This is a genomic window from Noviherbaspirillum sp. L7-7A, assembly GCF_019052805.1.
GTDB lineage: Bacteria > Pseudomonadota > Gammaproteobacteria > Burkholderiales > Burkholderiaceae_D > Noviherbaspirillum_A.
This window is the reverse complement of record NZ_JAHQRJ010000001.1, coordinates 794871-1717616: the sequence shown is the minus strand read 5'-3', so window position 1 is coordinate 1717616 and position 922746 is coordinate 794871. Positions and strand designations below refer to the sequence as shown.

Annotated in this window: 813 protein-coding genes, 17 tRNA genes, 4 pseudogenes and 1 riboswitch (1 of these 835 cut by a window edge); of the genes and pseudogenes, 435 read left to right on the top strand and 399 right to left on the bottom strand. The window is 63.2% G+C overall.

Translation table 11 applies throughout. From position 1 onward, the window contains the following. The first annotated feature begins 50 nt into the window (after positions 1-50). From KTQ42_RS07805 to KTQ42_RS07790, 4 genes are all read left to right on the top strand, one after another. A complete protein-coding gene (locus KTQ42_RS07805; RefSeq protein WP_217344995.1) occupies positions 51-1181 on the top strand; it encodes an Hsp20 family protein in 1131 nt (376 codons plus the stop codon). Positions 1182-1351: 170 nt separating this feature from the next. After that, on the top strand, positions 1352-1666 hold the full coding sequence (locus KTQ42_RS07800; protein ID WP_217344994.1) for a PQ-loop repeat-containing protein: 315 nt from the start codon (positions 1352-1354) through the stop codon (positions 1664-1666). A 102-nt stretch (positions 1667-1768) separates the two neighbouring features. Then, on the top strand, positions 1769-2032 hold the full coding sequence (locus tag KTQ42_RS07795; RefSeq protein ID WP_217344993.1) for a hypothetical protein: 264 nt from the start codon (positions 1769-1771) through the stop codon (positions 2030-2032). Positions 2033-2064: 32 nt separating this feature from the next. Then, positions 2065-2601, top strand: a complete 537-nt coding sequence (locus KTQ42_RS07790) for a carboxypeptidase regulatory-like domain-containing protein (RefSeq protein ID WP_217344992.1) — start codon at positions 2065-2067, stop codon at positions 2599-2601. 123 nt (positions 2602-2724) lie between these two features. Here KTQ42_RS07790 and KTQ42_RS07785 read toward each other — a convergent pair whose 3' ends face one another. The 4 genes from KTQ42_RS07785 to KTQ42_RS07770 form a co-directional block, all read right to left on the bottom strand. Further along, a complete protein-coding gene (locus tag KTQ42_RS07785; RefSeq protein ID WP_194713223.1) occupies positions 2725-2865 on the bottom strand; it encodes an entericidin A/B family lipoprotein in 141 nt (46 codons plus the stop codon). 104 nt (positions 2866-2969) lie between these two features. Then, on the bottom strand, positions 2970-3377 hold the full coding sequence (locus tag KTQ42_RS07780; RefSeq protein WP_217344991.1) for a hypothetical protein: 408 nt from the start codon (positions 3375-3377) through the stop codon (positions 2970-2972). Next, positions 3374-3742, bottom strand: a complete 369-nt coding sequence (locus tag KTQ42_RS07775) for a phage holin family protein (RefSeq protein WP_217344990.1) — start codon at positions 3740-3742, stop codon at positions 3374-3376. Before KTQ42_RS07775 ends, KTQ42_RS07780 begins: the two co-directional genes overlap by 4 nt. A gap of 64 nt (positions 3743-3806) precedes the next feature. After that, on the bottom strand, positions 3807-4166 hold the full coding sequence (locus KTQ42_RS07770) for a DUF883 family protein (RefSeq protein ID WP_217344989.1): 360 nt from the start codon (positions 4164-4166) through the stop codon (positions 3807-3809). A 382-nt stretch (positions 4167-4548) separates the two neighbouring features. Here KTQ42_RS07770 and KTQ42_RS07765 point away from each other — a divergent pair, with 382 nt between their 5' ends. Together KTQ42_RS07765 and KTQ42_RS07760 are read left to right on the top strand one after the other, a co-directional pair. Further along, the gene (locus tag KTQ42_RS07765) at positions 4549-5181 is read left to right on the top strand and encodes a c-type cytochrome (protein ID WP_249222889.1); all 633 of its coding nucleotides are present in this window, start codon (positions 4549-4551) and stop codon (positions 5179-5181) included. Beyond that, complete coding sequence (locus KTQ42_RS07760; protein ID WP_217344987.1) at positions 5178-6455, top strand: cytochrome c; 1278 nt, start codon at positions 5178-5180, stop codon at positions 6453-6455. The genes KTQ42_RS07765 and KTQ42_RS07760 overlap by 4 nt, the downstream gene beginning before the upstream one ends. Positions 6456-6508: 53 nt before the next feature. Here the strand turns inward: KTQ42_RS07760 and KTQ42_RS07755 are convergent, their stop codons facing one another. Then, on the bottom strand, positions 6509-7078 hold the full coding sequence (locus KTQ42_RS07755) for an ankyrin repeat domain-containing protein (RefSeq protein WP_217344986.1): 570 nt from the start codon (positions 7076-7078) through the stop codon (positions 6509-6511). A gap of 305 nt (positions 7079-7383) precedes the next feature. On the opposite strand from KTQ42_RS07755, the gene KTQ42_RS07750 reads away from it, so the two are divergent. The 7 genes from KTQ42_RS07750 (at position 7384) to KTQ42_RS07720 (ending at position 14601) form a co-directional block, all read left to right on the top strand. Continuing rightward, complete coding sequence (locus KTQ42_RS07750) at positions 7384-8193, top strand: GntR family transcriptional regulator (protein ID WP_217344985.1); 810 nt, start codon at positions 7384-7386, stop codon at positions 8191-8193. 20 nt (positions 8194-8213) lie between these two features. After that, the gene (locus KTQ42_RS07745; protein ID WP_249222678.1) at positions 8214-9554 is read left to right on the top strand and encodes an ABC transporter substrate-binding protein; all 1341 of its coding nucleotides are present in this window, start codon (positions 8214-8216) and stop codon (positions 9552-9554) included. Between the two features lie 89 nt (positions 9555-9643). After that, positions 9644-10540 (top strand): branched-chain amino acid ABC transporter permease, encoded by an 897-nt coding sequence (locus tag KTQ42_RS07740; protein WP_217344984.1) that lies wholly within the window; start codon positions 9644-9646, stop codon positions 10538-10540. Between the two features lies 1 nt (position 10541). Further along, the gene (locus KTQ42_RS07735) at positions 10542-11552 is read left to right on the top strand and encodes a branched-chain amino acid ABC transporter permease (RefSeq protein ID WP_217344983.1); all 1011 of its coding nucleotides are present in this window, start codon (positions 10542-10544) and stop codon (positions 11550-11552) included. Next, positions 11549-12319 (top strand): ABC transporter ATP-binding protein, encoded by a 771-nt coding sequence (locus tag KTQ42_RS07730; protein ID WP_217344982.1) that lies wholly within the window; start codon positions 11549-11551, stop codon positions 12317-12319. Before KTQ42_RS07735 ends, KTQ42_RS07730 begins: the two co-directional genes overlap by 4 nt. 12 nt (positions 12320-12331) lie before the next feature. Further along, the gene (locus tag KTQ42_RS07725) at positions 12332-12985 is read left to right on the top strand and encodes an ATP-binding cassette domain-containing protein (RefSeq protein ID WP_217344981.1); all 654 of its coding nucleotides are present in this window, start codon (positions 12332-12334) and stop codon (positions 12983-12985) included. After that, positions 12982-14601 (top strand): class I adenylate-forming enzyme family protein, encoded by a 1620-nt coding sequence (locus KTQ42_RS07720; protein ID WP_217344980.1) that lies wholly within the window; start codon positions 12982-12984, stop codon positions 14599-14601. Before KTQ42_RS07725 ends, KTQ42_RS07720 begins: the two co-directional genes overlap by 4 nt. A 99-nt stretch (positions 14602-14700) precedes the next feature. Here the strand turns inward: KTQ42_RS07720 and KTQ42_RS07715 are convergent, their stop codons facing one another. Next, entirely contained in the window at positions 14701-15204 is a 504-nt protein-coding gene (locus tag KTQ42_RS07715) for a hypothetical protein (RefSeq protein ID WP_217344979.1), read from the bottom strand. A 295-nt stretch (positions 15205-15499) separates the two neighbouring features. Here KTQ42_RS07715 and KTQ42_RS07710 point away from each other — a divergent pair, with 295 nt between their 5' ends. The 5 genes from KTQ42_RS07710 to KTQ42_RS07685 all read left to right on the top strand — a co-directional run bounded on the left by KTQ42_RS07710 (position 15500) and on the right by KTQ42_RS07685 (position 21102). After that, on the top strand, positions 15500-16936 hold the full coding sequence (locus KTQ42_RS07710) for a hypothetical protein (protein WP_217344978.1): 1437 nt from the start codon (positions 15500-15502) through the stop codon (positions 16934-16936). Further along, positions 16933-17460, top strand: coding sequence for a UGSC family (seleno)protein (locus KTQ42_RS24235; RefSeq protein ID WP_283093263.1), 528 nt, complete (start codon positions 16933-16935; stop codon positions 17458-17460). The genes KTQ42_RS07710 and KTQ42_RS24235 overlap by 4 nt, the downstream gene beginning before the upstream one ends. Positions 17461-17652: 192 nt before the next feature. After that, positions 17653-19020 carry an L-seryl-tRNA(Sec) selenium transferase gene (gene selA, locus KTQ42_RS07695; protein WP_217344975.1) on the top strand — a complete coding sequence of 456 codons (1368 nt, stop codon included), beginning with the start codon at positions 17653-17655 and terminating at the stop codon, positions 19018-19020. Continuing rightward, complete coding sequence (selB, locus tag KTQ42_RS07690) at positions 19017-20918, top strand: selenocysteine-specific translation elongation factor (RefSeq protein ID WP_217344974.1); 1902 nt, start codon at positions 19017-19019, stop codon at positions 20916-20918. The genes selA and selB overlap by 4 nt, the downstream gene beginning before the upstream one ends. 91 nt (positions 20919-21009) lie before the next feature. Then, positions 21010-21102: transfer RNA gene (locus tag KTQ42_RS07685), tRNA-Sec, on the top strand. 373 nt (positions 21103-21475) lie between these two features. Here KTQ42_RS07685 and KTQ42_RS07680 read toward each other — a convergent pair. The 8 genes from KTQ42_RS07680 to KTQ42_RS07645 all read right to left on the bottom strand — a co-directional run bounded on the left by KTQ42_RS07680 (position 21476) and on the right by KTQ42_RS07645 (position 31093). Then, positions 21476-24106 carry a hypothetical protein gene (locus KTQ42_RS07680; protein WP_217344973.1) on the bottom strand — a complete coding sequence of 877 codons (2631 nt, stop codon included), beginning with the start codon at positions 24104-24106 and terminating at the stop codon, positions 21476-21478. A 220-nt stretch (positions 24107-24326) separates the two neighbouring features. After that, a complete protein-coding gene (gene cobA, locus KTQ42_RS07675; RefSeq protein ID WP_217344972.1) occupies positions 24327-25034 on the bottom strand; it encodes a uroporphyrinogen-III C-methyltransferase in 708 nt (235 codons plus the stop codon). Positions 25035-25048: 14 nt separating this feature from the next. Then, positions 25049-26392 (bottom strand): GTP-binding protein, encoded by a 1344-nt coding sequence (locus KTQ42_RS07670; protein ID WP_217344971.1) that lies wholly within the window; start codon positions 26390-26392, stop codon positions 25049-25051. Continuing rightward, a complete protein-coding gene (gene cysD / locus KTQ42_RS07665) occupies positions 26392-27327 on the bottom strand; it encodes a sulfate adenylyltransferase subunit CysD (protein WP_217344970.1) in 936 nt (311 codons plus the stop codon). The genes KTQ42_RS07670 and cysD overlap by 1 nt, the downstream gene beginning before the upstream one ends. 36 nt (positions 27328-27363) lie before the next feature. After that, positions 27364-28083 carry a phosphoadenylyl-sulfate reductase gene (locus KTQ42_RS07660; protein ID WP_217344969.1) on the bottom strand — a complete coding sequence of 240 codons (720 nt, stop codon included), beginning with the start codon at positions 28081-28083 and terminating at the stop codon, positions 27364-27366. Then, positions 28080-28607, bottom strand: a complete 528-nt coding sequence (locus KTQ42_RS07655; protein ID WP_217344968.1) for a DUF934 domain-containing protein — start codon at positions 28605-28607, stop codon at positions 28080-28082. Before KTQ42_RS07655 ends, KTQ42_RS07660 begins: the two co-directional genes overlap by 4 nt. Then, positions 28600-30294, bottom strand: a complete 1695-nt coding sequence (locus KTQ42_RS07650; RefSeq protein WP_217344967.1) for a nitrite/sulfite reductase — start codon at positions 30292-30294, stop codon at positions 28600-28602. The genes KTQ42_RS07655 and KTQ42_RS07650 overlap by 8 nt, the downstream gene beginning before the upstream one ends. Positions 30295-30319: 25 nt before the next feature. Next, entirely contained in the window at positions 30320-31093 is a 774-nt protein-coding gene (locus tag KTQ42_RS07645) for a sulfite exporter TauE/SafE family protein (protein WP_217344966.1), read from the bottom strand. Positions 31094-31231: 138 nt separating this feature from the next. On the opposite strand from KTQ42_RS07645, the gene KTQ42_RS07640 reads away from it, so the two are divergent. The 3 genes from KTQ42_RS07640 (at position 31232) to KTQ42_RS07630 (ending at position 34585) form a co-directional block, all read left to right on the top strand. Next, positions 31232-32173: a CysB family HTH-type transcriptional regulator gene (locus KTQ42_RS07640; RefSeq protein WP_217344965.1), complete on the top strand. Its 942-nt coding sequence runs from the start codon at positions 31232-31234 to the stop codon at positions 32171-32173. Between the two features lie 185 nt (positions 32174-32358). Then, the gene (locus KTQ42_RS07635) at positions 32359-33357 is read left to right on the top strand and encodes a fumarylacetoacetate hydrolase family protein (protein ID WP_217344964.1); all 999 of its coding nucleotides are present in this window, start codon (positions 32359-32361) and stop codon (positions 33355-33357) included. 58 nt (positions 33358-33415) lie between these two features. Continuing rightward, positions 33416-34585: an ABC transporter substrate-binding protein gene (locus KTQ42_RS07630; RefSeq protein ID WP_217344963.1), complete on the top strand. Its 1170-nt coding sequence runs from the start codon at positions 33416-33418 to the stop codon at positions 34583-34585. A 36-nt stretch (positions 34586-34621) separates the two neighbouring features. On the opposite strand, the gene KTQ42_RS07625 is transcribed toward KTQ42_RS07630, so the two are convergent. After that, positions 34622-35479 (bottom strand): alpha/beta hydrolase, encoded by an 858-nt coding sequence (locus tag KTQ42_RS07625; protein ID WP_217344962.1) that lies wholly within the window; start codon positions 35477-35479, stop codon positions 34622-34624. Between the two features lie 204 nt (positions 35480-35683). Between KTQ42_RS07625 and KTQ42_RS07620 the strand changes: the two genes are divergently transcribed. Then, on the top strand, positions 35684-35935 hold the full coding sequence (locus KTQ42_RS07620; protein WP_217344961.1) for a hypothetical protein: 252 nt from the start codon (positions 35684-35686) through the stop codon (positions 35933-35935). 83 nt (positions 35936-36018) lie between these two features. Further along, entirely contained in the window at positions 36019-36240 is a 222-nt protein-coding gene (locus KTQ42_RS07615) for a hypothetical protein (RefSeq protein WP_217344960.1), read from the top strand. A 50-nt stretch (positions 36241-36290) separates the two neighbouring features. Here KTQ42_RS07615 and KTQ42_RS07610 read toward each other — a convergent pair whose 3' ends face one another. Further along, entirely contained in the window at positions 36291-36668 is a 378-nt protein-coding gene (locus tag KTQ42_RS07610) for a VanZ family protein (RefSeq protein WP_217344959.1), read from the bottom strand. Positions 36669-37081: 413 nt separating this feature from the next. On the opposite strand from KTQ42_RS07610, the gene surE (KTQ42_RS07605) reads away from it, so the two are divergent. Together surE (KTQ42_RS07605) and KTQ42_RS07600 are read left to right on the top strand one after the other, a co-directional pair. Continuing rightward, a complete protein-coding gene (gene surE / locus KTQ42_RS07605) occupies positions 37082-37891 on the top strand; it encodes a 5'/3'-nucleotidase SurE (RefSeq protein WP_349292166.1) in 810 nt (269 codons plus the stop codon). Positions 37892-38056: 165 nt separating this feature from the next. After that, positions 38057-38767 carry a VTT domain-containing protein gene (locus KTQ42_RS07600; protein ID WP_217344958.1) on the top strand — a complete coding sequence of 237 codons (711 nt, stop codon included), beginning with the start codon at positions 38057-38059 and terminating at the stop codon, positions 38765-38767. Positions 38768-38947: 180 nt separating this feature from the next. Here the strand turns inward: KTQ42_RS07600 and phaZ (KTQ42_RS07595) are convergent, their stop codons facing one another. Together phaZ (KTQ42_RS07595) and KTQ42_RS07590 are read right to left on the bottom strand one after the other, a co-directional pair. Then, positions 38948-40144: a polyhydroxyalkanoate depolymerase gene (gene phaZ / locus KTQ42_RS07595; RefSeq protein ID WP_217344957.1), complete on the bottom strand. Its 1197-nt coding sequence runs from the start codon at positions 40142-40144 to the stop codon at positions 38948-38950. A 71-nt stretch (positions 40145-40215) separates the two neighbouring features. Continuing rightward, positions 40216-41058 (bottom strand): AraC family transcriptional regulator, encoded by an 843-nt coding sequence (locus KTQ42_RS07590; RefSeq protein WP_217344956.1) that lies wholly within the window; start codon positions 41056-41058, stop codon positions 40216-40218. 157 nt (positions 41059-41215) lie between these two features. Between KTQ42_RS07590 and KTQ42_RS24230 the strand changes: the two genes are divergently transcribed. Next, positions 41216-42613 carry a methyl-accepting chemotaxis protein gene (locus KTQ42_RS24230; RefSeq protein WP_283093262.1) on the top strand — a complete coding sequence of 466 codons (1398 nt, stop codon included), beginning with the start codon at positions 41216-41218 and terminating at the stop codon, positions 42611-42613. A 91-nt stretch (positions 42614-42704) separates the two neighbouring features. After that, on the top strand, positions 42705-43253 hold the full coding sequence (locus KTQ42_RS07580; protein ID WP_217344954.1) for a DUF3455 domain-containing protein: 549 nt from the start codon (positions 42705-42707) through the stop codon (positions 43251-43253). Between the two features lie 223 nt (positions 43254-43476). Here the strand turns inward: KTQ42_RS07580 and KTQ42_RS07575 are convergent, their stop codons facing one another. The 5 genes from KTQ42_RS07575 to KTQ42_RS07555 all read right to left on the bottom strand — a co-directional run bounded on the left by KTQ42_RS07575 (position 43477) and on the right by KTQ42_RS07555 (position 51017). After that, positions 43477-43803, bottom strand: coding sequence for a hypothetical protein (locus KTQ42_RS07575; protein ID WP_217344953.1), 327 nt, complete (start codon positions 43801-43803; stop codon positions 43477-43479). A gap of 41 nt (positions 43804-43844) precedes the next feature. Beyond that, a complete protein-coding gene (gene glp / locus KTQ42_RS07570) occupies positions 43845-45158 on the bottom strand; it encodes a gephyrin-like molybdotransferase Glp (RefSeq protein WP_217344952.1) in 1314 nt (437 codons plus the stop codon). Positions 45159-45167: 9 nt separating this feature from the next. Then, a complete protein-coding gene (gene moaA / locus KTQ42_RS07565; protein WP_217344951.1) occupies positions 45168-46286 on the bottom strand; it encodes a GTP 3',8-cyclase MoaA in 1119 nt (372 codons plus the stop codon). Positions 46287-46355: 69 nt separating this feature from the next. Further along, positions 46356-47693 (bottom strand): chromate efflux transporter, encoded by a 1338-nt coding sequence (chrA, locus tag KTQ42_RS07560; RefSeq protein ID WP_217344950.1) that lies wholly within the window; start codon positions 47691-47693, stop codon positions 46356-46358. Between the two features lie 189 nt (positions 47694-47882). Further along, positions 47883-51017, bottom strand: coding sequence for an Rne/Rng family ribonuclease (locus KTQ42_RS07555; RefSeq protein WP_217344949.1), 3135 nt, complete (start codon positions 51015-51017; stop codon positions 47883-47885). A gap of 740 nt (positions 51018-51757) precedes the next feature. Between KTQ42_RS07555 and KTQ42_RS07550 the strand changes: the two genes are divergently transcribed. The 4 genes from KTQ42_RS07550 to KTQ42_RS07535 all read left to right on the top strand — a co-directional run bounded on the left by KTQ42_RS07550 (position 51758) and on the right by KTQ42_RS07535 (position 54925). Further along, on the top strand, positions 51758-52768 hold the full coding sequence (locus KTQ42_RS07550; RefSeq protein ID WP_217344948.1) for an RluA family pseudouridine synthase: 1011 nt from the start codon (positions 51758-51760) through the stop codon (positions 52766-52768). A gap of 65 nt (positions 52769-52833) precedes the next feature. Next, positions 52834-53493: an HAD-IIIA family hydrolase gene (locus KTQ42_RS07545; protein WP_217344947.1), complete on the top strand. Its 660-nt coding sequence runs from the start codon at positions 52834-52836 to the stop codon at positions 53491-53493. Beyond that, on the top strand, positions 53493-53864 hold the full coding sequence (locus KTQ42_RS07540) for a Rieske (2Fe-2S) protein (RefSeq protein ID WP_217344946.1): 372 nt from the start codon (positions 53493-53495) through the stop codon (positions 53862-53864). Before KTQ42_RS07545 ends, KTQ42_RS07540 begins: the two co-directional genes overlap by 1 nt. A 53-nt stretch (positions 53865-53917) precedes the next feature. Continuing rightward, positions 53918-54925, top strand: a complete 1008-nt coding sequence (locus KTQ42_RS07535) for a S49 family peptidase (RefSeq protein WP_217344945.1) — start codon at positions 53918-53920, stop codon at positions 54923-54925. Between the two features lie 22 nt (positions 54926-54947). Here KTQ42_RS07535 and KTQ42_RS07530 read toward each other — a convergent pair whose 3' ends face one another. Together KTQ42_RS07530 and KTQ42_RS07525 are read right to left on the bottom strand one after the other, a co-directional pair. After that, positions 54948-55700, bottom strand: coding sequence for an SAM-dependent methyltransferase (locus KTQ42_RS07530; RefSeq protein ID WP_217346859.1), 753 nt, complete (start codon positions 55698-55700; stop codon positions 54948-54950). A 13-nt stretch (positions 55701-55713) separates the two neighbouring features. Continuing rightward, positions 55714-56328, bottom strand: a complete 615-nt coding sequence (locus KTQ42_RS07525; protein WP_217344944.1) for a Maf-like protein — start codon at positions 56326-56328, stop codon at positions 55714-55716. A 104-nt stretch (positions 56329-56432) separates the two neighbouring features. Between KTQ42_RS07525 and KTQ42_RS07520 the strand changes: the two genes are divergently transcribed. From KTQ42_RS07520 to KTQ42_RS07315, 42 genes are all read left to right on the top strand, one after another. Next, positions 56433-56927, top strand: coding sequence for a YceD family protein (locus KTQ42_RS07520; protein ID WP_217344943.1), 495 nt, complete (start codon positions 56433-56435; stop codon positions 56925-56927). Between the two features lie 133 nt (positions 56928-57060). Then, positions 57061-57243 (top strand): 50S ribosomal protein L32, encoded by a 183-nt coding sequence (gene rpmF, locus KTQ42_RS07515; protein WP_194713757.1) that lies wholly within the window; start codon positions 57061-57063, stop codon positions 57241-57243. Positions 57244-57387: 144 nt separating this feature from the next. Next, entirely contained in the window at positions 57388-58479 is a 1092-nt protein-coding gene (gene plsX / locus KTQ42_RS07510) for a phosphate acyltransferase PlsX (RefSeq protein ID WP_217344942.1), read from the top strand. Continuing rightward, positions 58476-59462, top strand: a complete 987-nt coding sequence (locus tag KTQ42_RS07505) for a beta-ketoacyl-ACP synthase III (protein WP_217344941.1) — start codon at positions 58476-58478, stop codon at positions 59460-59462. The genes plsX and KTQ42_RS07505 overlap by 4 nt, the downstream gene beginning before the upstream one ends. A 24-nt stretch (positions 59463-59486) precedes the next feature. Then, positions 59487-60419 carry an ACP S-malonyltransferase gene (gene fabD / locus KTQ42_RS07500; RefSeq protein ID WP_217344940.1) on the top strand — a complete coding sequence of 311 codons (933 nt, stop codon included), beginning with the start codon at positions 59487-59489 and terminating at the stop codon, positions 60417-60419. Beyond that, positions 60416-61174: a 3-oxoacyl-ACP reductase FabG gene (gene fabG / locus KTQ42_RS07495; RefSeq protein WP_217344939.1), complete on the top strand. Its 759-nt coding sequence runs from the start codon at positions 60416-60418 to the stop codon at positions 61172-61174. The genes fabD and fabG overlap by 4 nt, the downstream gene beginning before the upstream one ends. Positions 61175-61323: 149 nt before the next feature. Then, positions 61324-61563 carry an acyl carrier protein gene (gene acpP / locus KTQ42_RS07490; protein WP_194713752.1) on the top strand — a complete coding sequence of 80 codons (240 nt, stop codon included), beginning with the start codon at positions 61324-61326 and terminating at the stop codon, positions 61561-61563. A 33-nt stretch (positions 61564-61596) separates the two neighbouring features. Beyond that, positions 61597-62844, top strand: a complete 1248-nt coding sequence (gene fabF / locus KTQ42_RS07485) for a beta-ketoacyl-ACP synthase II (RefSeq protein WP_217344938.1) — start codon at positions 61597-61599, stop codon at positions 62842-62844. Positions 62845-62889: 45 nt separating this feature from the next. Next, positions 62890-63393 carry a hypothetical protein gene (locus tag KTQ42_RS07480; RefSeq protein WP_217344937.1) on the top strand — a complete coding sequence of 168 codons (504 nt, stop codon included), beginning with the start codon at positions 62890-62892 and terminating at the stop codon, positions 63391-63393. Positions 63394-63477: 84 nt separating this feature from the next. Continuing rightward, on the top strand, positions 63478-64080 hold the full coding sequence (gene rpoE, locus KTQ42_RS07475; RefSeq protein ID WP_194713749.1) for an RNA polymerase sigma factor RpoE: 603 nt from the start codon (positions 63478-63480) through the stop codon (positions 64078-64080). A gap of 61 nt (positions 64081-64141) precedes the next feature. Next, positions 64142-64711 (top strand): RseA family anti-sigma factor, encoded by a 570-nt coding sequence (locus KTQ42_RS07470; RefSeq protein ID WP_217344936.1) that lies wholly within the window; start codon positions 64142-64144, stop codon positions 64709-64711. 5 nt (positions 64712-64716) lie between these two features. After that, a complete protein-coding gene (locus tag KTQ42_RS07465) occupies positions 64717-65724 on the top strand; it encodes a MucB/RseB C-terminal domain-containing protein (protein ID WP_217344935.1) in 1008 nt (335 codons plus the stop codon). A gap of 43 nt (positions 65725-65767) precedes the next feature. Further along, entirely contained in the window at positions 65768-67228 is a 1461-nt protein-coding gene (locus KTQ42_RS07460; RefSeq protein WP_249222888.1) for a DegQ family serine endoprotease, read from the top strand. A gap of 97 nt (positions 67229-67325) precedes the next feature. Next, positions 67326-67577 (top strand): glutaredoxin family protein, encoded by a 252-nt coding sequence (locus tag KTQ42_RS07455; RefSeq protein WP_283093261.1) that lies wholly within the window; start codon positions 67326-67328, stop codon positions 67575-67577. A gap of 132 nt (positions 67578-67709) precedes the next feature. Continuing rightward, positions 67710-69503, top strand: a complete 1794-nt coding sequence (gene lepA, locus KTQ42_RS07450) for a translation elongation factor 4 (protein ID WP_217344932.1) — start codon at positions 67710-67712, stop codon at positions 69501-69503. After that, a complete protein-coding gene (lepB, locus tag KTQ42_RS07445) occupies positions 69500-70411 on the top strand; it encodes a signal peptidase I (protein WP_217344931.1) in 912 nt (303 codons plus the stop codon). Before lepA ends, lepB begins: the two co-directional genes overlap by 4 nt. A 19-nt stretch (positions 70412-70430) precedes the next feature. Further along, complete coding sequence (locus tag KTQ42_RS07440) at positions 70431-70805, top strand: DUF4845 domain-containing protein (protein WP_217344930.1); 375 nt, start codon at positions 70431-70433, stop codon at positions 70803-70805. A gap of 21 nt (positions 70806-70826) precedes the next feature. Next, positions 70827-71717 (top strand): ribonuclease III, encoded by an 891-nt coding sequence (gene rnc, locus KTQ42_RS07435; protein WP_249222887.1) that lies wholly within the window; start codon positions 70827-70829, stop codon positions 71715-71717. Further along, positions 71714-72616, top strand: a complete 903-nt coding sequence (gene era, locus KTQ42_RS07430) for a GTPase Era (protein ID WP_217344929.1) — start codon at positions 71714-71716, stop codon at positions 72614-72616. Before rnc ends, era begins: the two co-directional genes overlap by 4 nt. 9 nt (positions 72617-72625) lie before the next feature. Beyond that, positions 72626-73450 carry a DNA repair protein RecO gene (gene recO, locus KTQ42_RS07425; protein WP_217344928.1) on the top strand — a complete coding sequence of 275 codons (825 nt, stop codon included), beginning with the start codon at positions 72626-72628 and terminating at the stop codon, positions 73448-73450. 25 nt (positions 73451-73475) lie between these two features. After that, positions 73476-74240 carry a pyridoxine 5'-phosphate synthase gene (pdxJ, locus tag KTQ42_RS07420; protein WP_217344927.1) on the top strand — a complete coding sequence of 255 codons (765 nt, stop codon included), beginning with the start codon at positions 73476-73478 and terminating at the stop codon, positions 74238-74240. After that, positions 74237-74632 carry a holo-ACP synthase gene (gene acpS, locus KTQ42_RS07415; protein ID WP_217344926.1) on the top strand — a complete coding sequence of 132 codons (396 nt, stop codon included), beginning with the start codon at positions 74237-74239 and terminating at the stop codon, positions 74630-74632. The genes pdxJ and acpS overlap by 4 nt, the downstream gene beginning before the upstream one ends. Beyond that, positions 74629-75687 (top strand): beta-N-acetylhexosaminidase, encoded by a 1059-nt coding sequence (gene nagZ, locus KTQ42_RS07410; protein ID WP_249222676.1) that lies wholly within the window; start codon positions 74629-74631, stop codon positions 75685-75687. Before acpS ends, nagZ begins: the two co-directional genes overlap by 4 nt. Positions 75688-75726: 39 nt before the next feature. Next, complete coding sequence (uvrC, locus tag KTQ42_RS07405; RefSeq protein ID WP_217346857.1) at positions 75727-77583, top strand: excinuclease ABC subunit UvrC; 1857 nt, start codon at positions 75727-75729, stop codon at positions 77581-77583. Between the two features lie 61 nt (positions 77584-77644). Further along, entirely contained in the window at positions 77645-78241 is a 597-nt protein-coding gene (gene pgsA / locus KTQ42_RS07400) for a CDP-diacylglycerol--glycerol-3-phosphate 3-phosphatidyltransferase (protein ID WP_217344925.1), read from the top strand. A 53-nt stretch (positions 78242-78294) separates the two neighbouring features. After that, positions 78295-78370, top strand: a tRNA-Gly gene (locus KTQ42_RS07395). A 135-nt stretch (positions 78371-78505) separates the two neighbouring features. Further along, positions 78506-78581: transfer RNA gene (locus tag KTQ42_RS07390), tRNA-Gly, on the top strand. Positions 78582-78663: 82 nt separating this feature from the next. Beyond that, positions 78664-78739, top strand: a tRNA-Gly gene (locus tag KTQ42_RS07385). Positions 78740-78969: 230 nt separating this feature from the next. Further along, positions 78970-79043: transfer RNA gene (locus tag KTQ42_RS07380), tRNA-Cys, on the top strand. Positions 79044-79061: 18 nt separating this feature from the next. Beyond that, a tRNA-Val gene (locus tag KTQ42_RS07375) sits at positions 79062-79138 on the top strand. Between the two features lie 290 nt (positions 79139-79428). Beyond that, a complete protein-coding gene (locus KTQ42_RS07370; RefSeq protein ID WP_217344924.1) occupies positions 79429-80466 on the top strand; it encodes a hypothetical protein in 1038 nt (345 codons plus the stop codon). Positions 80467-80775: 309 nt separating this feature from the next. After that, entirely contained in the window at positions 80776-81354 is a 579-nt protein-coding gene (locus KTQ42_RS07365) for an XrtA/PEP-CTERM system exopolysaccharide export protein (protein WP_217346856.1), read from the top strand. Positions 81355-81707: 353 nt separating this feature from the next. Continuing rightward, entirely contained in the window at positions 81708-83222 is a 1515-nt protein-coding gene (locus KTQ42_RS07360; RefSeq protein WP_217344923.1) for an XrtA system polysaccharide chain length determinant, read from the top strand. Between the two features lie 74 nt (positions 83223-83296). Next, the gene (locus KTQ42_RS07355; RefSeq protein ID WP_349292130.1) at positions 83297-84202 is read left to right on the top strand and encodes an XrtA-associated tyrosine autokinase; all 906 of its coding nucleotides are present in this window, start codon (positions 83297-83299) and stop codon (positions 84200-84202) included. Beyond that, positions 84202-85752 (top strand): TIGR03016 family PEP-CTERM system-associated outer membrane protein, encoded by a 1551-nt coding sequence (locus tag KTQ42_RS07350; RefSeq protein ID WP_217344922.1) that lies wholly within the window; start codon positions 84202-84204, stop codon positions 85750-85752. Before KTQ42_RS07355 ends, KTQ42_RS07350 begins: the two co-directional genes overlap by 1 nt. Positions 85753-85768: 16 nt before the next feature. After that, a complete protein-coding gene (locus tag KTQ42_RS07345) occupies positions 85769-86758 on the top strand; it encodes an XrtA/PEP-CTERM system-associated ATPase (protein ID WP_217344921.1) in 990 nt (329 codons plus the stop codon). Positions 86759-86894: 136 nt separating this feature from the next. Beyond that, a complete protein-coding gene (locus KTQ42_RS07340; protein ID WP_249222886.1) occupies positions 86895-87716 on the top strand; it encodes an XrtA system polysaccharide deacetylase in 822 nt (273 codons plus the stop codon). Next, complete coding sequence (locus KTQ42_RS07335) at positions 87713-88795, top strand: FemAB family XrtA/PEP-CTERM system-associated protein (protein ID WP_217344919.1); 1083 nt, start codon at positions 87713-87715, stop codon at positions 88793-88795. The genes KTQ42_RS07340 and KTQ42_RS07335 overlap by 4 nt, the downstream gene beginning before the upstream one ends. 3 nt (positions 88796-88798) lie before the next feature. Then, complete coding sequence (locus KTQ42_RS07330; RefSeq protein WP_217344918.1) at positions 88799-90025, top strand: TIGR03087 family PEP-CTERM/XrtA system glycosyltransferase; 1227 nt, start codon at positions 88799-88801, stop codon at positions 90023-90025. Next, positions 90016-91554, top strand: a complete 1539-nt coding sequence (xrtA, locus tag KTQ42_RS07325; protein WP_249222675.1) for an exosortase A — start codon at positions 90016-90018, stop codon at positions 91552-91554. Before KTQ42_RS07330 ends, xrtA begins: the two co-directional genes overlap by 10 nt. Continuing rightward, a complete protein-coding gene (locus KTQ42_RS07320; RefSeq protein ID WP_249222674.1) occupies positions 91535-92701 on the top strand; it encodes a TIGR03088 family PEP-CTERM/XrtA system glycosyltransferase in 1167 nt (388 codons plus the stop codon). The genes xrtA and KTQ42_RS07320 overlap by 20 nt, the downstream gene beginning before the upstream one ends. Before the next feature lie 2 nt (positions 92702-92703). Further along, the gene (locus tag KTQ42_RS07315) at positions 92704-94629 is read left to right on the top strand and encodes an XrtA/PEP-CTERM system amidotransferase (protein ID WP_217344917.1); all 1926 of its coding nucleotides are present in this window, start codon (positions 92704-92706) and stop codon (positions 94627-94629) included. Positions 94630-94965: 336 nt separating this feature from the next. Here the strand turns inward: KTQ42_RS07315 and KTQ42_RS07310 are convergent, their stop codons facing one another. After that, the gene (locus tag KTQ42_RS07310; protein ID WP_217344916.1) at positions 94966-95964 is read right to left on the bottom strand and encodes an NAD-dependent epimerase/dehydratase family protein; all 999 of its coding nucleotides are present in this window, start codon (positions 95962-95964) and stop codon (positions 94966-94968) included. After that, positions 95961-97328, bottom strand: a complete 1368-nt coding sequence (locus tag KTQ42_RS07305) for a UDP-glucose/GDP-mannose dehydrogenase family protein (RefSeq protein ID WP_217344915.1) — start codon at positions 97326-97328, stop codon at positions 95961-95963. The genes KTQ42_RS07310 and KTQ42_RS07305 overlap by 4 nt, the downstream gene beginning before the upstream one ends. A 412-nt stretch (positions 97329-97740) precedes the next feature. Between KTQ42_RS07305 and KTQ42_RS07300 the strand changes: the two genes are divergently transcribed. The 5 genes from KTQ42_RS07300 (at position 97741) to KTQ42_RS07280 (ending at position 104760) form a co-directional block, all read left to right on the top strand. After that, positions 97741-98919, top strand: a complete 1179-nt coding sequence (locus KTQ42_RS07300; protein WP_217344914.1) for a glycosyltransferase family 4 protein — start codon at positions 97741-97743, stop codon at positions 98917-98919. Continuing rightward, entirely contained in the window at positions 98916-100073 is a 1158-nt protein-coding gene (locus tag KTQ42_RS07295) for a glycosyltransferase family 4 protein (RefSeq protein ID WP_217344913.1), read from the top strand. Before KTQ42_RS07300 ends, KTQ42_RS07295 begins: the two co-directional genes overlap by 4 nt. After that, positions 100066-101391: a putative O-glycosylation ligase, exosortase A system-associated gene (locus KTQ42_RS07290; protein ID WP_217344912.1), complete on the top strand. Its 1326-nt coding sequence runs from the start codon at positions 100066-100068 to the stop codon at positions 101389-101391. The genes KTQ42_RS07295 and KTQ42_RS07290 overlap by 8 nt, the downstream gene beginning before the upstream one ends. 1 nt (position 101392) lies before the next feature. Then, entirely contained in the window at positions 101393-103690 is a 2298-nt protein-coding gene (locus tag KTQ42_RS07285; protein ID WP_217344911.1) for a glycosyltransferase, read from the top strand. Positions 103691-103782: 92 nt separating this feature from the next. Next, the gene (locus KTQ42_RS07280; protein WP_217344910.1) at positions 103783-104760 is read left to right on the top strand and encodes a glycosyltransferase; all 978 of its coding nucleotides are present in this window, start codon (positions 103783-103785) and stop codon (positions 104758-104760) included. Between the two features lie 125 nt (positions 104761-104885). Here KTQ42_RS07280 and KTQ42_RS07275 read toward each other — a convergent pair whose 3' ends face one another. The 8 genes from KTQ42_RS07275 to KTQ42_RS07240 all read right to left on the bottom strand — a co-directional run bounded on the left by KTQ42_RS07275 (position 104886) and on the right by KTQ42_RS07240 (position 113146). Beyond that, the gene (locus KTQ42_RS07275; RefSeq protein WP_217344909.1) at positions 104886-106181 is read right to left on the bottom strand and encodes a glycosyltransferase family 4 protein; all 1296 of its coding nucleotides are present in this window, start codon (positions 106179-106181) and stop codon (positions 104886-104888) included. Positions 106182-106239: 58 nt separating this feature from the next. Then, positions 106240-107274: a glycosyltransferase family 2 protein gene (locus tag KTQ42_RS07270; protein WP_249222884.1), complete on the bottom strand. Its 1035-nt coding sequence runs from the start codon at positions 107272-107274 to the stop codon at positions 106240-106242. 85 nt (positions 107275-107359) lie between these two features. After that, positions 107360-108802 (bottom strand): oligosaccharide flippase family protein, encoded by a 1443-nt coding sequence (locus tag KTQ42_RS07265; protein WP_217344907.1) that lies wholly within the window; start codon positions 108800-108802, stop codon positions 107360-107362. 34 nt (positions 108803-108836) lie between these two features. Beyond that, entirely contained in the window at positions 108837-109781 is a 945-nt protein-coding gene (locus tag KTQ42_RS07260) for a hypothetical protein (RefSeq protein WP_217344906.1), read from the bottom strand. Positions 109782-110158: 377 nt separating this feature from the next. Continuing rightward, positions 110159-111235 (bottom strand): nucleotidyltransferase family protein, encoded by a 1077-nt coding sequence (locus KTQ42_RS07255; RefSeq protein ID WP_217344905.1) that lies wholly within the window; start codon positions 111233-111235, stop codon positions 110159-110161. Further along, positions 111232-112149: an HprK-related kinase A gene (locus KTQ42_RS07250; protein ID WP_249222673.1), complete on the bottom strand. Its 918-nt coding sequence runs from the start codon at positions 112147-112149 to the stop codon at positions 111232-111234. The genes KTQ42_RS07255 and KTQ42_RS07250 overlap by 4 nt, the downstream gene beginning before the upstream one ends. Further along, complete coding sequence (locus KTQ42_RS07245; protein WP_217344904.1) at positions 112146-112424, bottom strand: HPr-rel-A system PqqD family peptide chaperone; 279 nt, start codon at positions 112422-112424, stop codon at positions 112146-112148. The genes KTQ42_RS07250 and KTQ42_RS07245 overlap by 4 nt, the downstream gene beginning before the upstream one ends. 23 nt (positions 112425-112447) lie before the next feature. Continuing rightward, positions 112448-113146 (bottom strand): hypothetical protein, encoded by a 699-nt coding sequence (locus KTQ42_RS07240; protein ID WP_217344903.1) that lies wholly within the window; start codon positions 113144-113146, stop codon positions 112448-112450. Positions 113147-113510: 364 nt separating this feature from the next. Between KTQ42_RS07240 and KTQ42_RS07235 the strand changes: the two genes are divergently transcribed. Beyond that, the gene (locus KTQ42_RS07235) at positions 113511-114368 is read left to right on the top strand and encodes a transglycosylase SLT domain-containing protein (protein WP_217344902.1); all 858 of its coding nucleotides are present in this window, start codon (positions 113511-113513) and stop codon (positions 114366-114368) included. On the opposite strand, the gene KTQ42_RS07230 is transcribed toward KTQ42_RS07235, so the two are convergent. Next, positions 114361-115605, bottom strand: coding sequence for a VanZ family protein (locus KTQ42_RS07230; protein WP_217344901.1), 1245 nt, complete (start codon positions 115603-115605; stop codon positions 114361-114363). The two genes, KTQ42_RS07235 and KTQ42_RS07230, sit on opposite strands and share 8 nt — an antisense overlap. A gap of 129 nt (positions 115606-115734) precedes the next feature. On the opposite strand from KTQ42_RS07230, the gene galE reads away from it, so the two are divergent. Further along, positions 115735-116757, top strand: coding sequence for a UDP-glucose 4-epimerase GalE (gene galE, locus KTQ42_RS07225; RefSeq protein ID WP_217344900.1), 1023 nt, complete (start codon positions 115735-115737; stop codon positions 116755-116757). 165 nt (positions 116758-116922) lie between these two features. On the opposite strand, the gene KTQ42_RS07220 is transcribed toward galE, so the two are convergent. Further along, a tRNA-Leu gene (locus KTQ42_RS07220) sits at positions 116923-117007 on the bottom strand. Positions 117008-117170: 163 nt separating this feature from the next. On the opposite strand from KTQ42_RS07220, the gene rnr reads away from it, so the two are divergent. From rnr to KTQ42_RS07200, 4 genes are all read left to right on the top strand, one after another. Next, positions 117171-119765 carry a ribonuclease R gene (gene rnr, locus KTQ42_RS07215; RefSeq protein ID WP_217344899.1) on the top strand — a complete coding sequence of 865 codons (2595 nt, stop codon included), beginning with the start codon at positions 117171-117173 and terminating at the stop codon, positions 119763-119765. Then, the gene (gene rlmB, locus KTQ42_RS07210) at positions 119766-120509 is read left to right on the top strand and encodes a 23S rRNA (guanosine(2251)-2'-O)-methyltransferase RlmB (RefSeq protein WP_217344898.1); all 744 of its coding nucleotides are present in this window, start codon (positions 119766-119768) and stop codon (positions 120507-120509) included. 83 nt (positions 120510-120592) lie between these two features. Next, positions 120593-121342 (top strand): serine O-acetyltransferase, encoded by a 750-nt coding sequence (gene cysE, locus KTQ42_RS07205; protein WP_217346851.1) that lies wholly within the window; start codon positions 120593-120595, stop codon positions 121340-121342. A 9-nt stretch (positions 121343-121351) separates the two neighbouring features. Next, positions 121352-122005, top strand: a complete 654-nt coding sequence (locus tag KTQ42_RS07200) for a DUF480 domain-containing protein (RefSeq protein WP_217344897.1) — start codon at positions 121352-121354, stop codon at positions 122003-122005. A gap of 70 nt (positions 122006-122075) precedes the next feature. Here KTQ42_RS07200 and prsT read toward each other — a convergent pair whose 3' ends face one another. Beyond that, entirely contained in the window at positions 122076-124856 is a 2781-nt protein-coding gene (prsT, locus tag KTQ42_RS07195; protein ID WP_217344896.1) for an XrtA/PEP-CTERM system TPR-repeat protein PrsT, read from the bottom strand. 458 nt (positions 124857-125314) lie between these two features. Here prsT and KTQ42_RS07190 point away from each other — a divergent pair, with 458 nt between their 5' ends. Genes KTQ42_RS07190 through KTQ42_RS07180 form a run of 3 tightly spaced genes read left to right on the top strand, consistent with a single transcriptional unit; the run spans position 125315 to position 127280 of the window. Further along, entirely contained in the window at positions 125315-125563 is a 249-nt protein-coding gene (locus KTQ42_RS07190; RefSeq protein ID WP_217344895.1) for an acyl carrier protein, read from the top strand. Then, positions 125563-126405, top strand: coding sequence for a hydrolase 2, exosortase A system-associated (locus tag KTQ42_RS07185; protein ID WP_217344894.1), 843 nt, complete (start codon positions 125563-125565; stop codon positions 126403-126405). Before KTQ42_RS07190 ends, KTQ42_RS07185 begins: the two co-directional genes overlap by 1 nt. Positions 126406-126410: 5 nt before the next feature. Continuing rightward, positions 126411-127280: a hydrolase 1, exosortase A system-associated gene (locus KTQ42_RS07180; protein WP_349292165.1), complete on the top strand. Its 870-nt coding sequence runs from the start codon at positions 126411-126413 to the stop codon at positions 127278-127280. A 93-nt stretch (positions 127281-127373) separates the two neighbouring features. On the opposite strand, the gene KTQ42_RS07175 is transcribed toward KTQ42_RS07180, so the two are convergent. Then, positions 127374-128387 carry a GNAT family N-acetyltransferase gene (locus KTQ42_RS07175; protein ID WP_217344892.1) on the bottom strand — a complete coding sequence of 338 codons (1014 nt, stop codon included), beginning with the start codon at positions 128385-128387 and terminating at the stop codon, positions 127374-127376. A gap of 682 nt (positions 128388-129069) precedes the next feature. On the opposite strand from KTQ42_RS07175, the gene KTQ42_RS07170 reads away from it, so the two are divergent. From KTQ42_RS07170 to KTQ42_RS07140, 7 genes are all read left to right on the top strand, one after another. Next, the gene (locus KTQ42_RS07170; RefSeq protein WP_217344891.1) at positions 129070-130467 is read left to right on the top strand and encodes a TIGR03013 family XrtA/PEP-CTERM system glycosyltransferase; all 1398 of its coding nucleotides are present in this window, start codon (positions 129070-129072) and stop codon (positions 130465-130467) included. A gap of 19 nt (positions 130468-130486) precedes the next feature. Continuing rightward, the gene (gene prsK / locus KTQ42_RS07165) at positions 130487-132580 is read left to right on the top strand and encodes an XrtA/PEP-CTERM system histidine kinase PrsK (protein ID WP_217344890.1); all 2094 of its coding nucleotides are present in this window, start codon (positions 130487-130489) and stop codon (positions 132578-132580) included. After that, positions 132577-133929, top strand: coding sequence for a PEP-CTERM-box response regulator transcription factor (prsR, locus tag KTQ42_RS07160; RefSeq protein ID WP_217344889.1), 1353 nt, complete (start codon positions 132577-132579; stop codon positions 133927-133929). Before prsK ends, prsR begins: the two co-directional genes overlap by 4 nt. A 10-nt stretch (positions 133930-133939) precedes the next feature. After that, the gene (locus KTQ42_RS07155; RefSeq protein ID WP_217344888.1) at positions 133940-135526 is read left to right on the top strand and encodes an acyl-CoA ligase (AMP-forming), exosortase A system-associated; all 1587 of its coding nucleotides are present in this window, start codon (positions 133940-133942) and stop codon (positions 135524-135526) included. Continuing rightward, positions 135523-136776 carry a pyridoxal-dependent decarboxylase, exosortase A system-associated gene (locus KTQ42_RS07150; protein WP_217344887.1) on the top strand — a complete coding sequence of 418 codons (1254 nt, stop codon included), beginning with the start codon at positions 135523-135525 and terminating at the stop codon, positions 136774-136776. Before KTQ42_RS07155 ends, KTQ42_RS07150 begins: the two co-directional genes overlap by 4 nt. Before the next feature lie 154 nt (positions 136777-136930). After that, positions 136931-138373, top strand: coding sequence for a mannose-1-phosphate guanylyltransferase/mannose-6-phosphate isomerase (locus tag KTQ42_RS07145; protein ID WP_217344886.1), 1443 nt, complete (start codon positions 136931-136933; stop codon positions 138371-138373). A gap of 211 nt (positions 138374-138584) precedes the next feature. Then, positions 138585-138809 (top strand): hypothetical protein, encoded by a 225-nt coding sequence (locus tag KTQ42_RS07140; RefSeq protein ID WP_194710977.1) that lies wholly within the window; start codon positions 138585-138587, stop codon positions 138807-138809. 18 nt (positions 138810-138827) lie between these two features. On the opposite strand, the gene KTQ42_RS07135 is transcribed toward KTQ42_RS07140, so the two are convergent. Then, the gene (locus KTQ42_RS07135; protein ID WP_217344885.1) at positions 138828-139592 is read right to left on the bottom strand and encodes a serine protease; all 765 of its coding nucleotides are present in this window, start codon (positions 139590-139592) and stop codon (positions 138828-138830) included. 61 nt (positions 139593-139653) lie between these two features. Further along, entirely contained in the window at positions 139654-140451 is a 798-nt protein-coding gene (locus KTQ42_RS07130) for a YdcF family protein (RefSeq protein ID WP_349292129.1), read from the bottom strand. A 150-nt stretch (positions 140452-140601) separates the two neighbouring features. On the opposite strand from KTQ42_RS07130, the gene KTQ42_RS07125 reads away from it, so the two are divergent. Continuing rightward, positions 140602-140694, top strand: a tRNA-Leu gene (locus KTQ42_RS07125). Between the two features lie 358 nt (positions 140695-141052). Here the strand turns inward: KTQ42_RS07125 and KTQ42_RS07120 are convergent. The 8 genes from KTQ42_RS07120 to KTQ42_RS07085 all read right to left on the bottom strand — a co-directional run bounded on the left by KTQ42_RS07120 (position 141053) and on the right by KTQ42_RS07085 (position 150299). Continuing rightward, positions 141053-142144 (bottom strand): acyltransferase, encoded by a 1092-nt coding sequence (locus tag KTQ42_RS07120; protein WP_283093260.1) that lies wholly within the window; start codon positions 142142-142144, stop codon positions 141053-141055. Positions 142145-142189: 45 nt separating this feature from the next. Further along, a complete protein-coding gene (locus KTQ42_RS07115; protein WP_217344883.1) occupies positions 142190-143158 on the bottom strand; it encodes a glycosyltransferase in 969 nt (322 codons plus the stop codon). A 180-nt stretch (positions 143159-143338) separates the two neighbouring features. Continuing rightward, positions 143339-144361 carry a glycosyltransferase family 2 protein gene (locus KTQ42_RS07110; protein WP_217344882.1) on the bottom strand — a complete coding sequence of 341 codons (1023 nt, stop codon included), beginning with the start codon at positions 144359-144361 and terminating at the stop codon, positions 143339-143341. Positions 144362-144518: 157 nt separating this feature from the next. Next, the gene (locus KTQ42_RS07105) at positions 144519-145580 is read right to left on the bottom strand and encodes an acyltransferase (RefSeq protein WP_217344881.1); all 1062 of its coding nucleotides are present in this window, start codon (positions 145578-145580) and stop codon (positions 144519-144521) included. Positions 145581-145689: 109 nt separating this feature from the next. Next, positions 145690-146655 (bottom strand): glycosyltransferase family 2 protein, encoded by a 966-nt coding sequence (locus KTQ42_RS07100; RefSeq protein WP_217344880.1) that lies wholly within the window; start codon positions 146653-146655, stop codon positions 145690-145692. A 362-nt stretch (positions 146656-147017) separates the two neighbouring features. Next, positions 147018-147905, bottom strand: a complete 888-nt coding sequence (locus KTQ42_RS07095) for a lysylphosphatidylglycerol synthase transmembrane domain-containing protein (protein WP_217344879.1) — start codon at positions 147903-147905, stop codon at positions 147018-147020. Beyond that, on the bottom strand, positions 147886-148827 hold the full coding sequence (locus KTQ42_RS07090; protein WP_217344878.1) for a glycosyltransferase family 2 protein: 942 nt from the start codon (positions 148825-148827) through the stop codon (positions 147886-147888). Before KTQ42_RS07090 ends, KTQ42_RS07095 begins: the two co-directional genes overlap by 20 nt. Positions 148828-148877: 50 nt before the next feature. Beyond that, entirely contained in the window at positions 148878-150299 is a 1422-nt protein-coding gene (locus tag KTQ42_RS07085) for a glycosyltransferase family 39 protein (RefSeq protein ID WP_217344877.1), read from the bottom strand. A 421-nt stretch (positions 150300-150720) separates the two neighbouring features. On the opposite strand from KTQ42_RS07085, the gene KTQ42_RS07080 reads away from it, so the two are divergent. From KTQ42_RS07080 to KTQ42_RS07065, 4 genes are read left to right on the top strand one after another with little or no spacing between them, the layout of a single operon-like run. Then, positions 150721-151917: an acyl-CoA dehydrogenase family protein gene (locus KTQ42_RS07080; RefSeq protein ID WP_217344876.1), complete on the top strand. Its 1197-nt coding sequence runs from the start codon at positions 150721-150723 to the stop codon at positions 151915-151917. Positions 151918-151926: 9 nt separating this feature from the next. After that, positions 151927-153066 (top strand): acyl-CoA dehydrogenase family protein, encoded by a 1140-nt coding sequence (locus KTQ42_RS07075; RefSeq protein WP_217344875.1) that lies wholly within the window; start codon positions 151927-151929, stop codon positions 153064-153066. Positions 153067-153090: 24 nt separating this feature from the next. Further along, complete coding sequence (locus tag KTQ42_RS07070; RefSeq protein ID WP_217344874.1) at positions 153091-153552, top strand: MaoC family dehydratase; 462 nt, start codon at positions 153091-153093, stop codon at positions 153550-153552. Positions 153553-153586: 34 nt separating this feature from the next. Further along, on the top strand, positions 153587-154042 hold the full coding sequence (locus KTQ42_RS07065) for a MaoC family dehydratase (protein WP_217344873.1): 456 nt from the start codon (positions 153587-153589) through the stop codon (positions 154040-154042). A gap of 109 nt (positions 154043-154151) precedes the next feature. Here KTQ42_RS07065 and KTQ42_RS07060 read toward each other — a convergent pair whose 3' ends face one another. From KTQ42_RS07060 to KTQ42_RS07040, 5 genes are all read right to left on the bottom strand, one after another. Then, entirely contained in the window at positions 154152-154844 is a 693-nt protein-coding gene (locus KTQ42_RS07060; RefSeq protein ID WP_217344872.1) for a glutathione binding-like protein, read from the bottom strand. A 388-nt stretch (positions 154845-155232) separates the two neighbouring features. After that, positions 155233-156495 carry an acyl-CoA dehydrogenase family protein gene (locus tag KTQ42_RS07055; RefSeq protein WP_217344871.1) on the bottom strand — a complete coding sequence of 421 codons (1263 nt, stop codon included), beginning with the start codon at positions 156493-156495 and terminating at the stop codon, positions 155233-155235. Between the two features lie 25 nt (positions 156496-156520). Beyond that, positions 156521-157585, bottom strand: coding sequence for a phosphotransferase family protein (locus tag KTQ42_RS07050; protein ID WP_217344870.1), 1065 nt, complete (start codon positions 157583-157585; stop codon positions 156521-156523). A gap of 98 nt (positions 157586-157683) precedes the next feature. Continuing rightward, a complete protein-coding gene (locus KTQ42_RS07045) occupies positions 157684-158385 on the bottom strand; it encodes a histidine phosphatase family protein (RefSeq protein ID WP_217344869.1) in 702 nt (233 codons plus the stop codon). A 9-nt stretch (positions 158386-158394) separates the two neighbouring features. After that, complete coding sequence (locus KTQ42_RS07040) at positions 158395-159174, bottom strand: oxepin-CoA hydrolase, alternative type (protein ID WP_217346849.1); 780 nt, start codon at positions 159172-159174, stop codon at positions 158395-158397. Between the two features lie 166 nt (positions 159175-159340). Between KTQ42_RS07040 and KTQ42_RS07035 the strand changes: the two genes are divergently transcribed. After that, positions 159341-159985, top strand: coding sequence for a glutathione S-transferase (locus KTQ42_RS07035; RefSeq protein WP_217344868.1), 645 nt, complete (start codon positions 159341-159343; stop codon positions 159983-159985). 61 nt (positions 159986-160046) lie between these two features. Here KTQ42_RS07035 and KTQ42_RS07030 read toward each other — a convergent pair whose 3' ends face one another. Both KTQ42_RS07030 and KTQ42_RS07025 read right to left on the bottom strand, forming a co-directional pair. Continuing rightward, positions 160047-161204 carry a pyridoxal phosphate-dependent aminotransferase gene (locus tag KTQ42_RS07030; RefSeq protein WP_217346848.1) on the bottom strand — a complete coding sequence of 386 codons (1158 nt, stop codon included), beginning with the start codon at positions 161202-161204 and terminating at the stop codon, positions 160047-160049. Positions 161205-161287: 83 nt separating this feature from the next. Then, positions 161288-161761, bottom strand: a complete 474-nt coding sequence (locus KTQ42_RS07025) for a PIN domain-containing protein (RefSeq protein ID WP_217344867.1) — start codon at positions 161759-161761, stop codon at positions 161288-161290. 27 nt (positions 161762-161788) lie between these two features. Between KTQ42_RS07025 and yaaA the strand changes: the two genes are divergently transcribed. Continuing rightward, positions 161789-162556, top strand: a complete 768-nt coding sequence (gene yaaA / locus KTQ42_RS07020; protein ID WP_217344866.1) for a peroxide stress protein YaaA — start codon at positions 161789-161791, stop codon at positions 162554-162556. 57 nt (positions 162557-162613) lie between these two features. Here the strand turns inward: yaaA and KTQ42_RS07015 are convergent, their stop codons facing one another. Beyond that, positions 162614-163423, bottom strand: coding sequence for an outer membrane protein assembly factor BamD (locus KTQ42_RS07015; RefSeq protein ID WP_217344865.1), 810 nt, complete (start codon positions 163421-163423; stop codon positions 162614-162616). A 45-nt stretch (positions 163424-163468) separates the two neighbouring features. Between KTQ42_RS07015 and KTQ42_RS07010 the strand changes: the two genes are divergently transcribed. Together KTQ42_RS07010 and pgeF are read left to right on the top strand one after the other, a co-directional pair. Next, entirely contained in the window at positions 163469-164509 is a 1041-nt protein-coding gene (locus KTQ42_RS07010; protein ID WP_217344864.1) for an RluA family pseudouridine synthase, read from the top strand. Then, positions 164506-165258, top strand: a complete 753-nt coding sequence (gene pgeF, locus KTQ42_RS07005) for a peptidoglycan editing factor PgeF (protein WP_217344863.1) — start codon at positions 164506-164508, stop codon at positions 165256-165258. The genes KTQ42_RS07010 and pgeF overlap by 4 nt, the downstream gene beginning before the upstream one ends. 9 nt (positions 165259-165267) lie before the next feature. Here the strand turns inward: pgeF and KTQ42_RS07000 are convergent, their stop codons facing one another. Next, positions 165268-165531, bottom strand: a complete 264-nt coding sequence (locus KTQ42_RS07000) for a hypothetical protein (RefSeq protein WP_217344862.1) — start codon at positions 165529-165531, stop codon at positions 165268-165270. A 63-nt stretch (positions 165532-165594) separates the two neighbouring features. Between KTQ42_RS07000 and phaC the strand changes: the two genes are divergently transcribed. The 5 genes from phaC (at position 165595) to KTQ42_RS06975 (ending at position 171108) form a co-directional block, all read left to right on the top strand. Further along, positions 165595-167325: a class I poly(R)-hydroxyalkanoic acid synthase gene (phaC, locus tag KTQ42_RS06995; protein ID WP_249222672.1), complete on the top strand. Its 1731-nt coding sequence runs from the start codon at positions 165595-165597 to the stop codon at positions 167323-167325. Positions 167326-167471: 146 nt separating this feature from the next. After that, on the top strand, positions 167472-168053 hold the full coding sequence (phaR, locus tag KTQ42_RS06990; protein ID WP_217344861.1) for a polyhydroxyalkanoate synthesis repressor PhaR: 582 nt from the start codon (positions 167472-167474) through the stop codon (positions 168051-168053). 69 nt (positions 168054-168122) lie between these two features. After that, on the top strand, positions 168123-169487 hold the full coding sequence (rimO, locus tag KTQ42_RS06985; RefSeq protein ID WP_217344860.1) for a 30S ribosomal protein S12 methylthiotransferase RimO: 1365 nt from the start codon (positions 168123-168125) through the stop codon (positions 169485-169487). Further along, complete coding sequence (locus tag KTQ42_RS06980) at positions 169484-169906, top strand: hypothetical protein (protein ID WP_217344859.1); 423 nt, start codon at positions 169484-169486, stop codon at positions 169904-169906. Before rimO ends, KTQ42_RS06980 begins: the two co-directional genes overlap by 4 nt. Positions 169907-169938: 32 nt before the next feature. Next, complete coding sequence (locus KTQ42_RS06975) at positions 169939-171108, top strand: cystathionine beta-lyase (protein ID WP_217347048.1); 1170 nt, start codon at positions 169939-169941, stop codon at positions 171106-171108. Between the two features lie 30 nt (positions 171109-171138). Here KTQ42_RS06975 and KTQ42_RS06970 read toward each other — a convergent pair whose 3' ends face one another. From KTQ42_RS06970 to mfd, 5 genes are all read right to left on the bottom strand, one after another. Next, complete coding sequence (locus tag KTQ42_RS06970) at positions 171139-171744, bottom strand: ankyrin repeat domain-containing protein (RefSeq protein ID WP_283093288.1); 606 nt, start codon at positions 171742-171744, stop codon at positions 171139-171141. Beyond that, entirely contained in the window at positions 171720-172370 is a 651-nt protein-coding gene (locus KTQ42_RS06965) for an ankyrin repeat domain-containing protein (protein ID WP_217344857.1), read from the bottom strand. The genes KTQ42_RS06970 and KTQ42_RS06965 overlap by 25 nt, the downstream gene beginning before the upstream one ends. A 320-nt stretch (positions 172371-172690) precedes the next feature. Further along, positions 172691-173053 carry a hypothetical protein gene (locus tag KTQ42_RS06960; RefSeq protein WP_217344856.1) on the bottom strand — a complete coding sequence of 121 codons (363 nt, stop codon included), beginning with the start codon at positions 173051-173053 and terminating at the stop codon, positions 172691-172693. A gap of 27 nt (positions 173054-173080) precedes the next feature. After that, positions 173081-173923: a phosphoserine phosphatase SerB gene (serB, locus tag KTQ42_RS06955; protein ID WP_217344855.1), complete on the bottom strand. Its 843-nt coding sequence runs from the start codon at positions 173921-173923 to the stop codon at positions 173081-173083. Positions 173924-173948: 25 nt separating this feature from the next. Further along, complete coding sequence (mfd, locus tag KTQ42_RS06950; protein ID WP_217344854.1) at positions 173949-177398, bottom strand: transcription-repair coupling factor; 3450 nt, start codon at positions 177396-177398, stop codon at positions 173949-173951. A 134-nt stretch (positions 177399-177532) separates the two neighbouring features. Here mfd and ispD point away from each other — a divergent pair, with 134 nt between their 5' ends. Both ispD and ispF read left to right on the top strand, forming a co-directional pair. Next, entirely contained in the window at positions 177533-178234 is a 702-nt protein-coding gene (ispD, locus tag KTQ42_RS06945) for a 2-C-methyl-D-erythritol 4-phosphate cytidylyltransferase (RefSeq protein WP_217344853.1), read from the top strand. A 1-nt stretch (position 178235) separates the two neighbouring features. Beyond that, the gene (gene ispF, locus KTQ42_RS06940; protein ID WP_217346846.1) at positions 178236-178724 is read left to right on the top strand and encodes a 2-C-methyl-D-erythritol 2,4-cyclodiphosphate synthase; all 489 of its coding nucleotides are present in this window, start codon (positions 178236-178238) and stop codon (positions 178722-178724) included. A 52-nt stretch (positions 178725-178776) separates the two neighbouring features. Here the strand turns inward: ispF and KTQ42_RS06935 are convergent, their stop codons facing one another. Further along, a complete protein-coding gene (locus tag KTQ42_RS06935) occupies positions 178777-180132 on the bottom strand; it encodes an ATP-binding protein (RefSeq protein WP_217344852.1) in 1356 nt (451 codons plus the stop codon). A gap of 19 nt (positions 180133-180151) precedes the next feature. Beyond that, positions 180152-180916, bottom strand: a complete 765-nt coding sequence (ompR, locus tag KTQ42_RS06930) for a two-component system response regulator OmpR (protein ID WP_283093259.1) — start codon at positions 180914-180916, stop codon at positions 180152-180154. Between the two features lie 163 nt (positions 180917-181079). Between ompR and KTQ42_RS06925 the strand changes: the two genes are divergently transcribed. Then, positions 181080-181364, top strand: a complete 285-nt coding sequence (locus KTQ42_RS06925; RefSeq protein WP_217344851.1) for a hypothetical protein — start codon at positions 181080-181082, stop codon at positions 181362-181364. Positions 181365-181376: 12 nt separating this feature from the next. Here the strand turns inward: KTQ42_RS06925 and KTQ42_RS06920 are convergent, their stop codons facing one another. After that, positions 181377-181724, bottom strand: coding sequence for a hypothetical protein (locus KTQ42_RS06920; RefSeq protein ID WP_217344850.1), 348 nt, complete (start codon positions 181722-181724; stop codon positions 181377-181379). Further along, positions 181721-183949: an EAL domain-containing protein gene (locus tag KTQ42_RS06915; protein ID WP_249222671.1), complete on the bottom strand. Its 2229-nt coding sequence runs from the start codon at positions 183947-183949 to the stop codon at positions 181721-181723. Before KTQ42_RS06915 ends, KTQ42_RS06920 begins: the two co-directional genes overlap by 4 nt. On the opposite strand from KTQ42_RS06915, the gene KTQ42_RS23900 reads away from it, so the two are divergent. Further along, positions 183938-184180 (top strand): hypothetical protein, encoded by a 243-nt coding sequence (locus KTQ42_RS23900; RefSeq protein WP_249222670.1) that lies wholly within the window; start codon positions 183938-183940, stop codon positions 184178-184180. The two genes, KTQ42_RS06915 and KTQ42_RS23900, sit on opposite strands and share 12 nt — an antisense overlap. On the opposite strand, the gene KTQ42_RS06910 is transcribed toward KTQ42_RS23900, so the two are convergent. Beyond that, entirely contained in the window at positions 184137-184757 is a 621-nt protein-coding gene (locus KTQ42_RS06910; protein ID WP_217344848.1) for a methylamine utilization protein, read from the bottom strand. The two genes, KTQ42_RS23900 and KTQ42_RS06910, sit on opposite strands and share 44 nt — an antisense overlap. 258 nt (positions 184758-185015) lie before the next feature. On the opposite strand from KTQ42_RS06910, the gene KTQ42_RS06905 reads away from it, so the two are divergent. Continuing rightward, positions 185016-185092: transfer RNA gene (locus KTQ42_RS06905), tRNA-Arg, on the top strand. Between the two features lie 141 nt (positions 185093-185233). On the opposite strand, the gene KTQ42_RS06900 is transcribed toward KTQ42_RS06905, so the two are convergent. Then, complete coding sequence (locus KTQ42_RS06900) at positions 185234-185461, bottom strand: hypothetical protein (RefSeq protein ID WP_217344847.1); 228 nt, start codon at positions 185459-185461, stop codon at positions 185234-185236. A gap of 97 nt (positions 185462-185558) precedes the next feature. Next, entirely contained in the window at positions 185559-185687 is a 129-nt protein-coding gene (locus KTQ42_RS24225) for a hypothetical protein (RefSeq protein ID WP_283093258.1), read from the bottom strand. Between the two features lie 160 nt (positions 185688-185847). Here KTQ42_RS24225 and KTQ42_RS06895 point away from each other — a divergent pair, with 160 nt between their 5' ends. The 3 genes from KTQ42_RS06895 to KTQ42_RS06885 all read left to right on the top strand — a co-directional run bounded on the left by KTQ42_RS06895 (position 185848) and on the right by KTQ42_RS06885 (position 187877). Further along, the gene (locus tag KTQ42_RS06895; RefSeq protein ID WP_217344846.1) at positions 185848-185988 is read left to right on the top strand and encodes a hypothetical protein; all 141 of its coding nucleotides are present in this window, start codon (positions 185848-185850) and stop codon (positions 185986-185988) included. 409 nt (positions 185989-186397) lie between these two features. Further along, positions 186398-186733, top strand: coding sequence for a hypothetical protein (locus tag KTQ42_RS06890; protein WP_217344845.1), 336 nt, complete (start codon positions 186398-186400; stop codon positions 186731-186733). Positions 186734-186992: 259 nt separating this feature from the next. Then, a complete protein-coding gene (locus KTQ42_RS06885) occupies positions 186993-187877 on the top strand; it encodes a DMT family transporter (RefSeq protein WP_217344844.1) in 885 nt (294 codons plus the stop codon). Positions 187878-187915: 38 nt separating this feature from the next. Here KTQ42_RS06885 and KTQ42_RS06880 read toward each other — a convergent pair whose 3' ends face one another. Then, positions 187916-188824: a flagellar brake protein gene (locus KTQ42_RS06880; protein ID WP_217344843.1), complete on the bottom strand. Its 909-nt coding sequence runs from the start codon at positions 188822-188824 to the stop codon at positions 187916-187918. A 349-nt stretch (positions 188825-189173) separates the two neighbouring features. Here KTQ42_RS06880 and KTQ42_RS06875 point away from each other — a divergent pair, with 349 nt between their 5' ends. Further along, complete coding sequence (locus tag KTQ42_RS06875) at positions 189174-189851, top strand: response regulator transcription factor (protein WP_217344842.1); 678 nt, start codon at positions 189174-189176, stop codon at positions 189849-189851. Positions 189852-190189: 338 nt separating this feature from the next. Here the strand turns inward: KTQ42_RS06875 and KTQ42_RS06870 are convergent, their stop codons facing one another. Then, positions 190190-190393 carry a cold-shock protein gene (locus KTQ42_RS06870; protein WP_217344841.1) on the bottom strand — a complete coding sequence of 68 codons (204 nt, stop codon included), beginning with the start codon at positions 190391-190393 and terminating at the stop codon, positions 190190-190192. Between the two features lie 749 nt (positions 190394-191142). Between KTQ42_RS06870 and KTQ42_RS06865 the strand changes: the two genes are divergently transcribed. The 17 genes from KTQ42_RS06865 (at position 191143) to KTQ42_RS06785 (ending at position 207161) form a co-directional block, all read left to right on the top strand. Next, positions 191143-192399 (top strand): MFS transporter, encoded by a 1257-nt coding sequence (locus KTQ42_RS06865; RefSeq protein WP_217344840.1) that lies wholly within the window; start codon positions 191143-191145, stop codon positions 192397-192399. A gap of 148 nt (positions 192400-192547) precedes the next feature. Continuing rightward, positions 192548-193555 carry a sulfate ABC transporter substrate-binding protein gene (locus tag KTQ42_RS06860; protein WP_217344839.1) on the top strand — a complete coding sequence of 336 codons (1008 nt, stop codon included), beginning with the start codon at positions 192548-192550 and terminating at the stop codon, positions 193553-193555. A 40-nt stretch (positions 193556-193595) separates the two neighbouring features. Further along, a complete protein-coding gene (gene ssuE, locus KTQ42_RS06855; RefSeq protein WP_217344838.1) occupies positions 193596-194180 on the top strand; it encodes an NADPH-dependent FMN reductase in 585 nt (194 codons plus the stop codon). A 137-nt stretch (positions 194181-194317) separates the two neighbouring features. Then, positions 194318-195301: a sulfonate ABC transporter substrate-binding protein gene (locus KTQ42_RS06850; RefSeq protein WP_217344837.1), complete on the top strand. Its 984-nt coding sequence runs from the start codon at positions 194318-194320 to the stop codon at positions 195299-195301. Between the two features lie 15 nt (positions 195302-195316). Next, a complete protein-coding gene (gene ssuD, locus KTQ42_RS06845) occupies positions 195317-196471 on the top strand; it encodes an FMNH2-dependent alkanesulfonate monooxygenase (RefSeq protein WP_217344836.1) in 1155 nt (384 codons plus the stop codon). Positions 196472-196482: 11 nt separating this feature from the next. Beyond that, positions 196483-197319, top strand: a complete 837-nt coding sequence (gene ssuC, locus KTQ42_RS06840) for an aliphatic sulfonate ABC transporter permease SsuC (RefSeq protein ID WP_217344835.1) — start codon at positions 196483-196485, stop codon at positions 197317-197319. Further along, the gene (locus tag KTQ42_RS06835) at positions 197316-198110 is read left to right on the top strand and encodes an ATP-binding cassette domain-containing protein (RefSeq protein ID WP_217344834.1); all 795 of its coding nucleotides are present in this window, start codon (positions 197316-197318) and stop codon (positions 198108-198110) included. Before ssuC ends, KTQ42_RS06835 begins: the two co-directional genes overlap by 4 nt. Positions 198111-198134: 24 nt before the next feature. Beyond that, the gene (locus tag KTQ42_RS06830) at positions 198135-198350 is read left to right on the top strand and encodes a TOBE domain-containing protein (protein WP_217344833.1); all 216 of its coding nucleotides are present in this window, start codon (positions 198135-198137) and stop codon (positions 198348-198350) included. A gap of 14 nt (positions 198351-198364) precedes the next feature. Further along, entirely contained in the window at positions 198365-199240 is an 876-nt protein-coding gene (locus KTQ42_RS06825; protein ID WP_217344832.1) for an EAL domain-containing protein, read from the top strand. Positions 199241-199463: 223 nt separating this feature from the next. Further along, a complete protein-coding gene (locus KTQ42_RS06820; protein WP_217344831.1) occupies positions 199464-200357 on the top strand; it encodes a TauD/TfdA family dioxygenase in 894 nt (297 codons plus the stop codon). A 37-nt stretch (positions 200358-200394) separates the two neighbouring features. Then, positions 200395-201435 (top strand): ABC transporter substrate-binding protein, encoded by a 1041-nt coding sequence (locus KTQ42_RS06815; RefSeq protein ID WP_217344830.1) that lies wholly within the window; start codon positions 200395-200397, stop codon positions 201433-201435. Between the two features lie 74 nt (positions 201436-201509). Further along, positions 201510-202292 carry an ABC transporter ATP-binding protein gene (locus KTQ42_RS06810; RefSeq protein ID WP_249222875.1) on the top strand — a complete coding sequence of 261 codons (783 nt, stop codon included), beginning with the start codon at positions 201510-201512 and terminating at the stop codon, positions 202290-202292. Positions 202293-202294: 2 nt separating this feature from the next. After that, complete coding sequence (locus KTQ42_RS06805) at positions 202295-203161, top strand: ABC transporter permease (protein WP_249222874.1); 867 nt, start codon at positions 202295-202297, stop codon at positions 203159-203161. A 202-nt stretch (positions 203162-203363) separates the two neighbouring features. Further along, positions 203364-204230 (top strand): sulfate ABC transporter permease subunit CysT, encoded by an 867-nt coding sequence (cysT, locus tag KTQ42_RS06800; protein WP_217344827.1) that lies wholly within the window; start codon positions 203364-203366, stop codon positions 204228-204230. Next, positions 204230-205126 carry a sulfate ABC transporter permease subunit CysW gene (cysW, locus tag KTQ42_RS06795; RefSeq protein ID WP_217344826.1) on the top strand — a complete coding sequence of 299 codons (897 nt, stop codon included), beginning with the start codon at positions 204230-204232 and terminating at the stop codon, positions 205124-205126. The genes cysT and cysW overlap by 1 nt, the downstream gene beginning before the upstream one ends. A 5-nt stretch (positions 205127-205131) precedes the next feature. Further along, the gene (locus KTQ42_RS06790; protein WP_217344825.1) at positions 205132-206205 is read left to right on the top strand and encodes a sulfate ABC transporter ATP-binding protein; all 1074 of its coding nucleotides are present in this window, start codon (positions 205132-205134) and stop codon (positions 206203-206205) included. A 17-nt stretch (positions 206206-206222) separates the two neighbouring features. Beyond that, the gene (locus KTQ42_RS06785; RefSeq protein ID WP_217344824.1) at positions 206223-207161 is read left to right on the top strand and encodes a CysB family HTH-type transcriptional regulator; all 939 of its coding nucleotides are present in this window, start codon (positions 206223-206225) and stop codon (positions 207159-207161) included. A 131-nt stretch (positions 207162-207292) separates the two neighbouring features. Here KTQ42_RS06785 and KTQ42_RS06780 read toward each other — a convergent pair whose 3' ends face one another. Next, positions 207293-208075, bottom strand: coding sequence for a ferredoxin--NADP reductase (locus KTQ42_RS06780; protein ID WP_217344823.1), 783 nt, complete (start codon positions 208073-208075; stop codon positions 207293-207295). Between the two features lie 87 nt (positions 208076-208162). Here KTQ42_RS06780 and serA point away from each other — a divergent pair, with 87 nt between their 5' ends. Continuing rightward, positions 208163-209359, top strand: a complete 1197-nt coding sequence (gene serA / locus KTQ42_RS06775; protein WP_217344822.1) for a phosphoglycerate dehydrogenase — start codon at positions 208163-208165, stop codon at positions 209357-209359. 22 nt (positions 209360-209381) lie between these two features. On the opposite strand, the gene cls is transcribed toward serA, so the two are convergent. Further along, on the bottom strand, positions 209382-210749 hold the full coding sequence (cls, locus tag KTQ42_RS06770; RefSeq protein WP_249222669.1) for a cardiolipin synthase: 1368 nt from the start codon (positions 210747-210749) through the stop codon (positions 209382-209384). 350 nt (positions 210750-211099) lie between these two features. On the opposite strand from cls, the gene KTQ42_RS06765 reads away from it, so the two are divergent. The 15 genes from KTQ42_RS06765 to KTQ42_RS06695 all read left to right on the top strand — a co-directional run bounded on the left by KTQ42_RS06765 (position 211100) and on the right by KTQ42_RS06695 (position 231450). Continuing rightward, entirely contained in the window at positions 211100-211696 is a 597-nt protein-coding gene (locus KTQ42_RS06765; protein ID WP_217344820.1) for a DUF924 family protein, read from the top strand. Positions 211697-211856: 160 nt separating this feature from the next. After that, entirely contained in the window at positions 211857-213689 is a 1833-nt protein-coding gene (locus KTQ42_RS06760) for an EAL domain-containing protein (RefSeq protein ID WP_217344819.1), read from the top strand. A gap of 44 nt (positions 213690-213733) precedes the next feature. Next, positions 213734-217069 carry a response regulator gene (locus KTQ42_RS06755; protein ID WP_249222668.1) on the top strand — a complete coding sequence of 1112 codons (3336 nt, stop codon included), beginning with the start codon at positions 213734-213736 and terminating at the stop codon, positions 217067-217069. A 139-nt stretch (positions 217070-217208) separates the two neighbouring features. Next, entirely contained in the window at positions 217209-217751 is a 543-nt protein-coding gene (locus tag KTQ42_RS06750) for a hypothetical protein (RefSeq protein WP_217344817.1), read from the top strand. Positions 217752-217816: 65 nt separating this feature from the next. Further along, positions 217817-218281 carry a type III secretion system chaperone gene (locus KTQ42_RS06745; protein WP_217344816.1) on the top strand — a complete coding sequence of 155 codons (465 nt, stop codon included), beginning with the start codon at positions 217817-217819 and terminating at the stop codon, positions 218279-218281. Positions 218282-218368: 87 nt separating this feature from the next. After that, on the top strand, positions 218369-218827 hold the full coding sequence (locus KTQ42_RS06740) for a hypothetical protein (protein WP_217344815.1): 459 nt from the start codon (positions 218369-218371) through the stop codon (positions 218825-218827). Positions 218828-218954: 127 nt separating this feature from the next. Continuing rightward, entirely contained in the window at positions 218955-220307 is a 1353-nt protein-coding gene (locus KTQ42_RS06735) for a hypothetical protein (protein WP_217344814.1), read from the top strand. Between the two features lie 173 nt (positions 220308-220480). Next, positions 220481-221236 carry a translesion DNA synthesis-associated protein ImuA gene (gene imuA / locus KTQ42_RS06730; RefSeq protein ID WP_249222667.1) on the top strand — a complete coding sequence of 252 codons (756 nt, stop codon included), beginning with the start codon at positions 220481-220483 and terminating at the stop codon, positions 221234-221236. A 4-nt stretch (positions 221237-221240) separates the two neighbouring features. Beyond that, positions 221241-222635, top strand: a complete 1395-nt coding sequence (locus KTQ42_RS06725; protein WP_349292128.1) for a DNA polymerase Y family protein — start codon at positions 221241-221243, stop codon at positions 222633-222635. Beyond that, positions 222632-225787, top strand: a complete 3156-nt coding sequence (locus KTQ42_RS06720; protein WP_249222666.1) for an error-prone DNA polymerase — start codon at positions 222632-222634, stop codon at positions 225785-225787. Before KTQ42_RS06725 ends, KTQ42_RS06720 begins: the two co-directional genes overlap by 4 nt. 426 nt (positions 225788-226213) lie before the next feature. Continuing rightward, positions 226214-226966 (top strand): protein phosphatase CheZ, encoded by a 753-nt coding sequence (locus KTQ42_RS06715; RefSeq protein WP_217344812.1) that lies wholly within the window; start codon positions 226214-226216, stop codon positions 226964-226966. Next, positions 226966-228783, top strand: coding sequence for a chemotaxis protein CheA (locus KTQ42_RS06710; protein WP_217344811.1), 1818 nt, complete (start codon positions 226966-226968; stop codon positions 228781-228783). The genes KTQ42_RS06715 and KTQ42_RS06710 overlap by 1 nt, the downstream gene beginning before the upstream one ends. 11 nt (positions 228784-228794) lie before the next feature. After that, a complete protein-coding gene (locus tag KTQ42_RS06705) occupies positions 228795-229154 on the top strand; it encodes an Hpt domain-containing protein (RefSeq protein WP_217344810.1) in 360 nt (119 codons plus the stop codon). A 257-nt stretch (positions 229155-229411) separates the two neighbouring features. Then, on the top strand, positions 229412-229852 hold the full coding sequence (locus KTQ42_RS06700) for a CesT family type III secretion system chaperone (protein ID WP_217344809.1): 441 nt from the start codon (positions 229412-229414) through the stop codon (positions 229850-229852). Positions 229853-229977: 125 nt separating this feature from the next. Further along, a complete protein-coding gene (locus KTQ42_RS06695) occupies positions 229978-231450 on the top strand; it encodes an amidohydrolase (RefSeq protein WP_217344808.1) in 1473 nt (490 codons plus the stop codon). Positions 231451-231521: 71 nt separating this feature from the next. Here the strand turns inward: KTQ42_RS06695 and KTQ42_RS06690 are convergent, their stop codons facing one another. Then, positions 231522-232178 (bottom strand): glutathione S-transferase family protein, encoded by a 657-nt coding sequence (locus KTQ42_RS06690; RefSeq protein WP_217344807.1) that lies wholly within the window; start codon positions 232176-232178, stop codon positions 231522-231524. Positions 232179-232312: 134 nt separating this feature from the next. On the opposite strand from KTQ42_RS06690, the gene phaZ (KTQ42_RS06685) reads away from it, so the two are divergent. The 4 genes from phaZ (KTQ42_RS06685) (at position 232313) to KTQ42_RS06670 (ending at position 234609) form a co-directional block, all read left to right on the top strand. Then, entirely contained in the window at positions 232313-233554 is a 1242-nt protein-coding gene (phaZ, locus tag KTQ42_RS06685) for a polyhydroxyalkanoate depolymerase (RefSeq protein WP_217344806.1), read from the top strand. Positions 233555-233578: 24 nt separating this feature from the next. Next, positions 233579-233839 carry a hypothetical protein gene (locus tag KTQ42_RS06680; protein ID WP_217344805.1) on the top strand — a complete coding sequence of 87 codons (261 nt, stop codon included), beginning with the start codon at positions 233579-233581 and terminating at the stop codon, positions 233837-233839. 218 nt (positions 233840-234057) lie between these two features. After that, positions 234058-234372, top strand: coding sequence for a DUF883 family protein (locus tag KTQ42_RS06675; protein WP_217344804.1), 315 nt, complete (start codon positions 234058-234060; stop codon positions 234370-234372). Positions 234373-234435: 63 nt separating this feature from the next. Next, positions 234436-234609, top strand: a complete 174-nt coding sequence (locus KTQ42_RS06670; protein WP_217344803.1) for a hypothetical protein — start codon at positions 234436-234438, stop codon at positions 234607-234609. A 126-nt stretch (positions 234610-234735) separates the two neighbouring features. On the opposite strand, the gene KTQ42_RS06665 is transcribed toward KTQ42_RS06670, so the two are convergent. Then, positions 234736-235431 carry a dienelactone hydrolase family protein gene (locus KTQ42_RS06665; RefSeq protein WP_217344802.1) on the bottom strand — a complete coding sequence of 232 codons (696 nt, stop codon included), beginning with the start codon at positions 235429-235431 and terminating at the stop codon, positions 234736-234738. 192 nt (positions 235432-235623) lie between these two features. On the opposite strand from KTQ42_RS06665, the gene KTQ42_RS06660 reads away from it, so the two are divergent. After that, positions 235624-236121, top strand: a complete 498-nt coding sequence (locus tag KTQ42_RS06660; RefSeq protein ID WP_217344801.1) for a pyridoxamine 5'-phosphate oxidase family protein — start codon at positions 235624-235626, stop codon at positions 236119-236121. A 46-nt stretch (positions 236122-236167) separates the two neighbouring features. Here KTQ42_RS06660 and xth read toward each other — a convergent pair whose 3' ends face one another. Continuing rightward, a complete protein-coding gene (xth, locus tag KTQ42_RS06655) occupies positions 236168-236932 on the bottom strand; it encodes an exodeoxyribonuclease III (RefSeq protein WP_217344800.1) in 765 nt (254 codons plus the stop codon). Positions 236933-237014: 82 nt separating this feature from the next. Continuing rightward, the gene (locus KTQ42_RS06650; protein WP_217344799.1) at positions 237015-238526 is read right to left on the bottom strand and encodes a leucyl aminopeptidase; all 1512 of its coding nucleotides are present in this window, start codon (positions 238524-238526) and stop codon (positions 237015-237017) included. Positions 238527-238563: 37 nt separating this feature from the next. Here KTQ42_RS06650 and lptF point away from each other — a divergent pair, with 37 nt between their 5' ends. From lptF to KTQ42_RS06630, 4 genes are read left to right on the top strand one after another with little or no spacing between them, the layout of a single operon-like run. Next, complete coding sequence (gene lptF, locus KTQ42_RS06645; protein WP_217344798.1) at positions 238564-239691, top strand: LPS export ABC transporter permease LptF; 1128 nt, start codon at positions 238564-238566, stop codon at positions 239689-239691. After that, positions 239688-240836 carry an LPS export ABC transporter permease LptG gene (gene lptG / locus KTQ42_RS06640; protein WP_217344797.1) on the top strand — a complete coding sequence of 383 codons (1149 nt, stop codon included), beginning with the start codon at positions 239688-239690 and terminating at the stop codon, positions 240834-240836. The genes lptF and lptG overlap by 4 nt, the downstream gene beginning before the upstream one ends. Beyond that, positions 240837-241205 (top strand): CbiX/SirB N-terminal domain-containing protein, encoded by a 369-nt coding sequence (locus tag KTQ42_RS06635; protein ID WP_217344796.1) that lies wholly within the window; start codon positions 240837-240839, stop codon positions 241203-241205. 56 nt (positions 241206-241261) lie between these two features. Then, a complete protein-coding gene (locus tag KTQ42_RS06630; protein ID WP_217344795.1) occupies positions 241262-241399 on the top strand; it encodes a hypothetical protein in 138 nt (45 codons plus the stop codon). A 207-nt stretch (positions 241400-241606) separates the two neighbouring features. Here the strand turns inward: KTQ42_RS06630 and KTQ42_RS06625 are convergent, their stop codons facing one another. Further along, positions 241607-243004 carry an IS66 family transposase gene (locus KTQ42_RS06625; RefSeq protein WP_217343761.1) on the bottom strand — a complete coding sequence of 466 codons (1398 nt, stop codon included), beginning with the start codon at positions 243002-243004 and terminating at the stop codon, positions 241607-241609. Between the two features lie 21 nt (positions 243005-243025). Between KTQ42_RS06625 and KTQ42_RS06620 the strand changes: the two genes are divergently transcribed. The 14 genes from KTQ42_RS06620 to cheA all read left to right on the top strand — a co-directional run bounded on the left by KTQ42_RS06620 (position 243026) and on the right by cheA (position 257761). Further along, positions 243026-243337, top strand: a complete 312-nt coding sequence (locus tag KTQ42_RS06620) for a hypothetical protein (protein ID WP_217344794.1) — start codon at positions 243026-243028, stop codon at positions 243335-243337. Between the two features lie 18 nt (positions 243338-243355). Next, on the top strand, positions 243356-243910 hold the full coding sequence (locus KTQ42_RS06615; protein WP_217344793.1) for a hypothetical protein: 555 nt from the start codon (positions 243356-243358) through the stop codon (positions 243908-243910). Beyond that, positions 243838-247362, top strand: coding sequence for a response regulator (locus tag KTQ42_RS06610; RefSeq protein WP_217344792.1), 3525 nt, complete (start codon positions 243838-243840; stop codon positions 247360-247362). The genes KTQ42_RS06615 and KTQ42_RS06610 overlap by 73 nt, the downstream gene beginning before the upstream one ends. Beyond that, on the top strand, positions 247359-248177 hold the full coding sequence (locus KTQ42_RS06605; RefSeq protein WP_217344791.1) for a CheR family methyltransferase: 819 nt from the start codon (positions 247359-247361) through the stop codon (positions 248175-248177). The genes KTQ42_RS06610 and KTQ42_RS06605 overlap by 4 nt, the downstream gene beginning before the upstream one ends. Positions 248178-248188: 11 nt before the next feature. Further along, the gene (locus tag KTQ42_RS06600) at positions 248189-248785 is read left to right on the top strand and encodes a chemotaxis protein CheB (protein ID WP_217344790.1); all 597 of its coding nucleotides are present in this window, start codon (positions 248189-248191) and stop codon (positions 248783-248785) included. Then, the gene (locus KTQ42_RS06595; protein WP_217344789.1) at positions 248785-249975 is read left to right on the top strand and encodes a hybrid sensor histidine kinase/response regulator; all 1191 of its coding nucleotides are present in this window, start codon (positions 248785-248787) and stop codon (positions 249973-249975) included. Before KTQ42_RS06600 ends, KTQ42_RS06595 begins: the two co-directional genes overlap by 1 nt. Before the next feature lie 829 nt (positions 249976-250804). Next, a complete protein-coding gene (gene flhD, locus KTQ42_RS06590; RefSeq protein ID WP_217344788.1) occupies positions 250805-251122 on the top strand; it encodes a flagellar transcriptional regulator FlhD in 318 nt (105 codons plus the stop codon). A 33-nt stretch (positions 251123-251155) separates the two neighbouring features. Further along, positions 251156-251701 (top strand): flagellar transcriptional regulator FlhC, encoded by a 546-nt coding sequence (flhC, locus tag KTQ42_RS06585; RefSeq protein ID WP_217344787.1) that lies wholly within the window; start codon positions 251156-251158, stop codon positions 251699-251701. 13 nt (positions 251702-251714) lie between these two features. Then, positions 251715-252497 (top strand): class I SAM-dependent methyltransferase, encoded by a 783-nt coding sequence (locus KTQ42_RS06580; RefSeq protein ID WP_217344786.1) that lies wholly within the window; start codon positions 251715-251717, stop codon positions 252495-252497. Between the two features lie 176 nt (positions 252498-252673). Next, entirely contained in the window at positions 252674-253534 is an 861-nt protein-coding gene (motA, locus tag KTQ42_RS06575; protein WP_217344785.1) for a flagellar motor stator protein MotA, read from the top strand. Between the two features lie 24 nt (positions 253535-253558). Further along, a complete protein-coding gene (gene motB / locus KTQ42_RS06570) occupies positions 253559-254707 on the top strand; it encodes a flagellar motor protein MotB (RefSeq protein ID WP_217344784.1) in 1149 nt (382 codons plus the stop codon). A gap of 33 nt (positions 254708-254740) precedes the next feature. After that, the gene (locus tag KTQ42_RS06565; protein ID WP_217344783.1) at positions 254741-255268 is read left to right on the top strand and encodes a chemotaxis protein; all 528 of its coding nucleotides are present in this window, start codon (positions 254741-254743) and stop codon (positions 255266-255268) included. A 66-nt stretch (positions 255269-255334) separates the two neighbouring features. Beyond that, the gene (locus KTQ42_RS06560) at positions 255335-255700 is read left to right on the top strand and encodes a response regulator (RefSeq protein ID WP_217344782.1); all 366 of its coding nucleotides are present in this window, start codon (positions 255335-255337) and stop codon (positions 255698-255700) included. A 51-nt stretch (positions 255701-255751) separates the two neighbouring features. Further along, positions 255752-257761, top strand: coding sequence for a chemotaxis protein CheA (gene cheA, locus KTQ42_RS06555; RefSeq protein WP_217344781.1), 2010 nt, complete (start codon positions 255752-255754; stop codon positions 257759-257761). A gap of 228 nt (positions 257762-257989) precedes the next feature. Here the strand turns inward: cheA and KTQ42_RS06550 are convergent, their stop codons facing one another. Next, positions 257990-259042 (bottom strand): sulfate ABC transporter substrate-binding protein, encoded by a 1053-nt coding sequence (locus KTQ42_RS06550; protein WP_217344780.1) that lies wholly within the window; start codon positions 259040-259042, stop codon positions 257990-257992. Between the two features lie 681 nt (positions 259043-259723). Here KTQ42_RS06550 and KTQ42_RS06545 point away from each other — a divergent pair. Next, complete coding sequence (locus tag KTQ42_RS06545) at positions 259724-260479, top strand: SDR family oxidoreductase (protein WP_217346842.1); 756 nt, start codon at positions 259724-259726, stop codon at positions 260477-260479. A 1-nt stretch (position 260480) separates the two neighbouring features. Here the strand turns inward: KTQ42_RS06545 and KTQ42_RS06540 are convergent, their stop codons facing one another. Further along, positions 260481-261305 carry a winged helix-turn-helix domain-containing protein gene (locus KTQ42_RS06540; protein ID WP_217344779.1) on the bottom strand — a complete coding sequence of 275 codons (825 nt, stop codon included), beginning with the start codon at positions 261303-261305 and terminating at the stop codon, positions 260481-260483. Between the two features lie 523 nt (positions 261306-261828). On the opposite strand from KTQ42_RS06540, the gene KTQ42_RS06535 reads away from it, so the two are divergent. The 6 genes from KTQ42_RS06535 to KTQ42_RS06510 all read left to right on the top strand — a co-directional run bounded on the left by KTQ42_RS06535 (position 261829) and on the right by KTQ42_RS06510 (position 268689). After that, a complete protein-coding gene (locus KTQ42_RS06535) occupies positions 261829-262527 on the top strand; it encodes a response regulator transcription factor (RefSeq protein ID WP_217344778.1) in 699 nt (232 codons plus the stop codon). Between the two features lie 705 nt (positions 262528-263232). Further along, positions 263233-264048, top strand: a complete 816-nt coding sequence (locus KTQ42_RS06530) for a winged helix-turn-helix domain-containing protein (RefSeq protein ID WP_217344777.1) — start codon at positions 263233-263235, stop codon at positions 264046-264048. A gap of 165 nt (positions 264049-264213) precedes the next feature. Next, entirely contained in the window at positions 264214-264417 is a 204-nt protein-coding gene (locus KTQ42_RS06525; protein WP_194711028.1) for a cold-shock protein, read from the top strand. A gap of 391 nt (positions 264418-264808) precedes the next feature. Next, on the top strand, positions 264809-265960 hold the full coding sequence (locus KTQ42_RS06520) for a C4-dicarboxylate ABC transporter (protein ID WP_217344776.1): 1152 nt from the start codon (positions 264809-264811) through the stop codon (positions 265958-265960). Between the two features lie 117 nt (positions 265961-266077). After that, a complete protein-coding gene (locus tag KTQ42_RS06515; RefSeq protein ID WP_217346841.1) occupies positions 266078-266704 on the top strand; it encodes a TRAP transporter small permease subunit in 627 nt (208 codons plus the stop codon). After that, complete coding sequence (locus KTQ42_RS06510; RefSeq protein ID WP_217344775.1) at positions 266701-268689, top strand: TRAP transporter large permease subunit; 1989 nt, start codon at positions 266701-266703, stop codon at positions 268687-268689. Before KTQ42_RS06515 ends, KTQ42_RS06510 begins: the two co-directional genes overlap by 4 nt. 110 nt (positions 268690-268799) lie before the next feature. On the opposite strand, the gene KTQ42_RS06505 is transcribed toward KTQ42_RS06510, so the two are convergent. Genes KTQ42_RS06505 through KTQ42_RS06490 form a run of 4 tightly spaced genes read right to left on the bottom strand, consistent with a single transcriptional unit; the run spans position 268800 to position 271670 of the window. Beyond that, positions 268800-269711: a LysR family transcriptional regulator gene (locus KTQ42_RS06505; protein WP_217344774.1), complete on the bottom strand. Its 912-nt coding sequence runs from the start codon at positions 269709-269711 to the stop codon at positions 268800-268802. A 5-nt stretch (positions 269712-269716) separates the two neighbouring features. Beyond that, complete coding sequence (locus KTQ42_RS06500; RefSeq protein ID WP_217344773.1) at positions 269717-270532, bottom strand: UDP-2,3-diacylglucosamine diphosphatase; 816 nt, start codon at positions 270530-270532, stop codon at positions 269717-269719. A 27-nt stretch (positions 270533-270559) separates the two neighbouring features. After that, positions 270560-271048 carry a peptidylprolyl isomerase gene (locus KTQ42_RS06495; RefSeq protein WP_194711033.1) on the bottom strand — a complete coding sequence of 163 codons (489 nt, stop codon included), beginning with the start codon at positions 271046-271048 and terminating at the stop codon, positions 270560-270562. A gap of 58 nt (positions 271049-271106) precedes the next feature. Next, positions 271107-271670 (bottom strand): peptidylprolyl isomerase, encoded by a 564-nt coding sequence (locus tag KTQ42_RS06490; protein ID WP_217344772.1) that lies wholly within the window; start codon positions 271668-271670, stop codon positions 271107-271109. A 246-nt stretch (positions 271671-271916) separates the two neighbouring features. On the opposite strand from KTQ42_RS06490, the gene cysS reads away from it, so the two are divergent. From cysS to KTQ42_RS06455, 7 genes are all read left to right on the top strand, one after another. After that, positions 271917-273302, top strand: coding sequence for a cysteine--tRNA ligase (cysS, locus tag KTQ42_RS06485; RefSeq protein ID WP_217344771.1), 1386 nt, complete (start codon positions 271917-271919; stop codon positions 273300-273302). 5 nt (positions 273303-273307) lie between these two features. Beyond that, positions 273308-273958, top strand: a complete 651-nt coding sequence (locus tag KTQ42_RS06480; protein ID WP_217344770.1) for a DNA-3-methyladenine glycosylase — start codon at positions 273308-273310, stop codon at positions 273956-273958. A 41-nt stretch (positions 273959-273999) separates the two neighbouring features. Then, positions 274000-274974, top strand: a complete 975-nt coding sequence (locus tag KTQ42_RS06475; RefSeq protein WP_217344769.1) for an acetyl-CoA carboxylase carboxyltransferase subunit alpha — start codon at positions 274000-274002, stop codon at positions 274972-274974. Then, on the top strand, positions 274940-276346 hold the full coding sequence (tilS, locus tag KTQ42_RS06470; protein ID WP_217344768.1) for a tRNA lysidine(34) synthetase TilS: 1407 nt from the start codon (positions 274940-274942) through the stop codon (positions 276344-276346). The genes KTQ42_RS06475 and tilS overlap by 35 nt, the downstream gene beginning before the upstream one ends. A gap of 141 nt (positions 276347-276487) precedes the next feature. Beyond that, positions 276488-277738 (top strand): aspartate kinase, encoded by a 1251-nt coding sequence (locus KTQ42_RS06465; RefSeq protein WP_217344767.1) that lies wholly within the window; start codon positions 276488-276490, stop codon positions 277736-277738. An 87-nt stretch (positions 277739-277825) separates the two neighbouring features. Then, a tRNA-Ser gene (locus tag KTQ42_RS06460) sits at positions 277826-277919 on the top strand. Between the two features lie 269 nt (positions 277920-278188). Beyond that, the gene (locus KTQ42_RS06455; protein WP_217344766.1) at positions 278189-278593 is read left to right on the top strand and encodes a hypothetical protein; all 405 of its coding nucleotides are present in this window, start codon (positions 278189-278191) and stop codon (positions 278591-278593) included. A gap of 27 nt (positions 278594-278620) precedes the next feature. Here the strand turns inward: KTQ42_RS06455 and KTQ42_RS06450 are convergent, their stop codons facing one another. Beyond that, complete coding sequence (locus KTQ42_RS06450) at positions 278621-279541, bottom strand: LysR substrate-binding domain-containing protein (RefSeq protein WP_217344765.1); 921 nt, start codon at positions 279539-279541, stop codon at positions 278621-278623. 109 nt (positions 279542-279650) lie between these two features. Between KTQ42_RS06450 and KTQ42_RS06445 the strand changes: the two genes are divergently transcribed. The 6 genes from KTQ42_RS06445 to KTQ42_RS06420 all read left to right on the top strand — a co-directional run bounded on the left by KTQ42_RS06445 (position 279651) and on the right by KTQ42_RS06420 (position 286040). Beyond that, positions 279651-280328 carry an RraA family protein gene (locus KTQ42_RS06445; protein WP_217344764.1) on the top strand — a complete coding sequence of 226 codons (678 nt, stop codon included), beginning with the start codon at positions 279651-279653 and terminating at the stop codon, positions 280326-280328. A gap of 61 nt (positions 280329-280389) precedes the next feature. Then, on the top strand, positions 280390-281613 hold the full coding sequence (locus tag KTQ42_RS06440) for an alpha-hydroxy acid oxidase (RefSeq protein WP_217344763.1): 1224 nt from the start codon (positions 280390-280392) through the stop codon (positions 281611-281613). Beyond that, positions 281613-282644 (top strand): hydroxyacid dehydrogenase, encoded by a 1032-nt coding sequence (locus KTQ42_RS06435; protein WP_217344762.1) that lies wholly within the window; start codon positions 281613-281615, stop codon positions 282642-282644. Before KTQ42_RS06440 ends, KTQ42_RS06435 begins: the two co-directional genes overlap by 1 nt. Before the next feature lie 125 nt (positions 282645-282769). Beyond that, positions 282770-283783, top strand: a complete 1014-nt coding sequence (locus KTQ42_RS06430) for a tripartite tricarboxylate transporter substrate binding protein (RefSeq protein WP_249222665.1) — start codon at positions 282770-282772, stop codon at positions 283781-283783. Positions 283784-283804: 21 nt separating this feature from the next. Then, a complete protein-coding gene (locus KTQ42_RS06425; protein ID WP_217344760.1) occupies positions 283805-285217 on the top strand; it encodes an FAD-binding oxidoreductase in 1413 nt (470 codons plus the stop codon). Positions 285218-285413: 196 nt separating this feature from the next. Next, positions 285414-286040, top strand: a complete 627-nt coding sequence (locus KTQ42_RS06420; protein ID WP_217344759.1) for a LysE family translocator — start codon at positions 285414-285416, stop codon at positions 286038-286040. Positions 286041-286077: 37 nt separating this feature from the next. Here the strand turns inward: KTQ42_RS06420 and KTQ42_RS06415 are convergent, their stop codons facing one another. From KTQ42_RS06415 to KTQ42_RS06405, 3 genes are all read right to left on the bottom strand, one after another. Continuing rightward, on the bottom strand, positions 286078-288390 hold the full coding sequence (locus KTQ42_RS06415) for a TonB-dependent receptor (protein ID WP_217344758.1): 2313 nt from the start codon (positions 288388-288390) through the stop codon (positions 286078-286080). A gap of 144 nt (positions 288391-288534) precedes the next feature. Next, complete coding sequence (locus KTQ42_RS06410) at positions 288535-288921, bottom strand: DUF2946 domain-containing protein (protein ID WP_217344757.1); 387 nt, start codon at positions 288919-288921, stop codon at positions 288535-288537. 88 nt (positions 288922-289009) lie between these two features. Further along, on the bottom strand, positions 289010-289201 hold the full coding sequence (locus KTQ42_RS06405) for a hypothetical protein (RefSeq protein ID WP_217344756.1): 192 nt from the start codon (positions 289199-289201) through the stop codon (positions 289010-289012). Between the two features lie 148 nt (positions 289202-289349). Here KTQ42_RS06405 and KTQ42_RS06400 point away from each other — a divergent pair, with 148 nt between their 5' ends. Together KTQ42_RS06400 and KTQ42_RS06395 are read left to right on the top strand one after the other, a co-directional pair. Beyond that, entirely contained in the window at positions 289350-290282 is a 933-nt protein-coding gene (locus KTQ42_RS06400; protein WP_217344755.1) for an MYG1 family protein, read from the top strand. Between the two features lie 38 nt (positions 290283-290320). Beyond that, positions 290321-291037, top strand: a complete 717-nt coding sequence (locus tag KTQ42_RS06395; RefSeq protein ID WP_217344754.1) for an SDR family oxidoreductase — start codon at positions 290321-290323, stop codon at positions 291035-291037. A gap of 94 nt (positions 291038-291131) precedes the next feature. On the opposite strand, the gene pepA is transcribed toward KTQ42_RS06395, so the two are convergent. Next, positions 291132-291953 carry a flocculation-associated PEP-CTERM protein PepA gene (gene pepA / locus KTQ42_RS06390; RefSeq protein WP_217344753.1) on the bottom strand — a complete coding sequence of 274 codons (822 nt, stop codon included), beginning with the start codon at positions 291951-291953 and terminating at the stop codon, positions 291132-291134. 558 nt (positions 291954-292511) lie between these two features. Next, the gene (gene lpxO, locus KTQ42_RS06385; protein ID WP_217344752.1) at positions 292512-293411 is read right to left on the bottom strand and encodes a lipid A hydroxylase LpxO; all 900 of its coding nucleotides are present in this window, start codon (positions 293409-293411) and stop codon (positions 292512-292514) included. Positions 293412-293737: 326 nt separating this feature from the next. On the opposite strand from lpxO, the gene KTQ42_RS06380 reads away from it, so the two are divergent. Together KTQ42_RS06380 and KTQ42_RS06375 are read left to right on the top strand one after the other, a co-directional pair. Further along, positions 293738-296302, top strand: a complete 2565-nt coding sequence (locus KTQ42_RS06380) for a mechanosensitive ion channel domain-containing protein (RefSeq protein WP_217344751.1) — start codon at positions 293738-293740, stop codon at positions 296300-296302. Positions 296303-296644: 342 nt separating this feature from the next. Beyond that, positions 296645-298327, top strand: coding sequence for a hypothetical protein (locus KTQ42_RS06375; protein WP_217344750.1), 1683 nt, complete (start codon positions 296645-296647; stop codon positions 298325-298327). 109 nt (positions 298328-298436) lie between these two features. On the opposite strand, the gene KTQ42_RS06370 is transcribed toward KTQ42_RS06375, so the two are convergent. Together KTQ42_RS06370 and KTQ42_RS06365 are read right to left on the bottom strand one after the other, a co-directional pair. Continuing rightward, the gene (locus KTQ42_RS06370) at positions 298437-298892 is read right to left on the bottom strand and encodes an HAD domain-containing protein (RefSeq protein ID WP_217344749.1); all 456 of its coding nucleotides are present in this window, start codon (positions 298890-298892) and stop codon (positions 298437-298439) included. 107 nt (positions 298893-298999) lie between these two features. Further along, positions 299000-299431: a thioredoxin family protein gene (locus KTQ42_RS06365; protein WP_217344748.1), complete on the bottom strand. Its 432-nt coding sequence runs from the start codon at positions 299429-299431 to the stop codon at positions 299000-299002. A gap of 76 nt (positions 299432-299507) precedes the next feature. Between KTQ42_RS06365 and tsaB the strand changes: the two genes are divergently transcribed. Genes tsaB through KTQ42_RS06345 form a run of 4 tightly spaced genes read left to right on the top strand, consistent with a single transcriptional unit; the run spans position 299508 to position 302452 of the window. Further along, a complete protein-coding gene (gene tsaB, locus KTQ42_RS06360; RefSeq protein ID WP_217344747.1) occupies positions 299508-300200 on the top strand; it encodes a tRNA (adenosine(37)-N6)-threonylcarbamoyltransferase complex dimerization subunit type 1 TsaB in 693 nt (230 codons plus the stop codon). Continuing rightward, positions 300197-300667: a ribosomal protein S18-alanine N-acetyltransferase gene (gene rimI / locus KTQ42_RS06355; protein WP_249222663.1), complete on the top strand. Its 471-nt coding sequence runs from the start codon at positions 300197-300199 to the stop codon at positions 300665-300667. Before tsaB ends, rimI begins: the two co-directional genes overlap by 4 nt. Further along, positions 300664-301464, top strand: a complete 801-nt coding sequence (locus tag KTQ42_RS06350) for a uracil-DNA glycosylase (RefSeq protein ID WP_217344746.1) — start codon at positions 300664-300666, stop codon at positions 301462-301464. The genes rimI and KTQ42_RS06350 overlap by 4 nt, the downstream gene beginning before the upstream one ends. Beyond that, positions 301448-302452, top strand: a complete 1005-nt coding sequence (locus KTQ42_RS06345) for a DUF1853 family protein (protein ID WP_217344745.1) — start codon at positions 301448-301450, stop codon at positions 302450-302452. The genes KTQ42_RS06350 and KTQ42_RS06345 overlap by 17 nt, the downstream gene beginning before the upstream one ends. A gap of 60 nt (positions 302453-302512) precedes the next feature. Here KTQ42_RS06345 and lplT read toward each other — a convergent pair whose 3' ends face one another. Continuing rightward, positions 302513-303775 (bottom strand): lysophospholipid transporter LplT, encoded by a 1263-nt coding sequence (lplT, locus tag KTQ42_RS06340; RefSeq protein ID WP_217344744.1) that lies wholly within the window; start codon positions 303773-303775, stop codon positions 302513-302515. Positions 303776-303926: 151 nt separating this feature from the next. Here lplT and alr point away from each other — a divergent pair, with 151 nt between their 5' ends. Further along, positions 303927-305012, top strand: coding sequence for an alanine racemase (alr, locus tag KTQ42_RS06335; RefSeq protein ID WP_217344743.1), 1086 nt, complete (start codon positions 303927-303929; stop codon positions 305010-305012). Positions 305013-305021: 9 nt separating this feature from the next. Continuing rightward, positions 305022-306395 carry a DNA repair protein RadA gene (radA, locus tag KTQ42_RS06330; RefSeq protein WP_217344742.1) on the top strand — a complete coding sequence of 458 codons (1374 nt, stop codon included), beginning with the start codon at positions 305022-305024 and terminating at the stop codon, positions 306393-306395. A 154-nt stretch (positions 306396-306549) separates the two neighbouring features. Here radA and hpnE read toward each other — a convergent pair whose 3' ends face one another. From hpnE to hpnC, 3 genes are all read right to left on the bottom strand, one after another. After that, positions 306550-307881 carry a hydroxysqualene dehydroxylase HpnE gene (hpnE, locus tag KTQ42_RS06325; protein ID WP_217344741.1) on the bottom strand — a complete coding sequence of 444 codons (1332 nt, stop codon included), beginning with the start codon at positions 307879-307881 and terminating at the stop codon, positions 306550-306552. 24 nt (positions 307882-307905) lie between these two features. Then, a complete protein-coding gene (gene hpnD / locus KTQ42_RS06320; protein WP_217344740.1) occupies positions 307906-308739 on the bottom strand; it encodes a presqualene diphosphate synthase HpnD in 834 nt (277 codons plus the stop codon). Between the two features lie 133 nt (positions 308740-308872). Next, entirely contained in the window at positions 308873-309691 is an 819-nt protein-coding gene (gene hpnC, locus KTQ42_RS06315; protein WP_217344739.1) for a squalene synthase HpnC, read from the bottom strand. Between the two features lie 101 nt (positions 309692-309792). Between hpnC and KTQ42_RS06310 the strand changes: the two genes are divergently transcribed. The 11 genes from KTQ42_RS06310 to KTQ42_RS06260 all read left to right on the top strand — a co-directional run bounded on the left by KTQ42_RS06310 (position 309793) and on the right by KTQ42_RS06260 (position 323181). Next, the gene (locus tag KTQ42_RS06310) at positions 309793-310965 is read left to right on the top strand and encodes an efflux RND transporter periplasmic adaptor subunit (RefSeq protein ID WP_349292127.1); all 1173 of its coding nucleotides are present in this window, start codon (positions 309793-309795) and stop codon (positions 310963-310965) included. Then, positions 310962-314054 carry an efflux RND transporter permease subunit gene (locus KTQ42_RS06305; RefSeq protein WP_217344738.1) on the top strand — a complete coding sequence of 1031 codons (3093 nt, stop codon included), beginning with the start codon at positions 310962-310964 and terminating at the stop codon, positions 314052-314054. Before KTQ42_RS06310 ends, KTQ42_RS06305 begins: the two co-directional genes overlap by 4 nt. A 136-nt stretch (positions 314055-314190) precedes the next feature. Further along, positions 314191-314277 (top strand) — tRNA-Leu (locus KTQ42_RS06300). 28 nt (positions 314278-314305) lie between these two features. Continuing rightward, a complete protein-coding gene (tig, locus tag KTQ42_RS06295; RefSeq protein ID WP_217344737.1) occupies positions 314306-315649 on the top strand; it encodes a trigger factor in 1344 nt (447 codons plus the stop codon). Positions 315650-315679: 30 nt separating this feature from the next. After that, positions 315680-316309, top strand: coding sequence for an ATP-dependent Clp endopeptidase proteolytic subunit ClpP (gene clpP, locus KTQ42_RS06290; RefSeq protein WP_283093257.1), 630 nt, complete (start codon positions 315680-315682; stop codon positions 316307-316309). 165 nt (positions 316310-316474) lie between these two features. Further along, the gene (gene clpX, locus KTQ42_RS06285) at positions 316475-317743 is read left to right on the top strand and encodes an ATP-dependent Clp protease ATP-binding subunit ClpX (protein WP_217344736.1); all 1269 of its coding nucleotides are present in this window, start codon (positions 316475-316477) and stop codon (positions 317741-317743) included. A gap of 261 nt (positions 317744-318004) precedes the next feature. After that, a complete protein-coding gene (gene lon, locus KTQ42_RS06280) occupies positions 318005-320416 on the top strand; it encodes an endopeptidase La (RefSeq protein ID WP_217344735.1) in 2412 nt (803 codons plus the stop codon). A gap of 206 nt (positions 320417-320622) precedes the next feature. Beyond that, positions 320623-320895: an HU family DNA-binding protein gene (locus KTQ42_RS06275; protein ID WP_217344734.1), complete on the top strand. Its 273-nt coding sequence runs from the start codon at positions 320623-320625 to the stop codon at positions 320893-320895. 61 nt (positions 320896-320956) lie between these two features. Beyond that, positions 320957-321032: transfer RNA gene (locus tag KTQ42_RS06270), tRNA-Val, on the top strand. A gap of 46 nt (positions 321033-321078) precedes the next feature. Further along, positions 321079-321155: transfer RNA gene (locus tag KTQ42_RS06265), tRNA-Asp, on the top strand. A gap of 88 nt (positions 321156-321243) precedes the next feature. Next, positions 321244-323181: a SurA N-terminal domain-containing protein gene (locus KTQ42_RS06260; protein WP_217344733.1), complete on the top strand. Its 1938-nt coding sequence runs from the start codon at positions 321244-321246 to the stop codon at positions 323179-323181. Positions 323182-323349: 168 nt separating this feature from the next. On the opposite strand, the gene mnmH is transcribed toward KTQ42_RS06260, so the two are convergent. Continuing rightward, positions 323350-324423 (bottom strand): tRNA 2-selenouridine(34) synthase MnmH, encoded by a 1074-nt coding sequence (gene mnmH / locus KTQ42_RS06255; RefSeq protein WP_217344732.1) that lies wholly within the window; start codon positions 324421-324423, stop codon positions 323350-323352. A gap of 4 nt (positions 324424-324427) precedes the next feature. Continuing rightward, positions 324428-325051 (bottom strand): arylesterase, encoded by a 624-nt coding sequence (locus tag KTQ42_RS06250; protein ID WP_283093256.1) that lies wholly within the window; start codon positions 325049-325051, stop codon positions 324428-324430. 25 nt (positions 325052-325076) lie between these two features. On the opposite strand from KTQ42_RS06250, the gene KTQ42_RS06245 reads away from it, so the two are divergent. Beyond that, on the top strand, positions 325077-325790 hold the full coding sequence (locus KTQ42_RS06245) for an ABC transporter ATP-binding protein (RefSeq protein WP_249222662.1): 714 nt from the start codon (positions 325077-325079) through the stop codon (positions 325788-325790). Here the strand turns inward: KTQ42_RS06245 and KTQ42_RS06240 are convergent. From KTQ42_RS06240 to KTQ42_RS06225, 4 genes are all read right to left on the bottom strand, one after another. Next, entirely contained in the window at positions 325756-327249 is a 1494-nt protein-coding gene (locus KTQ42_RS06240; RefSeq protein ID WP_217344730.1) for an NAD(P)H-hydrate dehydratase, read from the bottom strand. The two genes, KTQ42_RS06245 and KTQ42_RS06240, sit on opposite strands and share 35 nt — an antisense overlap. Further along, a complete protein-coding gene (locus KTQ42_RS06235; protein ID WP_217344729.1) occupies positions 327246-328370 on the bottom strand; it encodes an NAD(P)/FAD-dependent oxidoreductase in 1125 nt (374 codons plus the stop codon). Before KTQ42_RS06235 ends, KTQ42_RS06240 begins: the two co-directional genes overlap by 4 nt. Then, positions 328363-329607: a D-amino acid dehydrogenase gene (locus KTQ42_RS06230; RefSeq protein ID WP_217344728.1), complete on the bottom strand. Its 1245-nt coding sequence runs from the start codon at positions 329605-329607 to the stop codon at positions 328363-328365. Before KTQ42_RS06230 ends, KTQ42_RS06235 begins: the two co-directional genes overlap by 8 nt. 225 nt (positions 329608-329832) lie before the next feature. Continuing rightward, a complete protein-coding gene (locus KTQ42_RS06225) occupies positions 329833-330651 on the bottom strand; it encodes an OmpA family protein (RefSeq protein ID WP_217344727.1) in 819 nt (272 codons plus the stop codon). Between the two features lie 203 nt (positions 330652-330854). Here KTQ42_RS06225 and KTQ42_RS06220 point away from each other — a divergent pair, with 203 nt between their 5' ends. Then, positions 330855-331556 carry a Crp/Fnr family transcriptional regulator gene (locus KTQ42_RS06220; protein ID WP_249222661.1) on the top strand — a complete coding sequence of 234 codons (702 nt, stop codon included), beginning with the start codon at positions 330855-330857 and terminating at the stop codon, positions 331554-331556. A 126-nt stretch (positions 331557-331682) separates the two neighbouring features. Here the strand turns inward: KTQ42_RS06220 and KTQ42_RS06215 are convergent, their stop codons facing one another. Continuing rightward, a complete protein-coding gene (locus tag KTQ42_RS06215; RefSeq protein ID WP_194711081.1) occupies positions 331683-331895 on the bottom strand; it encodes a glycine zipper 2TM domain-containing protein in 213 nt (70 codons plus the stop codon). Positions 331896-332212: 317 nt separating this feature from the next. Here KTQ42_RS06215 and KTQ42_RS06210 point away from each other — a divergent pair, with 317 nt between their 5' ends. The 4 genes from KTQ42_RS06210 to KTQ42_RS06195 all read left to right on the top strand — a co-directional run bounded on the left by KTQ42_RS06210 (position 332213) and on the right by KTQ42_RS06195 (position 335542). Next, positions 332213-332749, top strand: a complete 537-nt coding sequence (locus tag KTQ42_RS06210; RefSeq protein WP_217344726.1) for a hypothetical protein — start codon at positions 332213-332215, stop codon at positions 332747-332749. Between the two features lie 83 nt (positions 332750-332832). Next, the gene (locus tag KTQ42_RS06205) at positions 332833-333159 is read left to right on the top strand and encodes a BON domain-containing protein (RefSeq protein ID WP_217344725.1); all 327 of its coding nucleotides are present in this window, start codon (positions 332833-332835) and stop codon (positions 333157-333159) included. Positions 333160-333258: 99 nt separating this feature from the next. After that, positions 333259-334458: an AI-2E family transporter gene (locus KTQ42_RS06200; protein WP_349292126.1), complete on the top strand. Its 1200-nt coding sequence runs from the start codon at positions 333259-333261 to the stop codon at positions 334456-334458. Positions 334459-334540: 82 nt separating this feature from the next. After that, entirely contained in the window at positions 334541-335542 is a 1002-nt protein-coding gene (locus KTQ42_RS06195) for a tripartite tricarboxylate transporter substrate binding protein (protein ID WP_217344723.1), read from the top strand. A 434-nt stretch (positions 335543-335976) separates the two neighbouring features. Here KTQ42_RS06195 and KTQ42_RS06190 read toward each other — a convergent pair whose 3' ends face one another. Next, positions 335977-338619 carry an EAL domain-containing protein gene (locus tag KTQ42_RS06190; RefSeq protein ID WP_217344722.1) on the bottom strand — a complete coding sequence of 881 codons (2643 nt, stop codon included), beginning with the start codon at positions 338617-338619 and terminating at the stop codon, positions 335977-335979. Positions 338620-338838: 219 nt separating this feature from the next. Here KTQ42_RS06190 and KTQ42_RS06185 point away from each other — a divergent pair, with 219 nt between their 5' ends. After that, positions 338839-339276 (top strand): universal stress protein, encoded by a 438-nt coding sequence (locus tag KTQ42_RS06185; protein WP_217344721.1) that lies wholly within the window; start codon positions 338839-338841, stop codon positions 339274-339276. Then, entirely contained in the window at positions 339273-339686 is a 414-nt protein-coding gene (locus KTQ42_RS06180; protein WP_217344720.1) for a hemerythrin domain-containing protein, read from the top strand. Before KTQ42_RS06185 ends, KTQ42_RS06180 begins: the two co-directional genes overlap by 4 nt. A gap of 55 nt (positions 339687-339741) precedes the next feature. Here the strand turns inward: KTQ42_RS06180 and KTQ42_RS06175 are convergent, their stop codons facing one another. The 3 genes from KTQ42_RS06175 to KTQ42_RS06165 form a co-directional block, all read right to left on the bottom strand. Beyond that, positions 339742-341577: a Mur ligase family protein gene (locus tag KTQ42_RS06175; protein ID WP_217344719.1), complete on the bottom strand. Its 1836-nt coding sequence runs from the start codon at positions 341575-341577 to the stop codon at positions 339742-339744. Between the two features lie 36 nt (positions 341578-341613). Further along, positions 341614-342483 (bottom strand): isoaspartyl peptidase/L-asparaginase, encoded by an 870-nt coding sequence (locus tag KTQ42_RS06170; protein ID WP_249222660.1) that lies wholly within the window; start codon positions 342481-342483, stop codon positions 341614-341616. A 338-nt stretch (positions 342484-342821) separates the two neighbouring features. Next, entirely contained in the window at positions 342822-343280 is a 459-nt protein-coding gene (locus KTQ42_RS06165; RefSeq protein ID WP_217344717.1) for a hypothetical protein, read from the bottom strand. 358 nt (positions 343281-343638) lie between these two features. Here KTQ42_RS06165 and KTQ42_RS06160 point away from each other — a divergent pair, with 358 nt between their 5' ends. Continuing rightward, positions 343639-343971, top strand: a complete 333-nt coding sequence (locus KTQ42_RS06160; RefSeq protein WP_217344716.1) for a KGG domain-containing protein — start codon at positions 343639-343641, stop codon at positions 343969-343971. A gap of 95 nt (positions 343972-344066) precedes the next feature. On the opposite strand, the gene KTQ42_RS06155 is transcribed toward KTQ42_RS06160, so the two are convergent. After that, entirely contained in the window at positions 344067-344618 is a 552-nt protein-coding gene (locus tag KTQ42_RS06155; protein WP_217344715.1) for an ATP-dependent Clp protease proteolytic subunit, read from the bottom strand. Positions 344619-344787: 169 nt separating this feature from the next. Here KTQ42_RS06155 and KTQ42_RS06150 point away from each other — a divergent pair, with 169 nt between their 5' ends. Further along, positions 344788-345156 carry a DUF423 domain-containing protein gene (locus tag KTQ42_RS06150; protein ID WP_217344714.1) on the top strand — a complete coding sequence of 123 codons (369 nt, stop codon included), beginning with the start codon at positions 344788-344790 and terminating at the stop codon, positions 345154-345156. A gap of 21 nt (positions 345157-345177) precedes the next feature. Here KTQ42_RS06150 and KTQ42_RS06145 read toward each other — a convergent pair whose 3' ends face one another. From KTQ42_RS06145 to KTQ42_RS06135, 3 genes are read right to left on the bottom strand one after another with little or no spacing between them, the layout of a single operon-like run. Then, entirely contained in the window at positions 345178-348021 is a 2844-nt protein-coding gene (locus tag KTQ42_RS06145) for an Hsp70 family protein (protein ID WP_217344713.1), read from the bottom strand. 21 nt (positions 348022-348042) lie between these two features. Next, positions 348043-349899 (bottom strand): Hsp70 family protein, encoded by a 1857-nt coding sequence (locus tag KTQ42_RS06140; RefSeq protein ID WP_217344712.1) that lies wholly within the window; start codon positions 349897-349899, stop codon positions 348043-348045. Further along, on the bottom strand, positions 349896-350483 hold the full coding sequence (locus tag KTQ42_RS06135; RefSeq protein ID WP_217344711.1) for a DUF2760 domain-containing protein: 588 nt from the start codon (positions 350481-350483) through the stop codon (positions 349896-349898). Before KTQ42_RS06135 ends, KTQ42_RS06140 begins: the two co-directional genes overlap by 4 nt. A 231-nt stretch (positions 350484-350714) precedes the next feature. Between KTQ42_RS06135 and KTQ42_RS06130 the strand changes: the two genes are divergently transcribed. From KTQ42_RS06130 to KTQ42_RS06120, 3 genes are all read left to right on the top strand, one after another. Next, positions 350715-351644, top strand: a complete 930-nt coding sequence (locus KTQ42_RS06130; protein ID WP_217344710.1) for a LysR family transcriptional regulator — start codon at positions 350715-350717, stop codon at positions 351642-351644. A gap of 145 nt (positions 351645-351789) precedes the next feature. Next, the gene (locus KTQ42_RS06125) at positions 351790-353484 is read left to right on the top strand and encodes a thiamine pyrophosphate-binding protein (RefSeq protein WP_217344709.1); all 1695 of its coding nucleotides are present in this window, start codon (positions 351790-351792) and stop codon (positions 353482-353484) included. A 59-nt stretch (positions 353485-353543) separates the two neighbouring features. Further along, positions 353544-354524 carry a D-glycerate dehydrogenase gene (locus KTQ42_RS06120; RefSeq protein ID WP_217344708.1) on the top strand — a complete coding sequence of 327 codons (981 nt, stop codon included), beginning with the start codon at positions 353544-353546 and terminating at the stop codon, positions 354522-354524. Positions 354525-354597: 73 nt separating this feature from the next. On the opposite strand, the gene KTQ42_RS06115 is transcribed toward KTQ42_RS06120, so the two are convergent. Together KTQ42_RS06115 and KTQ42_RS06110 are read right to left on the bottom strand one after the other, a co-directional pair. Beyond that, positions 354598-354966, bottom strand: a complete 369-nt coding sequence (locus KTQ42_RS06115) for a hypothetical protein (protein ID WP_217344707.1) — start codon at positions 354964-354966, stop codon at positions 354598-354600. A gap of 10 nt (positions 354967-354976) precedes the next feature. Further along, positions 354977-357553, bottom strand: coding sequence for an EAL domain-containing protein (locus KTQ42_RS06110; RefSeq protein ID WP_217344706.1), 2577 nt, complete (start codon positions 357551-357553; stop codon positions 354977-354979). 338 nt (positions 357554-357891) lie between these two features. Here KTQ42_RS06110 and raiA point away from each other — a divergent pair, with 338 nt between their 5' ends. Next, positions 357892-358233, top strand: a complete 342-nt coding sequence (gene raiA, locus KTQ42_RS06105; RefSeq protein WP_217344705.1) for a ribosome-associated translation inhibitor RaiA — start codon at positions 357892-357894, stop codon at positions 358231-358233. A 150-nt stretch (positions 358234-358383) separates the two neighbouring features. Here the strand turns inward: raiA and KTQ42_RS06100 are convergent, their stop codons facing one another. Together KTQ42_RS06100 and KTQ42_RS06095 are read right to left on the bottom strand one after the other, a co-directional pair. Further along, the gene (locus KTQ42_RS06100; protein WP_217344704.1) at positions 358384-360063 is read right to left on the bottom strand and encodes an AMP-binding protein; all 1680 of its coding nucleotides are present in this window, start codon (positions 360061-360063) and stop codon (positions 358384-358386) included. Between the two features lie 73 nt (positions 360064-360136). Continuing rightward, positions 360137-361351 (bottom strand): ABC transporter substrate-binding protein, encoded by a 1215-nt coding sequence (locus KTQ42_RS06095; protein WP_217344703.1) that lies wholly within the window; start codon positions 361349-361351, stop codon positions 360137-360139. Positions 361352-361680: 329 nt separating this feature from the next. Here KTQ42_RS06095 and KTQ42_RS06090 point away from each other — a divergent pair, with 329 nt between their 5' ends. From KTQ42_RS06090 to KTQ42_RS06070, 5 genes are read left to right on the top strand one after another with little or no spacing between them, the layout of a single operon-like run. After that, complete coding sequence (locus KTQ42_RS06090) at positions 361681-362877, top strand: isovaleryl-CoA dehydrogenase (RefSeq protein WP_217344702.1); 1197 nt, start codon at positions 361681-361683, stop codon at positions 362875-362877. Between the two features lie 30 nt (positions 362878-362907). Then, a complete protein-coding gene (locus KTQ42_RS06085) occupies positions 362908-364515 on the top strand; it encodes a carboxyl transferase domain-containing protein (protein ID WP_217344701.1) in 1608 nt (535 codons plus the stop codon). Between the two features lie 9 nt (positions 364516-364524). Further along, positions 364525-365310: an enoyl-CoA hydratase/isomerase family protein gene (locus KTQ42_RS06080; RefSeq protein WP_217344700.1), complete on the top strand. Its 786-nt coding sequence runs from the start codon at positions 364525-364527 to the stop codon at positions 365308-365310. Between the two features lie 14 nt (positions 365311-365324). Beyond that, positions 365325-367334 (top strand): acetyl/propionyl/methylcrotonyl-CoA carboxylase subunit alpha, encoded by a 2010-nt coding sequence (locus KTQ42_RS06075; protein ID WP_217344699.1) that lies wholly within the window; start codon positions 365325-365327, stop codon positions 367332-367334. A gap of 39 nt (positions 367335-367373) precedes the next feature. Then, positions 367374-368069, top strand: a complete 696-nt coding sequence (locus KTQ42_RS06070) for a TetR/AcrR family transcriptional regulator (protein ID WP_217344698.1) — start codon at positions 367374-367376, stop codon at positions 368067-368069. A gap of 197 nt (positions 368070-368266) precedes the next feature. Here the strand turns inward: KTQ42_RS06070 and KTQ42_RS06065 are convergent, their stop codons facing one another. From KTQ42_RS06065 to KTQ42_RS06030, 8 genes are all read right to left on the bottom strand, one after another. Next, complete coding sequence (locus KTQ42_RS06065; protein WP_217344697.1) at positions 368267-368785, bottom strand: hypothetical protein; 519 nt, start codon at positions 368783-368785, stop codon at positions 368267-368269. Between the two features lie 290 nt (positions 368786-369075). Beyond that, positions 369076-369507 carry a DUF3305 domain-containing protein gene (locus KTQ42_RS06060; RefSeq protein WP_217344696.1) on the bottom strand — a complete coding sequence of 144 codons (432 nt, stop codon included), beginning with the start codon at positions 369505-369507 and terminating at the stop codon, positions 369076-369078. Positions 369508-369531: 24 nt separating this feature from the next. Further along, entirely contained in the window at positions 369532-370155 is a 624-nt protein-coding gene (locus KTQ42_RS06055; RefSeq protein ID WP_217344695.1) for a hypothetical protein, read from the bottom strand. Beyond that, on the bottom strand, positions 370148-371242 hold the full coding sequence (locus tag KTQ42_RS06050; RefSeq protein ID WP_217344694.1) for a formate dehydrogenase subunit gamma: 1095 nt from the start codon (positions 371240-371242) through the stop codon (positions 370148-370150). The genes KTQ42_RS06055 and KTQ42_RS06050 overlap by 8 nt, the downstream gene beginning before the upstream one ends. Before the next feature lie 38 nt (positions 371243-371280). Continuing rightward, entirely contained in the window at positions 371281-371496 is a 216-nt protein-coding gene (locus KTQ42_RS06045; RefSeq protein WP_217344693.1) for a hypothetical protein, read from the bottom strand. Beyond that, positions 371493-372176 carry a formate dehydrogenase FDH3 subunit beta gene (gene fdh3B / locus KTQ42_RS06040; protein ID WP_249222659.1) on the bottom strand — a complete coding sequence of 228 codons (684 nt, stop codon included), beginning with the start codon at positions 372174-372176 and terminating at the stop codon, positions 371493-371495. The genes KTQ42_RS06045 and fdh3B (KTQ42_RS06040) overlap by 4 nt, the downstream gene beginning before the upstream one ends. Positions 372177-372349: 173 nt before the next feature. Beyond that, complete coding sequence (locus tag KTQ42_RS06035) at positions 372350-375226, bottom strand: molybdopterin-dependent oxidoreductase (protein ID WP_217344692.1); 2877 nt, start codon at positions 375224-375226, stop codon at positions 372350-372352. Positions 375227-375234: 8 nt separating this feature from the next. Continuing rightward, entirely contained in the window at positions 375235-375450 is a 216-nt protein-coding gene (locus KTQ42_RS06030; protein ID WP_217344691.1) for a formate dehydrogenase, read from the bottom strand. A gap of 209 nt (positions 375451-375659) precedes the next feature. Here KTQ42_RS06030 and KTQ42_RS06025 point away from each other — a divergent pair, with 209 nt between their 5' ends. Further along, entirely contained in the window at positions 375660-376712 is a 1053-nt protein-coding gene (locus KTQ42_RS06025; protein WP_217344690.1) for a hypothetical protein, read from the top strand. Between the two features lie 76 nt (positions 376713-376788). Here the strand turns inward: KTQ42_RS06025 and KTQ42_RS06020 are convergent, their stop codons facing one another. Next, positions 376789-377460, bottom strand: a complete 672-nt coding sequence (locus KTQ42_RS06020; RefSeq protein WP_217344689.1) for a molecular chaperone TorD family protein — start codon at positions 377458-377460, stop codon at positions 376789-376791. Positions 377461-377958: 498 nt separating this feature from the next. On the opposite strand from KTQ42_RS06020, the gene KTQ42_RS23895 reads away from it, so the two are divergent. Continuing rightward, positions 377959-378648, top strand: coding sequence for a hypothetical protein (locus KTQ42_RS23895; protein ID WP_249222658.1), 690 nt, complete (start codon positions 377959-377961; stop codon positions 378646-378648). Positions 378649-378807: 159 nt separating this feature from the next. Continuing rightward, complete coding sequence (locus tag KTQ42_RS06010) at positions 378808-379083, top strand: hypothetical protein (RefSeq protein WP_217344688.1); 276 nt, start codon at positions 378808-378810, stop codon at positions 379081-379083. 67 nt (positions 379084-379150) lie between these two features. Here KTQ42_RS06010 and KTQ42_RS06005 read toward each other — a convergent pair whose 3' ends face one another. Beyond that, positions 379151-381772, bottom strand: a complete 2622-nt coding sequence (locus KTQ42_RS06005) for a DNA translocase FtsK (RefSeq protein WP_217344687.1) — start codon at positions 381770-381772, stop codon at positions 379151-379153. Between the two features lie 296 nt (positions 381773-382068). Here KTQ42_RS06005 and pip point away from each other — a divergent pair, with 296 nt between their 5' ends. Next, positions 382069-383010 carry a prolyl aminopeptidase gene (gene pip, locus KTQ42_RS06000; protein WP_349292125.1) on the top strand — a complete coding sequence of 314 codons (942 nt, stop codon included), beginning with the start codon at positions 382069-382071 and terminating at the stop codon, positions 383008-383010. 310 nt (positions 383011-383320) lie between these two features. On the opposite strand, the gene KTQ42_RS05995 is transcribed toward pip, so the two are convergent. From KTQ42_RS05995 to KTQ42_RS05985, 3 genes are all read right to left on the bottom strand, one after another. Next, positions 383321-384367: a porin gene (locus KTQ42_RS05995; RefSeq protein WP_217344685.1), complete on the bottom strand. Its 1047-nt coding sequence runs from the start codon at positions 384365-384367 to the stop codon at positions 383321-383323. Between the two features lie 264 nt (positions 384368-384631). After that, positions 384632-385795 carry an AAA family ATPase gene (locus tag KTQ42_RS05990; RefSeq protein WP_217344684.1) on the bottom strand — a complete coding sequence of 388 codons (1164 nt, stop codon included), beginning with the start codon at positions 385793-385795 and terminating at the stop codon, positions 384632-384634. Between the two features lie 1033 nt (positions 385796-386828). Continuing rightward, positions 386829-388238, bottom strand: a complete 1410-nt coding sequence (locus KTQ42_RS05985; protein ID WP_217344683.1) for an ISNCY family transposase — start codon at positions 388236-388238, stop codon at positions 386829-386831. 302 nt (positions 388239-388540) lie between these two features. Here KTQ42_RS05985 and KTQ42_RS05980 point away from each other — a divergent pair, with 302 nt between their 5' ends. Next, the gene (locus tag KTQ42_RS05980; RefSeq protein ID WP_217344682.1) at positions 388541-389146 is read left to right on the top strand and encodes a GNAT family N-acetyltransferase; all 606 of its coding nucleotides are present in this window, start codon (positions 388541-388543) and stop codon (positions 389144-389146) included. A 168-nt stretch (positions 389147-389314) separates the two neighbouring features. Here KTQ42_RS05980 and KTQ42_RS05975 read toward each other — a convergent pair whose 3' ends face one another. From KTQ42_RS05975 to cphA (KTQ42_RS05965), 3 genes are all read right to left on the bottom strand, one after another. Continuing rightward, entirely contained in the window at positions 389315-390340 is a 1026-nt protein-coding gene (locus KTQ42_RS05975; RefSeq protein WP_217344681.1) for a site-specific integrase, read from the bottom strand. 457 nt (positions 390341-390797) lie between these two features. Then, on the bottom strand, positions 390798-393371 hold the full coding sequence (cphA, locus tag KTQ42_RS05970; RefSeq protein ID WP_217344680.1) for a cyanophycin synthetase: 2574 nt from the start codon (positions 393369-393371) through the stop codon (positions 390798-390800). A gap of 43 nt (positions 393372-393414) precedes the next feature. Beyond that, complete coding sequence (gene cphA / locus KTQ42_RS05965; protein ID WP_217346833.1) at positions 393415-395583, bottom strand: cyanophycin synthetase; 2169 nt, start codon at positions 395581-395583, stop codon at positions 393415-393417. A 268-nt stretch (positions 395584-395851) separates the two neighbouring features. Here cphA (KTQ42_RS05965) and KTQ42_RS05960 point away from each other — a divergent pair, with 268 nt between their 5' ends. After that, the gene (locus KTQ42_RS05960) at positions 395852-398125 is read left to right on the top strand and encodes an ABC transporter transmembrane domain-containing protein (protein WP_217344678.1); all 2274 of its coding nucleotides are present in this window, start codon (positions 395852-395854) and stop codon (positions 398123-398125) included. Positions 398126-398127: 2 nt separating this feature from the next. After that, positions 398128-398597 (top strand): annotated as a pseudogene (locus KTQ42_RS05955) (DUF1854 domain-containing protein). 247 nt (positions 398598-398844) lie between these two features. Here KTQ42_RS05955 and trxC read toward each other — a convergent pair. Next, entirely contained in the window at positions 398845-399294 is a 450-nt protein-coding gene (gene trxC / locus KTQ42_RS05950) for a thioredoxin TrxC (RefSeq protein ID WP_217344677.1), read from the bottom strand. A 143-nt stretch (positions 399295-399437) separates the two neighbouring features. Between trxC and KTQ42_RS05945 the strand changes: the two genes are divergently transcribed. The 4 genes from KTQ42_RS05945 to KTQ42_RS05930 all read left to right on the top strand — a co-directional run bounded on the left by KTQ42_RS05945 (position 399438) and on the right by KTQ42_RS05930 (position 405804). Further along, positions 399438-399686 carry a hypothetical protein gene (locus tag KTQ42_RS05945; protein ID WP_217344676.1) on the top strand — a complete coding sequence of 83 codons (249 nt, stop codon included), beginning with the start codon at positions 399438-399440 and terminating at the stop codon, positions 399684-399686. A 150-nt stretch (positions 399687-399836) separates the two neighbouring features. Next, the gene (locus KTQ42_RS05940) at positions 399837-401069 is read left to right on the top strand and encodes an exonuclease SbcCD subunit D C-terminal domain-containing protein (protein WP_217344675.1); all 1233 of its coding nucleotides are present in this window, start codon (positions 399837-399839) and stop codon (positions 401067-401069) included. After that, entirely contained in the window at positions 401066-404824 is a 3759-nt protein-coding gene (locus tag KTQ42_RS24220; RefSeq protein ID WP_217344674.1) for an AAA family ATPase, read from the top strand. Before KTQ42_RS05940 ends, KTQ42_RS24220 begins: the two co-directional genes overlap by 4 nt. A 74-nt stretch (positions 404825-404898) precedes the next feature. Then, entirely contained in the window at positions 404899-405804 is a 906-nt protein-coding gene (locus KTQ42_RS05930; RefSeq protein ID WP_217344673.1) for a crotonase/enoyl-CoA hydratase family protein, read from the top strand. 13 nt (positions 405805-405817) lie between these two features. Here the strand turns inward: KTQ42_RS05930 and KTQ42_RS05925 are convergent, their stop codons facing one another. After that, positions 405818-406417 carry an RES family NAD+ phosphorylase gene (locus KTQ42_RS05925; protein WP_217344672.1) on the bottom strand — a complete coding sequence of 200 codons (600 nt, stop codon included), beginning with the start codon at positions 406415-406417 and terminating at the stop codon, positions 405818-405820. Next, a complete protein-coding gene (locus KTQ42_RS23880) occupies positions 406414-407112 on the bottom strand; it encodes a hypothetical protein (RefSeq protein WP_249222655.1) in 699 nt (232 codons plus the stop codon). Before KTQ42_RS23880 ends, KTQ42_RS05925 begins: the two co-directional genes overlap by 4 nt. Positions 407113-407304: 192 nt before the next feature. Here KTQ42_RS23880 and dbpA point away from each other — a divergent pair, with 192 nt between their 5' ends. Further along, positions 407305-408696 carry an ATP-dependent RNA helicase DbpA gene (gene dbpA, locus KTQ42_RS23875; RefSeq protein ID WP_349292123.1) on the top strand — a complete coding sequence of 464 codons (1392 nt, stop codon included), beginning with the start codon at positions 407305-407307 and terminating at the stop codon, positions 408694-408696. A 34-nt stretch (positions 408697-408730) separates the two neighbouring features. Here dbpA and KTQ42_RS05910 read toward each other — a convergent pair whose 3' ends face one another. Next, positions 408731-409645: an endonuclease gene (locus KTQ42_RS05910; protein ID WP_217344669.1), complete on the bottom strand. Its 915-nt coding sequence runs from the start codon at positions 409643-409645 to the stop codon at positions 408731-408733. A 226-nt stretch (positions 409646-409871) separates the two neighbouring features. On the opposite strand from KTQ42_RS05910, the gene KTQ42_RS05905 reads away from it, so the two are divergent. The 8 genes from KTQ42_RS05905 (at position 409872) to KTQ42_RS05870 (ending at position 419206) form a co-directional block, all read left to right on the top strand. After that, a complete protein-coding gene (locus KTQ42_RS05905) occupies positions 409872-410411 on the top strand; it encodes an acyloxyacyl hydrolase (protein WP_217344668.1) in 540 nt (179 codons plus the stop codon). 248 nt (positions 410412-410659) lie between these two features. After that, positions 410660-410965, top strand: a complete 306-nt coding sequence (locus tag KTQ42_RS05900) for a DUF485 domain-containing protein (protein WP_217344667.1) — start codon at positions 410660-410662, stop codon at positions 410963-410965. Between the two features lie 26 nt (positions 410966-410991). Beyond that, on the top strand, positions 410992-412644 hold the full coding sequence (locus KTQ42_RS05895; protein WP_217346832.1) for a cation acetate symporter: 1653 nt from the start codon (positions 410992-410994) through the stop codon (positions 412642-412644). Positions 412645-412646: 2 nt separating this feature from the next. Then, a complete protein-coding gene (locus KTQ42_RS05890) occupies positions 412647-412856 on the top strand; it encodes a hypothetical protein (protein WP_217344666.1) in 210 nt (69 codons plus the stop codon). Between the two features lies 1 nt (position 412857). Beyond that, positions 412858-415581, top strand: a complete 2724-nt coding sequence (locus tag KTQ42_RS05885; protein ID WP_249222653.1) for a sensor histidine kinase — start codon at positions 412858-412860, stop codon at positions 415579-415581. Further along, positions 415578-415946, top strand: coding sequence for a response regulator (locus tag KTQ42_RS05880; RefSeq protein WP_217344665.1), 369 nt, complete (start codon positions 415578-415580; stop codon positions 415944-415946). Before KTQ42_RS05885 ends, KTQ42_RS05880 begins: the two co-directional genes overlap by 4 nt. Next, the gene (locus KTQ42_RS05875; protein ID WP_249222652.1) at positions 415943-418099 is read left to right on the top strand and encodes a 3'-5' exonuclease; all 2157 of its coding nucleotides are present in this window, start codon (positions 415943-415945) and stop codon (positions 418097-418099) included. Before KTQ42_RS05880 ends, KTQ42_RS05875 begins: the two co-directional genes overlap by 4 nt. Positions 418100-418129: 30 nt before the next feature. Further along, positions 418130-419206 (top strand): DUF294 nucleotidyltransferase-like domain-containing protein, encoded by a 1077-nt coding sequence (locus KTQ42_RS05870; RefSeq protein WP_217344664.1) that lies wholly within the window; start codon positions 418130-418132, stop codon positions 419204-419206. A gap of 336 nt (positions 419207-419542) precedes the next feature. On the opposite strand, the gene KTQ42_RS05865 is transcribed toward KTQ42_RS05870, so the two are convergent. After that, positions 419543-420841 carry an NCS2 family permease gene (locus tag KTQ42_RS05865; RefSeq protein ID WP_217344663.1) on the bottom strand — a complete coding sequence of 433 codons (1299 nt, stop codon included), beginning with the start codon at positions 420839-420841 and terminating at the stop codon, positions 419543-419545. Between the two features lie 360 nt (positions 420842-421201). Between KTQ42_RS05865 and KTQ42_RS05860 the strand changes: the two genes are divergently transcribed. Next, positions 421202-421852 (top strand): hypothetical protein, encoded by a 651-nt coding sequence (locus KTQ42_RS05860; RefSeq protein ID WP_217344662.1) that lies wholly within the window; start codon positions 421202-421204, stop codon positions 421850-421852. 29 nt (positions 421853-421881) lie between these two features. Here the strand turns inward: KTQ42_RS05860 and KTQ42_RS05855 are convergent, their stop codons facing one another. Beyond that, a complete protein-coding gene (locus KTQ42_RS05855) occupies positions 421882-422145 on the bottom strand; it encodes a hypothetical protein (RefSeq protein ID WP_217344661.1) in 264 nt (87 codons plus the stop codon). 229 nt (positions 422146-422374) lie between these two features. On the opposite strand from KTQ42_RS05855, the gene KTQ42_RS05850 reads away from it, so the two are divergent. After that, positions 422375-422692 carry a hypothetical protein gene (locus tag KTQ42_RS05850; RefSeq protein WP_249222651.1) on the top strand — a complete coding sequence of 106 codons (318 nt, stop codon included), beginning with the start codon at positions 422375-422377 and terminating at the stop codon, positions 422690-422692. 90 nt (positions 422693-422782) lie between these two features. Continuing rightward, on the top strand, positions 422783-423505 hold the full coding sequence (locus KTQ42_RS05845) for a Crp/Fnr family transcriptional regulator (protein WP_217344660.1): 723 nt from the start codon (positions 422783-422785) through the stop codon (positions 423503-423505). A 79-nt stretch (positions 423506-423584) separates the two neighbouring features. On the opposite strand, the gene KTQ42_RS05840 is transcribed toward KTQ42_RS05845, so the two are convergent. The 4 genes from KTQ42_RS05840 to KTQ42_RS05825 form a co-directional block, all read right to left on the bottom strand. Next, complete coding sequence (locus tag KTQ42_RS05840; RefSeq protein ID WP_249222650.1) at positions 423585-424187, bottom strand: chalcone isomerase family protein; 603 nt, start codon at positions 424185-424187, stop codon at positions 423585-423587. 197 nt (positions 424188-424384) lie between these two features. Beyond that, positions 424385-426802, bottom strand: coding sequence for a catalase (locus KTQ42_RS05835; RefSeq protein WP_217344659.1), 2418 nt, complete (start codon positions 426800-426802; stop codon positions 424385-424387). 239 nt (positions 426803-427041) lie between these two features. Then, entirely contained in the window at positions 427042-428931 is a 1890-nt protein-coding gene (locus KTQ42_RS05830) for an ATP-binding protein (protein ID WP_217344658.1), read from the bottom strand. After that, a complete protein-coding gene (locus KTQ42_RS05825; protein ID WP_217344657.1) occupies positions 428931-429560 on the bottom strand; it encodes a YfiR family protein in 630 nt (209 codons plus the stop codon). Before KTQ42_RS05825 ends, KTQ42_RS05830 begins: the two co-directional genes overlap by 1 nt. A gap of 306 nt (positions 429561-429866) precedes the next feature. Here KTQ42_RS05825 and KTQ42_RS05820 point away from each other — a divergent pair, with 306 nt between their 5' ends. From KTQ42_RS05820 to KTQ42_RS05810, 3 genes are read left to right on the top strand one after another with little or no spacing between them, the layout of a single operon-like run. Further along, positions 429867-433064 (top strand): response regulator, encoded by a 3198-nt coding sequence (locus KTQ42_RS05820; protein WP_249222649.1) that lies wholly within the window; start codon positions 429867-429869, stop codon positions 433062-433064. Between the two features lie 12 nt (positions 433065-433076). Continuing rightward, positions 433077-433901, top strand: coding sequence for a protein-glutamate O-methyltransferase CheR (locus tag KTQ42_RS05815; RefSeq protein WP_217344656.1), 825 nt, complete (start codon positions 433077-433079; stop codon positions 433899-433901). Positions 433902-433919: 18 nt separating this feature from the next. Further along, the gene (locus KTQ42_RS05810; protein ID WP_217344655.1) at positions 433920-435053 is read left to right on the top strand and encodes a hybrid sensor histidine kinase/response regulator; all 1134 of its coding nucleotides are present in this window, start codon (positions 433920-433922) and stop codon (positions 435051-435053) included. Between the two features lie 11 nt (positions 435054-435064). On the opposite strand, the gene KTQ42_RS05805 is transcribed toward KTQ42_RS05810, so the two are convergent. Beyond that, complete coding sequence (locus tag KTQ42_RS05805) at positions 435065-436918, bottom strand: hybrid sensor histidine kinase/response regulator (protein ID WP_217344654.1); 1854 nt, start codon at positions 436916-436918, stop codon at positions 435065-435067. 201 nt (positions 436919-437119) lie between these two features. On the opposite strand from KTQ42_RS05805, the gene KTQ42_RS05800 reads away from it, so the two are divergent. Next, a complete protein-coding gene (locus KTQ42_RS05800; RefSeq protein WP_217344653.1) occupies positions 437120-437851 on the top strand; it encodes a phosphatase PAP2 family protein in 732 nt (243 codons plus the stop codon). A 64-nt stretch (positions 437852-437915) separates the two neighbouring features. Here the strand turns inward: KTQ42_RS05800 and KTQ42_RS05795 are convergent, their stop codons facing one another. Together KTQ42_RS05795 and KTQ42_RS05790 are read right to left on the bottom strand one after the other, a co-directional pair. Continuing rightward, positions 437916-438806, bottom strand: coding sequence for a pirin family protein (locus KTQ42_RS05795; RefSeq protein ID WP_217346826.1), 891 nt, complete (start codon positions 438804-438806; stop codon positions 437916-437918). A 37-nt stretch (positions 438807-438843) separates the two neighbouring features. Beyond that, positions 438844-439713 carry an acyl-CoA thioesterase II gene (locus tag KTQ42_RS05790; protein WP_217344652.1) on the bottom strand — a complete coding sequence of 290 codons (870 nt, stop codon included), beginning with the start codon at positions 439711-439713 and terminating at the stop codon, positions 438844-438846. 190 nt (positions 439714-439903) lie between these two features. On the opposite strand from KTQ42_RS05790, the gene ppnN reads away from it, so the two are divergent. Next, the gene (gene ppnN / locus KTQ42_RS05785) at positions 439904-441274 is read left to right on the top strand and encodes a nucleotide 5'-monophosphate nucleosidase PpnN (protein ID WP_217344651.1); all 1371 of its coding nucleotides are present in this window, start codon (positions 439904-439906) and stop codon (positions 441272-441274) included. Here the strand turns inward: ppnN and KTQ42_RS05780 are convergent. After that, the gene (locus KTQ42_RS05780) at positions 441267-442016 is read right to left on the bottom strand and encodes a glutathione S-transferase (protein WP_217344650.1); all 750 of its coding nucleotides are present in this window, start codon (positions 442014-442016) and stop codon (positions 441267-441269) included. The genes ppnN and KTQ42_RS05780 overlap by 8 nt on opposite strands. A 146-nt stretch (positions 442017-442162) precedes the next feature. Between KTQ42_RS05780 and KTQ42_RS05775 the strand changes: the two genes are divergently transcribed. Both KTQ42_RS05775 and KTQ42_RS05770 read left to right on the top strand, forming a co-directional pair. Beyond that, positions 442163-443893 carry an AMP-binding protein gene (locus tag KTQ42_RS05775; protein WP_217344649.1) on the top strand — a complete coding sequence of 577 codons (1731 nt, stop codon included), beginning with the start codon at positions 442163-442165 and terminating at the stop codon, positions 443891-443893. Between the two features lie 69 nt (positions 443894-443962). Then, complete coding sequence (locus KTQ42_RS05770) at positions 443963-444298, top strand: hypothetical protein (protein WP_217344648.1); 336 nt, start codon at positions 443963-443965, stop codon at positions 444296-444298. 1 nt (position 444299) lies between these two features. Here the strand turns inward: KTQ42_RS05770 and KTQ42_RS05765 are convergent, their stop codons facing one another. Together KTQ42_RS05765 and KTQ42_RS05760 are read right to left on the bottom strand one after the other, a co-directional pair. After that, positions 444300-445043, bottom strand: coding sequence for an RNA pseudouridine synthase (locus KTQ42_RS05765; RefSeq protein ID WP_217344647.1), 744 nt, complete (start codon positions 445041-445043; stop codon positions 444300-444302). Then, positions 445040-445762: a pseudouridine synthase gene (locus tag KTQ42_RS05760; RefSeq protein WP_217344646.1), complete on the bottom strand. Its 723-nt coding sequence runs from the start codon at positions 445760-445762 to the stop codon at positions 445040-445042. The genes KTQ42_RS05765 and KTQ42_RS05760 overlap by 4 nt, the downstream gene beginning before the upstream one ends. A gap of 104 nt (positions 445763-445866) precedes the next feature. On the opposite strand from KTQ42_RS05760, the gene KTQ42_RS05755 reads away from it, so the two are divergent. Next, the gene (locus tag KTQ42_RS05755) at positions 445867-447390 is read left to right on the top strand and encodes a glycine betaine ABC transporter substrate-binding protein (protein WP_249222866.1); all 1524 of its coding nucleotides are present in this window, start codon (positions 445867-445869) and stop codon (positions 447388-447390) included. 9 nt (positions 447391-447399) lie between these two features. On the opposite strand, the gene KTQ42_RS05750 is transcribed toward KTQ42_RS05755, so the two are convergent. Together KTQ42_RS05750 and KTQ42_RS05745 are read right to left on the bottom strand one after the other, a co-directional pair. Further along, on the bottom strand, positions 447400-448086 hold the full coding sequence (locus KTQ42_RS05750) for an ankyrin repeat domain-containing protein (RefSeq protein ID WP_217344644.1): 687 nt from the start codon (positions 448084-448086) through the stop codon (positions 447400-447402). Next, the gene (locus KTQ42_RS05745) at positions 448079-448867 is read right to left on the bottom strand and encodes a TatD family hydrolase (RefSeq protein ID WP_217344643.1); all 789 of its coding nucleotides are present in this window, start codon (positions 448865-448867) and stop codon (positions 448079-448081) included. The genes KTQ42_RS05750 and KTQ42_RS05745 overlap by 8 nt, the downstream gene beginning before the upstream one ends. 305 nt (positions 448868-449172) lie before the next feature. Here KTQ42_RS05745 and KTQ42_RS05740 point away from each other — a divergent pair, with 305 nt between their 5' ends. After that, on the top strand, positions 449173-449745 hold the full coding sequence (locus KTQ42_RS05740) for a porin family protein (protein ID WP_217344642.1): 573 nt from the start codon (positions 449173-449175) through the stop codon (positions 449743-449745). Between the two features lie 156 nt (positions 449746-449901). Here the strand turns inward: KTQ42_RS05740 and KTQ42_RS05735 are convergent, their stop codons facing one another. The 4 genes from KTQ42_RS05735 to mltG all read right to left on the bottom strand — a co-directional run bounded on the left by KTQ42_RS05735 (position 449902) and on the right by mltG (position 453002). After that, positions 449902-450267: a PilZ domain-containing protein gene (locus tag KTQ42_RS05735; protein ID WP_217344641.1), complete on the bottom strand. Its 366-nt coding sequence runs from the start codon at positions 450265-450267 to the stop codon at positions 449902-449904. A 7-nt stretch (positions 450268-450274) separates the two neighbouring features. Further along, a complete protein-coding gene (locus KTQ42_RS05730) occupies positions 450275-451303 on the bottom strand; it encodes a DNA polymerase III subunit delta' (protein WP_217344640.1) in 1029 nt (342 codons plus the stop codon). A gap of 89 nt (positions 451304-451392) precedes the next feature. Further along, positions 451393-452004 carry a dTMP kinase gene (gene tmk, locus KTQ42_RS05725; protein WP_217344639.1) on the bottom strand — a complete coding sequence of 204 codons (612 nt, stop codon included), beginning with the start codon at positions 452002-452004 and terminating at the stop codon, positions 451393-451395. Between the two features lie 17 nt (positions 452005-452021). Continuing rightward, entirely contained in the window at positions 452022-453002 is a 981-nt protein-coding gene (gene mltG / locus KTQ42_RS05720; RefSeq protein ID WP_217344638.1) for an endolytic transglycosylase MltG, read from the bottom strand. A 104-nt stretch (positions 453003-453106) separates the two neighbouring features. Between mltG and KTQ42_RS05715 the strand changes: the two genes are divergently transcribed. The 3 genes from KTQ42_RS05715 to KTQ42_RS05705 are packed head-to-tail and all read left to right on the top strand — an operon-like array spanning position 453107 to position 455246. Beyond that, entirely contained in the window at positions 453107-454156 is a 1050-nt protein-coding gene (locus KTQ42_RS05715; protein ID WP_217344637.1) for a folate-binding protein, read from the top strand. A gap of 11 nt (positions 454157-454167) precedes the next feature. Then, positions 454168-454455: a DUF4936 family protein gene (locus tag KTQ42_RS05710; RefSeq protein ID WP_217344636.1), complete on the top strand. Its 288-nt coding sequence runs from the start codon at positions 454168-454170 to the stop codon at positions 454453-454455. Next, positions 454446-455246, top strand: a complete 801-nt coding sequence (locus KTQ42_RS05705) for an NRDE family protein (protein WP_217344635.1) — start codon at positions 454446-454448, stop codon at positions 455244-455246. Before KTQ42_RS05710 ends, KTQ42_RS05705 begins: the two co-directional genes overlap by 10 nt. On the opposite strand, the gene KTQ42_RS05700 is transcribed toward KTQ42_RS05705, so the two are convergent. The 14 genes from KTQ42_RS05700 to KTQ42_RS05635 form a co-directional block, all read right to left on the bottom strand. Next, positions 455191-455619 carry a GNAT family N-acetyltransferase gene (locus KTQ42_RS05700; protein ID WP_217344634.1) on the bottom strand — a complete coding sequence of 143 codons (429 nt, stop codon included), beginning with the start codon at positions 455617-455619 and terminating at the stop codon, positions 455191-455193. The two genes, KTQ42_RS05705 and KTQ42_RS05700, sit on opposite strands and share 56 nt — an antisense overlap. Next, positions 455616-456053, bottom strand: coding sequence for a thioesterase family protein (locus KTQ42_RS05695; protein WP_217344633.1), 438 nt, complete (start codon positions 456051-456053; stop codon positions 455616-455618). Before KTQ42_RS05695 ends, KTQ42_RS05700 begins: the two co-directional genes overlap by 4 nt. A gap of 54 nt (positions 456054-456107) precedes the next feature. Beyond that, complete coding sequence (locus KTQ42_RS05690) at positions 456108-457298, bottom strand: L,D-transpeptidase family protein (RefSeq protein WP_217344632.1); 1191 nt, start codon at positions 457296-457298, stop codon at positions 456108-456110. Beyond that, positions 457298-458527 carry a tetratricopeptide repeat protein gene (locus tag KTQ42_RS05685; protein ID WP_217344631.1) on the bottom strand — a complete coding sequence of 410 codons (1230 nt, stop codon included), beginning with the start codon at positions 458525-458527 and terminating at the stop codon, positions 457298-457300. The genes KTQ42_RS05690 and KTQ42_RS05685 overlap by 1 nt, the downstream gene beginning before the upstream one ends. A 128-nt stretch (positions 458528-458655) precedes the next feature. Continuing rightward, the gene (locus tag KTQ42_RS05680) at positions 458656-459558 is read right to left on the bottom strand and encodes an alpha/beta hydrolase (RefSeq protein WP_217344630.1); all 903 of its coding nucleotides are present in this window, start codon (positions 459556-459558) and stop codon (positions 458656-458658) included. A 69-nt stretch (positions 459559-459627) separates the two neighbouring features. Continuing rightward, entirely contained in the window at positions 459628-460530 is a 903-nt protein-coding gene (locus KTQ42_RS05675) for an SDR family oxidoreductase (protein WP_217344629.1), read from the bottom strand. A 70-nt stretch (positions 460531-460600) separates the two neighbouring features. Continuing rightward, the gene (locus tag KTQ42_RS05670; protein WP_217344628.1) at positions 460601-461530 is read right to left on the bottom strand and encodes a glutathione S-transferase family protein; all 930 of its coding nucleotides are present in this window, start codon (positions 461528-461530) and stop codon (positions 460601-460603) included. An 11-nt stretch (positions 461531-461541) separates the two neighbouring features. Beyond that, complete coding sequence (locus tag KTQ42_RS05665) at positions 461542-462537, bottom strand: NADP-dependent oxidoreductase (protein WP_217344627.1); 996 nt, start codon at positions 462535-462537, stop codon at positions 461542-461544. Between the two features lie 51 nt (positions 462538-462588). Continuing rightward, complete coding sequence (locus KTQ42_RS05660; RefSeq protein ID WP_217344626.1) at positions 462589-463029, bottom strand: PaaI family thioesterase; 441 nt, start codon at positions 463027-463029, stop codon at positions 462589-462591. Then, positions 463029-463814, bottom strand: a complete 786-nt coding sequence (locus tag KTQ42_RS05655; protein ID WP_217344625.1) for an SDR family oxidoreductase — start codon at positions 463812-463814, stop codon at positions 463029-463031. Before KTQ42_RS05655 ends, KTQ42_RS05660 begins: the two co-directional genes overlap by 1 nt. Positions 463815-464025: 211 nt before the next feature. Then, positions 464026-464328: a Dabb family protein gene (locus tag KTQ42_RS05650; protein WP_217344624.1), complete on the bottom strand. Its 303-nt coding sequence runs from the start codon at positions 464326-464328 to the stop codon at positions 464026-464028. A gap of 65 nt (positions 464329-464393) precedes the next feature. Further along, a complete protein-coding gene (locus KTQ42_RS05645; protein ID WP_217344623.1) occupies positions 464394-466208 on the bottom strand; it encodes an acyl-CoA dehydrogenase in 1815 nt (604 codons plus the stop codon). A gap of 125 nt (positions 466209-466333) precedes the next feature. Next, positions 466334-467512: an acetyl-CoA C-acyltransferase gene (locus KTQ42_RS05640; RefSeq protein ID WP_217344622.1), complete on the bottom strand. Its 1179-nt coding sequence runs from the start codon at positions 467510-467512 to the stop codon at positions 466334-466336. A 156-nt stretch (positions 467513-467668) separates the two neighbouring features. Continuing rightward, complete coding sequence (locus tag KTQ42_RS05635) at positions 467669-471010, bottom strand: DEAD/DEAH box helicase (RefSeq protein ID WP_217344621.1); 3342 nt, start codon at positions 471008-471010, stop codon at positions 467669-467671. 243 nt (positions 471011-471253) lie between these two features. On the opposite strand from KTQ42_RS05635, the gene KTQ42_RS05630 reads away from it, so the two are divergent. The 6 genes from KTQ42_RS05630 (at position 471254) to KTQ42_RS05605 (ending at position 481713) form a co-directional block, all read left to right on the top strand. After that, a complete protein-coding gene (locus tag KTQ42_RS05630; protein WP_217344620.1) occupies positions 471254-472918 on the top strand; it encodes an MFS transporter in 1665 nt (554 codons plus the stop codon). Positions 472919-473098: 180 nt separating this feature from the next. Then, positions 473099-474307: a formate-dependent phosphoribosylglycinamide formyltransferase gene (gene purT, locus KTQ42_RS05625; RefSeq protein ID WP_217344619.1), complete on the top strand. Its 1209-nt coding sequence runs from the start codon at positions 473099-473101 to the stop codon at positions 474305-474307. Then, on the top strand, positions 474304-476955 hold the full coding sequence (locus KTQ42_RS05620) for a bifunctional diguanylate cyclase/phosphodiesterase (RefSeq protein ID WP_217344618.1): 2652 nt from the start codon (positions 474304-474306) through the stop codon (positions 476953-476955). Before purT ends, KTQ42_RS05620 begins: the two co-directional genes overlap by 4 nt. A 281-nt stretch (positions 476956-477236) precedes the next feature. Beyond that, a complete protein-coding gene (locus KTQ42_RS05615; protein WP_217344617.1) occupies positions 477237-478703 on the top strand; it encodes a hypothetical protein in 1467 nt (488 codons plus the stop codon). Positions 478704-478881: 178 nt separating this feature from the next. Continuing rightward, positions 478882-480375 carry a hypothetical protein gene (locus KTQ42_RS05610; RefSeq protein WP_217344616.1) on the top strand — a complete coding sequence of 498 codons (1494 nt, stop codon included), beginning with the start codon at positions 478882-478884 and terminating at the stop codon, positions 480373-480375. Positions 480376-480648: 273 nt separating this feature from the next. Continuing rightward, on the top strand, positions 480649-481713 hold the full coding sequence (locus tag KTQ42_RS05605) for a hypothetical protein (protein WP_217344615.1): 1065 nt from the start codon (positions 480649-480651) through the stop codon (positions 481711-481713). 24 nt (positions 481714-481737) lie between these two features. Here the strand turns inward: KTQ42_RS05605 and KTQ42_RS05600 are convergent, their stop codons facing one another. From KTQ42_RS05600 to queE, 7 genes are all read right to left on the bottom strand, one after another. Continuing rightward, the gene (locus KTQ42_RS05600; RefSeq protein ID WP_217344614.1) at positions 481738-484164 is read right to left on the bottom strand and encodes a penicillin acylase family protein; all 2427 of its coding nucleotides are present in this window, start codon (positions 484162-484164) and stop codon (positions 481738-481740) included. 129 nt (positions 484165-484293) lie between these two features. Next, positions 484294-485892 carry an ABC-F family ATPase gene (locus KTQ42_RS05595; RefSeq protein ID WP_217344613.1) on the bottom strand — a complete coding sequence of 533 codons (1599 nt, stop codon included), beginning with the start codon at positions 485890-485892 and terminating at the stop codon, positions 484294-484296. 128 nt (positions 485893-486020) lie between these two features. After that, on the bottom strand, positions 486021-486296 hold the full coding sequence (locus KTQ42_RS05590; RefSeq protein ID WP_217344612.1) for a hypothetical protein: 276 nt from the start codon (positions 486294-486296) through the stop codon (positions 486021-486023). Between the two features lie 121 nt (positions 486297-486417). Next, on the bottom strand, positions 486418-487371 hold the full coding sequence (gene ldcA / locus KTQ42_RS05585) for a muramoyltetrapeptide carboxypeptidase (protein ID WP_217344611.1): 954 nt from the start codon (positions 487369-487371) through the stop codon (positions 486418-486420). 22 nt (positions 487372-487393) lie between these two features. Beyond that, positions 487394-487891: a tRNA adenosine(34) deaminase TadA gene (gene tadA / locus KTQ42_RS05580; protein ID WP_217344610.1), complete on the bottom strand. Its 498-nt coding sequence runs from the start codon at positions 487889-487891 to the stop codon at positions 487394-487396. A gap of 2 nt (positions 487892-487893) precedes the next feature. Beyond that, positions 487894-488340, bottom strand: a complete 447-nt coding sequence (queD, locus tag KTQ42_RS05575) for a 6-carboxytetrahydropterin synthase QueD (protein ID WP_217344609.1) — start codon at positions 488338-488340, stop codon at positions 487894-487896. A 4-nt stretch (positions 488341-488344) separates the two neighbouring features. Further along, complete coding sequence (gene queE / locus KTQ42_RS05570; RefSeq protein WP_217344608.1) at positions 488345-488980, bottom strand: 7-carboxy-7-deazaguanine synthase; 636 nt, start codon at positions 488978-488980, stop codon at positions 488345-488347. A gap of 482 nt (positions 488981-489462) precedes the next feature. Here queE and KTQ42_RS05565 point away from each other — a divergent pair, with 482 nt between their 5' ends. From KTQ42_RS05565 to pdeM, 5 genes are all read left to right on the top strand, one after another. Next, positions 489463-489969: a hypothetical protein gene (locus KTQ42_RS05565; RefSeq protein ID WP_217344607.1), complete on the top strand. Its 507-nt coding sequence runs from the start codon at positions 489463-489465 to the stop codon at positions 489967-489969. Positions 489970-490265: 296 nt separating this feature from the next. Then, complete coding sequence (locus KTQ42_RS05560) at positions 490266-491312, top strand: ligase-associated DNA damage response exonuclease (RefSeq protein WP_217344606.1); 1047 nt, start codon at positions 490266-490268, stop codon at positions 491310-491312. Next, entirely contained in the window at positions 491305-492924 is a 1620-nt protein-coding gene (locus KTQ42_RS05555) for an ATP-dependent DNA ligase (RefSeq protein ID WP_217344605.1), read from the top strand. Before KTQ42_RS05560 ends, KTQ42_RS05555 begins: the two co-directional genes overlap by 8 nt. Continuing rightward, positions 492921-495413 carry a ligase-associated DNA damage response DEXH box helicase gene (locus KTQ42_RS05550; RefSeq protein ID WP_349292122.1) on the top strand — a complete coding sequence of 831 codons (2493 nt, stop codon included), beginning with the start codon at positions 492921-492923 and terminating at the stop codon, positions 495411-495413. The genes KTQ42_RS05555 and KTQ42_RS05550 overlap by 4 nt, the downstream gene beginning before the upstream one ends. Further along, entirely contained in the window at positions 495410-496096 is a 687-nt protein-coding gene (gene pdeM / locus KTQ42_RS05545) for a ligase-associated DNA damage response endonuclease PdeM (RefSeq protein ID WP_349292121.1), read from the top strand. The genes KTQ42_RS05550 and pdeM overlap by 4 nt, the downstream gene beginning before the upstream one ends. 8 nt (positions 496097-496104) lie before the next feature. On the opposite strand, the gene KTQ42_RS05540 is transcribed toward pdeM, so the two are convergent. The 4 genes from KTQ42_RS05540 to guaB all read right to left on the bottom strand — a co-directional run bounded on the left by KTQ42_RS05540 (position 496105) and on the right by guaB (position 501984). Next, the gene (locus KTQ42_RS05540) at positions 496105-496362 is read right to left on the bottom strand and encodes a hypothetical protein (protein ID WP_217344604.1); all 258 of its coding nucleotides are present in this window, start codon (positions 496360-496362) and stop codon (positions 496105-496107) included. Between the two features lie 168 nt (positions 496363-496530). Then, positions 496531-498708, bottom strand: a complete 2178-nt coding sequence (locus KTQ42_RS05535; protein ID WP_217344603.1) for a CHASE domain-containing protein — start codon at positions 498706-498708, stop codon at positions 496531-496533. 110 nt (positions 498709-498818) lie between these two features. Further along, the gene (gene guaA / locus KTQ42_RS05530) at positions 498819-500438 is read right to left on the bottom strand and encodes a glutamine-hydrolyzing GMP synthase (protein WP_217344602.1); all 1620 of its coding nucleotides are present in this window, start codon (positions 500436-500438) and stop codon (positions 498819-498821) included. Positions 500439-500523: 85 nt separating this feature from the next. Continuing rightward, positions 500524-501984 carry an IMP dehydrogenase gene (guaB, locus tag KTQ42_RS05525; RefSeq protein ID WP_217344601.1) on the bottom strand — a complete coding sequence of 487 codons (1461 nt, stop codon included), beginning with the start codon at positions 501982-501984 and terminating at the stop codon, positions 500524-500526. A gap of 149 nt (positions 501985-502133) precedes the next feature. Here guaB and KTQ42_RS05520 point away from each other — a divergent pair, with 149 nt between their 5' ends. Next, a complete protein-coding gene (locus KTQ42_RS05520; RefSeq protein ID WP_217344600.1) occupies positions 502134-502607 on the top strand; it encodes a DUF4124 domain-containing protein in 474 nt (157 codons plus the stop codon). Positions 502608-502647: 40 nt separating this feature from the next. Here the strand turns inward: KTQ42_RS05520 and KTQ42_RS05515 are convergent, their stop codons facing one another. Both KTQ42_RS05515 and KTQ42_RS05510 read right to left on the bottom strand, forming a co-directional pair. Continuing rightward, on the bottom strand, positions 502648-502929 hold the full coding sequence (locus KTQ42_RS05515; RefSeq protein ID WP_217344599.1) for an RnfH family protein: 282 nt from the start codon (positions 502927-502929) through the stop codon (positions 502648-502650). Then, on the bottom strand, positions 502922-503353 hold the full coding sequence (locus tag KTQ42_RS05510) for a type II toxin-antitoxin system RatA family toxin (protein ID WP_217344598.1): 432 nt from the start codon (positions 503351-503353) through the stop codon (positions 502922-502924). Before KTQ42_RS05510 ends, KTQ42_RS05515 begins: the two co-directional genes overlap by 8 nt. 66 nt (positions 503354-503419) lie before the next feature. Between KTQ42_RS05510 and smpB the strand changes: the two genes are divergently transcribed. Both smpB and KTQ42_RS05500 read left to right on the top strand, forming a co-directional pair. After that, on the top strand, positions 503420-503869 hold the full coding sequence (gene smpB, locus KTQ42_RS05505; RefSeq protein WP_217344597.1) for an SsrA-binding protein SmpB: 450 nt from the start codon (positions 503420-503422) through the stop codon (positions 503867-503869). A 595-nt stretch (positions 503870-504464) separates the two neighbouring features. Continuing rightward, complete coding sequence (locus KTQ42_RS05500) at positions 504465-506696, top strand: carboxypeptidase-like regulatory domain-containing protein (RefSeq protein ID WP_217344596.1); 2232 nt, start codon at positions 504465-504467, stop codon at positions 506694-506696. A 75-nt stretch (positions 506697-506771) separates the two neighbouring features. On the opposite strand, the gene KTQ42_RS05495 is transcribed toward KTQ42_RS05500, so the two are convergent. The 3 genes from KTQ42_RS05495 to mdeB form a co-directional block, all read right to left on the bottom strand. Continuing rightward, positions 506772-507491, bottom strand: coding sequence for a haloacid dehalogenase type II (locus KTQ42_RS05495; RefSeq protein ID WP_217344595.1), 720 nt, complete (start codon positions 507489-507491; stop codon positions 506772-506774). Positions 507492-507605: 114 nt separating this feature from the next. Next, complete coding sequence (locus KTQ42_RS05490) at positions 507606-508370, bottom strand: DUF2076 domain-containing protein (RefSeq protein ID WP_217344594.1); 765 nt, start codon at positions 508368-508370, stop codon at positions 507606-507608. Between the two features lie 163 nt (positions 508371-508533). Next, positions 508534-511188 (bottom strand): alpha-ketoglutarate dehydrogenase, encoded by a 2655-nt coding sequence (mdeB, locus tag KTQ42_RS05485; protein ID WP_217344593.1) that lies wholly within the window; start codon positions 511186-511188, stop codon positions 508534-508536. Positions 511189-511320: 132 nt separating this feature from the next. Between mdeB and KTQ42_RS05480 the strand changes: the two genes are divergently transcribed. The 17 genes from KTQ42_RS05480 to KTQ42_RS05400 all read left to right on the top strand — a co-directional run bounded on the left by KTQ42_RS05480 (position 511321) and on the right by KTQ42_RS05400 (position 532699). After that, complete coding sequence (locus KTQ42_RS05480; RefSeq protein ID WP_217344592.1) at positions 511321-511806, top strand: Lrp/AsnC family transcriptional regulator; 486 nt, start codon at positions 511321-511323, stop codon at positions 511804-511806. A gap of 93 nt (positions 511807-511899) precedes the next feature. Beyond that, on the top strand, positions 511900-512349 hold the full coding sequence (locus KTQ42_RS05475) for a pyridoxamine 5'-phosphate oxidase family protein (protein ID WP_217344591.1): 450 nt from the start codon (positions 511900-511902) through the stop codon (positions 512347-512349). 19 nt (positions 512350-512368) lie between these two features. Further along, positions 512369-513157, top strand: coding sequence for a lysophospholipid acyltransferase family protein (locus KTQ42_RS05470; RefSeq protein ID WP_217344590.1), 789 nt, complete (start codon positions 512369-512371; stop codon positions 513155-513157). 157 nt (positions 513158-513314) lie between these two features. After that, positions 513315-514028, top strand: a complete 714-nt coding sequence (locus KTQ42_RS05465; protein WP_217344589.1) for an ABC transporter ATP-binding protein — start codon at positions 513315-513317, stop codon at positions 514026-514028. Then, a complete protein-coding gene (locus KTQ42_RS05460) occupies positions 514022-516397 on the top strand; it encodes an ABC transporter permease (RefSeq protein ID WP_217344588.1) in 2376 nt (791 codons plus the stop codon). The genes KTQ42_RS05465 and KTQ42_RS05460 overlap by 7 nt, the downstream gene beginning before the upstream one ends. Before the next feature lie 6 nt (positions 516398-516403). Next, positions 516404-517672, top strand: coding sequence for an efflux RND transporter periplasmic adaptor subunit (locus KTQ42_RS05455; RefSeq protein WP_217344587.1), 1269 nt, complete (start codon positions 516404-516406; stop codon positions 517670-517672). Positions 517673-517779: 107 nt separating this feature from the next. Continuing rightward, on the top strand, positions 517780-518733 hold the full coding sequence (locus tag KTQ42_RS05450; RefSeq protein WP_217344586.1) for a YbhN family protein: 954 nt from the start codon (positions 517780-517782) through the stop codon (positions 518731-518733). 56 nt (positions 518734-518789) lie between these two features. Beyond that, positions 518790-519461 (top strand): response regulator transcription factor, encoded by a 672-nt coding sequence (locus tag KTQ42_RS05445; RefSeq protein ID WP_217344585.1) that lies wholly within the window; start codon positions 518790-518792, stop codon positions 519459-519461. Continuing rightward, entirely contained in the window at positions 519458-520774 is a 1317-nt protein-coding gene (locus KTQ42_RS05440; RefSeq protein ID WP_217344584.1) for an ATP-binding protein, read from the top strand. The genes KTQ42_RS05445 and KTQ42_RS05440 overlap by 4 nt, the downstream gene beginning before the upstream one ends. 20 nt (positions 520775-520794) lie before the next feature. Then, positions 520795-521355: a histidine phosphatase family protein gene (locus KTQ42_RS05435; protein ID WP_217344583.1), complete on the top strand. Its 561-nt coding sequence runs from the start codon at positions 520795-520797 to the stop codon at positions 521353-521355. Positions 521356-521509: 154 nt separating this feature from the next. After that, positions 521510-522106, top strand: coding sequence for a DUF2242 domain-containing protein (locus tag KTQ42_RS05430; protein WP_217344582.1), 597 nt, complete (start codon positions 521510-521512; stop codon positions 522104-522106). A gap of 98 nt (positions 522107-522204) precedes the next feature. After that, positions 522205-523635, top strand: coding sequence for an efflux transporter outer membrane subunit (locus KTQ42_RS05425; RefSeq protein ID WP_217344581.1), 1431 nt, complete (start codon positions 522205-522207; stop codon positions 523633-523635). Continuing rightward, entirely contained in the window at positions 523632-524756 is a 1125-nt protein-coding gene (locus KTQ42_RS05420; protein ID WP_217344580.1) for an efflux RND transporter periplasmic adaptor subunit, read from the top strand. Before KTQ42_RS05425 ends, KTQ42_RS05420 begins: the two co-directional genes overlap by 4 nt. 96 nt (positions 524757-524852) lie before the next feature. Continuing rightward, positions 524853-527972, top strand: coding sequence for an efflux RND transporter permease subunit (locus tag KTQ42_RS05415; protein WP_217344579.1), 3120 nt, complete (start codon positions 524853-524855; stop codon positions 527970-527972). A 91-nt stretch (positions 527973-528063) separates the two neighbouring features. Beyond that, positions 528064-528660, top strand: a complete 597-nt coding sequence (locus KTQ42_RS05410) for a hemerythrin domain-containing protein (RefSeq protein WP_249222648.1) — start codon at positions 528064-528066, stop codon at positions 528658-528660. A gap of 13 nt (positions 528661-528673) precedes the next feature. Next, a complete protein-coding gene (locus KTQ42_RS05405; RefSeq protein WP_217347047.1) occupies positions 528674-529108 on the top strand; it encodes a hypothetical protein in 435 nt (144 codons plus the stop codon). Positions 529109-530404: 1296 nt separating this feature from the next. After that, positions 530405-532699: a hypothetical protein gene (locus KTQ42_RS05400; RefSeq protein WP_217344578.1), complete on the top strand. Its 2295-nt coding sequence runs from the start codon at positions 530405-530407 to the stop codon at positions 532697-532699. A gap of 273 nt (positions 532700-532972) precedes the next feature. Here the strand turns inward: KTQ42_RS05400 and KTQ42_RS05395 are convergent, their stop codons facing one another. The 3 genes from KTQ42_RS05395 to KTQ42_RS05385 form a co-directional block, all read right to left on the bottom strand. Further along, the gene (locus KTQ42_RS05395) at positions 532973-533179 is read right to left on the bottom strand and encodes a hypothetical protein (protein WP_217344577.1); all 207 of its coding nucleotides are present in this window, start codon (positions 533177-533179) and stop codon (positions 532973-532975) included. 89 nt (positions 533180-533268) lie between these two features. Further along, a complete protein-coding gene (locus tag KTQ42_RS05390; RefSeq protein ID WP_217344576.1) occupies positions 533269-534237 on the bottom strand; it encodes an MBL fold metallo-hydrolase in 969 nt (322 codons plus the stop codon). Between the two features lie 64 nt (positions 534238-534301). Next, on the bottom strand, positions 534302-535042 hold the full coding sequence (locus KTQ42_RS05385) for a DUF4142 domain-containing protein (RefSeq protein ID WP_217344575.1): 741 nt from the start codon (positions 535040-535042) through the stop codon (positions 534302-534304). A 341-nt stretch (positions 535043-535383) separates the two neighbouring features. Between KTQ42_RS05385 and KTQ42_RS05380 the strand changes: the two genes are divergently transcribed. Both KTQ42_RS05380 and KTQ42_RS05375 read left to right on the top strand, forming a co-directional pair. Then, positions 535384-538731 (top strand): PAS domain S-box protein, encoded by a 3348-nt coding sequence (locus KTQ42_RS05380; protein ID WP_217344574.1) that lies wholly within the window; start codon positions 535384-535386, stop codon positions 538729-538731. Positions 538732-538820: 89 nt separating this feature from the next. Then, the gene (locus KTQ42_RS05375) at positions 538821-540269 is read left to right on the top strand and encodes a DegQ family serine endoprotease (RefSeq protein ID WP_217344573.1); all 1449 of its coding nucleotides are present in this window, start codon (positions 538821-538823) and stop codon (positions 540267-540269) included. Between the two features lie 324 nt (positions 540270-540593). On the opposite strand, the gene KTQ42_RS05370 is transcribed toward KTQ42_RS05375, so the two are convergent. From KTQ42_RS05370 to prpB, 7 genes are all read right to left on the bottom strand, one after another. Continuing rightward, positions 540594-541172: a transferase hexapeptide repeat family protein gene (locus KTQ42_RS05370; RefSeq protein ID WP_217344572.1), complete on the bottom strand. Its 579-nt coding sequence runs from the start codon at positions 541170-541172 to the stop codon at positions 540594-540596. Positions 541173-541260: 88 nt separating this feature from the next. Continuing rightward, positions 541261-541524, bottom strand: a complete 264-nt coding sequence (locus KTQ42_RS05365) for a hypothetical protein (RefSeq protein WP_217344571.1) — start codon at positions 541522-541524, stop codon at positions 541261-541263. 87 nt (positions 541525-541611) lie between these two features. Then, on the bottom strand, positions 541612-543516 hold the full coding sequence (locus KTQ42_RS05360; protein ID WP_217344570.1) for a propionate--CoA ligase: 1905 nt from the start codon (positions 543514-543516) through the stop codon (positions 541612-541614). A 54-nt stretch (positions 543517-543570) separates the two neighbouring features. Beyond that, positions 543571-544761: a 2-methylaconitate cis-trans isomerase PrpF gene (gene prpF / locus KTQ42_RS05355; protein ID WP_217344569.1), complete on the bottom strand. Its 1191-nt coding sequence runs from the start codon at positions 544759-544761 to the stop codon at positions 543571-543573. Between the two features lie 94 nt (positions 544762-544855). Next, positions 544856-547450, bottom strand: a complete 2595-nt coding sequence (acnD, locus tag KTQ42_RS05350) for a Fe/S-dependent 2-methylisocitrate dehydratase AcnD (RefSeq protein ID WP_217344568.1) — start codon at positions 547448-547450, stop codon at positions 544856-544858. A gap of 12 nt (positions 547451-547462) precedes the next feature. After that, complete coding sequence (gene prpC / locus KTQ42_RS05345; RefSeq protein WP_217344567.1) at positions 547463-548617, bottom strand: 2-methylcitrate synthase; 1155 nt, start codon at positions 548615-548617, stop codon at positions 547463-547465. 37 nt (positions 548618-548654) lie between these two features. Next, positions 548655-549545 carry a methylisocitrate lyase gene (gene prpB, locus KTQ42_RS05340; RefSeq protein WP_217344566.1) on the bottom strand — a complete coding sequence of 297 codons (891 nt, stop codon included), beginning with the start codon at positions 549543-549545 and terminating at the stop codon, positions 548655-548657. A 222-nt stretch (positions 549546-549767) separates the two neighbouring features. On the opposite strand from prpB, the gene prpR reads away from it, so the two are divergent. Beyond that, the gene (gene prpR / locus KTQ42_RS05335) at positions 549768-551387 is read left to right on the top strand and encodes a propionate catabolism operon regulatory protein PrpR (protein WP_217344565.1); all 1620 of its coding nucleotides are present in this window, start codon (positions 549768-549770) and stop codon (positions 551385-551387) included. 70 nt (positions 551388-551457) lie between these two features. Here prpR and ntrC read toward each other — a convergent pair whose 3' ends face one another. The 5 genes from ntrC to KTQ42_RS05310 form a co-directional block, all read right to left on the bottom strand. Next, the gene (gene ntrC / locus KTQ42_RS05330; protein WP_217344564.1) at positions 551458-552996 is read right to left on the bottom strand and encodes a nitrogen regulation protein NR(I); all 1539 of its coding nucleotides are present in this window, start codon (positions 552994-552996) and stop codon (positions 551458-551460) included. Positions 552997-553062: 66 nt separating this feature from the next. Further along, positions 553063-554136, bottom strand: a complete 1074-nt coding sequence (gene glnL / locus KTQ42_RS05325) for a nitrogen regulation protein NR(II) (protein WP_217344563.1) — start codon at positions 554134-554136, stop codon at positions 553063-553065. A gap of 78 nt (positions 554137-554214) precedes the next feature. Next, the gene (locus KTQ42_RS05320) at positions 554215-554727 is read right to left on the bottom strand and encodes a DUF4124 domain-containing protein (protein WP_217344562.1); all 513 of its coding nucleotides are present in this window, start codon (positions 554725-554727) and stop codon (positions 554215-554217) included. Between the two features lie 179 nt (positions 554728-554906). Beyond that, positions 554907-556322, bottom strand: a complete 1416-nt coding sequence (glnA, locus tag KTQ42_RS05315; RefSeq protein WP_217344561.1) for a type I glutamate--ammonia ligase — start codon at positions 556320-556322, stop codon at positions 554907-554909. A 90-nt stretch (positions 556323-556412) separates the two neighbouring features. Further along, positions 556413-556637 (bottom strand): hypothetical protein, encoded by a 225-nt coding sequence (locus tag KTQ42_RS05310; RefSeq protein ID WP_217344560.1) that lies wholly within the window; start codon positions 556635-556637, stop codon positions 556413-556415. 57 nt (positions 556638-556694) lie between these two features. On the opposite strand from KTQ42_RS05310, the gene KTQ42_RS05305 reads away from it, so the two are divergent. Next, complete coding sequence (locus KTQ42_RS05305) at positions 556695-557159, top strand: rhodanese-like domain-containing protein (protein ID WP_217344559.1); 465 nt, start codon at positions 556695-556697, stop codon at positions 557157-557159. A gap of 159 nt (positions 557160-557318) precedes the next feature. On the opposite strand, the gene KTQ42_RS05300 is transcribed toward KTQ42_RS05305, so the two are convergent. The 6 genes from KTQ42_RS05300 to KTQ42_RS05275 form a co-directional block, all read right to left on the bottom strand. Next, entirely contained in the window at positions 557319-558977 is a 1659-nt protein-coding gene (locus KTQ42_RS05300) for a peptide chain release factor 3 (RefSeq protein ID WP_217344558.1), read from the bottom strand. 71 nt (positions 558978-559048) lie between these two features. Next, positions 559049-559666 carry a DUF2799 domain-containing protein gene (locus KTQ42_RS05295; RefSeq protein WP_217344557.1) on the bottom strand — a complete coding sequence of 206 codons (618 nt, stop codon included), beginning with the start codon at positions 559664-559666 and terminating at the stop codon, positions 559049-559051. Between the two features lie 263 nt (positions 559667-559929). After that, positions 559930-560220: a hypothetical protein gene (locus KTQ42_RS05290; protein ID WP_217344556.1), complete on the bottom strand. Its 291-nt coding sequence runs from the start codon at positions 560218-560220 to the stop codon at positions 559930-559932. A gap of 142 nt (positions 560221-560362) precedes the next feature. Beyond that, positions 560363-560569 carry a hypothetical protein gene (locus KTQ42_RS05285; RefSeq protein WP_217344555.1) on the bottom strand — a complete coding sequence of 69 codons (207 nt, stop codon included), beginning with the start codon at positions 560567-560569 and terminating at the stop codon, positions 560363-560365. A gap of 198 nt (positions 560570-560767) precedes the next feature. After that, positions 560768-561223: a universal stress protein gene (locus KTQ42_RS05280; RefSeq protein WP_217344554.1), complete on the bottom strand. Its 456-nt coding sequence runs from the start codon at positions 561221-561223 to the stop codon at positions 560768-560770. 126 nt (positions 561224-561349) lie between these two features. Continuing rightward, positions 561350-561799 (bottom strand): hypothetical protein, encoded by a 450-nt coding sequence (locus tag KTQ42_RS05275; protein WP_217344553.1) that lies wholly within the window; start codon positions 561797-561799, stop codon positions 561350-561352. Positions 561800-562012: 213 nt separating this feature from the next. On the opposite strand from KTQ42_RS05275, the gene KTQ42_RS05270 reads away from it, so the two are divergent. From KTQ42_RS05270 to KTQ42_RS05245, 6 genes are all read left to right on the top strand, one after another. After that, positions 562013-562405 (top strand): DUF2237 domain-containing protein, encoded by a 393-nt coding sequence (locus KTQ42_RS05270; protein WP_217344552.1) that lies wholly within the window; start codon positions 562013-562015, stop codon positions 562403-562405. Positions 562406-562983: 578 nt separating this feature from the next. Beyond that, a complete protein-coding gene (locus KTQ42_RS05265; protein ID WP_217344551.1) occupies positions 562984-563916 on the top strand; it encodes a LysR family transcriptional regulator in 933 nt (310 codons plus the stop codon). Between the two features lie 85 nt (positions 563917-564001). After that, a protein-coding gene (locus tag KTQ42_RS05260) for an IS5 family transposase (RefSeq protein WP_217344550.1) occupies positions 564002-564762 on the top strand; the annotation gives its coding sequence in 2 pieces (ribosomal slippage) (positions 564002-564326 and positions 564326-564762; 762 coding nt in all). Between the two features lie 157 nt (positions 564763-564919). After that, positions 564920-565177 (top strand): hypothetical protein, encoded by a 258-nt coding sequence (locus KTQ42_RS05255; protein ID WP_194711258.1) that lies wholly within the window; start codon positions 564920-564922, stop codon positions 565175-565177. A 129-nt stretch (positions 565178-565306) separates the two neighbouring features. After that, positions 565307-565555: a DUF2061 domain-containing protein gene (locus KTQ42_RS05250; RefSeq protein ID WP_217344549.1), complete on the top strand. Its 249-nt coding sequence runs from the start codon at positions 565307-565309 to the stop codon at positions 565553-565555. 82 nt (positions 565556-565637) lie between these two features. Then, positions 565638-565970: a thioredoxin family protein gene (locus tag KTQ42_RS05245; RefSeq protein WP_217344548.1), complete on the top strand. Its 333-nt coding sequence runs from the start codon at positions 565638-565640 to the stop codon at positions 565968-565970. A gap of 12 nt (positions 565971-565982) precedes the next feature. Here KTQ42_RS05245 and KTQ42_RS05240 read toward each other — a convergent pair whose 3' ends face one another. Together KTQ42_RS05240 and KTQ42_RS05235 are read right to left on the bottom strand one after the other, a co-directional pair. Then, entirely contained in the window at positions 565983-566720 is a 738-nt protein-coding gene (locus KTQ42_RS05240) for an endonuclease/exonuclease/phosphatase family protein (protein ID WP_217346822.1), read from the bottom strand. Positions 566721-566740: 20 nt separating this feature from the next. Then, the gene (locus KTQ42_RS05235) at positions 566741-568903 is read right to left on the bottom strand and encodes a VTT domain-containing protein (protein ID WP_217344547.1); all 2163 of its coding nucleotides are present in this window, start codon (positions 568901-568903) and stop codon (positions 566741-566743) included. Between the two features lie 353 nt (positions 568904-569256). Between KTQ42_RS05235 and KTQ42_RS05230 the strand changes: the two genes are divergently transcribed. After that, positions 569257-570108, top strand: a complete 852-nt coding sequence (locus KTQ42_RS05230; RefSeq protein WP_217344546.1) for a CBS domain-containing protein — start codon at positions 569257-569259, stop codon at positions 570106-570108. A gap of 150 nt (positions 570109-570258) precedes the next feature. On the opposite strand, the gene KTQ42_RS05225 is transcribed toward KTQ42_RS05230, so the two are convergent. The 5 genes from KTQ42_RS05225 to KTQ42_RS05205 form a co-directional block, all read right to left on the bottom strand. After that, positions 570259-571425, bottom strand: coding sequence for an ABC transporter substrate-binding protein (locus KTQ42_RS05225; protein ID WP_217344545.1), 1167 nt, complete (start codon positions 571423-571425; stop codon positions 570259-570261). 71 nt (positions 571426-571496) lie between these two features. After that, positions 571497-572204, bottom strand: a complete 708-nt coding sequence (locus KTQ42_RS05220; RefSeq protein ID WP_217344544.1) for an ABC transporter ATP-binding protein — start codon at positions 572202-572204, stop codon at positions 571497-571499. Further along, positions 572191-572955 (bottom strand): ABC transporter ATP-binding protein, encoded by a 765-nt coding sequence (locus tag KTQ42_RS05215; RefSeq protein ID WP_217344543.1) that lies wholly within the window; start codon positions 572953-572955, stop codon positions 572191-572193. The genes KTQ42_RS05220 and KTQ42_RS05215 overlap by 14 nt, the downstream gene beginning before the upstream one ends. Further along, positions 572948-573991, bottom strand: a complete 1044-nt coding sequence (locus KTQ42_RS05210) for a branched-chain amino acid ABC transporter permease (protein WP_217344542.1) — start codon at positions 573989-573991, stop codon at positions 572948-572950. Before KTQ42_RS05210 ends, KTQ42_RS05215 begins: the two co-directional genes overlap by 8 nt. Before the next feature lie 2 nt (positions 573992-573993). Next, positions 573994-574857 (bottom strand): branched-chain amino acid ABC transporter permease, encoded by an 864-nt coding sequence (locus tag KTQ42_RS05205; protein WP_217344541.1) that lies wholly within the window; start codon positions 574855-574857, stop codon positions 573994-573996. Positions 574858-575369: 512 nt separating this feature from the next. Between KTQ42_RS05205 and KTQ42_RS05200 the strand changes: the two genes are divergently transcribed. Together KTQ42_RS05200 and KTQ42_RS05195 are read left to right on the top strand one after the other, a co-directional pair. Further along, the gene (locus tag KTQ42_RS05200; RefSeq protein WP_249222645.1) at positions 575370-576350 is read left to right on the top strand and encodes a tripartite tricarboxylate transporter substrate binding protein; all 981 of its coding nucleotides are present in this window, start codon (positions 575370-575372) and stop codon (positions 576348-576350) included. Further along, the gene (locus KTQ42_RS05195; RefSeq protein WP_217346820.1) at positions 576350-577393 is read left to right on the top strand and encodes a cyclase family protein; all 1044 of its coding nucleotides are present in this window, start codon (positions 576350-576352) and stop codon (positions 577391-577393) included. Before KTQ42_RS05200 ends, KTQ42_RS05195 begins: the two co-directional genes overlap by 1 nt. Positions 577394-577440: 47 nt before the next feature. Here KTQ42_RS05195 and KTQ42_RS05190 read toward each other — a convergent pair whose 3' ends face one another. Both KTQ42_RS05190 and KTQ42_RS05185 read right to left on the bottom strand, forming a co-directional pair. Further along, positions 577441-577839: a diacylglycerol kinase gene (locus tag KTQ42_RS05190; RefSeq protein ID WP_217344540.1), complete on the bottom strand. Its 399-nt coding sequence runs from the start codon at positions 577837-577839 to the stop codon at positions 577441-577443. Beyond that, the gene (locus KTQ42_RS05185; RefSeq protein ID WP_217344539.1) at positions 577839-578984 is read right to left on the bottom strand and encodes an alpha-hydroxy acid oxidase; all 1146 of its coding nucleotides are present in this window, start codon (positions 578982-578984) and stop codon (positions 577839-577841) included. Before KTQ42_RS05185 ends, KTQ42_RS05190 begins: the two co-directional genes overlap by 1 nt. Before the next feature lie 187 nt (positions 578985-579171). On the opposite strand from KTQ42_RS05185, the gene KTQ42_RS05180 reads away from it, so the two are divergent. Next, on the top strand, positions 579172-579978 hold the full coding sequence (locus KTQ42_RS05180; RefSeq protein ID WP_217344538.1) for an IclR family transcriptional regulator: 807 nt from the start codon (positions 579172-579174) through the stop codon (positions 579976-579978). A 41-nt stretch (positions 579979-580019) separates the two neighbouring features. On the opposite strand, the gene pbpG is transcribed toward KTQ42_RS05180, so the two are convergent. The 6 genes from pbpG to KTQ42_RS05150 all read right to left on the bottom strand — a co-directional run bounded on the left by pbpG (position 580020) and on the right by KTQ42_RS05150 (position 585407). Next, on the bottom strand, positions 580020-581168 hold the full coding sequence (gene pbpG, locus KTQ42_RS05175; protein WP_217344537.1) for a D-alanyl-D-alanine endopeptidase: 1149 nt from the start codon (positions 581166-581168) through the stop codon (positions 580020-580022). A gap of 196 nt (positions 581169-581364) precedes the next feature. Beyond that, a complete protein-coding gene (locus KTQ42_RS05170; protein WP_217344536.1) occupies positions 581365-582441 on the bottom strand; it encodes a tartrate dehydrogenase in 1077 nt (358 codons plus the stop codon). Between the two features lie 5 nt (positions 582442-582446). Next, the gene (locus KTQ42_RS05165; protein WP_217344535.1) at positions 582447-583142 is read right to left on the bottom strand and encodes a nitroreductase; all 696 of its coding nucleotides are present in this window, start codon (positions 583140-583142) and stop codon (positions 582447-582449) included. Next, the gene (locus KTQ42_RS05160) at positions 583139-583585 is read right to left on the bottom strand and encodes a thioesterase family protein (RefSeq protein ID WP_217344534.1); all 447 of its coding nucleotides are present in this window, start codon (positions 583583-583585) and stop codon (positions 583139-583141) included. The genes KTQ42_RS05165 and KTQ42_RS05160 overlap by 4 nt, the downstream gene beginning before the upstream one ends. Next, entirely contained in the window at positions 583585-584493 is a 909-nt protein-coding gene (locus tag KTQ42_RS05155) for a DMT family transporter (protein ID WP_217344533.1), read from the bottom strand. Before KTQ42_RS05155 ends, KTQ42_RS05160 begins: the two co-directional genes overlap by 1 nt. Further along, positions 584490-585407 (bottom strand): histone deacetylase, encoded by a 918-nt coding sequence (locus tag KTQ42_RS05150; RefSeq protein ID WP_217344532.1) that lies wholly within the window; start codon positions 585405-585407, stop codon positions 584490-584492. Before KTQ42_RS05150 ends, KTQ42_RS05155 begins: the two co-directional genes overlap by 4 nt. Before the next feature lie 267 nt (positions 585408-585674). On the opposite strand from KTQ42_RS05150, the gene phaP reads away from it, so the two are divergent. Next, positions 585675-586256, top strand: a complete 582-nt coding sequence (phaP, locus tag KTQ42_RS05145) for a TIGR01841 family phasin (RefSeq protein ID WP_217344531.1) — start codon at positions 585675-585677, stop codon at positions 586254-586256. Between the two features lie 484 nt (positions 586257-586740). Here phaP and KTQ42_RS05140 read toward each other — a convergent pair whose 3' ends face one another. Beyond that, a complete protein-coding gene (locus KTQ42_RS05140) occupies positions 586741-586944 on the bottom strand; it encodes a hypothetical protein (RefSeq protein ID WP_217344530.1) in 204 nt (67 codons plus the stop codon). 161 nt (positions 586945-587105) lie between these two features. On the opposite strand from KTQ42_RS05140, the gene KTQ42_RS05135 reads away from it, so the two are divergent. Then, a complete protein-coding gene (locus KTQ42_RS05135; protein ID WP_217344529.1) occupies positions 587106-587930 on the top strand; it encodes a hypothetical protein in 825 nt (274 codons plus the stop codon). Positions 587931-587949: 19 nt separating this feature from the next. Here the strand turns inward: KTQ42_RS05135 and KTQ42_RS05130 are convergent, their stop codons facing one another. Further along, positions 587950-589605 (bottom strand): iron ABC transporter permease, encoded by a 1656-nt coding sequence (locus KTQ42_RS05130; protein ID WP_217344528.1) that lies wholly within the window; start codon positions 589603-589605, stop codon positions 587950-587952. Positions 589606-589693: 88 nt separating this feature from the next. On the opposite strand from KTQ42_RS05130, the gene KTQ42_RS05125 reads away from it, so the two are divergent. Further along, positions 589694-590797, top strand: coding sequence for an ABC transporter ATP-binding protein (locus tag KTQ42_RS05125; protein WP_217344527.1), 1104 nt, complete (start codon positions 589694-589696; stop codon positions 590795-590797). Positions 590798-591014: 217 nt separating this feature from the next. Beyond that, the gene (locus KTQ42_RS05120) at positions 591015-591305 is read left to right on the top strand and encodes a hypothetical protein (RefSeq protein ID WP_217344526.1); all 291 of its coding nucleotides are present in this window, start codon (positions 591015-591017) and stop codon (positions 591303-591305) included. A 267-nt stretch (positions 591306-591572) separates the two neighbouring features. Here the strand turns inward: KTQ42_RS05120 and KTQ42_RS05115 are convergent, their stop codons facing one another. Both KTQ42_RS05115 and KTQ42_RS05110 read right to left on the bottom strand, forming a co-directional pair. Further along, positions 591573-592598 carry an IS30 family transposase gene (locus tag KTQ42_RS05115; RefSeq protein ID WP_217344525.1) on the bottom strand — a complete coding sequence of 342 codons (1026 nt, stop codon included), beginning with the start codon at positions 592596-592598 and terminating at the stop codon, positions 591573-591575. Positions 592599-592857: 259 nt separating this feature from the next. Then, positions 592858-595455, bottom strand: a complete 2598-nt coding sequence (locus tag KTQ42_RS05110) for a DUF349 domain-containing protein (RefSeq protein ID WP_217344524.1) — start codon at positions 595453-595455, stop codon at positions 592858-592860. A 305-nt stretch (positions 595456-595760) separates the two neighbouring features. On the opposite strand from KTQ42_RS05110, the gene urtA reads away from it, so the two are divergent. The 12 genes from urtA (at position 595761) to ureG (ending at position 607703) form a co-directional block, all read left to right on the top strand. Continuing rightward, complete coding sequence (gene urtA / locus KTQ42_RS05105; protein ID WP_217344523.1) at positions 595761-597014, top strand: urea ABC transporter substrate-binding protein; 1254 nt, start codon at positions 595761-595763, stop codon at positions 597012-597014. Between the two features lie 107 nt (positions 597015-597121). Beyond that, positions 597122-598726 (top strand): urea ABC transporter permease subunit UrtB, encoded by a 1605-nt coding sequence (gene urtB / locus KTQ42_RS05100; RefSeq protein WP_217344522.1) that lies wholly within the window; start codon positions 597122-597124, stop codon positions 598724-598726. Beyond that, positions 598723-599808 (top strand): urea ABC transporter permease subunit UrtC, encoded by a 1086-nt coding sequence (gene urtC / locus KTQ42_RS05095; protein WP_217344521.1) that lies wholly within the window; start codon positions 598723-598725, stop codon positions 599806-599808. Before urtB ends, urtC begins: the two co-directional genes overlap by 4 nt. Beyond that, a complete protein-coding gene (gene urtD / locus KTQ42_RS05090; RefSeq protein WP_217344520.1) occupies positions 599805-600647 on the top strand; it encodes an urea ABC transporter ATP-binding protein UrtD in 843 nt (280 codons plus the stop codon). Before urtC ends, urtD begins: the two co-directional genes overlap by 4 nt. Before the next feature lie 8 nt (positions 600648-600655). Beyond that, a complete protein-coding gene (gene urtE, locus KTQ42_RS05085; RefSeq protein WP_217346819.1) occupies positions 600656-601354 on the top strand; it encodes an urea ABC transporter ATP-binding subunit UrtE in 699 nt (232 codons plus the stop codon). 8 nt (positions 601355-601362) lie between these two features. Continuing rightward, positions 601363-602220, top strand: coding sequence for an urease accessory protein UreD (locus KTQ42_RS05080; RefSeq protein ID WP_217344519.1), 858 nt, complete (start codon positions 601363-601365; stop codon positions 602218-602220). 34 nt (positions 602221-602254) lie between these two features. Next, positions 602255-602557, top strand: a complete 303-nt coding sequence (locus KTQ42_RS05075; protein ID WP_194711290.1) for an urease subunit gamma — start codon at positions 602255-602257, stop codon at positions 602555-602557. An 8-nt stretch (positions 602558-602565) separates the two neighbouring features. Beyond that, the gene (locus KTQ42_RS05070) at positions 602566-602874 is read left to right on the top strand and encodes an urease subunit beta (protein ID WP_217344518.1); all 309 of its coding nucleotides are present in this window, start codon (positions 602566-602568) and stop codon (positions 602872-602874) included. After that, positions 602871-604571, top strand: coding sequence for an urease subunit alpha (gene ureC, locus KTQ42_RS05065; protein ID WP_217344517.1), 1701 nt, complete (start codon positions 602871-602873; stop codon positions 604569-604571). The genes KTQ42_RS05070 and ureC overlap by 4 nt, the downstream gene beginning before the upstream one ends. Before the next feature lie 1260 nt (positions 604572-605831). Beyond that, entirely contained in the window at positions 605832-606347 is a 516-nt protein-coding gene (gene ureE, locus KTQ42_RS05060) for an urease accessory protein UreE (RefSeq protein WP_217344516.1), read from the top strand. A gap of 4 nt (positions 606348-606351) precedes the next feature. Next, positions 606352-607032, top strand: coding sequence for an urease accessory protein UreF (locus KTQ42_RS05055; protein WP_217344515.1), 681 nt, complete (start codon positions 606352-606354; stop codon positions 607030-607032). Between the two features lie 41 nt (positions 607033-607073). Then, positions 607074-607703, top strand: coding sequence for an urease accessory protein UreG (gene ureG, locus KTQ42_RS05050; RefSeq protein WP_217344514.1), 630 nt, complete (start codon positions 607074-607076; stop codon positions 607701-607703). Here ureG and KTQ42_RS05045 read toward each other — a convergent pair whose 3' ends face one another. Beyond that, positions 607704-608504 carry a molybdopterin-binding protein gene (locus KTQ42_RS05045; protein WP_217344513.1) on the bottom strand — a complete coding sequence of 267 codons (801 nt, stop codon included), beginning with the start codon at positions 608502-608504 and terminating at the stop codon, positions 607704-607706. 54 nt (positions 608505-608558) lie between these two features. Then, positions 608559-609389 (bottom strand): EI24 domain-containing protein, encoded by an 831-nt coding sequence (locus KTQ42_RS05040; RefSeq protein ID WP_217344512.1) that lies wholly within the window; start codon positions 609387-609389, stop codon positions 608559-608561. Between the two features lie 146 nt (positions 609390-609535). Here KTQ42_RS05040 and KTQ42_RS05035 point away from each other — a divergent pair, with 146 nt between their 5' ends. The 3 genes from KTQ42_RS05035 (at position 609536) to KTQ42_RS05025 (ending at position 611119) form a co-directional block, all read left to right on the top strand. After that, the gene (locus KTQ42_RS05035; protein WP_217344511.1) at positions 609536-610447 is read left to right on the top strand and encodes an alpha/beta fold hydrolase; all 912 of its coding nucleotides are present in this window, start codon (positions 609536-609538) and stop codon (positions 610445-610447) included. Between the two features lie 133 nt (positions 610448-610580). Then, positions 610581-610937, top strand: coding sequence for an FKBP-type peptidyl-prolyl cis-trans isomerase (locus KTQ42_RS05030; RefSeq protein ID WP_217344510.1), 357 nt, complete (start codon positions 610581-610583; stop codon positions 610935-610937). Next, positions 610937-611119 carry a hypothetical protein gene (locus KTQ42_RS05025; RefSeq protein ID WP_249222644.1) on the top strand — a complete coding sequence of 61 codons (183 nt, stop codon included), beginning with the start codon at positions 610937-610939 and terminating at the stop codon, positions 611117-611119. Before KTQ42_RS05030 ends, KTQ42_RS05025 begins: the two co-directional genes overlap by 1 nt. 56 nt (positions 611120-611175) lie before the next feature. On the opposite strand, the gene KTQ42_RS05020 is transcribed toward KTQ42_RS05025, so the two are convergent. From KTQ42_RS05020 to KTQ42_RS05010, 3 genes are read right to left on the bottom strand one after another with little or no spacing between them, the layout of a single operon-like run. Next, a complete protein-coding gene (locus KTQ42_RS05020) occupies positions 611176-611454 on the bottom strand; it encodes a polyhydroxyalkanoic acid system family protein (RefSeq protein WP_217344509.1) in 279 nt (92 codons plus the stop codon). A gap of 2 nt (positions 611455-611456) precedes the next feature. Then, on the bottom strand, positions 611457-612440 hold the full coding sequence (locus KTQ42_RS05015) for a D-glycerate dehydrogenase (RefSeq protein WP_217344508.1): 984 nt from the start codon (positions 612438-612440) through the stop codon (positions 611457-611459). Between the two features lie 6 nt (positions 612441-612446). Next, the gene (locus tag KTQ42_RS05010) at positions 612447-613835 is read right to left on the bottom strand and encodes a sodium:proton antiporter (protein WP_249222859.1); all 1389 of its coding nucleotides are present in this window, start codon (positions 613833-613835) and stop codon (positions 612447-612449) included. A 329-nt stretch (positions 613836-614164) separates the two neighbouring features. Here KTQ42_RS05010 and fdxA point away from each other — a divergent pair, with 329 nt between their 5' ends. The 6 genes from fdxA to KTQ42_RS04980 all read left to right on the top strand — a co-directional run bounded on the left by fdxA (position 614165) and on the right by KTQ42_RS04980 (position 619285). Further along, positions 614165-614488 (top strand): ferredoxin FdxA, encoded by a 324-nt coding sequence (fdxA, locus tag KTQ42_RS05005; RefSeq protein WP_217344506.1) that lies wholly within the window; start codon positions 614165-614167, stop codon positions 614486-614488. 143 nt (positions 614489-614631) lie between these two features. Further along, positions 614632-615729 carry an NAD(P)/FAD-dependent oxidoreductase gene (locus KTQ42_RS05000; protein ID WP_217344505.1) on the top strand — a complete coding sequence of 366 codons (1098 nt, stop codon included), beginning with the start codon at positions 614632-614634 and terminating at the stop codon, positions 615727-615729. Between the two features lie 409 nt (positions 615730-616138). Next, the gene (gene phaZ / locus KTQ42_RS04995; protein ID WP_217344504.1) at positions 616139-617368 is read left to right on the top strand and encodes a polyhydroxyalkanoate depolymerase; all 1230 of its coding nucleotides are present in this window, start codon (positions 616139-616141) and stop codon (positions 617366-617368) included. Between the two features lie 104 nt (positions 617369-617472). After that, positions 617473-618165 (top strand): electron transport complex subunit RsxB, encoded by a 693-nt coding sequence (gene rsxB, locus KTQ42_RS04990; RefSeq protein ID WP_249222643.1) that lies wholly within the window; start codon positions 617473-617475, stop codon positions 618163-618165. Then, positions 618162-618812 carry an endonuclease III gene (gene nth, locus KTQ42_RS04985; protein ID WP_217344502.1) on the top strand — a complete coding sequence of 217 codons (651 nt, stop codon included), beginning with the start codon at positions 618162-618164 and terminating at the stop codon, positions 618810-618812. The genes rsxB and nth overlap by 4 nt, the downstream gene beginning before the upstream one ends. 41 nt (positions 618813-618853) lie before the next feature. Next, positions 618854-619285: a DUF1841 family protein gene (locus KTQ42_RS04980; protein ID WP_217344501.1), complete on the top strand. Its 432-nt coding sequence runs from the start codon at positions 618854-618856 to the stop codon at positions 619283-619285. Between the two features lie 94 nt (positions 619286-619379). On the opposite strand, the gene KTQ42_RS04975 is transcribed toward KTQ42_RS04980, so the two are convergent. Together KTQ42_RS04975 and KTQ42_RS04970 are read right to left on the bottom strand one after the other, a co-directional pair. After that, on the bottom strand, positions 619380-619730 hold the full coding sequence (locus tag KTQ42_RS04975) for a cytochrome c (protein ID WP_217344500.1): 351 nt from the start codon (positions 619728-619730) through the stop codon (positions 619380-619382). A 10-nt stretch (positions 619731-619740) separates the two neighbouring features. After that, the gene (locus tag KTQ42_RS04970) at positions 619741-620061 is read right to left on the bottom strand and encodes a cytochrome c (RefSeq protein ID WP_194711399.1); all 321 of its coding nucleotides are present in this window, start codon (positions 620059-620061) and stop codon (positions 619741-619743) included. A gap of 408 nt (positions 620062-620469) precedes the next feature. Between KTQ42_RS04970 and KTQ42_RS04965 the strand changes: the two genes are divergently transcribed. Both KTQ42_RS04965 and KTQ42_RS04960 read left to right on the top strand, forming a co-directional pair. Next, positions 620470-621696, top strand: coding sequence for an MFS transporter (locus KTQ42_RS04965; protein WP_217344499.1), 1227 nt, complete (start codon positions 620470-620472; stop codon positions 621694-621696). Positions 621697-621780: 84 nt separating this feature from the next. Continuing rightward, complete coding sequence (locus tag KTQ42_RS04960) at positions 621781-622149, top strand: hypothetical protein (RefSeq protein WP_217344498.1); 369 nt, start codon at positions 621781-621783, stop codon at positions 622147-622149. 90 nt (positions 622150-622239) lie between these two features. On the opposite strand, the gene KTQ42_RS04955 is transcribed toward KTQ42_RS04960, so the two are convergent. Further along, a complete protein-coding gene (locus KTQ42_RS04955; RefSeq protein ID WP_217344497.1) occupies positions 622240-624360 on the bottom strand; it encodes a site-specific recombinase in 2121 nt (706 codons plus the stop codon). Between the two features lie 165 nt (positions 624361-624525). Between KTQ42_RS04955 and KTQ42_RS04950 the strand changes: the two genes are divergently transcribed. The 7 genes from KTQ42_RS04950 to parC all read left to right on the top strand — a co-directional run bounded on the left by KTQ42_RS04950 (position 624526) and on the right by parC (position 635797). Further along, complete coding sequence (locus KTQ42_RS04950; protein WP_217344496.1) at positions 624526-625380, top strand: MoxR family ATPase; 855 nt, start codon at positions 624526-624528, stop codon at positions 625378-625380. A 7-nt stretch (positions 625381-625387) separates the two neighbouring features. Then, positions 625388-625972 (top strand): GNAT family protein, encoded by a 585-nt coding sequence (locus KTQ42_RS04945; RefSeq protein ID WP_217344495.1) that lies wholly within the window; start codon positions 625388-625390, stop codon positions 625970-625972. Positions 625973-625978: 6 nt separating this feature from the next. Next, positions 625979-627148, top strand: a complete 1170-nt coding sequence (locus KTQ42_RS04940; RefSeq protein ID WP_217344494.1) for a hypothetical protein — start codon at positions 625979-625981, stop codon at positions 627146-627148. 652 nt (positions 627149-627800) lie between these two features. After that, complete coding sequence (locus tag KTQ42_RS04935) at positions 627801-630113, top strand: glutamate cyclase domain-containing protein (RefSeq protein ID WP_217344493.1); 2313 nt, start codon at positions 627801-627803, stop codon at positions 630111-630113. A gap of 608 nt (positions 630114-630721) precedes the next feature. Then, positions 630722-632710, top strand: coding sequence for a DNA topoisomerase IV subunit B (locus KTQ42_RS04930; protein ID WP_217344492.1), 1989 nt, complete (start codon positions 630722-630724; stop codon positions 632708-632710). Next, a complete protein-coding gene (locus KTQ42_RS04925) occupies positions 632710-633477 on the top strand; it encodes a lytic transglycosylase domain-containing protein (protein ID WP_217344491.1) in 768 nt (255 codons plus the stop codon). Before KTQ42_RS04930 ends, KTQ42_RS04925 begins: the two co-directional genes overlap by 1 nt. Positions 633478-633490: 13 nt before the next feature. Then, the gene (gene parC, locus KTQ42_RS04920) at positions 633491-635797 is read left to right on the top strand and encodes a DNA topoisomerase IV subunit A (RefSeq protein ID WP_217344490.1); all 2307 of its coding nucleotides are present in this window, start codon (positions 633491-633493) and stop codon (positions 635795-635797) included. Between the two features lie 283 nt (positions 635798-636080). On the opposite strand, the gene KTQ42_RS04915 is transcribed toward parC, so the two are convergent. Then, entirely contained in the window at positions 636081-637319 is a 1239-nt protein-coding gene (locus KTQ42_RS04915) for a hypothetical protein (RefSeq protein WP_217344489.1), read from the bottom strand. A 74-nt stretch (positions 637320-637393) separates the two neighbouring features. On the opposite strand from KTQ42_RS04915, the gene KTQ42_RS04910 reads away from it, so the two are divergent. Then, positions 637394-637702, top strand: a complete 309-nt coding sequence (locus KTQ42_RS04910; protein WP_217344488.1) for a hypothetical protein — start codon at positions 637394-637396, stop codon at positions 637700-637702. A 185-nt stretch (positions 637703-637887) separates the two neighbouring features. Here the strand turns inward: KTQ42_RS04910 and KTQ42_RS04905 are convergent, their stop codons facing one another. Beyond that, positions 637888-639546 (bottom strand): hypothetical protein, encoded by a 1659-nt coding sequence (locus tag KTQ42_RS04905; protein WP_217344487.1) that lies wholly within the window; start codon positions 639544-639546, stop codon positions 637888-637890. On the opposite strand from KTQ42_RS04905, the gene KTQ42_RS04900 reads away from it, so the two are divergent. Then, positions 639545-639706, top strand: coding sequence for a hypothetical protein (locus KTQ42_RS04900; protein WP_217344486.1), 162 nt, complete (start codon positions 639545-639547; stop codon positions 639704-639706). The two genes, KTQ42_RS04905 and KTQ42_RS04900, sit on opposite strands and share 2 nt — an antisense overlap. A gap of 170 nt (positions 639707-639876) precedes the next feature. Here the strand turns inward: KTQ42_RS04900 and KTQ42_RS04895 are convergent, their stop codons facing one another. From KTQ42_RS04895 to KTQ42_RS04885, 3 genes are all read right to left on the bottom strand, one after another. Beyond that, on the bottom strand, positions 639877-641223 hold the full coding sequence (locus KTQ42_RS04895; protein ID WP_217344485.1) for a hypothetical protein: 1347 nt from the start codon (positions 641221-641223) through the stop codon (positions 639877-639879). 384 nt (positions 641224-641607) lie between these two features. Further along, a complete protein-coding gene (locus tag KTQ42_RS04890) occupies positions 641608-642801 on the bottom strand; it encodes a PLP-dependent aminotransferase family protein (protein WP_217344484.1) in 1194 nt (397 codons plus the stop codon). 36 nt (positions 642802-642837) lie between these two features. Then, on the bottom strand, positions 642838-643296 hold the full coding sequence (locus KTQ42_RS04885; protein WP_217344483.1) for a RidA family protein: 459 nt from the start codon (positions 643294-643296) through the stop codon (positions 642838-642840). A 241-nt stretch (positions 643297-643537) separates the two neighbouring features. Between KTQ42_RS04885 and htpG the strand changes: the two genes are divergently transcribed. Next, complete coding sequence (gene htpG / locus KTQ42_RS04880) at positions 643538-645451, top strand: molecular chaperone HtpG (RefSeq protein WP_217344482.1); 1914 nt, start codon at positions 643538-643540, stop codon at positions 645449-645451. 219 nt (positions 645452-645670) lie between these two features. After that, positions 645671-646093 (top strand): GFA family protein, encoded by a 423-nt coding sequence (locus tag KTQ42_RS04875; protein ID WP_217344481.1) that lies wholly within the window; start codon positions 645671-645673, stop codon positions 646091-646093. Between the two features lie 262 nt (positions 646094-646355). Here the strand turns inward: KTQ42_RS04875 and KTQ42_RS04870 are convergent, their stop codons facing one another. Further along, on the bottom strand, positions 646356-647378 hold the full coding sequence (locus tag KTQ42_RS04870) for a 2-dehydropantoate 2-reductase (protein ID WP_217344480.1): 1023 nt from the start codon (positions 647376-647378) through the stop codon (positions 646356-646358). Between the two features lie 227 nt (positions 647379-647605). On the opposite strand from KTQ42_RS04870, the gene KTQ42_RS04865 reads away from it, so the two are divergent. Genes KTQ42_RS04865 through KTQ42_RS04845 form a run of 5 tightly spaced genes read left to right on the top strand, consistent with a single transcriptional unit; the run spans position 647606 to position 653448 of the window. After that, positions 647606-648820 (top strand): MFS transporter, encoded by a 1215-nt coding sequence (locus KTQ42_RS04865; protein WP_217344479.1) that lies wholly within the window; start codon positions 647606-647608, stop codon positions 648818-648820. 7 nt (positions 648821-648827) lie between these two features. Further along, positions 648828-649301: a DNA-deoxyinosine glycosylase gene (locus KTQ42_RS04860; RefSeq protein ID WP_217346817.1), complete on the top strand. Its 474-nt coding sequence runs from the start codon at positions 648828-648830 to the stop codon at positions 649299-649301. Between the two features lie 6 nt (positions 649302-649307). Next, entirely contained in the window at positions 649308-650126 is an 819-nt protein-coding gene (locus KTQ42_RS04855; protein ID WP_217344478.1) for a spermidine synthase, read from the top strand. Then, positions 650123-651931, top strand: a complete 1809-nt coding sequence (locus tag KTQ42_RS04850) for a GspE/PulE family protein (RefSeq protein ID WP_217344477.1) — start codon at positions 650123-650125, stop codon at positions 651929-651931. The genes KTQ42_RS04855 and KTQ42_RS04850 overlap by 4 nt, the downstream gene beginning before the upstream one ends. 56 nt (positions 651932-651987) lie before the next feature. Beyond that, positions 651988-653448 (top strand): GGDEF domain-containing protein, encoded by a 1461-nt coding sequence (locus KTQ42_RS04845; protein WP_217344476.1) that lies wholly within the window; start codon positions 651988-651990, stop codon positions 653446-653448. Between the two features lie 43 nt (positions 653449-653491). Here KTQ42_RS04845 and KTQ42_RS04840 read toward each other — a convergent pair whose 3' ends face one another. After that, positions 653492-654514, bottom strand: a complete 1023-nt coding sequence (locus KTQ42_RS04840; RefSeq protein WP_217344475.1) for a phospholipase A — start codon at positions 654512-654514, stop codon at positions 653492-653494. 217 nt (positions 654515-654731) lie between these two features. Beyond that, positions 654732-655769 carry an SDR family oxidoreductase gene (locus KTQ42_RS04835; RefSeq protein WP_217344474.1) on the bottom strand — a complete coding sequence of 346 codons (1038 nt, stop codon included), beginning with the start codon at positions 655767-655769 and terminating at the stop codon, positions 654732-654734. A gap of 256 nt (positions 655770-656025) precedes the next feature. Between KTQ42_RS04835 and KTQ42_RS04830 the strand changes: the two genes are divergently transcribed. Continuing rightward, the gene (locus tag KTQ42_RS04830; RefSeq protein ID WP_217344473.1) at positions 656026-658173 is read left to right on the top strand and encodes an FUSC family membrane protein; all 2148 of its coding nucleotides are present in this window, start codon (positions 656026-656028) and stop codon (positions 658171-658173) included. A 57-nt stretch (positions 658174-658230) separates the two neighbouring features. Here KTQ42_RS04830 and KTQ42_RS04825 read toward each other — a convergent pair whose 3' ends face one another. The 3 genes from KTQ42_RS04825 to KTQ42_RS24215 all read right to left on the bottom strand — a co-directional run bounded on the left by KTQ42_RS04825 (position 658231) and on the right by KTQ42_RS24215 (position 664114). Further along, complete coding sequence (locus KTQ42_RS04825) at positions 658231-661086, bottom strand: ATP-binding protein (RefSeq protein ID WP_217344472.1); 2856 nt, start codon at positions 661084-661086, stop codon at positions 658231-658233. Between the two features lie 2 nt (positions 661087-661088). Continuing rightward, positions 661089-662291, bottom strand: coding sequence for an ABC transporter substrate-binding protein (locus KTQ42_RS04820; RefSeq protein ID WP_217344471.1), 1203 nt, complete (start codon positions 662289-662291; stop codon positions 661089-661091). A gap of 137 nt (positions 662292-662428) precedes the next feature. Continuing rightward, on the bottom strand, positions 662429-664114 hold the full coding sequence (locus KTQ42_RS24215; protein WP_217344470.1) for a methyl-accepting chemotaxis protein: 1686 nt from the start codon (positions 664112-664114) through the stop codon (positions 662429-662431). A gap of 235 nt (positions 664115-664349) precedes the next feature. On the opposite strand from KTQ42_RS24215, the gene KTQ42_RS04810 reads away from it, so the two are divergent. After that, positions 664350-664676 carry a hypothetical protein gene (locus tag KTQ42_RS04810; protein ID WP_217344469.1) on the top strand — a complete coding sequence of 109 codons (327 nt, stop codon included), beginning with the start codon at positions 664350-664352 and terminating at the stop codon, positions 664674-664676. A gap of 169 nt (positions 664677-664845) precedes the next feature. Here KTQ42_RS04810 and KTQ42_RS04805 read toward each other — a convergent pair whose 3' ends face one another. The 5 genes from KTQ42_RS04805 to KTQ42_RS04785 are packed head-to-tail and all read right to left on the bottom strand — an operon-like array spanning position 664846 to position 669902. Further along, positions 664846-666123 carry an amidohydrolase family protein gene (locus KTQ42_RS04805; protein ID WP_217344468.1) on the bottom strand — a complete coding sequence of 426 codons (1278 nt, stop codon included), beginning with the start codon at positions 666121-666123 and terminating at the stop codon, positions 664846-664848. A gap of 30 nt (positions 666124-666153) precedes the next feature. Then, on the bottom strand, positions 666154-666795 hold the full coding sequence (locus KTQ42_RS04800) for a TetR/AcrR family transcriptional regulator (RefSeq protein ID WP_217344467.1): 642 nt from the start codon (positions 666793-666795) through the stop codon (positions 666154-666156). Between the two features lie 13 nt (positions 666796-666808). After that, on the bottom strand, positions 666809-667441 hold the full coding sequence (upp, locus tag KTQ42_RS04795) for a uracil phosphoribosyltransferase (protein WP_217344466.1): 633 nt from the start codon (positions 667439-667441) through the stop codon (positions 666809-666811). 17 nt (positions 667442-667458) lie between these two features. After that, the gene (locus KTQ42_RS04790) at positions 667459-668661 is read right to left on the bottom strand and encodes a URC4/urg3 family protein (protein WP_217344465.1); all 1203 of its coding nucleotides are present in this window, start codon (positions 668659-668661) and stop codon (positions 667459-667461) included. Next, positions 668658-669902, bottom strand: coding sequence for a GTP cyclohydrolase II (locus KTQ42_RS04785; RefSeq protein ID WP_217344464.1), 1245 nt, complete (start codon positions 669900-669902; stop codon positions 668658-668660). Before KTQ42_RS04785 ends, KTQ42_RS04790 begins: the two co-directional genes overlap by 4 nt. 264 nt (positions 669903-670166) lie before the next feature. Between KTQ42_RS04785 and KTQ42_RS04780 the strand changes: the two genes are divergently transcribed. Further along, complete coding sequence (locus tag KTQ42_RS04780) at positions 670167-671156, top strand: sensor domain-containing diguanylate cyclase (protein ID WP_217344463.1); 990 nt, start codon at positions 670167-670169, stop codon at positions 671154-671156. An 18-nt stretch (positions 671157-671174) separates the two neighbouring features. On the opposite strand, the gene KTQ42_RS04775 is transcribed toward KTQ42_RS04780, so the two are convergent. The 11 genes from KTQ42_RS04775 to KTQ42_RS04725 all read right to left on the bottom strand — a co-directional run bounded on the left by KTQ42_RS04775 (position 671175) and on the right by KTQ42_RS04725 (position 688485). Continuing rightward, positions 671175-673046 (bottom strand): TonB-dependent receptor, encoded by a 1872-nt coding sequence (locus KTQ42_RS04775; RefSeq protein ID WP_217344462.1) that lies wholly within the window; start codon positions 673044-673046, stop codon positions 671175-671177. A 118-nt stretch (positions 673047-673164) separates the two neighbouring features. Further along, positions 673165-673560: riboswitch (cobalamin riboswitch) on the bottom strand. Between the two features lie 42 nt (positions 673561-673602). Then, on the bottom strand, positions 673603-674430 hold the full coding sequence (locus KTQ42_RS04770; RefSeq protein ID WP_217344461.1) for an IclR family transcriptional regulator: 828 nt from the start codon (positions 674428-674430) through the stop codon (positions 673603-673605). Between the two features lie 217 nt (positions 674431-674647). Further along, positions 674648-676483 (bottom strand): translational GTPase TypA, encoded by a 1836-nt coding sequence (gene typA / locus KTQ42_RS04765; protein WP_217344460.1) that lies wholly within the window; start codon positions 676481-676483, stop codon positions 674648-674650. Positions 676484-676620: 137 nt separating this feature from the next. Continuing rightward, positions 676621-677547, bottom strand: a complete 927-nt coding sequence (gene truB / locus KTQ42_RS04760; RefSeq protein WP_217344459.1) for a tRNA pseudouridine(55) synthase TruB — start codon at positions 677545-677547, stop codon at positions 676621-676623. Next, a complete protein-coding gene (gene rbfA / locus KTQ42_RS04755) occupies positions 677537-677926 on the bottom strand; it encodes a 30S ribosome-binding factor RbfA (protein WP_217344458.1) in 390 nt (129 codons plus the stop codon). The genes truB and rbfA overlap by 11 nt, the downstream gene beginning before the upstream one ends. Positions 677927-678164: 238 nt before the next feature. Continuing rightward, a complete protein-coding gene (gene infB / locus KTQ42_RS04750; RefSeq protein WP_217344457.1) occupies positions 678165-681032 on the bottom strand; it encodes a translation initiation factor IF-2 in 2868 nt (955 codons plus the stop codon). 46 nt (positions 681033-681078) lie between these two features. Then, on the bottom strand, positions 681079-682638 hold the full coding sequence (gene nusA, locus KTQ42_RS04745) for a transcription termination factor NusA (RefSeq protein WP_217344456.1): 1560 nt from the start codon (positions 682636-682638) through the stop codon (positions 681079-681081). Next, on the bottom strand, positions 682635-683120 hold the full coding sequence (gene rimP / locus KTQ42_RS04740; protein WP_249222642.1) for a ribosome maturation factor RimP: 486 nt from the start codon (positions 683118-683120) through the stop codon (positions 682635-682637). The genes nusA and rimP overlap by 4 nt, the downstream gene beginning before the upstream one ends. Positions 683121-683395: 275 nt before the next feature. Further along, on the bottom strand, positions 683396-684832 hold the full coding sequence (gene rluB, locus KTQ42_RS04735) for a 23S rRNA pseudouridine(2605) synthase RluB (RefSeq protein WP_249222641.1): 1437 nt from the start codon (positions 684830-684832) through the stop codon (positions 683396-683398). Between the two features lie 25 nt (positions 684833-684857). Next, positions 684858-685571, bottom strand: a complete 714-nt coding sequence (gene scpB / locus KTQ42_RS04730) for an SMC-Scp complex subunit ScpB (protein WP_217344453.1) — start codon at positions 685569-685571, stop codon at positions 684858-684860. A gap of 307 nt (positions 685572-685878) precedes the next feature. Further along, the gene (locus KTQ42_RS04725) at positions 685879-688485 is read right to left on the bottom strand and encodes an EAL domain-containing protein (RefSeq protein WP_217344452.1); all 2607 of its coding nucleotides are present in this window, start codon (positions 688483-688485) and stop codon (positions 685879-685881) included. Between KTQ42_RS04725 and KTQ42_RS04720 the strand changes: the two genes are divergently transcribed. Further along, positions 688484-688879: a hypothetical protein gene (locus KTQ42_RS04720; protein WP_217344451.1), complete on the top strand. Its 396-nt coding sequence runs from the start codon at positions 688484-688486 to the stop codon at positions 688877-688879. The two genes, KTQ42_RS04725 and KTQ42_RS04720, sit on opposite strands and share 2 nt — an antisense overlap. On the opposite strand, the gene KTQ42_RS04715 is transcribed toward KTQ42_RS04720, so the two are convergent. After that, positions 688876-689928: a DMT family transporter gene (locus tag KTQ42_RS04715; protein WP_283093255.1), complete on the bottom strand. Its 1053-nt coding sequence runs from the start codon at positions 689926-689928 to the stop codon at positions 688876-688878. The genes KTQ42_RS04720 and KTQ42_RS04715 overlap by 4 nt on opposite strands. 231 nt (positions 689929-690159) lie before the next feature. Here KTQ42_RS04715 and KTQ42_RS04710 point away from each other — a divergent pair, with 231 nt between their 5' ends. Next, the gene (locus KTQ42_RS04710) at positions 690160-690549 is read left to right on the top strand and encodes a YkvA family protein (protein WP_217344449.1); all 390 of its coding nucleotides are present in this window, start codon (positions 690160-690162) and stop codon (positions 690547-690549) included. 60 nt (positions 690550-690609) lie between these two features. Here the strand turns inward: KTQ42_RS04710 and KTQ42_RS04705 are convergent. Continuing rightward, a tRNA-Met gene (locus KTQ42_RS04705) sits at positions 690610-690686 on the bottom strand. A gap of 104 nt (positions 690687-690790) precedes the next feature. On the opposite strand from KTQ42_RS04705, the gene KTQ42_RS04700 reads away from it, so the two are divergent. Then, positions 690791-691363: an NUDIX hydrolase gene (locus KTQ42_RS04700; RefSeq protein ID WP_217346816.1), complete on the top strand. Its 573-nt coding sequence runs from the start codon at positions 690791-690793 to the stop codon at positions 691361-691363. A gap of 21 nt (positions 691364-691384) precedes the next feature. On the opposite strand, the gene KTQ42_RS04695 is transcribed toward KTQ42_RS04700, so the two are convergent. Further along, positions 691385-692587 carry an ammonium transporter gene (locus KTQ42_RS04695; RefSeq protein WP_217344448.1) on the bottom strand — a complete coding sequence of 401 codons (1203 nt, stop codon included), beginning with the start codon at positions 692585-692587 and terminating at the stop codon, positions 691385-691387. A gap of 180 nt (positions 692588-692767) precedes the next feature. On the opposite strand from KTQ42_RS04695, the gene aat reads away from it, so the two are divergent. The 3 genes from aat to KTQ42_RS04680 all read left to right on the top strand — a co-directional run bounded on the left by aat (position 692768) and on the right by KTQ42_RS04680 (position 695397). After that, positions 692768-693493, top strand: coding sequence for a leucyl/phenylalanyl-tRNA--protein transferase (aat, locus tag KTQ42_RS04690; RefSeq protein ID WP_217344447.1), 726 nt, complete (start codon positions 692768-692770; stop codon positions 693491-693493). A 77-nt stretch (positions 693494-693570) separates the two neighbouring features. Continuing rightward, the gene (locus KTQ42_RS04685) at positions 693571-694299 is read left to right on the top strand and encodes an arginyltransferase (protein ID WP_217344446.1); all 729 of its coding nucleotides are present in this window, start codon (positions 693571-693573) and stop codon (positions 694297-694299) included. 54 nt (positions 694300-694353) lie between these two features. Next, positions 694354-695397 (top strand): quinone-dependent dihydroorotate dehydrogenase, encoded by a 1044-nt coding sequence (locus tag KTQ42_RS04680; RefSeq protein ID WP_217344445.1) that lies wholly within the window; start codon positions 694354-694356, stop codon positions 695395-695397. A 273-nt stretch (positions 695398-695670) separates the two neighbouring features. On the opposite strand, the gene KTQ42_RS04675 is transcribed toward KTQ42_RS04680, so the two are convergent. From KTQ42_RS04675 to KTQ42_RS04635, 9 genes are all read right to left on the bottom strand, one after another. Beyond that, positions 695671-697749, bottom strand: coding sequence for a 3-hydroxyacyl-CoA dehydrogenase NAD-binding domain-containing protein (locus tag KTQ42_RS04675; RefSeq protein WP_217344444.1), 2079 nt, complete (start codon positions 697747-697749; stop codon positions 695671-695673). 206 nt (positions 697750-697955) lie between these two features. Beyond that, the gene (locus tag KTQ42_RS04670) at positions 697956-699200 is read right to left on the bottom strand and encodes a branched-chain amino acid ABC transporter substrate-binding protein (protein WP_217344443.1); all 1245 of its coding nucleotides are present in this window, start codon (positions 699198-699200) and stop codon (positions 697956-697958) included. 106 nt (positions 699201-699306) lie between these two features. After that, a complete protein-coding gene (locus tag KTQ42_RS04665; RefSeq protein WP_217344442.1) occupies positions 699307-700011 on the bottom strand; it encodes an ABC transporter ATP-binding protein in 705 nt (234 codons plus the stop codon). Further along, positions 700008-700775 (bottom strand): ABC transporter ATP-binding protein, encoded by a 768-nt coding sequence (locus KTQ42_RS04660; protein WP_217344441.1) that lies wholly within the window; start codon positions 700773-700775, stop codon positions 700008-700010. Before KTQ42_RS04660 ends, KTQ42_RS04665 begins: the two co-directional genes overlap by 4 nt. Continuing rightward, positions 700772-702079, bottom strand: a complete 1308-nt coding sequence (locus KTQ42_RS04655) for a branched-chain amino acid ABC transporter permease (protein WP_249222640.1) — start codon at positions 702077-702079, stop codon at positions 700772-700774. The genes KTQ42_RS04660 and KTQ42_RS04655 overlap by 4 nt, the downstream gene beginning before the upstream one ends. 8 nt (positions 702080-702087) lie before the next feature. Beyond that, positions 702088-703035, bottom strand: coding sequence for a branched-chain amino acid ABC transporter permease (locus KTQ42_RS04650; protein WP_217344439.1), 948 nt, complete (start codon positions 703033-703035; stop codon positions 702088-702090). Positions 703036-703379: 344 nt separating this feature from the next. After that, a complete protein-coding gene (locus tag KTQ42_RS04645) occupies positions 703380-705032 on the bottom strand; it encodes a 3-(methylthio)propionyl-CoA ligase (RefSeq protein WP_249222639.1) in 1653 nt (550 codons plus the stop codon). Positions 705033-705142: 110 nt separating this feature from the next. Further along, positions 705143-705739 carry an HD domain-containing protein gene (locus KTQ42_RS04640; protein WP_217344438.1) on the bottom strand — a complete coding sequence of 199 codons (597 nt, stop codon included), beginning with the start codon at positions 705737-705739 and terminating at the stop codon, positions 705143-705145. Between the two features lie 9 nt (positions 705740-705748). After that, on the bottom strand, positions 705749-706525 hold the full coding sequence (locus KTQ42_RS04635; RefSeq protein WP_217344437.1) for a class II aldolase/adducin family protein: 777 nt from the start codon (positions 706523-706525) through the stop codon (positions 705749-705751). Between the two features lie 130 nt (positions 706526-706655). On the opposite strand from KTQ42_RS04635, the gene KTQ42_RS04630 reads away from it, so the two are divergent. From KTQ42_RS04630 to KTQ42_RS04600, 7 genes are all read left to right on the top strand, one after another. After that, positions 706656-707474, top strand: a complete 819-nt coding sequence (locus KTQ42_RS04630) for a Crp/Fnr family transcriptional regulator (protein ID WP_217344436.1) — start codon at positions 706656-706658, stop codon at positions 707472-707474. After that, positions 707458-708963 carry a protein adenylyltransferase SelO gene (locus KTQ42_RS04625; protein WP_217344435.1) on the top strand — a complete coding sequence of 502 codons (1506 nt, stop codon included), beginning with the start codon at positions 707458-707460 and terminating at the stop codon, positions 708961-708963. The genes KTQ42_RS04630 and KTQ42_RS04625 overlap by 17 nt, the downstream gene beginning before the upstream one ends. A 21-nt stretch (positions 708964-708984) precedes the next feature. Next, a complete protein-coding gene (msrB, locus tag KTQ42_RS04620; protein ID WP_217344434.1) occupies positions 708985-709401 on the top strand; it encodes a peptide-methionine (R)-S-oxide reductase MsrB in 417 nt (138 codons plus the stop codon). Further along, the gene (locus KTQ42_RS04615; protein WP_217344433.1) at positions 709398-710018 is read left to right on the top strand and encodes a septation protein A; all 621 of its coding nucleotides are present in this window, start codon (positions 709398-709400) and stop codon (positions 710016-710018) included. The genes msrB and KTQ42_RS04615 overlap by 4 nt, the downstream gene beginning before the upstream one ends. Beyond that, positions 710015-710293 carry a BolA family protein gene (locus KTQ42_RS04610; RefSeq protein ID WP_217344432.1) on the top strand — a complete coding sequence of 93 codons (279 nt, stop codon included), beginning with the start codon at positions 710015-710017 and terminating at the stop codon, positions 710291-710293. The genes KTQ42_RS04615 and KTQ42_RS04610 overlap by 4 nt, the downstream gene beginning before the upstream one ends. Before the next feature lie 58 nt (positions 710294-710351). After that, positions 710352-711128: a peptidylprolyl isomerase gene (locus tag KTQ42_RS04605; protein WP_217344431.1), complete on the top strand. Its 777-nt coding sequence runs from the start codon at positions 710352-710354 to the stop codon at positions 711126-711128. A 364-nt stretch (positions 711129-711492) separates the two neighbouring features. After that, positions 711493-712317, top strand: coding sequence for an ankyrin repeat domain-containing protein (locus KTQ42_RS04600; protein WP_217344430.1), 825 nt, complete (start codon positions 711493-711495; stop codon positions 712315-712317). Between the two features lie 158 nt (positions 712318-712475). Here the strand turns inward: KTQ42_RS04600 and purL are convergent, their stop codons facing one another. Next, the gene (gene purL, locus KTQ42_RS04595) at positions 712476-716498 is read right to left on the bottom strand and encodes a phosphoribosylformylglycinamidine synthase (protein WP_217344429.1); all 4023 of its coding nucleotides are present in this window, start codon (positions 716496-716498) and stop codon (positions 712476-712478) included. 241 nt (positions 716499-716739) lie between these two features. On the opposite strand from purL, the gene KTQ42_RS04590 reads away from it, so the two are divergent. Together KTQ42_RS04590 and KTQ42_RS04585 are read left to right on the top strand one after the other, a co-directional pair. After that, complete coding sequence (locus KTQ42_RS04590) at positions 716740-717138, top strand: antitoxin Xre-like helix-turn-helix domain-containing protein (RefSeq protein WP_217344428.1); 399 nt, start codon at positions 716740-716742, stop codon at positions 717136-717138. After that, a complete protein-coding gene (locus tag KTQ42_RS04585) occupies positions 717110-717847 on the top strand; it encodes an RES family NAD+ phosphorylase (protein ID WP_249222638.1) in 738 nt (245 codons plus the stop codon). The genes KTQ42_RS04590 and KTQ42_RS04585 overlap by 29 nt, the downstream gene beginning before the upstream one ends. 30 nt (positions 717848-717877) lie before the next feature. Here the strand turns inward: KTQ42_RS04585 and KTQ42_RS04580 are convergent, their stop codons facing one another. Further along, positions 717878-718735: an SDR family oxidoreductase gene (locus tag KTQ42_RS04580; RefSeq protein ID WP_217344427.1), complete on the bottom strand. Its 858-nt coding sequence runs from the start codon at positions 718733-718735 to the stop codon at positions 717878-717880. Positions 718736-718954: 219 nt separating this feature from the next. Between KTQ42_RS04580 and KTQ42_RS04575 the strand changes: the two genes are divergently transcribed. Then, positions 718955-720226 carry a cytochrome P450 gene (locus KTQ42_RS04575; protein ID WP_217344426.1) on the top strand — a complete coding sequence of 424 codons (1272 nt, stop codon included), beginning with the start codon at positions 718955-718957 and terminating at the stop codon, positions 720224-720226. A gap of 31 nt (positions 720227-720257) precedes the next feature. On the opposite strand, the gene KTQ42_RS04570 is transcribed toward KTQ42_RS04575, so the two are convergent. From KTQ42_RS04570 to KTQ42_RS04550, 5 genes are all read right to left on the bottom strand, one after another. Next, positions 720258-721571, bottom strand: a complete 1314-nt coding sequence (locus KTQ42_RS04570) for an MFS transporter (RefSeq protein WP_217344425.1) — start codon at positions 721569-721571, stop codon at positions 720258-720260. A gap of 598 nt (positions 721572-722169) precedes the next feature. Then, on the bottom strand, positions 722170-723630 hold the full coding sequence (locus KTQ42_RS04565; RefSeq protein WP_217344424.1) for an efflux transporter outer membrane subunit: 1461 nt from the start codon (positions 723628-723630) through the stop codon (positions 722170-722172). Positions 723631-723635: 5 nt separating this feature from the next. After that, the gene (locus KTQ42_RS04560; protein WP_217344423.1) at positions 723636-726950 is read right to left on the bottom strand and encodes an efflux RND transporter permease subunit; all 3315 of its coding nucleotides are present in this window, start codon (positions 726948-726950) and stop codon (positions 723636-723638) included. Beyond that, positions 726947-730054, bottom strand: a complete 3108-nt coding sequence (locus KTQ42_RS04555; RefSeq protein ID WP_217346813.1) for an efflux RND transporter permease subunit — start codon at positions 730052-730054, stop codon at positions 726947-726949. Before KTQ42_RS04555 ends, KTQ42_RS04560 begins: the two co-directional genes overlap by 4 nt. 25 nt (positions 730055-730079) lie before the next feature. Next, the gene (locus KTQ42_RS04550; RefSeq protein WP_217344422.1) at positions 730080-731492 is read right to left on the bottom strand and encodes an efflux RND transporter periplasmic adaptor subunit; all 1413 of its coding nucleotides are present in this window, start codon (positions 731490-731492) and stop codon (positions 730080-730082) included. A 289-nt stretch (positions 731493-731781) separates the two neighbouring features. Between KTQ42_RS04550 and KTQ42_RS04545 the strand changes: the two genes are divergently transcribed. Next, positions 731782-732315, top strand: a complete 534-nt coding sequence (locus KTQ42_RS04545) for a DUF3617 domain-containing protein (RefSeq protein WP_217344421.1) — start codon at positions 731782-731784, stop codon at positions 732313-732315. A gap of 6 nt (positions 732316-732321) precedes the next feature. Here KTQ42_RS04545 and KTQ42_RS04540 read toward each other — a convergent pair whose 3' ends face one another. From KTQ42_RS04540 to ppsA, 3 genes are all read right to left on the bottom strand, one after another. Continuing rightward, positions 732322-733248, bottom strand: coding sequence for a stomatin-like protein (locus tag KTQ42_RS04540; protein ID WP_217344420.1), 927 nt, complete (start codon positions 733246-733248; stop codon positions 732322-732324). Positions 733249-733254: 6 nt separating this feature from the next. After that, positions 733255-733674, bottom strand: coding sequence for an NfeD family protein (locus tag KTQ42_RS04535; protein ID WP_217344419.1), 420 nt, complete (start codon positions 733672-733674; stop codon positions 733255-733257). 170 nt (positions 733675-733844) lie between these two features. Further along, positions 733845-736274: a phosphoenolpyruvate synthase gene (gene ppsA / locus KTQ42_RS04530; protein ID WP_217344418.1), complete on the bottom strand. Its 2430-nt coding sequence runs from the start codon at positions 736272-736274 to the stop codon at positions 733845-733847. A 164-nt stretch (positions 736275-736438) separates the two neighbouring features. Between ppsA and KTQ42_RS04525 the strand changes: the two genes are divergently transcribed. Both KTQ42_RS04525 and KTQ42_RS04520 read left to right on the top strand, forming a co-directional pair. Beyond that, complete coding sequence (locus KTQ42_RS04525; protein WP_194712090.1) at positions 736439-737287, top strand: pyruvate, water dikinase regulatory protein; 849 nt, start codon at positions 736439-736441, stop codon at positions 737285-737287. A gap of 95 nt (positions 737288-737382) precedes the next feature. Then, positions 737383-737733: a hypothetical protein gene (locus KTQ42_RS04520; RefSeq protein ID WP_217344417.1), complete on the top strand. Its 351-nt coding sequence runs from the start codon at positions 737383-737385 to the stop codon at positions 737731-737733. Between the two features lie 169 nt (positions 737734-737902). Here the strand turns inward: KTQ42_RS04520 and KTQ42_RS04515 are convergent, their stop codons facing one another. The 16 genes from KTQ42_RS04515 to rpsB all read right to left on the bottom strand — a co-directional run bounded on the left by KTQ42_RS04515 (position 737903) and on the right by rpsB (position 753221). Next, positions 737903-738691, bottom strand: a complete 789-nt coding sequence (locus KTQ42_RS04515) for an RNA methyltransferase (protein ID WP_217344416.1) — start codon at positions 738689-738691, stop codon at positions 737903-737905. Next, positions 738688-739308 (bottom strand): ribonuclease HII, encoded by a 621-nt coding sequence (rnhB, locus tag KTQ42_RS04510; RefSeq protein WP_217344415.1) that lies wholly within the window; start codon positions 739306-739308, stop codon positions 738688-738690. The genes KTQ42_RS04515 and rnhB overlap by 4 nt, the downstream gene beginning before the upstream one ends. After that, a complete protein-coding gene (lpxB, locus tag KTQ42_RS04505) occupies positions 739305-740474 on the bottom strand; it encodes a lipid-A-disaccharide synthase (protein WP_349292120.1) in 1170 nt (389 codons plus the stop codon). Before lpxB ends, rnhB begins: the two co-directional genes overlap by 4 nt. Continuing rightward, positions 740458-741249, bottom strand: coding sequence for an acyl-ACP--UDP-N-acetylglucosamine O-acyltransferase (gene lpxA, locus KTQ42_RS04500; RefSeq protein WP_217344413.1), 792 nt, complete (start codon positions 741247-741249; stop codon positions 740458-740460). Before lpxA ends, lpxB begins: the two co-directional genes overlap by 17 nt. Further along, complete coding sequence (gene fabZ, locus KTQ42_RS04495; RefSeq protein WP_217346812.1) at positions 741249-741719, bottom strand: 3-hydroxyacyl-ACP dehydratase FabZ; 471 nt, start codon at positions 741717-741719, stop codon at positions 741249-741251. Before fabZ ends, lpxA begins: the two co-directional genes overlap by 1 nt. Positions 741720-741730: 11 nt before the next feature. Then, on the bottom strand, positions 741731-742792 hold the full coding sequence (lpxD, locus tag KTQ42_RS04490) for a UDP-3-O-(3-hydroxymyristoyl)glucosamine N-acyltransferase (RefSeq protein WP_217344412.1): 1062 nt from the start codon (positions 742790-742792) through the stop codon (positions 741731-741733). 13 nt (positions 742793-742805) lie between these two features. After that, complete coding sequence (locus KTQ42_RS04485) at positions 742806-743324, bottom strand: OmpH family outer membrane protein (protein ID WP_249222637.1); 519 nt, start codon at positions 743322-743324, stop codon at positions 742806-742808. A 44-nt stretch (positions 743325-743368) separates the two neighbouring features. Next, entirely contained in the window at positions 743369-745699 is a 2331-nt protein-coding gene (gene bamA, locus KTQ42_RS04480; RefSeq protein ID WP_217344410.1) for an outer membrane protein assembly factor BamA, read from the bottom strand. Between the two features lie 58 nt (positions 745700-745757). Next, positions 745758-747125, bottom strand: coding sequence for an RIP metalloprotease RseP (rseP, locus tag KTQ42_RS04475; RefSeq protein ID WP_217346811.1), 1368 nt, complete (start codon positions 747123-747125; stop codon positions 745758-745760). Next, complete coding sequence (ispC, locus tag KTQ42_RS04470; protein ID WP_217344409.1) at positions 747125-748294, bottom strand: 1-deoxy-D-xylulose-5-phosphate reductoisomerase; 1170 nt, start codon at positions 748292-748294, stop codon at positions 747125-747127. Before ispC ends, rseP begins: the two co-directional genes overlap by 1 nt. A gap of 32 nt (positions 748295-748326) precedes the next feature. Next, the gene (locus KTQ42_RS04465; protein ID WP_217344408.1) at positions 748327-749145 is read right to left on the bottom strand and encodes a phosphatidate cytidylyltransferase; all 819 of its coding nucleotides are present in this window, start codon (positions 749143-749145) and stop codon (positions 748327-748329) included. Then, positions 749145-749903: a polyprenyl diphosphate synthase gene (uppS, locus tag KTQ42_RS04460; protein ID WP_217344407.1), complete on the bottom strand. Its 759-nt coding sequence runs from the start codon at positions 749901-749903 to the stop codon at positions 749145-749147. Before uppS ends, KTQ42_RS04465 begins: the two co-directional genes overlap by 1 nt. A gap of 59 nt (positions 749904-749962) precedes the next feature. Beyond that, complete coding sequence (gene frr / locus KTQ42_RS04455) at positions 749963-750523, bottom strand: ribosome recycling factor (RefSeq protein WP_217344406.1); 561 nt, start codon at positions 750521-750523, stop codon at positions 749963-749965. Between the two features lie 45 nt (positions 750524-750568). Beyond that, entirely contained in the window at positions 750569-751285 is a 717-nt protein-coding gene (gene pyrH, locus KTQ42_RS04450; protein ID WP_217344405.1) for a UMP kinase, read from the bottom strand. A 166-nt stretch (positions 751286-751451) separates the two neighbouring features. Further along, positions 751452-752333 (bottom strand): translation elongation factor Ts, encoded by an 882-nt coding sequence (gene tsf / locus KTQ42_RS04445; protein ID WP_217344404.1) that lies wholly within the window; start codon positions 752331-752333, stop codon positions 751452-751454. 135 nt (positions 752334-752468) lie between these two features. Beyond that, positions 752469-753221 (bottom strand): 30S ribosomal protein S2, encoded by a 753-nt coding sequence (gene rpsB, locus KTQ42_RS04440; protein WP_217344403.1) that lies wholly within the window; start codon positions 753219-753221, stop codon positions 752469-752471. Positions 753222-753522: 301 nt separating this feature from the next. Between rpsB and map the strand changes: the two genes are divergently transcribed. From map to KTQ42_RS04425, 3 genes are read left to right on the top strand one after another with little or no spacing between them, the layout of a single operon-like run. Then, positions 753523-754350 (top strand): type I methionyl aminopeptidase, encoded by an 828-nt coding sequence (map, locus tag KTQ42_RS04435; protein WP_217344402.1) that lies wholly within the window; start codon positions 753523-753525, stop codon positions 754348-754350. 3 nt (positions 754351-754353) lie between these two features. Beyond that, positions 754354-756906 (top strand): [protein-PII] uridylyltransferase, encoded by a 2553-nt coding sequence (locus KTQ42_RS04430; protein WP_217344401.1) that lies wholly within the window; start codon positions 754354-754356, stop codon positions 756904-756906. A gap of 27 nt (positions 756907-756933) precedes the next feature. After that, a complete protein-coding gene (locus KTQ42_RS04425; protein ID WP_217344400.1) occupies positions 756934-757680 on the top strand; it encodes a pseudouridine synthase in 747 nt (248 codons plus the stop codon). 40 nt (positions 757681-757720) lie between these two features. Here KTQ42_RS04425 and KTQ42_RS04420 read toward each other — a convergent pair whose 3' ends face one another. The 5 genes from KTQ42_RS04420 to KTQ42_RS04400 form a co-directional block, all read right to left on the bottom strand. Further along, the gene (locus KTQ42_RS04420) at positions 757721-758362 is read right to left on the bottom strand and encodes an alpha/beta hydrolase (protein ID WP_217344399.1); all 642 of its coding nucleotides are present in this window, start codon (positions 758360-758362) and stop codon (positions 757721-757723) included. 183 nt (positions 758363-758545) lie between these two features. Then, complete coding sequence (gene def / locus KTQ42_RS04415; RefSeq protein WP_217344398.1) at positions 758546-759079, bottom strand: peptide deformylase; 534 nt, start codon at positions 759077-759079, stop codon at positions 758546-758548. Beyond that, positions 759076-759951: a UTP--glucose-1-phosphate uridylyltransferase GalU gene (gene galU, locus KTQ42_RS04410; RefSeq protein WP_217344397.1), complete on the bottom strand. Its 876-nt coding sequence runs from the start codon at positions 759949-759951 to the stop codon at positions 759076-759078. Before galU ends, def begins: the two co-directional genes overlap by 4 nt. Continuing rightward, on the bottom strand, positions 759948-761999 hold the full coding sequence (ligA, locus tag KTQ42_RS04405) for an NAD-dependent DNA ligase LigA (protein WP_217344396.1): 2052 nt from the start codon (positions 761997-761999) through the stop codon (positions 759948-759950). The genes galU and ligA overlap by 4 nt, the downstream gene beginning before the upstream one ends. 3 nt (positions 762000-762002) lie before the next feature. After that, positions 762003-763142 carry a cell division protein ZipA C-terminal FtsZ-binding domain-containing protein gene (locus KTQ42_RS04400; protein ID WP_217344395.1) on the bottom strand — a complete coding sequence of 380 codons (1140 nt, stop codon included), beginning with the start codon at positions 763140-763142 and terminating at the stop codon, positions 762003-762005. Between the two features lie 414 nt (positions 763143-763556). On the opposite strand from KTQ42_RS04400, the gene KTQ42_RS04395 reads away from it, so the two are divergent. Then, on the top strand, positions 763557-763775 hold the full coding sequence (locus KTQ42_RS04395; protein ID WP_217344394.1) for a hypothetical protein: 219 nt from the start codon (positions 763557-763559) through the stop codon (positions 763773-763775). A gap of 21 nt (positions 763776-763796) precedes the next feature. Here KTQ42_RS04395 and smc read toward each other — a convergent pair whose 3' ends face one another. Then, positions 763797-767321 carry a chromosome segregation protein SMC gene (gene smc, locus KTQ42_RS04390; RefSeq protein ID WP_217346810.1) on the bottom strand — a complete coding sequence of 1175 codons (3525 nt, stop codon included), beginning with the start codon at positions 767319-767321 and terminating at the stop codon, positions 763797-763799. 250 nt (positions 767322-767571) lie between these two features. Here smc and KTQ42_RS04385 point away from each other — a divergent pair, with 250 nt between their 5' ends. From KTQ42_RS04385 to KTQ42_RS04365, 5 genes are all read left to right on the top strand, one after another. Then, entirely contained in the window at positions 767572-767850 is a 279-nt protein-coding gene (locus KTQ42_RS04385; protein WP_217344393.1) for a hypothetical protein, read from the top strand. A 33-nt stretch (positions 767851-767883) separates the two neighbouring features. Continuing rightward, the gene (gene dapC / locus KTQ42_RS04380) at positions 767884-769092 is read left to right on the top strand and encodes a succinyldiaminopimelate transaminase (RefSeq protein WP_217344392.1); all 1209 of its coding nucleotides are present in this window, start codon (positions 767884-767886) and stop codon (positions 769090-769092) included. 39 nt (positions 769093-769131) lie between these two features. Continuing rightward, positions 769132-769956: a 2,3,4,5-tetrahydropyridine-2,6-dicarboxylate N-succinyltransferase gene (gene dapD, locus KTQ42_RS04375; protein WP_217344391.1), complete on the top strand. Its 825-nt coding sequence runs from the start codon at positions 769132-769134 to the stop codon at positions 769954-769956. Positions 769957-770034: 78 nt separating this feature from the next. Continuing rightward, entirely contained in the window at positions 770035-771165 is a 1131-nt protein-coding gene (locus KTQ42_RS04370; RefSeq protein WP_217346809.1) for a PilT/PilU family type 4a pilus ATPase, read from the top strand. Positions 771166-771203: 38 nt separating this feature from the next. Next, positions 771204-771557, top strand: a complete 354-nt coding sequence (locus KTQ42_RS04365; RefSeq protein ID WP_217344390.1) for an ArsC family reductase — start codon at positions 771204-771206, stop codon at positions 771555-771557. Here KTQ42_RS04365 and KTQ42_RS04360 read toward each other — a convergent pair. Beyond that, on the bottom strand, positions 771554-772210 hold the full coding sequence (locus KTQ42_RS04360) for a hypothetical protein (protein ID WP_217344389.1): 657 nt from the start codon (positions 772208-772210) through the stop codon (positions 771554-771556). The two genes, KTQ42_RS04365 and KTQ42_RS04360, sit on opposite strands and share 4 nt — an antisense overlap. 205 nt (positions 772211-772415) lie before the next feature. Here KTQ42_RS04360 and dapE point away from each other — a divergent pair, with 205 nt between their 5' ends. The 4 genes from dapE to KTQ42_RS04340 all read left to right on the top strand — a co-directional run bounded on the left by dapE (position 772416) and on the right by KTQ42_RS04340 (position 777375). Next, positions 772416-773567 (top strand): succinyl-diaminopimelate desuccinylase, encoded by a 1152-nt coding sequence (dapE, locus tag KTQ42_RS04355; RefSeq protein ID WP_217344388.1) that lies wholly within the window; start codon positions 772416-772418, stop codon positions 773565-773567. Between the two features lie 65 nt (positions 773568-773632). Next, a complete protein-coding gene (prmB, locus tag KTQ42_RS04350) occupies positions 773633-774529 on the top strand; it encodes a 50S ribosomal protein L3 N(5)-glutamine methyltransferase (protein ID WP_217344387.1) in 897 nt (298 codons plus the stop codon). Between the two features lie 13 nt (positions 774530-774542). Beyond that, positions 774543-776495 carry an ATP-binding cassette domain-containing protein gene (locus tag KTQ42_RS04345; protein ID WP_217344386.1) on the top strand — a complete coding sequence of 651 codons (1953 nt, stop codon included), beginning with the start codon at positions 774543-774545 and terminating at the stop codon, positions 776493-776495. 55 nt (positions 776496-776550) lie between these two features. Next, on the top strand, positions 776551-777375 hold the full coding sequence (locus tag KTQ42_RS04340; protein ID WP_217344385.1) for a Rossmann-like and DUF2520 domain-containing protein: 825 nt from the start codon (positions 776551-776553) through the stop codon (positions 777373-777375). A gap of 186 nt (positions 777376-777561) precedes the next feature. On the opposite strand, the gene KTQ42_RS04335 is transcribed toward KTQ42_RS04340, so the two are convergent. The 14 genes from KTQ42_RS04335 to apbC all read right to left on the bottom strand — a co-directional run bounded on the left by KTQ42_RS04335 (position 777562) and on the right by apbC (position 790876). Continuing rightward, entirely contained in the window at positions 777562-778221 is a 660-nt protein-coding gene (locus KTQ42_RS04335) for an energy-coupling factor ABC transporter ATP-binding protein (protein ID WP_217344384.1), read from the bottom strand. Further along, positions 778218-778925, bottom strand: a complete 708-nt coding sequence (locus tag KTQ42_RS04330) for an ABC transporter permease (RefSeq protein WP_217344383.1) — start codon at positions 778923-778925, stop codon at positions 778218-778220. Before KTQ42_RS04330 ends, KTQ42_RS04335 begins: the two co-directional genes overlap by 4 nt. A gap of 47 nt (positions 778926-778972) precedes the next feature. Next, positions 778973-779818, bottom strand: a complete 846-nt coding sequence (locus KTQ42_RS04325) for a formate dehydrogenase accessory sulfurtransferase FdhD (RefSeq protein ID WP_217344382.1) — start codon at positions 779816-779818, stop codon at positions 778973-778975. 26 nt (positions 779819-779844) lie between these two features. Next, positions 779845-780282, bottom strand: a complete 438-nt coding sequence (locus KTQ42_RS04320) for a hypothetical protein (protein WP_217344381.1) — start codon at positions 780280-780282, stop codon at positions 779845-779847. Between the two features lie 10 nt (positions 780283-780292). Then, entirely contained in the window at positions 780293-781471 is a 1179-nt protein-coding gene (locus KTQ42_RS04315; RefSeq protein WP_217344380.1) for a formate dehydrogenase subunit gamma, read from the bottom strand. Between the two features lie 22 nt (positions 781472-781493). Then, positions 781494-781718 carry a hypothetical protein gene (locus KTQ42_RS04310; RefSeq protein ID WP_217344379.1) on the bottom strand — a complete coding sequence of 75 codons (225 nt, stop codon included), beginning with the start codon at positions 781716-781718 and terminating at the stop codon, positions 781494-781496. After that, on the bottom strand, positions 781715-782380 hold the full coding sequence (gene fdh3B / locus KTQ42_RS04305; RefSeq protein ID WP_217344378.1) for a formate dehydrogenase FDH3 subunit beta: 666 nt from the start codon (positions 782378-782380) through the stop codon (positions 781715-781717). The genes KTQ42_RS04310 and fdh3B (KTQ42_RS04305) overlap by 4 nt, the downstream gene beginning before the upstream one ends. Positions 782381-782417: 37 nt before the next feature. Further along, positions 782418-785384: a formate dehydrogenase subunit alpha gene (locus KTQ42_RS04300; protein ID WP_217344377.1), complete on the bottom strand. Its 2967-nt coding sequence runs from the start codon at positions 785382-785384 to the stop codon at positions 782418-782420. Positions 785385-785399: 15 nt separating this feature from the next. After that, a complete protein-coding gene (locus KTQ42_RS04295) occupies positions 785400-785594 on the bottom strand; it encodes a hypothetical protein (RefSeq protein ID WP_217344376.1) in 195 nt (64 codons plus the stop codon). Between the two features lie 262 nt (positions 785595-785856). After that, complete coding sequence (locus KTQ42_RS04290) at positions 785857-786477, bottom strand: molecular chaperone TorD family protein (RefSeq protein ID WP_217344375.1); 621 nt, start codon at positions 786475-786477, stop codon at positions 785857-785859. 22 nt (positions 786478-786499) lie between these two features. Continuing rightward, a complete protein-coding gene (locus KTQ42_RS04285; protein ID WP_217344374.1) occupies positions 786500-788602 on the bottom strand; it encodes a 4Fe-4S binding protein in 2103 nt (700 codons plus the stop codon). Next, entirely contained in the window at positions 788586-789221 is a 636-nt protein-coding gene (locus tag KTQ42_RS04280; RefSeq protein ID WP_217344373.1) for a DUF3306 domain-containing protein, read from the bottom strand. The genes KTQ42_RS04285 and KTQ42_RS04280 overlap by 17 nt, the downstream gene beginning before the upstream one ends. Next, positions 789218-789733, bottom strand: a complete 516-nt coding sequence (locus KTQ42_RS04275; RefSeq protein WP_217344372.1) for a DUF3305 domain-containing protein — start codon at positions 789731-789733, stop codon at positions 789218-789220. The genes KTQ42_RS04280 and KTQ42_RS04275 overlap by 4 nt, the downstream gene beginning before the upstream one ends. Before the next feature lie 27 nt (positions 789734-789760). Next, on the bottom strand, positions 789761-790876 hold the full coding sequence (gene apbC / locus KTQ42_RS04270) for an iron-sulfur cluster carrier protein ApbC (protein WP_217344371.1): 1116 nt from the start codon (positions 790874-790876) through the stop codon (positions 789761-789763). 339 nt (positions 790877-791215) lie between these two features. On the opposite strand from apbC, the gene KTQ42_RS04265 reads away from it, so the two are divergent. Then, a complete protein-coding gene (locus tag KTQ42_RS04265) occupies positions 791216-791473 on the top strand; it encodes a hypothetical protein (RefSeq protein WP_217344370.1) in 258 nt (85 codons plus the stop codon). Between the two features lie 146 nt (positions 791474-791619). On the opposite strand, the gene fdhF is transcribed toward KTQ42_RS04265, so the two are convergent. Both fdhF and KTQ42_RS04255 read right to left on the bottom strand, forming a co-directional pair. Further along, complete coding sequence (fdhF, locus tag KTQ42_RS04260; RefSeq protein WP_217344369.1) at positions 791620-794439, bottom strand: formate dehydrogenase subunit alpha; 2820 nt, start codon at positions 794437-794439, stop codon at positions 791620-791622. A 2-nt stretch (positions 794440-794441) separates the two neighbouring features. Then, entirely contained in the window at positions 794442-796148 is a 1707-nt protein-coding gene (locus KTQ42_RS04255) for an NAD(P)H-dependent oxidoreductase subunit E (RefSeq protein WP_217344368.1), read from the bottom strand. Between the two features lie 154 nt (positions 796149-796302). On the opposite strand from KTQ42_RS04255, the gene KTQ42_RS04250 reads away from it, so the two are divergent. Next, positions 796303-797382, top strand: a complete 1080-nt coding sequence (locus KTQ42_RS04250; RefSeq protein WP_217344367.1) for a substrate-binding domain-containing protein — start codon at positions 796303-796305, stop codon at positions 797380-797382. 60 nt (positions 797383-797442) lie between these two features. Beyond that, the gene (mobA, locus tag KTQ42_RS04245; RefSeq protein ID WP_217344366.1) at positions 797443-798030 is read left to right on the top strand and encodes a molybdenum cofactor guanylyltransferase MobA; all 588 of its coding nucleotides are present in this window, start codon (positions 797443-797445) and stop codon (positions 798028-798030) included. 30 nt (positions 798031-798060) lie between these two features. On the opposite strand, the gene KTQ42_RS04240 is transcribed toward mobA, so the two are convergent. From KTQ42_RS04240 to KTQ42_RS04210, 7 genes are all read right to left on the bottom strand, one after another. Beyond that, positions 798061-798255, bottom strand: a complete 195-nt coding sequence (locus KTQ42_RS04240) for a hypothetical protein (protein ID WP_217344365.1) — start codon at positions 798253-798255, stop codon at positions 798061-798063. Between the two features lie 8 nt (positions 798256-798263). Continuing rightward, positions 798264-798728, bottom strand: a complete 465-nt coding sequence (locus tag KTQ42_RS04235) for a PA3611 family quorum-sensing-regulated virulence factor (RefSeq protein WP_217344364.1) — start codon at positions 798726-798728, stop codon at positions 798264-798266. A gap of 160 nt (positions 798729-798888) precedes the next feature. Next, positions 798889-799245: a chaperone modulator CbpM gene (locus KTQ42_RS04230; protein WP_249222633.1), complete on the bottom strand. Its 357-nt coding sequence runs from the start codon at positions 799243-799245 to the stop codon at positions 798889-798891. A 2-nt stretch (positions 799246-799247) separates the two neighbouring features. Then, entirely contained in the window at positions 799248-800177 is a 930-nt protein-coding gene (locus tag KTQ42_RS04225; RefSeq protein WP_217344363.1) for a DnaJ C-terminal domain-containing protein, read from the bottom strand. Between the two features lie 232 nt (positions 800178-800409). Beyond that, a complete protein-coding gene (locus KTQ42_RS04220; RefSeq protein WP_217344362.1) occupies positions 800410-800739 on the bottom strand; it encodes a hypothetical protein in 330 nt (109 codons plus the stop codon). A 169-nt stretch (positions 800740-800908) separates the two neighbouring features. Further along, positions 800909-801436, bottom strand: a complete 528-nt coding sequence (locus tag KTQ42_RS04215; protein WP_217344361.1) for a superoxide dismutase family protein — start codon at positions 801434-801436, stop codon at positions 800909-800911. Between the two features lie 35 nt (positions 801437-801471). After that, entirely contained in the window at positions 801472-802506 is a 1035-nt protein-coding gene (locus tag KTQ42_RS04210) for an NAD(P)/FAD-dependent oxidoreductase (protein ID WP_217344360.1), read from the bottom strand. Positions 802507-802807: 301 nt separating this feature from the next. On the opposite strand from KTQ42_RS04210, the gene KTQ42_RS04205 reads away from it, so the two are divergent. After that, positions 802808-805117: an NADP-dependent malic enzyme gene (locus KTQ42_RS04205; RefSeq protein ID WP_217344359.1), complete on the top strand. Its 2310-nt coding sequence runs from the start codon at positions 802808-802810 to the stop codon at positions 805115-805117. Positions 805118-805371: 254 nt separating this feature from the next. On the opposite strand, the pseudogene KTQ42_RS04200 reads toward KTQ42_RS04205, so the two are convergent. Continuing rightward, positions 805372-806627: pseudogene (locus KTQ42_RS04200) on the bottom strand (cation:dicarboxylase symporter family transporter). A 1361-nt stretch (positions 806628-807988) separates the two neighbouring features. Between KTQ42_RS04200 and KTQ42_RS04190 the strand changes: the two are divergent. Then, complete coding sequence (locus KTQ42_RS04190; RefSeq protein WP_217344356.1) at positions 807989-808915, top strand: fasciclin domain-containing protein; 927 nt, start codon at positions 807989-807991, stop codon at positions 808913-808915. A 586-nt stretch (positions 808916-809501) separates the two neighbouring features. Here KTQ42_RS04190 and KTQ42_RS04185 read toward each other — a convergent pair. The 4 genes from KTQ42_RS04185 to KTQ42_RS04170 form a co-directional block, all read right to left on the bottom strand. After that, positions 809502-811355 (bottom strand): feruloyl-CoA synthase, encoded by a 1854-nt coding sequence (locus KTQ42_RS04185; RefSeq protein ID WP_217344355.1) that lies wholly within the window; start codon positions 811353-811355, stop codon positions 809502-809504. A gap of 9 nt (positions 811356-811364) precedes the next feature. Beyond that, complete coding sequence (locus KTQ42_RS04180) at positions 811365-812510, bottom strand: ABC transporter substrate-binding protein (protein WP_217344354.1); 1146 nt, start codon at positions 812508-812510, stop codon at positions 811365-811367. Positions 812511-812572: 62 nt separating this feature from the next. Beyond that, positions 812573-813016 (bottom strand): hotdog fold thioesterase, encoded by a 444-nt coding sequence (locus KTQ42_RS04175; RefSeq protein WP_217344353.1) that lies wholly within the window; start codon positions 813014-813016, stop codon positions 812573-812575. A gap of 27 nt (positions 813017-813043) precedes the next feature. Then, the gene (locus KTQ42_RS04170) at positions 813044-814300 is read right to left on the bottom strand and encodes a flavin-dependent oxidoreductase (protein WP_217344352.1); all 1257 of its coding nucleotides are present in this window, start codon (positions 814298-814300) and stop codon (positions 813044-813046) included. A 196-nt stretch (positions 814301-814496) separates the two neighbouring features. Between KTQ42_RS04170 and KTQ42_RS04165 the strand changes: the two genes are divergently transcribed. Next, on the top strand, positions 814497-816617 hold the full coding sequence (locus tag KTQ42_RS04165) for an EAL domain-containing protein (protein WP_349292119.1): 2121 nt from the start codon (positions 814497-814499) through the stop codon (positions 816615-816617). Positions 816618-816720: 103 nt separating this feature from the next. Next, the gene (locus tag KTQ42_RS04160; RefSeq protein ID WP_217344350.1) at positions 816721-817557 is read left to right on the top strand and encodes a thioesterase family protein; all 837 of its coding nucleotides are present in this window, start codon (positions 816721-816723) and stop codon (positions 817555-817557) included. Positions 817558-817609: 52 nt separating this feature from the next. Here KTQ42_RS04160 and KTQ42_RS04155 read toward each other — a convergent pair whose 3' ends face one another. Next, a complete protein-coding gene (locus tag KTQ42_RS04155; RefSeq protein ID WP_217344349.1) occupies positions 817610-818494 on the bottom strand; it encodes a serine hydrolase in 885 nt (294 codons plus the stop codon). Between the two features lie 253 nt (positions 818495-818747). On the opposite strand from KTQ42_RS04155, the gene KTQ42_RS04150 reads away from it, so the two are divergent. The 4 genes from KTQ42_RS04150 (at position 818748) to KTQ42_RS04135 (ending at position 823470) form a co-directional block, all read left to right on the top strand. Next, on the top strand, positions 818748-819914 hold the full coding sequence (locus KTQ42_RS04150; RefSeq protein WP_217344348.1) for an MFS transporter: 1167 nt from the start codon (positions 818748-818750) through the stop codon (positions 819912-819914). A gap of 57 nt (positions 819915-819971) precedes the next feature. Further along, positions 819972-821822 carry a malto-oligosyltrehalose trehalohydrolase gene (gene treZ, locus KTQ42_RS04145; RefSeq protein WP_217344347.1) on the top strand — a complete coding sequence of 617 codons (1851 nt, stop codon included), beginning with the start codon at positions 819972-819974 and terminating at the stop codon, positions 821820-821822. A gap of 87 nt (positions 821823-821909) precedes the next feature. After that, positions 821910-822962 carry an alpha/beta hydrolase gene (locus KTQ42_RS04140; protein WP_217344346.1) on the top strand — a complete coding sequence of 351 codons (1053 nt, stop codon included), beginning with the start codon at positions 821910-821912 and terminating at the stop codon, positions 822960-822962. After that, a complete protein-coding gene (locus KTQ42_RS04135; RefSeq protein ID WP_217344345.1) occupies positions 822955-823470 on the top strand; it encodes a hypothetical protein in 516 nt (171 codons plus the stop codon). The genes KTQ42_RS04140 and KTQ42_RS04135 overlap by 8 nt, the downstream gene beginning before the upstream one ends. A 70-nt stretch (positions 823471-823540) precedes the next feature. On the opposite strand, the gene KTQ42_RS04130 is transcribed toward KTQ42_RS04135, so the two are convergent. From KTQ42_RS04130 to ndk, 18 genes are all read right to left on the bottom strand, one after another. After that, positions 823541-823966 (bottom strand): hypothetical protein, encoded by a 426-nt coding sequence (locus KTQ42_RS04130; protein WP_217344344.1) that lies wholly within the window; start codon positions 823964-823966, stop codon positions 823541-823543. Between the two features lie 244 nt (positions 823967-824210). Next, positions 824211-824295, bottom strand: a tRNA-Leu gene (locus KTQ42_RS04125). A gap of 198 nt (positions 824296-824493) precedes the next feature. Further along, on the bottom strand, positions 824494-825030 hold the full coding sequence (locus KTQ42_RS04120; RefSeq protein WP_217344343.1) for a phosphoribosyltransferase: 537 nt from the start codon (positions 825028-825030) through the stop codon (positions 824494-824496). A 23-nt stretch (positions 825031-825053) separates the two neighbouring features. Continuing rightward, positions 825054-826367, bottom strand: coding sequence for an adenylosuccinate synthase (locus KTQ42_RS04115; RefSeq protein ID WP_217344342.1), 1314 nt, complete (start codon positions 826365-826367; stop codon positions 825054-825056). A gap of 2 nt (positions 826368-826369) precedes the next feature. After that, a complete protein-coding gene (locus tag KTQ42_RS04110; RefSeq protein ID WP_217344341.1) occupies positions 826370-827521 on the bottom strand; it encodes an ATP phosphoribosyltransferase regulatory subunit in 1152 nt (383 codons plus the stop codon). A gap of 203 nt (positions 827522-827724) precedes the next feature. Then, the gene (gene hflC / locus KTQ42_RS04105) at positions 827725-828609 is read right to left on the bottom strand and encodes a protease modulator HflC (protein WP_217344340.1); all 885 of its coding nucleotides are present in this window, start codon (positions 828607-828609) and stop codon (positions 827725-827727) included. Further along, positions 828609-829895, bottom strand: coding sequence for an FtsH protease activity modulator HflK (gene hflK, locus KTQ42_RS04100; protein WP_217344339.1), 1287 nt, complete (start codon positions 829893-829895; stop codon positions 828609-828611). The genes hflC and hflK overlap by 1 nt, the downstream gene beginning before the upstream one ends. Positions 829896-829918: 23 nt before the next feature. Then, positions 829919-831067 (bottom strand): GTPase HflX, encoded by a 1149-nt coding sequence (hflX, locus tag KTQ42_RS04095; protein ID WP_217346807.1) that lies wholly within the window; start codon positions 831065-831067, stop codon positions 829919-829921. A gap of 38 nt (positions 831068-831105) precedes the next feature. Beyond that, the gene (gene hfq / locus KTQ42_RS04090; protein WP_136418236.1) at positions 831106-831342 is read right to left on the bottom strand and encodes an RNA chaperone Hfq; all 237 of its coding nucleotides are present in this window, start codon (positions 831340-831342) and stop codon (positions 831106-831108) included. Positions 831343-831467: 125 nt separating this feature from the next. Beyond that, complete coding sequence (gene der, locus KTQ42_RS04085) at positions 831468-832808, bottom strand: ribosome biogenesis GTPase Der (RefSeq protein ID WP_217344338.1); 1341 nt, start codon at positions 832806-832808, stop codon at positions 831468-831470. Between the two features lie 7 nt (positions 832809-832815). Then, the gene (bamB, locus tag KTQ42_RS04080; RefSeq protein ID WP_217344337.1) at positions 832816-833976 is read right to left on the bottom strand and encodes an outer membrane protein assembly factor BamB; all 1161 of its coding nucleotides are present in this window, start codon (positions 833974-833976) and stop codon (positions 832816-832818) included. 40 nt (positions 833977-834016) lie between these two features. Next, entirely contained in the window at positions 834017-834661 is a 645-nt protein-coding gene (locus KTQ42_RS04075) for a tetratricopeptide repeat protein (protein WP_217344336.1), read from the bottom strand. 21 nt (positions 834662-834682) lie between these two features. Then, positions 834683-836050 (bottom strand): histidine--tRNA ligase, encoded by a 1368-nt coding sequence (gene hisS / locus KTQ42_RS04070; protein WP_217344335.1) that lies wholly within the window; start codon positions 836048-836050, stop codon positions 834683-834685. A 5-nt stretch (positions 836051-836055) separates the two neighbouring features. Then, positions 836056-837363 carry a flavodoxin-dependent (E)-4-hydroxy-3-methylbut-2-enyl-diphosphate synthase gene (ispG, locus tag KTQ42_RS04065; RefSeq protein ID WP_217344334.1) on the bottom strand — a complete coding sequence of 436 codons (1308 nt, stop codon included), beginning with the start codon at positions 837361-837363 and terminating at the stop codon, positions 836056-836058. 91 nt (positions 837364-837454) lie between these two features. Continuing rightward, positions 837455-838381, bottom strand: a complete 927-nt coding sequence (locus KTQ42_RS04060) for a helix-turn-helix domain-containing protein (RefSeq protein WP_217344333.1) — start codon at positions 838379-838381, stop codon at positions 837455-837457. 7 nt (positions 838382-838388) lie between these two features. Next, on the bottom strand, positions 838389-839183 hold the full coding sequence (pilW, locus tag KTQ42_RS04055; protein ID WP_217344332.1) for a type IV pilus biogenesis/stability protein PilW: 795 nt from the start codon (positions 839181-839183) through the stop codon (positions 838389-838391). Next, positions 839180-840352: a 23S rRNA (adenine(2503)-C(2))-methyltransferase RlmN gene (rlmN, locus tag KTQ42_RS04050; RefSeq protein WP_217344331.1), complete on the bottom strand. Its 1173-nt coding sequence runs from the start codon at positions 840350-840352 to the stop codon at positions 839180-839182. The genes pilW and rlmN overlap by 4 nt, the downstream gene beginning before the upstream one ends. A 51-nt stretch (positions 840353-840403) precedes the next feature. Next, positions 840404-840829, bottom strand: a complete 426-nt coding sequence (gene ndk, locus KTQ42_RS04045) for a nucleoside-diphosphate kinase (protein WP_217344330.1) — start codon at positions 840827-840829, stop codon at positions 840404-840406. Positions 840830-841028: 199 nt separating this feature from the next. Here ndk and KTQ42_RS04040 point away from each other — a divergent pair, with 199 nt between their 5' ends. Beyond that, positions 841029-841721 carry a Bax inhibitor-1/YccA family protein gene (locus KTQ42_RS04040; RefSeq protein ID WP_217344329.1) on the top strand — a complete coding sequence of 231 codons (693 nt, stop codon included), beginning with the start codon at positions 841029-841031 and terminating at the stop codon, positions 841719-841721. A 64-nt stretch (positions 841722-841785) separates the two neighbouring features. Here KTQ42_RS04040 and rlmD read toward each other — a convergent pair whose 3' ends face one another. The 6 genes and pseudogenes from rlmD to surE (KTQ42_RS04010) all read right to left on the bottom strand — a co-directional run bounded on the left by rlmD (position 841786) and on the right by surE (KTQ42_RS04010) (position 847535). Beyond that, complete coding sequence (gene rlmD, locus KTQ42_RS04035) at positions 841786-843141, bottom strand: 23S rRNA (uracil(1939)-C(5))-methyltransferase RlmD (protein WP_217344328.1); 1356 nt, start codon at positions 843139-843141, stop codon at positions 841786-841788. Positions 843142-843198: 57 nt separating this feature from the next. Continuing rightward, a pseudogene (locus tag KTQ42_RS04030) lies at positions 843199-843991 on the bottom strand (3'-5' exonuclease). Further along, entirely contained in the window at positions 843988-844986 is a 999-nt protein-coding gene (gene rpoS, locus KTQ42_RS04025) for an RNA polymerase sigma factor RpoS (protein WP_217344327.1), read from the bottom strand. Before rpoS ends, KTQ42_RS04030 begins: the two are co-directional and overlap by 4 nt. 5 nt (positions 844987-844991) lie before the next feature. Beyond that, positions 844992-845963: a peptidoglycan DD-metalloendopeptidase family protein gene (locus KTQ42_RS04020; RefSeq protein WP_217344326.1), complete on the bottom strand. Its 972-nt coding sequence runs from the start codon at positions 845961-845963 to the stop codon at positions 844992-844994. Between the two features lie 37 nt (positions 845964-846000). Further along, on the bottom strand, positions 846001-846801 hold the full coding sequence (locus KTQ42_RS04015) for a protein-L-isoaspartate(D-aspartate) O-methyltransferase (RefSeq protein WP_217344325.1): 801 nt from the start codon (positions 846799-846801) through the stop codon (positions 846001-846003). Continuing rightward, on the bottom strand, positions 846798-847535 hold the full coding sequence (gene surE, locus KTQ42_RS04010; protein WP_217344324.1) for a 5'/3'-nucleotidase SurE: 738 nt from the start codon (positions 847533-847535) through the stop codon (positions 846798-846800). Before surE (KTQ42_RS04010) ends, KTQ42_RS04015 begins: the two co-directional genes overlap by 4 nt. Positions 847536-847638: 103 nt before the next feature. Between surE (KTQ42_RS04010) and KTQ42_RS04005 the strand changes: the two genes are divergently transcribed. After that, entirely contained in the window at positions 847639-848619 is a 981-nt protein-coding gene (locus KTQ42_RS04005) for an NADPH:quinone oxidoreductase family protein (RefSeq protein WP_217346806.1), read from the top strand. On the opposite strand, the gene KTQ42_RS04000 is transcribed toward KTQ42_RS04005, so the two are convergent. Both KTQ42_RS04000 and KTQ42_RS03995 read right to left on the bottom strand, forming a co-directional pair. Further along, a complete protein-coding gene (locus KTQ42_RS04000) occupies positions 848600-850480 on the bottom strand; it encodes an ATP-dependent DNA helicase (RefSeq protein ID WP_249222851.1) in 1881 nt (626 codons plus the stop codon). The genes KTQ42_RS04005 and KTQ42_RS04000 overlap by 20 nt on opposite strands. A gap of 228 nt (positions 850481-850708) precedes the next feature. Further along, positions 850709-850912: a DUF465 domain-containing protein gene (locus KTQ42_RS03995; RefSeq protein ID WP_217344322.1), complete on the bottom strand. Its 204-nt coding sequence runs from the start codon at positions 850910-850912 to the stop codon at positions 850709-850711. Positions 850913-851019: 107 nt separating this feature from the next. Between KTQ42_RS03995 and KTQ42_RS03990 the strand changes: the two genes are divergently transcribed. Further along, on the top strand, positions 851020-851826 hold the full coding sequence (locus tag KTQ42_RS03990) for a protein phosphatase 2C domain-containing protein (RefSeq protein WP_217344321.1): 807 nt from the start codon (positions 851020-851022) through the stop codon (positions 851824-851826). 17 nt (positions 851827-851843) lie between these two features. Here the strand turns inward: KTQ42_RS03990 and KTQ42_RS03985 are convergent, their stop codons facing one another. From KTQ42_RS03985 to KTQ42_RS03960, 6 genes are all read right to left on the bottom strand, one after another. Then, positions 851844-852587, bottom strand: a complete 744-nt coding sequence (locus KTQ42_RS03985; protein WP_217344320.1) for a hypothetical protein — start codon at positions 852585-852587, stop codon at positions 851844-851846. Then, complete coding sequence (gene zapE, locus KTQ42_RS03980; RefSeq protein WP_217344319.1) at positions 852584-853684, bottom strand: cell division protein ZapE; 1101 nt, start codon at positions 853682-853684, stop codon at positions 852584-852586. The genes KTQ42_RS03985 and zapE overlap by 4 nt, the downstream gene beginning before the upstream one ends. 434 nt (positions 853685-854118) lie before the next feature. Beyond that, positions 854119-854550 (bottom strand): hypothetical protein, encoded by a 432-nt coding sequence (locus KTQ42_RS03975; RefSeq protein WP_217344318.1) that lies wholly within the window; start codon positions 854548-854550, stop codon positions 854119-854121. Between the two features lie 24 nt (positions 854551-854574). Then, positions 854575-856002, bottom strand: a complete 1428-nt coding sequence (gene lpdA / locus KTQ42_RS03970; RefSeq protein ID WP_217344317.1) for a dihydrolipoyl dehydrogenase — start codon at positions 856000-856002, stop codon at positions 854575-854577. Between the two features lie 78 nt (positions 856003-856080). After that, complete coding sequence (gene odhB / locus KTQ42_RS03965; protein WP_217344316.1) at positions 856081-857355, bottom strand: 2-oxoglutarate dehydrogenase complex dihydrolipoyllysine-residue succinyltransferase; 1275 nt, start codon at positions 857353-857355, stop codon at positions 856081-856083. A 68-nt stretch (positions 857356-857423) separates the two neighbouring features. Then, the gene (locus KTQ42_RS03960) at positions 857424-860279 is read right to left on the bottom strand and encodes a 2-oxoglutarate dehydrogenase E1 component (protein ID WP_217346805.1); all 2856 of its coding nucleotides are present in this window, start codon (positions 860277-860279) and stop codon (positions 857424-857426) included. Positions 860280-860806: 527 nt separating this feature from the next. Between KTQ42_RS03960 and KTQ42_RS03955 the strand changes: the two genes are divergently transcribed. From KTQ42_RS03955 to KTQ42_RS03930, 6 genes are all read left to right on the top strand, one after another. After that, positions 860807-862417: an ABC transporter substrate-binding protein gene (locus KTQ42_RS03955; protein ID WP_217344315.1), complete on the top strand. Its 1611-nt coding sequence runs from the start codon at positions 860807-860809 to the stop codon at positions 862415-862417. A 75-nt stretch (positions 862418-862492) separates the two neighbouring features. Next, positions 862493-863446 (top strand): ABC transporter permease, encoded by a 954-nt coding sequence (locus KTQ42_RS03950; protein WP_217344314.1) that lies wholly within the window; start codon positions 862493-862495, stop codon positions 863444-863446. A 12-nt stretch (positions 863447-863458) separates the two neighbouring features. Next, the gene (locus tag KTQ42_RS03945) at positions 863459-864343 is read left to right on the top strand and encodes an ABC transporter permease (RefSeq protein ID WP_217344313.1); all 885 of its coding nucleotides are present in this window, start codon (positions 863459-863461) and stop codon (positions 864341-864343) included. Continuing rightward, the gene (locus KTQ42_RS03940; protein WP_217344312.1) at positions 864340-865401 is read left to right on the top strand and encodes an oligopeptide/dipeptide ABC transporter ATP-binding protein; all 1062 of its coding nucleotides are present in this window, start codon (positions 864340-864342) and stop codon (positions 865399-865401) included. Before KTQ42_RS03945 ends, KTQ42_RS03940 begins: the two co-directional genes overlap by 4 nt. Continuing rightward, a complete protein-coding gene (locus tag KTQ42_RS03935) occupies positions 865398-866378 on the top strand; it encodes an ABC transporter ATP-binding protein (protein ID WP_217344311.1) in 981 nt (326 codons plus the stop codon). Before KTQ42_RS03940 ends, KTQ42_RS03935 begins: the two co-directional genes overlap by 4 nt. A gap of 14 nt (positions 866379-866392) precedes the next feature. Further along, complete coding sequence (locus tag KTQ42_RS03930; protein ID WP_249222631.1) at positions 866393-867082, top strand: GntR family transcriptional regulator; 690 nt, start codon at positions 866393-866395, stop codon at positions 867080-867082. Positions 867083-867159: 77 nt separating this feature from the next. On the opposite strand, the gene gltA is transcribed toward KTQ42_RS03930, so the two are convergent. The 8 genes from gltA to KTQ42_RS03890 form a co-directional block, all read right to left on the bottom strand. Continuing rightward, a complete protein-coding gene (gene gltA / locus KTQ42_RS03925) occupies positions 867160-868464 on the bottom strand; it encodes a citrate synthase (protein WP_217344310.1) in 1305 nt (434 codons plus the stop codon). A 77-nt stretch (positions 868465-868541) separates the two neighbouring features. Beyond that, positions 868542-868811 carry a succinate dehydrogenase assembly factor 2 gene (locus KTQ42_RS03920; RefSeq protein WP_194714847.1) on the bottom strand — a complete coding sequence of 90 codons (270 nt, stop codon included), beginning with the start codon at positions 868809-868811 and terminating at the stop codon, positions 868542-868544. A gap of 79 nt (positions 868812-868890) precedes the next feature. Next, positions 868891-869601, bottom strand: coding sequence for a succinate dehydrogenase iron-sulfur subunit (locus tag KTQ42_RS03915; protein ID WP_217344309.1), 711 nt, complete (start codon positions 869599-869601; stop codon positions 868891-868893). 22 nt (positions 869602-869623) lie between these two features. Next, positions 869624-871402: a succinate dehydrogenase flavoprotein subunit gene (gene sdhA, locus KTQ42_RS03910; protein ID WP_217344308.1), complete on the bottom strand. Its 1779-nt coding sequence runs from the start codon at positions 871400-871402 to the stop codon at positions 869624-869626. A 2-nt stretch (positions 871403-871404) separates the two neighbouring features. Continuing rightward, positions 871405-871776, bottom strand: a complete 372-nt coding sequence (gene sdhD / locus KTQ42_RS03905; RefSeq protein ID WP_217344307.1) for a succinate dehydrogenase, hydrophobic membrane anchor protein — start codon at positions 871774-871776, stop codon at positions 871405-871407. A gap of 4 nt (positions 871777-871780) precedes the next feature. Then, a complete protein-coding gene (gene sdhC / locus KTQ42_RS03900) occupies positions 871781-872191 on the bottom strand; it encodes a succinate dehydrogenase, cytochrome b556 subunit (protein ID WP_217344306.1) in 411 nt (136 codons plus the stop codon). A gap of 151 nt (positions 872192-872342) precedes the next feature. Continuing rightward, entirely contained in the window at positions 872343-873131 is a 789-nt protein-coding gene (locus KTQ42_RS03895) for a GntR family transcriptional regulator (protein WP_217344305.1), read from the bottom strand. Between the two features lie 162 nt (positions 873132-873293). Further along, the gene (locus KTQ42_RS03890) at positions 873294-873449 is read right to left on the bottom strand and encodes a hypothetical protein (protein WP_217344304.1); all 156 of its coding nucleotides are present in this window, start codon (positions 873447-873449) and stop codon (positions 873294-873296) included. Between KTQ42_RS03890 and KTQ42_RS03885 the strand changes: the two genes are divergently transcribed. The 6 genes from KTQ42_RS03885 to KTQ42_RS03860 all read left to right on the top strand — a co-directional run bounded on the left by KTQ42_RS03885 (position 873448) and on the right by KTQ42_RS03860 (position 880695). Continuing rightward, positions 873448-874437 carry a malate dehydrogenase gene (locus KTQ42_RS03885; protein ID WP_217344303.1) on the top strand — a complete coding sequence of 330 codons (990 nt, stop codon included), beginning with the start codon at positions 873448-873450 and terminating at the stop codon, positions 874435-874437. The two genes, KTQ42_RS03890 and KTQ42_RS03885, sit on opposite strands and share 2 nt — an antisense overlap. 100 nt (positions 874438-874537) lie before the next feature. Continuing rightward, positions 874538-875509 carry an aldolase/citrate lyase family protein gene (locus tag KTQ42_RS03880; RefSeq protein WP_217344302.1) on the top strand — a complete coding sequence of 324 codons (972 nt, stop codon included), beginning with the start codon at positions 874538-874540 and terminating at the stop codon, positions 875507-875509. A gap of 63 nt (positions 875510-875572) precedes the next feature. Further along, the gene (locus tag KTQ42_RS03875) at positions 875573-876106 is read left to right on the top strand and encodes a hypothetical protein (protein WP_217344301.1); all 534 of its coding nucleotides are present in this window, start codon (positions 875573-875575) and stop codon (positions 876104-876106) included. Positions 876107-876187: 81 nt separating this feature from the next. Beyond that, positions 876188-878896, top strand: a complete 2709-nt coding sequence (acnA, locus tag KTQ42_RS03870) for an aconitate hydratase AcnA (RefSeq protein ID WP_217344300.1) — start codon at positions 876188-876190, stop codon at positions 878894-878896. A 141-nt stretch (positions 878897-879037) separates the two neighbouring features. Further along, positions 879038-879226 (top strand): hypothetical protein, encoded by a 189-nt coding sequence (locus tag KTQ42_RS03865; protein WP_217344299.1) that lies wholly within the window; start codon positions 879038-879040, stop codon positions 879224-879226. 200 nt (positions 879227-879426) lie between these two features. Then, the gene (locus KTQ42_RS03860; protein ID WP_217344298.1) at positions 879427-880695 is read left to right on the top strand and encodes a DUF2863 family protein; all 1269 of its coding nucleotides are present in this window, start codon (positions 879427-879429) and stop codon (positions 880693-880695) included. A 56-nt stretch (positions 880696-880751) separates the two neighbouring features. Here KTQ42_RS03860 and KTQ42_RS03855 read toward each other — a convergent pair whose 3' ends face one another. Beyond that, positions 880752-881912, bottom strand: coding sequence for a M14-type cytosolic carboxypeptidase (locus KTQ42_RS03855; RefSeq protein ID WP_217344297.1), 1161 nt, complete (start codon positions 881910-881912; stop codon positions 880752-880754). A gap of 77 nt (positions 881913-881989) precedes the next feature. Between KTQ42_RS03855 and KTQ42_RS03850 the strand changes: the two genes are divergently transcribed. Further along, positions 881990-882066, top strand: a tRNA-Pro gene (locus tag KTQ42_RS03850). Positions 882067-882514: 448 nt separating this feature from the next. Here KTQ42_RS03850 and KTQ42_RS03845 read toward each other — a convergent pair. Then, a pseudogene (locus KTQ42_RS03845) lies at positions 882515-883397 on the bottom strand (IS5 family transposase). Between the two features lie 599 nt (positions 883398-883996). On the opposite strand from KTQ42_RS03845, the gene KTQ42_RS03840 reads away from it, so the two are divergent. Beyond that, a complete protein-coding gene (locus tag KTQ42_RS03840) occupies positions 883997-885055 on the top strand; it encodes an acyltransferase (RefSeq protein ID WP_217344296.1) in 1059 nt (352 codons plus the stop codon). Positions 885056-885121: 66 nt separating this feature from the next. On the opposite strand, the gene KTQ42_RS03835 is transcribed toward KTQ42_RS03840, so the two are convergent. The 5 genes from KTQ42_RS03835 to KTQ42_RS03815 all read right to left on the bottom strand — a co-directional run bounded on the left by KTQ42_RS03835 (position 885122) and on the right by KTQ42_RS03815 (position 890194). Next, positions 885122-886657 (bottom strand): glycosyltransferase family 39 protein, encoded by a 1536-nt coding sequence (locus KTQ42_RS03835; RefSeq protein WP_217344295.1) that lies wholly within the window; start codon positions 886655-886657, stop codon positions 885122-885124. Then, positions 886654-887652 (bottom strand): glycosyltransferase family 2 protein, encoded by a 999-nt coding sequence (locus KTQ42_RS03830; RefSeq protein WP_217344294.1) that lies wholly within the window; start codon positions 887650-887652, stop codon positions 886654-886656. The genes KTQ42_RS03835 and KTQ42_RS03830 overlap by 4 nt, the downstream gene beginning before the upstream one ends. Further along, on the bottom strand, positions 887625-888032 hold the full coding sequence (locus tag KTQ42_RS03825) for a GtrA family protein (RefSeq protein WP_217344293.1): 408 nt from the start codon (positions 888030-888032) through the stop codon (positions 887625-887627). Before KTQ42_RS03825 ends, KTQ42_RS03830 begins: the two co-directional genes overlap by 28 nt. Next, entirely contained in the window at positions 888032-889579 is a 1548-nt protein-coding gene (locus tag KTQ42_RS03820; RefSeq protein ID WP_217344292.1) for a hypothetical protein, read from the bottom strand. Before KTQ42_RS03820 ends, KTQ42_RS03825 begins: the two co-directional genes overlap by 1 nt. 147 nt (positions 889580-889726) lie before the next feature. Continuing rightward, positions 889727-890194, bottom strand: coding sequence for an MgtC/SapB family protein (locus KTQ42_RS03815; protein WP_217344291.1), 468 nt, complete (start codon positions 890192-890194; stop codon positions 889727-889729). A 209-nt stretch (positions 890195-890403) separates the two neighbouring features. Here KTQ42_RS03815 and KTQ42_RS03810 point away from each other — a divergent pair, with 209 nt between their 5' ends. The 4 genes from KTQ42_RS03810 to KTQ42_RS03795 all read left to right on the top strand — a co-directional run bounded on the left by KTQ42_RS03810 (position 890404) and on the right by KTQ42_RS03795 (position 893801). Further along, on the top strand, positions 890404-891081 hold the full coding sequence (locus KTQ42_RS03810; protein ID WP_217344290.1) for a response regulator transcription factor: 678 nt from the start codon (positions 890404-890406) through the stop codon (positions 891079-891081). Then, positions 891068-892525, top strand: coding sequence for a sensor histidine kinase (locus KTQ42_RS03805; RefSeq protein WP_217344289.1), 1458 nt, complete (start codon positions 891068-891070; stop codon positions 892523-892525). The genes KTQ42_RS03810 and KTQ42_RS03805 overlap by 14 nt, the downstream gene beginning before the upstream one ends. 127 nt (positions 892526-892652) lie before the next feature. Continuing rightward, entirely contained in the window at positions 892653-893345 is a 693-nt protein-coding gene (locus KTQ42_RS03800) for a TerC family protein (protein ID WP_217344288.1), read from the top strand. 15 nt (positions 893346-893360) lie between these two features. Further along, a complete protein-coding gene (locus tag KTQ42_RS03795) occupies positions 893361-893801 on the top strand; it encodes a universal stress protein (protein ID WP_217344287.1) in 441 nt (146 codons plus the stop codon). A 131-nt stretch (positions 893802-893932) separates the two neighbouring features. Here the strand turns inward: KTQ42_RS03795 and KTQ42_RS03790 are convergent, their stop codons facing one another. The 6 genes from KTQ42_RS03790 to KTQ42_RS03765 form a co-directional block, all read right to left on the bottom strand. Then, positions 893933-895966 carry an acyl CoA:acetate/3-ketoacid CoA transferase gene (locus tag KTQ42_RS03790; RefSeq protein WP_217344286.1) on the bottom strand — a complete coding sequence of 678 codons (2034 nt, stop codon included), beginning with the start codon at positions 895964-895966 and terminating at the stop codon, positions 893933-893935. A gap of 423 nt (positions 895967-896389) precedes the next feature. Then, positions 896390-897853 carry a DNA recombination protein RmuC gene (rmuC, locus tag KTQ42_RS03785; protein ID WP_217344285.1) on the bottom strand — a complete coding sequence of 488 codons (1464 nt, stop codon included), beginning with the start codon at positions 897851-897853 and terminating at the stop codon, positions 896390-896392. Between the two features lie 4 nt (positions 897854-897857). Then, positions 897858-898265 (bottom strand): group II truncated hemoglobin, encoded by a 408-nt coding sequence (locus KTQ42_RS03780; protein WP_217344284.1) that lies wholly within the window; start codon positions 898263-898265, stop codon positions 897858-897860. 31 nt (positions 898266-898296) lie between these two features. Next, complete coding sequence (locus KTQ42_RS03775) at positions 898297-900792, bottom strand: FtsX-like permease family protein (RefSeq protein WP_217344283.1); 2496 nt, start codon at positions 900790-900792, stop codon at positions 898297-898299. Continuing rightward, positions 900792-901376 (bottom strand): DUF4126 domain-containing protein, encoded by a 585-nt coding sequence (locus KTQ42_RS03770; protein ID WP_217344282.1) that lies wholly within the window; start codon positions 901374-901376, stop codon positions 900792-900794. The genes KTQ42_RS03775 and KTQ42_RS03770 overlap by 1 nt, the downstream gene beginning before the upstream one ends. A gap of 114 nt (positions 901377-901490) precedes the next feature. Then, a complete protein-coding gene (locus KTQ42_RS03765; protein WP_217344281.1) occupies positions 901491-902507 on the bottom strand; it encodes an adenosine deaminase in 1017 nt (338 codons plus the stop codon). Positions 902508-902806: 299 nt separating this feature from the next. Between KTQ42_RS03765 and KTQ42_RS03760 the strand changes: the two genes are divergently transcribed. Continuing rightward, on the top strand, positions 902807-903001 hold the full coding sequence (locus KTQ42_RS03760; protein WP_217344280.1) for a hypothetical protein: 195 nt from the start codon (positions 902807-902809) through the stop codon (positions 902999-903001). Between the two features lie 52 nt (positions 903002-903053). Here the strand turns inward: KTQ42_RS03760 and KTQ42_RS03755 are convergent, their stop codons facing one another. Beyond that, entirely contained in the window at positions 903054-903458 is a 405-nt protein-coding gene (locus KTQ42_RS03755) for a DoxX family protein (protein WP_217344279.1), read from the bottom strand. Between the two features lie 196 nt (positions 903459-903654). On the opposite strand from KTQ42_RS03755, the gene KTQ42_RS03750 reads away from it, so the two are divergent. Continuing rightward, entirely contained in the window at positions 903655-903822 is a 168-nt protein-coding gene (locus KTQ42_RS03750) for a hypothetical protein (protein WP_217344278.1), read from the top strand. Positions 903823-903873: 51 nt separating this feature from the next. On the opposite strand, the gene KTQ42_RS03745 is transcribed toward KTQ42_RS03750, so the two are convergent. After that, positions 903874-904212, bottom strand: a complete 339-nt coding sequence (locus KTQ42_RS03745) for a hypothetical protein (protein ID WP_217344277.1) — start codon at positions 904210-904212, stop codon at positions 903874-903876. 156 nt (positions 904213-904368) lie between these two features. Here KTQ42_RS03745 and KTQ42_RS03740 point away from each other — a divergent pair. The 9 genes from KTQ42_RS03740 to fliR all read left to right on the top strand — a co-directional run bounded on the left by KTQ42_RS03740 (position 904369) and on the right by fliR (position 911345). Next, a tRNA-Ser gene (locus tag KTQ42_RS03740) sits at positions 904369-904458 on the top strand. A gap of 342 nt (positions 904459-904800) precedes the next feature. Further along, complete coding sequence (locus tag KTQ42_RS03735; protein WP_217344276.1) at positions 904801-906684, top strand: PAS domain S-box protein; 1884 nt, start codon at positions 904801-904803, stop codon at positions 906682-906684. Between the two features lie 342 nt (positions 906685-907026). Beyond that, a complete protein-coding gene (fliL, locus tag KTQ42_RS03730; RefSeq protein WP_217344275.1) occupies positions 907027-907533 on the top strand; it encodes a flagellar basal body-associated protein FliL in 507 nt (168 codons plus the stop codon). Positions 907534-907542: 9 nt separating this feature from the next. Next, positions 907543-908544: a flagellar motor switch protein FliM gene (fliM, locus tag KTQ42_RS03725; protein ID WP_217344274.1), complete on the top strand. Its 1002-nt coding sequence runs from the start codon at positions 907543-907545 to the stop codon at positions 908542-908544. Next, complete coding sequence (fliN, locus tag KTQ42_RS03720) at positions 908534-908950, top strand: flagellar motor switch protein FliN (protein WP_217344273.1); 417 nt, start codon at positions 908534-908536, stop codon at positions 908948-908950. Before fliM ends, fliN begins: the two co-directional genes overlap by 11 nt. Then, positions 908947-909504 (top strand): flagellar biosynthetic protein FliO, encoded by a 558-nt coding sequence (gene fliO / locus KTQ42_RS03715; RefSeq protein WP_217344272.1) that lies wholly within the window; start codon positions 908947-908949, stop codon positions 909502-909504. Before fliN ends, fliO begins: the two co-directional genes overlap by 4 nt. After that, positions 909494-910237 carry a flagellar type III secretion system pore protein FliP gene (fliP, locus tag KTQ42_RS03710; RefSeq protein WP_217344271.1) on the top strand — a complete coding sequence of 248 codons (744 nt, stop codon included), beginning with the start codon at positions 909494-909496 and terminating at the stop codon, positions 910235-910237. The genes fliO and fliP overlap by 11 nt, the downstream gene beginning before the upstream one ends. Before the next feature lie 31 nt (positions 910238-910268). Then, positions 910269-910538: a flagellar biosynthesis protein FliQ gene (gene fliQ, locus KTQ42_RS03705; protein ID WP_194715209.1), complete on the top strand. Its 270-nt coding sequence runs from the start codon at positions 910269-910271 to the stop codon at positions 910536-910538. 18 nt (positions 910539-910556) lie between these two features. Further along, complete coding sequence (fliR, locus tag KTQ42_RS03700; protein WP_217344270.1) at positions 910557-911345, top strand: flagellar biosynthetic protein FliR; 789 nt, start codon at positions 910557-910559, stop codon at positions 911343-911345. Positions 911346-911848: 503 nt separating this feature from the next. On the opposite strand, the gene flgL is transcribed toward fliR, so the two are convergent. The 7 genes from flgL to flgF all read right to left on the bottom strand — a co-directional run bounded on the left by flgL (position 911849) and on the right by flgF (position 919385). Further along, positions 911849-913063 (bottom strand): flagellar hook-associated protein FlgL, encoded by a 1215-nt coding sequence (gene flgL / locus KTQ42_RS03695; protein WP_217344269.1) that lies wholly within the window; start codon positions 913061-913063, stop codon positions 911849-911851. A gap of 11 nt (positions 913064-913074) precedes the next feature. Continuing rightward, a complete protein-coding gene (flgK, locus tag KTQ42_RS03690; RefSeq protein WP_217344268.1) occupies positions 913075-914991 on the bottom strand; it encodes a flagellar hook-associated protein FlgK in 1917 nt (638 codons plus the stop codon). A 79-nt stretch (positions 914992-915070) separates the two neighbouring features. Next, positions 915071-915970 carry a flagellar assembly peptidoglycan hydrolase FlgJ gene (flgJ, locus tag KTQ42_RS03685; RefSeq protein WP_217344267.1) on the bottom strand — a complete coding sequence of 300 codons (900 nt, stop codon included), beginning with the start codon at positions 915968-915970 and terminating at the stop codon, positions 915071-915073. A gap of 22 nt (positions 915971-915992) precedes the next feature. Next, positions 915993-917096: a flagellar basal body P-ring protein FlgI gene (locus KTQ42_RS03680; protein ID WP_217346803.1), complete on the bottom strand. Its 1104-nt coding sequence runs from the start codon at positions 917094-917096 to the stop codon at positions 915993-915995. Between the two features lie 19 nt (positions 917097-917115). Next, complete coding sequence (locus tag KTQ42_RS03675) at positions 917116-917790, bottom strand: flagellar basal body L-ring protein FlgH (protein WP_217344266.1); 675 nt, start codon at positions 917788-917790, stop codon at positions 917116-917118. Positions 917791-917807: 17 nt separating this feature from the next. Continuing rightward, positions 917808-918590, bottom strand: a complete 783-nt coding sequence (gene flgG, locus KTQ42_RS03670) for a flagellar basal-body rod protein FlgG (protein ID WP_217344265.1) — start codon at positions 918588-918590, stop codon at positions 917808-917810. A 63-nt stretch (positions 918591-918653) separates the two neighbouring features. Beyond that, entirely contained in the window at positions 918654-919385 is a 732-nt protein-coding gene (flgF, locus tag KTQ42_RS03665; RefSeq protein WP_217344264.1) for a flagellar basal-body rod protein FlgF, read from the bottom strand. Positions 919386-919473: 88 nt separating this feature from the next. Between flgF and KTQ42_RS03660 the strand changes: the two genes are divergently transcribed. Further along, positions 919474-919656 (top strand): hypothetical protein, encoded by a 183-nt coding sequence (locus KTQ42_RS03660; RefSeq protein WP_217344263.1) that lies wholly within the window; start codon positions 919474-919476, stop codon positions 919654-919656. A 514-nt stretch (positions 919657-920170) separates the two neighbouring features. On the opposite strand, the gene KTQ42_RS03655 is transcribed toward KTQ42_RS03660, so the two are convergent. The 4 genes in view from KTQ42_RS03655 to flgC are tightly spaced (at most 48 nt apart) and all read right to left on the bottom strand, a layout consistent with a single transcriptional unit that may run on beyond the window. Then, positions 920171-920461, bottom strand: a complete 291-nt coding sequence (locus tag KTQ42_RS03655; RefSeq protein WP_217344262.1) for a hypothetical protein — start codon at positions 920459-920461, stop codon at positions 920171-920173. Between the two features lie 48 nt (positions 920462-920509). Further along, positions 920510-921745, bottom strand: a complete 1236-nt coding sequence (gene flgE / locus KTQ42_RS03650; RefSeq protein ID WP_217344261.1) for a flagellar hook protein FlgE — start codon at positions 921743-921745, stop codon at positions 920510-920512. A 35-nt stretch (positions 921746-921780) separates the two neighbouring features. Continuing rightward, on the bottom strand, positions 921781-922458 hold the full coding sequence (flgD, locus tag KTQ42_RS03645; protein ID WP_217344260.1) for a flagellar hook assembly protein FlgD: 678 nt from the start codon (positions 922456-922458) through the stop codon (positions 921781-921783). Positions 922459-922469: 11 nt separating this feature from the next. Continuing rightward, a protein-coding gene (flgC, locus tag KTQ42_RS03640; RefSeq protein ID WP_217344259.1) for a flagellar basal body rod protein FlgC crosses the window boundary here: on the bottom strand, positions 922470-922746 show its 3' portion. 128 nt of this gene lie beyond the right edge of the window; 277 of the gene's 405 nt are visible here — the last part of the coding sequence; its start codon lies off the right edge, out of view; its stop codon occupies positions 922470-922472.

Genomic DNA, 922746 nt, shown 5'->3' with positions numbered 1-922746 from the left:
TGCGCTGTGCCGGGCCGATCGCGGCCAGGTTCGATGAGTGGAGAAAGAGCATGGCTACATTGGAACAAAGCATCGATGTCAATGTGCCGGCGGCCACTGCGTATGCGATCTGGCTGCGGGCGGAAGACTATCCGCGTTTCATGGAAGGCGTGCGGGAAGTGCGGCCCGCCGGCGACAACCGCCTGCACTGGCGGGCAATGCGGCATGATCATGAAGTGGAATGGGACTCCGAAATCACCGAGACCATACCTGACCAGTCGATACGCTGGCGCGACCTCGCTGGCCAGCATCACGGCAGCCTGGCGTTCGAGCCCTTGCAGGCCGGCCAGACCCGCATCCGCATGCGCATGGAATTCGACGCACTGCCGATCGACCGCGAACAGGCGCTGACCCAGAGGGTAGCGGGCGACCTCGACCGCTTCAAGCGCATGGCCGAACAGCAGGGCATGGCAGCGGCCGAGAACAGCGTTGCAGGCGCAAGCGCCAATGCACATGCCAATTCGAATGGCAATGTGGACGTCAATGCCGACGCTACCCAGAGCCCGGTGGGCAAGACAGTCGGCCAGACGGGCGCCGAGCGCGAGGAAGCACAGGCCTCGGCCGCATCGGGCACGCAGCAGGCGCAGTCCGCATCAGGCCAATGCGAGGAAGGCGAACAGGTCGGGGCAGGGCGCAGCGATGGCAACGCCCGCGGCGGCCCCCAGGCATGGCTGCGCAGTCAGTTTGCCGGCTGGGAAGATCCGATGGCGCTGGTGCGCAAGGTGACCGAGGAAGCGGACCAGCTGTTTGCCCGCTTCATCGGCCGTCCGATCGCGGCCAAGAGCGGCGAGGGCGGCGAAGCCGGGAAGTGGATGCCGCCGGTGGAAGTGCTGCAGCGCGACGACCGGCTGCTGATCTGCGTCGACCTGCCCGGCATCAGCCGCGACAGCGTCAACGTGGAAGTCCAGCGCGACCGCGTGGTGGTGGATGGCGAGCGCAAGGAGGCATTCGCATCCGGCAGCGCGCCAGGCTTTCGCCGTTCAGAGCGCAGCTACGGGCCGTTTCACCGCACCGTGCCACTGCCCGAAGGCGTGGACCCGGACTCGGCGCAGGCGAGTATGCGCGACGGCGTGCTGGAAATCTCGTTGCGCATGCCCAGCCCGGCCGAGCGGCGCGGCAAACGGCTGGACATACAGGACTAGAGCTCCGCGCAGCAGGCTGGCAAGTAATCGGGCCGCGGCCAGGCCGGTCTGCCAGCAGCGTGTGTCGTCGTAAAGCCGGCCGGCGCAGAAGCCGGCCGGTTCCTTTTGCACTGCCGGCATTGCGCCGGCCAGTGGTTTGTTGACCATCTTTGAATCAGGAGTGTCGTTGCATGCTTGCAGACCTTACCGGATGGATCAGTGCACTGATCCTGATCCTCACCATTTCGCGCCAGGTGTACAAGCAATGGCGCAGCCGCAGTACCGCCGGCGTCTCGAGCTGGCTGTTCATTGGCCAGCTGGCCGCTTCCACCGGCTTTGTGATCTACAGCTTTCTGGTCGAGAACTGGGTCTTCGTCGCCACCAATATCTTCATGCTGCTCACCGCGGTCGTCGGCCAGCTGATCTATCGGGCCAACCGGCGGCGCGAGGAAAGAAAGCAGAATCTCACGTCGAACACCGCGCAGCGCAAGACGGAACCGGCATAAAGCTTGCATAATTGCCATGTTGATGGCCGCCGCCTGCGACTGCGATGCCTTCGCATGCAGCCCCGGCGGCGTCGCATTTCCAAACGATGCAAAGGTAATGCAATGAATGACCCAGACGAACATGAACACAGTCCGAATACCCTGTTGAAAACCATGGCGGTTGCGGCGCTGCTTGCTGCTGCCGTCAGCGCCTGCAACAAGTCGCTGGACAAGCCGGCGCTGCCGCAGCCGCCCCGGCCGCATACTTCCGAGGCCAGCCCTGGCCCCATCGAAATCAAGCGCGCCATCTTCAGCGTGCAGCCGGGCGAACCGGTCTTTTACCGCGATGGCGAACAGCATGGCCCGCGCTTCGTGATCCAGACCTGAACGCCGTGCCAGTCTTGAACAAGGAGGAAGCGATGTGCCGAGTCACCATCGCCATGCTGCTGGCCGGCTCGCTGATCGGCGCTGCCGCGCAGGCGCAGACGCCCGAGGCGCCGGTGCAGCCGCAGACCGAAAGAGGCGTGAAGTTTCTGTGCGGCGGTGTTGGGCAGGATGAGTCCGAATACATGAAAACCCAGGCCCACAGCCACGGCCTGCTGATGACTTTCGCCACCCGCGACGGCAGCTACCTGGCCAAGGTGCATGTCGATATTGCCGATCGCAAGGGCGCCCACCTGATGGCAGTCGATTGCGATGCGCCGATGCTGCTGGTCGACCTGCCGCCGGCCAATGGCTACCGCATCCTGGCGCAGACCGGGGGCGTCAGCCTGCATCGCACCGCCAGCGTCAAGAGCGGCGGCGGCAACCGGGCAGTGTTTGTCTGGCCCAGCCTGGACGGCCCTTCGGAAAAGCCGACCCGCGCCGAGAAACGCGGCCTGCCGGAACCGGACGGCCCGTCGGACCCGCACGGCGAGCCGCAGTTGCGCAGCCAATCGGAAATGCGTCGTCCGTAAAAGCCGATGTAAAAACGGCGCGGCATGAAAGCGTTCCAGTGGAATGCCTTCATGCCGCGCCGTCATGTCGCGGCATGCCCGGGCGACGCATCGAGACCGTGTCCCGACGCCGCGCCGGGTTGCTTACTTGGCCTGCTGGCGGGAAGCCGCGTCCTGCACCTTTTCGCCGCCGCGCTCGACATCCTTGCCCATGCCTTTCATCGTGTTGCAGCCGGTCAGGCCCATCACCATCAGCACTCCCATTACCGCGATCAGTTTTTTCATGATGTTTTCCCTATAAGTAATTAGCCATGGCGGCTATCTTTCCTGTATTTGCCTTCTTGCCCGTCGCCAGGAAAGCCACGCCGGAGGCAATTCGGAACAGCCGCTCAGCGACGTGAGCGGATCATCTGCGTCAGTGACGCAAGCCCGCGTGTTGCCACCCGCATCTTGGCCGGGTCCTGCAGGGTGGTGGTGATCATGGCAGCGGCGCTGCTGACCAGCGGCGCGGCGCGGCCAAGGCCGCTGACGGCGCGCCGCGGACCGATGATGACCAGCGCCGCCACGCCGCCGGCAATCAGCCACGGATGGCTGAGCAGCCAGCGCATGCTCTGGCTGCGCGGGAACGGGTGATTCACCGGGTCATGCATCAATTCCTTCATGCTGGGGCTGGCCGCATCGCCCACATCCACCGCATGCAGCTGCTCGCGGTAGGAGGCGCGGCTGGCATGGATCCTCGCCAGCAGCGCATCGCGCTGTTCTTCCAGCGGGCCGCCCTCTGGTGCCTTTACATTCATAGCGTTTCCTTGATCAGGTCAATGTCACGCTGCACTTCGGCGCGTACGTGGGCAAATGGCTCGGACGGCGCGACATGCTTCCTGGCCAGGAACAGGCCCGCGCCGGCGCCGGCGCCAAAGGCGAGGAAGACCAGCCAGGCGACCAGGATGCGGTAATCGGTCTCCCAGAAACTCACGATGATGGCTACGCCCAGAAAGACCGTTGCCAGCAGCCCGAAGATGGCGGCAACCGCAAAGCCGATCACCTGCTTGACCAGCACCGCGCCCTGCATCTTCGCCTCGATTTTCAGCAGGCTCAGGTAGTCGCTGACGCGCTCGCTCATCATCAGCGCGAGCTGTTTGGATTTTTTTATCTTCTCGAACACATGAAACCCCAGATCTGGTTGGACGATGGACAGGCGCGGCCCGCCAGGCGGGCCGCGCGCCCTGTCAGCGGCGCGTGATTGCGCCCAACACCAGGCCGATGCCGGCGGCGATCGCCAGGGCCTGCATCGGACGCTCCTTGACGTACTCGCTGGTCATGTCGACGCCGCGGTTGAGCTGTTCCTGCGCCTGGCCGGCCATGTCCTGGGCGGCGACCCGCATGGTGCCGAAGCGTGACAGAAGGCGGTCGCGGGCATCGCGCAGTTCGCGGTCGGTCAGCGTGGAGGCCTTGGCGAGCAGGGCATCGAGGTCTTTCTTCAGGTCGGCGAGGTCGCCGCGCAGATTGCCGCCGGAGGTGGCGCCGCTCAGGTCGTCAGCGTCCATTTCAAGGGCGGATGACAGGTCTCCCGGGTAGTTCGTTTCCATTAACTTCTCCTGTTTCTCTATTTCGAAGGGACAGAACTTCTTGGGCTGATATTGCAAGGGCTGTGCCACACAGCGAAAAACGCCGTAACAACTTGATAACACGGGAAATACGGGGCTGAGCGTACCCGATGGTTGCCTCTCTGTCATGGAGTTTGCACAACTTACATGCATATTTTTCCACTATGCCGTGCGAATTGACGATGCTTGTAATCGCTGTGGAAGGCCAGTGATATGGCGCAAGGCAGCTCGCCATGGCCTGTGCCGAAGGAGGGCGCTCCGCTATCATCGCGGCATGACACCCTACTGCAAATCCGTTCTCGCCCTGGGCCTGGCACTGGCAGCGACGTCTGCCCGGCCGCAGCCTCAGACCGTCCCTGACACCATGGCCCAGCGCACGGCCGCCTGCACGGGCTGCCACGGCGAGCAGGGCCGCGCGGCCAGCGACGGCTACTATCCGCGCATCGCCGGCAAGCCGGCCGGCTACCTCTACAACCAGCTGGTCAATTTCCGCGAGGGCCGGCGCACCTATCCGATGATGGTCTACATGGTGAGCCATCTGTCGGACGACTATCTGCAGGCGATGGCGGACCATTTCGCCAGCCAGCATCCGCCGTATCCGCCGCCGCAGCCGTTGCAGGTCAGTCCGGCGCAACTGGCGCGCGGCCGCCAGCTCGCCCTCGATGGCGACCGCAAGGCCGATGTGCCGGCCTGCGTGGCCTGCCATGGCAAGGCCCTGACCGGCATGGCGCCGGCCATCCCCGGCCTCCTGGGCCTGCCGCGCGATTATCTCAGCGGCCAGTTCGGCGCCTGGAAGAACGGCACCCGCCATGCCGCCCAGCCGGACTGCATGGCGGCCCTGGCCACGCGGCTGTCGGTGGAGGATATCAGCGCGGTATCGGCCTGGCTGTCGCAGCAGCCGGTGCCGGCCGATGCCAGGGCCGTGTCCGACAGCGCCGCTACGCTGCCGCTCGAATGCGGCAGCGTGGCCCAGGCAAGAAAGGCGGGCCGGCCATGAAGCGCATCCTGATCCTGGTGGTGGCGCTGCTGATCGCGGTGCCGGCCGCAGTACTGGCCTGGCAGATGATGCGGCATCCCGACCGTGCCCATGCCGCGCAGCCGGTAGCCGACAAGGCGGCCCAGCTGACGCGGGGCGCCTACCTGGCCCGCGTCGGCGACTGCATGGCCTGCCACACCGCGCGCGGCGGCCAGCCCTATGCCGGCGGGCGCGCCATCGCTACGCCGTTCGGCGCGCTCTACGCACCCAACCTGACGCCGGACGCCACCGGCATCGGCGACTGGAGCGCCGACGATTTCTGGCGCGCCATGCACAACGGCCGCGGCCGCGACGACCGCTTCCTGTACCCGGCCTTTCCCTACACCAGCTACACCCGCGTGAGCCGCGAGGACAGCGACGCCATCTATGCCTGGATGCGAACCCTCGCCCCGGTGCGCCAGGAAAACCGGGAACATGAGCTGCGCTTCCCGTACAACCAGCGCTGGCTGCTGGCTGGCTGGCGGGCGCTGTATTTCCGCCCCGGCGTCTTCGAGCCGCAGTCCGGCCAGCCGGAACAGTGGAACCGCGGCGCCTACCTGGTGCAGGGCCTGGGCCATTGCGTGGCCTGCCACAGCAGCCGCAATGCGCTCGGCGCCACGCCGCTGCGCGGCGACCTGTCGGGCGGCATGATCCCGGTGCTGAACTGGTACGCGCCGGCGCTCACCCCGCAGGGCGCCACCGGCATGGCCGACTGGGACACGGCCGACCTGGCGCGGCTGCTCAAGACCGGCGTGTCGATGAAGAGCGCGGTGTACGGGCCTATGGCGGAAGTGGTGGCACAGAGCCTGCAGCACCTGAGCGATCAGGACGCCGAGTCGATGGCGGTCTACCTGAAATCCTTGCCGCAGCAGGCGGCAGCACCCGCCGCTGCCGCCACGGTCAGCGATACCCAGGCCCAGCGCCTGCTGGAGCAGGGCGCAAAGCTGTATGAAAAGAACTGCGCCGAATGCCATCGCGCCGACGGCAGCGGCAAGCCGCCAGCCTATCCGCGCCTGGCCGGCAACCATTCCATCGTTGCCTCATCGGTCAACCCGATCCGCATGGTGCTCAATGGCGGCTATCCGCCCAGCACCGCTGGCAATCCACGGCCATATGGCATGCCGCCCTATGGGCCATCGATGAATGACGAGGACGTGGCGGCGGTGGTCAGCTATGTGCGTTCGGCCTGGGGGAACCAGGGCGCGCCGGTTGGTCCGGGGGAGGTGAGTCGTTATCGGACGGTGCCGTTGGAGTAGGCCTGCAGCGCTGTGTGCATCGCGGGGGCACCATGCACACAGCGCAGGCGCGTTTATTGATTTGATGCTTCTAGCGGCATCAACGTGGGCCGGGTCGCTCTCAGCCTTCCGCCTTGCTCGTCGTATAAAGCCCGGTCCGCTCGATGAATACGTTCCAGCTGTTCAGGGGTGTATTGCCGTGTGTTGTCCAAACTAAACAGAGTGTAAGCGTTGTTCCGTCTTAATATGTCAATCGCTTTTGACTCGCCGGCGATTTCCGCCACTCCCAGCGCGGTCAGGCAGTCATTGTTGACCTGATCCACGTTTGCCCGCGCATCCAGCAGGTGTTGCGCCACGTCAGCCCTTCCATACTGGGCTGCATGCATTAGGGCAGTGTCGCCGCTCTCGGGATCGGTGCTGTCCGCGCTTGCCAGCCCGGCGTCAAGCACGCCTCTGACGATGTCGATATTGCCCATGTCTGACGCAGCGAAAAGGACATCGCGCCAGAGCGCCCGGTCCACATTAACCGGGCGCACCCCCGGGCCGGGCGGCATCTGCCCGGATTGGCGCGTTTGGTGGTTGTTGACTTCGCTGGCTGTCTGCACGTGTCGTGGAGACAAGGATGAAGGGGTGGTTGCGTCCATGTGCGGTTCCTTCGTGTCGGGTGAAGTATTAAAAGGGGGTACCTTGTTGTGCAGGCAGGTTTGGGGCACGCCAGGTCAGGTCAGTTCCGGCCGAAGCGTGCATTGGTGCCCGGCGATTCAAACGGGTTCCTCCAGGCCGGTCACCAGAACCATGCGGCTGTCGGATTTACTTTTGCACCGCACAATCAAATCTTCTTGACCAAAAGTCATCTTCAGTACGAATATCCGACAAACGGACATTAATTCGATCAGCGACACGGACTGCAGCAGCTTTCCCTTTATCCAGAGGACAGGAAAGAATGGGCTTGACCGATCCAGTGAGCAAGGAGACGCCCGCCGGCGACCAGGTGTTTCGCCGGATGCGGATTGCACCCGCCTACAAGGCGGTGTCCGCGGAGATCGAGCGCATCATTCTTTCCGGCGCGCTGGAGCCAGGCGCGCCGCTGCCGACCGAGCAGGAACTGGCGCAGCAGTTTGGCGTCAACCGCTCCACGCTGCGCGAGGCGATACGGCAGGTGGAGCAGGAAGGGCTGGTCGAGCGGCGCGAGGGGCGCCGGCTGTTCGTTGCGCTGCCGGGGCTGACGGACTTTGCGCCGCGCGCCATGCGCGCGCTGGTGCTGCAGCAGGCGACATTTCATGAATTGTGGCAGGTAGCCGTGGTGCTGGAGCCGCTGGCGGCGCAGCTCGCGGCACATGCGGCGCGCGAGGACGACCTGCAGGCGCTGGCCGCCAACCTGGCGCGGATGGAGACGCTGGCCCAGCAGGCGCCCGAAGGCGACGCCCAGGCCCAGGCCCAGGCCCAGCGGGAGTCTGCCCTGATTGATCTTGATGTGCAGTTCCATGCGCTGGTGGCGCGTGCCGGGCGCAACCGCGCGCTGATGCTGGCGCGCGAGCCGGTCAGCCTGCTCTACAACGCCACGCTGGCCCGGATGCAGGGCCAGCTGCCGCAGATGCATGCGCGTAACCTGGCGGCGCACCGCCATATTCTTGACGCCCTGCGGCAGCACGATGCCGAGCGGGCTGAACACTGGATGCGTAAGCATATTGTCGATTTCCAGCGCGGCTTCATGCTGGCACAACTGGACATGCATGTGCCGGTGTCGATGGCCGAATAAAACCCGAGACGGAGGAGACCATGAAAAAAAGCAGAAGCAGGCAGCAGGCAGGCGCAACGATACAGGCGCGACGTGGATGGCGCATGAGCGCGGCAGTGGCGGTCGCCACCGCCCTGGCGGCGATGGCGCCGGCGCAGGCGCAGGAAGTGTTCCGCATCGGCGTGGTCAGCTTTCTCTCGGGCCAGGCGGCGGAAAGCTTCGGCGTGCCGGCCGTTAATGGCGGCAAGGTGCTGATCGACGCCTTCAACAAGGGCGAGGCGCCGGCGCCCTATAACAGGGTCGGCTTCGGCGGCATGAAGATCGAGGCGGTGTATGTCGACGAGAACGGCGGCGCCACCAAGCAGGTGCAGGAACTGCGCAACCTGTATGACCGTGAAAAGGTCGATGCCGTGGTGGGCTATGTCGGTTCCGGCGACTGCCTGGCGGTGGCGCCGGTGGCCGAGGAAATGAAGCGCTTCCTGATCCTCTACGACTGCGGCACGCCACGCATCTTCGAGGAAAACAAGTACAACTATGTGTTCCGCACGGCGTCCCACGGCACCATGGACAACGTGGCGCTGGCGCGCTACCTGAAGAGCCGCAACGTGAAGGTCGGCACCATGAACCTGTTCAACCAGGACTATGCCTGGGGCCAGGATTCCCGCAAGGACTTCGTGCTGGCGATGGAAAGGCTCTATCCCGATGCCAAGGTGCAGTCCGACCTGCTGCCCAAATTCGGCTCCGGCCAGTACGGCACCGAGATCTCGCAGTTGATGAGCAAGCCGGCCGACCTGCTGCATTCCAGCTTCTGGGGCGGCGACCTGCAGAGCTTCATCCTGCAGTCCGGACCGCGCGGCCTGTTCAAGAAGTCGCAGGGCGTGCTGTCGGCGGCCGACCATGTGCTGCAGGGCCTGGGCGACAAGATGCCCGATGGCGTGATCCTTGGCGCGCGCGGCGCCTATGGCCTGATGGCGCCGAAGTCGGACTTGAACGACTGGTGGTGGAGCGTCTACCAGAAGGCCTACAACGTCTATCCGGTGCAGGCGCCGTACCGCATGGCGCAGGCGCTGATGGGCCTGAAGCTGGCGGCCGAGAAGGCGATGGCGGCCAACGGCGGCAAGAAGCCCACGCCGGAACAGCTGGCCGAGGCGCTCAAGGGCTCGGAGTGGCAAGCGCCGGGCGGACGCATCCGCATGGCGCTGGGCGACGGCCATCAGGCGATCCAGGAAACCGCGATCGGCCGCACCAAGTATGACGCAGCCAGGAAGATGGTCACGCTGCAGGACATCCAGCGCTTCCCGGCCGAATGCGTCAATCCGCCGGCCAACATGAAGTCGGAAGACTGGATCAAGGCCAACTTCCCCGGCGCCAAGTGCGACTAGGGCGATCCGCCTGACCGCGGCCGCCGGCGCCTGCAGTTTTACCTGCACGAGGCCGGCGGCCATGCTCCATTCCGCCAAGGAGGACAAGCATGAACCAGTTGATCACGATCCTGATCGACGGCATTACCTACGCATCATGGCTGTTCATCGTTGCGCTGGGCCTGACGCTGGTGTTCGGCGTGCTCAAGATCCTGAACATCGCGCACGGCAGCTTTTACGCGGTCGGCGCCTATGCCGCCGCCAGCTTCGTTTCCTGGTTCGGCGCCATGCAGTTCGCGCCTTCATGGTCGCTGGTAGCCATGCTGCTGGCCGCCGTGGCGGTGGCGGCACTGGTGGCGCCGCTGTGCGAGCGCAGCCTGCTGCGGCCTTTCTATGGCCGCGATGAAGTGCTGCTGGTGCTGGTCACCTATGCGCTGTTCCTGATCCTGGAAGACGTGACCAAGCTGATCTGGGGCGTCAACCCGTATTACGTCACCGACCCTTACGCGCTGTTCGGCAATGTCGACATCGGCGAGCAGTCCTATGTCGGCTATGACTTCATGCTGGTGGCCGTTGCCGTCGTGGTCGGCGTGGCGGTCTGGTGGGGCCTGAACCGCACCCGCCAGGGCAAGCTGGTGCTGGCCGTGATCCACAGCGAGGAAGTGGCCTCCAGCATGGGCGTAAACGTCTCGCGGGTCTACATGCTGGCCTTCGGCGTGGGCATCTTCCTGGCCGCGCTCGGCGGGGCCCTGACCGCGCCGATGATCTCGGTGCAGCCGGGCGTCAGCGTGGGCGTGATCATCGTGTCGTTTGCGGTGGTGATCATCGGCGGTCTGGGCAGCATACCGGGCGCGGCGATCGGCGCGCTCATCGTCGGCCTGGCGCGCTCCCTGGCGGTGCATACCGCGCCGGTGGCGGAGCTGTTCTCGGTGTACATCGTGATGGCGGTGGTGCTGATGTTCAAGCCGGAAGGCCTGTTCCAGCGCATACAGGCAAGGAAGATCTGACATGCAAGCGACTTCTGCAACTCTCGACAAGCCGGCGCCGGCAGCGCACCAGCGCGCCGCGCGGCCGCGCTCGCTCCTGGCCGGCCTGGCGCTGATCGTCGTGCTGGTCGGCGCCGGCGCGCTGCTGCCCAAGTGGCTGACCTTTCTGCTGACCATGGCCGCCTCGCACGGCCTGGTGTCGCTGGGCATCGTGGTGCTGATGCGCTGCGGAGTGGTGTCCTTCGGCCAGGGCATGGTGTTCGCCCTGGGCGGCTATACCGCGGCGCTGCTGTTCAACCGGCTCGGCATGACCGATGCGCTGGGCATGGCGCTGGCCGGCGGCGTGGTGGCGGCGCTGGCGGCGCTGCTGGTGGCGCGCCTGATTGCCGGCTACCGCGGCATCTTCTTCGCGATGCTGACGCTGGCCCTGTCCATGGTGCTGTATGGCGTGCTGGTCAAGACCGATGCGCTGGGCGGCTCCGACGGATTCAACATGAGCCGGCCGACGCTGCTGGGCCAGGCGCTGCCGGATGCCCATGTCGGCTTCCTGCTGTACGCCGTGACGGTCACGCTGTCGGGCCTGCTGGCGCTGGCGGCGCGCGTCTATTTCGATTCGACCCGCGGCCTGGTATCGCTGGCAGTGCGGGAGAACGAGCTGCGGGTGGAATACCTGGGCGGTTCGGTACGCCAGGCCGTGGCCGCCAACTTCGTGATCGCCGCCTTCCTCGGCGGCGTCGGCGGCGCGCTGACTGTGATGTCGCTGGGCCATATCGATCCCAACTTCAGCTACTGGACCAGTTCCGGCGAATTCGTGTTCGTCGCCATCCTGGCCGGCTACCACAGCGTGCTGGCGGTATTCATCGCCTCCACGCTGCTGGAAATCGTGCGCTCGTTTTCCAGCCTGTACTTCCCCAACACCTGGCAACTGGCGCTGGGTATCTTCCTGCTGCTGGCAATCCGCTTCCTGCCCGGCGGCATCGGCTCGCTCTGGGCCGGCGGCAAGATCAGGACCGGCAGCGGAGGCAGGCAATGAGCGCGGTTCCCGATACCCGCAATGCGCCGGTGCTGCAGGCAGCCGGCCTGCAGAAGCGCTTCGGCTCGGTGGTCGCCGCCAGCGACATGTCGCTTGACGTGGGGCATGGCGAGCGGGTCAGCCTGATCGGCAGCAATGGCGCCGGCAAGACGACCTTCGTCAACATGATCACCGGCTATATCCGGCCAGACGCCGGCACCATCATGCTCGATGGCCGCGCCATCACCGGCATGGCGCCGCGCGCCATCACCCACTTGGGCGTGGCGCGCTCGTTCCAGATACCGCAGCTCTGCGCGGGCCTGACGGTGCTGGACAACATGCTGGTGGCCACGGCCTGCCATGGCCGCAGCCTGTCCTTCCTGAGGCCGGCGCACCGGGCCGATGCAATCGAACGCGCCGAGGCGCTGCTGCGGCGCTTCGGCCTGGCGGCGCAGTCCGCACGGCGGGTTTCGGAACTGCCTGGCGGCGTGCGCAAGCTGCTCGACATCGCCATGGCCCTGACCGAGCAGCCGCGCCTGCTGCTGCTGGACGAGCCGACCAGCGGCGTCAGCGTGGAAGAAAAGTTTCCGATGATGGACACCGTGATGCAGGCGCTGGAGGAAGAGGCGATGACGGTGCTGTTCGTCGAGCATGACATGGATATCGTGGAGCGCTATGCGAGCCGGGTGGTGGCCTTCTACAGCGGCCGCATCATCGCCAACGCCGCGCCCGCCGATGCGCTGGCCAATGACGAGGTGCGGCGCTATGTCACGGGCACCTTGCGCTAGGAGACAGGGAATATGCTGCAGGTAAAGGGAATCAATGTCGCCATCGAAGCCGTGGAAATCCTGCGCGGCTTTTCCATCGACGTGCCGGCCGGCCAGATGGTGGGCCTGATCGGCCGCAACGGCGCCGGCAAGACCTCGCTCATGCGCTCCATCATGGGCCATCTGTCGCTGCGCAGCGGCGGCATCACCCTCGATGGCCGCGACTTGGGCGGCATGCCGCGCCATTTGCGCGCCGGCCTGGGCATAGGCTACATGCCAGAGGACCGCGGCCTGGTGCCGGAGCTGACGGTGGAGGAAAACATCCTGGTGCCGGTGTGGGCCTCGAAAGCCCTGAAGGAAGCGGAGCGCCTGGAGTTCGTCTACAGCGTGCTGCCCGAGATGAAGGACATGCGCGAGCGGCGCGCGCTGCTGCTTTCCGGCGGCCAGCAGAAGCTGGTGGCGCTGGGCCGGGCGCTGGCCGTCGGCACCCGCCTGTTGCTGCTGGACGAGCCCTTCGAAGGCGTGGCGCCGGCCCTGTCGCAGCGGCTTTCCGAAGTCATCGGCAGCCTGCGCGGCAGCCAGTTGTCGGTGCTGATCTCGCAGTCGGACCTGAACCATTCGAGCTCGCTGCTGGACGCGGAAGTCGTGATCGAGCGCGGCGCCAACGTGGCGAGGGAGGCGGCATGAGCGGGCCCGAACACTGGGCCGGGTTCAGCGTGCCGGCAATACGGCATGAGGCCCATTTCGGCGACCGCATCGTGCGCTGCTTCGCCGACCGGCCGTCTTCCTTTCATGCGATGTTCGATGAGGCGCTGGCCAGCCATGCCGACCGGCGGGCCGTGCTGTTCAACGGCGCCAGCCTGAGTTATAGGCAGCTGGATGGCGAAGTCGGTCGCATTGCCGCCGGCCTGGCCAGCCATGGCGTCGAACGTGGCGACCGGGTCGTGATGTTCATCGGCAACCGGCCCGAGTTCGTATCGGTGCTGCTGGCGATACAGCGCCTGGGCGCAATCGCGGTGCCGGTGGGCATACGCGAGCAGCGGCCTGGCCTGGCCTATATGCTGAGGCAAAGTAACGCGAAGGCCATCGTGTTCGACGCCGCGCTGGCGGCAGTGCTGCCTGACGCGGCCGAGGCGCCCGGCCTGCGTCTGCGCATCCGCGTCGATGATGTAAGCGACGCCAGTGTGCTGTCGCTGTCTGCGCTTGGTCGCGGCTTCATGCCGGCGAGCGAGGCCGCGCCAGTGCGGGAGGAAGACACCGCGGTCCTGCTCTACACCTCGGGCACCACCGGCAATCCCAAGGGCGCAATGCTGAGCCACCTGAACATCGTGCATTCGGCCATGCACTACCAGGCCTGCTTCGGGCTGGACCAGCATGATTGCGCCGGGCTGGCGGTACCGGCCAGCCATGTCACCGGCCTGATCGCCGTGATCGCCGCCATGCTGCGGGTGGGCGGCGCCATGCTGATCTTTTCCGCCTTCCAGGCCGAGGAGTTCGTCGCCGTCGCGGCGAAGGAGCGCATGACCTATACCCTGATGGTGCCGGCAATGTACAACCTGTGCCTGCTGCGCGGCCGCATGGAAGCGCACGACCTGTCGGCCTGGCGCATCGGCGGCTTCGGCGGCGCGCCGATGCCGCCGTCCACGGTGGACGCCATGGCGCGGCAGTTGCCGGGACTGGCCCTGGTGAATGCCTACGGCGCGACCGAAACCACATCGCCTACCACGGCCGTGCCGCCCGGCACCAGCGTTGCCGGCAATGACTCGGTTGGCGTGGCACTGCCCTGCGCCTCGGTGATCGTGGTCGACGACGACGGCAAAGAGGTGCCGGCGGGCGCGAGCGGCGAGTTGTGGATAGGCGGCCCGATGGTGGTGCGCGGCTACTGGGACAATCCGGAAGCGACCGCCGCCGGCTTTACCGCCGGCTACTGGCATTCCGGCGACATCGGCTCGATCGACGGGAACGGCTTCGTGCGCATCTTCGACCGCAAGAAGGACATGTTGAACCGTGGCGGCTACAAGATCTATTCGGCCGAGGTGGAGAATGTGCTGATGGCGCTGCCCGGCGTGCTGGAGGCGGCAGTGGTGGGCAAGCCCTGCCCGGTGCTGGGCGAGCGGGTGCATGCCTTCGTGTATGCGCCCGGCGGCGTGACCGATGCCGACGCGGTGCGAACGCACTGCGCGGCCCGCCTGGCCGACTACAAGGTGCCGGAGGATGTCACGCTGATGGAGACGCCCCTGCCGCGCAATGCCAATGGCAAGCTGCTCAAGCGGGAACTGCGGGAGAGGGCGGCAAAGGCCTGAACCGTGGATTGCCAGTTGTTGCGGTGGGCAGTCTCAGCGATCGGTTTGATCAAAACGCTGCGCGGTTCAGGCAAGCTTCTGCTACGGCGGTGTCAGTACTCAGTCAGCGCTGGCAAGCTTCTTTACAGCAGGCTTCAGTTCCGCCCACGGAACGGTATTCGGGTCAACCGCGCCGACCGGCAACTGCTGCAGCTCGGCCGAGAATGGCAGCGCCTTGTGCTCAGCGCCAAAGTGCAAGCCGAATCTGAATTGAATTTCGCCGTGCTCCTGGCCGCCGGTGATGCCTGCCAGATCGGTATCGGCAATGTACTGGGCAGTCTGCATGGTGGCAGATGGGAGGGACAGTGCTTGTGAGGACAGAAGCTGTTTGAAAACGTTGTTCATGGGTTGACTCTTCAGGTGCTTGTTTTGACGATGCTGCCCCGAGACGTCGATGAGGCAGCGCAGATTGAAGACGGCATGTGTCCGATGCGCCGTCGGCAAGGCATGACCTTGCAGTTTGTCATTACCGTAATCGCCCGAAGCGTTCCGGCTGCGGTCGTGGCGCAGGAATGGGGCGACAGGGCATGTTGTCTTGCCTGCCGGAGAATCGATGCCGGGCAAGGAGGCCGCCCCTCTTTCCCTTCCCGCTTTCGTGTGCTGCAGCGAGCGACCGAGGCCATGCCTGCTGCAGGCAGGGAATGCATTCACCCGCTGGCACTCCGCAGCCACCCTGTGTTGCCTTGATGGGAATCGGCATGGGTTCAACGCCCGGGCACTCCTGAAACGCCATCCATGCCATGGGGGGACGAAATACAATAGAACGACCGTGCAAAAAAAGCTGGTCAGCATTGACCATCCTTCGTATGATGACCGCCAATAAGTTCGTTAAAAGAACAGAGAACAAAGGACAAGCACCATGCGCCAGATGCCCGATGGTTTGTTGCTGATCGCAAAGCGCGCCTGCCCGACCTGTGCGCTGGTGGAGCCGCTGGTATCGCGCCTGGCGGCCGCCGATCTGCCGCTGAAGGTCTATGTGCAGGACGACCCGGCCTATGCCGGCGGCGCCGCGGAGGTGGTGGACGACCGCGAGCTGGAACATTCCTGGCTGCTCAACATCGAAGTCGTGCCCACCCTGATCCGGGTGGAAGGCGGGCGTGAAGTCGAGCGCACCTATGGCTGGCATCGCGACGACTGGCGCCGCATCAGCGGCCTGCCGAGCCTGGGCGAAGGCCTGCCCGCGATACGCCCCGGCTGCGGCTCGAAAACCCTGGACCCCGGCATGCCGGAACAGCTTGCGCTGCGCTATGGCGACATCCAGTTCGTCTCGCGCACCATTGCGCTGGGCGAAGAGGAAGACGTGATGGAAGCCTGCTACGAGCGCGGCTGGACCGACGGCCTGCCCGTGGTGCCGCCGACCCGCGAACGGGTGCTGCGCATGCTGCAGGGAACCAGCCGCAAGCCGGATGAAGTGCTTGGCCTGGCGCCGCCCGACCTGGCGCCCTGCACCGTGGAAAAGGTGGCGATCAATGCGGTGATGGCCGGCTGCAAGCCGGAGTACCTGCCCATCGTGCTGGCGGCGGTGGAGGCGGCGCTGGTGGATGAATTCGGCATGCACGGCGTGCTGTGCACCACGATGTTTGCCGGGCCGGTGGTGGTCGTCAACGGGCCCGCAGGCAAGGCGGTCGGCATGAATTCGGGCGTCAATGCGCTGGGGCAGGGCAACCGCGCCAATGCCACCATCGGCCGCGCGCTGCAACTGGTGATCCGCAACGTCGGCGGCGGCCGGCCGGGCGAAGTCGACCGCGCCACGCTGGGCAATCCCGGCAAGTACAGCTTCTGCTTCGCCGAGGCCGAGGACATCGGCTGGGAGTCGCTTGCCGTGGAACGCGGCTTTGGCGCCCATGCTTCCACCGTTACCCTGTTTGCCGGCGAAGGCGTGCAGGGCATCGTCGACCAGAAATCGCGTACGCCCGAGTCGCTGGCCAGGAGCTTCGCGCTATGCCTGCGCGCGGTCGACCATCCCAAGCTGGCCATGGCCGGCGACGCGCTGCTGGTGGTGTCGCCCGAGCACAGCCGGGTGTTCATCGAGGCCGGCTGGTCCAAGGCGCGTCTGCGCGATGAACTGACCGCCTTGCTGACCTTCGATGCCGACGACATGCTGGCCGGCGCCGGCGGCATTGCCGAAGGCTTGCCGGCGGCGCTGGCCGGCAAGCAGGTTCCCAAGTTCCGCCCCGGCGGCCTGTTGATCGTGCGGGCCGGCGGCAGCGCCGGCCTGTTTTCCGCTGTCATCGCCGGCTGGGCCGCTTCCGGCCCGACCGGCTCCACCCCCGTTACCAGGGAGATCGCAACATGACGCAACAAATCCTCCTGCTGGACCCGACCGCCGAGCGCGCGCCATCGGCGCGGGCGCGGCTGGCGCGCCCGGCGTCGCTGGCCGGCGCGACCGTCGGCCTGCTCGATATATCCAAGGCGCGCGGCAACGTGTTCCTCGACCGCGTCGACGAACGGCTTGCCGCGATGGGCATCGCGGTGAAGCGCTACAGGAAGCCGACCTTCACCCGGGTCGCGCCGACGGCGCTGAAGCAGCAGATCGCCGGCGAATGCCAGTTCGTCGTCGAAGGCCTGGCCGACTGAGGATCCTGCACGTCGTGCTGTATGCATGACATCGCGGATCTCGAAGGCCGGGGCATACCCGGAGTAGGCATTGCATCCACAGAGTTTGTCGAGGCGGCTGCGCTGCAGTCGAAAAGCCTGGGTTTCGACCCGGCGATGGTGTTCGTGCGGCATCCGATCCAGGACCGCAGCGACGAGGAGATGCGCGCGCTGGCCGACGAGGCGGTCGGCGCCATCGTCGCCGCGCTTACCAGCAAGCCATAGCACCCTGCGCGGCAGAAGGCGGAGAAGCGAAACGTGGGAAGAACGAGAGCGGTTTGGTAGCGCCGACAAGCCCAGGGTGGATCCCTGGGCGACGGCGGTGATGGCAGGCCGCACCGTCTTCCCGCGCGTTGCAGCCGCCGCTCCTTCTGCCGCGCAGGCTCCTGGACGCCTGCGGGAAAGCGCGGTCGCGGCATGAGCGCCCGGCCGGACATGGCGCGGCTGCCATCGGTGGACAGCATGCTGCGCTGGCCGCTGATGGCCGCGCTGATCGAGGCGCATGGCCGCGCTCTGGTGCTGGACGTGGTGCGCCACGAACTGGCGGCGTGCCGCGCTGCCGGCATGGTGCCCGATGACGAAGCACTGGGCGCCGCCGTCGACGCGCGGCTGCGGCGGCTGCTCGCGCCCAGCCTGCGGCCGGTGCTGAACCTGACCGGCACGGTGCTGCACACCAATCTCGGCCGCGCACCCCTGCCGCAGGAAGCCATCGACGCGATGGTGCAGGTGGCCAGGGGCGCCTCCAACCTGGAATACGACCTGGCCACCGGCAGGCGCGGCGAGCGCGACAGCCACCTCGAGGAATGGCTGTGCCGGCTGACCGGCGCCGAGGCCGCCACCGTGGTCAACAACAATGCCGCCGCCGTGCTGCTGGCCCTGAACAGCCTGGGGGCGCGGCGCGAATGCATCGTCTCGCGCGGCGAACTCATCGAGATCGGCGGCGCCTTCCGGCTGCCCGACATCATGGCCCGCGCCGGCTGCCGCCTGCGCGAGGTCGGCACCACCAACCGCACCCATCTGCACGACTATGCCGACGCCATCGGCCCGTCCACCGGCCTGTTGATGAAGGCCCATACCAGCAATTACCGCATCGAAGGCTTCACCGCCGAGGCCGACCCGGCAGAACTGGGCGAACTGGCCGCGCGCCATGCACTGCCCCTGGTGGTGGACCTGGGCAGCGGCACCCTGACCGACCTGACCCGTTACGGACTGCCGCCCGAGCCAACGCCGGCCGACACGCTGCGCCAGGGCGCGGGCATCGTCACCTTCAGCGGCGACAAGCTGCTGGGCGGCCCGCAGGCCGGCATCATCGTCGGCCGCGCCGACCTGGTGGCGCGCATCAGGAAGAATCCGATGAAGCGGGCGCTGCGCTGCGACAAGCTGACCATTGCCGCGCTGGCCGCGGTGCTGCGGCTGTATGCCGACCCGGAGCGGCTGGCGGAGAAGGTGCCGGCGTTGCGCCTGCTGTCGCGGCCGGCAGCGGAGATCGAGGCACAGGCGCTGCGTCTCTTGCCGGCATTGGCGCAGTGGGCTGGGCAGCGCGCGGCGGTCGATGTGGCGCCGGTAATGAGCCAGATCGGCAGCGGCTCGCTGCCGGTGGACCTGCTGCCCAGCTTTGCGTTGCGGCTGCGGCCACGGGCGGGCCAGAGTGCGCAGCAGATGGCGGCCGCGCTGCGCGGCCTGCCGCTGCCCGTGATCGGGCGCATCGCGGACAAGGCGCTGCTGCTGGACCTGCGCTGCCTGGACGATGAAGCCGGCCTGCTGGCCGCGCTGGCGCCGCCATGATCGTCGCCACCGCCGGCCATGTCGACCATGGCAAGACCACGCTGATCCGGCTGCTGACCGGCATCGACACCGACCGCCTGCCGGAGGAGAAGCAGCGCGGCATGTCGATCGACATCGGCTTCGCCCATGCCGATCTGGGCAACGGGCAGCCGGTCGGTTTTGTCGATGTGCCGGGCCACGAGCGCTTTGCGCGCAACATGCTGGCCGGCGTGGCGGCGGTGGACTTTGCGCTGCTGGTGGTGGCGGCCGACGACGGCGTGATGCCGCAGACGGTGGAGCATCTGGCGGTGCTGGACCTGCTGGGCATGCGTGACGGCGCCGTGGCCCTGACCAAGACCGACCGGGTGGACGCGTCGCGCCTGGCCGGGGTCGAAGCCGACATCAGGAAGCGGCTGGCGCCGACGGGGCTGCGCGATGCGCCGCTGTTTCCGGTCTGCGGCATCGATGGCGTCGGGGTGGAGGCGCTGCGCGCCCACCTAGCACGGACACAACGGACGCGCCAGGCGGAAGCGGCGGCACCGCGCGGCAACTTCCGCCTGGCGGTGGACCGCAGCTTCACGGTGCCCGGCGCCGGCCTGGTGGCGACCGGCACGGTGGTCTCGGGCAGCCTGGCACCCGGCGATGAGGTGGTGCTGTCGCCCGCCGGCATGTCGCTGCGGGTGCGGGCGGTGCAGGCGCACGGCGCGCCGGTGACGCGGGCGCTGTCCGGCATGCGTTGCGCACTGAACCTGGCTGGCGATATCCGGCGCGAGCAGGTGTCGCGGGGCGACTGGATCGTCGCCGTTGACGCCCACGCGCCGACTGCGCGCATCGACGTGCGGCTGCGCATGCTGGCGCAGGCCGATGCGCCGTTGGCGCACTGGACGCCGGTGCAGCTGCACCTGGGCGCGGCCGAGCAGAGTGCCCATGTGGCGGTGCTGGAGGGCAGGGCGATCGGGCAGGGCCAGCAGGCCTATGCGCAGCTGGTGCCATCGCGGCCGTTAGCTGCAGCGTATGGCGACCGCTTCATTTTGCGCTCGCAGGCCAGCCAGCGGGTGATTGGCGGCGGCATCGTGATCGATCCGGGCGCCGGCAGCCAGCGCGTGCCTAGGCCGGCGCGCCTGGCGCGTTTGCGTGCGCAGGACTGCGACGACACCGCGCAGGCGCTGGCCGCGCTGCTGCAGGCCGCGCCACAGGGCATAACCCTGGACGACTTCATCCGCAGTCGCAACCTGTCGCCGGACGAGCAGGCAGGCCTGTTGCAGCAAGTCCCGACGCAGCGCGTACAGGAAGCCGGCGGCATGCGCGCTCTCGACATCGCCCAATGGCAGGCGCTGCTGGACCGCCTGCCGGCCGTGCTGGCGGACTGGCATGCAGCGCATCCCGATCATCTCGGCATGGCCGAGGCCGCCATCGTTCAGGCATTGCGCGCCCAGGCCACGCCGACGGTGTCGCGAGCAGCGGTGCGCTCGATGCTGGAGCGGGGCATGCTGGTGCGGGAGCGCCTGCTGCTGCGCCTGCCGTCCCATGCGCCGCAACTGCAGGGCGAGGACCGCGACCTGCTGGCGCGCATCGAGCCGCATCTGCGCGGCGGCGGGCTGCGTCCGCCCATCGTCGGCGAGCTTGCGGCAAGCCTGGGCATGGAGCGTGAAGCGCTGCTGGCCCGGCTTGAGCGCATCGCCCGGCTGGGCTACCTGGAACAGGTCGCGCCCAATCGCTTCTTCCTGCCTGAGACGGTGAGCGGGCTTGGCATGATCGCCACCGAACTGGCCGGGGCTTCAGCGGATGGCTATTTCGACGCCGCGCAGTTCAGGAACCGCTCCGGCATCGGGCGCAACCTGACCATCGAGGTGCTGGAGCATCTGGACCGCATCGGCCTGACACGTTATGCGGGAGGCCGACGCCGTCTTGTGGGCTGACCCGCATCTCATACCGATGCCTTGACTGATGCACCCGATGCGTGGTGCAGGGCTTCCGAAGACAGCAAGCGCCGTGTTACCCTGCCGCACCGGAAGGACAACGCATCCCGGTGGCGCGCCCGGACTTCAAATCCGGCGAGACCTGCCATGCAGGTCTGGTGGGTTCGACTCCCATTTCCTTCCGCCCCCTGTTCCTGCCCCCGTCTGCAGTTGTTTTTCCAGGGAAATTTTGCAGTATCCCGGGCCGCTCTCCGCACGCTTGGTGATTACATGCATTAAAATGCAGGCTGATTACAAACGGAACCCATGATGTTGATTTTTTCACTGGGCGCCGCGGCTTGGCTGGCCGCGCTGACAGGCGCCGCTTACTCCCACTATTGCTATCGCCGCAGGAACGATGAGGTGTACGAGGCCCAGCTGGGTAAGTCGTATACGGGTGGTACCTGGTAGGGCTGCGACTTGAACATGGTTTTGGTGGAGCAAGCCGTTCCATCTCGCATCAAAAGCAAGGGCGCCGCGAGGCGGCACTACTTGCCTGTGAATGTGCGAACTTGGTATTAGTAATTTTTCTTAAGTCGTTCCGCTTGTTTTTTCTGCGTTATTGCCTCAATTGCATCTTGCATTAACGCGTGTTCTGCTTCCGAACGACCGATCAGTGTTATGTCGATGCTGGGGAACTCCATACTCAGTTCGTCTAGCGTTTTGAGCATAGTTACAATTGCTCGCCCGTAAGCGTCTTGATGGATAAATATGCGAGGAAGCTCAAAGCATGGCGTGACAACCACCTTATGGATCTCCATTCGCGCAGCCTGCGTGATTATTTCCCTATATCTCTGAGCAATTTCTGCGGTGGCGTCGGCAGATAATTTCTCTGGGAAAGCGAAATATCGGTTGTGATTGTGGGAATTGTCGTTCTTCAAGCTCTGCGGTTTGAATATCAATCCTGTTCCGAAGAACGTGGAAAAGTCGTCCCTTTTCAAGAGTGTTTGGAGTTCCGACTTGATGTCTGTTTGGCCAGGCTGTACGCATTCATCGGCGGAATCGCTTAATAAAATCACGGTTTTTTCATCGGGCCGCCAATTCTGCCCCGTAATGCCGTTCTGCAGTTTGACGTATTCAATCCCTATTTCGGCACGTGTCCCAGAGTGAGATGATGTCGCTTTCTGCGGGAACGCTGCCGCGATGTCGGCCACTGGGACTTCCTTTCCGCGCCTTTTCTTTTTTAATTGCATCCGAGGCAGTCTTTCAAGAACGACTGCCGCGTCGTACTCACTGCCTCTGCTGAAAAGATCGGAAAGTGCATTCGTTACTGTTAGTAGGCCGCTTTCTTTTTTAGCATCGATCACCGCTGCAGCGACTGGTGGTAATGTATCCGGCTTCACCAGTGGCATTGTTGAATGCATTACATGTGCGTCTACGTGTTCTTCTCGGAAAATTTGCTTGGGTGTAGGCGTGAGTAAGGACCCTTTGAGGGCTTCATATCCTTGTGTTGTAAACGTTGCCACAGTTGCAGCGGCTGCAGCAGTCGCAGAATCGACAGAAGTTGTAACCGTTGTGGCAGCAGTAGACTGCATAAAATCAGCATGCTGTTTAAAAGTTTCAATACCTTCCGTAATCATTTGGCGCATGTTTTCCACAGCCCATTCCTGTATGGCAGGCGAATTGGCAGTCTGCGTCTTTGGCTCTGTCATTTCCTGGACTTGATGCGTGTCAGGAGCACTCCCTTTAGCACCTGCTTGCCTTTCGTTTTTCTTTTTTCTCTTTTCGTCAGCGAGCTTATGCACTGCAGTGTTGAATTTCAGCCTGATCCTTGGGTCTGGTGTGAAAATTCCCAGCCTAAGATTTTCACCTGGTTTTCGTTCCTTTTTTGCAGGCGCAAGCATGATGTCGATGCATTCGTCTATCGTGTCTTCCGTGTAGTTAAATAATGGCGTCAGGATGATGGTCTCGGCAGAAGCCGCCTTATGGCCAAAAACACTTTCGTAGGTCTGCTTGAGATATGCATGCTGAGTGGTACGCAGTTGATATTGCATTTCATCAATATGGCAGCTTTTCGCTGCAACAAGTACTTTTCCCCCGCCAGAATTTATCTTGGTAAATTGAGCCTGGTTTTCTTTCGATGCATCGGAATGCAGTTTGTCGACGATTTCCCGTAAAGTTGATTCGCCGGGCAAGGTTTGAATATGCTCGACTTCCGGGACCATGATTACATCGCCCTTAGCATGCGCATTGAAATCAAAAGTTGGTGCTGGGCGTTCTGCGAGACGGTGAGCAACCGTGTTCCACACTTGGCATGTCGAATTGTCCCAAACAAAATCCCTGAATTTTTGCCCAGCCGGACTTTTGCTGTCATGGAATGCTATCCATTGTTTCCGGAATGTGCCGATTGCATAGAGATCTTCTTCATCTGTATTCTTGTTGCTGACGATGTTATCGACAAGCTGTTGGAAGGCTATAACCTCTTTCTTCTGAAATCCAAAGGAAGCCAGGTCCTCCAACATTCTCTGTTCTGCGACAATCGGGCATCCATTATGAGAAATGTTGAGCTCTGCAAGTACCGCATCGCGGAAATCGCTCTTTTTCGCTAACGCAAGCCCTGTCGGGTTTTTAAATTTCTCATTTCCAATAGCAGTGGCAACAACCATTAGATCAGGAGCTATAGATCCGGTTGCTGCTGAAGCTGAGCGTTGAATCAAGCGATCGAGGCTTGAATGAAGCGTCGGACGGCTAGCGGTTACACCAGTAGCGTCCATATACGCTTTGGCAAGGTCAGCCACCGTGTTGTCGGCCTGATTTTGGTCGCTGTGATTTTTCTTGCCTTGATTGATTAAATTATCAAAGAACGCAAAAAATCCTTGTTCTGTCTTTTCTGTCTTTTCCGATTTTGGTCGTGCATAAAATCTGATTTTCTCGACCTTTGCTCCATCAGCCCGTTTGTAATTTACTCTCTCTGCATGGAGAACAAGTTCTGTATTGGGTTGCAGTTCTTTTTCTCTCTGAAAAAACGTATTAATTTGCCAGAGTTCCGCTTCTCCCGGATTGAGCTTGGCCTGCTGGGTTTCATCATTCGTAAGGGGACGGTTCTTGAGCGCCGATTCTGATGCTGTAGCCTTCTGATTCAAATTTTTTATCGAGGCATAATCTAATTCACAAAACACTGACTTTCTCGAGTTATCTACTTTTTCCATAATTTTTTGCCAGTCCTTTCCACAACTGCTATTGTTGAGCGCATGGTTATCAGTGTGAAACGAAAGGAATGAAAAAGGTTCACAGTTACCCATGCAACACGTACCACGTGCCCGAAGTAATTTGGTAACCGAGACGAAGATGGGTAGATCGAAAAGTAATGTGGCTATGACGTTTGAAGCAGCAAGGCCTTAGCGCGGCATCCCTCCGTTTGATTTGCCGTCAGCGCGCCGCCAGGGCCTCGCCAATCAGCACCAGCACCGGACCGCTGCATACCGCCAGCCCCGTCTCCAGATCAGCCAGCCGCAGCTGAAACACATGCTCATCAGCCAGGCTGCAATTCTCCACCACCACCACCGGCGTATCCGGCGACTGGCCGCGTTCCAGCAGCTTGCGGGCGGTGATCATGGCTTCGCGGCCGCCCATGTATTGGACCAGGGTGTCGCAGTGGGGAAGGGTGACGATGTCGGGTTCGCCCGGCGCGGTGGCCGAGGTGAACAGAGCGACGCTGCGGGCGATACCGCGGCGGGTCAGGGGGCGGCGGGCCGATGCGGCGGCCGCCAGCGCGGCAGTGATGCCAGGGATGATTTCGTATTCGATGCCGGCGTCTTCCAGCGCCCGCAATTCCTCGTCGGCGCGGCCGAACAGCATCGGATCCCCGCCCTTGAGGCGCACCACCAGCTGGTGCCTGCCGGCGGCATCCACCAGCAACTGGTTGATCAGGGCCTGGGCCGTGGAGCGCTGGCCAGAGCGCTTGCCGACCGGGATCAGCTCGGCCTGCGGGCACAGTGCCAGCATGTCGGCTGTCACCAGCGCGTCATGCAGCACCGCGTCGGCCTGCGTCAGGATGCGCGCGCCGCGCACCGTGATCAGGTCGGCGGCGCCGGGGCCGGCGCCGATCAGGTAGACCTTGCCCTTGCCGTCTGCCATGCAGTCGCTTGAGATCAGGCCAGCCGTATCATGCCGGCCGCAACCGTCTGATGGCTGACCTCGTCGATCAGGATGAAGGCGCCGGTGGCGCGGATATGGTCGTAGCTGTCGGCCGCCAGCGGCTGCGCCACGTTCAGCGTGACCCGCGCAATGCCGTTCAGGCCGACGGCATCGCCGGCATGGCGTTCCTGGGTGTTGATGTCGAGCAGGCTGTCGATCTTCGTCACGCGCGCCGCCACCTGGCGGGTGGTGTGCTTCAACCAGTACTTGCGGCGCAGGTCCAGCGGCTCTTCCGACAGCCAGCAGATGTCGGCTTCTACGGACTTCAGCAGCGTGGCGGGCCGCTCGGCCGAAGCCAGCATGTCGCCGCGGCTGATGTCCAGGTACTCGTTCAGCAGCAGCGTGACCGACTGGCCCACGGCCGCGCTCTTGAGCGAGCCATCCAGCGTGACGATGTCCTTCACGGTCGCGCTCTGGCCGCCCGGCTGCACCACCAGCTTGTCGCCGACGCTGACCTTGCCGGCTTCGATGCGGCCCATGTAGCCACGGAAGTCGTTGGCCTGGTGGCCATCGTGACGCGCCACCAGCTGCACCGGGAAGCGCAGCGGATCCTCATGCGACTCGTCATACACGGTCAGCGATTCCAGCAGTTCGATCAGGGTCGGGCCCTGGTACCAGGACAGCCTTTCGCCGCGGGTCACCACGTTGTCTCCGGCCAGCGCCGACAGCGGGATAGGACGGATATCCTTCAGGCCCAGCTGCTGCGCAAATGCCTGGTAGGCGGCAACGATGCGGTCGTACACGGTCTGGTCGTAGTCCACCAGGTCCATCTTGTTGACCGCCACCACCACATGCTCGATCTGCAGCAGGTGGGCAATGGTGGAATGGCGCTTGGTCTGGATCAGCAGGTCGACGCTGCCGTCGTCATTGAGCTTGACCTTGGAGACGTCGATCAGGATGATCACCGCGTCCGCGGTGGACGCGCCGGTCACCATGTTGCGGGTGTACTGCTCGTGGCCGGGCGTGTCGGCGATGATGAACTTGCGCTTGGGCGTGGCGAAGTAGCGATAAGCCACGTCGATCGTGATGCCCTGTTCGCGCTCGGCTTCGAGGCCGTCGGTCAAGAGCGACAGGTCGATGGTGTCGCCCACGGTGCGCTTGTGGCGCGAGCGCGATACCGCGTCGAGCTGGTCGGCGAAGATGCCCTTGCTGTCGAACAGCAGGCGGCCGATCAGGGTGCTCTTGCCGTCGTCCACCGAACCGGCGGTGATGAAGCGCAACAGGCCGCGCTCGGTCTGTTGCGATGGGCTTTGCGCGGCTTGCGCTTGTTGTTCTGGCTGTACTACCGGGGCGTTCATCAGAAATATCCTTCCTTCTTGCGTTTTTCCATCGAGGCTTCCGAGGTCTGGTCGTCCATGCGGGTGGCGCCGCGCTCGGTGACCTGGGTGACGGCGGTCTCGGCGATGATGGCGTCCACCGTGGCGGCGTCGGAGGCGACCGGGCAGGTGCAGGAGATGTCGCCCACGGTGCGAAAGCGCACGGTGCGCGTTTCCACCTGCTCGCCTTCGCGCGGCGGGGTGAGGTCGGTCAGCGGCACCAGCAGGCCGTTGCGCGGGATCACCTCGCGCTCGTGCGCGAAGTAGATCGGCGGCAGTTCCAGCTTCTCGCGGGCGATGTATTGCCAGACGTCGAGCTCGGTCCAGTTCGAGATCGGGAAGACCCGCATGTTCTCGCCGGGATGGACGCGGGTGTTATACAGGTCCCACAGTTCCGGCCGCTGGGCCTTGGGATTCCATTGGCCGAACTCGTCGCGGAAGGAAAAGATGCGCTCCTTGGCGCGCGCCTTTTCCTCGTCGCGGCGGGCGCCGCCGATGCAGGCGTCGAACTTGTATTTCTCGATGGTTTCCAGCAGCGTCACTGCCTGCGCGGCGTTGCGCGAGTCGGTCTGCGGATTGCGCAGGCGCACGGTGCCGCGCTTGATCGAGTCTTCCACCGAGCCCACGATCAGGCGCTCGCCCAGTTCGGCCACCCGCTTGTCGCGGAAGGTGATGACTTCCTCGAAGTTGTGGCCGGTGTCGATATGCACCAGCGGAAACGGGAAGCGGCCGGGGCGGAATGCCTTCTCCGCGATGCGCAGCAGCACGACCGAGTCCTTGCCGCCCGAGAACAGCAGCGCCGGATTGCTGCACTCCGCCGCGACTTCGCGCATGATGTGGATCGCTTCGGACTCCAGCCAGTCCAGGTGGCGGTTGGCTGCGGCGTCGGTCAGGAAATGTTCGACTGCTGTGTTCATGATGGTGGTCCTACTGTTATTCAACGTTGTACAGCGTTATGCGATTTGCTTGATGCGGATGAGCTTGCCGTCGACCACGTGCAGTCCGCATTCCTTGGACTCCGGGTTTTCCCACCACCAGCGGCCGGCGCGCACATCCTCGCCGGGCGCGATGGCGCGGGTGCAGGGCTCGCAGCCGATCGACGGATAGCCGCGGTCATGCAGCGGGTTGTAGGGCACGTTGCTGCTGCGGATGTAGTGCCAGACATCCTCCTCCGACCAGTCGGCCAGGGGATTGAATTTCACCATGCCGTGCGCCACGTCGTCTTCCTGCACCTGCAGGTCGGAGCGGGTTGCGGACTGGGCGCGGCGCTGCCCGGTGACCCAGGCCTTCTTGCCGGCCAGCGCCCGGTTCAGCGGGTCGACCTTGCGGATGCGGCAGCATTCCTTGCGCATGTCCACGCTGTCGTAGAAAGCGTTCAGGCCGTTCTGCTGCACATAGGCGTCGACCGCCGCCGTGTCCGGCCTGTAGGCCTCTACTTCATAGCCATAGACTTCGCGGATGCGGTCCAGCATGCCCAGGGTTTCCGCATGCAGCCGACCGGTCTCCAGCGTGAAGACGCCGATCGGCAGCTTTGCGCGCAGGATCAGGTCGGTCAGCACCATGTCTTCCGCCGCGAGGCTGGAAGCGAACACCGCGGGCGTGAAGTCGGCGGCGATCCGCTCCAGGGTCGCGCGGGTGGCCGCGACCAGGCCGTCGTAGTCGGCGGAGATCATTTCTGCGCTGCCTCGGCTACGCGATCGGCACGGCGGAACAGCGGCATCTTCTGGTCCCATGATGCCTGGTAGGCTTCCGAGAAATCGGTCAAACCCTTCAATGCATCCTCGATGCTGCGGTCAGGCCGCGTGGCGAAGGCATTGAAGCCCACGCGCTGCATGTAGAACAGCTGGTCGCGCAACACGTCGCCGATGGCGCGCAGCTCGCCGGTGAAGCCCAGGCGGGCACGCAGGTTGTAGGCGATGGAATAACCGCGGCCGTCGGCGAACTTGGGGAAGTCCACGGCGATCAGCGGCAGCGTTGCCACGTCTTCCTTAAGCGCTTCCGGCCGTTCGTCGCTGGCCAGCCAGACGGCCACGTCGCCACGCGCTTTCAGCGCGTCGCGGCGGGCCTGCCATACGGCCAGCGGCACGATCACGCGGCCTTCGGGAATCGCAACCGATTCAGCGGTTTCGCCTTCGGCGAGCTTGACGACCTGCCAGTCGTCGGCAACGATCTGGCGGTCCTTGATGATGTCACGCATATGCGTCTTCTCCTGCGTTGTGATGCGCCTTGATCGGGGTCGCATACACGTATTCCTTGAATGGGGCCACGCCGATGCGGCGCACGGTATCGATGAAGCGCTCGTCCTCGGTGCGCTCGCGCACATAGACTTCGAGGATGCGCTCGATCACGATGGGCATCTGGTGCGCCGAGAACGACGGTCCGATGATCTTGCCGATCGAGCTCTCGTTGCCCTGGGCGCCGCCGAGCGACACCTGGTACCACTCGGCGCCGTCCTTGTCCACGCCCAGGATGCCGATGTTGCCGACATGGTGGTGGCCGCAGGCATTGATGCAGCCCGAGATGTTGAGCTCGATGTCGCCAATGTCATGCTGGAAGTCGAGGTTGTCGAAGCGCTCGGCGATGGCCTGCGCGATCGGGATCGACTTGGCATTGGCCAGCGCGCAGAAGTCGCCGCCGGGGCAGCAGATGATGTCGGTCAAGAGGCCCAGGTTGGGCGTTGCCAGGCCATGGGCCTTGGCTTCCTGCCACAGCGCGAACAGCTCGCTCTGCTTCACGTCGGCCAGCACCAGGTTCTGCTCGTGGGTGGCGCGCAGTTCGCCGAAGCTGTAGCGGTCGGCCAGGTCGGCCACGAAGTCCATCTGCTCGGCCGAGATGTCGCCCGGCGGAATGCCAGTCTTCTTCAGCGACAGGGTGACGATGGCATAGCCCGGCACGCGGTGCGGCTTCACGTTGCGGTTGATCCAGCTGGCGAAGGCTTTGTTCTCCTCCTGCTGCGCGGCCAGCGCGGCGCCGCCGTCTTCCAGCGACTCATAGGCCGGCGGCGCGAAGTAGGCGGCCACGCGGTTGAATTCGGCGTCGGTCAGGGTGCTCGGGCCGTCCTTGATGTCGGTCCATTCTTCCTCGACCTGGCGCGCGAATTCCTCGGCGCCGATGGCCTTGACCAGGATCTTGATGCGGGCCTTGTAGATGTTGTCGCGGCGGCCGTACTGGTTGTAGACCCGCATGATGGCTTCGGTATAGGTCAGCAGATGGTCGCGCGGCAGGAATTCGCGGATCACGCTGCCGAGTATCGGCGTGCGGCCCATGCCGCCGCCGACCATCACCCGGAAGCCCACTTCGCCGGCCTCGTTCTTCACCACGGTGAAGGCCAGGTCATGCACGGCGGTGGCGGCGCGGTCCTCGATGGAACCGTTGAAGGCGATCTTGAACTTGCGCGGCAGGTAGGCGAATTCCGGGTGGAAGGTGCTCCACTGGCGCATGATTTCCGCGTAGGGGCGCGGGTCGACGATCTCGTCGGCGGCCACGCCGCAGTATTCGTCGGTGGTGATGTTGCGGATGCAGTTGCCCGAGGTCTGTATGGCATGCATCTCGACCGATGCCAGCTTTTCCAGGATCTCCGGGGTTTCCTCCAGGGTGATCCAGTTGTACTGGATGTTCTGGCGGGTGGTGAAGTGGCCGTAGCCGCGGTCATGCTTCCTGGCAATCTCGGCAAACATGCGCATCTGCTTCGACGCCAGCAGGCCGTAGGGCACGGCCACGCGCAGCATGTAGGCATGGCGTTGCAGGTAAAGGCCGTTCTGCAGGCGCAGCGGGCGGAATTCATCTTCGGCCAGCTCGCCGGACAGGCGACGCCGCACCTGGTCACGGTATTGCGCGATGCGTTCCTTGACGATCTGGAAGTCGTATTGGTCGTAGCGATACATGGTCTATCCTTAATGAGGGCGTCGTTCAGAGCACCAGTTTGGCTGCTACCCCGGTCAGCGTCACGGCCAGCAGGCCGCGCAGCGCACGTTCAGGCACCGCCCGCGCAGCCAGCGAACCCAGGGTGATCCCAGGCACCGAACCCAAGAGCAGCATCACGAGCAGTTCCCAGTTGATGGACCCGAGCCACCAGTGGCCGATGGCGGCAATGGCGGTCAGTGGTACGGCGTAGGCGATATCGGTGCCGGCGATTTCGGCGGGCTTCAAGCGCGGATACAGCAGAACCAGCAGAGTGGCGCCGACAGCTCCGGCGCCAATGGACGATATTGTAACCAATGTGCCGAGTACCGCGCCGGAGACGATGGTTCCCACGACCAGCGCATTGCCCTGCAATTGCCGGTTCGGGTGGGCATTCATCCAGTTCTGCATGCGGGTACGGAACAGTATCGCCACCACGGTCAGCAGTACCGAAACGGCAATGGAATAACGGATGAACTGGCCGATTTCCTTGTCCAGCGCGCCAAAATACTTCAGCGCCAGCGTGGCCAGCAGCGCGGCCGGCAGCGCGCCCAGGCACAGGCGCTTGACGATGTCCCAGTGGACATTGCCGTGGTAACGGTGGGCAAAGGTGCCGGCAGTCTTGGTGGCGGAGGCGAAGGCCAGGTCGGTGCCGACCGCGACCGCCGGATTGATGCCGAACAGCAGGGTCAGCAAGGGCGTCATCAGCGAGCCGCCGCCGACGCCTGTCAGCCCGACCAGCAGTCCCACCGCGAATCCCGATCCTACATACGTTAAAGTCATAAGCCCCCGCACAAACGAGCCGGAATCGTAATAAACTTCGCGCTCATGCACAACGACATAGTATTCATTTGCTTATATGCATATGCGTAATATGCATTTCGCTTTCATCCTGCGCTTTTACCCCGACTTCCTGCCCCCATGAACCTTCATCAATTGCGCTTCGTCCGCGAGGCGGTCCGCCAGAATTTCAATCTGACCGAGGCGGCCAAGGCCCTGTTCACGTCCCAGCCCGGCGTCTCCAAGGCCATCATCGAACTGGAAGAGGAACTGGGCGTGGACATCTTCACGCGGCATGGCAAGCGCATCCGCGGACTGACCGAGCCGGGCAGGGCGGTGCTGAAGTCGGTGGAAATGATCATGCAGGAGATCGAGAGCTTAAAGCGCATCGGCAAGGAATTTGCGGCGCAGGACAGCGGCAGCTTCACCATCGCCACAACCCATACCCAGGCACGCTATTCGCTGCCGCGGGTGGTGCAGCAGTTTGCGCAGAAATTTCCCAAGGTCAGGCTATCGCTGCTGCAGGGCAATCCGCGCCAGGTCGCCGAGATGGTGCTCAACGACCAGGCGGACCTTGCAATCGCCACCGAGGCAATCGCCGACGTCGACGGGTTGATTTCGCTGCCGTGCTACCAGTGGGAACACCTGGTGGTGGTGCCGCCGGATCATGCGCTGCTGCGGGCCAAGCCGCTGACGCTGGAGGAAATCGCCACCTATCCGCTCATTACCTATGACGCTGCCTTCGCCGGCCGCAACAAGATAGACCATGCCTTCGCGCTGCGTTCCTTGAAGCCCGACATTCTGCTGGAGGCGATCGACGCCGACGTGATCAAGACCTATGTCGAGCTGGGCATGGGCGTGGGCATCATCGCCGGCATGGCCTTTGACCCCGAGCGCGACCGCAACCTGCGCGCCATCTCGGCCGGGCACCTGTTCGGCAGCAATGTGTCGCGGGTGGCGATGAAGCAGGGCGCCTACCTGCGCAGCTATGTCTATACCTTCATCGAGTTGATGACGCCCACGCTCAACCGCAAGCTGATCGACCAGGTGATCAGCGGCGAGCAGGCGATGTATGAGTTGTGACGCGCCGGCCGCCTGGGAAGCTTCTGGCGACATGAGAGCAGGTGAGCGGGCGCTGTGAACGCAGCGCCTGGCCCGATACCGGCCGGCGGCCAAACTGATCACTCACTACGCGCCGTGGCCGCGGCCCGCCCAGGCTTGCCGTTATAATGCCGCCCTGCACGTCAACCCTCACCAGATTCCTTCACATGAAGCTAGCCACCCTGAAGGACGGCACCCGCGACGGCCAGCTGGCCGTCGTTTCGCGTGACCTCAAGACCGTCGCCATCGCCGACGCCATTGCGCCAACGCTGCAGCGCGCGCTCGACGACTGGCAGTTCATGGCGCCGCAGCTGGCCGAACTGTATGAGCAGCTCAATGCCGGCCGCGCAGTGCGCGCCTTCGATTTCGATGCCCGCAACTGCATGGCGCCGCTGCCGCGTGCCTACCAGTGGGCCGACGGCTCGTCCTATGTGAACCATGTGGAGCTGGTGCGCCGGGCGCGGGCGGCGCAGATGCCGGAGTCGTTCTGGCATGACCCGCTGATGTACCAGGGCGGCTCGGACGACTTCATCGGCCCGACCGACGACATCGTGGTCATGTCGGAAGACTGGGGCATCGACTTCGAAGGCGAGGTGGCAGTAATCACCGACGACGTGCCCATGGGCGCCACGCCCGAGCAGGCCGCTGGCCATATCCGGCTGCTGATGCTGGTCAATGACGTGTCGCTGCGCAACCTGATCCCGGCCGAGCTGGCCAAGGGCTTCGGTTTCCTCCAGTCCAAGCCGGCCACCGCGTTCTCGCCGGTGGCGGTCACGCCCGACGAACTCGGCCCGGCCTGGCGCGACGGCCGCATCCACCTGCCGCTGCGCGCAACCTGGAACAACGACCTGGTCGGCCAGCCCAACGCCGGCGACGACATGGTGTTCAGCTTCCCGCAGCTCATTGCGCACCTGGCCAAAACGCGCAATGTACGGGCCGGCAGCATCATCGGTTCCGGCACGGTATCGAACAAGGATGCGCGGCGCGGCTACACCTGCATTGCCGAGAAGCGCGCCCTGGAAATGATCGGGGGCGGCGAGCTGACCACGCCCTTCATGCGTTTCGGCGACAACATCCGCCTCGACATGCGCGACGCCGCCGGCAAGTCCATCTTCGGCGCCATCGACCAGAAAGTGGTGCAGGGCGAGCCGCCGCTCAGCCGCTGAATTTTCGAAGCGCTGAGCCGCTGAATTTCCATCCGACACAACAACAACGGGAACAATCATGCAATCCAAACTTTTCCGCTGGTTCGCCGGCATGTCCTGCATTTCGCTGTCCGTGCTGGTAGCCCAGTCCGCCCATGCCCAGATCAAGGTGGGCGTCACGATTTCCACTACCGGCCCGGCGGCCGCGATCGGCGCGCCGACCCGCAATGCGATGTTGCTGTGGCCCAGGGAAGTGGCGGGCCAGAAGGTGGAATACATCATCCTCGACGATGCGTCCGACACCACCAACGCGGTGCGCAACCTGCGCAAGCTGACCGCCGAGGAAAAGGTCGACATCGTGGTCGGCCCCAATACCACGCCCAATGCGCTGGCGATGCTGGACGCGCTGGCCGAGTCGCAGACGCCGATGGTGGCGCTGGCGGCGTCGGCATCGATCGTCGAGCCGCAGGACGCGCGCCGCGCCTGGGCCTTCAAGATGCCGCAGAACGACACCCACATGACCACCATCCTGACGCAGCACATGGCTGACAACGGCATCAAAACGGTGGCTTTCATCGGCTTTGCCGATGCCTATGGCGAAGGCTGGTGGCGCGAGTTCTCCAAGCTGGCCGAGGTACGCAAACTGCAGATCGTCGCCAACGAGCGTTTCGCCCGCACCGACACCAGCGTCACCGGCCAGGTATTGAAGATCATGGCGGCCAGGCCGGATGCAGTGCTGGTGGCCGGTTCGGCGACGCCGGCGGTGCTGCCTCAGAAAACCCTGGTGGAGCGGGGCTACAAGGGCCGTATCTACCAGACACATGGCATTGCGACCCTGGAATTTTTGAAAGTGGGCGGCAAGGATGTGGAAGGCACCTTCTTCCCAACCGGCCCGGCGGTGGTGGCCAAACAGCTGCCGGAAAACAATCCGGTGAAGAAGGTGGCGATGGATTTCACCCGCCGTTACGAGGCCGCCTATGGCGAGGGCACAGTGACCCAGTTCGCGGCCGACGCCTGGGGCGCCTGGATGCTGATCGCCAACGCAGTGCCGCAAGCGTTGAAGAGCGCCAGGCCCGGCACGCCGGAATTCCGCGCCGCGCTGCGCGCCGCGCTGGAAAACACCCGCGAGCTGACCGTGCCTCAGGGCGTGATCAACATGAATGCCCGCGACCATGTCGGCCTGGACCAGCGCTCGCGGGTGATGGGCCGCATCCAGGGCGGACGCTTCACCTACGCTTACGGCGGCTGAGCGCAAAGGGCCCGCCGCCCTTGCCTGAAAATGCAATCAGGCGGCGCGCAGGCTTTCCAGCAGCGTCACGGTGGCATCGAACAGCGGATCGCCGGGTGCTGCAAAGGCGTCGCAGATGGTCAGGTGATTGCGATCCGGGAGCGCCACATCCGCCATCAGCCTGTCTTTCCAGACCGACCCGATCAGCGCATTCTGGCGCTTGAATTCCTCCGACTCCAGCCCGCCCACGGCCGTCACGAACGGCGCGTCGGTGGCCTGCGGCATGAAGGCCGGCGACAGCGGCCCGATGTGTTCCGTCTTCAGTTTCAGATCAACATTCACATAGTCGGCATGCTGCAGCGGGGTCAGGTCATACAGGCCTGACAGCAGCACGCCGCCGCGCACCAGGTCGGCCGGCAGGTCGTCGGCAAAGCGCGGCCACTGTGCCGCCAGCATCATCGCCGACAGATGGCCGCCGGCGGAGTGGCCGGCCACCACGATACGGCCGGGGTCGATGTCGTATTGCTCGGCATTGCGATACAGCCAGGCAAGCGAGCGCAACTGCTGACGGGTGATTTCCTCCAGCGAGGCCGTCGGCGCCAGGGTGTAGTTGGTCAGCGCCACATTGAAGCCGGCGCGCAGGTAGCCGGGGGCGACGAAGGAAAAGTCGGACTTGTCCAGCGAGCGCCACCAGCCGCCATGAATGAACACCAGCAGCGGCGCGCCACGCTTGCTTGCCGGGAACAGGTCCAGCCGCTCGCCCGCGCTTTCGCCATATGCCAGGTCAAGCAGGCCGGCATGGGTGCGACGCACATGGGCCGAGTCCTTTTGCCAGCGGGTAAAGATGCGGGCATGGTCGGGCACGGCGGCGCGGGCGTTGAACTGGGCGTTGTAATAGGCAGTGGGATCTTGCATCGCGGTCACGGCATCAGAATGAAGAGACGGGATGATAGCACCGCAGTCGCAGCGCCATGAACGGCCTCGCGCTTGCGCCGTCGAGGGTGAAAGGGCATTAGTCGCCGCACTCTTGATATCGGTCGCCTGACCTGCATTCTGGGGATGCAAAAACGGCGCAAGGTCTTAACATGAACCTTCCTGACGGATGCGATGGGAGCCGTGATGCCCACCGAGCAGATTGGTGACTACGAGATCGAGTATTCCGGCGTGCATCTGGCCGAAAGCGAAGGCTGGACCGCCTGGGTGGAAATCTATGGCCCATCCAGCAATCCGATGCACCGCCAGCCGGTGGTGCCTTCCCAGCGGGTAGCGGTCGAGACCCATTTTTCCAGCCAGCAGGAAGCCGAGCAGGCAGCCCGCCGGATCGCCATCGGCATGCTGGAGCAAGGCCATCATCGTGCTTCGCCCGGCTGAGGCCGTCGCAAGGATGACGCTGTTTGCGTGAACTCTTGCGCGCTGCGGCAATCGGACCGTGATTGTATGGGGAGAATGACGACATGACGATGTGTACTGCATGCAGCGCGCTGCAGCAAGGTGGACACGAGCATGCCGCACTGATGAGCCTGGGCCGGCGTGGCTATATGCAGTCTGCGAAGGCCCGCACCAGCGGCGGCGAATATTTTGTATGCAGGCTGTGCGGCGCCGAATGGCGGCGCGAGAACGGCATGCATGAAGTGGTCAGGAAGAAGGCCGGCTGGGGGCTGGCCCGGCTGCGCTGAAGCGCTCCGGGCTTGCGTTGCTGCATGCCCTGTCGGGCACCCTCACTCATTTACCGGGAAGCAGTGCGCCGCGCCAGGGCGGACATGATCAGCGCGCAAACGGTGGCGGCAACGGTGTCGAGCAGGACGTCGCTCAGCCTGGCTTCGCGGAAAGGCAGAAAGGACTGGTGGAATTCATCGCCGGCCCCGGCCAGCATGGTCAGGCCAACCGCCATCAGCAGGCTGGGGCGCCGCATCGACAGCCATAGGAGCGCGCACCAGCCGCCGTAGAACACCACATGGTAGACCTTGCTGAAACCATCGCGGCCCGGCAGGTGGGTCACGGTGGTTTCCTGTCCGCCCATCCAGAGCAGCAGCAGATAGAGTGTCAGCGCGATGACGAGATAGCAGGCGCGCGGCAGGCGCCGGAGCAGGGTATAGAGATCCATGGGCGGCAGTATAGGCGTACGCAAGTAGCGGGCACTATTTGAAGACAGCGGATTTTGCCGGTTCGTGCACGGCATGCGCAAGCTGCGGCGTAGCGGGTCGCCGCGGAGCCGGGGCGCTTTCGCGTCCGGCTGGCTCGGGCGGGATCGACGTCGATTGATTCTGGAACAAGGATAAACAGGGGTTTTGCAGGGCATTGCCCTTTACCTGCAGTCGCAGACGCGACCTGCAACGGTGGCGACCCACCATCGCGCCGCTATGGAAAAGGACGCATCGCACTGACCAGGACGGTTTGGCCGGTATCGTCAAACTCGTCAGGCCGAAAGAGCCCTACACTGGCGTGAACGCGCCGGCGGCCTGGCGCTGCCCCTGTTCCTGCATTGTCCCTTTCCGCGAGGCGCTCATCTTGTCTTCCATCCCCGATTTTCCTCCCGAAGCATCCCGAACCGGCGGCCACATCGTCAACCGCATCCTGCTTACCAACGACGACGGCATCGACGCACCCGGCCTGGCCGTGCTTGAACAGGTGGCTGCCACGCTGGCATCCGAAGTCTGGGTGGTGGCGCCGGAACATGACCAGAGTGGCACGTCCCATTCGATCAGCCTGCATCAGCCCTTGCGCTACAGCCGGCGCGGCGAACGGCGCTTCGGCATTTCCGGCACGCCCGGCGACTGCGTCGTGATGGCGGTGCGCCACCTGATGCAGGACAGCCTGCCCGAACTCATTCTGTCTGGCGTGAACCGCGGCGCCAATCTTGGCGTGGAAACCGTGTTTTCAGGAACCGTTGGCGCGGCCATGACGGGCATGCTGTTCGGCATTCCATCGATTGCCCTGAGCCAGACCTTCGGCGACCCGGCCGCTGTGCGCTGGGACACGGCGCGCCAGGTGGCGCCGGACGTGATCCGCCGGCTGTATGCGGCCGGCTGGGACATTCATGCCTGCCTGAATGTGAATTTCCCGAACGTGGCGCCGGCCGAGGTCGGGCCGCTGGCGCTGACGCGGCAGGGCGTCGGGCTGGTCAAGGGCATCAATGTGGTGCCGCGCACCGATCCGCGCGGCCTCACCTACCACTGGCTGCAGTTCCACCGTGAAGCCGTGGAGAATGCCCCCGACACCGAAACTGCCGTGGTGCGGGCCGGCGGCATCGCAGTCACGCCGCTGCGCTTCGAACGCACCAATGAGGACGCGCTGGCCCATCTGCGCAATGCCTTGTCGCAGCAGTGAAGGAAGCGTGCGCCATGCCGGCGGCACGGCCGGCCTTGCGGCATGGCCAGCGGTTCTTGTCACCCGGTAAGCAGCGCATAAATATTCACATGATGGATCATCCACGCGCCGGCTTTTGAGCGACAATCAGTCGTTCACCGAACGAAGGTAGCAGGATGAAGCATCATGGACGGGCGACGACGACGCACCATAGGACGCGCGATCCTGCTCCTGCTGCTTTTCGCAGCACTGGCCTTCTGGCTGCTGTTTGCTTCCCCCGTCGCTGCGCTCAGGCGCGTCCAGGAATGGATAGACAGCTTCGGATTCTGGGGGCCGGCGGTATTCCTTCTCTTCTATATTCTGGCGGTGGTGGTACTGGTGCCGGGCTCCATGCTGGCGCTGCTGGCCGGCCTTGCCTATGGCATGTGGGGACTGCCGCTGGCACTGGCCGCAGCCACCACCGGCGCGTCGATCTCCTTTCTGATCGCCCGGCATTTGCTGCGTAGCCAGGTGCAGGCCGTGATCCAGCGCCGCCTGCTATGGCGCGCTTTCGAGCGTGCGGTGAGCGAAGGCGGCTGGCGCATCGTTGGCCTGGTCAGGCTCAGTCCGGTCCTGCCGTTCAATCTGCAAAACTATTTCTTTGGTATTACCCGCATCCGGTTCCGGCATTACCTGCCAGCCACGCTGCTGGGCATCGTTCCGGGTACCACGGTCAACGTCTCGCTGGCCACTGCGGGATATGCAATGAGCATGGACGGCATGGCCGACCTGTGGCATCCGCTCAAGCTGCTGCTGTTCGCCCTCGGCCTGGCGGTGACCGTGATCGTCTGCTGGACCATCACCCGCCGGGTGCGCGCCATCCTGCAGATCGCCGGCCAGGCGGCGGGCGAGCCCTGAGCTTTCCGCGCATCCTTGCCCTGCGTTTTCGCCAATCATTCCAGGCGATGCCTTCGCCTGTTGCATGATGATTTCCAGAAAAGGCGTGTCGGCGCCCATCGGGCCGACACCGATGCATGTGCATGTGCAGGTGCAGATGCAGGTGCGGGTGGCGGCCAGCGCCAGCGCACGCTGCCAGCGCTAGGCGGATGCTCGACGTGCCTTGGGCGGCAGGGAGGCCAGCATGCGGTGCAACTCGGGCAGTACCTGCTCGCGCCAGCACGTCCCGGAAAACACATCCCGGTGCGTGGCACCTTCAACGTCGAGATGCCGCTTCGCGGCGGCCGGCAGGCCAGTGCACAGCGCGTGCGCCGCCCGGGTCTGGCCGGCGCCGCAAATCTCGTCTGACACCGCCTCCACCGTCAGCAGCGTGCCGTGGCGCATGCGTTCCGGACGCACCGGACGGCCGCGGTGGCGCAGCACGCCGCGGGCCAGCGCGCAGCGCTGGAATACCTCGTGCAGATTATCCAGATAGAACTCGGCCGCCAGATCCAGCACCGGCTGTTGCCGAGGCATGACGCTGCCCAATTCCAGCATCGCCCGCCAAAAGACCAGCGGATCGGCAAGGCCGGCGGCAACCGATGTCAGGCGCCGCCGCTGTTCCATGCCGACCGATGCCACCAGCTGCATGGCGCCGCCATAGACCCGGCGGCCGGCACCCGGCAGCGGCGCCGGTACGACGCTGATCAGCTCATCCTCGAACCAGTCCAGCGGCGCCCCGGTCGCAAAGCGGTTAACCGGGCTGGGGTTGATGCGGGCGTCGATCGGCCCCGCCATCAGCGTCAGGCTGCGCGCCTGGGCGGCATCGTCGTCTTCCGCCAGCAGGGCCGCCGCCGCCAGCGCCGGCACGCAGGACTGGCAGATCGCCACCAGGTGCGCGCCAGGCCCGATGGCGCGCATGAAGCGCAGCAGGTAATCGATGTAGTCGTCCATGCCGAAGGCGCCGGCCGACAGGGGCACGTCGCGGGCATCGGCCCAGTCGGTGACGTGCACCTGGTAATGCGGCAGCAGGCCCAGGACGGTATCGCGCAACTGGGCCGCCGCATGCCCCGACATCGGCGCCACCAGCAGCAGCGGCGGCGCGTTCAGTGCGCCGGCGCGAAAGCGCAGCAGCCGCCCGAACGGCGCATCGAGCACCAGTTCTTCCTGCACCGTGACGCTGCCTTCGTCAGTTTCCAGGCTAATGCCAGCCAGCCCGAATTGCGGGCGCGGCTGGCGCAGGGTTTCGCCGCAGGTCGACTCCAGCAGCGCCGCAAGTGTGCGCAGTCCTGGCGGATGCGTCAGCCAGTTCCATCCTGTCTGGCCGTCGGCGCCGGGCTGTTCGGTCTGGTGTGGCATGCATCGCTCCTCTGTAGGGTGAACAGTACTGACCGGCTGCGCGCCATTGCGTTCCAGAGACGGCGCGTTTCCTACGCTGCGGTGCCTGGCTGTTCGGGTCTGGAGCGCAGCCAGGCGGAAGGCGACACGCCGAACCGGGCGCTGAAGGCGCGGGAAAAGGCCGGCTGGCTCTGGTAGCCGACCCTGATCGCCACTTGCTCCACAGGCATGCGCTGGCGCAGCAATTGCCGCGCCAGCTTCATGCGGCGTTGCGCGATGTACTCGGCTGGCGGCATGCCGACCTGCTTGTGGAACTGGCTGGCGAACTTGCTGCGCGACATGCCAGCCATCCGCGCCAGCGCATCCAGCGGCCATGGCTGCGCCGGTTGACGCTGCACCGCCTCCAGCACCCGGGCCAGGCCGGCGTCGGACAAGCCCGCCAGCGCATCCTGCTCCAGCCGGCCGGCCGCATGGGCGTGCCGCATCAACTGCACCACCAGCACCTCACACAGCCGGTTCAGCACCAGCCGGCGCCCGCTGAGCTGGCTGCGCGCTTCATTGTCCAGCAGCTCCAGGGTGTAGTGCAGCAGGGGCGCGTCGGCCAGCCGGACATGCAGGCAGTCCGGCAGCATCAGCGCCGGCGAATGGGTTTCCTCGCCTTCCAGGGCCAGGTTGGCGCACACCAGGTTGACCTCGCTTCCCGGCGGCACCACCAGATGATGTTGCAGACCACGCGGATAGAACAGCACGGCTGGCTCGTTGATGTGGATGGAAGGCCGGTCCGGATGGTGCATCACGACGGTGCCGCTGCGCACCACATGCAGCTGTCCCAGTCCGCTGGCGCCGGGAAAATGGTTGTCGCCGCAAAAGCGGCCATCGAAAAATACCGTTGCATTAAAAACATTTCTATGAAGAAATTCAGAAAGTCGGTCCATGATGCCTTTGGGATGAGACGAAAGAGCATGAATTCAGGATGAACGGGTATGGCGCACCGACGCTTCTCGGCTATCCTCCAGCCTGTTTTCGACATTTCTTCATGGAAATTTAATCTGTCTGAAGGACTTTTCTATCATGCATGAACAGGCATTGGGAATGCGCAAGGTTTACAGTCGGGCCGACCGCCTGATGCTGCCAGTGATCTGGGCCATGTTCGTGATGGCGCTGGCACTGGCGGGTTGGCACGATACCCTGGGCTGGGCGCTGGCCATCGGGCTGCCGGCCGCACTCGGCCCCACCGTGGCGATCCTGCTGGCGCCCGGTTCCCGCGCCGGCCGTTATTCGGTGGCGACGGCGCTGATGGTGTTTGCAGCACTGCATATCCATCAGTCCGCAGGCACGCCCGAGCTGCATTTCGGCATCTTCGTCCTGCTGGCTTTTCTGCTCTGCTACCGCGACTGGTCGGTCATCGTGGTCGGCGCCGCAGTCATCGCCGTGCATCACCTGAGCTTCAACTACCTGCAGCAATGGGGCTTTGGCGTGCTGTGCTTTACCGAACCCGGCCTGGGCAAGGTGCTTGCGCATGCCGCCTACGTGGTGGCCGAGACGGTGGTGCTGTCCCATCTGTCGCTGCTGCTGCATCGCGAGGCCCTGCAGGCCGTGGAGCTGGCTGCGCGGCTGGACCAGGTCAATGCCTCCGGCGACGGCCGCATCACCCTGACGGCGCCGTCATCCACCGCCCTGAGCGACGGCGGACGAGTGCTGGAAGGCATGATGACCGCGCTGCGGGAGGCGGTAGCGGCGGTGCATGCCGGCACCGAGGCGATCGCCCATGCCTCGCATGCGATCGCCCATGGCAACGCCGATTTGTCGCGCCGCACCGGCAGCCAGTCCGAGGGGCTGCGCCAGACAGCCGAGGCGATGGCGCAGCTGACAGTGGCGGTGCGGGACAACGATGCCGACGCCCGCCAGGCCAGCAATCTCGCCGCTGGCGCCGCCGACGTGGCCGAACGTGGCGGCCAGGTGGTGGAGCAGATGATCGATTCGATGGAAGCGATCCGTGCCCGTTCCCGTCGCATCGTCGACATCATTGCCGTGATCGACGGCATTGCCTTCCAGACCAATATTCTGGCACTGAACGCCGCCGTGGAAGCGGCCCGCGCCGGCGAACAGGGCCGCGGCTTCGCCGTGGTGGCCTCGGAAGTGCGCGGCCTGGCCCAGCGCTCGGCCGCCGCCGCCCGCGAAATCGCCGCCCTGATCCACGACTCGGTCGCCGCGGTGGATGCCGGCGACACCCTGGCCGGGCAGGCTGGACGCACCATGGAGGAGATCGTCAGGGCGGTGCAGGAAGTGGCCGCCATCATGGCCCGCATCGTGGCTGCCAGCCATGGACAGGCCACCGGCATTGCCAGCGCCAATGACGCCATCGCCGAGATGGACCGGGGCACCCGCGACAATGCCGCAATGGTAAAGCAGGCCGAAGCCGCCGCGGCCAGCATGCAGCAGCAAGTGCAGCTGCTGGGCCAGGCCGTGGCCGCATTCCGCCTGGCATAAGCAATTCGATTGTTTGTTGAATCCGTTTGACCAGGTGCGCCGTAGAAGGAGGGCAGTGGCGCTATTTCCCTTTTTTCCCACGGAGGCATGAATGAAACACGCATTGAAAACGGCAGCGGCAGGCATGGCGGTATGGACGCTTGCGGCCTGTTCCACCCCGGCCATGATGAGCGACATGAAGGCGCCCGTCGCCCCGGCGGCAGTCAGCGTACCGGCCGGCCACAAGGTGGCGATGATGACCACCGGCATGGGCGAGCTGACCTATGAATGCCGGGCCAAGGCGGGCATGCCCGGCCAGTGGGAATGGGTCTTCACCGGGCCGGATGCGATGCTCTATGACATGAACCGGAAGATGGTCGGCAAGTACTACGGCGGCCCGACCTGGGAGGCGGCGGATGGCAGCAAGGTCGGCGGCAAGCAGCTGGCCGTGGCGCCCTCGCCGAATGCCGGCGCGATTCCGCTGCAACTCGTGCAGGCCGGCCCGGCAACCGGCAATGGCGCAATGAGCGGCGTGAGCTACATCCAGCGGCTCAACACAATGGGGGGCGTGGCGCCGATGGATGCCTGCGGCGAGGCCATGTCGGGCATGAAGAAAACCGTGAAGTACCAGGCTGACTACGTGTTCTACAAGCCGGCCTGATTGCGACGGCCCAAAGTGATGCGACCCGGACAGCCGAGGCTGGAGCGGGTCGCAGGGGATTTAGGCTCGATGCCTAAAAACGGATGTCGATTTCAATCGACGCCATCAATATACGCCTGAACCCCGGCGTGCTGGCGCACGCATGGCTTGATATCGCGCAAACGAATCCGCTGGAAAGCATGAGGTTGATCGTATAAGGGCGCGCCGGGCAGGACGGATGCGGCTACCTGATGCGCGGCATCAGTTCGCCGGTGTTGGGGTTGACATAGCCGCCCGGAATGCCGAGGTATCGCTCGCCGGTAGCCGGGTTGATGACGTCGCCGTTCCCGGCAGGTGGATAGTACTGGCCGCTGGCAGGGTTGATCGCACCGGTTTCGGCTCGTTCCGGCGACGGCAGCCTTGGAAAGCTGCCTTGCCGTTCACGTTCATCGGCCTGGTGCCGGTTTTGGGGCGGCGGTACGGTCTGTTCCTTATCGGACTCGGCAGCCTGTGCAAGCGCAGCATTGCACCAGCATGCGCACAGCAGGGCCTGAAGGAATTTTTTCATCATGCCAACTGTGAGCCGGCAATCCGCATAAGGTTCCGGCCGCCCTACAGCAGTCCCTCGAACGGCAGCACCTCCACCATGTCGCCCGCCTGCACATTGCCCTGTTCATGGCCCAGCACCACCATGCAGTTGGCCTCCGACATCGAGCGCAGGATACCGGACCCCTGGGCGCCGGTAATGCGCACTTCGCGGCTGCCATCGGCAGCCACCGACAGGATGCCGCGCTGGTACTCGGTGCGGCCCGGCTTCTTGCGGATCGCGCCCTGCAAGCGCACCGCGAACAGCGGTAGCGGCGGCACCTGCGCGCCCATCATGTGCAGAAGCGCCTCGCGCGCGAAGAAGTAGAAGGTCACCATCACCGCCACCGGATTGCCCGGCAGGCCGAACAGGTAGGCGCTGTGCCCAGCGGAATGGATCTTGCCGAAGGCCATGGGCCGGCCTGGACGCATGCCGATCTTCCAGAATGTCACATCGCCCAGCTGGGCCATCATCTGCTTGGTGTAGTCGGCCGCGCCGACCGACACGCCGCCGGAGGTGATGATGGCATCGGCATTCTCGCAGGCCGAGCGGAACGCCGCTTCCAGCGCGGCCGGATCGTCGGCCACCACGCCCATGTCGATGATGTCACAGCCCAGGCGCCTGAGCATGCCGTACAGCGTGTAGCGGTTGCTGTCGTAGACGCAGCCTTCGTCGAGCGGCTCGCCGATCGAGCGCAGTTCGTCGCCGGTGGAAAAGAAGGCGACCCGCAGCCGGCGCTGCACCGGCACCTCGGCCACGCCGAGCGAGGCCAGCAGGCCAAGGTCGGCCGGCCGCAAAACCTTGCCTCTGGCCAGTGCCGGCTGGCCGGCCGCCAGGTCTTCGCCCGCCAGCCGCCGGTTGTCGCCTGGGCGCACCACATTCGGCGGCAGCATCACGCTGGAGGTATCGGACTGGCTGGTGAATTCCTGCGGCACCACGGTATCGCAGCCCTCGGGCATGACCGCGCCGGTCATGATGCGCACGCATTCGCCAACGCCAACCGGGCCGTCGTAGGCGCGGCCTGCATAGGACGTGCCTACGACGCTGAGGGACAGCGGCGCATCGCCCGCCAGCTCGGCGCCGGCGAAGGCGAAGCCATCCATCGCGGAATTGTCATGGGCCGGCACATTGATTGGGGAAACGATGTCGGCCGCCAGCACCCGGTCGAGGGCGCTGCGGATGGCGACCTTCTCGACCGCATGCAGCGGCAGCACGAAACTGCGGATGATCTCCTGTGCCTGGGCGACCGGCAGGGCGTCGGGGTCATAGCCGGACAGGCAGCTGACGACCTGGTCAAGGGTAGGGTGGGCAGATTGAACAGGAGGTGGTGTTTTGTTCATGGACACGGTTTATCCGCCTATATAGGACATTTCAACTTTCTTGCGCGGACCTTGCGCCAGCGTTTCGGTGCTGTTGGTGCGCAGCTCGGAGTAACGGTCGCCGCGGGCGCGCCAGACCTGCGCCACCGCGCTGGAGATCTCCTCATCGCTGTGGCCGGCGCGCAGCAAGGCGCGCAGGTCATGGCCGCTGGTGGCGAACAGGCAGGTATAGAGCTTGCCTTCGGTCGACAGCCTGGCCCGGGTGCAGTCGTGGCAAAAGGCCTGGGTCACGCTGGAGATCATGCCTACCTCGCCGCCGCCGTCGGCATAGCGCCAGCGGGCCGCCGTCTCGCCGCTGTAGTTCGGGTCGACCGGCTGCAGCGGCATCGCCTCGGAAATGCGCCGCACCACCTCGGCCGACGGAATCACCTCATCCATCTTCCAGCCGTTGGACGCGCCCACGTCCATGTATTCGATGAAGCGCAGGATGGTCGGGCTGCCCTTGAAGTGGCGCGCCATCGGCACGATTTCCTGGTCGTTCATGCCGCCCTTGACCACCATGTTGACCTTGACCGGGCCAAGCCCGGCACGATGGGCCGCGTCGATGCCGTGCAATACATCCGAGACCGAGAAATCGACATCGTTCATGCGCCTGAACACGGCATCGTCGAGCGCGTCGAGCGACACCGTCACCCGGTTCAGCCCGGCATCCTTCAATGCCTGCGCCTTGCGCGCCAGCAGCGAGCCGTTGGTGGTCAGGGTCAGGTCGAGTTCGCGGCCGTCCGGCGTCTTCAGCGCGCGCAGCATGGCCACCAGGTTTTCCAGGTTCTTGCGCAACAGCGGCTCGCCGCCGGTCAGCCTGATCTTTTCCACGCCGTGGGCAACGAACAGGCTGGCCACGCGGGTGATTTCCTCGAAGGACAGCAGCGCGCTGTGCGGCAGGAAGGCATAGTCCTTGTCGAACACGTCCTTGGGCATGCAGTAGACGCAGCGGAAGTTGCATCGATCGGTGACCGAGATGCGCAGGTCGCGCAGCGGGCGCGCCAGGCTGTCGGCGAGCAGGCCGCTGGGCTGTTCCAGGCTGGCGGGAATGCGCGGCGCCGATGGCAGGCTGCGGTAGTCGGCGACGGGAATGATTCTGGATGACATGGCAGGCGGTTCAGGTTCAGCTCGGTTGGACTCTGTTCACATGAGGCGGCCGGTCGTACGGTCCAGCCTTTAACGCAGGTACGATACCACGAGGCCTGCTACCGCACATGCAAGGATCAGCTTGATGGTATCGGCCTTGTACCGCACCAGCGCCAGCAGGGCAAGCGCACTGATCAGGACGGCCGCCCAGTCCCATTGCAGCGGCGGCAGCGCGAGCCGGAATACATGCCAGGCGAAGAACAGCGCCAGGCTGATCACCACGCCGACCACGGCAGCCGAAATGGCGGTCAGCGGTGCGGTCAAACGGATATTGCCCCGTGTCGATTCCACGAGCGGTCCGCCGGCCAGGATGAAGATGAAGGAAGGGAGGAAAGTGAAGAAGGTGGTCACGCAGGCGGCCACGGCGCCGGCCAGCAGAAGATGGTCAGGGCCGAACAGCGCCTTGGTCCAGCCGCCGACGAAGCCGACGAAGGCAACGATCATGATCAGCGGACCCGGCGTGGTTTCACCCAGCGCCAGGCCGTCGATCATCTGCGTTGCGGTCAGCCACTGGTAGGTCTCCACGCCGCCCTGGTAGACATAGGGCAGCACCGCATAGGCGCCGCCGAAGGTCAGCATCGCGGCCTTGGTGAAGAACCAGCCCATCTGGGCCAGCGGCCCCTGGCGGCCGTACAGCAGTGCCAGCGCCAGCCAGGCCACAACCCCGATGCCGATGCCGACTGCAAGCAGCTTTGCCAGGTGCGGGCCGCTATAGCGCGCATGCGGCGGCGGTGGCGTCGCATCGTCGATGATCGCCGGTCCGTAGCTGGCTTGCGCACTCGACCCGTGTCCGCCGCCGAGCTGGAATTTCGCTGGCAGCAGGCGGCCGCCGACCATGCCGGCCAGCGCCGCCGAAAGCACGATGACCGGAAATGGCAGCCGCAGCACCGCGATGGCCACCAGCGCGGCCACGGCGATACCGATCAGCCAGCCATTCTTCAGGGAACGGCTGCCAATGCGCCAGGCGGCGGCGAGCACGATCGCCACTACCGCCGGCTTGATGCCGTAGAGGACGCCGGCTACCACCGGGAGGTTGCCGAAGGCCAGATAGACCCATGACAGCAGCATCAGTATCAGCAGCGAAGGCAGCACGAACAGCGCGCCGGCAATGATGCCGCCCCAGGTGCGGTGCATCAGCCAGCCGATATAGATGGCCAGCTGGGTGGCTTCCGGTCCGGGCAGCAGCATGCAGTAGTTGAGCGCATGCAGAAAGCGCTGTTCGGAAATCCAGCGGCGGCGTTCCACCAGTTCGGTGTGCATCAAAGCAATCTGCCCGGCCGGACCGCCGAAGCTGATGAAGCCCAGCTTGAGCCAATAGGCGAATGCTTCAGCGAGGCTGACCGGGGGTGGCGCCGTTGTCTTGTCCATCTGTCCTTGCCTTTCCGCGGCGCGGAAAAAAGGGAGCGAACGCTCCCCTGGATTGTGTTCTACCGCTGTTGGATCGATTCGATGCCAGCCCGGCCGGATTCTTGCTCATGAAGCACCAGGTAATCCGTACCGGGCCGTGCTGCTGCATCCGCTGTCTGCCACGCCCATCGGGCACGGCAGACAGGGATATCAGCGGTTGGTTTCCACCTGGATCAGCGGCTCGTTCGACACCGGCGGCAGCGGCTTGCGTTCGCGCGGCACGCGAGGCGCAGGCTGGATGCGGGCTGCCGCTTCCTGGGCTGCACGCAGCTTTTCCGGGTCGGTGCTTGCCAGGGTCAGGCCAGCGGCGCTGAGCATGGCATTAAGCTCCTGCAGCGGCATGCTGGCGCCTGCCTTGGCGGGAGCCACGCTGGTAACCGGCTGCGGCTGGTCCACAGCAGGCGCCTGCACGGCTTCCGCTGCTTCCACAGCCTCCGCTTCGACGGGCGCTGCCGTTGCGGGCTGCACGTCGGCGACCGGCGCGCTGTCGGCGTGTCGCACAGGAGTGGCTTCAACCACCTCGGCCTGCTGCGCAAGCGGCGCCGGCTGTTCGGCCGTTGCCGGCGCAGCCTCGGCTTGCGCCGCAGGCTCGATGGCCGCTGGCGTTTCCTGCTGTGCTGGCGCTGCTTCGGCCAGCGTGGCCGCCTCGGCATCCACCGCTGCCGGCGCGATCGCGCTCGCTTCGGTGTCGGCAACGGCTTGGCTGGCTTCAGCCGGCGCGGACTGCGCCGCTTCGGCCGCTGCAGATGCTGCCTGCTCCGGCTGGGCGCTGGCTTCAGCCGGCACCACTTCCACCGTGGTGTGGCTGACCGCCACGTCCACCGTGCTTATTGCAAGCACGGTGGCGTCCGGGGCTGCCTGGCTGGCGGCCTGCTCTTCGGCAATGGCAGCGGCTTCGCCGGCGATGGCGGCGCCTGCTTCCAGTTCCTCGCCGTTTTCGCCGATCTCGCCATTCTCGCGTTCACGGCGATTGCGGTTGCGGCCACCGCGACGGCGACGACGACGCGGCTGGTCATCGCCTTCCTCGACATTGTCGGCCATCTGGTTCTCCAGGCCTTCCTGCTCGGCGCCGGTCTCGGCTGCGATCGCTGCAATCGCAGCCGATGGCGCCGACGGAACTTCTGTCGGTACTGCTGCTGCGGTCAGTGGCAATGCTTCCTCGCCTGCCGGCTCGACTGGCACGGTTGGCTTGCGCTCCTCGCGCGGTGCGCGCGGTGCGCGTTCCCGCCTGCCTTCGCCAGCCTCGCGCGGCTCGCGTGCCTCACGCGGCTCGCGACGACCCTCGGCGTTTTCACGTGGCTCACGCGGCTCGCGCGGAGGACGCGGCGGGCGCGTGGTCTGGCCGGCCGGCGCCGTTGCCGGCGTGGTGCCGGCGGCTGGTTTGGCCAACATGTCCTCACGGCCTTCGACCTTGCCGGCGTCGCGCTCATCGCGCTCACGGCCACCGCGTCCGCCACGTGCACGGCCACGCTGGCCATTGCCGCGCTGGTTGCGCTCGGCACGCTCGCGCGCCACTTCCGGCTTGGCCGCGGCGACTGGCGCCGGCGCCGGGGCAACGACTACCGGCTTCTTGCGGAACAGGCCGAACAGGCGGCTCAGGAAGCCTTCCTCGGCCTGGGGCGCAGCCGCCACCGGAACCGGTGCCGGTTCGGGCGCCTTGCGCTCGACGATAGGCGCCGGCTGGTCCGGCGTGATGCTCTTGACCATCGCCTCCTGGCGCGGCTTTGCCTCTTCCTTCTGCCGCTTGTCGTAGCCGATGTCGGTTTCAGCCACTTCAGCCATGCTGTAGCTGGCCTGCATGTCTTCCAGGCGCGGATCGTCATGCTTCAAGCGTTCCAGCTTGTAATGCGGCGTTTCCAGATGCTTGTTCGGAATCAGGATCACGCTGACACGGTGCCGGGTCTCGATCTTCAGGATCTCGCCGCGCTTCTCGTTGAGCAGGAAAGCGGCGACATCGACCGGCGCCTGCACATGGATCGCGGCCGAGTTCTCCTTCATCGCCTCTTCCTGGATGATGCGCAGCACCTGCAGGGCGGACGACTCGGTGTCGCGGATATGGCCGGTGCCGTTGCAGCGCGGGCAGGTCACATGGCTGCCTTCCGACAGCGAGGGACGCAGCCGCTGGCGCGACAGTTCCATCAGGCCGAACCGGGAAATCTTGCCCATCTGCACACGGGCGCGGTCGAAGTGCAGCGCATCCTTGAGCCGGGTCTCGACTTCGCGCTGGTTCTTCGAGTTCTCCATGTCGATGAAGTCGATGACGATCAAGCCGCCGAGGTCGCGCAGGCGCAACTGGCGGGCCACTTCATCGGCCGCTTCGAGATTGGTATTGAGCGCGGTGGTCTCGATGTCGCTGCCGCGGGTGGCGCGGGCGGAGTTGACGTCGACCGACACCAGCGCTTCGGTATGGTCGATCACGATGGCGCCGCCGGATGGCAGCGGCACGGTGCGGGAGTAGGCGGTTTCGATCTGGTGCTCGATCTGGAACCGGGAGAACAGCGGCACGTCGTCGCGGTAGCGCTTGACCCGGTGCACCATGTCCGGCATCACATGGCTCATGAACTGCTGGGCCTGGTCGTAGATGTCGTCGGTGTCGATCAGGATTTCGCCGATGTCGGGCTGGAAGTAGTCGCGGATCGCGCGGATCACCAGCGAGGATTCCTGGTAGATCAGGAAGGCGCCGGAAGCGGACTGGCCGGCGCCCTCGATGGCGCGCCAGAGTTGCATCAGGTAGTTCAGGTCCCACTGCAGTTCATCGACATTGCGGCCGATGCCGGCGGTACGGGCAATGACCGACATGCCGCTGGGCAGGTCGAGCTTGTCCATGGTCTCGCGCAGTTCCTGGCGGTCTTCGCCTTCCACCCGGCGCGATACGCCGCCGCCGCGCGGATTGTTGGGCATCAGCACCAGGTAACGGCCGGCCAGCGAAACGAAGGAGGTCAGCGCCGCGCCCTTGTTGCCGCGCTCTTCCTTTTCCACCTGCACCACGATTTCCTGGCCTTCGCGCAAGGCGTCGCGAATGCTGGCGGTGCGTACGTCAACGCCTTCCTTGAAATAACTGCGGGCAACTTCCTTGAAGGGGAGAAAGCCGTGACGCTCTTCGCCGTAGTTGACGAAGCAGGCTTCGAGGGAGGGTTCGATGCGGGTGATAACGCCTTTGTAGATATTGGACTTGCGTTGCTCGCGTCCGCTGGTTTCGATATCGATGTCGATGAGCTTCTGCCCATCGACAATCGCCACGCGCAGTTCTTCCTGCTGCGTGGCGTTGAATAGCATGCGTTTCATGATTCACTCCGTGACCTTGAGGTCATCTTCAATGCCGCTGGCAACCCGGGTTGCCGTATGCGGCTGGCATTTATGGGGCGCATGCTGGAGCGGATCCGGTCTGACTGGAATCACGAAGCCGGTTGCAATGCCGTCGGCACTGCATCATGCGTCCTCGCCGTACTTCCGGTACGGCTCGTCGGCACGCCTTGGTCGTAGGGTAATCGACCTCGGCCTCGTTGAGTCCATTCAATCCAAACACGCTACAGGGCGGAGTGTCCGAAGGGAATTGCCTTGGTGTGCGGCGTCGCAGCGCATGCGCTGAAGCCGTACGGGCGCTGATGCGGTTTTATCCGGGTGCCGAGTGCGTACTGAAAGCATGCCGGACGCACATGCAGGAGGCAGGCGCGCGAAACACGGCAACATCGGTACGAGACAGCTCGGTCAAGCCAAACGGAACGTCATGGTTCAACAGTTTCGGCAACCCGGGTACAACCACATCCACCAGCGAGCCCGCACAACAGGCGCTCTCGCCGGAAAAATCCTGAACATCCAGACATCCGATCCAACATTTCCGCGCGCCGCCCGATTGCAACAACGGTGGCAACCCTGGCTCGCGCAACAAATGCTGCATACACATCTTTTCCATCGAATTTGCAATAAGGCGAGGCCGATGGAGACGCCCCTGTGTAGAATGTGCTTTTTATTCTTACACTTACGCCGCAGCCTCCTGGCTACGGCCGGTCGATTATATATTCAAAATGAAGGACTTAGCGAGCTTTTCAGGGAACAGCGAAAGAATCCCGGCCGCAACAGCGCAACCACAAGTCCTCAGCCAAGTCCAGCTGGTCACGATTTCGGAAGAAGAAGCCGGTCAGCGCATCGACAATTTCCTGCTGCGCATCTTCAAGGGCGTACCGAAAAGCCACGTCTACCGGGTGCTGCGCTCGGGCGAAGTGCGCGTCAACAAAGGCCGCGTCGACCAGACTTACCGCCTGTGCGAAGGCGATGTGCTGCGCCTGCCGCCGGTGCGCACCAGCGAACGCGCGCCGTCCGGCGCACCGGGCGCCGAGTTCACCATCCTGCTGGAAGACAGCCACCTGCTCGTCATCGACAAGCCGGCGGGCGTAGCGGTCCATGGCGGGTCTGGCGTCAGCTATGGCGTGATCGAGCAATTGCGCTCCTCCCGTCCCGATGCCAAGTTCCTTGAGCTGGTGCACAGGCTCGACCGCGACACCTCTGGCATTCTGATGCTGGCCAAGAAACGCTCCGCGCTCACCAATCTGCACGAGCAGATCCGGGAAGGCAGCCTCGACAAGCGCTATTTCACGCTGGTCAAGGGCGACTGGACCAATCCACGCCAGCACATTCGTCTGGCGCTGCACAAGTACAGCACGCCGGACGGCGAGCGGCGCGTCAGGGTGCAATCCGACGGCATGGTGTCGCACACGATTTTCAACCTTGTGAAAAAATATGGGCCTTATGCCTTGCTTGAGGCGGAACTGAAAACCGGAAGGACTCACCAGATCAGGGTGCATCTGGCCTCCAGCGGCTTTCCTATCGTCGGCGATGACAAATATGGCGACTTTGCCCTCAACCGGGAAATGCAGAGGGCGGACGGCCAGAGGTCGGCCTTCAAGCGCATGTTCCTGCATGCGCACCAGTTGACCTTCGTGCATCCCGACAGCGGCAAGCCGGTCACGCTGAAGGCAGGGTTGCCGCCGGAATGCCAGCGCTTGCTCAAGGCGCTGGAGCAGCAAGCCGCGCAATGACGCACAATTTGCAACTATCCAGAAGATCGTTACCAGAAAGCGAAAGGGCCGAGACGGCCCACACCATGCCAAGAAAACAATTTGATCTCATCGTATTCGACTGGGACGGCACCCTGATGGACAGCACCGGCACCATCGTCAAGTGCATCCAGGCCGCCGCGCGCGACCTCGGCCTGCCGGTGCCGGACAATCGCGCAGCGTCCTATGTCATCGGCCTTGGCCTGCAGGACGCCATGGAAGCGGTGCTGCCGGACCTCGATCCGAAATACTATCCGCGCATGGTGGAGCGCTATCGCCATCACTACCTTGCGCAGGACCAGGAGCTGACGCTGTTCGACGGCGTCCCGGAAATGCTTGCCGACCTGTCCCAGCAGGGCTATTTCCTGGCCGTTGCCACCGGCAAAAGCAGGGTAGGGCTGAACCGCGCGCTCAATACCGCCAAACTGTTGTCGGTCTTCGATGCCACCCGTTGTGCCGATGAAACCTTTTCCAAGCCGCATCCGGCCATGCTGCAGGAACTGACTCGCGAACTCGGCCAGGACCTCAAGCGCACGGTCATGGTGGGCGATACCACCCATGATCTGCAGATGGCCATCAATGCCGGTGCCGGCGGCATCGGCGTGCACTACGGGGCCCATACGCCCGAAGAGCTCAAGCCGCTCAATCCCCTCTTCACTGCGGACTCCGTGCCGCATCTTCATGCCTGGCTCAACGAGCACGCCTGATGAGCGACACCGACATCTTCGTCTGCGACGCAGCCGATCTTGAGGAGGGCGGCCGGGGCGTGCGCTTTCCCGTCACCGCCGGCTTTGAAGATCGCACCGGGTTTGTGGTGCGCTATGGCGGCGCCGTGCGCGGCTTCCTGAACCGCTGCGCCCATGTGCCGATCGAGCTCGACTGGAGCGAGGGTCAGTTCTTCGAGTCGAGCGGCCTGTATCTGATGTGCTCGACCCATGGCGCACTCTACGATCCTGAAAGCGGCCGCTGCGCGGGCGGCCCCTGCCGCGGCGGCAGTCTTCGCCCGATCTGTGTCGTCGAGCGCGAGGGAAAGATTTACTGGCAGCCGGATGATTACATCCGTCCGGCCCGCGCCTGACTCAGGCACACGCCAGGGATGGCAGACAAGCAAACAAGCAACGAGCGATAACAATGAGCATGGATAACCAGAATAATTCGATTGCATCCTCCCCGCAGGCCGAAGCCCCGCTACGCAGCGTTGCCTGGGAACGTGAAACCCTGGAAAAGCTGGCCTTTGCGACCTTGGCCGAACAGCGCGCCCGGCGCCGCTGGAATATTTTTTTCCGCTTCCTGTTCGCCGCCCTGATTCTCCTGGGCCTGGCGCTGGCGTTCGACTATACCGGCGCCGACATGGAGGCCGTGGGCAAGCACAGCGCCCTGATCGAAATCGACGGCACCATCGAAAGCGGTAGCGGAAGCGGCTCGGCCGATTCCGTGATCCCTGCTCTGAACCGCGCCTTTTCCGACGAAGCCGCGGTTGGCGTCATCCTGCGCATCAACAGCCCGGGCGGCAGTCCCGTTCAGGCCGGTATCATCAATGACGAGATCCAGCGCCTGCGCAAGGCCTATCCGCAAAAGCCGTTGTACGTCGTGGTAGACGAAATGTGCGCCTCCGGCGGTTATTACATTGCTGCAGCTGCCGACCGCATCTATGTCAACAAGGCCAGCATCGTCGGTTCGATCGGCGTGTTGATGGATGGCTTCGGCTTTACCGGCCTGATGGACAAGCTGGGCGTCGAGCGCCGGCTGCTGACGGCCGGCGAAAACAAGGGCTTCATGGACCCATTCAGCCCGGTGCAGCCCAAGCAGGTTGAATATGCCCGCGGGATGGTCAACGAAATCCACCAGCAGTTCATCGACGTGGTCCGCCAGGGACGTGGCAAGCGGCTCAAGGAAACGCCGGACATGTTTACCGGCCTGTTCTGGAGCGGCGCGCGCGCGGTGGAGCTGGGGCTGGCCGATGGCTTCGGCACTGTCAATACGGTGGCCAGGAATGAATTGAAAACGGATGACATCGTCGACTACACCAAGCACGAAGGACTGCCGGAGCGGGTGCTGAAGAAGTTCGGCGCCGCAGTAGGCGCCGGCGCCGGCGCTTCCCTGCTCGGAAATGCCAGCGCCAGGCCAGCGCTGCGCTAGGCGGTGCCAGCCGGCATCCGGATCATTGCGCCAGCAGGGAAAATACGGTCGGCTTCTTATGGAAGTCGGGCAGCTTGCCGGCGTCCACATCCCGTTTCCAGCGCGCAGCCGGCTGCGTCCGGATGCTTTCCGTTGCCAGCGTGAGATCGGTGGCCACGGAAATCAGCGTGCCAGGTTGACATGTGGCTGCCAGGGCGTCCAGCAGCGCGGCATTACGGTAGGGCGTTTCGATGAACAACTGGGTCTGCCGCTCGCGTCGGGACCTGTCTTCCAGTTCGCGCAGCCGTCTCTGCCGTTGGGCCGCGTCGGTTGGCAAATAACCGTTGAAGGCAAAGCTCTGTCCGTTCAGGCCGCCGGCCATCACCGCCAGGAGCAGCGACGACGGCCCGACCAGCGGCCTGACCCGGATATTCTTTTCATGTGCAAGCCGCACCAGGTCGGCGCCCGGATCGGCTACCGCCGGAACGCCGGCTTCTGAAACCAGGCCCGCATCCTGGCCATCCAGCAGGGGTTGCAGCAAGCCGGGAAGCGCCGCTGCCGGGGTGTTGACATTAAGTTCACTGATCCGGATTTCCTGCATGGGCTTTGCAAGCGGATGAGCCTTCGCCACGGTCTTCAGGAAAGTCCGCGTGGTCTTCGCATTTTCAGCGATGAAGTATTCCAGCTTTGCCGTAATGGTTTGCACTTCCTCGGGAATCACATCGGAAAGCATGCAGCCGGATGCGGCATCCGCCGGGCCTAGCGTGTTGGGTAGCAAATAGAGAGTGCCGGTCATGGTGATGAGCAGTTCAGGCGTGAGCGGTGAAGAAGGCAACACCAGCGCGGCGCAACATGGACGTCAGCGCAATCAGCGGCAGACCGGTGAGGGCAGTCGGGTCGGTGCCGCGCACGCTTTCCAGCAAGGCAATGCCCAGTCCTTCATTGCGGGCACTGCCGGCGCAGTCATAGGGCTGCTCGATACGCAGGTAAGCATCCAGTTCAGCATCCGGCAGGTCGCGGAAAGCGACGAAGGTCTGCACATTTTCAATTTGAAGCGGTGTCCGGGCAGCGGCTCGGCCATCCAGCAGGCACAGCGCAGTATGAAATATCACTTCGCGGCCGCGCATCAGCTGCAATTGCGCCAAGGCGTTTGCATGCGTTCCCGGCTTGCCTATCTGAATGCCGTCCAGCGTGGCGACCTGGTCGCAGCCTATTACCAGGCATCCAGGCACCTGCCCAGCGATCGCCATGGCCTTGCGCTCGCATAGCCGCATTGCGGTCGCGTCCGGCGATTCGCCGGGTTGCGGCGTCTCATCGATATCCGGCGATATCACGTCAAACGGGATACGCAAGCGTTGCAGCAGTTCCTTGCGATAGGGAGAGCTGGATCCAAGTATCAGTTTGAAAGCGGAGTTTTCTGGCATGGCGCGTCGGGATGGCGGTAAATTCATCAAAAACCGTTCTAAGGCTTTGACGATTAAAGAAAAAGCCTGTTATTATCGCAGGTTTTCCGGTTATGCCTAAACCTATGGACGCTTTCGTCATCGACGCCTTTGATTTCTGTCGTCAAAAACTCGAGCGCGCCGGCGAGACGGCGCTTGCGGACATGCCCCGGCTGACAGCCGAATTGACCGATGCGCAGGGCAGCCTGCGCTGGGCGCTGCAGGGCGGCTCGGACGGCAAGGGGCATCCCAGGCTGACTCTGCAGGTTTCCGGTCCGGTGCATCTGCGCTGCCAGCGTTGCCTGAATCCTTTCGAGTTTGTGATCGATTCGTCCTCGGTGCTGATTCTCGCCCAGGACGAGGCCAGTGCCGACGCGCTCGAGGAGCAGCTTGATGACGACGGTATCGACGTCGTCGCCGGCTCCAGGACCATGGACATGGCGGCAATGATCGAGGACGAGGCTTTGCTGGCATTGCCCCTGTCGCCGAAGCATGATGTCTGCCCGGATCCGTCGGATTTCGCCGCTGCCAGCAGCAAGAAGGCGGAATCGCCGTTTGCAGTGCTGAAGAATTTGAAGTAGTGATTCGACCCTGGCTGAATGCAGGGTGTTTCAAATACTGCCGGCCTTGTGCCGGCAGGGATGTTCCCGGTTCCGGCAGTCGAATCATCAGTCGGATGTGTTAAAATTTCAGATCTTAGTTTTAGGAGTTATCATGGCTGTTCAACAAAATAAGAAGTCCCCGTCCAAGCGTGGCATGCATCGCGCGCATGATTTCCTGGTTGCGCCTCCGATCGCGGTAGAGCCGACCACCGGCGAAACCCATCGTCGTCACCACATCAGCCCGAACGGTTTCTACCGTGGCCGCAAAGTGCTGAAGACCAAGAACGACGAGTAATCACACCATTGTGCCAAGCTGAACGCGGCGTGACGAGTTATACGACTTGGCGCCGCTTTTTATATGCTCAAGCAACATTTTCTGTCATTTTGACTCATGCCGATTCTGGCCGATAATGCGGTTGGGCCAGGCACTGAAACAATAATGACAATCACACTTTCCATAGACTGCATGGGCGGCGACCACGGTCCGTCGGTCACTGTTCCCGCCGCAGTATCCTTCCTCGCCGCAGAGCCCGGCGCAGCGCTGATATTGGTTGGCAAGGCAGAGGTCATCGAGGCCGAGCTGCATAGGCAGAAGGCTGCCAACCATCCCCGTATCACGATCGTCAATGCCACCGAGGTGGTGACGATGGACGATACGCTGGAGGTGGCGATGCGCCGCAAGAAAGACTCCTCCATGCGGGTTGCCATCAGCCTCGTCAAGGAAGGTCATGCCCAGGCTTGCGTATCAGCCGGCAACACCGGCGCGCTGATGGCGGTGTCCCGTTACCTGCTCAAGACCCTGCCAGGCGTCGACAGGCCGGCGATCTGCACCATTCTTCCAAACCAGAAAGACGGCCCGACCTACATGCTGGATCTGGGCGCGAACGTCGACTGCGAGCCGCAGCATCTGCATCAGTTCGCCCTGATGGGCTCGGCGCTGGTATCGGCCATGGAAGGCAAGCCCAAGCCAACAGTCGGCCTGCTCAATATCGGCGAAGAGGATATCAAGGGCAATGACCTTGTGAAGCGGACTGCGCAACTGCTGCGCGAGGACCATGCCCGCGGCATCCTGAATTTCCACGGCAATGTGGAAGGCAATGACATTTTCGAAGGCACCACCGATATCGTCGTTTGCGACGGCTTCGTCGGCAACGTGGTCTTGAAGGCTTCGGAAGGCGTTGGACGTTTCGTCAAGAATGCGCTTACCGCCGAGTTCAAGCGCAATCCTCTGAACATGCTGGGTGCGCTGATCGCCGGCGGAGCCATCCGTGCTTTTTCACGCCGCATGAATCCGTCCCGCTACAATGGCGCCAGTCTGCTGGGCTTGCGCGGCCTGGTATTCAAGAGCCATGGCGGTGAAAATGCCTACGGCTATGAATTTGCAATCAAGCGCGCGTATGAGGCAGTGCACCACGATGTACTTGCCCGGATTTCAAAAGCCATCGCGGAGCTGATGCCTCAGGCCGGTCAGTCAGCACAGACCGAAGATGCCCAGCCTGCTCCGCGACTCACCGAAGATAAAACCGCATGACCCTTTATAGCAAAATCATCGGTACAGGTAGCTACCTGCCGCCACGCCGGGTAAGCAACCATGAACTGTCCGCGCAACTGGCGGAGCAGGGCATCGAAACCTCCGACGAGTGGATCGTATCGCGTAGCGGCATTTCAGCCCGTCATTATGCCGACGCCGACATGAAGTCCAGCGATCTCGCCGTCAAGGCAGCGCAGAATGCGCTCGAGATGGCCGGCTGCGGCGTCAATGAAGTCGACCTGATTCTGCTGGCGACCTCCACGCCGGATTATTTCGGTGGTTTTCCCAGCACCGCATGCGTGGTCCAGAACAAGCTTGGCATCTCCAACCACTGCGCCGCGGTGGATATTCAGGCGGTATGCAGCGGCTTCGTGTATGCATTGTCGATGGCCGACAGCTTCATCCGCACGGGCATGCACAGGAAAGTGCTGGTGATCGGTGCCGAAGTGTTTTCCCGCATCCTGGACTTCAAGGACCGCACCACCTGCGTGCTGTTCGGCGACGGTGCCGGCGCAGTGCTGATGTCCGCTTCCAGCGAACCCGGCATGCTGGCCACCCGCCTGCACGCCGACGGCAGCCAGGCCGGCATTCTGTGCGTTCCTGGCAGCGTCAATGCCGGCGCGATTGCCGGCAGCGCCTTCCTGCACATGGATGGCCAGGCGGTGTTCAAGCTGGCGGTGTCGGTGCTGGAGAAGGTGGCGCACGAAGCGCTGGACGCTGCCGGCGTATCGGCTTCCGAAGTCGACTGGCTCATCCCGCATCAGGCAAACATTCGCATCATGCAGGGCACCGCCAAGAAATTGGGCCTGCCCATGGAAAAAATGGTGGTGACCGTCGACCAGCACGGCAACACCTCGGCCGCATCGATTCCGCTGGCGCTCGACCAGGCTATGCGCGATGGCCGCATCAAGCCAGGCCAGACCGTGCTGATGGAAGGCGTGGGCGGCGGCTTTACCTGGGGTGCGGCTCTGGTCCGCATGTGACAGACAAGAAGACAAGAAGACACGATGAAATTCGCATTCGTATTTCCCGGGCAGGGATCCCAAGCCATCGGCATGCTCAATGGTTTCGGCGACAACCCGGTGGTCAGGGACACCCTGTCCGAGGCATCCGAGGCAATCAAGGTTGACCTTGCCAGGCTGATCGCCGAAGGCCCGAAGGAAGAACTCGACCTCACCACGAATACGCAGCCGGTCATGCTGGCTGCCGCGGTTGCCACCTGGCGTGCCTGGGTGGCAGCCGGCGGCGCCATGCCGGCACTGGTTGCCGGGCATAGCCTGGGCGAATATTCTGCGCTGGTAGCGGCAGGCGTGATCCGGTTCGCCGATGCCGTGCCCCTGGTGCGTTTCCGTGCGCAAGCCATGCAGGAAGCCGTGCCGGTGGGGCAGGGCGGCATGGCCGCCATTCTTGGCCTGTCGGACGAGGACGTTCGCGCCGCCTGCGCCGATGCCGCCCAGGGCGAGGTTGTCGAGCCGGTCAACTTCAATGCGCCGGCGCAGGTGGTGATCGCCGGTCACAAGGCTGCCGTAGAACGTGCCTGTGAAGCTGCCAAGTCGCGTGGCGCCAAGCGCGCCTTGTTGTTGCCGGTGTCGGCCCCGTTCCACTCGTCGCTGCTGCAGCCTGCTTCCACCAGGCTTCGCGACTACATGGCCGGCTTGAGCTTCGCTGCTCCAGCGCTGCCGCTGATCAACAACGTCGATGTCGCCGTTCTCAACGATCCGGCGTCCATCAAGGACGCGCTGGTGCGTCAGGCTGCCAGCCCGGTGCGCTGGGTTGAAACCGTGCAGAAGTTCGCGGCGGAAGGCGTCACCCACGTGGTCGAATGTGGCCCGGGCAAAGTGCTGGCTGGCCTCACAAAGCGGATCAATGGCGACCTGACCGGTGATGCAATCGTCGATCAGGCGTCCCTCGAAAGAATACTGGAGCTCGTTAAGCAATGACCAATCCTGCAAATCTGGAAGGCCAAATCGCGCTGGTGACCGGCGCATCGCGCGGCATCGGGCGCGCCATTGCGCTTGAGCTTGCAAGGCAGGGAGCGAAAGTGATTGGTACCGCGACCTCGGAGGCTGGCAGTGCCGCCATTTCCCAGTACATGAACGAACCCGGCGAAGGCCGTGGTCGCGGCATGGTGCTGGATGTCAACGACGCAGAGCGCTGCAATGCGCTCGTCGCCGAGATACAGAAGGAATACGGCGGCCTGTCGATTCTGGTCAATAACGCCGGCATCACGCAGGACCAGCTGGCCATGCGGATGAAGGACGAGGAGTGGGATGCCGTGATCGCAACCAATCTTACCTCGGTCGCCAGGCTGTCGAGGGCTGTGCTGCGCGGCATGATGAAAGCCAAGCAGGGCCGCATCATCAACATCACTTCGGTCGTCGGATCGGCGGGCAATCCAGGCCAGATGAACTATGCGGCGGCAAAGGCCGGCGTGGCTGGCATGAGTCGCGCCCTTGCACGGGAAATCGGCAGCCGCAACATTACCGTTAACTGCGTTGCCCCCGGTTTCATCGACACCGACATGACACGTGCGCTGGATGAGCAGCAGGTTTCCTCGCTGCTTCAGCAAATCCCATTGGCCCGGCTCGGTCAGCCGGCAGACATCGCAGCCGCGGTGGCGTTTCTGGCGTCGCCGCAAGCCGGCTACATCACTGGCACCACATTGCATGTCAACGGCGGCATGTACATGAACTGACCTTGATTCGGGCTGCCTGGCGCGCATTGGCAGGCCGTTTTGCATGCAGCAGCCGGTATGGCCGAATCGCAGTCCGAAAATCAATTTTTCGCGCGCAAACCTGATAAAATGCGCGCACTTTCTGCAACCCCACCCTTTGGAGGCACAACATGTCCGATATCGAAACACGCGTCAAGAAGATCGTCGCTGAACAACTTGGCGTAGCCGAGGCAGACATCAAGACCGAATCTTCTTTCGTTGACGACCTTGGCGCTGATTCGCTCGATACCGTTGAGCTGGTCATGGCTCTGGAAGACGAATTCGAAATGGAAATTCCTGACGAACAAGCCGAGAAAATCACCACGGTTCAGCAAGCGATCGACTACGCCAAGGCGAACGTCAAGGCCTGATCGAACCAGTTTGAAAGACTCCAGGAGATACGTTTGAGCCGCTCACAACAGCGCCGCGTTGTTATTACTGGTCTGGGATGCATTTCGCCCGTCGGCAATTCGATTGACGATGCGTGGAGCGCCCTGACTGCCGGCACTTCAGGCATCGCAACCATCACGCGCTTCGATGCATCATCCTTCAGCACACGCTTTGCCGGCGAGGTAAAGGGATTCAAGGTCGACGACTACATTCCTGCCAAGGAAGCACGTCACATGGATACCTTCATCCACTACGGCATGGCTGCTGGCATGCAGGCCATGCAGGACAGCGGCCTTGAAGTGACCGAAGCGAATGCGGACCGCATCGGAGTCATAGTCGGCTCCGGCATAGGCGGCTTGCCGATGATCGAGGAAACCCACGCTGAACTCACCAGCCGCGGGCCACGTCGCATCAGCCCGTTCTTTGTGCCAGCGTCGATCATCAACATGATTTCCGGCCATCTGTCCATCAGGTATGGATTGAAAGGCCCGAATCTGGCGATCGTTACAGCCTGTACAACAGGCTTGCACTGCATCGGTGCCGCGGGCCGGCTTATCGAGTACGGCGATGCGGACGTGATGATTGCAGGCGGCGCCGAATCAACGATTTCCCCGTTAGGCTTGGGCGGCTTTGCTTCTGCCAGGGCCTTGTCGGCCCGGAACGACGACCCATTGACTGCATCCCGTCCCTGGGACAAGGACCGCGATGGTTTCGTGCTGGGCGAAGGCGCAGGCGTGATGGTGCTCGAAGAGTATGAACACGCCAAAGCCCGCGGCGCACGCATCTATGCCGAATTGCTCGGTTTTGGCATGAGCGCCGATGCGCATCATATGACTGCTCCGCTGGAAGATGGCGATGGTGCGCGTCGTTGCATGCTGGCCGCGATGAAAAACGCCGGCGTCAATGCGGATCAGGTCAACTATGTGAATGCACACGGCACATCGACGCCACTCGGAGACGTCGCTGAAACAATCGCGATCAAGCGTGCACTGGGCGATCATGCCAAGAATGTCGTAGTCAACTCGACCAAGTCGATGACTGGTCATTTGCTGGGTGGCGCGGGTGGGCTCGAATCCGTCTTTACAGTGCTCGCCGTGCACAAGCAGCTTTCGCCACCGACGATCAATATCTTTAATCAGGATCCCGCATGTGATCTTGACTACTGTGCCAACGTTGCGCGCAACATGCCGATCAATGTTGCAGTGAAAAATTCGTTTGGTTTTGGCGGCACCAACGGAACGCTTGTCTTCGGCAAACTCTGAAATTCGGAACCGCCGTTACCCTACCAGGCGGTTCTACCAACAACCATGACCATTGCAGTCTCGGTCATGGTTCTTCCTTCCCGCCTGCTTAACATCGCAGTGCGCGTCATGGCCTTACTGGCTGCTGTGGCAACGGTCCTCGTTCTTTTTGCTAACACAAATTTAAGCGGAATTTTTCGCTTTCAAATTACGCTGTTAGCCTCCATCTTGGTGGCAAGCGCGATATTTACGCTCCGGCGCCCCGGAAAAACGTTCCATATTGATATTTCCGGCATCGGGCAAATCCGGTTGACGCAATATAGCGGGGTGTCCATACCATATAAAAATACAGGCATGCCCTTAGACGGTTCATCCGGCAAACTGGTTCACTTGTGCCCGGATTCTATTCTCTGGCCGCATCTGATGTTGTTACGCCTCAAGACTGATCAGGGCGGGATCCTTTCCATTCCGGTTTCAAATGACAGTCTGGATGTTTCTGATTTTGCGCAGTTACTGGTTGCTTGCAAATGGATTGCCGCACAGCCAGCGCCTCGTAGAATAAATGATTAACCCGGGTAGAAAATTGAACTTGTTTAATTTCATTGAGTCAACATATCGCCGCGTACATGTTGCACAACATCAAGGATTTGCGGATTGACAACAGAACGCGACATTGATCAACTGCTAGTTGAGCGCGTGCAGCGCGGTGACAAAAGAGCGTTCGAGCTATTGGTCTCCAAATATCAACGCAAGCTCATGCGGCTGGTGTCGAGGCTGGTGCGCGACCAGGCAGAGGCAGAGGATGTTGTTCAGGAAGCTTTTATTAAAGCCTACCGCGCATTACCACAGTTCCGTGGCGATTCCGCGTTTTATACTTGGTTGTATCGAATTGGAATCAATACCGCGAAGAATTATCTTGTTACCCAAGGCAGACGTGCTCCAACGTCAACAGAGGCCGATGCAGAAGAAGCCGAAACTTTTGACGATGGAGAGCACCTAAGAGACATTAATACTCCTGAGTCAATGCTGGCAACCAAGCAAATCGCCGAAACGGTGAACGTTGCAATGGATGCCTTGCCTGAGGAATTGCGAATGGCGATTACGTTGCGCGAGATTGAGGGATTGAGCTACGACGAAATTGCTGAAGCGATGGGATGCCCAATCGGGACCGTAAGAAGTCGGATTTTTCGCGCCAGGGAAGCAATTGCCGAAAAGCTGCGACCCCTGCTTGGTACCGCACTGGATAAACGCTGGTAAGAAAAAACAAAACGATTAGTGGTTTACAAGGGATTGGTTGTCAGTTTTGGCGAGGTTAATTATGGATACGAAAAGCTTGGGGCAGGAACGGATTTCGGTTTTCGCAGATGGCGAAACCAGCGACGAACAAGTAGAGATCGCGCTGGCTGACCTGCGTCAGGATGATGCGAAAGAAACCTGGGAGTTGTATCACAGGATAGGTGACATTCTGCGCTCGGATGAAATGAACGTGCCGATTAGCGCGGCGTTTTCTGCACGGATGGCGGCGAGCCTTGCCGCCGAGCCTGCACTGGTGGCTCCCAGGCGCACCAGCAAATCTGCAAGAACAGGAGCTCGCCGTTTCGCCCTTCCCGGCGTCCTTGCGGCAGCCGCGGCCGCAGTGGCATTCGTGGGCACGCCACAACTCATCGTCGCCCTTCAGGGGCAGCCTGCCGCGGCGCCTGCATTGGCCGTTGTAGCGGACGGTGGTGTGGAACGGACTGCATTGACAGCGGGCGCGCGTTCCGGACAGGTACTGCGCGAGCAGGGAATCGACGAATATCTGATGGCGCACCAGCGGTTTTCTCCCTCTGTGTACAGCTCTGCTCAATATGCGCGTTCGGCTACGTTCGCAAACGAATCTGGTAAATAATCTTTATGCGGCGAACACTGGCCCTGTTTAAATTTGTTCTAGCTGTCTCCAGTTTTATCGCCTTCAGTTCGCACGCAGAGCCTGCGCCAACGGGTGAATCCCGCGACGCGCAGGCTTTGTTGCGCACCATACAGTCGGCAGCACAAAAACTGAATTACTCCGGCACCTTTGTTTACCAGCAAGGAAGCCAGGTCCGTACTTCCCGTATCACGCATCTGGTAGAGGGAAAAAACGAGATCGAGAAACTCGAAGTCTTGGATGGCCAGCCCCGGGAGTACATACGCAGCAATGATGAAATTATTTGCTACGTTCCGGATGCGAAAACCTTGCTTGTCGAGAAACGTGTTGCACAGGACGTATTTCCAGCCCTGCTCGCGGCCAATGCCGATACGCTGGCTGAACATTACACGATACGCAAGGGCGACTCCGGCCGGGTGGCTGGATTTGATTCCCAATCCGTCATTCTCGAGCCCAAGGATGATCTCCGTTACGGTTACAAATTGTGGGCCGAGAAATCCACTGGACTTCTCTTGCGGGCGCAAACAATTAACGAAGCTGGCGCAGTCGTAGAGCAGATATCGTTTACGCAACTGGCAATCGGCAATGTGGATCGGAACCGGGTAAAGCCGAGCTTTACCAATACCCGTGGATGGCGAGTGGAAAATGCAGTCATGAGCCAGGTAGACCTGTCCAGCTGGACTGTGAAGCGGCTGCCGCCTGGCTTTCTGAGGACGCGAGAACTCAAGCGCATGGTGTCAGACATTCCGGTGCAGCCGGGAATGCCACCCAGCCAACGCGAGGTTTCGCAGATCGTGTTCTCAGACGGACTCGCTGCCATCTCGGTATTCATCGAGCCCGGAACGCAAAGCCGTACCGAAGGATCTCTTCAGCAAGGGGCCATGAATATTCTTGGCAAGCGGCAAGGCGAATTTTGGCTTACCATTGTTGGCGAAGTGCCATCGAACGCGATCCGGCAGGTAGCAAATTCCATTGAATATAAACCGAGCAAGTAGCCAAATGAAATCAGCGTATCCCGTAAAGCGCCTCTTATCCATAATGATATTAGGCGCTGTGGGCGCTTTCAGCGCGCCCGTGTCTCCCGTTTTTGCTCAACCCGCTGTCGCAACCCCTTCGGCGGCCTTGCCCGACTTTACCGATCTGGTCGATAAAGTCGGGCCGGCTGTGGTCAATATCCGAACTACGGAACGGAGCAAGATGGGAGCCCAGGGCAGTGGCGGCTTCCCGCCGGGCATGGACGATCCTGAAATGCAGGAATTCTTCCGCCGCTTTTTCGGTGTTCCCGTCCCACGGCAGCAGCCCGAGACACCACGCGGACGCCGTCAGACGCCTCAGCAGCAACAGGAGGAGGAAGTGCCACGCGGCGTCGGTTCCGGCTTCATCATCTCGCCGGATGGCTATGTCCTGACCAACGCCCATGTGGTGGAGGGCGCCGATGAAGTTTATGTGACGCTGACTGACAAGCGCGAGTACAAGGCGAAGATTATCGGGTCGGACAAGCGTACCGACGTCGCACTGGTCAAGATCGAAGGCAGCAACCTGCCCAGATTGAACTTCGGCGATTCCAACAAGGTTCGGGTCGGTGAGTGGGTCATCGCCATCGGTTCGCCGTTTGGTCTGGACAATACGGTTACCGCCGGCATCATCTCTGCCAAGGCCAGGGACACCGGTGATTATCTGCCCCTGATTCAGACTGACGTTGCAGTCAACCCAGGTAACTCGGGCGGCCCGCTGATTAACATGCGGGGGGAAGTCATTGGCATCAACTCGCAGATTTACAGCCGCTCGGGCGGTTACATGGGCATTTCATTCGCGGTGCCGATTGACGAAGCCATCCGCGTTTCCGAGCAGCTCAAGACTACGGGACGGGTGACACGCGGTCGCATAGGCGTGCAGATTGGCGAAGTCACCAAGGATGTAGCCGATTCGCTGGGTTTGCCCAAGGCGAATGGCGCGCTGGTGCAGCGGGTTGAGCAGGGCGGGCCAGCGGAGAAGGGCGGCATCGAGCCAGGCGATATCATCGTCAAGTTCAATGGCATGCCCATCGAAAAATCCAGCGATCTCCCGCGCATGGTTGGCAACACCAAGCCTGGTGCGCGTTCGACCGTAACCGTCTGGCGCAAGGGTGCTGCGCGTGACCTGGCGATCAATATCGGTGAGATGGAGCCGGATAACAAGGTCGCCAAGGAGGAAGCAAGAAAGCCCAAGCCCGAGCAGGCGGTCAATACGCTGGGGCTGGCAGTGACGGATCTCAGCGAAACCCAGAAGCGGGAACTGAAGATCGATGGCGGTGCGGTAATCGAGAATGCTGAAGGTGCGGCAGCGCGTGCGGGCTTGCGTCCCGGCGATATCGTCCTGCGAATCAACAACACCGACGTCAAGGATGGAAAGCAGTTCAATGCACTGGTTTCCAAGCTTGAGCCCAAGAAAACCGTGCTCCTGCTGGTCCGACGCGGCGAAGCGTCCCAGTTCGTGACCATCAAGCCAAACGGGCAGTAGGCTTCAACGCAGCAGGCCGCACGCCGTATGCGGCTTGCTGCGTTTTTGCAAACCTATATCCCCTTCTGCCATCTCCAAGTTTCAACGACGCCCGCACTTGCACAATCTCGTTCTCTATTCACGGTCCTATTGCCACCTGTGCGATGACATGCTTGCGGCGCTGCATGCCCATCCGCAGGCGCGTCAATTCCGTATAAAAGTGCTTGATGTCGATGCCAATGAGGATCTGGTGCGTCAGTACGACGAACTGGTGCCAGTATTGGTTGGTGTGAAGCCGGACGGTTCCAAGGTCAGGATCTGCCATTATTTCCTCGTTCAGGAAGCGCTGAACGTTTTCCTTTCTCTCTGAGCGCCAAGTTTCCGCATCGGCACTGTGTGAAATCCGGTAAAATGCGGCGCTGAATCACCATACTGTAGCAAGGCGCTCGCCTGGGGAGAGCTTCCCCCTCAGAGCGCCTTTTTTGTAATTGGCATCTTGTTAATGAACAACATACGCAATTTCTCGATCATCGCGCATATCGACCATGGAAAATCCACGCTGGCCGACCGGATCATTCAGCTCTGTGGCGGCTTGTCGGACCGCGAAATGGAAGCGCAAGTCCTGGATTCCATGGATCTCGAGCGCGAGCGCGGCATCACCATCAAGGCGCAGACCGCCGCGCTGTCCTACAAGGCACGCGATGGCCAGATCTACAACCTGAATCTGATCGATACCCCAGGCCACGTTGACTTCAGCTATGAAGTCAGCCGCTCCCTGTCTGCCTGCGAAGGCGCGCTGCTGGTTGTGGACGCATCGCAGGGCGTGGAAGCGCAGACGGTGGCAAATTGCTATACAGCCCTGGACCTCGGCGTGGAAGTTGTGCCGGTTCTGAACAAGATCGATCTGCCTTCCGCCGATCCGGATAACGCCAAGAGCGAAATCGAGGAAGTGATCGGGATTGATGCAAGTGACGCCGTGCAGTGCTCTGCCAAGAGCGGCCTGGGCGTCGAGGATGTGCTGGAATCCCTGATTACCAAAGTGCCGCCACCCAAGGGCGACCCGGATGCGCCGCTTCAGGCGCTGGTCGTCGACTCCTGGTTCGACAACTATGTCGGCGTGGTGATGCTGGTCAGGGTGATGAATGGCACCTTGCGTCCCAAGGACAAGATCCTGCTGATGGCAACTGGCTCGCAGCATCTGGTGGAAAGCGTTGGCGTCTTTACGCCCAAATCGGTTGCGCGGGAAACGCTGTCGGCTGGTCAGGTGGGCTTTATCATCGCCGGTATCAAGGAATTGAAAGCGGCGAAGGTTGGCGACACCGTGACCCTGGCGGCCAAGCCAGCGCCGGCCCCATTGCCCGGTTTCAAGGAAGTTCAGCCGCAGGTGTTTGCCGGCCTGTTCCCCGTGGAGGCAAATCAGTACGATGCGTTACGCGACTCGCTCGAAAAGCTCAAGCTCAACGATGCCGCGCTGATGTATGAACCTGAAGTGTCACAGGCATTGGGCTTCGGTTTCCGCTGCGGCTTCCTCGGACTGCTGCATATGGAGATCGTGCAGGAGCGTCTCGAACGCGAATTCGGCATGGACCTGATCACCACGGCGCCCACCGTTGTCTATGAAGTCATCCTGCGCGATGGCTCCACGCTGATGGTCGATAATCCGTCCAAGATGCCGGAGCCGTCCAAGATCGAGGAAATCCGCGAGCCTATCGTGACCGTCAATCTGTACATGCCGCAGGAGTATGTCGGTTCGGTCATTACGCTGTGCACGCAGAAGCGCGGCGTGCAAACCAATATGAGCTACCACGGCAAGCAGGTGCAGCTGACCTATGAAATGCCGATGGCCGAAATCGTGCTGGACTTCTTCGATCGCTTGAAATCGACCTCCCGTGGCTATGCCTCGATGGATTACGAATTCAAGGAATACCGTGCGTCGGACGTGGTGAAAGTCGACATGCTGATCAACAGCGAAAAGGTGGATGCGCTGGCGATCATCGTTCACCGTGCCAACAGCCAGTATCGTGGTCGCGCTGTAGCCGCAAAAATGCGCGAGTTAATCCCGCGCCAGATGTTTGACGTGGCAATTCAGGCGGCAATCGGATCCAATATTATTTCCCGCGAGAACGTCAAGGCTCTGCGCAAGAACGTTCTGGCCAAGTGCTACGGCGGCGATATCAGCCGTAAGCGCAAGCTGCTTGAAAAGCAGAAGGCTGGCAAGAAACGCATGAAGCAAGTAGGGTCGGTTGAAATTCCGCAAGAAGCTTTCCTGGCAATTTTACAAGTGGACGAGAAATGACATTGCAAGCATTGTTGGGAAACTTTGCGCTGATTTTGTTTGTTCTGACGGTGGCTACCGGCATCGTCTGGTTTCTGGATGCGTTCTATCTGGCCAAGCAGCGCCGGGCCCGTGCTGACGCCGCCTTGGCAGAGTTCGATGCCCGTAATGCGCGGCTTGCCGCAGACGGCATGCCGCAGGAAACCCACGGACGTAGCGCCATTGCTGATCGTTTGCTGAAGCAACCAACCTGGGTAGAGTATTCCGGCAGCTTCTTTCCGGTCATCGCCTTGGTTTTTATCCTGCGCTCCTTTCTGTTCGAACCGTTCAAAATTCCTTCGAGCTCGATGGTCCCCACGCTGCAGATCGGCGACCTGATACTGGTGAACAAATTTACCTACGGTATTCGCCTTCCGGTTGTGAACAAGAAAATTATTGACATCAACACCCCACAGCGCGGCGACGTGATGGTTTTCAAATATCCCAAAGACATTTCGCTTGATTACATCAAGCGTGTGGTCGGGATCCCGGGCGACAAAGTCGAGTATCGGAACAAGAAGCTCAGTATCAATGGTAAAGACGTTTCCTACAAGCAGCTTCCAGACTATCTGGATGAAGAGCACCTGACCTATTCAAAACAGTTCGAGGAAAACCTGACTGGGGTAGCACACCGCATTCTCAATGACGACAGGGCACCCGCTTATGTACCCAATCCGGATGCTTTTCCGCGTAAGGAACTGTGCAGCTACAATTCGGAAGGTTTCGTATGCACAGTGCCTGCTGGACATTATTTCATGATGGGCGATAATCGAGACAATAGTCTGGATAGTCGCTATTGGGGATTCGTACCGGACGAGTACATTGTCGGAAAGGCATTCTTCGTCTGGATGAACCTCGGTAATCTGAAGCGGATAGGTAGTTTTCACTAGGCATGGCGGGAGCGAATCGATGAAAGTGTGGTCAAAGAAAAACCAGTCGGGCATCTCGTTGACCGGGCTGATCTTCTTGCTCGCAGTGCTCGGGTTTATCGGTGTTCTGGCTCTGCGGATCGTGCCATCGGTGACGGAATACATGGCGGTCAAGAAGGCGATTGCGGCAGCCAGGGTCGCTGGAACGACGCCTCAGGAAATACGGTCGGCATTCGATCGTCATGCCGAGATCGCTTATATCCGTTCCATCAGCGGCAAGGACCTGGACATCAGCAAGGAAAACGACGTCAGTTTCTCTTATCAGAAAGTGATACATCTGGCCGGTCCGGCGAGCCTGGTGCTGGACTATGAAGGAAGCACTTCATCAAATCCAGCGTCCAGGAAGGCCGAGTAGCGGGCACCTCACACCAACATGATGGATTTGACATTACTGCAGAACAGGCTGGGCCACACGTTCAAGGATGCCGCGCTTTTGCAGCAGGCACTGACGCATCGCAGCCATAGCAGTCTGCATAATGAGCGGCTTGAGTTTCTTGGTGATTCGATACTGAACTGCGTAGTTGCCTCGCTGCTTTTCGAACGCTATACGAAAATCGATGAAGGCGACCTTTCCCGGTTGCGCGCCAATCTCGTCAAGCAGCAATCCCTGTATGAAATCGCGCAAAAACTGGAATTGTCCCACTTTCTGCGCTTGGGTGAAGGGGAGCTGAAATCCGGCGGCTTCCGGCGACCGTCCATTCTGGCTGACACGCTGGAAGCCTTGTTCGGCGCGGTGTTTCTCGACGCTGGTTTCGAGGCAGCGCGCAAGGTGATACGCACGCTCTACATCTCGATCCTGGACACTGTCGACCCCAAGACCCTGGGCAAGGATGCGAAAACCCTGTTGCAGGAGTTCCTGCAGGGCAAAAAAATCGCACTGCCGCAGTACAACGTCGTGGCGACGCACGGTGCCGCGCACAACCAGGAGTTCGAGATTGAATGCCTGGTGCCCAAGCTGGACATTCAGGTATTCGGCACTGGCGGCAGCCGGCGCGCCGGAGAGCAGGCGGCAGCAAAGCTGGCGCTTGAAGCAGTGCAGAAGGCATTGACGAAATCTCCCGCAGGCACCCGCAAGAGCCGGCCGCGGGCTTCCCAACTGAAGCTGGCCGGCATTGCCACCGTACAGGCCGAGTTGCCCATCGACGATGCCGTGCCGGGAAAAGCGGCGCCGTCTCCGTCTGACGCCAGCCAGAAAAAAACCGCACAGCCGGCTGGTGAAACCGCACCCAGCCAGCCGCTGGCCCCTACCCATACCAAGACCGCATGACAGAACCTGTTGCAACACCCGCGTTTCGCTGCGGTTACATCGCCATCGTGGGCCGACCGAACGTCGGCAAGTCCACCCTGATGAATGCGCTGATCGGCGCCAAGGTCAGCATCACCTCGCGCAAGGCGCAAACCACGCGGCACCGCATTACGGGTATCCAGACGTCCGAGCGGGCCCAGTTCATCTACGTCGACACACCCGGTTTCCAGACCCGCCATGCCAACGCGCTGAACAAGAAGCTCAATCGCACCGTCAGCGATACGCTGACCGCGTCCGATGTGATCCTGTTCGTTGTCGAGGCCGGCACCTGGGGCCAGCCTGACCAGCAGGTGCTGGACCTGATCCCGGCCGACGTGCCCTGCATCCTGGTGATCAACAAGTCCGATTATGTGAAGGACAAGAAGGCGCTGATGCCATTTGCCCAGAAAGTGGCCGGCCTGCACGCCTTCGCTGCCGTGGTGCCTGTATCGGCCAAACAGCGTTTCCAGTTGCAGTACCTGCAGGATGAAATCGAGCAGCGCCTGCCCGAGAATGAACCGATTTTCGATGCCGATGACATTACCGATCGCAGCGAGAAATTCCTGGCAGCCGAAATCGTGCGGGAAAAGGTGTTTCGCTTCGTCGGTGAGGAATTGCCTTATACCAGCACGGTGCTGATCGAGAAGTTCGAGCAGGAAGGCAATCTGCGCAGGGTATTTGCCGCCATCCTGGTCGAGCGCGACAGCCACAAGGCCATGCTCATCGGCCAGAAGGGCGCACGGCTGAAGGAAATCTCCACCCAGTCGCGTCTCGACATGGAGAAACTCTTCGGCGGCCCGGTGTACCTGGAAATCTGGGTCAAGGTCAAATCGGGCTGGGCTGACAATGAAGCCGGCTTGCGGGCCTATGGCTATGAATAGGCCAAGGCGATGGATGCGGATCGCCAGCTAGACGAGGACAGGCCCATCGCGGAGCGCAAAACGGCAGCGCCTGTCGCGAAACCGACTGCTGCACCAGCCAGGCGGCCACGCACGCCCGAACGGGACATGCGTGTGGCCGAGCAGCCAGCCTTCGTGCTGCACAGCTACCCCTACAAGGAAACCAGCCTGATCGTCGATGTGCTGTCTCGCGACTACGGGCGAGTAGCGCTGGTTGCCAAGGGCGCCAAGCGGCCGCATTCCAAGTTGCGCGGCGTGCTGCAGACCTTCCAGCCGCTGTCGGTCGGCTGGACCGGCAAATCCGAAGTGCGCAACCTGACCGCGGCAGAATGGCTGGGCGGGCTGCTGCCGCTGGAAAAGTCGGCATTGCTGTGCGGGTTTTATCTCAATGAACTGCTGGTCAAGCTGCTGGCGCGCGACGATCCCCATCCGGCGCTGTTCGATCATTACGTGGAAGCGCTGAACAGGCTGGCGCATGAGGAAGCGGCGCCCATCGTGCTGCGGCGCTTCGAACTGGCGCTGCTGCGCGAAACCGGCGTGGCAGGTGACATTGCCGTCGATGCGACCAACCGCCAGCCGGTCGAGCCGGACCGCTGGTATGTGGTCGACCCCGAGCGCGGACCGCGACCGGCGCTGCCTTCGGACACCTGGCCGCGCGTGGCCGGCAAGACGCTGCAGGACATGCAGCGCGGCGACTATGCCGATGCAACCACCCAGTCGCAAAGCAAGTCCCTGATGCGTTTCCTGCTGGCGCATCACCTCGGCGGCGCGCCGCTCAACACCCGCCAGATCCTGCTCGATCTGATGCAGTTGTAAAACCCTTCTTCCAGGATTCGTTTCCATGAGTTATCTGCAACCGGCCAGTCAGGTCATTGAACTGGGCGTCAATATCGACCACGTCGCCACGGTGCGCAATGCGCGCGGCACGGTGTATCCCGACCCGCTGCGGGCCGCCTTGCTGGCCGAGGAAGCCGGCGCCGACCTGATCACCCTGCACCTGCGCGAAGACCGCCGACACATCCGCGATGCCGACGTACAGGCGATTCGTCCGCGCCTGATCACACGGATGAATCTCGAATGCGCGGTGACGCAGGAAATGCTGGACATTGCCTGCTCCATACGGCCACAGGATGTGTGCCTGGTGCCGGAGCGGCGCGAGGAAGTCACCACCGAAGGCGGGCTGGATGTGCGCCGCTACTTCCCTGCGGTGCAGGCGGCGATACGCCAGCTGCAGGCCGAAGGCATACGGGTCAGCCTGTTCATCGACGCCGACGGGGAGCAGATCGCGGCCTCGTCGGAAGCGGGCGCCTCCGTCATCGAACTGCATACCGGTCGCTATGCCGATGCCGGGGCCGACAGCCAGCAGCAGGAACTGGAACGCATCCGCGAAGGCGTGGCGCACGGCATCCGCCATGGCCTGAAGGTCAACGCCGGCCACGGCTTGCATTACACCAATGTGCAGGCAATCGCGGCAATTCCTGAAATTGCCGAATTGAATATCGGGCATGCAATTGTTGCCCAGGCGGTGTTCGATGGCTGGCAGAAGGCGGTGCGCGACATGAAAGCCATCATGGTTGCCGCCCGGCGCGGCAGCCTTGCGTCATGATCTACGGGATCGGCACCGACATCATCCAGATCAGCCGGATCGAGGCGGCGCTGGCCCGGAACGGCGACCGCTTTGCGCAACGCATACTCGGCCCGGAGGAATATGCCAAATACCTGCGCCGGCGTGGCAAGGTTGCGGTGCGCGGCATCCGTTTCCTGGCGACCCGCTTCGCCGCCAAGGAAGCCTTTTCCAAGGCGATTGGCCTGGGCATGCGCATGCCCATGACCTGGCGCGGTGTGCAATTCCTGAATGCGCCCAGCGGCCGGCCGATTGCCGTCGCCAATGGCGTGCTGAAAGAATACATGGACAACAATGGCCTGAGCGCGCAGGTAACGCTGACAGACGAGGCCGATTACGCGGTGGCCTTCGTGATCGTGGAGAAAAACGCATGAGTGCAGTAAACCAATCGCCGGCGGCAGCCAACCGGCTCGGACCGGTAATGCTGGATGTGGTGGGCCTGACGCTCACCGAGGACGATGCGCGTCGCATCCGCCATCCGCTGACGGGCGGCGTGATCCTGTTTGCCCGCAACTTCACGGACCGCGCGCAGCTGTGCGCGCTGACCAGCGCCATCCATGCGGTGCGGCCGGGCGTGCTGATCGCCGTCGACCATGAAGGCGGACGGGTGCAGCGTTTCCGTACCGACGGCTTCACCCATTTGCCGGCAATGCGTGTTCTGGGCCAGCTCTGGGACCAAGACCCCGAAGCGGCGGCGCGGGCCGCCACCGCGGTCGGTTTCGTGCTTGCTTCCGAACTGCGGGCCTGTGGCGTCGATCTGTCCTTTACCCCGGTGCTCGATCTGGACTATGGCGGTTCCAGCGTCATCGGCGACCGGGCCTTGCACCAGGATCCGCGCGCGGTGGCGCAACTGGCCAGGAGCCTGAATCACGGCCTGGCGCTGGCCGGCATGGCCAATTGCGGCAAGCATTTTCCGGGGCATGGCTATGTCGCCGCAGACTCCCATGTGGCGGTGCCGGTGGATGAGCGCAGCCTGGAACAGATCATCACGAGGGATGCGATGCCCTACGACTGGCTGGGCATGAGCCTGTCTGCCGTGATGCCGGCGCATGTGATTTATCCGCAGGTCGACAGCCAGCCGGCCGGGTTCTCGCACCGCTGGCTGACGATACTGCGCCAGCAGATTGGCTTTCAGGGCGTGATTTTCAGCGATGACCTGAGCATGGAAGGCGCCAGCGTTGCCGGCAGCGTGACCGACGCGGCGCGGGCGGCCCTGGATGCCGGCTGCGACATGGTCCTGATCTGCAATTCGCCGGACAAGGCCGACCAGTTGCTGTCACAACTGCCGGCCGATGCGGGCAGCGCAGGATCGGCTGCGCGCATCGACGGCTTGCTGGCGCGCGGCAGCGCCCCCACCTGGGAGGCATTGCAGCAGGATGCGCGCTATCAGGCCGCGCGCGAACTCGCGCTGTCCCTTCGCGCCATGTAAAGGCGCTTCCCGATTCCGGCCCAGATTTGTTGATGAATGATGTCCGACCAGACCACCCCTGATCCACGCGCCGTCGTCCTCGATACGGTCAGCAAGCTGCCGCATCTGCCCGGGGTGTACCGCTATTTCGACAGCGAGAACAATCTGCTCTACGTCGGCAAGGCGCGCGACCTGAAGAAGCGTGTATCGAGCTATTTCCAGAAGACCCATTCGAGTCCGCGCACGGCGATGATGGTCGAGCGCATTGCGCGCATGGAAACCACGGTGACCCGCAGCGAGGCCGAAGCGCTGCTGCTGGAAAACAATCTGATCAAGACGCTGCAGCCGCGCTACAACATCCTGTTCCGCGACGACAAATCCTATCCCTACCTGAAGCTCACCGGTCAGGACTATCCGCGCATGGCCTACTACCGCGGCGCGGTGGACAAGAAAAACCAGTATTTCGGGCCTTTCCCGAGCGCCTGGGCGGTGAAGGAGTCGATGCAGATCCTGCAGAAGATCTTCCTGCTGCGTACCTGCGAGGATTCGGTCTTTGCGAACCGGACCCGGCCCTGCCTGCTGCATCAGATCCACCGCTGCAGCGGACCGTGCGTGAACCTGATCAGCAAGGAAGACTATGCGGCCGACGTCGAGAATGCCGCCAACTTCCTGCGCGGGCGCCAGAGTGAACTGATGGCCAGCCTCGAGCAGAAGATGCATGCGTATGCGGCCGACCTGAACTTCGAGCAGGCGGCGGCGGTGCGCAACCAGATCAGCGCGCTGTCCCGGGTGCTGCAGAAGCAGACCATGGAAACCGGCAGCGATGCCGACATCGACATCATCGCGGTGCTGGTGCAGGGCGGCCGCGCCTGCGTCAATCTGGCGATGGTGCGCGGCGGCCGGCATCTGGGCGACCGCGCCTATTTCCCGCTGCATCTGGAACACGGCATGAATGCCAGCGACGAGCCGGTGGAGCAGGAAGTGCTGAAGGCCTTCCTGGCCCAGCATTATCTGGACAAGTTCATTCCGGCCACACTGGTGCTGAACATGGAACTGAACGAGCCCGAACTGATGGTGGCGCTGATGGAGCAATGCGGCCATCGCATCAATCTGGTGTTCCAGCCGCAGGGCCAGCGCCGTCAGTGGCTGGAGATGGCGCAGAAGGGCGCCGAAATCGCCCTGGCCCGGTTGCTGTCCGAGCAGGGCTCGCAGCAGGCGCGCACCCGGGCGCTGGTGGAGGCGCTGGCGCTGGAGAGCGATGATATCGAAACGCTGCGCATCGAATGCTTCGACATCAGCCACACCCAGGGCGAGGCAACCCAGGCTTCCTGCGTGGTATTTCATCATCATGCAATGCAGAACGGCGAATACCGCCGTTACAACATCAACGATGTCACGCCCGGCGACGACTATGCGGCGATGCGCCAGGTGCTGATGCGCCGCTATGAGAAAGTCGCCAATAGTGACGGCGTGATGCCGGACGTCGTGCTGGTTGACGGCGGCAAGGGACAGGTGGAGATGGCGCGCCAGGTATTCGAGGAGCTCGGGCTGGACATCAGCCAGATTGTCGGCGTGGCCAAGGGGGAGGGCAGGAAGGTTGGCCTGGAAACACTCATTTTCGCCGACGGCCGCGTGCCGCAGGAACTGGGGCGCGATTCTGCGGCGCTAATGCTGATTGCCCAGATCCGGGATGAGGCGCATCGCTTTGCCATTACCGGCATGCGCGCCAAGCGGGCCAAGGCGCGCCAGACCTCGCGGCTCGAGGAAATCGAAGGCATCGGCGCCAAACGCAGGCAGAAACTGCTGGCGCGTTTCGGCGGCCTGCGCGGCGTCATGGCTGCCAGCGTCGAGGACCTGGCATCCGTCGAAGGCATTTCACGTCAGCTTGCGGAAGACATTTACCGGCAACTCCATTAAATTACGGCCTGCGCCGCTACCGCGTTCGCGCGCCGCCAACCTTTACAACAAGAACTGACTTATGCCGCTGAATATTCCGATTCTGCTCACCTGGCTGCGCGTCGCCATGATTCCCCTGATCGTTGGCGTGTTTTACTTGCCGGACAGCTGGATCTCGCTCTTTGACAAGGGTGTGGCATCCACCGTCATCTTCATTGCCGCCGCCGTCACCGACTGGTTCGACGGCTACCTGGCAAGGCGCTGGAATGAAACATCTGCCTTCGGCGCCTTTCTCGATCCGGTGGCCGACAAGTTGATGGTAGCCGGCGCCTTGCTGCTGCTGGTGCAGCTGGGCCGCGCCGATTCCATCCTGGCCTTCATCATCATCGGCCGCGAAATCGCCATTTCCGCCCTGCGCGAATGGATGGCGCAGATTGGCGCCTCCAAGTCGGTGGCGGTCAGCTCCATCGGCAAGATCAAGACGACTGCCCAGATGATGGCGATCCCGATGCTGCTGTACTACGGGGAATTGTTCGGCGCGATCGACACCGGTTTCTGGGGCCAGATCCTGCTCGTGATCGCCGCGGTCCTTACCGTGTGGTCGATGTTTTACTACCTGCGCAAGGCGTGGCCGCTGATACTGGCAACCGAGCGGGCCCAATCATCCGGAATAAAATGATGCGTGCTTGACACACAACTTCAAATCTCTATAATGCTGGCTTCTCCAGTGACGCGGGAGTAGCTCAGTTGGTAGAGCGCAACCTTGCCAAGGTTGAGGTCGAGAGTTCGAGACTCTTCTCCCGCTCCAAAGTATCGTTAGAAAGAGGCCTCACGGCTTCTTTTTTTACGGAAAAAACCGGGGGCAAGTGGATCAAAAGAAATTTTTTGAAGATTCCCATTTGCAAAATTTACTGAATCGTCTATAGTGGCGGCTCGAAAAAATGCGGGAGTAGCTCAGTTGGTAGAGCGCAACCTTGCCAAGGTTGAGGTCGAGAGTTCGAGACTCTTCTCCCGCTCCAGATTATCTCTGGAGCCATGTTGTAATAAGTGGTTTTGGAAATGCAGGGCCGATGCAGCGCGGTCGGTAGTAGTAAATGAAATGCGGGAGTAGCTCAGTTGGTAGAGCGCAACCTTGCCAAGGTTGAGGTCGAGAGTTCGAGACTCTTCTCCCGCTCCAGATTGGAAAGGGAAGTCCGAAAGGGCTTCCTTTTTTGTTTTTGGCTGGCCGCATACATGGATTGGCGGGGCGTTTTAGCATCGAATAAAACAGATGCTTTCTTGTCTGAATAAAAATGCCTGCCTGGGCTGTACGTCTGTCGAGAAATGCGTATAATCACGCCTCGTCAACGTGCTGCAACGAAATGCACGGTGGCGAAAGCAGCAAGGCAGTACAGTCATTGAGTCAATGGCGGGGTAGCAAAGTGGTTATGCAGCGGCCTGCAAAGCCGTGTACGCCGGTTCGATCCCGACCCCCGCCTCCATCCTCTTCTTGACTCGCCAGGCGCGTAGCTCAGCTGGTTAGAGCACTACCTTCACATGGTAGGGGTCATTGGTTCGAATCCACTCGCGCCTACCAGAATCTAGCAGCACACCTGCCTGAAAAAGCCGACCGGAACAGGTCGGCTTTTTTGTTTCCTCCTGTTTCTTCTGCTGCCGGATTTGCGTTTCGACAATGTTTCTGTGCGGGTTTCCGCACATACAAATGTTGTCGAAGAGTCTATTGTTTGTCCTCAAGTCCGTATCAAAAAATCTGTACATACTGAATCCGCGCTGAGCACTGACAGAGCGATCTCCGGAACGCGCTGGCATGCGGGGAGGCGATTCAAACACGAGATCGCAGACACTTTTTCGGAAAAAGAGACAACCATGAAACTAAAATTACTGACCATTACGTTCCTGGGCGCATCCCTTGTGGCTTGCGGAGGGGGAGGCGGCGGCGGAGGAGGAGGCGGGGATACGACCGTGGCGTATCAGCTTACAGCGCGGATTAATGGCGTGGATGTTCCCAACTTCGTCGTCAAGCCAGGCGAAAGCAAGGTACTGGGCCTTACCACTGGGCAGGATGTGGAGATCATCGCTTCCGCGCCGTCCACGGTGCTTACCACCGACAATGGCGTCGCCAGTGCAGAAGTGCTCGCCAATACGGCGACCAACTACCGCGCTCGGTTCACCACTTCTCAGCATACGATTGCAAAGAGGGTGTTTGCACAGTCGACCAATCCTCTGAATACTGCCGGTGTAACCATTACGGTCAGCAGCAGCGATACAAGCTTCGGAGCAGTCACTCCCAAAGTCGGCGATCGTTTCACCTACGCTGAAACGGACAAGACATTGGCTGGAACCACAGTGCCATTTCCACTATCCACGCACGTCGTCACTGCAGTTACAGCAACTGGCTGGAATGAGGAATTTGTGAATCCGGGACCGACGGTCATGTCCATCGTGAATTTCAATAGCCGTGGCAATCGCGTCGGCTATCAGGCAACAGCGAACGATCCGAACGGCTGCAAGGATGCGCGTTTCAATCCGGAAGAGAAACTACTGGAGTTCCCGCTGTTCCAAGGCAAAGTCTATAACAGCAACTGGACGACTACTTGCGCCACCGATAGCCAGCTTGAGACGTTCAGTGCAACTGTCGGCGCCTACGAACAGGTCACCACTGCTGGTGGCGTATTCAAGGCATTCCGCATAGAAACTAATACGGTAGTCAGCAATAGTACCGATACACGTCTTCCAGGACGGGGATATCAACAGAAAGTGACGGTATGGTTTGATCCGATCCTCGGGCGCAATGTGAAATACAGCGGACAAAGGACCTATCCGCTTGGCGCACCGGCAAGCAACGTGGCGCAATTTTTCCTGACAGACACAACTATTGATCTTGTGAATGTCGTCAAGAACTGATCGTTAGCCATTGTATTTGGCAAGTTGCAATAAGTTGCGGTAATGCAAGGCCTCAATTGGCGAGGCCTTGCTTTGATCGTCCTCAGAAAGTGGCCGAAAATACAAAATTACTCTATGCCAATTTTTTTGTTTATGGCATGCTAACCGCGCGTAACAGAACGGCAAGTTTCGTTTCTCTTCACAGCCCAACCAGATTTCCTGCCGCATCCGCCCGGAGCGCATTTACCCATAAAGCAAGGAGAAGACCAATTGAAGTTCAAACAAGACCATCTCATCAGGCGGACCGCCAGTGTCGCATTGATCGGCGCAATGCTGGCCCTGACCGGCTGCGTGACCACGCCGGACTATCCATCCCTGTCGGCCGACCGCACCGAGTCGCCCAAGCATGAGTATCTGATCGGCCCCGGCGATACGGTCAACATCACTGTCTGGCGCAACCCGGAAGTTTCCCTGAGCGTGCCGGTGCGTCCGGATGGCAAGATCACCACGCCCCTGGTGCAGGACATGAATGCCAGCGGCAAGACCGCGACCCAGCTCGCCCGCGACATGGAAAAGTCGCTGGAGAAATATATCCAGCAGCCTATCGTTACCGTGATCGTGACCGGTTTCGTCGGTCCCTACAGCGAGCAAATCCGCGTGATCGGCCAGGCAGCCAAGCCGCAGGCCCTGCCATACCGTGAAAACATGTCGCTGATGGATGTGCTGATCGCAGTCGGCGGCGTCACCGAGTTTGCGTCTGGAAATCGCGCGGTCATCGTGCGTAATGTGGATGGAAAACAGCAGACCTATTCGGTACGACTGAATGACCTGATCAAGCGCGGCGACCTGTCGGCAAACGCGGCGATGCGTCCAGGCGACATTCTGGTGATACCGGAAAGCTTCTTCTAATAGAACTCGAAACAGCCATGAAGGGCTGCATTGAACGGTCGATGCACGGCAACGGAACACGACTCAGGACAAGGCGGCCCTTCCTGTAAAGAAATAAACTCCGTATGCAAGCAGAAAAATTGCTTAAAATAAATTGTTACGGATTGATTCAACATCCCCGATCGTTTTGTAAATGGCCATAATGTTGCGGCGCAGATTGTTTAAATAACAGAGGTTTGTTAAGTCGCGCCTTGGTGGCAAACGTATAATTTCACCCATTGTTCCGGTTTTTCATCATCCGCAATGGTCATGCGGCAATGCAATATGAAAACCAAGGGAACGTCGGTTAGCGGCAGATAGATGGAGAGGTAGAAATGGAAGAAACGATCAACCAGGTGCTCTTCCTGTTAAAGGGCGTATGGAAATACCGGTGGCACGCTGTGATCGTGGCCTGGGCGGTAGCATTGGCCGGCTGGGTACGCGTCTATACGCTGCCCGACGATTACCAGGCATCCGCCCGTGTCTTTGTCGACACCCAGAGCATCCTGAAGCCGCTGATGGCCGGCATGACCACGCTGCCCAATGTCGAGCAGCAGGTGTCCATCATGAGCCGCACCCTGCTGAGCCGTCCCAATGTGGAAAAGGTCATGCGCATGGTGGACCTCGACATCAAGGCCAAGACGCCCAAGGAAAAGGAGGAGCTGCTCAACGACCTGATGAAGCAGATCAAGATCGTTGGCACCGGCCGTGACGACATCTACACGCTCTCCTACAGCAACGAGAATCCGCGGGTGGCCAAGGACGTGGTGCAGTCATTGCTGACAATCTTTGTCGAAGGCAGTTTTGGCGACAAGAAGAACGATTCCGACAAGGCCATCCAGTTCCTGGACGAGCAGATCAAGAATTATGAAGCCAAGCTGGTGGCGGCCGAGAATGCGCTGAAGGACTTCAAGATCAAGCACAGCGGCTCGCTGCCACAGGGCGGCGACTATGGCACCCAGGTGCAGGCCGCAAGCGATGCGCTGAACCAGGCGCGCCTCGATCTGCGCGAGGCGGAGCAGGCGCGCAATGCGATCCAGACCCAGATCTATGGCAATGGCACCGGACCGAATGGCGCGGTGGCGGTCAATCCTGAGCTGGACGCCCGCATCCTGACGCTGCAGAAGAACCTCGATACGATGCGCATGCAGTTCACCGAGCAGCATCCGGACATCATTTCCACTAAGCGCCTGATCAAGCAGCTGGAAACCCAGCGGGCGGAGGACGCGAAAACCGCCAAGCCGGGTGGCGACCGTGGCGCCAATTACAGCCCGATGCTGCAGCAGCTGAATGTGTCGCTGTCGACGGCCGAGGCACGGGTGGCATCGATGCGCGCCCGGGTGGATGAATACACCGCACGTTACGATCGCCTGAAGACGCAGAGCGTCAACGGGCCCGAGCTCGAAACCCAGCTGGCACAGCTCAACCGCGACTATCAGGTCAACAAGGAAAATTATTCCCAGCTGGTTGCGCGGCGCGAGTCGGCCCGCCTGTCCGGCGACCTGTCCAACACCACCGACATGGTGAAGTTCCGCGTGGTGGATCCGCCAACCGTGCCACTGACGCCGGCCGGCCCGAACCGTCTGCGCCTGGCCTCCCTGGTGTTCGTCGGCGCCCTGATTGCCGGCATTGCGATCGCGCTGCTGATGAGCCAGCTGCGTCCGACCTATCTCAGCCAGCATGGGCTGCGCGAATCGACCGGTCTGCCTATTCTGGGTTCGGTCTCGATGAACTGGACCGACCATGAAAGGGCAAAGCGCAAGCGCAGTTTCTACGCTTTCGGCGCTTCCCTGGCGGTGCTGATCACGCTGTATGCCGGGGTGATGGCGCGCATGCTGCTAACGGCCTGACGACGATATCAGCGCGGCCTGGCCGCGCTGCAACAGCTTCGGATGCATTGCATTGAATACGATTGGGAGAAAGCGTGAGCATTATTGAAAAAGCCGCTGGCCGGCTTGACCGCAACAAGGTGGACAAGCCACCCGTACACGACATCGACAACCCGCTGGCCCGCGACTTCGGTCACCACGATCCCGTGGTGGAAGCGGCGGTTGCCTATGCGCCGCAACATGAGCCCATGCCCGAGATGCGGCAGCCCAGCGGCCAGCCGAGCCGGCGCGTGGAGATCAACCTGGAACAGCTGCACAGGCTGGGCATGGTGACGCCGGAAGGCGGACGCACGCCGGTGGCCGAGGAATTCCGGATGATCAAGCGTCCCCTGATCAAGCATGCGCTGTCCAAGGGCGGCGGCGTGGAACGCCACAACAACCTGATCATGGTTACCAGTGCGCTGCCAGGCGAGGGCAAGACCTTCTGCGCCATCAATCTGGCAATGAGCATTGCCATGGAGATGGACCATACCGTGCTGCTGGTCGACGCCGATGTGGCGCGCCCGTCGGTGCCGCGCTATCTCGGCATTGAAGCCACCGAAGGCCTCATGGATGTGCTGCTCAATGACAAGCTCGATCTGTCGGACGTCATGCTGCGCACCAATGTCGACACGCTGCGCATTCTGCCCGCGGGCCAGCCCCACAAGAATTCCACCGAGCTGCTGGCCAGCCTGTCGATGAGCAACCTGCTTGACGACATTGCGCGCCGCTACCCTGACCGTATCGTGATCTTCGATTCGCCCCCGCTCCTGATGACGACCGAGGCCAAGGTGCTGGCCAGCCACATGGGACAGATCGTGATGGTGGTCGAGGCAGAAACCACGACCCAGCATGCGGTGAAAGATGCGCTGCGCCAGCTCGGCAGCGATAACAACGTCAGCCTGGTGTACAACAAGACCAAGGCGTTTTCCGGCAACAGCTATGGGTATGGATACAACTGATGGCGCGTTCCACATGTAAAGAATTCGTGCGTCGTCCCGCGGCGCTGGCCGCACTGGCCGTGCTGGGCATGCAGGCGGCGCCCGCGCTGGCGGCTGATGTGCGTTTTACCCCCACGCTGACGCTGCGTGAAACCTATAGCGACAACATCCGGCTGGCGCCAACCGGCAGTGAGCAGTCGGCATTCGTCACGGAAGTCATGCCAGGCTTTGCGCTCAGCGGCACCGGCCGCCGTTCCCAGTTCCAGGCCACCTATCAGGCCCGTGGCATCCTCTACAACAACGATGCCGGCAGCAGCAATCTGCAGAACTACCTCAATGCCCGCGGCACCGCGCAACTGGTCGACGACCTGCTGTTCGTCGACGGCAACGCCAGCATCAACAACCTCAGCACTTCGCCGTACGGGCCGCAGGCGCTGGACAGCAGCTATGCAATCAATAACCGCAGCGAAGTCCGGACGTATTCGATCAGCCCCTATGTTCGCCAGCGCTACGGTTCGCTGGCCCAGGCCGAAGCGCGCTATACCCATCAGGGCGTGAGCAGCGATACCGGCGGCTTTGCGAACTACAACAGTGACCTGCTCAATCTGGTGGTCAACAGCGGCGATGCCTTCCGCGTCGTGGGCTGGGATGTGATGGCTTCGCGCCGCCATAGCAGCTATAACTCGCTGAGTTCAGTCGACAATGATTATCTCAATGGCGTAGCGCGCTACAAGATGACCGACCAGTTCAGCCTGACCGGCTCGGCCGGCTATGAGCGCTATACCTACCAGAGCATCAACGACGGTCCGAAGGGCGCATCATGGAGCGTCGGCTTCGATTGGAAGCCGTCGTCCCGCACCAGCCTGGCTGCTACTGCCGGACGCCGTTTCTATGGCAATGCCTATAGCCTGAACGGCGTTCATCGCAGCCGCTATACCACCTGGAACCTGAGCTACAACGAAGACATCACCACCACCCAGCAGCAGCTGGTCGATTCCGGATCAATCAGCACCACGGCCTTCCTGGATCAGGTGTTTTCCGCGACGATCGCGGATCCGACGGCGCGCGCGCAGGCAGTGGAGGCGTTCATCCGCGCCACCAATCTGCCGGCAACCCTGGCCAACCCGAATGCCGGCTTGTCCAACCGTTTCTTCCTGCAGAAGCGGCTGCAGGGCTCGGTGGCGCTCAATACCGGCAAGTCCACGGTGCTGGTGTCGGTCTATAACACCCTGCGCCGTCCGCAGACGGGCGTTTCCGACAACGCCGGCTTGTTCACCGCCAGCAACCAGCTCTTCATCGACGAGTCGCGCCAGCGCGGCATCAGCGGCCTGTGGAACCTGCGCCTGACGCCGCTGACCTCGATGAACCTGAATGCGCGTTACTACCGCACCACCTCGCTGCTGAGCAACCGCACCGACGACAACACGCTCGTCACGCTGGGCCTGTCGCATCAGCTGTCGCCGAAAACCACCGGCACGGTCGAGCTGCGCCGCTACCAGGGCTCGTATAGCCAGACGGGAACCGATTTCCGCGAAAACGCGATCTCGGCCTACTTGACCATGCGGTTATAGCGGAGAGACTGAATCGATGTATGAATCTTTTTACGGGCTGCATGCCAAGCCCTTCCAGTTGCGGCCGGACCCGAATTTCTTTTTCGGCAGCAAAGGCCACAAGCGCGCCATGTCCTATCTCGAATACGGACTCTCGCAAGGCGAGGGCTTCATCGTCATCACCGGCGAAGTCGGTGCCGGCAAGACCACGCTGGTGCGCAACCTGTTTCGCAAGCTCGAATCGAACCGCATCATTGCCGCGCAAATCGTCAACACCCACCTGAGCTCCGACGATACGCTGCGCTCGGTGGTGGCCGCCTTCGGCTTGCCATTCGACGACCCGAGCAAGACCGGCCTGCTGGCCCGGTTCGAGCAATTCCTGCGCTATAGCGACAAGCAGGGCAAGCGGGTGCTCTTGGTGGTGGATGAAGCGCAGAACCTGACGCCGCAGACGGTGGAAGAGCTGCGCATGCTGTCGAACTTCCAGACCAACGAGAAATCGCTGCTGCAGACCTTCCTTCTCGGGCAGCCGGAATTCCGCCGCACGCTGCACAGCGAGGACATGCAGCAGTTGCGCCAGCGCGTGATCGCCACCTATCACCTGGGTCCGATGGATGCCGGCGAGACGCAGGCCTATATCGAGCACCGCCTGCAGACGGCGGGCTGGAAGGGCGATCCCGTGATCACGCCGGAAGCCTATGCGGCCATCTACGATTATTCCGGCGGCATACCGCGCAAGATCAACACCCTGTGCGACAGGCTGTTCCTGATGGGCTACCTCGAGGAACTGCATCAGTTCGGCGCCGAGGAGGTGGGCGAAGTCATCAAGGATATCCAGGAGGAGTTCACGCCGCCACCGCCGGAAATGAACGCCTTGCCCGCTTATACGGGCGGCATGCCGCGCGGCTTTGCCGACACCACGGCCGAGAGCATGGAGCTTCTTGACGAGAGGCTCTCCAAGATCGAGCGCTCGGTCACCTCGGTGCTGGATGTGCTGAAGCGGCTGATCTCCACATCCAAGATCTGAACCCGATTCAAACAGCTCCCGGTCCGGCGCCAGCGCCAGTGGCGGGGAACAGGAGTACACCATGCAGACAGGCACGACACAGTCCGACGCGGCAGGCCACGCAACTGGCCGCCCTACGGGCCCGATACGCAACGCAATGACGATCGACGTCGAGGATTATTTCCAGGTCTCGGCCTTTGCGCCGCACATACCGCGCGAAAGCTGGAACACCATGGATTGCCGCGTCGAGCGCAATGTCGAGCGCATACTCGGCCTGCTCAAGGAGCGTGACGTCAAGGCCACCTTCTTCACGCTGGGATGGATCGCCGAGCGCTATCCGCAGGTGGTGCGCGCCATCGTCGATGGCGGCCACGAACTGGCCAGCCATGGCTATGCGCATCTGCGCGCCTCGGACCAGAGCGCCGAGGAATTCCGCGACGACATCAGCCGCAGCAAGGCGCTGCTGGAAGACATCTCGGGCCAGCAGGTGCTGGGCTACCGCGCGCCCAGCTTCTCCATCGGCACCCGCAATCTGTGGGCGCTGGACACGCTGCGCAACGCCGGCTACCGCTACAGCTCCAGCATCTATCCGATCCAGCATGACCATTACGGCATGCCCGACGCGCCGCGCTTTGCGTTCTATCCGAATGGCGAGGATGGCCTGCTGGAAGTGCCGATCACCACAGTGCGGGTGATGGACCGCAATTTCCCGGCGGGCGGCGGCGGCTACTTCCGCTTCTTCCCGTATGCGCTGTCGCGCTGGTTCATCGACAAGGTCAACCGCGACGACAAACAGGCCGGCATCTTCTATTTTCACCCATGGGAAATCGATCCGGGACAGCCGCGCCAGCATGGCGTGGGCTTCAAGACCCGGTTCCGCCATTACGTCAATCTGGATCGCATGGAAACCCGTCTGCGGGCACTGACCCGCGACTTCCAGTGGGATCGCATGGACAACATTTTCTTGCATAAATCATGAGCGCCATTATCGAAGCATCGCAGGACCGCGCCCGGGCCAACGCCGCACAGGCCGCGCCCCATATCCGCCTGATGCAGCCGCAGGATGCGGCCCGCTGGGACGAATTCGTGCTGAACTGCCCGGAAGCCAGCTTCTTCCACCGCGCCGGCTGGCAGAAGGTGATCGAGCAGGCTTTCGGCCACAAGACCTATTTCTACCTGGCGGAGGTGGATGGCCGCATCGAGGGCGTGCTGCCGCTGGCGGAAATCAAGAGCCGCCTGTTCGGGCATTCCCTGGGTTCGCTGCCGTTCTGCGTCTACGGCGGCCCGGCCGCCAGTTCCGCCGCGGTGGCCGAAGCGCTCGACCGCGAAGCGCAGGCGCTGGCGGCGAAGCTGCAGGTGGGCCACCTGGAATACCACAACGTCGCGCCGCGCCATGCCGACTGGCATGCCAAGGACCTCTACGTCACCTTCCGCAAGGAGATGGACGCGGACCCGGAAAAGAACATGAACGCCATCCCGCGCAAGCAGCGCGCCATGGTGCGCAAGGGCATCAAGGCGGGGCTGGCCAGCGAGATCGACGCCAACGTGGACCGCTTCTTCACCGCCTATTCCACGAGCGTGCACCGGCTAGGCACGCCGGTCTTTTCGAAGAAGTACTTCCGGCTGCTCAAGGAAACCTTCGGCGACGACTGCGAGGTGATGACCATCGTCAAGGATGGCAAGCTGATCAGCAGCGTGATGAGCTTCTATTTCCGGGACGAGGTGCTGCCTTACTATGGCGGCGGCATGCCGGAAGCGCGCGAGGTGGCCGGCAACGATTTCATGTACTGGGAGCTGATGCGCCGCACCTGTACCCGCGGCTATCGCATCTTCGATTTCGGCCGCAGCAAGAAGGGCACCGGCTCGCACGACTTCAAGAAGAACTGGGGCTTCGAGCCGACGCCGCTGCACTACGAGTACAAGCTGGTGCGCGCGACCGAGGTGCCGGACACCAATCCGCTCAATCCCAAGTACCAGCTGATGATACGCACCTGGCAGAAGATGCCGATCGCGCTTGCCAACCTCATCGGCCCGCATATCGTCAAGAACCTGGGCTGAACCGTGGAGCATCTCCTTTACCTGGCGCACCGGATTCCTTACCCGCCCAACAAGGGCGACAAGATCCGTTCCTATCATCTGCTGCGGCACTTGTCCGAGCGCTATCAGGTGCACCTGGGCACGTTCATCGACGACCCCGACGACTGGCAGTACGTCGACGCGGTCAAGAAGCTCTGTGGCGAAACCCATTTCGTGAAGCTGGACAGCCGCCGCGCCCGCATCATGAGCGCGACCGCGCTGCTGGCGAACCGGCCGCTGAGCCTGGACTATTACCGCAGCCGCTCCCTGTCGGAATGGGTGGCGCGGCTGCATCGCAAGCTGCCGGTATCGCGGGTGCTGGTGTTCTCGTCGGTGATGGCGCAGTTCGTCGAGCCGCAGCGCTATGCGCGCAAGGTGATCGACTTCGTCGATGTCGACTCCGCCAAGTGGAGCCAGTATGCGGTGCAGAAGTCATGGCCGATGAACCGGGTGTATGCCCGCGAGGGCAGGCAGCTGCTGCGCTACGAGCGCCGCGTGGCAAGGGAATTCGATGCTTCGCTGTTCGTCTCCGCGCAGGAAGCGGCGCTGTTCTCCGGCCTGGCGCCGGAAAGCGACGCCCGCATCGGCTGGTTCAGCAATGGCGTGGACAGCGGCTATTTCTCGCCGATGCATGACTTCGACAATCCCTACCCGGAAGGCGGCCCGGTGATGGTGTTCACCGGGGCGATGGACTACTGGCCCAATGTCGATGCGGTGCAGTGGTTTGCCGACGAGGTGCTGCCTGCCATCCTGCAGCGGCATCCGCAGGCGCGCTTCTATATCGTCGGCTCAAGGCCGACGCCGCAGGTGCAGGCGTTGGGGCAACGGCCCGGCATTCATGTCACGGGCACCGTGCCCGATGTGCGTCCGTATCTGGCCCATGCGCAGCTGTCGGTGGCGCCGCTGCGCATTGCGCGCGGCATACAGAACAAGGTGCTGGAAGCGATGGCCATGGCCAAGCCGGTGATCGTATCGCCGCAGGCACTGGAAGGCATCAGCGCGCAGGCCGGCCGCGATCTGCTGCTGGCCAGCGATGCCAGCGAATTCATCGGCCTGGCCTGCGACGCCCTCGATGAACTGCCGGCCGACCTCGGACGCGCTGCACGGGCGCAGGTGGAAGCCAGCTATAACTGGGACGTCAACATGTCGCGGGTCGATGCGCTGCTCGACATTCCTTCCCATCAACCGAGAACGGCGTCCACATGCTCCTGACCGAAACCCGCGCCGCGCCGCGCGACATGCTCAAGACCATCGCCATCGCCGTGGCAGTGCTTGCGCCGTTCCTCATCTATGCGGCCACGGCCCGCTCCATCGTCGCCATCTGGAACAGTTCGGAAACCTTTGCGCATGGCTATGTGATCCTGCCGATCAGCCTGTGGCTGATATGGAAGAGGCGCGCAACGCTGATGCAGATGTCGCCGCAGCCCTACTGGCCGGCGCTGCTGTCGCTGGCGGTGTGCGGCTTCGGCTGGCTGCTGGCAGAGATGGGCGACGTGCAGGTAGTGCGGCAATATGCGTTCGCCGCGATGCTGCCGCTGACCGTGGTGGTGGTATGCGGCCTGCGCATTTCCTGGGCCATTGCCTTTCCGCTGGCCTATGTGCTGCTGGCCGTGCCGTTTGGCGAAGTGTTCATCGATCCGCTGATCAATGTCACCGCCGACTTCACCGTCTGGGCCCTGCAGATGACCGGCATTCCGGTGCTGCGCGACGGCACCAATTTTTCCATCCCCACCGGCAACTGGTCGGTGGTGGAAGCCTGCAGCGGCGTACGCTACCTGATTGCCTCCTTTACGCTGGGCTGCCTGTATGCCTACCTGACCTACCGGTCGCGCAAGCGGCAACTGCTGTTCGTGCTGATCTCCATCCTGGTGCCCATCGTCGCCAATGGGTTGCGCGCCTACATGATCGTGATGATCGGGCATCTGTCCGGCATGGAGCTGGCCACGGGCGTGGACCACATCATCTATGGCTGGCTGTTCTTCGGGCTGGTGATGTTCATCATGTTCTGGCTTGGCAGCCGCTGGCGCGAGGACATCAGCGCCGCCGACGAGGCCGATGCCGAGACGGTGCGCCGCGATGGCGCCAATGCCGCCAGTTCGATGCAGGTGGCCGCGGCTGCAGTGGCCGTCGTCGCCTGCCTGGCATTCTGGCCCCTGTATGCCGGCTTCACCTTGCGCGCCAACGAATCGGCGGCTGCGCCCACCCTGGCTGGCCTGCAGCCGGCCTGGGCCGCAGGACAATCATTCACGGCCTGGACGCCACGCCTGAACAAGGCAGCCGCCACCCTGAACCAGGTGCAGGCGCAGGACGGCCAGCAGGTCGGGCTGATGGTGCGTTATTACCGCAACCAGCCGCAGGGGGCCGGACTGATCAGCTCGACCAATCAACTGGTGGGCGATGTCGAGTCCGACCCATGGCGCCGCACCGGCTCGGCTGCGCGCATTGAAAACATCAATGGCCGGCCCTTGCAGGTAAGGGAAACCCGGCTGCGCGGCCCGGACGGCGCGCTGGTGGCCTGGCAGTGGTACTGGATCGATGGCGGATTCACCGCCAATGATTACCTGGGCAAGCTGCTGCAGGCCAAGGAGCGCCTGCTGATGCGCGGCGACGATGGCGCAGGCATCCTGGTCTATGCCCGCCACGATGAAAACCCGGACGCTGCCCGCGCCGCGCTGCGCAGCTTCATTGCGGCGCAGCTGCCCTCGCTGGAGGCGACGCTGAATGCAAACCGGCCGCACTGATGGTGTCGATGCGATGAATGCCGCGCCTCTGGTCGTCCATCTGATCTACCGCTTCGACTTTGGCGGGCTGGAAACCCTGGTGGCCGAATGCATCAACCGCATGCCGGCGCGCCAGTACCGGCATGCGGTCGTCTGCCTGACCGGCTATACCGAGTTTGCCAGGAAGATCAGCCGCGATGACGTGCAGATCATTGCGCTGGACAAGCCGCCCGGACTGGCGCTGGGCACCCACCTGAAGCTGTGGAAGCTGTTGCGCCAGCTGAAGCCGGCCGTGCTGCACAGCTATAACCTGGCCGCGGTGGAATATGCATGCACCGCCGCGCTGGCCGGCGTGCCGGTGCGGGTGCATGCCGAGCATGGCCGCGATGCGGCCGACCCGCATGGCCTGAACCGCAAGCACAACCTGCTGCGGCGTGGCGTGACGCCCTTCATTGACCGCTACATCCCGGTGTCGGACGACCTGCAGCGCTGGCTGCGCCAGGTGGTCGGCGTGCCGGATGCCAAGACCCTGCTGATCGCCAACGGTGTCGACACCGAGCGCTTCGCGCCGCGCCAGCGTGACTATGCGCGCCGCGAGTTCGTGATCGGCACGGTTGGCCGCGTCCAGGATGTGAAGAACCACAGCGGCCTGATCGACGCCTTCATCCGGCTGCGGGAAATGCTGCCCGACCATGCCGGCCGGCTGCGCCTGGCCATCGTCGGCGATGGCCCGCTGCTGCCGCGCATCCGGGAAAAGGTGAACGCGAGCGGGCTGCAGGATGTGGTGTGGCTCCCGGGCTCGCGCACCGATATCGCGCAGCTGATGTCCGACTTCGACGTGTTCGCGCTTCCCTCGATTGCCGAGGGCACGCCGGTTACCATCCTCGAAGCCATGGCATGCGGCTTGCCAGTGGTGGCATCCAGGGTGGGCGGCATACCCGAAGTGGTGCAGGAAGGCGTGACCGGCCTGATGCCGCCGCCGTCCGACGCCGACGCGCTGGCCAGGGCGCTGGCCGTTTATGTGCAGGACCCGCAGCTCGCCGCGCGCCATGGCGCCGCCGGCCGCGAGCGGGTCGAGAAGAGCAACAGTATCGCCGCCATGGTGGCCGGTTATGCCGGCTTGTACGACACCCTGCGCGCAATGAAAACCAGAACCAGCAAGGCCTGACTATGTGTGGAATCGTCGGAATCTTCGATATGCGCCAGATGCGCGACATCGACCTGCAACTGCTGACGCGGATGAATGAAACCCAGCATCACCGCGGCCCGACCGAGGGCGGCGTGCATCGCGAGGCGGGCATCGGCTTCGGCCATCGGCGGCTGTCCATCATCGACCTGTCGTCGGGGCAGCAGCCGCTGTTCAATGAAGACCATAGCGTGGTGCTGGTATTCAACGGCGAGATCTACAACTTCGTCGCGCTGATGGACGAGCTGACCGGCCTGGGCCACACCTTCCGCACCCGCTGCGACACCGAGGTCATCGTGCATGCCTGGGAAGAGTGGGGCGAGGCCTGCGTGCAGCGCTTCCGTGGCATGTTCGCCTTCGCGCTGTGGGATCGCAACAAGCAGACCATGTTCCTGGCGCGCGACCGGCTCGGCATCAAGCCAATGTATTGCGCGCTGCTGGCCGACGGCATGTTCCTGTTCGGCTCGGAGCTGAAGGCGCTGATGTCGATCCCGGGCCTGTCGCGCGAACTCGACCCGCATGCGGTCGAGGACTATTTCGCCTACGGCTATGTGCCCGAGCCGCGCACCATTTTCAAGAGCGCCTTCAAGCTGCAGCCGGGCCACATGCTGACCCTGAAGGCCGGCGCGACCACGCTGCCGGCACAGAAGCAATACTGGGATGTGCCGTTCAAGCCGCATGCGCCGATGTCGGCCGAGGACGCCGAACAGGAACTGATCGTCAAGCTGCGCGACGCAGTGCAGAGCCACACGGTGGCCGATGTGCCGCTGGGCGCCTTCCTGTCCGGCGGCGTCGACTCCAGCGCGGTGGTGGCGATGATGGCCGGCATGAGCGACGAGCCGGTCAGCACCTGCTCCATCGGTTTCGACGACCAGGCCTATGACGAGTCGGAATATGCCGCCGAAGTGGCGCGGCAATACAAGACCACGCATTACCGCGAGGTGGTCGACAAGGACGATTATGGCCTGATCGACACGCTGGCGCGCCTGTACGACGAGCCGTATGCCGACAGCTCCGCCATTCCCACCTACCGGGTCTGCGAGCTGGCCAGGAAGCGCGTCACCGTGGCCCTGTCCGGCGATGGCGGCGACGAGAATTTCGCGGGCTACCGGCGCTACCGGTATGCGATGGCGGAACAGCGGGTGCGCTCGGTGCTGCCGTCCTCGCTCAGGAAGCCCGTGTTCGGCTTCCTCGGCAATGTCTATCCGAAAGCGGACTGGGCGCCGCGCATGTTCCGCGCCAAGACCACGTTCGAGGCGCTCGCGCGCGACCTGGTGGAAGGCTATTTCCATGGCGTGTCGGTGATGCCTGACCGGGTCAGGGCGCAGCTGTTCTCCGACGGCTTCAAGCGCTCGCTGCAGGGCTACAGCGCCATCGAGGTCATGCGCGGCCATGCGGCCGACAGCCCGACCGACGATCCGCTGTCGCTGATCCAGTACGTGGACATGAAGACCTGGCTGCCGGGCGACATCCTGACCAAGGTCGACCGCGCCAGCATGGCCCATGCGCTCGAAGTGCGGGTGCCGCTGCTGGACCATGAATTCGTGGAATGGGCTTCCGGCGTGCCATCGTCGCTGAAGCTGCGCGGCCAGGAAGGCAAGTACCTGCTGAAGAAGTCGCTGGAGCCGCATCTGTCGCATGACGTGCTGTACCGGGACAAGATGGGCTTCTCGATTCCGCTGGCAAGCTGGTTCCGCGGACCGCTGCGCGAGCGCGTGAAGCAGGCCCTGCTGGGCCCCACGCTGGCCGCCACCGGCATCTTCAACATGCGCTTCCTGCAGGACATGGTGGAGCAGCATCAGTCCGGCCGGCGCGATTACACCGCGCCGATCTATACCGTGATGATGTTCGAGGCCTTCCTGCGCAACTGCCTGGAGGAGACGCCGGCGCATAGCCTGGCTGCTGCCTGATATCTGCCGCTATCCATGGCATGCCATGGATAGCGACGGGTATCCCATCCCGTCGATACCGCTTCCTCCATGCCTCGGCCGTGTAGCAGGGCCGTGAAGGGTCCGCATGCCTGGCGATTTTCGGTTCGCTGCGCATACGGCTTTCCCTCTTCTTTTCAGCGTGTCACAGCGTGCTTTTGTCGCCTGGGTTGCAGGCGTAAGGCGCTTTGCCGTTCTTCAGAAAAGCATTCGCGGACCCGTGCTCCATGACGTGATCCGGCGCGCGGACTGCCACAGGTTCGTGCGCCTTTATACCTGTTCCTCCGGGATCGTCCTGGTCGGTTGGTCAGTCTTCCTCTAGCTTTCAGCCCGGCTGGCGGACCACTGCGCATACCAGCGATAAAATTCCGCCAATCCCTGCGCCAATGGCGTGGCCGGCGCAAAACCTACCCAGTCCCTTAGCCTGTCGGTATCGGCATAGGTCGCCGGCACATCGCCCGGCTGCATCGGCTGAAAGTCAATCACTGCCTTGCATCCCAGCGCCTGTTCCAGCGTGGCGATGAACTCCATCACCCGCACCGGCTGGTGATTGCCGATATTGAACACCGCATGCGCCGCACGTCCGCTTGTGGCCGGCGTCGGCTTGAACAGCAGCCGCACCACGCCCTCGACGATGTCGTCGATATAGGTGAAGTCGCGTTCCAGTTCACCTCCGGCAAAGACCGGTATCGGCTCGCCGTTGACGATCTTGCGGGTGAAGCTGAAATAGGCCATGTCGGGCCGGCCCCAGGGACCATACACCGTAAAGAAGCGCAGGCCGGTCAGGGGCAGGTCGTAAAGATGGCTGTAGGAATAGGCCATCAGCTCATTGGACTTCTTGGTGGCGGCATACAGCGACACCGGGGCGTCGGTCTGGTCGGACTCCGCAAACGGCACCTTGGTGTTGGCGCCATAGACGCTGCTGCTGCTGCTGGCGTACACCATATGGGCGGTACGGTGACGGCGGCATGCTTCCAGCATGTTGGCAAAACCGACCAGGTTGGACTGGATATAGGCGGCAGGGTTTTCCAGGGAATAGCGCACGCCTGCCTGGGCCGCCAGATGCACCACGTGCGTGGGCCGCACCGACTCGAACAGCGCTGCCACCTGCTGGTTGTCCGACAATTCCAACCGCTGGCAGGCGATGCCCCGCGGCGCCAGCAGCGCCGCAACGCGGTCGTGCTTGAGCTGCGGATCGTAGTAGTCGTTGAAGTTGTCGCAGCCGACCACGCGGTGCCCCATGTCGGCCAGTCGGGCGGCGACGAAGCTGCCGACAAAGCCGGCAGCGCCTGTCACCAGGATGGTGTGCTGCGTCATCGCGCGTCGGCCTGGCCGCGCCGGCCGATGCCGTAATAGGCCAGTCCGGCATCGGCTACCGTGGCCGGGTCGTACAGGTTGCGGCCATCGAAGATGGCGCGGCCGCGCAGCGTCTTGGCCAGGCGCTCGAAGTCAGGCGAACGGAATTCCTTCCATTCCGTGACCAGGGCCAGCGCGTCGCAGCCTTCCACAACTTCCCATGCATTGCTGCACAGTGTGATCTGGCGGCCGAATGCTTCCTCGCCGTGTTCCTGCAACAGCAGGCGCCGTGCTTCCGAGGAAGCTACCGGGTCGTAAGCGCGTACCTGGCAGCCGGCTTCGAGCAGCTTCCTGATCAGTACCAGGCTGGGCGCTTCGCGCATGTCGTCGGTGTTGGGCTTGAAGGACAGGCCCCACAGCGCCAGGGTCTTGCCGCGCAATTCCTGGAAGCTGCCGAAATGGCGGACGATCTTGTCGAACATGATCGCCTTCTGTTCCTCATTGACCGTTTCGATCGCATTGAGCAGATGCAGGCGCCGGCCATGGTCGACCGAGGTCTTGAGCAGCGCCTTGACGTCCTTCGGGAAGCAGGAACCGCCATAGCCCATGCCGGCGTAGAGGAAATGCGGCCCGATGCGCGGGTCAGAACCGATGCCCATGCGGACTGCCTCGATGTCGGCGCCCAGCAGTTCGGCCAGGTTGGCCAGTTCGTTCATGAAGCTGATGCGGGTGGCCAGCATCGCATTGGCCGCATACTTGGTCAGCTCGGCGCTGCGCACATCCATGTGGATCAGCTTGTCGTGGTTGCGGCTGAATGGGGCATACAGCTTGCGCATGATGCTGGTCGACTGCGGGTCGTCGCTGCCGACGACGATGCGGTCCGGCCGCATGAAGTCGTCGATGGCCGCGCCTTCCTTCAGGAATTCCGGGTTGCTGACCACGCTGTAGTCGATCTTGACGTCCCGCTTGGCAAGTTCCTCGGCGATGGCCGCGCGCACCTGGTCGGCGGTGCCGACCGGAACGGTGGACTTGTCAACCACGACGATGGGCCGTGTCATGCGCTGGCCGATGCTGCGGGCCGCCGACAGGATATGGCGCAGGTCGGCGCTGCCGTCCTCGTCGGGCGGCGTGCCGACCGCGATGAAGATGACTTCGGCATGCGCGACGGCGCGGTCATAGTCGGTGGTGAACAGAATCCGTCCAGCCGCCGCATTGCTGGCAACCAGCTTGTCCAGACCCGGCTCATGGATGGGAATCTGGCCCGCGTTGAGCATGTCGATTTTCCTGGCGTCGACGTCAAGGCACAAGACCGTGTTGCCGACATCGGCAAAACAGGCGCCGGAAACCAGGCCAACGTAGCCAGTGCCGATAATGGTAATTTTCATAAGCGGATTCAGTATTAAAAGTCGAAAACGGATGCCAGAGCGTCTTGGCCTGGCACGAGGTCAGCAGTATAGCGGCGACACCAGCCTGTCCGAGCCTAACGACAGCAGGCTGAATTAGCATCAATATTCTTTTCTGGCAATATTGCTTTTATCAAAGCCGGAGAAGAACGTTGAAACAAACCGCACTACTTTCGATATTGCTCAATGTAAATGTTATCAAGAATGAATTATCATTCAATTGCGCCGGTTTTCCAATTGATTTGACGCAATAAACGGTGCGCTGCCGCAAAACTGCTTTACCATGCGCCGGCGCATTGCGGCCGATGGTCAATCAGGCATGATGCTGCGTTTTTCGCATGCGCAAACGCGGACGCAGGCTGCAACAGAAATAGCGCCGCTCTCAGACAGGACAATGAAACTACTTACGTTCAGCACCTTGTTCCCCAACCAGCGATGGCCCAATCACGGCATCTTTGTGGAAACCCGCTTGCGCTATCTGGTAGCCAGCCGGCAAGTACAGTCGCGCGTGGTCGCCCCGGTACCCTGGTTTCCCTTCAGCCATCCACGCTTTGGCCTATATGCCACGTTTGCGCAGGTGCCTCCCAGCGAGCAGCGCTTCGGGCTGGACGTGCTCCATCCGCGTTACCCCGTGATTCCGAAAATAGGCATGAGCGCCGCGCCGGTGCTGCTGGCCAATGCGCTGAAGTCCACGCTGGGCCGCATCATCGACGAAGGCTACGACTTCGACCTGATCGACGCGCATTACTTCTACCCGGACGGCGTGGCCGCCGTCATGCTGGGGCGGTATTTCAACAAGCCCGTGGTCATCACGGCCCGCGGCACGGATATCAACCTGGTGCCGCAATACCGGCTGCCGCGGCGGATGATACGCTGGGCAGCCGAGCAGGCGGCCGGCATGATCACCGTCTGCAATGCGCTCAAGGACGAGATGGTGGCGCTGGGCATCGATGGCAGCCGCATCACGCCATTGCGCAACGGCGTCAACCTCGAGCTGTTCCAGCCGGGCGACCGCGCCGCGCTGCGGGCCGAGCTCGGCATGGAAGGCTTCACGCTGATGTCGGTAGGCCACCTCGAACCCCGCAAGGGTCATGAACTGGTGATCCAGGCCTTGCCGGCGCTGCCCGAGGTGCATCTCAACATTGCCGGCACCGGGCCGGACCGCAGGAAGCTCGAAGACCTGGCGCAAGCGCTCAAGGTGCAGGACAGGGTGCGCTTCCTTGGCCCCTTGCCGCAAACCGAGCTCAAGCGCTGGTACGGCGGCGCCGATGCGCTGGTGCTGGCCTCCAGCCGGGAAGGCTGGGCCAACGTGCTGCTCGAATCCATGGCCTGCGGCACGCCGGTGGTGGCGAGCAATGTCTGGGGCACGCCGGAAGTGGTGGCGTCGCCGGAGGCCGGGGTGTTGATGCGGGAACGCACGCCGCATGGCGTGGCAGAGGCGGTGACGGCGCTGCGCGCCAGCTATCCGTCGCACGAGGCCACCAGGCGATATGCAGAGCGATTCAGCTGGGATGACACTACCCAGGGACAGATCGCGCTATTTCAAAGGATTGCAGCACAGGGCAGGGCATGAAAATACTGTATCACCACCGAACCCGTTCCAAGGACGGGCAATACGTCCATATCGAAGAGATGATCCGCGCACTGCGCCAGCTTGGTCATGAAGTCATCGTGGTGGCGCCGCCCAGCGCTGAAACCGAAGACTTCGGTTCCGATGCCGGCATGGTGGCGTGGCTCAAGCGCAGCATCCCGAAGTGGATGTATGAGCTGATGGAGCTTGCCTACAGCCTGGTTGCGTACCGTCGCCTGGTCAGAGCCGTGCGCGAGCATCGGCCGGACTGCCTGTATGAGCGCTACAACCTGTTTCTGCCGGCGGGCATCTGGCTCAAGCGCAAGTTCGGGCTGCCGATGCTGCTGGAAGTCAACGCACCCATCTTTGAGGAGCGCGCTCGTTACGACGGCCTGGCGTTGAAGGGGCTGGCGCGCTGGTCCCAGGCCTATACCTGGAATGCGGCCGACTATGTTCTCCCGGTCACGCAGGTGCTGGGCGACATCGTTGCTTCCTATGGCGTGCCGCGCGAGCGCATCGTGGTTATTCCCAATGGCATCAATGCCAGCCAGTTCAGCGAGGCGCCCGAAAGCCGTGCCGCCAAGGCCGCACTCGGACTGGAAGGCAACATCGTGCTGGGCTTCACCGGCTTCGTGCGCGACTGGCATGGCCTGGACAAGGTGATCACGATGATCGCCGACGATCCGCCCGAGTCCAGCCGCCATCTGCTGGTGGTGGGCGACGGCCCGGCGCGGCCGGCGCTGGAGGCGCAGGCGAGGGAACTCAACATCGAGCATCGCGTGAGCTTCACCGGCGTGATCGGGCGGGACGAGGTGGCGCGGTATGTCGCCGCATTCGATATCGCCCTGCAGCCGGCGGTGGTGGAATATGCGTCGCCATTGAAGCTGTTCGAATATCTGGCGCTCGGCAAGGCCATCATTGGCCCTGCGCAACCAAACCTGATGGAAATCCTCACCGACGGCCAGAATGCGGTATTGTTCGACCCAAAAGCGGCCGATGGCATGGCAGCCGCGATCGGCAAGCTCAGCGCCGACGTTGCCCTGCGCGAGCGCATGGGCGAGAACGCACGCAAGACCATCAACGACAAGCGACTGACCTGGCGGGAAAACGCGATGCGCGCCGTCGAACTGTTTAAAAGGATTCCGAAGCATGCGTGACATTGTCATATTCGGCATCATCTTCGGCCTGATTCCCGTGATGTGGAAGCGGCCCGCGATCGGTGCCCTGGTGTTCATGTGGATCAGCCTGATGAATCCGCACCGTCTTGCCTATGGCCCCGCGCATGATTTTCCGTTTGCGATGATGGTGGCCGTGATCACCATCGCCGCCGTCCTGTTCTCCCGCGAGCCCCGCCAGTATCCGGTGACACTGCCCACCGTTCTGCTGGTGGCGTTCATGATATGGACCACGGTCACCACGCTCTTTGCGATTTCGCCGCCTTTCCTGGTCAATGCGGAATGGAGCCGTGTCATCAAGACATTCGTCATGGTGGTGGTCACCATCATGGTGGTGCAGAAGGAAGACGACCTCAAGAAGATGATCTGGATCCTGGCCTTGTCGCTGGCGCTCTTTGGCGCCAAGGGAGGCCTGTTCACGCTGGCCACGGGCGGCTCGTATCGCGTGCTGGGGCCAAGCGGCAGCTATATCGCCGAGAACAATTCCCTGGCCCTGGCCCTGGTGATGTCGGCACCCATCATCTGGTACCTGCGCTTGCAGGCGCAGAAGCGCTGGATGCGTCATGGCCTGGAGGTATTGACTGCGCTGACCATGGTGGCTGCCGCCGGCTCCTATTCACGCGGCGCCTTGCTGGCCGGTGCGGTAATGATGGGCTTCCTGTGGCTCAAGAGCCGCAACAAGGTCAGCACCGGCCTGGTGCTGCTGCTGATGATTCCGCTGGTGTTTCTGGCCATGCCGGAGCAGTGGCATGAGCGGATGTCGTCCATCGGCGAATACAAGACCGACGGCTCGGCGCTGGGCCGTATCAACGCCTGGTATTTCGCCATCGAAGTGGCCAAGAACCATGCGCTGGGCGGCGGCTTCATGGTGTTCAACCCTGCGATGTTCCGGGTCTACGCGCCGGACCCAACCGATTTCCACGCGGCCCACAGCATCTATTTCCAGGTGCTGGGCGAACATGGTTATATCGGCCTGGCGATCTTCGTTGGCCTGCTGGCATCGGCCTGGCACATGGCTTACCGCATCATCAAGAAGACACGCATGCATCCTGAATTGAAGTGGGCTGCCGACTTCGCCGCAATGTCGCAGGTCAGCCTGATCGGCTACATGGTGGGTGGCGCATTCCTCTCGCTGGCTTATTACGATTACTTTTACTATGTGATGGCCGCGCTGGTCGCGACCCAGCGCATCGTGATCAGGCAACTCGCATCCGCCGTGAAGAAGAACGTGCTCGGCCAGAACATGGATATGCAGCCACAGCCAGCGCTGAATACCGGAACCGCCCATGCCGGTACCTGATATGCAAAATTCCTTCTTGCCATTGCGTCGCGGCGATGTCCCGCCGCAAAGTCGCGGGCTGGCGGCGCGCTTCTCCAATGGGCTGTTTTCGCTGTTGTCGCCGCAGGGCCAGAATGCCAGGCTGACGATTCTGCTGTTCCACAAGCTGCCCTTGCTCGCCGACCCGCTGACGCCGAACGAACCGGTCTTTTCCCAGTTCGAGCACATCCTCGACTACCTGCAGGAACATGCGAGCGTCCTGCCCCTCACCGATGCTGCCACTGCGCTTGCGCGCGGCAAGCTGCCGAAGAAGGCGGTGTCCATTACGTTCGATGACGGCTACGACGAATGGCTCAGCACCGTCAGTCCAGCGCTGCGCGCGCGCAACATGCAGGCAACCTTCTTCGTCACCACCGAGCAGCTGGACGGTCCTGCCCTCTGGCATGAGCGCATCATCGCGGCAGTGAGGGCGCTGCCCGACAGCGGCGCGCGCCTGCCGTATGGCTTCGCCGCCTATGCCGACCTGAAGCAGCCGAACAATCGCATCAGGCTGATTTCCGAGCTGCAGGAACGGCTCAAATACGCGCCCCTGGCGGAGCGCCTGGGCGCCATCGAAATGATCGAGGCGCAGGCGGTATCGCCGCTGGTATGGCCAAAACCGTTCAACCGCGATTCGGTGCGCCAGTTGCATAGCCAGGGCTTTGAAATCGGCGGTCATACGATCAGCCATCCCATCCTGAACGAATGCAGCGATGAGCAGGCCATGGAAGAGATAGGCGGCTGCAAGGAAAGGCTGGAGGCCATCATCGGTGGTCCGGTCCAGAGCTTTGCCTATCCGAATGGCCGGCCACTGAAGGACTATGACGGCAGGCATGTGGCAATGGTCCGCGCCTGCGGCTACAAGGCAGCTGTTGCCACCAGTGGCGGCGCTGCCCGGCAGGGCTCGGACATTTACCAGTTGCCGCGTTTTACCCCGTGGGGACTGACCAAGGAGCGGATGGCGCTGCAGCTGGCGCGCAACCTGATGACGCCGGAGCGCAAGGCGGTGGTGACAGGGCCCGCCTTCCGGACCAGGCAGGAAAGCGCGGCCCAAACGCCGGTGCGCTGCCTGATGGTGGCGAGCACATTCGCACCCTTGCACGGCGGCTCTGCCGTCGTCTATGAGAATTTATGCATGCATATGCCGCCGGGCAGCGTGCGGGTGCTGACCGCGCATACCAATTACCTGAACGGACGCGAGATCGAGGGCTGGCGCGAGCATGATGCCGCTGCCGTGTACCCGGTTGATCGCATCAGGCTGTTGCGGCCGATGATGCAGCCGCCTCCCGCCAACATCGCGGTGTCGCTGGCGCGCTTCGCCTTTCAGGACATCCCTCTGTATGTCAACGTGCTGATATCGGCGGCCAGGCTGGTCAGGAGGCATCAGATCAATGTGATCTGCATTGGCGAACTGGTGTCGGGCAGCTGGCTTGGCATCGCGCTCAAGAAGGTCTTCGGCACCAGGCTCATCATCTATGTGCATGGCGAGGAAATCACCACCGCGACCGGCGGCCGCCTGCATGGCAACAAGCGGCGCGAGTACCTCAATGCCGCCGACAAGGTGATTGCGGTCAGTGCCTTCACCTGTGATGCCCTGACCCAGCAGATGGGCCTGCGTGCCGAGCAGGTGTCGCTTGTGCCAAACGGTGTTGACACCGAACGTTTCACGCCAGGTGAACGCGATCCGGAACTTGTAAGCAGGCACGGACTCCAATCGTGCAAGGTAGTGCTGACCCTGGGTCGTCTGGTCGCGCGCAAGGGTGCCGACATGGGCATACGCGCGATGGCCAAGGTGATCAGGCAGCGCTCCGATGTCCGCTACCTGATCGTTGGGGAAGGCGAGCTCCGGCCCGAACTCGAACGCCTGATCGCCGAGGAGAACCTGGGTGAATACGTCACGCTGGTGGGCAAGGCATCCGAAGAAGACCTGGTCCGCTATTTCCGGCTCTGCGATCTTTTCCTGATGCCCAACCGCACGATGCCGGATGGCGATACCGAGGGCTTTGGCCTGGTGTTCCGTGAAGCCAATGCCTGCGGCAAGCCAGTCATTGGCGGCCGTGCAGGCGGCGTGGTGGAAGCCGTGATCGACGGCCAGTCGGGCTTTCTTGTCAACGGCGAGGACCCGGACGACATTGCCGGGCGGGTTCTGGCCTTGCTTAACGATGAAACCCTGGCGCGCTTTCTGGGCACACGCGGTATGGAGATTGCGCGGTGTAACAACACCGAGGCAGTGGCCAGGCAGTTCGTGCAAATTTCGGAACGCGTGCTGCGGCAACGCTGACGCGTTGCAGGGGGAGGGTATGGCAGAGGCAAGCTCACGTTGCCTGTGCCCAGGTAGACGGCGCTTCATCTTTACAATACGAAAGATCCGCCATGTCTCTGCTGCAAACGCTATCCCTTGTCATTCCAAGCTATAACCGTGGCCATCTGATCGATGAGACCATTGCCTCCGCTCTGCATCAGGAAACGCCGTTCGACGAGATCATCGTCGTCGACGATGGTTCAACGGACGACACGCTCAGCCATCTGGAAAAATATGGCGACCGTATCACGGTAATTGCTTCCGCCAATGTCGGCGTCCAGAAAGCCCGCAACAGCGGCGTTGCCGCGAGCCGTTCTTCCCACGTTGTGCTGTGTGACTCGGATGACCTGCTTCATCCGGCATTCTGCGCAAGCATGCGCAGGGCAATGGCCGCCCAGCCCGAAATCGATATCTGGTACAGCAATTTCATTCCCTTCACCATCGAAGGGGATCATCCGGACAAGCTGGCGCAGGCGCCGGCCGGCTTTCTGGAAGGCGCCAGATGCGGCGATGATTATTGCGTCGACATTCCGGAACTGTACCGGCGCGTCCTCCGCTATCAGCCTTTCTTCCCCTCCGGAAGCGCATTCAGCAAGCGCTTCTATGAAGCGGTCGGGGGTTACGATGCGCGCTTCAACCGCGTTGGCGGCGAGGACTTCGAGTTCCTGCTGAGGGCAATCTGTCATGGCCGGCTTGGCTACCTGACCGTGCCGCTGGTGCGCGTACGAAAGCACGACAGCAATGATTCCCGCGATACCTTGCGCATGCTGCAAGGAGAAATCCGCATCCTTGAACATTCGCTGCGGACGCATCCCGGCGCCGCGCAGCATCGCCAGCAGGTGCAAGCGGTGATTGATCAGCGCCGGCGGCAGGCATTTGATATTGCCTATGCCCGCGGGGATTTTTCTTCGGCGAAGGAAACCGCGGCCGAGTTTGCGAGCCTGCCCACCGATCCGAAGTTTCAGATCAAGCGCGCCATCACGGCCTGTCCGCCGATGGTGCGGGACGTGGTGTGGCGCCTGAGCCAATCCGGCCGCGACGGCGCCTGACGCTGCTGACCCCGATCAGCCCATCATCCACTAAGGCTCCGCAATGCAAAGGCGCCGGGCTGCAGATGCATGCCCGGCGCCTTGTGTCGATCGATTCGTCAGTGGGAACGCGGTCAGCCTGCCAACTAACTTGTCGGCGTTGCCTGCGCTTCCTGCAGGCCAGTGGGAGCCTGACCTGCCATGGTGGGCAGGAAGATGGCGTCGACGGCCTCTTCACAGGCTCCCATCGAATAGCGCTCCATCACCCTTCGCCGTCCATGGGCGATCAGCCGTTGCGCCAGTTCAGGTTCCTGCAGTAGCCGGCCGCTTGCTTCGGCAAACTCGTCGGGGCTGTTGGCAATCAGCAGCTCGCTGCCATACCCGGCTGCGATCCCTTCGGCGCCCAGCGTCGTGGAAATCACGACACGGCCATAACCAAAGGCTTCCAGTATCTTGATGCGCGTGCCGCCGCCCGCGCGGATCGGCACAAGCACCGCGTCGCATGCTTCGTAGTAGGGAGCGACATCGGGCACATCGCCATGCAACACGAAGGCGCCGGCCGCTGCCTGCTGTTTCATCCACTCCGTCGGACCGCGGCCGATCACGGTGAGGACCGCATTGTCCGGGCCGACCTGCTTGCGAATGGCCGGGATGATCTCTTCCGTCAGCCACTTCACCGCGTTTTCGTTGGGTGGATAGTTGAGCGTGCCGACAAACAGCAGTTGCAGCGGCGCACGCGGCTGGCGCGCGGGAAGCTGGGCCGGCACACGGATCGTGTTGGGAATCACGCCGATCTGCCGCTCGCTGAAACGCTGTGCGAGCAGCGCCTTGTCTTCAGGCGAGCACAACAGCACCTGTTCCATCTCGCTGAAGGCGCGGGCTTCCTCGCGTGCCAGCTTTTTGGCCTCCAGCCACTCCAGTACATAGCCCATCCTGCCCAGGTGGGATACACCCAGCATATTGACCTGCAGCGCCTGTGAACGCGACTCGATGTCGTCAAGGTCGAGAATCCTGCGGTCGGCCCGGACGCCAAGCTGTGCCTGCATCGCGCGCCACAGCGGCATCAGGCGGATGCGCGATACCAGCACCGCATCAAAATGCTCGCTGCGGAACTGGGACAGCCGACTCATGATGTGCTCCACCGGCCAGGTCGACAGCAGCTTGGGATGCGGATTCATCAGCCTGGTGAGGGTGTTGCGTTGCCGTTGGCGCAATGGCTCGCCCTCGTCGGCCACATTGAAGAAGATGGCGCGGCTGCAAAGCTGCTTCCAGCGTTCGGCGAGGATCTCCGGATGAGTAGGGCGGTCCACCGACACGCAGATCATCGTGATGTCGAAGTGGCGCGCCAGTGCTTCCAGCATATTACCCAGCCGCATGGCCGTACCCTGGCCGCCCAGTGCCGGCAGGGTTTGCGTCAGGATCAGTAGTTTCTTTCGTGTCATCGGTACACCTCTCGTATTGCCTTTGGATTTCGGATTGCGTTGCCGCGGGCCTCTGCGGCTACTTGGACGCCATGTGCCGGGCGTGCTGGACCAGCAGCACCTTGCGCAGCAGCTCGACCAGCCGCGGCACGCGCCGCTCCAGGCGCGGCGGGCCGCCCCGGCCCCGCATGCCATCCAGAGCGCCGAGCATGCAGGCACGCGCCTTCTCCGTCTGTGACTTCGACATCAGGATATTGGCTAGGAACAGTGAGCGGTCGAGCAGCCGCAGCCGCAGGCGGCCGCGGTGGGCGGCTGGGGTGTGCCGGCTCCAGAACAGAATGCCGTTGCGCGTCATCAGGTAGAAGTAATACGGTGGCCGGTGCAACAGGTCATAGGGGTAGCGCAGGTGGCGGGCGCGCGCCTCGAAGGCCACCAGGCTGCGCCATCCCGCCTGTGAGAGGCGGGCGCCGATATCGGTGTCTTCGTAGTAGGCAAACATTTCCTCGTCCAGGACCCCGACCTGTCGCAGCGCCGCTACCCGGTACAGCACCACGGTGCCCGCCACCCACATGGTGGCGGCATGCTCGGCTTCCCAGGCACGCGCCTGGGCGATGCCCTCGGGACGTGCCGTTTCAAGACGCGGCCAGTCGTGGCGGGCGCCGCAGAAATCGATTTCCTGGTCGTCATCAAGGGCGACAATCACGGGTGAGGTTGCGCCGCAGTCGGGATGGGCCTGCATCAGCGCTACCAGCTTCTCCAGACAGTCGGGGTCGATCACGGCATCGCTGTTGACCAGCCAGATGAAGTCTTTTTCCTGCGCCAGCGCCATGCGCATGGCGATGTTATGGCCGCCTGCAAAACCCAGGTTGGTATCCTGCCGCAGCAAGGTGACGCGGCTGGCATCGATTCCTTGCCGCAGCAACTGGTAGTCCTCCGCGGCTGAACCGTTGTCGATTACCACGATCGATGCCTCATAGGCGGCGCTGGGTCGTAGCGCAAGCAGCGACTGGACGCACTCCAGCGTCACGGCGGCGGAATTCCAGTTCAGGATGCTGATCAGGATAGTCTGCCTGCCTGGCGCCGCATCGTTATGCACGGGCGGGTTGGTGGGCATCACGATAGGGATTCTCCAAAAATAGCCGGGTCCAGCCGTTGCGGGCGGCCCGTTTCAAAAAGACGAGGCGGCGCAGCGCGCCCGGTCAGGCGAGCCGCGCTTTGAGGCCATTGGCGACGTGGTGCAGTTCGGCCGACAGCGGATGTCCGGTGAGGCGCAGCGCCACGTACCAGACGCTTGCCAGCGGAAGCGCCAGTATCAGCAACACGGCCATGGGCGGCAGCGAGGCCGGCAGGATGGCCTTGAACATCAGTGCTGCGGCCAGGCAGGTCAAGGCTACCGCTGCGCTCGGCCACAGGGCGACCAGCATGGTGCTGAAGCGGTGGCCCAGGTAGGCATAGTGCTGATAAATCATGACTGGCGCGGCAACCAGAGTGGCCGAACAGATCGACCAGGAAAAACTCTCGATATCCCCTTTGAACAGCACATACCCGAACACGATACGCGTGGCCAGCATGGCGATGATGGGCGTGGCTGACAGATAGGGCCGGCCGATGGCGGTCAGTGCCGTCGAGGTGTAGTTGAACATCATGCCGACCGCAGAAGCAAGCAGCAGCGCATCGATCGCGGGTACGGCAGGCATCCATTTCTCGCCGTACAGCGTGACGATGATTTCCTTGCTGAACACATAGGTCAGCGCAAGGGCGGTCCAGCCCACACCGGTCAGCAGGCTGGTGGCGCGATTGATCAGCGGGCCCAGCGGCTCATTCCTGTGGTGCGCCTGCGAGATGTAGGAAAGCGAGCCGTAGTTGACGGTGCTGCCGGCCACGTAGGCAAAGATCGACACGGTCGAGCTGGCGCGGCTGAACAGGCCGACCAGGGTGGCGTTGCCAAGCTTGCCGAGCAGGATGTCGGGCAGCGCGTTGTTGATCGAGCCAAGGCAATTGGACAGCAGCGACCCGACGCCGAAATGCATCACATGACGCCATTTGCGAAAGCTGGGCAGCCACGGCAGGATCGCGGGGCGCAGTGGGATGTAGGCGATGGCGCAGGCAATGATGTTGGCAAGGTTGGCCCAGGCCATGCTCATGGTGCCAAAACCAAGGGCTGCCAGACCCAGGCATGTCACCGCGAAGGTCGCAGTGCCGACCACATTGACGATCGCCTGCTTGCCGGCGGCGAATTCTCGCGTGAGCATCGAATGGGTAATCGAGCCGAACGGAATGAAGATGAAGCCGATGGCAAGGACCTGCATGACGGGCAGCATGGCCGGCTCGTCGAACCATCGGCTGATGGCGCCGCTGGCGAAGAACAGCGCAGCGGCGATCAGCCAGGAAGTGGTGAACATCACGCCGATGGCGGCGCGCATCCGCTCTTCCGTCAGCTCCGGCTCGCGCTGCAGATAGGTGCCGACGCCGAAGTCGCGGAAGATATGGGCAATGTTGACGAACACCACCGTCATCGAGAAAACCCCGATCTCGGCCGGGCTGAGCATGCGCGCCAGCAGGAGACTGACGATAAACTGCACGATCGTCGCTCCCGTGGACGAGAAGAAGTTGATTACCAGGGAGCGGCGAAGGTTGGCCATGAGGAAGCGGTGTACTTTTTCAGAAAAAAAGGGGTCAGGAAGTCAGGCTGGGCAGCAGGGCCGATTCCTTCATCTGCCCGATCACCTTGCGCGAGGTCTTTTCGTAGCGGTCGCTGACAAAGCGCAGCGAGCCAATGAAGTGAATGAAGACCGTGCTGCTGTTCATCACGTCGGGTGTGCCGTACGCCGGATAAGGCAGCACCTGGGTGCCGGCCGCATTGGCCACCAGGTAATTCGAGGTGATCTGCTCGGTGCCCCAGGCCGACCAGCGCTCCATGCCTATCTTGCGTGACATGCAGTTGGAAAATTGGACAAGGTCTTCACGCATGCTGGCCGAAGGAGGAAAGCCGGTAAAGCCCGAGCAGCCGCGAACGTAAAGCGCATCAGCCGGCAGGCCAACTTGCGACATGCAGGCTTCGGAATAGCCCTGGATATGCTTTTGCCCATCCGGATCGGCCTGGGCATTCGCACTGGTGGTGCTGAGCGTGATGAGCGTCTGTTTCGGCGCTTCGCCGAGCACGAAGCCGACACGGCGCGAAATGGCCTGCAGGACTTCATGCGGCCGATCGACAGTGACAGTGTCGGCGTCGAGCTGGACGACATAGGCATCGCGCGCATAATCGCAGATCGCCAGCAATCGCTCCCAGGTGCCGCCACGCGGAATATCGGGATGAGTGAACTCGTCGGCGGCGCGCAGCTCGATATGCGGCACATGGGACAGCAGTATCGTGCGATCTGCCTCATCGATGCTCGGGTCGCACACAACCACCACCCGCTGCGGACAGGCAAATGCGGCAAAGGACTTCAGGGCAACCAGGTAGGCCAGCACGTCGCGCTTCTGCACCATGGACAGCAGCGTGAACGGCAGAGCGCCAGGTTTGAGCGGCGGCGTGTCCAGGATGCCACGGCTGGCTTTCTGATGCAGCCAGCGGTAGTAATCTCTTCTCAGGCGCTGCTGTATTTTGGAAATGAGGGACATTGTGGCCAGGTCAAATATAGAGGAGTCGCGTATGCATCGCATGGAAACCTTTGCATGCAAGTGCGCCGGTGAGAATGCCAGAACCAGTAAAGACAAAGAGGTTTCTTACAAAAATGATGCAATTAGGAAATGTTGATAGGGAGTATAGCATTGCTCAAATTGCAGAATATTGATGCAAACCGAATAATTGAGTCCGCGTAAAAATCAGTTTCATGCTGTTCCAACGTGATCAGTCAAGAGGGATCATCCAGCTAGTGCCCTTGCAATGGACCACGTCGCTGCGGATTAAGAAACGACAAGGCGCGCTCAGTGGGCGCTCAGTGGGCGCTCAGTGTATGCAGCTGCTGCCCGCAAGCCAAGGCGATTGAGAAGATTCCTTAATCTTCCCCCTTGAAGGCAACCACGGCCTTGTGCACAAGGTGACGGGCAAGCAGTGCCGGCGGCATGCGCAGCCAATGCGCGCGCACGAACAGCATGCGTCCCGCCAGCGCGCTGTAACCGTGGTAGCAACTTGGATGGTGCGGCAGCAGAGCCCGGCCATACAGCGCATCCATCAAGCGCATCAGTGGTGGCGCCGGGGCAAACCGTTGCGCCGCCTGCAGCGTTGCCATCGGTACCGGCGTTCCCAGCAGCCGGCTGGAAAAGTGCAAGGCATAAAACACGGCTCGCTCCAGATCCAGTTCTCTTGCCCGCGCAAGCAGTTCCGACCAGAAGCCGGGCAGGGCAGCGAAGCCGCGCAGCAGCAGATCGAGATCACTCAGGTCGCGCAGGCCCTTTTCCAGCTCCTCTTCATGAAACAGATGGCAGGCGCTGTGGATCACCATGTCAACCGGCGCCAGCACCAGCACACCAGGCCGCTCGGGCAGCGCACGGGCGGCGGCAATGAGCCTGGCGGAATCCGGTTTGCTGGAAGCCGTTATCGGCAGGATGGCATGGTGCACATCCACCACCGTCATGCGCCGTCCATGCTGCATCGGCGGCAGTTCATGCATCCATGCCCGGTAGTAGCGGTCATCGTAGGCGCTATGGTGGCTGGTAGCCCAGCCGTGCATCATCAGCGCAGCCTCGGCCTGGTTGATGCGCGCCCTCGGTACCAGGATATCGATATCGGCAAAACTGCGGCCACTGGCAGCGGGCACGCCGGCGGCCAGATAGGCTGCGCCCTTGAGCAGGATCAGCGGCAACCCGACGCTGCCAAGCGCCTGCCTGATCTGCGTGATTTCCCACTCCACCGCTTCGCGGTGGCGCTGGGCCACCAGCAGGGCGCCCTCGAAATGGGGCGCCACCTGCGGCGCGATCGCGTCGGGCGCATGGCGCTGGGCCAGGAGAGCAAGACGCGCAATCAGCTGGGCTGCGCGCGCCTGGCGCAGCAGCAGGTCCCATTCCGCCGGAGACAAGTGGCGCAGGCATTCCGGGTCGCGCAGGACCCGTACCAGGACAGGTGCGGCCTTCACCGCTTGCCTGCCTGGCTGGCCAGCCGGTCGAATGCGGCGATCGCTTCATCGAGCACGCTGTAGCGCAAGTCGTAGCAATCGGAATGCGCGACCACGCCCTTGAGTGCTTCAAACCCGGCGGCACCGAGCCGGGTGTAATTGAAGGCATTGTCGGCCACGCGCATGAAAGCGCGGCTGCGCGGCACCGGCGTCAGCGACAGTGCTGCATCCGCTTCATAACGCGGAAAGATGATCCAGCCTGGCGCGGCGACCTGATCGGCGCATTCAATGCTTTCGCTCGGCGCCTTCATCTGCGCCACCGTACCCTTGATCGTATCCGTCACACTGGGACTGAAGGTGGCATGCGGCACGTAGCGCTTGATCACATCGATCGAGGCATTCTTCAGGCTGACGGGCCTGGGCAGGGGAACCAGCGCCGCGTCATCGATCCGGATCAGCGTCAGTTCATCCGACAGCAGCCGCCAGCCATGATGAATCAGCGCGGCGCACAGGGTGCTCTTGCCCGAGCCGGGCGGCGCCGGCAGGATGGCGGCGTGGCCGTTCCTCTCGACCACGGCGGCATGAATGATCAGGTAATGCTGGGCCTGGCTGGAGACGCACCAGTTCAGGCCCCATTCAAACATGGGAAATGCCTGGCCGGCGGGCAAGGCCGCAAAGGGCGCATGGCCATCCGCGATGAAGTCCACCTGCGGCCTGAGCCAGCGACGCAGGCCGCGCGGCGGCGCGAGCTCGACATGGAAGTCGGCGTAAGGGCCTTCGAGCAGTGGGTAATCGCTGTAGAGCAGGCCGAATGAGGCAGCCACCTGTTCGAGGCGCGTGCGCAGGTGGGCAACGAAGGTTCCGGTACGAAAGTACACCCCATCGGCCATCAGGCGCTGCCGTAATTCGGCGTCTGGCAGTGCGGAAATCTTCAAGATGGGATAGGCTCGATCAGGCTAAGGGCGGCAAGTTCGCCCAGCAGTGTCTCCGTCAGCGCCGCAGGGACAATGCCGGCGTCAAGTTCCCATTCGCTGGCTAGAAAACCGGCAAGGGTGTCGCTGTTGGCAGGGCCTTGCTGCAGGCGTTCCAGCAGGCTGACCGCAATGCCGCTCAGCAGATGGGTGTCGCCTGAAAGGTCATTGTAGACAACCGTTTCCTCGTCGTCCGGCAACATGCGAAGGCGCTGTCCGGCGCGTAGCTTCCAGTTCATCTAGACGCCAGACTGCGCGCGCATCAGCCAAGGTTATTCGGTGGCGTGAAAGGCCGGCCCTGGGTAGAGCCAAGGTAGTTCATGATGTCGTCCTCGCTCCACTTGATGCCGGCGCTTGGCGTGTAAATGCCATTGGCTTGCCATTCCTTGAATATGGCGATGGCCTGCAGGTCGGTTGGGTGGCTGTTCAGTCCGGCCTTGAAGTTAAGGTAGGCCGCGATGAGGGACTTGACCACGCCGGGCGTCTCGCCACCGTTCAGCGCCTCATACAAAGTCGCCTCGTCAAGCGAAGTGCTCTTGGCGGCCTGACCTGGCGGCAAATCCTTCTTGTCAACGCGGCTGGGGAACGCATCGTAGAATTTTTGCGGCGTGCCGGTTCGGAACATCAGGCTTGAACTGCCGAAGACATCGATGAAGCGGGTTTCCTTCGGAACTGGCCACTGACGGTTCGGGTCCAGCCAATTTGCCGCTGCGACGCCATCGCATGCAACAGCATCTTGGTTATGCTGGCTCAGGTTCGCAGAAGCAAAACCGGAAGGCGACTTGCAGGCTGTCTGGGCCAATACGGAGCGGCTGGTGAGAGTAAGAATGACCGCGGATGCACCCACGCCGGCACGGGTGAACCTGCGGCGCGATGGATTACGCACCTGTGGAGGCGTCGTCGCTTCGCCGTTTTGTGGCTGGCGACCCGTTTCCTCATGTCCAGAATTTTCCATCGTCATGTTGTGAACTCCCTATCCTCGAATGACGCAATTTTAACCGTCTACTTTAATACTAACAGAAGGCGATTCAAAGTTGACAATTAGAATGATGTCTGCTTGCTATTACTTTGACGCTACGCAACATGAAGTTGTAAATATCACATCATATCCGGCGGTTGTCGGCATTATGCTTCCAAAACCTTCAGCTTCGTAAGACTTAGGAAGCCGATCAGCAGTCGTGTTGCGCAATTAGTTGCAAATAATATAATGAAATTATCGCACGTGTTCTGCGTAGGTGATTCGAATTCGGTCAACAAGGTTTCCATTGAAAGGTCGTTGCATGCGTTTTTCGCTTTTCGCCAAATTTTTCTGTTGTGCCGCTGTGTTGTCCGGCAGCGTCGCGGCCCAGGCCGACAGCGCAATTTCTGCGCATGGCCTGGGTGGGCGCAGGCCGCAGGCATTGGTCGAGGAAGCTGCACGCTATGAACATGCGGAAGGGGTGCCGCGGGATTATGCCCGTGCCATCGAGCTTTATTGCGCGGCGGCCAGGGCTGGCAGCGCTGAAGGACAGTATGGCCTCGGATGGATGTATGCCAACGGCAGGGGCGTTGTCCGCGACGACGGCATTGCAGCGCATCTGTTCGGACTGGCCGCCGAGCAGGGCCATGTCCAGGCTGGCACGATGCGCCAGCTCGCTTCCAGCAAGCCGGTAGCGCCGCCCTGCATGATGCCGCAGCCGGTCGCCGCCGCAGTCTCCGTGCCGGCCGGTCCGGCGCCGAATTATCCGCGCGGCCACATCTACAACACCGTCGGCAAGGTGTCGTTCAAATATGAGATTGATCCGGAACTGGTGCTGGCATTCATTGCCGTTGAATCCGGTTTCAATGCCAAGGCGGTGTCGCCCAGAAATGCGCAGGGCCTGATGCAGCTGATTCCGGAAACCGCGCAGCGCTTCCGCGTCAAGGACGCCTTCAACGCCGAGGACAACATCAAGGGCGGCGTCGCGTATCTCCAATGGCTGCTGGCGTTTTTCAAGGGCAATGTGCCCCTGGTGGCCGCCGCCTACAATGCCGGCGAGAGGGCGGTGGAGAAATATCGCGGCATTCCGCCTTATCCGGAAACCCGCGATTACGTACGCCGCATTACCGCGCTATACCGCAAGACCACGCATCCGTATCAGGAAGGATTGGTGCAGGCCTCGCCCATCCTCGCTGCTTCTGCCGGCGCTTCCAGCGTCAAATAGGCGGATCGAGCGGGCGGTCTGCCGCTGGCACGCACCACGGGATGATCCAGCCCGCAACGCATAGCATCACCTGGGTAATGTCGCCGTAGCGGCCGTGAAACTGCTGCTGCCATTCCAGCGCAAAGACCGCGACAGCAGTCAGCACGGCGCCGACGAGCGCGATGCGGCGTGTCCCGCCGTTGGGCAAGGCAATGCGCATGAACCAGGCCAGCGCCATGAACAGCCACAGCAGTTCGAGGATGTTGGACAGCCCGGCGACGCTGCGCATCTGGCCGGTAAACAGCGTCCAGTTGAACTCCGCCACCATCCAGGGCGGGCCTGGCGCGAGCTCTGCAATCGCGAACCCGAGCACAATCATCAGCATGCCTGTCCAGGGCAGGATGCGTAGCGGCAGAGTGCGCAGCAGCAGGCTGGCCAGCAGCGCAAGGCCGGCCCCGGCGCAAGCCTCCAGAGACAGCACCCGGCCGACGATGAGCGCCTTGGCCATCAGCATCGCCAGAACCGTCAGCGCAAACAGGCGCAGCGCTGGTTTGCCGGGGCGCGCCAGCAGCAGGATCAGCGCGCCCATGCCGCTGAACAGGCAGGCATAGGTCAGCAACTGCGTCATCACGATCAGGCGCGGGTCGTGCAACGCATGCCACAGGCCTGACAGCGCCCGGCGCAGATGGCTTACGTCCAGGGTAGGCACCAGCGGGCTGGTCTGCGACAGCAGCCACAGAGCTGCAATCACCAGCCCCGTATTGGCCAGCGCGCCATGCCGGAACCAGCGGTCGCGCCAGGCCAGCGCCAACGCGCCCGATAGCGTGTGCCGCAGCATGGTGCCGGCGAGCAGGGCGCCCAGGCCGCTGCCCAGCGCATTCATCGCAATGTCCACCAGCGAAGCGACCCGCGCCGGGTTGAATTGCTGCAGGCATTCCATGGCCATGCTGAGTGCGGTTCCCATGATGGTGGCAAGCAGCGCCGCCGGTCTGGCCTGCATGCGCCCCGCCAGCCAGAGCGCGGCAAGCAGCCCGAACGGGGCATAGACCAGCACATTCTGCAGCACGTCGGCCTTGTCGAGATGGGCTGGCCAGTGCAGCAGGAACGCCATCGCCGGCAGCGCCGGCGCTTGCCAGTGACTGAATGGGTACAGGCTGCCGTACACCAGCAGTGCGGCATAGCAGCACAGCGCGACCAACAGGCGCCAGGCGGAGCGGGCGGGGACAAGCGGCGTGGAAAGCGGAAAGTCGTGCGGCATGGAAGAGGGAGCGTCAATCTTGATCAGACCCGGGTGGAGGCGGATTGTACGCGAGTAGAATGGCACGCGAGTTGCTGCCTGCTAAGCATGGCTCTTCCGGTATTCCACCTTCACAAGGCTTTTCTCTCTATGTCAAAAACCATACTCGTGACCGGCGCGTCCGGATTCATCGGCTCACATACCTGCGTCGAACTGCTGCAAAGCGGGTTTGATGTCGTCGCGCTGGACAACCTCTGCAACAGTTCGCGCAAGGCGCTCGACCGGGTGCGCCAGATCACCGGCAAGGACTTCCCGCTGCATGAAGCCGACATCCGGGACCGCGCCGCGCTCGATGCCGTGCTTTCCCGGCACCGCATCGATGCGGTGATCCATTTCGCCGGCCTGAAGGCGGTGGGAGAGTCGGTCGAAAAGCCGCTGCTGTACTTCGACAATAACGTCGGCGGCAGCGTGAACCTGCTCGAGGCGCTGACCGCTGCCGGGGTGAAGACCTTCGTGTTCAGCTCGTCGGCCACGGTCTATGGCGACCCCGAGGCATTGCCGCTGGTGGAAAGCGCCCGCCTGTCCGTCACCAATCCCTATGGCCGCTCCAAGCTGATGGTGGAACAGATCCTGGGCGACCTGGAGAGTTCGGACGCATCCTGGCGCATTGGCGTGCTGCGCTATTTCAATCCGGTCGGGGCTCATGAAAGCGGCCTGATCGGCGAGGACCCGCGCGGCATTCCGAACAACCTGATGCCCTTCATTGCGCAGGTGGCGGTGGGTCGCCGGGAAAAGCTGTCCGTGTTCGGCAACGACTATCCAACGCCGGACGGCACCGGCGTGCGTGACTATATCCACGTGGTGGACCTCGCCAAGGGCCATGTGGCGGCACTGAACCGCCTGTTTGCGCACGAGGGCGGCTTCACGGTCAACCTCGGCACCGGCCAGGGTTACAGCGTGCTGGAAACGGTGAAGGCATTCGAGGAGGCAAGCGGCCGGCCGGTGCCGTATCAGGTGGTGCCACGGCGTCCGGGCGACATTGCCAGCTGCTACGCATCGCCGGACCTTGCGGCGCAACTGCTGGGATGGCGTGCCGAGAAGGGCATGCGCCAGATGTGCGAGGACCACTGGCGCTGGCAGAGCGGTAATCCGGAAGGCTTCGGCGAGGACTGAGGCTGGCTTGCAACGGCGCCATTGCTTCGATGGCGCCGCTGTTGCAGGCCAATGAGCCAATGCAATGACAGAATCGCGTGCCAGCGTTGGCCGAGGTGCGAGAGGTGCGCCAGGTCCGGAAAAAGAAAAAGGCTGGTTGACGACGTCAACCAGCCTTTCAAATCGTGGTGCCCACGGAGGGACTCGAACCCCCACACCTCGCGGCACATGGACCTGAACCATGCGCGTCTACCAATTCCGCCACGTGGGCCTTGGGATCTGCTGCTTCCCAAAGAAGACTGGCATTATAGAGACTAATTCCCCGAAGTCAACACGGCTTGAGCGATTTCTTGCAACTGGCATAGTTCTAGGCGAATGAAGCCTTAGTCCGGTACACTACCCGCTCAATTTTTAACCACCAACACCACACGCTCTTGAGCCAATTTCCCTATTCCATACCCAGCCGCGAAGACATCCTCGGCATCCTCCGTACCGCAAGCGAACCGCAAGACGCAAGCACCATCGCCGCGGCGCTGCATGTGGGGCCCGATGAAACCGAGGGCCTGATGCGCCGGCTGAATGCAATGGAGCGCGACGGCCAGATCAACTCGGAGCGCAGCGGCATCTACAAGCTGAGCCACATGCCCAACTTCGTTGAAGGCAAGGTCAGCGGCCACCGCGACGGCTACGGCTTCCTGATTCCCGACGACGGCGGCGACGACCTGTTCCTGTCCGAGAAGGAAATGCAAAAGGTGCTGCATGGCGACCGGGTCAAGGCGCGCGTTACCGGCACCGACCGCCGCGGCCGGCCCGAAGGCACCATCGTCGAAGTGGTGGAGCGCGCCAATACCCGCGTGATCGGCCGCCTGCTCAACGAGAACGGCGCCTGGATCGTGGTGCCCGAAGACAAGCGCATAGGCCAGGATATCCTGCTGGCCGGCTCGCCGGGCAAGGCCAAGAGCGGACAGGTGGTGAGCGTCGAACTGACCGAGCAGCCATCCCGTTATACCCAGCCGGTGGGCCGGGTGATCGAAGTGCTGGGCGACATCGACGACCCCGGCATGGAGATCGAGATCGCGGTGCGCAAGTTCGGCGTGCCGCACGAATTTTCCGAGGCCGCGAAAAAGCAGGCGGCCAAGCTGCCCGCCGAAGTGCGCGAGGCCGACCTCGAGGGCCGGGTCGACCTGCGCGACATCCCGATGGTGACCATCGACGGCGAGGACGCCCGCGACTTCGACGATGCCGTGTATTGCGAGCCGGTGAAGATAGGCCGCAGCAAGGGCTACCGCCTGATCGTGGCCATTGCCGACGTCAGCCATTACGTGCGCCCCAACGACGCGCTCGATGCCGACGCGCTGGAGCGCAGCACCTCGGTGTATTTTCCGCGCCGCGTGATTCCGATGCTGCCGGAAAAGCTGTCGAACGGGCTGTGCTCCCTGAACCCCCATGTCGACCGCCTGACCCTGGTCTGCGATGCGGTCATCACCGCCAAGGGCGAGATCAAGGCTTACCAGTTCTATCCGGCGGTCATTCATTCGGCTGCGCGCCTGACCTACAACGAGGTCGCCGCCATCCTGACCAATACCCGCGGCGTGGAAGCGGCGCGCCGGCAGGAGCTGGTGCCGCATCTGCAGAACCTGTACGACCTGTTCCACGTGCTGCTGCAGGCACGCCATGCACGTGGCGCGATCGATTTCGAAACCACCGAGACCTATATCGTCATCAACGGCGCCGGCAAGATCGAGCAGATCCTGCCGCGCACCCGCAATGACGCGCACCGCCTGATCGAGGAATGCATGCTGGCGGCCAATGTCTGCGCCGCCGACCTGCTGGAGCGCCACAAGCATCCGACGCTGTTCCGGGTCCATGCCAGCCCGAGCAAGGAGAAGCTGGACCAGCTGCGCACCTTCCTGAAGCAGATGGGCCTGAACCTGGGCGGCGGCGACTCGCCCAGCGCGTCCGATTACGCCGAGCTGCTGCCCAAGATCAAGCTGCGTCCCGATGCGCTGCTCTTGCAGACCATGCTGCTGCGCTCGATGCAGCAGGCGGTCTACAGCCCGGAAAACATCGGCCACTTCGGCTTGTCCTATGAAGCCTATGCCCACTTCACCAGTCCGATCCGGCGCTATCCCGACCTGCTGACGCATCGCGCGATCAAGGCCATCCTGCAAGGCAAGCGCTACGATCCACGCGGCATCGAGGTCAGCGAGCTCAACACACAGCTTTCGCCGGCCGGCCGGCGCAAGGCCGCGCAGGACAAGGCCAGCGGCAAGAAGAAGCTCGATGGCGACTACGCGATCTGGGAATCGCTGGGCGTGCATTGCTCGGCCAACGAGCGTCGCGCGGACGAAGCCTCGCGCGATGTGGAAGCATGGCTGAAGTGCTACTTCATCCGCGACCGTCTGGGAGAGGAGTTCACCGGCACGATTTCCGGCGTTGCGTCCTTCGGCATTTTCGTTCAGCTCGATACCCTGTTCATCGAGGGGCTGGTCCATGTGACCGAGCTGGGCGCCGACTATTTCCAGTACGACGACACCCGCCATGAATTGCGCGGCGAGCGCACCGGCATGCGCTACCAGCTGACCGACCGGGTGACGGTACAGGTCAGCCGGGTCGACCTCGATGCCCGCAAGATCGACCTTCGCCTGGTCAACGAGCCGGGCATTCACACCCAGCTGAAGAGCGAGGCGCGGCGCGCGGACGGCGAGCAGGGCGGTCGCAAGAAGAAGCGCGGCAAGTCCGACGATGCGCCTGCAGGCAGTCCGGCGAATCAGGCCACTGCCGCAGGCCAGCCGGCCGAAACGGCTGTCGACACCCGGCAGGCGCCGCGCAAGGCGCGTGGCGCCAACGGTGGCGCCAACGGCAATAACCATAGCAATGGCAATGGCGGGAATGGCGGCAATAACGCCAGCAATGGCAATGGCGGCAGCCGCAAGCCACGCGGCGCGACAGGCGCTGCGCCCAAGGCGCGTGGTTCCCGCAAAAGCGCCGGCGACAAGGCCGGCGGCAAGAAGAAACGACAAAAGTAAATGAAAAGCAAACTGATTTTCGGCTTCCACGCCGTGACCGCACGGCTGCGCCATGAAGCGGAAAGCATAGAAGAAATCTACGTCGATGCAGGACGCCACGATCCACGCATGCGCGAACTGCTGCGGACAGTGCAGGCCGCCGGCGTGCGGGTCATCCAGGCAGACGAGCAGCGCCTGTCGAGCATGGTGGGCAGCCGCCGGCACCAGGGCGTGGTGGCCAAGGCCGGCGCGATATCGCTGGCGCGCAATCTCGACGAGCTGCTGGACATGGTGGTCGGTCCGCCCCTGCTGCTGATCCTCGACGGCATCACCGATCCCCATAATCTCGGCGCCTGCCTGCGGGTCGCCGACGGCGCGGGCGCGCATGCGGTGATTGCACCCAAGGACCGGGCGGTTGGCCTCAATGCCACTGCCGCCAAGGTGGCCAGCGGCGCCGCCGACACCGTGCCCTACATCACCGTGACCAACCTGGCCCGCACCATGCGCGAGCTGAAGGAGCGCGACATCTGGCTCATCGGCACCACCGAGGACGCGGAAAAAGGCCTGTACGAAGCCGACTTCAGCGGCGGTACCGCGCTGGTGATGGGTTCGGAAGGCGAGGGCATGCGCCGCCTGACCCGCGAAACCTGCGACCTGCTGGTCAATGTGCCGATGCTGGGCTCGGTGGAAAGCCTGAACGTGTCGGTGGCTTCGGGCGTGTGCCTGTACGAGGCGCGCCGCCAGCGCATCGTCAAGGGCCTCTGATCCGACCCTGACTGGCTGCTGGTCCCATGGCGGCGCGATTTGCCGCTACCATCGGTGTCTCCCGTTTCGATTCCGCTTATTCCATGTTCACCCGGCTGCGCGAGGATATTGCCAACATCATGCAGCACGACCCGGCGGCCCGCAGCCGCTGGGAAGTGCTGACCTGCTATCCAGGACTGCATGCCGTCCTGATGCACCGGCTGGCCCATCGCTGCTGGAAGGGCGGCCTGCACTGGACGGCGCGCTTCATTTCCCATATCGGACGCTTCCTGACCGGCATCGAGATCCATCCCGGCGCCACCCTCGGCCGCCGTGTCTTCATCGACCATGGCTTCGGCGTGGTGATAGGCGAGACCGCGGTGGTCGGCGACGACTGCACCATCTATCAGGGCGTGACCCTCGGCGGGACCTCGCTGGTCAAGGGCGCCAAGCGCCATCCCACGCTGGAGCGCGGCGTGCTGATCGGCGCCGGTGCCAAGGTGCTGGGCGGCTTTACGGTCGGCGAGGGCGCGACCGTCGGTTCCAATGCGGTGGTGGTCAAGCCGGTGCCGGCCGGCGCCACCGCGGTAGGCAACCCGGCGCGCATCCTGGAAAAGGACGAGGCCAGCCCGGCGCGGCAAGCGGCGGCGCGGATGTTTGCCGCCTACGGCGTCACGCCCGATGCCGACGATCCGCTGTCCAAGGCGCTGCATGGCCTGATCAACCAGACCGCCACCCAGGAAGCCCAGTTGCAGCGCATTCTGGCCGCGCTGCAGGCCGCAGGCATTGCCTGCGACAAGCTGGCCGACCTCGACCGTTTCGACCCCGACCAGCTCAACCGGCTGGTGGAATAGGAGAGTTTGATGAGCGACGATCTGCCGCTGGATGCGGTTGAAGTACGTGTGCTGGCGGTGCTGGCCGAGAAGGAGCAGCTGACGCCGGACAATTATCCGATGTCGCTCAATGCACTGGTCAATGGCTGCAACCAGCTGTCCAGCCGCGACCCGGTGCTGACGCTGGCCGAAGAGGAAGTGCAGGACGCGCTCGACCGGCTGATGGCCAAAAAGCTGGCCGCCGAGGTCAGCCAGGCCGGCGCGCGGGTGGCCAAATACGAGCACCGCATGCGGCTGCGCTGGACGCTGGAACAGGACCGGCTGGCTGCGCTGGTGATGCTGATGCTGCGCGGCCCGCAGACCGCGGCCGAAGTGCGCAGCCGCGCCGGCCGCATGCATGAGTTCGGCAGCGCTGCCGCGGTCGAGGAAGCGCTGCAGTTCCTGATCGACAAATATCCGCCGCTGGCGGTGAAGCTGGCCCGCGCGCCCGGCGCCAAGGAAGCCCGCTATGCGCATCTGCTGACCGGCGAGACGGCCGAGGCCGTCGAGCAGGCCAGCGCGCAGGCGGTCGCCGCGCCGCGGCAGGACCGGGTATCGCAGCTGGAGGCCGAGGTGGCGCAGTTGCGGGAAGAACTGGCCAGGCTGTCAGCGGAATTCGCGGAGTTCAGGCGTTTGCTGGAATAGACGCCCAGTCCGGTGATGCAATGACAAATGGCGCCCGGGGGCGCCATCTTATTTTGCCGATCGACTGCTATTACAGCGTCTTCAGCGCGGCCTTGGCTTCCTCCGCCTTGCCTGATGCGCCGCCCTTGGCGATGACTTCCTCCAGGTTCTTGCGGGCGGCTTCCTTGTCGCCCGCCTTCATCTGGGCCATCGCCAGGTTGTAGCGGATGTTGACTGCAGCGGGCGCGGCTGCGGCGGCCTTTTCCAAGTAGGGCAGGCCGCGCTTGATGTCGCCGCGCTCCACCAGGATATAGCCCAGCGTATCCATCACCGCCGGATTGTTCGGCGCCAGCGCCAGCGCCTTCTCCGCATACTCCACCGCGCGCGCATCCTTCTGCGCCTGGTAGGCCATTGCCAGGTTGTTCAGCGCGCCGACGTTGTTCGGCTCCTGCTTCAGCACAGCCTGGAACTGCTCGATGGCGCTCTTGCTGTCATTGTTGTTCAGGCTCATCGTGGCCATATGCAGGCGCACCGCGGTGTCCTGCGGATGATCCTTCAGCCAGGCCGCCACCTTGGCATCGGCGTCCTTGGCGCGACCGGCCTTGGTGAGCGCCTCGTGCAGCTTGACCAGCACCGCATTGCCGCCATTGGCCGCCATTGCCTGTTCATACGGCTTGATGGCGTCTGCCGGTTTCTGCTGCAGCATCATCAGGTCGCCTTCGAGCGAATAGCCGACCGGCAGCTTGGGCAACTGCTTCTGGATCTCGCGCGCGGTGGCCAGCGCGTCCTGCGGCTTGCCGGTGCGTGCCTGCACCGCCGCCAGCGCAACCTGGGCTTCCAGGTAGTCCGGCTTCAGGGAAACCGCTTTCTTGAGCGAGTCGATGGCCGCGCCCTGGTTCTGCATCAGCATCTGCACCGTGGCGATGCGGTACTGCGCCAGCGCCGAATTCGGCACCAGGCCAGCCAGTTTGCGGTAGGTGTCGAGCGCGCCATCCTTGTCGCCATTGATCAGCGCGGCCTGGCCGGAGAAGTCCAGCACTTCCGGGCTGCTCGGACTGCTCACCAGCAGCCGCTGCGCCAGCGCCTGCGCCTTCTGCTTGTCATTGATCTGCAGGTAGTGGTTGCCCAGGCGCAGGGCGGCCGGCAAATCATTGGCGTTGACATTGGCGGCGCGCTCGTACAGCGCGGTGGCTTCGTCATTCTTGCCCTGCGACTTGGCCAGGCTGGCCAGCGCGGTGATGGCCTCGACGTTGTTCTTGTCCTTTTCGATGAAGGCCTCGATGCGCGCCTTGGCGGCATCGGGCTTCTTCTCGGCCACGTCGACCTGCGCCAGGTTCACCACCGGCGCGAAGTAGGTCGGCTGCAGCTTGGCCGCTTCCTCGAAGCTGGTGCGCGCCTGCGGGAACTCGCGCCGGGCCAGGTGCACATTGCCCTTGAGCGTCTTGACGGTGGCGTCGTTCGGCTGTTCCTTTTCCAGCTTCTTCACCGCGGCAAGCGCCTGGTCGTATTCCCTCAGGCGCAAATGGTTCATCACCAGCAGCATGCCTGGCTGGGTATTCTTGGTGTCGAGGTTGCTGGCCATTTCGAGCTCGGCCATGCCGCTGGCATTCTCGCCCTGCGCCAGCTTGCTCATGCCCAGCGCGGTGCGGATCATCGGCGCCTGCGGCGCCAGCGTGGTGGCCTTCTCGAAATACTCGGTGGCCTTCTGGTAGTCCCTGGACTTCATGTAGGACTCGCCGGCCAGGCTCAGCATCTGCGGGTCGGACTGGGTCTGCTGCATCATCGGGCCGAGCACCGCCAGCGCGCGCTGCGGGTCGTTGTTCTTCAGCAGGATGGATGCCAGCAGCTTGGTGGCATACGGATTGCCGGGGTTGGCATCGATATAGCGCTTGACGTTGCGTTCGGCCTGCTCGTTGGAGCCCAGCGCAAACTGGATGGCGCCGGCCAGCAGCAGGCTGGGCAGGTGATCGGGCGCGACCTTGAGCACCTGCTGGATCGACTCCAGCGCCTGCTTGTGATTGTTCTGGCTGAAGTCCAGCAGGGCCTGCGCATAGCTGACGCTGGGCGATCCGGGCGAGAGCTTGCGGGCAGCCTCGATCTCGGCCTTGGCCTCGTCGAAGCGCTTCATCGCAATTTCAAGGTTGGCCTTGGCGATGCGGTTCTGCACGTTGTCGGGCTTGATCTTGATCGCCGCATCATAAGCCGCCATGGCCTCGTCATTCTTGTTCTGGGCGCGCAGCAGGTCGGCCTTGGCAATCAGCGACTCGGTGTTCTGCGGATTCTTGGCCACTGCCTGGTCGATCATCCGGGTAGCGCCGGCCACATCCTTTTCGGCATAGGCGATGCGGGCCAGGCCAACCAGCGCCAGCGGCGTGTCGGGCGTGATCTTCAGCGCGTCGTTATAGGCAGCCTTGGCTTCGGGGATCTTGTTCAGCGCGGTGTAGGCGTCGCCGCGGATGACCTGCGCGCCGGCGTCGTTCAGGCTGCCGGCGGCAGTGAGCGCGTCGAGCGCTTCCTGTTGCTTGCCCTGCGCCATCAATGCCCTGGCGAGCTGGGGCGCGGTCTTGTCCTTTGCCAGGCCCAGGTCCATCGCGCGGCGGATTTCCTTCTCGGCCGACAAGGGGTCGCCCGACTCGTTGTAGATGCTGCCCAGCAGGAAGCGCGCCTCGGCGTCATCCGGCTTTTTCTGCAGCGCATTCTTCAGCTGGATGATGGCGGCCTTCTGGTCGCCCTTCTGACGGTACTGGGCAGCTTCCGCTACCAGCGCTTCCGGGCTGTCGCTGCGGCCGCAGCCTGCAAGACTGCCGCCGAGCAGCAGGATTCCGGACATTACGGCGGCCGATGTGGCCAGCTTCGTTTTCTTACTTGGCATGACTTTTCCTCTGAACTTGGTGTGGCAGCGTTACCGGCACACCGATCTTGATGACGCATTCTGGCAGGCAGGGCGCACCGCTGCCGGATCGTGCAGGTATGACGCGTGTTCCTGCGGGGATGTATTGAGCTGTGCGGTGACCGATGACTGCCTTGAATCAGTTTGGCATGAGAGTACACCAACCGCCCGGCCTTGTAACACGATTCTTTATAGAATTGCACTTGTTTTGAGGAAACGCAGATAACGGCTGCCGAGGGAGACTGGCGGCCAATCACCATCCCTGATTCCATCATGTATGATCCCGGCTTATCGTTATCAGATCAATCACAGAACGCCTGACAGGATGGCTTGGGTACTGCAGCTTGAAGCCCTGCCATTGGGATTTCGCCGGCAAACCCGGTCAGAGATCGTTGGATATATTTTTCAGACGTTCGTAGTTACAGGATGGCAACAGCAGCATGCATTCACTCGAAGAAGTTAAAAACCTCGTCAGCGACACCCTGGGCCTGGGTGAACGCGGCGCCGCCCTGAAAGCGGACAGCCTCCTGCTGGGCGCGATCCCGGAGCTGGACTCGATGGCGGTGATCAACCTGATCACCGCGCTGGAAGAACAATACGGTTTCAGCATCGCCGACGACGAGATCAGCGCTGAAGTTTTCGACACCCTGGGCAGCCTGACCGCGTTCGTCGACCGGAAACTTGCCTGATGCCGGCCGCGCCCAGCCATCCGCCGGCGCGCCCGTTTTTCCTGCAAGCCAAGCCCGGCAAACGTTTCTGTCTCTACCACCCGCCGCAGGGCGCCACCCGCGGCATGGTGCTGCACCTGCCGGCCCATGCCGAGGAAATGAACAAGTCGCGCCGCATGGTGGCGCGTCAGGCGCGGCTGCTGGCGCAGCACGGCATCGGCGTACTCCAGCTTGATCTTTACGGATGCGGCGACAGCGAAGGCGATGCCGCCGATGCGCGTTGGGACATCTGGCGCGCCGATGCCGAATGCGCGCTGGCCTGGCTACGCACCCAGGCCGACATTGCGCCGACACTATGGGGGCTGCGGCTAGGTGCCTTGCTGGCGCTCGATGTTGCCCGGAAGCGGAACGATCTGGCCTCGCTTCTGCTATGGCAGCCGGTGACCGACGGGGCCGCCTACCTGACCCAGTTTCTTCGGCTGAAGCTGGCAGCCGACATGCTGGCCGCCGGCAAAGGCGAGGCAGGCGGCGTCGATGCGCTGCGGCGCCGCCTGGCCGAGGGCGCCGCCCTGGAAATCGCGGGCTATGCCCTGGCGCCGGCGCTGGCGGCAGCCATTGATGACATTGCGCTGGCCGGCATGGTCCGGCCGGAATGCGCGGTGCAGTGGCTGGATGTGGTGCCGCAAGCCGGGCGCGCCATGCCGCAGGCGCGTGCCGCGGCTGCGGCGCGCTGCGTGGAGCAGGGCTGGCAGCTGTCGACGCAGACCATACACGGGCCCGCTTTCTGGAGCAGCCAGGAAATTACCGAGGCGCCCGCGCTGCTCGATGCCAGCCTGGCCCTGCTGATGAAGGAGCCGGCTTGAACATCGTGGAGCGCGGCATCGGTTTTCATTGCGAAGGTTGCTGGCTGTACGGCGTGCTGTCGCTGCCGGCAAACGTGCCGCTGTCGGCACGGGGCGTGGTGATGGTCGTCGGCGGTCCGCAATACCGGGTCGGCAGCCATCGCCAGTTCACCCTGCTGGCCCGCGAACTGGCGTCGCAGGGCGTGCCGGTGCTGCGATTCGACTATCGCGGCATGGGAGACAGCGAAGGCGATCCCCGTGATTTTTCCGACGTGGAGGCGGACCTGTGCGCCGCCATCGACACGTTCTTCACCGAAGTGCCCGGTACAAGGGAAGTGGTGCTTTGGGGCTTGTGCGACGCCGCATCGGCAGCCATGTTCTATGCGCACCGGGACCAGCGGGTGACCGGCATGGTCCTGCTCAATCCCTGGGCCCGCACCGAGGAAGGCGCGGCGCGTGCCTACCTGCGGCACTATTACCTTTCCAGGCTGTTCGACCGGGGACTGTGGACGAAGATTGCGGCCGGCCGCTTCGACCTGGCTGCGGCCTTGCGTTCGTTCCGCGGGCTGCTTGGCAAGGCGGCGCGTGGCACCTCGGCACCGGCACCGGCAACCAGCCAGCCAGGGGAGGCCGCGCAAGCCGTCAGTCCCGGCCTGCCGGAAAAGATGCTGGACGGGTATTCGCGATTTCGCGGCCATACGCTGTTCATTACCAGCGGCGCCGATCTCACCGCCCGTGAATTCGAGGCGCTTGCCTCCGGCCGCGGATGGCGCCGGGTGATGCGTGGCAAGCGCGTAGCCCGCGAACGACTGCGGGATGCCGACCATACTTTTTCCCGCATGGAATGGCGCGACCAGGTGGCGCGCTGGACAGCCGACTGGCTGCGGCGCTGGTAAAGCCTCACGGCGGCGGCAGGCTGGTGGCGTTCCTGCCAGAGCCTGTTCTGTTATGGCCGCTTCATGACCTCCTGCTGCAGTCAGCGACACGCCCTATGGCGCAACCGCTCCGCCACGCAGCCGGCGCAGGCCGGTTTTCAGCCAGCCGCCGCCCAGGTGCACAATGGCGGCCGCGATGCCGCGCACCGAGCGCAGATTGAACGCAATGATCCCGCAGCGCTCGCGACTGTGCGACATCCAGTCGCGCTTGTAGGCATCGTCCCCGGTCAGGTAATCGACTTCGCGCACCCGGTCGATATCGATCACATGGCGCATCAGCCGTTCAGTGAGCAGGGAGCCGACCGAGAGGCTGGCGAACCGTTCGTCATAGGCCAGCTTGTAGATCGAGGCGACGCCGGCGCAGGCGATCCAGAGCTGCGCCGCGGCCGGTTCGCCATCCACGGTCGCTATTCCCAGCCGCAGCCAGCCTTGGCCGGCGCAAAGCCGCATCAGGCCCGGCATGAATTCCGGTGAAGGCTCGGGCGACTTCCAGCTCGCTGCATACACCTTCTCATAAGCGGCAATCGCGCTTTCCAGCTGCTCGCCGCCGGTCACGATGTCGAACCGCGCACGCCCGGACTTTTCCAGTTGCCGTCCCTTGCGCTTGAGCGTGTTCTTCAGGCGCGACGGTAGTCCGGCCGCGTAATCGTCGTAACAGCGTCCGGCGACATCGAGATACCAGTTGTGAAAGCAGAAATAGCGCTGCGTCGCCATGCCCGCCGCATTCAGCGCCTGCAGCAATGCTGCGAAGGAGGGGTCTGCCGGATCCAGCGGATGCAGGTCCAGGACGTCCCAACGCGGCCGTTCGGCTGCAATTGCCGCCACGAGTGCGCTGATCGCCTGGTGCCGGTTAGCCTGGACCTCGCCGACGATGCCATAAAGCGAGCTATACCAGTTGGACAGGCCTTCCAGGCGCCGCACGCCGTAACGTGCAGAAAGCTCGCGCATGGGCAGCATCAAAACCGTGTTGCCATCGTCCTTCTCGCGTACGCCATACAGGCGGAGCAGGGCGTCGCCTTCCAGGCCACTCGCAGCGAGGTGAGTGAACCATGGGAGGCCGAAGAACAAGCCTCTCTTTGTAAGCGACTGTTCGAACAACGCCGACGCCTGCATGGGCAGATCGGAAAAGCGTGGATAGGTTTCAGCGACGAACATCGATAGTAGGGTGCATGGAATAAGTCGTGGGAAAAGGTAGCGTAACAGTGGGCGGAAAGCCTGAATTGAATATTGCTAATAATCAATTATTTGACATTCAATTCTTGCCAAGACTTGTCATATGGCTATTATGTGCGCTTGTCGAAATATTGGGCGGTCATGATGATGCTTAATGGAAATTTATTGTGATGCGCCGCGCAAGGTTTGCGCTATATCGAGCCTGCCTGAAACAATTACGGAATGCCGCCCGATAGTCCACAGTCTTATTCTAATGCCAAGAAAGTTTGATGCAGTTCGGAAATCTAGTGACTTTTTGATATCTGTGAGTCGCATCGATGCGACAATCGAATATCGAAAGCCGCAATAAGCCTGGCATTGCTTGATGCACTGCAGCATGTATTGCCGGCCGGGCGAATGTTCTGTGTTTAAATGCTTCTTGGATAATTCGTTTCTTCATAGTAATATTTATTTTAGGAAATAAATATTGTTGTGATTGGTCATGTTGCTCCCCGATCGCGTCGGCAGCATGGCTTTGACCTGCATTGACCGGGCCGCCCCGAAGGGAGCGCGCTGGTATGAGTCTGGAGTAGAAAAAGTGTTAAAAATTTCTAATCACTACGTATCGAAGATTGCATCTGCATTGCTGATTATCGAGATAGCGATCCTCATTGCGTCCGCCTACCTGGCAGCGGCGGTCCGTTTGCCCGGTGAAGGCGGTTTCTTCCGCACCGACGACCATCAGTTCCTGCCATCGGCCATGGCATTCGCCCTGTCCATGGTGTTTGCGATGACGGCGCTGGGCATGTACCAGCATGACTTCCGCGAAGGACTGCGCAATACCCTGCTGCGCATGATGCCTTCCTTCCTGCTGGGCTTCGTGCTGACGGCCTTCGTGTTCTACATGATGCCGAGCTTCTATTTCGGTCGCGGCATCCTGATGCTGATGCTGGCGTTTGCCGCCTGCGGCATCCTGGTGGTCAGGGTAGTGCTGTTCAAGTCGTCCGAGTCGCGCCTGCTGGAGTCGCGCATCCTGTTCCTGGGCGCCGGTTCGCTGGCCAAGGAATGCGCCGACCTGGCCAGCAACAATGGCGGCTATCACAAATATGACGTGGTGGGCTTCGTGCCCATGCCGGACGAAGCCCCGGCCGTGGCTGGCGGCGCCATCCTGCCCGTGGGCAGGTCGCTGGTGGCCATTGCCAGCGAACACAATGCATCGGAAATCGTGGTGGCGGTGCAGAACCGCCGCGGCGGCGCATTCCCCATCCGCGAGCTGCTGGACTGCAAGCTCAACGGCATCAAGGTGATCGATTCGGCCACCTTCTTCGAACGTGAAGCCTGTCAGATCCGGGTCGATTCCCTGCAGCCAAGCTGGTTCGTGTTCGGCAGCGGCTTTGACCAGACTTTCATGCGCAGCCTGGTCAAGCGGGCATTCGACCTGTTTGCCAGCCTGCTGATCCTGATCGGCACGCTGCCGGTGACGGCAGTCACCGCACTGCTGATCTGGCTGGAAGACCGTTCGCCGATTTTCTACCGGCAGGAGCGGGTGGGCGAGGACGGCAACACCTTCATGGTGCTGAAATTCCGCAGCATGCGCACCGACGCCGAGAAGGAGGGCGCGCCGGTATGGGCCAAGACCGGCGATACGCGTACCACCAGGGTTGGACGAGTGATACGCAAGCTGCGCATCGACGAGATTCCCCAGGTACTGAATGTCATCAAGGGCGACATGAGCTTCGTCGGCCCGCGTCCGGAGCGGCCATACTTCGTCGAGCAGCTGTGCGAGCAGGTGCCTTACTACAATATGCGCCATAGCATCAAGCCGGGCATCACCGGCCTGGCCCAGGTGCGTTACCAGTACGGCGCCTCGGTGGAAGACGCGGTGCAGAAGCTGCAGTACGACCTCTATTACGTGAAGAACAACAGCCTGTTCCTGGACCTGCTGATCCTGCTCGATACGCTGCAGGTGGTGCTCCTGAGCAAAGGCAGCAGGTGAATCTGGCGAGGTCAGCGCCATGGTAGTCAACGTCATCGCGGTCAGTTACGGCATCGCGGCGGCGGCCTTCCTCCTGCTGACGCTGCTGATGGTGACAAGCTGGCGCGGCCGGCTGCATGGCATTGCGCTGGCGGTTGCCAGCGGCCTGACCGCGGCATGGGCCGGCTTGGTGGCGCAACAGGCCACGCAAGGCGTGCAGCTCTCGCTGTTTTCCGACGTCCTGGAACTGGCGCGCGACGCAGCCTGGACCGGCTTCCTGCTGCTGGTGCTGAACCCCTACCGCAAGACCAGCGGCACGCCGGCGCTGCAATCCAAGCTCGCCTTGCCGGGGCTGGTGTCGCTGTATCTGCTCTGCGCGGTCGGCACCGTCTACACCCGCTGGATTGCGCGGGATGTCGATGCGCTGGTCTACTTCATGTTCAACTTCGTTGGGCGGGTGGCGCTGGCCGTGATCGGCATGCTGCTGGTCGAGCAGCTTTACCGCAGCACGCCGCCGCAGGAACGCTGGGCCATCAAGTTCGCCTGCCTCGGCATTGGCGGCCTGTTCATCTACGACTTCTATCTCTACAGCGACGCCATGCTGTTCCGCTCGCTGAGTTCGGAGATCTGGGCCGCGCGCGGCATGGTCAATGCGCTTGCCGTGCCGCTGATTGCTGTCTCCGCGGCGCGCAATCCGAAATGGTCGCTGGACATCGCGGTGTCGCGCCGGGTGATTTTCCACTCGGCTGCCGTGTTCGGTGCGGCGCTCTATCTGCTGCTGATGGCCCTGGCCGGCTACTGGCTCAAGTTCTTTGGCGGCAGCTGGGGCGCGGTGATGCAGGTCACCTTCTTCGCCGCCGCCCTGGCGCTGCTGGCCGGCATCGTGTTCTCAGGCACCGTGCGCTCGCGGCTCAAGGTGTTCATCAGCAAGAACTTCTACAACTACAACTACGACTACCGCGAGGAATGGCTGCGTTTTACCCGCACCCTGTCGACCAAGGGGCCGGGACTGGGCGAACGGGCGATACAGGCCATCGCCGACCTGGTCGAGAGCCCGACCGGCGCGCTCTGGCTCAACAACGGCGGCAGCTACAGCATGGAAGCCCAGTGGCACATGCCGGATGCGGCCGGCAGCGAGCCGGCCGGCAGCCCGTTCTGCCAGTTCCTGGAACAGCGGCAGTGGGTCATCGATCTCGGTGAACTGCGTGAAGACCCGGAAAAATATGAACACCTGAAGCTGCCAGACTGGCTGGCGGGCCTGGACCGGGCCTGGCTGGTGGTGCCGCTGATCATGCATGAAAGCCTGCTGGGCTTCGTGGTGCTGTCCCAGCCGCGCAGCCGCATCGTGCTGGACTGGGAAGTGACGGACCTGCTGAAGATCGCCGGCAACCAGGCCGCCAGTTACCTGGCGCAGCAGCAGACGGCCAATGCGCTGATGGTGGCGCGCCAGTTCGAATCGTTCAACCGGATGTCCACCTTCATCGTGCATGACCTGAAGAACCTGATCTTTCAGCTCTCGCTCCTGGTGTCCAATGCCGAAAAGCACAAGAACAATCCCGAATTCCAGAAGGACATGATGGAAACCCTGGACAATTCGGTGAAGAAAATGAAACTGCTGCTGCACAAGCTCAACAGCAGCGACTCCATCGAGGGGCCGGCGCCGCTTTCCCTTGATAAACTGCTAAGCCAGGCAGTGGCGCTGAAATCGCAATTCGAACCCAAGCCGACGCTGGAACTGGCCGACACCGGCTTGACCCTGCTGGCCAACTGGGGCCGCATGGAAAGGGTGGTAGGCCACCTGATCCAGAATGCGATCGAGGCCTGCGGCCGCGACGGCCGGGTGCTGGTACGATTGCGCCGCGATGGCGGCAATGCCGTCATCGAGGTTGCCGACAACGGCACCGGCATGAGCCCGGAATTCATCCGCGACCGGCTGTTCAAGCCGTTTGAGACCACCAAGTCCGCCGGCATGGGCGTGGGCGTATTTGAAAGCCGGGAATATGTGCAGGAACTGGGCGGACAGCTGGAAGTGAAGAGCCGACAGGGCGAGGGCACCAGCTTCATCATTACATTACCGCTGAACGGCCAACGGGCCGCGCAGCAGCAAGACGAACAGCAAGAGGAGTCGGCGTGAGCCAGTCTAAGAAACATCTGCTTATCATCGAAGACGATCCGGGCCTGCAGAAGCAGTTGCGCTGGAGCCTGGACGACTATGACGTTCTGGTGGCGGGCGACCGCGAAGCGGCGCTGGCCATGGTGCGCCGGCACGAGCCGGCCGTGATCACCATGGACCTCGGCCTGCCGCCCGATCCGGATGGCGCCACCGAGGGCTTTGCCACGCTGCAGCAGATCCTGTCGCTCACCCCCGACGCCAAGATCATCGTCCTGACCGGCAACCAGGACCGCGCCAACGCGGTCAAGGCCATCGGCCTGGGCGCCTACGACTTCCATCACAAGCCCTTCGATCCGGAAATGCTGTCGCTGGTGATCAACCGCGCCTTCTACCTGCATGCGCTGCAGAAGGAAAACCGCAAGATCCTGCTGAACCAGGCCGACTCGCCGATGGCAGGCGTGATCAGCCGCGATCCGGGCATGCTCAAGGTCTGCCGCAGCATCGAGAAGGTGGCGCCGACGTCGGCCAGCGTGATGCTGCTGGGCGAGAGCGGCACCGGCAAGGAAGTGCTGGCGAGAGCCCTGCACCAGCTGAGCCCGCGCGCCGACAAGCGCTTCGTTGCGATCAATTGCGCGGCCATCCCGGAAAACCTGCTCGAGTCCGAGCTGTTCGGCTATGAAAAGGGCGCCTTCACGGGCGCTGCCAAGCAGACCCTGGGCAAGATCGAGACCGCCAACGGCGGCACCTTCTTCCTCGACGAGGTTGGCGACCTGCCGATGCCGCTGCAGGCCAAGCTGCTGCGCTTCCTGCAGGAGCGGGTGATCGAGCGCATCGGCGGACGCGAGGAGATTGCGGTGGACGTGCGCATCGTCTGCGCGACGCACCAGAACCTGAAGGAGCTGGCCAGCGCCGGCCGCTTCCGCGAAGACCTGTATTACCGTCTCTCGGAAATCGTGATCACGATACCGCCGCTGCGCAACCGCATCGGCGACGCCGCGCTGCTGGCGCATCATTTCAAAAACCGCTTCTGCAGCCAGGAAGGCCGCTCGTCGCTCAATTTCAGCGAGGATGCCATGACGATGATCGAGGCCCATCCGTGGCCGGGCAATGTGCGCGAGATGGAAAACATCATCAAGCGCGCAGTCATCATGGCCGACGGCCCGCAGATCGTGGCCGACGACCTTGGCCTGGGCGACTCGCCCGCCACCGATGAATTCATGAACCTGCGCCAGGTGCGCGATGAAGCCGAGTACAAGGCCATCATCAAGGCCCTGGCCCGGGTCGACGGCAATATCGTGCGCGCCGCCGAGCTGCTCGGCGTTAGCCGCCCGACGCTGTACGACCTGATGAGCCGGCACGGCATCAAGTAGGCAGGGCACGATGAGTCTGTTCGTAAGCGACTTCATCCAGGCCTCGGCGGTACGTGCGCCGGAAGCCGAAGCGCTGGTGTATGGCGAGCGCCGGCTCACCTATGCCGAGCTGGCGCGTGAAGTGGAAACCTGGTCGCAGGCGCTGCTGGCGCATGGCATCGGCGCCGGCGAGCGGGTTGCCGTCTACCTGGAAAAGCGGGCCGAGACGGTGGCCGCGCTGTTTGGCGCGGCCGACGCCGGCGCGGTGTTCGTGCCGGTCAATCCGCTGCTCAAGGCCGAGCAGGTGGCCTATATCCTGGCCGACTGCGGCGTGCGCATCCTGGTGACCTCGGCCGAGCGGCTGGCCGCGCTGGCGCCGGCGCTGGCCGGCTGCGCCAGCCTGCACACGGTAATTGTCACCGGCCAGGCCACCGCTGCCGCGCTGCCGCCCGGCGTGCGCCTGGTGCCGGCGGCGGAACTGCCGCTGGCCGCGCCGCCGCGGCAGCGCCACCGCCGCATCGATGCCGATGTCGCCGCCATTCTCTATACCTCGGGCAGCACCGGCCAGCCCAAGGGCGTGGTGCTGTCGCACCGCAACCTGGTGACCGGCGCCCGCAGCGTCGCGGCCTACCTGCATAACCGTGCCGACGACCGCATCCTGTCGGTACTGCCGCTGAGCTTCGACTACGGCCTGTCGCAGCTGACCACCGCCTTCCTGTCCGGCGCCTGCGTGGTGCTGATCAATTACCTGCTGCCGCGCGACATCGTGCGCGCTGTGGCGCGCGAGCGCATCACCGGCCTGGCCGCGGTGCCGCCGCTTTGGATCCAGCTGTCGCAGCTGGAATGGCCGGAGGCCGGAACCCTGCGTTATCTCACCAATTCCGGCGGCGCCATGCCGCGCACGGCGCTGTCCGCATTGCGCAGGCTGCTGCCGCAGGCCGAGATCTACCTGATGTACGGCCTGACCGAAGCCTTCCGCTCGACCTATCTGCCGCCATCGGAACTGGAACGGCGGCCCGACTCGATCGGCCGCGCGATCCCCAACGCAGAAGTGATGGTGGTGCGGCCCGACGGCAGCCCGTGCGACCCGGACGAGCCGGGCGAGCTGGTGCATCGCGGCGCGCTGGTGGCGCTGGGTTACTGGAACGATCCGGCCCGCACCGCCGAGCGCTTTCGTCCCGCGCCCGGCGGCGAGGCCGGCCTGCCGCTGCCCGAGATCGCCGTGTGGTCGGGCGACACCGTGCGCATGGATGCCGAAGGCTTCCTGTACTGGGTTGGCCGCAGCGACGACATGATCAAGGTCTCTGGCTACCGGGTCAGCCCGACCGAAGTGGAAGAGGTGATCTACGGCGCCGGCGGCGTGCTGGAGGCGGCTGCGGTGGGCCTGTCGCATCCGACGCTGGGCCAGGCAATCGCCGTGGTGGCCGTGCCGCTGCCGGACGCCAGCATCAGCGCCGACAGCCTGACGGCCGCCTGCCGGCGCGCCCTGCCTGGCTACATGGTGCCGGCCACGATCGTGATCAGGCACGACAGCCTGCCGCGCAACCCGAATGGCAAGATCGACCGCAAGCTGCTGCAAGCCGAGCTGGCGGTCCCGCAACTGAAGAAGCAGGCATGATGAGCAATCCCCGCAATATCCGCCCGGTGCATGCACCGCAGACCCATTTCCAGACCGAGAACAACTGCCTGATGGTGGGCGGCATTGCCGTCACCCGGCTGGCCCAGCGCGTTGGCGCCACGCCGTTTTTCGCCTACGACCGCAGCCTGCTGACCAGCCGCGTGGCGCACCTGCGCGCCAGCCTGCCGGCGGCAATCGAGCTGCATTATTCGGTCAAGGCCAACCCGATGCCGGCCCTGGTGCAGCACATGGCCGGCCTGGTCGACGGCTTCGACGTCGCCTCCGCCAGCGAAATGCGGGTGGCGCTCGATACGCCCATGGATGCGGCCGAGGTCAGCTTTGCCGGCCCCGGCAAGACCGATGCCGAACTCAGCCAGGCGGTGGCCGCCGGCGTGGTGCTGAGCCTGGAGTCGCCTGGCGAAGCGCGGCGCGCGGCCCGCATCGGCGAGGCGCTGGGCATCCGGCCGAAGGCGCTTTTGCGCATCAACCCGGACTTCGAGATGAAATCCTCCGGCATGAAGATGGGCGGCGGCGCGCGCCAGTTCGGCGTCGATGCCGAGGAAGCGCCGGCGCTGCTGCGCGAGATCGGCGCGCTCGGCCTGGACTTTCACGGCCTGCAGATCTTCAGCGGCTCGCAAAGCCTGTCCGCCGGCACCATCGCCGATGCCCAGAGCCAGACTTTCCAGCTGGCCCAGCGCCTGGCCGACCATGCGCCGGGCACGATCCGCCTGCTCAATATTGGCGGCGGCTTCGGCATTCCCTATTTTCCCGGCGAACAGCCGCTGGACCTGCATCCGATTGCCGACAACCTCGAAGCCTGGCTGCCGCGGGTGAAGGACGCCCTGCCCGAAGCCCATGTCGCCATCGAACTCGGACGCTACCTGGTGGGCGAGGCCGGCGTCTATATCAGCCGGGTGACCGACCGCAAGGTGTCGCGCGGCCAGACCTTCCTGGTCACGGACGGCGGCATGCATCATCAGCTGGCGGCGTCCGGCAACCTCGGCCAGGTCATCCGGAAGAACTACCCGGTGGCGATCGCCAGCCGCATGGAAGCCGCTGAGGATGACACCGAAATCGTCAACATCGTCGGACCGCTGTGCACGCCGCTCGACATCCTGGCCGACCGCATGCCGCTGCCGCGCGCCGATGTCGGCGACCTGGTGGCCGTGTTCCAGTCAGGCGCCTATGGACCGACCGCAAGCCCGTCCGGCTTTCTGAGCAGGCCGCCGGCCGGGGAAGTGCTGGTGTAGCCGAAACGGTGCGGAAGCTTGAGTAGGACGCGTTGAAGCGGACGTTAATCGAATATTTTCGTCGGTATGTTTCCATACTAAAAAAGTTACAAACGTTCATAACAGAATTTACAAAATTGCGCGATCAGCGCATTAACCTGAAAGGAGCCACGCGATGGCCAATATCTACCCAGTGATCCTGTCCGGCGGATACGGCACCCGCTTATGGCCGCTGTCCCGGGCAGCGCTACCCAAGCAGCTGCTGCCGCTCGCCTCCGAAAAAACCATGCTGCAGGAAACTGCGTTGCGGGTGGCCAGCTGGCCCGAGCTGCAGCCGCCGCTTCTGGTATGCGGCGACGAGCACCGCTTCCTGGTGGCGGAGCAGTTGCGCGAAATTGGCATCAAGCCGACCGGCATACTGCTGGAGCCGGAAGGCCGCAATACCGCGCCGGCGGTGGCCGCAGCCGCCCATTTCCTGCTGGCCCGCGACAAGGAAGCGGTGATGCTGGTGCTTCCGGCCGACCATGTGATCGGCGACGTCGATGCCTTCCACGCCGCCGTGCAAAGGGCGCTCGACGTGGCGCTCGGCCAGGGCGCGCTGGTGACCTTCGGCATCGAGCCGACCGGCCCGGAGACAGGCTACGGCTATATCCGCCGCGGCAGCCCGGTGACCGGTTTCGATGGCTGCTTCAGCGTCGAACGCTTCGTCGAAAAGCCGGATGCCGCCACGGCCCAGCAGTTCCTGGATGACGGCGCCTACAGCTGGAACAGCGGCATGTTCCTGTTCGAGGCATCCCGCTATCTGGACGAACTGCGCCAGTACCAGCCGCGCATTGCCGAGCAGACCGAAGCCGCGGTTTCCGGTCGCCACGGCGATCTCGATTTCTGCCGCCTGGATGCCGACGCATTTGCCGCCAGCCCGTCCGACTCAATCGATTACGCGGTGATGGAACACACCAGGCATGCCGTCGTGGTGCCAGCCTCGCTGGGCTGGAACGATGTCGGGTCCTGGTCGGCGTTGTGGGAAGTGCAGCAGGGCGATGCCGACGGCAACGTGCTGCGCGGCGACGTCTATACCGACCGGGTGAAGAACTCGCTGGTACGCTCCGAAAGCCGCATGGTGGCGCTGATCGGCGTGGAAGACCTGGTGGTGGTTGAAACCGACGATGCCGTGCTGGTGGCCCACAAGAACCATGTGCAGGACGTGAAGAAGGTGGTCGAACACCTGAAGCGCAATGAACGCACCGAGCACCTGAATCACACCCGCGTCTACCGGCCCTGGGGGTATTACGAGGGCATCGACGCCGGCAGCCGCTTCCAGGTCAAGCGCATCATGGTCAAGCCGGGAGAGAAGCTTTCGCTGCAGATGCATCACCACCGGGCCGAACACTGGGTTGTGGTGCGCGGCACCGCCCGCATCACCTGCGGCGAGACCGTGAAGCTGCTCAGCGAGAACGAATCGACCTATATTCCCATCGGCGTGACCCATCGCCTTGAGAACCCGGGCAAGATGCCGCTGGACATCATCGAAGTGCAGTCGGGCAGCTATCTGGGCGAAGACGATATCGTGCGTTTCGAAGACATTTACGCAAGAGCGCCGGAGTCCAAGACGCAGTAATTGCTGTCGGAAAATTTTACAGGTTGATGACTGCGGAACTGCAAGTGATTGAATTCACGCGGTTCCGCCGTAGGCATGCTTATTGCTAAATCCTCTGTGTAACAGTTTGTAAGCAAAGAAATAATTGTGACTTTTACAATTGGCTTTGCTGCTGGCAAGCCGGTCAGGAAGACGCCGGTTTGGCGGACACCGAGAGAGGATGGACACGATAATGACTACCCAAGAGCAGATTGCCATCAGCACGATTCCCGCCGCGGCGACCCGGTTTGCCCGCCGCGACTTCCTTAGCGCCCACATCGTCGAAGTGGGCATCCTGTTGCAGGAGCAGTTCGGCGTCGAGCATGCCGCCGCTTTCCTGAAGGACAACTTCATTCATCTGGACGTGGCGATGCGGGTGCTGCTGCGTCCCTCCGAACGCCGCCGGCCGCAAGCCTGAGTCCGCAGCCGCCTTGCCTTACTTCGCCTGGAGCAGGCGGCTGATGTAATTGCCCGGAATTGCATAGGCAATGCCGCTTGGGTTGCTCATTGCGTTTTCCTTCACGCCCTTCACATAGACCATGTTGATGATGCCGACCACGCCGCCGGTGGCCGGATCGAACAGCGGGCTGCCGCTGTTGCCGGGATAAGCGGTTGCATCGAGCTGGAATACCATCAGCGGCGAGCGCTGGATCTGGGCAATCATCCTGGCATCGAGCCGGCTGGCGGTGGAGGCCGGCATGGCCAGCGGCGTATGGGCCGACATCATTGCGCGGTGGGTCACATGCCGCATTCCCAGCAGCATGCCGAGCGGGAAGCCGGTAAAGCCCAGCATCTGGCCTTCCTCGACCTTGTCCGAATCCTGCAGCTTGAGCACCGGAAGCGGCGCGCCGCTGATGCGCAGATGGGCCAGGTCATGTTCCTTGTCGACTGCCGCGATGGTCGCCGTGCGAAACACGGGCGCTGCGCCTTCCCCGGTAATAATGCCCAGCATTTCCTTCTGCTCCGTGTTCAGCGCCGCCGGCAGCACATGCGCATTGGTGATCACGCTCAGGCCGTCTCCCACCGCGAAACCGGTGCCACGGAAATCGGCCGACGGGCTGCGGGTCTGCTGGAAGGTGCCAACGGCCACGACTGCCGGCTTGACGCGCTTGATCACGTCGACCATTTCCTGGGCCTGCACAGGCAGCGCGGCCAGCAGCGTGATTGCAAGCAGACTGGCACGGCGACGACGGAGAAACATGGAAAACCCCTCAGGTAAGCAAACACAGTGAAATTGCATGGATACGCCTGGCGCGGCAGCGTTAGCCTCCATCGCCAACCGCCTGGTAGCGCCAGCGATACCAGGCAATGCCGATCAGTTCATAAATCGCATACCAGGACTGCCGCAAGCCTTCCGCGCTGGGCAGGAAGGCCGACAAGCCCAGCGGCGGATGGCTGAAGAAGAGGGTAGGGGCGGCCACCACGACCAGTCCGGCGCGCTGGAAGGCATTGCGGGCACGCGGCATGTGCATCGCATCCGTCACCAGCAGGACGCGCGTGACGGCTTCGGGCCGCAGTACTTCGGCGCTCAAGCTGGCGTTCTCCGCCGTATTTTTCGACTTCCCTTCGATCCACTTCACCGGCACGCCGAAATCCTCGCGCAGCGCCGTAGCCATCGCATCGGCCTTGGACCAGGCATTGTCCTCAGCCGCGCCATTGCCGCCCGAAACCAGCACCGGCAGCCTGGTCTCGCGCTGCAGCCGTGCCGCATAGCGCAGCCGTCCGAGCGCGATGTAGTCCGGGATGTCCCGCCCGCCATATTCCGCCGCATCACGCAGCCTGCCTGCAGCCAGCACGACGATGGCCTGGGCGCCGGTCTTGTGGACAGCCTGAAGCGGCGCCGTAAGCCGCTCCAGCGGCGCCACGAACAGCCGCGCACCAGCTGTAGTGGACAAGACGAACAGCGCGGCCACGGCGCCATAGAACACCACCCGGCCCGCTGCAGGCGAGCGGCGCCGCAGCAGCAGCCCGAGCAGCATCAGGAGAAACAGGCTGCTGGGCGGCAGTATCAGTTCACGGGGAAGATCAGCCAGCGATGCCAGCACAGCGGTCATGCTCATTGCGTTCCTGCGCTCCTTCGGAAAATGCGCGCCAAGTAGATACCATGGGTGCGATTGCCGTCAAGCAGGAACAGCAATAAAGCCTTGCCGAAATTTCATCCAATTCCCTTGAAGCCACAAACCGCCATGCTAGAATCTCGTCCTCACTCGGCCCGAGTGGTGAAATTGGTAGACACAGCGGACTTAAAATCCGCCGCTTACCCGAGAGGGGGCGTACCGGTTCGATTCCGGTCTCGGGCACCATCCCTTCATGAATCAAGGCATTCTGCCTATGCGTTAGCCTCGTAGTGTTGCCTCCTCATCGTCTTTTCTGCAGGAAAACAGCTCTTGGGCAACAGATATGTTGCGAGCGTTCACTATCAAATTTTCTTTCGTATGAGGCCCTCGAAAATACACCTTTAGGGAAGGCTAAGGACTACTCGTATGAACAACCCCGTAGATGGCTCTCACCATGTGCATTCTATTGCTTCAGTAAGCAGCCACTGCTCGATTTATGATACTTAATCTATGTAATTTCGTTTTTACATGAAGAAAAAGGCCACCGTCGTCGCCAATTTTCCCCCAAGATATATGGATACGGAATGGGCGGTTAGCTCAACAATTAAGATTTTGGGACCACATTGAGGATGTGAGTTTCAATTTTACGGATAGGTGCACCAAGTAATCTGTCAAAGAGGGTTCTCCAAAAATACTTTAGGTCTCGCTCGATGTATTTATTAATAATAAATGCAATGATCAGAAAAAAAATTATTGTGCAGGCGATGATTGATGCTTTGTTTTGGTCAGTGGAAAATTTCGAAATGATTGTGTAGCCAATTACTTGGTGCGTCAAATACAATGGATAAGTAATGGCTCCAATAGATTTGGCCTTAGGAAGGGAAAGTGCGCACGCTTTTTCATTCGTTAAGAATAAAAAGAACAGATAAAACGTCGAAATTATTAACGATATGACTGCAGGGGAAAGGTGATTCAAGGCTTCTTTTCCCAGATGCGAGCCGGCTGAAAAATTCACTGACAAATAAAAACAAAGTATTATAAGAAAATTAATCAACCAATTATCTTTCACACGTTTCATTGCGAAAAGTGATCCAACGGCAAAATAGCTGTAATAGCCTCCTAAGATTGGCCAGTCTTTGCCGCCAATAAACGAGGCTAATAGTATTAGGGTTGGCCACGTTAGGAATAAAACGTTTAGATTTTTTTCAAGCCGCAACAGAAGAATAATAAAAATTAACGCATAGAACTGTATTTCTAACGATAGAGTCCAATAGCTTCCATCGATAGGATTTCGGCCAAATGTCTCCGGAATCATTGTTAAATTAAACAGAAGTTGGCTAGCATAAATTTTGTGTTGCTGCATATCGCACACAAGGATAGTAAGGGTTGTCAGCAGCAATGCACATAGGAATGCAGGATAGAGTCTTAGCAATCGAGCCACAGCGAAGCTTGATGCCTTAGTATCTTGAGCTGAATAAAATATTACATATCCGCTTATCATAAAAAAGAACTCGACTCCTAAGTACCCATATTTACCGAATTCAGATAGGTAAGGAATAAATTCGATTGATGATATAGTCCTTGTGTTAATCCCCAAGTAGGTATAGTGATATAGCACTACAGACAGGGCTGCCACGAATCTCGCATAATCGAGAAGGTCAACTCGGCCTACAGAATGGGATTTTTCAGTGTTCATTGTTAAGATTAAAACCTGCGTTTATAAATACTTTTTTTGCTACCATTAATCCATATCGAACTTCGCATTTTTTGGTAAATTATTTTTTTGAGTTAAAGTATGAATGGCATTAATAAGCCCCGTAATATGAGTAAATGCGCGTTTTTTCATGGTGGGAATAACAATTGGATGAGTCAATCCAGAATAATGAGAGTGAAATGAGGTTTTGTGAACTTCATTTATGCGCTCGCCAGACTCATCGTTATAAACGCTGTATAAAAGTCCGATTTCTCTATGATCCTTTAAGAGGCGGTGAGGATGCAGGTTCAATAGCGGTGCTATCGCTGCTGTATATGCGACAGGGCCTGTGAGCTTTATCACCCCTGTTTTTCCTGTCCCATGCAAACTAGAATTATATCTATCGATGTTTGCTAAAACGCTTTCGATTACTGCTTTGAGAAAGGGATGTCCTGGCTTGGCCGCAATATGCCATTGCTGAAATTCTCCTCCGTCAACGTGCGCCAAGTCATAGTGAGTCCCCCACTGCTTAAATTGCCCACTATCATTCCATTGCGACAAAATAAAACTATCATCAGCATGAAGAACTGTATTTAACGGAATCTCTGCAGATGCTTTAATATCTAAATAAATTCCGCCGATTTTGTAGATTAGAAGATAGCGGAATAAATCCGCTCGCGCTGCACCATATTTGCGATCGATTTTTAGGAAATATCGCAAAACGTGTGAGTCGTAGTATTCTTCGATGAACTGTATTATGTCAGAATCATCGTACAGCTTATGGGTCCAGTCAGGGTTGAGTGAGCGAATTTTCTCAATATTTCCCTGAAGTTCGACTGGCAGAGCTTTAGTATAAAAAGTTTGATGAATTAGTTTGGGAATGGCGCCTACTTCAGCCTGAACTTTATTTATCTCAACTTTGTGCCCTTGATTTAATTTTGGAAAAGCTGTTTGTTTAAGGTTGGAAAGTAGCGAGGCAAATTTTTTGCCACTATTTTTTTCTTTATAATGAGTCACTTGGCAATCTCTATGTTGGCAGACGGCAATTAGAGCGATTTTTATGGCTTTTTGTGGCGGTGATCGAAAATTTGACCATACCTAAGTGTGACCAATGAACTAATGCTGAAATTTCCAGTATCATTCAAAATTTCAGTGTAGCCATGTTGGAAAGTAAATCCTACCGGACTGGTATTTGACTTAGTCAGCTAGCGATTTCAGTTTCATACTTTTTTTATTTTTGTTGTGAATCTTAAAAGAAGCGCTTTCTGAAATTTTTCCAAAATTTCTCATAAGGTAGTCCGATATTCCGGCACTAGCTGCCCTGGCAAAGGCGTCTTCAGAAAAAAACCAACGGGCGAGGGATGGTAAGCCTTTTTTGAGGTGCGGGTCTTCATTCTTTGCAATCGCCGATATCGTCCAATATAGTTTTTTTATTAAGGCAAGTTTAGGAAAGATACCTAGCTGACGTTTCTCAATTAGAAGTAGGCTGTTCCTTATAATGTAATAAGTCTTTACAGGGGTTTTTTTTCCCCCAAACGCTCTGGACTCTTTGTGAAAAATTTTGACTGCATCATCACATGCTGACACAAAACCCGCATCGTGGGCACGATGGTAAAAATCTGTTTCCTCCAATTGCAGGAAAAGGCGTTCGTCGAATAAACCCACTTTTTCAAAAATTGTGCGGTGAATTGCTAGGCATGCCCCGTACGCATAATCCATCACTATTTTTCCGTGCCAATTTGGTACATCGAATTGTCGACTGCCAGATATGTCATGGCCAGGTTTCAATTGTGCGACTGTTGGCTCATCCCAGTAGTAAATTGTGGGATGGAGAAGCGCAGGAGGAGACGCTGCCAGAGTTTCTCCCCAGACAGCCAATTCGCCATGGGGAAAGACGGTGTCATTATTCAAAAGGCAAATCCAGTCATATCCCCTTTCCAGACCAAGGTTGATTCCAACATTGTTTCCACCTGCCCAGCCAAGATTCTCTTGCAATTCAATGATTTCTATTTCTGGAAACGCTTTTCGGAGTTCTGCCGCTACCGGTGGGGTAGAATTATTGTCAACCACTAACAGGTCGAAGTGCGAGGATCTTTTATTCGAAAGACTTCTTAAGCAATCTACTGTGTCCTCAAATCCATTAAAGCTTAAAATAACAATAAGGGATTTATTTAGTCTTTTATTTACGCTTTTTTGAAAATCAAGTTCGGCAATTTTCACGGAAATTCTCCCTATCTTTTAATGTTGTTGATTTTTATAGTTTTGGGTTTTTATTCTCAACTACATAAACGAAATGCAAAATTGACTTAATGTAAAAATTTTTTCAGTGCATTCAAAATGTGTTGGTTTTAAATTTTAATTTTTTGAGCTTGAAATCCTATAATTTTACTTCCTTGACGCGATACGGCAGTTTATCTAATGAAAAATTTCGCAGTATCAAGCGGAGCTTTTCTGTTAGAGGGTACAAGAGCATTGTTATTATTAATGTGCCGCCAATTACCAATAATCTGCGCAACCAACTGTTTGCATCCTCCGGCCCAACAAAACTAAAAAATTGTATTAAGGGTCGATGAAAAAGATAAAGACAAAACGTGGTCGCGGCTACCTGTGCGATTCTCGCTTGCAATTTTTTCGGAAGCGGATCCATATAACTTGAAAGGCCATAGGCGCCGAGAAGGTGAAGATATATGCCTCCGGCGTCTACCCAGCGGCCGACTACTACATCGTCTAATACATGAAATGTCGTTGAAGTGAGAGGGCGCAGCAACGGCGAAGCAATAATAATCAGTAAGCCAAAGAAGAATAGTGCATAACTCGACGACTTGGAAAGCGTCAGTTGCCTAGTATTCTTATATGCCAACACACCTAACGCCCATATAGGGAATAGGATAGCAATCAGCGGTCCACCGACCAAAAACCACAAAAATATTGCCGGCCATTTCCAATAGCTTTTTACGTAAATGGCCAATCCAAAAATCAAGTAATAGAAGGCTTCAAAGCTCAATGACCAAAAAGGCGCATTGATTCCTGGGACGAGCTTCAGATGCCAAACTTCTTGCAGCATAAAAAATGAAGCGATATATCTGAGGGTAGGATTGTCTTCCGCATACCAAGGCTTCCCAATATAAAGTTCTGGAGCGATGCGGACGCCTGCATAATCGATAACGAATGTTAAAACGAGCGCTGGAATGGCGACAGACCACAGTCTTGAAATCCGACTCGCTGCATAGGTCTGCCAGCCGCTTTCCTTGTTCTCAGCCACATATGCAATGACAAAGCCTGACAGAACGAAAAAGATGACTACACAGGTGTCGCCGTATGCACCAATCTGCCAAAGGAAGCCGCCAGTCCAATACATGCCAGAAGCATGTCCTATAAACACTATGAATGCTGCAAGAAAACGAATTACGTCGAGATAATTCGAAAAGATTGAGGGCATTTTTTACCAGTATCTCTTGCTGTGAGAATCTAGATGATTCAAAAAAAGCTTTTCAGCGGTTAGGAAGCAAAACGTGAATTAATTAATAGCCGCATGTAGTCACGCAAAATCATTCTGCAGTCGCAGTTTTGCTTTTTTGCTGGGTAACGCGCTTGGAATATTTGCCAAATGGAACTATTTCAGTGATTTTGGCTTTAATGAAGAATTTGCTGGTGGCGGGTCGCTTCGTAATCAGAGGTAATATGGTTTTTGCAGCGCTATATTGCTTCGCGCCAAAAGCTAGTTCAAAAGCCTGTATGCGTCGGGAGTTTATTCCTTCTAATATGGTCTCACGATAATATATGGCCGGCTCGTGACACGATAACGCATGTTCTAGCACTATGACCTCGCCCAGAAGCTGACGGACTTTGTCATGTGAGTCATTTCCGTCGTGCCTTCGAATCTTTACCAATGGTGTAATGCAGAGAGCAACATCTCCGGCTGCAATAGCCCTTAAGGTGTATTCCCAATCTTCGGACCCAATACCATTAAATGCTGGATTGTAGCCGCCGATAGATTGGTAAAAATCTTTCCGTACTGTTACGCCGGAGGAGAACAATGGCTGAAATGCAACCGTCTTTCCATAAAGGTCTGGAACCTTGGTTAGAAAAGCACCATCTTTTCTGCTTCCGTCAAAGTAGCCCTCGGGGGCAGATGAGAACTTATCTAAAGAGGTTCCATTTTTTCCGAATGTGAAAAAATTACTGTAAATGCTGTCACATTTTGGATGTTTATTGAGCCAGTCACTTACGATTTCGACGTAATTTGGTGCTAGGAGATCATCGGAATCGCATAATGTTACGAAAGGGGTGCTACAAGCGGTCACGCCTTTGTTTCTTGCAATTTGCACGCCAACCTTTGATGAAGCAATTACAGTGACCGCTTTTCCAAACTGGCGGAGCCGTTTCAGGGTGTCATCGGTCGACGCGTCGTCTACGACAATGATTTCTGCAAAAGGACGGGTTTGGTTTAACGCGCTAGTTATCGTTTCTGTTATGAGATTTGCGCGATTATAAGAAGGTATGATAGCCGTCATTGCAACGTTCGTAGACACAGTCCATCCCTATTCAAAAATTGTTTTATTGCAATATTAACTCACCGGAAGGAATTTCTGTAAAAATTGGAGAGGCAGGTGCAAACTATTTGTTTAGTATGTTGCAGAAAGGTATATAGAGTTCAGGCGGGGACGGAGGGAGACGCTTTTATCTTCCTTGATACGTGCAAATCGGAATAAGCGTAATGAGTGCTGTGCAGCGCGACGAACCAAGTTAGAGAACCAGTTGTCCTACAGGGAAGGCGAAGTGACTAAGGTCCTGCAAGTCAATGAGTCTACGTGACTACGGAATGGGAAAAAAGAAGACTGCAACAGGGGACAGGTGCGGTTAAGAGCACACTGACTTAACTGTTTTTTTTGTTCAACTCACATTTTATGTTCCGTATAAAAGCACCGCCTAACAGGGAAGAGGCCATGGTAACAATGAAAAAGGAGCTTGAAGCGGCAACCCCGTAGGAAGGATCGAGTTTCAACAGTGTCAAGCAGTAAAAGAATGTCATCTCTCGCACGCCAATACCGCCAAAACTTAATGGCAGCACAGCAGCTATCGACGATATTAAAAACACCGCTAAGTAAGGTGAATAGTGGTTTGTTTCCAATTGCAGGTAAGCCAGTAAGGCTGCTGTGCTACAGAGTTGTAGTACTTGTACAGCTATACCATAGGTGAAAACTCGAGCCAACGCTTGGGATTTGAGTTGGGTGACGATACGGTGACCTGCAATGAATATAGTAACCGTAAATAAGGCGCCAACTCCTGCTACGCTTTGTAGCCAATACGTAGGCCACCCCAACCCCACCCAAGGCACCAACCCGCACAGCAACAACAACAAACACAACAACCCACTAACCCTATCCGCCAGCGTCACCAGCACCAGCTTCTTAACCGCTACACCCTGCTGCCTGTTCAACACGAAAATCTTGTACCCATCCCCGCCTATCCCACCCGGCAAGAACAAATTCAAGAACATCCCCGCATAGTAAAGCCGTAGATTCTGCCCCTCCGACAGCACCACCCCCACATGCCGCTGATAAATATTAAGCCGCAACGCAGCCACAATCTTGGAGGCATTAAAGAGCACAAACGCCCCCACCAACCAAGGCCAACCACCAGGCCGGTTAAGGATGGTCTTGATCTGACCGAAATCCAGCTTCTGCACCAGGAACGCCACCAGCCCAACCGAGACCAGCACCTGGACGCCAAGCTTGATCCACTTACGCGCGCGGCTGGACAAGGATCTGCTTCTTGATGTTGTACGGCTTCTTGTTCTGCGACTCGTAGTAAGTGCGCATGATCAGATCCGCCATGAAACCGGTGGTGATCAGCTGGATGCCGGTGAACGTCAGCAGCACGCCAACGAACAGCAAAGGCCTGCCACCTATGCTGCCCACCATGATCTTTTCCACCAGCAGGTACAGGTTGATCAACACGCCGACCAGGAACAGCGCCAGCCCGCTGCCGCCAAACAGATGCATCGGACGCTGGCCATACTTCTGAAAAAACAGCATCAGCATCAAATCACTGGCCACCTTGAAGGTGCGGCCCAGACCGTATTTCGATACTCCTGCATGGCGCGAATGGTGCCGCACTTCCATTTGCGTCATCCGCGCGCCGTACATGCTGGCCAGCACGGGAATGTAGCGGTGCAGTTCGCCATACAGACCCAGGCTCTTGGCCACATCGCTGCGGAACAGCTTCAGAGTGCAGCCATAGTCCTTCATGTGCACGCCGGTGCTGCGGCGTATCAGCCAGTTGGCGATCTTGCTCGGTACCTTGCGCAGCAGGAAGCCGTCCTGGCGCTTGGCGCGGATGCCGGCGACCACGTCCCAGTTGCCTTCTTGCATGCATTGGATCATCAGCGGGATGTCGCGCGGGTCGTTCTGCATGTCGCCGTCGAGCATCACGATCAGTTCGCCTTCGGCGGCATCAATGCCGGCGGCCATTGCCGTGGTCTGCCCGTAGTTGCGGTTCAGTACCAGCACGCGGGTGACCGGGGAGCCATACGCTTCGATTTCGGCCACGGTGCGGTCGCTTGAGCCGTCATCCACGAAGATCACTTCGTGCTCGATGCCGGCGAGCGCCTCGGCAATGCGGCTGGTCAGCAGCGCGATATTGCCTTCCTCGTTCATGACCGGGATGACGACAGATAAAAACATGACTATTCCTTATGGGTGTTCTGAATGGCAATCTTGCGGAGACACGCATTTTACCGATGAGATGCTGCCGGCACCATAAAGGGCAAAACAAGGAAGGCCATTTCCTCCTTGCCGCCATAGCGGTAGGGCAGGCTGATGCGCTGGGCCGGGGATATCCTGGCGTCCGGATAGGCGGCCTGGAAACGGGGCTGCCAGTCCGGTTCCTCACCGGCACGCATGATCAGCAATCCCTCCTCAGGAAGCGCCGCCCGCTCTTCCAGCATTCTGGGCAGAAGCAGCGTGTGCAGAGCGGGGCGCTGGAAATGCAGATTGCCGGCCAACAGCTTGTCGGTGGCGACGACCTCATGTACTTGCGGATGGCGTCGCGCCAGTTCGTTCGCCAATGCCGGATAGGGATGATGGGCGCGCACATATCTTTCGTAAGACGGCCCCAGATACACCCGCAGTGGCAGGGCGATCAGGAAGCATGCGGCCACGAAGGCCGTAACCTTCATGATGCGGCGGAATACAGCTGGCTGAGCGAGGCCCGGCAGCAGCAGGAAGAACAGCAGCGGGGCCGAAAATAGCATGGGCTGCATCCAGCGGTCCTTCACGCGCGTTACTTCTCCGCTAAGCACGATGATCACGATGGACCCGAGGTAGCCGGCATAGAGGCAAAGGAAGAAAAGCGCTTCCGTGCTTGGACGCCAACGGACAGTCCTGTCCACCTTGCCGAAGAAGGGCCTGCAAGCCAGCAGATAGATCAGCCATATCGGCGTGATGAAACTGACTGTGGCCATCAGCAGGCTGCGCATGCCGGCAAGCACATTGAGCAGAAAATCGGCCGTGCTTTCATCCTTCATCTGTTCGATGGTGCCGCCGGCTGCAGTATCGAAATGCTGCATCACCCATAGCCCGTGCGGCAGCAGGCAGAGCACTGCGACAGCAATGGAAACGACGATCTTGCGGTTCCAGACGAAGGCCCGATGCGGCTGCACCACGAGGCTGGCGAACATGAGGCCCATGGTGAAGATCACGAAGTTGTACTTGGTCTGCATGCCGAGGCCAACCAGCAGTCCGAACAGGGCGTAGCGGGCAAGCGTGGGCTGCCGGAGGAGGGCGAAATAGGCATATAGGGACATGCTGGCGATCGTGGTCAGCAATGCCGAATGGGTGAGGTCGCGTTGCGCCTCCCAGCCGATCTGGGGCAGCAGCAGCATGGAAGCGGACACGGCCATCGCTCCCATACTGCCGACCAGCGGCCTGGCGGTAAGGAACATGAAAAAGTAAATGCCAAACAGGCACAGGCTCTTCAACAGCGCGAGCGCAAACAGATTCAGGCCGAACGTGGAGAAGAGCAACCATTGCAGCCAGTTATAGAGCGGTGGCTGCGTGCCGTAGCCCATGCGCAGCTGCTGGAATTCGAAGGCCTGCTCGGCTTCGTCCAGGTCCAGCGAGTCGGACAAGTTCAGCCGGATCAGCAGATGCGCCACAAAGTAGAGCGCGAGAACAAGAACGAAGCGGGCCGATTGCCTGTCTCGGAGCCATGACTGCTGAACTGGCGGAGGATGGCGTAGAGGGTTGTGCATGCGTGGTGGTTGGTGCCAAAGAGAAACCGAGGCCGGATGTTAGCAAAGTTGCGGCTCGCCGGGTTTGTCATGGCCTTGCAAGTCATACATTTCCTCATTTTTTGCTCTGGCCCGAATCCGCTTCTAGCCAGCCTGCCTGGGTTGCGTTGCGATGCGCAGGAAAGTCGGTTGTCGTTCTCGTGGCGTTGACTTGAGGTGGTGCAAGCCGTAGCGGGGAAGGCCGGTCAGCTGGAAAAATTCCTGCTTCCACTCCGATTAAACCTCTGTATAATTTTGAACGGTCGTGCTTTTTAAACGGTGCAAGGAACAAAATAACGGAGGCAGCATGGATTTGAACTACAGTGCGGAAGACATTGCATTCCGCGATCAGGTCAGGGCGTATCTCGACGCCAATCTCCCCAAGGATCTTCAGCAGAAAGTGCTGAATCACAAGCGCCTGTCGAAGGAAGACTTCGTGCGCTGGCACAAGATCGTCGCCAAGCAGGGCTGGGTCGGCACCGGCTGGCCGGTGGAATACGGCGGCACGGGCTGGAATGCGGTGCAGCGCCATATCTGGGAAGAGGAGTGCGCCCGCGCCGGTACGCCGCCCATCCTGCCTTTCGGCGTGAACATGGTGGCGCCTGTCATCATGGCCTTCGGCAATGAAGCGCAGAAAAAGTATTACCTGCCGCGCATTCTCAATTGCGACGACTGGTGGTGCCAGGGCTATTCCGAGCCGGGCGCCGGTTCCGACCTGGCTTCGCTGAAAACCCGCGCCGAGCGCCAGGGCGACCATTACATCGTCAATGGCCAGAAGACCTGGACCACGCTGGGCCAGCATGCCGACATGATTTTCTGCCTGGTGCGCACCGACACCGGCGCCCGCAAGCAGGAAGGCATTTCCTTCCTGCTGATCGACATGAAGACGCCGGGCATTACCGTGCGCCCCATCATCATGCTGGACGAAGACCACGAAGTGAACGAGGTGTTCTTCGACAACGTGAAGGTGCCGGTCGAAAACCTGATCGGCGAAGAGAACAAGGGCTGGACCTACGCCAAGTACCTGCTGGGCCACGAGCGGACCAATATCGCCGCCGTCGGCCGGGCCAAGCGCGAACTGCAGTTCTTGAAGCGCATCGCCACCGAGCATCTGAAGAACGGCAAGCCGATGCTGGAAGATCCGGTCTTTGCCGGCAAGGTCGCCACGCTGGAAATCGAGATCATGGCGCTGGAAGTCACCGTGCTGAAGGTCATTTCCGAGGACAGCAAGCGTCGCGGCCCCGGACCGGAAGCCTCGATGCTCAAGGTCAAGGGCACCGAAGTGCAGCAGATGCTGACCGAGCTGATGGTGGAAGCCGTCGGCCCGTACAGCCTGCCATTCGACCGCCACTATCTGGAAGGCCAGGAAGCGCACAGCGTCTTCGGCGACGACGACGCCGCGCCGCTGGCATCGTACTACTTCAACTTCCGCAAGACATCGATCTATGGCGGATCGAACGAGATCCAGAAAAACATCATCACGCAGATGATCCTCGGACTGTAGGAGACAAGCATGGACTTTGAATTTACGCAGGAACAGCAGCAGTTTTCCGATGCCTTGCGGCGCTGGATGGAAAAGGACTACACCTTCGAGCACCGCAAGAAGATCCTTCACTCCGACACCGGCGTGTCCGCCGATGCATGGACCACCCTGGCCGAACTTGGCATGACCGCGCTGCCGGTGCCGGAAGAGCAGGGCGGCTTCAACGGCTCCGCCGTCGACATGATGGTGGTGATGAAGGAAATCGGCCGTGGCCTGGTGGTCGAGCCCTATCTCGCCACCGCACTGGGCGCGCAGTTCCTGAAGCTGGCCGGCAAGCAGGAAAGCCTGCTTGAGCAGGTCGCCACGGGCGAACTGAAGCTGGCTGCGGCGCTGGGCGAGAAGCAGGCGCGCTTTGACCTGTTCGACATCACCACCACCGCTGCCGCCAGCGGCGATGGCTATGTCATCAATGGCACCAAGACCGTTGTGATCCACGGCGGCCAGGCCGACCAGCTGATCGTCTCGGCCCGCAGCAGCGGCGCGCAGCGCGACACCAAGGGCATTTCGCTGTTCCTGGTGCCGGCCAGTGCCGCCGGCGTCAATCGCCGTGACTACCGCACCATCGACGGCCAGCGCGCTGCCGATATCCGCTTTGAGAACGTCCAGCTGCCGGCATCGGCGCTGCTGGGCGCTGCCGGCGAAGGCTGGGAGATCCTCGATGCGGCTGCCGATTACGGCGTGACGCTGTTGTGCGCGGAAGCCATTGGCGCGATGGAAGCGCTGAATGCGTCCACCCTCGAATACCTGAAGACCCGCCAGCAGTTTGGCGTGCCCATCGGTAAATTCCAGGCGCTGCAGCATCGCATGGCCGAGATGTTCATGCAGTATCAGCAGGCCAGCTCGATGGCGACGCTGGCCGCGGTCAAGGTGGCGTCGAGCGATCCGGTGGAGCGCCGTCGCACGGTGTCGGCTGCCAAGGCCCGGGTAGGCCAGGCGGCCCGCTTCGTCGGCCAGCAGGCGGTGCAGCTGCATGGCGGCATGGGCGTGACCGATGAACTGCCGGCGGCGCATCATTTCAAGCGCCTGACCATGATCGAGCAGACCCTGGGCGATACCGACTACCACCTGGCGCGCTTCGTCGCCCAGCCTGGCTTTTCGCAATCGGCCTGATCGCAACCTGGCAAAGGACTCCTGATGGCACATCTGACATGGTATTTCGAAGACTTCGAGCCCGGCCGCACCATCCCGGTGGGCAGCCGCACCGTAAACCAGGATGAGATCATCGCCTTTGCCAGGCAGTTCGACCCGCAGCCGTTCCATGTGGACCCGGAAGCGGCTGCGAAGTCGATGTTTGGCGGCATCATCGCCAGTGGCTGGCATACCTGCAGCATGATGATGCGCATGATGGTGGACGGCTTCCTGTCCGAAGCCGCCAGCCTGGGCTCGCCCGGCGTGGACGAGATCCGCTGGCTCAAGCCGGTACGCGCCGGCGACACCCTGTCGGTGACCACCACCGTGCTTGATGCGCGTGCCTCATCGAGCCGGCCGGACCGTGGCGTGGTGCATACCATGTGGGAAGCGAAGAACCAGCATGGCGAGACGGTGGCCACCGTCAAGGGCATGGGCATGTTCCTGCGCCGGCCCGACCAGGGCTGAGGCGCACAACAATAACGAACCTGATGGAGACGACATGCGTGAAATCGCAACGCTGGCCGAGCTGAAAACGCTGGTCGGCCAGGAAGTGGCGGTATCGGACTGGGTGGAGATCACTCAGGAAAGGGTCAACCAGTTTGCGGAAGCAACCGGCGACCATCAATGGATTCATCTTGACGTGGAACGCTGCAAGCGCGAGTCGCCGTTCGGCGGCCCGATTGCGCATGGCTTTCTGACGCTGTCGCTCCTGCCGATGCTGATGCAGAACTCGGTGCGCATGACGGATGTGCGGATGGGCGTCAACTACGGCTTGAACAAGGTCCGTTTTCCGGCGCCGGTGCCGGTGGGCAGCAAGGTGCGCAGCCGCACCACCGTGCTGTCGGTCGAAGACATCGAAGGCGGCGCCCAGGTGACCTGGCAGGTGACGATCGAGCGCGAAGGCGGCGACAAGCCGGTTTGCGTGGCCGAATCGATTTCACGGCGCTATACCTGAGTCTTCAGTCGAAGCAATAAATGCGAAAGGCGCGATGCGGTCAACGCATCGCGCCTTCTTTCGTTTGCAGCGTCGCGGTGGTAAAGCGGGGTGACGCTGCATCAGCACGTCAGCGCTTGGCGTACTGGCTGGCGCCGAACAGCACCTCACGCGACTTGTCATCGGTGATTTGCTTGCGCAGGTTGGCCAGCACTTCCACGCCACGCTGCACCGCTGGCCGTGCGGCGATCTCGTCGAACCAGCGCTTCAGGTTGGGGAACTCCTCGATGTCCACGCCCTGGTTCTTCCACGAACGCAGCCAGGGGAAGGTCGCGATGTCGGCGATGGTGTAGTCGCTTCCTGCCAGGTATCCCTCTTTCGCCACCTGCTTGTCGATCACGCCATACAGTCGCCTGGCTTCATTGGTATAGCGGTTGATCGCATACTCGACCTTTTCCGGCGCATAGATGCGGAAGTGATGCGCCTGTCCGAGCATCGGGCCGACGCCGCCCATCTGGAACATCAGCCATTGCAGCGTGGTGAAACGCTCGCGGTCGGTCTGGCCCAGGAACATGCCGGTCTTGCTGGCGAGGTAGACCAGGATGGCGCCCGACTCGAACATGGACATCGGCTTGCCGTCGATGCCGTCCGCGTCGACGATGGCCGGTATCTTGTTGTTCGGCGAGATCGCCAGGAACTCGGGCTTGAACTGATCGCCGGCGCCGATATCGATGTGATGGACCCGATAGGGCAGGCCGGTTTCTTCCAGCATGATGTGAACCTTGTGGCCATTGGGCGTGGCCGTGGAATAGACGTCTATCATGAACTTCCCTTGAGGTTGAACGGAGAGTGCGGTGCTGCAGGATTATGCAGAACTTTACGCCATCGCGCAGGCTATAAAAAAGGCATGCTTGCGCATGCCTTCGATTGAGAGGCCGAACCCGTTAAGTGGTTATAAGCGGGGGCCGCGGATTCAGCACCTATCCCCGCACCGTCCGCAGGATGCAATACCCCGAAGGGGCATTGCACGTCGCCGCATTACGGGGACGTAAGCGAAAAATACTCTTTTCGTTAAAAACAGGAAGATAAGGCCGGCCAAACTAAGATGATTGCACTGCCGTGGTGGGGATACGGTGGAATGCCCCTTCGGGGTATTCCACCCTACGGTACGCACCGGTCGCGCATGGTCCGGCCCCGGTGGTGGCCTCCGCTCAGGAACGCGTGATCGGCAGTTCCAGGTCCTCGCCTGGCAGCACCATGTGCTTGGCCAGTTCCAGCTTGGCCACGGCATTGCGATGCACCTCGTCCGGGCCGTCGGCGATACGCAGCGTGCGGTTGCCCGCCCACATGTAGGCCAGCGGGAATTCATCCGATACGCCGGCCGCGCCGTGCGCCTGGATCGACCAGTCCAGCACCTGCTGGGCCACGTTCGGCGCCAGCACCTTGATCATCGCGATCTCGGCCTTTGCGTGCTTGTTGCCTACCGTGTCCATCATGTAGGCCGCCTTCAGCGTCAGCAGGCGGGCGGTGTCGATCTGGATGCGCGACTCGGCGACGCGCTCGCGCCAGACGCTCTGCTCGGAAATGCGGCGGCCGAACGCCACGCGCTCGTTCAGGCGGCGGCACATGTATTCCAGCGCGCGCTCTGCCACGCCGATGGCGCGCATGCAATGGTGAATGCGGCCCGGTCCCAGGCGGCCCTGGGCGATCTCGAAGCCGCGGCCTTCGCCCAGCAGCATGTTGGATGCCGGCACACGGACATTCTCGAACAGGATCTCGCAGTGGCCGTGCGGCGCATCGTCATAGCCAAAAACCGGCAGCGGGCGCTTGATGGTCACGCCCGGGGTATCCGCAGGCACCAGGATCATCGACTGCTGGGAATGACGCGCCGCTTCCGGATCGGTCTTGCCCATCAGGATGAAGATCTTGCAGCGCGGATCGCCGGCGCCGGAGATCCACCACTTGTGGCCGTTGATCACATACTCGTCGCCATCGCGCTCGATGCGGGTGGCGATATTGGTGGCGTCCGACGAGGCCACCGCCGGCTCGGTCATGGCAAAGGCGGAACGGATCTCGCCGCGCAGCAGCGGCTCCAGCCATTGCTGCTTGTGTTCCTCGCTGCCGTAGCGCTCGATGGTCTCCATGTTGCCGGTGTCCGGCGCGGAGCAGTTGAACACTTCCGGCGCCCAGCCCACGCGGCCCATGATCTCGCACAGCGGCGCATAGTCCAGGTTGGACAGGCCTTCCGGCGCCCGCCTGGACTTGGGCAGGAACAGGTTCCACAGGCCCTGCTCGCGCGCCTTGGGCTTCAGGTCCTCGATGATGGCCGTGGGCAGCCAGCGGTTGCCCTTCTCGGTGCCGTTGCGGTCGATCTCGGCCTTGTAGGCTTTCTCGTTCGGATAGATGTGCTCATCCATGAAGCGCAGCAGCTTGCCCTGCAGTTCCTTGCAGCGATCTGAGTATTCGAATTCCATGTCATCTCCTCGTTGAATTGTTGTTTCAGGAACGGGCGCCGGAAGCGTATTCCCAGCCCATCTCGGCCATCGGGCGCGTGGCCTGGCCTGCCTTCAGCGCCTGCTCGCTCGAGGCGGTGCCGTCGACATAGCGCTTCATGATGCCCTGCAGGATGCCGGCCATGCGGAACATGTTGTAGGCCAGGTAGAAGGTGAAGTCCTCGCGCCTGATCGTGCGGCCGGTGCGTTCGCAGTACTTCGCGATGTACTCTTCCTCGCTGGGAATGCCGAGCGCCTTGTGGTCCAGGCCGCCGATGCCGCGGAACTGGCCGGGCGCGATATGCCAGCTCATCAGGTGATAGGAAAAGTCGGCCAGCGGATGGCCCAGCGTCGACAGCTCCCAGTCCAGCACCGCGAGAATCTTCGGTTCCGTGGGATGGAAGATCATGTTGTCCAGGCGGTAGTCGCCATGCACGATGCTGGTCTCGTCGCCCGGTGGGATATGGGCCGGCAGCCATTCGATGAGCTTGTCCATGGCCTCGATCTTCTCGGTCTCGGAAGCCTTGTACTGCTTGGTCCAGCGGTCGATCTGGCGGGAAAAGTAGTTGCCCGGCTTGCCGAAGCTTTCCAGGCCGATGGCCTTGTAGTCGATGGTGTGCAGCTGCGCGATCACGCGATTCATCTCGTCGTAGTAGGCAGCGCGTTCCTCGTTGCTCATGCCCGGCATGGACTGGTCCCACAGCACGCGGCCCTGTACGAAGTCCATCACGTAGAAGGCGCGGCCGATCACAGATTCGTCGGTGCACAGCGCATACTGGCGCGGCGCCGGGAAGCCGGCCCGGTTCAGTGCATTCATCACGCGGAACTCGCGGTCGATCGCATGGGCCGATGGCAGCAGCTTGGCGGCCGGGCCCGGCTTAGTGCGCAATACATAGCTGCGGCCGTCTGCGGTGAGCTTGAAGGTGGGGTTGGATTGGCCGCCCTTGAACTGCTCGACGTTCAGCTGTCCCGGGTAGCCTTCCACGTGCTGCTGCATGTACGCCTGCAGCGCGTCGACATCAAATTTCTGGCGATCCGACACCGGCTTGGTGCCCATGAATTCTTCGTACATCGTGTCTCCCACATGTGAGTCGGAATCTTGTTGTCGGGGCATTCTACCGCATAAAATCGTACGATCGTACTAATCGGACGACGTTTTTGCCGCGGGGTTTAGCGTCGTGACTTGCGGTATTGTTCGAGCAGAATTTCCATCGTGGTGCTGCGGGTGTCGTCCTGCAGCACGGCAGGTGCGGCGTAGTTGACGAAGCGCACCACCCAGTCCTTTGCATGCGTGCCCACGTCCAGCGCGTTGATGCAGCCTGCGGTCTGCGCAAGGTTGCCAAGGAACAGGCGCTCGCCGGTGAGCGCCAGCGACAGGATGGCGCGGTTGACGCCGCCATGCAGCACCATCAGTGCCGTGTCCCAGTCGCTGTCCTGGCGCAGCCGTTCCAGCGCCGGATGCACCCGGTCCATCAGCTCGCCGATGGATTCGCCGTTCAGGAAGCGCCTGTGCTCCGGCACCACGCCTTCGAATGCGCCGGTGAATGCTTCCTGCAGGTCGGCGTCGGCAATCGATGCCAGCTTGCCGCCGCGGATCTCCACCAGCTCGGGCCAGATTTCAAGCGCAATGTCCTGCCCGGTCTGGGCCAGCACGCCCTGTGCCGTTTCCACCGTGCGCGGCAGGCCGGACACGATCACGCGATCGAAGCGCACGCCATCGCTTGCGAACACCCTTCCGGCCGCTTCGGCCTGCGCGCGGCCCTGTTCATTCAATGGCACCGCTTCGGGCAGATAAGGCTTGCCCGCATCGTCGAAATAGGTCACGTTCCCGTGCCGCATCAGGTAGATGCGGCGTCGCTTTGCTGTCGTCATGGTGTGCGTTTATTTGTACTGCGGCTTGCGCTTTTCCAGAAAGGCGCTGATGCCTTCCTGCGCATCGCGGTGATGCAGGCTTTCGACGAAGTTGTGCTTCTCGGCCTTGAAGTGCTCGTCCAGGGTATTGTCGCAGGCGTCGCGCGCCAGGGTCTTGATGCGTCCGGTGGCATTGGGCGACAGGGCGGCCAGTTCTTCGGCCCATGCCAGCGCCTGCTCCAGCGCGGTGCCGTCCGCCACCACGCGGTTGACCACGCCGAGTTCATGCAGGCGGCCTGCAGCCACCGGCTTGCCCTCGATCATGATCTCGGTGGCGAGCTGGCGCGGCAGCGCATGCGACAGGAACCACGAGCCGCCGCCGTCCGGCGTCAGCCCGACCTTCACATAAGCCATCACGAACTTGGCCGACGCGCCGGCGACGATCAGGTCGCATGCCAGCGCGAGCGAAAAGCCGGCGCCTGCCGCGGCGCCATCCACGGCCGCGATCACCGGCTTGGGGCAGTTGCGTATCGCATCGGTCCAGCCGTTGAGCTGGTCGATGGAGTCGGCCTGCACGGTCTTGTCCTTGCCGCGGTTTTCCAGCAACCGGTTCAGGTTGCCGCCGGCGCAGAAGAAGTTGTCGGCGCCGGTCAGCACCACCGCGCGTATCGAGCTGTCACGCTCCACGGTGGCCAGCGATTCCACGGCGGCGGCATACATGTCGGGGTGCAGGGCGTTTTTCGCACCCGGATTGGACAGGGTGAGAATCAGCGTGGCGTCCTGTCGGGAAGCCTTGAGTTCAGCGGTCATGTCGCGGGAAGGGTGGTTGGGATGGAGGATCATATACCGCGCCCGGCATGCTTGAAAAGCATGGTCGTGCGATTGTGCCGGCGGGTTGCTGCGGTTACTATTCCTGCGGCGCGGCCCGTGCCCCTGGCGCCGGCCCCTGCATCCAACAACAAATCAAGGAGATCAGATGTTCAAGCTATGCGGATTCGCTCTCAGCAATTACCACAACAAGGTCAAGCTCGCGCTGCTGGAAAAAGGCGTCGAGTTCGAGGAAGAGCTGGTCTGGGCAGACCGTTCCGCCGCGCTCATGGAGAAGTCGCCCCTGGGCAAGATCCCCTACTGCGAAACCGAGAACGGCCCGCTGTTCGAGTCGCAGGTCATCATGGAATACATCGAGGACGCCTACCCGCAGAATCCCCTGCTGCCGGCGGACCCTTACCAGCGCGGGCTGCAGCGCGAACTGATCACCTTCATGGAGCTCCACCTGGAGCTGGTGGCGCGTGAACTGTACGGGCAGGCTTTCTTCGGCGGCACGGTTAGTGATGAAACGAAGGAGCGTGTGGGCAAGCTGCTCAGGCGCAATGCCAAGGCCTTCGGCAAGCTCGCCAAGTTTGGCCCCTACATCGCCGGTGACCAGTTCACCATGGCTGACTGCGCCGCGCTGGTGCATTTGCCACTGGTCAGCATGGCCAGCAAGATTGTCTATGGCGAGGATGTGCTGGCAGAATATCCGGTGCGTGAATACACCAGGATGCTGGGCGAGCGCCCGACGGTGCAGAAGGTCAATGCGGACCGCAAGGCCAATGAGGCGCTGCGCAAGGCGATGAAGTAAGGGCAGGTCTGCGCTGCCACGGCACGAGCCATGCCGTCGCAGCGCAGACCACATGCCTGCCTTACAGCGTGGCCAGCCGTTCCAGTGCCAGCTTCAGGGTGGCATCCTGCTTGGCGAAACAGAAGCGTACGATGCCCGACTCTCTGGGCTGGTGATAAAACGCCGACACCGGTATCGCCGCGACACCCATCTCGGTGGTCAGCCACTTCGCAAACTCCGCTTCCGGCAGGTCCGACACCGCGCTGTACTCCACGCACTGGAAATAGGTGCCGTCGGACGGCAGCAGCTTGAACCGGGTCTGCGCCAGGCCTTCACGGAACAGGTCGCGCTTCCTCTGGTAGAAGGCGGGCAGTTCGAGATAGGGCGCCGGGTCCTTCATGAAGGCGGCCAGGCCATATTGCACCGGCGTGTTGACCGTGAAGACATTGAACTGGTGAACCTTGCGGAACTCATGCATCAACGCCGCCGGCGCGGCGACATAGCCGATCTTCCAGCCGGTGACATGGTAGGTCTTGCCGAAGCTGGAAACGACGAAGGAGCGGGCGGCCAGTTCGGGATGGCGGCATACCGATTCATGGCGGTGGCCGTCATACACCATGTGTTCGTAGACCTCGTCGGACAGCACCAGGATGCCGGTGCCGCGCACGATGTCGGTCAGGGCCGCGATGTCGGCGCCGCGCAGCACCGAGCCGGTGGGGTTGTGCGGCGAATTCACCATGATCAGCCGGGTGCGCGGCGTGACCGCCGCCGCGACCTTGTGCCAGGGCACGGCATAGCCGGCATCGGTCACTTCCATCTGCACGAATACCGGGATGCCGCCTGCCAGCTGGATCGCAGGCACATAGCTGTCGTAGGCCGGCTCGATCACGATGACCTCGTCGCCCGGATGCACGCAGCACAGCACCGAGGTCAGGATGCCCTGGGTGGCGCCTGCCGTGACCGTGATCTCGGTGGCCGGGTCATAGCGATGGCCATAGATCGCTTCCACCTTGTCGGCGATGACATCGCGCAGCTGCGGAATGCCGGTCATGGGCGGGTACTGGTTCAGGCCGCTGCGCATGGCGTCGGCCACGGCATCGACCAGCGCCGGATCGCAGTGGAAATCGGGGAAGCCCTGGCCCAGGTTGACCGCGCCCTTTTCAGTGGCCAGCGCGGACATCACGGTAAAGATCGTGGTGCCGACGTCGGGAAGGCGCGAGGTGATGCGGGAAAAATCCATGCTGTGAGCTGCGTTGTCAGTGGCCATGTTCATGCGCTTAGTAAGGAATGGAATGGTTTGTCGATGCGATTCTGTGTGGCCGCTCATTCTAACGGCACGGCAGCCGGCTTTGCAGCCTCTTGCGCCGCCTCGTGCTCGCGCACCCAGGCTTCCGGTGTCAGGATGCGGAACATGCCGGCCCTGGCCGTGCGCCGTGCCAGCTTCAGCAGCGCCTTGTCCTTGGTCACCAGCATGGATGCCTGCGCATCGCGCGCCAGTTCGAGGAATTTCTGGTCGTCGCGGTCGCTGCACGTCGGCAGGGGCGCGCCGCCGGCCGGCGGCGTCACCAAGGCGATCAGCGCATCGAACTGCGCCTGCGCCGCCGGCCGCGTTGCCTCGCTCAATGGCAGATGCGGATAGCGCAGCACATGATGCCATTCGTCGCGGCAGTCGGCGCGGGTGACGGCCTCTGCCTTGCCTTGCTGCAGGGCCAGCAGCAGGCAAGCCCAGCGCGGATCGTGGAAAACGAAGAGGTCGAGCAGGACGTTGGTATCGAGTACGAGGCGATTCGGTATCATTGCGGAAAATTTTTTCGTGGAAAGTGCATGCTGATTGTTTTATCCCCCGCCAAGAGCCTGGACTATGAATCGCCGGTCGCAGCGCAGGAACATACCCTGCCTGAATTCATCGATCATTCCGCCGAGTTGATCGAGGGCCTGCGGCAACTGTCGCCCGCCGACATCGCCAGCCTGATGAAGATCTCGGACCCGCTGGCTGCCCTGAATGCCGGCCGCTATGCATCGTGGACGCCGCAGTTTAACAGCGACAATGCCCGGGCGGCGGTGCTGGCCTTCAATGGCGACGTCTATGCCGGCCTGGAAGCCGCCACGCTGCCGGCGCCGGCGATGGCCCATCTGCAGTCGCACGTGCGCATCCTGTCCGGCCTGTATGGCGTGCTGCGTCCGCTGGACCTGATGCAGCCCTATCGCCTGGAAATGGGCACCCGCCTGAAAACATCCCGCGGCGCCAGCCTGTATGCCTTCTGGGGTGACCTGGTGAGCCGGAGGCTGGAGCGTGAGCTGCGCGACAGGCAGTCCGCCGCGCTGGTCAATCTCGCTTCGGAAGAGTATTTCAAGGTGGTGCAGCCGGCGCTGCTCGGCGTGCCCGTGGTCACGCCGGTGTTCCAGGACTGGAAGGACGGCCGCTACAAGATCATCTCGTTTTATGCGAAGAAGGCGCGTGGCCTGATGGCACGCTATGCCGCCCTCAATGCCGTGACCGAACCGGAGCAGTTGAAGGGCTTCGACCTCGACGGCTACGCCTACGATGCAGCCGCGTCCAGCCAGTCGGCGTGGGTCTTCAGAAGACGTTGAGGAGGCGCCGGCCCGGCATGGCGGGCCGGCCGCTGCCTGACAGCCGGTAGCGAGCAGTTACCAGATCTTCCACCAGGGCGACGCCTTTTCCCTGCGCTTGCCGCCGCTTGCCACCAGTTCGCTGTTGGGGAAGTTCTGCTTGAACACCCGCGCCGCGTCGTCGCGCAGTTCCGGCATGCCCAGCGCGTCATAGGAACGCATCATGATGTAGAGCGCATCCTCGACGGCGGGCGTGTCCTTGAACTCGCGCACCACCTGCTGGGCGCGGTTGGCTGCCGCCAGATAGGCGCCGCGCCGGAAATAGTAATTGGCCACATGCACGTCGTAGCGGGCCATCGCATCGACCAGGTAAGCCAGGCGGTCGCGTGCATCCTGGGCATAGATGCTGTTGGGGAAGCGGTCGATGAGGAGCTTGAAGGAATCGAAGGCCTCGCGCACCGCCCTCGGGTCGCGCTCGGTCAGGTCCTGGCGGGCGACGAAGTCGAACAGGCTGAGCTTGTCGTTGAAGTTGATCAGGCCGCGCAGGTAGTACATGTAGTCGACGTTCGGATGATTCGGATGCAGCTTGATGAAGCGCTCGACCGCCGCCAGCGCCTGGGCCTGGTCGCCCGAGCGGTAGTAGGCATAGGCGATGTCCATCTGGGCCTGCTGCGCATAGGTGCCGAACGGATAGCGCGACTCCAGCTTCTCGAAATACTTGATCGACTTGTCGTAGCCGCCGGCCTTCAGTTCGTCGCGCGCCTCGGCGTACAGCTTTTGCGCCGACCAGTTCCTGGTTTCGTCTATGGGTTCGGTTTGCAGTAAACTGCACGCCGAAAGCGACAACATGAATGCGATCAAAAGAATTTTGAGGGATTTTTTTTGCATGGGAGTTTCGCGTGAAGACGACTGAACAATAGATGATTATAGCTGATGGGATTTGCCGTGCCGCCAATTGAAGACCCGATCCAACCCGACTTTCCGACCGACCAGGACGATGACTTTGTCGACGATGCCGAAGCCGGCGCCGATGATGACGCGCCAATGACGTTTGCCCTGTCGGAAGCCGACTGCGGGATGCGTCTCGACAAGGTGCTGACCAGCCGGCTGCCGCAATACTCGCGCAGCCGCATCCAGCAGTGGATAGAAGACGGCCATGTCACGGTCGACGGCAAGGCCGCCCGCGCCAAGACAACCATGTTCGGCGACGAGTCCGTGCTGGTCCAGCCGCAGGCCGCGGCCGACGCCCATGCCTACGAACCGGAGGCGATGGCGCTGGATATCGTGCACGAGGACAACGCCATCATCGTGATCAACAAGCCTGCAGGCCTGGTGGTGCATCCCGGAGCCGGCAACTGGTCAGGCACGCTGCAGAACGGCCTGCTGCATTACCACAAGCCGATCGCGGACGTGCCGCGTGCCGGCATCGTGCATCGACTTGACAAGGACACCAGCGGCCTGATGGTGGTGGCCAAGACCATGCAGGCGCAGACCGACCTGGTGCGCCAGCTGCAGGCCCGCACCGTGCACCGGGTGTACCTCGCGCTGGTATGGGGAACGCCGCAGGTGGGCGGCAAGGTGGACGCAGCCATCGGACGCCATCCGCGCGAGCGCATCCGCATGTCTGTGCAGAACAATCTGAGCGCCAAGCCGGCGGTCACCCGTTTCCAGCGGCTCGCCACCGGCACGCTGGATGGCAAGCCGGTCAGCCTGGTGCAGTGCGAACTGGAAACAGGGCGCACCCATCAGATCCGTGTGCATATGCAGCATCTGGGTTTTGCGCTGGTGGGCGATGCGCTGTATGGCAAGCCGCATCTGGCGTCGCTGTTTCATCGCCAGGCGCTGCATGCCTGCAGGCTGGGCCTGATCCATCCTGAAACCGGGGAAGAGTGTGAGTGGACGGCACCGCTGCCGGAAGACTTCGCTGGCCTGCTGGAGAAGGCCGGCGTTGCCACCGCGAATCTCGAGGCATGAGCAATCTGATCGTTCCCGAATGGAAAGTCGACCCTGGCCGGGTGCGCGCCCTGTGCACGACTCGCCAGGGCGGCACAAGCGAGGCGCCTTATGGCGATGGCGCAGGCGGACCGGGCCTGAACCTGGGCCAGCATGTCGGCGACGATGCCGCGCATGTGAGCGCAAACCGTGCATGGCTGCGCACCCTGCTGCCATCCGAGCCGGTCTGGCTGAACCAGGTGCATGGCGCCAACGTGGTCGATGCCGGCGCGGTTGCCGGCGTGCCCGATGCCGACGCCAGCTTCGCAGCCACGCCTGGCGTGGTGTGCGCCGTGCTGACGGCGGACTGCCTGCCGGTTCTCCTCTGCGACCTGGCAGGTCAGGTAGTGGCAGCGGCCCATGCCGGCTGGCGTGGCCTAGCGGCGGGCGTGCTCGGCAATACGGTGGCGCGCATGCGCGAGGGTGGAGCGCAGCAGATACAGGCCTGGCTGGGCCCCGCCATCGGCCCGCGGCGTTTTGAGGTCGGTGCGGATGTGCTGCAGGCCTTTGCCAGCCTCGATCCGGCAGGGCGGCATTTTGCCCTGCAGCCCAATGGGAAATATCTTGCCGACATCCATGCGCTGGCGCGCCTGGAGCTTCATGCCTGCGGCGTGGACCTGCTCGGCGGCGGTGGTTTCTGTACCGTCGAGGATGCGCCGCGCTTCTATTCGTACCGCCGCGATGGCGTTACCGGACGCATGGCCTCGCTGATCTGGATCGACGCTCTCTAACCTTGCAACCTAATCGCCCTGGCTCTTGCCGGGCGGCTCCTTGTCCACCGCCTGCTCATCATTGGCCGCCGCGCGGGCAATGGCGGCTTCGGCCTGCCGCTGCTGCTCGGCAATGCGGCGGCGCTTGCGCTTGCCTCCGCCGCTGATGTATAAGAGTATGGCCACTGGCAACAGGCCATAGAGGATAAACGTCATGACGCCGGCGACCGCGTTTTCTTCCGCGATCGACATCATGAGCACGACATACATCCAGCCAATGGCAACGATGAACATGAGGCATACCGCTGGTAATGAACAGTTGAAACCTTAACGATACGCGAAACCTGGAAGACAAGCATGAAGACGCTCACTCCGCAGGATGCAGCAGCATGGATGGCTCAGCTGTCCGACCCGAATGCATGGCAAAGCTGGCTCAAGCAGCCACAGTTGGGGCAATTGAATGGAAGCGGCATGTTGCCAGGCCCCTTGTCCTCCGACCTCGCAGTGCTGATTGAACCCGAGGCGCTGACCCGGCTGCAAAGCGACTACGTGAAGGAATTCTCGACCTTATGGCAAAGCCTTGCCACATCGAGCACGCCGGACATCAAGGACAAGCGCTTTTCCGGTGAAGCCTGGAAATCCAATGCGCTGTATGCCTTCAACGCCGCAGCCTATCTCCTCAATGCCCGCTTCATGATGGCCATGGCCGACGCGGTCAAGGCGTCGCCCAAGGTCAAGCAGAAGATCCGGTTTGCGATACAGCAGACCATCGACGCGATGTCGCCGTCCAACTTCCTTGTCACCAACCCCGAAGCGCAGAAGAAGCTGGTCGAAACCAAGGGCGAAAGCCTGGCCAAGGGCATTGCGCTGATGCTGGCCGACATGCAGAAGGGCCGCATTTCCCAGACCGATGAAAGCGCGTTCAAGGTGGGCGAGAATGTCGCCACCACTGAAGGCGCAGTGGTCTTCGAGAACGAACTCTTCCAGCTGATCCAGTACAAGCCGCTGACCAAGACCGTCTTCGAGCGCCCCTTGCTGCTGGTTCCGCCGTGCATCAACAAGTTCTACATCATGGACCTGCAGCCCGCGAACTCGCTGGTGCGTTATGCGGTGGAGCAGGGCCATACTGTGTTCCTGGTGTCGTGGGTCAATCCGGATGCCTCGCTCAAGCAGGCAAGCTGGGACGACTACATCGAGACCGGCGCGATCAAGGCCATCGAGGTGGTGCGCGAGATCACGGGACAGGATCAGGTCAACACGCTCGGCTTCTGCGTTGGCGGCACCATCGTCGCGACAGCGCTGTCGGTGATGCTGGCGCGCGGCGACAAGCCGGCATCGAGCCTGACGCTGCTGACCACCTTGCTCGACTTTTCCGATACCGGCGTGCTGGAGGTCTATATCGACGAAGCACAGGTCGCGCGTCGCGAGGCCGATATCGGCGGCGGCGGCATGATGCCGGGCCGGGACTTCACCGCTGCCTTCTCCAGCCTGCGTCCGAACGACCTGGTCTGGAATTACGTCGAGCAGAGCTATCTGAAAGGCGTGGAGCCGCCGGCCTTCGATTTGCTTTACTGGAATGCGGATGCGACCAATCTTCCTGGTCCGATGTTCTGCTATTACCTGCGCAACATGTATCTGGAAAACAATCTGCGCGAACCTGGCAAGCTGCAAGTGGCAGGGCAGAGCGTCGACCTTGGCCGGCTCGACCTGCCAGCCTTTGTCTACGGGTCCAAGGAAGACCATATCGTGCCCTGGCAGGCGGCCTACGAGTCGCTGAACCTGATCAATACGAAGAAGCGCGCAAACAGCCGCTTCGTGCTCGGCGCTTCGGGCCATATTGCCGGCGTGATCAACCCGGCTGCGAAGAACAAGCGCAGTCACTGGGTCAATAAGGCAACCGCGGCCAGTGCAGCGGAATGGTTCGAGACCGCGACCGAGAAGCCTGGAAGCTGGTGGACCGAATGGGCGGCTTTCCTGGCCGAGCAGGGCGGCAAGGAAGTGAGTGCGCCGAAACGTTACGGCAACGCGAACTACAAGCCGATCGAAGCGGCGCCAGGCCGCTATGTGAAGCAAAAGGCGGTTTCCTGACTAAGGGGGACGCCGCGGGGTGCGGCGTGAAACAATGCTAAACCCCTGATTTTTAGAACTATAATGATGAGGGCGCCACCGTGCGCCTATCCATTCCAGGTCCTATCTAGAGCGCAGCGAGAGAGCGTATTAAAGTGAATTTTCCAATGAATAGTGCCAAGAAGGCGTCCGAGCGCTTGATCAAGAAATACCCGAACCGCCGTCTGTACGACACCCAGACAAGCTCCTACATCACGCTGACCGACGTCAAGCAGCTGGTGCTCGGCAACGAGGAGTTCACCGTGGTCGACGCCAAGACCGACGAAGACCTGACCCGCAGCATCCTGCTGCAGATCATTCTGGAGGAAGAGTCCAACGGTTCGCCGATGTTCTCCAGCGGCGCGCTGGCCCAGATCATCCGTTACTACGGTCACGCGATGCAGGGCATGATGGGTTCCTACCTGGAGAAAAACATCCAGGCCTTCATCGACATCCAGAACAAGCTGACCGAGAACTCCAAGGGCCTGTACGAAGGCAAGCCGTTCAGCCCCGAGATGTGGACCCAGTTCATGAGCGTGCAGGGGCCGATCATGCAGGGCATGATGACCAACTACATCGAGCAGAGCAAAACCCTGTTCATCCAGATGCAGGAACAGATGCAGAACCAGACCAAGAGCATGTTCGGCACCTTCCCGTTCGTGCCACCGGCGCCGCCAGCCCAACCCGGCGGCGAAAAGAAGGACAAATAAGCCCGGCCGGAAGGCGGGCGTCGATGCGGGTACAATAGCGGATTCGCCTTTTCCGCTATTTCCCACCTCATGTCCAACCTCACCTCGCCGACGCCCAAGGTCGGCTTTGTTTCTCTTGGCTGCCCGAAGGCGCTGGTCGACTCCGAACAGATCCTGACGCAATTGCGCGCCGAGGGCTACGATACCGCCAAATCCTACGACGGCGCCGACCTGGTCATCGTCAATACCTGCGGCTTCATCGACGCCGCCGTGCAGGAATCGCTGGACGCCATCGGCGAAGCCCTGAATGAAAACGGCAAGGTCATCGTGACCGGTTGCCTGGGCGCCAAGAAGGACGGCGCCGGCGACGACATCATCCAGAAGGTGCATCCCAAGGTGCTGGCCGTGACCGGCCCGCATGCGCTGGGCGAAGTGATGGACGCGGTCCACCTGCACCTGCCCAAGCCGCACGAGCCCTTCATCGACCTGGTGCCGGCGCAGGGCGTCAAGCTGACGCCGCGCCACTATGCCTACCTGAAGATCTCCGAAGGCTGCAATCATCGTTGCAGCTTCTGCATCATTCCCTCGATGCGCGGCGACCTGGTGTCGCGGCCCATCGCCGACGTGATGCTGGAAGCGGAAAACCTGTTCAAGGCCGGCGTGAAGGAATTGCTGGTCATTTCGCAGGACACCAGCGCCTATGGCGTCGATGTGAAGTTCCGCACCGGCTTCTGGAACGGCGCGCCGGTCAAGACCCACATGACCCAGCTGGTGGGCGCGCTGGGCGAACTGGCCAGGCAGTATGGCGCCTGGGTGCGTCTGCATTACGTCTATCCCTATCCGCATGTCGACCAGATCATCCCGATGATGAATGGCGGACATGTCGTGCCTTACCTCGACGTGCCGCTGCAGCATGCGCATCCGGATGTGTTGAAGCGCATGAAGCGCCCGGCCAACGGCGAAAAGAATATCGAGCGCATCCGTGGCTGGCGCGAACTGTGCCCTGACATCACGATCCGCTCCACCTTCATCGCCGGTTTCCCTGGCGAGACCGAAGCGGAATTCCAGTACCTGCTCGACTTCCTGGAAGAAGCGCAGATCGACCGCCTCGGCTGCTTTGCCTACTCCCCGGTGGAAGGCGCCACTGCCAATGAACTCGCCAACCAGCTGCCCGAGGAAGTGCGCGAGGAACGCCGTGGCCGCGTGATGCAGCTTCAGGAGCGCATCTCGGCCGAGCGCCTGCAGCGCAAGGTCGGCAAGACGCTGCGCGTACTGGTGGACGCGGTGGACCGCACCGGCGGCGCCACCGGACGTTCCGCCGCCGACGCGCCCGAGATCGATGGCGTGGTGCATATCAAGGCGCCGTACGAGCCGCATCTGAAGCTCAAGGTCGGCGAATTCTACGATGTCACCGTGACCGCGGCGGACGCCCACGACCTGTGGGCCAAGGCATGACCAGCCGCCTGCTGCGCGCCGGGCTGTTGTGCCTGGGGCTGCTGGCGGGCGGCGCGCAGGCGCAGGATGCCGCCGGCGGGCTGTTCTCGCGGCCAGTGGTCCTGCGCGGGACGCTCGGCGACGCCACCATCCAGATGCAGGTGCGTCCCAAGGCCGACCCGACCGAAGGCATTGAAGGCGCCTATATCGTCTTCGGCCGCAGCGGCCAGATCCTGCTGGCGGGCGAGACCGATGGCGACAGCCTGCTGATGGAGGAATCCGAAAACGGCACCGATGTGTCGGGCCAATGGGAAGGCCGCCAGCAGGGCGGCGAGGTACGCGGCACCTGGCAGTCGGCAGATGGCGCCGTCTCCAGGCAGTTCGTGCTGAGGGCGATCGATGCCGGCAGCGCCGCCGCTGCCACAAGGCCGGCGCGTTAAAGTCAGTAGACGTCATTGCATCAGGAGGACAGGTGAGCGAAGAAAAATCATTGCAGACCCGGCTGATTCATCATGACTACCGGGCACCGGACGGCTTTGCCGCATTCCCGACGGCGATCCACCACGCTTCCACCGTGCTGTTCAAGGACGTGGCCGCGCTGCGCTCGCGTAACTGGCAGGACAAGACCGGCTACACCTACGGGCTGCATGGCACGCCGACCACCTTCACCCTGGAAGCGCGGCTTGCCGCCATCGAAGGCGGCAGCCATTGCGTGCTGGCGCCCAGCGGCCTTGCCGCCATCGCCATGGTGGACCTGGCGCTGCTCAGGACCGGCGACGATGTACTGCTGCCCGATAACGTCTACAACCCCAGCCGCGAACTGGGCAACTGGCTCGGCAAGGACTTTGGCATCAGCGCCCGCTATTACGATCCCATGATCGGCGCCGGCATCGCCGCGCTGATACAGCCCAACACCAGGCTGATCTGGACCGAAGCGCCGGGCTCGGTGTCGATGGAAGTGCCGGATATCCCGTCTATTTGCCAGGCCGCGCATGCGGCCGGCGCGCTGGTGGCGATCGACAATACCTGGTCGGCCGGCATTGCCTTCGCCGCCTTCGACCATGGCGTCGACATCGTGATGCAGGCATTGACGAAATACCAGTCGGGCGGCTCGGATGTGCTGATGGGCGCCGTTATCTGCCGCGACAAGGCGCTGCACCAGCGGCTGGAGACGGCGCACATGCGTCTCGGCTACGGCGTGGGCGCGGACGATGCCTACCTCGTGTCGCGCGGCCTGGCAACAATGAAGCTGCGCTTCGATGCCCATGACAGAGGCGCCCGGCAGCTTGCCGCCTGGCTCAGGGCCAGGCCGGAGGTCAGCCGGGTGCTGCATCCCGCTTTCCCCGACTGCCCGGGCCATGCGCACTGGAAGCGCGACTTCACCGGCGCCGGCGGCCTGTTCTCGGTGATCTTCGACGAGCGCTACAGCGAAGCCCAGACCGACCGCTTCATCGACAGCCTGCGCCTGTTCAAGATCGGTTATAGCTGGGGCGGTGCCAACAGCCTGTGCGTGCCCTACCGCATGCAGGGCATGCGCCAGGGATGGCAGGCGAAGGGCCAGCTGCTGCGCTTCAATGTTGGCCTGGAAGACCCGGCGGATCTGATTGCGGATATCGAGCAGGCGATGAAGGCGCTGGGGTAATACGCGCCTGCCCAGCCTGCCCGGCAAGAATTACTGCGTTGTCGGCCTGGCTCCCTTCGCGCGCAGCAAGTTGGCAATCTCGGTATGCCCACTCGAGATGGCCCAATCCAGCGCATTGCTTGTACCCTTGCTGCTCTCATTGACTGCAATGCCGCGGTAGAGCAGCAATTTCACAATGTCGATGAAACCCCGGTTCGCTGCATAGGTAAGCGGCGTGGTCCCGTGTCCATCGACAACGTGGATGGATGCGCCATAGGCCAGCAACTGCTCAACGATGTCAACATTGCCGCTAAAAGTTGCTTCTAGCAGCGCCGTCCTGCCGTATTTATTCGCAAAATGGGTCTTGGCGCCATGCTCCAGCAACAGCTTGACGTTCTCCTGTTGGTGAAAGCCGCAGGCAAGGGCCAATGCAGTATTTCCCTCAGCATTGACCTGATCGACGTCCATACCCAGTTCCAGCAAGCGCTTCACCGCCGCGGAATTCCCACCCATTGCAGCCATGTGCAAGGCATTACGGGTGAAATAATCAGTACGTTTTGGGTCCGCCCCATTGGCTAGCAGGAAATTCACGATCTCCAGATGCCCTTGCCACGCAGCCTGCGTCAGTGGTGTTACCGATTTCCCTTTAGGCTCCAACTCCGCGCCACTGGCAATGAGCAACTTAATGCCGGCATGCGACCATTGCCTGCAGCTACGATCAGTGCCCCAGTACCTTTCAGCTCTATGTTGACATTGCAACCATTCGCGAGAAGAAATTCGATAACCTCCACGTGGCCGTATGAAGCCGCCATGATGAGAAGGGTAGCACCAGATGGACGTTTCACATTCAGGTCCACACCGTGAGACAGCAGCGCAATCATCGGAACGCTATTACCGAACGTGACCGCGCAATCCAGTGCGCTGTAATGATTCCTTGCCTGGTGGCTGACATTTGCTCCCTTTGCTATAAGCATCTTTACCAAGTCGAGGCTGATCCTTTTCCTGCTTGCGGCCCGCATCAGCACCGAATTGCCATGCGCATCGGTCGCATTGACGTCCGCGCCTTTTGCCAATAGCAGGCTGCATACCGAGTCATGCCTACACGCCGCCGCAATGATCAACGGGGCGTCTCCCTGCGCATCCCTGCTTTCCAGCCCAGCCCCGCACGCCAGCAGCAACGCCGCCTCGACCACCTTGCCGCTCCTGCAGGCCGCCAGCAGCGCCTGCTCGTTTTGCTGCTGGTCGGCCTGTATGTTGCCGCCATCGCGCTGCGCGGCCAGCATGGCCACAGCCGGGATGCGGCATTGGCGCTGCAACAGCCATGCCGGGCAGTGGCTCTCCCCCTGGGGCGGCGGACGGTCCAGGAGCGGCGGGCGGGACGGGATTCAATCTCGGTGGGGCGAATTCGATATCCATGACGCTCTCCTTTGTGCATGCATCAAAAGAAAAGCCGCCCTCAAGGAGAGGGCGGGCGATGTGAAGCGTGCATGGGTAGCGCGATAGATCGTTTGGTTCAACCAACTGCGGAGAGGCGCAAAACCTTCAGTTCAGCGCAACAAGCAATAACCTGTTCTCATCCCTTGAACGGTCGGCCCAGCGCCGTTCAAGCCGGCATCGGCTTATTGTCATTCAAGGCAAAGAAGCCGCGCAGCAAGCGGTAGGCCTTCCACAGCCAGGCTACGCCCCACACCAGGTAGGCGAGCGGAATCCCCACCACGGTGGCGAACAGCAGGCCGCCGAGGATCATCCAGACGACATACCACCAGAAGGACCGTATCTGCCAGGTATGGTGGCTGTAGACAAAGGTCCCCGCCGCGTCATCGCGCTTGAGGTAGCTGACGATCAGCGGGATCCAGCCAAAGGCGCCCATCGAAAACACCAGGCTGGCGGCATGAAACAGGTAAAGCCACCAGGCAAGGTTCTTGCGCGACTGCAACTGCGTATCGAGTACCAGCTCCTGCATCATCTGCGGCCTCCATGGTCGTGCCTGGCGTTATTGCGCAAGCAGGGCCAAGATGCCGTCCAGACCGGAAAAATTCAAGGCAACATCGGCTTGCGCGCGAACAACCGGCTTGGCGCGATACGCCACCGACAGGCCCGCCACCGACATCATCTTCAGGTCATTCGCGCCGTCGCCCATCACGATGGCTTGCCGGGTCGGGATGCCGAGTTCGGCGCAGACACGCTCCACGGTGCGCTTTTTTTCCTCGGCATCGACGATGCCGCCCACCACCTTGCCGGTCAGGCGGCCGTCCACCACTTCCAGCACATTGGCATGGCTGTAGTCGAGATGGAGCCGCTGCCGCACCCGGTCGGTGAAGAAGGTGAAGCCGCCGGATACAAGAAGGGTCTTGACGCCGGCGGCATGGGCGGCGGAAATCAGCGCCTCGGCGCCGGGCGAGAACTTCAGCCGTTCGTCATACACCTTTTGCAGCGCGCCCGCATCCAGGCCTTCCAGCAGCGCCACGCGGCGCGTCAGGCTTTCCGCGAATTCGATCTCGCCTCGCATCGCTGCCTCGGTGATGGCCGCCACCTGCGGCTTCAGGCCCTGCATGTCGGCGATTTCGTCGATGCATTCGATGGTGATCACGGTCGAGTCCATGTCCATGGCCAGCAAGCCGAAGTCGGCCAGCTGCCTGCCGGGTACGATGAAGGTGGCATCCAGCCTGGCCTGCAGGCTGTCTTCCTCGATCTGGCTGCGTACCGCCGGGCTGTCGGTCACGTCGATGCAGCGCCATGCGTGAGCGTGGATCTGCTCGATGCGGGCCGGACGGGACGGGGCGGACAGCCTGTCGATGGTTGCGCGGTCGGTGCTGCCTTGGAAAATCAGGTTCATAAGCTATGGAAAGTGGATGGATGGTTCAGCCCACCAGCGAGCGCAGGGTGGACTTCACCTGCTGCACGCGGGCGGAAAGGTCGGGCATGTTGGCGGTAATGCGCAGCTTGTCCTGGCCGTTGAGCTTGATGTGGCGGTTCTTCTGGATCAGCTCGATGATGCGCATTGCATCCACCGGCGGATTCGGCTCGAACTGTAAAAGCGCCGATTCCGCATGCGCGTCGATCTTGACGATGCCCAGCGGCTTGGCGGCGATGCGCAGCCTGTGGGTCTCGATCAGTGCGCGCGCCGGATCGGGCATCTTGCCGAAGCGATCGATCAGTTCTTCCTGCAGGTCGTCCACGGCTTCCTGGCTGTTGCAGTTGGCCAGGCGCTTGTACAGCGACAGCCGCTCATGGACGTCGCCGCAAAAGTCATTGGGCAGCAGCGCCGGCACATGCAAATTGATCTCGGTAGTGGTCGACAGCGGTGCGGCGAGGTCGGGCTCCTTGCCATTCTTCAGCGAGCGCACCGCCGCATTGAGCATGTCGGAATACATCTGGAAGCCGACCTCGATCATCTCGCCCGACTGGCTTTCCCCCAGCACTTCGCCGGCGCCGCGGATCTCCAGGTCATGCATGGCCAGGTAGAAGCCGCTGCCCAGTTCCTCCATCTGCTGGATGGCGTCGAGCCGGCGCTGGGCCAGCTTGGTCAGGCCTTGCACGTCATTGACCAGCAGGTAGGCATAGGCCTGGTGATGGGAGCGGCCGACACGCCCGCGCAGCTGGTGCAGCTGCGCCAGGCCGAACTTGTCGGCACGGTGCATGACGATGGTATTGGCGCTCGGCACGTCGATGCCGGTTTCGATGATGGTGGTGCACAGCAGGATGTTGAAGCGCTGCGCCACGAAGTCGCGCATCACCTTTTCCAGGTCGCGCTCATGCATCTGGCCATGGGCCACGCCGATGCGGGCTTCTGGCATCAGCGCTTCCAGCATGGCCTTGCGGTTTTCGATGGTCTCGACCTCGTTGTGCAGGAAGTAGACCTGGCCGCCGCGCTTGAGTTCGCGCAGGCAGGCCTCGCGGATCACGCCTTCGGACTCGCTGCGCACGAAGGTCTTGATCGCCAGCCGCTTCTGCGGCGCGGTGGCGATCACGGAAAAGTCGCGCAATCCTTCCAGCGCCATGCCCAGCGTGCGCGGGATCGGCGTGGCGGTCAGGGTCAGCACATCGACCTCGGCCCGCAATGCCTTCAGCGCTTCCTTCTGGCGCACGCCGAAGCGGTGCTCCTCGTCGATGATCACCAGGCCGAGGCGCGCGAACTTCACGTCGCCCGACAGCAGCTTGTGGGTCCCGATCACGATGTCCACCGTGCCATCGGCCATGCCCTTGATCGCCTGGCTGACTTCCTTGCCGGTGCGAAAGCGCGACAGCTCGGCAATCTTGACCGGCCAGTCGGCGAAGCGGTCGGCGAAGGTCTGCGCATGCTGCTCGGCCAGCAGCGTGGTGGGCGCCAGGATCGCCACCTGCTTGCCGCCCAGCACCGCGACGAAGGCGGCGCGCAACGCGACCTCGGTCTTGCCGAAGCCGACGTCGCCGCAGATCAGGCGGTCCATCGGCTTGCCGCTGGTCATGTCCTGGATGACGGCATTGATCGCGGCCGCCTGGTCCGGGGTTTCCTCGAAGCCGAAGCTTTCGGCGAAGGCGACATAGTCATGCGCCGAGTATTCGAAGGCATGGCCCTGGCGCACCGCCCGGCGGGCATACAGGTTCAGCAGTTCGGCGGCGGTATCGCGCACCTGCTGCGCGGCCCGCCGCTTGGCCTTGTCCCACTGGCCCGAGCCCAGCGCATGCAGCGGCGCGTCCTCCGGCGATGCGCCGGAATAGCGCGAGATCACATGCAGCTGCGACACCGGCACGTACAGCTTGGTCTCCTTCGCATATTCCAGGTGCAGGAATTCGGTCTCGCCTTCGCCGAGGTCCATGCTGATCAGGCCCATGTAGCGGCCTATGCCATGGTTGACATGCACCACCGGGTCGCCGATCTTGAGTTCGGACAGGTCGCGCACCATGGCCTCGACCTGGGTCGCGGCTTCCTGGCGCTTGCGGCCGGCCCTGCGGCCCGAGCCGGCGTACAGCTCGGTTTCGGTGATGAAGGCGTACGGCCCGAGTTCGGGCGCCAGTTCGAAACCGGCATGCAGCGGCGCCACGCCCAGCATCACCGGCGCGGATGACGTGATGAAGTCCTGGTAGCCCTCGCACAGCGACAGCGGCAGGTTGTATTCGCTGAAGTACTGCTGCAGGGTCTCGCGCCGGCCGCTGCTCTCGGCGCAGATCATCACCCGCCTGTCGGTGCGGTCGAGGTAGCCGCGCAGGTTTGCCAGCGGGTCGTCCATGCGCCGGTTCACCGCCAGGTTGGGCAGCGGCGCCGACAGCTCGGAAGGCGCATCGTCATATTGCAGCGTCAGGCGGCCATGCGCCTTGGCCAGGGTGAAGAAATCCTCGTCGCTCAGGAACAGCGCCTGCGGCTCCAGCAGCGGCCGTTCGCGGTCGCTTTTCAGGAAGCGGTAGCGCGACTGGGTGTCGTTCCAGAAACGCTTGATGGCGCCGTCGATGTCGCCCAGCAGGGCAATGGTGGTTTTTTCGGGAAGGTATTGGAACAGCGTGGCGGTCTGGTCGAAGAACAGCGGCAGGTAGTATTCGATGCCGGCTGACGCGATGCCATTGCCGATGTCCTTGTAGATCGCCGAGCGCGTGGGGTCGCCTTCGAACACCTCGCGCCAGCGTCCGCGGAACGCGGTGCGGGATGCTTCGTCCATCGGAAATTCGCGGCCAGGCAGCAGGCGCACCTCGCGCACCGGATACAGCGAGCGCTGGGTATCGGCATCGAAGGTGCGGATGGTTTCGATGGTGTCGCCGAACAGGTCGATCCGATAGGGCAGCACCGAGCCCATCGGGAACAGGTCGATCAGGCCGCCCCGCACCGAGTATTCGCCGGGCGACATCACCTGGCTGACATGGGTGTATCCCGCCAGCGTGAGCTGCGACTTCAGCCTTGCCTCGTCGAGAATTTCACCCTGCTTGAAGAAGAAGGTATAGGCGGCGAGAAAGGAGGGCGGCGCCATGCGGGTCAGGGCCGTGGTGGCGGGCACGATCAGCACGTCGCACTGGCCGTTCTGCAATTCATGCAGGGTCGCCAGCCGCTCCGACACCAGGTCCTGGTGCGGCGAGAACGCGTCATACGGCAGGGTTTCCCAGTCCGGCAGCAGGTGGCAGCGCAAGGCATCCTGGCTATCGTCGCCACGGAACCACGGTATCTCGTTCTGCAGGCGCTGGGCATCGCCGGCATTGGCGACCACCACCGCCAGGGTCTGGCCGCGCGCCTTCAGCGTCAGCGCGGCCTGCGCCAGCAGATAGGCATCGGCCGAGCCGTGGACGGCGGGAAGCGCAAAGCGGGAGCCGGGTTTGGGAAGAATGTGCTTGAGGTCAAATGGCATTGGAAGGCGGTATCGGGAGTGCCATGTCAATGAAGTGGCGCAGGGCCGCTGATTTGACAGTGAAAAGAGTTGCGATTATAAACCAAGCATCTTTTTTCCATTGCCGGCCACATGCGCCGCCCGGCGCCCCTACCATGATTCCTCCCCGGTACTTTGCCCTGATTCCCGCCGCCGGCGTCGGCGCGCGCATGGGTGCCGCCATGCCCAAGCAATATGCAAGGCTGGCCGGCAAGCCCATGCTGCGTCATGTGCTGGAAACCTTCGCGGGCATGGACGCCATCACCCATACCTTCGCGGTGGTGGGCGGCAGCGACGGCTACATCGATGACCTCATGCGCGACGGGCCCAGCCTGGCGGGGCGCGTGACCATCGTGCGCGATGGCGGCGACACCCGCCGGCAGTCGGTGCTCAACGGCCTGCTGGCAATGCGCCCGCAGATTGCCGACGACGAATGGGTGCTGGTGCATGATGCGGCCCGGCCCGGACTCAGCGCCGGCCTTGCCGGCCGCCTGATCGACGCCCTGCGGGCCGACGAGGTTGGCGGCCTGCTGGCGCTGCCCGTCGTCGATACCCTGAAGCGCAGCGACGGCGCTGGACGGGTCGACGCCACCGTGCCGCGTGATGGCCTGTGGGCCGCGCAGACGCCGCAGATGTTCCGTTACGGCCTGCTCAGGAAAGCGCTGGAGGCGGCAGCGGAAGTGACCGACGAGGCCAGCGCCATCGAAGCCCTGGGCCTGACGCCGCGGCTGGTGCCCGGCAGCGCACGCAACATCAAAGTCACGCTGCCGGACGATCTCGCCCTGGCTGAACTCTATCTGAAAGCATTGAATGACTGACATGAACATGCCGCCGTTTCGCATCGGACAAGGCTACGACTGCCATGCGCTGGTGAGCGGGCGCAGGCTCGTGATCGGCGGCGTCACGATACCGCATGCCACCGGGCTGCTCGGGCACTCCGACGCCGATGTGCTGCTGCATGCGCTGACCGATGCGCTCCTGGGCGCCGCCGGGCTGGGCGACATCGGGCGGCACTTTCCCGATACCGCGGCCGAATTCGCCGGCGCGGATTCCCGCGTGCTGTTGCGCGAAGCTGTCGGGCGCGTCCGCGCAGCCGGCTATGTGGTCGGCAATGTCGATGCCACCATCATAGCCCAGGCCCCGAAAATGGCGCCGCATATCCCGGCCATGGTGGCCAACGTCGCTGCCGATCTGGGCGTTGCCGTCGGCCAGGTGAATATCAAGGCCAAGACCAATGAGCGGCTGGGCTACCTGGGGCGCGAGGAAGGCATCGCCGCGGAGGCGATTGCCTTGTTGTATCGCGGCTAGGCGATTGCACTGCTGAAGGCGTTGAGCCTTTCGTCGTGCAGGCTCCTGGATTTCAGGTCCTGGCGGCGGGCGCAAGCTGGAACACGATGCGGGCCAGCAGGCCGCCCTGGTCGCGGTTGGACAGGCGCAGCGTGGCACCGTGGCGCTGTACCACCCGTTCCACGATGGCCAGCCCAAGCCCGGCGCCATTGGCCTGGCTGCGCGCGCTGTCGAGGCGGGTGAATGGCCGCAGCAGCTGTTCCAGCTCGCTGTCGGGCACGCCGGTGCCGCGGTCGCCGACTTCCAGCACCGCTTTGTCGCCGTCGCGCCAGCAGCGGATATCGATGTCGGTGCGGCTGCTTCCCGGCGTCTTGCCGTAGCGGCGGGCATTCTCGATCAGGTTGTTGACGACGCGCCGCAGGTCGATCCCGTTGCCCAGCACTTCCAGGCCGCTCGTTACATCCGAGAAGATCTGCACGTCGGGCAGTCGCGATGCTTCGCGGGCAATGTCCATGATCAGCGCCGACAGTTCGACCGGCTGGCGCACTTCCTCGCCGGCCGGGCGGGCGTAGTCCAGGAACTGGCCGATGATGGCATCCATTTGCGCCAGGTCGGACTGCATGCCGGCGCGGGCGTCGTCGCTCAGCTTGGCCATTTCCACTTCCAGCAGCATGCGCGAGATCGGGGTGCGCAGGTCGTGCGAAATGCCGGCCAGGATCAGGGTGCGGTCGGACTCGACCCGATTCAGGTCCACTACCATCTGGTTGAAGCTGCCATTGGCCTCGCGGATCTCGGTGGGGCCGCGCTCGGGCAGCGGCGCCGGCTGCTGGCCGCGGCCGATCGCCCGTGCCGCCTGGGTCAGGCGCGCCAGCGGCAGGTTGATCAGCCGGCTGATGAAGGCCGCGCCAGTCAGGGACAGCAGCAGCGTGATCGTGGCCCAGCCCAGCAACTGGATGCCGGAAGTGCGTTCGATGCGCTCCCGGTCCAGCGTGAGCCAGTAGTCGTCGTCATCGATGGTGAAACTGATCCAGAAGCCCGGAATGTCATTGACCGAGCCGGCGAAACGGGTTTCGATGCCCAGCCGCGAGCGCACCATGGACTGGATCAGCGGCATCAATGTGCTGTCCTGCGGCGGCGTGACCTTGTCGTTTTCCTCGCGCGGATAGACCCGGATACCTTCATTGCTGGCAAGGTCGAACAGCAGCTCGCGGCGCGACGACGGCGCCGAGTGGAGCAGGGCGGAGCGGGTAATCGTGACGATGGACGCGACCTGGGTCGCAATCTGCTCGGCGCGTGGCGTGCGTTCGACGATCCGGAAACTGATCACCCATGCCGCCATGCTGGCCGCGATCAGGAATGACAACAGGAAAAAGGTACGCCAGTAGAGCCCGCTGGTCAGCCAGGCGAACCGCGCCGGCTTGGCTAGCATGGAACCGCGAGCGCACGCTTCAACGTGGCTGTCCTTCCGGAATGAATACATAGCCCAGGCCCCAGACCGTCTGGATATACAGGGGATTGGACGGGTCCGGCTCGATCAGCTTGCGCAGCCGCGAGATCTGCACGTCGAGGCTGCGGTCGAATACCTCGTATTCACGGCCACGCGCCAGTTCCATCAGCTTTTCACGCGACAGCGGCTGGCGGGCATGGCGCGCGAAGACTTTCAGGACCGAAAATTCGCCGGTCGTCAGGGAGATGTTCTGGCCGTTCTTCTTCAGAGTGCGTGTGCCGAGGTCAAGCACGAAATCGCCGAAGGTAAAGGTTTGCGGCGTTTCCGACGGCGCCCCGGGTGCTTCCTCCGGGCCGCGCCGGCGCAGCACCGCGCTGATGCGCGCCACCAGCTCGCGGGGATTGAACGGCTTGGGCAAGTAGTCGTCCGCGCCCATTTCCAGGCCGACGATGCGGTCCACATCCTCGCCCTTGGCGGTCAGCATGATGATGGGCGTCTGGTCGCCCGCGCCGCGCAGCCGGCGGCAGATGGACAGGCCGTCCTCGCCCGGCAGCATCAGGTCAAGCACCAGAAGGTCGTAGCGCTCGCGCAGCCACAGCTTGTTCATCGCCTGGGCGTTTTCCGCCGTCACGACATTGAAGCCCTGCTCGGCCAGGTAGCGGCGCAGCAGGTCGCGCAGGCGGATGTCATCATCCACGACCAGAATCTTGGCCTGATGGGAATTGGTGTGGCTCGTCTGCATGCCAGAAAGGTTTGTCGTATTCATTTTGCTATGGTAACGTCAGGCGCGCGGCCGGTTAAGGATGTTTTCTCCAAGCATTACAAAGTGTTACACACTTTACCGGATCCAAGTTCGGACATTGAGCAAACCGACATACACTTTTGACCTGTGACGACATGCGTCGGTGCCTGACATCCCGAAAGAATTCATGATGAGAAAAACGCTGGAAAAAGCCTGCCTGTCCTTACTCCTGATTACAGGCGCGGTGACGGGGCTGACTCAGCAACGGGACCAGGATCCGCGCCAGGCCCGGGATGAAAGACACCAGCCTGCCGATCCCCGTGGCCAGCGTCCCGAGGGGGACCGCGGCGGCCGCGATGGCCGCAGCCAGGCCGAGCAACCGCGCCAGGGCCGGCTCTCCCCCGAGGAACGCCAGGCCTTGCGTCGCCAGATCGATGAAGCAGGGCACGACATCTACCGTTCCCGTCGTTGAAGAACGCAGCATTCAGTTTTTCCAGGGCCGCGCTGCTTCCCATTCCTTCCAGGCCCTGGCCGCGGCCAGGCATTCCGGTAAATCATAGAACTTGCCTCTGATGGCCGCGCCGCGAGGGCCCCTGAAGGTGTCCCCGTAGGTGCTCATCTCCAGCCTGCAGTCCTGTTCGGGATTGGCGAGATAGCGCCTTTCTGCCACGCATCGGCGCGCCATCTCTTCCCGGATCGGCGCCAAGCGCTTGGCCCGGGCCTCTTCGCATTGCTGATCGAGAGCGCGCAGGCGCGCTTCGTCGTCCGCAGCGCCGGCCCAGCTGGCAAAGAGGGGAAAACTAAGCAGGCACAGAAGCGGCAACTTGCTCATGCATCCTGCTCCAGCTGGATTTCCATTTGCGGCACCATCGGAGTCGACCGACCGGTGGCACTGTTGGCGTCGTATTCAGAAGTCCAGCGCCTTGACCATTTGCTGAATTCGTCGGCCGGAATAGGCCGGCTCATATAGTAACCCTGGCCGCTGTCGCAGCCCATCTCAGAAAGCAGATTCCAGACTTGCCTGGTCTCGATGCCCTCGGCAACTACCCGCAGGCCCATGTTGTGCCCCAGATCAACCGTGGAGCGGACGATCTTGGCGTCATTGGCGTCATGCTCCATGTTCTTCACGAAAGACTTGTCGATCTTCAGTTCATGCACCGGCAACTGCTTGAGGTAGGCCAGCGAGGAATAGCCGGTGCCGAAATCATCGATCGACAGTTGGGCGCCCAGCGCATGCAGGCTGTTGAGCGTGTTCTGCGCACGCAAGGGATCATCCATGATCGCGCTCTCGGTGATTTCCAGGCAGAAGGAGGATGCATCAACATTGTGCCTGCGCAGGATCGCCATGAATTTTTCCGCAAGGTCCTGATCCATCAGGTCGCGCGCTGAAATATTGACCGAGATCCGCGGATGCAGGCCTTCGTCGGCCAGGCGGGCGCAGAGTGCCGCAGCCTGGTCCAGTATCCACAACGTCAGTACGCGGATGAAGCCGGTCTGCTCGGAAAACGGGATGAACTGGTCCGGGAACACCATGCCGCGCTCCGGGTGTACCCAGCGCACCAGGGCTTCCAGCCCATGCACTTCGCCCATGTCGAGCGACAGCTTGGGTTGCACGTAGAGGCGCAACTCGTTGTGGTCGACTGCATGGCGGAGCTCGCTGAGCAGCGACAGGCTCTGCTGGCTGCTTTCGTCGTAGGCCGGGTCATACACCACCGCCTGGTTTCCGCTGCGCTTGGCCACGTGCATCGCCACTTCGACATGGCTCAGCAGCGACTCGGCATCCTGGGCGTGCTCCGGGAAGGCGGCGATGCCGATGCCCGCGCCGAGGTCGACTGCCTGGTCGTCCAGGGAGATCGGCGTCTCAAGTGACTTGAGCACGCGGCTTGCCACAGCCATGGCGTCGGCGAGTGTTGCGTCAACAAGCATGATCGCGAATTCATCGCCCCCAAGCCGCGCGATGTTTGCGCCATCCACGCCGGCATGCTCAACCAGCCTGTTGCCGACCTTGCGCAGCAGCGCATCGCCAAAGCCATGGCCCATCACATCATTTACATTCTTGAATCGATCCAGATCCATCATCAGGATGTGGCAACTCTGTGCCGTCTCCAGCGCATGGGCAAGCTTGCGGGTGAATTGCGCCCTGTTGGGCAGGTCGGTCAATGCATCCCAGTAAGCCAGTTTATGGATCTCCATTTCACGTTTGCTGATGCCATTGCGCATTGAGGCAAACGCATTCGACAGCTCGAGTATCTCTTCGCCGCCGCTGGAGGGAATCGGCCCGTCATAGTCGCCAGCGCCCAACCTGCGCGCGGTACTGGTCAGTTCGCGCAATGGGCCGGTAATGCGCCGCGCGGTGAGCACGCTGAAGATGGCGGCGATGACGATCACGCCTGCGGTCAGCACCAGCAACATCATCTGCAGCGCATCGTAGGGCGCGGTGGCAGCCGCCACTGAGCGCTGCAGGACCGCGACCGCGGTTTGCGTCCTGGTGCTTGCCAGGTCGACCACGGAACCCCTGTAGGCGCCATCGTTCCCGGCGATATCCAGGCTGGCGTCGCGGGAAATGCCGCGCGCATCCATGGTGCGCAAGAGACTGACGGTATTTTGCGAGGCAAGCGTGGTGGCACTGAGCTGCCACTTGCCTTGCGCCGATCGCGTAAGGAAGCTTACTTCCAGCGAAGACAGATCACGCATGTCGTTGGCGAGCCGCTGGTCAATCGGGAAAGCCATCGCGACCCAGCCCACCACGACAGGCGCCTTGACGGGTACGACAACGATCTGAAACGGCGCGTGATCGACAATGCCAGTCCCTACTGCACTGCCTTCTCGTGCGGCCACGTCCACCAGATCAAGGATCAGCCGCTGCACATCAGCGGAAACCGACTGTGCCGGTCCGGTTCGCATGGCACGCCCGACATCGACCAGCACAGTCACCGATGCCCCGATGCGCTCGCCATGATTGGTCAGCACCGAGCCTATCGTTTCTTCGTCGCGGCTTGCGATGGCGGAAAGAAATCCGTAGTCCTTGGCCAGAAGCTGTGCTCCTTGCGTGAACATTTCAGCATTCTGCCGCAGCAGCCGATGGAAAACCCTTTCCCCGACAGCCACTTCTTCTGCGATGAGGGCACGTCCGTTCCGTTCAATCGCACTGTTGATGATGAAATAGGTGGCAAGCTGCACCCCAAGCACCAGAACGAGAAGCAAGGCGACAATGCGTCTTTCAAGGCTTTTGAACATGGGATGATCAATGCGGTTTGCTGTCGGCACCAGGCTTCATCGCAATGCTGACAGCAACGTCTTGTCTGGCGATCGTCATTTCCGACTCCGGCATCGTGGCACCTGCCAGAACTTGAGGATGCCAGGCCTTGAGCTTGTATTTTCCGACGGGCAAGTCGGTGATGCGTACTTTCCCAGCGTCATCCGTCTTGCCAAAGTATGGCGTATTAACGACCTGGATATAAGCGACCATCCGGTCATGGATGTTGCAGCCGATCACCACTGTCCCCGGCTTATCGAACAGGACAGGGTTGCCTGGTGTTCCGGAATAAAGCTTGAGTTCGAAGGGTTTGGCAGGAGAGAAGGAATAGACATGGTGCCGTACCGTATCGTTATTTGGAAAGGCAATCTCGGAACCCGTTTGTACTATTGTCATCAACGGCATGAACTTACGGTTCTTTTGTTCGATCTCTGCCATTCTTGAACGCGCTGGTGAGACGCCAGCCACGGACTCAACGTAGACCGCTGCATCTGCCAGGGGATTGCCTTGGGTATCTCTGACATCGATGTCTATAGAAGCAGCGAAGAGGGCGCTTGACAGGGTCAGGCTGCAGGCGGCAAGCGCAAAGGGAGTGAACGTCAGCTTCATCGTTGTGCTATATGCTTTATATATCGCAGTAAATCACCGCAATAATTGTCCATTGGAAATATTTCTCCAATGTACCATATGTTGCGTTAACTTGATGAATCAACGGCGTTCAGCGGAAAATCAGGGTGCCAATCCAATGCTGCCTGCGTATCCTGATGGAGTCCGCCGCGTCCCGCATGCTTGTTTTGAGTCTGGCTATTGCACGACAGAATCGCGCAGCTTCACAAGCTTTTTAACTGCTGCTATAATTAGTGTCTCGCGGCTGTAGCTCAGCTGGATAGAGTACTTGGCTACGAACCAAGGGGTCGTGGGTTCGATTCCTGCCAGCCGCACCAAAACAGAGAAGGGCCAGATCGTTGATCTGGCCCTTTTAGTTTCTAGCGTTGAAAATCTGAACTGGTCTGGCCAGTTTCTCGATGTGGAGAGACAGGTTTGTCAGAAAGTGTCGTGAGCAGACGCCGCAAGCAAAGCATTTTTTAGCGCAACGCCGTTGCAATTAGCGCATTTGGTGGCGTCTTTTCTGTTGGTGGGGCGGTTTGCTTCTGTACATGGAATGCCGGAGCGCCTGGTCGCTGCTGTGGATGCTCCCGACTAATCAGTATGATCGCCGCCAGTGTGAATATGACGATCAGGAAATCGATTTTTAACGCTCTTAAGCGTTTTGCCCGACGGTAGGCACCCAAGTCGTGTTTATTTAAGCTCATATAATTTTCCACAAGGTGACACCATTGTATTTTGGTTCAGCCATGGAAGAAAATTACAACAACTTTCCGACCCGTGCATTTCGAGATAAAGCAAGACTTAAGCAAACACGAGGAAAGCAACTGTGACCCAGAACCCTCCCAAGCCAGCAATCAATAGAATAACAGGCGTGTTGACTTCCCGCCGTGCATGGCTTTGGCTGAACTGCCAATAGTTGCCTGGTTTCATTGCGCCCTCCGGGATCTCGCAGAAGAGTTCGTCATTAGGTATGTCTCTGAAGTAGGACTTTGCAATAAACAGTTTGGTTCACTTGTCACGCGCTGATAAGGCGCAATGATGCAGGAACTCCAATGTCCTACGATGGAAATATCCCATTAGGAGCAACCCTATGAAGTTTATTGAGCATGGCTTTCTTTTTCAGAAACCCGACCCGGATATCAGTCCTTCCATTCCGCCTGCCAACCAACCTCCTGGCACGGCTGCTGACGACGAGGAACTGCCTGTGCCGCCTGTATTTCCCACCGCGTAGATTGATCTTGCCGGGGTAAGGCATGCATACGAACTGGCGCTTTCATGAAATGTGCACTTTGCCTGGCCATGGCACAAGGCCGTCATGATAAGCACGGACACGCCGGCTTGCAGAGTCTGGGCAGGCCTCGGAGATCATGGTTCAGGCAAAAGAATGCCCGCCCTGAATACTTTGTTTGCCGATTGTGTGGAGAAAAATGGATCTTTGAATCAGTAACAGCAGGATTTTCCGAAAATCGCTGGCGCCGATCCTGATGGCATAGGGCAGGCGGCCACTTCAAGCTTGGCTGACAAAACCATTCGCCCTTTCCTACATCCTTACAAGAGTCTGTCCTATATCAGGCTGATAACCATGTCGATACCATATGGACATATTGTGCTTTATTGCAAACTGTTCAATGGAGATACACATGCCGCTGCAAATGGCTTTCGGGATTACCGTGCGCGACATACGGGCCGTACTGGCAAAAAATGCGGGTAAGCTGGTTTGCACATCGGATACGACTATCGAAGTGCTTGCCACAAAACTTTTCCACTCGTTTTCCGAAGAAGAAATGGACGACATTGCCTTGGCTGCTATGGATGCGTTTCTTGAGGACAAACCAGAAGCAGAAGGCGCTCACCGCGCCATCCGGAAAATACTGATCAAGCGCGGCGTGCTGGATGTATCTAGACGTGTCACTGGAAAGCAGACTGTCTCCGCACCCGCGCGCGAAGACATGTTGTTTGCCACTGCGCACAGTTAGGTCTCCCGTTGAGGTAGGGATGCGTATTTCCTGGGAAGGGAAAATCGATCGTTCCTCGTTTTTCCTTCATTTGCCGGGCTCATGCGCAGCACTTTACGCAGATGCATGAGCCTGGACCTACAGCACCATTTAAGAATTCCTCGTAGAACGGCCGGTTTTCTTTCCTTCACATAATGCTGCCACGGCATTACAGCGGACGCGTTATCCCTTCAAATACTTTCTGTATGTAAATTAATTCCGCTGCGTTATGATGGCGAGAATGAGCAATCCCAACGCCTCGGCCGCCGTCACGATGATTGTGGCTTCCACTTTCCTCTTTTCTTCCATGGATGCGGCGACCAAGTATCTGGGCGGCTTCATGTCTGTCGTTCTGGTGCTCTGGTGCAGATACACGATCCAGGCCAGCATCATGGCGGCCGTGGTAGCAAAATTGCGCGGCGCTTCTGGCTTCAGGACCATGCATCCCCGTTTTCAGCTATTGCGGGGCGTGCTGTTGGCATCGATTAGTGTTTTGGCCTTCTTTAGCATGCGCAAGATGCCACTTGCCGAGTTCACGGCAATCATCATGCTGTCCCCGGTATTGATTACTGCCTGTGCTGGATGGCTGTTCAAGGAGCGTATTGGGAAACTGCGCTGGGTTCTGGTTACCACCGGGTTTCTGGGCACGATTGTCGTAATCCGGCCAGGAAGCGGGCTGTTTGGTTGGGTAGTTGTCATTCCGCTTCTGGCAATGGTGATTTCCAGCGGCTATAGCCTGATCACAAGCAAACTGGCTGTACTCGAAAATCCCTATACGACGCAGCTTTACAGTGGCATGACTGGCAGCTTGCTGCTCCTTCCCTTTCTTATTCTTGAGAGAAGAGAATTACTCGATTTCTTTAATGAGGCAAGCGCTTCCCACGCTGGAATGTTGTTCTTGATTGGCATCTTGGGAACAGTGGGCCATTTGCTGCTCATTATGGCGTTCAGCCGGGCTGGCACCTCAAGCCTCATGCCTTTCACCTATGCCCAGATCGGCTTTGCCGGCTTGATGAGCTGGCTATTCTTTGACCACGCGCCCGACTTTTGGGCATGGATAGGAATGCTGATGATCGCAATGAGCGGAGGGGCCACGGCTTGGTTGAATATAAGAAAAAATACATAACCTTTATTCATGGCGCAGCCGCCCACCGCGACATTATTTCAATTCCGTTCCATTTCTGCTTGATGGAAATAAGCCGACAACACCAGTCGGTCGTGGGTGGAAAGGTCGGTGAATTCATAGCCGTGTTTGCATCCACCGCCATTATCACTGGGGACAATTGACCTGAGTATGATGCCGAGATCGACGTATACGGTTTCACCGACTGCATTGATCTTGAATTTAATCCGGCCTCGCTGCCCGACTTCGCCAAACGGATGCTTGATGTTGGCTGAAGCACCACCAAGACTCATGTCAGCAATGACTGCCGCCACGCTTTCTTCCTGATTGTTCATCGAAATAGAAGCAATGATGCTTACCGGTATGCGCGCCCGGTGCCGTATGGTGGCGCAGCTGAGTTCTTTTGGATACGACAGGTGCAAGTAAGGATGGGGAGAATGGACTGACTTTACAACGAACGCACTAAACGCATATGCCTTCTTTCCCGAAAAGGCGCGCACAATGAACATTTGGCTGTCACGAATAAGCACATATTTGTCATCGACAATAGGCATTGTGACCAGGACGGTCCGATTTTTAATATATCCGATAAATCTTGCGGTATATCTTGCAGACAGGCCTTGCTGGTGAAGAAAAAAAGTTTCTCCGACCTGCCACCTTACATCATCCATCAATACTTTTTCATCACTGCCGTGATCCTGCGCAGCGGTTTGAACGGCTGTGGCGGGGCTGCTATCGGTCACGCCTGGCTTGGCTTTTTCAACCCTGCCATCGAATTCGGTCTGCCGAAGATAGCCAGTACCGACCAACGTTGCGATCTGCTCTACAGACTCGATCACAAAGCCTTGTGACAACAACAACTCGCCGTTGGCGGAGTAGATAGAGCGTGGAAGAGCTTTACCAACGCTGAGCAGGTGAGCCGGTACCGGGACCAGGAGATTCGAAGCCATGCTTTCTGTGTGTATTCTCGATCTGTGCAGATTGCAGCAATGAAACCTCGCCATTGTTGCCATTCGCAATGCAAAAAATCCGCTGGCGTCTTGAAGTTTTGCCTACGACGAAATCGTACACGAATTCCACTTGTCTTAAGGAAATTTTTTTCTTTTGGCTTCTTCTGTCGTCAGGAATCGGCTTTTTTCGTGGTTTAAAAGATGCCAGGAAGGATTGTGTCTCTTTGCGGTGGTTACAAGTTGACAGCTACATTAAATCGTGAATCTGATGCGATGATATAAGTTACACTTTCGCGCCAACAAATAGCTAGAGTCGTTAAAGCTGGGAACAGCGATATTAAAACTAATCATGCCGATCACTATTGCTGTCATCGAGGTTCAACCAGAATTTTTGTCCTATCTTACTGAACTCATCCATTCTGACTCTGATTTTTTGCTTGTAGGAACAGCCATAAATGGTCATCAAGGCCTGAAATTGGTTCGTGAAGTTGACGCCGATATTTACTTGCTTGATCTCGCATTGCCGGATTTGAGTGGACTTGATTTGCTTTCTGAAATTACTTCGTTTCGGCCTGATTCAAATGCAATGATTATCAGCAGCTCCGATGATGAGATAAATATTCTTTCAGCAATCGAAAGAGGAGCAGCGGGCTATCTCTTGAAAAGTACTAAGCCGATAGCGTTCATTTCTGCACTGCATGATTTATATGCAGGCGCTTCGCCTCTTAGTCCTGTGGTGGCAAAAAAGCTCATCCATGTTGTCCGGAAACAGAGGTCGGGAAAAAAGAATCAGCCAGCGTCCATGAAACGCCAGGTTTTTGCTGTCTCTGGGATACTGACGGAGCGCGAATGTCAGGTGTTACGTGAACTCGCCCTAGGACTCGCATTTCTGGAAATTGCCGCCAATCTATCTATTTCTTCTCATACAGTGGCTCAACATGTTCGGAATATTTATCGGAAGTTGGGCGTTGGTTCCAGGGGCAAGGCTGTTTATGAGGCGACCAAATTAGGGCTATTGCGCGATTAAAATTCCCGAACCCTTCGTCTTTAATGGGACCCAGACAAGAATTCGACTTTCAAGAACGAGGATATAAGTTACCGAAACGCATGTATTGCGAAGCTAACTCGGTTAGCTGTAAGGAGCAAATGTATACTTGGACTCTGTGGAGTGTGGGACGGGAGTGATGAAAATCTCATGCTGCATGGAACCGGCTTAATGTGTAAGCCTTACCGCAATTGAGATGTCGCAATCGACAATAGATGCCACACGTACGAGTGATTCCGGCCAAACACGTGGGAGCCATATGGCGCATTGAGGAGCGGCGCATCTGACAGAACTTGAAGTGCGCCGCTGATTGCTGCCCGTTAGACAGCCTGGATATTCGCAGCCTGCTTTCCCTTCGCGCCCTGGATTGGGTCGAAGTCAACCCTTTGTCCTTCTTTCAGCGTCTTGAAACCAGGCATTTGTATTGCAGAGTAGTGAGCGAACAGATCTTCTCCGCCGCCATCTGGAGTAATAAAGCCGAAACCCTTGGAGTCGTTAAACCACTTCACGGTGCCAGTTGCCATATCGCGTTCCTATTTCAATGGAAAAATGAGCCCGGCGGAGCAGCAACGCTTTACTGCTAACCGGGAGATTTTGGTACCAATGATTACAACATACTGCTACCAATAGTTGGTAATTGTTGACCCAGACATTCATTTCGGTCAAGAATTTTTTTGGGGCACGCCTGAGTCTATCCACGCTGGATACAGTCACATCGTGAAATTGATTGTGAGGAATAAAATAGGCCTATTTTATTGATCGATTGTCGACCAAATAGCTACGCTTATTTGCCTCGTCCTGGCTCTCAAAAGCTGGCCAACGCAGAGGAGCAGTGAATGACGACGCTGCACGTTCGTTGTGAAAAATCGAACAATCGAACCTTGTGGAATTTCAAGCCTGTCCCGACAGCACGGCTCGATGAACTTGGCTTTCCACACACGGTTGCGCACTTCACGCAGGCACTATCACGAAAAGTGACACGATCTCGCAGCTGGAAAATACCAACGATCGATGTGATCTCTCGTTGCCCTTGATTTCGTGATTCTTTAATAAAACTGCCAGCCGTAGTGATGTCGTCAACATCGACCGATTAATGAACAAAGGATGGCGGGAAAGAGGCAACCTCGATAAATGAGTGTTGTCACGCAGGGTTCCGTGCGCTGCCGCTCTACGTGGCCTGAATGGCAAGGGCAACGTACCCTTGCCGCAGAAAGCGGAAGCCATTGCAGCCCTGTATACTCCACGGCCGCTCACTTTCGTCGCCCAAGCCTGCATGTCCGACTCTCTCAGCTCTCCGGCCCCCAGCCCGCTACGCCAACGCAATTTCCTGTATTACCTGATGGCGCGTGTACTCGGCACGCTGGCGGTGCAGATGCAGAGCGTGGCGATAGGCTGGCAGGTCTACGACATGACCGGCAGCCTGGTGGACCTCGGCCTGATCGGGCTGGCGCAGTTTGCGCCGTTCCTGCTCCTCATCCTGCTGGCCGGCCATGTGGCGGATCGCTACGAGCGCCGCCGGATTATTGTGATTTGCATGCTGGCGCAGCTGCTATGCGGCGCGCTGCTGTTCGTGCTGACCTTCAGCGGAATCGAGACGGTCTGGCCCATCTTTGCAGTGCTGGTGCTATATGGCAGCGCCCGTGCCTTCATGATGCCGGCCACGCAGGCGATCCTGATCAATCTGGTGCCGCAGGCCAGCTTCGGCCGCGCGGTGGCGCTGAGCTCGTCGACCTTCCACGTGGCAGTGATTGCCGGACCGGTGCTGGGCGGGCTGCTGTACCTGGCCGGTCCCAAGGTAGTGTACGCCATCGTGGCCGGCCTGCTGTTGCTGGCGGTGATCCTGATGGCCATGACCCGCACGCTCACCCGGCAGCCCGGCGGCCGCGAACCGGTGTCCTGGCATAGCATGCTGGAAGGGTTGCGCTTCGTCTGGTCGCGCCCCGTGGTGCTGGGGGCGATTTCGCTGGACCTGTTCGCCGTGCTGTTTGGCGGCGCCACCGCATTGCTCCCGGCGCTGGCGCGCGATGTGCTGCATGCCGGCCCGACCGCGCTTGGCATGCTGCGCATGGCGCCCGGCGTGGGCGCTGCGCTGACCTCGGTGTTGCTTACTTTCTTTCCGATCACGCGCCGGGTGGGGCTCTGGATGTTCGGCGGCGTCGCCCTGTTCGGTGTCGGTACTCTGGTGCTGGGACAATCCGCCATCCTGCCGCTGTCGTTGGCGGCGCTGGCGATGATGGGCGCAGGCGATATGGTCAGCGTGTATGTGCGGCACCTGCTGGTGCAGCTGGAGACGCCGGACAGCATTCGCGGCCGTGTCAGCGCGGTCAATTCGGTCTTCATCGGCGCCTCCAATGAACTGGGGGAATTCGAATCCGGCATCACCGCCGGCTGGTTCGGCCTGGTGCCCGCAGTGCTTCTGGGCGGTGCGCTGACGCTGGGCGTCACGGCCGTATGGATGTGGCGTTTCCCCATCCTGCGCACCATGGACCGCTTTCCAAGAGCAGCCATCGTGCCTGCCGGCAAGAACTGACCCCCGCCTTATGCGCTCGCCGCATATGCAAGCGCGAAATTGTCCTTATGATCCCAAGTGATAAGCGCGCGCAAAATGATTCGTTGGTCTCCAGGCAAGTGGACAGTAATCTGCGTTCTCCAGATAACATGCTTTCGGAGATCACGCCATGCTGCACAAGTCGCTTCTGTCCCTCGCCCTTGCCCTGTCCCTGGCCGCGCCGGCCCTGCATGCAGCCGAGGTCAACCTGCTCAATGTCTCCTACGACCCAACCCGCGAGCTCTATCAGGACATCAACAAGTCCTTCGCCGCGCAGTGGAAGGCCAAGACCGGCGACGACGTGAAGGTGCGGCAGTCGCATGGCGGTTCCGGCAAGCAGGCGCGCTCCGTGATCGACGGCCTGGAAGCGGACGTGGTGACGCTGGCGCTGGGCTATGACATCGATGCCATCGGCGAGCGCAAGCTGCTGGCCCCGGATTGGCAGAAACGCCTGCCGCACAATGCCTCGCCCTATACCTCCACCATCGTGTTCCTGGTCAGGAAGGGCAATCCCAAGGGCATCAAGGACTGGAATGACCTGGTCAAGCCCGGCGTGTCAGTGATCACGCCCAATCCCAAGACCTCGGGCGGCGCGCGCTGGAATCACCTCGCGGCCTGGGGCTATGCGCTGAAGCAGCCGGGCGGCAATGAAGCCAGCGCCCGCGACTTCCTGGGCAAGCTCTACCGCAACGTGCCGGTGCTGGATTCGGGCGCGCGCGGCGCCACCACCACCTTCGTCGAACGCGGCATCGGCGACGTGCTGATCGCCTGGGAGAACGAAGCCATCCTGGCCATCAAGGAACTGGGCCCGGACAAGGTCGAGATCGTCGCGCCATCGTCCAGCATCCTGGCCGAGCCGCCGGTGGCGGTGGTCGACAAGAACGTCGACAAGCGCAATACCCGCAAGGTGGCCGAAGCCTATCTGCAGTTCCTGTACACCGATGAAGGCCAGGAAATCATCGCGAAGAACTACTACCGTCCTGCCACCGAGAAGGCGGCAGCCAAGTATGCGGCCCAGTTCCCCAAGCTCAAGCTGTTCACGCTGGCCGAGGTGGCCGGCGACTGGCAGCATGCGCAGAAGGCGCATTTCGCGGATGGCGGCGTGTTCGACCAGATTTACCAGCCGGGCAAAAAATAAGCTTTCGGCCTTTATCCATCGGCGAATTCAAGGACGCATCATGACCATATTGCTCTTGGCCGGTAGCCCGTCGATGCCTTCCCGGTCCGGCCGCCTGCTGCACTACGCCGGCCAGCGGCTTGCGCTGCTGGGCCATGCCAGCCGCCGGCTGCAGGTGCGCGATCTGCCGGCCGAGGCGCTGCTGAAGGCCGATTTCAAAAACGAAGGCATCCTCGCCGCAGCGGCCGAGGTGGCCCAGGCGCAAGCCCTGGTGATCGCGACGCCGGTGTACAAGGCGGCCTACAGCGGCGTGCTGAAAGCCTTTCTCGACCTGCTGCCGCAGGACGGCCTGAAAGGCAAGCTGGTCCTGCCGCTGGCCACCGGCGGCAGCCAGTCGCACATGCTGGCGCTGGACTATGCCTTGCGTCCGGTGCTTTCATCCCTGGGCGCACGCCATGTGCTGCCCAGCATCTATGCCACCGATGCCCAGGTCGTGTGGAGCGAGGAACAGGGCCTGAACCTGGATGCGGACATCGCGGCCCGGATGGCCGACGGCGTCGAGCGCCTGGCTGCCGGCCTGCTGACGCTGCGCGATGCAGCCGTCCACGCGCCGGTGCCTTTCTCCCAGGTGCGATGTAGCGTCTGACGCGGCTACACCCCCCTCGTATCCACTCCCCTCACTGCATGCGCAGGCTGCCCTTGCGGCGGCCGGGGAGGATGCATGCCGGCGATCGGCACCATCTGGACGATCCGCACCGAATACCATTCAGGAAGGAAACAAGCATGACCATCAAGACCAGACCAGACTATCAGCGCCGACGCGCGCTTGGCCTTCTCTCGGCCGCCGCGCTGGGCGTGTTTGCCGGCGCAGCCGGCGCACAGGACAAGGCGGTGCTGCGCATCGGCTACCAGAAATACGGCACGCTGACCCTGCTGAAGGGCCGTGGCACGCTGGACCAGCGCCTGGCGGCGCAGGGCATCACGGTGAAATGGACAGAATTTCCGGCCGGCCCGGTGCTGCTGGAAGGCCTGAATGTCGGCAGCATCGACTTCGGCACCGTCGGTGAAGCGCCGCCCATCTTTGCCCAGGCGGCGGGAGCGGACCTGGTCTACGTGGCCAATGAGCCGCCGGCGCCGCGCTCGGAAGCCATCGTGGCGCCGAAGGACTCGGGCCTGAAAGCCGTGTCCGACCTGAAGGGGAAGAAGATTGCGCTCAACAAGGGCTCGAACGTGCATTACCTGCTGGTGCGGGCACTGGAAAAGGCCGGGCTGAAATACAGCGAGATCACACCGGTCTTCCTGCCTCCGGCCGACGCGCGCGCCGCCTTCGAGCGCGGCAGTGTCGATGCCTGGGTGATCTGGGACCCGTTCCTGGCCGCTGCCGAAAAGCAGCTCGGCGCGCGGGTGCTGGCCGACGGCACCGGCCTGGTATCGAATCACCAGTTCTACCTGGCCGCCAGGCCCTACGCCGAGCGCAATCCCGAGATCGTGCGCATCCTGATCGAAGAGCTCGCCCGTGTCGACGACTGGGGCCGTGCCCATCCGAAGGAGGCGGCTGCGGTGCTGACGGCGCAGACCGGGCTGGACGCGGCCACGGTCGACCTGGCGGTGGAGCGCTACAGCTATGGCGTGAAGCTCATCTCGCCGCAAGTGGTGGCCGAGCAGCAGCGCATCGCCGATGTATTCACCCAGTTGAGGCTCATTCCCAAGCCGCTGCGCATCGCCGACATCGTCTGGCAGCCGCTCGCCGCAAGCGCCAGCAAGTAACCGACAGGAGAAATCATGACGCTCAATGTATTCTGGTTCATTCCCACCCATGGCGACAGCCGTTATCTCGGCACCACCAAGGGCGCGCGCCCGGTCGACCATGATTACCTGCGCCAGGTCGCGGTGGCCGCCGACACCCTGGGCTACGACGGCGTGCTGCTGCCCACCGGCCGTTCCTGCGAGGACGCCTGGGTAGTGGCTTCCAGCCTGATTGCCGAGACGCGCCGCCTCAAGTTCCTGGTGGCGATCCGGCCCGGCCTGTCCTCGCCCGGCCTCGCTGCGCGCATGGCCGCTACCTTCGATCGACTATCCAATGGCAGGCTGCTGATCAATGTGGTTACCGGGGGCGACCAGGGCGAGATGCTGGCAGACGGAATCGACGCCGACCATGCGACGCGCTATGAGATCTCGGATGAATTCCTGCGCATCTGGCGCGCCACCCTGGCCGGCGAGGGCGGCGAACAGGGCTTCGACTTCGCGGGACGGCATCTGAAAGTGCAGGGCGCGAAGACGCTGTATCCGCCGGTGCAGAAGCCTTACCCGCCACTGTACTTCGGCGGTTCGTCGGAACCGGCGCATGAACTGGCCGCGGAACAGGTCGACGTGTATCTGACCTGGGGCGAACCGCCGGCCGCGGTGGCGGAAAAGATCGCCGACCTGCGCCAGCGCGCCGCCCGTCATGGCCGCACGCTGCGCTTCGGCATCCGGCTGCATGTGATCGTGCGCGAAACCAGTGAAGCCGCATGGAAGGCTGCCGAGGAGCTGATCAGCCATGTGGATGATGACGTGATCGCCCGCGCCCAGGCGGCATTTTCGAAGATGGATTCGGAAGGACAGCGCCGCATGAGCGCGCTGCATGGCGGCCGCCGCGACAAGCTGGAAGTCTCGCCCAATCTGTGGGCTGGCGTCGGCCTGGTGCGGGGCGGCGCCGGCACCGCGCTGGTGGGCGACCCGGAAACCGTGGCGCAGCGCATGCGTGAATACCAGGAACTCGGCATCGAGACTTTCATCCTCTCCGGCTATCCGCACCTTGAAGAGTCCTACCGCTTCGCCGAGCTGGTATTCCCGCTGCTGGGCAAGGGCAGGGCGGCGGTGGCCGGGCAGAATCTGTCGGGTCCGTTTGGTGAAGTGGTTGCCAACGGCCTCTATCCCAAGGTCTCGCAGAGCTGAAGGGAGAAGGCATGAGCGCGATTCCCGCCGACCTGGGCCACCCGGCCTCGGCCGCAAGCCGCAAGGCGCCACGACTGGCAGCCTGGGCCAGCCGCCTCACGCCCTGGCTGGTGCCTGTCCTGTTGCTGGCCGGCTGGCAGATCGCTGCGCAGCTGGGCTGGCTATCCAGCCGCATCCTGCCCGAGCCGCTGGCGGTGGCGCGGGCCTTCGGATCGCTGGCCGCCTCGGGCGAGCTCTGGACCCATGTGCGCACCAGCCTCGGTCGTGCCATCTACAGCTTCGTGATCGGCGGCGGCCTGGGCCTGCTGCTGGGCCTGTTGACCGGCAGCTTTCGCAGCGCCGAGACCCTGCTCGACACCACGCTGCAGATGGTGCGCAACATTCCCGCGCTGGCGCTGATCCCGCTGGTGATCCTGTGGTTCGGCATCGAGGAGACCGCCAAGATTTTCCTGGTGGCCGTGGGCGTGTTCTTCCCGGTCTATCTCAATACCTTCCATGGCATACGGTCGGTTGACCGCGGCCTGATCGAGATGGCCAGGAGCTATGGCCTGTCTGGCTGGCCGCTGTATCGCGATGTGATCCTGCCGGGCGCCTTGCCGTCCATCCTGGTCGGCGTGCGCTTTTCGCTGGGCCTCGTATGGGTGCTGCTGATCGTGGCCGAGACCATTTCGGCGCAGTCCGGCATCGGCTACATGACCATGAATGCGCGCGAGTTCCTGCAGACCGATGTGGTGCTGGTGGGCATTCTGCTGTATGCGTTGCTGGGCAAGCTGGCCGATGTGGCCTCGCGCACGCTGGAGCGCCACTGGCTGCGCTGGCATCCGGCATATCGAAAGGAGGCGGCATGAACGCGAGGGCAAATGAAGCGGGTACAAGCGGCGGCGCCAGGCTCACATTGCATGGCTTGAGCAAGTCCTATGGCGGCCGGCCGGTGCTGCGCGGCACCGACCTGTCGGTTGCGGCCGGCGAATTTATCGCCGTAGTGGGGCGCAGCGGCTGCGGCAAGAGCACGCTGCTGCGCCTGATCGCCGGCCTGGAAAGGCCCGACGAAGGCGGCGTCCTGTTCGAGGGCGGCACCATTCCCGAGACCCGCGTGATGTTCCAGGATGCCCGGCTGCTGCCGTGGCGGCGGGTGCGCGACAACGTCACGCTGGGCCTGCCGCGTGGCACCGACGCCGCGCTCGCGCTGCGCCAGGTCGGCCTGGAGGAGCGGGCACGGGACTGGCCTGCGGTATTGTCCGGCGGCCAGCGGCAGCGGGTGGCGCTGGCCCGTGCGCTGGCACACGATCCGCAGTTGCTGCTGCTCGACGAGCCCCTGGGGGCGCTGGATGCGCTGACCCGCATCGACATGCAGCAGCTCATTGAAAACCTGTGGCAGGCACGCGGCTTCACGGCCCTGCTGGTCACCCACGATGTGCAGGAAGCGGTGGCGCTGGCGGACCGGGTGCTGCTGATCGAAGACGGCCGCATCACGCTTGACCAGCGCATCAGCCTGCCACGGCCGCGTTCCCGCGGCAATCCGGAATTTGCACGGCTGGAGGAGGCCATCCTGGCGCGGGTGCTGCGCCAGCCGGTGTCGGCCTTAGCCCTCAACCCCATGGCAAGCGCGAGCGCCAGCCAGCTGGGTTGGGCCATCTGATTTTCTACCCATGAAGGAAGCAGCATGACAATACAGGCAATCAACGTACGCAATCAGTTTCGCGGCAAGGTCAGGGCCATCATCGAAGGCGATGTGGTGTCCGAGGTCGATGTCGAGACCCCCGCCGGCACCGTGACCTCGGTCATCACCACCCGCTCGGTGCGCGACCTGGGACTGGAAGTCGGCACCGAAGTGGTGGCCTTCGTGAAGGCGACCGAAGTGTCGATCGCCAAGCTTTGAAGCGAGGAGCAGCCATGTCCTACCCCGCGCTTGACGACTACATCGCACGCCTGCCGCGCGTGCCGATGCCGGGCCACCGCATCTGGCGCAATGCCGGAAACCAGGCGCAGGGACGCTACTTCAACTGTACGCTGACCAGCGTGTTCCAGCCGATGCGTGCGCTGGCATCCGGCCAGCCGCAGGCCCATGAGGCCTTCATCCGCAGCGCCGCGGATGGCCAGCCCGGCCTGTCTGTCTGGCGCCTGCTGGAAGGCGCGGCAAGCGATGAGGAGTCGATCGAGCTCGACCGGCTGTGCCGCATGCTGCATGCGGTGAACTTCTTCCGCCAGCCAGGCGCGGAGGCGACGGACCTGTATCTGAGCGTGCATGAGCGGCTACTTGCCGCGGTGAGCAACAACCATGGCATGGTGTTCCGGCGGGTGCTGGAAAGCCTGGGCCTGCCGCTGCGCCGCATCGTGCTGCAGCTTCCGCAGGCCACTGCCAGCCACCGTTTCCTGCTGCAGTATGTGGCCGACAATTACCAGCGTAGCGGCTTCCGGGTTGCGCTGAATGTGGCCGATGCAGCGGAGGGCTTGCGCATGCTGCAGCTGATGCGGCCGGATGCGATCAAGGTCGATGCAAGAACGCTTGCCGATGTCGCCGCGGCACATCAACTGGCGCAGGCTTGCGCCGTTCAGGGCACAAGCCTGGTGTTCAAGCGCGTAGAGAAACAGTCCGTGGCCGATGCCTTGCCTGGCACGTGCGGGCTGGGCATGCCCTTGCTGGTGCAGGGGCGCTTGTGGGATCAGCCTGAGCCCTTGCTGCATGCGCGGGAAAGCGCCTGCGCTGATGCGCCCGCCAGTTGCCCGGAACGAGCGCCGCGCCGCGCGCCGCTGCGCAGCGCGCAATAAGCCGCTTCAATAACCATCCAACAGCCGCATGCTTGCGACGTTGGCCGGGCATCAGAGCCTTGCCATGCGCAACCATGCTGCGCAAGGCCATTGCGCTGCCGATCCCGACGCGATGTCGTCCCAAGCTGCGCAAACCGCATATGGATAGTCAATATGATTCGTTTGGTAAGTGGAACCCGGGAACTAGACTGTTTGCTCCTTATTCGATGAATGAAGAAAAGCAATGCAGACATCCACACTGGAACCCATCGCTGCTGCCGCTTCGTCCGCAGTGCGCATCAATCCCTTCAACGCGCCGCTGGGCGCAGAGGTGCTCGGCCTGGACCTGGCGCAGCCGCTGGACGACAGGCTGTTTCGCCGCATCCACCAGGCTCATCTCGATCATCATGTGCTGGTGTTTCGTCATCAGCGCATCACCCCCGCCCAGCAGATCGCCTTCAGCCGCCGCTTCGGCCCGTTGCAGATCCATGTGCTGCGGCAATTTCAGTTGCAGCACCATCCGGAAATCCTAGTGGTGTCGAATGTGAAGCGGGACGGCAGGCCGGTTGGCCTGGGCGACGCCGGCCATTACTGGCATTCCGACCTGTCTTATAAGGAGAAGCCCAGCCTGGGCTCGATGCTGCATGCCCAGCAGTTGCCGGCCGACGGCGGCGACACCCTGTTCGCCAACATGCATCTGGCCTATGACACCTTGCCGGTGGCGCTGAAGAAGGCCATCGAGGGCAGGGCGGCCGAGCATGATTACCTGGCGCAGTATGCACAGCTTCAGCGTCGCAATCCATGGCGCCCCGATCTGACCGATGCGCAAAAGGCCGAGGTGCCGCCGGTACGGCATCCGGTGGTGCGCATCCATCCCGAGACTGGCCGCCGCGCCCTGTTCGTCAGCGAGCATTTCACCACCCGCATCATCGGCGTGCCGGAGCAGGAAAGCCGGGCGCTGCTGGACGAACTGTTTGCCCACAGCGTGCGCCCGGAACATGTCTACCGCCAGCGCTGGCAGCCGCATGACATGGTGTTCTGGGACAACCGCTCGGTGATGCACCTGGCAACCGGCTGTCCGGACGACCAGCCGCGCACCCTCTACCGCACCACCATCGAAGGCGACGCGCCGTTCTGAGCGCGATGCGTCAAATAGTCTGCATCAAGGAGTCAGCATGAAATCACCGCAGTCCCGCGCCGCCAGGCGCACTTCACTCATTCGCAAGCTCGGGCTGGCAGGCCTGATCTCTGCCGCGCTGGCGGCGGCCGCGCCGGCCCATGCCGAAGGCCGCATCCGCATCGCCGAACAGTTCGGCATCGTCTACCTGCTTCTCAATGTCGTGCAGGACCAGAAGCTGGTAGAAAAGCATGGCAAGAACGATGGGCTCGACATCAAGGTCGAGTTCAGCCAGCTCTCCGGCGGCGCGGCGGTCAATGATGCCCTGCTGTCGGGCGCCATCGACATTGCCGGCGCCGGCGTCGGGCCGCTGCTGACCATCTGGGACCGCACCCGCGGCCGGCAGAACGTCAAGGGCGTCGCCTCGCTGGGCAACTTTCCCTATTACCTCGTCAGCAACAATCCGGCGGTGAGAACCATCGCCGACTTCACCGACAAGGACCGCATCGCGCTGCCGGCGGTGACGGTCTCGGTGCAGGCGCGCATCCTGCAGATGGCGGCCGCCAAGCAGTTCGGCGACAAGGAGTTCAACCGGCTCGACCGCCTGACCCAGGCCGTGCCGCATCCCGACGCGGCGGCGGCAGTGATCGCCGGCGGTACCGAGATCAATGCGCACTTCGGCAACCCGCCTTTCCAGGACAAGGAACTGGCAGGCAATAAAAATGCCCGCATCGTGCTCAATTCCTACGACGTCCAGGGCGGGCCCAGTTCGGCCACCGTGCTCTACGCTACCGAAAAATTCCGCAACGAGAACCCGAAGACCTACCGCGCCTTCACCGCCGCGCTGGCCGAAGCAGCCCAGTTCGTCGGCGCCAATCCTGAGGCGGCGGCGGACATCTACCTCAAGCGCAACAAGAGCGGCCTGGACCGCAAGCTGCTGTTGTCCATCATCAAAAATCCGCAGATCCAGTTCAAGGTGGCGCCGGAGAACACGCTGGGGATGGCGCAGTTCCTGCACCGCGTCGGCGCAATCAGGCAGCAGCCGGCAAGCTGGAAGGATTACTTCTTCGACGACCCCGTCACCAGCGGAGGCAGCTGATGAGCCCGCGCGAACAGCAACTGCTGCAGGTCGTGGGCAGCAACCATGCGGCATTGCCGGAGCCGCTGCTGCGCATGCGCGAGGTGTCGCTGGAATTTGCCAGCGGCAGCCGCATCGTGCGCGCCACCGATCGCGTCAGCTTCGATGTGCATCGCGGCGACCGTTTCGTGCTGCTCGGTCCGTCCGGCTGCGGCAAGTCCTCCCTGCTCAAGGCCGCGGCCGGCTTCATCGCGCCGGCCTCTGGCGGCATCGAGCTGGCCGGCAGGCCGGTGCGCGGGCCGGGGCCGGACAGGGTGGTGGTGTTCCAGGAATTCGACCAGCTGCCGCCATGGAAGACGGTCAAGCAGAACGTGATGTTTCCGCTGCTGGCCAGCCGGCGGCTCGGGCGGCGCGAGGCCGAGCAGCGGGCGCTGCACTGGATAGACAAGGTTGGCCTGTCCTTCTTTGCCGATGCCTTCCCGCATACGCTGTCGGGCGGCATGAAGCAGCGGGTGGCGATCGCGCGGGCGCTGGCGATGCAGCCCGACATCCTGCTGATGGACGAGCCCTTCGCCGCGCTGGACGCGCTGACCCGGCGCAAGATGCAGGAAGAGCTGCAGCAGCTGTGGGAAGAGCTGCGCTTCACGCTGCTGTTCGTCACCCACTCGATCGAGGAAGCGCTGGTGGTGGGCAACCGCATCCTGCTGCTGTCGCCGCATCCGGGCAGGGTGCGGGCCGAGATCAACAGCCACCAGTTCGGCCTGCACAGCGCCGGCGGCGCGGAATTCCAGAACGCGACCCAGCGCATCCATCACCTGCTGTTTGAACAGGCGGACCAGCATGTGCCGCCGCCATTGCAAAGGAGTCATGCATCATGACCATGCTGCTTGAACCGCCGATACGGGCGGAATACGAGCGCGACACCGCGGCCGTGCAGGAGGTCGCACTGGCGCGACCGGCGCCGCTGGCCTCGCGCATCACCGAGCTGTCGTGGCTGCGCAAGGGCCTGGTGCTGGCCGTGCTGGCGCTGCTCTGGGAAGGCCTGGCCCGATGGCAGGACAATGACCTGCTGCTGCCGACCTTCACCCAGACCGCCGCCGCCTTGTGGGATGGCCTCACCAGCGGCGAGTTACCCGCCAATGTAGCGGTATCGCTGTCGGTGCTGCTGCAGGGCTACCTGGCCGGCATTGCGCTGGCGTTCGTGCTCACCGCGCTGGCGGTGTCGACCCGGATCGGCCGCGACCTGCTGGAGACGCTGACCTCGATGTTCAACCCGCTGCCTGCCATCGCGCTGCTGCCGCTGGCGCTGCTGTGGTTTGGCCTGGGACGCGGCAGCCTGATCTTCGTGATCGTGCATTCGGTGCTATGGCCGCTGGCGCTGAATACCTATGCGGGCTTTCGGGGCGTGCCGGATACCCTGCGCATGGCTGGCCGCAATTACGGCCTGGGCGGACTGCGGCTGGTGCTGCAGGTGCTGGTACCGGCCGCGCTGCCGTCCATCCTGTCGGGGCTGAAGATAGGCTGGGCGTTTGCGTGGCGCACGCTGATCGCAGCCGAACTGGTGTTCGGCGCCACGTCCGGCAAGGGCGGGCTGGGCTGGTACATCTTCCAGAACCGCAATGAGCTGTACACCGACAAGGTGTTCGCCGGCCTGGCGCTGGTGATACTGATCGGCCTGGTGGTGGAGAACCTGGTGTTCCGCACGCTGGAGCGGGTGACGGTGCTGCGCTGGGGCATGCAGCGTTAAGCGAGGTAACTGCGGCGACATTGCGTTACGGCAGGTCCCGGGCTTTGTCGGTATGGATATCACCGGCGCAGACTATTCGATCTGCGTCCGGTGACCAAACTCCTTATGCGATTTTCTTCTATAGGAATGCAAATAAAATATTTTGCTTTATAACAATTGAATGCGATTATGCCGGCCTGTTAATCGTCTTGGTTATAAGCACATGCAAGCTGCCATATCAACATTGCCACCCCGTGCCCGCAGCAGTTTCCGGGTCATGCCGGGCTTCGGGTTGTCGCTGGGCTTCACGGTGTTCTATCTCAGCCTGATCGTCCTGATTCCGCTGTCGGCAGTCTTCTTCAAGACCTTCACCATGACCTGGGAAGCGTTCTGGAGCGCGGTGACCTCCGACCGCGTGATGGCTTCCTACCGGCTTACCTTTGGCGCCTCGTTGATCGCCGCCGCGTTGAACGTGCTGTTTGGCGGCATCGTCGCCTGGGTGCTGGTGCGCTACCGCTTTCCCGGCAAGCGCATCATCGACGCCATGGTGGACCTGCCGTTCGCATTGCCCACCGCGGTGGCGGGCATTGCGCTGACGGCGCTTTACTCCACCAATGGCTGGATAGGCCGTCACCTGGTGCCTCTGGGCATCAAGGTCGCATTCACGCCGCTGGGCGTCGTGGTGGCGCTGACCTTCATCGGCCTGCCTTTCGTGGTGCGCACGGTGCAGCCGGTGCTGGAAGACGTCGAGCGCGAGCTCGAGGAAGCCGCCGCCAGCCTGGGCGCCAATCCCTGGCAGACCTTTGCCCGCGTGATCTTCCCGACCATCCTGCCGGCGCTGCTGACTGGTTTCGCGCTGGCCTTTGCCCGCGCCACCGGTGAATTCGGCTCGGTCATCTTCATCGCCGGCAACATGCCGATGGTGTCGGAAATCACGCCGCTGTTCATCATTACCAAGCTGGAGCAGTACGACTATGCCGGCGCCACCGCGATCGCGGTCGTGATGCTGCTGGTGTCCTTCGTCATGCTCCTGACCATCAACATGCTGCAAGCCTGGACCCGCAAGCGCGGCCAGCCGGAGAAGATCTGATGTCCGCCGTCGCCACTCCCGCCGCCGCTTCCGCGTCGCGCATCGAACCCGCCTATGCGCCGTCCGGCATTTCCGAGCCGTTCTGGGTCAAGGCGCTGCTGGTCACGGTCGCACTGGCCTTCATGACCTTGTTCCTGTTCGTGCCGCTGGTAGCGGTCTTCTTCGAAGCCTTCAAGAAGGGCTGGGAAGTCTATCTGACCTCCATCACCGAGCCGGATGCGATATCGGCCATCAAGCTCACGCTGATCGCGGCTGGCATTTCGGTACCGCTCAACCTGGTGTTCGGCGTTGCCGCTTCCTGGGCCATTGCCAAGTTCAACTTCCGCGGCAAGAGCCTGCTGCTGACCCTGATCGACCTGCCGTTCTCGGTCTCGCCGGTGATTTCGGGCCTGATTTATGTTCTGCTGTTCGGCGCGCAGGGCTGGTTCGGCGAATGGCTGCAGGCGCATGACATCAAGATCCTGTTCGCGGTGCCGGGCATCGTGCTGGCCACGATCTTCATCACCTTTCCCTTCGTGGCGCGCGAACTGATACCGCTGATGCAGTCGCAGGGCAGCGAGGAAGAGGAAGCGGCACTGGTGCTGGGCGCATCGGGCTTCCGGATCTTCTGGCATGTGACCCTGCCCAACATCAAGTGGGGCCTGCTGTACGGCGTGATTCTTTGCAATGCCCGCGCCATGGGCGAGTTCGGCGCGGTGTCAGTGGTGTCCGGCCATATCCGCGGCCAGACCAACACCATCCCGCTGCAGGTCGAGATCCTCTACAACGAATACAACTTCGCCGCGGCGTTCGCGATCGCTTCGCTGCTGGCTTTCCTGGCGCTGGTGACGCTGGCGCTGAAGAGCTTTATTGAATGGCGGCTGCATCATGCGACGTCGCAACCGGATCAGGAGTAATCAACGTGGCCATTGAAGTCAGAAACATCAACAAGCGCTTTGGCAATTTCGTGGCGCTCAACAATATCTCGCTGAGCTTCCAGCCCGGTGAACTGACCGCGCTCCTGGGACCGTCCGGCTGCGGCAAGACCACGCTGCTGCGCATCATCGCCGGCCTGGAGCGGCCCGATACCGGCCAGGTGCTGCTGGATAACGAGGACGCGTCGAACCGCCATGTGCGAGAGCGCCAGGTCGGTTTCGTGTTCCAGCACTATGCGCTGTTCAAGCACATGACGGTATTCGAGAACATTGCCTTCGGCCTGCGCGTCAAGCCGCGCTCGGAGCGGCCCTCGGAAGCGCAGATCCGGGCCCGGGTGCATCAGCTGCTGGAACTGGTGCAGCTGGATTGGCTGGCCGACCGCTATCCGCCGCAGCTCTCGGGCGGCCAGCGCCAGCGCATCGCGCTGGCCCGGGCGCTTGCGGTGGAACCCAAGGTGCTGCTGCTGGACGAGCCGTTCGGCGCGCTCGACGCCAAGGTCAGGAAGGAGCTGCGGCGCTGGCTGCGGCGCCTGCATGATGAACTGCATGTCACCAGCATCTTCGTCACCCATGACCAGGAAGAGGCGCTGGAAGTGGCCGACCGCATCGTGCTGATGAACAAGGGGAATATCGAGCAGATCGGCGCACCGGCCGAGGTCTACAACAATCCAGCCTCGCCCTTCGTCTATGGATTCCTGGGCAATGTGAACCTGTTCCATGGCCGCGTGCATGAAGGCGTGCTCGAATCCGAGGGCGTGAGCTTCGACGCGCCCGAGCATGGCGGCGCGCGCGACGCCAAGGGCACCGGCTTCGTGCGGCCGCATGACATCGAGATCGACCGCTATCTGCCGGATGTGGAAACCGATGGCATCGTCGTCAGGTTGAAGCGCGCCCATGCGATCGGCCCGCTCGCCCAGCTCGACCTGGAGCGCGCCGACAATGGCGACCTGCTGGAAGCGGTGGTGCCCAGGGAGCGCTATGCCGAACTGGGTGTGCAGGAAGGCGACCGCCTGGTGGTGCGGCCCAAGCGCTTGCGCATCTTTGTCGACGAGGCAGTGTAGACAGGCGGGGAACGGAGATGAACTTCCAACAACTGCGTTCCATACGCGAAGCCACGCGGCGCGGCTTCAACCTGACCGAAGTCGCCAATGCGCTGTTCACCTCGCAGCCGGGCGTGTCGCGCCAGATCCGCGAGCTTGAGGAAGAGCTGGGCGTGGAGATCTTCGAGCGCAACGGCAAGCGCCTGACCGGCCTCACCAACCCGGGACGCGACATCCTGCGCATCATAGACCGGCTGCTGCTGGAAGCGGAAAACCTGCAGCAGGCCGGCCAGGAATATTCCGGCGTCAAGAGCGGCACGCTGGCCATCGCCACCACCCATACCCAGGCCCGCTATGTGCTGCCGCAGGCGGTGCAGAGCTTCCGGGCGCGCTTTCCGGAAGTGAGGGTGGCTTTGCAGCAGAGTTCGCCGGAGCACATCGCCGAGTGGGTGCTGTCGGGCAAGGCCGATATCGGCATCGCCACTGAAGGCCTGAGCCAGTTTGACGACCTGGTGTCCTTCCCCTGCTACCGCTGGCATCACATGGTCGTGGCGCCGGACGGCCATCCGCTGCTCGCCACGCAGAAGCTGACGCTGGCGCAGCTCGCCGAATATCCGCTGATTACCTACGACGTCGGCTTCACCGGCCGCAGCCACATCGATGATGCCTTCCGCGAAGCCGGCATCGCCACCGACATCGTGCTGACCGCGATGGATTCCGACGTGATCCAGCAGTACGTCGCGCTGGGCATGGGCGTGGGCATCGTGGCCTCGATGGCGGTGGAGCATAGCCGTCATCCTGGCCTGCAGCCTATCGACTCGAGCCATCTGTTCGCGCCGAACGTGACGCGGCTGGCGGTGCGCCGGGCGGCTTATCTGCGGTCCTATACGTACGACTTCATCCTGCAGTTCGCGCCGGAGTTGACGCGTGGGGATATCGATACCGCGCTTAGCGGTTCAGGGCGAGTGGATTTGTAGCCGGATTAGCGTTCTCGTTCGGGTCCCCGTCGGGTAGCGCCGCCACGGCGTGCCCGACGGGGACCTGAACGGCAGCTTCAAAAGCAACGGCAATGGCCCTTGCGCGACCGTGCCATACAAACAGCGTTGTCCTACCAATAGTTCTCCGTCACGAACTGACCCGGGTTCATGCGCCGCACCGGTCGCATGCCACGCTCGTGCAGCATCTTGCGGGTTTCTTCTATCATGGCCGGGTTCCCGCACAGCATGATGCGCGACTGCTCCACAGTCAGCGGCATGGCGGCTGAGTGTTCAAGCGCGCCTGACGCCAAGAGCGTGGTGATGCGACCTTGCAGGCATTGGCCGGGGTCGTCGCGGCTCACTGCCTGCAGCAGGGTCAATGCAGCCATGCCCTGGATGCCGGCATGCGACGCCTGCAGCGTCTTCAGTTCATCGGCGTAGGCCAATTCATGCAGATGGCGCACGCCATGCACCAGCACCATCCTGCGCCAGCGCTGCCATGCCTGTTCATCACGCAGTATGGAGATGAAAGGGCCGATGCCGGTACCGGTGGCAAGCATCCATAAATCCTCGCCGTCGTCGAAGCGGCCAGGCGTCATGAAGCCGAACACCTGCCGGTCCAGCCAGAGCTCATCGCCTTGCTTGAGGCGGTCAAGCATGCTGGTGAACTGGCCGCCCTCGACGATGATGCCGTAGAACTCCAGCTCTTCCTCGTTCGGCGCTGACGTGAGCGAATAGGCGCGCCATATCATCACGCCGCCATTGTGCAGGCCCAGCCTTGCATACTGGCCGGGCGTGAATTCATAGCCGGCGGGCCGGGTGGTGCGGAAGGTAATGAGCTTGTCGGTCCAGCGATGCAGTCGGGTGATGTGGATGCGCGTTGCCTTGTCGCTGGCCAGGGCGTCTGTCGTCATTGATGAAACCTCTAAAAAAAGTGCTTGCCCCTTGTGATTGCCGATTCTGCCATAAAATGCCCTTCAGCTTATTGAAGGGAAGGCTCCATGAACAAGATCGTATTGCTGGAAAAGATTCATCAGACCGCTGTTGAAAATCTGCAAGCGCAAGGCTTCACCAACATCGTCCAGGTGCCGCGCGCGCTGTCGGGCGCGGAGCTGATCGACACGCTGTCCGATGCCGAAGCGGTCGGCATCCGCTCCAACACCCATCTGACGGGAGAGGTACTGCATGCCTTGCCCAAGCTGCGCACCATAGGCTGTTTCTGCATTGGCACCAACCAGGTGGACCTCAACACCGCCGCCACCATGGGCATACCGGTGTTCAATGCGCCGTATTCCAATACCCGCTCTGTGGCCGAACTGGTGATTGCGCAAGCCATCCTGCTGCTGCGCCGCATCCCGGAAAAGAACGCGCGCGCGCATCGCGGTGTCTGGGACAAGAGCGCTACCGGCGCCTACGAGGTGCGCAACAAACTGCTGGGCATCATAGGCTACGGCAATATCGGCGCGCAGGTCGGCATCCTGGCTGAGAGCGTTGGCATGCGCGTCTGCTACTACGACCCTGAAAGCAAGCTGCCGCTCGGCAATGCGAGGCCGATGCCGCTGGAGGAATTGCTGAGCCAGGCTGATGTGGTCACCCTGCATGTGCCAGGCGGCGCCGGCACCACCAACCTGCTCAATGCAGACCGTATCGCACTCATGCGGCCGTCCGCGGTGCTAATCAATGCATCGCGTGGCGGCGTGGTCGATATCGATGCGCTGAATGCGGCCCTGCGCGAAGGCAAGGTCGGCGGCGCGGCGCTGGACGTGTATCCGGTCGAGCCCAGGAGCGAGAAGGAAGAATTCATCACGCCGCTGCGCGGCCTGGAGAATGTGATCCTGACGCCGCACATCGGCGGCAGCACCGAGGAAGCGCAGGAAAACATCGGCCGTGAAGTGTCGGACAAGCTGGCCCGTTACCTGTCGGCCGGCACCACCCGTTCAGCCGTCAATTTCCCGGAAATTGCGCACCAGCAGAAGGAAGTGGCCAGCCGCATCCTGAATGTGCATCGCAACGAGCCTGGCGTGATTGCGCGAATGAATGCGCTGTTTGCCGAGAGCGGCCTGAACATCGTGGCCCAGCATCTGCAGACGCGCGGCGCCCTGGGTTACGCGGTGACCGACGTGGATGCGCCCATCGACCCGGCGCTGATGAAGAGGCTGTGCGGCGAAAGCGCGACGATACGCTGCCACCTGGTATAGGCGGCAACAAGCCCTGGCTGGCTTACAGATAGTAGGCCAGCCGGCGCGCACCCCATTCCTTGACCCGTTCGGAAGCGGGACGCTGCTCCCATTTTTCCAGCGTGATTTCCTGCGAGTTGCGGATGTCCTCCTGGAACGCGCTCTCCATGCTGGCGCCGAATGCCGCGTCCAGCACGATCACGTTGATCTCGCTGTTATGCAGGAAGCTGCGGATATCGAAGTTCGACGAGCCTACCGTCGACCAGGCGCCGTCCACCACCGTGGTCTTGGCATGCAGCACCGAGCCCTTCAATTCATAGATGCGCACGCCGGCCTGCAGCAGCTCGGTGTAGAACGAGCGGCCTGCGTAGTACACGATGCCGGCATCGGACTGGCTGGGGAAGATGATCCGCACATCCACGCCGCGCCTCGCCGCGGACAGCAGGGTATCAAGGATGTTCTGGTCGGGCGCGAAGTAGGCATTGGTCATGTGGATCGATGCCTTGGCTTCCTGCAGCGCCAGGGTGAAGGCCTTGTAGATCTCGAAGTCGCTGCCCGGACGGCTGGCGACGATGCGCACCACCTTGTCGCCCACCGCGGTCGGCGTGGGGAAGTAGTCCAGGTCGGGCAGGGGATTGCTGTTCTGCCTGGCCCAGGTATCCATGAACAGCCATTGCAGATTGGCCACGGCCGGGCCTTCGATCTGCATATGGGTATCTCTCCAGCCCAGCTCGGCGCTGGAACGCGAGCGCGAACGGAACAATGAGCTGTGCGAATAGTCTTCGGCGATATTGACGCCGCCGGCAAAGCCAATCCTGCCATCGACGATCAGTATCTTCCTGTGGTCGCGATTGTTGATGCGCCAGCTGCCAAAGCGCTTCAGGGGATTGACCGGATTGAACTCTGTCAGGTTGATGCCGGCGTCCCGCAGGCGCTGGAAGAATTCCTTCGATACGCCTAGGGTGCCTATGCTGTCATAAATGATGTTGACCTGTACGCCGGCACGCTGCTTTTCCATCAGCAGGTCGGCAAATTTCAGGCCCAGTTCGTCCTCATCGAAAATATAGGTCTCGAAATTGACATGGTCTTTCGCATTGGCGATGGCGGCCATCATGGCCTTGATGGTGGCCGGGCCGTCGAACAGCAACGTGGTCCTGTTGCCGGCAACGAGCGGGCTGCCGGTGGCGGCTTCTTCCAGAGCGGCCAGGGCGGTGAGGTCGGTTTTCTTTGCATTGCGCAGACGCTGGCCAAGCAGGGATTCCGCCTTGGCCGGCGGCAGCGTGCCCTTGGGCGTGGCGACGGTGGGCGTGCTGGCAGGCTCAAGCTGGCGTGACAGATCCCGTACGTCCGGCAGGCTGGCACAAGCCGCCATGCCAACACTGAGCATGACGGCGCAAAGCAAATTGAGCATGCGCATTGTCATGGACCGTAGCCCTGCCGTGTTCACCGCTGTGTGTTGCGTGTCGTCCCTCGTGCGGCTATGCATGTTTTCCCCGTGCTGAATAAGCTCTCTGTTGATCCCAAATTGGAAACATTTCCAGATGGAATAGAGAATAGCATCGGCAACTTTTCGGAGAATCGGGTTTGCGCAAGAGCTTGGCGGCTTGGTCCTGTGGTACAGACCAGCCTGCAAGGGCCAATTCCGATACCAATGCGATTCCATAAAGTGGCTGATGAATCGGGCTCGGTATTACCCTACTTTAGGGAGTGTCATCGTCCTGGTTCGTCGCTAGAATGCGCTTTTGCAATATGAAGACTTCCATGGAAACGGCGCAATCCCTTCATGATTATTGGTTTGGCGGCATTGTCGATGACGCATCCGGGCAGCGGCAGGGGAAATTATGGTGGAGCAAGGATGCCGCGCTGGACGCGGAACTGACAGAGCGTTTCGGTCCGCTTGCGACAGCTGCGCGCTCTGGCCAGCTGGAACACTGGAATGACAGCGCGCAGGGGCGCCTGGCGCTGATCCTGCTTACCGACCAGCTTCCACGCAATATCTTTCGCGGCACGCCAGGGGCATTTGCTTCGGACCCGCTGGCCCGTCAGTTATGCCTGGCCGGGCTGAAACGTGACGATGACAAGGCATTGAAGCCGATCGAGAGGGTGTTTTTCTATCTGCCGCTGGAGCATTCTGAATCGATGGCGGACCAGGACCATGCGGTAATGCTGTTTACCGCACTGGTCCAGGCCGTGCCACAGCCCGTGATGGAGCAGTACCGCGGCTTCCTGACGTATGCAGTAAGACACCGAAACGTCATCGAGCGGTTCGGGCGTTTCCCGCATCGCAACGCCATATTGGGCCGGCAATCCTCCCCTGAGGAAACGGCATTTTTGGCAGAGCCAGGCTCGTCGTTCTGAGAGTTTTAACATGCGCCCTAGGTTTCCTTAAAACATCATTGCGTTGCGTTGCATCAAGTCTTCGCCCAAGTGCTGAAGCAAAATAAGCGATCTGCCCGACTGCAGCGGTGCGCGATGCCGGGGTTTCGCCTAAGGTTATCCGACAAGAGAAGAGAATGCCGTGGTTAAGCCCAAAGTCCTGCTCGTCAATGATCATCCACCCAGCCTGCTGGCGCTGGAAAGCGTCCTTCTGGGCAAGCAAGGCGAGTCCGATTTCGAGGTGGTGACTGCCCAGTCCGGCGAGGAAGCCTTGCGCCATGTGCTGCAGCAGCAGTTCGCGGTCATCCTGCTCGATGTCAGCATGCCCGGCATGGACGGTTTCGAGACCGCGCAGATCATCCATTCCCATCCGCGCTCGGCAGCAGTGCCCATCATCTTCGTTACTGCCCACTACGCTGATGAAATGCATCGTCTGAAGGGCTATCAGAAGGGCGCGGTAGACTATTTGTTTACCCCCATCATTCCCCAGATATTGCAGAACAAGGTGGCGGTCTTTGTCGAGCTGGCCAAGAAGAACCTGCTGCTGCAACGGCAGGCCGAGGAACTGGCGGAGCTCAATCGAGACCTTCAGGTCCAGCGCATGAAGGACTTAAAGCAGATCAATGCCGCGCTGCAGGCCGAGATCGTGGAGCGCCGGCAGGCGGAAGAGCGCGCCCACGGACTCGCCACGCGGGACCCCCTGACCGGCCTGTATAACCGGCGCTCCCTGATGGAAAGGCTGGATCAGGCCATCATCCGCGCCAACCGGACCAGCCGGGGCCTGGCGGTGCTGTTCCTCGACATGGACCGCTTCAAGACCATCAACGACACGCTCGGCCACGATGTCGGCGACGCGTTGCTGGTTCAGGTCGCGGCCCGGATATCCGGCGCTGTGCGTGAATCCGATGTGGTGGCGCGCCTGGGTGGCGATGAGTTCGTGGTGCTGATGGAAGGACTTCCCGACTATCCCGACGCCGCAGCCGTGGCGCGCAAGATCGTGCAGGCCAATACGCCGCCCTGCGAGGTCGGCCTGCATGCGCTGAAGACTTCGGTCAGCATAGGCATCAGCCTGTTTCCGCAGGATGGCGACTCGGTGCAGATGCTGATGAAGCATGCCGACATGGCGATGTATCACGCCAAGCAGCAGGCCCGCGGCAGCATCCAGTTCTTCCATGAAGAGCTTAATGCCCGCGTGCAGGAACGCGTGCTGCTCGAGCAGGAATTGCAGCGGGCGCTGGAGCGCGATGAATTCGAGTTGCATTTCCAGCCCAAGGTCGACATCATGACGTCCAGGGTGGTGGGCTTCGAGGCGCTGCTGCGCTGGCGCCATCCGCGCCTGGGTCTGGTGCATGGCGCGCAGTTCCTGCAGCAGGCCGCTGACGGCGGCATGCTGGCGCCGATAGGCCGCTGGGTCGTGCAGACCGCCTGCGCCCAGGCCCACGCCTGGCAGCAGTGCCCAACCATGGCCAACCTGCCGATTTCCATCAATATCGCCTTGCCCCAGATCGACGCGGACCTGCCGGCCCATGTGCTTGGCCTGCTGTGCGAGCTTGGCCTGCCTCCTCGTCTTCTGCAGCTGGAAATCACCGAGTCGCTGCTGATGCGCGACCTTGAGCGCTCCAGCGCCATGCTGCGCGAGATGAGCGAGGGCGGCATCACCATCGCCATTGATGATTTTGGCTCGGGTTATTCTTCGCTGTCGGTACTCAAGGCGCTGCCGATCGACATCCTCAAGATCGACCAGTCCTTCGTGCGCGACCTTGGCAAGAGCGCCGGCGATACCGCGATTGTTGCCGCCGTGGTCAACATGGCGCGCGCGCTGGCACTGCGGGTAGTGGCCGAAGGCGTGGAGACGCCGGAACAGCTGGCGCTTCTGAAGTCCCTTGGCTGCGACGAGTACCAGGGCTATTACTACAGCAAACCTTTGCCGCCGGAGTTCCTGCTGCGGCAGATGTCCCAGACCAGTAGCGCATGACCGTTTCCTCGCGGCGATGCGCTTGACGAGAAATGATGAATGACATGAGCGCCGAACCGAATCTGTTAATCACATCCCCCGAAACCGATCAGGCGCAGTTGCTGCAAGCGCTGATGGCCTTCAGGCGCGGCGATTTCACGGTGCGCCTTCCGGTTGACGGCGCCGGCATGCATGGCAAGATCGCCGACGCGTTCAACGACATCATTGCGATGAACCAGTGGATGGCCGAGAGCATAGGCCGGGTAAGCAAGGCGGTCGGGCAGGAAGGCCGGCTGACCCAGCGCTCCCCGATGCCGCCCGCGATGGGCGGCTGGGCCGACACGGTACAGGCAGTCAATGACCTGATCGACGACCTGGCGCGTCCCACCACTGAGATGGCGGTCGTGATCGGCGCGGTGGCCAACGGCGACCTGTCAAAGAAAATCACTGCCGACGTGCGCGGCGACATGCTGCAACTGAAGAACATCATCAATGTGATGGTGGACCAGCTTGACGCCTTTGCCTCCGAGGTCAGCCGGGTAGCGCGCGAGGTCGGCACAGAAGGCCGGCTCGGCGGCCAGGCGCAGGTGCGCGGCATGAGCGGCATCTGGAAGGACGTGACTGACAACGTCAATTCAATGGCATCCAACCTGACCGGGCAGGTGCGCAGCATTGCGGCGGTTACCACGGCGGTGGCTCGGGGCGACCTGTCCAAGAAGATCACCGTGGATGTGAAGGGCGAAATCCTGGAACTGAAGGACACCATCAATGTGATGGTGGACCAGCTGAGCGCCTTCGCCGCGGAGGTCACCCGCGTGGCGCGCGAGGTTGGCACCGAAGGCCGGCTCGGCGGCCAGGCCAACGTGCCGGGTGCGTCCGGGACCTGGAAGGACCTGACCGAGAACGTCAATCAGCTGGCCGCCAACCTGACCACGCAGGTGCGCGCAATCACGGATGTCGCCACCGCAGTAACCCGCGGCGACCTGTCGCGTTCGATCCAGGTGCGGGCACGCGGCGAGGTCTCGCACCTGAAGGACAACATCAATGAGATGATCCGCAACCTCAAGGAGACCACGCAGAAAAATGCGCGGCAGGACTGGCTCAAGACCAACCTGACCCGTTTCACCCGCCTGTTGCAGGGCCAGCGCGACCTGGGCACGATGAGCGCATTGATCCTGTCCGAGCTGGCGCCGCTGGTATCGGCCCATCATGGCGTGTTCTATCTGCTCGACGACCAGGGCCGCGATGCCCGGCTGCACTTGATCGCCGGCTATGGCTACCGCGTCGCCAACGGCATGGCGGATACGCTGGCGCTGGGGCAAGGACTGGTAGGGCAGTGCGCCCTCGAGAAGAACCGCATCTGGCTCAAGCAGGTGCCGCGCGATTATGTGCAGGTTTCCTCGGGGCTGGGATCGGCGCCGCCAGCCAGCATTGTCGTGATGCCCATCCTGTTCGAGCAGCAGGTCAAGGCGGTGATCGAGATCGGGTCGCTGGAACGCTTTACCGATACCCATCTTTCCTTCCTTGACCAACTGATGGAATCGATAGGCGTGGTACTGCACACCATCGAGGCCAACAGCCGTACCGAAAGCCTGTTGAGCCAGTCGCAGTCGCTGGCGCAGGAACTGCAGCAGACCAATATGGAACTGGCGGAAAAGGCGCGGCTGCTGTCGGAACAGAACATCGAGGTCGAACGCAAGAACCGCGAGGTGGAACAGGCCAAGCTGGCTCTGGAAGACAAGGCCACGCAGCTGGCGCTGTCATCCAAGTACAAGTCCGAGTTCCTGGCCAACATGTCGCATGAGCTGCGCACGCCATTGAACAGCCTGCTGATCCTGGCGCAGCAATTGGCCGATAACCCCGAGGGCAACCTGAAGCCGCGTCAGGTGGAATTTGCCCGCACCATCCATGCATCCGGCAGCGACCTGCTAACGTTGATCAACGATATTCTCGACCTGTCCAAGATCGAGTCGGGAACGGTCACCCTGGAAATGGCGCAGTATCCGCTGGCGGACCTGCGCACCTATGTCGAGCGCACTTTTGGTCATATCGCCGATATGAAGCATCTCGCATTTTCGGTTGACCTGGCTGCTGGCCTGCAGCCGACCATCGCCACCGATATCGTCCGGCTGCAGCAGATACTGAAAAACCTTCTTGCCAATGCCTTCAAGTTCACCGCCAGGGGCAAGGTCACGCTATCGGTCGCTCATGCACGCTCGGGCTGGACGCCAGGCCATGCAGGCTTGTCGCGGGCAGACGCGGTATTGGCGTTCTCGGTGAGCGATACGGGTGTTGGCATTGCCGCCGACAAGCTGCAACTGATCTTCGAGGCATTCCAGCAGGCTGACGGCAGCACGGCGCGCAAGTATGGGGGTACCGGGTTGGGCCTGTCGATCAGCCGTGAACTGGCCCGCCTGCTTGACGGCGAAATCCAGGTCCGCAGCGAAGTGGGCGCCGGCAGCACGTTTACCCTCTACCTGCCGCAAAGGCTGATGCACGGGCCCGCATTGCTTATCCAGACGGATGAAGCTTCGCCATCAGTGGCCGTGCCGGATACCTTGCCGGCGGAAACCATCTTGATGGATGCCAGGCCCAGCTTATTGATCGTCGAGGACGATGCAACGCAGCGTGATGCCATCTGCGCGCTGATGAGCCAGCCGGGAGTGCGGGTGGTCGCAGTGGAAAGCGGCAGCCAGGCATTGCAGGCGCTGCAGTCGGCGCCATTTGATTGCATGGTATTCGATCTCAATCTTCCCGATATCGATGGCTATGATTTGCTGGACATGATTGCCAGGGAAGAGCATTTGCGCGGCTTGCCCGTCGTGATCCACACCGCGACTGAAATCGATAAGGAGCAGGCGGCACGATTGCAGACCTTAGTAAAAACCATCGTCATCAAGGATGCCCGTTCGCCAGCCCGCCTGCTGGAGGCAACTTCCCGTCTGCTGGGGCTAAGCCATGACAGCGATGACATGCCGAAGCAGCTGATGTCGCCCGGCATGGAGAAAATAGAAAATCTGCATGGCCTGGCTGGCCGGCAGGTGCTGATTATCGATGATGATTTGCGCAATATTTTTGCGCTCAGTTCTGTTCTGGAGCGGCATCAGATGCGCGTGCTGTTTGCCGAGAATGGCAGGGAAGGCATTGAATTGCTGGAAAGTGGCGCGACGGTGGACATCGTTCTGATGGACGTGATGATGCCGGAAATGGACGGTTATGACACCACACGTGCAATCCGTCGTGTGGAGCGATTCGAAACTTTGCCGATCATCATGCTGACGGCCAAGGCAATGAAAGGTGACAGGGAAAAATGTCTTGCGGCTGGTGCGTCTGACTACATTACTAAACCAGTTGATGTAAATCAATTACTTTTATTGATGAAAAAGTGGTCAAACACATAAATTTCACATGAAAAATTGTTCGATAAATGAACAAACTTTTTATATTCGCGACGAAATCGATTCATGCTGTAAATGTCATGAAATTTTTTGCGCTGGATTTGCTTGGTAAACGCATCTGATAAACAGGCTAGAGGAGCGAATGAGGCAACTGGCTGTTAGTACCTGCACGACAGTGGAAGAACTGGCGCTTTTTATTCAATCCTTGCCGTCAAATAGCATTCTTGGTGGTGTGTCCGCCGCAGATGGCATGGTGATGCTTTATACAGCCGACGCTACTACCCTTTGCGTCAGCGATGTGCCGCTGCGCGATCGCCTCGCAGCGCAAGTAGCTGTTGACGTCATCCTTCAGCAGGTGTCCGGGATGCCAGGCGCTGTTGAACCACTGCGTAATGTTGAAGAGCAATTCGAGGAGGATTATGGCGCGCGTGCTGGTTGGCTGTCTCCGCCATTAACAATCCTTTCCAGGATTTATAAAAAAACCATGAATGCAATGCCACAGTCGTCATTGCCGGACCATGGGAAGCGTCATTTTTTACAATCTACCGGTGATCATGATGATCTTTCCGCATCAGGGTTGACTCTGAAGCAAATAAAAGCCATTGAAAATCTCATTGACAGGTTGTTCCTGCTTTCGAAACCACGAACAGTTCATGGCGGTCTTGAAGATGCTGGAACTGATTAACTCCCGATTAGTACACATGGCTCGTTTGCGGCCGCCGGCCGGAATTCTTTCAAGCCAGGAGCGCCATGCCAGCATACCGTGACACAGTTCAATTGATCATGCAGGAGATTGGTCCGCAGACGCCTGATATTGATGCCCTGGTCCAGTACGGTGAAGATAGCTGGGCGCTACAACTGAATGACACCTCCATCATCTTCATAGAATACGCGGCAGACCCCGATCGCCTGATTCTCTCAACCGAACTGGGCATGCCTGTCCCGCAACGACGCCTTGATGTGTGCCAGTTAATGCTTTCGTACAATCTCCTTTGGAAAGAAAACGCGGGCCTGACAATGGCATTGGGTGGTCCGGAAGGCAGTGCGACGCTTCTGTGCGAATGGCGCAGCATAGAACCTGAACTGCAAAATTTTCAGGAAGAACTTCGCAAGCTTTCCCAAGTCGCCCGCGCCTGGCGCAGTTATATTGCACAGACAGACGCCACCGATTCGAATGACTTGCCAGCGCTGCCGGGATTGAGCAGCTTTGTTTGAATGGTTACTGAAGATCAGGCTGCGCGAGCCTGGAAATAATTGACCAGTTTTTGTGCAGAATTTTTTCTTCACTTGGGAAATTACATCATGTCTATCTCTGCCGATTTGTTGAAAAAAACAAAGGAAAGCCTTCGTTGGCTTGAAATGATTTCGCCAGATTACTATGGTGTTGGCCCGAAAAAGGATGTCGATGGCAACACAGGCGAGCCAGTTCGGAAAATAGTACCGGCGGCACCGCCTGCAAACCTGGTCATCACGGAACCGGAAATTTTTTTATTCCAGGAAATAAATGGATTTTTCTTCAAGAGAAACGTCCTTGGCAATAAGGATGCTGCTCTGGAAAAACAAAAGCCATTCCAGGATGTTCCGCCAAGCAACGGCGTGGGAAATGTCGTGCAAAGCACGGCCTTGCAATTTAATGATGTCGATGCCGTGAGCGCGTTACTGGCATCAAACGGCGCGCCGGAATCCTTGCCCGACCGATCCGGCGAAATGCGATCGCTGCTTCAGGAAAACGGTTTGCGCAATCGTCCCCTGATGGTTTGAATTAGCCGAACCAGCTTTCCATTTGGGTTACACAGCCGCTCCATGCGGCTGGCCAGCGGCATTCAAGGTAACTCATCCGAGTCAATCAATAACATCGGCCAGTTGCTCAATGCTTACTGGAACGCCGATGATTACCCATACCACTCCCACTGCAACCGAGAAAAAAGTCACTCTTTCCATTCAGGATGATGAGGTCAAATGCAGCCATCTTCAGGATCTGGTGACCGGCGCGGTGGATGGTGACAGGCTGCGGGGCGTTTATCAGGTCGCCAATGTCAGCCTGTATCTGCAACCCAGGTCGGATGCCATCATCAGACGCGTTTTTTCCCGTGGCGAAATCGATAACGAACGTGCAGTTGTCAAAAGGGCGCTGCTTCAGGCTGCAAGCAACCTCACCCCTGAACGACTGAAACGGATGGGTTCTCCAGGCCGTTTGGCAGTGCAAAGACTGCAACAACGGGCTGCCCGTACAGGCCGGCATGATATCAAGGTGGCCCATGTTTCCAGCGATATCACTTTCCTCGCCAGTAGTGGCAGAAAGCGTTCCTTTCTGCATTCACCGGCCAAGCCGGTCAAATCTTCCAGTTTGCGCAAGACCGGCGCCGCCGGTTTGGCCGCTACACATATTGATCATCGTATCCGGCTTCTGCATTTCTGCGTAAGCGCCGGGACGCTGGAAAGCCTGCCGGTGCTGCTGCGCCAGCCGCAGGACCAGAATCAGGATATGAAAACAATTTCTTGCTGTATTGCCTTGTTCACGGCAGCTGTGGCCAGTTTTATTGCTGAAGAGAAGAATGTTCAGGGTGTTGACAAGGGCAAGCTTTTTGATTGTCTGCGTGCGTCGATGAAAGGGGATTTGCCGTATGTGTTCATCGACCGTTGGCAACTAGCAAGAAAGAATGGCCTAATCAATGAGCGCAGTTTCGAATGGGTTGCTGCGGTTGACTGGTTGGTCGATGGCTTGCGACCGGATAAACAACTGCCATCCAAGTGTGCGCGCAAGCCAAGGAGCCCGCGGTCTCCTGCATGTTCCTCTCCATCCAGGTTACCGTTGCAACCCGAGTTTTCCCCCTTGCCGGTCCGGCAGCCAAGTCATGCAATGTCATTTCAGCCAGGGCGTCAGGCGGTAACTTTCCGCATCCCGGTATTGCCGGATAGCCCCAGCCGGTTTGTCCTCATGGCAAATAATGGACGTAACGTGCAGGCACCTAAAGTAAATCGTGCAACAAAATTGCAGATAAGTCGATCTGCAGCAAACCGCCATGAGAAACCTATGCCGCCTGTTGCGCGCAGCACGGAAAAGGCAGAAAAAGCAGCCAGGATAGCTGGTAAGCGGAACGTTCCCGCCATCGCCAGGCGTCAGCAAACGCTGGAGGACATGCTTTATCTGGTCAGCATCGGGAAATCCGTGTCGCAGACCATCATCACTGCCGATGCCATGCCCATGCCAATAAAGGAAGAGGAGAATGCCAGCATATGACACTGGCATACCACTACAAAACTGTCTTTTCTTGTGCTTCTGTTTGATTTCGTACAAAAATTATTAATGTTTCCTGGATGAATGCTGCTGAACTGACATGAGTTATACTGTATATTTGTACAGTAAAAGCACGCCTGTGCGTACGTGCATCATGACATTACCAGGAGTCGCTCATGTCCGGGTTAACCTTACGCACCATGTCGGCTGCCGCAGTCAGCGCTGCGCTCGACAGGAATATTGCCCATTCCGTCTGGCGGGCCAACCAGATGGGTTCATGCCAGGCCGCCGTCACCGCTACGGGCTATGCAAGCCTGGACCGGGAATTGCCTAACGGCGGTTGGCCTTCCTCCACGCTGATCGAACTATTGCTGCAGCAGGCAGGCATCGGGGAGATGCGCCTGTTGAAGCCTGCCTTGTGTGCGATAGGCAAACAGCGCCGTATCGTCATGGTGCAGCCGCCGCATTTGCCGCAGGCAGCGGCCTGGTCTCATTGGGGACTGCCCGCTGACCGATTCCTATGGCTCAAAACTGCCAGTACCGCGGATGCGCTCTGGAGCGCGGAGCAGATACTGCGTAATGGCAGTTGCGGCGCCTTGCTGTTCTGGCAGCCGCAAATCCGTACCGAGGCGCTGCGTCGTCTGCATCTGGCGGCGCAGGGGTCGACAACCATGTTCTGGATGCTGCGTCCGCTGTCGGCGGCCGAACAGGCGTCGCCGGCGCCCTTGCGACTGGCGTTGCGGCCGGCGCCGGCTGGCATCGCCATTGACATCATCAAGCGACGCGGCCCGGTAGTCGACCGGCCTGTTTACCTGGCACTCAGGCCAGATGCCGCGCCTTCCCTCACATCGACCCGTTCCCATCATGCGTCTATGGATAGGCATGCACTTGCCGTTGTTGCCACTCGAAGTATTTCGCCTGCGCTGGTCTGAGGCATTGGATCTGACGCCCAACGTGGTGGTCGAGCATGGCCAGGTGATTGCCTTCTGCGAATGTGCGCGCCAGGCGGGCATACGTACCGGCATGCGCAGCGGGGGCGTGACTGCCCTGGCCCCGGACGCCAAACTGCACCAGCGTGACGGCGAGCGTGAACGCAGTGCACTGGATGGTGTCGCGCTGAGCCTCTTGCAATACACCCCGGAAGTAGCCATGGTGGATGCGGCCAGCCTGGTGCTGGATGTCAGTGCCAGCCTGGCTGCCTTTGGCGGCCGTCTTGCATTATGCCGCCGGGTGCGGGGCAGTGTGATGCAAATGGGTTACTCGGCCAGGCTCGGCATGGCGCCTACCGCGCAGGCCGCCTTGCTGTTTGCCCATGCTGCGCAGATCAGGTTGCGCCGTAGCGTTCGCCAGCCTGGCATGGTGCGCCGGCTGGACGCCTTGCCGACCATGTTGCTGCCGGCTACCAAGCCGCATGCCGACTGGCTCGATGGCATTGGCTGCACGACCCTGGGCCAGTTGCGCAGTTTGCCGCGCGCGGGCTTGCAGCGTCGCTGTGGCGCAGCGTTGATCGAACAGTTGGATAAGGCATACGGCGAAGCGCCCGAACTGTATGACTGGGTGGAGGCGCCACAACAGTTCGATACCCGGCTTGAGCTGCCGGAACGGGTGGAGCAGGCAGAGGCGGTATTGTTCGCCGCGCGTCGGCTGGTACTGCAGATGGTGGGATGGTTGAATGCCCGGCAACTGGCCGTGTCGTGCTTTGTACTTTTGCTGGAACATGAGCGCGGCCGGCAGGCGGTGGCGCCAAGCGCACTTGAAATCACGCTGGCTGAAGCCGCATGGCGTGAAGATCACCTGGTGCGGCTGCTCAAGGAGCGGCTGGGACGCCTGGAACTGACTGGGCCTGTGATCGCACTTCGGCTGGTGGCAAGCCGTCTGCAAGCCATGGCGCCGCCAACCGAGTCGCTGTTTCCCGAGCCGGGTGGCAGTGCGGCGGACTATCACCGCTTGATTGAGCTGTTGACCGCTCGCCTTGGCAAGGAAAATGTATTGATGCCAGCGCCGGTTGCTGATTATCGACCGGAGATCGGGAATCATTGGCTGCCTGCAGGCCCGTCAGCGGCCAAGCCGCTTGCGCCGCCCGATGTGGAGCGTCCGTTCTGGCTGCTGGAAAAGCCTTTGCCCTTGCTGTTGCGCGATCATCGGCCATTTTATGGTTCCCCACTGAAATTGCTCACTTCACCGGAACGCATAGAAAGTGGCTGGTGGGACGCCAATTGTGCGGTGCGCGACTATTTCATGGCGCAGGGTGAAGACCAGGCCTGCTACTGGATCTACCGGGAGCGTATGGGGGAAGAGTGGCGCTGGTTTCTGCATGGGCTGTTTGCATGAGCAAGGCGCAGTCCGAATTGCCGCTCCAGGCTGGCGCCATGCCTTTGCCAGACTATGCGGAACTGCAGTGCGCATCCAACTTCAGCTTTCTGCGCGGCGCTTCCCATCCTGAGGAACTGGTGGCGCGGGCAGTGCAGCTGGGCTATAGCGCCCTGGCATTGACGGATGAATGTTCGCTATCCGGTGTGGTACGTGCCCATGTGGAAGCGAAGAAGCATGATTTTCATTTGTTGATCGGCAGTCAGCTGCAGGTGGGCGATATGCGGTTAATTGCGCTGGCGAAGAATCGGGAGGGTTACGGCAATCTGTGCGAACTGATTACGCTGGCCCGCACGCGGGTGGAAAAGGGCCACTATCTGCTGCATCCCGATGACCTGGCCGCGCCCCAGGACAAGCTGGCCCATTTGCGCGGCCTGCCGGATTGCGAGCTGTTGCTGTCGCCGGCTTATGGCGTGGACGTTGCGACACTGGTGCGGCAGGTGCAATGGATGCGCGAGACCTTTGGCGCCCGGGCCACGCTGGCGCTGACACTGCTGCACCAGGGAAAAGATGAAGTGCATCGGGCCCAGCTCCAGGCAGTGGCGGCCGAATATGGCATGGCGCTGGCGGCAACCGGCGACGTCTGCATGCATGTGCGTTCCAGAAAGCCTTTGCAGGATGTGCTGACCGCTATCCGCATAGGTAAGCCGGTCGCCGAATGCGGCTATGCGCTGGCCCAGAATGCCGAGCAGCATTTGCGCGCACGGCTGCGGCTGGCCAATCTGTATTCCGAGGAGGCGCTGGCCGAAACCGTGCGGCTGGCGCGACGCTGTACCTTTTCGCTGGATGAATTGCGTTATGAATATCCGGATGAGCTGGTGCCGCCCGGCCATACCGCAGCCACTTACCTGCGTCAGGAAACCTGGATCGGCGCCCATGCCCGCTTTCCGGCCGGCGTGCCGGCGGAAGTGCAAAGCCAGATCGAGCATGAACTTGCGCTGATCGCCTACATGTCCTATGAGCCGTATTTCCTGACGGTGTATGACATCGTGCGGTTTGCGCGCAGCCGTCGCATCCTGTGCCAGGGGCGCGGTTCGGCCGCCAATTCCGCGGTCTGCTACTGCCTGGGCATTACCGAAGTCGATCCGGCCCGCGGCAATCTGCTGTTCGAACGTTTCATCTCGAAGGAACGCAATGAACCGCCCGACATCGATGTCGATTTCGAGCATCAGGAGCGCGAGCAAGTCATCCAGTACATCTATAACAAGTATGGCCGGATGCGGGCTGCGCTGACCGGCGTGGTGATCAGCTACCGGCCACGCAGTGTACTGCGGGATGTCGGCAAGGCACTAGGCGTGGATGCCGGCGTGGTGGACCAGATCGCCAAGTCGCATCGCTGGTGGGATGGGAAGAGCGGGCTGGCGGCGCGTTTTACGGAATGCGGCCTGGACCCGGAAGCCGCGCTGGCCCAGCAATGGTGGAGCATGGCCGAGCAGCTGATGGGCTTTCCCCGACACCTGTCGCAGCATCCGGGCGGCTTTGTGATTTCACGTGGCCGGCTGTCGCGCCTGGTGCCGATCGAGAATGCCGCGATGGCCAGGCGCAGCGTGGTGCAATGGGACAAGGATGACCTGGACGCGCTGGGCCTGCTGAAGGTGGACATTCTGGCGCTGGGCATGCTGTCGGTGATCCGGCGCGCGCTCGACCTGGCGGCCGAGCGCCGCGGTGAGCCATTCGAGTTGCAGGACATTCCGGCCGAAGACCCGGACACCTACCGCATGATCAGCCGGGCCGACACCGTCGGCGTGTTCCAGATCGAAAGCCGGGCGCAGATGACAATGCTGCCGCGGATGAAGCCGCGCACCTTCTACGACCTGGTGATCGAAGTCGCCATTATCCGGCCGGGTCCGATACAGGGCGGCATGATTCATCCCTATTTGCGCCGCCGGCAGGGCCTGGAACCGGTCGAGTATCCGAGTCCGGCCATGGAGCAGGCGCTGTCGCGCACCCTCGGCGTGCCGATTTTCCAGGAGCAGGTAATGCAGATCGCCATGCTGGCCGGCGGTTTTTCGGCTGGCGAGGCCGACCAACTGCGGCGGGCGATGGCAGCCTGGAAGCGCAAGGGCGGGCTGGAGAAATTCGAGGGCAAGCTGATCGCCGGCATGCTCGAACGCGGCTACACCCGGGAATTCGCCGATGCGATCTTCCGGCAGATACAGGGATTTGCGGAATACGGATTCCCGGAAAGCCATGCGGCCAGCTTCGCACTGCTGGCCTATGTCAGTTCCTGGCTCAAGTGCCATGAGCCGGAAGCCTTTCTGGCGGCTTTGCTGAACAGCCAGCCCATGGGTTTCTATGCGCCGTCGCAACTGGTGCAGGACGCGCGCCGGCATGGCGTGAAGGTGCATCCGGTCGATGTCATGGAAAGCGGCTGGGATGCCAGCCTCGACCATAACGGTCGAACCCGGCCGTCGGTGCGCCTGGGCCTGAACCTGGTGCGTGGTCTGAGCCGCGAGGCTGGCTGGCGGATCGAGGAGGCGCGCGCGATTCGTCCCTTTGCCGACCTGCACGACCTGGCCTTGCGGGCGCGGCTGGAACGCACGGAATTGCAGGCGCTGGCAGCGGCCAACGCACTTGCCGCCTTGTCCGGTCACCGGCGTCAGGCGCTGTGGCAAGCTGTGGCGGGCGCGCCGGACAAGGGCCTGCTGCGCCAGGCAGCGGTAGCCGAACCGATGCCTGCGCTGGCGCCGCCGTCGGAAGGGCAAGACATCCTGGGCGACTATCGCAGCCTGGGCCTGACACTGGGCCGGCATCCGGTGGCCTTGCTGCGCGCCAGGCTGCTGGAGAAGCGTTTCATGCCTGCCGACGTGCTGCATACCTTTGGCAACGGGCAGTTTGCCCGCGGCTGCGGCATTGTCACCGTGCGCCAGCGACCGGAAACCGCCCACGGCACCATGTTCGTCACGCTCGAGGATGAAACCGGGCTGGTTAACGTGATCGTCTGGCCGACATTGGTGGAGCAGCAGCGGCGTGAGCTGCTGGGCGCTTCGCTGCTGGGTGTGTATGGCATCTGGCAGAGCGAGCAGGGCGTGCAGCACCTGGTGGCCAAGCGGCTGGTGGACCTGTCGGCATGGCTGGGGAAGCTCAATACCCACAGCAGGGATTTCGCCTGACCGACCATGGCTTCGTCGATCCAGGCGAAAACCAGGCCAGGCCAGAACTGGCTTGTCCCGGGCAGCCTGAAACAGCCTTGTCAGCCGCTTCAATGCCACAAGCCGTTCTTGCTTTTTGCTGCATCCATCGTTGTAGAAAGCAACAATGCGGCAACAGCGCAGATAAATCTCGTCTCAATAATTTTCCTTGTGGAACTATTCTGTATAATCCGAATAAATTTCCTATATGCAATATCGTTTGCATGAATGGCGCCTAAACCTTTCCCGATCCGCGCCGTAAACCAATGGGAATGAAGCCTGGCTGGCCAGGAAAGCGCCGCTTCAGGATGGCCCGGAACGGACCCGCAACAAGAAAAAGCAAGAGCAAACAAGAGCACAACGGCCGCACCGGCGGCACGCACGAAGAATCGACAAGGAAAGCCACAGATGAATGACCTGACTGAAGACCTGGACGCGCTGTTTGAAGAAATAGCGGCGCAGCATGCGGTAGCCGCCGAACCGAAAGCTGTGGCGACCGAGTCCGTGTCTGCAGCAACAGCCAACGTGGCTGCAACCGACGCTGAATCAGCCCAGGAGCATTCTCCCGCCAACTCTCCCATGTTCGACCGCCTGGGTCATATCGTGCGGCAGTTGCATGACTCGTTGCGCGAGCTCGGCTACGATCGCAGCCTTTCCGACGTCGTCACCGAAGTCACCGATGCCGCCGGCCGCTTGGAGTATATTGCTACGCTGACCGAACAGGCCGCCAACAAGGTGCTCAATTCGATCGACGAAGCCATGCCGGTGCAGGACGCGCTGATCCAGACCGCCAAGGATGTCGAAGGCCGCTGGGACCAGCTGTTTGACGGCAAGCTGGGCCTGGATGAATTCAAGCTGCTGGCGCAGGATTCGCGCCGCTTTGCCGGCACGGTGGCCGACAACGGTGAAGCCGAAAAGGCGCGCCTGATGGAAATCATGATGGCGCAGGATTTCCAGGACATCACTGGACAGATCATCAAGAAAGTGGTGACGATCACCCAGAAACTGGAGCGCGAACTGGCGCAGCTGCTGATCGACAATGCACCGCAGTCCACCCGCGAAAAGGAAAAGGTGGTGGACTTGCTGGCAGGGCCGGACGTGCCTACCTCGGCGCTGGCGCAAACCGACGTGGATGACTTACTCGCCGATCTGGGATTCTGATGGACGACATGCTCAAGGACTTCGTGGTCGAGGCGCTGGAACTGGCCGTCGACGTCGAAGAAAGATTGCTGCAACTGGAGCGCCGGCCGAACGACCCGGACACCCTGAATGCCGTGTTCCGCTCGTTTCATACGATCAAGGGCGGCGCCGGTTTCATGAACCTGGCTGGCATGGTGTCGGCCTGCCATCTGACCGAAAACCTGTTCGATGCGCTGCGCACCGGCAAGACCGCGGTGACGCCCCTGGCGATCGAGGCGGCGCTGCAGGCCAGCGGCTTTGTAGCCGACCTGCTCAACCAGCTGCATAACGGCGCCACGCCGGAAAGCCTGGCGCCCATGCCGGACGCATTGAACCGCATCCTGAATGACGCCATCGAAGGTCGGCAGCCGGTTGCAACTGCGGCTGCGGTCGCGCCAGTAGCCAGCCAGCCTGCCAACGGCATCGCCCAGGCCGACGAGGCCGGGCGCATTGACTGGGTCGGGATGTACAACGCCGTCGTGCCTGAGCAGATGCGTATCGCCGTCTCTGCCGTGCCCACGGCGCCGGCAGGCACGGGCGAGAGCAATACGGATCCAGCGCCTGCGCATGGCCATCCTCCTGGCTGGGATGGCGTTGACCGACGCAACACGCCTTCCGAAACCCGCACGCCGGAGGACAGCATCCGGGTCGATGCAGTCAAGCTCGATGCGCTGCTGGAAGTGGCGGGCGAATCGGTGCAGGCGGCCAACCAGGCCAGTGTATTGCTGGAAAAACTGCAGCAGTTCAAGTTCGACGGCCAGGCCGCCACGCTGATGTCGACGCTCGCCGAAACCCTGGGCCGTGCATCGCGTTATGCCACCGAGCTGCAGCGCGCCACCCTGGCCACAAGGATGCAGCCGGTCGGCCGCCTGTTCCAGAAATTCCCGCGCCTGGTGCGCGAACTGGCGCGCGATCTGGGCAAGGAAGTCGAACTGGTGATCGAAGGCGCCGATACCGAGGTAGACCGCGTGGTGGTCGACAGCCTGTACGACCCGCTGGTCCACATGTTGCGCAATTCGCTGGACCATGGCATCGAAAGCCATGAAGACCGCATCGCCGCCGGCAAGCCGCCGCGTGCCCGCATTCTGCTCAAGGCCTGGCAGGAAGCCAACAGCGTGATGATCGTTATTTCCGACGATGGCCGCGGCATGGATCCGCAGCGCCTGCGCGCCAAGGCGATCGCCAATGGCCTGATCGCCGAATCGGCCAGCCTTTCCGCCAGCGAAGCCTACCAGCTGGTGTTCCTGCCGGGCTTCTCGACCAAGGAAGTCGCCTCCAGCGTTTCCGGGCGCGGCGTGGGCATGGACGTGGTCAAGACGGCGGTGGAAAAGCACCGCGGCGCAATCAGCATCGATTCGGAACTGGGTAGCGGCACCCGCTTCTCGATCCGGCTGCCGATCGAGTTGTCGATCGTCCCGACCATGCTGGTGACAGCCGCCGGCGCTGCGCTGGGCATGCCGCTGGCACTGGTCGAACGGGTCGTGGAACTGCCCGAGCAATTCATGCATGTAGGCGGCGCGCCGGTGCTGCGCGACCAGGGCCAGACGTTGCCGGTGCGGTCGCTGGCTGCGTCCCTGGGGTACGAGCCTGCCGAGGAGCGGGTTGGTATCGTGGTCGCCGCACCCAGCCCTTACGTGCTGTCGGTTGGCGCAGTCGATGGCACCGCCGACCTGGTGATCAAGCCGCTGACAGCCTTGTCAGTGCCAGGCATTACCGGCACTGCCCGCTCCGCTGAAGGCGAACTGGTGCTGGTGGTTGGGCTGTCCTTCCTGCTGGCTGGCGCTACCCAGGAAGCCTGAGGGCCGAGACGATGAACCCGCCCAAGGCCTATCGCTGCTCACAACCATGGCTGCTGCTGCAGTCGGTAGACAACGAACGCGATATCTTCATCGACCTGGCGCAGGTGTTTCGCCATGAAACCCTGGCCCGCTATGACGATATTGCCCGCCATGCGGCAGCCGGCGCATGCCATGACATGGCCATGGAAGCCCATTCCCTCAAGGGCACGGTGGGTACCGTGGGCGCGGCCGAGCTGATGGCCTTGCTGGTGGAAATCGAGCAGGCCGGCATCAAGCAAGCCATGCCTTGCAGCGCTGCGCAACTGGCGCGCCTGTCTGATCTGCTGGCCCAGGTTCGCGACGACATGGACGATTTCCTGCGCACGCTCTGATCGCAGGCCAGCCACGGCTGGCTCTCACGAACGCATCAATCCAGAAACAGCGGGGCCATAAGCATGGTCCCGCTGTTTTTCTGCGTCGCCTTCAAGGCGGCGGCCTCTTCAACCTGCCAGCGGTTTGATCGCGCGCAATTGTATCCATATCAAGCCGCTGCGACCGGCGCGAATGCTTTGGCACTCACCGCGCCAGATCGCATCGCTGATACCTCTTGTCGCGATGCGCCCGACAACACCCGAGGAGCGATAGCACGATGAGCAGGCAATTCAAGCAATTGATAGAGGACCTCTGCAGACTGGTCAACATGCGCGATGCACAGCATCTCATTCACAGTGGCCCGTTTGCCGTCGATGGCGTGGTTTTCAACATTACCCGGGACTGGCTGGCCACTACCGAAACCCTGCTGCTGCAGGGTGACTGCGGCTTGCCGGAGCACGACCCCGCCGCTGTCTATGCCGCGCTGCTGCAACGCAACTACACCGGCTTTCAGCATGACGGGCCACAGTTCGGCATATCGCCTGCAACAGGCGGCATCATCTATATGGAGCGCATGAAGGTGGCCGGTATCAGCGCAGCGGCACTGGCCAGTACATTGGCTTTCGTGGCCGAGCATGCACGCCACTGGCGCTGTGCGCTGCCAATGCCGCCCCGGTCATTGCCTCGCATGGAAATGTGCTGTCTGCAGCTTGCATAAGCCCTATAGCGCCACAATCCCATAGCCCCATAGCCCCATAGCCCCATAGCCCCATAGCCCCATAGCCCCATAGCCCCATAGCCCCATAGCCCCATCGACTGGCTCACTTCAACAAGGGAAAAACAATGATTCCTTCATTTAACGCTGCTCTCAACACGGACAGGCTGCTGCCGGACCAGATGCCATCGACCTTGCCGGCACGCAGTCTTTCCTCGTCATGCCCCAACCTTGCCAGTCGCTTTCGCCCAGGCCATGCAGGTCAGGCACTGGCGGTACCGACGCAATCGGACCTGCCAGCCAAGGAAAGCAGGGTGCAATGGAACTACAGCGATTGCCATTTCCATCCGACCAATTACATCCAGCAGGGCTACAAGCCAGCAAGCCTGATCCCGGAAATGAATGCGCTGGGCATCAGGTACACCACCCTCATGCCCATTCCCACCAACGTGCTATCAAGCCAGCCCGATCCGGAATGGGACCCTTGCACGGGACAGCAGCACTGTGGTCCGCATTACTATTTGCCCAGCCACATGGTGACGAAACGCACGCTCACCACGAAGGATATGGATGAGGCCTGCGCCGCTACCGAGCTTTATATGAATACCGGGGTGGATGCGACCACTGCAATGCATTACCTCCAATTGCCTGTCGCGCAACGGCATCGCTTCGATCCCATGATTACCGGCCTGCACCTCGGCGACATGCATAGCAGCGCCTACCTGCTGCAGAAGCTGGCCCAGCATCCTGGCGTGTTTACCGGGGTGGGCGAAATCACGGTTCACAAGGAAGTGGTGCAGGATCTTTTCGCAGGCAAGCGCCAGGCCAACCTGGACAACAATGCAGACGCGCTGATCAAGCTATTGAAAACCTGCGGAGTGATTGGCATGCCCGTCGTGCTCCATTGTGATGTCGACCTGCCGGGCCAGGAAAGCAATACGGCGCCAGCCTATCTGGAAGGCATCAGGCGCTTGTTCTGCCATGCTGCCGTGTCGGACACCAATATCATATGGGCGCATGGCGGTGGCCTAGGCCGCTTCGTGAACGCACCTGAGGGACACACGGCAACGCTGCGCCAGCTGCTTGAGGACGACAGGATGAAGCATGTTCATATCGACCTGTCATGGAGCGTGGTCGCCGAGCGGCTGACGCAGTCTCCGGAAACGCAGGTCGAATGGGTGTCGCTCATCAAGGATCATCCCGGACGCTTTCTGTTCGGCTCCGATGCGCTGGCTCCAGCAAGCCGCGATGTCTGGAACAGGACCTATGCAAGCTATAACGGGCTGTTGACGAGCCTGCCGGATGCCGTACGTTTGCAACTGCTGCATGGAAATTATCAGCGCTTGTTTGTCGATGCGCGCAAGCGGGTGCGCTCCTATGAGAATTTCTTTCTGGCTTCCGCCTTGCATGAGGCCGGTCAGTTGCGCAATATGCTGCCGCCATCCTCCGTGGTTGCAGGTATGCCGGCCACCAACGCAAGCACCATGGACGCCTGCGACAGCCGCGATCATGATTCCAAAGAAGCGCAGTCAACGCCGCGGGACGAGCAATATCCATTGAACACGCAAGCGCACCGCTCGCCAGGCGCATTGCGTCATTGAGCTGCAGCTGATGCCACTTTCAACCCCGGCTGGCATGGCTGCTTTTGCATCCGGCCAGCCATGGCGTTATCTCAGAATTCGGCTTCCAGTTCGTCGATTTCCTCCGGCTCCGCCAGCGCTGCGGATACCCACTCCTGCACCGGCTCCAGTGCCATCACGGTATCGCAATAACCGCGGCACACCGCATCGAGTTCGACGCCGTAGGTCAGGAAGCGTGTAACGACCGGCGCAAACATCGCGTCTGCCATGCACACCTTGCTGCCGAACAGATAAGGCCCGCCGTAGGTATTGATGCACTCGCGCCAGATGACGGCAATCCGATCGATGTCGGCCTGGGCGCGGGCCCATATCCGGAAGCCGCCGTAATTGGCCTTCAGGTTCATCGGCAATGCCGACCGCAGTGCCGAAAAGCCGGAATGCATCTCGCCGCAGATGGCGCGGCAATGAGCGCGCGCCTTGCGCTCCTTGGGCAGCAGCTGCGCACCGGGCCTGATCTCATTGAGGTATTCGCCAATGGCAAGCGTGTCCCAGACGGTAATGCCTTCATGGCGCAGGCAGGGCACCAGCACGGATGGCGCCAGCAGCAGAATTTCCGCGCGCATCGCCGGGTCGTCGGACGGAATCATGATCTCCTCGAACGACAGGCCGGCCAGCCTGGCAAGCAGCCAGCCGCGCATGGACCACGAAGAATAATTCTTGCTGGTGATGGTAAGCGTGGCTGCTTGCATGTCGCCGTCCCTGGGTTGATTGAGGTCCGCAGAAAACCACGCAAGCCGCATGCCAGAGCGGCCGCATGTGGTATTGGCCAATGGCGCGCTCCTTGCTAGCTGCATGCTGGTCCCAGCACAGTCACGGAGCCCGCATGAAGTATCACGTATGGCAGGCGCAGGCTGACCTGATGGCGCATATGCGCCTGTACACCGAAGCCACGGCCCAGGCTATGCGGCAGCCATGGCTGGCCGAATTACCCGCAGCGCGCCGCATCGCCGCCGCCTGCACCGTGTTCGCCAGCGCGCAGGTCACCCACAGCCGCCCCAGTTTTGGGATAGAGCGCACCATGCTGGGCAGCGGCGCGTCGGCACGCGAGGTCCTGGTGCATGAGGAAGCGATCCACGTCCTGCCCTTTTGCACGCTGCTGCGCTTTGCCAAGGAGGACGCCGACGACGCGCTCGAACGCCAGCCCCAGCCGCGTGTGCTGCTGGTGGCGCCAATGTCGGGTCACTTCGCGACTCTGCTGCGCGACACGGTGCGCACCATGCTGCCCGAGCATGACGTCTACATCACCGACTGGCACAATGCGCGCGACGTGCCGCTGATGGCGGGCGCTTTCGGGCTGGACCAGTACACCCGTTACCTGATCGAGTTTCTTGAGGTGCTGGGCGAGGGCGCGCACATGCTGGCGGTCTGCCAGCCCTGCGTGCCGGCGCTGGCCGCCACTGCCATCATGGCCGAGGATGGCCACCCGGCCACGCCGCGCAGCCTGACGCTGATGGCCGGCCCGGTGGATGTGCGCGTCAGTCCCACCGAGGTCAACCGGCTGGCCACCAGCAAGCCCTATAGCTGGTTCGAGCGCAACATGATAGGCACCGTGCCACAGCGCCACCGTGGCGCCGGCCGCGAGGTGTATCCCGGCTTCGTCCAGCTGACGGCCTTCATGAGCATGAACCTGGAGCGCCACATGGAAGCCTTTCGCGGGATGTACCGCGACCTTGCCAATGGCGAGCTGGAAAGGGCGGCGGCCACGCGTGCCTTCTATGCGGAATATTTCGCGGTACTGGACCTGCCGGCCGAGTTCTACCTGGAAACCATACGCGACATCTTCCAGCATGCGGCACTGGCCTGCGGCGAACTGCGCTTCGAGGGCAGGCCAGTGCGGCCAGGGGCGATACGCCGCACCGCGCTGCTCACAGTCGAAGGCGAGCGCGACGATATCTGCGCGCTGGGCCAGACCATGGCCGCGCACGACCTGTGCAAAGGCATTCCGGCATTCCTGAAATCGCATCACATGCAGGCCGGGGTTGGCCATTACGGTGTCTTCAGCGGGCGGCGCTGGACCCAGCAGACCTATCCAATCGTGCGGGAAATGATTTACGCGACGGATTAGCAGCATTTTTCATGGGAGACAGGCATGAATGTCACGCAACGGGAAGTCACGGAGTCGTCCACCTGCACTGTGTTTACGGTAAAAGTGGGCGGGCAGGTCCATCGGTGCGCCTTGTCGCAGGAGGCGCTGTACATGCTGTCTCAACGTCTGGACCCGCGCCTGGACCGAATCGACGCCTATATCGTGCTCAAGCGGCGTGTGGCAAGCGCCGCCAGCGCCTGCCTTCGCAATGAAATGGGACTGCCGTCGGTGCTGCAGGCATGCCATGTCGCAGATCATGTCTGAGGCGGACATACTGCATTGGTGCTGGACGGCGGGTTGTCGACAAGCTAACCTATGGGCGTTCGCAACAGAGTCGCGTTGCCTTACTGCATGCATAGGGTCGCAACTGGCCGTGTAGTATGTTCGGCAGCGTACCGACTCCCACGGTGCATTCATTTATAAATCAATAATGCACCGCCGGAGTACCGACGGCACCTCACCCACAACAAAGGAGCTAGAAGATGGTCGACAATTACGCCGATAAAGCAAGCAGCGAACTCAAATCCCTGGTATCGGACGCGCAGGACCTGTTCAAGGCTGCCACCACCGCCTCGGCCGACAAGGCGACAGCGCTGCGCTCCGAAGGCATGCGGCTGCTGGACAACGCGCTTTCGGGCGCCCGTGACATGCAGGATACGGCGATGAAAACCGGCCGCGAGCTGGCCAACACCGCCGATGACTATGTGCATGAGAATCCATGGAAGACCATCGCCATTTCGGCTGGCGTGGCACTGGTAATCGGGGCGTTGCTTACGCCCATGATCACCAAGCGCTAGGCAGCTTGCAGTACGGCGCCGGCACCGCATGCCGGCGTACGCGTTTCATCTGGGGACGGAATAATGAGAAATAACGAAGAGAATGCAGCGCGTCTGGAAGACCTGATGAAAATGCCGCCGATGACGCCGCAGCAGCATGCGGAAATCATGCGCAAGCGCATCGTCGGACGCCACGCGCTGGAGGAAGCACGCGACCGCCGGCATCTGGGCCTGGACGACGAACTGTTTCCGAGCTGACTGGGCACGGCAGGGCAGCAGCGTCTGCCCGATTTGCCAGCTTCCCAATTTCCTGACAGGGGCAGGGCCTGCACGGCCTTGCCCCTGTCCATTTTTCAGGCCGCTTTCGCTGCGCGGGTATCTTGTTCAGAGCACCTTGCCGAGGAAGGACAGCGACATGCCATGCGCCACGGCGGAAGCCTTCTGGTTGTAGGAAGGGCGTTCCCAGCAATTGAAGCCATGGTCCACATCCGGATAGGTCTCGATCACCGCGTTCCTCGCGCTGCCGAACGCGGCCTTGACCGCATCGACCGCGCTCTTGGTGATGTAGTGGTCCTTCTCGGCGAAATGGAAGAGGATGGGGCAGGCGACCTTGCCGGCCTGATTGAGCTGGCTGTCGATGCCGCCGCCGTAATAGCACACCGCGGCGTCGACACCGGCATTGGCGGCGCACAGATAGGACAGCAGTCCCCCCATGCAAAAGCCCAGCGAGGCCAAGCCGCCGGTGACTTCCGGCATGCCGCGCAGCATGTTCACGGCCTGGCCCAGGTCCTGAACCGCCATCGGGAAGTCCAGCTTCTTCATGTAGTCGAATGCCTGCGCCGAGCCGGCGTCGTCGTAGGCGAGGTCGACGCCGGGCTTGAGGCGCCAGAACACGTCCGGTGCCAGCACCACGTAGCCATCCAGCGCATACTGGTCGGCCACAGCACGGATGTGGCTGTTGACGCCCCAGATCTCCTGGATCAGCACGATGCCGGGGCCGCTGCCCTTGGGCGGCAGCGACAGGTAGCCGCGAAACGCATTGCCGTTGTTGGTGTCGATGTCGATCCAGCGTGAATTCATGCTTGCTCCTAGGGTAATGATGGTTGGTTGTCATGGCCTGCGTCAGGCGCGGCCCATTGTAGCCGCTATCAAAACGACATGTCAGCGGCCGAATGTGAGTTGGCGCACCGACGCTGGCGATGGGCCTGCCTAGCATGGTTCGCCATGCCGACGGCAACCGCCGCGGCAATTTCCAACATCAAAGGATGCACCATGAGCCATGCCGCCACTGCCCAGCTGCAAGACCTGCAGGACAAGATCAAGGATGTGAAATTCGGCATGTTCACCACGCTGGATCCGGACGGCAAGCTGTCGTCGCGGCCCATGACCAGCCAGCAGGTGGATAACCAGGGCAACATCTGGTTCTTCACCTCCGATGCTGCCGACTTCGTGCGCCATCTCGCCGAGCATCCCCGCATCAATGTGAGTTTTTCCGATCCGGACGACAGCCTGTATGTGTCCATTGCCGGCCATGCCGAACTGACCCGCGACCGCGCCAAGATCGATGAACTCTGGAGTCCGCTGGTGGCGGCCTGGTTCGATGGCGGCAAGGACGATCCGCACCTGGCGCTGATCAGGGTGCATATCGACAGCGCCGAATACTGGGATACCCATTCCAGCAAAATGACGCAGTTGTACGCACTGGCCAAGTCGGCGCTGACCGGCAAGGCGCCGCGCGACCCGGGCGAGCACAAGAAGATTACGCTGTAACCGCAGCGTGCAGGGCAGCCTTGGCTGGCCGCCCCGCATTCTGATATCAGTCCAGCGTGGCAATCACCGGGGTATGGTCCGACGGCTGCTCCCACTTGCGTGGCGCCTTGTCGATCATGCAGCCGGTGCAGCGCTTGGCCAGCGGCGGCGACAGCAGGATATGGTCGATGCGCAGGCCCATGTTGCGGCGAAAGGCCATCTGCCGGTAATCCCACCAGCTGAACAGTTTCTCCGGCTGATCGAACAGGCGGAAGGCATCGGCCAGCTGCAGCTCGCACAGGCTGCGGAAGGCAGCGCGTTCCGGTTCCGACACCAGCACCGAGCCTGCCCATGCGGCCGGATCATGCACGTCGCCATCGGCCGGCGCGATGTTGTAGTCGCCCAGCAGCGCCAGCTGCGGATGGGCCGCCAGTTCCGAGGCCAGCCATTCGCGCAGGGCCAGCAGCCAGCGCAGCTTGTACTCATATTTGTCCGAGCCGACCGACTGGCCGTTCGGCACATAGGCGCAGACGACGCGCATGCCTTCGATGGTGGCGGCGATGATGCGCTGCTGCTCGTCGGGGAACAGCGGGTTGTTCCTGACCACATCCGTCATCGGGTGGCGCGACAGGATGGCCACGCCGTTATACGTCTTCTGGCCGCTATAGACAACCGAATAGCCTGCCGCCTCGATCTCGGCGACAGGAAACTTGTCGTCGGTGAGCTTGGTCTCCTGCAGGCACAGCACGTCGACCGGGCTGTCGGCCAGCCACTGCAGCACCTGCGGCAGGCGGACCTTCAGGGAGTTCACATTCCAGGTGGCGAGTTTCATTGCGTTTCAATTCCTTGCATGGAAAGAAAACGCGCCGGACCTCCTTGCGGAGCGCCGGCGCTCATTTCTGTGACGGTAGCGATCAGCGTGCCGCTTGCGCCCGGTTGATCAGGAAGGTGGTTAGCATCGGTACCGGGCGCCCGGTGGCGCCCTTGGCCGGGCCGCTCTTCCAGGCGGTGCCGGCGATGTCCAGGTGCGCCCAGGTATAGGCCTTGGTGTAGCGCTCCAGGAAGCAGGCAGCGGTGATGCTGCCGCCGGGGGCGCCGCCGATGTTGGCCATGTCGGCGAAATTGGATTTCAGCTGTTCCTGGTAGCTGTCCTCGATCGGCATGCGCCATGCGGTATCGTCGCTGAGCTTGCCGGCGGCGATCAGCGCATCGGCCAGCGCATCATGGGCGTCGTCGTGGCGGGTGAACAGGCCGGCGTTGTGATGGCCCAGTGCCGTGATGCAGGCGCCGGTCAGCGTTGCGATGTCAATCACCACTGCCGGCTTGAAGCGTTCGACATAGGTCAGCGCGTCGCACAGGATCAGGCGGCCTTCGGCGTCGGTGTTGAGGATCTCGATGGTCTGGCCGGACATCGAGGTGACGATGTCGCCCGGACGGGTCGCAGTGCCCGAGGGCATGTTCTCGGTGGTCGGGATCACGCCGATCACATTGAGCTTCAGGTTCATTTCGCCGATGGCGCGGAAGGTGCCCAGCACCGAGGCGGCGCCGCACATGTCGTACTTCATTTCATCCATGGCCGCGCCGGGCTTGATCGAGATGCCGCCAGAGTCGAAGGTAACGCCCTTGCCGACCAGGACCGTAGGCGCTTCCCGCGTCTTGCCGCCCAGGTGCTTCAGCACGATGAATTTCGGCGGTTCCGCGGTGCCGTTGGTGACGGACAGGAAGCTGCCCATCTTCAGCGCTTCCATCTGCTTGCGGTCCAGCACCTCGACGCCGAAGCCGAACTGCTTGGCCAGCTTCTTCGCGGTGTTGGCCAGATAGGTCGGCGTGCAGATGTTTGGCGGCAGGTTGCCCAGGTCCTTCGTCAGCTCGATGCCGTTGGCCAGCGCCACTGCCTGGGCCAGCACCGCGCGCGCCGGTGCGGCGGCCGCCGCGTCGAGAAGCAGCGCAGCCTTTCTCACGCCCGCCGGGGGCGCTTCCTTCTTGCTCTTCATGTCATCGAAGCGGTAACGCGATTCGCGCAGCGCCAGCACCAGCGCCTGGATTGCCCACCCCGACTCGCGTTCGCGCACCTGGTCGCAGGGCAGCGAGATCAGCGCATCGGCCGCGCCCAGGGCCGAGAGGGTGCGCGCGATGGCCTGGCATGCGGTGTTGAAGTCCTTGGGCGCAACCGGCGTTTCCTTGCCCAGGCCGACCAGCAGCACCCGTTCGGCGGCGATGCCGGCCAGGCCGCGCAGCAGCAGCGTGCTGCCGGGTTTGCCGGTGATGTCGCCGGACTTGATGGCGGCGCTGATGGCACCGTCGCCGTCGAGTCCGGCGGCGGCGGCCGTCAGCACCTTGTTTTCGAAAACCCCGACCACCATGGCGCCGGTTTTTGCTTGTGCCAGGCTGGTCCTGGCGTCGAATGTTTTTATGCTAAAGTCCATGGATGCTCCTTTTTAGTCCACGCAATTATAGTATCGAATGATTTTTCAACGCGCTCTACGTCGCGAACTGATCAGCTCCGCCGGCGCGGTCTTCACCACCCTGTTCTCGATCACCATCACCGTCATGCTCATCCGCATCCTTGGCCAGGCTGCCGGCGGCAAGGTTGCGTCCCAGGATGTGGTGGCCCTGCTCGGGTTCGCGGCGCTGAATTATTTGCCCGTGATCCTGATCCTGACCGGCTTCATCTCCGTGCTGCTGGTATTGACCCGTACTTATCAGGACTCCGAAATGGTGGTCTGGTTCGCTTCCGGCTTGAGCCTGACCGCATGGATCAGGCCGGTGCTCACGGTGGCGCTGCCCCTCGTGCTGGTCGTGGCCACGCTGAGCCTGGCGGTCACGCCCTGGGCCAATCGCCAGAGCACCGAATTCCGCAAGCGCTTCGAGCAGCGCGAGGATATATCCCGTGTATCGCCGGGGCGCTTCCAGGAGTCCTCTTCGGCCGACCGGGTGTTCTTTGTCGAAGGCGTGGCCGATGATGTGAGCAACGTAAAGAACGTCTTCATCAGCAGCATGCGTGACGGTAAGTCCAGCGTGATCGTGGCGGCCGAAGGGCGTACCGAAGTCGAGGCGAATGGCGACAAGTTCCTGGTGCTCAACGATGGCCGGCGTTATGACGGCACGCCGTCGGAGCCGGAATTCCAACTGATGCAATTCGAGCGCTATGGCGTGCTGATCGCCAACAGCAACCAGGTGGATGCGGCCGACAATTCGGCGCGTGCGATGCCGCTCGGCGACCTGATCGCCAATCCCACCAACCAGAACCGGGGCGAGATCCTGTGGCGCATTGCCCTGCCAATCATGGGCGTGGTGCTGATGCTGCTTGCCATTCCGCTGGGCTTCGTCAATCCGCGCGGCGGCCGCTCGGCCAACCTGCTGCTGGCGCTGCTGGTGTTCATCGTCTACAGCAACATGGTCAGCGTGATGCAGGCGGCAGTAGCGCAAGGCAAGCTGGCGCTGATGGCAAGCTGGTGGCCGCTGCATCTGATCGGCGCGCTGATGGTGGCATTCCTCTTTTCCTGGCGCATCCTGATGAATAGCCGCCATCATCCGCTGGCTTACTGGAATGCGTTCAAGCGCATGGTCTTCTACAGGCGCACCGCATGAAGATACTGCAACGCTACCTGGCCGGCGAGATCATCCGCGCCAGCATCTTCGTGCTGGCGGCCTTTCTTGCGTTATTTGCCTTCTTCGACGTCATGAGCGAACTGCAGGCCGTCGGAACAGGTGGCTACAAGCTGCAGCATGCTTTTCTGTTCGTGCTGATGGGACTGCCAGGCTATGCCTACGAGCTCATACCGATCGCCGCGCTGATCGGCACCATCTATGTGCTGGCGCAGCTGGCGTCGCGTTCCGAATTTACCATCATGCGGGTGTCCGGCCTTTCAACGCGGCAGGCGGCGGCCATGCTGGCCAAGATAGGCGTTCTGTTCGCATTGCTCACCTTTGCCTTCGGCGAGTACGTGGCGCCGAAGTCGACCGAGCTTGCACAGAAACTCAAGCTTGGCTTCAAGGGTGCCGCGGTCTCGCAGGAGTTCCGCTCCGGCCTGTGGGCAAAGGACGTTATCCGCGACAGGGGCGTGTCGGGCAATGTGATCGGCACCCGCTTCCTGAACGTGCGGGAAATGCGGCCCACTGGCGAACTGCTGAAGCTGCGCATCTATGAATTCGACCGCAGCTTCCATCTGGTCAATTACATCATTGCCGACCGTGCCGATTATTCCGGCAACAATACCTGGACCATGCAGAAGGTCACTGAAAGCCGTTTCCCGGAAGCCGCGACCCGCAATGGCACCCGGGTGCTGGACCTGGGCACCGCGGTGTCGACCACGCAGCGCGAGGTGATGCCGCTGGTGTCCGAAATCACGCCATCGATTCTGTCCGTGCTGTTTGCCGATCCGGAGCGCATGTCCGCGGCCGACTTGGCGCTGTACAGCAAGCATCTGGCCGAGAACAAGCAGCGCACCGAGCGTTACGAGATCGCCTATTGGCGCAAGCTGATCTATCCCTTCGCCGTATTCGTGATGATGGCGGTTGCGCTACCGTTCGCCTATTTGCATTTCCGCACAGGCGGCGTCAGCCTGAAGATCTTTGCCGGCATCATGATCGGCGTGAGCTTCCAGTTGATCAACCGGCTGTTCTCGCATATCGGCATGCTCAACACCTGGCCGCCGTTCGCCACAGCGGTATTGCCCAGCGCGCTGTTCCTGCTTGCCGCGCTGATGACCTTGAAATGGATTGAAAGGCGTTAGATGAAAAATGCATTGATTTTGTTTGCGCATGGCGCGCGTGATCCGCGCTGGGCGGCGCCGTTTGAAAAATTGCGCGACATCGCCCGTGCGCAGTTGCCGGATACCGACGTGTCGCTGGCCTTCCTGGAACTGATGACGCCGCGCCTGCCCGAAGTGGTGACCAGGCTGGCTGGCGAGGGCTGCACCCGGGTGTCAGTGGTGCCGGTTTTCTTGGGGCAGGGCGGCCATGTGCTGCGTGACCTGCCGCTGCTGATCGATGGCCTGCGGGGCGATCATCCGGGGATGGATATCAGCGTGGCCGCTGCGGTGGGAGAAGACAGCGAGGTGCTGGCGGCAATTGCGCGCTACTGCGTGGCGTCGGCGGCTTAAAGGCTGGTACGTTCGAGGGTATGAAGGAAGAGGGACTTGGCCTGACAGGTTAAGCAATGCAAAAGGGCGACGACAGTAAACTTGGTGCCGTTGCCGTTGCCGTTGCCGTTGCCGTTGCCGTTGCCGTTGCCGTTGCCGTTGCTTCTGCTTCTGCTGTTGCTTTTGAAGTGGCCGTTGCAGTGAATTCCCGTTGAGCGCGCCCTGAGGGCGATGCCTGAAGCGGATAAGGTGCGGCGTCTGTCTGAGCGTAGCGTAGCGAGTTTAGCCGCGCCCCGCTTCAGGCGTCGACGGCACGGGGACCCCGCGCAGCGGGGCGCGATCATCGGGTCGCCTTTTCTTGCCTACTTCTTTTGGCGAAGCGTAACTATTCAGCATTCATAGAACGCAAGACGTATGCAGCCTTAACCTGTCGAAGGCATGCGACCGCTAAATAGCATGGTCAATGCCTGTATCAGATCCTTCGATTGCTTCTGCAATGTCCCTATGTAGGAACGAATGCTGCAATACGCCTGCGCGCCCGCAAAGCTGCGGTAGCATCCGCATACCTTCTGCTTGAGCTTGGGCATGCGAAGGTCGCGCTCGGCAAGGTTGTTCGTGAACGGCACCCGTGCATCATGCATGAAACGCAGCACATCATCAGCGTGTTGCTCCAGCCGCTTGATCAGGTTGTATGTGGTGCTTTGCTTGATGCCGCCTCGCTTGTCCTTGCGGGTCAGGTCAGTCAGCCTTTGCGGATTATGCTGGCGACCCTGCTCAAGGAGCTCACGGTATCGGCGACGGTAGCTTGCAGCAACATGCTGGCTCAACACCCCATCCTCGCTGGCATCCACAGCATGATTCATCTTCACAAGCAAGCTCATCATGTCTTGCGCCCATTGCTGCCCGGTCGAGTCGATTACGAACTCCAGCTCACGCAAATGATGCGCGTTGCATAACGCATGTTGTACGTTGAAACGGTAGTAGGAAGGCCAGCCGTCATGCACGGCCACACCCTTGAAGCGCGGCAGCAGGTTCAACGCCTCCAGCGCCTGGTAGCCGCGGCGCGCATGCACCTGATAGACCACTGCGTCCTCGGTCGATGCACTGTGCATCCAGTACAGCTTGGTGCCCACGCGCATGCCCGTTTCATCGAAGTGCACTACTGGCGCCTGCAGCAGTGACTCGCCCAGCGCCTGCACCACCGGTGCCACAGCGGCGTGCGCCTGCGCAATGGCGGCATGCACGCTGGCCGGGGACATCGTCACGCCAAACAAGTCCTGCATCAGGCGCGTGCATCGCTTCATCGGCACATGCTGATACTGCGTCAGATAAACCACCGCAGCCTTGATGGTCGCACCGTACTGTGCCGCCTGCGTCACCCCCTCGGGATAGCATCCGGTATGCGCCTGGCCGCAACGGCAGCGCACACGCTGCAGGCGATGCTCGATCACCGTCATGCGAATGGCAGGCAAGTCAATGACCTGACGCCCTTGCACATCGATCGTGGCGGTGCGCAGGTCGAGTTTGCTGCCACATGCCGTGCAGCGTTGCGGTGGCTGATGCACTTGCACTTGGTCAGCCACGTCGACTCGTTTCAATGTCGATCCGGGATGTCCCTTCTGCCCGCCCGCACTGGCCTTGCCAGCCACGCGGCGTGATTTAGGCTTGCGTTTGAAGCCGTCTGACGAAGGCGGCTTGCTAGAGTTACTGCTGTTTTTAAGCAGCATCGCTTCGAGCTTGTCGAGGCGATCCCAGAGTTGCAGGATCAGCTCGTCCTTTTGCTCGAAGCTCAGAGTGGAGAGATCGGGACGTGATTTCATGACATCGCACTATGCACCTGAATGAAGGAATTTAACAGTCTGATGCTGAATAGTTACGGCGAAGCAAAAGAAGTAGGTCGCCTGCCGGGGCGAACACCCGGCCTGGTCATGACGACAGTGCAGTGGCGTTGTTTCACCCGGCGTGAAGGCGTCACTGCGAAGCAGCAGTTGCTCTTGACGTTAAGCCTTGTTCAACGAATGCATCGAACGTCAACACCGACGGTGCTGCCCGTGCCTTGCCGGGTGACGCAATGCGGCTGCACTTCCGTGGAGACAAGCCGGGAGTCCGTCCCGGCGGCCGGGTCACTTTTTTTGCTTCGCCAAAAAAAGTAACCAAAAAAAGGCGACCCGGTGATCGCGCCCCGCTGCGCGGGGTTCCCGTGTCAGCGGTACCCGGAGCGGGGCGCGGCTAAACTCGCTACGCTGCGCTTCGCTCAGACAGACGCCGCACCTTTTCCCGCTCCGGGCACCGCTGACACGGCGCGCTCAACGGGAATTCACTGCAACGGCCACTTCAAAAGCAACAGCAGAAGCAGAAGCAACGGCAACGGCAACGGCAACGGCAACGGCAACGACAACCACAACGGCAACGGCAACGGCAACGGCAACGACAACCACAACGGCAACGGCAACGGCAACGGCAACGACAGCGACAACGGCAGAAGCGGCGGCAACCACAAAAGCACCTCCAACTTCCGCTTCATCCGCAAGCCACATCCCCTCCCCACCATCCCACCCCATATCGAACCGAACAATTCCCGCGCCTGTAGCAGCCTTGAAAAACAGGCCTTTCAGGTAAACTTCCTGCTTTCATCCGCACCCAAAAGGCAACGATGTCAGCTGTCCCGGCAGTCGATCCGCATGGTTTTCGCCGCATTCTTTATCGCAATATCGCCCTGCCGCTGATCGTCGGTGTCATCAGCGTGCTGGGCTTCGTTGCGCTGATTGCCTATCTGCTGTCGACCATGAACCAGGTCGAGCGCAGCGACCGCATCATAGCCGAGACCCATGCGGCGGCGAAGCTGGCGGTGGACCAGGAAACCGGCATGCGCGGCTTCCTGCTTTCGGGCAATGAAAGCTTTCTGGAACCCTACCGCATCGGCAAGCCGCGCATGCAGGCCCAGCTCGATTCGCTGGAACAGCTCGTCGCCGAGGACGGGCAGCAGGTGCAGCGCGTCAGGCTCATCAAGTCGCTGCATGACCAATGGACCGTGTTCGTCGAAGACGTGCTGACCCAGCGTCGCGCCAACGGCGACTGGCTGCGGCTGGTCATGAGCGGCCGCGGCAAGCAGGAGTTCGATCAGTTGCGGCGCGAGTTCGACGCCTTCCTGCAGATTGAGGAGGAGCGGCGCCAGGCACGCGGCGAGGAGGCGCGGCGGGTTACCGCCGTGACCGTGACGGTGTATCTGGTGCTGTCGCTGCTGCTGGCGGGCGGGCTGGCCCTGTTCGGCCGGCGCGAACTGTTGCGGCTGTCGGAAAGCTATAACGCCGCGCTGTCCCACCAGGGCGAACATGGCCGGCTGCTGGAGCACCAGGCCTGGCTGCGCGCCGGGCAGACGCGGCTGGCCGAACGCATCGTCGGGCAACCGGCGGTGGCGCCGCTGGCGCGCGGCGTGCTGGATTTCCTGGCAGAGTATCTTGGCATGTCGGTCGGTGCGCTCTATGTGCGCGAGCCGGGCAATGTCCTGCGTCGCAGCGCTTCCTACGGCTTTTCGAAAGAAAGCGAATCGGCGCCGCAGCTGATCGCGGCAGGCGAGGGCCTGGTCGGGCAGGCGGCATTGGCCAGGCGCGTGATACGGCTCGACAGCGTGCCGGAAAACTACCTGAAGATCAGCTCCGGCCTGGGCAGCGGCTCGCCGGTGGCGCTGGTGCTGGCGCCGATCCAGGAAGGCGGCGTGGTGAATGGCGTGATGGAACTGGGGTTTGCGAGGCCGGTCGAGGCGCGCGATCTTGAATTGCTCGAGCTGGTCGCGCCGGCAGTGGGCGCAGCGATCGAGGCCGCGTTGTACAGACAGCGCCTGCAGGCGGCGCTGGCCGACACGCAGCAGCTCAACGAGGAATTGCAGGTGCAGCAGGAAGAGCTGCGCACCGCCAATGAAGGCCTGGAGGAGCAGTCGCGCCTGCTGCGCGAATCACAGGCCAGCCTGGAAAATCAGCAGGCCGAGCTGGAGCAGACCAATGTGCGGCTGGGCGAGCAGGCAGTGTCGCTGGACCAGAAGAACCATGCACTGCGGCAGGCGCAGGACGCGCTCGAAGCGCGCGCCGATGAGCTGCAGCGGGCAAGCCGCTACAAGTCGGAATTCCTGGCCAATATGTCGCATGAATTGCGCACGCCGCTGAACAGTTCCCTGATCCTGGCCAAGCTGCTGGCGGAGAACAAGGCGGGCAATCTCAATGCCGAGCAGATCAAGTTCGCCGAGTCGATCTATGCCTCCGGCAACGACCTGCTGGCGCTAATCAATGACATCCTCGACATCTCCAAGGTGGAGGCGGGACAGATGTCGCTGCAGCCGGAAGCGATCACGGTGGATGAACTGGTGGCCAGCCTGGAACGCACCTTCCTGCCACTGGCAGAGGAAAAGCATCTGGCCTTCCGTGTGCTGCAACATGATGCCGGCGCCGCGCCGCTCTATACCGACCGCATGCGGCTGGAACAGGTCCTGAAGAACCTGCTGTCGAATGCGATCAAGTTCACCGAGCGCGGCAGCGTGACCCTGGAGCTGTCGACGCTGCCGGACGAGCGCATCGTGTTCGCGGTCAAGGACTCCGGGATCGGCATCGACCCCGCGCAGCAGGACGCGATCTTCGAAGCCTTCCGCCAGGCCGATGGCGGCACCAGCCGGCGCTATGGCGGCACCGGCCTGGGCCTGTCGATCTCTCGCGAACTGGCCGGCCTGCTCGGCGGGGAAATCACGGTCAGCAGCACGCCGGGGCAGGGCAGCACCTTCACGCTGACGCTGCCGCGTCGCATCGCCCCAGCGGCGCAGCCGGAACCGGAGCCGCAGGCGCTGGCGCCACGGCCTGTTGCCGCGGCGGCTCCGCCGGCCGCCGCGCGCCTGCGCCCGGTAGCGCCAGCATCACTGCCGGCGCCCGCATCCCAGCCGGCGCCGGCCGCCGCCTTTCATGCACAACCATTCCCGGATGACCGCGCCGCCGCGCCCGACGAGCGCCGCACCGTGCTGGTCGTGGAAGACGAGCCGGCCTTTGCCGCCATCCTGTATGACCTCGCCCGCGAAATGGGCTATCGCTGCCTGGTCGCGCAGGGCGCCGATGAGGGGCTGGAGCTGGCGCGCCAATTCCTGCCCAGCGCCGTGCTGCTGGACATGCGCCTGCCCGACCGGCCCGGCCTGTCGCTGCTGCAGCAATTGAAGGAGGACCCGGCCACCCGTCACATTCCGGTGCATGTGGTGTCGTCCGAGGACCGCAGCGAGGCGGCGCTGCACATGGGGGCGATCGGCTATGCGCAGAAGCCGGCCTCGCGCGAGGAACTCAGGGAAGTGTTCCAGCGCCTGGAGGAGCGCTATACCCGCAAGATGAAGCGCATCCTGCTGGTGGAGGACGATGCGCGGCAGCGCGACAGCGTGACTCACCTGATCAGCGACGAGGATGTGGAGATCACGGCGGTGGCCACCGGCACGGATGCGCTGGCCCGCCTGGGCCAGACCCAGTTCGACTGCATGATCATCGATTTGAAGCTGCCCGACATGCAGGGCCGCGAGCTGTTGCGGCGCATGGCGGAGCAGGGCCTGCAGCCATTCCCGCCTGTGATCGTCTACACCGGCCGCAACCTCACCCGCGAGGAGGAGGCCGACCTGATGAAGTATTCGCGCTCCATCATCATCAAGGGCGCCCGCTCGCCGGAGCGGCTGCTCGATGAAGTCACGCTGTTCCTGCACAAGGTGGAGTCGGAGCTGTCGGTGGAACGGCAGGCGATGCTGAAGACGGCCCGCAGCCGCGACCATGTGTTCCAGGGCCGTCGCGTCCTGCTGGTGGACGACGACGTGCGCAACATCTTTGCGCTGACCAGCGCGCTGGAGCAGAAGGGCCTGGCGGTGGAAATCGCCCGCAACGGCGAGGAAGCCATCGCCAAGCTCGATACGGCGCCGGAGGTCGACCTGGTGCTGATGGATGTGATGATGCCGGTAATGGACGGGCTCGAAGCGACCCGCCGCATCCGCACCGATGCCCGCTTCGCCAAGCTGCCCATCATCGCCGTCACCGCCAAGGCCATGCGCGACGATCATGAACAATGCCTCAAGGCCGGCGCCAGCGACTATCTCGCCAAGCCGATCGACCTGGACCGGCTGTTCTCGCTGCTGCGGGTGTGGCTGCCCAACCTGGAGCGACTGCCGCCATGAAGCGCGACGCCACCGAGATCGAACTGAAGCTGCTGGCCGAAGCCATCTACCTCCGGTATGGCCATGACTTCCGCGACTATTCCGGCGCTTCCCACAAGCGCCGTGTGATGCATGCGCTGCCCGAGTTCGGCTGCAGCACCATCTCGGCGCTGCAGTCGCGTGTGCTGCATGAGCCGGCGGTATTCCATGAACTGCTGCAGTTCCTGACGATTCCGGTCTCGGAGATGTTTCGCGACCCATCCTATTACCATGCGCTGCGCCGCGACGTGGTGCCGCTGCTGCAGACCTATCCGTCGATCAAGGTCTGGGTGGCAGGCTGCAGCACCGGCGAGGAAGTCTATTCGCTGGCCATCCTGCTGCATGAGGAAGGGCTGCTGGAGCGTTCGCTGATCTATGGCACCGATATCAACCCGGTGTCGCTGGAGAAGGCGCGGCGCGGCATCTTCCCGTTGGCGGCGATGGAGCGCTATGCCGAGAACTATGAGCGATCAGGCGGCAAGCGCCAGCTTTCGGACTACTACACCGCCGCCTACGACGCGGCATTGCTGGACCGCTTCCTGTCCGCCAACGTGACCTTCGCCGACCATAGCCTGGCGACCGACAATGTGTTCTCCGAAACCCACCTGGTGTCGTGCCGCAATGTGCTGATCTATTTCAACCGCAAGCTGCAGGACCGGGCGCTGGGGCTGTTCCATGCATCGCTGTGCCACCGCGGCTTTTTGGGGCTGGGCGCCAAGGAAAGCATGGAGTTCTCCGCGTGCAAGGAGCGCTTCGAAACCCTGGACAGGCGCGAGCGCCTGTACCGCAAGCTGTGAGCGGCGCGGCGATGGCGACCACGTCATCCGATCTGGCAGGGCGCGGCGTGGACGCCGTGGTGATCGGCGCCTCGGCCGGCGGCCTGGAGGCGCTGCTGGCGATCCTGGCGCATCTGCCCTCGGGCTACCGCTTGCCGCTACTGGCGGTGCTGCACCTGCCCAGCCATGGCGACAGCCGCCTTGCCGAAGTGCTGGGCGCGCGCATGCACCTGCCGGTGCGGGAAGCCGCTGACAAGGAGAGGGTCGAGCCCGGCACGCTGTATGTGGCGCCCGGCGGTTACCATGTGCTGGTAGAACGGGACCTGAGCCTGTCGCTCAGTTGCGACCCGCCGGTGCATTACTCGCGGCCATCGATCGACGTGATGATGGAGTCCGCGGCCGACGCCTGGGGCGAGCGGCTGGCCGGCGTCCTCCTGACCGGCGCCAACGACGACGGTGCCGACGGCCTGGCGCGCATTGGCGAGCATGGCGGCCTGACCATCGTGCAGGACCCCAGGGAAGCAGCTGTCTCGACCATGCCACAGGCCGCCATCGCCCGCCGCCAGCCCGATCATGTCCTCGGGCTGGCCGGCATCCATGCGCTGCTACTTGAACTGGACAAGCACTGATGGACACACCTGAACGCGCCAAGATCCTGATCGTCGACGATCTGCCGGAAAACCTGATCGCCCTGGAGGCCCTGATCCGGCGCGACGACCTGGCGGTCTATCCGGCCGCGTCCGGCGATGCGGCGCTGACCCTGCTGCTGGAACATGAGTTCGCGCTGGCCATCCTGGACGTGCAGATGCCCGGCATGAATGGCTTCGAGCTGGCCGAGCTGATGCGCAGCACCGGCCGCACCCGGCGCATTCCCATCGTCTTCGTCAGCGCCGCCGGGCGCGAGCTCAATCATGCATTCAAGGGCTATGAGGCCGGCGCGGTCGACTTCCTGCACAAGCCGCTGGACGGCTATGCGGTCAGGAGCAAGGTGGCGGTGTTCGTTGACATGTATCGCCAGCGCAGCGCAATGCGGCGCCAGGTGGAAGCGCTGGAGCAGAGCCGGCGCGAGCAGCAGGCCCTGCTGGAAAAGCTCAATGCGGCGCAGCTTGACCTCGAGCGCGCCGTCAAGATGCGCGATGACTTCATGTCGGTGGTGGCGCATGAGCTGCGCACGCCGCTCAATACGCTGTTCCTCGAAACCCAGTTGCGCAAGATGCAGATCGAGCGCGGCAATCTCGCAGCCTTCGCGCCCGAGCAGCTCGCCAAGATGGTTGCCCGCGACGACAGGCAGATCCGCAACATGGTGCGCCTGATCGACGACATGCTGGACGTCTCGCGCATCCGCAGCGGCGCGCTGTCGGTGCGGCCGGCGCAGGTTGAGCTGGCGGGCCTGCTGCGGCGCGTGATCGACGACCTGGAACAGCAGGCGCTGGCCGTGGGCAGCTGCATCACCCTGAATGCGCCGCAGCCGGTGGACGGCTGGTGGGATGAATTCCGCATCGAGCAGGTAGTGGTCAACCTGCTGACCAATGCCCTGCGCTATGGCAGCGGCAAGCCGGTGGAGGTGGGCTTGAGCGCAACGCCGGATGGCGCCCGGATCGAAGTGCGCGACCACGGCATCGGCATCTCCGAGCAGGACCAGCAGCGCATCTTCCAGCAGTTCGAGCGCGGCGGCGGCGCCAAGTCGGCCGATGGGCTGGGTCTGGGCCTGTACATCACCCGCCAGCTGGTCGAGGCGCACGGCGGGAAGATCAGCGTCTACAGCGCGCCGGGCGAGGGTTCGGTCTTCCGGCTGGAGCTGCCGCAGGGCAGGGCATAGGTGGGCGGTTGCCATCCAACTCCCGTCAATCGCGCCATGCCGGCGGGTGCGGGGAGCAGCAAAGGGCAGCGACCATCGTGGGATGGAATACCCCGAAGGGGCATTCCACGGCCTCTGCCGTTGCAAGCGCTCGCCTGGCGTGGCTGCCGTGGCGGTATCGCGTAATGCCCCTTCGGGGTATTACGCCCTACGTATTCTCTTTCATCCCGGGGGCGAAACAGCCTTCGCAATGTCCGCTAGGGTGGAATGTCCCGTCCAGGTGTTCCACCCCACCAGGCGCGCACCTTGTTTGCTTTCTACATGGCCTCACGGTTCGATCAACCGGACCTAAAAAGGAAGTCCAGAAGTGACTTCCCATGCCGGATCAAGCAGGGTGTTAAAAAAATTTTCACATCGCCCTAAATTCCCCGCCTGCGCCGCCGTTACTCTCCCTGTAGGGAAAGCCGCAGGGCCCCGCAAAAAAATTGAAAAAATTTTCACGCGGACCCTAAAGTCGGCCAAACCGCTGCCGTAAATGGCTACAAGAGCAACACAGCAGCACAAAAACAACAGAAAGAAAGAGAATCGCCCGTCCGTTGCAGCCGATACTGCCACCCGCTTTGAGGCCGTTCCCGAACTTTCTCCCTCGCCTGGCGCCTTGCCCTGCACCATTTCCCTCGGTGCGGGGACGGCGCGCTGGCGTTTTGTAAGACAAAATCGTACAGAGCCACCAGATCATTTCTCACTAGAAATACAGATTTCAGCTTATTTCCCATAGGAATCATTGCGCACATACTTCGTCCATCGGCAAAGCAACCGGGCAACCGGCAAAACGGACAGGAGAACGGCAATGAATACCAATGACATGATGGCTGAGATTCGCGACGCAAATCTGAACTACCTGATGCTGGCGCAGCAGATGATTCGCGCCGACAAGGCCTGCGCCATCTACCGTCTTGGCATCAGCGCCGAGATCGCCTCCCTGCTGGAAACCCTGAGCAATGCCCAGCTGCTCAAGCTGGCCAGCGCCAACCTGATGCTGGCCCGCTTCCGCTTCGACGACACCGCCATCCTCGGCATGCTGACCTCGCACAGCAAGGAACGCTCGCTGTCCCAGACCCACGCCGCCATCCTGATGGCAGGCCAGCCGGTCGAAGAAATCAACTGATCGCAACGCCCAATACCTTCGGGAGACGAGAGCATGGCAAACAAGAGTCTGGTATCGGAAGCAAGGGAAATCGGTCTGGCGATCGAGCTGATCAAGCTGGGCGCGCGGCTGCAGCTGCTGGAGCTGGAAACCTCGCTGTCGCGCGAGCGGCTGCTAAAGCTCTACAAGGAACTCAAGGGCGTATCGCCGCCCAAGGGCATGCTGCCGTTCTCCACCGACTGGTTCATCACCTGGCAGCCCAACATCCATTCCTCGCTGTTCATCAACATCCACCGCTACATGACCCAGCATGCCGGTCTGTCCGGTATCGAGGCGGTGATGAAGGCTTACCAGCTCTATCTGGAGCAGATGCCTGCGCAGCCGGGCGAGGAGCCGCTGCTGTCGCTGACCCGGGCCTGGACCCTGGTGCGTTTCTTCGACAGCCAGATGCTGACCACCGCCAAGTGCTGCGAATGCGGCGGCGACTTCGTCACCCACAGCTTCGACCTCAACCACGGCTATGCCTGCGGCCTGTGCCACATGCCTTCCCGTGCCGGCAAGACCAAGAAGGCGCGCGACGACGCGCTCGCTGCCGCCTGACCGGCATGGCCTGATGGCTGTTTCCTCCGTGTCCCGGCCGCAGTCCCGGCGCCTGTCCAGCCTGCCATCGGTGCAGGCGCTGATGATCCAGCTGGCGGCGCTTGGCCTGGCCGCGCTCGCATGGCTGCTGCTGGCCCGCTCGGGCTTCGCGCTTGCGCCGCTCGCCGCCGCTTTCCTGCAGGGCGCACTGGCCGCGATGCTGTCGCGCTGGCGCGGGCAGGCGGCCTGGTGGCACCTCATTCATTTCCTCTTCCTGCCGGCGGCGCTGGCCATGCTGGCGCTGCAGTTGCCGCCCTGGCTGTTCCTGGCCACCTTTCTTGCCATGCTGGCGCTTTACTGGTCGACCTTCCGCACCCAGGTGCCGTTCTACGCTTCGGGCAGCGCGGCCTGGGATGCGGTGGCGATGGAACTGCCAAAGCGGCCGCTGCGCATCATCGACATCGGCAGCGGGCTGGGCGGCCTGGCCCTCAATATTGCAGCGCGCCGTCCCGACTGCAAGGTCACAGGCATCGAACTGGCGCCGCTGCCCTGGCTGGCGAGCCGGCTTCGTCCGGGAGGCAGCGTCAACTGCCGCTTTCTGCGCGGCGACTACCAGGCGCTCGATTTCGCCGATTACGACGTGGTGTTTGCCTATCTGTCGCCCGCTGCGATGCCGCAGCTATGGGCCAAGGCGCGCGCCGAGATGCGCCCCGGCGCACTGCTGCTGTCGCATGAATTCATCGTGCCGGATACGGCGCCGCAAATCCGACGGCCGACCAGGCCGGGCGGGCCCATGCTCTACGGCTGGCAAATGTAAAAAGGCAAGCATAATATTTCCTCCTCTCAAGTTTTTCCGGCCTGTGCCGTTACCGCATGCAGAGGCGTCCTGGATTGGATGTTGCGACGACGGAAGGCGCCTCCGGTTGTTTTTCTGATAAATCGAACGCCGTCTCGCGGCAGGCGCGGCGCGCAACAAGCGGAGTGTGAAAAGACGTGTTAGTCCTGATTGGTTATGTGGTCGTGATGGCCTCGGTTTTCGGCGGCTTCGCCATGGCGGGCGGCCATCTCGCCGCGCTCTGGCAGCCGCTGGAAGTGCTGATGATCGGCGGCGCCGCAGTGGGCGCCTTCTTCGTCGGCAATGATTCCAAAGCCATCAAGGCGACCTTCAAGGCCCTGCCCAGCGTGTTCAAGGGTTCGCGCTATACCAAGACCCTGTACCTGGAGCTGATGGCGCTCCTGTCGGAAATCCTGAACAAGGTGAGGAAGGAAGGCCTGATGTCGATCGAAGGCGACGTCGACGCGCCGGAGGAAAGCCCGATCTTCACCAAGTACCCCGGCATCCTGGCCGACCACCACATGATCGAGTTCATCACCGACTACCTGCGCCTGATGGTCTCCGGGAACATGGATGCCTTCCAGATCGAGAACCTGATGGACAACGAGATCGAGACTCATCACCACGAGGGCGAAGTGCCGGCCCACTGCATCGCCAAGCTGGGCGACGGCCTGCCGGCCTTCGGCATCGTGGCGGCGGTGATGGGCGTGGTTCATACGATGGAGTCGGTGGGCCTGCCGCCGGCTGAGCTGGGCATCCTGATCGCGCATGCGCTGGTCGGCACCTTCCTCGGCATCCTGCTGGCCTATGGCTTCGTCGGTCCGCTGGCCGGCCTCCTGGAGCAGAAGCTGACCGAGTCGACCAAGATGTACCAGTGCGTGAAAGTGACCCTGCTGGCCAGCCTGAATGGCTATGCGCCGGCGCTGGCGATCGAGTTCGGCCGCAAGGTGCTGTTCTCCACCGAGCGTCCGTCGTTCAAGGAACTCGAAGAGCACATCAAGCAGGCCAAGTCGAAGTAAGGATAGAAACGGAAAACCCGGAATATGGCTGACGACAACCTGCGCCCCATCGTAGTCAAGCGCATCAAGAAAGTGGCGGGCGGCCATCATGGCGGCGCCTGGAAGATCGCCTATGCCGACTTCGTCACCGCGATGATGGCTTTCTTCCTGCTGATGTGGCTGCTTGGCTCCACCGCCAAGGGGGACCTGCAGGGCATCGCCGAATATTTCTCGACGCCGCTGAAGGTCGCCATGGCCGGCGGCTCGGGCGCCGGCGACAGCTCCAGCGTGATCCAGGGCGGCGGCCGCGACCTGACCCGCAAGGAAGGCCAGGTCAAGAAGGGCGAAGATCCGCCGGTCAAGAAGAGCTATGACCTGAAGGGCATCCAGCAGGAACTGGAACGCATCGAAGCCGAAAAGCTCAAGGGCCTGAAGTCGCGCATCGAGGCGGCCATCGAGACCAGCCAGACGCTCAAGCAGTTCAAGAAGCAGCTGCTGATGGACATCACCACCGAGGGCTTGCGCATCCAGATCGTCGATGCCCAGAACCGGCCCATGTTCGCCAGCGCCAGGGCCGAGCTGCAACCCTATACCCGCGAGATCCTGCGCGAGATCGGCCGGGTGCTCAATGACATGCCCAACAAGATCAGCCTCTCCGGCCATACCGATGCAACGCCGTATTCCACAGGCGACAAGGGCTACAGCAACTGGGAGCTGTCGGCCGACCGCGCCAATGCGTCGCGCCGCGAGTTGATTGCCGGCGGCATGGAGGACGGCAAGGTGGTGCGGGTGGTTGGCCTGTCATCCGCGGTGCTGATGGACCAGCAGAACCCGACGAACCCGATCAACCGTCGCATTTCCATCATCGTGATGAACAAGAAGGCCGAGGAAAGCGCCTCCCGCGATGGCGGCAGCGCCCTCAACATCAGCGAGGAAAAGCAGGCCGAGCCAGCGCTTCACCAGGGCGCCGGCACGATGCCGGCAGCACCGGGAACGGCACCGGCAGGCGCAGCGGCGGGTGCGATTGCGCCGCCCGCGCCAGCCGCCGTGCCCGTGCCTGCCTCAGCGCCTCCGCCAGCACCCGCACCGCCACCGGCCGCGCCGCCGAACGCCGCCACGGTTGCGGCGCAGGCAAGCGCGGCCGCGGCATCGGTCGCGGCAAGGCAGGAAGCTGCCGGCGTGATCAAGTATTAGGCGTTTGATCTGGCAAACCACCATGGACGTTCAATGACGATTCAGGATACCGAAGTACGCGAGCTCGGCCGCCTGCTGACGGATGTCAGCGCAGAAGGCATGTCGCATCTGGAGGAAGTCCAGGCCGACCTGGCGCAGACCCGCCTGCTGCTGACCGAAGCCATCGAGCGGCTGTCTGCCGGCTTCAGCGCGCTGCACTCGGCAGTGGCCGCGCAGAGCGACGCCGCGCAGGCGCTGCGGCACGGCGCCGGCGAGGCCGACTGCGCCCGCCTGCATGCGGCCGGCGCCGACATCGAGGAGCAGGTGCGGGCGATGGTGACAGCCCTGCAGTTCGAGGACATGACCAGCCAGCTGATAGCCCATGCCGGTCGCCGGGTTGCCGGCCTGCGCAGCATCCTGGCCGACATGGTCGACGGCGCGCGCGAGCTGGCCGCGGGCGACCTGGCGCAGATGGAACGGCTGCGCGCGACGCTGGCGATGCAGAGCAGGGCGCTGGATGGCCAGCTCATGCGCAGCGTCGACCAGCATCACATGGAAAGCGGCGATATCACGCTGTTCTGAAGCCGGGCAGCATGCCGGACTGGCAACAAGATACTGAACAAGACAACAAGCAAAGCGAGAATCACGATGGCGAAGACAATCCTGGCAGTGGACGACTCTGGCTCCCTGCGTCAGATGCTGGTATTCACCCTGAAGGCCGCCGGCTATCAGGTTACCGAAGCGGTCGACGGCCGCGATGGGCTGGACAAGGCGAAGCACAAGCACTTCGACCTGGTCCTGACCGATCAGAACATGCCGAACATGGACGGCCTGACCCTGATCCGCTCCCTGCGCGCGCTGCCGGCCTACAACCGTGTCCCCATCCTGATGCTGACCACCGAGTCGAGCGACGAGATGAAGAACAAGGGCCGCACCGCCGGCGCCACCGGCTGGCTGGTCAAGCCTTTCGATCCGAATCGCCTGACCGAAGTGGTACGCAAGGTCATCGGCTGAGCATGGCGCCACGCCCCACCGTACTTTGGTCCATCGCATGAGGATTGCAGCATGAGCATCGATATCAGCCAGTTCTTCCTGGTGTTTTTTGAAGAGGCCGAGGAACTGCTGGCCGAAATGGAACGCCTTCTGCTGGCGCTCGACACCGAAGCGCCTGACATGGAGCAGCTGGCCGCCATCTTCCGTACCGCCCATTCCATCAAGGGCGGCGCCGCCACCTTCGGCCAGACCGACATGACCGAGGTGACCCATGTGCTGGAGTCGCTGCTGGACCGGCTGCGGCGCGGCGAAATGGCAATCAGCTCCGCCCACGTCGACGCCTTCTTCGCCGCCAAGGATGTGCTGAAGATGCAGCTCGACGGCCACCGGCATGGCGCCGAGGTCGACCAGGAGGCAGTGCAGGCGGTGCGGGCGCGGCTTGAAGCGCTGTCCAGCACCACAGCGGCCAGCGGTGCGCCCCAGGCCAGAGCCGAGCCGGGCAGCGGCAATGGTGCCGGCAATGGTGGTCGCCGCCTGCGCCTGGCCCTGCCGCCGCTGAAGCGGGAAGACATTGCCGCGCTGGCTGGCGAGCTGGCGCTGATGGGCAGCCTGACCGAGGAAAACGGGGCCGAAGGCGGCGCGATGCTGCTGCTCGACACCGCCGAAAGCGTGGACGATGTGCTGGCCATCTGCTCCTTCATCATCGATCCGTCGGATGTGAAGATCACCGAGGACGAGGCCCACGGCTACACCTCGCCCGATGGCAGCTATGGCTTCTTCGAGCCGCTGCCGGAACCGGCGCCGGCGGCGGACGATGCACCGCAGGTGAGCGCCCATGCCGAAGCGCCTGCTGTGCGCGCGGCGAATGCGGACAAGGCGGCCAGCCTGGAGTCTTCGTCGATCCGGGTTTCGGTGGAGAAGGTGGACCAGCTGATCAACCTGGTTGGCGAGCTCGTGATCACCCAGGCCATGATCGAGCAGCGCTGCGCAGCGCTGGACCCAATGCAGCACGAACGGCTGCTGTCGGGCGTATCGCAGCTGACCCGCAATACCCGCGACCTGCAGGAAGCGGTGATGTCGATCCGCATGATGCCGATGGACTATGTGTTCTCGCGCTTCCCGCGCATGGTGCGCGATCTGGCAGCCAAGCTGGGCAAGAAGGTCGACTTCATTACCTACGGCGCCGCCACGGAACTCGACAAGGGCCTGATCGAACGCATCATCGATCCGCTGACCCACCTGGTGCGCAACAGCGTCGACCATGGCATTGAAACCCCGGCCGTGCGCGCGGCCAGCGGCAAGCTGGAAACCGGCAAGCTGTCGCTGTCGGCCGCCCACCAGGGCGGCAATATCGTGATCGAGGTCAGCGATGATGGCGGCGGCCTGAACCGCGAGCGCATCCTGGACAAGGCGCGCCAGAACGGCCTGCCGGTATCGGACGACATGCCCGATGCCGATGTCTGGCAGCTGATCTTTGCGCCCGGCTTCTCCACCGCCGAGGAAGTGACCGATGTCTCCGGACGCGGCGTGGGCATGGACGTGGTCAAGCGCAACATCACCGCCATGGGCGGCGCGGTCGACATCCGTTCCGCGCGCGGCTTCGGCACCACCATCTCGATCTCTCTGCCGCTGACGCTGGCGATCCTGGACGGCATGTCGGTACGGGTCGGCGACGAAATCTATATCCTGCCGCTGGGCTATGTGGTGGAGTCGCTGCAGCCTGCACGGCAGGACGTGAAGGATATCGCCGGCCAGGGCCGGGTCGTGAAGGTGCGCGGCGAATACCTGCCGCTGATTGCGCTGCATGCGCTGTTCGGCATCGACGCCCGCTGCACCGATCCGGCCGAGGGCATCCTGGTGATACTGGAATCGGAAGGCACCCGCGCCGCGCTGCTGCTGGACGAGCTGGTGGGGCAGCAGCAGGTGGTGGTGAAGAACCTGGAATCGAACTACCGCAAGGTGGCGGGCATTTCGGGCGCCACCATACTGGGCGACGGCGGCGTGTCGCTGATCCTCGATGTGGCAATGCTGTTGCGCGGGTATGGAAAGCGTCAGGCGATGGAACAGGCCGATTTCGCCTGAGGACGTTGCAAGCGTAAAGCCGGTGCGGGCAGGGCGCCCGGCACCGGCTTTTCTTTACAGGGCTAATGCCTCCCCGACATCTTCTCGGCTCGTGCGATGAAAAGGGCGACCTTGTCCATCGTGCCGGGTTGGGATCGTCGCCAGTAGCCTGGCGACGGATGCTTCCCTCCGTCGTTCCAGGGGGCCGATCCCTCTGTCTCATCCGGCACGTGATGAATCGGGCGGTCGTTACTTCTTCTGATAGATCTTGTCGAACTCGCCGCCGTCGTCGAAGTGCTTCTTCTGCGCGGCATCCCAGCCACCGAAGACTTCATCGACGGTAAACAGCTTCACCGGCTTGAACGAGGCGCTGTGCTTCCTCAGCACCGCCTCCGAGCGAGGACGGAAGAAATGCTGGGCGATCACTTCCTGGGCTGGCTCGGTATAGAGGAATTGCAGGTAGGCCGTTGCCTGCTTGCGTATGCCCTTGCGGTCCACCACCTTGTCCACCACCGCCACCGGCGACTCGGCCAGGATCGATGATGCCGGATAGACGATATCGAAGTTCTGGCCCATTTCCTTCTTCACCAGCTGCACTTCATTTTCAAAGGTCACCAGCACGTCGCCGATTTCACGCTGGGTGAAGGTGGTGGTGGCGGCCCGTCCGCCCGAGTCCAGCACCGGCACGTTCTTGAAGATCTTGCTGACTAGCTCGCTGGCCTGCGCTTCATTGCCGCCTTTCTGCAGCACCGAGCCCCATGCCGCCAGGTAGGTATAGCGGCCATTGCCGGCGGTCTTCGGGTTGGGGATCACCACCTTTACATCCGGTTTGGCCAGGTCTTCCCAGTCCTTGATGCCTTTCGGGTTGCCCTTTCTGACCAGGTACACCATGGTTGAGTAGAACGGCGCGGCATTGTTGGGAAACTTCTTGTTCCAGTCCGCCGCAACCACGCCGCGCTTGGCCAGCATGTCGATGTCATTGGCCTGGTTCATTGTCACCACCGATGCTTCCAGGCCATCGGCTACCGAGCGCGCCTGCTTGGAGGAGCCGCCGTGGGACTGGTTGATGGTGATGGTTTCGCCGGTTTTCTGTTTCCAGTCGGCGATGAAGAGGGGATTGATATCCTTGAACAGTTCGCGTGCCACGTCATAGGACACGTTGAGCAGCGTGGTATCGGCATGGGCCGGCGCAGCGACCCCGAGTGCCAGGGTGACGGCTGCGACGCCGGCAATGCCGCCGAGCGCAGAGCGCAGCTTCCCGAATAGCGGTGCGCGCTGCAGCGCGCTGGTGGTAATGGACATGGTCTCTCCCTAAATGAATGAAGGCGGCTATTGTGCCAAAAATTGGCGCGCATCATTGAATGATCATCATGGGACTTGTTGAGTGGATGGGGTGCGGCGTGTCTGTGCGCGGTTCCGGGGGAGGTTTGCATGCGGCGATGGGGCATGTCTGAAAATACTGTTGGCTTGGTCAGGCTGGAGTTTTTCCTGCAATTTCCTGTAGAGGCGGCGTCAAGATCGCTTCTTGACTCTGAAGGAGGCAAATGAAAAAGAAACCGCTACAGGCGTTTACGGCCGAGTTCGAGGCGGCTGCCATCCTCCGGGAATAAAGAATGGCCAGACGATACCGGCGGTAGGCCAGAAACTGGGTGTCGGTCATCAATTGGAGCGCAGCCCGGTAAAGGCGGCCGCCTAGGACGGGCAGGGCGACGTCGGACGCGCGCGGTACCTAGTAAAGCAAGGGAACGCGATGTGCGCCCCCAACTGGGAGGCGAAAGAAAAGAATGAAGCTCACGGAGCTACGCCGCCTGAGTGAATGAACTCCTGACGGGCTGGTGCGGCCGAGAACTGTCTGAACCAAATCGGATGTGTGCTGAAAAGCCAATGGGCTCGTGACGAGACGTTATGATGTTGCGGGTTGAAGTCATCGTCGAATTTCTGACTCGCCGCCTACTTCATAAACGACGTAAAGAGGGTCTCATAATGAATAAAGTGGAAAAGGTAGCGCTAGTGACCGGTGCAGGATCCGGTATAGGCCGTGCTATTTCGCTACGGTTGCTTGAAGATGGATTTGCCGTGGTTTTGGTAGGACGCCGCCGCACGGCTCTGGAGGAGACAGCAGCGTTGGGTCCTGCGTCTGCCAGGACAACGATTTTGCCAGCAGATATATCTAAGATGGAAGAGGTCGATGCCCTGTTCAAAAAAGTGATGCAGGAACACGGCAGATTGGATGTCCTTTTCAACAATGCCGGCGTCTTTACACCGTCGGCTTCCATTGAAGACGTGTCATTAGAAAACTGGCAAGCGGCTGTGGACGTTAATTTGACAGGCGCATTCCTCTGCACTCGGGCGGCGTTTCGCTTAATGAAAAATCAGACGCCTGGTGGGGGAAGAATTATCAATAATGGGTCGATATCGGCTCATGTTCCAAGACCGCATTCGGCTACTTATACAGCGACAAAACATGCCATTACGGGGCTGACAAAGGCAACTTCTCTTGATGGTCGCAGATACAACATCGCGTGCGGTCAAATCGATATAGGTAACGCCTCTACCGATATGACTGACAAGATGGAACGCGGTATTCTGCAAGCAAACGGTTCCACCGCGATAGAGCCGACTTTTGAGACCCGATACGTCGCCGATGCAGTCTCTTATATGGCAAGCCTACCTTTGCACGCCAACGTTCAGTTCATGACCGTAATGGCGACGAACATGCCGTTTATCGGGCGAGGATAACCTAATATTGATGCTGTTCAAGATGGCTGCTGCCTTGATACAGATTGTCTTGCACTACGGAACCATTGGTTTTGGATGGGCGATTTTTGGGACGCAGCACATAGCCCTGTTTATAAACGCTAGCAAGCGTGTATTGAGACTTTGTTAGCATTTCGAGTTTAAGGCGCAACTGGAATATGGTGACTCGTATGTTGCTTCCCTCAGTCGATTTGCCGCTCGATTTAAACAGGGCGATCAAATCTTTAATCAGAATAACTGTTCCCATCTGATTAAGGAACAATTCCGCCAGTGCGCATTCCGAAGGCGTCAAGTGGATTACCTTCGATTGAAATGACAGAAGCCGCACGTCCGGAATCAAAGTCAACGAGCCAAAATGCAGCTTCGTTTTCAGAATATTCTTCCTTCGAAGCGCTGAGATGGTGCGACGACCCAGATCCGACATGGACACAGGTGCACACACCCAGTCTGCGACGAAATCTGGAAAATCCGGTGCTTCGGCCAATGCATCAGTCGACCTGAAAATGAGAACAATAGGCGACATGACTATCGGCAGGAAAGGCGGATTTTTGATGAAAGTAAGCTCTTTCTTTTCAAGTAACTGAATCTTCTGCACGTATGCCGGTTCCTGGGCATCGATCAGCAGCGCTGACGGTTGATCAGGAAAGTTAAGCAAGTGTTCTGGACGTAAGGACACGAGGTCGACAATCTCCCACTCGAAGTGATCGTGCTGCGCACTCAGTTTCGGGCATACACCGTGCAACTCTTCCTTATTTCCATCGAGCATGTTGAAGAGTTCTTTTCCTATGACCTTTAAAGTAATCCTCATCGTTGGTCTCCTAAAGCAGTAAGCGTTGTGAGGAACCTGCCTGTACGGAATTGATCCAGAAAGTACCGCCAGATGGAAAATGTACTTTTGGTTAATATTCGCATCACGGGATGCCGTAAAGTCAACTGGTTCCTACGCAAGCTGATATTTATGTTACTTCTGCTCATCAATTTCTTGTATAGACGCGTTTGTAACCTTTAGTATGTAAGTTGCATCCCCGGTAACACGAAATTTTCCAGCAATTATTTCTGTTGGAGGCGATTTCTATAAATCTTGTTCGGGCACAGTGCAACATAGTTTCTATGAGTAAATATAAATGCCTGATTTGAGAGGCCGTAGTTGCTTGCCGGCGGTCAAAGTTGGCATGGGGGGCAGGTCATGCTTGTAACGCATTATTAAAGCGAGTGGGACCGGTCATTTTCATTTTTTCTATTGCATTTGTAATCAAAATTTGCTTTTTGAGGGAATGAGAAGCTGACTTTTAAAATTTGGTAAGAAAATTTTTAAAAAGTGGAGGGAGGAGATGATTCAGGTTGTCGTGGTTGACTGCAAATTCGTCAAGGATTCCAATCTTGTAAAAAGCCTCCGCGAGTATGGATTTGATGCTACTAGCGTCAATGATTTCGTCCATCTTGTCATCCAATTACTGAATAGACGTATTGATGTAATAATTTTCGACATGGAACTGTTTGGGCTTGAGGCAGTATTATCGGTTAAGCAAATAAGATCTGTGAAAAATCTTCAATCGCTTGGGATAATTATTTTGACATGTCATTGCGATCCAGCGCAACGGCTTGAACTGGTTTCGAATGGCGCAGACGTTTTTTTATCCAAACCCGTACAAATGGAAGAGCTCAGTGCTTATATAAAAAATATTCATGAACGCATTAACTCGCGTGAGGTGAATACTCGCGCGAACCAATGGTATTTTCTTCGTAGTGAATGGCGTTTGATAGCTCCATCTGGTAGCTCTCTGGCGCTTAGTCATTTGGAGTTCAGCTTGATGGAAATGCTAGTAAAGTCTGTTGGAAAACCGGTAAGGAGAAGGGATATTATTGCAGCAGGTTTCGGATTAGACCCTCTGTCATATGACAATCGCCGCCTTGATTCTATTGTCAGCAGGTTGCGCCGGAAGATTCACGCTGCTTACCCATTGTCACAACCAATTAGAGTTGTTCATTCCGTTGGCTATGTTTTTGTCGAGCCAATAAGGACTGATTGAAGAATCTTCGTTCAATCATTATTCTGGGCAACGGTGTTGCATATTTAAATCCACTATTTTTATTCATGCCAAGTGTCATGTGCTCATCATCATGAAACAGCCCTGAATTGGCGCCAAAGTCAACGAGTGGCGACTGAACTCCATTTTTGTCAGCATAGCCGCAGCATTGATGGACGACTGACACGCTTGGCATGGATGCTATCTGTTCCTCAGGCATTCCAAGCTCGCTCAATTTTAAAAGAGCGGCGCAACATTTTTCTCTGCCTCCTTATAATAATTCCTATAAAAATTTTGCAAGAGTTGAAGATGTTCCGACAATCTGGTGCGACCTTTCCTTTCGTTTACTGCATGACCCAACGAATCTGGTTTTGTAAGGGGCGTAACTGTTGAACGGATTTGCGTTTTTACTGGACTTCCATCGTTGAAGTCCCTGTTCCGACTGCTACCTCTCCCGTATTCATTTTAATTGATGACGATAAATCAGATTGCGATGTCAACATATCGGACAGTCCCCCGTTGTTCGTTTTTCTGATTTTTGTTCGATTTTTGTAGATATAGTAAGGTTCTCAATTTTATTTATTTTCCTTAAAAAAATTCGGAACTTCAGGTTGAAATTTTGAAACATACGATCCCGCTTGCTCGCTCTTCGTTCGAATTCTGCGAGAGGTGTGTTTGTATGCATAAAATTCCCTGGAGAAACTGGAAATGCGGTTGGAACTAAAAGTGATTGGCGAGAGGCTGTTTGATACTGTCTTAGGCAATTTTTCGACGCTTGCCGAAACTTTTTTGCAACTGTGTTGTGACACTGATCCTATCGACGCAGTTGTTACTCGGTTCGAAGAAAAGCCCCAGGTCAAAGATTTTTTATTGGAAACTGGTAGGGCATCTGTCATCCTCGTAGAGGCTAGCGATCTCACTCTGATCGAATCATTGCAGTCGATGGAACGAAAGGAACTCGCCTTTTTAAACCAGGCGGGGAGCGCAACGCGGCTTGCACCATTAATTGCGGTATTCGAGTCGGCCCAATTGCTTTCTGAAATACGTGAGTTACCGGACCTTATTTCTGACTGGACTTTTTTTCCTCTCGAGCCTCTAGAATTGTCGAGAAGAATATTTTCGGTTTTAAAGCGCAAAAATATAGTGAAAACCAAAGTGCTATACGGTGCACTGTCTTTACTCAGTGAGTCCCGTGCCTTGCTGTTTTTCGGCAATGCAGTGCACTTGACACGATCTGAATTTGCCTTAATGGAACTTTTCCTAACTCAAATGGGTACTGTGATTCCGCTGGCGGATTTGGCATTGTTGTTTCGGTCAACTGGAAAATCGACAGAAGGAAGCAACATTCGGGTAACGATTTTTCAACTCCGGTTGAAACTGGAAATGTTAACCAAAGGACAGTACACGGTAACCAGTGTTTACAGGCAAGGTTACTGTCTCAAGCAAAAATCCCGGTCGACTATAAAGGAAATTTCCGACGGACTGGACGCAAGGCAGCGGGTCGCGACGAGGCTTTTGGGTTAAAAGCGTAGCGAAAGGGTTTTTTTTCACCTCCCGGCACGTAATCACGTATAATTCGCCGCATCGTTGAGATTCGAGCTAGTAGTGGTGCAGTATCAGTCTGTCATTCCTTACTTGGTTGAAACGATGTATCGGGTAAAACCCAACTTAACTGAAATAGGAATTTGTATGGCAAATGGTACTGTAAAGTGGTTCAATGATTCGAAGGGCTTTGGTTTCATCACTCCGGACGAAGGCGGCGAAGACCTGTTCGCGCACTTCTCCGCGATCCAGTCGAGCGGCTTCAAGTCGCTGCAGGAAAACCAGCGCGTTTCGTTCGAAGTGACCACCGGTCCTAAGGGCAAGCAAGCATCGAACATCCGTCCTGAATAAGCGACGTCAGATGTAACGGAAAACCCCGGCATGCCGGGGTTTTTTTATTTCTTTGTGCATTTCTCCGCCTATTTGCCTGTTCCTGCTCGGGTAGCGTGTAGCTTTCTTCCTCCCTGTCGAATCAGCCCTCTTTTTCGTTGCAAGAAAATAATTCCAAACGTGCTCTCATGCCTGAGAGTTGGTATCTTTCTGTTGAGTAATTTGCAAGAAAGGTTTATAAAACACTCTGCGTCCTAACAATGCAAACAACACACAGAATGTTGCTGCCGCCCGGACGCATGCGAAATACTGCATTTCCCCCTTTGCCATCGAATTCGGCATGCATGGGGGAGGTAGCGGCGTCAAGCACATGAAGCGTACTTAATACTTTAATGATACGGAGACAGGCATCATGAAGAAGTCGAATAAAACTGTTGCAACCAAGACTGCACCACGCCGCAAGTTCCTGGGCAAGGCCATTGCCGGGACTGCCACTGCGGCCAGTTTTCCGATGATCGCATCGGCCCAGGGCGCCACACAGATGCGATTCCAGAGCACCTGGCCGAGCAAGGATATCTTCCACGAGTACGCGCTGGATTTTGCCAAGAAGGTCAATGACATGACTGGCGGCGATCTGAAGATCGAGGTATTGCCGGCTGGTGCCGTGGTGCCTGCCTTTGGCCTGCTCGATGCGGTATCCAAAGGCACGCTGGACGGTGGCCATGGTGTGATGGGTTACAACTACGGCAAACAGAGCGCGATTGCGCTCTGGACCTCCGGCCCGGTATTCGGCATGGATGCCAATATGGTTCTGGCCTGGCACAAGTACGGCGGCGGAAAGGAGTTGCTCGATAAGCTTTATACATCGATCGGTGCCAACATCGTGTCTTTCCTCACCGGCCCGATGCCAACCCAGCCGCTGGGCTGGTTCAAGAAGCCTATCACCAAGCCGGAGGACTTCAAGGGTTTGAAATTCCGTACCAATGGCCTGGCGATTGACCTTTTTACTGCCATGGGCGCCGCGGTGAATGCGCTTCCTGGCGGCGAAATCGTTCCGGCGATGGACCGTGGGCTGCTCGATGGCGCCGAGTTCAACAATGCCAGTTCCGATCGCGTACTTGGATTCCCGGACGTCTCCAAAGTCTGCATGCTGCAAAGCTTCCACCAAAGCTCGGAGCAATTCGAAATTACCTTCAACAAGACCAAGTTCAGCAGCCTGCCGGACAAGATGAAGGCCATCATCGCCAATGCGGTGGAAGCATCATCTGCGGACATGTCATGGAAAGCGATCGACCGCTACTCCAAGGACTATATCGAATTGCAGACCAAGAACAACGTCAAGTTCTACAAGACGCCCGATGCGCTGCTGCAGGCACAGCTGACGATCTGGGATGAAGTGGTCGCGAAGAAGGGCACGGACAATCCGCTCTTCAAGGAAGTCGAGGCATCCCAGCGCGCCTTTGCCGAGCGGGCAATGAAGTGGGACATGGACACGAACAATAATCGTCGCATGGCCTACAACCACTATTTCGCCAAGAAAGCCGCCGCGCCGAAGAAAACCTGATCCCTTCACAACATGGTCCCAAACACCATTCGGCCGGGCCGGGTGGTGTTTTTTTGCGCCGGCATCGCAGCCGGTGATGTTGGTGCAGATTTTTCGGCAGAATCCGGAGGTCGCAGCATGCAACGTTTCTTATTCGTGGTTGACGGCATAAGCAGCTGGGTCGGGCAGGTATTTTCCTGGCTGGTACTCGCGCTGACGCTGCTTATCTCATGGGAAGTCTTTTCCCGCTATGTGCTCAACAGTCCGAATCCATGGTCGTTTGACCTGATGATCATGATGTACGGCACCATCATCATGATGGCCGGCGCCTACACCCTGGCCAAGAACGGCCATGTCCGCGGCGACGTACTCTACGGCTTCTTTCCGCCCCGGCTGCAGGCGGGGCTTGACCTGCTCCTTTACTTCCTGTTTTTCATCCCTGGCATCATCGCCCTGGCCTGGGCCGGCTACAGCTACGCAGCGGAGTCCTGGGCTATCGCCGAGCACTCGACGCTGACGGCCAATGGCCCGCCGCTTTATTTCTTCAAGACGACGATCCCGATCGCGGGCGTGCTGCTGCTGCTTCAGGGGGTCGTTGAGATCATTCGTTGCGTGATCTGCCTGCGTGATGGCGAATGGCCTGCCCGCAAGAAGGACGTCGAGGAAGTCGACGTGGAGAAACTCAAGGATATGGTGCAGGTCAGCGATGCCGATATCGCGGGCCTGGACAAATACGTCGATGCCAAGGCAGGGAGCAAAACATGAGAAAAGAAGTCTGGTTTGGCCTCTCCATCCTGATTGCGATCGTCGTCAGCCTGTTCGTGCTGATGCCACCGCCGTCCGAAATGACGAATGGCCATCTTGGCCTGCTGATGCTGGCGCTTATTGTCGTGGCGATCATGCTTGGTTTTCCCACGGCGTTTACGCTGATGGGAATGGGCGTGATCTTCACCTGGTTTGCCTACCGCAGCCAGAATCCTGACCTCGCAGTCCAGCAGACACTGGACCTGATGGTGCAGCGCGCCTATTCAGTCATGGCCAATGATGTGCTCATCTCGATACCGCTATTCATCTTCATGGGGTATCTGGTCGAACGGGCCAACCTGATCGAGAAGCTGTTCCGCAGCCTGCATCTGGCGATGGCCCGGGTTCCCGGTTCGCTGGCAGTGGCTACCATCGTCACCTGCGCCGTGTTTGCCACAGCAACCGGCATCGTCGGCGCGGTGGTGACCTTGATGGGACTGCTGGCCCTGCCAGCCATGCTAAAGGCGGGCTATGGCACGCAACTCTCAGCCGGTGCGATCACGGCAGGCGGCGCGCTTGGCATCATCATCCCGCCTTCGGTGCTGCTGATCGTGTATGGCGCAACCGCTGGCGTGTCGGTAGTCAAGCTGTATGCCGGCGCCTTCTTCCCGGGCCTGCTGCTGGCCGCGCTGTATGTGGTGTATGTGATCGTGGTGGCCAAGCTCAAGCCGCATCTGGCGCCGCCACTGTCAGCGGAAGATCGCAAGGTGGCCTTGCCGCCCTACGCGGTATCGATACAGAGCACCGGCGGCAATCGCGCGGTGCCTGGCTTGCTGGCGGCGATCAAGGGCAAACGCAATGTCGGCGTCCCTTCAAGGACGCTGATGTCGCAATTGCTGATTGCCTTGCTGCCGGCATTCGCCTTCCTCGCCATGATGGCTGCGGTGTACCCGATCGTGACGGCGCCGGAAGAAGCAAAGACCGAGCTGGTCGAGATGGGTACGGAGAGCAGCGCGATACCGGACAGTAATACCGATGGTGGCCTGGCCGAGCCGGTCACGGATGGCGGTCTTGCCGAGCCCGTCGCCGAAGGCGGCCTGGCGGAGCCGGCGGCATCCGGCGGGCTGGCTGAGCCTTCCCCACCTGCGGCCGCATCGCAAGCGGCGCCAGCTCAGGCGCCGCAGGGCACAGCCTCTGCTACCGCGACACCCGCCGCGCCTGCAGCGCCTACCCCTTCGCAGCCGGCTGCAAAGCCGGCGCCGCAGGGCTACTGGATTGCGCTTGCGATCGGACTCGCGGCGCTGGTCGTGTTCTATGCGATCTTCACCTTCGCCAGGCTGGAAGTGTTCAAGATGCTGCTCGGCTCGCTGTTTCCGCTGATGTTCCTGATTCTGGCGGTGCTGGGCAGTATCGTGTTCGGGCTCGCCACGCCAACCGAGGCAGCGGCGATGGGCGCGCTGGGTGCCTTGTTCCTGGCGGCTGCCTACCGGCGTCTCAACTTCGGCATGGTGCGCGAGTCGGTCTACCTGACGGCCAAGACCAGTGCGATGGTGTGCTGGCTCTTCGTTGGATCCAGCATCTTCTCGGCTGCATTCGCGCTGCTGGGTGGCCAGGAAATCATCAATACCTGGGTGCTGTCGATGGACCTGACGCCGCTGCAGTTCATGATCCTGGCGCAGGTCGTGATCTTCCTGCTGGGCTGGCCGCTGGAATGGACCGAGATCATCGTGATCTTCATGCCGATCTTCGTGCCGCTTCTGGCCCATTACAACATCGATCCGCTGTTCTTCGGCTTGCTGGTGGCAATGAACCTGCAGACTGCCTTCCTGTCGCCGCCGGTGGCGATGTCGGCTTTCTATCTCAAGGGCGTATCGCCGCCGCATGTGACGCTGAACCAGATTTTCCTGGGGATGATGCCTTTCATGGGAATCCAGATCATTGCGCTGATACTGCTGTATATGTTTCCGGCGATCTGCATGTGGCTGCCGGAGATGCTTTACAAGTGACGATGTGTCGCCTGGCCTGATTGGCCAAAAAGCCGGCCGGAGCGATCCGGCCGGCTTTTTTCTTTATCAAGCGTGGGCGGTATAAAAACGCCTTGACACCAGCTTGCATGCTAGGCAACGCCACGGCGCCAGTAGTCCGGGCGGGCATAGGCACGCCGGAGAAATTCAACGAAGGCGCGTATGCGCAGCGGCAGGTGCTGGCGCTGTGCGAAGACGGCATAGATCGCGTTGCCCGGCGCGGCGAATTCATCCAGCACCGTTACCAGCTGGCCGGCTTCGATGGCTGCGCCCACTTCCCACATCGAACGCCAGGCCAGGCCCTTGCCGGCCAGGGCCCAGTCATGCAGCACCGCACCGTCGTTGCATCCCATGTTGCCCGACACCTTCAAGGTGACGTTGCGGCCGTTGTGACGGAACACCCAGCCCCGCTGGCTGCCCTCGCTGCTGATCGGCAGGCAGTTGTGTGAAGCGAGGTCGTCAAGCGATTCCGGACGGCCGTAACGCTGCAGATAGGCGGGCGAGGCAACCACCACCCGCTGGTTGTCAGCCAGCTTGACGCCGATCAGGCCGGAGTCAGTCAGCGAGGCGATCCGCACGGCGACGTCCACGCCTTCGCCGATCAGGTCGACCATGCGGTCATTGAGGTTCAGGGTCAGGCTGACATCGCGATGCTCGGCCAGGAAAGAGGGCATCAGCGGCGCCACATGAAGGCGTCCAAAGCCTGCCGGCGCCGAGATGGAAAGATGGCCGGTGGCATTGGCGCTGCGCTCGGCGACCGAGGCTTCGGCGTTTTCCAGGTCGGCCAGGATGCGCTGGCAGCTTTCCAGAAAGGCCGTGCCTTCATGGGTGAGCGCGATTTTCCGGGTGGTTCTCTGCAGCAGCTTGACGCCTAGCCGGGCCTCCAGCGCATCAAGGCGGCGGCTGATCATGGCCGGCGCCACGCCCTCGGCGCGCGCGGCGGCCGACAGGCTGCCCTTGCCAACCACGTCGACGAAGGTGGAAATCTGCTTGAACTGGTCCATTCGGTTCAGCCGGGTGTTGTCGGCGCAACCTGCAGTGTCGGCATCCCGTCCAGTTCGAAGCGGTGTATCGCGCCGCTGGCATCGATGCCGAGCCAGCCGCCCCGTGGTGGCTGGCTGTCGCCGTCCCAGTCAGGCAGCACCAGGCGCACATTGCCGCCATGCAGGTGCTTGCCGGGACGATGGGTGTGGCCGTGAATCAGCAGTGCGGCATCGCTTTGGTAGAAGAGCTCGTCGATCGCTCGCGGGTTGACGTCCATGATGTTCATCGACTTGCCCATCTGCGCTTCGCGGCTGCCGTTGCGCAATCCTTCGATCACGGCCTTGCGCTGTTCCAGCGACTGCGCAAGGAAGGCCTGCTGCCATTGCGGGCTGCGCACCTGGGCACGGAATGCCTGGTAGTCAACGTCGTCAGTGCATTGGGCATCGCCATGAGTCAGGACGATCTGCCTGCCTGCGATGCTTGCCACGCAGGGATCGGGCAGCAGGGTGAGGCCGGCTGCGCTGGCGAATGCTTCGCCAACCAGGAAATCCCGATTGCCTGCAATCCAGAACAGCGCCACGCCCGATGCACTGACCGCAGCCAGCGCGTCGACGATGGAACGCACGAAAGGCGTGTCGATGTCGTCATCGCCAGCCCAGTATTCAAACAGGTCGCCAAGGAGATAGAGCTGTCTGGCGCGGAGGGCATGCTGCGCCAGGAAGCCGGTGAACAGCGATGCGGTGGACGGTGAGGACGGCTGCAGGTGCAGGTCGGAAACAAACAGCGCGACCATGTCTGGCCGCGCCGCAGTCGCCGGCGTATGAGGTGCCGGCGTCTTCATTTCATGTTTCCGCAATGGTGGAAAAGGTCAGACAATTTCCGCTTTTTCAATCACGACGTTTTGCGCCGGCACGTCGGAGAACATGCCGCTGCGGGTGGTTTGCACGGCGCGGATCTTGTCGACCACGTCCTGGCCTTCGACCACCTTGCCGAAGACGCAATAGCCCCAGCCGTCCTGGCCCGGATAGTCCAGGAAGGAATTGTTCTTCACGTTGATGAAGAACTGCGCCGATGCCGAATGCGGGTCGGAGGTGCGCGCCATCGCTACCGTGTAGGCTTCGTTCTTCAGGCCGTTCTTGGCTTCGTTTTCCACTGGCGCATTGGTCGGCTTCTGCTTCATGCCCGGCTCGAAACCGCCGCCCTGGATCATGAAGTTGTCGATCACGCGGTGGAAGATGGTGCCATCGTAATGGCCGGCCTTGACGTAGTTGAGGAAGTTCTCGACGGTCTTGGGCGCCTTGTCGGCGTCGAGTTCCAGCTTGATGACGCCGTGGTTGGTGGTGAGTTGGACAGCCATGATGATTCCTTGATGGTTGGATGAATGGGAAGCTTGAAAATGGGAAACCGGATGCCGCTTACTTGACGATGCTGGCTGACTCGATGATGACAGGCTTGGCAGGCACGTCGCCAGGGCCGGTCTGCACTTCCTTGATCCGGTCGACAACCTCCGTGCCCTTGATGACCTTGCCGAATACGGCATAGCCGGCGCCGTCCTGGCCGGGATAGTTCAGGAAGGCGTTGTTCTTCACGTTGATGAAGAATTGCGCGGTCGCCGAGTTCGGCACCGAGGTGCGGGCCATTGCCAGCGTGTAGGGTTCGTTCTTCAGGCCGTTCGCGGCCTCGTTTTCGATCGGCGGATTGGTCGGCTTTTGCTTGCCGGACGCATCGAAGCCGCCGCCCTGGATCATGAAGTTATTGATGACCCGGTGAAAGACCGTGCCGTTGTAATGGCCGCTCTTGACGTATTGCAGGAAATTGGCGCTGCTCTTTGGCGCCTTGTCCTGGTTCAACTCCACGGTGATGTCGCCCATGCTGGTCTTGAGCAGGACCTGCGGCGCATCGGCCGCAAAGGCCAGGCCGGTGAATGTCAGGGTGGCTACGGTAGCCAGGGTCGTCAGGGTACGGCGCATGCCTTGCATCTGTGCTTCCTTGTCGCTCGTCGAAGGGGTGGAAAGACGTTTCGCTGCCGCGGTGCCGCGCGTCCGGGGAGGGCGCTTCGCGCCGGAACGGTGATTCATCGGTGCTATACTGCCGCGCGAAACCGCATTTTAACAAAATAAGCGCCAGGCACAGGTTCCATGGCACCGCCTCGCCGCCTCGCCTTCCAGCATGTCGGCACTGCGGCTGCCGACGCGTCCTGATACCGGCCCACACAGTATCCATTCATGACCGCACTGAAGATCTACAACACCCTCGCGCGCGAGAAGCAGGCATTTACCCCGATCGAACCCGGCAAGGTCCGCATGTATGTCTGCGGCATGACAGTCTACGATTACTGTCACCTGGGGCATGCCCGCGTGATGGTGGTGTTTGACCTGGTGCAGCGCTGGCTGCGCGCGCAGGGATTTGCGGTTACCTATGTGCGCAACATCACCGACATCGATGACAAGATCATCCGCCGCGCGGTGGAAAACAATGAAACCATCGGCGAACTGACCGGTCGCTTCATCGCCGCAATGAACGAGGATGCCGCGGCGCTGGGCGTGCAACGTCCGGACCATGAGCCGCGCGCCACCGACCATGTGCCGCAGATGCTTGGCCTGATCGGCCGTCTTGAAGACAATGGCCTGGCCTACAAGGCAGACGATGGCGACGTGAACTACTCGGTGCGCGACTTCGCCGGCTATGGCGCCCTGTCCGGCAAGTCGCTGGACGACCTGCGCGCCGGCGAGCGGGTCGATGTCAACAGCGGCAAGCGCGATCCGCTCGACTTCGTGCTGTGGAAGGCCGCCAAGGAAACCGAGCCGGAGGCGGTGAAGTGGGATTCCCCATGGGGGCGCGGCCGTCCCGGCTGGCATATCGAGTGCTCGGCGATGGCATGCGAGCTGCTGGGCGAGCATTTCGACATTCATGGCGGCGGCCAGGACCTGCAATTCCCGCATCATGAGAATGAGATCGCCCAATCCGAAGGCGCTACCGGACAGACCTTCGTCAACTACTGGATGCACAACGGCTTTGTCCGTGTCGACAATGAGAAGATGTCCAAGTCCCTGGGCAATTTCTTCACCATCCGTGAAGTGCTGAAGGACTTCGATGCCGAGGTGGTGCGCTTCTTCATCCTGCGCGCCCACTACCGCAGCCAGCTCAACTATTCGGACGCCCATCTGGCCGATGCCCGCGGCGCGCTGACCCGGCTTTATACCGCCTTGAAAGAAGTTGCGCCGGACCAGCAGCCGCTGGACTGGACGGAAGACCATGCAGCGCGCTTTGCCGAAGCGATGAACGACGATTTCAATACGCCGGTAGCGATGGCCGTGCTGTTCGAACTGGCCAATGAAGTCAACAAGACCCGCTCGCCGGCGCTGGCACGTCAGCTCAAGGCGCTGGGCGAGGTGGTTGGCCTGCTGGGCCGCGCACCGCAGGACTTCCTCCATGGCGGCGTGCAGGACGACGCCGATACGGCAGCCATCGAGGCCCGGATCGCAGCCCGCACCGCAGCCAAGAAGGCGAAAGACTTCGCCGAGGCCGACCGTATCCGCGCAGAACTGCTGGCGGGCGGCATCGTGCTCGAGGACAAGGCGGGTGGCGTGACTGAATGGCGCCGGGCATAATCGGCATGGTCAAGAGCTTACAGGGCGACACCCAGCTGTTCGTTCCCGCTTACTGGGAAGACGCCAAGCAGGAACTGATGAAGCGCGACCGCATCATGCGCCGCATCATCCCGATGTTTGGCGACCTGCACCTGGTGGGGCGCGGCGATCCGTTCACGACGCTGGCGCGTTCCATCGTCGGCCAGCAGATTTCCGTGAAGGCGGCGGAAACCGTCTGGCAGCGGCTGCTGTCGGCATGCCAGAAATGCACGCCCACCCATGTGATGAAGGCCGGCCCGGAGCAGCTGGCCGCTTGCGGCCTGTCCCGCCGCAAGGCCGAATACATCCTGGACCTGGCGGACCACTTCAAGGCCAAGCGGGTGCATGTGGCCAAATGGGAAGAAATGGATGACGAGGAAGTCATCGCCGAGCTGCTGCAGATCCGCGGCATCGGGCGCTGGACCGCCGAGATGTTCTTGATCTTTAATCTGCTGCGCCCTAATATTCTGCCCCTTGACGATGTCGGCTTGCTGCGCGGCATCAGCATGAATTATTTCTCCGGCGAGCCGGTCTCGCGCAGCGATGCGCGGGAAGTCTCCGCCAACTGGGAGCCGTGGCGCACGGTCGCCACATGGTACATGTGGCGTAGCCTCGAGCCAGTCCCGGTAGAATACTGACTTTTCCCGAATATCCCGCCTGTCGAATCCAAGGAGCCACGGTGAGCAAGGTAACTTTCCTCAATTTCGAGCAACCGATTGCAGAACTTGATTCAAAGATCGAAGAACTGCGTTTCGTGCAGGATGATTCCGCGGTCGACATCTCGGAAGAGATCGAGCGGCTCTCGCGCAAGAGCCAGCAGCTGACCAAGGATATCTACGCCAAGCTCACGCCCTGGCAGGTGTCGCAGATCGCGCGCCATCCGCAGCGTCCGTACACCATGGACTACGTCAATGAAATCTTCACCGACTTCCATGAGCTGCACGGCGACCGCAGCTATGCCGACGACCTGTCCATCGTCGGCGGCCTGGCCCGCTTCAATGGCCAGTCTTGCATGGTGATCGGCCATCAGAAGGGCCGTGACACCAAGGAGCGCGCGATGCGCAATTTCGGCATGCCGAAGCCGGAAGGCTATCGCAAGGCAATGCGGCTGATGAAGCTGGCCGAAAAATTCAACCTGCCGATCTTCACCTTCGTCGATACCCCGGGCGCCTTTCCCGGCATCGACGCCGAAGAGCGCGGCCAGTCCGAAGCGATCGGCCACAACCTGTACGTGATGGCCGAGCTGAAGGTGCCATTGATCGCCACCATCATCGGCGAGGGCGGCTCCGGCGGCGCGCTGGCGATTGCGGTCGGCGACGCCGTGCTGATGCTGCAATACGCGACCTATTCGGTGATCTCGCCGGAAGGCTGCGCCTCCATCCTCTGGAAAACCTCGGAGCGCGCGTCCGATGCGGCCGAGGCGCTGGGCCTGACCGCGCATCGCCTGAAGGCGATGAATCTGATCGACAAGATCGTCACCGAGCCGCTCGGCGGCGCGCATCGCGACCCCAAGCAAATGGCCTCGATGCTCAAGCGCGCGCTTGCCGACAGCCTGCGCCAGTTCCAGGGCATGCCCGTGCGCGACCTGCTGGCGGCGCGGCATGAAAAGCTGATGAGCTATGGCAAATTCAAGGAAATCTCGCAGCCTGAATAAGGAAGGCGGCGTTGCCGCTGCGTATGAACGCGCGCTGGGAGCGATCCTGGCGCGCGTTGCCATTTCCGGGCCTGCGCTGCGCATCGGCATCGCCTTCAGCGGCGGCCTGGATTCATCGGTGCTGCTGCACCTGGCAAGCCGGCATGCAGTGGCGCACAACCTGGCGCTGACGGCGTTTCATGTACACCACGGACTGAGCCCGAATGCGGACGCCTGGATGGCCCATTGCGCGAGCGAGGCGTCCGCCTCTGGCGTGTCCATGCTGACTCGCAACGTGACAGTCAGTGACAACACTGGGCGGGGCGTGGAGGAGGCCGCGCGCATCGCCCGCTACCGGGCACTGGGTGAACTGTGCCGCGAGGCGGGCTGCACCCTGTTGCTGACCGCGCATCATCAGGACGACCAGGCCGAAACCGTGCTGCTGCAACTGCTGCGCGGCGCCGGCTTGCCCGGCTTGTCGGGCATGGCGCAGTTCCAGGCCAGCTATGACCTGTTGGGAGATGCCGTGGCGCTCGGCCGGCCGCTGCTCGGGCTGCGCCGCACTGAACTGGAAGAATTCGGCAGGCAGGCAGGGGTGAATCATGTCACCGATGAATCCAACGCCGATGCGCGTTATCGCCGCAATGCCTTGCGCCAGGATGTGGCGCCGTTGCTGGAAAGGCATTTTCCCGGCTTTGCACCGCTCGTGGCGCGCAGCGCCGGTCATGTGCAGAGCGCCCAGGCGCTGCTGCAGGAACTGGCCGAGATCGACCTTGCCGCCTGCCGGGGCGCCGACTGGAGCGCGCCGCTGTATGTGCCGGCGCTGCAGACGCTTTCGGCGCAGCGCGCCGACAACCTGCTGCGTCACTGGCTGTACCGCAACCGGGTGCAGTTGCCGAGCGCGTCCCGACTGGAGGAAATCCGCAGCCAGATGCTGGGCGCGGCAGGCGACATGCATCCCTTCTTCGATTTCGGGCCGATGACGCTGCGCCGCATCGCCAGCAGGCTGGAGCTGCATCCGCGCTTTGGCACGCCGCCGGATGCGCCGGTGGCGCTGCCCTGGCAAGGCGAAGCCGAAGTGCCGGTGCCCGCCTGGCGCGGCCGGCTGGTGCTGGAGCCGACCGACGGGCTGGGGATCAGCCAGGAAGAGCTGCGACGCCATCCGCTGATGCTGCATCCGCGCGGGGGACAGGAGCGGCTGAAGCTCGCGGCAAACCGGCCATCGCGCAGCCTGAAGGCCTTGTACCAGGAAGCGGATATCCCGCCGTGGCGCCGGCTCTGGTCGCCGCTGCTTTATCTGAACGGCGAACTGGTGTTCGTGGCCGGCCTGGGCATGGATGTGCGGCATGCCGTGATGGGCAATGCCGTGCTGTTGCGCTGGGAATCCGACTGATCTGACAGGCAAGGTTGCCGCTGGCGAGCGCACTGCGGCTTGCTTCGCTCACCGGTACCCGGCTTGCAACTTCTTGTCAGCCTGTGTTACGGCCTGTAAAATCGTGCGCTTGTTTTTCCACTCATCACTGTTCCCATTCCCATGGCTTTAATCGTACATAAATACGGCGGCACTTCGATGGGCTCGACCGAGCGCATCAAGAACGTCGCCCGGCGCGTCGCCAAGTGGCATGACGCCGGACATCAGATCGTTGTGGTGCCGTCGGCCATGTCGGGAGAAACCAACCGCCTGCTCGGCCTGGCCAAGGAAGTGATGGCCAATCCCGATCCGCGCGAGCTGGACATGCTGGCCTCCACCGGCGAGCAGGTTTCAGTGGCGCTGCTGGCGATGGCGCTGCAATCCATCGGCAAGGACGCGGTGTCCTATGCCGGCTGGCAGGTGCCGGTCAAAACCGATTCCGCCTTTACCAAGGCGCGCATCCAGTCGATCGACGACGCCCGCGTGCGGCGCGACCTCGATGCCGGCCGCATCGTGATCATCACCGGCTTCCAGGGCGTGGATGACAACGGCAACATTACTACCCTGGGCCGCGGCGGTTCCGACACCTCGGCGGTGGCGGTGGCGGCGGCGCTGAAGGCGGCCGAATGCCTGATCTACACCGACGTGGACGGCGTCTACACCACCGATCCGCGCGTGGTCAGCGACGCCCGCCGCCTGCGCACCGTGACCTTCGAAGAGATGCTGGAAATGGCGTCGCTCGGTTCCAAGGTGCTGCAGATCCGCTCGGTGGAATTCGCCGGCAACTACCGCATGCCGACCAGGGTGCTGTCGTCATTGACCGACCCGATGATCCCGCTGGAAGAGGAAGCGCGTTCCGGCACCCTGATTTCGTTTGAGGAAGATACACACATGGAACAAGCCACCATCACCGGCATCGCATTCAACCGCGACGAAGCCAAGATCACCGTCATGCAGGTGCCCGATCGTCCCGGCATCGCTTATCAGATCCTCGGCCCGATCGCCGACGCCAATATCGATGTCGACATGATCGTGCAGAACCAGGGCGTGGACGGCAGGACCGACTTCACCTTCACCGTGCCGCGCGGCGAATACAACCGTGCCATGGACGTGCTCAACACCAGCGTGAAGGCGCACATTGGTTCCGGCAACATCGTTGGCGACACCAAGGTATCGAAAGTCTCCGTGGTCGGCGTGGGCATGCGCAGCCATGTCGGCGTGGCCTCGCAGATGTTCCGCACGCTGTCGGAAGAGGGCATCAACATGCAGCTGATCTCCACGTCCGAGATCAAGATTTCGGTGCTGATCGACGAGAAGTACATGGAGCTGGCAGTACGCGTGCTGCACAAGGCGTTCGAGCTGGAAAAAGCCTGAATTAGCGCCGGTTGCCATTGACCAAGTCCCCTTCAGAAGTTATGATGCGGGACTTCGTTGGACGGATATGCAATACCGTCAACGAGTGGAGACGTGGCCGAGTGGTCGAAGGCACTTCCCTGCTAAGGAAGCATACGGGCTTAAACCTGTATCGAGGGTTCGAATCCCTCCGTCTCCGCCAAAGTATCCGTTGAAAACAGCCACTTTCGAGTGGCTGTTTTCTTTTCCATGCTCGCTTTGGCGGCACGGCTTCGTTGCCCGGCATACGGCACTGCAGCAGCCGGACGAGATGGAATCTGTCGGGCGGCATGTTCGCCGGTTAAAAAGGGCACGCCTTTGAAATCGCCGCTGTCCACCCCTTGCGGAACGTGGCGTTTCGTAGATTGCCTGCTAATGCTGCCGCAGCCACCTGGCACAATTCCACCCTGATTCAAAAAGGCGGTTCAATCCATGGCTGAGCTCGCAAAGCTGACCTTTTCCGACCTGGTTGCCCTGGCGACTGCATCAGCCAACGTCAAGGCTGCATGCGCCTGTTCGTCCCCGGTATTGCGCAGCTGGGAAAGCGTACCCCTGGCGCTGGCCGATGCGGATTTCGAGGATGTGGGCACCTTGCTTGACGACCCCTATGTCGAGCCGACCTTCGTGGAATGCCACCCGGACGGTACGCGCTATGGCTCCCCGGATGCACCGATTGCGCCGCGCTATTTCCCCTACAACCGTTGCAACGTCTCCAAATGCCTGCGCTGCGGCCGCATGTTCCTCCGGTATGTGGAAGCAGGCGGCTATTTCGTCGACCGCAGGATCCGCGCACTGTCGCCAGACCTGCTGGTCGACGCACCGCCGGCCGAAGGCTAGCGCTTCGTTGCGGCATCAGGCGGAACTCTACGCCGACACGGGTTTGGCGCTATCCTGTTGCGCAACCAGTTCCCTTGCAATGTCGAAGAAGGCTTGCGGGATGGTGCCGGATTCCGCAGCACGGCTCGCCAATGCCAGTTGGGTCACCATGGCAGGCGTATCAATGGGCCGGAACAGCACGCCCTTGATGCCCAGGCTCTGGAACAGGTCGGGCAGGATGGCAATGCCGCATCGGGCCGCTACCAGGCCCGTGATCGTGGCAACCTCACGCGCTTCCATCGTGACCCTGGGCGTAAAGCCCGCTTCCGCACAGAGGCGATAGATCGCCAGGTTCAAGGTCGTGCCCTCATCGCGGGGAAACATCACGAAGTCCTCATTCCTGAGGTCGTCGATGGACAGGGGGTCGACGTCCGCCAGCCGGTGGTGGTCGGGCATCAGCACCGACAGCCGGTGGTTCTGCAGCGTCGTCATGACGAGGTGGGATGGAATGTCGGTATCCATGGGCCGGATGAATGCCAGGTCCAGCGAATAGTCCTCCAGGGCGGCCAGCTGGCGCATGGTCGACATTTCCTGCATCACCAGCTTCACGTTGGGATACCGGGTGCGGTAAGTGTTGATGATCTTGGGGAAGATGGGCGTGAATGCGGTGGACTTGATGAAGCCAATCTTCAGCTGGCCGACTTCGCCCTTTTCAACCCGGCGCGCCGTCTCGGCTGCGCTGGCCGCCATCGCCAGTACCCGGTAGGCGTCTTCCAGGAATATCCGTCCGGCTTCGGTCAGCCGTATCGACCGCCGCGACCGGTCGAAGAGAATGGCGCCGATTTCCTCTTCCAGCGCCTGCACCTGCTGGCTCAGCGGCGGCTGCCCGATGTGCAGGCGATCGGCAGCGCGGGTAAAGGACAGCTCCTCGGCGACCGCGACGAAATACCGCAGATGACGCAGTTCCATGTTTGTATCTGTTTAAAGTATAGGTAGGCTATAAAAGATATATTAGACAGATAGATTTTGCAAACCTATGATTTGGCCATAGCAAGTACAACCATTCAAGGAGACTGAAATGCCAAACGTGGGTATGCGCATCAATGAAGACATTGTCCGTCCGGACCCGGCCCTGATCGATGGCTTCAGGCCGCTGCCGGTTGCCAACATCGGCGACAGCATCAATCGCACCTTCTGCATGCATCCGTCGATCAGGCCCTACAACGACAATCCGCTGGCGGGGCCGGCCTTCACCGTCAAGGTCAGGCCTGGCGACAATCTGCTGCTGCACAAGGCGCTCGACCTGGCGGCGCCGGGCGACATCATCGTGGTGGACGGGCAGGGCGACATGGCCAACGCACTGATCGGCGAACTGATGGTGCTGTGGGCAATCAGGCGCGGGCTGGGCGGCATCATCATCGATGGCGCGATCCGCGACGTGAGCCGCATCAAAACCGTCGGCATTCCGGTCTATGCAGCGGGCGTGACGCCTGCGGGCCCTTACAAGGAAGGCCCTGGCGAGATCAATTTCCCGGTGGTCTGCGGCGGCGTGGTGGTGCATCCGGGCGACATCATCGTCGGCGATGCCGATGGCGTGGTAGTGATCAGCCCGCGGGATGCGGCCAGCGTGCTGGAAAAGGCGAGCGCGAAGTCGCGGGACGAGCAGCAGACCCTGATCGACATCGAGAACGGCACATGGGGCCGCGGCTGGGTGGATACGACGCTGGCCGCGAAAGGCTGCGACCTGGGACGCTGATTCGGCAGCCCATCGACCTTTGTTTAACGAGGATCGCCGGCCCTGCCGGCAGACCATCATCATGAAAAACACAAGCATGTCGACGCGCCGCTTGCGTTCGGTGCTTTGCCTGGATGACTTCGAAGCCGAAGCCAGGCGGCACCTGCCAAGGCCCCTGTTCGGCTATATCGCCGGCGCCGCGGAGAGAAATGCATCGCTCGGGCTGAATGAACAGAGCTATGGCCGCTATGCCTTCGTGCCCAGGGTGATGGTGGATGTATCGAAGCGCTCCCAATCGCTGACGCTGTTCGGCGAAACCTATGCTGCGCCGATCGGCATTGCACCGATGGGGCTGAGCGCGCTGACCTCCTACCGCGGCGATATCGTGCTCGCACAGGCGGCCGACGAGGCCAGGGTGCCGATGATCATGAGCGGCTCGTCGCTGATTCCGCTGGAGGAGGTGGCCAAGGTGTCCGGCAGTGCGTGGTTCCAGGCCTATCTTCCGGGCCAGCTGCCGCAGATCAAGGCGCTGATTGCCCGCGTTGCGCTGGCCGGCTTCAAGACCCTGGTCATCACGGTCGATACGCCAACGCAGGCCAATCGGGAAAACAATGTGCGCACCGGATTTTCAACGCCATTGCGCCCGAGCCTGCGTCTTGCATGGGATGGCCTGTCGCGGCCGTCCTGGCTGCTTGGCACCTTTGCACGGACTCTTGTCCGGCATGGGATGCCGCATTTCGAGAACAACTACGCCACGCGCGGCGCGCCCATCCTGTCGTCCAATGTGGTGCGGGATTTTTCCGACCGCGGGCACTTCACCTGGGAACACCTGAAACTGATCCGCAGCCTGTGGCAGGGGCCGCTGGTGATCAAGGGCGTGCTGAGCAGGGCCGATGCGGCGATGGCATGCCGCGTTGGCGTGGACGGCATCATCGTGTCGAACCATGGCGGCCGGCAGCTCGACGGCAGCGTCGCCCCTCTGCTCGTACTGCAGCAGATCGTCGAGGCGGCCGGCACCACGCCGGTCATGATCGACAGCGGCGTGCGCCGCGGCTCGGATGTGCTGAAGGCGCTTGCGCTGGGCGCCCGGCTTGCCTTTGTCGGGCGGCCTTTCGCCTATGCCGCCGCGGTGGCTGGCAAGGCCGGCGTTGCCCACGGCATCGCGCTGCTGAAGGAAGAAGTCTCCCGGAACATGGCAATGCTGGGAATTTGCGGGCTCAATGAAATGACGATGGACCGGCTTGTCTCCCTGGAGCGGCAAGCGGCTTCCATCCAGAACATCGCTACTGACGAAAGGGCAGCGTAATGACAGTCAAACTCAAGGTGGTGCGATCCGGCACCTGGACCAATCCGATTTTCGACGAACTCCTTGGCCGTCATCCCGGCGTGGATCTCGATGTGTTTGCCATCGCCGGCGCCGACGAGGACGGCTGGAGCAAGCTGGCGCAGGCGCATGTGTACCACTTGATGGCATCGCGCGACGATCTGCCTGCACGGTGGCATGTCACGGACGAACTGCTGCAGCGCTGCCCGAAACTGCTGTGCGTGTCCTCGTCGGGCGCCGGCTACGACACCATCGATGTCGAGGCCTGCACGAAGGCCGGCGTGGCGGTGGTGAACCAGGCCGGCGGCAATGCGATGTCCGTGGCGGAGCAAGCCTTCGGCATGATGATCGCCGTTTCCAGGCGGCTCTGCGAGCAGGACCGCCGGCTGCGCAGCGGCGAGCGGTTCAGCCGGGAAGACGTGATGGGCAGCGACATCAGCGGCAAGGTGCTCGGCCTGGTGGGGATGGGGCATATCGGCACGCGCATGGCAAGCCTGGCCCGGGCCTTCAACATGACCATCCTTGCCACCGATCCCTACCTGAGTGCGCAGGAGATCGAGCAGCGGGGTGCCGTTCCGGTGCCTATGCATGAACTGCTGGCCCGTTGCGATATCGTCTCGCTGCACTGCCCGCGCAACAAGGAAACGGTGGGCATGTTCGATGCCGCCGCCTTCAAGGCGATGAAGCCGGGTGCGCTGTTCATCACCACGGCGCGCGGCGGCATCCATGATGAAGCCGCGCTGGCGCAAGCGCTGCAGGCAGGGCACCTGCGGGGCGCCGGCCTGGATGTATGGAGCGTCGAGCCGCCGCCTGCCGATCATCCCCTGCTTGGCATGGGCAATGTCGTCGCGACTCACCACACCGCCGGGGTGTCGCACGAGGCGCGCTACAACATTGCAAAAGTCGCCGCCGAGCAGATTGCCTTGCTGGCCGGGGGCGAGAAGCCGCCGCGCCTCGTCAATCCCGAAGTCTGGCCCGTGTACACGAAACGCTTCAGGCAAGCCCTGCTGTAGCCACCCGGCGCATGTCCCACCTGAACAGGACATGCCTTGTTTTACCAAACCATGAAAGCCTGGCGGATCGCCCGGCCTTCATCAAAACCATGCATCCCATATCCCAATGGAGAAGGAGACAAACCATGTCCAGGCAACAGTACGCATTCAAGCGCAAGCCCTTGGCCGTCATGCTGGCCCCGCTGGTCGCCATCGCGGCAGCGCTGGCGACCGCCATCAGCGCGGCGACCGACGCAGGCGCCTATCCCGGCAAGCCCATCAATCTGATCGTCGCCTATGCAGCGGGTGGCGGGTCGGACATGGTGGTGCGGCTGCTCACGCCCTTCATCGAAAAGGAACTGGGCAACAATGCCAGGATCGTCGTCTCCAACAAGCCGGGCGCTGGCGGTGCGATCGGTTTCAGCGAGCTTGCCCGCTCCGCGCCTGATGGCTACACCATCGGCCTGATCAATACGCCCAATGTGCTGACGATCCCGATCGAGCGCAAGTCGACATTCACCTGGCGCAGTTTCGACCTGCTCGGCAATATCGTGGACGACCCCGGCAACTTCTCGGTGCATACCGACAGCCCGATCAAGTCCCTGCAGGAGCTGGCGAAGCAGGCGAAGGCCACGCCCGGAAAGATCAGCGTGGGAACCACCGGCACCGGCTCGGACGATCATCTTGCCATGCTGCTGTTCCAGAAGATTGCGAACGTGCAGATGATCCATGTGCCATACAAGGGCGCATCGGAAGTGCGCACCGCGGCGCAGGGGCAGCAGATCGATGTGGCGGCGATCAATATCGGCGAAGCGCAGCAGTTTGCGAAGGCCGGCACGCCCTTGCGCCACCTCGGCGTGATGAGCGCGGCACGCAATCCACTGGCGCCGGACGTGCCCACCTTCAAGGAGCAGGGCTACGACATCAACCTGGTCTCGCTGCGCGGCCTGGCGGCGCCCAAGGGCCTGCCGCCCGAGATCCGCAGCCGCCTCGTGGCCGCTACCGAGAAGGCCATCGCCAATCCGGAATTCCAGAAGAAGGCAATGCAGGCCTACGCGCCGGTGCGTTACCTGCCGCCAGACCGTTATGAAGCCGAGCTGAAGGAAAGCGATGAGCAGTTCCAGAAGCTCTGGAAAGAGATGCCCTGGGGCGATAAATAATTGGATGAGGAGCAAAGCGCAATGACCAGTCATGACTTCCTGCAAGCCTGTCGCGGCATCCTCGGGCCCGAGCAGGTGATTACCGCGCCTGAAGACATGGCGGCGTATCTGACCGACTGGCGCGGCCGGTTTACCGGCAATGCAGCCGCGGTGCTGCGCCCGGCCGATACGCAGCAGGTCGCGGCTGTCATTGCCCTGTGCGCCGAGGCCAGGGTGCCGGTGGTGCCGCAGGGAGGCAACACCGGCCTGGTTGTGGGCAGCGTGCCTGACCGTACCGGAAACGCGGTCGTGCTGTCGTTGAAGCGCATGAACCGCATCCGCGCCATCGACCTCGTCAACAACACCATCACGGTGGAAGCCGGCAGCATACTGGAGGAGGTGCAGAACGCGGCCAGCAATGCGGAACGGCTGTTTCCCCTGTCGCTGGCCGCAGAAGGCAGCTGCACCATCGGCGGCAACCTCGCCACCAACGCCGGCGGCACCGCCGTGCTGCGCTATGGCAGCATGCGCGACCTGTGCCTCGGGCTCGAAGTCGTGACGGCGGACGGGAAGGTCTGGGATGGCTTGCGCGGGCTGCGCAAGGACAATACGGGCTATGACCTGCGCAATCTCTTCATCGGCGCCGAAGGCACGCTGGGCATCATCACCGCCGCCGTGCTGAAGCTCTTTCCCCAGCCCAGGGTACAGGTCACCGCCATGGTGGGCGTGGATACGCCGGAAGATGCGCTGCGCCTGCTGACGATGGCGCAAGCCACCTGCGCCGCCAGCCTGACGGGATTCGAGCTGATGTCGGCATTCAGCCTGGCCCTGGTGACCAAACATTTTCCGCAGATGCGCACCGGCTTCTCGGAAGACTATGCGCAGTATGTGCTGCTAGAGATTTCCGATAGCGAGTCGGAAGAGCATGCCACCGCCATGCTGGAAGCGCTGGTGGAAGAGGCAATGGAAAAGGAAGTGCTGTGCGATGCGATCGTTGCTTCGTCGATTGCGCAGTCCAGGGCGCTGTGGAGCCTCAGGGAACACATCACCCTGGCCCAGGCGGCCGAGGGCAAGCATGTCAAGCATGATGTGTCGGTGCCGATTTCGTCGATCGGCGAGTTCATCGGCCAGACGGACGCGCTGCTGCAGCAGGCCGTTCCCGGATGCCGGATGGTGACCTTCGGCCATCTCGGTGACGGCAATCTTCACTACAACGTCTCGGCGCCGGAAGCGATGGCGGACGAAGACTTCATCCTGCACCAGGAGGCGATCAATCAGGTGGTGCATGACAGCACCGTGCGGTTTGGCGGCTCGATCTCCGCCGAACATGGTCTGGGCATGCTCAAGCGCGACGAGATCAGGCGTTACAAGTCGGATGTTGAACTGGGCCTGATGATGACGATAAAGAAGGCGCTCGATCCGCATGACCTGATGAACCCGGGAAAGGTCCTTTGAACTTGAGGGCCTGAGAGCCTGGCGCGCTGAGTCAGCGGCCTGTCAGCAAGCCGCTGCGAGCCTGCATGGAACAGGAAGACAGGGCACAAGCGCCTGTCGCTGGCATTGCTTCCAGTGCCACTGATGCCGACGCGGCCCGTTGCGATCCATCGCACGCGAGGTATCATGCTGCTCCGATTCCCTGCGCCCACGATCCATGCTCACGCCTGAACAGTTCCTCGCCTTCCTTGCCGCGGCCATCCTGATCACCGCGTCTCCCGGTCCGGACAACCTGATGGTTCTTGGCTTCGGAATGTCGCGGGGACGCAGGCAGGGCATGGTGTTCGGTCTGGGCTGCGCGCTTGGATGCCTGAGCCATACGCTGCTTGCCGCGGTCGGCATCAGCGGGCTGATCGCGGCCTCGCCGATGGCCTTCGGCGCATTGAAGGTGGCGGGCGGCGTGTACCTGCTGTGGCTGGGCGTACAGGCGCTGCGCAGCCGCGGCGCCGCCCAGGTCGGAACGGTCGCCGGGCCTGCATTGCCATTGCGCGCCCTGTTTGCAAAAGGCCTGTTTGCCAATGCGATCAATCCCAAGGTCGTGCTGTTCTTTCTTTCCTTCCTGCCCCAGTTCGTGATTGCCGAGCATGGCCGTGTGGTCCTGCAGACGGTGCAGCTGGGCCTGACCTTCACCCTGCAGGCCGCGGTGCTGTTCGGCGCCCTGGGTTATTTTTCCGGCAGCATCGGGCAGTGGCTGCAGCGGCGGCCAGGAGCGCCGCTGTGGCTCGACCGCATCGCCGGGATGATCTTCATCGGGCTGGGACTGAAGCTGATCGCCGGCCGATGAAGATCATCCCGGCGACCAGCTTGATGCTGCAGCTGCTTCAGTAGCGGTACCTGAGTTCGGCAAACACGGTCCGTTGCGGGAAGGGATGGAACAGGAAGTACTTGCGGTTGTTGATGTTGTCGACGCCGGCAGCCACGGTCCAGTGCCTGTCGTGCTTGTACTGCACCCTGGCATCCAGCACCAGATAGCCTTGAAAGCCCTGGTAAGTGGCGGGATTGATGTCGGTGTTGTCTACTGTTGCATAGACCCTGCTGCTGTAGCGCGCTGCCAGCGTATGGCTCCATCGTTCGTCGGGGCGCCAGGTCGCTACCGCAGTGGCGCGCCAGGCCGGCACATACGGCGTGCGCTTTCCAACCGAGGTGGCGCCCGCGGCGGTGGGTGCATAGCTGCTGTTGGCGACGATCTTCGCATCCACATAAGTCATGCTGGCCGACAGGTCGAGGCCGCGTGCCCAGACGTTGCGCTGCTCGGCAACCACTTCAATGCCGCGCTGGCGGGTGCGGTCCAGGTTCTGCACGAAGGACAGCGGCAAGGCGATGCCGGCGATGGTGGATGTCTGCGCCACCAGGGCATCGTCGACCAGTTCCCCGAACAGCGACAGGCGCAGCCTGCCATCGGTATTGCTGCGTTCCAGCGCCAGTTCCGCCGAGCGCACTTCCTCGGGTTTCAGGAAGGGGTTGGCCTGGGTGGAGGTGGTGCCGGTCTGGATGCTCTGATACAGCTCGCCCACCGTCGGAAAGCGCAGCGCCCTGGCCAGCGAGGCTGTTGCCGACCATTGCGGCAACGCCTGCCAGGCAAGCGAGAACCTGGGCGAGAAGCCTGCATGGCGCACGTTGGGCTGATCAATCGGAAACAGCGCGCCGCTGGCCGTGCTGGACAGGTTGTAGCCGTCATAGGCGCGCCAGCGCTCATAGCGGCCGCCCGCCGACGCCGTCAGGGACGGCGCGATCTGCCATACATCCTGCAGCCACAGCGCCTGCGTCAGTGTGCTGCCGCGGGCGTCGCCGGTACGCGCGCCGGCGGCGCCGTTTTCCCACTGCGCGGTGGCATAGGTGGGACTGTCGAGGCGGTAACGGTCCAGGTGGGCGCCGAAGGTCAGGCGATGGCGCGCACCTGCCGGCGCACGCCATCCGCCGCTGAAGTCGAGCGTGCTCCAGCCGGTGCCGCTGGCGTCGGTCATGCGTCCGGGCGCATCGGGCCGGCCGTAAGCGCCGGTTGATGTGCGGGTCAGGTCTTTGCCATAGCTGAAGTCGCTGGCATGCACTTCCCAGGTGAACGCCTGTTCGCGGCTGGAACGCAGCGAGGCACCCTGTACCCAGTGCGTCTGTTCCGTGATGGTGGCCGAGAACAGGCCGCGCAAGGTTGCGGCGCTGTAGGTATTGCCGTTCAGCGCCACGCTGCCTGTCGCTGCGCCATAGTAGGGCTGCCCGTTTCCATCCCGCAGAAAGGACGACGCCGTGCCCTGCGCATTGTTCTGCCAGTAGCCCAGGGTGTAGGCGGCGCGCACCCCTGCGGGCAGGTCGTAAATGAGCTTCAATGTCGCGCTGTCCTGCACGGTGTGGGTCAGGCTGGCGGCGCCGAGGATCTGTATCGGCGCGCCAGCGCGGTTACGGTCCCGGATGGCGCCGGAAATGGCCGTGGCCGCGCCCGCCGGCTGGCTCGACTGCGTGGCGGTCAGGTAGGTCACCGGCTGGCTGAAGCTGTTGAGATGCTGGAATGCCATGCGCCATGACCAGGGCCCGCTGCGGTCGCCCAGGCTGACGCTGGCCTGGGTTGCCGGGTAACGGTCGCTCTGGCCATAGAGGCTGAAGTTCTGGCTCGCCAGGCTTACCCTGGCGTCGGCTTCGAAACCAGTCGGCTGCCTGGTGGTGATCTCGGTCACTGCGCCATAGGAATTGCCCGGGTAAGCCGCCGAGTAGGGGCCGTACAGGGTATCGATGCGTTCGATCTCGCCTGGCGACACCATGAACCATTGCGGCGAGCCATTCTGGTTATTGTTGTTGACCAGGGCCGAGAGAAGAATGCCGTCGACATAGACCAGGCTGCGCGCGCTGGCGTTGATGCCGGTGGTCCGGGTTGCCATCGGCGCCTGGGTGTCGCCGATATAGCGCTTGCGCAGCAGGATGCTTGGCTGGTATTTCAACAGGTCTTCGGTATTGATGGCATTGATGGTCTGCGCCGCCTGCTGGGCTGTCACGCTTTCCATTGTGTGTCCGGGCTGGGCGCGGGGCGCAGGCATTGCCGGCGATTCGATGGTGACCGCGGGCAGCGTCTGGTCGTCTGCCTGCGCATGCAAGGCGCCCAGGCAGGCCAGGGTTGCAGCCGCAGGCCGCAATGTCAGGTATTTCATGATGGATTCCAGTTCGTCCAGTAGCTGCTGAGGCCGCCCGGAGTGCGGGCGGCATGCGAATGGCGCCGGCCGGGCAATCATTGCCTTCGGCCAGCGCATGCTCGTCCGGGCAACGCATGGCGTACCCGGCGCAACGAGGTCAGGTCAGCAGACTGCCGGCGGCGCCCTGGGTTGGGCGCTGCGCCAGGCATGCAGCAGCGAGGGTGCCAGGAAGAACAGCAAAGGCCTTGCCGGCTTGCTGGCGGAGGGAAGAACGGGGATGGAAACGAAGGGCACCTGCAGCGCGTCGGCATGCAGATGGCAGAAGGGGCAGTGTTCGAGGTGCAGTGCGGAAGGCGTGTTTGGAGCGTGGCTGCCGGCATGCATGTCGGCCGTGTCGGCGTCGGTACCGCAGACGTCTTCGTCCGCACCGTCTTCGGCGGCGCTGCGAAGCTGCGCATGGTGGGACGAAGCGGGCTGGGCAAGAGCATGGGAAATTGCCGGCGCCACCGAAGCGATGACGACCGCGAAGATGGCCAGCCAGACGGCCACGGCGCGTTGCAATTTCCTTTTTACCATTGTTAAGATTTTAACAGATGGTTAAATCCGGTTGAGAGGAGGGGCCGGGAATGATGTTGACTTAGGTGCCGAAATACGTGCCCAGGCTGCCGTCCGGATTGAACATGCGCTGCGTGCTGCGCTGGGTCGGGCCCTCGTGGGAGGAAGCAGCGCCATTGGACGCGGTTGTATCGCTGGCCTGGTAAGGCTTGCCGCGTATGGAGGAGCAGCCGGCAACAGCAGCAAGAATCATTAGTATGATCACGGGTTTCACGGGCATCTCCCTATCGGCATGGCGGTAATTGGTCCATTGTAATGCCGGCGCCGGAGCCGGTATTGCGCTGCGTCGCCCTGTTTCGGCCTGCGACCGGTAAAATGTGCGGCTTTGAAAAAAGTTTCTCCCATCTCACCTGGCGCAATTAATGATCATCGCAACACACTCCGGAAAATTCCATGCAGACGATGTCTGGGCTGCAGCCGTGCTCAACCTGATGTTCCCGGGCAGCGAACTGCTGCGCACCCGCGACCCGGCAGTCATTGCCCGCGCCGATTTCGCCATTGATGTCGGCGGTGTCTGGGATCCGGAAAAGGGGCGGTTCGATCATCACCAGAAGGGTTTCCAGGGAGCGCGCGCTTCCGGCGTCGTGTATGCAAGCGCCGGACTGGTCTGGAAGGAATACGGCCCGCGCTGCGTCAGTCTGGTGGCCGAGCAGGCTGGCCACGCCCTGAGCCAGACGCAGGCAACGGAAATCGCCCACGCTATCGATGCGGACCTGGTGCAATACCTCGACATGTCCGATACGGGCGCCGCCAAAAACGCGCCAGGCAGCTATGGCTTGTCGGCGATTATTTCCGGCTTCAATCCAGGCTGGCTGGATGAACAGGCGGCCGGCAGCGCCGAGGCGGCAGACGCCATGAGAATGTCGCGCTTCCGGCGCGCGATGGACATTGCCACCGATATCCTGCGCAATGGCGTGCTGTACCGGGTGGGCGCGTTGCTGGCGGTACAGCAGGTGCGCCAGTCGCAGCGTATGGATGACGGCCGTCTGCTGTTCCTTGAAAACAGCGCGCTGCCGTGGGCGTCCATCGTGCGCAATGAAATGCCGCAGGTGCTGTTTGTGATCAGCCATAGCATGGCCGAGCAGCGCTACATGCTGCATACCGTGCCAAGCGCCCCCGAAAGCTTCGACGCGCGCAAGGATCTTCCCCGGCACTGGGCCGGCCTGCAGGGCGAGGAACTGGCAACGGCCACCGGCGTGCCGGATGCGGTGTTCTGCCATAACAATCTCTTCATCGCCGCCTGCAAGTCCTGGGATGGCGTTCTCACCATGGCGCGTCAGGCGCTTGATGCCTGACGCTTGATCTTCATCGCCGACAAGCGGAAAGGAAGCTGATGGATAAGGTAAAGGCTGTTTTGACCGGGCACAGCCGTGGCCTCGGGGCGGCGATTGCGGCAGAACTGGCGGCGCAAGGCATCTCCACTCTGGCACTGTCCCGCAACAAGGGACCGGCAGCCCAGGGTCTTGACCAGGTGGAACTGGATCTGTCCGACACGGCGGCCCTGGCCGCGTGGCTGGCCGGCGACCGGCTCGCAAGCTTCGCGGCAGGTGCCGGGACGGTTTTGCTGATCAACAATGCCGGCATGTTGCAGCCGGTCGGGCCGATCGCAGCGCAGGCTCCTGACGAGGTGGCGCGTGCCATTTCGCTCAATGTCGCTGCGCCGCTGATGCTGGCCGCCGCAGTGGCTGCATTGCCGGCCGCGGAACGTCGGGTGCTGCATGTGTCGAGCGGCGCAGGACGCAATGGCTATCCGGGCTGGGCAGTCTATTGCGCTGGAAAGGCCGCTCTGGACAACCACGCCCGCGCGGCTGCACTGGACGTGGCACCGGGGCTGCGTATCTGCAGCCTGGCTCCCGGCGTGATCGATACCGACATGCAGGCGCAGATCAGGGCCAGCGACCTCGCCAGTTTCCCATTGCGCGAGCGTTTCGAGGCATTGAAGCGGGAAGGCCAGCTGGACTCGCCAGCCGATTGCGCCCGCAAGCTGCTGCGCTTCCTGCTGAGTGACGATTTCGGCAAGCAGCCAGTGGCCGACCTGCGCGACGTCTGACCTTGAACTTCTGAAGTCTGTCGACGCTGCCACTATAAAAAATGCCTGCTTTTCAAGCAGGCATTTTTCTTCCAGCCCGGCGGGAAAGCGGGAATCAGGCCTTGCGGGCCTTGCGACGCGCCAGACCGAAGCCCAGGAAGCCCAGGCCGAGCAGTGCAACCGTAGCCGGTTCCGGAACCTGGCTGCCGCCGCCGCCGAAGATCACATCCAGCGAGCCGTTGATGCGCTGCGTGCCGGTAGCCGAGAAATTGTTCAACTGGCCCGACTGGAACGAGATGTTATAGAAGGGGTTAGGGCTGGTGAAGTACTGGCTGCCGGCCGTAGTCAGGTTCAGCGAGGACGATGCGCCGAAGCTGCCGCAGTTGATGCCATTGCTGGCGCCGCAGGTCGACAGCGTCGGATCCAGCGTGCCCTGCCCGGACGTCGGCGTGCCGGTGGCGATCAGGTAGTCGTCGCCGCCGTTGGTCACGCCAAAGGCGCTGGTGCCGGTGCCTGGCGCGCCAAAGCGGCTGTCCGAATTCGGATCGATGAAGATGCGCAGCGAGCCGCCAGGTGCGAAATTGAAGGTCGATCCGGTGCCGGTGCTGGGCTGGACAGTACCGTTACCCTGGAACAATGCATACATGCCGTACTGGTTGGGGCTTACGGCACCGAGTTGGGAGGCCACCGGCGTGCCGCCATTGTTGCCAACGAACTGGCCGGCATTCCACAACAGGGAGACCTGGAAGGCGTTACCCGAGAAAGTGATGACTTCATCGTAGTTGCCGGTGATCTTGTCTGCCGTGATGGTGTTGGCCAATGCACCTGCAACCGCGCTTTCGGTGACCTGAAAATCAGGGAAGGACTGTGCCGAAGCCAGGCCGGCGCTCAGTGCCAGTGCGCTTGCCAGCAGGATGCTTTTTGTTGCTTGTTTCATGTTTTCTCCGATCAATTGTTACATGGGCGACTTGTCGTCTTCCCGCGTAACAAGCAAGATAGGGGCCAAACGTGAACTTCCTGAAAAAACAATCGTTTACAAATCACTGTCGAATTTCCCGACGGAGAATGTAAAGTAAACCGGCATTGTTTCAGTAAGGCATTGAATTTCAATGGAAAGGGGGTTTATCAGCTGCCAATCACCTGAAATAGTCGCCTGCACTCAATTGTTTCTTCGTCACAGCCATATGTAAAAAGGAAATTGTCGAAAAAATTTACACATAAAGCCTAGTGGAGTCGTGAATCCTTTAACAATTTCTTGAGTGACTAGATATTCGTGGTTTCAGTTTCGAAAATTCCAGTATGCAAAGCGTGAGCGCTGGTCCATTTGCTGGAGCCACATGGTGACAACTTGCTTGTCCGGCGGGGAGCGCAATAGGGTGGGGGAAAGCGCGCAGCCCCGGAAGGCGGGTTTGCGCAAGAAAAGAAGGTCAGCAATGGCGCAGCACGTGCATGCTGCGCCTTGATACGGCGAGATGTACCGCGGAAGTGCGCCCGTCTAGCCGAGGATGACCCAGGCTGCAATCAGGATAATCAGCAGCGCCCGCACGATGTAATACACGGTGCGGTTCCAGGCCTTGAAGCGGCGGCGGTAGCGGCCTGCATGCCAGAAGACGCGGAACACCTTGTTGATGCCGCCGGTCTGGTCGCCTGTTTCATTGGGCGAACTGGCAGCGGTCATGATCGTGCGCCCCAGCCATTTGTTGATTTTCTGTGCCCAGCGGTAGCGCATCGGCCGCTCGATATCGCAGAAGAGGATGATGCGGTTGACGTCGCTGGAATTCTTGGCCCAGTGCAGAAAGGTTTCGTCGAAGATCACTGCCTCGCCGTCGCGCCAGCTATAGCGCTGGCCATCGACATCGATGAAACAGCGGTCGGTATTCGGCGTCACCAGGCCCAGGTGATAACGCAGGGAGCCGGCGAAGGGGTCGCGGTGGCTGTTGAGCTTGGCGCCTGGCGGCAGTTCGGCAAACATTGCGGCCTTGACCGAGGGTATCTGGCGCAGCAGGGCTACCGTCTTCGGGCACAGGGCTTCGGCAGATGGGTGGCTGGCGTCGTACCACTTCAGATAGAAACGCTTCCAGCCCGTCTTGAAGAAGGAATTGAAGCCGGCGTCGTCATTCTTTTCCGCTGCCCGGATCTTTTGCATGGCGATCAGGTTCAGCGCTTCGCCACGAATCATCTCCCAGTTTTCCTGGAGCGGCTTCAGGTCGGGGAACTGATTGGTCGGCAGATACGGCGTCGACGGCACGCCGGAAAACATGTGCATGAAGGTATTGAGCGGAGAGACGAACGACGAGTGATCGAAGATCTGGCGGAAAAAAGGAAGCCTGACCCTGCCACGGAAATGGATGTGCAGGATGGACAGCAGATAGATGGCGACGATGGTCCACTTCATGGCGGCAACAGGATAGGCAAGGATGTAAGAGGGAGGGACTTGCCCGTGGAGGCAGAGCACCCGAACGCGCGATTTTAACCCTTTTAATAATTTTCCTAACAAATGTTGCTTTTTTAGATTTTTATAGGCCAAAGAGTTATTGCGTTAGCCACAGCGCTGGCCTGCCGAGAAGGCAGGTGGCCGATACTTGATTCGTTCGCAGCCCCTGATCGTTACCTGTGGCTACAATGCCGGCTTGATAACGTCAGGCAATTTCCTTGATGACCCCAAAACCGTTTTCTTTCTTTCCTTTCCGTCACCTCCTGTCACGCTATTGCTGTGCACCATTGGTTTCCGGATTGCTGGCGGCCCTGCTGCTGGCCTTCCTGCTGACCCTGGGCATGCGCCCGGCCGTCGCGCAAGGCGCCAAGGCCGCGCCGGCGGCCGCTCCGGCAGCAGCGGCCGCCCCAGCTGCCGCGCCCGCTGCGCCGCCAGCTCCGGCGCCGATCGCCCTGGCCGACGTGGCGGTCGAAGCCGAAACCGCGAGCGCGCTGGTGCGGCGCTTCGAGGCCCGCAGCCGTACCCAGGATGAGCTCGACAGCGCGAGCGAGGAACTGCCCGTTCTGGCACGCGACATGGCTGTGCGCACGCTGGAAATGCGGCGTCTGCTGACCCGCAATACCCCGCTTGAAACGATACGCAGCCTGGAAGCCGAATGGCGCTATCTGGAAAATCGCTCCTCGGCGATCACCCGTGATCTGACCCGCGCCGCATCCCAGCTCGACCGCGATCTGGCCGAACTCGACAAGCTCGACGCCACCTGGAGCGCGACCCGCGAGGCAGCCATCACCGGCGCCGCGCCGGCGCCGGTGATGGCGCGGGTGCGTGAAATCGCCGCGGAAGTGGCCAGAACCAGGAAAACCGTGCTGGAGCGGCGTTCGCGCGTGCTGGCCCTGCAAAGCCAGTCCGCGGAAGTCGGCTCCCGGGCGGCGCAGGCGACCCAGGCGCTGGCCGAGGCCAGCGAGCAGGCGGCGGCGCGGCTGTTCTATGCCGACAGCCCGCCGATCTGGCTCAGCAATCCGCTCGATGTGCATGCGCGCGAGTTGCCGGATGTCGGTGTCAGCGGCATGGGTGAAACCCTCGCCCTGGCCACCTACATGCGCAACAACCTGCGCAACTTCGGCATTCATGCGCTGGCATTCGTGGCGCTGGCCGGCCTGCTGTACCTGATCCGCAGCAAGGTCCAGGTGCTGAGCCAGACCGATCGCAACCTCAAGCGGACCGGCAAGATTTTCGATATGCCCATCGTCAGCGCGGTGCTGTTGAGCCTGTTGCTGGCAGCCTGGTTCTACCCGCGCGCGCCGCGGCTGTTCTGGATCGCCGGCGGCGTGTTCAGCGCCTTGCCGACGCTGGTCTTTTCGCGCCGGGTGATCGAACGTCATCTTTATCCGGTGCTGTATGTGGTGGTTGGCTTCTATGTGCTCGACAAGCTGCGCGGCGTGCTGACGCCCCTGCCGGTGATCTGGCGCTGGGCGATGCTGGCCGAGATCATTTTCTTCCTGCTGGCGCTGGTGCTGACCCTGCGCCGCTCCCGCCGCAAGCCGGATGGACCGCCCTGGACCGCGACAGCGGCATGGCGCGCGGTGCGGCTGGGGGCCTGGCCCGGCCTGCTGGTGTTTTCGGTGGCGCTGGCCGCCAATCTGGCGGGTTACGTGCGCCTGGCCGACCTGCTCACCACCACCGCCTTCTTCAGCGCCTTCAGCGCCGTGGTCGCGCATGCGCTGACGCGCGTCGGCGAAGGCCTGCTGCATGCCTTGCTGTGCGTGCCGCCGCTGTCCTATCTCGGCATGGTGCAGCGTCACACGCCGCTCCTGACCAGCCGCTTCAACCGCTTCCTGAAATGGCTGGCCTTCATCGTCTGGCTCGGCCTGACGCTGCGCGCGCTGGGCTTGCTACCGCCGCTGCTGAACCATCTCGAAGCCTTGTGGAATGCCAAGCTGCCGCTGGGCTCCCTGGAAACCTCGGTCGGCAGCGTCGTGGTCTTCATCCTGACGATATGGGGCACGTTTCTGCTTTCCCGCCTGGCCCGCTTCATCCTGGAAGAGGAAGTGTTTCCCAACCTGTACCTGGAGCGCGGCCTGCCGTATGCCATCAACCGCGTGGTGCATTACCTGGTGCTGCTGTCAGGCTTCGTGATCGCGCTGGGGGCGATGGGCGTGGACATGACCAAGTTCACCATCCTGGCCGGTGCATTCAGCGTGGGTATCGGTTTCGGCCTGCAGAATATCGTCAACAATTTCATTTCCGGACTGATCGTGCTGTTCGAGCGGCCGATCAAGGTCGGCGACACCATCGAGATCGACGGCCAGACCGGACGCGTGCAGCGCATCGGCATACGGGCCAGCGTGGTGCTGAGCACTTCCGGCGCGGAAGTCATCATCCCGAACGGCAAGCTCATTTCCGACAAGGTCATCAACTGGACGCTATCGAGCGGCCGCCGGCAGATTTCGGTGTCGGTGTTGCTGAAGCTGGATGCCGACGTCAGCCGGGCCCGGGAGCTGGTGCTGGGCGTGGCGCGTCGCCACAAGAGCGTACTGCAGACGCCGCCGCCGGAGGTGCTGTTCGTTCGGCGCGGCATCGACCAGCTTGAGTTCGAGCTGCGGGTCTGGACCGATGCGCTGGACGCCTGGATGGAGGTCAAGAGCGACATGACGGCCGAAATCAATGAGGCGCTGCGCCACAATGAAATCGTTGGCGCCGTGCCGGAAAAGCCGGCGGATGCACCAGCCGCCCCCGTGGTTGCCGACCTGCCGCCGGGCTCGCTGGCCGAGCAGGAGGCGGCCGCGCCGGCCGCTCGGGAGGATGGCTTGATCCGTCCTGCGAACCCGGGCCCAATCCCGCCAAAGGCCTGAGCGGCCTTGAGTGTCTGGCAAGTTTTCTCCGGCGTCGTTGCGCCGGCTTGCCGTACTGCGCGTACTGCCTGCGGCAGGGCGTCTAGCCAAAGACCGGGGGACTGATTTTCTCAGACACTTTTTAATTTCACGAAAGGCATGCAAACGCATGCCTTTTTGCTTATTTATTTCCAAATTTCCATGTAATTTGGCAAATAAAATAGTTTTTCGGTAAATTTTGCGCGTAATTTTTGCTACAGATAGGAAATAATTTCTAACAGGAATGAACTTTCCGGCGTTTCCTCATGTCAATATCAACGTATTGATTTAGGGAAATTTTTGTTAACGTTCAGAAAGACATTCATGTCCTCCTCTCTTTTTTCGCTGCCTTGCCGACGCTCCGCGCTGTCCGCTGCGGCTGTTCTGACCCTGTTCCTGTCCGCCTCAGCCTCTGCCGCAACGCTGCAGGTCGGTCCCGGCAAAACCTTTGCCACTCCATGCCGTGCGTTTGCCGCGGCTGCTGATGGCGACACCGTGGAAATCGATGCCGCCGGCAGCTATAACGGCGACGTATGCGGCATTGGTCGGAGCTGGCTGACCATCCGTGGCGTCAATGGCCGTCCGAAGATCAATGCCAACGGCGCCAATTCCATGGGCAAGGGCATCTGGGTGGTGCAGGGCACTGGCACCGTGATCGAAAACGTTGAAATGTACGGCGCCACCGTGGCCGACCGCAACGGCGCGGCGCTGCGCCTCGATGGACGCGACCTCACCGTGCGCGGCAGCTACCTGCACGATAACGAGAATGGCATCCTGACCAATAACGATGGCGTTTCCAACATCGTCATCGAGAACACCGAGTTCGCCAGCAACGGTTACGGCGACGGCTACTCCCACAACCTGTATGTCGGGCATGTGAACAGCCTGGTGTTTCGCAACAGCTATTCCCACGATGCCAAGGTTGGCCATAACCTCAAGTCCCGCGCCAATACCAACACCATCGTCTACAGCCGCTTCTCAAGCTCGGTCAACCAGCCCAGCTACGAGATCGACCTGCCCAACGCAGGCAATGCGTATGTGATCGGCAACGTGATCCAGCAGCCTTCGTGGAACAACAATCCGTCGCTGCTGGCCTTTGGCGAAGAAGGCGCAAGCAATGTCGGCCAGGAACTGTATGTCATCAACAATACCTTCCTCAATGAAGACAGCTCGCGCGGCACCTTCATCATGGTCGGCAGCGGCGTCACCACCCCGGTGCTGATGCAGAACAACCTGTTTGTCGGCACCGGTACCGCCAGCACCCAGTCCAACACCGTGGACCGTACCAACCTGCGCACGCTGTCGGCCGCCTTCGTCGATCGCGCCGGCTACGACCTGCGTCCGGCCAGCGGTTCGCCGGCGATCAACGCCGGTTCCGCGCCGGGCACCAGCGCTTCCGGCCTGTCGCTCACGCCAACGCTGCAATACAAGCATGTCGCCGGCAGCGAGACCCGCCCGGTCAATGGCGTCATCGACATCGGCGCCTATGAAGCCGCTGCAACCACCACAACGCCGACTACCACCGCGCCGACCACTACAACCACCACGACCTCGCCGTCGACTACGTCGGCCGTGACCAACTGGATCGCCTGCGCCGTCGAGAATGGCACCTGCTCGTTCAGCGGCACCCGCCAGGTACGCTATGGCGCCAACGGCACCTACGCCTACAAGTCGGCAACCGGTTCGATCAGCTGCAGCAACGGCGTCTTCGGCGATCCTGTCTATGGCGTGGCGAAGACCTGCGGCTATGCGGACACCACGACCAGCACGACCACGACGACAGCGCCGACTACAACCACCACCACGACAACGGCGCCGACCACCCAGACCTGGACCCGTTGCGCCACCGAAAACGGTACCTGCAGCTTCAGCGGCACGCACCAGGTCCGTTATGGCGCGAACAATATCTTCTCGTACAAGTCGGCCACCGGCGCGATTGCCTGCAGCAATGGGGAATTCGGCGATCCGGTCTATGGCGTGCAGAAGTATTGCGACTACCTGAACTAAGCGCATTGCAGCGCAGCTTCGGCTGCGCGCTTGAATGCCGGAAAGGCTGCCCGCTAGGTGCAGCCTTTTTTTATGCCTGACTTTTCTGCTTGTTCCGGCATGGAACTGCTTAATGAAACGGCGGCGTGCGCAGCCAGGCCTGCAGTTGCCGCAGCACGCTGAATTCGCGCAGCCCGGCCTCCGGGTCGCAGGCAATCAGTTCCGTGAGACGGGGAGGGAAGGCATTGGCGCGCGCATCCAGGATGCGGTAATTGCGCAGACCGTTGGCCTCGGCCATGGAAACGATGCCCGGCCAGCGCTCCGGGCCCGGCGTGACGCCGATCAGGCGCCGGCCCAGCGGGCCGATCAGGCTCTCCAGTTGCGGCTGGGGCGCAATGCCTTTCCAGTGCGAATGGACCACGATGCCGACATCCGGATGACGCATCAGCATTTCGTCCAGTATCCAGGCCCAGCGAAACAGCCAGGCCTGCTGGACACCGGTTTTGAGCGGGGAAAATGGGGACAGGCGTGATGTTGCGCTGGCCGGATGCAGCACGCCGTCGAATTCAAGAAAGAGTATGCGCATATCCTGACCCGATGAGCGAAAGTCTCACCAAGGTACTGTATGCATATACAGTTGTCAAGTTGTCTTCTGCCGATTGCCGATTGCCGATTGCCGATTGCCGGTCTGCTCTAGCTGTTGATGAAGTCGGCCAGCCTGGTGCGCAGGTTGTAGTCAAGCTGCCATTGCCTGCGTTCGGACGAGGATTGCGCCTGAGCCGCCAGCTCGTCGTCCGACAATGCCGCCTGCGCCTGGACCAGGCGGTGCGCCTGGCCGGCGTCGGGCAGCACGGTGCCGAAAAAGGCAACGGTGTCGCAGCGCTGGATCAGCAGGGTGGGAAAGTTTTCGACATCGAAGTCGCCGACGATATCGGCTTCATCCTCGACATCGACCCAGATGAAATGCTTGTCCGGATGGCGCTCGGCAAGCGCTTCGAAGGCGGGTCGATACTGGCGGCATACATCGCACCATGCCGCGCACAGGCAGGCGACGAACCAGACATCGCCGGAAAGCGTGTCCAGCAGTTCGCTGCGATTGTCATGCTGAAGGGTCAGGCTGCTCATGGGCCGGTATTTTAGCGTACGCAAGCCTTGCCGGCCGGCGTCCGCCCAATCGCATCGCCCACGGTAAAATAGCGAAATGCCTACGATTCTCGCCCTGGAAACCTCGACCGAGCTTGCCTCCGTCGCCCTTTTGGTCAATCAGCGCCTGCTTGGCCGTGAGGCCGCGCCGGTGCAGACCCATTCGCAAACCCTGCTGCCGCTGGTGCAGTCGCTGCTCGCCGAAGCCGGCATCACGCTGGCCGACTGCGATGCGATCGCCTTTGGCGCCGGCCCCGGTTCCTTCACCGGCGTGCGCACTGCCTGCGGCGCGGTGCAGGGACTGGCGTTCGGCGCCAGGCTGCCGGTGGTGTCCATCGTCACGCTGGAAGCGATGGCCCAGGCCTGTCACGAGCGCACCGGCGCAACCGATGTGCTGTGCGTGCTCGATGCGCGCATGGCGGAGGTCTACTGGGCGCAATACCGGCATGGCGCCGATGGCTGGCAGGCGGTGGTCGCGCCGGCGCTGGCCAAGCCGGCTGACGTGCGGCCGCACGGCCCGGTGCTGGCCTGCGGTAACGGTCTTGCCGCCTATGCCGATGCCTTCGCCGCAGCCGGGTTCATGGCGCAGGCCGAGCCCGGCATCATGCCGCATGCCGCGCAGGTGGCGACGCTGGCGGCGCAGCGCTTCCTGCGCGGCGACATCATGGACGCGGCGAGCGCGCAACCGCTCTATCTGCGCAACAAGGTGGCGCTGACGACAGCGGAGCGCATGGCGGGGAAGGCGGCATGAGCGCCCAGCCCGTCGGCAATGCGCTGCGCTTTTCAGCCATGCGGGTGGAAGACGTGCCGGAGGTGCTGCGCATCGAGCAGGCGGCCTATCCCTTTCCCTGGACCGGCGGCAATTTCCTGGACTCGATCCGCAGCGGCTATGTATGCCGCGTGGGGCGGGAGGAATCGGGCCGGATGGTTGGTTATTTCCTGATCATGTCCGCGCTGGACGAAGCCCATTTGCTCAACATCACCGTGGACCCGCCGGTGCATGGCCGCGGCCATGGCCTGGCGCTCCTGGACCATGCCACTGCCTGTGCCAGGGAACGCGGCATGCATTCGATCATGCTGGAAGTGCGGCCATCAAACCATCGCGCGCTTGCCATCTATGAGCGCTATGGTTATGGCCGGATCGGCGTGCGGCGCAATTATTATCCGGCGCCCAACAACACCCGCGAAAACGCGATCGTCATGAGGATGCCGCTATGAATTCCCGTTCAGGCCGACGTGACCAGGTGATTGCCGAGATGGGCCTGGGTCCGGTATGGAACAAGCGCCGGCAAGCGGCGGATGCGTCCGCCGTGCAACAGCCCGACCTGCTGGCGCCGGTGGAAGAAATGCAGCCAGTACCTGCCGCGGCGGCAGGGCAGGCTTTCCCGGCGATCAATCTGGAAGCCCCGCCGGCCGCGCCGCCGGCAGGCGAAGTGGCACGGATGGACTGGGATGCGTTGCAGCAGGCGGTTGCCGGCTGCGTCAAGTGCCGCCTCTGCGAGACCCGCACCAAAACCGTGTTCGGCGTCGGCGACCAGAAAGCGAAATGGATGTTCATCGGCGAAGGCCCCGGCCGCAACGAGGATCAGCAGGGCATTCCCTTCGTCGGGCCGGCCGGCAAGCTGCTCGACAACATGCTGATGGCCATGGGCCTGTCGCGCACCGAGAACGCCTACATCGCCAACGTGGTCAAGTGCCGTCCGACCGATGAAAACGGCCGTGACCGCGCGCCCGCGCCGGACGAGGCGGCCGCCTGCATGCCCTACCTGCAGCGCCAGATCGAACTGGTGCAGCCGGCTGTTCTGGTGGCGCTTGGCAAGACCGCCGCGGTGGCGCTCCTGGAACTGCCGCCCGACAGCCCGGTGGGCAAATTGCGCGGACAGGTATTCCACTATGGCGACCTGCCGCTGGTAGTCACCTATCACCCGGCCTACCTGCTGCGTCGCCTGACCGAAAAGGGCAAGTCGTGGGCGGACCTGTGCCTGGCGATGAACGCCTATGCCGGCCAGCACTGACAGGACTGGCGGCACGGATTGCACTGACAGCGGGCAGAGCTGCCAGGAACGCTTTCATCGCCGCTGGTCTCAGCTGACCGATCCGCATGTCAGGGCGCTGGCCTGGCTGATCGACGCGCCATCGCTGCTGGACCCGGCTGCGCCGCAGTGGGTAGGGCGCATCGCCGAACTGGCGCCAAACGCCAGCGACACCGCACGGCCCTGGCTGCTGGCGCTGGACCTGGCGCCCCAGGCGCTGCATGCCCATATCGCGCTGCATTCCCATGCCCGGCTGGGCCGCTATGCCGAGCAACTGATGACCTTCTACCTGCAGCACCTGGGCGTGCTGGCCGCGCACAACCTGCAGGTACGCGACAGCGACAAGCGCACGCTGGGCGAATTCGATTTCCTGGTCTGGCGCGACGAAGTGCTGCTGCATTGGGAATTCGCCACCAAGTTCTATCTGCTGCAGTCGCCGCCGGCCGGTGCGGTGCGCGAGGAGCGGGCCGATTATTTTGTCGGCCCGAATCTGGCCGACAGCCTGGGCGCCAAGATGCAGAAGATCTTCCAGCGCCAGTTAAGCCTGTCGGACCATCCGGCCGCGCAGGCGCTGCTGCCGCAGCCGGTCAGCGCCGCCCAGGCACTGGTCAAGGGCTGGCTGTTCTATCCCGATGGCGACTATCCGGTCTCGCCCGCGCTGGGCGTCTGCGGCCTGCATTGCCGCGGCTTCTGGTGCGGGCTCGATGCATTGCCCGACGCGCCTGCCTATGCGGTGTTGCCGCGGCTGTCCTGGCTGGCGCCGGCCAGGATGGCATCGGCCGATACCCTGGACCGCGGCCAGCTTGGGGAGGCACTGGCTTCGCGTTTTACCGAAGACGAGGCGATGCCGGTGCTGGTGGCCCTGCTGCGCATGGATGACGGCGTCGCGCTGGAAATGTCGCGCGGCTTCGTCGTTCCGGAGGGCTGGCGCGAGCGCGCCGGGCAGCGGGTGCAGGCAGTGCTGGAATAAGGCGATAGAGCGGCTACTTCGCGACCGGGTTCGGCCAGCCGCCGGCAGCAAGCCGTGTCTTCAGTGCTTGTGCTCGCCGATCAGCGCCAGAGAGTCATGCTCGCGCTGGTTGGCCGCGTGGCGGCGCATCACCATCAGCATGGTGCTGGAAACAAACACGCCGAACAGCACGATCACGATATTCACATTCAGGTCCAGCTTCACCATCAGCGCATACAGCACCAGCATGGTCAGCACCGACAGGTTCTCGTTGAAGTTCTGCACCGCGATCGAATGGCCCGCACTCATCAGCACATGGCCGCGATGCTGCAGCAGCGCATTCATCGGCACCACGAAATAGCCCGACAGCGCGCCGATGATGACCAGCAGCGGATAAGCCACCCAGACATTGGTGACCATCGTCATCAGAATCACCACCAGCCCCATCGCAACGCCGAGCGGCATCACCGACAGGGATTTCTTCAGCGGCACGAAGCGGGCGGCGGCCACTGCGCCGAGCGCCACGCCGATCGCCACCACGCCCTGCAGGATGGCGGCGCGGTCAAGCGCCATGTGCAGCGATTTTTCGGCCCATTTCAGCACGATGAATTGCAGCGTCGCGCCGGCGCCCCAGAACAGCGTGGTCACCGCCAGTGAAATCTGGCCGAGCTTGTCGGCCCACAGCCGACTGAAGCAGCCGGCGAAATCGACCATCAGCTTGACCGGATTGCGCTCCTGGTGGCTGTAGCGGGCGCCGGTATCGGGAATGCGCAGGTTGAACAAGGCGGCAACGATGTAGGAGATGACAATGACAAACAGCGCGCCTTCCACCGGCGTATCGATGCCCATGTCGAAATAGGGCACGTCGACCGCCATCAGCGCCGCCCCGATCTTGGGATTGACCAGCGTGCCGCCCAGCACCGTGCCGAGGATGATGGATGCCACGGTCAGGCCCTCGATCCAGCCATTGGCCGCCACCAGCTTCTCCGGCGGCAGGAGTTCGGTGAGAATGCCGTACTTTGCAGGCGAATACGCCGCCGCGCCGAAGCCGACGATCGCATATGCAAACAGCGGATGCACGCTGAAAAACATCATCGCGCAGCCCACGATCTTGATCAGGTTGGTGATGAACATCACCCGGCCCTTGGGCAACGCATCCGCGAAAGCGCCAACGAAGGCGGCCAGCAGCACATAGGACAGGACGAAGAACAGCTTGAGCAGGGGGGTCATCCAGGCCGGGGCGTTGGTGGCGGCGAGCAGGGATATCGCTGCGATCAGTAAGGCATTGTCGGCGAGCGAAGAAAAAAACTGCGCTGCCATGATGGTATAAAAACCGCGATTCATCCGTTAGTGTCCGCTGGGAAAGTAGTATGTCTCCGAGACGCTTTATACCATGAAACTTCTGGTGTTCCGGCGAATTGCGGCCGGTTGGCGGAGTACGGTCAAGTAAAATGAAAAGTTGCTTGTTCATCACTTGAAAAGGTTGGTCCAAAAAATGCCCAGGCCCATTCTCGCCACGATTGATATTGCTGCCATGCAACATAACCTTGCCGTCGCCCGGGCCCACGCCGGCGCCGCCAGGGTGTGGGCAGTGGTCAAGGCCAACGGCTACGGCCATGGCCTGATGAATGCGCTGCGCGGTTTCGCCGATGCCGACGGCATGGCCCTGGTGGAGCCTGATGCCGCCGTCCTGCTACGGCAACGCGGCTGGCGCAAGCCGGTGCTGCTGCTGGAAGGATTCTTCGATGCGGCTGACCTTGAAGCCATAGCCAGCCATGGCCTGGACACTGTGGTTCACTGCGAGGAGCAGTTACGGATGCTGGAAATTGCAAGCCTGCGCGGACCCGTCAATATTCACCTGAAGGTCAACAGCGGCATGAACCGGCTCGGATTCCGGCCGCATCAGGTTGCTTCCGTGCATGCCCGTCTGCGCGCACTGTCCGGCGTCGGGCAGATTGTTCTGGTCACCCATTTCGCCAATGCCGACGACGAGCACAACCCGGCCTTGCCGCTGGCCGAGCAGGTGCGGCGCATGCGTGAGGCGGCGGCAGGGCTGGATGTGCCGCTGTCGTTGTGCAACTCGGCCGCCAGCCTGCTACATGGCGAACTGACGGAGGACTGGGTTCGGCCCGGCATCATGCTGTACGGCGGCACGCCCGGCGCGGCCCCGGCCGCCAGTTTCGGCCTGACGCCGGCGATGACGCTTTCCAGCCGCCTCATTGCGATACAGGAGATAGCGCCGGGCGAGGCGGTGGGCTATGGCAGCCGCTTCGTCGCCGGTAAGCCTACCCGCATCGGCGTGGTGGCATGCGGTTATGCGGACGGCTATCCGCGTCATGCGCCCAGCGGCACGCCGATCCTGGTCGGCGGTGTGCGCTGTGCGCTGGCGGGGCGGGTGTCGATGGACATGCTGGCCGTCGACCTGTCCAATGCGCCGCAGGCACAGGTGGGTTCGTCCGTGACCTTGTGGGGCGAGGGAATGCCCATAGATGAGGTAGCTCATGCTGCCGGAACGATAGGCTACGAACTGATGTGCGCAGTGGCGCCGCGGGTCGCTGTCGCGGTGCGCGGCGACAACTGACGACAAGACATGGCAAAAGCAAAAACCAATTACACCTGCAGCGCCTGCGGCGGCATCGCCAGCAAGTGGACCGGGCAGTGCCCGGCGTGCGGCGAGTGGAATACCCTGGTCGAAACCACCATAGAGACCGGCAACAACCGTTACACCACCAGCCAGCCGCAGGGCCTGGCGCAGGCGTCGCCGGTGATGAGCCTGGCCGACATCGAGGCGATCGACGTGCCGCGCTTCGGCACCGGCATCGAGGAATTCGACCGGGTGCTGGGCGGCGGCCTGGTGGCGGGTGGCGTGGTGCTGATCGGCGGCGATCCCGGCATCGGGAAATCCACGCTGCTGCTGCAGGCGCTGGCCAACCTGTCGCGGGTCAAGCGGGTGCTGTATGTGAGCGGCGAGGAATCGGGCGCACAGATCGCATTGCGGGCCAAGCGGCTGGCTGTCGATGCCCGCGAACTGATGCTGCAGGCCGAGATTCAGCTGGAAAAGATCATCGCCACCCTGGCCGAGCAGAAGCCGCAGGTGGCGGTGATCGACTCGATCCAGACGGTCTATTCCGATGCGCTGACCTCGGCGCCCGGCTCCGTGGCCCAGGTGCGGGAGTGCGCCGCCCAGCTCACCCGGGTGGCCAAGCAGACTGGCGTCACCATCATCATGGTGGGCCATGTGACCAAGGAGGGCGCGCTGGCCGGACCCCGGGTGCTGGAGCACATCGTGGACACGGTGCTGTATTTCGAGGGCGACACCCATTCCAGCTTCCGCCTGGTACGGGCGATCAAGAACCGTTTCGGCGCAGTCAACGAGCTGGGCGTGTTTGCGATGGGCGAGAAGGGCCTGAAGGGTGTTTCCAATCCGTCCGCGCTGTTCCTTTCGCAGCACGACAACCAGGTGCCCGGCTCCTGCGTGATGGTGACGCAGGAGGGCACCCGGCCGCTGCTGGTGGAAGTGCAGGCGCTGGTGGATGCGTCGCATCTGCCGAATGCGAGGCGGCTCTCGGTCGGCCTGGAACAGAACCGGCTGGCCATGCTGCTTGCGGTGATGCACCGGCATGCCGGCGTGGCGGCATTCGACCAGGACGTGTTCATCAACGCGGTAGGCGGGGTGAAGATTGCGGAACCTGCGGCCGACCTGGCGGTGCTGCTGGCGATCCAGTCATCGATGCGCAACAAGCCGCTGCCGCGTGGCCTGGTGGTGTTTGGCGAAGTGGGGCTGGCCGGCGAGATCCGTCCCGCGCCACGCGGGCAGGAGAGGCTGCGCGAAGCGGCCAAGCTGGGTTTTTCCCTGGCCATGATTCCGAAGGCGAACGCACCCAAGCAGCCGATCGAAGGCATGACCATCATTCCTGTGGAACGGATCGACGATGCGCTGGCACGCTTGCGTGAACACAGCTGAAAACGCAACTATCGAGAAGGATTTGCATAAAGAACCAAGCCGGCTGCGCCGTCGCCTTTAGAAAACCTGTCCGCAAAAAGCTGCAGGCGAGGGCATATGGAGTGCTGTTTGCGAAAGGCAGGGGAGGCGGCTTGAGGAGCCGTACCAGCGGAAGTCAGGCCTGATTGCGGTCCTGCAGCCTGTCCAGCACCAGGCGCGCCGCTGCGGTGCCGCTGCGCACCGCCGATTCCAGCGTGGCCGGATAATCGCTGTCGGTATAGTCGCCGGCCAGCGCCAGCCCTTCGATCCCGATATCGTTTGACGGACGCTGCAAATCGGGCGTGCAGGCAAATGTCGCCCGCTTCTCGGAAATCACCCGGCTCCACTGCGGTGCCGACAGGGCAGGCATGCGCAGCACCTGGGCAAGCTGCGTCGCGACCTGCGTCGCCAGCGCTTCGTTGCCCTGTTCCAGGGCGGCGCCGGACGCACTGACTACGACAGCCATCAAGCCGGCATCTTCGCCGTTCAGCTGGCCGCGGTCGAACACGAACTGGCCCCAATGGCCGGCCTCAGGCTCATCCTGCAGCGCCAGGAAAATCCGCGGCAGGCGCACGCTGGCGGCGTATTGAAGATAGACGGTGCTAATGGCTTCCCACTCGAACGCCGGCACGACGCCAGCCGGTGCCATCGGCGCAAGCAGCGCGGCAGCCTGCACGGGCGGTGTTGCGAGCACCACCGCGTCATGCGCCTGGGCCTGCGGCTGCATCCCGAGTAGCCAGCCGCGACCGTTACGCTCCAGCCGCTCGACCCTGGCGCCGAGCGCAAGCTGCCCGCCATGGCCTTCGATATGCCGCGCCGCATGCTGTGGAAACAACATGCTCAGGTCCACCCGCGGCAGCAGCATGTCGGACGCGCTGCGTCGGGCGCCCAGGCTGTCGCGCAGCACATTAAGGAATATCCTGGCCGAGGCCCGCTCGGGCGGCGTGTTGAGCGCGGCCAGACAGAGCGGCCGCCACATCAGACGCACCAAGGTGTCGGTCTGGTCATGGCGTTGCAGCAGTTCCTCTACCGTGCAGTCCCGGTTCAGCTGCCACCCCATCCAGCGCGCTGCGCTGGAAAACCGGGCGAGCGCCATGCGGTCGGCATGACGCAGGCCACGCGCCCGCAGCAGGGCAAGGCCGACGTGCCATGGCGCGGGAAGGCGCGGCGCGATGAAGGTCATGCCGGTGCCATCCGGGTAGCACATCTGCAGCGGCAGCCGCAGCAGCACCGATTCCTCCGCAACGCCGATCAGCCGCAGCAGCCGCAGTGTTTCCTGGTAGGCGCCGAGCAGGATGTGCTGGCCGTTGTCGAGGGCCCGGCCGTGGCTGGAAATAACCCGCGCGCGGCCGCCCAGGGTGCGCGACGCTTCATACAGCGTGACGCAGGCACCCCGCGTCGCCAGTTCCACCGCCGCAGCGCACCCAGCCCAGCCGCCGCCGACAACCGCAACCCGTGGCGCAGTCATGCCGGCCGTTCAGTGTCCCGAGACTCAGCCGCGCACATAAGTCTTCCACGCCAGCCACAACTTGCGGATCGGCGTCAGGGAAATTTTGTGCTCCAGCACATGGAAGCGATCTGCTTCGATTTCCGTCAGCAGCGTGCGGTAGATCGAGGCCATGATCAGGCCCGGCCGTTGCGCCCGCCTGTCTTCTTTAGGCAGCAGGGCATAGGCTTCTTCATAGGTTTGCTTGGCGCGCTCGGTCTGGAAGGCCATCAGCTGCTCGAAGTTGTCGCTGTGGCGCGCATTGAGGATGTCGGCAGCGGTCACCTGGAACTGCTGCAACTCGCTGATGGGGAGGTAGATGCGGCCCTTGCGCGCATCCTCGCCGACATCGCGGATGATATTGGTGAGCTGGAAGGCCAGGCCGAGGCGTTCCGCATACTCCAGGGTCTCCGGCCGGGTGGCCCCGAAGATGCTCGCCGACAGGATGCCGACCACGCCCGCCACATGCCAGCAATAGCGCTTGAGCGCCGGATAGTCCAGGTAACGGGTCTGGTTCAGATCCATTTCCATGCCGTCGACAATCGCCAGCAGATGCTTGCCATCGAGCGAATAAGGCAGCAGATGCGGTTCCAGCGCCTTGGTCACCGGGTGGGTCGGCGCGCCAGCCAGCATGGCGCCGAGTTCCTTTCTCCACCAGGCCAGCTTGGCGCGTGCAACCGACTCGTCGGTGGCCTCGTCCACCGTGTCATCGACTTCCCGGCAGAAGGCGTAAAGCGCCGTGATCGCGCGACGCCGCTCCGTTGGCAGGAACAGGAAGCTGTAGTAGAAACTCGAGCCGCTCTGGGCGGCCTTTTGCTGGCAATAATCGTCTGGTGACATGAATCGGGAAGTGGATGGAGGGCGGCCGAGCCGGGCAAAGCCGCTATGCTAGCCGAGAACCCGGTTTTAAGACAGGCAGGCACGCAGTCGACAGGGTGGCGGTGGGGGCGGCGTTGCCTGCGGTGGTCCGGCTTCAGCCCGGCTGCCGCGCCACTGCGCGGGCCAGCATTAGCGCCCAGTCAGCGCGGCCCAGCTTGGGGCGGTGGCGGAATACATCGTAATCGGCCTGCTCGATGCGTTCCAGGATGCGCAGCCCGCCTTGCATGATCAGGCGCAATTCCCAGCCAATCCGCCCACGCAGCCGCCGCGCCAGCGGCGCGCCTGACAGCATCAGCGCGCGGGCGCGGTCGACCTCGAAGCGCATCAGTGCGCGCCAGCGCTCATCGCTCTGCTGCCGGCCAATCTGCGCTTCCTCGACGCCGAAGCGCGCCAGGTCTTCCAGCGGCAGGTAGATCCGGCCCTTGTCCCAGTCGATCGCCACGTCCTGCCAGAAATTGATCAGCTGCAGGGCGCTGCAGATCGCATCCGACTGCCGCAGGCTAGGCGCGTCATGCATGCCATACAGATGCAGCATCAGTGCGCCGACCGGGTTGGCCGAGCGCCGGCAGTAGTCCAGCAGATCGGTGTACGTCGCATAGCGCACCGTCACCACGTCCTGGCGGAATGCCGACAGAAGGTCGCGCATCGGCTGCAGCGGCAATGCATGGGCAACAGCCATTTGCGCCAGGCGGACAAACAGCGCTGGCTCAACAGACTGTCCGGCTTCGATGCGGTCTAATTGCGCCGCATAGTCCTGCAGCGATGCCAGCCGCTGGTCGGCGCTGGCGTCGCCTTCGTCGGCGATATCGTCGGCGCTGCGGGCGAATGCATAGATGGCTTCCACAGGCGGGCGCAGGCGCGCCGGCAGCAGGAAAGAAGCAACCGGGAAGTTTTCATAATGATCAACTGACATCGATTTCCTGAAATCCAAATGCCTTATAATTACTAACTCATCAGTCAGTAACCATCCGGTCTACATGCTGCGGCGCTCGTCATTGCGGCCGGAGCGTTTTTTTGCCCCGAATAGTAAAGGAATTCACCGTGCCCAACCTGAACCACGCGCGCGCCATGTCGCCGCGACGCACCGCCAGCGCCTATCTCGCAACGGCCGGCCTGGCGCTGAGCCTGGTCCTGGCCGGCTGCTCCAAGCCGGTGGAAAAGGTGGAGGAAGTGCGGCCGGTGCGGGCAATCAAGATGACCGCGGCCAATTCGCGCACGGTGGCGCAGTTTTCAGGCGAAATACGGGCGCGCTATGAATCGCGGCTGGGTTTTCGCGTCGGCGGCAAGATCGTCGCGCGCAAGGTCGACGTGGGCGCCATGGTCAAGCGCGGCCAGCTGCTGATGCAGCTCGATCCGCAGGACCTGCAACTGGCGCAATCGCAAGCCAACGCCGCGCTGGGCGCGGCCGAAAGCAATCTCGAGCTGGCCAAGGCCGAACTGGCGCGCTACAAGGATCTTCGGGAAAAGAACTTCGTCAGCCAGGCGGTGCTCGATGCCAAGGAGACTGCCTACCGCTCCGCCCGCGCCACGCGCGACCAGGCCGCGGCCGCGCTGCGCACCCAGCGCAACCAGACCGGCTACGGCAACCTGGTGGCCGACGTCGACGGCGTGGTCACCGGCATCGATGCCGAGACCGGGCAGGTGGTTGCTGCCGGCACGCCGGTGGTGCGGCTGGCGCAGCTGGGCGAAAAGGAAGTCGTCATCAGCATTCCGGAAGACCAGGTCGACGCGCTGCGCAAGGTCAGCGATGTAACGGTGCGCACCTGGGCCAATCCCGACGAGGCGCTGCCCGGCAAGCTGCGCGAATTGTCGCCGGTGGCCGACACCGCCACCCGCACCTATACCGCCAAGATCAGCCTGCCCAAGGCGCCTGAGGATGTGCGGCTGGGCATGACGGCCTATGTCACCTTCAGCGCCAACGGCGAGAATCCCATGCTCAAGGTACCGCTGACGGCGCTGGTGCAGAACCAGGGCGCCAGTGCGGTCTGGCTGGTGGAAAACGGCACGGTCAGGCTGGCGCCGGTCCAGCTTGCCGGCGCCTCCGGCAATGAGATGCTGATCGCTTCCGGCATCAATCCGGGCCAGGTCGTCGTGACCGCCGGCGTGCACCTGCTCAAGCCCGGCCAGAAAGTCACCGTACTCGATGCCGAGCCGGTTGCCCAGAACAACGCTGGGACCGCGAAATGAAGGGCGGCTTCAACCTGTCGCGCTGGGCGCTCGAACACATACCGCTGATCCGCTACCTGATGGTGGTGCTGCTGCTGGGCGGCGTGCTCAGCTACAGCAAGCTGGGGCAGGACGAGGACCCGCCATTCACCTTCCGCGCCATGGTCGTGCGCGCCTACTGGCCCGGCGCCACTTCGCTGCAGATGGCTGACCAGGTCACCGACAAGCTGGAAAAGAAGCTGCAGGAAACGCCCTTCATCGACCGCATCAGCAGCTATTCCAAGCCCGGCGAGACCCTGATCATCCTGAACCTGCGCGAGTCGACGCCGCCGCGCGAGGTGCAGAACGCCTGGTACCAGGTGCGCAAGAAGATCGGCGACATCCGCAACACGCTGCCCGGCGGCGTGGCCGGCCCGTTCTTCAATGACGAGTTCGGCGACACTTTCGGCTCCATCTTCGCGCTCTCCGGCGACGGCTTCACCTATGCCGAAGTCAAGGACTATGCCGACTTCGTGCGCCAGCAGTTGCTGAAGGTGCCGTCGGTATCCAAGGTCGAGCAGTACGGCGTGCAGGACGAAAAGATCTATATCGAGTTTTCCCACAAGCGCTTCTCGCAGCTTGGCGTGCCGTTCGAGACCGTTGTCGCCCAGATCAATGCGCAGAACGCGGTTGAGGCCACAGGCGTGCTGGTCACCCCCAGCGACAACCTGCAGGTCAGGGTCAGCGGCGCACTGCGTTCCGTGTCCGACCTGGAAAACCTGCAGCTGCGCGCCAACGGCAGCAGCTTCCGGCTGGGCGACTTCGCCACCGTGCGGCGCGGCTTTCGTGATCCGCCGCAGGACAAGATGCGCTTCAACGGCCATGAGGTGATCGGCCTGGGCATATCGATGGAGCGCGGCGGCAATATCATCGAACTCGGCAAGAACCTGCAGAAGGCCGCCGCCGAGATCCGCGCCAAGCTGCCGGTGGGCATCGAGCTGCAGCAGGTCACCAACCAGCCGGAAGCGGTTGCCTCCTCGGTCAATGAATTCGTCCATACCCTGATCGAGGCCGTGCTGATCGTGCTGGCGGTGAGCTTCATCGCGCTGGGCCTGCATACCAAGCCCCTGCGGCTGGATGTGCGGCCCGGCCTGGTGGTGGCGCTGACCATTCCGCTGGTGCTGGCCGTGACCTTCCTGTTCATGCGCATCCTCGGCATCGACCTGCACAAGATCTCGCTCGGCGCGCTCATCATCGCGCTGGGCCTTCTGGTCGATGACGCCATCATCGCGGTGGAAATGATGGTGCGCAAAATGGAGGAGGGCCTGTCGCGCTTCGACGCCGCCACCTTCGCCTATACCTCCACGGCGATCCCGATGCTGACCGGCACCCTGATCACCGCGGCCGGCTTCCTGCCGATCGGCCTGGCCAAGTCGGCCGCTGGCGAATACACCTTCTCGATGTTCTCGGTCAATGCGCTGGCGCTGCTGATCTCCTGGCTGGCGGCCGTGATCTTCACGCCCTACATCGGCTACCTGCTGCTGAAGGTCAAGCCCGCAGCCCATGCCGACGGCCACCACGAGCTGTTCGACACGCCGTTCTACACCCGCTTCCGGCGCCTGGTGACGCACTGCGTCGAATGGCGCAAGGCCACCATCGCCATCACGCTGGCCATCTTCGCGCTGGGCGTACTGGGCTTTCGCTTCATCGAGCAGCAGTTCTTCCCCGACTCGTCGCGGCCCGAGCTGATGGTCGAAATGTGGCTGCCCGAGGGCGCATCCTTTGGCGCCACCGAAAACCAGGTGAAGAAGTTCGAAGCCTTCCTCGCAAAGCAGGACAGCGTGCGCAGCTATACCAGCTATGTCGGCACCGGCAGCCCGCGATTCTATCTGCCGCTGGACCAGATCTTCCCGCAGACCAACGTCGCGCAATTGGTTGTCGTGCCCAAGGACCTGAAGAGCCGCGAGGCGATGCGCCAGAAGATCACCGAGCTGTTCAAGACCGATTTCCCGGAAGTGCGCGGCCGCGTGCGGCTGCTGCCCAACGGGCCGCCGGTGCCTTACCCGGTGCAGTTCCGGGTCAGCGGCCTGGAAGTGGGCAAGGTGCGCGAGGTGGCCGACAAGGTCAAGGAAATCATGCGCGCCAATCCCAACACGCTGGGCGTGAACGACAACTGGAACGAGTCGGTCAAGGTGCTGCGCCTGGACCTGGATCAGGACAAGCTGCGCGCGCTGGGCGTCACCTCTCAGACCGTCATGCGCACCGCCAATACCATCCTGTCCGGCACCACCATCGGCCAGTTCCGCGAAGGCGACAAGCTGATCGACATCGTGATGCGCCAGCCGGTCGACGAGCGTTCCAGCATCGAGCTGCTCAATGGCACCAGCGTGCCCACCGCCAGCGGCAAGGCGGTCACCATTTCGCAGCTGGCGCGCGCGCATTTCGTCTGGGAGCCGGGCGTGGTCTGGCGCGAGGGCAGGGAATGGGCGATCACGGTGCAGGCCGACGTCGCCGAAGGCATACAGGGCCCGACAGTGTCGAACCAGCTCGATCCCAAGCTCAACGAACTGCGCGCCGCGCTGCCCGCCGGTTACCAGATCAAGCTCGCTGGCGCCATTGCCGACAGCGGCAAGGCGCAGGACTCGATCGCCGCCAATGTGCCGCTGGTGATCTTCATCATCTTCACCCTGCTGATGCTGCAGCTGCACAGCTTCTCGCGTTCGCTGCTGGTGTTCCTGACCGGCCCGCTTGGCGTGACCGGCGCAGCGATGGCGCTGCTGATTCTGCAGCGGCCGTTCGGCTTCGTCGCCCAGCTCGGCGTGATCGCGCTGTTCGGCATGATCATCCGCAACTCGGTGATCCTGATCGACCAGATCGAGCAGGACATCGCCGACGGCGCCGAGCCATGGAACGCGGTGGTGGAGTCGGCGGTGCGCCGCTTCCGGCCCATCATCCTGACCGCGGCGGCGGCCGTGCTGGCGATGATTCCGCTGTCGCGCTCGGTGTTCTGGGGCCCGATGGCGGTGGCCATCATGGGCGGCCTGATCGTGGCAACCGGCCTCACCCTGCTGTTCCTGCCGGCCCTGTACGCCGCCTGGTTCCGGGTCAAGCGGCCGCAGCCGATGGCATAATGTCAAAAATCACGGCGGCAGCCGGAAAAATCCAGTAAAATCCGCGCTTGAAGTTGAAATGCCGATCGCAACGGCACAGCAGGGCGACCCACTTGCACTTCCCGGTCGCCCTTTGCTTTTGCACCGGACTATTTGCGCGAGGATGGCGAAATTGGTAGACGCACCAGGTTTAGGTCCTGACGCCAGCAATGGTGTGGGGGTTCGAGTCCCCCTCCTCGCACCACAGAACGATTATTTTTTGGACGATTCACATGGCAACTGAAGTCGAAACTCTGGAAAAACTTGAGCGTCGCATCACGATCACGCTGCCGCTGGCTGATGTGCAGGCGGAAGTGGAAAAGCAACTCAAACTCCGCGCCCGCACCGCCAAGGCCCCCGGTTTCCGGCCTGGCAAGGTACCGATGAAGATGGTGGCGCAGCAGTACGGCTATCAGGTGGAATCGGACGTGCTCAATGACAAGGTCGGCCGCGCATTCGCCGCAGCGACCGACGAGAACCAGTTGCGCGTGGCTGGCTTCCCGAAGATCGAAGCCAAGGAAGGCGCTCCGGATGGCATGGTTGCCTTCGACGCCACCTTCGAGGTCTATCCCGAAGTGAAGGTCGGCGACCTGTCCGGCGCCGAGATCGAGCGCACTGTCGCCGAAGTCTCGCCGGCTGAAATCGACAAGACCATCGACATCCTGCGCAAGCAGCGCGTGCACTACCACGTCAAGGGCGAGCACGGCGAGCATGGCGACGGCGGCGCAGACCAGACTGCACAGAACGGTGACCGCGTCACCATCGACTTCGTCGGCAAGATCGACGACGTTGAATTCCCGGGCGGTAAAGCCGACGACTACGCATTCGTGCTGGGCGAAGGCCGCATGCTGCCGGAATTCGAAGCCGCTACCGTCGGCCTCAAAGTGGGCGAGTCCAAGACCTTCGACCTGCATTTCCCCGAGGACTACCATGGCAAGGACGTGGCCGGCAAGACCGCCCAGTTCACCGTGACCCTGAAGAAGCTGGAATGGGCGCACATGCCGGAAGTCGATGCCGAATTCGCCAAGTCGCTGGGCATCCCCGACGGCGACCTCGACAAGATGCGCGAGGACATCAAGTCCAACCTCGAGCGTGAAGTGCAGAATCGTGCCAAGGCCAAGACCAAGGACAGCGTGATGGATGCGCTGATCAAGCAGGTCGAGCTGGACGTGCCCAAGTCCCTGGTTGACCAGGAAGTCGAGCGCCTGATGGAAATGACCCGTCAGGACATGCAGCAGCGCGGCATGAACATGAAGGACATGCCTTTCCCGCGCGAGCTGTTCACGGCTCAGGCCGAGCGCCGTGTCCGTCTGGGACTGATCCTGGCTGACCTGGTCAAGGAGCAGAACCTGCAGGCCACGCCGGAGCAGGTCAAGGCCCAGGTGGAAGAGTTCGCCAAGAGCTACGAAGACCCGCAGGAAGTGATGAAGTACTATTTCAGCGATCGTCGCCGCCTGTCGGAAGTCGAGGCCCTTGTATTGGAAGAAAACGTCGTCAATTACGTGCTTGGCAAGGCGAAGGTCACTGACAAGCCGGTGAGCTTCGACGAATTGATGGCTAATAACGCGCAGGGCTGAGTCCCCGGCGCGATCTCAGAGGGAAATCACATGACTACTAGCATGATGGGAAACAGCGCGCTCGATACACAGATGCTCGGCATGGTGCCGATGGTGATCGAGCAGAGCGGCCGCGGCGAGCGTGCGTACGACATCTACTCGCGTCTGCTGAAGGAGCGCGTGATTTTCCTGGTTGGCCCGGTGAACGACCATAGTGCCAACCTGATCGTTGCACAACTGCTGTTCCTGGAAAGCGAAAATCCCGACAAGGATATTTCGCTGTACATCAATAGCCCAGGCGGCTCGGTCTCGGCCGGCATGGCGATCTATGACACGATGCAGTTCATCAAGCCGGATGTATCGACGCTGTGCACCGGCCTGGCTGCCTCGATGGGTGCTTTCCTGCTGGCCGCTGGCGCCAAGGGCAAGCGCTTCTCGCTGCCGAATTCGCGCATCATGATTCACCAGCCTCTGGGCGGTGCGCAAGGTCAGGCGGCCGACATTGAAATTCAGGCACGGGAGATCCTGTATCTGCGCGAACGTCTCAACGCCATCCTGGCGGAAAAGACGGGTCGTCCGGTGGAGCAGATCAGCCGCGACACCGACCGCGACAACTTCATGTCGGCGGAGCAGGCCCTGGACTATGGAATGATCGACAAGGTACTGACCAGCCGCGGTTGAGTCAGCGGCTGACTGGATGAAAAAACGCCCTGGCCAGCAATGCCCGGGCGTTTTGTTTTAGTGCAATTATGCAATATGTTTCAATTGTCAATTTATTGCGCAGGCTCGTGACGACTTTTCGATTCGCGGGTAAGATCGTAGAACCCTTTTTCCAAAGCTTTTTCCATGTCCGATAAAAAGTCCTCCAGTGGTGAAAAACTGCTGTACTGCTCGTTCTGCGGCAAGAGCCAGCATGAAGTGAAAAAACTCATTGCAGGCCCGTCGGTATTCATCTGCGACGAATGCATTGATTTGTGCAATGACATCATCCGGGACGAAGCATCGAGTATCGAGACCGTCGCCGGTCCGAAGTCGGATCTGCCCACGCCCCAGGAAATCTTCGACATGCTGGGCCAGTACGTGATCGGCCAGGAAAATGCGAAGCGCATTCTGTCAGTCGCCGTGTATAACCACTACAAGCGGCTGAAGCACCTTGGCAAGAAGGATGACGTCGAACTTTCCAAGAGCAATATCCTGCTGGTCGGCCCTACGGGTTCGGGCAAGACGCTTCTGGCCCAGACGCTGGCGCGCATGCTGAACGTGCCGTTCGTGATTGCCGATGCCACCACCCTGACCGAAGCCGGCTATGTCGGCGAGGACGTGGAAAACATCATCCAGAAGCTGCTGCAGAACTGCAATTACGAAGTCGACAAGGCACAGCGCGGCATTGTCTACATCGACGAAATCGACAAGATCTCGCGCAAGTCGGACAACCCGTCCATCACGCGCGACGTCTCCGGCGAAGGCGTGCAGCAGGCGCTTCTGAAGCTGATCGAGGGCACGATGGCTTCGGTGCCGCCGCAGGGCGGCCGCAAGCATCCGAACCAGGATTTCGTGCAGATCGACACCACCAACATCCTGTTCATCTGCGGCGGCGCCTTCGACGGCCTGGCGAAGGTGATTTCAGAGCGTTCGGAGAAGAGCGGCATCGGCTTTGGCGCCAGCGTCAAGAGCCAGGCCGAGCGCACCGCCAGCGAAGTGCTGCTCGAGGCGGAACCGGAAGACCTGATCAAGTTCGGCCTGATTCCCGAACTGGTCGGCCGTCTGCCGGTGGTGGCGACCCTGAGCGAGCTCAACGAAGCGGCGCTGATCCAGATTCTGCTGGAGCCGAAGAATGCGCTCGTCAAGCAATATGCGAAGCTGCTGCAGATGGAAGGCGCTGAACTGGAAATCCGTCCGGCGGCACTGCATGCAGTGGCACGCAAGGCGCTGGCCCGCAAGACCGGTGCCCGCGGCCTGCGTTCCATCCTCGAACATGCCTTGCTGGAAGTGATGTTTGAACTGCCGAACGAGCAGAACGTGGCCAAGGTTGTCATTGATGAAAACACCATCACCAATGGCGCCAAACCCATCCTGATTTACCACGAACAGCCCAAGGTGTCGGGCGCCAAGTAAGGCAAAGGTGTGCGGCCGGCGGCCGCTCACCTTTGCGTCAAATTGTAAAACCCCGAAGTTTTTCTTTGTTTCCCAGGCAAAACCGCTACAATTTCCCCTGTCAACAGACAAACAGGCTTACATCGCAAAGCCACCCGCGCATAAAAACGTGAGTGGCTTTTTTATTTGTTTTGCAACTAAGCATGTTTTTTGTTGATGCCCGGGCTTGTGTTTCGGCTGCTCGCGCCAACATCATAAACAGGATTTTTGATAAGGCCCGCCATGACGACTAATTCTACTGTTACCGCACCTACCCAACTGCCGCTGCTGCCATTGCGCGACGTCGTCGTTTTTCCGCATATGGTGATACCGCTGTTCGTAGGCCGTCCAAAATCAATCAAGGCGCTCGAAGCCGCCATGGAGCAAGGCAAGAGCATCATGCTGGCTGCCCAGAAGGCAGCCGCCAAGGATGAGCCCTCTGCCGAAGATATCTACGAAATCGGTTGCATTGCCAACATCCTTCAGATGCTGAAGTTGCCCGACGGCACCGTTAAAGTGCTGGTCGAAGGCGCACAGCGCGCACGCATCCACAAGATCACTGAACTCGACAGCCATTTCACCGCCGAGCTGACCCCCGTGGAATCCGAGCCGGGCGATGAAGCGGAGGTCGAAGCGATGCGTCGCGCGATCGTCCAGCAGTTCGACCAGTATGTGAAGCTCAACAAAAAGATCCCGCCCGAGATTCTCACTTCTCTGGCAGGCATCGACGACGCCGGTCGCCTGGCCGACACCATTGCCGCGCATCTGCCGCTGAAGCTGGAGCAAAAGCAGGTCATCCTGGAAATTTTCGACGTGGCCAAGCGCCACGAGCACCTGCTCGGCCAGCTGGAAGGCGAACTCGACATCCTTCAGGTCGAAAAGCGCATCCGTGGTCGCGTCAAGCGCCAGATGGAAAAGTCGCAGCGCGAGTATTACCTGAACGAGCAGGTCAAGGCGATCCAGAAGGAACTGGGCGAAGGCGAAGAGGGCGCGGATCTGGAAGAGCTCGAGAAGAAGATCGTGCTTGCCAAGATGCCCAAGGAAGCCCGCGAAAAGGCGCAAAGCGAACTCAAGAAGCTCAAGTTGATGTCGCCGATGTCGGCCGAGGCAACCGTGGTGCGCAACTACATCGATACGCTGATCGGTCTGCCCTGGAAGAAGAAGTCCAAGGTCAACAACGACCTCGCCAATGCCGAGAAGGTGCTGGAAGACGATCACTATGGCCTGGAGAAGGTCAAGGAACGCATTCTGGAATATCTCGCCGTGCAACAGCGCGTCGACAAGCTGAAGGCGCCGATCCTGTGCTTCGTCGGACCTCCGGGCGTCGGCAAGACCTCGCTGGGGCAGTCGATCGCCCGCGCCACGAACCGCAAGTTCGTGCGCATGGCGCTGGGCGGCGTGCGTGACGAAGCCGAGATCCGCGGCCATCGCCGGACCTATATCGGCTCGATGCCGGGCAAGATCCTGCAAAGCCTGTCCAAGACCGGCGTGCGCAATCCCTTGTTCCTGCTCGACGAGATCGACAAGCTGGGCATGGATTTCCGCGGCGATCCGTCGTCGGCCTTGCTGGAAGTGCTGGATCCGGAACAGAACCACACTTTCTCGGACCATTACGTCGAAGTGGACTTCGATCTGTCGGACGTGATGTTCGTGGCGACGTCAAACTCGTACAACATCCCGCCGGCCCTGCTGGACCGAATGGAAGTGATCCGGCTGTCCGGCTACACCGAAGACGAGAAGACCAGCATTGCGCAGCGCTACCTGCTGCCCAAGCAGATCAAGAACAACGGCCTGAAGGACGGCGAGATCACGGTGACCGAAGAGGCGATCCGCGACATCATCCGTTACTACACCCGGGAAGCCGGCGTTCGTTCGCTCGAGCGCGAAGTTTCGAAGATCTGCCGCAAGGTGGTGAAGATGCTGCTGTTGTCCAAGAACGAGCGCAAGGTGGAAGTCAATTCCGCCAATCTCGACAAGTTCCTGGGCGTGCGGCGGTTTGACTTCGGCGTGGCCGAGAAGGAAAACCAGGTTGGCCAGGTGGTGGGTCTGGCCTGGACCGAAGTCGGCGGCGATCTGCTGACGATCGAGGCGATCACCATGCCGGGCAAGGGCGGCGTGATACGTACCGGTACCCTGGGCGATGTGATGAAGGAGTCGATCGAAGCTGCCCGTACCGTGGTGCGCAGCCGCGCGAAATCGCTGGGCATCAAGCCGGAGGTGTTCGAGAAGACCGATATCCATATCCACGTGCCGGAAGGCGCAACGCCCAAGGACGGTCCTTCGGCCGGTATCGCGATGACGACGGCGCTGGTGTCGGTGTTCTCCGGCATTCCGGTGCGTGCCGATGTCGCGATGACAGGCGAGATCACGCTGCGCGGCGAGGTGTTGCCGATCGGCGGGCTGAAGGAAAAGCTGCTGGCGGCGCATCGTGGCGGCATCAAGACCGTGCTGATTCCCGAGCAGAACGTGAAGGACCTGGCCGAGATTCCGGACAACGTGAAAAACAAGCTGGAAATCGTGCCGGTGCGCTGGATCGACAAGGTGCTGGAAATCGCCCTGGAACGCCAGCCTACGCCACTGTCTGAAGAGGAAATGGCCGAAGCAGCGGTGACCAAGCCGGCTGACAAGGCAGATCCGAATGTCGTGAAGCACTAAACTGCGTCATTCCCGTAAATCGCGCTCTACGGAGCGCGATTTTTTTCGTCAAGCGGTTTCTTGGCTGTTGTAAAAATGCAAATGTTGGATCCTTGACACATTCTGGGGTGACTTGTTAAATACTCGCTGCGGATTTCCTGCATCCTCGATGATCGATTTATCGTGCGAAAAATCGCAAAGGGGAATAATGAGATGGAGGAGCGACAATGAACAAGACAGAATTGATAGACCATATCGCCGCGTCGGCGGAGATTCCCAAGGTAACCGCTACCCGCGCACTGGATGCCGTGCTCAAAGCAGTCACCAGCACGCTGAAGGACAGCGGGTCGGTCACGCTGGCCGGATTCGGCACGTTCTCAGTGGGCAAGCGGGCAGCCCGCACCGGACGCAATCCGCGTACCGGCGACCAGATCAGGATTGCCGCGGCGCAGGTGCCCAAATTTAGGCCTGGCAAAGCATTGAAAGATGCGATAAACTAGCCGCCTTCGTCGCGGTGACAAGCGGCAAGACCTGGCTGGCTCAGCGAATAGCGGTTTTATCGGGTGCTTAGCTCAGTTGGTAGAGCGGCGCCCTTACAAGGCGTAGGTCGGGAGTTCGAGCCTCTCAGCACCCACCAACAGCAAGTCAGGAAGGGAAAGCTTTCGGCTTTCCGGTAGTATCAAGGAGTGGTAGTTCAGTCGGTTAGAATACCGGCCTGTCACGCCGGGGGTCGCGGGTTCGAGTCCCGTCCACTCCGCCAGAAAACCAAAAAGGCGAACTTATGTTCGCCTTTTTTCATATGCGCTAGAATTTCGCGCACCAAGCAATTTGCCCGTGATCGGTAGACCATGTTCGATTTCATCCGTACCCACCAGCGTTTGATGCAGTTCCTGCTGCTGCTCCTGATTGTTCCTTCGTTTGCCCTGCTCGGCCTGGAAAGTTATACCCGCATGGGCGACGAGACCAATGTCGTTGCCAAGGTGGGCGGACAGAAGGTGACCAAGGAAGAACTGGATGCGGCGCAGCGCCAGCAGGCCGACCGCTTGCGTCAGGCCTACGGCGCCCAGTTCGATCCGCGCCTGCTGGACACGCCCGAGGCGCGCCGCGGCCTGCTCGATAACCTGATTGCGCAGAAAGCACTGGCCGTGGAAGCGGCGCGCAACCATCTGTCGGTATCGGATTCTTCCCTGCAGCAGAGCATCTTGCAAATTCCCGAACTGCAGTCCGCGGACGGGAAGTTCGACGTGGAGCGCTACAAGGCGCTGCTGGCCGCGCAGGGCATGACGCCGACCATGTATGAAGCACAGCTGCGCCAGGAAATGGCGCTGCAGCAGATCAATGCAGCGGTGCAGAACAGCGCGTTTGCACCCAAGTCGCTGGCGACCCGACTGTCTGAAATCAACGAGCAGCAGCGTGAAGTGCAGGAACAGCTGTTCAAGGTGTCCGACTATGCTGCCAAGGTCAAGGTGACCGATGAAATGCTGCAGGCCTATTACGACAAGAGCGGCAGCCGCTTCGAGACCCCGGAGCAGGTGAAGGCCGAATATGTGGTGCTGAATGCGGCCAATATCGCCAGCCAGGTATCGGTCAGCGATGCCGACATCAAGTCTTATTACGAGCAGAATGCAAAGCGTTACACCACCGAAGAGCAGCGGCGCGCCAGCCACATCCTGATTACCGCACCCAAGGAGGCGCCCGCCAAGGAGCGCAACGCCGCCAAGGCCAAGGCAGAGACACTGCTGGCGCAGCTGCGCAAGAACCCGGGCGACTTCGCCAAGCTGGCCAAGGAAAACTCGCAGGACCCAGGCTCGGCCGAGCGCGGCGGCGACCTCGACTTTTTCGGCAAGGGCATGATGGTCAAGCCTTTCGAGGACGCTGCCTACAAGCTCAGGAAAGGCGAGATCAGCGACGTGGTCGAGTCCGAGTTTGGCTATCACATCATTCAGGTGACCGATGTCAAGCCGGGCGGCGTGCGTTCGCTGGAGCAGGTCAAGGACGAGATCGCGGCCGAGATCAAGAAGCAGCTGGCTGCCAAGAAGTACACCGAGATGGCCGAGACTTTCTCCAATACCGTCTATGAACAGGCCGACAGCCTGAAGCCGGTGGCTGACAAGCTGGGCCTGAAGATCGAGACCGTCAGCATCATCGGACGCGAGCCCAAGCCGGGCTTGGGCAAGGACGTTCCCTATAACAATGCGAAATTCCTGGGGGCGCTGTTTTCCGACGAAGCGGTGCGCAACAAGCACAATACCGAAGCAGTGGAAGTGGCGCCCAATACGCTGGTGGCTGGCCGCGTGGTGTCCTATCAGCCCAAGACCCGTCGTCCATTGGAAGAGGTGAAGCCGCAGGTCAGGGAGCTGGTGCTGCAGCAGGAAGCGATGGCGCTGGCGAAGAAGGCAGGCGAGGCGCGCCTGGCCGAGTTGCAGACCAGGACCGACGCCAACGGCTTCGGCGCGGCCAAGATGGTTTCCCGCACCGCCGCCGGCGGCCTGGACGAAAGCGCTTTCATGGCAGTGATGAAGGCGGATGTCGGCAAGCTGCCGGCCGTGGTTGGCGCGGAATTGCCGGGGCAGGGCTATGGGGTGTACCGCATCAACAAGCTCGCGCCCGCGGCCAAGGTCGACGAGGCGCGGCGTACCGCCGAGCAGCAACAGATTGCGGCAGCGCTGTCGCAGCAGGAAACGCTGGCCTATATCGATGTGCTGAAGAACCGTGCCAAGACCAAGCTGGTGAATTCGCCGGCGGCGCCGGCGGCGGCTGCAGGCGAGCAGGAAGCGCCGAAGTAAGCAAGGAGGGCAGGCAAGGCATCAGACTGACCTGCCAGGTAAAAAGGCGCGGAACCCGAGGGTTGCGCGCCTTTTGTTTTGGGCGACTCATCAAGGCGCGATTGCCGGGCGCCTTTCAGTTTTTAGCTTTTGGCTTGTGTCATGGCCCGTGCAGCCTGCTCCAACGCATCAGGACATGCTTCCGTCTGCCGCCAGCAGCGTTGTGGCGGCATCGTCGAATGCCTCGGCCGAAATGTCCTTGATCTCCAGCACCATGGCATCGCCGAAGCGGGTGAAGTTGCGTCGGATGGACTTGTTGTATGCCGGGTCGTAATGGTCGGTGAGAAGTTCTTCCACCAGCGGCTGCATCTTTTCCTCCAGCGCCAGTTTCTGCCAGTGACTGATCTTGTCGCGGCCATACAGCATCGCCAGGCAGTCCAGGCGGACATTCAGCGCCTGTGGCGCTTCGACGAAATGCACATAGTCTTCCATCAGCAGCGCAACCCGGTCACCCTGCGACAGTTGCACAGAGACGCATTCCGACGCACGGATTCTTTCCATCAGCGCCTCCGGCACCCGCAGGTTGCCGACCTTCTTGCTTTCCGATTCGACGTACACCGGCCGCGACGGATCGAAGCCTTGCAGGCCACGCCACAGGCGACTCTCGAACATTTTCTGGCTGGGCTGCGGCTCGCTGGGCAGGTGGCCCAGCACCGAACCGCGATGGGCGGCCAGCTGTTCCAGGTCCAGCACCTGGGCGCCATGCCGGGCCAGGGTCTGCAACAGGCGGCTCTTGCCGCTGCCGGTGGTGCCGCAGACCACGATGAAGCGGAACCGCGCCGGCAGCTCGGCCAGCGCCTGGTTGACCTGGCGCCGGTATTCCTTGTAGCCGCCGTCGAGTTGCACCGCCTGCCAGCCCACCTTGGCCAGGATGTGGGCCATCGCGCCGCTGCGGTTGCCGCCGCGCCAGCAGTAGATCAGCGGCTTCCAGTCGCGCGGCTTGTCCAGCAGGGTGTTCTCGAGGTGCTTGCCGATATTGCGCGCAACCAGGGCTGCGCCTTTCTTCTTGGCGTCGAACGGGCTCGCCTGCTTGTAAAGGGTGCCGATCTCGGCGCGCTCGGCGTCGTCCAGCACCGGGCAGTTGATGGCGCCAGGGATGTGGTCTTCGGCGAATTCCGAAGGACTGCGGACATCGATGATGGTGTCGTAGCTGCCGAGATCGGGCAGCACGGTTGAAATGGGTAGCAGGGCGGGAAACTTCATTGAATCACTTTACAAGCAGGGGTTGCAGTCGCGGCCAGACCGTGTCGAGCAGGAGCGGCTGGGCGTCCGCGGTGGGATGCAGGCGGTCGCTCTGGAACAGATCGGGCCGTTCCACCAGCCGCTCGAGGAAGAAGGGCACCAGCGGCACCTTCTGCTCGGCGGCGAGCTTGTTGAACACACCGGAAAACTGGCGGGTGTAGTCGGGGCCGTAGTTCGGAGGGATCTGCATGCCGACCACCAGCACGCGGGCGCGAATGCCCTTGGCGGCTGTGATCATGGCGCGCAGGTTGTCCTCGGTGGACGCGACCGGCAGGCCGCGCAGCGCGTCATTGGCGCCGAGCTCCAGCAACATCACATCGGGCTTGTGCTTTTCCAGCAGCGCCGGAAGGCGGGTGCGTCCGCCGCTGGTGGTGTCGCCGCTGATGCTGGCATTGACTACCCGCACATCCAGGTTTTCCGACTTGAGCCGTTTTTCCAGCAGCGACACCCAGCCGCTGCCACGCGCCAGCCCATATTCGGCGGAAAGGCTGTCGCCCAGCACGAGCAGGGTTTTTGATGCAGAATAGGCGCTCGCCGTAGCGCACAGCAGCGCGGCCATCAGCAGAACGTGCCGTATTTTCCCAACCATCGATATCCTTTCCAAGATTGCCTGCATGCCTGCACCGATCAATGCCGAAGTTGCGATTGAAGTTTCCCACCTGAGCAAGCGGGTCGCCGATGCGGCTGGTGAACTCACCATTCTGAAGGATGTGAATTTTACAGTGCAGGCGGGCGGCACGCTTGCCATCGTCGGCGCTTCGGGGTCAGGCAAGTCCACCCTGCTGGGCCTGCTGGCCGGCCTCGACACGCCTTCCGAAGGCACGGTGCTGCTCAACGGCGCCGACATCTATGCGCTGGATGAGGATGGCCGCGCCAGCCTGCGCAAGGCGCAACTGGGCTTCGTGTTCCAGTCCTTCCAGCTGCTGTCGCACCTGACCGCGCTGGAAAACGTGATGCTGCCGCTCGAGCTGCGCGGCGATCGCGATGCCCGCGGCCGGGCCGAAGCCATGCTGGAGCGGGTCGGCCTGAATGCGCGCCTGGGTCATTATCCGAAATACATGTCGGGCGGCGAGCAGCAGCGGGTGGCGCTGGCGCGCGCCTTCGTCAGCGAGCCGCCCCTGCTGTTTGCCGATGAGCCCACCGGCAGCCTGGATGCCGCCACCGGCGACGCCGTGATCGATCTGATGTTTGCACTGAACCGGGAGCGCGGATCGACGCTGGTGCTGGTCACCCACGACACCGCGATTGCCGCGCTGTGCGAGCGCACCATCACGATCGCGGCCGGCCGGCTGGTCAATGATCAGCAGCTGCGCGTATCAACTGGTTGAGGCAGGTCCGCACCGCTCCTGGCAATTCGCTTGCCACCAGGCCGACCGGGCCCACGCCCTGATCCACCAGCATGTCGGCGGCGGCGCCGTGCAGCCATACCGCCGCCAGCGCCGCTTCCCATGCCGGCCAGCGCTGCGCCAGCAATGCGCCGCACAGGCCGGCCAGCACGTCGCCGGTGCCCGCGGTGGCCAGCGCCGGGCTGCCGGTGACATTGATGACCGCCAGCCCGTCCGGACGGGCAATCACGCTGCCGGCGCCCTTCAGCACCACTACCGCGCCAAAGTCGGCTGCAAGCCGGCGCGCGGCGGCCAGCCGGTCGGCCTGCACCTGCGCAGCGGTGCAGCCGAGCAGGCGTGCCGCTTCCAGCGGATGCGGCGTGAGCAGCGCGCCGCCGCGGCGGCCCAGCGCATTGCGCAGGTCGACGCCGGCGGCCACCATATTGAGCGCATCCGCGTCCAGCACCAGGGGCGCCGTCCCGGCCAGCACCTGGGACAGCAGGGAGCGGGCCTGGCCGCTACTGCCCAGGCCAGGGCCGGCCACCACGCAAGCCCGTTCAAGCTCGAGGTCGGCTGCGCGGCGGCACATGATCTCCGGATGCGGCGGATCATAGGCTGGCGGCTCGGCCAGGAAACCGGCGAATACCCGGCCGGCGCCGGCGAGGGCGGCGGTGCGGGCAGCCAGGATCGCCGCGCCGGACATGCCCTGTGCGCCACCGAGGATGGCGACATCGCCGAAGCTGCCCTTGTGGGAATTTTGCCGGCGCGGCTGCAGGCTTGGCGCGAACAGGTCTGTGCCTGCCAGCCATGCCGACGGCGCCGGAAAGAGCGCCGTGTCGATATCCAGGCTCGCCACCTCTACCAGGCCGGCATGGTCGCAGCCGTCGGCGGTATGCAGCCCCGGCTTGTCGGCGATGAAGGTGAGGGTATGCGTGGCCTGCACCGCCACGCCGTCGGGCCCAACGATGGCGCCGGTGTCGGCATCCAGGCCGCTTGGCACATCTAGCGCGACGACGGGGCAGGGCAGGCGGTTGACCGTGCGCACCAGCTCAGCCAGGTCGCCGGCGATGGGCCGGGCCAATCCGATGCCGAACAGGCCGTCGAGTGCCAGGTCCCAACCCTGCGCCATGTCAGCCTGGTCGAATCGTGCAGAACTGGCTTTCGCCCGCCGCAGCGCATCCGCCGCATCGGCCGACAGCGCCGCCGGGTTGCCGCGAAAGTCGATCGTCACCTGCCATCCCTGGCTTGCCAGCAGCGTCGCCGCCTCCATGGCGTCGCCGCCATTGTTGCCGGGACCGGCAATGGCCAGCACCCGGCCACCGCCGGGCAGCAGCCGCATGGCGAGTCCGGCCGCGGCCGCGCCGGCGCGACGCATCAGCGTACCGGCAGGGGCAGCAGCCAGCGCCGCGCGTTCAATGGCGCGCACCTCGGCAACGCCGTAGACGCTGCGCGCCCGCTTCATGACAAGGCCCGGGCCAGTCCGAGCACATGATCGGCAATGGCCAGCGAGGCGGTCAGGCCGGGCGACTCGATGCCGTACAGGCCGAGATAGTGGCCGCTGCCGTGGGAAGCGAACAGGAAGTCGGCGGCGGGCGCGCCGGGCGGGCTGATCTTGGGCCGGATGCCGGCATAGGCCGGCTGCAGCGAATGCGAGGGCAGCGCCGGCCAGTAGGCCCGGATCTCGGCATAGAAGCGATCGGCCCGGGCCGGGTCGACAAGGTAATCGATCTGCTCGTCTTCCAGCCATTCCACGTCCGGGCCGAAGCGCGCCTGGCCGCCCAGGTCGAGGGTGAGATGCACGCCCAGGCCGCCGGGCTCCGGCACCGGATAGATCAGCCGCGAGAAGGGCGCCCGCCCGGCGAGCGAATAATAATTGCCCTTGGCGAACCAGGCGCGCGGAATGCTGGCCTCATCCAGGCCGGCGATGCTGCGGGCGATGCGCGGCGCCCACAGGCCGGCGCAATTGACCACGGTGCGGGCATGCAGCAGGAAGCCCTCGTCGTCGCTGCCGGCGCCGGTCTCGGCCACCCGCAGCACGATGCCGTCGTCGCGTCGCTCGCCGGACAGCACCTGGCTGGCGAACGCGAACACCGCGCCGGCATGCTCGGCATCGCCCTGCAGCGCCAGCATGAAGCCGTGGCTGTCGATCACGCCTGTCATCGGCGAGTGCAGGGCGGCGGTGCATTGCAGCGCCGGTTCCATCGCCATGGCTTCCCCGGCGCTGATCATGCGCACTTCGGTGCAGCCGTTGGCATGCGCCTGGGCGGCGATTCCGGCCAGGCGTTCATGCTGGGCAGTATTGGTGGCAACCACCAGCTTGCCGCAGCGCTGATGGGCAATGCCGCGCTCGGCGCAGTAGGCATACAGCGCATCGCGGCCGGAAACGCACAGCGCTGCCTTCAGGCTGCCGCTCGGGTAATAGAGGCCTGCGTGGATGACCTCGCTGTTGCGCGAGCTGGTTTCCATGCCGATGGCGGGATGCGATTCCACCACCATGACTTCGCGGCCCGCCTGGGCCAGCGCCCGCGCGACTGCCAGGCCGACAACGCCGGCGCCGATAACGATGACATCCGTCTTATCCATAACGTGCAAGTGTGAGTCCTTCCGTATCAATATCCGTGGCCTGTCCGGAGATCAGGTCGGCGACCAGCTTGCCCGATCCGGCCGCCATGCCCCAGCCCGATGCGCTATGGCCAATGTTGACATGCACATTGCGCAGCGCGGTGGGACCGACCAGCGGCACGCCATCGGGCAGCATGGGCCAGACCCCGCTCCAGAAACTGGAGGCATTGTAATTCGCCGCATCCGGAAACCAGTCCTCGCCGACCTTGACCAGGGTGCGCAGCGCGGCCTCGCGCAGTTCGGGCGCCGGAAAGCCGAGTTCCACCGTGCCGGCCACTCGGACCCGTGTGCCAAGCCGGGTGACCGAGACCTTGTAGCTTTCGTCGGCGACCGACGCCAGCGGCGCCTGATCGAAGTTGCGGATGGCAACCGATGCCGAGTAGGCCTTCACCGGGTACAGCGGCACCCGGATGCCGAGCCGGCGCAGCAGCGGCAGGCTGTCGTAGCCGGCGGCGATCACGACGGCGTCGGCGCCGAAGCGCTGCCTGCCGATGGAAAGGGTCACGCCATGCCGGTCGCTTTCGATCGAATCGACTGCGCTGTCGAAGTGGAACACCACGCCCATCTCCTGGGCAATCGCGCGCAACTGGCGGGTGAAGAGCGGGCAGTTGCCTGCTTCATCGCCCGGCAGGTGCAGCGCCGAATTGAGTGGCGTGTGGTAAGCCAGGGCAGGTTCTACCAGCCTGGCGTCGTCGGAATGGATCAGCCGATGGGGCAGCCCGGCTTCTTCCAGCAGCGCCAGCAGCGGCTGGGCCAGCGTGCGTTCATTCTGGCTGCGAAACAACTGCAACAGGCCGCGGGTCTGCTCGTACTGCAGCGCGTAATGCTCGCGCAGCAGGTGCATCAGTTCGTTGCTGTACAGCGCCAGGCGCTGCATGCGCAGCTTGTTGACCTGGAAGCGCTCGATGTCGCATTCGGCCAGCCAGCGTCGCATCCAGCGCCATAGCGTCGGGCTGACGCCGGGTTTGAGCACCGCGGGCGACTCCGGCTTGAACAGGTAGGACAACAGCTTCTGGGGCATGCCGGGCGCGGCCCAGGGCGCGGCATGGGCAGGCGCCATCAGGCCGGCATTGCCGAAGCTGGTTTCCAGCGCCACGTTGCTGTAACGCTCGAGAACGACGGTCTGATGCCCGGCCGCCGCCAGGAAATAGGCGGTGCACACGCCCGCCACGCCACCGCCGACAACGGCTATCTGCATCGAATCTGGTTCCCGAGAAGTGCGGCCTGATGAGTGCCGCGCCGTATGCGCAACGGCGCGGCGTGTGAGGAATGGTCTGAGTAAGGCATGCGGGGCGAGGCGGCTGCAAAGAGTTGCATAGAGTAGCCGCAAACCATGCCCAGCACAATTGATGGCCCGCTGCAGTAGCGGCCGGCGCGGGCAATCGTCTGAAATTGCACACGCCGGCCTGGCTGTCAGCGTTGATCAGCGGGGCTGGTACTGCGGCTGCTGATACTGGGGCTGCGGATACTGGGGCTGCTGATACTGCGGTTGTTGATATTGAGGCTGCTGGTACTGCGGTTGCTGATACTGCGGTTGCTGATATTGCGGCTGCTGATACTGCGGCTGCTGATACTGCGGAGCCTGTGCCTGTTGCTGCGGCTCGGCGACATAGATCTCGACCCGGCGGTTGCGCGCCCGGCCGGCCTCGTTGTCGTTCGAGGCGATCGGCTCGCGTTCGCCGCGGCCCTCGATGGCGACCCGCTGCTGCGCCACGCCGCGGCTGGCCAGGTAATTGCGGGCACTGGCTGCGCGGTCGATCGACAACTGGTTGTTCAGCGCATCGCCGCCGGTGCTGTCGGTGTGGCCGATGATGGTGACCTGGGCCGCCTGGTTTTCCACCAGCCCGCTGGCGAAACGGTCGAGGATAGGGCGGAAGTTGGACTTGATGTCGGCGCGGCCGGTATCGAAGGAAATGTCGCTTGGAATGTCGAGCTTCAGGCGGTTGTCCTGGGTCTGGGTAACCTGCACGCCGGTGCCGCGGGTTGCCTGCTCCATCGCACGCTTCTGGTTTTCCATGCGGGCGGACCAGACATTGCCGATGACGGCGCCAGCCGCGCCGCCCAGCACGGCGCCAGTGGCGGTACGGCGTCCGCCGCCGCCACCGGTTGCGGCGCCCAGCACGGCGCCCAGGCCGGCACCCACGCCAGCGCCCGTGGCCGTGCCGCGTTGGGTCTGGTTCATGTCCGCGCAACCCGTAACGGCGAGGACAGCAGTGAGCATGGAGATCGTTAGTTTACGCATAGAGCATCCTTTTTGCTTGATAAGACGAAAGCTGGCGCGCGGCTCAGCCTGGCCAGATTGTCACCGATGCCAGCTGCCAGCACTGTACGCTGGCGTACATACGTAGTCATGCAAGAAAGATACGCTAGATACCAACGCTGCAAGACACCTTGCGCTGGATCAGCCGATCCGTACAGATCACCCCCAAGTTGCAATGACTCCCGATGACCGACATTGACGCCGTTCCATGCAATCAGCTGCTGGCCGCGCTGCCAGCAGGCGCGTTGCCGGCACTGCTGCATGGCGGCGCGCTGGGATGGATGTCGCTCAATGCCGGCGACACCCTGCATGAGCAGGGCAGGCGCATCGAGCAGGTCTATTTTCCGGTCGATGCCGTGATCGCCTTCATGGCCGTGGCAAGCCAGCGCATGACGCTCGAAGTGGGGCTGGTCGGTGACGAGGGGCTGGCGGGCATCGCGGTGGCACTGGGCTGCATGATGTCGCCGGTGCATGCCGTGGTTCGGCGCAGCGGCATGGCGCTGCGCATGCCGGCCGATGCCTTTCGCCTTACGCTGGAACAGCATGCCGAGCTGGAGCAGGCAGTGGCCCGCCATGCGCATGGGCTGATGGTGCAGGCAAACCAGGCCGCGTTCTGCAGCCATTTCCATCTGCTCGAAGCCCGTCTTGCCCGGTCCCTGCTGATGATGCGCGACCGGGTGCAATCGAATGCACTGCATCTGACGCATGAAGTCCTTGGCCTGGCGCTGGGTGTGAGGCGGGTAGGAATTACCAAGGCCGCTACCAGCCTGCAGCAGCGCGGGCTGATCAGCTACAGCCGTGGGGAAATACGGATTCTTGACCGGAAGGGTCTGGAGGGGGCATCGTGTGGCTGCTATGCCCTGGTGAAGAAGCTGGCCGAAGAATGAAGTCCCCGCAGTCGGCGTTGACGCTGCTGCAATGTCGGATTCACAAACGGCGGGCGCGCGTCGCGCCGACCAGCATGACAACAGCGCCCAACCAATCCGATGCCGGGCGCTGTTGTCCGCACTGTCTTATTTCGCCTGGTTGCCGATCAGGCCGCCAACCGCTGCGCCGCCCACCGTTCCCATCGTGCTGCCGCCAGTAAGGACATTGCCTGCGACGCCGCCAACGCCGGCGCCGATGGCGGTGTTCCGGGTCTGCGGCGACATGCCCGAGCAGCCGCCGATGCCGACCAGCGCGGCGACAACCACGATACCTGCCATGGACTGTTTGATGATCTTCATTGTTTCTCTCCTTGGATCCGTCGGGTTAAGAAATCGCACCTGGTCAGGCGCGTCATTCACGCCCGATCATCCACAGCATAGAAGTGCCGCGGCAGAGTGTCGGTGCGCTGCCGTACCAATCGGCATGGACGCCGGCTCGAAGCGATGAAACCGGAGCAGCGCATAAACCTGCGCGTCTATGTTCGTTAGCGTACTGAATGCAGTCGGGGATTGCGGGAAACTGCGGCCATGATGAATACGCCTGAAAGCAGCACGCAGGGCAGCGAAACATGGCAAAGGCAATCCCATCCTTCAAGGGCAGTACAGGCAGAGCTTGCATGGCCTTGCTGGCGTGCATCCCGCTGCTCGCAAGCGCGGCTGCTGGCGCGGCTGGGAACGATCGCCGGCAGCAGTACCGCGAGTCGATGGAAGGAGCGCGCGCCAACTACACCGCCGACGCCAGGCATTGCAGGCAGGACAGCGACAGCCGCAGTGCCCGCGCCGTCTGCCTTGCCCAGGCGAAGGCCGAACATAAAAAGGCGACGGCCGAGACGGTTGCCCACTGGCGCAATACGGCGCAGGCCAGAACCGATGCACGCATTGCCGCGGCCGATGCCGACCATGATGTCGCCAGGGCGCGCTGCAAGGCCGGCCCCGGCCAGGCGCAGGCTGCATGCCTGCGGCAGGCCAAGGCGGCGCGTCTGGCTGCCACGACCGATGCCAGGTCGGACCTGCGGGTGACCGAGTCGCGCAATCGCGACAAGGAAGAAAGGAAGAAGGCTTACTACAGGGCGGCGCGCGAAAGATGTGACGCCCTGGCTGGCGCTGCGAAGGAGGCCTGCATGACGCTGGCCCGCGCGCAGTACAGCGAGTAAAGGGAGCTCCGCGATTGCGGAAGACCGAGGATGCCTTCGCAGGAAGGCAAGTTTGAAACATCAATAAAACAAAGGAAATCATCATGACCATCACCAAACGCATCGCAGCCGCCGTCTTTACCGCATCCATGCTGGCCCTGACCGGCTGCGCTTCCGGCCCATTCGCCAAGAGCGCAAAAACCGAATCGCCCAAGGAATACGCAGGCGACGCCCTCATCACCACCAAGGTCAAGGCAGCGCTGATTAACGACCCGATGCTCAAGGCCCGCGAGATCAATGTCGAAACCTACCAGGGCACGGTGCAGCTGAGCGGCTTCGTCGCCACCCGTGAAGAGGCAGCCAAGGCCGGCACGGTGGCACGCGGCATCGAAGGCGTGACTTCGGTCAAGAACGACATCCGCCTGAAGTAAAATCCGGGTGGGGAGGGGCCGGCCGCACCAGCCGCCGCGACGCGCGCGGCGGTGAGCCGGCTCTTGCATGATGCCGCTGCGCCAGCGCAAGAAATGACAATGAACAAACCTTTTGAAGCTGCACCGCAGGCGCCAAGCGCAACCCGCAATCCTGATCCCGACATCGTTCCGGTCGAGCGCCCCGGCGTCGACCCGGCGCTCCTGATTCACCCGCGGATAGCAGTCGATGCGCGCGGCGTGGCCCTATGGATCATCGCCGGCGTGGCCTTCCTGTATGCACTGCAGTGGTCACAGAAATTCCTGATACCGGTGATGTTCAGCATCTTCATTTCCTATACCTTGAATCCGGTCGTTCTCTGGCTGCAGCGCATGCGACTGCCACGGGTGGTCGGCACCACCCTGGTGATGCTGGTCCTGACGCTGGGAGCGGCCGCCGCGGCCAATACCTTGCGCACCCAGTTCCAGTCCATCCTCGACGGCCTGCCGGAAGCCGCGCACAAGATTTCCAGCGCGGTGGCGCATGCCCAGCAGGGAAAGAAGTCGGCGATCCAGCAGATGCAGGAGGCCGCCGCCGAGATCGAGAAAGCCACCAGCCAGGCGGCGGGCAGCAAGCCTGCGTCGCGCACCGTGGTGGTGCCGGAGTCGCCCAAGCTGCGCATCGGCGACTGGGTGTGGGCCGGGTCCCTGGGCGCGGTCGGCCTGGTCGGGCAGACCACCATGGTGCTGTTCCTGGTGTTCTTCCTGCTGCTTTCCGGCGACACCTTCAAGCGCAAGCTGGTCAAGCTCACCGGACCGACCCTGAGCCAGAAAAAGATCACGGTGCAGATACTGGACGACATCAACACGTCCATCCAGAACTACATGTTCATGCTGCTGGTGACCAATCTGCTGCTGGCGGCCATGATGTGGATCGCGCTGCACTGGATCGGCCTGGAAAATGCCGGCGCCTGGGCCGCGGCCGCCGGCTTTCTGCATCTGGTTCCCTATTTCGGTCCGCTCCTGATCACCATCGCCACCGGGGTCACCGCCTTCCTGCAGTTCGGCACCGCCTCCACCGCCTTCCTGGTGGCTGGCATCTCCCTGGGCGTGGCGACCGTGGTCGGCACCTTTGTCACCACATGGATGACCGGGCGCATCGCGAAGATGAATGCTGCCGCGGTCTTCATCGGCCTGCTGTTCTGGGGCTGGCTGTGGGGCATCTGGGGGCTGCTGCTGGGCGTGCCCATCATCGTGGTGATGAAGGTCATCGCGGAGCATATCGAAGGCCTGCAGTCAGTGGCGGAGCTGTTGGGCGAATGATGCGGTTCAGGCAGCGAGCCTGCTTTCCGTTTGTTATCGGCCGGCCTTACAATGGCGCCCATTTGACAACCTGATGGCCACCATGAATCTGCGTCGATCCCTGCTGCGCGGCATTGCCGCCTCCCTGTTGCTTGCCGCCGCGCCTGCCGCCCTGGCGCAAGCCTATCCCTCCAAGATGATCCGCTTCGTCGTGCCGTATCCGGCCGGCGGTCCGCTCGATGCGATCGCCAGGATGCTTGCCGAGAAAATGCGCGACGCCATGGGCCAGCAGGTCATCGTCGACAACAAGCCCGGCGCCGGCGGCAATCTCGGCGCCGATATCGTGGCCAAGTCGGCGCCTGACGGCTACACCATCGTGATGGGCGCGGTGGCCACCCATGCCATCAACCCGACGCTGTTCGCCAGGATGCCCTACGACCCGGTACGCGACTTCGCGCCCGTGTCGCTGGTGGCCAGCGTGCCCAACGTGCTGGTGATGAATCCCGACATCGCCAGCCGCCATGGCATCGCTTCCGTGCCTGATCTCGTGAAGTATGCGCGCGCCCATCCGGGCCAGCTCAACTTCGCTTCCGGCGGCAACGGCAGCGCCGGGCATCTGGCGGGCGAACTGCTCAAGTCCATGGCCAGGGTCAGCATGGTGCACATCCCTTATGCGGGTGCTGCGCCTGCCCAGCTGGGCCTGCTTGCCGGCCAGACCGACCTGATGTTCGACAACCTGGCATCGGCCAGCCAGAACATCCGCGCCGGCAAGCTCAAGGCGCTGGCAGTGACGACGGCACGCCGTGCCGAAGCCGTGCCGGACCTGCCCACCATCGCCGAGGCGGGCAAGGCCGAAGGCCTGGCCGGCTTCGACATCAATACCTGGTTCGGCGTACTGGCACCGGCGGGCACGCCCGCACCGGTGGTGGAACGCCTGAATGCGGAGATCCGCAAGGCGCTGCAATCGGCCGATGTGCGGGAACGCATGGCCAAGCTCGGCGCCGAGCCATCGCCCACGTCGCCCGAGCAGTTCGCCGCGCTGATCCAAGGCGAGCTGAAGAAGTATGCGGCGGTGGTGAAGGCTTCCGGCGCCAAGGTCGACTGAGGGGCTTTCGGGCTGACTGGCTGCAGCCTGCCAGGTCGGCTTGCCAGGGTCCGTAGGGTTGCAATACCCGAAGGGCATGGCACCATCGGCGCGAACCGGGATCGTCATGGCGGCTATCTTCCTTCAACGAACATCGGTGTAATGCCCCTTCGGAGTGTTACGCCCTGCGGGTCCTGGTGGAATAGCAAACCTAGCCTGTTTGAAGCGAAGCGCAACCCGGGATTGCCCCCTTGTGCAAGAGACGCATCCCGTGCTTTCCTGGCCAATTGTCAACCCCTGCCTTTTCCGTAGCTCTGGCCCAGCGGCTGGCTCCACCGATGAATGGCCTGGGTCGCGCTGCGCTTCACCCAGGCTACGGCCTACGGGTCAGGCCAAGGTCGCTCCAAGAACAGGACAAGCGCCAGTCAGTTGTCAGGCGCCGGCCATGGCAGGAATCACGCCTGCGAGGCAACACCGCGCATCAGCGCCTCCATCGCTTCCGGTGGCAACGGGCGCGAAATGTAATAGCCCTGCACTTCGTCGCAGGCAAGCTCGCGCAGCAGGCGCAGCTCTTCCTCGGTCTCCACGCCTTCGGCCACCACGCTCATGTCGAGCACATGCGCCATCGACACGATGGCGCGAAAGAAGGCCACGCCCTGCGCGCCGGCACTGAGTTGCGAAGTAAACGCGCGGTCGACCTTGAGCACGTCGAGATCGAGCTGCTGCAACTGCGACAGCGATGAATAGCCAGTGCCAAAATCATCCACGAGCAGTCGCACGCCCAGCGCCTTGATCGCGGCCAGCTGCTCGGCCACCGGGCGGTCGGTGGCCAGCATGCAGGACTCGGTCAGTTCCACTTCCAGCAGCCCGGCATCGATCCCGTGGCGCGCCATGCAGTCGGCCAGCATCGCCGCCACGTCGCCCTGGTTGAACTGCTGGGCCGAGACATTGATCGACGCCGGCACCGGCGGCAGGCCCTGCCGCTGCCAGGCGCCCAGCTGCGCGCAGACCTTGTCGGCGACCTGTTCGCCGAGCGTCAGGATCAGCCCCATGGACTCGGCCACCGGAATGAACTCCAGCGGCGGCACCAGGCCGCGCTGCGGATGCTGCCACCGCACCAGCGCTTCCATGCTGCGCAGCGCGCCGGTGAAGGTGTCGACGCGCGGCTGGTAATGCACCACGAACTGGTCGCCTGCAATGGCTTCCCGCAGCGCCTGCTCCAGCGCCAGCCTGTGCACCAGGCTGGCGGACAGGTCCGCATGATAAAACCGGAAGTGGCCCTTGCCGCTGGCCTTGACGGCATACATCGCAATGTCGGCATGCTTGATCAGCGTCTCGGCGTCCCCGCCATCGGCGGGATACATGCTGATGCCGATGGAGGCATGCACCGCGTGCCGGCTGCCATCGGCCAGTACGAAGGGCGTCGCCAGGGCGTCCACCACGCGCGCGGTAATGGATTCCACCTGCTCGGCGCTGCTGATCTGTTCGAGGATGACGGTGAACTCGTCGCCGCCCAGGCGCACGCCATGGTCGCCAGGCCGCAGCGCGGCGCGCAGCCGCAGCGCCGTCATGCGCAGCAGCTGGTCGCCGGCCGCATGGCCCAGGGTGTTGTTGATGTTCTTGAAGTCGTCCAGGTCGAAGAACAGCAGGGCCAGCATGCCGCCGCCAGCCTGTGCCCTGGCCAGCATTTGCGGCATGGTCTGTATCAGCCAATGCCGGTTGTGCAGCGTGGTCAGTGCATCCTCGTTGGCCATGCGGGACAACTGCTCGGCATGCGCGCGGGCGTCGGAAATGTCGCGCACCGTCATTGCAAGCGCATCCTCGGACCGTACCAGCTTGCGCTGCAGCCAGAGCGGCCGGTCGCGCCCGACGGCGCTGACCTTGAACTCATCCTCGTGGAAACCGGCCTCCATGGCATGGCGGAAGATGCGCATGACCTTGGCCAGCGCCGCGCCGCGGTAAAGCTCGCTGAATGACTTGCCGATCAGCGCGGCGCGCGCAAAGCCGACAAAGGCAGCGCCACGCTCGTTGCAATCCTCGACCTGGAAGTCGACGATCTGGCCCTGGCCATCGGCCTGGCTGCGCACCATGAAAAAACCTTCGCGGGCGCCGTCGGTGGCCAGCCGGTACGTGTCCTTGATGCGCGCCTCGCGCTGCGCATGGGCGGCAGCGCGCAGGGAAGCCATGGCACCGGCGATGCCCGCGATGATCAGCACCATGGTCAGTATCGCCGCATATCGCCGGTCGGTCTGCTCGGCTTCCTGCGCGGCGGTGTAGATGTTGCCGGTGGCAAGGCCGGCCGTGGCCACCAGCGGATAGTCGGCAAGCCGCTGCCACGCCAGGATGCGCGCCGCGCCATCGGCAAAGGCGCCCGCGCTGGCCGACTGCATGCCTGATGCGCCTTCCAGCCGAGGGGCAGTGGCAAACAGCGCGTTGCCTGCCTGCGCGGCGTCGCCGGTCCTGGCGGCGACGAGTGCGCCGTCGGTGCGGTGCAGCGCAATGAGGTCCTTTCCGCTCATGCTTGACTGCGCAAAGAAGGAGAGCAGGACAGCCGGTTCGACTGCAACCAGGATGACGCCGTCGAAGTCGCCGTTGCGGTCGCGCAGTGCGCGGCTGAATGCCACCACAGTCCTGCCGAACGAGCGGCTGACATAGGGTTGGCTGACGAACAGGCCAGTTTCGGCACGGCCCTGGTGCGCCTTGAAGTATTCCCGGTCGGCCACGCCCTGCGGGGAAGGATCGGGCATGGTGCTGGAAAGGTTGCGGCCCTTGCGGTCGAACACGACCACATAGAGTCGGGACGATGGAGGATACAAGCCATGGCTGGCCTGGTCTTCCAGAGAGGGCCGCTCGCTGCTGTTTTCCCAGTAGTACTTCAGCGTCAGCGTGATCTGGTTGATCTCGCTGACGGTGCGCTGCAACTGCTCGGCATAGGACCGCGACAGGGCTTGCGCGTGAAGCGTCGCTCCGGCGTCAGCCAGGCGGCGCTCCCGCCCGGCCTTGGCGCCGACCATGATCCATATCAGCACAATGAGCAGGGCGCAGAGCGCGGGCAGGGCGATTGCCAGGCGCGGCAATCCTTTGATCTGTAGTTTCAAGGTTAAGGCGTCTCCAGCCAGGCCAGCACAGCTTGCGGTTGGCATGACCAACAATGTCAGGCTTGCTGTCTTTCATCGGCTTGCGCCGAATTATTGCATCGACTCAGGCGTGACAGACAGCACATGGCGGTTTTTGACATAGCGCAAGGGAAACCGTCAGGCGGGGTTCTAGCATGGGCTGGCTTTGATGACAACCTGAAATGACCGGAGGAGATTGCCATGTTCAAACATCTGCTGGTGCCCACGGACGGCTCGCCGCTGTCTGCCAAGGCAACGCAGGCGGCCGTCAGCTTCGCCAGGGAGGCCGGCGCCCGCATCACCGCAGTGTCGGTGGCGGAGCCGTTTCCGTATTCCGCCCTGTCCGAATCAGCCTTCCTGCCGGACCAGACCCGTTACGAAAAGCAGATGCAAGACCAGGCCCGCCATCATGTGGAAGAGGTAGCCGAGGCAGCGAGCGACGCGGGCGTGCCGTGCGAAACCCGGGTCGCGCTCGGTTTCAGCCCCTACGAGGAAATCGTCCGCCTGGCCGATGAACTTGGCTGCGATGCAATCTTTATGGCCTCGCATGGCCGCAAGGGGATCAACAAGCTGTTCGTCGGTAGCGAGACCCAGAAAGTGCTGGCTCACAGCACCCTTCCCGTGATGGTGTTCCGATGACTGCGCCCGCTTTTTCCGGCAGGGGCCATTGGGCGCCACGCCTGACCTTGGGGCTGCCAGCGGTTGACGCGGCCCATCGCGATCTGCTCGACGAACTGGCCAGGCTGGCCGACATGGCAGATGCCGAGTTCCCGGAAAGCTATGCACGCTTCGTCGCCCAGGTGGAGAAGGATTTCCGCGAGGAAGAAGACATCATGGAGGCAAGCAATTTTTCGGGCCTGCCCAGCCATCGCGAGCAGCATGCCCGGGTGCTGGGCGGCCTGCACCACGTTGCCAGGCAAGTCATGGCTGGCGACCTCCTGCCAGGACGGGAAGTGGTTGCGCTGATGCCGGGCTGGTTCCTGCTTCATATAGAAACCATGGATAGCGCAATGGCGCTTTGCACCCAGGGCGAGCAGGCCAGCGTCTGACCGCATCCCTTGCGCTACCCTTGCTGGCAAACGGACGCGCCCTGGCGAACGCGTCCTACTTCACCTGCCTTGCTATCGCTTGCGCTGCCACCGGAAAGAGCGGTCGCAGCACAGCAATGAGGTCATCCAATGAACCGCCGCAGGTGAACACCAGCATGTCGCCGGGCTGGCAGCGGGCCAGCATGCGGGCCAGTGCCTCCCTGACATCCGGTTCAGCCTCCATCCAGCCGGCACCGGATTCCCGCGCCCCGGCCAGCAAGCGGCTCGCGGTATCGCCCGGCGGGCGTCCGCGCGGTTCGGCTTCATAAACCAGCAGTTCATCGAAGCCGGCGCCGCAGACACGTCCTATGTCGGCCAGATCGCAATCGCGGCGGTCCCCCGGCACCGTGACCACGGCGCGCAGCCTGCCGCTGCAAAGCGAACGCGCCATCTTGACCAGACTGGCGCAGGCCGCGCTGTTGTGGGCATAGTCCACCAGGATGGCAATGCCGCCTGCCTCGAACAGGTTGGCCCGCAGCGGATTGCCGGCGGCGTCCGAGACGAAGCTCGACAGTGCCGCCACCGCCAGTTCCGGCGCATGCCCGGCGCCGATCAGCGCCGCCGTGGCTGCCAACGCATTGGCGACGTTATGCATCGCATGGCCGCCCAGCGCGGCAGGCATGGACTTCACATCGAGCAGCGGGTCAAACTGCCCCTGGCTGGCCAGCATCATGCGTCCCTCTTTCAGGTACACGGCGCGGCCGCCTTCCGCCAGATGGCGCAGCAGCACCGGGGCTGCGTGATCCATCGAAAAGTAAATCGCCTCGACGCCACGCCCCAGGCGCGTGCGCATTGCCACGCAGTGCCCATCTTCCGCGTTCAACACCGCCGCCCTGCGAGCCGAACGCGCCACCACCGACTTCACTTCCGCCAGCTCGGCAACGGTATGGACGCCGTCCATGCCGAGATGGTCGGCGCTGACATTGAGCATCACAGCCACATCGCAGCGATCGAAGCCCAGGCCCCGCTTGAGCAGGCCGCCGCGTGCCGTTTCCAGCACGGCGGCATCGGCTTGCGCTGCTTCCAGCACCATGCGCGCCGACCAGTAACCGGTGCAATCGCCTTCGTCGATCCGCTGGCCATCGACATGGATGCCTTCGGTTGTGGCAATGCCGGTGCGCAGCCCGGCCAGCCGGAGGGCGTGCCCGATCATGCGCGTGGTGGTGGTCTTGCCATTGGTGCCGGCCACCGCAATGACGGGGATGCGGCCGTCGCTGCCGGATGGAAACAAAGTGTCGAGCAGTGCGCTGGCTGTCTGCCTGGCCGCTTGCGCGGGCATGCGATCGAGTTCGGCAACATCGGCCGCATGGAGGCGATGCTGCCGGCTGCCCCAGCCAAGCTGACAAAGCGGTTCCGGCGCCGACAGCGGCTGGGAAGGAATCCGCCGCGCCAGTGCCGCCCTGTTGATGGCCGCCGCGCCAGGGCCGGCAACATGCTGCTTCGCCAGCAGCCGCAGGCTGGACAGTGCGGGACCGGCATCCGCCGCCTGGCCTTGCATGACGTGGTCTGCAAGTTGCATCGCGTATTCCAGCGCGCTCTCGGCGAGTTCTTCCCTCTGATAACCCAGGGCCAGCCGGCAGCGGTGTGGCAAGCCATGCTCCTGTTGCACGGACCGGAAACCCGTGGTGCATCCCGCCGCGCGTTGCAGGCATTGGGCAAGGGCGCCAGCCAGATGCGCCGGGGTGGCGTCCCGCGGCAGCGCTTGCCCGGCCAGGGCAGACAGCAGCAACGTCGCCGCCGCCGGAAGAGGCGAGGCAGGAAGGCCATGGTCGAGCTCGATCACAGCCATCAGGCATGGCTGGCGGGCGTAACGGTTAGGGCCGCGCAGGAAGCGCAGTTCAAGCAGCTTCATCGGTGCCTGGGGCTGGCGCAGGCAGCGGCGTGGGCATTACTCATGTTCGAGATAATCAGTGGGCATGTCGCGGTTGCTCTTGCTGCCGGCTTCGGTGCGGCTTACGGCGATGAGGCCGATGTCGACTTCTTCGGGAAAATAGTCGATCGCCCGGCTCAGCGCCTTTTTCAGCGGCATGCCTTCGGCAATCCAGCTGTAGACGGTATGGGCCAACAGGTGCCGCACGATCTGCTCGCCGATGCCGGTAGCCGCCACCGCGCCGTGCGGCCCGGCGTAGAACCCGCTGCCGATGATGGGCGTGTCGCCGACCCGTCCGAGGAGTGCGGGTGTGGTGCCGCCGGTGGAGCCGGCAACGGCGAAGTGGCCCTGGGCATCGCGGGTGACCGCGCCTACCGTGTCGCCTCCCTGGGGCATCGGGTAATTCCAGTATTTGCTGAAGGCCTCATTGTCGACGCCGGGCAGGGCAGGGCTGCTTTTGGCCATGCGCTCCCTGTGCTGCTGATGACGCCTGCGGGCATGGTCGCTGATGACATGCGGCTGCTGCAGGCTGACCTGCGCTGCGAACCGGCGCGCGCCGTCGCCGGCCAGCAGCCAGTGCGGTGTATCTGCCACTGCGCGAGCCACCCGCACCGGGTTCCTGATAGCCTGCAGGCAGGCCACAGCGCCCAGCCTGCCTCGGGTATCCATGACTGCGGCGTCCATTTCCACTGTCACGCCATCCAACCCGAGCACAGAGCCGCTGCCGGCGTTAAAACGGCCATCATCTTCCATTGTTACCACGGCGGCGATCGCGCCATCCAATGCATCGCCATCACGCATTGCCGCAATGGCGGCGTGGGCAGCGCGCACGCAGCCATCCGCATAAAGGCTGGGCGCACCGGCCCCGCCGTGCACGATTACTGCCATTGTTCCCGCATGCACGTTCATTATTCACCGTCCTGGTCGAGGCACGAATTCTGGCGCATGCAAATGACCGTGTATGTGCGATGGTTGACATAGCAGGTCGTGGGTACCGGCTTCGTCAAAACGAAAAATGCAACTATCGAAGAGGATTTCGCAAATAATCAACCCCGCAGAAGCGCCACCAGCAACGAGGGAGCGCCGAAGGCAACAGGGAGCAAAGGCATTGCACTCAATGTGCCTCGTTGGCCGTGGCATGACGTTCTTCAGTTTGCCGACAGGGCATCTGTTCCGGCCAGCACATCCACTGCGCCGGAACGTATCAATCACCCAGTGAAACCAGATCAACGCATGGTGCCGCCAGTGGCGCCACCGCCCATGCCGCCGGAGCCTGCCGCGCTGGAAGCGCCGCTACCCCCAGCCGAACCGGCCGTGCCCGAGGATTTGTTGCCGGTGCCCAGTTGCCGGCTGTTGCCGCTTTCCATGCCCGCCGCTCCCTGGCCGACGCCGGTGGCGCCGGAGCTCGAGGTGCCGGATGCACCTGACATGCGGTCGCTGCCATTGGTGGCGCCGGGGGTGCCGGACGCGCTGTGCTGGCGGCTTACCGAGGGCGTACTGTCATGCCGGCTGGTTCCTTTCGGGCCGCGCTTTTCGGTGGTGGCTGCGCCATCCACCAGGCCCTTGCCAGGCGCCTCGCTGGCCTGGCTGGATGAATGGTTGCCGTGGTTGCCGGCCTGCTGGGCATGAGCCGTTCCGGCGGCCAAGAGAGAAGTCAACAGCATGGCGATGATTCTGGTCTTCATGATCTGCTCCTGAATGGAAAGGGGGCGCAAGTCGATGATTGCTGCGCATGCGGATTAGAAGTTGGCGAGGGGCAGAGTTCAATCAACCGGCGTGGGAGGGCTGTTCGAACAAGCTTTGCGCATTTTCGCGGTGCGACGCGGCGAGAGGTTTCCGGTCGCTGTGGAATTTGCCGGGTCAACTTTTTGCGCCTGACCTGCGCTTGGGTATGCATTTCTGACAAAAGAGTCATCCTTCGTCCTATACAGCGATACACGACCGTTCATTAGGATGAGTCCGTGCCGATGCCATCACTGTCGATCGAGCCAGTGAAGCGGGCAGTGCATCTGACTTTCGTTGACTCTTCTAGAAAGGAACATCATGGCTTCCAACAAGCAGGACTCCAATCAGGGCAATCAGGGCGGCAAGAAGGGCGACCGCACCAGCATGCGTGGCTTTGCATCCATGGACCCGAACCAGCAGCGGGCCATCGCCAGCGAAGGCGGACGCGCTGCGCATCGCAGCGGCAATGCGCATGAATTCACGTCGGAAGAAGCACGCCGCGCAGGCAGCATGAGCCACAAGAACAGCCGCAAGAACAGCGGCAACCAGGGCAGCGCCGCGGCCGGCAACGAAGGTGGCGGCTCGACCCGCGGCGGCACCAGCGAGCAGCATGCAGAGGCTGGCCGTCAAAGCCACAAGAACCAGAAGTAAGGAAAAGTGGCGATAAGGAAGGCGGCGGATGCACGCGCATCCGCCGCCTTCCTTTTGCCCGTTCGATCTCTGCCAGGTAGGCAGGCGACGAGGAGTCAGATATTGCAGAGCTTGGCGCCAGGGCGCGGATTGAAGTCGCGGATTTCCTCCACTAGCCCCGCGGCCAGCGCATCACGCGCGGTCAGATGCAGGTCGGTATGGGCGTGGACCTGAAGCTGCGCCGGGGTGAGCTTCAGAAACCGGCGCATCACCGATTCAGTGCGGCTGTCGTCGGCGCGCAAGCCTTCCACCACCACGGCGAGCTCGTCGGCGGCGATGCCGGAATGTGGCGATGCATGTGACTTGTGAATCATGAAGCGGGCCGTTTCCGATGCATAACGGCGTTCGCCAGCCAGGAACAGCGTCACGGCGATCGACGCCACCACGCCGGCGTTGTACATGATGAAGCGCACCGGCGAAGCCGACAGCACGTTGTAGAGGCAGATACCGTCGCTGATATAGCCGCCGTGGGAATGCACCAGGAGATGCGCAGTGGTCACGCCATCCTGCGCCATCTGTGCCAGCGCATCGAAGACGCGCCGCACCATGGAATCATTTACATCACCCGACAGGGTGTACCAGGCCTCATTGCCTGTGTCTGGGGTCATCCGCTTCCTCCTCGTCATGCGGCGCTGCAATGCGCCATGCAGGTCAGAGTCCGCCGCGGCCGATTTGTTCAGCGGCGACCCGACCAGCGGAAGGGCGCGCCTGTCCGGACGGTATCGCAACAGGCCATCGCATTGCGCCTCCTGCGCCGTGCGCTCTTATAATGCCCGGATGGAAAAATTCTTCTTTGTCTGTGGCGCCGGGTCAGCCTTCATCGGCGTGGCTGCCGGCGCATTTGGCGCGCATGGCCTGAAGCAGCGGCTCGACGCCGACATGATGGCCGTATTTGAAGTCGGCGTGCGCTACCAGATGTACCACGCATTCGCGCTGATCGCCACGGCCTGGGCCATCAGCCGCTGGCCGGGCAGCCTGGCCAATGGCGCCGGCTATCTGTTTATCGTTGGCACCTTGCTGTTTTCCGGCAGCCTGTATCTGCTCAGCTTGACGGGCATACGCTGGCTGGGCGCCATCACGCCGCTGGGTGGGCTGGCGTGGCTGGCGGCCTGGGTCTGCCTGGCTTGGGCGGTGTTGAAAGGGTAAAGGGCTCCGGGCTCGGCTAGATCACTGCAGCAGCTTCAGGCCCGGCGGCAGGGTGTCACCCAGCATCCGGCGCTCGTCCGCTTCTTCCAGTTCCACCACTTCCAGCACCATCGCGCTCCAGGCAGGCGCCGCCTGCGCCATGCGCAGCCGCTCGGCCACCCGCTGGCGCAGGGCATCCGGCAGGTCGCGGCTGCGGTCGCCCGTGAGCCGTGCGATATGGGCCGCGGCGAATGCGGCCGGCTCGATGCGGCGCCAGTCCAGCGTCAGCAGCCATTCCAGCCAGGCTGACGCCGCTTCCACCGGCGCGACTTCATGCGCGCTGCCGTGCACCGGAACCCGGGCGCCAACCCGGCCCAGGGCCCACAGCATCAGGCGCTGGTCGGGTTGCGCCTGCAACTGTTCCAGCAGCCAGTCGCCGATCTCGACCTTGTAGGCGCCGGGTATGCGTTCCAGGGAGGCCACCAGCCGCAGCATGTCGTCCAGCCCGCCTGGGGTCAGCGTTGGCGGACGGCGCTTGCGCTCCCGCTCATCGGCCTGCACGTTGAACGCAAAATCCTCCAGCAGCCGCAGCTGCGCCTCGGCCGGCAGCCCGGCCGCCACCCGCCGCCATAGCGTCCACCACTCCGCGCATACCTGGCCGTCTGCGCGGTGCTGGGCACCCTCCGGGAAAATCGCCCAGAGCTGCTCGATGCGCCACTCATCCAGCGGATAGCCGATGCCGGGACGCAGGCAGTAACCGGCAAGGTTGAGCCACAGCCGTTCATGGTCGGCCGAGCGGCGCCTGCCGCGCGCGCCTTTCCACAGCGCGTCGTAGAGCTTGCGCAGCAGTGGCAGGTCCCAGCGCTCGCGGCTGCCGAGAAGCTTCTCCAGCTGCAGGCGCAACTGCCGGATATCCTTTGGCGACAGGTTCTGGCCGCGCTGGACGAAAACCCGCTCTATCCTCTGCACCGCGTCGGTGAAGCCGGGCGGCAGCCTGGCTTCACCGGTCTCCGGGCCGGCTTCGACACCACGCAACTGGAACTCCAGGTCCCAGCGCCGTGCCGGGTCTTGCGCCGCCACGCAGGAAACCTGCAGCGTGCCCAGTTCGGTCAGCATGCTGGCCAGCCGCACTTCCATTTCCTGCCTGCCGCGGCCCGGGTCCGCCGGCAGCACCGCCGCCAGCGGCGGCAGCCGCTGCGCGTCCGTTGCCGACAGGTCGACCAGCTCGCCGGCGACGGCCGGACCGGTGGACGCGGCAAGGTGAAAACGCACCGGCTGGCCCAGGCGCAACCCGAAAACCCGTTCCTCCAGCAGCAGTTCGGCGCCAGGCTGGCTGCCGCGCGGCAGGATGCAGACGCCCGGCTCGCCCTCCCGGTCGCCGCCTTCCAGCGCCAGGAAATAGCTGCGGGCGGCGCCGCCGCCTATCTTTTGCGCTTGCCCACGCCGCGCCAGCCCGTGGGCAACCGCGCCGCGCGCCACCGCCACATCGGGGTTGTCATTGTGCAGCAGGGTAAGAGGTGCGCCGCGCCAGCCCTGCAGCACGTCGATCAGCCGTTCAGACAGCGCGTCGGCGCGGAACACGCCGCCGTTCAGCAGCAGCGTATCGGGCATTGGCGGACTGTCCCTGTCCTCCGGGTCCAGGCCCAGGGGCTGACGCGCATCGGCCGCGTGCTGCTGCAGGAAAGCGGCAAGGTGGCGGGTGATGGCGGCATCGCTGGCATAGGGCAGGCCGAATTCAACCAGGCCGCCGCGCCGCGCCCGGCTGGCTTCTCCCACCGCCACCCGCGGGAAAAAGCCATCCACCAGCAGTTGCCGCACTTCCTCGCGGCCCAGTGCCACCGAGCGCGCCGAGCCGACCAGCCGGCTGCCGCCGCCCAGCAGCGTTACCGGCGCCTGCTCCGGCGCGTCGGCCGCCAGCAGCTGTTCCTTGGCCGCACGGCAGCGCTCCATCAGCTGCGACATGCGGCTTGCCGACAGCTTCTGCGGCGGGCTGCCCGGCTGGGCCGGATGCAGCCGCGATTCGGCCAGGTGGGCCAGCACCAGGTCCATGTTGTCGCCGCCCAGCATCAGGTGCTGGCCGACGCCGATGCGGTCCAGCACCGGCTGGCCGTCGCTCATCGCAACCCGGATAAGGCTGAAATCGGTGGTGCCGCCGCCGACGTCGGCTACCAGGATCAGGCGGCTCTGCGCCAGTTCCAGCGCCAGCCGGCCGCGGTGCCGGTGCAGCCAGTCGTGCAGCGCCGCCTGCGGTTCCTCCACCAGCTGGAGACGCGGCAGTCCGGCCAGGCGCGCCGCCTGCACCGTCAGCGCCCGCGCGCCTTCATCGAAGGAGGCCGGGATGGTCAGCACGACATCCTGCCGTTCCAGCGGATGCTGCGGGAAATGCGCATTCCAGGCGCTTCTTACATGCGCCAGATAGCTGGCGCTGGCCTCCAGGGGTGAAACCCGGGCCACGTCGTCCGGCGCGCCCCACGGCAGGATGGGTGCGCTGCGATCCACCGCCGCATGCGACAGCCAGCTCTTGGCCGACGACACCAGCCGGCCCGGCACCTGGGCGCCAAGCCGGCGCGCAAGCTGGCCGATCACCGCTGGCTCGTCGACCTGGCTCCAGGGCAGGCGCAGTGCGCCCGGCGTAAATTCGCCGGCGGCGGGGTGGTAGCGCAGCGAAGGCAGCAGCGGCTCGGCCCTCACCTCGCCCGGCGCCACCAGTTGCTCGATGGCGAAGAGGCGCACCGCGTCCTCGCCGGGAGCGGCGTAGGCGACAACGGTGTTGGTGGTGCCGAGGTCGATGCCGACGATGTAGGCGGGCGCCGGGGAACGTTGGCGCGGCTCACCGCCGGCCTTGGCCCGCTTCCCGGCCCCATGTTCAGGCGCCTGTTTTGCCATACTCGGGATTCATGACAGGCGCTAGTCCGGGCGAGTGCCGCGCACATCGAATTCGACATTCCAGCGAGCGCTGCCGTCGCGCGGCACCGCGGCCAGTTCCAGCGTGCCGGTCTCGCTGACCCGCGCCTGCAACCGCACTTCCACCACCTGGCCGGGCTGGCGGCCGTCGGCCGGCAGCGTGGCCTGGATCTCGTCGAGTTCCTGCAGTTCGTCCGGCTGCCAGTAGTCGAGCAGGGTGCCAATCTGGTCCTGCCTGCGCACGGTGGAGCCGAAGAAACGGAAATGCACCGGCTCGCCAACCACCAGGCCGAATTCTTGGTCCAGTACGGCTGCCTCGCTGCCTTCCTCCATGCCGAACGGGGCCACGCACAGCGCCTGGATCGGCGGCTCCATGCCGGGTATGGCCGGCATCGCCGATTCCACCGCGACATAGTAGGCCGCTGCCGTGCCGCCGCGGATGCGCATGCCGCGCCCGCGTCGCACATGGCCGTAATAGGCCGCGCCGCGCGCCACGGCGAGATCGAGGTCGGCGCCTGCCAGCAGCCGCGCCGGCGGCGCGTTTTCCGCGGCCAGCCAGCGGTTGACGGTATCCAGGGTGCGCTGCGCCAGCAGGTCGGACTTGAAGATGCCGCCGTTGAACAGCACTGCCGTGGGATGCAGGAAGGTGGCGCCCGGATGCTGCTCGACGAAACCGGCCAGTTCCGCGGTCGCGCCCTGCTGGCGGCCGAGGAAGGCGGCCAGGTGGCGGGTGATGGCCGCGTCCTGCGCAAAGGGCAGGCCGATCTGGGTCAGGCCGGCGCGGGTGCGCGAGGCCGGCCGGGCCGATGCCTCCACCTGCGGGAAGAAGCCTTCGAGGATGGTGGCCGCGACTTCCTCGCGCGTGAGTTCGGTGCGGATCGAGCCGCCGATCAGCTTGGAGCCGCGGCTGGGCACCACCACCGGCAGCGAAGCCAGCGAAGGATCGGACAGCAGGCTTTCCTTGGCGGCGCGGCAGGCGTGGGTGAGCGAGCGCATCTGCCACGGGTCGAGCTGGGTGCCGCCGGCGGCCAGCTTGCGGGCCACGCCATAGGCCAGCGTCAGGTCCATGTTGTCGCCGCCGAGCAGGATGTGGTCGCCCACCGCAACCCGGTGCAGTTCCAGGTTGCCGTCGCGTTCCAGCACCGCGATCAGCGAAAAGTCGCTGGTGCCGCCGCCGACGTCCACCACCAGGATGACGTCGCCGGTACGCACTTCCTTGCGCCAGTTGCCGCCGCTGCCCTGGATCCAGCTGTAGAGCGCGGCCTGAGGCTCTTCCAGCAGGGTCAGGTGTTCGTAGCCGGCGGCGCGCGCCGCTTCGGCGGTAAGTTCGCGCGCGGCCGGGTCGAACGAGGCCGGTATCGTCACCGTGACGTCCTGCGCATCGAACGGCGCATCCGGATGCGCATGGTTCCAGGCCTGCTTCAGGTGGTCGAGATAGCGGATCGACGCCTCCACCGGGGACACCCTCGCCAGGTCGGGCGGCGCATCCACCGGCAGGATGCCGGCGCGCCGGTCCACGCCCGGATGCGACAGCCAGCTCTTGGCCGACGACACCAGCCGGATCGGCGTGGTCGCCCCGCGGCTGCGGGCGAATTCGCCGACCGCGTAGGCCTGGCTGTCGGCCCAGGGCAGCGCCAGCGCCCCGGCTGGCAGTTCATCGCCATGCGGCAGGTAGAGAAACGAGGGCAGCAGCGGCATGGCCTCGACCGAGCCGGGGCCGGTCAACTGGGGCAGCGCCAGCACGCCGTGGCTGGTTTTTTCACCATCGGAGGCGGCGCTGTCGACATAGGCCAGCGCGCTGTGGGTGGTGCCGAGGTCGATGCCGATGCAGTAGCGCGGCGCGTTCGCGGTGTCGTTCACAGCTCCACCTCCGCCGGCGCCAGCACATGCACGTTATGGCCGTCGGCCACTTTGGGCAGGTGCACGTCGGTGGCGCGCCAGCCGCGATGGCCGACCACGCCATTGAACGGCGCGCTGCCCACCACGTTGCCGGTCAAGCGGATCGCCGAGGCGTCGAAGCCGGGGCTGACGGTGATCTGGCTGCCTTCGGTCTCGCGCAGCACAGGCTCGATCATGAAATGCTCGCGCAGCACCTTGCGGCAGCCCTCATGCACCACGCGGGCGGCGGCGCCGATGTCGGCATCGGAATAGGCAGACAGGTCTTCTGTGGCGAAATCGATCAGGCGGGCATCGCGCTGCAGCATGCCCAGCAATTGCAGGGCCGCATCGGGCGAGGCTTCCTTCAGCATGCGCAGCGCCGGTTTCGGTTCAGCCGGGACGGCGGGCGCGACCGGCTGCGGCGCGGCGTCCTGTGCCGGCAGCTTGTCGATCCGGCCTGCATAGTCGGGATTGCCCACAATCTTGAAAAAGGCGCCGAATGCGAGCGACACGCGGCTGAAAAAAGACGGGCGGGAAGGCGCGCCGCCAGGGTTGGGCTTGTTCATTTGCTATTCCTTTGTATCTCGACAAGCGGGGGATTATGTCAGAAGCGCGCCAGATGCGAGTTGATCCAGCGGAAATCGGCGCTGTTGGCCAGCAGCTGCCCAGTGATTGGCGAATACTGGCCAGCGTGTGCGTTGTCTGTCATTTCGTTCTGTGAGAGGCTACATGATAAATTCGCATCAGATTTTTTCCAACTCATCCAAATCCGCCACCCCGGTTTGCCGTCCAATGCAATGAATTCCGACGATCTCCTGTGTTTCCTCGAAGTGGCCGCCTGCGGCAGCCTTTCACGGGCCGCCGTGGCGCTGGGCAGCGACCAATCCACCGTCAGCCGCCAGATGGCGCGGCTGGAAAGTGCCAGCGGTGCGCGGCTGCTGCACCGCAACGGGCGTGGCGTGGCGCTGACCGAAGCCGGGGAAGCGCTGCTGGCGCATGCCCGGCGCATCGCCGCCAGCATCGATGAGGCGCGCGACGCGGTGCAGGCGTTTTCCGGCGCAGGTCCGTCGCGGATCGTGATCGCGGCCCAGCCCACCATCGCCCGGATGAGTTTCGGCGCCATCGGCCGGGTAGTCAGGCAGCGCTTTTCGCGCACACGGCTGCGCTTCGTGGAAGGCCTGGGCAGCCACATGCTGAACTGGCTGGCCGATGGGGACATCGACCTCGCCCTGCTGTACCTGCCATCCCATGCCGGCGCCCTGAAGGTCGACAGGCTGCTGCGCGAACCGCTGCACCTGGTGGCGCCGTCGTCGTACACCCATATCGGCGCCGACTTTCCGGTGCGGCACCTGGCCGAAGTGCCGCTGATCCTCCCCAGCACCCACCATGGCCTGCGGCTGCTGGCCGAGTCGCTGGCGCAGAAGGCGGGCATCCGGCTCGATATCGCGATGGAGTGCGATACCTCGACCAATGTCACCCGGCACCTGGTGGAGCAGGGATGCGGCTGCACCCTGCTGCCGCTGGCGGCGGTAGCCGAAGAGGCTGCGCAGGGCCGGCTGCGCACTGCGCGGCTGGTGGAGCCGGAGGCGGTGCGTGATGTCGTCATTGCCAGCGCCCGCAACCGGCCCCCGCTGCCGCACCTGTGGGATATCACCCAGGCGCTGCGGCAGGAAATGGCGCAGATCGTCGCCGGCGGCGGCTGGCCCGATGCGTCGCTGGCGGACTGATTGCCGCCTCGTGGATTGATGCATGGCAGAAATGCGGAAAATCCCATGCATGCGCGACCGGCATCCATGACAATTCGGCACCGAGAACGGAACATCCACGCGCATCGAGCGCGGCAACAGCAACTTATCCTGAAGGCGATGGCTCATGAACACTAGCGATTCTTCCAAGTCCTCCGGCAACAATACCGAAGCGACGCAGCGCAGCGGCGGCCGCATCCTGGTGGATGCCCTGCGCATCCACGGCGTGGACCGCCTCTACTGCGTGCCGGGCGAGAGCTACCTCGACGTGCTCAATGCGCTGCATGACACGCCGGAGATCGACACCATCGTCAGCAAGCACGAGGGCGCGGCCTCGAACATGGCCGAAGCCGACGGCAAGCTGACCGGCCGGCCCGGGATCTGCTTCGTCACACGCGGCCCCGGCGCCACCCATGCCAGTTGCGGCGTGCATATCGCCTTCCAGGACTCGACGCCGATGATCCTGTTCATCGGCCAGGTGGCGCGCGAGCACCGTGGCCGCGAAGCCTTCCAGGAAGTCGACTACGTGCAGATGTTCGGCCCGCTGGCGAAGTGGGTGGCCGAGATCGACGACATCCGCCGCATACCGGAATTCGTGGCACGCGCATTCCAGTGCGCCACCTCCGGCCGTCCCGGCCCGGTGGTGCTGGCACTGCCCGAAGACGTGCTGGACGGCAGCGCCGCTGTGACCGATGCGCCGGCCTATGTGCCGGTAGCAAGCGCCGCCTCGGCCGAGCAGGAAACGGCGCTGTCGGCCGAACTTGCCAAGGCAAAGCGGCCGCTGGTCATCGTTGGCGGATCGAACTGGAGCGCCCAGGCCGCTGCCGACCTGGCCGCGTTCGCCGCCGCCTGGAACCTGCCGGTGGCCTGCGCATTCCGCCGCCAGGACATCATGGACAACCGCAACGACCAGTACACCGGCCACATGAGCCTGGGCATCAATCCGCGCCTGGCCGAGCGGGTGCGCCAGGCCGACCTGGTGCTGGCGGTCGGCACCCGGCTGGGCGACATCACCACCGACGGCTACACCCACCTGAGCGTGCCGCATCCGGCGCAGCGGCTGGTGCATATCCATGCCGACGCCAACGAACTGGGCCGGGTCTATCAGCCGGCGCTGGCGATCAATGCCGGCGTGAGGAATGCCGCCGCGATGCTGCGCCGGCTGCGCCCGACGGCGCATCTGGCATGGAATGCATGGACCAGCGCGGCCCGCAGCGACTATCTGGCCTTCACCGAAGTGCCGGCGGTCGATCCGGCCTACCAGGGCGTCGACATGGGACGGGTGGTCAACATGCTGGACCAGTCGCTGCCCGACGAAGCCATCCTGACCAATGGCGCCGGCAACTACAGCGTCTGGCTGCACCGCTTCTACCGTTACCGCCGGAACCGCACCCAGCTGGCGCCCACCTGCGGCGCGATGGGCTATGGCTTTCCGGCGGCGATCGCTGCCAAGCTGCGCCATCCGGAACGCGACGTGGTCTGCTTCGCCGGCGACGGCTGCTTCCTGATGTACCCGCAGGAGCTGGCAACTGCAGTGCAATACGGCGCGCCCTGCATCGTCATCGTGGTCAACAATGGCATGTACGGCACGATACGGATGCACCAGGAAAAGCGCTTTCCGGGCCGCATCAGCGCCACCGGCATCCACAACCCCGACTTCGTCGCGATGGCGCATTCCTTCGGCGCCTTTGGCGAGCTTGTCGAATCGGCCGACCAGTTCGAAGCCGCCTTCGAACGGGCTCGCGCCAGCGGCAGGCCGGCGCTGCTGGAGCTGCGCACCGACCCGCGCCAGATCACGCCCGCGATGCGCCTGAAGGACTGATGCCTTCCGATGACAATACAACCGCACAACCACACAACGACACAGACAGGGGACAAGGCATGAATACGGAACGAAAACAGGTACTGGCATTTCGCGCGTTGCCGCCGGACCAGCTGGCGCGCATCAGCGCGCTGCACGAGGTCACGGTGGCCGATCCCAGCATTCCGGCACAGCGCGCCGCCTTCGATGCAGCGCTGCCAAATGCGCAGGGCATGATCGGCTCGGTATTTCCGGTAGATGCAGCCATGCTGGCCCGTGCGCCGCGGCTGGAAGTCATCTCCAGCATTTCGGTTGGCGTGGACAACTATGCGCTGCCGGCCCTGCATGAGCGCGGCATCATCCTGTGCCACACGCCCGGCGTGCTCACGGAAACCACCGCGGATACCCTGTTCGGCCTGGTGATGGCCTGCAGCCGCCGCCTGGTCGACCTGGCGCAGCTGGTGCGGGAAGGCGGCTGGAAAGGCAATATCGGTCCGGACCTGTTCGGCTGGGACGTGCATGGCAAGACGCTGGGCATACTGGGCTATGGCCGCATCGGCCAGGCAGTGGCGCGCCGGGGCGCGCTGGGCTTCGGCATGCCGGTGCTGTACCATGCGCGCCGCCCGCATGAACTGCCCGAGCTCGCAGGCCGCGCCCGGCATGCGCCGCTGGAGACCGTGCTGGCGCAGTCCGATATCGTGGTGGTGACGCTGCCGCTGTCGGATGAAACCCGCGGCCTGATGGGGGAACGGCAGTTTGCTTCGATGAAGCCAGGCGCCATCTTCATCAACGGCGCGCGCGGTGCCATCGTCGACGAGAACGCCTTGCTGGCGGCGCTGGACAGCGGGCACCTCCGCGCAGCCGGCCTGGACGTGTTCGCCACCGAGCCGCTGCCGCTGGACTCACCGCTGCGCCGCCATCCCAAGGTAACGCCGCTGCCGCATGTGGGTTCGGGCACGCACGAGACCAGGCATGCAATGGCGGAGCTGGCAACGACCAATCTGCTGAAGGCGCTGGCGGGGGAAGAGCCGGTGGCGAGGTATGCCACCGGCGGTGTGTAGGAAACGCCATGAGCGACTGCGGATGTGGGCTCATGGCGTAATGGCCGGAGAACCTGCAGCCGCTACACCATTGTCATGCTGGTGGCATGATGGGATCGACCTTGGCGCCAGCGTGTTCGCTGCGCCATTTTCCTACCTCCACGGTGAATTCGAACACCTCTCCGATTGAGATGATGTTCCCAGCGGGGAAGCTGGGACCATTGGGATCAATGGTGTGAATCTGATCGGCTATGTGTTTCACCCATGCTACGCGCTGCACAGCATCCTCTTCAGGGCCGCCGCCGGCCAGGGTCTCCAGCATTTCATCGTGAACGAGTTGGTGATCAAAACTGCTTGGCACATCGCCTCTCAAGGTGGATTCGAGAAAATGCACCGCGTAACGCGGCACGCCCGGTCCGTAACCTGGTTTGCGGAGCGGATCAAGGTAGATCAGTCCTGCCATCCATGGAGCGTCAGGCCACCCGGCGCGCGTGGCCGAACAGATAACCCTGATAGCCATGGCAGCCATGGCGTGCGAGGAATTCGCGTTGCGCTTCGACCTCGACGCCTTCGGCGATCACATCCAGCCCGAGTATCTGGCCCAGCGCAAGTATGGTTCGCACAATCGCGGCGTCGTTCGCATCCACCAGCACGTCCCTGACGAAGGATTGGTCGATCTTGATCTGGTTCAGAGGCAGCCGCTTCAGATAGGACAATGATGAATAGCCGGTCCCGAAGTCATCCAGTGCAAAGCGTATTCCATGGTCCTTCAGGCCTGCCATCTTGGCGATGGTGTCATCCGGGTTCTTCACCAGCACGCTTTCCGTCAGTTCAAGCTTGAGCAGGAAGGGATCGGCGCCCGTGGAAGCAATTGCAGCCAGCACCTGTTGCATGAATTCCGCATGCCCGAACTGGCCAGCGCTTACATTGACCGAAATCGTCAGGTGCGCATGGTCCGGTCGCGCCGACCAGTTGGCCAGTTGTCTGCAGGCGCTTTGCAATACCCAGCGGCCAATCCCCCTGATCAGCCCGGTCTCTTCGGCCAGCGGTATGAAGGCCTGCGGATAAACGAGGCCATGACGCGGATGCCGCCAGCGGATCAGCGCCTCGTAACCAACGATGTGGCCGCCGCTGTCGACCTGCGGCTGGTAATGCAGCTCGAACTGATGCTGATGGAGTGCCGCGCGCAGTTCACGCTCCAGCGCCACCCGCGCATTGATCGCCGATTGCATGTCGGGATCGAAGAAACAGGCCGTATTGCGGCCCAGCGCCTTGGCATGGTACATCGCCAGATCGGCCTGCTTGAGCAATTCATCGACCGCGTTGATGTGCCGGTCGAACAGGGCTACGCCCACGCTGGGCGTGCAGTGATACTCGATGCCGTTCAGCTCGAAGCGCCGGGTAAATGCATTCAGGATCTTGCGCACCACCAGTTCTGCATGCGTAGCGGCCATGACCGGGTCGGCTGCAATGTCCTCGATCATGATCACGAACTCATCGCCGCCGAGGCGTGCCACGGTATTGGACTTGCGCACGCAGCCTTCCAGACGGCGCGCGACCGCCTCCAGCAGGCGGTCCCCCTTGTCATGCCCCAGCGTGTCATTGAGGCTCTTGAAGTTGTCGAGGTCGATGAACAGCAGCGCACCGGTCCGGCCGCTGCGCTTGACGGCATTCAGCGCTAGCCGCAAACGGTCCAGCAGCAGGCGCCGGTTGGGCAGGCGCGTCAGCGGATCATAGAAGGCGAGCTGTTCGATCTGCTGCTCGGCGAGCTTGCCTTTGGTGATGTCGCGCTGGATCGAGACGAAGTGGCTGATCTTGCCGCCGTCATCCGCAATGGGACTGATGGTCAGCGCCAGCCAGTACTGCTGGCGCTGCTTCCCATAGTTGACGACTTCGCTATAGACCGGCTCGCCACGCTCCAGCGCTGCACGGATACGATCGAGCTCGGCCCGGCTGGTCTCCGGACCCTGCAGCAGGCGCGGGGAACGGCCGAGTATGTCCTGTGCCGTGTAACCGGTCAGGCGCTCGAAGGCGTCGTTGACGAACACCACCCGCGGACCCGGCTCATCAAGCGGGCTGGCGTCGGTAATCATCACCACCTCGTTGACGCGTGACATGCAGGTATGGAAAAGCCTTAATTTTTCCTGGCTCAGCCTATGCTGCGTGATGTCCTGCATCGTGCCCGCGATGGTGGCGCCATCGTTCTCGTCGCGCAGTTCCGCCCGCTGCATGACGTAACTAATTCCGCCGTTTTCCGTCACGATGCGGTGTTCCAGCTGCATGGGCTTGCGATCACGCACCATGGCACGCAAACGCCGCAGCAGACGAACGCGATCGGGTTCGGGCACCCTTGCGATCAAGGCCTTTGTTGTCATGGTGCCGCCCACCCTTGCGGGCATGCCGAGGATGGCGTAGAACTCTTCCGTGCCGTGCAGGCGGCCGGTGCCGAGTCGCACTTCCCAGCTACCTATGCCGGCAATGCGCTGCGCCTGCTTCAGATGGTCCGAGAACTGCCTGACTTCCTGGTTCATCCAGCGCAATTCTGCAGCGGTGCGTTCCAGCTCGCGATTGCGCTGGCGCAGCTCGATCAGCACCATGATCTGGTCCGCCAGCATGCGCAGCATGCGGATGCGGGTTTCGTCCAGCGTGCGCGGCACCGTGTCCATCACCGCCAGCGCGCCAAGTGCATAGCCGTTGCGGGAAATCAGCGGGCAGCCGGCATAGAAGCGCAGCCCCGGAGGACCCGTGACCAGAGGGTTGCCCGCAAATAGCGGATGCTCGGCTGCATTGGTGACGATGAATGGCTGGCTGCCGCGTATCGTCTGGTCACAGAAAGCGATTGATCTTTCCGTCTGCTTCAGTTCAAGCCCGACCGAAGACTTGAACCATTGGCGCTGCTCGTCCAGCAAGGTAATGGCAGCCATCGGCGTATTGCAAAGGCTGGCCGCGGACTCGGCAATACGGTCGAACGCTTCTTCGGGGTCGGTATCGAGCACGTCCAGCGACAGCAGAAATTCGAGTCGACGCCGCTCGTGTTGCTGGATGTCCATAGCCCTTGCGCGAAGGCTTCCGTTCCGAGGTATGCCGGTCAGTGTACAACCGGGGCTGCCGGATGCAAGGGGCAGAGGAAGGATGGCCTGGTTGCGGGAGAAGAGGTACTTTCCTGATGCCGCTTGCACCCAGGGATGGGATAGCGCCCGGTAGTGCCAAATCCTGGCTTGACAACGTCTGCGTTGCCGCCCATGGTGAAGAGGCGAATTGCCGGTTCTGATCATGGAATCTGTATTTCAGAAAACGATTTGCCTTTCATCAAGCAGTAGGGCAAGCGGGATGAACCTATTCCATGGGTTCAACTCCTACTTGCTCCAGATTGGAATAGGAGAACTTCATGAATGTATTGATTACCGGACACCACATCGACCTGACTCCCGCGATCCGGGAGTATGTGGAAACCAAGCTGGACCGCGTTGTGAGCCATTTTGATCAGGTCATCGACGTGGCCGTGATCCTTGGCGTCGAAGCGCCTGCAGAGAAGGAAAAGCGTCAGCGCGCGGAAGCAAACCTGCGCATCAAGGGCGACGTGATTCATGCCGAAAGCTATGCGGAAAACCTGTATGCAGCGATCGACCTGATGGTCGACAAGCTGGAGCGCCAGGTGCAGAAGATCAAGGGCAAGGTGCAGGGGCACAGGCAGGAAAGCCCGAAGCGGCTGCCGGAGGAAGAAATTTGATGGGGCGTTGGAGATTGGCTCTCCACGCTTGAACTTCTCTGCTACAAGGATGTAATAGTCGGACTGGATTGCATTGCATCCTAGGTAATTTCGGAGAAATAAAAGCACGCATGCATCACTGCATGCGTGCCGCGGTGCCAGTGGTTAGCGTTACTCCGCCCCCAGCCCCAGATCCGTTGCCACCTGCTTGCGGAGCATGAATTTCTGTATCTTCCCCGTCACCGTCATCGGGAAGGTTTCCACGAAACGCACATAGCGCGGGATCTTGTAATGCGCGATTTGCCCATTGCAGAAAGCCCGGATCTCATCCGCATCCGCCTGCATGCCCGGCCGCAGGATGATGCAGGCGCATAGTTCCTCGCCATATTTCGGGTCCGGCACGCCGACACATTGCACGTCCAGCACTTTGGGATGGCGGTAGAGATATTCCTCCACCTCGCGGGGATAGATGTTCTCGCCGCCGCGGATCACCATGTCCTTGGAGCGGCCGACGATGCTGCAGAAGCCGTTGTCGTCGATTACGGCCAGGTCGCCGGTGTGCATCCAGCGCGCCGAATCAATCGCTTCGCGGGTCTTTTCCTCGTCGCCCCAGTAGCCCAGCATCACCGAGTAGCCGCGGGTCAGCAGTTCACCCTTTTCGCCGCGCGGCACGATGCGGCCGTCGGCGTCGACGATCTTGACTTCCAGGTGTGGATGCACCCGGCCTACGGTGGATACTCGCAGGTCGACCGGATCGTCCACCGAGCTCTGAAAGCTCACCGGCGATGTCTCGGTCATGCCGTAGGCAATCGTGATTTCCTTCATGTGCATCTGCTCGATGACCCGCGTCATCACCTGGATCGGGCAGGGCGAGCCGGCCATGATGCCGGTGCGCAGGCCGGAGAGGTCATAGCTGGCAAAGTCGGGATGGTCAAGGATGGCGATGAACATGGTCGGCACGCCGTGCAGGCCGGTGCATTTTTCCGACTGCACCGTGTCGAGCACCGCCTTGGCGTCGAAGCCTTCGCCGGGATAGATCATCGCCGCGCCATGAGTCACGCAGGCCAGGTTGCCCAGTACCATGCCGAAGCAGTGATACAGCGGCACAGGGATGCATAGCCTGTCCTTCTCGGTCAGGCGCATTGCCTCGCCGATGAAGAAGCCGTTATTGAGGATGTTGTGATGGGTCAGCGTCGCGCCCTTGGGCGCGCCGGTGGTGCCGGAGGTGAACTGGATATTGACCGCATCATCGAACTGCAGGGTGGCGGCGACGCGCTCCATCTGTTCCAGGTCGTCGGCGCTTGCCGATTCCAGCACCGCATCGAAGTTCAGCATGCCGGGCGTGTTGTCCTTGCCCAGCCGGATCACATGTCGCAGATGCGGCAGCCGCGCCGACTTCAGCGCACCCGGCGCGCTGTGATGAATTTCAGGCACCACGTCCTGCAGCATTCCGATGTAGTCGCTGGTCTTGAAGCTGGGCGAGAGGATCAGCGCGCTGCACTGCACCTTGTCCAGCACATATTCCAGTTCGGAGCGGCGATAGGCCGGGTTGATGTTGACCATTACCAGGCCGGCCTTGGCAGTGGCGAACTGGGTCAGCACCCATTCGGCGCAGTTCTGCGCCCAGATGCCGATCCGGTCGCCGGGGTTCAAGCCGAGCTTTTGCAAACCGGCAGCGAGCCGGTTGACGCGCTCGTGGAATTGCCGGTATGTCCAGCGCACGTTCTGATGCGCTACCACCAATGCGGGCTGGTCGCCATGGCGCTCTGCCACGCCGTCCAGGAAGGCGCCGATTGTCTCGCCGATCAACGGCACATCATAGGCGCCGTGGACGTAGCTTGCCTGCTGCATGAAAATCTCCTGTGATCCATTGCCAGTAAAGGCCGCGCGGCATGCACGGCCCGCCCAGCATTGCAAAAAAACCTTACTGCTGCCTGACCAGCGGGCAGCCGGACTGGGCCAGCGGCCGGAATGCTTCATTGCCGGGCACGGTGCCGATGACCTTGTAGTAGTCCCATGGCGCCTTGGACTCGGCCGGTTTCTTCACTTGCAACAGCAGCATGTCATGCACCACGCGGCCATCGGCGCGCAGCGTGCCCTTGGGAATCACCACGTCGGAAATCGGCAGCTCGCGCATCTTCTTCATCACCGCGCCGGTTTCATCGGTGCCTGCGGCCTTGATCGCCTTCAGGTAATGGGTGACCGCGGAATACATGCCGGCCTGCGCCATGGTGGGCATCTTTTTCTGGATCTCGAAAAAGCGGCGCGACCAGGCGCGGGTCTCGTTATTGGTATCCCAGTAAAAGCCTTCGGTCAGGTACATGTCCTGGGCATAGTTCAGGCCAATCGCATGCACGTCGCTGATGAACATCAGTAGAGGCGCCACCAGCTGCCCCTTGGAGGCGATGCCGAATTCGCCCGCCTGCTTGACCGCATTGACCGTGTCGCCGCCGGCATTGGCGAGGCCAATGACCTTGGCCTTGGAGGTCTGTGCCTGCAGCAGGAAGGAGGAGAAGTCGCTGGCATTGAGCGGATGACGCACCGAACCCAGCACCTTGCCGCCGCCGGCGGCCACGACATCCGACACATCCTTTTCCAGCGACTTGCCGAAGGCATAGTCGGCAGTGAGGAAATACCAGCTGTCGGCGCCGCGCTTCATCAGCGCGCGGCCGGTGCCGACCGAGCTGGAATAAGTGTCGTACATCCAGTGCGCACTGGTGGCGGTGCATTTCTCATTGGTCACCGTGCTGGAGGCCGAGCCCACCACGATGGCCACCTTGTTCTTCTGCTGCGCCACTTCCATCACCGCCAGCGCCACGTTGGTCGGCACCAGGTCCATTAGCGCGTCGACCTTCTGCTGGTCCACCCATTCGCGGGCGCGTGCCGAGGCGACGTCCGCCTTGTTCTGGCTGTCGGCGCTGACCAGTTCGATCGGCTTGCCCAGCACGGTCTTGCCGAAGTCGTCGATGGCCATCTTGGCGGCCACGACCGAGCCCTTGCCGGACAGGTCGGAATACAGGCCCGACATGTCGGTCAGGATGCCGATCTTGACGACGTCGTCGCTGACCTGGGCCGATGCCGAACTGATGCCTGCTGCGATGAGGGCGGCCGCGCAGAGCGTCCTGGTGAACTGGTGCATGCAATGTCTCCGTTGATGTGCGTGTGATGGGTCATGCGAAACCGGCGCCGCTGTTCTTGTTGTCCGCCGCTCGTGCATGGTTGCCGCAAGGCGTTAATCAAGCCGCGCCGCCTTGCCGGAAAACATCGTAGGCTGGCAATCTTTGAGTAAGGCTCAATTAAGTGCAGCCGATTGTATGTTCGATCAAAGCCTAATGGCAAGCGAATCTTTGTCGAATGATTACTGCCAAAATTTCAGTTCTGTGAGCTATACTCAGAAAACCGTGCGGTCACCTTCGCTTGTTGCGCCTGACCGCATTCCCGCACCTTTAACCACAGGACACCGCAGTCATGGCACAAACATTCCTCAATCTCCCGGGTTTAACCTTCGACCATGGCGAAGATATCGCCGCGCTGCGCGAGACGGTGCAGCAGTTCGCGCAGGACCAGATTGCGCCGCGCGCCGCCGAGATCGACCGCACCGACCAGTTCCCGATGGACCTGTGGAAAAAGATGGGGGAGCTGGGCCTGCTGGGCATCACGGTGGACGAAGAGTACGGCGGCAGCGCCATGGGCTACCTGGCCCACATCGTGGCCATGGAGGAAATCTCGCGCGCCTCGGCCTCGGTCGGCCTGTCCTACGGCGCCCATTCCAACCTGTGCGTCAACCAGATCCGCCGCAACGGCAGCGACGAGCAGAAGGCCAAGTACCTGCCTAGGCTCATCTCCGGCGAGCATGTCGGCGCGCTGGCCATGTCCGAACCCAATGCCGGCTCGGACGTGGTGTCGATGAAGCTGCGCGCCGACTTCAAAGGCGACCGCTGGGTGCTCAACGGCAGCAAGATGTGGATCACCAACGGCCCGGATGCGGACGTGCTGGTGGTGTATGCCAAGAACGATATCGAGGCTGGCCCGCGCGGCATGACGGCCTTCCTGATCGAGAAGAACTTCAAGGGCTTCTCGGTGGCGCAGAAGCTCGACAAGCTGGGCATGCGCGGCTCGCACACCGGCGAGCTGGTGTTCCGGGACTGCGAGGTGCCGGCCGAGAATGTGCTGGGCGGGCTGGGGCGCGGCGTGAACGTGCTGATGTCGGGGCTGGACTACGAGCGCACGGTATTGTCGGGCGGGCCGCTGGGCATCATGTCGGCCTGCATGGATGCGGTGGTGCCGTATGTGCATGACCGGAAGCAGTTTGGCCAGCCGATCGGGGAATTCCAGCTGATGCAGGGCAAGCTGGCCGACATGTATTCCACGATGATGGCCTGCCGGGCGTATGTGTATGCGGTGGGCCAGGCCTGCGACCGGGCCAGGACGCCGGAGGCGGTGCGCGCGTTGAGGAAGGATGCGGCGGGCGCGATCCTGTATTCGGCGGAGAAGGCAACCTGGATGGCGGGCGAGGCGATCCAGGCGCTGGGCGGCAACGGCTACATCAACGAGTATCCGGTGGGCAGGCTGTGGCGCGACGCCAAGCTCTACGAGATCGGCGCCGGCACCAGCGAGATCCGCCGCATGCTGATCGGCCGCGAACTGTTTGCCGAGACCCGGTAAGCCGCACAATCATTAAGGAAGAATGACGCGATGAACAGCATTGAATCCAAGCTCAATCCCCGCTCCGAGGAATTCCAGGCCAATGCCGCGGCCATGAGGGCCGTGGTCGACGACCTGAAGCAGAAGGTCGCGGCCATCGCGCAGGGCGGCGGCGCCGCGGCACGCGACAAGCACACCGCCCGCGGCAAGCTGCTGCCGCGCGACCGGGTGCAGATGTTGCTCGACCCCGGCACGCCTTTCCTCGAACTGTCGCAGCTCGCGGCCTACGAGATGTACGACAATGCCGCGCCGTCGGCCGGCATCATCACCGGCATTGGCCGCGTGGCAGGCATCGAATGCGTGATCGTCTGCAACGACGCCACCGTCAAGGGCGGCACCTACTACCCGATGACGGTAAAGAAGCATCTGCGGGCGCAGGAAATCGCGATCCAGAACAAGCTGCCCTGCATCTACCTGGTTGACTCCGGCGGCGCCAACCTGCCCAACCAGGACGACGTGTTCCCCGACCGCGACCACTTCGGCCGCATCTTCTACAACCAGGCCAACATGTCGGCCGAGGGCATACCGCAGATCGCGGTGGTGATGGGTTCCTGCACCGCGGGCGGCGCCTATGTGCCGGCGATGAGCGACGAGTCCATCATCGTCAAGGAACAGGGCACCATCTTCCTCGGCGGTCCGCCGCTGGTGAAGGCGGCTACCGGCGAAGTGGTAAGTGCCGAGGACCTGGGCGGCGGCGACGTGCATACCCGCCTTTCGGGCGTGGTCGATCATCTCGCCAAGGACGACCTGCATGCGCTGTCGCTGGCCCGCACCATCGTCTCCAACCTGAACCGGCAGAAGTCGCCCGACATGCTGCTGCGCGACGCGGTGGAACCGAAGTATCCGGCCCACGAGTTGTACGGCGTGATCCCGGTCGATACCAGGAAGCCCTTCGATGTGCGCGAGGTGATTGCCCGCATCGTTGACGGCAGCGTGTTCCAGGAATTCAAGGCGCGCTACGGCACCACCCTGGTCTGCGGCTTCGCGCATGTCTTCGGCATGCCGGTTGGCATCATCGCCAACAACGGCATCCTGTTTTCCGAGTCGGCCCTGAAGGGCGCGCACTTCATTGAGCTGTGCTGCCAGCGCAAGATCCCGCTGGTCTTCCTGCAGAACATCACCGGCTTCATGGTCGGCCGCAAGTACGAGAATGAAGGCATTGCCAGGAATGGCGCAAAGATGGTGACCGCGGTGGCCACCGCCGCCGTGCCCAAGTTCACCGTGATCATCGGCGGCAGCTTTGGCGCCGGCAACTATGGCATGTGCGGCCGGGCATTCTCGCCGCGCTTCCTTTGGATGTGGCCCAATGCCCGCATTTCGGTAATGGGCGGCGAACAGGCAGCCAGCGTGCTGGCCACCGTCAAGCGCGACGGCATCGAGGCCCGCGGCGGCAGCTGGAGCGCCGAGGAAGAGGGCGCGTTCAAGGCGCCGATCAAGGAGCAGTATGAGCACCAGGGCCATCCCTACTATGCCAGCGCCCGGCTGTGGGACGATGGCGTGATCGATCCGGCCGACACCCGCATGGTGCTGGGCCTGGGCCTCTCGGCCGCGCTGAATGCGCCGGTGCCGGAGACGAAGTTCGGCCTGTTCCGCATGTAAGGAGACGCGATGGATTACCAGACACTGGAAATACGGCAGGAGCAGGCGGTTGCCACCGTCTGGCTGAACCGGCCCGACGTGCGCAATGCCTTCAACGAGACCAGCATTGCCGAGCTGACCCAGGCATTCAGGGCGCTGGATGCCGATGCCTCGGTGCGCGCCGTGGTGCTGGCCGCGCGCGGCGTGGCCTTCTGCGCCGGCGCCGACCTGAACTGGATGAAGAAGATGGCAGGCTACAGCCGGGAGGAAAACCTGGCCGATGCGGCAGGCCTGGCGGCGATGCTGCGCGCCATCCATGACTGCGGCAAGCCGGTGGTGGCGCGAGTGCAGGGCGACTGCTATGCCGGTGGCATGGGCCTGGCAACTGCCTGCGACATCGTGGTGGCGGCCGATGCGGCCCACTTTTGTTTGTCGGAAGTGAAGCTTGGCCTTATCCCGGCCACGATATCGCCTTACGTGATCCGCGCCATGGGCGCGCAGGCAGCGCGCCGCTACTTCATCACGGCGGAACGGTTTTCGGCCGCGGCGGCGCAGCGCATGGGGCTGGTGCACGAATGCGTGCCGGCCGACGTTCTGGACGACACCGTCGCCGCGCTGCTGAAGTCGCTGCTGGCAGCCAGTCCGGATGCCGTGGCCGCGGCCAAGCGCCTGGTCAACGATGTGGCGGCGCAGCCGCTGACGGACGCGCTGGTGCAGAACACCGTGGTACGCATTGCCGACATCCGCGCATCGGAACAGGGACGCGAAGGCGTGCGCTCCTTCCTTGAAAAGCGCAAGCCATCCTGGCTGGAATAAGAACTGGAGAAACCATGTTTAGCAAGATACTGATTGCCAATCGCGGCGAGATCGCCTGCCGTGTCGCCGCCACCGCGCGCCGGCTGGGCGTGAAGACCGTCGCCGTCTATTCCGAAGCCGATGTGAATGCCCGCCATGTGGCGCTGTGCGACGAGTCGGTGCCGGTCGGGCCGGCCGCGGCCAAGGAAAGCTATCTGCGCGCCGACAAGATCATTGCCGCAGCGCTCGCCAGCGGCGCGCAGGCAGTGCATCCGGGCTACGGCTTCCTGTCCGAGAATGCCGGCTTCGCCCAAGCCTGCGCGGACGCGGGCATCGCCTTCATCGGCCCGCCGGCCTCGGCCATCGATGCCATGGGTTCGAAGTCGGCCGCCAAGTCGCTGATGGAAAAGGCCGGCGTGCCGCTGGTGCCGGGCTATCACGGCGACAACCAGGAACCGGACTTCCTGCAGGCGCGGGCCGACGAGATCGGCTACCCGGTGCTGCTCAAGGCCAGCGCCGGCGGCGGCGGCAAGGGCATGCGCATCGTCGAGCGTTCCGAGGACTTCAAGGCAGCGCTGGCGTCCTGCAAGCGCGAAGCGATCAGCAGCTTCGGCGACGACAAGGTTCTGGTTGAAAAGTACCTGACCCGGCCGCGCCATATCGAGATCCAGGTGTTTGCGGATATCCACGGCAATTGCGTCTACCTGTTCGAGCGCGACTGCTCGGTGCAGCGCCGGCACCAGAAGGTGCTGGAGGAAGCGCCGGCGCCGGGCATGCCGGAAGAACGCCGGCGCGCAATGGGCGAGGCCGCGGTGGCGGCGGCGCGCGCGGTGGGCTATGTCGGCGCGGGCACGGTGGAATTCATCGCCAACCAGGATGGCTCGTTCTACTTCATGGAAATGAATACCCGGCTGCAGGTGGAGCATCCGGTCACGGAAATGATCACCGGCCAGGACCTGGTGGAGTGGCAGCTGAGGGTAGCCTGCGGCGAGCCGTTGCCATTGAAGCAGGCCGAGCTTGCCATTCACGGCCATGCGCTGGAAGCGCGCATCTATGCCGAGAACCCGGACAACAACTTCCTGCCTTCCATCGGCACGCTTCGCCATCTGCGCATGCCGGAGGCGGTGTCCTTCAGCCTCGGCGACAACCCGGCGCACCCGGCTCCCGTGCGCATCGACAGCGGCGTGCGCGCCGGCGATGCGATCTCGCCTTTCTACGACCCGATGATTGCCAAGCTCATCGTCTGGGGCCGCGACCGGGAGGAAGCGCTGGCGCTGATGGCCAATGCGCTGACGCATTACCAGGTGGTGGGGCTGACCACCAATATCGCCTTTCTGAAGCGGCTGGTGGAAAGCGTGCCTTTCGCTTCCGCCGACCTCGACACCGGCCTGATCGAGCGCAACCATGGGGCTCTGTTTCCGACGCCGGCGGCTGCCGGCACAGAGGCCCTGGCGCTGGCCGCGGTGGCGTTGGTCTCTGCCGACACCATGCGTGGCGCAACGCCTTCCGCCGACCCCTGGTCGCGCACCGATGGCTGGCGCATGAATGCTTCCCTGCGCCGCAACTTCCGCTTCGCCGACCGCGAGCATGCGCAGGATGTCGGCCTTTCCTACCTGGCCCATGGCTGGCAGCTGGCGCATGGCGATGCGTCGCATGAAGTGACGCTGGTGCGCCGTGAAGGCAATGACTACGCGATCCGGCTCGACGGCCGGCTGGTGCGTGGCACGGTGGTGACCGACGGCGAGGAAGTGCATGTCTTCAACGGCGAGCGCCATCTGATCCTGGGCTACAGCGATCCGCTGGCCCATGCCGGCGAGTCCGAGGACGAAGGCGGCCGCCTCACTGCGCCCATGCCGGGCAAGATCGTCGCCATCCTGGTGAGGAAGGATGAGGCCGTGGTGAAGGGCGCCCCGCTGCTGATCATGGAGGCAATGAAGATGGAGCATACGATTGCCGCGCCGCGTGACGGCGTCGTGCAAGAGCTTCTATATTCCACCGGAGACCAGGTGGAGGAAGGCGTGCAGCTTCTGGCCTTCCATAGCTAGCACCGCCGTGCCCGTCTTACAGGAGCCAGACGACATTCCATGAATACGCCATTGAAAGGCAGCCGCAAGCGCGAAGTGCTGGGCACCCGGTCCGAGCGGCGCGTCAGGGAGATCCTGGCCGTGGCGCGCCAGGTCTTTTCCGACAACGGCTATGAAAACTCCACCACGCTCGACATTGCGCGCGAACTGGGCATTTCGGAAGCCACGGTGTTTTCCTACTTCAGCAGCAAGCGCGACCTGTGCATGCAGGTGATCAAGGGCTGGTATGACGAGATCTCGCTGGTGCTGGAACGGGAAGTGCCGCTGGTGGTGGGCACGCGGGCCCGGCTGCATTTCGTGGTGCACAAGCACCTGGTCACGCTGATGCAGGACGGCACCGGCATGTGCAAGCTGGTGCTGTCCGAAGGACGCAGCGCCGATGCCGAATTCGCCGACCTGATTGCCGAGCTCAAGCGGCGCTATACCGCGCCGCTGATGAAGGTGCTTGCGGCAGCACAACGTGACGGTGAAATCCGGCAGGACATGCCGTTGCCGCTGCTGCGCGACATGGTCTATGGCTCGATGGAGCATGTGCTGTGGGATTACATGGTGAACCGCAACAAGCCCGATATCGAGACCACTGCGGGGCAGCTGACCAACATGCTATGGGCAGCCTTCATGCCGGTCAGCCAGTCGCTTGAACAGCTGGTGCGGTTCCGGGGCGAGGTGTCGGAGGCGTTGCGGCGGCTGGAGTAGGGCACGCAGGCCTGAAGCGTTTCGGACGCTTGCAGACGGAGTAATCCTGGTTCCTGCTGCTCAGGCTCGCCAAGGCACGACGGTGCCGGCGCACTCGGCGATCCGGCAGCACACCCGATATTGCCTTTCCGCCTGGCGATAAAAAGCCGCCCGCTCTTGCGAGGGGCGGCTGGCTCGCTGACTGCTATACAGCGTGATTAACGGCTGCCACCGCTGCTGCCACCGGAAGAGCTGCCCGAGCCCATGCCCGAGGAGCCCGCGCCGGTGCCGCCCATGGTGCTGGAAGTGCCGCTACCGGAGCCGCCGCTCATGCCCGACGAGCCGCTGTTGATGCCGGAAGAGCCGCCGCTGCCCGACATGCCGGAGCCGCCGCCCATGCCCGATGAGCCGCCGCTGCCGCTGCTTCCGGAAGTGCCGGAGCCACCGCTCATGTCCGAGGAACCGGTGCCGCCCGAGGCGCCGGAACCGCCGCTCATGCCGGATGCGCCGCCGCTCATGCCAGAGCCGCCGGACGTGCCGGCGCCGCCGCTCATGCCGGAATTGCCAGAAGTGCTGCCCGAGGTGCTGCCGCCGCTACCGCCGGTCATTGCCGCGCCGCTGCTGGAGCTTGGGCTGCTGCCCATGCCTCCGCCAGTGCCGCCGCCCGTGCTTTGCGCCATTGCCGATCCTGCGAATGCCATCGCTGCAATCAATGCTGCAATTGAAGTCTTCCTCATGTTCACTCCTTGTTGGGTCGTGTTAAGAGCACCACGCTGGGTGCGAGGCTCCAATGTAGGCAATGATGGGCAAACGGGCAGTAGGACAAACGCCGAACTTGGGGTAGGAAGGGAAAACGAATCGCCATAGGACAGTTGGCAATTGTCAGCCGTTAATGATGAAGCAACGGACAGATCCCTGTGATGAGCTTGCGCAAGTATTGTCGAGCTTCCTGCGCTTGATAAGCGCCAGCAGACTGGGGAAGCGCGTGAAGCGGATAGCGCCATAGCGTTGACTGCATTGACGCTGCTCAGCCGTGGTTGCGCCTGCCGCGGGCGGGCGGCTCGTAGTGGCGCAGCAGGTAGCTGCCCAGCCAGGCGTGAATGTCGGCGGGCATGCCGATGCCGTCGGCCAGGTCGCCGGAATCGAGCATGCGGGTGCCTTCGGCGTAGCTGACGGAGGCCAATATGATTGCCGGCTCGTCGCTATCCACCCGCCATAGCAGGAAGACCTTGGGTTCGGGCGCGGCCCAGTTCTCGAAATAGCCGTCGTGTTCGTCGGGATAGAGCTGCAGCATCACGCCGCGCAGCAGTCGGGTGTCGTGCGTGACCGCGCGCACTGCCGCACTGGCATCGGAACGGTCCACGCTGACTGCTTCCGGTCGCCAGCGGGCATGGTCCCACGGGCTGGTCGCGGGTCGCCAGCGCATCAGCACCGCAAGCGGCAGCTCAGCCATCAGCATGCGGCTTCCTCCAGGCTTAGGCCCTTACTTTGCACCAGGTTCCTTGGGCTTCTTCACGTCCTCACTGGGCGCGGCGCTGCCGGACTTTTCGCTATGCACCGGCGGCGCCACCGCACGGCTCTGTTCCTGTGCGCCGGAGGCGGCAATGCCGGCGACGGCATCATGGCCAACGGCCGGATAGGCCTTCCAGCCGTTCTTCGCTGCGTCGGCGCGCCAGCGCCGGGTCACTTCATCCATCGATGCCGCCAGCTCCTGTTTTTCCTTTTGCGCCCTGGCAGCCGCTTCTTCGGCTGCGCCGGGCTTGGCAGGAGCCGAAGCGGGGCCGGCAGCGGCGGTCTCGCCCGCCATCTTTCCCTTGGGCGCATCGCCCGCCACTGCGGCGCCTGGCGAGGTGCCGCCCATGGCCGGTCCGCTGGTGGTGCCGCCCGCGCCTTCGGGGATGCCCGGCGTGCCGCTCGGCATCTGGCTCCTGGTGGAGTCGCGCGAGCGTTCCATGATTTCGCCACTGGACTTGCTACCGGCGGCGAGCTGGCCTGGAAAGCCGGTCTGCGTGGCTTCGCTGCGGTTGCCGGCGGCGCGCTCCCCGCAGCCGCCTAGCAGCAGGACGCTCAGGGCAAGGCAGCCCAGCACGGCAGTTCGATCATGCATAATCGCTACCCCTTGTCGGCTGTGCCGGCGGAACATGACCTGCATGCCGGCCATGCGGCGCGGTTACCTTGCCGGCTTTCACGTCTTCATACCAGAGTGCGTGGTGGCTGGCCGCCCAGGCTTCGTCCACCGTGCCGTGCCGCATCGCGTCATAGGCGCCCGGCGTGCCCCAGGTGCCGATGAAAATATGGCCCATGCTGGCGGCGATATAGATCACGGCGCCGCCGACATGCAGGTAGTTGGCCCACTGCAGCACATAGCGGGTCTGCCGGAAGTTGACGAAGTCCAGCACCAGCCCGGACACCGAGACAATGATGCCCAGCAGCGCCACGCCGCCCCAGAACCAGAGTTTTTCTCCCGCATTGAAGTAGCCGGCCGGCACATGCTTGTGGCTGACCAGGCCTCCGCCTTTCTTGATCCATTCCCAGTCCCAGCGCCTGAAAATGTTTTCGCGCAGGAAGGTGAAGAACATCAGCACGGAGCACGCGATGAACAGCGGCCCGACGAAGTTGTGCAAGTATTTGGAAAGAATCGCCAGCCAGGAAAAGGCGTTATGGCCCATCAGCGGCAGCAGCAGCTGCTTGCCATACATGATGATCAGCCCGGTCAGCGCCAGCGCCAGGAAACTGAAGGCGGTGGCCCAGTGGATCACCCGGTCCCAGAGCGTGAAGCGCTGTATCCTGCGGCCCGACTCGGGCCGGTCCAGCCGTGCCGGGCCTACCGCCCGGTAGAAGCCGAAGATCAGCAGCGGCACCACCAGCAGGATGGTGCCGGCAATGGTGGCGATCGGCCCGTTGCGCAAGGTGCGCCAGGTATTGCCGCCTCGCTGCAGCAGCACATCCATTTCCGGCTGCAGGCCAAACGGCTGCACGTAATGACGGTCGATGTGGCGGCGTCCCGAGTCCGTACTGCCCATGCCGGGCTGCGGCGTGTCCTTTTCCACCTGCAGGATGGTCTGTTCCTCGGCATAGGCCGGCACCGCCTTTTCATTTGGCACCGCGGCCCAGGACATCGCCACGGCCAGCTGCAGCAGCATGCCAAGAAGCCAGGCGGCCGGAACGCTGTGCCGGGTCGGGTATGGATGCATGGCGGCTCTCCTGTTCTACGGTTCTGTTCTTGCCCGGTTCAGGGCATGCGGTTGTATTCGTTCTGGCGGCGGTTGCGGTTGTCGATGGCGGCATTCCAGGCCATGCGGTCGCCGTGGTAATGCCGTTGCGACGGCATGTTGTCGGGCTTGCCGTCGTAATAGCCATGCACCCAGGGTGGATGCTGTTCCACTTCCAGGCAGCCGGAGAGGGCGCTTGCCATCAGCGCAATGGCGAGTAGTCGGGCGCGGCTCATGTCGGAAACTTTCGCGGGTTGTTCTGGAAGTCGTTCGGGATCTGGTTCCGGCGCGGGCCTTCGCCCTTGTTTTCCACCTTGCCGCCGTTGCGCTTGGTCTCATAGGCGATGTCCCAGCCCCACAGCTCCGGCCCGTAGCCGCGGGTCTCCACCCGCTGGCGATAGATGTCGGCAATGATGCTGGCATCGCCGCCCAGCAGCGCCTTGGTGCCGCATTGCTCGGCGCAGACCGGCAGCTTGCCTTCGGCAATGCGGTTGCGGCCATATTTCTGGAACTCGGCTTCGGAGTTGTCAGGTTCCGGGCCGCCCGAGCAGAAGGTGCACTTGTCCATCTTGCCGCGGTGATTGAAGGCACCGGGGTTGGGAAATTGCGGCGCGCCGAACGGGCAGGCGTAGTAGCAGTAGCCGCAGCCTATGCACAGGTCCTTGCTGTGCAGGACGATGCCGTCGGCCGTATGGTAGAAGCAGTCCACCGGGCATACCGCCATGCAGGGCGCGTCGGTGCAGTGCATGCAGGCCACCGAAATCGCCGCCTCGCCCGGCATGCCGTCGTTGACCGTCACCACCCGGCGCCGGTGCATGCCCCACGGCACCTCGTTCTCGTTCTTGCAGGCGGTTGCGCAGCCGTTGCAGTCGATGCAGCGCTCGGTGTCGCAAATGAATTTCATCCTGGTTGCCATGCTTGCTCCTTGCTGCTTCGTACCGATCAGACCGGCCGCTTTCGTAGGGTGCAATTCCCGAAGGGCATTGCGCGGCGAGCCGTAACACTAGTGGCGAATGCCGCGTCTTGCCGGGACCGCTCGTTGCGCGTAATGCCCCTTCGGGGTATTACGCCCTACATCAGGCGGATGCATCAGGCCGTCACCAGACGGCACAGCGAGACCTTGGTCTCCTGCATCATCGTTACCACGTCATAGCCATAGGTCCAGCCAGTGTTGACCGCCTCGCCCAGCACGATGGGTGCCGCGCCAGGCGGGTAGTTGCCCCGCTGATCCTCGCCCATCCACCAGCCGCCGAAGTGATAGGGCATCCAGACCAGCCCGGCCGGCACCCGCGGCGTGACGAAGGCGGTAATTTTCAGGCGCGCGCCGGTAGGCGTTTCCACCCAGACGAACTTGCCGGTCTGGACATTGAGCTGGGTGGCGTCATGCGGATTGACTTCAACGAACATGGCCTGCTGCAACTCGGCAAGCCAGGGATTGGAACGGGTCTCGTCGCCGCCGCCCTCGTACTCCACCAGCCTGCCGGAGGTCATGATGAGTGGATAGTCCTTGGCGAAATTGATGTCCTGCACCGACTTGTAGAGCGTGGGCAGGCGCCAGAACGCGGCCTTGTCCGGATAGGTCGGATAGGCGGCCACCAGGTCGCGCCGCGGACTGACCAGCGGCTCGCGGTGCACCGGCACCGGGTCGGGGAAATTCCACACATGGCAGCGGGCGCGCGCATTGCCGTACGGCGCGCAGCCGTGCGCGATCACCACGCGAATGATGCCGCCCGACATATCGGTCTTCCAGTTGTTGCCATCGGCCTGCTTCTGCTCCTCGGGCGTCAGTTCATTCCACCAGCCCAGCTTCTTCAGCAGCACATGGTCGAACTCGGGATAGCCGAACTGCATCTCGCTGTCCCTGTTGCTCGAGCCATCTGCCGCCAGCAGCGGCAGGCCGTCATGCTCCACGCCCCAGTTCGCCCGGAACGGCAGCCCGCCCTCGGCCACCGGCTTGGAAATGTCGTAAAGGATGGGCGTGCCCGGATGCTTCATCTCCGGCGTGCCCCAGCACGGCCAGGGCAGGCCGTAGTAATCGCCCTTGCACGGCCCGTATTCGGCCAGCAGCGTGGTTGGATTGAAGGTGTGCTTGTTCTCCATGTGCAGCTTCAGCCGCTCGGGCGAGATGCCGCTGTAACCTATGGTCCAGACGCTGCGGTTGATCTCGCGCAGGATGTCCTCGATCACCGGCTCGTTGTCGACCACCTTGATGTGCTTGCAGAGTTCATTGGCGAAGCCGAACTTCCTGGCAAACAGGTACATGATCTCGTGGTCGGTCTTGCACTCGAACAGCGGATGGATCACCCGCTCGCGCCACTGCACCGAGCGGTTGCTGCAGGTCACCGAGCCCTGGGTCTCGAACTGGGTGGTGGCCGGCAGCAGATAGACGCCATCCTTCCTGCCATGCATGGCCGCGGTCATGGTCGGGTAGGGATCGATCACCACCAGCAAATCGAGCTTCTGCATGGCCAGCTTCATGTCCGGCAAGCGGGTCTGGCTGTTGGGCGCGTGGCCCCAGTAGACCACGGCCTTCAGGCTGTTGGGCTGGTCCACGAACTGCTTGTTTTCATTGACGCCATCGAACCAGCGGGACACGGTCATGCCGGGCTTTTCCATCAGCGCCTTGCTGGCGAAGCGACCCTGCAGCCATTGGTAGTCCACATCCCAGACCCGCGCGAAATACTTCCATGCGCCTTCGGCAAGGCCGTAGTAGCCGGGCAGGGAATCCGGGTTGGGGCCGACGTCGGTTGCGCCCTGGACATTGTCGTGGCCGCGATAAATATTGGCGCCGCCGCCGGCCACGCCGATATTGCCCAGCGCCAGCTGCAGGATAGAAAGCGCCCGTACATTGGCGGTGCCCACATGGTGCTGGGTAATGCCCATGCACCACACCACCGACGACGGCCGGTTGGTTGCCAGCATCTCGGCCGCCTTCTTCACCGTGGCCTCGGGCACGCCGGTGACATCCGAGACTTTTTCCGGCGTCCACTTCGCCACTTCCTTGCGCACCTCGTCCATGCGGTAGGTGCGGCGCTCGATGTATTCCTTGTCCTCCCAGCCGTTCTCGAAGATATGCCAGAGAATGCCCCAGACCAGCGCGATATCGGTGCCTGGGCGGATGCGTACATAGTGATGGGCAAAGCGGGCAGTGCGGGTGAAGCGCGGGTCGATCACGATCATCTTCGCGCCCAGTTCCTTCGCATGCAGGAAGTGCAGCATCGAGATCGGATGCGCCTCGGCCGGATTGGAGCCGATGAACAGCACCGCCTTGCTGTGGCTTAAGTCATTGAAGGAATTGGTCATGGCGCCATACCCGTAGGTCTGCGCCACGCCGGCTACCGTGGTGGAGTGACAGATTCGGGCCTGGTGGTCGGTATTGTTGGAGCCCCACATCGAGACGAACTTGCGCAGCAGATAGGACTGCTCGTTGTTGTGCTTGGACGAGCCTATCCAGAAGATCGAATCCTGCCCCGCCTGCTGCCGCAGCTGCAGCAGCTTGTCGCCAACTTCATTGATCGCCTGATCCCAGCTAATGCGCTGGTACTTGCCATTGACCAGCTTCATCGGATAACGCAGCCGGTGCTCGCCATGGCCGTGCTCCCGCACGGAAGCGCCCTTGGCGCAATGGGCGCCAAGGTTGATGGGCGAGTCGAATGCCGTGTCCTGCCGCACCCATACGCCGTTCTGCACAACCGCTTCCACCGAGCAGCCAACCGAGCAGTGGCTGCAGATGGTGTGCTTGACCTCGGGCTTGCCCTGGTCGGGCGGCGCATGGGTGGTCTGCGCCTGCGCCGGCTGCATGACGCGCAGCGGCAACTGCTGCGCCAGCAGGCCGCCGCCGGCCGTCAGCCCGGCGCGGGCGAGGAAGGCACGTCGGGTCAGGCCTTGGGGCACGCCCTGGCTGAGGCTTCGTGGCACCAGGGTGGAACGCTTGACAGTATCACCGGTTTTACGGAGCAGGGTCATGGGCAGCCTCAGAATTGGCGCGCTTTGGCGTAGTACTTACGGATGTGATCGGTTTCGTGGTAGCCGCTGGGGGTAGGCTCGTCCCTGGCGGCGGCCAATTGTTGGGCGGCCTGAATCGGCGCGGCGCGGGAAAACAGGGCGAGCGTGGCACCCAGCAAGCCGGCGTTGGCGCTGGTCATCAGGAAGCCGCGACGGGCCTTCCCGGAATCGGATGTGTCTGTCATGGGGGGCGGAGTGCAGTAGGCTTTGCTGTTATCAACAGGCGTGACCGGGCAAATGCAAGAGCCATGCCGCTCGCTTTTCTCGGTTGAGCCTGGCGTGGTGCTGGAGTTAGCGGTGCTCGTGCGGGGGGCAAGCGTGCAGAAATTGCAAGCATTCTTGTAAATTCTAGTGGTGAGCCCGGCAACGGTTTCCCCAGGGTACGAACAGCGCCGTGAAGGACCAACTTCTGATCCGGCGTTACGTGATGTCGGAATCAACTTCATCTGAGGCAACCATGTTCACGTCGCACACCACTTTCGTTAGCAACTGCAAAGCCTTGGCTGGCATGGAGGAGGAGACTATCCCAAGCTCGTTGGAGCGCGAGCACAGGGCAGCACAGGCCCATGAAGCGAAAAGCCCCTACAGCCTTTTTGACCGAACGATCCAGTCCATCGCGGATAGGCTTGGGCTGGGAATGACCTACAGAAAATTCCAGATTCTCGGCAGCGTGAAATCGCTTTGCGCCAGTTCTGGTGATAGGAAAGTGGACAAAAAATTGTTGCAAGAGCTTGCATGCCGCCTGAGCGAGTTAAAAAAGGTGGACAGCTTGGGAGCCTTGGACGAGGATCTGGCGGTAATTCTTGAATCCTTTTCTGAGGCTCAATTGCAACAGGCGCTTCGCACTCTTTTCGATGAATCAGCTAATCGGGCAATGCCCGGAAATTCCCCTTATCCTGTTGCAGAATTAAAAGAATTGTCCGCCAAGCTGCAGGAAAAGCTTGTGAAAAAGGCGACGAACCGGATGTTCGATCAGTTCGTTTCAGGCATTGATAAAATGCAAAAAAACAAAGCAGGCAAGCGGAAAGAGTTATCCGGAGCGGATCTTCAACTGAAAGACGTCGAGGGGAAGCTAATAGACCTTACCTTTGAGCTCAACGACTTCTTAGGCAAATTCGACAGTAAAGACATTGAGAAATTCGAACTGCAGTTCATTGAAGCATTTCAATCAAAGTTCGAATTTGCTGAATCCCATATCACGGAACCTATGATTTCCGCTACTAAAAACAAAAAACTCTTTTACCTGAGTCCGAATTTCAGTTTAAAAGATAAATGGACTGGCGTCGTAATCACCACGGCAGTCGATGTTTTGGACCAGGCATTCAAAGGTGCGGCAGAATGTATCGCGCTTCGAAAGAGCGTCAGCTGGGAAAGCAAAGCTGAAAAAATTGCAGACATCGACAGGGGAATGAAAAATGGAAATGTTGACTTCTGCTTTTTTAATTAACACATTAAAGGAATATACCTTGCCATAGCGGCGCCGTTGGAAGATTGCGGCGGCTGACGACAATCCTGCTTCTGCCTTAGTCAGCCCCGGTCATTTCGAACGCCTCGCGTTCCACTGCCATGAAAGCGCCGGTTAATTGCGCAACGTGGCGGTAGAAATTGGCCCCTTCCGCATTTCGTATATCGTCCAGGCAGGCTTGCGCCCATTCGGCAATCTGCTCGTCGAAGAAAGCTCTCTGCACCGGGAGCGGTCGGCCCTGGCGTATTAGCAGCGCCATGGTTTCGCATAGCGAGCCGAGGTGATCTTCCAGTTCGAAGGCGCCGGCCCGCCGCGCCAGCCCGAATTCGCGCAGCCTCTCACGCAGCGACGCCAATGGCCTGTCCATCATGAAACCTGACAGATAAAGCGACGCATGAGGATTGATCAACGGCGTCCCGGTTGAAACGAACAGCGCATTGAACTCATCGCCCACCGCATCAGCGTCCATGATGCTGGCAACCAGCACCAGTTGTTCCCAGGCCGATTCAAGCTCCCCGGCCCCGCCAGCGATTGGGTCCGCATTGGCGAGCGCATCCAGCAGGTCGGCGGAAGGCGGGGAGAGCACCAAGGTAGCCAGCAGGCTGTAAAAAAAAGCGCGCGCCCTCTCTTCGGCTGGCAGGAGAACGCCTTCATTCCGTGCATTCTCAAATAATCCAGTACCGGATACCTCGCCAGGAGGCGCTGGGAATTTTCGCTCATCACTCTGCATGGATGCTTTCGGCAGATAAAGGTTAAAAAAACAGTTCAACTACGGCTGTCGAAACCGTATCCCGTCCTTATGCCGCAAATGCCGTTTTCAGGACTGGAGATCCGTCAACACATAAGTTGTTGCTGCTTCGGTTGGTCTCGTCGCTGCCGTGATCAGCTGTTTTGATGATTGCGCATCCTGGGCAGGTATGGCGCCGCCATCCTACCGGTCAGATTGTTAGACGACGGCTGTTACGCCACGGGTTTTTTCGCGACAAGCGTGATCACTGTCACCAAGCCCTTGGTTGGCTGCGGCGGTTGATCATTGCTAAAAAGCTGCCTCTTCAGGGAAAGTCCCTTAAGCGAATTCCAGGTCGGGCGTTGCTGTATGGCGCTTGCGCTGAGGCCGGGCCCGAAATGCCGGCACAACAAAAGGAACGGACTCTGTCCAAAGCCATACTGACTCCAGAGGCCAGTGTCTAGCCTAGAAATGATAATTAATCGACTGAAAGATAAGGGAATGAGTGATTCAGTCAACAAAAATTATCCGGGGAATGAGGCGGTGCATCAGAGGAGAACAGGAATAAGTCGGATCACCAACGAGCAGGCTGAACAGTTACAGATCGACCCCTTCCATAACCTGATGCTGAAGCAAGCGAGTCCTACCAGCGAAGCTATGCTCTTTTCAAAACCCCACCAGGAGAAGTCGTTCCTTCCAACTTCCTCGACTAGCCGGCAGTACTGCACAGGCTCCGGCAATGACGTGACGACGCCGCCCGCAACTCCCGGAAATCCACCAGATACTGATCTTGAGACTTTTGGCAGCTTCTATTCTCCCCGTCCCGTCAATTCGGTATCTCAAATGATCGAAGAGGCGATTGACCAATTAGCGAATGGCTGGATTGTGGCGGACTGTAATGGCAGAACGCGCGACGCTTTTCCTCGAAATGATGCCGAGGTCGCCTCGCAGCTTATCAAAGCGCTGAAGTCCCGAACTCGCTCGAACATGAAAGAGTACCCACACTATCAAGAGCCACGGCCTGACCCCTCTCATATGGGCGATACGAAGCAGTACCCACACCATGGTTCGGATACTCGTGAAGAGCGGTGCTCACATGAACGAGTGCGGCGAAAAGAACCGAAACCCATTGATGGAGGCAGTCCTGGCAGGGGCAAGCAAAGGAGAACAAAACGTTGCATTTTTACTTAAGTATCTACGGCACGCCGACAAAAGCGCTCCCCCGCCTTTTGACATCAATCAGCAAACTCCCGAGGGCCATACCGCTCTTTCGCTGGCCTGTATGATGCACGGCCAATTGCGCAAACGCGCTGACCGAGCTGAAAAGGATATGCTGGAGATCATTTTTTTTTGCAAGGAAATGGGGCTCGCAGCGATTTTTCGATAAATCTGCATGGCATCGATTACGACACTGTTCTCTCTGACGAAAGCATGCAGCGCGCTGTCCGCGGTGCTTGGGGAAAGGAAGGCAACCCGAATGCAAAAGTGGCTTTCACTGATGCTGTTAAAACGTTCTACGACGCCAAGGACCGAAGTTACCTTTCGCTCCTGAAAAACGGACCAGTCAGCACAAAATACGAAGAAAAGCAGGAAGCGCTCCGCAAAAGCGCGGACCACAACCATTAAAGGAAGAAATGTTTTTCCCGATGGCGACGAAGAAAGGGGTTAGCTTTTCGACGCCGCCGGGCCGGTTTTACTCCACGCCCGGCGGCGACAACACATCCCGGCTTCCATTGCTCGACATCGCAGACACGACCCCCGCCGCCTCCATCTGTTCCACCAGCCGCGCGGCGCGGTTGTAACCCACCCGCAGCTGCCGCTGCACCGCCGAGATGGACGACTTGCGGCTGCGTATTACAAAGGCCACCGCCTCGTCATAAAGGGGGTCGGCTTCCGCATCGGCATCCGCTGCAGGCATATCGGACGCTTCCTCGGCAACCGCCGGACCGGCCAGCACTGCCTCCTCGTAATCCGGTTCGCCAAACTGCTTCAGGTGTTCCACCACCCGATGCACTTCCTGGTCCGAGACGAAAGCGCCATGTACCCGCTGCGGATAACCAGACCCCGGTGGCAGGAACAGCATGTCACCATGGCCGAGCAGGGCCTCAGCGCCCATTTGGTCCAGTACGGTGCGCGAATCGATCTTGGACGATACCTGAAACGCCACCCGGGTCGGAATGTTGGCCTTGATCAGGCCGGTGATCACGTCCACCGACGGCCGCTGCGTGGCCAGGATCAGGTGGATGCCGGCGGCGCGGGCCTTCTGCGCGAGGCGGGCGATCAGTTCCTCGATCTTCTTGCCGGCCACCATCATCAGGTCCGCCAGTTCGTCGATCACCACCACGATCATCGGCAGCGGTTCCAGCGGCTCCGGTGCGTCCGGGGTCAGGGAAAACGGATTGGGGACCTTGCGGCCTCCATGGGCGGCGTCTCGAATCTTCTGGTTGTAGCCGGCCAGGTTGCGTACGCCCAGCGCGGACATCAGGCGATAGCGCCGGTCCATCTCGCCCACACACCAGGACAGCGCATTGGCCGCCAGCTTCATGTCGGTCACCACCGGCGCCAGTAGGTGGGCAATGCCGTCATAAACCGACAGCTCCAGCATCTTGGGGTCGATCATGATCAGGCGCACATCCTCGGGCGTGGCCTTGTAGAGCAGCGACAGGATCATCGCATTGATGGCCACCGACTTGCCCGAGCCGGTGGTGCCGGCCACCAGCATGTGCGGCGCCCTGGCGAGATCAGTGACTACCGGCCTGCCGGTAATGTCCTTGCCCAGCGCAATGGTCAGGTGGGAATGCGAGCCGCGGTAGGCGTCGGACTCCAGGATTTCCGACAGCCGTATCATCTGCCGCCGGGTGTTGGGCAGTTCCAGGCCCATGCAGGTCTTGCCGGGTATGGTTTCCACCACGCGGATCGAGGTCAGGCCCAGCGCGCGTGCCAGGTCCTTCATCAGGCCGACGATCTGCGCGCCGCGCACGCCGGTCGCCGGCTCGACCTCATAGCGGGTAATCACCGGGCCGGCGCCGGTGCCGAGCACCGAGACCGGCACCTTGAATTCTTTCAGGCGCTGCTCGATCAGCTGGCCGGTCTGCTCCAGTTCCTCCGCCGAGATATCGATGGTGGTGCCGTCGGCGGCGTCCAGGAGCGTCAGGCCGGGAAGGGGCATGGTCTGCGGTCGCCGTGGCGGCGCAACGGGCGGGATGGATACCGCCGGGGTCGTCGATACGGCTGGCGATGCTGTGCCTGCCGGCCCGTGGGTGGCGGCGCCCAGCGCAGGCATCTCGGCACCGAGAAACAGGTCGCTGCTGTCGATAACGGGAATATCCTGCGCCGGCATTGGCTCGGTGTGCCATGCGGCCGGCGATGCCGCGGCAGAAAAGCCGGGCGGCAGGAATTCGCTGCTGTCGATGACTTCGCCAAAGCCGGGCGGCAGGAACAGGCTGCTGTCGATCGTTTCTTCCTCTGGCGACGTTGGATGGGCGACCGAAATGATGCCGCTTGCTGCTGCGGGAGGAATGGACGGTGTAACCATCGCCTGGGTAACCGGCCTGGCCGTATTGGACGATACGGGCATGGACTGTACCGTCGGCCGGGACTGGCGCAACGCTTCGCGCCGCTCGCGTTCGCGGCGCGCCGCCAGTTCCTCGGCGCGTGCGCGGGCCAGCATCGCCTCGGTGGGACGCAGGCTTTCCACCGGATCCCAGGCGCTGGGCGCGCGTGGCGTCGGCCGGGCTACGGGCTTTTCAGGGGCGGCCACGGGCTGTGCCTGACGGCGGCCAGCGACGGTTTCCTGCGGCGGAATCGGTGGCGGCAGCGTCCATGACTGGTGCTTGCGCGGCGGCGGCGTCGTGGCCGCACGCAGGCTGCCCGGATTCGACCGTACCGGTGGCGGCTCGGCTGACAGGGTGCGGCGCGGCAGCAGCGTGTCGCCCGGCAGGGCCGGTCCGCGTGGCGCCGCGTCCTCCTCCGTTTCAGCCCTGGCGCCCGGCTGGCCAAACAGCCAGAACAGGCCCAGCGCCATGGCCGCCAGCAGCAACAGCACGCCGAAGAGGCCGCCAAAGGCGTGCGTCAGCCCGCCGGCCAGCCAATGTCCGAACGCGGCTGGCGTGGGGCCGGTTTCGGGCTGGCCGCGTAATTTGGCTTCAAGCGCGCTGCTGGCGCAGAGAATCAGCAGGGTGCCCAGCCAGAGGCGGATCGATCCGCGGCCGCGTGCGCCGGGGCCCTTGCCCAGCAGGCCGCCGGCCAGGCGCGCAAGCAAGGGCAGCACCCATAAAACCGACCAGCCAAAGAAGGAAAAAACAGCGATTTGCATACTTCGGATTGCGATGGAGTCCTATAGCCCGGTGTTACCTGGGTATCAGTGTTCGGGAGAGTGGAGCGGCAGACATGAGATAGCATCTCGAATGCGCGATTAACGCCCGAGAGAGCGATAGACTTCTGTATCCTGTTCAGTGGAAAGCAGGCAGTTTACCCGAAACCCATGATCACGCGGACTCGAAAAGGGTCTTGTTAACTGACTATTCACCGACCATGAACACTCTTGATAACACGAGTAGGCAGGAAGGCGTTTCCAGGTTGCCCGGAACTGCCGGCAACGCATTGGAAAGCGTGCTTTTTCCGCCGATCGAGCCGTATCGGAGCGGCACCTTGCCAGTCGACAGGCTGCATACCCTCTACTGGGAAGAGTGTGGCAATCCGGGCGGCGAGCCGGTGCTGTTCCTGCATGGCGGGCCGGGCGGCGGGCTGTCGCCGCGTCACCGGCGGTTTTTCGATCCGGCCCATTACCGCATCGTGCTGTTCGACCAGCGTGGCGCAGGCCAGTCCACGCCACTGGGGGAGGTGCGCGACAACACGACGCCGTTCCTGGTCGACGACATTGAACAGTTGCGGGAAATGCTGGGTATCCAGCGCTGGCTGGTGTTTGGCGGCTCTTGGGGCGCAACCCTGGCCCTGGCCTACGGAGAGCGTCATCCCGAGCGGTGCAGCGGGTTCATCCTGCGCGGTGTGTTCCTGTGCGACCAGGAGGAAATCGACTGGTTCATGACCGGGATGGGAAAGTTTTTCCCAGAACACCATGCAGCCTTCGCCGCCGAGGTGCTGCCATTCGAACCGGGCGATCTGCTCAATGCCTACGCCGAACGCCTGTTCGGTAACGATACGCATGCCATGTTGCGCGCGGCGCGGGCCTGGAGCCTGTATGAAAGCCGTTGCGCTTACCTGTATCCGCATCCAGAAGCGGACGCGGACAGCGATGCTGCCTGCCTTGCGATTGCCCGGCTGGAGGCGCATTACTTCCTGAATGCCGGCTTCATGGAGCCGCAGGCGCTGCTGAACAACATCGAACGGATCAGCCATCTGCCGGCCTGCATCGTGCAGGGGCGTTATGACATGATCTGCCCGCCGGTCAGTGCAATGCGGGTGCATGCGAACTGGCCGGGATCGCGGCTGGACATCGTCGGCGATGCAGGCCACGCTGCGTCCGAGCCCAGCATTGCGGCGGCGCTGGTGAACGCTACGGAGCAGTTTCGCTTGAATGGGCGCTTTGGCTGAAGGCAGGTTGTTCACACCGGCCGACACCCGGATGCCAACTGTCCTACAACATGACGGGTGGTTGTCCGATATCAACATTTCTGCGCAATGGCTATTCTTCCACCATCGAACTGGGGAACCAACATGCGTAAATATCAATCAGGCGTTATTGCTCTCGTGCCCGCAGTGGTATCGGCGGTATCGGTCTACATACTCAGTTCGGCGGAGTTCCTGCAGAACTCGCTCCCTTTCATTCCATAAAAAAGCCGTCGGCATCACCGACGGCTTTCAGGGGCACGACGGTGCGAATGCACAATCGTTTGCACTCAGCTTAGAAAGAATGCCGCACGCCTACGTTGAACAGGCGCACGCTCTGGCCGAACTGCTCGCCACGGTAGGTGTTCAGCGCCACATCGCTGTCATTCCTGGTGTATGACACCGATGTGTAGACATTCGTGCGCTTGGACAGCTTGTGGGAATAGCCCAGCGCATACTGGTCGCTGCGGCCTTCTGCAAGGTCGGTCAGCTCATTGCGGATGAAGGAAGCCATCACGCTGCCTGCCGCACCCACTGGCACGGTCACGCCGGCGAGCAGGTTGCGGTCGTTGCCGCCGGCTGCGATGCTGCCGAGGCGGTTCTCGGCGTAGCCCAGATGCGCAGTCGCCAGCCCGAAGTCATAGGTACCGCCCACCAGCAGCGCGCGATTGTCGCCGTTTGACGTACCAAAACCGGCAGGCGCGTTGACCGTGTTGGCTTTCAGGTAAGCCAGCTGCAGGTTCAGCGGGCCGTTTCCATAGCTCAGGGCCAGGCCGGTGCTGCGCTTTGCGGAATAGTCGCCAGCCTGTTCACCCAGGCTGTAGCTCAACGTGCCGACCAGCCCGGCCACCGTCGGCGTGCTGTAGGCAATGGTGTTGTCGGCCCGCAGGAAAGGATCGGCGGCGTAGGTGCCGTAGCCAAAGACCTTCTGTGAATTACCGGCGAGATTGATGTGGAACGGATCGATTCTGTCGAGCGCGGTATAGAGCACGGTTTGCTGGCGACCGAGTTTCAGGCCACCGAACTGACCGTCGAGTCCCACCCAGGCCTGGCGCCCGAACAGGCGTCCGCCTTGTCCGGAGGTGCCGCTGTCGAGATTGATGCCGCTCTCCAGCACGAATTGGGCCGCCATGCCGCCACCGAGGTCTTCACGACCTTTAAATCCGAGGCGGCTGCCGGACTGCTGGCCGCTTTCCATCGAGGTGGTCTTGCCGGCGGGGTTGCTGTCATCGCGCCTGGCGATGCCGATGTCCATCACGCCATATACGGATACGCTGGTCTGCGCCGCGGCGCCACCGGAAATGGCTGTCAGCACGGCCAGTCCTGCTACTGCTTTTTTCATCTTCGCTATCCCATCTGATGCTGTATGTTTGAACGCCGCGCAGCGTCTTGCGGCAGCGCGAGCCGTTGCCGATGCAATGCGTCCGATAGCGGCTGGAATGAAAATCCTCTTGAACGCATCCATTGCTGCATGAAGGGGTTTCCTTCCTGCATCAGGCAACGCCAGCCATTGTAGGGAGTGGGACAGCGTGGATTGAGCCTGCCTGCCACAATGCACTATTGCGATACCAGAAACAGTTGGGCTGGCGTGAAGGCGAAACGGCAATCAGCGCTTGGGCCAGCGCCAGGCAGGCCGCTCCAGCGTATGGAGGCCATGCACCAGGGTTTCACCATGTTCCTTTTCCAGTGTCATCGTGAAGCCGCCGCCTTCCCGTTCGAGCGCCGCGACCAGGCGGGTGGAATGGGAAACGACCACGATCTGGCTGTCCTGGGAAGCCTTGATGATCAGCCGCGCCAGCGCCGGCAACAGGTCTGGGTGGAGGCTGGTTTCGGGCTCGTTCAGCACCATCAGGGCAGGCGGTCTGGGAGAGAGCAGGGCGGCGATGCACAGGAGATAGCGCAACGTGCCTTCGGACAGTTCCGGCGCCGTAAGCGCGCGCAGAAGTCCATGTTGCCACATGAGGATTTCAAGGCCGTTGCCGACCTGCTGGACGCCTACCCGTGCACCTGGGAAGGCATCCGACACCGCGTTGTTAAGGGCGGCCTCGTCGCCGATCTCGCGTATGGTTTGCCAGGTGGCCGCAAGACTGGCGCCATCTCCTGTCAGGACCGGCGTATGCGTGGCGATCTGAACGCGGCGCGCTGGCGCTTCGATATCGGTACGTAAATTGTCATAAAAACGCCAGGAGCGGATCTGCTCGCGCAGCGCCAGCATTTCGGGAGCGGCTTTGGGGTCGGCCAGCTCAGCGAGCATGCTGTCGAATGACGACAGGGTTTCCGTCATCTGGCGCCATGAGCCGTCATCAGTCCGGGTGCTGACGACCCAGTTCTTGCGCTCGACGAGCAATGCGGCTGGCCGCAGGCAGGCACCGCTCCAGATGCATTCCTGCTTGATAGCTGGATCGAAACCGAACATGGAGTTGGAAGGCGAGGGCAGACCGAGATCTATCGCATATCCCAATTGCCCGGTGCAGAAACCAAGCTTGAGATTGACCGGCTCGGTGCGCCGGGCGGGCTGTACCGGGTATTTCCCTTGTTTGACCGCACTGGAAATGGTTTCCGGTCCGGCCCATAAGGTCGACTGCAAGCCACCTTCGCCCGCCAGCGACGCGACCAGCCGGCCCTGGGCGGTATCCGCCAACAGGCGAAGGGCGCGGTAAAGGCTGGATTTACCGCTGCCGTTGGGGCCCGTGATGATGTTGAGCTGGTTGAGCGGGATGACGAGGTCGCGAATGGAGCGGTAATTCGCGATTGCAAGGGTGGTGAGCATGTTGGCTGCTGGGGATTTTCAGTGATTGGTCGGAGGTCGCAGTGCCGCGTTACGCATTGGAGGCGAACTCTTGTAACAGGGAGCAGGTTTGTAACCCCATTTCACATATCAATCCGGGATGTTAACGATGACGAACAAAATGCAATTATCGAACGAAGATTTCCAAACTACCGGAAACGCGAAAACCAAAACTTCCAGAAACACCCCCTGCGTAGCTTACTGAATGGCTTTAAAGCATCGGTTTTCAGGCGTGGTGGGGACGGGAGATCAACCATTACGAGCGGTCCCGCCGTGCCAGCCCTTCACAGGCGGTAGAAGCCCAATGGAGCGTTGATCGAGATCAGTGTATTGAGGTGTGACCGACACTGTGCCGGAACAGGATAAGCTGAATTCCGTCGAACGGACAGCAACTTTGCCATTGTGGAAATTTTCAGGATGCAAGGCGGCTGCACGGACTTCATTTATCAATGAAAGGATCAACGATGAAAGTTTCTACCAACAGCGCCCGTGTGATGCTGGCGGCCACGGCGCTCATGCTTGTCCTGGGTGGCTGCAACCGCAGCGCTGATACTGGCACTGCCGCTGGCGGCAGCGGAACCTCTGGCAGTACGGCCGCCGGTGGTGGCACGGCGGGTACCGGTACCAGTGGCACCAGCGGGAGCACCGGCACCACTGGTACCGGTACCAGCAAATAGAGCGGGAGCGACGGGCGGAAAACGCGTCAAGCAGGTTTAGCCCGATTCTTTCCATGAGGTGATGGCCCGCGGCACTTCGCGGGCCTTTTGTTTTACCGATCGTCGAGCTTGGTTAGCGCAAGGAGCCTGTTGGAGGCTGCCAATAATAAAGGACGCAGGGAATGGCGCAGGTTATTCCGTCTGTCTCACCCAGGCCAATGTCAAAGCAAAGTTCAGATGTCCGCTTGCCGGCAAAGTTGAAATGTCCGCTTTTGCAGTTGGATTTTGCTTCTCAAGCTGTTAAAAGCACGCAGCCGCGAGAGCGGAAGAATCGCTGTGTTAAGCCCCTAAAATCATTCTTAAGCCTCTGTAAGCGAGCCGTTCGTTTTGCGCTTTGCACGCTGTTCAATCGCAAGCGCAATATCTGCCGCAGTAAGCGATCGTTGCGACTTTTTGCCGGGCATAAGCTTCTTGGAAATCGGCCCGATGCCACGATGGCTGCGCGACGGTGCCACCCGGCTGGGTCGATTATCTCGTTGGTCCTGGACTAACTGGGCAATCTCGAGGACATGTCCAAGCCGCTTGTTCTCGACAATGGCACCATTGGTGATTTCAGAAAGACGGTTGTAAGCAGTATAGGGGAGGGCGGTCCCATCGGCTCGCGGCTCAATGCGCCCGTCGGGATACTCATAGATATCGATGTACTTGCCAATGAGGCGCCGACTGGCAGGCGTGTCAGTCAACAAATAAAGCACCTTGGCATATTGCACCGTCAAGCTGTGCGAGACCCGGCGCGGCTCCCGGACCGTGAAGATTAGATCCAGCATTTCATCGGGCCGAATCGCACGATGCGCATCGAAATCGTTGCGGGCGGGCTTGGCAAAGCGTCGGTTATAGTCGGCAATGAAGGTCGGCACATAAGCATTGGCGGCGGCCATGTCGGCAATGCCTTGCAGCCGCAGTTCCTTCACCAGGCGGTCCTGGAGGGTCAGGTTGGCGCGTTCTACACGGCCCTTGGCCTGGCTCGAATTGGCGCAAATGCCCTCAATATTGAGCTCAAACAGCGCTCGGCCAAACTGGGTATGGCCATTGCCGCCAGCGGCGTTATTCTGGTTGACGCGGAAGACGCTGTACTTGTCGCTGTAGAAGGCCTGCGGCTTGCCGTGCTGTTCGATATAGGCACGCGTCGCCTCGAAATAGCTGAAGGTTGATTCCGACCGGGTGAAATGCAGCTGCAAGAGCTGGCTGGTGGCATCGTCCACGTAGACCAGCAAAGTACACGCCGGTCCCCGATCTTCAAACCAGTGGTGGTCGCTGCCATCAATCTGGACTAGCTCGCCAAAACAATGCCGGCGGTTGCGCGGCTGGTAAATCCGTGCCGGCCGCTGGCTGCGTGGAACCCACAGACCGACGGCGGACATGAGCTTGCGGACGGTTTCCTTCGACAGATCAATGCCGTGTAGCTCACGCAGCTTCTCGCATGCGAGGGTCGGCCCGAAATCAGCATAGCGTTCCCGGACAATCATCAGGGCAACTTGCGCGAGTTCTGCGTCGATTTGATTATTGCTGGGCCGATTGTAGCGTCGCGACACTAAACCCATAGCGCCTTGCGCTTCGTAGCGTCGTACCAATCGCCGGACTTGGCGCACACTCAACTGAAGTCGGCTGGCGGCCTGTCCAGGCTTTAGGCCACCATCAACGACTTGCTGAATTACTTTGAGCTGATCCAGCGCGCGCATCGTCATCGTGATACTCCCAGCGTTGTTCATCGCGATCTCCCTGTGAGCCGCAAGAATGCGCTGCTTCAGGGAAAAACGGACATTTCAACTTTGCTAGAAGCGGACATTACAACTTTGCCGTGACAGGCCAAACTACCCATAATTTGCATTATGTAAAATAAGGTTTCGTTTATGGGTTCGAAGGGGTCTTCTTGAGCCCTGCACCCCCACGCCTTGTCGGAACCTTTGTCTTGCTTCTCCCACTTAGGCGCCCGTCGTTGCGGCCATCCACAACTCTGTGATCGGGCAGCGACTAGCTCAATATTATTTGCACCCAAACGGAGAAAAGCGAGATGGATAACAAAATCAGCATGAGAGTGGGCGTGCCGGACATCTTGTTCATGCGAGAAGCATGGAGCGATGAAACCCTCAGCGTTAAACTTCCCGGCATTGACTTTACCGTTGCCTTTCCACCACCCGATCCAGCCATGTCACTCGTGGCAACACTAGGTGACAGGGTCATAGGTCAATGTGCCGCACAGACGGCGGCCGAGTACTGGCAACACGTCGAACGTCTCGGCGAGCGCGGATGTAACGCGTCGATGCAGGCGGTGGGCAAGATTCACGCACGGGTCGTCGCAGCTGAAATGCGCTTTCTCAGCGACCGCGGCGAAGTATCCGAAGAGACCATGCGCAGCGCCGGAATCGCCGTCATTCCTTCGTTCAGAGGCCAGGGAATCGGGAAAGCCATGCGAGCCAGGCAGATCGAAATTGCGCGGGACAATGACCTGACTGGCCTGTTCAGCGAAACCACCAACCAGTATGCAGCCGGCACAATCACGCCATTCGCTCCCGAACTCGTGGCGGAATTTCCGTATAAGGATTTGGCCAGGGAATTGAATGAGCCACGGCTCGCAGATATAAATGATTCGTTCACGGTCTGGTACAAGAAGGTCTAGTCACCTTGCCCGGAGACGTAATTTCATCCATGCTGGCGCATTCAAAAAGGCAATAAGCAAGACATTGCGATGGCGGCGCTCAACACGTCTGGCCTGATTGCCTGGGCGCCCGCCCATCAGCGTGCGCCCTCCTCCTGATTCCTCGCAATGCTGCTGTCATAATCCGATTCAACTCAGCCGCTGTGACCTGGCCTTGCGCCGCCCCGCGTTCAGATAAGCCTCCGTGGACCGCTGGCGCTCCAGGCCCAGTAACTGTCCCACCAGCTCCACCGATTCCTTTTCAAGCTCACGCACAGCAAACGTGTTGCGCAGCGTGCGGCCGCCTTGCCGCGGCATTTCCAGGCCGGCGCGCTCAAAGGTTTTCTTGACCTGGCGGTACACGGTGGCCTTGTCCAGCGGCTTGCCGGTGGAGAGCGAGGCGGGAAACAGCAACTGGCCCGGTATATCCAGCTTTTTCCGTTCCTCCACCCACTGCATGACCTCGGCCAAAGCAAAGGGACGCAGCAGCGTCTTGTGCTCTCGCGTCGTGCTGTGGGCGGACTCAGGCCTGACGGTAACGGGCAATGAGCCCGTGCTGTCCAGGGAACCGATATCCCGCATCTTTGCATGCATGGCTTCAGCAACAGTCAGCCCGGCGCCCAGCATCAGTGCCTGCATTGCGCGGTCGCGCCTGCGTTTCCAGCCGGCGGGCGTTGCATTGGCCACTGGCAGTGCGCGCATGAAGGCCTGCTGCTGCGTATCGTCCATCACCACCATTTCCAGGTCCTTGCCACTCGCTCCCTTGGTCTTGTAGATCTGGAATGCGGTGCTCTGGGCGGGATTGGGCGAGACTTCCAGATGCTGGAAGACCCGTTCCAGCATACGTACATACTTCACCCGTATCGTACTTTTAAGCTGCTCCGCGACGCCGGTTTCGTCAGCCTGGCGGCTGTCGAGAAATTGCAGGATGTCGTTGTCATTGACGGTATAGAGCGTCTTGCCGTGCTCGCGCATCCAACGGTGGAATTTGCCGAACATCAGGGTGTAGACCTGGATGGTCGCGGGACGGAGCGGCTGCGCTTTCTTGTCGGGATCGCGATAGGCAGGCACCCGCCTTCCGAGTTCCACAAACTCGGGAGATGCAATGAATGCCTTGAACGGGGTCATGGGGTCGGAAGCCCAGAAATGACCAGTGTCGAATAGCGAGCTTTTCATGGCGAATCAATTTTCCTGTTGGAATCTGAAAACGTAAAATCAATTCAATGTCGGTCCACCTCACTGATTTGCCATTATAAGGAATGCGCTTCGGTATTGCATGTGCATTGTCAATAAATCTGGATATAAGCCATTGTTTACTATCACTGTTAACCGTCATCACGCGACACGTGGAAATGGCCTGAGAAATGTTTTGTGTTAATTCTTTTTTGGCCTTTAAAAAAATTCGGGCGATTTTTCCCCGGCTGGATTTTCTTCATTGTTCAGCACTACCCTCGCCCTTATTCAGCCCCTTTTTCTGGTAGTTCGGTGTTGGTGTTTGGTGGTTGCTTTTTGTAAGATTTAAATTTGATAGTTGCATTTTCAGGATAATCGCCTTCATGCAGCAATCAGAAACGGACGACCTCGCGGTCGTCCGTTTCTGATTTTCCTAAAGCTGGGTGGTTACTGCTTACTCTTACGCTGCCTCCGCCACTCGTGCGGCGATATGTGCCAGCGCTTCATCGACCTGGTCCACCAGAATCAGGCAGAGATCACCGTCCCCCAAACTGCCCAGAGCGGTATCGATGGCGACGAATTCGCCGCGGATTTCCCTGACGGCGCTGGTGCGGCGGCTGCCTTCCAGCCCTTCCCGCAGCAAGGCAATCACCTCGCCATCCTGCCGGCCACGCTGGCATTGGTCCTGGTACAGCAGCACATCGTCGAACACGTCACCCAGGATGCGGGTCTGCTGGCGGATATCCTCGTCACGCCTGTCCCCTGCCCCGCTGATCACCACCGAGCGGCGGCGTGCCGGCAGGGTTTCCACTGCCTTCACCAGCGCGAGCATCGCATCCGGGTTGTGGCCGTAATCGGCGATCACGGTGGCGCCGCGGTAGCGGAACATGTTGAAGCGTCCGGGTGCATTGTCGCTGTCGTTGGAAAAGGAACGCAGGCCGGCGCGTATCTTTTCCCAAGAAATGCCAACGGCCCAGGCGGCGGCCACCGAGGCCATCACATTCTCGACCTGGAAAGCCAGCGTGCCGCCCAGCGTGATCGGCACTTCGGCCAGCGGGATGCGCATTTCGCCTATGCCTTCGGCAGCCACCAGGTCCCGGCCATCGACGAACACCACCCGCAGGCCCTGCGCCCGATGCATGGTCATGACCGGGTGATGCCGGTCGGCGGCAAAATACGTCACCTGGCCGGGGCAGTTTTCCGACATCGATGCGACGATGGGATCGGCGGCGTTGAGCACCGCCATGCCGTTCTGCGCCACGTTCTGCACGATCACCCGCTTCAGGACCGCGAGATCCTCGACAGTGGTGATGTAATTCAGGCCCAGATGATCGCCGCTGCCGATATTGGTCACGACCGCCACCTGGCAGCGGTCATACCCAAGGCCTTCGCGCAACACGCCACCGCGAGCGGTCTCGAACACGGCGGCGTCCACGTCCGGGTGCATCAGCACGTTCCGGGCGCTCTTGGGGCCGCTGCAGTCGCCGCTGTCGATCCGGCGGCCTTCGATATAGACGCCGTCGGTATTGGTCATGCCGGTACGCAGGCCGCCACTGCTGAGGAGGTGGGTGATCAGGCGCACCGTGGTGGTCTTGCCGTTGGTGCCGGTCACGGCCACCACCGGGATGCGGCCATCCTCACCGGCAGGGAACATGTCCTCGATGATGCTTTCCCCGACTGCGCGGCCCTTGCCATAGGACGGCGTCAGATGCATGCGCAGTCCGGGCGCGGCATTGACCTCGACGATGCCGCCGCCCTGCTCCTCGATCGGCTTCAGGACGCTGTCGCAGACCATGTCGACGCCGCAGATATCCAGACCCACCATGCGCGCCGCTTCCACGGCACAGGCGGCAACCGATGGATGCACATCGTCGGTCACGTCGGTGGCGGTGCCACCGGTGGACAGGTTGGCATTATTGCGCAGCATCACGCGCTGGCCGCGGGCCGGCACCGAGTCGGCCTGGTAGCCCTGTGCGGCCAGGCGCGCCAGCGCGATGTCGTCGAAACGGATGCGGGTCAGCGAGGTGGCATGGCCGGTGCCGCGCCGCGGGTCGCTGTTGATCAGGTCGACCAGCTGGCGCACGGTATGCTCGCCGTCGCCAACCACCTGCGGCGGGTCGCGCCGGGCTGCGGCGACGAGCTTGTTGCCCACCACCAGCAGGCGGAAATCGTCGCCGGCGAGATAGCGCTCGACGATGACTTCATCGCCGTATTCGCTGGCGCTGGCGAAGGCGCGCAGCAGGCTTTCCTGGCTGTCGATATTGACGGTGACGCCCTTGCCCTGGTTGCCGTCCTTGGGCTTGGTAACGACCGGCAGGCCAACCTGCTGGGCCAGCGCCCAGGCCGCCTCGGGCGTGGTGGCGATGCCGCCGCGCGGCACCGGCACGCCGGCCGCCGCCAGCAGCTTCTTGGTCAGTTCCTTGTCCTGGGCGATCGACTCGGCGATGGCGCTGGTGCGGTCCATTTCGGCTGCCTGGATGCGGCGCTGCCGGCTGCCCCAGCCAAACATCACCATGCTGCCGCTGGTGAGGCGGCGGTAGGGAATGTTGCGGGCGACGGCGGCATCGACGATGGAGCCGGTGCTGGGTCCGAGACGGATGTCCTCGTCGAGTTCGCGCAGGCGGGCGAGCGCGCCGTCGATGTCGAACGGCAGGTCGTCGTTCGCCGCCTGGCACAGTTCGATGGCGAGGTCGAACGCCAGGCGGCCAACTTCCTCCTCGCTATATTCCACCACCACCTGGAAGATGCCGGTTTCCAGCGTCGGCGTGGTGCGGCTGAAGGTGACCGGGCAGCCGGCATTGGCCTGCAGGCTCAGCGCGGTCAGTTCCAGCACATGCGCCAGCGAGACGGCGTCATGATGGCCGCTGGGCTGCAGCATGGGCAGGCAGGGAAACCGGGCGCGCAGCCGGTCTTCGAAACCCTGCATGCGGGCGATGTCGCATTCCTGCGGTGCGCACTCGATGACTGCCTCGATAGAGGTGTGCTGGCTCCAGAGGTTGGGGCCGCGAAGCGCCCGGATTCTTGATACTTCCATAAATTTGATCCTGTCCCGTATTGACTGTCCGGCCATGCCGGCTTTAATGCTTGATCCGTTGCGCCTCGGCGCCGAAAGTGCGCAGGCCGGCGCAGATCAGCTCGGCCGGAATCTGCAGCGCCCAGGCGCTGGCGACCGCGGCAAGCACGCTGTCCGGCGGCAGGTCGGCGCCGCCCAGCGACAAGGCGCCCGTCAACACCGCATGCTCATTCTTGCCACTGGCCAGCACCACATCGCCATCGCGGGCGAATACGGCGCGGCCGCCATCGTCACGGTGCGCGGCAATCACTTGCAGCGACGCCGAAGGCGCATAGAAGATCACGTCGCCATCGCACAGTTCGGCCATCTCCACCGCCTGGTGGTCGGCGGCATTGAGGACAGCCACGCCGTCCGGCAGCACCACGTCGACCTGGGTACGGGCCACGTTATAGAGCTGGTCGCGGTTGAGGATGTCGAAGTCGGCCAGCTGCTCCAGCCCCGATACGTCGGTCACGACGCCGACGCTGCAGCGGTCATAGGCCAGGCCTTCGCCAAGGATCACGCGATTGCCGTTTTCCATCACCGCCGCCTGCACCGAACGGTTGATCAGCAGGCTTTGCCCGGCTTCCCAGCTGGCGCAATTGTCCTTGCGGATCTGGCGATTATTGAGGAACAGCCCGTCGGCGCAGGCCACGCCGACGTGGCGGTGGCTGGCGCACAGGATCTTGCCGATCAGGCGCGCGATGCGGCTGGTGTCGCGGCTGCCGGTGATGCCCACCACCGGGATGCGGGCATCGTCGTTGGCGGCGAACAGGTGGTCGACGATGGCCGCGCCAACCGGCTGCGGCTGGCCGGTGGCGGGCTTGGTATGGGCCAGAAGGCCCGGCCCGGCATTGACTTCAATGATGGCGCCGCGCTGTTCCGACAGCGGCCTGGAGATGTCTTCAACCACCAGGTCGATGCCGGCGATGTCAAGGCCGACCACGCGGGCGGCCAGGCTGGCCAGCGCAGCCGTGTCCGGATGAACCCGGTCGGTGACGTCGAAGGCCACGTTGCCGTTGCGCTGCAGTTCCACCTTTTCGCCGGCGGCCGGCACGGTGGCGCGCGAGCGGCCCTGACGGGCCAGCTGCAGCGACAGTTCGTCGCCCTCTTCCAGCTTCAGCGGCTCCAGCGGGAATTCCTCGTCCTCGCCGCGGCGCGGGTCGGTGTTGACCTGCGACTCGATCAGCTCGGCGATGGTGGACTTGCCGTCGCCCACCACGGCAGTGGTTTCGCCGGCGGCGGCGGCGACGACCCGCTTGCCCACCACCAGCAGCCGGTGCTCGACGCCGGAAATCGACTGTTCGACAATGACGCCGCTGCCTTCGCGGCTGGCAAGTTCGAAGGCGGCTTCCACCTGCTCGCGGGTGGTCAGGTCGAGCGACACGCCGCGGCCATGGTTGCCGTCGTAGGGCTTGACCGCCACCGGCAGGCCGATGTCCTCGGCGGCGTCCCAGGCGTCAGCCGGGTCGTCCACCAGGCGGCCCTGCGGTACCGGCACGCCGCAGCTCTGCAGCAGCGACTTGGTCAGGTCCTTGTCGCGGGAAATGCCCTCGGCGATGGCGCTGGTGCGGTCGGTTTCGGCGGTCCAGATGCGGCGCTGGCGCGCGCCATAGCCAAGCTGCACGAGGTTGCCGTCGTTAAGCCGGATCGACGGGATGCGGCGCTCGGTGGCGGCATCGACGATATGCGCGGTGCTGGGCCCGAGGCAGATGCTGTCCACCATTTCGCGCAGGCCGCCGATGGCGGCGGCGACGTCATAGGGACGGTCTTCGATGGCGGCCATCAGGAGCCCGCGCGCCGCTTCCAGTGCGGCGCGGCCGACTTCTTCCTGGCGGGTGCGGAAGGCCACCTTGTAGACGCCCGATTCCGAGGTCTCGCGGGCCTTGCCGAAGCCGGTCGGCATGCCGGCCAGGCTTTGCAGCTCCAGCACCACGTGCTCCAGGATATGGGCCGCCCAGGTGCCTTCGCGCAGCCGTTCCAGGAAGCCGCCGCGCTCGCCGACGCCGCAGCGGTGCTCGACCAGGGTAGGCAGCCAGCCGGTCAGGCGCTCGTACAATCCGGGGATCTTGTTGGAGGGAAACTGCTCCAGCTCGCCGATATCGACCCAGGCTTCGATCACGGGCCGGTAGGTCCAGATGTTCGGGCCGCGCAGATGGGTCACGCGGCGAAATACCAATTCTTTCTTTTTCATCATCGTCTGATTCTTGACGGACCGGCTGCCGTCATGCTCGGTTAAGGTGTGCCCATGATTGCGGCAACCAGGTGCTCCATAAGGCTGTATACTCCCGGACCGCCGCCAGCCAGTCCGCTGGACCGGAAGAATACCGTAAATAATTGCCTCTCGGACATATGATTCCTCGGATGGGTTATATTGCCATCCCGTTTCAACGGAACAAGTCTCCTTACTTTTTCTAACAAAACTGCGTGCCGCCAGCGGTGCGCATGGAGTTTGCCGCAGAATGACCACCGTATTGCCACTCCCCGACCGATCCGCTAGCGACTTGCCGGAGCCGTGGCGGGATGTTGTAGAAAAACGTCTCGCCGCCGGGGAGAACGTTGTTACCTGGGTTACGGTTGACCTCGACGCCCAGCACCATTTCGCCGACGGCATTGTCGTTCTGACCGATCGCCGCATTCTTGCCCGCGCGCCGGGCGAACCGGAATGGCGCGACTGGGCATTCGAACCCGGGATGACGCTGGAGCATCATGACCATGCCGGCGTTGGCCATCTGGAACTGGTGACGCCGGCCGGCCGGCTGGCGGCGTGGCATTTCACGCTGGGCATGAACCTTTTGGCAATGCGGATCATCGATCAGTTCCAGCTGCGCCTTCAAAGCCATCTCGACGGGCTGGAAGTCGAGTCGGACGAGCAGACCGTCTGCCCGAGCTGCAAGGCGCCGCTGGAGCCGGACCAGGATGTCTGCCCGGTCTGCACCAAGGTCATCCACACGCCGCCTTCCACCTGGACCCTGTTCCGGCTGTGGCGCTTTGCCCGGCCGTATCGCGGCCAGCTGCTGGCCGGTTTCCTGCTGACGCTCCTGGGCACGGCGGCCAGCCTGGTGCCGCCTTACCTGACCATGCCGCTGATGGACAATGTGCTGATCCCCTACCAGAACGGCCAGCGCATCGACCCGGCGGTGGTCGGCATGTACCTGCTGGGCCTCTTGGGCGCGGCGCTGATGGCCTGGGGCCTGACCTGGGCCAAGACCTATATCCTGGCGCTGGTGTCGGAGCGCATCGGCGCGGACCTGCGCACCACGACCTATGAACACCTGCTGCGGCTGTCGCTGGAATATTTCGGCGGCAAGCGTACCGGCGACCTGATGGCGCGCATCGGCAGCGAGAGCGACCGGATCTGCGTGTTCCTGTCGCTGCACCTGCTCGATTTCGCCACCGACGTGCTGATGATCCTGATGACATCGGCCATCCTGTTCTCGATCAACCCGTGGCTGGCGCTGGTGACGCTGGTGCCGCTGCCCATCATTGCCTGGCTGATCCATGTGGTGCGAGACCGGCTGCGCACCGGCTTCGAGAAAATCGACCGGGTCTGGGGCGAGGTCACCAATGTACTGGCCGACACGATACCGGGCATCCGCGTGGTGAAGGCATTTGCCCAGGAAAAGCGGGAAGCGGCGCGCTTCCGCCTGGCCAACAAGCACAATCTCGCCGTGAATGACCGGATCAACCGGATCTGGTCGCTGTTCTCGCCGACGGTGTCGCTGATGACCGAGCTGGGCCTGCTGGTGGTATGGGCCTTCGGCATCTGGCAGGTCTCGCGCGGCGACATCACGGTGGGCACGCTGACCGCCTTCCTGGCCTATATCAGCCGCTTCTATTCGCGGCTGGACTCGATGAGCCGCATCGTGTCCGTGACCCAGAAATCGGCGTCGGCCGCCAAGCGCATCTTCGACATCCTGGACCATGTCTCCAGCGTACCGGACCCGGCACAGCCGGCCCGCCTGGAGCGGGTGGAAGGCCGGATCGAAGTGCGCGACGTCGGTTTCCGTTACGGCAACCGGGCGGTCAACCGCGGTGTGAACCTGACCATCGCGCCGGGCGAGATGATCGGCCTGGTCGGCCACAGCGGCTCGGGCAAGAGCACGCTGGTGAACCTGATCTGCCGCTTCTACGACGTGGCGGAAGGCTCGATACGGCTCGACGGCGTGGACATCCGCTCCTTTGCCGTTGCCGACTACCGCAGCAACATCGGCCTGGTGCTGCAGGAACCTTTCCTGTTCTTCGGCACGATTGCCGAGAACATCGCCTACGGCAAGCCGGATGCGACCCGCGCCGAGATCATGGCGGCGGCGCGCGCGGCCCATGCCCACGAGTTCATCCTGCGCCTGCCGCATGGCTACGACTCGATGGTGGGCGAACGCGGCCAGGGCCTGTCCGGCGGCGAGCGGCAGCGCATTTCGATTGCGCGGGCGCTGCTGATCGACCCGCGCATCCTGATCCTGGATGAAGCGACGTCCTCGGTCGACTCCGAGACCGAAAAGGAAATCCAGAAGGCGCTGGACAACCTGGTGAAAGGCCGCACCACGATCGCCATCGCGCACCGGCTGTCGACGCTGCAGCGGGCCGACCGGCTGGTGGTGATGGACCGCGGCCAGGTAGTGGAGCAAGGGCCGCATGACGAGCTGATGGCCAGGCAAGGCGCCTATTACCGGCTGTACCAGGCGCAGGCGCGCAATGTGGACCGCGACATCGACGACACGCGGGAAAAGGAGTGAGCATGGACAGCGATCAACTGCAGCTTTCCCGCGACAGCTTCGGCAAGCTGGTGCTGACGACCGCCGAGGGCCAGCAGCATGTGGGCGTGGCGCCGGTGCGCGCCTTTCCGATCCAGGCGCCGGACGAAGGCATCTCGCTGATGACCGGGATGGCAAGGAAGTGGCGTGGATACCGTCGCTCGGCGCGCTGCCGGCCGCGACGCGGGCGCTCCTGGAGGAGGAATTGCAGGGACGGGAATTCATGCCCGAGATCCGGGCGATCCGCTCGGTATCCAGCTATGCAACGCCGTCGACCTGGCAGGTCAGCACTGATCGCGGCGACACCAGCTTCGTGCTGCGCGGCGAGGAAGACATCCGCCGCATCAGCGCCGATACCCTGCTGATTTCGGACAGTCACGGCATTCATTTCCTGCTGCGCGACCTGCATGGTTTGGATCGGCAGAGCCGGAAGATACTGGACCGTTTCCTGTAGCGTGTTGGGGCGGCTGTGGTTCGTGGTTGCGCAGCGGCTGGCATCGCAGTTCAGTTTTGTGTTCACCGCGTCGCGTCGGGGGAAGATGAACGCCTAAGGCGAGGGTCGTTACGCGCAACGGCAACTTCTTTGGTAGGGTGCAATACCCGCAGGGCATTGCACCGATTTCGCAAACCGCGATGGCGTTATCGGCCGACTTCCTTGATCGACCATGGCGGAATGCCCCTGCGGGGTATTCCGCCCTACCTCACACAGCATCCCGCCCCGTATGCCGCCGCACCCAGGCAACAATACTGCCCGCATCCATTGCACCAGCCTGCCGCGCCACCTCGCGGCCCCGATGAAACAGCGCCAGCGTCGGAATGCTGCGGATGGCATGGCGCGCCGCCAGTTCCTGCGCTTCCTCTGTATTGAGCTTGGCAACCCGGATACCGGGTTCAAGCTGCCGGGCCGCCTGGGCATAGGCCGGCGCCATCGCCCGGCATGGCCCGCACCAGGGCGCCCAGAAATCCACCAGCACCGGAATGTCGCTGCGGCCAACCTGCTGCGCGAATGACTGCGCATTCAGTTCCACCGGATGTCCGGCAAACACGGGCCGGCTGCACTTGCCGCAACTGGGATGCATCTCCAGCCGCGCGGTCGGCACCCGGTTTACGGTATTGCAATGGGGACAAACGATATGCAGGGACTCGCTCATTGCATGCTTTCCTTCCAAGGGTTTGGTCCGAGTAGGACGACTGGCGCCGGTTACGGTTCAGTGCTGGCGCGGTAAATGCTTGATAACCGCCACACGGCGCAGGCTCGATGCCGCTTCTTTCCCTATCTTGCACCAGGAGGCCTATGTTTCAACCACCGACCACCGCCTTGCGACTGCATCAGAACCCCGGCGACATTCCACCCGAGGTGCCCAACGTGCCGTCGCCACAACCGGAAATCAACCCCGGCTATGAGCCGCAGCCGGAGATGCCGCCGTCGGAACAGGACCCGATCAGCCCGGATTCACCGTCCGGCCCAGGCATCGTGCCGCAGCCTTCCACCCCCGAAATGCCTCCACTGCCGGAGATGGGGGCAAGCGCCTGGCTGCACTGACGGCACCCCAGCGCCATGCGCAAACCGGCAGCGTGCTGCCGGTAATTTTTTCAATCCACGTTCCTTTTCACTGCGGGATTACAATGGCAGCGCTGCGGCCGGACGACTTGTTCCGGCTGCCGTCCGATGCCAACCCAGGATTTCCCCGTAATGCGTTTCTTGCACACTTCAGACTGGCACCTCGGCCAGACCCTGCACAGTTTCGAGCGTTTCCATGAACACCAGGCCTTCCTTGACTGGCTGATCGACACCATCGTGGCCGAACAGGTGGAGGCGCTGCTCATTGCCGGCGACGTCTATGACAATGCCAACCCGTCGGCGACCTCGCAAAAGCAGCTGTACCGCTTCCTGCGCCGCGCCAAGTCGGCCGCGCCGCACCTCAATATCGTGATCATTGCCGGCAACCACGACTCGGCCGGCCGGCTGGAAGCGCCGGCGCCGCTGCTGGAGGAACTCGACGTCAGCCTGGTCGGCCATGTGGTGCGCGACGCCAACGGCAACATCGACTACGACAGGCTGGTGGTGCCGCTGAAGGACCGCAGCGGCCAGGCAGTGGCCTGGTGCCTGGCGGTACCGTTCCTGCGGCCGGGCGACGTGCCGAAGGTGGATGGCGCCACGGACGGCTATACCGAAGGCATCGCGCTGCTGTACCGGCAGGCGCTGGCGCATGCGCTGGCCTGCCGGCAGGCCGGCCAGGCCATCATTGCGCTGGGGCATTGCCATATGACCGGCGGCGCCGCGTCCGAGGACTCCGAGCGGCGCATCGTGATTGGCGGCAGCGAGGCGCTATCGGCCTCGATGTTCGGCCCCGAGATCGCCTATGCGGCGCTGGGCCATCTGCACCTGGCACAGATGGTGGGCAGGCAGGCGCATCTGCGCTACAGCGGCAGTCCGCTGCCGCTGTCTTTTTCCGAGGTGAACTACAACCATCAGGTGCTGCGGGTCGATCTCGATGGCGAGCGCGCCGGCGAGATCCTGCCGCTGCCGGTGCCGCGCGCGGTGGACCTGCTGCGGGTGCCGCTGAAGCCGGCGCCGGTGGAAGACGTGCTGGCCGCACTGCGGGCGCTGCCGCCAGGCGGGGAAGGCGTACCGCCCTACCTGGAAGTGCGGGTGCGGCTGGATGCGCCCGAACCCGGCCTGCGGGCCAAGGTGGAAGCCGCGCTGGAAGGCCGCCATGCGCGCCTGGCCCGGATCGACACCAGCCTGCCCGTGCGCGGCGCGGAAGACGGCGCCGCGCTGTCGCTGGACCAGCTCGACCAGTTGCAGCCGGACGAGATCTTCCGCCGGCTGTACCGGCAGAAGTTCGATGCCGAGGCGCCGCCCGAGCAGCTTGCGGCCTTCACCGAACTGATGCTTGGCATGGATGAGGAGACGGGCGCATGAGGATACTGGCCATACGCGGCAGGAACCTGGCTTCGCTGGCCGGCGAGTTCTGCGTCGATTTCGAAAGCGAGCCGCTGCAGTCGTCCGGCCTGTTCGCCATCAGCGGCCCGACCGGCGCCGGCAAGAGCACCCTGCTCGACGCCCTGTGCGTGGCACTGTACGATGCCACGCCGCGCCTCCTGCGCGCCGGCACCCGCGGCATTGCCCTGCCCGATGTGCGCGGCGAGGTGGTGACGCCCTACGACACCCGCAACCTGCTGCGGCGCGGCGCGGCCGACGGCTATGCCGAGGTCGACTTCATCGGCAATGACGGCCTGGCCTACCGCTCGCGCTGGAGCGTGCGGCGGGCGCGCTCCAAGGCCGACGGCAGCCTGCAGAAAACCGCCATGACGCTGCTGCGCCTGCCGGAACAGCAGCCCATCGGCGGCACCAATTCCGAAGTCAAGGCCGAGATCGCGCAGCGCATCGGGCTGTCGTTCGAGCAGTTCACCCGTGCCGTGCTCTTGGCCCAGAACGAGTTTTCCGCTTTCCTGAAGTCGGATGACAACGAGCGCGGCGAACTGCTGGAAACCCTGACGGGCAACCAGATCTATACCGAGATTTCGCGCCGGGCCTACGAGCGGGCCAAGGAAGAACTGGCGCGCGCCAAGCGGCTGGAAGAGCGGCTGGCCGACCAGCGTCCGCTGGCGCAGGAAGAGCGGGCGCGGGTTGACACTGATCTGGTGGAGGCGGTCGGCCAGCTGGCTGGCGCCGATGCCGGGCTGGACCGGCTGGCGCGCCAGTTGCGCTGGCGCGAGGAAGCCGACCGCCTGCTGCTGGCCGAGCAGCAGGCGGCCGCCGCGCTGGCAGACAGCCTGGCCCGGCGCGACCTGGCGCAGCCACGCCGGGAACGGCTGCGGCTGGTCGAGTCGGTGCAGCCGGCGCGGCCGCTAGTGGACGAGGGACGGCGCCTGATGACCGACGCCGAGCGCACCCGTCAGGCGCAGACCCAGCATGAACAGAGCCTGGAAAAGTCGGTAGCCGCGGTGGCTGCCGCCCGGCAGCGGCTGGCGGCTGCAAGCGACAGCCTGCATGGGCTGGAACTGGCGCAGTCGGCCGAGGCGGTCAGGCTGGACCAGGCCAAGGCGCTCGATGTACGCATCGCCGACCAGCAGCCTGGCCTGGCCGAAGCGGCCCGCCAGGCCAGCCAGGCGCACGAGGCCGTGGCCGCGGCGCGCCAGAAGCAGCAGGCGCGGGGGCAGGAACTGGAACAGGCGGCGCAACGGCTGCGCCAGGCCAGGGAATGGCTGGCCAGCCATGAGCGGCTGGCGCCGCTGGCCGAAGGCTGGCAGCGCTGGGACACCCTGTTTGGCCAGGCCCGGCAGCAGGCGGTCCAGCATGCCGCGGCGCGCGAGGCAGCCGGCGCCGCCGCTGCCCGCCTGGACAAGGCGCGGCAGGCAGAGCAGGCACAGGCGGAATCGCTGCGGCTGGCCAGCGCCACCCAGCAGCAGGCGCTGGCGCAGCGCGACGCAGCCGTGCTGCGGCTGCGTGAATTCGAACAGCAGGATATCGCCGCCGCACGCGACGCCCTGCAGCGGGAACGCGAACAGCTGGCCGATGCCGAACGCCTCTGGTCGGCACTGTTCGAGGCGGATGCACGCCAGGCGGCGCTGCGCGCCAGCCTGGAACACCACACCGTGGCGGCGGCCCAGGCCGCGAGCCGGCTGGAACAGGCATCCCGGGCGCAGCCGGCACTGGACGCACGCCTGGAGCAGGCCGAGCATGCGCTGAAGCTGGCCGAGGCGGCCTGCGGCGAGACTGCGGAACAGCTGCGGGCCAGCCTGGAAGATGGCGCGCCCTGCCCGGTCTGCGGCGCCGAGGAGCACCCCTACCGAGCTGCCGACCCGCGCTTCGACAACCTCCTGGCGAGCCTGCGCGCCGACCGCGCAGCGCGCCGCCTGGCTGCCCAGGAAAACCGCGACAGCCAGGCCGCCGAGCGCGCCCTGCTGGCCGCTGCTCGCCAGCAGGCCGAGGCCGCCGAAGCCGAACTGCGCGCGCTGGAAGCGCCGCAGCGCGAGCGGCGCGCACAGTGGGCCGCCCATCCGCTGCTGGCCATCCCGGACGGACTCGCCATGGTTCCGGAGCAGGAGCGCCAGCAATGGCTGGTCCTGCAGCGCCAGGACAAGCAGCGCAGGCTGCAGGAGCTTGATGCGGCCGAGCAGGCGCTGCGGCGGGCTGCGGCAGTCCGCGACGCCGCCCAGCAGGCGCTCGACCAGGCCGGCGCCCGTCTGGCTGGCGCCACCGAATCCATCACCGCCGGCCGGCTCGAACTGGCGGCCGCCAGCCAGGCAAGCGCAGCTGCGCAGGAACGGGAGCAGGAACTGGCGGCCCGGCTGCAGGACGGTCTGGACGCGCTGGATGCGCTTCCGCTGGACGCCGGCTGGCAGGACGCCTGGCGTGCCGACCCGGCCCGATTCCACGAGCGCTGCGCACGCCATGCCCAGTCCTTCCTTGCCGCCACCAGGGTGGCCGGCGAAGGACAGGTGCAGGTGGCCGCGCTGGAAATGGAGGTCCAGGCGCTGCACCAGGCAACGGAAGCCGCGCGCGCCGAGGCCGGCCGCGCCACCCAGTCCTGGACCATGCTGGACCAGGCCGGCAAGGCGCTGGCAGCCGACCGGGCCGCGCTGTTCGACGGCCGGCCGGTACGCGAGGTGGAAGCCGCCATGCAGGCCGCGTTGCAGGCGGCCCGCATGCGCCAGCAGCAGGAAAACGAGGCCTGCCAGCAGGCAGCCTTGGCAGTGGGCCGCTGCACCGAGGCGCTGGACATGGCGCGCGGCCGGCTGGCCGAACTGGGTGCGGCGTCGAGCGAGGCGGCGAACCGGCTGGCCGACTGGCTGGCGCAATACCAGGAACGGCATGCCCTGGCGCTGCAAGATGCTGCGCTGCTGGACTTGCTGCAGGCCGATGCCGCCTGGATGCAGGCCGAGCGCCATGCGCTGCAGGCGCTGGACTCGGCCGCCGAGCGCGCCGAGGCGGTGGCGCGGGAGCGCCAGGCGCAACGCGAAGCGCACCTGGCGGCTGGCGAGGAAAGCTGGCGCGCCGCCACCGAGGATGCCGCCGCCCTGCGCCTGCTGCTGGACCAGGCCGGCCATGCCCGCTCGGCGCTGCATCAGCGCGCCACCGCCCTGCAACTGGCGCTGCAGCAGGACGATGCCCGCCGCCGCGGCGCGGCCGAGATGCTGCTGTTGATCGAGGCGCAGGAAACGGTGCAGCGTCGCTGGGCGCAATTGAACGAGCTGATCGGCTCGGCCGACGGCAAGAAATTCCGCAACTATGCCCAGCAGTTCACCCTGGACGTGCTGCTGGGCTATGCCAACCGGCACCTGGCCGAACTGGCGCGGCGCTACCGCCTGGAGCGGGTGCGCGACACCCTTGCTCTGATGGTGGTGGACCAGGACATGGGCGAGGAACTGCGCTCGGTGCATTCGCTGTCGGGCGGCGAGTCCTTCCTGGTGTCGCTGGCCCTAGCGCTGGGCCTGGCCTCGCTGTCGTCGAACCGCGTGCGGGTCGAGTCGCTGTTCATCGATGAAGGCTTCGGCAGCCTGGACGCCGATACCCTGCGGGTGGCAATGGATGCGCTGGATGGCCTGCAGGCGCTGGGTCGCAAGGTCGGCGTGATCACCCACGTGCAGGAGATGACCGAGCGCATCGCCACCCGCATCCTGGTGCGGCGCAGCGCCGCCGGCAGCAGCGAGCTGGCGATTGCGCAGGGATAAGGCCGGCACCATAGATGGAAAGGTTTTTTCAACTGGCATCACACGGATATTTCAACAAGCAAAAGGAGACCGTCATGCACTATGAAACCCTGCTGTACGAAGTGAGCGAGCATATCCTGACCCTGACGCTGAACCGGCCGGACCGGCTCAATGCCTTCACCGGCACGATGATGGAAGAGCTGATCGCCGCCTTCGACCGCGCCGACGCCGACGACGAGGTGCGCGCCATCATCGTGACCGGCGCCGGACGCGGCTTCTGCGCTGGCGCCGACCTGTCGCAGGGCGCCAGGACCTTCGACTTCGCTGCCCGCCCCGACCGTCCCGACAAGCAGGGAACGCCGACACGGCCGGACGGCGGCATCGACTACAGCCATGAGTCGGTGCGAGACGGCGGTGGCCGGGTGTCGCTGCGCATCTTCGAATCGAAAAAGCCGGTGATCGCGGCCATCAACGGCCCGGCGGTGGGCGTGGGCGCGACCATGCTGCTGCCCATGGACATCCGCATCGCGTCCAGCGACGCCCGTTTCGGCTTCGTCTTTGCCCGCCGTGGCATTACGCCGGAGGCTTGCTCGAGCTGGTTCCTGCCGCGGGTGGTGGGCATCAGCCAGGCGCTGGAATGGACCATGACCGGGCGGGTTTTCCCGGCGCAGGAAGCGCTGGAAGGCGGCCTGGTGCGCAAGGTGGTGGCGCCGGACGCGCTGCTGGAGACGGCGCGCGCGCTGGCCAGGGAGATTGCCGAGAATGCGGCGCCGGTGTCGGTCGCGCTGGCACGCCAGATGATGTGGCGCATGCTGGGCGCGGACCATCCGATGGAAGCGCACAAGGTGGACAGCCGCGCCATTTACTCCCGCGGACGCAGCGCCGACGCCAGGGAAGGCATCAACTCCTTCCTGGAAAAGCGGCCGCCGGCATTCACTGAAACCGTGTCGAAGGACATGCCGGACTTCGTGCCCTGGTGGCAGCCAAGGCCGTACAAGTAAGCGTTTGGAGGGTTCAGGCGGCGCGTATGCCCAGCATGCGCGCCGCGTCTGCCAGTCCGGCACATTGCACCAGCGGCGTTGCGCCGGCCATTCGCAACCGCGGGCCGGCGCGGTCGAACAGCACCACCGCCCTTTCGGTATTTAAATGGCGCGACATGTAGACAAAACCGTCGACCGCATCCGGATGGCGATGGATGGCCTGCGACCATTTCTGCGGCAGCCGGTAGGAGGCATTCCCCGATAGCGCCGCATGGCCGCCCAGGCGCTTCAGGCTGGCGCCGGTCAGGTCGGCCAGCCGCAAGGGGCGGCCGCTGAAGGCAATCACGAAACGGCTGGCAATGCTGTCCGGATGCAGCAGGAACTGGCCGCGCACCGCCACCGCGTCATGCAGCAGGGTTTCGGCCATTGCCAGCGCCAGGCTCAGGCCGAAATAGCAGGTGCCGTACCGGCGGTCGGGGTCGTCGAAGCGGTTGCCGCCGGTGCGGCCGAAATGCGGCTCGCCGCTGTCGTAGCGAGAGATGCGCACCAGCGCGGCCGGCGCCAGGGTGACGAGGGGAAGCTGTTCAGGCAGGCTGGGCAGGCCCAGGCGGCGCGTGCGCGGCGCCGCCGTCATGCATCGGCGAAGGCGGCGGCAGCGGCCAGCACCTCTTCCACCTGTCCCTTCGCGAGCGCCTGCAGCGGGGTCTTTTTCCCCAGCGACAGCCTGGGGGTGGTGAAGAACTCCCACTTGGCGCCGCCCGGCAGGCTGCCCAGCGCGCGCGAGACCTTTTCCAGCACGGTGCGGTCATGCCGGTCATCGGCAAAGAAAGCCGGGTAGAGAAAATCGCCGGACGGGCCGGCCAGCACGAACAGTCGCTGCGCCCGCACCGCCGCGCTCAGCGCCTGGCGCGAGATGCCCAGGCGTTCGCGCATCCCGGCCGAACCCAGAAGGCGGCCGGCGGCAATGTCTTCCCGGCGCCGCTGCGACTCCTGGCTGCGCAGGCTGGCCATGAAATCGCTGTCGGCCGGGTTTGGGCCGGCACCCCCCTGCGTTTCCTGCCGGCTGGCAGGGGAAGCGGGAGCGGGGTCCGCCAGGCCTTCCTTTTCGGCCGCGGCAAGCAGCGCCTGGCTCATCACCTGGTAAAGCGCCCGGCGGCGGGTTTTCGGCACCGAGCGCGCCAGCGTCGAATAGGCGCGCAGGAAGGAGTCGGCGCTGCGCGGCGCATTGGCCGCGCCGGTTTGCAGGAAGTCCGACACCGCCTCGGCCAGCAAGGTGGCGGCGGCGCTGGAGTCGGCGGCGGATGCGCCGGGTGTGTGGTGATAGGACATGAAGGGCCTCCCGGGTATGGGAGGAATGTAGCGGCCCAGGTGAACCGTGTCAACCAAGACAAACAGGAAAAGCAAGACAAGCACGGAAAATGCCGGTTTCAAACTGGACAGCGCAGCAATGCGGCTCTTTCGCCGCTGCCTGGCTGCCGGCTGTTACACTGCGCATCCCGCCGTCCCTACCCTTTTCCCGCCGTGAATTCAAGTTCCTTTTCAAGCCTTGCGCTGTCGCCCGCCATGCTCGCCAATCTCACCCAGCTTGGCTACCACGAAATGACGCCGATCCAGGCCGCCAGCCTGCCGGCGGTGCTCGACCGCCGCGACCTCATCGCCCAGGCCCGCACCGGCAGCGGCAAGACCGCCGCCTTCGGCATCGGCATGCTGCAGCGCCTGAATCCGGCCTGGTTTGCGGTGCAGGGCCTGGTGCTGTGCCCAACCCGCGAGCTGGCCGACCAGGTCGCCAACGAGCTGCGCAGGCTGGCGCGCTTTGCGGCCAACATCAAGGTGCTGACCTTGACCGGCGGCGTGCCGATGCGGCCGCAGATCGCGTCGCTGGAGCATGGCGCGCATATCGTGGTGGGCACGCCAGGCCGGGTGGCCGACCATATCCAGCGCCAGACAATCGATCTTTCCACCGTCCAGACCCTGGTGCTGGATGAAGCCGACCGCATGACCGACATGGGCTTTTACGAAGAGATGTCGGGCATCGTCTCGATGACGCCGGAACGCCGCCAGACCCTGCTGTTTTCCGCCACCTACCCGGACGACATCCGCCAGGCCACCGCGCCCTTCCTGCGCGACCCGGTGGAAGTGCGGGTGGAGTCGCGCCATGACGACAGCGGCATCGTGCAGCGCTTCGTCGAGATCGGCGCCGAGCCAAACGCGCGCGGCGCGGCCGTGGCCGCGCTGCTGGACCACTACCGGCCGCAGTCGACGCTGGCATTCTGCAATACCAAGGCGCATTGCCGCGAGCTGGCCGATGCGCTGCGGGCGCAGGGCTACACGGCGCTGGCGCTGTACGGCGAGCTGGAACAGCGCGAACGGGACGAGATCCTGGTGCTGTTCGCCAACCGAAGCTGTTCGGTGCTGGTGGCAACCGACGTCGCCGCCCGCGGCCTGGACATTCAACAACTGGAAGCGGTGATCAATGCCGATATCTCGCGCGACGCCGACGTCCATATCCATCGCATCGGCCGCAGCGGACGCGGCAAGGAAGCCGGCCTGGCACTGACGCTGGTCGGGCCGGGCGAACGCAAATGGGTCAAGGCGATCGAGCAGGACCAGAATGCGCCCGTCACATGGGAAGCGCTGGAAAGATTGACGCCAGCCGCCGGCGGGCGCCTGCAGCCGCCCATGCGCACCCTGTGCATCCAGGGCGGCAAGAAGGACAAGCTGCGCCCCGGCGACCTGCTGGGCGCGCTGACCGGCGATGCCGGCCTTGCCAAGGAACAGGTCGGCAAGATCAATGTGTTCGAGTTCATTACCTATGTCGCGCTGGAGCGCGGCATTGCCGAGAAGGCTGCCGAGCGGCTGGCCGCCGGCAACATCAAGGGACGCCCGTTCCGCATGCGCTTCATCGACGTCTGAAACGCGCCGGCGCGCGGCCTGGCCGGCGCCGGACTCAGGCCGTTTCCGGCCCGAAGCTCACCACGCCGCCGCTGACGGTGCAATGCACCAGTTCCATCGCGCCGCCCAATAGCGGCGCGGCCAGGATCTTGTAGGTATCGATATCCACCAGCCGCGGCGGCTCCTTTCCCTTGCCGGCCAGGCGCCGGCGGCGTCCATCGAGGGAGCCGAGGTAGGCCCAGCGGTCGACCACATGCACCTGGCGCAGGCCGGCGCCGCGCTCGACGATGCCCACCGCGCCGGGAAAGGGCCACACCGCCTGCTGCATGGCGGCCAGCGCCTCGCGCAGGCGCGCTGCATGCGCCGCGGCGCTTTCGGTGCCGATGCAGGCGCCATTGCAGCGGCCCAGCTGGCGCGAAAAGCAACCGCGCTTGCCGACCTGGTTTTCCAGCCCCAGCAGCGCCGGGCACAGTCCATGCCGTCGCGCCAGCGCCCGCAGCCCTTCCAGCGCCGAGGCGCGCGAGCCGAACAGGCCGTACAGCATGCGACCCGGCGCCTGCTCGCCCGAGCCGCGGATCACCGGCTGCGCCGCATGCTGGTCCAGCGCCAGCGCGCAGGTATCGCGCACCATGCGCAGCAGCGCATTGTAGGCAGGCTGCATCTGCTTGATCAGGCGCGATTCCAGCAGCAGCGCGCCGACTTCGCCCGCGGTGCGCTCGAATTCCACCCGCGCCGTGTCGCGCAGCATGGCGGCTTCCTCGGGCGTGCGCAGGTGGGACAGCACCCGGCTGCGCAGGCAGACGCTCTTGCCGATATACACCGGCCAGCCGTCGTGGCCGATGAATCGGTACACGCCCGGCAGCCGCGGCAAGGCATCGAGGCTGGCACGGTCGATATGGTCGGGATAGCAGAAACCGGAAGCCGGGCTGGGTCGCAGGATCAGGCCAACGGAAGAGACGCGGGAACGCATGACGGCAGGAAGGAAAACGGCAGATCGGCCGGGCATTATGCCATCGGCGCACCGACACTGCCGCGCACCGCCATGAAAAAAGGCAATCCTTGCGTGTGCTCCGACAAACGTTGAAGATCGAAAGGATCAAGCTTCAGGCGAGATTGCCATGCAAAAATAACAACGTTAATGCACTGCACCAACACTAACAAACAAGAACGTCCGACGCTTCCCAATGGAGATGCACGTGAACCAATTGCCCATTGCCCGCCTCTACGGCCTTGCCCTGTGCTGCGCCGCGCTGCCTGTCCATGCCGTTGACGGCATGTCGTTCGAAGCGGGCGCCGGCAGCCGGGTCCAGATGGCGCGAGGCAGCCTCCTTTGGAATTTTCAGAAAGCGCTGCATGAATCGGACAATCTCGCCATCAATGGCTACTGGAACCTGGACCTGGCTCACTGGCGCGGTACCCGCTACAACAACCAGCCGGGCCAGCACCAGAACCTGAACGAGATCGGCATCACCCCGATGTTCCGGTTCCAAAAACCGGGCAGCAAGTTCTACGGCGAGGCCGGCATCGGCGCGCATGTGCTTTCCGAGCTCTACAACAACAACGGCGACCGGCTTTCCACCGCCTTCGAATTCGGCAGCAAGCTTGGCATCGGCTATATCTTCAGCCCCCGCGCCAGCGTCGGCCTGTCGATCCAGCATTACTCCAATGGCGGCATCAAGCATCCCAACAGCGGTGTCGACTTCGTATCGATGAAGGTCAGCTACTTCTTTCCGTAAGCGCGCCTCGCAGCACATCAAATTTCCGCATCCGCCCAGCCTGCGACAGCTTTCGTGCGTCGCTAATCGGCCACATTCAGTAAATTTTGCGACAGGTCAAATACATTTGGCTGTCCGGCCTTTAGCTTGAAACAAGGCGCCTGCATTCATCGCCTGCCTGCCCGACCGGGCCGGCCTCCATGTCAGTTCCGCAGCGGCCGGCCTCAGCGCCATGCCGGGTCCGGTGCTGCCAAGACGAAGGAAGAAAAATGGAAGATGATCTCGTTCAACGCATCAAGGCAAACCCGGAGTACCACAGGCTGGTGTCCCGCCGCTCTCGCTATGGCTGGACGCTCGCCGTCATCATGCTGGTGGTCTACTACGGCTACATCCTGCTGATTGCCTTCAATCGCGACTTTCTCTCGACCCGCATCGGCGCAGGCGTGATGACCTGGGGCATACCGATCGGACTGTTCGTGATCGCCTTTACCGTGATCATCACCGGCATCTATGTCCGGCGCGCCAACGGCGAGTTCGACGAACTCACAGCCAGCATCCGGGAGAAGGCCTTATGAGCCGCCCTGTTCGCCTCACTCGCCCGATGCATGCCGCCACTGCGGCGCTGCTGGTTATGGCCGGCAGCCAGGCACTGGCCGCCGGCGACGCGCTCGGGCAGACGGTCAAGCAGCCCACCAACTGGACCGCGATCGCCATGTTCGCGGTGTTCGTGGTCTTTACCCTGTTCATCACGAAATGGGCCGCCGCCAAGACCAAGTCGGCTGCGGATTTCTATACCGCCGGCGGCGGCATCACCGGCTTCCAGAACGGGCTGGCCATTGCCGGCGACTTCATGTCGGCCGCCTCCTTCCTCGGCATCTCGGCGGCGGTCTACCTGAACGGCTACGACGGCCTGATCTATTCGATCGGCTTTCTGGTCGGCTGGCCGGTGCTGACCTTCCTGATGGCCGAGCGGCTGCGCAATCTCGGCCGCTTCACCTTCGCCGACGTGGCGGCCTATCGCTTCGAGCAGACGCCGATCCGCCTCTTCGCCGCGGCCGGCACGCTGGTGGTGGTGGCGTTCTACCTGATCGCGCAGATGGTCGGCGCCGGCCAGCTCATCAAGCTGCTGTTCGGCCTGGAGTACTGGGTGGCGGTGGTCATCGTCGGCACGCTGATGATGGTGTATGTGCTGTTCGGCGGCATGACGGCCACCACCTGGGTGCAGATCATCAAGGCCATCATGCTGCTGGGCGGCGCCACCTTCATGGTCTTCATGGTGCTATGGCAGTTCAACTTCAGCCCCGAGGCGCTGTTTGCCAAGGCGGTGGAAGTGCATCCCAAGCAGCAGTCCATCATGGGGCCGGGCGGCTTCATCAAGGACCCGATCTCGGCCATCTCCTTCGGCATGGCGCTGATGTTCGGCACCGCCGGCCTGCCGCACATCCTGATGCGCTTCTTCACCGTGCCCAGCGCCAAGGAGGCGCGCAAGTCGGTGTTCTGGGCCACCACCTGGATCGCCTACTTCTACCTGCTGACCTTCATCATCGGCTTCGGCGCCATCGTGCTGGTCTCCACCAATCCGGTATTCAAGGACGCGGCCGGCAAGCTGCTGGGCGGCGACAACATGGCGGCCGTGCATCTGGCCACCGCGGTCGGAGGCAATGTCTTCCTCGGCTTCATCTCGGCCGTGGCCTTCGCCACCATCCTGGCCGTGGTCGCCGGCTTGACGCTGTCGGGCGCCTCCGCCGTGTCGCATGACCTGTATTCGGTGGTGATCAAGAAGGGCACCGCCACCAGCCAGGACGAGCTGCGGGTGTCGCGGGTGACCACCGTGGCGCTGGGCCTGATTGCGGTGGTGCTGGGCATCGTGTTCGAGAAGCAGAACATTGCCTTCATGGTGTCGCTGGCCTTCGCGGTCGCGGCCTCGGCCACCTTCCCGGTGCTGTTCATGTCGGTGCTGTGGAGGAACTGCACCACCCGCGGCGCGGCGCTGGGCGGCTTTCTCGGGCTGATCACCGCCGTGGTGTTGACCGTGCTGTCGAAGTCGGTCTGGGTGGACGTGTTCCACAACAAGGACGCGATCTTTCCCTATACCTCGCCGGCGCTGTTCTCGATGACCGCGGGCTTCGTCGGCATCTGGCTGTTTTCGCTGATGGACAATAGCGAGCGGGCGCAGCGCGACCGGGCCGGCTTCGAGGCCCAGACGGTGCGCTCGGAAACCGGCATCGGCGCATCCGGCGCCTCGGGGCATTGAGCATGGAGCGGCCTGGCCTGACTGCGGAGCGGCTCCTGGCCCTGTTCGCGGCGGGCGGGCTGCTGCTGAACTATCCGCTCCTGGCCCTGTTCGGCCGGCTCGGCACGCTGGCCGGCATACCGGCGCTGTACCTGTATCTGTTCGTTGCGTGGGCCCTGCTGATTGCCGGCATCGCGCTGGTGCTCGGGCGCGACGCCGACGACGGGCCGTAGCATGAGCGGCATGCTGGGCGGCTGGCAGATCGCGCTTGCCTCCGCCTGCTACCTTGGCCTGCTGTTTGCGATCGCCTTTCATGCCGACCGCCGCGCCGCGGCCGGCGCCAGCCTGATCGGCCATCCCGCGATCTATGCGCTGTCGCTGGCGGTGTATGCCAGCAGCTGGACCTTCTACGGCAGCGTCGGGCGCGCCGCCGCCGATGGCATCGGTTTCCTGCCGGTCTACCTGGGCCCGACCCTGATGGCGGCGCTGTGGTGGATCGTGCTGCGCAAGATGATCGTCGTCAGCAAGGCCAACCGGATCACCTCGATTGCCGACTTCATCGCCTCGCGCTACGGCAAGAGCGCCCTGCTGGGCGGGCTGGCCACGCTGGTGGCGGTGGTCGGCATCGTGCCCTATATCGCGCTGCAGCTGAAGGCGGTCTCGTCGAGCCTGGCGCTGCTGCAGAGCTTTCCCGGGCCGCTGCCGCCGGCCGGGCCGGTCTGGGGCGACGCCGGGCTGCATGTGGCGCTGCTGCTGGCTGCCTTCACCATCCTGTTCGGAGCGCGCCACCTGGATGCGGCCGAGCGGCATGAAGGCATGGTGGCGGCGGTCGCCTTCGAATCCGTGGTCAAGCTGTGCGCCTTCCTGGCAGTGGGCCTGTATGTCAGCTATGGCATGTACGACGGCCTGGGTGCGCTGTTTGCGCGTGCCGCCGAACTGCCGGCGCTGCAGGCCCTGACCCGGCCGGGCGCCGGCGCCAGCCAGGGCGGCTGGGCCTGGCTGACCCTGCTGTCGATGCTGTCCATCCTGCTGCTGCCGCGCCAGTTCCAGATCGCGGTGGTGGAAAACGTCAGCGTGCAGCATGTCCGAAGCGCAAGCGTGCTGCTGCCGCTGTATCTGCTGGCGATCAACCTGTTCGTGCTGCCGATCGCCTTCGCCGGCCTGATGCGCTTTCCCGAGGCGCATGCCAATGCCGACCTGTTCGTGCTGACGCTGCCCCTGGCGGAACACCAGCCCGCGCTGGCGCTGCTGGTGTTCATCGGCGGCCTGTCGGCCGCCACCGGCATGGTGATCGTGGAAACCACGGCGCTCGCCACCATGGTGTGCAACGACCTGGTGATGCCGCTCCTGCTGCGCCTGGGATTCTTCCGGCTGGCCGCGCATGCCGACCTGAGCGCGCTGCTGCTGGGCATACGGCGGGTGGCGATCGTGCTGCTGATGGCGCTCGGCTATGCCTACTCGCGTGCCGCGGGCGAAGCCTATGCGCTGATGGCGATCGGCCTGATCTCGTTCGCCGCGGTGGCCCAGTTCGCGCCGGCCGTGCTGGGCGGCCTTTACTGGCGCCGAGGCAACCGCAATGGCGCGCTGCTGGGCCTGGCGGCCGGTTTCCTGGTCTGGCTCTATACCCTGCTGCTGCCCTCCTTCGCCCGCTCCGGATGGCTGCCTGCCAGCTTCCTCGACCCCGGCCCGTATGGCCAGGCCCGGCTGCGGCCCTATGCCCTGTTTGGCCTGGAAGGCATGGACCCGGTGTCGCATGCGATGTTCTGGAGCATGCTGGTCAACTGCCTGGCCTATGTCGGGGTGTCGCTGCTCACACGCGCGGACGCCGTCGGCCAGGTGCAGGCGCGGCGCTTCGTCGATCCGGCGCAAGGCAGCCCGCCGGCCTGGCATGGCGCGGCGCCGGCCGAGGCCATGCTGGCGCTGGCAGGCCGCATCCTCGGGCCGGCGGCGGCGCAGAACCTGCGCCGCCAGCATCCGCATGCCTCGCCCGGCATGCTGATGCATGAGGCCGAAATGGCGCTGGCAGGCGCAATGGGTGCGGCATCGGCCCGTGTCATGGCGCGCTCTGTGCTGCAGCAGGAAAGCCTGGCCGCCGACGACATGCTGGCCCTGCTCGACGAAAGCGCGCAGGCGATTGCCCACAGCCGCGAGCTGGAACAGAAGTCGGCCGAACTGCAACGCGCCTCGGCCGAGCTGCGGGCCGCCAACCAGCGGCTTACCGAACTGGACCGGATGAAGGATGACTTCCTCTCCACCGTGACCCATGAACTGCGCACGCCGCTGACCTCGATCCGCGCGTTTTCCGAGATCCTGCGCGACCATCCCGACCTGCCGGCCCAGAAGCGCATAGCCTACCTCGACATCATCATCCGGGAGAGCGAGCGCCTGACCCGCCTGATCAACGATGTGCTGGACCTGGCCAAGCTCGACGCCGGCCGCGCCGAATGGCATGCCGAGGCGCTGGACCTGGCGCAGGTGGTGCGGGACGCACTGGAAGCAAGCGGCCAGCTGCTGCGCGACAAGGCCATTGCGCTGGAAGTCGATGTGCCGCCAACAGCGCCGCCGGTGCGGGCCGACCGCGACCGGCTGATGCAGGTGATGCTCAACCTGCTGTCGAACGCGACCAAGTTCTGCAGCCCGCAAACCGGCCGCATCGCGGTAGCGCTAAGACAGCAAGGCGATGCGCTGCGGGTGACCGTCACCGACAACGGTCCCGGCGTGCGGCCCGAAGACCGGGAAATCATCTTCGACAAGTTCCGCCAGGGCGGCGATACCCTGACCGGCAAGCCGCACGGCACTGGCCTTGGCTTGCCGATCAGCCGCCGCATCGTCAGCCATTTCGGCGGCAGGCTGTGGCTGGAGGACGCGCCGGACGGCGGTGCGCAATTCATTTTCACGCTGCCGCTGGACACCGCGCCGCAGACAACGCCTGCAAGCCCGCTGGGGAGCACGCCATGAGCGCAAGAATCCTGATCGTCGACGATGAACCGAACATCGTGCTGTCGCTGGAGTTTTTGATGGAGCAGGCCGGCTTCGAAGTGGCCGTCGCCACGGATGGCGAGGCGGCGCTGGCGCAGCTGGCTGCCTTTCGGCCCGACCTGGTGCTGCTGGACATCATGCTGCCCAGGCTGAACGGCTACGAGGTCTGCCAGCGCATACGCGCCCATCCGGCGTGGTCGGGCATCAAGGTCGTGATGCTGTCGGCCAAGGGCCGCGAACTGGAAGTCAGCAAGGGCCTGGCGCTGGGCGCGGACGCCTATGTGACCAAGCCGTTCTCGACCCGAGATCTGATCGCGCTGGTGCAGAAGCTGCTTGCGCCATGACGGCTGCCATGTCCACGCCCGGCGTCTCCCACCTGCAGCGGCGTTACCTGCTCGCGCTGGCGCTGCTGTTTCTAGCGCAACTGGGCATCATCGCGGCCGTGCTGCTGCTGGCCGGGCTGGACATGGATGCCGGCCAGCGCGCCGCCTTCTATCAGGCCCTGGGGCAGCAGGCCGGCATGCTGGCCGTGGCCGCCCTGATGCTGCTGATGCTGCTTGCGCTGGCATTGAAGCGGGTGTTCGACCGCTGGCTGGCGCCGCTGGCCATGCTGGCCGAGGAAACCGCGCTGCTGCAGTCCAATCCCGGGCACCGCAGCGACATCGGTGGCGCGCCGCCGGTGCGGGAACTTGCAGGCCGCTTCAATGGGCTGGCCGCGCAGATGCAGGCGCTGCGGCAGGAAAGCCGCGACAGCATCGACAGCGCGCTGCGTTCGCTGGCGCAGGAGCGCAACCGCCTGGCCGCGCTGATGGCCGACCTGGCGCTGGGCGTGTTGATGTGCAATCTGGAAGGTCGCATCCTGCTCTACAACAGCCATGCCAGCGCCCTGCTGGACAATGGCGCCGGCGCGGCGCCCGGCCTGGGCCGCTCCGTCTTCGGACTGATCGAGCGCGGCCTGATCGTCCATGCGCTCGAACAGCTGCAGCACAGGCTGCAGGCGCGTCCGGAGGGCATGGCCGCGCCGGTGCTGCACGACCTGCCGCGCGCGGCCTTCGTGGCCGGCATGTCCGATGGCCGCATGATGCGCATGCAGATCGCGCCGGTGCTGGACGACGCGCACGCCTTGTCCGGCTTCGTGCTCACGGTGGACGACATCAGCCGGCAGGCGCAGGCGCAGGACCGCGACGCGGCGCTGCTGGACCGCCTGCTGCAGCAGGCCCGCGCCGGCATTGCCAATATCCGCGCCGCCGCCGAGACGCTGGGCGCCTATGCCGACATGTTGCCGCAGCGTCGCGAGCGCTTCATTGCGGCCATCGAGCAGGAATCGCAGGCGCTTGCCGCCGCCATCGGACAGGCGACCTCCGAGCGCGAGGATGACGCCTCGCGCAGCTGGCACCTGGAGGAAATGCGCGGCGACGACCTGCTGTCCCTGCTGCAGCGCCGGCTGGAAAGCCGCTCGCTGCGGGTGGATGCGCGTACGCTCTGCGAGCCGGCGCCATGGCTGCATGTCGACAGCTATGCGCTGACGCAGGCGCTGGCGCGGCTGGGTGCCGGCATACTGAAGGCGTGCGGCGACGGGGCGCTGGCGCTGCAGCTGGGCGCCGAAGGCCGGCTGGCATGGCTGGAATTTGTCTGGCGGGGCGCCGCGCCGTCCCCGGCGCTGCTGCGCCAGTGGGAGGAGGAAGCCCCGGACGGCGGCGCCAGCCTGCAGTCGACGGCACAGCGGCATGGCGGCGAAACCATGCTGCTCGATCAGGAAGGCGTGCTGCGCTGGCGCCTGCTGCTGCCGGCCCTGCCCGCCAGCGCTGCCCTGCCGCTGCCGCGGCCCAAGCCGTCGCGGCCCGAGTTCTATGACTTCGATCTTTTCAGCCAGGCCGGCCAGAACGCGGAACTGGACGCCACGCCGCTGTCGCGCCTGTCCTGCACGGTGTTCGACACCGAGACCACCGGCCTGGACCCGGGCGGCGGCGACGACATCATCGCCATCAGCGCGCTGCGCATCGTCAACGGCCGCCTGCTGCGCCAGGAGCAGTTCGAACGGCTGGTGCGGCCGCGCCGGCCGGTCTCGCCGGCTTCATTCGCAGTGCATGGCATCAGCGACGACATGCTGCGGCACCAGCCCGGCAGCGCCGAGGTACTGGCGCAGTTCCATCGCTTCGTGGAAGACACCGTGCTGGTGGCGCACAACGCGGCCTTCGACCTGCGCTTTCTGCGAATGCGGGAAGCCGAAGCCGGCGTGCGGTTCGACCAGCCGGTGCTCGATACCCTGCTGCTGTCGCAGGCGCTGCATCCCAACCAGGCGGAGCACAGCCTGGAAGCCATCGCCGCCCGGCTGGGCGTGGCCGTGGTCGGCCGGCATACCGCCCTGGGCGACGCCATCGTCACGGCGGAAGTGTTCCTGCGCATGCTGCCGTTGCTGGCCGAAGCCGGCATTGCCACGCTGGGCCAGGCACGCGAGGCGGCGCGGCATACCCGCTATGCCCGGATCGACTATTGAGACAGCACGCATCCAGCGAAACAAAGGACGATGAATTCCTCCCTGAGCCATCCCCGTTTCATGCCCGAGCTTCGACGCGTGCTGCGCGCGATTGCCCGCGCCGACCACGCCGGCCTGCGGCGCGCGGCCGAAGCGGCCCGCGCGCTGGAGCATGAGCAGGCGTCAAGCGCACCGGCCGCCGCACTGCCCCGCCTGATCTCCGCGCTGTCTGACGCACTGACCCGGCGCGCCATCGCGCTGGCTGGCATCGATTTTCCGCCACCGGCGGCGCGCTGGTGCTGGATTGCGCTGGGCAGCGAGGGGCGGCAGGAACAGACCTTTGTCTCCGACCAGGACAATGGCATCGTGTTCGACGACAGCGACGACCCAGACGCGCTGCGGCGGCGCCTGCTGCCGCTGGCCGGGCGGGTCAATCAGATGCTGAACGAGTGCGGCTTCGCTGTTTGCCCGGGCAACATCATGGCAGGCAATCCGGCCTGCTGCCTGTCGCTGCATGAATGGCGCGAGCGCTTCGATGCCTGGATCAGCGAGGGCGATCCGCTGGCGCTGCTCAATGCCACGATCTTCTTCGACCTGCGGCCGCTCGCCGGCGACCTGGCCCTGGCGCACAGTCTGTCGGCATGGACCGTGCGCCACGCGGCCGATAACCAGCGCTTCCTGTTCCAGTTGGCCGACAACGCCCTGCGCCGCCGCCCGCCACTGGGACTGCTGCATCGCTTCTCGCCGGAAAAGTCCGGGCCGCATGCCGGCGCCATCGACCTCAAGCACAATGCCGCCGCGCTGTATGTGGATGCGGCCCGGGTGCTGGGCCTGGCCTGCGGCGCCGGCGCAAGCAGCACGGTCGAAAGATTGCGCATGGCCGCACGGAGCCATTTGCTGCATCCTGCAGAAGCGGCCGACTGGGAAGGCAGCTTTCACTTCATCGCGCTGCTGCGCGTGAGACTGCAGCAGCAGCGCTACCTGCGCGGCGAGCCGATGGACAACCACCTGCGCCCCGACACCCTGGATGCCGGCGAGCGGCGCGCGCTGCTGCATGCGCTGCGGGCGGCGGGGGCCATGCAGCAGAGGCTGTCCCAGCTGTTTCTTGGCGGCGGCTCGGGGCTCTAGCGCATTGTTGTGACCTTCCACGGTACCGGACTGTTGACGGTGACGCGTAGGGTGCAATACCCCGGAGGGGCATTACGCGATACCGCCACGGTAGCCACGCCAGGCCAGGCCAGGCCAGGGCTTGCAACGACAGCAAGCGTAGCTTGGGTAAAGCGCAGCGCAACCCGGGATTGCCCCCCGTTATGCAATCGATGCCTCCCGGGCTGTCCTGGCACGTTTTCAACCCCTGCCTTTTCCGTCTCGCTGGCACAGCGGCTGGCTTCATCGATGGATGGCCCGGGTTGCGCTGCGCTTCACCCAGGCTACGGACTACGGACTAAAGCCATCCCAGCCTCTTCACGCGCCGAGATAGATCAGCTTGAACAGGAACACGCCGGCAATGATCCAGACGATCGCCTTGACCTCGCGCGCCCTGCCGGTCAAGAGCTTCAGCGATGCATAGGTGATGAAGCCGAATGCGACGCCCTCGGCGATGGAGAAGGTGAAGGGCATCGTCAGCGCGGTCACCGCGGCAGGCACGCTCTCGGTGGTATCGGTCCAGTCCACATGCACCAGGTCCTGCAGCATCAGGCAGGCAACGTAGAGCAGCGCCGGCGCGGTGGCATAGGCCGGCACCACGCCGGCCAGCGGCGCGAAGAACAGGCATAGCAGGAACAGCCCGGCTACCGCCAATGCAGTGAGGCCGGTGCGGCCGCCTGCCTGCACGCCGGCGGCGCTTTCCACATAGGCCGTGGTGCTGGAAGTGCCCAGGAAGGAACCGGCGACGATGGCGGTGCTGTCGGCCAGCAGCGCCTTGTTCAGGCGTTCCATCTTGCCGTTCTTCAGCAGGCCGGCGCGGTTGGCCACCCCCATCAGCGTGCCGGTGGCGTCGAACAGCTCGACCAGGAAGAACACCAGCACCACATTCAGGATACCGAAGGACAGGATGCCCATGATGTCGAGCTTGAACAGGGTCGGCGCCATCGACGGCGGCATCGACACCACGCCGCCGAACTTGTTATCGGCGAACACGAAGCTCAGCAGGGTCACCGCCAGGATGCCGATCAGGATGGCGCCGCGCACCCGCAGCCGGTCCAGCGCCACGATCAGCAGAAAGCCGACCACGGCCAGCACGGCCGTTGGCTTGTGCAGGTCGCCCAGGCCCACCAGCGTGGCCGGGTTGGCCACCACGATGCCGGCGCTCTTCAGGGAAATCAGGCCGAGAAAGAGGCCGATGCCAACTGTAATGGCGGTGCGCATCGAGGGCGGGATGCCGTTGACGATCTGCTCCCGCAGCCGGAACACGCTGACCAGGATGAACAGGCAGCCGGAGATGAATACCGCGCCCAGCGCCGCCTGCCAGGAGATCTTCATGCCCAGCACGACGGTGTAGGCGAAGTAGGCATTGAGTCCCATGCCGGGCGCCAGCGCCATCGGGTAGTTGGCATACAGGCCCATGATCAGCGTGCCCAGCGCCGCGGCCAGGCAGGTGGCGACGAAGACCGCGTCCTTGGGCATGCCGGCGTCGCCGAGAATGGCCGGATTGACGAACACGATATAGGCCATGGTGAGGAAGGTGGTCAGCCCGGCCAGCAGCTCGGTGCGCACGTCGGTGCCGTTTTCCTTCAGTTTGAAATAGTTTTCCAGCAGCGCCACGGCGGTCTCCAGGTCTGGTTGTTGTGGCCCGGCGGATCAGCAATGCGGGCCTCTTGTGATGGCCACGACGATAGCGCACCGAAACGCTTGCCATATTGCGGCACACCGATATTGGGTATGCGTTTTCAGTGATAACGGGTATCACGGGAAGCGATGATGCGCAGCACCCTCAGCCGCCATGTGGGCCGGGTCGGACCAGTTCGCGAATGACCGGACAGGCAATGATGTGTCCTGCCCAATGCGGTCCAACGCCGATATCAGGCACTTACCTGCATGCAGGCGAACGATGGAACTCACGTCCTTGCTGCTGTCCAAGCAGATTCCAGCGTCCACCGGCAGCGTTCTCGCGACAACCCACGCATGGACTACCATCAAAGCAACAAGCCGGGCCAGTCCACCCCGAAACGCCCCGATGCGCAACGTCGACGCAAGCTGCGCCAGCATGCGGCGAGCCTGGCCACGGGTGTCATCGTGTTCGTGGTGGCAATCGGCCTGATGCAGGCAGTCAGGTCCCCTGCTCCCACCGCTGCCGCCAGCCGCGGCGCGCAGCCAGCCGCGCCGGTCTCGCCTATGCCGCCGGTCAGCGCCAGCGGCAGTTCCGGCACGGGCGCCACTGGCTCCGGCGCCGAGGAAAGTGCACCGGGTCCCGCCCCTGCAAGCGGGCGCACCGTGCCAGGTCCCGCTCCGAACATTGCCGCGCAGATCATGGGCATGCCATCGGTCTACATCCATGTCCTGGACGAGAATGCACGCGAAAAGGCCAGGCTGCTGGCGCCTGAGCTCGAAAGGAGAGGCATTGCGCTGGCCGGCATCCGGATTGTCAGTGACGGCCCGCGCGCGTCCGACCTGCGTTATTTCCGTCCATCCGAAAAGGCGGAAGCCATGCGGGTGCAGGCCGCCCTGCTGTCGCTGGGCCTGCCGGCACGTCAGCTGAAAAGGATCAGCGGATTTGAAACCAGTGCCGTACCCCGGCAATACGAGTTATGGCTTGCAGCGGATTACAAGGGCTAAGCGGCCGGGCAGCACAAGGGAGCAGCTTCTCAGGCCTGCCCGCCGGTGGCGCGCGCCAGCTTGACGTTGAGGACGAAATTTTCCAGCGTCAGCTTGGCGATCGAAGACACCACGATGTAGTCGCGTTCCCGGTCCGGCATGGGGCGAATGTTTTCCTCGTAATGCTCGACCACGGAAGAGGCGATCAGGCGAGTGGCATCGTCTTCGTCGATATTGAGCATGCCCCAGTCTATCGGATCGGCAAGCTCGATTTCCCTGATCAGTTCTTCCACTGTCTTCAAGTCGATGGCCATTGCTTTCCTTTCAGTGAGACAGCGGCAGATGCCGCCGCTGCTTCATCTTACTCGCCACGTGTGCGTGACGGCACTGCCGCCGTCATGCGAACGATGGAAAGGTTTTAGATCCAAAACAGCATGTCGCCATTTATTCGACGGCGTCCAGGGAATCCCGGCGTTGAACCATGGTCAAAAAGTTCATATTTATGAAAGGAAAGACCCGATGAGAAAAGACGAGGAATCTCCAATGCCGGATGACAAGAGCACGATTTCTAGCAGCGGCGGCGATAAGAGCGTGCGCGAGACCGGAACCCGGCCTTTCACGATCGACCTGACCAAGCCGGACGGCAAGGAGCAGGTGCCATTGCAGCCGAACGACCGTGACGAGGTGGCGGGCGGTACCCAGTCCAGCGGCCCACGGGAAGTGATGAAACAGGCTTACAAGGACGTGGAGCAGGGCCAGGTCGACACTGACCTGCGGGAACAGCGCGGCGTCGAGGAGACGGTGGACAAGCCGTTCACCCCGGCGGAGAGCATGCCGCAGAAGAAGCACGGACGTACTTGAGTGCTGCCCCTGCAGGGCAAGGCAGGCATGGCGCCTGCCTTGCCCTGCAACGTCCGTTTTCCATCAAACCTTGCCGGACTATGCACTGCCATGGACATACCCACTTCACCCGATCAATGCGCCAATCAGCTGCTTGCGCGACTGTCGGAGTCGGAATACAGCAATCTGTATCCGCACCTCGAGTGGATACCCTGCCCGCTGAAGTCGACCTTCTACCAGCGCGACCAGCCTATCGAGCATGTCTACTTTCCACTTAGCGGCGAACATTCGGTGCTTGCCATCATGGAGAACGGCACCGCCGTGGAAGTCGGCACCGTCGGCAATGAGGGCTTTTCGACGGTGGATATCCTTACCAACAGCGAACAGTCGCTGGAAACGGTGACCTGCCAGATCGCGGGCGAGGCGCTGAAAATGCCGATCGCGCGGTTTCTGGCGGCAATCGAAGGCCATACCGAACTGCGCAGCCTGGTTTTCCGTTATTTGCGGGCCTATATGGCGCAGGTCAGCCAGGCAGTCGCCTGCAACCGGCTGCACACCATCGAGGAACGGTTCGCCAAGTGGATGCTGATGAATCATGACCGGGTGCCTGGCGACGAGATCCATATCACCCAGGAATTCCTGGCCGACATGCTTGGCGTGCATCGTCCGAGCGTGAGCCTGATCGCCCGGCATTTTCAGCAGCTCGGCCTGATCAGGTACAGCCGTGGACTGGTTACCATCCTCGACCGGCCGGGCATCGAGGATGCCTCCTGCGAATGTTACGGCGTGGTGAGAAAACAGTTCGAGCGGGCACTCGGCATCAAGGTGGCATAGGCGTCAGCGACCGACTTCGACGTATTGCCTGCCGCTAGCCGCTCGCGGCCTGGAAGGCGGTGCCCGGTGCGCGTAGGCATCAGGCGCCGTCGCCCTCTCCCAACAGGGCGCTCTTGAGTTTCGAATCCGCCGGGCGCTCGCCCAGCCAGATCTTCAGCAATACCGTGTAGAAGGCGGGTTCGGCAATTACTTCGCCCACCTGCCTGCCGTTGACGCTGACCGTGGTGCCCTGCCCTGGCAGGAAATCGATCGCCAGCGCGTCGCCCTTCTTCAATTCCGGGATCGCCGAAAACACCTGGCCGAAACGGGCCAGCGGCTCGGCCAGCCGGGTGCGCTCGGCCTTGTCGACGTTCTGCTCGATGCCGGCCAGGAAGGCCTGGCCGAATTCATCCGCATTGACGCCACGCAGCATCACGATGCGCATGCGCTTGGGGCCGGACGCCGCGTAGATGTCGGCCGGCTGCCGGTGCTTTTCGCCAAGGTAGAGGCCCGCCGAATAGACAGAAAAGATCGCCTTGTAGCGTACCCCCGCGCCATTGAGCCTCAATTCCTTGCCCTGCATTCTGATGCTGTCATCGAATGGATACCCGCCTGCCGTGGCCGCCACGGCGCTGCCAGCCAGAAGCAGGTTGGAAACTAATATCGATAGTTGCATTTTCAACGTCAGCTTGCGGAGTCTCATGGCTTTGCCTTTCGTTTAGGGATGGCGGGTTGGGGCCGCCAAGAATAGTGCCTGGATTGCCGATATGCAATGCCCGCGTGAGGGGCGCCGCGTGTTGGCGATGTCGTCGATACCTGGCATGAAAAAACCCCGCCGCGGACTTGCCGGGACGGGGTTGCAGCCCGCGAAACCTTCCGTGGGCGGAACTGCCTTATGCCTTACACCTTGGGCGCATTCACATCGCGCCTGGCCTCGCGGTAGCCCGCCAGCGCGGTCCTGAACTGCTCGAAGGCGGCATCGGCGCCGCTGGCCTCGGCCAGGATCAGCGCAGCATCCTTGCCACCGTCCGGCAGGCTGGACGGAATGCCGGCCTGCTGCAGCAAGGCCGATGCCCCGCCCAGCATCAGCATCGGCTTGCCGTGCCGGTACTGGTCGCGCAGGAAGTCCATCACATCCGGATCGCCCTTCCAGCCTTCGACGGCCGCCTCGCCCGATGGCACGATGACGGCGTCATACAGCACCGCGGGCATGGCTTCCACCGAGACTTCGACATTCAGCGCGTCGCCGTCGACCGGCATCACCTGCCCCAGCATGGGGCCGACCAGGCGAGGCACCGCGCCGGCCGTCAGCAAGGCGGTGTACAGGCTGCGCACTGCGCTTGCCTCGACGCCATTGGCCACCAGCAGCGCCACCCGGCGCGTCTTGATGCTGCCATCGCCCTGGAAGTGCGTCAGCGACAATGCCGGCGAAGGCGCGTAGGTTGGCAGCGTGTGCGTGGCCAGCACGGGCGCGGCCTGCGGCAGCGGGATGCCGATGCCGTCCGCCACTGCCTGCGCCAGCTCGTCGGCGACATTCATCAGCAGCGACACCACACGCTGGCGCACCGCCAGGATCTGCACCCTGGTCAGCTCGAAACGGAAGGCCTTGATGATGTGCTGCTTTTCGAAGGTGGTCTGGCTTTGCCAGAACAGCCGTGCCTGCGAATAATGGTCGGCGAACAGTTCGGCCTTGCCGCGCACCTTGTCTTCCGAAATGTGCTCGGGAAAGCTGGTGAAGCCAACGCCGTAGCCCGCCTGCGCCGGCGATCCGCCCGCCAGCGAATTGGGCTCATACGCCACGCGGCCGCGATGGATGGCCTGGCGATGATGACCGTCGCGCTGGTTGTTATGCACCGGCGCCACCGGCGAGTTGATCGGGATCTCGTGGAAATTCACGCCGCCCAGGCGGGTGATCTGGGTATCGAGATAGGAATGGATGCGGCCATGCAGCAGCGGATCGTTGCTGAAGTCGATGCCCGGCACCACGTGGGCCACGCAGAATGCCACCTGCTCGGTCTCGGCGAAGAAGTTGTCCGGATTGCGGTTCAGCACCATCTTGCCCACCGGCGTCAGCGGCACCAGTTCCTCGGGAATGATCTTGGTCGAGTCCAGCACGTCGAAGCCGAAGCCGGCGGCCTGTTCCTCGGTGAATACCTGCAGCGCCAGTTCATACTCGGGGAAGGCGCCGGCCTCGATCGCTTCCCAAAGGTCGCGACGATGGAAGTCGGGGTCGGCGCCGGAGATCTTCACCGCCTCTTCCCAGACCAGCGAGCGGGTACCCGCGATCGGCGTCCAGTGGAACTTCACGAACACCGATTCGCCCTGCGCATTGATCATGCGATAGGTATGCACGCCGAAGCCCTGCATCATGCGGTAGCTGCGCGGGATGGCGCGGTCGGACATCTGCCACAGCAGCATGTGGGTGCTCTCAGGCGACAGCGAGACGAAGTCCCAGAAGGTGTCATGCGCGCTGGAGGCCTGCGGTATCGCATTGTTCGGCTCAGGCTTGACCGCGTGGACCAGGTCCGGGAACTTCATTGCATCCTGGATGAAGAACACCGGAATGTTGTTGCCCACCAGGTCCCAGTTGCCTTCGTCGGTATAGAACTTCACGGCGAAGCCGCGCACGTCGCGCGCGGTATCGGTCGAGCCGCGCTCGCCGGCCACCGTGGAGAAGCGCACGAACACCGGGGTCTGCTTGCCGGCCTTGGCAAACGGCGCGGCCCGGGTGATCTTCGAGAATTCATCGTAGCTCTCGAAGTAGCCGTGGGCGGCCGAACCGCGGGCATGCACGACCCGCTCGGGAATGCGCTCATGATCGAAGTGGGTGATCTTCTCGCGCAGGATGAAGTCCTCCAGCGCGGTCGGGCCGCGCAGCCCGATCTTCAGCGAATGCTGGTTGTCGGCAATCGGCACGCCCTGGTTGGTGGTCAGGATCTGGCCGGTCGAATCGGTGCGCACCCGGTCAAGCGGGTCGGCCACCGGGCTTTCGCCCTGCGGCGGCACGCCCTTGCCGACCTTGTCCGAAGCCTGGTTTTCAGAGGTGGTGCTGGCGCCTGCCAGCGCGCTGGGCGGCGCGACCGTGACGCCGGCCGCCGGCTTGCGCGCGGCTTCGCCGTATTCGCTGCCCTTGGTCGGGTTCTGCGGCATTTCCGCCGCCAGCGCCTGGCTGGCCGTCATTTTTTCAAGCAGGCGTTCCTTCTGCCTGTCCTTGCTCTGCAAGGTCTCCGGCGCCGTGCCGGTCGATGGCGCCGATACCGTGGCGAGGATGGAACCCGCGCCTTCGTCAGCGCCCTTCTTGTTCTTCTTTGTTGCCATGATGTTTGCCTCGTGGTTGAGCGTCCCGATGCCTGCCAGTGGATGGCAGCGGGACTGAAATGGGTTGAGGAGGAAGTCGATGGGTCCGGGCGGCCGGCATTCAGAATCGAATGGCGGAAGGCAGACTGCCGAGATCGAGCCCATGCAGCCTATCAGCCGCATGCGCGGCGGCTGATAGGCGTAACTCCGATAGCGTTGTAGGAAGAGCGGAAGGCTTGCGAGGAATCAAACCTGGCGGGTCAGGCGGCGGGCTGGCGGTCCCAATGGCGCGCAAGCACGCCGCGTATCAGGGCCGGCTCCACCGGCTTGACCAGATGGTGGTCGAAGCCCGCCTCCTGCGCCTGCTGGCGGTCGCGCTCCTGGCCCCAGCCGGTCACCGCCACCAGCACCGTGCCGCTGGTGGCAGGATTGGCCCGCAACGCGCGCGCCAGCGCATAACCGTTCAGGCCGGGCAGGCCAATGTCGAGGAACGCAAAATCGGGCTGGAACGACGGCGCCGCTTCCAGCGCCCGCAGGCCGTCGGCCGCTACCAGCAATTCGTGGCCCAGGCCCTGCAGCAGCGTGGCCAGGCTGTTGGCGAAGTCGGTATTGTCGTCCGCCAGCAGGATGCGGAAGCGCTGCGCCGGCGCCGCCTCGGCTGGCCTGGCGCCCTCTTCCGGCGCGGCTGCGGCCGCCAGCGGCAAGGTGGCAACGAAGGTGCTGCCCTGGTCAGGCCCGCCGCTGTAGGCCTCCAGCGTGCCCTCGTGCAGTTCCACCAGGCGCCGGGCCAGCGTCAGGCCCACGCCCAGGCCGGCATTGGAGCGCTCCAGCGAGTAATCGACCTGGGTGAACATGTCGAAGATGCGGGTCAGCATCGCCGGCGACAGGCCGATGCCATTGTCGATGACCCGGACCACGGCGCGCCCCTTGTCCACGCTGGCTTCCAGCCGGATGGCGCCCCCGGAATTGGTGTATTTGGCCGCATTGTTGAGCAGGTTGGAAAACACCTGCGACAGCCTGGTGGCATCGGCTTCCAGCCAGACCGGCCCGGACGGCAATTGCACATCCAGGGTATGGCCGCGGCTCCTGATGAAGGGATCGGCCAGTTCCACCGCGCTGCGGATCACCTGCTGCAGCTGCACCGGGCTGCGCCGCACCATCAGCTTGCCGGTGGTGATGCGCGACACATCGAGCAGGTCGTCCACCAGTCTCACCATCTGCCGCAGCTGGCGCTCCATCACTTCGCGGGAGCGCTCGGCCAGCGCCGGATTGGCGTTGGCGATACGCAGTATTTCCAGCCCATTCATCAGCGGCGCCAGCGGATTGCGCAGTTCATGCGCCAGGGTCGCCAGGAATTCATCCTTGCGCCGGTCCGCCACCCGCAGCGCCTGCTCGGCGCTGCGGCGCTCGGCGGTTTCGTGTTCCAGCACCCGGTTGGACTGTTCCAGCGCGGCCGCGCGCTGGCCGACCTCGTCGAGCATGTCGTTGAAGGCATCGACCAGCACGCCGATCTCGTCATTGGTGGTTTTCTTCACGCGCAGCGAGAAATCGCGGCGCTGCATGACTTCGCGGGCCACCGTGGTCACCGCCAGGATGGGCCGGATGAAGGCGGCCTGCAGCCACAGGGAGATCATCCCGGCCAGCGCCAGGCTGCCGGCCATCACCGAACCGAGGATGACGGCATAGTTGCGCAGCCGGTCCATCAGTTCGTAGCGGGCGCGCAGGTAGACTGTCAGCACCAGTTCATGATTCGTGACCAGCTGCTGGTACACCACGATGTGCTCGCCGTCGATGTGGTAGCCGGCCGGTTGCGCCACCGGCGGCACGACGCTGCGTTCCCGGTCGCGCGCATAGGAGGCGAACAGCTTGCCGCCGGGGCCGTAGATGGCTGCCGCGACGATGGCCGGGCGGGTCTTGAGCAGTGCCAGGTTTTCGGTGGCGGCCTTGGGGTCATTGAAGGTCAACGCCGGCGCGCTGGAGCGTGCAATCAGGTCGGCCTGGGTGCGCAGGTCGTCCAGCCAGGCCGACTGGTAGGTACGGATGTCATAGGCCAGCATTGCCAGCGCCGACAGGAGCAGCCCGGTGAAGGTGGTGGCCAGCACCACCAGCATCAGCTTCCGGGTGATGGATCTGCTGAAGAATTCCGGCATCAGTTCGAACCCGGCTGCACGATGGCGACCGACATCAGCCGCGAACTGAGCTTGAAGTCGCCCCGCTCGGCGGCCGCGGTGGATACCTCAAAACGCAGCCTGCCGTCCGCATGGCGAAAACTGATCACGCCGGCGGCCTGTTCATCGGTCACGGTCACGGTCCAGCGCTGCGGCACCTGGGCCAGCAGGCTTTCCACCTGCTCGGCCTCGCCCGGGCCAATGTAGAGCAGGTGGATATCCTGCAGACTCTCCCCCGGTCGTAGCCGCCGTATGGTTACCGCCCGGTTGTTGACGTTGCGTCCCACCGTCGACAGCAGCAGTTCCGCCGCCACCGCCTCGGCATTGACCACGCCGATCACCAGCGGCGAGTCGGCCAGCGCAAAGGCGCGTGACGGCCATTCGATATAGCCAAGGAAGTTGTACAGGTGGGCAGCGCGCGCGCTGGCATCCTCCTGGCCCAGTTCGCCCGGAGGCGCGGCCTCGGCGCCGGACAGCGCACTGGCCAGGGCCAGGGCCGCTGCGATTGCCAGCAGTGGTGCCGCGCCACGCGCCAGCAGACGCCCGATCGCGCGCGAGCATCGGTAAAACAGGGGAGAAAACAGGGAATCGCTTGGAGAACAGGCGGGCATTCAATCTTTCCAATCATTGTCGTTTCGTCTTGCTGCGCGAAACGATTGCCTTCTGGCGTAAAGCTGCACGATCCGGCGGCGTGTGCCGCCATGGTCGGCCGTAGCCTGGCATGCGTTTTCGGAAAGACCGAAGCATCTCATGCGCAAGCCCCGTTTGCAAAGCCGGGAAACCGACAGTATACAGCGCCGAAAAACTTTCCATCCATTAAATCCCCGCCCGGATGTTGCAAACGGCAAATGTTTGCGCTGGCGCGTAATGAGCCTCTTCTGCAGCGCATATAATCCGGATCAAATTTTATTGCCAGCATGACACCATTGCCGGCATCGGCCCATCCAGACATCCCGACTGCATCCTCCATGCCCTCCAGCGCCAGGTCCTCCGTTCCCTTCTATGTCGCCATTGTCGCCCTCAGCGCGGTGATCTTCGCGGTCGACACCCAGACCCGTGTCGGTTACGCGGAATGGCTGCTGTACCTGATTCCGGTGGTGCTGACGCTTTTCCAGAAGCGTCCGCTGGCGCCGTTCTACGTGGTCGGCAGCCAGATCGTGCTGATGGTGGTCGGCTTCATGCTGTCGCCCGACGGCATCGATGCCCAGATCGGCGCAACCAACCGCTTCATGGGCTTCGTGGTGCTGCTCTGCATTGCCTACCTGGTGCGCAAGGTGATCATCGAGCGCAACCGGGCGCAGAAGCTGATCTGGCTGCAGCAGGGCGACGGCGAACTGTCCAACAGCATGCTGGGCGAGCTGGACGTGAACCAGCTGGGCGACAAGATCCTGCACACCCTGTGCCGCTATGTCGATGCGCAGGTGGCGCTGCTGTACCGGGTCGAAGCCGGCCTGCTGGTGCCGACCGCTTCCTACGCCGGTGCGCGTCCGCTGTCGGAACTGCCCTGCCTGACCATGGGCCAGGGACTGACCGGCGAAGCCGCGCGCAAGGGCGACATCGTGGTGCTGTCCAACCTGCCCGAGGATTACCTGCAGGTGACGTCGGGCGTCGGCGCGTCAAAACTGGCGCGGCTGCTGATCGTGCCGGCCACCGCCGACGGCAAGCTGCAGGGCGTGCTGGAAATCGGTTTCCTGCGGCCGGGCGCCGACATCGAGGCCGCGCGCGAACTGGTGCAGATGACAGGCGAAGGCATCGGCGTGGCGATCCGCTCGGCGATGTACCGCCAGCACCTGTCGGACCTGCTGGAGGAAACCCGGCGCCAGAGCGAGGAACTGCAGGTGCAGCAGGAAGAGCTGCGCCAGTCCAACGAGGAACTGGAGCAGCAGAGCGGCATCCTGCGCAAGTCGCAGGCGCAGCTGGAACAGCAGCAGGCCGACCTGGAACAGGCCAATTCCCAGCTGGAGGAACGCACCCAGCGGCTGGAATTGCAGAAGGCGCGCCTGGTCGAAGTGCAGAGAAATATGGAAGCAAGCGCGGCCGAACTGGAACGCGCCAATCAGTACAAGTCGGAATTCCTGGCCAATATGTCGCATGAACTGCGCACGCCGCTCAACAGTTCGCTGATCCTGTCGCAGATCCTGGCCGACAACAAGCCCGGCACCCTGACGGCCGAGCAGGTCCGCTATGCGCAGACCATCCATGCGTCCAACAATGACCTGCTGGCCCTGATCAACGACATCCTCGACCTGTCCAAGATCGAGGCCGGCCATATGGAAGTGCGGCCGCAGACGGTGGCCATGTCCGCGCTGGTCGACCCGCTGCGCCGCATGTTCGAACCGGTCGCCAGGGAAAAAGGCCTGTCGTTCGAGGTGCGGATCGCCGACGACGCGCCCGCCAGCCTGGTGACGGACAGCCAGCGGCTGACCCAGGTGCTGCGCAACCTGCTGTCGAACGCCCTCAAGTTCACCGCCCGAGGCGAGGTCGTGCTGGAAGTCACCCGCAGTGGCGGCCATGTCGGCTTTGCCGTGCGCGACAGCGGCATCGGCATCCCGGCCGAGCAGCAGGAAGTGATCTTCGAAGCCTTCCGCCAGGCCGATGGCAGCACCAGCCGCGAATATGGCGGCACCGGCCTGGGGCTGTCGATCTCGCGCCAGCTTGCCCGGCTGCTGGGCGGTGAAATCCGGGTCCAGAGCGCGGTTGGCCTGGGCAGCACCTTCACGCTGGAAGTGGCAGCCGAACTGGCCGGCAGCGAGGCGACGCAGGGCGGCTCGGCTTTTCAGGCGCCGCTGCAGCGCGCCACGCAGCGCGCGGCAGCCCAGACCAGCCGGGCCAGCCTTCCGGCGCAGCAGCCGCGGGCACCGGCGGCACCAGCCGCACCGGCCGCGCCAGCCGAAACTTCCAGGATCGTCAACATCAGCGATGACCGCAGCGGACGCGGCCGCGAGCGGCTGATCCTGGTCATCGAGGATGACCAGCGTTTCGCCACCATCCTGTACGACCTGGCCCACGAGCTCGACTTCGACTGCATCCATGCAGGCACCGGCGACGAGGGCTACCGGCTGGCCCGCGAGCATCAGCCCAGCGCCATCCTGCTCGATGTCGGCCTGCCCGACCAGTCCGGGCTGGGCGTGCTGGAGCGCTTGAAGCGCGACCCCGACACCCGCCATATCCCTATCCACATGCTGTCGGTGGACGACCATACTCACACCTCGCTGGAAATGGGTGCGGTCGGCTTTGCATTGAAGCCGGTGGCCCGGGAAGGCCTGATCGCGGCGATCCAGCGCCTGGAACAGAAGCTGCAGAAGGAAGCCCGCCGCATCCTGCTGGTGGAGGACAATGCGCCGCTGCGCGAGAACCTGGCGCTGCTGCTGTCGGGCGACGACATCGAGATCACCACCGCCGGCACGGTCGCCGAAGCGCTGCGCCAGGTGTCGGAAACCACCTTCGACTGCATGGTGATGGACCTGATGCTGCCCGATGCCTCCGGCTACCAGCTGCTGGAACAGATGGCGGCCGGCGGCAAGTATTCCTTCCCGCCCGTGATCGTCTACACCGGCCGCGCGCTGTCGGCCGAGGAAGAGCAGCGCCTGCGCCGGTATTCGCAGTCCATCATCATCAAGGGCGCAAGATCGCCGGAGCGGCTGCTCGACGAGGTCACCCTGTTCCTGCACCGGGTGGAAGCCAGCCTGCCACCCAACCAGCGCGAGCTGCTGCTGCAGGCGCGCCAGCGCGACGCCGCCTTCGAAGGCAGGCGCATCCTGATCGCCGAGGACGACGTGCGCAACATCTTCGCGCTGACCAGCATCCTGGAACCGTTGGGCGCCCAGCTCGTGGTCACCCGCAACGGCCGCGAGGCGGTGGAAGCGCTGGAGAAGCGGCGCGACATCGACCTGGTGCTGATGGACCTGATGATGCCGGAAATGGATGGCCTGGCAGCCACCCGCGCCATCCGCAAGATGCCTGAACATGCGCGCCTGCCCGTCATCGCGCTGACCGCCAAGGCCATGCGCGACGACCGCCAGCATTGCCTGGATGCCGGCGCCAACGACTATATCGCCAAGCCCATCGACGTCGACAAGCTGGTGTCGCTGTGCCGGGTCTGGATGCCGCGCTGACCGGAGCACGCCATGCCGCATGCCCTCACCACCTTCGATATCGAGCTGACGCTCTTGCTGGAGGGCGTGTACCAGAAATACCAGCACGACTTCCGCCACTATGCGCGCTCCTCGCTGCGCCGGCGCATACGCCAGGCGATGGAGCGCTTCGGCTGCCGCAGCGTGTCGCACCTGCAGGAGCGGGTGTTGCATGAGCCGGAGGTGTTTGCGCAGATGCTGCAGTACTTCACGGTGCAGGTATCGGAGATGTTCCGCGACCCCGAGTATTTCCTGGCGCTGCGGCGGCAGGTGATTCCGGTGCTGTCGACCTATCCGTCGATCCGCATCTGGGTGGCCGGCTGCAGCACCGGCGAGGAAGTCTGGTCGATTGCCATCCTGCTGGCCGAGGAAGGCCTGCTGGAACGCAGCATCATCTACGCCACCGACATCAACCCGGAAGCGCTGAAGGCGGCCGAGGCCGGCATCTACGCGGTCGACCGGGTGGCCCAGTTCAGCCAGTCGTATCTGCGCGCCGGCGGCACCCGCTCGCTGGCGGACTACTACACCGCCACGGCGCACGGCGTGCTCCTGAACCGCTCGCTGCGGCGCGGCGTGGTGTTCGCCGATCACAGCCTGGCCACCGACAGCGTCTTTTCGGAGGTCCATCTGGTATCCTGCCGCAATGTCCTGATCTACTTCGACCGGGAACTCCAGGAGCGCGCGCTGAAGCTGTTCGACGAAGCGCTGATCCACCGCGGATTCCTGGGACTCGGCAGCCGCGAGACATTGCGCTTTACCAGCCAGGCCGACCGCTACGCAGAGTTTTGCGCCAGCGAACGAATTTACCAGCGACTCTGACACCACACTTCATTCACCATGCAAGCAACTGTAGCCACTTCCGCGCCCGCGTCAGACATCCATATCCTGGTGGTCGACGACATCCAGCAAAACCTGGTTGCCATCGAGGCGCTGCTGGCGCGCCCGGGGCTCACGGTGCTGAAGGCCGCCTCCGGCGTGGACGCGCTGGAAATCTTGCTCAGGCAGGAAGTCGCGCTGATCCTGCTCGACGTGCAGATGCCCAACATGAACGGCTTCGAGCTGGCCGAGCTGGTGCGCGGCAATCCGCATACCCGGGCCATCCCGCTGATCTTCATGACGGCCGCCATCAACGAGCCGCAGCGCAGCTTTCGCGGCTACCAGGCCGGCGCGGTCGACTTTCTCTACAAGCCCATCGATCCGGAAGTCCTGCGCAGCAAGGTCAATGTCTTCGTCGAGATGTTTGCCCAGAAAAAGCAGCTCTCCTCGCAGCTCGACGAGCTGCGCGAGGCGTTGCGGGTCAATGAAATGTTCACCGCGGTGCTCGGGCACGACCTGCGCAATCCGCTGGCGGCCGTGCTCAACGGCGCCGAGCTGCTGCTGCTGATGTCCGGCGAGAAAAAGGTCAATGCCGTGGCGACCCGCATCCGCTCCAGCGCGCAGCGCATGGAAAAGATGGTCAGCCAGTTGCTGGACGTGGCGCGCATCCGCTCCGGCGGCGTGGCGCTGGAACTGGCGCCGGGCAATGTCGAGCAGGTCTGCCGCCGGATCGCCGACGAACTCCGGCAGGCCGGGCACACCAACCCGGTCGTCATCGACTGCGTGGGCAGTGCCGACGGCGTGTTCGATCCGCATCGCATCGGGCAGGTGCTGTCCAACCTTTTGGCCAATGCGCTGGCGCATGGCGAGGCGGAGGCGCCGGTAAGCGTGGACATCGACGGCTCGGAGCCGGACTGGCTGCGGCTGCGCATCCATAACCGCGGCGCGATGCCGGAGACGATGGTGGCGCAGGCTTTCATGCCGTTTCGGCCCGGACGCGAGGGACGCGGCCAGCCCGGCCTCGGCCTGGGCCTGTATATCGTGAAGTATTTCATCGATGCCCATCAGGGCAGCATCACGCTGTCTTCGAGCGAAGCGGAAGGCACCACCTTCGATATCCGCCTGCCGCGCCGCACCGACGCCAGCCCAACGTAGCCGGGCGTTGCTCAGACCGGCGGCGCCTGTTTGCGGCCGCTGGCGGCGAAGGTGGACAGCGCTTCGCTGATGTCGGCGAATTTCACCGGCTTGCCGCAGAGCCGGTCGAAGCCGGCGTCGCGTGCCCGCTGCACATCTGCCGGGCTGTTGTAGCCGGACACCGCTACCAGCGGGATATGCTGCAACGCCGGGTCGGCGCGCATGGTGCGGGCAAAGGCAAAGCCATCCATGTCGCCCGGCAAGCCAATGTCGCAGAAGATCAGCTGCGGCATGATGTCCCGCGCGATCTTGAGGCCAGAGCGCGCATCCGACGTGATATCGAGTTCGCAGCCCATGATTTCCAGCATATGCCGGAACAGCTGGGCGAAATCGCGGTTGTCCTCGATGGCCAGCACCCGCATTTGCGGCCTGTCGCCGCCCGCAGCCGACTGGCTGCCCTGGCCGGCATTGCCTGACTGGTTCAGCAGCGGCAAGGTCACGGTCATGGTCTGGCCCTGCCCGGGACCGGGGCTGGCAGCGTGCAGGCTCCCCTGATGCAACGCGGCGATGGCCTGCGCAACGGTCAGGGACACGCTCATGCTGCCCTTGCCCGCGCCTGTGGCCGGCTCGGCAAGAGGATGGGCATGCTCGGCAAATCCCGGCCCCTGGTCGCGAAAGGCAATGCTGACGGTCGGCCCCTCGACGCCAACGGCGATCTGCAGCGGCCGGCCAGCCGGGCTGGTCTTCAGCGCATGCTGCAGCAGGCTTTCGAACAGCTGCCCGAGCCGCCGGGCGTCAGCCATCACGAACACCCTGCTCTCCGTGGCCTGCAGTTCTACCGTGCAGTTCTTTTCCTGCAGGCGCGGCGCCATCTCGCGCAATGCCGCGGCCAGCACATCGCCGACCGCCGTCGGCGCACCCGCCAGCCGGACGTCGCCGAACAGCAGCGCCGACAAGTCCACCATCCGTTCCAGCGTCTGGCTCAGTGCATGAATCTGCCGATGCAGGATATTGCCGGCGCTGCGCAGGCGGTCGTCAGCCAGTCCCACCACCTGGAACATGTCGGACACGGCGCTGATCGCCGCAGCCGGGTTGCGTAGTTCGTGGCTGAACAGCGAAATGAAGCGTTGATGCTGCAGATCCCGCTTGCGCTGCAAGGCCGTGGCCTCGTCGTGCGGCATGTCTGGCGGCGAAGGCGTGCCAGCCTTCGGCGGCGTTTCCCCATGCTCCGGCTGCTGCAGCAGCTGGGCAAGCTCGGGCTCGCGCTCCAGGAATGCGCGCATGTCGGGTTCCACCGCGATATCGGGATGCAGGCGTGCCCAGAAGTGCACCTTGAGGATATAGGCAATCAGCGAAAACAGCTGGCCGCTCCATTGCCGACCCAGCACATGCTGCACCGCGTCCCGGGCACGCTGATTGCGCTCCGGCGCCAGGGCAATGGCGCCACAGGCCATGAACAACGCCTGCTCGATGGGCTCGCCGGTCCGGGGCAGGCAGGTCAGCGCTGCTGGCGCCGCCAGCAACGCCTGCAGCGCCCCCTGCAGGTGGGCCGCATGCGGCGGCAGATAGTGCAGCAGGGTCATCACTTCTTCAATCGACTGCGGCGCGGCGGTACGATCGCCTGCCGGGTAGCCCAGGCCCAGCAGAAAGCCGGCATGCCGTATCACGCAATAGCGGGCGGCGCAGAACCGCGACAGGTAGACGAACAGCCGCTCCTTGAACAAGGAAGGCAGCGGGTTGTCGAGATAGGCTGCCTGTCCTTCCATCCAGAACTGCTGCAACACTTCCGGCGCGGCCGGCGTGGAAAGGAACAGATTCGGGACGAGGCCGAGCCGGTTTTCAATCTCTTGTTCGAACTGCGCTTTGGACTGATAGCTGCTGGACATAAAGGATCAGGATCGCGGTAAAAAGAAAAGCTGACGAGTCTGGCGCTGGACAGCGTCGGTTCCTTCGGGGGGCGCATGAGCGTAACACGAAACAGCAGGCCGTCGGCGCTGCCGCAGTGGTGTTTGCGCATGCGCATTGTCTGCCGTCATTCAGGCTGCGGATTGATCCCGGGCTTTGCGATACTGCGGAAAACCCTTGCCATGAACATCGATTCCAAGCCATCTCCTGCTCCCATGCCGCTGGCACGTGCCAGACGCACGGAACAGCCCGGCCTGGCTGCGCCCCGCGCCCAGCGGCGGTTGGGCGCGCTGGTGTTCGTGCTATGCGCTATCGGCTTTGCGCTGCTGGCATTCCAGGTCATGCACAATGGCCCGGCCACCCGCTTCGACCGCCCGCTGGCGCAGTGGCTGCATGAGCACCATGCGCCGGCCCTGACCGATGCGCTGCTGACGATCACCCACCTGCATGCGCCGGCGGGCATCGCCGTGCTGGCCAGCGGCCTGGCCATCTACCTTTGTTTGAAGCGGGATCATTACTGGCTGCTGGCCGTGCTGCTCACCATGCCGGCCGGCATGGCGCTGAACATGCTGCTGAAGCTGTTCTTCGCCCGCCAGCGTCCCGTGTTCGACGAGCCGCTGCTGCACCTGGTCACCTTCAGCTTCCCCAGCGGCCATGCGGCCTACAGCACGATGCTGTATGGGCTGCTGGCCGCATATGTCGCGCATCGGGTCGACCGCTGGCGCTGGCGCCTGGCCAGCGTGCTGGCCTGTGCTGCGCTGGTCGGCCTGATCGCCTTCAGCCGGCTGTACCTGGGCGCGCATTACCTGACCGATGTCTTGGCGGGCATCCTGGAAGGGGTGGCCTGGCTGGCGCTGGTGTGGATGGGCGTGACGACCCTGCGCAGGCGGCAGCGGCCGGGCGCCGGGTATTAGCGCCAGTCAGCCTTCATGAACGCTGCCAGCGCCTGGCAATGTCTCCACGCTCAAACGGCTTGCCTCAACTGAAGGACTCGGGCTGCTTCGGCTCGCCGGGCAAGGGAATGAACTCGGTCTCGCCCGGAACGGCATCGAAGCCGCCATTGCGCCAGCGTTCCTTGGCTTCCTCGATGAAGGCGCGGTCGCTGGCGACGAAATTCCACCACAGGAAACGCTCGCCATCCATGGGCTCGCCGCCCAGCAGCATCAGCCGCGCCGGCGACAGCGCCTGCAGCGTCACCGGCTCGGACTGGCTCAGCACCGCCATCTGTCCGGCCGGCAGCACGCCTTCATTGATGCTGACATCGCCAAGCAGCGGGTAGACGCCGCGCTCGGCATAGGCGTCCGGCAGCACGAAGCTGGCGCCCGCCTCCATCTCCACGGCGATATAGAACATGCTGGAGGCGCACTGCACCGGCGAAGTCTGGCCGAAGGCGCTGCCGGCGATCAGCCGCATCGACACGCCGGGCATCTCGATCACCGGCAGCGTTGCGGCCGGATGGTGAACGAAGGCCGGGTCGCAATGTTCCTGGTCGCGCGGCAGCGCCACCCAGGTCTGCAAGCCCTGCATCCGCCCGCCGCTGGCGCGCAGGTCGGCCGGCGTACGCTCCGAGTGGACGATGCCGCGCCCGGCCGTCATCCAGTTCACGTCGCCGGCGGTGATGCGTTGCAGGGACCCAAGCGAATCGCGGTGTTCGATGGCGCCTTCGAACAGATAGGTCACCGTGGCCAGGCCGATATGCGGATGCGGCCGCACATCGATGCCCTGGCCAGGCGCGAATTCCGCCGGTCCCATGTGGTCGAAGAACACGAAGGGGCCAACCATGCGCCGCGCCGCCGAGGGCAGCAGTCGCCGCACCGAAAAGCCGCCAAGATCGCGCTCATGGGGTGCGATGGCAATGAAAGGCTGCATGGACATGGTCTTGCTCCCAATGGGTGAAATGAAGGAATCAGCTGGCGGCCGGCCGGGGACTGCGCAACCTGATCAGGCCTTCCTGTGCGATGGTCGCCACCAGCACGCCCTGGCGGTCATACACATAGCCCAGGCACAGGCCACGGCCGCCGGATGCATTCGGGCTTTCCATCTCGAAGCGCAGCCAGTCGTCCATCCGGAACGGCCGGTGGAACCAGATGGTGTGGTCGAGGCTGGCGATCTGCAGGCGACGGTCGCCGGGACGCACATCATGCGGCTGCAGCGATGTCCAGAGCAGGCCGTAATCGGAGACGTAGGCGAACAGCGCCTCATGCATCAGCGGATCGTCGCCCATCGTGAGCGGCGCACGGGTCCACACCTGCTTGTTCGGCTCGGTGGTGTGGCTGCTGAAGATGTCGCCGCCGCTCTCGGCGCGGAAATCCACCGGCACTGGCTGGTACGGACGTGCCGCATTGGACTGGTTGCGCCAGCGCGGCAGCAGCGACCCGATCTGCTCGGGGTCGGCATCGGTGGGCATGTCCTTCTGGTGCGACAGGCCCACTTCCACCGCCTGGAAGGACGCCGACATCACGAAGATCCGCCGTCCTTCCTGGAACGCCACCACGCGCCGGGTGCTGAAGTTGCCGCCATCGCGCACCCGCTCGACTTCATAATCGATCGGCAGCCTGTGATTGCCCGCCAGCAGAAACATCGCATGCATGGAATGCGGACGCCGGCCATCGACCGTCTTGACGGCCGCGTACAGCGATTGGCCCAGCACCTGTCCGCCGAACACGTTCGGGCTGCCCATGAAGTGGCTCTGGCCACGGTAGCGGTCGGCGCCGGTTTCCTCGAGTTGCAGCAGGCGGATGATTTCTTCGGTGTTGTAGAGTGTCGGGTCTGACATGGACGAAAGCGAGATGTTAAACAGAATGAAACGCATCTTAGTCCAGTTTGACCACTGTCGTCGATGATCGACTAGGTTAAGGTTTCGACAATACCAAGGAGTATGATGTTGACGTGCGCTGCCGTCCGGCCGGCTCTCCCGGGACGGCCACGCATGCACCTCATGATCTCCACTTATGGAAGCACGCCTCATGGAATATAAAGTCGTCGATACCCAGATCTCTCCGGAAGGCCGCCTGGAAGTCCTGTCCAAGGCCGAAATTCACAAACTGCTGGACAACAGCCACGGCGGCCTGCACCAGGTCTTCCGGAACTGTTCGCTCGCCGTGCTCAACTGCGGCAACTACCTCGACGACGGCAAGGAACTGCTGGAACGCTATCCTTCCTTCGACATCGACATCATCGAGCGCGAACGCGGCATCAAGCTCGACATCAAGGGCGCGCCGGCCAGCGCCTTCGTCGACGACAAGATGATCAAGGGCATCCACGAGCACCTGTTCGCCGTGCTGCGCGATGTGCTGTTCATCGCCGACGAAGTCAACGGCAACGTCAATTTCGACCTCAACACCTCGGCCGGCATCACCGACGCGGTGTTCCACATCATGCGAAATGCCGGCGTGATGCGCCCGCTGACCAATCCCAATCTCGTGGTCTGCTGGGGCGGCCATTCGATTTCCCGGCTGGAATACGATTACTCGAAGAAGGTCGGCTACGAGCTCGGCCTGCGCATGCTCGACATCTGCACCGGCTGCGGCCCCGGCGCGATGAAAGGCCCGATGAAAGGCGCCACCATCGGCCATGCCAAGCAGCGCATCGGCACCGGCCGCTATCTCGGCATTTCCGAGCCCGGCATCATTGCGGCCGAATCGCCCAACCCCATCGTCAACGACCTGGTGATCCTGCCCGATATCGAAAAGCGCCTGGAAGCTTTCGTGCGCACCGGTCATGGCATCGTCGTCTTTCCGGGCGGCGCCGGCACCGCCGAGGAAATCCTCTACATCCTCGGCATCCTGCTGCACCCGGACAATGCGGAGCAGCCCTTCCCGCTGGTATTCACCGGCCCGCAGAACTCGGCCGATTACTTCGCCCAGATCGATGCCTTCATCGGCCTCACGCTGGGCGAAGACGCACAGCGCCGCTATGAAATCATCATCGACGACCCGGTGCGGGTGGCCAAGACCATGGAAGCCGGCATGCGGCGCGTCAGGGAATTCCGCAAGGCCCGCACCGACGCCTATTACTTCAACTGGACGCTGAAGATCGACCACGAGTTCCAGAAACCCTTTTTGCCGACCCACGAGAACATGCGCAACCTTCGGCTGCACAAGAACCAGCCGACGCACCTGCTGGCAGCCGACCTGCGCCGGGCGTTCTCCGGCGTGGTGGCTGGCAACGTGAAGGAGCAAGGGATCCGGGCAATCGAGCAGTATGGCCATTTCGAGATCCATGGCGATCCGGCCATCATGGAGCCGATGGACGCCCTGCTGACCGCATTCGTCGAGCAGCACCGGATGAAACTGCCCGGCAAGCAGTACATCCCTTGCTACCGGGTGATCAAGTAGGGTTGGCGTAGGTCTGCGGCGGCTCCCGGTCGGCGTCGAGTTCAGGGTAGTGCCGGAAAATGCCCTGTTCGTTGAACGGCAAGCGGCGTGGGGATTGCAGGTAGGCAGCAATCCTCGGCCGCTGCGCCACCGCATCGTGCAGGGCCATGAGGTGCGGCAGGCTGGGGGTCAGATGCGCCATCGCCTTGGGAAAGGCATAGTGCAGGCCTTCGATCAATTGGAACATCGACAGATCGGCATAGCTCAGCGCGGTGCCAGCCAGGAAAGCCGGGCCGTCCTGGCTGGCCTGCAGTATCCCCTCGAAATAGCGCAGGAATTTCTCCATGCGCGCCCCGGTAAAGTCGCTGGCACGTCGCATCGCCTCGCTCTTCTGATCCTCGTAATACAAGCCTGACGCCACCGGATGATGAGTGTCATGCGCTTCGGCCACCATGTCCGCGATCGTCAGTTGCAACTGATTTACCCAGCACCGTCCGGCCTCCTGCGCTGGCGCCAGGCCCAGGCGCGGCCCGAGGAAGTACAGAATGTTGGCAGTCTGCCCGATCACCAGCCCATCAGCCACGATGAATGGCGGCGCAAACGGCGGATGAGCAGCATCGCGCTGCGCCATGGCCGCCATCAGCGCAGGGCTGCCCTCGTTCCGGGCAACGTCCTCATAGTCGGCGCCACTTTCTTCCAGCGCCAGCCTGACAAATTCACCGCGGCCCTGAATGCCCGGCCAGTAATACAACTGATAAGTCATACAGCTTCCCTTTCACGTTGAATTTGCGCTAGAAATGCAATCCGGCAATGTTAAAAAAGAATAATTATTGTTGTTGAAACATCGTTGGTGAACGAATGTTCGATCCCGAAAACGGCGCTTGCCAACATTACCGGGAGATTGACTGAATGTTCGTGGAATCAAACGTGTCTGTAGAGCAAAATCTGGTTCAGGGCCTCATTCACCGTGCCGCCACCTCTCCCGACGACACAGCCTATCACTTCATCGGCGACCTTCCAGGTACCCATCTCAAGCTTACTTGCGCAAATCTGCTATGGGAGGCAGCCAGCCTTGCCGTTGTCCTGCAGGCGCGAAATCTGGCGGGCAGTCCCGTCCTGCTTGCCTGTCGCACCAACTACGCCTTCGTGATCGGCTTCTATGCCTGCCTGCTCGCTGGCGCAATCGCAGTGCCAACCGCGCCGCCGCGGCGGGAGGGATTGAAGCAGCGCATTCAGTTCATCGCCCGGCATGCCCAGGTGGCCGCCATCCTGACAGACAGTGATAGCGTCATGGCGACCAGCTTCACGCCGGCTGTTCCCAAAATCGAAATACACCAGGAAAACAATGCTGCCAGCCGGCCTGATCCGTGCCTGTGGGAGCCGGTTGAGATTCGCCCCGACACGCCAGCGCTGATCCAATACACATCAGGTACTGCGACCGACCCGCATGGCATATTGCAGACCCACGGCCGCCTGGCCCGGGCCTGTGTCGCCGTTCGCCAGTCTTTCGGGCACGACAAGCACAGCGTGAGCATGATTACCCTGCCGCTATTCCATGAAGTCGGCCTGATGTATGGCGTTCTGGAGCCGATGATGAGCGCGATTCCAGCTGTGCTGATGACACCCGCCCAGTTTGTGCAACGTCCGGGGCGCTGGCTGTACCTGATTCAGCATCACCACGTCACCACCATCGGCGGCCCGAATTTCATGTTCGATATTCTGCTGCGCAAGGTGCGTCCCGGCCATTTGCGTGGCGTCGATCTGTCGTCGCTTCGAGTGTGCTTTTGCACCGGAGAGCAGGTGCGCGCCGCAACGCTGGCCCGTCTGCTCAATCTGCTCGAGCCGGTTGGCCTGAAGGAGCAGGCTTTGCTGCCCTGTTACAGCCTGAGCGAGGCCGGGCGCCATGTCACCGGCGTGCTGGCCGGGAAAGGGCCTGGCATGGACCAGCCCGGCATTGCCGGCATATCCCATCCCGTGATGAGCTGCGGCACGCCGCATGACGACTGCCGCATTGTCGTGGTCGATCCGGTCTCGCGGCAACAGGCCATTGACGGCGAGGTCGGAGAAATCTGGCTGCAGTGCGAATCTGCAGGCCTGAGCTACTGGAATGAGCCGCTCGTATCCGAGGCGGTCTTTGGTGCCTTCCTTGAAAACGGCGACGGGCCGTTCATCCGCACCGGCGACATCGCGTACATGCTTTCCGGCGAACTTTTCGTCGTCGGCCGCCTGGCTGACCGGATTCGGCTATGCGGTGCCTACCATGCGCCACAGGACCTGGAACTACTGGCAGAGCGCAGCCATTGCGGCCTGCGCCCCTCGGCCTCGGCAGCATTCACCGTCGATGGCGTGGAGCGTCCGAAATTGGTGATCGTGTGCGAAATCCGGCGGGAACTGATACGCCGCCGCGAGAAGTGGCCCCAGATAGAAACTGCGATCCGCAATGCGATCAGGCGGGTGCATATGTTGCCCGTGGACGATATCGTGCTGCTGGCACCAGGCACCCTGCCCAAGACGTCCAGCGGCAAGGTCCGCCGTAACCAGTGCCGGACCGATTACCTGAGTGGCACGCTGCAGACTGCCGACGCCTACGGCAGCAGGCGGCGCCATGGGTTCGAACCAGCGTTCGCTTCCAATCACTAAGCTCTTGCAATGCACGGCGGCGGCCAAGCTGCCACCCCGGGAAACCCACAGGACATACGGACAAGAACCATGCCCCATGCACAAACCGGCAAACTTAATCACTATGCGCTTCGCGTCGAAGGTCGCGCCTGGCTGGATGACCTGACGATAGAGCAGATATGGGCCATCCTGCATGCGGCCTTCCAGCAACTGGAGCCCCGTCAGGAACTGATGTTCATGATCCTGATGCCCAACGGCGCCACGCCATGCCGGTGCCTGCCCCGATCCGTGTTCGAGTCGTCCCTGCCTGACCCGGCCATGCTGCTGAAGGCGCTTACCTCGCCGCTGCCAACGCCAGCCGACGACGGGTTCTATTTCCGTGTGGCCAACGGCAGCGCAAACTGGGATTCGGCCAGCCTCTCGTAATCTAGAATTTTTCGTAAGCAGCCAGGTAGCGCCACTGGCCCGGTTCAAGGCCAGCCAGCGGCAAGCGGCCGATCCGGATGCGCCGCATTGCCACGAGCCCAAGGCCGGCTTCGGCGCACAGCCGCTCGAGCAGGCCGCGCGGCGGCGTTTTCAGCACGATGCGCAGCCGGGTTTCGCTTTGTCGGCTTGCTTTCAGACCGGCGATGGCCTTGCCGTTGAACTGCATCCCCTGGTTGATCCGCGCCAGCTGCTCGTCACTTACCCGCTCGCCGGTATCGACGATGTATTCATGCTCGATCCGGGCGGCATCCTCGACCAGCCGCCGCGTCACGCGCCAGTCCTGCGTCAGAACCAGCAATCCGCTGGCCTGGGTTTCGAGGCCATCGGCCAACTGCAGCACGGCAAAATGCTTTTTCAGAGGACGTATGCCGGAGCGATCAGCGGCGCTGCGGGTAGCGTGCGTCAGTGCCGGCAGGATCGATGCGGCGTCCGGCTTGCCAGCCGGCCCGGTGTCGGTGCCGACGGGCTTGTGAAACAGCAGGGTAACCGGAGGCGCGGCTTCGGCGCGTGCGCCGGCGGCTAGGACGACCCGGTTTTCCGGTCCAACACGCATGCCCGGCTCCTCGCACACCTGGCCGTCAACCAGCACCCAGCCGCCCTCGATATATTGCTGCGCTTCGTTGCGTGAACAGCCGGTTTCCTGAGCCAGGCGCTTTGCAAGGCGCAGTGTGGCGATCTCGTTCATGGCGCGGCGGGCGCAAGCAGCGCCAGTTGTTCCGGAACCAGATAACACCACTGGCCAGGCGCCAGGCCCAGCGCATCGAGCATCAGGCCGCCGATCGCAATGCGCCGCAATGCCGAGCAATGATTCCCGGCTGCGGCCAGCATGCGCTTGACCTGATGATATTTGCCCTGTTCCAGCACGATTTCCAGCTCATGCTCAGACACTCTCGCGCAGCGCTGCGCAGCCAACGGTGCGGGTTCGTCATGCAGTTGCACGCCACGGCGCAACCGCTCAAGCAGTTCGTCGGTGACCGGGTCATGGGTGGTGGCGACATAGACCTTCGGCACATGCCGGCGCGGCGACGACTGTGCATGGATGAAGGCGCCATCATCCGACATCAGCAGCAGGCCGGTGGTGTCGTGGTCCAGCCGGCCGACCGGCTGCACCTCGCGCCAGGTGAACTGTTCCGGCAGCAGGGTCAGCACCCCGGGATGGTGGCTGGGCTTGCGCGAACATTCGATGTCCACCGGCTTGTTCAGCGCAATGTAGACATGTTGCCGGTATATCCATTCCTCGCCGAACACGGTAAAGACAAGGTGGTCGGGGTCCAGCGCGAGCCGGTAGTCATCGGCCGGCTCGCCATTGACAGTAACTTCCCCGTCCTCCACCAGTTGCCGGCACCATTTCCGGCTGCCAAAGCCCTGCGACTGCAGCATGCGATCCAAAGTCAGTTTGCTCATGGCGGCACTGTACCAGAAGCCCCTTCCGTTTCAGCGGCCGATTCCGGTTAAGCTAGCCGCCTGTCCGGAGACGTCAACACCATGACGGAAACATCATGCCTTTCATGTTCCTGCGAACGCTCGCAGCCATTTTGCTGATCGCCGCAGCGCCGCTGTCACTGGCCGGCGACAAGCTGCAGGTCGGTTCCAAACGCTTTACCGAGTCCTACGTCCTTGGCGAGATCCTGACCGCCACGGCCAATTCCGCTCAGCCCGGCCAGGCCACGCATCGCCAGGGACTGGGCAATACCGCCATCGTGTTTGAAGCCCTGAAGGCTGGAAGCATCGATGTTTATCCGGAATACCTCGGCACCATCAGCCAGGAAATCCTGCGTCATAGCGAGCCGGTGCCGCTGCAGCAGGTCAGGCAGGAACTGGCGGCGCTGGGGCTGGGCGTCGATGTGCCACTTGGCTTTAACAACAGTTATGCGCTGGCCATGCCGATGGAGAAGGCCCAGGAACTGGGCATCGTCAGGCTGAGCGACCTCGCCCGTCATCCAGCGCTCAGGCTGGGCCTGTCGCATGAATTTCTCGGCCGTGCCGACGGCTGGCCCGGCCTTGCCCGGCGTTATGGACTGACCAACCAGCCGCGCAGCCTAGACCATGGGATTGCGTATGACGCCCTGGCCGCGCGCCAGATCGACGTCATGGACATCTACACGACCGATGCCCGCATCGGGCGGCTCGGGCTGCGTGTTCTCGACGACGATCTTGGCTATTTTCCGCGCTATGACGCGCTGCTGCTGTACCGGCTGGATGCGGCCCGACGTTTTCCGGTTGCCTGGCGCGCGGTGCAGCATCTTGAAGGCGCCATTAACGAACAGCGGATGATTGCGCTGAACGCCGCGGTCGAGCTGGAAGGCCGCAGCTTTGCGCAAGCTGCGGAAGGCTTTCTGAAAGATTTCCCTGCCCATCAGCCTGCGGAATCCCGCCCCAAACCAACTGGCGCCGGTAATGCTCCGGCTGGTCTGCAGGCAAAACTGCTGGACAGATTGCTGCCGCTGACGGGGGAGCATCTTTTCCTGGTACTGGTCTCGGTAGCCGCGGCAACCGCGGCAGGCGTGCCGCTGGGCCTGGCCGCTTCGCTGGTGCCCGGTTTGCGCCAGCCGGTGCTCGGCCTGGCTGGCGTGCTGCAGACCATACCGTCACTGGCCCTGCTCGCCATGCTCATACCGCTATTGGGCGCCATCGGCACCCGGCCAGCCCTGATTGCGCTATCCGTCTACGCGCTGCTGCCTATCGTGCGCAATACCTGTGCCGGGCTGGCGCAAGTGCCGAGCGGCCTGCGCCAGGCGGCGCAGGCGCTGGGCATGCGCCGGGCCGACATATTGCTGCTGGTGGAGCTGCCACTGGCCTGGCCCTTGATTCTGGCGGGGGTAAAAACCGCGGCAGTCATGACCGTAGGAACGGCCACCATCGCCGCCTTCATCGGCGCTGGTGGATACGGGGAGCGGATCGCGGTCGGACTGGCGCTCAACGACAACCAGATGCTGCTGGCCGGCGCTATCCCTTCCGCCTTGCTGGCGCTTGTCACGCAGGGCCTGTTCGAGCTGGTGGAACGCATGCTGCAACGGCCCGGCATGCGCTAGCGGCGCAGCTTACAGCTTGCCTGCCTTTTTCAGCCGGTAAGTCAGGCCTTCGACGATGTCCTTGAAACCGCCAGCGCGGGCGAAGTCGAGCGCCGTCATCCCGGCGCCATTCTTCAGCGTCAGGTCGGCGCCCTCGTCCAGCAACAGCTTTACCGTCAGGATATGCCCTCCCCGGGCCGCCATCATGATAGGCGTGGTCTGGTTGGGCGACTCCGCGTCGATGTAGGCGGAACGATCCAGCAGCAGCTGCACGATCGGGTTGCTGCCAATGGCAGCGGCGTAATGCAGCGCAGCCCAGCCGGTCTGGTTAGGCTCCGCGCCCCTGTCCAGCAAGGTCTTTACGGCATCGTATTTGCCCTTGTAGGCCGCAATCATCAATGCGCTGTCACCGTTGCGGGCGCGGGCATCGAGGTTCACCTCTTTCGTATTCAGCAACAGTTCGAACACCTTGCTGGCATCCTCGCGCACGGCAATAATCAGCCCGGTCTCGCCGCGCTCTTCCTCCACCGTGTTGGGATCAAAACCGCGCTGCAGCAGCGAGCGGACCAGCTTGACGTTATCAAGCTTGACCGCCGTGAAGTAGTCGTCATACGCACCGGCGAGCGCGACGCCAGGCAAGCTGGCGGCAAGCGCCGATATGGCCAGCAAGTGCAGCGCCTGGCGGCGGGAACAGCGAAAAGTCAGGTCATCATGCATGGACTTGGGCGCTGGAAAACAGCTTGAAGAAATTGTCGGTAGTGTGATGGGCAATCCGCTCCAGCGGTTCGCCGCGCAGCGTGGCGATGAACTCGGCCACATGCCTGACGAAGGCCGGTTCGTTGGTCTTGCCTCGGAATGGCACCGGCGCCAGGTAAGGCGCATCGGTCTCGATCAGCATGCGATCAAGCGGGACGGCGCGCGCAACCGCCTGCAGTTCCCGCGCGCTTTTGAATGTCACGATGCCCGAAAAGGAGATATAGAACCCCATCGCAATGGCAGCTTCGGCCACTTCCAGCGATTCGGTAAAGCAGTGCATCACGCCAGCCACGCCCCCCTTGTCGGTGCCTGCACCTTCCTCGCGCATGATGCGCAGCGTGTCTTCGGCGGCGGCACGGGTATGGATGATCAGGGGCTTGCTCGTCGCCCGCGATGCGCGGATATGCGTACGAAAGCGCTCGCGCTGCCATTCCAGGTCGCCTTCGAGGCGGTAGTAATCCAGGCCGGTCTCGCCAATGGCAATGATTTTCGGGTGGTTGGAAAGCCGGGCCAGGTCATCGACCGAAGGTTCCGGGGTATCCGGATAGTCAGGATGAACGCCGACCGACGCATAAATATGCGCATGCCGCTCGGCCAGTTCCAGCACCTGAGGGAACTCGGGAAGGTCTACGGATACGCACAGCGCGTGGGTGACCCGGTTCTCCGCCATGTGGTTGAGCAGTTCCGGCATGCGCTCGGCAAAGTCGGGAAAATTAATGTGGCAATGGGAATCGATAAACATAGGGCGCCATTGTACGCAATGGCAAACGAGTCTGGTCAGCCTGTCACGATGTTGCTTCTTGACTGTTATACGGACAGCGTGATCGGCCTGCACGTGTAACGGTTGGGTGCCATTCCGGATGGCGTCGACAATGGTATCGACAGGAAAGGTAGCAGAGATACAACGAAGTTTGATGTCGAAAATATATTTATATTTCCAAATTGCAATCAACGCACGTCTTGTTACAATCGATCACCCGGAAAAGGGTACCACCGGTAGTTAAAATCCAAAGGCAAATCCATTGAAGGTATTTTCAGGGAAAAATAATGAATAAAACTTTTATCGCCGCAATGCTCGCTTCTGCATTCCTGTTTTCCGCTTCGGCCCACGCCGCTGGCGCTTATCTTGGCGCCAATATTGGCAGCGCCCAGCACAAGCTGTCTATCGATGGCGAATCGGGCAAGGAGCGCAAGACCGCTGTCAAGCTTTACGGCGGCTACGCATTCGATGAAAACTTCGGCATAGAAGCCGGCTATGTCCGTCTCGGCAAGATTAGCGATTCGGATACAGACGGCTTCAACACTGTTTCCCTCAACTATCGCGCCCGCGCCTTGTACGTCGCAGGAACTGCAGCGTTGCCGCTGAGCCCGGAATTTTCAGTGTTTGCGAAAGCTGGTATTACTGGCAACAATGGCAAGGTCACGGCGCGGTTCAACGGCATGAGCGAGAGCATGAGCCGTACCAATACCACCGCGATGTTCGGCGTCGGTGCCGAATACAGCTTTGCCAAGAATATGAGCGTGGTGGCAGAGTACGAAAACTTTGGCAAGGTGATTGATGAGAATGACGGTAATACAAAGGCGCAGATGGTTTCGGTTGGCCTGCGCTACAAGTTCTAAACAGCTTTTCTTCTGATCGCTGCTTGGGAAGCCGGCGCCCTGCCTGGCTTCCCTTTCTATTTTTCGGCAACCATCGCAAGGCATTTTCGGGCCGATTGCCTGCCAGGCACGCTCAGTCCCGGAAAGTTCGAACGTCACTGAAACCGCAATGAATCTTCAGAGAGTATGGGTAGCCCGCGAAGACGTAATGGCTGCGCCCAGAATTTCTTCAATACGCTGACGCGTGCGTTGGCCGCTTTCATCTGCTGGAAAATGCACACCAATGCCCGGCGACTTGTTGTTGTGGGCACCGGCGGGCGTTACCCATACCACCTTGCCCGCAATCGGATATTTACTGGCATCGTCCATCAGCGACAGGATCAGGTAGATTTCGTCACCCAACTGGTGGCTGCGACTGGTAGGAACAAAAATGCCGCCGTTCGCCAGAAAAGGCATATAGGCAGCGTAAAGCGCTGCTTTTTCCTTGACGGAAAGCGAGAGGACGGAGGGACGGGGCGGCGTGGCGCCGCTGATTTCTGCCATGGCCAACCTATGCAAAAACGGTGGAGTAATCCAGCAACATGTCTTCGATGAACAGTTTGGGCGACAGCGGATGGTCCGCGATGGCTCGTCTTTCATTCATCGACTTCATCACCGCCAGCAGCTTGACCGGGTCTGCACGCATGGCAAGCGCATCGATTTCCCGACGGTGTTTTGGATAATAACGGATCTTTCCGGAAAACTTGACGGAAAACACGTCATAAAGCCAGCGCTGCAGCCAGGAAGTCACCTCTGCCGGCGAGGACTTCTGTAGCTGGTCGGCCGTCTTCAACGCCGCTTCAGCTGCCGGTTTGGCCAGATGCGCGAGCAGCGTCTCGATTGCATCGCGCGACCCTGCCTGCGACTGCGTCAGCGCCGACAGCGGTGCGCCACCCTGCTCGGCCAGCCAGCTGTCCGCTTCCGCCACGCCCTGCGCCTGCAGCCAGGCCAGGGCCTGCGCCGGGCCCGGCATGGACAGCGGCACCTTGCGACAACGCGAGACTATCGTGGGAAGCAAGAGGTCGATATTGTGGCTGACCATCAGGAATACCGTGGCTGGCGGCGGCTCCTCCAGCGTTTTCAGCAAGGCATTGGCGGCGATGGCATTCAGTGCCTCCGCGGGATACAGCAGCACCACGCGACGGCCGCTTCGGTGGGTTGACACGTTGATGAAGTTGGCAAGCGCGCGGATCTGCTCGATGCGGATTTCCTTGGACGCGCTTTTCTCCGCCTTTGCGGCCTTGGCGGTTTCAGTGGCGGACTCGTCGGCAGCACTGCCATCTTCCAGATTTTCAGGACGCACGCGGCGATAGTCCGGGTGCGCATATTGCGCAAACCAGCCACAGGCGAGACATTGGCCGCAGGCATGCCCATCCGGCAATGGCGCTTCGCATAGCAGCGCCTGCGCGAGTTGCTCGGCAAACAGGGTTTTTCCGATGCCTTGCGGTCCGTGCAGGAGGACAGCATGCGGAAAGCGTTCACGCATCTGCATCAGTTGCAGCCAGCTTTCGGATTGCCAGGGTAAGGTTTTGCTGCTCATTGCCTGCAAACCGCGAACACTTTATATATCACTTTAAATTCCTGCCATTTCCATATGAAAATCAGAGACTTGAGAAACGAACTTCAAGTTCATTTTATTTCTCTGATAATTGATTCAAGTTCTTGATTTACTTCACTTATTGGCTTTGTGGAGTCAATCAGCCGGAATCGCTGCGGGAACTGTTCCGCCCGTCGCAGGTATTCGGCCTGGGTAGCAGCAAAGAACGCCGCCTGCTCCTGTTCGAAACGATCGAGTTCGCGCGATTTATCAAGCCGGGCCCGCGCCACTTCAAGCGGCACATTGAACAGCAGGGTCAGATCCGGTTGCAGATGCGGATGCACCCAGGCCTCAAGCGCATCGAGCTTCTCGCGCGCCAGTCCGCGGCCGCCGCCTTGATAGGCGAAGGTGGCATCAGTGAAACGGTCGGAAACCACCCAGTCGCCACGGGCAAGCGCTGGTTCTATTACCTCGGCGAGATGCTCGCGGCGGGAGGCGAACATCAGTAGCGCCTCGGTTTCCAGATGCATTTTTTCCTTCAGCAACAGGCCACGCAGTTGTTCCCCGAGAGGCGTGCCGCCGGGCTCACGGGTAGTAATGACGGTATGGCCGGATTCATGCAGCAGTGAGGCGACGAACGACAGGTGAGTCGATTTGCCGGCCCCATCGATGCCTTCGAAGGTAATGAATTTTCCTGGTTTCATGGATAAGGGAGCGATTGCTAGCGTTGGTATTTGTTCACTGCCTGATTGTGTTCGGTCAGGCTGCCTGAAAAATGGCTTGTGCCGTCACCCCGGGCGACAAAGTACAGCGCATCCGTCCGTGCCGGATTGAGGGCGGCTGCAATGGCTGCAGTGCCCGGAAGCGCGATCGGCGTCGGAGGCAGGCCGGCGCGGGTATAGGTGTTGTAGGGCGTATCGGTCTGCAGATCGCGCTTGCGGATGTTGCCGCGGAAACGCTCGCCCATGCCGTAGATGACCGTGGGATCGGTTTGCAGCATCATACCTTGCCGCAAGCGGTTGACGAACACGCCGGCGATCAGGTCGCGCTCGGATCTCTGGCCGGTCTCCTTTTCCACGATGGACGCCATGATCAGCGCCTCATACGGCGTCTTGTAGGGCAGGCCCGGTGTACGCGCCGCCCAGCTCTCCTCCAGCTTCTTCTGCATCAGCGCATGGGCGCGCCGGTAGATCTGAAGATCGCTGGCGCCCTTGGCAAACAGATAGGTATCCGGAAAGAACAGGCCTTCGGGATGCTTGTAATCAGGCGTGACCTTGGCCAGAAGTTCCTCGTCGCTGAGACTGACCGTGTCATGCTTGAGCGCCGCATTCTCAGCAACTGCCTGCCTCATCTGGCGGAAGGTCCAGCCTTCGATCACCACCAGCGCATGCTGCGCGAATTCGCCGCGCACCAGTTGCTCGACCAGCCGGCGCGGCGTGGTGCCCGGTTCCAGTTCATAGGCGCCGGCCTTGATCCTGCTGCTCTTGCCGCTCAGCCTGACCAATGCCTCCAGCAACAGTGGCTGTACGGGCACGCCGGCCGCCGCCACCTGCTCGGTCGCGCCACGCACGCCGCTGCCGGCTTCGATGGTGAAGCCAATCGCCTCGCCATCCTTTTTCATGATGGGCTGCCCGGCCCAGTGGTAAAAGCCGAACGCCAGCGTCGCGACAAGAACGGTCAATACTGCAAGAAACTTTTTCACACCACTCCGCCTGTTCAAATTCGCGCCCGACCGAACGCGTTTTTCTGACGCCACTATAATCGAGCCGTCATGATAATCGGTGAATCCGCCAATCAACTAATCCCATGAGCACAAGCACCACTCCCTGGCTGGAATTCCTGGCCGCCCAAGGCGCCCGCCTCTCTGCATCGACCTCGCCGGAAGTCCTCGGGTTCCAGGACGAGGCCAACGCCGCGAATATCGTCGTGCCGCTGACCCATCTGGGCCTGATCGCCGCCACCGGCGAGGAAGCCGCTTCCTTCCTGCACAACCAGCTGACCAATGATGTCCAGTCCCTTGGCTCGTCCGGGGCCCGACTGGCGGGCTACTGCACCCCCAAGGGACGCCTGCTGGCTACCATGCTGATCTGGAAGTCCGCCGACGCCATCCTGCTGCAGCTGCCACGCGAGATACAGGCAGCGGTGCAGAAGCGCCTGCAGATGTTCATCCTGCGCGCCAAGGCGAAGCTGGCCGATGTCAGTGACAGCCAGGTGGCGCTCGGGCTGGCCGGCCCGGACGTGGCGGCTGCGCTGGCGCCCTGGTTTCCCGACGTGCCTGCCGCTGCCTATGGCGTGACGCACCAGGCGGCCGGAACCCTGATCCGCATGCCGGACGCCGGCGGCGCGGCGCGCTTCCAGTGGATCGCTCCGTTGGAAACCGCGCAGCAAGCCTGGCCGCAGCTGGTCCGGAACCTGCGCCCGGCTGCCACTTCCGCCTGGCGGGCGCTTGATATACAGGCCGGCATTCCGCTGGTCGTGCAGGCCACCCAGGAGCAGTTCGTGCCGCAGATGATCAACTTCGAAGTCCTGGGTGGCGTCAATTTCCGCAAAGGCTGCTATCCGGGCCAGGAAATCGTCGCCCGCAGCCAGTACCTCGGCAAGCTCAAGCGCCGGATGCTGCCCGCGCAGGTCGCTGCCAGCGGCGTTCTGGCCGGCACGGAAGTGTTTGCCAGCAGCGACCCGGATCAGCCCTGCGGCCAGATCGTCAATGCCGAAGCCATCGGTGACCGCACGCTGTGCCTGGTGGAACTGAAGACCGCCGTGCTCGAGCAGGGCGACGACATCCGGCTGGGCTCGGCGTCCGGACCCGTGCTGGACATCGGCACGCTGCCGTATGAGCTGATCGATCCCACCTGAACGGCATGCCCATGGATTTCTATGTCTATTACAAGGTCGCTCCGGACGCGGTCGCTGCACTGGCGCCGCGGGTGAGAGCGTTTCAGCAGCAGCTTGCCGCCAGCCATGGCGTCGCCATCGCGTTGAAGCGCCGTCCCGGCGAACAGAATGGCATGCAGACCTGGATGGAGGTCTATACAGGCGCTGCGGCGGACTTCGCCGCGGCGCTTGAGCTGGCAGTCCAGCAGAGCGGCATCGCTGCGTTCGCCACGGGCGGCCGCCACACTGAACTCTTTATGGACCTGGAAGCATGTGCCTGATTGTATTTGCGTGGCAGGTGATCCCTGGCCTTTCCCTGCTGGCGGCGGCAAACCGGGATGAATTCTATGAGCGTCCGGCCTTGCCCGCGCACTGGTGGGCAGACGAGCCGGATGTGTATGCCGGACGCGACCTGCGTGGCAATGGCACCTGGCTGGGCATCACCCGCGGCGGCCGCTTCGCTGCGCTGACCAATGTGCGCGACCCGCAGTCCGTTCGCCAGGACGCGCCATCGCGCGGCGCGCTGGTGTCGGACTTCCTGCGCGGCAGCGACAGCGCGGCCGATTACATCGAGGCGCTGGCGCCAGGCGCCGATCGCTATAACGGCTTCAATCTGCTGGTGTGCGACGGCAAGGAACTGATCTGGTACACCAATGCAGAGACCGAAGATCCGCGCAATGGCTTGCCGCTGCCGCATGGCATCTACGGCGTGTCGAATGCCTTCCTCGACACGCCGTGGCCCAAGGTGCTGCGCAGCAAGGCCGAATTCGCCAGCCTGTTATGCCAGGGCGCGCCGGTCGACGCCTACTTCGACATGCTGAGCGATGCCACCCGTCCGAGCGACTGCCGCCTGCCCCATACCGGCGTGCCGCTGGAATGGGAACGGGTGCTGTCCCCGATATTCATCGAGTCGGCTGGCTACGGCACGCGCTGCTCGACGGTCGTGCAATTGCTGCAGGATGGCAGCGCCCAGTTGACCGAGCGCCTGGCCGAACCCTGCACCGGGGAGACGCCGGTTATCCAGGAGAAAATCTACGGCGCATTGCGATGTGTTCGATCCCCGCGTCCATGAACGCGTCACCCTCTGCCTCGAAGCCGTGGCGGGCATAAAAGTCCCGCGCGCTGAGCTGGGCATGCAGCACCACGTCGCGGTCGCCGCGCCGCCGTGCTTCATCCATCAGGGCGCATAGCACCAGGCTGCCGGTGCCGGCACCGCGCGCATCCTGGCGCACTGCCATGCGCCCGATATGGCCGTCAGGCAGCAGCCGCCCGGTTGCGACCGGCACGCCGTCCTGGTAGGCCACCGCATGCAGCGACTGCGCGTCCATCTCGTCCAGTTCCAGTTCGGCCGGAACGCCCTGCTCGACCACGAATACCCGATGCCGCAATGCGGCCGCAGTCTGGCGCTGCTGCTCCCAGGGCCCAATCACGATGTGCAGGCTCATTGCTGCACCGGCGCAAGCCGTTCCAGTTCCGCCAGCCGGGACCGCCAGGCCTCCGGCAGCGCCACGCCCTTGCGCAGCGCCGTGTCGGCATACACGTAGACCAGCTCGCCGGCAATCAGGAATTCCTCGCCGCGGTAGATCTCCAGCACGTAGCGCATCGAGCTGCGGCCAAGCGCGGCACAGCGCACGCCGATATCGAGCATGTCGTCGAAGCGCGCCGGCGCGTGATATTCAATGGTGGCCTTGCGGGCGAACATTTCCTGGCCATCCTCGGCCTGCTGCATCACGCCGGGCAAACCGGTGGCGCGCCAGTACTCCGTGAAGGCGACATCGAAATAGGTCAGGTAATGGCCATTGAAGACAATGGCCTGCATATCGACTTCGGCCCAGCGTACCCGCAAGGGGTGGAAGAATGCAAAATCCGCACGTGCCATGACACTCCTTTTTCAGTTGACTTGTTACATGAAGGCGGTGGCCCAGGCGGACGCTCACGCCGTCCAGCCGCTTTCCGACACGATTTTCCAGTGGCCGGCTTCGCGGCCCCAGTATTGCCGCTTGCGGATCGACGAGCGCTTGCCGCCGGACACCGCGTCCATCGTGAAGGTGGCCACGATCATTTCCTCGCCCGGATAACGGAACAGGCTCAGCTCGCGCAGGGCCAGCGCTGGCTTGTTCAAATGCTGGATGCCCTTTTGCTGGCGCGCCAGCCAGTCGTCCAGCGTGTCGGCCTGCTCGCTGCGAAAGCGGCTCGCATAGTGCCGCCGCAGTTGCTCGAAGTCCTGCTGCTCCAGCGCCGCACGCCAATTTTCCACCATGGCCTGTGCCTGCGCGCGCTCGGCTTCGACCTGCTGGCGCGGCACGAACTCAGCGTCGCCCGCAATCACGACCGGCGTCTTATTGATTTCCACGCCGGCGTAGACCTCGCGCAGATCCGGGTTGGTCAGCACCACGCAGCCATCGGAAGACAGGGGCGGCCGGCTGTAGTTGCGAGATGGCGTCCCGTGCAGCCAGATCCCCGACCCTTCCCGGCCCTGCAATTTGTCCCATTCATTCGGATAGCTCAAAGGCAGGGCGCCTACGCCATAAAAGTCCGGCAGGCGGTGGCCCGCCAGGCGGCTGGTGATGTAGTACACGCCCAGCGGCGTCTTCTGGTCGCCTTCCCTTGCCTTGTTGATGCCCAGCTTGCCCTGGCTGATATAGAAATCCTGCTGGAATCGCAATTCGCCCTGGCGGTTTTCGTAGACATACAGCCGGGAACGGCGGGCATCCGCCACCAGCACCCGCTTCTGGTCCGGGCGCAATTGGAGCACCGCGCGCGGCACCCTGGTCGGATCGGGCCGCTCGGTCAGGGCCCTCATGCGGGCCATGGCTTCCTGCCTGAGGTCGGCAAGGGCGTCGGGCGCGGCGCCTTCCACCGCGCCCAGCTTGTTAATCGTCTGCGTCTGCATCAGCAGCAGGTCGCCGCGTATCAGGTGTCCAAGCTGGAAGGTCGGATAGGCAGTGACCAGCGCATCGGCCTTGGCCAGCGCATCGCGCAGGTGGCGGTTGCCGAGGTCCTTGTAGACCCCGATGAGCATCTGGTCCGGGTCCATCCGCGCCGTGCCTGCGGCCGGAGCGGCCAGCAGGAATGTGCTTGCGGCTGCCAGGCAGCCGCCGAGGAATCGTGTGCGGAAGCGCATCAACTGCCCGTGCGTTCCTGTGTGATCAGCCACTTGCCGCGCTGGCGTTCCAGCTCCAGCGTCTTGCGGCTGGTGGCGCTGAGGCGGTCGGACACATAGCTCTGGCGGAAATGCACGATGGCGCTGTTGCCTTCGGTGGTGACCTGGGGCTTGTCGATATCGACCCTGATGCGTCCCTTGCCGGCGATGCGCTGCTGGCGCTCTTCCATCCATGCCTTGCGGCTGATGCCGCCGGCGGGATCGAAGTCGGGGGCGTAATGGGCAAGATATGCCTGTACGTCGCGGGCGCTCCAGGCCCTGGCCCAGCTCTGCACCGCGTTCAGCACGGCTTCCCTTTCGGCGGCGGCTTCCTGCGCCGCCCGCGCCTTGGGATCGGGCCGGTCGGCCTTGTCGGCCTTGACCATGCGTACCGGCGGCTCGGGGCGCTTGCCTGCGTCGGCCCGCGCCGGCTCCGGCCGGGGCGGCACTGCCTCGCGCGGCGGCGCCGCCAGCGGCCTGGACTCGGCTTTGGCAGGCGGCACGGCAGGCGCCACAGGTTTTGCTTCCACCGGCGCGGTGGCAATGATCGCGGCGGCGGGCGGTGCAGGCTTGCTTGGCGCGACTGCCACGGGCGCCGGTGGCGCAGGAGGCTGCGGTGCGGCCGGTGTGGCAATAACCGGCGCCGGCGCAACTGGCGCAAGCGGTCCCACCGCCAGCGACGCTGACTGAGTGCCCGGCATGGTCAGGGTCCGCATCAGCGCAAGCTGCGCCGGCGCCGGCTTGGCGGAATGGATCTGCAACGCCTTGTCATAAGCCTGGCTGGCCAGGCGTGCATGCACGTCACCAAGATTGTCAAATGCGGTGGCATAAGCCGGATGCGTACGCAGCGCCTTGTCGAGCGCCGCCCTGGCCTTGTCATACTGGCCGGCCGCCGCATACAGCACCGCCAGATTGTTGTAGGGCTCGGGCAGCTTGGGATAGTCCTGGGTCAGCTTGACGAAGATGGCAATGGCTTCCGCCGGCCTCGTATCGGACAGCATTACGCCCTTCATGAAGCGTATCTGGGCGTCGGCCGGCTGCCTTGCAAGCAGCGCATCAATGCGCCTGAGGGCTTCCTCACCCTGCCCGCTGCGGGCAAGGCGCGCAATGTCGGCGGCGTCGTCTGCCTGTGCCGCGCCCACGCCTAGCGTCAAGGCCAGCATGGGCGGAACAAGAAAGCGGAGCCGGAGCGGCGGGCGGGACGAACTCATCAGGCGTCATGTGCGGAAAAAACCGGTATGGTACACCGGCAATGCGGGCGCCGGTCACGTTCTTGCTGTAACTGTCGCGTACATGCCGATGCGGCCGTCGCCACCCGGGCGCGGCCGTGCAGCCGGTCTCAGCGCTCGATGAATTCGCGGATCAACTGATTGATGCGCGCCGGCTGCTCGTGCACTACCCAGTGGCTGCCTTCGGGGATGCGAACCAGGTCCAGGTGCTGCACCACATGCTCCAGCCCATCCAGCAGGCTCTTGGGGAGCGCCATGTCGCTTTCGCCCCAGATCACCCTGGTCGGCACTCTTATAGTGAAATCCTCCGGCTTCATCTGCGACTCCAGCCGGGCCGGGCCCGCATTGGCTTCGGTGGGTGGATGCAGCGGCGAGGCGCGGTAGTAATTGACACCGCCGGTCAGGCCGCGCGACCAGCAGGCGTGATACCGGGCCCTGGTCTCGCCCGAGAACCAGGGCGCCGGCGACTTTCCCATGCCGGTCAGGAAGCCTTCCATCATGGCAAAGTCGTTTTGCGCCAGCGCCTTCTCCGAACCTTCGGCGCGCAGCCAGTTCATGTAGGCGCTGGCGGCCTGCTGCGCCGGGTCGTTTGCCAGTGCCTTCATGAACAGGTAGGGATGCGGCGCGTTGATGATCACCAGCTTTTCGAGCAACTCCGGCTGGGCCAGCGCGAAACTCCAGGCAATCGCACCGCCCCAGTCATGGGCCACCATGATGCAGCGGTCGTAGCCGAGCGCGCCGATCAACAGGCGCAGGTCATCGATGATGAGCCTGGCCTTGTACTGGGCCGGGTCGGACGGCATGTCCGACAAATTGAAGCCACGCAGGTCCGGTGCGACGGCGTAGTACTGCTGGCCGAATTCGGCCAGCTGCTCATGCCACTCGTACCAGAACTCCGGAAAGCCATGGACGAACAGCAGCAGAGGCCGGCCGGGTTCGCCGGCGCTGGCGTAATGCAGGCGGGTGCCATTGGACAGGCTGGCGAATTGCTCGGTCTTGATCGCGGCGGACATGGCGGCTCCTGGTGTAATGAATGGCAGAACGACGGAACGACGGAACGGCAGAACAGCTGAGGAACTGTTTCAGCCCTTGAGCTTCTCGCGCAGCATCTCGCGGATGTGCGGCGCGGCCGCATAGGGATCGCCGGGATTATTCTGCTGGATGATTTCCTCCATGCGCTGCTGCACATTGCCCAATGCGCCGGGATGGGAATAGATGTAGAAGCGGTCATCGCGGATGGCATCGAAGGTCCATTCCGCCACCTGCACCGCCGACACCTTGCCGGAGCCGACCGCCTTGTCCGACATGGCCTGCGCGGCGCGCTGGCTGGCGGTGGGCGGCGTGTCCTGCTTCAGGTCGTCCGGGCGGTTGCGATGCGAAGCCGATATGCCGGTCGGCACGAAGTAAGGGCACAGCACCGATGCGCCGATCGGCGCGTCGACCAGCTTCAGGTCCTGGTACAGCGACTCCGACAGCGACACCACGGCATGCTTGGAGACGTTGTAGATGCCCATGGTCGGCGCATTGAGCAGGCCGGCCATCGATGCGGTGTTGACGATGTGCCCCTGGTAGCTCGAATCTTTCCTGGCGCATTCCAGCATCAGCGGCGTGAAGATGCGCACGCCATGGATCACGCCCCACAGGTTCACGCCCAGCACCCATTCCCAGTCAGCCTGCGTGTTTTCCCAGACCAGGCCGCCGGCGCCGACGCCGGCGTTGTTGAACAGCAGATGCACCGCGCCGAAGGCGCGCATTGCCTCATCGGCCAGTGCCTGCACTTCCGCTGCGTGGCGCACGTCGCAGCGCAATGCGGTCACCTGCGCGCCCTGCTGGGCCAGTTCGACGCGGGTGGCTTCAAGCGCGTCCTGCTGTACGTCGGCCAGCACCAGCTTCATGCCCAGCCGCGCGCCGATGTTGGCGAATTCCCGGCCGAAGCCGCTTGCTGCGCCGGTGATGACGGCGACCTTGTTCTCGAATGTATGCATCTTGTCTCCTTTGGTTGTGCGCCCGGGTCGGCGCCGCATTGTTCAGACGGCCGTGGATGGCCGTACCGTTCTACTGGGCCCGCCGCAGCTGGTAGCCGATGCGCGGGAAATGCACGACCACTTCCCCGGCCCGGTCGTCCTTGCGCCGCACCGCATATTCGCTGTCGGTGGCGGCGACCAGTTCGCCGGCCACCGGGTCCTGCGCATAATCGGCCGGCGTTACCGTCACCAGCGTGCCCGGCGCAATGCCATGGGTGTCGACGAAGGCGGCGCCAGGCGTTGCCGGCGTAGATGTGTTCGCGATTTGCAAGGCACCTTCCGCGCCGAGCTTTTCAGGCGCGGCCAGCGGCAAGGCATCGATGGAGTTCATCCACTTCCGCAACCCTGCAAACTGGTCGAGGATGCCGGCCACTGCCGTCGCATTGCGCAGGAACCATAGGCAGTGATAGGCCGAGAAGTCGGCAATGCTCGCCTCTTCGCCGAGCAGCCACGGCTGGCCGTGCGCTAGCATGTCCTCCAGCCAGCGCAGATACTGCTGCAGCGCCGCCGCCGCATCGCCGGGATGCATGCGTGGCGCATTGCCGCGCATCGCGGCACGGTCGGCGCTGAATGCCTGCATCTGCTCCGGTGTCAGGTGGCCTAACACGCTTTGCACGCCCGCCGGCTGGAACACATGGGGAATCACAGTCCAGAACAGGGTGCTGTCGGCCCACTGCGCCAGCAGCCTGGCCTGCCCGGCCACCGGGGCCGGATACAGGCTGGGCGATGGCGCGATACGCTCCAGCACGGCACAGATCAGCGCGGTGTCGCAATAGACGTCGGCGCCGACCTGCATCACCGGCGTGCGGCGGTAGCCGCCGGTCAGCGGCAGCAGGTCCGGCTTGGGCATCATGATCGGGATGATCACCGACTTCCACGGCAGCTTCTTCCAGGCCAGCACACGCCTGACCTTTTCCGCAAAGGGCGATGTCGGATAGTGGTGCAGGATGATGTCAGTCATGGCGCGCCCGGTCAGGATAGCTTGACCAGCTGCTTGCCGAAATTCCTGCCCTTGAGCAGGCCGATGAATGCCTCCGGCGCAGCGGCCAGCCCTTCGGCCACCGACTCGCGGAACTTCAGCTTGCCGCCGCCCACGAGCTCAGCCAGCTCCTGCAGGCCCTGCGGCCAGAACTCAGGATGCTCGGACACGATGAAGCCGCGCATCGACAGCCGCATCGTCAGGAAGGTGCGCAGGTTGTTCAGCACCATGGGCTCGCCGTCATAGCCGGCGATCAGGCCGCACAGCGCAATGCGGCCGAAGGGATTCATGCGGGCGATGCAGGCGTCGAAGATCTCGCCGCCGACGTTCTCGAAAATGGCATCGATGCCGTCCGGCGTGGCCGCCTTCAGGTCTTGTGCAAGATTGCCGGCCTTGTAGTCGATGCATGCATCGAAGCCCAGCTCGTTGATGACATAGGCGCACTTCTCCGGACCGCCGGCGATGCCGACGGCACGGCAGCCGCGCAGCTTGGCCAGCTGGCCGACCACGCTGCCGACCGCGCCGCTGGCGGCCGACACCACGATGGTCTCGCCAGCCTTGGGCTGCATGATCTGCGTCAGGCCATACCAGGCGGTCATGCCGGGCATGCCGACCGAGCCGAGATAGGCCGACAGCGGCACCGGGCCGTCCTTGACCCTGCGCAGGCCGGTGCCGTCGGACACGCCCATCTCGGACCAGCCGAGCATGCCGACCACCTTGTCGCCCACCGCGAACTTCGGATTCCTGGACTCGACCACCTCGCCGACGGTGCCGCCGACCATCACCGCGCCGATCGCCTGCGGCGCGGCATAGCTCTTCACGTCTTCCATGCGCATGCGCATGTAGGGGTCGAGCGACAGATAGTGGTTGCGGATCAGCACCTGGCCATCGGTGATGGATGGCACCGGCGCCTGCTCCAGCCGGAAGTTGTCGGGGCTGACGTGCCCCTGTGGACGGGATGCCAGGACGATCTGCTGATAGGTGCTCATGAGTACTCCGCCTTGTAATGGGACTGCGAAAGAAAATTGCGCCTGATCGATTCAGCCGTGCTCCATGCGCGGGCCGGCGTCGGGGCGCTTGAGATACTTGAATGTGCCCATGGACTTGGCCACCAGCCGTTCGCCATCCCACAGCTCGCCTTCGCAAAAGCACATGGTGCGGGAACGATGGAAGGCATGACCCCTGGCGACGATGCGTCCGCCGGCCCGGCCGCCCGGCTCCATGAAACTGGTCTTCATTTCGATGGTGACGCCGCCGCGGGCATCGGGGTCGAGCGAGCGGCCGGCCATGGACATCACCACGTCCAGCAGCGTCATCACCACGCCGCCATGGGTCACATGCCAGCTGTTCATGTGGCGCGGCTGCAGGGTCAGCGCGATCTCGGCACGGCCGTCGGCCATGCCGTGGAATTCGACGCCGAGGTCGTGCAGGAACGGGATCTCCGCCGGAAACGGCTGCTGTTTCGGGGTGAATGCCGTCATCAGTGCACCGATGACACGCCGCCGTCAACGGCAAGGATCTGGCCGGTGATGTGCTTGCCGGCGTCGGAGGCGAACAGCAGCGCCGCGCCCTTCAGGTCTTCATCGTCGCCGATGCGCTGCAGCGGCGCGCGCCTGGCCAGGTTCTCCTCGCCGCGCTGCTCCAGGATGCCCCTGGTCATCTTGGAAGGGAAGAAGCCCGGCGCCAGCGCATTGACGGTGATGTTGTGGCGGCCCCATTCGCCGGCGAGCGTGCGGGTGAAGTTCACCACCGCGCCCTTGGAGGTGTTGTAGGCGATGGTCTGCATCGAGTCCGGGCCGTTGCCGGACAGGCCGGCGATCGACGCGACGTTGATGATGCGGCCGTAGTTGCGCGGGATCATCGACTGCTTGCCCACTTCCCGCGAGAGCAGGAAGATGCTGCGGATGTTCAGGTTCATCACCTTGTCCCAGGCTTCGGTCGGATAGTCCTGGGCCGGCGCACCCCAGGTGGCGCCCGCATTGTTGACCAGGATGTCGATGTGGCCCAGGCGCTTCATCGCCTCGGCGACCAGCGGGCCGACCGCCTCCTCGCGCGACAGGTCGGCGGCGATGGCGCTGGCTTCGATGCCGCGCGACTTCAGGTGCGCTACCGCCTCGTCGAGGTCGCTTTGCTTGCGCGAGGACAGCACCAGGGTCGCGCCCTGCTCGCCGAGCGCTTCGGCGATCTGCAGCCCAAGGCCGCGCGATCCGCCGGTGATCAGGGCGGTCTTGCCCTTGAGGTCGAATAACTGTTGTGTGGTTCTCATGGTGTCTCCTTGTGACTCGTCGAGTCGCATGTTTGTGAATGGCAGGGATGCGGCGTCGCTTCCAATTTCATATACGGCTGGCGTAGGGTGGAATACCCCGAAGGGGCATTCCACCATGGTCGCAAATCGGGAGGACTTTGAAAGACCCCCCTTCCCGGCCAGCGTGCAATGCCCCTTCCGGGATATTGCACCCTACGTCGATGCTGGGGGCCTAAATTTCATAATCCATGCACTGGCGCGCCTCGCGCACCGCGCCGATGAAGGGCTTGAGCGCAACGTGCCGGGGATGCTCCTGGTAGGCGTCGAGCGCAGCACGGTCGGCGAATTCCGAATAGAGCACCACGTCATAGGTCGCTTCCAGGTCCGGCTGGGCCAGCGCCACCTCGAACTTCAGCATGCCGGGCACGATGCCGGCGCAGGCGTCGAGCAATTCCTTCATCTTCTTCGCATTGGCCGGGCGGTCCGCACCCTCGGCCTGGTCCTTCAACTTCCACATGACGATGTGCTTGAGCATCGGTGCTCCAGATTGCTTTACGTTTGAACACGGGCGCCGCAGCTATCCGCAGCGCCCCGGCCTTGTCAGAACCAGTCGTCCTGCATGTCCAGCGTGGTCGTGTCGATGGTTTCCAGCAGGTCCAGCTGCTGGTGCACCTTGGGCAGTTCCCACTTGAAGAAGTACGCGCAGGCCTGCATCTTGCCGCGGTAGAAGTCGGCATCATGGCCGTCCTTGCCAACCGCCACCAGCGCCTGCTCCAGCCAGATCCACGCCAGCACCGTATGGCCAAAGGCTTCCAGGTACAGCGAGGCATTGGCCAGGGTCTTGTTCATGTCGCCGGCGGCATACAGCACACGGGTCACCGCGTCGATGCGCTGCAGCGCCGCGCCCAGCGCATGGGCATCGGCCGCCAGTTCCTGGACAGCGAGCGCGCGGTCGATAGTTTTCTGCACCGCGCTGGCATAGGCTTTGAACGCCGCGCCTTCCTGCATCACGACCTTGCGGCCCAGCAGGTCCAGGCCCTGGATGCCGTGGGTGCCTTCATGGATGGGATTGAGCCGGTTGTCGCGGTAGAACTGCTCGACGTTGTATTCGCGGGTATAGCCATAGCCGCCATGCACCTGGATCGCCAGGTTGTTGGCTTCCAGGCACCACTGCGACGGCCAGGACTTGACGATGGGCGTCAGCATGTCCAGCAGCAGCGAAGCCTCGCGCACCGCTTCCGGGCTCTCGCCGGTGCGTTGCTCGTCAACCAGCAGCGAGCAGTAGAGGGCCAGCGCCATGCCGCCTTCCACATAGGCTTTCTGCGCCAGCAGCATGCGCTTGACATCGGTGTGCTCGATGATCTTCAGCTGCGGCTTGGCGGGATCCTTGTTCATCGGATGCCGGCCCTGGGGACGGTTGCGGGCATAGTCCAGCGCATGGAGATAGCCGGTGTAGCCCAGCACCACCGCACCCAGCCCGACGCCGATACGGGCCTCGTTCATCATGTGGAACATGTTGGCCAGCCCCTTGTGGACTTCGCCCACGAGGTAGCCGATGGCGCCCGCCTTGCCCTGGGGCTTGAACTTGCCCTCGCCGAAATTGAGCAGGCAGTTGGTGGTGCCGCGGTAGCCCATCTTGTGATTCAGGCCGGCCAGCACCACGTCATTGCGCTCGCCCAGGCTGCCGTCCTCGTTGACCAGCTTCTTCGGCACGATGAACAGCGAGATGCCCTTGACGCCGGGAATGAGCTTGCCGTCAGGTCCAGGCACCTTGGCCAGCACCAGGTGCACGATGTTTTCCGACAGCTCATGCTCGCCGGCCGAGATCCACATCTTGTTGCCCGTCAGCCGGTAGGTGCCGTCTTCCTGCGGCTCGGCGCGGGTCACGATGTCGGACAGGCTGGAGCCGGCCTGCGGCTCGGACAGGCACATGGTGCCGAAGAAGCGCCCTTCGAGCATGGGCTCGACAAAGGTCTTGATTTGTCCCGGCGTGCCGCACTTGAGCAGCGTGTTGGCATTGCCTATGGTCAGGAAGGGATAGGACGAGGTGCCGACATTGGCCGCCTTGAAGTAGGCAAAGCCGGCCTTCTCCACCACGCACGGCAGCTGCATGCCGCCGCGCTCGTAGTCCTGGCCGGCAGCCATCAGGCCGGCTTCGCAGAACACTTTCAGCGCCGCGCCAACCTCCGGAATCATGTCGACCCGCTCGCCGTCGAAATGCGGCTCGTGCTGGTCGCTCTTCTTGTTATGCGGTGCAAACAGGTCAGTGGCGATCTGTTCGCAGGTATCCATTGCGGCGTTGAAGGTTTCGCGGCTGTGGTCGGCATAACGGGCACGCGAGGTCAGCGACTCGACGTTGAGCCATTCATACAGCAGGAAATCGATATCGCGGCGGGATAGAAGTTTGGATTGCATGCTGGTCTCCGTCGCGCAAGTCCATGCCTGCGCGATCCTGTTGATGACATGAGGCAGGCGCCCGCCGCAGCCGAAACCGCAGCGGGCGCGAAAAGGCAGCCTTGCGCTGCCCCGCGCGAACGCGCTTAAACGACTTCGAACAGGCCGGCTGCGCCCTGGCCGCCGCCGATGCACATGGTAACCACCACCAGCTTGGCGCCGCGGCGCTTGCCTTCGATCAGCGCATGGCCGGTCAGGCGCGCGCCCGATACGCCGTAGGGATGGCCGACGGCGATCGCGCCGCCGTTGACGTTCAGGCGGTCCATCGGGATGCCGAGCTTGTCGGCGCAGTACAGCACCTGGACGGCGAAGGCTTCATTGAGTTCCCACAGGTCGATGTCCTCGACCTTCAGGCCGGCCTTTTTCAGCAGCTTGGGGATGGCGAACACCGGGCCGATGCCCATTTCGTCCGGCTCGCAGCCGGCAATCGCGAAGCCGCGGAAGATGCCCAGCGGGGTAAGGCCGCGCTGCTCGGCGAGCTTGCTGTTCATCACGATGGCAACCGAGGCGCCGTCGGAGAACTGGCTGGCGTTACCTGCTGTCACCACGCCGCCCGGCACCGCGGTGCGGATCTTGGAGACGCCTTCGATGGTGGTGTCGCCACGGATGCCTTCGTCGGCGTCGATGGTGACTTCGCGGGTCATCAGCATGCCGGAGGCCTTGTCGGCCACGCCCATGATCGTGGTCATCGGCACGATCTCGTCCTTGAACTTGCCCTCGTTCAGGGCGGCGAAGGCGCGCTGCTGGCTGCGCACGCCGTATTCGTCCTGGCGCTCCTTGCTGATGTTGTAGCGCTTGGCCACGTTCTCGGCGGTCTGCAGCATCGGCCAGTAGATTTCCGGCTTGTTCTGCTTGAGCCAGGTCTCGACGATCATGTGCTTGTTGGCTTCCTGCTGCACGCAGGAAATCGATTCGACGCCGCCGGCGGCATAGACGTCGCCTTCGCCGGCGATCACGCGCTGGGCCGCGGTGGCGATGGTCTGCAGGCCGGAGGAGCAGAAACGGTTGATGGTCATGCCGGCGGTGGTGACCGGGCAGCCGCCACGGATGGCGATCTGGCGGGCGATGTTGCTGCCGGTGGCGCCTTCCGGGGTGGCGCAGCCGATCAGCACGTCTTCGACTTCACCGGGCTCGATGCCTGCGCGCTGGATGGCATGCGACAGCGCGTGGCCGCCCATGGTTGCGCCGTGTGTCATGTTGAAGGCGCCTTTCCAGGACTTGGCAAGGGCGGTGCGGGCGGTCGAAACGATGACGGCGTCAGTCATGTGGGTCTCCTGGTTGGAATGAAATTCGGTATGCGGCGATTGGCGCCGGGTTGCGAAACAAACTGGAACGACTTTTTCTTGTGCAGCGAGAATAGCATAATTAAGTACGGTCGTTCGCAAAACTTTTAGCAGTGTGTCGCTCTTTGCCCGGCATCCTCATTTTTCCCCGGGCAAGGCCGGCAGCGGCGCGAACAGCGCCTCGATATCCTCGCTGGAAAAGCCGGCGCCTTCGGAAGCCCGGTCGGACAGGATGCTATCGGCCAGCGCCGCCTTCTTCTCCTGCAGCGCGACGATTCTTTCCTCGATGCTGCCGGCCACGATCATCTTGTAGACAAACACCGGCTTGTCCTGCCCCAGACGATGCGCGCGGTCGGTTGCCTGGTTCTCGGCAGCCGGGTTCCACCAGGGGTCGTAGTGGATGACGGTGTCGGCGGCGGTGAGGTTCAGGCCGACGCCACCGGCCTTGAGGCTGATCAGAAACAGCGGCACCTCGCCATTCTGGAAACGCCGCACCGGCAGGCTGCGGTCGCCGGTCTCGCCCGTCAGCGTGGCATACGGCATGTCGGCGGCGTCGAGCGCCGCGGCGATCAGGTCCAGCATCGCCGTGAACTGGGAAAACACCAGCACCTTGCGGCCCTCGGCCAGCAAGGCGGGCAACATCGTCATCAGCATGTCGAGCTTGGCCGAGCGCTCGGTCCTGGCGGTGGCGAGCTTGACCAGGCGCGGGTCGCAGCAGGCCTGGCGCAGCTTGAGCAGCGCATCGAGCACCACGACGTGGCTGCGCGCCAGGCCCTGCCCGGCGATCGCTTCCCTGACCTTCTTCTGCATGGCCGCCCGCACGGTTTCGTACAGGTCGCGTTGCGCCGCTTCCAGCTCGACCGTTGCCACGATCTGCGTCTTGGGCGGCAGCTCCGTTGCCACCTCGTCCTTTTTCCGGCGCAGCATGAAGGGGCGCAGGCGTCGCGCAAGCAGCGCGCGCCGGGTCTGGTCGTCCGACTTCTCGATCGGGTTGCGCCAGCGCTTGTTGAAGTCCTGCTGGCTACCGAGGAAACCCGGCAGAAGGAAATCGAACTGCGACCACAGTTCGCCCAGGTTGTTTTCCAGCGGCGTGCCGGTCAGGCACAGCCGGTGCCGCGCGTTGAGCTGGCGAATCGCCGCCGCGCCGCGGGTGGCGGCGTTCTTCACATACTGCGCCTCGTCCAGGATCAGCAGGTGCCAGTCATGCGCCGACAGCGCTTCATGATCGCGCCAGATCAGCGGATAGGTGGTCAGCACCAGGTCGGATGCGCCGATCTGCTCGAAGCGCTCCTTGCGCGCCGCGCCATGCAGGGCCAGCACCCTGAGGCCGGGCGCGAATCGCTCCGCCTCGGCCAGCCAGTTTGGCACCAGCGTGGTCGGCATCACCACCAGCGCCGGCCGGCCGAGCCGGCCCGCCTCCTTTTCCGCCAGCACATGGGCCAGGGTCTGCACCGTCTTGCCCAGGCCCATGTCGTCGGCCAGCACGCCGGACAACTGGTGGCGGCGCAGGAATTGCATCCAGTCCAGCCCTTGCTGCTGGTAGGTGCGCAACGATGCCTTCAGGCCGCGCGGCGCCGGGGTGGCCTCGAGGCCGCCGCCTTCGCGCAACCGTTGCGCCAGCTCGCGCACCGCGGCGTCGCCGTGGAATTCCCAGCGGCCTGTGCTGGCGAGGGCGTCGAGGCGTCCGGTGTCCTGCGGCGAGAGGATCAGCTCACCCTCTGCCAGCGTATCGAACAGATCGATTAGCATGCCGACCACCGGCTTGAGCCGGGCAGCCTTCAGGCGCAGCCGCTCTCCCGCCGGGCCGGTCAACTCGATCGATTCGTCGTCCGCGATCTGTTCCAGCCGCCCCTTGCGCCAGCGGCTGTCGCGCCGGAACAGTTCCAGCAGCAGCGGCTCGAGGCGCACGGTGCGACCGTTGACATTGATGCCCAGCGCCAGGCCGAACCAGCCGTCCTTGCGCTGCCGCGCCACGCCGTCGATGGCATCGATGTCGATCACATTGAACCGGCTGTCGGAGGACATGGTCACCTGCCAGCCGTTGGCGCGCAGCAGGGCCAAGTTGTCCTGCACCAGGCCGGACCAGGCATCCGGCCCGTCCGGCGTAAATATCTGCTTCGGCAGGCCGTGATGCTCATGATGCTCGACGCTGCGCTTGCGCAGTCCTGCCGCCATCAATTCCCTGATGCGCGCAGCCTCCGACTCATGCCTGCGCCTGACCTGCACCATCCGCTGCTCCTGGCCTGAAAACAGGGTGGCGTCGCTGAAGGCCGCCGCACGGACGTCGTCATAGACAAATTCCACCGTGGCGTAGTCGAGCATGTTGGGCCGGTAGGCGTAGCGGGCGTTATTGTCCAGATAGACCGACCGCGCCTCCAGCGCCAGTACCGGCACCGGCTCGACGTCCACGGTGCGCAGCGAGGCGAGCTGGTCCAGGGGCGGCGGCGGCAGGGCCGGGGCGACTTCGCCGAGCACGGCCGTCACCAGTTCGGCTTCGGCCGGCCGGATCGGCGGCATCGCCAGATAGGCGGCAACGCTGTGCGCCGGCAGCGACCGCATGGCCTGCGGCAAGTCCACCGGGCCGGCTTCATGGGAGGACGGATCCAGGTACCAGGGCGGCTCCACCGCGATGACTGCCTCGGCGCCCGGTTCAACATGGAGCGTCGGACGCAACAGGCCATTGTCGACGATCTGCCATCCGACCCGCCCTGCGCGGGGCGCCGCGCAGCGCAGCGGGCCGCCGGCGGCGTGTTCAGCCGCCGCGCCGCTTTCGCTGGCGACATCGAAATACAGGCGCCCGGTAGCAACCAGCTTGTCCAGCAGATCCGCGCCAGCCTTTCCGCGCAGGTAGAAATTGAGATCGTAATCGCTCTTGCGGGTGGTCCACAGCGCGCGCAGGATAGGCAGGTCTTCGTCCGTGATGAACCCCGGCGGCTTCAGCAGCGCCGCCTGCACATTGTTCCAGGTCTCGCCAGGCCGCTGCGTTCCCGCCCCGGCGCCGCGTCGCGTCTTGTACATCGCCACCGCAAAGCACTGCTGCCGCGATGCCCACTCCAGCCGGTAGATCAGGCCGAATTCGACTTTTACGGTCTTCCTGGCGGTGGACGGCTGTCCGGCCTGGCACTGTGCCCGGAAACTTTCCAGCCAGCGCAGCATCTCCGGCCTTGGCCCCTCGCCCGCGACTGCCTTCCTTTCCAGGTTGGCGAGCAAGGCAGCAGCCACGTGCTTGCAATTGCTGCCCACCGGGCAGCTGCAGCGTCCCATCGCCCGCAAGCCTTTCCCGTCTTCATTGAAGACGATGTCGACGCTGTAAGGCAGTGGTTCCGAGCCCTTGACATCGGCGAACAGCATGCGCCGCCCCCAGGAGATGCCGCTGACGGCATCCACGTAGTCATATGCCTTGTCCAGAGTCGCTGGCGCTATCCAGGTCCGTACCGCGTTCTCGTCGTAGACGACTTCATGCTCCTGACTAGATTTCATGCTGGGAAATTGGGTGGAAACGGGACAATGGAATCGGAATGTAAGGCACGGCGCCGTCAGAACACGGTAAAGGGCAGCCATTGTAAGGCAGCCGCAGCCGTCGCTGCAGGCGGCGCGCCGCGCCGGCGTAAGAATCCAGTAAGTTTCAAGCAAGCCTGCCGTAAGGTAAGACTCCTACACTGCGCAACAGCATCATGAATTCGCGGGCCAGACCCGTACAACAAACACTTCAACGGAGACATCATGAGCACTGTACAGACCGCTGCCTCGGGCAGCATGACCAAGGAGGAACGCAAGGTTATCTTTGCGTCCTCTCTGGGAACGGTATTCGAGTGGTACGACTTCTACCTCTACGGCTCGCTGGCCGCCATTATCGCCAAGCAGTTCTTCGCCGGCACTGACCCCAGCACCGCCTTCATCTTCGCGCTGCTGGCCTTCGCCGCCGGCTTCATCGTCCGCCCGTTCGGCGCGCTGGTATTCGGCCGCCTCGGCGACATGATCGGCCGCAAATACACCTTCCTGGTCACCATCCTGATCATGGGCGCGTCGACCTTCATCGTCGGCCTGCTGCCCAACTACAATTCGATCGGCATCGCCGCTCCCATCATCCTGATCATCCTGCGCATCCTGCAGGGCCTGGCGCTGGGCGGCGAGTACGGCGGCGCGGCAACCTATGTGGCCGAACATGCGCCGGAAGGAAAGCGCGGCTTCTTCACCTCCTGGATCCAGACCACCGCAACGCTGGGCCTGTTCCTGTCGCTGATGGTCATCCTGGGCACCCGCACCGCCGTCGGTGAGGAAGCGTTTGCCGCCTGGGGCTGGCGCGTGCCGTTCCTGGTGTCGGTGTTCCTGCTGGCGATTTCGGTCTGGATCCGTCTGTCGATGAATGAATCGCCGGCCTTCGCCAAGATGAAAGCCGAAGGCAAGACTTCCAAGGCGCCGCTGTCGGAAGCCTTCGGTCAATGGGCCAACCTGAAGATCGTGATCCTCGCGCTGATCGGCCTGACCGCCGGCCAGGCCGTGGTGTGGTACACCGGCCAGTTCTATGCCCTGTTCTTCCTGACCCAGACGCTGAAGGTCGACGGCGCAACCGCCAATCTGTTCATTGCCGCCTCCCTGGTGATCGGCACCCCGTTCTTCGTGATCTTCGGCATCCTGTCCGACAAGATCGGCCGCAAGCCCATCATCCTGGGTGGCTGCCTGATCGCCGCGCTGACCTATTTCCCGATCTTCTCGGCGCTGACCCACTACGCCAACCCGGCGCTGGAAAATGCGATCAAGAACTCGCCTGTGGTCGTGACCGCCGATCCCGAGAAGTGCCAGTTCCTGTTCAACCCGACCGGCACCAAGAAATTCACCTCGTCCTGCGACATCGCCCGTACGCAGCTGTCCAATGCTTCGGTGGCTTACACCAATGTGGCTGGCGCGCCTGGTTCGGTGGCCAGCGTGAAGGTCGGCGACAAGGTCATCAACGGCTACGACGCCACCAACCTGCCCAAGGAAGAGGCCGCCGCCAAGGATGCCGCCTTCAAGAAGGAACTGGGCGACGCCGTCAAGGCAGCCGGCTATCCGACTAAGGCCGATCCGGCGCAGATCAACAAGCCGATGGTTCTGGCTCTGCTGACCCTGCTGGTGATCTACGTGACCATGGTCTACGGCCCGATTGCCGCCATGCTGGTGGAAATGTTCCCGACCCGCATCCGCTATACCTCGATGTCGCTGCCCTACCATATCGGCAACGGCTGGTTTGGCGGCCTGCTGCCCACCACCGCCTTCGCGCTGGTGGCCTACAAGGGCGACATCTACTACGGCCTCTGGTACCCGATCATCATCGCGCTGATCACCTTCGTGATCGGCCTGCTGTTCGTTCGCGAAACCAAGGACCGCAACATCTACGCTGACGACTGAAGCAAACGGGGCGTTTCCTGACGTCCTTCCAACCCCAAACCGCCGGCTTCAAGCCGGCGGTTTTTCTTTGCGCATTGTCCGCTGCCACGCCGATATGGCTGTCCAAAGCCAGCGACCTTTGGTATTGTCACGTTGGTAATTTCCCATGATTTCCGACATTCATCCCCCCGCAGAATCAACATGACCATACCATCACGCCTCGGCACGCCCCTGTCTCCCACCGCCACCAAGGTCATGCTGCTCGGTTCCGGCGAACTGGGCCGCGAAGTCATCATCGCCTTGCAGCGCCTGGGCGTGGAAACCATTGCTGTCGATCGCTACGAAAATGCGCCTGGACAGCAATTGGCACACCGTGCCCACGTGATTGACATGACCGATGGCAATGCCCTTGCCGCCCTGATCGCCGCCGAGCAGCCTGACCTGGTGGTGCCCGAAATCGAGGCCATTGCCACGCCGACGCTGGTCGAGCTGGAGCGCGACGGCAAGGCCACCGTCATCCCGACCGCGCGGGCAGCGTGGCTCACCATGAACCGCGAAGGCATCCGCCGCCTGGCCGCCGAGGAACTAGGCTTGCCGACATCGCCCTACCGGTTTGCAGACAGCCTGGAGTCGATGCGCGCGGCCTGCCTCGAACTGGGATTTCCGTGCATCGTCAAGCCGGTGATGTCCTCGTCCGGCAAGGGCCAGTCCAAGCTCGACGGCCCGGGCGACGTGGAGGCCGCATGGCATGCCGCGGCGTCTGGCAGCCGGGTTGATTCGGGGCGCGTAATCGTCGAGGGCTTCATCCGCTTCGAGTATGAAATCACCCTGTTGACGGTGCGTTCGCGCAATGCCCGGGGCGAGATCGAAACCAGTTTCTGCGACCCCATCGGCCACGTCCAGGTGCAGGGCGACTATGTCGAATCGTGGCAGCCACACCCGATGCCTTCGCTCGCGCTGGAGCGTTCCCGCGAAATCGCCCGCAAGGTCACCGACAACCTGGGCGGGCTGGGCATTTTCGGCGTGGAACTCTTCGTCGCCGGCGACATGGTGTGGTTTTCGGAAGTCAGCCCCCGCCCGCATGACACCGGCATGGTCACCATGGCAAGCCAGGCCCAGAGCGAATTCGACCTGCATGCGCGTGCGATCCTGGGTTTGCCGGTCAATACGGCGCTGCGCTCGCCGGCCGCGTCGGCCGTGATCTATGGCCAGCACGACGCGGTTGGCATTGCGTTCGAAGGCATTGCCGATGCGCTGGCAGTGCCCGGGGCGGACATCCGGCTGTTCGGCAAGCCGCAGTCCTATGCCCGGCGCCGCATGGGCGTTGCACTGGCCACGGCCGGGGACATCGAGACCGCACGCCGTCATGCCAAGGAAGCCGCATCCAGAGTCAGGCCCGTCCTGCCATGAAACTGGCGCTGCCGCACCGGGGTGGCGCTTATACCGGCCCGGATATCTTCCGCGCCGGTTCGCTTTTTCTTTACGTCAGCCTGCTGGTGGAAACCGGCGTGCTGCTGTGGCTCGCGCATCCGGGGTCGGCCGGCGTGGTCAAGGTGGCGCTGTTCGTGGTGGGCGTGCTTGCAACCGTAGCCCTGCTGCGCCTGATCAGGCCAAGTCTGCTGATGACCGGCAGGCGCCATGTCCTGCTTGAACTGCTGGCGTCCTGCACCGCCATCGGCATGCTCTCGGTGCAGGCCCAGTTGCCGATTGCGCCATTGCCCTGGTGGATAGGCCTGGCCGGCGTCTTTCCGCTGGTCTTGCCGGCGCCGCACGCAATGGCGGTGATACTCGGGATTTCGGCGACCGGCGTGCTGACCAGCGTGGCGGGCGGCAGTCAGCCCGAGGACTGGCTGCCCGGGTTCTTCGTCACCCTGTTCGCCGGCCTGCTCTCCACGTGGCTTTCGCGCGCCATGGAGATGAACCTGGCCTCGCTGGAGCAGGCGCTGACCAACGAGCGCCGCTTCAATGTGATTGCACGGGCGGCCAAGCATGTGTTCATGATTACCGACCGGGCTTTCAATACGACCTACATCAACCCCGCGGTAAACGACGTGCTTGGCTTTACCGAGCACGAGATGACCAGCGGCGCCGTGCCCGAAATCCATCCGGATGACCTGCCGCGCAGAAACGAGAACCTGCGCCTTCTGCGGCGCACGCCCGGCTCCAGCCAGTCGATGAAATTGCGCATCAGGCATCGGGAAGGCCACTGGGTATGGCTTGAAATCCGCGCCTACAACATGCTGCATGATCCGGCCATCAGGGGCCTGGTATTCAGCATCGAGGACATCAGCGCGCGGGTCGAGGCCGAGCGCAAGCTGACGGAAGAACATGCGCTGCTGCGCACGGTGCTCGACCTCAATCCGGCCATGATCTATGCAAAGGACCGGGACGGCCGCTTCACCATCACCAATGCCAGCTTCCAGAGGCATAACGGCTGCACATCCGACATCGAGCTGCACGGCAAAACCTCGGAGGAACTGCAGGCGCTGCAGAAAGCGCGCGGCCGGGTGTTTGTCAATCCGGATGCGGCGCACCGGCTTCACCTGCAGGACATGAACGTCATACGCAGCGGCGTGCCGGTGGAAAACCTGGAAGTGCAGGACCTGCGCGACGGCGAAGCGGAGCGCTGGTACCGCACCTTCAAGTATCCCTTGCGGGACGCCAACGGCATGACGTCGGGCATGCTGGGCATCGTCCGCGATGTCACCGACAGCAAGGAATATGAAATGCGGCTGGAGCATCTGGCCATGCACGACGCCCTGACCGGGCTACCCAACCGGCGCTATGTGCTCAAGGCCATCACCGACCAGATCCTTCCGGAAGGACAGATGCCGCCGCAGGTTTCGGTGCTCTACCTTGATCTGGATTTCTTCAAGAGCGTCAACGACACCCATGGCCATGACATGGGTGACCGCTGCCTGATCGAACTGGCGCGCCGCATCCAGTCCACTGCCGGCCCGCAGGACATGGTGGCCCGCTTCGGCGGCGACGAATTCATCGTACTGACGCATGACAGTACCGAAGTCGCCTGCGAGCGCGCGGCAGCCTTGCTGGACATCCTGGCCAAGCCGATCATGATCGGCGACATCGTGGTCAAGCTGCATGCGAGCATCGGCGTGGCGCAGCTGCTGCCCGAGCACAGGACGCCCTCGGAGGTGATCAGGGACGCCGATGCCGCGATGTACCAGGCCAAGGAGCGCGGCCGCAACCGGGCGCAGCTCTTTAACGCCCAGCTACAGCTTTCAGCAACCCGCCGCGCTCAGATGGACGTGGCGCTGCGCTTCGCACTGGAGCGCGAGGAACTGACCCTGGTCTATCAGCCGCAAGTCGCGCTGGCCGACGGCCGGCTCTGCGGCTTTGAACTGCTGATGCGCTGGAACAGCCCGCAATATGGCGAAATCAAGCCTGACGATTTCATTCCGATCGCAGAAAGCTCAGGCATGGTGGTGCCTATTGGGCTATGGGCGCTGGAGCAGGCATGCATGCAGTTAAAGCAGTGGCATCAGAAATATCCGCGCCAGTCGCCACTGACCCTGGGCGTGAACGTGTCGATGCGGCAGCTGATGCATGCGTCCTTCATCAGTGAAGTGGCGCAGATACTCAACCGCACGGGGGTCATGCCGCAATGCATCGAACTCGAACTGACCGAGTCTTCAGCCATGGCCAATCCTCAGCAGACCATCGAAAACCTCGGCAGGCTCAAGCACCTTGGCCTGCGCCTGGCGCTGGACGATTTCGGCACCGGATATTCTTCCCTGGCCTATCTGCAGAAGTTGCCTATCGACGTGCTGAAAATCGACCGTGCCTTCGCGCGCGGCCTGGGTCAGGGAAGCAACGATGCCGGCATCGTGCAACTTATCCTGACGCTGGCCCAACTGCTGGAGCTGGACACCATCGCCGAAGGCGTGGAAACGGCCGAGCAGGTTGCCGCCTTGCGGCGCATGGGATGCCACATGGGCCAGGGCTATTTCTTCTCGGCCGGCGTGCCTGCGGCCCAGGCCGAACACCTGCTCTCCATCGACAGCGCTTACTCCCTCTCCTCCGGCATACCGGCCTGAGCGCACACTCTCGCAGCAAACCGCATTGCTGCATTTTTTAGTGAAGGCCGCCTGGCCGATCGCCAGGAACAATAAAAAGACCTCCGTTACATAGCTTGCCGTTTTGATCATGCGCCTGGAATTCCCGTCCTGCAGGGAGGGAAGCGCCATGACTGCGGCAGCATACAAGCCCGACCAGGTTCCATTTTTGATCGCTCCCGCAACGAAGCCAAAGTCCGGCGTATGCCAGGCATGCCAAAAATCCCATTCAGGACCGCCCATCTTTAACAAAAGGAGAAGTCATGGACACCCCAAAAGTCGGATCGCCACGTTCTACGGATTCACCGAGACGCTTGCCTGACAATGGCACTGCTCCCGTATCGCCACGCACGAGCACGCCGCGTGTGCTCAACAAGGAACGGGACCAAATGCTTCTGGTGTTCGGAAAGAACGACTCTCTTTCCCAGCTCGTTTTCGAGATCGTCAAATTCACCGACGAGATGCAGCCGTTGATTCCCTTGGATTGCAGAGGGGCGCAATACCTGAAAGGACTGATTTCGCAAATCAGCGTGGGCCTCGCACAGGTAGAAACCGCTTTCGAGCGAAGTGATTTGCAAAACTGCGTCTACCTTCTCGACGCTGCCAAGGGAAATCATGTAACCCTGCTTACCAGCCTTCAGACCCTCCAACAGCAACCCGACGACCGGAGCGATTTGCAACAATGTCAGACGCAATGCAAGACGCTTGGCGTGAAGATTATTGCACTTAAGCAGTTGATTACCGAGAGGCTGAATGCGGAGCAACAGCATCAGCAACAAATGCCGCTATCTCCTCGTCCTTCGTCTCCTCTCCCCTCCTCCCCTCCTTCTTCATCGCCAGGTTTTTCAATCAGCCCTGAAAGGTCGAGGAACAGGAAAACAAAAAAAACCGATGCTGCCCTATCGCCATCCCATGGCGGACAAGCCGCTCCTAATTCGCCCGAACGCGGGACAGGTGACGCGAGGCTGGAAAAAATGCCATCTCCCACATCGGGCAAACGCGCCCAGGGCGATGAAGATAGCCCCAAGATGAAATACAGCCCGGCCAAGCGTTACAAGGTACATGGCGTAGAAAACCCTGCTTCATTGCATTCCCAGAGCGCAAGCGGCGCAACGGTTCACTCTTCAAACGCCACGACAACAGCGACAGCAACCACAACGACCACCACAACCAACACAAACCCAACAAACCCAACAAACAATGCGCTGCTTGTCGGGCCAAGGAGTCCGATCAAAGTGCCGAAGCTTGACTGGAGCAGCGCAAAGCCAGCCAACACCGCGCCACATTCCTCTCTGAGCATGACACCCCGCAGTACGAGACAAGCGAGCACCGATAGCAAAGGGAATGAAAAGCAGTTGGTAGACAATGCGCCTGCACTGTCGCCGGCGCCGTCATCTGATGCCGGCATGGGGGCCGACGGTAATGGGAACCTTCTGTCCACACCGGCATCGCCATCCTCCCTCCAGTTCCCGTCAACTCTGGGTTCGCCGCGCAGAAGGCAGTTGTCGCCATCGAAGTCCATACCGCCGCAACCCAGGCCCCGCCCATCAAGCATGCTGTTCATGTCGCCGCCAGCACCTTCTGGCCCCGCTGATCTGAGGGAAAGATCGTCCGAGAACAACCGCGACAGTATTGCCACAGCGCCACCGGTGCCGGCATCAACGCAGACTTCCACCGGCACGGCAGCGACCCATGCGGCGCCGCGCGAGGAAGATACCTCGGACATGTAGGAACGCTGCCCGAACCACCGCCTGGCAAGGCACGTCCATTGCGCCTTGACAGGTTCGGGCACGAACGGGGATTCCAGGCGGAACACAAGGCACCGTTCCTGGCGATGTCACGAAAACTTCGTTCCGAACGCGCGCATGAAGCGTTACGAACGCAGCCATTCCTAGAGAGGTAATCAGCATGAAACGAGTGGCCACATCCAGCAGCACGGAAAAGCACGCTTCCGTCCCATCTGCAGAAGCAGCCAAAGCCAGCACCGGCAGGGAAGGAAACAAGGTTGCGAGGGACCGAGACTCGTCGGGTTACTCGCCCTCGAAAAAATTGAAACTCGTATCAAGAAAGGATAGCACCCCGGCTCAATTCACCAGCCATGCAAGAGGAACAGAGCCCGCGCTGGTCTCTCCTGTTTCTCCCCACCGTGAAGAAGCGGTGGATGTGACGATAAGAACGCAATCCCATGCCGCTTCCTCGCTCAATCTTTCCGCCAGCCGGCCGGTACTGCGCAGCACCGACCACGAGCAGACCATCATCACTGGAACCAAAGCGCCCGCCTCGCCGCCCGGCAACCTCATCGTCAGCGGTACATCGAATCACATTGCCCATGAGGCGCGGCCGTCTGCAACAGCCAATGACGAGCGCCGTCAACAGTGGCAGGGAAAAGAACAGAATTCATTTATCTTCGACGAGATTACCGATCCCGTTGTGCTGGCCCTCGCCGAGCCCGTCACACTGGCTTCTCCGTCCGCGGCAAGCCATGCACAACAAACCGAGCGAGAGCAAAGACAGCGACTGCAACCCATCGCGAATGCAATCAAGAAAGCCTTGGAAAATGAACTTGCCGAAGTGACCCGAAAGTTCATGCTCGTAGGGAAACGGGACGATATCTCCAAACCTGAAGTTCAGGAGGCGCATCATGTTTTCTCCGGATTAATGCAGATGTTCAATCGTGCCAAGGTAGCGGCCGTCGAAGGGCAGGAAGAGAGGATGCTGGACGAATTGAAGAACATCCAGCCCGCCCTGGCGCACTTTATCAAGGACCGCCTGAAGAAAGTCATTCAGCATCTCGGCGCCGAAAAGGCAGAAAGGGATGCCCTGAAGTCAGGGCTGCGTGCATTACTGCACCAGTGCGGCGAATGGCTCCATCAGGATGAGGAGGAAACCGCTCGCCCGTGGTCACCTTCGAATGCGCCGGCAAGTCCAGGGGCCAGGCCACGAGCAGTTTCCAGCCCGGTCAAGCTTGGCGAAGCGTGGCCACAGGTCGAAAGCAACACCGCGGACAGGTTGCCAGTGAGCATGCCAGGGCAACTCAGCCCCCGGCCATCACAACACCGGATGGGGCCAAGCAGTCCAAATGCGGGCCTGACGTCCGGCACGACATCTAGCCCATTGTCCAGCCCCTTGACAAGTCCGGTGACCAGTCCCGTCACGAATTCAAGGACGGTCACCAGCCCGAAGGAAAGTTTGAAGTCCTTTCGGCTTTCTGCGGTGCTTGCTTCGCCACGGTCCAAGGATACGGCGCGCATGGAGCCTCTCGTCAAAGGCCATGCCAGTCCATCCTCGTTCAGTGAGTCAACTTCCCGTTCCATTCTGCCGGCACAACATGGCGACGCTTACGTTCCAGGAAAACCGGGAGAAAACGAAAAGACGAAAAAGACCAAAAAGCCCTCTACCTGACAGGCTATACCACTCCCGATCCGTAACGTACCAGATGAAACCGATGGATTTCTTTGTCTGGCTTTTCGTGTGGCAGTAGCGTCGCCGGTAATTCGAGCGGGATTACCGCTCGCCGGCGGACCGGTACCGGCGTGCCAGCCGGTGCGCACGCTGCAAGCGGATGAGGAGCCAATAGCCGAGGGTATTGACGACGGTCCCGACGCAGCCAGGCGGAAAAAGACGCGGTCTGGGTAGGGATTGCTATCGATCATTCGCAATTACGCAAAGGCATGTATGCACACAAGCAAAGCAGTTCAATCACCACAGCATCAGTCCAGTCCAGCACCCGCCGCCAAGCCCGTCCAGGATGCGTTGCCGGTCTCTCCCTCTCAGCAATCGGCGGCGCTGGCGTTCCGCCCCGTGTTTCCATCACTCTTGCTGCGCGCGCTTGATCCGCGGGACCCGGACGTGGTCGAAATTCCTGCGGAAACGTCCAGCCCCAAATTAAAGCCTTCTTCGCCCAACGCATCAGACGACAGAAAGCGGCAAGGTGATGACGTCATTGCGCCATCGGCAGCGTCCAGCGGTATCAAGCGGGCACGCGACGGCAAGGATGGGCCAGATGGAAAGCATTCCAAGGCAGAACACCAGAATCAGGAAAAACCGAGGGAAAAACCAGTCAGCAAGGACCGTGAACCTTCAGCACAACATGGCACTGAAAGCGCCCCGGTGCAGACGAGCAAACGCGCCCGGAAGGGCAGCGTAGGCACCAAGTCCGGGATAATATCCCGGGCAAAGCCAGCTAGCGACGGTCCGGGCCAGGCCGAGTCGCGTTCACCCCGTCTGAAAACCATATCGATCACGAGCGTTTCAAACCACGGTACCGTGACCGAGTCGGAAACCATCAACCCCGGCACCTGGAAACATGGTGCCCAAAGCCCCAGGAAACATAGTGCTCAACGTGCCTCTGTCACTCTTTCACCCAGACGAAGCAGCAATGCAGGTACGCTTGAGCCCAGTTCGCCGGCGAGGCAAACGGAAACGCTGCCCTCTGACAAACCAGCGCCCGGCAATACGCCTTCATTAACGCCAGACGCGTTCAATGATGACTTCACGTTTTCCGCGTGCGATTTGGACCAGGAAGGCGTCATTCGCGTTGTTTCCGGTTTAGCCGTACCAGAGACGGATGGGCAAACGGCGCCAGTTCCGCAGCCACAGGAAGGAACGCTTTCAACAGCAAACAATGGCAACGCCGCGCCAGGTCGGCAGGCTGTCCCGGCGCAGCCTGGCCTGTCAACGGAAATGGCGGCGCTTCTGGACGACCTCGACGACATGCTTGGAAGCGAAATCAAGATGTAGCCATGCCGCGGAAGCGCATGTTGCTCAAGGCCGCAGCGACAAGGTGCCGATCTGCTCCTTTTCCACTTCCCCGCGGACGGTGCGCATTGGCAGATAGGCAGCATCCACCCACCGCTGGGCGAAGTTGCTGTAGAGCGGCGAAAGCATATTGCCTGACTGCCCAGTGGAATGCATAAAGCGGGAATTTTCAAGGTTCGACAGGTCGTACAGCGCGCGCAGGCTCGCCGCGTGATGATTGGTGTAGGGCGCAGCATCATCCCGCAGGTTGTTGCGGCCCACGTTCACCGTATAGGTATCACCTGGCGAAGGCAGCCTGATCTCGAAATACCGCGCCAGTGACGGCACTTTCGAGAACGGCCGATGTTCCGATAGCGCTTCATGTGCGCCCCCCCAGCGCCAGGATGTCATTTGCTCGCCGTAACGCCTGTGCAGATCTGCCAGTGCTGCCTCAAGTGAATCGGACAGTACATCAACGCACCTGGGCAGAGGCTGCTTGCCCTGCGAGCCGCTGCACCAGAGGTTGCCCGCGTCCATCGTGCGCATTGCATTGACGGTAGGCTGATGCACATTGCGCAGCTCCCAGAAATCCTTCATCAGCGCTTCGCCCAGCGGCTTTTCAAACAGCTGGCGCGACAGTTCGCGCAGCCAGGCGTTGTAGATCAGCGGTTCGGAGCGGCCTGCATCCATGGCGCCATCCCATCCCGCAAGCGCCTTCAGCGCCGCACGGCCCTGTTCCGATTTTGGCTGAGTCTTTGCAAGCAGGGGCAGCAATTCGCGCGCGGCCAGGGACACCACGTCTTTCTGTATGCCGGCAAAGCTGTCCATGTCATGCAGCGGCGCACCTTCCAGCATGGCGGCGATGCGGTTGGCGCGGTAAGGCATGACCCATTCGCTGGTGAGGAAATGCGGATAGGCAGGGCCGACCACTTTCTGGTTGGCCGTCACGATCTGCTGCGACATCGGGTTGTACTGTCGCGGCAATTCATCGAAGGGAATGAAACCCGCCCAGTCATAGCGCGCATCCCAGCCCGGAGCCGGCGCCAGCCCTTTCAGATCATTGTCGCGCCGCCGGATCGGAACCCGCGCCGGGGCGACAAAACCAATGTTGCCCGCCACGTCGGCATAGACGACGTTCTGCTGTGGCGCGCCAAAGTCGCGCGTGGCTGCCAGAAACTCGTCCCAGCCGTGCGCCCGGTTAAGGCGCAGGCTGGCCTGAAAACTCAGATCGTCCGGCCGCAATGCGGTCCAAGCAAACGCCATGACATGGGACCGCGCATCCATTGGCGCACGGTCTGCCAGCGGCAGTGCACCGCTGATGACCGGTCCGTGGCGTGTCGCACGCACCGCCAGTTGCACGTCCGGCTCGCCCTTGATGCGTATTGTTTCCGTGCGCTGCTCGAAATTGGCCCAGCCCTCGGGCGTACGGTATTGGGAAGGATTTTCCGGATTGATTTGCTCGATATACAGGTCCTGCACATCCGACGCCGTGTTGGTCAGGCCCCATGCGATGCGATCGGTGCGGCCGATGATCACTGCAGGCAGTCCGGGCAGTGTCGCGCCGATCACGTTCAGGCCCGGCGCGGAAAGATGGGCGAAGTACCAGAGGGCCGGCGCGGTCAGGCCAAGATGCGGATCATTGGCCAGCAAGGGCTTGCCGCTGCGGCTGCGCGCGCCGCCCAGCACCCAGTTGTTCGAGCCCATGCCCTCGACCAGCGAGGGCGGCGCAATCGCCGACACCTTTTCCAGCTGGGAGGTGACGCCTGCGAGCGACCGGTAAAGCCCGGTGTAGTCCTGCGTATGCAGCGCGGCATCGCCTGGATACGGCGGCAGGAAAGCCTGAATGTGCGCCATGTCCAGTTTTTGGGACAGGCGCATGCGCAGCAGTTCCTGTGACCAGTTGGCGCTCAGGTCCCAGGCCATCATGGTCATCCAGGCGATCGAATCCGCGGCTTCCCAGGGCGCCGGCGCTGGCGCGCCAGTCAGCAGGAATTCCGGCGGCAGCGGACCGGAACGCTGCTCCAGGTAGCGATTGACGCCCTCGGCATAGGCTTCCAGCGCCGCGCGCGCATCCGGCGCCAGGTTCTGCACGATGGCTTGCGCATTGCGCCGCACCCCCAGGGTGCGCAGGAAGCGGTCGGTGTCCGCCGCTTTCGGACCGAGCACCTCGGCCACCCTGCCGGCTGCGATGCGCCGGTTCATCTCCATCTGCCACAGCCGGTCCTGCGCATGCACCACGCCCAGCGCGAAATAGGCATCATGGGCCGACCTGGCGTAGATATGCGGAATGCCTTCCCTGTCGCGCACGACGTCGACTGGACTCTGCAGGCCGCTCATGCTGAGTTCGCCACTGGTCTTGGGCAGGCTCGCGCTGCGGTACCAGAGAAAGCCGGCTGCGACCAGCAGCAGCAATGCGGCGATTCCGATGGCGGCAATTCTTGCGATGGGTTTCATTGGTAAATGGGTAGAGCAAAAAAGCGATATGGTCGGCTCGGAAAAATCGGCCGGCCGCTTGGCGCCTGGGCGCAAAAACGGGCGCAAGGCAACCAGCCCTTGCGCCCGCGGTAACAGACAGGGCAATCCTTATTCGATGCCCTGGCTTGCCAGGTATTCCTCGTAGGTGCCCTGGAAATCGATGATCTGCCCGTCCTTGACTTCCAGGATACGGTTGGCCAGCGACGACACGAATTCACGATCATGCGAGACGAAGATCAGCGTACCCGCATATTTTTCCAGCGCAATGTTCAACGATTCGATCGACTCCATGTCCATATGGTTGGTCGGCTCGTCCATCAGCAGCACATTGTGACGGCCCAGCATCAGCTTGCCGTACATCATGCGGCCCTTTTCGCCACCGGACAGCACCCGCACCGGCTTCTTCACATCGTCGCCGGAGAACAGCAGCCGGCCGAGGATGGAGCGCACCGCCTGGTCGTCGTCGCCTTCCTTGGTCCACTGGTCGATCCAGTCGGTCAGCGTGCGGTCGGTAGCGAACTCCTCGGTGGGATCCTGCGGCATGTAGCCCGGATTGGCATTTTCCGCCCACTTCACATTGCCGCTGTCGGGCTGCAGGCCGCACAGCTCGCCGCCGATGCAGCGCAACAGGGTGGTCTTGCCCGCGCCGTTGGCGCCGATGATGGCGATCTTCTCGCCGGCTTCCACATTGATGCTGAAATTCCTGAAGATCGGATGGTCGTAGGTCTTGGAAATGCCCTGCACTTCCACGGCCAGACGGTGCAGCTTCTTCTCGCCATCGAAGCGGATGAAGGGATTGGCGCGGCTGGACGGCTTGATGTCGTCAAGCTTGATCTTGTCGATCTGCTTGGCGCGCGACGTCGCCTGGCGGGCCTTGGACTTGTTGGCCGAGAAGCGGCGCACGAAGTCCTGCAGCTCGGCGACCTTTTCCTTGGCCTTGGCGTTGGCAGCGAGCTGCTGCGCCCGTGCCTGCGACGAGGCCAGCATGTAGTCGTCATAGTTGCCGGGATAGACCTTCAGGGTGCCATAGTCCATGTCGGCCATGTGGGTGCAGACCTGGTTGAGGAAGTGTCGATCATGGGAAATGATGATCATCGTGGAATTGCGCTGATTCAGCACTTCTTCCAGCCAGCGGATGGTGTTGATGTCGAGGTTGTTGGTCGGCTCGTCGAGCAGCAGGATATCCGGATTGGAAAACAGCGCCTGCGCCAGCAGCACCCGCAGCTTCCAGCCCGGCGCGACGTTGCTCATTGGTCCCTGATGCTGCTCGATCGGCACGCCCACGCCCAGCAGCAGTTCGCCGGCGCGCGCCTCGGCGGTGTAGCCGTCGTACTCGGCGAATTTCGCTTCGAGGTCGGCGGCCTTCATGTAGTCGTCGTCGGTGGCGTCCGGGTTCGCATAGATGGCGTCGCGCTCGCTCATGGCCTGCCACATCTCGGTGTGGCCCATCATCACCACGTCCAGCACCCGCATTTCCTCGAAGGCGAACTGGTCCTGGCGCAGCTTGCCGAGGCGCTCGTTCTGGTCCAGCATCACGTTGCCGGCGCTGGGTTCGAGGTCGCCGCCCAGGATCTTCATGAAGGTGGACTTGCCGCAGCCATTGGCGCCGATCAGACCGTAGCGGTTGCCGTCGCCGAACTTGACGGAAATGTTTTCGAACAGCGGCTTGGGGCCGAACTGCATCGTGATATTGGCAGTGGAAAGCACGGGAAAAATCCTTTACGGCAGAAATTGAATAACCGGGGATTTTATCATGCGCGGGAGGTCGCCTTCGGCGACAAGGTACAACTAAAGGCTTGCGGGCTGCAGGAGTATTGGGTCTGGAGATTGGCGGATTAGCAGAGTTCCAGCCGTTTTTCGATGCGCTGCACCCGCTCCAGGACCTGGTCCATGGTCAGTTGCTGTCGTGCCAGGTCTTCATGCAGATGCAAATCGCTTCGCCTGAGCTCGATGCATGCTGCACCAACGCCCTGCATGCGCTGCCGGATTGTGGCAGTGTCGGCCTTGATGTCGGCAACCTCGGCCCGGAGTGCCTCCAGATGCCAGATGCCAGATGCCAGATGCCAGATGCCAGATGCCAGATGCCAGATGACCAGATTGTCCATGCTCATTGGTTTCTCCTGTTGATTGGGGAGTAAGGAAAACTGATCATGACGACCACACAACTCGCAACTAACAGCGGTAAAGAGCCGACGCCGCCCAAAATGCCTCAAACAGAGCAAAACCAAATGACTAAAACATGCCATCTGGCAACATAGGCAATTGAGAATAATCGGTCATCGAAATATTAGTCTCAATATCGCTTACTTGCAGCCTGCCCTGGCTGCCAACCACCAGCGTGGCCTTCTCCGGAATATGGCCGAATGGCAAGCCGGTTGCCACTGGCAAGGGCAGCACTTTGCGCAGATACGCCAGCATGCTGGAAAAGCTGTAACCGTTGTCATACTCGCCGAGCCGGTAGCCAGAAAAATCGCCCAGCACCAGCGCGCGCTGCCGGGCCAGTACGCCGGCATGCAGCAGCTGCAGCAGCATGCGCTCGACCCGGTACGGATGTTCGTTGATGTCTTCCACGAACAGGATGCCGCCATCTACCTGCGGCAGGTAGGGCGTGCCGAGCAGGTGGACGACCATGGCGAGGTTGCCGCCCCAGAGCCTGCCGGACACATCGAGCGCGCTGCTGTCATTTCCCTGCCAGCTCACCCGATGGCAGGGTCCGCGCAGGCAGTCGGTGAGGCTCTGCATGGCGTAACGGCTGGGTTCGGGACGGGTGAAATCGTCGCAGACCATCGGTCCGGCGAAGCTGGGCGCGCCGGTGGTGGCGAAAAGGGCCAGTTGCAGCGCAGTGACGTCGCTGTGGCCGACGAGACGCTTGCCGCTGGCCGCCAGCAATTCGTAATCCAGCATGGGCAGCAGCCTCGACATGCCATATCCGCCGCGCAGCGCCATGATGATGTCGACGTCCGGGTCACGCGCCGCGGCATGCAGCTGGCCGGCGCGATCGCTATCGCTGCCGCCGAAGCGCTGATGCTTGCGCGCCGGGTCATAGTAGTTATGAACCAGCCATCCCGTTCCTTCCAGCCGCGCCAACGCCAGGCGAAAGGCGGCTTCATCGGGCGCATAGCCGCCGGGCGCGACGATGGCAATGCCGGGGCGCCGCGGCGCGGTGTCAGGAAGCGTGTTTGTCATGGCATGCGGGAATGAAAGGACATCAGAGCTTATCGCAACTGGTTGCGGCAACGACCAAGCGCTGCTTCGCCGCCAGCCGGCGCGCCGCGAAGAAGTCCTTGAGCAGCGCGCCGCACTGGTCGGCGAGCACGCCGCCGGTGACTTCGGTGTGATGGTTCAGGCTGGACTGCGCAAACAGGTCCAGCACCGAGCCGCAGACGCCGGTCTTGGGGTCGCTTGCGCCATAGACCACGCGCGCCAGCCGGGCATGCATCATTGCGCCGGAACACATGGCACAGGGTTCCAGCGTAACGTACAGCTCGCAACCCGGCAGACGGTAATTTCCCAGCACGCGGGCCGCGGCGCGCAGCGCCATGATTTCGGCATGGGCGGTCGGGTCATGCAGTGCAATCGGATGGTTATAGCCGGTGGCGATCACCACGCCATCCTTCATCACCACCGCGCCGACCGGCACCTCGCCCAGGGCCAGTGCGCGTCCGGCTTCGGCAATGGCAAGCTGCATGTAGTCGGCGTCGCTCATCGTCAGTCGGCGCTGATCTCGGCCCAGCAGTTCGGGGTTTCATGCAGCACCAGCTTGTGCAGCTTCAGGCCGGTGCCGTAGCGGTCGTGGAACACCGCCTTCAGGATGTCGAACGCGGTTTGGGCCAGGTTTTCCACCGTCGGGATGCGGTCGATGATCACCGTCTTGTGGTCGGGCAGGCCTTCCAGGAATGCGCGCACCGGCGTGTCTTCCCGGTACACCAGGAAGGCGTGATCCCAGACATCGACCAGGTGCTGCTTGGCCAGTGCCTTGACATCGGAGAAGTCCATGATCATGCCATTGTCGGAGCTGCCTTCGACGTCGATCACGCTGCCCGTCAACGTGATCTCCAGGGTATAGCGATGGCCATGCAGGTTGCGGCACTGGCTCTTGTGGTCGGGGATGCGATGGCCGGCGTCGAATTCGAGCTTGCGGGTAATGGTGAGCATGAGGCTAGGGTATCTGTAAAAGTTTGTGGGTCTGCAGGCTCAGCTTCCAGCGCGGATTGCGCTTGCAGGTCTCGATGGCCAGCCGGGTGTTGGCGGCCGCATCCGGGCCGTCCATGGCTTGCAGGTAGAAATGGGTGAAATCGAGGCCTTCGTAATCAGCCAGGTTCTGGCCGGCTTGCGGTATCACCACCTTGAGCTCACTGCCCTTGTCCACTTTCAGGAAGGAACCGGCCTTGGGACTGACGCAGATCCAGTCCACGCCTGGCGGCACATCCATGGTGCCGTTGGTCTCGATGGCGATCTCGAAGCCGTGGGCATGCATCGCGGCTATCAATGCAGCATCGAGCTGCAGCAGCGGTTCGCCGCCGGTGAAGACCACATACTTGCTGGCCGGGTAGCTTGCCGGCCACAGGCTGTCGATCAGAGCGGCCAGGTCGGTGGCGCTGGCATACTTGCCGCCGCGCTCGCCGTCGGTGCCGACGAAGTCGGTGTCGCAGAACTTGCAGGCCGCGCTGGCGCGGTCGCTTTCGCGGCCGGTCCAGAGATTGCAGCCCGAGAAGCGGCAAAATACCGCCGGCCGCCCGGCGCGCGCGCCCTCGCCCTGGAGCGTATAGAAAATTTCCTTGACGCTGTAAGTCAAAACGTGAATTCCGAAGATGGTGGATGGCGCCTGCTGGCGCAAAGGGGCGTTATTTTCGCATTTTATGGGCGCGCGTGCGCGGCGAGCGATAGGCTGGTGAACTCCACGTTCTGCTGAACCCCCGGCTTTGGCATTCAATTGGCAAGCCCGAGTCATTGCGCATTGCTGATGTCTGCAACCTATCTACAAGTGCTATTTGCGGTCAGAAGCCACGCAATTCGTGCTGCCACCGTCAAGCCGCAAAACCTGAATAATTGGTAGAAACGGGACCGGCTTCATAGGCTGTAAATCCGCGCGGCAATGCGTCAGCATCGACTCCTATTTACCACGGCCTGCCCGCACGTCTGTCCGCCATCGCGGGCATCGATACCTGGCCGCGCTGCTCCCGCCGCAATGCCTTTGCCTCGAAGTCGCCGCACTGCCTCCTCTTTTTGCCTGCGACAGCCTGTCGATTCGCTTGTCAAGAAAGGACGCTAACGGTCATGGATGCAAGCAACATACAGCCTTACCAGCATTGCGCCGATTACAACCTTGCATACGATGGCAGCATCGAGTCGTCATCGGCCCGCTCTCCTTACCGCCCACTCCACCCTGCCGGCCAGCCGCTTGCGCAGCATGGTGCAGGCGTAGCGGCACATGGCACCCAGGCCCTGGTGCTTGACCTGCTCAAGGCCAGGGCAGCCGCCTTGAGCACCATGCAGAACGAAGCAATGCGAACGAGCGCATTCGAGACCCTGGTTGCAAGCGTGTGCGAGCACGACGAGCAACAACGCCCCGGCGCGATGCATGCAATGCTGGCGCAGGTTCCCGGCCTGCCTTCGGAATCACGCGGGGATGCGCTGAACAATTTGCTGCTGCTTTCCGCCGATGATCCTTCAGCGTTACCGGCAAGAGATAGCAGACCTGCCCTTGACTCCCGAATCGAAACAGACGTTGCTGGCGTTCTTTCAGTAAGCACGCACCACGGCGCTTTCCTTGAGCGCTGCTGACGCAATACGCGCAGCCAGGCTGGCCTGACATGGGCCGGCCCGGTCGCCCGCTGGAAACTTCCGACACAGTGCATGCAGTCACGGCGATCCCTGGCCGGACCGCGCTGTCATGTAGCTGGCATAAATAAACCCTGCCGCCTCGGCGGGTCGCATCAGGCTATACCGACTTCCCTCGTCTCACGGCCAAACTGGATTGTTTCCAATCAAGCCGGCCACGATTACGAATGCCTGTCCGCCTTGCCTTGTGCCAATTCGCCCATATCATTGTCCCCACTCCCTAGCAAAAGGACTGACCCATGGCGGACATGGTGGTAGCGAGAAAGGAAGGCCTGTACTGCGTGCCGGGCCAGTTTTACATCGACCCGTGGCGGCCGGTGGACCGGGCTGTGATCACCCATGCCCATGCCGACCATGCCCGCGTCGGCCACGGCAGCTATCTGGCGGCCGAAAGCGGCGGCAATGTGCTTCGGGCGCGGCTGGGCGAGATCAATCTGCAGACGCTGCCCTATGGCGACACCGTGGTGCACAACGGCGTGACCGTGTCGCTGCACCCGGCCGGCCATGTGCTGGGCTCGGCCCAGGTACGCATGGAATATAAAGGCGAGGTCTGGGTCGCGTCGGGCGACTACAAGGTCGAGCCGGACGCCACCTGCGCGCCCTTTGAGCCGGTGCGCTGCGATACCTTCATCACCGAGTCCACCTTCGGCCTGCCGATCTACCGCTGGCAGCCGCAGGACGAGGTCTATGCCGAGATCAATGACTGGTGGCGCGCCAATGCCGAGGAAGGCCGGTGCAGCGTGCTGTACTGCTATTCCTTCGGCAAGGCCCAGCGCATCCTGTCCGGCCTGGACCGCGGCATCGGCCCGATCTTCTGCCATGGCGCGGTGGAACCGCTGAACCGGGTCTACCGCGCCGGCGGCATCGATCTGCCCGACACATTGCTGGTTTCGGAGGCAAGCGGCGGCAAGGCGGCCTTTCGCGACGCGCTGGTGCTGGCGCCGCCGTCGGCCGGCGGCAGCACCTGGATCCGCCGCTTTGGCGACTACAGCGATGCCTTTGCCAGCGGCTGGATGCAGTTGCGCGGCGCAAGGCGGCGGCGGGCGGTGGATCGCGGCTTCATCCTGTCCGACCACGCCGACTGGCCGGGACTGATGTCGGCCATCGCCGCAACGGGTGCCGAACGGGTGATCGTCACCCACGGCCAGATCGGCACCATGGTGCGCTGGCTGCAGCAGAACGGCCTGGAGGCCGGCGCCTTCGAGACCGAATACGGCGACGAGGACGATGCCGCGCCAGCAGCGCCGCAGCAGGCACAGGCGCAGGAGCAGCCCGCCAATGCGTGAGTTTGCCCGCCTCTACACCGAGCTTGATTCCACCACCGCCACCAACCGCAAGCTGGCCGCGCTGCAGACCTATTTCGCCAGCGCCCGGCCGGAGGATGCGGCCTGGGCGGTGTACTTCCTGGCCGGCGGCAAGCCGCGACAGGTGGTGCCGACCAAGCTCCTGCGCCAGTACACGATAGAACGGGCGGCGCTGGACGACTGGCTGTTCGACGAATGCTATGACGCCGTGGGCGACCTGGCAGAGACGATCGCCCATATCCTGCCGCCGCCGGGCGCAGAGAGCGATGTCGGGCTGTCGGTGTGGATGGAGGAGCGCATCCTGCCGCTGCGCGGCGCAACGCCCGAACGCATACGCGCGGCACTGTTTGCGATCTGGGACGAAACCAACTGGCGCGAGCGCTTTTTGCTGATGAAGCTGATCGGCGGCAGCTTCCGGGTCGGCGTCTCGCGCCTGCTGGTCACGCGGGCGCTGGGGGAAGTCGCCGGCATCGACGCCAAGCTGATCGCGCAACGGCTGATGGGCTGGGTCGATGGCCGGGTGCAGCCCAATGCCGATCGCTATGCGCAGCTGATTGCGCCGCAGTCGGAGTTCGAGCATCGGTTGCGGGGCGGCCAGCCGTATCCCTTCTTCCTGGCGCATGCGCTGCAGGTCGGCCCGGAAACCCTGGGCGACATTGGCGACTGGCTAGCCGAATGGAAGTACGACGGCATCCGCGCCCAGCTGGTACGCCGCAGCGGCCAGAGCTGGCTGTGGTCGCGCGGCGAGGACCTGATCACCGACCGTTTCCCCGAGATCAGCGCGGTGCCGCTGCCCGATGGCACCGTGGTCGATGGCGAAGTGGTGATCTGGCAGCAGGGCAAGCCGGCCCTGTTCGCCGACCTGCAGAAGCGCATCGGCCGCAAGACCCTGTCAGCCAAAATGCTGCAGGAATTGCCCGCCGCGCTGATTGCCTATGACCTGCTGGAACAGGATGGCGAGGATTTGCGCCAGGTGCCGCAGCGGGAACGCCGGCAGCGGCTGGAGGCGGTGGTGGCAGAGGCCAACTGCCCGCAGCTGGTGCTGTCGCCGCTGATCGAGGCGTCCAGCTGGGAGCAGTTGGCGCAACTGCGGGAATCGTCGCGCTCGCGCGCGGTGGAAGGCATGATGTTGAAAGGCATGGACGCCCAGTACGGCGTGGGCCGCACCCGTGATGTCGGCACCTGGTGGAAATGGAAGATCGACCCCTACAGCGTGGACGCGGTGCTGATCTATGCCCAGGCCGGCCATGGCCGCCGCGCCTCGCTCTACACCGACTACACCTTCGCGGTCTGGGATGACGACCCCGAAGGCGGGCGCCGGCTGGTGCCATTCACCAAGGCCTATTCCGGCCTGACCGACGCCGAGATCGGCAAGGTCGATGCGGCGATCCGGCGCACGACGGTGGAGAAATTCGGCCCGGTGCGCAGCGTGCGGCCGACCATGGTGTTCGAGATCGGCTTCGAAGGCATCGCCCGCTCGACGCGGCACAAGGCCGGCATCGCGGTGCGCTTTCCGCGCATGCTGCGCATCCGCGACGACAAGAAGGTGGAAGAGGCCGACACCCTTGCCACGCTGCAGGGCATGCTGCCGTGAAGTCCGAACGCGCCGCCGGACTGACGCCCGAGCAGGCGGTCGAGGCCTGGTTCGCCGATCGCGGCTGGACGCCTTTCCCATTCCAGCGCCAGGTCTGGCAAGCCTTCGCCGAAGGCCGCAGCGGCCTGCTGCATGCCTCCACCGGCGCCGGCAAGACTTATGCGCTTTGGCTGGGCGCCCTGCTGCGCGGCATGCGCGGCCAGGCGTCGCCCGGCAAGGGCGCGCGGGTGCTGTGGATCACGCCGATGCGTGCCCTGGCCGCCGACACCATGAAGGCGCTGCAGGCGCCGGCGGCGGATCTGCTGCCGGGCTGGACCGGCGGCCTGCGCACCGGCGATACCGGCTCGGCGGAGCGGGCGCGCCAGGTCAGGAGCCTGCCTTCCGTGCTGGTCACCACGCCGGAAAGCCTGACCCTGCTGCTATCGGCGGCCGACGCCCGCGAGCGCTTCCGCCATCTCGACGCCGTGATCGTCGACGAATGGCACGAACTGCTGGGCAGCAAGCGCGGCGTGCAGACCCAGCTGGCGCTGGCCCGGCTGCGCCTGTGGCGTCCCGGCCTGCTGGTGTGGGGCCTGTCGGCCACCATAGGCAACCTGCGCCAGGCCCAGGATGCCCTGCTGGGCCCGGGCCAGGGAACCCTGGTGGAAGGCGCCGACGACAAGGACATCATGGTCGATACCCTTCTGCCGCCGGCCACCGGCCGCTTCCCCTGGGCCGGCCATCTGGGCACGGCGATGCTGCCGGCCGTGGTGCGGGAAATCGAGCAGAGCGCCTCCACGCTGGTGTTTACCAATACCCGTTCCCAGTCCGAACTGTGGTATCAGAGCCTCCTGGCCGAACGCCCCGACTGGGCCGGACTGATCGCACTGCACCACGGCTCGCTCGACAAGGCCGTGCGCGACTGGGTCGAGATGAGCATCAAGGATGGCAGCCTGAAGGCCGTGGTCTGCACCTCCAGCCTGGACCTGGGCGTGGACTTTGCGCCGGTTGAACGCGTGCTGCAGATCGGCAGCTGCAAGGGCGTGGCCCGCCTTCTGCAGCGGGCCGGACGCAGCGGCCACGCGCCCGGCCGGCGCTCCCGCGTCACGCTGGTGCCGACCAACAGCCTGGAACTGCTGGAAGCCGCCGGCGCAAAGCGGGCGCTGGCGGCGCGCGCGGTGGAGTCGCGCATCCCGCCGAACAAGCCGCTGGACGTGCTGGTGCAGCACCTGGTGACGATGGCGCTGGGCGGCGGTTTCCGCTCGGACGCGCTGTATGGGGAAGTCAGGCAGGCCTGGTCCTATCGCGAACTGACGCCGGAGGAATGGCAATGGGCGCTGGATTTCGTCGCCCGCGGCGGCCAGAGCCTGACGGTCTATCCCGAATACCGGCGCGTGCTGCCGGACGAGGACGGCATCTACCGGGTGCCGGACGCCACGGTGGCGCGGCGCCACCGGATGAACATCGGCACCATCGTCTCGGAGGCATCGATACAGGTCAAATTCCTGTCCGGCGCAACCATAGGCTCGGTGGATGAATCCTTCATCTCGCGGCTGGCCAAGGGAGACCACTTCCTGTTCGGCGGGCGCATGCTGGAATTCATCCGCATCCATGAAATGACGGCCTATGTGCGCAAGGCCACGGGCCGCAAGGGCGCGGTACCGCGCTGGCAAGGGGGCAAGATGCCGATGTCGTCGGAACTGGCGCATGCGGCGCTGGCCTGCCTGGAGGAAGCCGACCATGCGCAGTTCAGCGGCCCCGAGATGCAGGCCATACAGTCCTTGCTGGAATTGCAGCGGCGCTGGTCCGGCCTGCCCACGGCACGCACGCTGGTGGCCGAGTCGCTGAAGAGCCGCGAAGGCTGGCACCTGTTCCTCTACCCGTTCGCCGGGCGCTCGGTGCATCTGGGACTGGCCTCGCTGCTGGCCTGGCGCATCGCCCGGCAGCAGAGCGCCACCTTTTCCATTGCCGTGAACGACTACGGCCTGGAACTGCTCTGCCCCGACGCCATTGATTATGAAACCCTGCTGCTGCGCCCTGCGGCGCCGATGCACCGGCTGCTGGCGGAAGAGCATCTGCTCCAAGACGTACTGGCCAGTCTGAATGCAGCCGAATTGTCGCAACGGCGCTTTCGGGAAATCGCCCGTATCGCCGGCCTGCTGTTTCAGGGATACCCGGGCCAGCGCAAGAGCAACCGGCAACTGCAGGCCTCCTCAAGCCTGTTCTACGAGGTCTTCAGGAAACATGATCCCGGCAACCTGCTGCTGACCCAGGCGCAGCGGGAAGTGCTGGAACAGGAACTGGAACTGGGCCGCCTGCGCGACACGCTGGCCGAACTGCGCGGGCGGGCACTTGCCTGGCATGCAGTGCCGCGGGCGACGCCGTTTGGCTTTCCGCTGATGGTGGAACGCTTCCGGGAAAAGCTGAGTACGGAAAAACTATCGGACCGGGTAGCCCGCATGGTGCGTGAGCTGGAGAACGCCGCCGCGTTGCCGGAGCGACGCCGATGATGGAGATGAAGGCGGGGGCGGTGGATATCGAGGCAGCCGGCGAAGTGCTGACGCTGCTGCCGCAGCGGGCGGTGTTCTGGCCCGCGATGTCGATGCTGGTGATTGCCGACATCCACTTCGGCAAGGCGGCATCCTTTCGTGCGCAGGGCATCCCGGTGCCGCGCGGCACCACGACCGAAAACCTCGAGATGCTGACCACGCTGGTCGCTGCAACGGGAGCGAAAAGTGTGCTGTTTCTGGGAGACTTCCTGCATGCCCGCCATGCCCATGCCGTCGCCACCATGGCGGCGCTGCAGGCCTGGCGCGAACGGCACAGCGATCTGGCGTTGACGCTGGTACGGGGCAACCATGACAGCCACGCCGGGGATCCGCCACCCCGTCTGGGAATCAAGGTGGTGGATGAACCGTACCTGGTCAGACCTTTCGTGTTTGCCCACCATCCGCAGGCCCATCCGGACGGCTATGTGCTGGCAGGCCATGTGCATCCGGTCTACCGGCTTGCTGCCCGCGGAGACGCGCTGCGCCTGCCCTGCTATCTGTTTGGCACGGAAGGTGGACTATTGCCTTCGTTCGGCGCATTCACCGGCGGCTACCCGGTCGCGCCGACGCCATGCGATCGGCTGTTTCTGGCAACGCCGGAAAGGGTGATTGAACTGAATGCCCGGGGCCGGGGCCGCCCGTGAGGAACGTCTTACTGCGAAGCGCTGAAATCGGAAGCATCCACGGTAATGGGCCGTGGGCATCCTTCCAGGAATTTGCGGCGCGCCACCGCATCGATCAGCTTGCGGTTGCGACGATAGGCGCTGCGGGGCTCCAGCTTGGCATCCTGTGGCAGAAAGTGCTTTTCCAGCGCTTCGGCGGCCAGCAATGCAATGAATTCGTCTGCATCGATCTTGATTGAAAACCACAAGCCTGCCTGCATGGCGGTTTCTTGCTGGGTTGTTGGCATCGCGTGCTCCTGACAGATAGGTTTCTTACCGACGTTTTGCATTGAAGAAATCAATGCGACACACGAAGTATCCGGATCTGCCCGGTGACACGCTATCGGCGAACGATGATTTTTATGTAGTCGATCCCCTACAATTGTTACTAAAGGCCTACAGATCGCGCTTAACTCCTAGTTAAGTGCGGCCATCTTCACCGACAGTGGCAGGCGCAGAGATACCAGGGTTCCCTGCCTGACGCCCCTGCCAACATTCAGTGTCCCTCCCAGGTAAAGTGCGCGTTCCTGCATGCCCCGTAGGCCCCATGATTCCGGCGCCAGCAGTTGTTCCGCCGGGATTCCCTTTCCGTCATCCTCAATGTCCAGCAGCAGCTGCTGCTGATCCAGGCGGACGGTGATGGTAACCACGGTCGCCTGCGCATGTCTGGCCACGTTGGTCAGCGCTTCCTGTGCAATGCGGAACAGCATCGCCCCGCCGTCCGCTCCGATGACCGGAAGATCGGGCTCGATGACACACTGGCAATGCACGCCGGTCTGGGCTTCGAGCTGACTGGCCTGCCATTCAATGGCTTCCCAGACCCCAAGCTGATCCAGTACGCTGGGCCGCAGGTCGGCAATCACCCGTCTCACCGTGTCGAGCGCGCTGTCCGCCTGCGCCATGGCTTCGGCCAACAGTGGCGCGGCCTGCGTATCGTTGCCTACGCGGCTGCTGGCTACCGAGACATACGCCTTGATGCCGGTGAGCACACCACCCAGTTCATCGTGGATTTCGCGTGCAATACGCTGTCGCTCGTTTTCCTTGATGCGTTCCTGATGGCCGCCCAGTTCCCGAAGCGATTTTTGCGAACGCCGCAACTCGGTCTCCACCTGCTTGAATTCACTGATGTCGAGCACTGTGCCAACAATGGTGCGGCTGGCGGCAGGCTGGCCTTCCGTGACTTCAGCGTGCAGCATCACATGACGGACAGTTCCATCTGGCCGCGTGATGGCCATCTCGCAGGTATCGCACGCGTGATCGAGCACATCAGCCAGAAAGCTGCGCCACATTGCCCGGGTTTTCCCAGGCAAGCGGGACAGGACCGGCATGTTATCGACTTCCGGCTCCATGCCGAAGATCCGGAAGCATTCATCCGACCAATGCTGCCAGCCATTTGCCACATCCATTTCCCAACTGCCCACGTGTGCAATCCGCTGCGCATTCTTGAGGCTGCGTTCGGTGCGCCTCAGCACGCCTTCCACCCGCTCCCGCGCGGCAATATCCAGGCTCATCTGGATGTTGGCAGCATGCAGTGCCGCGGTGCGCTCCTCGACCAGCTGGTGAATGTGCCGTGTGCGCGAGCCCAGTGCTCGCAGATAGATCGCTGCCATCACGCTGATGATGACGCCGAACAGGGCGACCAGCCACGATCCAACCTGCCCGCCGCTGCGTATGTCAGTACCACGCACGTCCACGCGCCAGCTGACGCCGCCAATCGGGAAAGATTGCGAGGACGTGCGCAAACCGGCGTCCCTGCGGTCTCTTTGTCCTTCGCCGTATTGAAATGCCAGGGCTTCGGTGCGGCCCTGGCCAACATAGACCGCCATATCCATGCCGTTAATCGGCCCGAGACCGGATTCATCCAGGATATTTTCGATCAGCTTGCCTGTCGGCATGCCCAGCCCGCTATAGCCGTAGACTGCGGCATGCCTTGCCTCCGGTGTGTCGAGCGGCATGCCTTCACGGTATATCGCCTTGAAGACGATCAGGCGCGGCGGCGACGGCGGCACGAAGAGATAACGGAACACCGCCGTGGCAGAGGCCTCGCCAGTTTCAGTGGCCCGTTGCACGGCAGAGCGGATGCTCGGTTCCATCAGCACGTCGAAACCGATACCGGCCAGGCCGTTGAGCGTGCCCGGCTCCAGATATTCCACCACCAGATAATTATCGCGGTCCGCGGCGCGCACGGGCTTGCCGTCTTGCAGGTCGCTGATTTCGAAGGAGGGATTGCCGGCGCGCATGCGGGCCTCGTAGGCTGCGCGCTCGGCGTGCGGCACCAGCCGCAGGAAGGAAATGGAGTTGAAATAGGGCTGCGCCTGCGCCAGCGGTCCGACAAAGGCGTGAAACTGCGCCTGGCTGATCGGCCCGAAGGTCGCGAATACGCGGCTCACGTCCTCGATTGTTTCGACCACCTCTTCCAGACCCTGGCGCACCGTCTGAATACGAAAACTGGCGCGGCGATCGAAGATCAGCTGCTCCATCGCCAGCTCCTGGTCGCGCGTCCAGGTGTAGAGCGCCGCAGTTGCCAGCAAGCCCAGAATCAGGCACAGCAGCGCCGGCAGGAGGGATGGAAATGGAAAAGGTTGTCGATGCATGCTAGGTCGCCAGGCGCGATCTCCTCATGAACGCCGTCGATGAATGTCCGCCGGCAACCCGACTTCATGCCAGGTTGCCGGCGGCGACGCTGCCGTAACCGGCGCGGCGCTTATTCCCACTCGATCGTGGCTGGCGGCTTGCCCGATATGTCGTACACCACCCGGTTGATGCCGCGCACCTCGTTGATGATGCGGTTCGACACGCGGCCCAGCAGTTCATGCGGCAGATGCGCCCAGTGCGCGGTCATGAAGTCCTGGGTCTGCACCGCGCGCAGCGCCACCACGTATTCATAGGTGCGGCCGTCGCCCATGACGCCCACCGACTTCACCGGCAGGAACACGGCAAAGGCCTGGCTGGTCGCGTCGTACCAGTTCTTGTGGAACATGCCGACCTCGCGGCCTTCGCCCAGTTCGGCAGGCAGCGGAATGGCGGTGTTGCGCAGTTCCTCGATGAAGATCGCATCGGCCCGGCGCAGCAGGTCGGCGTATTCCTTCTTGACCTCGCCCAGGATGCGCACGCCCAGGCCGGGGCCCGGGAAAGGATGGCGGTACACCATGTCATGCGGCAGGCCCAGCGCCACGCCAAGCTCGCGCACTTCGTCCTTGAACAGCTCGCGCAGCGGCTCCAGCAGCTTCAGGTTCAGGGTTTCCGGCAGGCCGCCCACGTTGTGGTGGCTCTTGATCGTATGCGCGCCCTTCTTGCCCTTGCCAGCGCTCTCGATCACGTCCGGGTAGATGGTGCCCTGGGCCAGCCACTTCGCGTTCGATAGCCTGCCCGCCTCCTGCTGGAAGACCTCGACGAATTCGCCGCCGATGATCTTGCGCTTGGCTTCAGGGTCGGTCACGCCGGCGAGCTTGCCCATGAACTGGTCGGTGGCATCGACGCGGATCACCTTCACGCCGAGATTCTTGCCGAACATGTCCATCACCATCTGGCCCTCGTTCAGGCGCAGCAGGCCATGGTCGACAAAGACGCAGGTGAGCTGGTCGCCAATGGCGCGATGGATCAGCGCCGCGGCCACGCTGCTGTCGACGCCGCCGGACAGGCCGAGGATCACTTCCTCGGCGCCGACCTGGGCGCGGATCTTCTCCACCGCCTCGGCGATGTAGTCAGGCATGTTCCAGTCGGACTTGCAGCCGCAGATCTCGTGCACGAAGCGCGACAGGATGGCCTTGCCCTGCATCGTATGCGTGACTTCCGGATGGAACTGCACCGCGTACAGGCGGCGGTCCTCGTCGGCCATGCCGGCCACCGGGCAGTTGTCGGTGGACGCCATCAGCTTGAAGCCGGGCGGCATCTCCAGCACCTTGTCGCCATGGCTCATCCAGACCTTGAGCATGCCGTGGCCTTCCGGCGTGACGAAGTCGACGATGCCATTCAACAGCGCGGTATGGCCGCGCGCGCGCAGCTCGGCGTAGCCGAACTCGCGCACGGTGCCGTTCTCGACCTTGCCGCCCAGTTGCTGGGCCATGGCCTGCATGCCGTAGCAGATGCCCAGCACCGGCACGCCCAGCTCGAACACCGCTGCCGGCACCCGGGGCGTGTCGCCTTCGGTCACCGAGCTCGGGCCGCCGGACAGGATGACGCCGGCGGCGCCATAGCCACGCACGAAGTCGTCGCTGACGTCATACGGGAAGACCTCGGAGAAGACGCCGCTGTCGCGCACGCGGCGGGCGATCAGCTGGGTGACCTGGGATCCGAAATCCAGAATGAGAATTTTTGAATGCATGGCGGGACAGGATGAAAAGAGAACGGCTGAAATGGAAACCGGCCGCCGGCACATACCGGCGGCCGCGCATGGATGACACTGGCGCTTATTCGGCGCGGTAGTTCGGCGCTTCCTTGGTGATCTGCACGTCATGCACATGCGACTCGCGCATGCCGGCTGACGTGATCTCGACGAACTCCGCCTTCTCGCGCAGTTCATCGATGGTGGCGCAGCCGCAGTAGCCCATCGACGAGCGCACGCCGCCGACCAGCTGGTACAGGATGGCGATCACGCTGCCCTTGTAGGGCACCCGGCCTTCAATGCCTTCCGGCACGAACTTGTCGGCATTGTTGGCGGCATCCTGGAAATAGCGGTCGGCCGAACCGTCCGACATCGCGCCCAGGCTGCCCATGCCGCGATAGGACTTGTAGCTGCGGCCCTGGAACAGAATGACTTCGCCCGGCGCTTCCTCGGTACCGGCGAACATGCTGCCCATCATCACGCTGGAAGCGCCGGCGGCCAGCGCCTTCGATATGTCGCCAGAGAAGCGGATGCCGCCGTCGGCGATGCAGGGCACGCCGGTGCCTGCCAGCGCCTCGGCCACATTGGAAATGGCGGTGATCTGCGGCACGCCCACGCCGGCGACGATGCGGGTGGTGCAGATGGAACCGGGGCCGATGCCCACCTTCACGCCGTCGGCGCCATGTTCCAGCAACGCCCGTGCGGCCGCAGCGGTGGCGATATTGCCGCCGATGACTTCCACCTGCGGATAGTTGGCCTTGACCCAGCGCACCCGGTCCAGCACGCCTTTCGAGTGGCCGTGGGCGGTATCGACCACGATCACGTCCACACCGGCCTTGACCAGCAGGTCGATGCGTTCTTCATTGTCGGCACCGACGCCGACGGCCGCGCCCACGCGCAGCTTGCCATGCTCGTCCTTGGAAGCCAGCGGATGCTCGGTCGACTTCTGGATGTCCTTGACGGTGATCAGGCCGCGCAGCTCGAAGGCATCGTCGACCACCACCACCCGCTCCAGCCTGTGCTTGTTCATCAGGCGCTTGGCTTCGGACAGTTCGGCGCCGTCGCGCACCGTGACGAGCTTGTCGCGCGGCGTCATCTTGGCGCGCACTTCGGCGTTCAGTTCCTCTTCGAAACGCAGGTCGCGGTTGGTGATGATGCCGACCACCTTCTTGCCTTCCACCACCGGGAAGCCGCTGATGCCATGCTGTTGCGACAGCGCGATCACGTCGCGGATCTTCATGTCGGGCGGGATGGTGATCGGGTCGCGCACCACGCCGGACTCGAAGCGCTTGACCTTAGCCACTTCGCGCGCCTGCTCTTTGGCAGTCAGGTTCTTGTGAATGATGCCGATGCCGCCTTCCTGCGCCATCGCAATCGCCAGACGCGCTTCGGTCACCGTATCCATCGCAGCCGACACCAGCGGGATCGACAGCGAGATGTTGCGGGTCAGGCGGGTTTTGAGGGAAGTGTCCTTGGGGAGGATGTCTGAATAGGCGGGTACGAGCAGCACGTCGTCGAAAGTGAGTGCTTTTTGAAGTAGACGCATGGCGATTCCTGTAGGCGCAAAAGCGAATTATACAGAAATCGACGCCGGGAAAGCCCGTTGGAAACTGTCACGGGAAGGCGCTTTCGGTTGACACATCCGGCAAACCATGAGGAAATCGTTGCCTTAGATCACTAATTAAAGGACGCACCATGGCCGCCACGACACTGCGCAGGCTCGCCTGCCTGCTTGCATTCGCCGCCCTGCCCGCACTGGCCCAGCATGTCTGGCTCGACGAGAAAGGCGTCAGGCAGTATTCCGACCAGCCGCCGCCGGCCGGTACGCCGGCCAGCCGCATACTGCAAAGTGCCGGGCCGCGCCCGGCCTCGCCTGCCCCCACGGCAGCTCCGAGCGGCCCGACGCTGGCGGAGCGCAACGCCGACTTCGAAAAGCGCCGCATCGAGCGGGCCGAGCGCGAACAGAAGGAAAGCGAGCAGGCAGCAATGGAAAAGGAAAAGAAGAGCAACTGCGAACAGGCCCGCGCCTACGGCCGCGCGCTCGCCAACGGCGGACGGATCGCGCGCACCGACGCCAATGGCGAGCGCAGCTACCTGACGGACGCCCAGCGGGCCGAGGAAACGGCCAGGGTCCAGCGCACGCTGGAACAGTGCCGCAGCGCTGGCTGAAAGCGGGCGGCCGCTGACGGCCGCGCCCGCCCGAACAGCCTCAGCCGGCGCGGTCCTTCTTCACCGCCCGCCGGCGCCGCGCATCCTTGGGGTCGGCCACCAGGGGCCGGTAGATTTCCACCCGGTCGCCATCGCGCAGCACCGTGTCCGGCGTCTTCTTCTTGCCAAAGATTCCGACCGGGCAATCATCAGGATTAAACCGCGGCAGCAGGCCGCTGGCCGTCACCGCATCCCGCACTGTGCTGCCTTCAGCCAGCACCAGCTCGCGCAGTCGCGCCTCATGCGGCAGCGGATGGCAGACCTGCACACGGATATCAGCCATACACCACGTCCGCGCGCTTGGTGAAGGAATCGACAAAGCTGTTGGCGATCATGTTGAACACCGGGCCGATGATCTGCTCCAGGATGCGGCTCGAAAACTCGTAGTGAAGATTGAAGTCGATGCGGCAGGCATCGGCCCGCAGCGGCTTGAAGGTCCAGGTGCCTTCGAACTGCCTGAAAGGACCGTCGACGAAGCGCATCACCATCTGGGTGGGCGGCGTGTTGACGTTCTCGGTGGTGAAGCTCTGCTTGACGCCGTGGTAATTGATCTTCAGCGTGGCCACCAGCGTATTGCCCTCGCGGTTGCGGACTTCGACGCCGCCGCACCAGGGCAGGAACTTCGGGTAATCCTCGACCCGGTCGACCAGGGCAAACATCTGCTCGGCGCTGTAGCCGACCAATACGGACTTGTGTACGACTGCCATTGACTGTGAACCGTTTGATAAAATGCGAAGGTTGAAATTTTAACCGACCGCCACCACTTCCCCTTGATGAGCATCGCAGACAATAAAAAAGCCTTTCACGACTACTTCATCGAAGAACGCTTCGAGGCCGGCATGGTGCTGGAAGGCTGGGAAGTCAAGTCCATCCGCGCCGGGCGGGTCAATCTGAAGGAAGCCTATGTGGTGGTGCGCAAGGCCGAGCTGTTCCTGTTCGGCTCGCACATCAGTCCCTTGCCCACAGCTTCCACGCATATCAACCCGGACGCGGTGCGTACCCGCAAGCTTTTGCTGCATTCGGAGGAAATCAGCAAGCTGATTGGCAAGGTCGAGCGCGCCGGCTACACCCTGGTGCCGCTGAACCTGCATTTCTCCAAGGGTCGCATCAAGTGCGAAGTCGGCCTGGCCAAGGGCAAGAAGCAGCATGACAAGCGCGAGACCGAGCGGCTGCGGGACACCCAGCGCGAGATCCAGTCGGCGATGAAGCAGAACCGGCGCTAGCGCGGCCTGCGGTCGCGCAGCAGCCGAGCGAAGCGACCGAAAACCTCGCCCGGTCCCATGGGCCGCGGCATGACCGGCTCAGCAGGGAACGGTGCGGCCGTCTTTTGTCTGCAGCGGCTGGCCGCACGCATTGAACTGCGCCTGTTTCCGGCATCCATCAAGTACGTCAGATACGCCTTGATAGTCGAGCCCGACTGCACTTGTACAGGCATTTGCAACGGTTGCCACTGGCAAATTGCAGCGATGTTGGTACTACCTGTTGGGCCTGCGCCATTGCTTGTACTGCCGCTTCAGGAAGCGAGCCCATGCGCGAACGCTTCATAGGCACGCGCCATATCTGATCTTTTCCCTTCGACATACCTTCCTGTGCAGACCTGCGTGCAGAGATAAAGAACTGCCAAGCACGTTCTGTTACCGAACTGAAAGTAAGGAAGACTCGCGGCAGCGCGTCATGCACGCGATATCACTTCTGCACTGTTTCCCCGCAAAGACAGCTTATCCAGCAGTTGACTGGCATGACAACGCCGCGGCCCGGATGCCATCGCATCCCAGGCCTCGGGTTCTTCTGAGGCAGGTTTAAAAATGGGAGGCATAGGTGTACACATCAGCCAAATTTTCCCTTTTTGGCACAGCCATCTGCATTGCCGCGTCCGTGGCAGGGTGCGGTGGAGCCTCGTCTTCATCCGGCAAGACGGCGTCGGCTCCACCGGGAAACGAGGCGCCGGCTTCCCAGCCTGGCACCGATGTGCCGTCTGTTCCGCCTGCAGGCAGTGACATCGTCATCAGCGGCGTGGCGGCCTCCGGCGCACCGTTCGTCAACGCAGCCGTGGCTATCGTCGACCGCAACGGCAATACCGTCAGCTCCGGCCTGACCGACGCTTTCGGTTTTTTCAAGCTTAATGTCAATCCTCTCTATGCTGGACCATTGATTGTCCAGGCCTCGCGCGGGAACGCCGTTGGCGGCAAGGACACCCTGATAGCACTGGCCGATACGAGAACCAGCACGACCGTCAACGTCAACACAATCAGCAATGTCGTCGCCGCGCTTGTTTCGGCAACGGGAGACCCGTCCACGCTGGTTGCGGATTTCGCCAGCGGCAAGGTCACCTTCGACGCGAAGGTGATTGAAAGCAAATGGCTGCAAATGGGAGCAAAATTACTGCCGCTGTTGAACGCGCTCGGGCCTGAGATCGGGGCGTTACGCAATGGGTTTGCGCCTGCCGACGGCACCGGGCCCGACCAACTGCTGGACGCGCTTGACATATCGATTACCCAAAACAAGGACAAGACGAGCAATATCGAAATCACCATCAAGACCGCCGAGGACGGTCAACAGATGCCGGTGATCCGTTTTACCAATTCGACGCGGCTCGCCAGCATCCTGGCCCAGAACGGGATCACGCCAACAACGATCAACAACAAGACCATTACCGCGGCAAGTCTCCCGGCAAGCGGCACCAGCGCCCAGATCGCAGAACTGCTCAAGCGCATGACTGCCTGCTACGCCCTCCCCACCGCCAAGCGGGTCAATCTGACGACAGGCACCGGCGGCAATATCATCGCACCAGAATGCAAATCACTGTTCAAGAATGACAGTCCCGCCGCTTATCTTCATTTCGGCGCAGGAGTAGGCGCTGATGGCGCATTTTCCACCCTTTTTTCCGATGCGGGCACAGGCACCGGCTTTAGCCAGGGCAGCTATGAGTACAAACAAAGCAATGGCGACATCGTATTCAGCCTGGTTTCTGTCGACCAGAGGCGGGTGCTGCGCAATGAGGAGTACGTTGCCTCGCTGGGCACGGATGGCCGCTTGAAGCTGATAGGGAATCAGTATCCGTTCGCCGGCAGCATCAATCCCATGGCTGAACTTCATTATTTTATCGACGGCGGCAAGGAAATTTATTTAAGCACGGGTTATAACATCAAGGTGCCGCTGCAAAGTACCGCCACTGGCGCTCCGATCATCCGGGTCGACCTGACATCACCAACAGGCAAGAAATATAGCCTTGTGAGCGGATCGGAAGCCATGGTCTTTCCCATCCTGGACAGTGGCTTCAAACCGCAAACGAGTTACATTGGCGATTACCTGCCGTCCGGCTCGGCCTTCCTGCGCCTGAGTTCCATGACATGGTCTGACCTGCAATCCCGCCGCAATGACATGCCGCGCGACATGCCTTACGCGCCGGAACGGAATCTCTATTCGGCAAGGCAGACGGAGACGGACGAAATGATCCAGGCCTACCTGCCGCGCGGGGTATGGGTCTTTGAATATTTCACCGGCTCGAGTATCACCCCGGTTGCCAGACAGAATGTCAGAACGAAGGCACGGGCCTTGACGCTAGGCGAGGCAAGTGCCAGCGCGCAGCTCGATCCGGACAGCGCTTTCACGCTGACGCCGAGCAGCCTGGCATCGCTGCGGTCACTACCAAGGCCGCAAACCGATCCGTCCTCGGCATCGCCTATCTCGCTGGGAGGCCTGACGTCATTGGACTACGACTGGGCAAAAGAGTCTCAGGACCGCGCGCCTGTGCTCCTGCCCGTGTTCACCCGGGTGTACGGATTCGCGGACGATAATGGCAGCATGTCTTATGGAAACTTCCCCTACGGAGGCTTGGGCGCAGTCCTTGATTTCAGCAGGATTACGGACTTGACGCCCACAACCCGGAAAGCAGCGGTGACTTGCGGCGACAGCATCTATCTTGCGCAATGCGGTTCGGACCTTGCGTATTCGAGCAATGCGCGGCTGGACGGCATCCAGTTGCTCAGCAGAGACGCCCAGGGCCGGGAGTTTTCCAGCTTTGCCAGTGCCTGGCGCTTTCTGCCATAGCAAGGCTTGACGTACGCAGGCGGCGCGGAAGGCGCGCCACTGGAATGTAGCGGCGGGAGGCAGGTGCCGTTCCAATCAAACGCCGTCACAACCCATCTGTCGTGCGAGGTCGACGATATCGTTGGCACGGAGGTCAAACTCGCCTTCCGCCACCCTGGGCAGCCTGGCCTCTTTGCCATGCTCATGCGCACGGGTGATATAAGCAGTGCGCAACCCGTGCTCCCTGGCCGCACGCAAATCTTCAGGATGGCAGGCGGCCAGCATCAGTTCGCCCGGTGCAATGCCCAGCAGGTCGGCGCAGCCCAGGTAGGTTTCCCGGTCAGGCTTGTAGTGGTGGAACAGCTCGGCCGAGATCACGCAGTCCCAGGGCAGGCCGGCGCGCTTGGCCATTTCCGTCAACAGCGAGAAGTTGCCGTTGGAGAGCGTGGTGATGGTGAAGGTGCTCTTGAGTAGGGTTAGGCCCTGCACCGAATCCGGCCAGGCCGGCAGGCGGTGCCAGGCCAGGTTCAGTTCATCGAGCTCGGCCTTGGGAATGCCGTTGAGGCCGTGGCGCGGCGCGACTTCATCGAGGATCAAACGGTGCAGGCCGTCGATGCGGGTCCAGGGTAATTCGCCGTTGCGGACCCGGTTCATCGCATGCGGATAGCCGGCGCGCCAGTCGGCGGCAAAGCGGTCCCAGTCGCCGCTTATGCCATGCCGTTCGGCGACCGCGGCGGCTTCGGCACTGATGCCGCCATGCCAGTCGACGACGGTGCCGAAAACGTCGAAGGCGATGGCCTTGATGCGGGTGTTCATAGCTTGGGTGCTCCGGAAGTCGGCGAAGGCAACACCCTAACGCAAAACACGCCGGTGATGCAGGGCACTACGCAGACTTGCGCTGACAACGCCCGGCAGCGACCGCAAAAGCGCCTAGATCATCGAATCATCACCGCCGCCGAAGTCGTCGGACATGCCGCCGTCATCGAAGGCGACGTTATTGTCGGCCACGCCGTAGTCCTGTGTTTCCTGAGCAGGCGCCGTGCTGATGTCGTTCAGGCCGGCATCCTGCGCCAGGCTGTTGTCAGCGGCCGGGGTCAGGCCAGCGCCGGTGTCCGAGGTCAGCCCATGCTGCTGGCCGGCGTCGTTGCCATGATGGCTGTTGAGCAGGTTGCCCAAGCCTTGAAACAGGAAAGCGCCGCCTGCCACGCCTGCCGCGGTGGCGGCCATGGTGCCCAGGAAGCTGCCGCCTCCGCCTCCCATGCCGCCGCCGCCAAACCGGGACCAGCCGCCCTGGCGCTGGCCAGGGTATGGCACCTGGCCTTGTGGATAGGCACCCTGCCCGGCTTGCGGATAAGAACTGGGGTTGAGCGTCGATGTGCGCTCCGGAGTGTCGCTGGCAGGCGCCGGGGCGCTGCGGGCGCTGTTGCCCCAGGTGTCGGCGCCGCCAAGGAAGCTGCCGGACGAAGCCGGCCGCGCCGCCTGCGCTTGGCGCTCAAGTTCGGCGATGCGGGCCTGTGCGGTTTCCAGCGCCTGGTCCTGCAGCAGCGTGCGCTGCACCAGCAGGTAGGCAGCGTCGGGCTGGCGCGATACAGCGGCGTTGATCATTGCGTCGGCGTCGGGGTCGCGCTGCACGCCGCCGGCCTGCTTCAACTGGCTTAAGAACTGCTGCAGCTTTTCCTGTTCCTGCGGGGTCATGGTCATGCTCCTTGAGTTGGTGGACCAGCCGCCCGGCAATCGCCGGCGGCACAGGCGCCATCTGGGGTCATATTGGCAAGCGTACAAGGGCTGGCTGGAAAGAGATGCGCCACTTCTTGAACGCGTGCCGATCCGGTCAACCGCTGGCACTGACGCCTTCCCTTCAGTTGAAGGCAATGCCCAGCGCCGCCGCGGCGGCGCGTCGTTCGTCTGCGGTTCCTTTCAATCTCTCGATAGTTGCAAAAGCGATCCAGGCGGCGCTTACCTCGAAATGGTCGCGCAGCGCGGCGCGGGTATCGCTGCGGCCAAAGCCGTCAGTACCCAGCGTGACATAGGGCACCGGCACCCAGGCGCGGATGCTGTCGGCCACCGCCCTGACATAGTCGCTGGCGGCGATCACGGGGATCTCGCCCTGCAACCGCTGCGTGACATACGGCACTTCCTGCTCGTCGCGCCAGCGGTTGTCGCGCTCCACCGCGATTGCCTCCCGGGCGAGTTCCGAGAAGCTGGTCACGCTCCACACTTCGGCGGCGATGCCAAACCGCTCTCGCAGCAAGTCAGCCGCCGCAAGCGCTTCCTTGACGATGGGCCCCGCTGCCAGCAGCCGCGCCTGCGGCGCGTCCACCGTGATGATCCGGTGCATGCCGCGCAGGATGCCCTCGCGTGCGCCTTCCGGCATTGGCGGCTGCGGATTGTTTTCATTGGTGACGGTCAGGTAATAGAACACGTCCTCGCCCTCTTCCAGCATGCGGCGCATGCCGTCCTGCACGATCACCGCGACTTCGTAGGCATGGGCAGGGTCGTAAGCAACGCAGTTCGGTATCGTCGACGCGACAAGGTGGCTGCTGCCGTCCTGGTGCTGCAGGCCTTCGCCGGCCAGGGTGGTGCGGCCGGACGTGGCGCCCACCAGGAAGCCGCGGGCGCGCTGGTCGGCCGCGGCCCAGATCAGGTCGCCCACACGCTGGAAGCCGAACATCGAGTAATAGATGTAGAACGGCAGCATGGGCAGGCCATGCGTCGAATAGCTGGTGGCCGCGGCCGTCCAGGAGGAAATGGCGCCGGCCTCGGTGATGCCTTCCTCCAGGATCTGGCCATCCTTCGCTTCGCGGTAGGAGAGGATGGAGCCGATGTCTTCCGGCTCGTACAGCTGTCCCTGCGAGGAATAGATGCCGAACTGGCGGAACAGGCTGGCCATGCCAAAGGTGCGCGCCTCGTCGGCCACGATGGGCACGACACGCCTGCCGATGCCGCCGTCCTTCATCAGCGCGCCCAGCATGCGCACCAGCGCCATCGTGGAGGACATTTCCTTGCCGTCGGATTCCAGCGCAAAGCGGGCATAGGAGGTGATGTCCGGCACCGGCAGGCTGGCGCGCGGATCGTGGCGGCGCGGCAGGTAGCCGCCTAGAGCGGCGCGGCGCGCCTGCAGGTGGCGCATCTCCGGGCTGTCGGCGGCGGGCTTGTAGAAAGCCAGCGTGGCGCAGTCGGCGTCGCTGATGGGCAGGTCGAAGCGGTCGCGGAAGGCCAGCACTTCCTCGTCCTCCAGCTTCTTGTGCTGGTGGGTGGTCATCCTGCCCTGCCCGGCGCTGCCCATGCCGAAGCCCTTCTTCGTCTGCGCCAGGATCACGGTCGGACGGCCGCGGTGCGACAAGGCCGCGGCATAGGCTGCATGGATCTTCTTCATGTCGTGGCCGCCGCGATGCAGGCGGTCGATCTCGGCATCGGTCAGGCTGGCGGCCAGCGCCTGCATCGCCGGGCTCTGGCCGAAGAAGCGGGCACGGTTGTAGGCGCCATCGTTGGCGGCGAAGGTCTGCAGCTGGCCATCGACGGTGCGGTTCAGCGCCTCGACCAGCGCGCCGGAGGCATCGCGCTCGAACAGCGGGTCCCAGTCCGATCCCCACAGCAGCTTGATCACATTCCAGCCGGCGCCGTCGAACAGGGTTTCCAGTTCGTCGACGATATGGCCATTGCCGCGCACCGGGCCGTCCAGCCGCTGCAAATTGCAGTTGATGACGAAGGTGAGGTTGTCCAGGCCTTCGCGGGCAGCCAGGCTGAGCGCGGCCAGCGATTCCGGCTCGTCCATCTCGCCGTCGCCGAACACGCCCCAGACCCGCCGGTCCTGCGCCGGCAGCAGGCTGCGATGCTCCATGTAGCGCAGAAAGCGCGCCTGGTAGATTGCATTGATCGGGCCGATGCCCATCGAGCCGGTGGGGAATTGCCAGAAGTCCGGCATCAGCCAGGGATGCGGATAGGACGACAGGCCGCGCGCGCCATGACGGCGGGCCTCGAGCTCGCGGCGGTAGTGGCCGAGATCGGCTTCGTCCAGCGCGCCCTCCAGGAAGGCGCGGGCATAGACGCCGGGCGCCGAATGCGGCTGGAAGAACACCAGGTCGCCGCCGAAGTCGCCATTGCGGGCACGGAAGAAATGGTTGAAGCCGACCTCGAACAAGTCCGCCGCCGAGGCATAGCTGGCGATGTGGCCGCCCAGTTCGGCATGGGCGCGGTTGGCGCGCACCACCATGGCCAGCGCATTCCAGCGCATCATGCCGGCGATCCTCCTCTCCAGGGCCAGCGCGTCGGCGCCGCCCGGAAAGGCGGGCTCGTCGGCCACGCGTATCGTGTTCACATAGGGCGTGTTGCGGGCGGCGCGCCATTGCACGCCCCATTCCCAGGCAGCCGTCGACAGCTTCGAAAGAATGAAGCGGGCGCGCTCCCGGCCGCCGCTCTGCAGCACCGCGGCCAGCGCCTCCACCCATTCGGTCGTTTCCGTCGGGTCGGCATCGGTGTCGGTGATGAGCTGGCTGGCGGGCGGCATGTCCATGGCGTTCTCCTGCTAAGTGTTGGGCGAACCGATAAGGTACGCCTGACTGGCCGGCATAGGGAGCCGAAGATTGCTGCATGAAGCATTTCCGACAGCATAAAATGTCGGTTTTCAATTACTGGGCAACACATCATGCCGGAACTCAACCTCGACGCCGCCGACCTGCGCATCCTGCGCCTGCTGCAGGAAGATAGCGCGCAGAGCAACGTGGAACTGGCCGGGCGCATCAGCCTGTCGCCCTCGCCCACACTGGCGCGGGTGCGCAGCCTGGAAGCGCGCGGCGTGATCTCGCGCTATGTCGCGCTGGCCGATCCGCATGCGCTGGGCCTGAAGGTCAACGTGTTCATCCAGGTCAGCCTGGAAAAGCAGGAGGCCGGCGCGCTGGCCCGCTTCGAGCAGGAAGTCAGCCATTTCGACGAGGTGATGGAGGTCTACCTGATGACCGGCGACGCCGACTACCTGTTGCGCATCGTGGTGCCCGACATCCAGGCGCTGGAACGCTTCATCCTCGACCACCTGACCCGCATTCCGGGCATCAAGAACATCCGTTCCAGCTTTGCGCTCAAGCAGGTGAAGTACAAGACCGCGCTGCCGCTGGAGCATGCCGGCGCGAGATAGCAGTCGCATCGGCCTTGCTTGACCCATCTCAAGCGAAGCCGGCGGCGCAGCCAGCACAGTGGGCGCCATGGTCCAGCAACGAGGAGACATTACATGGAGCAGGCTGCGCACGACTTCATCATCGATATCCTCGACCGGTGCCCCGACCTTGCGCTGGCCACCATCCGGCCCGATGGCTATCCGCAGGCCACGACTGTCAGCTATGCCCATGACGGGCTGACGATCTACATCGGCGTGGGCCGCAACAGCCAGAAGGCCGCCAACATCCGCGCCTGCGACAAGGTGTCCTTCACCATCACCGCGCCGTATGCCGACTGGCGCCAGATACAGGGCCTTTCCGCAGCCGCCACTGCCCGCATGCTGGAAAGTCCGGAAGAGATCGAGCAGGCCGGACAGTGCCTGCTCAGGCGCTTTCCGCAGGTCGGTCAATGGGCGGACCAGGCCCGCGCCGGCGCGGTGCTGCTGGTGGAAATACGGCCGCGGCTGTTCTCGCTGCTGGACTACGGCAAGGGCTTCGGCCATACCGGGCTGGTGAGCGTGTGAGGGCCATAGCGGCGCGACGATGAACACTACGGCCAAGCAAGACCGATCACCACCGCTGGCGCCGCGGCGCGCCGCCGGCCGTCTCGGTGACTGGCTGTACGGCGCCTATGCATGGACCGTGTTTGCGCTGGTGCTGCTGAGCGTTGGCCCGGCGGTGGCGGCGCTGCGCAGGCCGGCGCGGGCGCGGCCGGTGGCGCGCGCCGGCTGCCGGCTGCTGTTCCGGCTTTTGGGCATGCCGCTGTCGATGCGCGGGCTGGAACGCCTGCCGCCGGCTTCGCAGCATCATCTGCTGCTGGTAAACCACAGCAGTTTTCTGGATGGCCTGGCGCTGATGGCGATGCTGCCGGCAGAGCCCGGCTATGCATTTGTCGTGCGACAGCAGTTCCGCATCCAGGGCCTGCTGTGCCCGCTGCTGCGCGCGCTGGACACGGTGGTGCTGGCGCCCGCCGGCGCCGGCAGCCATGCCGGCAATGCGGCGCGCATCATCCATGCGCTGCGGCGACGCGGCAACCTGATCGTCTTTCCGGAAGCGGGCTTCGTGCCGGAGCCCGGACTGCGCCGCTTCCACAGCGGCGCGTTTGCGGCAGCGGCGGCAACCGATCGCCCGCTGGTGGTGGCCGGCCTGCGTGGCGCCCGCGAGGCGCTGCGGCCGCTCGGCTGGCTGCCGCGCCGCATGCCGCTAGCGCTGGAGATCGGGCCGACACTGCGGCCCAGGAATGATGATATCGGCCCGGCGATGCGCTCGGCGCGGCAGGCAATGCTTGCCCTGGCCGGGGAGCCGGACATGGCAGGCATGCCGCAACGCTGAGCGGCGCCGGCGTTTCCGGGCTGCTTGACCTGCATCAACCGCCATCGTCCGGCGCGGTGCGAACCTTCCTGCGTCGCGGCCGGCCGCACCCGTTGGCCGCCGCCGCATGCCCCCTCTCCGCAGCCACACCACGCCAGCCGACAGCATGACCGACCCCATGGACCAACGCAAAGCCGTGTTCAGCCTTCAGGGCGTGGCCAAGACCTATGTCATGGGCGAGCTGGAGGTGCAGGCGCTCAAGCCCACCGACCTCGCGCTGTACGACGGCGAACTGGTGGTGCTGCTGGGCGCCTCAGGCAGCGGCAAGTCCACCCTGCTCAACATCATCGGCGGACTGGACCTGCCCAGCGCCGGCACGCTGCACTACGGCGACCTCGACCTGTCCGCCGCCGACGACGCCACCCTGACCGCCTTCCGGCGCCACCATGTGGGCTTCGTGTTCCAGTTCTATAACCTGATCCCCAGCCTGACCGCGCTGGAAAACGTGCAGCTCGTCACCGAGATCAGCGACCATCCGATGGATGCGGCCGAGGCGCTGGCGCTGGTGGGCCTGGGCGAGCGGCTGGGCCATTTCCCGGCCCAGCTCTCCGGCGGCGAGCAGCAGCGGGTGGCGATCGCGCGCGCGATTGCCAAGCGGCCCGACATCCTGCTGTGCGATGAGCCGACCGGCGCGCTGGACTGCCAGACCGGCCGCATGGTGCTCGATGTGCTGGACCGCATCAACCGCGAGTTCGGCACCACCACGGTGGTGATCACCCATAACGCCGCCATTGCCTCGCTGGCGCACCGGGTGGTGCATATCGGCAGCGGCAGCATCACCCATATCGACATCAATTCAACCAGGCTGACGGCGGAGCAGATCGCATGGTGATGCCGGCCTTCATCAATGCGCTGGACCGCAAGCTGCTGCGCGACCTGTGGCGCATGCGCGGCCAGGTGCTGGCGGTGGCCATGGTGGCGCTGTGCGGCATCGCCACCTTCGTCACCATGCGCGGCGGCTACGAGGCGCTGCTCTCCGCGCAGGAGGCCTATTACGAGCGCTACCGCTTCGCCGATGTGTTCGCCAGCGTGCGCCGGGCGCCGGCGAACATCGTTGGCCGGGTGCAGGCGATTCCCGGCGTCAGCCAGGCCCAGGGCCGGGTGGTGTTCGATGCCTCGCTCGATGTGCCGGGGCTGGACGAGCCTGCCAGCGGCCGGCTGGTATCGCTGGCGCCGGACGGCGCCGGCCTGAACCGGGTGCATCTGCGCTCGGGCCGGCTGCCGGGCACATTGGGGCGCAATGAAGTGCTGGTCAGCGAAGCCTTTTCCGGCGCCAACCGGCTGCGTCCGGGAGACACCCTGGGCGCGATCATCAATGGCCGGCGCGAGCAGCTGCGCATCGCCGGCATTGCGATCTCGCCGGAATATGTCAACGAGATCAAGGGCAACAGCTTTCCCGACAACCGGCGCTTCGGCGTGCTGTGGATGGACCGCGATGCGCTGGCCGGCGCACTGGCCATGCGCGACGGCATCAATGACATCACCGTCACGCTGGCGCCGCATGCCAGCGAGCAGCAGGTGATCGCGGAACTGGACCGCCTGCTGGCGCCCTACGGCGCGATCGGCGCCTATGGCCGCAGCGAGCAGCTGTCGCACAATTTCCTGGCCAGCGAGCTGGCCCAGAGCCGGGTCAGCTCGACCGTGCTGCCGGCGATCTTCCTCGCCGTGGCGGCCTTCCTGATCCATAACGTGCTGCTGCGGCTGACCACGCTGCAGCGGGCGCAGATCGGCCTGTTGAAGAGCTTCGGCTACAGCCGGCTGGCGGTCAGCCTGCATTACATGAAGTTTGCGCTGCTGACCGTCATGACCGGCGGCATGGGCGGCATCGCGGTCGGCGCCTGGCTGGGCCACGGGCTGGCCCGGCTGTATGCCCGCTTCTATCACTTTCCGCAGCTGTCGTTCTCGCTGTCGGGCTTCGCGATTGCCGCGGCGCTGTCGATTGCCGCGCTGTCGGCGGTGGCCGGCGCGCTGATGGCGGCGCGGCGGGTGGTGACGCTGTCGCCGGCCGAGTCGATGCGGCCGGAGGCGCCGGCGCGCTACCGGCCGGGGCCGCTGGAGCGGCTAGGCCTGCAACGCTGGATCGCGCTGCCGGTGCGCATGGTGCTGCGCAACCTGGAGCGCAAGCCGGCCAAGAGCCTGCTGTCCATCCTCGGCCTGGCCTCGGCGCTGGCGCTGGTGATCACCGGGCAGTACACCTTCGATGCCCTCAACGAGATCGTGCGGGTGCAGTTCCGGGTCGCCCAGCGCGACGATGTGACGCTGTCCTTCAACGAGCCGCGCGACTGGGCGGTGGCGCACAACCTGGAAGCCCTGCCCGGCGTGCTGCGGGTGGAACCATTCCGCTCGGCGGCGGTGACGATGCGCTTTCGCCATCGCAGCAAGCGCACCGCCATCATCGCGCTGCCGCCGCGGCGCGAGCTGCGCCGGGTGCTGGACGAAGGCGAGCGCGCCATCGACCTGCCGCCCAGGGGCATCGTGCTGACCCGCATGCTGGCCGACACGCTGGGCATTGCCGAAGGCGAGCACCTGGAGATCGACTTCATGGAAGGCCAGCGCCAGCATGCCCGAACGCCGGTGGCGCGCATCATCGACGAGCCGATCGGCATGCTGTCGTACATGGATGCGCGGGCCATGGCGGCGCTGGCGCAGGAGCCGCTGCTGGCCTCCGGCGCGTTCCTGGCGGTCGACCCGAAAACCCAGGGCACGCTGTACCGGCAGCTGAAGACCGTGCCGGCGATCCGCAGCGTCAGCCTGCGGGAGGCCACGCTGCAGAGCTTTCTGTCGACGGTGGCGGAGAACATGCGCATCAATACCGTGGTGCTGGTCGGCTTCGCCTGCATCATCGCGCTGGGCGTGGTCTATAACGCCACCCGCATCGCGCTGTCGGAACAGGCGATTGAACTGGCCAGCCTGCGCATCCTCGGTTTCACCAATGTGGAAGTGGCCGCGATGCTGCTCGGCCAGCAGGCAGCGCTGACGCTGGCCTCGCTGCCGCTGGGCTGCCTGCTCGGCTACGGCCTGGCGGCGCTGCTATCGGAATTGCTGAGCCAGGACCTGTTCCGCATTCCGCTGGTGGTCAGCCGCCGCACCTTCCTGCTGTCGATCGGCGTGGTGCTGGCCGCCGCCGCGGTGGCAAGCGCGCTGGTCTGGCGCAAGGTGCGCCGGCTGGACCTGATCGAAGTTTTGAAGACCCGGGAGTGACACTGCATGGATGCACGCACCCTGATCAAGGCAACGCCGGCGCCCAGGCCGGCAACGGCCGTCGCGCCGGCCAGGCCCCCGGCCGCAAGGTCCGGCCCCGGCCGCAAGCGCACCGCCTACCTCATCCTGGCGCTGCTGGCCCTTGGCCTCGTGGGCTGGCTGCTGTTCGCGCCGGCGCCGCTGGGCGCCGAGCTCGCCACGGTCCGGACCGGGCCGCTGCAGGTGGCCGTGAGCAACCAGGGCCAGGTCCGCATCCACGACAAGTACGTGCTGGCCGCGCCGGTGGCGGGCCGGCTGGCGCGCAGCCCGCTGGACGATGGCGACCCGGTGCGCCAGGGCCAGGTGCTGGCGACCTTGTATCCGGCGCCGATGGACCCGCGCCAGCGCGAGCAGGCCCAGGCGCGGCTGGAGTCGGCGCGGGCGCTGGCGCGCGAGGCGGAAATGCGGGTGCAGCGCAGCGCCAGCGACCTGGCCCTGGCGGCGAGCGAGCGCAGCCGCACCGAACGCCTGGTGGCAGAGAAATTCGTCTCGCCGCAGGCAATGGAAAAGGCCCGTTCGGCCGAAGCCGCGGCGCGCGCCGAGGCCGACGCCGCCCGTGCCCGCTCGCAGGCGGCGATGGGCGACGTGCGCGCCGCCCAGGCCGCGCTGATTGCAGCGGATGCCGCCGCCGAGCAGCGCGGCCAGCAACCGTTGCCGCTAACCTCGCCGGTGGATGGCTATGTGCTGAAGGTGCATGAAAAGAGCGAGCGCATCGTCGCCGCCGGCGCGCCGCTGGTATCGGTCGGCAATCCGGCCGACTACGAGATCGTGGCAGACGTGCTGTCCACCGATGCGGTGCGCATCAAGCCGGGCCAGACCATGTGGCTGGACGACTGGGGCGGCGGCCAGTCGCTGCGCGCCACGGTGCGCCTGGTCGAGCCGGTCGCCTTCACCAAGGTGTCGGCGCTGGGGGTGGAGGAACAGCGGGTCAACGTGATCGCCACGCCGGTCGATGCGCTCGGTCCGCTGGGCGACGGCTACCGGGTCGAGGCGCGGGTGGTGACCTGGGAAGCCGAACGGGTGCGCAAGGTGCCGGGCAGCAGCCTGTTCCGGGTCGGCGAGGCCTGGCATGTTTTCGCGGTGGAAGACGGCCGCATCCGCGAGCGCCCGGTCAGGGTGGGCCAGCGCAACCAGGAAGAGGCGCAGGTGGAGGGTGGTTTGGCGGAAGGGGCGCAGGTGGTGAAGTTTCCGAATAACCAGATGAAGGATGGCATGCGGGTGCAAGCCTTGCGTTGAAAGGCTTTGATCCGGGGCGACGACGCCGGCAGTCGGATAGCGCACAATGCGGCCTGCCTGGACCGGCATGTGACCCGGATGGGCACCCTTGCCGCCCTGGCCATCCCATGCCCGATTCCGACCATCCCAGCCAACGTACCCATGCTCCTGACGCGAACCGCGGCGCAACGCACCGCCTGCGCCGCGCCGCCGGCCCGCTGTTTGGCCTGGCCATCGTGGCGCTGGCATTGTGGGGCCTGCATGGAATGCTCAGGGAGAGCAGTCCGCACGCGATCGCCGCCGCGCTGCGCGCGTTGCCGCCGCAGCGGCTGGCGCTGGCGCTGGGCTGCCTGCTGCTGGCTTACCTGGCACTGACCTGCTATGACTTTCTGAGCCTGCGCTGGCTGGGCCGCCCCCAGCAGTGGCGACGCAGCGCGCCAGTGACGGCTGCCGCGTTTGCACTGGGCAATGTGTCGTTCAATGCCATGGTGGTCGGCGGCGGCGTGCGCTATGCCGGCCTGCGGCCGCTGGGCCTGGCGCCGTCCGGGATCGCCCAGATGGCGGTGTTTGCCAGCCTGGGGTTCTGGCTGGCCTACGGGACCGTTGGCGGCTTGCTGTTCGCGGTCGACCCGGTCAAGCCTTCGGTGCGGATGGCCGGCTTGCTGCTGCTGGCGCCGGCGGCCTACCTGCTGCTGTCGCGCCGGCCGCGCACCTTGCGCCTGCGCGGTTACCTGATGACCTTGCCGCCGTTGCCGCTGTGCGCCGGCCAGCTGGCGGCCGGGGTGGCGGAACTGCTGGCCATGTCCAGCGTGCTGTGGCTGCTGCTGCCGGCCATTCCGGGTCTCACCTGGAGCCATTTCATGCAGGCTTTCCTGCTTGCCATCGTGGCAGGCAGCGCCAGCCAGGCGCCGGGCGGCCTGGGCGTGTTCGACTCGGCCTTCCTGGCGCTGCTGCCCGAGGGCGCCGATGTCTCGCAGGCGGTGGCCGCGCTGCTGGCCTTCCGCGTGCTGTATTACCTGCTGCCGCTGCTGCTGGCGCTGGCGGCGCTGGGAGTGCGCTCGCTGGCGCGACGCCGGAACTGAATGCCTGCATTCCAGGCAGCAAGCAGTAGAATACGCGCCTCCTTCCGAACAATTCCATGCGCATACTCCTGGCCGAAGACGACAACATGATAGGCAGCGCCGTGCGCGAGGCGCTGCTGCAGGATGGCTACGTGGTCGACTGGCTGCGCGACGGTCCGCGCGCCGACGCCGCGCTGGCCGCCGGCGACTACGACCTGGTGCTGCTGGACCTGGGGCTGCCCGGCAAAGAGGGGCTGGACATCCTGCGCGGCCTGCGCGCCAGGCGCAAGACGCTGCCGGTGATCATCATCACCGCCCGCGACGCGGTGGAGTCGCGGGTGGCCGGGCTGGATGCGGGCGCCGACGACTACCTGGTCAAGCCCTTCGATCTCGACGAACTGGCCGCCCGGATCCGCTCGGCCCTGCGGCGCAGCGCCGGCCGCACCGGTCCCGGCCTGCAGCTGGGCGGCGTTGCGCTCGACCTGGCGCGCCGCAGCGTGCAGCGCGACGGCGCGCCGGTCACGCTGTCGGCGCGGGAATACGCGATCGTCGAGGCGCTGGCGCTGCGGCCGGGCGCGATCCTGTCGCGGGCGCAGCTGGAGGAAAGGATGTACGGCTGGGGCGAGGAAATCGAGAGCAATGCGGTGGAGGTGCATATCCATGCGATCCGGCGCAAGCTGGGCGCGGAGTTCATCCGCAATGTGCGCGGCGTGGGCTACTACATTCCGCGTCCGGACGGCGCCGCATGAAGTCGCTGCGCGCCCGGCTTTCGGCATTCCTGCTGGCGGCGGCGCTGCTGGCGGCCGGCGTCACCGGCCTCCTGACCTACCGCAATACCCTGCGCGAGAACGAGCAGCTGTTTGACTACCAGCTGCGCCAGACCGCGCTGTCGCTGCGCGACCAGGGCGCGGCCGCCGGCCTGCCGCCGGCCCCCGGTCCGGGCGAGGAAGCGCCGTCGGTGGTGGCGCAGATCTGGACCATGAACGGCACCACCCTCTACCTGTCGCATCCGGACAGCGGCCTGCCCGACCGCGCCGTGCTGGGTTTTTCCAATGTCGATGCCGGCAACCGGCGCTGGCGGGTCTACAGCATGGCCGCGCGCGGCCGCATCGTCCAGGTGGCGCAGCCGCTGGAGTTGCGGCGCGACCTGGCCGCCGCCGCCGCGCTGCGCAGCCTGCGCCCGCTGCTGATCTTCGCGCCGCTGATGGCGCTCCTGATCTGGCTGCTGGTCGATCGGGCGCTCAAGCCGGTGCAGCGGCTGGCGCTGGAAGTCAAGCGGAGGGATGCCGCCAGCCTGGAGCCGCTGCCGGAGCAGGACCTGCCGAGCGAGGTCGAGCCGGTGGCGCATGCGATCAATTCCCTGCTGGGCCGGCTGAAGCTGGCGTTCGACAGCCAGCGCGCCTTCGTCGCCGACGCCGCCCATGAACTGCGTTCGCCGCTGACGGCGCTGACGCTGCAGCTGCAGCTGCTGTCGCGCGCCGGCGATGCCGCCGGCCGGGAAGCGGCCGCCGCCCAGCTGCGCCAGGGCGTGGAGCGCGCCAGCCGCCTGATCGAGCAACTGCTGGCGGCGGCGCGTACCGCGCCCGGCGAAGCGCCGGCGGTGCTTGCGCCGCTGGACCTGGCCGAGACGGCGCGCGCCGCGCTGGCCGATGCCTGGCCGCAAGCCGAGGCGCGCCGTATCGAGCTTGCGCTGGAGGCGCCGGCGCCGGTTGCCATCCATGCCGATGCCGAGTCGTTGCGCATACTCATGCGCAACCTGCTGGACAATGCGATACGCTACACGCCACCGGGCGGCCAGGTGGCGGTCAATGTGGCGCGGCGTGGCGAGGAAGCGCTGCTGACGGTGGACGACAGCGGCCCCGGCATCCCCGCCGCGGAGCGCGAGCGCGCCTTCCAGCGCTTCTACCGTGGCCAGGCCCAGGCCGCCGACAGCACCGGCAGCGGCCTGGGCCTGGCCATCGTCGCCAATATCGCCGCCCGCCATGGCGCGCCGGTTGCGCTGGCCGATGCGCCGCTGGGCGGCCTGCGGGTGGAAGTCCGGTTTCCGCTGCCGGCACAATGACACCCTTCTGGAGAATCCCGATGAAAAGACTGATGCTGGCCTTGCTGGCCCTGCTGATCTGGCAAACCGCAAGCGCGGCCGACGACACCGCGCTATGGGCCGGCCTGCGTGCCGGCACCCATGTGGCCCTGATGCGCCATGCACAGGCGCCCGGCGTGGGCGACCCGTCCGGCTTTCGCCTCGACGACTGCCGCACCCAGCGCAACCTGTCGGCCGAGGGCAAGCGCCAGGCCGCACGCGCCGGCGCGCTGTTTCGCGAGCATGGCATCGCCCGCGCCACGGTGTATTCCAGCCAGTGGTGCCGCTGCCTGGATACCGCCGCCGGTCTTGCCCTGGGGCCGGTCACGCCGGAACCGGCGCTGAACTCCTTCTTCGAGAACGGCGGCCAGGAAAAGTCGCAGACGGAACTGGTGCTGGGCCTGATCGGCCGCCATCCGTCGGGCACACCGCTGGTGCTGGTGACGCACCAGGTCAACATCACCGCGCTGATCGGCGGCTATGTGGAATCGGGCGAGATCGTCGTGGTCAGGGCGAGGGACGGCAAGCTGGAACTTGCCGGCCGCATCAAGCCGCTGCAGTAAAGGGGCCAATGCGTACTATCCGTCACTGGCTTGTGGCATGATTCCGCCGGGATATTTTTTTCGGGGATCTGCAACAAAGTTGCGAACACTTTGTCTCACGAGCTTATTGCCTCGAAACAATACCGCCACTTTTTGCCTCTGAGGAAACCGTTTCATGTCCGTCTCTCTCCGCCCCCGGATTTGCCTGTGCGTCGTGCCTGTCGCCCTGCTTGCCGCCTGCACGACCTCGAGGCAGGCGGTCTACCAGAATGAAGCCTTCGGCGACACCAATACCTATTCCCATGTCTACCTCGCCAGCGCGGCCGAAACCTGCGAGGCGGCGCGCCGGGCGCTGCTGAGCCAGGGCTATGTGATTACGTCCTCGCGCACCGATGCCGTCAATGGCCGCAAGAACTTCCAGCCCAATGGCGAGGTGCATGCCGAGATCGAATTCCACGTGGTATGCGCGCCCGACAGCGCCGACGGCAAGAACAGCGTGGCCTTCGTCAATGCCCTGCAGGACCATTACGCGCTGAAGAAGACCAACAGCGCGGCCAGTGTCGGCGTGCCGGCGCTGGGCTCGGTGTCGCTGCCCTTCACCGGCAGCGACGACTCGCTGGTGAAGGTGGCCAGCCAGACCATCCTGGAGTCGAAGTTCTACGACCGCTTCTTCAACCTGGTGGAACGCTATCTGCCGGCGTCGGAGAGGCTGTCCGAGAAACAGAACGCAGACAGCCTGCCGGCGCCGGACCGGTCGCAGGCGGAAAAGTAGGCGTGGCCGCTCAAGGGAAGCCGCCTGCGCGCCGTTATCCTATCCAACCGATCCACGCCTTCAGGTCCACCCAGCCGCTTTTCGCTTCCCTGCTTCCCATGCCGCTTCCCAGCCCACGCAGCTACGCCGCCCTCGCCCTTGCCCTGCTGGGCGGCTGCGCCACCACGCCGCCGGCAGCGGTGACGCCCGAGGCGCCGTTGGCATGGCAGGCGCCGCTGCCGCACCAGGGCAGCAATGCGATTCTATCGGCCTGGTGGCGCGGCCAGGGCGATGCGCTGCTGGCCGACCTGATCGACGCGGCCCAGGCGGCCAGCCCCAACCTGGCTGCCGCCCGCGCCCAGATCGCCGATGCCCGCGCCACCCGGGTCGGCGCCGCCGCCGCCCTGCTGCCGACGCTGGACGGCAACCTGCAGGCCAGCCGCAGCAGCGCCCAGCCGCCATTGCCGATGGCCACGGTGCTGCAGGGAACGGCGCAGGCACGCTGGGAAGCCGATTTGTTCGGCGCCAACCGCGCCGGCCGCGACGCCGCCGAAGCCAGGCTGGCCGGCGCCCGGGCCGGCTGGCATGAGGCGCGGGTCACGCTGGCCGCCGAAACCGCCAGCCAGTATTACCGCTTGCGCACCTGCGAAAAGCTGGTGGAGGTGGCGGTTGCCGACGCCGCTTCGCGCAGCGAGACCGCGCGCCTGACCAATCTCGCCGCCGACGCCGGCTTTCAGGCGCCGGCCACCGCCGCGCTGGCGCGCGCCACCACCGCCGAAGGCAACAGCCGGCTGGTGCAGCAGCGCGCCAGCTGCGACATCGACATCAAGACCCTGGTGGCGCTGACGGCGATGCCGGAAGCGGAATTGCGGCGCCGGCTGCAGCAGCAGCCCGGCGTGCTGCCGCAGGAAGCGGCCTTGCAGATTCCGGCCCTGCCGGCCGCGGTGCTGGCGCAGCGGCCCGACCTGGCGCGGGCGGCCAGCGAGGTGGCCGCCGCCGCCGCCGACATCGGCGCGGCCGACGCCCAGCGCTATCCCCGCCTGACGCTGGCCGGCTCGGTCGGCGCGGCGCGCTTTCGCAGCGCCACCATCGCCGGCTCGCTGGACACCTGGTCGGTCGGCCCGGTCGCGCTGACGCTGCCGATCTTCGACGGCGGCCGCCGCGCCGCCAACCTGGACGCGGCCCGCGAGCGCTATGACGCCGCCGCCATCCGCTACCGGGCCACGGCCCGCCAGGCGGTGCGCGAGGTGGAACAGGCGCTGGTCACGCTGGACGCCACCGCCCGCCGCGGCGAGGATGCGCGGGTGGCGGTCGAAGGCTACAGCGCCTCGTTTGCCGGCATCGAGGCGCGCTACCGCAGCGGCCTGGCCAGCCTGCTGGAACTGGAAGAGGCGCGCCGGGTCCGGCTGACTGCCGAAACAGCCCTGCTCTCCCTGCTCAACGAACGCACCGCCGCCTGGATCTCCCTCTACCGCGCCGCCGGCGGAGGATGGGACGGCGCCCTCGCCATCAGCGACACCAGCAAACTCAGCGAACGCACCGCGCCATGAAAAAGAACATCGCCAGACCCGTGTTGATCCTGTTGCTGCTGGCGCTGCTGGGCGCCGGCGCCTGGCTGCTGGCCAGCCGCCTCCGCCATGCGCCGCAGGAAGCCGCCGCACCCAAACCGGCGCTGACGGTGACCACGGTGCGGCCCCAGACGCAGGACCTGCCGCGCCGCCTGGTTGCCAACGGCAATGTCGCCGCCTGGCAGGAAGCGGTGGTGGGCAGCGAGGCAGGCGGCCTGCGCCTGACCGATGTGCGCGTCAATGTCGGCGACAGGGTGAAGGCGGGCGACGTGCTGGCCGTGTTCGCCGCCGACGCGGTCCAGGCCGACATGGCGCAGGCGACCGCGGCGCTGATGGAAGCCGAGGCCGCGGCTGCCGACGCCGCCAACAATGCCCAGCGCGCCCGCACCCTGAAAGACAGCGGCGCGCTGTCGGCCCAGCAGATCAACCAGTTCGCCACCGGCGCCCAGACCGCCCAGGCACGGGTGGAAGCGGCGCGCGCTGGCGTAACCGCGCAACGCCTGCGGCTGCGCCACACCCGGGTGCTGGCGCCCGACGACGGCGTGATCTCGGCCCGCAGTGCCACCGTGGGCGCGGTGGTGCCGGCCGGCGCCGAGCTGTTTCGCATGATCCGCCAGGGCCGGCTGGAATGGCGTGCCGAAGTGACCGCCTCGGAGCTGGGCAACATCCAGCCCGGCGCGACGGCCGTGCTGGCCGCGCCGGGTGGCGCCGACGTGCGGGGCCGGGTGCGCATGGTGGCGCCCACCGTGGACCTGCAGAACCGCACCGCGCTGGTCTATGTCGACCTGCTGCCGCCGGACAATGGCACGCTGCCGCTGCGCGCCGGCATGTATGCGCGCGGCGAGTTCGATCTGGGCAGCGCGCCCGGCCTGACCGTGCCGCAGCAGGCGGTGGTGGTGCGCGACGGTTTCTCCCATGTGTTCCGGCTCAACGCCGACAACCGCGTCAGCCAGGTCAAGGTGCGCACCGGCCGCCGCCAGGGCGAGCGGGTGGAAGTCGTCGAGGGCATCGCGCCCGACACCTTGCTGGCGCTGGATGGCGCCGGCTTCCTGAACGACGGCGACCTGGTGCGGCGTGCCGACGGCCCGGCAGCCGGGCAATGATCCGGTGGCCGGCACGGTTGCCCTGACTGAATACCGCAACCCGCCGCCAGCGCCTGCATCCACCATGCACCACGCCGCCAACCCAGAGGCCCAGCCGTGAATTTTTCCGCCCTTTCGATCCGCAACCCGATCCCGGCCATCATGCTGTTCGTGCTGCTGACGCTGGCCGGCCTGCTGTCCTATCGCGCCACCGCCGTGCAGGACTTCCCCGACATCGAGCTGCCGGTGGTAACGGTGGTGGCCAACCTGCCCGGCGCGGCGCCGGCGCAGCTGGAAACCGAAGTGGCGCGCAAGATCGAGGACAGCGTCGCCACGCTGCAGGGCGTGAAGAACATCTATACCCGGGTGCTGGATGGCGAAGCCACCGTCACTGTCGAATTCATCCTGGAAAAGCCGCTGGCCGAGGCGGTCAACGATGTCCGTGACGCGGTGGCCCGGGTACGGGCCGACATGCCGGCCGACCTGCGCGACCCGTCCGTGACCAAGGCATCCACCGCCGGCCGGGTGGTGCTGACCTTCACCGCCGCCTCCGCGCTGGATGCTGGCGGCGCCCGGCGCCTGGATGACCAGGAGCTGAGCTGGTTCGTCGACAACAAGGTCGCCAAGCGCCTCCTGGCGGTGCCGGGCGTGGGCGCGGTCAAGCGCATGGGCGGCGTCAGCCGCGAAGTGCGGGTGGAGCTGGACGGGCTGAAGATGGCCGCGCTCAATGCTTCCGCGCTGGACGTGTCGCGCCGGCTGCGCCAGGTGCAGCAGGAAGCGCCCGGCGGGCGCGGCGATGTCGGCGGCGCCGAGCAGTCGGTGCGCACCATCGCCACGGTGCAGAGCGCGGCCGAGCTGGCGCGGCTGGACGTGCCCCTGCTCGACGGCCGCCATATCCGGCTGGACCAGGTTGCCACCGTCACCGACACCGTCAGCGAGCCGCGCGCCGTGGCCACGCGCGACGGCGCGCCGGTGGTGGGCTTCGAGATCTTCCGCACCCGCGGCGCCAGCGAAGTGCGGGTGGCCGAGGGCGCGCGCGCCGCGGTGGCCGAGCTGCAGGCGGCCAACCCCAACGTGGCGCTGACCCAGGTCATCGACAATGCCGCGCCGGTGCAGGAAAACTTCCAGGGCTCGATGGAGCTGCTGTATGAAGGCGCGCTGCTGGCGGTGCTGGTGGTCTGGTGGTTCCTGCGCGACTGGCGCGCCACCCTGGTGGCGGCGGCCGCGCTGCCGCTGTCGGTCATTCCCACATTTCTCGGCCTGGCCTGGTTCGGTTACACCCTGAACATGGTGACCCTGCTGTCGCTGGCGCTGGTGGTGGGCGTGCTGGTGGACGACGCCATCGTCGAGATCGAGAACATCGAGCGCCACCTGGACATGGGCAAGTCGCCGATGCAGGCGGCGCTGGAAGCGGCCGACGAGATCGGCATGGCCGTGATCGCCACCACCTTCGCGCTGGTGGCGGTATTCCTGCCCACCGCCTTCATGGCCGGCGTGCCCGGCCTGTTCTTCAAGCAGTTCGGCTGGACCGCGGTGCTGGCCATCCTGGCCTCGCTGGTGGTGGCCCGGCTCCTGACGCCCATGATGGCGGCCTACCTGCTCAAGCCGCGCAAGCGCCACCAGCGCGAGGATGGCTGGCTGATGCGCCGCTACATGGCCACCATGCAATGGTGTTTGCGCCATCGCCTGGCCACGGCGATCGGCTCGGGCCTCTTCTTCGCCGGCTCGGTCGCGCTGGTGCCCCTGCTGCCCACGGGCTTCGTGCCCTCGTCCGACCGCGGCCAGACCCAGATCAACATCGAGCTTGCGCCCGGCGCCACGCTGGCGCAGACGCGCGCCGTGGCCGAGCGGGCCCGCCTCGCGGCTGTCGAGGACAGGAATGTCACCGGCGTGTTCTCGTCCATTGGCGGCGGCTCCAGCGGCGACGCCTTCGCGCCCGGCGCGGCGGCCGAGGCACGGCGGGCGGTGCTGACGCTGACCACTACCCACCGGCGCGACCGCAAGGCATCGATGGCCGATATCGAGAGCGGCCTGCGCAGCCGGCTTGCCGCCATCCCGGGCGCGCGCTTCACCGTCGGCCCGGCCGACATCGGCGTGAAGATGCAGCTGGTGCTGCGCAGCGAAGACCCGGTGGCGCTGGCGGCCTCGGCCCAGCAGGTGGTGCGGGAGCTGCGCGGCCTGTCGGGCATAGGCAACGTCAATTCCAGCGCTTCGCTGGTGCGCCCGGAAATCATCGTCCGCCCCGACTTCGCCCGCGCCGCCGAACTGGGCGTGACCGCCGCCGCCATCGGCGAGACGGTGCGGGTCGCCACCGCCGGCGACTATGACGTGAATCTGACCAAGCTCAACTTCAGCGAGCGCCAGGTGCCGGTGCGGGTCAAGCTGCCCGACGCGGTGCGGGCCGACCTCGATGCGCTGGCCCGCCTCACCGTGCCGGGCCGCAACGGCCCGGTCATGCTGGGCAACGTCGCTAGCATCGAGATCGCCAGCGGCCCGGCCCAGATCGACCGCCTGAACCGCAGCCGCAATGTCACGCTGGACGTGGAACTGGGCAGCCGCGCGCTGGGCGAGCTGAACCAGGAGGCGCGCAACCTGCCCTCGATGCGTAATCTGCCGCCGTCGGTGCGCATCGCCGAGCTGGGCGACGCCCAGGAAATGCAGACGTTATTTGCCAGCTTCGGCCTGGCGATGACGATAGGCGTGCTGTGCATCTATGGCGTGCTGGTGCTGCTGTTCAAGGACTTCATGCAGCCGCTGACCATCCTGGCAGCGTTGCCGCTATCCATCGGCGGCGCCTTCGTCGCCCTGCTGCTGACCGGGCGCGCGCTGTCGATGCCGTCCATGATCGGCCTGATCATGCTCATGGGCATCGTCACCAAGAATTCCATCCTGCTGGTGGACTATGCGATCCTGGCGCGCCAGGCCGGCATGTCGCGCTTCGCCGCGCTGGTGGACGCCTGTCACAAGCGCAGCCGCCCCATCATCATGACCACCATCGCCATGGGCGCCGGCATGCTGCCGCTGGCGCTGGGCTGGGGCGCCGACCCCAGCTTCCGCTCGCCGATGGCCATCGCCGTGATCGGCGGACTGATCACCTCCACCCTGCTGAGCCTCCTGGTGGTGCCGGCGGTGTTTACCTATGTCGACGATGTGCAGCAATGGCTGCGGCGCCGCTTCGTGAAGCCGGCGCCGCACAAAGCGCCTTCGGTTGTCGAGGCGCAAACGACGGTCAAATAGCGGGACCTCAGCCGGATATAAGCCGGCTGCGACTTGTCAGAAATTCACGAAGCACCACACCCCAACTTTCGTGAGGACTGTCACCGTGAACATGAACATGCCATCCATCGCCGGCAAGCTGTCGCCAACCGCCACCAACATGATCCGCATGGACCATACCCACACCATGGCGACCTTTCACCAGTACGAGATCGACGCCAGCCCGCGCACCAAGCAGGGCCTGGTCAACACCATCTGCCTGGCGCTGGAAATCCACGCACAGCTGGAAGAGGAAATCTTCTATCCGGCGCTGCGCGCCATGGACAGCAGCAATCCGGCCATTCAGAAGGCCGTGCCCGAGCACAATGAAATGAAGCGCCTGATCGCCAAGCTGCGCGGCATGCGCCCCACCGAAGCCGGCTACGACGACACCCTGTTCGAGCTGATGCGCGACGTGATGCACCACGTGGCCGACGAGGAAACCATCCTGCTGCCGGAAGCCGAGCGGCTCATGGGCGACCGGCTGGGCGACCTGGGCGCGCAGATGCTGAAGCGCCGGGTCGAGCTGGCTGCCCCGCGCGGCGGCGAAATCGCCACCAACATGCTGCGCGGCATGCCCAAGAGCACCATGATGCTGGCCGCCGGCGCGCTGATGGCAGGCACCTACCTGATGAAGCGCAACGGCAACCATACCCGCCACGACGCCTGAAGAGGAGAACAGCATGGCTTCCGATGGAGAACAGAAACGGCTGGAGGACGCAGCCGGCCCGCACGGCGCGCGCACCACGGAACTGGTGGGCGTGGATGACATCGGCCTGCCCAGCGGCATCCAGCCCGAGGATGTGAAGGATATGCCGCAGGCAGGTTCGGTTGCTGCGATGGGCGGCGATAGCGGCGGTGGTGGCAATCCAGCCGGCGGTAGCGGTGGCAGTGCCAGCGGTGGCGGCAGCCATGGCGGCCATGCCGGGGCGCCGTCACCGCAGCAGGTTGGCGCCGGCGAGGGCCTGAGCCCAGGCGACGAGGCCGCGCCCGGGACCGTGGGCAGTGGCGACGATGTCTGTCCGGTATGCGCCGGCTCCGGCAAGAACGCCAGCGGCGGCGCCTGCCCCAATTGCCGTGGCACCGGGATCATTACGGAAGGCATCGGCGGGGGTTGAGCTCGCGTGGTCTTGCGGGCCGGGCGGCGAGGGGCTCACCGGCGCTTTGTAGCCTGCGTTGCGTGTGCTTGCGGCGCCCGTTTTTGCGGGATGACAAATCTTGGCTGCCTGTCCGGGGCCTTTCGGGCGTGCTTGTTTTATGCTCGAGGGCGTGGTGGTGGTAATCAGGTCTGCAGTTGAGCTTGTTTGTGCTGTTGAGGTTGCCGTAGTGATTCAAGTTGCGTTGGCGCTCAAGACAGTGATGCTTCAAACGGATAAAGGGATGCATCGTAGGGTGGAATACCCCGCAGGGGCGTTGCACGATGGGTCGATCAGACAAGGCGGCCGGTATGGCAATCGGGGTTTGCGAACGGCGGTGCAATGCCCTTCGGGTATTGCACCCGACGAAAGCGGCAAACGTTGTGGTTGCAGTTGAAGTACGCGCAGCGACAGTTGAAGTTGAAGTTGAAGTTGCTTTTGAAGTGGCAGTGAAGTCCCGTTGAGCGCGCCGTGACGGCGATGGCTGAAGCGGATAAGGTGCGGCGTCTGTCTGAGCGCAGCGCAGCGTAGCGAGTTTAGCCGCGCCCCGCTTCAGGCATCGACGGCACGGGGACCCCGCGCAGCGGGGCGCGATCACCGGGTCGCCTTTTCTTGCCTACTTCTTTTGGCGAAGCAAAAGAAGTAGGTCGCCTGCCGGGGCGAACACCCGGCCTGGTCATGACGACAGTGCAGTGGCGTTGTTTCACCCGGCGTAAAGGCGTCACTGCGAAGCAGCAGTTGCCTTTGACGTTAAGTCTTTTTCAACGAACACGTCGAACGTCAACAACGACAGTGCTGCCCGTGCCTTGCCGGGTGACGCAATGCGGATGCACTGCCGTGGAGACAAGCCGGGAATCCGTCCCGGCGGCCGGGTCACTTTTTTTGCTTCGCCAAAAAAAGCAACCAAAAAAAGGCGACCCGGTGATCGCGCCCCGCTGCGCGGGGTTCCCGTGTCAGCGGTACCCGGAGCGGGGCGCGGCTAAACTCGCTCCACTGCGTTGCGCTCAGACAGACGCCGCACCTTTTCCCGCTCCGGGCACCGCTGCCACGGCGCGCTCAACGGGACTTCACTGCAAAGGCAAAAGCTACGGCAACGGCAACGGCAACGGCAACGGCAACTGCAACTGCAATTGCAACTGCTGCAAGCACCTCAAGGCACGAGTGGCTCCGTTCTTTCCCAATCGTTGCCATTCACAGCGCTGCAGCGACCAGCAATACCGCCCAACAGCATTCCCTGAAGGAGCCACCGCTCCCCCGACCAACGAAAAAGGAACCACCTTGCACCGCAGGCAATTTCTGATCACCACCGCCGCCCTGACCGGCGTCACCGCCATCCGCGGCGTGGCCGCCGCCAAGGACCCGGAAGCCGCCGGGAAAAAGAAATCCGTCCCCCATTCCGGCACCGGCCCGGAAGCACCCGACCTCACCCCCGACGCGCCGCATCGCTTCGAGGTCTGGGACTGGAGCAACAAGAAAGAGCCGGTGATGGTCGGCGACATGGTGCTCGACCGCCGGATCGACAACTTCGTCTACGAGGATACCGAGATGGCCGCGGAAAATGGCGATATCGCCGTCTACCAGTGCAGCCGCTCGGCCATGCTGGGCGATGTCGAGATCGGCTTCACCATGCTGGCCGCCGACAGCAGCAACACCGAGTCCGGGAAGACGCCGCTGTACCAGGTGCTGGGCTGCTTCGCGCATCGCGGCACCTGGACCAGCTATCCCGCCTCCGATACCTTCAATGCGAAGAAGCTGAGCACCTTCCCCAAGCCCTTCAAGGTCATGATGAAGAATGCCGACGGCAAGGTGCTGCATACCTTCCAGATGCAGGACGGCAAACCCATCAATGACCCCGAACTGAACCAGTGGCGCTCCGAGACCAAGCCGATGCGGCCGAAGGTCACGCTGTTCATGATGCTCCCCTGGCAGAACACCCGGCCGCGCAGTTCGTCCAAGCTGAAGAAGTACTACCCCGGCCTGACCGCCGACGGCCAGCGGCCGTCGCAGGCCAAGGCCCATGTGTCGGTGCTGTCGTGCGAGCCGATGATCACCGGCGGCTACGGCAGCCACTCGATCAATGGCTTGGCCAACATCTACGGCGCGCCGCGCTGGCCGCGGCCGCGGACCGGTTACGGGCCGATGCCGGCAGACCCCTATCTCGCCAACAACGAGTTCAACCGCAACGGCGGCTCGGCCTACGGCGGCCCCTACCTCGAAGGATGGGACTACGAACCCGGCTCGTTCTCCACCCATAACTGGTACACCGGCCCCGGCGGCCCGCGCTTCGACCGCTGCGTGATTCCATCAGTGGTGGCTATCTGGGCCACCAACCCGAACGGCAGGCGGCTGCAGGAAAACGTGCCGCACCGCGACTGGCTCGACGGCTGGGCCATGGCTTACTTCAACCACGGCAACCACTGGGTGCGCGACGTCAAGACCATGCAGCTGATGACCAGCAAGGAAGTCATGTTCAAGCCCTGGGGACTGTACGGCAACTACTACGGCGGCGGCGCCGTTGGGCCGCGCTCGATCTTCATCAATGGCAGCCAGCGCGACGGCAGCCAGGACCATAACTACGATGGCCAGGGCTATATGTGGGGCAATGGCTGGGCGCGCGATTCATTGCATTCCTACTGCAATGCCGGCTGGATCGCGCTGCTGCTCAACAGCCCGATGCATGCGGTGGGCAGCCGCTTCGACACCGCGGTGCAGATGATGATGGACCAGGGGCCGACCCAGAACATCCGCGAGCATTACATGGTCCGTTCCCAGGCCTGGCGCTGGCTGCATTACGTGATGGCCTGGAAGCTGGCCTCCACCCATCCGCTGGGCCTGTCGCGGGCCGACGTGGAAGCCAGCTTCGCGCAGCACCTGGAGCAGATCTACAAGGAGATCTATGTGCCCCAGGTCGTGCAAAAGAGCGACGATCCCTATTTCCGGGGCCTGCGCAACCTCGGCCAGCCCATCGTGCAGGACAGCGCAAATGGCAATGCCTGGATCGGCCAGGGCGGCGGGCTGGGCTATTACATGGGGCATGTATTGCAGCTGATGCGCCAGACCGGCATGTGGGGCGCGATGATGGCAAAGGGTGGCCATATCCGTGACGTGCTGCTGCTGCAGGTGCGCAACATGGACCAGTTCGCGCTGGGCCTGCATGCCGACACCAATGGCACGACCTATACGATAGGCTTCGACAAGAAGGCCACCTTCCCCAACAGCATGGCCCACTATCACGAGCTGTTTGGCAAGAAGGATGAAGATCTTTTCACCGGCCCGGACGGCAAGCCCATCAATGACCGGGATGTGTCCATCCACCCCATCATCCAGTACATCTACATCCGCCGCGATTATTTCCCCGAGATCGAGCATCCCAAGCTGGCGCCGGCGTTGGCCAGGGTGGACAAGCGGCTGGCCACGGTGACTGCGCGGGTGGCGGCGGCGCCGGATCCGGAAGCCAAGCGCGAACGCGACCATGTCTACCGCTATCCCGGCTTGGCGCCGATCAAGGCGCCGCCAGATCTTGGGCACTTTGGCATGGCCAGGTCCGACATCGCAAAGGCAAAGGAGTCGTAGGGTGCTTCCCGCCTGGGCAGCCAGTCGAGGACAGTCAGGTCAGATTGACAGGGTAAGGAATGCACAAGGGCCTATAGGGTGCAATACCCGAAGGGCATTGCACCTTCGGCGGCAAGGCCACGAGTGGAGCTAGCGTCCTACCCTCGTCGACAAACGTGGAATGCCCCTTTGGGGTATTCCACCCTACCCTGGCCGCGCCATCGACGGCATGGCCAGGAAGCAGTCGGCGCTATAAGGGGTACTGCATTACACGGCTGGCGCGGACAAATTGGTCTAGAAGTCGTCCGGCTTGACCGGCTTTGCCTCGCCCTCGAAATTGCCCAGCACTTCATCTGCGCGCTTGCGGCGCTGCGGGTCGGCATCGGCCTCGGGCGGCCCGGTCTTGGCGGGCTTGGCGATTTCCTTGCTGTTGCCGGTTTCATCGGTCGGATCGTAATGCGGCGCGATCGTACCGGTCTTGCCCTGATTGTCGTTTGCCATGCTGTTCTCCTGTTGATCTTGATTGCGAGCCGGCATGCCCACTTCCGACTGCGTGATAGCTGTCGTTCGCTACCGGCCCGATGCTGCCATCACTTCTCGCGCGGCGCAAAGCGATAGGTCTCGCCGTGCTTCAGGTAAGTCACCCGGTTCTGCAGCTCGGCCGCCTTCACCGCCTGTTCAAAGTCCGACAGCGGCGACTTGAATACCGTGTAATCGTTGTAATGGATGGGTATCGCATGGCGTGGCGCCACCAGCTGCATCATGCGCACGCCGTCGGCGCCGTCCATGGTGACCTTCATCACGCCCAGGATCCGGGTGCCCCCAAGATGCAGCAGCGCCAGGTCCACTTCCGGAAAGCGCTGCGGTATTTCCTTCAGGTCGTCGTACACCAAGGTGTCGCCGCTGATATACATCCGATAGTCCGGCTTGCCGGCGCTGCTGAAGTCGAGCATCGAGCCCATCACCGAAGGCAGCAGCCCGGCCAGCACGGGCGGCCCGTGCCTTCCCGGCATGGCGCTGATGCGCAGCACGGTCTGGCCCTTGGTCACTACCAGCGTGTCCCACGTCGCCAGCGGATAGCGCTTGGCAAAGCCCAGATTCTCCAGCGCCACCGCAGACTGCGGCGTGGTCACCACCGGGATGGTGCGCGGCAGCTTTTCCTGCACCAGCTGATCGAAGTGGTCGCCATGGAAATGCGACAGGATCACCAGGTCGATCGGCGGCAGCGCCTCGATCGGCATGGCCGGTTCGGTCAGGCGTTCCGACGTCAGGCCATAGCCCAGCTGCACATGGTTGCCCTTGTGCAGGAAATTCGGGTCGGTCAGGATGGTCATGCCGCCATAGCGGATCAGCACGGTCGCCGTGCCGATGAAGGTCACCGAGCCATCCTGGTCCGCTGCAGCTGCAGCGTCGGCTGGAAGGCTGAGGGTCTGGCTGGGCGTCGACGGTGGCGCGGCAGTCACCACCGCATTGTCCTGGGCCGGGGAGGACAAAGGCGCGGCCAGCAGCACTGCCGCCAGCAGCGGCAGGCAGGCAGGCCAGGATCGGAATGAATTCATTGCATGGCGGGCAGAATGGTCGAACGCCGGCGACTTTGCCGCCGGCGCTTTTAAACCACACACCTTAGCGTGCCGTGCCGCTGCTTCCGGTGGCGCCGGTGCCGGTGCCGCCGCTCATGGTACCGGCTGCTCCGCGGCTACCCATGGTGCCGTTATCGGTTGCTGCACCAGTCATGTTGCCTTTCGGATGGCCCATGCCATGCTTGCCCGCGGTTTCCTGGGCCAGCGTCAGATGCTGGTCCACGGCGGTAATGGTCTTGGCGGCATAGGCCTGCAGGTCGGCATCCTTGGCCTTGGCCTGTACCCGCTCCAGCAGCTTGTGGGTGTTTTCATGGTCGTTCAGGCCGCCCTGCTTCAGGTAGCGCTTGTCGAATGCATCGCCTTTTAGTCCGGAGAGCATCTTTGCCATGGCCTTGTGCTTGGCATCGGGCTCGGTGGGCAGCTTCACGCCCTTGCTGTCGGCCAGCGTCTGCAGTTCCTGCTGGGCCTTGGTATGGTCGTCGATCATTTTCTGCGCATACGACTTCACGTCATCGCTCTGCGACTTTTCCAGGGCCAGCTTGCCGGCGGCGATCTCGGAAATGTTGGAATAGGCAATGTCACGCATCATCTTCTGGTCGCCCGAGGCTACCTTGCCGGCGCTGCCGGTGCGGGTGGAAGAAGCCGAGGTCGTGCTGTTGGCTGTCGTGTCGCGGTTGGTCGCGGCTGTGCCGGTGGTTCCCGTGTTCTGGGCCATGGCGCCGCCGAACGCCATGGCGAGCGCAGCGCAGACGGCCATACGTTTGATGTTCAGATCCTTGTTCATGTCCAATCTCCTGATTTCAAGGCAACGGCAGGCCCGCTGCTCAGTAATGGACATTTTGATAAATGCCGGAGCCTGTTTCTATAGGCGTTCTTCTGTAATCCGCGTAGGAATAGAGGAAACATGCGCAATGGCGCGATCTCGGACCGCAGTCTCCCGATAAAGTTTCGCTTTGGAATTATTTTTCAGCGAGGTAACCATTTGTCACATTCATAGCGACTGCTTGCGATATGATTTGTGCGCGATCAACGCACCATTTCCTTAAGGAACCATCCTTTCGATAGCAAAACGAATACATACGACCCATGATTTCTGGCAACTCCACCGATCCCCTGAACCAACCAATGTCTTCGCCTGACCAGGCTTCCCCCGCCTGGCAGCAGGACATGCTGCCGGACTTCGACCAGATCGTGGCCGGCCTGCCGCTGTCGACCGTGCTGGAACAGGTGATCGACCGTTTCGAAACCGAATTCGACCGCCGGGCCTATGGATGCGTTCTGCTGCTGGACCGGAAGGGCCAGCGCCTGCTGGCCGGCGCGGCGCGCCGGCTGCCGGCAGCCTACCTGGAACAGCTGCATGGCATCGAGATCGGCGCCGCGGCCGGCTCGTGCGGCACCGCCGCCTATACCAGAAAGCCGGTGTATTCGACCGACATCGGCAGCGATCCGCGCTGGGGGGAAGCCAGCAGCCTGGCGCTGGCGCATGGCCTGCGCGCCTGCTGGGCCACGCCGGTGCTGGGCGTGGGCGGCGGCGTCATCGGCACCTTTGCGCTCTACTTCGACCATCCCCGCGCGCCGCAACAGCATGAGATCGATGCGATCGCCATTGCCGCCCGCACCATCGGCCTGGCCATCGAGCGGCATCTGTCGGATGAGCGGCTGCGGCAGGAAGAAGGACGGCAGCGGCAGGTGGTCAACAGCGCGCTGGATTTCGCCATCATCGGCGCCGGGCTGGATGGCATCGTCACCAACTGGAGCGAGGGCGCGCACCGGGTGTTCGGCTGGACCGAGGCGGAAATGCTGGGCCAGCCGCTGTCGAGGATCTTCACCCCCGAGGACATTGCACACGGCCAGCCGCAGCGGCAAATGGAAGCGGCACTGCGCAGCGGCCATGCCGCCGACGAGCGCTGGCATGTGCGCAACAACGGCAGCCGGGTCTGGGTGTCCGGCGAAATGACGCCGCTGCGCAACGACCTGGGCGAAGTGGTCGGACTGGTCAAGGCGGTACGCGACTGCACCGAGGAGAAACTGGCCCAGACCCAGCTGCAGCGCCTGAACGAGTCGCTCGAAAACGAGGTCGCGCAGCGCACCCGGGAACGCGACCGGATCTGGCGCAACTCGCCCGACCTGCTGATGGTGCTGGGCAATAGCGGCACTTTGCTGGCCGTCAATCCGGCCTGGACCCGCCTGCTCGGTTTCGACGCGGCCGACCTGATCGGCCGCCGCTTCCATGCCTTCCTGCATCCCGACGACGTCGATACCGCGCTGTCGGCGCTGGCGCAGGCGGCCAACCTGCCCTCGCTGCAGTTCGAGGCACGCTCGCGCAGCGCGTCCGGCGAATGGCGCTGGTTCGCCTGGACCGCCGCTCCCGAGGAAGGCCTGATCTACGGGAGCGGGCGCGACGTCAGCAATGAAAAGCGGCAGGCCGAGCAGCTGCTGCTGGCCAATGAAATGCGGTTGCGGCTGGCGCTGGACGCCGGCGACATGGGCGCCTGGCAATACGACATCGGCAGCGAGCGCAGCGTCTGGCTGTACGGCATGGACGCGCTGCATGGCCTGTCGCCGCAGCAGAGCATGGAGGCGCGTCGCCTGCATGGCTATCTGCGCCATGTGCATCCGGCGGATCGTAGCGTCTTCGCGAAGGCAATGCGGCGCGCGCTGCGCACCGGCACCGACCTGCAGGCGGAGTACCGCATCGTGCGCGCCGGCGGCCAGGTGCGCTGGCTGGAATCGCGCGCCCACATGGTGCGCGACGAGCGCGGCCGGGCGGCGCAGCTTTCCGGCGTCTGCATGGACATTACCCGCCGCAAGCGCACCGAGCAGGACCTGCGCTTCCTGGCCCGCGCCAGCGCCGAATTCGCGGCTCTCGTCGACTACCAGTCCACGCTGGAGCGGCTGGCCAGGCTGGCGGTGCCCACCTTCGCCGACTGGTGCGTGGTCGACCTGCTGCGCGAGGACGGCACGCTGGAACGGGTAGCGGTGGCCCATGTCGACGAGCAGAAATCGAAACTGGCCGCGATGCTGCACGAGCAGCTGCCGCCGGATCCGGCCATGCCGCATGGCATCTGGAACGTGCTGCGCACCGGCCGCGCCGAGGTCATCAGCGACATGCAGGCCAATATCCGCTCGCATGCGCTGGGCGACCCGGAACGCATCGCGGCGCTGCGCCGCCTCGGCCTGCGCTCCTATCTCGGCGTGCCGCTCGCTACCCACGGCCGCACGCTGGGCGTGATCACCTTCATCACTGCCGAGTCTGGCCGCATCTATGACGAGGAAGACCTGGCGCTGGCCGGCGACCTGGCGCGCCGGGCCGCCACAGCGATGGAAAACGCCAGCCTCTACAAGGCGCTTCAGCAGTCGGACCGGGCCAAGGATGTGTTCCTCGCCACGCTGGCGCATGAACTGCGCAATCCGCTGGCGCCGATCAGCAATGCCATCAGCCTGCTGCGCCTGCGCGGCCTGGCCAAGCAGATACAGGGGCAGCCCGACCTCGGCCGGCCGCTGGAACTGATCGAGCGCCAGGTCGGCCAGCTGACGCGCCTGGTGGATGACCTGCTGGACGTCTCCCGCATCAACACCGGCAAGATCGAACTCAGGCCGGAGCAGTCGGACCTGGTGGCCATCCTGCAAAGCGCGATCGAGACCAGCCGCCCGCATATCGAGGCGGCGCAGCACACGCTGGAGGTGGCATTCAACGCCGGGCAGGCGCCGGTGCAGGCCGACCCGCTGCGGCTGGCGCAGGTGTTTTCCAACCTGCTCAACAATGCCGCCAAGTACACCAATCCGGGCGGGCGCATCGCCATCACGATGGAAGCGGCGGCCGACGAATACCTGGTGCGGGTGCGCGACAACGGCGTCGGCATCGCCGCGCCCATGCTCAAGGACATCTTCACGCTGTTTACCCAGGTGACCCATCCGGTGGAACGCAGCCAGGGCGGGCTGGGCATCGGCCTGTCGCTGGTGGAGGGCCTGGTGCATCTGCACGGCGGCCGGGTCGAGGCGCACAGCGCCGGCAGCGGCATGGGCAGCATCTTCACCGTACGCCTGCCGCGCAGCCAGCAGGTGCCTGCCACGCCGACCGCGCCGGTGGTTGGAAGCGCCAGGCCGGAGTCGCGGCCCTGCCGCATCCTGGTGGTGGACGACAACGTCGATGCCGCCAGCACCGTGGCCGACTTGCTGCGGCTCCTGGGCAACGAGGTGCAGGTGGTGCATGACGGCCTGGCGGCGGTCAGCGGCGCCACGGAGATGCTGCCCGATGTGGTGCTGCTCGACATCGGCCTGCCCGGCATCGACGGCTTCGAGGCGGCACGCCGCATCCGCGCCCGGCTTGGCAGCGGCATACGGTTGATTGCGCTGACCGGCTGGGGCCAGGAAAAGGACCGTGCCCAGGCCACCGAGGCTGGGTTCGACGAACACTGGGTCAAGCCGGTGCCGCTGGATAAACTGCAGAGCCTGGCTGGCTGCCCGGACTAGCCGCCCTTCTGCTTCGTTAAGCCTGGCTTAAGACAGCCGGCTTACGCTGTGCCCATCGTCAACCAGACAATGCAACGAAGGGACCACAGATGAAGCTCCGCCAAGCCACTGCCGCGCTGACCGTCGCCGGCATTCTCGTTACTTCCGCCGCCGGCGCCGCCGGCTGGTCTCCCAGGGAATGGTTCGCCCGCCAGGACAGCGCGCCGCCAGCCGCCACGGCAGTCGCACCGGCCGCCGGCACGGTCGCGCCGGCAACCGCGCCCAACTACCGCGCCATCGTCGAGCGCTTCGGCCCGGCCGTGGTGGGCATCAATACCGAGGGCACGACGAAGACCGCTGCACGCGGCGACAACGATGACGACCCGTTGTCGCAATTCTTCCGCGGCATGCCGGGCCGCGGCGGCCAGTCGCCGGTGCCGGTGCGCGGCCAGGGCTCGGGATTCATCGTCGGCCAGGACGGCATCATCCTGACCAATGCCCATGTGGTGAAGGATGCATCCGAAGTGACGGTCAAGCTGTCCGACCGGCGCGAGTTCAAGGCGCGGGTGCTGGGCAGCGACCCGGCCACCGACGTCGCGGTTCTGAAGATCGACGCCAGCAAGCTGCCGGTGGTGAACCTTGGCGACCCGAAGCGCCTGGGCGTGGGCGACTACGTTCTGGCCATCGGCTCGCCCTTCGGCTTCGAGCAGAGCGCGACTTCCGGCATCGTCAGCGCCAAGGGCCGCAGCCTGCCCGGCGACGCGTATGTGCCCTTCATCCAGACCGATGTCGCCGTCAATCCCGGCAACTCCGGCGGACCGCTGTTTGACGCCAGCGGCGCGGTGGTGGGCATCAACTCCCAGATCTACAGCCAGACCGGCGGCTATATGGGACTGTCGTTTGCGATTCCGATCGACGTGGCGCTGTCGGTAAAGGACCAGATCGTGGCCACCGGCCGGGTCAGTCATGCACGGCTGGGGGTTGCGGTGCAGGAGCTGAACCAGACCCTTGCCGACTCCTTCAAGCTGCCGCAACCGGAAGGCGCGCTGGTATCGTCGATCGACCGCAACAGCCCGGCCGCCAAGGCCGGCCTGCAGCCGGGTGACGTGATCCTGTCTTACAACGGCCAGACCATTGCCCGTTCCGGCGACCTGCCGGCGCAGGTCGGCCTTGCCAGGCCGGGCGACCAGGCGAAGCTGGAAGTCTGGCGCAACGGCCGCAAGGAAACCCTGACCGCCACCCTGGCCGGCTCGTCCGAGAAGCTGGCCGCGGCATCCCCAGCCAGTGCGGCGCGCGGCAAGCTGGGCGTGGCGGTGCGGCCCCTGACCGACGAGGAAAGGCAGGAGGCTCACCTGCGCGCCGGCCTGTTGGTGGAACAGGCCGGCGGCGCCGCGGCCCGCTCCGGCGTCGAGCCCGGCGACATCATCGTGGCCATCAACGGCACCCCGATTGCCAGCGTGCCGGAGTTGCAGAAGCGGCTGGAGCAGGCCGGCGGGCAGGCCGCGCTGCTGGTGCAGCGGGGGGATACGCAGATCTTCGTGCCGGTGAAGCTGGGTTGAACGGACTCGAACGGGACGCGCGGCGCCTCTCGTAGGGCGGAATACCCCGAAGGGGCATTCCGCGGCATCGTCACGACGACAGTGCAATCGTCGTGCGGCCTTTGACGTCAACAGAAAGCGGCAAACTGCCTCGCACTGACGTTTTGCCACGTAGAACACGGCACGCATGCCTTCTCGTCATGACCAGGACGGAGTCCGCCCCTGCAGGCGCCCCAGGGAAGCGATAGCGGTATTTGGGGATGACGTCTGCGGTGACTTCCGCACTGCGGGCACCATTCTTGATCGACCGCCTGGTGGATTGCCCCTTTGGGGTATTCCACCCTACTATCCAGACGCTGTGCCAATCCGCCGCCTGCCGGTCTCCGGCGCAGCCAGCGCCTCCACCTCCCGCATGGTGTCGCGCGAGCGCTCCACCAGCGCGATGTAATCCTCGGTATCGCGGGTCTTGGCGGCGACCTCGTCGTCGTTCAGCGAGCGCAGCACCCGCGCCGGCATGCCGACCACCATGCTGCGTTCCGGCACCTGCATGCCCGAGCGCACGAAACTCATTGCCGCCACCAGCGACTCGGCGCCGATTGTCACGCCGTCCATCACCACCGCATTCATGCCCACCAGCGCATTGCGGCCGATGCGGCAGCCGTGCAGGATCGCGCCATGGCCGATGTGGCCGTAGGTTTCGATCACGGTGTCGTACTGGGTATAACTGTGCATCACGCAGGCGTCCTGCACGTTTGCGCCCGCCTCCAGCACGATGCGGCCGAAGTCGCCGCGCAGGCAGGCGGTGGGGCCGATGTAGCAGCGCGGGCCAATGATCACGTCGCCGATCAGCACGGCGCTCGGATGCACATAGGCGGTGGGATGAACGACCGGTGTGATGCCGTCGATGGAATAGACTTTGACCATGCTGTTGCTCTGGTGGCGAAATGGCCGCTATGGTAACCGATGGGCGGCCTGCGCAGCGCAACTCATCGGTCTCATCGGGCCATCCCTTTCAGGTCGCCGGCTTCTTCTTCAGCTGCTTCTCGAATGCCACGTCGAGCTTGCTCACCCGCTTCGGCGTCTGCGGCCCGTAGGCATTGACGAACTCGACGAATTCATCCTGCTCCAGCGACGGGCTGAGCCGCTCCATGTCGCCGCTGTCGGTCATGACGGTCAGGTGGAACAGGCCATCGGCGCTGCGCACCATCGAATAGTCGGGGTTGCCGCTGCGCCGCTTGAGCCTGTCGACTGCCGCGCTTGCCCTGGTTGATCGCATTCCCGGTCCTTGCGTCTTTGTGAAGCAGGCATGATAAGGCAGATCGGGCGGCGCTGTTTTGATCCGGGCCGCCGCCCCGTGCCATTGCTAGGCTGCCACCCGCGGCGCCATCGCGTCGCGCACCTGCTGCAGCGAGGCGGGATCCTCGATCGTGGTCAGGTCGCCCGGATCGCGGCCCTCGCAGACCGCCTGTATCGCCCGGCGCAGCAGCTTGCCGGAGCGGGTCTTGGGCAGCATCGAGACCACATGCACCTGGGCAGGCCGCGCCACCGCGCCGAGCTGGCGGTCGACTGTTGCCATGATCTCGGCCTGCAGCGCTGCCACGCCATCGCTTGCCACCGCATGCCGGGGAATGACGAAGGCCACCGCCACCTGGCCCTTCAACTTGTCTTCCACGCCCACCACCGCCACTTCCGACACGTTCGGATGGCTGCAGATGCTGGCTTCGATCTCGCGCGTGCCCAGCCTGTGGCCGGCGACGTTGATCACGTCGTCGGTGCGGCCGAGGATGAAGTAATAGCCGTCCGCATCCCGTATGCCCCAGTCGAAGGAGGAGTACACCGGCTCGTTGAAGTTGGACCAGTAGGTATTGAGGAAACGCTGGTCGTCGCCGTACACCGTCTGCATGCATCCCGGCGGCAGCGGCGCTTCCAGCACCAGCACGCCCTTCTCGCCTGCGCCGCATTCCTCGCCGCTGACTTCGCTGATGACCTTGACCCGGTAGCCGGGCATCGGCACGCCGGGGCTGCCCAGGCGGGTCGGCTTGTCCTCGATGCCCTTGGCGATCGACAGGATGGGCCAGCCGGTCTCGGTCTGCCAGTAGTTGTCGATCACGGGCACCTTCAACGCATCGGCGATCCAGGCGGATGTGGTTTCATCCAGCGGCTCGCCGGCCAGGTAGAGCGCCTTCAGCGACGACAGGTCATGCCTGTCCATCAGTTCCTGCGGCTGCTTGCGCAGCACGCGGATCGCGGTCGGCGCGGAAAACATTCTCGTTACGCGGTATTTCTCGACCAGCTGCCACCAGATGCCGCCGTCAGGCCGTGTCGGCAGGCCTTCATACATCACGGTGGCCATGCCGGCGATCAGCGGGCCATAGACGATGTAGGAATGCCCGACCACCCAGCCGATGTCCGAGGTGGCGAAGAAGGTCTCGCCGGCCGCGCCGCCGAAGATATGCTGCATCGACGACGCCAGCGCCACCGCATAGCCGCCCACGTCGCGCTGCACGCCCTTGGGCTTGCCGGTGGTGCCCGAGGTGTAGAGGATGTAGGACATCTCGTTGGATTCCAGCCAGGTCACCGGCACCGTGGCATCGAGATACTGCTGGCGCAGGCTGGCGTAGTCCACGTCGCGGCCCTGCTCCATCTGCATCGGCACCATCCCACGGTCTACCAGCAATACCCGCTCGGGCTTGTGGCTGGCCAGGCGCAGCGCCTCGTCCAGCAAGGGCTTGTAGGGCACCCGCTTGCCGCTGCGCGAGCCGGCGTCGGCGGACACCACCAGCCTGGGCTGGGCATCGTCGATGCGGGTGGCAAGGCTATTGGCCGCAAAGCCGCCGAACACCACCGAATGCACGGCGCCGATGCGGGCGCAGGCCAGCATCGCGAACACCGCCGGCGCAATCATCGGCATGTAGATCAGCACCCGGTCGCCGCGCGCCACGCCCAGCGACAGCATGATGGCGGCCATGCGCTCGACCTCGCGCTGCAGTTCGCCGAAGGAATAGATGTGTTCCCGCGGGCTGCCGTCCGCATCTTCCTCGGTGCTGACCGCGATCAGCGCGGCCCGCTCGGGATGACTCTGTGCCCAGCGGTCGACCGCGTTGTAGCACAGGTTGGTGCGCCCGCCGGTGAACCACTCGTTGAACGGCTTGCGGCTGTCGTTGAGCACCCGGGCATACGGCGTTTCCCAATGGATGCGTTGTGCCTCCTGATCCCAGAATGCCTGGGGGTCGTCGATCGAGCGCTGGTAAAACTCTGCATAGTTCATGGTATGTCTCCTCCGGTTCCATCCCTGTGCTGCGTGACGATGGTGCTGAATGCGTCAGAAAGCGTCGCCCGGCACCCTTACCCATCCTTCCATCAATACCCTTGCGCTGCGGCTCATGATGGCCTTGTCGACTTTCCATTCGCCTTCGACCTGGCTGGCCTGGGCGCCGACCCGCAGCGTGCCGGACGGATGGCCAAAGCGCACCGCCTCGCGCGCGCCGCCGCCGGCGGCCTGGTTGACCAGGGTGCCCGGTATTGCTGCGGCGGTGCCGATCGCCACCGCCGCCGTACCCATCATCGCGTGATGCAGCTTGCCCATCGACATGGCGCGCACCAGCAAGTCGACATCGCCGGCGCCGACCTTCTTTCCGCTGGACGACACATAGTCGGCCGGCTTCGCAACGAAGGCGATCTTGGGCGTGTGCTGGCGCCTGGCCGCCTGGTCCACGTCCTGGATCAGGCCCATGCGCACCGCGCCATAGGCCCGCAGGGTTTCGAATTTCGTCAGCGCCACCGGGTCGCTGTTGATCGCGTCCTGCAGCTCGGTGCCGGTGTAGCCGATGTCCTCGGCATTGACGAAGATGGTGGGAATGCCGGCATTGATCATGGTGGCCTTGAGCGTGCCGATGCCCGGCACCTCCAGATCGTCAACCAGGTGCCCGGTCGGGAACATCGCGCCGCCCGCGCCCTCTTCCTCGGCCGCCGGGTCCATGAATTCCAGTTGGACTTCGGCTGCTGGAAAGGTCACGCCGTCGAGTTCGAAGTCGCCGGTCTCCTGCACCATGCCATCGGTCATGGGCACATGGGCAATGATGGTCTTGCCGATATTGGCCTGCCAGATGCGCACCGTGGCCATGCCATTGCGCGGGATGCGGGACGCATCGATCAGGCCGTTGCTGATGGCGAACGGGCCGACCGCCGCCGACAGGTTGCCGCAGTTGCCGCTCCAGTCGACGAAGGCGCTGTCGATCGACACCTGGCCGAACAGGTAGTCCACATCGTGGCCGGGCCGCGTGCTGGCCGACACGATGACGGTCTTGCTGGTGCTGGAGGTGGCGCCGCCCATGCCGTCGATCTGCTTGCCATAGGGGTCTGGGCTGCCGATCACGCGCAGCAGCAGCGCATCGCGCGCCGCGCCGGGTGACTGGGCGCGCTCCGGCAGGTCCTGCAGGCGGAAGAACACGCCCTTGCTGGTGCCGCCGCGCATATAGGTGGCGGGTATCTTGATTTGAGCTTGATGAGCCATGGACATGGTTCCTGATGAATGAGAGCTTGCCGTCTGGCGGCAGGCGGCGGCGCGTGCGCGCCGCCGCGATGACGATGATGCTATGGGACTGCGCTTACGCAGCGCTGACGGACTCGAGGAAGTCCTGGGCGAAGCGCTGCAGCACGCCGCCGGCTTCATAGATCGACACTTCCTCGGCGGTATCGAGCCGGCAGGACACTGGCACTTCAATGCGCTCGCCATTCCTGCGATGGATCACCAGCGTCAGGTCCGCGCGCGGCTTGCGCTCGCCGACCACGTCGAAGGTCTCGGTGCCGTCGATGCCCAGCGTGATGCGGTTCACGCCCGGCTTGAACTCCAGCGGCAGCACGCCCATGCCGACCAGGTTGGTGCGGTGGATGCGCTCGAAGCCTTCGGCGACGATCGCTTCCACCCCAGCCAGCCGCACGCCCTTGGCGGCCCAGTCACGCGAGGAGCCCTGGCCATAGTCCGCGCCGGCGATCACGACCAATGGCTGCTTGCGCTCCATATAAGTCTCGATCGCTTCCCACATCCGGGTAACCTTGCCTTCGGGCTCGATGCGCGTGAGCGAGCCGGGCCTGACCTTGCCATCGACCACCACCATCTCGTTCTTCAGCGTCGGATTGGCGAAGGTGGCGCGCTGCGCGGTCAGGTGGTCGCCGCGATGGGTTGCATAGGAGTTGAAATCCTCTTCCGGCAAGCCCATCTTCGCCAGGTATTCGCCGGCGGCGCTGTCGGCCATGATCGCGTTGGAGGGCGACAGATGGTCGGTGGTGATGTTGTCGCCCAGGACCGCCAGCGGCCGCATGCCCGTCAGGGTGCGCGCGCCGGCCAGTGCGCCTTCCCAGTACGGCGGGCGGCGGATATAGGTCGTCTGCGGACGCCAGTCGTACAACGGCTTGACCTGCTCGCCGTTGTCTACCGTAAGCGCAAACATCGGCCCATACACCTTGCGGTACTGTTCCGGCTTCACGCTGGAGGCAACGATGGCATCGATCTCCTCGTCGGACGGCCAGATGTCGGCCAGCGTCACCGGCTTGCCCTGGGCGTCGGTGCCCAGCACATCCTTCTCGATGTCGAAGCGGATCGTGCCGGCGATCGCATAGGCCACCACCAGCGGCGGCGAGGCCAGGAAGGCCTGCTTCGCATACGGATGGATGCGGCCATCGAAGTTGCGGTTGCCCGACAACACCGCGGTGGCATACAGGTCGCGCTCCACCACTTCCTTCTGGATCACCGGATCGAGCGCGCCGCTCATGCCGTTGCAGGTGGTGCAGGCGAAGGCCACCACGCCAAAGCCCAGCTTCTCCAGTTCCGGCATCAGGCCCGCTTCCTCCAGGTACAGCGCCACCGTCTTCGAGCCAGGCGCGAGCGAGCTCTTGACCCAGGGCTTGCGCTGCAGGCCCAGCCGGTTTGCATTGCGTGCCAATAGGCCCGCCGCAATCATGTTGCGCGGATTGTTGGTGTTGGTGCAGCTGGTAATGGCCGCGATGATCACCGCGCCGTCCGGCATCAGGCCGGGTTCGTTCTCGACCTTGCCGCTGATGCCGCGCTCGGCCAGCTGCGAGGTCGGCACCCGGTTGTGCGGATTGCTCGGGCCGGCGATGTTGCGCACCACCGTCGACAGGTCGAAGTGCAGCACCCGCTCGTAGTCCGCATTCTTCAGGCTGTCGGCCCAGAGGCCGGTTTCCTTCGCATAGGTCTCCACCAGGCTGACCAGTTCATCCTCGCGGCCGGTCAGCTTCAGGTAGCGGATGGTCTGCTCGTCGATGTAGAACATCGCGGCGGTCGAGCCGAATTCGGGTGCCATGTTGGAAATGGTTGCGCGGTCGCCCAGCGTCAGGTGCGCCGCGCCCTCGCCGAAGAATTCCAGGTAGGACGACACCACCTTGGACTTGCGCAGGAACTCGGTCAGCGACAGCACGATGTCGGTGGCGGTGATGCCCGGCTGCGGTTTGCCGGTCAGCTCCACGCCGATGATGTCGGGCAGGCGCATGTACGACGCCCGGCCCAGCATCACGCTCTCGGCTTCCAGGCCGCCGACGCCGATGGCGATCACGCCCAGCGCATCCACCATCGGCGTATGCGAGTCGGTGCCGACAAGGGTGTCGGGGAAGGCCACGTTGTCCTTGACCTGCACCACCGGGCTCATGCGCTCCAGGTTGATCTGGTGCAGGATGCCGTTGCCGGGCGGGATCACGTCGACATTGCGGAAGGCCTTCTTGGTCCAGTTGATGAAGTCGAAGCGGTCTTCATTGCGGCGGTCTTCGATGGCGCGGTTTTTGTTGAAGGCGTCGGGATCGAAGCCGCCGCATTCCACCGCCAGCGAATGGTCCACCACCAGTTGGGTCGGCACCACCGGGTTCACCAGCGCCGGGTCGCCGCCCTGGGCGGCGATGGCGTCGCGCAGGCCGGCGAGGTCCACCAGCGCGGTCTGGCCCAGGATGTCATGGCACACCACGCGTGCTGGATACCACGGAAAGTCCAGGTCGCGCTTTCTTTCGATCAGCTGCTTCAGCGAGTCGGTCAGCATGGCCGGGTCGCAGCGGCGCACCAGGTTTTCCGCCAGCACCCGCGAGGTGTAGGGCAGCCTGTCGTAGGCGCCGGGGCTGATGGCGTCGACCGCGGCGCGGGCGTCGTAATAGTCCAGCCCGGTGCCGGGAAGCTGCTTGCGATATTCGAGGTTCATGATGATCCTGCTTTACTTGCGGTCGTTGATGGGCACGAAGGCCAGATCTTCCGGGCCGACATAGTTGGCGCTCGGGCGGATGATCTTGTTGTCGATGCGCTGCTCGATGATGTGCGCGGCCCAGCCGGAGGTACGGGCGATCACGAACAGCGGGGTGAACATCGCGGTCGGCACGCCCATCATGTGGTAGGACACGGCCGAGAACCAGTCGAGGTTGGGGAACATCTTCTTGATGTCCCACATCACGGTTTCCAGGCGGTCGGCGATGTCGAACATCTTGGTCGAGCCGGATTCCAGCGACAGGTTGCGCGCCACTTCCTTGATCACCACGTTGCGCGGATCGGAAATGGTGTAGACCGGGTGGCCGAAGCCGATGATGACTTCCTTGTTCTCCACGCGCTTCCTGACATCGGCCTCGGCCTCGTCCGGATTGTCGTAGCGCTTCTGCACTTCGAACGCGACTTCATTGGCGCCGCCATGCTTGGGGCCGCGCAGCGCGCCGATCGCGCCGGTGATGGCCGAATACATGTCCGAGCCGGTGCCGGCAACCACGCGGCCGGCGAAGGTGGAGGCATTGAATTCATGCTCGGCATACAGGATCAGCGACACATGCATCGCCTTGACCCAGGACTCCTTGGGCGCATGGCCGTGCAGCAGGTGCAGGAAGTGGCCGCCGATGGAATCGTCATCGGTCTCGACCTCGATGCGGCGGCCGTTGTGGCTGTAGTGGTACCAGTACAGCAGGGCCGAACCCAGCGAGGCCATCAGGCGGTCGGCGATATCGCGCGCGCCCGGCGTGTTGTGGTCATCCTTTTCCGGCAGCACGCAACCCAGCACCGACACCGCAGTGCGCATCACGTCCATCGGATGGGACGATGCAGGCAGTGCTTCCAGCACGGTCTTCAGGTTGCTCGGAATGCCGCGCAGCGAGCGCAGCTTGGCCTTGTAGCCCTTCAGTTCGCCGGCGGTCGGCAGCTTGCCGTGCACCAGCAGGTAGGCGATTTCCTCGAACTCGGAGGTATTGGCCACGTCCAGGATGTCATAGCCGCGGTAGTGCAGGTCGTTGCCGGTCTTGCCCACGGTGCACAGCGCGGTATTGCCGGCGGTGACGCCGGACAGGGCAACGGATTTCTTCGGTTTGAATGCGGCTGTTTGTTGATCGCTCATTGTTTTCTCCTGTATCTGCTTGATCTGATTCATCTGCTTAGCGGGCTTTTTGCTGCGCGAACAGCGCGTCGAGCTTTTGCTCGAAGTCGTGGTAGTTGATGCGGTCATACAGCTCCATGCGGGTCTGCATGGTATCGACCACATTCTTCTGGGTGCCCTCCCGGCGCACGGTGTTGTAGACGTTCTCGGCGGCCTTGTTCATGGCGCGGAAGGCCGACAGCGGGTACAGCGCGATGCCGACATCGGCCGTTTTCAGTTCTTCCACGGTAAACAGCGGCGTGGCGCCGAACTCGGTGATGTTGGCCAGGATAGGCACCTTCACCGCGTGGGCGAACTGCTTGTACATCGCCAGCTCGGTGATGGCTTCCGGGAAGATCATGTCGGCGCCGGCCTCGACGCAGGCCACCGCCCGCTCGATTGCCGACTCCAGGCCCTCGACGGCCAGCGCATCGGTGCGGGCCATGATCACGAAGTCCGGGTCGGTGCGGGCATCCACCGCAGCCTTGATGCGGTCGACCATTTCCTGCTTGCTGACGATTTCCTTGTTGGGCCGGTGGCCGCAGCGCTTGGCGCCGACCTGGTCCTCGATATGCATGGCGGCGGCGCCGAACTTGATCATGGACTTGACGGTGCGCGCGACATTGAAGGCCGAGGAGCCGAAGCCGGTGTCGACGTCGACCAGCAGCGGCAGGTCGCAGACGTCGGTAATACGGCGCACGTCGGTCAGCACATCGTCGAGGTTGGAAATGCCCAAGTCCGGCAAGCCCAGCGAGCCGGCCGCGACACCGCCGCCGGAAAGATAGATGGCGCGAAAGCCCGCGCGCTTGGCCAGCAGCGCATGGTTCGCATTGATGGCGCCGATGACCTGCAGCGGGGATTCTTCCTTGACGGCTTGCCGGAATGCGGCGCCTGCGGAGCGTAATGTCATGATGGTCCTGAATGAAGAGGTTTCAGATGGAACGGTACGGATGCCTTAATTGCAATGGCCGTGCCAGAATTTGCGCAGATCGGCATCTCCTCTATTTTTTAAATAAGAATCAGTACCTTGCATGACTCTTCCATAGGGTGGCACAAAATCTAAACTGTTCTGCGGTCAGCAAATATGTTTCAATACCGGGCACCACGTGAAACATTGAAACAGGAGTGAAACATGGCGTCCGGCTTTGATGAAACATCGCTGCATGTAGACAAGCCGGTGTTGTGGACGGTGTCGATCTCCCGTCTTTTCCACCTGTTCCGCGACATCACGCCGGAATTCGACGAGCGCGCCGTCATCGAGCCGATCAATCTGGGTTTCGAGGAAGCGGTGGAACACATCCGCGCCCGCCTGGAAAACGAACGATGCGACGCGGTCATCGCGGCCGGCTCGAATGCCGCCTATCTGAAGAGCCGCCTGCCGGTTCCGGTAGTCGTCGCTCGGGCCAGCGGTTTCGACGTGATGCAGGCGCTGGCCCGGGCGCGCCGCATCTCGGCGCAGATGGGCATCATTACCTACCAGGACACGTTTCCCCAGCTGACTGAATTCCAGTCGGCATTCGGCCTGCGCATCGCGCAGCGCACCTATGCCACCGCTGAGGATGCCCGCACCCAGATCGGCGAACTGAAGGCGGCCGGCGTGAAAGCCATCGTCGGCACCGGCCTGATCATGGACCTGGCCGAGGAAGCGGACCTGGCCGGCGTGTTCCTCTATTCCGCCGGCTCGATCCGCCAGGCCTTCGAGGACGCACTGGAAATCGCCCGTTTCACCCGCCTGGAAAGCGGACGCGGACGCAGCGGCACGGTCAGCGCCGCCCTGCGTGCCCGCCACGGCTTGAAGGACCTGCGCGGCGACTCCGCCGCCATGCAGTCGGTGCGCCAGACGGTGATGCTCTATGCCCGCTCGCCGGCAACCGTGCTGATCCAGGGCGAAACCGGTTCCGGCAAGGAGCTTGTCGCGCAGGCCATCCACCGGGAAAGCATGCTCGGCCATGCCGCCGGCAAGCCTTTCGTCGCCGTCAATTGCGGCGCCATCGCGGAATCGCTGCTGGAATCCGAACTGTTCGGCTACGAGGAAGGCGCCTTCACCGGCTCGCGGCGCGGCGGCCGTCCGGGCCTGTTCGAGGCGGCGCACCGGGGTACGCTCTTCCTGGATGAAATCGGCGAGATGCCGCTGGCGCTGCAAACCCGCCTCTTGCGGGTGCTGGAAGAACGCGAGGTCATGCGGGTAGGCGGCACCCGGCCGATTCCCGTGGATGTGCGCATCATCAGCGCGACCCACTGCGACCTCGACGCCCGGGTGCGCGACGGCGCCTTCCGGGCCGACCTGTTCTACCGGCTGTCGGTGCTGCGTCTGCGCCTGCCATCGTTGCGGGAACGCCCGGAAGACCTGACCGGCCTGGCGGAATGGCTGCTGAAGAACGCCCTGGCGGCGCTGGGCGTGCGGCCGCATGCCAATCTGCATGCGGAAGTCCAGGCTTGCGGCCCGCTGCTGCGAAGTTATGGCTGGCCAGGGAATGTGCGCGAGCTGCGCAACCTGATGCAGCGCCTGGCGCTGTTCCTGTCAGCCGAACCGCTGCAGGCGCTCACGCCCGCCTTCGTTGCGTCGGTTGCGCCGGAACTCGGTGTGGCACCCCCAGCGCAGCAGGAAGTGCCAATGGAAGAAGAAAACGACGTATTGCACGTGCTGGCCCGCTTCGGCGGCGACCGCGGCGCCGCTGCGCGCCATCTGGGCATCAGCCGCACTACCTTGTGGCGCCGGGTCAGGCAGGCGGAAGCCCAAGCACCGGATTGAGGCGACGCTGCGCTGTGCCGGTGCAAGGAAGCGGCGACGGCGAAATGCGCCTTCGCCGCCGCAACCCTGCCTACTCGTCCTTCGCGCCGTCGATGCCCAGCTCGTGGATCTTGCGGGTGATGGTGTTGCGCCCGATGCCCAGCCGGACTGCGGCATCGTTCTTGCGCCCATGGGTATGGCGCAGCGCGGTCTTGATCAGGGCCGACTCGAACTGGCGTCCCAGCGCATCCATCACTTCCGGACGGCCGGCGGCCAGCATTTGCGCCGCTTCGCTTTCCAGCAGCGCAATCCAGTTCGGCCGCTCGGGCGGCGCCATGTCCGCATAGGCGGGCGGCATGGTGCTGGCAAGGGCCGGGCTGGCGGGGTGGTAGCTATCCGCGGCAGCCGGGGCCGGGGCGACGAATTGCGGCGCGGGCGCCATCGCGGGCTGGGCGCTGCCCGCGGCCAGGTTCTGCTGGCCTTCCAGCAGCTCGGGCGGCAGATCCTTGACCTCGACGGTCTGGCCCGGCGCCATCACGGTAATCCAGTTGCACAGGTTTTCCAGCTGGCGCACATTGCCGGGCAATTCCAGATGGGACAGGAACTGCATCGCATGCTCGGACATGCGCTTGGCTTCCACGCCCAGCTGCTTGGCGCTCTGCGACAGGAAATGCCGGGTCAGGATGGGAATATCCTCGCGCCGCTCGCGCAAGGACGGCAGGCGCAGCCGGATCACGTTGAGCCGGTGATACAGGTCCTCGCGGAACAGGCCGTCCCGCACCCGCGTCTCCAGGTTCTGGTGGGTCGCAGCAATCACGCGCACATTGGCCTTCAGCGGCTGATGGCCGCCGACGCGGTAGAAATGCCCGTCCGACAGCACCCGCAGCAGGCGGGTTTGCAGGTCGAATGGCATGTCGCCGATCTCGTCCAGGAACAGCGTGCCGCCCTCGGCCTGCTCAAAGCGGCCGCGGCGGGTGGCCTGGGCGCCGGTGAAGGCGCCGCGCTCATGGCCGAACAGTTCGGATTCCAGCAGGTCCTTGGGAATCGCCGCGGTGTTGAGCGCAATGAAGGGCTGCGATGCGCGCGGGCTGTGCTTGTGCAGCGCCCGGGCCACCAGCTCCTTGCCGGAGCCGGATTCACCGGTGATCAGCACCGTCACATTCGACTGCGACAGCCGGCCGATCGCCCGGAACACATCCTGCATCGCCGGCGCCTGGCCGAGGATTTCCGGCGTTTCGGAAATCGTCTGCTCCTCGTTGGCTTCGCGCAGGCTTTCTTCCAGCGCCCGGCGGATCAGTTCCACCGCCTTGTCGAGATCGAAGGGCTTGGCGAGGTATTCGAACGCGCCGCCCTGGAAGGCGGCCACTGCCGAGTCCAGGTCCGAGAACGCGGTCATGATGATCACCGGCAGGCCCGGATGGCGCGCCTTGGCCGCCTGCAGCAGTGCCAGCCCGGACTCGCCCGGCATCCGGATGTCTGAAACCAGCACCTGGGGCGCGGTAGTCTGCAACGCCTCCATCGCGTCGCGGGCATTTGAAAAACTCCGCGTCGCGAGGTTCTCTCGCGCCAGCGCCTTTTCGAGCACCCAGCGTATCGATTCGTCGTCGTCAACTATCCAGATTGGTTTCATATGTGTTCTGCATCCCGTATTACGTTATTCTTCGGCCCCGGCGCGATCAGCGCCAGCGGGCAGGCATCAGGGCAGAGGTATCAGTATCCTGAAATCCGTGCATCCCGGACGGCTCTCGCATTCGATCACTCCCATGTGCTGCTGAATGAAGGTTTGCGCCAGCGTCAGTCCCAGTCCGCTTCCGCCGTCGCGGCCGGAAACGAGCGGATAAAAGATGCGATTTTGAATCTCAGGGGGAATCCCCGGCCCGTTGTCCACGATATGCAAGTCTAATGCCAGGCGATAACGAACCTTCACCAGCGTGACCTGGCGCGCCACCCTGGTCTGGAAGGTCAGCACCGCGTCGCCCGCCTCGATCCGTTTCGCGAGGGCCTGCGCCGCGTTATGGGCAATGTTCAGCACGGCCTGTATCAGCTGTTCCTTGTCGCCGCGGAACTCGGGCACGGAAAGGTCGTAGTCCCGCTTGATGGTCAGCCCGTTCGGGAACTCGGCCATGATCAGGCTGCGCACCCGCTCGAACACTTCATGGATGTTGACGTCGCCCACGATATGCGGCCGCCGGTGCGGCGCCAGCAGGCGGTCCACCAGGGTCTGCAGCCGGTCGGCTTCCTTGATGATGACCTGGGTGTATTCGCGCAGCGGATTGAGCTGCCGCTCCGGCAGTTCCAGTTCCAGCAGCTGCGCCGCGCCGCGGATGCCGCCCAGCGGATTCTTGATCTCGTGCGCCAGGTTGCGGATCAGTTCCTTGTTGGCCTGGCTCTGGTCCATCAGGCGCTCCTCGCGGTCGAGCTTCAACTGCTGCACGTTCTCGCGCAGCTCGATCAGCACCGGCATCTGCGGGTCGTCCAGCGCGGTCACCATCAGGTGCACCTGCAGCGGATCGCGGCCGACGCGCTCCAGCACCAGATCCTGGCGCTTGTCGTCGAACAGATGGGCGGCTGCCTGGGTAAAAATATGCTGCAGCTGGTCGCCGTTGAGGAACATGTCGGTCAGCCGCTGGTTCTGCATCACTTTCAGCGAACTTTCCAGCAGGTTTTCAGCAGCGGGATTGGCATAGCTGATGCAGCCTTGCGCATCGAGCACGATGACGGCGGACGCAAGCAGGTCCAGTCCGGCGAGGGAGGGAAATTTGATAGTCACGAAGGGTTGGTCACAATCTCTGGCGCAAATGAAAAAGGCCGCAGTATGCGGCCCGGTCGGCGAACGCAAATGCGTATGCTATTTTAAATTGCCTATCTCGCGCTTCAGCGCTTCGATATTTTTTTCGGTGCGGCTCACATCGTCCTTCAGCGCCGCCACCCTGTCCTGGTACTTGGCATAGTTGCGCTCGTCGCCGCGACGCTCGGGCTCGCCGTTGTTGTATTCCTGTTTGAGCGCAGCCAGCTTGCGTTCCTCGCCCTTGAGTTCCTCGGCCAGGATCTGCATCCGGTCATTGTCGCGCGCCTTTTGCGTGGCGCTGTCTATCTTCGGAAAGTCGCCCGGACTGGTGGCGCCGGCGGGACGGGTCAGTGCGGCGGTCTGCGCGATCGGCTTCTTGTAGGGCGACGGGATCATCGAAATGCCCTGCATGTCGACCCGCTTGCAGCCCTTGGTCTCGCCGGTGTTCTTGTATTCCCGGCTGCCGTCGCTGTTCATGCAAACCCAGACATCGGTCTGCGCATGCGCGCTGGTCAGCATGGCGGCGCCAAGCAGGAGCGAAGACAGGAAGGAGGACGAGGAGAGAGTCGGCATAACTTTCTTCCTGGAAATTTTTAAAAACGTTAGTGTAGGGCAAGGAGGCCGCCCTGACAAACATTGTTAGCCGGTTTGGGCGCATGCACAACAGTGCACGACAAGCCCGAAAGCGAAAAAGCGGGAAAGGCCGCCGGCCTTTCCCGCTTTCAGGGCATCCATCGGTCGTGAGCGACCGATTACAGCGAGTAGTACATGTCGAACTCGATCGGATGCGTGGTCATGCGGAAGCGCTGGACTTCCGTCATTTTCAGCTCGATGTAGGCATCGATCATGGCGTCGCTGAACACGCCGCCACGGGTCAGGAACTCGCGATCCTTGTCCAGGGCTTCCAGTGCTTCGTCGAGCGAGGAGCAGACGGTCGGGATCAGCTTGTCTTCCTCCGGCGGCAGGTGGTACAGGTCCTTCGAGGCAGCCTCGCCCGGATGGATCTTGTTCTGCACGCCGTCCAGGCCAGCCATCAGCAGCGCGGCGAAGCACAGGTACGGGTTGGACGAAGGATCCGGGAAGCGGGTCTCGATACGACGGCCTTTCGGATTCGACACGTGCGGAATGCGGATCGACGCCGAGCGGTTGCGGGCCGAGTAAGCCAGCTTCACCGGCGCTTCGAAGCCAGGAACCAGACGCTTGTAGGAGTTGGTGCCCGGGTTGGTGATCGCATTGAGCGCCTTGGCGTGCTTGATGATGCCGCCGATGTAGAACAGCGCGAACTCGGACAGGCCGGCATAGCCGTCGCCTGCAAACAGGTTCTTGCCGTCTTTCCACACGGACTGGTGCACGTGCATGCCGGAACCATTGTCGCCAACGACAGGCTTGGGCATGAAGGTGGCGGTCTTGCCGTAGGTGTGGGCGACGTTCCAGACGACGTACTTCAGGTTTTGGGTCCAGTCGGCGCGCTCGACCAGGGTCGAGAACTTGGTGCCGATTTCGTTCTGGCCGGCGCCGGCCACTTCGTGATGGTGCACTTCAACCGGGATGCCCAGCGATTCGAGGATCAGGCACATTTCCGAGCGCATGTCCTGGAAGCTGTCGACCGGGGGAACCGGGAAGTAGCCGCCCTTGACGGTCGGGCGATGGCCGGTGTTGCCGCCTTCGAACTTCTCGCCGGTGGACCAGGATGCCTCTTCCGAATCGATCTTGACGGAGCAGCCGGACATGTCGACCTTCCACTGCACGCTGTCGAAGATGAAGAACTCGGGTTCCGGACCGAAGTAGGCGGTGTCGCCAAGGCCGGAGGACTTCAGGTAGGCTTCAGCGCGCTTGGCGATGGAACGCGGATCGCGGTCGTAGCCCTTGCCATCGGAAGGTTCGATCACGTCGCACTGCATGAACAGCGTGGTCTCTTCCATGAACGGGTCGATGTTGGCGGTGTTCGGGTCCGGCATCAGGATCATGTCCGATGCTTCGATGCCTTTCCAGCCAGCGATGGAGGAACCGTCGAATGCATGGCCAGATTCGAACTTGTCCATATCGAAGTGAGACACGGGAACAGTGACGTGCTGTTCCTTGCCCCGGGTATCTGCGAAGCGGAAATCAACGAATTTGACTTCGTTGTCTTTCACCATTTTCAAGACCTCTGCGGCCGTCATTGCCATGCGAATCTCCTAAATTGAGCAAATTGATAGTGGTTGGTCAGCCGGGGAACACGCGCCGGTTTGGGACGATAGCCTGGGATGCGACCGAACTCAGGCCGGAATGATAGCAGATTCCATGCCACCGAATTGATCAAAGCCAATGAAACTGTTACGCGCTAATCTTGCCGGTTTATAAGGCGAAAAACCGGTCGGAAAAAGATTGTTGTCCAGGCACCTTTTTACGGCTGCACCGCGATTGGGCGCCACCAGCCATTCACGCACACATACGGTGCATAAGCATGCAATGGCATTCTTTAGCGCCCCGCGCTGGTGCATAGTGCTTTCCTGGATTTGTCAGCGTTATAATGCGCGCTTTCAAACCGGGAGGACAAAATGATATCTGCCGAAGACATCCTCAGCCTGGCGCGCGCTCGCGCAGCATCGGAACAACTGCCCTACGCAGGCGCGGTCACACCCCAGGAAGCCTACGCACTGCTGCAATCGGCGCCGCATGCCAAGCTGATTGACGTTCGCACCAATGCCGAGCGTGACTGGGTCGGCAAGGTGTCGCTCCCCGAAGAAAAGCAGGGCGCGGTGCAATGGAATCTCTATCCGGGTGCAAGCCCAAACCCGGATTTCAGCGCACAACTCTCACAACAGGCCGGGAAAGACGACATCCTGCTCTTCCTGTGCCGTTCCGGCGTGAGGTCCCGCCATGCAGCCAAGCTGGCCACCGAACAGGGTTACAGGAACGCTTTCGATATCCTGGAAGGCTTTGAGGGCGACAAGGATGCCGACGGCCATCGGAAGACGGTGGGCGGCTGGTGCAAGGCCGGGTTGCCATGGACTGGGGCCTGAATAGCTTCAGTTAGCGTCCGCAGCCGCTGCAGCGGTACCCGCCGGCTGCATCTTCCTCACGCCTTCCCGCTGCTAGCCACGTCAGCGGAAACCGCAGCGCCAGACCCGCCGGCGCTGCCAGATTCCCCGAGTGTCGCTGCGTTTTCCAGCCAGAGCCGGTCAGCCCACCTTCACTGAGTGTTCACGCGTGGCATGGAAGGTGATTTTCGGCCAGCGTTCCTGCGTCAGGCGCAGATTCACCCCCGAGCTGGCCAGATAGGCCATGTTGCCTGCCGCGTCGAAGGCGATGTTGTGGCCGGCCGCCGACTTTTCGAAATCCGCCAGCACCCGCTTGTCATCGCAGGAGATCCAGCGCGCACTGCTGATGCTCGTGCCTTCGAACACCGCGTCGACGCCGTACTCGTTCAGCAGTCGGCTGGCGACCACCTCGAACTGCAGCACGCCCACCGCGCCCAGAATCAGGTCGCTGCTGTTGACCGGCTTGAAGACCTGCACGGCGCCCTCCTCGCCCAGCTGCTGCAAACCCTTGTGCAACTGCTTGACCTTCAGCGGATTGCGGATACGCACCGAGCGGAAGAAGTCCGGCGCAAAGTAGGGAATGCCGGTGAATTGCAGCAGTTCGCCTTCGGAAAAGCTGTCGCCGATCTGCATGTTGCCGTGGTTGGGCAGGCCGATGATGTCGCCGGCATAGGCTTCCTCGACCTGCTCGCGCGACGACGCCATGAAGGTCACCACGCTCGAGAGCTTGATGTCGCGGTTCAGGCGCAGATGCTTGATCTTCATGCCGCGCTCGAAACGTCCGGAGCAGACGCGCAGGAAGGCGATCCGGTCGCGATGGGCCGGGTCCATGTTGGCCTGGATCTTGAACACAAAGCCGGAAAACGGCGTTTCGGCCGGCGACACCGCGCGCACCGTTGCGTCGCGCTCGCGTGGCGGCTGCGCCCAGTCCAGCAGCGCGTTCAGGATTTCCCGTACGCCGAAGTTGTTAATGGCCGAACCAAAGAAAACCGGCGTCTGCTTGCCCGACAGGAAAGCGTCCAGGTCGAAGGGATGCGATGCGCCATGCACCAGTTCGACCTCCATCTTCAACTGCTCGATTTCGAGCGGGAACATCTGCGCCAGCCGCGGATTGTCTATGCCCTTGATGACTTCGAAGGTCTGGTCCGCCTTTTCGCTGCCGGGCGAGAACAGCATGATCTCATCGCGCAGCAGGTGGTACACGCCGCGGAAGGTCTTGCCCATGCCGATGGGCCAGGTAATTGGCGCGCACTGGATGTCGAGCACCGATTCCAGTTCATCCAGCAATTCGAGCGGATCGCGTGTTTCGCGGTCCATCTTGTTCATGAAGGTGATGATGGGCGTGTTGCGCATCCGGCAGACGTTAAGCAGCTTGATCGTCTGCGCCTCCACGCCCTTTGCGGCATCGATCACCATCAGCGCCGAGTCGACCGCGGTCAGCACCCGGTAGGTATCCTCGGAAAAATCCTGGTGGCCCGGCGTATCCAGCAGGTTGACCACATGATCACGGTACTCGAACTGCATCACTGAGCTGGCCACCGAAATGCCGCGCTGCTTTTCAATCTCCATCCAGTCCGACGTCGCATGGCGGCCGCTCTTGCGCGCCTTGACCGTGCCCGCCAGCTGGATCGCGCCCGAAAACAGCAGCAGTTTCTCGGTGAGTGTCGTCTTGCCGGCGTCCGGGTGGGAAATGATGCCGAAGGTGCGGCGGCGGGCAACTTCGCGGGCGATCAGCTCGCCGGATGCGTTGCGCGTTGCCGGCACGGCAGCGTCGCTTGGCAGATCGGGAATGGATGACATGGCAGGGGCCTTGCGAAAAGGCGAGAAGTCTACCGCCTATTGCGACTGAAGTCTAATTGGCCGAACGCCGGTTAGCGTCGCATTTCCCGCAGCCGGAACTGCAGCCTGTCTATCGCGATGTCGAGATCGCGCTGCATGCTCAGCTGGCGCCGGCCGGCATCCTGCCTGCGGTCCAGCAAGCGCTCCATTTCATTGAGCAGCGAGTTGCGCCGCTCAGGCGAGAGATTGGGACGGCGCAGCTCCTTGCGGATCTCTTCCATCCGCCTGTCGTTACGGCGCGCTTCGTTCTGGTCGTTTTCCAGCATGCCGCGAAAACGCTGCACCTCGCCCTCCAATGCATTGATTTCCCGGCCCTGGCGATACTGGTCAAGAAAAGGTGCCCGCAAGTGCGGCGGGCAGTCGCCCACATTGTCTGGCCGGCCGCGGCGGCCAACCTCGAAGCCGTTTTCAGGCTGGCAGTAGCTGAGCAGGCCCTCCATCCTGCCCGAGAGGTAAGCATCCAGGTCGGGCTTGATATCGGCCTTGGCGCAGGCGCTCGCATGACTCTGCAAGCGGCTGGCAGGCTCTCCGTTTGCGCCATCCGTAAAGCCTATCTGGCGCCAGTCCGCGTTCCTGCACTGCTCGGGGCTCAGGGATGCACATGAAGCAAGAAGCAATGCACAGCTTCCAAGGGCTAAGGGTTTAAACATGTCGTCTCTCCGGGAATTGACTCTATGTAATGGTTTTTTGTTCGAGTATCCCATCCTGCAAGCAAAAAAACCCGCGGCGCATCGCACCGCGGGTTAAGTCGCTGCCTGCAAGCTGCACAGGAAGATCACGGTTTCAGGTTACGCCGACCGGTTGACCTTTCCTTGCGCGCCGACAAAAGTCATTAATAAAGCAAAAGCGTCCGTGCCCTGACGGCAACGGACGCTTTAATTACAGGCGCCTTTAATGTTGTGAAAGCCCTGCCCTACATCTGACGCGGCTTGAACTGCTTGTCGCTGATGCGGAACTTGTTGCGCCGGTCACCCATCAGGCTGCGCAGTTCGGCAATGCTAAGATCAGTGACTTCATGCATGCGAATCAGCAGCGAGGCGCCCACCGGAAGCCGGCGGTGCCGGATCTTGCTGATGACAGGTGGTGCAACTTCCAGTGCGCGCGACAGTGCCGCGTCGTTTTTGAGCTTTAATCTGCCGATAATGGAAGCCAGCAGATTGTCCGGGTCATATTTCACCGTATTGGCGTTGTGCTCTGTGCTCATGTCGTCTCGCTCTTGGTTAGTTTGGTATTTGCATTCTGGCTACGGAGAACATTGCCATTTTGATATATCGCAAGCGTCCTTTCAGCAAGAGGTTATTAAAGCCGCTCTTTAAAGGAACCAACTCGCACTAATCGCGGAATGGTTATTTGCCATCTCCGAATTCGGCCTCTTCTTCCAGATAGTCGTCCCGGCAATTGCTGCTGCAAAAACGGCGCACGCTGTCGACAGGCTGGTCGCAATACCAGCAGCTGCCCTTGGGCTGCAGCGCCATCAGCGCTCCGGCATTGCGGGGCGTGTTACCGGCCGCAGCGGATGGACGCGGTTCGTGGTCGGAATGCGCTTCGATCATGATGTCCTCCTGAATGCACAGCGAATTACTGAAAAACAAGAACCCGGCAAAGAAGATTACATTTATGACAACTAGATCGCATGCGTGTAATCAAAGGTCTGCACAATTGCCCTTCTTATTCACCGCAAGCCTTAGCTTGTTCAAGCCCCTGTTGCAGCAAGACTGGACAGAAGCATCCAATCCAATCGGGACGTCGCGCTACTGTCGAGGGCCAGCAGCAACCAGCAGACTGCAACGGATTTTTTCCAGAAGTACCGCATCGATGGAGCCGCGCCACCACCGCAGCGCAAAGGCTTTTTGCCTGGCATGGCCGACAATCACAAGGTCGGCGTTGAGTTGATTGGAGAGCGCCTGGATAATGTCGGCCGGCTCACCGACCTCGAGATGGTCGACCACGTGCAGGCCGGCTTCGGCAAGCAGCGCGTGTCCGGCTGCAATTTCCTGTTCCATTTTCTGCTTTTCCGCCACCAGGCCTTCTTCCACGCTCAATACTGCAGCAGCGGCATATTCCCCTACCAGCAAGTAAGGGGGCGGCGTGACTACCACCACCAGATGCACCTGCGCTTCCGGCCCGGGCGCGAGCTTGATGCATTCGTGTAATGCATAGCGGCTTTCGGGACTTCCGTTATAAGCAACCAGAATCGTGCGGTACATAAATGTCTCCTTCACGTAGCGGTGCGGTGGGTGGATGTAATGGCCGGATGGTAACCGCTATACGGCCGGGTAGCAACATGTCCCTTTTGCCACCTTGGACCGTTTCCGAAGGACTCAGCGAATGACTCAGGCCGTCACTGCCAATGTCCCCTTTGCCTGATTCTGCTTTCTAAGAAAAAGCAATATCATTTCGCGCACGATATGCCGCTCGTCATGTTCCAGCACATGCAAATCTTCTACGAGTGAAACCTCGTCCCGCGTCATTCGCGCCAATAGCGCGGTCACTTCAGTGTTCTGGTCAGATGTGGAGGCATGGGACGCCTCGGCCACGGTACCGAAGCGCAGCCAGTCGGCAGGTACATCCAGCCAACTCGCGAGGACACGCAGCTTGTCTTGTGTCGGTATCGCCTGGGCCAACAGCCATTTACGCGCTGCATGCACCGTAATTGGCCGGCCCGGATAAATTTCGTTGAAGTGGCGCGCCAGCACGGTAGGACTGTCCGGCGCATACCGCGCCCGGCGCAGTGCATTCCTGAGCCGCCCGGCAAACTCTTCTCGTTCTTCCATAATGTGCATATTGGCCTCCCTTCAAGGCAGTAGCGCGTGGCGGGTGCCAAAGTCCGCTCGTTTATTGTTAATCCAGGCGATCACTCGTTGCGATGACAGAGCAATGTGTATGCGTAGGCTACTCGAAAGCAGTTTCGAGTATCTGTGCGGCAACCAACATAGGAAGGATTGCGTATCCCTATCGCCAATGGCATGCTCTGGCGCTTGAACCAAGGAGAGACGATGCAAAATGCTGCAAGAGAAACAGGCAGAAATGTCTTCAATGAGCCTTTGGTGCCTTGCTCATTTGACCCGCTGACGGGTTATTTCAGGGATGGCTGCTGCCGCACAAGCGAAGAAGACACCGGCACGCATGTAGTGTGCGCGATCATGACAGCTGAGTTCCTGACTTTCAGCCATTCCAGAGGCAATGACCTGAGCACTCCACGCCCCGAATGGGGGTTTCAAGGGCTCAGACCCGGCGACCAATGGTGCCTTTGCGCGCTGCGCTGGAAGGAAGCATGGCAGGCAGGCGTTGCGCCGCGCGTGGTTTTGGAAAGCACCAACAGCAGGGTGCTCGACTTCATTGCGCTCGATGACTTGCAAAAATATGCATGGCAGCCGGACCTCGCCTGAAAGCCGGCTGCCGGGACGAAGACGGGTGCCTAGCGCCCGTCGTAATTCCTGCGTCGTGACGGTTGAAGCAATACTCGCAAGGCAACGTCAATGTCGACTCGCCGGTTCTTGAGGAAATTGGCTGCATAGCCGGTGCCGTGAAGCTGCTGCATACGAATACCCTGCTTTACAAAACGGGCGGTATGCCAGTCCGGGCGCGTCGGTGTGGAAGCGGGAAAGTCCCAGGAATCTTCATTTCTGTGCGTCTGCATGATCGTCTTTTTGTAAAGGTAAGGAAATACAGGAACTACGTTATGGCAACTTTTAACGACGCATCATTCTAAACTCATCGATTTCCTACGTCTGTGCGGAACCGCACAGACAATTGATGCTCAAACTGGATGGAACAGTGGGGTGCCGTATGACGCTAGCCGAACTTATTTTAGTTTCACGCCGCTACGAGTCAATAACCGATGTGAACTTTTGGCAGCTTTTTTGCGGTAATCGGCACGCGCGAACCTTTCGTTGCATATTATGCAATTCTATTCCGAACTTTTAGCTCATTAACTCATTAAAGACTTACTGCTCATGTACATGCCATGAATTCAGATGACCTGGAGTGTTTCGCACGGGTGGCAAATTGCGGAAGCATCTCCCGTGCAGCCCTGGAACTCGGCAGTGACCAGTCAACTGTCAGCAGGCAGATGCTCCGGCTCGAAGCAACAACCTGTTCCCGCCTGTTTCACCGTAGCGGAAGAGGGGTCATCCTCACTGACGCTGGTCGCCTTCTGCTTGAACACGCGAGACGGGTTACCGAGAGTGTCGAGGAAGCACGGCGCGCCATTCATGCCTATTCCGATCAGGGCCCGGCCGAACTGGTCGTCGGCGCCCAGCCCACCATAGCACGAACGGTATTCGGTCCGATTGGATCGGCACTGCGTGAGCAGTTCCCGCGTACCCGCCTGCGATTCGCCGAGGGACTTAATGCCAATATCCTTTCCTGGCTGTCCACCGGCACCGTGGATGTTGCAGTGATCTATGTGCCGTTGCAGGCAAGTGGCTTGAAGATCGACATCCTGTTGCAGGAGCACCTGCGGTTGATCGTCCCGGCAAGCCAGGCCGATGTGGACAGTGAATTCCCGGTGCGACGGCTAGGCGACGTGCCCCTCATTCTGCCCAGCGCACCGCATGGCTTGCGCCATTTGGCTGAGTCGCTTGCCAGCCGTAGCGGGATTTCCCTTCATGTGGCCATGGAATGTGACGCTTCGGTCAGCGTCACCAAGCGTCTTGTGCAAAACGGGTGCGGCTACACGCTGCTGCCCATGGCCGCAGTAGCAGAGGAAGTCGCCCAGGGCACTCTCAAGGCGGCTCGGCTGGTGGGCGCAGACGTGAGCCGCGATGTGGCACTGGCTACGGCGAAGAACCGGCCAGGCGGTTCGGCACTGTGGAATGTGATGCAGACAGTGCGGCAGGAAGTGCGCCATATCGTTCGGTCAGGCGCTTGGCCGGATGCGGAATTACGGGACACCTAGGGCGTGTCATCAATTGAACTCTCGGAAATTTGCCCAGTCATTAGCACGTTGAAGTAATGGTTGGGGCGCGTAGCGCTGAGAAGTGATGAGAAGACGTTATGGATTAAGGGATGACCAGTGGGAGCGGCTCAAGGAATGGCTGCCTGGTCGGGAAGGACATGTGGGCCGCACGGCCAAGGACAATCGCCTGTTTGTCGAGGCGGTGCTATATCGCTACCGGGCAGGCATTCCCTGGCGCGATCTGCCGGAGCGGTTTGGGGATTTCCGGGTCATCCATACCCGGCACACTCGCTGGAGCAAAAGCGGCGTCTGGCAACGCATATTCGAGGCGCTAGCGGCCGATGCCGACAATGAATACGCCATGATCGATTCGACCATCGTGCGTGCGCATCAACACAGCGCAGGCGCGAAAAAAGGGGGGCCGAAGTCCAGGCAATCGGGCGCAGCCGTGGCGGGCTGAGCACGAAAATCCACGCCACCGTCGATGCGCTGGGCAATCCCACCGGATTTCATCTGACGCCGGGGCAGGCGCATGATTTGGACGGTGCAGATGCGTTATTGCCCGGCACGCCAGCGGCCACGGTCATTGCCGACAAAGCGTACGATGCCCAGGAGCGGGTCATTGATCGGTTGCTCGACGCTGGCAAAAACGTCGTGATTCCGCCCAAGCGCTGCCGCAAGCAGCCGCGCGACTACGACAAGCACCTGTACCGGGCACGGCATCTGATTGAGCAATTCTTCAACAAGCTCAAGCAATATCGCAGCATTGCTACCCGCTACGACAAAACCGCCCGCAACTTCCTTGGCGCTATCCATCTCGCTGCCGCTGTTGTCTGGCTCAATTGATGACACGCCCTAGGGTGCGTTGACCGAACAATTTACCGTAAGAAACAATGTTTATTTAAAAATAGTTGCTCTACGGGAACATTTTGGCTATAAATACGGTCTGTTTAACAGTGTGCATACGGCAACACACTCAGCCTTCAACAACGGATCGGAAATCATGAAGCAACCTAGTCTGGCCAAGCTCAACACCTATGACCCCAACCCGCTGCTCGATACCGTCACCGAGCACCTCAATGTGAAGAACGACGCGGCCTTGTCCCGTGCCTTGGCGATTGCGCCGCCCATCATCAGCAAGATCCGCCACCGCAAAATGGTCGTTGGACCGGCGCTCCTGATACGCATGCATGAAATTACCCATATCAGCATCAAGGAGTTGCGTGCATTGATGGGGGATCGGCGTCCTATTTTTTGCTGAGCGTTCGGAACGTATTGCTGGTGTCATCACCGTTTCCTATCAAACCTTTTGATTCAATCAATTCGATTAATCAACTGAGAATCATTATCATTTCACGCTCTCGATGCAAGCAAGCGAAAGGGTGAAATCATGGTGACTGCTGCAAGAACGATCAGCCAGGTGGCAATGCATATGGCGGTGTCCTTCGGTGTTCTTTACGTATTGACCGGCTCCTTCGTGGCCGGCGGCGCTGCCGCCGTGCTGGAGCCGCTTTGCAATGTGATCCTGATGCCCTTTCATGACAGATTCTGGGAAAGGGTCAGGCAAAAGGTCGAGGAACGGGAGCGCCAGACGCCGGCGGCGACCATCAGCAGACAGTCGACCACCATTCAAGCTTGATCCTTCCCGCCTGCACCAGGCCCTGCAACCATGCAGGGCAATCGATGGTCTATTCATCATTCCCCTGAAAAGAGAAGATGCGATGGCAATGACCAGCACTTATACCAGTCCGGAGCCGGCCCGTGAGGAAGTCGACAAGTTCGACGGTGCTACCGTGATCGAATTTGGCGCGCCCTGGTGCGGTTTCTGCATGGCAGCCCAGGCACCGCTGGCGCGCGCCTTTGCCGGGCATCCCGGCATCCGGCATATCAAGATCGAGGATGGCAAGGGCAAGGCTTTGGGCCGTTCGTTCCGTGTCAAGCTCTGGCCTACCCTGGTTTTCCTGCGCGACGGGCGCGAGGTGGCACGGCTGGTGCGTCCGGACGATGTTGCCGATATCGAACGCGCATTGCATGAGGTCGAGCAGCCGGCATGAGGGCTGCCTGCGCTAGCCCACGATATGCGCAATCAGCGGCAGGTGGTCTGACGCGATACGCGCCAGCGGCGAGGCATGCACCCGGACCTCGACCAGACGATGGCGCGGACTGATCCAGAGGCGGTCCAGCGCAAACATCGGCAGCCGTGACGGAAAGGTGCACGGCGCCGGCACCGGCTCGAAATGCGACGTCAGCCAGCGCAGGGGCCGTCCCCAGACAAACCATTCATTCAGATCGCCGGTCAGGATCACCGGCATGCGGTCGGTATCGAAAGCCTGCAGCAGCAGCCGGATCTGGTGGCGACGCTCGGCCGGCCGCAGCCCGAGATGGGTGGCGATGATGCGCAGCGGATGTCCGTGGCAGTCCAGGTCGGCGTCGAGCGCGCCGCGCGGCTCCCTGCTGCCGAAGGACAGGTCGATGGTCCGCGTGGCCACCACCGGATAGCGACTGAGCACGGCATTGCCATAGCGACGCCTGGGCGTGTCCTCGGCCGGCCCTTCGACCGCATGAAAACCGGTCATCTGCTGCAGCAGGTCCAGCACATTGGGCCCGGCGCCGCCCAGAGGCACTTCCTGCAGGGCGATCACATCCGCATTGATTTCCTGCAGAACACCGGCAATCCGCCCGGGGTCGTAACGGCCATCCGTTCCCACCGCCGCATGGATGTTGTAGGTCGCGACCGTCAGCGGCCATGGATTCAGATCGGGTTCAACGCCATTGCCGGTGGCCTGATCGATCACGCCGGTCATTTCCTGATTCATGTCCTGTGTCAGTTTTTCCAAGCGCCCTCCCGCGCGGCAAACAGTTTCTGCAAACCCAGCGCCGTGGCGATCAGCAACAGGGCCACCAGCGCCACGACGGCAATAGCGCCCGGACTGGGCCGGCGCACCGCCTCGGCGAGATGATGAACGAAAGTCACGGTCAGTACGATTCCAGGCGTCATGCCAAGCACGGTTCCGACCAGGAAGTCGCGCAGGCTGATGTGGGACGCGCCGGCCACCACGTTGATCGCAACGAAAGGCGCCACCGGGAGCACCCTGACCACCATCACGGCCAGAATGCCGCGCCTGGCGATACGCTTGCTCAGACGGTTGATGCGTTCGCCCAGCAGGCTGCGCACTGCGTCCCGTCCAGCCCACCAGCCCAGTCCGTAGCCCAGCGCCGCGCTCAGCGTCGAGCCTGCAATCGCGTACAGGGCGCCATAAGCGGGCCCGAACACCATGCCGGTCACGGCGATGAGCAGCGTCACCGGCACCATCAGCACGCCCGCCAGCGCAAAGGCGGCGACCGCCACCAGCGGCGTGAACGGCATTGCTTCCAGGGCCCTGGCGGCCGCCACCAGGCTGGCAAGATTGACCGTTTCACCCAGCGGCGTGGCGCGCCATGCCAGCGCCAGCCCGCCCAGCAGCAGCGCCAGCATCCCCAGACCGATCAGCCGTCGCGACACCGGCTGGCGCGCTTCATCGGGAACGAATTCGGCCACTAGTTCGTCCGGCGTAATGGGACGCTCCGGGTCGAACACCGCATTGTCGATAGCGAGCAGTGCCATCTCGGGCGTGACCACGGGATCGATGGCAACAAGCCTGCGATGCCTGCCCAGGCGCTCGATTGAGCGCAGCAGGCTGCCCTCGGCATGGATCGCCCCGGTCACCGCTTCCGGCGATGTACCGAGATGCTCGCCCAGCAGCCGGCCGCGCATCCGCGCGATTGCCGCCCTGACCCGCTCGCCCTCTTGCCCGGCGGCTGCTTCCAGGGTCAGGTTGCATTCGGTGTCGAAGGCCATCGAGCGGTTGCTCATGTTGGCCGAGCCGACGCAGAACAGATCATCGTCGATGGCGAAGACCTTGCTATGCACATTCAGGCAAGCATCCGCCAGGCCCGGCACCTCGGGGCACATCATGCGGTAGCGGCCAAGGCTGTCGGCCGCCTTGAGCCGCTGGTGTATGCGCGCGCGCAACGCACCCATCGTGGCCTGCTCCAGCCAACCGCTCTGGTTTCTGGGAGATATCACGACGATCTCGGGCGCGTCCGGCGACGACAGGCGTTGCGCCAGCGCGTTGCACAGGGTGTTGGAGGTGAAATACTGGTTTTCGAAAAACATGTGATGGCGCGCCGATGCGATCGCATCGAGGTACAGTTCGCGCACCTCGGTCACGACGGGAGCGCCTTCGAATGCCGGTTCCGTACGGGAGATCGCAATATCCACATCGGTGACGTCGGGCGCGGACCCGTCAGGCCAGGGATCGTGCGTGCCACGGGCTGGCACAAGCGGCGACCTGCCGGTCGCCCTCTTCCAGCGTTGCCTGGCAAGTTCGCCCAGAGCTGCGGCAACTTCGCCGTCCACCATTGCCTGCACATCGTGAAAGGGACCGTAGGGCTTGCCGTTGGCATCCACCCGCAAGGGATTGCTGCCGGCATGGTCCTGCGTATCCCAGCGACATTTGGTGATGTCGAGCCCGCCGACAAAGGCGACCTTGTCGTCCACCACCACGATTTTCTGATGATGCGATGCACCGACCGGGTGCCTGTCATCCATATGGAAGGCCATGCAGCGCTGCCGGCGCCAGCCGGTGCGGTAAGCCGGCAGCAATTCGCGCTCCAGTGCATAGAGCATCGCGAAATCCCAGTTCAGCACATGGACGCGAAGCTGCGGCCTTTCTTCCAGCAGTGCATGCAGAAAGTCGCCCAGGGCTTCGGGAAAGCCATCGCCGGCGCCGCCGGGAACCATCACCGTGCGCCGGTCGATATCCCAGCTGAGGATCATGATGCAGTCGCGCGCGCCAAGCATGGCCTGTCGTGCCGTCCTGAAATAGGCATCGGCATCGATGAGGAGCGCGTAGCGGCCCGCACGCGCAAGCCGCCAGCAATTGCGGCCGGGCTGCAGTAGCGGCCGGTGCAGGGCGTTGCTGGAAACAGGCGCGATGGTGGACATGGAACAGGCTGGCTGGCGCGATGGCAAGGTTCCCATTTTCATTCGGCGCGGCGGCCGGCGCATTGCGCCGACACGCGTCGAGCGCGCAAAGCATACCCCGCATCGTTTCATTTCCTCAATGGATGCCCGTCACGGAGCACGGCGCACTGCTCGGGCTTGATCGCCGATAAGCCCTTCGTGTTCCACTGCGGATTTCAGTGCGGCCGAGCTGAACGAAGCGATACCGATGCCATCACACAGCCATGTAGCCACGCAGGCCCGCCTGCCATCCGCAACAAGGCGCGCATGCCAGGCCGGCGCCTTCCGATGCTGCACCCGGCATGCAGCAAGACTTTTATGAAAGGAGTAGTTCGATGCAACGCGTATCCGATGTGATGACCCGCCAGGTGCAGCCAGTGTCCCCGCGGGATAGCCTGCGGCATGCGGCCCGAATGATGGATGAACTCAATGTCGGCGCGCTGCCGGTCTGCGATGGCGAGCGTCTGGTGGGCATGGTGACCGACCGCGACATCACCGTGCGCGCTACATCGGCCGGCCTGGCGCCCGACGATACGACGGTGGAGCAGGTAATGAGCGCCGATGCGCGCATTTGCCATGAGGACCAGTCCATCGATGAAGTGATCCGGCAAATGGAAGATACCCAGATACGCCGGGTCCCCGTCATGTCGCGTGACGATCCGCCCCGGCTGATCGGCATCGTTTCGCTCGGTGACATCGCCACCAGGCAGGAAAGCGGCGTCCAGGCGGCGCAGGTGCAGCAGGTGGTGGAAAAGGTGTCGTTTCCCTCCGAGCCGGATCTGTCTTCGAAAGGCATGGCACCCGGTTCCGCAGGTGCGGCACCGGGTACGGGTGCGGATGCAGGTGCAGGCGGCTCAGACACCGGTACCGCCACCGGGATGGCCGGCTCCGACATCGTGGACGACAGGCTCAACCCGCGCTACGAAGTCTCGGCGACTGCCGACCCGAGCGACATCGTGGAAGTGACGCCGGCCGACCTGGTCAACCGTAACGCTCCTGGAAGCACCGAACTGCGCAATCCCACCACCGCCGCCAATGCGGCCAGCGCGGATCGGGCGCCTGTTGTCACGCGTCGAACCGGTGACCATGAAGCCGGCACCGCGGATGCCCCCGGCGCATCCGGCGGTACGGCTGGAACGGCTGGAACGGCAGGCTCGGCCGGGACCGGCGTCGGCGCCAAGCCCTGACACGCCTGGGCCGACGCAAGGTCCGTCGCGCCGCTGCGAGAGGTCACCGCCAAGCTCAGCGGCAGCGAACAGCGCAAACAAGAAAGGCTGCATCGTTCGACCGATGCAGCCTCGTTGGCGCCGCCGCCGCGGCGCCTGCCCTGAAGGCAATTACTTCGCGGCGTTGGCAGCGCGCAGGCTGGTGTCCTTGATCTTGCCGCCTTCCACCACGCCCATGAGCACGTTGGCGATGGTGCCGCCCTTGTCATCCAGGCCTTCGATCTCCTGCGGATTGTTTTCCGGCGGCAGGGACTTGAATGCCTTGTCCATCTGCTCGCGGATCTTCACGCCGTCGGTGGCCGTGCCGGCCAGCTTCATCGCAAGGGCGGTGGCATGCACCGCGGTGTAGTTCAGGCTCACTTCCGAGCTCGGGTCGCGGTTCGGATCAAGCTTGTGGAAGTTATTGACGAACAGCTTCGCGTTCGGACGCGGGTCGGCAATCATCGGCAGCACGCCGACCGAGCCTTCCAGCGGGCCATAGCCGCCGACCACCTTGGCCATTTCATCCAGCTTGGCCTGGTCCAGCACCAGGAAGCCGCCTTTGAAGCCCAGGTCGCGCGCCTGCTTGGCTACCAGTGCGGTTGGTTCCGAAGCGCCGCCGATGAACAGCACGTCAGGCTTGCCCTGCAGGACCTTGGAGACGCCGCTGTAGAAGTCGGTCGCCTTGTTGTAGGACATCGGATTCTCGGCAACGATCTTGCCGCCGGCCGCTTCCCACTTCGGCTTGAAGGCGGCGGTCCATGCCTTCGCATAGTCATGGTCGGCATTGGCAATGGCCACGTTCTTGCCGAACTTGCTCATTTCGGTCTTGATGAACGGATCGATATAGATCGTGAAGTCAGGCGGAATGCGCACGCTCATCTTGTTGCCGCGCTCGGTCACCTGCGGCAGGCTGGTGTAGGCCAGCAGCAGCGTGTTGGACTTCTCGTTGAATGCCTGCACCGCGAAGATGCCGCCGGAGTGCGGCACCAGCACGGCCGGGGTCTTGTGCTGCTGGATCAGGCGCTGCACGTTGATGGCGGTTTCGCTGGGGTTGTACTTGTCGTCGAGCGAGACGATCTCGATCTTGTATTTCTTGCCGCCGACTTCCAGGCCCTTGGCATTGATTTCATTTGCGGCCATCTCCATGCCCATCAGCACGTTCTTGCCATACAGCGCAGCGCCGCCGGACAGCGGGCCGGAGTAACCGATCTTGACCACTTCCTGTGCCATTGCGTTGCCGCCGAATGCCAGGGCCACTGCCACGGCCAGATAAGCCGGTTTCATTGTGATACGCATTATTAAGTCTCCTTCTGTGGATGGGAATTGCACCTGCAACGACATTGACGCACCGGCGCCCGGTCAGGCTATCAGGCGCCGATATAGGCCTTGCGCACCGCTTCGTTATTGAGCAGCTCGTCCCGGCTGCCTTCCATCACGATGCGCCCGCCCTCGATCACATATGCGCGGCTGGCAATGCGCAGCGCGGCATAGGCGTTCTGTTCGGCCAGCATCACGGTGGTGCCGGCCTTGTTGATCCTTTCAATGACTTCGAACATCTGCTTGACCACCAGCGGGGCCAGGCCCAGCGAAGGCTCGTCGAGCAGCAGCGCCTTGGGACGGGACATCAGCGCGCGGCCGATGGCCACCATCTGCTGCTGGCCGCCGGACAGCGAGCCGGCATTCATCTCGCGCTTCTCATGCAGGATGGGGAACATCTCGAAGACTTCATCCAGCGTCTTCCTGATGCCGCGGCTGTCGCGCCGGTGCACATAGGCGCCCAGCGTGAGGTTCTTCAGCACCGACATGGCCGGAAACAGCTTGCGGCCTTCCGGGCATTGCACCACGCCCTTTTCGACGATGTTGGACGGCTTCATGCCAACCAGTTCGGTCTTGCCGAAGCGGATGCTGCCGCTGGCCGCGCGGTGCAGGCCGCTGGTGGTCAGGAAGATCGAGCTCTTGCCGGCGCCGTTGGCGCCGAGCAGTACCACCAGTTCGCCTTCGTTGGCGTGGATGTTGATGTTGTTCAGTGCACGGAAGCTGCCGTAGTTCAGCGACACATTTTCAAGCTGCAGCATTTTCACTCCCCAGATACGCTTCGATCACGATCGGGTTGGCGCGGATCTCCGCCGGCGTACCTTCCGCGATCTTCTCGCCATAGTTCAGCACCATGATCTTGTCGGCCAGGTTCATGATCATGTCCATCTTGTGTTCGATCAGGCAGACCGTCATGCCATGCTTCACCAGCTTCTGGATCAGTTCGGCAATGCCCACCGTCTCTTCCGGATTGACGCCGCCGGCGGGCTCGTCCAGCAGCAGCATCTTGGGATCGGTCGCCAGGGCCAGCGCAAACGCCACGCGCTTGCGCTCTTCCTGCGAAATGTCGCCCGCAACCCGGTGCGATACATGGGACAGCCCGACGAAGTCCAGCGCTTCCTGCGCCTTGACGCGGCAGATGCGCTCCTCTTCCTTCAGGCGCCTGGTGCCCAGCAGCACGTCCATCAGGCCGGACTGGGTGCGCAGCCGGTGGCCGACGATCAGGTTGTCCAGCACCGTGGCCCGGTCGAACAGGGCCGTGGCCTGGAAGGTGCGGGACACGCCCAGCTTGGCCACCTGGTCGGCGCGCAGGCCGGTCACGTCCTGGCCGTCGAAGATGATCTTGCCGGAGGTCGGCGGGATCGCGCCCGAGATCAGGTTGAAGAACGTGGTCTTGCCGGCGCCGTTGGGCCCGATGATCGCATTGATCTTGTTGCGCTCGAAGTTGATGCTCACGTCATGGACCGCGGTCAGCCCGCCGAAGCGCTTGGTCAGGTTCTGAATTTCAAGCATGCGAGCTCCCCTTCTGCTGGCCGTGGCCGATCACGCCGCCGGCCGGTGTCTGTGTCTTTGCTTGTTTCGCGGCAGCCTCGCTGGCCAGGCGCGATGCATTGCGCGCCCGCCATGCCAGGTAGGAGCCGACCACGCCGTGCGGCACGAAGATCACCAGGATGATCAGCAGCGGGCCGAACACGACAAACCGGTAATCCTGCAGGAATTGCAGGTACTGGGTCAGCCAGGGCACGCCAATCGAGCCCAGCAGGGGGCCGAGCAGGGTGCCGATACCGCCCACCAGCATGTACATGGTCATGTCGAAGGTATGCTCGACGCTGGCGATGCCGGGGCCGAGGAAGCGCACGAAGCCGGCATACAGGCCGCCAGCGAGGCCTGCATAGAACACCGACAGCATGAAGGCCAGCACCTTGTTGCGCATCAGGTTGATGCCCAGCGCCTCGGCCAGGTCGTCGCCGTTGCGGATCGCCATGAAGGTGCGGCCCAGCAGCGAGTTCACGATGCGGTGCATGGCCCATACCGACAGTGCCAGGAAGAACAGCACCAGGTAGTACTGGGAACGCGGCGCTTCGAAGTCGATGCCGGCGAAGCCGGTCGGCGCCGGAATGCCCATGATGCCCACGGTGCCGTGGGTCAGGCCTTCCCACTTCTCGATGAGCAGATACATGATGTAGCCCACGCACATGGTGAAGATCGAGAAGAAATGCCCCTTCAGGCGCAGCGACACCAGGCCAACGAAAAGGCCGATGAAGGCGGCAACGAAGCCCGACAGCGCAAACGCCGGCCAGAAAGACCAGCCGTAGTCCACCGTCAGGATTCCCACCGTGTACGCACCGACCGCCATGAAGCCGCTATGGGCCAGGTTGAACTGGCCGGTGTAGCCGGTGATCAGGTTCAGGCCGATGGTGGCGATCGCAAACACATAGGCGGTCGCCATCACGGTCAGGTAATAGTCATTGCCGGCGGCAAAGAAGGGAAAGGCGATCGCCAGCGCCAGCAGGAGCAGCCAGCCGATTTTTCCATCGATGAGTTTCATGATCAGCGAGCCCCCGTGGTGAACAGGCCTTGCGGGCGCAGCGACAGCACCACCACCAGCAGCACGAAGGCGATGATGTCCTTGTAGTCGGTCGAGATGTAAAAGGCACCGAACGACTCGGCAAAGCCAATGATCAGGCCGCCCAGGATGGCGCCCGGGACGCTGCCCATGCCGCCCAGCACGATGATGACGAAGGCCTTGGTGATGACCAGGTTGCCCATGGCCGGATAGACCAGGTTGATCGGTGCATACAGCGTGGCGGCCACTGCTGCCAGCACGCCGGAGATGGCGAAGGTCATCATGGCCACGCGGTTGGCGTCGATGCCGACCAGCGCCGCGCCGTCGCGGTTTTGCGCCATCGCGATGATGGTGGCGCCGGTAGTTGTCTTGCGCAGGAACAGGTGCAGCCCCAGCATCAGCGCGAACGCGGCAACGATGATCAGCAGGCGCTGCGACGGCAGGGTCACGCCGCCCATGGAGATGATGCCGGCATAAGGCGTCTGCATGCGGCGGAAATCGGCGCCGAACATGGCCTGGGCGCTGGCTTCCAGAAACAGCAGGATGCCGATTGCCGCGATCATGTGATGCAGGCCTTCATGGTGACGCAATGGATGAAATACCAGGCGCTCGGAGATGACGGCGATCGCGGCCACGACAACGCCGGCGCCGGCCATCGCGACCCAGTAATTGAGGCCCCAGTTCGACATCAGGAAAAAGGCGGCAAAAGCGCCCACCATGTAGAACGCGCCGTGCGCAAAGTTCGGCACATGCATGATGCCGTACACCAGCGTCAGGCCCAATGCGACCAGACTGTACACCCCGCCGAGCGTGAGCCCGTTGAGGATCTGCTCCAGTATCAACTCCAAGATTCGTCTCCTTAATATTCCACGATGCGTCTTGCAAGACGCATCACGCTTGCTCTGACCGGCGGCGAACCACCCGGGAACTACCCATTCTCTTGTCGAAAATGTGAACGCTCGTTTTTATTTTTTAAGCGCAGTCGAACCGTATCATCACTGGCAAATTTAGGTCAATAAAAATGAGCCAATATTTTGCAGTGCAGAACGAAAGTATTGAAAAATCTTCTTTCTCGCCGACGAGCGGTAGCTTTGGTCCAATTCTGCGGAACTTCAAGGTAGTTTTATGTTGAAACTGATGCTCAACATGGTGTGCGACGGTCAGTGGGGACACGCCAGAGTGAACGCGAATGTTTCACTGTGCGGTACGGCATTCCGTTTTTGTTGACTGCCCTGCTGACGGATGGTAGGTTTAAGCCGATGGCATGCTAACAAAACCACAAGCCACCGGCAATCGGTCGATACCATGCCAGCACCGGTTCTCCGCAGAGCGAACCGTTCCCACAACGACAGGAGACACCATGTTGAAAAAACTGATGCCGGCACTGGCAATCGCCACGGCCGCCTTGTGCGCCGCACAGCCCGCATTGGCGCAGTCCGCCAGCAATTATCCAAGCAAGCCCATCCATATCATCGTGACCTTCACCAGTGGCGGCGCACCCGACATCCTGGGCCGGCTGATCGGCGACAAGCTCAGCGCTGCCTGGGGCCAGACGGTCATCGTCGAGAACAAGCCCGGCGCCGGCGGAAACATTGGCGCCGACTATGTCGCCAAGGCCGCACCCGACGGCTACAACGTCGTGGTGGGCACGGTGGGCACCCATGCGATCAACGGCGCGCTCTACCAGAACATGCCCTACGACATGACGCGCGACTTTACGCCGGTCACCCTGCTGGCGTCCACGCCGAACATGCTGGTCGTCAATAACAATGTGCCCGCGAAGAACCTGAAGGAATTCATCGATCTCGGCAAGAAGGAAGGCAAGATGACCTTCGCCTCTTCGGGCTCGGGCACATCCATCCATGTGTCCGGCGAATTGTTCAAGACCATGACCGGCATCGACATGCAGCATATTCCCTATAAGGGACGTGCCAGCGCCATCCCTGATCTGCTGGGCGGCCGGGTCACGATGATGTTCGACAACATGCCCTCCAGCCTACCGCTGGTCCGTGAAGGCAAGCTGCGGGCCTTGGGCGTGACCAGCGCCAAGCGTTCGCCGGCCGCGCCGGACATTCCCACCATTGCCGAATCCGGCCTGCCCGGCTTCGAGGCGGTGTCCTGGTTCGCGCTATTTGCGCCGGCCAGCACGCCCCGCCCCGTCGTCGACAAGCTGCAGGCCGAGGTCAGCAAGATCCTGAAAATGCCGGATGTCTCGAAAAAGCTGCTGGACCTGGGACTGGAGCCGTCGGGCTCGACCCCGGATGAACTGGCCGCCTACCAGAAGACCGAGATCGCGAAATGGTCGAAGGTGGTGAAGGACTCCGGCGCGAAGGTGGAATGATGACGGCGCCAGCACGCTGGAAACAACGCCCCGAAGGCGCCAACTGGGGCGACTTCGGCCCGGACGATCAACTGGGCCGCGTCAACCTGGTCGGCAGCGAGCAGATACTGAAAGGCGCGGCAGAAGTGCGCGCGGGCCGCAGCTTCTGCCTGTCGCTGCCGCTGGACCTGCCCGGCGGCAATGCATTGAATGCCAGGCGTAACCCGCCACGCTTGCAGCCGACCTGGCGCGGCGACACCCCGGTGCTCAACTACGGCATGGACGGCCTGGTTGCCGACAGCATCGATGTCGTCTCCGACGACCAGGTGCTGCTGTGCCTGCAGTACTCCACGCAATGGGATTCGCTGGCGCACGTTGGCGCGCGCTTCGACGTCGAAGGCGCAGGCGTCGAGGAAATGGTGTATTACAACGGCTATCGCGCCGGCCAGGATGTCAAGGGACCGCCCGATATGCAGGAAGGCTGCGACGGCGGCGGACACAGCTCCCATGCGGCTGCGCTGGGCATCGAGAACATGGCAGTGCATGGCATGCAGGGCCGCGGCGTGCTGCTGGACCTGGCCCGGCATTTCGGCCGGGAACGCAAGCTGATCGGCTTCGACGAGATCGCCATGGTGATGCAGCAGGACGGCGTCGCCGTGGAGCGTGGCGACTTCCTGGTGCTGCGCACCGGCTTTGCCGAGGTGGTGACGGAAATGGGCGGCACGCCTGACCCGCAGGTGCTGCACCATACCTGTCCGGTGCTCAATGGCCGAGACCAGAAGCTGCTGCAATGGATCACCGATAGCGGCATTGCCGCCATCTGCGCGGACAACTACGCGGTGGAAGCCTATCCCGCGCCGGAAGTGGCGGGCCGCAAGTCCATCCTGCCTCTGCATCACCATTGCCTGTTCAAGCTGGGCATACCGCTGGGTGAACTGTGGTACCTGAAGGATCTGGCCGACTGGCTGCAGGCCAATGGCCGCCATCGTTTCATGCTGACCGCGCCGCCGCTGAGGCTGCCGGGCGCGGTGGGATCGCCGGTAACGCCGATCGCGACCGTGTAAGACGACGGGGCGCGGGCCGAATTACGGCATGCGCCCCGCCACCCTCGTCACGGCCTGAACAGCGCCCACAGCACCACGGCCCAGGTAGCGGCCGAGAACAGCACGGTCAGCATTACCGCCGCGCTGCCGAAGTCCTTCGCATTGGCCGACAGGGGATGTCGTTCCAGCGAGATCCGGTCCACCACAGCCTCGATCGCCGAGTTCAGCAGCTCGACCACCAGTACCAGCACCATGCTGCCCACCAGCAGCAGCTTCTCGATGGCCGACACCGGCAGCAGCAGCGCTGCGATGGTGGCCGGCACGATCACCCACAACTCCTGGCGGAAGGCATGCTCGTGCTTCCAGGCGCTCGCCAGGCCCTTCAGCGAATAGCGCATTGCGCCGGCGATGCGGCCAAGGCCACTCTTGCTCTTGAATGCCGAATAGGCCGGCTCATCGGGTTGCATCAATAGGTGCCCGGCAGCAGGATGTTCTTGTCCACTTTCTGTACATCGGTCAGGCCGCACAGTGCCATCGTGATGTCGAGCTCCTTGCGGATGATCTCCAGCACCCGTGTCACGCCCTCCTCGCCCATTGCGCCCAGGCCGTACAGGAAGGCGCGGCCGATATAGACGCCGCGCGCGCCCAGGGACAGCGCCTTGATCACATCCTGGCCTGAGCGGATGCCGCCATCCAGGTGCACTTCCATCCTGTCGCCCACCACGTCCATGATGGCCGGCAGCGCATTGATGGACGAGTCGGCGCCGTCGAGCTGGCGGCCGCCGTGGTTGGAGACGATCAGCGCATCGGCGCCGCTCTGCGCCGCCATGCGGGCATCTTCCGGGTCCATGATGCCCTTGATGATCAGCTTGCCGCCCCAGCGCTGGCGCAGCCATTCCACGTCATCCCAGGAAAGCCGCGGATCGAACTGTTCGGCGGTCCACGCCGACAGCGAGGACATGTCCGACACGTTGGTTGCATGGCCGACGATATTGCCGAAGCCGCGCCGCTTGGTGCCCAGCATGCCCATGCACCAGGCAGGCTTGGTCGCCATGTTCATGATGTTCTTCAGCGTCAGCTTGGGCGGCGCGGTGAGGCCGTTGCGCAGGTCCTTGTGCCGCTGGCCGAGGATCTGCAGGTCCAGCGTCAGCACCAGCGCCGAGCAGTTGGCGGCGCGGGCCCGCTCCACCAAACGACTCATGAAATCCCTGTCCTTCATGAAGTAGACCTGGAACCAGAAAGGCTTCGTGGTGTGAGCCGCGATGTCCTCGATGGAGCAGATGCTCATGGTCGACAGCGTGAACGGCACGCCGAACTTCTCGGCGGCCTTCGCCGCCAGGATCTCGCCGTCGGCATGCTGCATGCCGGTCAGGCCGGTTGGCGCCAGCGCCACCGGCATGGAAACCGGCACGCCGACCATGGTGCTGGCCAGGCTGCGGTTTTCCATGTTGACCGCGACCCGCTGGCGCAGCTTGATCCTGGCGAAGTCGTCGCTGTTGGCGCGATAAGTGGACTCCGTCCATGAGCCTGAATCGGCATAGTCATAAAACATGCGCGGCACGCGCCGCTCGGCCAGGATACGCAGGTCTTCGATGTTGGTGATCACGCCCATTCTTGTCTCTTTCTGATATCGGGGTTTTTCGCAGGCAGCATTATGGCCGGGAAATGCCCTTGTCATACAAGCGGTATAGATGAAATTAATTGTCGCGCGCCTTGCATGGAACGGTGTTTTGCCGGATGCGTTTTTGATATATTTTCACATCGTGGTATAAAGTCATATTGCATCGCACCAGTTTCCAATGAAAAACACTGATCAACCGCTGGAGAACGACAAGACGTCGATCCAGGTTATTGAACGCATGATAGGCCTGCTCGACGCACTGGCCGACTATCCCGACCCGGTCAGCCTGAAAGAGCTATCCGCCGTCACCGGCCTGCATCCTTCCACCGCGCATCGCATCCTGAACGACCTGGTCATCAAGCGTTTCGTCGACCGCGCCGAACCCGGCACCTACCGGCTTGGCATGCGGCTGCTGGAGCTGGGCAACATCGTCAAGAGCAGGCTCAATGTGCGCGAGGCATCGCTGGACTTCATGCGCGCGCTGCACCGCAAGACGCACCAGACCGTCAACCTGTCGGTGCGCCAGGGCGATGAAATCGTCTACATCGACCGCTCCTTCTCCGAGCGCTCGGGCATGCAGGTAGTGCGGGCCATCGGCGGCCGGGCGCCCCTGCATCTCACCTCCACCGGCAAGCTGTTCCTGTCGGCGGACGATCCCAAGACCGTCAGGGCCTATGCAACCCGCACCGGCCTTGCCGGCCACAACAAGAACTCGATCACCGACCTGGCAAAACTGGAACGCGAGCTGAGCCTGGTGCGTGCCCGTGGCTATGCCCGCGACAACGAGGAACTGGAACTGGGTGTGCGCTGCATGGCGGCCGGCATACGCGACGACAGCGGCAAGCTGATCGCCGGCCTGTCGATCTCGGCGCCCGCAGACCGGTTGCAGGAAGAATGGATCGGCGACCTGCTCAGCACCGTCAACGAGATCTCGGCCGTGCTGGGACATGTGCCGGCAGCGGATGGCGCCGAACCGGCGCGCTGATGCGCGAAAGTGAAAAAGGCCGCACCAGGCGGCCGTTCAGGTCAGGAACTCTGCGCAGTGACGGTTCGGCCCAGCGCGGTCGGGCGGGCGTTTTCCAGCCACTTGCGGATGCGACCGGCATCGGCCAGGCGTGAACTCTTGCCCTTGGAATCGAGGAAAACCATTACCACCGGCCGGCCTTCGATCTTTGCCTGCATCACCAGGCAACGGCCCGCCTCGGAGATATAGCCTGTCTTCTGCAGGCCGATCTGCCAGTCAGGGTTGTCGACCAGGTTATTCGAATTGCGGTACTGCAGCATCGGCCCGCCCGGCTCGACGGCGTATTTGCTGTCGGTCGAGTACTGCCGGATGATCGGATGATGATGTGCCGCGATCACCAGCTTGGCCAGGTCGCGCGCGGTCGAGACATTGCTGCTGGAAAGGCCAGTGGAATCGACGTAGTGGGTGTTGACCATGCCCAGCGAGCGCGCCTTGGCGTTCATCGCCGCCACGAACGCCGGCAGCCCGCCCGGGTAATTGCGGCCCAGCGCCGACGCGGCCCGGTTCTCCGAACTCATCAGGGCGATGTGCAGCATGTTTGCGCGCGTTAGCTGGGAGCCAACGCGCAGCCGGGAATGGCTGAACTTCTCGCGGTCCACGTCTTCCTCTGTGACGGAGATCAGCTCATCCATGTTCTGATTCGCTTCCACCACCACCAGGCTGGTCATCAGCTTGGTGATCGAGGCAATCGGCAGCGCAATCTGGGCATTCTTTTCAAACAGCACTTCAGCGGTGGACTGATCGATCACCAGGGCGGCATTGGACTTCAGGTCCAGCGGATCGCGCGTGAGATTCAGTCCGGCGAGATCGCCCGCGGTCATTACGGGCGGCACCAGCGGCACCGCCGGCGCCGGCGCTATGCGCTGGTACACCACCTCGCGCCGCCCCTTCTTGCCGCGAGTGACCTTGCGCACCAGCTTTTCCTGGGCAATCAGCGGCGCGACCCGGCCCTTGCTGCTGCTTTCGCTTGCGTCACGACCAGCCCTGGCAGCCGATTTTCTGGCCGGCTTGCTATCGGACTTCGCCACATGCTTCTTGACGGTGGCGGATTTCTTGGCGGGTTCCCGTGGAGCGGATTTGGCGAGCGCTGGCGACGACACGACGACAGAAATTAATACTGACAACATCATGGCTAGCGCAGATCTGGCCATCGCAACTCCTGGAATTTTGACGCGTGGGGAGGCTTGCAGTTTAGCAAACTGGCTTGATTTCGCAAGATAATGAAAGGCTTAGCGTCGAAATTTCAATAAGTTTCGAGCTTTTTTGGAATCGCTTTGGCAGAAATGTGACGTTCCAGCGACACCGGGGACACATTAGCCCGGCTGCTGGAACGTTCGAAGATCACATTCAGTTGGAAGAAACTGCGTCGGCAATCGCACGGCCGAGGTCGGCAGTGCTGGCAGTGCCGCCCATGTCCGGGGTGAACGGCGCGTGGTCCGCACCGGCTTCCAATACCTTTTCGATTGCGCGCAGCACGGCCGCACCCGCTTCAGGGTAACCCAGGTGCTCCAGCATCATCGAGCCGCACCAGATCTGGCCGATCGGATTGGCCAGGCCCTTGCCATAGATGTCGGGCGCGGAGCCGTGCACCGGCTCGAACAGCGATGGGAACAGGCGCTCGGGATTGATATTGGCCGATGGCGCGATCGCAATCGTGCCGGTGCATGCCGGACCGAGGTCGGACAGGATGTCGCCGAAGAGGTTGGAGGCAACCACCACATCGAACCACTGTGGATTGCGCACGAACTGCGCAGTCAGGATATCGATGTGGAACTTGTCGGTCTTCACATCCGGGTAGTGCCTGGCCATTTCAGCCACCCGCTCGTCCCAGTAGGGCATGGTGATCGAGATGCCGTTGGACTTGGTGGCCGAGGTCAGGTGCTTCTTCGGCCGGCTTTGCGCCAGATCGTACGCAAACTTGAGGATACGGTCCACGCCCTTGCGCGAGAACATGCTTTCCTGGAACACCACCTCCCGCTCGGTGCCTTCGTACATCCGACCGCCGACGGAAGAGTACTCGCCCTCGGTGTTTTCACGCACCACGTAGAAATCGATGTCGCCAGGCTTGCGGTTGACCAGCGGCGACGGAATGCCCGGCATCAGCCGGCAGGGACGCAGGTTCACATACTGGTCGAAGTCGCGCCGGAACTTCAGCAACGAGCCCCAAAGAGAGACATGGTCAGGCACCGTGTCGGGCCAGCCCACCGCGCCGAAGAAGATCGCGCTGTGGCCGCCGATCTGGTCCTTCCAGTTGTCCGGCATCATCTGGCCGTGCCTGGCGTAATAGTCGCAGGAGGCGAAGTCGAAATGGTCGAACTTCAGGTCGAGCGAGAACTTGCGGATGGCGGCATCGAGCACGCGCAAGCCTTCGGGTACGGTCTCCTTGCCTATGCCGTCGCCGGGGATGACTGCAATCGTATTCATACGTTTTATTCCAGAAAGGTGGCGAAGCCGGAAACCGGCTCGCGATGGGTGACCAGGCTGTTTTCGATCTTGCTCTGGTCCGCGTATCCCAGCGCCATGCCGCATACCACCTGCTCGTTCTCGGGCAGCTGCAGCCTGTCGCTGATGATTCGGTGGAACTGGGTGAAGGCTGCCTGCGGGCAGGTGTCCAGGCCGCGGCCACGCGCCGCCACCATGATGTTTTGCAGGAACATGCCGTAGTCCAGCCAGGAGCCGCGCTCCATGATGCGGTCGATGGTGAAGATCAGGCCCACCGGCGCGTCGAAGAACACATAGTTGCGGGCATGCTGTGCCTGCATGCCGGCCTTGTTGTCGCGGGTCAGGCCGAGCAGCGAATACAGGTCCCAGCCGACCTTGCGTCGGCGGTCGATGTAGGGCGACACCCATTTGGTCGGGTAGTAGCTGTACTCCTCGGCATGCTGGGCGGCGCGTTCCGGGTCGAGGTAGGCATCGACGATGGCCGTTGACAGAGCGTCCCTGGCGGCGCCTGTCAGCACATAGACTTTCCACGGCTGGGTGTTGGTGCCGGACGGCGCGCGCGACGCCACTTCCAGGATGGCTTCGATGTCCTCGCGCGCAACGGCCTGCGGCAGGTAGGCGCGGATCGAGCGGCGCGAGGTAATCGCCTCGTCGACGACGGCCTGCTGCTGGGTCTGGATCATGATGGATCTCCTTCAACGAGAACGGTTTGCAGCAGGGCCCGCATCGGGTCCGGGATGGTGGCCGGGCGGCGGGTATCGCGGTCGACATACACATGGACGAAATGGCCAGAGGCGGCGGCGCTGTCATCGGCGTTGCGGAAAATGCCGACTTCATAACGCACGCTGGCATTACCGAGCCGGGTGACGCGCATGCCCGCCGTGACTTGGTCGGGAAAGGCCACCGATGCAAAGTAATTACACTGGGTTTCCACCACAAGGCCGATCACCGGGCTGCGTTCGACATCAAGCACGCCGTTGGCGATCAGGAACTGGTTGACCACGGTGTCGAACCAGCTGTAATACACGACGTTGTTCACATGCCCGTAGGCATCGTTGTCCATCCAACGGGTGGTAATCGGATGGAAATGACGGAAGTCGCCTCGTTTTCTGGTCTCTGGTTTCATTATTTTTTTACGACGAAATAAACGCCGATCACCGCCAGCAACATGCCCGCCACGCCGGTCAGGCTGAATGCCTCGCCAAACATCAGCCAGGCCATCAGTGCGGTGGTCGGCGGGGTTAGATACAACAGGCTGGTGACGCTGGTGGCAGCGCTTTTCCGGATCAAGGCAAACAGCAGGAAAATCGCCCCGATGGACAATGCCAGGATGGACCACAGCAAGGCGCCGACGAAACGCGGCGTCCATTGTACTGTCTGCAGTGCCGGGGTGAGATGTTCGAACGCGACCGCCAGCGGCAGCACCACGGCAAAGGACGCTGCGAACTGGATCAGCGTGCCTGTGCGGAGATCGAACTGCGGGCAATGCCGTTTCTGGTACAGCGTGCCGATGGTAATCGACACCAGCGCCATCAGGCAGAGCGCGATGCTGTGCCAGGTCAGGCCGATCAGGGAAATCTTGTTCGCTACCACCAGGCCAACGCCAGCGATGCCGAATGCCAGCCCCAGCCATTGCCGGCCCTGCACTTTTTCGCCGATCAGCGGCGCCGCGAAGGCGGTCAGGATGGGCTGCATCCCTACGATCAGCGCCGACAACCCGGCCGGCATGCCAATCTTGATTGCACACCAGACGCCACCCAGGTAGCCGGCCTGCACCAGCACGCCGGCCAGTGCAATATGCCCAACCTTGCCGCTCGGCCATGGCGAGCGCATCAGCAGCACCAGCGGCCCGAGCACCAGCAGCACGCCGATGAAGCGCAGCAGCAGGAAGGTCAGCGGCGGCGCATAAGGCAGGCCGAACTTGGCCACGATGAAGCCGGTACTCCAGATCAGCACGAAGACGGCGGGCATGGCGGCCACCCAGGCATTGGGAGGTGTGGCGGCCTTGGCGGCGCCGGTGGCGGAAGTGGTCATGAGGGAGAAGCCGGCGTCGTTGCACCGGCATAAGTGGATGCAATCGACACCGTCTGCAGGTGGACTGCCACGGTGTCGTCGATGTTTCTGCCGTAGCCGCCAGCCATGGCGATCGCCACCGGCAAGCCGCGGGTTGCCGCTGCGTCCAGGACCAGCCGGTCGCGCGCGGCCAGGCCAGCCATGGACAGTTTCAGCCGGCCAAGCCGGTCGCCTTCGTGCGGATCGGCGCCTGCGAGATAAATGATGAGCTGCGGCGAAAAACGGATGAACAGTCCGTCCATTGCCTTTGCCAGCGCTGCCAGATAGTCCCGGTCGCCGGCCCCATCAGCTAGCGCCACATCGAGGTCGCTGCGTTCTTTTTCGAACGGATAATTCAGCTCGCCATGAAGCGAAAGCGTAAACACGGAGTCGTCGCGGGCGAGTATCGATGCGGTGCCATTTCCCTGGTGGACGTCAAGGTCGACAATCGCAACGCGCTGCAGCCGCCTCTCGGCCTGCATCAGCCTGGCGGCAATTGCGGCATCGTTGAACACGCAAAAGCCTTCGCCGTGATCGGCATAGGCATGATGGGTGCCGCCAGCCAGGTTGACCGCCACCCGCTCTTCCATCGCCGCCCGGCAGGCGGCGATGGTGGCGCCGGCTGAACGGCGCGAACGCTCGACCATCTGCTCCGACCAGGGAAAACCGATCTGCCGCTGCTGCTGTGGGGTCAGTTCGCCAGACTGTACTGCACGGATATAGGCGGGATGATGCGCCAGGGCCAGCACGCCATTGCTTGCTGCGGGCGCCTCCAGAAATTCGATATCTTGCGACGATGCAGCGAGCGCATCCCGCAGCATTCTGTATTTCGCCATCGGGAACCGGTGACCGGCCGGAAGCGGCAACACGAAGTGATCGCTGTAAAAGGCTTTCAATCTGATTCAGGTCGGCGAAGGGAATCGAAGTTTAGCATGGCCGATTGCACTCTTATTGTGCGAATAGCATTGCCTCTACACTATTGCTTCAGGGATGTACGAGGTTATGCAGACCATTTGATATAGGTCAGAAGCACCCGCACCATTGTGCGGTGCACGCAAAATCGCTTGACACTCCGACCAGGCCACTTAGAATACGGCTTGTTGCGCTGCACAATGAATTTGGCGGGGCAATTTCATACCTCTACAATTCTTAGGAGAACATCCATGTTTTCATTCCAGGAACAAATTTCGGCGGCAACGAAGAACAATCTCGAAACCCAACTCGCACTGATCACCGCCCTGACCGGCAAAGCCTTTGAAAGCGTCGAGAAGGTCATCGAACTGAACATGAACGCTGCCAAGGCTGCGCTCGACGAGTCCACCGGCAATGCGCGCCAGCTGCTGGCAGCCAAGGGCCCGCAGGAATTCCTCGCGCTCAGTGCCAGCCAGGCACAGCCGAACGCTGAAAAGCTGGCTTCCTATGGCCGCCACATTCTGACCATCGTTTCCGGCCTGCAGTCCGAGGTAGCGAAAGCCACCGAGACCCAGATTACCGAACATAGCCGCAAGCTGGCTACCCTGGTTGACGAAGTGTCGAAAAACGCACCGGCCGGTTCGGAAAACGTAGTGGCATTCATGAAGTCGGCCATCGCCAGCGCCAATGCCGGCTACGAGCAGCTGAGCAAGAGCACCAAGCAGGCAGTGGAAGCGATGGAAGTCAACATGAACACCGCTGCCGCCCAGATGACCCAGGCCGCGGGCAAGACCGGCGCCCGCGTCGCAGCCGTGGCATCTGTGAAGAAGTAAGCAACGCCGTTTCCGTTCAACCCCGCCCGCGGCTGCCGGCGGGGTTTTTCATTTCCACCTGATCCTTTTCCGCAAAACCCGGAAAAACTGACCAGGCTCAAGCCATTTGCAACTGCGCCTTCAGGTCACCCTCCCGTCACATTTGACTTCTAGACTGCGCCGCATTTCTACTTCCGGCAGCAGCCATGTATCCGTTCCCTAGCCCTTCCGGCATTGTTCAGTACTATCTCCGCCCCGCACCGCCGCCCTCTTCCGGCACGATTCCGACGGCATCGCCGCCCCCTGCGCCGGAGGCCAATGCTGATCCGTCGAGGCTGTCCAGGATAGCCGGCAGCGCCCTGTCCAGCATCAAACTGTCCGCCTGCTGCGCCATCGCGGCCAGTCTTGCGGGCCTGGGTACGGGCAGCGCTGCGCTCATTGCGGTCGGCGCGCTGACGTTTGGCACCACGGTCTGCCTGGTGGAAGCCCTTTGCGCCAGACATGATTACCAGTTGCCGTCCGCCATCGTGCAGCATGGCGTCTGCAACGACTGGCACACACTGATAGGCGGGTTGGCGGGCGGCATGCCGACAACCGTGGGGTTGACCGCCCTTGCCTCGGCGGTGGCTGTCACGGCGGCCGACAGGCCACCCCAGCTTGACACAAATGGCCTTGCCTGCCTGGCCGCCATGGTTGCAGTGCCCGCCATGCTGCTGGCCGGCAGAGGCATGCACGCGATTGCGGGAGAAGTGGCCGGGCCTGCAGCTTCGCTCGCACGCCTGGCTGTTCCCCTGCTGGCAGTAAGTGCCGCGCTCGGTTTGCCTGCGGCCCTGCTGCAGCAGGTATCGCCCGAGGCGGCTGTGCGCTTCGTTGTCGGCTACGCTGACGCAGGCCACCCTGCCCGCCTGGCGCGGCATCGAGCGGACTGGGTCAGGCTTCGACTACGGCCTTTCCGGAGCGGTCGGCAGGGAGCGTCTCGGATCGACGGTATTCTCCACCCTGATTTCCTGTCTGCTTTTTGCCGGCAGCAGTGCGCTGACCGTGCACTACCTGGAAGCGGCGACCGATCTCGGCGCCGCGCCAGCCGGCCAGTCGACACTGGCGCAGTCACTGCAGGAAATTGCCAGGCGCAGCGCATTGAGGTCGCTGGTCCTGCAGTCGACCAACGAAATGCTGGAAGGACTATGGCGGGGCGTGGCGCTGGCCGGCTATGCCGGCGCGCGCGGCATAACGCTTCGCTACCGCAATACAAAAGCCGTACTGGCCGACGTGCCTGCGACCATACACGCTTCGTGCAGCGACCCGGCCACCCGGGACCGCGTTGCCGTGTTTGCGCCGGCCCGCATGCTGGATGGCGCCCTGCCGAATCTGCTGGCGCAACTGGCCGGCCTGTCCGCTGGCGCGCAATACTGGAACGGCTTTCGTATCGGCGCGGCGCTGGCACAAGGCGCGACGATGGCCCGCACGCCTGTCGTGGCGGCGCATCTGTTGCCAAGGATGCCTGTCAATGCATCCGCAGGCCTTGCCAACCCCGGGACATTTCAGCCGGACACGACTGGCAGCCGGAGCGATTCGCAAACTGACTCAGGCAATGCGACGCAGACTTCCATCCTGGTGGATTCCGCCGGCTTGACCGAAGAGGCAAGCTCGTCCCCGCCGACGCCGTGCGCGGATCCTGGCCTGTCCTGGGCATGAAGCACAGGCAGCAAGCGCCTTACCGGCCATGCCTGGCAATCGCCCGGGCCAGCGCCAGCACCGGCACGAAGGCAATCAGCACGATCGTCATCGCCGGCAGCGCCGCCTCGGCGAGGCGCTCGTCGGAAGCCAGCTGGAAGGTGATCACCGCCAGGGTGTCGAAGTTGAAGGGCCGGATCGTCAGCGTGGCCGGCAGCTCCTTGATCACATCGACGAACACCAGCAGGCCTGCCGTCATCACGCTGCGCCACAACAGGGGCATATGCACCCGCAGCAGCATCGAGCCCAGCCCATGCCCGAGGCTGCGCGCACTGGCGTCCATGGCCGGCGTGATGCGCGCCAGGCCGGCCTGCACGCTTTGGTAGGACACCGCCAGGAAGCGCACCAGATAGGCATAGACCAGCGCCACCAGGCTGCCCGCCAGCAGCAGCGTCATGCCATGCGCGGACAGCCAGTTGTCCACCCGTGACAGCGGAATCAGGATGCCGACAGCGATCACGGCGCCGGGAATCGCGTAGCCCATGCTGACGACCCGGTTGGCCCATCCCTGCAGCCGGCTGCGCGACACCCTGGCCGCATAAGCCAGCAGCAGGCAGATCAGCACCGCCAGCACGGCCGTCACGCCGGCCACCGTCACGCTGTTGGACAGCCAGCCCAGATAGCGGCTGCCAATCGCAAGCGACTCTTCCTGGCGCATCAGGCGTACGAGGATCAGCAGCGGCAGTACGAAACCGAGGAGCACCGGCAACGCGCAGCAGACAGCGGCCAGCACGCCAGCCCCGGTGGACAGGCGCTGCGGATGGCGACCGCCCCGGCTGCCCACGGCGTAGTAGCGGGCGCGGCCGCGGCTGCGCTGCTCGACGTACATCAGGCCGATCACGGACACCAGCAGCACGGCGGCGATCTGGGCCGCGCCGGTGCGGTCGGAAAACGCATACCAGGATTTATAGATGCCGGTCGTCAGCGTCGGCACGCCAAAGTAAGCGACCGCGCCATAGTCGGCCAGGGTTTCCATGATCACCAGCGCCAGGCCTGCCACGGCGGCAGGCCGCGCCAGGGGCAGGCTGACCCGGAAGAAGCTGGCCCACGGTCCGGCGCCCAGCGTGCGCGCCGCGTCCCACATGCGCGGACTGCGTTCGAGAAAGGCCGTGCGCACCAATAGATAGACGTAGGGATACAGCACCAGCGCAAACACCAGCCCCGCGCCGCCGACGGAGCGGATCTCGGGAAACCAGTACTGGCGCGCCTGCCAGCCGGTCAACTCGCGCAGGGCGGACTGCAGCGGTCCGGAGAACTGCAGAAAGTCGGTGTAGGCATAGGCCACCACATAGGACGGCATGGCCAGCGGCAGTATCAGCGCCCATTCGAACAGCCGCTTGCCGGGAAAATCCCAGGCCGCCACCAGCCAGGCGCAGCCTATGCCGATCACCGCCGACAGCAGGCCGACGATGACGACGATGACCAGGCTGTTGGCCAGGTATTCGGGCAGCACCGTCGACCACAGATGCAGGAAGGTGCCCGCGCCCGCCTCGCCACCCACCAGATTCACCAGCACGCCCAGCACCGGCACCCCGACCGCAGCCGCAGCCACCAGCGAAATCAACAGCAAAGGATGGGGAAAGGAAACGCGGGACAAGCGGCGCGACAGCGCCTGTGGCGGCATGGATGCTGACATGAAGGAGGGGCGATGCCTGTACGATGTTCTAAATGAGAATTATAATCATTAAACTTGACTGACCGTCATCTTTTCCCTTACCGGCTTCATGACTTCCAGAACCGCTGCACAAGCGCACCTCCGCGTTGAATCCATCCATGTCGCGTACCCGACCGGCCGTGTAGTCCACGAGATCGTGCACGGCCTGTCGTTCTCGCTGAACCGTGGCGACATTGCCTGCCTGCTCGGGCCCTCGGGGTGCGGCAAGACCACCGTGCTTCGCGCCATCGCCGGGTTCGAGCCGGTGACTGCGGGGCGCATCGAACTGGGTGGGCGCGAGATCAGCCGCAAGGGTCAGACTGCGCCGCCGGAAACCCGTCAGGTCGGCGTGGTGTTCCAGGATTACGCGCTGTTCCCGCACCTGACAGTGGCTGGCAATGTCGGCTTCGGCCTGCGCCGCCTGGATGCGGCGGCGCGGCGTGCCCGGGTGGCCGAACTGCTGGAGCTGGTGGGCCTGGGCGCGCAGGCCGAGAAGTATCCGCATGAACTGTCCGGCGGACAGCAGCAGCGCATCGCGCTGGCGCGGGCTCTCGCGCCGCGTCCCGACCTGCTGCTGCTGGACGAACCGTTTTCCAACCTCGATGTCGACCTGCGGGAACGCCTGGCGCTGGAAGTGCGCGACATCCTGAAGGAACTCGGCACCACCGCCGTGCTGGTCACCCATGACCAGCACGAAGCCTTCGCCATCGCCGACCAGATCGGCGTGATGCATGACGGCCATATCGTGCAATGGGACAACGCCTACAACCTCTACCACCGCCCGGCCGACCGCTTCGTTGCCGACTTCATCGGCCAGGGCGTGTTCACGCCAGGCACGGTGGACCTGCAGAACCAGCGCGTCAGGATCGAGCTGGGCAGCCTGCCGCTATGGCGCGGAGTGGATGTCTGCGCCACCGAAGAGCGCGATGCGAGGGTGGTCGACGTGCTGCTGCGCGCCGATGACGTAATCCACGACGACGCTAGCCCGATGCGGGCCGAAGTCGTGCGCAAGGCGTTTCGCGGCGCCGAGTTTCTGTACACCCTCAAGCTGCCGAGCGGACAGACGTTGCTGGCATTAGTGCCCTCGCATCATGATCATGCGATTGGGGAAAGGATCGGCATCCGCCTTGGAGCGGATCATGTGGTGACTTTTCCAGTCAATACTGCGGCTTAGCTGGGCCCATACCATTGCTGAGGCGCGTTAAAAGCCCGTCGCCCAATCGTGTTTTCGCCTTTGAAAAGGCTGCACATTCTGTCGCGCGGCAATTGGGGTGGCGGTAAGTCGTTGCAAAAACGGATATTTTTAAGGGTATCGTCACCTAGATTATGTGCCTGGCGGTTTATTCGCCCACAGCATTACTTCGATAATCCAATCCCATTGAGGAATTAAAATGAACGACACAAAAATCGCACTTGGTAGACATGGAGAGAATTCCACCCTGGAAACAAGCTCAGCATTCAAGGACGACGCATTGAAGGACATAGTTGGAGGGAAGGGGTGGTATCCCACAGTCGACGAAAAAAATAAGGTCATCTGTATCCGTCCAGACGATATTAACGATTATGACAATCCTTACTTTCGCATCGCTGTGAGAGAAGTATATTCCGCAATAATGAATCAGGGTTTTAAGCTCATTTTTGAGGCAAAAGATCCCGCAAATTGGGGGCCACAAGCAAAATGAAAACAATTTTCCTGGTCATCCCCTAAAATCTGACCTGCGGATCTCAATATCCAGCCTTTAATGCAACGCATTTCCAGTTTTCCGCGACTCTCTTTTCCGTTTCGAAAAATTTTTTTGCTTGATAACGCCATTTTCACTTTCATTCTCGCAATTGATTCCTTATAACACGAATTTTTGCGCGCTCGACATCAACTGAAGGAAAGGAACACGAGAATAGCTGGCTGGCGCAATTTCCCTGGCGGTTTCAAGTCTGAAGTGCAACGGCTGTTAATGAATTGACGTATCAGGTTGATGGGCACTCGCCAAGGCGGCGGCATAAACCTGTAATGGCGAGAGCCAGTTATGCGTTGCGCGTGGCCGCGTATTGACGCTGTCAGCAATGGCATCGAGCTGTTCCTGGCTATAGACCGACAGATCCGTTCCCTTGGGCAGATACTGGCGCAACAGGCCGTTGGTGTTCTCGCAAGTACCGCGCTGCCAGGGACTATGCGGGTCGCAGAAGTAGACGCGCACGCCAGTATTGGCCGCCAAGTCGGCATGGCGAGTCATTTCCTTTCCCTGGTCATAGGTCAGGCTCTGGCGCAGCGGTGCACTGATGGCATTGAGCTTGGCCGTGAAGGCCGCCAATGCCGAGGCCGCAGTCGCATCTTCCATGCGCGCCAGCAGCACCAGACGGCTTGTGCGCTCAACGAGCACCCCGACTGCGGACTGGTTGCCAGCGCCCTTGATGAGGTCGCCTTCCCAGTGGCCCGGCATGATGCGGTCCTCGACTTCCGGCGGGCGCACGTGGATGCTAACCATGTCCGGGATCTGCCCCCGGCGATCGGTGCCGCGACTGCGTGGCAGGCGCGTGCTGTGGCCATGACGCAGGCAGGCGATAAGTTCGCGGCGCAGTTCGCCCCGGGCATGGGCATAGATAGCGGTATAGATCGTTTCGTGGGACACGTGGAACTCGCGTTGGTGAGGAAAGACCCGCTTGAGGGTAGCCGATATCTGTTGCGGCGACCACTTCCAGCCGAGCATGGTGCGTACCACGCCCCAGCACACGGTTTGCCCATCCAGTTTGCCTCTGCCACGAGCATTGCGCCGGCAAGCGACCGCCCGCAATTGCGCATGGTGGGAACCATAGCTCTGCCCGGCACTGGTGTTGCGAGCCACCTCGCGAGCAATAGTCGATGGCGCTCGTTCCAGAGTACGGGCAATAGCCCGCACACTGAAGCCGCGCTGTCTCATCGTGGCAATGGTAATTCGGTCCTCAGGCTGAAGCTGCTGGTAAATGGTCGGTTTCTGCATGGGCACACCTTACAAGAAAAGGTGTTGCACTTCATATTTGAGGCCGCCCCTTTATTAAATTCTGGCAGCCCATTTCTGATTTTCAGAAAGTTTTTTAATTTCATTAACCAAAAAATTTTCAGCAAAACATTCAAGCCTTTTCTATTTTGATTTACTGACAACCGATGACTTTCCGTGCGTGGGCCAAAACCGTTTAGCTCGCTGGATCAGTGTCTTCTGCCACACTTCGTCTTCGGCATGCCACCTTAAGACCAGCACACTAAGCCGCATTCTGCTCGGCGTCATCATGCCAGCGCATGATCAAACGTTGAATGCGCGCCGCCGCTTCGTCGTCAAGCAAGGCCGGATGCGTGCACAGCTGCATCAGCAGCGCCTGCGGCTGATCCTGCCGCTGCCCTGCCCGCAGCGCATCCTGCAATACCTGGATCTGCTGCTTCAGCCGCTCCTGCGACAGCGCAGCCGGGCTGTCCACGCCAAGCCGGATTTCCATCTGCAGGATTTCCTGCATCACCGCCTCGCGGTTTCGCTGCAGCATCGCACGTAACGCCTCGCCGCCTTCCAGCGCTGCGGCAAAGCGTGCTGCCATCGCTCGTTCATTGCCGCCGCCAAGCGCTGGCAAGGCGTCCCACTCCTCGCGCATGGCCTGACGCTGAGATTCATCCATGGTGCCGTCCATCACCGCCTGCTCGGCGCGCCGGCAGAGCATAAATTTGCGCTTGAGCAGCTCGGCCTGCGCCTGGGACGCCGCCTGCCTCGACGCATCGGCCCGCTGGCGCAGCGCAACCACAGCGGCTTCATAACGCGCCTCGATCTGCTGCTGCGCCGCCCGCGGCACCGGCCCGATCTCCTTCCATGCCGCGGCGCTGTCACGCAGCAGTTGCGACAGCGTCGGCACCGGCGCATCAACCGCCGCTTCCAGCGAGGCGCACAGCGCCTCCTTGCGCTCCAGATGTTGCTGGCGTTCGGCGTCGGCGGTCTTGGCCGATTCGCGCCGCTCGGCAAACAGCGCATCGCAGGCCTGACGAAAGCGCTGCCAGAGCGCCTGCTCTTCATTGCGCGGCAGCGGCAGGCCGCGGGCGTAGTCCTGCCAGCGTTCCTGGATGGCCCGCAGCGAATCGGTGGCACGCGGCGCGCCAGCATCTAGCGACTCGACCTCGGCAATCAACTGCTCGCGCCGGGCTACTTCAATCTGATGCCGGCCCGACAGCGGCTTGCGCAGCAGGTCCAGTGCCTTGGCAAAATCGGCATCGGCCGCCTTGCGCTCACGACGCTCTATCGTGCCCAGCCGCTGCCAGGCCTGGGTGTAACGGCTAATGGCAGCCGATACTGCCTTCCAGTCCACGGATTCCGGGTCGCCCGCCACGCCCGCGCTCTCTGCGTAGGCAACCACATCGGCCGTCAGCGCATGCGCCTTTTCAAGATTCTGCCGGCGCTCCTCGGCCAGCATGCGGAAATGCTCTGCCACCGGCGCGTAGGCAGCGGTGCAGGCGGCGTCGAAGCGCTGCCATGCGTCCTTGCCGGCGGGACCGGCCGATGCATCCAGCGACTTCCAGCGCTCGCGCAGGCTGCCAACCTTCTGGGCACGTTCCGCCACCGGCATGTCCTGCTCCGCCAGGTCCTGCGCGGCCTTCATCAGCTCCTCGCGCGACACATTGCCGCCCCAACGCGCCCAGCCCTGCAGCCGCGCCAGTTCGGCGCGCAGGCGCGACAGCCGCGCCATGCGCTCTTCGCCGGGACGCATGGACTTGAAGTCCATGGCCCGCAAGGCCTTGTCCTGTTCCGACGCCGCCTGCAGGCTGCCCTCTTCCAGCGCGGCTTCCAGCGCGCCGAGAGCGGCATCCATTGCACGGCGGGCTTCGGCCGGATCGGCCACCGCTTCCATTTGCACCACAGGGCCAGCCGGAACCGGCTCAGCCGCGACCGGATTGCGCGCCTGGCGTATGGTTGCCAGCAACGCCGCATAGCGTGCGGCCAGCTCCGGCGCCGCGCTGTCAGGCATGGCCGGCAAGCCTTGCCAGGCCTGACGCAGCGCCGCGTCATCCAGCTGTGCCGCGTCCTGTTGCGCCCGAGCCTCCCATTCCTCGATCAGCGCGGTGCGGGCCGCGATGGCTGCCTCGCGTTCGGCATGCTTGGCCAAGGTCGCCTTCACATGCGCGGCCTGATCACTGAAAGCCTGTACGCGGGCTGCCGGCAGCGCGCTCGCCTCGGGCGATTGCAGCAAGCCTGTTACCGTGGCTTGCAGTCGCTCGAGTGTTTCCTGCGCGTCGGCCGGCATCTCGCTGGCGACGGCCGCCTCGAGGCCGGCGAGTTCGGCATTCGCGTCCAGCAGGCTGCGCTGCAGATCGGTCTGCGCCTGCAGGCGCGCCCGCAGCCGCTCGCGGATGGCATCGAAGCGTTCGCGCAGCGCTGCGGGCGCATCTCCCACGTTGCGCCAGGCATGATCGAGTTCGGTCACCTGGCTGACCACCAGCTGCGGCGCCGCCACCAGCCGTTCGGCCTGCTCGATGGCCTGCAGCGCCTGCGCCTCGCGGGACGCGGCCTGGTCCAGCGCATCCAGGCGCTGCTGCATCAGCTTGGCCACGCGCCGGTCGGTATTGCGCACGGCCTGCAGCACTTGCGTCAGATGGACCCGGCTGTGCAAATGCTGGGCCGCCTGCCGGCGTGCATCCGGATAGTCGCATTGCAGGATGAAGGCGGCCGCAGCGGCTTCGTCATGCGCCACGGCGATGGCCTGCTCGAGCAAGGCCTGGCGCTTCAGGCGCTGCTGCTCGGCGCGGTCTATCTGGATACTGGGCACGGCAACGGGTTCAGGCTGGGTGTCGCGCTTGAGAACACGCCGGATAAGGGAACGAAACATGGATAGGGGCCGCGTAATTCGGGGAAACCGACATCATAGCAATACCCGCCACCCCAAGTGCCTGGGTCACCACTGCAATGCAGATCACCTCATGAAATAGCCGGTTTTGCACCGCGATGGCGCTTAAGCCTTTGCGCGCGCTCAAACAGCGCCACGACGGACCGTGGCCGCACCAAAACATGGCGCCAGGCTGATGACGACTCGTCAACACAGGCAATCGACCTTGGCACGCATTCTGCTAAAGGAAGTCACTGCGAGTCATCGCAATTCATTCCGATCAATTCTTCCAATTAGGAGTAGTAACCATGTCCCGTCGCACCCTCTTGAAGGCGACCGCAGCCGGCGCACTGGCGCTGATGGCGTCGTCCTGGATGCAGCAAGCAATGGCAGCCGATACCATCAAGGTCGGCATTCTGCATTCGCTGTCCGGCACCATGGCCATCTCCGAGACATCGCTGAAGGACGTGGCGCTGATGACCATCGAGGAAATCAACGCCAAGGGCGGCGTGATGGGCAAGAAGCTGGAGCCGGTCATCGTCGATCCGGCATCGAACTGGCCGCTGTTTGCCGAAAAGGCACGCCAGCTGGTGAGCCAGGACAAGGTCGCCGTGGTGTTCGGCTGCTGGACCTCGGTGTCGCGCAAGTCGGTGCTGCCGGTCTTCAAGGAATTGAACAGCCTGTTGTTCTACCCGGTGCAGTATGAAGGCGAGGAACTCGAGAAGAATGTGTTCTACACCGGCGCCGCGCCGAATCAACAGGCCATCCCCGCGACCGAATACCTGATGTCCAAGGAAGGCGGCGGCGCCAAGCGCTTCGTGCTGCTGGGCACCGACTATGTCTACCCCCGCACCACCAACAAGATCCTGCGCGCCTTCCTGAAATCCAAGGGCGTCAAGGACAGCGACATCGACGAGGTCTACACCCCGTTCGGCCATTCCGACTACCAGACCATCGTCGCCAACATCAAGAAGTTCTCCGCCGGCGGCAAGACCGCGGTGATCTCCACCATCAACGGCGATTCCAACGTGCCCTTCTACAAGGAGCTGGGCAATGCCGGCCTGAAGGCAACCGACGTGCCGGTGGTGGCCTTCTCGGTGGGCGAGGAAGAACTGCGCGGCGTCGACACCAAGCCGCTGGTCGGCCACCTGGCTGCCTGGAACTACTTCCAGTCGGTGAAGAACCCGGTCAACACCGCCTTCATCAAGCAGTGGAAGGAATATGCGGTTGCCAAGAAGCTGCCGAATGCCGACACCGTGGTCACCAACGACCCGATGGAAGCGACCTATGTCGGCATTCACATGTGGAAGCAGGCTGTCGAGAAGGCCAAGTCGACCGACACCGACAAGGTGATCGCCGCCATGGCCGGCCAGACCTTCAAGGCGCCTTCGGGCTATGAGCTGACGATGGACAAGACCAACCACCACCTGCACAAGCCGGTGATGATCGGTGAGATCAAGGGAGATGGCCAGTTCAGCGTGGTGTGGAAGACCAAGGGCCCGATCCGCGCCCAGCCGTGGAGCCCGTTCATCGCCGGCAACGAGGACAAGCAGAAGCTGTAAGGCGTTGCCCCACGAAGCTGCAAGCATGCCGGGGCTGGCCGCAGGCCGTCGCCCCGGCTTCTTTTTGTCCGCATGCATCGCCATGCATGCGGCGCCGGATGAGAAACATGAACCTACTTTACAAACTGACGGCAGCGCTGCTGATGTGCCTGCAGGCGGCGCTGGCACATGCCGCGATCGATGCCGCGCTGCTGGCGCCGCTGGCTGGCGACGATCCTGACGCGCGGATCGAAGCGGTCGGCCAGATTGCCGCGCTGGCCAATGACGATGCATACAAGGTGCTGTCCGCCCTGAAGAACGACACCCTGTATGCAACGCCCGAAGGCCGCGTGCTGGTGGTCGATGGCGACCAGGCCTGGGACCCGGCGACCGGCGCCAGCGCGCCGGCGCCGGACGGAATCGACGGCATCACCGTGAACAACCGGCTGCGCGGCGCGGTCGAAGGCGCGATGGCAGGCCTGCGGCTGTTCTCGAAAGACCGCAACGAGCGCCTGGCCGCGGCCCGCGCGCTGCAAAAAGGCACGGACGCCGCCCAGGCGCCCCTGATCGTGAAAGCACTGGCGCAGGAAACCGACGCCGAGATCAAGCCGCTGCTGGAAATGGCTGCCGCCATTGCCAACCTGCAGTCGCCCGAGCCGACGGTGCGCCGCGCCGCGGTGATCGCGCTGTCCGACACCAGCAATGCGAGCCTGCGCCCGGTATTGCGCCAGATGCTGGAGAAAGGCGCCGACGGCAGCTACAGCGAGCCCGATGAAAGCGTGCGCATCGCCGCCGTGGGCACCCTGCAGAAGCTGGAACGGCGGCTGGCCTACACCGAGATCGTCGGCAATCTGTTCTATGGCATCTCGCTGGGCAGCGTGCTGCTGCTGGCTGCGCTGGGCCTGGCCATTACCTTCGGCCTGATGGGCATCATCAACATGGCCCATGGCGAGCTGCTGATGATTGGCGCCTATGCCACTTACGCCTGCCAGCTGTTCTTCCGCAAATACCTGCCCGGCGCGCTCGACGCCTACCTGCTGGTGGCGCTGCCGGTCGCCTTCCTCGCCTCGGCCCTGGTAGGCATCGTGCTGGAACGCACCGTGATCCGTTGGCTCTACGGCCGGCCGCTGGAAACCCTGCTGGCTACCTGGGGCATCAGCCTGATCCTGATGCAGACGGTGCGCAGCCTGTTCGGCGCGCAGAACGTGGAAGTCGCCAACCCGTCATGGATGTCCGGCGGCATCACGGTGCTGGGTTCGCTGGTGCTGTCCTGGAACCGCATCGTGATCATCTTCTTCTCGCTGGCGGTGGTTGCCGCGGTCTGGCTGATCCTGAACAAGACCCGGCTCGGCCTGTTCGTGCGCGCCGTCACGCAAAACCGCCGCATGGCCGACTGCACTGGCGTGTCCACCGGGCGGGTCGACATGATGACCTTTGGCCTCGGCTCAGGCATTGCCGGCCTGGGCGGCGTGGCGCTGTCGCAACTGGGCAATGTCGGCCCCGACCTCGGCCAGAGCTATATCGTCGATTCCTTCATGGTGGTGGTACTGGGCGGCGTCGGCCAGCTGGCCGGCACCGTGATAGCCGCCTTCGGCCTGGGCGAGATCAACAAGTTCCTGGAGCCGTTCTCGGGCGCGGTGCTGGCCAAGATCGCAATCCTGGTATTCATCATCATCTTCATCCAGAAACGTCCGCAGGGGCTGTTCGCACTGAAAGGCAGGAGCGTCGAATGAAGACCACCTTGTTTTCCCGCCCGGCATGGGCCGGCATCCTGGCCTGCGCGTTGCTGCTGGCCCTGCTGCCGGTGCTCAACCTGTCCTTCGAGCCAGGGCATCCGCTGCATGTTTCGAGCTACATGGTGGCGTTGATCGGCAAATTCATGTGCTACGCCATGGCGGCGCTGGCGCTGGACCTGGTGTGGGGTTATACCGGCATCCTGTCGCTGGGCCACGGCGTGTTCTTTGCGCTGGGCGGCTATGCCCACGGCATGTATCTGATGCGCGCCATCGGACGCGACGGCGTCTACCAGAGCAACCTGCCCGACTTCATGGTGTTCCTGGACTGGAAGGCGTATCCGTGGTTCTGGTCGATGACGGACAACTTCTGGTACAGCATGCTGCTGGTGGTGGCGGTGCCGGGCGTGCTGGCCTTCGTGTTCGGCTACTTCGCCTTCCGCTCGCGCATCAAGGGGGTTTATTTCTCCATCATCACCCAGGCCATGACCTTTGCCTTCATGCTGCTGTTCTTCCGCAATAACACCGGCTTCGGCGGCAACAACGGCTTTACCGACTTCAAGCGCATCCTGGGCCATGCGATCACCTCGCCGTCGACCAAGGCGGCGCTCTACCTGATCACGCTGGGCATGCTGCTCGGCGCGCTGATCCTGTGCCGCTGGATCGTGCGCTCCAAGCTGGGCCGGGTGCTGCAGGCGGTGCGCGACTCGGAGTCGCGCCTGATGTTCATCGGCTACAACCCCTTGTGGTTCAAGCTCTTCGTCTGGACCCTGTCGGCCGTGCTGTGCGGCATCGCCGGCGCGCTGTATGTGCCGCAGGTGGGCATCATCAACCCATCAGAAATGTCGCCGGGGAATTCGATCGAGATGGTGATCTGGGCGGCCGTTGGCGGCCGCGGCACCCTGCTCGGGCCCATCATCGGCGCCTTCTCGGTCAATGGCCTAAAGAGCTGGTTCACCGGCGCCTTCCCCGACCTGTGGCTCTATGCGCTGGGCCTGCTGTTCATCCTGGTTACGCTGTTCATGCCCCAGGGCATATTGGGACTGGCCGGCAAGCTGCGCCGGCAAAAGGAGGCTGCATGAGCGAAGTACTGAAACCCGGCCATCAATACCAGGCCGAGCCCGGCGAGGCCGCCACCGCCTATGGCAAGGTCAAGGGCGAAGGCGTCGACACCAGCCATGGCGCCATCCTCTACCTGGAAGACATCACGGTCTCGTTCGACGGCTTCCGCGCCCTGAACAAGCTCAACCTCGACATCTCGGTGGGCGAGCTGCGCTGCATCATCGGCCCCAACGGCGCCGGCAAGACCACCATGATGGATGTCATCACCGGCAAGACCCGGCCGACGTCCGGCAGTGCCTGGTTCGGCCAGACCATCGACCTCACCCGCATGACCGAGTACGACATCGCGCATGCCGGCATCGGCCGCAAGTTCCAGCGCCCCACGGTATTCGAGCAGCACACCGTGTTCGAGAACCTTGAACTGGCGATGAAGATGAACAAGCGGGTCAAGCAGACCCTGTTCTCCCGCCTCAACTCCGAACAGAAAGGCAAGATCGACGAGATCCTGAAGCTGATCCGCCTGACCGGCCAGGAGCACCGCCCAGCCGGCCTGCTGTCGCATGGCCAGAAGCAGTGGCTGGAAATCGGCATGCTGCTGATGCAGGAACCGCAGCTGCTGCTGCTCGACGAGCCGGTGGCCGGCATGTCGGATGCCGAGACCGAGCGCACCGCCGAACTGCTCAATGAATTGCGCGGCAAGCATTCCATCATGGTGGTCGAGCATGACATGGCCTTCGTCACCGAGATCGCGCAGCAGGGCCGGGTCACGGTGCTGCATGAAGGTTCGGTGCTGGCCCAGGGCACGATGCAGCAGGTGCAGTCGGACGAGCGGGTGATTGAAGTGTATTTGGGAAGATGACCATGAGCCTGCTCCAGGTTGAAAAGCTGAATCAGTATTACGGCGCGGCGCACACGCTGCGCGGCGTATCGTTGACGGTGGAAAAGGGCCAGTGCGTTGCCCTCCTGGGCCGCAACGGCGTCGGCAAGACCACACTGCTCAAGTGCCTGATGGGCGTGCTGCCCGCCGCAAGCGGCAAGGTCGTCTTCAACGGTTGCGACATCACGCGGCTGAAACCCCATGAACGCGCCCGGCTGGGCATCGCCTATGTGCCGCAGGGCCGCGAGATCTTTGCGCGGCTTACCGTGGAGGAGAACCTGCTGATGGGCATGGCCACCCTGCCGGCCCGGAGCGCCGCGAGCATCAAGGGCGAGGTCTATGAACTGTTCCCGGTACTGAAGGACATGCTGGGCCGGCGCGGCGGCGACCTGTCCGGCGGCCAGCAGCAGCAACTGGCCATTGCCAGGGCGCTGCTGGCCGAGCCGAAGCTGATCATCTTCGACGAGCCGACCGAAGGCATACAGCCTTCCATCATCAAGGACATCGAGCGCGTGATCCGCCTGCTGCGAGAGCGCGGCGACATGGGCATCCTGCTGTGCGAGCAGTACTTTGACTTTGCCCACGCGCTGGCCGACAAGTTCGTGGTGCTGTCGCGCGGCGAGGTGGTGGCATCCGGCGTGCAGGAACTGATGCAGGGAGAGGACGTGAAGCGTCACCTCGCGGTATAGTGCGGCCCATGAGATTGCTGGAGCCCCATCCCCCGACCGACACTGCCGCGAATCGACAGCACTGGCATGCCAGGCTGTCACTCGGATTCGCCAATGACCGCGGCACGACCCGCCTGATTCAACGCAGCCATGTCGGCCCGCTGCGCGTACAAAAGCCGCTGTATCCGGAGCAGCCGTCGGTCTGCCATGCGATCGTCGTGCATCCTCCGGGCGGCGTGGTTGGCGGCGACCAGCTTGCGATCCACTGCACGGTTGGCGACAGCGCGCATGCCCTGGTCACCACGCCCGGCGCGGCCAAATGGTACCGGGCCAATGGCCATGTATCGCGCCAGGACCTTGCGCTGCGTGTTGGCGCCGGCGGGTCGCTGGAATGGCTGCCGCAGGAAACCATCTTCTACAACGGCGCCGACGTGGCGCTCGACACCGCCATCGAGCTGGCCGCCGATGCCAGCTTCATCACCAGCGACATCCTCTGCTTCGGCCGCACCGCGTCCGGCGAATCCTTCGACCATGGCCGCGTGTCCCAGCGCCTGCAGGTGCGGCGCGGCGGCAGGCTGGTATGGTTTGAACAGGGCGCGCTGGTCGGCGGCGACGACGGTTTTGCCGGTCCGCTCGGCCTGCAGGGCCGAACCGTCTGCGCCACGCTGCTGGCGGTGGGCCGGCCTGCCAGCGCAGCCTGCCTGCAGGCTCTGCGCGAGGAAGCCAGCGACCGCTTTGGCGTGACGCAAATGAAGTCGGTGCTAGTGGCGCGCTACATCGGCGACTCCAGCCAGGAAGCGCGCCGGCTGATGCACAGGGCCTGGCGCCTGCTGCGGCCGGTGCTGCTGGACCGCGACGCCATCACGCCAAGGATATGGCAGACATGACTGCTTCAACTCCAGGAACATCCAAGGAAAAACAATGGAACTGACCCCACGGGAAAAAGACAAGCTGCTGATCTTCACGGCGGCGCTGCTGGCGGAACGCCGCCGCGCACGCGGCCTGAAGCTGAACTATCCGGAAGCCGTCGCGCTGATCACCGCCGCCATCATGGAAGGTGCGCGCGACGGCCGCACCGTGGCCGAGCTGATGTCCGAAGGCACGAAGATACTGAGCCGCGATGACGTGATGGACGGCATTCCGGAAATGATCCCGGACATCCAGGTCGAAGCGACCTTCCCCGACGGCACCAAGCTGGTGACCGTGCATCATCCGATTCCTTAGGAGAGGCCATGATTCCAGGCGAAATGCTGATCGAAGAAGGCGAGATCGAACTCAACCCCGGCCGCGCCACTGCCAGCGTCACCGTGGCCAACAGCGGTGACAGGCCGGTGCAGGTCGGCTCCCATTTTCACTTTTATGAAGTCAACCCGGCGCTGGTGTTCGAGCGCGACGCAGGTTACGGCATGCGACTCAACATTGCCGCCGGCACCGCCGTGCGCTTCGAGCCGGGCCAGGAGCGCACGGTGGAACTGGTGGCACTGGCCGGCGACCGCATCGTGTATGGCTTCAACGGAAAAGTGATGGGGAAACTGAAATGACGAGAATCACGCGCGCGGCCTATGCGGAAATGTACGGCCCCACCACCGGCGACCGCATCCGCCTGGCCGACACCGGCCTCTTCATCGAGATCGAGAAGGACTATGCCCTGTACGGCGAGGAAGTGAAGTTCGGCGGCGGCAAGGTGATCCGCGACGGCATGGGGCAGTCGCAGCGCGGCCATGCCGATGTAATGGACACCGTGATCACCAATGCGGTCATTCTCGACCACTGGGGCATCGTCAAGGCTGACATCGGCCTGAAGGAAGGCCGCATCGCCGCCATCGGCAAGGCCGGCAATCCGGACATCCAGCCGGGCGTCACCATGGCCATCGGCGGCGCCACCGAGATCATTGCCGGCGAAGGCATGATCGTGACCGCCGGCGGCATCGACAGCCACATCCACTTCATCTGCCCGCAGCAGATCGAGGAGGCGCTGATGTCGGGCGTGACGACCATGCTGGGCGGCGGCACCGGCCCGGCGGTCGGCACCGCCGCCACCACCTGCACACCCGGCCCCTGGCACATCCATTCGATGCTGTCGGCCACCGATGCCTTCCCGATGAATATCGGCCTGCTGGGCAAAGGTAACGTCAGTTTGCCAGGCCCGCTGCGAGAGCAGATCGAGGCCGGCGCGATTGGCCTGAAGCTGCACGAAGATTGGGGCAGCACACCGGCCGCGATTGACAGCTGCCTGTCGGTGGCGGAAGAGATGGACGTCCAGGTTGCGCTGCACTCCGACACCCTCAATGAAGGTGGCTTCCTGGAGCACACGCTGGCCGCCTTCAAGGACCGCACCATCCACACCTTCCACACCGAAGGCGCCGGCGGCGGCCATGCGCCGGACATCATTGCCGCGGTGGGCGAGTCCAATGTGCTGCCCTCCTCGACCAACCCGACCCGCCCCTACACGGTCAACACCCTGGACGAGCATCTGGACATGCTGATGGTCTGCCATCATCTGGATTCGGCCATTGCCGAGGACATCGCCTTTGCCGAATCGCGGATCCGGCGCGAGACCATCGCGGCCGAAGACATCCTGCATGACATCGGCGCGATCTCGATGATGTCGTCCGACTCGCAGGCCATGGGTCGGGTTGGCGAGGTGATCATGCGGACCTGGCAGACGGCGGACAAGATGAAGGCGCAGCGCGGCGCGCTGCCGGAAGACAGCAGCCGGCATGACAACTTCCGCTGCAGGCGCTATATCGCCAAGTACACCATCAACCCGGCGATCACGCATGGCATCTCGCATGTGGTGGGGTCGATCGAGGTGGGCAAGGTTGCCGACCTGGTGCTCTGGAAGCCAGCCTTCTTCGGCGTCAAGCCGTCGATGATCCTGAAGAGCGGCATGATCGCCGCAGCCCAGATGGGCGACCCGAATGCCTCGATCCCCACGCCTCAGCCGGTGCATTACCGCCACATGTTTGGCGCCTATGGCCGCGCGCTGAAGACCTCGATGACCTTTGTCTCGCAGGCTGCTTTCGATGCCGGCATCGGGCAGGCGCTGGGCTTGCAGAAGACGGTGGTGGCGGTGAAGAACATGCGCGGACTGCGCAAGCGCGACATGATCCACAACGGCGCGACGCCACGGATGGAGGTGGATGCCGAGACGTATGAAGTCAGGGCGGATGGAGAGCTGCTGGTTTGCGAGCCGGCGAAGGTGTTGCCGATGGCGCAGCGGTATTTCCTTTTCTAGCTTGGAGAAAGCGGCATTTTTGTCTCGTACGATGGATGATGGCTGCGGCGGCTTTTGAAGGAGGCTTACAGACGATTGCCGTTGTATTTAAGCAATCTGAACGTGCCGTGGCAGCCATACCTGAGCTGGATAATCTGCAACATTCGTAGGGTGCAATACCCCAAAGGGGCATTGCACGGCGGTTCGCAGTCCGGGATGGCATGATCGGCCGGCTTCCTTGATCGACCGATCGTGCAATGCCCTTCGGGTATTGCACCCTACGAATGCACTTGTAGTGACGCATAGCGGCAGTTGCAGTTACGCGCAGCGACAGTTGCAGTTACGCGCAGCGGCCGTTGCCGTTGCCGTTGCCGTTGTAGTTGCCGTTGTTTTTGACGTGGCAGGTAAAGTCCCGTTGAGCGCGCCGTGACGGCGATGGCTGAAGCGGAAAAGGTGCGGCGTCTGTCTGAGCGCAGCGTAGCGTAGCGAGTTTAGCCGCGCCCCGCTTCAGGCGTCGACGGCACGGGGACCCCGCGCAGCGGGGCGCGATCACCGGGTCGCCTTTTCTTGCCTACTTCTTTTGGCGAAGCAAAAGAAGTAGGTCGCCTGCCGGGGCGAACACCCGGCCTGGTCATGACGACAGTGCAGTCGGCTTGTTTCACCCGGCGTGAAGACGTCACTGCGAAGCAGCAGTTGCTTTTGAACTTGCAGTTCGTATCGTAACAACGAAGGTCAAAGACAACACCGGCAGTGCTGCCCGTGCCTTGCCGGGTGACGCAATGCGGCTGCACTACCGTGGAGACAAGCCGGGAGTCCGTCCCGGCGGCCGGGTCACTTTTTTTGCTTCGCCAAAAAAAGTAACCAAAAAAAGGCGACCCGGTGATCGCGCCCCGCTGCGCGGGGTTCCCGTATCAGCGGCACCCGGAGCGGGGCGCGGCTAAACTCGCTACGCTGCGCTGCGCTCAAACAGACGCCGCACCTTTTCCCGCTCCGGGTGCCGCTGACACGGCGCGCTCAACGGGGCTTCACTGCAAAGGCAACTTCAAAGGCAACTTCAAAGACAACTTCAAAGACAACTTCAAAAACAACGGCAACTGTCGCTACGCGTAACTGCTACTGCTACTGCTACTGCTACTGCTACTGCTACTGCTACTGCTACTGCACTGTGATTACATCAGAGATCTTAGATAGCCAATATTTCTTCAAAAAGCACTTTCACGAAAACGACAATCATCCAGCTCTACATCACCTCCCACACCAAACCCTGAACACCCCCATCCCATGCTAACCCTGCACACCCGCATCAACCAGGCCGACCAGATCGCCGGCGACCTCACCCTCCCCTACGAACTGCGCGAGAAAAGCCGCCTGTGCGCCACCCTCGCCTCCGGCGAGGATGTCGCCATCTTCACCGCACGCGGCACCGTGCTGCGCGATGGCGATCTGCTGCGCGGCGACGACGGCCGCGTGGTGCGTATCGTCGCCGCCGCCGAAGCCACCTATCGCGTCGACTGCCCGACCCCGCGCGACCTGCTGCGCTGCGCCTTCCACCTCGGCAACCGCCATACCCAGGCCCAGGTAGGCGACGGCTTCCTGCGCATACGCCAGGACAGGGTACTCAAGGAAATGCTGGAAGGCCTGGGCGCCACGGTTACCGCCGAAGACGCACCCTTCGAACCGGAATCCGGCGCCTACGGCGGCGGCCATGGCCACCACCATGGCGACGATGGCGGCCATCATCCGCTGGCGCCGATCCCGCTGCGTCAGCGCATCCACCGCCCCACCGACAAGGCCTGATCCAATGAATGCCAGCGCACTGCTTCACCTGCTGCAACTGGCCAGCCCCTCGCTGCCGATCGGCGCCTACAGCTATTCGCAGGGGCTGGAAGCGGCGCTGGAAAGCGGCCAGGTCAGCGACGAAAGTAGCGCCAGGGACTGGATCGTCCAGGCGCTGCACCAGGTCATCGCGCGCTTCGAAGGGCCTGTGCTGTGGCGCCTGATGCAGGCATTCGAAGCGTTGGACGCGGAAAAGGTCGCGGACTGGACCGAACGCTTCCTCGCCGCCCGCGACACCGCCGAGTTCCGGGCCGAAACCGTGCAGATGGGCTATTCGATGGGCAAGCTGGTGGCTGAGCTGAAGCTGCCGCGGCCGGAACTGCTGGCGCTGCTGCAAGCCCAGGCGGAAGTGCCGCTGCCCACTGCCATGGCCTATGCAGCGGTCGCCCTGGACGTGCCGCACGACGCGGCGCTGCTCGGCATGCTGTTCTCATGGGCGGAAAACCAGGTGCTGGTCTGCGTGAAGTCGGTGCCGCTGGGCCAGGTCGCCGGTCAGCGTCTGCTGCTGTCGCTGCGGCCCGAGATCGAAACCGCGGCCCTCACCGCGCAAAGCCTGCGTGACGAAGACCTATCCAACTGGGCGCCGGGCCTGTCGCTGCTGTCGATGCGGCATGAGGTGCAATATAGCCGGCTGTACCGGTCCTGAATCAAGACAACCAACTGAACACGAATCAACAGGAGCAAACAATGACTACCCCATCCAATCCCCTGCGCGTCGGCATCGGCGGCCCGGTCGGTTCCGGCAAGACGGCGCTGTGCGAAATGCTGTGCAAGCGCATGCGCGACCACTACGACATGGCCGTCATCACCAACGACATCTATACCAAGGAAGACATGGAGATTCTGATGCGGGCCGAGGCGCTACCGGCGGAACGCCTGATGGGCGTGGAGACCGGCGGCTGCCCGCACACCGCGATCCGCGAGGATGCATCGATCAACCTCGAAGCCATCGCCCGCATGAGCGCCGACTTTCCCGACCTCGACCTGATCCTGGTCGAGTCCGGCGGCGACAACCTGGCGGCCACCTTCAGCCCCGAATTGTCGGACCTGACGATCTACGTGATCGATGTCGCTGGCGGTGAAAAAATTCCCCGGAAGGGCGGTCCCGGCATTACCCGTTCCGATCTGCTGATCATCAACAAGACCGACCTTGCCCCGCATGTCGGCGCCAATCTCGACATCATGGCGCAAGATGCGAAACGCATGCGTGGCGAGCGGCCTTTCCTGTTCACCAATCTGCGCAGCGGCGACGGGGTCGAGGAAGTAGTGGCTTTCATCCGCAGGCAGGGCCTGCTGGACGCCGCCCGCCCGGCCTGATCAGACCGGCTTGTACTCGGCCTGGAAGCCATCCAGGCCGGCCAGCAGCTGCTCATAGGCCTTGTCGACCTGGGTCGGGTCGCCCTTGACGCCGAGTTCGATATGGCGCCGGGTCTGGGCGTCGCCGACGCTGGGCAGGCTGAACACCTTGACCAGCGGATAGGCCGTCTCCACCGCTTCCATCAGCGGCGTCAGGGTCGATTCCATCGAGTCGTACACATACACCGACTTTTCCTGCCAGGCCACCTGGTGGAACAGATGGGGATAGAGCGTGTCGAGCACCCACTCCATCATCGGATGCGCCATCACCGGAAAGCCCGGCACGAAGTGATGCCCGCCGGCGCCGGCATTCTTCACCGAGAATCCGGGAATCTTGTTGTAGGGATTAGGGATGATGGTTGCGCCCTGCGGAAACTCGCCCATCTTCAACCGATGCTGGTTCTCCGGCGCTTCCAGGCGCGGGTCCTGGCCCGCGGCAGCCGCCATTTCGACGATGCGCTGCTCGATCAATGCCTTGGCTTCCGGATGCAGCACGACCGGCACGCCCAAGGCCGCGGCAGCGCACTGGCGGGTATGGTCGTCTGGCGTGGCGCCGATGCCGCCGAAGGAAAACACGATGTCGTCGCCGGCCAGGGTGCGCTTGAGGGTGGCGGTGATGCGGGCCGGATCGTCGCCCACGTAGTCGGCCCAGCCCAGTTGCATGCCGCGCGCCGACAGCAGCTCGATCGCCTTGGAAAAATGCTTGTCGACGCGTTTGCCCGAGAGGATTTCATCGCCGATGATGATCAGACCGATAGCCATGTGTTGTCCGTATGTTGTTAGAGGTAAAGGATGAAGGAAGATGCAGGAACCGCATTATGTCGCAGCTGGCAGCGTCCTGTCTGGCTGCATGCTGTCGCGCCGCATCTCTTCCAGCGCCGCCAGCAGGTAATGCTGGAACCAGAGTCCCGAGAAGACGAAGACCAGCACATAGACCCAGATCGCCACGCCGGCCATCAGCGGCAACAGCACCAGGAATAGCGCGCCGCCCAGCCAGAGCATGGTGGGGGCGGCGCCCATGGCGCCGACGGCAACGCCGATTGCCAGCAGCGGCCAGCGGTGCTGGCGCATCAGCATGCGCCGCTCCTCGCGGCTGGCGTGGTCGGCCAGCGCATCGTAGGCCATCACGCGGTAGGTCAGCCATCCCCATAGCAGCGGCTGCACCAGCAGCGCCAGCGGCGGCACCGCGTTGAGCGGCAGCGTCAACAGCCACAGGCAGGCGAACACCACGAAGCTGCCCAGCGATACCGCCAGGCTGCCAACGACGGAACCCCCATGGCGCCGTTCCAGCCCCGGATACCAGCGCGTCGACACATGCGTGGCAATGGCGGGCATCGCCACGCCGCCGACAAACAGAAGCGCCGTCAGTATCATCAGTGGCAGCAGCAGCCACATGGCAATCAGCGGCACCAGGAAGCTCCTGAGCGAGCTCAAACCCATCCAGTCCAGGGCCGAGCGGATCGCCTGGTACCAGCTGCTGTCGGCAAAGTAGGCGCCGAGCCAGTCCATCATGGGCTGCAGGCCCAGCCAGAGGGCCAGCCCCCACAGAAGCAGGGAAAGCACGAAGGGCAGCACCGTCAGCAGCAGCATGCGCAGATGCAGTTGCGACAGCACAGCACGGCCAAAGGTCTTGACGACAAGATGCATGGGCGCGGCTCACGGATCAGCGGAATCGGATCAACATTCTAACCGTGGCGGCAATGATGTTCCGCGGAACGATTTCCTGCCGGCGCTGTCTGAACAGGCGCAACACAGAATGTCCGTCCTGCTCATCTTCCGCCTGGCCAGCCCGCATGCCTTCCCCACAACGCTTTCCGGAATTTCTTGTCAGCCTGCTGCGTCGTCGCAGCCGGCTCCTTGCCACCCTGGCCCTGTGCGTGCCGCTGGCATTCGCTGGTTGTGGCCAGCTGGTACAGAAGGAACGCGAACTGCTGTTTCGCATCGTGCCCGGCACGGCCAGCTGGTATGCCGGCATGCCGGACGGCGTGGTGGAAATGAATCTGCCCGTGGCAACCGGCGGTAAGCGCGGGAGCGACGAGCATATCAATGCCTGGTGGTGGCCGGCGGCCAGGCCAGGCGCGCCGGCGGTGCTTTACCTGCATGGCGCGCGGTGGAACCTCACCGGCCAGCTGTTTCGCATCGAACAGCTGCATGATTTCGGCTTTTCAGTCCTTGCCATCGATTACCGGGGCTTTGGCAAGAGCAGCGGCGAACTGCCATCGGAAGAAACCGTGTACGAGGATGCGCGGCTCGCGTGGCAATACCTGACGACATTGCAGCCGGACCCGAAGAAGCGGCTGATCTATGGTCATTCGCTGGGTGGCGCCATCGCCATCGATCTTGCGTCGCAACCGGGCCCGCAGCAGCAGGCGCGCGGCCTGATCGTTGAGTCGACATTCACCACGCTGGCCGATATCGCCAAGTCGCTCAGCTATCCCTGGCTGCCGCTGCAACTGCTGCTGTCGCAGAAATTCGATGCGGTCGACAAGATCGCCCACGTCGGCATGCCGGTGCTGATCGTGCATGGCACCAGCGACCGCTACGTGCCGTCCCACTTCAGCGAAAAGCTGTATGCGGCGGCTCCGCAACGGAAGAAGCTGCTGCTGGTGGAAGGCGGCACCCACAACAACAGCATGCGCATTGGCGAGTCGGCCTACCGGCGCGCCTTCAGGGAACTGTTTGGCCTGAATCCGGCGCCGGCCTAGACTGCCTTGCGCATGCTGGCATGCTGGCCATGGCGATGCGGGGCGGAGCCTGCCCGGTGTTTCAGCCCCGCCCGCTTCCCGGCCCTGCTACAATCCCGCACCCCCTTTTATCCCTGACAGCAAAGGTATATCCATGTCCACAGTCATGACAGCTTCCGGGCTGCAATACGAAGATATCCAGGTCGGCACCGGCGCGGAAGCCACCGCGGGCCAGTACGTTACCGTTCACTACACCGGCTGGCTGCAGAATGCCGATGGCAGCGCCGGCAAGAAATTCGATTCCAGCAAGGACCGCAACGATCCCTTCCAGTTTCCGCTGGGCGCTGGCAACGTCATCAAGGGCTGGGACCAGGGCGTGCAGGGCATGAAGGTTGGCGGCGTGCGCAAGCTGATCATCCCGGCGGCACTCGGTTACGGCGCGCGCGGCGCGGGCGGCGTGATTCCGCCCAATGCCACCCTGATCTTCGAAGTCGAACTGCTGGGGGTCTGATGTCCCGCCTCGTCGCCCTCATGGCTTGTGCGCTGCTGCTTTCCGGTTGCAGCGTGATATCGACCACGGCATCGGTCGGCGCTGCCGCAGTATCGGTGGCCGGCACCGCGGTCAATGTCGGCATTGGTGTGGGCAGCGCGGCAGCGAGCGCAGTCGGCACGGTGGCTGGCGCCGCCTTTTAAGGCCGACCAGCCTCATCGCGGCGCCGGCCTGCATCCGCAGCCGGCGCCGCGTCGTTTCAGGCGCCGAAAACCTTCTGCATCTTGCGCGCCAGCTTTTCCTGAACCATGGGCGCGAAGGCTTTCATCATCAGTCCCAGCGTGATGTCGAGCTGGGCATCCCTGTCGTTCACCACCAGGGTGCCGTCTACGCCGCTGCGTTCGAAACGCAGCACCGGCCCATCCCAACGGCATTCCATGCCAAAGTCCGCTGCCATCTTGTCGGCCACCTCCTGCGCGGCTGCACGGGCTTGCTCAGGTGGCATGTTGTGGGCCTGGACGATGCTGATATCCGCCATGGTCATTTTCCTTTCGTGGCTTCGGGATTCAATTGATTGGGTGGCGCGGCGCCGGTGAGCGCGGCGATCAGGTTGGCAGCGGCGCAGTTGGCCATGGCCAGACGGGTCGCCACCGATGCGCTGGCGATATGCGGCGTGAGCACCACATTGCTCAGTGTCAGAAAATCCGGGTTGAGTGCCGGCTCGTTCTCGTACACATCCAGCCCGGCCGCGGCAATGCGGCGCTCGCGCAGCGCCCGTATCAGCGCGCCATCGTCGACGATGCCGCCACGCGCAATATTGACCAGCACGGCCGTCGGCTTCATCAGCGCGATTTCGGCCTCGCCGATGGTGTGATGCAGCGCCGGGCTGTAAGGCAGCACCAGCACCACATGGTCGGCCTGGCGCAGCAGTTCCTCGCGGCTGACATGCCGCGCATTGTTGGCCTGCGCCTCCAGTTCCGGCGCCAGGCGCGAGCGGTTGTGGTAGATAACCTGCATGCCAAAGCCGGTCGAGCGGCGTGCAATCGCCTGGCCTATGCGTCCCATCCCGATGATGCCCAGGGTGGCGCCATGCAGGTCGGCGCCGACAAAGCTGTCATAACGCCACTTCTGCCATTGGCCGGCGCGCAGCCACTGTTCGGCTTCCGTGATGCGGCGGGCAGCGGCCATCAGCAGCGCCCAGCCGAAATCGGCCGTGGTTTCATTGAGAACGTCGGGCGTGTTGGTCACGATCACGCCGGCGCGGCTGGCGGCGTCGACATCGATGTTGTTGTAGCCCACCGCCATGTTGCAGACCGCCTTCAGTTGCGGGCAGGAAGCCAGCAGCGCCTGGTCGACCCTTTCGCTCAGCGTGGAGAACATGCCGTCCTTCCCCTGCAGCCGGGAAGCCAGCTCTTCGGATGTGTAGACCTTGTCTTCCTGGTTGTCCTCCACATCGAAGTGCTGGCGCAGCCGTTCGATTACCTCGGGGAAGACAGCGCGTGCGACGAGTATGCTGGGTTTCATGGTGCTTTATCCGCGAAAGAAAATAAATGTCATCAGGATGAACAGCGGGATCAGGATCGCGCATGACCATCCCATATAGCCAAAGAAGGATGGCATCCTGATGCCGCGCTCCTCGGCAATGGCCTTGACCATCATGTTGGGCGCATTGCCAATGTAGCTGTTGGCGCCCATGAATACGGCGCCGCAGGAAATGGCCGCCAGCGTCGAGGCGAACGTGGTCATCAGCTGCTGCGGATCGCCGCCGGCGGTGTTGAAGAACACCAGGTAGGTCGGCGCATTGTCGAGGAAGGAAGACAGCAGGCCGCTGGCCCAGAAATACATGCTGTCGATCGGCTGCCCCGAAGGACTGGTCACAGCCCGGACCACGGCGCCGAACGCGCCCGCCTCGCCGGCACGCAGCATCGCGATGACCGGAATGATGGTGATGAAGATGCCGGCAAACAGCTTGCCCACTTCCAGTATCGGCCCCCAGGAAAATTCATTGCCGGCGCGGGCCGCCGCCGGCGTCACCGCCAGGGAAACCAGGATCACCACCACCAGCGCGATGTCCCGCACCAGGTTTTGCAGCGCAACCGGCGTCCCCATCACTTCAAACTCGATGCCCGACTTCCAGAAGCCGCTCATCAGCACCAGCGCCACCACCACGGCAAGCAGGACAAAGTTGACCTTGCCCTCGAACCAGATACCGCTGTCAGGCGTCGGGTCGACCGGCAGGACTTCCTCGCGCCTGTGGAAATAATAGCTGTCGAGCAGGTAGAAGATCGCCAGCAACGTCAAGCACAGGAAAGCCGTCTCGGGGAAGATGTTCCTGACGGTCCAGAAAAAATCCACGCCCTTCAGGAAGCCCAGGAACAGCGGCGGGTCGCCCAGGGGCGTGAGCGAGCCACCGGCGTTGGCTACCAGGAAAATGAAGAACACCACGATATGCGCCGCGTGCTTGCGGTTGTCGTTGGCGCGTATCAGGGGCCTTATCATCAGCATGGCCGCGCCCGTGGTTCCCATGAAGCTGGCCAGCAGCGTGCCTATGGCCAGTATCGCGGTATTGAGCCGTGGCGTGCCGTGCAGATTGCCGCGCACGCAGATGCCCCCCGCCACCACGAACAGCGCGGTGATCAGAATGATGAACGGGATGAATTCAGCCAGAAAGGCATGCACCGCGCCTGCCACCGCAGTAGAGAAACCAAAGAAAACGGCGCATGGCAGCAGGAATGCCAGCGACCATGCGGCGGCCAGCTTGCCGAAATGGTGATGCCAGAATTGCGGCACCAGCAGGGGGCACAGCGCAATCGACAGCAGCAGGCCGGCGAAGGGTATGCCCCACCAGCCAGACAAGCCGGCGCCATTCAGGTCTGCCGCCGACGCCGCTGCGGGTACCAGCAGCATGAAAAGCACCATGCCGACGCTTGTTTTGTTTTGCATTTATTCTCCCCGTCTTTTTAAGAGCGCGGCCATTCTAGCTTGGAAACACGGCCGCACGACAGGCAATGCCATACGGGCAAGGCCGCGCCGCAAGCCGCCTGCCAAACCGGGCGCTATTTGCTTATGCCAATTCCGTATAACCGCGGTTTGTGAGAAAACCTGATTTGTCTTAAAATACAAGGCTTTTCCAAGGGTTATGCCTTGCTTCGCCGCCGATTCCGGGGTTATTTGTCTCGGCGCCGTTTGTATAGCTTGCCTATGCCGCATATACCCGGCACTTCCGCTTTTTTACAGATAGGACTGTTATGACCCACGTTGTGACCGAATCCTGCATCCGCTGCCGTTATACGGACTGCGTTGATGTATGCCCGGTAGATTGCTTCCGCGAAGGCCCGAATTTCCTCGCGATCGACCCGGATGAATGCATTGACTGCGCCGTGTGCGTCGCCGAATGCCCGGTCAATGCGATCTATGCCGAGGAAGACGTCCCGGCGGACCAGCAGCAATTCATCAAGCTCAATGTCGACCTGGCGCGCAAGTGGCCGTCCATCACCAAGACCAAGCCCGCGCTCCCGGAAGCCGAAGAGTTCAAGGACGTCGCCGACAAGTTGCAGTATCTGGAGCACTGAGGCCGGCAAGGCCTGCGCCGCGCGCTCGATTGCGCCACGCAATGCCCGCCCTCCGCCGGCCTGGCCGGCGCGCCCGCTACCGCGGCGCAGTCCGCCTTCCGCCTTACTAGCCTATTCACAAGAAACAGGAATCTGACAGTCGTATGGAAAACACCGCTGACTCATCCACCTCCAGCCAGAATGCCGCGCAGGTCGTGCCGCGCGAACCGATCGAAGCCGATGCCGTCATCATTGGCGCCGGCCCGGTCGGGCTGTTCCAGGTGTTCGAACTTGGCCTGCTCGAAATCAAGGCGCATGTGATCGATTCGCTCACCGCGGTGGGCGGACAGTGCGTGGAACTGTATCCGGACAAGCCTATCTACGACATCCCGGCCGTGCCCGTCTGCACCGGACAGGAACTGACCGACAACCTGCTCAAGCAGATCGAGCCGTTCGAGCCGACCTTCCATCTGGGCCAGGAAGTGACCCTGGTCGAGCGTCGCGACGACCACCGCTTCAACGTCGAGACCACCGCAGGCACCCGCTTCATCACCAAGACCATCTTCATCGCTGCCGGCGTGGGCTCGTTCCAGCCGCGCACGCTGAAGGTCGAAGGCATCGAGCAGTTCGACAACTCGCAGTTGTTCTACCGCGTTCGCGATCCGGCCAGGTTTGAAGGCAAGAACCTGGTGATTTGCGGCGGCGGCGATTCCGCGCTGGACTGGGCGCTCAACCTGGCTGGCAAGGCCGAGTCGGTCGTGCTGCTGCATCGCCGCGATGAATTCCGCGCCGCACCGGCGTCGGTCGCGAAGATGAAGGAAATGTGCGACAACTATGAGATGCAGTTGCTCATCGGCCAGGTCACCGGCTATGAAACCGAAGGCGACAAGCTCGCCGGCATCAAGGTCACTGGCGCCGACGGCGTAACGCGCCGCTTACCGCTGGACCACCTGCTGGTGTTCTTTGGCCTGTCACCCAAACTCGGACCGATCGCCGAGTGGGGCCTGGATATTGAGCGCAAGCAACTGAAAGTCGGCACCGAGCGCTTCGAAACCAATGTGCCGGGCATCTTTGCGGTTGGCGACATCAATACGTATCCCGGCAAGAAGAAGCTGATCCTATCCGGTTTCCATGAAGCGGCTCTGGCAGCCTTCGCCGCGGCGCCCTATATCTTCCCCGAGAAGAAAATCCACATGCAGTACACGACGACTTCGCCGAAGCTGCACAAGATACTGGGCGTGGAAACGCCGGTATTCGACTGATCGGCATACCGTCCAATCAAGGTTTCACCCCAACACCCCACGCCCTGTCGTGGGGTGTTTCTTTTTTACGACGGTAAACGAGTGCATTTTGTAATGCCTCAACAAACCAGAAGTCGTTCGATTTATCTTGTGTGTATTCGTTAAACGCACTGCGTGGTGTCGAAAATTTGCGAACGGACGTGCGCCAACGAACCTAAGGATGCCAGTGAAATTGATTACGATGCACTCAGGATAGTGAATCCTCAAACGTAACTGGTGCATTGGTTACATATTGCCAATGTAATGCAGCCAATTACCGCCATATTAAAAGCAGGCGAAATATATTACATACGCGCCGGGTTATTGGTTATGATGCGCCTAGGAAATAGACGACAGGAAACATCGTCTAGTAGCGCCGGAAAGGGACACCATGCTTTATCAATTTCATGAAATAAACCGCACCTTGCTCAATCCGCTGGTTCAATGGGCGGAAGCTTCCTCCAAACTGTTCAGCAATCCGGTGTCGCCACTCGCGCATACCCCGTTCTCGCAACGGATTGCGGCTGGATACGAGCTGATGTACCGGCTCGGCAAGGATTATGAAAAGCCGCCCTTCGGCATCACCACGACGGTAGTGAATGGCAAGGAAGTGCCGATCGTGGAACTGGTTGCGGTCAACAAGCCGTTTTGCCGGCTCCTGCATTTCAAAAAGGATTTCCCGGCCGGTAGCGCCGTCGACCAGCCCACCGTGCTGCTGGTCGCGCCCCTGTCGGGCCATCACTCCACGCTGCTGCGCGAAACCGTGCGTGAGCTGGTGAAGCTGCACGATGTCTATATCACTGACTGGACCGATGCCCGCATGGTGCCGGTGTCGGAAGGCGCATTCCACCTGCATGACTATATCTACTACGTGCAGGACTTCATCCGCACCCTGGGTCCGGACGTGCATGTCATCTCGGTCTGCCAGCCGACGGTACCGGTTCTGGCCGCCATTTCCCTGATGGCTACCGACAAGGAGCCCAGCCTGCCCAAAACCATGACCATGATGGGCGGTCCGATCGACCCGCGCCGCTCGCCGACCGAGGTCAACAACCTGGCAACCGAAAAGCCGTTCTCCTGGTTCGAGAACAATGTGATCTATTCGGTGCCGCCTACCTATCCGGCGTTTGGCCGCAAGGTCTATCCCGGCTTCCTGCAGCATGCCGGTTTCGTCGCCATGAACCCGCAGCGCCATGCGCAGAGCCACTGGGACTTCTACATGCATCTGCGTGCCGGCGACCATGACTCGGCGGAGGAGCATCGCAAGTTCTACGACGAATACAATGCCGTGCTCGACATGCCGGCGGAGTATTACCTGGAAACCATCAAGACGGTTTTCCAGGACCATTGCCTGCCGCGCGGCGTGTGGGAAGTCGAAGGCAAGCTGGTCCGCCCGCAGGACATCCAGTCGGTTGCGCTGTTCACGATCGAAGGCGAGCTCGACGATATCTCGGGCTCGGGCCAGACCGAAGCGGCGCATGGCCTGTGCAGCAGCATTCCGGGCGAGAAGAAGCAGCATTTCGTGGCGCCCAAATGCGGCCATTACGGCATTTTCTCGGGCCGTCGCTGGCGCGAGATGGTGGCGCCCAAGATCGCTGACTTTATCCGCGCTCACGCCTGAAAGCCGTCTCCCCAGTAAAGCCGCCCGCTTGAAGCCGGGCGGCTTTTTCATTTGTGGCAGCCGATGTTGTCCGGGATAATGGCGGGATGCCTGAAACCCACACCATGAATCCCCAAGCAAGCGCGCTCGCGGACCAGCTCGAAAACCTGCTGCCGCAAACCCAATGCACCAAATGCGGTTATCCCGACTGCCGTGCCTATGCGGTCGCCATCGCTGAAGGCCAAGCGCTCTACAACCAGTGCCCACCGGGCGGCGCGCAGGGCGTGGCGCGATTGGCCGGCCTGCTGGGCGAGCCGGTCATCCCGCTCAACCCGGCCAATGGCAATGAACGTCCCCGCCCGGTCGCCCTGATCGATGAATCCCTGTGCATCGGCTGCACGCTATGCATACAGGCCTGCCCGGTCGACGCCATTGCCGGCGCTGCCAAGCAGATGCACACCGTGCTGCCGCAACTCTGCACCGGCTGCGACCTGTGCGTGCCGCCCTGCCCGGTGGATTGCATCACCATGGTGGAAGTAACGCCCGGACGCACTGGCTGGGATGCCTGGTCCCAGCCGGAGGCCGACGCGGCACGGGCGCGTTACGTGGCTCGCCGCAAGCGGCTGCAGCGGGAACGCGAGGAAAACGAGGCGCGGCTTGCCGCCAAGGCCGCCGCCAAGCTGCGCGAGGTAGAAGCGCAGTCCGCCGCCACGCCGGATGAACAGGCCGAGCAGCAACGCAAGAAGGCCATCATCGCCGCAGCCATCGAGCGCGCCCGCATCAAGAAGGAAGAAATGGCGGCGCGGAGCAAGGCATGAACAATCTGAAACGCCATGAGATCTTCAGCCGCTTCCAGCGCGCCAACCCGCATCCCACTACCGAGCTGGAATACACCACGCCGTTTGAACTGCTGATTGCAGTCATCCTGTCGGCGCAGGCGACCGATGTATCGGTCAACAAGGCCATGCGCAAGCTGTTTCCGGTTGCGAACACACCGGCGCAGATTCATGCGCTGGGCGTGGAGGGACTGATCCCCTACATCCAGACCATTGGCCTGTACCGGACCAAGGCAAGGAACGTGATCGAGACCTGCCGCATGCTGGTGGAACTCCACGGCGGCGACGTGCCCCGCAATCGCGAAGCACTGGAGGCATTACCGGGCGTGGGCCGCAAGACCGCCAACGTCATCCTCAACACGGCCTTCGGCGAGATTGCAATCGCGGTGGACACCCATATATTCCGGGTGTCCAACCGCACAGGCATCGCCCCCGGCAAGAATGTGGACGAGGTCGAGAAGAAGCTGATGAAGTTCGTGCCGCCCGAATTCAGGATGGACGCGCATCACTGGCTGATCCTCCATGGCCGCTATACCTGCATGGCGCGCAATCCGCAATGCTGGAACTGCATGATCGCCGACCTGTGCGAGTACAAGATGAAGACGCCGCGTCCCGACAAGGCCGTTTGATTCCCGCCGACCTTCAACCGCTGACCATTACAGGCAAGACCATGTTCAACCCTTCGCAGCACGATGTCCGCCGATTCTTTTGCGAGGCTTACCGCAAGGACGGCGCCAGGGAAATACTGACGCCGCTGGAGGCAGTCGCCCGCGACTGGATCGTCCAGCACCCGGAATATGCCGGCGATCTGGGCGACGTCGAACAGGCGCTGGCGGCGGACTACGGCGTCGAACGCGGGCAGGCCAATCCCTTCCTGCACCTGTCCATGCATGTGTCGATCGCGGAGCAGATCTCGATCGACCAGCCGCCAGGCATCCGCGAAGCCGCCCGCGCGCTGACGCAACGCCTGGGTTCGGAGCATGAGGCACATCATGAAATCATGGAGTGCCTGGGGCAAATGATCTGGAACTCCCAGCGCAGCGGCCTGCCGCCGGATGGCGCCGCTTACCTCGAGTGCGTACGGACGCGGGCCGGGCGCTAGCGCATCCTGCGTTATTCATCCAGCGGCGTCGAACGATGCCGCAACAAAAAGGCCACCTCACGGTGGCCTTGTTTCATGCTTGCTGCAGGCGGGCTTACTTGCGCAGCACCAGCGAGCCCGGCAGGCTGTTCAGGTAGGCAGCGATGTTGGTGATGTCCTGGCGCGACAGTGGCTTGGCCTGGGCCGCCATGATGGCGTTGCCGCGGCCGTTCGCGCCGTCGGCACCACGCTGGTAAGCCACCAGCGCATGCTCCAGGTAGTCACGATGCTGGCCGGCCAGCTTGGGATAGCCAGGATCGATCGGCGTGTTGTAGTCCTTGCCGTGGCAGGAGGCGCAGTTGTACTTCTCGGTGGCTGCCTTGCCGGCGGCGATGTCGCCGGCAGCGTGTGCCGACAGCGACAGCGCGGACAGCGCGATGAAGGAGGATATGGCAAATGATTTCATCGTGGCTCCCTTATTTCTGCTGCGCGTAATAGGCAGCGACGTCGGCGATGTCCTGGTCCGACAGGCTGGCGGCGATGCCGCGCATGGTGGGATGCTTGCGCTCGCCCTTCTTGTACGCATTGAGCGCGTTCTCGATGTACTTTGCCGACTGGCCACCCAGCATCGGCACCTGGTACACCTCGGGGAACGATGCCTTGTAGCCTGGAATGCCGTGGCAACCGATACAGTTTGCAACCTTGTTTTCTGCCGTTGTCGTACTGCCTTTCGCGTCCGCGGCTGCGGCGATCTGGGCAATACCCGCAAGCGCGAGAAATGCTAGTAGTTTTTTCATGGTAGCTGGGTAGTTAACGCGAAACTGGCCGGCGCTGGAGAAAATGTCCTTGCTTCGACGCACCGAGATGGATAACAAAATGTTGCCTGTCATGCCAAAACCGCTCGATTCTACCCGAAGAGTCTGGCAGCCTCCAAGCTGTATCGACATGGTGCGCCGCATGAAAAAGCATGGCCTCGATGAGGCGCAAACCGGCCGGCAGGCAGTGCGCATCGCTCAAGGTCCTGTGCACGCCGCGACGGCGCAACGGGGACGGCCGACCTCTCCTATAATGCCCGGCATAAGAACGACATCATGGAGACAGCTGCATGCAGCGATCACGCCAGCCAGGCCAGCCCGGGCTGCAGCCCTCACCGGCTGCCTTTCCATCCTTTCCTTGCCCCGCCCGGCCAGGCATGAGGCAGCAGCATGGCGCCTGAGCAGGCCGGGGCACGGGCCGGGATCATGACCGGCGATGACGGCATCAGCCGCCGCGGATGGGCAATGATTGCCTCCGGCGCGCTGGTGATCATGGTGGTGGTGGTGTTTGCGCGCCTGGCCTATGGCTTCATCCTTCCCTTCATGCGCGCCGCGCTGGGCCTGAGCTATCAGCAGGCCGGCACCCTGGGCACGGCCAGCGCGCTGGGCTACCTGGTGCTGATCATGGTGGCAGGCATGGCGGCGGCGCGCTGGGGCGGCCGCGCCGCCGTGCTCTGCGGCGTGGCAATGACCGCCGCCGGCTTCGGCGGCCTGGCGCTGGCCTCGGATTACCGGGTGCTGATGGGACTGATGGCGCTGCTGGGCTTTGGCACCGCTTTCAGCTACACGCCGGTGATCTCCCTGCTCGCGGGCTGGTTTCCGCAACGGCGCGGCGCCGTGATCGGCATTGCCAACAGCGGCGTCGGCCTGGGCCTCCTGATCACGGGTGCGCTGGTGCCTTACCTCAATACCGCCCTGGGCGAGAATGGCTGGCGCATGGCATGGGCGCTGTTTGCCGCCACCGCGCTGATGGCGCTTACTGCGGCATTCTTCCTGCTGCGTAACCCGGCGTCGAGCGGCGCCGCCGGCAAGCACCGGGTCGACAAGGCGCGGGTATTCCGCGACCGCCATGTGATTACCGTGGGCCTGCTGTACGGCATCGTCGGCATCACCTACATCGTGCAGGCGGTCTTCATGTACAGCTTCGCGCTTGAGGCGGGCCTGTCCGCGCTGACGGCGGGCAAGCTGGCCGCGGCCAGCGGCATCCTGTCGATCTTCGCCAGTCCCTGCTGGGGCTGGCTGTCGGATCGCTACGGCCGCCCGGCTGTCCTGCGCATCTGCGTCAGCCTGACCCTCGTGGCGACCCTGATCCCGGTGATCTGGCCCGTCCTGGGCGGCTTCGCGGCGCATTTCCTGGTGGTGGGATGCACCCTGTCCGGCATGTTCAGCGCCATCCTCGCCGCCTCCACCGAGACGGTGGCGCCGCACGAGGCGCCGCTGGCCGTCAGTTTCGTGACCCTGTTCTATGCGGTCGGGCAGTTTGCCGGCCCGGCGGCGGCTGGCCTCCTGATCGAGCATGCGGGCGGGTTCCGGGCCGCCTTCGCCGCAACCTGCATGGTGCTGGCCGCGGGCGTCGTGCTGACGCTGCGGCTGGGCCGCAGGCAAGCGCGGCCATGATGCGCGCCATCAACCGGCAAGGCGGAATTTTCATGTTGCGTCGCCTCTCCAACGGAAGCTCATGCACAGATCAAGGAGAGGACCATGGCAATCAGCACCGCGCAACTGGAACAGATGACAGAAAGGCTGCATGCGCTCAAGTCGCATCTTGCCCGCCGCGAGCAGTCACCAGACGCGCCGATGGACATGAACGACCCCGCGGTGGCGATGGCAGGCGCCTGCGAATTTCCCCTGCCCGGCAGGCTGACCGGCCGCACGCTGGCAGAGGAAGTGGACCGCAAGATCGCCAACGTCGATGTGCTGATGGCGCGCGCCCGCGAGCATGAGGCGCTGCCGCCGGAAATGCGCGCCGCTGCCGATCAGGAGAATACCCTGATGGTGGAAGACTACAAGGACGGCGGCGTTGCCGATGACGATGATGAGGCCGGGGACGCCCCACACCAGCAGCCATAGCGCTGGCATAGCAAGGAGTGCAAGGCACCATGCGCCATGCACTGCCCGAGGCTTGAGGCGATCAGGCAATTCCACATGCCAGACCGAACCTCAGCGCCGCCCAGCCTTGCGCTCTTTCTCGTCCCGCCGTGCAGACATCTCCGGCCGCGGCGCATCCGGCTGATGCCGCTGAGGCAGCAGATACGTTCCGGGCGAGGCCACGAAGCGGCGCAGCACGGCGCCCGACACCCGCCTCCTGATTGCCACAGGCACCGACCGGGCATGCAATGCCAGGCTGAACGCGCAAGCAAAAGCGATTGCCACATTGGTCAGCCCCGACACCACGACCCCGGCGGCAGCCAGCCAGAACGCCGGCTCTGCCAACGCGGACCAGCCCAGGCTCGCCCCGGCGGCTGCAAGCGCAGCCGCGTCCAGGGTGACATGCCGCACCTGGAATGGCAGCCCGAAGAAGGTCGCGAAAGCCGGCGCCATGCCGAGCAGCACAGCCAGCGCCAGGCCGCCAGCGATGTCGGCCACGTGCCGTTCCAGCCAGCCGGCGAATCGCTGCGCCCTGCCCGGACCAAGCGCATAGACCAGGCGACGCTGATGCGCCAGCGCATCGCGCAGCCGGTGCAGCGCGAACCAGTTGTCGGCAAAGCCGGAAGCCAGCCCGGCCAGCCACAACAGCACGCCGGTGCCGGCGGCATACAGCGGCGCCGGACCAACCAGGCTGAGGCGATCAATCATGGCCGTGGCCCCGGCCGTCGACATCAGCGGCGCCCCGCTCAGGAATGCGAATCCTGCAGCCAGCAACAGCATGAGCGGCACCACGGCGGCGAGATTGCCCAGCACGCCGGCGGCCTGCGCGCGCAGCAGCCGTGCCACCTGCGTCATCAGCCCACGCAAACCGTCAACGGTGTCCAGCGCGCCCATCCTGGCGCCAAGGGCCGGCGTGGTGACGGCAGGCTGGCGCGCGCCGAACTGGCCGCCGCACGCCGAAATGACGAGCAGCCAGATGCCAAGCGGAATAGCCACCGACATGCCGCCAAAAAAACCGGCAAGACCCGTCAGCGCGCCCGGCACGCCTTGCTGCAACAGCACCAGCAAGGCCAGCAATGCGCCGCCCACGGCGCCGGAGCGCCACGTCGCATGATACTGGCCGGCATCCTCGACCATGTAGCGCTCGCCATGCCTGCCCTGGCGCTCGACGATTTTCCTTCCCACCAGCGACAGGCTGCGGCTTGCCAGGCCGGTCACGGAAGGCCTCTGGCCGTGCTGCGCGCACAGCAGGTCGGCCAGCATCGCCTGCAGGGCAGCGCCGCCCTGCCCGGCCCGCACCGCGCTGCGCAGGGAAATCAGGCTGGCCATGCGGTCGAGCTGCGCCCGCATGCGCTCGACCTGGAACACCAGCGACACCGATACGCCGTGCTCGTCGAGATCGGCATAGATGCCGTCGGTCTGGGCGCGGCAGACCGCAACGAGCATGCGCACGCTGCGCAGCGCGGCCTCATCCTGGCCGGGCACATGCAGATAGCCTTCCAGTTCACGCCGCAGCGCCATGAACGGCGTGGCCTGCACCGGCATGCGCGGCGGCAGGCGGCGCCTGAACTCCGGGCCGGTGCCGGCTGCGATGATGGCGGTGGCCAGATGCTGCATTGCCTCGTCGATCTGCTGCAGGTAGCCGTGGGAGATCGCGTCATCGGCAACCAGGCGCCACAGCCGCGCAGCCGTTGCCGGGTCCAGTCGGCGCAGCAACAGCGCATCGGCTGGCCGCGGAAACATCGCGCACAGCAGCGCGCCCATGTCATGCCGTGCCGGTGGCCGTGGCAACAGCATCTGCATCGTGCGCGAGGCAAGCTCGGCCAGCGCGGCTGGTTCGCGCTGCATGCCGGTCTCGGCAAACAACTCGGGGCCGATCGCCTCGCGCAAGGTTTTCTGGATCGCCGTCTGCACCAGCCGGCGCACGTCGCGGTGGCTGTCCAGCCAGTCCAGCAGGAACACCAGACGGCCCTGACGGCCGTCACCGTCGCGCAGCAGACGGCGGCTGTCATGCCGCAGCCACTCGGCCACGTCGATCATCCAGTTGGCGCGTTCGCTCCAGCCGGCGAACGGATTGGCCCGCCGCATCAATTGTTCCACCTGCACGGCGCGCCGCGCACTGCGGTGGCGCGAGGACGCGCCGCGGCGCAGCCTGCGCCATACGGCCCAGGCCCGCAATACGAACATCTTCATCAAACTCCCTGGTATTTCATGTAGTCAGCAAGGCACGGCATGCGTTTCCTGCCGTGCGAGCCGCGGCACATCGCTGCACTCGGCAACGCGTTCGGTTGCCGAATACCTGCCAACTGTTTCTCGCTTATACTCGTCGCTATCTTTTTTTCATGACGACGAGACATCATGCGACCAGACACACGGTTCAAAGGTTCCCAGAACTATGTAGCCACCGACGACCTGAAACTTGCAGTCAATGCGGCCATGACGCTGCAGCGTCCGCTGCTGATCAAGGGCGAGCCCGGCACCGGCAAGACCATGCTGGCCGAGGAAGTCGCCGCCGCCCTGGACATGCCGCTGATGCAGTGGCATATCAAGTCCACCACCAAGGCGCAGCAGGGCCTGTATGAGTACGACGCCGTGTCCCGCCTGCGCGATTCGCAGCTCGGCGACGAACGGGTCAAGGACATCCACAACTACATCGTCAAGGGCGTCTTGTGGCAGGCCTTCACCGCCAACGAGCGCGTGGTGCTCCTGATCGACGAGATCGACAAGGCCGACATCGAGTTCCCCAACGACCTGCTGCGCGAACTCGACCGCATGGAGTTCTATGTCTACGAAACCCGCGAGATGGTGCAGGCCAAGCACCGGCCGCTGGTGATCATCACCTCCAACAACGAGAAGGAATTGCCGGACGCCTTCCTGCGCCGCTGCTTCTTCCACTACATCAAGTTCCCGGACAAGGACACGATGGCCGCGATCGTCGAGGTGCACTTCCCCGACCTGAAGAAGGAACTGCTGGCCAAGGCGCTGGAGACCTTCTATGAAGTGCGCGACGTCGCCGGCCTGAAGAAGAAGCCGTCCACATCCGAACTGCTGGACTGGCTCAAGCTTCTCCTGGCCGAAGACATTCCGCCGGAAGCATTGCGCACCAAGGACCCGAAGAGCGCAGTGCCGCCGCTGCATGGCGCGCTGCTGAAGAACGAGCAGGACGTGCACCTGTTCGAGCGCCTGGTCTTCATGTCGCGCAACAACCGCTGAGGCAGGCATGGCCTTCATCGAGCCGGTGACGCTGTCTGGCCGCCATGTCCGGCTGGAGCCGCTGGCCATGATCCACCATGACGCGCTGGTGGAAGCGGCGTCCGATGGAGAACTCTGGAAGCTCTGGTACACCTCGGTGCCGGCGCCGCACGCCATGCGCGCCTGGATCGAGACGGCACTTACCATGCGCGACCAGCACGCGCTGCCCTTCGTAATCCGCGATGCGGGCGATGGCAGCATCGTCGGCAGCACCCGCTATTTCAATGTCGACCCGCACAACCGGCGGCTCGAGATCGGCCATACCTGGCATGCGACGCGAGTGCAGCGCACCGGCATCAATACCGAGGCCAAGCTGCTGTTGCTGGGCCACGCCTTTGAAGCGCTGCAGTGCATCGCGGTGGAATTCCGCACCCACTGGATGAACCACCCGTCGCGCGAAGCGATTGCGCGGCTGGGTGCCAAGCAGGATGGCGTGCTGCGGCAGCATCAGCGCATGGCTGATGGCAGCCTGCGTGACACCGTGGTGTTTTCCATCATTGACGCCGAGTGGCCAGCCGTGAAGCGCCATTTGCAATACAAACTCGAACGGTAGGACATCATGCTGATCGATTTCTTCTTTACCCTGAAAGACGCCAAGATCCCCGTCTCGATCAAGGAATACCTGATCCTGATGGAAGCCATGCAGAAGCAGGTGATCGCGCCATCGCTGGACGAGTTCTATTACCTCTCACGCATGACGCTGGTCAAGGACGAGGCGCATTACGACAAGTTCGACAAGGCCTTCGGCATGTACTTCAAGGGCGTCGATACCCTGTTTGAAAAGCATCCGGAAATTCCGCTGGACTGGCTGATGAAGCGCATCGAGCGCGAGCTCACGCCCGAACAGCGCGCGGCCATCGAGAAGTTCGGCTATGACAAGCTGATGGACCGCCTGAAGGAATTGCTGGCCGAGCAGAAGGAACGCCATGAAGGCGGCAACAAGTGGATAGGCACCGGCGGCACCTCGCCCTTCGGCAACGGCGGCGAGAACCCGGAAGGCATACGCATCGGCGGCGAAGGCGGCAAGCGCAGCGCGGTCAAGGTGTGGGAGTCGCGCGCCTTCCGCGACTACGACAGCGAACGCGAACTCGGCACCCGCAACATCAAGGTCGCATTGCGCCGCCTGCGCAAGTTCGCGCGCGAAGGCGCGGAGGAAGAACTGGCGCTGGACGACACGATACGGGCCACTGCCAACAATGCCGGCTACCTCGACATCAAGATGCAGCCCGAGCGCAAGAATAACATCAAGGTGCTGATGCTGCTGGATGTGGGCGGCACGATGGACGATCACATCACCCGCACCGAAGAACTGTTCTCGGCGTCCAAGACCGAGTTCAAGAACATGGAGTTCTTCTACTTCCACAACTGCGTCTATGACTACCTGTGGAAGAACAACCGGCGCCGCCATGCCGAGCGCTTCCCGACCTGGGATATATTGCGCAAGTACACGCCGGACACCAAGCTGATCTTCGTCGGCGATGCCACCATGAGCCCGTACGAGATCCTGCAGCCGGGCGGCTCGGTGGAGTACAACAACGAGGAAGCCGGCGCCGAGTGGCTGCAACGCTTCACCCACATGTTCCCGAAATTCATCTGGCTCAATCCGGAGCCGGAAGGCCTGTGGCAGTACCGGCAATCGATCGCTGTAATCAGGCAGATCATGAACAACCGGATGTTCCCGCTGACCATAGACGGACTCGAGCGGGGCATGCGACTGCTGAGCAAGTAATACAAATCCCAATTCCTAGCGTGTCAGATGAAATTCACGGCGTTGTTCGTCTGGCACAACGGAATATGAGTCAGCAGCCAATTGATTGACGACGGGCCCGAGGCAGCCCGGCGAAAAAAGACGCGGTTTCACAGCGTCTCATGGGTCGGGATTGGCATAAGGCCTGTGACCGATCCGTGCTGCCATGGAGGCACGGACTCGGCAGGGCCTTCCCGGAGAGCCAGCCTCCGGCGCAACCTCCAGAGCCTGAACTGAACTATCCAAAAAATTCCGGCACTACCGTGTCCGTGCCTACGTTGTGTCACGGCGGAAGAAATCACGCAATGGCAATTTCTATAGCCTGACAGCGCACAATGGGTTGACGAATGCCTCCCTTGCGAGGGCCAGCCTCCTCGGTCGGGACACCGCATGGCCAATGCGGAGTCGCCAAGCTGGCGGCACCATTTCCAGCAGGCCCGGTGAACATGGCGCTATGCACCATTGCAGTCAGAAACGGGCGCCGAGAAAGCAAAGCGGAATGCAGCGCCGGCGAAGCGCCCGAGGGCTACTCGGCCAATCGAGGAATCGAGATTAGCCATGCCGGATTCGATGCGAGTGCTTGCGGCATCGGAGGCAAAATTAACGCAGCAGAGGACTATTTCCGGGAACCATCATGCTAAAGAACATCGCCACAAGAGCTGCCCAGCCGCCCCTGACTTATTACGGAAACTGCCCGGCGCGACACAAGCGCGGCGTACGTTTTTCATGCAGGCCGCGCGGCATTCCTTCGGCCTTCCCGGACTGGCGCGAGATGCGCATGCCGGTGCCGCGCCGCCCCTATTTCACCAGCATCTCCGTCTTTTCAACCGCAGTCCAGGATTCGAATGAGCGCACGGAGAAATCGACGCCGCCGGCGTTAACGCGTGATGAGATAAAGCAGAAAATCACGGAAAAAAGCGAAGTCTTTGCACCGCCGCCTTTCGATAGATCCGCCTTGGCCGAAAGGTACAGGAAGAAAAAGCCGGCGATCAAGCTGGTGGAAGAATTCGCGCAAAAAATGGCCGTACCCAGAGACGACAAGCTGCATGACATATCGAAGCAATCATTATCGGAGCATTTGCTGGCCACCGTGGATACGCTCGCCAGCGCCAATACGGTGATGATCTTTTGCGGCAGAAATACCACGGAAGGCAAGCTCACGCCGGACGGGCCGGTCAGCGCCGCCATAGCAGCGTACGCGCTTCACCTCTGCTACAAGGTGCCCATCATCGCCTGCGACGGGTCCAACAGGAGGTTGATACAGAACCTGTTAACCGAGCTTCATCCGGACTTCGGCCCTTACGTGCGTTACCTGTCTATCACTGACGTCAACGGGCAGCTGGTCAAGAGGCTCTACAAGGAACTCACCATGCATGCGCCGGACGTCACACTGTATATCGACGTGCCGGGGCGTAACAGCGAGAGCGACTACCTGGACGAAAAGGGCAACAGCATCAGCCTGCTCAACGTCGCCTTCGATCAGGCGCTGAACATGCAAAACGCAATGAAGAAGCCATCGATCGCCATCTGCAACAAGATCACGAATGCCGGATTTCCCGCGGCGATATCGACTGGAGAGCCGGACGACATGGCTGCCGTGGTTCGCGCCACCCACGCTCTGGTCGTACCAGATGTGGTTCACGGCACACTGGGGCTGATGGAACTGCTCTGCAATGCCTGCGACGATTCGAAAGCCTATCAGGCCGACTGGTTGCTCGCCGCATTGAACAGGGCGGCCGAGCTTACGGAAAACAGGGAATATGCGGCGCCGCCGCTGCGTTCCGGTGCCGTTGCCCGCAAGTCGTGGGCCCTGCAGACGCCGGTGCAGTTCAAGGAGGGAGATCAGCGCATCCAGCAACTCGCCGAATTCCATGAGCTGACGAGCAAGCGCCGGGTTACCTGGACCGCGCCCATCGAGAAGGGAAAGCTCGAAGGTCCCAAGGTCCGTCATGCCGTCCTCTTCGACTCCAGCGATGGCGTTCTGATCGCAGCGGAGGACTTTCTGCGATATGCGAGGGCGCGCTCCAATTTTTACCTGAAAGCCCACGCGGTCGCCGACCACGACAAGGCGTCCTATGGCGACCACAAGGGGCAGCGCCTGTTTGAAATCGTGGTGGACGGCATTGCCTACTCGGCAAAGCTCAAGGCCGACGTCATTGTCATGGTCTGCAACACCGCCTGTACAGTGGACCTTGACCGGGTCCGAAAAGCGGTTGGAGACTGGCTGCATGCCGAAGGCATCAAGGGTTATCAGGTACAAATCATCGATCTGGTAAAAACCGTTTCGGAAGCGGTCCTTGACTCGGGAGGACCACGGCCAACGCTCCTGACGACCGAGGGAACAATGAGGAGCGACGCCTACCCCAAGTCGATCAAGGCATCCGCGACCAGGCAGAACCTGGACTTTCCGGAAGTCAAGGTCATTGGCTGCGGCGACAGGAAGGAACGCCCGAACAAGGACCTCGCCCGGTTCGTCAACGGTCTGGCGCATATGAAGGACAGCAACAGCCCCGCCTACCAGGAGTTGATGCATGAAGTGAGACGCTACGTCGACTTGATTCCGCTGAATTCCTCGTCGATATGGCTATGCTGCACGCACTTTCCGGCGCTTAAGGACATTATCAGAGCGGTGTTGAACGAGCGTCTTGTGGCGGCTGAACTGCGGCCGGATAGCATCCCCCTCATCGATCCGCTGTTCGCCCAGGTCGATGAGACAATCCGATTTCTTCAGAAGCACCCACTGGCCGCGAATCAGGACTACCGCAATCTCGTCGATCTGCAGGTGTCGACAACCGGCCCCAAGGTAAAGGTGGCAGAATCCATGCACCACCATATCAAAAGGCGAACCGTGCCACTGTTCGAGGTCAGGTTCCCGAACGTGAAAATTCAGCCCGCGCCTGAGCCGAGGGCGCAACCAGCGGCGCATGGCAATCAACCGGAAAGCTGAGAAGAGGCCCTTGCAAGGCAGTGTCCGTGCGCTTTTGGCCCTGGATAAACCGGGCACCAGGACCAGCGTTTGACATCGCTGCATTGGTCTCCCTTACTGACCAAGTGCTGTGCGTCAGCGGACGCAGCCAGCGGTGGCCAGAAACTGTCCATGCAGTTTCCTGGCAAGCTCGACTGGCGCGGGTGTCGCGTCAGCGGATAGGCGATTCAAGTCAACGCTGGATAGGCAAGCCCGACCATATGGCGAATGACACCAGCAACTTTCCATGCGTACCAGGCTGTTGGCTAACCGATATCCATTGCAGCTTTGGCCTGTGCAGCACCGCCATAACGCTTATATACCCGGCAGATGCTCGTGCAAGGTACAAGGAAAACGACATGCTTGCCTTCATTACATAGGGCAAGGTATGGCGCCGCCAGCAGTTTCCCGATGCCCGTAACTGTATAAATAAACAGTGTTTTCTGCTATAATTTTCTCTTCCGCTTAGCCATCCCTGCTCCGAATGTCGCCCCAGCCGCTCCATTTTCATTAAAATGCAGGCATTTTGTCCGGCAAGCCTGTACTTTGCCGGTCTGGCGTTTCACCGTATTGCTACTGCTTCCCACTGAATGGCAACCAAAAAGAACCAAATTTCCGACTACAGCGAATCATCGATCCGCGTTCTCAAAGGCCTGGAGCCGGTCAAGCAACGGCCCGGCATGTACACCCGCACCGAGAATCCGCTGCACATCATCCAGGAAGTCATCGACAATGCCTCCGACGAAGCGCTCGGCGGGCATTGCCGCAACATCGTGGTGACACTGCGTGCCGACGGCGGCATCAGCGTCGATGACGACGGGCGCGGCATCCCGGTTGGCCTGCATCCCGAGGAGAAGGTGCCGACGGTCGAAATCGTCTTCACCCGGCTCCATGCCGGCGGCAAGTTCGACAAGGGCAGCGGCGGCGCCTATGCATTCTCCGGCGGCCTGCATGGCGTTGGCGTGTCGGTGACCAATGCGCTGTCATCGCGCCTGGAAATCACGGTCTGGCGCGAGAGCAAGGTGCATCAGCTGGCATTCGCCGACGGCGACCTGGTCGAGCCGCTGACCTCCCGTTCACCAACCCGCGAGGACAAGAAGTCCGGCACCCGCGTCACCGCCTGGCCCAATCCCAAGTACTTCGACTCTTCCGCAATTCCGCAGGCCGAGCTGCAGCGGCTGCTGCGCTCCAAGGCAGTGCTGCTGCCGGGCGTGAAGGTCACGCTGGTTCACGAGCGCACCGGCGAAAGCCAGACATGGCAATACGACCAGGGCTTGCGCGGCTATCTGACCGAATCGCTGGCGCAGGGCTCGAATGCGGAACTGGTGATTCCACTCTTCGAAGGCGAGCAATATGCCGGTCGCGACGCCGAAGGCTTTGCCGAGGGCGAGGGCGCGGCCTGGGTGGTGGCCTGGACCGAGGACGGCAATGTGATGCGCGAGTCCTATGTGAACCTGATCCCGACGCCGGCCGGCGGCACCCATGAATCCGGCCTGCGCGAAGGCCTGTTCGGCGCGGTGAAGAACTTTGTCGAGATGCATGCGTTGCTGCCCAAGGGCGTGAAGCTGCTGCCGGAAGACGTGTTCGCCCGCACCTCCTTCGTGCTGTCGGCCAAGGTGCTGGACCCGCAGTTCCAGGGCCAGATCAAGGAACGGCTGAACTCGCGCGACGCGGTGCGCCTGGTGGCGGGCTTTTGCCGTCCGCCGCTGGAGCTGTGGCTGAACCAGCATGTGGACTACGGCAGGAAGCTGGCAGAGCTGGTGATCCGCCAGGCCCAGACCCGGCTGCGCTCGGCGCAGAAGGTGGAAAAGAAGAAGTCGTCCGGCGTGGCGGTGTTGCCGGGCAAGCTGACCGATTGCGAATCGAGCGACGTGTCGCGCAACGAGCTGTTCCTGGTCGAGGGCGACTCGGCCGGCGGCTCGGCCAAGATGGGCCGCGACAAGGAATTCCAGGCCATCCTGCCGCTGCGCGGCAAGGTGCTCAATGCCTGGGAAACCGAGCGCGACAGGCTGTTTGCCAACAATGAGATCCATGACATCGCGGTGGCAATCGGCGTCGACCCGCACGGCAAGCACGACACTCCGGACCTGTCCGGGCTGCGCTATGGCCGCATCTGCATCCTGTCGGATGCCGACGTCGACGGCGCCCATATCCAGGTGCTGCTGCTGACGCTGTTCTTCCGGCATTTCCCCAAGCTGATCGACCGCGGCCACATCTGTATCGCGCGCCCGCCGCTGTATCGGGTGGATGCGCCGGCGCGCGGCAAGAAGCCAGTGCAGAAGCTGTATGCGCTGGACGATGGCGAGCTGACGGCGATCGAGGACAAGCTGCGCAAGGACGGCATCAAGGATGGCGGCTGGGCGATCTCCCGCTTCAAGGGCCTGGGCGAGATGAATGCCGAGCAGCTCTGGGAAACCACGATGAACCCGGACACCCGGCGCCTGCTGCCGGTGTCCCTGGGCGACTTCGACCTGGAAGCCTCGGAAGCGCGCTTCAACATGCTGATGGGTAAAGGCGAAGCGTCGGCCCGCCGGCTGTGGCTGGAAGAACACGGCAACGAAGCCGAGGCCGACATCTGATGCGATGGGCCGCGCTGCTCTGCGGACTGGCGCTGGCCTGCGCGTCGCAAGTCGCCCGGGCCGACATCTACGGCTATATCGATGCCAATGGCAATGCGCATTTCGCCCCCGAGAAGCTGGATGAACGCTATCAGCTGTTCATGCGCGGCGACGGCCCGTTCGATTCGCGCGATCTGACCGCGCCTGCGCCGCAGGCCGCGCCGGCCGACGGATTGCAGCGCTACCTGTCACAGCACCCGAACCTGAAACGCTATGAGCCTCTTCTGGCCCAGGCGGCGCAGGAGTTTGCGGTGGAACTGCCGTTGCTCAAGGCGGTCATGGCAGCCGAATCGGGCTTCAATCCCGAAGCGGTGTCGCCCAGGGGGGCGATCGGCCTGATGCAGGTGATGCCCGCCACGGCCGAACGCTATGGCCTGCAGGGCGACCAGCGCAAGAGCCTGAACGACAAGCTGTTCGACCCCAGGACCAATATCCGCCTGGCAGCGCGCTACCTGCGCGACCTGATGCGCCTGTTTCCCGACCAGCTGGCGCTGGTGCTGGCGTCCTATAACGCCGGCGAGGGCGCGGTGCAGAAGTACCGCAACAGCATTCCGCCCTACCCGGAAACCCGTAATTACGTGAAGCTGGTTACCGAGTTCTACCAGCTCTACAACCCGCAGCCCGCAGCGCCCGGCAAGGCTGACAAGCCGGCCGGCGCAGGCAACCGGGTCACCATGACCATACCTGGCCGCGGCAACCTGCCTACCCGGCCCGCAAACAATCCATAAGCCTGACAACGACATGACTGAACAAGCCAATCTGTTTGAAGCCGCGCCCGCCAATGATGGCGAGTCGCTGACCCTGGCCACCTTTGCCGAGCGCGCCTATCTCGACTACGCGGTGTCGGTGGTCAAGGGCCGCGCCCTGCCCGATGTCTGCGACGGCCAGAAACCGGTGCAGCGGCGCATCCTGTATGCGATGCACGAGCTGGGACTGTCGGCCGCGGCGAAGCCACGCAAGTCGGCCGCGGTGGTCGGCGATGTGCTGGGCAAGCTGCATCCGCACGGCGACCAGTCGGTCTACGATGCGCTGGTGCGCATGGCGCAGGACTTCTCGCTGCGTTACCCGCTGATCGACGGCCAGGGCAACTTCGGCTCGCGCGACGGCGACGGCGCGGCGGCGATGCGCTACACCGAAGCGCGCCTGACGCCGATCTCCCGCCTGCTGCTTGATGAAATCAACATGGGCACGGTGGATTTCCAGCCTAACTACGACGGCTCCACCGAGGAGCCGCGCCTGCTGCCGGCGCGCCTGCCCTTCCTGCTGTTGAACGGCGCTTCCGGCATTGCGGTCGGCATGGCGACCGAAGTGCCTTCCCATAACCTGCGCGAAGTCGCGCAGGCGGCGGTGGCCCTCATCCGCAATCCCAAGCTGACCCATGCGGAACTGATGGCCATCATTCCGGGCCCGGACTATCCGGGCGGCGGCCAGATCATCACGTCGCCGGCCCAGATCGCCGATATCTATGCCGGCGGCCGCGGCAGCCTGAAGGTGCGGGCGCGCTGGAAGATCGAGGACCTGGCGCGCGGCCAGTGGCAGGCGGTGGTGACCGAACTGCCGCCCGGCTGCTCGACGCAGCGGGTGCTGGAGGAAATCGAGGAGCTGACCAATCCCAAGGTCAAGCTGGGCAAGAAGGCGCTGCTGCCGGAACAGCTGGCAATGAAGCAGACCTTGCTGTCGCTGCTCGATACGGTGCGCGACGAGTCCGGCCGCGACGCGCCGGTACGCCTGGTGTTCGAGCCCAAGAGCAAGAACCAGGACCAGACCGAATTCATGCAGACGCTGCTGGCCCACACCTCGCTGGAATCGGGCGCGGCCATCAACCTGGTGATGATAGGCGGCGACGGCCGGCCGCGACAGAAATCGCTGATGCAGATCCTCAATGAATGGATTGCGTTCCGCTTCGCCACCATTACCCGCCGCACCAACTTCCGGCTGCAGAAGGTGGACGACCGCATCCACATCCTGGAAGGCCGGGAAGCGGTGCTGCTCAACATCGATGAAGTCATCCGCATCATCCGCCAGTCGGACGAGCCCAAGCCGGCGCTGATGGACGCGTTCCGGCTTTCGGAGCGCCAGGCCGAGGACATCCTCGAAATCCGGCTGCGCCAGCTGGCACGCCTGGAAGCGATCAAGATCCAGCAGGAACTGGCCGAACTGCGCAAGGAAAAATCCACGCTGCAGGACCTGCTGGAAAACCCGTCATCCATGAAGCGCCTGGTGATCCGCGAGATCGAGGCCGACGGCAAGGCCTTTGGCGACACCCGCCGCACGCTGATCGAGGAAGCCGAACGCGCCAGCGCCGAGCAGAAACTGGTCGACGAGCCGGTGACGGTGATCATCTCCCAGCGCGGCTGGGTGCGCGCCCGCGGCGGCCATGGCCACGATGCGGCCCAGTTTGCCTTCAAGGCCGGCGACGCGCTGTATGCCGCCTATGAGTGCCGCACGGTGGACCACCTCGTGGCGCTGGGTTCAAACGGCCGCTCCTATTCGGTGCCGGTAGCGGCACTGCCCGGTGCCCGCGGCGACGGCGTGCCAGTCACCACACTGGTCGACGTGGCCAGCGGCAGCCGGCTGCTGCATTACTACGCCGGCCCGGCCGACACGCCGCTGCTGCTGGCATCGACCGCCGGCTTCGGCTTTGCCGCCAAGGCCGGCGACCTGGTCAGCCGCAACCGCAACGGCAAGGCCTTCATGACGCTGGAAGCGGGCGACGAGCCGCTGACGCCCAAAATCATCGCCGACAAGGCCAGCGCGGTTGCCTGCCTGTCCGAGAAGGGACGCCTGCTGGTGTTTGGCCTGGATGAAGTCAAGACCTTGTCCGGCGGCCGCGGCGTCATCCTGATGGAACTGGAGCCCAAGGAAAAGCTGCTGGCGGCGCAACCCATCAGCCAGCGTGGCGTCATCGTCACCGGCATCGGGCGCGGCGGCAAGGCGCAGGAACTGGCGCTGTCGGCCAGCGGCCTGGCGCCGCATATCGGCAAGCGGGCGCGCAAGGGCAAGCCGCTGGAGTCGAAGATCAAGGCGGCTGGCCTGGTCTCCCAATAGGCATAAGGCCGGGTATGCACCCGGCGGCCCTGCAGGGCGCCTTGCCAGACTTCGGCGGCGCCGTTCCGAGGCACGGCAGTCACCTCGGAGGACGAGGCCGCACCAGCCTCGCTGGCAGCCCCAGAGAGGTCTTGCCAGGCCGTGCATCGGCATGCTGGGCCGTAACTGCCATTCGCATAATCTACTGCGTCATGGCCGCAGGCCGGGCAGCAGGCGATGGGTCTGGTAATGAACCCATGGATCCATGCCGTGCCAGCGAACAGGCGGCTCGGCTTGCTCCGCATCATGCAGGCGTGCCTGCGTCCTTCTTCCAAATGCGCCAGCCCTTACTGCCGTCTTCATGGCTCAGTGCCAGCAGTTCCATTGCCACCGGAGCACAGTGCTCAAGCGCATGCGGCAGGAATTCATGGACTAGCTCCTCATCAGTGCAATCAGTATGCGTATCCAGCAGGCAGAAGAAAAGCTTGGCCTGGCCATGCGTAACGGCCCAGCGCATGCCTTCGCTCACCAGGTCGGGACGGCCGGAAAGCATGCTTGCCAGATCAATCTCGATATTTTCACCATACAGCGCCAGGCAGAGGATGCGCTCCAGCATGGTCGTCAGCGAGCCCTTGTCTCCTCGCCCGGCACGCAGGCTTGCCACCGCCTGCCTGAAGTCATGAAAGGCGCTCACTATTTCGCGCATGTCGGACACGCTCAGGCCATCGCAAAAGCGCATGCTCGACAAAAATTCGTGCTGCTCGAGTAATGCATCCATTGCGGCCAGCTTGTCGCGCGCAAACCGGGTAACAAAAACATTCTCCAGCTTGATTCTGTGGCGCTTTGGGTCATGAGCACCGATGCGAGGCTCCCGCATCGATGCGGCGATTGCACGCAAATCCCGTTCGGCACCCGTTACGCGTGCCTGCTGCCCGCCGTGTCCTTCAAGGCAGTCAATCAGGTAGCTAAATTGCGCTTCATCCGCGGTACGCGGCGCGCCTATCACGATGGCCCGATCAAAGCCAATGCCCATGCAGCAAAAGGTATCGCCTACCACCCCAAGCATGCGCGCAGCAATCGTCTGCGGCGCAAGAAGCGATGGATCGGCCCTCGCTTCGCCGATGAACTGACAAAGGTCCAGAGCACTCTTGGCGGCATCGTCGGTCGCAGTGTCCTTGCGTCCTGAATAACTCAGCACCGTGCCGCCATTCCAGATCGGGCGCCCGGGCAGGATGTCGTCGCGCAATTTGCCACTTTCACACCAGAATGCATGGACTATCCCTTTCCAGCCAGCCTGCTCCGGACTGGCAGGCATGCCAGGCGGCGGCGAACCCAGCCAGCAGAAGAACTCGATGGACCGGAGCTTCTCTTTACCGTCGGCGGAGAGCTGGAGGCAATGACCGCCCCCGGAAACATCGGCGCTGCCATGGAAAAAGGCGATGACCTGGGTCTGTCGACCAAGTTCACCGCCAAGGTAAAGGTCCTTCTTGAGCGAATCGTGAAAACTATGAAATCCCTCGACCTGCACGACCTTTAGCGCCACACCGAGCCTGCTGCATATCGCAACGGCGTCGTCGAGATGCTCCTTTACATGGCCTGGCCCCCCGGAAAAGGACGATGTCCTTTGCCGCAGACCTTGTTGCAGGCACCGCTTCAAAGGCAACTTCATTGGCTGGCGGCGGTGCGTTGACGGTCGACTCACAGCCTGGCTTACTGGCCGGGACGAGTGTGGCGAATGACAAAGGCTCGAGAGAACGTGGGATGAAAGCGGTACTGCCGATAGACATGCGTATTCCTGTCAAGTGTGAAGAAAAGCGGATGCTGACGGACGATGCCGCAGCCGCGCGGGTGGTGCATGGGGTTTGGCGAAAACAAAAGCTTGGGTATGGATGCGCCAGTGGATATGGCGTCAGCGGCAGGAGCTGATGGCTCTTCGCCAGCAGTTGATTGCCCCATGCCGCGCACGCAAGACCTGGAGGCTTGCATGGGGGGTTTTCTGACGCTGCGACGCAAAAGTCCGGTTTTCACGCACGCCGCCAGCCGCTTCGGCGAGCAAGCGCGATTCGTCCAGTCAATCCGGACCAAGCGCCTTCGCCAACTTCCACAAACGTTCAGATATCTGTAATGACTGCGTGGATCTGATTGTTGGCCGGGATGACTGACTGTGGCGCATCGAATCGACCGACCTGGAAGTTGCCGCGATCCAGTTTCCGGATCAGCAAGGTGTCGCCAGTCTCCATGGCATACTGGAACAGCGCCCCGTCGTAGGACGCATACCGATTCTGGTTCTCGTGCATGAATGCGATCAGTTGCTGGAACCGTCCGGGGAAGCTCCTGGCTTGCAATGCCAGGATGCTGAAGAGCTTGTGGCGAGCCAGCGCTTCGAGTACCACCTCGGCAGAATCATGGCTTGTTATCCAGTCGATTTCCGATAGCCATGCGCAGACGACTTTCTGCGAAGCGCCATTGCCGATGCCAGTGGCGATAAGTTGGGCCGCTGTTGCCTGCGGATAAACCTTGGCGAGCAATCCCATCGCCAGGGAACGGGATGTTTGCAATGCAAGCACATAGCATTGGTCTATGACACGCGGTCGGTCATGCGGGTTGACTGCCTGCAGCAGGTAAAAGAACAGCTCTTCATCATCTTGCTCCGTCGCCCAGTGCAGAGCGGCAGTCTGAAGCTCAGCCCGGCCATGTATCAGGCTGGCCAGATTCACCCTGCCAGCTCTCCCGTGACGGCGTGCTACGCCGATATTCTCCAGAAGACACAGCAAGTTTCCTGCGTCCCCCTGCCCCGCGTTCAGCACAGCCATTTCCCGCCTGATTGTGACGCTGTTGGAAACGCGATGATAGACTTGCTCCCCGCTGCGGCCCCTGTGATCTGTCATTGCTGGCAATGACGGGTGGGCGCCTCGAAGCTCTTCCATCGCAGGCAATTTTTCTCGTTCTGCGCGGACCATGAAAACGTTCTCTACCTTGCTTCTCTGACGTTTCGACTCTGCGCCACGCACCAAGGGATGGCGCATTGCGCCAGCCAATGCCTGCAGGTCCTTGCCAGCGCCCACAATGCGCGGTGGCCTGCGATTGCCGCTCTGGAGTCCTTCAATCAGGTAATCATGCCGCGCCTGCTGCGACGTGCGCGGCGCCCCCACCACAAGGGTGCGCTTGAATCTGCCGCCCAGGCAGGCAACCGTATCGCCAGCCACGCCCAGCATGCGTGCGGCAATGTACTCCGGCTCAAGGTAAGGCGCCTGGCCCTTGATGGTTCCTATGTAGGCGCACAGATCCTGCATTGCGGTGAGGGCATTGTGACCCGATCCGCCCTTGCGACAGGCATGACTCATCGTTGGCCCGGAGTTCCAGGCTAGTCGTCCTATCTGATAATCATCCCGCAGCCTTCCGCTGCGATCCCAGAATGCATGCACCATGCCTCGCCACGGCGCATGCGGTACAAACCCGGGTTCTTCAGGCGGCGTGCGCAACCAGGTGAGGAAGTCCGCAGCGGGCATGATCTGCCCGCCATCTTCCGTCAGTGCCAGGTAGTGCGTATGCGCCGCCGTACCCTCCGCTACGGCGAAGCTGGCGATGACTTGCGTGTACGGCCCAAGCTCCCCGCTGCGATACAACGCCTTCTTGATTGAATTGGACGAGAACTCACTGTCGATGATTTCGACAATTCTGTAATCCAGTCCGGCGTCACTGGCGGCACCGGTGATTGCAAGCAGGTCTTCCCTGCGTTGTCCGGGCCCCCAGAAAATCACGACGTCCATGGCACTGGATGCATTCTCCAGCCATATGCAGGGTGCGGGCTGCGCCGTCGCTGCTGCTCTGGCAGTGTCGCCTGACTGGCCGGTGGCACGGGATAAGGAATCGTTAAAGGAAGAAAATCTGCTGCTGACTGACCAGTCCATAAAAAAAGATCTTTGTTAGTTGAAGAAAGAGGTCATAAAGACGGGCTGCGTGCGTCATCAGGCCGCAGATCCGGCATCGATTGACGGCCAATTTTCCGCCGTACCGTGGCGACGCCATCCGTCGAACACAAGGGTGGCCAGAAGCGGCTGGCCATGGGAGAAGCGGGTTGCAGGCCGCCGTACATCGGATTAGAGCGTCAGGGCCTGCATCCAATCCATGCCGCGTGGACCGGTCATGCGGCCGGCGACCTCACAGAACGAGGTCCGTCCACAATGCTTCCTGCCTGACGAGCGCGGCGCTTGCGCGGGACGCTTTCCCGCCAGGGGCTCCCCGGCCGCCGTTAGGGTTTGCCAGTAGGCGGCATCGGCCAGCGTGGCAAAGCCGGCATGATGCAAGGCAGTCTTGCCGCTGCGATCTGGCTGATGTTTCGCGGCGCGATGACAATTGTTGCTTGCGTTGCGGGCAAGCTTCTCATAGCGATGGAGAGAGTCAATTTCAACCGCGATATCGAGCGGCTCGCCGAACGCAGTAATGGTACGAAGCAATGGTGGCACGTCGGCAAATGGCTCAGCGGCCCGGCCGAGACAGTCATGAATCAGCTGGTCGTGAATGATCCGAGCCAGATTCCGCTGCAGCAGGAGAGAGTCCGGCCGACCAGCCTCCTGACGCATTGCGCTGGAAACGCGGCCCAGACTAGCCTGGGCAACGGCGGCTCTGACGGCGTCGTACGCTTCCTCTACCTGCACCTGCCTCAGGCGCGCAGGCAGGAAGGCATGCATGGCTTCCACCAGCGATTGTGCCGGCAGCACGACAATCGGCGCCCCCACGCCGCCGCCTGCTAGCGTCACTGGCACCGCCGCTGTCCGGGAAACCCAGGCCAGCATCGCGGCAGCCGAAAACGGCTTTTCGGTGCCGGGCTGATGCACGAATTCGCAGATGCTGCGTATCGCGTGGCTGGACTCGGAACAGCCGTGGCAATCCAGGTCGCCGTACAACATGTTGGGGCCCTCCGCCTGCACCTCGGCAGAAGCGGCGACCTGCTTGCCCAGGATCTCTGCGGCGCAACTCGGCACGTCGATCATGCCTTTCCACCGCATGCGCTTTCCGGCTGCAGGGCCAGTCTCGGGCAGCTTGCGAAGCGACCTGGCAAATTTCAGCGTATCGCTCATTACCGGGTACAGGTAGTTGTCCTGATCGCGCTCGCTCCATCGCGTCTGTATTCGGTGCTGGCCGCCCACGCTATCGCTGTGCCCCAGCAGGATGACATTGGTCAGGGCGCCGATCTCTCCGTCGGCGTGGAGCTGGCTGACCGTCTTCCTGAAATCCTTATCGTCGCTATATACGGTGCGCCATGACAGGCCCAACCGGAAGCAATAGTCTGCCAGGTTCCTGGCCGTGTCCTCCTCTCTCGGGCGCACCACGGCGACAAAGTGCCGTTGTCCGGGGGCGGGAGGCTCGGATGGGGCGTCGATGGAAATGGCGGGCAGTGAATCGCGATACGCGTCGTGCCTGGATACGTTTGCTGCAAGTGCCATTGGATGAGCTATGGAAACATTATGGAAAAAGCGCCTGCGCGCGGGATCATCGGCTTGCTATTGGCGACGACGCGAACGTCATGCCTGTCGCAGGATTGATTCGATGAGCGCACTTCGTAACCGCTATTGATTTAAATGTTCGTTGTTAGCCCATTTTTTCGGCGACCGGTCGCTTACAGCATATTTAGCGAGCATCTGTGCCTGCCCTGGTGTCAGGCCTGAGCCGGGAGGGGATGGCAGTGGCTGCGCGCTGCAGCCAGCGGCAACGCACGATAATCGGCGCAGCAGAAAGTGATGTATTGATGTCGCTGCGCGGCATTCGAGCCCCCGGACAAAAAAACGGCGGCCGTTTCACCGGCCGCCGTCCAATGCGATGAGCGCTTGTCAGCTGCGCGCCGCAATCAGCCTGCCCAGCTTCTGCATACCAATGCGAATCTGCTCCGGCGGCACGGTCACGAAGCTCAGCCGCATCGTGTTCGACGCCGGCGTGTTGGCATAGAAAGGCGCGCCCGGCACGAAGGCGACGTTTTCCGCGACCGCCGCTTCGAGCAACTCCATGCTGTTGATATGCGCCGGCAGCGTCACCCAGATGAACATGCCGCCTTGCGGGCGGGTCCAGGTGGCGCTGGCGGGAAAGAATTCCTGCAGCGCGTCCAGCATGGCCTGGCACTGGTCGGCATAGAGCTGGCGTATGGTCGGGATATGCTCGGTCAGGAAACCGTCCTTGACCACTTCATGCACCACCATCTGGGTCAGCTGCGCCGTATGCAGGTCGGTCGCCTGCTTGGCCTGTTCCATCTTCCTGGCCAGCTGCACCGGCGCCACCGCGTAACCGAGGCGGATGCCGGGCGTGAGCACCTTGGAGAACGAACCCATGTAGACCACGCCGCCCGGATTCATGTTCAGGAGCTTGGGCAGCGGCTCGCCGTTATAGCTCAGTGCGCCGTAGGGATCGTCTTCGATCAGCGGTATGCCCATTCGCGCGCAGGTTTCCACCAGCGCCACGCGGCGCTCCAACGTCATGCTCCGGCCGGTCGGGTTCTGGAAGTTGGGCAGCGAGTACAAGAGGCGCGCGCCCTGCCCGACGGCTTCCAGGTCGGCCGGCACGAGGCCGTCGTCGTCGGTGGCCACCGACACGAACTGCGGCCGGTACACCGAGAAGGCCTGCAATGCGCCCAGGTAGCTGGGCGTTTCCACCAGCACCTTGCTGCCTTCGTCGATCAGCACCTTGCCCAGCAGGTCGAGGCCCTGCTGCGAGCCCGACAGCATCAGCACCTGTTCCGGCACGATCTTCGAGTCAGGCGTGGAAAGCGAGTCGGCGATCCATTCGCGCAGCGGCGCATAGCCGTCGCTCGGGCCGTACTGCAGCGCGACCTTGCCGGCGCGGGTCAGCACCGCGTCGTAGGCCTCGCGCATGCGCTCGACCGGGAAGGTCAGCGGCGACGGCAGGCCGCCGGCAAAGGAGATGATTTCCGGGCGCATCGTGATCTTCAGGATTTCACGGATGGCGGAGCTTTGCAGCTGCTCGGCGCGTTGCGAGAACTGCCACTGTATGGGGTTGGGATTTTCGATTTTCATGCTGGGAAAGAGTGGTGTGCCGGTTGTGATGCGGAGTCAGGCCAGTTCGGCGATCAGTTCGATTTCAACGCAGGCGCCGAGCGGGATCTGGGCCACGCCAAAGGCGGAACGGGCATGGCGGCCAGCGTCGCCAAAGACCTCGACGAGCAGTTCGGATGCGCCATTTGTTACCAGATGCTGCTCGGTGAAGTCAGGCGTGGAATTGACCAGGCTCATTACCTTGACGATGCGCTTTACCCGGCCAAGATCGCCGCCACATGCCGCCTTCAGGGTCGAGATCAGGTCGATGGCTACCAGGCGTGCAGCCTGTTTGCCGTCTTCGGTGCCGAGGTCGCGCCCAAGCTGCCCTACCCAGGGCTTGCCGTCCTTCTTCGCGATATGGCCCGACAGGAAAACCTGGTCGCCGCTTTGCGCATGCATCACATAGGCCGCGGCAGGCGCGGCGGCGGCAGGCAACGTAATGCCAAGGGCAAGCAGTTTTTCGTCTATCGACATGGAGGACTCCGAAAAGAGGGAAATGAACGCACCAGACAACGACATGCGTTGGGGAAACGTGCAATTTTACTCCTAAGCCAGACAGGAGGGCGGCCGGCCCATTGAAATTGCAGCCTTGAAATGCCTGATCGGCAGCCCCATATCCGCGACACCTTGCAATATCAGCCACACATTCTGGCAATCGCTGGCGCCGGGCACCGCGGGTGCGCCGGCATATGTTCAATCCACATTTGAGGAAAAAATGGCCGTATCCGAAAAGCAAACCCTGGGCTTTCAGGCAGAAGTCAAGCAGCTGCTGCAGCTGATGATCCATTCCCTGTACTCCAACAAGGAAATCTTTCTGCGGGAGCTGATCTCAAACGCTTCCGACGCCGCCGATAAGCTGCGTTTTGAAGCCATCAACAATGGCGCGCTGTTCGAGGACGATCCCGACCTCAAGATCCGCGTGGACTTCGACAAGGAAGCCCGCACCATCACCATTTCCGACAATGGCATCGGCATGAGCCGCGACGACGCGGTGGAACACCTGGGCACGATCGCCAAGTCCGGCACCAAGGAATTCTTCTCGAAGCTCTCCGGCGACCAGCAGAAGGATGCAGCCCTGATCGGCCAGTTCGGCGTGGGCTTCTATTCCGCCTTCATCGTCGCCGACCGCATCACCGTCGAATCGCGCCGCGCCGGCCTGCCGGCATCCGAAGGCGTGCGCTGGGAATCCGGCGGCGAAGGCGACTTCACCGTGGAAGCCATCGACAAGCCCCGGCGCGGCACCGACATCATCCTGCACCTGCGCGAGGGCGAGGACGAGTTCCTGTCTTCCTGGAAGATCAAGTCCATCATCCGCAAGTATTCCGACCATATCTCCCTGCCTATCCTGATGAAGAAGGAAGAATGGAACGAGGAAAAGAAGGAGATGGTGGTCACCGACGAACTCGAAACCATCAACCAGGCCAGCGCGCTGTGGGCGCGCAACCGCGCCGACATCACACCCGAGCAGTACAACGAGTTCTACAAACATGTGTCCCACGACTTCCAGGACCCGCTGACCTTCACCCATAACCGGGTCGAGGGCCGCAGCGAATATACGCAGCTGCTGTACATCCCGTCCAAGGCGCCGTTCGACCTGTGGGACCGCAACAAGCGCGGCGGCATCAAGCTGTATGTCAAGCGCGTGTTCATCATGGACGACGCCGAGCAGCTGATGCCAGTCTACCTGCGCTTCGTCAAGGGCGTGATCGATTCGGCCGACCTGCCGCTGAATGTCTCGCGCGAGATTCTGCAGGAGTCGCGCGACGTGAAGGTGATCCGCGAAGGCTCGACCAAGCGGGTGCTGGGCATGCTGGAAGAGCTGGCCAACAGCGACGAGCAGGAACAGAAGGACATGTACGCCACCTTCTGGACCGAGTTCGGCCAGGTGCTCAAGGAAGGCATCGGCGAGGACGGCAACAACAAGGAGCGCATCGCCAAGCTGCTGCGCTTTGCCTCTACCCACAATGACAGCGACGCCCAGACCGTGTCGTTTGCCGACTATGTGTCGCGCATGAAGGAAGGCCAGGACAAGATCTACTACGTCACCGCCGAAACCTATGCCGCGGCCAGGAACAGCCCGCACCTGGAAATCTTCCGCAAGAAAGGCGTGGAAGTGCTGCTGCTGACCGACCGCGTGGATGAATGGATGCTGTCCTTCCTGCAGGACTTCGACGGCCGCGAGCTGGTGTCGGTAGCCAAGGGCGACCTCGACCTTGGCAAGCTGGAAGACGAAGCCGAGAAGAAGCAGCACGAGGAAACCGAGGCGCAGTACAAGGAATTGGTTGAAAAGATGAAGACCGCGCTGGCCGACAAGGCCAAGGAAGTGCGCGTGACCTTCCGCCTGACCGATTCCCCGGCCTGCCTGGTGGCGGACGAGAACGAGCTGTCGGGCAACCTGCTGCGCATGCTGAAGGCGGCCGGCCAGAACGCGCCGGAATCCAAGCCCATCCTGGAGATCAACCCGGACCATCCGCTGGTGCAGCGCCTGAAGTACGAGGACGGCAAGTTCGACGACTGGGCCAACATCCTGTTCGACCAGGCTGCGCTGGCAGAAGGCGGCACGCTGACCGATCCGGCAGGGTTCGTGAAGCGGCTCAATGAGATGCTGTTGGGGATGGCGACGCGGTAAGGCGCTGGCTACGGGGTCGTGCCGCGATCCCATCGCCCATCAACGGGACCGGCCATTGCGCCGGTCTTTTTTTCGTCGATCCCAAAGTGGCGACAGGCGCTGTTGTCATGGCGATGCCCCGACTCCGGAATGCTCCCTTTGGGAAATGAACGAGGGGTTGACCAGCGTTACTTCCAGATGGGTGCAACGCGATGTGGATGCACTTGACCAGGGAATCCAATGAACATCATCGGGAGAACTGCAAACATGATCAGCAAGCACGTTGGTTCATGCCTGTGCGGCACAGTACACTTTGAAGTGTCCGGCGATTTTGAAGAATTCTATCTTTGCCACTGTCAGCACTTTCGCAAGGATACCGGCTCGGCTCACGCCGCGAATCCGTTTTCCTCGGTCGCCAGCCTGAGATGGATTGCCGGTGAAGACAGGACGACATTATTCACCCTGCCTTCTACCAGACACAGCAAATGCTTCTGTTCTATCTGCGGGTCGGCACTGCCTTTCCTGCAGATGGAAGGCCAGGCGCTGCTTGTCCCGGCCGGCAGCCTGAATACCGAAGTCCCGCTCAGGCCAGACGCCCATCTTTTTGATTCCAGCCGGGCTAGCTGGGACAGGGCATTGGAAGAAATACCGGCGCTGGAGTGACAATCGGTCTGACTGTCTCCGGCGAGCTGGGCCGGCGTGCCAGAGAGTGCAGCGATAAGGCCCCATCGATGAGCTAGCTGCTGGGCGCAAGAGCCATTTTCATGACCGAGGCGCGGTCCAGACAATCCATAAGAAAACAACGAGCGGCCATGCCTTACACGCTGCCCGGACTTGAGAGCCGAAGCAGCCGGCCGCTGAAATTAGCGGCACGCGGTACTTGAGCGGATGCCTTTCAATGCGCTGCGCCGGCAAGCCATGCTGTTCACTTCTGCAGAGCCATCAGCAGGGCCTTGCCCGCCATCGCCTGCGCCTTTCCTTTTTCTGCCGCATGCACCAGATCCACAATTCTCCGGTTGGCCGGTGCGCCCAGCCCGACGCTTTGCGCCAAGGTCACCACCGCACCATTGAGATAGTCAATCTCCGTGCGCCGGCCGGCCTGCAGGTCCTCCCACATCGAGGAACGCGCCTCCGGGTCGATCCGCAGCGAAGCCGATCCCAGGCGCTTGTACAACCAGTCCGGCAGCCGCAGCAGCTTGGGGAGCCTGGCAGGCGCCACCCTGGCCACCTGGGCCGGTTCGATGCCGGCGGCACGCAACGCGCGTAATGCCTCGTCCATCAGCAGCGCCAGGCAGCGGCGGTAGTCGCGTTGCGACAGCTGGGTTTTCAACGGCACGCCGGACAAGGCGTTGACGGCGTTGTTCAGGTTCAGCAGCAGCTTGCCCCACTGGACGGCAGCGAAGTCAGTCCGCTGCAGCAATGGCAGGCCGGCCGCCTCGAAAGCCGGAAGCCATGGCGCCAGCGCTGGCGACGCTTCCACCATCAGGCTGCCTTCCGTACCGCGATGAAAACGACCGTCCCCGGTTTGCACCACATTGAAGGGCACCATGCCGGCCAGTACCTGGCGGCCGGGCAAGGCGCGCCGCAAAACGTCGGCATTGCCGATGCCGTTCTGCAGGCTGATGACGATCGCGTCGGCTGCGGCATGCGCAGCCAGGCTGTGTGCTGCGGCCTCGGTATCGGCGCTCTTGACCGTCACCAGCACCAGCCTTGCGCCGGCAAGCGCCGCCGGATCCTCGCTGTACTGCACTTGCTCGGCCGGGAGCTGGAAGCGGCGGCCATCCATGTCGCTCACGGCCAGGCCATGCCGGGCAATCCGCTCGCCCACTTTGGCGCGGCCGATCAGCACCACGTTGGCGCCACCGGCGATCAGGGCGCCGCCCACGAATACGCCGACGGAGCCGGCTCCAAAGATGGCAATGGAAGGTGTCCTGTCTACGGCGCTCATGGATGGCACCCGTTATGCCAACGCATCCCCTGTAACGGCATCATTGCTGTCTCCTCGCGATGTTGTCATTGTCCTTGGCGGCGGAAATTATAACTGGCATGTCCGTGCCTGACGGCTTAGGCCAACCAACCGCGGCGCCACTTTCCCGGGCCGGTAGTGCAATGACGGCCAGGTCAAGCAGCTTGCCCGCCGTACCGGTATCATTGCCCACTTTGCCCGGCCCCCCGATGAAACCCCCTGCCCCGCCTGCCAGTCTGTCTGCCTCTGAACGGGCAGTCCATGCGCCTTCCTGGCTGCCCATGCTGTTCGCCGTTGCCTGCGGCCTGATCGTCGCCAATCTGTACTACGCTCAACCGCTGGTGGGTCCGATCGCCGCCGAACTCGGCCTGTCGCCAAGCCTGGCCGGCCTGCTGGTGACACTGACCCAGATCGGCTATGGCCTGGGCCTGCTGTTCATCGTGCCGCTCGGCGACATTCTGGAAAACCGCCGGCTGGTGCTGACGCTGATCGGCGCCTGCGCCCTATCGCTGGCCGCCACCGCCATGGTGCGCAATGCGCCGCTCTTCCTGGCGGCTGCGGCAGCCATCGGCTTCACCTCGGTCACGGTGCAGATCCTGGTGCCCTGGTCTGCCCATCTCGCCACCGAGGCCAACCGCGGCCGGGTGGTGGGCAATGTGATGAGCGGCCTGATCATCGGCATCATGATGGCGCGGCCGGTGTCGAGCTTCGTCGCATCGCTCTGGGGCTGGCATGCGATCTACGGCCTTTCGGCGGCGCTGATGGCGGCGCTGGCGACGTTGCTGCTTTTCATCCTGCCGCGCCGCCAGCCGGATGCAAATCTCCATTATGGCCAGCTGCTGGCCTCGCTCTGGCAGCTGGCCCGCGGCCAGCCGGTGCTGCGGCGCCGGGCCTTTTACCAGGCCTGTTTGTTTGGCGCCTTCAGTCTTTTCTGGACGACCGCGCCGCTGCTGCTGACCGGCCCCGCCTTTGGCCTGAGCCAGCGCGGCGTTGCGCTCTTTGCGCTGGCGGGCGTGGCCGGCGCGGTGGCCGCGCCGATCGGCGGGCGCCTGGCCGACCGTGGCCATGGCCGCATGATGAGCACGGTGGCCATGCTCATGGTGGCCGCCGGCTTTCTGACCAGCCTGGTGGCGCAGGACGGCTCCAAGCTGGCGCTGGGCCTGCTGACCCTGGCCGCCATCGTGCTGGACTTCGGGGTCACGGCCAACCTGGTCACCAGCCAGCGCGTGATCTTTGCGCTCGGCGCGGAAATCCGCAACCGCCTGAACGGCCTGTTCATGGCGACCTTCTTCATGGGCGGCGCGGCCAGTTCGGCCATAGGCGCCTGGGCCTACGCGCATGGCGGCTGGACGCTGGCCTGCTGGATCGGCCTGGCGCTTCCGGCGGCGGCCCTGCTCTTCTTCCTGAGTGAACGCCGTGGCTGAATCCCCCCTGCTGACCGGGCTGGCCCCGGTCATCGATCCTGATATCCATACCCTGATCCTGGGCAGCTTTCCCGGCGCCGCTTCGCTGCGCGCCGAACGCTATTATGCCCATCCGCGCAACCAGTTCTGGAAGCTGCTGGGTGCGGTGCTGGGAGAACCGCTTTACGACCTGCCGTACGACGAGCGCCTGCAACGGCTGCTGGCGCGCCATGTAGGCCTGTGGGATGCGCTGGCCGCCTGCGAGCGGCTGGGCAGCCTGGATGCGGCCATCCGCCGGCCGCAGGCCATCGACCACCTGATGCTGCGGGAACTCTGCCCGCGCCTCTCCCGCGTCTGCTTCAACGGCAAGACCTCCGGCAGCTATGCGCCGCTCTATGCCGGCGCCGGCTATGAAACCGTGGTGCTGCCGTCGAGCTCGCCGGCGAATGCCCGGCTGTCGTTTGAAGACAAGCTTGCGCAGTGGCAGGCCATCAACCGATAATCCCGCATGCTCATCAAACGCAAATCCATCGAGAAAGAAGAGTCGCTGCGCCGTCCCGGCCCCGCCAGCGCCCGTCCACCCCGCAAGCCGAAATACGCTCCGGTCACGCTGTCGGAAGAGGATGGCGTGCGCTTCCTGCACTTCGGTACGGAATGGGTGCAGGGCGCGATGCGCCTGCGCAAGCCGGACTGGATCGAACTGGAATATGCCCAGCAGATGATGGCCTGGATGCTGTTCATCAATGAGCCGCGGCACATCGCGCAACTGGGCCTGGGCACCGGCGCATTGACCAAGTTCAGCTACCGCCAGTTTCCACGGGCGCGGGTGACGGCGGTGGAACTGAATCCGTCGGTGATCGCCATCTGCGAATCGATGTTCAAGCTGCCGCCGCAGGACGATCGCCTGACCGTGCTGGAACTGGACGCCGGCGAGTTCGTAGCCGACCCGGCCCGGCGCGGCACGCTGGACGCGCTGCAGATCGACCTGTACGACGCCACCGCCCGTGGCCCGGTGCTGGACACGGCCGACTTCTATGCCGACTGCGCCGCCTGCCTGGCGCCCGGCGGCATCGCCACCGTCAACCTGTTCGGCGACCATCCCAGCTATGCGAAAAACCTGAAAGCCATGCGCCATGCCTTCGCCGACGTGATTGCGCTGCCCGAAGTCCACGACGGCAACGTGGTGGCGCTGGGATTTCGCGACAAACCCGTTCTGGACTTCCCGCTGCTGTATGAACGCGCCGCGGCCATTCGCGCCGAGAGCAAGCTGCCTGCCCGTTCATGGGTCAACGGCATCAAGGCGTCACGCCCCGCCCAAGGCGCATGAGCAGCGCGCCGCCCAGGCTGCTCGACCTGCACCAGGTCTTCACCTGGCTGGTGACGGACCGCATCGTGCTGCAAGCCGATGCCCGCGCCGCCTACAACCAGGCCCAGGCATTGCAGAAAGCCAGCGCCATGGCCATGCATCCGCTGGTGGCGCTGGCGCAGGTGAAGCTGCAGTCGGCGCAGCCGCCGCACCGGCTGCTGACGCTGGACTGGCTGACCGAGTGGCTGGCGGCCCGTAGCGGCCTGGCGTTCTACCGCATCGATCCGCTGAAGATCGATTTCACCCGGGTCGCCGACGTGATGTCGGCCGCCTACGCCGCCCAGTTCGGCATCCTGCCGGTGGACATGACGGCCAGCGTGCTGACGGTGGCCACGGCCGATCCGCTGCGCACCGAATGGGTCGCCGAAATTGCCCGGCTGAGCCGGCGCGAGGTGCGGCTGGTACTTGCCAGCCCGCTCGACATTGCCCAGTACACGGCGCAGTTCTTTGCGCTGGCCAAGTCCATCAGGGGCGCCAGCCGCCAGGGTGGGCAGGACCTGGCCCTGCGCAACAATTTCGAGCAGCTGGTCGAGCTTGGCCGCGGCAACCGCCAGGTCGACGCCAATGACCAGCACATCATCAACATCGTCGACTGGCTCTGGCAGTATGCCTTCGAGCAGCGCGCCTCCGACATCCACCTCGAACCCAAGCGCGACGCCGGCCTGGTGCGCTTTCGCATCGACGGCGTGCTGCACCAGGTCTACCAGGTGCCGCCGCAGGTGCTGCTGGCCATGACATCCCGCATCAAGCTGCTGGGGCGGATGGACGTGGTGGAGAAGCGCCGGCCGCAGGATGGCCGGGTCAAGACCCGCACCGCCGGCGGCCAGGAAATCGAACTGCGGCTGGCCACCCTGCCGACGGCCTTCGGCGAAAAGCTGGTGATGCGCATCTTCGACCCGGAAGTCGTGGTGAAGACGCTGGCCGAACTGGGCTTCCCGGCCGCCGACGCGCAGCGCTGGGACCAGCTGACCGCACGCGCCAACGGCATCCTGCTAGTGACCGGGCCGACCGGTTCCGGCAAGACCAGCACCCTCTACACCACGCTGAAGGCGCTGGCGACGCCGGAAGTCAATGTCTGCACGGTGGAAGATCCAATCGAGATGGTGGAGCCGGCCTTCAACCAGATGCAGGTGCAGAACGGCATCGACCTGTCCTTTGCCGACGGCGTGCGCGCGCTGATGCGGCAGGACCCGGACATCATCATGGTGGGCGAGATCCGCGACCTCGCCACGGCCGAAATGGCGATCCAGGCGGCGCTGACCGGGCACCTGGTGCTGTCGACGCTGCATACCAACGATGCGCCCTCGGCAGTGATGCGCCTGCTGGAACTGGGCGTGCCGCACTACCTGCTGGAAGCCACGCTGGCCGGCATCCTGGCGCAGCGCCTGGTGCGGCTGCTGTGTCCTTACTGCAAACGCGATGACGGCGCGCTGACCGACGAGGTGTGGCGCAGCCTCGCCCACGACCCGGCATTGCCGAAGCCGCAGCGTGTGTACCGCCCGGTAGGCTGCCCGGAATGCCGCCAGACGGGCTTTCGCGGCCGCACCGGCCTGTATGAACTGCTGGCGGTCACGCCAGCGTTTTCGCGGCTCGTCACCGCCAGTACCGAGACCCGCCTGCTCAGGGCGCAGGCCATGCAGGACGGCATGACGCCGCTGCGGGTGGCTGGCGCGCGCAAGGTCGCCGAAGGGCTGACCACGGCAGAAGAAGTACTGAAGGTGACAGCGGCACTGGTACCGGACGGCGAAACCGACCGGGCAGTCTAATATTTCCTTAATGCAATATGATAAAATAGTTTCTTACAAACAAAAATAGCCTCCTTGTGAACCCCGAGATCGCCCGGCGCCTGCAGCTTTGCGCCACCCTGCCCAGCCTGCCCGCCATTGCCCTTCAGGTGATCGAACTGGCCAATTCCCCGGCTACCCACATGGGACAGCTGTGCGACGTGCTGGCGCGCGATCCGGCACTGACCGCAAAACTGCTCAAGGTAGCCAACTCCGCCTTTTACCAGAGCCGGCGCAAGCCCACGAATGTGCGCGAGGCGGTGGGCCTGATGGGCGTGCGCGCCGCCATCATGATCGCGCTCTCGTTTTCACTGGCCAGTTCCTTCCGTGGCCAGCCCGGTGCCCCGCTGGACATGACATTGTTCTGGCGGCGCGCGCTGCTGTGCGCGATGGCGGCGCGGGCGCTGGGCGCGCGCCGCGGCATGAACAACCTGGACGACCTGTTCGCAGCCGCCCTGCTGCAGGATGTCGGCATCCTGGCATTTGCCAGCATGATGCCCGACGAATACGCGCCCATCCATGCGGCTGCCGCCAGCAACGACGACCTGCTGCGGGCCGAACGCGCCGCGTTTGACTGCGGCCATGATGAAGCCGGCCACTGGCTGCTGTCGCGCTGGCAGTTGCCGTCCTACCTGGCAGAGGCCTGCCTGACCGGCCACGCACAGCAGCCGGAACTGTCTGCGGACATGCAGGCCTGCATCGCCCTGTCCGGGCCGGTGGCGGACCTGGTGCTCCATCCGGGCAATGCCGCCGTGGCAAGCCGCGCCGCCAGCGCCGCGCAGCGCCTTGGCCTCGACGCCGCGGCAGTCTCGGACGCGCTGGGCAGGCTGACCGCTGCGGTGCCCGCGATCGAAGAGCTGTTCGACCTGCGCCTTCTGAGGCCGTCGGAGGCGGCCGCGATGCTGGCCCATGCGCAGGAGCTGCTGGCATCGCATCAGGTCCATGAACTGCGCGAGATGGAAGCGCGCTCCCAGCGTGACGCGCTCACTGGCGCGCATAACCGCCGTTATTTCGAGGAAGCGGTGCGACGGGAATTCGATCTCTCCTCGCGCCACGGCTGGCCGCTGACCATCGCCCTGCTCGATCTCGACCATTTCAAGCAGGTCAACGATACCTATGGCCACCAGGCCGGCGACCAGGTGCTGATTTCCATGGTGCGCGCCGTCATGAGCGAATTGCGGCAGGAAGACCTGTTTGCCCGCTATGGCGGCGAAGAATTCGCGCTGGTGCTCCCCGGCACGCCCCTGCTTGCGGCCGGCAAGCTGCTGCTGCGCCTGAAAAAAGTGATCGCCGGTCTGATGGTGCACCATGAGCAGCATTTGATCACGGTCACTGCTTCATTCGGCATGGCGGCCCACATGGATGAAGGCCAGCGTTTCGAGAGCCATGATTCTTTCGTCCGGGCTGTCGACGAAGCGCTGTATGCCGCCAAGCATGCCGGCCGCGACCTGGTCGCGCAGCGCGAGCACGACGGCGCCGGCTTCCGCTTCTACCAGTAGCCAGTTAGCAGGCCATCAGGCAGCGCGCCGCAAGGCCGCGCCGTCAAAGCGCAATCATCACGCCCAGTCCCAGCGACTGTTGCGCATGGTTGTAATCGATCAGGCTCTGGCCATAACCTGAAAACAGCTGCACATAGCCTTTCAGGCCAGTCGCCAGCGGGAAAGCCCAGCCAAGCTCCACCATGCCGTGCCGCGTTGCGAAATTGCGGCGCGCCGTCAGGGACAGCTCGTGGCCTTCGCGCCGCCACTGCACGCTGATATCGCCACGGCCCATGTAGTCAAGAATGTCGGGATTGTCGTCGTCCCGGCTTTCCGGCAACCGTTTCCAGATACGGGTGGTCAGGGATAGCGGGCCATGCTCCATGCCCGCCTGGGCATACACCCGGTTCCAGCTGCGCGAACGGCTGCCGGACTGCCCGTTGGACTGATGCGCCATCCCGAGATTGAGAAAGCGCAGGCGCAGGTCACCGATCCCGACGTCAATCGGCAACACCGCCATCAGCTCGGGCTGGTAGTTGGTCTCGCGAAAAGGCCGGGACGCGGCGCCGTTGAATGCCTGCCAGTAGCTCTGCTGGGTATAGCCGAACCAGAGGTCGGCGGCACTGCCGGCGGCGCGCTCGACCAGCTTGGTCTTGAAACCCAGCTGGTAACGAAGCTCGACATGATCGATGCCGGCGGGCGAGCTGGCCGACAAGGGATTGGTCGGGCCGAAGGGATCGCTGTTGGGCCTGGACGTGAGCTGCGCCACCAGGTAGTTGGCATGATGCGGCCGGAAGCGGAATGTGCCCTGCTTGTCGGCCTCCTCCAGTTCCCAGTGCCGCGGCAGGTAGCTGGATGCGGCGCTGGCGCGAACCGGCGCCGCGGCTGCATCCGTCGCAACCGGCAAGGGCTGGCCGGCCTCAGGCTGCGCCGCCGTGCGGCCGCTCAGCCTGTCATAGCAGCCAAGGCGCGAGATGTCACTCTCCAGCGAGGCGCAGGATGCCAGCGCCTCGCTGTCGACGGCCTGGGCGGCAGCGGTGGCAAACAGGAACAGGACGCAACAGGCGGGACGGGAGCTCGGATTCATGGACGGGAATGGCAGGCGTCGGTTTGCCTGCGGGAGGGAAATGGGAAGATGCAAGGAACGAACCAGCAGGCCGCGCCGTCCGGATCGGCGTGGCCTGCTGGTTCGAAGAGATGTCGCTCAATGGGTCCGCAACCTGGGGGCCGACAGGTTGCAGGCAAGTGCCTCACGGCCGTGCCCGCCCGCCACTGCCAGCCGGAACTGGCAGCGGCTTTGGCGTTCAGCGCGCCAGGCCAAGGCCGCGGCGCGGCCGCGAGCGGCTTTGCCACAGGGCCAGCAAGGCAAGCCCCGCGCCAAGCGCCACGGCTGTCGTCTTCGGATGCAGCGTGGCGCTGGTATAAGGCGCGGTCTCGAACACGATGCCCTTGTGGCCCTGCCGCTCGCGGCCGTCGCTGCCGGGCGCCGGCGAATAGAGGCTGTTGTCGTCGCGGTCGCCGGCCGGCGTTTCCGAGCGCTGCTGCTTGAACATCAGCCGCTTCATCAGCGCATCCAGCACCGCCGGCGCATGGTGCGCGGTGGAGGATGTCAGCTTGGATGCCGCGCCGACATAGATATCCCGATGCGGCGTCTGCGCCGCTTCCAGGATCGCATTCGCCACCAGGTCGGGCGCGTAGATCGGCGGCGGCAGCTTGGGCTCGACATCCATGTAATTCTTGGCATGCGGCACGAACATGGTGTCGATCGCCGCCGGCTTGATCAGCGTCACCGATACCGGAGCGCTTTCCTCCATCAGCTCGATGCGCAGCGAGTCGGTAAATCCCTTGACCGCGTGCTTGGACGCCGAATACATGCCCTGCAGCGGCACCGCGGTATCCGACAGTTCGCTGCCCAGGTTGATCAGCGCGCCGCCCTTCGTTTTGAGGTGCTCCACCGCCACCAGCGAGCCATGCACCACGCCCCAGAAATTGGTGTCGAACAGGCGGCGCTGGTCTTCCCGCGATACTTCCTCGTTACGGCCGAAGATGGACACGCCGGCATTGTTCACCCAGGTGTCGAAGCCGCCGAAGTGCTCGATTGCGGTGCGCGCCGCCGCCCGCACTTCGTCTTCCTTGCCGACATCGGCCACGACGTGGATCACCTCCGCGCCCAGCGCCCGCAGGTCGCCGGCAATGGTTTCCAGGGCCTCGCCATTGCGCGCCACCAGCACCAGCCGGGCGCCGCGCTCGGCCGCCATGCGGGCCGTGGTGAGACCGATGCCGCTGGAGGCGCCGGTGATGACGATGACTTGGTCGGCCAATGGTTTGAGTTGCGTTTTCATGCGCCTGTCCTCTTATTGACGTTTGAATGGCGGGCATGCGCCCGGGGCGAATCAGACCGCCATGCTGCCAGAAGCGGCAGTGGGCGAGGCATCAGCAAAGCGCTCAAACCGCTGTCGGCGCATTCCTACCGCTCTGGCTTGCCGGCAGGAAGGCGGTCGCCACCTGCTGCGCCCGGATAAGGAGACTTGTTGCAGCGCGGCCAGTACGCCAGGCCGCACGCTATGATGATTGGACGGTCAACCTCCCCGCCTTTCCATGCACTACGCGCTGACGCCCCGCACTTTCCTCTACAGCCATTATTTCGCCACCGGCCTGCGCGCGGCCGCCGGCGTGATTGGCCTGACGCTGCTGGCGCTTGCCGCCAGCGACCTGCGCACCGCGATGACCGTCTGCATCGGCGCACTCTGCACCAGCCTGATGGACCTGCCCGGCCCGCTGCGCCACAAGTTCAACGAGATGCTGGCCAGCGTGCTGCTGGGCACGGTGCTGACCCTGCTCATCAGCCTGTGCGCGCCCCTGCCCTGGCTCCTGTTCATCGTGGTGGCCCTGGTCAGTTTTCTCGCCAGCATGATGCTCGCCTTCGGCCGCCGCGGCATGCCGCTGCAGTTCGCCGCGCTGTTCTCGATGACGCTGGCGATGCAGAACATCCTCACGCCCATGCAGTCGCTGGCCCATGCCGGGCTGTTCATGGCGGGCGGCCTGGCCTATCTCTGGTATGCAATTGGCCTTGCATGGCTATTGCGCCGTCGCATCAAGGAACAGGTGCTGGCCGAAGCGCTGTACGAGCTGGCGCTGTATGTCGACATCAAGGCCGGCTTCTACGACATCCACACCGACCTGGATGCACAGCTGGTGGCCCTGATCCGGCGCCAGGTGGTGCTGGCCGAGCGCCAGCAGGCTGCGCGCGACCTGATCCTGCGCGGCCGGCGCAGCGCTTCCGACCAGGTGCTGGTGCAGGTTCATTACGCCATGCTGGACCTGTATGAACTGGTGCTTGCAACCCAGACCGACTATGCGCTGCTGCGGCGCCAGTATGCCGACAGCGAGCTGCTGACCTGGATGCGCGACCTGGTCGCCAAGGCCGCGCACGACATCGAATCGGTCGCCTATGCGGTGACCCGCCACCGCGCCTCGGTGCAGAAGGTCAGCTACACGCCGGAACTGCGGGCGCTGGACGAGGCGATCACGCGCCTGGAAGGCCAGCCGGGCGTAAGCAGGGAAGGCCTGGATCTGCTGCGCTCGGCCTACAGCCGCATCAGCGGCATGGTTGGCACGATCGCCCAGCTGCATCGCGCCACCACGCCGCAGGCCGACAGCCTGGAACTGGCGCCAGCGGTCGACATGACGCCGTTCCTGACCCAGCAGAAATACGAGCTGGGCGTGCTGCGCGACAACCTGCGCATGGACTCGCCCATTTTCCGCTTCTCGCTGCGGGTGCTGCTGGCGGTGCTGGCGGGGCTGATCGTGGCCGGGCACCTGCCCTACGCCTCGCATGGCTACTGGATCGTGCTGACCATCGCGGTGATCCTGAAACCCAGCTACAGCATGACCCGCCAGCGCCGCCGCGACCGCCTGGTCGGCACGCTGGTCGGCTGCGCACTGACCCTGCTGATCCTGCACATCACGCGTTCGCCCGCGGTACTGCTGGCCTGCCTGTTCATCGCCACCGCGGCCGGCCCGGCCTTCGTGACCATCAAGTACCGCTACACGGCCGTGGCCGCGAGCATGCAGATCCTGCTGCAGATCAGCCTGCTCCTGCCCGAAAGCAGCCATGTGGTGGGCGAGCGCCTGGTCGACACGGTCCTGGGCGCCATCATCGCCACCGTCTTCAGCTTTGTGTTGCCCAACTGGGAATACCGCTCGCTGCCGCGCCTGCTGCGCGGCGTGCTGCAGGCCAGCAGCGCCTACCTTGCCGCCAGCCGCGAACTGCTGCAGGAGCGCGCCGAAAACGATTTCGTCTATCGCTTGAGGAGAAAGCAGTTCATGGACAGCCTGGCCGCGCTGTCGGCGGCGCTGCTGCGCATGCAGGACGAGCCGGCCAGCAAGCGCCACGCCGTGGAGGAGATTCACCAGTTCGTATTGAAGAACTATCTGGTGGCTTCGCAGATTGCCGCGATCCGGCTGCTGCTGCGCAACCATGCCGAAGCGCTGCCACGCGATGCCGTCAACAGCTGGCTGGAACAGTCTTGCGACCAGGCCTGCCGCAGGCTCGCGCAGGCCAGGCAGGCACTGGACGCCGGAACGCCTCCCGATGCGACGGAACCTCAGTTGACCTCGGCCCAAGCCGAGGATGCCTGGTCCGGCTGGCAACCCCTGCAGCGCCGTACCCGGCTGCTCGATGCCGACGTGCGCCAGATTGCGCTACAGGCGGCCATGATTGCGCAGGCGCTGAAAACGGCCTGAGCCGCGCTCTACTGCCGGATGCGCGGTGGTCCAGAGCGCCGGCCATGCTGTTGCGCTTCAGGCCTTCGAAGCCGCCGCCATGCCACGCGGCGCGGCCAGCAGCCGGATCAGGGTTTCCGATTCGATCGGCTTGACGAGATGGTGGTCGAAGCCCGCCGCATGGGCCCGTTCGCGGTCTTCCTTCTGGCCATAGCCGGTGACGGCCACGATCAGCTTGTCGGCTGTCTCCGGCCGCGCGCGCAGGCGGCGCGCGACTTCATAGCCGTCCATGCCGGGCAGTCCGATGTCGAGCACGATCGCGTCAGGGCGGAATGATTGCGCGGTCGCCAGGCCGGACGGACCGTCGTAGGCGACTTCGACATCGCTGCCGTTCAGGCGCAGCATCATGGCCAGCGCATCGACGGCGTCGCGATTATCGTCCACCACCAGGATGCGTCGGGCCAGCGTCGGCACGCTGGGCAGCGCGTCAGGAGGTACCGGCGGCGCTGCGGCGCCATCCGCCGGAAGGCGGACCACGAATTCGCTGCCGAGCCGCTCGCCGGCGCTGTGCGCCTCGACCGTGCCGCCATGCAGCTCGGTCAGGCGCTTGACGACCGACAGCCCGATGCCCAGTCCACCCAGCGAGCGGTCCAGCGAACGCTCTGCCTGCAAAAAGAGATTGAACACATGCGGCAGGATCTGCGGCGACATGCCCATGCCATTGTCGGCCACCCGGACCACCAGCCAGCCACCTTCCCGTTCCAGGCTGACGGTGATGCGGCCGCCGGCCTCTGTATACTTGGCGGCATTGTTGACCAGGTTGCCGATCACTTGCGTGAGCCGGGTGGAGTCGCCGCGCAGCATGGGCAGCGTATGCTCCGACAGGCCATGGGTGATGAGCTGGTGGCCGCGCGCTTCCAGCAGCGGCCGGTTCATTTCGATGGCGCGCTGGACCATGGCCACCGGGTCGACCTGCTCGTCGCGCAGCACGATCTTGCCGGTGGAAATGCGCGACACATCCATCAGGTCGTCCACCAGCCGCGCCAGGTGGCGCGCCTGGCGGTCGATGACTTCACGCGCCTTCTGCACCTGCGGCGGCGCGTCCGGCGCCAGCAGTTCCATGATCTTGACCGCGCTGCTGATCGGCGCCAGCGGATTGCGCAATTCATGCGCCAGCATCGCGAGGAATTCATCCTTGCGCTGGTCCGCCAGGCGCAGCGCAAGCTCGGCCCGCTTGCGCTCGCTGACATCGAGCGCAATGCCGCTGCTGCTGCGCGGCGCATCGCTGTCGGCCTTGCCGCGCACCTCGATCCAGCGGCACGCGGCGGGGGCAGTGTCCGGCAGCTCGATCTCGCAACGGTAGGAATCGCCGCGCGACAGCGCGTCCTCCGCGATTGCCCGCAACCGTGCCTGGTCGGCCGCCGGCAGGAAACGCCAGCTGTCGATCTCGCCGCCATCGTGCCTGGCCTGTTCCCAGACCGGGCCGAATACCGATGCCGCGTTTTCAGAGAACCGGGTGACGCCGCTGTCGAGGTCCCAGCGCCAGGCGGCCATGTTGGCCGCCAGCAGGCTTTCCCGCAGCCGTTCCTCGCTCCGGCGCATGGCCTGCTGGGCCTGTTCCAGCGGCGACAGGTCGGTATTGGTGCCGAACCATTGCACCAGCCTGCCGCCGGCATCGCGCAGCGGCGCGAGCTGGGTGAAGAAGCGCCGCAGGCGGCCGTCCGCGCCGCGCATCGAAAAGGTCAGGGAAAATGGCTCGCCGCGTTCGATGCCGGCCTGCCACTGGCTGTCGATGGCCGGCAGTTCCGCCGCGTCGGCGACCTGGCGCCAGCCATCGCGCGCGGCCGCCTCCCCGCTCAGCCCGGTATAGGCATACCAGCGGTCGTTGTACCACTCGACCCGGCCGTGTGCGTCGGCGATCCATGCAAGCTGGGGTATCGTGTCAGCCAGCTGATGGAATTTCTCGTTCTCGTTGCGCAGCTGGGCATGCTGCTCATGCAGCCGGTCGAGCATGTGGTTGATCGATACCGCCAGGCTGGCCACCTCGCGGCTGCCGCGCACTTCGACGCGGCCCATGCCGAAGCCGTCGCGCACGACGCTGCTGGAAAACTGCTCCAGCCGCCGCAGGTCGCGGGTCAGCGCCAGCGCCAGGCGCGAGCCCAGCAGCAATACCGCCGTCGTCAGCGCCAGCACCACCACCAGGATCACGGCGTAATGCGGCAGAAGCGCGCCATAGTCCGCTGGCGGCGCGCTGTCGCGCACCAGGTGGAGGCCGAGGCCGTTCATCAGGGGCGGCAGTTCGATGCGGCGCAGGTCGGCCGCGGCCATTCCCTGCGGCGGTCCGGGCACGATCGCCAGACCGGCATCGCGCTCGACGTCGGCGAGGCGCAGCTTGTAGAGCAGCGCGCCTTCGGGCGTGCGGGTGCGTGAATAGCGCAGCAGATGCACCGCCAGCAGTTCCGGCCCGTCCGCGCCGTTCCGGGTCGTGGCGGCATCCTGCCCGGCCGCCAGCTGGCGCCGCAACCAGGCCAGTTCATTCGCGGTAAAACGCGCGCCGGCGCTTTGCGCGATCAGCTCGCCCTCGAAGTCGCTGAGCATCAGCTGCACCGGCACGCCATTGACCTGCCGCGCGCCGTTCAGATAAGGCTTGAGATAGGTCTCGCGGCCGGCGCTGTCGACCAGCGCATTGGCCAGGATGGCGCTTTGCGACAGCTCTTCCAGCCGCACCGCAATGCCGCGCAGCGAGCCGCGCGCGCTGGTGGCATGGAAGTCCATTTCCTTCGCATGCAGCGCCGCCAGGCCCCTGGCATGCTGCTGGGCCACCAGCGCCCAGGAAGCCAGCAGCGTCAGGAGCAAGGCGGCGGCGGCCAGCGCGGCGGATGAAAACGCAAAGCGCCGTGCCAGGCTGCCGGCGGCGAGGCGGCCAAACAGCATGCCTAGTTCCCGGCCGGAACCAGCGCGCCGTCAGCCCGGAAGCGGGCCATCAGCAGCTGTTCCGGGCCCAGGGCCTCGTGCCGGTCTTTGGTGAAAGGCGGCTGATAAAGCCGAACCAGGCCACGGTAGCTGCCCAGCCGTTCCAGCGCATCGCGCACCGCCGGCCGTTCGGTGCTGCCGGCCTTCGTGATGGCGCGCGCCAGCAGGTGCATCGCATCGTAGGCATGGGCCACGCCCACCGGCGCGCGGATGTCGTCGATGCGCCGTATCGGCGAGATGGCGGCCAGCGTTTTCATGAATCCTTCCAGCACCTTCGGGTCGGCCTGGAAAAAGCTGAATGTCTGGATCACGGTGAAGTCGACCTGCTGCAGCGCGGGTCCCGCCTGGCCAACGAAGTCACTGCCGGTCACGCCCCAGTGGCTGAAGATGGGCAGGCGCTGCGCCGCCGGCAGCGCAGCGATTTCCCTGACCAGGATGGCCGCCTCGTCATCATTGGCCACCAGCACGATGGCCTGGGCGCCGGCGTCCCGCAAGCGCTGGTAGCCGGGCAGGAGCGTGCTGTCGCGCCAGTTGTACCAGGCGGTTCCGACGATGCGGGCCCGTGCCTTGCCGGCGCCTGCATGCAGCATTGCCGCGGTTTCATTGCTGCGGCCCCAGGAGGTATTGGTCAGCAGAAGGCCTATGCGGGTGTAGCCGCGCCGCTCCGCGCTCTTGAGCATGTGGGGCATGGCCAGGCTGTCGCGCAGCGACACCCGGAACATGTAGTTGGGATCGGTGCCGTTATCGATGATCGCGTCGGCGGAAGACCAGACCGCCATGAAGGGAAGCCGCGCCTCCGCCAGTGTCGGCAGTTGCTCGATCAGCACCGGACTGAAGCGGCCGCCAAACACGGCAACCAGGTCGGGCGTCGCGGCCAGTTCACGGATATTGCGTATGCCGCGGGCGGGAATCGAGCGATGGTCGCGGGTGACCAGTTCAAGCTTGCGTCCGCCCAGAACGCCGCCGGCGGCATTGATCTCGGTAATGGCCGCGCGCATGCCGAGTTCGATTGCCTGGGCCGAGATGCTGTTGTCCAGGCCGAATTCGGCATCCAAGCCCACCAGCACCGGTCCGCCGGCGCCGTGCGCTGGCATGGCAAGCAGGAAGGTCAAGGAGAAAACAGCGCGCAGCATGCGCGTCAGCATTGCCAAGAAAGAAACACACATAGGCTCATCCGCAATCCGGAAGGGCATTCTATGTGAAATGCTTTTCGACGATATACGAAACACTCAAGCTACTTGGCAAGGCTGGCCGCAGGGCGGAAAGAAATCGGCAAGGCGCCGTGCGGCGCCGCGCAGGCACATCAGAACTCTTCCCAGTCTCCGCCGGCAGCCGGGGTACTCGCTGGCGCCGGCAGGCGGGGCTCGGTGCGTGACGCCCGGGCGGGCATGGCCTGGCGGGCAGGCGCAGCGGTGGCGGGAACAACCGGCGACGCCACAGCCTGGCCGCCATGCAGGCGGAACACCTGCACCGCCGTCAGCAGATGCTGCGCCTGTTCCTGCAGCGCGCCGGCAGCCGCGGCCGCCTCTTCGACCAGTGCGGCATTCTGCTGGGTCACCTGGTCCATCTGGGTAATGGCGTCGTTGACCTGGCCGATGCCGGCGCTCTGCTCGGCGCTGGCGGAACTGATCTCGCCCATCATGTCGGTGACGCGGCGCACGCTGGCCACCACTTCCTCCATGGTGGCGCCGGCCTGTTGGGCCAGCTTCGTGCCGCCCTCGACCTGGCTGACAGAATCGGTAATCAGGGCCTTGATCTCGCGCGCGGCCGAGGCGCTCTTCTGCGCCAGGCTGCGCACCTCGCTTGCGACCACGGCAAAGCCGCGGCCGTGCTCGCCGGCGCGGGCTGCCTCCACCGCGGCGTTGAGCGCCAGGATGTTGGTCTGGAAGGCAATGCCGTCGATGACGCTGATGATGTCGGCGATGCGGTGCGAGGCGGCATTGATGGCGCCCATGGTCTGCACCACATCCGACACCACGGCGCCACCCCGGACGGCGACATCGGATGCGGCCAGCGCCAGCTGGTTGGCCTGGCGCGCATTGTCCTCGTTCTGGCGCACGGTGGAATTGAGCTCGTCCATCGCCGACGCGGTTTCCTCCAGCGACGACGCCTGCTGCTCGGTGCGCGAGGACAGGTCGAGGTTGCCGGACGCGATCTGGCCCGATGCCGACACGATGGTGTCGGTGCCGGTGCGCACCCGGCCAACGATATCGACCAGGCTGTCATTCATCCACTTCAGGGCTTGCATCAGCTTGCCGGTCTCGTCATTGGCGCGCACCGGGATGTTCTGGGTCAGGTCGCCGGAAGCCACTGCGCTGGCGATGCGCACTGCTTCATCGAGCGGACCGGTGATGGCGCGCACCAGGCGCACCCCGATGAAGACGGCCAGCAGCATGCCGAACAGCACCGCCGCCGAGCAGGTATTGCGCACCCAGACATAGACATTCTGGCTGCGCTCGAAATCGGCCTTCGCGCCGTCCGACTGCTGACTGATCAGCGCATCGATCGCTGCCTGCATCGGCACCAGCAGCGTCGACACCGGGCCATGCAGCAGCTCGATCGCATGACCGGTGTCATCGCCGCGCACCGCCTGCACCGCCGGCACCAGGCCGTCGTCGAGATAGGCCTTGCGCGCCGCGGCGAACTGGCCGGCCAGCCTCTGCTCCTCCGGCTGCTTCGGCGCCTTGGCATAGGCTGTCCACAGAGCATCCGCCTGCTTGCGGTTGGTTTCCAGTTCGGACATCAGGCTGCCGACCTTGGCCGAGTCGGCCGTCATGGCCCGCGCCAGCAGGATCTGGTTGCGGTTCATCAGGCCCGCCACGCTATTGAGTTCGCTGATGGCGACCAGGCGGTCGTGGTACAGCGTCTCCATGTCGTCATTGGCGAACTTCAGGCTGACGATGCCGATCACCCCGCCGACGACGAGTTGCAGGCAGAGAAAGGCGAGGACAAAGATCAGGCGACTCTTGATGGTGATGTTCTTGAGCATGGCTATCGGTGTTATTGGTATAGGACACCGATGTTATCGGTTGGAAACATTGAAACTTGAGCGAAGAGTTTCTTTTTCGTCCGTCAACAAGCAAGCCGTCTGCCATATTTTTGGGCGTTTAATGAACCATCGTGCCTTATACGGAACACATCATTCAATTCCGGTGCGCTTTGTATAGGGAGGAAGCAAAGTCAAGTTCACTGACGCGCAGACTTTTTGGCAAAAAAAGGAAAGCATGATGAAAAAACCAGCATATGACAGCTTCCCAAAGGAAATCACGAGCCCAGGCGGTCGAGGCATGACAACTTCCTTCGGCTCCACTCAAGAGGCAAACCATGGCAACCATGTACTGGACACGCAGGACCTCGAACAAATTAACGGAGCATCCAGTACGGAAGTCGATAACTTGCTCCGCGAGGAACGGCGGCTGCGTGCTGCTTATCTACGTCATGGGAACAGCAAATCCGAGGGCGACAGAATTCTGAAAAAATACAACGAAACTACGCAGAAATTGCACGACTTGGGCGAGTTGAAAGACACCTGGCGCGGCCTTGGCCCTTGAAATGCATGCCATATCTGTTGTTGCCGGCGCTGAAATCATTCCTTCATTCATCAGCCCGTGACGTGCAGAAGGCATTCAGAGCCGCAACAAGGTAGCCTGTGACCCGCTTGCAAATCCGTATCGACAGCTATCAGTCAGCAGGCACAGCAAACAGTCCAAAGGTCTGCACCTAGAGGCGAATTTGGAAGCTGGTGGTCTTCGGCCTTCCTGACAAGTCCAGCCGCGCCACGGCCGGAGGGCTACTGGCAATGAGCTTGCCGCCACGCAGCACCGCCAGCCGCGTCGCCCGCAGCCGGATCGCCTCTACCGGGTCGCGCGCCTGCAGCAGCACCAGGTCGGCGCGGCAGCCCGGCGCCAGGCCGTAGGCTTCCAGGCCGAGGATCGCGGCAGGGGTTGATGTGACGGCCGCAAAGCATTGCTTCATCGCTTCCTGCCCGGTCATCTGTGCCACATGCAGGCCCATGTGCGCCACTTCCAGCATGTCGCCGCTGCCCAGGCCATACCACGGGTCCATCACGCAGTCATGGCCAAAGGCCACCGGCACCCCGGCCGCCAGCAGTTCCGGCACCCGGGTCATGCCGCGCCGCTTGGGATAGCTGTCATGGCGGCCCTGCAGGGTGATGTTGATCAGCGGGTTGGCGATGGCGGCCACGCCGGCTTCCCGCATCAGCGGCAGCAGCTTGGAGACGTAGTAGTTGTCCATCGAATGCATCGAGGTCAGGTGCGAACCGGTCACCCTGCCCTGCATGCCCAGCCGCTGCGCATGGTAGGCCAGGGTCTCGATATGGCGCGACAGCGGGTCGTCGGTTTCGTCGCAATGCATGTCGACCATCAGGCCACGCTCGCAGGCCAGCTCGCATAGCAGTCGCACCGATTCCGCGCCGTCGGCCATGGTGCGCTCGAAATGCGGTATGCCGCCGACCACATCCACGCCCATGTCCAGCGCACGCACCAGGTTGCGCATGGCATTCGGCGAGCGCAGCAGGCCGTCCTGCGGGAAGGCCACCAGCTGCAGGTCGAGATAGGGCCGCACTTTTTCCTTCACGTGCAGCAGGGCTTCCACCGCCAGCAGCCGGTCGTCGCAGATGTCGACATGGCTGCGTATGGCGAGCAATCCCCTGGCCACCGCCCAGTCGCAATAGGCCAGCGCCCGCTCCACCAGCGCCTCCTGCGCCAGCGCGGGCTTCAACTCGCCCCACAGCGCAATGCCCTCCAGCAGCGTGCCGGACTGGTTCACCCGCGGCAGGCCATAGGACAGGGTGGAATCCATATGGAAGTGCGCATCGACGAAAGGCGCCGTCACCAGTTGCCCGGCCGCGTCCATGGTCTGCCCGGCATCGGCCTGCAGGTTGGCTTCCAGCGCCACGATGCGGCCGTCGCGTATGCCGATGTCCTGCCGGTTGCGGCCGTCGGCCAGGGTGCAATTCCTGATCAGCAGATCCAGCATGCTTGCTCCTTGTTGTTGGTGCCCAAGTGCCTACGCCAGGCCGCAGCCGCGCAGCAGCAGGGTTTTGAGATGCCGCGTTGCCGCGCCGATCTGCGGGTCATCGAGCTGTCCCACATCCAGCACGGCGCACACCTGGGCCTCGAAGTCGGCATAGGTCTGGGTCGCGGCCCAGATGGTGAAGAACAGGTGGCGCGGATCGACCGGCGCCATCCTGCCGTCGGCAATCCAGCGCTCGATCACGGCCGCCTTGCGCGCCACCAGTGCGCGCAGTTCGCCGCGCAGGATGTCGCCGATCTCGGTGGCGCCGTGCAGCACCTCGTTGGCGAATACCCGGGAGGCATCCGGATGGGTGGCGGTCAGGCGCATCTTGGCCTCGATGTAGTCCGACAGCGCTACGCCGGGATCGTTATCCTCGCGGATGCTGTCGGTCGGCGCCAGCCACAGCGCCAGGATATGCGTCAGCACTGCCCTGTAGATCTCGCGCTTGGTGCCGAAGTAGTAATGCAGGTTGGATTTCGGGATGCCGGCGCGCTCGGCGATCTCGGCCATGGTGGCGCCGGCATAGCCGGCGCGGGCAAACACCTGCTCTGCCGCCTGCAGGATGTCGGCCTCGTTGGCAAGGCGTATGCGGCCCTTGCCCTTTTCCCCGGGCCCGGCCACCGCGCCTTCCATGCCGCGCAGGCCGTCAGCGGGTGCCGAACATGCGGTCGCCGGCGTCGCCCAGGCCCGGCACGATATAGCCGTGCTCGTTCAGTCGTTCATCCAGCGCCGCCGCCACCACCGGCACGTCCGGATGGGCGGCGCGCAATGCGGCGAGTCCTTCGGGCGAAGCCAGCAGGCAGACGTACTTGATGCTGGTGGCGCCGCTTTCCTTCAGGCGGCTCAGTGCGGCAATGGCGGAATTGCCGGTGGCCAGCATCGGATCGACCACGATCACCAGGCGCGCACCGATGTCGTCCGGCATCTTGAAGTAGTACTCGACCGGCTCCAGGGTTTCCGGATCGCGGTAGAGGCCGATATGGCCGATGCGGGCCGCCGGCAGCACGTCCAGCATGCCGTCCAGCATGCCGTTGCCGGCGCGCAGGATGGACACCAGGCACAGCTTCTTGCCGCTGATGATGGGCGACTCGATGGTGGCCAGCGGCGTGTTGATGGTGATCAGCTCGGTTGGCAGGTCACGCGTGACTTCATAGGCCAGCATCTGGCTGATCTCGCGCAGCAGGCGGCGGAAGTTGTCGGTGGTGGTGTTCTCGCTGCGCATGAAGGTCAGCTTGTGCTGGATCAGCGGATGCGTGATCAGGGTGAAGTCCGGATTCATCGGATGTCCTTTAAAGGTTAAAACACGGTGCCGTCGCTATCGATCCGCACCGGCGGTGCGCCGCCCGGGCGGCGCTCGGCGGCGATGCGGCGGCCGGCCGCCCAGGTGCCGCCTTCCAGGATGCGGGCCAGCGGAAACTGCGCCGCCGTCACGCCCAGCTCGTCGCGCACCGCATCGGCCAGCCGGTCCAGCGCCATCACGGTCAGTGCCCGCCATTCCACCACCGCCGGCTCGTCCACGCTCAAGAGGCGGCTGGTGAAGGAAGGGTCGCGGGGCGTGATTATGCCAAAGTCCAGCAACAGGCCGCCATTGCGGTATTCCGGCAGGCCGGTCAGCTGGTCCAGGCCGGTGACGGCCAGGCCGGCTTCCTCCAGCGGCTCCAGCAGCGAATAGGTCAGCCACTGGGTCAGCTTGTGGAACGGCACCAGGCCGTCGTCGGTGCCGGGATGGCGCCAGCAGTCGCCAAGATTGGCGCCGTCCACCGTCAGCCGCCCCGGCCACACCGGCCCGAGGGCATCGAGCAGCAGCTTCAGGACGGCGCCCGCCTCGATGCGGTTATTGTCGGCTCGCGCGGCAATGCTGTCATACAGGTTGCCCAGGCGCGCCGGGCTTCCGAACAGCTTCGGCGCACCTGCCATCACCTCGCCCAGACGGCGCAGCAGGCCGGCCCGGCCTTCCAGTCCCACCAGCGGATTGTCCGGGGCCACCTGAAAAGCCCGTGCCAGCGCGGCGGCGTCGAAGCGGGCCAATGCGGCCGCATCGGTGCGCAGCGGCTGCGCGGCATCGGCCGACAAGGCGCCGCCGGCGAACAGCGCCAGGCTCGCCACGCCCAAGCCTTCCGATCGCGCCAGCCGCATGCCGCCGGCCGCATCGTCGTAATGCCAGTCGGGCCCGGCGCCTGCATCCAGCAGCACGCTCGGTATCACCAGGTCGATGCGCACCCGCGCCCGCTCGGCGGCATCCATCGGAACAGCGTTGGCCAGCGCCTGCCAGCGGTCGATGCCGCCCGCCTCGAAATGCCGCCAGCGGCTGTGGTAAGGCACGCTCAGGTCGGGATAGCGCTGGCGTATGGTGTCGGCGACATAGGCGGCCGCCCGCGGCAGCTGCTCCGGATGCCAGCGGAAATACGGTGCGGCATCGCGCTCGGCCAGCCGCATGATCTGCGCGCAATGGCTGCGCACCGCCTGCGCGCTGAGCAGGGAGGAAGCGGCGCCGCTCATTCGGCCAGCCCCCTGCCCTTGGGCACGGCCAGTTCCTCGATGCTGACCGGCGCAATGGTCGAGAAATAGCCGGCGGCCACCTTGGCATCCATTTCCACGCGGGCATCGGCCGGAATCAGCTCGTCCGGAATCGGCACCCGCTCCACCACTTCGATGCCCTGCTCCACCAGCGCGCCATGCTTCATGTTGCTCATCGATGCCCAGCGGTCGATGCGCTTGATGCCCAGCCAGTGGAACACGTCCGGCATCAGTTCCTGGAAGCGCATGTCCTGCACGCCGGCCACGCATTCGGTGCGGGCGAAATAGGTCTCGGCGCGGTCGCCGCCGACCTGGCGCTTGCGGGCGTTGTAGACCAGGAACTTGGTCACTTCGCCCAGAGCCCGGCCTTCCTTGCGGTTGTAGATCACGAGGCCAACGCCGCCCTGCTGCGCCATCTCGATGCAGACCTCGATGCCATGGGCCAGATACGGCCGGCAGGTGCAGATATCGGAGCCGAACACGTCCGAGCCGTTGCATTCATCATGCACGCGGCAGGCGACCCGGGTTTCCGGCTTGCCCAGTTGCTCGATGTCGCCAAAGCAGTACAGCGTCATGCCGCCGATCGGCGGCAGGAACACCTTCAGGTCCGACCGCGTGACCAGCTCCGGGAACATGCCGCCGGTCTGCTCGAACAGGTTGCGGCGCAGGGCGCTCTCCTTGATGCCGAAGCGCTCCGCCAGGCCCGGCAGATACCAGACCGGATCGATGGCGGCCTTGGTGACCCGTGCGTCGCCATTGTCAAACAGGATCTCGCCATCGGGCTTCAGGCGGCCGGCCTCGATGGCTGCGCGCAGCTCGGGCATGTTGATATGCGCCTTGGTGATGGCGATCGTCGGGCGGATATCGAGGCCGGCGGCGATTTCCTTCTCGAAGGCGCTGGCCACCATGTGGCCATACGGATCGAGCGAGACGATCTTGCCGGCATCGGCCCACTGCGGATGGGGGCCGACCGACTCGGCCGGCGTGGTATCGGTGAAGTCAGGCCGGTGGTCGCGGTTGAGGTTGCCGGAGGCCACCGCCAGCGCCCGGTAGATGGCATAGGCGCCGGAATGGGTGCCGATGGCATTGCGGTGCTGCCCGGCGCTGACGCTGGCGACAATGGGTCCGCGCTCCTGCGGCGTGGCCGCGCCCCAGCGGATGGTATGGGCGGCCTTGTCGCCTCGGCCGGGTGTATGCGACGTCAAAACTATATGGGCGGACATGGATGCGACTCCTCGGTGAGTGTGGCCGTACAACGAACATAAATCCTGACTGCACGGTCAAGTTTATTCCTGTTAGCAGTTTGTGTGCCTGGAAATTTTGGCCGGAAAACACCGCAGTCTTGACCCACCGCAGGCCGGATGCGGGTTGCGGCGCACCCCCAAGGGGAGCCAATGCGTTAAGGTGGGTCATGGCGGTGCAGGACGCCCCAGCAAAAAAGATGACCGGAGACCGCGGCGCCATCCGCAGCGCCGCAAGGAGTTGCAATGAAAGTGCCTATCGATGCCATGCTTCCCTACGCCTCGCTGCAGGAATCCCTGCCTGCCCTGCTGGGTTGCCTGCGCCTGGTGGCGCCGATGCGCTTGTGGATGGTGGGACGGCTGGCAGGCAATTCATGGACCGTGATCCAGGCCGACGACACCCAGAACCGGGTCAGGGCAGGCGACAGCTTTCCCTGGCCCGACACCCTGTGCATTCGGGTGCTGGAGCATTACGGCTGCTGCTTTGCCGAGGATGCCGCCGCCAACCCGGTGCTGGCCGAGGCCCCGGTGAGAACCGCGATTCCGATCGGCGCCTATATCGGCTACCCGATGCTGTCATGGCGGGGCGAGCTGCTGGGCACCATCTGCGGCATCCACCCCGAGCCAATGCCGCCGTTCACCGCCGCCCAGCGGCAGCTGGTCAAGACCATTTCCCGCACCATCAATACCCTGGTCGCCCATTCCTTCAAGCTCGACGATCAGCGTTCGGCGCCGGCCAGGGTCCGGCCGCCGGCCAGCATCGACCATCTGACCGGCCTGCCTAACCATCACGGCTGGCAGGTATTGCTGGAGGAAGAGGAAACGGCGCTGAAGCAGGAAGGCGCCGACGCGCTGGCGATGATGGTGGAACTGAACGAACCGGAAAACAGCGCCGACGGCGCCGGTTCGGTGGACTGGGACAATACCCTGAACCGGGTTGCCCATGTGCTCAAGGACCATGTGCGCGAGCAGGATGGCCTGGCCAGGGTCGGCCCGGCCCGCTTTGCCGTGCTGCTGCGCGGCGTGAACGCCCAACAGGGCGCCCAGGCCGCGGAAAAGATCCGCCAGGCGCTGGCCGATGCCGGCATCCGCGCCGGCATCGGCCATGCGATGCGCCTGGCCAGCGGCTCGCTGTCCAATGCCGTCAGGATTGCCGACATCCGGATGTACAACGCCAAGCTCGGTGCCGCGGGCGTGCCGGGCGCGCCCGGCGACGGCGGCCGGTCTGGATCCTAGAAAAACCGACTCAGGCCATCAGCGCAGGGTGTAGCGGATGCCGACGAACACATTCGAGCCGGCGGTGGCATAGCCGCTTGCCAGCTCGTAGTTCTTGTCGAGCATGTTGTTCCAGCGGCCATACACCGACCAGTCGCGGTTGACCTGGTAGCTGGCATACAGGTTCAGCAAGGCATAGCCGCCCAGCGAAGTGGTATTGGCGCTGTCGTCATAGCGCTGGCTGGCGAACCGGGTTTCCACGCCGCCTGAGAACGCGCCAGCGGCATACTCCAGCGCCACGGTGCCATGCCTTCTGGCGCGGCGCGGCAACAGCAGGTCGGTGGTCTCGTCGCGTGGATTCTGGAAGTCCAGCGAGCCGCGCAGCGTGTACGGGCCGAAACGGGTCGATGCACCCAGCGTGACACCGGTCAGCAATGCCTGGTTGACGTTGTAGGCACAGCCAAACGGGTAGTTTTGCGCCGATACCGGGCATTCAGCGGCATAGACGATCAGGTCGGATACGCGGTTACGGTAATACACCGCACTGAAACGGTCGCTGCCTTTCTCGTAATAGATGCCCGCTTCCACGTTGCGGCCGCGTTCCGGACGATTGGTCGGCACGCCATAGCCGGGGAAGTACAGCTCGTTATAGGTTGGCGCCCTGAAGCTCGTGCCGGCGCTGGCATTGACGCGCAGCGCCTCCGTGATGCGATAGCCATAGCCGAGGTTGCCGGTGGTTTTCGAACCATACTGCGAGCTGTCGTCGTTGCGCAGGCTGGCGCTGGCCAGATGGGCGCCGCGGCGCATCTGGTAGCTTCCGGCAATCGAGTTGGTGGCGCGGCTGTCGGCGTTGAAGTTGCTCGAGTCGACATGCTCGATGCGGCGCTCAAGCACGACCTGCGCCAGGTCGCTGCCGATCGTGATGTCGTTCTGCCAGGTCAACGCGTCCTGCCTGGTTTTGGCGGTGTCGATGCCGAAGCTGGCGATATCCCTGGCCTTGTCCAGGCCGCTGGAAAAGCGCAGCAGGCTGGTCCAGTTGGGCAGCAGCTGGTTGCGGCTGTACAGGGAATAAGCGCCGACATGGCTGATCGAGCGGTCGTTCACGGTGGACGGGCCGGCATCGTATTCGCCCTCCAGCCGGCTGTGCAGGAAGGTCAGTCCGATCTCGTGGCCCTTGGCGAGATCCATTCCCAGCTGGCCGCTGGCGCTTTCGCGGGTATAGCCATCCTTGTCAGGGTTATAGGAAAAGCTTTGCGGCCGGGTCGCGGAAAAGCCCTCGGCCCGTTCGCGCGCCACATTGACCGAGTACCTGACAGCATGCTCGCCGCCCGTGGCGCCGGACAGGCCGGCTTCGAGGTTGCGGGTGCCGTAGCTGCCGAGGCCAGCGCCCACGGTCAGGCTCGGTGCGCGTTCGCCCTTCTTCGTGAAGATCTGCACCACGCCGCCGACCGCATCGGCGCCATACATCGTCGACAGCGGACCATAGACGATCTCGATCCGGTCGATCTGCGACAGCGGCAGCGCCGACCAGGTGGCGCCGCCCAGGGTGGACGACCCGATGCGCACGCCGTCGACCAGCACCACGTTCTGCGCATTGCCTGAGCCGCGCAGGAATACCGAGGCGGCAGTGCCCGGCCCGCCATAGCGCGACACCTCCAGCCCGCGCTGCTGCTGCAGCAAGTCGACCAGGTTGGTCTGGCCCGAAGCGGCGATCTGCTCCGCGGTGATCACGACGTTATCCGTCAGCACATCCCGCACCGGTTGTGGCGTACGGGTGGCGGTGACCTGCACTGCCGGCAATGCGGCGTCGGTCTGCTGGGCCAGGGCGGTCAGGGGAAAGGCAGCGGCAATGGCGGCTGCAATGAGAGGCGCGTGGAGCAGGCCCACGTCCGGAGTACGAGTCGAAGTCATGTTTGGAGTGCGAAAGGGCAACCGGCCTGCTTCCCCGCGGGCCGGATGGAACGGAAGACAGGGCCGGAGCCTGCGCGACGGAAGGACGGTGCTTGCCTTCGGCCGTGCAGTCGCATGGACTGCTTCCACCTGTTCTGGCCGGTATCCGGGCTGACAAGACCGACCTTTCACCTTCCCATACCGTAGAGCGTTGTCGGCTTGACTGGCTTAGGCGAGACCGAGCCAAATTGCCCCCGGAACAAGGCGCGGCGACGAGTCGTAGCGGGGCTACGGCGAGAAGTCGCAACGCAGTGCCGGGGCCAATTTGGCCGGTGTCGACAAGCTGGTCAGGCCAATAACGCTCTTTGCACAGTGGTTTTGAATAAGGCCAGCCGCATTGCTGCGGCGCTTGCTTTACCGTTGCGGGGGCAGCACACGCTGGACACGCGCCGTGAAAGGACGGCGCGGACTTCGTGTTTCCCGTTTAACTGCGGACCTGGGCAGGTCCGCGGGCACCAGAACGGCGCAATTGTACGGAGACCGCGGACTTAGGGCAATTGCAAAAACGAACCGGACATCAGCGCACCGCGCTTACTTCCAGCCGCTGCGCCAGCTCCAGAAGCCTTGGCCGCACCTCGTTGAGCAGGAATTCCTGCGACAGCGTGGTCGATGGCCCGCCGCAGTTGATGGCCATCGCCGAATTGCCGCTGACCGGGCGAAAACCCACAGCAATGCCATTGACATGCTTCTGCCAGTCGCCGAAGGACGTGGCGCAGCCATATTCCCGGTCGTCGGCCAGGGCTCGCTCAAGGCCAGTCACCACATTCGCATAGGCCTGGTCGTCCAGCTCGCGGGCGCGGTTCAGTATCTCTTCCCGTTCCTGCTCGCTGGCACGCGCCATATAGGCGCGGCCGATCGCCGAGGTCGCCAGCGGAATGCGCGAACCCACCTGCAGCGTCAGCGCCAGCGCTGCCGTGCTGTGCGACACCTCGACGTAAATCATGGACAGCTTGTCGCGCACCGCAATGGCGACGGTGGCGCCGGAGAACTCGGCCAGTTCCTGCATCAGCGGCCGCGCCAGCTGGCGCACGTCCATCCGCGCCAGGGTAGCGCTGCCCAGCGCCAGCGTGGCATTGCCCAGCGCGAACCGGCCGCCGTCCGGCAGCTGCACCAGGTAGCCAAGCTTGGTCAGGGTGTAGGTAATGCGGGTGACGGTGGACTTGGGCAGGCCGCAGCGTTCGGCGATCTGCTGGTTCGACAGCGACCTGTCGCCGGAACGGAAGCAGGAAAGCACCTCGAGACCGCGTGCCAGTGCGGTGATGTAATAGCGGTCCTCGCCAAGGCGGACGCTGTCGTCCGCCGGGTCGAGGCTGTCGTCGGTGACGGGAAGTGAGGAAGTGCTCATGATCTGGAAAGGCCGCATCGCGCCGGTTGGCAGGCGGCTCTGCTTGAAATGGTGGGATGACGTTAGCACATTCGCCAGTTTTGCGAAACACTGTTTCACTGCGCGGCACTGGTCGTGCCGCCACGCCAGAAAGTCATCAAAAAAAAGCCCGCGGAACCCGGGATGCATGCATTCGGTATTCCGCGGGCCGTGGCCGGACGCTAGTTCGGCCTGTTTCTTATGCTGCTTCGCGCGACGCCTTCTTGCGCTCGTGTTCCTTCAGGTAGCGCTTGCGCAGGCGGATGCTCTTGGGGGTAATTTCCACCAGCTCGTCGTCCTCGATGAATTCCACCGCGTATTCCAGCGACAGCTGGACCGGCGGCACCAGGCGCACCGCTTCGTCCGTGCCGGAAGCGCGCACGTTGGTCAGCTGCTTGCCCTTGATCGGGTTGACCACGAGGTCGTTGTCGCGGGAGTGGATGCCGATGATCATGCCCTCGTACACCGGGTCGTTGTGGACCACGAACATGCGGCCGCGATCCTGCAGCTTCCACAGCGCATAGGCCACGGCGGCGCCGTCGTCCTGCGAGATCAGCACGCCGTTGCGACGGCCAACCATTTCGCCCTTGGAGCTGTCGACCGCTGCGTATTCGTCGAAGATGTGGCTCATCAGGCCAGTGCCGCGGGTCAGGGTCATGAATTCGCCCTGGAAGCCGATCAGGCCACGTGCCGGGATCTTGTATTCCAGGCGGACACGGCCCTTGCCGTCCGGCTGCATGTCCTGCAGGTCGCCACGACGGCGGCCCAGTTCTTCCATCACGCCCCCCTGGTGGTTTTCCTCGACGTCCACCGACAGCAGCTCGAACGGCTCGTGGCGCACGCCATCGACCATCTTGAACACCACGCGCGGACGCGACACGGCCAGCTCGTAGCCTTCACGGCGCATGTTCTCGATCAGGATGGTCAGGTGCAGTTCGCCGCGGCCCGATACTTCAAACACGGTGTCGTCGTCGGTCGGCGAAACGCGCAGCGCAACGTTGGCCTTCAGCTCACGATCCAGGCGGTCACGCAGCTGGCGGCTGGTGACGAACTTGCCTTCCCGGCCGGCCAGCGGCGAGCTGTTGACCATGAAGTTCATGGTCAGCGTCGGCTCGTCGACCTTCAGCATCGGCAGCGCATCCGGGGTGTCCGGCGCGCAGACGGTGGTGCCGATGCCCAGTTCCTCGATGCCGTTGATCAGCACGATGTCGCCGGCGACGGCTTCGTCGACCAGCACGCGCTCCAGGCCCTTGAAGTTCAGCACCTGGTTGATGCGCGCCTTCTGCGGCGTGCTGTCCGGGCCGTTCATGATGATCACGTCCTGCAGCGCCTTGACGCGGCCGCGGGTGATGCGGCCGATGCCGATCTTGCCCACGTAGGAGGAATAGTCGAGCGAGGAAATCTGCAGCTGCAGCGGGCCGTCCGGATCGTCGTCGCGCACGGGAACGTGCTGCAGCACGGCGTCGAACAGCGGCTTCATGTCGCCTTCGCGCACTTCCGAGTCGAGGCTGGCGTAGCCGTTCAGGGCCGAGGCGAACACGACCGGGAAGTCGAGCTGCTCTTCGGTGGCGCCGAGCTTGTCGAACAGTTCGAAGGTGGCGTTGATGACCCAGTCAGGACGGGCGCCCGGACGGTCGATCTTGTTGACCACGACGATGGGCTTCAGGCCCAGGGCCAGCGCCTTGCGGGTCACGAAACGGGTCTGCGGCATCGGGCCTTCCACCGCGTCCACCAGCAGCAGCACGCTGTCGACCATGGACAGCACGCGCTCGACCTCGCCGCCGAAGTCGGCGTGGCCCGGGGTGTCGACGATGTTGATGTGGGTGCCTTCGTATTCGACCGCGCAGTTCTTGGCCAGAATGGTGATGCCGCGTTCTTTTTCGAGGTCGTTGGAGTCCATCACGCGCGCGTCAACATGCTGGTTCTCGCGGAAGGTGCCGGACTGGCGAAGCAGCTGGTCAACCAGCGTGGTTTTGCCGTGATCGACGTGGGCGATGATGGCGATGTTGCGTATTGCGCGTTTGGTATTTGACATGATCTCTTGTCTGCGAATGTGGCGGAATTACGGAAGACGCGCATTGTATCATGCTGCGACGCACGAAACTCCGGAAAAATCCCTTTATTTCAACGAGTTGCCGACGCAAGGGAAAGTCTGCAACAGGATCTCGACGGTTATCCGGCGAGCACCAGCCGTTCCGGCGCGAGCACGCCGTAGTCCATCAGTTGCGCAATGCCCAGCAGGCGGGCGTCGCTCTGGCGATACACCTTGACCCGGCCTGCCTGCGGCAGCGGCGCGATGCCCGCCTGCCCCAGCGCCAGGCGCTGGCCATGCAGGAAGCGGCGGGCAAGCTCGTCGTCCAGGTTCAGTAACGGGAAACTCGACAGCAGCGCATCGACCGGCGCCAGCGCGGCGGCACGCTGCGGCTCGTCCAGCGCGCCCAGCTGATCCAGCGTCATCGCGCCTTCCAGCGTCAGCTGGCCGACCGCGGTGCGGCGCAGGGCTTGCAGATGCGCGCCGCAACCGAGCGCCGCGCCGATATCCTCGCCCAGCACCCGGATATAGGTGCCCTTGCTGCAGGTCACTGCCAGCCGCAGCAGCGGCGCTTCATACGACAGCAGCTCCAGCGCATGAATCACCACCTGGCGCGCCTCGCGTTCCAGCGTGATGCCGGCGCGGGCATATTCATATAGCGGCTTGCCGTCGCGCTTCAACGCCGAATGCATGGGCGGAACCTGGGCGATCGGGCCGCGGAACTGCGCCAGCACCGCTTCGATCTGCGCCAGCGTCACGTCGACACCGGCGGTGCCAATCACGTCGCCTTCGGTGTCGCCCGTGTCGGTGCGCACGCCCAGGTGCACGGTGGTTTCATAGGCCTTGTCGGCTTCCAGCAGGTCCTGCGAGAACTTGGTGGCTTCGCCGAAGCACAGCGGCAGCAGGCCGGTGGCGAACGGGTCCAGCGTGCCGGTATGGCCCGCCTTTTCCGCGTTGAGCAGGCGCTTTGCGCGCACCAGCGCGTCGTTGGACGACAGGCCTTCGGGCTTGTCGAGCAGCAGCACGCCGTGCACCGGCACCCGCTTTCTTCTTGCCTCAGTCTTCATCCGCATCCAGCGCACGGCTTGCATTGGCTTCGTCGATCAGCTTGGACAGCGCGGCGCCGCGCGCGGTCGAGTGGTCGTGCACGAAATGCAGTTCCGGCAGGGTGTGTATCGTCAGGCGCTTGCCGAGCGTGAGACGGATGTAGCCGGCCGCCTTGGACAGGCCCTGGATGGTGTTCTTGATGACTTCCGGATCGTCCGCCAGCGTGGTGAAGAACACCTTGGCGTGGGCGTAATCGGGGGTCAGCTGGACTTCGGTAATCGTGATCATGCCGACCCGCGGGTCTTTCAGTTCATAGGCGATGATTTCGGCCAGGTCGCGCTGGATCTGGTCGGCCACGCGCAATCCGCGGGCCGGTATGGTTTTGCTGTGTTTGGCCATGATGATGGATGTTGGGTGGTTGATGGATGGCGCTGAAAGGCAAGGCGCACCGTTGCAGCCTGAGCGGCTCGCAGCCTGGAGGATGGGTGTCCAGGCTGGCCTGGCGTGTTGCCGGGCGGCTTCTGCGCTGACGACCTCGCCGCAGCAATGCGGGCATGTCGGCATCCAGCAAAAAAATCGGGACCCGGCGATGCACATCGTACACCGCGGAATCCCGACGGGTCTTGACGCTCTCGCCTTACAGCGTGCGCGCCACTTCCTGCACTTCGAACAGCTCGAGCTGGTCGCCTTCCTTGATGTCGTTGAAGTTCTTCAGCGTCAGGCCGCACTCGAAGCCCGACTTGACTTCCTTGACGTCATCCTTGAAGCGCTTCAGCGAATCGAGCTCGCCGGTCCAGACCACCACGTTGTTGCGCAGCAGGCGGGCCGACGCGCCACGGCGGGCAATGCCTTCCAGCACATAGCAGCCCGCGATCGCGCCAACCTTGCTGACCATGATGACCTGACGGATCTCGACCAGGCCGATATTGTTCTCGCGCTTCTCCGGCGCCAGCATGCCCGACATGGCCGCCTTGATCTCGTCCACCGCATCGTAAATGATGTTGTAGTAACGGATGTCGACCCCATTGGCTTCGGCCAGCTTGCGCGCCTGGGCATCGGCCCGGGTGTTGAAGCCGATGATGACCGCCTTCGACGCAACCGCCAGGTTGACGTCGGACTCGGTGATGCCACCGACGCCCGCATGCACCACCTGCACCCGCACTTCGCTGGTGGACAGCTTCTGCATCGAATGCACCAGCGCTTCCTGCGAACCCTGGACGTCGGTCTTGATGATCATCGCCAGCGACTTGACTTCGCCTTCGGCCATCTGCTCGAACATGTTTTCCAGCTTGGCTGCCTGCTGCTTGGCCAGCTTCACGTCGCGGAACTTGCCTTGACGGAACAGACCAATTTCACGCGCCTTGCGCTCGTCGGTCATGACCATGACTTCCTCGCCGGCATTCGGCACCTCGGTCAGGCCCTGGATTTCCACCGGCAGCGACGGACCCGCTTCGGCAATCGACTTGCCATTCTCGTCCAGCATCGCACGGACGCGGCCATAGGCCGAGCCCGCCAGCACGACGTCCCCGCGCTTCAGTGTGCCCGACTGGACCAGGATGGTGGCCACCGGGCCACGGCCCTTGTCCAGCTTGGCTTCGATCACCAGGCCACGCGCCGGCGCATCCACCGGCGCCTTCAGTTCCAGCACCTCGGCCTGCAGCAGCACCTGCTCCAGCAGATCGTCCACGCCCTGGCCGGTCTTGGCCGACACCGGCACGAACGGCGAATCGCCGCCGTATTCTTCCGGCACTACCTGCTCGGCGACCAGTTCCTGGGTCACGCGGTCTAGGTTGCTGCCCGGCTTGTCGATCTTGTTGATCGCCACCACCAGCGGCACGCCGGCCGCCTTCGCATGGGCGATCGCTTCCTTGGTCTGCGGCATCACGCCGTCGTCCGCCGCCACCACCAGGATGACGATGTCGGTTGCCTTGGCGCCGCGGGCACGCATGGCGGTGAACGCCTCGTGGCCCGGGGTGTCGAGGAAGGTGATCATGCCGCGCGGCGTCTGCACATGGTAGGCGCCGATATGCTGCGTAATGCCGCCAGCTTCGCCGGATGCCACCTTGGCGCGACGGATATAGTCCAGCAGCGAGGTCTTGCCGTGGTCGACGTGACCCATCACTGTCACGACCGGCGCACGCTCGATCTGCTCGGCGTCGGCATGCTCGGCGCCATCCTGCAGCAGGGCTTCAGGATCGTCCAGCTTGGCCGCATGGGCGGTGTGGCCCATTTCCTCGACCAGGATCATTGCGGTTTCCTGGTCCAGCACCTGGTTGATGGTGACCATCTGGCCCAGCTTCATCAGGTGCTTGATGACCTCGGATGCCTTGACCGCCATCTTGTGCGCCAGTTCGGCCACGGTAATGGTTTCCGGCACGCTGATGTCCTTGACCACGGCTTCGGTCGGCACCTGGAAATTGGTCTCGCGGTCGTCCGAATGGCCGCCACGGCGACCGCCGCGCGGACCCGCGCGCCAGCCATCGCGACCGCCGCCGCCGGTCGGCGCGCCACGGGTCTTGATACCGGGGCCGCGCTTCTTGGCGTCGTCCTGCCAGGTCGACGACACATTGGCCGACTTGATGGACTTCTTGTCCGGCGTTGCGACCGGCTTCTTGTCATCCTTCTTGACTTCGGTCTTCTTGTCGGCCGGCTTGTGCAGCGTGCCTTCCTGCGGCTTGGCCTTGGCAACCGGCGCGGGCGCCGGCTCCGGCGCCTTGATTACGCGGCGCGGCGCATTCATCATGGCCTTGATCTGCGCGACTTCGTCGGCTACTGCCTTGCGGGCGCGCTCGACGGCGGCCGCGCGCTCGGCGGCTTCCTTGGCATCCTGCTCACGCTTCTTGCGGGCCTCCTCTTCGGCGGCGCGCTTGGCTTCCTCGGCGGCCGGATCGGGCTTGGGCGGCGCAACGGGCGCCTTGGCCTGGGTTGTCTGGGCCTGGGCAGCAGTGCGACGTGCATTGGCTTCGGCCGCAGCCTTTTCTGCGGCGGCTTTCTGCGCAGCGCGCGCCTCGGCTTCTTCCTGGGCGCGGCGTTCCGCTTCCAGCGCGGCCAGACGTTCCTGACGCTCGCGCAGTTCAGCCTGCTGGCGTGCAGCCTGCTCGGCAGCCTGGCGGCGCGCCTCTTCATCGCGGCGGGCGGCTTCAGCCGGGTCCACCGCCGGCGCGGCAGCCTGCGGCGCCGGCGCTTCTTCCGGGGTCGGCTCGGCACGCTGGACGAAAGTACGCTTCTTGCGCACTTCCACCTGGATCGTGCGCGACTTGCCAGTGGCGTCGGCCTGCTTGATCTCGGTGGTTTCCTTGCGGGTCAGGGTGATCTTTTTCTTTTCGCTATCCGGCGCCACACCATGCGCGCGACGCAGATGACCGAGAAGCTTGTCCTTGTCTTCCTTGGAAAGCTGGTCGGAGGTCGAGCTCTTCTCGACGCCGGCTGCGCGCAATTGGGTCAACAGCAGGTCGGCCGGCATTTTGAGCTCGGTGGCAAATTGGGCTACGTTGGTACTCGCCATTCAGTCCTCTTTTCTATGTGACGCGGTGGATGATGTGGGAACCGGCTTACTTGACAGCTGCCAGGCTCCACGCCTTGGCCTGCAGGGCCTTGGCGCGATCGTCGTACTTCAAGTCGATCAGCTTCATCTCCTCATCGCTCACATCTTCGAATGCATTGTCTATCAGCTGGCGCGCGCGGTCTGCCGGCAGCGCCAGTATTGCCCCAAATTCATCGTAGGCCAGCGCCGAGAACTGCTCCAGCGTCTTTACGCCCGACAGTCCCAGCTTGCCCGCTGTGACGCGGTCCATGCCGTCCAGGTTGACCAGGCCTTCTTCCATGCCTTCCAGGCCTTCCTCGGAAGCGATCGCCTCGGTCACCAGCGCGTCGCGGGCACGGTTGCGCAGCTCGTTGACGGTGTCTTCGTCGAACGACTCGATTTCCAGCATTTCCGTGATCGGCACATAGGCGATCTCTTCCAGGCTGGAGAAACCTTCGCTGGCCAGGATGTCGGCGACTTCCTGGTCGACGTCGAGCTTGTCCATGAACAGCGCGCGCACCGCGGCGGTTTCCTGGGCAGCCTTGTCGGCCGATTCCTCTGCCGTCATGATATTGATCTGCCAGCCGGTCAGCTCGGCGGCTAGGCGCACGTTCTGGCCGCCGCGGCCGATGGCGATCGCCAGGTTTTCCTCGTCGACCACCACGTCCATCGCATGCTTTTCCTCGTCCACCATGATGGACGATACATTGGCCGGCGCCAGCGCGCCGATGACGAACTGGGCCGGGTCTTCCGACCACAGCACGATGTCGACGCGCTCGCCGCCCAGTTCGCCGGTCACTGCCTGCACGCGCGAGCCGCGCATGCCGACGCAGGTGCCGATCGGGTCGATCCGCTTGTCATTGGTGAAGACCGCAATCTTGGCGCGTACGCCGGGGTCGCGCGCTGCCGACTTGATCTCCAGCAGGCCCTGCTCGATCTCGGGCACTTCCAGCTCGAACAGCTTCATGATGAATTCAGGCGCGGTGCGCGACAGGATCACCTGCGGGCCGCGGGCATTGCGCTCGATGCGCTGTATGTAAGCACGCACACGGTCGCCGATACGCAGGTTTTCCTTCGGGATCATCTGGTCGCGCGGCAGCCGCGCTTCGATCTTGCCGGACTCGACGATCGCGTCGCCGCGCTCCATGCGCTTGATGGTGCCGGTGACCAGCGCGTCGCCGCGCTCCAGGAAGTCGGCCAGGATCTGCTCGCGCTCGGCGTCGCGGATGCGTTGCAGCACGACCTGCTTGGTGTCCTGCGCAAAACGACGGCCGAAGTCGACCGATTCAATTGGCTCTTCGATGAAGTCATCGACTTCGATATCGGGAATCTGGTCCTTGGCTTCGAACAGCAGGATTTCCTGGTCGGGCAGCTGCAGGCCGGCTTCGTCGGGAACGACGTGCCAGCGGCGGAAGGTTTCGAATTCGCCATTGTCGCGGTCGATCGAGACGCGGATATCGACGTCGCCTTCGTAGCGCTTCTTGGTAGCCTGCGCAAGCGCATGCTCCAGCGCGCCGAAAACGACTTCCTTATCCACGTTCTTTTCGCGCGCCAGCGCGTCAACCAACAATAAAATCTCGCGACTCATGCTTTGCGACTCCTAAAATCCACTTTTGGCACCAGGCGTGCCTTGTCCACATCGGCGATCGTAAATTCCAGGATCGCCGGGCCGTCTTTTCCTTCAAATTCAAGCTTGAGCTGGTCGCCTTCGGGGACCTGCAGGATGCCCTCGAAGGACTTCCTGTTGGCCGCACCTGGCATCGGCATGCGCAATTTCACCAGTGCCTCCTGCCCTGCGAAGCGGCGGTAATCCCCCAGCTTCTTCAGCGGCCGGTCCAGCCCGGGCGACGACACTTCCAGCCGCTCGTAATTGGCGTTCTCGACCGTCAGCACATGCAGCAGCTGGTGCGTCACCTTTTCACAATCCTCTACCGTGATGAAGCCGCGATCGGCCTCCTCTTCGGTGAAATCGATGAACACACGCAGCAGGCCACGGCCGGCCTGCTCGAAATCGACAAGGTCATAACCCATGCCGACGACGGTTTTTTCTATCAGTTGCAGCAATTGCAAGGCGTTTCTCCGATGTTTGCTGACCAGCCGCCGCAAGCGATGCACAATCGTTTGCCAAAAAAAAAATGGGCATCTGCCCATCTTTCTTATCGTTCAAGCCACGTTCACCTGCTTTGCGATTGTTGCAACGATGTTGCTTACCCACCGTGCAATACTGCATGCGTCGCGGCGACCTTCGTTAACTATTCAATTATACGGGATTACAGAATGCGCCGCAATAATAAATACCGCGGTGCGTCAGGCGACGCACCGCGGTCCAGACTACGGCTTGACGTTCAGCCCTTGGGCCGACGGCGCGGTGCGCCCTGGGCGCCGCCCATCGGATTGCTCCGGCCCTGGCCGGTCGGACGCGGCCCGCGGCCGAAGCCCTGATCGACGCCCCGCCCCTGGCCGGCGCCGGCATTGCGGCGCGGCTGGTTGGCGCCCGGGAAGCCCAGCGCCGTCTGCAATGGATCGGGCTGGCGCGAACGCTGGGGCGCCTGGCCACGGCGCTGCTGCGGATTGCTGTCGAAGGGATTGACGCTTGCCGCGCGCGGCTGCCTGTCAGGGCGGCCCTGCGGCGCGGCGCGCTCGGCGGCCGGCTTGTCCATGCCTATCATGGCCATCAGTCCGCGCACATCATGCTCTTCCATCTCTTCCCAGCGGCCGCGCTTGAGGCCGCGTGGCAGCGTCATCGAGCCGTAGCGGGTGCGGATCAGGCGCGACACCGTCAGTCCGACCGCCTCGAACATGCGCCGCACCTCGCGGTTGCGGCCCTCGCCGATGGTGACCCGGTACCACTTGTTGACGCCTTCGCCGCCGCCGTCGGCAATCCTGGAAAATTGCGCCAGGCCGTCTTCCAGCTCGACGCCAGCCAGCAACTTCTGGCGCATGCCCTCTTCCAGTTCGCCCAGGGTGCGCACAGCGTATTCGCGGTCGATGCCGTAACGCGGATGCATCAGCCGGTTGGCGATGTCGCCGGATGTGGTGAACAGCAGCAGGCCTTCGGTATTGAAGTCCAGCCGGCCCACCGCCAGCCACTTCGCCGCCTTCATGGTCGGCAGCCGGTCAAACACCGACGGACGTCCTTCCGGATCGCTCGTGCTGACGATCTCGCCAGCGGGCTTGTGATAGACCAGCACGCGGGGCGGCTTCTTGCTGACCCGGCGCTGCAGCAGCTTGCCGTTGATGCGCACCTGGTCGGTCGGAAGGATGCGCTGGCCGATATGGGCCGGCTCGCCATTGACGGATACCCGTCCGGCGACGATCAGTTCTTCCATGTCGCGACGCGACCCCAGGCCGGCCTCGGCCAGCACCTTGTGCAGCTTGGGCGCATCGTCTTCCGCCGTCAGGTCACGCCGGACCGCCTTGGCAGGAGCGCGACCGCCGCGCGCATCGTCGGCAGCGGTGTCGAATGCTTCCGACGTCACGAAGGAAAACACATCATCGGCGTCGCCGCCAGCGCTGCGCGGTGCGCGTCCGGGCTTGCCGCCGCTGCGACCCGGCGCAGCCTCGGCGCCCGGCTTTTGCCGGCCGTTCTGGCGCTGCTGGGCGCCACGCGGAGCGCCCGCCGTGTCGCCCTGACGCCCGTCCTCGCGCGAGCCGGGCCGAGTGCGGCGCAGCGGGCGTGGCGTACGAGGACCGCGTCCGGCGCCGGCTTCCTGGGCGCCTCTTGCGCCTGCGGCATCACTGCCCGGGCTGGCCTGCCGTTCGCTGGCGGAATTGTCAGCCATGTCGGCCGCTTGCTTGTCTTTGGGATTAGGCGAGGTCATTTGTCGGTTCTTGGTTTTGCTGACCGGGCGCGGCGTCTTCCGTGGTTTCGGACGCGTGGTCTGGGGGTGAAAGTGGCGTATCGGCGTCCGCGGCACTGCCATGCGACGGCGCTGGGGGAAGATGGTCGGCAGCCACAGGGGCCGGTGTCATCAGGCTGGCGAGATCCGGGCTGCTGATCGCCTGCAGGGGCGGCAGCTGGTCCAGCGACGCCAGGCCGAGGTCATCGAGGAACTGCCTGGTCGTGGCCAGCAGCGCTGGTCGGCCGGGTACGTCCCGATGGCCAATCGCCTCGATCCAGCCACGGTCTTCGAGCATCTTGATGATCTGGGAATTGACGGTCACGCCACGGATTTCCTCGATGTCGCCCCTGGTCACAGGTTGCCGGTAGGCGATGATTGCCAGGGTTTCCATCGTTGCGCGCGAATAGCGCGGCGGCTTTTCAGGGTTCAGCCGCTCAAGGAAAACCTTCATTTCCGGCCGGCTCTGGAAGCGCCACCCGGAAGCCAGCCCCACCAGCTCGATGCCCTTGCCGCGCCAGTCGTGGCGCAGCTCTTCCAGCATCAGCTTGATCGTATCGGCACCGGCCGCCTCGGAACCGTCGCCGGAGACATACAATTTTTTGAGATCGTAGATCGACAAGGGTTCGTTGGTGCAAAGCAATGCGGTTTCGAGGACTTTCTTGGCCTCAGCGGTATTCATGTGCAATTCATCTACGGCAATTCAGTTGCAATTTGCAGAGATCAAAAGTCAGCAGCGGTCGAAAGACGCGCGGCGAACCATTCGTGAACTGTTGCTGCCGCTCCCGGGCGCCCGCTTGTTGGAAGAGAATCGTCGTGGGCCGGGAGGTGCAAATCGGGCAAGGCTAACCGGGGCGACCTGTGGTTTATGGTCCGCGCCGTGCTGCATAAGGTGTGCGGCAGGGCCTGTCCGGTCGGCGGATTATAGAGGAATTGCGTGGGAGTGTCATAAAAAATGGCGCCGCCTGTCAACGGCGGCGCCGACCGGCTTATTCGCCAGCCACCAGCTTCAGCTCGGCCCGCACCGGCGGAAACAGGCAGTCCTGCCGCATCAGCGCAGGCATGTCGGACGCCGGCACCGGGCGCGACACATAGAAGCCCTGCACCTCGTCGCAGCCCATGGCCTGCAGCGCGCGCAACTGGCCCACGCTTTCGACGCCCTCGGCCACCACCCGCATGCCCAGCGCATGCGCCATGACCACAATGGCATTGAAGAGCACATTCGCATCGGACTCGTTGCGCAGCTGCGAAGTGAAGGCGCGGTCGATCTTAAGCACGTCCATCTCCAGGCGCTGCAATTGCGAGAGCGAGGAATAGCCCGTGCCGAAATCGTCGATCAGCAGCTTGATGCCGAGCTGCCGTATGGCCGCCAGCTGGCCCGACACCAGGTCGCCGCCGCCCAGCATGCTGGACTCGGTGATCTCGATTTCGATCAGCCCGGCGTCGACCCGGTAGCGCTTCATGCAGGCCACCAGCAGCGGCCGCAGATGGCCTTCATCAAACTGCAGCGCAGACACATTGATCGATACCGGCGGCACCGGCACGCCCAGTTCGCGCCAGGCGGCAATCTGGGCGATGGTCTTCTCGATCACGGTGGAGCCGATTTCACGGATCAGGCCGGTGTCTTCGGCGATCTGGATGAACTCTTCCGGCGCGAGCATGCCGCGTTCCGGATGCATCCAGCGCACCAGGGCTTCCATGCCGCACAATGCGCCGCTCATCGTATTGACGCGCGGCTGAAAGAACATGATGAACTCGTCCTGCTCGATCGCGCGCCGCAGGGCCTGCTCCTTGCCGAGGCGGCGCATCAGGCTATCGGACAGGCCGGGCTCGTAGAACGAGAAGCGGCCCTTGCCTTCGGCCTTGGCTGCGTACAGCGCGAGATCGGCATGCTTGAGCAGGGTGTCACGGTCGGCGCCGTCGCGCGGATACATGGACACGCCCACCGACGCCTGCACCACATGCGCGCCCTGCCCCGCAACCTCGAATGGTTCGTGCAACGCCTTGATCACCAGCCGGGTCACACGGGAGACGTCGTCGCTGCCCTGCACGTTCTGCAGCACCACGGTGAATTCATCGCCGCCCAGGCGCACCACATGGTCGCTGGCCCGCACCAGCGACTTCAGGCGCGCCGCTGCCTGCTTCAGCAGCAGGTCGCCCGTGCCATGGCCGAGCGAGTCGTTGATATGACGGAAATCGTCGAGGTCGACAAACAGCAGCGCCATGCTGGTGTTGCCTGCGATGCAGCCGGTGATCGCCTGCGGCATGAATTCCATCAGCCAGTGGCGGTTCGGCAAGCCGGTCAGCGGATCGGTATTGGCGAGCTGGCTCAGGGCCTGCTCCTGCGCCCGGCGCTCGGTGATATCGCGCACGGTCATGGCGATTTCGGAACCGGAGCGCACCAGGCGCCGCGACAGCCAGCGCGCGCCCAGCGGGCCATGCGGCGAAGCCAGCATTTCATCCTCGTAATAGCCGGTCTCCATCGCCACGCCAAACACCGACAGCAATTGCTGCGCATGGCTCCCGGAATAAAGCTGCAGGAAACGCCGGCCGACCAGATCGCGCTTGGCCCAGCCAACCAGTTCCGCGCCGCGCTCATTGCAGTCCTCAATGACGAAGTCGGACAGGCTGCCGTCACGGGCATACAGGGCGCGCACCGTATAGAAGCCTTCCTCGGCGCCGTCCACCGCCAGGCTATAGGTCTTGCTCAGTTCCGCCCGCCGCCGCTCGCGCCGGGCGCGGCGCAGCGAAAGCCGCAGGCCGGCGCCAGCCGCGGCAAGCAGGAGCATGGTTGCCGCCAGCGCCCAGCCGTAATGCCGCCGCGCGGCCTGCTGGTGGACGGCGAGCACGTCGTTCTCTGAAAGGCCCGCCACGACTGTCAGCCCACCCTGGGCCAGGCGTTGCCAGGCGACGATGCGGCGCGTCGCATCGTCGAATTCATTGGCTGGCAGCACCGCAATGCCCGCGTTATCCGCAAAATCGTAGGCCCGCATCAAGGGCGACTGCGCAACGCCAGGCCTGCTGTAGGCGCTGCTCAGCAGGACCTGGCCGCTGCTGTCAAGCAGCGAGAGAAAATCATGGCGACCCAGACCGGTCTCGGCGCCGAAGTCGGCGAGGAAGGCGGGATCGGCCACGAACATCACCAGGCCATCGAAGTCGCCATCGCCCGCATCGAGCCGTCGTGACAGCAACAGGCTGGCAGAGGACAGCGCGCCATCCGGAACCCGGCTTACCAGCAAGCCTTCACCGCGATTTCCCTTGTGCCTCAGAAAGAAACCGGCTTGCGCGACATCCTCCGGCATCGGCCCGCTCGATGCCAGCAATCTGCCCGTATTGTCAGCCACGCCGGCAGCCCGCAAACCAAGCGATGGCCGCACGCTGCGGCGCAGCCTGCGTTCCAGCAGTGGCGGTTGGTGCAGTTCTTCCCAGTCATACTGCAGCCCGAGCGCAGCCTGATCGGCCTGCTCGAGCGAATGGCTCAACTGACGGGCATAGGTTTTCGACAGGGCAGCCGCCTTTTGCCTGGCGCTTTCAAGCGTCGTGGATTTGTCATCGTCCAGGCGCAGCAAGGTGACTTTCCAGAGCAGCGCGATCATGCACAAGGCAGAAATTGCCCAGATAGCGCAGAGACGGGCTGAACGCGAGCGACGCGCCTGCTTCATTGCTGTACATAACCGTTCGGAAGGCATTCCCATAAGCGTGTGCAGAAAGCAAATGATGACAATAATTCAACAAAGCAATGTTTGTGCCGGGAAATTAAATTGTTATATTTCAATTGCTTATTGGATATATAGAAGAAAATACTTGGCACGTGTAAAGATTCCCGACAAATCTAATTGCTTTTTGGAATTTTTTAGGAAGATTTTTCTTCCTGTGCATCGCAGTTCGCACAAGGTCCTCGGGGAAGAGGAATCGACACCCGGGGTTGTAATGGGCTTGCCGCCTTCATTGGAGCGCAGCGTTAGCCGGGAATGGCCTTGGCCGGGTTAATGCCGGTGCTGATGATGGATGTCGGGCACATGGGCATGGCTGTGGGTGATCGGCTCATGACCATGGGGATGGGTATGAGGCTCGGTGCCATCCCACGGGAAATCATGGTTGTGCTGATGATGTTCGTCATGCACGTGCGCATGGACGTGATGCATTCCTGTATGCGTATGGGCATGCACATGTTTTTCAGTCAGGTGAAGCCAGATGCCAGTGGCCATCAGAAGGCCGGCGATCCAGAAGCCGGCACCCGGAACTTCCTGCAGCATCAACAGAGAGATTGCCGCGCCCACAAAGGGCGCCGCGGAAAAATAGGCGCCGGTGCGGGCCGCACCGAGATTGCGCAGTGCCAGCACGAAGAACACCAGGCTCAGACCATAGCCGCAAAAGCCGATGACGCCGGCGCTCAGCATGGCCCCCAACGCAGGCAACGGAAAGCCCAGAGAGAGGGCAATGCCCAGGTTCACCAGGCCGGCCGCCAGGCCCTTGATGCCGGCGATCTGCACTGCGTCGCTTGCCGAAATCTTGCGGGTCAGGTTGTTGTCGATGGCCCAGCAAAGGCAGGCTGCAACGATCGCCAGTGCGCCCCAGGGAATGCCGAATTCGGGCCGCTGCTCCCAGCCGAGCACAATACCGCCGGCCACGATCAGCAGCATGCCGGCGAAGATGCGGCGATCAAAGTTTTCCTTGAACACGAACCAGGCCAGCATCGAGGTCAGCACGCCTTCCATGTTCAGCAGCAGCGAAGCGGCAGAAGCCGGCGTGCGGCTCAGGCCGAGCATCAGCAGTACCGGCCCGGCAATGCCGCCGAACAGAATCGCCCCGGCCAGCCATGGAAGATCAGCCCGCGTCAGCCGGGCGGCGCCGGCCTGGTCGGAGGCGGGTCCAAGGGCGCGCAAGCAGAACCAGGCCAGCAGGCCAATTCCGCTACCCAGATACAGCAGTGCAGCCAGCATCACTGGGGAAACCGAGCCAACCAATGTCTTGGCAAAGGGCGTACTGGCGCCAAAGCTCACAGCAGCCAGGAAGGCATAGGCAATACCGCTGGGCATGGTCATTACCGGATGAGCCAACAATCAGGAATCAGGTTCATGGGCAGTGTCAGAGGATTCGATACATCCATTCGCGCTTGTAAAAGACCAGAGTAGCGCAGAATGGGCGGCACCCGTCCCGGCCGGAAACAAGCCCTCCGTTTTGCCGCAAGCATTTTCCGTTTTTTTCCCAACACAGCGTGTCCGAATATCGCCTATGCTATCGGCAAAAAACAAGGGGACCTATCCATCATGTCGATCAGCGAATCAATCCGCACCTGGGCCAGGCGCATCAAGCGCGATGCGGTGATGCTGTGGTTTGCGCGCCAGCATCGCGACACGCCGTTTCTTGCCAAGGCACTGTGCATGTTCACCGTCGCCTATGCGCTGAGCCCGATCGACCTGATTCCCGATTTCGTGCCAGTGTTGGGTTATGTCGACGACGCCCTGCTGCTGCCCTCGCTGATCTGGCTGGCCGTGCGCATGCTCCCTGCCCATGTGATCGAGCAATGCCGCGCCCAGGCGGAGGAATGGATGGCCAGGGAAAGGACCAAGCCCAGGAGTTATGCCGGTGCGATAGCGATTGTGCTTATCTGGATTGGCGCGCTGTATCTGTGCTGGTGGTGGTATCAGGCGCGCTGAAGCATTGCGCCGGGCAGAAAAGCGAAAGGCCCGCGATTGCGGGCCTTTCGACATGAAACCTGGTTGCGGGGGCAGGATTTGAACCTACGACCTTCGGGTTATGAGCCCGACGAGCTGCCAGACTGCTCCACCCCGCGTCTGAAGGCATCCATTATATACAAGCCTTGCTCCAATTGCAAACCGATGGCGCCATTGGCAGCAGTGTTACACTCTTTGCCTGATCATGACTAATCTGCCACCCATGAAATTCTGCTCGGAATGCGCCCATCCTGTCACCCAGACAATTCCCCAGGACGACAACCGGTTGCGCCATGTATGCACCCAATGCGGGACCATCCACTATCAGAACCCCAAGATGGTAATTGGCTCCGTGCCCTTGTGGAAAGAGGACGGCGAAACCAAGGTATTGCTGTGCCGGCGGGCGATCGAGCCGCGCTATGGCTACTGGACGCTGCCGGCCGGCTTCATGGAGAACGCCGAAACCACGTCGGAAGCCGCTGCCCGCGAGACCGAAGAGGAAGCCGGCGCCCGGATCGAGCTGCACCAGCTTTTTTCGCTGCTCAACGTGCCGCATGTGCACCAGGTTCACATGTTCTATCTCGCAACCCTGCTCGACCTGGACTACCAGGCCGGCATCGAAAGCCTGGAAGTGAAGCTGTTTTCCGAGCACGAGATTCCGTGGGACGAGATTGCCTTTCCCACCATCAGCCAGACCCTGCGCTTCCTGTTCGAGGACCTCGCCCGCGTTCGCAATGGCGAAGGCGAATTCCGCTTCCATACGCGCGACATCACCAAGCCAATGCGCCAGCCCTGAACCAGCGCACCGGCCGGCAACTCACCAGTTGGTTTCCCGCTCGGGCGATGCCGAGATCCGGTGTATGGACAGGTCGGCGCCATTGAATTCCTCTTCCGCATCAAGACGCAGACCGACCAGCTTCTTCAGCAGGCCATAGATCGCAAAGCTGCCCGCCAGCGCAATGACCACGCCCAGCAATGTGCCGGCCAGCTGGGAAAGCAGCGAAACGCCGCCCAGTCCGCCCAGGCTCTTGGCGCCAAAGATGCCGGCGGCAATCCCGCCCCAGGCGCCGCACAGGCCATGCAGCGGCCAGACGCCGAGGACGTCATCGATCTTCCATTTGTTCTGGGTCAGCGTGAACATCCACACAAAGATCCCGCCCGCCAGGCCGCCGGTCACCAGCGCGCCGAGCGGATGCATCAGGTCGGAGCCGGCGCACACCGCCACCAGCCCGGCCAGCGGGCCATTATGCGCGAAACCGGGATCGTTCTTGCCCAGCATGACCGCCACCAGCGTGCCGCCGACCATGGCCATCAGGGAATTGATCGCCACCAGGCCATTGATCTTGTCCAGTGTCTGCGCGCTCATCACATTGAAGCCGAACCAGCCGACGGTCAGTATCCATGCGCCCAATGCCAGGAAGGGAATGCTCGATGGCGGGTGGGCCGAGATGGCGCCGTCCCTGGTATAGCGTCCGCGCCGCGCGCCCAGCAGCAGTACCGCCGGCAACGCTGCCCAGCCGCCGAAGGCATGCACCACCACCGAGCCGGCGAAGTCGTGGAATTCCGCGCCGAACAGGGCATTCAGGCCGGCCTGTATGCCAAAGCGCTGGTTCCAGGCGATGCCTTCGAAAAAGGGATACACCAGGCCGACCAGCAGCGCGGTAGCGATCGATTGGGGATGGAAGCGCGCGCGCTCGGCAATGCCGCCGGAAATGATGGCGGGAATCGCGGCGGCGAAGGTCAGCAGGAAAAAGAACTTGACCAGGTCGAAACCGCTGCGCTGCACCAGGGTCTCGGCGCCAACGAAGAAGCTGACGCCATAGGCAACGCTGTAGCCGACGAAGAAATAGGCGATCGTCGAAATCGCGAAATCGACTAAGATTTTGACCAGCGCATTCACCTGGTTCTTGCGCCGGACCGTTCCGAGTTCAAGAAAGGCAAAGCCGGCATGCATGGCCAGGATCATGATTGCGCCGAGCAGGATAAAAAGCGTGTCGGCGCTATGCTTCAAGGGTTCCATCCAAAAACTCCCAATTTGAGTGCAGAAGAAAAATTTGACTGCCGGAAAAAGCAAGTTTCATTCCCAAATTGGTGCAAATGGTAAGTCATTGAATCAATTGACTTTAAAAAATCGCTGCGAAGATAGATACACTGGACGCACCATGTCAGTGCTTCATGACGGTGCAAAACGCGAGGCAAGATGATTCCCTGGTTAGACAGCAACAGTCCCTTTCCCGATGTCTCCACGGCGCTGACCGAAGCCGACGGCGCCGCCGGCCTGCTTGCAGCCGGCGCCGACCTGTCGCCATGGCGGCTGCTGCAGGCGTATCAGCACGGCATTTTTCCCTGGTATTCGGAGGGGCAACCGATCCTGTGGTGGAGCACCGATCCGCGCATGGTGCTGCATACGGACCGTTTCAGGATATCCGCAAGCCTGAAAAAAACCCTGCGACGCATCGCCCGCAGCCGGGCCGAGGGCGGGCCATGGCAGGTGAAATTCGACACTGCATTCGAAGCCGTGGTGCGGGCCTGCGCCGCGCCGCGCCGGGATGGCGCGGGCACCTGGATATCGGAAGACATTGTCCAGGGGTATACCGGCCTCCACCGCATGGGCCATGCGCATTCCTCCGAACTCTGGCATGACGGCAGGCTGGTCGGCGGCGCCTATGGCGTGTGCATAGGCCGAATGTTTTACGGCGAATCCATGTTTGCGCGCGAAACCGATGCTTCCAAAGTTGCGCTGGCCTATCTTGTTCATTTCCTGAAACTCCATGGCGTGACCATGGTCGATTGTCAGCAGGAGACTGGCCATCTCGCTTCGCTGGGCGCTGCGCCCGTCTCGCGCGCCGCATTTCTCGCCCACCTGCGGCAGGCCGTCAAGCTGCCGCCAATTACGGATTGGCATCCGGTCGATCCTGTGCAATAACCGGCCTGAAACTTTTGCTTCGGGCCAGTGGCCGGTGTACATTAGGCCGTCAATTTGTTGTCAAACCGGTATGAACGATGACGCATCTTAAAGACCTTCCCTTTTCCACCCTGCAGTTTTATGCGACGGCACCCTATCCATGCAGCTACCTGGAACAGAGGCAGGCCCGGTCGCAGGTTGCGACACCTTCCCACCTGATCAATGCCGATGTGTATTCGGAGCTGGTCAAGAATGGTTTCCGGCGCAGCGGCATCTTCACCTACCGGCCCTATTGCGATGGCTGCCAGGCCTGCACGCCGGTGCGGGTGCATGCCTGGCACTTCCAGCCGAACCGCAGCCAGCGCCGCGCGTGGAACCGGCATGGGCATCTGAATGCGCTCATCACCAACCTGGCCTATGTGCACGAGCATTACGATCTCTACCTGCGCTACCAGTCGGCCCGGCATGCCGGCGGCGGCATGGACCAGGACAGCCGCGACCAGTACGCGCAGTTCCTGCTGCAGAGCAAGGTCAACACCCGTCTGGTGGAATTCCGTGAACCGGATGGCAAGCTGGTCATGGTCAGCATCATCGACGTGCTCGACGACGGCCTGTCCTCGGTCTATACCTTCTACGACCCGGAGGTGCCCGGCGCCAGCTTTGGCACCTATAACGTGCTGTGGCAGATCGCACAGGCGCGCACGCTGGGCATCCCCTATGTCTATCTGGGCTACTGGATAGAAAAGAGCCCGAAGATGGCATACAAGATCAATTTCAGGCCGATCGAGGCCCTGCGCAGCGGCACCTGGTCGGAGATGGAGGGCTGATCGGGCAGCGCGGGCGGGCTACAATAGCGCTCGCGCAATTTTTTCCTCCCCATCGTGTCCGACAAATTTCTCTACGCCCTCGCCCGCCCGCTGCTGTTTTCCCTGGACCCCGAAGAAGCCCACAACCTGACCCTGCCGGCGCTGCGCCGCGCAGCCGGCCTGGGCATGACCCGGCTGCTGCGCCGTCCCCTGCCCGACCCGCGTACCGTGATGGGCATCACCTTTCCCAACCCGGTCGGCCTGGCCGCCGGACTGGACAAGGATGGCGCCTACATCGACGGTCTGGCGGCGCTGGGCTTCGGCTTCATTGAAATCGGCACGGTCACGCCACGCGCCCAGCCCGGCAATCCCAAGCCGCGCATGTTCCGGCTGCCGCAAGCCAATGCCATCATCAACCGCATGGGCTTCAACAACGGCGGCGTCGACGCTTTCGTGCGCAATGTGCAGGCGTCGGGGTTCTACCGCAATCGCGAGGGCGTGCTTGGCCTGAACATCGGCAAGAACGCCGATACGCCGATCGAGCGGGCTGCCGACGATTACCTGATCTGCCTGGAAAAGGTCTATCCCTATGCCAGCTATGTGACGGTGAACATCTCCTCGCCCAACACCAAGAACCTGCGCCAGCTGCAGGGCGCGTCCGAACTCGATGCGCTGCTGTCGACGTTGAAGGAGGCGCAGCAGCGCCTGGCCGACACGCATAAGCGCTATGTGCCGATCGCACTGAAGATCGCGCCCGACGTGGATGGCGAACAGGTGAAGAACATTGCCGACGCGCTGCTGCGGCACCGTTTCGACGCGGTGATTGCCACCAACACCACCATCACGCGGGACGCAGTCAAGGGCATGGCGCATGCCGAGGAAGCCGGCGGCCTTTCCGGCGCGCCGGTGTTTGACGCCTCGAATCAGGTGATCAGGGCATTGAAGGCGGAACTCGGGGATACGGTGCCCATCATCGGCGTGGGAGGCATCCTGTCGGGGGCGGATGCCCGTGCCAAGATCGAGGCCGGCGCAAAGCTGGTGCAGCTGTACAGCGGCCTGATCTACCGCGGCCCGGCGCTGATCCGGGAATGCGCCGACGCATTGCGTGGACGGGGATGACGATATGGTTGGGCCTTGTCGTTGGACTTGATGCCCTGCCCCTGATTGCGCAAACGGCGTCATGACGGTGCCTGGATCGTTACGCCTCAGGGCATGGCACCGTGAGCGGCATGCATGATCGGAACACTGGAAGGCGAATGACCGAGGTAAGCTCAACCTAAACCGCAACAACCATAACGCTCCACCGGAAGCCGTAAAAAAAAACAACCGTCCTGCCGGACGGTTGCGCTATCGCCAGCCAGGCGCATCACGCCTGGCAACGGACCCACTGCTTCAGTTGAAGGTCTTGCCCTCGGCTGCCAGACGGGCCAGCAGCGGCGCGGGCGTCCATGCCTGGCCATGATTGCCCTTGGCGAACTTCTCCATCGCCATCACGACATTGGGCAGGCCCACGGTGTCGGCATAGAACATCGGGCCGCCACGGAAGACCGGGAAGCCGTAACCGGCCAGGTAGACCATGTCGATGTCGGAAGCACGCTGGGCAATGCCCTCTTCCAGGATGCGCGCACCCTCGTTGACCAGTGCATACACCAGGCGCTCGACGATCTCTTCATCGCTGATCTTGCGGCGCTCGATGCCGAGGTCGGCCGAATGCTTGACGATCATGTCGTTCACCATCTGCGACGGATACGGCTTGCGGTCGCCCGCCTTGTAGTCGTACCAGCCGGCGCTGGTCTTCTGGCCGAAGCGGCCCATCTCGCACAGCAGATCGGCGGTCTTGGAATAGGTGACTTCCGGCTTTTCAACATAACGACGCTTGCGGATGTACCAGCCGATATCGTTGCCGGCCAGGTCGCCCATGCGGAACGGGCCCATCGCAAAGCCGAATTTTTCGACCGCCTTGTCCACCTGCTCCGGCAGCGCGCCTTCTTCCAGCAGGAAGCCGGCCTGGCGGCTGTACTGTTCGATCATGCGGTTGCCGATGAAGCCGTCGCAAACGCCCGATACCACGCCGATCTTCTTGATCTTCTTCGACAGCGCCATCGAGGTTGCCAGCACATCCTTGCCGGTCTTTTCGCCGCGGACGATTTCCAGCAGCTTCATCACGTTTGCCGGGCTGAAGAAGTGCAGGCCGATCACGTCCTGCGGGCGCTTGGTGAAGGAAGCGATCTTGTCCACATCCAGGGTGGAGGTGTTGGATGCCAGGATAGCGCCCTGCTTCATCACTTCATCGAGCTTCTTGAACACGGTTTCCTTCACGCCCATGTCCTCGAAAACCGCTTCAACCACGATGTCGCACTGGCCGATCTCCTCATAGGACAGGGTGCCGGTGATCAGGCCGACGCGCTGGTCGAACTTCTCCTGGGTCAGCTTGCCCTTCTTCATCGTGTTTTCGTAGTTCTTGCGGATTGTCGCCAGGCCCTTGTCCAGCGCTTCCTGCTTCATCTCCAGGATCTTGACCGGGATGCCGGCATTGGCGAAGTTCATCGCAATGCCGCCGCCCATGGTGCCTGCGCCGATCACGGCAGCCGACTTGATCTCGCGCCTGGGCGTATCTTCTGGCACGTCCGGGATCTTGCTGGCGGCACGCTCGGCGAAGAAGGCATGACGCAGCGCCTTGGACTCATTGGTCTGCACCAGTTCGACGAACAACTCGCGCTCGGTCTTCAGGCCTTCATCGAATTTCTGGGTCACGGCGGCGGCAACGGCTTCGACGCACTTCAGCGGCGCCGGGAACGGACCGGCCATGGCCTTGACCGTGTTGCGCGAGAACTGCAGGAAGCCTTCGTAGTTCGGGTAGTCGATCCGGATGTCGCGCACTTTCGGCAGCGGACGGACGTCGGCCACCTTGTTGGCGAAGGCGACCGCGCCCTGCATCAGGTCGCCGTCGATCATCTGATCGAACAGCTTGGTCTTGGCCAGCTTTTCCGAAGGCACCGGGGTGCCGGAGACGATCATGTTCAATGCCATTTCCAGGCCCACCACGCGCGGCAGGCGCTGGGTGCCGCCTGCGCCCGGCAGGATGCCCAGCTTGACTTCCGGCAGCGCGATCTGCGCGCCCGGCACAGCAACCCGATAATGGCAGCCCAGCGCCAGTTCCAGGCCGCCGCCCATGGCGACGCTGTGAATGGCGGCAACCACGGGCTTATCGGCGTTCTCGATCACGCGGATCACGGTATGCAGCGTCGGCTCGGCCATGGCCGCAGGCGTGTTGAATTCCTTGATGTCGGCGCCGCCGGAGAATGCCTTGCCAGCGCCGGTGATGACCACCGCCTTGACTGCGGCGTCGCTGAGCGCCTTGGTGACGCCATCGACGATGCCCTTGCGGGTCGACAATCCAAGGCCATTGACGGGAGGGTTGGCAAGGGTAATGACGGCAACAGCGCCATTGACTTGATATTCGGCAGTCATGTCTCTTCCTTTTAAATTGATGAAGCCTGTGTTGATCCTGTGTTGCGGTGTGATCATGCGGCGCTGGCAGCGACATTCCAGGCCAGGCCCGCATGAATGGGCATGCCAAAAACACAGTGCCAAACTATACCGCAGAAAAGAACGATCGTATTATTTCAATTGAAAAAAAAGCGGCGCCGGCAAGTGCCAGCGCCGCCCTGTTTGCCTTACTGCATGGCGGGGCGCTTCATCTGGCACGAGGTAGGCTGGGCGGCGACGAAGGCGTCGATCTTCTGGTCCGTGCGCCAGCCATAGCCGGTGTTTTCCTGATCGTATTTCACATCCTTGCCATTGACCTTGACCCAGGTCGCGATGTAGAGCGGCTGCTGCAGCTGGTGGTCGGCCTTGCGCATTTCCACTTCGCCATTCAGGCTCTTGACCTTCATGCCTTCCATTGCGAAGGCCACCTTGACCGGGTCGGTGGCCTTGGTTTCATTGAAGGCCTTGGCCAGCATTGCAATGCCGGTATAGGTTGCCATTGCGTAGTAGTCGTCGTTGTACTTCTTCTTGAAATTCTCGACGATTTCCTTGCCGACATAGCCTTCATTGTTGACGTTCCAGTAGCCCACATATTTCACGCGGTCGGCGCCGGCGGCGCCCATCGCGGTGGGTACGCCGGTGGTCGAGCCGTAATAGGTATAGAAGTCGGCCTTCAGGTCGGCGTCCTTGGCCGCCTTGATCAGGAGCGCGAGATCGGCACCCCAGTTGCCGGTCACGACGGTGTCGGCGCCGGACGCCTTGATCTTGGCGATATAGGGCGAGAAGTCCTTCACCTGGCCGATCGGGTGCAGGTCGTCGCCGACGATCTGGATATCCGGGCGCTTGCGCTTCAGGTAATCCTTCGCGGCACGGGTGACCTGGTGGCCGAAGGAATAGTTCTGGCCGATGATGTAGACCTTCTTGATCTCCGGCTTCTTGGCCATGAAGGTAGTCATCGCCTCCATCTTCATGTCCGAGTTGGCGTCGATGCGGAATTGCCAGAAGCTGCACTTGCTGTTGGTCAGGTCCGGGTCCACCGCGGCGTAATTGATGTACACCACTTCCTTGCCGGGGTTGCGTTCATTGTGCTTGTTGACCGCGTCCAGCAGCGCAGCCGCGGCCGCCGAGCCATTGCCCTGGGTGACATAGCGGTAACCCTGGTCGATCGCGCTCTTCAATTGCGACAGCGACTCCTGCGGACTGGCCTTGTTATCGAAGCCAACCACCTCGAAGGTATGGGAGCCGGCCCATTTTTCCTTGTTGGCGATGTCTGCGATCATTTGCCAGCTGTTGAGTATGCCCTGGCCTACCGGTGCGAACGGCCCGGACAGCGGGTCGATGAAAGCGATCCTGACCTTGTCCGCCAATGCCGCGGAAGGCAGGCAGGCAGCGACAAGCGAAGCGATAACAAGCGAGCGAAGTTTGATAGCCATTTTTGTCTCCGTATAAGAATAATGGACTGCACTGACTTCTGGTAACGCACCCTGATTCTAGCGATTTCCCAACCGATCCCAAACCTGTTTTATTGCCTCCCGTTCATCATACTTCCAGCCATTCGCGGCGCACAGCGGCATTGGCCCGCAAGTCCGCCGGCGTACCCTCGAACACGATGGAGCCATGTCCCATTACATACACCCGCTGCGAGATCTCCAGCGCGATGGCGAGCTTCTGCTCCACCAGCAGCACCGAAATGCCGCGATCCTTCAGGGTGTTGAGATACTGCGCCACGAGGTCGACGATCTTTGGCGCCAGCCCTTCGGTCGGCTCGTCGATCATGATCAGGTCAGGGTCGCCCATCAGGGTGCGGCACAGGGTCAGCATCTGCTGCTCGCCGCCCGAGAGCACGCCCGCAGGCGTGTGCTGACGCTCCTTCAGACGCGGGAACATCTCGTACATGTCCGCCAGCGCCCAGCGCGACTTCCTGCCCTTCTTCTCGCCCAGCAGCAGATTCTGCTCCACCGTCAGGGTCGGGAAGATGTCGCGGTTCTCGGGCACGTAGCCCAGGCCCTTGTAGGCAATCCGGAACGCCTTCTCGCCGATGATTTCCTCGCCCTTGAAACGGATCGAGCCGGTCGCCTGCACCTGCCCCATGGCCGCCTTCACGGTGGTGGAGCGCCCGACGCCGTTGCGTCCCAGGAGGCTGACGATCTCGCCCTCGCCCACTGTCAGGTCGACGCCATGCAGCACGTGGCTCTTGCCGTAGTAGGCGTGGAGATCCCTGATTTCCAGCATTGCCTTGCTCATGCATGTTCCTCCGCCGGCGCATGGCCGCCCAGATAAGCTTCCTGCACCCGTGCGTTGCCACGGATATTGGCCGGCGTGTCGCAGGCAATCACTTCGCCGTAGACCACGACGGCGATCTTGTCGGCCAGGCCGAATACCACGCTCATGTCATGCTCCACCATCAGCAGCGTCTTGCCCTCGGTGACGCGGCGGATCAGCTCCACCGCATGGTCCGACTCGGAGCGGCTCATGCCCGCGGTGGGCTCGTCGAGCAGGATCACGTCGGCGCCGCCGGCGATCGTGATGCCGATTTCCAGCGCCCGCTGCTCGGCATAGGTCAGGAGGCCGGCGGCGGTGTTGCGCCGGCGGCGCAAACCGATCTGCTCCAGCACGGCTTCGGCCCGTTCATGCGCGTCGCGCAGGCCGTTGAGCCGGTGCCAGAAGGAATACTTGTAGCCCAGCGACCAGAGCACCGCGCAGCGCAGGTTCTCGTACACCGTCAGTCGGTGGAAGATATTGGTGATCTGGAAGCTGCGCGACAGGCCGCAACGGTTGATCTCGAACGGCTTCATGCCAACGATGCTGCGGCCGTTGAGCAGGATATCGCCGCCGCTGACGCCGAAACGGCCGGAGATCAGGTTGAACAGCGTGGATTTGCCCGCGCCGTTCGGGCCGATGATGGCGTAACGCTCGCCCTTGGGCACCTGCAAGGTGGCGCCGCGGATGATTTCGGACTTGCCGAAACTCTTGCGCACGTCCTTCAGTTCGACGGAATAAGCGCTCATGCATGCTCCTTGCGGATCAGTTCTTCGATTTCCAGGTTGGCCTGGTCCCAGACTTGCCGGAAGGCCGGACGGCCGCGCCAGAACATCAGCGCGCCAACTGCGACCAGCACCAGCGCGATCAGCCAGCCGGTGACGCCCGCGGTATCGACCTCGGTGCCGAACAGGCGCATCACGGTGCCATTGGCCGACTCCAGCGTCAGGTGATACAGCATCTCGATCACCATCACGCCGCCGATGCAGGCGATCAGCGTGGCCGCCACCATGAACAGCAGCCGCGGCGCCACCATGCCGAAGCGCTTGTAGACCATCAGCCGCAGATTCATCATCAGCAGGCTGGCAATGCCACCGGGCGCATACATGACGATCACGATGAAGAACACGCCGAGATAGAGCTGCCAGGCCTTGGTGAAATCGGACAGCAGCACGGTCAGGAAGACGCCCACCACTGCGCCGATCAGCGGGCCGAAGAAGAAGCCCACGCCGCCGATGAAGGTGAACAGCAGGATGGCGCCGGAACGCACGGCGCTGACGTTTTCCGCGGTGACGATCTCGAAGTTGATGGCTGAGAGGCCACCGGAAATGCCGGCAAAGAAAGCCGACAGGATCAGCGTCAGGTAGCGCACCCACTGGGTGTTATAGCCGATGAATTCCACCCGCTCCGGATTGTCGCGCACCGCATTGATGATGCGGCCCAGCGGCGTCTGGGTGAAGGCGAACATGCCCACGGTGCTGATGAAGAGCCAGAACGCGATCAGGTAGTAGACCTGGATCTGCGGGCCGTAGCTGATGCCGAATACCTTTTCGCCCATCACCCGGTTGGTCGAGATGCCGCCCTCGCCGCCGAAGAAGTCGGGAAACATCAGCGAGCAGGCAAACACCAGTTCGACGATGCCCAGCGTGATCATCGAGAAGGTGGTGCCGGACTTCTTGGTGGTGACATAGCCGAACAGCACGCCAAACACCATGCCGAAGACGCCGCCCACCAGCGGGATCAATGACACCGGTATCGGCAGGCTGCCGCCGCTGGCCAGGTTCATCGCATGGATGGCGAAGTAGGCGCCAAGGCCCGAATAGACAGCATGGCCGAAGGAGAGCATGCCGCCCTGCCCGAGCAGCATGTTGTAGGACAGGCCGAAGATCATGACCGTGCCCATCTGGCACAGGATGGACAGCGCCGCGCCCTTGTTGAAGATCAGCGGCGCCACCACCAGCAGGATGGCGAACAGGGTCCATACCAGCCAGCGGCCCAGGTTGATCGGCGCAAAGCGCATCGACGTCGTCGTGACGGAAGTGGTGTTGCTCATTATCGTGCTCATCCTTCCCTCGTCCCCATGAGACCTTTCGGCCGGAATATCAGTATCAGCACCAGCAGCAGATAAGGCAGGATGGGCGCCGTCTGCGCAATGGTCAGGTTCAGCACCGAGAAGCCCGGCGTGCCGGGGCCTATGCTCAAGCCCAGTCCCGAGAAGAGCGTCACCATTGAATAGTCTAGGGCCACCGCGAAGGTCTGCAAAAGGCCGATCAAAAGCGATGCCACCAGCGCCCCTACCAGCGAGCCCATGCCGCCGACCACCACCACCACGAAGATGATGCTGCCCACCGTGGCCGCCATGCCCGGCTCGGTGACGAAGGCGTTGCCGCCGATGACGCCCGCCAGGCCCGCCAGCGCGCAGCCGCCGCCGAAGACCAGCATGAACACGCGCGGCACATTGTGGCCCAGCGCCTCCACCGCATCGGGATGCGTGAGCGCCGCCTGGATCACCAGACCGATGCGGGTGCGCGTGAGCAGCAGGTAGATCGATACCAGCATCAGCAGCGCAATGAACATCATGAAGCCGCGATACATCGGGAAGGTGGTGGTGTAGAGAGTAAACAGCGGCCCGTCCATTTCGGCCGGTATCGGATAACGCACCGCAGCGCGCCCCCATACGAGCTGGACCAGTTCCACGATGACGTACGACAGGCCGAAGGTGAACAGCAGCTCGGGTATGTGGCCATACTTGTGCACCGTACGCAGCCCATAGCGCTCGACCATGGCGCCCACCGCGCCCACCAGCAGCGGCGCGACTACCAGCGCCGGCCAGAAGCCGATCTTGGCGCTGATGGTATAGGCGAAATACGCGCCCAGCATGTAGAAGCTGGCGTGCGCGAAATTGAGCACGCCCATCATGCTGAAGATCAGGGTGAGCCCTGACGACAGCATGAACAGCAGCAGGCCGTATGCGAGCCCGTTAAGCAAGGTAATTAGCGTGAATTCCATCCGACTTCCCCTTGATGCAGATACATACAACGAGGTCCGGCGCGTGCGCATTAGGGCGCGACATGGCGTGTTATGCCTTGCGACGATGCTTGCGCAATCGCCGGGATCTCGGGTTGATGGCGAACCGGCGCAGTCAATCGCAGGCCGGCCGCCGCTGGATCAGGCCGCCAGTGCCGCCGCTGGCGCGGCGATGCGGATGTGGGCAGGACAGGGAGGGCTGTGTGCGGGCGTATCGCCGCTGGTGCGTGCAGTCATGCTGTCTCTTCCTTGTAGGTATTTTGTGTTTTGACTATATCGACGCGAATCCTGCCTGTAAAGCTGGATTCGCGCTTGATGCAGGTTAATCAGGCACTCGGCAAGACATGGTCGCGAAAGCTTTCGCGGATGCGGTTCTTCAGCACCTTGCCGGTGGCGCCGATCGGCAGCGCATCGATGAAGGCAACATCGTCCGGCGTCCACCATTTGGCGATCTTGCCCTCGTAAAACGCCAGCAGTTCCTCGCGGCTGACGTCCATGCCGGGCCGCTTCACCACCACCAGCAGCGGCCGCTCATCCCACTTCGGATGGAACACGCCGATGCAGGCGGCCTGCAGCACCGCCGGGTGCGACATCGCGATGTTTTCGAGGTCGATGGTGCCGATCCACTCGCCGCCGGACTTGATCACGTCCTTGCTGCGGTCGGTGATCTGCATATAGCCTTCCGGGTCGATGGTGGCGACGTCGCCGGTGGGGAACCAGCCGTCTTCCAGCACATCGCCGCCCTCGCCCTTGAAATAAGACTGAATCACCCACGGCCCCTTGACCAGCAGGTTGCCGTAGGTCTTGCCATCCCAGGGCAACTCGCGGCCGGCATCGTCGACGATCTTCATGTCCACGCCGAAGATCACATGGCCCTGGCTTTCCAGCTTGGCCTGCTTGACCTCTTCGGGCATATCCATATGCTGCGCCTGCAGGGTAGCCGCGGTGCCCAGCGGCGACATTTCCGTCATGCCCCAGGCATGCACCACCTCGATATCGTATTTGTGGCGCAGCGTCTTCATCATTGCCGGCGGGCAGGCCGAGCCGCCGATCACGGTGCGCTTGAACGTGGAGAAGCTGAGATTGTTCTGGGCCACGTAATTGAGCAGGCCCAGCCATACCGTCGGCACGCCGGCCGAGAAGGTCACCTTCTCCGACTCGAACAGCTCATAGAGCGACTTGCCGTCCAGCGCAGGGCCGGGGAACACCATCTTGGCGCCTGTCAGCGGCACCGAATACGGCAGGCCCCATGCATTCACATGGAACATCGGCACGACCGGCAGCACCGCGTCGCGGCCCGACACATTCAATGCATCCGGCATGGTCGACGCATAGGAATGCAGCATGGTCGAACGGTGGGAATACAGCGCACCCTTCGGGTTGCCTGTGGTGCCCGAGGTGTAGCACAGGCTGGAGGCGGAGTTCTCGTCGAACAGGGGCCATTCATAGTCATCGGAATTGCTGTCGATGAGGTCTTCATAGCACATCAGGTTCGGGATGGTGCTTTGCGCCGGCATGCGGTCGCGGTCGCACAGCAGGATATAACCCTTGATGGTCTTGCAGTGCTGCGCCACCGATTCGATCAGGGGCAGGAAGGTCAGCTCGAACAGCAGGTACTGGTCTTCCGCATGGTTGGTGATATAGGCGATCTGGTCGGGATGCAGACGCGGGTTCAGCGTATGCAGCACGGCGCCCGAGCCGGAAACCGCATAGTAGGCCTCGAGGTGCCGGTAGCCGTTCCAGGCCATGGTGGCGACCCGGTCGCCCATGCCGACGCCAAACCCCTTCAGCGCGTTGGCCAGCTTGCGCGACCGGGTATGGCAGTCGTGATAGGTATAACGATGGATGTCGCCTTCGACCCGCCGCGAGACGATCTCATTCTTTCCAAAATACCGGTCTGCGTGCTTGATGATGCTGGAGATGAGCAGCGGCTGGCTCATCATCTGCCCCATCAGGGGGCTGCGGGGATACTCCGACATCTGGTCTCCTGGACTGTTGTAAATGGTGTAACGGATTCTGGTACGACCGTACTAAAATCGTCAATCACTTTCGATGCTGCGATGCATCAACCACAGCCCAGGCAGTTATTTCATTCGACGGCTGCGCGATAAATCGAGTTTTTCGGCTTGGCCATTACGCGCCGCAACATGGGCTCGAAAAAGCTCAGCGGCAAGGTGTCGTAGTCAGGATCGAATGCCGGCGCATCATACTTTTCGCAGAATTCCAGCGTGCGGTCATACAGCGGCTGGCCGGCGAACTGGTCGCGCAGATTGCGGTCCAGCCCCAGGTGGTGGAAGAAGTAATAGCCCTGGAAGACGCCATGCTTTTCGACCATCGCCAGGTTTTCCGGGCTGACGAAAGGCTTCAATATCGCCGCGGCGATGTCGGGATGATTGAAGCTGCCCAGCGTATCGCCGATATCGTGCAGCAGCGCGCAGATCACGTATTCCTCATCCTTGCCGTCGCGGTGCGCGCGGGTGGCCGTCTGCAGGCTGTGCGTGAGGCGATCCACCGGAAAGCCGCCGCAGTCGCCGTCGAGCAGGCGCAGATGCGCCATCACGCGGTCCGGCAGCACGGCCGAGTAGTCCCTGAATTCCTTTGAAATGATGGCCCAGTCGGCGGCGGTGCCGTCCTGCATGTCGCGGAAGGTGGCGCGCGCTTCCGGATTGTCCGTGGTGTGTTCCATGTCGTCTCCTCAATCGCGCCAGGAAGTGTCGACCCGGTCCAGCCGGCGCAGCAGCCCGGGCCATGCCAGCATGCCGCCCTGGGATTTGGTGGCCACCTTGGACTGCTGCATCGCGCCGTCGATGATGGCTTGCGGAATCATGGTCAGCTCGCCGCCGCCGGCCTGGGCGCGGATCTGGATGTTGCAGGCCGCCTCGAAGATGTACATGTTCAGGAAGGCATCGGCGATGGTCTTGCCTACGGTCAGGAGGCCGTGGTTGCGCAGCATCAGGTAGGTGTTGCGGCCCAGGTCCTGCACCAGGCGCGGCTTTTCCTCTTCATTCAATGCCACGCCCTCATAGCCGTGATAGCCCAGGCTGGAAAGCACGAAGATCGATTGCTGCGACAGCGGCAGCACGCCGTTCTTCTGGGCGGATACCGCCACGCCATTGAGGCTATGGGTATGCAGCACGCACAGCGCATCATGCCGGACCGCATGCACCGCCGAGTGGATGGTGAAGCCTGCCGGATTGACGGGGTACGGCGAATCGTCCAGCTTGTTGCCATGGATATCGATCTTCACCAGCGAGGAAGCGGTGATCTCGTCGAACATTAGTCCGTAGGGATTGATCAGGAACTGGTCTTCGGTGCCTGGCACGCGGGCGGTAATGTGGGTGAACACCAGGTCGCTCCAGCCAAAGTCCGCCACCAGGCGGTAGCAGGCGGCCAGGTCCTGGCGGACCTGCCATTCTTCCGCCGAGACGCGCTCGCGCATGGAAGGAAAGCTCAGGGTTTCGGGTGCGTTCATATCGGTCTCTCTCATGTCTGTCAAAATACGGGCGCCGCCGCCGGCTGCGCACTTCGGTTGTTCTTCGAACCGTGGGGCACAAGTATCAGCGTAGTGCCGGCGCCCAGACTGTCAACTCTTTAACATTTGCATGCCCTCACCCGCCAAATCCGATATCGACAAGGCTGCGCTGCTGCGCGAGTCGTGGCTCGCCGACCTGCCGGACGATGTGATCCATGAAGCCGCCCGCTGCGGCTCGCTGCGGCTGTATGCGAACGACGAGCTGGTGCATGCCCGTGGCGATGCCTGCGACGGCTTCTACACCATCGCCAGCGGATCGGTGCGCTTCACCCGCGCCACGGCGGACGGCCATACCACCACGATTGCCGTGATGGAACGGCCCAACTGGTTTGGCGAGATATCGATGTTCGACGGCCTGCCGCGCACCCATGACGGCCATGCGGCTGGCCCGACGGTCCTGCTCTATCATGCCCGCACCGACTTCCATCGACTGCTGATGCGGCATCCGGCAATCTACGAGCGCTTTGCCCGCATGCTGGCGCTGCGCCTGCGGGCGACCTTCGACCTGGTCGAAGAGGCGGCCGTGGCGCCGCTGGCGCAGCGCCTGGCGCGCCGGCTGCTGGAGCTCGCCCAATTGCAGCCTTCGGCCATGTCGGCCGTCGTGATTCCGCGCGGACGGGAAGTGCCGCTGACCCAGGAGGAACTCGGCCATCTGCTGGGCAAGTCGCGCCAGAGCATTGCCAAGCAGTTGCGGCTATGGGAGCAGGATGGCCTGGTGCAGACGAAATACGGCCGGGTCTTCATTGAGGATCCCCAGTCCATTGCCCACATCGCCTATCCGGACGGCCGCAGCGGTAAACGGGCACGAAACGCGGCGCCGCCGGTCTCATCTCCAGCAAGCGACACCGACGTCGCGTCTCACAGGACTCTCAATGACAGCAAATACTGAATCAGGCGGGAAATGGTCGATCGACCAGCTGCCGCTGGAACATTCTTACGCCGCCCTGCCCCCCGCTTTCTACACCCGGCTGCAACCCACCCCGCTCAGCAAGCCATACATGGTATGCGGCAGCGCCTCGGCGGCCGCGCTGATTGGCCTCGACCCGGCCGAGTTCAGCCGGCAGGCCTTCATCGACGCCTTCAGCGGCAACAGCGTCCTGCCGCAATCGCAACCGCTGGCGGCCGTCTATTCCGGCCACCAGTTCGGCGTCTGGGCCGGACAACTGGGCGATGGCCGCGCGATTCTGCTGGGCGAGGCTGGCGCGCCCGGCATGCCGCCGCCGGGCAAGCTGGAGCTGCAGTTGAAGGGCGCCGGCATGACGCCGTATTCCCGTATGGGCGATGGCCGCGCGGTGCTGCGCTCCTCCATCCGGGAATTCCTGTGCTCCGAGGCCATGGCGGCCTTGGGCATACCCACCTCGCGCTCGCTCTGCGTCACCGGTTCGGACCAGCGGGTGATGCGGGAAACGCCGGAAACCGCCGCGGTGGCCACCCGCATGGCGCCGAGCTTCGTGCGCTTTGGCTCCTTCGAGCACTGGTTCTACCAGGGCCGGCATGACGACCTGAAAATACTGGCCGATTATGTAATCGACCGCTGCTATCCGGAGCTGCGGGACCACGCCCAGCCCTACCACGCCCTGCTCAGCGAAGTCACCCGGCGCACCGCGGAGATGATCGCCGGCTGGCAAGCGGTCGGCTTCATGCACGGCGTGATGAACACCGACAACATGTCCATCCTGGGCCTGACCCTGGACTACGGGCCGTTCGGCTTCATGGAAGCCTTCAATCCCAGGCACATCTGCAACCACACCGACCAGCAGGGCCGCTATGCCTACAGCATGCAGCCCCAGATCGGACACTGGAATTGCTATGCGCTGGGCCAGGCGTTGCTGCCGCTGATCGGCGACGTCGATGAAACCAAGGCGGCGCTGGCGGTCTACGAACCAGCCTTCAAGACCAAAATGGATGCGTTGTTGCATGCCAAGCTGGGCCTGGCGACAGTGGAGGACGGCGATAGCGCCCTGTTCGACCAGCTGTTTGCCATCATGGCCGACAGCCATGTCGACTTCACACTGTTTTTCCGTCGGCTGGGCGATCTGCGACTGGATGATGCGGCAAGTGACCAAGCTCTGCGCGACTTGTTCATAGACCGTGCCGCATTCGACAACTGGGCAGTACAATACCGCGCCAGGTTGCTCAAGGAAAATAGTAACGATGTGCAACGGCGGCTTGCAATGCACCGGGCCAACCCCAAATATGTGCTTCGAAACTATCTGGCCCAAGTGGCAATCGAAAAAGCCCAGATCAAGGACTTTTCGGAAGTCGCGAAACTGCTGTCGGTGCTGGAGAGGCCGTTTGACGAGCAGCCCGAAAACGAACAGTATGCAGCGCTGCCGCCCGACTGGGCCAGCGAACTGGAAGTCAGCTGTTCTTCCTGAAACAGGAAAGCGAGAGAGACCATGACCGAGAAAGTCAGGAAAACCGATGCCGAATGGCGTCAGATGCTGGACCCGATGGAATACCAGGTGACGCGCCACGCGGCCACCGAGCGCGCCTTCACCGGCCGCTACTGGGACCATCATGAGCACGGCGTCTATACCTGCGTCTGCTGCGGCACCCCGCTATTCGAATCCGACGCGAAGTTCGAGTCGGGCTGCGGCTGGCCCAGCTACTTCCGTCCGCTGAACCCGGAGAACGTCACCGAGAAAATCGACCGCACCCACGGCATGGTACGCACGGAAATCCTGTGCAATGTCTGCGATGCCCATCTCGGCCATGTCTTTCCCGACGGCCCGCCGCCCACCGGGCTGCGCTACTGCATCAATTCCGCCTCATTGCGGTTCGATCCAAAACCGGAACAAGGGCCTGGCCGATGAAGTTTCTGTTTGACATGTTCCCGGTCATCCTGTTTTTCGGGGTGTTCAAATGGGGCGAAGGCCATGCCGACGCCGCTCAGGCCATGGTGGGCCAGTATCTGTCCGGCCTAGTCTCAGGCGGAAGCGTCGGGCCGGAACAGGCGCCCATCCTGCTGGCTACCGCGGTGGCCATCATTGCCACCATCGCGCAGATTGCCTACCTGCTGATCCGCGGCCGCAAGGTCGACGGCATGCTGTGGGTATCGCTGGCCATCATCGTGGTCTTTGGCGGCGCCACCATCTACTTCCACAACGAGGCCTTCATCAAGTGGAAGCCGACCGTGCTGTACTGGGTGTTCGCGGTGGTGCTGGTCGGCGCCCAGCTCACCATGGGCAAGAACCTGATCCGCCTGATGATGAAGGCGCAGATCGACCTGCCCGACCCGGTATGGACCAGGCTGAACCTGGCCTGGGCCGGCTTTTTCGCGGCGATGGGCGCGCTCAACCTGTACATCGCATTCAACTTTCCGACCTCGGTCTGGGTGAACTTCAAGCTGTTCGGCTTCATGGGCCTGATGATCGCCTTCGTCATCGCGCAGACCATGTTCCTGTCCAAGTACATCAAGGATCCGGGATGAGCCGCATCGACCGCATGACTGCCCTGCTGCAGGCGGCGCTGGCGCCGCTGGAGTGCCGGATCGACGATGATTCGGCGCTGCATGCCGGCCATGCCGGCGCCGCTTCCGGCGGTGGACATTACCGGCTTCGTCTCGTATCCTCGCGCTTTGAAGGTCAGTCAAGAATCTCGCGTCACCGGCTGGTGTATGATGCGCTGCAGGAAATGATGCAGCAGGAAATCCATGCGCTTGCCATCACCGCCCTGACACCTGCCGAAGCCGGCGCGGCACCATAGCCGCCCTTTCGTTACGTATCAAACTCGCAATATTATTTCCCCAACTCAAGGAACAGACATGACCTTAAAACCCGCTCGCCTGCTCGTTCTTCTTCTCGCAACCGCCGCTGTGCCCGTGATGGCCCAGAACCTCGCGGTTGTCAATGGCAAGCCGGTGCCTTCGTCCCGCGCGGACGCCATGATCAAGCAGATGGCAGCCCAGGGCCAGCAGGACTCGCCGCAACTGCGCGCGATGGTCAAGGAAGAACTGGTCAACCGCGAAATCCTGATGCAGGAAGCCGACAAGCTGGGCCTGTCGTCCTCGCCGGAAGTGAAGAACCAGATGGAAATGGCCCGCCAGTCCATCGTCATCCGCGCGCTGGTGGCCGATTACGTGAAGAAGAACCCGGTCAGCGAAGCCGACATGAAAGCCGAGTATGACAAGTTCAAGGCCCAGGCCGGCGACAAGGAATACCATGCGCGCCACATCCTGGTGGAAAAGGAAGACGACGCCAAGGCCATCATCGCCAAGCTGAAGTCTGGCGCCAAGTTCGAAGACCTGGCCAAGCAATCCAAGGACACCGGTTCCGCAGCCAATGGCGGCGACCTCGACTGGGCGCCGCCGAGCGCCTTCGTCAAGCCGTTCTCCGACGCGATGATCGCGCTGCAAAAAGGCCAGATCACCGAAACCCCGGTGCAGACCCAGTTCGGCTACCACGTGATCAAGCTGGAAGATTCCCGTGCAGCCAAGGTGCCGTCGTTCGACGAAGTCAAGCCGCAGATCGCCGAGTCGCTGCAGCAGCAGAAGCTCCAGGCTTATCAGCAGGAACTGAAGAAGAAGGCAAAGATCCAGTAAGACGCCTTAACTTTCAAGCTTCATTGACAGCCCCGTCTGTTGAGGACGGGGCTTTTTATTGTCCACGCTTGAGATAGTGAGCCAGGATTTACCGTAGGGCGTAATACCCCGCAGGGGCATTGCGCGAAAGCCGTCGCTCACGGTCAGCGCTAGATGCCTGCCCGGTCCTTGCAAAAACGGTGCAATGCCCTTCGGGTATTGCACCCTACGCAGATTGCCAGATGCGCCGCCAATGGCTTCGATCCAAGCATGCAAGTTCATCCAACACCGACAACACGCTTTTCTTTGCGAACATCCCTTTAGCGGGTCACTAAGCTTCCGTTAACAAGGCAAGCCTTTCTTCCGGCCGACTGTGGAGCAGCGAATGGACAACATGGACGACGCGCATATCAACGCAACCTTGCACAGCCTCTACTGGCGCGCCGGTGGCCGCCGGACAGCCGGCGCCGCAACAATGCTGCGACGCATCGTCGACGATGGCAGCAACCTGCACCGGCAACGCGCATTTCCCGCGCATTTTGAAGAGATCCTTCTGGCATTGCTTGCGAGGGAGTGTATCGCACTGGATGCAGAGTATCGGCAGGACCTGCTGGAACTGGCTTGCGAGACCGGCTACACCAGACTGGCATCGCGCCTGCTGACAAGCGACGCCGCGCTGACTGCCGAGAACGGCGCATTATGCATGGCCATCGCCATCCAGCACGCTCATGTCGCACTGCTGCCAACCTTGCTCGACGCAGGCGTATCCGTGCATGGAGACGACTCTGCGACGCCGGTATTGAGCCACGCGATCGCCGCCGGAAACAGCGCCGCGGTCGAATTCCTGATTGCATCCGGCGCCAGACCGGACCAGCAAGGCCATGCGCTGGCCATGGCCGCGATCCATAACCACACCCAGGTGCTGCGGCTCTGCCTGGCGCAAGGCGCATCCCAGGAAGCGCTGGACGATGCCTTCGCCATGGCGCTGGCCGCGCAACAGCCGGAAGCCATGGCAACCCTGCTGGAAGCAGGCGCAAGCGCCGAGGCAGCATTGCAGCAAGCGCAGCAAGGCGGCGACAAGGAAGCACTAGGACTGATTCGCGCGACTCTGTTTGCGCAGGGCCGCTACGATCAACTGGTATCGCAGGGGGAAATGAAGGCGGCAGCGCTGGCCCTGCAGCCGGCGGTCATCCTCAACAAATCGGCTTGAGCACCTTTGGCCGGACTGACTGGGCTGGCCGACACGGTCCATGATGACCCCGGCACCAGGTTGCGGCTCTTCGCCGCAACCCGTGACGACAAAACCCACACCCTGTACCGAGGCCAGTTTGCCTTGGCCCGACCCAAACCGCTGAGCCCGACAGCGCCTTAACCCACCCACACCCGCGCATTGCGGAACATGCGCATCCACGGCGTGTGCTCGCCCCAGCCATCCGGATGCCAGGACTGCTGCACCGTGCGGAATACCCGCTCCGCATGCGGCATCAGCACCGTGAAGCGGCCGTCGGGCGTGGTCACCGAAGTGATGCCCTGCGGCGAGCCGTTCGGGTTGTACGGATAAGCCTCGGTGTGTGCGCCCTTGTTGTCGACGAAGCGCATCGCCACCAGTGCGTCGCCGAGGCTGCCGGTCTGCGAGAAGTCCGCATGGCCTTCGCCATGAGCGACCGCGATCGGCGCCTGGGTGCCGGCCATGCCCTGGAAGAAGATGGACGGCGAATCGTCTATCTCCACCATCGCAAAACGCGCCTCGAACTGCTCTGAACGGTTGCGGGTGAACTTCGGCCAGGCATGGGCGCCGGGGATGATGGACTTCAGGTTGCTCATCATCTGGCAGCCATTGCAGATGCCAAGCGCGAAGGTGTCGTCGCGGTTGAAGAAGGCGGAGAACTGCTCGGCCAGCTGCATGTTGAACAGGATGGTCTTCGCCCAGCCCTCGCCCGCGCCCAGCACGTCGCCGTAGGAAAAGCCGCCGACCGCGATCGCGCCCTTGAAGTCGGCCAGGCGGGCACGCCCGGCGATCAGGTCGCTCATGTGCACGTCCACGGCTTCGAAGCCGGCCTTGTGCATCACGTAGGCGGTTTCGATATGGGAGTTCACGCCCTGCTCGCGCAGGATGGCAACCCGTGGCCGGGCGCCGGTGCCGATGAAGGGCGCGGCAACGTCCTGTTCCATGTCGAAGCTGACCCTGGGCGTGATGCCGGGGTCGGCAGCGTCGTTGATGCGCTCGTATTCGGCATCGGCGCAGGCCGGGTTGTCGCGCAGGCGGGCGATGCGCCAGCTGGTTTCGCTCCACAGCTTTTGCAGCGCCATGCGCGGCTGCTTGTAGATCACCTTGGCGTCGCGGGTGAATTCGATGTCGTCGCGCGGATTGGTCTTGCCGATGATGTGGCCGACCGCGCCCAGGCCGAACTCGCGCAGCACATTCATCGCGTCGGACTTCTGCTCGGCGCGCACCTGCAGCACCGCGCCCAGTTCCTCGGAGAACAGCGCGCGCAGCGTCAGCTCGTTGCGGCGCTCGCCGACCTGGGTTGCCCAGTTCTTGGAGTCGCCCCAGTCGGAGGCATGCTCGCCTTCCATGGTCAGGATGTCGAGGTTGACCGACACGCCGGTGCGCCCGGCGAAGGCCATCTCGCACAGCGTGGTGTACAGGCCGCCGTCGGAGCGGTCATGGTAGGCCAGCAGCCGGCCTTCATCGTTGAGGCGCTGCACCGCGCCGAAGAAGGCCTTCAGCTGCTCCGGATTGTCGACGTCGGGCGCCTGGTTGCCGATCTGCTGCATCACCTGGGCCAGTACCGAGCCGCCCATGCGGTTGCGGCCGGCGCCGAGGTCGACCAGGATCAGCGCGGTGTCGCCGAGGTCGGTACGCAACTGCGGCGTCAGCGACTTGCGCACGTCGGTCACGCGGGCAAAGGCCGACACGATCAGCGAGACCGGCGAGGTTACCGCCTTGGCCTGGCCGTCGGCTTCCTTCCAGGTGGTGCGCATGGACAGCGAATCCTTGCCGACCGGGATGCTGATCCCCAGCGCCGGGCACAGCTCCATGCCAACCGCCTTCACGGTGTCGAACAATGCCGCATCCTGGCCGGGCTGGCCGCAGGCCGCCATCCAGTTGGCCGACAGCTTCACGTCCGACAGCGCAGCGATCGGCGCGGCGGCGATATTGGTAATGGCTTCGCCGACCGCCATGCGGCCCGAGGCGGGCGCGTCGATCACGGCCAGCGGCGTGCGCTCGCCCATCGCCATCGCCTCGCCGATATAACCTTCAAAGCTCATGGTGGTGACCGCGCAGTCGGCCACCGGCACCTGCCACGGACCAACCATCTGGTCGCGCACGGTGGTGGCGCCGACGGTGCGGTCGCCTATGGTGATCAGGAAGGACTTGTCGCCAACGGTGGGCTGGCGCAGCACGCGCTCGGCGACTTCCTCCAGCACCATGCCGGTCAGGTCGACCGGCGGCAGTTCGACGGCGACGCGGCTGACGTCGCGGTGCATCTTGGGCGGCTTGCCGAGCAGCACATCCATCGGCATGTCGACCGGGTTGTTGTCGTTCTGCGGATCGATCACCTTGAGCTGGCGTTCCTCGGTGGCATGGCCAACCACGGCGAACGGGCAGCGTTCGCGCTCGCACAGGTACTGGAACAGCGCCAGGTTTTCCGGGGCGATCGCCAGCACGTAGCGCTCCTGCGATTCATTGCTCCAGATTTCCTTGGGCGCCATGCCGCTCTCTTCCAGCGGCACGCGGCGCAGGTCGAAGATGGCGCCGCGCCGGGCGTCATTGGTGATTTCCGGGAAGGCATTGGACAGGCCGCCGGCGCCGACGTCGTGGATCGACAGGATGGGATTGTTGCCGCCCATGGCCCAGCAGGCATTGATGACTTCCTGCGCGCGCCGCTCCATTTCGGGATTGCCGCGCTGCACCGAGTCGAAATCGAGGTCGGCGGTATTGCTGCCGGTGGCCATCGAGGACGCGGCGCTGCCGCCCATGCCGATGCGCATGCCGGGACCGCCCAGCTGCACCAGCAGGCTGCCGACCGGCAGCTCTTCCTTCTTCGTATGCTGCGCGGCGATGTTGCCGATGCCGCCGGCGATCATGATGGGCTTGTGATAGCCGTAGACGGTGCCGCCGACGTTCTGTTCATAGCTGCGGAAATAGCCGCCCAGGTTGGGCCGTCCGAACTCATTGTTGAAGGCGGCGCCGCCGAGCGGGCCGTCGACCATGATCTGCAGCGGCGAGACGATGCGGTCCGGCTTGCCGTAGATGCCGCCCTGCGCATGGGCGTCGCGGGCCGCTGCCGGCTGGGCGACGTCGCGCGCGTTTTCCCAAGGCTGGACCGCATGGGTCAGCATCAGGTTGGAGACGGTGAAGCCGGTCAGGCCGGCCTTGGGCTTGGCGCCGCGGCCGGTGGCGCCTTCGTCGCGGATCTCGCCGCCGGCGCCGGTAGAGGCGCCCGGGAAGGGCGAAATGGCCGTCGGGTGGTTGTGGGTTTCCACCTTCATCAGGATATGGGTCAGTTCCTCGCTGGCCTGGTAGACATTGCCGGCCTTTGCGCCACGCGGATAGAAGCGCTGCACCTCCGCGCCCTCGATCACAGAGGAATTGTCGCTGTAGGCAACGATGGTGCCCTGTGGATTCAACTGGTGGGTATTGCGGATCATCGCGAACAGCGACTTGTCCTGGCGCTCGCCGTCGATGGTCCAGTCGGCATTGAAGATCTTGTGCCGGCAGTGTTCGCTGTTGGCCTGCGCGAACATCATCAGTTCGACGTCGGTCGGATTGCGGCGCGCCTCGGTGAAGGCTTGCATCAGGTAATCGATCTCGTCATCCGACATCGCCAGGCCCAGCTCGGCATTGGCCGTGACCAGCGCGGCCTTGCCGCCTGCGAGCACGTCGACAAAGGCCAGCGGCCTGGCGGCCAGTTCGCGGAACAGGCCGACGGCGTCGTCGGCGCTGCGCAGCACCATTTCCGTCATGCGGTCATGCAGCGCGGCGGCGACCGGCAGGGCGCTGCCGTCGGCCAGGCGGCGCGCGCCGCCCAGCAGGCCGGATTTCACCGTGACACGGTAAGCCACGCCGCGCTCGATGCGGTGGATATGGCTCATGCCGCAGTTGTGCGCAATGTCGGTTGCCTTGCTGGCCCAGGGCGAGATCGTGCCGAAACGCGGAATCACGACGAACAGGTCGCCCTCCTCATTGCCGACGGCCGGCTCGCCATAGGTCAGCAATGCGCCAAGCCGCGCCTCATCGTCGCTGGACAGCGTATTGGCGGCGTCGATGAAATGCAGGTAACGGGCGGAGACGCCGGTAATGGCGGCATCGATGCCTTGGAGCTGGGTCAGCAAACGTTGGGTGCGAAAGGCGGACAGGGCATTGGAGCCCGGCAGAATCAGCATGGCGAGAAGAGAGTTGATGCACCGCGGCTAGTGTGTTGCGTCCGCCGTGCGGGTTGCGTCGGGAAAACGCGATTATAACCTGCCGCATCGGGCTGCCTATGCGGCATCGGCATGGGACGATGCAGGACCGGACCGCTGCAGCCGGATCTGCCGCTCAAAAAGCGGTAGACAATCCAGACAAAGCGTGATAGTTTCCAGTGAAATTAAATGCATTGAATATTTCCCTGGAAAGGCAGCTGCCATGAATGCCTATTCTCTTCAGTCCCCGGCGTCGATTGCCGGCTCCCAGCCCGACCCGGCTGCCACCCTCAGCAAGGCGGTACGCAATGTCGCCAGCCTGCTGGAACTGCGACAAAACTCCCTTGCCCGGATACTCGGCATCAGCGCCGCAACGGCATCGCGACTGTGCGCCGGCAGCTATCAGCTCAGTCCTGAACGCGGCAAGGAATGGGAACTGGCGCTGCTGCTGGTAAGACTCTTCCGCTCGCTGGACGCCATGCTGGGCCATGGCGCCGACGCCCGCACCTGGCTCAATTCCGACAACCTGGCACTGGCCAGCAAGCCGCTGGCGCTGATGGAAAGCGCAGAAGGACTGGTTCGCGTGCTGCACTATGTCGATGCCCACCGTGGCCGGATCTGACGACCTGGCCAGCCATGCTGCCAGCCTGAATCTGGCGATATGGCGGGCGGTGGAAGCGCAGCATCAGGTTGCCACCATGGTGCTGGTGGACACCCTGGACGAACAGGCATTGCTGGAAAGCCTGCTGGATGATTCCAAGCCGCCGCTGCCGGATGCAATGCGCAGTCTGCACTGGCTGCTGTTCACCCCGTTTCGTTATCCACCGCTGCCGTCCGGATCGCGCTTTCGTGGCCCGGCCGAGCCTGGCGTCTTCTACGGTGCCGATGAAAGACGCACCGCCTGCGCCGAACTGGGCTACTGGCGCTGGCGTTTCCTGAGCGACAGCCCGGCGCTTGACGCAATCGGGCCAATCGCCCAGACCCTGTTTCTCACGCCCGTGGCGGGACTGGGCATCGACCTCCGGCTTCCGCCTTTCAATGCGAGGCAGGCTGACTGGATGCATCCCACCGACTATGCCGCCTGCCAGGCACTGGCACGCCAGGCCAGGAACGCCGGGCTGCAGCTGATCCGTTATGCCTCGGTACGCGACCCGGCGTCCGGCGGCTGCACGGCGCTCTTGTCCCACACCGGGTTCGCCGCCGACAAGCCTTCGGCAAATGAATCCTGGACGCTCGTCGTGACTCGCGAGCATGCGATCTGGCGCCAGACCTCGGTGTTCGAGAACCAGGCATTCGAATTCAGCGCAGCCGCATGGCGCGCTGCTGCCTGAATCGCCCTGGCCGCTCAGCCGCTTACCCGCTTAGCCGTTGATCACCTCACCGCCATTCGGATGCAGCACCTGGCCGGTCATGTAGCTGCCGCCGTCGGACGCCAGGAACACATAGGCCGGCGCCACTTCCTCCGGCTGGCCTGGCCGCTTCAGCGGCACGCTCTCGCCAAAGCTTTCCACCTTCTTCTCGTCGAAGGTCGAGGGAATCAGCGGCGTCCAGATCGGCCCCGGCGCAACGCCGTTCACATGGATGCCCTTCTCCGCCAGTCCCTGCGACAGCGAACGGGTGAAGGCCACGATGGCGCCCTTGGTCGAGGCATAGTCCAGCAGCTGCGGGCTGCCGCGATAGGCGGTGACCGAGGTGGTGTTGATGATGCGCGATCCTTCCTTCAGGTGCGGCAGCGCTGCCTTGACCATGAAGAACATCGAAAAGATGTTGGTGCGGAAGGTGCGTTCCAGCTGTTCGGCGCTGATGTCGGTAATGGCGGGTTGCGGATGCTGCTCGGCGGCATTGTTGACCAGAATATCGAGATGGCCCAGCTCATCAGCCACCCGCCGCACCGCATCCTGGCAGAACGACTCGTCGCCGACATCGCCGGCGATCAGCACGCATTTGCGGCCCGCCTCCTCCACCAGCTTGCGGGTTTCGGCGGCATCCTGGTGCTCGTTCAGGTAGAGCACCGCCACATCCGCGCCCTCCTTTGCAAATGCCGCGGCCACGGCCCGGCCGATGCCGCTGTCGGCGCCGGTGATCAGCGCCACCTTGCCGTCGAGCTTGCCGCTGCCGCGGTAATCGGGCGGAATCGTATTGGGCTGGGGCGACATCTGTTTCTGGGAACCCGGCTGCTGCTCCTGGTGCTGCGCCGGTACGCTGCTTGGCTCGTCCATGTCTGGCTCCTTGCTGTGTGTGGCTCACCGGCCTTCACGCCGGCCCATGGCGCACATCATAGGAGGCGCGGGCCGTTCGATCTGTCGGACAATGCTGCAAATCGAAGTAGGACAATGGCGAGCCATGAGTGGTGAATGCGCCAGGCAGGTGGGGCCGGCGAACTAGCGCCATGCATCCGGCTCTAATCAGCCTGTCAATATTGATGCGGAGCCATAACCATGACAACGACCACCGCCGTCGCCCGCACTGCCATCCCAAGGGAACCCGGCATCGACCATACCGTGGCGCTGCTCAGGGAAGGCTACCGCTTCATCGGCGAGCGCTGCCAGGCCTATGGCAGCGATGTCTTCGAAACCCGGCTGATGATGAGCCGGGTGTTCTGCGTCAGCGGCGAGGACGCCGCCCGGATGTTCTACGTGCCTGACCGTTTCACCCGCCGCGGCGCCCTGCCGCCGAATGCGCTGACGCTGCTGCAGGACTATGGCAGCGCGATCATGCTGGACGGGCAGGCGCATCGCCATCGCAAGCGCCTGTTCATGTCGCTGCTGCAGCGGCAGTCGGTCGAACGCATGACGCAGCTTGCTGTCGAGCAGTGGCGCGCCCGCATCGACGCCTGGGAAGGCATGAAGGAGGTCGTGCTGCACGATGAAGTGGAAGGGATATTGTGCCGCGCCGTCTGCGCCTGGGCCGGCATCGAACTGGGCGCAGGCGAAGCCAGGGAGCGCACCGTGGAATTCGCGGCGATGATCGACGGTGCCGGCTCGGTCGGCGCCCGCAATGCGCGCGGCCAGATGTTGCGGGCACAGACCGAGCGCTGGGCGCGCGGCCTGATCGAAGGCGTGCGCGACGGCAGCCTGGATGTGGCGCATGACTGCGCGCTGGCAATCATTGCACGGCATCAGGATGAGAACGGGAAAGCACTGCCCTTGAATGTGGCGGCGGTGGAACTGGTCAATCTGCTGCGGCCCACCGTCGCGGTGGCGCGCTACATCACCTTTGCCGCCCTTGCCCTGCATCAGAATCCGCAATACCGCGAAGGCCTGGCCGCCGGCCACGACGACAGGCTGCAGTGCTTTGCCCAGGAAGTGCGGCGTTTCTATCCCTTCTTCCCGATGGTGGGCGGACGGGCGCTGCAGCCTTTCGAATGGCGCGGGCATCTGTTCCTGCCGGGCGACTGGGTGGTGCTGGACCTGTACGGCACCAATCATGACCCGGCCCTGTGGCCCAGGCCGAATGTGTTCCGGCCGGAGCGCTTCGAGAACTGGGACGGCAATCCCTTCACCCTGATCCCTCAGGGCGGCGGCGAGCATGACAGCGGGCACCGCTGCGCCGGTGAATTCCTGACCATTGCTCTGATCAAGGGCCTGACGCGGGAACTGGCCGCGATGCGCTATGTGGTGCCGCGCCAGAACATGTGGATAGACCTGGGCCGGCTGCCGGCGATCCCGGCCAGCCGCTTCATCATGAGCAATGTGCAGCCGGCCTATTGAATGTGCCGCCGGCTGCCCTGCCGATACACGATCAGCGATTGACCAGGCTGCGCGGCTGCAGTAGCGCCAGCAATGCGCCGAGGAACAGCGCCGCCGACACCACGTACATGCCGGCATTGGTGCTATGGGTGACATCCTTCATCCAGCCGATGATGGACGGGCTGACGAAGCCGGCCAGGTTGCCCACCGAGTTGATCAGCGCAATGCCGGCCGCGGCCGCGGTGCCGCCGAGGATGGCGCTCGGATAGGTCCAGAACACCGGCATGGTGGCCAACAGGCCGGCCGTGCCCAGGGACAGCGCGGCCATCGCCAGCGTGACGTTGTCGCCGAAGATGGTGGCCAGCATCAGGCCCAGGCCGCCCAGCGCGCTGGCGACGGCGAAGTGCCAGCGGCGCTCGCGGTTGCGGTCGGCGCTTTTGGCGTTGAAGAGCATCGCCACCACGGCGCAGCCGTAGGGAATTGCCGTGAGCATGCCGACATCGAGCGCGTCCTTCACGCCGGCCGCCTTGATCAGCGTTGGCAGGTAGAAGCCAACGCCATACAGGCCCATCATGCAGCAGAAGTAGATGGCTGCCATCAGCCAGACGCGGGCGTTGCCGAACACGCCCGACAGGCCATGGTCGGCCTTGCCGCTGTTGTCGCCGGCGATGTTTTCTTCCAGCAGCCGCTTTTCCTCGGCATTGAGCCAGGAGGCGCCGGAAATACTGTTGGGCAGATAGAAAATGGTGATGGCGCCGAGGATCAGTGAAGGCACCGCCTCGATCACGAACAGCCACTGCCAGCCTGACAGGCCGTTTGCGCCATGGAAGGCATTCAGGATCCAGCCCGACAGCGGTCCGCCGATCACGCCGGCGATCGGGATGCCGATCATGAATAGCGCATTCATGCGGCTGCGGCGCTGCGCCGGGAACCAGTAGGTCAGGTACAGCACGATGCCGGGAAAGAAGCCGGCTTCCGCCACGCCCAGGAAAAAGCGCAGCACGTAGAACATGGTCGGGCTGGTCACATACATCATCGCGCCCGACAGGATGGCCCAGGTGATCATGATGCGGCCGATCCAGACACGGGCGCCCACCTTATGCATGATGATGTTGCTCGGCACTTCGAAGAAGAAATAGCCGATGAAGAAAATGCCGGCGCCGAGGCCGTAGACGGTTTCGCTGAACTGCAGGTCACTGAGCATCTGCAGCTTGGCGAAGCCGACATTGACGCGGTCGAGATAAGCCGCGACATAGCAGATGAACAGGAAAGGCAGCAGACGCCAGGTGACCTTGGCATAGGTCGCGGCTTCCAGCTGCTGGCGCGCGGAAGACGCTGCGCCGTACGGTAGCGTGGTGGTATTCATGATTATCGGGGGAAGGAGAAAGGAAGGAGTCGCGCTACCGTGCGGGCGGCAGCCATAAAAATGAGGATGTAATTGTTACATCGACATCGGTACCGCGAGGTGAATGTTTTTTGTCGATCGGATTGGCTTTGCGCCGAATGCCGGAATAATTTTCACCTGTACGACAAATCACCCCACGCGGTAATCTCCAGCAGGCAAAGACCTGCGTTTCCTTTCCAGTGGGTAGCCTGGGTGACGCGCAGCGCAACCCGGGCCATCCATCGGTGAAGCCAGCCGTTGTGCCAGAGAGAGGGAAAGGGCAGGGTTTGAGAATTGGCCAGGAAAGTCCGGGATGCGTCTCTTGCACAAAGGAGGCAATCCCGGGTTGCGCTGCGTTTCACCCAGGCTACGCTTGCTGAACGAGCCGCTACCGCGATTGGCAAGCTGCGGCAGACAAGACCATGCGTTCGATTCTCCAGGTTGTAACCATGCACCAAAGCGACCAGCAGATTCGTAGGGTGGAATACCCCTGCGGGATATTCCACCCTACAGCGGGATGGCCATTCCCATGATGAGCGCTCATTCCGGCTTCCCCTTCCGCATGCAAGCCTCTAGCCCGTTACGGATTCCCCTGCCCCGTCCACCCGCCGCCCAGCGCCTGCATCAACGCCACCGCCACGATCTGGCGGTTGGCCTGCAACTGGGCCAGCGTGCGCCGCGCCTGCAGCGCGGTGGCTTGCGCCGTGACGACCTCGGTATAGCTGACCTGGCCGGCGCGGTAGCGGTTCAGCACCTGCTGTTCGGCCTGGTCCGCCGCGCTGGACGCGGTGCGGCGCAATTCGAGCTGCTGCGACAGCACGCGGCTGGCGGCGAGCTGGTCTTCCACATCCTGGAAGGCCACCAGCACGGTCTGGCGATACTGGGCCGCAGTGCGCTCGTGCGCGGCGCGGGCGCTGGCCACCTGGGCATTGACGGCGCCGGCGTCGAAGACGCGCTGCGCCAGCGACAGCCCGAGCGACCAGGCCGCGGCGGATGCATTGAACAGGTCGCCGACCCGGCTGGCGCCATAGCCGTAGGACGCGGAGAGGCCGATGCCGGGGAAATAGCCGGCGCGGGCTACGCCGATGCTCGCATTCGCGGCCGCCACCCGACGCTCGGCGGCAGCGATGTCCGGGCGCCGCTGCAGCAGGGTCGCCGGCAGCACCAGCGGAATGTCCGGCACCGTGGGCTGCCATGCCGCCGGCGCCAGGCTGAATTCGGCCGGCGTCTTGCCCAGCAGTACCGCGATCGCATGTTCCAGCTGCGCGCGCTGCCGCTGCAGCGCCACCAGGTCGGCGCGGGCGGTGGCCAACTGGGTCTGTGACTGGAACAGGTCGGTCTTCGGCGCCACGCCGGCGTCGTAACGGTTCTGCGTGATCTGCAGCACCCGCTCGTAGCCGGCAATGGTGGCCCGCAGCAGTTCGGCCTGGACATCGGTCTCGCGCAGGTTCAGATAGTTGGCCGCCAGCTCGCCCTGGGCCGACAGCGTGGCCAGCGCAAGGTCGGCGGCGCTGGCCTGGGCCTGGGCAGCGGCATTCTGCACGCCGCCGCGCAACCTGCCCCACAGGTCGGGTTCCCAGCTGCCGCCCAGGCTGACCTGGTAGCTGTTGCCGAGCCGCGCGCCCGTCGCGGCGGACGACACGCTGCGCGAGCTGCTGCGATCGGCATCGGCGCCCAGCGACACGGCCGGAAACAGGGCCGCGCGCTGTCCGGCCACCAGCGCCCTCGCCTGCGCATAGGCGGCGCTGGCGGCGGCCACGTTCTGGTTCGACACCTGCACGGCGGCCACCAGGTCGTTGAGCACCGGGTCGTTGAAGATGGTCCACCAGGCGCCGCGCGGCGCGTCGTCCGCCGGCGTGGCCGGCACCCAGTCGCCGGCTTCCTTGAAGCCCGCGGGCAGGTTGACGGGCGGCGCTTCATAGGCCGGCGCCAGCGCGCAGCCGCCGAGGACGGCGCACAGCGTTGCGGCCAGCATGCGTCGTTGCGAAGGAACAGTCAGGGAAGGAACGGTCAGGGAAGGAACGGTCAGGGATAGGCGCATGGTGTTCAGGTCGATTGCGGTTCGGCGGTGCGGGCCAGCGCCCGCTCGCCCGGGCTGCGCCGGCGCAGCTTGTCGAGCAGGATGTAGACCACCGGCGTGGTCAGCAGCGTCAGCAGCTGGCTGGCGATCAGGCCGCCGATGATGGCAACGCCCAGCGGCCGGCGCAGCTCTGCGCCTTCGCCGAAGCCGATGGCCAGTGGCAGCGCGCCCAGCGCCGCCGCCATGGTGGTCATCAGGATGGGACGGAAGCGCAGCAGGCAGGCCTCGCGCACCGCCTCCAGTGCCGACAGGCCGCGGGCACGCTCGGCTTCGAGCGCGAAGTCGATGATCATGATCGCGTTCTTCTTCACGATCCCGATCAGCAGGAATACGCCGATCAGCGCGATGATGGAAAAGTCCATGTCGAACAGCAGCAGCGCAATGATGGCGCCGACGCCGGCCGACGGCAGCGTCGACAGCACCGTGATGGGATGCACCAGGCTTTCGTACAGCACGCCCAGTACGATATAGATCACGATCAGCGCGGCGGCGATCAGCATCGGCTGCTGGTCCTGGCTTTCCTGGAAGCCGCGGGCAGTCCCTTCGAAGCTGCCGCGCACATTGATCGGCATGCCGATGTCGGCCTCGGCCTGGCGCACCGCGGCCTGCGCCTGGGTCAGGCTGACGCCCTCGGCCAGGTTGTAGGAGATGGTGGTTGCCAGTTCCGCATCCTGGTGGCTGATGGAGGTGGCGGTCGCGCGCTCGCTGAAGCTGGCGAAGGCTGACAGCGGCACCATGGTGGTTGGCGTGGTGCTGATCGCCTGGCCGCTGGCGGCGTCGCGCAGGCCCGGGTTGACGGCGGTGCTGGTGCCGGTGGTCGCGGCGGCTGCGGTGGTCGTGGTGGTTGTCGTTCCTGCGCCGGCCGTGGCGCCGGTGGCTGCCGGCGTCATCGTCGCGCTGGCCACGCTGGTGCCGGCGGCCAGGCCGGTAGTGGGCGTGGTCGCGGCAACGCCACGGGCCGGCACGTACACATCGCGCAGCGACTCCGGGCTGCTTGCATAGGCCGGCCCCACTTCCATGATGACCCGGTACTGGTTCAGCTCATCGTAGATCGTCGATACCTGGCGCTGGCCGAAGCTGTTGTAGAGCGCATTGTTGACGTCGCGCGAATTCACGCCCAGCCGCGAGGCGCTGTCGCGGTCCACCGTGACGAAGCTCTCGACCCCGTTCTCTTCCTGGTCGGTGTCGATGTCGATCAGCGCCGGCTGGCTGCGCATCGCATCGGCAAGCCGGCTGGACCAGCGCTTCAGGTCGGCGATGTTGTCGCTCTTGAGCGTGTACTGGTAAGTGGAATTGCTGGAGCGCCCGCCCATGCGCAGGTCCTGCACCGGGTTCAGGAAGATGCGTAAGCCCGTCACCTGCGACAGCTGCGGCCGCAGCCGGGCAATCACTGCCTGGCCACGATCCGTGCGCTGGTCCGCCGGCTTCAGGGCGATATACATGAAGCCGCCGCCGGCGCGGCTGCCGCCGGTGAAGCCGACCACGGTATCCACCGCCGGGTCGCGCCGGATGATGTCGACCACGCGGCGCAGCTTGTCCTGCATCGCCTCGAAGGAAATGCTCTGGTCGGCGCGGATGCCGGCGGCGATCTGTCCGGTGTCCTGGGTCGGAAAGAAACCCTTGGGCGCGGCCTTGAACAGGTAGACATTCATGCCCACCACCGCCACCAGGATGAACAGCACCAGCCAGCGGCTGTCCAGCGCCCAATCCAGGCTGTGCTCATAGGCGCGCTGGGTCAGCGCAAAGCCGCGCTCGAAGAAGCGCGACAGCCGTCCGGGCGGCTTGTGCTGCCCACCGGGCTTGAGCAGCCAGGCGCACATCATCGGCGTCGTGGTCAGCGAGATCACCAGCGAGATCATCACCGCCGCCGACAGCGTGACCGCGAACTCGCGGAACAGGCGGCCGACCTGGCCGCCCATGAACAGCAGCGGGATGAATACCGCCACCAGCGACAGGCTGATCGACAGCACCGTGAAGCCGACCTCGCGCGCGCCCAGCAGCGCGGCCTTGAAGCGGTCCATGCCGGCCTCGATATGCCGGCTGGTGTTTTCCAGCACCACGATGGCATCGTCGACCACGAAGCCGGTGGCCACCGTCAGTGCCATCAGCGACAGGTTGTTGAGCGAGAAGCCCAGCGCATACATCACGCCGAAGGTGCCCAGCAGCGACACCACGGTGGCCACCGCCGGAATGATGGTGGCGCGCAGGCTGCGCAGGAACACGCTGACCACCAGCACCACCAGCACGATGGAAATGACCAGCGTCATCTCGATCTCGCGCAGCGAGGAGCGGATCGACAGCGTGCGGTCCGATGCCACCTGCAGCCTGATGTCCGGCGGCAGCTGGGCCTGCAGCGACGGGATCAGCCCGCGCACGCTGTCGACGGTCTGGATCACATTGGCGCCGGGCTGGCGGGTGATGATCACCACCACCGCCGGCTGGCCGTTGAACAGGCCCAGCGTGCGCTTGTTCTCCTGTCCGTCATACACCCTGGCCACGTCGGACAGCCGGATCGCCGCGCCATTGCGCCAGGCCACCACCAGGCCGCGGTAATCGGCGGCCGTGCGGCCGCCGCCGGCCGAGGAGCGGGTATAGATCTGCAGCCGCCGGTCGTCGCCCTCGATGGCGCCCTTGGGCCGGTTGGCATTGCTGGCCTGGATCGCGGCGCGCACGTCTTCCATGCTCACGCCGTAGCGGTTCAGCGCGAACGGCAGCAGCTCCACCCGCACCGCCGGCAGCGAGCCGCCGCCCAGCTCCACATCGCCCACGCCTTCGACCTGCGCCAGGCGCTGCTGCACGATATTGGAGACTTCGTCATACACCTGGCCCGGCGTGCGGCTGCTCGAGGTCAGCGCCAGGATCATCACCGGCGCATCCGAGGGATTGATCTTGCGGTAGGTCGGGTTGCTGCGCAGCGTGGCCGGCAGGTCGACCCGGGAAGCATTGATCGCCGCCTGCACCTCGCGCGCGGCGGCATCGATCTTGCGCGACAGGTCGAACTGCAGGCTGATGCGGGTCGAGCCATTGCCGCTGGTGGAGGTCATCTCGTTGACGCCGGCAATCACGCCCAGTCTCCGTTCCAGCGGCGTGGCAACGCTGGTGGCCATGGTGTCGGGACTGGCGCCGGGCAGCGTGGCCGATACCGAGATCGAGGGAAAGTCCACCTGCGGCAGCGGCGACACCGGCAGCACAAGGAAGGCGGCGATGCCGGCCAGCGCGAGGCCGATGGTCAGCAGCACCGTGGCAATGGGCCGCCGGACAAAGGGCGCTGACAGGTTCACGCGCCCGCCTCTTCCGCCGTTTGGCCACGCTGGCCGCGTCCGCCGCGCAGGCGCTGGCCGAGCCGGTCGAAGGCCAGGTAGATCACCGGCGTGGTGTAGAGCGTGAGCATCTGGCTCACGATCAGGCCGCCGAAGATGGACAGGCCGAGCGGCCGCCGCAGTTCGGCGCCCTCGCCCCAGCCCAGCATCAGCGGCACCGCGGCGAACAGCGCCGCCAGGGTCGTCATCAGGATCGGGCGGAAGCGCAGCAGCGCGGCCTGGTGGATCGCCTCGCGCGGCGCGCGGCCCTCGTTGCGCTCGGCGTCGATGGCGAAGTCAATCATCATGATCGCGTTCTTCTTCACGATGCCGATCAGCAGGATGATGCCGATGATGCCGATCACGCCCAGGTCTTCGCCGCTGAGCATCAGCGCCAGCAGTGCGCCCACGCCGGCCGACGGCAGCGTCGACAGGATGGTCAGCGGATGCACATAGCTTTCATACAGCACGCCCAGCACGATATAGACGCACACCACCGCGGCCAGGATCAGCCACAGCTGGTTGGTCAGCGAAGCCTGGTAGGCGCCGGCCGCGCCGAGGAAGGTCATCGACACGCTGGCCGGCATGTCGATCTCCTGCGCGGCATGGCGGATGGCATCGACCGCCCTCCCCAGCGACACGCCCGGCGCGGTATCGAAGCCCAGCGTGGTGGCCGGATACTGCGCCACATGGGTCACCTGCAGCGGCGCCGGCTGCTCGCTGATGCGGGCAATCGCCGACAGCGGCGTGGGCTTGCCGGCGCTGGTGCGCAACTGGAGCGCGCCCAGCGTCTGGGGCGTGGCCAGGCCCTGCTGCTGCGCTTCCAGGATCACCCGGTACTGGTTGGTCTCGGTGAAGATGGTGGAGACGATGCGCTGGCCGAAGGCGCTGTACAGCGCCTCGTCGACTGCGGCCGCGGTGATGCCCAGCCGCGAGGCGGTGTCGCGGTCGATCTCGACCACCGCCGCCAGGCCGGAAGCGCCGGCGTCCGACACCACGTTGCGCACCTGCGGCACCTGCTGCAGCCGGCTCGCCAGCTTGCCGGCCCATTCATTCACGGTGGCGCTGCGCGCGCCCTCCAGCGACAGCCGGTACTGGGTCGGGCCGCTCTCGGCATCGATGGTCAGGTCCTGGGTCGGCTGCAGGTACAGCGTCACGCCGGCCACCCGGCCGACCCGCTCGCGCAGCCGGCCCATGATGTCGGCCAGCTTGCCGTCGCGCTGGTCCTTCAGGTTGATCAGCATGCGGCCGGTGTGCAGCATGGTGTTGTTGGCGGCGTCCACGCCCACGAAGGAGCTCAGGTTTTCCACCGCCGGATCTTCCAGGATGGCTTGCGCGGCGGCCTGCTGGAGCTCGGTCATGCGCTGGTAGGACACCGACTGCGCCGCTTCCACCCGCGCCTGCAACTGGCCGGTATCCTGGGTCGGGAACAAGCCTTTCGGAATCAGGATGTAGAGCACCACCGTCAGCGCCAGCGTGGCCAGGGCCACCAGCAGCGTCAGCCCCTGGCGCGCCAGCACCCATTGCAGCGAACGGTCGTAGCGAACCATTACGCTGTCGTAGACGCGCTGCAGGCGGCCGGCAGGCTGGTCGGCGTCGATGCCGGCATGGCTTTTGAGCCAGCGGCCCGACATCATTGGCACCAGCGTCAGCGACACCACGGCCGAGATCAGGATGGTGATGGCCAGCGTGATGGCGAATTCCCGGAACAGCCGGCCGACCACGTCGCCCATGAACAGCAGCGGAATCAGCACCGCGATCAGCGACACCGTCAGCGAGATGATGGTGAAGCCGATCTGCGCCGCGCCTTTTAACGCCGCCGCCATCGGCGGCTCGCCTTCCTCGATGTAGCGGGCGATGTTCTCGATCATCACGATCGCATCGTCCACCACGAAGCCGGTGGCGATCGTCAATGCCATCAGCGACAGGTTGTTCAAGCTGTAGCCCAGCAAATACATCGCGCCGCATGCGCCGATCAGCGAGATCGGCACGGCCAGGCTGGCGATCACGGTCGCGCGCAGGTCATGCAGGAAGGCGAAGATCACCAGCACTACCAGCACCACCGCCAGCAGCAGCTCGATCTCCACATGCCGCACCGAGGCGCGGATGCCGGTGGTGCGGTCCGACAGCACATCCACCTGCAGCGACGCCGGCAGGCCGGCCTGCAATTCGGGCAGGCGGGCCTTGATCGCGTCCACGGTGGCGATCACGTTGGCGCCCGGCTGGCGCTGCACGTTCAGGATGATGGCCGGCTTCATGCCGGCCCAGGCCGCCAGCTTCACGTTCTCGGCGCTGTCCACCACCTTCGCCACTTCGGACAGCCGCACCGGCGCGCCATTGCGGTAGGCAATGATCAGCGATGCATAATCCTGTGCCGTCACCAGCTGGTCATTGGCATTGATGGTGAAGGAGCGCGTCGGGCCGTCGAAGCTGCCCTTGGCGCTGTTGGCATTGGCCGCGCTGATGGCATTGCGCAGGCTGTCCAGGCCGAGGCCATAGGACGCCAGCGCCTGGCTGTCGGCCTGGATGCGCACCGCCGGCCGCTGGCCGCCGGACAGGGATACCAGGCCTACGCCCGATACCTGGCTGATCTTCAGGGCCAGCCGGGTATTGACCAGGTTCTGCACATCGGTCAGCGGCAGGGTGTCGGAGGTGATGGCCAGCGTCAGCACGGGCGCGTCGGCCGGATTGACCTTGGCATAGACCGGCGGCGCCGGCAGGTCGGCCGGCAGCAGCGAGGAACCGGCATTGATCGCGGCCTGCACTTCCTGTTCGGCCACGTCGAGCTTCTCGCCGAGATCGAACTGCAGGGTGATCACCGATACGCCGGCGGCGCTGGTGGAACTCATGCGCTGCAGGCCGGACATCTGGCCGAACTGCCGTTCCAGCGGTGCGGTGACGGTCTGGCTCATCACCTCAGGGCTGGCGCCCGGATACAGGGTCTGCACCTGTATCGTCGGGAAATCGACTTGCGGCAGCGCCGACAGCGGCAGGAAGCGGAAACCCATGAAGCCGGCCAGCACGATGGCCAGCATCAGGAGCGAGGTCGCGACCGGGCGCTGGATGAAGGGTGTTGAAGGGCTCATGCCTGGTGCATCCTCGAAGCGGGCATCAGCGCGGGGTGGCTGGCGCAGCCGGGGCGGCGCCGGTCGGCGGCTGGCTTGCCGGCGCGGCTGGCCGTGCGCCTTCAGGCGCTGCTGCTGGCGCGGCGCCTTCCGTTGCCGGGGCATTATTGGCACCACCGGCACCACCGGCACCACGGCGGCGCTCGCCCTGACGGCGACCACCGCCGCCGCCCGCACCGGGCCGCTCGCCCGGCAGCGACACCTTGTCGCCATCCTTCAGGCGGTCGGCGCCTTCGGTGATGACCCGCTCGCCCGCTTCCAGGCCGCTGACGATCTGCACCCGGTCCGCCGTGGCCTGTCCGCGCTGCACCTTGCGCTGCGAAACCGTGCGTTCCTGGGGATTGAGCACATAGACATAGGCGCCGCTGCTGCTGTTGCGCAGCGCATTGACCGGCACCGCCACCGCGCCCGGGATGGTGCGCAGCATCATCTTCACATTCACGAACTGGCTCGGAAAGAGCGCGCCATCCTGGTTATCGAAACGCGCCTTGGCGCGCACCGTGCCGGTCTGGGTATCGACCTGGTTGTCGAGGGCGCGGAAGCGGCCTTCGCCCAGCACCGTGGCGCGGGTGCGGTCGAGCGCGCTGACCTGCATCGCGCCAGCCTGGCGCAGGCCTTCCTGCACTTCGGGCACCCGGTCCTGGGGAATGGCGAACTGCACATCGATCGGCGACACCTGGGTGATGACGGCGATGCCGTTGGCATCGTTGGGTCCGATCACATTGCCGACGTCCACGCTGCGCAGGCCGACCCGGCCGCTGATCGGGGCCACTACCTTGCTATAGCCGAGATTGAGCTTGGCGGTGCCTTCGGCGGCGCGGTCGGCCAGCACCGTGCCTTCCAGCTGGCGCACCAGTGCGGCCTGGGTGTCGACCTCCTGACGCGCAATCGAGTCCTGCGCCAGCAGCGTGCGGTAACGCTGCAGCGTCAGCTTCGCATTCTCCAGCTGCGCCTCGTCGCGCTGGCGCTGGCCGCTAGCCTGCATCAGCGCCATCTCGAACTGGCTGGGATCGATCACGGCCATCACCTGCCCCGCTTTCACGAGCTGGCCTTCGGTGAACAGGATCTCGCGAAACACGCCCGACACCTGGGGCCGCACGGTAACGGTGGCAGCCGAGGTGACCGTGCCAATCGCCTCCAGCGTAACCGGCAGATCGATTCGCTCGGCCATTCCCACGCCTACTGTCGTGGCAGGCGCGCCGCGCCCTCCCGGACCGCCCGGACCGCCGCCGGCGCCCGGCCCGCCCTCCGGCTTGGGACGCGTCAGATGCCAGACCAGCCAGCCAAGAGCAAGCAGGGCCGCAATGGCGATGATCGTGCCGAGCAGGCGGCTTCGGGTCTTGCGTGGAACGGTTGTGGTGGTCGTGCCGGGAGGCGTGTCGTTGACTCGTGAATCCATTAACTGTCCTTGGTATGCGGCGCCCTGGCTGCGGGGGCGGATCAGATACTAGCATGGTGATGTATCGGGTTTGTATCGCCTGTTTAACATGTAGGCACATGCGCGGCGCCGGCAATCCGGCCAGCGAAAAGCCGGAACTTGCGCCGGCGGGTCGCCTCTGAAAACAGTGGCGCGGGGCACACCCTGGCATGCCGGATCAGGGCGCATAATCGCACCCCGGGCATCGCACTCATGCCCGCCATGCCAAGCCCGCATGCCAGTTCCCATTCACCAGCAGCAGGAGCCAGACTTGTTTCGTATTTCATCGCTGATCGTCAGCACGCTATTGATTGCCGCCACAGCCCAGGCCGCCTCGCCGGCCGGACCCGCTCCCCGTCCCGGCCTGTGGGAGGTCAGCGCCACCTCCGCCCTGCTGGCACTGGTGCCGCAAATCCCGGCCGACCAGATGGCAAGGCTGCGCGGCCTGGCGCGCCAGCACGGCTTCGATATGCCAAAAATAGAAAACGGCGCGGCCAGTTCCCGCGTCTGCATCACGCCGGAAATGGCGGCGCAGAACACCATGCCCGATCTGTATCAGCAGCAGTCAGGCTGCACCAGCCGCAATGCGGTACGCGACGGCGCGCGCTATGCCATGGATGTGCGCTGCGACGGACCGCGGGTGCGCGGCAGCGGCCGCGCCGAAGGCATGCTGGAAGGCCCCGAGCGCTTCAGCGGCACCTCCAGCTTCGATGGCACGATAGACGGCACGCCGGTCAGGGAGCAGGCACAGACCAGCGGCCGCTGGATTGCGGCCAGCTGCAACGGCCTGCCGCCGCCACGCTGAACAGCGTCAGGCCTTGGGCTGCGACTTCACCACCTGCAGCGCGCTGGCAATCATGGTGCTCATATTGCCCAGGTCGCCGGGCACGATCAGCGTGTTGCCGGTCTTGGCCAGCTTGGCGAAGGCATCGACATACTGTTCAGCCACTTTCAGGCTGACCGCGTCCTGGCCGCCCGGCTCCCGGATGGCCGCGCCGGTCTGGCGCAGCGCTTCGGCGGTGGCGTTGGCGATGGCCACGATGGCCGCCGCCTCGCCTTCGGCGCGGTTGATCGACGCCTGCTTCTCCCCTTCGGAACGGGCAATCGAGGCTTCGCGCTCGCCGGTGGCGATATTGATCTGTTCCTGCTTGCGACCTTCTGACGCGGCAATCAGCGCCCGCTTTTCCCTTTCAGCCGTGATCTGCGCCTGCATCGCATGCAGGATCTCCTTCGGCGGCGTCAGGTCCTTGATCTCGTAGCGCAATACCTTCACGCCCCAGTTCGCCGCCGACTCGTCGATGGCATTGACGATGGCGGTGTTGATGTGATCGCGCTCCTCGAAGGTCTTGTCCAGCTCCATGCGGCCGATCACGGAGCGCAGCGTGGTCTGCGCAAGCTGGGTGATCGCGGCGACATAGTTGGAGGAACCATAGGAAGCGCGCATCGGATCGGTCACCTGGAAGTACAGGATGCCGTCCACCTGCAGCTGGGTATTGTCGCGCGTGATGCAGACCTGGGGCGGCACATCCAGCGGGATCTCCTTCAGGATGTGCTTGTACGCCACCCGGTCGATGAAGGGGATCACGATATTCAAGCCAGGCCCGAGTATTGCGTGGTACTTGCCCAGGCGCTCCACCACCCAGGCATGCTGCTGCGGCACGACCTTGATGGTCTTGATCACGAAGACGACGGCGAGGATGAAAAGAACCAGGGTCAAGGTGCCAAACGTGATTTCCATAAGTGCTTACTCCGGTTGATTGCTGACGATGAGACGGCTGCCGCGAACCTCGCGTATGACGAACTGGCCTGTTCTCGCATGCGCGCCATGGGCAAGTTCCACATCCCACAAGGCGCCGCGGTACATGGCCCTTGCGCTTCCTTCATGCCAGTGGCTGACATGCAGGCTCTGGCCAATGTCAAGATTGATGTTGGGGTCGCGAGCGGCGTCGGTCCTGCGTGGACGGCGCCGGCGCAATGCCAGGGCTGCCGCAGCGCCTATAAGGGCCGCCAGAAGGATCTGTACTTCCGCCGAGAGGCCGAGCCAGGCGGCCAAAGCGCCGGCCACCATGCCGAGTGCAATCATCAGCAGGTAAAACGTCCCGGAAAACATTTCGAGAATCACCAGCAAGCCAGCCAATGCAAGCCATACCATCCAAGCCGTCATGTTTCCTCCAGTTGGAAATAAGAAACCCCTGGAACCGTATGGTTGCAGGGGCATGAGAAAACAGCAAGAAACTTTGTTGTTGGTTGTTATCCGGCTGGAATGGAAGCCAGTCTAGCGGATGAGTTTTTTAACAGCAACTCTTTTCCGGCGGACTGTGCCTTATTCACCACTCAACCGAGGCGCTTGGCAAGGCCTTGCCATGTATCAACAACCGAGTCGGGATTGAGCGAGATGGAGGTAATGCCTTCCTTCATCAGCCACTCGGCAAAGTCAGGATGGTCCGACGGGCCCTGGCCGCAGATACCCACATACTTGCCCTGCTTGCGGCAGGCGCCGATCGCACGGGACAGCATGGCCATCACCGCCGGATCGCGCTCGTCGAAGTCCGCTGCCAGCAGCGCCATGCCGGAATCGCGGTCCAGGCCCAGGGTCAGCTGGGTCAGGTCGTTGGAACCGATCGAGAAGCCGTCGAAGAATTCCAGGAATTCATCGGCCAGGATGGCATTGGAAGGCACTTCGCACATCATGATCAGGCGCAGGCCGTTTTCGCCGCGACGCAGGCCATTCTTGCCCAGCAGGTCGATGACCTTCTGCGCCTGGCCCAGGGTACGCACGAACGGCACCATGATCTCGACATTGGTCAGGCCCATGTCTTCGCGCACCCGCTTCATTGCCGCGCATTCCATCTCGAACGATTCGGCAAAATCCTCGGCCAGGTAACGGGCGGCGCCGCGGAAGCCCAGCATCGGGTTTTCCTCGTCCGGCTCATAGCGCGAGCCGCCGATCAGCTTCTTGTACTCGTTCGACTTGAAGTCGGACAGGCGAACGATCACGGGCTTGGGCCAGAATGCCGCGGCAATCGTGGCAACGCCTTCGGCCAGCTTGTCGACATAGAACGCCTTGGGCGACGCATGGCCGCGCGCCACCGATTCCACCGCCTTCTTCAGCGACGCGTCGATGTTCGGATATTCGAGGATGGCCTTCGGATGAACGCCAATATTGTTGTTGATGATGAATTCCAGGCGCGCCAGGCCGACGCCGGCGTTCGGCACCGACTGGAAGTCGAATGCCAGCTGCGGGTTGCCGACGTTCAGGGTGATCTTCACCGGCAGTTCCGGCAGCTCGCCGCGCAACACCTCGGTCACTTCGGTTTCCAGCAGGCCGTCATAGATCCGGCCTTCGTCGCCTTCGGCGCAGGACACGGTGACGAGATTGCCATCGATCAGCACATCGGTTGCATCACCGCAGCCGACCACCGCCGGCACGCCCAGTTCACGGGCGATGATGGCTGCGTGGCAGGTGCGGCCGCCACGGTTGGTGACGATGGCTGAAGCGCGCTTCATCACCGGCTCCCAGTTGGGATCGGTCATGTCGGCCACCAGCACGTCGCCCGGCTGCACCCGCTCCATTTCCGACGGATCGCGGATCACGCGGACCGGGCCGGCGCCGATCTTCTGGCCGATGGCGCGGCCGGACGTTAGCACAACGCTGCTGCCCTTCAACTTGTAGCGCTGCTGTGCATCGGTCGACTTCTGCTGCGACTTTACCGTCTCCGGACGTGCCTGCAGGATGTAGAGCTTGCCATCGCGGCCATCCTTGCCCCATTCGATATCCATCGGGCGGCCATAGTGCTTTTCGATGATGACCGCATACTTGGCCAGCTCGACGATTTCCTCATCGTTCAGGGAGTAGCGATTGCGCATTTCGATGGGCACATCCACGGTGCGCACCGAGCGGCCAGCCTTGGCTTCGCCGGTGAATTCCATCTTGATCATCTTGGAGCCGATGTTGCGGCGGATGATGGGCAGCTTGCCCTGCGCCAGCATCGGCTTGTGGACGTAGAACTCGTCCGGATTGACCGCGCCCTGCACCACGGTCTCGCCCAGGCCATAGCTGGAGGTAATGAAGACCACGTCGCGGAAACCGGACTCGGTGTCCATCGTAAACATCACGCCGGCGGCGCCGACGTCGGAGCGGACCATGCGCTGCACGCCGGCAGACAGGGCCACTTCCGCATGGGTGAATCCCTTGTGGACGCGATAGGAGATGGCGCGGTCGTTGTACAGCGAAGCGAAGACATGCTTCATCGCTTCGAGCACGTTGTCGATGCCGACGACATTGAGGAAGGTTTCCTGCTGACCGGCAAAGGAGGCATCCGGCAGGTCTTCCGCAGTAGCCGAGGAGCGAACGGCAAAGGACATTTCCGCGGTGGAATCGGCGACCAGGCGCTCGTAGAACCGGGTAATTTCCTGCTGCAGGCGCGGCTGGAAAGGGGTGTCGATGATCCACTGGCGGATTTCCGCGCCAGCGGCGGCGAGCGAGCGCACGTCGTCGATGTTCAGGCCGTCAAGACGATCCTCAATGCGTTGCGCAAGAGAAACACCGCCGACTTCGCTGTAGGACAGAAAATCGCGGAATGCCTGCGCAGTGGTGGCGAAACCCGTCGGCACGCGCACGCCGGCGCCGGCGAGCTGACTGATCATCTCGCCCAGCGATGCATTCTTGCCGCCGACCGACTCGACGTCGGTCATCCTGAGTTCTTCAAACGATGCTACGTAGGTGGCCTCCGGGGAGCCCCCCTGGTTTGCTGCATTGGACATAACAACCTCTGGTTTGATGGGAAATCGGGACGTGCGCCGTCGCATCCGGGGGTTTTTGGTATTCTTCTGCGGGTCTGCGCGGTTTTCATTTGCCGCATTTTACAGGCGCGGCCGAATTTTTGGCTTGCACTCTCGACAATTCACTCTTTCCATCAAACTCTCCCATGCGCGATATCGTCTCTCCCCACCTGCCAGCGGCCGAACGCACGGTGTTTTTTGTCTCCGACGGCACCGGCATCACGGCCGAGACCTTCGGACATTCGGTGCTCACCCAGTTCGAACTGCGCTTCCGCCAGATCCGGCTGCCCTTCATCGATACGCTGGAAAAGGCGTATGACGCGGTGCGCCGCATCAACGAATGCTGCGCCGCCGACGGCAAGCGGCCGATCGTGTTCTCGACGCTGGTCAAGGCCGACCTGTCCGCCGTGGTACGCCGTTCCAGCGGCATGCACATGGACCTGATCCATACCTTCGTCGAACCGCTGGAACAGGAACTGGGCATCAAGTCCAGCCACACAATTGGTCGCAGCCACAACATTGCGGATTCGGACGAGTACAAGAACCGCATCGAAGCAATCAATTTTTCGCTGGCCCATGACGATGGCCAGTCCGACAAGAACCTGGCGATGGCCGATGTGATCCTGGTCGGCGTGTCGCGCTCCGGAAAAACCCCGACCAGCCTGTATCTCGCCATGCAGTACGGCATCAAGGCGGCCAACTATCCGCTGATTCCGGAAGACTTCGAGCGTGGCAGGCTGCCTGGCAATCTGGTGCAGTTCAAATCCAAGATCTTTGGCCTGTCGATCGCGCCGGAACGTCTGGCCGAGGTCCGCAATGAGCGCCGGCCGGGCAGCAAGTATGCGGCGCTGGAAAATTGCCGGTATGAAGTCAACGAAGCGGAAAATATGATGCGGCGCGAAGGGATACGGTGGATGTCTTCCACTGTCAAATCCATCGAGGAAATCGCCACCATGATCCTGCAGGAGATTCGCCTCGATAAGCGTTCCTACTGACAGCACGATCCGCGTCCAGTTTGCGGCAGACACGCGGCTGCGCAATGCCTCCGGCGCTGGTCTTTGCTAGCATGGAATCGACGTCTGGAGGACGTATGGACATTGTGCTTCTGGAACTGGTGCTATGGGCCGGGCTGATCTGCTTTCTCTGGGTCATGAAAGACTCGCTGGGCAAGATCGAGTCCGAATTGGAAAGAACAGCGGCGCAAAAGGCGGCTGGGCGGGATTTCCGCGGCAGGGAAACGCCTCATGCCGACCGCCTGTCCGATCCGATCGGCCGGCTGGGCGACGCCACGATTTACCGTTTTGCCATCATCGATGGCCAGACTTATGAATTCGACCATGTGGCAGCCGGCAAGGACGCTTCCCTGGCAACGCATCAGCGCTGGCTGCCCCCGGGCCTTGTGTATAGCCGGCATGACGATACGAGTTCTGCAAGCAGGTAGTGACGGGATGTTCTGCCGGATGGCAACGAGCGGCTGCTCATGAGCGGGTTGGCCCGGTGTGGCTGAACCAGGCAGCTGGAAGCCGGGAAGAGGTTTTATACGTAATGGGCGCATCCCTTGTACCACCGCTGCCCTGCGTGCCGCAGCCCGTGGCGGATTTCCCGGCTCGTCAGGCTACGGTCTTCTGCCTGACCTGCTCGAACAGGCAGACTGCAGCGCTGGCTGCCACATTCAGCGACTCCATCTCGCCCAAGTGGGGAATGCTCACCCGCTGGCTGGCCAGGGCCATCAACGGTTCCGACACGCCTTGCCCTTCATGGCCGAACAGCCATGCCACGTTGCGCCGCAAGTCCACATCGTAAATCCTTGCTTCGGCATGCGAACTGGTTGCCAGGACCGGAATGGCGCTGGAGCTCAGCAGCGCCGCCAGGTCAACCTGCTCATGGATTTCCAGCCCGAAGTGCGCACCCATGCCGGCCCGCAATACCTTGGGAGACCAGGCGAAGGCGGTGCCGGCGCTGCAGTACACCGACCGGATGCCGGCCGCGGCAGCGCTGCGCAGGATGGAACCCAGGTTGCCGGGGTCCTGCAGGTTGTCCAGCAACACCGCGTCGCCTGTCAGCGTGCCCACGAACTCTGCCTGCGGCGTGTCGATCACGAACAGCAGGTCGATGCCATTCTCCACCTGGCTCAGCGCATGGTAAAGCGCGTCCGGCAGCACCACGCATTGCACGTCGTCGCAGCGCGCCAGCACCGCCGCGACTTCCGGATTCGACTGGGCACCATCCCCGACCACGCACAGCACCGGCAGGCCGCGCTGCGCCAGGTAGGCGCCGCACAGGTGCACGCCGTCGAGCAGCGTGCGACGTGCCCGGCGGCGGGCCTGGGAACTGGTCGCCAGTTGCTTCAACTCCTTGTACAGCGGGTTGTCGCGCGAGCTGATGAACTTCACGCTCATGGCCGCGGGTCCATCATCGCCCGCACCGGCGCGTAGGAACGCCGGTGGGCGGGCGACACGCCGTGCAGTTGCAGCCGCTCCAAATGCAGGGCGGTCGGATAACCCTTGTGCTGGTCGAATCCATATTGCGGATAGGTCTGGTGCAAGGCTACCAGGGCGGCATCGCGCCCGGTCTTGGCCAGGATGGACGCGGCTGAAATTGCCTCCACCAGGTCGTCGCCGCCGACAATGGCTTCGCAGCGCACCGCCGCCGGCGGACAGCGATTGCCGTCGATCAGCGCCAGCGTAGGCTGCCGATGCAGTCCCTCGATCGCGCGCCGCATCGCCAGCATGGTGGCGTGCAAAATGTTAAGCGTGTCGATTTCATTTTCGCAGCACTGGGCGACCGACCAGGCCAGCGCATCGCGTCGGATCAGCACGGCCAGCTCCTCGCGGCGCGCGGCGGTCAGCTTCTTCGAATCGCGCAAGCCGGGAATCGGGCGCGCCGGGTCGAGTATCACGGCGGCGGCAAACACCGGGCCGGCCAGCGGCCCGCGGCCTGCCTCATCGACGCCGCAGACGATTTCGTTGGCATGATCAAACAGCGGCAGGGTGCGCTCGCGGGGTGTCTTCTTCAATGGCGTCCTCGATGGTTCTCTATCATTTCAAGCACCGCATCCGCGCTCAGGCGGGCAGTGTCGCGCAGCAGCGTATGGTGCATGTCGGTAAAGCGCTGCACCAGCGCCTGCCGGGCGTTGCCGTCGGTCAGCTGCTTCCACAATGCATCGGCGATCGCTTCCGGCGTCGCCGCATGCTGCAGCAATTCCGGCACCAGGAATTCACGCGCCAGGATATTGGGCAAGCCGACCCAGGGCTGGTAGCCCATGTGCCGCATCACCTGCCAGGAAGCGGCCATCATTTTATAGGCAATCACCATCGGCTTCTTGTAGAGCGCCACTTCCAGCGTGGCGGTGCCTGAGGCCACCAGTGCCGCGTCGGCAGCGGCCAGCGCCGCATGCGACTGGCCATCCAGTATCTGCAGCGGCAGATCGGTCAGGCCGGCGCCTGCCAGCAGGCTTTCGAAGTATTGTCGCTGCGCCTGGCCCGCCATCGGCGCGACGAAGCGGATAGACCGGTCGCGCGCGGCCAGCAGTTTCGCCGCCGACAGGAAGGCAATGCTGTTGTACTTGAGTTCGGACATCCGGCTGCCGGGCAGGATGGCTACCACCGGCGCGTCGCCCTGCAGGCCCAGTGAAGCACGCGCCACGCCGGTGTCGGGCTGCATCGGGATCACTTCCGCCAGCGGATGGCCGACGTAGGTGGCGGAGATGCCGGCCTCACGGTAGATCGCTTCCTCAAAGGGGAAGATCACCAGCATGTGCGACACGGCGCGCGCAATCTTCCGGATGCGGCCGCCACGCCAGGCCCAGATCGATGGGCCGATGAAGTGCATGGTGGGTATGCCTGCCTGCTTCAGTTCGGCTTCCAGTCCGAGGTTGAAATCCGGCGCATCCACGCCGATGAAGGCAGCCGGACGCTCGCGCAGCAGCTGGTCGCGCAGCGCAAGCTGGATGCCCTTGATTTCGCGGTAGTGTGCAATCACTTCGAACAGCCCGCGCACCGACAGCTTTTCCATCGGCCAGTCGCTGATGAAACCATGTTCGGCCATGCGGGCGCCGCCTATGCCATGGAGACGAGCCTCTGGCAATTGCGGACGCAGGCCGGACAGCAGGCGCGCCGCCAGCAGGTCACCGGAGGTTTCCCCGGCGACCAACGCAATCGACAGTTCAGCGGACGATGCCACGGGAAGCGTTGTCGAGGAAAGCGCGCATGCTGCGCAGCCGGCCCGCGGCATTGCCTTCCAGCCCGGCCTCTTCCCGGGCCAGCGCAGCGCGTGCCTCTTCCAGAGTCAGGCCCGACTTGTAGATCAGCTTGTAGGCGCGGCGCAGCGCGGCAATTTCATCAGCGCCAAAGCCGCGCCGCTTCAGGCCTTCAACATTCAAGCCACGCGGCGCAATCGGCGTGCCAGCGGCCAGGATGAACGGCGGCACATCCTGCGACAGGCTGGCGTTCATGCCGACAAAGGCATGGTCGCCGATCTTGCAGAACTGATGCACGGCGGCGAAGCCGCTCATGATGACCCAGTCGCCGACATGCACATGTCCGGCCAGCGTGGCGTTGTTGGAAAAGACGGTGTTGCTGCCGACCTGGCAGTCATGCGCGATATGCACATAGGCCAGTATCCAGTTGTCATTGCCAAGACGGGTGACGCCGGCGTCCTGGACGGTGCCGAGGTTCAGGCTGCAATACTCGCGGATGGTGTTACGGTCGCCGATCTCCAGGCGTGTCGGCTCGCCGCGGTATTTCTTGTCCTGCGGCGCGCCGCCCAGCGAGCAGAACTGATAGATCACGTTATCGCGCCCTATCGTGGTGTCGCCCTCGACCACGACATGCGAAGCGATACGGGTGCCGGCGCCGATACGCACCTGCGGGCCGATCACGCTGTAGGGGCCAACCTCGACCGAGGCGTCGAGCTCAGCCTTCGCATCGATGATGGCGGTGGGATGAATCAGAGCCATTACTGTCCCGCGGGCTGGCTTGCGTCCGTGCTGCTGCGCATGGTGCACATCAGTTCCGCTTCCAGCGCAACCTCGCCATCCACCAGGCCGCGCGCGTTGTACTTGTAGATGCCGCGCGAGGAACGAGTGATCTCGACTTCCATGCGCAACTGGTCGCCAGGGCCGACAGGACGCTTGAAACGCGCCGCATCGATGCCCACGAAATAGACCACCGAGCTGCTGTCAGGCTTCTTGCCCATGGTGAGAAAGGACAGCAAGGCGGCCGTCTGGGCGAGCGCCTCGATCATCAGCACGCCGGGCATGACTGGCTTGTGCGGAAAATGACCGTTGAAGAACTCTTCATTGATGGTGACGTTCTTGATTGCGGTAATCGACTTGCCGACTTCGTAATCCAGCACCCGGTCGACCAGCAGCAAGGGGTAACGGTGTGGGAGGTATTCCTTGATCTGGTTGATGTCCAGCGTGTTCATAGTGGTTTCTTTCATTGCTCGTTCTTGTTCTGACTGGTCAGCGCCGCTACCGTTTTTTCCAGCTCGCGCATCCTGCCGCGCATGCCCGACAGATTGCGCACGATGGCCGCCGACTTCTCCCATTCCGCATTGGTCGCCAGCGGATAGAACCCGGTGTACTGGCCTGCTTCGGTGATGGAGCGGCTGACCAGGCTGCCCGAAGAGATATGGACGTTATCGGCAATGGTCAGATGGCCCAATATCATGGCCGCACCGCCAAAGGTGCAATATTTTCCTATCGTCGCGCTGCCAGCCACGCCTACGCAGCCGGCCATCGCGGTGTGGGCGCCGATATGGCAGTTGTGCCCGATCTGTATCTGGTTATCGAGCTTGACGCCATCCTCGATCACGGTATCGGCCAGTGCGCCGCGGTCGACGGTGGTGTTGGCCCCAATCTCGACATCATTGCCGATGACGACCCTTCCGGTTTGCGGGATCTTGATCCAGGCGCCGCCCTCATTGGCGAAGCCGAATCCATCGGCGCCGATCACGGCGCCGGAATGCACGATGCCGCGCTCGCCTATCGTGCATCCGGCCAGGAAACACACGCGGGGATGGAAATGCGTGTCGGCGCCGACCACGGCGTTGCGGCCGATAACGCAGCCACTGCCGATGATGCAGCGCTCGCCAATCATGGCGCCCGCCTCGACGGTGACGTGCGGACCGATGCTGGCGCTGGCCGCAACCTTCGCGTCCGGATCAATCGCAGCGCTCGGATGGATGCCGGGTTGTACAGGCGGCGCCGACAGCGCTGCAAACAACTGGGCCGCGCGCGCGAAGTAGGCATAGGGCCGCTCGGTCAGGATACGGGCGCCGGCATACTGGCTGCCGATGCGTTCGCTGTCGCCCTCGGTCAGGATCAGCGCAGCGGCGCCGCTGGCGGCGGCCTGGCTTCGCAATTTGGGATTGGACAGAAAGCTGACATGGGAAGCGCCGGCTGCATCGAGCGGCGCGATGCCGGAGACCAGCGTGTCCGGATCGCCCTGCAGCTGTCCGCCTACCTGTTCAACCAGTTGCCGCAGGGGTATCGCCATGGTCTTGCACCGTTTATTTGTTCAGCGCCTTGAGCACTTTGTCGGTGATATCGATGCGCGGGCTGATATACACCGCTTCCTGGAACACGATGTCGTATTTTTCCGCTTCGGCGATCTGCTTGATCACGCGATTGGTGCGTTCCAGAACGGTGGCCAGCTCTTCATTGCGACGCTGGTTCAGGTCTTCACGGAACTCGCGCTGGCGACGTTGGAAATCCTTGTCCAGATCGCCCAACTCCCGCTGGCGGCGGACGCGGTCGGATTCCGACAGAACCGGCGCATCCTTGTCAAGCTTGTCGGCCATGGACTTCAGGCGGGCGCCCATGTCCTGCAGGTCCTTGTCACGCTTGGAGAACTCCTGCTCGATCTTGGCGTTGGCGGTTTTTGCCGGCGCTGCCTCGCGGAAAATACGCTCGGTGCTGACAAAACCGACTTTGACTTCCTGCGCCTGGGATGCGCCCATGCACACGACGGAAGCGGCAAACACAGCCGCACATCGTGCGACCAGAGACTGTTGGATGGAAAACTTCAAGGATCTTCTCCGCAATTCAAAAAATCTGTTATCGCCGCAAAACATCAGAAACCGGTACCCAGCTGGAACTGGAACGGCTGCTTCAGATCGGCGTCCTTGGCATTGAGCGCTCTGCCGAAGCTCAGCTTCAGCGGGCCGATCGGCGACACCCAACTGATACCGACGCCTGCCGAATAACGCAGATTGGCCACGCTGATCTTCTCGTCCGCCGTGGTGTTGAAGACCTGGCCGGCGTCGAAGAAGGTGAACCAGCGCAGGCTACGATCCGCACCTGTACCCGGGAACGGGAACTGCAACTCGGCATTCATGATGATACGAGCGTTACCGCCGGTAATATTCGCCCGGTCGCTTCCATTCACCGACAGCGACGAGCTTTCGTAACCGCGCACCGATCCGATGCCACCGGCATAGAAATTCTTGAAGACCGGATACGGCCGATTGCTCAGTGCGTTGCCATAATCGAGCTCACCGTTCAATGCCAGCGTCATGGTGCTGGAAAGCGGCTTGAAATACTGGTGCTGATAGACGGCGCGATAGTAACGCAGGTCGCCCAGCAGGGAAAGCTCCAAGTTGGCGCGCTGGTAGCGGCCAGTGGTTGGTATCAGCGCGCTGTCGCGGTTATCGCGTTGCCATGCAACAGTCAGGGGGAACGAGGTCGCCTGCGCAGTGTTGCCGCTGCCGAAGTCCGATACAAACCTGCGGTAGAGCAGCGGGCTGGTTTCATCCACATCGACCTGCGTATGCTCGGCACCCGCGCCGAAGAACACCGTGTCGACCTCGGAGAAAGGCACGCCGAACCGCACATTGCCGCCGAGCGTCCTGATGCGGTAATTGCTTGTGGTGACGATGGGGGGCCGCGTTGTACGCACGAACGCCTCATAACTGCGGCTGATGCCATCGTCAGTGAAATACGGATTGGTCTGCGACACCGCGATGGTGCGATAGCGGCGGCTGGTGTTGACATCCAGGCCGATGGTATTGCCGCTGCCAAACGCGTTGGCCTGCTGGATCGAGCCGGTCAGGGTCAGCTTCTCGCTGCTGGAGAAACCGGCACCGAGCGAAATGGCGCCCGTCGGCTTCTCGACGATATTCATGTTCAGGTCGACCTGGTCGGTGGTGCCTGGGACTTCCGGCGTATCCACATTCACCTCGGTGAAGTAACCCAGGCGATTGACGCGGTCGCGCGAGAGCTTGATCTTGGAAGCGTCATACCAGGAGCTTTCCAGCTGGCGCATCTCGCGGCGAATGACTTCGTCGCGGGTGCGGGTATTGCCGCCGATATTGATGCGCCGCACATAGACGCGCTTGCCGGGATCGACCAGGATCGTGAAAGCAACCTGCTTCTTTTCACGGTCGATCTGCGGATTGGCGTTGACGTTGGCGAAGGCGTAACCGAAATTGCCCAGGCGCTCGGAAATCTTTTTAGTGGTCTCGGTCAGCTTGGCGCCCGAGAACACATCGCCTGGATTGAGTTGCACCAGCGACTTCAGTTCATCCTCGCGGCCAAACATTTCCCCTTCCAGCCTGACATCCGACACCGTGAACTTGTCGCCTTCGGTGATGTTGATGGTGACGTAGATGTCCTTGCGGTCAGGCGTGATCGACACCTGGGTCGACTCCACCTGCATTTCCAAATAACCGCGATTGAGGTAGAAGGACTTCAGGGTCTCGATGTCGCCAGTCAGCTTCTGCTTGGAGTACTGGTCGTTCTTGGTGTACCAGGTGAACCATCCGGGCGTGGTCAGCTTGATCACGTCCCGTATTTCCTTTTCGGAGAAGGCCTTGTTGCCGACGATGTTGATCTCGCGGATGCGCGAGACATCGCCTTCGTCGACGGCAAAGTTGATGTTGACCCGGTTGCGCTCGATCGGCGTGACGGTCGTGGTGATCTGCACGCCATACAGGCCACGTGACAGATACTGCCGCTTCAATTCCTGCTCTGCGCGGTCCAGCAGCGCTTTGTCGTAGATGCGCGATTCGCCCAGACCGATTTCCTTCAGCGCCTTGGTCAGCGTGTCCTTGTCGAATTCCTTGGTGCCGGTGAATTCGACCGCGGCGATGGCGGGACGCTCTTCCACGGTCACCACCAGGACGTCGCCTTCCGCTTCCACCCGCACGTCCTTGAAAAAACCGGTTGCGTACAAGGCCTTGATCGATGCCGCGCCCTTTTCATCGGTGAACGTGTCGCCGACCTTCACAGGCAGATAATTGAACACGGTGCCAGCTTCAGTGCGCTGTATCCCCTCCACGCGGATGTCTCGTACCGTAAAGGGGTCTACTGCCAGAGCGGAGCCGGAACAAAGTGCGATGATGGCGGAGACAATCAGACGACGAGGACGAAGAGACAGAAAAAAACGCTCTGAATGTAATTTCATTTGCTGTTGTTGTGTAATGGACTGGTGTGAGGCGAGCCCGAGACGTCGGGCCTCGGCCTCAGGAGATCAGGCGGACAATGTCGTTAAAGACCGCCACCATCATCAGGGTCATCAGGATGCCGATGCCGGCACGTTGTGCCAGCTCGCCGAAACGCTCGGACACGGGGCGCCCGGTCAAAACTTCCAGCGAATAATACAGCAAAAGCCCGCCATCAAGCACCGGGATCGGTAGCAAATTCATCACACCCAGGCTGATGCTGATGAAGGCGATAAAGCTGATGTAACTGACCATGCCGATGCGTGCCGTCTGCCCTGCGTAATCGGCAATGGTGATCGGCCCGGTGATGTTCTTCAGCGAGACTTCGCCAACGATCATCCGGCCCAGCATGCGGATGGTCATCACGCTGGTGTCCCAGGTCTTCCGGGCGCCACGCGCAAGTGCCTGCAAGGGGCCGGACCGGACATTGACCATTTCCGGCGCCATCGATACTTCCGCCTGGATGCGGCCGATGCGCTTGCCGCCGCTTTCCACGACCTGCGGCACCACGCTGATTTCCATGGGCCTGCCATCGCGCTGGATGGACAGCAGCAGCGCCTGGCCAGCCGACTTCTGTACCGTTTCGACAAACACGCCGCCGTCAGCCACCGGCTGGCCATTGATTGCTTCCACCTTGTCGCCTTGACGCAACCCGGCGCGGGCCGCCGGCCCATCGACGACGAGCTTGCCCAACACGGCCGGTGGCCGCGCCAGGTCCAGGCCCAGCCGCGGCATGAAATCGGTTTCGAGTTCGGATGCATCGAGCATATTGGTCGGCAGGGTCACGCCGGCGGCAACGACGCCGTTCTGGCCGGCGGAATCGGGCCGCTCGACTTCCAGCCGGGCCGGCGCCTTGTCCACCGCCGCCCGCAGCAGCGTCCAGCGCAGGTCTGACCAGATATGAATCTCTTCGCCGTTGACCGACTTCACCAGTTCGCCGCCGCGCAGCCCCGCGTCATAGGCGGCGCTGTCCTGCGGCACTGCCCGCAGCCGCGGCGCCGGCTCGGGAATGCCGTACATGTAAAGTCCGCCGAACAGCAGAATGGCCAGCAGGAAGTTTGACAGCGGTCCGGCAGCCACGATGGCAATGCGCTTCCAGACGGATTGCACGGTGTATTCACGCTTGCGGTCGGCTGCGCTGACCAGCGACATGTCCTGTTCGCGCGCGTCCAGCATCTTCACGTAGCCACCCAGCGGCAGCGCCGACAGCGCCCATTCGGTCTGGTCGGGTCCGAACTTGCGCGACCAGACGATCTTGCCCATGCCGACCGAGAAGCGCAGAACCTTGACGCCGCACCACTTGGCAATCAGGTAATGGCCGAGTTCATGGACGACCACCAGGATGCCCAGCACCACCACGAACGCCACCAGCGTCTGCAGCAGCGTGATCATTGCAGGCACTCCCGCGCCAGCGCGCGCGCCCTTCTGTCCTGTTCCAGCAGTGCGCCGATATCGGCCACTGGCTCGTGGGGAATGACATGCATCACCCGGTCTATCAGCTGGTCTATCATGCGAAATCCAATCTGGCGGTTGAGGAAGGCCTCGACGGCGATCTCGTTGGCGGCATTGAGCAATGCCGGCGCGGAGCCTCCGGCCTGCAGCGCATCATACGCCAGTTTCAGACAGGGAAAGCGGCGCAGGTCCGGGCGCTCGAAACGCAGCTGGGCCATGCTGGCGAGGTCGAGCGGCGCAACGCCGGAGGCGATGCGCTCCGGATAGGCCAGCGCATGCGCAATCGGCGTACGCATGTCCGGATTGCCGAGTTGCGCCAGCACCGATCCGTCGATATACGACACCATCGAATGGATCACGCTTTGCGGATGGATCAGCACTTCGATCTGGCCGGCCGAGGCGCCGAACAGCCAGGCGGCTTCGATGACTTCCAGCCCCTTGTTCATCATGGTGGCGGAATCGACCGAAATCTTGCGCCCCATGACCCAGTTCGGATGCGCGACTGCTTCCTCCGGCGTCACCTTGTCCAGCGTGTCGACTGCGCGGTTCAGGAAGGGTCCGCCGGAGGCGGTGAGCAATATCCTTGAAATGCCGTGGCGTTCCGGCTCACGCGAGAAGTCGCCCGGCAGGCACTGGAATATCGCATTGTGCTCGCTGTCGATCGGCAGCAGGGTTGCGCCGCTTTCGGCAACAGCGGTCATGAACAGCTGGCCGGACATGACCAGTGCTTCCTTGTTGGCCAGCAGAACCTTCTTGCCGGCGCGCGCGGCGGCAAGCGATGGCGCCAGGCCGGCGGCGCCGACGATGGCGGCCATCACGGTGTCACAGCCGGGCGCCGACGCCACCTGGCACAGCGCCTCCTCGCCCCACAGCACATCGGTGGCGACGCCGGCTTTCTTCAGCAGCGCCGCCAGCGCCGACGCAGCCTCTGTGCTGCCGACCACAGCCACCTCCGGCAGGAAGCGGGCGCATTGCGCGGCCAGGTCGTCGACCTTGCTGTGCGCAGTCAACGCGTAGATGCGGTAACGGTCGGGATGGCGGGCAATGACGTCGAGCGTGGAAACGCCGATCGATCCGGTCGCACCCAGAATGGTGATGTTTTGCATTAAGACGATTCCAGCCTTATAGCCTTGTAGCGTTATAAACGGAAGGCGATCACGATTGCCAGCGGCAGCACCGGAACCAGTGCATCGATGCGGTCCAGCACGCCGCCGTGGCCAGGCAGCAGATTGCTGCTGTCCTTCATGCCGGCGCGGCGCTTGAGCATGGATTCGAACAGGTCGCCGACCACGCTGGCCGCCGTCACCAGCGTCATCACCGCCAGCATGCCGAACCAGCCCAGGCTGCGTTGCAGATGAACCGCGAAGGTATCCTGCAATGCACCTGAAAAGACGCTGGCCGATGCCAGCAGCAGCACCGCCAGCCAGCCGCCGATGGCGCCTTCCCACGACTTGCCCGGCGAAATTGTCGGCGCAAGCTTGCGCTTGCCGAAGGCCTTGCCGGCGAAATAGGCGCCGATGTCGGCCACCCACACGATGGCCATCACGGACAGCAGGTAGACGGGAGAGCGGTGGTAGAAGGCGGCAATGGCGGCAAAGCAGCCAAGGACGGCGATGCCGTACACAATGGACACCAGCCGGTTCGGCATAGTGGCAAGCGGCGGCAGGCCCAGGCCCAGCGCCGGCGCCAGGCGTATTGCCCAGATCGCCACGCACAGCATGCAAAGCGGATAGACGGCGCTATCCAGGTAGCGCAGCAGTATCACCAACAGCACTACGGACCACAGAACCGGTGCGAGCAAGGGCATTGGCAATTGAAAGAGGCGCGTACGCTCCCAGATGGCCGCGGCGAAAAAGAGCGTCAGGACCACGTTGAACAACAGTGTCGAACCGGACCACACCACGCCCAGCAGGACTGCCAGCAGCACGACCGCGGTGACGACTCGGGTTGCCAGCATCAGGAAGCTTTCTTCGTCGTGATCAGTTGGGCGCTGGTACGCCCGAAACGGCGCTCGCGCTGCTGGTACGACACAATCGCTTCGTCGAGCGCGGCGCCGTCAAAGTCGGGCCAGTAGGTTTCGGTGAAGTACATCTCGGTGTAAGCCAGCTGCCACAGCATGAAATTGGAAATGCGCTGTTCCCCGCCGGTGCGGATGAAGAGGTCCGGCTCCGGCGCGAAAGCCAGCGCCAGATGGGGCGCCAGCTGCTCCTCGCTGAATTCGGCGGCGCCGGGATGGGCTGCCACCATCTTGCCTACCGCCTGCATCACGTCCCAGCGGCCGCCGTAGTTGGCGCAGACATTCACCGTCAGCCGGGTATTGCCGGCGGTGCGCCGCTCGGCGTTCGCAATCATTTCCTGCAGCTTGGGATCGAAACGCGAGAGGTCGCCAACCACCTTCAGGCGGATGCTGTTGACATGCATCTTGGTGACTTCACGCTCGAGCGCCGTCATGAATAGCCGCATCAGCACCGACACTTCCTCGGCCGGCCGGCGCCAGTTCTCGGAACTGAATGCAAACAGAGTCAAATATTCCACACCGCGCTCGACGCACTTTTCCACCACATCGCGGACCCGCTCGACGCCCTTGGCATGGCCCGCCACGCGCGGCAGGAAACGCCGCGTGGCCCAACGGCCATTGCCATCCATGATGATGGCAATGTGACGCGGCACCGCCGATACTTCAGGCACTCCTTGCGTCGAACTGGTTTGCTTCATGAGCTTGCTTTTCATTAATGATTGGCGGGCCGCTACGGTATGACAAGGCTGGCCGCCTGTCAAACCGTCAGCACTTCCTTTTCCTTTTCAGCAACCAGCTTGTCGATTTCGGCAACGAAGCGATCGGTCAGTTTCTGCACCTCGTCCTGGGCACGGCGCTCGTCATCCTCGGAAATTGCCTTGTCCTTCAGCAGTCGCTTCAGGCCTTCGTTGGCGTCACGGCGGATATTGCGCACGGCGATCTTGGCATCTTCGGCCTCGGTCTTGACCAGCTTGACCATTTCCTTGCGGCGCTCTTCGGTCAGCGGGGGCGTCGGCACGCGGATCAGGTCGCCCTGGGTGGCCGGGTTCAGGCCCAGGTCGGACTCGCGGATCGCCTTCTCGATGGCGCCCACCATTTTCTTTTCCCAGGGCTGGACGCCGATGGTGCGGGCGTCGATCAGGGTGATGTTGGCAACCTGGCTCAACTGGGTGGGGTTGCCGTAGTAGTCCACTTTCACATGGTCGAGGATGCCGGCGTGGGCACGGCCGGTACGCACCTTGGCCAGGTCGGCCTTGAGCGTCTCGATCGACTTGTTCATCTTCTGTTCGGTGGTTTTCTTGACGTCGGCGACAGTCATGCTGCTCTCCTGTTATTCACAAATGTTGGAGTTCGTTTGGTCGTATTAAACATGCACCAGGGTGCCCTCGTCCTCGCCCATCACGATGCGGCTCAGGGCGCCAGGCTTGAGGATGGAAAACACCCGGATCGGAAGCTTCTGGTCACGGCACAGCGCGAAGGCGGTGGCATCCATCACCTGCAGGTGCTTGGAAATGGCCTCGTCAAAGCTGATGCTCGCATAACGGGTGGCGGAAGCATCCTTGTTCGGGTCGGCGCTGTAGACGCCGTCAACCTTGGTTGCCTTCAGGACAACCTCGGCGCCGATTTCGGAGCCGCGCAGCGCGGCGGCAGTGTCGGTGGTGAAGAACGGGTTGCCGGTGCCGGCGGCGAAGATCACTACCTTGCCTTCTTCCAGATACTGCAGCGCCTTGGGCCGCACATAGGGCTCAACGACCTGCTCGATGCTGATGGCCGACATGACACGGGCCGTCATGCCGAACTGGCGCATTGCGTCCGCCAGGGCAAGGGAATTCATTACGGTGGCCAGCATGCCCATGTAGTCGGCGGTGGCGCGGTCCATGCCTTGGGCGCCGGGCGCTACGCCGCGGAAAATATTGCCGCCGCCGATCACGATGGCGAGCTCGACACCCATTTTGACGACTTCGGAAACATCGGCCACCATGCGCTCGATCGTGGCGCGGTTGATGCCGTAGGAATCGTCGCCCATCAGGGCTTCACCGGAAAGCTTGAGGAGGACGCGCTTGTACGCTGGTTGGGACATGAAATTGGCTCCTTATGGTGATCCGGTTTTGCTTGAATGCAATACACCGCCCGGATAGCTGCTTGATGGTGCGACATTTTACAGCGATGAAGCAAGAGCCCGGGCGCGGTGCGGCGACATGGGCGCCGCACCTTGAAAAAAACGGGCCTTTCGGCCCGCTTGCTGATTACGCCTGCTTGGCGGCTGCCACCTGGGCAGCCACTTCGGCCGCGAAGTCATCCTGTTTCTTCTCGATGCCTTCACCAACGATGAACATCACGAACGATTTGATCGTGGTGTTGTTGGCCTTGAGCATTTGCTCAACGGTCTGCTTGTCGTTCTTCACGAACGGCTGGGCCAGCAGCGACACTTCCTTCAGGAACTTCTGCACCGAACCCTCGACCATCTTGGCGGCGATATCGGCCGGCTTGCCGGACTCGGCAGCCTTCAGGGAAGCAACCGAACGCTCGCGCTCGATCAGTTCGGCCGGCACCTGGTCGGACGACAGCGACACGGGCTTCATGGCGGCGATGTGCATGGCCACGTCCTTGGCAACCTGCTCGTCGGCGCCGTCATATTCGACCATCACGCCGATACGGGTGCCGTGCAGGTAGGACACCAGCTTGGAGCCGCTATCGAAACGCTTGAAGCGGCGAAACGACATGTTCTCGCCGATGCGGCCGACCAGCTCGGTGCGCTTCTCTTCCAGGGTTTTGCCATCCAGCGGCAGAGCGCCCATGGCGGCGACGTCCGCCGGATTGCCTTCGGCGATCAGGCGGGCAGCGTCGGAAGCCATTTTCAGGAAGTCGTCGTTCTTGGTCACGAAGTCGGTTTCGCAGTTGACTTCCACCAGCGCGCCAACGGTGCCCTGGATATAAGCGGCAACCACGCCTTCGGCGGTGATGCGGGAAGCGGCCTTGGATGCCTTGCTGCCCAGCTTGACGCGCAGAATCTCTTCCGCCTTGACCGGATCGCCGCCGGCTTCGGTCAGCGCCTTCTTGCATTCCATCATCGGTGCGTCGGTCTTGGCGCGCAGTTCGCCTACCATTGCTGCTGTAATTGTGGCCATCGTATTCTCCTTGCTGATCGGCTGCCTCTCGGGCCCGCCGGATCGAAATTGTGGGGATTCAGCTCGAAAAAAAGGGGCGAACGGATGTTGCCCCTTTTCTGTTCACCCGCGGACGCTGCTGCGGGCAGAGGCGTATTATGCCTGCTCGTTGACTTCGACGAATTCGTCGCCAGTATCGCTCTTGATGGACTCGACCAGCTCGCTGGCGGCGCTGTCGCGGCCTTCGAGGATGGCGTCAGCAACACCGCGTGCATACAGCGCGATGGCTTTCGAGGAGTCGTCGTTGCCGGGGATCACGTAAGCCACGCCGTCCGGGGAGTGGTTGGTGTCGACCACGCCGATGACCGGGATGCCCAGCTTGGCGGCTTCGGTGACGGCGCCCTTGTGGTAGCCGACGTCGATGACGAAGATCGCGTCAGGAATGCCGTTCATGTCCTTGATGCCGCCGATGGACTTCTGCAGCTTTTCCATTTCGCGGCTGAACATCAGCGCTTCCTTCTTCGACAGCTTCTCGACCGAACCGTCTTCCACGGCCTGTTCCATTTCCTTCAGGCGCTTGATCGAGGTCTTGATGGTCTTGAAGTTGGTCAGCATGCCGCCCAGCCAGCGCTGGTCAACGAAGGGCACGCCTGCGCGCTGGGCTTCCTGGGCAACCAGGTCGCGCGACTGGCGCTTGGTGCCAACCATCAGGATGGTGCCGCGATTGGCCGACAGCTGGCGGATGTACTTCATCGCCTCGTTGTACTTGGCCAGCGTCACTTCCAGGTTGACGATATGAATCTTGTTGCGATGACCGAAAATGAACGGGGCCATCTTGGGGTTCCAGAAGCGGGTTTGGTGACCGAAATGGACACCGGCTTCCAGCATTTCACGCATGGTGACAGACATGTTTGCTCCAGGGTTGGGTCTGGAATCCGGCCAGTGACCCATACAGGGCACCCTTGTGGACCGGATTCGCGATTTAAAAAGAGTTGTCGATTGATGAATGGCCTGGCATCTGCGCCAACGACTTCAATTTCGGCGCGAGTTAAGGCAAGACAATCAAAGGAACCCGAGATTCTACCCCAGATAGGCCTTCCCTTTCAAGCCTGCTTCCGCCCCGCCGGGCGAAGGCCGGGCCGGTGGTCTATAATTGCCGCTTCCAGCGCTTCTGCCGCACTGCGGCAATTCCTTCCGAACTTTCCCGACTATGCCTATCACCATCAAGACCGAAGAGGACATTCGCGGCATGCGCGTTGCCGGCCGACTGGCCGCCGAGGTTCTCGATTACATTACCCCCTTCGTCAAGCCGGGCGTGACCACCGCCGAACTCGACCGCCTCTGCCACGAATACATGACCAATGTGCAGGGCAGCATTCCGGCGCCGCTCAACTATTGCCCGCCGGGCTACACGCCCTATCCGAAGGCGATCTGCACGTCGGTCAATGACGTGATCTGCCACGGCATCCCCGGCGACAAGGTCCTGAAGAATGGCGACGCGGTCAATATCGACGTCACCATCATCAAGGATGGCTACCACGGCGACACCAGCCGGATGTTCTATGCCGGCCAGCCGTCGATCCTGGCCAGGCGCCTGGGCGACATCACCTATGAATGCATGTGGCTGGGCATTTCGAAGATCAGGCCGGGCGCGCACCTGGGCGACATCGGCCATGTGATTCAGCAGCATGCGGAAAAAGCCGGCTATAGCGTGGTGCGGGAGTTCTGCGGCCATGGCATCGGCAAGGTGTTCCATGAAGAGCCGCAGGTGCTGCACTATGGCCGTCCGGGCACGCTGGAAAAACTGGAAGCCGGCATGATCTTTACGGTGGAGCCGATGATCAATGCCGGGCGCCGCGAGATTCGCGAGATGGGCGACGGCTGGACCATCAAGACCAAGGACCGCAGCCTGTCCGCGCAATGGGAACACACGGTGCTGGTAACCGAGAACGGCTATGAAGTGCTGACCGTGTCGCCGGGCATGCCGGCGCCGCCGGCCTTTATCGCCAAGAACGCCAGTCAGGCAGAAACGGCCTGAATCATGAACACGCTGGTGCTGCCCCTGAAGGAGGAGCTCAAGTCCGGGCGCCAGAATGAGATCGTCTCCTATGAAGCCCACGGCAAGCCGGAACGCCTGACCACCGCGCTGCGGCAGCTAGTGGACCGGGTGCTGACCCAGGCATGGCGCGCCTGCGGCATGCCCGAGAAAAGCGCGCTGGTGGCAGTGGGCGGTTACGGCCGCGGCGAACTGTTTCCCTATTCCGACGTCGATGTGCTGATCCTGCTGGCAGCGCCGCCCAATGTACAGGAGCAGGCGCAGCTGGAGGAAATGGTGCAATTGCTGTGGGACCTGGGGCTGGAGATCGGGCACAGCATACGCACCGTCGAGGAATGCCTGAGCGAATCCGCAGCCGACATCACGGTGCAGACCAGCCTGCTGGAAGCGCGCCTCGTCACCGGCAACCGCGCGCTGTTTGGCGAACTCGTGGAGAAATGCCGCGAGGCGATGGATGCGCAGGCCTTCTTCGAGGCGAAGATACTGGAACTGCACCAGCGCCATGCCAAGTACGAAGACACGCCCTACAGCCTGGAACCGAACTGCAAGGAAAGCCCGGGCGGCCTGCGCGATTTGCAGGTTATCCTCTGGGTGGCCAAGGCGGCCGGGCTGGGCGACTCCTGGCGCAAGCTGGCCGAGCGCGGCCTGATCACGGCTACCGAGGCGCGCCAGCTGACGCAGAAGGAACGCGCCTTCAAGGACATCCGGATCCGCCTGCACATCCATGCGAAGCGGCGCGAGGACAGGCTGGTATTCGACGTGCAGACGCCGATCGCGCAATCGCTTGGCTTCCAGAATACCGAGACGCGGCGCGCCAGCGAATACCTGATGCAGCGCTATTACTGGGCGGCCAAGGCGGTCACCCAGCTCAACACCATCCTGCTGCAGAACATCGAGGCGCAGCTTTTCCCGCAGTCGACCTGCCCGCTGGCGATCAACCCGCGCTTCAATGAAGTCAATGGCCTGATCGACATTGCCCGCGACGACCTGTTCACGGAAACGCCGTCGGCCATGCTGGAAATCTTCCTGCTGATGGAACAGCGGCCCTCGCTGCGCGGCATGACGGCGCGCACCCTGCGCTCCCTGTGGCATGCCCGCTTCGGCATCGACCGCGACTTCCGGCGCGATCCGGCCAACCGCGCGCTGTTCCTGGAGATCCTGAAGGCGCCGGAAGGCATCACCCATGCGCTGCGGCGCATGAACCAGCTGAGCATACTCGGCCGCTACCTGCCCAACTTCCGGCGCATCGTCGGCCAGATGCAGCACGACCTGTTCCACGTCTATACGGTGGACCAGCACATCCTGATGGTGGCGCGCAACCTGCGCCGCTTCACGATGTCAGAGCATGCGCATGAATATCCGTTCTGCAGCCAGCTGATGGCCAACTTCGCCCAGCCCTGGCTGCTCTACATCACCGCCCTGTTCCACGATATCGCCAAGGGGCGCGGCGGCGACCATTCCAAGCTGGGCATGGTCGATGCGCGCCGCTTCTGCCGTGATCATGCGCTGTCGGACGCCGACACCGAACTGGTGGTATTCCTTGTCGAGCATCATCTGTCGATGTCGCAGGTGGCGCAGAAGCAGGACCTGTCGGACCCGGACGTGATCCGCGATTTCGCCGCGCTGGTAAAGGACGAGCGCCACCTGACGGCGCTCTACCTGCTCACTGTGGCCGACATCCGGGGCACCAGCCCCAAGGTATGGAATGCCTGGAAAGGCAAGCTGCTGGAAGACCTGTACCGCATGACGCTGCGGGTGCTGGGCGGCGAGGCGCCGTCGGCCGACCGCGAGCTGAAGAACCGGCAGGAAGATGCATTGAAGACGCTGCGCCTCTACGGCCTGCCCGAGCATGCCCATGACGCGCTGTGGAGCCAGCTCGACGTGGCCTACTTCCTGCGCCATGACGCCTCCGACATCGCCTGGCAAACGCGCATGCTCTACAACCGCATCGACAGCAGCGCGCCGGTCGTGAAAAGCCGGCTCGCGCCGATCGGCGAAGGCCTGCAGGTCACGGTGTATGTGAAGGACCAGCCCGATCTCTTCGTGCGCATCTGCAGCTATTTCGAGCGCAAGAACTTCAGCATCCTGGACGCGAAGATCCACACCACCCGCAACGGCTATGCGCTGGACACCTTCCTGGTGACCGAGCCTGCGTTTGCCAACAACTACCGCGACATCATCAACCTGATCGAGCACGAACTGGGCCATTGCCTGTCGAGCAGCGCACCTTTGCCGCCGCCGCGCAAGGGACGGCTCTCGCGGCTGTCGCGCACCTTTCCATTCACGCCGACGGTGGACCTGCGCCCGGACGAACGCGGCCAGTACTACCTGCTCTCGGTCTCGGCCAGCGACCGCAACGGCCTGCTCTATGCCATTGCCAATGTGCTGGCCAAGTACCGGGTCAACCTGCATACCGCCAAGATCATGACGCTGGGCGAGCGGGTGGAAGACGTGTTCCTGGTCGATGGCCCGGTGCTGCAGCATGCGCGCAGCCAGATCCAGCTGGAACGCGAACTGCTGGACGCGCTGCATACCTGATTTATTAACAAAGCTTGCCTGATTCACATGACTGAACCGTTACGCCTGTCCAAACGCATGTCCGAACTGGGCCTGTGCTCCCGCCGCGAGGCCGATGAATGGATTGCCCGCGGCTGGGTGCGGGTCGATGGCGTGGTCGTCTCCGAACTCGGCAGCAAGGTGCTGCCGCACCAGAAGGTGACCGTGGAACGACAGGCCGCCGCCGAGCAGTCCAAGCGGGTGACGGTGCTGGTGCACAAGCCGGTCGGCTATGTCAGCGGCCAGGCCGAGGACGGCTACCGTCCGGCTCTGGTGCTGGTGACGCCGGAAAACCGCTGGGAGGAAGACCGCGCGCCGCTGCGCTTTCATCCGACCCAGTTGCGCAGCCTGGTGCCGGCCGGGCGGCTCGACATCGACTCGACCGGGCTCCTGGTGCTGACGCAGGACGGACGGGTGGCCAAGCAGCTCATTGGCGAAGACAGCGCGGTGGAAAAGGAATACCTGGTGCGGGTGGAATACACCCGGCCGGGACGCCTGCCCGAAAGCGATCTGAAACGTCTGAATTACGGCCTGACGCTTGACGGCAAGAAGCTCAAGCCGGCGCAGGTGCGTTGGCAGAATGACGACCAGTTGCGCTTCGTGCTGCGCGAAGGAAAAAAGCGCCAGATCCGCCGCATGTGCGACATGGTCGGCCTGAAGGTGCTGGGCCTGAAACGGGTAAGGATAGGCGGCGTTACGCTGGGCGACCTGCCGCCAGGCCAGTGGCGCTATCTGGGTGCGGACGAACGTTTCTGACGACGCGTTGCCGGCATGTCATGCGCCCATGCCTGCCTGCTCAGCCAAGAAGCCGCGCCAGCGAGAAAGTTGAACGGTCGCGCGGGGCGCGCGCAACCTTGCGCTGCTCCACCTGTGCAATCTCGCTCTGGATCACTGTCAGTGCATCCTGATTGAGCACGATCTCGAAGTGATTGCAGGCGATGTCGACCAGCTGGATATCGTCGCGGTTGCGCATCGAGTCGTGGGTTACCACGCCGTCGTTGGCGGCCAGCATGAATGGCGAGGCGCCGGCAGTGGTGACGAGGTTGGTCCATGGCACGTTCAACGCAATGCGCTTGCCGTCAAGAATCGGCGCGCTGCGAGGACGGATGTCCTGGAGCACCTGGCTGAAAGGCATCAGGCAGGCAACCATTTCCGCAGCCTCGCTGCCACCATAGGGCGTGCTCATCGTGACACCGCCCCGCACCTGGTCGCCCAGTTCCGCCGCAAGATGCAGCGCATGGATGCCGCCCAGCGAATGGGCAATGAAAAACAGGTCAGGCTTGCCTGCAAGGCGCTCCAGCATCGTGGCGTGATTGGTGTAAAAGCCGTGGGCGCTGTCGTATTCCAGCAGGATGTCGTTATAGCCTGAAAGCTTGCTACGGATAAAGTTGAAGCTATCGGCGGTGGCATGGTTGCCGTGTATGTACACGAGATTCATTAGTGTCCTCATCGGCGCTACCCCGGCGCAAGGTTGCGCAAGGGCTGTTTGATCACCATAAGGCTACAGTTTATGCTGCGGCGCAGCATGCTGCCAATGTCGATTTGGAATGTCTGATATCGCCGATGCGGAATGCATCAAGCATACGGCGAAAAGACTGTTGCTTATGCGCTGACGCTAACGTTAATCGTCAGCGTCGCTCAGGCCGGAGAAAAGAATGTCGGTATAGCCGAAGCGCGTGAAGTCGCGCACCCGCATCGGATAGAGAATGCCGGCAAGATGGTCGCATTCATGCTGCACCACACGGGCGTGGAAGCCATCCACCTCGCGCCGGATCGGCGCGCCATGCTGGTCCAGTCCCTCATAGCGCAACTGGGTCCAGCGTGGCACCACGCCGCGCAGGCCGGGCACCGACAGGCAGCCCTCCCAGTCTTCACTGGTTTCCTGGGAAAGCGGCGTCAGCACCGGGTTGATCAGCACGGTTTCAGGCACTGGCGCCGCCTCCGGATAGCGCAGGTTCTGCTTGAAACCGAAAATCACCAGTTGCAGGTTGACGCCGATCTGCGGCGCGGCCAGGCCCGCGCCATTGGCCGCGTACATCGTGTCGAACATGTCGGCGATCAGCTCCCGCATGGCGGGCGTATCGAATTCGGTCACCCGTTCAGCCTGCCGCAGGAGGCGCGGGTCGCCCATCTTCAATATTTCACGGACTGTCATTGTCTGCTTTTCAGATACTCGGCCAGCGCCGGGCCGGTTTCGGGATGGCGCAGGCCCATTTCCACGGTGGCCTTCAGGTAGCCCAGCTTGGAGCCGCAGTCGAAACGCTGGCCGCGGTAGCGGTAGGCCAGCACCGATTCGCGCTGCATCAGGGCGGCGATGCCGTCGGTCAACTGGATCTCGCCGCCGGCGCCCTTGCCCAGGTTTTCGATGCATTCGAAGATCCGGTTGGAGAGCACGTAACGGCCCACCACCGCCAGCGTCGACGGCGCGCTGTCGGGGTCGGGTTTCTCGACGATGCCATTGACGCGTTCGAGGCCCGGCTGGTATTCGGTGGCGCTGACAATGCCGTACTGGCGGGTTTCCCCGCGCGGCACGTCCTGTACCGCCAGCACGCTCAGCCCTTCCCGTTCATACACTTCCGTCATCTGCGCCATGACTGACTTCTCGCCTTCGGGCACATCCATGAAGTCGTCGGCCAGCAGCACGGCAAACGGCTCGGTACCGACCACCGGCTTGGCGCACAGCACCGCATGGCCCAGGCCCAGTGGCTGGGACTGGCGGATGAAGATGCAGTTCACGTGCTTGGGAATGACATTGCGCACCAGGTCCAGCAACTGCTTCTTGCCTGCGGCTTCAAGCTCGGTTTCCAGCTCATAGGCCTTGTCGAAATGGTCTTCGATGGCGCGCTTGTTGCGGCCGGTGATGAACACCATTTCGGTAATGCCGGCGGCGACCGCCTCTTCCACCGCATACTGGATCAGCGGCTTGTCGACGATGGGCAGCATTTCCTTGGGCTGCGCCTTGGTGGCGGGAAGGAAACGGCTCCCGAGTCCGGCAACGGGAAAGACAGCCTTGGTGATTTTTCTCATGCTTCGCTTTCTTTGGTCTGATGCAGCATCTCCAGCAATGCCGCTTCGTCGATCACAGGAACACCCAGCGTCTCAGCCTTTGCCAGCTTGCTGCCGGCATCGTCGCCCGCCACCAGGTAACTGGTTTTCTTGGACACCGAACCGGCAACCTTGCCGCCAGCGCCTTCGATCCGTTCCGCAGCTTCGTCACGGCTCAAAGTGGGCAAGGTTCCGGTCAGCACGAAAGTCAGCCCCGCCAGCGGCTTGGGACGGGCTTCCGAAGCGCCCTCTTCCCAGTGCACGCCATTGGCGCGCAACTGTTCGATCAGCTCGACATTCATCGGGTCGGCCAGGAACTGCAGTATAGAACGGGCGACAACCGGCCCCACATCCGCAACATCCAGCAATTGCGCTTCATCAGCTTTCAACAGCGCATCAATTCCACCAAAGTGCCTGGCCAGCTCCTTGGCGGTCGATTCCCCGACGTGCCGTATGCCAAGCGCATAGATGAAACGCGCCAGCGTGGTCGACTTCGATTTCTGGATCGCCTTGATCACATTGCCGGCCGACTTGTCGGCCATGCGGTCCAGGCTGGCCAGCGACGTCAGGCCAAGACGGTACAGGTCGGCTGCCGTGGTGACCACACTGCGGTCCACCAGCTGCTCGACCAATTGGTCGCCCAGGCCTTCGACATCCATCGCGCGGCGCGACACGAAATGCAGCAGGCCACCCTTGCGCTGCGCCGGGCACTTGACCCACCCGCCGGAGCAGCGCGCTACGGCCTCGTCCTCGGGACGAACGATGGGCGAGGAACAGACCGGGCACAAGGCAGGCATCACGAACGGCCGGGCATCTGCCGGGCGCAGCTCAGGCACGAAGGACACCACTTCGGGAATCACGTCGCCGGCGCGCCGCACGATCACGGTGTCGCCGATCTGGATGTCCTTGCGCCGCACCTCGTCCTCGTTGTGCAGGGTGGCATTGGTGACGGTTACGCCGCCAACCAGCACCGGCGCCAGCCTGGCGACCGGCGTCAGCGCGCCGGTGCGGCCGACCTGGACGCCGATGTCCTGCACGATCGTCATCGCTTCCTCGGCCGGGAATTTGTGGGCCAGCGCGAAGCGCGGTGCGCGCGACACGAAGCCCAGCTGTGCCTGCTGGGCAACCCGGTTGACCTTGTACACCACGCCATCGATTTCATAGGGCAGCTGCGCCCGGCGCAGGCCGATGTCGCGATAGAAGGTCAGCAGTCCTTCCGCACCCTGCGCCGCGCGCCGCTCGGCCGCGACCGGAATGCCGATCTGCGCATACCAGTCCAGCAGCGCCGCGTGCGACTCCGGCAGTGCCGCGCCTTCCAGCACGCCGATGCCATAAGCGAAGAAGCGCAGCGAGCGCTGCGCCGTGATGCGCGGATCAAGCTGTCGCAGGCTGCCGGCGGCGGCATTGCGCGGATTGGCGAATTCGCGCTGGCCGGCCTCACGCTGGCGCGCATTGAGCCTGGCGAAATCACCCTTGAACATCAGCACTTCGCCGCGGATGTCGATGATGGCCGGTGGATTGTCCATCTGCAGCCGCAGCGGAATTGCGCGCACGGTGCGGATATTGGCGGTGACGTTTTCGCCGGTGGTGCCGTCGCCGCGGGTAGCCGCCTGCACCAGCAGGCCATGCTCGTAGCGCAGATTGATCGCCAGGCCGTCGAATTTCAGCTCGCAGTTGTATTCGACGGCGGTTTCCAGCTTCAATCCCTCACGCACGCGGCGGTCGAAATTGACGATGTCGTCGTCGCTGAACCCATTGTTAATCGACAGCATGGGCGCGGAATGACGAACCTGCTCGAACTGCGGCAGCGGCGCTCCGCCGACCCGCTGGGTTGGCGAGTCGCTGGTGATCAGTTCGGGATGAGCCTGTTCGAGCGTCTGGAGCTCGCGGAACAGCCGGTCATATTCGGCGTCCGGGATGGTCGGGTTATCGAGGACGTAATAGGCGTGATTATGGCGGGCAATCTCGGCGCGCAGGCGCGCCGCCTGCTCCAGCGCATCAGGCGGCGTGGCGGTGGAATCGTGTGGCATGGGTCAGGCAAAAAGTCGCAGCGCGCGCGTCGATCCGGCAGGAATTTCGGAGCTTTCCATCTCCGCATAGAACGCATGCACCTGGGATGCTATCTCTTCCAGGGTGGCATCGGAAAGCGCCTGGTTCGAGTCGTCGACCACGGTGCCGTCGAGGCGCGCGGCGAGCGATTTTGCGCAGGCGATCATGGCGCCGTAGCCGTCACGGGCGGCGGCAACCAGCGCCACATCCAGCAGCAGCGTCAGCCGGGACGTGGTTTCATCGCCGCCGCCGGCATTGGTGGCGATGGAAAAGAGCACGCCGCCATCGCCGTCCGGCATCACCAGCCTGCCGTCCGGGCGCAGATCGAAGCCCTGGCGCGCCAGCGCGGCCAGCAGCGTGCTGATCTGCCAGGGCGCGCGGTTGGACTGGACGTTTACGCTCAGCTGCGCGCCATATTCGGCGACGAACTGATGCAGGCCGCGGGCAATCGACACGATGCGCGACATGTCAGGCACGTCGCACTCGGCGCCGAGATCGTCGGCCACCTGGCGCAGGCGGCTGACGAACTCGGAGTATTCGATTTCATTCAAAGCCGAGGTACGGCTGGCGAGCTGGATGCCCGCCTGCAGCATGGTGTAGGTACGGCCATGCGCAATGGCCTCCCAGCGACCGTCGTCAGCCAGGCCGATGAAGTGCACAGGCTTGTTGCCGACGTGGCGCAAGGTATGAACAATGGGCAGAACGCGGTCGCCGCGCAGCGGCGACTCCAGGCCAAGGCCGATGGTGCAGTCGATCAGCTGATCGACCGGCAGATCCTGGCGCGGCGCGTGCAGCACCGTTTCCTCCATCGCGCTGGGCTCCTGCGGCACGGGTGCTGCTTCCGCTAAAGTTGCGGCTGCGCTGTTGTCAGCGGCAACAGGCGTCGTCGCAACGGCAGGCTCGGCATCCGCCTGGCGCTCCGGCTGCGCCACTGGCGAACCAAAGCCGGGTTCTACCCGTTCATGCGGCACCGCGTCCCCATGCATCAGCACATCGTGCTGGTCATCCGCGAAAGCCCGCTCGACAGTCTTGCGGGTCTTGTACTCCTGCCATTTGTTATAGGAAAACACGCCCACGACAATGGCGCCGCCAATGGCGATCAGACTGGCTTGTAAATCGGTCATGCAGCTGCCTTCATGGCATGCGAAATGCCTGCCAGGACCTGCACCGTGCGGTCTTGGTTGCTGGCCCACGCGGGGGAAACGGATCGGGTCATTATTGGTTCCAGAAAGTCGACGGGCTGTAGCGTTTTCCACGCTTTCGTAGCAGGGACAGGCAGCTTGAGCGCGGCCGGGGCGTCAACCGCGCTAGGGTAAGTGTTCGTATGTCAAGTTGTCAAGCTGAGACAGGGACTGCGGCATAGCGCAATTTCTGTGTCGTAAAAGAAATTTTAGGATTGCTTCGGCCGGAAAAAACGTTGACACGAATCAATACAATTTGTCTTTTTGACCATAGAATGAATTCCTGGCAACTGGCCCGCGCCGATTGCCCAAAACAAAAAGTCCGGACAACCGTCATTCCACTCCAGAGAGGAAATCATGTCTGATGTCAAATCGTTGAAATTGCATGAACTGACTATGTTGCCGCTCAATCCCATCAAGGCTCTGGTGCGACGCTGGTGGTGGAAGCGGGCCGAGTCGCATTACCTTATTTGCGCCGATGTGGAACAGGAACGCGTGCGCGAAGCCCAGCAGAATGCCGCCTACTTCCAGAAAAAGGCCGCGCTTGCGCGCTCCCAGTGGCTGGGCATGCACTGAAGCCCGAACAGGCCGCACGCGTCACGCCGCCCGCGCTTGCGTGGCAAAGTCCGCGGCGGCTTCCATGTCTACCGCCACGATGCGCGACACGCCCTGCTCCTGCATGGTCACGCCGATCAGCTGCTGCGCCATTTCCATGGCGATGCGGTTGTGCGAGATGAACAGGAACTGCGTCTGGGACGACATGCGCTGCACCATCTTGCAGAAGCGCTCGGTGTTGGCATCGTCCAGCGGCGCATCGACCTCGTCGAGCAGGCAGAACGGCGCCGGATTGAGCTGAAACATCGAGAACACCAGCGCGGTGGCCGTCAGCGCCTTTTCGCCGCCTGACAGCAGATGGATCGTCGCGTTCTTCTTGCCCGGCGGCTGCGCCATTACCTGCACGCCGGCGTCCAGAATCTCTTCCCCCGTCATGATCAGGCGCGCATTGCCGCCGCCGAACAGCACCGGGAACAGCTCGCCGAAGTGGTGATTGACCTTGTCGAAGGTGTCCTGCAGCAGGTCGCGGGTTTCCTTGTCGATCTTGTGGATCGCGTCTTCCAGCGTGGCGATGGCCTCGGCCAGGTCGGCGGTTTGCGCATCCAGGAACTGCTTGCGCTCGGAAGCCTGCGCCAGTTCGTCCAGCGCGGCCAGGTTGACCGGGCCAAGCGCGGCAATGGCATTGGTCAGGCGGGTCACCTCGCCCTGCAGCCATGACGGCTTGACATCGCCGTCCAGTAGTGAAGACAGAACCGCCTCGTCGGCGCCGGCTTCGCTCAGGTGTTGCGCATACTGCTCCTGGTTCAGGCGCGCCGCCTGTTCCTTTAACTGCAGCTCCATGATGCGGTCCCGCTGTGGCTGCAGGCTGCGCTCGATCTGCATCCGCGCCTCCTCCAGGTGGCGCAGCTTCTGGGTCAGCTGGTCTAGTTCATGACGGGCGTCGGCCAGCGCGCGCTCCTGCTGGGTGCGCCGCTCCAGCAGGTCCTGCAGGCCGTCCTGCGCGGTCTGGTCATCCAGGCCGGCGAGTTCGCTCTGGCCGGCCTGCATGCTGGCGTTGAGCTGGACCACCTGTTCCGCGGCGGTGGCGATGCCGCGCCGCAGTTCCTCGATCCGGTTGCGGTGGGTTTTTTCCGCAAACTGGGCTTCCTGGGCGGCCCGCTCCAGTTCCCGCAACCGCGCACGCGCATCATCAAGCCGCTGCTCGCGTCCGAGGTAGTCGTTCTGGCCTTCCTCGTGCCGCTCCTGGAGTTCGGCCAGTTCGATGTCGAGTTGTTCCAGCCGCGCCTCGGATTCGGCGCTGGCTTCCTGCTGCTCGGCTTCCTGCGCCGCGATCTCGGACAGGTCGTCCACGATCTGCGCGTGGCGCTGGTCGTAGCGGGCCTGGACTTCGGTCTGCTTCATCAGGTCGATCTGCAGCGCATGCGCGGCCTGCGTCAGCGCATTGACCCGCTGCCGCAATTCCTGCAGCCGCTGGGTCGCCTGGGCGAGAGTCGTGTCTGCACCGTGCGCCGCCGCGCGCGCCTCCTCGGCCAGCATCTGCTGCGCCCGCAACTGCCGCACGATGTTCTCGATATCCTGCTGCCGCGCCAGCATGCCGTCCTGCTCGGCATCGGCCGCATAGAAGCGCACGCTGGTGCGGCCAACCAGATGGCCTTCGCGGGTCAGGAACACCGCGCCGGCCGCCAGCTTGTCCCTGTTGGCAAAGGCGCTGGCCGCATCGTCGGCGACGTAGACCTGGTGCAGCCAGTCCTGCATCAGCGCGCGCAGGCCGGGATCGTTCACATGCAACAGGCTCATGGCGCTGTTCAGCCCGGCAATGCCTTCAAACCGGCTTTCCACCGCGTCGGCCGCAAACAGCGCCATCTTTCCCGGCGGCGGGTCGTTCAGGAAACCCTGCGCCCAGTCGAGCCTGGACACTTCCAGCGCCGACGCCCGCTCGCGCAGCACCGATTCCAGCGCGGTTTCCCAGCCCTGTTCGATCTGCAGCTTCTGCCACAGCCGCGGCAGCGTGTCCAGGCCATGCTTCTTCAGCCATGGCTGCACCCTTCCCTGCGACTGCACCCGCTCCTGCAATTGCCGCAATGCGTTCAGCCTTGCTTCAAGCTGGGCATTGGCGGCATTTTCCGCATTGACCCGGGCCTGCGCCTCGCGCCGTGCCTGTTCCAGCGCCGGCTGCTGTTCCTGCGCCTGTTCTTGCAGCAGGCGCGCCTCTTCCAGCTGCGCCTGCTTTTCGTCCAACTGGGCGCGCAGGTTTTCCAGGTGGGTGCCGTCGGGCTGTTGCAGCCCCTGCTTTTCCTGCGTCAGCCGTTCGCGCCGGGCCGCCAGGCTATTCAGTATCTGTGATGCATTGCGCTGCTGCGCCGCTTCCAGTTCGATGCGCTGCTGTGCCTGCAGGATGCGGGTGCGCGACTCCGCGCTCCTGGCCTGGGCGTCGCGCCAGGCCTGCTCCAGCTCGGGCAGCAGGGCATTCTGCTGTTCGGCTGACAGCTCGGCCTGCTCGACCCGGGCGGCATGTTCCTCCAAGCCGATGTCGGCTTCGGCCAGGTCTTCCATCTGCTGGTCGTGCTGGCGCTGCCACTGCTCGCGCTGGGTGGCCAGCGAGGTCAGCTGGGATTGCAGCCGGCCGCGCGACTCGATCACGAAGCGGATCTGCGCTTCCAGGCCGCCGATCTCGGAATTGGTCTGGTACAGGTGGCCCTGCGCCTGGTGCATGCGGTCGCCGGCGGCATAGTGCCCCTGCCGCATTTGTTCCAGTTCGGCTTCCACATGGCGCAGCCTGGCGGTCTGCTGCTCCAGTTCCAGCTGGCCCAGTTCAATCTCGCGGAAATGCTTCTCCTGCTCGGCCTTTGCCTCGTTGCGGCGCAGCAGCCACAGCAGCTTCTGTTTTTGCGCCTGGTCGGCCTGCATCTCGTGGAACCTGCGCGCCACCACCGCCTGCGCCTGCAGCTTTTCCAGGTTGGCATTCAGTTCGCGCAGGATGTCGTCGACGCGGGTCAGGTTCTCGCGGGTGTCATGCAGCCGGTTTTCCGTCTCCCGGCGGCGCTCCTTGTACTTCGATACCCCGGCCGCCTCTTCCAGGAAAATCCGCAGGTCTTCCGGACGCGCTTCGATGATGCGGGAGATCATGCCCTGGCCGATGATGGCGTAGGCGCGCGGACCGAGGCCGGTGCCTAGGAAGATGTCCTGGATGTCGCGCCGGCGCACCGGCTGGTTGTTGATGTAATAGCTGGAGGTGCCGTCCCGGGTCAGGGTGCGCTTGACCGCGATCTCCGCATACTGGCCCCACTGCCCCGCCGCCCTGCCGTCGGCATTGTCGAACACCAGCTCGACCGATGCCCGTCCGGCCGGCTTGCGGTTGGTGCTGCCGTTGAAGATCACGTCCTGCATCGACTCGCCGCGCAACTCCGATGCCTTGGATTCGCCCAGCACCCAGCGCACCGCATCGATGATGTTGGACTTGCCGCAGCCGTTGGGGCCGACCACGCCCACCAGCTGGCCGGGAACCTGGAAATTGGTGGGATCGACGAAGGATTTGAAGCCGGATAATTTAATCGAGGTTAAGCGCACTTTTTGATTCTTCCAGACCGGATTGCATACACGGGAAAGCTTGCCCGTTGGATGACGGATGACGCGGGCGGCACCGGCCATCAGGCACGCGATGATACCACCGGGCGTCGGCAGTTCCGCGCTCAAGGAGCCGAATCGCTCATCCGCTTCGGTCAGGATGAATGCAGCAACCAGCCAAGGCGGAACTGAAGCGGATCGAAGTCCACGTAGTTGACGTCTCTTCAGCAATTCAACCACCCAGCGAGGAATTATGCAGATTGATCCGAAAGACGTGTTGCCCATCAAGGACCTGCTCAGGGAATCGGGCGTTCCAATAGCCGATGGTCAGGTCGAGAAAATTGTCGACCTGCTGAATAAGCTGCTGAAATACAACGATGAAATTGAAAAGCAGACCGAAGCCGAACTGGGACCGGAAGAGTGGGCCAAGGTGAAGGCGGAAAGAGAGCAAGCCATCGCCAAGATCAGCAACGACTTCACCGAAAAGCTGCAGAAAATTCTCGGCAGCATGGAGCCGACCGACAAACTATAATGCCGCCTTCATCTGCTACTCAGGCCGGCATTCGTGAATCCACTCCTTGACAAGCTCCAGCCCTATCCCTTCGAAAAATTGCGCCGCCTGCTGGCCGACAGCCAGCCGGACGCGGCGCGTCGCCCCATCAGCCTGGGGATAGGCGAACCCAAGCATCCGACGCCGGCCTTCATCCGGCAGGCGCTGGCCGACAACCTGGGCGGCCTCGCGGTCTATCCCAGCACGCCCGGCGGCGATCCGCTGCGCCAGGCCATTGCCGGCTGGCTGGAGCGGCGCTACGGCTTGCCGGCCGTCGATGCGGCAAGCCAGGTGCTGCCGGTCAATGGCTCGCGCGAGGCCCTGTTCGCGCTGGCCCAGGCCGTCATCGACCCGCGCGCCGACGCGCTGGTGATCTGCCCCAATCCGTTCTATCAGATCTATGAAGGCGCGGCGCTGCTGGCCGGCGCCACGCCCTGGTTCGTCAACTCCGACCCGGCGCGCAACTTTGCGCCTGACTTTTCCAGCGTGCCGGAAGACGCCTGGAAGCGTGTGCAACTGCTGTATATCTGCTCGCCCGGCAATCCCACCGGCGCGGTGCTGTCGCTGGCTGACTGGAAGGAATTGTTCGACCTGTCCGACCGCTACGGCTTCATCATCGCCGCCGACGAGTGCTACTCGGAGATCTATTTCAAGGCCGAAGCGCCGCTGGGCAGCCTGGAGGCGGCGCACAGGCTGGGCCGTACCGGCTTTGAACGCCTGATCACCTTCTCCAGCCTCTCCAAGCGCTCCAACGTGCCAGGCATGCGTTCCGGCTTCGTCGCTGGCGACGCCGCCGTGCTCAAGCGCTTCCTGCTCTACCGCACCTACTGCGGCGGCGCAATGAGCCCGCCAGTGCAGGCCGCCTCGATCGCTGCCTGGAACGATGAAGCCCATGTCGAGGAAAACCGCGCCAAGTACATCACCAAGTTCAACCAGGTCACGCCGCTGCTCAAGGAGGTGCTGGATGTCGAACTGCCGGATGCCGGCTTCTATCTGTGGGCCAGGGTCGACAAGCTGGCGCCGATCTCGGATGTTGATTATGCGAAACGTCTTTATGCCGAATATAATGTGACGGTCCTTCCGGGCAGCTATCTGGCCCGCGAGGCGCACGGCATCAATCCCGGGCAGAACCGCATCCGCATGGCGCTGGTGGCAGAGGTGGACGAATGCCTCGAAGCCGCGCACCGCATCGTCGAATTCACCGGCAAGCTGGCCAGCCGCTGAGCGCCGCAACCGCAAACCTCAACTCACGAAGCAAACAAGATGACCCAACAGCTGCAGCAACTCATCGATCAGGCATGGGAAGACCGTGCCAGCATTTCCTCCAAGTCGGCGCCGGCCGAAGTCCGCGACGCCGTCGCCCATGTGCTGGAGCAGCTCGATGCCGGCACCCTGCGCGTGGCAGAGAAAGCAGGCGGCGCCTGGACCGTGAACCAGTGGATCAAGAAGGCAGTGCTGCTGTCCTTCCGCCTCGAAGACAATGTCGTGATGCCGTCCGGCAGCCTGCAGTTCTATGACAAGGTGCCCAGCAAGTTCGAGAACTACAGCGCCGAGGACTTCGCCCGCGGCGGCTTCCGCGTGGTGCCGCCAGCCGTCGCGCGCCGTGGCAGCTTCATCGCCAAGAACGTGATCCTGATGCCTTCCTACGTCAACATCGGCGCCTATGTCGATGAAGGCACCATGGTCGACACCTGGGCCACCGTCGGCTCCTGCGCCCAGATCGGCAAGAACGTCCACCTGTCGGGTGGCGTCGGCATCGGCGGCGTGCTGGAGCCAATGCAGGCCAACCCCACCATCATCGAGGACAACTGCTTCATCGGCGCCCGCTCGGAAATCGTCGAAGGCGTGATCGTCGAGGAAAACTCGGTGATCTCGATGGGCGTCTACATCGGCCAGTCGACCAAGATCTATGACCGCGCCACCGGCGAAGTCAGCTATGGCCGCGTCCCGGCCGGCTCGGTGGTCGTGTCGGGCAACCTGCCCTCGGCCGATGGCAAGTACAGCCTGTACTGCGCCGTCATCGTCAAGCGCGTGGACGCCAAGACCCGCGCCAAGACCGGCATCAACGAACTGCTGCGCGACGCGTAAGCCGCTCCCCCGTGCACGGGCTGACACGGCCCGTGCCGCAACATTCCCCCACATGCAAGCAGAGAGCAGGAGCCGATGATGGCCATGGAACGTCTGTTCCAGCTGATGAAGGACAAGGGCGCGTCCGACCTGTTCCTGGCGGTGAACTCGCCGATACAGGTAAAAATCAACGGCAACCTGATACCCGTGAACCAGCAGCGCATGGACCAGGGCGCCATCATGGCCCTGCTCTCCGAGGTCGTGCCGGCCGACCGGCTCGACGAACTGCGGCGCGAGCATGAGCTCAACCTGGGCATCCAGGCCAGCGGCATCGGCCGGCTGCGCCTGTCGGCATTCCAGCAGCGCGGCTCGATCTCGGCGGTGCTGCGCTTCGTGCCCTACCAGATACCGGCGTTGTCGGAATTGCATCTGCCCGCGGTGCTGCCGGAACTGATCATGGCGCGGCGCGGCCTGCTGCTGGTGGTCGGCGCCACCGGCTCCGGCAAGTCCACCACCATCGCCTCGATGCTGGACCATCGCAATGCGATGTCCAACGGCCATATCCTGACGCTGGAAGATCCCATCGAGTTCCTGTTTTCCGCCAAGCGCTCCATTGTCAACCAGCGCGAGATCGGCACCGATGCCCACAGCCTTGCGGTTGCGCTGAAGAATGCGCTGCGGCAGGCGCCGGACTGCATCCTGATCGGCGAGATCCGCGACCGCGACACCATGACCGCGGCCCTTTCCTATGCGCAGTCCGGCCATCTGGTGGTGGCGACCCTGCATGCCAACAATAGCTACCAGGCGCTCAACCGCATCATCAGCTTCTACCCGATCGAGGCGCGGCAGTCGCTCTATCCCGACCTGGCGGCGACGATCCGCGCCATCATCTCGCAGCGGCTGGTACCGGCTATCGATGGCGGCCGCCGGGCGGCGGTGGAGGTCATGCTCAACACCCGTCATGTGGCGGAGCTGATCGAACAGGGCGAGATCGGCCAGATCCGCGAGGCGGTGGAGAAAAGCCTGTCGGCCGGCTCCCAGACCTTCGAACAGGCGCTGATGACGATGATCCGGGAAGGCGTGATCACCGAGGAAGAAGCACTGGCGCATGCGGATTCGGCCAGCAACCTGTACTGGCTGCTCAACAATGGCCAGACCCAGGAACAGGTGGAGGAAAGCAGGAAGGACGACGACGAGCCAACCTTCACCGAATTCACCCTCAACCTCTGACGCGGGCCGGCGGCCCGCCGTACCTGCATCCAGCAACGATGACAATCACTCTCTACGGCATTCCCAACTGCGACACCGTCAAGAAAGCCCGAGGCTGGCTGGCCGACAACGGCATCGACCATGTCTTTCATGACTTCAAAAAGAGCGGCGTCACCCGGGCCATGCTGGAGGCCTGGCTGGCCGACATTCCCTGGGAAACCCTGCTCAACCGGCGTGGCACCAGCTGGCGAGGGCTGCCGGAGGAACGCCGCAATGCGGTCGGCGGTGCCGACGATGCGATTACCCTGATGCTGGAAACGCCTTCGCTGATCAAGCGCCCGGTGCTGGCCAAGGATGGAGCGACGTATTGCGGCTTTAGCGAAAACCAGTACCGCGATCTGTTGCTGCCTTAGGATCCTGCGCCATGAAATTCCGGTGCGCCGCACCCAACCAGGTGCATGGCGCCGGCGAATCCCAGGGCACCCGCAAAAATGAACGGCCAGACGTCGCACGGGCGCAAACCTGCCTGGGCCGACACGCCCAGCGCGGCGAAGCCAGACGCGACGGCCACCAGAAAAGATCCGAGCAACTGAAGGGCCAGCGCAACGGCACAGGAAAGACAGCGGGCGCGGGAGGCGATCCAGCGCCGTTCGTGGGTCCCGGCCAGCACCATGACCTGGACGCTGTACAGGAGCAATCCGGTTCCGCAAACCAGTTGCCCCAGGCGCGTCTGCACGAAAAACGCGGTCGGGTCTTCCTGCGCGCCATCCGTGGTCAGAAGATCGACGGCGGTAAGCGCGACCATGATGAGCAGCGCAACGCTCATCCATCGCCACACCTGCCGGCTGCTCAACGATCCCGCTGCGCTGAGCCATAACACGGGCAGAAAAAGGCTCGCCATCAGCGCCATGGGAAAGAGAAAGGACGATTGACTGGACCAGATGCCGCCGCGATCGGCATAAAGCACGCCAGTCAAGGCGATTGCCTGTGCAAACCCGATCAGCAGGCGGGTGCGCGCCAGGCGAAGGCCGCGTTCCGGGCGCGCGCCATGGAGAATAAGATCCATTGCCAACTCCTTGATTTGTCGGCGTCCTGTCGGACGGAAGGCGAAATATAGGCCAGGCCGGCGCCGGGGAGACAAACCATGCCGAACAATTAGTATTGTTAGCCCATGACAGCCTTCCGATGAGGCGCCTGCCATATCGCACCACCGCGAACCGTATTAGAATCCCGGTCTTTCCTCCCAACTACCGCCCCGCAAGCGAACGCCCATGAATGCCATCGACCCTACCCTTTCCAGCCGGACCCGTGCGCTCACCGAAGAGCTGATCGCCCTGTCCTCGGTGACGCCGGACGACAAGGGCTGCCAGCGCCGCCTGGCCGAACTGCTCGCGCCGCTGGGTTTTGCCTGCGAGACGGTGCAGTCCGGCGATGTGACCAACCTGTGGGCACGGCGCGGCAGCGCGCAGCCGCTGGTGGTGTTTGCCGGCCATACCGACGTGGTGCCGACCGGGCCGCTGACAGCCTGGCAGTCCGACCCGTTCAAGCCCACCGTGCGCGACGGCAAGCTGTATGGCCGTGGCGCGGCCGACATGAAGACCTCGATCGCGGCCATGATCGTGGCGGTGGAGGAATTCACCGCCGCCCATCCCGACCACAAGGGCTCGATCGGCTTTCTGATCACCAGCGACGAGGAAGGCCCGGCCGTCGACGGCACGGTGGTGGTGTGCGACATGCTGAAGCAGCGCGGCGAACAGCTGGACTGCTGCATCGTCGGCGAGCCGACCTCGGTGGACCGGCTGGGCGACATGATCAAGAATGGCCGTCGCGGCACCATGTCGGGCAAGCTCACCGTCAAGGGCATACAGGGCCATATCGCCTATCCGCACCTGGCGCGCAACCCGGTTCATCAGGCGGCGCCGGCACTGGCCGAACTGGCCGCCACCGAATGGGACAAGGGCAACGAGTACTACCTGCCGACTTCCTGGCAGGTATCCAACATCCACGGCGGCACCGGCGCCTCCAACATCATTCCGGGCGAGGTGGTGATCGACTTCAATTTCCGCTTTTCCACCGCCAGCACCGTGGACGGCCTGCAGCAACGCGTGCGCGACATCCTCGACCGCCATGGCCTGGAATACGACCTGAAATGGACAGTCGGCGGCCTGCCCTTCCTGACGCCACGCGGCACGCTGTCGGAAGCGCTTGCGGCCGCCATCCAGGCCGAAACCGGCATCGCCACCGAACTTTCCACCAGCGGCGGCACGTCCGACGGCCGCTTCATTGCGCAGATCTGCCCGCAGGTCGTGGAGTTCGGCCCGGTCAATGCCAGCATTCACAAGATCGACGAACATATCGCCCTGTCCGACATCGATCCGCTGAAAAACATCTACCGCCGCACGCTCGAAAACCTGCTGCGCTAAGCCCTCACCTTCGTCACGGACGAGGCCGCGCCGCCGGCCTTGCCCCCTCCCCCGGAAATCCACTCATGACCTCCACCTATTTTTTCACCCTGCGCGACGTCCTGCGTTTCGCCACCACCCGCTTCAATGGCGCCGGCCTGTTCTTTGGCCACGGCAGCAGCAATGCCTTCGACGAAGCCGCCTACCTGCTGCTGCACACGCTGAAGCTGCCGCTGGACCGGCTCGACCCCTTCCTCGACGCCCGCCTGCTGCCCGAGGAAGTCGACGCCCTGCTGAAGGTGGTGGAGCGCCGCGCGGTGGAACGGGTGCCGGCGGCCTACATCACCCATGAGGCCTGGCTCGGCAGTTACCGCTTCTACGTGGATGAGCGCACCATCGTGCCGCGCTCCTTCATCGCCGAACTGATCCCGGAACAGTTCGCACCCTGGGTCAGCGACCCGGAGGACGTCACCAGCGTGCTGGAACTGTGCACCGGCTCCGGCTGCCTGGCGGTGATGCTGGCCGACACCTTCGGCAACGCCCATGTGGACGCAGTCGACCTGTCTGCCGATGCGCTGGAAGTGGCCGGGCACAATGTCGCCGACTACGCAATGCAGGACCGCATCACGCTGCTGCAGTCCGACCTGTACGATGCGCTGCCCGCCACCCGGCGCTATGACCTCATCATCACCAACCCGCCCTATGTGAATGCCGGCTCGATGGCCAGGCTGCCGCCCGAATACCAGCGCGAGCCGCAGATGGCGCTGGCCGGCGGCGACGACGGCATGGACCTGGTGCGCCGCATCGTCGACGGCGCCCGCTCGCGCCTGAAGCCGGGCGGCATCCTGGTAGTGGAAATCGGCAATGAGCGCGGCCATGCCGAGGCTGCCTTCCCCGACCTGGAACTGACCTGGCTGTCCACCAGCGCCGGCGACGACATGGTGTTCCTGCTCACTGCCGAGCAACTGGGCATTCTGGAATAACGGGCAGGCGACCATGATCCGTTTCCAGCAAATGAGTCTCATGCGGGGCACCAAGGCCCTGTTCGAGAGTGCCGACTTGACCCTGAACCCCGGCGAGAAGGTCGGCCTGGTAGGCGCCAACGGCGCCGGCAAATCCAGCCTGTTCGGCCTGTTGCGCGGCGAACTGCATGCCGACCAGGGAGACGCCGGCTTTCCATCGACCTGGCGCGTGGCCTATGTGGCGCAGGAGACGCCCGCACTGGACCGCTGCGCCCTCGACTACGCAATCGATGGCGACGCCGGCCTGCGCCGGCTGGAAGCCGAACTGGCCGCGCTGGAAAGCCAGCCGGAAAGCGCCGCCAACGGCCATCGCCTCGGCGAACTGCATGCTGCGCTGGCCGATGCCGACGCCTACACCGTGCGCTCGCGCGCCGAGCAGCTGCTGACCGGGCTGGGCTTCACCCAGGAACAGATGGGCCAGCCGGTAGCAAGCTTCTCAGGCGGCTGGCGCATGCGGCTGAACCTGGCCCAGGCGCTGATGTGCCCGTCCGACCTGCTGCTGCTGGACGAGCCGACCAACCACCTGGACCTGGACGCCATCATCTGGCTGGAAGACTGGTTGAAGCGCTATGCCGGCACACTCGTCGTCATTTCCCATGACCGCGACTTCCTCGACGGCGTGGTCAACGTGATCGTGCATATCGACGAGCGCAAGTTGAAGCGCTATTCCGGCAACTACTCCGCCTTCGAGCGCCAGCGCGCTGCGCAGCTCATTCTCACCCAGAGCATGATCGAGAAGCAGACCCGCGAGCGCGCCCACCTGCAATCCTTCATCGACCGCTTCAAGGCCAAGGCGACCAAGGCGCGCCAGGCGCAGAGCCGGATGAAGGCGCTGTCGAAGATGGAGGAACTCGCGCCGCTGCGCGCCGCCGCCGAGTTTTCCTTCACCTTCCGCGAGCCGCAGAATGCGCCGAACCCGCTGCTGGTGATGGAGGACGTCAATGCCGGCTACCGGGTGGAAGACCCGGAGACTCATGCCGTCACCGAAAAGACCATCGTCAGCCACATCACCTTTTCGATGCAGGCGGGCCAGCGCATTGGTCTGCTCGGCATCAACGGCGCCGGCAAGTCCACCCTGATCAAGACCATTGCCGCCGAACTGCAGCCATTGTCCGGCGACGCCCGCTTCGGCAAGGGCCTGGCGATTGGCTACTTCGCCCAGCACCAGGTCGAGATGCTGCGCCATGACGAGTCGCCGCTATGGCACCTGGCGCGCATCGCGCCGGACGTGCGCGAGCAGGAACTGCGCAACTTCCTCGGCGGCTTCAACTTCCCCGGCAACATGGTGACCAGCCCGATCGCGCCATTTTCCGGCGGCGAGAAGGCGCGGCTGGCGCTGGCGCTGATCGTCTGGCAGCGGCCCAACCTGCTGCTGCTGGACGAGCCGACCAACCATCTCGACCTCGAAACCCGGGAAGCCCTGACCGAGGCGCTGGCGCAGTTCGAGGGCACGCTGCTGCTGGTCTCGCACGACCGCCACCTGCTGCGCGCCACCACCGACGAATTCCTGATCGTGGCCGGCGGCCGGCTCACGCCCTTCGACGGCGATCTCGACGATTACCGCGACTGGCTCTTCAGGACCAAGCTGGCCAACCGGGAGGCCCAGGCCAGCGCGCAAAAGGAAGCCGCTGGCATCCCCGACCGGCGCGAGCAGAAGCGGGTCGAGGCGCAGGACAGGCAGCGCCTGTCGGCCCTGAAGAAGCCGATCGAAAGCCGCATCAAAAAGCTGGAGCAGCAGATTGCCGCGGCGACAGAAAAGAAAGCCGGACTCGATGCCCGCCTGGCGGACGCGTCCATCTATGAAGCCGGCAAAAAGGACGAGCTGAAAATACTGCTGGCCGAGCAGGCCGCTTGCGCGCAGTCGCTGGAACAGCTGGAGATGGAGTGGCTGGAGCAGCAGGAGGCGCTGGAAACCATATTGGCCTGACGTCGGCGCACATTGCCGGCCAGATGCTCAGATGCCAGCCAAAGAAGGTGGGGACATGACACCGAGACTTTCCATCATTGGCAGCGGCCACGTGGCCAGGACGCTGGGCCGCCTGTGGCATCGCAGTCAGCGCGTCATGCTGCTCGATGTGCTGAGCCGGTCCGCCGACAACGCGCAGGCAGCCTGCGACTTCATTGGCGCAGGCCGCGCGCTGCACGACTACGGCGCGCTGGCCGTGTCGGACATCTACCTGTTCGCCACGCCCGACGACCAGATCGCCACCTGCTGCGAGCAGCTCGCGGGCAGCGGCAGGATCGTCCCCGGCGCCGTCGTATTTCATTGCAGCGGCGCCCTGCCCGCTTCGGTTTTGCAGGCGGCAAGCGCCCGCGGGGCCAAGGTGGCCAGCGTGCATCCCATCCGCAGCTTTGCCTTGCCCGAGCAGGTCGCGGCATCCTTTCAGGGCACCTGGTGCGGCATGGAAGGCGATGCGCAGGCGCTGGCCATCGTGGCGCCGCTGTTCGAGGCCATCGGCGCGCAATGCATCGATATCGACCCGGCAGCCAAGACCGTCTATCACGCCGCCGCGGTGTTCGCCAGCAATTACCTGGTTACCGTGCTCGATGTGGCAGTGCAGGCATATGGCCGGGCCGGGGTTCCGCAGGACGTGGCGATGAAGCTCATGGAGCCGCTGGTGCGCAAGACGGTGGACCAGGTGTTCGAGGCAGGTACGGCCGCGGCGCTGTCCGGCCCCATTGCGCGCGGCGACATGGCAACCGTGGAGAAGCAGGCCGCGGCGGTGGCTGCATGGGATGCGCAGCATGGCACGCTGTATCGCCGCCTGGCGGAGGCGACACTGGCACTGGCGCGGCGCAAGACGTGACGCCGCGACAGGTTCTTCCGTGCCGCACCGTTTTCGGGAATGTTGACATCGGGCCTGCTACCGAAGCCAGACCGGTGCGCGCCATAAAACCGCGTCTCTTCCCGCGCCTTGTCTTGTCCGGCTGCATGAATGATCGGGGTCGACAGAATCAGCATGGCTGCCTGCCGGCATCTCGTCTCTGGTAGCTCAACCGCCTCTCAATTCGACGCGTCCTTCGCGCAGCTTCATCCGGCGCACGCCAGGCAGGTTGATCAGGTCGCGGTCATGGCAGGCCATCACCACGCTGCTGCCGGCATGCACCAGCGTCGGTATCAGCCCGATCACCGCTTCGCGCGCGGCGCCATCGAGGTTGGCTGTCGGTTCGTCGAGCAGCAGCAGCCTGGGCCGCAGCACCCGTGCGCGGGCCAGCGCGACCCGCTGCTTTTCACCGCCGGAGAGGGTCGCCGGCGGGCTGCTGCGCAGATGGCCGATTCCGGCCCAGTCGATGGCTTCCTCCACCCTGCTGCGCATCTCCTCGCGCGACAGGCCGCGGCCCTTGAGGCCATAGGCGATGTTGTCGGCCACGCTGGTGGAAAACATCACCGGGTGCTGGTGGACATAGGCGATCGCCTCGCGCATTGCACGTGGATAGGGTGACAGCCGGAAGGACTCACCCATGAAGACAAGACGCCCTACCTCGGCCGGTTCCAGTCCGCACAAGACCCGCAGCAAGGTGCTCTTGCCAGCGCCATTGGCCCCGGTCAGCACATAGGCCGTGCCAACGTCGATTTGCAAATGATCGATATCGAGCAGCAGGCGCTGTCCGAAACGCTTGCGCAAGCCGTCGATCTGCAGCAGGCTGCTCATCGCGCCGCCGGCGCCGCATGGGCGTCGCCTTGCAGCAGCATCAGGCCGGCATTGATCACCAGCGAAATCGACACCAGCACGATGCCCAGCGCAATGCCCTGGGCGAACTCGCCCTTGCTGGTTTCCAGCGCGATCGCGGTGGTAATGGTGCGGGTCTCGCCGGCGATATTGCCGCCGACCATCATGGCGCAGCCCACCTCGGAAATTACCCTGCCGAAGCCGGTGATGACGGCCGCCATCACGCCGAAGCGCACCTCATGCAGCACCGTGAGCATGACCCGCCAGCGCGAGGCGCCGAGCGTGATCGCGGTTTCGGCCAGGCGTACATCGGCGGCCTGCACCGCCGCCAGCGTGAAGGCGATCAGCACCGGCAAGGCGATCAGCACCTGCCCTGCCACGATGCCGGTCTGCGAGAACAGCCAGCCGAGTTCGCCCAGCGGGCCGCGTCGGGAAAGCAGCAGATACAGCAGCAGGCCGATCAGCACGGTGGGAAGGGAGAGCGATACCTGGGCCAGCCAGATCAGCACGCGACGGCCGAGGAAGCGGTGGGAGGCGATCGCATAGCCGCAGACAACCGAAAACGGGGTGGCGATCAGCAGCGCGAGGAGCGTGGTCTTGACGGAAATCCAGATGATGCGCCACAGGTTCGCATCGCCGGAAACGAGCAGTGCGAAGGCGTCCTGAATAGCCTGGATCAGATGCATTGCGTGGTGCGGAAGGCGGCGGGCGCCCGGTTGATTGCCATCGTCATTCAGGCAACGCGGCGCGTCTGTTCGGCCAGGCCAGGCTCGAACTGCAGGCGTTCCCTGCCGGTCAGCAGCAGGAAATGCTTGCCGGTGCAGCGCGCCAGCAGCGACATGCCCAGCTTTTCGGCCACCATGTGGCCCATCTGGGTGGTGCCCGAGCGCGACAGCAGGAAGGGGATGCCCATCTGCGCGCCCTTGATCACCATTTCGGACGTCAGCCTGCCGGTGGTATAGAACACCTTGTCGTCGCCGCGCATGTCGTCCAGCCACATCTTGCCGGCGATGGCGTCGACCGCGTTGTGGCGGCCCACGTCTTCGACGAAATGGATCAGCTCGCCTTCCGCAGAAAACAGCGCGCAGCCGTGCACCGAGCCGGCCTGCTTGTAGATCGAGGGCTGGGTGCGGATGGTATCGACGATACGGTAAAGCACCGACTGCTTCAGGCGCGCGTCCGGGTTCAGGGTGATGGCATCGACATCGTCCATCAGGCCGCCGAACACCGAGCCCTGGCCGCAGCCGGTGGTGACCACGCGCTTCGAGGTGCGCTCCTCCACATGGGCAATGCCGTGCCGGGTCCTGACGGCCACGGCGTCGACGCTCCAGTCCACCTGCACCGACTCGATGTCTTCCAGCGATTTCAGCAGACGCTGATTGCGCAGGTAGCCCAGCACCAGCGCTTCGGGCGCGCCGCCCAGCGTCATCAGCGTGACCAGCTCGCGCTTGTCGACATACACCGTCAGCGGCCGCTCGGCGGGTATCGCAATGGTGGAAACGCGGCCGCGCTCATCCATCACTTCAACCTCATGGGTGAGTGCTGCGGCGGCGTTGCTGAGCTGGGGACGGCTGGACATGGCGATGCGGAAGCTTGCCTGCCTTCCTATTTCTTCACTTCGGCGGGCGCCGGCGGCTTGCCGGCGGCCGGCACCGGCAGCGAGTCGGCGACGCCGACCTTGGCACTGGCCGCGGCGGCGACATAGGGGCCGGGGTCCTGGCATGGCGGAATCGCCGGCGCGGCCGCAGCCGTTGCCGGTGCGGTCGCGGAAGCGGCGGGAGCCGGAGCGGCGGGAGCCGGAGCAGCAGCGGCCGGCGCAGCCGGCGTCTCAGCCTTGGGCTGGGCGCCCTTGGCCTTGCGGTAGGACGCGGCCACGCGGTCCTGCGCCTGGCACAGCTGGTAAGCCGCCACCTTGTCCGACCAGGCGGTCTTTTGCTTGGCCTCATCCGCCTTGGCTTGCGCTTCCGGGCTCAGGGGCGGCAGCTTGGCAAGCGCCGCGCCGGCCAGGGACATGCCCAACAGGGCGATCAGTAATTTATTCATCCATCACTCCTCAAACCGCCTTGACCGGCGTGCTGACGCGGTTCGCGCCTTCCTGGGTACGCACCCGCGGCACCTTGCCGCTTTCGATGTCGTCGTACCAGAGCTCATGGTGCTCCTTGGCCCAGGTGTCGTCGACATAACCATGGCGCATTGCCGCATAGGCGCCTTCCATGCCTATCGTGCCAAGATAGATGTGGCCCACCGACATCGCGGTGACCAGCACGGCCGCCGTCAGGTGGATCACATTGGCGATCTGCATGTTGCCACGGCTGTAGATGATGCCGGGGACCAGCATGTCAAGCACGAAGCCCGATGCGCTGACGATCAGGCCCAGTACCACCACGCCCAGCCAGAACCACACCTTCTCGCCACCGTTGAAGCGGCCGGCGGGCGGATGGCCCTTGCCGATCACGCCGCCGAGCCGCGCCAGCCAGCGCAGGTCGGTCAGGCCCGGTATGTTGTCCTTCACATAGGTGATGAACATCACCACCAGCGAGCCGGCAAACAGCGGGCCGACGAAGTTATGCACGTTCTTGCCGGCATAGGTGATCCAGCCGAACAGCGTATGGCCAAAGATCGGCAGCAGCACATACTTGCCGAACAGGATCATCACCCCGGTCGCCGCCAGCGTGACAAAACTGATCGCCACCGTCCAGTGCACGATGCGCTCGAACGAGGTGAAGCGTTCGATCAGACGGCCCGTCAGCGGCGCCTTCATCCGGATCTTGCCCCCGATGAAATAGACAGCGGCTAGCAGGATCAGTGCCCCGAGCAGCAGCCAGCCGCCGAATTTGGTCAATGGGCCGTTGCGGTACTGGCGCCAGGCCTCGCCTGCGGTAGTAGCCCGCATCTGGCCGGGGAACTGGGCCTTGGGCTGGATCAGCACGCCCGAGTCCAGCGCCGGCAGGCTGGAATAATTGGTCGTGCCTTCCTTGACCACGCGCCAGGTCGGCGCGGCATTGCCGGGCTGCACCTGGGTGCGTTCGGCCTGGTTCTGCTTCAGGATGTCGGCCGACTCCACGCCCGGAAAGCCAGGGCTGGGCGCGGAAGTGATGCCGGGTGGCGACTGCGGCGGCGTGCTGACGACGATGCCGCCCGGCGGCACCGGTGTCTTGTCCTGCGCCGGCGCGATGGCCGTCGTTGCCAGCAACGACAGACCCAGCGCCAGGCTGGCTAAGCATTTTTTCATGGCTGCTCCGATACAGAGGGCATCAGTTGGTCTTGTTGTACTCGTTCTGGGTCTGCGCGCGGTTGCGCAGCTGGGTTTCCCAGACGGCCTTGTCGCCCGGGGTCCAGTTCTTCGCAACATAGGCGTTCTTGGCGCCCTGCCACGGCTGGTCGGGCGACTTGTTGCGGCTGGCCGCCAGGGTCTGGTCACGCTCGCCGCAGGCCGACAGCGCCAGCAGCGCCGCCATCATCACCGCAGCGCGCATCATGACTTCACCCCTGCCGACGTCTTGGTGGCGGCCGGCGCCGGTGCCGGTGCTGGCGCCACGGCGTTGCTGTTGGGCGCGCGGCCGTAGGCCGTACCCCAGCCCCAGACCTCGCTGCCCTTGCCACGGCGCAGCACGCGATTGCGGAAGATGTCCGCCACCACATCGCCGTCGCCGCCCAGGAGCGCCTTGGTCGAGCACATTTCCGCGCAGGCCGGCAGCTTGCCTTCGGCCAGGCGGTTGCGGCCGTATTTCTCGAACTCGGCATGCGAGCCGTCGGCTTCCGGTCCGCCGGCGCAGAAGGTGCACTTGTCCATCTTGCCGCGCAGGCCGAATGTGCCGTTGGACGGGAACTGCGGCGCGCCGAACGGGCAGGCATAGGAGCAGTAGCCGCAGCCGATGCAGATGTCCTTGTCATGCAGCACCACGCCTTCGTCGGTGCGGTAGAAGCAGTCGACCGGGCACACCGCCATGCAGGGCGCGTCGGAGCAGTGCATGCAGGCGACCGAGATCGATTTCTCCTGGCCGATCACGCCGTCGTTGATGGTGACCACGCGGCGCCGGTTCACGCCCCAGGGCACCTCATGCTCGTTCTTGCAGGCGGTTACGCAGCTGTTGCATTCGATGCAGCGCTCCGCGTCGCAGATGAATTTCATTCTTGCCATTTGCTATTCCTCTTTATTCGCTGTTGGCTACGCCGCATCAGGCCACGATCTTTTCGATGTTGCAGATGGTGGTTTTGGTTTCCTGCATCATCGTCACAACGTCATAACCGTAGGTGGTGGCGGTATTGACCGCCTCGCCGCGCACGATCGGCGCCGCGCCGTCCGGGTAGTACTCCTTCATGTCGCGGCCCTGCCACCAGCCGGAGAAATGGAAGGGAATGAACGCGGTGTCCGGACCAACCCGCGGCGTCACCAGCGCCTTGACCTTGATGCGCGCGCCGGTCGGCGTGGCCACGATCACGTACTCGCCATCGCGGATGCCGCGGTCGGCCGCTGCCTTCGGGTTGATCTCCACGAAGTTTTCCTGCTGCAGCTCGGCCAGCCATGGGTTCGAACGGGTTTCCTCGCCGCCGCCCTCGTACTCGACCAGACGGCCGGAGGTCAGGATGATGGGGAATTTCTCGTACAGCTTCTGCTCCACGTTCTTGTCCTGCACCGACTTGTAGAGCGTCGGCATGCGCCAGAACGCCTTCTTGTCGTCATGGGTCGGATACTTCGCCACCAGGTCGGGCCGGGTGCCGTACAGCGGCTCGCGGTGCTTGGGCACGGGGTCGGGGAAGTTCCAGACCACGGCGCGCGCCTTGGCATTGCCGAACGGATGCACGCCATGCACCTTCATCGTCACGCGCTGGATGCCGCCGGACAGGTCGGTCTTCCAGTTCTTGCCTTCTGCGGCCTTCTTCTCCGCCTCGGTCAGGTCGTCCCACCAGCCCAGCTTCTTCAGCAGGATGTGGTCGAATTCGGGGTAACCGGTGGTGATGTCGGAGCCGACCGAATGCGAGCCGTCTTCGGCCAGCAGGCTCACGCCATCGCGCTCGACGCCGAAATTGGCGCGGAAGTTGCCGCCGCCGTCCATCACGTGCTTGGTGGTGTCGTACAGGTTGGGCGAGCCCGGATGCTTCATTTCCGGCGTGCCGAAGCATGGCCATGGCAGGCCGAAATAGTCGCCGGTGATGTCATAGCCGGTCGCCGCGTCCTTGCCGCCCTTGGCGCGCAGGGTCTTCACGTCGAACAGATGCATGTTGCGCATGTGCGCCTTCAGGCGCGTCGGCGACTGGCCGGTGTAGCCGATGGTCCAGGTGCCGCGGTTGATCTCTTCCAGCATCGACTCGGGTTCCGGCTCCATCATGCCGCCCTTGCCCGGCACCAGCTTGATCTTCGCCACCAGCTCCTTGGCGAAGCCCAGCTTTTCCGCCAGCTGGTACATGATCATGTGGTCGGTGCGGGACTCGAACAGCGGCTCGATGACCTTCTCGCGCCATTGCACCGAGCGGTTCGACGCGGTGGCCGAGCCGGAAGTCTCGAACTGGGTGGCGGCCGGCAGCAGGTAGACGGCGCGGTTGGGGTTCAATTCCTGGCCATCGACCTTCATCGCCGCCATCGCCGCGGTGGCCGACGGATACGGGTCGATCACCACCAGCAGGTCCAGCTTGTCGAAGGCCTTCTTCATTTCCAGGCCGCGGGTCTGCGAGTTCGGCGCATGGCCCCAGAACACCATCGCCTTGACATTGCTGTCCTGGTCGATCAGCTCGTTCTTTTCCAGCACCGCATCCACCCAGCGCGACACCGTGGTGCCGGACTTTTCCATCATGGCCTGCGAGGCGAACTGCTTCTTCACCCATTCATAATCCACGCCCCAGACAGCGCACCAGTGCTTCCATGCGCCGGTGGCCAGGCCGTAGTAGCCGGGCAGCGAATCCGGGTTGGGGCCGACGTCGGTTGCGCCCTGCACGTTGTCGTGGCCGCGGAAGATGTTGGTGCCGCCGCCCGACACGCCGACATTGCCCAGCGCCAGCTGCAGGATGCAGGAAGCGCGCACCATGGCATTGCCGATGGTGTGCTGGGTCTGGCCCATGCACCAGACCACGGTCGAGGGCTTGTTCAGCGCCATCGTCTGCGCGGCCTTGAACACTTCGGCTTCCGGCACGCCGCAGGCTTCCTCGACGCGGTCCGGCGTCCACTTCATCACTTCTTCCTTGACCGCTTCCATGCCGTAGACGCGGTCGTGGATGTACTTCTTGTCTTCCCAGCCGTTCTTGAAGATGTGGTACAGCATGCCGTACAGGTAGGGAATGTCCGAGCCGGAACGGATGCGCACGTACTGGTCCGCCTTGGCCGCGGTGCGGGTGTAGCGCGGATCGACCACGATCATCTTGCAGCCGGTTTCCTTCGCATGCAGCATGTGCAGCATCGACACCGGATGCGCCTCGGCAGCGTTGGAACCGATATACATCGCCGCCTTGGCGTTCTGCATATCGTTGTAGCTGTTGGTCATGGCGCCATAGCCCCAGGTGTTGGCAACGCCGGCCACCGTGGTGGAGTGGCAGATGCGGGCCTGGTGGTCGCAGTTGTTGGAGCCAAAGAAGGAGACGAACTTGCGCAGCAGCTGTGCCTGCTCGTTGTTGTGCTTGGACGAGCCGACCCAGAACACCGAATCCGGGCCGCTGGTCTTCTTCATGTCCAGCAGCTTGGCGGCGATCTCGTTATACGCCACGTCCCAGCTGATGCGCTGGTACTTGCCGTTGACCAGCTTCATCGGGTACTTCAGGCGATACTCGCCGTGGCCGTGCTCGCGCAGCGCGGCGCCCTTGGCGCAGTGCGCGCCGAGGTTGATCGGCGAATCGAACACCGGCTCCTGGCGCACCCACACGCCGTTTTCCACCACCGCGTCGACCGCGCAGCCCACCGAGCAGTGGGTGCAGACGGTGCGTCGCACCTCGATCTTTGCGCCCGGCGCGCCAGTCTTGGCGCCGTCGGCCGCATTGGACTTGCGGATCAGGCCGAGCTGCGCGGCTGCGATACCGGCGCCTACGCCGATGCCGGAGCGCTTCAGGAACATGCGCCTGTCCATGGTCGGCAATGCGCGCGACAGGGTATCAGCCAGGCTGGATGAAAAACGCGTGTTCGTACGCTGGCCCGACTGGCCTTTGCGAGTCAACAGCATGGGGTCACCTCGAAATTAAATAGTGGTAGTGCGGTAGTACTTCTTGACGTGCTCGCTTAAGCGATAGCTGTTGCCTTCAGGCTCGGCAGGCTGATCGGCGACGGCTTGAGCAACGCTGGCAGGCGCCAGCTTGGCTGCAACGCCTGCGGCCGCGACCAGGCCCAGGCCCGCAAAAAAACTTCTGCGCGCGATTTTCTTCTGTTCGGACATGATGTTTTCCTGGTGGTTGTACGTGGCCTTGTACTTTTCTGCTCTTCTGCTCTTCTGTTTTTCTTCTGGCGCCACGCGAGACGATGAAATGACCGTTTTATTTATACAAAACTTGACCTATCGCATTGTAGGTCGAAACTCAACAAATGCAACTGGGAAATGCAATTAAGTGCATGCGATTGTGGAAAATACGTACAGACAAGCAAAGCATTTCCTGTGTTGCGCTGCCGCAAAAATAAGGCGTCGCAATCTCGGACCAACGCTAGCTCATGTCAAAAGCCTGCATCTCGACTTCGAAGAAGGTCCGCGCAAGTGCCGTCACCACGCGGTAAAACCGGGATTCCGGGTGCGCGGCGACGGCGTCGCACATGGCTACCACCCACGGCTGCATGTGGGTGGCGAAGAAGCGCTTCTGCTCCGCGATACCCACAGGTGCAATTTCATCGGACGCAATCAAATAGCGCATCACTTCGCAGAGCATGGCGATATGGTCCTCGCTCTCCGTGACCGAGGCATCGCGTTCCAGGCCCAGCTGGGCCAGGTCGGTGCGCAGGGCTGCCAGCGGCTTTTCCATCAGGAAGCCCGACAGGTAGTAGGAACCGTAAAGCATCACTTCCGGCTTGCCCACGCCGATGAAGAGCGATTCATATTCATCCCGCACGGCTTCGGGGTCGGCCTCGCGGCAGGCAGCCACCAGCCCAGCCCAGGCCTGCTCCAGCACGCCCTCGCCTTCGCTGCGCGCCGATGCGATCGTGTCGATCAGGTCCTGCGAAGGCGGCGCCGCGTACAGGGTGGCCAGCAGGCCGTACAGGTCGGCGCGGGCGGTTTCCTCGCCACGGTCGGGCGATTCGAATTTGATCGGCTGGGAACTGCTCATGGACATCGTCTTTCCTGAACGGCGGCGCTCAATGCGGCCGCGTCACGCTGGTAATGGTTGCTTCGCTCTTGTTTTCCATCATGTCCACCACGCGGCAGTCGCCGCACATCTTGATGCGGTTGATGTTGCCGGCGAATGCGCCATGCAGCGACAGCTTGGACACCATGTTTTCTATCATCTGCAGCGTGCCGAACGGCGCATTGCAGCGGATGCAGTGGAAGGGCTGCGCCTCGTTCAGCACCACCGGCTGGCGCGCCGCCTCGGTCAGCAGCAGGCGCGGCGCCAGGCTGATCGCATTCTCCGGGCACGTCTTCTCGCACAGGCCGCATTGCACGCAATTCTTTTCCACGAAACGCAGTTGCGGCGCATTGGCGTTGTCCATCAGCGCCGATTCGGGACAGGCGCCGACGCAGGACATGCACAGGGTGCAGGCACTCTTGTTGACCATGACCTGGCCATACAGCGCGCCCGCCGGCAGCGCAATCTGTTCCGGCTTTCGCGGCCCGTTCTTGAGCAGGTGGTCCAGCGCCAGGTCCAGGGTGCCGCGCTTTTCGGCGGCCGCATTGAAGCCGGCGCGCCGATCCGGCGCCTGGGCCGGCATCAGCGCCGCCAGGCCGGCATCGAGCCCGGTTGCCGTGTCGGCGCGCAGCAGCGAGAAGTGCACGCCCTCGTAACCCAGGCCATTGACGATGGTTTGCGCCACCGCCATCTGCGCCTGCAGCGCATCGACATACTGCGGCGCTTCCTGGCTGGTGATCAGCACCGTGATATTGGTTGCGCCATAGGCGATGGCCGACAGCCACAGGTCCAGGCCGGTGGCGGCGGCATGATGCATGCCGACCGGGATCACCCGCGCCGGCACGCCGCGCAGGCGCCCGCCGGCGCGTGCCATGCGTCCCAGCTGGCCCAGCAGTTCCGCGCCGCGCTCATGGCCGTGCAGCAGCAGCGCCGGCGCCTTGCCGCCCGCGCTGAAATAGGTCGACAGCAATGTCTTGAAGCGGCGTGCGGTATCGGGCGCGCGCGGATAGGCATAAGTCAGCGCGCCGGACGGGCATACCGTGGTGCAGGCGCCGCAACCCACGCACAGGTTCGGGTTGACCTTGATCAGGTTGCCATCGTGGCTGACGGCCTCGGCCGAGCAGACGTCGATGCAGGCGGTGCAGCCGACCTTGCCGTTGCGGCCGTGGGCGCACAGCTTGTCCTTGTAGGCGAAGAACTTGGGCTTTTCGAATTCGCCCACCATCTGGGCCAGCTTCAATGCCGCCTCGGCCTGCGCCATCTCGCCGGCGCCGGGCGCGAAGTAGCCCTGTGGCGGCTGATGCATGCCCAGCAGCGGCGTGTCCGACAGGTCCAGCACCAGGTCATAGCTGCCTTCGCGCGCCGTGTCCTCGCGCATGAAGTCAATGGCGCCGATGGCGCCGCATGCCTTGGTGCAGTCGCGGTGCGAGGTGCACTTGCTCATGTCGATCTGGTAGGTCAGGTCGATTGCACCTTCCGGGCATACATCGACACAGGCATTGCAGCGGGTGCAGACTTCCAGGTCGATCGGATTGGCCTGCTTCCAGCGCACCGTAAACGCGCCGAGCCAGCCCTTGACGTCGATCCCGCTGCCGGAAAAGGTCGGGAAGGTGCGTTCCTCCAGCATCTCGCCGGCGCTGCCCGATGTCAGCAGCAGGCTTACATCCATTTGCGCGGCCAGGCGGCGTGCCCAGGGCAGCGCGCGCGATGCCGGGCCGACGACCAGCACATGGCCGGCCGAGTCATAGCTGACAGTAGGCACCGGCTCCGGCTCGGGCAGCGCTGCGGCTGCCAGCAGCGCAGCCATCTTGGGCAGGGCTGCGCCGCCCTCCTTGCCCCAGCCGCCGGTTTCGCGGATGTTGACGAAGCGCAGCGGCGCAACCGCCTTGCGTTCGGCGGCCAGTTCGGAAAACAGCGCCTGCTCCTGGGTGCAGGCAACGACAACGTCATCGACGCCCTCGATGGCCCCGAGGAAGCCGCCGACTTCACGCCGGCACAGTTCGGTGGCGACCGGCAGGGGCTCCACGCCCAGGGCTGCGCCCAGCGCGGCGCCCGATCGGGCATCCAGCGGCATGGTCCGGTTACAGCTGCAGACTTTAAATTGAGTGGTCATCTTGGGGTGCTTCGGTATCCTGGGGGTTGGGCGCAGGCGCCTCGGCTGGCGGCGCTTCGGCTGTTGCGTCGGTTGGGACGGCATCAGGCTGCGGCGGCACAGTGTCAACGCTCTCAAGCTCATCCTGCGGCGCTTGCGCAGCGGCTTCGGCTGATGTCGCCTCGGCATGCGCTGGCGCGCCCTGCTCTGCCTGTGCTTCCTGTTGTGGCTGCCCGGGCGCCAGATCCAGCATCCGCATCACCGGCTGCTTCAGCTGGCCGAGCGGATCGAGCAGCGGCTTGGCATGCTCCAGCATGGCCAGCATCGCCGCCGGCAGGGGTTCGAACTTGTTGTAGTCGTCTATATAGATATCGAGGCCGTCCATCACATTGAAGTGCGGATCGGTGAACAGCTTTTTCATGGCCGAGCGGCGCACCGTTTCATCGACGCCGGGTGCGACGAAGCGCCGGAAGTCAGCGTCATGGTTCAGCGCCGCCACGTCGTCCAGCGTGGGCGGCGGCAATGCCTCGGCCGGCGCTGGGGGTGCTACAGAAGCATCCGGCGCGGCATCCTGCTTCCTTTCCTCCGCTGCTTCCTGCTTGCGCCTGGACCAGCGGCTGAAGAAATCGTCGGCGCTCATGCATCCCCCTTTTCCTGGTCCGCCATCTGCTGCACCGCGGCGCCGCCTTCGAAGGAAGGCTTGCGCCGCTTGCGCTTGGGCTCGGGACGATAATGCTCGGCGGCGAAGCCCGCCACCAGATCGATCATGTCCTGCGGCAGCGGCACGGTGTCGACCTGCTCGCCGCCATCCATCAGCCGCGCCGCTTCATTGTAGGAAAGCGTCACCGACTTCGGCATCGCCACCTCGACGCCATCGACCTCGTCCATGCGCCACATCACGAACCAGCAGGGCTGCGGCGCATTGACGTTCAGGTGATAGCCCTCGCCCTCGTCGCTGTACAGCGCCACTTCGAGGCCGGCATGCAGCCAGCGGCTGTCGGCATCATCCTCGCGCAGGCAATACACGCCGGCCGGCCGCTGCAGCTCTTCGCCGGCGATGACTTCCAGCAGCCGCCACTGATGCGACTGCCAGCGGTTATCGAGCCGGCGCCGTTGCATCACGACGCCGACTGGCATTGCTTCCGTATGCATGATTGCTTTCCCGGCCTGTGCGCTTGATCAGTCGTTGCGGATGACGATATTGGGAAACTTGCCGGACATGTCCTTGGCCTTCTCCGCCACCTTCACCGCGATCTTGCGGGCGATCTCGCGATAGATGGCAGCCACCTTGCCGTCCGGGTCGGCGACCACGGTCGGCATGCCGCTGTCGGTCTGCTCGCGGATCGACATCGTGAGCGGCAGCGCGCCAAGGAAGTCCACGCCATACTCGCCGCACATCTTCTGCCCGCCGCCTTCGCCGAAGATCGCTTCGGCATGGCCGCAGTTGCTGCAGATATGCATGCTCATGTTTTCCACGATGCCGAGGATGGGAATGCCCACCTTCTCGAACATCTTCAGGCCCTTGCGCGCATCCAGCAGCGCGATGTCCTGCGGCGTGGTGACGATCACGGCGCCGGTGACGGGCACCTTCTGCGACAGCGTCAGCTGAATGTCGCCGGTGCCGGGCGGCATGTCGACGATCAGGTAATCGAGCTCGTGCCAGTTGGTCTGCTCAAGCAGCTGCTGCAGCGCCTGGGTGACGATAGGGCCGCGCCAGACCATGGGTTCGTCCGGATCGATCATGAAACCGATCGACGATACCTGCAGGCCGTAGTTCTCCATCGGCTCCATGGTCTTGCCGTCGGTGGTTTCGGGACGGCCAGAGATGCCCATCATCATCGGCTGCGAAGGGCCGTAGATATCGGCGTCGAGAATGCCGACCCGCGCGCCTTCGGCCGACAGCGCCAGCGCCAGGTTGACTGCGGTGGTGGACTTGCCGACGCCGCCCTTGCCGGAAGCGACGGCAATGATGTTTTTTACATTCGACAACAGCTTCACGCCGCGCTGCGCGGTGTGGGCCACGATCTTGCTGTAGGCGTTGACGCTGACATTGCCGGCGCCGGGCAGCGCGCGGATGGCGGCAATCACGGACTTGCGGATGCCGTCGATCTGGCTCTTGGCCGGATAGCCCAGTTCGACATCCAGCGTGACATCGTCGCCTTCGACCTTGATGTTTTTTGCGGACTTGCCACTGACCAGATCGCGGCCGGTATTGGGGTCGATAACCTGCGTTAACGCGGCCTTGACCGCTTCTGTCGTGATGCTCAATTCGTTCTCCTGGCTGGAATGGCGCAAGTCTAAACCAAACGGTCGTGCTGCGCTCTGGGTGTCGGCTGCGGATTATATTTCTTAGTGGGAAATGTTGCCGGGTGTGGCAGAACGGCACACAAAACTTGAAGAAGATGCCAATGTTTTCGGCGAGGCTGTTGATGGAATGGAACCGGGTGACGCGATCAGCAGCAAGCGCCAAATGCGTGTCAGATTTCCATCGGACCAATTCAAGGAAAACTGCTACAGACTGCAGGACGCTTCAGCAAGCGTTGTATTCATATGCTGTTCAGCGTGGATTTTCATCTTAAGTCTCGACGAATATTTTTCGTTGAGCTCAACACCCTTTCAAAAAGGCAAAACATCATGACAAAAAACTTTTCCTCCTTTGGCAACGAACTCTCACTGGGTGAGCTGGCGACTATCGCAGCAGGCAAGGATGGAGAACTGTTTGCTGGCGAATATGAAAATTCAGGCAAGCAAGTTGGGAAGATGACCAGAACGGAACTCCTGAAATTCTATAAAAACCTAGGGATCGGTTATTGCGTTAGCGGCAACGACGCCAGGCTGCGCTTAGGCTTCTTCTCTATTCTCCCAGTGACTCTTCAAACAGAGGGCTGGTAACTCCTCGAATTAAACATGCGGCAGGACATGCCTCAAGATTTGACAGCGGCAGCACGTAGCCTGGGTTGAGCGCAGCGAAACCCGGATGCAACCGCAACTGCAATTGCCGTGCAATGCCCCTTCGGGGTATTGCACCCTACAAGAGTTCAGGCCTGGTTCATCTCCTCCAGTATCTGCCCACCTCCATAGCTGCTCTGCCTTGGCGGCTCGCCGCCGGGCGTCACCCTCACCGCGCAGTACTTGAACTCCGGGATTTTCGCGAACGGATCCAGCGCGTCATTGGTCAGCGTGTTGATCGCCGCCTCGTAATAACAGAACGGCACGAAGACCGCGCCGCGCGGCGTGCCTTCATCCGCGCGGGCATAGAGCGAGACCTGGCCGCGGCGTGAGGCGATGGTGATCACATCGCCCGCCGCGACACCCAGCCCGGCGAGGTCCAGCGGATGCACCAGCGCCACCGGGTCCGGCTCCAGCGCGTCCAGCACCGCGGCGCGGCGGGTCATGCTGCCGGTATGCCAGTGCTCCAGCTGGCGGCCCGTGATCAGCACGTTGGGATACTCGGTGTCGGGCCGCTCGGCCGCCGGGATGATGTCGGCCGGCACGAACCTCGCGCGTCCGGTTTCGGTCGGGAAATGATCCTGGAATACCACCGGCTCGCCGGGGTCGCCTTCCTTCATGCAGGGATAGATCACCGCGCCTTCATTGGCCAGCCGGTCCCAGGTAATGCCGGCAATGCTGGGCATGCTGCGCCGCATCTCGTCGAACACTTCAGACACATGGCCGTAGTTCCACTTCAGGCCCAGCCGCTCCGCCAGCTGCTGGATGATCCACAGGTCCTGGCGCGCATCGCCCGGCGGATTGATGGCCTGGCGGCCCAACTGCACCAGGCGGTCGGTGTTGGTGAAGGTGCCGGTTTTCTCCGGGAAGGCCGAAGCCGGCAGGATCACGTCGGCCAGGTAGGCGGTCTCGGTCAGGAAAATGTCCTGCACCACCAGGTGGTCGAGCGCGGCCAGGGCTTCGCGGGCATGGTTCGCATCAGGGTCGGACATGGCGGGGTTCTCGCCCATGATGTACATGCCGCGCACGCTGCCGGCCTTGATCGCCTTCATCACTTCCACCACGGTCAGACCAGGCTGCGGGTCCAGCGGCTGGCCCCACAGCTTCTCGAAGCGCTCGCGCGCCTCGGCATTGTCGACACGCTGGTAGTCCGGATACATCATCGGGATCAGGCCGGCGTCGGACGCACCCTGCACATTGTTCTGGCCGCGCAGCGGATGCAGGCCCGTGCCGGGACGGCCGATCTGGCCCGTCATCAGGGCCAGCGCGATCAGGCAGCGGGCATTGTCCGTGCCGTGCACGTGCTGCGATACGCCCATGCCCCACAGGATCATCGACGACTTCGCGGTTGCATACAGCCGCGCCACATAGCGCAGCGTCTCGGCATCGATGCCGCAGATCGGCGCCATCTTCTCCGGGCTGTATTCCGCCACGTTGGCCTTGAGCTCCTCATAGCCTATGGTACGGCTGTCGATGAAAGCCTGGTCCACCAGGTTCTCGTTGACGATCACATGCATCATCGCGTTGAGCATCGGCACGTCGGTGTCGGCCTTGAACTGCATGTAGCGGTGCGCGAAGCGCGCCAGCTCCGAGCGCCGCGGGTCGCAGACGATGAGCTTGCTGCCATTGGCTACCGCGTTCTTGATCCAGGTCGCCGCCACCGGATGGTTCACGGTCGGGTTGGCGCCGATGATCACGATGACCTCGGCCCTGGTCACATCCATCACCGGGTTCGACACCGCGCCCGAGCCGATGCCTTCGAGCAGCGCCACCACCGAGGAGGCATGGCACAGCCGGGTGCAGTGGTCGACGTTGTTGCTGCCGAAGCCGGTGCGAACCAGCTTCTGGAACAGGTAGGCTTCCTCGTTGCTGCCCTTGGCCGAGCCGAAGCCGGCCAGCGCGCCCTTGCCGTGGGTATCGCGGATATCGCGCAGGCGGCCGCCGGCGAAGTCCAGCGCTTCCTCCCAGGTCGCTTCGCGGAACACGTCCATCACCCGGTCCGGGTCCATGGTGAAGTCGCCGGTCTTGGGCACGCCTTCGCGCCGGATCAGAGGCACGGTCAGCCTTTGCGGATGGCGCGCATAGTCGAAACCGTAGCGGCCCTTGACGCACAGCCGGCCATGGTTGGCCGGGCCGTCGCGGCCTTCGACATACAGGATCTTGTCGTCCTTGACGTTGTAGGTCAGCTGGCAGCCCACGCCGCAATACGGGCAGACCGAGTCGACCTTCTTGTCCGGCACTGCCAGGCCCGCCTCGCGCGCGGGCATGATGGCGCCGGTCGGGCAGGCCTGGACGCATTCGCCGCAGGACACGCAGGTGGAGTTGCCCATGGGGTCGTCCATGTCGAAGACGATCTTTTCCGCCTGGCCGCGCAGCGCCAGGCCGATCACGTCATTCATCTGCTCGTCGCGGCAGGCGCGCACGCAGCGGGTGCACTGGATGCAGGCATCGAGATTGACGGTGATGCCGGGATGCGAATAATCCGGCGGCACGCTGGGACGCGGCTCGAAGCGCGGCTTGCCCACCGCAAGCGCCTCGGCCCACTGGTCGACTTCATTGTGCAGCGTGTAATCGGCTTCAGGCATGTCCGACTGCAGCAGCTCCAGCACCATCTGCTGCGCCTTGACCGCGCGCTCGCTTTCGCTGCTGACCTGCATGCCAGCAGTCGGCGAGCGGCAGCAGGACGGCGCCAGCGCGCGCTCGCCATTGATCTCCACCATGCAGGCGCGGCAGTTGCCGGCGGTGTCCATGCCGGGCTTGTAGCACAGACGCGGTATCGACATGCCCTCGCGGTCGGCGATCTCGATGATGGTTTCGCTGGCCCGCCCCTGCACCGGGCGGCCATTCAAGGTGAACTCGACCACCGGCGCGTCGAGCTGGGCAATTTCATTACGGGTAATGGCATTCATGTTCAGTTCCCGGTCAGTTCATGGGGAAAGTAGCGGACCACGCAGTCCACCGGATTCGGCGCGGCCTGGCCCAGGCCGCAGATCGAGGCGTCGCGCATGACCTGCGACAGCTCCGCCAGCAGCGGCACGTCCCATACCGGCTTCTCGATCAGGGTCAGCGCCTTGGCCGTGCCCACCCGGCACGGCGTGCACTGCCCGCACGACTCGTCCTTGAAGAAGCGCATCAGGTTGCGCGCCGCGCCCTTGGCGCTGTCGGCATCCGACAGCACCACCACCGCCGCCGAGCCGATGAAGCAGCCATGCGGCTGCAGCGTGTCGAAGTCCAGCGGGATGTCGTTCATCGTCGCCGGCAATATCCCGCCCGACGCGCCGCCCGGCAGATAGGCATAGAAGGCATGGCCCTGCTGCATGCCGCCGCAGTATTCGTCGATCAGCTCCTGGATCGTGATGCCCGCCGGCGCCAGCTTCACGCCCGGGTTCTTCACCCGGCCCGACACCGAGTACGAGCGCAGCCCCTTCCTGCCATGCCGGCCATGCGAGGCAAACCAGTCCGCGCCCTTTTCCAGGATGTCGCGCACCCAGTACAGCGTCTCGAAGTTGTGCTCCAGCGTGGGCCGGCCGAACAGGCCGACCTGGGCCACGTACGGCGGGCGCAGCCGCGGCATGCCGCGTTTGCCTTCGATGGACTCGATCATGGCCGACTCCTCGCCGCAGATATAGGCGCCGGCGCCGCGCCGCAGCGCGATGCGCGGCATGCCGGGTATCGGCGCCTGGGCCTCTAGCGCCGCCAGCTCGCGCTGCAGCAGCGCGCGGCAGCCGTGGTACTCGTCGCGCAGGTAGATGTAGATGTCCTCGATGCCCACCGCCCAGGCGGCAATGAGCATGCCTTCGAGGAAGCGGTGCGGATCGGTTTCGAGGTAGACCCGGTCCTTGAAGGTGCCGGGCTCGCCCTCGTCGATGTTGACCGCCATCAGGCGCGGGCCGGCCTCGGCGCGCACGATGCGCCATTTGCGCCCGGCCGGAAAGCCGGCGCCGCCCAGGCCGCGCAGGCCGGACGATTCCATCGTGGCCAGCACGCTGTCGACATCGATCTCGCCGGAGACGCACTTCTGCAGCAGCCGGTAGCCGCCCTGCCCGACATAGCCGGCATGGTCGAGATAGCCGGGGGCCGGCATGTCGGTGACCTCGCCTGCCTGCACGGCGGCCTGCACGGTTTCGCACTGCGCCCGGGCAATGGGCTTCTGGCCGACCACGGCCACCGGCGCCTGTTCGCAGCGGCCCACGCAGGGCGCGGCCAGCACGCGCACGTCGGCGCCGAGGATGGCGGGCAGGCGCTCGATGAGTTCGCCGGCGCCGGCCAGTTCGCAGGCGATGCCGTCGCAGACGCGCACGGTGAGTGCGGCCGGCGCATCCTCGCCTTCGCGCACGATATCGAAATGGTGATAGAAGCTGGCGACTTCGTAGACCTCGGTCTGCGCCATGCGCAGTTCCTGGGCCAGGGCGGCCAGGTGCGGTGTCGACAGGCAGCGGTAGCGGTCCTGGATCAGGTGCAGGCACTCGATGAGCAGGTCGCGCCGGCGCGGCATGTCGCCCAGCAGCGCCTGCACTTCGGACAGGGCCTGCGGATCGACCCGCCGGCCCTTGGGTGCCTGGCGCTTGCGTTCACGGGTGGCGCCAACGGCCAGGATGGGAATGACGATCTGGTTCAAGATGCTCCTCGCATGGAATGGGTGGCGACAGCTTCTGGGGCTGCCTCGGCATCGTCTTTATGTTTCAAGGAACATAAAGACCGATGCAATTTTTATCCTATGTGTGGAAAATAGCACTGGCTCGGCCACATCGCAATAAGCTATATTAAGCCGAATGTACAAGGTCACTATCAGTCCCCAGTGGGAAATCAGCAGCGGCGCCGAAACGCCGCTGGATACCGGCGCGCTGCTTCGGCTGCTGCGCGCCATCGATGAAACCGGCTCGATTGCCGAAGCCACCCGCTCGGTCGGGCTGTCCTACCGTTATGCCTGGGGCCTGTTGCGCGATGCCGAACGCATCTTCGGCCATGGCCTGATGCAGAGCGGCCGCGGCCGCGGCACCCGGCTGACGCCACTGGCCGAGAAACTGATCTGGGCCGACCGCCGCATTGCAGCCCGCCTCTCGCCCACCCTGGAAAGCCTGGCCTCGGAACTGGAGGCCGAGCTGGCCAGGCTGGTCGGCGCTGGCGCGCAGGCCATCAGGCTCGATGCCAGCCATGGCTTTGCGGTGGCGGCCTTCCTGAACCACATCAACGCAGCGGGCTTGCCGATCGAACTGCGCTATCGCAACAGCAGCGACGCGGTGGCTGCGCTGGCGCGGCGCGAATGCGACCTGGCCGGCTTTCATGTGCCGCTTGGCGAGCATGAGCAGCAGGCCGCCGGGCGCTACCGGCAATGGCTGTCGCCGCGTTCGCATTGCCTGGTGCACCTGGCTACCCGCACCCAGGGCCTGATCGTGGCCGCCGGAAATCCTCTGGGCATTGACGGACTGGCCGACCTGGCCCGGTCCGGCGTGCGCTTCGTCAATCGCCAGGCCGGCTCCGGCACCCGCATGCTGCTGGAACTGATGCTGGCCAGCGCCGGCCTGAAGCCGGACGCCATCAACGGCTACGAGAATGCCGAATTTACCCATTCGGCAGTGGCCGCCTACATCGCCAGCGGCATGGCCGATGTCGGCTTCGGCGTGCAGACCGCGGCCCAGCGCTTCGGCCTGGGCTTCGTGCCGTTGCTTGCCGAGCGCTATTTCCTGGCAGCGCGCAGCCCCTCGCTGGAAGAGCCGATGATGAAGCAGGCGCTGGATATCCTGCGCTCGGCACCGTTTCGCGCCGCGGTCGACGCCCTGGCCGGCTACGACGCCAGCGACAGCGGCACCATCCTGTCGCTGGGAGAGGCCTTCGGGCCGGCATTACAATAGCGCCCGGCCGGAGGGTCAGACACCGGATCAAACACCATGCGGCAAAAGGAAGAAGGAAGAATGAACACTGAACAGATTACCGGGCTGATCCTGGCTGGCGGACGCGGCAGCCGGATGGGCCATGTCGACAAGGGCCTGCAGAACTTCCGCGGCGCGCCGATGGCGCTGCATGTGATGATGCGGCTCCAGCCGCAGGTAGGCGAACTGATGATCAATGCCAACCAGAACCTGGGGCCCTACGAGTCCTTCGGCCTGCCGGTCTGGCCGGATGAAATCCAGGGTTTCGAAGGGCCGCTGGCCGGCATGCACACCGGCCTGGTTCACTGCATGACCGATTACATGGTGACCGCGCCCTGCGACTCGCCCTTCCTGCCGACCGACCTGGTGGCGCGCCTGGCCGAAGGCCTGACCCACGCCGATGCAGACCTGGCGGTGGCTGTCACAGAAGGCAATGGCAGGCGCCAGGCGCACCCGGTGTTTTGCCTGATGAAGGCCTCGCTGCTGCAGCATCTGACCGAGTATCTGCGCGGCGGCGGCCGCAAGATCGACGCATGGTATGCCTCGCTCAAGATCGCCGAAGTGCTGTTCGCGGACGAGGACGCCTTTCGCAACATCAACACGCTGGCGGAACTGAAGCAGTACGAGTAATGTGATCCGGTTGTGTAGCTGGCATGCAGGCTAGCAGACGCCCTTGGCCGCCAGCACCGGCGAACAGAACTCGCCGACGATGCCCCTCGGTTCGGCAACTACCGGCAGGTTCTGCAGCGCGCCGCCCTGCGGCGTTTCGGACACTGGCTCCGAGGCATGCAGCCCGGTCTGGGTGCAGGCGCAGAGCAGGCTTGCCAGCAGCAATGAACAGCCCAGGCCGTGCATGCCAGGGCTCAGGAAACCTGCTGCAGGCCGCAGTCGCTGGCCTTGAAGCGCGCGGCACCCAGCGGGCTTCCGTCCTTGCTGCGATATTGATAGGAAATCGTCACGCCACGCCTGAGGAAACCGCGCATTTCATTGCTCTCGCAGAGGCGCGCCTGCAGCGGCGGACGCACCAGTTTCAGGAACTCGGCGCGCTTGATGTCCTTGGACTCGACATTGGTCAGCGTGTAGTGATAGGTCAGCTTGTGGCCCGGCTCGGAAGTGACCTGGTCGAGCCGGGTATCGGCATCGAGCGTAACCGGCACATCGCGGTTCAGGTAGGCGCTCACATTGGCCAGCGTCTGGTCGAGATTGCGGCCCTGTCCGCCGTCGTTCAAGCCGCCACCGAAGCCGTCCATGAAGTTATTGAAGGGCCCGGCGTAGGCCAGGCTGCTGGTTGCGCATGCCAGGAAAATGGCCAGAATGCGGAATGTCATCTCCATCCTCCTCATTAAAAGATGGCGAAATCTTACCCCGGCCTTCAGGAAAAAGTTTCAATATTGTCCAGATTACTGAAGGAAACTTGATTTAACTTAAAGGTTGGCAGAGCCTGGCGCCAGGCTGCTTCCAGGCGGCCTGGCACAACGCCGGGCAGCGTCAGGCCGGGCCGTGGCGCACCGGCAACCGGGCGCGCAGCCGCGCCACTTCCTGCTCCAGGGTATCGATGCGCTGCATCAGGCGCAGCGCCAGCGCCAGGCCCGCGCGGTCAAGCTCGAAATCGTCCCGCAATCGCCGCGCCAGCCGCGCCACCGGCAATGCCGCCGCCGGAAAGCTGAGGCTCTCCTGTGGCTGCGGCTCCGCCTCCGGCGCCGGCAGCGGCAGCGGCATCAGGGCGCCGCTTTCCATCAGCCACTGCACTTCCTCGCCAGTCAGCCCCGATGCTTCGATCAGGGTCAGGAAGCTGCAGGTCTGGCCTTCATTGAGCCATACGGCTTCCAGCGTCATGCCATCCATGCTCAGCCTTTCCGGGAAAAGTGACCGCGCGGATCGAATGCCGACACCTTGGACAGCTCCGCATACAGTTCACGCTCGCGCGCAGTCGGCGACGGCGGCACATCGATGCGCACCACCGCATACAGGTCGCCATGGCCACCGTCGGCGGTCGGCAGGCCGCGCCGGGACAGCCGCAGCTGGCGGCCATTGGCGGTGCCGGGCGCCACCTTCAGTTCCACCCGACCGCGCAGGGTCGGCACCTCGACGCTGGCGCCCAGCACCGCTTCGGCCGGCGACAGCGGCAGGTCGATATACAGGTCGCGGCCGCTGACCCGGTAGAGCGGATGCGGCTGCAGCCTGATCACGATATACAGGTCGCCCGGCGGACCGCCATTCAGGCCGGGGCCGCCCTTGCCCGCCAGGCGCAGCCGCTGGCCATCGCCGGCGCCCTTGGGAATGCGCACCCGAAACGTGCGCGGCACATGATGCAGCAGGCCGCGCGCGTCGTATTCCGGCAGGCTCAAGCGCAGATCGACCTCGGCGCCCTCGCTGACCTGCTCCAGCGTCACCGGCGCGTTGGCCTCCGCATCCTGCCCGCGCTGCGACCGCCGCCCGCCGCGGCCGCCACGCGCGGACGCGAAGGCGGCCAGAAGGTCTGCCAGGTCGACATCGGAAAAATTCTCACCATGGCCAAAGCCCTGTCCCCAATCGGGCGGCGGCTCGAAGCTTTCGCCGGCCGGGCGGCGGCCCAGGTCGTCATAGGCGGCGCGCTTCTCGGGATCCTTCAGGGTGGCATAGGCTTCCTGCACTTCCTTGAACTTGGCCTCGCCTTCCGGGTCTTTGGAAATGTCCGGATGGTACTGATGCGCCAGTTTCCGGTAAGCCTTCTTGATCTGCTCGGGCGTGGCATCACGCTCCACGCCGAGGGCGGCGTAATAGTCCTTGTATTTCATCCGCAGTGCTTTCTCCTGCCGGTGGAATCAATGGCCGGTCCGCGGATCGCCCGCTTGCCAGCCGGTCCGGACAGATTCGGCGATACGTCGGGAAGGAGCCTTGATCGGGCGCAAATTTCAATTGGCGGCGAGAAAGCGGCTGGGAGGGAGTAATCGAATGGATTGAAAAGGCCGCGTCGATCACGCCATATGAAGCGCAACCCTGCCGTCACCCGGCGTCGGCAAAGGATGCTTATTGCCGTGGTGACGGACTGTCCGGCAGCTTGTAGGCGTCGGCCACATAGCCATGGCCTTTCATTACCATCACGATGGCGCACAGGATGGCTGCCTGCATCACGATCATCCAGTTGAACAGGATCGCGCCAGTGGCCAGGTAGCGCGACATTTCCACCTTGCGCGCCATACCCTCGCCGCTGTCGAGCGTCAGGAGATGCAGCAGAAGGATGTAGATGGCCGGGAGCATGGTGCCCAGGGCGAGCACGCCGGGCAAGGCGCGCCAGACGCGGCGCTCCAGGCCCGGCGGTTCGGTTCTGGAATTCGGTAGACGGTTGAACAGATTCATGGCCTGGCCCCGACGACGACGCGATTGGATGTCGCAGCATAGCCCTATCGCCATCGGCCATGCAGTCGGACAGCCGGCCAAGCTGGTGTAGGACTCCACGAACACCGGCGGCGCCTGCCGGAATGCCTGCATCCCTGCCTGCATGCCCGGGCAGCGCCGCCGTTGCCGCTTATTGCATGCGGATCACGCCGCAGGCCACCCGCTTGCCCGAGTTGCCGGCCGGCTGGCTGGCCAGGTCGTCCGGATCGGCATGGATGACCAGTGCCTTGCCGGCGATGGTGTTGCTGGCCAGCTTGCTCATGCCGAAGCGGCCGGTATCCAGAGAGACATTCAGCGTGGCGTCGCCATTGGCATCGGCGCTGATGTTGCCAAGGTCGCCGCCATGATGGCTGGCAGCGCCGGGCGCGCCGTGCTGCTCGCCGGTGGGGTTGTAATGGCCGCCGGCGCTCATGGCATCGGGCGCGCTGCAGTCGCCCTTCTCATGGATATGGATGCCATGCTGGCCTGGCGTGAGGCCCTTGAAACGGCCGTCCACCAGGATCTTGCCGCTGCGCTCGACAAAGGTGGCGGTGCCGCTGGCGGTATTGCCCTGGGTCGGGCTGAGGTCGGCTACGGCGATCGGCACCGGCGGCAGGAAGGCACACCCGGACAGCGCTGCAAGCGAAAAAGAAGCAGCAAGCATGGCGGTTCGTTTCATCGGGATTCCTTTGGGTTATTGTCAGATGCAGAACATTAACCGATCTGGAAAGCATCTGTCGATTCCGGCACCTCCGGCGCATGAACCGGCTTCGCCTGCGCGGCGCGGTCACGGTCGGCACAGCGCAGGCAGGCGGGCAACTTGTTGTGTACGTCGGTGGCGGCAACCGCGGCCTGTCCGGTCGACACGCTGATCTGGTTGATGCCCACCACCACATCGCCGATTGCATACAGGCCATCCACGGTGGTGCGCTGATGGATGTCGACCACCAGGTCGCCGCAGTCGCCCAGTTCGGCGCCCAAGTCGGCGGCCAGCCGCGAGCGGGCGTTTTCACCGAGCATCGGATACAGCACGTCGAAGGCATGCTGCCCGCCATCGGCGGTATGCACCAGCGGCGTGCGGCTGTCCGGGGTCGACACATCCAGCGCCGGCGCCTCCAGCCAGGCCACGCCGGCTTCGCGCAACTGCGCCCTTTCCTCCTCGTTCAACGGCGGCGCATCCTGCGGCAGCAGCAAGGTGATGTCGGCGCTGAAGGTGCGCATGAAGCGCGCATGCGCAACCCGGTTGTCCTGGCCGCAGACGATGGCGATGCGGCGGTCGGTCACGTCATAGCCATCGCAGATCGGGCACAGCCTTATCGCGCCATGCCTGACCGCCGCGCGCCAGTTCTCGGTGGGCAGGCCGATGTCGACGATGCCGGTCGCCATGATCACCTTGTGCGCCCGCACCCGGCCGCCATTCCAGTCGGCATAAAAGCTTTTCTCGTCGCGCCCGATGCTGGTGACCTCGCCCTGCGTGACCTCGCCGCCCGCAGCGCCGAGCTGGTCGCGCAGACTCTGCAGCAAGGCGCTGCCCTGCACGCCTTCCGGAAAGCCGGGATAGTTATGGCTCACCGGAATCAGCGACAGCCGGCTCTCGCCTTTGTCGATCAGCATGATGCTGCGGTGAAAGCGCCGCAGATAAATGGCCGCGGTCAGGCCACCGGGGCCGCCGCCGATGATCAGGCAGTCCAGCACCGGGATCTCGTCCGGTGGATTCAATGCAGCGCCCAGTTCGTTTCCGACCTTCATTCACTCTCCCTTGTCCTGCGGTGCGATACACGCGGCATCCGGCATGGTGTGTGCTCGCCGTACGGCAACATCAGCCGGCATTGGCGTATATCAAAAATGTTTTAGGCAAAGGGGTGAAGGCGCAAGTTCCATCAAAAGCGTGCGCTCATGGGCATGATCAATCGCGCATGAAACAGGCCTGTGCAGGGCTCCTTGCGCTCGCACAAGCCGGAGGTATAGTAGCGGCTCGAACCAGCGGCACGCCTGTACGGCATACCTTCATTTCAACGCGCCTGGCTGCGCCATCACTTCGGAACTCATCATGGACCAACAAGCAAGCAAGGAAGACCAGCTGCGCGACGCAGCCCTCGAATATCACCGCAGCCCGACCCGCGGCAAGATCTCGGTCACGCCGACCAAGGCGCTGTCCAACCAGCGCGACCTGTCGCTGGCCTATTCCCCCGGTGTCGCCTATGCCTGCGAAGCCATCGCCGAAACACCGGCCATGGCCGCCGAATACACCTCGCGCGCCAATCTGGTAGCGGTGATCACCAACGGTACCGCGGTGCTCGGGCTGGGCAATATCGGCCCGCTGGCTTCCAAGCCGGTCATGGAGGGCAAGGGATGCCTGTTCAAGAAATTCGCCGGCGTCGATGTGTTCGACATCGAACTGGCCGAGCATGACCCGGACAAGCTGGTGGAAGCGATCGCGATGCTGGAGCCGACGGTGGGCGGCATCAACCTGGAAGACATCAAGGCGCCGGAATGCTTCTACATCGAGAAGAAGCTGCGCGAGCGGATGAACATCCCGGTCTTCCATGACGACCAGCATGGCACCGCCATCATTTCCGCCGCCGCGCTGCTGAACTGGCTGAAGGTGGTGGGCAAGCGGATCGGCGACGTGAAGATGGCCGTGTCCGGCGCCGGCGCCGCGGCGATTGCCTGCCTGGACATCATGGTGAGCCTGGGCGTCGAGCGCAAGAACATCTTCGTGGCCGACTCCAAGGGCGTGATCTACGAGGGCCGCGACGCCAACATGGAAGCCAACAAGGCCCGCTATGCGCAGGACACCGGCGCCCGCGTGCTGGCTGACATCGTCAAGGGCGCGGACGTCTTCCTCGGCTGTTCCACCGCCGGCGTACTGACCGGCGACATGGTCAGGACCATGGGCGATCGTCCGCTGATCCTGGCGCTGGCCAACCCGGAGCCGGAAATCCGCCCGGAAGTCGCCAAGGCGGCGCGGCCCGACTGCATCATCGCCACCGGCCGCTCGGACTATCCGAACCAGGTCAACAATGTGCTGTGCTTCCCCTACATCTTCCGCGGCGCGCTCGACTGCGGCGCCACCAAGATCACCGAGGAAATGAAGCTGGCCTGCGTGCGCGCCATTGCCGACCTGGCCGAAGCCGAGATGAATGACGCGGTAGCGGCCGCCTATGCCGGCCAGGACCTGACCTTCGGCCCCGATTACCTGATCCCCACACCGTTCGACCAGCGCCTGATCGAGCGGATCGCGCCGGCGGTGGCGAAGGCCGCAGCCGAGTCCGGCGTGGCCACCCGGCCGATCGCCGACATGGAGGCCTACCGCCAGCAGCTGAGCCAGCTGGTGTACCACACCGGCCTGATCATGAAGCCGGTATTCTCGGCCGCCAGGAGCGCGCCGCGGCGGGTGGTTTATGCCGAAGGCGAGCAGGAGAATGTGCTGCGCGCGGTGCAGACCGTGGTGGACGAGGGACTGGCCCGGCCCATCCTGATCGGGCGTCCCCATGTGATCCAGATGCGCATCGAGAAAGCCGGGCTGCGCCTGAAACCGGAGACCGACTTCGAGCTGATCAACCCCGAGGACGACCCGCGCTACCGCGCCTATCACGAGGCTTACCACGGCCTGCGCGGCCGCGATGGCATCACGCCCGACATGGCCAAGTCGGCGCTGCGCCGCTCCAACACCCTGATCGGCGCGATGCTGATGCACATGGGCGATGCCGACGCCATGCTGTGCGGCACGGTGGGCCGCTTCGAGCACCACCTGGAGCATGTGGAGGACGTGATCGGCCTGGCGCCGGGCGCCACCACCTTCGCCGCGATGAACGCGCTGATGCTCGACAAGTTCACCATGTTCATCACCGACACTTATGTCAACGACGATCCAAGCGCAGAACAGCTGGCCGAGATCACCCAGCTCGCCGCCGAGGAAGTCAGGCGCTTCGGCCTGCAGCCCAAGGTGGCGATGCTGTCGCACTCGATGTTCGGTTCATCCAACCGCCCCTCCGCCAGGAAGATGCGGGCCGCGCATGACCTGGTGGCGAAAGCGGCCCCCGAACTGGAACTGGAAGGCGAAATGCAGGGCGACGCGGCAATGTCGGAAGACGTGCGGCGTCACTACCTGCCAGGCACCAGCCTGGCAGGCAGCGCCAACCTCCTGGTGATGCCTAGCCTGGACGCGGCCAACATCGCCTTCAACCTGCTGAAGATCACCGGCGGCCAGGGCGTGACGGTGGGCCCTATCCTGCTGGGCGCGGCCAAGCCGGTGCACATCCTGACGCCAAATGCGACGTCAAGGCGCATCGTGAACATGACGGCAGTGGCCGTAGCCGGGGCGAATGCCAGGGTGGACAGCACCAGGCAAGGTTGAGTCAAGGGGAGAAGCAGGAGCATCAAACCTAGCCTGGGTTGAGCGCAGCGAAACCCGGGCAATTCAAGCGAACCATCAGGAATGCATCCGGCAAAACCGGAAAGGCCATGCCTGATATCGTCTTCCCGCCGCAAAAAACTTCTTCATCGTCGCTGTGCTGAACCGGGCCGCAACCTGACTGCCTGATCAGATCAGTCTTCTGTACATTGCCTTGCGTGCATGACATGGAAACAGACATGTCCCGGTTTCGCTTGCTAACGCTTTGTCTGGTAGCCAGCTGCATCGCCCGCTTCTTCAATAGCCAATATCACGTCCGGGTTGGCAAGAACATATTCAGCGCGGTTCAGGTCAATCGCATCCTCCATCCGCGATAAGGCAATCGTCGCGACAACGTTGCCGCAGAAGTTTGTGAACGCGCGCGCCTCGGAAATGAACCGGTCTACACCCAGCAACAAGATCACCGCTTCAACAGGCACTTTGCCTGCGACGGTAGCCAACGTAGCCGCAAGGGTGATAAAGCCACCTCCAGTCACCGTTGTCGATCCCTTTGACGTCAGCAGCAGGACACCGAAAATCGTCAGCTGATCAAGCCAGGTGAGATGGATAGCAAGTGCCTGGGACATGAAGGCAATTGCCATCGTGTAGTAGATGCAGGCGCCGTCCAAATTCATCGCATAGCTCATCGGAAGAACCAGAGCTACAACGGCTTTTCTGCATCCGAGCTGCTGCAGTTTGTGAACCAGGGCTGGCAATACTGCTTCATTTGATGCGCAGCCGAATACGATCAGCGCTTCGTCCTTGAAGTATTTCAGGATCGCCCACAACGAGAAGCCAGACAGATGAGTGATACCCCCCAGAATCACCACAATAAAAATGCCGCAGGTCAGATAGAAGCATGCCACTAGCAACCCAAGGCTCGTCAGTGAGCCAATACCGAATTTGCCAATAGTGAACGCCATCGCACCGAATGCCCCTACCGGCGCAAATTGCATGACGATGCCAATGATCCTGAAAAGAGGAACTGTGATCCATTCAAGAACCTCAACGAGTTTCCTGCCAGCTTCCCCGCTCAAGGCCAACGCGAACCCCACAATGATCGCCAGGAATAGGACCTGCAGCATTCGCCCTTGTAGAACGGCTCGATCAGTGACGTCGGGACGATGTTGATGAGAAATTCAATGATGGAAAATGGCTTCCCGGCGGCTTTGTAGAAGGCAACGGCGCTGGTATCGATCAACGCCGGGTCCACATTCATTCCACTCCCTGGTTTGAAGATCAACCCGACCGCCATTCCCGTCACCATCGCGGGAATCGTGACGATTTCAAAATAGATGATTGCTTTAAGTCCCAGGCGGCCTAGCTTGATTGCAGTGCCGCTTTGCGCTTTGGCGATGCCCACCGTAACGGTCACAAAGATCACCGGGGCCACCATCATCTTGACCAGCCGTATGAACAGGTCGCCAAGTGGCTTGAATTTGACAGACAGGTCAGGCGCAAAATGGCCTAGCATGATGCCGAATGTGATCGCCAACAGTGCCTGGACATAGAGCGTTTTTGACTGTTTGAGATGCATTTTTGGGTCGCCTTCAAGACTCGTTATCGTTGATGTTGAGATGAGCAGCCGCACTCGGCGGTATCAATCGAGCGACTCACTCTTTTTCAAAAACGAAGTTCCATATTGGGAAGTCATTTGAAAAGAACGCCTAAGCGTGCGCCAGCCTGTTAGGTAACAGGCGAGTTGTAAAAGGCCATCAGTAAATGGCTATGTGGATGTTGACACGCTACCTAAGGCGAGCTTAAAGGCCGGCGACAGGCGAGCAACCAAACCCGGGCACGGGATAGGGTCCGGCAATCCATCGAATATTGCTGAGGCCATTGCCATGAGATTGGCGCTGACAAGGATTCAGTGCAGCAAGCGCAGCCTGGATCGAGCGCAACGAAACCGGGTCAACCAAAACAGAAATCAGGAATTTTGCTGGCTAGACCGGGGCGGCCATGGCCAACGTCGCCGTCCAGCTGTACACCGCTTCCTCACAGCTGCTTTGCTGAACCAGGCCAAATCATTAAAGACTGATCAAATTAGGACCATGCACAGTGCATTGATTACGTGACATGCAAACAGGCACGCCCGGCTTCGCTTCGCTTAATCAGAATTTTATTTCTTTAAAGAAACCCATTGCGACTAATCTTGCGTAATGCACCATCAAGTATTTCTTGAACTTAAACCATAAAATTACCAATTCAATCCTAGACAAATCCCAATTTGACCTAGACAATCTGTCGAGCAGAGTTTGTTGACCATAAATTCTCCGGCCCCCCGATGACTTCGAAACCGACCACCTTCAGTAATGCCGGCCTATCGATTGCAGTTGTGAGGCCTGACGCCGGCGTGAACAAGAACAATGCACCTTCAGTGCAGAAGCGTTACGGAATGCGTCCTCCTTTCAGCGGCTCAATAGGTAACGAGCCCTGTGAAGTGACGCAGGGCCAGCGGCTTGAGGCGATCAGCGTCCTACTCGATTCCGGCACGCGTCGCGGCATGGAGGTTGCCGTGAGCACTCCTCGTTTCAAGCCTGACTGGATTAGTACAGAACTGTTAAACGTTCTCATTTGTCCAGGACAATTAATGCCGAGGTCCCTGCAACGCCGTTATCCGCAATTGCCTTGCGTCATTTATGAAGACTGCCATCGTAACGTGCGGCATAGCCACTAACTGCGCTATCAGCACTGCAGCACGGTTTGAACTCTGACATCGAAATCGCGCAACTTTTATCAATCTTGGATAAGGGAGGTGAGGCGGCAATCGACATCGTAAGACTTTGACATCCACCCACAACTCATTAACTGATTTCAGTTCTCTGGAGGACGATCATGCTGCGCTGGATCACAGGACTTATAAGTGTTTTGCTGTTTGCCGTCACGGCCGGCTGCGGAGGCAGTGATGATGACCCTAAAAATGTCGTGCAAGTAGCCCAAAGCGACAGTCGTTTCAGCATCCTGGTCGAAGCCGTTCAGGCCGCCGGACTGACCAATACTTTGGCCGCACCCGGCCCAGCCACCGTATTTGCGCCCACCAACGATGCATTTGCAGCGTTGCTCGGTGAGCTGGGGGTAACCAGGGAACAATTGCTGGCCAACAAGCCGTTGCTGACCGCGGTGCTTCAATACCATGTCGTGGCCGGGCAAATCTCGAGCAGCGGGGTTCCTCTGAGTAAGGCCGTTAATTCCGTCGGTGGCGGATTTTTCAAGGTCGACAAAGTCGGTTCCGGCCTGGTGATTACGGATGGGCGCAACCGAACGAGCAAGATTGTCCAGGCTGATATCGCCGCCTCCAACGGTGTCATTCACGCCATCGACAAAGTGCTCCTGCCTGCAAACAAGAACGTCGTGCAAACGGCAGTCGCCACCCCTGACTTCAGCATCCTGGTTGAAGCGGTTACAGCCGCAGGTCTGGGTGAAACCCTCAGCGGTCCTGGGCCTTATACAGTTTTTGCGCCAACCAACGCCGCATTTGCATCACTGTTAACCGAGTTGGGCCTCACCAAGGAACAACTGCTGGCGAACAAGCCGCTGCTAACAAAAGTGCTGACGTACCATGTGGTTCCGGGCCTGGTGCTCAAGGGCGGCGTGCCAATCAATTCGCCGATCAAGACCGTCGAGGGTGAGACGTTCACGGTTAGCCCGGCGTTGGCTATCCTGGATCAGCGTGGACGGCAGTCGAACATTGTCGCCACGGACGTGCTTGCCTCGAATGGCGTCATTCACGCGTTGGACAAGGTGATTCTGCCCGCACCATAAGCGGGTCTGCGGTGGACGGCCAAGGGCCGTCCACCGCCACTGTCCTGAAACGTTGCTCATTGTTTAAGCAAGCCGGAGACAGCGGTAACGCGAAACAAAGAAGACGCGAGCGGCATGCAGGAATATGTGTTCAAGGGGACAGGCCGCTCCAAGCCAAGGGCATACGCGACGCTTACTGCAAACCTCTGCTGCGTCGCCCCTCATTAAACGCATGCAAATCTTTGCAAAGGGGTGAATTCCCCCTTAAATTTCTTCGTCCAGCATGCATAGCCTGGGTTAAGCGAAAGCGAAACCCGGGCCAGCCTGTCGTTAACACAAATCCGGATTGACCAAATCAGCAAGAACCGAATCCAATTCAACAGGACAATGTGAAAGGGTAGCCAGCATCGAACGGGCATTTTCACGGAAGACAGGTCGAACGCTTGTAAGCCTTTTCAGTCAGCGTTGTTGCAGGACGGAGCCCGGCAGGCAGCTTAGGGTAAGCAGATGCATGCTCTTTATCCGGCATGCCGGGCAAGCATGACACCATGGTTAACGCCGGGTGGCGATGCCCGTCCACCCGGCAGGCTACGCCATCACCGAGGGCTCAGCCATCTATGGCAATTACCCCGCCCCCACCCTGCTCCAGCGCGCTGACCATCTGCGCCCGCCGCGCCAGCACGGCGGACTGGTTGATATAACCCTTGTCGGTGATCTCGCCGGCGTCCACCGATGCCGGCTCGCCCATCAGCAGCGCGCGGCTGGCGTAAGTCGAACTGCCGCCGCCGAGCTGGCGCATCGCCTGCAGCCCCTGCCGCACCTTGCCGCGCACGGCCGGATGGGCCAGCGCGTCGGCCGCCGGCGCGTCGGCCGGCAGGCCGGCCAGCGCGCGGCAGGCGGGCAGGTTGGCGAATACCAGGAAGCCGATCTGCTCGCCATCATGGCCGGTCACCACGATGTCCTGCGCCACCGGCGCCAGCAGTTCGATGCCCTTGATGCGCACCGCGCCGACATTGACCCAGGTGCCGCTGGAGAGCTTGAAGTCCTCGGCCACGCGGCCGTCGAACACCAGCCCGGCTTCCGGCTTGCTTTCGTCGGCAAAGCGCACTGCGTCGCCGATGCGGTAATAGCCTTCCTCATCGAAAGCCCTGGCGGTCAGCTCCGGCTGGCCGAGGTAGCCGGGCGTCACATTCGGGCCGCGCACCCGGATTTCCAGCTTGCCGGCGGCCGGCAGCAGCTTCAGCTCCACCCCTGGCGCCGGCAGCCCGATCACGCCGGAGCGCGGCGCCTGGAAATGGCAGTCGGTGGCCAGCGGCGCGGTCTCGGTCGAGCCCCATGCGGTCACCATGGGCACCGGCTGGCCGGTTTCCTGGACCGACAGCGCGATCAGGTCTTCCCACAGGTTCTGCGGCAGGGCCGAGCCGGCATAGAACATCAGCTGCAGCCGTGAAAAGAAATTGCGGCGCAGCGGGGCATCGGCGCGCAGGGCCGACACCAGCATGTCGAAGCCGCGCGGCACATTGAAGTACAGGGTCGGCGCGATCTCGCGCAGATTGGCGATGCTGGCGTCGAACAGGCCCGGCGCGGGCTTGCCGCCATCGATATACAGCGTGCCGCCATGGCGCAGCACGAGGTTGAAATTGTGGTTGCCGCCGAAGGTGTGATTCCAGGGCAGCCAGTCGACGATCACCGGCGGCGTCTCGGCCAGGAAGGGCCAGAGCTGGGCCTTGGCCTGCTGCGAGGCGCACAGCATGCGCTGGGTGTTGATCACGCCCTTGGGCTCGGCGATGGAGCCGGAGGTAAACAGGATCTTGGCCACGGTATCGGGGCCGACCAGCGCATGCCGCGCATCGACCGCGGCCTCGTCCCCATGCGCCAGCAAACTGGAAAACGGCTGCGCGCCGGCGGGTACATCGCCATCGTCCGACACCACCAGCCGCGCCTGGTGCAGGCCTTCGATGGCGGCCAGCGCGGCGCCGTAGCGCTGAGCCGACGCCGCATACAGCAGGCCGGGCTGCAGGCGCGACACCAGCGCGCGCAGCTTGGCATGGTCGCGTGACATCAGCGAATACGCCGGCGACAGCGCGGCATACGGTATGCCCACATGCAGGCAGGCCAGCATCAGCAGCGCATGTTCGATGCCGTTGTCCGACAGGACCGCTACCGGCCGCCCTTCCGGCAGGCCCATGCCCAGCAGGCTGGCGGCAATGCGCCTGACCTGTTGCCGCGCCTGGCCGTAGCGCAGCTCCCGCCATGCGCCGTCGCCATCGCGCTCGGCCAGGAACAGCCGCTGCGGCGCATGGTCCGCCCAGTATTCGAGGTCGACGCCCACGCAGCGCGGATAGGCCTGCAGCGGCTGCGGCGAAGACAGCAGGATGGCGCCGTCCTCGCGCCGTGACAGCCGCACCTGCGGCGCGGCGAACAGCCGCGCCGGGTCGCGTGATGTGATCACGGATGCCATGTCAGCCTCCTATTTGGCGTCGCCCAGCAGCTTCCATTCGCCCTTGTCGATACGCACCAGCACCCGCGCCCGGTCGTCGTGGCCGTAATGATTGGTCGGGCTCATGTTGAATACGCCATGCGCGCCCACCACTTCCCGTCCCGACTCGATGGCGTCGCGCAGCGCCTGGCGGAAGGCCGGCGTGCCCGGCTGGCCGCTCTTGAGCGCGGTCGGCACCGCCGCCTCGAACAGCTTGTAGGCATCGAGCATGTGGGCGCCGAAGGAAGACACCGTGCCGGCGCCGTATTTCTCCTCGTACTGGCGGGTGTAGTCGACGCCGACCTTCTTCGACGGATGGGTCTCGGGCAATTGGGCCGCCACCACCACCGGCCCCACCGGCAGCACCGCGCCTTCCACCGCCTTGCCGCCCACCCGCATGAACTCCTTGTTGGCCGCGCCATGGCTCTGGTAGATCTTGCCCTTGTAGTTGCGCTCGGCCAGCGCCGTTTGCGGCAGCGCCGCCGGCGTGCCGGAGCCGGCGATCATGATGGCGTCCGGATTGGCCGCGACCAGCTTGACCACCTGGCCGGTGACGCTGGTGTCGGTGCGGTTGTAGCGCTCGCTGGCCACCACCTTGATGCCGGCCGCTTCCGCCGCCTTGGTCATCTCGCGCGCCCAGCCTTCGCCATAGCCGTCGGCAAAGCCGATGAAGCCAAGCGTCTTGACGCCGGCCGCCTTCATGTGGCTGGCCAGCGCCTGCGCCATCAGCGCATTGTGCTGCGGTACCACAAAGACCCAGTTCTTCTTGGCATCGGCCAGCTCCACCGGCGCCAGCGCGATCTGCGGCGTCCTGGTCTCGCTGGCGACCTCGGCAATGGCCAGCGCAGTGGGCACCGCCGACGAGCCGAAGATGATGTCGGCATTGTTCTCGGTGACGAACTTGCGGGCGTTCTTGTTGGCTTCGGTCGGATTGGTGGCGTCGTCGAGAATCACGTAGTTGATCTTCTGCCCGGCCACGCTGGTGGGCAGCAGTGCGGCCGTGTTTTTCTCGGGAATGCCCAGGGATGCCGCCGGGCCGGTGGCGGATACGGAAATGCCCACCGTGATGTCGGCCCAGGCCGGCAGCGCGGCGAAGGCAAGGGTGATGGCGGCGGCGATGCGGTTTGCTGATGTCATGCTGGTCTCCTCTGTCGTTGTTTTATCGGGTGATGACTGTTCAGATTGTGGTGAGTATGAAGCTAGCCTGGCGATTGGGCTGACGGCCGGCGCAGCACCGACATGGTCAGGCGCGACACGCATACCAGCGCGTCGGCTTCGTTGGTGATATGGATCTGCCACACATGGGTGGATTTGCCGATGTGCAGCGCTCGCGCGGTGCCGGTGACCCAGCCGCTGCTGGCGCCGCGCACATGGTTGGCATTGATGTCCAGGCCGACGCAATAGAATTTTTCCTGGTCCACGCACAGGTTGGCCGCGCAGCTGCCGACCGATTCGGCCAGCAGCACCGAAGCGCCGCCGTGCAGGATGCGGAACGGCTGCACGGTGCGGGCGTCGACCGGCATGCGCGCGGCCAGCCAGTCTTCGCCGATGCCGCAGAACTCGATGCCCATATGGCCTTCGGCGGTATCGACATGCCGCTCTTTCAGGTCTTCCAGCGTGAATGATTTCTTCCAGATCGCCATGTGGCTCCCTTGTTGGTATTGAGCGGTTCAGCGGTTCGGCGTGGCGGCCAGCGACTGCTTGTCGAAGCCGGCCAGGCGCTTGTAGCGCTGCGAGATGGCTTCCCGCTCGGCATGGGAAATCACGTCGTCAATATTGGCAAAGCCATTGGGCGCCCTTTCCTCGGCCATCTGCATCACCTGCTCCGGTCCGTTCATGCGGTTGCGCAGCACGATGCCGGCGGTGCGCGGCAGCCGCTCGGCCTCGTACTCCTTCAACGCATACAGCAGGCTGCTGCGGCCATCGCCGCAATCGGCCAGGCAGTCGGCCAGGTAGCGGGCATCGAGTATCGCCTGCGCGCTGCCGTTGGAGCCGATCGGGTACATCGGATGGGCGGCGTCGCCCATCAGCGTGACCCGGCCCACGGTCCAGCGCGGCAGCGGGTCGCGGTCCACCAGCGGGAATTCGTAGATAGTGGCGGCGCCCTCGATGATGGCCGGGATATCGATCCAGTCCCACTTCCAGTCGGCGAAGGCAGGCGCGAACACCGAGCGGTCGACCCGCTTGTTCCAGTCGGTCGGCGGCGGCGCGCCATCCGGCACCCGCAGTTCGGCGATCCAGTTGATCAGCGAGCGGCCCTGCTGCCGCAGCGGCTCGGAAATCGGATAGGCGACGAATTTCTGGTCCTGGTGTCCCGCCATGAACATCGAGCGGCCATCCATGAAGGGCTGGGTCTCGGTGATGGCGCGCCACAACATGCGCCCGGAAAAGCGCGGCTCGTCCCCGACCGGATGCAGCAGGCGCCGCAGCGCCGAATGGATGCCGTCGGCGCCGACCAGCACGTCGGCCCGGGTTTCCACCAGCGCGTTGTCGGTGCGGCGCCGGAAGCGGGCCACCACGCCCGCCTCATCCTGCTCGAAGGATTCCAGCGTATGGCCCTGATGGACCTGGCCGGCGCCGATGCGCTGCGTGGCGGCCCGCAGCAACGCCATCTGCAGCGCGCCGCGATGGATGGAAAACTGCGGCCAGTCGTAGCCGGCGGCGCGGCCGCGCGGCTCGACCCAGATCTGCTGCCCATGCCGGTTGTAGTACGCCAGCTGGGATGTCTTGACGCCGATCTCGGCCAGCGTGTCTTCCAGCCCCAGCTCGGACAATTCCTTGACCGCATGGGGCAGCAGATTGATGCCCACGCCCAGCGGTTTCAACTCCTCAACGGCTTCCCATACTTCAGCCTCGATGCCGCGCTTGTGCAGCATGAGCGCCAAGGCCAGGCCGCCAATGCCGGCGCCGGCGATTGCAATCTTCATAGTCATCCCCTGATATGGCGCGCCAGCTGACCTGGTCGCGTCGCCGCTCTGACGGCAGTGCGGCCGATTCTATAACACAAGCGAGCGGCATTCGCCCTAAACACACTAAAGCGAAGGGTCATCACCATTTTGTGAACACTGTTAAAATGTTGCCTTAAATCACTATCTGCATCACCGATTGCGAATGGATTACCCCTTGACTTATCTGACCGGCAGCTATCATCCGGGCCTCGTGCTTCTTTCGGTTGCGGTAGCCATGATGGCTTCCTATACCGCGCTCAATCTCGCCGGCCGGGTGACCGAAACGGAGGGCCGCACCAGCCTGCTGTGGCTGGCCGGAGGGGCGGTGGCGATGGGCAGCGGCATCTGGGCCATGCACTTCATCGGCATGCTGGCCTTCAGCCTGCCGATCCGCCTGAGCTACGAAATCAACACCACCCTGCTGTCGCTGCTGGTGGCGATCGGCGTGTCCGCCTTTGCGCTGCGCATCGTCACCCGGCCCACCGTGCGCATGCTGCATTTCCTGGTCGGCGGTCTGCTGATGGGGCTGGGCATTTGCGGCATGCATTACATGGGCATGCATGCCATGCGGATGGACCCGGCGATCCATTACGACACGGCCGGCCTGCTGGCATCGATTGCGATTGCCGTGGTTGCCTCGGTCGCCGCGCTGTGGCTGGCCTTCACGCTGCGCAGCGGCCAGAACCTGGCGGCGCATGCGAAGAAGGCCGGCGCCGCGGCGATCATGGGCCTGGCCGTGATTGCGATGCATTACACCGGCATGGAAGCGGCGCGTTTCGATGTGGCCAGCATCTGCATGGTCGAGGGCGGCGTCGACGGCAACTGGCTGGCCGCGCTGGTCGGCCTGGCCTCGCTGTCGCTGCTGAGCATTACGCTGCTGCTGTCGGTGGTGGATTCGCGGCTGGCCTCGCGCACCGCCGGCCTGGTCAGTTCGCTCAGCCATGCCAACCGGCAGCTGCATCACATGGCGCTGCATGACAGCCTGACCCGGCTGCCCAACCGCAGCCTGCTGGAAGACCGGATCTGCCAGGCCATTGCCTCCGGCGAACGTTCGGGCAAGGGCTTTGCGCTGATGTTCCTCGATCTCGACCGCTTCAAGACCATCAACGACTCGCTGGGCCATCACTACGGCGACAAGCTGCTCCAGGGCGTGGCCGAGCGCCTGGGCCAGGCGCTGCGGGGCGAGGACACCGTGGCGCGCCTCGGCGGCGATGAATTCGTGGTGCTGCTGGCCGACGTGGCCTCGCCCCGCGCAGCCGCCAACGTCGCCCAGAAGCTGCTCGACCGGCTGGCGCTGCCGATCGAGGTGGAAGGCCAGGAGCAGAATGTCTCGGTGAGCATCGGCATCAGCCTCTATCCGGAAGACGGCAGCCATTTGCGCGACCTGATGAGCAATGCCGACAGCGCGATGTACTACGCCAAGAAAATGGGCCGCGCCAACTTCCAGTTCTTCACGCCGCAGATGAATGCCGCCGCCGGCGCCCGCCTGGCGCTGGAAAGAGACCTGCGCCGCGCGCTCGACCTGGGCGAGTTCGAACTGCATTACCAGCCCAAGGTTGATGTCGCCAGCGGCGCGGTGCAGGCGATGGAGGCGCTGGTGCGCTGGCGCAGCCCCGAGCGCGGCCTGGTGGCGCCGAATGAATTCATTCCGGTGGCCGAGGACATCGGCCTCATCATCCCGCTGGGCGCCTGGGTGCTGCGCGAGGCCTGCCGCCAGAACCGCGCATGGCAGCTTGCCGGCCTGGCGCCGTTGCGGGTAGCGGTGAACCTGTCGGCCTACCAGTTCGCCCAGAACAACCTGCCCGACTTCGTCGCCGGCGTGCTGGCGGAAACCGGCATGGCCGCGAGTTGCCTGGAACTGGAGGTGACGGAAAGCGTGGTGATGCACAATCCGGCCGAGGCGGCGCTGATCCTGGAGCGGCTGCATGCGCAGGGCATCCATATTTCCGTGGATGACTTCGGCACCGGCTATTCCATCCTCAGCTATCTCAAGCAGTTCCGCCTCGACACCCTGAAGATCGACCGCTCCTTCGTGCGCGACATCAGCTCGGATGCCGACGACGCCGCCATCGTGCGCTCCGTCATTGCGCTGGCGCACAGCCTGCGGCTGCGGGTGATCGCCGAAGGCGTGGAAACCGACGAGCAGCTGGCCTACCTGCGCCAGCTGGGCTGCGACCAGTATCAGGGTTACCTGAGCAGCAAGCCGCTGCCGGCGGCCGAGTTCGAAGCGATGCTGCGCGCCACGCCGGACCCTGCGCCAGTCCCTGCGTCGGCACCTGCACCCAGGGCGGCCTGAAGCGGCGCATCGCGGCCGGATCGGCCGGGCACCGCTACCCGTGTTTTTCCAGTCGCCCTTAGAATGACGGCCAGACCCGCATTCCGTCATAAAAAGGAGAACCATGGAGACCACCCAGCCAGAAGCAGCACATGTGCTCGACACCGCAATCGCCCTCTCCCCGGACAGCGAGCGCGGCCCCGGCCATTACCTCGGCCATACCAGCCCGGCCTACGGCAACATGGTGGGCCCCTTTGGCGGCACCATTGCCGCCACACTGCTCAATGCCATCCTGCGGCATCCGGAAAAGCTGGGCGACCCGCTGTCGCTGACCGTGCATTACGCAGCCCCGATTGCCGACGGCCAGTTCGAGGTGCAGGCGCGTGCCTTGCGGACCAACCGCACCACCCAGCACTGGATGGTGGAACTGCGCCAGCAGGACCAGGTTGCGGCCTTCGCCACCGCGGTCACCGCGATCCGGCGCGACACCTGGGGCGCGACCGACGCCAGCTTCCCGCTGGCGCCGCCGCCGTCCAGCGTGGCACAGGCGCCAGCCCACCCGCGCGCCGCCTGGACCGGCCGTTACGAGATGCGCTTCATCGCCGGCGGCATGGCGCCGGATCAGAGCGACGCCAGCGGCCATCCATCCGAAACCCGGCTCTGGATTCGCGACCAGCCACCCAGGCCGCTCGACTTCCCTGCCCTTGCATCGATCTGCGACGCGTTCTTCCCGCGCATCTTCCTGCGCCGCGCAAGCTGGACCCCGGCCAGCACCGTGGCGCTGACCACCTACTTCCACGCCGATGCGGCGCAACTGGCCGCGCAGGGCGACGCGCCGCTGCTGGCGGTGGCCCGCGGGCAAAACTATGGCAAGGGGTTTTTCGATCAGAGCGCGGAGATCTGGAGCGCCGGCGGCGTGATGCTGGCAGCCAGCCACCAGGTGGTGTACTTCAAGGAGTAGCAAGGCGTGAACCCCGGCAGCAGCGAGTCGATGCGGCCGCCGTGAAAAACCATCAGAGCTGCGCGACCAGCGTCCTGGAACGGCGTGACGGCTTGGCATGGCGCGCGGCCTTGCGCTTGGGCGCCGGCGTTGCCGAGGCTTCCATCAGGGGTTCGCCGCGCACCAGGCGATGCAGATTCATCGCGTCGGCGGTGCGTATCACCGACTCGCGGGCATTGAGCAGCACCATCACGGTGGAACGGCCGGCTGCCTTGACCCGCATCACCAGGCAGCGGCCCGCCTCGCGGGTGAAGCCGGTCTTGGACAGGCGGATATCCCAGGCGCTGTTGCCCACCAGCCGGTTGGTATTGCGGTAATGGGTGGCGGCGCCCTCGACGTCGATCAGGTCGGCCGACGAGGTGGTGAGCCGCTCGATCTCGGGATAGCGCCCGGCCGCCATCACCATTTTCGCCAGGTCGGTGGCGGTGGAGGTGTTGTGCGGCGACAGCCCGGTGGGCTCCTCGATGTTGGTGCGGCGCAGACCGAGCTCCATGGACTTGCCGCGCACCGCCTGGCGGAAGCCGTCCAGCCCGCCCGGATAGGTGCGCGCAAGCGCAAAGGCGGCGCGGTTATCCGACGACATCAGCGCCAGTTCCAGCAGCGTCCCCCGCGGAAAGGTGGCGCCCACGGGCACCCGCGACGAACTGTGCTTCAGGGTGTCGACATCCTGCTCGCTGATCGTGACCGGCTCCTGCAGGTCGAGTCCGGCATCGAGCACCACCATCGCGGTCATCAGCTTGGTCAGGGAAGCAATCGGGACGATGTCATTGGCATTCTTTTCGAGCAGCACAGCGCCGCTGTCCTCGTCGATCAGTAGCGCATGCCGCGAGCCCAGCGATACCGCGCTGGCCGATACCGTCAGGGTCAGTAATGCCGTCACCAATGCTGTCTTGATCATCGCCGCACCATAATTGTTCCAAAGAAAGAATGATAGCGAGAAATTAGGTGCGATTATGAAATAAATAGTTCGATTGCAATAAAATTTTTCACGCAGGCGTTGGGCATCAAAGGCATCCGGCACGGTCGAAGCAGGCTGCCGGGGCCAATGCGGTACGTACCGGATCAAACATTGACCTCCTGCACGCTGACATTGGCGGATTGCTTCCCTAGAATTGCGCTATCGGCATTTTCTTTTTGCAACGATTTCCTTCATGCCGTCCAACGACATCGCTTCCCCCCTGCTGCTGCGTTCCAAGGTTTCAGCCGTTAGCCAACGCATTGCCAACCCCATCAACTTCATCCTGCTCGGCATGGTGTACGCCAGCTGGGCTGCCCGCGTGCCGGCGGTGCGGGATGCCTTGCAGCTCGATGCCGCCGAACTCAGCCTTGCCCTGCTCGGCGGTGGCGCCGGCGCGGTGCTGTCCTTTCCGGTGGCAGCCGGCCTGGTGCGCTGGCTGGGTGCGCGGCTGGCATCCTGCGCCGCCGGCCTGACGATGATGCTGTCGCTGCTGTGCATTGCGCTGTCGCCGTCGCTGCCCTGGCTGGCCGCCTCGGTCTTCCTGTTCGGCGCGTCGACCAGCTGCTTCGATGTCTCCATCAATGCGCTCGGCGCCGTCAGCGAAAAGGCGGCCGGCCGCTCCATCATGTCCATGCTGCATGCCTGGTTCTGCGCCGGCGCGCTGGCGGGCGCCCTGCTGGGCAGCGCGGCGGCCAGCGCCGGCTTGCCGGTGCTGCAGCATTTCATCCTGCTGGCCTTGCCCATGGCGGCACTGCAACTGGCCAACAGCCGCTGGCTGCCGCGCGACGAGCCGGGCCCGTCGTCGCATGCGCCGCTCTATGCGCTGCCGCATGGCCCGCTGGCGATGCTGGGCATCATCGGCTTTTTCGGCGCAATGGCCGAGGGCTCGGTGGGCGACTGGAGCGGCGTCTACCTGAAGGACATCCTGCATGCCGCCGACGGCGTGGCGCCGCTTGCCTTTGCCGGATTCACCGGCATGATGCTCGTAGCCAGGCTCTTCTGCGACCGGCTGAAAGATCGTTTTGGCGCGCGCCGCGTGGTTGCGTGCAGCGCGCTATGCGCGGCCGGCGGCCTGGGCCTGGCGACGGCGGCGGCGAACCTGCCGCTGACGCTGGCCGGCTTTGCGCTCACCGGCGCAGGCCTGGCCTCCGTATTTCCCTTTGTGTTCAGCGCCGGCGGCCGCCATGGCCCGACCGCGCTGGCCGGCGTTGCCACGCTCAGCTACAGCGGCAGCCTGCTCGGCCCGCCCGTGATCGGCATGATCGCCCACAGCCAGGGCATGCAGGCCGCGATCGGCTTCCTGGCCGTGGTCTGCATCGCCATTTCACTGGCGTCGCTGAAGACGGCCGCGCTGGACTAGCCGGACACGGCGCATCCGATTGACATTGACATTGATACAGGCACCGGAGTCACTTTCATGCTTACCCAGGACATGCCCGACAAGGCTCTCTCCGACATCCCCTCCACCACCTATGGCGCCACCCTGCTGGCGCCCGACCTGACCAGCTTCCGGCTGTGGGCGCCCAATGCCGGCCGGGTAGACGTCGTGCTCAACCATGGCGAGCGCAGCGTGGCGATGCAGGCGCTCTCCGACGGCTGGTTCGAGGCCATCGTCGACTGCGGCGCCGGCACCCGCTACATGTTCTGCCTGGACGGCGACCTGCAGGTGCCGGACCCGGCCTCGCGCGCCCAGGAAAGCGATGCGCACGGCCCCAGCATCGTGATGGACCCGGGCAGCTACCAGTGGCGCGACCGCGACTGGCGCGGCCGGCGCTGGGAACAGACCGTGCTGTACGAGCTGCATGTGGGCGCCTGCGGCGGCTTTGCCGGCGTGACGGAGATGCTGCCGGCGCTGGCGCGGCTGGGCATCACCGCTGTCGAGCTGATGCCGATCGCCGCCTTTCCCGGCAGCCGCAACTGGGGCTACGACGGCGTGCTGCAATATGCGCCCGAAACGACCTATGGCACGCCTGACCAGCTCAAGGCCCTGGTCGACACTGCCCATGCGCTTGGCGTGCAGGTCTTCCTGGACGTGGTCTACAACCACTTCGGGCCCGACGGCAATTACCTCAACGCCTATGCCCGCACCTTCTTCCGGCATGACGTCGATACGCCCTGGGGCGCGGCGATCGATTTCAGGCGCGCCGAGGTCAAGGAATTCTTCGTCCAGAATGCGCTGTACTGGCTCAATGAATTCCACATCGACGGCCTGCGCATGGATGCGCTGCATGCGATCAATGAGCAGGACTGGCTGCCCGAACTGGCAAGCGACATCCGCGCCCGGGTTGCCTCCGACCGCTGCGTCCACCTGGTGATGGAGCATGAGGACAATGCGGCCCACCTGATGCCATCGGCATTCAATGCGCAATGGAATGATGACGGCCATCATGCGCTGCATGTGCTGCTGACCGGCGAGACCGAGGGCTATTACGCCGACTATGCGGAAGAGTCCGCCGCCAAGCTGTGCCGCTGCCTGGAACAGGGCTTCATCTACCAGGGCGAGCCGTCGCCGCACCGCAAGGGCGTGCCGCGCGGCCGGCCCAGCGGCCACCTGCCGCCGTCGGCTTTCGTGCTGTTCCTGCAGAACCACGACCAGATAGGCAACCGCGCCTTCGGCGAACGCCTGACCACCCTTACCCGCCCGGCCGCGCTGCGCGCCGCGATGGCGCTGCTGCTGCTGTCGCCGCAGATACCGCTGCTGTTCATGGGCGAGCCCGTGGGCGCCACCGAGCCGTTCCGCTACTTCACCGACTACAGCGACGAGCAGCTGGCCGAAGCCGTGCGGGAAGGCCGGCGCAATGAGTTCGCCGCATTCGAGGCTTTCGAGGATCCCGAAACAAGGGCCGCGATTCCCGATCCCAACGATGCCAGCACCTTCGAAGCATCGATACCCACCACCATCACCGACACCGACCTCAGCGCCAACCGCCGCCGCTGGCTGAAATGGACGCGTTCCCTGCTGGCCGCCCGGCATGCCCACATCATCCCGCGCCTGGCCGGCTGCAGCGCCGACCGCGCCCGGGTGCTGGGCAGCCATGCGGTGGAAGCACGCTGGAAATTGGGCGACGGCACGCTGCTGCAGATTGCGGTGAACTTGTGCGACAGCCCCATCCCTTATGAGACGGATGCGCTGCCTGGAGAACTGCAGAGCATGCTGCTGTTCGAAACCCCGGGCGCCGTGCAGGGCGTACAGAATCGGGTGCTCCCTGGCGATGGCCTGATTGCCCTGCTGATACCCTCTGCGTCTGCGCAAGCCGGCCCGGCGTAAATCGTTGTAGCCTGACTTCAACAGGAACTTGCCTAAGACACAAGGGTCACAAGGCCAATCACGGACTTACTTCAACCAGACTGCTAGATGCCGAACTTAAAACACAAAGACACCGTCAGGCAGGTTGGCGGCGCCCTCCTCGCCACCGGCGCAGTGCTGGCGGCTTCTGCCCTCTATACCCAGTGGCGCACCCGCCAGGCCGAACGCAACAATCCGCCGCAGGGCGAATTCATCGATATCGACCGGGTGCGGCTGCACTACATCGACCGCGGCACCGGCCCTGCCGTCGTGCTGATACACGGCAATGGCAGCATGATCCGGGATTTCGAGCTCAGCGGCATCGTCGACCGGCTTGCCCAGACCAACCGGGTGATCGTCTTCGACCGCCCGGGCTATGGCCACAGCGACCGTCCGGACTTCCGCAACTTCGACCCGCGCTCGCAGGCCGCGCTGTTGCGCCGGGCCCTGCTGCGATTGCATGTCGAAGACCCGGTGATCGTGGGCCATTCCTGGGGCAGCCTGGTGGCCTTATGGATGGGCATCATGCATCCGAACGCAATACGTGGCCTGGTGCTGATCTCGGGCTACTACTATTCCTCGCTGCGGCTGGATGTGCCCATCCTGTCGCTGCCGGCGGTGCCTTATCTGGGCACCTTCCTGCGCTACTCCATCTCGCCGGTGATGAGCCGCCTGATGTGGCCGCTGATCAAGCGCCGCATCTTCGGCCCGCCCGCCACGCCGGAGCCATTCGCCTCGCAATATCCGGTCTGGATGGCATTGCGTCCCGGACAGCTGTACGCAAGCGCCAGCGAGACCGCCATGATGCAGGGCGCCGCCAGCGAGCTGGCGCCGCAGTTCGAGCGCCTGAAGGTGCCGGTGACCCTGGTAGCCGGCAGCGCCGACCGCCTGGTATCGTCCAGGGCCCAGACCCAGCGGCTGCACAAGGCGATCCGCACCAGCAAGCTGCATCTGATCAAGGGCGCCGGCCACATGGTGCATCATGAAGCGCCCGATGAAGTCGTGATGGCGATCCGCGAGGCGCTGAAGGAACGCGCGCCCAGCCAGCCACAATTGTCGGGTGCGGCCAACACTACTGCCCATGACCTGTATGGCACCCATAAGGGGATTTCACATGGCTGATCCGATTCTCCAGGTGGCGCTGCGCGCGCTGGCTTCCGGCACCGTGGCCGGCATCACCACCGCGGCGACCGCCGCCGTTGCCGGCAAGCGCGAGGACAACGCCTATGCTGCCCCGATCAATGCCACCAGCCACATCGTCTGGGGCGACGAGGCGGCGTCGCAGGATGCGCCGTCGCTGAAATACACGCTGACCGGCTTTCTGCTCAATCATGCGTCGGCCGTGTTCTGGGCGATGTTCTATGAAAAGCTGTTCGGCCGCCGCCGCCGCGTACTGGGCGCAAGGGACAGCCTGGTCAAGCCACTGCTGGGCGCGGCCGCCGTCAGCGCCGGCGCCTACCTGACCGACTACTACCTGGTGCCCAAGCGCTTCACGCCGGGCTACGAGAAACGGCTCTCGGGCCAGTCGATGACCGCCATCTACGGCATGCTGGCACTGGGGCTGGTAGCCTATGACCTGTTCGATGCGGCCAATTCACGCCGCAAGGTAACCTACCCGCGTCGCAGCTAGCGTGCTGTTGACTTGCCTGGTTCAGGCGAACCCAGGACAAATTGGCTCCGTAACAGGGCATGGGAATGGGCTAGGGCTGCGAAGCGCCGTTGGCGGCAAGTGACTGCGCCAGGGCCGCCCGCAATTCCTTGTAAAGGAGTTCAGGCTGCTCATCGGTGCGCATCTGGGACAGATTGAACAGTCCGTTCGCGCCCAGTGTTTTCATTGCGGTGCGGATGCCGCGGGTAATCGCGCTCGACAACATTCCTTCGTCGCGCAGCACACCCCAGAACGGTATGGTGCGCAGGGCCTCATTGGCCTTGGCGTACTTGAGAAGATCGAACATGCGGCCGTCGTCGAAATGCACGCCACAGGCGATCATATGCACTTCCTGCGTCAACGACGACTGCGCCTCCGGCAGCGATGTGCACACAATTAGATCGAATTCGTCGCCCATCACTTCGCGCATCAATGGCGCGTCTTCCGGGCGAATGGCAACAACGATCCTGTATCTCATGCCTGCTCCTCATCGGTGTTCATGACATCGGGTGCGCATTCTTCCGACAGCCATTCAGGCGCGAGTGTAAGTTCCCGCCGGCCCGATGTAAATCCGCATGCGTGATCAGCGCATCGGCAGCCGTGAGCTGCGTCCAGGGCGCCCTCGCCTTCCCGCTTTAGCGGTGCGCGGCAAATGCATGCCATTCAATGGCATTCGCCAAATGAAAAAGGCCGGTTGACGAATCAACCGGCCTTTCAAATTGTGGTGCCCACGGAGGGACTCGAACCCCCACACCTCGCGGCACATGGACCTGAACCATGCGCGTCTACCAATTCCGCCACGTGGGCTTCGCTTCGCGCTGCTGCCTGTTTCTGCTTCAGCGCTTGCGGAGAGCCAGAACTATATAGAACATCCGCAACCCGGTCAATGCTTCGGCAACATAAATTTTTCCGGAGGCCATATCGGCCAATTTCCGTTGCGCCACGGGACGCCAATAAAAAAAGCCGGACCAGGTCCGGCGTTTGCAATGACTTCAGGCGGCGCGCTTACTTGCTCTCGCCCTTCTTCATCCAGGCGGAAAGCTGATGCGGACGCAGGCCATCATATTCCTCAAACGGCTGGTGGATCCAGGGATTGGTGTCCAGATATTGCAGGTAGAAATCCGGGCGCACCGAAGAACAGGCCTTGCACCAGATCACGGCCGACTTCACTTCCGTTACCGCCGGGAAGTTGGTCTTCAGATGCGACTGCACCTGCTCCAGCGTCACCCCGGAATCGACCAGATCGTCCACCAGCAGCACCCGGCCCGACAGCGCGCCGCGGGTCATGGTGATGTGCTTGGCGATGTCGAGGTTGCCGCGCACCGTGCCCTCTTCCTCGCGATAGGAACTGGTCGACAGGATCGCCAGCGGCACGTCGAAGATGCGCGAAAAGATATCGCCCGGACGCATGCCGCCGCGCGCCAGGCACAGCACGTGGTCGAAGCGCCAGCCCGACTCATGCACCATCAGCGCCAGCGATTCGATCGCGCGGTGATATTCATCCCAGGAGACCCAGAGGTCCTTGTCCGTAGAAACCGGCATTATTCTCTTCCTTCTTTTAGAACTTATTGAAACGGGTGGCGCAGCACGATGGTCTCTTCCCGGTCAGGGCCGGTGGATACCATGTCGATCGGCACGCCGACCAGTTCCTGTATGCGCATGATGTAGGCACGGGCAGTGGCCGGCAGCGCGTCCATGGACTTGGCGCCAACCGTCGATTCGCTCCAGCCTGGCATCTCTTCATAGATCGGCTCGCAGCGGGCGGCATCCTCGGCACCTACCGGGAAGATGTCGACCGTCCTGCCGTCGATGCGGTAGCCGGTGCATAGCTTCAGCGATTCCAGGCCATCCAGCACGTCCAGCTTGGTCAGGCACATGCCGGAAACGCCATTGATCTGCACCGAACGCTTGAGCAGCGCGGCATCGAACCAGCCGCAGCGGCGGGCGCGGCCGGTCACGGTGCCGAACTCATGGCCGACGCTGGCCAGATGCTTGCCCACGCCCTGGTCGGTCGGCAGTTCGGACGGGAAAGGACCGGAACCCACGCGGGTGGTATAGGCCTTGGTGATGCCAAGGATGTAGTGCAGCATGTTCGGGCCGACGCCCGAGCCGGCGGCGGCATTGCCGGCCACGCAGTTGCTGGAGGTCACGAAGGGATAGGTGCCATGATCCACGTCCAGCAGGCTGCCCTGCGCGCCTTCGAACAGCAGGCTGGCGCCGGCCTTGTAGGACGCATGCAGCGCGCTCGACACGTCGGTCACCATGGGGGCCAGGCGCGGCACGTCGGCCAGCGCGCGATCCAGGGTTTCCTGGAAATCGACAGGCTGGGCCTTCAGGTAATTGACCAGCACATAGTTATGGTAGTCGAGGTTCTCGCGCAGCTTCTCGGCGAAGCGCTCGGCGTTGAGCAGGTCGGCCACGCGGATGGCGCGGCGCGCCACCTTGTCTTCATAGGCCGGGCCGATCCCCTTGCCGGTGGTGCCGATCTTGGCCGCGCCGCGGGCCGCCTCGCGCGCCGCGTCGAGCGCAGTGTGGTAGGGCAGGATCACCGGGCAGGCTTCCGACACCTTCAGGCGCGACGCCACTTCCACGCCGGCCGCCTCGAGCTTGTCGATCTCGCGCAGCAGGTCGGGCACGGACAGCACAACGCCGTTGCCGATGTAGCAAGCCACGCCGTCACGCATGATGCCGGACGGGATCAGCTGCAGCGCCGTCTTCTTGCCGCCGATCACCAGCGTATGGCCGGCGTTATGGCCGCCCTGGAAACGCACCACGCCCTGGGCATGATCGGTGAGCCAGTCGACGATCTTGCCCTTACCTTCATCGCCCCACTGGGTGCCGATGACAACCACGTTTTTTGCCATGCTATTTTGTGACATCACTAACCTAACGTTTTGAGATTCCAGTTTCCATCCTCGAGCACGATCGCGCGATCGTAATCGAACTCCTGCTGATCGGCCTCGTGGCCTGGCATGTGCTGGATGACGATTTCACCATCCGAGCGCAGTGCGGCGATCTTCCTGCGCAGCGCCGGATCTCGGCTCCACGGCGCATGAATTGCCGCCCTGGGTTGCGCGCCCGGCAGCAGACGCGCCAGTTCACGCAAATCCATTGAAAAGCCGGTCGCCGGGCGGGCACGGCCAAAAGCCTCGCCGACATGGTCGTACCGGCCGCCGCGCGCCACCGCGTTCGGCAGCCCCGGCACATACAGCGCGAACATGGCACCGCTCTCATACTGATAGCCTGACAGATCAGCCAGGTCGATCGTGACGGCGGCATTGCCGGCCAGGTCGATGAGGGCTTCCAGGTCATCCAGCGCGCGCAGCACGCCGGGCAAGGCCGGCAGCTTCTGGCGTGCCAGCGCCAGCACCGAACGGTCGCCATACAGGCTGGGCAAGGCAAGCAGCGCATCGCGAGTGGCGGGGTCGTAATCCTCCACCAGGACGGACAGGCCAGGCACGTCCTTGGCGCGCAGCAGCATCAGCAGCGCCGCCTCGTCCTCGCGGGCATTCTCGTCCTGCTCGATCAGGCTGCGCAAGAGGCCGGCATGGGTGAGGTCCAGCCTCACCTCGTCAAAACCGGCAAGCGCCAGGGAGGCCAGCGCCAGTTCCTGGATTTCAGCGTCGGCTTCCAGGCCGGCATGGCCATAGATCTCGGCGCCGATCTGCAGCGGCTCGCGCGTGGCATGCAGCCCAGACGGGCGCGTATGCAGCACGCTGCCGGCATAGCACAGGCGGGTCACGGAGCGGCGGTTGAGCAGGTGGGCGTCGATGCGGGCAACCTGGGTCGTCATGTCGGCACGCAGGCCCAGCGTGCGGCCGGACAACTGGTCGACCAGCTTGAACATGCGCAGATTCATGTCGTGGCCGCCAACCGGCAGCAGCGAATCCAGGTATTCCAGCATCGGCGGCATTACCAGCTCGTAACCGTACAGCCGGAAGTTGTCGAGAATGGCGCGACGCAATTCCTCGATCTTGCGTGCCTCGGACGGCAGCACGTCGGCAATGTTTTCAGGAAGAAGCCAGTTAGGCATGAACGAAGAGAGATACGTAAAAAGAGGAAAAACGGGTTCGACCTGCATGACAATGCCGACGGACCGATAACTCGGCGTCGGCATGGTGAACCGGGATTTCGTTAAAGCGGGCCCTGCATTTCAGCAAGGTCGAATGCCGGGCCGGCGGGTGCCGGTTCGGCCAAAGGCAGTATTGTTACCGAGACTAACGATTCGCGCCAGTATTACTTTTTGACGGAACCACCATCGGCGCCGCGGAAATACCGGAAAAACTCCGTATTCGGATCCAGCACCAGCAGGTCGCCACGGCTGCGGAAACTGCTGCGGTAGGCTTCCAGGCTGCGGTAGAACTTGAAGAACTCCGGATTCTGGCCGAATGCCTCGGCATAGATCTGCGACGCCTTCGCGTCGCCGTCGCCGCGGATCGACTCGGCATCGCGGTAGGCTTCAGCCAGAATCACCGTGCGTTGACGGTCGGCATCGGCACGGATCTTTTCCGATTCGGCAGCGCCGGTGGAGCGCAGCTCATTGGCCACCCGGGCACGCTCGGACTTCATGCGCTCGTAGACCGAGTTGTTGATCTGCTCGACATAATCGACACGCTTCAGGCGCACGTCCAGGATCTCGCCGCCGATCTGCTTCGCCTCATCCGACACCTTGGTGCGGATCGCGTCCATCACCTTGCCGCGCTCGCCGGAAATGACTTCCCGCACCGTGCGCTTGGTAATCTCCTCGTTCAACGCCGCCTTGATGATCTGCGCCATCCGGTCCTGCGCCCGGCGCTCGTCGCCGCCGAAGCTGATGAAATACAGGCGTGGATCGGTAATGCGGTATTTTACGAAGGCGTCGACCAGGATGTTTTTCTTTTCAGCGGTAATGAAGCGGTCCGCTTCCGGCGTGTCCAGCGTCAGGATGCGCTTGTCCAGGAACACCACATTCTGGAACGGCGGCGGCAGCTTGAAGTGCAGGCCCGGCTCGTTGATGACTTTCTTGACTTCACCCAGTGCAAATACGATCGCGTACTGACGCTGGTCGACCACGAACAGGGTGGAGAACAGCAGGAACAGGGCGACCAGGCCCAGCACCAGCATGGTAAATGCGCGGCTCATCAGCGAGTCTCCCGGTCACGGCTCATGCGGCTTTCACGGCTGCGCGCGTCGTTGGCGCGCGGCAGTTCCAGCGTGGGGGCAGGTTCAACCGTAGGCGCCGGCGCGGTGCTTGGTGCTGGCGCCGGCGAACGCGCGGCGGCATCGGCAGCCGACTGGCTGAGCAGCTTATCCAGAGGCAAATACATCAGGTTATTGCTGGAGCGGGAGTCAACCATGAGCTTTGTCGTGTTGGAAAAAATCTGTTGCATGACTTCGAGGTACATCCTGTCGCGGGTGACAGCCGGCGCCTTCTGGTACTCGACCAGCACCTGCTTGAAGCGCGCCGCCTCGCCCTCGGCGTTGGCAATGATGCGGGCGCGGTAGCCTTCGGACTCCTGCGCCAGCCGAGACGCTGCGCCACGAGCTTTGGGCACCACGTCATTGGCATACGCCTGGCCTTCATTCTTCAGGCGCTCGCGGTCCTGGCCGGCCTTGACGGCATCGTCGAAGGCTGCCTGCACCTGTTCCGGCGGCTGCACGCCCTGCATGGTGACGTTGGTGATCTGCACGCCAGCCTTGTAGCGATCCAGAATCTGCTGCATCAGCTGGCTAACCTCGAAGGCCACCTTTTCCCGGCCTTCATACAGCACGAAATCCATCTTGCTCTTGCCGACGATTTCACGGATGGCGGTTTCAGCCACCTGCTTGATGGTTTCTTCCTGATCACGCAGGTTGAATACCCATTCCGAAGCGTTCTTGAGCTTGTACTGCACCGCAAACTGGATATCAATGATGTTTTCATCATCGGTCAGCATCAGCGACTCGCGCGCGACCTTGTTGCGCACGCTGGAGCGGTAACCCACTTCAACCGTTCGCACCGTGGACACGTTGACGATTTCATGGCTCTGGATGGGCGACGGCCAGCGCCAGTTGAAGCCGGCCGGCGTCATGTGGCTGTAGCGTCCGAAGGTCATCACGACGCCGGTCTGGCCTTCCTGAACGATAAAGAAGCCGCTAATCAGCCAGAGGAAAAGAATAATGGCGCCAACGATGCCGGCGCCTATGCCGGCGCCGCGCATGTCGGGGCGGAAACCATCCCCGCCTCCGCCGCCGCCGCCGCGCTTGCCGAACAGCCGATTGATGCGCTGATTGAAGTCACGCCAGAGCTGGTCGAGGTCAGGCGGACCGTCACTGGGGCGCTTGTTGTCCTGGTTCTGGGGCGGCTCGTTGTTATCCGAGCCACGCCCCCAGCGCGGATCATTGAGCGAAAATTTAAGGCCGATCTTCTTCAATAAGGGTACAGGCATGCTGTCGCAATCCGGCTTAAAAGTTATAAATTTGTGTGCTGATCGGGCGCGCTGAACCGCACGTCTTCCTCATCGGATGACTGCTGCGCCCCGGCTTGCATGGCATGCTCACCGACTGCGAATTCCCCTATCGCCTCCCGCAACAAGTCGATGCCGGCGCCCGTCTGGGCGCTGATGAAAACCCGGCGGATTTTATCATATTCATCACGTTCGACCGCCGGCTCCAGGCCAGCCGCGTCGATCTTGTTCCAGACCAGGATCTGCGGAATCCGGTCGGCGCCAATCTCGCGCAGGACGGCGTTGACTTCCTCCACCTGCTCCAGCCTTGTCGGGCTGGACGCGTCCACCACGTGCAGCAGCAGATCGGCGCGTATGGTTTCCTCCAGGGTCGCACGAAAAGCCGCCACCAGCTGGTGCGGCAGTTCACGGATGAAACCAACCGTGTCCGAAATAACGACGCTGCCCGCCTCGCCCAGATAGATCCGGCGCGAGGTCGTGTCCAGGGTTGCGAACAACTGGTCGGCCGCATAGACCTGGGCCTTGGTCATCGCGTTGAACAGGGTCGACTTGCCGGCATTGGTGTAACCGACGAGCGACACCGACAGCGTGTTGCTGCGGCCGCGCGCCCGGCGCTGGGTTTCGTGCTGACGCTGCAGCTTCTTCAGCTTGGCGCGCAGGGCCTTGACACGCTCGCCGATCAGCCGGCGGTCGGTCTCGAGCTGGGTTTCGCCGGGACCGCGCAAGCCGATACCGCCCTTTTGCCGCTCCAGGTGGGTCCAGCCGCGGATAAGCCGGGTGGCCAGGTGCTGCAGCTGCGCCAGTTCGACCTGCACCTTGCCCTCGTGGCTCTGCGCGCGCTGCGCAAAGATATCGAGGATCAGGCTTGTGCGATCGACCACGCGGACCTTCAGCACCCGCTCGAGATTACGCTGCTGGGCAGGTGACAGCGCATGGTTGAAGATGACGATATCGAGATGTTCGTCCTGGACGGCCTGGGCAATTTCCTGGGCCTTGCCAGAACCCACATACAGCGCGGGGTCAGGACTGGCGCGCTTGCCCATGATGGTCAGGACAGGCTCGGCGCCTGCGGAACTGGATAACAGCCCGAGTTCTTCCAGGCTGGCGGCAAACTCCCCTTTGCCAAAATCCACGCCGACCAATGCGGCACGCATGTCAGCAGCCATGTGCAGTACCGGCAGTATGCAGGGCGTTATTCAGCGTCGGACTCCAGATTGAGATTGACGGCACGTGCCGGCACAACAGTGGAAATCGCGTGTTTATAGACCATTTGGGTCACGGTGTTACGGAGCAGTACGACGTACTGGTCGAATGATTCGATGTGTCCCTGAAGTTTGATCCCGTTGACCAGGTAGATCGAGACGGGGACGTGCTCTTTGCGCAAGGCGTTGAGGAAGGGGTCTTGTAACAGTTGCCCTTTGTTGCTCATGAAAGCTCCATTGTGTTGTTGTGATGAGGAGTTGGAGGCAACTCGACCAGATTCAAGTAGCGCGTTGCCGCGATGAATCTCGAATGTAATCGATTTCCCTGAGTATTGCCAAATCAATAGCGTTTTTAATCGGATTTCGCAAACGGATTTTTACCGGAACGCAGTTCTATACGCAGTGGAGTGCCGACCAGTGAAAAAGTTTCGCGGAAGTGCTTCTCCAGGTAGCGCTTGTAGTTTGCGTCAATTGCGTCCAGCGCATTGCCGTGGATGACAATGACGGGCGGATTCTGGCCGCCCTGGTGGGCATAACGCAGCTTGGGGCGGATCGAGCCCTTGCGGCGCGGCTGCTGATGCTCGACCGCTTCGAGCAATGCCCGGGTCAGCTTGGGCGTGGGCAGGTTGGCGGTGGCGGCGGCATAGGCGGCGTCCACCGATTTCATCATCTGCGCGATGCCGGTCGACTTCAAAGCAGAGACGAAGTGGAATTTTGCGAAGGACAGGAAGGACAGCTTGCGGTCCAGGTCGATCTTGATCTCGTCGCGACGATCGCCGGTCAGGCCGTCCCACTTGTTGACGCCGACCACCAGCGCCCTGCCGCTTTCCAGAATGAAGCCGGCGATATGGGCGTCCTGCTCGGAAATGTCCTGCTGCGCGTCGAGCAGCAGAATCACGACGTTGGCCTCCGAGATCGATTGCAGCGTCTTGACCACCGAGAACTTCTCGATCGCCTCGAAAACCTTGCCGCGCTTCCTGATGCCGGCGGTGTCAATCAGCGAATAGCGGCGGCCGTCACGCTCGAACGGGATTTCGATCGAGTCGCGGGTGGTGCCCGGCATGTCGAAGGCGATGACCCTCTCCTCGCCAAGCAGGGTATTGACCAACGTGGACTTGCCGACATTGGGCCGGCCGACGATGGCGATCCGGATGCCGCGATCCTGCTCGTCCAGCAGTTCCTGGGACGTCGTCTGCTGGGCAAAGGCCAGGTTCAGCGCCTCGTCCACCAGGTCCATCACGCCGTCGCCATGGGCGGCCGAGATCACATAGGGGTCGCCCAGTCCAAGTTCGTAGAATTCGGCGGTGACCGAGGTGTATTTCATGCCCTCGGACTTGTTCACCACCAGCATGACCGGCCGGCCGGAACGGCGCAGAAAATCGGTGATGGTCTTGTCGTGCGGCGTCAGTCCCTGGCGGCCGTCGACGATGAACACCACGATGTCAGCCTCGGCGACCGCCTGCTTGGTCTGCTTGGCCATTTCATGCATGATGCCTTCCTTGGCCACCGGCTCGAAGCCGCCGGTGTCGATCACCAGAAAGGGACGTTCGCCTATGCGGCCTTCGCCGTAATGCCGGTCCCGGGTCAGACCCGGCAGGTCGGCAACCAGGGCATCACGCGAACGCGTCAGGCGATTGAAGAGCGTGGATTTGCCGACATTGGGTCGACCTACTAATGCGATAACCGGCTTCATGACTTTCTTACTCGGCCCTTAACGCGGCCACAGTTCCTGCTTGTGTTTGGAAAATGAGACTGCTGCCCGCCACGATCGGGGTACCGATCACGCGGCTGCCGTCGCTGGCAACGCGCGCCATCAGCGCGCCGTCCTCGGGCGACAGGAAATGCATATATCCCTGGTAATCGCCAACGGCGACGGTGCGACCCAGGGCAACCGGCGTTGCCAGGCGGCGATTGGCCAGGGTCGTATTGCGCCAGACGCTGACGCCGGCGTCGCGGGTCAGCGCACTGACATTACCGCGATCGTCGGCGCCATACACATAACGCTCGTCGGCGCCGAGGCCAACCTCGCTGGAAAACTCCTTGGCCCAGCGGGTGGCGCCACTGGCGGCGTCCACACAGCCCAGCCGGCCCTGGTAGGCCACGGCGCACACGTCGCGTCCGAGCAGCAAGGGCGTGCCCGACACGTCCGAGATACGTTCCAGTTCGGTTGCGCCGCGCGGATCGCCAACGGCCACTTCCCAGCGCGGCCCGCCATTCAGGAGCGACAGCGATACCAGACGGCCGCCCGGCAGTCCGACATAGGCGGACTGGCTGTCCACGGCGATGCCGGGGGCGCTACGCAGCGCCAGGGCTGGCGCATTGCGCTGCAACTGCCACTTGCGGATGCCGCTGTCGGCATCAAAGGCGACGATGCGGTTGTCGATACTGCGCACAATCACCAGGCCTTGGGAGACTGCGGGCGAACCCAGGATTTCGCTGGAGGCCTGCGCCTTCCAGCGCTGCTTGCCATCGGCGCTGAATGCCAGCACCACGCCGCCGGCTGCGCCGACCGCGACTGTGTCGGCACTGGCGCCGACACCGGCGGTCAGTGGCATGCCGGCCTTGATGCGCCAAACCTGGCGGCCGGTGTCGGCCTCCAGCCGCGCCAGCGTACCGTCGGCGGCGGCGACATAGACGCTATCGCCGCCGAGCGCCGGATGGAACAGTGCATTGCCGGCGCTGCCCACGTTGACGCTCCATGCGGTCTTGACCGTCATGGACGGCTTGAACTCCACCAGCGCCGCGGGCGGATTGCGCGGCGCCGGCTTGCTGGCAAACGGATTGAGGGATTGCAAGGTCGAGCAGCCGCCCAGCACGGCAAGTGCGATCGAGATGGAAACGGCCTTTGTTGCAATGTGCATTGTTATCCCTTCTTCTTCTGGTTTTCTGGCGTGCCCGGGTTCAGGCCGCTGCCTTGGCGCCACCGATTGCATCCAGCTTCAGCTGGATCAGCTGGCGGCCGGGGCTCTTGGCGTCCGACTTCTGCAGGGCTTCCTGGTACGCGGCCCGCGCTTCGGCCACCTTGTTCTGCGCCATCAGCAAATCGCCGCGGCGGTCCGCCAGCGCGCCGGCGAAAGCGACAGGCACGTCGGCAGACAGCAGCTTCAGTCCTTCGTCGTAGGCTTTTTCATCCAGCAGCACGCCAGCCAGGCGGATGCGGGCCAGCGCGCGATATTCCTCGTCGCGGCCGCTGTCGACCACCCACTGCAGCTGCGCCTTGGCGCCATTGAGATCGTTGGCGTCGAATGCGGCCTTGGCAGCGGTCAGCGCGGCCATCTCGGCATAAGCGGTGCGGCCGAATTTTTCGCGCATGTCGGCGGCGCCGCGCAGCACGCGGGCGGTGTCCTTGGCGGCGACGGCACGGGTGATTTCGTCGTAGAGCTGGCCGGCCTGGGCCGCCTGGCTGCGCTGGTAGTAATTCCAGCCGGACCAGGCGGCATACGCGCCCAGGGCAGCGATCAGCAGCCAGGTGACGAGGTTGCCGTACTGCTTCCACCAGCTTTTGAGGGTTTCAATCTGTTCCTGTTCTTCAAGATCGTATGCCATGGCAAGCCCGCTTAATGTTGCTTAATGTTTGTAATGGACATGACCGTCATGGTCATGATCATGATCATGGTCGTGGCCGGCATTGATGATTTCACTCACCAGGTAATCGGCCACCTTGTCGAACTCGACGCTGCGCTGCTGGCTGCTCTCACCTTCCGCACCGCGCAATGTCTTGACGCTGGCGGTATGGCTGGCGACTTCATCCTCGCCGATGATGACTGCGAATGCCGCGCCGCTGGCATCGGCCCGCTTCATCTGCGACTTGAAGCTGCCGGTGCCGGTGGCGGCGGCGCAATGCAGCACCACATCAAGGCCGGCGTCGCGCAAGCGCTCGCCCAGCACGAAGGCCTGCAGCTGCGCTTCGCTGCCCTGATGCACCAGGTAGACATCGCACTGGTTGGGCGTGAACTGCTCGCCGGCTTCCTTCATCAGTTCGAGCAGGCGCTCAACGCCGATGGCAAAGCCGCAGGCCGGCGTTGGCTTGCCGCCAAACATTTCCACCAGCGGATCATAGCGGCCACCGCCGCATACCGTGCCCTGCGAGCCCAACTGGTCAGTCACCCACTCGAACACGGTGCGGTTGTAGTAATCCATGCCGCGCACCAGCCGCGGATTGATGGTGAACGGAATATTGCTGTGACGCAGGATGGTTTGCACGCCCTCGAAATGGGCCTTCGATTCCTCGCCCAAGTAGTCCAGCAGCTTCGGCGCGGCATTGACCAGTTCCTGCATCGCCGGATTCTTGGTGTCGAGGATGCGCAGCGGATTGCTGTGCAGGCGGCGCTGGGCGTCGGCGTCGAGCTGGTCGCGGTGCGCTTCGAAATAGGCGATCAGGTCGGCACGGTGGCGGCTGCGCTCCTCGGCGTCGCCGATCGAATTGAGTTCCAGCCGGATGCTGTCCAGGCCAAGATCGTCCCAAAGGCGCTGGCACAGCATGATCAGTTCGGCATCGATGTCCGGTCCGGCAAAGCCGATCGCTTCCGCGCCCACCTGGTGAAATTGGCGGTAGCGGCCGCGCTGCGGGCGCTCGTGGCGGAACATAGGGCCGGCATACCAGAGCCGCTTCGGGCCGTCGTAGGTCAGGTTGTGTTCCAGCGCTGCGCGCACCACGCCGGCAGTGCTTTCCGGGCGCAGCGTGAGCTGGTCGCCGTTCATCGAATCGGTGAAGGAATACATTTCCTTTTCCACGATATCGGTGACGGCGCCCAGACCGCGGGCAAACAGCGGCGTCGGCTCGACGATGGGCGTGCGGATCTGCTGGAAGCCATAGCTCTTGAGCACGGTCTGCACCGTGTTCTCGAACAGTTCCCACAGCGGCGCATCCGCCGGCAGGATGTCGTTCATCCCTTTGACGCCGACGATTCTTTCGGTTTTTTTATTTTCTGACATGATCTCTACGACTCGTTTTCAACTTTGCTGGCCGCGTCGGCGGCCTGCGATGTACTGCCATTTCCATAACGGTTGCGGACATAGTCCAGCACGATGGCCTGGAATTCCTCTGCAATGCGCTCGCCGCGCAGCGTGACTGTTTTCTTGCCATCGACAAACACCGGCGCCGCCGGCGATTCGCCGGTGCCCGGCAGGCTGATGCCGATATTGGCATGCTTGGACTCGCCCGGTCCGTTGACGATGCAGCCCATCACGGCCACATTCATTTCCTCCACGCCGGGGTATTGCGTCTTCCAGACCGGCATCTGCTCGCGCAGGAAGGTCTGGATATCATCCGCCAGCTCCTGGAACACGGTCGATGTGGTGCGCCCGCATCCGGGACAAGCAATGACCATGGGCGTGAACTTGCGCAGGCCCATGGTCTGCAGGATTTCCTGACCGACGATGACTTCCCTGGTGCGGTCGCCACCCGGTTCGGGCGTGAGCGAAATGCGGATGGTGTCGCCTATGCCCTGCTGCAGCAGCACCGACAGTGCCGCGGTGGAAGCGACGATGCCCTTGCTGCCCATGCCGGCTTCGGTCAGGCCCAGATGCAGCGGATAGTCGCAGCGGCTGGCCAGTTCGCGATACACCGCAATCAGGTCCTGCACGCCCGAGACCTTGCAGGACAGGATGATGCGGTCGCCCGGCAAGCCGAGTTCCTCGGCGCGACGGGCGTTTTCGATGGCCGACGTCACCAGCGCCTCATACATCACCGCCTGCGCCGACCATGGCTGTGCGCGACGCGCATTTTCATCCATGATGCGCGCCAGCAGCGACTGGTCCAGGCTGCCCCAGTTCACGCCGATGCGCACCGGCTTGTCGTAGCGGCAGGCCACCTCGATCATCTGGGCGAACTGGCTGTCGCGCTTGGCGCCCTGGCCGACATTGCCCGGATTGATCCGGTATTTCGACAGCGCCTGGGCGCATTCCGGGAAGTCGTTGAGCAGGGTGTGGCCGTTGTAATGAAAGTCGCCCACCAGCGGCACGTCGATGCCCATGCGGTCCAGCTGCTCGCGTATGGCCGGCACGGCGGCGGCGGCCTCGGGATTGTTGACGGTGATGCGCACCATCTCGGAGCCGGCCCGCGCCAGTTCCTTGACCTGGATCGCGGTGCCGATGACGTCGGCCGTGTCGGTATTGGTCATCGACTGCACCACCACAGGCGCATTGCCGCCGATGATGATTTCGCGGCTGCCATGGCGCACCACCGCGCGCCGTGTAGCGTGGCGCGGGGACGGGCCCGATGCCGCGGCTGGGCTTGCTTGATTCATGGCGAACTTCCTTCCTTGTATATCGTGGCCTGGCCTGGCGGAGAAGCAACGAACGATGTGCCGCTCCCCGCCTCCCTGCCGCGTTCAATGTCTACTTCACGGTCACGCGGGCAACGTTGTTGCGTGTCGTGCTGGTCAGGTTCAGCGGCTCGCCGCGCACGCTGGCCTCGACACCCCGGGCATTGCCGACGGTCAGGGACAGCGGACCGGCCAGGTCGAAGGATTCGGTCGTGCCGGCGCGCATCACTCGCGCTACCACGGTGCTGTTATCCGGACGCTTTACTTCGACCCAGGAATCCTGCTTGAAATTGAGCACCAACGCACTGGCCGAGGCTGGCGTTGCAACGGCCAGAGGCACTTGCGCGGCGGGCGCCGGCGCCGGAGGTTCCGTTGTCGTGCCGAGCGGCACCGGAGCAGCCTGCAGCGGACCGCCTGCATCGGCATGCGACAACGGCGGCGTGACTTCCGTTTCAACCACCCGACCCAGCTTGTCGGCGGCAGCCGTCGGGACAGGCGCAGCGTCCTTGCTCAGCCGCTCGGCGACCGACGGCGGCACCAGTTCAGCCAGCCGGTCCCGCTGGCTGATCAGTGCAGCCGCGGCAAATGCCACAACGATCACGCCGCCGATCGTCAGCAGCTTGCCCGGACCGCGCTGCCGACGGCGCGAAGCGGCACGGTGAGGCGTAAAGGTGGTGGTGGGAATTGCCCGCCGCAACGGAATGGCCTGTTCCGCCATGCCGGGCGCCTGGGCAATCTGCGCCAGCATGGGCGTGGCATCCAACTGGAGCAGCTTGGCGTAGGCGCGGATGAATCCGCGCGCCACCGCCATACCCGGCAGCGCGCCGTAATCGTCGGCTTCCATGGCCACTATCTGGCGCGGCGCCAGATTGAGCTGCCTGGCCACCTGGTCGACGGTCCAGTTGAATTGCTGACGCCGCATGGCCAGCTGCATGCCTGGCGTTGGCTGTCCGTGTTCCGCCGGCACCTGCTGGCTGGCGTGTTCAGTCGGTTCAGTCATGGAAAAATCACTCATCGTATGCCCCGCGCGTCAGGGCGGCATATTCACGCGAATCCGGAAAACGGCGGCGCAGCTGGTTTGCCAGCGAGGATTCGGCGTCCCGGTCGCCGAGCCTGCGCTCCACCCTGATTGCCATCCAGAGTGCGGCGGCATTGGTCTCGTCGGCACGCATCAGCCGGCCAACGTAGAAGCGCGCGCGCTGATAGTCGCCCCGGCTATAGTAAAGCCGGGCCAGGTTCAGGCTCGCATCCTGATTGCCGGGATCGGCCTGGAAGGCCTGGTTGAAATAGCGTTCCGCCGCTGCTGCGTCCTTGAGTCGCAGGCTGCAGACGCCGGCGTTGTTCAGCGCCTTGGCCGGCGAGGTATAGCTGCGGTTCTTCAACGCGCTTTCGAAGTAGGCAAGCGATTCCGTTGCCCGACCGTTTTCGCACAGGAACCAGCCATAGTTGTTGGCGAAGTCCGGATTACCGGGCGCCAGCTTCATCGCCCGCTGGAAGCTGTCTTCCGCCAGCTGGGCCTCATGCATGTCCATATAGATCAGCGCGCGCACGCTGTAGGCATCTGCCAGCGCCGGATTGATCTGGATTGCCTGCTTGATCTCGTCAAGCGCGGTGGCAAGCTGGCCCTGGCCGTAGTAGCCAACCGCGAGCTGCAGCCGGATTTGGGCGCGGCGCTCGATATCGGTTTGATCGACGCTGGTGCGCAGGTCCTGCGGCGCCGGCGCCTCGCCGACGCCCGCGCATGCGCTGAGCAACAGAAGGGAAAACGCTACGCCTGACCAGCCGCCCAGGCCAGCCTTCACGAAGATATCTCCACGATGCGGCCGAAATCCTTGCCGAATTTCTGCTGGTATTCCGCCATTTTCTGCATCCGCTCCTGCACACGGGTACGGTCCTGGACTTCGCCGGCAAGCTGGCCACAGGCGGCATCGATATCGTCGCCCCGGGTCTTGCGGATGGTGGTGACGATGCCGGCATCCATCAGCACCTTGGCAAACCCCTTGATGCGCACATTGTTGGAGCGCTTCAGGCCCGACTCGGGGAAGGGATTGAAGGGGATCAGGTTGAACTTGCACGGCACCGGGTTTTCGCCCTGCTGCACCAGCGCAATCAGTTCACGGGCATGCTGGTCGGTGTCATTGACACCATCCAGCATGCAGTATTCGAAGGTAATGAAGTCGCGCGGCGCAAACGCCAGATAGCGACGGCAGGCCGCCATCAGCTCGCGCAACGGATACTTCTTGTTTAGCGGCACCAGTCCGTCGCGCAGCGCATCGTTGGATGCATGCAGCGACACGGCCAGCGCCACTGGGCATTCCTGGGACAGCTTGTCCATCATCGGCACCACGCCGCTGGTCGACACCGTTACCCGCCGGCGCGACAGGCCGTAGGCATTGTCGTCCAGCATCAGCTTCAACGCCGTCACGGTCGGCTCGAAGTTGAGCAGCGGCTCGCCCATGCCCATCATCACGACATTGGTGATCTGGCGCTCGCCTTTCGGACCGGGCTCGATGCCCTTGGCGCGACGCAGCGCGAATTCAGCCATCCAGAGCTGACCAATGATTTCGCCCACCGTGAGGTTGCGCGAAAAGCCTTGCTTGCCGGTCGAACAGAAACGGCAGTTGACGGCGCAGCCCGCCTGGGTGGAGATGCACAGGGTGCCGCGATTTTCCTCTGGAATGAAAACGGTTTCGACCGCATTGCCCTGCCCCACGTCGAGCAGCCACTTGCGGGTGCCGTCGCTGGAAGTGTGATCGCTGATCACGGACGGCGCCGCGATGAAGGCGCGGGTGGCCAGCTTGTCACGCAAGGACTTGGCGAGATCAGTCATCGCATCGAAGTCGCTCGCGCCGAACTGGTGTATCCAGCGCAGCAATTGCTTGGCGCGAAACGGCTTCTCACCCAGCTCGGCGCAATAAGCGACGAGTTGCGCGGGATCCTTGTCCAGCAGATTGGTGAGTGGCGTCATCACTAGCATTCCAGAGGAATGGCACCGCCTGAACGGCGATGCCGGTTGAACGAATTAACGGGTGTAGACGTTCAAGGTGGGGAAGAAATAGGCGATTTCAACGGCGGCGGTTTCAGCCGCGTCGGAGCCGTGAACAGCGTTGGCGTCGATGGAATCGGCGAAATCGGCGCGGATCGTGCCCTTGTCAGCCTTCTTCGGATCGGTAGCGCCCATCAGGTCGCGGTTCTTGGCAATGGCGCCTTCGCCTTCCAGTGCCTGCACCATCACCGGGCCGGAGATCATGAAATCGACCAGGTCCTTGAAGAAAGGACGCTCGCGGTGCACTGCGTAGAAGCCTTCGGCTTCGGCGCGCGACAGATGCATCATGCGGGCAGCGACCACTTTCAGGCCAGCGTTCTCGAAACGGGTGTAAATCTGGCCAATGACGTTTTTAGCGACTGCGTCCGGTTTGATGATCGACAGGGTGCGCTCGATTGCCATAGTTGAAAACTCCAATGAAAATAATGGGTTAAAGATCAGGGGAAGGAATATGATTAGCCGGTGATTTTACCACGAATGCTCTACTGCACAGAAGAAGCAGGCGGGCCGGCCCCAGGAATGAGACGGGATCGATGATCAAATGAAGCGTGTTATGCTTTATCGGTACTTACCTGCATCGCTCACAAACGGAGGAAACAGCATGGATACCAGATTGCAATCGACTTACGGCGGCGCCAGCGAGGCACTTTCAATCCGCCACCGCGTCCTGCGCAACACTTACTGGCTGCTTGCGCTATCAATGGTTCCCACGGTACTGGGCGCCTGGCTGGGCGTGCAGATGAAGTTCACCTTCTTCGCCGGCAACCCGATGATCGGCTTCATGGTGTTTCTTGCCATCGCCTTCGGATTTTTCTACGCCATCGAGAAAACCAAGCACAGTGCCGTCGGCGTCGCGGTCCTGCTGGGCTTTACCTTTTTCATGGGCCTGATGCTGTCGCGGCTGATCGGGCACACGCTCGGCTACAGCAACGGCGGCACGCTGGTCATGACGGCATTTGGCGGCACAGCGGCGATTTTCGGCGTGATGGCGACCGTGGCCACCGTGTCCAAGCGCGACTTTTCGGGCATGGGCAAATGGCTGTTCGCCGGCGTGCTGGTGATCCTGGCCGCGGCCGTGCTGAATATCTTCCTGCAACTGCCGGCGCTGTACCTAGCGGTGTCGGTCCTGGCAATCGGCATCTTCTCGGCCTACATCCTGTATGACGTGCAGCAGGTGATCAACGGTGGCGAAACCAACTATATCTCCGCCACGCTGGCCATCTACCTCGATCTCTACAACGTGTTCGCCAATCTGCTGTCCCTGCTGGGCTTTCTGGGCGGCAATCGCGACTGACGCATTCCCGCAAAATGAAAAGCCGGCCCTCGTGGCCGGCTTTTTTGATTTAACGCGCGTTTAGTCAGGCTGACAGCTCAAACACCGCAATCGATTCCACATGGGCCGTGTGGGGGAACATGTTCATCACGCCCGCCATTCGCAAGCGGTAACCGGCCTGATTCACCAGGATTCCAGCATCGCGCGCCAGCGTGGACGGGCTGCAGGAGACATACACAATGCGCTTGGGCAGGATTGCCGGCGTACGCTCCTTCAGGCTGGCCAGCGCCTCGCACACTGCGGCTGCACCGTCGCGTGGCGGATCGATCAGCATGCGGTCGAACCTGCCCAGGGCCAGCAAGTCGTCCCCCGTCACTTCGAACAGGTTACGGGTGCTGAAGCTGACCTTGTCCACCAGGCCATTGTGACGGGCATTGTCGAGCGCGCGCGCGGTCAGCGTGGCGCTGCCTTCGATGCCCATCACCTCCCTGGCGCGGGTGGCAATCGGCAAAGTGAAATTGCCAAGACCGCAGAACAGGTCGGCAACCCGCTCATCGGGTTGCGCATCGAGCAGCGCCATGGCGCGCGCCACCAGGGTACGGTTGACCTGGTGATTGACCTGGGTGAAGTCGGTCGGCTTGAACGGCATCTCGATGCCGAACTCGGGCAGGCGGTAAAGCAGCCGGGTGTCGGTCGGATAGAACTGGTACACACTGTCCGGGCCGGCCGGCTGCAGCCACCACTGCACCTGATGCAGGTCAGCGAATTCGCGCAGCAGGGCTTCGTCCTGTTGCGACAGGGGCGCCATGTTGCGCATGACCAGCGCCGTCACCGGGCCACTGACGCCATCGCCCACAGCCAGTTCGAGCTGCGGCACCTGCTCCATGATGGACAGCGAGGCAACCAGGCGACGCAGGGGCACTAGCATGGCCGACACGTGCGCCGGCACCACCTCGCAGGATTGCATGTCGGTGATGAAGCCGGATTTACGTTCATGGAAGCCAACCAGCACACCGCCCTTCTTCACCACGTTGCGCACGGAGAACCGGGCGCGGTAGCGGTAACCCCAGGTCGGGCCATGAATGGGCCGCAGCATCATTTCCGGCTGCAAGCGGCCGATATGCTTGAGATTGTCTTCCAGCACCCGCTGCTTGGCCGCGACCTGGGCTGACGGATCGATGTGCTGCATCGCGCATCCGCCGCAGGTGCCGAAATACTTGCAGCGCGCCTTGACCCGGAGCGCGCTTTCACGGTGTACCGCCAGGAGATGGGCCGCTTCCCACTTGGACTTGCGCCGGTAGGACTGGAAACTCACCAGTTCTCCAGGCAGGGCGCCTTCGACGAAGACCACCTTGCCGGGCGTGCCATCCTCATTCTTCAAATGGCCGACACCGCGGGCCTCCATGTCGAGGGATTCGATTTCTATCAGTGATTGGGACATGAGCTAGGAAAATGTAACGGGGACGCGGCGAACGGGGCGCCGGCGCGAAGGGTGAGATTATGGCCGCAATTGCTGTTGGGGCCAAGCATCGAGGAATGCCCGCCAGTGCTGGCCCTCCAGAGCGGCGAGCGAAGACCGGACCAGCGCCATTTCGGTTTCATAGGCATCGAGCGACATCTGGCCACGCAGGAACTGGAAGCGGCAATAGACGAGGTAGGTGTTGACCACGTCGGTTTCACAGTAATCACGGATCTTTTGCAGCCGCCCCTGCTGGTACAGCGGCCAGACCTGCGCGCCATCCACACCCTGCTTGCCGGGAAAGCCGCACAGCTTGGCGATCTCGTCCAGCGGCGCGTAGGCGCGGCTGTTGTAGAGCGCCAGGAAGTCCATCATGTCAAGATGCCGGCCGTGATAGCGGCCCAGATAATGGTTCCAGCGGAACTCCCTGTCCTCCTCCCCCTGGTCCCAGTAGCGCGGCGCCTGCACCCCGTGGACAAGGGCCCGATAATGCAGAACCGGCAGGTCGAAGCCGCTGCCGTTCCAGGAAACGAGCTGCGGCGTATAGCGCTGGACGAGCCGGAAGAAGTCGGCCACCAGGCGCGCTTCGCCGTCTTCCGGGCTGCCCAGCGAACGCACCCGGAATCCCTGATCGTCGCGAAACACGCACGAAATTGCAGCGACACGGTGCAGATGGTGGGACAGGAAGGCCGAGCCGTTCTGCGCCTGTCGCGCCTCGAAGGCGGCTTGCGCCACCCCGGCATCGCTCATCGTGTCGGGATGCTGGTGCAGCAGGCTGCAGTCCGGCCACATCCGGAATGGTTTCGATATCAAACACCAGCACTGGCGTCAAAACAAGGCATCCTTGCCGACACCGCGCGCGGCGAGCGCCCGCTTGAGTTTGACCAGCGCCTCCTGCTGGATCTGCCGCACCCGCTCGCGGGTGACGCCCATTTCCAGCGCCAGCTCTTCCAGCGTGGCCGGATCGTCATGGTCCAGGCCGAAGCGCCGCATGATGACAACCCGCTGCTTCTCCGGCATGCGGCCCAGCCACTCCCGGACCAGCACCATGATTTCATGGTGTTCGGCCTGGAAATCGGGTGCGTCATCGAGATTGCCCGGCAGCATGTCCATCAGGCTGGCCTGCGGATCGTTGTCCAGCGGCGCATCGAGTGAAGTCGCATGCTCTGACAGGCTCAGGATGTCCTGCACATCCTCCACCGGTCGGTCGAGCAGGTGGGCGATATCCTCGCAGGTGGCATCCTTGCCGTCATGGTGCTGGGCTTCCAGGTGGTACTTCGCGCGCAGCACCTGGTTCAGTTCGCGCACCACATGGACTGGCAGCCGCACGGTACGGCCCTGGTTCATGATGGCGCGCTCGATGCTCTGCCGTATCCACCAGGTGGCATAGGTCGAGAACCGGAAACCGCGTTCCGGCTCGAACTTGTCGATCGCCCGCATCAGGCCGAGATTGCCTTCCTCGATCAGGTCGAGCAGCACCACGCCACGGTTGATGTAATGCTTGGCGATCGACACCACCAGCCGCAGGTTGTGCTCGATCATTTTCTGGCGCGCACTGAATTCGCCCGCCTTGGCCAGCGTCGCGAAATGCTGCTCCTGCTCCACCGACAGCAGGGGGTGCAGACCGATGCGGTTCAGGTAATGCTGGGTGGCGTCAGTGGACAACTCCGCCGCCAGCACCGTCTTGAGCTCATCCACCGGCGCGGCCACTTCGATGCGGAGGTTGCCCGCCCCCTCCTCCACCGCGTCCTCCCCTTCGAGCACTATTTCCGGGGGAGCTTCCGGAAGATCGTCATCTTCAAGCGGATCGCGGTGGTCGGCATTCATCGCATTTATCTGGCCGGTAGAAACTTCGAAGGATCGACCGGCTTGCCCTGCTGCCGGATTTCAAAATGCAGCTTCACGCTGTCGGTGTCGGAGTTGCCCATTTCCGCAATCCGCTGTCCCTTGGTCACTGCCTGCCCTTCCTTGACCAGGATGGTCTTGTTATGGGCATAGGCCGACAGCAGGTTGCTGCTGTGCTTGACGATGACGAGGTTGCCGTAGCCACGCACGCTGCTGGCGTACAGCACGGTGCCGGCGCCGGCCGCCATCACCGGCTGTCCCATCTTGCCGGCAATGTCGATGCCCTTGCGGCCACCCTCGAAGGTGCCGACCACGCGGCCCTCGGCCGGCCAGATCCAGCCGATGCCGTCATCCGGCGCACGCGCGGCGTCGGCCGGCTTGTCAGCAGGCTTTTCCAGTGCCTTTTCGGCGCTGCGGGCGACTTCGGTCCGTGCCGGCGGTGCGCTGTCGGGCTTTTGCAGCTCGGCCAGTGCGCCTTCGGAATAGGGACGCTTGTCGCCGCGCGGCCAGGTCTTGTTGCCGCCATTGGCCGTCGGCGCGGCGATCGGGTTGCCGTTCGCCGCGGGCGCCGCGGCCGGCGCGCCCAGCGGACGCACCTCCACGCCCGACGAGGTGGCAATGCTGCCGGTCTGCGCCGCGCCGGGCGCGGGAGCGCCAGCGCCGTCCGGCGGCGCTACCCGCAGCACCTGGTCTACCTTGATGTCATTCGGGCTGGTCAGCCCGTTCCAGATCACGATGTCGCGAAAGCTCTGATTGTGTTCCTGGGCGATGCGGTTGAGTGTGTCGCCCTTCTTGACCGTGTAATAACCCGATCCGTTTTCCACCGGGCGCGGCTTGGCTGCCGGCGCCGGCCGTGGCACTGACGCGCGCTCGACCACCGGCGCGACGGTGTGGGTTGTGCCGCATGCGGCCAGACCCGCCACCATAACGATCGTCAATGCCAAGCGTGTTTTATTCATTCTTACCATATTGAGTATTTCATTTCGGGTATGCCGGTCAGGCTGCCGTTCCAGGGCGCAGCGGCACAAAGTGACAGTCCTCCAGCGTTGCTGTCGTCCATTCTTCAATGCTCACGCGCTCGATCACTTTCAGGACCTGGTGGCGCGCGCCGACAGGTGCAACCAGGCGGCCGCCGATTGTCAGCTGTTCGAGCAGGGCTTGCGGGACTTCCATGCCCGCGGCGGCCAGTATGATGCCATCGAATGGCGCCACCTGCGGGAAGCCAAGCATACCATCTCCATAATGCAAGCGGATATTGGGGATGCGCATTGGCCGCAAGTTTGCTTTTGCCAACTCGTGCAGGGCGCGGATGCGCTCGATGGAATACACCTCGGTGGCCACCCGCGACAGGACCGCCGCCTGGTAACCGCAGCCGGTGCCGATTTCCAGCACCCGCTCCAGCGCCCCGCCGTTGCGGTTGCTGCGCATGACTTCGATCATGCGCGCCACGATGTAGGGCTGGGAGATGGTCTGGTGATGCCCTATCGGCAGCGAGGCATCGATATAGGCCTGGCTGGCCAGGCCGGGCTCAAGAAACAGGTGGCGCGGCACGACCGACATCGCAGCCAGCACTTTCTCGTCGCGCACGCCCTGGCGCGCAATGCGCGTCACCATCGCCGAGCGCACCGCATCGGACACCATGGACATCGGCCGCGCCGGCTCGGCGCCGGGCGCCGGTTGCCGGGCGCTGGTCTGTGCCCGGTTGCGGGTCGCGGTTTGCGGCGTGGCCACGCCATTGGTCTTTGCACGCTCGCCCAGCGACGCCAGCGACAGCGGGAAGCGTTTGCCCTCTTTCATGGAAGCGCCTGGCGCAAGGCATCGAGCTGCGCGGTATGGGTGAGATCGATGCGCAGCGGCGTCACCGAAACGCAGCCCTGCGCGGTAGCGTGAAAGTCGGTGCCTTCGCCGCTGTCGAGCGCCGCGCCTGGCGGCCCGATCCAGAAGATCTCGTTGCCCTGCGGGTCCCTGGTGCGGATCACCGGCTCGGACTGATGCCGTTTCCCCAGCCGGGTTGCCACCGTTGGGCCGATGTCCTCGTACGGCAGGTTCGGGATGTTCACATTCAGCAGCCAGGGCTTTTGCAACTGCTCGAAGCGCCGCAGCACGATATCGCGCGCCACGCGGGCCGCGGCATCCAGATGCGCCCAGCCATGATGAACTTGCGAAAATGCAATCGCGGGAATGCCAAACAAAAACCCTTCGGTGGCAGCGGCGACCGTGCCGGAGTACAGCGTGTCGTCGCCCATGTTCTGGCCCTGGTTGATGCCCGACACCACGAGGTCCGGGCGCTCGGCCATGATCCCCGTCAGCGCAATGTGGACGCAGTCCGATGGCGTACCGTTGATCGAATAGAAGCCGTTGCCAGCGCGGTACACCCGCAGCGGATGGTCAAGGGTCAATGAATTCGAGGAGCCGGAACGGTTGCTGTCCGGCGCCACGACCGTAATGTCGGCAATGCCAGCCAGCGCATCCGCCAGCGCGGCGATGCCAGGGGCCAGATAACCGTCGTCGTTACTCACAAGAATTTTCATAGCGCGATTCTAACCGATGCCTTCACGGTGATTTAGCCAACCAGACTGCATTTTTACGGCATAATCCCAAAACCAAACGACCGTTCTATTTTAAGGAGACATGATGAAGGCTATCGTCTGTGAAGCATGGGGTCTGCCCGATACATTGGTAGTAAGAGAACTGCCGGAGGTTGTTCCTGATGCCGGCAAGGTGGCAATCAAGGTCGAAGCCGCTGGCGTGAATTTCCCGGACGTGCTCATCATCCAGAACAAGTACCAGTTCAAGCCGGAACTGCCCTTCACACCCGGCGGCGAGCTGGCCGGCACGGTGACCGCCGTCGGTGAAGGCGTGACCCAGTACAAGCCGGGCGACCGGGTAATCGCCTTTGTCGGCCAGGGCGCGTTCGCCCAGCAGATCGCGGTGCCGGAAAAGTCGGTGATGCCGATGCCGCCGGGCATGGACTTCGACACCGCCGCCGCCATCACCCTGACTTATGGCACGTCGCACCATGCGGTGGTGGACCGGGCGCAGCTCAAAGCCGGTGAAACCATGCTGGTGCTGGGCGCGGCGGGCGGCGTTGGCCTGGCGGCGATCGAGATCGGCAAGGCGCTGGGCGCGCGCGTGATCGCGGCTGCCTCTTCCGACGAGAAGCTGGAAATCTGCAGGCAGCACGGCGCCGATGCGACCATCAACTACAGCACGCAGGACTTGCGCGAGGCGATCAAGGCCACTACCGACGGCAAGGGTCCGGACGTGATCTACGATCCGGTCGGCGGGATCTATGCCGAACCGGCATTCCGCTCGATCGGCTGGCGCGGGCGCTACCTGGTCGTGGGCTTTGCCAACGGCGAGATTCCCAAGCTGCCGCTGAACCTGACGCTGTTGAAAGGCGCTTCGCTGGTCGGCGTGTTCTGGGGCGAGTATGTACGGCGCGAGCCCAAGGCCAACATGGCGGCGATGCGTGAACTGATGGGCTGGCTGGCCGAAGGCAAGATCCGGCCGCACATCTCCGGACGCTATGCGCTGGCCGACACGCCCAAGGCGTTGAACGACATGGCGGCGCGCAAGGTGACCGGCAAGGTCGTCATTCAGCCTCAGAAGTAAGCGCTTCGACGCTGGGCGCGAAGAAAGCCCGCACCTGCTCCAGGTCGCGGGTCCGCCTGAATGCCGGCAGGCTTTGCCAGATGCGCCGGCCATAGGGCTTGGTGATGAGCCGGGTGTCGCAGATCATCAGCACGCCGCGGTCGGTCTCGTCGCGGATCAATCGTCCGGCGCCCTGCTTCAGATTGATGATGGCCGACGGCAGCTGGTGGTGCACGAAGCCGTTCAGGCCCTTCTTTTCCAGCGCGGCAATGCGTGCCGCCAGCACCGGATCATCCGGCGGCGCGAACGGCAGCTTGTCGATGATCACCACGGACAGGGCCTCGCCCCGCACGTCCACGCCCTCCCAGAAACTCTGGCTGCCAATCAGCACCGCGTTGCCGGCCGCGCGGAAGCGGTCCAGCAGCTCGGTGCGGCCGGACTCGCCCTGCACCATCAGCGGAAACGGCAGCCCGCGCTGTTCGAACTCCTCGCGCAGCCGCTCGGCGGCGCGGTTGACCGCCCGTATCGTGGTGCACAGCAGGAAGGCGCGGCCGCCGGCGGCTTCGATCACCGGCAGCGCGGCATCGATCACCGCGTCGGTGTAACCCGGCGCATTGGCCGGCGGCATGTCGTTGGGCACGTACAGCAGGCCCTGGTTGCCATAGTCGAACGGGCTGGGCCAGGTGCGGGCCGACTCGTTCATCATGCCCATCTGGGCGGTGTAATGATTGAAGTCGTTCTTCACGGCCAGCGTGGCGGAAGCGAAGATCCAGCTGCGCGGCGGGCCCTCGCGCTGCTTGCTGAAGATGGGCGCAATCGACAGCGGCGTCTCGTGCAGCTGCAGCGAGGAGGCATAGGCTTCCACCCACAGCACCTTGTCGGGATCGGTCGCGGCCTGCTCGCCGCCGGCAGTCCAGGCGCCCAGGCGGGCTGCCAATTCCACGGCGCGCACCCGGCATTGCTCCAGCGTTTCGGCGCGTTGCGCCTGGTCTTCGAGCACCTCGATCATCGCCGCCAGTTCATCCTGTACCGCTTCCAGCGCAGGGAAGAACGGGCTGGACGGCGCAATCTGGTGGGCGGCCAGCTTGACCGAATCCTGCGGGAAGGTCAGGCGCAGGTCGCGCGCGGCACGTTCCACCGCGCCCGACAGCTGGCTCCAGTCGGCGCCGTCGCGGGCATGCGACAGGCCTTCCGCCAGCACGTCGCGGCACAGTTCGATGATTTGCGACGTCGATACGGTTTCGCCGAAGAACAGGGTCGCCGTCTCCGGCAGCTGATGCGCTTCGTCGAAGATAATAGTGTTGGCTGAAGGCAACAGTTCGGCGACGCCGGTGTCCTTCAGCGCGACGTCGGCGAAGAACAGATGGTGATTGACCACCACCACATCCGCCTGCTGGGCCTCCTTGCGCGCCTTCATCACGAAGCAGTCGTTGTAATACTGGCATTCGCTTCCCATGCAGGTGTCGCGGGTCGATGTCACCAGATTCCACACCGAGGCATTCTCCGGCACCTTGGACAGTTCAGCCTTGTCGCCGGTGGAGGTGGTCTTGATGAAGCGGGAGATCTCCCGCAGGAAGCCGACATCCTCGCGCGAAGTCAGGCGACCGTTCTGCAGCGTGCGTTCCAGGTGGAAATGGCACAAATAATTGGCACGTCCCTTGAGAAGGGCAACCGAGACCGGTGCATTCAGGGCCTTGCGCACAGTGGGAATGTCGCGCAGGTAAAGCTGGTCCTGCAGGTTCTTGGTTCCGGTGGAAATGACGGTCTTGCCACCCCATAGCAGCGCCGGCACCAGGTAGGCAAAGGTCTTGCCGGTGCCGGTGCCCGCTTCGGCAATCAGGGTTTTTTGGCCGGCAATCGCATCGGCAATCGCCTTGGCCATTTCCGTCTGGGGCAGGCGCGGCCGGAAACCACGCACTGCGTCCACCAGTGGGCCTGTCGGGCCAAAAAGCTGCTCGACCTCGGCGTCGCGCTCGCCCGTGATATCTGCGCTGGAGTGTTCTTCTGTCAAGTTCGCTGCTGTATTGGATGCACGCGCTGCGTGCCGGTGGGCCGGACCGCGATGGCCGGAAGAGAACCGCTATTTTATCAGGCGCGGGACCCGGCCCGCTCAGGCAGGGATGTCGGGAATCAGCTGCATCTTGAGGAGCGTGATGTGGTCCTTCAACTGCAGGCGCCGCTTTTTCAGGCGCCGGAGTTGCAATTCTTCATGCTGACCGTTGGCGCTGAGCATGTCGATGACGGAATCGAGATCGCGATGTTCCACTTCCAGTTCGATGATGCGTTTTTTTATGTCTTCTACAAGCTTATTCATGGAAAAGTTTCCGTGCTAATCATCGCAATTCTTTCCTACAGGACATTTTGCGTGGGATAATCTGGCGATTCTCTCGACAGGCGGCAAGTTTAATCCAAGCGGAACACATGGGCCAGTACAAGATAGAAGCAGCAACCGGGCAGCACATCGGCGACCGCGACGAGCAACAGGACCGGGTGGCGCTATTTGCCGCCCCGCGGGCACCAGGGTACATGATGGCGGTGCTGGCCGACGGCCGTGGCGCCGGCTCGGGCGGCGCCATGGCGGCGGAACAGGTAATCAGCACAGCGCGCCAGGTGTTCGACCAATTTTCGCCGCTGACCGAACAAGTCGATGAGATGCTGTCCTCGATTGCGCTGGAAGCCCACACCGTGATCAACCTGGCGCGGATGACCTCCGGCGAACGGCCGCAGAGCACCATGGTTGCGCTGGTGCTGACGCCGGAAGGCACGGCGCACTGGGCGCATGTCGGAAATTCCCGGCTGTATCGCTTCAGCGGCCCGAATCCGGCGTTTCGCACCGTGGATCATTCCTACCGTGAAAAGCTCATCGCCGAAGGCAAGCTCAGGCCGGACGATGCTGCCGGCGCCAAGCTTGCGCGGCTGTTGGTCAATACCCTGGGCGGCGGCAACCAGCACATGAGCGTCACCAGCGGACGCCACGACGGGCTGCAGGCCGGCGACAGCTTCCTGCTCTGCTCCGACGGACTGTCGAATTACTTCGCGGACGCGGAACTGGGCGCGGCGCTGGCCGCCCGCTCGCCGCGTGAAGCATCGGAAATGATGATCGCCAAGGCGCGCGAGCGCGGCGCCGGCAAGCGCGCCGACAACTGCACGCTGGCGCTGGTCAGGCTGGTCGCGCCACCGCCGGAGAAGAAAACCTACCAGGCGCAGGGCATACGGCGCGCAGTCTGAGCGCAGCGTCACCCAGGTCATGGCGCCTTGGCAGCGCCCTGCTTTTCCTTGTCCTGCTGCGCCCGCTTGGCCTTCTTCTCTTCCACCTTGCGCTGGCGTTCCAGCGCCTCTTCCTGCTTGCGCAGGTAGGCGGCAATATTCTTTTCCCGTTCCGCCGCCCTGGCTTCTTCCTCGGCGCGCGCCTTTTGCATGCGCGCCTCATGCTCGGCGATCCGATCGCGACCATCCACCCTTGGCGCATCCGCCTCGGTGCGCGGCGTGGCCGGCTTCCTGCCTTTCGGCGGGTTTTCCGGCGCCGCCTGTCGTGCCGCCACATCCGCCGCCTTTCTTGCAGCCTTCTCGCTATTGATGCGCTCCCGTTCAGCCCGCTCCGGCGCGTCGCGTTCCTCACGCGCACGCTGCTCGTCGAGCACCCGGTCGCGCTTTTCAACCACGTCGCGGCGCTTGAAGGCATTGGCCTCGACCTCGATCGGCTTGAGCCGTTCCAGATCCGCGCGACGCTGCTCCTTGACCTTGCTCACGCACGGCGAGGAAAAGAACTTGCTGTAGCAGGCATATTCGGTATCGCGGGCACGCGCCTCGACTTCCTCGCGTTCACGCTTGACGTCCGCCAGCGCTGCATCGGCCGACTCCACCGAATCGATCGACCCATTCGGATACCGGGTGATGACCTCATCCGTGCCGCTGGCCACGGCATGCAGCGCGGACAGGCTCAGCACCACGGTCAGCGCCAGCCGGCGCACGGCAATCAATCGCATCATCGGGACAGGGACTCCATCACATTACGCCGCTCGGACTGCATGTAGTCGCGCGACTGCATCTCGACGATGCGCGACACCGTGCGGTGAAATTCATTGGACAGCACGCCTTCGGTATAGAGTTCCTCGGCCGGCACTTCGGCCGACATCAGCAGCTTGACCTTGTGGTCGTACAAGACATCGATCAGCCAGGTGAAGCGGCGCGCCTCGGACGACATCGCAGCCGACATCTTGGGCACCGACGACAGGATCACGGTGTGGAACTGGCTGGCGATTTCCAGATAGTCGTTCTGCGAGCGCGGGCCGCCGCATAGCGTGGCGAAGTCGAACCAGATCACGCCGCCGGCGCGCCGCAAGGCCCGGATTTCGCGGGATTCGATGCGGATCAGCGGGTCCTGGTCCTCGCTTTCCGCGATCTTGCTGTAGGCGTGGCGCAGCTGGCGATCCGCATCCTGCCCAAGCGGCGTGTGATAGGCCTCCACCTGCTCCAGCGCACGCTTGCGGTAGTCGATGCCGGCGTCGACGCACATCACGTCCAGCCTGTCCTTCAGCAGCTCGATGGTGGGCAGCATGCGGTCGCGATGCAGGCCGTTCGGATACAGCGTGTCCGGCTCGTAGTTGGAGGTCATCATGAATGACACGCCATTGTCGAACAGGGCCTTGAGCAGGTTGTAGAGAATCATCGCATCGGCAATGTCCGACACATGGAATTCGTCGAAGCAGATCAGCCGGTATTTCTTGGCGATGCGCTGGGCAACCGTGTCGAGCGGATTGGCCACGCCCTTCAGGTCGTCGAGTTCGCGGTGAACGCCGCGCATGAATTCATGGAAGTGCAGCCGGGTCTTGCGCACCACCGGCACCACCAGGTAGAAGCTGTCCATCAGGAACGACTTGCCACGTCCGACACCGCCCCACATGTAGACGCCACGCGGCACCGCGGGGCGACTGATCAGCCGCTTGAACACGCTGGCGCGCTGCGCCTTGTAGTGCACCCATTCCTCATAGCAGCGCTGCAGCCGCTCTACCGCCGCATGCTGGGCCTGGTCCGCCGAAAAGCCCCGCTCGGCCAGCGCATGCCGGTAATACTCACGTACATCCATCGAATCCCGCCTCCCGTGCCGCGTCTGTGCGCGGCCATGAACAAAGTTCCTCACGGATGAGCGTGGGCCGGCATGCGGCATGTTGGCCGCTTGCCTTGATCAGCAATCGGTGTAATGCCACTGCGGGGTATTACACCCTACGCGATCACGATCATCCGCGAAGAACCTGAAACCGTGGCTCACGGATGAGCACCCGGCGCACGTAGGTTGCAATACCCGAAGGGCATCGCACGATCGGCGCAAACCAAGATAGCCATATCGGCCGCTTGCCTTGATCAACCAGCGGCGCAATGCCCCTGCGGGGCATCGCACCCTACGGGATCACGGTCATCCATGAAAAACCCGAAAAAATCGGGCGAGCATATGCCCGCCCTTCCGTTACCGCGTTGTCTATCCGCGACCATGCGGCGCAAGCACCGTGATGCCAGGCACCCTCAAAGCGGGTTCATTTCGACCAGCACGCTGGCCGGCACCGACGATGGGCTGGCACCGCCGCCTATTGGTACGCCAAGGCCGATGCCATAGCCGACACTACCGCCTCCGCCGCCGATGCCAAAGCCCAGGCTGGTGCGGCTGCCATAACCGTCGTACCCGGTGTAACCGCCGCGGTAGAGCACCTCGGATGCCCGGTAGCCTGGCTTGTTGCACACCACCCGCAGGTCGCCGCGGGTGTTGCGTGCCGGCACGACGGCCGGCGTGACGATGTTGAAGCTGCCTTCGACCAGCTGTACCGTGCAACTGGCGCCAGGCACCGGCTGGCCGCGGCTGACGGTTTCGATGCTGAGGTCATTGCTGACCGGCGCCGTGGCGCAGGCGCCAAGGCCCAGCGCCCATCCCATTGCAAACAGCCTGCTTCCTCTCATCATCGCCTCCGTCAAAAAACGTTCGACCTAGAAATTGAGCGAACGTTTCTCCACTGCCAGCGCGGCTTCCTTGGTGGCTTCCGACAGCGAAGGATGGGCGTGGCAGATGCGCGCGATGTCTTCCGACGACGCCTTGAATTCCATCGCCACCACGGCTTCGGAAATCAGTTCCGACACGACCGGCCCGACCATGTGCACGCCGAGGATCTCGTCGGTCTTGGCATCGGCCAGGAACTTGACCATGCCCGAGGTGTCGCCGAGCGCGCGTGCGCGGCCGTTGGCCAGGAAGGGGAAGGTGCCGGCCTTGTAGGACACGCCCTCTTCCTTCAGCTGCTGCTCGGTCTTGCCGACCCAGGCGATTTCCGGGGAGGTGTAGATCACCCAGGGAATGGTGTTGAAGTTCACATGGCCATGCTGGCCGGCGATACGCTCGGCAACCGCCACGCCCTCTTCCTCGGCCTTGTGCGCCAGCATCGGGCCGCGCACCACGTCGCCCACTGCCCAGACATTGGGCAGATTGGTGCGGCATTCCTCGTCAACCTTGATGAAGCCGCGCTCGTCGAGCTGCAGGCCAACCGCGTCAGCCTGCAGGCCGATGGTGTTGGGCACGCGGCCGATGGACACGATCAGGCGGTCGAACTCGCCCTTCTGCGCCGTGCCCTTGTCGTCGACATACTCGACCGTCACGCCGCTGTCGCTGGCAGTGATGGCGCCGATCTTCACGCCCAGGTTGATGGCCAGGCCCTGCTTGGTGAAGAGCTTGTGGGCTTCCTTGGCGATCTGCTGGTCGACAGCGCCGAGGAAGGTCGGCAGCGCTTCCAGCACGGTCACTTCCGCGCCCAGGCGACGCCAGACGCTGCCCATTTCCAGGCCGATCACGCCGGCGCCGATCACGCCCAGCTTCTTCGGCACTTCCTGGATCGCCAGCGCGCCGACGTTGGAGAGGATGCGCTGCTCGTCGAACGGCGCGCCCGGGAGTGCGCGGGCATTCGAGCCGGTGGCGACGATCACATGCTTGGTCACCAGCGTCTCGGCAGCTGCGCCGGCCACGGCGATCTCATAGGCGCCGTCGGCGGCCTTCACGAAGGAAGCGCGGCCATGGAAGAAGGCGACCTTGTTCTTCTTGAACAGGAACAGGATGCCGTCGTTGTTCTGCTTGACCACGGTGTTCTTGCGGCCCAGCATCTTCTGCACGTCCATCGACAGCCCCTGCACGGTAATGCCATGGTCGGCGAACGAGTGCGCGGCATGCTCGAAGTTTTCCGACGACTGCAGCAGCGCCTTGGACGGAATGCAGCCGACGTTGGTGCAGGTGCCGCCGGGCGCGGGACCGCCCTTGTCATTTTTCCACTCGTCGACGCAGGCGACGTTGAAGCCGAGCTGGGCGGCGCGGATTGCCGCGATATAGCCGCCGGGGCCGCCGCCGATCACTACCACATCAAAATTCTTGGACATAATTTTCCTTCAATTCCTTGCACATCAGGCGGCAAAACAATGGCGGCTCGTGGCCGCCATCGTTCACCGCGGGGGTGATTACAGATCGAGCAGCAGGCGGGCCGGATCTTCCAGCGCTTCCTTCATTGCCACCAGGCCGAGAACCGCTTCGCGGCCGTCGATGATGCGGTGATCGTAGGACATGGCCAGGTAGTTCATCGGGCGGATCACGATCTCGCCGTTCTCGACCACGGCGCGGTCCTTGGTCGCATGCACGCCCAGGATCGCCGACTGCGGCGGGTTGATGATCGGGGTCGACAGCATCGAACCGAAGGTGCCGCCGTTGGAGATCGAGAAGGTGCCGCCGGACAGGTCGTCCAGGGTCAGCTTGCCGTCCTTGGCCTTGGCGCCAAACTCGCCGATCTTCTTCTCGATCTCGGCGATCGACATCTGGTCGGCATTGCGCAGGATGGGCACCACCAGGCCGCGCGGCGAACCGACCGCGATGCCGACATCGAAGTAGCCGTGGTAGACGATGTCATTGCCGTCAACGGAGGCGTTGATGATCGGGTACTTCTTCAGGGCGGCGACCGCTGCCTTGACGAAGAAGGACATGAAGCCCAGCTTGACGCCGTGCTCTTTCTCGAACTTGTCCTTGTACTTGTTGCGCAGGTCCATCACCGGCTTCATGTTGACTTCATTGAAGGTCGTCAGGATGGCGTTGGTGGACTGCGACTGCACCAGGCGCTCGGCGATACGGGCGCGCAGGCGGCTCATCGGCACGCGCTCTTCCGGGCGGTCGCCGAGGTTGCCGGCAACCGGCGCGGCTACCTGCGGCAGCGCAGGCTTGGCGGCCGGCGCGGGAGCGGCGGCCGGCGCTGCGGCGGGCTTGGCTTCCAGCTTGTTCAGCACGTCGCCCTTGGTCACGCGGCCATCGCGGCCGGTGCCGGCGACATCGCCTGCGGACAGGTTGTTTTCCGACAGCAGCTTGGCAGCGGCCGGCATTGCCACACCGGACGATGCCTTGGCGGCCAGGCTGGCGATCGCAGCCTGCACCGGGTCAGCAGCAGGTGCAGCGGCCGGCGCCGCAGCAGCGGGCGCAGGAGCGGCAGGCGCGGCGGCACCGGCTTTGGCTTCGGTGTCGATCCTTGCAATGATTTCACCGGCGACAACCATGCTGCCGTCAGCCTTGATGATTTCGGTGATCACGCCGGCATCCGGCGCGGGCAGCTCGAGCACTACCTTGTCGGTTTCGATATCGATCAGGTTTTCGTCGCGGCCAACAGCTTCGCCGACTTTCTTGTGCCATTGCAGCAGGGTCGCCTCGGCGACGGATTCCGACAGTTGCGGGACTTTGACTTCAAGAATTGCCATGTATTACTCCGTTTCGGTATATGCGCGACGCGCCCGCCCGCTTCGGGCGGGCGCGTCGAAAGTTTTTCTTATTTGGTCAGGACGAAGCCCTTGAGCTTGGAAAAGGCGGTGTCGATCAGCGCCTTCTGCTGCGCATAGTGCTTGTCGTAGTAACCGACAGCGGGCGATGCGCTGGCCGGACGGCCTGCATAGGCCAGCTTGCGACCTTCCTCGAGGTTCTCGAAGATGTTGTGCTGGATCTGGAACCATGCGCCCTGGTTCTGCGGCTCATCCTGCGCCCATACCAGTTCGGTGTAGTTGGGGAATTTCTTCAGCTCGGCCGCGAATGCCTTGTGCGGGAACGGATACAGCTGTTCCATGCGGATGATGGCGGTATCGGTCTGGCCGCGTTCCTTGCGGGCGTTGACCAGGTCGAAATACACCTTGCCGGAGCAGGCGACCACGCGCTTGACCTTGCGCGGATCGATCTTCTCGTCGACTTCGCCGATGACGGTCTGGAAGGTGCCCTTGGCCAGCTCGGACAGGGGCGAACCCGCATCCTTGTTACGCAGCAGCGACTTGGGCGTCATGATGACCAGCGGCTTCCTGAACAGGCGGATCATCTGGCGGCGCAGCAGGTGGAAGATCTGCGCTGCCGTGGTCGGCTGCACCACTTGCATGTTGTTGTCCGCGCACAGCTGCAGGTAACGCTCCAGGCGCGCCGACGAGTGCTCCGGGCCCTGGCCTTCATAACCATGCGGCAGCATCATCACCAGGCCGGAAGCACGGCCCCACTTCACTTCGCCGGAGCTGATGAACTGGTCGATCACGACCTGCGCGCCGTTGGCGAAGTCGCCGAACTGGGCTTCCCAGATGGTCAGGGTGTTGGGTTCGGCGGTCGAGTAGCCGTATTCGAAACCGAGCACGGCCTCTTCCGACAGCACCGAGTCGATCACGTTGAACGGCGCCTGCTGTTCCGACACGTTCTGCAGCGGAATGTAGGAACCGGCGTCCCAGCGCTCGCGGTTCTGGTCGTGCAGCACCGCGTGGCGATGCACGAAGGTGCCGCGGCCGGCGTCCTGGCCGGTCAGGCGCACTGCATAGCCCGACGACACCAGCGACGCGTAGGCCAGATGTTCGCCCATGCCCCAGTCGAGGTTGATGTCGCCGCGGCCCATGGCGGCGCGGTCTGCCAGCACCTTTTCCACCAGCGAGTGCGGCTTGAAGTTCTCCGGCACCGTGGTGATGCGGGAAGCCAGGCGCTTCAGCTCTGCCAGCGGCACGGCGGTGTCGGCGGCATCGGTCCACTTGCGGTTCAGGAACGGCATCCAGTCGACCGCGTACTTGCTCTTGAAGTTCGAGATCACCGGGTCGACGGTATGGCGGCCGGCGTCCATCGCATCGCGATAGGCCTTGACCATTTCATCGCCGGCCGTTGCCGGAATGGTGTTCTGGGTTGCCAGCTTGTCGGCATACAGCTTGCGGGTGCCGGGATGCTTGGCGATCTTCTTGTACATCAGCGGCTGCGTCAGCGCCGGGGTGTCCTGCTCGTTGTGGCCCAGCTTGCGGAAGCAGATGATGTCGACCACGATGTCCTTCTTGAACTGGACGCGGTAGTCCAGCGCGATCTGGGTGGCGAACACGACGGCTTCCGGATCGTCCGCATTCACATGCAGCACCGGCGCCTCGATCATCTTGACCACGTCCGAGCAGTACAGCGTGGAACGCGAGTCGCGCGGATCGGAGGTGGTGAAGCCGATCTGGTTGTTGATCACGATATGCACCGTGCCGCCCGTGCCGTAGCCACGGGTCTGCGCCAGGTTCAGGGTTTCCATCACGACGCCCTGGCCGGCGAATGCGGCGTCGCCGTGCACCAGCACCGGCAGCACCTGCGAGCCATCCTTGTCGCCGCGGCGCTCCATGCGCGCCTTGACCGAACCCTCGACCACCGGGTTGACGATTTCCAGGTGCGACGGATTGAAGGCCAGCGACAGGTGGACCGGGCCGCCCGGGGTGGTGACGTCGGACGAGAAGCCCTGGTGGTATTTCACGTCGCCCGCCGGCAGGTCGTCGGCATGCTTGCCTTCGAATTCGGCGAACAGTTCCTGCGGCATCTTGCCCAGGATGTTGACCAGCACGTTCAAACGGCCGCGGTGGGCCATGCCGATCACGATTTCCTGCACGCCCTTTTCACCGGCGCGCTGGATGGTTTCGTCGAGCGAGGCGATGAAGCTCTCGCCGCCTTCCAGCGAGAAGCGCTTCTGGCCGACGTACTTGGTGTGCAGGTAGCGCTCCAGGCCTTCGGCCGCGGTCAGGCGCTCGAGGATGTGCTGCTTCTTCTCGGCGGTGAAGTTCGGCGTGGCGCGCACGGATTCCAGGCGCTCCTGCAGCCAGCGCTTCTCGCCCGGATCGGTGATGTACATGAACTCGGAACCGATGGAGCGGCAGTAGGTGTCGCGCAGCGCGTTGAGCAGGTCGCGCAGCGATGCCGTCTCGGAGCCGAAGTAGGTATTGCTGATGTTGAAGACGATGTCCATGTCGGCATCGGTGAAGCCATAGAAGCTCGGCTCCAGTTCGGGAATGCTGGGGCGCTCCTGGCGCTGCAACGGATCGAGATTGGCCCAACGGGAGCCAAGAAAACGGTAAGCGGCGATGAGCTGGGTGGCGGCGACGCGCTTGCGGCCCATTTCGGCATCGGTCGACGCAGTCACGGTGCGGATCGGGCCCTGCTTGGCGCGTTCGGCGAAGGAAGCGACGACGGGTGCATGGGGAACGTCGGGGCGGGTCGATCCGTCGACTGCCGGCACGTGCTGCATGGCGTCGAAGTAAGCGCGCCAGTTGTCGGGCACCGAGCCGGGATTGTTCAGATACGCTTCGTACAGTTCTTCGACGTACGGTGCGTTTCCTCCGAACAGATAGGAATTGGAGAGATACTGCTGCATCATCTTGCTCACCTTTCTTCGCGTTTCGCGAGATTAGCGGGTTGTTTAACCTTCCGCGACACGGCCTGACCGGTTAGCGGATTGCACATCAAGTTGTGGGGAAGGACCTGTTTGACCTGGGCCACGGAGTGGATTTAAATCAAGTGCGAAAGAATAGCATAGAAAGCCGGGCGCCAAGAAGGCGGCGGGAAGCACCGCGGCTTTATTTGCGGTCCGCCACGCGAACCGGATAAAACCGTCGCGAAATTGCGGCACAACCGCATCCCTCAGCGGATGCCAGCGCGCTCATTGCATGCAGACGAGGTTGCACATTGCGCCACCATGGCTCCGCGCGATCCACTACGGTGCATCCACAAGCTACTCCATGTGGTGCTGGCCAGCCCATTGCAGGCGTCTTGCATGGGGACGAAAAAACAATTCAGGCATAAGCAGTTCAGGAACAGGCACTTGCGAAAAACACTGGAGCCGATGATGCCTCATGGCACGGTCCGTGCTGAGAGGATGGCAACTTTGTTCACACGGAGAGTTCCATGCAATTTCTGTCCAATGCGCTGCTGCGTTGCCTTATTGCGGTGCCTGCGGCCCTGGCCCTGCATGCAGGCGCCGATGCCGAAACCGTTGCCCGTTACGGCATTTCGATGGCCGACATCCCGCTGACCACCGGCCAGCCAGACCGCGGCGCCGGCGCCTACCAGTTCACCGGCCACACCATCTATGACCCGCTGATCGCCTGGGAAGCCAATGTCGGCAGCCGGCCCGGCAAGCTCATGCCCGGACTGGCTAGCGAATGGAAGGTCGACCCGAAGGACAACAAGAAGTGGCTGTTTTCCCTGCGCAAGGGCGTGAAGTTCCACGATGGCTCCGACCTCACCGCGGAGGCGGTGGTCTGGAACCTCGACAAGGTCCTCAATGACAAGGCGCCGCAGTTCGACGCCAAGCAGAGCGCCCAGGTCAGGCCGCGCATCCCGTCCATCGCCAGCTACCGCAAGGTGGACGACGGCACCGTGGAAATCACCACCAAGGACGTGGACGCATTGTTCCCCTATCAGCTGCCATGGTTCCTGATTTCCAGCCCGGCCCAATGGGAAAAGCTGGGCCGCGACTGGAGCAAGGTGGCCGCCCAGCCTTCAGGCACGGGCCCGTTCAGGCTGGACAAGCTGGTCCCGCGCGAGCGTGCCGAACTGGTGAGGAATGCCGGCTACTGGGACAAGAACCGCATGGCCAGGACAGACCGCATCGTGCTGCTGCCGATTCCCGATGCGCTGACCCGCGCCAACGCCCTGCTCAATGGCCAGGTGGACATCATCGAGACACCGCCGCCGGACGCGCTGCCGCAACTCCAGGGTTCCGGCTTCAAGCTGGTCAAAAACGTGACGCCGCATGTCTGGCCTTACCATTTCAGCACCCAGCCCGGCTCGCCCTGGACCGACATCCGGGTGCGCAAGGCCGCCAACCTGGCGATCGACCGCGAAGCGATCGTCAAGCTGCTGAACGGCCTGGCAACGCCAGCCAAGGGGCAGATCGACGCCACCAGCCCATGGTTTGGCAAGCCCTCCTTCGATCTCAAATACGACCTGGCGGCGGCGCGCGCGCTGATGGCCCAGGCCGGCTATGGTCCCAACAAGCCGCTCAAGGCCAAGGTCATCATCGCGCAGGGCGGCACCGGCCAGATGCTGTCGCTGCCGATGAACGAGTTCATCCAGCAAAGCCTTGCCGAGATCGGCATCCAGCTTGAATTCGACGTGGTGGAACTGGAGAACCTGTACCTGCATTGGCGCAGCGGCAGCAAGGCGGACATGAACGCGGGCAAGGGCATCTCCGCCATCAATCTGGGTTATGTGACAGCCGACCCGTTCTATGCGCTGACGCGCTTCGCTGACAGCCGGTATGTGGCGCCCAACGGCGTCAACTGGGGCGGCTACGCCAACCCCAAGGTGGATGCCGCGATCGACAAGATCCGCATCAGCTTCGACGCCAAGAGCCAGGACGCGCTGCTGGCATCGGTGCATCAGGCGATGGTGGACGACGCGCTGATGCTGTGGGTGGTGCATGACGTCAATCCGCATGTGATATCGCCGAAGGTCAAGGAATTCATTCAGGCGCAGCACTGGTTCCAGGACCTGACCACGATCCGGATGTAAGCCAGCCGCCGTCCGTCGGGCCTGCCACAGGCGTCGGGCCTGGCGCCAACGACACACCATCAGGACACATTCGCCATGCTTTTTCATATCGTCCAACGCTGCCTTTACGCGATACCTATCGCGCTGGGCGTGACGCTGCTGTCATTCATGCTGGTCTACCTGGCGCCCGGCGATCCGCTCAATGCCGTCGCGCCGGCCGACGCGCCCATGGAAGTGATACAGGCGCTCAAGAGCGCCTATGGCCTGGACCGGCCGGTGCCGGTGCAGTACGGCCTGTGGCTGGCGCGCGCCCTGCAGGGCGACCTCGGCACCTCGATCGCGTCCGGGCGCGCGGTTGCCGACGAAGTGATGAAGGCAGTCGGCAATACCCTGCTGCTGGCGGGCGCGGCCGGCCTGGCCGGCGTGCTGCTGGGCTGCGTCCTGGGCGCGCTGGCGGGCTACCGCCATGGCGGCTGGGTCGACCGCGTCGCCACCCTGCTCTCCGTCGTCGGCGTGAGCGTGCCGCACTACTGGCTGGGCCTGGTGCTGACCATCATCTTCTCCACATGGCTTGCATGGCTGCCTGCGATGGGCGCCGGACCGGGCGGCTCAAGCGACTGGGCCTGGGACATCGCGCATCTGCGTCACCTGGTGCTGCCGGCACTGACGCTGTCGGTGATCCCGATGGGCATCGTCACCCGCACCGTGCGCGCTCTGGTGGCCGACATGCTGCAGCAGGAATTCGTTGTGTCGCTGCGGGCACGCGGCCTGGGTGGCCGCCGCATATTCCGCCACGTTGCCAAGAATGTCGCGCCTACCGTGCTGGCGGTGGCCGGCCTGCAGATCGGTTACCTGATGGGCGGCTCGATCCTGGTCGAAACCGTGTTTGCCTGGCCCGGCACCGGCTTCCTGCTCAATACCGCGATCTTCCAGCGCGACATTCCGCTGCTGCAGGGAACCATCCTGGTGCTGTGCATGTTCTTCGTCGCGCTCAACCTGATCGTCGACATCCTGCAACCCCTGCTCGACCCGCGCATGGGCCGCAACTGAAAAAGGACAACGATGTCTGCCATTCTTGAAAGCGCCATGCCTGCAAGCGCTGCGCCCAGCCGCAGCTACTGGCGCCTGGTGGCCCGCCAGCTGCGGCGCGAACCGGTGGCGCTGGTCAGCGGCCTCGTGCTGCTGGCCATCATCGCCGCGGCACTATTCGCGCCGTGGCTGGCACCCGCCGATCCGTACAAGGCCAGCATGCTGCGCCGCCTGCTGCATGTGGGCAGCCCTGGCTACCTGCTGGGCGCCGATGAACTTGGCCGGGACATGCTGACCCGGCTCATGTATGGCGGCCGCCTGTCGTTGCTGATGGGCGTGGTGCCGGTTCTGGCGGCCTTCCTGATCGGCACGACAGTGGGCGTCGCCGCCGGTTACGTTGGCGGACGCATCAATATGGCGGTCATGCGCGTGCTGGATGTGTTCTATGCCTTTCCCTCGGTGCTGCTCGCGGTTGCCATTGCCGGTGCGTTGGGACCGGGCATGAGCAACAGCCTGATCGCCCTGACCCTGGTATTCGTGCCGCAGGTGGTGCGCGTGGCGGAGAGCGTCACTACCCAGGTGCGCAGGCTCGATTACATCGAAGCCGCGCGCATGAGCGGCGCCGGCGCTTTCACCATCATCCGGGTGCATGTGCTGGGCAACGTGCTGGGGCCGGTGTTCGTCTATGCCACCGGCCTGCTGAGCGTATCGATGATTCTTGGTTCGGGGCTGTCCTTCCTGGGCCTGGGCGTCAAGCCGCCCGAGCCGGAGTGGGGCTTGATGCTCAATACGCTGCGGTCCGCGATCTACAGCAACCCACTGGTGGCCGCCCTTCCCGGCGCAATGATTTTCGTGACCTCGTTTGCCTTCAACCTGCTGGCCGACGGCCTGCGTTCGGCTATGGATATCCGCAAATGAACACCATCCCTTCCTCCTTGCCAGCGCCCGACCTTGGCGGCCCGGCGCAGCCCTTGTTGATGGTGCGCGACCTGAAGAAGCGTTTCCCGGTACGCGGCCATCCGTTCGAGCGCGACAAGAAATTTGTGCATGCGGTTGATGGCGTAAGCTTCACGGTGGCCAAGGGCAGGACCCTGGGTATCGTCGGCGAATCCGGCTGCGGCAAATCGACGGCCGCGCGGCTGATCGCCCGGCTGGTCGAGGCCGATAGCGGCAGCATGGTCTTCGACGGCGAAGGCGTCGGCGAATTCGGCGGCATCGCCCTGAAGACCTTTCGCCGCAACCTGCAGATGGTATTCCAGGATTCCTTCGCTTCGCTCAATCCGCGCCTGACGGTCGCTGAAACCATTGCATTCGGTCCCCGCGCGCATGGCGTCAGCGCCGCTGATGCGGGCCAGCGGGCACGCATGCTGCTGGCGCGCGTCGGCCTTGAGCCGGACCAGTTCGCCAGCCGCTATCCGCATGAGCTCTCGGGCGGCCAGCGGCAGCGCGTCAATATTGCCCGCGCGCTGGCCTTCGACCCGCGGCTATTGATCCTCGATGAAGCGGTCGCCGCATTGGACAAGTCGGTACAGGCGCAGGTGTTGAACCTGCTGCAGGAACTCAAGGCCGAGCGTGGCCTGACCTACCTCTTCATCTCGCACGACCTGCATGTGGTGCATTACCTGAGCGATGACGTCATGGTGATGTATCTCGGACAGGTGGTTGAGACAGGGCCGGTGGAACATATCTACGGCCGCGCCGCGCATCCCTACACGCGGGCTCTGCTGTCGGCCGTGCCGTCGATGGACCCGTCCCGCCGCACCGAGCGTTCGCCGCTGAGCGGCGATCCGCCCAATCCGATCAACCCGCCATCCGGCTGCCGCTTCCGTGATCGCTGTCCTTCGGCGCAGCCGGTCTGCGCGGCGCGGGCGCCGGTGCTGCTGGAAACGGTACCCGGCAATGGACACTGGGTGGCCTGCCACATGCAGGATGCCGGCTCGGGCCATACCCTGGCATCCAGCGAGGTGATGGCATGACCGCGCCGCTGCTGTCGATACGCGACCTTCACGTGACGTTCAACGGAGCGCGCAAAGCCAGCGCCCTGAATGGCATCAGCCTCGATCTCATGCCTGGCGAAGTACTGGCGCTGCTCGGCGAGTCCGGCTCCGGCAAGAGCGTAACGCTGCGCACCCTCCTGCGCCTCCATCCGCAGGCCACTACCCGCATAGGCGGCGGCATACGGGTCGGCGAACAGGACGTGCTGGCGCTGCGCGGCAAGGCCCTGGACAGCTACCGCGGCAAAACGGTGTCCATGGTGTTCCAGGAGCCTGGCCTGGCATTCGATCCGGTCTACACCATAGGCCAGCAGATCACCGAATGCCTACGGGCGCATGCCGCCATCGCTCACGCCGACGCCCGGGCCGAAGCGCTGCACATGCTGGAACGGGTGCAGATACCGCAGGCGCGGCGCCGCTTTGACGCCTATCCGCACGAACTGTCGGGCGGCATGCGCCAGCGCGCCATGATTGCCCTGGCACTGGCTTGCAAGCCCAGCCTGCTGCTGGCGGATGAACCAACCACCGCGCTCGATGCGACGGTGCAGATCCAGATCCTGCTGCTGCTGCGCGAGCTCCAGCGCGAGACCGGAATGTCCATGATCTTCGTAACGCATGACATTGGCGCCGCAGTCGAGGTCGCGGACCGGATCGCGGTGATGTACGGCGGTCGCATCGCTGAGGAAGGCGCTGCCGGCGACATCGTGCAACGCCCGCGTCATCCCTACACTGCCGGCCTGCTGGCGGCCACGGTCAGCGGCGCCGACCGGGGCCGCCCCCTTGCCGCGGTGCCCGGCTCGCCGCCGGATCTGTCGCAATTGCCCGCGGGCTGCAGCTTCGCTGCGCGCTGCGGCAACGTCGCCAGCCGCTGCCGCAGCGAAGCGCCACCGGTGGACGGCAGCGGCGCCACGCGCCTGGCTTGCTGGCATCCGGTGCAGCGGATGGCCGGGGCGGGATGAAGCCGGTGGCTGCGTTGCCTTCGCGCCCACGCGGCGGCCTGGCGGACGAAGTATGCCGTGAGATTGCCGACGGCATCGTGCTGGGCCGCTTCCCACCGAACTCCCGGCTCGATGAAACGACTCTGGCTGCCATGTTCTGCGTGTCGCGCACGCCAGTGCGTGAAGCATTGAAGCAGCTTGCCGCGATCGGACTGGCAACCTATCGCCCGAACCGGGGCGCAGTGGTCGCCGGGCTCGGCGCCAATCAGCTGGCGCAGATGTTCGAGGCCATCGGTGAACTGGAAGCAGCCTGTGCCCGCCACGCCGCACTGCGCATGAGCGCAGTCGACCATGCCGACCTGCGCGCGCTGCACGGCAGCGCGCGCGAAGCCATGCGCGACGGCGACATTACCCGTTACGACGCCATCAACCGCGAACTGCATGCAACCATCATCCGCGGCGCCGGCAATCCGGTACTGTCCGAGATGGCGGCCCTGTTGCGCAGTCGTGCCGCGCCCTACCGGCGCACCCAGTTTCGCGATATGCGCCGCATGCGCGCCTCCTTCGAGGAACATTCATCGATCGTCGAAGCCATCCTCGCCCATGATGCCGCGATGGCTTACCGGGAAATGCGCTCCCATCTGCTGTCGGCGCACGAGGCAGCGACGCGGCTGTGGCAGGGTTTGAACACGTCCGGAAGCGCCGCAGCTGCGACGATCCCATAAAAAAACCCCGGCTTGCGGGCAGCCGGGGTTTTGTGGCGCCGGTCCGGACGGACCAGGCAGCATGCTTGCTGGCGTGCTTAAGCGCGCTTGTCCATCGTCGGCACGTCGCGGCGGGTGGCGCCGACATACAGCTGGCGCGGACGGCCGATCTTCTGTTCCGGATCGGAGATCATCTCGTTCCACTGGGCGATCCAGCCCACGGTACGGGCCATCGCGAAGATACCGGTGAACAGCGATACCGGGATGCCCAGCGCCGACTGCACGATGCCGGAGTAGAAGTCGACGTTCGGATACAGCTTGCGCGAGACGAAGTATTCGTCTTCCAGGGCGACCTTTTCCAGCGCCATCGCCAGCTTGAACAGCGGGTCGTTTTCCAGGCCCAGCTCGGCCAGCACTTCGTGGCAGGTTTCGCGCATCAGCTTGGCGCGCGGATCGTAGTTCTTGTAGACGCGGTGACCGAAGCCCATCAGCTTCACGCCCGAGTTCTTGTCCTTTACCTGCTTGACGAATTCGCCGATCTTATCGACCGAGCCGATTTCCTTGAGCATGTTGAGCGCTGCCTCGTTGGCGCCGCCGTGCGCCGGGCCCCACAGGCAGGCGATGCCGGCTGCGATACAGGCGAACGGATTGGCGCCCGACGAACCGGACAAACGCACGGTGGAGGTCGATGCGTTCTGCTCGTGGTCCGCATGCAGGATCAGGATGCGGTCCAGCGCGCGCACCAGCACGTCGTTGACCTTGTACTCCTCGCAAGGCGTGGAGAACATCATGTGCATGAAGTTGGCGCTGTAGGACAGGTCGTTGCGCGGATACACGAAAGGCTGGCCGACCGAGTACTTGTAGGCCATTGCGACCAGCGTCGGCATCTTGGCGATCAGCCGGATCGCCGAGACTTCGCGGTGGTGCGGGTCGTTGATGTCCAGCGAGTCATGGTAGAACGACGCCAGCGCGCCGACCGTGCCAACCAGCACCGACATCGGATGCGCGTCGCGACGGAAACCGCGGAAGAAAAACTGCATCTGCTCGTGCACCATGGTGTGCTTGGTCACGGTGTCGACGAAGGTCTTCTTCTGGGTTGCGTTCGGCAGTTCGCCGTTGAGCAGCAGATAGCAGGATTCCAGGAAGTCGCAGTTCACGGCCAGCTGCTCGATCGGGTAACCGCGGTACAGCAGCTCGCCCTTGTCGCCATCGATATAGGTGATCGACGAATTGCAGGAAGCAGTCGACATGAAGCCCGGATCATAGGTAAAGCTGCCGGTGGAGCCATAGAGCTTGCGGATGTCGATGACGTCCGGTCCGATGGTGCCCTTGTAGATCGGGAATTCCAGCGAGGGTGACCCGTCGGAAAAAGACAGGGTGGCTTTGTTGTCAGATTGGGTCATGGCTCTTCCTTCTGTTGAGCGGTTTATCGATGGGGAATGATGCTAGTACAAAAGCCCGCAAGGCCGATGAATCAGAATCAAGCCTTGCGCAGGCGTGCAAGCAGCGCGTGCACATGCGGCAGGTCGATTTCGCCGCTGGGCTCCTTGCGGGCCAGCAGCAGATCCATCAGATCGTTGTCGGTCAGGTCCATCAGGCGGGTATAGGCGTCGACTTCCTCGTCGGTCATCGATTCCTCGTTGGCGTCCAGAAAACGCGTCAGCAGGATGTCATTTTCCAGCAGGCCGCGCCGGCTGCGCCAGCGCAGTCGTGCTCTGTTGGCGGGATCGCTTTGATGGTTGGCAGACATGGGATTCTTCACTCAATCGACCCGATGCGCTCAAGCGCTGGCAGCGCATCGGGATGGGGCATGATCGCCCCGACTCGGCTTACACCGCGCGGCGGACCAGCAGCTCCTTGATCTTGCCGATGGCTGCATTCGGGCTCAGGCCCTTGGGGCAGACGTCGACGCAGTTCATGATCGAGTGGCAGCGGAACAGGCGGTACGGATCTTCCAGGTTGTCCAGGCGCTCGCCGGTGGCTTCGTCGCGGCTGTCGGCGATGAAGCGGTAGGCTTGCAAGAGACCTGCCGGACCAACGAACTTGTCCGGGTTCCACCAGAACGACGGGCACGACGTCGAGCAGCAGGCGCACAGGATGCACTCGTACAGCCCGTCCAGTTCCTCGCGCTCGGCCGGATACTGCAGGCGCTCCTTCTCCGGCGGGATCGTGTTGTTGATCAGGAACGGCTTGATCGAGTGGTACTGCTTGAAGAAGTTGGTCATGTCCACGATCAGGTCGCGGATCACCGGCAAGCCCGGCAGCGGACGCAGCACGATCGGCTGGCTCAGCTCGTTCAAGTTGGTGGTGCAGGCCAGGCCGTTCTTGCCGTTGATGTTCATCGCGTCCGAGCCGCACACGCCTTCGCGGCAGGAGCGGCGCAGCGCCAGCGAATCGTCCACATCGGCCTTGATGCGCTGCAGTGCGTCCAGCAGCATCTTGTCGGTGTCCTTCAGCTCGACCGTCAGGTCCTGCATGTAGGGCTTGGCATCCTTGTCCGGATCGTAGCGGTATATCTTGAATTTGACTGTGCGTGGCATGGTCTGTGTTCTCTGTAGGCGTTCAGAAGGTGCGGGCTTTGGGCTTGAAGGTCTCGACCGTCAGCGGCCTGGTTTGCACCGGCTTGTATTCCAGGCGGTTGCCCTCGGAGTAGAACAGGGTGTGCTTCATCCAGTTCTCGTCGTCGCGCTTCTCGAAGTCGCGGTGGGCATGCGCGCCGCGCGATTCCTTGCGCGCCGCCGCCGAGGTGATGGTGGCCTTGGCCGTCTCGATCAGGTTGTCCAGCTCCAGCGCTTCCACCCGCGCCGTGTTGAACACCTTGGACTTGTCCTTGAACGACACATGCTTCCTGCGCTCGTCCAGCACCATGATTTCCTTGTAGCCCTGCTGCAGCAGCTCGTCGGTGCGGAACACGCCGCAGAAGTGCTGCATGGTGGCGCGGATGTCGTTGGCCACGTCCTGCACCCGCTCCGAACCCGTGGAGGTTTCCAGCTTGGCCAGGCGCGACAGCGCCAGGTCGGCCGCATCCGCCGGCAGGTCCTTGTTGCTGCGGGCCTTGAGGTTGCTGCCCACCACATGGTTGCCGGCCGCGCGGCCAAACACCAGCAGGTCCAGCAGCGAGTTGGTGCCCAGGCGGTTGGCGCCGTGCACCGACACGCAGGCGCATTCGCCCACCGCGTACAGGCCGTTGACGATCTCGTTGGGGTTGCCGTTCTTCGGCGCCACCACCTGGCCGTAGATGTTGGTCGGAATGCCGCCCATCTGGTAATGGATCGTCGGCACGACCGGGATCGGCTCCTTGGTCGCATCCACATTCGCAAACTTGTGGCCGATCTCCAGAATCGACGGCAGCCGCTTCTGGATGGTCTCGGCGCCGATGTGGCGCAGGTCCAGCAGCACATGGTCCTTGTTGGGGCCGCAGCCGCGGCCTTCCTTGATCTCCTGGTCCATCGAGCGCGACACGAAGTCGCGCGGCGCCAGGTCCTTCAGCGTGGGCGCATAGCGCTCCATGAAGCGCTCGCCATTGCTGTTGATCAGGATGCCGCCCTCGCCGCGCACGCCTTCGGTGATCAGCACGCCCGCGCCGGCCACGCCGGTCGGGTGGAACTGCCAGAACTCCATGTCTTCCAGCGGCAGGCCGGCGCGGGCGGCCATGCCCATGCCGTCGCCGGTGTTGATGAAGGCATTGGTCGATGCCGCCCAGATGCGCCCGGCGCCGCCGGTGGCCAGGATCGTGGTCTTGGCTTCGAGCATCATCACGTCGCCGGTTTCCATCTCCAGCGCCACCACGCCCAGCACGTCGCCCTCGGCGTCGCGGATCAGGTCAATGGCCATCCACTCGACGAAGAAGTGGGTCTTGGCGCGCACGTTGCGCTGGTACAGCGTGTGCAGCATCGCATGGCCGGTCCGGTCGGCCGCGGCGCAGGCGCGCTGCACCGGCTTCTCGCCGAAGTTGGCGGTATGGCCGCCGAACGGGCGCTGGTAGATGGTGCCGTCGGGGTTGCGGTCGAACGGCATGCCGAAGTGCTCGAGCTCGTAGACGACCTTGGGCGCTTCGCGGCACATGAACTCGATGGCGTCCTGGTCGCCCAGGTAGTCGCCGCCCTTGACGGTGTCGAACATGTGCCAGTACCAGTTGTCCTCGGACATGTTGCCCAGCGAGGCGCCGACGCCGCCCTGTGCGGCCACGGTGTGGGAGCGGGTCGGGAAGACCTTGGACAGCACCGCCACGTTCAGGCCGGCCTCCGCCAGTTGCAGCGAGGCGCGCATGCCGGAACCGCCCGCGCCGACGATGACCACATCGAAGCGACGGGATGGGATGGAAGATTTGATTGCTGCCACGATTACACTCTCCAGAGAATCTGCGCCGCATAGCCGGCGCAACCGATCAACCACACGATGGTGGCACTTTGCAGCAAGAGGCGGGCGACGACGGGCTTGACATAGTCCATCCAGATGTCGCGCATACCGACCCAGACGTGATAGAACATCACGAGCAGGGTGACGAAGGTGGCGATCTTGAACCACTGGCGGGCGAACATGCCGGCCCAGCCTTCATAGCTGAAATTGCTGCCTGTGAGGAAGGTCGCCAGGATGATGACGGTATAGAGGGCCATGACGATGGCGGTGATGCGCTGGGCCAGCCAGTCGCGAAAGCCATAGTGGGCGCCGACGACGAGGCGCTTGGAGCCGATGTTGTTGTGCTTGAGGGCCATGGTGTCAGAAAGCTCCGAACAGTTTCAGGGCGACTACGAGGGTCAGGAACAGGCTGATGGCCAGCACGCTGGCGGCCGAGTAGCGCGAGCCTTCCTTGCTCAGGCCCATGTGCATGTCCATGAACAGGTGGCGGATGCCGGCGGCGAAGTGGTGCAGGTAGGCCCAGGACAGCGCCAGGATGATCAGCTTGATATACCACTGCGAGGCAAAGCCGCGCAGGTAGTCGAACGAGATTTCAGAGGTGATGCTGCGTTCGAGCAGGTAGAGCACGAAGGGCAACAGCAGGAACATCAGCGCGCCGCTGATGCGATGCAGGATGGATACCACGCCGGCCAATGGCAGGCGGTAGTGCATCAGCTGCGTGACGTGGATATTGCTGAACTGCGGCCGGCTTTTTTTTGCGGCTTCTGACATACAAACACCTCTTCTAACAAATAATCATCGATTTTCGCCGATTTTTGTGCAGCACACCAATAGTTATTATGGCCGCTCGCACAGATATCCGCTGCGCAGGGGCAGCTCGCGCTCTTGCCCTGCCGGCAATGCGCATTGACGCCAGTTCAGTTCAACTCAATTCATTGTGATAGTGGTGCCTGTCGGTCCTGTACAGACCGCGCCGCACCTCGACCGGCTTGTCGCCATAGGTGAACGACACCCGTTCGAGGCTGAGCAGCGGCGTGCCCGGCGGCACATCCAGCAGCTCGCTCACTTGCGGTTCGGCCAGCACCGCCTTGATCCGCTCGGTGGCGCGGATCATGCGGGTGCCGAATTCGGTTTCGAACAGGCCGTACATCGGCCCTTTATACTCGACCAGCCGCTCCGCGGTCAGGCCGCGAAACAGCGCGCCGGGCAGCCACAGCTCTTCAAGAATGGTAGGCACGCCGTCGAACGACTGCACGCGCCGGATGAAGATCACCGAATCGCCGGACTTGACGTCGAGCAGGCGCGCCACTTCGGCCGGGGCACGCATGCGCTTGACTTCGATGATGCGGTTGGCCGCCTGGTGCGCCTCGCCCACGTCGGGCATCAGGCGCAAAAAGCGATAGTGGGCACGTTCCTCGTGGTGGGTGGCCACGAAGGTGCCCTTGCCCTGGCGGCGCACCACCAGGTTTTCGGCGGACAATTCATCGATGGCCTTGCGCACCGTTCCCTGGCTGACCTTGAAGCGGGCGGCAAGCTCGACTTCGCTGGGAATCAGTTCGCCCGGCTTCCACTCGCCGGACTGCAGGCTCTGGGTGATCAGCGCCTTGATCTGCTGGTAGAGGGGACTGAAAGTGGGCGAAGCATTGACGGCAACCCCCGACCCTGCGCCGGGCGCATTGCTGCTTGACTGGTTGGAGGCTGCGGAACTCATAACTGTTGATTTCACCATAAAATCGGGTTTGCCGTCCAGCAAAAACCTTAAATATATGTCTTATATAAGATATAAGATAGTCATTGCGGCCATTGACAGGGATATTACACCCACCTACACTCGCGGGCGACCGGCCCGAGCTGACTGCAGGAAACACGCGCATCACGGGCCAGTGCGATCCGCATCAAGCAGCGCAGGCTGACGTTGGCCGGTTTCGACGGTATGATTGCGTTCTGTCGATTCCGGCAACTTATTGAACCAAGCTGCCAGCGGCGTTACCCGCCCGCCCTTTTCTTTATCACTTTGGAGATTCAACATGGCTAAAGCCCCAATGCGTGTCGCCGTGACCGGCGCCGCCGGCCAGATCGGCTATTCCCTGCTGTTCCGCATCGCCAACGGCGACATGCTGGGCAAAGACCAGCCGGTCATCCTGCAACTGCTTGAAATCCCCGACGAGAAGGCCCAGAAGGCGCTCAAGGGCGTGATGATGGAAATCGACGACTGCGCATTCCCGCTGCTGGCGGGCATGACCGCCCACAGCGACCCGATGACCGCATTCAAGGATGCCGACGTCGCCCTGCTGGTTGGCGCCCGTCCCCGCGGCCCTGGCATGGAGCGCAAGGACCTGCTGGAAGCCAATGCGCAGATCTTCACGGTGCAGGGCAAGGCGCTGGACGCCGTCGCTTCCCGCAACGTCAAGGTGCTGGTGGTCGGCAACCCGGCCAACACCAACGCCTACATCGCGATGAAATCGGCGCCCAGCCTGCCGGCCAAGAACTTCACCGCCATGCTGCGCCTGGACCACAACCGCGCGCTGTCGCAGATCGCCGCCAAGACCGGCAAGCCGGTTTCCTCGATCGAGAAGCTGTTCGTCTGGGGCAACCATTCCCCGACCATGTACGCGGACTATCGCTACGCCACCATCGACGGCCAGTCGGTCAAGGACATGATCAACGACCAGGCCTGGAACAAGGACACGTTCCTGCCGACCGTGGGCAAGCGCGGCGCCGCCATCATCGAGGCACGCGGCCTGTCGTCGGCCGCTTCGGCAGCCAATGCCGCCATCGACCACGTCCATGACTGGGTGCTGGGCACCAACGGCAAGTGGACCACGATGGGCGTGCCGTCCGACGGTTCCTACGGCATTCCGGAAGGCACCATGTTCGGCTTCCCGGTCACCACCGAGAATGGCGAATACAAGATCGTCCAGGGCCTGGAAGTCGATGCCTTGTCGCAAGAGCGCATCAACATCACCCTGAACGAACTGCAGGAAGAGCGTAACGGCGTGAGCCATCTGGTAGGCTAAGCACCACCCTGCCCGCAGCCGCCTCCATGGCGCTGCGGGCAACGTCGTTAACGTCCGGCATACTTCACCACCTTGCCCACCACCTGAAGCGTCGCTTTACATGCATCCTTCCGAAGTTCTCTTCCAAGGCAAGCGTCAGCCGGTATCCCTTCCGGTGTGTGATCACTACGCCGGCTCCGAAAAGCTGATGCGCCGCTCCATGGCCCTGCAGCAAGAGCTTGGCCCCCTGTTTGACATTACCTTTGACTGTGAGGATGGCGCCGCCGCTGGCGACGAGGAGGCGCATGCGCGCCTGGTCGCATCGCTGATCGCAGGCCCGGACAACCACCACGGCCGCATCGGCGCCCGTCTTCATGATGTCCACAGCCCATGGTTCGAACGCGACGCCGCCATCATCTGCGCCGGCGCCGCCCGGCGGCTGGCCTATCTGGTGCTGCCCAAGCCCGAAAGCCTGGCCGATGTGCAACACGGCCTGGCCGTCATCGGGCGCCATGCGCGGGCGGCCGGGCGCGAACATCTGCCAGTGCATGTGCTGATAGAAACCCATGGCGCGCTGGCCGCGGTGCGCGAGATTGCCGCGCTGCCGCAGGTCGAATGCCTGTCCTTCGGCATCATGGATTTCGTGTCGGACCACTATGGCGCCATTCCCGGCGCCGCCATGCGTTCGCCCGGCCAGTTCGAGCATGCGCTGGTGGCGCGCGCCAAGACCGAGATTGCCGCCGCCTGCCATGCCCATGGCAAATGCCCCTCCCATAACGTCACCACCGAGATCCGCGATGGCGCGGTGGTTGCGCAGGATGCCGCGCGCGCCTTCCGCGAATTCGGCTTCACCCGCATGTGGAGCATCCATCCGTCCCAGATCAAGGCCATCGTCGCGGCCTATGCGCCGCCGGTGGCGGAAGTCGACGACGCGGCGGCCATATTGCTGGCCGCCCGCGCCGCCAGCTGGGGCCCCACGCAATACCAGGGCGCACTGCACGACCGGGCCAGCTATCGTTACTACTGGACCGTCCTGCAGCGCGCCAGGCTGTCCGGCCTGCCACTGACGGCCGACGCCCTGTCACTTTTATAAAACACGCGCCCTGCCCTCCAACGATCGGGAGAGGATGCACGGGCGCAACCTGGAGAGTAATTGATGAGCAAGTTTTTGACCGCCCTGCTGCTGATGGGCGCATGCATGACCGTAGCGGCGCAGGACAATGACAGCGCCAGCAAGAAGAAGAGCAAGGCTGCGGCCACCAAGACGGTGAAGAAGGAAGCCCCGTCGAAGAAGAAAGCCGCCGGCACCGCCGCGGCCGGCGCAGCGGCAGGCGCCGCAGCGGCGCAGGGAACGGACGAGGAAGATCGCGAGCCCGAGACCGCCGGCAGCACCGGCCTGGACTACAACTGCGCGCTGGGCGACAAGGTCACCATCTTTTCCAATGCAGAAGATGACAAGCACATTGCGCTGCGCTGGAACAAGCGCCTGATGCGCCTGACCCGTGTGGAAACCACCACTGGCGCGCACCGTTTCGAAAACCGCCGCCAGGGCATGGTCTGGATCGGCATCCCGGCCAAGGGCATCCTGCTCGACTCCAAGAAGGGCCAGCAGCTGGCCAATGAATGCAAGAGCGCAGAGCAATTGAAGCCGTCCGACGCGCCGGCGGCGCCCGGCCTGGGCATCCAGTAAGCAGGAAAAGCGAAAACACGGAAACAAAGCCAGCAGCGGTATTGTCAATTTGATTTGAACGGTAAATAACAAGGAGAGGTCATGACCCGCAATACACTGAATACGCTGAAGGATTTCCCGATCGCCGGCTCGACGAAGGGCCAGCTTCACTCCCTTCCCGCGCTGGAACAGGAACTGGGCGTCAACCTCTCGCGCCTGCCCGTGTCCATTCGCATCGTACTTGAGTCGGTGCTGCGCAATTGCGACGGCAAGAAGGTCACGGAAGACCATGTCCGCGAACTGGCGAACTGGAAGCCGAATGCGCCGCGCACCGATGAAATTCCCTTCGTGGTGGCCCGGGTCGTGCTGCAGGACTTTACCGGCGTGCCGCTGCTGGCCGACCTCGCCGCCATGCGCGGCGTGGCCAACAAGATGGGCGTCAATCCGAAGAACATCGAGCCGCTGGTACCGGTCGACCTGGTGGTCGACCATTCGGTGCAGGTCGACTATTACCGCGACAAGAAGGCGCTGGACCTGAACATGAAACTGGAATTCGAGCGCAACAACGAGCGCTACCAGTTCATGAAATGGGGCATGCAGGCCTTCGATACCTTCGGCGTGGTGCCGCCGGGCTTCGGCATCGTGCACCAGGTCAACCTGGAATACCTGGCGCGCGGCGTACACCAGAAGGACGGCGTCTATTATCCCGACACCCTGGTCGGCACCGACTCCCACACCACCATGATCAATGGCATCGGCGTGGTCGGCTGGGGCGTGGGCGGCATCGAGGCCGAAGCCGGCATGCTGGGCCAGCCGGTGTATTTCCTCACGCCCGATGTGGTGGGCGTGAACCTCACCGGCGCGCTGCGCGAAGGCTGCACCGCGACCGACCTGGTGCTGACCATCACCGAAATGCTGCGCAAGGAAAAGGTGGTGGGCAAGTTCGTCGAATTCTTTGGCGAAGGCACCAGGACCCTCACCCTGACCGACCGCGCCACCATCGCCAACATGGCGCCGGAATACGGCGCCACCATGGGCTTCTTCCCTGTCGACGAAGCCACCATCGACTACTTCCGCGGCACTGGCCGCAGCAAGGAGGAGATCGACGCCTTCGAAGCCTACTTCCGGGCCCAGAACCTGTTCGGCGTGCCAAGCTCGGGCGAGATCGACTACACCAATGTGGTCGCGCTCGACCTCGGCTCGGTGGCGCCTTCCCTGGCCGGCCCCAAGCGCCCGCAGGACCGCATCGAGATCGGCAAGGTCAAGAACACCTTTGCCGACCTGTTCTCCAAGCCCGTCTCCGAAAATGGCTTCAACAAGCGGCCGGAAGACCTGCAAGCGGTGTACGAGAATGCCGACGGCATCGATGTCAGGAACGGCGACGTGCTGATTGCGGCCATTACCTCGTGCACCAACACCTCCAACCCCAGCGTGCTGCTGGCCGCCGGCCTCCTGGCCAAGAAGGCGGTGGAAGCCGGCCTGACGGTGGCGCCGCATATCAAGACCTCGCTGGCACCCGGCTCGCGGGTCGTCACCAAGTACCTGGAAGCGGCCGGCCTGCTGCCCTACCTGGAAAAGCTCGGCTTCGGCGTCACTGCCTACGGCTGCACCACCTGCATCGGCAATGCCGGCGACCTGACGCCGGCCATGAACGAAGCAATCGCGAAGAACGACATCGTCGCTTCCGCCGTGCTGTCGGGCAACCGCAATTTCGAAGCCCGCATCCATCCCAACATCCGCTCGAACTTCCTGGCGTCGCCGCCGCTGGTGGTGGCCTATGCCATCGCCGGCAACATGAATGTCGACCTGATGACCGAGCCGGTGGGCGTGGCCAATGGCCGGGAAATCTACCTTGGCGACATCTGGCCGACCAGCGCCGAGATCAACAGCCTGATGAAGTTCGCGATGAACCCGGCGACGTTCACCGAGAACTACGCCGACGTGAAGGGCGCGCCGGGCAAGCTGTGGCAGCAGATCAAGGGCGTGGCCAGCGGCGAAGTCTACAACTGGCCGGCCTCGACCTATATCGCCGAGCCGCCCTTCTTCGACGACTTCGACATGGTGCCCAAGGCGGCCGCCAGCGGCATCGAAGGCGCGCGCGCCCTGGGCGTGTTCGGCGACTCGATCACGACCGACCACATCTCCCCGGCCGGTTCCATCAAGGAAAGCAGTCCGGCCGGCAAGTGGCTGCAGGAAAACGGCGTGCTCAAGGCCGACTTCAATTCCTACGGCTCGCGCCGCGGCAACCATGAAGTGATGATGCGCGGCACCTTCGCCAATGTCCGCATCAAGAACCTGATGATCCCGCCCAAGCCGGACGGCTCGCGGGTCGAGGGCGGCCTGACGCTGTACCAGCCGGATGGCGAGGAAATGTCGATCTACGACGCGGCCATGAAGTACATCGCCAACGGCGTGCCGACCATGATCTTCGCCGGCGAGGAATACGGCACCGGCTCGTCGCGCGACTGGGCCGCGAAAGGCACGCAGCTGCTGGGCGTGAAGGCCGTGTTTGCCCGTTCCTACGAGCGCATCCACCGTTCCAACCTGGTCGGCATGGGCGTGCTGCCACTGCAGTTCATGGGCGACGACAGCGTGCAGTCGCTGGGCATCACCGGCACCGAAACCTATGACCTGAAGGGACTGGAAGGCGAGATCACGCCGCAGCAGGAAGCCACGCTGGTGATTCATCGCGCCAATGGCGACAGGCAGGAAGTGACGGTGCTGCTGCGCATCGACACGCCGATCGAGGTGGACTACTACAAGCACGGCGGCATCCTGCCCTTCGTGCTGCGCCAGTTGCTCGCCGCCTGAGTCTGCACGACGGAGCAAGGCCGGGAGCGTTTTCCCCGGCCTTGCAAGCATGCTGTAAGACTGTGTTGTTACGCTTCTTGTCAGGACCAACGCCGGCCTCGTCCGGCGTTTATTTTTATACAGGCAAAGAGGAGACAGACTATGTGGAAAGTTGCTGTGGGATTCGTCGCTTTTGCGGCGCTGGCCTTGTTCATCATCATGCAGGCCGGCGACAAGGTCGACATGCGCGGCGAGTCCGCTGGCCATGACATGACCGAACAACATGCCGCACCCGCCACGCCGGCGGCCCCCGCCACGCCGGCGGCCCCCGCCGCGCCGGCGGCAAAATAAGCCGTGTGATCCCAATGGCGGCATGGCCTGCTCCATGCCGCCCTTTTCAGCTCCCCGCGTCAGCTTCGCTCCGCATCAAGCCTTCCACCCGTGCCTGCCGGCCTGCGTTTTCCTCACGGTAAAACCCGCCAAACTATTTCCTTCGCCAAAGGTCGAATCCACTACAATAGCCCTCCGAGTTATCAGAGCTTTCACAGACTATGCGTCGCCCTTCCAAATCCCGCACTCCCCGCATTTCCGCAGATAGCCAGCGCCTGTCGGCGATGGCGCAAGCCATGGCGCTCGCCAGCAGCCGGCATGAAGAGCGGGCCTGGGAGCGCAGCCTGGACATGCTGATCGAGAAGCTGCTGCGCACCGACCACCAGAACACGCTGGACTCCGCTCTCGACAAGCTGTTCAGCACCGACCCCATCGCCTACGACGTGCTGATGGAATCGATCGAAGCCGTCAGTTCGAGCGCGGTGGTGGAGCATGACGGCAAGCGCTACGACGCGCTGCTGATTGCCTTCCCGGTACTGGCCTGGACCCGCTTCGCTATCTTTTCCGGCACGGTTGCCGCCGACACCCTGATCACCCTGGCCGCACAACTGCATGCCCATGTGCTTGCTGATGAAACCCGGGTTGCCCTGGCGCCGATGCTCTATTCGATCGACCAGCTGCCGCGCACCCATGCCGAAACCCATGCGCTGACATTGCGCATGGCCCAGGCAGCGCTGGGCAATACGGTATTGAAGCCCATGGCACATCCGCCCGAGACCGCGCCCTTCCTGGCCGACACCCGCTACCTGCTGGCAGCCGTCGTCGCGCCGGCCGACGGCCCGCTGTTCCACTGGCAAACCGCCGAGCCGGGGCAGGACATCATTACCCAGCGCCAGAGCGCCATCGAAGCCTTGCGGGAACAGGCCAGGCCCACCATCGAGCGCCTGCTGCCCGGCTGCGGCGTCGAGCTGCTGGCGCCGGAAGCCTATTACGTCGCCTGCCGCGAAGCCGACCGCGCGATCCGGCCGGTGTCGGTACACTCCGCCATCCATTACCTGACCCATATCCTGAGCGTGGAGCCGAACGGCCTGTCGGCCATCATCGGCGCCTTCGGCGACGAGGGCGGCGACATGCGCGTGGACGAGTACCGCATCAGCTTCACCCTGCGCGACCAGTCCGAAGTGGTCTATGGCATTGTCTGGCCGCTGTATGGCCAGGAAGAAGACAGCGAGGAGCCGGTATCGGCCAGCGCCAGCATGACGCTCGCCGTGCCGCCTGCCGGCGCGGAAGTCGACATTCCACCGCCGATCACCCAGTTGGTGCTGTCCCTGCGCGCCAACGGCATCACCGACATCATGCGTCACCAGGAACGCTTTGCGATGGAGTTCTGCGAGGACTGCGGCGCCCCGCTCTTCTGCGACCGTGAAGGCGAACTGGTGCATGCCGAACTGCCGGAAGACACGCCGCAGGCTTCAGGCCATCTGCATTGACGTTGCGCCGCCATGCCGGGATGCATTCCGGCATGGCGGTTGATGCCCCTACCCACTCACATTGACCTGAAGCTCGGCTTCATGCCGGGCTCGCGACAGCCCAACGACCGCCCTATCGCCTTCAGGCATGCCGCGCCCAGTTGCGCGCTGCGCGCGCCGTTCCAGCCCACTGCCGGGTCCGGGCGCTGTTTGTTATCCTTGAAGGGCAGCTCCAGGGTCAGCGATACGCACTTGAAATGGTGGCCGACATACTTGGACGCCAGCTTCAGCATGTCCGCACGATACTTCCCTGACGGATAACCATGCTGATCCTGGAAGTCCGGGCTGGCTTCCTTGAACGCATCGATAAAGGTCTGCTGCGCAGCCGCCTGTTCCGCGGTAAAGCCTTCCAGCATCTCGCTGCCGGCCGCGAACACATAAGGCAGGCCTTCATCGCCATGCACATCGAGGAACAGATCGCAGCCGGTCTGATGCAGGCGCTCACGCACATGGAACACTTCCGGACTGGCCTCCAGGCTGGGCGACACCCACTCCCGGTTCAGGTTGGCGCCAGCGGCATTGGTGCGCAGGTTGCCGCGGGCAGCGCCATCCGGATTCATGTTGGGCACCACATAGAAAACCGCCTGCGACAGCAATGCGCGTGAGTGCGGGTCGCCTGAATTCAGCAATGCATCCAGCACGCCCTCGACGAACCATTCCGCCATGGTCTCGCCTGGATGCTGACGCGCAATGATCCATACCTTGCTGGCGGCATCGGCATTGCCGACAACCAGCAGATTCAGGTCACGGCCATCGACGGTATTGCCAAGGTCTTCTACCCGCACCGAATCATGGCAGGCGACGCGGCCGATCAGGTCGAGATGGCGTTCAAAGGAATAAGGCTCGAAGTAGGCGTAATAGACGCTGTCGCGTTCCGGTCGGTGGCTGATCTCCAGCACGCCGTTTTCATAGGTGGTGGGCACGCGAAACCAGGACTGCCGGTCATAGCTGGCCACGGCCTGGTAACCCACCCATCCATCCGGATAGCTGGCCTCGCCGGCATTAAAAATGCGCATGCGGCACGCTATCTCCCGCGCGCCCTGCAGCCGGAAGTAGAACCATTGCGAGAAATCCGCATGGCTATCCTTGCGCAGGCGCAGCTGGATATCCGCGGCCGAAGCGGCATCGACAACCTCAATGGCGCCGGCGTCAAACTGGTGGCTGATCTTGATGGACATAAATATTGAAAAAGACAGGTTTTAAATGCTGCAAGGATACGCGAACCGAAAACCCTCTGCTATAATCCGTGCCTCGTCGGGGCGTAGCGCAGCCTGGTAGCGTACTTGCATGGGGTGCAAGGGGTCGGAGGTTCGAATCCTCTCGCCCCGACCAATAGAATCAAGCAGTTGGAAAAGCCGGAGAAATCCGGCTTTTTTCTTTTGTGGATTTGGCAATAAAAACTTGGACAATAGCCATATGTGCTGAGCCAATAACTGATGCGTCGAACGTCTTGCACCAGCTATCATCGGAATGACTATGGACGCCCCCTTGGTCTGTCCAGTCTTAAAGATGTTTGAACAATGCCGCAAGATGATTGCGCGTCACGCCAAGAGTCACACACTGGTCTCGCCAGTCGTCCTTGGATAATAGCAGCGCGCGGCGCACTTTCTTCTTTTGGCAAAGTCCGCTGCCTTTGCGAAAATGGTTTTCTCGAAGATCTTGTGTTCCAATGCTGCTTCAAGTCCATTGACGGGCTTAACGACGTCCTGCAGTGCAGGCGCTTGCCGGGCTTTGTTGCAGGAATGAAGTAAAAAACGAGTTAGCTTGTCTAGAGACGGATTTACGGCATAGCAACCGTAATCGGCGTGCCGAGGCGCGTAAGCCGATTTAGCACAGCGGCACGGAACCGTAATTCAGCGACTTGGGGATCAAAGTCGCGCGCCATGACGCGCCGCCCAAGATGCTTGAAGCAGCGCATTTTTCGTCTCCAATAAATTTCGTCGCTAGTAGCCACTCCCTTTCTTTCAAATCCTTGAACCCAGTTGGCGTGTCGCTCGTAGAATCTCATTTCGCGCCGCTGGACCAGTCCGGTTTGTCTTCCATGGGTTGGCATTCTTCCGGGTCCGGGATGACGGCATCCGCCTGACGTAGCGCGATGGCCTCATGGCAGCCCTTCGTATCGTAAGCCCCATCGGCCCTGACGCTGGCGAGTTGGTCTCCGGGGGAATCTAACCCAGAAGGTTGGGCAGCATAGGCGCATCACCGATGCTGTTGTCGGTCACTTCCATGGCGCGAATCTCGAGTCTGGCAGCATCAATGCCGAGATGGACCTTGCGCCATTGGCGCCGGCAGGCGGCGCCATGCTTCCTGGTCTTCCATGCACTTTCGCCCAGCATCCTGATGCCGGCACTATCGACCAGCAGGTGTAAGCCGGACGTGATGGGCACGACTTCGATGGCAACGCGCAATGTCTTTTGCTGACGGCTCACCGTGCCGTAGTCAGGAACGGGCCAGTCACGGCCTGCCAACTGCAGCAGGTCGTGCGTCATGCCCATGGCCTGGCGTAGCGGCAAGCTAAACAGGGATTTGATACTCAGGCAGGACTGAACGGCTTTGTCACTGAAGGTCTGACTTCGTCCACACTTACCGCTTACCGCTTGTCGGGCGTGCCAGTTCATGTTGGGATCGAGCGAGATCAGCAACGAGCCACGTGCCTATAGCACGGCGTTGTACGCCTTCCAGTTCGTCGTTTGGTATTTCTGAGGAGGGGATTTCGTGCGCCCAGCAGACCTAAGCCTGGGACCATGCGCTCGGCTGCCTGGTTCATGCAACAAACCTCTACAAGCACTAACAGGTATATCAAACTGATGCCCGCGACAATTCCAGCAAAGCTGGCCAGTGAGCATAAGGAGTGGGACAAGGGCAGCGTAATTGCGGACATATCAAGCGGAAGAACTCTGATAGATCAATCACAAGAAGTGCTATTCCAAGTCATTTGGAGCAAGGATTACTGGTCGAGAGTCGACGACTGAAGCCTGACACCAGAAGACCAAGATTGTGGTCATAGGCGCGAGCTGCAGCCTCACAATCGCTACATGCAAAAACGTCAAGGGCTCTTCCAGACCGGCCTGTCGGATTTCCTTACACAAAGAGTTTCCCTTTTGAATTCAAATCGCAAGTAACTGTTGTAAAAGGAAAATAATTACTGGCATCAATATTGCTACATTTCTTATATCATTGAATTTCGAATAAGAAATGTATTTCACCCACTTCCACCGTCAAAAGATCGTACCAACCCAATTCCATCTGGCGCTTCAGACCCATGCCAGATAAATCAATTCGGCGGATTTCCTTCGACCCCGACATCGCGACGCGCATCGACCTTCTCCGCTTCGTCATGATCTTCGGCATCGTCATTCTTCACACGCCGCAGTATGTGAACATTGCCGATGTCGGCAACAGCTGGTTTGATTTGTTCAAGGCGTTTTTCCAGAGCGCGGTGTTTCGCTGCACCGTGCCTGTGCTGACAACCATTTCCGGCTATCTGCTCTTCAAGGCAGGACTTGATCGGGAGTACCGCAAGCTTGCGGGCAAAAAGGTCCGCAGCCTGGCAATCCCCTTCCTGACCTGCAATGGCTTGCTTGCGGCGGCGCTTTATCTGATTCAATCGGCTTACAAGTTGCCAGTTTCTTACCAGCTCTATCCGTTCAATGCCGGCATTATGCTGGATGGCGCATTGGGATTGACACAGGGGCCGGTGAATTATCCGCTGCATTTCATTCGCGACTTGTTCGTCCTGACCCTGCTTTCACCCTTGCTGGGCTTGCTGCTGCGGCGCGCTGCGTTTTCTGGCCTGCTGCTGCTGACCGTGATTTTCTGGTTCAATTTCGATGGCTTTTTCATCCTGCGCAAGGAAATGCCCATCATGTTTTATTTGGGCGGCCTTGTTGCCATCAAGGACTGGAACCTGCGTTTCCTGGACCGGCATGCCCGGCTGTGCGTCGTCATATTCTTGACCCTGTGCGCCAGCATCGTGATCCTGAAAATCCAAAACACCACTTACCTGCGGCTGGTGTCGCCACTGCTGGTCTGGCCGGCGACGTCGATGTTGAGTAATACCCATGCCGGCAAATGGCTTGCACGACGCGCGAAATACAGCTTCTTTATTTTCCTGCTGCATGCGCCGCTGCTGTTGGCATCCTTCATGGTCTACAAGCAGCTTCCGGCATTTCTGCCTTATGAACTCTACTGGTTTGCGGCGCCGTTCATCGTCGTGGGTTTGCTGGTTGCCATCTACAAGTTCGGCATGCTGTATGGCTCGATCAATTTCTGCCGCCTGTTCGGCATCCCGGCTGCACGGTTGAAGGTGGTTGCGAAATGAGAAGGAAGAGGCAGAAAGCGGCTATCAGATCCCTACCCTAACGAAACGCTGTACCAGCATGCCGCTTCACTTCCTCGCATACACCACCAGTTCCCGCTCATCCTTGCGCACATCCCCCTGCAAAGGCACGCGCCCAACCACGGAGAACTTGCCACCGCCCTCCAGCAGCCGCTGGAACTGCTGCATGCTGGGCTGGTCCGCCAGATAGCCTGTCTGCGCCACAACCACCGCGATGTTCTGGTCGTCGAGGATCTTCAGTATCGCGTCCTGGCTCAGCTCGCGGTCGCGTATGCCGAGCTGGCGCATGATGCTGATCTCGACGAACAGCTTGTCGGCCCGCCGCGTGCCGATATCACGGCGCCTGCCGTCGGCGCGCATGTTGAAGATGAAGCTGCCATCCCGATGCGCCGAGATCAGCACGTTGGCGCCAGGCGGTGTGTGGGCCTGCGCCAGGCTGGCTGCTTCGCGAAATCCCTGCGCCACCGGCACCTGAAACAGCATCGCCTGATAAACCAGCCAGCCGGCAAGCGCCAGCAGCAGCAGGCGGCCCAGCAAGGCCTGCAGGCGCGTCAGGCCCCAGGCAGCCAGCATGAACAGAAACGGAATGCTCGGCAGGTTGAAGCGCGGCTCCTTGTTCGACACGATGGTGAAGAAAACCCAGGACGACAGCGCGAATGCGGCGATGACCTTTGCCGCGGGCGGCATGCCGGCGCGGAGCGTGGCCACGGCGGCAATCAGGCCGGCGATGATGAACCAGGTGGCAGGCCAGCCAATCTGCTGCGGCAGCGCTCTGGCATACCAGGTCCAGTTGTCCCATGACCATAAGGCCGGCATGTCGGGCATGGCCCCGGCCAGGTTGCCTGTCACCTTGCTGAAGTAGAAGACGCTGCCGACTGAGGGCAATGCAAGGACCAGAAAAAATACGGCGGCGGCCAGCCATGTCCGCAGCGGCGGACGCTGCGGCGTGCGGTGGAACAATGCGAACAGGCCAACCGCCGGCACCGCATAACCAGCCTGCACCCGGGTCAGCATGGCCAGGCCCATGAAGGCCGCAGTGAGCACCAACCAGCGGGCACTGCCGGTATGGAGGTAATGAATCAGCGCCCACGCCGTGCAGAGCAGAAGCGCCAGTGCAGGCACATCGAGCTGTACCTGGCGCGACCACAAGGCTATCTCCGGCAGGGCCAGGATGGCCAGCGCCACCAGCAGCGCGCTCCACCTGTCCATCAGGCGCTGGCAGATCAGGTAGACCATCACGCCGGCAAGCAGCGCATGCAGCGCCACGACCGACTGCGACACCGCATGGCTTGCGCCGAACACCGCCAGGAAAGGCACCGAGGCGATGTACATGAACGGCGGATAAAAGCCGATGTTGATCGCCGGGTATTGCTGGTAGTACTCCCTGGCGAAGCGCAAGGGATGCAGCAGGCCGCCTTCGAGCAGGAAGTCGCGCAGGAAGACGCCATTCATCGCATGGCGGGAAGCGTCGTACCACCAGAAGTCGCCGCCCGTGGGCGTGGTCATGAAAAGCGCCAGCGCCATCGCCGCAAGAGCGATGATGGCCGGCGCATGGCCCAGCCCTGCCAACCTTGCCCGGCTCATCGGGGCGTCACTTCGGTAAAGCGCTCCCCGCACAGGCTTTCGACATGGAAGCGCGGGCGCTTCTTGGAAGACTCGAAAATCTTCGCCACATACTCGCCGATGATGCCCAGGCTCAGCAGCTGCACGCCGCCCAGGAAGTACATCGGAATCACGGTGGATGCCCAGCCCGGCAGCGCGTTGTCGGTGAACAGCTTGGTGAGCACGGCCCATGCCGCCATGACCAGGCTGACCACGGAAATCATCATGCCGATGCCGGTAATGAGCCGCAGCGGATAAGCGGAAAACGAGGTCACGCCCTGCCATGCCAGCGACAGCATCTTGGTCAGCGGGTACTTCGATTCGCCGGCGAAGCGCTCGGCCCGGTCGAATTCGACGATCGCGCCCTTGTAGCCCAGCTGCGGCACCAGGCCGCGCAGGAACAGATGGGTCTCGTCATAGCCGCGCAGGCTTTCCACCGCGCGCCGGCTCATGAGCCGGTAGTCCGCATGGTTGTAGACGATCTGCACGCCCATCATCGCCAGGAACTTGTAGTAGCTCTCGGCGCTGAAGCGCTTGAAGAAGGTGTCCTTGGTGCGCTTGCGGCGCACGCCGAACACGATTTCACTGCCTTCCCGGTAGCGCTGGATCATCTGCGGTATGGCTTCCAGATCGTCCTGCAGGTCGGCGTCCAGGCTGATCAGGATATCCCCCGGCGCCGTCAGCAGGCCGCACAGCAGCGCGTTCTGGTGGCCGCGGTTGCGGCTGAGCTTGATGCCGCAGACATCGGCATTGCGTTCGGCATAGTCATGAATCATTTCCCAGGTGCGGTCGCGGCTGCCATCGTCGACGTAATAGATCGCGCTGCCGTCAGCGATCTCGCCATTGGCCTTGAGCCGGGCCAGCATGGCCTGCAGGCGGGCCGTGGTTTCGGGCAGGACTTCCTGCTCGTTGTAGCAGGGAAGCACCAGGCTCAATACCGGCGGATGGGCTAGGTCTGTGGCTTTTTGAATGTCCATAACGCGTTCAATGTGTAATTCCAGATCAGGACGCCTGCCGTGCTCAGGATCTGCGCCGGCGCGGGATGCAGGCCGGCGGCGATCAACAGGCTCAACAACAGGGAATTGATGCCCAGCCCAAGCGCGGCGGTGACGGCGAAGCGCGGCAGGGTGGACGCATGCGAGCGCTCGCTGCGGAAAGTCAGCTTCGCATTGAGCAGGTAGTTGGCCACGGCGCTGATGGCGAATCCGGTGTTGGAGGCGGCCAGTGCCGGCACGCCGGCCAGCGCCATCAGCAGGGCCATGATGGCGTACTGCAGGCCGGTGGCGAAGCCGCCCACCACGAGAAAGGTTGCCAGGCTGCGCAGCGAAATGTTGCCGGACGAGGGTCTTGTGTTCATCAGGAACCTTTCTGCGGACGTATCTGGAAGAGCATCACATTCTCTTTCGCATAGATCGGCGCAAAGCGGGCCGGGTAGTCGTGGCTGAAGTAATCCGGATTGATCAGCATCACAAAGTCAAAGCGCTCCAGCGGGATGTCAGGGAACGGATTGGCTTTGCCCTTCTCTTCCGGCCCCATCCGGAATGTCTGCGAAGGATCCACCGAGAACGGCGCCTTCGAGCCGTAGGCCACCTGCAGCACCTGCTTGCCGGGTTCGGCGAACAGGGTATTGAGATAGGCCTCCTTCGTTACCACTGCCATGTTCGGCACATGATCCAGAGGCGGATTGGCCAGATAGGGAAAACTGTCGCCGCCGCAAATCACCGCCACCCGCGCGCCATGCGGCAATTGTTCAATGCTGGACAATATCGGCTGATAGACCTTGTCGGCATTGATCCAGTTCACACTAATGACGGTCATGCGCCCCAGAAACAGCAAAACCATGCCGGCAGCCAGCATGCCGCGCGCCCTCGCTGTGTCCAGGCGCACATGCAGCGCCGCAACAGTGGCCAGCGCCACCATCACCAGCAGCCGCCGGTCGGCGCCAAAGGAAGCAAACATCAGGCGCGGCAGGCACAGGTAGATGATGAACAGCAGCGCCAGCGGCAGCCGCAGGTCGCGGTGTATGGAGAGCCGACGGGTAACGATACCGGCGGCAACCAGGCCCGCCAGGATGAGGAAGGTGGCGACATCGAGGGGCAGGCTGTAATTGTTGACCATGTCCAGCAGGCCGTAGAGCTTGTCGAGCGGCGCCGACCACTTGATCTCGCCGGCCCGCTCGGTGGTGCTGGACAGCGACAGGAACAGCGCGGCAGGAAGGATGAATTGCGCGCCCGCCACCAGCAGCGCCCGCCACGGCCGGTTCTCCCGCTGGCGCCATGCCACGGACACCTCATAGCCGCCGATCAGGATGGCGTAGCTTGCGAAAGCATGCAGATGGGAAATCAGCAGCGCTGTCGACAAGGCAGAAAACAGCACGATGCGCAATGCATCGCTGCGATGGCGCAACTGAATGTGCGCAGCCAGCATCCACAGCGCAAGCCCCACCGAGAACAGATAGTTCAGGAAGCCCCACAGGAAATGCCGGTTGTAAAGGAACAGAAAAGCGGCAAACGGCAGCAGCGACCAGCGGTTATACAGCGCGCGGTGCAGCACGATGGCGCCGCTTGCCAGCAGGAACATGGCAAGCGCGGCGAATGCCAGGCTGGCCTGCTCGGCCGACAGGGGCGGCATCAGCAGCGGCACCAGCAGGTCCATGGCGAGATTCGGGATGAATTCCCAGTGCACCAGGTAGTGCCGGGCCAGCGCGGCCGACTCCGACAGGTGGGCAATGATATGCATGCGCGCCACATGGTTCGGATAGTCGCTCAGAGGCAGCGGCGATACCAGGGCGAACGGAATCAGGACGACGGTGAGCAGTGCCAGGAAAGTGCCCGCAAGCGCCAGGTGCTGGCCATTGCGTGTTCCTGCCTCTGCTTCCGGCAGGGACTTGGATCTTTGCAGCATGATGAAACGGCTTGAACTTAATGTTCAATCTTCGCATGTCAAAAAAACAAGGTCTTGCGCGAAACAGACTCCGGTGGCGGCCGAAATGTTAAACATTCCCTTATTCGGCATGTCACCCTGCCGGCCATGCCGGATGGCATGGGCCGCTTATTTTGCTTTGGTCAGCCTGAGCAACGACAGCACCACCCAGCCGAACACGGCGCTGAGCACCGCGGTTGCCTCCAGGCCCAGCCCGGCCGCCACGCCCACCGCCGCGGTCAGCCAGATGCCGGCGGCGGTGGTAAGGCCCTTGATATGGCTTTCCTCGCGCAGCTTGATGATGGCGCCGGCGCCGAGAAAGCCGATGCCCGACGCCACGCCCTGCAGCACGCGCGACATGTCGTCCAGCGCCATGCCGGCCTGGGAAGGCACCAGCACGAACAGCGCCGAGCCCAGCGACACCAGCATGTGGGTGCGCAGGCCGGCGGAAGCGCCCACCGATTCCCGCTCGTAGCCCAGCAAGCCGCCCAGCGCCAGCGCCACCAGCAGGCGCAGGCAGACACGTGTAACGTCCGACGCATCGCCGAGGTCGGAAAATTCCTGCTGAACGGCAAGCCAGCTTTCAGTCCACCACATCCTGTTTCCTCCTTGATCTGCAGGCCTTCCATGGTAAGGCCGAGCAAAACTTAAGTGCATGCTTGACAACAATGCCTGCGTTGATTCCCGGCAGTTGACCAGGCGGGGCAAGCGCCGTTTCACCGCGCAATGCATCGATGCGGGCTTTGCATGGGCCTTCCTCCGTTAGAATCGGCCCACGCGCCTTCACCACCACCTTCATTCACATCATGCGAATTCTTCTCGTCGAGGACGATGAAATCCTGTCCGACGCCCTGTACCGGGCCCTGGTGCAGTCGGCCTATGCGGTCGACCTCGCCAGCAACGGCGACCAGGCCGACAAGGCCCTGTCCATCCATACCTATGACCTGGTGGTGCTGGATGTCGGCCTGCCCGGCATGAGCGGCTTCGAGATCCTGCGCCGGCTGCGCGCCCGCAAGTCGCGCGTGCCGGTGCTGCTGCTGACCGCGCTCGACGCGCTGGCCGACCGGGTGCGCGGCCTGGACCTCGGCGCCGACGACTACCTGACCAAGCCGTTCGACCTGCCCGAACTGGAAGCCCGGGTGCGTGCGCTGCTGCGGCGCGGCCATGGCAGCTCGGCGCCCGACCTCCATCATGGCCGTCTGCGGCTGGATACTTCCGGGCGGCGGCTGTACTACGACGACCAGCCGATCGAGCTGTCGGCGCGCGAGCTGGCGCTGTTTGAATTGCTGCTCATGCGCGAGGGCCGCGTGGTCAGCAAGGAGCACATGGTCAACCACCTGTACGGCTGGGGCGATGAAGTCGGGCCGAATGCGATGGAAGTCTATGTCTACCGGGTACGCAAGAAGCTCGAGCCCTACGGCTGCACGATACGCACCATCCGCGGCATGGGCTACCTGATGGAACGCAACGATGTCGCAGAATAAGGGCAAGGCAACGCTGCGGCGCCAGCTGCTGGCATGGCTGCTCGGCCCGCTGCTGGGACTGCTGCTGATCGACACCGTGGTTACCTATTCCACCTCGCTGGGCTTTTCCAACCGGGCGCATGACCGCTCGCTGGAAGAGATGGCGCGCGAAGTCTTCCTGCATGTGCGTCCCGGCCCTGCCCAGCCCAGCCTGGAGATCGCGCCGATGACGGAGCGCATCCTGCGCGTGGACCAGGACGACCGCATCTATTACCGTGTCTCGTCCAGCGACGGCAAGCTGGTCGGCGGCGACCCCGAACTGGCGCCGCCCACAGCCCACGTCGTGACCGGCAAGCCGCTGTTCTATGACGATCAGCTGCATGGCGAGCCGGTGCGCGTGGTGGCCGCGCTGATGACGGTGAACGAGGCGCAGGCGCCGACCGTGGTGCTGGTGCAGGTCGCCGAGACGCTGAACAAGCGCAACCGGCTGGCGCGCGACATTCTTGCCAGCGTGTTCCTGCCCCAGATCCTGCTGATCCTGTGCGCCGGCGTGGCGGTCTATTACGGCGTGCGGCGCGGCCTGCTGCCGCTGGAGCGGCTCAAGCGGGCCGTGTCCGACCGTTCCCACCTGGACCTGAGCCCGATCGAGGCGGTGGGCGTGCCCGGCGAGGTGATGCCGTTGGTGGAGGAAGTCAACGACCTGCTGCTGCGGCTGGGCAAGACGCTGGACTTCCAGAACCGCTTCATCGCCGATGCCGCGCATCAGCTGCGCACGCCGGTGGCTGGCATCAAGGCCCAGATCGAGCTGGCTCTGCGGGAGAACGACAAGGCCAGGCTGCGGCATTCGGTGGCCCAGCTTTATCTCAGCGCCGACCGGCTGTCGCGCCTGGTCGGCCAGCTGCTGTCGCTGGCGCGCAATGAGCCGGGCGCGGTGGAACGCATCGAGCTGCATGCGCTGGACCTGAATGCGCTGGCGCTGGAAGTGACGATGGAATGGGTGCCGGAAGCGCTGCGGCGCAATGTGGACCTCGGCTTCGAAGGCCTGGAGACGCCGGTCTTCATCGATGGCGATGCGCACCGGCTGCGCGAACTGATCAACAACCTGATCGACAACGCGGTGCGCTACAGCCAGGATGCAGGGCGCGTGACGGTGCGCGTGGTGGCGGGCGAGCGGCGCATGCTGTCCATCAGCGACGATGGCCCGCGCATCCCGGTGGAAGAACGGGAACGCATCTTCCAGCGCTTCCACCGGCTGCTGGGCACCAACATGGACGGCAGCGGCCTGGGCCTGGCCATCGTCAGCGAGATCGCAGCCCTGCACAAGGCATCGATCACGCTGGAAGAAGACCTGGACGGCGTCGGCAATACCTTTACCGTATTCTTTCCGGAACCGGAACAGGCGACGCTGGAAGCCGACACGGCACTGGCCGGGCATGGCGCCACACCCGGCGCGCGCAGGCTGTAAGGCTGTTGTAAGAAAACTGAAAGGCTGGCGTAAGGTAGCAGACAGGAAGGCGAAAGACTCCTTCTCTATCCTTGCGGGCAGGGGAAATCACATTCCGGTTTCCCATGTCCATCCCAAGGAGACCCGCGTGACCATGCTGACCTCGCCAGAATTCTGGCTTGCCTTATCCCAGATCATTCTGATCAACATCGTGCTTTCCGGCGACAATGCCGTCGTGATCGCGCTTGCCTCGCGGTCCCTGCCGCCTCAACAACAGAAAATGGCCATCCTGGCCGGCAGCGTCGGCGCCATCGTGCTGCGTATCGTGCTGACCTTCTTCGCGGTCTACCTGCTGTCCCTGCCCTACCTGAAACTGGCCGGCGCGGCCCTGCTGCTGTGGATCGGCATCGGGCTGCTCAAGGGCGAGGATGGCGACGAGGAACTGGAAGGCCATTCCAACCTGGCCGCCGCCATCAAGACCATCATCATCGCCGACCTGGTGATGAGCCTGGACAACGTGATCGGCGTGGCTGCTGCCGCCAAGGGCAACATCGTGCTGCTGGTGATCGGCCTGGGCGTGAGCATCCCGCTGATCATCTATGGCAGCACCCTGATCCTGAAGGTCATGACCCGCTACCCGATCATCATCACCTTCGGCGCCGCCCTGCTGGGCTGGGTTGCCGGCGAGATGGCCTTCTCCGACCCCAGCATCCATACCTGGGCGGAAAGCCACCACAACCTGCACTTGATCCCGCCGGCGCTGTGCGCAATGCTGGTGGTTGCGGTGGGCAAGTGGATGCAGAGCCGCAATGCCAGCGCCCGCGTGGAACACGCTGGCTAAACGGCGGACAGTGCGATGAAAAAAGTGCTCGTTCCTGTCACCGTGCATACCAGCCCGGAGCAGATGCGGCATGCGGTGGAGGAAGCCATCGCCATCTACCGCAAGGAAGACGGGGTGCAGATCCACCTGCTGAGCGTGCAGCTGCCCGTGTCGCGCCATGTATCGGACTGCTTTGCGCCGGGCGAGATGCAGGAGCTGCATGCGCAGGCGGCGAAGGAAGACCTGGCGCCGGCCCGCGCCGCCTTCAGCGCGGCCAACGTGCCCTTTCTCAGCCATATGGAGACCGGGCGCAGCGCCGAGACCATCGCTTCCTTCGCCCGGGAAATCCGCTGCGACCGCATCCTGATGGGCGAGGCGGTGCAGCCCGGCATCGCCAACAAGCTGTTCGGCAACCTGGCCAGCCAGGTGCAACACCTGCTGGGCCTGGCCAGCGAATGTCGGGTGATCGGCTGCTGAACGGCGCCGCCCTTTTTACTTCGTCATGTAATGCCCGCCCTGGCAAAAGGGCGGGCATTGTTTTTTGGCGGATGCCACGCGTGCAGTGGCACATGCGCTGCGCAACGATGCCGACGAACCCAGACGGCCGTTCAGCTTGCTTTGCCCTCCGGCCCCATGAGCTGCGACAGCGCCTCCTCCGGCGTGGCATACAGGGCCGGCTCGGCGTCATGGGCCCGCAGCGCCTGGCCGAAGTAGCTGCGCATGAAGGTGCTGGTGGTGTAGCGCGTGACCCGGCTGTAGAAACGCTCGGTCAGGTCGCGCACCATGGCGATGTAGTCGTCCATCAGTTCCGGCGCGATGGCGAAGTTGTCGTAGTTGACGATGGCCGGCACCTTCCGTTTCAACAAAGCCAGGCACTGCGCTACGCTCATGCGGATTTCCTCGATGTCGGCCGCGGTGCGAATCTCCACGCCCTCGAAATTGATGAAGAAGATATTGCGCTCCGGATCGAAGCGCAGCCGTTGCGGCAGCGGCAGAAACAGGATGTCGTCACGCAGGCCCATGGCGGCTGGCCGGAAGATGCGGGCATCCATGGTCTTCAGGTTCGCGCTGACCGCGGGACGAAACCGCATCTGCCCGATCACGTCGCGCTCCAGATCGATGCCGGGCGCAATCTCGATCACTTCCAGCCCGGAAGCCGTCAGCTGGAACACGCAGCGCTCGGTGATGTACAGCGCCGGCTGGCCGCGCTCCACCGCATGCGGGCCGCTGAAAGTGCGATGCTCCACTTCCTCGATGAACTTGCAGGCCGTGCCTTCCCGTGCCACATGCAGCGCGCCATCCTTGATTTCCACCTGCAGGTCGCCGGCGGTGAAGGTGCCCACGAACACCACCTTCTTCGCGTTCTGGCTGATGTTGATGAAGCCGCCGGCGCCGGCCAGGCGCGGGCCGAACTTGCTGACATTGAGGTTGCCATGCCGGTCGGCCTGGGCCAGGCCGAGGAAAGCGACATCCAGGCCGCCACCGTCGTAGAAGTCGAACTGGGAAGGCTGGTCGATGATGGCGTCGGGATTGGTGGCGGCGCCGAAGTTCAGGCCGCCGGCCGGGATGCCGCCGATGACGCCCGGCTCGGCGGTCAGGGTCACGAGGTCGAGTATCTTTTCTTCCGCCGCCACGCTGGCAACGCCTTCCGGCATGCCGATGCCCAGGTTTACCACGCTGTTGGGTTTGAGCTCCATCACCGCGCGCCGGGCAATGATCTTGCGTTCGTTGAAGGCCATGGCCGGCAGGCTCGACACCGGCACCCGCAGTTCGCCGGCGAAGGCGGCGCTGTAGGGCTCGGCGAAGGTCTGCATGTGGTATTCCGGCTTTTCCGCCAGCACCACGCAGTCGACCAGCACGCCCGGCACCCTCACCTGGCGCGGATTGAGGCTTCCGCTTTCGGCGATGCGCTCGACCTGCGCGATGACGATGCCGCCGGAATTGTGCGCCGCCATCGCAATGGCCAGCGCTTCCAGCGTCAGCGCCTCGCGCTCCATCGTGATGTTGCCATTGGCGTCGGCGGTGGTGCCGCGGATGATGCCGACATGGATGGGCATGGCCTTGTAGAACAGGTATTCCCGGCCGCCTATGGTCATCAGTTCGACCAGGTCCTCGGTGGTGGCGGCATTGACCTTGCCGCCGCCGTGGCGCGGGTCGACGAAGGTGCCCAGGCCCACCGCGCTGATCACGCCCGGCTTGCCCGCTGCGATGTCGCGAAACAGATGGCTGATGATGCCTTGGGGCAGGTTGTAGGCCTCCACCCGGTTCTCCATCGCAAGCTTCTGCAGCCGCGGCACCAGGCCCCAGTGGCCGCCGATGACCCGCTTGACCAGCCCTTCATGGCCCAGGTGGTTCAGTCCGCGCTCGCGGCCGTCGCCCTGCCCAGCCGCATAGACCAGCGTCAGGTTCCGCGGCTGCCCGGCGCCTTCCTGGCCCGGCACCACGCCCAGGAAGCGCTGTTCCAGCGCCACCGCGATATTCTCCGGAAAGCCGATGCCGACGAAGCCGCCGGTAGCCACCGTGTCGCCATCATGGATCAGCCGCACCGCTTCGGCGGCCGAGACGACCTTGTTGCGATGGGCGCGGCGCGCGCTGGCGGCATGCTGGTCCAGGCTGGCTGTCTGGGCAGGGGGCTGTGACATGGCGGAGTCTCCGAGGGGTTTTGCCGATTATGCAATAAACCGCGCGGGATCCCGCGTATGCTGCCAAACAAGGGCAGCGCGGCGCCGGAGTCTCATCGCCCATGCCCCTATCATGAGACTGCGATCAGTTGCCGTTGCATAAGACATCAATATCGATTGTTTGGTGGCGATCGACGAGTGGCTCCCGGAACAAGCCCCAGATGAAAATCCCGATGCTTGGCTGCCCTTGATATTGGCTGGCAGTCCATGAGCGCATTGCAATCGCCCAAGCCTGCCTTGTCAGGGTTGTGCGCAATGAACTCAAGGCGCCGGCATGGCTTCCACTCAGAATCGTTTGTCAACCCTATTTTCTATCCTGAACCTTGTGTCCCGCCCTTCGGTCGGCATAGCGTCAGCGCTGCGCGTGGCAGCCGTCCCGCATGCCTACCTGTCGCCTGCGCCTTCCTTCTCTTCCCCGAACTCCAGCGCCGCCGCGCCGAGCAGGGCCTGCGCCGCATCGCCCGGCAATGCTTCCACTGATTTGAGCTTGCGCGACATCTGCCGGCTGCGCACCTCGGCCTGCTCGATGTTGCGTGCCGCCCGTTCCAGCGTCTGCTTGGTGCTGGCCAGCACGTCGCCGAACTTGCCGAACTCGGTCTTGACCGCGCCCAGAACCTGCCATACCTCGGACGAGCGCTTCTCCAGCGCCAGCGAGCGGAAGCCCATCTGCAGGCTGTTGAGCAGCGCGCACAGCGTCGACGGGCCGGCGATGGTGATGCGGCAGGTGCGCTGGATTTCATCGGCCAGGCCGGGCCGGCGCATCACTTCGGCATACAGGCCCTCGGTGGGCAGGAACAGGATGCCGAAATCGGTGGTCAGCGGTGGCGAGATGTATTTCTCGCAGATGGTGCGGGCCTCGCCGCGCAGCACCCGCTCCAGGTCGCGCACTGCCAGCGCCACCGCATCGGCGTCGGCGCGGTCGGCGGCGTCGACCATGCGCTCGTACTGCTCCTTGGGGAACTTGGCGTCGATCGGCATCCAGACCGGCGCGCCGCCATCGACGAGCCCCGGCAGGCGGATCGCGAACTCGACCCGCTCGCCGCTGCCGGGCACGGTCTCGACGTTCTTTGCGTACTGGTCGGCTGTCAGCATCTGCTCCAGCAGCATGCCCAGCTGCACCTCGCCCCAGGTGCCGCGCGTCTTCACATTGGTCAGCACCCGCTTCAGGTCGCCCACGCCGATGGCGAGCTGCTGCATCTCGCCCAGGCCCTGGTGCACCTTGTCCAGACGGTCCGACACCAGCTTGAACGATTCGCCCAGCCTGTGCTCCAGGGTCGCATGCAGCTTTTCATCGACGGTGCGGCGCATCTCTTCCAGCCGGGCGCCGTTGTCGCTCTGCAGGTCGCGGATCTTGGCTTCCAGCGTGCCGCGGATCTCGGCCATGCGCTGGGCGTTGGACTCGGTCAGCGTGGCCAGGGTCTGGTTCAGGGTGTCGCCGAAGCGCTTCAGCGCGCCGGCCTGCTCCTCGCGGCCGGCCTTGGCCTGCAGCGAGATGGCGTTGCGCATCGCTTCGAGCTGCTGCGCATTGGCTTCGGTCAGCTTGGCCAGCTGCTGGGCGAAGGCATCGATCTGGCCGGTCTGCAGCGAGGCCATGCCGGTCACCTGGGCGCCGATGCTGCGCTGGAACTCGGCCAGCAGGCCGGACAGTTCCTGGCGCGTGCCCTGGGCGCTGGCCTGCACCTGGCTGCGCAGTTCGCGCTCGGTGCGCTCGCTGGTCTTTTCCAGCGCATCGAACAGCTCATCGGTGTCGGCGCCGGCCTGGCCGCCGCGCCGCATCAATAGCATGGCCTGCAGGGCGACCATCACCAGCCCGAGGCCGAGCAGTACGAAAAATTCAGTATTGGACATGGATTCAGCCGTGGCGGTTACGCATCCAGTCGGCGGTCTGGAAGAAGGAGTGCATCAGCCGTTCCTGCAGCGCCTCGGGCATGTCGAGCTCGTGCATGGCCTGCGCCATGCAGCGCAGCCAGTCGTCACGCTCCTTCGATGCAATCGAGAACGGCAGATGGCGCGCCCGCAGGCGCGGGTGGCCGAAGCGCTCGATGAAGTGGTTGGGGCCGCCGCTCCAGCCGCACAGGAACCAGAACAGCTTGTCGCGCGAGCCGTCCAGCGAAGGCGGATGCATCGCGCGCAGGTCGGCGAACCTGGGTTCCAGGTCCATCAGGTCATAGAAACGGTCGACCAGTTCGCGCAGGCGGGCCTCGCCGCCGATGATCTCGAACAGGGTCGGGGAACTGTCTTGGTCTTCGGGATTCGTCATGGGCGCCAATGATAACGCACAGCCGCTGCCGTCAGGCCTCGCGCAGGGTGCGCATCGGCGGATGCCGCAGCACGTCGCGCAGCCCCACCCAGCCGCCGACGAAGGCGCAGGCGGCGCCGACGGCAATGCCTGCCAGCCAGACCATGATGCTTACGCGCCATTCGAACTTGAACACCTGCTCGGCCAGCACCCAGCCGGTGGCTGCCGCGCCGGTGGCGGCCAAAAGGCCAGCCAGGCCGCCGACCAGCGCAAATTCGATCCATTGCGCGCTCGACAGCTGGCGCCGGGTGGCGCCCAGCGCGCGCAGCAGGCCGGCTTCGCGGATGCGCTCGTCCTGCGAGCCCACCAATGCCGCATACAGCACCAGCACGCCCGAGGCCAGCGTGAACAGGAACAGGAATTCCACCGCCCGCACCACCTGGTCGATCACGCCCTGGATCTGGCGCACCACGCTGCCGATGTCGACCACGGTCAGGTTGGGAAAGTCGCGCACGATCTGGTTGACCAGGCCGGCCTTTTCCGGCGGCAGCCGGAACGCAGTGATATAGGTCTGCGGCATGCCATTCATCAGGGAAGGATTCAGGATCACGAAGAAATTGACCCGCATCGAGCCCCATTCGAGCTTGCGCAGGCTGGTCACCGGCGCTTCGACCACCTGGCCGCCGATGTCGAAGCGCAGACGGTCGCCCAGCTTCAGGTTCAGGGTCTTGGCCAGGCCCTGCTCCACCGACGCCTCCGGCTTGCGGTCGTCCAGCCATTTGCCGGCCGCCACCTGGTTCTGCGGCGGCATGTCGGTCATGGTGGACAGATTGAATTCCCGGTCGACCAGGCGTTTGGCGCGGTCTTCGATGAAGGTTTCGCCCGTCACCGGCGTGTCGTTGATCTGCACCAGCCGGCCGCGGATCATCGGATACAGCAGCGGCTGCTCGACGCCGTTGGCGGCCAGCAGCGTGGCCAGCGGCTCGCGCTGTTCGGGCAGGATGTTCAGCGCGAACTGGTTGGGCGCATCCGGCGGCGTGGCCTGCTGCCAGGCCTGCACCAGGTCGCCGCGCACGACAGTCAGCAGCAGCAGCGCCATCAGCCCGAGCGACAGGGCCACTACCTGCACCACGGTGGCGCCGGGCCGGCGCTGCAGCGCCGTCACCGCAAAGCGCCAGCCGGAGTGGTCAAAGGCGGTGCGCAACAGCCGCAGCGACTTCAGCGCCAGCCAGCCCACCAGCGCGAACAGCGCAAAGCCGCCGAGGAAGCCGCCGGCCGTCAGCGCGCCCAGCTTCAGGTCGCCCGACTGCCACAGCAGGAGGGCCACGAAGCTGGCCAGGCCCAGGCCGTAGGTGGCCAGCGTCATCGGTTGCGGCGGCGCCTGTTCGCGCCGGATCACCCGGTTGTGCGGCACATTGCGCAGTTGCAGCACGGGCGCCAGCGCGAAGCCGAGCAGCAGCAGCATGCCGGTCGCCAGGCCCTGCACGGCCGGCAGCAGGCCGGGCGCCGGCAGGTCGGTGGACACCAGGCTGCCGAGCCAGGCCAGCAGCACGAAATGGGCGCCAAAGCCCACCAGCACGCCCAGCGCGCTGCCGGCCAGCCCGACCAGCAGGAATTCGATCAGGTACATCTGCGTCACCTGCCCCTGGGTCAACCCGAGGCAGCGCAGCATCGCGCAGGCGTCGAGATGGCGCAGCATGAAGCGGCGTGCCGCCATCGCGATCGCCACCGCGGCCAGCATGGCTGACAGGAGGCCCACCAGCGCCAGGAACTGTTCGGCCCGGTCCAGCGTGGCGCGCATTTCCGGCCGGCCCGATTCCAGCGACTCAATATGCACGCCCTTGGCGCCGCTGCCGGAAATACGCCCTTCCACCCATTTCTGGAATGCCCTGACCTGCAGCGGCTCGCCCGCCAGCAGCAGGCGGTAGGTCACCCGCGAACCGTACTGGATGAGCCCGGTGGAGGCGAGATCGGACTGGGCCAGCATCACCCGCGGCGCGAAATTCATGAAGGCCGCGCCACGGTCGGGCTCGACCGAGATTACCTGCGCGATCCGGAAGCTGCGCTCGCCCAGCCGCAGCTGGCTGCCCACCTGCAGCTTGTGCGCCAGCAGCAGGTTCTCGTCCACCCAGACCGTGCCGGGCGCCGGCGTGTCGCGGGTCGGCCGGTCGGCATTGCCGTCCTTGAGCTTGACGCTGCCGCGCAGCGGATAGTCGGGCGTGACCGCCTTGACCGAGGCCAGCTGGGTAAAGGCCGCATCGCCGCTGCCGCTGCTGGCCATGCTGGGAAATACCGTGGTCCGGGCAATGCGCAGCCCGCGCTGGCCGGCTTCGGCCAGCCAGGCCGGCTCGAGCGGCTGGTCGGCGCGGATCAGCAGGTCGGCGCCCAGCAGCTGGTTGGCGTCGCGCGCCAGGGCGCTGCGCATGCGGTCGACGAAGAAGCCCACCGAGGACAGCGCCGCCACGGCGACCACCAGTGCAATGAGCAGGAATCGGAGTTCGCCGGCGCGCCAGTCGCGCCGGGTCATGCGCAGGGATTGGAGGAACATCAGGTGCTGAACTTTCGGAAGAGCCAGCGCATGCCGCGCCAGAGTTTGGGCAGGAGCCAGACAGTCAGCACCAGGAACAGCGCCAGCAGCGCGAACCAGAGCCAGGGATGGAAGAAGGCAGCCCACAGGCCCGTAGCCACCACCGCTTCCTCGGAAAACGAGGCGGCCCAGTTGCTGAACGGTTCCGGCGACGTATTGATCAGCGCGCGGCTGCCGGCCTTGGTGAAATGCGCGCTGGCGGCCAGGGTGCCGCCCAGCAGCGCGGCGATCGTGGTCCAGGCCGGGTCCATCTGGCCCAGCGCGGCCACGCCCAGGATCGCTCCGGCGGGTATTCGTATGAAGGTCTGAATGGCGTCCCAGGCGGAATCCACGCCGGGTATCTTGTCGGCCAGGAATTCCACCACCAGCAGCACGCCGGTCACGCCCAGCACCCAGGGCGAGGCCAGCACCTGCAGCGCCGAGGGCAGCTCCAGCCAGCCGGCACGCGCCATCGCGCCCGCCATGAACAGGGTCATGTACAGGCGCAGTCCGCTGGCCCAGGACAGGCCGCCGGCCAGGGCGGTAGCGGACAGGGTCTCAACCATGATCGCTCTCCTTCAGACGATGGAAACAGCGTACCCGATTCGGCCGCGGCGTGATGGCCAGCGGCGAAGCGGTTGCGGTTTGGTCAAGCCCGGATGCGGACATGATGCGCTATTTCAAGCGGTAGCGAACCAGTCGTCGACCGCGCGCAAGTAAGCCGCCTTGGCATCCTCATCCAGGAAGGCCGCGGCGAAGCTGTTGCGCGCCAGTTGCCAGGCATGGTCGCGGGTCAGCGGCAGCGACTCGAAGAGCGCCACATAGTTGTCATTCACATAGCCGCCGAAATAGGCCGGATCGTCGGAATTGACGGTGGCCGCAATGCCGGCGTCGAGCAGTTCCAGGATGTTGTGGTCGTGGATCCTGTCGAATACCCGCAGCTTGACGTTGGACAGCGGGCAGACCGTCAGCGCGATCTGCTCGCGCGCCAGGCGCGCCGTCAGCGCCGGATCCTCCAGGCAGCGTACGCCATGGTCGATGCGCTCCACATGCAGCATGTCCAGCGCGGTGTAGATGTATTCCGGCGGCCCTTCCTCGCCCGCATGGGCGACCAGCCGCAGGCCCAGTTCACGGCAGCGCGCGAAAATGCGGGCGAACTTCTCCGGCGGATTGCCGCGCTCGGACGGATCAAGCCCGACGCCGATGAACTTGTCGCGGTGCGGCAGCGCCTCTTCCAGCGTGGCGAAGGCCGCTTCCTCCGGCAGGTGCCGCAGGAAGCACAGGATCAGCGAGGCGCTCATGCCCCATTGTTTCTTCGCGTCCGTCAGCGCGCGGTGAATGCCGCTGATGACGATCGGGAAGCCGATGCCGCGCTCGGTATGGGTCTGCGGGTCGAAGAAGATTTCGGTGTGCAGCACATTGTCGGCATGGGCCCGTTCCAGATAGGCCCAGGTCATGTCATAGAAATCGCGCTCGGTTTGCAGCACGCTGGCGCCGGCGTAATAGATGTCCAGGAAGGACTGCAGGTCGGTGAAGGCATAGGCGCGCCGCAGGTCGTCCACCGATGCATAGGGCAGCGTCACGCCATTGCGTTCGGCCAGTTCAAAGATGAGTTCGGGTTCCAGCGAGCCTTCGATATGCATATGCAGTTCGGCCTTGGGCATGCCCCGCACCAGGTCAGTCAATGCTTCAGTCATGAGATCTCCATCGGTTAACAAGCGACATGGTAAGCGCTCTGCCGGCAACTCTGCAAAACAGCCAACGCAGCCATCGCGCAGCGCTTCATTGACATCCTGAAAACAGATTCATTATCAGTTCGAAAACACCCTTATGCGCACGCGCATCGAAATGCGGAAAGCGCGCAACAAGCGATCTGTGTGGTTGATTTCGGTCAAGCATTTCCCGGGGGATCTACTTAAGATTCCCGCTGTGAGCACTGGCAGCAGCCTTCGCCGACAGCCGCTCATCCCCCCTCACTTAGTTCACGGACTTTGACATGCATACCTCGCGGGACACGGACCAGGCAATCAGCACCCTCATCGAAGCCGCGGGCATGCGCACCGCGCGCGAGCAGTATCTCTATCACCAATCCCTGCTGGCATTGGTGAGGCTGGCCAAGGCGGAACAGATGAATGAAGTGCGTGCCAACGTCGGCATGCTGATCGGCGCGCCGGCGTACGCCGCGCCCTGAAAGCCTGCCACCGGGCTGGCGGCAGGTAAACCATGCAAGTCATGCCGCCGGTTCAGTTCCACCGCCCCGAAATGCCGCCCATGCTGTAGCGGCCGGCGCCGAGCAGCGCCACGGCCAGCGCGGTAAAGAAGTAGAAGCCCTGCAGTTCCAGCGCCCAGCCACCGGTTTTACCCATCGTGAAGAACTGCGCGCCGTGCGCCAGCGCAACCGCCACGATCATGTTGATCGCGACAATGACGGCCCCCAGCCGCGCCCAGATGCCGAACAGGATCATCAGCGGCGCAATCACCTCGCCCACGTAGACCAGAAACGCCAGCGCTGCCGGCAGCCCGGCCTTGGTCAGCATGCCCATGATCGGGTCGACGCCGGTGATGAGCTTGGAAACGCCATGGAACAGGATCAGGATAGCCAGCGTGGCGCGCAGCACCAGCTTGCCGAGGTCGTCATTGGTTTGCATCGTCATCCTTCCGTCAAGAGGCCCTCATGGCCATTAAGGGTTTCGGGTGGTTGAAAACAGTGCGCAGGCGAAGCCGGCATGGCGACGTTGGCTGTACCGTCTGCTTGCGCCGGTTGCTGCCTTGCGCGGTCATCGAACTATATGACAGCGCCCGTATCTTAACCTGCGTACGAATCATTAACATTTGGAGAGCGCAATGCAGAAACCGATCACGCACATGCCAACCGAAGCCGATGTCGGCAGCGGCGAGAAAGGCCCGGGAGAAAAGGAAACCGACGAAATGATCAAGCAGGTAGGCGACAAGGTGGAAGAAACCCGCCGCCAGACGGAACAGCCAAAGGACCAGTCTGCCTCGGCAGGCTAGATCGGTAAGCGGATGCGCGGCCGGAACGCTTGCCCGCCACGCATCCCCGGCTTACCGTGCCGCGCCGCCCGAACCGGGCGCGGCTTTCGGATGATCGCCATGCATGCCGCGGTGATGCGCCCGGCCGCCGTGATGATGGCCCTTGCCGCCATGCATATGGCCATGTTCGCCGCGCATGCCGTCTGCTGCGTCACCCCGCATGCGCTGCTGCATGGTCGGCGCGGTGGACGAGGCCTGGCCGCTGCGCAAGGCCTCGGCGCGGCGCTCGACCTCGGCGACTTTGGCCGGATCCGTGCTTTCCGTAATCGTGCTCTGCGGCGACTGCGCCAGAGCGGCGCCGGTTGCAAACAGCATGGGCAATACCATCAACGTGATTTTCCGCATTTTCATGATGACCTCTCCTGATGTTAGGTAGGATTGGGTAGCAAAAATTGCAATTAGTTCCGGCAACGGCAACCCTGCGCGGCTGGGCTTGAACGCCATTGCACGCCGCCATCAATTTTATTGCGGCACATTGTCGCTGTGGCATAATGCCGGCTTCCCAGGGGAAGCGTGGCCGAGTGGTTGAAGGCACCAGTCTTGAAAACTGGCGACGGGGTAACCCGTTCGTGAGTTCGAATCTCACCGCTTCCGCCAAATTTCCCCCCTTCCTTCTTTAGCCACGACAAGCGCCTTTTCTGGCTTCCCCTTTAATGGGTCGTGAGCAGACCAAAATTCCGACCGATAACTTGTGGCCTTTGCCTGCAGGAAGCGCGCATCTTTGCTACAACCCTTGCATGAGCCCGTTCTAAGCAAAGCTTCCGGATTTTTTCTCCCATCAGCCGCTACACCTGTCTCGGCCGCGGAGCATGAAAAATGGCCGCGAACGAGCCAAAAAGAGTTGTTGCACCAGGAAAACAAAGAAGGTATCTGCCTTCCCAGCAAGTTTCCTGTGCGCATTACATGGCAGAATGTCGCTTTGTATTCCAGAGCCGTACCATGCCCGCTGCACCTTTGCCTGCCAATGAGGCGCCGCGCCTCGACGCCCTGCGTTCCACCGCCCTGCTGGATTCCGCTCCCGAACCGGCATTCGACCGCATCACCCGGCTGGTGGCCCGTGCGCTCGATGTGCCGATAGCGCTGATCAGCCTCGTGGATGAAAAGCGGCAGTGGTTCAAGTCGCGAGTGGGAGTGCAAGCAATGCAGATGCCACGCGAACAGGCTTTTTGCGCTCACGCCATCCTTGAAACAGAGCCATTGGTGGTGCCGGATGCGACTGCGGATGCACGTTTTGCGGATAACCCCCTGGTCACCGGCGCACCCGACATCCGCGCCTATGCGGGGGTGCCGATCAGAACCAGGAATGGCCAGGCAATCGGCACGCTTTGCGCACTTGACAGCCAGCCTCGATGCTTCACGCAGGAAGAAGTGGACACGCTGTCCGATCTTGCCGCCCTCGTGATGAAACACATTCAGATGCGCGAGGCTGTGGAGCTCAGCAGGCTGGAAGTGGACCGCTCCGATGCCGCATTGCGGGCCAATGCCGCCCAGTTCGAAGAGATGTTCGATCTCGCCTCGGTAGGCATTGCGCAGGTGGCGCCGGACGGTGGCTGGCTCAACGTCAATCAGGCGCTGTGCCGGATTGTCGGTTATTCGTCCGATGAACTGCAGCTCTTGACCTTTCAGGACATCACCCATCCGGATGACCTCCATGCCGACCTTGATCTGATGCAGCAGCTGGGAGCCGGGCAGATCAGCCAGTACCAGATTGAAAAGCGGTATCGACACAAGGATGGGCATTACCTCTGGATTGACCTCAACGTCACCAGGAAATCCGGCGAGGACGGCCGCCTGGAATATTTCATCTCCATCATCCAGGACATCGATGCGCGCAAGCAGACCGAGTTTGCCCTGGCGGCCTTGCGACGCAACCTGGAAGAGACGGTGCGGCAGCGAACGGAGGAAGTGCTTGGCCGCGAAGCCGAACTGCGCATGGTGATCGAAAATACTTACGACGCCTATGTCAGCACGGACGAGGAAGGCCGGGTCATTACCTGGAACCAGCAGGCCGAATCGACCTTCGGCTGGTCCGCCGCGGAAGCCATTGGCCAGCCGCTTGAAGATCTCATCATCCCCGAGGAGATGCGTGAACGGCACAGGCAGGGAATGGCGCGTTATCTTGAAACCCGCGTCAAGACCGCCCTCGACAAGCGTCTGGAGCTGACGGCGCAGCGCAAGGATGGCACGCCCCTGACAGTCGAACTCTGCGCCACGGCGCTGCACATGCACGACCGCACGATGTTCAGCGCCTTCCTGCATGACATCACCCAGCGCAAGGCCATGGAGGCGGAGCGCGAGCGGGAAGCCAGGCATGATGCCCTGACCGGGCTGCTGAACCGTCGCGCCTTCATGGAGCTGCTTCCCCAGGCGATGGCGCGGGCTGACCGCAGCGGCAAGCCGCTCGCCCTGCTGTTCCTGGATCTGGATGGCTTCAAGGCAGTCAATGACACCCTTGGACACGAGGCCGGGGATGCATTGCTCAGGCATGCAGGCACCATGCTGCTGCAAAGCGTCAGGCAAACCGATAGCGTGGTGCGGCTGGCAGGCGATGAATTCGTGGTGGTGCTGGAAAACCTGAGTGCCAGTGCGGCTGATGGGCACATCGTGGCTGAAAAGATTCTGGCTGCAGTAAGCGCTCCGCTGCTTCTGCCACAGGGGCAGGCGCGGGTCAGCGCCAGTATCGGCATCGCTGTCTACGCACCCGGTTCCGGACAGGCGCCGTCCGCACTGATCAATGAGGCGGACGGCTGGATGTACCAGGCCAAGCAGGCGGGCAAGAGCCTGGTGTTGCCGCGTTGGGCAAGCCGCCTGGAGATGCATTGACCGCAGCACCATCGCCTGCGGACGCCGGTCGGTACGCTAGTGGATTTTGCGCTGGCGGATTGTGCTGTCGCGTCGCCAGTGCCTCGGCGCCATCAAGCAAGCCTGCCTCGCCTGCAGCGAAACGGGGCTACATGAATGGCCACCCCCATGCCAAAGGCATCAGCGCAGGCAATTGCGGCCTGCATCGGGGTGCCTGCCTTGCGGTTTGCGCAATAACAAATCCATAACCACGTCCTTCCAAGCCACGATATGCGTACCTAACCCCCTCTTAATCTCCGCATTCCCTTACCCCGATCTTCCCGATAATTGCAGCAACCCGAATTGCATAGTCAAGGAACGCAGATGGCCACATCCAAAGCCGCCGCCAAGCCCGCACAGGCGGAAGGCGGCGCCAAATCCAAATCCAAGCTGTTCATCATCATAGGCGCAGCAGTCGTGCTGCTCGGCGCCGGCGGTGGCAGCGCCTGGTACTTCCTCGGCCACAAGACCGAGGCCCACGCGGAGCCGGCGCATGCCAAGCCGGCGCCGGGCGCGCCGCCGGTATTTGCCCAGATGGATCCGTTTACCGTGAACCTGCAGGCCGACGGCGGCGAGCAGTTCCTGCAGACCGCCTTCACGCTGCAGGTGGGCAGCCAGGCCGACGTCGATGCGATCAAGCTCTATCTGCCGCAGGTGCGCAGCCGGGTGCTGCTGCTGCTGTCGTCCAAGCGCGGCGCGGAAATCTCGACCGTGGAAGGCAAGAAAAAGCTGGCCGAGGAAATCATCGCCCAGCTGAAGCAACCCTTTTCGCCGGGCGCGCAGCCGCTGAACGTGTCGGACGTATTCTTCACCGCCTTCGTGATCCAGTAACCCAGAGCCATGGCCGAAAATTTTCTGTCGCAGGATGAAGTCGACGCCCTTCTGAAGGGCGTCAGCGGAGACATCGACGAAAGCACCACCCAGGTCGACACCTCCAGCGTCCGGCCGTACAACCTGGCGACCCAGGAACGTATCGTGCGCGGCCGCATGCCGACGCTGGAAATCATCAACGAGCGCTTTGCGCGCTTGCTGCGCATCGGCCTGTTCAACTTCCTGCATCGCAGCGCCGAGGTGTCGATCGGCCCGGTGCGGGTGTCGAAGTACAGCGAGTTCATCCGCAACCTGGTGGTGCCGACCAACCTGAACCTGGTCCACATGAAGCCGCTGCGCGGCACCGCGCTGATGGTGCTCGACCCCAACCTGGTGTTCCTGATGGTGGACAACCTGTTCGGCGGCGACGGCCGCTTCCATACCAGGGTGGAAGGCCGCGACTTCACGCAGACCGAGCAGCGCATCATCCAGCGCATTCTGAACATCGTCTTCGAGTCCTATGCCAAGTCGTGGGAGCCGGTGTACCCGGTGGAGTTCGAGTACATCCGTTCGGAGATGAACACCCAGTTCACCAATATCGCCACGCCCAATGAAGTGGTGGTGGCCACCACCTTCACCGTGGAGCTGGGCCCGGTCAGCGGCGAGATGCACTTCTGCATGCCCTATTCCATGATCGAGCCGATCCGCGACCTCCTTACCAGCAGCCTGCAGGGCGAGACGCTGGAAGTGGACAAGCGCTGGATTCGCCTGATGACGCAGCAGATCCAGGGCGCGGAAGTCGAGCTGGTGGTCGACCTGGGCCAGGCCCGCACCACGCTGGGCGCCATCCTCAACATGAAAGCCGGCGACGTGATTCCCTTCAATCTCACGCCGACCGTGGAAGCCAAGGTCGACGGCGTGCCGGTGATGGAATGCTCGTATGGCAAAATCAATGGCCAGTACGCACTACGCGTCGAGCGCATGATCAACAGTTCGCATGAAGCGATACCAGGAGATGACAATGTCCAATGACCCCAATACCCAGATCATTGCCGAAGACGACTGGGGCGCAGCCATTGCCGAACAGGCGCAGGCGGAGGAAAACGCCCTGCGCGCTCAGGCAGCCAGCGCCACGATCTTCCAGGAGTTTTCCGGCGCCGGCACGCGCAATACCCACAACGACATCGACTTCATCCTCGACATCCCGGTGCAGCTCACCGTGGAACTGGGACGCACCAAGATCGCCATCAAGAACTTGCTGCAACTGGCGCAGGGCTCGGTGGTGGAACTGGACGGCCTGGCCGGCGAGCCGATGGATGTGCTGGTCAACGGCTGCCTGATCGCACAGGGCGAAGTGGTGGTGGTCAATGACAAGTTCGGCATCCGCCTGACCGACATCATTACCCCGTCCGAACGCATCCGCAAGCTCAACAAATGAGGCTGACCCACGCGCTGATCCTGTCGCTGGCGCTGGCCGCCGGTTCGGCTGTGGCCGAGGAAGCGGCAACGCCGGCACCGGCGGCCGAGGCTGCCCAGCCGGCCCAGGCGCAGCCTCAGGCGCCCGCCCCGGTTGCTTCGCCAGCGCCAGCGGCGGCCGCAGCTCCGCCCACCGGCGCGCAAGCGCCAGCGGCGGCCACCGTGACCAGCGCGCCCTCCTCCGCCGGCAGCCTGCTGCAGGTAATATTCGGCCTGATCGTCGTGCTGGGCCTGCTGGCCGGCGCATTGTGGGTGCTGAAGCGGGTGGGCGGCGGCAGGCTGGCTGGCGGATCGGTGGTGAAGATCGTCGGCGGCGTATCGGTCGGCAATCGCGAACGGGTCATGGTGGTGGAAGTGGCCGACCAGTGGATCGTGATCGGCGTGGCACCCGGCCAGGTCAGCAAGCTGGCCGACATGCCGCGCCAGGAACAGCAGCAAGGCGGCGCGGCACTGACCGGCGCCCCCAATTTCAGCGCATGGCTGAAGCAGACAATCGAGAAACGCAATGCAAACTAAGTGGGCCGCGCGCGGCCTGGTCATCGGCGCGGCGCTGTTGCCGCTGTGCGCCATCGCGCAGGGCCTGCCGGCGCTGACCTCCACCCCCACCGCCAACGGCGGCCAGAACTACACCCTCAGCCTGCAGACCATGCTGTTGCTGACCGGGCTGACTTTCATCCCGGCCGCGCTGCTGATGATGACCAGCTTCACCCGCATCATCATCGTGCTGTCGCTGCTGCGTCAGGCGCTGGGCACCCAGACCGCGCCGCCCAACCAGGTGATGGTGGGCCTGGCGCTGTTCCTGTCGCTGTTCGTGATGGGGCCGGTGCTGGACAAGATCTATGCGAATGCCTATCTGCCGCTGTCGGAAAACAAGATCACGATGCAGCAGGCGCTCGATACCGGCGCCGGGCCGCTGAAGGACTTCATGATGAAGCAGACCCGGCAGTCCGACCTGGCGCTGTACGTGAAGCTGTCGGGCAATGCGCAGCTGCAGGGCCCGGAAGACGTGCCGCTGCGGATCCTGGTGCCGGCATTCATCACCAGCGAGCTCAAGACCGCGTTCCAGATCAGCTTCGCCATCTTCATCCCCTTCCTGATCATCGACATGGTGGTGGCCAGCGTGCTGATGTCGATGGGCATGATGATGGTGTCGCCGGCCATCGTGTCGCTGCCGTTCAAGCTGATGCTGTTCGTGCTGGTGGACGGCTGGCAGCTTTTGATCGGCTCGCTGGCGCAGAGCTTTTACTGATGGCGCAAGCCAGGCAACAAGGAAACAAGCAATGACTCCCGAAAGCGTAATGTCCCTGGGCCGCCATGCGATGGAGGTCACCCTGATGGTGGCCGCACCCATGCTGCTGGTGGCGTTGATCATCGGCCTGGTGGTCAGCATCTTCCAGGCCGCCACCCAGATCAATGAAGCGACGCTATCCTTCATTCCCAAGCTGATCGGCATCTTCGTGGCGCTGGTAGTGGCCGGCCCCTGGATGCTGTCGGTGATGCTGGACTACATGCGCCAGATGCTGACCGGCATACCCGGCATGGTGGGCTGAGCGAGCGCAGCCAGTTGCATGATCACCATCAACAGCCTGGACATCAATGCGCTGATTGCCAGCTTTCTGTGGCCGTTCACCCGCATCATGGGACTGCTGGCGATTGCGCCGCTGTTTGGCAACCGCAGCATACCGGCCCGCATCAAGGTGGCCCTGGGCCTGCTGCTGTCGGCGATCGTCGCGCCCACCGTCGGCGCGCTGCCGCAGATGGACCCGATGTCCATGACCGGCGTGCTGGTGCTGGCGCAGCAGTTCATCATCGGCATTGCCATGGGTTTTGCAATGCGCATCGTGTTTACTGCCGTGGAGCTGGCCGGCGAGCTGTGCGGCATGACCATGGGCCTGGGCTTTGCCACCTTCTTCGATCCGCAGTCGGCGGGCCGTTCTTCCGCGATCAGCCAGTACCTGTCCCTGATCACGCTGATGGTGTATCTCGCCGCCAATCTGCATTTGGTGGTCCTGTCGACGCTGGTGGACAGCTTCTCCACCATGCCTGTCACGGCCATGCCGATGGGCGGCGACCTGTTCCGCCAGCTGGCCGGCTGGGGCGGCCGCATCTTCAGTGCCGGCGTGCAGCTGGCGCTGCCGGTGGTGGCGGGCCTGTTGATCACCAATATCGCGCTGGGCATCCTGACCCGCGCCGCGCCGCAGCTCAACCTGTTCGGCGTCGGCTTTCCGGTGACCCTGACGGTCGGTTTCCTGATGCTGGCGCTGACGCTGCCCTATCTCGCGGTGCCGCTGGAGCGGCTGTTTGCAGACGGCTTCGCGATGATGCGGCAACTGACAGCCGGGTTGCCGAGAATTTGATGACGGGTTGGCGGGTTCTGCATCCCGAAGGTGGCATGGGGCGCATGGCGAATTTCAGCCGGCTGGCGATGTCGCCGGCCTCTTTGCTAACGGCTGCTTCAGGCTGTGATCGTTCTCATCAGTGCGGTTACGCTTGGTAAGGCCTTGGCCTTCCCGTTTTGCGACCATGGTGCAATGCCCTTCGGGTATTGCACCCTACAGAGGCGGCTGCTCCCTGGAACGCAGAAACTGCAGTCCGTAGGGCGCAATACCCCGAAAGGGCATTGCGCGATGGGTCGATCGGGAAAGCCGGCCGATAAGGCCTTCCCGGTTTGCAAGCGCGGTGCAACGCCCTTCGGGTATGGCGCCCTACAAAAAGGTGGACGTCGCTTGTGCTCTTGCTGTTGTTGTTGAAGTGGCCGCTGCAGTGCCGCGCTCAACAAGCTTGAACTGCCACTGCAACCGATAACCCTCTTGACCAGCCGCGTGGTCGAGACGCCTTCCAGTTGCCGGACAACGCCGCATCACAGGAAATTAAACAGCGACAGCCCCGACACCTTCGCAAAACTCTGCTGCGCGGCCTGCAGCTGCATCTGCTTCTGGGTCAGGTCCGTCACTGCCTTGACATAGTCCACATCCTGAATGTCCGACAGCTGCTCCGCATACTGCAGGTCGCGGGCGCTGCCGGCGTCGTCCAGGGTGTCGAGTTCCTGCAGCCGCGAGCCGACCGAGGCGCGCACCGACAGCACGTTGTTCAGCGCATTGTCGATGTTCTGCCCGGCCACGCCGAGGTCGTAGGTGAATTGCTTGCGCTCGACATCCGTGGTGACGGGCGCTTCCAGCGCGGCGATCAGCTTGTCCAGGGTCTTGAACATGCTCTGCGTACGTGCCGGCTTGATGCTCAGCGCGTCGTTGGTCACGGGCGTGCCCGAGACCGTCATTTCCAGGCCGGCGGCATCGATGGTCTGCGGGCTCGCGTAAGGGCCGCTTGCCAGCGGCGTGGCCTTGAGCGGGTCCTTCGTGGTGTCGTACACCGAATAGGTTGGCGCGCCGCCAGCGTCGGCGCCGAAAACCACTTCATACTGATGGCCGGGCGCCGCCTGGCTCGCGTCCTTGATCGTGATGTTCGACAGCGCCGCGCTGCCGGTGCCATTGCTGGTGCTGGAGAAGACCGCGCTGGCCGGCACGTTCATGAAGATGTTGTCGCCACTGTCGCCGGCCGGCATCTGGCGCGAGGTGCCTACCTGCAGCATCTTCTGGCCATTGTCGCCGGCATAGCTGACCGTGCTGCCGTTGCTGTTGAACGGCTGGGCATTGTCATTGAAGCCGGCAAACAGGTAGTTGCCGACGCCGTCGCGGCTGTTGGCCAGGCTGGTCAGCTCCGACAGCCGGCTGCGCAGTTCGCCAGCGATGAACTTGCGCGAGGTGTCGTCCAGCGTGCCGCTGCCTGCCGCGACGACCTGCGAGCGCACGTCCTGCAGCAGGCTGGTAACGTTTTGCAGCGCACCCTCCTGCATCGACAGCGCGCCGCGGGCGCTGTTGCGGTTCTCGGTGTACTGCGTATTCATTGCCTGGCTCTGGGTCAGATCCAGCGCCTTGGCCGCGCCGAGCGGATCATCGGCCGGCGACAGCAGGCGCTTGCCGCTGGCGATCTGCTGCTGGACCTTGGCCAGCGAAGACTGGGTATCGCCAATGCGGCTGACGTTCGATTCATACAGGCTGTTGGTGCTGATGCGCATGGCTTTTCTCCTTAGCGGCCCAGTGACAGCAACACGTCGAACATGTCGCTGGCGGTCTTCATGACCTTGCCGGCGGCCTGGTAGGCCTGCTGGTAGCGCAGCAGGTTGGCGGCTTCCTCGTCCAGGTTCACGCCCGACTCGGCCTGCTGCGAGCTGACAGCCGAGGCCCGCAACTGCTCGGCCGCGGCGCTGGTGGAGGCGAGTTCGCGGGTCTTGTTACCGACCTGGCTGACCAGTTGCGAATAGGCGCCCTGGAAGCTGGTGGACGCGCCATCGGTGGTATTGGCCGACTGCAGCGCGGCCAGCGCCAGCGCGTTGCGGTTGTCGCCCGATCCCTTGCTGCCGGTGCCCACGGTGAAACTGTCGCCGCTGGCCGGCACGCCGCTGATCTGCAGCTTCCAGCCGTTGTAGCTGATGTCCTCGCCGGCCTTGAAGGCTACGCCGGTGGCCGGCAGTCCCGGGCCGGTGCCGGTGACATCGAACGTGTTGGCGGAGGTGAAGGTAATGCTGACCGGCTGCGCCAGGCTGGCGCCGGCGGCCGTGACCGTAGGTGCGCTGATGCTGCCGGTGCCGCTGTTGCCGCCGGCGGCGGCCGAGGCCAGGGGCGAGCCCAGCGCAATCGCCGCCTTGTCGGCGATCTTCACATTGATGCCGTTGCGCAGCGAGGCGCCGTCGGCGGTGGGACGCACCAGGAACTCGTCGCCCGCCGTGAGCGGGCCGGAGACGCCGAAGCTCACGCCATCGAGCACCATGGGCGAGCCGTCGGACGGGCCCGGGAACGGCTGGCCATCGGACAGCCGCACTACCTTGTAGCCCGGCGGCGTGCCGGCAGCGGTGACCTGCACCTTGTAGTCGCTGGTGGTCAGCGCCGACGGATCGACGATGGCCGCGCTGGCGGTGGCGGCCTGGTCGCCGTTCCTGCTGCTGGGCGACACCACGGGCGCCGCCACATTGAAGAACGCCGCGCCGGGATTGCCATTGGCATCCTGCCCCAGCATATGCTGCGCATTGAAGGACGAGGCCAGCGTGATCGCGATCCGGCCCAGCGCATTCTGCGCCTGGTCCAGGGTCTTGCTGCGAAACTCCAGCATGCCGCCCAGCTTGCCGCCGGACAGGCTTTCATCCGACAGCAGCACTGTGCCGTTCACGGTCTGGTAGGCCACCATCGGCCGGTTGGGGTCGGTCGGCGACTGGGCCATCGACAGGTCATAGGTCTTGGTGCCCACCACCAGCGGCTGGCCGCTGCCTATCATGACGTTATAGGTGGCGCCCTGCTTGACCACGCTGACCTTGATTTCCCTGGACAGCTCCGAGATCGCCTGGTCGCGCTGGTCGAGCAGGTCATTGGGCGTGCTGCCGCCACTGCTGGTGGCCTTTTCGATGGCGTCGTTGAGCTTGCCGATCTGCTGGGCATACACATTGATGGCGTCCACGCTGGAACGCATCTCCGTGGTCACGCCCTGGCGCAGTTCGCCGAGCTGCGCATCCATGCTCTGGAAGCGCCCCACCAGGGTGTTGGCCGACGACAGCATGGACTGGCGCGCCGCACCTGAACTGGGGTCGGCGCCGGCGGCCTGCAGGCTGGAGAAGAAGTCCTGCAATACCGGCGTCAGGCCGGCCTTGCTGTCGGCCAGCATGTTGTTGACCTGCTGGACCTGGGCGTAATAGCTGCTGAGCTGCGTGCTGGCGGTCTGGGTCGACAGCACCTGGGTATTCAGGAACTCGCTATAGACCCGGCGCACCGCCGTGACTTCGGTGCCCTTGCCGATGAAGCCGTAGCCGGCATCCTGGCCATTGACTGCGCCCTGCACCAACACCTGGCGGTTGTAGCCGGGCGTGGAGGCGTTGGCGATATTGTGTCCGGTCGTGACCAGGCCCGCCTGGGCCGCGGAGAGCGCGCTTTGACCGACGTTGAGTATGCTGGACATGCTGGTCCTTCCTTGTCTCTATGGCACTGTCTACGGCGTCCGGGCGGAAAACTTTAGCGCCTGAAAAAATCAGGCGCCATCAGGCCGACAGTGACTGCTTGATGATGCGCGACAGCTTGGCCGCGTAATTCGGATCGGTGGCATAGCCGGCGCGCTGCAGGCCCTCGGCAAAGCTGCTGGCATCCTGGCTGTTGGCGATGACGTTCTGGTAGCGCGGATTGTTCTTCAGCAGGCTGGCGTAATCGCGGAACGAATCGGCATAGGAGTCATAGGCGCGGAATTTCTCCATGCGCTTCTGCGGCACGCCATTGACATATTCCGTGGTGGCGACCTCGACCGTCTTGCCGGTCCAGTTGGCGCCGGCCTTGATGCCGAACAGGTTGTGGCTGTTGCTGCCGTCGGCGCCGCGGATCTCGCGCTTGCCCCAGCCGGTTTCCAGCGCAGCCTGACCCAGCATGAACTTGGCAGGTATGCCGGTGCTGCGGCTGGCTTCGTTGGCATGCTCGGCCAGCTTGTCCTGGAAGGCCTGCACATGGCCGGGCCGCGGCGGATACTGGCGCGCGCTCGACATCTCCAGCGGCGTGGGTCCGTCCGGCGGCGTGGCCGACAGGCCGGTCTGCCCTGCTGCCGTGGCCGATGCGGCCGCACCGGCAGGCGCGGCGCCATCGGCGCCGGGCGCCACGCCGGCATTGTTGGAAAGCTGGCGCATCAGCGCGTCGGCCAGCCCCATGCCGCGCTTGGCGAAGTTGTCGCTGATCTTCTGGTCCAGCATCGAGGTGTACATCCGGCTCTGCTGGCTGTCGAACGGGCTGTCCTGCGGCGTGGCGTCGCGCATGGACTTCATCACCATGTTCATGAACAGCGATTCGAACTGCTGGGCCGCGGCGCGCAGCGCTTCCGGCGAGTCCTGCTTGCCGGCGCGACGCAGCGCCGGCAGGTCGGCGCCGTCGCTGGTGATGCGGGGATTCTGGCTGATCATGCGCTGGCCCGTCCTTGGTTCGTCAAATGATTTCCAGTTCGGCCCGCAGCGAGCCCGAGGCTTTCATTGCCTGCAGGATGGCCAGCAGGTCCTGCGGCGAGGCACCGATCGCATTCAGCGCCTTGACCACGTCGGCCAGCGAGGCCGCCTGCTTCAGCAGCACCACCTGGCCAGGGTCCTTCTTGATCTCGATTGCGGAGTTCTGCACCACCACGGTCTGGCCGTTCGACAGCGGCGCCGGCTGGCTGGGCGTGTTCTCGGTATTGATGATCACCGACAGGTTGCCATGCGATACCGCGCAAGTGTCCAGCGTGACCGACTGGTTCATCACCACCGAGCCGGTGCGGGCATTCAGGATCACCTTGGCCGCGACCTGGGCCGGCGTCACGCTCAGGCTTTCCAGCGCGCCGAGAAAGGCCACGCGCTCGTCGCTGCCGGCAGGCGTGCGCACCCGGATCACGCGGCCATCCTGGGCCGAAGCGGTATCGGCGCCGAAGCGGCGGTTGACCGCTTCCACCACCCGGCTGGCGGTGGAAAAGTCGCTGTCGTTGAGCTCCAGCGTGACCATGTTGTTCTGGCCCAGTGAATTGGCGACTGCCCGCTCCACCGTGGCGCCGCTGGAAATGCGGCCCACGCTCAGGTGATTGACCTGGGCCTTGCTGCCATTGGCCGCCGCGCCGACGCCGCCGACCAGCACATTGCCCTGGGCCATGCCATAGATCTGGCCGTCGGCACCCTTCAGCGGCGTCATCAGCAGCGTGCCGCCGCGCAGGCTCTTGGCATTGCCCATCGACGACACCGTCACGTCCAGCATCTGGCCGGGCTGGGCAAATGCCGGCAGCGAGGTGGTGACCATCACCGCGGCCACGTTCTTCAACTGCAGCTGGCCGGTCGGCGGCAGGTTCACGCCCATCTGCTGCAGCATGCTGACCACGCTCTGCACGGTGAAGGGCGTCTGCGTGGTCTGGTCGCCGCTGCCGTCCAGGCCCACCACCAGGCCATAGCCGATCAGCTGGTTCTGGCGCACGCCGCCGATGCTGGCCAGGTCTTTCAGGCGTTCGGCCTGCGCGCCGGCGCTGCCGGCGATGAGGGCGCCGCACAGCAGCGCCTTGAGGAAGAGTGTCATCTGCATGGCGGGCATCCGGTCAGAACGGCATCACGCTGAGGAAGAAGCGGCCCAGCTGGGAAGCCACTTCCACCGGGTCGATGCGGGTATTGCTGCGGTATTCGAGGCGGGCGTCGGCGACCTGGGTCGACGCGACCTGGTTGCCGTTGAGGATGGTGTCCGGGTTCACGGTGCCCGAGAAGCGGATGTACTCGGCGCCCTTGTCGAACGCCACCTGCTTCTCGCCGCTGACGGCCAGGTAGCCATTGGGCAGGACTTCGCTGACGGTCACGGCCAGCGTGCCGGTGAAGGTGTTGCTGGAGTTGGAGGCTTCCTTGTCCTCGAACTTGTTGGCGCCCTTCGCATCCACGCCCATGCGGCCGGTCACGGCGGTGTTCAGGCCAAGCAGCTTGCCGACCGAGAAGCTGCTGCTGCCGGTCTTGCTGCCGCTGTCGGTGCCGGTCTTGCCGGCGCTGGTCTTCTCGTTGATGACGATGGTCAGCGCATCGCCCACATGGCGGGCGCGCCGGTCCTCGAACAGGGGCCGGTAGCTGGCGGTCTGGAAGATCGCGCCATTGGCCGGCGCGGGCACGGCGACCGGCTGCGCACGCGCGCTGGTCGGGCGCTGCACGATGGAATCCGGCACGGTATTGCAGGCGCACAGCAGCAGCGCCGGCACGGCGGCGCGGGCGAGGAAGGAAAGGACGTTGTTCATGGCTGGACGATGGCGCTTCAGAGCTGGGTCAGCTTCTGCAGCATCTGGTCGGAAGTGGTGATCGCCTTGCTGTTGATCTCATAGGCGCGCTGGGTCTGGATCATGTTGACCAGTTCCTCGGCCACATTGACGTTGGAGGTTTCCACATAGCCCTGCGTGACCATGCCGGCGCCGTTGGTACCCGGGGTATTGGTGCTCGGGTTGCCGGAAGCGGTGGTCTCGACATACAGGTTCTCGCCGCGGCTTTCCAGGCCGGCCGCATTGATGAAGGTCGCCAGTTGCAGCTGGCCGACCTGAGTCGCGCTGGCGCTGCCGGGCTGGGTCACCGACACCGTGCCGTCGCGACCGATGGAGATGCTCTGGGCATTGGCCGGGATGGTGATCGCAGGCTGGATCACGAAGCCGCTCGAGGTCACCATCTGGCCCTGGTTATCGACCTGGAAGGAGCCGTCGCGGGTATAGGCGGTGGTACCGTCGGGCATCAGCACCTGGAAGAAGCCGTTGCCCTGGATTGCCAGGTCCTTGTCATTGGAGGTCTGCTGCAGATTGCCCTGGGTGAAGATGCGCTCGGTGGCGACGGTGCGCACGCCGGTGCCGACCTGGAGGCCCGACGGCAGCTGGGTCTGCTGCGAGGTCTGGGCGCCGGGCTGGCGCAGGTTCTGGTACAGCAGGTCTTCGAATACGGCACGCGAGCGCTTGAAGCCGCTGGTGCTGACATTGGCCAGGTTGTTGGCGATGGTGTCCATCTGCGTCTGCTGGGCATCCAGGCCGGTCTTGGCTATCCAGAGGGATCGAATCATGACTAACTCCGTCGCGGCGTGGCCGCTTCTTGTGGGCTAGTCTTTATTGTCTTGCAGAAACCCTTAATTCAAAGCGAGGAGTTGACTGGCTTTTGTCTCGTTACTCTCGGCGTTCTTCATCAGGTTCATTTGCATTTCGAACTGGCGGGCCAGGCTGATCATGTTGACCATGGCATCGACGGTATTGACATTGCTGCCTTCCAGCGCGCCGCCGATGATGTTGACTGCCGCATCGGCATCGGCCGCGCTGCCATCCCTGGTGCGGAACAGCCCGTCGCTGCCGCGCGTCAGGTTGTTTTCCGCCGGGTTGACCAGCTTGATGCGGCCCAGCACGGTGGGCGGCTGGTTGGCCGCCATGCCGGTGATGGTGCCGTCCTTGGCGATGGCGATGCGGGTATCGGGCGGGATGCTGATCGGGCCGGCATCGCCCAGCACCGCGTCGCCGCGCTGGGTGAGCAGCTGGCCGTTCTCGGACAGCTTCAGGCTGCCATGGCGGGTATAGGCTTCCGCGCCATCGGCGGTCTGCACCGCCAGCCAGCCCTTGCCCTGGACGGCGACGTCGAGTTCGCGCGCGGTCTGCTGGATCGGGCCGGGGCTGAAGTCGGTGGCGACGGTGGCATCGACCACGAAGGCGCGGGTGGGGAGTTCATTGCCGACGACCGGGACGGCGCGGAAGGCGTCGACCTGGGCGCGAAAGCCGGTGGTGGTGGCGTTGGCAAGGTTGTTGGAGTTGTTGGCCTGCTGTTCCAGGATGTGTTTTGCGCCGGTCATGGCGGTGTAGATCAGGCGGTCCATTTCGTTCCTTTCAACGCTTCGTTTGGGGCGGTGCGGCTGATGCCTGGCGCGCCCTGCATGTATCGCTTGTAGCCCCGCGCAGCGACAGTTGCAGTTGCAGTTGCAGTTGCAGTTGCAGTTGCAGTTGCAGTTGCAGTTGCAGTTGCAGTTGCAGTTGCAGTTGCAGTTGCAGTTGCAGTTGCCGTTGCCGTTCAGTCCCGTTGAGCGCGCCGTGTCAGCGGTGCCCGGAGCGGATAAGGTGCGGCGTCTGTCTGAGCGAAGCGCAGCGTAGCGAGTTTAGCCGCGCCCCGCTCCGGGTACCGCTGACACGGGGACCCTGCGTCAGCAGGGCGCGATCACCGGGTCGCCTTTTTTTGGTTACTTTTTTTGGCGAAGCAAAAAAAGTGACCCGGCCGCCGGGACGGACTCCCGGCTTGTCTCCACGGCAGTGCAATCGCATTGCGTCACCCGGCAAGGCACGGGCAGCACTGTCGGTGTTGACGTTCGACGTGGTTCGAGCAAGACCCTTAACGTCTAAGGCAACTGCTACTTCGCAGTGACGTCTTCACGCCTGGTGAAACAACCCCACTGCACTGCCGTCATGACCAGGCCGGGTGTTCGCCCCGGCAGGCGACCTGCTTCTTTTGCTTCGCCAAAAGAAGTAGGCAAGAAAAGGCGACCCGGTGATCGCGCCCCGCTGCGCGGGGTGCCCGTGCCGTCGATGCCGGAAGCGGGGCGCGGCTAAACTCGCTGCGCTGCGCTGCGCTCAAACAGACGCCGCACCTTATCCGCTTCCGGCATCGCCGTCACGGCGCGCTCAACGGGACTTTACCTGCCACTTCAAAAGCAACTGCAACTTCAACTGCAACTTCAACTTCAACTTCAACTTCAACTTCAACTTCAACTTCAACTTCAACTTCAACTTCAACTGCAACTGCAACTTCAACTGTCGCTACACGTACTTCAAATGCAACCGCAACCGCTTTCGTAGCGTGCAATACCCGAAGGGCATTGCACCGCGTTCGCAGACCGGGATAGTTCCTGTCGGCCTGCTTCCTTGATCGACGAATGGTGGAATGCCCCTTCGGGTATTCCACCCTACGCGCCTACCTCGACAGCAGCCGCGGCTGCCGCCGCCCTCCCCCTTACCTCAGATTCACCAGCGTCTGCATGACCTGATCCTGCGTCTTCACCGTCTGCGCATTGGCCTGATACACCCGCTGCGCAGTGATCATGTTCACCAGCTCAGCCGTCAGGTCCACATTCGAATCCTCCACCGCCGACGCCTGCAGCGTGCCGAAGGTGCCGCTCGACGGGGTCCCCACCAGCGGCACGCCGGAGCCCGTGGTCTCGGCCCAGACGTTGTTGCCCAAGGGTTGCAGGCCGTTGACGTTGGTGAAGTTGGCCAGCACTACCTGGCCCAGCGTCGATGACTTGCCGTTGCTGTAGCGGCCGGTGATGATGCCGTCGGCGCCGGTGTTGAAGCCGGTCAGGCGGCCGGAGGTATAGCCATCCTGCGACAGCGCATTGACGATGAAGGACGAGCCGTACTGGGTGCTGCCGGTGTAGTCCACCTTGGTCACGATGTCGGAGGCGCCGGTGGCGGTGGCCGGGATGGTCACCGAGAACGGCATGGCGTCCTTCGACGCCTGCGTCAGCGCGCCGTCGGGACCGAAGGCGAGCGAGGCGATCTTGCCGCCGGCCGGCGAGGTCAGCACCTTGTCGTCGGCCACGCCGTACACATCCCAGGCGCCGGAGCCGGTCTTGACGAAGAAGCTCTGCATCACATGCGAGTTGCCCAGGCTGTCGAAGACCGAGATGGAGGTCGCGTTGTTGTAAGTGGTCGGGTCGGCCGGATTGAACGGCGTGTTGGATGGCGCCGTGAGGCCCGAATCCAGGTTCACCACTTCCTTGACCAGCTTGGTGACCGAAGGCGGCAGGTCGGCCGTGTTGATCTGCAGCTTGCCCGGCGCGCCGGTCGAGAGCACGCCGGCGGCGTTGGCGCTGTAGCCGGTCAGGTTGGCGCCGGTGGCATTGACGATGTAACCGGACTTGTCCAGCTCGAACTGGCCGTTCCGGGCGTAGGTCACGGTGCCGTTGGTGTCCATGCGGAAGAAGCCGGCGCCGTTGATGGCGATGTCCAGCGCATTGTTGGACGCGGTGATGTTGCCCTGGCTGAACTGCTGCTGCACCTTGGAGAGCTTGGTGCCGATGCCCACCTGCGAGGCGCCGCCGCCGGACAGCGAGGTGGCATACACGTCGGCGAACTGCGCCTGTGATGCCTTGAAGCCCACGGTGCTGGAATTCGAGACGTTGTTGCCGATGACTTCGAGACTCTTGGACGCGGCGTTCAGACCGCTCAGACCTTGCTGGAAACTCATGTTCTTCTCCGTTTGCTATGGGTTGGCGGGTGCCGTCAAATGATTTCGCGCACGTCGGCCATGGTGGCCGAGCCGCCGTTGGTCAGGTTGAGCTTGACGCCGGAGGCGCCGGTCGAGACGCTGCCCACCTGCCCGAAGGCTAGCGTGCCGGCCTTGATCGCCGAGCCGGCGCTGCTGGCGGTGACGTCGAAGCTGTACTGGCCGTTGGCGGCGGTGGCGCCGCTGTCGGTCTTGCCGTCCCATGCCAGCGGCAGCGTGCCGGCCGCCTGCTGGCCGAGCTCGATCTTGTGGATCGCCTTGCCGGCGCCGTCGCGGATGGTGACGGTGACCTTGTCGGCCGCTGCCGGCAGGTCGATGCCCAGCACGGCCTTGCCGTCGGCCAGCGTGGCGCTGCTGCCCGGCACCAGCACGCCGTGACCGATCAGGCTGGTGGCCTGCATGGTCTGGCTGGCCTGGTAGCTGCTCTGCATGCTGGACATGCTGGCATTGAGCTTCTCGATGCCGGTCACGGTGGAGAGCTGCGCCATTTGGCTGGTGACCTGGGCGTTGTCCATCGGGTTCAGCGGATCCTGGTTCTTCATCTGCGTGATCAGCAGCTTCATGAAGCGGTCCTGGGTGCCGGCGATGCCCTCGGCGCTGTTGGCGCTGGCCTTGGACGGGTTCATCGCATTGAGCAGCGCCGGGGAAACGGTGTTGTCGTTGATCGTGGTCATGCCGGGTTCCTTTACTGACCGATGGTCAGGGTTTTCAGCAGCAGGGTCTTGGCTGCATTCATCGTTTCCACATTGGTCTGGTAGGAACGGGTGGCGGAAATCATGTTGACCATTTCCTCCACCACGTTCACGTTAGGCATCTGCACGTAACCCTTGTCGTCGGCCTGCGGATGCGACGGGTTGTAGACGGTGCGCGCCGGCGCGGTGTCCTCGACCACCTGCTGCACCTTGACCGAGGTCGAGCCGGGCGTGGCGCCCTCCACCGCCTCGAACACCACCTGCTTGGCA

What these genes read in the sequence shown, in the direction of transcription:
- KTQ42_RS07805 (WP_217344995.1), top strand. Translation starts at nt 51, where the DNA reads ATGGCTACATTGGAACAAAGCATCGATGTCAATGTGCCGGCGGCCACT.
- KTQ42_RS07800 (WP_217344994.1), top strand. Translation starts at nt 1,352, where the DNA reads ATGCTTGCAGACCTTACCGGATGGATCAGTGCACTGATCCTGATCCTC.
- KTQ42_RS07795 (WP_217344993.1), top strand. Translation starts at nt 1,769, where the DNA reads ATGAATGACCCAGACGAACATGAACACAGTCCGAATACCCTGTTGAAA.
- KTQ42_RS07790 (WP_217344992.1), top strand. Translation starts at nt 2,065, where the DNA reads ATGTGCCGAGTCACCATCGCCATGCTGCTGGCCGGCTCGCTGATCGGC.
- KTQ42_RS07785 (WP_194713223.1), bottom strand. Translation starts at nt 2,865, where the DNA reads ATGAAAAAACTGATCGCGGTAATGGGAGTGCTGATGGTGATGGGCCTG.
- KTQ42_RS07780 (WP_217344991.1), bottom strand. Translation starts at nt 3,377, where the DNA reads ATGAATGTAAAGGCACCAGAGGGCGGCCCGCTGGAAGAACAGCGCGAT.
- KTQ42_RS07770 (WP_217344989.1), bottom strand. Translation starts at nt 4,166, where the DNA reads ATGGAAACGAACTACCCGGGAGACCTGTCATCCGCCCTTGAAATGGAC.
- KTQ42_RS07765 (WP_249222889.1), top strand. Translation starts at nt 4,549, where the DNA reads ATGGCCCAGCGCACGGCCGCCTGCACGGGCTGCCACGGCGAGCAGGGC.
- KTQ42_RS07760 (WP_217344987.1), top strand. Translation starts at nt 5,178, where the DNA reads ATGAAGCGCATCCTGATCCTGGTGGTGGCGCTGCTGATCGCGGTGCCG.
- KTQ42_RS07755 (WP_217344986.1), bottom strand. Translation starts at nt 7,078, where the DNA reads ATGGACGCAACCACCCCTTCATCCTTGTCTCCACGACACGTGCAGACA.
- KTQ42_RS07745 (WP_249222678.1), top strand. Translation starts at nt 8,214, where the DNA reads ATGAAAAAAAGCAGAAGCAGGCAGCAGGCAGGCGCAACGATACAGGCG.
- KTQ42_RS07740 (WP_217344984.1), top strand. Translation starts at nt 9,644, where the DNA reads ATGAACCAGTTGATCACGATCCTGATCGACGGCATTACCTACGCATCA.
- KTQ42_RS07735 (WP_217344983.1), top strand. Translation starts at nt 10,542, where the DNA reads ATGCAAGCGACTTCTGCAACTCTCGACAAGCCGGCGCCGGCAGCGCAC.
- KTQ42_RS07730 (WP_217344982.1), top strand. Translation starts at nt 11,549, where the DNA reads ATGAGCGCGGTTCCCGATACCCGCAATGCGCCGGTGCTGCAGGCAGCC.
- KTQ42_RS07725 (WP_217344981.1), top strand. Translation starts at nt 12,332, where the DNA reads ATGCTGCAGGTAAAGGGAATCAATGTCGCCATCGAAGCCGTGGAAATC.
- KTQ42_RS07720 (WP_217344980.1), top strand. Translation starts at nt 12,982, where the DNA reads ATGAGCGGGCCCGAACACTGGGCCGGGTTCAGCGTGCCGGCAATACGG.
- KTQ42_RS07710 (WP_217344978.1), top strand. Translation starts at nt 15,500, where the DNA reads ATGCGCCAGATGCCCGATGGTTTGTTGCTGATCGCAAAGCGCGCCTGC.
- selA (WP_217344975.1), top strand. Translation starts at nt 17,653, where the DNA reads ATGAGCGCCCGGCCGGACATGGCGCGGCTGCCATCGGTGGACAGCATG.
- selB (WP_217344974.1), top strand. Translation starts at nt 19,017, where the DNA reads ATGATCGTCGCCACCGCCGGCCATGTCGACCATGGCAAGACCACGCTG.
- KTQ42_RS07680 (WP_217344973.1), bottom strand. Translation starts at nt 24,106, where the DNA reads ATGGAAAAAGTAGATAACTCGAGAAAGTCAGTGTTTTGTGAATTAGAT.
- cobA (WP_217344972.1), bottom strand. Translation starts at nt 25,034, where the DNA reads ATGGCAGACGGCAAGGGCAAGGTCTACCTGATCGGCGCCGGCCCCGGC.
- KTQ42_RS07670 (WP_217344971.1), bottom strand. Translation starts at nt 26,392, where the DNA reads ATGAACGCCCCGGTAGTACAGCCAGAACAACAAGCGCAAGCCGCGCAA.
- cysD (WP_217344970.1), bottom strand. Translation starts at nt 27,327, where the DNA reads ATGAACACAGCAGTCGAACATTTCCTGACCGACGCCGCAGCCAACCGC.
- KTQ42_RS07660 (WP_217344969.1), bottom strand. Translation starts at nt 28,083, where the DNA reads ATGATCTCCGCCGACTACGACGGCCTGGTCGCGGCCACCCGCGCGACC.
- KTQ42_RS07655 (WP_217344968.1), bottom strand. Translation starts at nt 28,607, where the DNA reads ATGCGTGACATCATCAAGGACCGCCAGATCGTTGCCGACGACTGGCAG.
- KTQ42_RS07650 (WP_217344967.1), bottom strand. Translation starts at nt 30,294, where the DNA reads ATGTATCGCTACGACCAATACGACTTCCAGATCGTCAAGGAACGCATC.
- KTQ42_RS07645 (WP_217344966.1), bottom strand. Translation starts at nt 31,093, where the DNA reads ATGACTTTAACGTATGTAGGATCGGGATTCGCGGTGGGACTGCTGGTC.
- KTQ42_RS07640 (WP_217344965.1), top strand. Translation starts at nt 31,232, where the DNA reads ATGAACCTTCATCAATTGCGCTTCGTCCGCGAGGCGGTCCGCCAGAAT.
- KTQ42_RS07635 (WP_217344964.1), top strand. Translation starts at nt 32,359, where the DNA reads ATGAAGCTAGCCACCCTGAAGGACGGCACCCGCGACGGCCAGCTGGCC.
- KTQ42_RS07630 (WP_217344963.1), top strand. Translation starts at nt 33,416, where the DNA reads ATGCAATCCAAACTTTTCCGCTGGTTCGCCGGCATGTCCTGCATTTCG.
- KTQ42_RS07625 (WP_217344962.1), bottom strand. Translation starts at nt 35,479, where the DNA reads ATGCAAGATCCCACTGCCTATTACAACGCCCAGTTCAACGCCCGCGCC.
- KTQ42_RS07620 (WP_217344961.1), top strand. Translation starts at nt 35,684, where the DNA reads ATGCCCACCGAGCAGATTGGTGACTACGAGATCGAGTATTCCGGCGTG.
- KTQ42_RS07615 (WP_217344960.1), top strand. Translation starts at nt 36,019, where the DNA reads ATGACGATGTGTACTGCATGCAGCGCGCTGCAGCAAGGTGGACACGAG.
- KTQ42_RS07610 (WP_217344959.1), bottom strand. Translation starts at nt 36,668, where the DNA reads ATGGATCTCTATACCCTGCTCCGGCGCCTGCCGCGCGCCTGCTATCTC.
- KTQ42_RS07600 (WP_217344958.1), top strand. Translation starts at nt 38,057, where the DNA reads ATGGACGGGCGACGACGACGCACCATAGGACGCGCGATCCTGCTCCTG.
- phaZ (WP_217344957.1), bottom strand. Translation starts at nt 40,144, where the DNA reads ATGCCACACCAGACCGAACAGCCCGGCGCCGACGGCCAGACAGGATGG.
- KTQ42_RS07590 (WP_217344956.1), bottom strand. Translation starts at nt 41,058, where the DNA reads ATGGACCGACTTTCTGAATTTCTTCATAGAAATGTTTTTAATGCAACG.
- KTQ42_RS24230 (WP_283093262.1), top strand. Translation starts at nt 41,216, where the DNA reads ATGCGCAAGGTTTACAGTCGGGCCGACCGCCTGATGCTGCCAGTGATC.
- KTQ42_RS07580 (WP_217344954.1), top strand. Translation starts at nt 42,705, where the DNA reads ATGAAACACGCATTGAAAACGGCAGCGGCAGGCATGGCGGTATGGACG.
- KTQ42_RS07575 (WP_217344953.1), bottom strand. Translation starts at nt 43,803, where the DNA reads ATGATGAAAAAATTCCTTCAGGCCCTGCTGTGCGCATGCTGGTGCAAT.
- glp (WP_217344952.1), bottom strand. Translation starts at nt 45,158, where the DNA reads ATGAACAAAACACCACCTCCTGTTCAATCTGCCCACCCTACCCTTGAC.
- moaA (WP_217344951.1), bottom strand. Translation starts at nt 46,286, where the DNA reads ATGTCATCCAGAATCATTCCCGTCGCCGACTACCGCAGCCTGCCATCG.
- chrA (WP_217344950.1), bottom strand. Translation starts at nt 47,693, where the DNA reads ATGGACAAGACAACGGCGCCACCCCCGGTCAGCCTCGCTGAAGCATTC.
- KTQ42_RS07555 (WP_217344949.1), bottom strand. Translation starts at nt 51,017, where the DNA reads ATGAAACGCATGCTATTCAACGCCACGCAGCAGGAAGAACTGCGCGTG.
- KTQ42_RS07550 (WP_217344948.1), top strand. Translation starts at nt 51,758, where the DNA reads ATGAAGGACTTAGCGAGCTTTTCAGGGAACAGCGAAAGAATCCCGGCC.
- KTQ42_RS07545 (WP_217344947.1), top strand. Translation starts at nt 52,834, where the DNA reads ATGCCAAGAAAACAATTTGATCTCATCGTATTCGACTGGGACGGCACC.
- KTQ42_RS07540 (WP_217344946.1), top strand. Translation starts at nt 53,493, where the DNA reads ATGAGCGACACCGACATCTTCGTCTGCGACGCAGCCGATCTTGAGGAG.
- KTQ42_RS07535 (WP_217344945.1), top strand. Translation starts at nt 53,918, where the DNA reads ATGAGCATGGATAACCAGAATAATTCGATTGCATCCTCCCCGCAGGCC.
- KTQ42_RS07530 (WP_217346859.1), bottom strand. Translation starts at nt 55,700, where the DNA reads ATGACCGGCACTCTCTATTTGCTACCCAACACGCTAGGCCCGGCGGAT.
- KTQ42_RS07525 (WP_217344944.1), bottom strand. Translation starts at nt 56,328, where the DNA reads ATGCCAGAAAACTCCGCTTTCAAACTGATACTTGGATCCAGCTCTCCC.
- KTQ42_RS07520 (WP_217344943.1), top strand. Translation starts at nt 56,433, where the DNA reads ATGGACGCTTTCGTCATCGACGCCTTTGATTTCTGTCGTCAAAAACTC.
- rpmF (WP_194713757.1), top strand. Translation starts at nt 57,061, where the DNA reads ATGGCTGTTCAACAAAATAAGAAGTCCCCGTCCAAGCGTGGCATGCAT.
- plsX (WP_217344942.1), top strand. Translation starts at nt 57,388, where the DNA reads ATGACAATCACACTTTCCATAGACTGCATGGGCGGCGACCACGGTCCG.
- KTQ42_RS07505 (WP_217344941.1), top strand. Translation starts at nt 58,476, where the DNA reads ATGACCCTTTATAGCAAAATCATCGGTACAGGTAGCTACCTGCCGCCA.
- fabD (WP_217344940.1), top strand. Translation starts at nt 59,487, where the DNA reads ATGAAATTCGCATTCGTATTTCCCGGGCAGGGATCCCAAGCCATCGGC.
- fabG (WP_217344939.1), top strand. Translation starts at nt 60,416, where the DNA reads ATGACCAATCCTGCAAATCTGGAAGGCCAAATCGCGCTGGTGACCGGC.
- acpP (WP_194713752.1), top strand. Translation starts at nt 61,324, where the DNA reads ATGTCCGATATCGAAACACGCGTCAAGAAGATCGTCGCTGAACAACTT.
- KTQ42_RS07480 (WP_217344937.1), top strand. Translation starts at nt 62,890, where the DNA reads ATGACCATTGCAGTCTCGGTCATGGTTCTTCCTTCCCGCCTGCTTAAC.
- KTQ42_RS07470 (WP_217344936.1), top strand. Translation starts at nt 64,142, where the DNA reads ATGGATACGAAAAGCTTGGGGCAGGAACGGATTTCGGTTTTCGCAGAT.
- KTQ42_RS07465 (WP_217344935.1), top strand. Translation starts at nt 64,717, where the DNA reads ATGCGGCGAACACTGGCCCTGTTTAAATTTGTTCTAGCTGTCTCCAGT.
- KTQ42_RS07460 (WP_249222888.1), top strand. Translation starts at nt 65,768, where the DNA reads ATGATATTAGGCGCTGTGGGCGCTTTCAGCGCGCCCGTGTCTCCCGTT.
- lepA (WP_217344932.1), top strand. Translation starts at nt 67,710, where the DNA reads ATGAACAACATACGCAATTTCTCGATCATCGCGCATATCGACCATGGA.
- lepB (WP_217344931.1), top strand. Translation starts at nt 69,500, where the DNA reads ATGACATTGCAAGCATTGTTGGGAAACTTTGCGCTGATTTTGTTTGTT.
- KTQ42_RS07440 (WP_217344930.1), top strand. Translation starts at nt 70,431, where the DNA reads ATGAAAGTGTGGTCAAAGAAAAACCAGTCGGGCATCTCGTTGACCGGG.
- rnc (WP_249222887.1), top strand. Translation starts at nt 70,827, where the DNA reads ATGGATTTGACATTACTGCAGAACAGGCTGGGCCACACGTTCAAGGAT.
- era (WP_217344929.1), top strand. Translation starts at nt 71,714, where the DNA reads ATGACAGAACCTGTTGCAACACCCGCGTTTCGCTGCGGTTACATCGCC.
- recO (WP_217344928.1), top strand. Translation starts at nt 72,626, where the DNA reads ATGGATGCGGATCGCCAGCTAGACGAGGACAGGCCCATCGCGGAGCGC.
- pdxJ (WP_217344927.1), top strand. Translation starts at nt 73,476, where the DNA reads ATGAGTTATCTGCAACCGGCCAGTCAGGTCATTGAACTGGGCGTCAAT.
- acpS (WP_217344926.1), top strand. Translation starts at nt 74,237, where the DNA reads ATGATCTACGGGATCGGCACCGACATCATCCAGATCAGCCGGATCGAG.
- nagZ (WP_249222676.1), top strand. Translation starts at nt 74,629, where the DNA reads ATGAGTGCAGTAAACCAATCGCCGGCGGCAGCCAACCGGCTCGGACCG.
- uvrC (WP_217346857.1), top strand. Translation starts at nt 75,727, where the DNA reads ATGTCCGACCAGACCACCCCTGATCCACGCGCCGTCGTCCTCGATACG.
- pgsA (WP_217344925.1), top strand. Translation starts at nt 77,645, where the DNA reads ATGCCGCTGAATATTCCGATTCTGCTCACCTGGCTGCGCGTCGCCATG.
- KTQ42_RS07370 (WP_217344924.1), top strand. Translation starts at nt 79,429, where the DNA reads ATGAAACTAAAATTACTGACCATTACGTTCCTGGGCGCATCCCTTGTG.
- KTQ42_RS07365 (WP_217346856.1), top strand. Translation starts at nt 80,776, where the DNA reads ATGCTGGCCCTGACCGGCTGCGTGACCACGCCGGACTATCCATCCCTG.
- KTQ42_RS07360 (WP_217344923.1), top strand. Translation starts at nt 81,708, where the DNA reads ATGGAAGAAACGATCAACCAGGTGCTCTTCCTGTTAAAGGGCGTATGG.
- KTQ42_RS07350 (WP_217344922.1), top strand. Translation starts at nt 84,202, where the DNA reads ATGGCGCGTTCCACATGTAAAGAATTCGTGCGTCGTCCCGCGGCGCTG.
- KTQ42_RS07345 (WP_217344921.1), top strand. Translation starts at nt 85,769, where the DNA reads ATGTATGAATCTTTTTACGGGCTGCATGCCAAGCCCTTCCAGTTGCGG.
- KTQ42_RS07340 (WP_249222886.1), top strand. Translation starts at nt 86,895, where the DNA reads ATGACGATCGACGTCGAGGATTATTTCCAGGTCTCGGCCTTTGCGCCG.
- KTQ42_RS07335 (WP_217344919.1), top strand. Translation starts at nt 87,713, where the DNA reads ATGAGCGCCATTATCGAAGCATCGCAGGACCGCGCCCGGGCCAACGCC.
- xrtA (WP_249222675.1), top strand. Translation starts at nt 90,016, where the DNA reads ATGCTCCTGACCGAAACCCGCGCCGCGCCGCGCGACATGCTCAAGACC.
- KTQ42_RS07320 (WP_249222674.1), top strand. Translation starts at nt 91,535, where the DNA reads ATGCAAACCGGCCGCACTGATGGTGTCGATGCGATGAATGCCGCGCCT.
- KTQ42_RS07315 (WP_217344917.1), top strand. Translation starts at nt 92,704, where the DNA reads ATGTGTGGAATCGTCGGAATCTTCGATATGCGCCAGATGCGCGACATC.
- KTQ42_RS07310 (WP_217344916.1), bottom strand. Translation starts at nt 95,964, where the DNA reads ATGACGCAGCACACCATCCTGGTGACAGGCGCTGCCGGCTTTGTCGGC.
- KTQ42_RS07305 (WP_217344915.1), bottom strand. Translation starts at nt 97,328, where the DNA reads ATGAAAATTACCATTATCGGCACTGGCTACGTTGGCCTGGTTTCCGGC.
- KTQ42_RS07300 (WP_217344914.1), top strand. Translation starts at nt 97,741, where the DNA reads ATGAAACTACTTACGTTCAGCACCTTGTTCCCCAACCAGCGATGGCCC.
- KTQ42_RS07295 (WP_217344913.1), top strand. Translation starts at nt 98,916, where the DNA reads ATGAAAATACTGTATCACCACCGAACCCGTTCCAAGGACGGGCAATAC.
- KTQ42_RS07290 (WP_217344912.1), top strand. Translation starts at nt 100,066, where the DNA reads ATGCGTGACATTGTCATATTCGGCATCATCTTCGGCCTGATTCCCGTG.
- KTQ42_RS07285 (WP_217344911.1), top strand. Translation starts at nt 101,393, where the DNA reads ATGCAAAATTCCTTCTTGCCATTGCGTCGCGGCGATGTCCCGCCGCAA.
- KTQ42_RS07280 (WP_217344910.1), top strand. Translation starts at nt 103,783, where the DNA reads ATGTCTCTGCTGCAAACGCTATCCCTTGTCATTCCAAGCTATAACCGT.
- KTQ42_RS07275 (WP_217344909.1), bottom strand. Translation starts at nt 106,181, where the DNA reads ATGACACGAAAGAAACTACTGATCCTGACGCAAACCCTGCCGGCACTG.
- KTQ42_RS07270 (WP_249222884.1), bottom strand. Translation starts at nt 107,274, where the DNA reads ATGCCCACCAACCCGCCCGTGCATAACGATGCGGCGCCAGGCAGGCAG.
- KTQ42_RS07265 (WP_217344907.1), bottom strand. Translation starts at nt 108,802, where the DNA reads ATGGCCAACCTTCGCCGCTCCCTGGTAATCAACTTCTTCTCGTCCACG.
- KTQ42_RS07260 (WP_217344906.1), bottom strand. Translation starts at nt 109,781, where the DNA reads ATGTCCCTCATTTCCAAAATACAGCAGCGCCTGAGAAGAGATTACTAC.
- KTQ42_RS07245 (WP_217344904.1), bottom strand. Translation starts at nt 112,424, where the DNA reads ATGAACTGGAAGCTACGCGCCGGACAGCGCCTTCGCATGTTGCCGGAC.
- KTQ42_RS07240 (WP_217344903.1), bottom strand. Translation starts at nt 113,146, where the DNA reads ATGACGATGGAAAATTCTGGACATGAGGAAACGGGTCGCCAGCCACAA.
- KTQ42_RS07230 (WP_217344901.1), bottom strand. Translation starts at nt 115,605, where the DNA reads ATGCCGCACGACTTTCCGCTTTCCACGCCGCTTGTCCCCGCCCGCTCC.
- galE (WP_217344900.1), top strand. Translation starts at nt 115,735, where the DNA reads ATGTCAAAAACCATACTCGTGACCGGCGCGTCCGGATTCATCGGCTCA.
- rlmB (WP_217344898.1), top strand. Translation starts at nt 119,766, where the DNA reads ATGAAAAGCAAACTGATTTTCGGCTTCCACGCCGTGACCGCACGGCTG.
- cysE (WP_217346851.1), top strand. Translation starts at nt 120,593, where the DNA reads ATGTTCACCCGGCTGCGCGAGGATATTGCCAACATCATGCAGCACGAC.
- KTQ42_RS07200 (WP_217344897.1), top strand. Translation starts at nt 121,352, where the DNA reads ATGAGCGACGATCTGCCGCTGGATGCGGTTGAAGTACGTGTGCTGGCG.
- prsT (WP_217344896.1), bottom strand. Translation starts at nt 124,856, where the DNA reads ATGCCAAGTAAGAAAACGAAGCTGGCCACATCGGCCGCCGTAATGTCC.
- KTQ42_RS07190 (WP_217344895.1), top strand. Translation starts at nt 125,315, where the DNA reads ATGCATTCACTCGAAGAAGTTAAAAACCTCGTCAGCGACACCCTGGGC.
- KTQ42_RS07185 (WP_217344894.1), top strand. Translation starts at nt 125,563, where the DNA reads ATGCCGGCCGCGCCCAGCCATCCGCCGGCGCGCCCGTTTTTCCTGCAA.
- prsK (WP_217344890.1), top strand. Translation starts at nt 130,487, where the DNA reads ATGGTAGTCAACGTCATCGCGGTCAGTTACGGCATCGCGGCGGCGGCC.
- KTQ42_RS07155 (WP_217344888.1), top strand. Translation starts at nt 133,940, where the DNA reads ATGAGTCTGTTCGTAAGCGACTTCATCCAGGCCTCGGCGGTACGTGCG.
- KTQ42_RS07150 (WP_217344887.1), top strand. Translation starts at nt 135,523, where the DNA reads ATGATGAGCAATCCCCGCAATATCCGCCCGGTGCATGCACCGCAGACC.
- KTQ42_RS07145 (WP_217344886.1), top strand. Translation starts at nt 136,931, where the DNA reads ATGGCCAATATCTACCCAGTGATCCTGTCCGGCGGATACGGCACCCGC.
- KTQ42_RS07140 (WP_194710977.1), top strand. Translation starts at nt 138,585, where the DNA reads ATGACTACCCAAGAGCAGATTGCCATCAGCACGATTCCCGCCGCGGCG.
- KTQ42_RS07135 (WP_217344885.1), bottom strand. Translation starts at nt 139,592, where the DNA reads ATGTTTCTCCGTCGTCGCCGTGCCAGTCTGCTTGCAATCACGCTGCTG.
- KTQ42_RS07130 (WP_349292129.1), bottom strand. Translation starts at nt 140,451, where the DNA reads ATGAGCATGACCGCTGTGCTGGCATCGCTGGCTGATCTTCCCCGTGAA.
- KTQ42_RS07120 (WP_283093260.1), bottom strand. Translation starts at nt 142,144, where the DNA reads ATGAACACTGAAAAATCCCATTCTGTAGGCCGAGTTGACCTTCTCGAT.
- KTQ42_RS07105 (WP_217344881.1), bottom strand. Translation starts at nt 145,580, where the DNA reads ATGCCCTCAATCTTTTCGAATTATCTCGACGTAATTCGTTTTCTTGCA.
- KTQ42_RS07100 (WP_217344880.1), bottom strand. Translation starts at nt 146,655, where the DNA reads ATGACGGCTATCATACCTTCTTATAATCGCGCAAATCTCATAACAGAA.
- KTQ42_RS07090 (WP_217344878.1), bottom strand. Translation starts at nt 148,827, where the DNA reads ATGTTTTTATCTGTCGTCATCCCGGTCATGAACGAGGAAGGCAATATC.
- KTQ42_RS07080 (WP_217344876.1), top strand. Translation starts at nt 150,721, where the DNA reads ATGGATTTGAACTACAGTGCGGAAGACATTGCATTCCGCGATCAGGTC.
- KTQ42_RS07075 (WP_217344875.1), top strand. Translation starts at nt 151,927, where the DNA reads ATGGACTTTGAATTTACGCAGGAACAGCAGCAGTTTTCCGATGCCTTG.
- KTQ42_RS07070 (WP_217344874.1), top strand. Translation starts at nt 153,091, where the DNA reads ATGGCACATCTGACATGGTATTTCGAAGACTTCGAGCCCGGCCGCACC.
- KTQ42_RS07065 (WP_217344873.1), top strand. Translation starts at nt 153,587, where the DNA reads ATGCGTGAAATCGCAACGCTGGCCGAGCTGAAAACGCTGGTCGGCCAG.
- KTQ42_RS07060 (WP_217344872.1), bottom strand. Translation starts at nt 154,844, where the DNA reads ATGATAGACGTCTATTCCACGGCCACGCCCAATGGCCACAAGGTTCAC.
- KTQ42_RS07055 (WP_217344871.1), bottom strand. Translation starts at nt 156,495, where the DNA reads ATGGAATTCGAATACTCAGATCGCTGCAAGGAACTGCAGGGCAAGCTG.
- KTQ42_RS07050 (WP_217344870.1), bottom strand. Translation starts at nt 157,585, where the DNA reads ATGTACGAAGAATTCATGGGCACCAAGCCGGTGTCGGATCGCCAGAAA.
- KTQ42_RS07045 (WP_217344869.1), bottom strand. Translation starts at nt 158,385, where the DNA reads ATGACGACAGCAAAGCGACGCCGCATCTACCTGATGCGGCACGGGAAC.
- KTQ42_RS07040 (WP_217346849.1), bottom strand. Translation starts at nt 159,174, where the DNA reads ATGACCGCTGAACTCAAGGCTTCCCGACAGGACGCCACGCTGATTCTC.
- KTQ42_RS07035 (WP_217344868.1), top strand. Translation starts at nt 159,341, where the DNA reads ATGTTCAAGCTATGCGGATTCGCTCTCAGCAATTACCACAACAAGGTC.
- KTQ42_RS07030 (WP_217346848.1), bottom strand. Translation starts at nt 161,204, where the DNA reads ATGGATTTTTCCCGCATCACCTCGCGCCTTCCCGACGTCGGCACCACG.
- KTQ42_RS07025 (WP_217344867.1), bottom strand. Translation starts at nt 161,761, where the DNA reads ATGATACCGAATCGCCTCGTACTCGATACCAACGTCCTGCTCGACCTC.
- yaaA (WP_217344866.1), top strand. Translation starts at nt 161,789, where the DNA reads ATGCTGATTGTTTTATCCCCCGCCAAGAGCCTGGACTATGAATCGCCG.
- KTQ42_RS07015 (WP_217344865.1), bottom strand. Translation starts at nt 163,423, where the DNA reads ATGCAAAAAAAATCCCTCAAAATTCTTTTGATCGCATTCATGTTGTCG.
- KTQ42_RS07010 (WP_217344864.1), top strand. Translation starts at nt 163,469, where the DNA reads ATGGGATTTGCCGTGCCGCCAATTGAAGACCCGATCCAACCCGACTTT.
- pgeF (WP_217344863.1), top strand. Translation starts at nt 164,506, where the DNA reads ATGAGCAATCTGATCGTTCCCGAATGGAAAGTCGACCCTGGCCGGGTG.
- KTQ42_RS07000 (WP_217344862.1), bottom strand. Translation starts at nt 165,531, where the DNA reads ATGTTCATCGTTGCCATTGGCTGGATGTATGTCGTGCTCATGATGTCG.
- phaC (WP_249222672.1), top strand. Translation starts at nt 165,595, where the DNA reads ATGAAGACGCTCACTCCGCAGGATGCAGCAGCATGGATGGCTCAGCTG.
- phaR (WP_217344861.1), top strand. Translation starts at nt 167,472, where the DNA reads ATGAATAGTGCCAAGAAGGCGTCCGAGCGCTTGATCAAGAAATACCCG.
- rimO (WP_217344860.1), top strand. Translation starts at nt 168,123, where the DNA reads ATGTCCAACCTCACCTCGCCGACGCCCAAGGTCGGCTTTGTTTCTCTT.
- KTQ42_RS06980 (WP_217344859.1), top strand. Translation starts at nt 169,484, where the DNA reads ATGACCAGCCGCCTGCTGCGCGCCGGGCTGTTGTGCCTGGGGCTGCTG.
- KTQ42_RS06965 (WP_217344857.1), bottom strand. Translation starts at nt 172,370, where the DNA reads ATGCTGGCCGCGCAGCGCGATGGCGGCAACATACAGGCCGACCAGCAG.
- KTQ42_RS06960 (WP_217344856.1), bottom strand. Translation starts at nt 173,053, where the DNA reads ATGATGCAGGAGCTGGTACTCGATACGCAGTTGCAGTCGCGCAAGAAC.
- serB (WP_217344855.1), bottom strand. Translation starts at nt 173,923, where the DNA reads ATGAACCTGATTTTCCAAGGCAGCACCGACCGCGCAACCATCGACAGG.
- mfd (WP_217344854.1), bottom strand. Translation starts at nt 177,398, where the DNA reads ATGCCATTTGACCTCAAGCACATTCTTCCCAAACCCGGCTCCCGCTTT.
- ispD (WP_217344853.1), top strand. Translation starts at nt 177,533, where the DNA reads ATGATTCCTCCCCGGTACTTTGCCCTGATTCCCGCCGCCGGCGTCGGC.
- ispF (WP_217346846.1), top strand. Translation starts at nt 178,236, where the DNA reads ATGAACATGCCGCCGTTTCGCATCGGACAAGGCTACGACTGCCATGCG.
- KTQ42_RS06935 (WP_217344852.1), bottom strand. Translation starts at nt 180,132, where the DNA reads ATGCTAGCCAAGCCGGCGCGGTTCGCCTGGCTGACCAGCGGGCTCTAC.
- ompR (WP_283093259.1), bottom strand. Translation starts at nt 180,916, where the DNA reads ATGAATACGACAAACCTTTCTGGCATGCAGACGAGCCACACCAATTCC.
- KTQ42_RS06925 (WP_217344851.1), top strand. Translation starts at nt 181,080, where the DNA reads ATGATGAGAAAAACGCTGGAAAAAGCCTGCCTGTCCTTACTCCTGATT.
- KTQ42_RS06920 (WP_217344850.1), bottom strand. Translation starts at nt 181,724, where the DNA reads ATGAGCAAGTTGCCGCTTCTGTGCCTGCTTAGTTTTCCCCTCTTTGCC.
- KTQ42_RS06915 (WP_249222671.1), bottom strand. Translation starts at nt 183,949, where the DNA reads ATGTTCACGCAAGGAGCACAGCTTCTGGCCAAGGACTACGGATTTCTT.
- KTQ42_RS06910 (WP_217344848.1), bottom strand. Translation starts at nt 184,757, where the DNA reads ATGAAGCTGACGTTCACTCCCTTTGCGCTTGCCGCCTGCAGCCTGACC.
- KTQ42_RS06900 (WP_217344847.1), bottom strand. Translation starts at nt 185,461, where the DNA reads ATGAGCTTAAATAAACACGACTTGGGTGCCTACCGTCGGGCAAAACGC.
- KTQ42_RS24225 (WP_283093258.1), bottom strand. Translation starts at nt 185,687, where the DNA reads ATGAAACCAGGCAACTATTGGCAGTTCAGCCAAAGCCATGCACGGCGG.
- KTQ42_RS06895 (WP_217344846.1), top strand. Translation starts at nt 185,848, where the DNA reads ATGAAGTTTATTGAGCATGGCTTTCTTTTTCAGAAACCCGACCCGGAT.
- KTQ42_RS06890 (WP_217344845.1), top strand. Translation starts at nt 186,398, where the DNA reads ATGCCGCTGCAAATGGCTTTCGGGATTACCGTGCGCGACATACGGGCC.
- KTQ42_RS06885 (WP_217344844.1), top strand. Translation starts at nt 186,993, where the DNA reads ATGAGCAATCCCAACGCCTCGGCCGCCGTCACGATGATTGTGGCTTCC.
- KTQ42_RS06880 (WP_217344843.1), bottom strand. Translation starts at nt 188,824, where the DNA reads ATGGCTTCGAATCTCCTGGTCCCGGTACCGGCTCACCTGCTCAGCGTT.
- KTQ42_RS06875 (WP_217344842.1), top strand. Translation starts at nt 189,174, where the DNA reads ATGCCGATCACTATTGCTGTCATCGAGGTTCAACCAGAATTTTTGTCC.
- KTQ42_RS06870 (WP_217344841.1), bottom strand. Translation starts at nt 190,393, where the DNA reads ATGGCAACTGGCACCGTGAAGTGGTTTAACGACTCCAAGGGTTTCGGC.
- KTQ42_RS06865 (WP_217344840.1), top strand. Translation starts at nt 191,143, where the DNA reads ATGTCCGACTCTCTCAGCTCTCCGGCCCCCAGCCCGCTACGCCAACGC.
- KTQ42_RS06860 (WP_217344839.1), top strand. Translation starts at nt 192,548, where the DNA reads ATGCTGCACAAGTCGCTTCTGTCCCTCGCCCTTGCCCTGTCCCTGGCC.
- ssuE (WP_217344838.1), top strand. Translation starts at nt 193,596, where the DNA reads ATGACCATATTGCTCTTGGCCGGTAGCCCGTCGATGCCTTCCCGGTCC.
- KTQ42_RS06850 (WP_217344837.1), top strand. Translation starts at nt 194,318, where the DNA reads ATGACCATCAAGACCAGACCAGACTATCAGCGCCGACGCGCGCTTGGC.
- ssuD (WP_217344836.1), top strand. Translation starts at nt 195,317, where the DNA reads ATGACGCTCAATGTATTCTGGTTCATTCCCACCCATGGCGACAGCCGT.
- ssuC (WP_217344835.1), top strand. Translation starts at nt 196,483, where the DNA reads ATGAGCGCGATTCCCGCCGACCTGGGCCACCCGGCCTCGGCCGCAAGC.
- KTQ42_RS06835 (WP_217344834.1), top strand. Translation starts at nt 197,316, where the DNA reads ATGAACGCGAGGGCAAATGAAGCGGGTACAAGCGGCGGCGCCAGGCTC.
- KTQ42_RS06830 (WP_217344833.1), top strand. Translation starts at nt 198,135, where the DNA reads ATGACAATACAGGCAATCAACGTACGCAATCAGTTTCGCGGCAAGGTC.
- KTQ42_RS06825 (WP_217344832.1), top strand. Translation starts at nt 198,365, where the DNA reads ATGTCCTACCCCGCGCTTGACGACTACATCGCACGCCTGCCGCGCGTG.
- KTQ42_RS06820 (WP_217344831.1), top strand. Translation starts at nt 199,464, where the DNA reads ATGCAGACATCCACACTGGAACCCATCGCTGCTGCCGCTTCGTCCGCA.
- KTQ42_RS06815 (WP_217344830.1), top strand. Translation starts at nt 200,395, where the DNA reads ATGAAATCACCGCAGTCCCGCGCCGCCAGGCGCACTTCACTCATTCGC.
- KTQ42_RS06810 (WP_249222875.1), top strand. Translation starts at nt 201,510, where the DNA reads ATGCGCGAGGTGTCGCTGGAATTTGCCAGCGGCAGCCGCATCGTGCGC.
- KTQ42_RS06805 (WP_249222874.1), top strand. Translation starts at nt 202,295, where the DNA reads ATGCTGCTTGAACCGCCGATACGGGCGGAATACGAGCGCGACACCGCG.
- cysT (WP_217344827.1), top strand. Translation starts at nt 203,364, where the DNA reads ATGCAAGCTGCCATATCAACATTGCCACCCCGTGCCCGCAGCAGTTTC.
- cysW (WP_217344826.1), top strand. Translation starts at nt 204,230, where the DNA reads ATGTCCGCCGTCGCCACTCCCGCCGCCGCTTCCGCGTCGCGCATCGAA.
- KTQ42_RS06785 (WP_217344824.1), top strand. Translation starts at nt 206,223, where the DNA reads ATGAACTTCCAACAACTGCGTTCCATACGCGAAGCCACGCGGCGCGGC.
- KTQ42_RS06780 (WP_217344823.1), bottom strand. Translation starts at nt 208,075, where the DNA reads ATGACGACAGACGCCCTGGCCAGCGACAAGGCAACGCGCATCCACATC.
- serA (WP_217344822.1), top strand. Translation starts at nt 208,163, where the DNA reads ATGAACAAGATCGTATTGCTGGAAAAGATTCATCAGACCGCTGTTGAA.
- cls (WP_249222669.1), bottom strand. Translation starts at nt 210,749, where the DNA reads ATGCTCAATTTGCTTTGCGCCGTCATGCTCAGTGTTGGCATGGCGGCT.
- KTQ42_RS06765 (WP_217344820.1), top strand. Translation starts at nt 211,100, where the DNA reads ATGGAAACGGCGCAATCCCTTCATGATTATTGGTTTGGCGGCATTGTC.
- KTQ42_RS06755 (WP_249222668.1), top strand. Translation starts at nt 213,734, where the DNA reads ATGAGCGCCGAACCGAATCTGTTAATCACATCCCCCGAAACCGATCAG.
- KTQ42_RS06750 (WP_217344817.1), top strand. Translation starts at nt 217,209, where the DNA reads ATGAGGCAACTGGCTGTTAGTACCTGCACGACAGTGGAAGAACTGGCG.
- KTQ42_RS06745 (WP_217344816.1), top strand. Translation starts at nt 217,817, where the DNA reads ATGCCAGCATACCGTGACACAGTTCAATTGATCATGCAGGAGATTGGT.
- KTQ42_RS06740 (WP_217344815.1), top strand. Translation starts at nt 218,369, where the DNA reads ATGTCTATCTCTGCCGATTTGTTGAAAAAAACAAAGGAAAGCCTTCGT.
- KTQ42_RS06735 (WP_217344814.1), top strand. Translation starts at nt 218,955, where the DNA reads ATGATTACCCATACCACTCCCACTGCAACCGAGAAAAAAGTCACTCTT.
- imuA (WP_249222667.1), top strand. Translation starts at nt 220,481, where the DNA reads ATGTCCGGGTTAACCTTACGCACCATGTCGGCTGCCGCAGTCAGCGCT.
- KTQ42_RS06720 (WP_249222666.1), top strand. Translation starts at nt 222,632, where the DNA reads ATGAGCAAGGCGCAGTCCGAATTGCCGCTCCAGGCTGGCGCCATGCCT.
- KTQ42_RS06715 (WP_217344812.1), top strand. Translation starts at nt 226,214, where the DNA reads ATGAATGACCTGACTGAAGACCTGGACGCGCTGTTTGAAGAAATAGCG.
- KTQ42_RS06710 (WP_217344811.1), top strand. Translation starts at nt 226,966, where the DNA reads ATGGACGACATGCTCAAGGACTTCGTGGTCGAGGCGCTGGAACTGGCC.
- KTQ42_RS06705 (WP_217344810.1), top strand. Translation starts at nt 228,795, where the DNA reads ATGAACCCGCCCAAGGCCTATCGCTGCTCACAACCATGGCTGCTGCTG.
- KTQ42_RS06700 (WP_217344809.1), top strand. Translation starts at nt 229,412, where the DNA reads ATGAGCAGGCAATTCAAGCAATTGATAGAGGACCTCTGCAGACTGGTC.
- KTQ42_RS06695 (WP_217344808.1), top strand. Translation starts at nt 229,978, where the DNA reads ATGATTCCTTCATTTAACGCTGCTCTCAACACGGACAGGCTGCTGCCG.
- KTQ42_RS06690 (WP_217344807.1), bottom strand. Translation starts at nt 232,178, where the DNA reads ATGCAAGCAGCCACGCTTACCATCACCAGCAAGAATTATTCTTCGTGG.
- phaZ (WP_217344806.1), top strand. Translation starts at nt 232,313, where the DNA reads ATGAAGTATCACGTATGGCAGGCGCAGGCTGACCTGATGGCGCATATG.
- KTQ42_RS06680 (WP_217344805.1), top strand. Translation starts at nt 233,579, where the DNA reads ATGAATGTCACGCAACGGGAAGTCACGGAGTCGTCCACCTGCACTGTG.
- KTQ42_RS06675 (WP_217344804.1), top strand. Translation starts at nt 234,058, where the DNA reads ATGGTCGACAATTACGCCGATAAAGCAAGCAGCGAACTCAAATCCCTG.
- KTQ42_RS06670 (WP_217344803.1), top strand. Translation starts at nt 234,436, where the DNA reads ATGAGAAATAACGAAGAGAATGCAGCGCGTCTGGAAGACCTGATGAAA.
- KTQ42_RS06665 (WP_217344802.1), bottom strand. Translation starts at nt 235,431, where the DNA reads ATGAATTCACGCTGGATCGACATCGACACCAACAACGGCAATGCGTTT.
- KTQ42_RS06660 (WP_217344801.1), top strand. Translation starts at nt 235,624, where the DNA reads ATGAGCCATGCCGCCACTGCCCAGCTGCAAGACCTGCAGGACAAGATC.
- xth (WP_217344800.1), bottom strand. Translation starts at nt 236,932, where the DNA reads ATGAAACTCGCCACCTGGAATGTGAACTCCCTGAAGGTCCGCCTGCCG.
- KTQ42_RS06650 (WP_217344799.1), bottom strand. Translation starts at nt 238,526, where the DNA reads ATGGACTTTAGCATAAAAACATTCGACGCCAGGACCAGCCTGGCACAA.
- lptF (WP_217344798.1), top strand. Translation starts at nt 238,564, where the DNA reads ATGATTTTTCAACGCGCTCTACGTCGCGAACTGATCAGCTCCGCCGGC.
- lptG (WP_217344797.1), top strand. Translation starts at nt 239,688, where the DNA reads ATGAAGATACTGCAACGCTACCTGGCCGGCGAGATCATCCGCGCCAGC.
- KTQ42_RS06635 (WP_217344796.1), top strand. Translation starts at nt 240,837, where the DNA reads ATGAAAAATGCATTGATTTTGTTTGCGCATGGCGCGCGTGATCCGCGC.
- KTQ42_RS06630 (WP_217344795.1), top strand. Translation starts at nt 241,262, where the DNA reads ATGCAAAAGGGCGACGACAGTAAACTTGGTGCCGTTGCCGTTGCCGTT.
- KTQ42_RS06625 (WP_217343761.1), bottom strand. Translation starts at nt 243,004, where the DNA reads ATGAAATCACGTCCCGATCTCTCCACTCTGAGCTTCGAGCAAAAGGAC.
- KTQ42_RS06620 (WP_217344794.1), top strand. Translation starts at nt 243,026, where the DNA reads ATGAAGGAATTTAACAGTCTGATGCTGAATAGTTACGGCGAAGCAAAA.
- KTQ42_RS06610 (WP_217344792.1), top strand. Translation starts at nt 243,838, where the DNA reads ATGTCAGCTGTCCCGGCAGTCGATCCGCATGGTTTTCGCCGCATTCTT.
- KTQ42_RS06605 (WP_217344791.1), top strand. Translation starts at nt 247,359, where the DNA reads ATGAAGCGCGACGCCACCGAGATCGAACTGAAGCTGCTGGCCGAAGCC.
- KTQ42_RS06600 (WP_217344790.1), top strand. Translation starts at nt 248,189, where the DNA reads ATGGCGACCACGTCATCCGATCTGGCAGGGCGCGGCGTGGACGCCGTG.
- KTQ42_RS06595 (WP_217344789.1), top strand. Translation starts at nt 248,785, where the DNA reads ATGGACACACCTGAACGCGCCAAGATCCTGATCGTCGACGATCTGCCG.
- flhD (WP_217344788.1), top strand. Translation starts at nt 250,805, where the DNA reads ATGAATACCAATGACATGATGGCTGAGATTCGCGACGCAAATCTGAAC.
- flhC (WP_217344787.1), top strand. Translation starts at nt 251,156, where the DNA reads ATGGCAAACAAGAGTCTGGTATCGGAAGCAAGGGAAATCGGTCTGGCG.
- KTQ42_RS06580 (WP_217344786.1), top strand. Translation starts at nt 251,715, where the DNA reads ATGGCTGTTTCCTCCGTGTCCCGGCCGCAGTCCCGGCGCCTGTCCAGC.
- motB (WP_217344784.1), top strand. Translation starts at nt 253,559, where the DNA reads ATGGCTGACGACAACCTGCGCCCCATCGTAGTCAAGCGCATCAAGAAA.
- KTQ42_RS06565 (WP_217344783.1), top strand. Translation starts at nt 254,741, where the DNA reads ATGACGATTCAGGATACCGAAGTACGCGAGCTCGGCCGCCTGCTGACG.
- KTQ42_RS06560 (WP_217344782.1), top strand. Translation starts at nt 255,335, where the DNA reads ATGGCGAAGACAATCCTGGCAGTGGACGACTCTGGCTCCCTGCGTCAG.
- cheA (WP_217344781.1), top strand. Translation starts at nt 255,752, where the DNA reads ATGAGCATCGATATCAGCCAGTTCTTCCTGGTGTTTTTTGAAGAGGCC.
- KTQ42_RS06550 (WP_217344780.1), bottom strand. Translation starts at nt 259,042, where the DNA reads ATGTCCATTACCACCAGCGCGCTGCAGCGCGCACCGCTATTCGGGAAG.
- KTQ42_RS06545 (WP_217346842.1), top strand. Translation starts at nt 259,724, where the DNA reads ATGAATAAAGTGGAAAAGGTAGCGCTAGTGACCGGTGCAGGATCCGGT.
- KTQ42_RS06540 (WP_217344779.1), bottom strand. Translation starts at nt 261,305, where the DNA reads ATGAGGATTACTTTAAAGGTCATAGGAAAAGAACTCTTCAACATGCTC.
- KTQ42_RS06535 (WP_217344778.1), top strand. Translation starts at nt 261,829, where the DNA reads ATGATTCAGGTTGTCGTGGTTGACTGCAAATTCGTCAAGGATTCCAAT.
- KTQ42_RS06530 (WP_217344777.1), top strand. Translation starts at nt 263,233, where the DNA reads ATGCGGTTGGAACTAAAAGTGATTGGCGAGAGGCTGTTTGATACTGTC.
- KTQ42_RS06525 (WP_194711028.1), top strand. Translation starts at nt 264,214, where the DNA reads ATGGCAAATGGTACTGTAAAGTGGTTCAATGATTCGAAGGGCTTTGGT.
- KTQ42_RS06520 (WP_217344776.1), top strand. Translation starts at nt 264,809, where the DNA reads ATGAAGAAGTCGAATAAAACTGTTGCAACCAAGACTGCACCACGCCGC.
- KTQ42_RS06515 (WP_217346841.1), top strand. Translation starts at nt 266,078, where the DNA reads ATGCAACGTTTCTTATTCGTGGTTGACGGCATAAGCAGCTGGGTCGGG.
- KTQ42_RS06510 (WP_217344775.1), top strand. Translation starts at nt 266,701, where the DNA reads ATGAGAAAAGAAGTCTGGTTTGGCCTCTCCATCCTGATTGCGATCGTC.
- KTQ42_RS06505 (WP_217344774.1), bottom strand. Translation starts at nt 269,711, where the DNA reads ATGGACCAGTTCAAGCAGATTTCCACCTTCGTCGACGTGGTTGGCAAG.
- KTQ42_RS06500 (WP_217344773.1), bottom strand. Translation starts at nt 270,532, where the DNA reads ATGAAGACGCCGGCACCTCATACGCCGGCGACTGCGGCGCGGCCAGAC.
- KTQ42_RS06495 (WP_194711033.1), bottom strand. Translation starts at nt 271,048, where the DNA reads ATGGCTGTCCAACTCACCACCAACCACGGCGTCATCAAGCTGGAACTC.
- KTQ42_RS06490 (WP_217344772.1), bottom strand. Translation starts at nt 271,670, where the DNA reads ATGCAAGGCATGCGCCGTACCCTGACGACCCTGGCTACCGTAGCCACC.
- cysS (WP_217344771.1), top strand. Translation starts at nt 271,917, where the DNA reads ATGACCGCACTGAAGATCTACAACACCCTCGCGCGCGAGAAGCAGGCA.
- KTQ42_RS06480 (WP_217344770.1), top strand. Translation starts at nt 273,308, where the DNA reads ATGGTCAAGAGCTTACAGGGCGACACCCAGCTGTTCGTTCCCGCTTAC.
- tilS (WP_217344768.1), top strand. Translation starts at nt 274,940, where the DNA reads ATGGCAAATTCAAGGAAATCTCGCAGCCTGAATAAGGAAGGCGGCGTT.
- KTQ42_RS06465 (WP_217344767.1), top strand. Translation starts at nt 276,488, where the DNA reads ATGGCTTTAATCGTACATAAATACGGCGGCACTTCGATGGGCTCGACC.
- KTQ42_RS06455 (WP_217344766.1), top strand. Translation starts at nt 278,189, where the DNA reads ATGGCTGAGCTCGCAAAGCTGACCTTTTCCGACCTGGTTGCCCTGGCG.
- KTQ42_RS06450 (WP_217344765.1), bottom strand. Translation starts at nt 279,541, where the DNA reads ATGGAACTGCGTCATCTGCGGTATTTCGTCGCGGTCGCCGAGGAGCTG.
- KTQ42_RS06445 (WP_217344764.1), top strand. Translation starts at nt 279,651, where the DNA reads ATGCCAAACGTGGGTATGCGCATCAATGAAGACATTGTCCGTCCGGAC.
- KTQ42_RS06440 (WP_217344763.1), top strand. Translation starts at nt 280,390, where the DNA reads ATGAAAAACACAAGCATGTCGACGCGCCGCTTGCGTTCGGTGCTTTGC.
- KTQ42_RS06435 (WP_217344762.1), top strand. Translation starts at nt 281,613, where the DNA reads ATGACAGTCAAACTCAAGGTGGTGCGATCCGGCACCTGGACCAATCCG.
- KTQ42_RS06430 (WP_249222665.1), top strand. Translation starts at nt 282,770, where the DNA reads ATGTCCAGGCAACAGTACGCATTCAAGCGCAAGCCCTTGGCCGTCATG.
- KTQ42_RS06425 (WP_217344760.1), top strand. Translation starts at nt 283,805, where the DNA reads ATGACCAGTCATGACTTCCTGCAAGCCTGTCGCGGCATCCTCGGGCCC.
- KTQ42_RS06420 (WP_217344759.1), top strand. Translation starts at nt 285,414, where the DNA reads ATGCTCACGCCTGAACAGTTCCTCGCCTTCCTTGCCGCGGCCATCCTG.
- KTQ42_RS06415 (WP_217344758.1), bottom strand. Translation starts at nt 288,390, where the DNA reads ATGAAATACCTGACATTGCGGCCTGCGGCTGCAACCCTGGCCTGCCTG.
- KTQ42_RS06400 (WP_217344755.1), top strand. Translation starts at nt 289,350, where the DNA reads ATGATCATCGCAACACACTCCGGAAAATTCCATGCAGACGATGTCTGG.
- KTQ42_RS06395 (WP_217344754.1), top strand. Translation starts at nt 290,321, where the DNA reads ATGGATAAGGTAAAGGCTGTTTTGACCGGGCACAGCCGTGGCCTCGGG.
- pepA (WP_217344753.1), bottom strand. Translation starts at nt 291,953, where the DNA reads ATGAAACAAGCAACAAAAAGCATCCTGCTGGCAAGCGCACTGGCACTG.
- lpxO (WP_217344752.1), bottom strand. Translation starts at nt 293,411, where the DNA reads ATGAAGTGGACCATCGTCGCCATCTATCTGCTGTCCATCCTGCACATC.
- KTQ42_RS06375 (WP_217344750.1), top strand. Translation starts at nt 296,645, where the DNA reads ATGTCCTCCTCTCTTTTTTCGCTGCCTTGCCGACGCTCCGCGCTGTCC.
- KTQ42_RS06370 (WP_217344749.1), bottom strand. Translation starts at nt 298,892, where the DNA reads ATGCGCATACTCTTTCTTGAATTCGACGGCGTGCTGCATCCGGCCAGC.
- KTQ42_RS06365 (WP_217344748.1), bottom strand. Translation starts at nt 299,431, where the DNA reads ATGAGCAGCCTGACCCTTCAGCATGACAATCGCAGCGAACTGCTGGAC.
- tsaB (WP_217344747.1), top strand. Translation starts at nt 299,508, where the DNA reads ATGCCTACGATTCTCGCCCTGGAAACCTCGACCGAGCTTGCCTCCGTC.
- rimI (WP_249222663.1), top strand. Translation starts at nt 300,197, where the DNA reads ATGAGCGCCCAGCCCGTCGGCAATGCGCTGCGCTTTTCAGCCATGCGG.
- KTQ42_RS06350 (WP_217344746.1), top strand. Translation starts at nt 300,664, where the DNA reads ATGAATTCCCGTTCAGGCCGACGTGACCAGGTGATTGCCGAGATGGGC.
- KTQ42_RS06345 (WP_217344745.1), top strand. Translation starts at nt 301,448, where the DNA reads ATGCCGGCCAGCACTGACAGGACTGGCGGCACGGATTGCACTGACAGC.
- lplT (WP_217344744.1), bottom strand. Translation starts at nt 303,775, where the DNA reads ATGAATCGCGGTTTTTATACCATCATGGCAGCGCAGTTTTTTTCTTCG.
- alr (WP_217344743.1), top strand. Translation starts at nt 303,927, where the DNA reads ATGCCCAGGCCCATTCTCGCCACGATTGATATTGCTGCCATGCAACAT.
- radA (WP_217344742.1), top strand. Translation starts at nt 305,022, where the DNA reads ATGGCAAAAGCAAAAACCAATTACACCTGCAGCGCCTGCGGCGGCATC.
- hpnE (WP_217344741.1), bottom strand. Translation starts at nt 307,881, where the DNA reads ATGACTGCGCCACGGGTTGCGGTTGTCGGCGGCGGCTGGGCTGGGTGC.
- hpnD (WP_217344740.1), bottom strand. Translation starts at nt 308,739, where the DNA reads ATGTCACCAGACGATTATTGCCAGCAAAAGGCCGCCCAGAGCGGCTCG.
- hpnC (WP_217344739.1), bottom strand. Translation starts at nt 309,691, where the DNA reads ATGTCAGTTGATCATTATGAAAACTTCCCGGTTGCTTCTTTCCTGCTG.
- KTQ42_RS06305 (WP_217344738.1), top strand. Translation starts at nt 310,962, where the DNA reads ATGAAGGGCGGCTTCAACCTGTCGCGCTGGGCGCTCGAACACATACCG.
- tig (WP_217344737.1), top strand. Translation starts at nt 314,306, where the DNA reads ATGGCAACTGAAGTCGAAACTCTGGAAAAACTTGAGCGTCGCATCACG.
- clpP (WP_283093257.1), top strand. Translation starts at nt 315,680, where the DNA reads ATGACTACTAGCATGATGGGAAACAGCGCGCTCGATACACAGATGCTC.
- clpX (WP_217344736.1), top strand. Translation starts at nt 316,475, where the DNA reads ATGTCCGATAAAAAGTCCTCCAGTGGTGAAAAACTGCTGTACTGCTCG.
- lon (WP_217344735.1), top strand. Translation starts at nt 318,005, where the DNA reads ATGACGACTAATTCTACTGTTACCGCACCTACCCAACTGCCGCTGCTG.
- KTQ42_RS06275 (WP_217344734.1), top strand. Translation starts at nt 320,623, where the DNA reads ATGAACAAGACAGAATTGATAGACCATATCGCCGCGTCGGCGGAGATT.
- KTQ42_RS06260 (WP_217344733.1), top strand. Translation starts at nt 321,244, where the DNA reads ATGTTCGATTTCATCCGTACCCACCAGCGTTTGATGCAGTTCCTGCTG.
- mnmH (WP_217344732.1), bottom strand. Translation starts at nt 324,423, where the DNA reads ATGAAGTTTCCCGCCCTGCTACCCATTTCAACCGTGCTGCCCGATCTC.
- KTQ42_RS06250 (WP_283093256.1), bottom strand. Translation starts at nt 325,051, where the DNA reads ATGGTTGGGAAAATACGGCACGTTCTGCTGATGGCCGCGCTGCTGTGC.
- KTQ42_RS06245 (WP_249222662.1), top strand. Translation starts at nt 325,077, where the DNA reads ATGCCTGCACCGATCAATGCCGAAGTTGCGATTGAAGTTTCCCACCTG.
- KTQ42_RS06240 (WP_217344730.1), bottom strand. Translation starts at nt 327,249, where the DNA reads ATGAAGCGGGCGCGCAGCGTCTACGGCGTTGCCGAGGTGCGCGCCATT.
- KTQ42_RS06235 (WP_217344729.1), bottom strand. Translation starts at nt 328,370, where the DNA reads ATGGATAAGACGGATGTCATCGTTATCGGCGCCGGCGTTGTCGGCCTG.
- KTQ42_RS06230 (WP_217344728.1), bottom strand. Translation starts at nt 329,607, where the DNA reads ATGCAGATAGCCGTTGTCGGCGGTGGCGTGGCGGGCGTGTGCACCGCC.
- KTQ42_RS06225 (WP_217344727.1), bottom strand. Translation starts at nt 330,651, where the DNA reads ATGCGTAAACTAACGATCTCCATGCTCACTGCTGTCCTCGCCGTTACG.
- KTQ42_RS06220 (WP_249222661.1), top strand. Translation starts at nt 330,855, where the DNA reads ATGACCGACATTGACGCCGTTCCATGCAATCAGCTGCTGGCCGCGCTG.
- KTQ42_RS06215 (WP_194711081.1), bottom strand. Translation starts at nt 331,895, where the DNA reads ATGAAGATCATCAAACAGTCCATGGCAGGTATCGTGGTTGTCGCCGCG.
- KTQ42_RS06210 (WP_217344726.1), top strand. Translation starts at nt 332,213, where the DNA reads ATGGCCTTGCTGGCGTGCATCCCGCTGCTCGCAAGCGCGGCTGCTGGC.
- KTQ42_RS06205 (WP_217344725.1), top strand. Translation starts at nt 332,833, where the DNA reads ATGACCATCACCAAACGCATCGCAGCCGCCGTCTTTACCGCATCCATG.
- KTQ42_RS06200 (WP_349292126.1), top strand. Translation starts at nt 333,259, where the DNA reads ATGAACAAACCTTTTGAAGCTGCACCGCAGGCGCCAAGCGCAACCCGC.
- KTQ42_RS06195 (WP_217344723.1), top strand. Translation starts at nt 334,541, where the DNA reads ATGAATCTGCGTCGATCCCTGCTGCGCGGCATTGCCGCCTCCCTGTTG.
- KTQ42_RS06185 (WP_217344721.1), top strand. Translation starts at nt 338,839, where the DNA reads ATGTTCAAACATCTGCTGGTGCCCACGGACGGCTCGCCGCTGTCTGCC.
- KTQ42_RS06180 (WP_217344720.1), top strand. Translation starts at nt 339,273, where the DNA reads ATGACTGCGCCCGCTTTTTCCGGCAGGGGCCATTGGGCGCCACGCCTG.
- KTQ42_RS06175 (WP_217344719.1), bottom strand. Translation starts at nt 341,577, where the DNA reads ATGAAGCTGCTTGAACTGCGCTTCCTGCGCGGCCCTAACCGTTACGCC.
- KTQ42_RS06170 (WP_249222660.1), bottom strand. Translation starts at nt 342,483, where the DNA reads ATGGCAGTAATCGTGCACGGCGGGGCCGGTGCGCCCAGCCTTTATGCG.
- KTQ42_RS06165 (WP_217344717.1), bottom strand. Translation starts at nt 343,280, where the DNA reads ATGAAGACCAGAATCATCGCCATGCTGTTGACTTCTCTCTTGGCCGCC.
- KTQ42_RS06160 (WP_217344716.1), top strand. Translation starts at nt 343,639, where the DNA reads ATGGCTTCCAACAAGCAGGACTCCAATCAGGGCAATCAGGGCGGCAAG.
- KTQ42_RS06155 (WP_217344715.1), bottom strand. Translation starts at nt 344,618, where the DNA reads ATGACCCCAGACACAGGCAATGAGGCCTGGTACACCCTGTCGGGTGAT.
- KTQ42_RS06150 (WP_217344714.1), top strand. Translation starts at nt 344,788, where the DNA reads ATGGAAAAATTCTTCTTTGTCTGTGGCGCCGGGTCAGCCTTCATCGGC.
- KTQ42_RS06145 (WP_217344713.1), bottom strand. Translation starts at nt 348,021, where the DNA reads ATGGCAAAACAGGCGCCTGAACATGGGGCCGGGAAGCGGGCCAAGGCC.
- KTQ42_RS06135 (WP_217344711.1), bottom strand. Translation starts at nt 350,483, where the DNA reads ATGAACAAGCCCAACCCTGGCGGCGCGCCTTCCCGCCCGTCTTTTTTC.
- KTQ42_RS06130 (WP_217344710.1), top strand. Translation starts at nt 350,715, where the DNA reads ATGAATTCCGACGATCTCCTGTGTTTCCTCGAAGTGGCCGCCTGCGGC.
- KTQ42_RS06125 (WP_217344709.1), top strand. Translation starts at nt 351,790, where the DNA reads ATGAACACTAGCGATTCTTCCAAGTCCTCCGGCAACAATACCGAAGCG.
- KTQ42_RS06120 (WP_217344708.1), top strand. Translation starts at nt 353,544, where the DNA reads ATGAATACGGAACGAAAACAGGTACTGGCATTTCGCGCGTTGCCGCCG.
- KTQ42_RS06115 (WP_217344707.1), bottom strand. Translation starts at nt 354,966, where the DNA reads ATGGCAGGACTGATCTACCTTGATCCGCTCCGCAAACCAGGTTACGGA.
- KTQ42_RS06110 (WP_217344706.1), bottom strand. Translation starts at nt 357,553, where the DNA reads ATGGACATCCAGCAACACGAGCGGCGTCGACTCGAATTTCTGCTGTCG.
- raiA (WP_217344705.1), top strand. Translation starts at nt 357,892, where the DNA reads ATGAATGTATTGATTACCGGACACCACATCGACCTGACTCCCGCGATC.
- KTQ42_RS06100 (WP_217344704.1), bottom strand. Translation starts at nt 360,063, where the DNA reads ATGCAGCAGGCAAGCTACGTCCACGGCGCCTATGATGTGCCGTTGATC.
- KTQ42_RS06095 (WP_217344703.1), bottom strand. Translation starts at nt 361,351, where the DNA reads ATGCACCAGTTCACCAGGACGCTCTGCGCGGCCGCCCTCATCGCAGCA.
- KTQ42_RS06090 (WP_217344702.1), top strand. Translation starts at nt 361,681, where the DNA reads ATGGCACAAACATTCCTCAATCTCCCGGGTTTAACCTTCGACCATGGC.
- KTQ42_RS06085 (WP_217344701.1), top strand. Translation starts at nt 362,908, where the DNA reads ATGAACAGCATTGAATCCAAGCTCAATCCCCGCTCCGAGGAATTCCAG.
- KTQ42_RS06080 (WP_217344700.1), top strand. Translation starts at nt 364,525, where the DNA reads ATGGATTACCAGACACTGGAAATACGGCAGGAGCAGGCGGTTGCCACC.
- KTQ42_RS06075 (WP_217344699.1), top strand. Translation starts at nt 365,325, where the DNA reads ATGTTTAGCAAGATACTGATTGCCAATCGCGGCGAGATCGCCTGCCGT.
- KTQ42_RS06070 (WP_217344698.1), top strand. Translation starts at nt 367,374, where the DNA reads ATGAATACGCCATTGAAAGGCAGCCGCAAGCGCGAAGTGCTGGGCACC.
- KTQ42_RS06065 (WP_217344697.1), bottom strand. Translation starts at nt 368,785, where the DNA reads ATGAGGAAGACTTCAATTGCAGCATTGATTGCAGCGATGGCATTCGCA.
- KTQ42_RS06060 (WP_217344696.1), bottom strand. Translation starts at nt 369,507, where the DNA reads ATGCTGATGGCTGAGCTGCCGCTTGCGGTGCTGATGCGCTGGCGACCC.
- KTQ42_RS06055 (WP_217344695.1), bottom strand. Translation starts at nt 370,155, where the DNA reads ATGCATGATCGAACTGCCGTGCTGGGCTGCCTTGCCCTGAGCGTCCTG.
- KTQ42_RS06050 (WP_217344694.1), bottom strand. Translation starts at nt 371,242, where the DNA reads ATGCATCCATACCCGACCCGGCACAGCGTTCCGGCCGCCTGGCTTCTT.
- KTQ42_RS06045 (WP_217344693.1), bottom strand. Translation starts at nt 371,496, where the DNA reads ATGAGCCGCGCCCGACTACTCGCCATTGCGCTGATGGCAAGCGCCCTC.
- fdh3B (WP_249222659.1), bottom strand. Translation starts at nt 372,176, where the DNA reads ATGGCAACCAGGATGAAATTCATTTGCGACACCGAGCGCTGCATCGAC.
- KTQ42_RS06035 (WP_217344692.1), bottom strand. Translation starts at nt 375,226, where the DNA reads ATGACCCTGCTCCGTAAAACCGGTGATACTGTCAAGCGTTCCACCCTG.
- KTQ42_RS06030 (WP_217344691.1), bottom strand. Translation starts at nt 375,450, where the DNA reads ATGACAGACACATCCGATTCCGGGAAGGCCCGTCGCGGCTTCCTGATG.
- KTQ42_RS06020 (WP_217344689.1), bottom strand. Translation starts at nt 377,460, where the DNA reads ATGCAGAGTGATGAGCGAAAATTCCCAGCGCCTCCTGGCGAGGTATCC.
- KTQ42_RS23895 (WP_249222658.1), top strand. Translation starts at nt 377,959, where the DNA reads ATGAGTGATTCAGTCAACAAAAATTATCCGGGGAATGAGGCGGTGCAT.
- KTQ42_RS06005 (WP_217344687.1), bottom strand. Translation starts at nt 381,772, where the DNA reads ATGCAAATCGCTGTTTTTTCCTTCTTTGGCTGGTCGGTTTTATGGGTG.
- KTQ42_RS05995 (WP_217344685.1), bottom strand. Translation starts at nt 384,367, where the DNA reads ATGAAAAAAGCAGTAGCAGGACTGGCCGTGCTGACAGCCATTTCCGGT.
- KTQ42_RS05990 (WP_217344684.1), bottom strand. Translation starts at nt 385,795, where the DNA reads ATGCTCACCACCCTTGCAATCGCGAATTACCGCTCCATTCGCGACCTC.
- KTQ42_RS05985 (WP_217344683.1), bottom strand. Translation starts at nt 388,238, where the DNA reads ATGAACAACGCTGGGAGTATCACGATGACGATGCGCGCGCTGGATCAG.
- KTQ42_RS05980 (WP_217344682.1), top strand. Translation starts at nt 388,541, where the DNA reads ATGGATAACAAAATCAGCATGAGAGTGGGCGTGCCGGACATCTTGTTC.
- KTQ42_RS05975 (WP_217344681.1), bottom strand. Translation starts at nt 390,340, where the DNA reads ATGAAAAGCTCGCTATTCGACACTGGTCATTTCTGGGCTTCCGACCCC.
- cphA (WP_217344680.1), bottom strand. Translation starts at nt 393,371, where the DNA reads ATGGAAGTATCAAGAATCCGGGCGCTTCGCGGCCCCAACCTCTGGAGC.
- cphA (WP_217346833.1), bottom strand. Translation starts at nt 395,583, where the DNA reads ATGAAAAAGAAAGAATTGGTATTTCGCCGCGTGACCCATCTGCGCGGC.
- KTQ42_RS05960 (WP_217344678.1), top strand. Translation starts at nt 395,852, where the DNA reads ATGACCACCGTATTGCCACTCCCCGACCGATCCGCTAGCGACTTGCCG.
- trxC (WP_217344677.1), bottom strand. Translation starts at nt 399,294, where the DNA reads ATGAGCGAGTCCCTGCATATCGTTTGTCCCCATTGCAATACCGTAAAC.
- KTQ42_RS05945 (WP_217344676.1), top strand. Translation starts at nt 399,438, where the DNA reads ATGTTTCAACCACCGACCACCGCCTTGCGACTGCATCAGAACCCCGGC.
- KTQ42_RS05940 (WP_217344675.1), top strand. Translation starts at nt 399,837, where the DNA reads ATGCGTTTCTTGCACACTTCAGACTGGCACCTCGGCCAGACCCTGCAC.
- KTQ42_RS24220 (WP_217344674.1), top strand. Translation starts at nt 401,066, where the DNA reads ATGAGGATACTGGCCATACGCGGCAGGAACCTGGCTTCGCTGGCCGGC.
- KTQ42_RS05930 (WP_217344673.1), top strand. Translation starts at nt 404,899, where the DNA reads ATGCACTATGAAACCCTGCTGTACGAAGTGAGCGAGCATATCCTGACC.
- KTQ42_RS05925 (WP_217344672.1), bottom strand. Translation starts at nt 406,417, where the DNA reads ATGACGGCGGCGCCGCGCACGCGCCGCCTGGGCCTGCCCAGCCTGCCT.
- KTQ42_RS23880 (WP_249222655.1), bottom strand. Translation starts at nt 407,112, where the DNA reads ATGTCCTATCACCACACACCCGGCGCATCCGCCGCCGACTCCAGCGCC.
- KTQ42_RS05910 (WP_217344669.1), bottom strand. Translation starts at nt 409,645, where the DNA reads ATGCGTTCCCGCGTCTCTTCCGTTGGCCTGATCCTGCGACCCAGCCCG.
- KTQ42_RS05900 (WP_217344667.1), top strand. Translation starts at nt 410,660, where the DNA reads ATGGAAGATGATCTCGTTCAACGCATCAAGGCAAACCCGGAGTACCAC.
- KTQ42_RS05895 (WP_217346832.1), top strand. Translation starts at nt 410,992, where the DNA reads ATGCATGCCGCCACTGCGGCGCTGCTGGTTATGGCCGGCAGCCAGGCA.
- KTQ42_RS05890 (WP_217344666.1), top strand. Translation starts at nt 412,647, where the DNA reads ATGGAGCGGCCTGGCCTGACTGCGGAGCGGCTCCTGGCCCTGTTCGCG.
- KTQ42_RS05885 (WP_249222653.1), top strand. Translation starts at nt 412,858, where the DNA reads ATGAGCGGCATGCTGGGCGGCTGGCAGATCGCGCTTGCCTCCGCCTGC.
- KTQ42_RS05880 (WP_217344665.1), top strand. Translation starts at nt 415,578, where the DNA reads ATGAGCGCAAGAATCCTGATCGTCGACGATGAACCGAACATCGTGCTG.
- KTQ42_RS05875 (WP_249222652.1), top strand. Translation starts at nt 415,943, where the DNA reads ATGACGGCTGCCATGTCCACGCCCGGCGTCTCCCACCTGCAGCGGCGT.
- KTQ42_RS05870 (WP_217344664.1), top strand. Translation starts at nt 418,130, where the DNA reads ATGAATTCCTCCCTGAGCCATCCCCGTTTCATGCCCGAGCTTCGACGC.
- KTQ42_RS05860 (WP_217344662.1), top strand. Translation starts at nt 421,202, where the DNA reads ATGGACTACCATCAAAGCAACAAGCCGGGCCAGTCCACCCCGAAACGC.
- KTQ42_RS05855 (WP_217344661.1), bottom strand. Translation starts at nt 422,145, where the DNA reads ATGGCCATCGACTTGAAGACAGTGGAAGAACTGATCAGGGAAATCGAG.
- KTQ42_RS05850 (WP_249222651.1), top strand. Translation starts at nt 422,375, where the DNA reads ATGCCGGATGACAAGAGCACGATTTCTAGCAGCGGCGGCGATAAGAGC.
- KTQ42_RS05845 (WP_217344660.1), top strand. Translation starts at nt 422,783, where the DNA reads ATGGACATACCCACTTCACCCGATCAATGCGCCAATCAGCTGCTTGCG.
- KTQ42_RS05840 (WP_249222650.1), bottom strand. Translation starts at nt 424,187, where the DNA reads ATGAGACTCCGCAAGCTGACGTTGAAAATGCAACTATCGATATTAGTT.
- KTQ42_RS05835 (WP_217344659.1), bottom strand. Translation starts at nt 426,802, where the DNA reads ATGGCAACAAAGAAGAACAAGAAGGGCGCTGACGAAGGCGCGGGTTCC.
- KTQ42_RS05830 (WP_217344658.1), bottom strand. Translation starts at nt 428,931, where the DNA reads ATGCCGGAATTCTTCAGCAGATCCATCACCCGGAAGCTGATGCTGGTG.
- KTQ42_RS05825 (WP_217344657.1), bottom strand. Translation starts at nt 429,560, where the DNA reads ATGCCCGCCTGTTCTCCAAGCGATTCCCTGTTTTCTCCCCTGTTTTAC.
- KTQ42_RS05820 (WP_249222649.1), top strand. Translation starts at nt 429,867, where the DNA reads ATGACACCATTGCCGGCATCGGCCCATCCAGACATCCCGACTGCATCC.
- KTQ42_RS05815 (WP_217344656.1), top strand. Translation starts at nt 433,077, where the DNA reads ATGCCGCATGCCCTCACCACCTTCGATATCGAGCTGACGCTCTTGCTG.
- KTQ42_RS05810 (WP_217344655.1), top strand. Translation starts at nt 433,920, where the DNA reads ATGCAAGCAACTGTAGCCACTTCCGCGCCCGCGTCAGACATCCATATC.
- KTQ42_RS05805 (WP_217344654.1), bottom strand. Translation starts at nt 436,918, where the DNA reads ATGTCCAGCAGCTATCAGTCCAAAGCGCAGTTCGAACAAGAGATTGAA.
- KTQ42_RS05800 (WP_217344653.1), top strand. Translation starts at nt 437,120, where the DNA reads ATGAACATCGATTCCAAGCCATCTCCTGCTCCCATGCCGCTGGCACGT.
- KTQ42_RS05795 (WP_217346826.1), bottom strand. Translation starts at nt 438,806, where the DNA reads ATGCAGCCTTTCATTGCCATCGCACCCCATGAGCGCGATCTTGGCGGC.
- KTQ42_RS05790 (WP_217344652.1), bottom strand. Translation starts at nt 439,713, where the DNA reads ATGTCAGACCCGACACTCTACAACACCGAAGAAATCATCCGCCTGCTG.
- ppnN (WP_217344651.1), top strand. Translation starts at nt 439,904, where the DNA reads ATGGAATATAAAGTCGTCGATACCCAGATCTCTCCGGAAGGCCGCCTG.
- KTQ42_RS05780 (WP_217344650.1), bottom strand. Translation starts at nt 442,016, where the DNA reads ATGACTTATCAGTTGTATTACTGGCCGGGCATTCAGGGCCGCGGTGAA.
- KTQ42_RS05775 (WP_217344649.1), top strand. Translation starts at nt 442,163, where the DNA reads ATGTTCGTGGAATCAAACGTGTCTGTAGAGCAAAATCTGGTTCAGGGC.
- KTQ42_RS05770 (WP_217344648.1), top strand. Translation starts at nt 443,963, where the DNA reads ATGCCCCATGCACAAACCGGCAAACTTAATCACTATGCGCTTCGCGTC.
- KTQ42_RS05765 (WP_217344647.1), bottom strand. Translation starts at nt 445,043, where the DNA reads ATGAACGAGATCGCCACACTGCGCCTTGCAAAGCGCCTGGCTCAGGAA.
- KTQ42_RS05760 (WP_217344646.1), bottom strand. Translation starts at nt 445,762, where the DNA reads ATGAGCAAACTGACTTTGGATCGCATGCTGCAGTCGCAGGGCTTTGGC.
- KTQ42_RS05755 (WP_249222866.1), top strand. Translation starts at nt 445,867, where the DNA reads ATGTTCCTGCGAACGCTCGCAGCCATTTTGCTGATCGCCGCAGCGCCG.
- KTQ42_RS05750 (WP_217344644.1), bottom strand. Translation starts at nt 448,086, where the DNA reads ATGCATGATGACCTGACTTTTCGCTGTTCCCGCCGCCAGGCGCTGCAC.
- KTQ42_RS05745 (WP_217344643.1), bottom strand. Translation starts at nt 448,867, where the DNA reads ATGTTTATCGATTCCCATTGCCACATTAATTTTCCCGACTTTGCCGAG.
- KTQ42_RS05740 (WP_217344642.1), top strand. Translation starts at nt 449,173, where the DNA reads ATGAATAAAACTTTTATCGCCGCAATGCTCGCTTCTGCATTCCTGTTT.
- KTQ42_RS05735 (WP_217344641.1), bottom strand. Translation starts at nt 450,267, where the DNA reads ATGGCAGAAATCAGCGGCGCCACGCCGCCCCGTCCCTCCGTCCTCTCG.
- KTQ42_RS05730 (WP_217344640.1), bottom strand. Translation starts at nt 451,303, where the DNA reads ATGAGCAGCAAAACCTTACCCTGGCAATCCGAAAGCTGGCTGCAACTG.
- tmk (WP_217344639.1), bottom strand. Translation starts at nt 452,004, where the DNA reads ATGAAACCAGGAAAATTCATTACCTTCGAAGGCATCGATGGGGCCGGC.
- KTQ42_RS05715 (WP_217344637.1), top strand. Translation starts at nt 453,107, where the DNA reads ATGAGCACAAGCACCACTCCCTGGCTGGAATTCCTGGCCGCCCAAGGC.
- KTQ42_RS05710 (WP_217344636.1), top strand. Translation starts at nt 454,168, where the DNA reads ATGGATTTCTATGTCTATTACAAGGTCGCTCCGGACGCGGTCGCTGCA.
- KTQ42_RS05705 (WP_217344635.1), top strand. Translation starts at nt 454,446, where the DNA reads ATGTGCCTGATTGTATTTGCGTGGCAGGTGATCCCTGGCCTTTCCCTG.
- KTQ42_RS05700 (WP_217344634.1), bottom strand. Translation starts at nt 455,619, where the DNA reads ATGAGCCTGCACATCGTGATTGGGCCCTGGGAGCAGCAGCGCCAGACT.
- KTQ42_RS05695 (WP_217344633.1), bottom strand. Translation starts at nt 456,053, where the DNA reads ATGGCACGTGCGGATTTTGCATTCTTCCACCCCTTGCGGGTACGCTGG.
- KTQ42_RS05690 (WP_217344632.1), bottom strand. Translation starts at nt 457,298, where the DNA reads ATGCGCTTCCGCACACGATTCCTCGGCGGCTGCCTGGCAGCCGCAAGC.
- KTQ42_RS05685 (WP_217344631.1), bottom strand. Translation starts at nt 458,527, where the DNA reads ATGAGTTCGTCCCGCCCGCCGCTCCGGCTCCGCTTTCTTGTTCCGCCC.
- KTQ42_RS05680 (WP_217344630.1), bottom strand. Translation starts at nt 459,558, where the DNA reads ATGTCCGCCGCGATCAAGACCGAGCAATTCGCCAGCCTGTCCAATGGC.
- KTQ42_RS05675 (WP_217344629.1), bottom strand. Translation starts at nt 460,530, where the DNA reads ATGCATACATTCGAGAACAAGGTCGCCGTCATCACCGGCGCAGCAAGC.
- KTQ42_RS05670 (WP_217344628.1), bottom strand. Translation starts at nt 461,530, where the DNA reads ATGACTGACATCATCCTGCACCACTATCCGACATCGCCCTTTGCGGAA.
- KTQ42_RS05665 (WP_217344627.1), bottom strand. Translation starts at nt 462,537, where the DNA reads ATGAGCACCTATCAGCAGATCGTCCTGGCATCCCGTCCACAGGGGCAC.
- KTQ42_RS05660 (WP_217344626.1), bottom strand. Translation starts at nt 463,029, where the DNA reads ATGACGGCATTCACCCCGAAACAGCAGCCGTTTCCGGCGGAGATCCCG.
- KTQ42_RS05655 (WP_217344625.1), bottom strand. Translation starts at nt 463,814, where the DNA reads ATGAGAACCACACAACAGTTATTCGACCTCAAGGGCAAGACCGCCCTG.
- KTQ42_RS05650 (WP_217344624.1), bottom strand. Translation starts at nt 464,328, where the DNA reads ATGCTCAAGCACATCGTCATGTGGAAGTTGAAGGACCAGGCCGAGGGT.
- KTQ42_RS05645 (WP_217344623.1), bottom strand. Translation starts at nt 466,208, where the DNA reads ATGCAATCCAAACTTCTATCCCGCCGCGATATCGATTTCCTGCTGTAT.
- KTQ42_RS05640 (WP_217344622.1), bottom strand. Translation starts at nt 467,512, where the DNA reads ATGACTGACGCCGTCATCGTTTCGACCGCCCGCACCGCCCTTGCCAAG.
- KTQ42_RS05635 (WP_217344621.1), bottom strand. Translation starts at nt 471,010, where the DNA reads ATGAAATCTAGTCAGGAGCATGAAGTCGTCTACGACGAGAACGCGGTA.
- KTQ42_RS05630 (WP_217344620.1), top strand. Translation starts at nt 471,254, where the DNA reads ATGAGCACTGTACAGACCGCTGCCTCGGGCAGCATGACCAAGGAGGAA.
- purT (WP_217344619.1), top strand. Translation starts at nt 473,099, where the DNA reads ATGACCATACCATCACGCCTCGGCACGCCCCTGTCTCCCACCGCCACC.
- KTQ42_RS05620 (WP_217344618.1), top strand. Translation starts at nt 474,304, where the DNA reads ATGAAACTGGCGCTGCCGCACCGGGGTGGCGCTTATACCGGCCCGGAT.
- KTQ42_RS05615 (WP_217344617.1), top strand. Translation starts at nt 477,237, where the DNA reads ATGGACACCCCAAAAGTCGGATCGCCACGTTCTACGGATTCACCGAGA.
- KTQ42_RS05610 (WP_217344616.1), top strand. Translation starts at nt 478,882, where the DNA reads ATGAAACGAGTGGCCACATCCAGCAGCACGGAAAAGCACGCTTCCGTC.
- KTQ42_RS05605 (WP_217344615.1), top strand. Translation starts at nt 480,649, where the DNA reads ATGCACACAAGCAAAGCAGTTCAATCACCACAGCATCAGTCCAGTCCA.
- KTQ42_RS05600 (WP_217344614.1), bottom strand. Translation starts at nt 484,164, where the DNA reads ATGAAACCCATCGCAAGAATTGCCGCCATCGGAATCGCCGCATTGCTG.
- KTQ42_RS05590 (WP_217344612.1), bottom strand. Translation starts at nt 486,296, where the DNA reads ATGAGCATGGACAATCTGGTCATCTGGCATCTGGCATCTGGCATCTGG.
- ldcA (WP_217344611.1), bottom strand. Translation starts at nt 487,371, where the DNA reads ATGACAAACACGCTTCCTGACACCGCGCCGCGGCGCCCCGGCATTGCC.
- tadA (WP_217344610.1), bottom strand. Translation starts at nt 487,891, where the DNA reads ATGAGCGACGCCGACTACATGCAGCTTGCCATTGCCGAAGCCGGACGC.
- queD (WP_217344609.1), bottom strand. Translation starts at nt 488,340, where the DNA reads ATGCTCACCATTACCCGCAAGCTCGAATTCGACGCCGGCCATCGCATC.
- KTQ42_RS05565 (WP_217344607.1), top strand. Translation starts at nt 489,463, where the DNA reads ATGGATGCAAGCAACATACAGCCTTACCAGCATTGCGCCGATTACAAC.
- KTQ42_RS05560 (WP_217344606.1), top strand. Translation starts at nt 490,266, where the DNA reads ATGGCGGACATGGTGGTAGCGAGAAAGGAAGGCCTGTACTGCGTGCCG.
- KTQ42_RS05555 (WP_217344605.1), top strand. Translation starts at nt 491,305, where the DNA reads ATGCGTGAGTTTGCCCGCCTCTACACCGAGCTTGATTCCACCACCGCC.
- pdeM (WP_349292121.1), top strand. Translation starts at nt 495,410, where the DNA reads ATGATGGAGATGAAGGCGGGGGCGGTGGATATCGAGGCAGCCGGCGAA.
- KTQ42_RS05540 (WP_217344604.1), bottom strand. Translation starts at nt 496,362, where the DNA reads ATGCCAACAACCCAGCAAGAAACCGCCATGCAGGCAGGCTTGTGGTTT.
- KTQ42_RS05535 (WP_217344603.1), bottom strand. Translation starts at nt 498,708, where the DNA reads ATGCATCGACAACCTTTTCCATTTCCATCCCTCCTGCCGGCGCTGCTG.
- guaA (WP_217344602.1), bottom strand. Translation starts at nt 500,438, where the DNA reads ATGCATTCAAAAATTCTCATTCTGGATTTCGGATCCCAGGTCACCCAG.
- guaB (WP_217344601.1), bottom strand. Translation starts at nt 501,984, where the DNA reads ATGCGTCTACTTCAAAAAGCACTCACTTTCGACGACGTGCTGCTCGTA.
- KTQ42_RS05520 (WP_217344600.1), top strand. Translation starts at nt 502,134, where the DNA reads ATGGCCGCCACGACACTGCGCAGGCTCGCCTGCCTGCTTGCATTCGCC.
- KTQ42_RS05515 (WP_217344599.1), bottom strand. Translation starts at nt 502,929, where the DNA reads ATGGCTGATATCCGTGTGCAGGTCTGCCATCCGCTGCCGCATGAGGCG.
- KTQ42_RS05510 (WP_217344598.1), bottom strand. Translation starts at nt 503,353, where the DNA reads ATGGCAGTCGTACACAAGTCCGTATTGGTCGGCTACAGCGCCGAGCAG.
- smpB (WP_217344597.1), top strand. Translation starts at nt 503,420, where the DNA reads ATGAGCATCGCAGACAATAAAAAAGCCTTTCACGACTACTTCATCGAA.
- KTQ42_RS05495 (WP_217344595.1), bottom strand. Translation starts at nt 507,491, where the DNA reads ATGAACACCCGCATCAAGGCCATCGCCTTCGACGTTTTCGGCACCGTC.
- KTQ42_RS05490 (WP_217344594.1), bottom strand. Translation starts at nt 508,370, where the DNA reads ATGACCCCGCAGGAACAGGAAAAGCTGCAGCAGTTCTTAAGCCAGTTG.
- mdeB (WP_217344593.1), bottom strand. Translation starts at nt 511,188, where the DNA reads ATGGACATGCCGCCCGCCAGCCAGCTCATCACCGACACCGATGCCGAC.
- KTQ42_RS05480 (WP_217344592.1), top strand. Translation starts at nt 511,321, where the DNA reads ATGCCGGAACTCAACCTCGACGCCGCCGACCTGCGCATCCTGCGCCTG.
- KTQ42_RS05475 (WP_217344591.1), top strand. Translation starts at nt 511,900, where the DNA reads ATGGAGCAGGCTGCGCACGACTTCATCATCGATATCCTCGACCGGTGC.
- KTQ42_RS05470 (WP_217344590.1), top strand. Translation starts at nt 512,369, where the DNA reads ATGAACACTACGGCCAAGCAAGACCGATCACCACCGCTGGCGCCGCGG.
- KTQ42_RS05465 (WP_217344589.1), top strand. Translation starts at nt 513,315, where the DNA reads ATGGACCAACGCAAAGCCGTGTTCAGCCTTCAGGGCGTGGCCAAGACC.
- KTQ42_RS05460 (WP_217344588.1), top strand. Translation starts at nt 514,022, where the DNA reads ATGGTGATGCCGGCCTTCATCAATGCGCTGGACCGCAAGCTGCTGCGC.
- KTQ42_RS05455 (WP_217344587.1), top strand. Translation starts at nt 516,404, where the DNA reads ATGGATGCACGCACCCTGATCAAGGCAACGCCGGCGCCCAGGCCGGCA.
- KTQ42_RS05450 (WP_217344586.1), top strand. Translation starts at nt 517,780, where the DNA reads ATGCCCGATTCCGACCATCCCAGCCAACGTACCCATGCTCCTGACGCG.
- KTQ42_RS05445 (WP_217344585.1), top strand. Translation starts at nt 518,790, where the DNA reads ATGCGCATACTCCTGGCCGAAGACGACAACATGATAGGCAGCGCCGTG.
- KTQ42_RS05440 (WP_217344584.1), top strand. Translation starts at nt 519,458, where the DNA reads ATGAAGTCGCTGCGCGCCCGGCTTTCGGCATTCCTGCTGGCGGCGGCG.
- KTQ42_RS05435 (WP_217344583.1), top strand. Translation starts at nt 520,795, where the DNA reads ATGAAAAGACTGATGCTGGCCTTGCTGGCCCTGCTGATCTGGCAAACC.
- KTQ42_RS05430 (WP_217344582.1), top strand. Translation starts at nt 521,510, where the DNA reads ATGTCCGTCTCTCTCCGCCCCCGGATTTGCCTGTGCGTCGTGCCTGTC.
- KTQ42_RS05425 (WP_217344581.1), top strand. Translation starts at nt 522,205, where the DNA reads ATGCCGCTTCCCAGCCCACGCAGCTACGCCGCCCTCGCCCTTGCCCTG.
- KTQ42_RS05420 (WP_217344580.1), top strand. Translation starts at nt 523,632, where the DNA reads ATGAAAAAGAACATCGCCAGACCCGTGTTGATCCTGTTGCTGCTGGCG.
- KTQ42_RS05410 (WP_249222648.1), top strand. Translation starts at nt 528,064, where the DNA reads ATGAACATGCCATCCATCGCCGGCAAGCTGTCGCCAACCGCCACCAAC.
- KTQ42_RS05405 (WP_217347047.1), top strand. Translation starts at nt 528,674, where the DNA reads ATGGCTTCCGATGGAGAACAGAAACGGCTGGAGGACGCAGCCGGCCCG.
- KTQ42_RS05395 (WP_217344577.1), bottom strand. Translation starts at nt 533,179, where the DNA reads ATGGCAAACGACAATCAGGGCAAGACCGGTACGATCGCGCCGCATTAC.
- KTQ42_RS05390 (WP_217344576.1), bottom strand. Translation starts at nt 534,237, where the DNA reads ATGAATTCATTCCGATCCTGGCCTGCCTGCCTGCCGCTGCTGGCGGCA.
- KTQ42_RS05385 (WP_217344575.1), bottom strand. Translation starts at nt 535,042, where the DNA reads ATGAACAAGGATCTGAACATCAAACGTATGGCCGTCTGCGCTGCGCTC.
- KTQ42_RS05380 (WP_217344574.1), top strand. Translation starts at nt 535,384, where the DNA reads ATGTCTTCGCCTGACCAGGCTTCCCCCGCCTGGCAGCAGGACATGCTG.
- KTQ42_RS05375 (WP_217344573.1), top strand. Translation starts at nt 538,821, where the DNA reads ATGAAGCTCCGCCAAGCCACTGCCGCGCTGACCGTCGCCGGCATTCTC.
- KTQ42_RS05370 (WP_217344572.1), bottom strand. Translation starts at nt 541,172, where the DNA reads ATGGTCAAAGTCTATTCCATCGACGGCATCACACCGGTCGTTCATCCC.
- KTQ42_RS05365 (WP_217344571.1), bottom strand. Translation starts at nt 541,524, where the DNA reads ATGCGATCAACCAGGGCAAGCGCGGCAGTCGACAGGCTCAAGCGGCGC.
- KTQ42_RS05360 (WP_217344570.1), bottom strand. Translation starts at nt 543,516, where the DNA reads ATGAACTATGCAGAGTTTTACCAGCGCTCGATCGACGACCCCCAGGCA.
- prpF (WP_217344569.1), bottom strand. Translation starts at nt 544,761, where the DNA reads ATGGCTCATCAAGCTCAAATCAAGATACCCGCCACCTATATGCGCGGC.
- acnD (WP_217344568.1), bottom strand. Translation starts at nt 547,450, where the DNA reads ATGAACCTCGAATATCGCAAGCAGCTTCCCGGCACCGGGCTGGACTAT.
- prpC (WP_217344567.1), bottom strand. Translation starts at nt 548,617, where the DNA reads ATGAGCGATCAACAAACAGCCGCATTCAAACCGAAGAAATCCGTTGCC.
- prpB (WP_217344566.1), bottom strand. Translation starts at nt 549,545, where the DNA reads ATGACATTACGCTCCGCAGGCGCCGCATTCCGGCAAGCCGTCAAGGAA.
- prpR (WP_217344565.1), top strand. Translation starts at nt 549,768, where the DNA reads ATGGCGTCCGGCTTTGATGAAACATCGCTGCATGTAGACAAGCCGGTG.
- ntrC (WP_217344564.1), bottom strand. Translation starts at nt 552,996, where the DNA reads ATGAAACCAATCTGGATAGTTGACGACGACGAATCGATACGCTGGGTG.
- KTQ42_RS05320 (WP_217344562.1), bottom strand. Translation starts at nt 554,727, where the DNA reads ATGCCGACTCTCTCCTCGTCCTCCTTCCTGTCTTCGCTCCTGCTTGGC.
- glnA (WP_217344561.1), bottom strand. Translation starts at nt 556,322, where the DNA reads ATGGCAATGACGGCCGCAGAGGTCTTGAAAATGGTGAAAGACAACGAA.
- KTQ42_RS05310 (WP_217344560.1), bottom strand. Translation starts at nt 556,637, where the DNA reads ATGCACCAGCGCGGGGCGCTAAAGAATGCCATTGCATGCTTATGCACC.
- KTQ42_RS05305 (WP_217344559.1), top strand. Translation starts at nt 556,695, where the DNA reads ATGATATCTGCCGAAGACATCCTCAGCCTGGCGCGCGCTCGCGCAGCA.
- KTQ42_RS05300 (WP_217344558.1), bottom strand. Translation starts at nt 558,977, where the DNA reads ATGTCATCCATTCCCGATCTGCCAAGCGACGCTGCCGTGCCGGCAACG.
- KTQ42_RS05295 (WP_217344557.1), bottom strand. Translation starts at nt 559,666, where the DNA reads ATGTTTAAACCCTTAGCCCTTGGAAGCTGTGCATTGCTTCTTGCTTCA.
- KTQ42_RS05290 (WP_217344556.1), bottom strand. Translation starts at nt 560,220, where the DNA reads ATGAGCACAGAGCACAACGCCAATACGGTGAAATATGACCCGGACAAT.
- KTQ42_RS05285 (WP_217344555.1), bottom strand. Translation starts at nt 560,569, where the DNA reads ATGATCGAAGCGCATTCCGACCACGAACCGCGTCCATCCGCTGCGGCC.
- KTQ42_RS05280 (WP_217344554.1), bottom strand. Translation starts at nt 561,223, where the DNA reads ATGTACCGCACGATTCTGGTTGCTTATAACGGAAGTCCCGAAAGCCGC.
- KTQ42_RS05275 (WP_217344553.1), bottom strand. Translation starts at nt 561,799, where the DNA reads ATGCACATTATGGAAGAACGAGAAGAGTTTGCCGGGCGGCTCAGGAAT.
- KTQ42_RS05270 (WP_217344552.1), top strand. Translation starts at nt 562,013, where the DNA reads ATGCAAAATGCTGCAAGAGAAACAGGCAGAAATGTCTTCAATGAGCCT.
- KTQ42_RS05265 (WP_217344551.1), top strand. Translation starts at nt 562,984, where the DNA reads ATGAATTCAGATGACCTGGAGTGTTTCGCACGGGTGGCAAATTGCGGA.
- KTQ42_RS05255 (WP_194711258.1), top strand. Translation starts at nt 564,920, where the DNA reads ATGAAGCAACCTAGTCTGGCCAAGCTCAACACCTATGACCCCAACCCG.
- KTQ42_RS05250 (WP_217344549.1), top strand. Translation starts at nt 565,307, where the DNA reads ATGGTGACTGCTGCAAGAACGATCAGCCAGGTGGCAATGCATATGGCG.
- KTQ42_RS05245 (WP_217344548.1), top strand. Translation starts at nt 565,638, where the DNA reads ATGGCAATGACCAGCACTTATACCAGTCCGGAGCCGGCCCGTGAGGAA.
- KTQ42_RS05240 (WP_217346822.1), bottom strand. Translation starts at nt 566,720, where the DNA reads ATGACCGGCGTGATCGATCAGGCCACCGGCAATGGCGTTGAACCCGAT.
- KTQ42_RS05235 (WP_217344547.1), bottom strand. Translation starts at nt 568,903, where the DNA reads ATGTCCACCATCGCGCCTGTTTCCAGCAACGCCCTGCACCGGCCGCTA.
- KTQ42_RS05230 (WP_217344546.1), top strand. Translation starts at nt 569,257, where the DNA reads ATGCAACGCGTATCCGATGTGATGACCCGCCAGGTGCAGCCAGTGTCC.
- KTQ42_RS05225 (WP_217344545.1), bottom strand. Translation starts at nt 571,425, where the DNA reads ATGCGTATCACAATGAAACCGGCTTATCTGGCCGTGGCAGTGGCCCTG.
- KTQ42_RS05220 (WP_217344544.1), bottom strand. Translation starts at nt 572,204, where the DNA reads ATGCTGCAGCTTGAAAATGTGTCGCTGAACTACGGCAGCTTCCGTGCA.
- KTQ42_RS05215 (WP_217344543.1), bottom strand. Translation starts at nt 572,955, where the DNA reads ATGCTTGAAATTCAGAACCTGACCAAGCGCTTCGGCGGGCTGACCGCG.
- KTQ42_RS05210 (WP_217344542.1), bottom strand. Translation starts at nt 573,991, where the DNA reads ATGAAACTCATCGATGGAAAAATCGGCTGGCTGCTCCTGCTGGCGCTG.
- KTQ42_RS05200 (WP_249222645.1), top strand. Translation starts at nt 575,370, where the DNA reads ATGTTGAAAAAACTGATGCCGGCACTGGCAATCGCCACGGCCGCCTTG.
- KTQ42_RS05195 (WP_217346820.1), top strand. Translation starts at nt 576,350, where the DNA reads ATGACGGCGCCAGCACGCTGGAAACAACGCCCCGAAGGCGCCAACTGG.
- KTQ42_RS05190 (WP_217344540.1), bottom strand. Translation starts at nt 577,839, where the DNA reads ATGCAACCCGATGAGCCGGCCTATTCGGCATTCAAGAGCAAGAGTGGC.
- KTQ42_RS05185 (WP_217344539.1), bottom strand. Translation starts at nt 578,984, where the DNA reads ATGGGCGTGATCACCAACATCGAAGACCTGCGTATCCTGGCCGAGCGG.
- KTQ42_RS05180 (WP_217344538.1), top strand. Translation starts at nt 579,172, where the DNA reads ATGAAAAACACTGATCAACCGCTGGAGAACGACAAGACGTCGATCCAG.
- pbpG (WP_217344537.1), bottom strand. Translation starts at nt 581,168, where the DNA reads ATGGCCAGATCTGCGCTAGCCATGATGTTGTCAGTATTAATTTCTGTC.
- KTQ42_RS05170 (WP_217344536.1), bottom strand. Translation starts at nt 582,441, where the DNA reads ATGAATACGATTGCAGTCATCCCCGGCGACGGCATAGGCAAGGAGACC.
- KTQ42_RS05165 (WP_217344535.1), bottom strand. Translation starts at nt 583,142, where the DNA reads ATGATCCAGACCCAGCAGCAGGCCGTCGTCGACGAGGCGATTACCTCG.
- KTQ42_RS05160 (WP_217344534.1), bottom strand. Translation starts at nt 583,585, where the DNA reads ATGAAACCAGAGACCAGAAAACGAGGCGACTTCCGTCATTTCCATCCG.
- KTQ42_RS05155 (WP_217344533.1), bottom strand. Translation starts at nt 584,493, where the DNA reads ATGACCACTTCCGCCACCGGCGCCGCCAAGGCCGCCACACCTCCCAAT.
- phaP (WP_217344531.1), top strand. Translation starts at nt 585,675, where the DNA reads ATGTTTTCATTCCAGGAACAAATTTCGGCGGCAACGAAGAACAATCTC.
- KTQ42_RS05140 (WP_217344530.1), bottom strand. Translation starts at nt 586,944, where the DNA reads ATGGCGGGCACTGCAACCATGGCGGCCAGGCAGGCAAGGCCATTTGTG.
- KTQ42_RS05130 (WP_217344528.1), bottom strand. Translation starts at nt 589,605, where the DNA reads ATGTCAGCATCCATGCCGCCACAGGCGCTGTCGCGCCGCTTGTCCCGC.
- KTQ42_RS05125 (WP_217344527.1), top strand. Translation starts at nt 589,694, where the DNA reads ATGACTTCCAGAACCGCTGCACAAGCGCACCTCCGCGTTGAATCCATC.
- KTQ42_RS05120 (WP_217344526.1), top strand. Translation starts at nt 591,015, where the DNA reads ATGAACGACACAAAAATCGCACTTGGTAGACATGGAGAGAATTCCACC.
- KTQ42_RS05115 (WP_217344525.1), bottom strand. Translation starts at nt 592,598, where the DNA reads ATGCAGAAACCGACCATTTACCAGCAGCTTCAGCCTGAGGACCGAATT.
- KTQ42_RS05110 (WP_217344524.1), bottom strand. Translation starts at nt 595,455, where the DNA reads ATGTTTCGTTCCCTTATCCGGCGTGTTCTCAAGCGCGACACCCAGCCT.
- urtA (WP_217344523.1), top strand. Translation starts at nt 595,761, where the DNA reads ATGTCCCGTCGCACCCTCTTGAAGGCGACCGCAGCCGGCGCACTGGCG.
- urtB (WP_217344522.1), top strand. Translation starts at nt 597,122, where the DNA reads ATGAACCTACTTTACAAACTGACGGCAGCGCTGCTGATGTGCCTGCAG.
- urtC (WP_217344521.1), top strand. Translation starts at nt 598,723, where the DNA reads ATGAAGACCACCTTGTTTTCCCGCCCGGCATGGGCCGGCATCCTGGCC.
- urtD (WP_217344520.1), top strand. Translation starts at nt 599,805, where the DNA reads ATGAGCGAAGTACTGAAACCCGGCCATCAATACCAGGCCGAGCCCGGC.
- KTQ42_RS05080 (WP_217344519.1), top strand. Translation starts at nt 601,363, where the DNA reads ATGAGATTGCTGGAGCCCCATCCCCCGACCGACACTGCCGCGAATCGA.
- KTQ42_RS05075 (WP_194711290.1), top strand. Translation starts at nt 602,255, where the DNA reads ATGGAACTGACCCCACGGGAAAAAGACAAGCTGCTGATCTTCACGGCG.
- KTQ42_RS05070 (WP_217344518.1), top strand. Translation starts at nt 602,566, where the DNA reads ATGATTCCAGGCGAAATGCTGATCGAAGAAGGCGAGATCGAACTCAAC.
- ureC (WP_217344517.1), top strand. Translation starts at nt 602,871, where the DNA reads ATGACGAGAATCACGCGCGCGGCCTATGCGGAAATGTACGGCCCCACC.
- ureE (WP_217344516.1), top strand. Translation starts at nt 605,832, where the DNA reads ATGCTAACCCTGCACACCCGCATCAACCAGGCCGACCAGATCGCCGGC.
- KTQ42_RS05055 (WP_217344515.1), top strand. Translation starts at nt 606,352, where the DNA reads ATGAATGCCAGCGCACTGCTTCACCTGCTGCAACTGGCCAGCCCCTCG.
- ureG (WP_217344514.1), top strand. Translation starts at nt 607,074, where the DNA reads ATGACTACCCCATCCAATCCCCTGCGCGTCGGCATCGGCGGCCCGGTC.
- KTQ42_RS05045 (WP_217344513.1), bottom strand. Translation starts at nt 608,504, where the DNA reads ATGGCTATCGGTCTGATCATCATCGGCGATGAAATCCTCTCGGGCAAA.
- KTQ42_RS05040 (WP_217344512.1), bottom strand. Translation starts at nt 609,389, where the DNA reads ATGCATCTTGTCGTCAAGACCTTTGGCCGTGCTGTGCTGTCGCAACTG.
- KTQ42_RS05035 (WP_217344511.1), top strand. Translation starts at nt 609,536, where the DNA reads ATGCCTTCCCCACAACGCTTTCCGGAATTTCTTGTCAGCCTGCTGCGT.
- KTQ42_RS05030 (WP_217344510.1), top strand. Translation starts at nt 610,581, where the DNA reads ATGTCCACAGTCATGACAGCTTCCGGGCTGCAATACGAAGATATCCAG.
- KTQ42_RS05025 (WP_249222644.1), top strand. Translation starts at nt 610,937, where the DNA reads ATGTCCCGCCTCGTCGCCCTCATGGCTTGTGCGCTGCTGCTTTCCGGT.
- KTQ42_RS05020 (WP_217344509.1), bottom strand. Translation starts at nt 611,454, where the DNA reads ATGGCGGATATCAGCATCGTCCAGGCCCACAACATGCCACCTGAGCAA.
- KTQ42_RS05015 (WP_217344508.1), bottom strand. Translation starts at nt 612,440, where the DNA reads ATGAAACCCAGCATACTCGTCGCACGCGCTGTCTTCCCCGAGGTAATC.
- KTQ42_RS05010 (WP_249222859.1), bottom strand. Translation starts at nt 613,835, where the DNA reads ATGGTGCTTTTCATGCTGCTGGTACCCGCAGCGGCGTCGGCGGCAGAC.
- fdxA (WP_217344506.1), top strand. Translation starts at nt 614,165, where the DNA reads ATGACCCACGTTGTGACCGAATCCTGCATCCGCTGCCGTTATACGGAC.
- KTQ42_RS05000 (WP_217344505.1), top strand. Translation starts at nt 614,632, where the DNA reads ATGGAAAACACCGCTGACTCATCCACCTCCAGCCAGAATGCCGCGCAG.
- phaZ (WP_217344504.1), top strand. Translation starts at nt 616,139, where the DNA reads ATGCTTTATCAATTTCATGAAATAAACCGCACCTTGCTCAATCCGCTG.
- rsxB (WP_249222643.1), top strand. Translation starts at nt 617,473, where the DNA reads ATGAATCCCCAAGCAAGCGCGCTCGCGGACCAGCTCGAAAACCTGCTG.
- nth (WP_217344502.1), top strand. Translation starts at nt 618,162, where the DNA reads ATGAACAATCTGAAACGCCATGAGATCTTCAGCCGCTTCCAGCGCGCC.
- KTQ42_RS04980 (WP_217344501.1), top strand. Translation starts at nt 618,854, where the DNA reads ATGTTCAACCCTTCGCAGCACGATGTCCGCCGATTCTTTTGCGAGGCT.
- KTQ42_RS04975 (WP_217344500.1), bottom strand. Translation starts at nt 619,730, where the DNA reads ATGAAATCATTTGCCATATCCTCCTTCATCGCGCTGTCCGCGCTGTCG.
- KTQ42_RS04970 (WP_194711399.1), bottom strand. Translation starts at nt 620,061, where the DNA reads ATGAAAAAACTACTAGCATTTCTCGCGCTTGCGGGTATTGCCCAGATC.
- KTQ42_RS04965 (WP_217344499.1), top strand. Translation starts at nt 620,470, where the DNA reads ATGGCGCCTGAGCAGGCCGGGGCACGGGCCGGGATCATGACCGGCGAT.
- KTQ42_RS04960 (WP_217344498.1), top strand. Translation starts at nt 621,781, where the DNA reads ATGGCAATCAGCACCGCGCAACTGGAACAGATGACAGAAAGGCTGCAT.
- KTQ42_RS04955 (WP_217344497.1), bottom strand. Translation starts at nt 624,360, where the DNA reads ATGAAGATGTTCGTATTGCGGGCCTGGGCCGTATGGCGCAGGCTGCGC.
- KTQ42_RS04950 (WP_217344496.1), top strand. Translation starts at nt 624,526, where the DNA reads ATGCGACCAGACACACGGTTCAAAGGTTCCCAGAACTATGTAGCCACC.
- KTQ42_RS04945 (WP_217344495.1), top strand. Translation starts at nt 625,388, where the DNA reads ATGGCCTTCATCGAGCCGGTGACGCTGTCTGGCCGCCATGTCCGGCTG.
- KTQ42_RS04940 (WP_217344494.1), top strand. Translation starts at nt 625,979, where the DNA reads ATGCTGATCGATTTCTTCTTTACCCTGAAAGACGCCAAGATCCCCGTC.
- KTQ42_RS04935 (WP_217344493.1), top strand. Translation starts at nt 627,801, where the DNA reads ATGCTAAAGAACATCGCCACAAGAGCTGCCCAGCCGCCCCTGACTTAT.
- KTQ42_RS04930 (WP_217344492.1), top strand. Translation starts at nt 630,722, where the DNA reads ATGGCAACCAAAAAGAACCAAATTTCCGACTACAGCGAATCATCGATC.
- KTQ42_RS04925 (WP_217344491.1), top strand. Translation starts at nt 632,710, where the DNA reads ATGCGATGGGCCGCGCTGCTCTGCGGACTGGCGCTGGCCTGCGCGTCG.
- parC (WP_217344490.1), top strand. Translation starts at nt 633,491, where the DNA reads ATGACTGAACAAGCCAATCTGTTTGAAGCCGCGCCCGCCAATGATGGC.
- KTQ42_RS04910 (WP_217344488.1), top strand. Translation starts at nt 637,394, where the DNA reads ATGTCCTTTGCCGCAGACCTTGTTGCAGGCACCGCTTCAAAGGCAACT.
- KTQ42_RS04900 (WP_217344486.1), top strand. Translation starts at nt 639,545, where the DNA reads ATGGCACTGGATGCATTCTCCAGCCATATGCAGGGTGCGGGCTGCGCC.
- KTQ42_RS04905 (WP_217344487.1), bottom strand. Translation starts at nt 639,546, where the DNA reads ATGGACGTCGTGATTTTCTGGGGGCCCGGACAACGCAGGGAAGACCTG.
- KTQ42_RS04895 (WP_217344485.1), bottom strand. Translation starts at nt 641,223, where the DNA reads ATGGCACTTGCAGCAAACGTATCCAGGCACGACGCGTATCGCGATTCA.
- KTQ42_RS04890 (WP_217344484.1), bottom strand. Translation starts at nt 642,801, where the DNA reads ATGAAAATCGAAAATCCCAACCCCATACAGTGGCAGTTCTCGCAACGC.
- KTQ42_RS04885 (WP_217344483.1), bottom strand. Translation starts at nt 643,296, where the DNA reads ATGTCGATAGACGAAAAACTGCTTGCCCTTGGCATTACGTTGCCTGCC.
- htpG (WP_217344482.1), top strand. Translation starts at nt 643,538, where the DNA reads ATGGCCGTATCCGAAAAGCAAACCCTGGGCTTTCAGGCAGAAGTCAAG.
- KTQ42_RS04875 (WP_217344481.1), top strand. Translation starts at nt 645,671, where the DNA reads ATGAACATCATCGGGAGAACTGCAAACATGATCAGCAAGCACGTTGGT.
- KTQ42_RS04870 (WP_217344480.1), bottom strand. Translation starts at nt 647,378, where the DNA reads ATGAGCGCCGTAGACAGGACACCTTCCATTGCCATCTTTGGAGCCGGC.
- KTQ42_RS04865 (WP_217344479.1), top strand. Translation starts at nt 647,606, where the DNA reads ATGAAACCCCCTGCCCCGCCTGCCAGTCTGTCTGCCTCTGAACGGGCA.
- KTQ42_RS04855 (WP_217344478.1), top strand. Translation starts at nt 649,308, where the DNA reads ATGCTCATCAAACGCAAATCCATCGAGAAAGAAGAGTCGCTGCGCCGT.
- KTQ42_RS04850 (WP_217344477.1), top strand. Translation starts at nt 650,123, where the DNA reads ATGAGCAGCGCGCCGCCCAGGCTGCTCGACCTGCACCAGGTCTTCACC.
- KTQ42_RS04840 (WP_217344475.1), bottom strand. Translation starts at nt 654,514, where the DNA reads ATGAATCCGAGCTCCCGTCCCGCCTGTTGCGTCCTGTTCCTGTTTGCC.
- KTQ42_RS04835 (WP_217344474.1), bottom strand. Translation starts at nt 655,769, where the DNA reads ATGAAAACGCAACTCAAACCATTGGCCGACCAAGTCATCGTCATCACC.
- KTQ42_RS04830 (WP_217344473.1), top strand. Translation starts at nt 656,026, where the DNA reads ATGCACTACGCGCTGACGCCCCGCACTTTCCTCTACAGCCATTATTTC.
- KTQ42_RS04825 (WP_217344472.1), bottom strand. Translation starts at nt 661,086, where the DNA reads ATGCTGTTTGGCCGCCTCGCCGCCGGCAGCCTGGCACGGCGCTTTGCG.
- KTQ42_RS04820 (WP_217344471.1), bottom strand. Translation starts at nt 662,291, where the DNA reads ATGTGTGTTTCTTTCTTGGCAATGCTGACGCGCATGCTGCGCGCTGTT.
- KTQ42_RS24215 (WP_217344470.1), bottom strand. Translation starts at nt 664,114, where the DNA reads ATGCTCAAGAACATCACCATCAAGAGTCGCCTGATCTTTGTCCTCGCC.
- KTQ42_RS04810 (WP_217344469.1), top strand. Translation starts at nt 664,350, where the DNA reads ATGATGAAAAAACCAGCATATGACAGCTTCCCAAAGGAAATCACGAGC.
- KTQ42_RS04805 (WP_217344468.1), bottom strand. Translation starts at nt 666,123, where the DNA reads ATGCTGGATCTGCTGATCAGGAATTGCACCCTGGCCGACGGCCGCAAC.
- KTQ42_RS04800 (WP_217344467.1), bottom strand. Translation starts at nt 666,795, where the DNA reads ATGGAAGGCGCGGTGGCCGGGCCCGGGGAAAAGGGCAAGGGCCGCATA.
- upp (WP_217344466.1), bottom strand. Translation starts at nt 667,441, where the DNA reads ATGAATCCGGACTTCACCCTGATCACGCATCCGCTGATCCAGCACAAG.
- KTQ42_RS04790 (WP_217344465.1), bottom strand. Translation starts at nt 668,661, where the DNA reads ATGAGCGGCGCCGCTTCCTCCCTGCTCAGCGCGCAGGCGGTGCGCAGC.
- KTQ42_RS04785 (WP_217344464.1), bottom strand. Translation starts at nt 669,902, where the DNA reads ATGTCCGCCCATATAGTTTTGACGTCGCATACACCCGGCCGAGGCGAC.
- KTQ42_RS04780 (WP_217344463.1), top strand. Translation starts at nt 670,167, where the DNA reads ATGAAAGTGCCTATCGATGCCATGCTTCCCTACGCCTCGCTGCAGGAA.
- KTQ42_RS04775 (WP_217344462.1), bottom strand. Translation starts at nt 673,046, where the DNA reads ATGACTTCGACTCGTACTCCGGACGTGGGCCTGCTCCACGCGCCTCTC.
- KTQ42_RS04770 (WP_217344461.1), bottom strand. Translation starts at nt 674,430, where the DNA reads ATGAGCACTTCCTCACTTCCCGTCACCGACGACAGCCTCGACCCGGCG.
- typA (WP_217344460.1), bottom strand. Translation starts at nt 676,483, where the DNA reads ATGTCAAATACCAAACGCGCAATACGCAACATCGCCATCATCGCCCAC.
- truB (WP_217344459.1), bottom strand. Translation starts at nt 677,547, where the DNA reads ATGAAGACTGAGGCAAGAAGAAAGCGGGTGCCGGTGCACGGCGTGCTG.
- rbfA (WP_217344458.1), bottom strand. Translation starts at nt 677,926, where the DNA reads ATGGCCAAACACAGCAAAACCATACCGGCCCGCGGATTGCGCGTGGCC.
- infB (WP_217344457.1), bottom strand. Translation starts at nt 681,032, where the DNA reads ATGGCGAGTACCAACGTAGCCCAATTTGCCACCGAGCTCAAAATGCCG.
- nusA (WP_217344456.1), bottom strand. Translation starts at nt 682,638, where the DNA reads ATGAGTCGCGAGATTTTATTGTTGGTTGACGCGCTGGCGCGCGAAAAG.
- rluB (WP_249222641.1), bottom strand. Translation starts at nt 684,832, where the DNA reads ATGGCTGACAATTCCGCCAGCGAACGGCAGGCCAGCCCGGGCAGTGAT.
- scpB (WP_217344453.1), bottom strand. Translation starts at nt 685,571, where the DNA reads ATGAATACCGCTGAGGCCAAGAAAGTCCTCGAAACCGCATTGCTTTGC.
- KTQ42_RS04720 (WP_217344451.1), top strand. Translation starts at nt 688,484, where the DNA reads ATGCACAAGGCAGAAATTGCCCAGATAGCGCAGAGACGGGCTGAACGC.
- KTQ42_RS04725 (WP_217344452.1), bottom strand. Translation starts at nt 688,485, where the DNA reads ATGATCGCGCTGCTCTGGAAAGTCACCTTGCTGCGCCTGGACGATGAC.
- KTQ42_RS04715 (WP_283093255.1), bottom strand. Translation starts at nt 689,928, where the DNA reads ATGCCCAGCGGTATTGCCTATGCCTTCCTGGCTGCTGTGAGCTTTGGC.
- KTQ42_RS04710 (WP_217344449.1), top strand. Translation starts at nt 690,160, where the DNA reads ATGTCGATCAGCGAATCAATCCGCACCTGGGCCAGGCGCATCAAGCGC.
- KTQ42_RS04700 (WP_217346816.1), top strand. Translation starts at nt 690,791, where the DNA reads ATGAAATTCTGCTCGGAATGCGCCCATCCTGTCACCCAGACAATTCCC.
- KTQ42_RS04695 (WP_217344448.1), bottom strand. Translation starts at nt 692,587, where the DNA reads ATGGAACCCTTGAAGCATAGCGCCGACACGCTTTTTATCCTGCTCGGC.
- aat (WP_217344447.1), top strand. Translation starts at nt 692,768, where the DNA reads ATGATTCCCTGGTTAGACAGCAACAGTCCCTTTCCCGATGTCTCCACG.
- KTQ42_RS04685 (WP_217344446.1), top strand. Translation starts at nt 693,571, where the DNA reads ATGACGCATCTTAAAGACCTTCCCTTTTCCACCCTGCAGTTTTATGCG.
- KTQ42_RS04675 (WP_217344444.1), bottom strand. Translation starts at nt 697,749, where the DNA reads ATGACTGCCGAATATCAAGTCAATGGCGCTGTTGCCGTCATTACCCTT.
- KTQ42_RS04670 (WP_217344443.1), bottom strand. Translation starts at nt 699,200, where the DNA reads ATGGCTATCAAACTTCGCTCGCTTGTTATCGCTTCGCTTGTCGCTGCC.
- KTQ42_RS04665 (WP_217344442.1), bottom strand. Translation starts at nt 700,011, where the DNA reads ATGAGCAAGGCAATGCTGGAAATCAGGGATCTCCACGCCTACTACGGC.
- KTQ42_RS04660 (WP_217344441.1), bottom strand. Translation starts at nt 700,775, where the DNA reads ATGAGCGCTTATTCCGTCGAACTGAAGGACGTGCGCAAGAGTTTCGGC.
- KTQ42_RS04655 (WP_249222640.1), bottom strand. Translation starts at nt 702,079, where the DNA reads ATGAGCAACACCACTTCCGTCACGACGACGTCGATGCGCTTTGCGCCG.
- KTQ42_RS04650 (WP_217344439.1), bottom strand. Translation starts at nt 703,035, where the DNA reads ATGGAATTCACGCTAATTACCTTGCTTAACGGGCTCGCATACGGCCTG.
- KTQ42_RS04645 (WP_249222639.1), bottom strand. Translation starts at nt 705,032, where the DNA reads ATGTCGGAGTATCCCCGCAGCCCCCTGATGGGGCAGATGATGAGCCAG.
- KTQ42_RS04640 (WP_217344438.1), bottom strand. Translation starts at nt 705,739, where the DNA reads ATGGAACACACCACGGACAATCCGGAAGCGCGCGCCACCTTCCGCGAC.
- KTQ42_RS04635 (WP_217344437.1), bottom strand. Translation starts at nt 706,525, where the DNA reads ATGAACGCACCCGAAACCCTGAGCTTTCCTTCCATGCGCGAGCGCGTC.
- KTQ42_RS04630 (WP_217344436.1), top strand. Translation starts at nt 706,656, where the DNA reads ATGCCCTCACCCGCCAAATCCGATATCGACAAGGCTGCGCTGCTGCGC.
- KTQ42_RS04625 (WP_217344435.1), top strand. Translation starts at nt 707,458, where the DNA reads ATGACAGCAAATACTGAATCAGGCGGGAAATGGTCGATCGACCAGCTG.
- msrB (WP_217344434.1), top strand. Translation starts at nt 708,985, where the DNA reads ATGACCGAGAAAGTCAGGAAAACCGATGCCGAATGGCGTCAGATGCTG.
- KTQ42_RS04615 (WP_217344433.1), top strand. Translation starts at nt 709,398, where the DNA reads ATGAAGTTTCTGTTTGACATGTTCCCGGTCATCCTGTTTTTCGGGGTG.
- KTQ42_RS04610 (WP_217344432.1), top strand. Translation starts at nt 710,015, where the DNA reads ATGAGCCGCATCGACCGCATGACTGCCCTGCTGCAGGCGGCGCTGGCG.
- KTQ42_RS04605 (WP_217344431.1), top strand. Translation starts at nt 710,352, where the DNA reads ATGACCTTAAAACCCGCTCGCCTGCTCGTTCTTCTTCTCGCAACCGCC.
- KTQ42_RS04600 (WP_217344430.1), top strand. Translation starts at nt 711,493, where the DNA reads ATGGACAACATGGACGACGCGCATATCAACGCAACCTTGCACAGCCTC.
- purL (WP_217344429.1), bottom strand. Translation starts at nt 716,498, where the DNA reads ATGCTGATTCTGCCGGGCTCCAATGCCCTGTCCGCCTTTCGCACCCAA.
- KTQ42_RS04590 (WP_217344428.1), top strand. Translation starts at nt 716,740, where the DNA reads ATGAATGCCTATTCTCTTCAGTCCCCGGCGTCGATTGCCGGCTCCCAG.
- KTQ42_RS04585 (WP_249222638.1), top strand. Translation starts at nt 717,110, where the DNA reads ATGTCGATGCCCACCGTGGCCGGATCTGACGACCTGGCCAGCCATGCT.
- KTQ42_RS04580 (WP_217344427.1), bottom strand. Translation starts at nt 718,735, where the DNA reads ATGGACGAGCCAAGCAGCGTACCGGCGCAGCACCAGGAGCAGCAGCCG.
- KTQ42_RS04575 (WP_217344426.1), top strand. Translation starts at nt 718,955, where the DNA reads ATGACAACGACCACCGCCGTCGCCCGCACTGCCATCCCAAGGGAACCC.
- KTQ42_RS04570 (WP_217344425.1), bottom strand. Translation starts at nt 721,571, where the DNA reads ATGAATACCACCACGCTACCGTACGGCGCAGCGTCTTCCGCGCGCCAG.
- KTQ42_RS04565 (WP_217344424.1), bottom strand. Translation starts at nt 723,630, where the DNA reads ATGCGCCTATCCCTGACCGTTCCTTCCCTGACCGTTCCTTCCCTGACT.
- KTQ42_RS04555 (WP_217346813.1), bottom strand. Translation starts at nt 730,054, where the DNA reads ATGAGCCCTTCAACACCCTTCATCCAGCGCCCGGTCGCGACCTCGCTC.
- KTQ42_RS04550 (WP_217344422.1), bottom strand. Translation starts at nt 731,492, where the DNA reads ATGGATTCACGAGTCAACGACACGCCTCCCGGCACGACCACCACAACC.
- KTQ42_RS04540 (WP_217344420.1), bottom strand. Translation starts at nt 733,248, where the DNA reads ATGGAAATCACGTTTGGCACCTTGACCCTGGTTCTTTTCATCCTCGCC.
- KTQ42_RS04535 (WP_217344419.1), bottom strand. Translation starts at nt 733,674, where the DNA reads ATGACGGCTTGGATGGTATGGCTTGCATTGGCTGGCTTGCTGGTGATT.
- ppsA (WP_217344418.1), bottom strand. Translation starts at nt 736,274, where the DNA reads ATGTCCAATGCAGCAAACCAGGGGGGCTCCCCGGAGGCCACCTACGTA.
- KTQ42_RS04525 (WP_194712090.1), top strand. Translation starts at nt 736,439, where the DNA reads ATGCGCGATATCGTCTCTCCCCACCTGCCAGCGGCCGAACGCACGGTG.
- KTQ42_RS04520 (WP_217344417.1), top strand. Translation starts at nt 737,383, where the DNA reads ATGGACATTGTGCTTCTGGAACTGGTGCTATGGGCCGGGCTGATCTGC.
- KTQ42_RS04515 (WP_217344416.1), bottom strand. Translation starts at nt 738,691, where the DNA reads ATGAGCGTGAAGTTCATCAGCTCGCGCGACAACCCGCTGTACAAGGAG.
- lpxA (WP_217344413.1), bottom strand. Translation starts at nt 741,249, where the DNA reads ATGGCTCTGATTCATCCCACCGCCATCATCGATGCGAAGGCTGAGCTC.
- fabZ (WP_217346812.1), bottom strand. Translation starts at nt 741,719, where the DNA reads ATGAACACGCTGGACATCAACCAGATCAAGGAATACCTCCCACACCGT.
- lpxD (WP_217344412.1), bottom strand. Translation starts at nt 742,792, where the DNA reads ATGGCGATACCCCTGCGGCAACTGGTTGAACAGGTAGGCGGACAGCTG.
- bamA (WP_217344410.1), bottom strand. Translation starts at nt 745,699, where the DNA reads ATGAAATTACATTCAGAGCGTTTTTTTCTGTCTCTTCGTCCTCGTCGT.
- ispC (WP_217344409.1), bottom strand. Translation starts at nt 748,294, where the DNA reads ATGCAAAACATCACCATTCTGGGTGCGACCGGATCGATCGGCGTTTCC.
- KTQ42_RS04465 (WP_217344408.1), bottom strand. Translation starts at nt 749,145, where the DNA reads ATGCTGGCAACCCGAGTCGTCACCGCGGTCGTGCTGCTGGCAGTCCTG.
- uppS (WP_217344407.1), bottom strand. Translation starts at nt 749,903, where the DNA reads ATGAAGCAAACCAGTTCGACGCAAGGAGTGCCTGAAGTATCGGCGGTG.
- frr (WP_217344406.1), bottom strand. Translation starts at nt 750,523, where the DNA reads ATGACTGTCGCCGACGTCAAGAAAACCACCGAACAGAAGATGAACAAG.
- pyrH (WP_217344405.1), bottom strand. Translation starts at nt 751,285, where the DNA reads ATGTCCCAACCAGCGTACAAGCGCGTCCTCCTCAAGCTTTCCGGTGAA.
- tsf (WP_217344404.1), bottom strand. Translation starts at nt 752,333, where the DNA reads ATGGCCACAATTACAGCAGCAATGGTAGGCGAACTGCGCGCCAAGACC.
- rpsB (WP_217344403.1), bottom strand. Translation starts at nt 753,221, where the DNA reads ATGTCTGTCACCATGCGTGAAATGCTGGAAGCCGGTGTCCATTTCGGT.
- map (WP_217344402.1), top strand. Translation starts at nt 753,523, where the DNA reads ATGCCTATCACCATCAAGACCGAAGAGGACATTCGCGGCATGCGCGTT.
- KTQ42_RS04430 (WP_217344401.1), top strand. Translation starts at nt 754,354, where the DNA reads ATGAACACGCTGGTGCTGCCCCTGAAGGAGGAGCTCAAGTCCGGGCGC.
- KTQ42_RS04425 (WP_217344400.1), top strand. Translation starts at nt 756,934, where the DNA reads ATGACTGAACCGTTACGCCTGTCCAAACGCATGTCCGAACTGGGCCTG.
- KTQ42_RS04420 (WP_217344399.1), bottom strand. Translation starts at nt 758,362, where the DNA reads ATGAATCTCGTGTACATACACGGCAACCATGCCACCGCCGATAGCTTC.
- def (WP_217344398.1), bottom strand. Translation starts at nt 759,079, where the DNA reads ATGACAGTCCGTGAAATATTGAAGATGGGCGACCCGCGCCTCCTGCGG.
- galU (WP_217344397.1), bottom strand. Translation starts at nt 759,951, where the DNA reads ATGAGAAAAATCACCAAGGCTGTCTTTCCCGTTGCCGGACTCGGGAGC.
- ligA (WP_217344396.1), bottom strand. Translation starts at nt 761,999, where the DNA reads ATGCCACACGATTCCACCGCCACGCCGCCTGATGCGCTGGAGCAGGCG.
- KTQ42_RS04400 (WP_217344395.1), bottom strand. Translation starts at nt 763,142, where the DNA reads ATGACCGATTTACAAGCCAGTCTGATCGCCATTGGCGGCGCCATTGTC.
- KTQ42_RS04395 (WP_217344394.1), top strand. Translation starts at nt 763,557, where the DNA reads ATGTCTGATGTCAAATCGTTGAAATTGCATGAACTGACTATGTTGCCG.
- KTQ42_RS04385 (WP_217344393.1), top strand. Translation starts at nt 767,572, where the DNA reads ATGCAGATTGATCCGAAAGACGTGTTGCCCATCAAGGACCTGCTCAGG.
- dapD (WP_217344391.1), top strand. Translation starts at nt 769,132, where the DNA reads ATGACCCAACAGCTGCAGCAACTCATCGATCAGGCATGGGAAGACCGT.
- KTQ42_RS04370 (WP_217346809.1), top strand. Translation starts at nt 770,035, where the DNA reads ATGGCCATGGAACGTCTGTTCCAGCTGATGAAGGACAAGGGCGCGTCC.
- KTQ42_RS04365 (WP_217344390.1), top strand. Translation starts at nt 771,204, where the DNA reads ATGACAATCACTCTCTACGGCATTCCCAACTGCGACACCGTCAAGAAA.
- KTQ42_RS04360 (WP_217344389.1), bottom strand. Translation starts at nt 772,210, where the DNA reads ATGGATCTTATTCTCCATGGCGCGCGCCCGGAACGCGGCCTTCGCCTG.
- dapE (WP_217344388.1), top strand. Translation starts at nt 772,416, where the DNA reads ATGAATGCCATCGACCCTACCCTTTCCAGCCGGACCCGTGCGCTCACC.
- prmB (WP_217344387.1), top strand. Translation starts at nt 773,633, where the DNA reads ATGACCTCCACCTATTTTTTCACCCTGCGCGACGTCCTGCGTTTCGCC.
- KTQ42_RS04345 (WP_217344386.1), top strand. Translation starts at nt 774,543, where the DNA reads ATGATCCGTTTCCAGCAAATGAGTCTCATGCGGGGCACCAAGGCCCTG.
- KTQ42_RS04340 (WP_217344385.1), top strand. Translation starts at nt 776,551, where the DNA reads ATGACACCGAGACTTTCCATCATTGGCAGCGGCCACGTGGCCAGGACG.
- KTQ42_RS04335 (WP_217344384.1), bottom strand. Translation starts at nt 778,221, where the DNA reads ATGAGCAGCCTGCTGCAGATCGACGGCTTGCGCAAGCGTTTCGGACAG.
- KTQ42_RS04330 (WP_217344383.1), bottom strand. Translation starts at nt 778,925, where the DNA reads ATGCATCTGATCCAGGCTATTCAGGACGCCTTCGCACTGCTCGTTTCC.
- KTQ42_RS04325 (WP_217344382.1), bottom strand. Translation starts at nt 779,818, where the DNA reads ATGTCCAGCCGTCCCCAGCTCAGCAACGCCGCCGCAGCACTCACCCAT.
- KTQ42_RS04320 (WP_217344381.1), bottom strand. Translation starts at nt 780,282, where the DNA reads ATGAATAAATTACTGATCGCCCTGTTGGGCATGTCCCTGGCCGGCGCG.
- KTQ42_RS04315 (WP_217344380.1), bottom strand. Translation starts at nt 781,471, where the DNA reads ATGAAAAAATGCTTAGCCAGCCTGGCGCTGGGTCTGTCGTTGCTGGCA.
- KTQ42_RS04310 (WP_217344379.1), bottom strand. Translation starts at nt 781,718, where the DNA reads ATGATGCGCGCTGCGGTGATGATGGCGGCGCTGCTGGCGCTGTCGGCC.
- fdh3B (WP_217344378.1), bottom strand. Translation starts at nt 782,380, where the DNA reads ATGGCAAGAATGAAATTCATCTGCGACGCGGAGCGCTGCATCGAATGC.
- KTQ42_RS04300 (WP_217344377.1), bottom strand. Translation starts at nt 785,384, where the DNA reads ATGCTGTTGACTCGCAAAGGCCAGTCGGGCCAGCGTACGAACACGCGT.
- KTQ42_RS04295 (WP_217344376.1), bottom strand. Translation starts at nt 785,594, where the DNA reads ATGTCCGAACAGAAGAAAATCGCGCGCAGAAGTTTTTTTGCGGGCCTG.
- KTQ42_RS04290 (WP_217344375.1), bottom strand. Translation starts at nt 786,477, where the DNA reads ATGTCCATGAGCAGTTCCCAGCCGATCAAATTCGAATCGCCCGACCGT.
- KTQ42_RS04285 (WP_217344374.1), bottom strand. Translation starts at nt 788,602, where the DNA reads ATGACCACTCAATTTAAAGTCTGCAGCTGTAACCGGACCATGCCGCTG.
- KTQ42_RS04280 (WP_217344373.1), bottom strand. Translation starts at nt 789,221, where the DNA reads ATGAGCGCCGACGATTTCTTCAGCCGCTGGTCCAGGCGCAAGCAGGAA.
- KTQ42_RS04275 (WP_217344372.1), bottom strand. Translation starts at nt 789,733, where the DNA reads ATGCATACGGAAGCAATGCCAGTCGGCGTCGTGATGCAACGGCGCCGG.
- KTQ42_RS04265 (WP_217344370.1), top strand. Translation starts at nt 791,216, where the DNA reads ATGACAAAAAACTTTTCCTCCTTTGGCAACGAACTCTCACTGGGTGAG.
- fdhF (WP_217344369.1), bottom strand. Translation starts at nt 794,439, where the DNA reads ATGAATGCCATTACCCGTAATGAAATTGCCCAGCTCGACGCGCCGGTG.
- KTQ42_RS04250 (WP_217344367.1), top strand. Translation starts at nt 796,303, where the DNA reads ATGTACAAGGTCACTATCAGTCCCCAGTGGGAAATCAGCAGCGGCGCC.
- mobA (WP_217344366.1), top strand. Translation starts at nt 797,443, where the DNA reads ATGAACACTGAACAGATTACCGGGCTGATCCTGGCTGGCGGACGCGGC.
- KTQ42_RS04240 (WP_217344365.1), bottom strand. Translation starts at nt 798,255, where the DNA reads ATGCACGGCCTGGGCTGTTCATTGCTGCTGGCAAGCCTGCTCTGCGCC.
- KTQ42_RS04235 (WP_217344364.1), bottom strand. Translation starts at nt 798,728, where the DNA reads ATGACATTCCGCATTCTGGCCATTTTCCTGGCATGCGCAACCAGCAGC.
- KTQ42_RS04230 (WP_249222633.1), bottom strand. Translation starts at nt 799,245, where the DNA reads ATGGATGGCATGACGCTGGAAGCCGTATGGCTCAATGAAGGCCAGACC.
- KTQ42_RS04225 (WP_217344363.1), bottom strand. Translation starts at nt 800,177, where the DNA reads ATGAAATACAAGGACTATTACGCCGCCCTCGGCGTGGAGCGTGATGCC.
- KTQ42_RS04220 (WP_217344362.1), bottom strand. Translation starts at nt 800,739, where the DNA reads ATGAATCTGTTCAACCGTCTACCGAATTCCAGAACCGAACCGCCGGGC.
- KTQ42_RS04215 (WP_217344361.1), bottom strand. Translation starts at nt 801,436, where the DNA reads ATGAAACGAACCGCCATGCTTGCTGCTTCTTTTTCGCTTGCAGCGCTG.
- KTQ42_RS04210 (WP_217344360.1), bottom strand. Translation starts at nt 802,506, where the DNA reads ATGAAGGTCGGAAACGAACTGGGCGCTGCATTGAATCCACCGGACGAG.
- KTQ42_RS04205 (WP_217344359.1), top strand. Translation starts at nt 802,808, where the DNA reads ATGGACCAACAAGCAAGCAAGGAAGACCAGCTGCGCGACGCAGCCCTC.
- KTQ42_RS04190 (WP_217344356.1), top strand. Translation starts at nt 807,989, where the DNA reads ATGCTGCGCTGGATCACAGGACTTATAAGTGTTTTGCTGTTTGCCGTC.
- KTQ42_RS04185 (WP_217344355.1), bottom strand. Translation starts at nt 811,355, where the DNA reads ATGGCATCCGTGATCACATCACGCGACCCGGCGCGGCTGTTCGCCGCG.
- KTQ42_RS04180 (WP_217344354.1), bottom strand. Translation starts at nt 812,510, where the DNA reads ATGACATCAGCAAACCGCATCGCCGCCGCCATCACCCTTGCCTTCGCC.
- KTQ42_RS04175 (WP_217344353.1), bottom strand. Translation starts at nt 813,016, where the DNA reads ATGGCGATCTGGAAGAAATCATTCACGCTGGAAGACCTGAAAGAGCGG.
- KTQ42_RS04170 (WP_217344352.1), bottom strand. Translation starts at nt 814,300, where the DNA reads ATGAAGATTGCAATCGCCGGCGCCGGCATTGGCGGCCTGGCCTTGGCG.
- KTQ42_RS04160 (WP_217344350.1), top strand. Translation starts at nt 816,721, where the DNA reads ATGGAGACCACCCAGCCAGAAGCAGCACATGTGCTCGACACCGCAATC.
- KTQ42_RS04155 (WP_217344349.1), bottom strand. Translation starts at nt 818,494, where the DNA reads ATGATCAAGACAGCATTGGTGACGGCATTACTGACCCTGACGGTATCG.
- KTQ42_RS04150 (WP_217344348.1), top strand. Translation starts at nt 818,748, where the DNA reads ATGCCGTCCAACGACATCGCTTCCCCCCTGCTGCTGCGTTCCAAGGTT.
- treZ (WP_217344347.1), top strand. Translation starts at nt 819,972, where the DNA reads ATGCTTACCCAGGACATGCCCGACAAGGCTCTCTCCGACATCCCCTCC.
- KTQ42_RS04140 (WP_217344346.1), top strand. Translation starts at nt 821,910, where the DNA reads ATGCCGAACTTAAAACACAAAGACACCGTCAGGCAGGTTGGCGGCGCC.
- KTQ42_RS04135 (WP_217344345.1), top strand. Translation starts at nt 822,955, where the DNA reads ATGGCTGATCCGATTCTCCAGGTGGCGCTGCGCGCGCTGGCTTCCGGC.
- KTQ42_RS04130 (WP_217344344.1), bottom strand. Translation starts at nt 823,966, where the DNA reads ATGAGATACAGGATCGTTGTTGCCATTCGCCCGGAAGACGCGCCATTG.
- KTQ42_RS04120 (WP_217344343.1), bottom strand. Translation starts at nt 825,030, where the DNA reads ATGCCGGTTTCTACGGACAAGGACCTCTGGGTCTCCTGGGATGAATAT.
- KTQ42_RS04115 (WP_217344342.1), bottom strand. Translation starts at nt 826,367, where the DNA reads ATGTCACAAAATAGCATGGCAAAAAACGTGGTTGTCATCGGCACCCAG.
- KTQ42_RS04110 (WP_217344341.1), bottom strand. Translation starts at nt 827,521, where the DNA reads ATGCCTAACTGGCTTCTTCCTGAAAACATTGCCGACGTGCTGCCGTCC.
- hflC (WP_217344340.1), bottom strand. Translation starts at nt 828,609, where the DNA reads ATGAGCCGCGCATTTACCATGCTGGTGCTGGGCCTGGTCGCCCTGTTC.
- hflK (WP_217344339.1), bottom strand. Translation starts at nt 829,895, where the DNA reads ATGCCTGTACCCTTATTGAAGAAGATCGGCCTTAAATTTTCGCTCAAT.
- hflX (WP_217346807.1), bottom strand. Translation starts at nt 831,067, where the DNA reads ATGCGTGCCGCATTGGTCGGCGTGGATTTTGGCAAAGGGGAGTTTGCC.
- hfq (WP_136418236.1), bottom strand. Translation starts at nt 831,342, where the DNA reads ATGAGCAACAAAGGGCAACTGTTACAAGACCCCTTCCTCAACGCCTTG.
- der (WP_217344338.1), bottom strand. Translation starts at nt 832,808, where the DNA reads ATGAAGCCGGTTATCGCATTAGTAGGTCGACCCAATGTCGGCAAATCC.
- bamB (WP_217344337.1), bottom strand. Translation starts at nt 833,976, where the DNA reads ATGCACATTGCAACAAAGGCCGTTTCCATCTCGATCGCACTTGCCGTG.
- KTQ42_RS04075 (WP_217344336.1), bottom strand. Translation starts at nt 834,661, where the DNA reads ATGGCATACGATCTTGAAGAACAGGAACAGATTGAAACCCTCAAAAGC.
- hisS (WP_217344335.1), bottom strand. Translation starts at nt 836,050, where the DNA reads ATGTCAGAAAATAAAAAAACCGAAAGAATCGTCGGCGTCAAAGGGATG.
- ispG (WP_217344334.1), bottom strand. Translation starts at nt 837,363, where the DNA reads ATGAATCAAGCAAGCCCAGCCGCGGCATCGGGCCCGTCCCCGCGCCAC.
- KTQ42_RS04060 (WP_217344333.1), bottom strand. Translation starts at nt 838,381, where the DNA reads ATGACTGAACCGACTGAACACGCCAGCCAGCAGGTGCCGGCGGAACAC.
- ndk (WP_217344330.1), bottom strand. Translation starts at nt 840,829, where the DNA reads ATGGCAATCGAGCGCACCCTGTCGATCATCAAACCGGACGCAGTCGCT.
- KTQ42_RS04040 (WP_217344329.1), top strand. Translation starts at nt 841,029, where the DNA reads ATGGATACCAGATTGCAATCGACTTACGGCGGCGCCAGCGAGGCACTT.
- rlmD (WP_217344328.1), bottom strand. Translation starts at nt 843,141, where the DNA reads ATGTCCCAATCACTGATAGAAATCGAATCCCTCGACATGGAGGCCCGC.
- rpoS (WP_217344327.1), bottom strand. Translation starts at nt 844,986, where the DNA reads ATGAATGCCGACCACCGCGATCCGCTTGAAGATGACGATCTTCCGGAA.
- KTQ42_RS04020 (WP_217344326.1), bottom strand. Translation starts at nt 845,963, where the DNA reads ATGAATAAAACACGCTTGGCATTGACGATCGTTATGGTGGCGGGTCTG.
- KTQ42_RS04015 (WP_217344325.1), bottom strand. Translation starts at nt 846,801, where the DNA reads ATGAAAGAGGGCAAACGCTTCCCGCTGTCGCTGGCGTCGCTGGGCGAG.
- surE (WP_217344324.1), bottom strand. Translation starts at nt 847,535, where the DNA reads ATGAAAATTCTTGTGAGTAACGACGACGGTTATCTGGCCCCTGGCATC.
- KTQ42_RS04005 (WP_217346806.1), top strand. Translation starts at nt 847,639, where the DNA reads ATGAAGGCTATCGTCTGTGAAGCATGGGGTCTGCCCGATACATTGGTA.
- KTQ42_RS04000 (WP_249222851.1), bottom strand. Translation starts at nt 850,480, where the DNA reads ATGGCCAAGGCGATTGCCGATGCGATTGCCGGCCAAAAAACCCTGATT.
- KTQ42_RS03995 (WP_217344322.1), bottom strand. Translation starts at nt 850,912, where the DNA reads ATGAATAAGCTTGTAGAAGACATAAAAAAACGCATCATCGAACTGGAA.
- KTQ42_RS03990 (WP_217344321.1), top strand. Translation starts at nt 851,020, where the DNA reads ATGGGCCAGTACAAGATAGAAGCAGCAACCGGGCAGCACATCGGCGAC.
- KTQ42_RS03985 (WP_217344320.1), bottom strand. Translation starts at nt 852,587, where the DNA reads ATGATGCGATTGATTGCCGTGCGCCGGCTGGCGCTGACCGTGGTGCTG.
- zapE (WP_217344319.1), bottom strand. Translation starts at nt 853,684, where the DNA reads ATGGATGTACGTGAGTATTACCGGCATGCGCTGGCCGAGCGGGGCTTT.
- KTQ42_RS03975 (WP_217344318.1), bottom strand. Translation starts at nt 854,550, where the DNA reads ATGATGAGAGGAAGCAGGCTGTTTGCAATGGGATGGGCGCTGGGCCTT.
- lpdA (WP_217344317.1), bottom strand. Translation starts at nt 856,002, where the DNA reads ATGTCCAAGAATTTTGATGTGGTAGTGATCGGCGGCGGCCCCGGCGGC.
- odhB (WP_217344316.1), bottom strand. Translation starts at nt 857,355, where the DNA reads ATGGCAATTCTTGAAGTCAAAGTCCCGCAACTGTCGGAATCCGTCGCC.
- KTQ42_RS03960 (WP_217346805.1), bottom strand. Translation starts at nt 860,279, where the DNA reads ATGATGCAGCAGTATCTCTCCAATTCCTATCTGTTCGGAGGAAACGCA.
- KTQ42_RS03955 (WP_217344315.1), top strand. Translation starts at nt 860,807, where the DNA reads ATGCAATTTCTGTCCAATGCGCTGCTGCGTTGCCTTATTGCGGTGCCT.
- KTQ42_RS03950 (WP_217344314.1), top strand. Translation starts at nt 862,493, where the DNA reads ATGCTTTTTCATATCGTCCAACGCTGCCTTTACGCGATACCTATCGCG.
- KTQ42_RS03945 (WP_217344313.1), top strand. Translation starts at nt 863,459, where the DNA reads ATGTCTGCCATTCTTGAAAGCGCCATGCCTGCAAGCGCTGCGCCCAGC.
- KTQ42_RS03940 (WP_217344312.1), top strand. Translation starts at nt 864,340, where the DNA reads ATGAACACCATCCCTTCCTCCTTGCCAGCGCCCGACCTTGGCGGCCCG.
- KTQ42_RS03935 (WP_217344311.1), top strand. Translation starts at nt 865,398, where the DNA reads ATGACCGCGCCGCTGCTGTCGATACGCGACCTTCACGTGACGTTCAAC.
- gltA (WP_217344310.1), bottom strand. Translation starts at nt 868,464, where the DNA reads ATGACCCAATCTGACAACAAAGCCACCCTGTCTTTTTCCGACGGGTCA.
- KTQ42_RS03920 (WP_194714847.1), bottom strand. Translation starts at nt 868,811, where the DNA reads ATGTCTGCCAACCATCAAAGCGATCCCGCCAACAGAGCACGACTGCGC.
- KTQ42_RS03915 (WP_217344309.1), bottom strand. Translation starts at nt 869,601, where the DNA reads ATGCCACGCACAGTCAAATTCAAGATATACCGCTACGATCCGGACAAG.
- sdhD (WP_217344307.1), bottom strand. Translation starts at nt 871,776, where the DNA reads ATGGCCCTCAAGCACAACAACATCGGCTCCAAGCGCCTCGTCGTCGGC.
- sdhC (WP_217344306.1), bottom strand. Translation starts at nt 872,191, where the DNA reads ATGTCAGAAGCCGCAAAAAAAAGCCGGCCGCAGTTCAGCAATATCCAC.
- KTQ42_RS03895 (WP_217344305.1), bottom strand. Translation starts at nt 873,131, where the DNA reads ATGAGTTCCGCAGCCTCCAACCAGTCAAGCAGCAATGCGCCCGGCGCA.
- KTQ42_RS03885 (WP_217344303.1), top strand. Translation starts at nt 873,448, where the DNA reads ATGGCTAAAGCCCCAATGCGTGTCGCCGTGACCGGCGCCGCCGGCCAG.
- KTQ42_RS03890 (WP_217344304.1), bottom strand. Translation starts at nt 873,449, where the DNA reads ATGTTGAATCTCCAAAGTGATAAAGAAAAGGGCGGGCGGGTAACGCCG.
- KTQ42_RS03880 (WP_217344302.1), top strand. Translation starts at nt 874,538, where the DNA reads ATGCATCCTTCCGAAGTTCTCTTCCAAGGCAAGCGTCAGCCGGTATCC.
- KTQ42_RS03875 (WP_217344301.1), top strand. Translation starts at nt 875,573, where the DNA reads ATGAGCAAGTTTTTGACCGCCCTGCTGCTGATGGGCGCATGCATGACC.
- acnA (WP_217344300.1), top strand. Translation starts at nt 876,188, where the DNA reads ATGACCCGCAATACACTGAATACGCTGAAGGATTTCCCGATCGCCGGC.
- KTQ42_RS03865 (WP_217344299.1), top strand. Translation starts at nt 879,038, where the DNA reads ATGTGGAAAGTTGCTGTGGGATTCGTCGCTTTTGCGGCGCTGGCCTTG.
- KTQ42_RS03860 (WP_217344298.1), top strand. Translation starts at nt 879,427, where the DNA reads ATGCGTCGCCCTTCCAAATCCCGCACTCCCCGCATTTCCGCAGATAGC.
- KTQ42_RS03855 (WP_217344297.1), bottom strand. Translation starts at nt 881,912, where the DNA reads ATGTCCATCAAGATCAGCCACCAGTTTGACGCCGGCGCCATTGAGGTT.
- KTQ42_RS03840 (WP_217344296.1), top strand. Translation starts at nt 883,997, where the DNA reads ATGCCAGATAAATCAATTCGGCGGATTTCCTTCGACCCCGACATCGCG.
- KTQ42_RS03835 (WP_217344295.1), bottom strand. Translation starts at nt 886,657, where the DNA reads ATGAGCCGGGCAAGGTTGGCAGGGCTGGGCCATGCGCCGGCCATCATC.
- KTQ42_RS03830 (WP_217344294.1), bottom strand. Translation starts at nt 887,652, where the DNA reads ATGGACATTCAAAAAGCCACAGACCTAGCCCATCCGCCGGTATTGAGC.
- KTQ42_RS03825 (WP_217344293.1), bottom strand. Translation starts at nt 888,032, where the DNA reads ATGAACACAAGACCCTCGTCCGGCAACATTTCGCTGCGCAGCCTGGCA.
- KTQ42_RS03820 (WP_217344292.1), bottom strand. Translation starts at nt 889,579, where the DNA reads ATGCTGCAAAGATCCAAGTCCCTGCCGGAAGCAGAGGCAGGAACACGC.
- KTQ42_RS03815 (WP_217344291.1), bottom strand. Translation starts at nt 890,194, where the DNA reads ATGTGGTGGACTGAAAGCTGGCTTGCCGTTCAGCAGGAATTTTCCGAC.
- KTQ42_RS03810 (WP_217344290.1), top strand. Translation starts at nt 890,404, where the DNA reads ATGCGAATTCTTCTCGTCGAGGACGATGAAATCCTGTCCGACGCCCTG.
- KTQ42_RS03805 (WP_217344289.1), top strand. Translation starts at nt 891,068, where the DNA reads ATGTCGCAGAATAAGGGCAAGGCAACGCTGCGGCGCCAGCTGCTGGCA.
- KTQ42_RS03795 (WP_217344287.1), top strand. Translation starts at nt 893,361, where the DNA reads ATGAAAAAAGTGCTCGTTCCTGTCACCGTGCATACCAGCCCGGAGCAG.
- KTQ42_RS03790 (WP_217344286.1), bottom strand. Translation starts at nt 895,966, where the DNA reads ATGTCACAGCCCCCTGCCCAGACAGCCAGCCTGGACCAGCATGCCGCC.
- rmuC (WP_217344285.1), bottom strand. Translation starts at nt 897,853, where the DNA reads ATGTCCAATACTGAATTTTTCGTACTGCTCGGCCTCGGGCTGGTGATG.
- KTQ42_RS03780 (WP_217344284.1), bottom strand. Translation starts at nt 898,265, where the DNA reads ATGACGAATCCCGAAGACCAAGACAGTTCCCCGACCCTGTTCGAGATC.
- KTQ42_RS03775 (WP_217344283.1), bottom strand. Translation starts at nt 900,792, where the DNA reads ATGTTCCTCCAATCCCTGCGCATGACCCGGCGCGACTGGCGCGCCGGC.
- KTQ42_RS03770 (WP_217344282.1), bottom strand. Translation starts at nt 901,376, where the DNA reads ATGGTTGAGACCCTGTCCGCTACCGCCCTGGCCGGCGGCCTGTCCTGG.
- KTQ42_RS03765 (WP_217344281.1), bottom strand. Translation starts at nt 902,507, where the DNA reads ATGACTGAAGCATTGACTGACCTGGTGCGGGGCATGCCCAAGGCCGAA.
- KTQ42_RS03760 (WP_217344280.1), top strand. Translation starts at nt 902,807, where the DNA reads ATGCATACCTCGCGGGACACGGACCAGGCAATCAGCACCCTCATCGAA.
- KTQ42_RS03755 (WP_217344279.1), bottom strand. Translation starts at nt 903,458, where the DNA reads ATGCAAACCAATGACGACCTCGGCAAGCTGGTGCTGCGCGCCACGCTG.
- KTQ42_RS03750 (WP_217344278.1), top strand. Translation starts at nt 903,655, where the DNA reads ATGCAGAAACCGATCACGCACATGCCAACCGAAGCCGATGTCGGCAGC.
- KTQ42_RS03745 (WP_217344277.1), bottom strand. Translation starts at nt 904,212, where the DNA reads ATGAAAATGCGGAAAATCACGTTGATGGTATTGCCCATGCTGTTTGCA.
- KTQ42_RS03735 (WP_217344276.1), top strand. Translation starts at nt 904,801, where the DNA reads ATGCCCGCTGCACCTTTGCCTGCCAATGAGGCGCCGCGCCTCGACGCC.
- fliL (WP_217344275.1), top strand. Translation starts at nt 907,027, where the DNA reads ATGGCCACATCCAAAGCCGCCGCCAAGCCCGCACAGGCGGAAGGCGGC.
- fliM (WP_217344274.1), top strand. Translation starts at nt 907,543, where the DNA reads ATGGCCGAAAATTTTCTGTCGCAGGATGAAGTCGACGCCCTTCTGAAG.
- fliN (WP_217344273.1), top strand. Translation starts at nt 908,534, where the DNA reads ATGTCCAATGACCCCAATACCCAGATCATTGCCGAAGACGACTGGGGC.
- fliO (WP_217344272.1), top strand. Translation starts at nt 908,947, where the DNA reads ATGAGGCTGACCCACGCGCTGATCCTGTCGCTGGCGCTGGCCGCCGGT.
- fliP (WP_217344271.1), top strand. Translation starts at nt 909,494, where the DNA reads ATGCAAACTAAGTGGGCCGCGCGCGGCCTGGTCATCGGCGCGGCGCTG.
- fliQ (WP_194715209.1), top strand. Translation starts at nt 910,269, where the DNA reads ATGACTCCCGAAAGCGTAATGTCCCTGGGCCGCCATGCGATGGAGGTC.
- fliR (WP_217344270.1), top strand. Translation starts at nt 910,557, where the DNA reads ATGATCACCATCAACAGCCTGGACATCAATGCGCTGATTGCCAGCTTT.
- flgL (WP_217344269.1), bottom strand. Translation starts at nt 913,063, where the DNA reads ATGCGCATCAGCACCAACAGCCTGTATGAATCGAACGTCAGCCGCATT.
- flgK (WP_217344268.1), bottom strand. Translation starts at nt 914,991, where the DNA reads ATGTCCAGCATACTCAACGTCGGTCAAAGCGCGCTCTCCGCGGCCCAG.
- flgJ (WP_217344267.1), bottom strand. Translation starts at nt 915,970, where the DNA reads ATGATCAGCCAGAATCCCCGCATCACCAGCGACGGCGCCGACCTGCCG.
- KTQ42_RS03680 (WP_217346803.1), bottom strand. Translation starts at nt 917,096, where the DNA reads ATGACACTCTTCCTCAAGGCGCTGCTGTGCGGCGCCCTCATCGCCGGC.
- KTQ42_RS03675 (WP_217344266.1), bottom strand. Translation starts at nt 917,790, where the DNA reads ATGAACAACGTCCTTTCCTTCCTCGCCCGCGCCGCCGTGCCGGCGCTG.
- flgG (WP_217344265.1), bottom strand. Translation starts at nt 918,590, where the DNA reads ATGATTCGATCCCTCTGGATAGCCAAGACCGGCCTGGATGCCCAGCAG.
- flgF (WP_217344264.1), bottom strand. Translation starts at nt 919,385, where the DNA reads ATGGACCGCCTGATCTACACCGCCATGACCGGCGCAAAACACATCCTG.
- flgE (WP_217344261.1), bottom strand. Translation starts at nt 921,745, where the DNA reads ATGAGTTTCCAGCAAGGTCTGAGCGGTCTGAACGCCGCGTCCAAGAGT.
- flgD (WP_217344260.1), bottom strand. Translation starts at nt 922,458, where the DNA reads ATGACCACGATCAACGACAACACCGTTTCCCCGGCGCTGCTCAATGCG.